761 protein-coding genes, 2 rRNA genes, 15 pseudogenes and 4 riboswitches (1 of these 782 running past the window's edge) are annotated in these 895,135 nt (G+C 67.6%); of the genes and pseudogenes, 435 read left to right on the plus strand and 343 right to left on the minus strand.

From position 1 onward, the window contains the following. The 4 genes from IG194_RS28430 to IG194_RS28445 all read left to right on the plus strand — a co-directional run. A 23S ribosomal RNA gene (locus IG194_RS28430) occupies positions 1-558 on the plus strand; it begins 2,325 nt to the left of the window's first position. A 131-nt stretch (positions 559-689) separates the two neighbouring features. After that, positions 690-805 (plus strand): 5S ribosomal RNA (gene rrf, locus IG194_RS28435). Positions 806-1,314: 509 nt separating this feature from the next. After that, positions 1,315-2,601: a dicarboxylate/amino acid:cation symporter gene (locus IG194_RS28440; RefSeq protein WP_058489481.1), complete on the plus strand. Its 1,287-nt coding sequence runs from the start codon at positions 1,315-1,317 to the stop codon at positions 2,599-2,601. A gap of 85 nt (positions 2,602-2,686) precedes the next feature. Further along, positions 2,687-4,381, plus strand: a complete 1,695-nt coding sequence (locus IG194_RS28445; protein WP_058489780.1) for an NAD-dependent malic enzyme — start codon at positions 2,687-2,689, stop codon at positions 4,379-4,381. A gap of 22 nt (positions 4,382-4,403) precedes the next feature. Here the strand turns inward: IG194_RS28445 and IG194_RS28450 are convergent, their stop codons facing one another. Both IG194_RS28450 and IG194_RS28455 read right to left on the minus strand, forming a co-directional pair. Further along, a complete protein-coding gene (locus IG194_RS28450) occupies positions 4,404-4,754 on the minus strand; it encodes a hypothetical protein (RefSeq protein WP_058489781.1) in 351 nt (116 codons plus the stop codon). A 5-nt stretch (positions 4,755-4,759) separates the two neighbouring features. After that, positions 4,760-5,359: an NAD(P)H-binding protein gene (locus IG194_RS28455; RefSeq protein ID WP_058489482.1), complete on the minus strand. Its 600-nt coding sequence runs from the start codon at positions 5,357-5,359 to the stop codon at positions 4,760-4,762. A gap of 200 nt (positions 5,360-5,559) precedes the next feature. Between IG194_RS28455 and IG194_RS28460 the strand changes: the two genes are divergently transcribed. The 6 genes from IG194_RS28460 to IG194_RS28485 all read left to right on the plus strand — a co-directional run bounded on the left by IG194_RS28460 (position 5,560) and on the right by IG194_RS28485 (position 11,200). Beyond that, positions 5,560-6,687 carry an AGE family epimerase/isomerase gene (locus IG194_RS28460; protein WP_009620167.1) on the plus strand — a complete coding sequence of 376 codons (1,128 nt, stop codon included), beginning with the start codon at positions 5,560-5,562 and terminating at the stop codon, positions 6,685-6,687. A gap of 155 nt (positions 6,688-6,842) precedes the next feature. Then, positions 6,843-7,100 carry a hypothetical protein gene (locus tag IG194_RS28465; protein WP_043317991.1) on the plus strand — a complete coding sequence of 86 codons (258 nt, stop codon included), beginning with the start codon at positions 6,843-6,845 and terminating at the stop codon, positions 7,098-7,100. A 423-nt stretch (positions 7,101-7,523) separates the two neighbouring features. Further along, positions 7,524-7,733 carry a cold-shock protein gene (locus tag IG194_RS28470; RefSeq protein ID WP_009620169.1) on the plus strand — a complete coding sequence of 70 codons (210 nt, stop codon included), beginning with the start codon at positions 7,524-7,526 and terminating at the stop codon, positions 7,731-7,733. Positions 7,734-8,173: 440 nt separating this feature from the next. Beyond that, positions 8,174-9,589, plus strand: coding sequence for a GABA permease (gene gabP / locus IG194_RS28475; RefSeq protein ID WP_058489483.1), 1,416 nt, complete (start codon positions 8,174-8,176; stop codon positions 9,587-9,589). 45 nt (positions 9,590-9,634) lie between these two features. Next, positions 9,635-10,633, plus strand: coding sequence for a GlxA family transcriptional regulator (locus tag IG194_RS28480; RefSeq protein WP_141679763.1), 999 nt, complete (start codon positions 9,635-9,637; stop codon positions 10,631-10,633). Between the two features lie 327 nt (positions 10,634-10,960). Next, complete coding sequence (locus IG194_RS28485) at positions 10,961-11,200, plus strand: hypothetical protein (protein ID WP_009620201.1); 240 nt, start codon at positions 10,961-10,963, stop codon at positions 11,198-11,200. Positions 11,201-11,222: 22 nt separating this feature from the next. Here the strand turns inward: IG194_RS28485 and IG194_RS28490 are convergent, their stop codons facing one another. After that, complete coding sequence (locus tag IG194_RS28490; RefSeq protein ID WP_058489485.1) at positions 11,223-12,794, minus strand: sensor domain-containing diguanylate cyclase; 1,572 nt, start codon at positions 12,792-12,794, stop codon at positions 11,223-11,225. Positions 12,795-13,182: 388 nt separating this feature from the next. Here IG194_RS28490 and epsC point away from each other — a divergent pair, with 388 nt between their 5' ends. Beyond that, on the plus strand, positions 13,183-14,133 hold the full coding sequence (epsC, locus tag IG194_RS28495; RefSeq protein WP_009620203.1) for a serine O-acetyltransferase EpsC: 951 nt from the start codon (positions 13,183-13,185) through the stop codon (positions 14,131-14,133). A gap of 227 nt (positions 14,134-14,360) precedes the next feature. Here epsC and IG194_RS28500 read toward each other — a convergent pair whose 3' ends face one another. Continuing rightward, positions 14,361-15,707, minus strand: coding sequence for a chloride channel protein (locus IG194_RS28500; RefSeq protein ID WP_058489486.1), 1,347 nt, complete (start codon positions 15,705-15,707; stop codon positions 14,361-14,363). A 673-nt stretch (positions 15,708-16,380) separates the two neighbouring features. On the opposite strand from IG194_RS28500, the pseudogene IG194_RS28505 reads away from it, so the two are divergent. Further along, a pseudogene (locus tag IG194_RS28505) lies at positions 16,381-16,722 on the plus strand (choline transporter); the annotation flags it as partial. A gap of 40 nt (positions 16,723-16,762) precedes the next feature. Here the strand turns inward: IG194_RS28505 and norR are convergent. Beyond that, positions 16,763-18,328: a nitric oxide reductase transcriptional regulator NorR gene (gene norR / locus IG194_RS28510; RefSeq protein WP_058489487.1), complete on the minus strand. Its 1,566-nt coding sequence runs from the start codon at positions 18,326-18,328 to the stop codon at positions 16,763-16,765. Positions 18,329-18,518: 190 nt separating this feature from the next. Here norR and IG194_RS28515 point away from each other — a divergent pair, with 190 nt between their 5' ends. Beyond that, entirely contained in the window at positions 18,519-20,798 is a 2,280-nt protein-coding gene (locus IG194_RS28515) for a nitric-oxide reductase large subunit (RefSeq protein WP_058489488.1), read from the plus strand. Between the two features lie 228 nt (positions 20,799-21,026). Here IG194_RS28515 and IG194_RS28520 read toward each other — a convergent pair whose 3' ends face one another. From IG194_RS28520 to ccoN (IG194_RS28570), 11 genes are all read right to left on the minus strand, one after another. After that, complete coding sequence (locus IG194_RS28520) at positions 21,027-21,674, minus strand: response regulator (protein ID WP_009620218.1); 648 nt, start codon at positions 21,672-21,674, stop codon at positions 21,027-21,029. A gap of 170 nt (positions 21,675-21,844) precedes the next feature. After that, complete coding sequence (locus tag IG194_RS28525; RefSeq protein WP_058489489.1) at positions 21,845-22,885, minus strand: protein-glutamate methylesterase/protein-glutamine glutaminase; 1,041 nt, start codon at positions 22,883-22,885, stop codon at positions 21,845-21,847. Positions 22,886-22,898: 13 nt separating this feature from the next. Beyond that, entirely contained in the window at positions 22,899-23,708 is an 810-nt protein-coding gene (locus IG194_RS28530) for a CheR family methyltransferase (RefSeq protein WP_043272606.1), read from the minus strand. Next, a complete protein-coding gene (locus IG194_RS28535) occupies positions 23,708-24,205 on the minus strand; it encodes a chemotaxis protein CheW (RefSeq protein WP_058489490.1) in 498 nt (165 codons plus the stop codon). The genes IG194_RS28530 and IG194_RS28535 overlap by 1 nt, the downstream gene beginning before the upstream one ends. Before the next feature lie 11 nt (positions 24,206-24,216). Then, positions 24,217-25,854 carry a methyl-accepting chemotaxis protein gene (locus IG194_RS28540; RefSeq protein ID WP_058489491.1) on the minus strand — a complete coding sequence of 546 codons (1,638 nt, stop codon included), beginning with the start codon at positions 25,852-25,854 and terminating at the stop codon, positions 24,217-24,219. Next, positions 25,838-28,078, minus strand: a complete 2,241-nt coding sequence (locus IG194_RS28545; protein WP_082996282.1) for a chemotaxis protein CheA — start codon at positions 28,076-28,078, stop codon at positions 25,838-25,840. The genes IG194_RS28540 and IG194_RS28545 overlap by 17 nt, the downstream gene beginning before the upstream one ends. A 4-nt stretch (positions 28,079-28,082) precedes the next feature. Next, on the minus strand, positions 28,083-28,415 hold the full coding sequence (locus IG194_RS28550) for a lipid asymmetry maintenance protein MlaB (protein WP_058489492.1): 333 nt from the start codon (positions 28,413-28,415) through the stop codon (positions 28,083-28,085). A gap of 1 nt (position 28,416) precedes the next feature. Then, the gene (locus IG194_RS28555; RefSeq protein ID WP_009620233.1) at positions 28,417-28,782 is read right to left on the minus strand and encodes a response regulator; all 366 of its coding nucleotides are present in this window, start codon (positions 28,780-28,782) and stop codon (positions 28,417-28,419) included. Between the two features lie 17 nt (positions 28,783-28,799). Continuing rightward, entirely contained in the window at positions 28,800-29,786 is a 987-nt protein-coding gene (locus tag IG194_RS28560) for a methyl-accepting chemotaxis protein (protein WP_412536106.1), read from the minus strand. Positions 29,787-30,369: 583 nt separating this feature from the next. Beyond that, the gene (locus tag IG194_RS28565) at positions 30,370-30,579 is read right to left on the minus strand and encodes a hypothetical protein (RefSeq protein ID WP_058489494.1); all 210 of its coding nucleotides are present in this window, start codon (positions 30,577-30,579) and stop codon (positions 30,370-30,372) included. A gap of 11 nt (positions 30,580-30,590) precedes the next feature. After that, positions 30,591-32,027, minus strand: coding sequence for a cytochrome-c oxidase, cbb3-type subunit I (gene ccoN, locus IG194_RS28570; protein ID WP_009620238.1), 1,437 nt, complete (start codon positions 32,025-32,027; stop codon positions 30,591-30,593). 402 nt (positions 32,028-32,429) lie between these two features. Here ccoN (IG194_RS28570) and IG194_RS28575 point away from each other — a divergent pair, with 402 nt between their 5' ends. The 3 genes from IG194_RS28575 to IG194_RS28585 all read left to right on the plus strand — a co-directional run bounded on the left by IG194_RS28575 (position 32,430) and on the right by IG194_RS28585 (position 36,203). Next, positions 32,430-33,809 carry a nitronate monooxygenase gene (locus tag IG194_RS28575; protein ID WP_058489495.1) on the plus strand — a complete coding sequence of 460 codons (1,380 nt, stop codon included), beginning with the start codon at positions 32,430-32,432 and terminating at the stop codon, positions 33,807-33,809. A 37-nt stretch (positions 33,810-33,846) separates the two neighbouring features. After that, positions 33,847-35,004 (plus strand): cyclopropane fatty acyl phospholipid synthase, encoded by a 1,158-nt coding sequence (gene cfa / locus IG194_RS28580; RefSeq protein ID WP_058489496.1) that lies wholly within the window; start codon positions 33,847-33,849, stop codon positions 35,002-35,004. Between the two features lie 338 nt (positions 35,005-35,342). Then, the gene (locus tag IG194_RS28585; protein WP_043272614.1) at positions 35,343-36,203 is read left to right on the plus strand and encodes a LysR family transcriptional regulator; all 861 of its coding nucleotides are present in this window, start codon (positions 35,343-35,345) and stop codon (positions 36,201-36,203) included. Between the two features lie 228 nt (positions 36,204-36,431). Here the strand turns inward: IG194_RS28585 and IG194_RS28590 are convergent. Next, positions 36,432-36,581, minus strand: a pseudogene (locus tag IG194_RS28590) (general stress protein); the annotation flags it as partial. 232 nt (positions 36,582-36,813) lie between these two features. On the opposite strand from IG194_RS28590, the gene IG194_RS28595 reads away from it, so the two are divergent. From IG194_RS28595 to thiM, 5 genes are all read left to right on the plus strand, one after another. Beyond that, positions 36,814-37,044 (plus strand): hypothetical protein, encoded by a 231-nt coding sequence (locus tag IG194_RS28595; RefSeq protein ID WP_009620247.1) that lies wholly within the window; start codon positions 36,814-36,816, stop codon positions 37,042-37,044. 103 nt (positions 37,045-37,147) lie between these two features. Next, positions 37,148-37,765 (plus strand): FMN-binding negative transcriptional regulator, encoded by a 618-nt coding sequence (locus tag IG194_RS28600; RefSeq protein WP_058489498.1) that lies wholly within the window; start codon positions 37,148-37,150, stop codon positions 37,763-37,765. A 71-nt stretch (positions 37,766-37,836) separates the two neighbouring features. Next, positions 37,837-38,373 carry a cysteine hydrolase family protein gene (locus IG194_RS28605; RefSeq protein ID WP_058489499.1) on the plus strand — a complete coding sequence of 179 codons (537 nt, stop codon included), beginning with the start codon at positions 37,837-37,839 and terminating at the stop codon, positions 38,371-38,373. A gap of 110 nt (positions 38,374-38,483) precedes the next feature. Continuing rightward, positions 38,484-39,503 carry a hypothetical protein gene (locus IG194_RS28610; RefSeq protein WP_058489500.1) on the plus strand — a complete coding sequence of 340 codons (1,020 nt, stop codon included), beginning with the start codon at positions 38,484-38,486 and terminating at the stop codon, positions 39,501-39,503. Between the two features lie 61 nt (positions 39,504-39,564). Next, entirely contained in the window at positions 39,565-40,428 is an 864-nt protein-coding gene (gene thiM / locus IG194_RS28615) for a hydroxyethylthiazole kinase (protein ID WP_141679761.1), read from the plus strand. 12 nt (positions 40,429-40,440) lie between these two features. On the opposite strand, the gene IG194_RS28620 is transcribed toward thiM, so the two are convergent. From IG194_RS28620 to IG194_RS28650, 7 genes are all read right to left on the minus strand, one after another. Next, positions 40,441-40,782, minus strand: coding sequence for an FKBP-type peptidyl-prolyl cis-trans isomerase (locus tag IG194_RS28620; protein ID WP_043272616.1), 342 nt, complete (start codon positions 40,780-40,782; stop codon positions 40,441-40,443). An 89-nt stretch (positions 40,783-40,871) separates the two neighbouring features. Further along, entirely contained in the window at positions 40,872-41,234 is a 363-nt protein-coding gene (locus tag IG194_RS28625; protein WP_043317887.1) for a YajD family HNH nuclease, read from the minus strand. 377 nt (positions 41,235-41,611) lie between these two features. Further along, on the minus strand, positions 41,612-42,022 hold the full coding sequence (locus tag IG194_RS28630) for a YbaN family protein (protein WP_058489501.1): 411 nt from the start codon (positions 42,020-42,022) through the stop codon (positions 41,612-41,614). A 67-nt stretch (positions 42,023-42,089) separates the two neighbouring features. Further along, the gene (locus IG194_RS28635; protein WP_058489502.1) at positions 42,090-42,689 is read right to left on the minus strand and encodes a biliverdin-producing heme oxygenase; all 600 of its coding nucleotides are present in this window, start codon (positions 42,687-42,689) and stop codon (positions 42,090-42,092) included. A 330-nt stretch (positions 42,690-43,019) separates the two neighbouring features. Beyond that, positions 43,020-45,623 carry a TonB-dependent receptor gene (locus IG194_RS28640; RefSeq protein ID WP_058489503.1) on the minus strand — a complete coding sequence of 868 codons (2,604 nt, stop codon included), beginning with the start codon at positions 45,621-45,623 and terminating at the stop codon, positions 43,020-43,022. 358 nt (positions 45,624-45,981) lie between these two features. After that, positions 45,982-46,731, minus strand: a complete 750-nt coding sequence (locus IG194_RS28645) for an anti-sigma factor family protein (RefSeq protein ID WP_061561646.1) — start codon at positions 46,729-46,731, stop codon at positions 45,982-45,984. Continuing rightward, the gene (locus tag IG194_RS28650; protein WP_058489505.1) at positions 46,728-47,237 is read right to left on the minus strand and encodes a sigma-70 family RNA polymerase sigma factor; all 510 of its coding nucleotides are present in this window, start codon (positions 47,235-47,237) and stop codon (positions 46,728-46,730) included. Before IG194_RS28650 ends, IG194_RS28645 begins: the two co-directional genes overlap by 4 nt. Before the next feature lie 170 nt (positions 47,238-47,407). On the opposite strand from IG194_RS28650, the gene IG194_RS28655 reads away from it, so the two are divergent. Together IG194_RS28655 and IG194_RS28660 are read left to right on the plus strand one after the other, a co-directional pair. Further along, entirely contained in the window at positions 47,408-48,475 is a 1,068-nt protein-coding gene (locus IG194_RS28655) for a catalase family peroxidase (RefSeq protein ID WP_058489506.1), read from the plus strand. Beyond that, positions 48,472-49,032 carry a cytochrome b gene (locus tag IG194_RS28660; protein WP_058489507.1) on the plus strand — a complete coding sequence of 187 codons (561 nt, stop codon included), beginning with the start codon at positions 48,472-48,474 and terminating at the stop codon, positions 49,030-49,032. Before IG194_RS28655 ends, IG194_RS28660 begins: the two co-directional genes overlap by 4 nt. 27 nt (positions 49,033-49,059) lie before the next feature. Here the strand turns inward: IG194_RS28660 and IG194_RS28665 are convergent, their stop codons facing one another. Further along, a complete protein-coding gene (locus IG194_RS28665; RefSeq protein WP_058489508.1) occupies positions 49,060-49,455 on the minus strand; it encodes an OsmC family protein in 396 nt (131 codons plus the stop codon). 76 nt (positions 49,456-49,531) lie between these two features. Then, positions 49,532-50,932 carry an MATE family efflux transporter gene (locus IG194_RS28670; RefSeq protein ID WP_058489509.1) on the minus strand — a complete coding sequence of 467 codons (1,401 nt, stop codon included), beginning with the start codon at positions 50,930-50,932 and terminating at the stop codon, positions 49,532-49,534. A 159-nt stretch (positions 50,933-51,091) separates the two neighbouring features. Between IG194_RS28670 and pdxB the strand changes: the two genes are divergently transcribed. Continuing rightward, complete coding sequence (gene pdxB / locus IG194_RS28675; RefSeq protein WP_058489510.1) at positions 51,092-52,240, plus strand: 4-phosphoerythronate dehydrogenase PdxB; 1,149 nt, start codon at positions 51,092-51,094, stop codon at positions 52,238-52,240. A 39-nt stretch (positions 52,241-52,279) separates the two neighbouring features. Here pdxB and IG194_RS28680 read toward each other — a convergent pair whose 3' ends face one another. Next, a complete protein-coding gene (locus IG194_RS28680; RefSeq protein WP_009620307.1) occupies positions 52,280-52,462 on the minus strand; it encodes a PA1571 family protein in 183 nt (60 codons plus the stop codon). A gap of 187 nt (positions 52,463-52,649) precedes the next feature. Here IG194_RS28680 and IG194_RS28685 point away from each other — a divergent pair, with 187 nt between their 5' ends. Further along, entirely contained in the window at positions 52,650-53,771 is a 1,122-nt protein-coding gene (locus IG194_RS28685) for an ATP-NAD kinase family protein (RefSeq protein ID WP_058489511.1), read from the plus strand. On the opposite strand, the gene IG194_RS28690 is transcribed toward IG194_RS28685, so the two are convergent. From IG194_RS28690 to IG194_RS28705, 4 genes are all read right to left on the minus strand, one after another. Beyond that, positions 53,747-55,132, minus strand: a complete 1,386-nt coding sequence (locus IG194_RS28690; protein ID WP_058489512.1) for a PepSY-associated TM helix domain-containing protein — start codon at positions 55,130-55,132, stop codon at positions 53,747-53,749. The genes IG194_RS28685 and IG194_RS28690 overlap by 25 nt on opposite strands. A gap of 8 nt (positions 55,133-55,140) precedes the next feature. Then, a complete protein-coding gene (locus IG194_RS28695; protein ID WP_058489513.1) occupies positions 55,141-57,453 on the minus strand; it encodes a TonB-dependent receptor in 2,313 nt (770 codons plus the stop codon). Between the two features lie 97 nt (positions 57,454-57,550). Continuing rightward, complete coding sequence (locus tag IG194_RS28700) at positions 57,551-57,955, minus strand: DUF2946 domain-containing protein (protein WP_141679762.1); 405 nt, start codon at positions 57,953-57,955, stop codon at positions 57,551-57,553. 476 nt (positions 57,956-58,431) lie between these two features. Continuing rightward, the gene (locus IG194_RS28705) at positions 58,432-58,899 is read right to left on the minus strand and encodes a MarR family winged helix-turn-helix transcriptional regulator (protein ID WP_058072162.1); all 468 of its coding nucleotides are present in this window, start codon (positions 58,897-58,899) and stop codon (positions 58,432-58,434) included. A 186-nt stretch (positions 58,900-59,085) separates the two neighbouring features. Here IG194_RS28705 and IG194_RS28710 point away from each other — a divergent pair, with 186 nt between their 5' ends. Next, the gene (locus tag IG194_RS28710; RefSeq protein ID WP_058489514.1) at positions 59,086-60,612 is read left to right on the plus strand and encodes a DHA2 family efflux MFS transporter permease subunit; all 1,527 of its coding nucleotides are present in this window, start codon (positions 59,086-59,088) and stop codon (positions 60,610-60,612) included. On the opposite strand, the gene IG194_RS28715 is transcribed toward IG194_RS28710, so the two are convergent. Next, on the minus strand, positions 60,609-60,773 hold the full coding sequence (locus IG194_RS28715; protein ID WP_160329412.1) for a hypothetical protein: 165 nt from the start codon (positions 60,771-60,773) through the stop codon (positions 60,609-60,611). The two genes, IG194_RS28710 and IG194_RS28715, sit on opposite strands and share 4 nt — an antisense overlap. A gap of 331 nt (positions 60,774-61,104) precedes the next feature. Here IG194_RS28715 and otsB point away from each other — a divergent pair, with 331 nt between their 5' ends. From otsB to IG194_RS28730, 3 genes are read left to right on the plus strand one after another with little or no spacing between them, the layout of a single operon-like run. Next, complete coding sequence (otsB, locus tag IG194_RS28720; RefSeq protein WP_058489515.1) at positions 61,105-61,926, plus strand: trehalose-phosphatase; 822 nt, start codon at positions 61,105-61,107, stop codon at positions 61,924-61,926. Then, on the plus strand, positions 61,923-63,716 hold the full coding sequence (locus IG194_RS28725; RefSeq protein WP_043272632.1) for a glycoside hydrolase family 15 protein: 1,794 nt from the start codon (positions 61,923-61,925) through the stop codon (positions 63,714-63,716). The genes otsB and IG194_RS28725 overlap by 4 nt, the downstream gene beginning before the upstream one ends. Continuing rightward, on the plus strand, positions 63,701-65,113 hold the full coding sequence (locus tag IG194_RS28730; protein WP_058489516.1) for an alpha,alpha-trehalose-phosphate synthase (UDP-forming): 1,413 nt from the start codon (positions 63,701-63,703) through the stop codon (positions 65,111-65,113). Before IG194_RS28725 ends, IG194_RS28730 begins: the two co-directional genes overlap by 16 nt. A 395-nt stretch (positions 65,114-65,508) precedes the next feature. On the opposite strand, the gene iadA is transcribed toward IG194_RS28730, so the two are convergent. The 6 genes from iadA to IG194_RS28760 all read right to left on the minus strand — a co-directional run bounded on the left by iadA (position 65,509) and on the right by IG194_RS28760 (position 71,135). Continuing rightward, positions 65,509-66,714: a beta-aspartyl-peptidase gene (iadA, locus tag IG194_RS28735; protein WP_058489517.1), complete on the minus strand. Its 1,206-nt coding sequence runs from the start codon at positions 66,712-66,714 to the stop codon at positions 65,509-65,511. Then, the gene (locus tag IG194_RS28740) at positions 66,711-67,415 is read right to left on the minus strand and encodes a creatininase family protein (protein WP_058489518.1); all 705 of its coding nucleotides are present in this window, start codon (positions 67,413-67,415) and stop codon (positions 66,711-66,713) included. Before IG194_RS28740 ends, iadA begins: the two co-directional genes overlap by 4 nt. Beyond that, the gene (locus IG194_RS28745; RefSeq protein ID WP_058489519.1) at positions 67,397-68,923 is read right to left on the minus strand and encodes a sodium:solute symporter family protein; all 1,527 of its coding nucleotides are present in this window, start codon (positions 68,921-68,923) and stop codon (positions 67,397-67,399) included. Before IG194_RS28745 ends, IG194_RS28740 begins: the two co-directional genes overlap by 19 nt. After that, positions 68,916-69,179 carry a hypothetical protein gene (locus IG194_RS28750; RefSeq protein ID WP_058072169.1) on the minus strand — a complete coding sequence of 88 codons (264 nt, stop codon included), beginning with the start codon at positions 69,177-69,179 and terminating at the stop codon, positions 68,916-68,918. Before IG194_RS28750 ends, IG194_RS28745 begins: the two co-directional genes overlap by 8 nt. Before the next feature lie 76 nt (positions 69,180-69,255). Beyond that, positions 69,256-70,131, minus strand: coding sequence for a MurR/RpiR family transcriptional regulator (locus IG194_RS28755; protein WP_082996283.1), 876 nt, complete (start codon positions 70,129-70,131; stop codon positions 69,256-69,258). Between the two features lie 188 nt (positions 70,132-70,319). Next, on the minus strand, positions 70,320-71,135 hold the full coding sequence (locus IG194_RS28760; protein ID WP_058489521.1) for a helix-turn-helix domain-containing protein: 816 nt from the start codon (positions 71,133-71,135) through the stop codon (positions 70,320-70,322). Positions 71,136-71,316: 181 nt separating this feature from the next. On the opposite strand from IG194_RS28760, the gene IG194_RS28765 reads away from it, so the two are divergent. Together IG194_RS28765 and IG194_RS28770 are read left to right on the plus strand one after the other, a co-directional pair. After that, entirely contained in the window at positions 71,317-72,759 is a 1,443-nt protein-coding gene (locus tag IG194_RS28765) for an alanine/glycine:cation symporter family protein (RefSeq protein WP_058489522.1), read from the plus strand. A 60-nt stretch (positions 72,760-72,819) separates the two neighbouring features. Next, entirely contained in the window at positions 72,820-73,812 is a 993-nt protein-coding gene (locus tag IG194_RS28770; RefSeq protein ID WP_058489523.1) for an asparaginase, read from the plus strand. 540 nt (positions 73,813-74,352) lie between these two features. On the opposite strand, the gene IG194_RS28775 is transcribed toward IG194_RS28770, so the two are convergent. The 3 genes and pseudogenes from IG194_RS28775 to IG194_RS28785 all read right to left on the minus strand — a co-directional run. Continuing rightward, on the minus strand, positions 74,353-74,643 hold the full coding sequence (locus IG194_RS28775) for a LasR-specific antiactivator QslA (protein ID WP_009620344.1): 291 nt from the start codon (positions 74,641-74,643) through the stop codon (positions 74,353-74,355). A 377-nt stretch (positions 74,644-75,020) separates the two neighbouring features. Further along, on the minus strand, positions 75,021-75,488 hold the full coding sequence (locus IG194_RS28780; RefSeq protein WP_058489524.1) for a GNAT family N-acetyltransferase: 468 nt from the start codon (positions 75,486-75,488) through the stop codon (positions 75,021-75,023). A 98-nt stretch (positions 75,489-75,586) separates the two neighbouring features. Beyond that, positions 75,587-75,901 (minus strand): annotated as a pseudogene (locus tag IG194_RS28785) (O-methyltransferase); the annotation flags it as partial. Positions 75,902-76,162: 261 nt separating this feature from the next. Between IG194_RS28785 and IG194_RS28790 the strand changes: the two are divergent. Continuing rightward, positions 76,163-77,443 (plus strand): colicin E3/pyocin S6 family cytotoxin, encoded by a 1,281-nt coding sequence (locus tag IG194_RS28790; RefSeq protein WP_082996285.1) that lies wholly within the window; start codon positions 76,163-76,165, stop codon positions 77,441-77,443. After that, on the plus strand, positions 77,440-77,670 hold the full coding sequence (locus IG194_RS28795; RefSeq protein ID WP_009620352.1) for a hypothetical protein: 231 nt from the start codon (positions 77,440-77,442) through the stop codon (positions 77,668-77,670). The genes IG194_RS28790 and IG194_RS28795 overlap by 4 nt, the downstream gene beginning before the upstream one ends. 163 nt (positions 77,671-77,833) lie before the next feature. Here the strand turns inward: IG194_RS28795 and IG194_RS28800 are convergent, their stop codons facing one another. Then, positions 77,834-79,327, minus strand: a complete 1,494-nt coding sequence (locus IG194_RS28800) for an aldehyde dehydrogenase family protein (protein WP_058489525.1) — start codon at positions 79,325-79,327, stop codon at positions 77,834-77,836. 209 nt (positions 79,328-79,536) lie between these two features. Then, the gene (locus IG194_RS28805) at positions 79,537-81,213 is read right to left on the minus strand and encodes an MFS transporter (RefSeq protein WP_009620356.1); all 1,677 of its coding nucleotides are present in this window, start codon (positions 81,211-81,213) and stop codon (positions 79,537-79,539) included. Positions 81,214-81,617: 404 nt separating this feature from the next. On the opposite strand from IG194_RS28805, the gene ccsA reads away from it, so the two are divergent. From ccsA to peaD, 5 genes are all read left to right on the plus strand, one after another. Continuing rightward, positions 81,618-83,771, plus strand: a complete 2,154-nt coding sequence (gene ccsA, locus IG194_RS28810) for a cytochrome c biogenesis protein CcsA (protein WP_225617243.1) — start codon at positions 81,618-81,620, stop codon at positions 83,769-83,771. Positions 83,772-84,021: 250 nt separating this feature from the next. Further along, positions 84,022-85,539 (plus strand): quinohemoprotein amine dehydrogenase subunit alpha, encoded by a 1,518-nt coding sequence (peaA, locus tag IG194_RS28815; RefSeq protein WP_412536108.1) that lies wholly within the window; start codon positions 84,022-84,024, stop codon positions 85,537-85,539. A gap of 76 nt (positions 85,540-85,615) precedes the next feature. Next, positions 85,616-87,046 (plus strand): quinohemoprotein amine dehydrogenase maturation protein, encoded by a 1,431-nt coding sequence (gene peaB, locus IG194_RS28820; protein WP_043314846.1) that lies wholly within the window; start codon positions 85,616-85,618, stop codon positions 87,044-87,046. Between the two features lies 1 nt (position 87,047). After that, positions 87,048-87,371, plus strand: a complete 324-nt coding sequence (qhpC, locus tag IG194_RS28825) for a quinohemoprotein amine dehydrogenase subunit gamma (protein ID WP_009620363.1) — start codon at positions 87,048-87,050, stop codon at positions 87,369-87,371. Positions 87,372-87,400: 29 nt separating this feature from the next. Continuing rightward, positions 87,401-88,522 (plus strand): quinohemoprotein amine dehydrogenase subunit beta, encoded by a 1,122-nt coding sequence (gene peaD, locus IG194_RS28830; RefSeq protein WP_043272641.1) that lies wholly within the window; start codon positions 87,401-87,403, stop codon positions 88,520-88,522. Between the two features lie 45 nt (positions 88,523-88,567). Here peaD and IG194_RS28835 read toward each other — a convergent pair whose 3' ends face one another. Further along, a complete protein-coding gene (locus tag IG194_RS28835; protein WP_009620367.1) occupies positions 88,568-88,729 on the minus strand; it encodes a PSPA7_2676 family Cys-rich small protein in 162 nt (53 codons plus the stop codon). 304 nt (positions 88,730-89,033) lie between these two features. Here IG194_RS28835 and IG194_RS28840 point away from each other — a divergent pair, with 304 nt between their 5' ends. After that, positions 89,034-89,828, plus strand: coding sequence for an SDR family NAD(P)-dependent oxidoreductase (locus IG194_RS28840; protein WP_058489527.1), 795 nt, complete (start codon positions 89,034-89,036; stop codon positions 89,826-89,828). A gap of 433 nt (positions 89,829-90,261) precedes the next feature. On the opposite strand, the gene IG194_RS28845 is transcribed toward IG194_RS28840, so the two are convergent. Beyond that, the gene (locus tag IG194_RS28845) at positions 90,262-90,828 is read right to left on the minus strand and encodes a TetR/AcrR family transcriptional regulator (protein ID WP_058489528.1); all 567 of its coding nucleotides are present in this window, start codon (positions 90,826-90,828) and stop codon (positions 90,262-90,264) included. A gap of 73 nt (positions 90,829-90,901) precedes the next feature. Continuing rightward, entirely contained in the window at positions 90,902-91,819 is a 918-nt protein-coding gene (locus IG194_RS28850) for a LysR family transcriptional regulator (RefSeq protein WP_009620382.1), read from the minus strand. A 293-nt stretch (positions 91,820-92,112) separates the two neighbouring features. Here IG194_RS28850 and IG194_RS28855 point away from each other — a divergent pair, with 293 nt between their 5' ends. The 4 genes from IG194_RS28855 to IG194_RS28870 all read left to right on the plus strand — a co-directional run bounded on the left by IG194_RS28855 (position 92,113) and on the right by IG194_RS28870 (position 96,923). Then, complete coding sequence (locus IG194_RS28855) at positions 92,113-93,132, plus strand: zinc-dependent alcohol dehydrogenase family protein (RefSeq protein WP_058489529.1); 1,020 nt, start codon at positions 92,113-92,115, stop codon at positions 93,130-93,132. A 561-nt stretch (positions 93,133-93,693) separates the two neighbouring features. Next, entirely contained in the window at positions 93,694-94,152 is a 459-nt protein-coding gene (locus IG194_RS28860) for a (2Fe-2S)-binding protein (protein WP_043272645.1), read from the plus strand. A gap of 11 nt (positions 94,153-94,163) precedes the next feature. Continuing rightward, positions 94,164-96,437 (plus strand): xanthine dehydrogenase family protein molybdopterin-binding subunit, encoded by a 2,274-nt coding sequence (locus tag IG194_RS28865; RefSeq protein ID WP_058489530.1) that lies wholly within the window; start codon positions 94,164-94,166, stop codon positions 96,435-96,437. A gap of 150 nt (positions 96,438-96,587) precedes the next feature. After that, positions 96,588-96,923 (plus strand): ribonuclease E inhibitor RraB, encoded by a 336-nt coding sequence (locus IG194_RS28870; protein WP_009620390.1) that lies wholly within the window; start codon positions 96,588-96,590, stop codon positions 96,921-96,923. Positions 96,924-97,268: 345 nt separating this feature from the next. Here the strand turns inward: IG194_RS28870 and IG194_RS28875 are convergent, their stop codons facing one another. The 7 genes and pseudogenes from IG194_RS28875 to pbpG all read right to left on the minus strand — a co-directional run. Continuing rightward, positions 97,269-99,221 (minus strand): acetoacetate--CoA ligase, encoded by a 1,953-nt coding sequence (locus IG194_RS28875; RefSeq protein WP_058489531.1) that lies wholly within the window; start codon positions 99,219-99,221, stop codon positions 97,269-97,271. Positions 99,222-99,335: 114 nt separating this feature from the next. Beyond that, positions 99,336-100,106, minus strand: coding sequence for a 3-hydroxybutyrate dehydrogenase (locus tag IG194_RS28880; protein WP_058489532.1), 771 nt, complete (start codon positions 100,104-100,106; stop codon positions 99,336-99,338). Between the two features lie 55 nt (positions 100,107-100,161). Beyond that, positions 100,162-101,553, minus strand: coding sequence for a GntP family permease (locus IG194_RS28885; RefSeq protein WP_058489533.1), 1,392 nt, complete (start codon positions 101,551-101,553; stop codon positions 100,162-100,164). A gap of 73 nt (positions 101,554-101,626) precedes the next feature. After that, positions 101,627-102,892 (minus strand): OprD family porin, encoded by a 1,266-nt coding sequence (locus tag IG194_RS28890; RefSeq protein ID WP_058489534.1) that lies wholly within the window; start codon positions 102,890-102,892, stop codon positions 101,627-101,629. Positions 102,893-103,189: 297 nt separating this feature from the next. Further along, positions 103,190-104,614, minus strand: coding sequence for a sigma-54 interaction domain-containing protein (locus IG194_RS28895; protein WP_058489535.1), 1,425 nt, complete (start codon positions 104,612-104,614; stop codon positions 103,190-103,192). 497 nt (positions 104,615-105,111) lie between these two features. Then, a pseudogene (locus tag IG194_RS28900) lies at positions 105,112-106,291 on the minus strand (IS3 family transposase). Between the two features lie 64 nt (positions 106,292-106,355). Next, a pseudogene (pbpG, locus tag IG194_RS28905) lies at positions 106,356-107,267 on the minus strand (D-alanyl-D-alanine endopeptidase); the annotation flags it as partial. Between the two features lie 441 nt (positions 107,268-107,708). Between pbpG and IG194_RS28910 the strand changes: the two are divergent. From IG194_RS28910 to IG194_RS33400, 4 genes and pseudogenes are all read left to right on the plus strand, one after another. Continuing rightward, positions 107,709-109,379, plus strand: coding sequence for an AMP-binding protein (locus IG194_RS28910; RefSeq protein WP_058489536.1), 1,671 nt, complete (start codon positions 107,709-107,711; stop codon positions 109,377-109,379). Positions 109,380-109,394: 15 nt separating this feature from the next. Then, entirely contained in the window at positions 109,395-110,450 is a 1,056-nt protein-coding gene (locus IG194_RS28915) for an AraC family transcriptional regulator (protein WP_058489537.1), read from the plus strand. Positions 110,451-110,656: 206 nt separating this feature from the next. Then, positions 110,657-111,766: pseudogene (locus IG194_RS33395) on the plus strand (HAMP domain-containing protein); the annotation flags it as partial. A 102-nt stretch (positions 111,767-111,868) separates the two neighbouring features. Next, on the plus strand, positions 111,869-112,624 hold the full coding sequence (locus IG194_RS33400; protein WP_370311555.1) for a methyl-accepting chemotaxis protein: 756 nt from the start codon (positions 111,869-111,871) through the stop codon (positions 112,622-112,624). 595 nt (positions 112,625-113,219) lie between these two features. On the opposite strand, the gene IG194_RS28925 is transcribed toward IG194_RS33400, so the two are convergent. Further along, the gene (locus tag IG194_RS28925; protein WP_058489538.1) at positions 113,220-113,924 is read right to left on the minus strand and encodes a glutathione binding-like protein; all 705 of its coding nucleotides are present in this window, start codon (positions 113,922-113,924) and stop codon (positions 113,220-113,222) included. A 96-nt stretch (positions 113,925-114,020) separates the two neighbouring features. Further along, a complete protein-coding gene (locus IG194_RS28930) occupies positions 114,021-115,406 on the minus strand; it encodes an NAD-dependent succinate-semialdehyde dehydrogenase (RefSeq protein ID WP_058489539.1) in 1,386 nt (461 codons plus the stop codon). Positions 115,407-115,564: 158 nt separating this feature from the next. Here IG194_RS28930 and ptrR point away from each other — a divergent pair, with 158 nt between their 5' ends. Further along, entirely contained in the window at positions 115,565-116,437 is an 873-nt protein-coding gene (gene ptrR, locus IG194_RS28935; protein ID WP_009622223.1) for a putrescine utilization regulator PtrR, read from the plus strand. A gap of 133 nt (positions 116,438-116,570) precedes the next feature. On the opposite strand, the gene IG194_RS28940 is transcribed toward ptrR, so the two are convergent. The 8 genes and pseudogenes from IG194_RS28940 to IG194_RS28975 form a co-directional block, all read right to left on the minus strand. Next, on the minus strand, positions 116,571-118,100 hold the full coding sequence (locus IG194_RS28940) for a nucleobase:cation symporter-2 family protein (protein ID WP_058489540.1): 1,530 nt from the start codon (positions 118,098-118,100) through the stop codon (positions 116,571-116,573). Between the two features lie 430 nt (positions 118,101-118,530). After that, positions 118,531-119,478 (minus strand): phospholipase D family protein, encoded by a 948-nt coding sequence (locus tag IG194_RS28945; protein ID WP_043272659.1) that lies wholly within the window; start codon positions 119,476-119,478, stop codon positions 118,531-118,533. Between the two features lie 445 nt (positions 119,479-119,923). Beyond that, entirely contained in the window at positions 119,924-120,448 is a 525-nt protein-coding gene (locus IG194_RS28950; protein ID WP_058489541.1) for a hypothetical protein, read from the minus strand. Between the two features lie 5 nt (positions 120,449-120,453). Next, positions 120,454-120,975: a methylamine dehydrogenase light chain gene (locus tag IG194_RS28955; RefSeq protein ID WP_009622218.1), complete on the minus strand. Its 522-nt coding sequence runs from the start codon at positions 120,973-120,975 to the stop codon at positions 120,454-120,456. A 98-nt stretch (positions 120,976-121,073) separates the two neighbouring features. Continuing rightward, positions 121,074-121,634: pseudogene (mauD, locus tag IG194_RS28960) on the minus strand (methylamine dehydrogenase accessory protein MauD); the annotation flags it as partial. A 3-nt stretch (positions 121,635-121,637) separates the two neighbouring features. After that, entirely contained in the window at positions 121,638-122,177 is a 540-nt protein-coding gene (locus IG194_RS28965) for a MauE/DoxX family redox-associated membrane protein (RefSeq protein WP_009622216.1), read from the minus strand. Between the two features lie 13 nt (positions 122,178-122,190). After that, complete coding sequence (locus tag IG194_RS28970; protein ID WP_058489543.1) at positions 122,191-123,339, minus strand: amine dehydrogenase large subunit; 1,149 nt, start codon at positions 123,337-123,339, stop codon at positions 122,191-122,193. A gap of 188 nt (positions 123,340-123,527) precedes the next feature. Then, positions 123,528-125,018, minus strand: a complete 1,491-nt coding sequence (locus IG194_RS28975) for a sensor histidine kinase (protein WP_058489544.1) — start codon at positions 125,016-125,018, stop codon at positions 123,528-123,530. A gap of 231 nt (positions 125,019-125,249) precedes the next feature. Between IG194_RS28975 and IG194_RS28980 the strand changes: the two genes are divergently transcribed. From IG194_RS28980 to IG194_RS29015, 8 genes are all read left to right on the plus strand, one after another. Next, entirely contained in the window at positions 125,250-126,404 is a 1,155-nt protein-coding gene (locus IG194_RS28980) for an acyl-CoA dehydrogenase family protein (protein WP_058489545.1), read from the plus strand. A 22-nt stretch (positions 126,405-126,426) separates the two neighbouring features. Continuing rightward, positions 126,427-126,798 (plus strand): hypothetical protein, encoded by a 372-nt coding sequence (locus tag IG194_RS28985; RefSeq protein WP_009622212.1) that lies wholly within the window; start codon positions 126,427-126,429, stop codon positions 126,796-126,798. Between the two features lie 3 nt (positions 126,799-126,801). After that, positions 126,802-127,308, plus strand: a complete 507-nt coding sequence (locus IG194_RS28990; protein ID WP_058489546.1) for a nuclear transport factor 2 family protein — start codon at positions 126,802-126,804, stop codon at positions 127,306-127,308. Beyond that, entirely contained in the window at positions 127,305-128,462 is a 1,158-nt protein-coding gene (locus tag IG194_RS28995) for an amidase (RefSeq protein WP_058489547.1), read from the plus strand. Before IG194_RS28990 ends, IG194_RS28995 begins: the two co-directional genes overlap by 4 nt. 10 nt (positions 128,463-128,472) lie before the next feature. Further along, positions 128,473-129,756: an aromatic ring-hydroxylating oxygenase subunit alpha gene (locus IG194_RS29000; RefSeq protein WP_058489548.1), complete on the plus strand. Its 1,284-nt coding sequence runs from the start codon at positions 128,473-128,475 to the stop codon at positions 129,754-129,756. Continuing rightward, positions 129,753-130,250: an aromatic-ring-hydroxylating dioxygenase subunit beta gene (locus IG194_RS29005; RefSeq protein ID WP_043272669.1), complete on the plus strand. Its 498-nt coding sequence runs from the start codon at positions 129,753-129,755 to the stop codon at positions 130,248-130,250. The genes IG194_RS29000 and IG194_RS29005 overlap by 4 nt, the downstream gene beginning before the upstream one ends. A gap of 10 nt (positions 130,251-130,260) precedes the next feature. Beyond that, positions 130,261-131,001: an SDR family NAD(P)-dependent oxidoreductase gene (locus tag IG194_RS29010; RefSeq protein WP_058489549.1), complete on the plus strand. Its 741-nt coding sequence runs from the start codon at positions 130,261-130,263 to the stop codon at positions 130,999-131,001. 124 nt (positions 131,002-131,125) lie between these two features. Beyond that, positions 131,126-132,079 (plus strand): PDR/VanB family oxidoreductase, encoded by a 954-nt coding sequence (locus tag IG194_RS29015; protein ID WP_058489550.1) that lies wholly within the window; start codon positions 131,126-131,128, stop codon positions 132,077-132,079. Between the two features lie 326 nt (positions 132,080-132,405). Here the strand turns inward: IG194_RS29015 and IG194_RS29020 are convergent, their stop codons facing one another. Further along, a complete protein-coding gene (locus IG194_RS29020) occupies positions 132,406-133,020 on the minus strand; it encodes a response regulator transcription factor (RefSeq protein WP_058489551.1) in 615 nt (204 codons plus the stop codon). Between the two features lie 238 nt (positions 133,021-133,258). On the opposite strand from IG194_RS29020, the gene hpaC reads away from it, so the two are divergent. The 6 genes from hpaC to IG194_RS29050 all read left to right on the plus strand — a co-directional run bounded on the left by hpaC (position 133,259) and on the right by IG194_RS29050 (position 140,051). Continuing rightward, positions 133,259-133,771: a 4-hydroxyphenylacetate 3-monooxygenase, reductase component gene (gene hpaC / locus IG194_RS29025; RefSeq protein WP_058489552.1), complete on the plus strand. Its 513-nt coding sequence runs from the start codon at positions 133,259-133,261 to the stop codon at positions 133,769-133,771. A gap of 140 nt (positions 133,772-133,911) precedes the next feature. Beyond that, the gene (locus IG194_RS29030) at positions 133,912-134,910 is read left to right on the plus strand and encodes an LLM class flavin-dependent oxidoreductase (RefSeq protein WP_043272673.1); all 999 of its coding nucleotides are present in this window, start codon (positions 133,912-133,914) and stop codon (positions 134,908-134,910) included. A 360-nt stretch (positions 134,911-135,270) separates the two neighbouring features. Further along, positions 135,271-136,932, plus strand: a complete 1,662-nt coding sequence (locus IG194_RS29035; RefSeq protein WP_058489553.1) for an acyl-CoA synthetase — start codon at positions 135,271-135,273, stop codon at positions 136,930-136,932. Positions 136,933-136,946: 14 nt separating this feature from the next. Beyond that, positions 136,947-137,717 carry a 3-hydroxyacyl-CoA dehydrogenase gene (locus IG194_RS29040; RefSeq protein ID WP_058489554.1) on the plus strand — a complete coding sequence of 257 codons (771 nt, stop codon included), beginning with the start codon at positions 136,947-136,949 and terminating at the stop codon, positions 137,715-137,717. Between the two features lie 14 nt (positions 137,718-137,731). Next, positions 137,732-138,913 (plus strand): acetyl-CoA C-acyltransferase, encoded by a 1,182-nt coding sequence (locus tag IG194_RS29045; protein WP_058489555.1) that lies wholly within the window; start codon positions 137,732-137,734, stop codon positions 138,911-138,913. A gap of 10 nt (positions 138,914-138,923) precedes the next feature. Then, complete coding sequence (locus tag IG194_RS29050) at positions 138,924-140,051, plus strand: acyl-CoA dehydrogenase family protein (protein ID WP_058489556.1); 1,128 nt, start codon at positions 138,924-138,926, stop codon at positions 140,049-140,051. 235 nt (positions 140,052-140,286) lie between these two features. Here the strand turns inward: IG194_RS29050 and IG194_RS29055 are convergent, their stop codons facing one another. Further along, on the minus strand, positions 140,287-141,249 hold the full coding sequence (locus IG194_RS29055; protein WP_058489557.1) for a GlxA family transcriptional regulator: 963 nt from the start codon (positions 141,247-141,249) through the stop codon (positions 140,287-140,289). 274 nt (positions 141,250-141,523) lie between these two features. Between IG194_RS29055 and IG194_RS29060 the strand changes: the two genes are divergently transcribed. Beyond that, positions 141,524-141,772, plus strand: coding sequence for a DUF2790 domain-containing protein (locus tag IG194_RS29060; RefSeq protein WP_009622183.1), 249 nt, complete (start codon positions 141,524-141,526; stop codon positions 141,770-141,772). Between the two features lie 55 nt (positions 141,773-141,827). Here the strand turns inward: IG194_RS29060 and IG194_RS29065 are convergent, their stop codons facing one another. Then, positions 141,828-142,754 (minus strand): LysR family transcriptional regulator, encoded by a 927-nt coding sequence (locus IG194_RS29065; RefSeq protein WP_009622181.1) that lies wholly within the window; start codon positions 142,752-142,754, stop codon positions 141,828-141,830. A 124-nt stretch (positions 142,755-142,878) separates the two neighbouring features. Between IG194_RS29065 and IG194_RS29070 the strand changes: the two genes are divergently transcribed. The 4 genes from IG194_RS29070 (at position 142,879) to IG194_RS29085 (ending at position 147,227) form a co-directional block, all read left to right on the plus strand. Continuing rightward, complete coding sequence (locus IG194_RS29070) at positions 142,879-143,577, plus strand: CoA transferase subunit A (RefSeq protein ID WP_009622180.1); 699 nt, start codon at positions 142,879-142,881, stop codon at positions 143,575-143,577. A gap of 26 nt (positions 143,578-143,603) precedes the next feature. Beyond that, the gene (locus IG194_RS29075; RefSeq protein ID WP_058489558.1) at positions 143,604-144,260 is read left to right on the plus strand and encodes a CoA transferase subunit B; all 657 of its coding nucleotides are present in this window, start codon (positions 143,604-143,606) and stop codon (positions 144,258-144,260) included. A 262-nt stretch (positions 144,261-144,522) separates the two neighbouring features. After that, on the plus strand, positions 144,523-145,704 hold the full coding sequence (locus IG194_RS29080; RefSeq protein ID WP_058489559.1) for an acetyl-CoA C-acetyltransferase: 1,182 nt from the start codon (positions 144,523-144,525) through the stop codon (positions 145,702-145,704). A 98-nt stretch (positions 145,705-145,802) separates the two neighbouring features. Then, a complete protein-coding gene (locus IG194_RS29085) occupies positions 145,803-147,227 on the plus strand; it encodes a short-chain fatty acid transporter (protein WP_043272688.1) in 1,425 nt (474 codons plus the stop codon). 371 nt (positions 147,228-147,598) lie between these two features. On the opposite strand, the gene IG194_RS29090 is transcribed toward IG194_RS29085, so the two are convergent. Beyond that, on the minus strand, positions 147,599-148,804 hold the full coding sequence (locus IG194_RS29090; protein WP_058489560.1) for an NAD(P)/FAD-dependent oxidoreductase: 1,206 nt from the start codon (positions 148,802-148,804) through the stop codon (positions 147,599-147,601). Between the two features lie 275 nt (positions 148,805-149,079). Here IG194_RS29090 and IG194_RS29095 point away from each other — a divergent pair, with 275 nt between their 5' ends. Next, positions 149,080-149,868: an SDR family NAD(P)-dependent oxidoreductase gene (locus IG194_RS29095; protein WP_058489561.1), complete on the plus strand. Its 789-nt coding sequence runs from the start codon at positions 149,080-149,082 to the stop codon at positions 149,866-149,868. Between the two features lie 11 nt (positions 149,869-149,879). On the opposite strand, the gene IG194_RS29100 is transcribed toward IG194_RS29095, so the two are convergent. Further along, positions 149,880-151,313, minus strand: coding sequence for a PLP-dependent aminotransferase family protein (locus IG194_RS29100; RefSeq protein WP_058489562.1), 1,434 nt, complete (start codon positions 151,311-151,313; stop codon positions 149,880-149,882). 154 nt (positions 151,314-151,467) lie between these two features. On the opposite strand from IG194_RS29100, the gene IG194_RS29105 reads away from it, so the two are divergent. Then, on the plus strand, positions 151,468-151,908 hold the full coding sequence (locus IG194_RS29105; RefSeq protein ID WP_043272695.1) for a carboxymuconolactone decarboxylase family protein: 441 nt from the start codon (positions 151,468-151,470) through the stop codon (positions 151,906-151,908). Here the strand turns inward: IG194_RS29105 and IG194_RS29110 are convergent. Together IG194_RS29110 and IG194_RS29115 are read right to left on the minus strand one after the other, a co-directional pair. Next, the gene (locus IG194_RS29110; protein ID WP_160329413.1) at positions 151,905-152,072 is read right to left on the minus strand and encodes a hypothetical protein; all 168 of its coding nucleotides are present in this window, start codon (positions 152,070-152,072) and stop codon (positions 151,905-151,907) included. The genes IG194_RS29105 and IG194_RS29110 overlap by 4 nt on opposite strands. Before the next feature lie 200 nt (positions 152,073-152,272). Then, positions 152,273-152,701 carry an organic hydroperoxide resistance protein gene (locus IG194_RS29115; protein ID WP_009622165.1) on the minus strand — a complete coding sequence of 143 codons (429 nt, stop codon included), beginning with the start codon at positions 152,699-152,701 and terminating at the stop codon, positions 152,273-152,275. A gap of 138 nt (positions 152,702-152,839) precedes the next feature. Here IG194_RS29115 and IG194_RS29120 point away from each other — a divergent pair, with 138 nt between their 5' ends. Continuing rightward, positions 152,840-153,427 carry a CGNR zinc finger domain-containing protein gene (locus tag IG194_RS29120; protein ID WP_058489563.1) on the plus strand — a complete coding sequence of 196 codons (588 nt, stop codon included), beginning with the start codon at positions 152,840-152,842 and terminating at the stop codon, positions 153,425-153,427. 3 nt (positions 153,428-153,430) lie between these two features. Here IG194_RS29120 and IG194_RS29125 read toward each other — a convergent pair whose 3' ends face one another. Together IG194_RS29125 and IG194_RS29130 are read right to left on the minus strand one after the other, a co-directional pair. After that, complete coding sequence (locus IG194_RS29125) at positions 153,431-154,576, minus strand: YbfB/YjiJ family MFS transporter (protein WP_058489564.1); 1,146 nt, start codon at positions 154,574-154,576, stop codon at positions 153,431-153,433. Next, positions 154,573-155,451, minus strand: coding sequence for a LysR family transcriptional regulator (locus IG194_RS29130; protein WP_058489565.1), 879 nt, complete (start codon positions 155,449-155,451; stop codon positions 154,573-154,575). The genes IG194_RS29125 and IG194_RS29130 overlap by 4 nt, the downstream gene beginning before the upstream one ends. 89 nt (positions 155,452-155,540) lie before the next feature. Between IG194_RS29130 and IG194_RS29135 the strand changes: the two genes are divergently transcribed. Further along, complete coding sequence (locus IG194_RS29135) at positions 155,541-156,581, plus strand: NAD(P)H-dependent flavin oxidoreductase (protein WP_058489566.1); 1,041 nt, start codon at positions 155,541-155,543, stop codon at positions 156,579-156,581. A gap of 201 nt (positions 156,582-156,782) precedes the next feature. Here the strand turns inward: IG194_RS29135 and IG194_RS29140 are convergent, their stop codons facing one another. Next, a complete protein-coding gene (locus IG194_RS29140) occupies positions 156,783-157,670 on the minus strand; it encodes a DMT family transporter (protein ID WP_058489567.1) in 888 nt (295 codons plus the stop codon). Between the two features lie 94 nt (positions 157,671-157,764). Here IG194_RS29140 and IG194_RS29145 point away from each other — a divergent pair, with 94 nt between their 5' ends. Next, the gene (locus tag IG194_RS29145) at positions 157,765-158,556 is read left to right on the plus strand and encodes an AraC family transcriptional regulator (RefSeq protein ID WP_009622157.1); all 792 of its coding nucleotides are present in this window, start codon (positions 157,765-157,767) and stop codon (positions 158,554-158,556) included. Between the two features lie 91 nt (positions 158,557-158,647). On the opposite strand, the gene IG194_RS29150 is transcribed toward IG194_RS29145, so the two are convergent. Together IG194_RS29150 and IG194_RS29155 are read right to left on the minus strand one after the other, a co-directional pair. Then, entirely contained in the window at positions 158,648-159,994 is a 1,347-nt protein-coding gene (locus tag IG194_RS29150) for an aryl-sulfate sulfotransferase (RefSeq protein ID WP_058489568.1), read from the minus strand. 16 nt (positions 159,995-160,010) lie between these two features. Further along, positions 160,011-162,359: a TonB-dependent receptor gene (locus IG194_RS29155; protein ID WP_058489569.1), complete on the minus strand. Its 2,349-nt coding sequence runs from the start codon at positions 162,357-162,359 to the stop codon at positions 160,011-160,013. Positions 162,360-162,536: 177 nt separating this feature from the next. On the opposite strand from IG194_RS29155, the gene IG194_RS29160 reads away from it, so the two are divergent. Together IG194_RS29160 and IG194_RS29165 are read left to right on the plus strand one after the other, a co-directional pair. Continuing rightward, complete coding sequence (locus IG194_RS29160) at positions 162,537-163,442, plus strand: LysR family transcriptional regulator (protein ID WP_058489570.1); 906 nt, start codon at positions 162,537-162,539, stop codon at positions 163,440-163,442. A gap of 424 nt (positions 163,443-163,866) precedes the next feature. Continuing rightward, on the plus strand, positions 163,867-165,483 hold the full coding sequence (locus IG194_RS29165; RefSeq protein WP_058489571.1) for an alkaline phosphatase family protein: 1,617 nt from the start codon (positions 163,867-163,869) through the stop codon (positions 165,481-165,483). A 4-nt stretch (positions 165,484-165,487) separates the two neighbouring features. Here IG194_RS29165 and IG194_RS29170 read toward each other — a convergent pair whose 3' ends face one another. The 8 genes from IG194_RS29170 to IG194_RS29205 all read right to left on the minus strand — a co-directional run bounded on the left by IG194_RS29170 (position 165,488) and on the right by IG194_RS29205 (position 172,987). Next, positions 165,488-165,766 (minus strand): gamma-butyrobetaine hydroxylase-like domain-containing protein, encoded by a 279-nt coding sequence (locus tag IG194_RS29170; RefSeq protein ID WP_009622151.1) that lies wholly within the window; start codon positions 165,764-165,766, stop codon positions 165,488-165,490. After that, positions 165,763-166,728, minus strand: a complete 966-nt coding sequence (locus IG194_RS29175; protein ID WP_058489572.1) for a HEAT repeat domain-containing protein — start codon at positions 166,726-166,728, stop codon at positions 165,763-165,765. Before IG194_RS29175 ends, IG194_RS29170 begins: the two co-directional genes overlap by 4 nt. Beyond that, positions 166,725-167,579 (minus strand): ABC transporter ATP-binding protein, encoded by an 855-nt coding sequence (locus IG194_RS29180; RefSeq protein ID WP_058489573.1) that lies wholly within the window; start codon positions 167,577-167,579, stop codon positions 166,725-166,727. Before IG194_RS29180 ends, IG194_RS29175 begins: the two co-directional genes overlap by 4 nt. Continuing rightward, positions 167,576-168,364, minus strand: coding sequence for an ABC transporter permease (locus IG194_RS29185; protein WP_058489574.1), 789 nt, complete (start codon positions 168,362-168,364; stop codon positions 167,576-167,578). The genes IG194_RS29180 and IG194_RS29185 overlap by 4 nt, the downstream gene beginning before the upstream one ends. A 48-nt stretch (positions 168,365-168,412) precedes the next feature. Next, positions 168,413-169,819: an ABC transporter substrate-binding protein gene (locus IG194_RS29190; protein ID WP_058489575.1), complete on the minus strand. Its 1,407-nt coding sequence runs from the start codon at positions 169,817-169,819 to the stop codon at positions 168,413-168,415. A gap of 193 nt (positions 169,820-170,012) precedes the next feature. Beyond that, positions 170,013-170,258, minus strand: coding sequence for a ferredoxin family protein (locus IG194_RS29195; RefSeq protein ID WP_009622146.1), 246 nt, complete (start codon positions 170,256-170,258; stop codon positions 170,013-170,015). 240 nt (positions 170,259-170,498) lie between these two features. Beyond that, a complete protein-coding gene (locus IG194_RS29200; RefSeq protein WP_058489576.1) occupies positions 170,499-172,241 on the minus strand; it encodes a fumarate reductase/succinate dehydrogenase flavoprotein subunit in 1,743 nt (580 codons plus the stop codon). After that, the gene (locus IG194_RS29205; protein ID WP_058071272.1) at positions 172,238-172,987 is read right to left on the minus strand and encodes a GntR family transcriptional regulator; all 750 of its coding nucleotides are present in this window, start codon (positions 172,985-172,987) and stop codon (positions 172,238-172,240) included. The genes IG194_RS29200 and IG194_RS29205 overlap by 4 nt, the downstream gene beginning before the upstream one ends. Positions 172,988-173,293: 306 nt before the next feature. Between IG194_RS29205 and IG194_RS29210 the strand changes: the two genes are divergently transcribed. Beyond that, positions 173,294-174,253 (plus strand): alpha/beta fold hydrolase, encoded by a 960-nt coding sequence (locus IG194_RS29210; protein WP_058489577.1) that lies wholly within the window; start codon positions 173,294-173,296, stop codon positions 174,251-174,253. On the opposite strand, the gene IG194_RS29215 is transcribed toward IG194_RS29210, so the two are convergent. The 7 genes from IG194_RS29215 to IG194_RS29245 all read right to left on the minus strand — a co-directional run bounded on the left by IG194_RS29215 (position 174,241) and on the right by IG194_RS29245 (position 182,633). After that, a complete protein-coding gene (locus IG194_RS29215; RefSeq protein ID WP_058489578.1) occupies positions 174,241-175,455 on the minus strand; it encodes an MFS transporter in 1,215 nt (404 codons plus the stop codon). The two genes, IG194_RS29210 and IG194_RS29215, sit on opposite strands and share 13 nt — an antisense overlap. 32 nt (positions 175,456-175,487) lie before the next feature. Then, entirely contained in the window at positions 175,488-176,297 is an 810-nt protein-coding gene (locus IG194_RS29220; RefSeq protein WP_225617139.1) for an ABC transporter ATP-binding protein, read from the minus strand. Continuing rightward, positions 176,294-177,352 carry a FecCD family ABC transporter permease gene (locus IG194_RS29225; RefSeq protein WP_058489579.1) on the minus strand — a complete coding sequence of 353 codons (1,059 nt, stop codon included), beginning with the start codon at positions 177,350-177,352 and terminating at the stop codon, positions 176,294-176,296. The genes IG194_RS29220 and IG194_RS29225 overlap by 4 nt, the downstream gene beginning before the upstream one ends. Continuing rightward, entirely contained in the window at positions 177,349-178,467 is a 1,119-nt protein-coding gene (locus IG194_RS29230) for an ABC transporter substrate-binding protein (protein ID WP_058489580.1), read from the minus strand. Before IG194_RS29230 ends, IG194_RS29225 begins: the two co-directional genes overlap by 4 nt. Next, complete coding sequence (locus tag IG194_RS29235; RefSeq protein WP_058489581.1) at positions 178,460-179,353, minus strand: PepSY-associated TM helix domain-containing protein; 894 nt, start codon at positions 179,351-179,353, stop codon at positions 178,460-178,462. Before IG194_RS29235 ends, IG194_RS29230 begins: the two co-directional genes overlap by 8 nt. 7 nt (positions 179,354-179,360) lie before the next feature. Next, complete coding sequence (locus tag IG194_RS29240; protein ID WP_225617140.1) at positions 179,361-181,583, minus strand: TonB-dependent siderophore receptor; 2,223 nt, start codon at positions 181,581-181,583, stop codon at positions 179,361-179,363. 144 nt (positions 181,584-181,727) lie between these two features. After that, complete coding sequence (locus IG194_RS29245; protein WP_082936770.1) at positions 181,728-182,633, minus strand: helix-turn-helix domain-containing protein; 906 nt, start codon at positions 182,631-182,633, stop codon at positions 181,728-181,730. Between the two features lie 385 nt (positions 182,634-183,018). Here IG194_RS29245 and IG194_RS29250 point away from each other — a divergent pair, with 385 nt between their 5' ends. Genes IG194_RS29250 through IG194_RS29290 form a run of 9 tightly spaced genes read left to right on the plus strand, consistent with a single transcriptional unit; the run spans position 183,019 to position 200,675 of the window. Beyond that, positions 183,019-184,662, plus strand: coding sequence for a (2,3-dihydroxybenzoyl)adenylate synthase (locus IG194_RS29250; protein WP_058489582.1), 1,644 nt, complete (start codon positions 183,019-183,021; stop codon positions 184,660-184,662). Continuing rightward, positions 184,655-186,385 carry an ABC transporter ATP-binding protein gene (locus IG194_RS29255; RefSeq protein WP_058489583.1) on the plus strand — a complete coding sequence of 577 codons (1,731 nt, stop codon included), beginning with the start codon at positions 184,655-184,657 and terminating at the stop codon, positions 186,383-186,385. Before IG194_RS29250 ends, IG194_RS29255 begins: the two co-directional genes overlap by 8 nt. Further along, positions 186,382-188,142, plus strand: coding sequence for an ATP-binding cassette domain-containing protein (locus IG194_RS29260; RefSeq protein ID WP_058489584.1), 1,761 nt, complete (start codon positions 186,382-186,384; stop codon positions 188,140-188,142). The genes IG194_RS29255 and IG194_RS29260 overlap by 4 nt, the downstream gene beginning before the upstream one ends. Beyond that, a complete protein-coding gene (locus tag IG194_RS29265; RefSeq protein WP_058489585.1) occupies positions 188,132-191,623 on the plus strand; it encodes a non-ribosomal peptide synthetase in 3,492 nt (1,163 codons plus the stop codon). The genes IG194_RS29260 and IG194_RS29265 overlap by 11 nt, the downstream gene beginning before the upstream one ends. Further along, a complete protein-coding gene (locus IG194_RS29270; protein WP_058489586.1) occupies positions 191,620-197,037 on the plus strand; it encodes a non-ribosomal peptide synthetase in 5,418 nt (1,805 codons plus the stop codon). Before IG194_RS29265 ends, IG194_RS29270 begins: the two co-directional genes overlap by 4 nt. Then, on the plus strand, positions 197,034-198,149 hold the full coding sequence (locus tag IG194_RS29275; protein ID WP_225617141.1) for a saccharopine dehydrogenase NADP-binding domain-containing protein: 1,116 nt from the start codon (positions 197,034-197,036) through the stop codon (positions 198,147-198,149). Before IG194_RS29270 ends, IG194_RS29275 begins: the two co-directional genes overlap by 4 nt. Before the next feature lie 5 nt (positions 198,150-198,154). Then, the gene (locus IG194_RS29280) at positions 198,155-198,919 is read left to right on the plus strand and encodes a thioesterase II family protein (RefSeq protein ID WP_099049054.1); all 765 of its coding nucleotides are present in this window, start codon (positions 198,155-198,157) and stop codon (positions 198,917-198,919) included. 23 nt (positions 198,920-198,942) lie between these two features. Then, a complete protein-coding gene (locus tag IG194_RS29285) occupies positions 198,943-199,263 on the plus strand; it encodes an isochorismate lyase (RefSeq protein WP_058489588.1) in 321 nt (106 codons plus the stop codon). After that, positions 199,260-200,675, plus strand: coding sequence for an isochorismate synthase (locus IG194_RS29290; RefSeq protein ID WP_064583254.1), 1,416 nt, complete (start codon positions 199,260-199,262; stop codon positions 200,673-200,675). The genes IG194_RS29285 and IG194_RS29290 overlap by 4 nt, the downstream gene beginning before the upstream one ends. Here IG194_RS29290 and IG194_RS29295 read toward each other — a convergent pair. Next, complete coding sequence (locus IG194_RS29295; RefSeq protein WP_058489590.1) at positions 200,657-201,574, minus strand: AraC family transcriptional regulator; 918 nt, start codon at positions 201,572-201,574, stop codon at positions 200,657-200,659. The two genes, IG194_RS29290 and IG194_RS29295, sit on opposite strands and share 19 nt — an antisense overlap. Positions 201,575-201,679: 105 nt before the next feature. Here IG194_RS29295 and IG194_RS29300 point away from each other — a divergent pair, with 105 nt between their 5' ends. From IG194_RS29300 to IG194_RS29335, 8 genes are all read left to right on the plus strand, one after another. After that, entirely contained in the window at positions 201,680-202,234 is a 555-nt protein-coding gene (locus IG194_RS29300) for a carboxymuconolactone decarboxylase family protein (protein ID WP_058489591.1), read from the plus strand. Positions 202,235-202,288: 54 nt separating this feature from the next. Next, a complete protein-coding gene (locus IG194_RS29305; RefSeq protein WP_058489592.1) occupies positions 202,289-203,350 on the plus strand; it encodes an acyl-CoA dehydrogenase family protein in 1,062 nt (353 codons plus the stop codon). After that, positions 203,347-204,183, plus strand: a complete 837-nt coding sequence (locus tag IG194_RS29310; protein ID WP_058489593.1) for an ABC transporter ATP-binding protein — start codon at positions 203,347-203,349, stop codon at positions 204,181-204,183. The genes IG194_RS29305 and IG194_RS29310 overlap by 4 nt, the downstream gene beginning before the upstream one ends. Then, a complete protein-coding gene (locus IG194_RS29315) occupies positions 204,149-205,348 on the plus strand; it encodes an ABC transporter substrate-binding protein (RefSeq protein WP_058489594.1) in 1,200 nt (399 codons plus the stop codon). Before IG194_RS29310 ends, IG194_RS29315 begins: the two co-directional genes overlap by 35 nt. Next, positions 205,345-206,106 (plus strand): ABC transporter permease, encoded by a 762-nt coding sequence (locus tag IG194_RS29320; protein WP_058489595.1) that lies wholly within the window; start codon positions 205,345-205,347, stop codon positions 206,104-206,106. The genes IG194_RS29315 and IG194_RS29320 overlap by 4 nt, the downstream gene beginning before the upstream one ends. Positions 206,107-206,187: 81 nt before the next feature. After that, positions 206,188-207,105, plus strand: a complete 918-nt coding sequence (locus tag IG194_RS29325) for a ketopantoate reductase family protein (protein WP_058489596.1) — start codon at positions 206,188-206,190, stop codon at positions 207,103-207,105. Positions 207,106-207,515: 410 nt separating this feature from the next. Beyond that, positions 207,516-207,806 (plus strand): hypothetical protein, encoded by a 291-nt coding sequence (locus IG194_RS29330; protein WP_134163432.1) that lies wholly within the window; start codon positions 207,516-207,518, stop codon positions 207,804-207,806. 53 nt (positions 207,807-207,859) lie between these two features. Next, the gene (locus tag IG194_RS29335) at positions 207,860-208,783 is read left to right on the plus strand and encodes a hypothetical protein (RefSeq protein ID WP_009622125.1); all 924 of its coding nucleotides are present in this window, start codon (positions 207,860-207,862) and stop codon (positions 208,781-208,783) included. Between the two features lie 116 nt (positions 208,784-208,899). Here the strand turns inward: IG194_RS29335 and pheT are convergent, their stop codons facing one another. From pheT to IG194_RS32920, 3 genes are read right to left on the minus strand one after another with little or no spacing between them, the layout of a single operon-like run. Then, on the minus strand, positions 208,900-211,212 hold the full coding sequence (gene pheT, locus IG194_RS29340; protein ID WP_082996405.1) for a phenylalanine--tRNA ligase subunit beta: 2,313 nt from the start codon (positions 211,210-211,212) through the stop codon (positions 208,900-208,902). Continuing rightward, positions 211,209-212,198, minus strand: a complete 990-nt coding sequence (locus IG194_RS29345) for a phenylalanine--tRNA ligase subunit alpha (protein ID WP_058489599.1) — start codon at positions 212,196-212,198, stop codon at positions 211,209-211,211. The genes pheT and IG194_RS29345 overlap by 4 nt, the downstream gene beginning before the upstream one ends. A 38-nt stretch (positions 212,199-212,236) precedes the next feature. Next, positions 212,237-212,980 (minus strand): response regulator transcription factor, encoded by a 744-nt coding sequence (locus IG194_RS32920; protein ID WP_225617142.1) that lies wholly within the window; start codon positions 212,978-212,980, stop codon positions 212,237-212,239. A gap of 424 nt (positions 212,981-213,404) precedes the next feature. Between IG194_RS32920 and IG194_RS29355 the strand changes: the two genes are divergently transcribed. Beyond that, positions 213,405-214,535, plus strand: a complete 1,131-nt coding sequence (locus IG194_RS29355) for an MFS transporter (protein WP_058489600.1) — start codon at positions 213,405-213,407, stop codon at positions 214,533-214,535. Positions 214,536-214,786: 251 nt separating this feature from the next. On the opposite strand, the gene IG194_RS29360 is transcribed toward IG194_RS29355, so the two are convergent. From IG194_RS29360 to IG194_RS29395, 8 genes and pseudogenes are all read right to left on the minus strand, one after another. Further along, a complete protein-coding gene (locus IG194_RS29360; protein ID WP_058489601.1) occupies positions 214,787-215,647 on the minus strand; it encodes an HlyD family secretion protein in 861 nt (286 codons plus the stop codon). 13 nt (positions 215,648-215,660) lie between these two features. After that, a complete protein-coding gene (locus tag IG194_RS29365; protein WP_058489602.1) occupies positions 215,661-215,873 on the minus strand; it encodes a DUF1656 domain-containing protein in 213 nt (70 codons plus the stop codon). Further along, positions 215,860-217,857, minus strand: coding sequence for an FUSC family protein (locus IG194_RS29370; protein WP_082996404.1), 1,998 nt, complete (start codon positions 217,855-217,857; stop codon positions 215,860-215,862). The genes IG194_RS29365 and IG194_RS29370 overlap by 14 nt, the downstream gene beginning before the upstream one ends. 611 nt (positions 217,858-218,468) lie before the next feature. Then, positions 218,469-219,728, minus strand: a pseudogene (aceF, locus tag IG194_RS29375) (dihydrolipoyllysine-residue acetyltransferase); the annotation flags it as partial. Between the two features lie 23 nt (positions 219,729-219,751). Further along, the gene (gene aceE / locus IG194_RS29380; RefSeq protein WP_058489604.1) at positions 219,752-222,400 is read right to left on the minus strand and encodes a pyruvate dehydrogenase (acetyl-transferring), homodimeric type; all 2,649 of its coding nucleotides are present in this window, start codon (positions 222,398-222,400) and stop codon (positions 219,752-219,754) included. Positions 222,401-222,618: 218 nt separating this feature from the next. Further along, positions 222,619-223,593: a DNA-binding protein gene (locus IG194_RS29385; RefSeq protein ID WP_058489605.1), complete on the minus strand. Its 975-nt coding sequence runs from the start codon at positions 223,591-223,593 to the stop codon at positions 222,619-222,621. A gap of 152 nt (positions 223,594-223,745) precedes the next feature. Beyond that, the gene (locus tag IG194_RS29390; protein WP_043317688.1) at positions 223,746-224,060 is read right to left on the minus strand and encodes a hypothetical protein; all 315 of its coding nucleotides are present in this window, start codon (positions 224,058-224,060) and stop codon (positions 223,746-223,748) included. A gap of 148 nt (positions 224,061-224,208) precedes the next feature. Continuing rightward, positions 224,209-224,718 (minus strand): DUF4142 domain-containing protein, encoded by a 510-nt coding sequence (locus tag IG194_RS29395; protein WP_058489606.1) that lies wholly within the window; start codon positions 224,716-224,718, stop codon positions 224,209-224,211. 169 nt (positions 224,719-224,887) lie between these two features. Between IG194_RS29395 and IG194_RS29400 the strand changes: the two genes are divergently transcribed. The 3 genes from IG194_RS29400 (at position 224,888) to IG194_RS29410 (ending at position 229,012) form a co-directional block, all read left to right on the plus strand. After that, the gene (locus IG194_RS29400) at positions 224,888-225,385 is read left to right on the plus strand and encodes a sigma-70 family RNA polymerase sigma factor (protein ID WP_058489607.1); all 498 of its coding nucleotides are present in this window, start codon (positions 224,888-224,890) and stop codon (positions 225,383-225,385) included. Between the two features lie 52 nt (positions 225,386-225,437). Next, entirely contained in the window at positions 225,438-226,400 is a 963-nt protein-coding gene (locus tag IG194_RS29405) for a FecR family protein (RefSeq protein WP_058489608.1), read from the plus strand. Positions 226,401-226,621: 221 nt separating this feature from the next. Further along, positions 226,622-229,012, plus strand: coding sequence for a TonB-dependent siderophore receptor (locus IG194_RS29410; RefSeq protein ID WP_412536111.1), 2,391 nt, complete (start codon positions 226,622-226,624; stop codon positions 229,010-229,012). 394 nt (positions 229,013-229,406) lie between these two features. Here the strand turns inward: IG194_RS29410 and IG194_RS29415 are convergent, their stop codons facing one another. After that, positions 229,407-229,784, minus strand: coding sequence for a hypothetical protein (locus IG194_RS29415; protein ID WP_058489610.1), 378 nt, complete (start codon positions 229,782-229,784; stop codon positions 229,407-229,409). A gap of 185 nt (positions 229,785-229,969) precedes the next feature. On the opposite strand from IG194_RS29415, the gene IG194_RS29420 reads away from it, so the two are divergent. Beyond that, positions 229,970-230,515: a GNAT family N-acetyltransferase gene (locus IG194_RS29420; protein ID WP_058489611.1), complete on the plus strand. Its 546-nt coding sequence runs from the start codon at positions 229,970-229,972 to the stop codon at positions 230,513-230,515. Here the strand turns inward: IG194_RS29420 and IG194_RS29425 are convergent. Further along, positions 230,491-231,879 (minus strand): PLP-dependent aminotransferase family protein, encoded by a 1,389-nt coding sequence (locus tag IG194_RS29425; protein WP_058489612.1) that lies wholly within the window; start codon positions 231,877-231,879, stop codon positions 230,491-230,493. The two genes, IG194_RS29420 and IG194_RS29425, sit on opposite strands and share 25 nt — an antisense overlap. A 150-nt stretch (positions 231,880-232,029) precedes the next feature. Here IG194_RS29425 and IG194_RS29430 point away from each other — a divergent pair, with 150 nt between their 5' ends. The 5 genes from IG194_RS29430 (at position 232,030) to IG194_RS29450 (ending at position 236,736) form a co-directional block, all read left to right on the plus strand. Further along, a complete protein-coding gene (locus tag IG194_RS29430; protein WP_058489790.1) occupies positions 232,030-233,310 on the plus strand; it encodes a hydroxymethylglutaryl-CoA reductase, degradative in 1,281 nt (426 codons plus the stop codon). Further along, on the plus strand, positions 233,307-234,227 hold the full coding sequence (locus IG194_RS29435) for a hydroxymethylglutaryl-CoA lyase (RefSeq protein ID WP_058489613.1): 921 nt from the start codon (positions 233,307-233,309) through the stop codon (positions 234,225-234,227). The genes IG194_RS29430 and IG194_RS29435 overlap by 4 nt, the downstream gene beginning before the upstream one ends. 33 nt (positions 234,228-234,260) lie before the next feature. Next, positions 234,261-234,752 (plus strand): hypothetical protein, encoded by a 492-nt coding sequence (locus tag IG194_RS29440; protein ID WP_058489614.1) that lies wholly within the window; start codon positions 234,261-234,263, stop codon positions 234,750-234,752. After that, complete coding sequence (locus IG194_RS29445; protein WP_043272745.1) at positions 234,752-236,134, plus strand: tripartite tricarboxylate transporter permease; 1,383 nt, start codon at positions 234,752-234,754, stop codon at positions 236,132-236,134. The genes IG194_RS29440 and IG194_RS29445 overlap by 1 nt, the downstream gene beginning before the upstream one ends. A 134-nt stretch (positions 236,135-236,268) precedes the next feature. Next, positions 236,269-236,736: an aminoacyl-tRNA deacylase gene (locus tag IG194_RS29450; protein ID WP_009622089.1), complete on the plus strand. Its 468-nt coding sequence runs from the start codon at positions 236,269-236,271 to the stop codon at positions 236,734-236,736. 15 nt (positions 236,737-236,751) lie between these two features. Here IG194_RS29450 and IG194_RS29455 read toward each other — a convergent pair whose 3' ends face one another. Next, positions 236,752-237,657 (minus strand): LysR family transcriptional regulator, encoded by a 906-nt coding sequence (locus IG194_RS29455; protein ID WP_058489615.1) that lies wholly within the window; start codon positions 237,655-237,657, stop codon positions 236,752-236,754. A 99-nt stretch (positions 237,658-237,756) separates the two neighbouring features. On the opposite strand from IG194_RS29455, the gene IG194_RS29460 reads away from it, so the two are divergent. From IG194_RS29460 to ycaC, 3 genes are all read left to right on the plus strand, one after another. Beyond that, the gene (locus IG194_RS29460; RefSeq protein WP_058489616.1) at positions 237,757-238,623 is read left to right on the plus strand and encodes a pirin family protein; all 867 of its coding nucleotides are present in this window, start codon (positions 237,757-237,759) and stop codon (positions 238,621-238,623) included. 100 nt (positions 238,624-238,723) lie between these two features. After that, the gene (locus IG194_RS29465) at positions 238,724-239,410 is read left to right on the plus strand and encodes a hydrolase (RefSeq protein ID WP_058489617.1); all 687 of its coding nucleotides are present in this window, start codon (positions 238,724-238,726) and stop codon (positions 239,408-239,410) included. 55 nt (positions 239,411-239,465) lie between these two features. Then, positions 239,466-240,092, plus strand: coding sequence for an isochorismate family cysteine hydrolase YcaC (gene ycaC / locus IG194_RS29470; protein WP_058489618.1), 627 nt, complete (start codon positions 239,466-239,468; stop codon positions 240,090-240,092). Positions 240,093-240,635: 543 nt separating this feature from the next. Here ycaC and IG194_RS29475 read toward each other — a convergent pair. Further along, entirely contained in the window at positions 240,636-241,559 is a 924-nt protein-coding gene (locus IG194_RS29475; protein WP_064987678.1) for a LysR substrate-binding domain-containing protein, read from the minus strand. A 115-nt stretch (positions 241,560-241,674) separates the two neighbouring features. Here IG194_RS29475 and IG194_RS29480 point away from each other — a divergent pair, with 115 nt between their 5' ends. The 5 genes from IG194_RS29480 (at position 241,675) to IG194_RS29500 (ending at position 247,227) form a co-directional block, all read left to right on the plus strand. After that, positions 241,675-242,502: a MaoC family dehydratase N-terminal domain-containing protein gene (locus tag IG194_RS29480; protein WP_058489620.1), complete on the plus strand. Its 828-nt coding sequence runs from the start codon at positions 241,675-241,677 to the stop codon at positions 242,500-242,502. A gap of 20 nt (positions 242,503-242,522) precedes the next feature. Beyond that, on the plus strand, positions 242,523-243,683 hold the full coding sequence (locus IG194_RS29485) for an acyl-CoA dehydrogenase family protein (RefSeq protein WP_009622074.1): 1,161 nt from the start codon (positions 242,523-242,525) through the stop codon (positions 243,681-243,683). Positions 243,684-243,708: 25 nt separating this feature from the next. Then, entirely contained in the window at positions 243,709-245,058 is a 1,350-nt protein-coding gene (locus IG194_RS29490) for an MmgE/PrpD family protein (RefSeq protein WP_058489621.1), read from the plus strand. A gap of 138 nt (positions 245,059-245,196) precedes the next feature. Continuing rightward, positions 245,197-246,387, plus strand: coding sequence for a CaiB/BaiF CoA transferase family protein (locus IG194_RS29495; RefSeq protein WP_058489622.1), 1,191 nt, complete (start codon positions 245,197-245,199; stop codon positions 246,385-246,387). A gap of 24 nt (positions 246,388-246,411) precedes the next feature. After that, positions 246,412-247,227, plus strand: a complete 816-nt coding sequence (locus IG194_RS29500) for an HpcH/HpaI aldolase/citrate lyase family protein (protein ID WP_058489623.1) — start codon at positions 246,412-246,414, stop codon at positions 247,225-247,227. 139 nt (positions 247,228-247,366) lie between these two features. On the opposite strand, the gene IG194_RS29505 is transcribed toward IG194_RS29500, so the two are convergent. Further along, positions 247,367-247,711 (minus strand): cupin domain-containing protein, encoded by a 345-nt coding sequence (locus tag IG194_RS29505; protein ID WP_058489624.1) that lies wholly within the window; start codon positions 247,709-247,711, stop codon positions 247,367-247,369. A 284-nt stretch (positions 247,712-247,995) separates the two neighbouring features. Here IG194_RS29505 and IG194_RS29510 point away from each other — a divergent pair, with 284 nt between their 5' ends. Further along, entirely contained in the window at positions 247,996-248,502 is a 507-nt protein-coding gene (locus IG194_RS29510) for a DUF3015 domain-containing protein (RefSeq protein ID WP_009622065.1), read from the plus strand. Positions 248,503-249,553: 1,051 nt separating this feature from the next. On the opposite strand, the gene IG194_RS29515 is transcribed toward IG194_RS29510, so the two are convergent. Next, the gene (locus IG194_RS29515; protein ID WP_058489626.1) at positions 249,554-251,137 is read right to left on the minus strand and encodes a sensor domain-containing diguanylate cyclase; all 1,584 of its coding nucleotides are present in this window, start codon (positions 251,135-251,137) and stop codon (positions 249,554-249,556) included. 287 nt (positions 251,138-251,424) lie between these two features. Next, positions 251,425-251,976, minus strand: a complete 552-nt coding sequence (locus IG194_RS29520) for an RNA polymerase factor sigma-70 (RefSeq protein WP_058489628.1) — start codon at positions 251,974-251,976, stop codon at positions 251,425-251,427. A 299-nt stretch (positions 251,977-252,275) separates the two neighbouring features. Between IG194_RS29520 and IG194_RS29525 the strand changes: the two genes are divergently transcribed. The 7 genes from IG194_RS29525 to IG194_RS29555 all read left to right on the plus strand — a co-directional run bounded on the left by IG194_RS29525 (position 252,276) and on the right by IG194_RS29555 (position 296,595). Continuing rightward, entirely contained in the window at positions 252,276-265,247 is a 12,972-nt protein-coding gene (locus tag IG194_RS29525; RefSeq protein ID WP_058489629.1) for a non-ribosomal peptide synthase/polyketide synthase, read from the plus strand. Between the two features lie 231 nt (positions 265,248-265,478). Next, positions 265,479-266,894: an aspartate aminotransferase family protein gene (locus tag IG194_RS29530; RefSeq protein WP_058489630.1), complete on the plus strand. Its 1,416-nt coding sequence runs from the start codon at positions 265,479-265,481 to the stop codon at positions 266,892-266,894. Between the two features lie 294 nt (positions 266,895-267,188). After that, positions 267,189-267,407: an MbtH family protein gene (locus IG194_RS29535; protein WP_009622053.1), complete on the plus strand. Its 219-nt coding sequence runs from the start codon at positions 267,189-267,191 to the stop codon at positions 267,405-267,407. Further along, a complete protein-coding gene (locus tag IG194_RS29540) occupies positions 267,408-268,160 on the plus strand; it encodes a thioesterase II family protein (RefSeq protein ID WP_082996403.1) in 753 nt (250 codons plus the stop codon). 209 nt (positions 268,161-268,369) lie between these two features. Then, positions 268,370-286,960 (plus strand): non-ribosomal peptide synthetase, encoded by an 18,591-nt coding sequence (locus IG194_RS29545; RefSeq protein WP_058489631.1) that lies wholly within the window; start codon positions 268,370-268,372, stop codon positions 286,958-286,960. Continuing rightward, a complete protein-coding gene (locus tag IG194_RS33110) occupies positions 286,960-295,566 on the plus strand; it encodes a non-ribosomal peptide synthetase (RefSeq protein WP_058489632.1) in 8,607 nt (2,868 codons plus the stop codon). The genes IG194_RS29545 and IG194_RS33110 overlap by 1 nt, the downstream gene beginning before the upstream one ends. A 66-nt stretch (positions 295,567-295,632) precedes the next feature. Then, on the plus strand, positions 295,633-296,595 hold the full coding sequence (locus tag IG194_RS29555; RefSeq protein WP_043272771.1) for an alpha/beta hydrolase: 963 nt from the start codon (positions 295,633-295,635) through the stop codon (positions 296,593-296,595). A 403-nt stretch (positions 296,596-296,998) separates the two neighbouring features. Here the strand turns inward: IG194_RS29555 and IG194_RS29560 are convergent, their stop codons facing one another. From IG194_RS29560 to pvdM, 5 genes are all read right to left on the minus strand, one after another. Then, a complete protein-coding gene (locus IG194_RS29560; protein ID WP_082936765.1) occupies positions 296,999-299,455 on the minus strand; it encodes a TonB-dependent siderophore receptor in 2,457 nt (818 codons plus the stop codon). A 209-nt stretch (positions 299,456-299,664) separates the two neighbouring features. Then, positions 299,665-301,320 carry a cyclic peptide export ABC transporter gene (locus tag IG194_RS29565; protein ID WP_058489633.1) on the minus strand — a complete coding sequence of 552 codons (1,656 nt, stop codon included), beginning with the start codon at positions 301,318-301,320 and terminating at the stop codon, positions 299,665-299,667. 116 nt (positions 301,321-301,436) lie between these two features. After that, on the minus strand, positions 301,437-302,291 hold the full coding sequence (locus IG194_RS29570; protein WP_058489634.1) for a formylglycine-generating enzyme family protein: 855 nt from the start codon (positions 302,289-302,291) through the stop codon (positions 301,437-301,439). 27 nt (positions 302,292-302,318) lie between these two features. Next, a complete protein-coding gene (gene pvdN / locus IG194_RS29575) occupies positions 302,319-303,599 on the minus strand; it encodes a pyoverdine-tailoring periplasmic protein PvdN (RefSeq protein ID WP_058489635.1) in 1,281 nt (426 codons plus the stop codon). 19 nt (positions 303,600-303,618) lie between these two features. Then, complete coding sequence (pvdM, locus tag IG194_RS29580) at positions 303,619-304,965, minus strand: pyoverdine-tailoring dipeptidase-like protein PvdM (protein ID WP_058489636.1); 1,347 nt, start codon at positions 304,963-304,965, stop codon at positions 303,619-303,621. Between the two features lie 172 nt (positions 304,966-305,137). Between pvdM and IG194_RS29585 the strand changes: the two genes are divergently transcribed. Further along, positions 305,138-306,766 carry a twin-arginine translocation signal domain-containing protein gene (locus IG194_RS29585; RefSeq protein WP_058489637.1) on the plus strand — a complete coding sequence of 543 codons (1,629 nt, stop codon included), beginning with the start codon at positions 305,138-305,140 and terminating at the stop codon, positions 306,764-306,766. Positions 306,767-306,820: 54 nt separating this feature from the next. Here IG194_RS29585 and IG194_RS32935 read toward each other — a convergent pair whose 3' ends face one another. The 9 genes from IG194_RS32935 to IG194_RS29630 all read right to left on the minus strand — a co-directional run bounded on the left by IG194_RS32935 (position 306,821) and on the right by IG194_RS29630 (position 319,995). Beyond that, on the minus strand, positions 306,821-307,774 hold the full coding sequence (locus IG194_RS32935) for a hypothetical protein (protein ID WP_225617143.1): 954 nt from the start codon (positions 307,772-307,774) through the stop codon (positions 306,821-306,823). A 34-nt stretch (positions 307,775-307,808) separates the two neighbouring features. Continuing rightward, positions 307,809-308,759, minus strand: coding sequence for a hypothetical protein (locus IG194_RS29595; RefSeq protein ID WP_064987677.1), 951 nt, complete (start codon positions 308,757-308,759; stop codon positions 307,809-307,811). 3 nt (positions 308,760-308,762) lie between these two features. Next, positions 308,763-311,528, minus strand: coding sequence for a toxin VasX (locus IG194_RS29600; RefSeq protein ID WP_058489638.1), 2,766 nt, complete (start codon positions 311,526-311,528; stop codon positions 308,763-308,765). Further along, positions 311,525-312,088 (minus strand): DUF4123 domain-containing protein, encoded by a 564-nt coding sequence (locus tag IG194_RS29605; protein ID WP_058489639.1) that lies wholly within the window; start codon positions 312,086-312,088, stop codon positions 311,525-311,527. The genes IG194_RS29600 and IG194_RS29605 overlap by 4 nt, the downstream gene beginning before the upstream one ends. After that, entirely contained in the window at positions 312,085-314,136 is a 2,052-nt protein-coding gene (gene tssI / locus IG194_RS29610) for a type VI secretion system tip protein TssI/VgrG (protein WP_192353603.1), read from the minus strand. The genes IG194_RS29605 and tssI overlap by 4 nt, the downstream gene beginning before the upstream one ends. A gap of 137 nt (positions 314,137-314,273) precedes the next feature. Beyond that, entirely contained in the window at positions 314,274-315,686 is a 1,413-nt protein-coding gene (locus IG194_RS29615) for an efflux transporter outer membrane subunit (protein ID WP_058489640.1), read from the minus strand. A gap of 11 nt (positions 315,687-315,697) precedes the next feature. Continuing rightward, positions 315,698-317,677 (minus strand): MacB family efflux pump subunit, encoded by a 1,980-nt coding sequence (locus IG194_RS29620; protein ID WP_058489641.1) that lies wholly within the window; start codon positions 317,675-317,677, stop codon positions 315,698-315,700. Continuing rightward, complete coding sequence (locus IG194_RS29625) at positions 317,678-318,850, minus strand: efflux RND transporter periplasmic adaptor subunit (RefSeq protein WP_058489642.1); 1,173 nt, start codon at positions 318,848-318,850, stop codon at positions 317,678-317,680. It lies immediately after the preceding gene. Between the two features lie 131 nt (positions 318,851-318,981). Continuing rightward, positions 318,982-319,995, minus strand: coding sequence for a FecR family protein (locus IG194_RS29630; RefSeq protein WP_043272786.1), 1,014 nt, complete (start codon positions 319,993-319,995; stop codon positions 318,982-318,984). Positions 319,996-320,279: 284 nt separating this feature from the next. On the opposite strand from IG194_RS29630, the gene IG194_RS29635 reads away from it, so the two are divergent. From IG194_RS29635 to IG194_RS29650, 4 genes are all read left to right on the plus strand, one after another. Beyond that, positions 320,280-322,568 carry an acylase gene (locus IG194_RS29635; RefSeq protein WP_082996314.1) on the plus strand — a complete coding sequence of 763 codons (2,289 nt, stop codon included), beginning with the start codon at positions 320,280-320,282 and terminating at the stop codon, positions 322,566-322,568. 127 nt (positions 322,569-322,695) lie between these two features. After that, complete coding sequence (locus tag IG194_RS29640) at positions 322,696-322,998, plus strand: transcriptional repressor (protein WP_043315116.1); 303 nt, start codon at positions 322,696-322,698, stop codon at positions 322,996-322,998. A 159-nt stretch (positions 322,999-323,157) separates the two neighbouring features. Next, positions 323,158-324,480 carry a lysine N(6)-hydroxylase/L-ornithine N(5)-oxygenase family protein gene (locus IG194_RS29645; protein WP_058489643.1) on the plus strand — a complete coding sequence of 441 codons (1,323 nt, stop codon included), beginning with the start codon at positions 323,158-323,160 and terminating at the stop codon, positions 324,478-324,480. Positions 324,481-324,535: 55 nt separating this feature from the next. After that, positions 324,536-325,528, plus strand: a complete 993-nt coding sequence (locus tag IG194_RS29650) for a GNAT family N-acetyltransferase (RefSeq protein ID WP_058489644.1) — start codon at positions 324,536-324,538, stop codon at positions 325,526-325,528. Positions 325,529-326,075: 547 nt separating this feature from the next. Here IG194_RS29650 and fhuE read toward each other — a convergent pair. The 3 genes from fhuE to IG194_RS29665 all read right to left on the minus strand — a co-directional run bounded on the left by fhuE (position 326,076) and on the right by IG194_RS29665 (position 330,091). After that, complete coding sequence (fhuE, locus tag IG194_RS29655; RefSeq protein WP_058489645.1) at positions 326,076-328,502, minus strand: ferric-rhodotorulic acid/ferric-coprogen receptor FhuE; 2,427 nt, start codon at positions 328,500-328,502, stop codon at positions 326,076-326,078. Positions 328,503-328,601: 99 nt separating this feature from the next. After that, positions 328,602-329,600: a FecR domain-containing protein gene (locus IG194_RS29660; RefSeq protein WP_318652543.1), complete on the minus strand. Its 999-nt coding sequence runs from the start codon at positions 329,598-329,600 to the stop codon at positions 328,602-328,604. After that, positions 329,567-330,091, minus strand: coding sequence for a sigma-70 family RNA polymerase sigma factor (locus tag IG194_RS29665; RefSeq protein ID WP_058489647.1), 525 nt, complete (start codon positions 330,089-330,091; stop codon positions 329,567-329,569). The genes IG194_RS29660 and IG194_RS29665 overlap by 34 nt, the downstream gene beginning before the upstream one ends. Before the next feature lie 694 nt (positions 330,092-330,785). Here IG194_RS29665 and IG194_RS29670 point away from each other — a divergent pair. After that, on the plus strand, positions 330,786-331,010 hold the full coding sequence (locus IG194_RS29670) for a hypothetical protein (RefSeq protein WP_225617144.1): 225 nt from the start codon (positions 330,786-330,788) through the stop codon (positions 331,008-331,010). A 609-nt stretch (positions 331,011-331,619) separates the two neighbouring features. On the opposite strand, the gene IG194_RS29675 is transcribed toward IG194_RS29670, so the two are convergent. Continuing rightward, positions 331,620-331,814 (minus strand): hypothetical protein, encoded by a 195-nt coding sequence (locus tag IG194_RS29675; protein WP_058491119.1) that lies wholly within the window; start codon positions 331,812-331,814, stop codon positions 331,620-331,622. Positions 331,815-331,930: 116 nt separating this feature from the next. On the opposite strand from IG194_RS29675, the gene IG194_RS29680 reads away from it, so the two are divergent. From IG194_RS29680 to IG194_RS29725, 10 genes are all read left to right on the plus strand, one after another. Next, positions 331,931-333,316 carry a phage/plasmid replication protein, II/X family gene (locus IG194_RS29680; protein WP_225617245.1) on the plus strand — a complete coding sequence of 462 codons (1,386 nt, stop codon included), beginning with the start codon at positions 331,931-331,933 and terminating at the stop codon, positions 333,314-333,316. 217 nt (positions 333,317-333,533) lie between these two features. Next, on the plus strand, positions 333,534-333,776 hold the full coding sequence (locus tag IG194_RS29685) for a hypothetical protein (protein ID WP_058491113.1): 243 nt from the start codon (positions 333,534-333,536) through the stop codon (positions 333,774-333,776). Next, positions 333,767-334,102, plus strand: coding sequence for a DNA-binding protein (locus IG194_RS29690; RefSeq protein WP_058491111.1), 336 nt, complete (start codon positions 333,767-333,769; stop codon positions 334,100-334,102). Before IG194_RS29685 ends, IG194_RS29690 begins: the two co-directional genes overlap by 10 nt. Positions 334,103-334,167: 65 nt before the next feature. Further along, entirely contained in the window at positions 334,168-334,323 is a 156-nt protein-coding gene (locus IG194_RS29695) for a hypothetical protein (protein ID WP_192353604.1), read from the plus strand. A 17-nt stretch (positions 334,324-334,340) separates the two neighbouring features. Beyond that, the gene (locus IG194_RS29700; protein ID WP_064987534.1) at positions 334,341-334,568 is read left to right on the plus strand and encodes a major capsid protein; all 228 of its coding nucleotides are present in this window, start codon (positions 334,341-334,343) and stop codon (positions 334,566-334,568) included. 400 nt (positions 334,569-334,968) lie between these two features. After that, positions 334,969-336,006, plus strand: coding sequence for a virulence factor TspB C-terminal domain-related protein (locus tag IG194_RS29705; protein ID WP_192353605.1), 1,038 nt, complete (start codon positions 334,969-334,971; stop codon positions 336,004-336,006). A gap of 2 nt (positions 336,007-336,008) precedes the next feature. Beyond that, on the plus strand, positions 336,009-336,314 hold the full coding sequence (locus tag IG194_RS29710; protein ID WP_064987540.1) for a DUF2523 domain-containing protein: 306 nt from the start codon (positions 336,009-336,011) through the stop codon (positions 336,312-336,314). A gap of 3 nt (positions 336,315-336,317) precedes the next feature. Then, complete coding sequence (locus tag IG194_RS29715; protein WP_192353606.1) at positions 336,318-336,794, plus strand: zonular occludens toxin domain-containing protein; 477 nt, start codon at positions 336,318-336,320, stop codon at positions 336,792-336,794. Continuing rightward, the gene (locus IG194_RS29720; protein ID WP_192353607.1) at positions 336,752-337,567 is read left to right on the plus strand and encodes a hypothetical protein; all 816 of its coding nucleotides are present in this window, start codon (positions 336,752-336,754) and stop codon (positions 337,565-337,567) included. Before IG194_RS29715 ends, IG194_RS29720 begins: the two co-directional genes overlap by 43 nt. Positions 337,568-337,773: 206 nt before the next feature. Beyond that, positions 337,774-337,998 (plus strand): hypothetical protein, encoded by a 225-nt coding sequence (locus IG194_RS29725; RefSeq protein WP_225617144.1) that lies wholly within the window; start codon positions 337,774-337,776, stop codon positions 337,996-337,998. Positions 337,999-338,604: 606 nt separating this feature from the next. Here the strand turns inward: IG194_RS29725 and IG194_RS29730 are convergent. Further along, positions 338,605-338,799: a hypothetical protein gene (locus IG194_RS29730; protein ID WP_058491119.1), complete on the minus strand. Its 195-nt coding sequence runs from the start codon at positions 338,797-338,799 to the stop codon at positions 338,605-338,607. Positions 338,800-338,915: 116 nt separating this feature from the next. On the opposite strand from IG194_RS29730, the gene IG194_RS29735 reads away from it, so the two are divergent. The 9 genes from IG194_RS29735 to IG194_RS29775 all read left to right on the plus strand — a co-directional run bounded on the left by IG194_RS29735 (position 338,916) and on the right by IG194_RS29775 (position 344,985). Further along, positions 338,916-340,304, plus strand: coding sequence for a phage/plasmid replication protein, II/X family (locus tag IG194_RS29735; protein WP_058491117.1), 1,389 nt, complete (start codon positions 338,916-338,918; stop codon positions 340,302-340,304). A gap of 216 nt (positions 340,305-340,520) precedes the next feature. Continuing rightward, the gene (locus tag IG194_RS29740; protein WP_058491113.1) at positions 340,521-340,763 is read left to right on the plus strand and encodes a hypothetical protein; all 243 of its coding nucleotides are present in this window, start codon (positions 340,521-340,523) and stop codon (positions 340,761-340,763) included. Beyond that, complete coding sequence (locus tag IG194_RS29745) at positions 340,754-341,089, plus strand: DNA-binding protein (RefSeq protein ID WP_058491111.1); 336 nt, start codon at positions 340,754-340,756, stop codon at positions 341,087-341,089. The genes IG194_RS29740 and IG194_RS29745 overlap by 10 nt, the downstream gene beginning before the upstream one ends. Positions 341,090-341,098: 9 nt before the next feature. Then, positions 341,099-341,311: a hypothetical protein gene (locus IG194_RS29750; RefSeq protein ID WP_192353608.1), complete on the plus strand. Its 213-nt coding sequence runs from the start codon at positions 341,099-341,101 to the stop codon at positions 341,309-341,311. A 17-nt stretch (positions 341,312-341,328) separates the two neighbouring features. After that, entirely contained in the window at positions 341,329-341,556 is a 228-nt protein-coding gene (locus IG194_RS29755) for a major capsid protein (protein WP_064987534.1), read from the plus strand. Positions 341,557-342,311: 755 nt separating this feature from the next. After that, positions 342,312-342,992 (plus strand): virulence factor TspB C-terminal domain-related protein, encoded by a 681-nt coding sequence (locus tag IG194_RS29760; protein WP_192353609.1) that lies wholly within the window; start codon positions 342,312-342,314, stop codon positions 342,990-342,992. 2 nt (positions 342,993-342,994) lie between these two features. Beyond that, positions 342,995-343,300 (plus strand): DUF2523 domain-containing protein, encoded by a 306-nt coding sequence (locus tag IG194_RS29765; protein WP_064987540.1) that lies wholly within the window; start codon positions 342,995-342,997, stop codon positions 343,298-343,300. Positions 343,301-343,303: 3 nt separating this feature from the next. Then, positions 343,304-344,554, plus strand: coding sequence for a zonular occludens toxin domain-containing protein (locus tag IG194_RS29770; protein ID WP_192353610.1), 1,251 nt, complete (start codon positions 343,304-343,306; stop codon positions 344,552-344,554). Between the two features lie 206 nt (positions 344,555-344,760). After that, on the plus strand, positions 344,761-344,985 hold the full coding sequence (locus tag IG194_RS29775; RefSeq protein WP_225617144.1) for a hypothetical protein: 225 nt from the start codon (positions 344,761-344,763) through the stop codon (positions 344,983-344,985). A gap of 606 nt (positions 344,986-345,591) precedes the next feature. Here the strand turns inward: IG194_RS29775 and IG194_RS29780 are convergent. Continuing rightward, complete coding sequence (locus IG194_RS29780) at positions 345,592-345,786, minus strand: hypothetical protein (RefSeq protein WP_058491119.1); 195 nt, start codon at positions 345,784-345,786, stop codon at positions 345,592-345,594. 116 nt (positions 345,787-345,902) lie between these two features. Between IG194_RS29780 and IG194_RS29785 the strand changes: the two genes are divergently transcribed. From IG194_RS29785 to IG194_RS29825, 9 genes are all read left to right on the plus strand, one after another. Next, positions 345,903-347,288, plus strand: coding sequence for a phage/plasmid replication protein, II/X family (locus IG194_RS29785; protein WP_192353655.1), 1,386 nt, complete (start codon positions 345,903-345,905; stop codon positions 347,286-347,288). 216 nt (positions 347,289-347,504) lie between these two features. Continuing rightward, a complete protein-coding gene (locus IG194_RS29790) occupies positions 347,505-347,747 on the plus strand; it encodes a hypothetical protein (protein WP_058491113.1) in 243 nt (80 codons plus the stop codon). Beyond that, positions 347,738-348,073: a DNA-binding protein gene (locus IG194_RS29795; RefSeq protein ID WP_058491111.1), complete on the plus strand. Its 336-nt coding sequence runs from the start codon at positions 347,738-347,740 to the stop codon at positions 348,071-348,073. The genes IG194_RS29790 and IG194_RS29795 overlap by 10 nt, the downstream gene beginning before the upstream one ends. Before the next feature lie 65 nt (positions 348,074-348,138). Then, entirely contained in the window at positions 348,139-348,294 is a 156-nt protein-coding gene (locus IG194_RS29800) for a hypothetical protein (protein WP_192353604.1), read from the plus strand. A 17-nt stretch (positions 348,295-348,311) separates the two neighbouring features. Further along, on the plus strand, positions 348,312-348,539 hold the full coding sequence (locus tag IG194_RS29805; RefSeq protein ID WP_064987534.1) for a major capsid protein: 228 nt from the start codon (positions 348,312-348,314) through the stop codon (positions 348,537-348,539). 400 nt (positions 348,540-348,939) lie between these two features. Next, complete coding sequence (locus IG194_RS29810; protein WP_192353611.1) at positions 348,940-349,974, plus strand: virulence factor TspB C-terminal domain-related protein; 1,035 nt, start codon at positions 348,940-348,942, stop codon at positions 349,972-349,974. Between the two features lie 2 nt (positions 349,975-349,976). Beyond that, entirely contained in the window at positions 349,977-350,282 is a 306-nt protein-coding gene (locus IG194_RS29815; RefSeq protein ID WP_064987540.1) for a DUF2523 domain-containing protein, read from the plus strand. A 3-nt stretch (positions 350,283-350,285) separates the two neighbouring features. Further along, a complete protein-coding gene (locus tag IG194_RS29820) occupies positions 350,286-350,762 on the plus strand; it encodes a zonular occludens toxin domain-containing protein (RefSeq protein WP_192353606.1) in 477 nt (158 codons plus the stop codon). After that, positions 350,720-351,535, plus strand: a complete 816-nt coding sequence (locus IG194_RS29825; protein WP_192353607.1) for a hypothetical protein — start codon at positions 350,720-350,722, stop codon at positions 351,533-351,535. Before IG194_RS29820 ends, IG194_RS29825 begins: the two co-directional genes overlap by 43 nt. Before the next feature lie 435 nt (positions 351,536-351,970). Here the strand turns inward: IG194_RS29825 and IG194_RS29830 are convergent, their stop codons facing one another. The 3 genes from IG194_RS29830 to IG194_RS29840 form a co-directional block, all read right to left on the minus strand. Continuing rightward, positions 351,971-352,480 (minus strand): hypothetical protein, encoded by a 510-nt coding sequence (locus IG194_RS29830; RefSeq protein ID WP_192353612.1) that lies wholly within the window; start codon positions 352,478-352,480, stop codon positions 351,971-351,973. Between the two features lie 437 nt (positions 352,481-352,917). Then, the gene (locus IG194_RS29835; RefSeq protein WP_058487229.1) at positions 352,918-353,142 is read right to left on the minus strand and encodes a hypothetical protein; all 225 of its coding nucleotides are present in this window, start codon (positions 353,140-353,142) and stop codon (positions 352,918-352,920) included. 115 nt (positions 353,143-353,257) lie between these two features. Beyond that, positions 353,258-353,614: a helix-turn-helix domain-containing protein gene (locus IG194_RS29840; protein WP_058487230.1), complete on the minus strand. Its 357-nt coding sequence runs from the start codon at positions 353,612-353,614 to the stop codon at positions 353,258-353,260. Between the two features lie 134 nt (positions 353,615-353,748). Here IG194_RS29840 and IG194_RS29845 point away from each other — a divergent pair. The 8 genes and pseudogenes from IG194_RS29845 to IG194_RS29880 all read left to right on the plus strand — a co-directional run bounded on the left by IG194_RS29845 (position 353,749) and on the right by IG194_RS29880 (position 359,231). Next, positions 353,749-354,980: pseudogene (locus IG194_RS29845) on the plus strand (phage/plasmid replication protein, II/X family). A gap of 217 nt (positions 354,981-355,197) precedes the next feature. Next, complete coding sequence (locus IG194_RS29850) at positions 355,198-355,440, plus strand: hypothetical protein (RefSeq protein WP_058487233.1); 243 nt, start codon at positions 355,198-355,200, stop codon at positions 355,438-355,440. After that, positions 355,431-355,766: a DNA-binding protein gene (locus IG194_RS29855; RefSeq protein WP_058487234.1), complete on the plus strand. Its 336-nt coding sequence runs from the start codon at positions 355,431-355,433 to the stop codon at positions 355,764-355,766. Before IG194_RS29850 ends, IG194_RS29855 begins: the two co-directional genes overlap by 10 nt. Before the next feature lie 9 nt (positions 355,767-355,775). After that, entirely contained in the window at positions 355,776-355,988 is a 213-nt protein-coding gene (locus tag IG194_RS29860) for a hypothetical protein (RefSeq protein ID WP_192353613.1), read from the plus strand. Positions 355,989-356,005: 17 nt separating this feature from the next. Further along, positions 356,006-356,233: a major capsid protein gene (locus IG194_RS29865; protein ID WP_064987534.1), complete on the plus strand. Its 228-nt coding sequence runs from the start codon at positions 356,006-356,008 to the stop codon at positions 356,231-356,233. 398 nt (positions 356,234-356,631) lie between these two features. Continuing rightward, positions 356,632-357,669, plus strand: a complete 1,038-nt coding sequence (locus tag IG194_RS29870) for a virulence factor TspB C-terminal domain-related protein (protein WP_192353614.1) — start codon at positions 356,632-356,634, stop codon at positions 357,667-357,669. 2 nt (positions 357,670-357,671) lie between these two features. Beyond that, positions 357,672-357,977, plus strand: a complete 306-nt coding sequence (locus IG194_RS29875; protein ID WP_064987540.1) for a DUF2523 domain-containing protein — start codon at positions 357,672-357,674, stop codon at positions 357,975-357,977. 3 nt (positions 357,978-357,980) lie between these two features. Further along, positions 357,981-359,231 carry a zonular occludens toxin domain-containing protein gene (locus IG194_RS29880; RefSeq protein WP_192353610.1) on the plus strand — a complete coding sequence of 417 codons (1,251 nt, stop codon included), beginning with the start codon at positions 357,981-357,983 and terminating at the stop codon, positions 359,229-359,231. 435 nt (positions 359,232-359,666) lie between these two features. Here IG194_RS29880 and IG194_RS29885 read toward each other — a convergent pair whose 3' ends face one another. The 3 genes from IG194_RS29885 to IG194_RS29895 form a co-directional block, all read right to left on the minus strand. Then, positions 359,667-360,176, minus strand: a complete 510-nt coding sequence (locus tag IG194_RS29885; RefSeq protein WP_192353612.1) for a hypothetical protein — start codon at positions 360,174-360,176, stop codon at positions 359,667-359,669. 437 nt (positions 360,177-360,613) lie between these two features. Further along, entirely contained in the window at positions 360,614-360,838 is a 225-nt protein-coding gene (locus IG194_RS29890; RefSeq protein ID WP_058487229.1) for a hypothetical protein, read from the minus strand. 115 nt (positions 360,839-360,953) lie between these two features. Beyond that, positions 360,954-361,310 carry a helix-turn-helix domain-containing protein gene (locus IG194_RS29895; protein WP_058487230.1) on the minus strand — a complete coding sequence of 119 codons (357 nt, stop codon included), beginning with the start codon at positions 361,308-361,310 and terminating at the stop codon, positions 360,954-360,956. 134 nt (positions 361,311-361,444) lie between these two features. Here IG194_RS29895 and IG194_RS29900 point away from each other — a divergent pair. The 8 genes and pseudogenes from IG194_RS29900 (at position 361,445) to IG194_RS29935 (ending at position 366,930) form a co-directional block, all read left to right on the plus strand. Then, a pseudogene (locus IG194_RS29900) lies at positions 361,445-362,674 on the plus strand (phage/plasmid replication protein, II/X family). A 217-nt stretch (positions 362,675-362,891) separates the two neighbouring features. Continuing rightward, positions 362,892-363,134: a hypothetical protein gene (locus IG194_RS29905; protein WP_058487233.1), complete on the plus strand. Its 243-nt coding sequence runs from the start codon at positions 362,892-362,894 to the stop codon at positions 363,132-363,134. Then, on the plus strand, positions 363,125-363,460 hold the full coding sequence (locus tag IG194_RS29910; protein ID WP_058487234.1) for a DNA-binding protein: 336 nt from the start codon (positions 363,125-363,127) through the stop codon (positions 363,458-363,460). The genes IG194_RS29905 and IG194_RS29910 overlap by 10 nt, the downstream gene beginning before the upstream one ends. A gap of 9 nt (positions 363,461-363,469) precedes the next feature. After that, the gene (locus IG194_RS29915; RefSeq protein WP_192353613.1) at positions 363,470-363,682 is read left to right on the plus strand and encodes a hypothetical protein; all 213 of its coding nucleotides are present in this window, start codon (positions 363,470-363,472) and stop codon (positions 363,680-363,682) included. Positions 363,683-363,699: 17 nt separating this feature from the next. Further along, positions 363,700-363,927: a major capsid protein gene (locus IG194_RS29920; RefSeq protein ID WP_064987534.1), complete on the plus strand. Its 228-nt coding sequence runs from the start codon at positions 363,700-363,702 to the stop codon at positions 363,925-363,927. Between the two features lie 403 nt (positions 363,928-364,330). Beyond that, complete coding sequence (locus tag IG194_RS29925) at positions 364,331-365,368, plus strand: virulence factor TspB C-terminal domain-related protein (RefSeq protein ID WP_192353614.1); 1,038 nt, start codon at positions 364,331-364,333, stop codon at positions 365,366-365,368. Positions 365,369-365,370: 2 nt separating this feature from the next. Further along, positions 365,371-365,676 (plus strand): DUF2523 domain-containing protein, encoded by a 306-nt coding sequence (locus tag IG194_RS29930; RefSeq protein ID WP_064987540.1) that lies wholly within the window; start codon positions 365,371-365,373, stop codon positions 365,674-365,676. Between the two features lie 3 nt (positions 365,677-365,679). Then, a complete protein-coding gene (locus tag IG194_RS29935) occupies positions 365,680-366,930 on the plus strand; it encodes a zonular occludens toxin domain-containing protein (protein ID WP_192353610.1) in 1,251 nt (416 codons plus the stop codon). A gap of 536 nt (positions 366,931-367,466) precedes the next feature. On the opposite strand, the gene IG194_RS29940 is transcribed toward IG194_RS29935, so the two are convergent. The 3 genes from IG194_RS29940 to IG194_RS32940 all read right to left on the minus strand — a co-directional run bounded on the left by IG194_RS29940 (position 367,467) and on the right by IG194_RS32940 (position 369,108). Next, complete coding sequence (locus IG194_RS29940; protein ID WP_192353612.1) at positions 367,467-367,976, minus strand: hypothetical protein; 510 nt, start codon at positions 367,974-367,976, stop codon at positions 367,467-367,469. A gap of 437 nt (positions 367,977-368,413) precedes the next feature. After that, positions 368,414-368,638 (minus strand): hypothetical protein, encoded by a 225-nt coding sequence (locus tag IG194_RS29945; RefSeq protein WP_058487229.1) that lies wholly within the window; start codon positions 368,636-368,638, stop codon positions 368,414-368,416. Between the two features lie 275 nt (positions 368,639-368,913). Then, positions 368,914-369,108, minus strand: a complete 195-nt coding sequence (locus IG194_RS32940; protein WP_225617145.1) for a helix-turn-helix domain-containing protein — start codon at positions 369,106-369,108, stop codon at positions 368,914-368,916. Between the two features lie 134 nt (positions 369,109-369,242). Here IG194_RS32940 and IG194_RS29955 point away from each other — a divergent pair. The 3 genes and pseudogenes from IG194_RS29955 to IG194_RS29965 all read left to right on the plus strand — a co-directional run bounded on the left by IG194_RS29955 (position 369,243) and on the right by IG194_RS29965 (position 371,514). Then, positions 369,243-370,461: pseudogene (locus IG194_RS29955) on the plus strand (phage/plasmid replication protein, II/X family). A 69-nt stretch (positions 370,462-370,530) separates the two neighbouring features. Beyond that, complete coding sequence (locus IG194_RS29960; RefSeq protein WP_192353615.1) at positions 370,531-371,079, plus strand: hypothetical protein; 549 nt, start codon at positions 370,531-370,533, stop codon at positions 371,077-371,079. A gap of 282 nt (positions 371,080-371,361) precedes the next feature. Next, a complete protein-coding gene (locus tag IG194_RS29965; protein WP_192353616.1) occupies positions 371,362-371,514 on the plus strand; it encodes a hypothetical protein in 153 nt (50 codons plus the stop codon). A gap of 687 nt (positions 371,515-372,201) precedes the next feature. Here IG194_RS29965 and IG194_RS29970 read toward each other — a convergent pair. Beyond that, on the minus strand, positions 372,202-372,441 hold the full coding sequence (locus IG194_RS29970) for a hypothetical protein (RefSeq protein ID WP_192353617.1): 240 nt from the start codon (positions 372,439-372,441) through the stop codon (positions 372,202-372,204). A 924-nt stretch (positions 372,442-373,365) separates the two neighbouring features. After that, positions 373,366-373,560, minus strand: coding sequence for a helix-turn-helix domain-containing protein (locus tag IG194_RS32945; protein WP_225617145.1), 195 nt, complete (start codon positions 373,558-373,560; stop codon positions 373,366-373,368). A 134-nt stretch (positions 373,561-373,694) separates the two neighbouring features. On the opposite strand from IG194_RS32945, the gene IG194_RS29980 reads away from it, so the two are divergent. The 10 genes from IG194_RS29980 to IG194_RS30025 all read left to right on the plus strand — a co-directional run bounded on the left by IG194_RS29980 (position 373,695) and on the right by IG194_RS30025 (position 379,174). Next, on the plus strand, positions 373,695-374,927 hold the full coding sequence (locus IG194_RS29980) for a phage/plasmid replication protein, II/X family (RefSeq protein ID WP_058487231.1): 1,233 nt from the start codon (positions 373,695-373,697) through the stop codon (positions 374,925-374,927). A 216-nt stretch (positions 374,928-375,143) separates the two neighbouring features. After that, complete coding sequence (locus IG194_RS29985) at positions 375,144-375,386, plus strand: hypothetical protein (RefSeq protein ID WP_058487233.1); 243 nt, start codon at positions 375,144-375,146, stop codon at positions 375,384-375,386. After that, a complete protein-coding gene (locus IG194_RS29990) occupies positions 375,377-375,712 on the plus strand; it encodes a DNA-binding protein (protein ID WP_058487234.1) in 336 nt (111 codons plus the stop codon). The genes IG194_RS29985 and IG194_RS29990 overlap by 10 nt, the downstream gene beginning before the upstream one ends. Positions 375,713-375,721: 9 nt before the next feature. Further along, entirely contained in the window at positions 375,722-375,934 is a 213-nt protein-coding gene (locus IG194_RS29995) for a hypothetical protein (RefSeq protein WP_192353613.1), read from the plus strand. A gap of 17 nt (positions 375,935-375,951) precedes the next feature. Beyond that, positions 375,952-376,179 carry a major capsid protein gene (locus IG194_RS30000; RefSeq protein WP_064987534.1) on the plus strand — a complete coding sequence of 76 codons (228 nt, stop codon included), beginning with the start codon at positions 375,952-375,954 and terminating at the stop codon, positions 376,177-376,179. A 638-nt stretch (positions 376,180-376,817) separates the two neighbouring features. Then, positions 376,818-377,372 (plus strand): hypothetical protein, encoded by a 555-nt coding sequence (locus tag IG194_RS30005; protein WP_192353618.1) that lies wholly within the window; start codon positions 376,818-376,820, stop codon positions 377,370-377,372. Between the two features lie 17 nt (positions 377,373-377,389). Then, a complete protein-coding gene (locus IG194_RS30010; protein ID WP_192353619.1) occupies positions 377,390-377,614 on the plus strand; it encodes a virulence factor TspB C-terminal domain-related protein in 225 nt (74 codons plus the stop codon). A 2-nt stretch (positions 377,615-377,616) separates the two neighbouring features. Beyond that, positions 377,617-377,922 (plus strand): DUF2523 domain-containing protein, encoded by a 306-nt coding sequence (locus tag IG194_RS30015; protein WP_064987540.1) that lies wholly within the window; start codon positions 377,617-377,619, stop codon positions 377,920-377,922. A 3-nt stretch (positions 377,923-377,925) separates the two neighbouring features. Then, positions 377,926-378,423, plus strand: a complete 498-nt coding sequence (locus tag IG194_RS30020) for a zonular occludens toxin domain-containing protein (RefSeq protein WP_192353620.1) — start codon at positions 377,926-377,928, stop codon at positions 378,421-378,423. Further along, the gene (locus IG194_RS30025) at positions 378,359-379,174 is read left to right on the plus strand and encodes a hypothetical protein (protein WP_192353607.1); all 816 of its coding nucleotides are present in this window, start codon (positions 378,359-378,361) and stop codon (positions 379,172-379,174) included. Before IG194_RS30020 ends, IG194_RS30025 begins: the two co-directional genes overlap by 65 nt. Positions 379,175-379,709: 535 nt before the next feature. Here IG194_RS30025 and IG194_RS30030 read toward each other — a convergent pair. Further along, positions 379,710-380,219, minus strand: a complete 510-nt coding sequence (locus IG194_RS30030) for a hypothetical protein (protein WP_192353612.1) — start codon at positions 380,217-380,219, stop codon at positions 379,710-379,712. Positions 380,220-381,013: 794 nt separating this feature from the next. Then, the gene (locus IG194_RS30035; protein ID WP_058491147.1) at positions 381,014-381,202 is read right to left on the minus strand and encodes a hypothetical protein; all 189 of its coding nucleotides are present in this window, start codon (positions 381,200-381,202) and stop codon (positions 381,014-381,016) included. A gap of 177 nt (positions 381,203-381,379) precedes the next feature. Between IG194_RS30035 and IG194_RS30040 the strand changes: the two genes are divergently transcribed. The 9 genes from IG194_RS30040 to IG194_RS30080 all read left to right on the plus strand — a co-directional run bounded on the left by IG194_RS30040 (position 381,380) and on the right by IG194_RS30080 (position 387,208). Continuing rightward, positions 381,380-382,525: a phage/plasmid replication protein gene (locus IG194_RS30040; RefSeq protein ID WP_064987555.1), complete on the plus strand. Its 1,146-nt coding sequence runs from the start codon at positions 381,380-381,382 to the stop codon at positions 382,523-382,525. A gap of 1 nt (position 382,526) precedes the next feature. Beyond that, on the plus strand, positions 382,527-382,700 hold the full coding sequence (locus IG194_RS30045; RefSeq protein WP_160329425.1) for a hypothetical protein: 174 nt from the start codon (positions 382,527-382,529) through the stop codon (positions 382,698-382,700). A 159-nt stretch (positions 382,701-382,859) separates the two neighbouring features. Continuing rightward, positions 382,860-383,120, plus strand: a complete 261-nt coding sequence (locus IG194_RS30050) for a hypothetical protein (RefSeq protein WP_058491146.1) — start codon at positions 382,860-382,862, stop codon at positions 383,118-383,120. A 35-nt stretch (positions 383,121-383,155) separates the two neighbouring features. Next, a complete protein-coding gene (locus IG194_RS30055) occupies positions 383,156-383,440 on the plus strand; it encodes a single-stranded DNA-binding protein (RefSeq protein ID WP_043314724.1) in 285 nt (94 codons plus the stop codon). Positions 383,441-383,766: 326 nt separating this feature from the next. After that, positions 383,767-383,988 (plus strand): hypothetical protein, encoded by a 222-nt coding sequence (locus tag IG194_RS30060; RefSeq protein ID WP_051879229.1) that lies wholly within the window; start codon positions 383,767-383,769, stop codon positions 383,986-383,988. A 135-nt stretch (positions 383,989-384,123) separates the two neighbouring features. Further along, positions 384,124-385,278, plus strand: coding sequence for a hypothetical protein (locus IG194_RS30065; RefSeq protein WP_192353621.1), 1,155 nt, complete (start codon positions 384,124-384,126; stop codon positions 385,276-385,278). A gap of 53 nt (positions 385,279-385,331) precedes the next feature. Continuing rightward, the gene (locus IG194_RS30070) at positions 385,332-385,592 is read left to right on the plus strand and encodes a hypothetical protein (RefSeq protein ID WP_192353622.1); all 261 of its coding nucleotides are present in this window, start codon (positions 385,332-385,334) and stop codon (positions 385,590-385,592) included. 10 nt (positions 385,593-385,602) lie between these two features. Further along, positions 385,603-385,890, plus strand: coding sequence for a hypothetical protein (locus tag IG194_RS30075; protein ID WP_058491135.1), 288 nt, complete (start codon positions 385,603-385,605; stop codon positions 385,888-385,890). A gap of 4 nt (positions 385,891-385,894) precedes the next feature. Beyond that, the gene (locus tag IG194_RS30080) at positions 385,895-387,208 is read left to right on the plus strand and encodes a zonular occludens toxin domain-containing protein (RefSeq protein WP_082996239.1); all 1,314 of its coding nucleotides are present in this window, start codon (positions 385,895-385,897) and stop codon (positions 387,206-387,208) included. A gap of 415 nt (positions 387,209-387,623) precedes the next feature. Here the strand turns inward: IG194_RS30080 and IG194_RS30085 are convergent, their stop codons facing one another. The 3 genes from IG194_RS30085 to IG194_RS30095 form a co-directional block, all read right to left on the minus strand. Then, entirely contained in the window at positions 387,624-387,800 is a 177-nt protein-coding gene (locus IG194_RS30085) for a hypothetical protein (protein WP_161796245.1), read from the minus strand. 18 nt (positions 387,801-387,818) lie between these two features. Then, complete coding sequence (locus IG194_RS30090) at positions 387,819-388,328, minus strand: hypothetical protein (RefSeq protein ID WP_192353623.1); 510 nt, start codon at positions 388,326-388,328, stop codon at positions 387,819-387,821. Positions 388,329-389,084: 756 nt separating this feature from the next. Then, positions 389,085-389,273, minus strand: a complete 189-nt coding sequence (locus tag IG194_RS30095) for a hypothetical protein (protein ID WP_058491147.1) — start codon at positions 389,271-389,273, stop codon at positions 389,085-389,087. A gap of 177 nt (positions 389,274-389,450) precedes the next feature. On the opposite strand from IG194_RS30095, the gene IG194_RS32950 reads away from it, so the two are divergent. From IG194_RS32950 to IG194_RS30135, 9 genes are all read left to right on the plus strand, one after another. Further along, positions 389,451-390,155 (plus strand): hypothetical protein, encoded by a 705-nt coding sequence (locus IG194_RS32950; RefSeq protein WP_225617146.1) that lies wholly within the window; start codon positions 389,451-389,453, stop codon positions 390,153-390,155. Beyond that, the gene (locus IG194_RS32955; RefSeq protein ID WP_225617147.1) at positions 390,140-390,595 is read left to right on the plus strand and encodes a phage/plasmid replication protein; all 456 of its coding nucleotides are present in this window, start codon (positions 390,140-390,142) and stop codon (positions 390,593-390,595) included. Before IG194_RS32950 ends, IG194_RS32955 begins: the two co-directional genes overlap by 16 nt. Before the next feature lies 1 nt (position 390,596). Further along, entirely contained in the window at positions 390,597-390,770 is a 174-nt protein-coding gene (locus tag IG194_RS30105; RefSeq protein WP_160329425.1) for a hypothetical protein, read from the plus strand. Positions 390,771-390,929: 159 nt separating this feature from the next. Next, the gene (locus IG194_RS30110; protein ID WP_058491146.1) at positions 390,930-391,190 is read left to right on the plus strand and encodes a hypothetical protein; all 261 of its coding nucleotides are present in this window, start codon (positions 390,930-390,932) and stop codon (positions 391,188-391,190) included. A 35-nt stretch (positions 391,191-391,225) separates the two neighbouring features. Then, entirely contained in the window at positions 391,226-391,510 is a 285-nt protein-coding gene (locus IG194_RS30115) for a single-stranded DNA-binding protein (RefSeq protein ID WP_043314724.1), read from the plus strand. Positions 391,511-391,836: 326 nt separating this feature from the next. After that, positions 391,837-392,058, plus strand: coding sequence for a hypothetical protein (locus IG194_RS30120; protein ID WP_051879229.1), 222 nt, complete (start codon positions 391,837-391,839; stop codon positions 392,056-392,058). Between the two features lie 135 nt (positions 392,059-392,193). Then, positions 392,194-393,663, plus strand: a complete 1,470-nt coding sequence (locus IG194_RS30125) for a hypothetical protein (protein ID WP_141679727.1) — start codon at positions 392,194-392,196, stop codon at positions 393,661-393,663. Between the two features lie 10 nt (positions 393,664-393,673). Beyond that, complete coding sequence (locus tag IG194_RS30130) at positions 393,674-393,961, plus strand: hypothetical protein (protein WP_058491135.1); 288 nt, start codon at positions 393,674-393,676, stop codon at positions 393,959-393,961. Between the two features lie 4 nt (positions 393,962-393,965). Beyond that, entirely contained in the window at positions 393,966-394,922 is a 957-nt protein-coding gene (locus IG194_RS30135) for a zonular occludens toxin domain-containing protein (RefSeq protein WP_192353624.1), read from the plus strand. An 852-nt stretch (positions 394,923-395,774) separates the two neighbouring features. Here IG194_RS30135 and IG194_RS30140 read toward each other — a convergent pair. Further along, positions 395,775-396,206: a hypothetical protein gene (locus IG194_RS30140; protein ID WP_192353625.1), complete on the minus strand. Its 432-nt coding sequence runs from the start codon at positions 396,204-396,206 to the stop codon at positions 395,775-395,777. 771 nt (positions 396,207-396,977) lie between these two features. Next, positions 396,978-397,334: a helix-turn-helix domain-containing protein gene (locus IG194_RS30145; protein WP_058487230.1), complete on the minus strand. Its 357-nt coding sequence runs from the start codon at positions 397,332-397,334 to the stop codon at positions 396,978-396,980. A gap of 134 nt (positions 397,335-397,468) precedes the next feature. Between IG194_RS30145 and IG194_RS30150 the strand changes: the two genes are divergently transcribed. The 8 genes from IG194_RS30150 to IG194_RS30185 all read left to right on the plus strand — a co-directional run bounded on the left by IG194_RS30150 (position 397,469) and on the right by IG194_RS30185 (position 402,956). Beyond that, entirely contained in the window at positions 397,469-398,701 is a 1,233-nt protein-coding gene (locus tag IG194_RS30150; RefSeq protein ID WP_192353626.1) for a phage/plasmid replication protein, II/X family, read from the plus strand. A 217-nt stretch (positions 398,702-398,918) separates the two neighbouring features. Further along, positions 398,919-399,161, plus strand: coding sequence for a hypothetical protein (locus tag IG194_RS30155; protein ID WP_058487233.1), 243 nt, complete (start codon positions 398,919-398,921; stop codon positions 399,159-399,161). Continuing rightward, the gene (locus tag IG194_RS30160; protein WP_058487234.1) at positions 399,152-399,487 is read left to right on the plus strand and encodes a DNA-binding protein; all 336 of its coding nucleotides are present in this window, start codon (positions 399,152-399,154) and stop codon (positions 399,485-399,487) included. The genes IG194_RS30155 and IG194_RS30160 overlap by 10 nt, the downstream gene beginning before the upstream one ends. A gap of 9 nt (positions 399,488-399,496) precedes the next feature. Continuing rightward, the gene (locus IG194_RS30165; protein WP_192353613.1) at positions 399,497-399,709 is read left to right on the plus strand and encodes a hypothetical protein; all 213 of its coding nucleotides are present in this window, start codon (positions 399,497-399,499) and stop codon (positions 399,707-399,709) included. Between the two features lie 17 nt (positions 399,710-399,726). After that, positions 399,727-399,954: a major capsid protein gene (locus tag IG194_RS30170; protein ID WP_064987534.1), complete on the plus strand. Its 228-nt coding sequence runs from the start codon at positions 399,727-399,729 to the stop codon at positions 399,952-399,954. A 402-nt stretch (positions 399,955-400,356) separates the two neighbouring features. Then, positions 400,357-401,394, plus strand: coding sequence for a virulence factor TspB C-terminal domain-related protein (locus IG194_RS30175; protein WP_192353614.1), 1,038 nt, complete (start codon positions 400,357-400,359; stop codon positions 401,392-401,394). 2 nt (positions 401,395-401,396) lie between these two features. Then, positions 401,397-401,702 carry a DUF2523 domain-containing protein gene (locus tag IG194_RS30180; protein ID WP_064987540.1) on the plus strand — a complete coding sequence of 102 codons (306 nt, stop codon included), beginning with the start codon at positions 401,397-401,399 and terminating at the stop codon, positions 401,700-401,702. A 3-nt stretch (positions 401,703-401,705) separates the two neighbouring features. Beyond that, a complete protein-coding gene (locus IG194_RS30185; protein ID WP_192353610.1) occupies positions 401,706-402,956 on the plus strand; it encodes a zonular occludens toxin domain-containing protein in 1,251 nt (416 codons plus the stop codon). Positions 402,957-403,206: 250 nt separating this feature from the next. On the opposite strand, the gene IG194_RS30190 is transcribed toward IG194_RS30185, so the two are convergent. Beyond that, positions 403,207-403,611 carry a hypothetical protein gene (locus IG194_RS30190; RefSeq protein WP_141679770.1) on the minus strand — a complete coding sequence of 135 codons (405 nt, stop codon included), beginning with the start codon at positions 403,609-403,611 and terminating at the stop codon, positions 403,207-403,209. Between the two features lie 122 nt (positions 403,612-403,733). After that, positions 403,734-404,966, minus strand: coding sequence for an NADH:flavin oxidoreductase/NADH oxidase family protein (locus IG194_RS30195; RefSeq protein ID WP_058489797.1), 1,233 nt, complete (start codon positions 404,964-404,966; stop codon positions 403,734-403,736). 204 nt (positions 404,967-405,170) lie between these two features. On the opposite strand from IG194_RS30195, the gene IG194_RS30200 reads away from it, so the two are divergent. Next, a complete protein-coding gene (locus IG194_RS30200) occupies positions 405,171-406,166 on the plus strand; it encodes an acetoacetate decarboxylase family protein (RefSeq protein ID WP_043300494.1) in 996 nt (331 codons plus the stop codon). 318 nt (positions 406,167-406,484) lie between these two features. Here the strand turns inward: IG194_RS30200 and IG194_RS30205 are convergent, their stop codons facing one another. Then, complete coding sequence (locus tag IG194_RS30205) at positions 406,485-406,946, minus strand: MerR family transcriptional regulator (protein WP_009621970.1); 462 nt, start codon at positions 406,944-406,946, stop codon at positions 406,485-406,487. A gap of 133 nt (positions 406,947-407,079) precedes the next feature. Between IG194_RS30205 and IG194_RS30210 the strand changes: the two genes are divergently transcribed. Beyond that, entirely contained in the window at positions 407,080-407,910 is an 831-nt protein-coding gene (locus tag IG194_RS30210; protein ID WP_009621968.1) for an alpha/beta fold hydrolase, read from the plus strand. Between the two features lie 130 nt (positions 407,911-408,040). After that, positions 408,041-409,027, plus strand: coding sequence for an NAD(P)H-quinone oxidoreductase (locus IG194_RS30215; protein ID WP_058490976.1), 987 nt, complete (start codon positions 408,041-408,043; stop codon positions 409,025-409,027). A gap of 183 nt (positions 409,028-409,210) precedes the next feature. On the opposite strand, the gene IG194_RS30220 is transcribed toward IG194_RS30215, so the two are convergent. The 5 genes from IG194_RS30220 to IG194_RS30240 form a co-directional block, all read right to left on the minus strand. Beyond that, positions 409,211-409,984 (minus strand): alpha/beta fold hydrolase, encoded by a 774-nt coding sequence (locus tag IG194_RS30220; protein ID WP_058489798.1) that lies wholly within the window; start codon positions 409,982-409,984, stop codon positions 409,211-409,213. 66 nt (positions 409,985-410,050) lie between these two features. Then, entirely contained in the window at positions 410,051-410,554 is a 504-nt protein-coding gene (locus IG194_RS30225) for a cytochrome P460 family protein (protein WP_058489799.1), read from the minus strand. Positions 410,555-410,567: 13 nt separating this feature from the next. Continuing rightward, positions 410,568-411,557 carry an alpha/beta fold hydrolase gene (locus IG194_RS30230; protein WP_082996307.1) on the minus strand — a complete coding sequence of 330 codons (990 nt, stop codon included), beginning with the start codon at positions 411,555-411,557 and terminating at the stop codon, positions 410,568-410,570. A gap of 45 nt (positions 411,558-411,602) precedes the next feature. Next, entirely contained in the window at positions 411,603-412,952 is a 1,350-nt protein-coding gene (locus IG194_RS30235; protein WP_058489801.1) for an epoxide hydrolase family protein, read from the minus strand. A gap of 250 nt (positions 412,953-413,202) precedes the next feature. Further along, positions 413,203-413,619, minus strand: a complete 417-nt coding sequence (locus IG194_RS30240; protein ID WP_058489802.1) for an organic hydroperoxide resistance protein — start codon at positions 413,617-413,619, stop codon at positions 413,203-413,205. A gap of 225 nt (positions 413,620-413,844) precedes the next feature. On the opposite strand from IG194_RS30240, the gene IG194_RS30245 reads away from it, so the two are divergent. The 3 genes from IG194_RS30245 to IG194_RS30255 are packed head-to-tail and all read left to right on the plus strand — an operon-like array spanning position 413,845 to position 417,305. Continuing rightward, positions 413,845-416,238 carry a PAS domain-containing protein gene (locus IG194_RS30245; RefSeq protein WP_058489803.1) on the plus strand — a complete coding sequence of 798 codons (2,394 nt, stop codon included), beginning with the start codon at positions 413,845-413,847 and terminating at the stop codon, positions 416,236-416,238. Next, the gene (locus tag IG194_RS30250; RefSeq protein ID WP_058489804.1) at positions 416,235-416,606 is read left to right on the plus strand and encodes a response regulator; all 372 of its coding nucleotides are present in this window, start codon (positions 416,235-416,237) and stop codon (positions 416,604-416,606) included. The genes IG194_RS30245 and IG194_RS30250 overlap by 4 nt, the downstream gene beginning before the upstream one ends. Positions 416,607-416,633: 27 nt before the next feature. Continuing rightward, positions 416,634-417,305, plus strand: coding sequence for a response regulator transcription factor (locus tag IG194_RS30255; RefSeq protein ID WP_058489805.1), 672 nt, complete (start codon positions 416,634-416,636; stop codon positions 417,303-417,305). 20 nt (positions 417,306-417,325) lie between these two features. Here the strand turns inward: IG194_RS30255 and IG194_RS30260 are convergent, their stop codons facing one another. Beyond that, positions 417,326-417,805, minus strand: a complete 480-nt coding sequence (locus IG194_RS30260) for an MFS transporter (RefSeq protein WP_318652535.1) — start codon at positions 417,803-417,805, stop codon at positions 417,326-417,328. Positions 417,806-417,946: 141 nt separating this feature from the next. Then, complete coding sequence (locus IG194_RS30265) at positions 417,947-418,927, minus strand: DNA-binding protein (protein WP_054906881.1); 981 nt, start codon at positions 418,925-418,927, stop codon at positions 417,947-417,949. 180 nt (positions 418,928-419,107) lie between these two features. Here IG194_RS30265 and IG194_RS30270 point away from each other — a divergent pair, with 180 nt between their 5' ends. Then, positions 419,108-420,079, plus strand: a complete 972-nt coding sequence (locus IG194_RS30270; protein WP_054906880.1) for a site-specific integrase — start codon at positions 419,108-419,110, stop codon at positions 420,077-420,079. Between the two features lie 129 nt (positions 420,080-420,208). Here IG194_RS30270 and IG194_RS30275 read toward each other — a convergent pair whose 3' ends face one another. The 3 genes from IG194_RS30275 to IG194_RS30285 are packed head-to-tail and all read right to left on the minus strand — an operon-like array spanning position 420,209 to position 422,183. Next, positions 420,209-420,715 (minus strand): TPM domain-containing protein, encoded by a 507-nt coding sequence (locus tag IG194_RS30275; RefSeq protein ID WP_054906879.1) that lies wholly within the window; start codon positions 420,713-420,715, stop codon positions 420,209-420,211. Beyond that, positions 420,709-421,548, minus strand: a complete 840-nt coding sequence (locus IG194_RS33115; protein WP_054906878.1) for a TPM domain-containing protein — start codon at positions 421,546-421,548, stop codon at positions 420,709-420,711. Before IG194_RS33115 ends, IG194_RS30275 begins: the two co-directional genes overlap by 7 nt. Then, a complete protein-coding gene (locus tag IG194_RS30285; protein WP_058489806.1) occupies positions 421,548-422,183 on the minus strand; it encodes a LemA family protein in 636 nt (211 codons plus the stop codon). Before IG194_RS30285 ends, IG194_RS33115 begins: the two co-directional genes overlap by 1 nt. A gap of 369 nt (positions 422,184-422,552) precedes the next feature. On the opposite strand from IG194_RS30285, the gene IG194_RS30290 reads away from it, so the two are divergent. From IG194_RS30290 to IG194_RS30320, 7 genes are all read left to right on the plus strand, one after another. Beyond that, on the plus strand, positions 422,553-423,209 hold the full coding sequence (locus IG194_RS30290; protein WP_054906876.1) for a methyltransferase family protein: 657 nt from the start codon (positions 422,553-422,555) through the stop codon (positions 423,207-423,209). 272 nt (positions 423,210-423,481) lie between these two features. After that, a complete protein-coding gene (locus tag IG194_RS33200) occupies positions 423,482-423,811 on the plus strand; it encodes a DUF2933 domain-containing protein (protein WP_082450462.1) in 330 nt (109 codons plus the stop codon). Between the two features lie 433 nt (positions 423,812-424,244). Continuing rightward, complete coding sequence (locus tag IG194_RS30300) at positions 424,245-424,700, plus strand: hypothetical protein (RefSeq protein ID WP_054906875.1); 456 nt, start codon at positions 424,245-424,247, stop codon at positions 424,698-424,700. Positions 424,701-424,776: 76 nt separating this feature from the next. Next, positions 424,777-425,016, plus strand: a complete 240-nt coding sequence (locus IG194_RS30305; protein WP_054906874.1) for a DUF2933 domain-containing protein — start codon at positions 424,777-424,779, stop codon at positions 425,014-425,016. Between the two features lie 3 nt (positions 425,017-425,019). Next, the gene (locus IG194_RS30310) at positions 425,020-427,365 is read left to right on the plus strand and encodes a heavy metal translocating P-type ATPase (protein ID WP_225617148.1); all 2,346 of its coding nucleotides are present in this window, start codon (positions 425,020-425,022) and stop codon (positions 427,363-427,365) included. 107 nt (positions 427,366-427,472) lie between these two features. Next, entirely contained in the window at positions 427,473-427,742 is a 270-nt protein-coding gene (locus tag IG194_RS30315) for a heavy-metal-associated domain-containing protein (RefSeq protein WP_054906872.1), read from the plus strand. Between the two features lie 12 nt (positions 427,743-427,754). Further along, the gene (locus IG194_RS30320) at positions 427,755-428,201 is read left to right on the plus strand and encodes a DUF411 domain-containing protein (protein WP_225617246.1); all 447 of its coding nucleotides are present in this window, start codon (positions 427,755-427,757) and stop codon (positions 428,199-428,201) included. A gap of 69 nt (positions 428,202-428,270) precedes the next feature. On the opposite strand, the gene IG194_RS30325 is transcribed toward IG194_RS30320, so the two are convergent. Together IG194_RS30325 and IG194_RS30330 are read right to left on the minus strand one after the other, a co-directional pair. After that, positions 428,271-429,644 carry a heavy metal sensor histidine kinase gene (locus tag IG194_RS30325; protein WP_058489808.1) on the minus strand — a complete coding sequence of 458 codons (1,374 nt, stop codon included), beginning with the start codon at positions 429,642-429,644 and terminating at the stop codon, positions 428,271-428,273. Beyond that, positions 429,641-430,324: a heavy metal response regulator transcription factor gene (locus tag IG194_RS30330; protein WP_058489809.1), complete on the minus strand. Its 684-nt coding sequence runs from the start codon at positions 430,322-430,324 to the stop codon at positions 429,641-429,643. Before IG194_RS30330 ends, IG194_RS30325 begins: the two co-directional genes overlap by 4 nt. A 336-nt stretch (positions 430,325-430,660) precedes the next feature. Here IG194_RS30330 and IG194_RS30335 point away from each other — a divergent pair, with 336 nt between their 5' ends. From IG194_RS30335 to IG194_RS30360, 6 genes are all read left to right on the plus strand, one after another. Continuing rightward, complete coding sequence (locus tag IG194_RS30335) at positions 430,661-431,206, plus strand: plastocyanin/azurin family copper-binding protein (protein ID WP_054906868.1); 546 nt, start codon at positions 430,661-430,663, stop codon at positions 431,204-431,206. Positions 431,207-431,498: 292 nt separating this feature from the next. Beyond that, positions 431,499-433,283, plus strand: coding sequence for a copper resistance system multicopper oxidase (locus tag IG194_RS30340; protein WP_054906867.1), 1,785 nt, complete (start codon positions 431,499-431,501; stop codon positions 433,281-433,283). Positions 433,284-433,292: 9 nt separating this feature from the next. Further along, positions 433,293-434,252, plus strand: a complete 960-nt coding sequence (locus IG194_RS30345; RefSeq protein ID WP_082996306.1) for a copper resistance protein B — start codon at positions 433,293-433,295, stop codon at positions 434,250-434,252. 73 nt (positions 434,253-434,325) lie between these two features. Next, positions 434,326-434,712, plus strand: coding sequence for a copper homeostasis periplasmic binding protein CopC (gene copC / locus IG194_RS30350; RefSeq protein ID WP_054906865.1), 387 nt, complete (start codon positions 434,326-434,328; stop codon positions 434,710-434,712). A 3-nt stretch (positions 434,713-434,715) separates the two neighbouring features. Further along, positions 434,716-435,654: a copper homeostasis membrane protein CopD gene (gene copD / locus IG194_RS30355; protein WP_054906864.1), complete on the plus strand. Its 939-nt coding sequence runs from the start codon at positions 434,716-434,718 to the stop codon at positions 435,652-435,654. 354 nt (positions 435,655-436,008) lie between these two features. Next, positions 436,009-436,215, plus strand: coding sequence for a co-regulatory protein PtrA N-terminal domain-containing protein (locus IG194_RS30360; RefSeq protein ID WP_079744283.1), 207 nt, complete (start codon positions 436,009-436,011; stop codon positions 436,213-436,215). Positions 436,216-436,453: 238 nt separating this feature from the next. Here IG194_RS30360 and ppk2 read toward each other — a convergent pair whose 3' ends face one another. From ppk2 to IG194_RS30380, 4 genes are all read right to left on the minus strand, one after another. Further along, on the minus strand, positions 436,454-437,260 hold the full coding sequence (gene ppk2 / locus IG194_RS30365; RefSeq protein ID WP_019486719.1) for a polyphosphate kinase 2: 807 nt from the start codon (positions 437,258-437,260) through the stop codon (positions 436,454-436,456). A gap of 177 nt (positions 437,261-437,437) precedes the next feature. After that, positions 437,438-437,800, minus strand: coding sequence for a Tn3 family transposase post-transcriptional regulator TnpC (gene tnpC / locus IG194_RS30370; protein ID WP_019486718.1), 363 nt, complete (start codon positions 437,798-437,800; stop codon positions 437,438-437,440). Continuing rightward, complete coding sequence (locus IG194_RS30375; protein ID WP_019486717.1) at positions 437,797-440,814, minus strand: Tn3 family transposase; 3,018 nt, start codon at positions 440,812-440,814, stop codon at positions 437,797-437,799. The genes tnpC and IG194_RS30375 overlap by 4 nt, the downstream gene beginning before the upstream one ends. A gap of 103 nt (positions 440,815-440,917) precedes the next feature. Then, positions 440,918-441,769 carry an MFS transporter gene (locus IG194_RS30380; protein WP_058489810.1) on the minus strand — a complete coding sequence of 284 codons (852 nt, stop codon included), beginning with the start codon at positions 441,767-441,769 and terminating at the stop codon, positions 440,918-440,920. Positions 441,770-441,972: 203 nt separating this feature from the next. On the opposite strand from IG194_RS30380, the gene IG194_RS30385 reads away from it, so the two are divergent. Then, complete coding sequence (locus IG194_RS30385) at positions 441,973-442,722, plus strand: creatininase family protein (RefSeq protein WP_058489811.1); 750 nt, start codon at positions 441,973-441,975, stop codon at positions 442,720-442,722. A gap of 91 nt (positions 442,723-442,813) precedes the next feature. Here IG194_RS30385 and IG194_RS30390 read toward each other — a convergent pair whose 3' ends face one another. From IG194_RS30390 to IG194_RS30405, 4 genes are all read right to left on the minus strand, one after another. Beyond that, positions 442,814-444,253 (minus strand): catalase, encoded by a 1,440-nt coding sequence (locus IG194_RS30390; RefSeq protein ID WP_176707168.1) that lies wholly within the window; start codon positions 444,251-444,253, stop codon positions 442,814-442,816. Between the two features lie 255 nt (positions 444,254-444,508). Next, on the minus strand, positions 444,509-447,376 hold the full coding sequence (locus IG194_RS30395) for an ATP-binding protein (RefSeq protein WP_058489812.1): 2,868 nt from the start codon (positions 447,374-447,376) through the stop codon (positions 444,509-444,511). A gap of 108 nt (positions 447,377-447,484) precedes the next feature. Continuing rightward, positions 447,485-447,901 carry an organic hydroperoxide resistance protein gene (locus IG194_RS30400; RefSeq protein ID WP_043272823.1) on the minus strand — a complete coding sequence of 139 codons (417 nt, stop codon included), beginning with the start codon at positions 447,899-447,901 and terminating at the stop codon, positions 447,485-447,487. 40 nt (positions 447,902-447,941) lie between these two features. Then, positions 447,942-448,340, minus strand: coding sequence for a hypothetical protein (locus IG194_RS30405; RefSeq protein ID WP_058489813.1), 399 nt, complete (start codon positions 448,338-448,340; stop codon positions 447,942-447,944). A 387-nt stretch (positions 448,341-448,727) separates the two neighbouring features. Here IG194_RS30405 and IG194_RS30410 point away from each other — a divergent pair, with 387 nt between their 5' ends. Both IG194_RS30410 and IG194_RS30415 read left to right on the plus strand, forming a co-directional pair. Next, complete coding sequence (locus IG194_RS30410; RefSeq protein ID WP_176707167.1) at positions 448,728-449,792, plus strand: Dyp-type peroxidase; 1,065 nt, start codon at positions 448,728-448,730, stop codon at positions 449,790-449,792. Continuing rightward, positions 449,785-450,591, plus strand: coding sequence for a family 1 encapsulin nanocompartment shell protein (locus IG194_RS30415; protein WP_043316778.1), 807 nt, complete (start codon positions 449,785-449,787; stop codon positions 450,589-450,591). Before IG194_RS30410 ends, IG194_RS30415 begins: the two co-directional genes overlap by 8 nt. A 414-nt stretch (positions 450,592-451,005) precedes the next feature. On the opposite strand, the gene IG194_RS30420 is transcribed toward IG194_RS30415, so the two are convergent. Beyond that, positions 451,006-453,330: an FdhF/YdeP family oxidoreductase gene (locus IG194_RS30420; RefSeq protein ID WP_058489814.1), complete on the minus strand. Its 2,325-nt coding sequence runs from the start codon at positions 453,328-453,330 to the stop codon at positions 451,006-451,008. A gap of 489 nt (positions 453,331-453,819) precedes the next feature. On the opposite strand from IG194_RS30420, the gene moaA reads away from it, so the two are divergent. After that, a complete protein-coding gene (gene moaA, locus IG194_RS30425; protein ID WP_058489815.1) occupies positions 453,820-454,824 on the plus strand; it encodes a GTP 3',8-cyclase MoaA in 1,005 nt (334 codons plus the stop codon). A 20-nt stretch (positions 454,825-454,844) separates the two neighbouring features. Continuing rightward, positions 454,845-455,744 (plus strand): bestrophin family protein, encoded by a 900-nt coding sequence (locus tag IG194_RS30430; RefSeq protein WP_058489816.1) that lies wholly within the window; start codon positions 454,845-454,847, stop codon positions 455,742-455,744. Here IG194_RS30430 and IG194_RS33125 read toward each other — a convergent pair. Both IG194_RS33125 and moaB read right to left on the minus strand, forming a co-directional pair. Continuing rightward, on the minus strand, positions 455,729-455,908 hold the full coding sequence (locus IG194_RS33125) for a helix-turn-helix domain-containing protein (RefSeq protein WP_052267791.1): 180 nt from the start codon (positions 455,906-455,908) through the stop codon (positions 455,729-455,731). The genes IG194_RS30430 and IG194_RS33125 overlap by 16 nt on opposite strands. A gap of 14 nt (positions 455,909-455,922) precedes the next feature. Continuing rightward, positions 455,923-456,462, minus strand: coding sequence for a molybdenum cofactor biosynthesis protein B (moaB, locus tag IG194_RS30440; protein WP_058070373.1), 540 nt, complete (start codon positions 456,460-456,462; stop codon positions 455,923-455,925). A 512-nt stretch (positions 456,463-456,974) separates the two neighbouring features. Between moaB and fdhD the strand changes: the two genes are divergently transcribed. Next, entirely contained in the window at positions 456,975-457,805 is an 831-nt protein-coding gene (gene fdhD / locus IG194_RS30445; RefSeq protein WP_058489817.1) for a formate dehydrogenase accessory sulfurtransferase FdhD, read from the plus strand. A 167-nt stretch (positions 457,806-457,972) separates the two neighbouring features. Here fdhD and IG194_RS30450 read toward each other — a convergent pair whose 3' ends face one another. After that, positions 457,973-460,717, minus strand: coding sequence for an AAA family ATPase (locus tag IG194_RS30450; RefSeq protein WP_412536115.1), 2,745 nt, complete (start codon positions 460,715-460,717; stop codon positions 457,973-457,975). Positions 460,718-460,783: 66 nt separating this feature from the next. Here IG194_RS30450 and IG194_RS30455 point away from each other — a divergent pair, with 66 nt between their 5' ends. After that, entirely contained in the window at positions 460,784-460,987 is a 204-nt protein-coding gene (locus IG194_RS30455) for a hypothetical protein (protein ID WP_153010640.1), read from the plus strand. 123 nt (positions 460,988-461,110) lie between these two features. On the opposite strand, the gene IG194_RS30460 is transcribed toward IG194_RS30455, so the two are convergent. Next, a complete protein-coding gene (locus IG194_RS30460; protein ID WP_058489819.1) occupies positions 461,111-462,049 on the minus strand; it encodes a Dyp-type peroxidase in 939 nt (312 codons plus the stop codon). A gap of 949 nt (positions 462,050-462,998) precedes the next feature. On the opposite strand from IG194_RS30460, the gene IG194_RS30465 reads away from it, so the two are divergent. The 5 genes from IG194_RS30465 (at position 462,999) to IG194_RS30485 (ending at position 466,758) form a co-directional block, all read left to right on the plus strand. Continuing rightward, positions 462,999-463,271 (plus strand): DUF1652 domain-containing protein, encoded by a 273-nt coding sequence (locus IG194_RS30465; RefSeq protein ID WP_009621889.1) that lies wholly within the window; start codon positions 462,999-463,001, stop codon positions 463,269-463,271. A 222-nt stretch (positions 463,272-463,493) separates the two neighbouring features. Further along, complete coding sequence (ftsH, locus tag IG194_RS30470; RefSeq protein WP_058490983.1) at positions 463,494-465,308, plus strand: ATP-dependent zinc metalloprotease FtsH; 1,815 nt, start codon at positions 463,494-463,496, stop codon at positions 465,306-465,308. A 178-nt stretch (positions 465,309-465,486) separates the two neighbouring features. Next, positions 465,487-465,909 (plus strand): hypothetical protein, encoded by a 423-nt coding sequence (locus IG194_RS30475; protein WP_058489820.1) that lies wholly within the window; start codon positions 465,487-465,489, stop codon positions 465,907-465,909. A gap of 156 nt (positions 465,910-466,065) precedes the next feature. Beyond that, positions 466,066-466,221 carry a hypothetical protein gene (locus IG194_RS30480; protein ID WP_009621884.1) on the plus strand — a complete coding sequence of 52 codons (156 nt, stop codon included), beginning with the start codon at positions 466,066-466,068 and terminating at the stop codon, positions 466,219-466,221. 168 nt (positions 466,222-466,389) lie between these two features. After that, positions 466,390-466,758: a DUF3509 domain-containing protein gene (locus tag IG194_RS30485; protein WP_058489821.1), complete on the plus strand. Its 369-nt coding sequence runs from the start codon at positions 466,390-466,392 to the stop codon at positions 466,756-466,758. A gap of 1 nt (position 466,759) precedes the next feature. On the opposite strand, the gene IG194_RS30490 is transcribed toward IG194_RS30485, so the two are convergent. Beyond that, complete coding sequence (locus IG194_RS30490) at positions 466,760-467,725, minus strand: AraC family transcriptional regulator (RefSeq protein WP_058489822.1); 966 nt, start codon at positions 467,723-467,725, stop codon at positions 466,760-466,762. 144 nt (positions 467,726-467,869) lie between these two features. Here IG194_RS30490 and IG194_RS30495 point away from each other — a divergent pair, with 144 nt between their 5' ends. From IG194_RS30495 to IG194_RS30505, 3 genes are read left to right on the plus strand one after another with little or no spacing between them, the layout of a single operon-like run. Next, entirely contained in the window at positions 467,870-468,793 is a 924-nt protein-coding gene (locus IG194_RS30495; protein WP_058489823.1) for a bile acid:sodium symporter family protein, read from the plus strand. Then, complete coding sequence (locus IG194_RS30500; RefSeq protein WP_058489824.1) at positions 468,790-469,530, plus strand: sulfite exporter TauE/SafE family protein; 741 nt, start codon at positions 468,790-468,792, stop codon at positions 469,528-469,530. Before IG194_RS30495 ends, IG194_RS30500 begins: the two co-directional genes overlap by 4 nt. Beyond that, positions 469,527-471,281, plus strand: coding sequence for an N-acyl-D-amino-acid deacylase family protein (locus IG194_RS30505; protein ID WP_058489825.1), 1,755 nt, complete (start codon positions 469,527-469,529; stop codon positions 471,279-471,281). The genes IG194_RS30500 and IG194_RS30505 overlap by 4 nt, the downstream gene beginning before the upstream one ends. A 242-nt stretch (positions 471,282-471,523) precedes the next feature. Here IG194_RS30505 and IG194_RS30510 read toward each other — a convergent pair whose 3' ends face one another. Next, entirely contained in the window at positions 471,524-472,918 is a 1,395-nt protein-coding gene (locus IG194_RS30510; protein ID WP_058489826.1) for a spinster family MFS transporter, read from the minus strand. A 266-nt stretch (positions 472,919-473,184) separates the two neighbouring features. Between IG194_RS30510 and IG194_RS30515 the strand changes: the two genes are divergently transcribed. Continuing rightward, positions 473,185-473,568, plus strand: a complete 384-nt coding sequence (locus IG194_RS30515; RefSeq protein ID WP_058489827.1) for a cupin domain-containing protein — start codon at positions 473,185-473,187, stop codon at positions 473,566-473,568. 7 nt (positions 473,569-473,575) lie between these two features. On the opposite strand, the gene IG194_RS30520 is transcribed toward IG194_RS30515, so the two are convergent. Then, positions 473,576-474,622: an MBL fold metallo-hydrolase gene (locus tag IG194_RS30520; protein ID WP_082996311.1), complete on the minus strand. Its 1,047-nt coding sequence runs from the start codon at positions 474,620-474,622 to the stop codon at positions 473,576-473,578. 497 nt (positions 474,623-475,119) lie between these two features. Here IG194_RS30520 and IG194_RS30525 point away from each other — a divergent pair, with 497 nt between their 5' ends. Together IG194_RS30525 and IG194_RS30530 are read left to right on the plus strand one after the other, a co-directional pair. Beyond that, complete coding sequence (locus IG194_RS30525) at positions 475,120-475,989, plus strand: 3-hydroxybutyryl-CoA dehydrogenase (protein ID WP_058489829.1); 870 nt, start codon at positions 475,120-475,122, stop codon at positions 475,987-475,989. 196 nt (positions 475,990-476,185) lie between these two features. Further along, positions 476,186-477,442, plus strand: a complete 1,257-nt coding sequence (locus tag IG194_RS30530) for an OprD family porin (protein WP_141679768.1) — start codon at positions 476,186-476,188, stop codon at positions 477,440-477,442. Between the two features lie 410 nt (positions 477,443-477,852). Here the strand turns inward: IG194_RS30530 and IG194_RS30535 are convergent, their stop codons facing one another. The 5 genes from IG194_RS30535 to IG194_RS30555 form a co-directional block, all read right to left on the minus strand. After that, the gene (locus IG194_RS30535) at positions 477,853-478,353 is read right to left on the minus strand and encodes a VOC family protein (protein WP_058489830.1); all 501 of its coding nucleotides are present in this window, start codon (positions 478,351-478,353) and stop codon (positions 477,853-477,855) included. A 117-nt stretch (positions 478,354-478,470) separates the two neighbouring features. After that, positions 478,471-479,577, minus strand: coding sequence for a cell division protein ZapE (zapE, locus tag IG194_RS30540; RefSeq protein ID WP_058489831.1), 1,107 nt, complete (start codon positions 479,575-479,577; stop codon positions 478,471-478,473). A 9-nt stretch (positions 479,578-479,586) separates the two neighbouring features. Next, positions 479,587-480,090: an OmpA family protein gene (locus IG194_RS30545; RefSeq protein ID WP_058489832.1), complete on the minus strand. Its 504-nt coding sequence runs from the start codon at positions 480,088-480,090 to the stop codon at positions 479,587-479,589. Further along, entirely contained in the window at positions 480,065-481,372 is a 1,308-nt protein-coding gene (locus IG194_RS30550; protein WP_058489833.1) for a diguanylate cyclase domain-containing protein, read from the minus strand. Before IG194_RS30550 ends, IG194_RS30545 begins: the two co-directional genes overlap by 26 nt. Next, positions 481,369-481,932 (minus strand): YfiR family protein, encoded by a 564-nt coding sequence (locus IG194_RS30555; protein WP_058489834.1) that lies wholly within the window; start codon positions 481,930-481,932, stop codon positions 481,369-481,371. Before IG194_RS30555 ends, IG194_RS30550 begins: the two co-directional genes overlap by 4 nt. 275 nt (positions 481,933-482,207) lie before the next feature. Between IG194_RS30555 and IG194_RS30560 the strand changes: the two genes are divergently transcribed. Beyond that, positions 482,208-482,849 (plus strand): HD domain-containing protein, encoded by a 642-nt coding sequence (locus tag IG194_RS30560; protein ID WP_058489835.1) that lies wholly within the window; start codon positions 482,208-482,210, stop codon positions 482,847-482,849. 17 nt (positions 482,850-482,866) lie between these two features. Here IG194_RS30560 and IG194_RS30565 read toward each other — a convergent pair whose 3' ends face one another. After that, positions 482,867-483,766, minus strand: a complete 900-nt coding sequence (locus tag IG194_RS30565) for a LysR family transcriptional regulator (protein ID WP_058489836.1) — start codon at positions 483,764-483,766, stop codon at positions 482,867-482,869. Between the two features lie 121 nt (positions 483,767-483,887). Between IG194_RS30565 and IG194_RS30570 the strand changes: the two genes are divergently transcribed. After that, the gene (locus IG194_RS30570) at positions 483,888-484,646 is read left to right on the plus strand and encodes an SDR family NAD(P)-dependent oxidoreductase (RefSeq protein ID WP_058489837.1); all 759 of its coding nucleotides are present in this window, start codon (positions 483,888-483,890) and stop codon (positions 484,644-484,646) included. Positions 484,647-484,920: 274 nt separating this feature from the next. On the opposite strand, the gene IG194_RS30575 is transcribed toward IG194_RS30570, so the two are convergent. From IG194_RS30575 to IG194_RS30600, 6 genes are all read right to left on the minus strand, one after another. After that, complete coding sequence (locus IG194_RS30575; RefSeq protein ID WP_009621849.1) at positions 484,921-485,241, minus strand: DUF2025 family protein; 321 nt, start codon at positions 485,239-485,241, stop codon at positions 484,921-484,923. Between the two features lie 63 nt (positions 485,242-485,304). After that, positions 485,305-486,477, minus strand: coding sequence for a 5-demethoxyubiquinol-8 5-hydroxylase UbiM (ubiM, locus tag IG194_RS30580; RefSeq protein ID WP_058489838.1), 1,173 nt, complete (start codon positions 486,475-486,477; stop codon positions 485,305-485,307). Positions 486,478-486,605: 128 nt separating this feature from the next. Beyond that, on the minus strand, positions 486,606-487,742 hold the full coding sequence (locus IG194_RS30585; protein WP_058489839.1) for a saccharopine dehydrogenase family protein: 1,137 nt from the start codon (positions 487,740-487,742) through the stop codon (positions 486,606-486,608). An 86-nt stretch (positions 487,743-487,828) separates the two neighbouring features. Next, a complete protein-coding gene (locus IG194_RS30590; protein ID WP_058489840.1) occupies positions 487,829-488,230 on the minus strand; it encodes a GFA family protein in 402 nt (133 codons plus the stop codon). Positions 488,231-488,311: 81 nt separating this feature from the next. Then, the gene (locus IG194_RS30595; protein WP_225617149.1) at positions 488,312-488,575 is read right to left on the minus strand and encodes a DUF6021 family protein; all 264 of its coding nucleotides are present in this window, start codon (positions 488,573-488,575) and stop codon (positions 488,312-488,314) included. A 79-nt stretch (positions 488,576-488,654) separates the two neighbouring features. Further along, the gene (locus IG194_RS30600; RefSeq protein ID WP_058489841.1) at positions 488,655-489,539 is read right to left on the minus strand and encodes a LysR family transcriptional regulator; all 885 of its coding nucleotides are present in this window, start codon (positions 489,537-489,539) and stop codon (positions 488,655-488,657) included. A 105-nt stretch (positions 489,540-489,644) separates the two neighbouring features. On the opposite strand from IG194_RS30600, the gene IG194_RS30605 reads away from it, so the two are divergent. After that, positions 489,645-490,367, plus strand: a complete 723-nt coding sequence (locus IG194_RS30605) for a glutamine amidotransferase-related protein (protein ID WP_058489842.1) — start codon at positions 489,645-489,647, stop codon at positions 490,365-490,367. Then, positions 490,364-490,693, plus strand: a complete 330-nt coding sequence (locus IG194_RS30610) for an antibiotic biosynthesis monooxygenase family protein (RefSeq protein ID WP_058489843.1) — start codon at positions 490,364-490,366, stop codon at positions 490,691-490,693. The genes IG194_RS30605 and IG194_RS30610 overlap by 4 nt, the downstream gene beginning before the upstream one ends. 194 nt (positions 490,694-490,887) lie before the next feature. On the opposite strand, the gene IG194_RS30615 is transcribed toward IG194_RS30610, so the two are convergent. After that, positions 490,888-491,202 (minus strand): AzlD domain-containing protein, encoded by a 315-nt coding sequence (locus tag IG194_RS30615; RefSeq protein WP_058489844.1) that lies wholly within the window; start codon positions 491,200-491,202, stop codon positions 490,888-490,890. Next, the gene (locus IG194_RS30620; RefSeq protein WP_058489845.1) at positions 491,199-491,897 is read right to left on the minus strand and encodes an AzlC family ABC transporter permease; all 699 of its coding nucleotides are present in this window, start codon (positions 491,895-491,897) and stop codon (positions 491,199-491,201) included. Before IG194_RS30620 ends, IG194_RS30615 begins: the two co-directional genes overlap by 4 nt. Before the next feature lie 202 nt (positions 491,898-492,099). Between IG194_RS30620 and IG194_RS30625 the strand changes: the two genes are divergently transcribed. Next, entirely contained in the window at positions 492,100-492,645 is a 546-nt protein-coding gene (locus IG194_RS30625; RefSeq protein ID WP_009621828.1) for a C40 family peptidase, read from the plus strand. A 423-nt stretch (positions 492,646-493,068) separates the two neighbouring features. On the opposite strand, the gene IG194_RS30630 is transcribed toward IG194_RS30625, so the two are convergent. The 5 genes from IG194_RS30630 to tpx form a co-directional block, all read right to left on the minus strand. Then, entirely contained in the window at positions 493,069-494,556 is a 1,488-nt protein-coding gene (locus IG194_RS30630; protein WP_058489846.1) for an efflux transporter outer membrane subunit, read from the minus strand. After that, the gene (locus tag IG194_RS30635) at positions 494,553-497,663 is read right to left on the minus strand and encodes a multidrug efflux RND transporter permease subunit (RefSeq protein ID WP_058489847.1); all 3,111 of its coding nucleotides are present in this window, start codon (positions 497,661-497,663) and stop codon (positions 494,553-494,555) included. The genes IG194_RS30630 and IG194_RS30635 overlap by 4 nt, the downstream gene beginning before the upstream one ends. Beyond that, positions 497,663-500,788: an MdtB/MuxB family multidrug efflux RND transporter permease subunit gene (locus tag IG194_RS30640; protein ID WP_058489848.1), complete on the minus strand. Its 3,126-nt coding sequence runs from the start codon at positions 500,786-500,788 to the stop codon at positions 497,663-497,665. Before IG194_RS30640 ends, IG194_RS30635 begins: the two co-directional genes overlap by 1 nt. Next, positions 500,785-502,083: an MdtA/MuxA family multidrug efflux RND transporter periplasmic adaptor subunit gene (locus tag IG194_RS30645; RefSeq protein WP_058489849.1), complete on the minus strand. Its 1,299-nt coding sequence runs from the start codon at positions 502,081-502,083 to the stop codon at positions 500,785-500,787. The genes IG194_RS30640 and IG194_RS30645 overlap by 4 nt, the downstream gene beginning before the upstream one ends. A gap of 320 nt (positions 502,084-502,403) precedes the next feature. Then, entirely contained in the window at positions 502,404-502,904 is a 501-nt protein-coding gene (gene tpx / locus IG194_RS30650) for a thiol peroxidase (protein ID WP_009621821.1), read from the minus strand. Between the two features lie 600 nt (positions 502,905-503,504). Between tpx and IG194_RS30655 the strand changes: the two genes are divergently transcribed. Further along, positions 503,505-503,978 (plus strand): thermonuclease family protein, encoded by a 474-nt coding sequence (locus IG194_RS30655; RefSeq protein WP_009621820.1) that lies wholly within the window; start codon positions 503,505-503,507, stop codon positions 503,976-503,978. Between the two features lie 51 nt (positions 503,979-504,029). On the opposite strand, the gene IG194_RS30660 is transcribed toward IG194_RS30655, so the two are convergent. Beyond that, the gene (locus tag IG194_RS30660; protein WP_043316694.1) at positions 504,030-504,638 is read right to left on the minus strand and encodes an FMN-dependent NADH-azoreductase; all 609 of its coding nucleotides are present in this window, start codon (positions 504,636-504,638) and stop codon (positions 504,030-504,032) included. A 114-nt stretch (positions 504,639-504,752) separates the two neighbouring features. On the opposite strand from IG194_RS30660, the gene IG194_RS30665 reads away from it, so the two are divergent. Continuing rightward, positions 504,753-505,658, plus strand: a complete 906-nt coding sequence (locus tag IG194_RS30665) for a LysR substrate-binding domain-containing protein (RefSeq protein WP_058489850.1) — start codon at positions 504,753-504,755, stop codon at positions 505,656-505,658. Positions 505,659-505,664: 6 nt separating this feature from the next. On the opposite strand, the gene IG194_RS30670 is transcribed toward IG194_RS30665, so the two are convergent. Continuing rightward, a complete protein-coding gene (locus tag IG194_RS30670) occupies positions 505,665-506,351 on the minus strand; it encodes a DUF1294 domain-containing protein (RefSeq protein WP_058490989.1) in 687 nt (228 codons plus the stop codon). A gap of 16 nt (positions 506,352-506,367) precedes the next feature. After that, the gene (locus tag IG194_RS30675) at positions 506,368-507,198 is read right to left on the minus strand and encodes an undecaprenyl-diphosphate phosphatase (protein WP_009621814.1); all 831 of its coding nucleotides are present in this window, start codon (positions 507,196-507,198) and stop codon (positions 506,368-506,370) included. A gap of 604 nt (positions 507,199-507,802) precedes the next feature. Between IG194_RS30675 and IG194_RS30680 the strand changes: the two genes are divergently transcribed. The 6 genes from IG194_RS30680 (at position 507,803) to IG194_RS30705 (ending at position 512,747) form a co-directional block, all read left to right on the plus strand. Beyond that, positions 507,803-508,249, plus strand: a complete 447-nt coding sequence (locus IG194_RS30680) for a hypothetical protein (RefSeq protein ID WP_058489851.1) — start codon at positions 507,803-507,805, stop codon at positions 508,247-508,249. Between the two features lies 1 nt (position 508,250). Next, complete coding sequence (locus IG194_RS30685) at positions 508,251-508,826, plus strand: hypothetical protein (protein ID WP_043316687.1); 576 nt, start codon at positions 508,251-508,253, stop codon at positions 508,824-508,826. A 52-nt stretch (positions 508,827-508,878) separates the two neighbouring features. After that, positions 508,879-509,898, plus strand: a complete 1,020-nt coding sequence (locus IG194_RS30690; RefSeq protein WP_009621808.1) for a hypothetical protein — start codon at positions 508,879-508,881, stop codon at positions 509,896-509,898. 75 nt (positions 509,899-509,973) lie between these two features. Then, complete coding sequence (locus IG194_RS30695; protein ID WP_009621806.1) at positions 509,974-510,654, plus strand: C39 family peptidase; 681 nt, start codon at positions 509,974-509,976, stop codon at positions 510,652-510,654. Between the two features lie 43 nt (positions 510,655-510,697). Further along, a complete protein-coding gene (locus IG194_RS30700; RefSeq protein WP_009621804.1) occupies positions 510,698-511,432 on the plus strand; it encodes a hypothetical protein in 735 nt (244 codons plus the stop codon). Positions 511,433-511,487: 55 nt separating this feature from the next. Further along, positions 511,488-512,747 (plus strand): hypothetical protein, encoded by a 1,260-nt coding sequence (locus IG194_RS30705; protein ID WP_043272906.1) that lies wholly within the window; start codon positions 511,488-511,490, stop codon positions 512,745-512,747. 54 nt (positions 512,748-512,801) lie between these two features. On the opposite strand, the gene IG194_RS30710 is transcribed toward IG194_RS30705, so the two are convergent. From IG194_RS30710 to IG194_RS30720, 3 genes are all read right to left on the minus strand, one after another. Continuing rightward, positions 512,802-514,139, minus strand: coding sequence for a sigma-54 dependent transcriptional regulator (locus IG194_RS30710; protein WP_009621799.1), 1,338 nt, complete (start codon positions 514,137-514,139; stop codon positions 512,802-512,804). Positions 514,140-514,397: 258 nt separating this feature from the next. Further along, positions 514,398-514,832 carry a carboxymuconolactone decarboxylase family protein gene (locus IG194_RS30715; protein WP_043272907.1) on the minus strand — a complete coding sequence of 145 codons (435 nt, stop codon included), beginning with the start codon at positions 514,830-514,832 and terminating at the stop codon, positions 514,398-514,400. Positions 514,833-514,940: 108 nt separating this feature from the next. After that, positions 514,941-515,369: an Lrp/AsnC family transcriptional regulator gene (locus IG194_RS30720; RefSeq protein ID WP_043316681.1), complete on the minus strand. Its 429-nt coding sequence runs from the start codon at positions 515,367-515,369 to the stop codon at positions 514,941-514,943. Between the two features lie 265 nt (positions 515,370-515,634). On the opposite strand from IG194_RS30720, the gene IG194_RS30725 reads away from it, so the two are divergent. Next, a complete protein-coding gene (locus tag IG194_RS30725) occupies positions 515,635-517,317 on the plus strand; it encodes a flavin monoamine oxidase family protein (RefSeq protein WP_058489852.1) in 1,683 nt (560 codons plus the stop codon). A gap of 16 nt (positions 517,318-517,333) precedes the next feature. Then, positions 517,334-518,122, plus strand: coding sequence for a carbon-nitrogen hydrolase family protein (locus IG194_RS30730; protein ID WP_043316677.1), 789 nt, complete (start codon positions 517,334-517,336; stop codon positions 518,120-518,122). A 405-nt stretch (positions 518,123-518,527) separates the two neighbouring features. Here IG194_RS30730 and fusA read toward each other — a convergent pair whose 3' ends face one another. Further along, positions 518,528-520,636 carry an elongation factor G gene (gene fusA / locus IG194_RS30735; protein WP_009620411.1) on the minus strand — a complete coding sequence of 703 codons (2,109 nt, stop codon included), beginning with the start codon at positions 520,634-520,636 and terminating at the stop codon, positions 518,528-518,530. Positions 520,637-520,887: 251 nt separating this feature from the next. Here fusA and IG194_RS30740 point away from each other — a divergent pair, with 251 nt between their 5' ends. The 3 genes from IG194_RS30740 (at position 520,888) to IG194_RS30750 (ending at position 524,933) form a co-directional block, all read left to right on the plus strand. Continuing rightward, entirely contained in the window at positions 520,888-521,391 is a 504-nt protein-coding gene (locus tag IG194_RS30740; protein ID WP_058070898.1) for a sigma-70 family RNA polymerase sigma factor, read from the plus strand. Beyond that, on the plus strand, positions 521,391-522,365 hold the full coding sequence (locus IG194_RS30745) for a FecR domain-containing protein (RefSeq protein WP_058489853.1): 975 nt from the start codon (positions 521,391-521,393) through the stop codon (positions 522,363-522,365). The genes IG194_RS30740 and IG194_RS30745 overlap by 1 nt, the downstream gene beginning before the upstream one ends. Positions 522,366-522,524: 159 nt before the next feature. Beyond that, a complete protein-coding gene (locus IG194_RS30750) occupies positions 522,525-524,933 on the plus strand; it encodes a TonB-dependent receptor (RefSeq protein ID WP_058489854.1) in 2,409 nt (802 codons plus the stop codon). 36 nt (positions 524,934-524,969) lie between these two features. Here the strand turns inward: IG194_RS30750 and IG194_RS30755 are convergent, their stop codons facing one another. Both IG194_RS30755 and IG194_RS30760 read right to left on the minus strand, forming a co-directional pair. Next, the gene (locus IG194_RS30755) at positions 524,970-526,460 is read right to left on the minus strand and encodes an AbgT family transporter (protein WP_058489855.1); all 1,491 of its coding nucleotides are present in this window, start codon (positions 526,458-526,460) and stop codon (positions 524,970-524,972) included. A gap of 130 nt (positions 526,461-526,590) precedes the next feature. Beyond that, positions 526,591-527,751, minus strand: a complete 1,161-nt coding sequence (locus tag IG194_RS30760) for a M20 metallopeptidase family protein (protein WP_058489856.1) — start codon at positions 527,749-527,751, stop codon at positions 526,591-526,593. Positions 527,752-527,886: 135 nt separating this feature from the next. Here IG194_RS30760 and IG194_RS30765 point away from each other — a divergent pair, with 135 nt between their 5' ends. Both IG194_RS30765 and IG194_RS30770 read left to right on the plus strand, forming a co-directional pair. Next, positions 527,887-528,774, plus strand: coding sequence for a LysR family transcriptional regulator (locus IG194_RS30765; protein ID WP_058489857.1), 888 nt, complete (start codon positions 527,887-527,889; stop codon positions 528,772-528,774). A gap of 445 nt (positions 528,775-529,219) precedes the next feature. Continuing rightward, positions 529,220-529,879: a DsbA family oxidoreductase gene (locus tag IG194_RS30770; RefSeq protein ID WP_043272918.1), complete on the plus strand. Its 660-nt coding sequence runs from the start codon at positions 529,220-529,222 to the stop codon at positions 529,877-529,879. 224 nt (positions 529,880-530,103) lie between these two features. Here IG194_RS30770 and pcaD read toward each other — a convergent pair whose 3' ends face one another. The 6 genes from pcaD to IG194_RS30800 form a co-directional block, all read right to left on the minus strand. Continuing rightward, entirely contained in the window at positions 530,104-530,892 is a 789-nt protein-coding gene (gene pcaD / locus IG194_RS30775) for a 3-oxoadipate enol-lactonase (RefSeq protein ID WP_058489858.1), read from the minus strand. A 111-nt stretch (positions 530,893-531,003) separates the two neighbouring features. Further along, a complete protein-coding gene (gene pcaF, locus IG194_RS30780; RefSeq protein ID WP_058489859.1) occupies positions 531,004-532,209 on the minus strand; it encodes a 3-oxoadipyl-CoA thiolase in 1,206 nt (401 codons plus the stop codon). After that, a complete protein-coding gene (locus IG194_RS30785) occupies positions 532,206-532,988 on the minus strand; it encodes a CoA-transferase subunit beta (protein ID WP_058489860.1) in 783 nt (260 codons plus the stop codon). The genes pcaF (IG194_RS30780) and IG194_RS30785 overlap by 4 nt, the downstream gene beginning before the upstream one ends. Next, positions 532,988-533,836, minus strand: a complete 849-nt coding sequence (locus IG194_RS30790; protein ID WP_058489861.1) for a CoA transferase subunit A — start codon at positions 533,834-533,836, stop codon at positions 532,988-532,990. The genes IG194_RS30785 and IG194_RS30790 overlap by 1 nt, the downstream gene beginning before the upstream one ends. Before the next feature lie 362 nt (positions 533,837-534,198). Further along, the gene (locus IG194_RS30795) at positions 534,199-534,612 is read right to left on the minus strand and encodes a VOC family protein (protein WP_043272922.1); all 414 of its coding nucleotides are present in this window, start codon (positions 534,610-534,612) and stop codon (positions 534,199-534,201) included. Positions 534,613-534,630: 18 nt separating this feature from the next. Continuing rightward, complete coding sequence (locus IG194_RS30800; protein WP_009622245.1) at positions 534,631-535,056, minus strand: YciI family protein; 426 nt, start codon at positions 535,054-535,056, stop codon at positions 534,631-534,633. 263 nt (positions 535,057-535,319) lie between these two features. Between IG194_RS30800 and IG194_RS30805 the strand changes: the two genes are divergently transcribed. After that, positions 535,320-535,787: a YbaK/EbsC family protein gene (locus IG194_RS30805; protein WP_009622248.1), complete on the plus strand. Its 468-nt coding sequence runs from the start codon at positions 535,320-535,322 to the stop codon at positions 535,785-535,787. Positions 535,788-536,189: 402 nt separating this feature from the next. On the opposite strand, the gene IG194_RS30810 is transcribed toward IG194_RS30805, so the two are convergent. Genes IG194_RS30810 through IG194_RS30820 form a run of 3 tightly spaced genes read right to left on the minus strand, consistent with a single transcriptional unit; the run spans position 536,190 to position 541,091 of the window. Continuing rightward, on the minus strand, positions 536,190-537,560 hold the full coding sequence (locus IG194_RS30810; protein ID WP_009622249.1) for an HlyD family type I secretion periplasmic adaptor subunit: 1,371 nt from the start codon (positions 537,558-537,560) through the stop codon (positions 536,190-536,192). Beyond that, positions 537,550-539,706, minus strand: a complete 2,157-nt coding sequence (locus IG194_RS30815) for a type I secretion system permease/ATPase (RefSeq protein ID WP_058489862.1) — start codon at positions 539,704-539,706, stop codon at positions 537,550-537,552. The genes IG194_RS30810 and IG194_RS30815 overlap by 11 nt, the downstream gene beginning before the upstream one ends. Positions 539,707-539,741: 35 nt before the next feature. Beyond that, a complete protein-coding gene (locus tag IG194_RS30820; RefSeq protein WP_058489863.1) occupies positions 539,742-541,091 on the minus strand; it encodes a TolC family outer membrane protein in 1,350 nt (449 codons plus the stop codon). Positions 541,092-541,440: 349 nt separating this feature from the next. Between IG194_RS30820 and IG194_RS30825 the strand changes: the two genes are divergently transcribed. Both IG194_RS30825 and IG194_RS30830 read left to right on the plus strand, forming a co-directional pair. Beyond that, positions 541,441-555,699: a retention module-containing protein gene (locus IG194_RS30825; protein ID WP_192353627.1), complete on the plus strand. Its 14,259-nt coding sequence runs from the start codon at positions 541,441-541,443 to the stop codon at positions 555,697-555,699. A 64-nt stretch (positions 555,700-555,763) separates the two neighbouring features. Continuing rightward, positions 555,764-556,096 (plus strand): hypothetical protein, encoded by a 333-nt coding sequence (locus tag IG194_RS30830; protein ID WP_009622277.1) that lies wholly within the window; start codon positions 555,764-555,766, stop codon positions 556,094-556,096. A gap of 346 nt (positions 556,097-556,442) precedes the next feature. On the opposite strand, the gene lapD is transcribed toward IG194_RS30830, so the two are convergent. Both lapD and lapG read right to left on the minus strand, forming a co-directional pair. Next, complete coding sequence (gene lapD, locus IG194_RS30835) at positions 556,443-558,395, minus strand: cyclic di-GMP receptor LapD (protein WP_058489865.1); 1,953 nt, start codon at positions 558,393-558,395, stop codon at positions 556,443-556,445. Positions 558,396-558,405: 10 nt separating this feature from the next. Continuing rightward, entirely contained in the window at positions 558,406-559,107 is a 702-nt protein-coding gene (gene lapG, locus IG194_RS30840) for a cysteine protease LapG (protein WP_009622279.1), read from the minus strand. Between the two features lie 422 nt (positions 559,108-559,529). Here lapG and IG194_RS30845 point away from each other — a divergent pair, with 422 nt between their 5' ends. The 9 genes from IG194_RS30845 to IG194_RS30885 all read left to right on the plus strand — a co-directional run bounded on the left by IG194_RS30845 (position 559,530) and on the right by IG194_RS30885 (position 581,402). Next, entirely contained in the window at positions 559,530-570,062 is a 10,533-nt protein-coding gene (locus IG194_RS30845; protein ID WP_192353628.1) for a VCBS domain-containing protein, read from the plus strand. A gap of 44 nt (positions 570,063-570,106) precedes the next feature. Then, positions 570,107-571,696, plus strand: coding sequence for a TolC family protein (locus tag IG194_RS30850; protein ID WP_058489867.1), 1,590 nt, complete (start codon positions 570,107-570,109; stop codon positions 571,694-571,696). Then, positions 571,680-572,465, plus strand: a complete 786-nt coding sequence (locus IG194_RS30855) for an efflux RND transporter periplasmic adaptor subunit (protein WP_058489868.1) — start codon at positions 571,680-571,682, stop codon at positions 572,463-572,465. Before IG194_RS30850 ends, IG194_RS30855 begins: the two co-directional genes overlap by 17 nt. A gap of 6 nt (positions 572,466-572,471) precedes the next feature. Further along, entirely contained in the window at positions 572,472-573,812 is a 1,341-nt protein-coding gene (locus IG194_RS30860) for an efflux RND transporter periplasmic adaptor subunit (RefSeq protein WP_058489869.1), read from the plus strand. Further along, positions 573,812-575,911 carry an HlyD family efflux transporter periplasmic adaptor subunit gene (locus IG194_RS30865; RefSeq protein WP_176707166.1) on the plus strand — a complete coding sequence of 700 codons (2,100 nt, stop codon included), beginning with the start codon at positions 573,812-573,814 and terminating at the stop codon, positions 575,909-575,911. Before IG194_RS30860 ends, IG194_RS30865 begins: the two co-directional genes overlap by 1 nt. A gap of 518 nt (positions 575,912-576,429) precedes the next feature. Beyond that, entirely contained in the window at positions 576,430-576,963 is a 534-nt protein-coding gene (locus IG194_RS30870) for a cytochrome b (protein WP_043317159.1), read from the plus strand. Positions 576,964-577,156: 193 nt separating this feature from the next. Next, positions 577,157-577,924 carry an SDR family oxidoreductase gene (locus tag IG194_RS30875; RefSeq protein WP_058489871.1) on the plus strand — a complete coding sequence of 256 codons (768 nt, stop codon included), beginning with the start codon at positions 577,157-577,159 and terminating at the stop codon, positions 577,922-577,924. Between the two features lie 278 nt (positions 577,925-578,202). Then, positions 578,203-580,020 carry a DUF1302 domain-containing protein gene (locus IG194_RS30880; RefSeq protein WP_009622292.1) on the plus strand — a complete coding sequence of 606 codons (1,818 nt, stop codon included), beginning with the start codon at positions 578,203-578,205 and terminating at the stop codon, positions 580,018-580,020. 17 nt (positions 580,021-580,037) lie between these two features. Beyond that, positions 580,038-581,402, plus strand: coding sequence for a DUF1329 domain-containing protein (locus IG194_RS30885; RefSeq protein ID WP_009622294.1), 1,365 nt, complete (start codon positions 580,038-580,040; stop codon positions 581,400-581,402). Positions 581,403-581,835: 433 nt separating this feature from the next. Here the strand turns inward: IG194_RS30885 and IG194_RS30890 are convergent, their stop codons facing one another. The 7 genes from IG194_RS30890 to IG194_RS30920 form a co-directional block, all read right to left on the minus strand. Then, positions 581,836-583,263: a DUF1254 domain-containing protein gene (locus IG194_RS30890; protein ID WP_058489872.1), complete on the minus strand. Its 1,428-nt coding sequence runs from the start codon at positions 583,261-583,263 to the stop codon at positions 581,836-581,838. Between the two features lie 49 nt (positions 583,264-583,312). Continuing rightward, entirely contained in the window at positions 583,313-584,260 is a 948-nt protein-coding gene (locus IG194_RS30895; RefSeq protein WP_058489873.1) for a transporter, read from the minus strand. A 15-nt stretch (positions 584,261-584,275) separates the two neighbouring features. Next, positions 584,276-584,461: a hypothetical protein gene (locus IG194_RS30900; protein ID WP_058489874.1), complete on the minus strand. Its 186-nt coding sequence runs from the start codon at positions 584,459-584,461 to the stop codon at positions 584,276-584,278. A 61-nt stretch (positions 584,462-584,522) separates the two neighbouring features. Further along, the gene (locus IG194_RS30905; protein ID WP_058489875.1) at positions 584,523-585,344 is read right to left on the minus strand and encodes an SDR family NAD(P)-dependent oxidoreductase; all 822 of its coding nucleotides are present in this window, start codon (positions 585,342-585,344) and stop codon (positions 584,523-584,525) included. Beyond that, complete coding sequence (locus IG194_RS30910) at positions 585,341-586,381, minus strand: NAD-dependent epimerase/dehydratase family protein (RefSeq protein WP_058489876.1); 1,041 nt, start codon at positions 586,379-586,381, stop codon at positions 585,341-585,343. The genes IG194_RS30905 and IG194_RS30910 overlap by 4 nt, the downstream gene beginning before the upstream one ends. A 1-nt stretch (position 586,382) precedes the next feature. Continuing rightward, positions 586,383-586,916, minus strand: coding sequence for a 2,4'-dihydroxyacetophenone dioxygenase family protein (locus IG194_RS30915; RefSeq protein WP_009622303.1), 534 nt, complete (start codon positions 586,914-586,916; stop codon positions 586,383-586,385). An 84-nt stretch (positions 586,917-587,000) separates the two neighbouring features. After that, positions 587,001-588,605, minus strand: a complete 1,605-nt coding sequence (locus tag IG194_RS30920) for an arylsulfatase (RefSeq protein WP_082656907.1) — start codon at positions 588,603-588,605, stop codon at positions 587,001-587,003. Positions 588,606-588,716: 111 nt separating this feature from the next. On the opposite strand from IG194_RS30920, the gene IG194_RS30925 reads away from it, so the two are divergent. Beyond that, positions 588,717-589,676 (plus strand): AraC family transcriptional regulator ligand-binding domain-containing protein, encoded by a 960-nt coding sequence (locus IG194_RS30925; protein WP_058489877.1) that lies wholly within the window; start codon positions 588,717-588,719, stop codon positions 589,674-589,676. Between the two features lie 4 nt (positions 589,677-589,680). Here the strand turns inward: IG194_RS30925 and IG194_RS30930 are convergent, their stop codons facing one another. Next, positions 589,681-590,391 carry a Crp/Fnr family transcriptional regulator gene (locus IG194_RS30930; RefSeq protein ID WP_052267809.1) on the minus strand — a complete coding sequence of 237 codons (711 nt, stop codon included), beginning with the start codon at positions 590,389-590,391 and terminating at the stop codon, positions 589,681-589,683. 178 nt (positions 590,392-590,569) lie between these two features. Here IG194_RS30930 and IG194_RS30935 point away from each other — a divergent pair, with 178 nt between their 5' ends. From IG194_RS30935 to IG194_RS30955, 5 genes are all read left to right on the plus strand, one after another. Then, positions 590,570-594,079 (plus strand): indolepyruvate ferredoxin oxidoreductase family protein, encoded by a 3,510-nt coding sequence (locus IG194_RS30935; protein WP_058489878.1) that lies wholly within the window; start codon positions 590,570-590,572, stop codon positions 594,077-594,079. A gap of 13 nt (positions 594,080-594,092) precedes the next feature. Further along, positions 594,093-595,487 (plus strand): FAD-binding oxidoreductase, encoded by a 1,395-nt coding sequence (locus tag IG194_RS30940; RefSeq protein ID WP_058489879.1) that lies wholly within the window; start codon positions 594,093-594,095, stop codon positions 595,485-595,487. Next, entirely contained in the window at positions 595,484-596,707 is a 1,224-nt protein-coding gene (locus tag IG194_RS30945; RefSeq protein WP_058489880.1) for an alpha-hydroxy acid oxidase, read from the plus strand. The genes IG194_RS30940 and IG194_RS30945 overlap by 4 nt, the downstream gene beginning before the upstream one ends. Next, positions 596,704-598,152 carry an aldehyde dehydrogenase family protein gene (locus IG194_RS30950; protein ID WP_058489881.1) on the plus strand — a complete coding sequence of 483 codons (1,449 nt, stop codon included), beginning with the start codon at positions 596,704-596,706 and terminating at the stop codon, positions 598,150-598,152. Before IG194_RS30945 ends, IG194_RS30950 begins: the two co-directional genes overlap by 4 nt. A gap of 122 nt (positions 598,153-598,274) precedes the next feature. After that, positions 598,275-600,395: a PQQ-dependent dehydrogenase, methanol/ethanol family gene (locus IG194_RS30955; protein WP_082996300.1), complete on the plus strand. Its 2,121-nt coding sequence runs from the start codon at positions 598,275-598,277 to the stop codon at positions 600,393-600,395. Positions 600,396-600,405: 10 nt separating this feature from the next. Here IG194_RS30955 and IG194_RS30960 read toward each other — a convergent pair whose 3' ends face one another. Beyond that, the gene (locus IG194_RS30960) at positions 600,406-601,125 is read right to left on the minus strand and encodes a Crp/Fnr family transcriptional regulator (RefSeq protein WP_009622312.1); all 720 of its coding nucleotides are present in this window, start codon (positions 601,123-601,125) and stop codon (positions 600,406-600,408) included. A gap of 221 nt (positions 601,126-601,346) precedes the next feature. Between IG194_RS30960 and IG194_RS30965 the strand changes: the two genes are divergently transcribed. The 12 genes from IG194_RS30965 (at position 601,347) to IG194_RS31020 (ending at position 618,548) form a co-directional block, all read left to right on the plus strand. Further along, entirely contained in the window at positions 601,347-602,114 is a 768-nt protein-coding gene (locus IG194_RS30965; RefSeq protein ID WP_009622313.1) for a class II aldolase/adducin family protein, read from the plus strand. 10 nt (positions 602,115-602,124) lie between these two features. Continuing rightward, positions 602,125-603,105, plus strand: coding sequence for a 2-hydroxyacid dehydrogenase (locus IG194_RS30970; RefSeq protein WP_043271648.1), 981 nt, complete (start codon positions 602,125-602,127; stop codon positions 603,103-603,105). Then, complete coding sequence (locus IG194_RS30975; RefSeq protein ID WP_009622317.1) at positions 603,102-603,404, plus strand: Dabb family protein; 303 nt, start codon at positions 603,102-603,104, stop codon at positions 603,402-603,404. Before IG194_RS30970 ends, IG194_RS30975 begins: the two co-directional genes overlap by 4 nt. 1,180 nt (positions 603,405-604,584) lie before the next feature. Beyond that, positions 604,585-606,285 (plus strand): long-chain-fatty-acid--CoA ligase, encoded by a 1,701-nt coding sequence (locus IG194_RS30980; RefSeq protein WP_082657067.1) that lies wholly within the window; start codon positions 604,585-604,587, stop codon positions 606,283-606,285. Positions 606,286-606,319: 34 nt separating this feature from the next. Continuing rightward, positions 606,320-607,123, plus strand: coding sequence for a lipase family alpha/beta hydrolase (locus IG194_RS30985; protein ID WP_058073126.1), 804 nt, complete (start codon positions 606,320-606,322; stop codon positions 607,121-607,123). A 130-nt stretch (positions 607,124-607,253) separates the two neighbouring features. Next, on the plus strand, positions 607,254-608,864 hold the full coding sequence (locus IG194_RS30990) for a WS/DGAT/MGAT family O-acyltransferase (protein ID WP_237143042.1): 1,611 nt from the start codon (positions 607,254-607,256) through the stop codon (positions 608,862-608,864). Between the two features lie 89 nt (positions 608,865-608,953). Then, positions 608,954-610,309: an MFS transporter gene (locus IG194_RS30995; protein ID WP_064987603.1), complete on the plus strand. Its 1,356-nt coding sequence runs from the start codon at positions 608,954-608,956 to the stop codon at positions 610,307-610,309. A 115-nt stretch (positions 610,310-610,424) separates the two neighbouring features. Then, positions 610,425-611,861 carry an amidase gene (locus tag IG194_RS31000; RefSeq protein WP_064987602.1) on the plus strand — a complete coding sequence of 479 codons (1,437 nt, stop codon included), beginning with the start codon at positions 610,425-610,427 and terminating at the stop codon, positions 611,859-611,861. Between the two features lie 55 nt (positions 611,862-611,916). Further along, positions 611,917-614,493, plus strand: coding sequence for a LuxR C-terminal-related transcriptional regulator (locus tag IG194_RS33205; RefSeq protein ID WP_058489883.1), 2,577 nt, complete (start codon positions 611,917-611,919; stop codon positions 614,491-614,493). A gap of 599 nt (positions 614,494-615,092) precedes the next feature. Further along, positions 615,093-616,040, plus strand: a complete 948-nt coding sequence (locus IG194_RS31010) for an alpha/beta fold hydrolase (RefSeq protein ID WP_058489884.1) — start codon at positions 615,093-615,095, stop codon at positions 616,038-616,040. A 151-nt stretch (positions 616,041-616,191) separates the two neighbouring features. Next, positions 616,192-617,859 carry a methyl-accepting chemotaxis protein gene (locus tag IG194_RS31015; RefSeq protein ID WP_082996299.1) on the plus strand — a complete coding sequence of 556 codons (1,668 nt, stop codon included), beginning with the start codon at positions 616,192-616,194 and terminating at the stop codon, positions 617,857-617,859. A gap of 518 nt (positions 617,860-618,377) precedes the next feature. Continuing rightward, a complete protein-coding gene (locus IG194_RS31020) occupies positions 618,378-618,548 on the plus strand; it encodes a hypothetical protein (RefSeq protein WP_009622326.1) in 171 nt (56 codons plus the stop codon). On the opposite strand, the gene IG194_RS31025 is transcribed toward IG194_RS31020, so the two are convergent. Together IG194_RS31025 and IG194_RS31030 are read right to left on the minus strand one after the other, a co-directional pair. Next, on the minus strand, positions 618,524-619,756 hold the full coding sequence (locus tag IG194_RS31025; RefSeq protein ID WP_058490993.1) for a CynX/NimT family MFS transporter: 1,233 nt from the start codon (positions 619,754-619,756) through the stop codon (positions 618,524-618,526). The genes IG194_RS31020 and IG194_RS31025 overlap by 25 nt on opposite strands. Next, positions 619,735-620,190: a nucleoside deaminase gene (locus IG194_RS31030; RefSeq protein WP_058489885.1), complete on the minus strand. Its 456-nt coding sequence runs from the start codon at positions 620,188-620,190 to the stop codon at positions 619,735-619,737. Before IG194_RS31030 ends, IG194_RS31025 begins: the two co-directional genes overlap by 22 nt. A gap of 112 nt (positions 620,191-620,302) precedes the next feature. Between IG194_RS31030 and IG194_RS31035 the strand changes: the two genes are divergently transcribed. Continuing rightward, positions 620,303-621,301, plus strand: a complete 999-nt coding sequence (locus tag IG194_RS31035) for a LysR family transcriptional regulator (RefSeq protein ID WP_318652536.1) — start codon at positions 620,303-620,305, stop codon at positions 621,299-621,301. On the opposite strand, the pseudogene IG194_RS33405 reads toward IG194_RS31035, so the two are convergent. Beyond that, positions 621,291-621,470: pseudogene (locus IG194_RS33405) on the minus strand (hypothetical protein); the annotation flags it as partial. The gene IG194_RS31035 and the pseudogene IG194_RS33405 overlap by 11 nt on opposite strands. On the opposite strand from IG194_RS33405, the gene IG194_RS31045 reads away from it, so the two are divergent. Both IG194_RS31045 and IG194_RS31050 read left to right on the plus strand, forming a co-directional pair. Next, positions 621,460-622,557: an FUSC family protein gene (locus IG194_RS31045; RefSeq protein ID WP_009622331.1), complete on the plus strand. Its 1,098-nt coding sequence runs from the start codon at positions 621,460-621,462 to the stop codon at positions 622,555-622,557. The pseudogene IG194_RS33405 and the gene IG194_RS31045 sit on opposite strands and share 11 nt — an antisense overlap. 252 nt (positions 622,558-622,809) lie before the next feature. Then, positions 622,810-623,073, plus strand: a complete 264-nt coding sequence (locus tag IG194_RS31050; protein WP_009622333.1) for a hypothetical protein — start codon at positions 622,810-622,812, stop codon at positions 623,071-623,073. Positions 623,074-623,156: 83 nt separating this feature from the next. Here IG194_RS31050 and IG194_RS31055 read toward each other — a convergent pair whose 3' ends face one another. Beyond that, positions 623,157-623,471: an I78 family peptidase inhibitor gene (locus tag IG194_RS31055; protein WP_009622335.1), complete on the minus strand. Its 315-nt coding sequence runs from the start codon at positions 623,469-623,471 to the stop codon at positions 623,157-623,159. 212 nt (positions 623,472-623,683) lie between these two features. Here IG194_RS31055 and IG194_RS31060 point away from each other — a divergent pair, with 212 nt between their 5' ends. The 4 genes from IG194_RS31060 (at position 623,684) to IG194_RS31075 (ending at position 627,348) form a co-directional block, all read left to right on the plus strand. Further along, positions 623,684-624,049, plus strand: a complete 366-nt coding sequence (locus IG194_RS31060; protein ID WP_009622337.1) for a hypothetical protein — start codon at positions 623,684-623,686, stop codon at positions 624,047-624,049. Between the two features lie 801 nt (positions 624,050-624,850). Beyond that, a complete protein-coding gene (gene potE, locus IG194_RS31065; RefSeq protein ID WP_009622339.1) occupies positions 624,851-626,188 on the plus strand; it encodes a putrescine-ornithine antiporter in 1,338 nt (445 codons plus the stop codon). Continuing rightward, positions 626,185-627,072, plus strand: a complete 888-nt coding sequence (locus IG194_RS31070) for an amino acid ABC transporter substrate-binding protein (RefSeq protein ID WP_064987601.1) — start codon at positions 626,185-626,187, stop codon at positions 627,070-627,072. Before potE ends, IG194_RS31070 begins: the two co-directional genes overlap by 4 nt. Before the next feature lie 36 nt (positions 627,073-627,108). Next, positions 627,109-627,348, plus strand: a complete 240-nt coding sequence (locus IG194_RS31075) for a TetR family transcriptional regulator C-terminal domain-containing protein (protein ID WP_225617251.1) — start codon at positions 627,109-627,111, stop codon at positions 627,346-627,348. Positions 627,349-627,794: 446 nt separating this feature from the next. On the opposite strand, the gene IG194_RS31080 is transcribed toward IG194_RS31075, so the two are convergent. Next, positions 627,795-629,480 carry a 2-isopropylmalate synthase gene (locus tag IG194_RS31080; RefSeq protein ID WP_058489887.1) on the minus strand — a complete coding sequence of 562 codons (1,686 nt, stop codon included), beginning with the start codon at positions 629,478-629,480 and terminating at the stop codon, positions 627,795-627,797. A 135-nt stretch (positions 629,481-629,615) separates the two neighbouring features. On the opposite strand from IG194_RS31080, the gene IG194_RS31085 reads away from it, so the two are divergent. From IG194_RS31085 to IG194_RS31095, 3 genes are all read left to right on the plus strand, one after another. Further along, on the plus strand, positions 629,616-630,380 hold the full coding sequence (locus IG194_RS31085) for an AraC family transcriptional regulator (RefSeq protein ID WP_009622343.1): 765 nt from the start codon (positions 629,616-629,618) through the stop codon (positions 630,378-630,380). Between the two features lie 240 nt (positions 630,381-630,620). Next, positions 630,621-631,001 (plus strand): RidA family protein, encoded by a 381-nt coding sequence (locus IG194_RS31090; protein ID WP_058489888.1) that lies wholly within the window; start codon positions 630,621-630,623, stop codon positions 630,999-631,001. A gap of 126 nt (positions 631,002-631,127) precedes the next feature. Next, positions 631,128-633,128 (plus strand): peptidase U32 family protein, encoded by a 2,001-nt coding sequence (locus tag IG194_RS31095; protein WP_058489889.1) that lies wholly within the window; start codon positions 631,128-631,130, stop codon positions 633,126-633,128. Between the two features lie 49 nt (positions 633,129-633,177). On the opposite strand, the gene IG194_RS31100 is transcribed toward IG194_RS31095, so the two are convergent. Both IG194_RS31100 and IG194_RS31105 read right to left on the minus strand, forming a co-directional pair. Then, positions 633,178-634,392 carry a cytochrome c biogenesis protein DipZ gene (locus IG194_RS31100; RefSeq protein ID WP_058489890.1) on the minus strand — a complete coding sequence of 405 codons (1,215 nt, stop codon included), beginning with the start codon at positions 634,390-634,392 and terminating at the stop codon, positions 633,178-633,180. Between the two features lie 61 nt (positions 634,393-634,453). Next, positions 634,454-634,708 carry a DUF2790 domain-containing protein gene (locus IG194_RS31105; RefSeq protein WP_009622349.1) on the minus strand — a complete coding sequence of 85 codons (255 nt, stop codon included), beginning with the start codon at positions 634,706-634,708 and terminating at the stop codon, positions 634,454-634,456. Between the two features lie 222 nt (positions 634,709-634,930). On the opposite strand from IG194_RS31105, the gene IG194_RS31110 reads away from it, so the two are divergent. From IG194_RS31110 to IG194_RS31120, 3 genes are all read left to right on the plus strand, one after another. Continuing rightward, complete coding sequence (locus IG194_RS31110) at positions 634,931-635,671, plus strand: response regulator (RefSeq protein WP_009622351.1); 741 nt, start codon at positions 634,931-634,933, stop codon at positions 635,669-635,671. A 5-nt stretch (positions 635,672-635,676) separates the two neighbouring features. Continuing rightward, positions 635,677-636,969, plus strand: coding sequence for a sensor histidine kinase (locus IG194_RS31115; RefSeq protein ID WP_058490997.1), 1,293 nt, complete (start codon positions 635,677-635,679; stop codon positions 636,967-636,969). Positions 636,970-637,078: 109 nt separating this feature from the next. Further along, positions 637,079-637,567, plus strand: a complete 489-nt coding sequence (locus tag IG194_RS31120) for a DoxX family protein (protein ID WP_058489891.1) — start codon at positions 637,079-637,081, stop codon at positions 637,565-637,567. A gap of 472 nt (positions 637,568-638,039) precedes the next feature. Here IG194_RS31120 and IG194_RS31125 read toward each other — a convergent pair whose 3' ends face one another. From IG194_RS31125 to IG194_RS31160, 8 genes are all read right to left on the minus strand, one after another. Continuing rightward, positions 638,040-638,465 (minus strand): organic hydroperoxide resistance protein, encoded by a 426-nt coding sequence (locus tag IG194_RS31125; RefSeq protein ID WP_058489892.1) that lies wholly within the window; start codon positions 638,463-638,465, stop codon positions 638,040-638,042. Next, complete coding sequence (locus tag IG194_RS31130; RefSeq protein ID WP_058489893.1) at positions 638,462-639,253, minus strand: DUF2063 domain-containing protein; 792 nt, start codon at positions 639,251-639,253, stop codon at positions 638,462-638,464. The genes IG194_RS31125 and IG194_RS31130 overlap by 4 nt, the downstream gene beginning before the upstream one ends. Then, the gene (locus tag IG194_RS31135) at positions 639,246-640,091 is read right to left on the minus strand and encodes a DUF692 domain-containing protein (RefSeq protein ID WP_058489894.1); all 846 of its coding nucleotides are present in this window, start codon (positions 640,089-640,091) and stop codon (positions 639,246-639,248) included. The genes IG194_RS31130 and IG194_RS31135 overlap by 8 nt, the downstream gene beginning before the upstream one ends. Positions 640,092-640,152: 61 nt before the next feature. After that, positions 640,153-640,611 (minus strand): hypothetical protein, encoded by a 459-nt coding sequence (locus IG194_RS31140; RefSeq protein ID WP_058489895.1) that lies wholly within the window; start codon positions 640,609-640,611, stop codon positions 640,153-640,155. Between the two features lie 640 nt (positions 640,612-641,251). Continuing rightward, entirely contained in the window at positions 641,252-643,696 is a 2,445-nt protein-coding gene (locus IG194_RS31145; RefSeq protein ID WP_058489896.1) for a TonB-dependent siderophore receptor, read from the minus strand. A 122-nt stretch (positions 643,697-643,818) separates the two neighbouring features. After that, entirely contained in the window at positions 643,819-644,793 is a 975-nt protein-coding gene (locus IG194_RS31150; protein ID WP_058489897.1) for a FecR domain-containing protein, read from the minus strand. Beyond that, positions 644,790-645,305: a sigma-70 family RNA polymerase sigma factor gene (locus IG194_RS31155; RefSeq protein WP_009622368.1), complete on the minus strand. Its 516-nt coding sequence runs from the start codon at positions 645,303-645,305 to the stop codon at positions 644,790-644,792. Before IG194_RS31155 ends, IG194_RS31150 begins: the two co-directional genes overlap by 4 nt. Before the next feature lie 121 nt (positions 645,306-645,426). Then, positions 645,427-645,744, minus strand: a complete 318-nt coding sequence (locus IG194_RS31160) for a DUF2388 domain-containing protein (RefSeq protein ID WP_058489898.1) — start codon at positions 645,742-645,744, stop codon at positions 645,427-645,429. Positions 645,745-645,922: 178 nt separating this feature from the next. On the opposite strand from IG194_RS31160, the gene IG194_RS31165 reads away from it, so the two are divergent. Then, positions 645,923-646,609 (plus strand): type 1 glutamine amidotransferase domain-containing protein, encoded by a 687-nt coding sequence (locus IG194_RS31165; protein ID WP_058489899.1) that lies wholly within the window; start codon positions 645,923-645,925, stop codon positions 646,607-646,609. On the opposite strand, the gene IG194_RS31170 is transcribed toward IG194_RS31165, so the two are convergent. Next, entirely contained in the window at positions 646,606-647,514 is a 909-nt protein-coding gene (locus tag IG194_RS31170) for a universal stress protein (protein ID WP_058489900.1), read from the minus strand. The two genes, IG194_RS31165 and IG194_RS31170, sit on opposite strands and share 4 nt — an antisense overlap. Before the next feature lie 190 nt (positions 647,515-647,704). Here IG194_RS31170 and IG194_RS31175 point away from each other — a divergent pair, with 190 nt between their 5' ends. Beyond that, positions 647,705-648,271 carry a phosphoribosyltransferase family protein gene (locus IG194_RS31175; protein WP_058489901.1) on the plus strand — a complete coding sequence of 189 codons (567 nt, stop codon included), beginning with the start codon at positions 647,705-647,707 and terminating at the stop codon, positions 648,269-648,271. Positions 648,272-648,273: 2 nt separating this feature from the next. On the opposite strand, the gene IG194_RS31180 is transcribed toward IG194_RS31175, so the two are convergent. The 4 genes from IG194_RS31180 to IG194_RS31195 all read right to left on the minus strand — a co-directional run bounded on the left by IG194_RS31180 (position 648,274) and on the right by IG194_RS31195 (position 650,963). After that, positions 648,274-648,945, minus strand: a complete 672-nt coding sequence (locus IG194_RS31180) for a phosphoribosyltransferase (RefSeq protein WP_058489902.1) — start codon at positions 648,943-648,945, stop codon at positions 648,274-648,276. Between the two features lie 14 nt (positions 648,946-648,959). Beyond that, positions 648,960-649,424, minus strand: coding sequence for a CBS domain-containing protein (locus IG194_RS31185; protein WP_058489903.1), 465 nt, complete (start codon positions 649,422-649,424; stop codon positions 648,960-648,962). 144 nt (positions 649,425-649,568) lie between these two features. Beyond that, positions 649,569-650,309, minus strand: a complete 741-nt coding sequence (fnr, locus tag IG194_RS31190) for a fumarate/nitrate reduction transcriptional regulator Fnr (RefSeq protein WP_058489904.1) — start codon at positions 650,307-650,309, stop codon at positions 649,569-649,571. Positions 650,310-650,420: 111 nt separating this feature from the next. After that, positions 650,421-650,963 (minus strand): Hsp20/alpha crystallin family protein, encoded by a 543-nt coding sequence (locus tag IG194_RS31195; RefSeq protein ID WP_043271710.1) that lies wholly within the window; start codon positions 650,961-650,963, stop codon positions 650,421-650,423. A gap of 205 nt (positions 650,964-651,168) precedes the next feature. Here IG194_RS31195 and IG194_RS31200 point away from each other — a divergent pair, with 205 nt between their 5' ends. Together IG194_RS31200 and IG194_RS31205 are read left to right on the plus strand one after the other, a co-directional pair. Continuing rightward, the gene (locus IG194_RS31200) at positions 651,169-651,870 is read left to right on the plus strand and encodes a hypothetical protein (protein ID WP_064987600.1); all 702 of its coding nucleotides are present in this window, start codon (positions 651,169-651,171) and stop codon (positions 651,868-651,870) included. Between the two features lie 92 nt (positions 651,871-651,962). Next, on the plus strand, positions 651,963-652,859 hold the full coding sequence (locus IG194_RS31205; protein WP_043314536.1) for a universal stress protein: 897 nt from the start codon (positions 651,963-651,965) through the stop codon (positions 652,857-652,859). Positions 652,860-652,938: 79 nt separating this feature from the next. On the opposite strand, the gene IG194_RS31210 is transcribed toward IG194_RS31205, so the two are convergent. The 3 genes from IG194_RS31210 to IG194_RS31220 form a co-directional block, all read right to left on the minus strand. Further along, entirely contained in the window at positions 652,939-653,136 is a 198-nt protein-coding gene (locus IG194_RS31210) for a hypothetical protein (RefSeq protein WP_009622391.1), read from the minus strand. Between the two features lie 15 nt (positions 653,137-653,151). Continuing rightward, on the minus strand, positions 653,152-653,715 hold the full coding sequence (locus tag IG194_RS31215) for a GNAT family N-acetyltransferase (protein ID WP_009622394.1): 564 nt from the start codon (positions 653,713-653,715) through the stop codon (positions 653,152-653,154). 176 nt (positions 653,716-653,891) lie between these two features. Further along, positions 653,892-654,161 carry a hypothetical protein gene (locus IG194_RS31220; protein ID WP_051879039.1) on the minus strand — a complete coding sequence of 90 codons (270 nt, stop codon included), beginning with the start codon at positions 654,159-654,161 and terminating at the stop codon, positions 653,892-653,894. Between the two features lie 525 nt (positions 654,162-654,686). Between IG194_RS31220 and IG194_RS31225 the strand changes: the two genes are divergently transcribed. From IG194_RS31225 to IG194_RS31235, 3 genes are read left to right on the plus strand one after another with little or no spacing between them, the layout of a single operon-like run. After that, positions 654,687-656,045: a glutamine synthetase family protein gene (locus IG194_RS31225; protein ID WP_058489906.1), complete on the plus strand. Its 1,359-nt coding sequence runs from the start codon at positions 654,687-654,689 to the stop codon at positions 656,043-656,045. Positions 656,046-656,089: 44 nt separating this feature from the next. Continuing rightward, a complete protein-coding gene (locus tag IG194_RS31230) occupies positions 656,090-657,175 on the plus strand; it encodes a polyamine ABC transporter substrate-binding protein (RefSeq protein WP_058489907.1) in 1,086 nt (361 codons plus the stop codon). A gap of 14 nt (positions 657,176-657,189) precedes the next feature. Further along, positions 657,190-658,485 carry an NAD(P)/FAD-dependent oxidoreductase gene (locus IG194_RS31235; RefSeq protein WP_058489908.1) on the plus strand — a complete coding sequence of 432 codons (1,296 nt, stop codon included), beginning with the start codon at positions 657,190-657,192 and terminating at the stop codon, positions 658,483-658,485. A 310-nt stretch (positions 658,486-658,795) separates the two neighbouring features. Here the strand turns inward: IG194_RS31235 and IG194_RS31240 are convergent, their stop codons facing one another. The 8 genes from IG194_RS31240 to IG194_RS31275 form a co-directional block, all read right to left on the minus strand. Continuing rightward, entirely contained in the window at positions 658,796-659,677 is an 882-nt protein-coding gene (locus tag IG194_RS31240; protein WP_058489909.1) for a helix-turn-helix domain-containing protein, read from the minus strand. 193 nt (positions 659,678-659,870) lie between these two features. After that, entirely contained in the window at positions 659,871-660,521 is a 651-nt protein-coding gene (locus tag IG194_RS31245; RefSeq protein ID WP_082996309.1) for a DUF2931 family protein, read from the minus strand. 309 nt (positions 660,522-660,830) lie between these two features. Beyond that, on the minus strand, positions 660,831-661,508 hold the full coding sequence (locus IG194_RS31250) for a DUF2931 family protein (RefSeq protein ID WP_058489910.1): 678 nt from the start codon (positions 661,506-661,508) through the stop codon (positions 660,831-660,833). Beyond that, on the minus strand, positions 661,495-662,148 hold the full coding sequence (locus IG194_RS31255) for a DUF2931 family protein (protein WP_058489911.1): 654 nt from the start codon (positions 662,146-662,148) through the stop codon (positions 661,495-661,497). Before IG194_RS31255 ends, IG194_RS31250 begins: the two co-directional genes overlap by 14 nt. After that, complete coding sequence (locus tag IG194_RS31260; protein WP_058489912.1) at positions 662,141-664,009, minus strand: PAAR domain-containing protein; 1,869 nt, start codon at positions 664,007-664,009, stop codon at positions 662,141-662,143. The genes IG194_RS31255 and IG194_RS31260 overlap by 8 nt, the downstream gene beginning before the upstream one ends. Before the next feature lie 306 nt (positions 664,010-664,315). Further along, positions 664,316-665,512, minus strand: a complete 1,197-nt coding sequence (locus IG194_RS31265) for an MFS transporter (RefSeq protein WP_058489913.1) — start codon at positions 665,510-665,512, stop codon at positions 664,316-664,318. 103 nt (positions 665,513-665,615) lie between these two features. Next, positions 665,616-666,044, minus strand: coding sequence for a nuclear transport factor 2 family protein (locus tag IG194_RS31270; protein WP_058489914.1), 429 nt, complete (start codon positions 666,042-666,044; stop codon positions 665,616-665,618). Between the two features lie 142 nt (positions 666,045-666,186). After that, positions 666,187-666,747 carry a GNAT family N-acetyltransferase gene (locus IG194_RS31275; RefSeq protein ID WP_064987599.1) on the minus strand — a complete coding sequence of 187 codons (561 nt, stop codon included), beginning with the start codon at positions 666,745-666,747 and terminating at the stop codon, positions 666,187-666,189. Positions 666,748-666,843: 96 nt separating this feature from the next. Here IG194_RS31275 and IG194_RS31280 point away from each other — a divergent pair, with 96 nt between their 5' ends. After that, positions 666,844-667,293: a GNAT family N-acetyltransferase gene (locus tag IG194_RS31280; RefSeq protein ID WP_058489916.1), complete on the plus strand. Its 450-nt coding sequence runs from the start codon at positions 666,844-666,846 to the stop codon at positions 667,291-667,293. A gap of 494 nt (positions 667,294-667,787) precedes the next feature. On the opposite strand, the gene IG194_RS31285 is transcribed toward IG194_RS31280, so the two are convergent. The 5 genes from IG194_RS31285 to IG194_RS31305 form a co-directional block, all read right to left on the minus strand. Beyond that, the gene (locus IG194_RS31285) at positions 667,788-668,312 is read right to left on the minus strand and encodes a thioredoxin family protein (RefSeq protein WP_058489917.1); all 525 of its coding nucleotides are present in this window, start codon (positions 668,310-668,312) and stop codon (positions 667,788-667,790) included. A gap of 62 nt (positions 668,313-668,374) precedes the next feature. After that, positions 668,375-668,773 (minus strand): cupin domain-containing protein, encoded by a 399-nt coding sequence (locus IG194_RS31290; RefSeq protein WP_058489918.1) that lies wholly within the window; start codon positions 668,771-668,773, stop codon positions 668,375-668,377. Between the two features lie 118 nt (positions 668,774-668,891). Continuing rightward, entirely contained in the window at positions 668,892-670,406 is a 1,515-nt protein-coding gene (gene ilvA, locus IG194_RS31295; RefSeq protein ID WP_058491001.1) for a threonine ammonia-lyase, biosynthetic, read from the minus strand. Positions 670,407-670,417: 11 nt separating this feature from the next. Continuing rightward, positions 670,418-670,579: a hypothetical protein gene (locus IG194_RS31300; RefSeq protein WP_160329416.1), complete on the minus strand. Its 162-nt coding sequence runs from the start codon at positions 670,577-670,579 to the stop codon at positions 670,418-670,420. 186 nt (positions 670,580-670,765) lie between these two features. Next, on the minus strand, positions 670,766-671,128 hold the full coding sequence (locus IG194_RS31305; RefSeq protein WP_058489919.1) for a VOC family protein: 363 nt from the start codon (positions 671,126-671,128) through the stop codon (positions 670,766-670,768). Positions 671,129-671,318: 190 nt separating this feature from the next. On the opposite strand from IG194_RS31305, the gene IG194_RS31310 reads away from it, so the two are divergent. Further along, on the plus strand, positions 671,319-671,483 hold the full coding sequence (locus IG194_RS31310) for a hypothetical protein (protein WP_162839903.1): 165 nt from the start codon (positions 671,319-671,321) through the stop codon (positions 671,481-671,483). A gap of 16 nt (positions 671,484-671,499) precedes the next feature. On the opposite strand, the gene IG194_RS31315 is transcribed toward IG194_RS31310, so the two are convergent. Then, positions 671,500-672,384 carry a Dyp-type peroxidase gene (locus IG194_RS31315; RefSeq protein ID WP_058489920.1) on the minus strand — a complete coding sequence of 295 codons (885 nt, stop codon included), beginning with the start codon at positions 672,382-672,384 and terminating at the stop codon, positions 671,500-671,502. 460 nt (positions 672,385-672,844) lie between these two features. On the opposite strand from IG194_RS31315, the gene IG194_RS31320 reads away from it, so the two are divergent. The 3 genes from IG194_RS31320 to IG194_RS31330 all read left to right on the plus strand — a co-directional run bounded on the left by IG194_RS31320 (position 672,845) and on the right by IG194_RS31330 (position 676,862). Further along, positions 672,845-674,311 carry a sodium:solute symporter family protein gene (locus IG194_RS31320; RefSeq protein ID WP_043314364.1) on the plus strand — a complete coding sequence of 489 codons (1,467 nt, stop codon included), beginning with the start codon at positions 672,845-672,847 and terminating at the stop codon, positions 674,309-674,311. A gap of 319 nt (positions 674,312-674,630) precedes the next feature. Beyond that, positions 674,631-675,434: a 2,5-didehydrogluconate reductase DkgB gene (gene dkgB / locus IG194_RS31325; protein WP_058489921.1), complete on the plus strand. Its 804-nt coding sequence runs from the start codon at positions 674,631-674,633 to the stop codon at positions 675,432-675,434. Positions 675,435-675,962: 528 nt separating this feature from the next. Next, positions 675,963-676,862: a LysR family transcriptional regulator gene (locus IG194_RS31330; RefSeq protein ID WP_058489922.1), complete on the plus strand. Its 900-nt coding sequence runs from the start codon at positions 675,963-675,965 to the stop codon at positions 676,860-676,862. On the opposite strand, the gene rhtA is transcribed toward IG194_RS31330, so the two are convergent. Next, positions 676,863-677,750 carry a threonine/homoserine exporter RhtA gene (rhtA, locus tag IG194_RS31335; protein ID WP_058489923.1) on the minus strand — a complete coding sequence of 296 codons (888 nt, stop codon included), beginning with the start codon at positions 677,748-677,750 and terminating at the stop codon, positions 676,863-676,865. Between the two features lie 50 nt (positions 677,751-677,800). Between rhtA and IG194_RS31340 the strand changes: the two genes are divergently transcribed. Beyond that, the gene (locus IG194_RS31340) at positions 677,801-678,403 is read left to right on the plus strand and encodes a helix-turn-helix domain-containing protein (RefSeq protein ID WP_058489924.1); all 603 of its coding nucleotides are present in this window, start codon (positions 677,801-677,803) and stop codon (positions 678,401-678,403) included. 361 nt (positions 678,404-678,764) lie between these two features. Here the strand turns inward: IG194_RS31340 and phnX are convergent, their stop codons facing one another. Beyond that, positions 678,765-679,592 (minus strand): phosphonoacetaldehyde hydrolase, encoded by an 828-nt coding sequence (gene phnX / locus IG194_RS31345; protein ID WP_058489925.1) that lies wholly within the window; start codon positions 679,590-679,592, stop codon positions 678,765-678,767. Positions 679,593-679,643: 51 nt separating this feature from the next. Further along, positions 679,644-680,759, minus strand: coding sequence for a 2-aminoethylphosphonate--pyruvate transaminase (locus tag IG194_RS31350; protein ID WP_009622433.1), 1,116 nt, complete (start codon positions 680,757-680,759; stop codon positions 679,644-679,646). Positions 680,760-680,905: 146 nt separating this feature from the next. On the opposite strand from IG194_RS31350, the gene IG194_RS31355 reads away from it, so the two are divergent. After that, the gene (locus IG194_RS31355) at positions 680,906-681,775 is read left to right on the plus strand and encodes a LysR substrate-binding domain-containing protein (RefSeq protein WP_058489926.1); all 870 of its coding nucleotides are present in this window, start codon (positions 680,906-680,908) and stop codon (positions 681,773-681,775) included. Positions 681,776-681,970: 195 nt separating this feature from the next. Here IG194_RS31355 and IG194_RS31360 read toward each other — a convergent pair whose 3' ends face one another. Further along, the gene (locus IG194_RS31360; RefSeq protein WP_009622435.1) at positions 681,971-682,855 is read right to left on the minus strand and encodes a LysR substrate-binding domain-containing protein; all 885 of its coding nucleotides are present in this window, start codon (positions 682,853-682,855) and stop codon (positions 681,971-681,973) included. A gap of 268 nt (positions 682,856-683,123) precedes the next feature. Here IG194_RS31360 and IG194_RS31365 point away from each other — a divergent pair, with 268 nt between their 5' ends. The 4 genes from IG194_RS31365 to IG194_RS31380 all read left to right on the plus strand — a co-directional run bounded on the left by IG194_RS31365 (position 683,124) and on the right by IG194_RS31380 (position 687,629). Further along, entirely contained in the window at positions 683,124-684,482 is a 1,359-nt protein-coding gene (locus tag IG194_RS31365) for an MFS transporter (RefSeq protein ID WP_058489927.1), read from the plus strand. Between the two features lie 87 nt (positions 684,483-684,569). Further along, entirely contained in the window at positions 684,570-685,958 is a 1,389-nt protein-coding gene (locus tag IG194_RS31370) for an FAD-dependent oxidoreductase (protein ID WP_058489928.1), read from the plus strand. Between the two features lie 152 nt (positions 685,959-686,110). Beyond that, a complete protein-coding gene (locus IG194_RS31375) occupies positions 686,111-686,632 on the plus strand; it encodes an RNA polymerase sigma factor (RefSeq protein WP_009622438.1) in 522 nt (173 codons plus the stop codon). Positions 686,633-686,693: 61 nt separating this feature from the next. Further along, complete coding sequence (locus IG194_RS31380; RefSeq protein ID WP_082996295.1) at positions 686,694-687,629, plus strand: FecR family protein; 936 nt, start codon at positions 686,694-686,696, stop codon at positions 687,627-687,629. On the opposite strand, the gene IG194_RS31385 is transcribed toward IG194_RS31380, so the two are convergent. From IG194_RS31385 to paaY, 7 genes are all read right to left on the minus strand, one after another. Further along, entirely contained in the window at positions 687,626-688,003 is a 378-nt protein-coding gene (locus IG194_RS31385; protein ID WP_058489929.1) for a cytochrome c3 family protein, read from the minus strand. The two genes, IG194_RS31380 and IG194_RS31385, sit on opposite strands and share 4 nt — an antisense overlap. Next, complete coding sequence (locus tag IG194_RS31390; RefSeq protein ID WP_058489930.1) at positions 688,000-688,713, minus strand: ferric reductase-like transmembrane domain-containing protein; 714 nt, start codon at positions 688,711-688,713, stop codon at positions 688,000-688,002. The genes IG194_RS31385 and IG194_RS31390 overlap by 4 nt, the downstream gene beginning before the upstream one ends. A gap of 75 nt (positions 688,714-688,788) precedes the next feature. Further along, a complete protein-coding gene (locus tag IG194_RS31395; RefSeq protein WP_058489931.1) occupies positions 688,789-690,279 on the minus strand; it encodes an aldehyde dehydrogenase family protein in 1,491 nt (496 codons plus the stop codon). Between the two features lie 67 nt (positions 690,280-690,346). Next, entirely contained in the window at positions 690,347-690,748 is a 402-nt protein-coding gene (locus IG194_RS31400) for a c-type cytochrome (protein WP_082816350.1), read from the minus strand. 851 nt (positions 690,749-691,599) lie between these two features. Further along, positions 691,600-692,517 (minus strand): transcriptional regulator FeaR, encoded by a 918-nt coding sequence (gene feaR / locus IG194_RS31405; protein WP_058489932.1) that lies wholly within the window; start codon positions 692,515-692,517, stop codon positions 691,600-691,602. 139 nt (positions 692,518-692,656) lie between these two features. Further along, entirely contained in the window at positions 692,657-693,580 is a 924-nt protein-coding gene (gene paaX, locus IG194_RS31410; RefSeq protein ID WP_024128733.1) for a phenylacetic acid degradation operon negative regulatory protein PaaX, read from the minus strand. Positions 693,581-693,660: 80 nt separating this feature from the next. Further along, entirely contained in the window at positions 693,661-694,257 is a 597-nt protein-coding gene (gene paaY, locus IG194_RS31415; protein ID WP_058489933.1) for a phenylacetic acid degradation protein PaaY, read from the minus strand. Between the two features lie 510 nt (positions 694,258-694,767). Here paaY and paaF point away from each other — a divergent pair. From paaF to paaZ, 15 genes are all read left to right on the plus strand, one after another. Beyond that, positions 694,768-695,541 (plus strand): 2,3-dehydroadipyl-CoA hydratase PaaF, encoded by a 774-nt coding sequence (gene paaF / locus IG194_RS31420; RefSeq protein WP_058489934.1) that lies wholly within the window; start codon positions 694,768-694,770, stop codon positions 695,539-695,541. 44 nt (positions 695,542-695,585) lie between these two features. After that, positions 695,586-696,377 (plus strand): 2-(1,2-epoxy-1,2-dihydrophenyl)acetyl-CoA isomerase PaaG, encoded by a 792-nt coding sequence (gene paaG / locus IG194_RS31425; RefSeq protein ID WP_009622460.1) that lies wholly within the window; start codon positions 695,586-695,588, stop codon positions 696,375-696,377. Position 696,378: 1 nt separating this feature from the next. After that, on the plus strand, positions 696,379-697,896 hold the full coding sequence (paaH, locus tag IG194_RS31430; protein WP_058489935.1) for a 3-hydroxyacyl-CoA dehydrogenase PaaH: 1,518 nt from the start codon (positions 696,379-696,381) through the stop codon (positions 697,894-697,896). After that, on the plus strand, positions 697,889-698,335 hold the full coding sequence (gene paaI / locus IG194_RS31435) for a hydroxyphenylacetyl-CoA thioesterase PaaI (protein ID WP_058489936.1): 447 nt from the start codon (positions 697,889-697,891) through the stop codon (positions 698,333-698,335). The genes paaH and paaI overlap by 8 nt, the downstream gene beginning before the upstream one ends. Further along, positions 698,332-699,558, plus strand: coding sequence for a 3-oxoadipyl-CoA thiolase (gene pcaF / locus IG194_RS31440; RefSeq protein WP_058489937.1), 1,227 nt, complete (start codon positions 698,332-698,334; stop codon positions 699,556-699,558). The genes paaI and pcaF (IG194_RS31440) overlap by 4 nt, the downstream gene beginning before the upstream one ends. A gap of 128 nt (positions 699,559-699,686) precedes the next feature. After that, on the plus strand, positions 699,687-701,006 hold the full coding sequence (gene paaK, locus IG194_RS31445) for a phenylacetate--CoA ligase PaaK (protein ID WP_058489938.1): 1,320 nt from the start codon (positions 699,687-699,689) through the stop codon (positions 701,004-701,006). 422 nt (positions 701,007-701,428) lie between these two features. Further along, the gene (locus IG194_RS31450; RefSeq protein WP_043271749.1) at positions 701,429-701,734 is read left to right on the plus strand and encodes a DUF485 domain-containing protein; all 306 of its coding nucleotides are present in this window, start codon (positions 701,429-701,431) and stop codon (positions 701,732-701,734) included. After that, on the plus strand, positions 701,731-703,365 hold the full coding sequence (locus IG194_RS31455) for a cation acetate symporter (RefSeq protein ID WP_058489939.1): 1,635 nt from the start codon (positions 701,731-701,733) through the stop codon (positions 703,363-703,365). Before IG194_RS31450 ends, IG194_RS31455 begins: the two co-directional genes overlap by 4 nt. A 364-nt stretch (positions 703,366-703,729) precedes the next feature. After that, positions 703,730-704,083, plus strand: a complete 354-nt coding sequence (locus IG194_RS31460; protein WP_058489940.1) for a DUF1428 domain-containing protein — start codon at positions 703,730-703,732, stop codon at positions 704,081-704,083. A 367-nt stretch (positions 704,084-704,450) separates the two neighbouring features. Next, a complete protein-coding gene (gene paaA / locus IG194_RS31465; RefSeq protein WP_058489941.1) occupies positions 704,451-705,446 on the plus strand; it encodes a 1,2-phenylacetyl-CoA epoxidase subunit PaaA in 996 nt (331 codons plus the stop codon). A gap of 17 nt (positions 705,447-705,463) precedes the next feature. Then, complete coding sequence (paaB, locus tag IG194_RS31470; protein WP_024764426.1) at positions 705,464-705,745, plus strand: 1,2-phenylacetyl-CoA epoxidase subunit PaaB; 282 nt, start codon at positions 705,464-705,466, stop codon at positions 705,743-705,745. An 11-nt stretch (positions 705,746-705,756) separates the two neighbouring features. Continuing rightward, entirely contained in the window at positions 705,757-706,518 is a 762-nt protein-coding gene (gene paaC / locus IG194_RS31475) for a 1,2-phenylacetyl-CoA epoxidase subunit PaaC (protein WP_058489942.1), read from the plus strand. After that, positions 706,505-707,038, plus strand: a complete 534-nt coding sequence (gene paaD / locus IG194_RS31480) for a 1,2-phenylacetyl-CoA epoxidase subunit PaaD (RefSeq protein WP_058489943.1) — start codon at positions 706,505-706,507, stop codon at positions 707,036-707,038. The genes paaC and paaD overlap by 14 nt, the downstream gene beginning before the upstream one ends. Before the next feature lie 25 nt (positions 707,039-707,063). After that, positions 707,064-708,140 (plus strand): 1,2-phenylacetyl-CoA epoxidase subunit PaaE, encoded by a 1,077-nt coding sequence (gene paaE / locus IG194_RS31485; RefSeq protein ID WP_058489944.1) that lies wholly within the window; start codon positions 707,064-707,066, stop codon positions 708,138-708,140. A gap of 270 nt (positions 708,141-708,410) precedes the next feature. Further along, positions 708,411-710,462 carry a phenylacetic acid degradation bifunctional protein PaaZ gene (gene paaZ / locus IG194_RS31490; protein ID WP_058489945.1) on the plus strand — a complete coding sequence of 684 codons (2,052 nt, stop codon included), beginning with the start codon at positions 708,411-708,413 and terminating at the stop codon, positions 710,460-710,462. 370 nt (positions 710,463-710,832) lie between these two features. Here paaZ and IG194_RS31495 read toward each other — a convergent pair whose 3' ends face one another. The 3 genes from IG194_RS31495 to IG194_RS31505 all read right to left on the minus strand — a co-directional run bounded on the left by IG194_RS31495 (position 710,833) and on the right by IG194_RS31505 (position 713,394). Beyond that, positions 710,833-711,120 carry a hypothetical protein gene (locus tag IG194_RS31495; RefSeq protein WP_009622496.1) on the minus strand — a complete coding sequence of 96 codons (288 nt, stop codon included), beginning with the start codon at positions 711,118-711,120 and terminating at the stop codon, positions 710,833-710,835. Positions 711,121-711,189: 69 nt separating this feature from the next. Beyond that, positions 711,190-711,642, minus strand: coding sequence for a GNAT family N-acetyltransferase (locus tag IG194_RS31500; RefSeq protein ID WP_009622497.1), 453 nt, complete (start codon positions 711,640-711,642; stop codon positions 711,190-711,192). A gap of 60 nt (positions 711,643-711,702) precedes the next feature. Further along, positions 711,703-713,394, minus strand: coding sequence for a sensor domain-containing diguanylate cyclase (locus IG194_RS31505; RefSeq protein WP_058489946.1), 1,692 nt, complete (start codon positions 713,392-713,394; stop codon positions 711,703-711,705). 263 nt (positions 713,395-713,657) lie between these two features. Between IG194_RS31505 and IG194_RS31510 the strand changes: the two genes are divergently transcribed. The 15 genes from IG194_RS31510 (at position 713,658) to IG194_RS31580 (ending at position 733,559) form a co-directional block, all read left to right on the plus strand. After that, positions 713,658-715,349: a putative bifunctional diguanylate cyclase/phosphodiesterase gene (locus tag IG194_RS31510; RefSeq protein ID WP_058489947.1), complete on the plus strand. Its 1,692-nt coding sequence runs from the start codon at positions 713,658-713,660 to the stop codon at positions 715,347-715,349. Between the two features lie 40 nt (positions 715,350-715,389). Next, positions 715,390-719,871: a hybrid sensor histidine kinase/response regulator gene (locus IG194_RS31515; protein WP_058489948.1), complete on the plus strand. Its 4,482-nt coding sequence runs from the start codon at positions 715,390-715,392 to the stop codon at positions 719,869-719,871. A 116-nt stretch (positions 719,872-719,987) separates the two neighbouring features. Beyond that, positions 719,988-721,157 carry a sensor domain-containing diguanylate cyclase gene (locus IG194_RS31520; RefSeq protein ID WP_058489949.1) on the plus strand — a complete coding sequence of 390 codons (1,170 nt, stop codon included), beginning with the start codon at positions 719,988-719,990 and terminating at the stop codon, positions 721,155-721,157. Positions 721,158-721,461: 304 nt separating this feature from the next. Then, positions 721,462-722,361: a LysR family transcriptional regulator gene (locus IG194_RS31525; protein ID WP_043313413.1), complete on the plus strand. Its 900-nt coding sequence runs from the start codon at positions 721,462-721,464 to the stop codon at positions 722,359-722,361. Between the two features lie 750 nt (positions 722,362-723,111). After that, the gene (locus IG194_RS31530; protein ID WP_058489950.1) at positions 723,112-723,951 is read left to right on the plus strand and encodes a substrate-binding periplasmic protein; all 840 of its coding nucleotides are present in this window, start codon (positions 723,112-723,114) and stop codon (positions 723,949-723,951) included. Between the two features lie 54 nt (positions 723,952-724,005). Then, positions 724,006-724,827: an amino acid ABC transporter ATP-binding protein gene (locus IG194_RS31535; protein ID WP_009622576.1), complete on the plus strand. Its 822-nt coding sequence runs from the start codon at positions 724,006-724,008 to the stop codon at positions 724,825-724,827. 10 nt (positions 724,828-724,837) lie between these two features. Further along, positions 724,838-725,509 carry an amino acid ABC transporter permease gene (locus IG194_RS31540; protein ID WP_009622578.1) on the plus strand — a complete coding sequence of 224 codons (672 nt, stop codon included), beginning with the start codon at positions 724,838-724,840 and terminating at the stop codon, positions 725,507-725,509. A gap of 10 nt (positions 725,510-725,519) precedes the next feature. Next, entirely contained in the window at positions 725,520-726,185 is a 666-nt protein-coding gene (locus IG194_RS31545) for an amino acid ABC transporter permease (RefSeq protein WP_058489951.1), read from the plus strand. 28 nt (positions 726,186-726,213) lie between these two features. After that, positions 726,214-727,092: a 4-hydroxy-tetrahydrodipicolinate synthase gene (gene dapA, locus IG194_RS31550; RefSeq protein WP_058489952.1), complete on the plus strand. Its 879-nt coding sequence runs from the start codon at positions 726,214-726,216 to the stop codon at positions 727,090-727,092. 55 nt (positions 727,093-727,147) lie between these two features. Beyond that, positions 727,148-728,191, plus strand: coding sequence for a 4-hydroxyproline epimerase (locus IG194_RS31555; protein ID WP_058489953.1), 1,044 nt, complete (start codon positions 727,148-727,150; stop codon positions 728,189-728,191). Then, on the plus strand, positions 728,188-729,468 hold the full coding sequence (locus IG194_RS31560) for an NAD(P)/FAD-dependent oxidoreductase (protein WP_058489954.1): 1,281 nt from the start codon (positions 728,188-728,190) through the stop codon (positions 729,466-729,468). Before IG194_RS31555 ends, IG194_RS31560 begins: the two co-directional genes overlap by 4 nt. Next, positions 729,465-730,943, plus strand: a complete 1,479-nt coding sequence (locus tag IG194_RS31565; RefSeq protein WP_058489955.1) for an aldehyde dehydrogenase family protein — start codon at positions 729,465-729,467, stop codon at positions 730,941-730,943. The genes IG194_RS31560 and IG194_RS31565 overlap by 4 nt, the downstream gene beginning before the upstream one ends. A gap of 10 nt (positions 730,944-730,953) precedes the next feature. Then, positions 730,954-731,982 carry a proline racemase family protein gene (locus tag IG194_RS31570; RefSeq protein WP_058489956.1) on the plus strand — a complete coding sequence of 343 codons (1,029 nt, stop codon included), beginning with the start codon at positions 730,954-730,956 and terminating at the stop codon, positions 731,980-731,982. A gap of 62 nt (positions 731,983-732,044) precedes the next feature. After that, positions 732,045-732,752: a GntR family transcriptional regulator gene (locus tag IG194_RS31575; RefSeq protein ID WP_009622591.1), complete on the plus strand. Its 708-nt coding sequence runs from the start codon at positions 732,045-732,047 to the stop codon at positions 732,750-732,752. A 42-nt stretch (positions 732,753-732,794) separates the two neighbouring features. Next, positions 732,795-733,559 carry an SDR family NAD(P)-dependent oxidoreductase gene (locus IG194_RS31580; protein ID WP_058489957.1) on the plus strand — a complete coding sequence of 255 codons (765 nt, stop codon included), beginning with the start codon at positions 732,795-732,797 and terminating at the stop codon, positions 733,557-733,559. Positions 733,560-733,627: 68 nt separating this feature from the next. Here the strand turns inward: IG194_RS31580 and IG194_RS31585 are convergent, their stop codons facing one another. Together IG194_RS31585 and IG194_RS31590 are read right to left on the minus strand one after the other, a co-directional pair. Beyond that, positions 733,628-734,662 carry a proline racemase family protein gene (locus IG194_RS31585; RefSeq protein ID WP_058489958.1) on the minus strand — a complete coding sequence of 345 codons (1,035 nt, stop codon included), beginning with the start codon at positions 734,660-734,662 and terminating at the stop codon, positions 733,628-733,630. A gap of 68 nt (positions 734,663-734,730) precedes the next feature. Then, complete coding sequence (locus IG194_RS31590; protein WP_058489959.1) at positions 734,731-736,215, minus strand: aldehyde dehydrogenase family protein; 1,485 nt, start codon at positions 736,213-736,215, stop codon at positions 734,731-734,733. A 479-nt stretch (positions 736,216-736,694) separates the two neighbouring features. Here IG194_RS31590 and IG194_RS31595 point away from each other — a divergent pair, with 479 nt between their 5' ends. Beyond that, a complete protein-coding gene (locus tag IG194_RS31595; RefSeq protein WP_058489960.1) occupies positions 736,695-737,678 on the plus strand; it encodes a LacI family DNA-binding transcriptional regulator in 984 nt (327 codons plus the stop codon). 328 nt (positions 737,679-738,006) lie between these two features. On the opposite strand, the gene IG194_RS31600 is transcribed toward IG194_RS31595, so the two are convergent. From IG194_RS31600 to IG194_RS31645, 10 genes are all read right to left on the minus strand, one after another. After that, positions 738,007-739,377: a purine-cytosine permease family protein gene (locus IG194_RS31600; protein ID WP_058489961.1), complete on the minus strand. Its 1,371-nt coding sequence runs from the start codon at positions 739,375-739,377 to the stop codon at positions 738,007-738,009. Between the two features lie 488 nt (positions 739,378-739,865). Further along, the gene (locus IG194_RS31605; RefSeq protein WP_058489962.1) at positions 739,866-740,420 is read right to left on the minus strand and encodes an NIPSNAP family protein; all 555 of its coding nucleotides are present in this window, start codon (positions 740,418-740,420) and stop codon (positions 739,866-739,868) included. Between the two features lie 7 nt (positions 740,421-740,427). Beyond that, positions 740,428-741,180 carry an SDR family oxidoreductase gene (locus IG194_RS31610; RefSeq protein ID WP_058489963.1) on the minus strand — a complete coding sequence of 251 codons (753 nt, stop codon included), beginning with the start codon at positions 741,178-741,180 and terminating at the stop codon, positions 740,428-740,430. Between the two features lie 11 nt (positions 741,181-741,191). Next, the gene (locus IG194_RS31615; RefSeq protein ID WP_058489964.1) at positions 741,192-742,004 is read right to left on the minus strand and encodes an aspartate dehydrogenase; all 813 of its coding nucleotides are present in this window, start codon (positions 742,002-742,004) and stop codon (positions 741,192-741,194) included. Continuing rightward, entirely contained in the window at positions 742,001-742,768 is a 768-nt protein-coding gene (locus tag IG194_RS31620) for an alpha/beta fold hydrolase (protein WP_058489965.1), read from the minus strand. The genes IG194_RS31615 and IG194_RS31620 overlap by 4 nt, the downstream gene beginning before the upstream one ends. Before the next feature lie 10 nt (positions 742,769-742,778). Beyond that, positions 742,779-743,303: a cupin domain-containing protein gene (locus IG194_RS31625; protein ID WP_058489966.1), complete on the minus strand. Its 525-nt coding sequence runs from the start codon at positions 743,301-743,303 to the stop codon at positions 742,779-742,781. An 81-nt stretch (positions 743,304-743,384) separates the two neighbouring features. Continuing rightward, complete coding sequence (locus IG194_RS31630; RefSeq protein WP_058489967.1) at positions 743,385-744,584, minus strand: MFS transporter; 1,200 nt, start codon at positions 744,582-744,584, stop codon at positions 743,385-743,387. Positions 744,585-744,651: 67 nt separating this feature from the next. Further along, the gene (locus IG194_RS31635; RefSeq protein ID WP_082996293.1) at positions 744,652-746,307 is read right to left on the minus strand and encodes a choline dehydrogenase; all 1,656 of its coding nucleotides are present in this window, start codon (positions 746,305-746,307) and stop codon (positions 744,652-744,654) included. 135 nt (positions 746,308-746,442) lie between these two features. Then, a complete protein-coding gene (locus tag IG194_RS31640) occupies positions 746,443-747,135 on the minus strand; it encodes a dienelactone hydrolase family protein (protein WP_058489969.1) in 693 nt (230 codons plus the stop codon). Between the two features lie 134 nt (positions 747,136-747,269). Continuing rightward, positions 747,270-748,127: a LysR family transcriptional regulator gene (locus IG194_RS31645; RefSeq protein WP_058489970.1), complete on the minus strand. Its 858-nt coding sequence runs from the start codon at positions 748,125-748,127 to the stop codon at positions 747,270-747,272. Positions 748,128-748,383: 256 nt separating this feature from the next. On the opposite strand from IG194_RS31645, the gene IG194_RS31650 reads away from it, so the two are divergent. The 3 genes from IG194_RS31650 (at position 748,384) to IG194_RS31660 (ending at position 751,307) form a co-directional block, all read left to right on the plus strand. Beyond that, the gene (locus IG194_RS31650) at positions 748,384-750,048 is read left to right on the plus strand and encodes a choline dehydrogenase (RefSeq protein ID WP_058489971.1); all 1,665 of its coding nucleotides are present in this window, start codon (positions 748,384-748,386) and stop codon (positions 750,046-750,048) included. 20 nt (positions 750,049-750,068) lie between these two features. Next, the gene (locus tag IG194_RS31655) at positions 750,069-750,338 is read left to right on the plus strand and encodes a DUF861 domain-containing protein (RefSeq protein ID WP_058489972.1); all 270 of its coding nucleotides are present in this window, start codon (positions 750,069-750,071) and stop codon (positions 750,336-750,338) included. A 63-nt stretch (positions 750,339-750,401) separates the two neighbouring features. Next, positions 750,402-751,307, plus strand: a complete 906-nt coding sequence (locus IG194_RS31660; RefSeq protein WP_058489973.1) for a glycine betaine ABC transporter substrate-binding protein — start codon at positions 750,402-750,404, stop codon at positions 751,305-751,307. 24 nt (positions 751,308-751,331) lie between these two features. Here IG194_RS31660 and IG194_RS31665 read toward each other — a convergent pair whose 3' ends face one another. Next, complete coding sequence (locus IG194_RS31665; protein WP_058489974.1) at positions 751,332-751,958, minus strand: DUF502 domain-containing protein; 627 nt, start codon at positions 751,956-751,958, stop codon at positions 751,332-751,334. A gap of 1,137 nt (positions 751,959-753,095) precedes the next feature. Continuing rightward, a complete protein-coding gene (locus tag IG194_RS31670) occupies positions 753,096-753,761 on the minus strand; it encodes a TIGR04211 family SH3 domain-containing protein (RefSeq protein WP_009622597.1) in 666 nt (221 codons plus the stop codon). A gap of 345 nt (positions 753,762-754,106) precedes the next feature. Between IG194_RS31670 and IG194_RS31675 the strand changes: the two genes are divergently transcribed. Then, positions 754,107-754,286 (plus strand): hypothetical protein, encoded by a 180-nt coding sequence (locus IG194_RS31675; RefSeq protein ID WP_043313367.1) that lies wholly within the window; start codon positions 754,107-754,109, stop codon positions 754,284-754,286. A gap of 284 nt (positions 754,287-754,570) precedes the next feature. Here the strand turns inward: IG194_RS31675 and IG194_RS31680 are convergent, their stop codons facing one another. From IG194_RS31680 to IG194_RS31720, 9 genes are all read right to left on the minus strand, one after another. After that, complete coding sequence (locus tag IG194_RS31680) at positions 754,571-755,884, minus strand: cytochrome c (protein WP_058489975.1); 1,314 nt, start codon at positions 755,882-755,884, stop codon at positions 754,571-754,573. Positions 755,885-755,895: 11 nt separating this feature from the next. Next, positions 755,896-757,683 carry a GMC family oxidoreductase gene (locus IG194_RS31685; protein ID WP_058489976.1) on the minus strand — a complete coding sequence of 596 codons (1,788 nt, stop codon included), beginning with the start codon at positions 757,681-757,683 and terminating at the stop codon, positions 755,896-755,898. 4 nt (positions 757,684-757,687) lie between these two features. Continuing rightward, positions 757,688-758,446: a gluconate 2-dehydrogenase subunit 3 family protein gene (locus IG194_RS31690; protein WP_058489977.1), complete on the minus strand. Its 759-nt coding sequence runs from the start codon at positions 758,444-758,446 to the stop codon at positions 757,688-757,690. A 322-nt stretch (positions 758,447-758,768) separates the two neighbouring features. Next, entirely contained in the window at positions 758,769-759,935 is a 1,167-nt protein-coding gene (locus IG194_RS31695; protein WP_058489978.1) for a lactonase family protein, read from the minus strand. Positions 759,936-759,998: 63 nt separating this feature from the next. Beyond that, a complete protein-coding gene (locus IG194_RS31700; RefSeq protein WP_058489979.1) occupies positions 759,999-760,985 on the minus strand; it encodes a 2-hydroxyacid dehydrogenase in 987 nt (328 codons plus the stop codon). A gap of 12 nt (positions 760,986-760,997) precedes the next feature. Then, complete coding sequence (locus tag IG194_RS31705) at positions 760,998-762,275, minus strand: MFS transporter (protein WP_058489980.1); 1,278 nt, start codon at positions 762,273-762,275, stop codon at positions 760,998-761,000. A 70-nt stretch (positions 762,276-762,345) separates the two neighbouring features. After that, on the minus strand, positions 762,346-763,299 hold the full coding sequence (locus tag IG194_RS31710) for a sugar kinase (protein WP_058489981.1): 954 nt from the start codon (positions 763,297-763,299) through the stop codon (positions 762,346-762,348). Beyond that, positions 763,292-764,068: a hypothetical protein gene (locus IG194_RS31715; protein WP_058489982.1), complete on the minus strand. Its 777-nt coding sequence runs from the start codon at positions 764,066-764,068 to the stop codon at positions 763,292-763,294. The genes IG194_RS31710 and IG194_RS31715 overlap by 8 nt, the downstream gene beginning before the upstream one ends. A gap of 82 nt (positions 764,069-764,150) precedes the next feature. Continuing rightward, positions 764,151-765,164: a LacI family DNA-binding transcriptional regulator gene (locus IG194_RS31720; RefSeq protein WP_009622620.1), complete on the minus strand. Its 1,014-nt coding sequence runs from the start codon at positions 765,162-765,164 to the stop codon at positions 764,151-764,153. A 124-nt stretch (positions 765,165-765,288) separates the two neighbouring features. Beyond that, a riboswitch (Fluoride riboswitch) is annotated at positions 765,289-765,350 on the plus strand. A 32-nt stretch (positions 765,351-765,382) separates the two neighbouring features. Between IG194_RS31720 and IG194_RS31725 the strand changes: the two genes are divergently transcribed. The 3 genes from IG194_RS31725 (at position 765,383) to IG194_RS31735 (ending at position 769,726) form a co-directional block, all read left to right on the plus strand. Beyond that, complete coding sequence (locus tag IG194_RS31725; protein WP_082996292.1) at positions 765,383-766,987, plus strand: MutS-related protein; 1,605 nt, start codon at positions 765,383-765,385, stop codon at positions 766,985-766,987. Then, on the plus strand, positions 766,984-768,486 hold the full coding sequence (locus tag IG194_RS31730; protein ID WP_058489983.1) for a MutS-related protein: 1,503 nt from the start codon (positions 766,984-766,986) through the stop codon (positions 768,484-768,486). The genes IG194_RS31725 and IG194_RS31730 overlap by 4 nt, the downstream gene beginning before the upstream one ends. Before the next feature lie 70 nt (positions 768,487-768,556). Further along, positions 768,557-769,726, plus strand: a complete 1,170-nt coding sequence (locus IG194_RS31735) for an MFS transporter (RefSeq protein ID WP_058489984.1) — start codon at positions 768,557-768,559, stop codon at positions 769,724-769,726. A gap of 9 nt (positions 769,727-769,735) precedes the next feature. On the opposite strand, the gene IG194_RS31740 is transcribed toward IG194_RS31735, so the two are convergent. The 3 genes from IG194_RS31740 to IG194_RS31750 all read right to left on the minus strand — a co-directional run bounded on the left by IG194_RS31740 (position 769,736) and on the right by IG194_RS31750 (position 772,442). Beyond that, complete coding sequence (locus tag IG194_RS31740) at positions 769,736-771,019, minus strand: MFS transporter (RefSeq protein ID WP_225617151.1); 1,284 nt, start codon at positions 771,017-771,019, stop codon at positions 769,736-769,738. A 62-nt stretch (positions 771,020-771,081) separates the two neighbouring features. After that, positions 771,082-771,882, minus strand: a complete 801-nt coding sequence (locus IG194_RS31745) for an endonuclease/exonuclease/phosphatase family protein (protein ID WP_058489985.1) — start codon at positions 771,880-771,882, stop codon at positions 771,082-771,084. Between the two features lie 17 nt (positions 771,883-771,899). After that, on the minus strand, positions 771,900-772,442 hold the full coding sequence (locus IG194_RS31750) for a Chromate resistance protein ChrB (RefSeq protein ID WP_058489986.1): 543 nt from the start codon (positions 772,440-772,442) through the stop codon (positions 771,900-771,902). A gap of 179 nt (positions 772,443-772,621) precedes the next feature. Then, positions 772,622-772,684: riboswitch (Fluoride riboswitch) on the plus strand. A 124-nt stretch (positions 772,685-772,808) separates the two neighbouring features. On the opposite strand from IG194_RS31750, the gene crcB reads away from it, so the two are divergent. The 9 genes from crcB to zapE (IG194_RS31795) all read left to right on the plus strand — a co-directional run bounded on the left by crcB (position 772,809) and on the right by zapE (IG194_RS31795) (position 780,661). Then, positions 772,809-773,192 carry a fluoride efflux transporter CrcB gene (gene crcB / locus IG194_RS31755; RefSeq protein ID WP_009622628.1) on the plus strand — a complete coding sequence of 128 codons (384 nt, stop codon included), beginning with the start codon at positions 772,809-772,811 and terminating at the stop codon, positions 773,190-773,192. Positions 773,193-773,205: 13 nt separating this feature from the next. Then, complete coding sequence (locus tag IG194_RS31760; RefSeq protein WP_058489987.1) at positions 773,206-773,550, plus strand: DUF190 domain-containing protein; 345 nt, start codon at positions 773,206-773,208, stop codon at positions 773,548-773,550. 20 nt (positions 773,551-773,570) lie between these two features. Next, a complete protein-coding gene (gene ppa, locus IG194_RS31765) occupies positions 773,571-774,104 on the plus strand; it encodes an inorganic diphosphatase (protein ID WP_058489988.1) in 534 nt (177 codons plus the stop codon). Beyond that, entirely contained in the window at positions 774,101-774,493 is a 393-nt protein-coding gene (locus IG194_RS31770) for a hypothetical protein (RefSeq protein WP_058489989.1), read from the plus strand. The genes ppa and IG194_RS31770 overlap by 4 nt, the downstream gene beginning before the upstream one ends. Positions 774,494-774,538: 45 nt before the next feature. After that, entirely contained in the window at positions 774,539-776,377 is a 1,839-nt protein-coding gene (gene ilvD / locus IG194_RS31775; RefSeq protein ID WP_058489990.1) for a dihydroxy-acid dehydratase, read from the plus strand. Between the two features lie 48 nt (positions 776,378-776,425). Then, a riboswitch (Fluoride riboswitch) is annotated at positions 776,426-776,491 on the plus strand. A gap of 118 nt (positions 776,492-776,609) precedes the next feature. Beyond that, a complete protein-coding gene (locus tag IG194_RS31780; protein WP_058489991.1) occupies positions 776,610-777,050 on the plus strand; it encodes a hypothetical protein in 441 nt (146 codons plus the stop codon). Next, a complete protein-coding gene (cfa, locus tag IG194_RS31785; protein WP_082996290.1) occupies positions 777,047-778,207 on the plus strand; it encodes a cyclopropane fatty acyl phospholipid synthase in 1,161 nt (386 codons plus the stop codon). Before IG194_RS31780 ends, cfa (IG194_RS31785) begins: the two co-directional genes overlap by 4 nt. Before the next feature lie 40 nt (positions 778,208-778,247). Beyond that, a complete protein-coding gene (gene eno / locus IG194_RS31790) occupies positions 778,248-779,531 on the plus strand; it encodes a phosphopyruvate hydratase (RefSeq protein WP_058489992.1) in 1,284 nt (427 codons plus the stop codon). A gap of 47 nt (positions 779,532-779,578) precedes the next feature. Then, the gene (gene zapE, locus IG194_RS31795; RefSeq protein ID WP_058489993.1) at positions 779,579-780,661 is read left to right on the plus strand and encodes a cell division protein ZapE; all 1,083 of its coding nucleotides are present in this window, start codon (positions 779,579-779,581) and stop codon (positions 780,659-780,661) included. 605 nt (positions 780,662-781,266) lie between these two features. Here zapE (IG194_RS31795) and IG194_RS31800 read toward each other — a convergent pair. The 5 genes from IG194_RS31800 to IG194_RS31820 form a co-directional block, all read right to left on the minus strand. Then, positions 781,267-781,893, minus strand: coding sequence for a histidine phosphatase family protein (locus tag IG194_RS31800; protein WP_058489994.1), 627 nt, complete (start codon positions 781,891-781,893; stop codon positions 781,267-781,269). A gap of 20 nt (positions 781,894-781,913) precedes the next feature. Beyond that, on the minus strand, positions 781,914-782,384 hold the full coding sequence (locus IG194_RS31805; protein WP_058489995.1) for an HAD family hydrolase: 471 nt from the start codon (positions 782,382-782,384) through the stop codon (positions 781,914-781,916). Between the two features lie 21 nt (positions 782,385-782,405). Next, positions 782,406-782,825, minus strand: coding sequence for a universal stress protein (locus tag IG194_RS31810; protein ID WP_009622637.1), 420 nt, complete (start codon positions 782,823-782,825; stop codon positions 782,406-782,408). Continuing rightward, on the minus strand, positions 782,822-784,063 hold the full coding sequence (locus IG194_RS31815) for a cation:proton antiporter (protein WP_058489996.1): 1,242 nt from the start codon (positions 784,061-784,063) through the stop codon (positions 782,822-782,824). Before IG194_RS31815 ends, IG194_RS31810 begins: the two co-directional genes overlap by 4 nt. A 136-nt stretch (positions 784,064-784,199) precedes the next feature. Beyond that, a riboswitch (Fluoride riboswitch) is annotated at positions 784,200-784,261 on the minus strand. 32 nt (positions 784,262-784,293) lie between these two features. After that, a complete protein-coding gene (locus IG194_RS31820) occupies positions 784,294-784,710 on the minus strand; it encodes a hypothetical protein (RefSeq protein ID WP_009622640.1) in 417 nt (138 codons plus the stop codon). Between the two features lie 363 nt (positions 784,711-785,073). Here IG194_RS31820 and IG194_RS31825 point away from each other — a divergent pair, with 363 nt between their 5' ends. Continuing rightward, positions 785,074-785,331: a hypothetical protein gene (locus IG194_RS31825; RefSeq protein ID WP_052267646.1), complete on the plus strand. Its 258-nt coding sequence runs from the start codon at positions 785,074-785,076 to the stop codon at positions 785,329-785,331. Between the two features lie 51 nt (positions 785,332-785,382). Here the strand turns inward: IG194_RS31825 and IG194_RS33215 are convergent, their stop codons facing one another. Next, the gene (locus tag IG194_RS33215) at positions 785,383-786,135 is read right to left on the minus strand and encodes a CatB-related O-acetyltransferase (protein ID WP_058489997.1); all 753 of its coding nucleotides are present in this window, start codon (positions 786,133-786,135) and stop codon (positions 785,383-785,385) included. A 561-nt stretch (positions 786,136-786,696) separates the two neighbouring features. On the opposite strand from IG194_RS33215, the gene IG194_RS31835 reads away from it, so the two are divergent. After that, a complete protein-coding gene (locus IG194_RS31835) occupies positions 786,697-786,960 on the plus strand; it encodes a hypothetical protein (protein ID WP_058489998.1) in 264 nt (87 codons plus the stop codon). Here IG194_RS31835 and IG194_RS31840 read toward each other — a convergent pair. Continuing rightward, positions 786,957-788,060, minus strand: a complete 1,104-nt coding sequence (locus tag IG194_RS31840; protein ID WP_058489999.1) for a WD40/YVTN/BNR-like repeat-containing protein — start codon at positions 788,058-788,060, stop codon at positions 786,957-786,959. The two genes, IG194_RS31835 and IG194_RS31840, sit on opposite strands and share 4 nt — an antisense overlap. A gap of 17 nt (positions 788,061-788,077) precedes the next feature. After that, positions 788,078-788,347 (minus strand): MoaD/ThiS family protein, encoded by a 270-nt coding sequence (locus IG194_RS31845; RefSeq protein WP_058072220.1) that lies wholly within the window; start codon positions 788,345-788,347, stop codon positions 788,078-788,080. Between the two features lie 176 nt (positions 788,348-788,523). Between IG194_RS31845 and IG194_RS31850 the strand changes: the two genes are divergently transcribed. The 3 genes from IG194_RS31850 (at position 788,524) to IG194_RS31860 (ending at position 791,782) form a co-directional block, all read left to right on the plus strand. Next, entirely contained in the window at positions 788,524-788,709 is a 186-nt protein-coding gene (locus tag IG194_RS31850; protein WP_043271801.1) for a hypothetical protein, read from the plus strand. A gap of 151 nt (positions 788,710-788,860) precedes the next feature. Then, on the plus strand, positions 788,861-790,225 hold the full coding sequence (locus IG194_RS31855; protein ID WP_058490000.1) for a glutamine synthetase family protein: 1,365 nt from the start codon (positions 788,861-788,863) through the stop codon (positions 790,223-790,225). Positions 790,226-790,468: 243 nt separating this feature from the next. Beyond that, positions 790,469-791,782: an NAD(P)/FAD-dependent oxidoreductase gene (locus IG194_RS31860; protein WP_058490001.1), complete on the plus strand. Its 1,314-nt coding sequence runs from the start codon at positions 790,469-790,471 to the stop codon at positions 791,780-791,782. 670 nt (positions 791,783-792,452) lie between these two features. Here IG194_RS31860 and IG194_RS31865 read toward each other — a convergent pair. Together IG194_RS31865 and IG194_RS31870 are read right to left on the minus strand one after the other, a co-directional pair. Next, positions 792,453-793,358 (minus strand): CobW family GTP-binding protein, encoded by a 906-nt coding sequence (locus tag IG194_RS31865; protein ID WP_058490002.1) that lies wholly within the window; start codon positions 793,356-793,358, stop codon positions 792,453-792,455. Next, a complete protein-coding gene (locus tag IG194_RS31870) occupies positions 793,355-795,100 on the minus strand; it encodes an amidohydrolase (RefSeq protein ID WP_058490003.1) in 1,746 nt (581 codons plus the stop codon). Before IG194_RS31870 ends, IG194_RS31865 begins: the two co-directional genes overlap by 4 nt. 103 nt (positions 795,101-795,203) lie before the next feature. Between IG194_RS31870 and IG194_RS31875 the strand changes: the two genes are divergently transcribed. From IG194_RS31875 to IG194_RS33415, 9 genes and pseudogenes are all read left to right on the plus strand, one after another. Continuing rightward, positions 795,204-796,247 carry a helix-turn-helix transcriptional regulator gene (locus IG194_RS31875; RefSeq protein WP_043271806.1) on the plus strand — a complete coding sequence of 348 codons (1,044 nt, stop codon included), beginning with the start codon at positions 795,204-795,206 and terminating at the stop codon, positions 796,245-796,247. A gap of 4 nt (positions 796,248-796,251) precedes the next feature. Beyond that, positions 796,252-797,181, plus strand: a complete 930-nt coding sequence (locus IG194_RS31880; RefSeq protein ID WP_009622667.1) for a LysR substrate-binding domain-containing protein — start codon at positions 796,252-796,254, stop codon at positions 797,179-797,181. A 117-nt stretch (positions 797,182-797,298) separates the two neighbouring features. After that, on the plus strand, positions 797,299-798,402 hold the full coding sequence (locus tag IG194_RS31885; RefSeq protein WP_058490004.1) for an ABC transporter ATP-binding protein: 1,104 nt from the start codon (positions 797,299-797,301) through the stop codon (positions 798,400-798,402). Positions 798,403-798,464: 62 nt separating this feature from the next. Beyond that, positions 798,465-799,580 (plus strand): ABC transporter substrate-binding protein, encoded by a 1,116-nt coding sequence (locus IG194_RS31890; protein WP_058490005.1) that lies wholly within the window; start codon positions 798,465-798,467, stop codon positions 799,578-799,580. 9 nt (positions 799,581-799,589) lie between these two features. Next, positions 799,590-800,423: an ABC transporter permease gene (locus IG194_RS31895; RefSeq protein WP_043313331.1), complete on the plus strand. Its 834-nt coding sequence runs from the start codon at positions 799,590-799,592 to the stop codon at positions 800,421-800,423. A 10-nt stretch (positions 800,424-800,433) separates the two neighbouring features. Then, entirely contained in the window at positions 800,434-801,249 is an 816-nt protein-coding gene (locus IG194_RS31900; protein WP_058072229.1) for an ABC transporter permease, read from the plus strand. A 458-nt stretch (positions 801,250-801,707) separates the two neighbouring features. Then, the gene (locus IG194_RS31905; protein ID WP_058491008.1) at positions 801,708-803,033 is read left to right on the plus strand and encodes a hypothetical protein; all 1,326 of its coding nucleotides are present in this window, start codon (positions 801,708-801,710) and stop codon (positions 803,031-803,033) included. A 980-nt stretch (positions 803,034-804,013) separates the two neighbouring features. Beyond that, positions 804,014-804,400, plus strand: a pseudogene (locus IG194_RS33410) (HAMP domain-containing protein); the annotation flags it as partial. Positions 804,401-804,529: 129 nt separating this feature from the next. Beyond that, positions 804,530-805,258, plus strand: coding sequence for a methyl-accepting chemotaxis protein (locus IG194_RS33415; protein WP_412536117.1), 729 nt, complete (start codon positions 804,530-804,532; stop codon positions 805,256-805,258). On the opposite strand, the gene IG194_RS31915 is transcribed toward IG194_RS33415, so the two are convergent. The 4 genes from IG194_RS31915 to IG194_RS31930 form a co-directional block, all read right to left on the minus strand. Continuing rightward, positions 805,259-806,566 carry an NAD(P)/FAD-dependent oxidoreductase gene (locus IG194_RS31915; protein ID WP_058490007.1) on the minus strand — a complete coding sequence of 436 codons (1,308 nt, stop codon included), beginning with the start codon at positions 806,564-806,566 and terminating at the stop codon, positions 805,259-805,261. Between the two features lie 223 nt (positions 806,567-806,789). Beyond that, positions 806,790-807,458, minus strand: coding sequence for a S8 family serine peptidase (locus tag IG194_RS31920; protein WP_058490008.1), 669 nt, complete (start codon positions 807,456-807,458; stop codon positions 806,790-806,792). Further along, complete coding sequence (locus IG194_RS31925) at positions 807,451-809,184, minus strand: ABC transporter ATP-binding protein (protein ID WP_058490009.1); 1,734 nt, start codon at positions 809,182-809,184, stop codon at positions 807,451-807,453. The genes IG194_RS31920 and IG194_RS31925 overlap by 8 nt, the downstream gene beginning before the upstream one ends. Beyond that, entirely contained in the window at positions 809,184-811,091 is a 1,908-nt protein-coding gene (locus IG194_RS31930; protein WP_058490010.1) for a sigma-54-dependent Fis family transcriptional regulator, read from the minus strand. Before IG194_RS31930 ends, IG194_RS31925 begins: the two co-directional genes overlap by 1 nt. Positions 811,092-811,301: 210 nt before the next feature. Between IG194_RS31930 and IG194_RS31935 the strand changes: the two genes are divergently transcribed. The 10 genes from IG194_RS31935 to IG194_RS31980 all read left to right on the plus strand — a co-directional run bounded on the left by IG194_RS31935 (position 811,302) and on the right by IG194_RS31980 (position 826,035). Further along, complete coding sequence (locus tag IG194_RS31935; protein ID WP_043271816.1) at positions 811,302-811,694, plus strand: MerR family transcriptional regulator; 393 nt, start codon at positions 811,302-811,304, stop codon at positions 811,692-811,694. Positions 811,695-811,737: 43 nt separating this feature from the next. Beyond that, a complete protein-coding gene (locus IG194_RS31940; RefSeq protein WP_058490011.1) occupies positions 811,738-812,901 on the plus strand; it encodes an isovaleryl-CoA dehydrogenase in 1,164 nt (387 codons plus the stop codon). A gap of 92 nt (positions 812,902-812,993) precedes the next feature. Further along, a complete protein-coding gene (locus IG194_RS31945) occupies positions 812,994-814,601 on the plus strand; it encodes a carboxyl transferase domain-containing protein (RefSeq protein ID WP_058490012.1) in 1,608 nt (535 codons plus the stop codon). 88 nt (positions 814,602-814,689) lie between these two features. Beyond that, the gene (locus IG194_RS31950) at positions 814,690-815,487 is read left to right on the plus strand and encodes a gamma-carboxygeranoyl-CoA hydratase (protein ID WP_058072984.1); all 798 of its coding nucleotides are present in this window, start codon (positions 814,690-814,692) and stop codon (positions 815,485-815,487) included. Between the two features lie 88 nt (positions 815,488-815,575). Then, a complete protein-coding gene (locus IG194_RS31955) occupies positions 815,576-817,531 on the plus strand; it encodes an acetyl/propionyl/methylcrotonyl-CoA carboxylase subunit alpha (protein WP_058490013.1) in 1,956 nt (651 codons plus the stop codon). A 141-nt stretch (positions 817,532-817,672) separates the two neighbouring features. Next, complete coding sequence (locus tag IG194_RS31960) at positions 817,673-818,575, plus strand: hydroxymethylglutaryl-CoA lyase (RefSeq protein ID WP_058072982.1); 903 nt, start codon at positions 817,673-817,675, stop codon at positions 818,573-818,575. Between the two features lie 477 nt (positions 818,576-819,052). Beyond that, positions 819,053-820,285 carry a multidrug efflux RND transporter periplasmic adaptor subunit MexE gene (gene mexE / locus IG194_RS31965; RefSeq protein ID WP_058490014.1) on the plus strand — a complete coding sequence of 411 codons (1,233 nt, stop codon included), beginning with the start codon at positions 819,053-819,055 and terminating at the stop codon, positions 820,283-820,285. A 117-nt stretch (positions 820,286-820,402) separates the two neighbouring features. After that, on the plus strand, positions 820,403-823,588 hold the full coding sequence (locus tag IG194_RS31970; protein ID WP_058490015.1) for an efflux RND transporter permease subunit: 3,186 nt from the start codon (positions 820,403-820,405) through the stop codon (positions 823,586-823,588). After that, the gene (locus IG194_RS31975; RefSeq protein ID WP_058490016.1) at positions 823,585-824,976 is read left to right on the plus strand and encodes an efflux transporter outer membrane subunit; all 1,392 of its coding nucleotides are present in this window, start codon (positions 823,585-823,587) and stop codon (positions 824,974-824,976) included. The genes IG194_RS31970 and IG194_RS31975 overlap by 4 nt, the downstream gene beginning before the upstream one ends. Before the next feature lie 315 nt (positions 824,977-825,291). Further along, positions 825,292-826,035 carry a class I SAM-dependent methyltransferase gene (locus tag IG194_RS31980; protein ID WP_058490017.1) on the plus strand — a complete coding sequence of 248 codons (744 nt, stop codon included), beginning with the start codon at positions 825,292-825,294 and terminating at the stop codon, positions 826,033-826,035. A gap of 80 nt (positions 826,036-826,115) precedes the next feature. Here the strand turns inward: IG194_RS31980 and IG194_RS31985 are convergent. Further along, positions 826,116-826,244 (minus strand): annotated as a pseudogene (locus tag IG194_RS31985) (helix-turn-helix domain-containing protein); the annotation flags it as partial. Positions 826,245-826,251: 7 nt separating this feature from the next. On the opposite strand from IG194_RS31985, the pseudogene IG194_RS31990 reads away from it, so the two are divergent. Then, positions 826,252-826,608 (plus strand): annotated as a pseudogene (locus IG194_RS31990) (acetoin dehydrogenase dihydrolipoyllysine-residue acetyltransferase subunit); the annotation flags it as partial. A gap of 280 nt (positions 826,609-826,888) precedes the next feature. On the opposite strand, the gene IG194_RS31995 reads toward IG194_RS31990, so the two are convergent. From IG194_RS31995 to IG194_RS32005, 3 genes are all read right to left on the minus strand, one after another. Continuing rightward, positions 826,889-827,233 (minus strand): SH3 domain-containing protein, encoded by a 345-nt coding sequence (locus IG194_RS31995; protein WP_058490019.1) that lies wholly within the window; start codon positions 827,231-827,233, stop codon positions 826,889-826,891. Positions 827,234-827,284: 51 nt separating this feature from the next. Further along, positions 827,285-827,995 carry a 2OG-Fe(II) oxygenase gene (locus tag IG194_RS32000; protein WP_058490020.1) on the minus strand — a complete coding sequence of 237 codons (711 nt, stop codon included), beginning with the start codon at positions 827,993-827,995 and terminating at the stop codon, positions 827,285-827,287. Positions 827,996-828,065: 70 nt separating this feature from the next. Beyond that, positions 828,066-828,218, minus strand: coding sequence for a PilZ domain-containing protein (locus tag IG194_RS32005; RefSeq protein ID WP_082996289.1), 153 nt, complete (start codon positions 828,216-828,218; stop codon positions 828,066-828,068). 484 nt (positions 828,219-828,702) lie between these two features. Between IG194_RS32005 and IG194_RS32010 the strand changes: the two genes are divergently transcribed. The 3 genes from IG194_RS32010 (at position 828,703) to IG194_RS32020 (ending at position 833,218) form a co-directional block, all read left to right on the plus strand. After that, positions 828,703-830,352 (plus strand): VRR-NUC domain-containing protein, encoded by a 1,650-nt coding sequence (locus tag IG194_RS32010; RefSeq protein ID WP_058490021.1) that lies wholly within the window; start codon positions 828,703-828,705, stop codon positions 830,350-830,352. Further along, complete coding sequence (locus IG194_RS32015) at positions 830,349-832,745, plus strand: ATP-dependent DNA helicase (RefSeq protein WP_058490022.1); 2,397 nt, start codon at positions 830,349-830,351, stop codon at positions 832,743-832,745. The genes IG194_RS32010 and IG194_RS32015 overlap by 4 nt, the downstream gene beginning before the upstream one ends. 89 nt (positions 832,746-832,834) lie before the next feature. Then, positions 832,835-833,218 (plus strand): DUF4865 family protein, encoded by a 384-nt coding sequence (locus IG194_RS32020; RefSeq protein ID WP_058490023.1) that lies wholly within the window; start codon positions 832,835-832,837, stop codon positions 833,216-833,218. A gap of 454 nt (positions 833,219-833,672) precedes the next feature. Here the strand turns inward: IG194_RS32020 and IG194_RS32025 are convergent, their stop codons facing one another. Together IG194_RS32025 and tusA are read right to left on the minus strand one after the other, a co-directional pair. Then, complete coding sequence (locus IG194_RS32025) at positions 833,673-834,536, minus strand: LysR substrate-binding domain-containing protein (protein WP_225617152.1); 864 nt, start codon at positions 834,534-834,536, stop codon at positions 833,673-833,675. Positions 834,537-834,809: 273 nt separating this feature from the next. After that, positions 834,810-835,049, minus strand: coding sequence for a sulfurtransferase TusA (tusA, locus tag IG194_RS32030; protein ID WP_009622807.1), 240 nt, complete (start codon positions 835,047-835,049; stop codon positions 834,810-834,812). Between the two features lie 157 nt (positions 835,050-835,206). Between tusA and IG194_RS32035 the strand changes: the two genes are divergently transcribed. After that, positions 835,207-836,766, plus strand: a complete 1,560-nt coding sequence (locus IG194_RS32035; RefSeq protein ID WP_058490024.1) for an alpha/beta fold hydrolase — start codon at positions 835,207-835,209, stop codon at positions 836,764-836,766. Between the two features lies 1 nt (position 836,767). Here the strand turns inward: IG194_RS32035 and IG194_RS32040 are convergent, their stop codons facing one another. The 3 genes from IG194_RS32040 to IG194_RS32050 form a co-directional block, all read right to left on the minus strand. After that, positions 836,768-837,646, minus strand: a complete 879-nt coding sequence (locus IG194_RS32040) for a MaoC family dehydratase (protein ID WP_043313255.1) — start codon at positions 837,644-837,646, stop codon at positions 836,768-836,770. An 86-nt stretch (positions 837,647-837,732) separates the two neighbouring features. Further along, the gene (gene rlmM / locus IG194_RS32045; protein WP_043271865.1) at positions 837,733-838,785 is read right to left on the minus strand and encodes a 23S rRNA (cytidine(2498)-2'-O)-methyltransferase RlmM; all 1,053 of its coding nucleotides are present in this window, start codon (positions 838,783-838,785) and stop codon (positions 837,733-837,735) included. A 129-nt stretch (positions 838,786-838,914) separates the two neighbouring features. Then, positions 838,915-839,094, minus strand: coding sequence for a hypothetical protein (locus IG194_RS32050; RefSeq protein WP_141679764.1), 180 nt, complete (start codon positions 839,092-839,094; stop codon positions 838,915-838,917). A gap of 28 nt (positions 839,095-839,122) precedes the next feature. Here IG194_RS32050 and acnA point away from each other — a divergent pair, with 28 nt between their 5' ends. Next, entirely contained in the window at positions 839,123-841,855 is a 2,733-nt protein-coding gene (gene acnA, locus IG194_RS32055) for an aconitate hydratase AcnA (RefSeq protein WP_058490025.1), read from the plus strand. 365 nt (positions 841,856-842,220) lie between these two features. Continuing rightward, positions 842,221-843,786, plus strand: a complete 1,566-nt coding sequence (locus IG194_RS32060) for a PAS domain-containing methyl-accepting chemotaxis protein (protein WP_058490026.1) — start codon at positions 842,221-842,223, stop codon at positions 843,784-843,786. A gap of 365 nt (positions 843,787-844,151) precedes the next feature. Here the strand turns inward: IG194_RS32060 and IG194_RS32065 are convergent, their stop codons facing one another. Further along, entirely contained in the window at positions 844,152-844,856 is a 705-nt protein-coding gene (locus IG194_RS32065) for an alpha/beta family hydrolase (protein WP_318652537.1), read from the minus strand. A 115-nt stretch (positions 844,857-844,971) separates the two neighbouring features. On the opposite strand from IG194_RS32065, the gene ccoN (IG194_RS32070) reads away from it, so the two are divergent. The 16 genes from ccoN (IG194_RS32070) (at position 844,972) to IG194_RS32145 (ending at position 860,712) form a co-directional block, all read left to right on the plus strand. Continuing rightward, positions 844,972-846,414 (plus strand): cytochrome-c oxidase, cbb3-type subunit I, encoded by a 1,443-nt coding sequence (gene ccoN / locus IG194_RS32070; protein ID WP_058490028.1) that lies wholly within the window; start codon positions 844,972-844,974, stop codon positions 846,412-846,414. Further along, entirely contained in the window at positions 846,414-847,022 is a 609-nt protein-coding gene (gene ccoO / locus IG194_RS32075) for a cytochrome-c oxidase, cbb3-type subunit II (RefSeq protein WP_009622815.1), read from the plus strand. Before ccoN (IG194_RS32070) ends, ccoO (IG194_RS32075) begins: the two co-directional genes overlap by 1 nt. Before the next feature lie 5 nt (positions 847,023-847,027). Continuing rightward, on the plus strand, positions 847,028-847,219 hold the full coding sequence (locus IG194_RS32080; RefSeq protein WP_024128706.1) for a CcoQ/FixQ family Cbb3-type cytochrome c oxidase assembly chaperone: 192 nt from the start codon (positions 847,028-847,030) through the stop codon (positions 847,217-847,219). Further along, positions 847,216-848,145 carry a cytochrome-c oxidase, cbb3-type subunit III gene (ccoP, locus tag IG194_RS32085; RefSeq protein ID WP_009622818.1) on the plus strand — a complete coding sequence of 310 codons (930 nt, stop codon included), beginning with the start codon at positions 847,216-847,218 and terminating at the stop codon, positions 848,143-848,145. The genes IG194_RS32080 and ccoP (IG194_RS32085) overlap by 4 nt, the downstream gene beginning before the upstream one ends. 332 nt (positions 848,146-848,477) lie before the next feature. After that, entirely contained in the window at positions 848,478-849,920 is a 1,443-nt protein-coding gene (gene ccoN, locus IG194_RS32090; protein ID WP_009622820.1) for a cytochrome-c oxidase, cbb3-type subunit I, read from the plus strand. Next, on the plus strand, positions 849,920-850,528 hold the full coding sequence (gene ccoO, locus IG194_RS32095) for a cytochrome-c oxidase, cbb3-type subunit II (protein ID WP_009622821.1): 609 nt from the start codon (positions 849,920-849,922) through the stop codon (positions 850,526-850,528). The genes ccoN (IG194_RS32090) and ccoO (IG194_RS32095) overlap by 1 nt, the downstream gene beginning before the upstream one ends. 6 nt (positions 850,529-850,534) lie before the next feature. Continuing rightward, positions 850,535-850,726 (plus strand): CcoQ/FixQ family Cbb3-type cytochrome c oxidase assembly chaperone, encoded by a 192-nt coding sequence (locus tag IG194_RS32100; protein ID WP_009622822.1) that lies wholly within the window; start codon positions 850,535-850,537, stop codon positions 850,724-850,726. Then, entirely contained in the window at positions 850,723-851,694 is a 972-nt protein-coding gene (gene ccoP / locus IG194_RS32105; RefSeq protein ID WP_009622823.1) for a cytochrome-c oxidase, cbb3-type subunit III, read from the plus strand. Before IG194_RS32100 ends, ccoP (IG194_RS32105) begins: the two co-directional genes overlap by 4 nt. 216 nt (positions 851,695-851,910) lie before the next feature. Continuing rightward, positions 851,911-853,326, plus strand: coding sequence for a cytochrome c oxidase accessory protein CcoG (gene ccoG / locus IG194_RS32110; RefSeq protein ID WP_058490029.1), 1,416 nt, complete (start codon positions 851,911-851,913; stop codon positions 853,324-853,326). A 143-nt stretch (positions 853,327-853,469) separates the two neighbouring features. Then, positions 853,470-854,006, plus strand: a complete 537-nt coding sequence (locus IG194_RS32115; protein WP_058490030.1) for a FixH family protein — start codon at positions 853,470-853,472, stop codon at positions 854,004-854,006. Next, on the plus strand, positions 854,003-856,459 hold the full coding sequence (locus IG194_RS32120) for a heavy metal translocating P-type ATPase (protein ID WP_058490031.1): 2,457 nt from the start codon (positions 854,003-854,005) through the stop codon (positions 856,457-856,459). The genes IG194_RS32115 and IG194_RS32120 overlap by 4 nt, the downstream gene beginning before the upstream one ends. Positions 856,460-856,489: 30 nt before the next feature. Beyond that, complete coding sequence (gene ccoS, locus IG194_RS32125) at positions 856,490-856,717, plus strand: cbb3-type cytochrome oxidase assembly protein CcoS (RefSeq protein ID WP_009622827.1); 228 nt, start codon at positions 856,490-856,492, stop codon at positions 856,715-856,717. Next, positions 856,710-857,402 (plus strand): sulfite exporter TauE/SafE family protein, encoded by a 693-nt coding sequence (locus IG194_RS32130; RefSeq protein WP_009622828.1) that lies wholly within the window; start codon positions 856,710-856,712, stop codon positions 857,400-857,402. The genes ccoS and IG194_RS32130 overlap by 8 nt, the downstream gene beginning before the upstream one ends. Before the next feature lie 386 nt (positions 857,403-857,788). Continuing rightward, positions 857,789-859,171 (plus strand): oxygen-independent coproporphyrinogen III oxidase, encoded by a 1,383-nt coding sequence (gene hemN / locus IG194_RS32135; RefSeq protein WP_009622829.1) that lies wholly within the window; start codon positions 857,789-857,791, stop codon positions 859,169-859,171. A 158-nt stretch (positions 859,172-859,329) separates the two neighbouring features. Then, the gene (gene anr / locus IG194_RS32140) at positions 859,330-860,064 is read left to right on the plus strand and encodes a transcriptional regulator Anr (RefSeq protein WP_009622830.1); all 735 of its coding nucleotides are present in this window, start codon (positions 859,330-859,332) and stop codon (positions 860,062-860,064) included. A gap of 99 nt (positions 860,065-860,163) precedes the next feature. Beyond that, a complete protein-coding gene (locus IG194_RS32145; RefSeq protein WP_009622831.1) occupies positions 860,164-860,712 on the plus strand; it encodes an adenine phosphoribosyltransferase in 549 nt (182 codons plus the stop codon). 157 nt (positions 860,713-860,869) lie between these two features. On the opposite strand, the gene IG194_RS32150 is transcribed toward IG194_RS32145, so the two are convergent. Then, the gene (locus tag IG194_RS32150; RefSeq protein ID WP_009622833.1) at positions 860,870-861,331 is read right to left on the minus strand and encodes an Lrp/AsnC family transcriptional regulator; all 462 of its coding nucleotides are present in this window, start codon (positions 861,329-861,331) and stop codon (positions 860,870-860,872) included. Positions 861,332-861,603: 272 nt separating this feature from the next. On the opposite strand from IG194_RS32150, the gene IG194_RS32155 reads away from it, so the two are divergent. Genes IG194_RS32155 through lpdA form a run of 4 tightly spaced genes read left to right on the plus strand, consistent with a single transcriptional unit; the run spans position 861,604 to position 866,569 of the window. Continuing rightward, a complete protein-coding gene (locus IG194_RS32155) occupies positions 861,604-862,836 on the plus strand; it encodes a 3-methyl-2-oxobutanoate dehydrogenase (2-methylpropanoyl-transferring) subunit alpha (RefSeq protein ID WP_058490032.1) in 1,233 nt (410 codons plus the stop codon). Beyond that, entirely contained in the window at positions 862,833-863,885 is a 1,053-nt protein-coding gene (locus tag IG194_RS32160; RefSeq protein ID WP_009622837.1) for an alpha-ketoacid dehydrogenase subunit beta, read from the plus strand. Before IG194_RS32155 ends, IG194_RS32160 begins: the two co-directional genes overlap by 4 nt. Further along, a complete protein-coding gene (locus tag IG194_RS32165; protein ID WP_064987598.1) occupies positions 863,886-865,157 on the plus strand; it encodes a dihydrolipoamide acetyltransferase family protein in 1,272 nt (423 codons plus the stop codon). It begins immediately after the preceding gene. Between the two features lie 5 nt (positions 865,158-865,162). Then, entirely contained in the window at positions 865,163-866,569 is a 1,407-nt protein-coding gene (gene lpdA, locus IG194_RS32170) for a dihydrolipoyl dehydrogenase (RefSeq protein ID WP_058490033.1), read from the plus strand. A 113-nt stretch (positions 866,570-866,682) separates the two neighbouring features. Here the strand turns inward: lpdA and IG194_RS32175 are convergent, their stop codons facing one another. From IG194_RS32175 to IG194_RS32185, 3 genes are all read right to left on the minus strand, one after another. After that, positions 866,683-867,003 (minus strand): LasR-specific antiactivator QslA, encoded by a 321-nt coding sequence (locus IG194_RS32175; RefSeq protein WP_176707165.1) that lies wholly within the window; start codon positions 867,001-867,003, stop codon positions 866,683-866,685. Positions 867,004-867,522: 519 nt separating this feature from the next. After that, the gene (locus IG194_RS32180; protein WP_058490034.1) at positions 867,523-867,825 is read right to left on the minus strand and encodes a helix-turn-helix domain-containing protein; all 303 of its coding nucleotides are present in this window, start codon (positions 867,823-867,825) and stop codon (positions 867,523-867,525) included. Between the two features lie 24 nt (positions 867,826-867,849). Beyond that, positions 867,850-868,152, minus strand: a complete 303-nt coding sequence (locus IG194_RS32185; protein ID WP_058490035.1) for a LasR-specific antiactivator QslA — start codon at positions 868,150-868,152, stop codon at positions 867,850-867,852. Positions 868,153-868,892: 740 nt separating this feature from the next. Between IG194_RS32185 and IG194_RS32190 the strand changes: the two genes are divergently transcribed. From IG194_RS32190 to IG194_RS32205, 4 genes are all read left to right on the plus strand, one after another. Next, positions 868,893-870,662 (plus strand): FAD-dependent oxidoreductase, encoded by a 1,770-nt coding sequence (locus tag IG194_RS32190; RefSeq protein ID WP_058490036.1) that lies wholly within the window; start codon positions 868,893-868,895, stop codon positions 870,660-870,662. Beyond that, complete coding sequence (locus IG194_RS32195; protein WP_058490037.1) at positions 870,629-871,468, plus strand: aldo/keto reductase; 840 nt, start codon at positions 870,629-870,631, stop codon at positions 871,466-871,468. Before IG194_RS32190 ends, IG194_RS32195 begins: the two co-directional genes overlap by 34 nt. Before the next feature lie 193 nt (positions 871,469-871,661). Then, positions 871,662-872,102: a type II 3-dehydroquinate dehydratase gene (gene aroQ / locus IG194_RS32200; RefSeq protein ID WP_058490038.1), complete on the plus strand. Its 441-nt coding sequence runs from the start codon at positions 871,662-871,664 to the stop codon at positions 872,100-872,102. A 4-nt stretch (positions 872,103-872,106) separates the two neighbouring features. Beyond that, positions 872,107-872,958, plus strand: a complete 852-nt coding sequence (locus IG194_RS32205; protein ID WP_058490039.1) for a shikimate dehydrogenase — start codon at positions 872,107-872,109, stop codon at positions 872,956-872,958. Between the two features lie 442 nt (positions 872,959-873,400). On the opposite strand, the gene IG194_RS32210 is transcribed toward IG194_RS32205, so the two are convergent. After that, positions 873,401-874,141: a sulfite exporter TauE/SafE family protein gene (locus IG194_RS32210; RefSeq protein WP_009622847.1), complete on the minus strand. Its 741-nt coding sequence runs from the start codon at positions 874,139-874,141 to the stop codon at positions 873,401-873,403. 83 nt (positions 874,142-874,224) lie between these two features. Continuing rightward, complete coding sequence (locus IG194_RS32215) at positions 874,225-874,995, minus strand: IclR family transcriptional regulator C-terminal domain-containing protein (protein ID WP_058490040.1); 771 nt, start codon at positions 874,993-874,995, stop codon at positions 874,225-874,227. A 151-nt stretch (positions 874,996-875,146) separates the two neighbouring features. Here IG194_RS32215 and IG194_RS32220 point away from each other — a divergent pair, with 151 nt between their 5' ends. The 4 genes from IG194_RS32220 (at position 875,147) to IG194_RS32235 (ending at position 879,804) form a co-directional block, all read left to right on the plus strand. Beyond that, on the plus strand, positions 875,147-875,962 hold the full coding sequence (locus IG194_RS32220) for a shikimate dehydrogenase family protein (protein WP_009622850.1): 816 nt from the start codon (positions 875,147-875,149) through the stop codon (positions 875,960-875,962). Beyond that, positions 875,959-877,689 carry an FAD-dependent oxidoreductase gene (locus IG194_RS32225; RefSeq protein ID WP_058490041.1) on the plus strand — a complete coding sequence of 577 codons (1,731 nt, stop codon included), beginning with the start codon at positions 875,959-875,961 and terminating at the stop codon, positions 877,687-877,689. Before IG194_RS32220 ends, IG194_RS32225 begins: the two co-directional genes overlap by 4 nt. A 2-nt stretch (positions 877,690-877,691) precedes the next feature. After that, positions 877,692-878,012, plus strand: a complete 321-nt coding sequence (locus tag IG194_RS32230) for an NIPSNAP family protein (RefSeq protein ID WP_009622855.1) — start codon at positions 877,692-877,694, stop codon at positions 878,010-878,012. A 64-nt stretch (positions 878,013-878,076) separates the two neighbouring features. Continuing rightward, on the plus strand, positions 878,077-879,804 hold the full coding sequence (locus IG194_RS32235; RefSeq protein WP_141679771.1) for an FAD-dependent oxidoreductase: 1,728 nt from the start codon (positions 878,077-878,079) through the stop codon (positions 879,802-879,804). Here the strand turns inward: IG194_RS32235 and IG194_RS32240 are convergent. Further along, positions 879,746-880,411: a TetR family transcriptional regulator gene (locus IG194_RS32240; RefSeq protein ID WP_058490043.1), complete on the minus strand. Its 666-nt coding sequence runs from the start codon at positions 880,409-880,411 to the stop codon at positions 879,746-879,748. The genes IG194_RS32235 and IG194_RS32240 overlap by 59 nt on opposite strands. Before the next feature lie 93 nt (positions 880,412-880,504). Further along, on the minus strand, positions 880,505-882,415 hold the full coding sequence (gene quiC, locus IG194_RS32245) for a 3-dehydroshikimate dehydratase QuiC (protein ID WP_058490044.1): 1,911 nt from the start codon (positions 882,413-882,415) through the stop codon (positions 880,505-880,507). Positions 882,416-882,944: 529 nt separating this feature from the next. Here quiC and IG194_RS32250 point away from each other — a divergent pair. After that, entirely contained in the window at positions 882,945-884,321 is a 1,377-nt protein-coding gene (locus tag IG194_RS32250; RefSeq protein WP_058490045.1) for an MFS transporter, read from the plus strand. 60 nt (positions 884,322-884,381) lie between these two features. Here the strand turns inward: IG194_RS32250 and IG194_RS32255 are convergent, their stop codons facing one another. The 6 genes from IG194_RS32255 to IG194_RS32280 all read right to left on the minus strand — a co-directional run bounded on the left by IG194_RS32255 (position 884,382) and on the right by IG194_RS32280 (position 889,667). Further along, positions 884,382-884,705 (minus strand): DNA-binding protein, encoded by a 324-nt coding sequence (locus IG194_RS32255; RefSeq protein WP_009622874.1) that lies wholly within the window; start codon positions 884,703-884,705, stop codon positions 884,382-884,384. 5 nt (positions 884,706-884,710) lie between these two features. Beyond that, positions 884,711-885,061, minus strand: a complete 351-nt coding sequence (locus IG194_RS32260) for a type II toxin-antitoxin system RelE/ParE family toxin (RefSeq protein ID WP_058490046.1) — start codon at positions 885,059-885,061, stop codon at positions 884,711-884,713. A 464-nt stretch (positions 885,062-885,525) separates the two neighbouring features. After that, positions 885,526-886,404 carry a DMT family transporter gene (locus IG194_RS32265; RefSeq protein ID WP_058490047.1) on the minus strand — a complete coding sequence of 293 codons (879 nt, stop codon included), beginning with the start codon at positions 886,402-886,404 and terminating at the stop codon, positions 885,526-885,528. Positions 886,405-886,486: 82 nt separating this feature from the next. Beyond that, on the minus strand, positions 886,487-887,302 hold the full coding sequence (locus IG194_RS32270; RefSeq protein ID WP_058490048.1) for a sugar phosphate isomerase/epimerase family protein: 816 nt from the start codon (positions 887,300-887,302) through the stop codon (positions 886,487-886,489). A 336-nt stretch (positions 887,303-887,638) separates the two neighbouring features. Continuing rightward, positions 887,639-888,691, minus strand: a complete 1,053-nt coding sequence (locus IG194_RS32275) for a Gfo/Idh/MocA family protein (RefSeq protein WP_058490049.1) — start codon at positions 888,689-888,691, stop codon at positions 887,639-887,641. Positions 888,692-888,890: 199 nt separating this feature from the next. Next, positions 888,891-889,667, minus strand: coding sequence for an IclR family transcriptional regulator (locus IG194_RS32280; protein ID WP_043313216.1), 777 nt, complete (start codon positions 889,665-889,667; stop codon positions 888,891-888,893). Between the two features lie 382 nt (positions 889,668-890,049). On the opposite strand from IG194_RS32280, the gene IG194_RS32285 reads away from it, so the two are divergent. Beyond that, positions 890,050-891,306, plus strand: a complete 1,257-nt coding sequence (locus IG194_RS32285; RefSeq protein WP_058490050.1) for an OprD family porin — start codon at positions 890,050-890,052, stop codon at positions 891,304-891,306. 433 nt (positions 891,307-891,739) lie between these two features. On the opposite strand, the gene IG194_RS32290 is transcribed toward IG194_RS32285, so the two are convergent. Beyond that, complete coding sequence (locus IG194_RS32290) at positions 891,740-892,408, minus strand: response regulator (protein WP_192353629.1); 669 nt, start codon at positions 892,406-892,408, stop codon at positions 891,740-891,742. Next, positions 892,405-893,799: an ATP-binding protein gene (locus IG194_RS32295; protein WP_058490051.1), complete on the minus strand. Its 1,395-nt coding sequence runs from the start codon at positions 893,797-893,799 to the stop codon at positions 892,405-892,407. Before IG194_RS32295 ends, IG194_RS32290 begins: the two co-directional genes overlap by 4 nt. A 151-nt stretch (positions 893,800-893,950) precedes the next feature. Here IG194_RS32295 and IG194_RS32300 point away from each other — a divergent pair, with 151 nt between their 5' ends. Beyond that, positions 893,951-895,126, plus strand: coding sequence for an efflux RND transporter periplasmic adaptor subunit (locus IG194_RS32300; RefSeq protein WP_058490052.1), 1,176 nt, complete (start codon positions 893,951-893,953; stop codon positions 895,124-895,126). Positions 895,127-895,135 lie beyond the last annotated feature (9 nt).

An 895,135-nucleotide genomic window follows, 5' to 3' on the forward strand; every position in this document is an offset into this window, starting at 1 on the left:
CTGCGAGACAGACACGTCAAGCAGGTACGAAAGTAGGTCTTAGTGATCCGGTGGTTCTGTATGGAAGGGCCATCGCTCAACGGATAAAAGGTACTCCGGGGATAACAGGCTGATACCGCCCAAGAGTTCATATCGACGGCGGTGTTTGGCACCTCGATGTCGGCTCATCACATCCTGGGGCTGAAGCCGGTCCCAAGGGTATGGCTGTTCGCCATTTAAAGTGGTACGCGAGCTGGGTTTAGAACGTCGTGAGACAGTTCGGTCCCTATCTGCCGTGGACGTTTGAGATTTGAGAGGGGCTGCTCCTAGTACGAGAGGACCGGAGTGGACGAACCTCTGGTGTTCCGGTTGTCACGCCAGTGGCACTGCCGGGTAGCTATGTTCGGAATAGATAACCGCTGAAAGCATCTAAGCGGGAAACTAGCCTCAAGATGAGATCTCACTGGGAACTTGATTCCCCTGAAGGGCCGTCGAAGACTACGACGTTGATAGGTCGGGTGTGTAAGCGCTGTGAGGCGTTGAGCTAACCGATACTAATTGCCCGTGAGGCTTGACCATATAACACCCAAACAATTTGTGTGTTAGACGGTGAAGTCGACGAACCGAAAGTTCGTGTGAACCGCAAATACCTGTCACATACCCGAATCAGGGTGAGCGTGTGCGTAAGTCACGAGCATCCGAAAGAATTGCTTGACGACCATAGAGCGTTGGAACCACCTGATCCCATCCCGAACTCAGCAGTGAAACGACGCATCGCCGATGGTAGTGTGGGGTTTCCCCATGTGAGAGTAGGTCATCGTCAAGCACCTATCCCAAAACCCCTGATCAGCCTGGCTGGTCGGGGGTTTTGCTTTTGGGGCGCGGAAAAGCAGGAGCATCTCCCTGTAGGAGCGGACCTTGTCCGCGATTGCCGGCGGTTCCGGCGCACTTCGCGGATAAGATCCGCTCCTACGCCGCCCCACCCGCGCCATGTCCGCGAGGCCATGGCGATGGGTATCGCTTCGCTCAACGCCATCCTACGCGTCCCGCCGAGCCACCATCCTACGCCGCCCCACCTGCGCCATTCCCCCTGTAGGAGCGCGCCCTGCGCGCGAATCGCGGGCAGGGCCCGCTCAGCAGGCAGACATTCGGAACTTCGCCTCGCTGTGTAGCGCCTATAGTCAGAAACAATAGGTAACAAGTTCCCGGCCACCGCCACTGCTCGCCGGGAGTCCACCGTCTGCAGGACGCGCTCTCGAGGATGGGGAGGCCCGGTCGTGGAGTTGGGTGCCGTGGCCAGGAGGGCCGGCGCCGATCTGGAGAAAGGTAGCCGCCATGAGCAAGAAACCCTTCTACAAGAGCCTGTACGTGCAGGTGCTGATCGCCATTGCCATCGGCATCGCCCTGGGCCACTTCTATCCGCAGACCGCGGTGCTGATGAAGCCCCTGGGCGACGGCTTCGTCAAACTGATCAAGATGGCCATCGCGCCCATCATCTTCTGCACAGTGGTCACCGGCATCGCCGGCATGCAGAGCATGAAGGCTGTGGGCAAGACCGGTGGCATGGCGCTGCTGTACTTCGAGGTGGTTTCCACCATCGCCCTGATCATCGGCCTGGCGGTGGTCAACATCGTCCAGCCGGGTGTGGGCATGCACGTCGACCCGGCCAGCCTGGATACCAGCAAGGTCGCCGCCTACGCCTCGGCCGGCGAGAAACAGAGCACCATCGAGTTCCTGCTCAACATCATCCCCAACACCGTGGTCGGCGCCTTCGCCAACGGTGACATCCTCCAGGTGCTGTTCTTCTCCGTGCTGTTCGGCTACGCGCTGCATCGCATGGGCAGCCTGGGCCAGCCGATCTTCCTGTTCATCGAGCGTTTCACCCAGGTGATGTTCAACATCATCAACGTGATCATGCGCGTCGCCCCCATCGGCGCCTTCGGTGCCATGGCTTTCACCATCGGAGCCTATGGCGTGGGTTCGCTGGTGCAACTGGGCGAGCTGATGGCCTGCTTCTACCTCACCTGCATCCTCTTCGTGCTCCTCGTGCTGGGCAGCATCGCGCGCTGCCATGGCTTCAACATCCTGCGTTTCATCAACTACATCCGCGAGGAGCTGCTGATCGTTCTCGGCACTTCCTCGTCGGAGTCCGCGCTGCCGCGGATGATCGCCAAGATGGAGAAGCTGGGTTGCGACAAGACCGTGGTCGGCCTGGTGATTCCCACCGGCTATTCCTTCAACCTCGACGGTACTTCGATCTACCTGACCATGGCCGCGGTGTTCATTGCCCAGGCCACCGATACGCAGATGGACATCATCCACCAGGTGACCCTGCTGGCGGTGCTGCTGATCGCCTCCAAGGGCGCGGCCGGCGTCACCGGTTCGGGCTTCATCGTCCTGGCCGCCACCCTGTCCGCCGTGGGCCACCTGCCGGTCGCCGGCCTGGCGCTGATCCTCGGCATCGACCGCTTCATGTCCGAGGCCCGCGCCCTGACCAACCTGGTGGGCAACGGCGTGGCCACCGTTGTGGTAGCCAAGTGGTGCAAGGAGCTGGACGAGGAAACCCTGCATCGCGAACTGGCCGCCGGACCCTCGGCGCTCGAAGCATCGATGGATCATTGAAAGCTTCACGCGCTACCCTCTACGGCGCCCCTGCACGGGGCGCTGTCGTTTCCTGAAGCCCGTCATGCAGGCAGTGGAGAAAGCCATGACCGAACGCAAGTCGAACTACCCGCTGTACACCCACTATTCGGGCCCGGCCCTGCTGGAGATGCCGCTGTTGAACAAGGGCAGCGCCTTCAGCCCGCAGGAGCGCATCGACTTCAACCTCATCGGCCTGCTGCCGCAGACCGTGGAGACCATCGAGGAACAGGCCGAGCGCGTCTACCAGCAGTACCTGCAATGCGCCTCCGACCTCGACCGGCACGTCTACCTGCGCTCCATCCAGGACAACAACGAGACGCTGTTCTTCCGCCTGCTCGAAGGCCACCTGGAGGAGATGCTGCCGATCATCTACACCCCCACGGTAGGCCAGGCCTGCCAGGATTTCTCGAAGATCTACCGCACCCACCGCGGCCTGTTCGTCTCCTGGCCGGACCGCGAGCGCATCGACGACGTGCTGCGCAGCGCCACCAAGGACAAGGTGAAGATCATCGTGGTCACCGACAGCGAGCGCATCCTCGGCCTGGGCGACCAGGGCATCGGCGGCATGGGCATCCCCATCGGCAAGCTGTCGCTGTACACCGCCTGCGGCGGCATCAGCCCGGCCTACACGCTTCCCATCGTGCTCGACGTGGGCACCAACAACCAGGCGCTGCTGGACGACCCGCTGTACATGGGCTGGCGCCACCCGCGCATCAGCGGCAAGGACTACGACGACTTCGTCGAGCTGTTCATCCGCGCCGTACAGCGCCGCTGGCCGGGCGTGCTGCTGCAGTTCGAGGACTTCGCCCAGACCAACGCCATGCCTTTGCTTGCGCGCTACCGCGACCAGCTGTGCTGCTTCAACGACGACATCCAGGGCACCGCCTCGGTGGCGGTCGGCACCCTGCTGGCGGCGTGCAAGGTCAAGCAGCAGAAGCTCAGCGAGCAGGTGATCACCTTCGTCGGCGCTGGTTCCGCCGGCTGCGGCATCGCCGAGCACATCATCGCCGCCATGCAACTGGAAGGGCTGTCCGAGGCGCAGGCGCGCCAGCGCATCTTCATGGTCGACCGCCACGGCCTGCTGGTGGAGGGCATGGACGGCCTGCTGGACTTCCAGCGCAAGCTGGCGCAGAAGGCTGCCGACGTGGCCGACTGGCAGCGCGGCGAGGACGGCATCGGCCTGCTCGAAGTGGTCAGCCGGGCCAAGCCGACGGTGATGATCGGCGTTTCCGGGCAGCGCGGGCTGTTCAGCGAGGCGGTGATCCGCGAGATGTACAAGCACTGCCCGCTGCCGCTGGTGATGCCGCTGTCCAACCCGACCTCGCGGGTCGAGGCGACGCCGGCGGAAATCCTCCAGTGGACCGAGAGCCGCGCGCTGGTCGCCACCGGCAGCCCGTTCCAGCCGGTGGAGCACGGCGGGCGCAGCATCCACATCGCCCAGTGCAACAACTCCTACATCTTCCCCGGCATCGGCCTGGGGGTGATCGCCGCCGGCGCCCGACGCGTGACCGAGGCGATGCTGATGGCCGCCTCCAACGCCCTGGCCGAGTGCTCGCCGGTGGTGACCGGGGAGGGCGATGCGGTGCTGCCGCCGCTGCGCGACATCCAGCAGGTCAGCCGGCGCATCGCCTTCGCCGTGGCCAAGCAGGCCCAGGCCGAGGGCGTGGCGCTGGAAACCCCGGACGACATGCTCCAGGCCGCCATCGAGCGCAACTTCTGGGTGCCGCGCTACCGCGAGTACCGCCGTCGCTCGTTGTGAGGTTGCCGCTACAGGCGTTGCGCTAGCGCTTCCAGCGCCCGTGGCGCTCTTCGCCTGCCGGGCGCCCTGCGCGGCGCTCCTGCAGGGCGAACTGCAGGGCCTTGGCTGCGCCGGCGCCGAGCAGTCCGCCCAGCAGGGTGGCGACGACCTGCAGCAGCAGGCCCCGCGCGCTGGCGGCGTTCATCTCGTGCAGGAAGGTCGCCGCTTCCGGCCAGAGCGCCAGCCACAGGCCGACGAAGCCCAGCACCAGGTCGTACCAGAAGGCGCCAACCCCGGCGGGGCGGTAACCGCGAACGAAGAGGATGAAGGCGCTGAAGGCCAGCGCCAGGAGCAGAGTGCCCAGCGTCTGGCTGAGCGCATCAGGACCGGACATGGCCATCACCTCCCTGCCTCGCGCAGACGCAGGCACTGGCGGCTGTGCAGCCCCAGGCGCACCTCGTCGAGCAGCGCCTCGGCACAGGACAGGGCCTGCTGGCTCGCCTTGTCCATGGGCGCGGCGGCGCTGCTGAAGTCATCGATGCGCAGGCCTTCGATCAAGTCCGGCGCCTCCACCAGCGTCCAGTTCAGGCCGCTCACCTCCAGGCTGCGCGCAAGGCCGGCGCCGAGTCGCTCGTCGGCGGCATCTTGCGGCGCCACCAGCCACTGCCAGTGGCCCACCAGGAACAGCCGCGGCATGCCGGCGCGCAACGCACCGTCGATGAGCGCGCCGCACTGCGGCGGCAGCTGTTGCGGCGGTTGGTCGCCGAACATGGCGAAGACCACGTCGAGCCCCGTCACCGCCTCGCTGACCTCGATGGACGACGCCAGGCCGCCCAGCTTGCAGCGCAGGCCGGGGCGCGCACGCAGGTCGTTGAGATCCTCCACCAGGGCGCTGACCTCGTGCTGCCGGTGCAGCGCGGCGGCGACCAGGGCCTGGCCGAGGCTGTCGAAGGGGCGGAACACGCCCAGCTTCAGCGTGGGGGTCTCGAGGTTGTGCATGGCGCTTCCTCCGATTGAAGGGCAGGGCGGGCCTATGCATATCGAAGCCTTGGCGAGGGCGGAGGTTCCGCCGGCCTGGCAGTTGGCCGGGGCAGGGTGCGGAACACGCAGTCCGGTGTCGAGTGCGGGCGGGTTCTTTCCGAGGGGCTTTTCCTCTATCTTCTGCGCTTGCGCCTTCCTTCCTCACGCAGACTCGTCGAATGCCCGTCCCGTCGTTCCTTTCGCCATCCCTCACCGCCGGTATCGAGGCGTTGACCCGTCACTACGCCGACACCGTCCTGCCGCTGTGGCGCGCCGCCGGCTGGAACGAGGCGCTGCAGCTGCCCTACGAGTCGCTCGACGACCGCAGCGGGCAGCCCCTGCCCGCGGTGCGCTACCGCGCCATGGCCTGCGCCCGCCAGCTGTTCGTCTTCAGCCACGCGGGGCCTGCCGGCGCTGCTCGGGCCGAGGCATTGTTCGACTCGCTGCAACGCCATTTCGGCGATGGCCACGGGGCCTGGCTCTATAGCATCGACGCGGCCGGCAAGCCGCTGGACAGCCGCCGCGACCTCTACACCTTCGCCTTCGTGGTGTTCGCCTGCGCGCAATATCACAAGCTCAGTGGCAACGCGGCTGCGCTGGAGCTGATGACGCGCACCACCGAGCTGATCGAGCAGCGCTTCGCCGATGGCCAGGGGTTGTACCTGTCCGCGCTGGCCGAGGATTTCGCAGACGACGGCGCGCCCGTGCTGCAGAACCCCATCATGCACCTCACCGAGGCCTATCTGGCGGCCTATGCCATCGCTGGCGAGCCCTGGTACGGGGAGCGCCTGCAGGCGATCGGCGCCGCGGTATTGGCGCGCTTCGTCGATCCGGCCAGCGGCTGCATCGCCGAGCTGCCGCAAGGCGAGGCGGGCAACCGCATCGAGCCGGGGCATCAGTTCGAATGGTTCTCGCTGGTCATGGGCGCGCCGGCGTTGTTCGCCGGTTCGGCCCTGGAGGCCGCGCTGCGTCGCGCCTTCGTCTTCGCCCGGCAGCATGGCGTGGCCGCCGATACCCTCGGCGTCAGTGCCGCACTGGCGGCGGACGGCACGCTGCAGGACGCCACCCAGCGCATCTGGGCGCAGACCGAGTTCGCCCGCGCCCTGGCCGTGGAGGGTAGCGCCCGGTCCCTCGATACCCTGGCGCTCTGGACCGAGCGCTTCCGTTCGCGCTTCCTCCACGACGGCGGCTGGCACGAGGTGCTGGGGCCGGACGGCGAGGTGCTGCGCGCGGACATGCCTTCCACCACGCCCTACCACCTGCTGGGCGCCTACCAGGCGCTGCAGGCCCTGGTTGGGCGCGTCTGACTCCTTGTACCGCCCGGCGGCCATGCCTTTGGCAGGGGCGATCCGGCGGAACCGCTGGCAAGCTGGAGAGTCCGTGAAAGGGTGGGCGACCGTCCGCCATCTCGCGCAACTCCAGCCATGTGAACGGCCTGCCAGCGGGCCAGGGGGAACGATGCATGCAACAGCGAACCAGTGAGCCGAACTTCATGCCACCCAGCGAGTACACCACCTCCAGCGGGGTGGCGGTGCTCATTTCGCCGCGTTACGCCGGCCCCGGCAAGGTCGCCGAGATGCTGCTTTCGCTGGCGAAGGTGCCCACCAGCGTATCGCCGCTGGATGTGGTGATCGGGCCCTGGGAATCCCATGAGGCCGCCTTCGAGGCCTCCTTCGCCGCCGCCGAGCGCTGGGTGGACCAGCTCGACGGGAGGGCTTGAGCCGGGCTTTTCGCGTTATCCATTAGCGCATTCCCGGGGCATATGGGGCGCCGAGGTGCTTTCGTTTCTTGCAGGCCGCGCTGGGATGCTCTTCGTATGAGCGAGCCATGCCCACCTCCGGCTCTACCTGTAGGAGCGCGCCCTGCGCGCGAATCGCGGGCAGGGCCCGCTCCTACAGGTGTTGGGAGACGCTTCCTGCGCGTCGTGGAAAGGCGACCGGCCGTCCAGAATCGCGATGCGGAAAAGAAAATGCTGTTCAAATCCGTCGAACCCTGTATTCTGCTGCCACTGCCTGCCAGTTTAGCGCCTCCGTCTTGATGTTCAGTCCGTTCTGATTTCCATCTCCTCGGTTTCTCTTCACTCTGCATTCAGTTTCAGCCAGGCATGTCGCCTGTGCTCGTTCCTACCTTGGAGATCTACATCATGGCAAACCGCCAAACTGGTACCGTCAAGTGGTTCAACGCTGAGAAGGGCTTCGGCTTCATCACCCCGGAAAGCGGCCCGGACGTCTTCGTTCACTTCCGCCAGATCGAATCCACCGGCTACAAGAGCCTCGACGAGGGCCAGCGCGTCAGCTTCCTCGTGACTGCCGGCGCCAAAGGCCCGCAGGCCGAGCAGGTTCAAGCCCTGTAAGCGCACCTTCTGGTGCCCGAAGCCCCGCATCGCATTGCGGGGCTTTTCGTTTGTGCTCGAAAAATTCCCTCTCGCAATCGAAACTCCGCTACCTCGGCCGGGCAATCTGGTACTCGATGACCGACGCCGTCGCCTGTCTCGCCCCTGACCGGGCGCTCCGTATCTCCGCGCAGACGCTGTCCGTGGACGGTCGCTGCATCTAGCAGCGTCGTTGTCCTTCCTCTTCTTCCTCTTTCCGCCGATGTCGTTTTCATGCTGTCGCCAGCGCCGGGCCTGGGCGCTCGCGGGCGAGGCCATGTCGTTTTTGCTCATGCCCATGGCGATCCTGGGCAAATGCCCGGATAACGCCCTGGAATAGGGTTGTGCCCGCGTCCCGCAGTCCGGGACGCCCGCCAGGTGGCGCCTTGCCACCGCATAACAAATTCAACAAAGGCCGACCGATGAGTATTCCAAGTGCGAAAGGCGCCAGTGGCGAACTGGTCCAGGGCTTCAAGCCGCGCCATGTGACCATGCTGTCCATTGCCGGGATCATAGGCGCGGGGTTGTTCGTCGGTTCCGGCCATGCCATCGCCGCCGCGGGGCCTGCCGCCATCCTGGCCTACGCGCTGTCCGGGCTGCTGGTGGTGCTGGTGATGCGCATGCTCGGCGAGATGGCCGTGGCCCGCCCCGACACCGGCTCCTTCTCCGCCTACGCCGACCAGGCCATCGGCCGCTGGGCCGGCTTCACCATCGGCTGGCTGTACTGGTGGTTCTGGGTGCTGGTGATCCCCATCGAGGCGATCGCCGCCGGGGTGATCTTCAACAGCTGGTTCCCGCAGGTGCAGACCTGGGTGTTTGCCCTGGTGATGACGCTGCTGCTGACCGTCACCAACCTGTTCAGCGTGGCCAAGTACGGCGAGTTCGAGTTCTGGTTCGCCATGCTCAAGGTGGGCGCCATCGTGCTGTTCATCAGCCTGGGCGCGGCGGCGCTGCTCGGCGTGCTGCCGGCGGGGCACGAGGTCAGCGGCCTGGGCAGCCTGATGCGCGAGCACGGCGGCTTCCTGCCCAACGGCTGGGGCGCCATCTTCACTGCGCTGATCACCACGCTGTTCAGCTTCATCGGCACCGAGGCGGTGACCATCGCCGCCGCCGAATCCAGCGACCCGCGGCGCAACATCGCCAAGGCCACGCGGGCGGTGATCTGGCGCATCAGCGTGTTCTACCTGCTGTCGATCCTGGTGATCATCTCCGTGGTGCCCTGGAACGACCCCATGCTCACGGCGCAGGGCTCCTACCAGCGCGCCCTGGAACTGATGAACGTGCCCCACGCCAAGCTGATGATGGACGTGGTGGTGCTGGTGGCCGTGGCCAGCTGCCTGAACTCTTCGATCTACATCGCCTCGCGGATGATCTACTCGCTGAGCCGCCGCAACGACGCGCCGGCCTTCATCCAGCGCACCTCGGCGGCCGGCGTGCCGCGGGCCGCGGTCATCGCCAGCACCCTGATCGGTATGCTCACCACCGTGCTGAACTTCATCGCCCCGGCGCGGGTGTTCGACTTCCTTCTCGCCAGCTCCGGCTCCATCGCCCTGCTGGTGTACCTGGCCATCGCCGTCTCGCAGCTGCGCATGCGCGCCAATCTGCAGCGCAGCAACCAGGAGATCGCCTGCCGCATGTGGCTGTTCCCCTGGCTGACCTGGGCGGTAATCGCCTTCATCACCTCCGTGCTGGTGGTGATGTTCATCCTGCCCGAGCACCGCGTCGAAGTGAGTTCCACCCTCGGTCTGACCGTGGCCACGGTGCTGCTGAGCTTCACCACCCGGCGCCAGGGCGCCCATGCCGGCAGCCGCTTCGAGCCGTTGCGTTCGGCCGGCTGAAGACAGGAGTCGCGATTGGTAGAACGGCGGCAATTCAGCGGCGCCATGCAGGGCCGCAACCTCAGGTTCCTTTCCGCGCCCCGGGCGGGCGCGCAACGCCAGGGGCGGGTGGGCTTCCTGCTGCTGGAGCATTTCTCCCTGCCGGCCTTCACCCAGGCGCTGGACACCCTGGTCACCGCCAACCTGATCCGCGCCGGGGCCTTCGCCACCAGCACCTTCAGTCTGGACGGCGAATCGGTCACCAGCGACCTGGGGCTGGTCATCTGCCCCGGCTCGGCCCTGGCGCCCGCGCACCTGGCGGGGCTGGACCTGCTGGTGGTCTGCGGCGGCCTGCGCACCCCGCTGCGCGCCGCGCCCGAACTGACGCGCCTGCTGCAACTGGCGGCGGAGAAGGGCGTGGCCCTGGCCGGGCTGTGGAACGGTGCCTGGTTCCTCGGCCAGGCCGGCCTGCTGAACGGCTACCGCTGCGCAGTACACCCGGAGAACCGCGCCGCGCTGGCGGAGATCGCCCGGCACAGCGAGGTCACCAGCGAAAGCCACATGGTCGACCGCGACCGCCTCACCGCGGCGAGCCCGACCGGGGCCTTCAACATGGTGCTGGAGTGGATGGACGCGCTGCACGGCCGCGAACTGGTGGAAGCCGTGGCGGACATCCTCGCCTTCGAGGAATCGCGCTTCCGCCGCGCCCGGCCGGCGCTGCACGAGAAGCTCAGCGAGCCGCTGCGCGAGGCCATCAACCTGATGAGCGCCAACATCGAGGAGCCGCTCAGCCAGGAACAGCTGGCGCGCTACGTCGGCCGCTCCAAGCGGCAGATCGAGCGGCTGTTCCAGCAGCAGCTGGGCACCACGCCGGTGCTCTACTACCTGGAACTGCGCATCACCGAGAGCCGCCGTCTGCTGCAGCACTCGGACCTGCCGATGTTCGAGGTGGGCCTGGCCTGCGGCTTCGTTTCGCCCAGTCATTTCAGCAAGTGCTACACGTCCTTCTACGGGTATCCGCCGTCGAAGGAAGTGCGCCATGGGTGTGTGAAGTCGGTGCGGTAGGTTGGCCTTGCGGAGACGGCGGATAACGCCTGGGGCGTTATGTGCCCTACGATTCGGGAGGGGGGGGCCGGGGGCCTCATCATGCCCGTCGAATCGCGGACGGAGTCCGCTCCTATGCTTACAGGAGAGCCCGGGCGTAGGGAGCGGACTCAACGCCCCCGCCCTACGTTCCCGCGTTCGCGGGCATAACGGGGCTGGGACCAGAGCCTGAAACCAAATTCCAACCAAACAAAAACCTACCCACACACTGCCGACTATCGGCTCGTCCGCTGGCCAGGCCAAATCGGAGCTATTCCTGCACTGCTCCAGCCGACAATGGAGGAGGAAATGGAACGACTAAGGAAGGTGTTGCTGGCTTCTGCCATCAACGAGACGTCTGCCGTCCAGGTCTTGCGCCAGGCCGCGGCGGAGGCCGTCTCGCCCGTTACCGCCGCGGCCCTGCTCACCGCTGCGAAACGCCTCGAGGAGAATGCCGATGCGCTGCTTCATGCCGCGCATCGGATCGAACTCACATTGCACCCCGACACCCGGGAGGAGGGCGTGGCCGGGCTCGCGCCACTGGACTGAGCCTGCCTTGCCGGCGCGCTCGTCAGGCTGCGGTCGTCGAGGTCCCCTTGCCGTGGACCATCACCCGGTTCCTGCCGGCCTGCTTGGCCTGGTAGAGCAGCTCATCCGCCTCCTTGAGCGTGGCGGCGACGTCGGACCGGTCCGCCGTCCAGCAGACCACCCCCAGCGACAGGGTGACCTGCCCGGCCGGGGGCATGACGGCCTCGGCCAGCGAGCGCCGGATCCGTTCCGCCACTTCCGCGGCGTCGGCGAGGCCGGTCAGCGGCAGCAGCAGGATGAACTCCTCGCCACCCACCCGGCAGGGCACGTCGCCGTCGCGGCAGTTCTGCCGCAGCAGGTCGGCGAAGGCCTGCAGCACCTTGTCGCCGACGTCGTGGCCGAAGGCATCGTTGACCCGCTTGAAATGGTCGATGTCCATGCTGATCACCGCGAAAGGCTTCTCCAGCAGCGCCCAGTCGCGCAGGCAGTCCTCCAGCATCCGCCGGTTCGCCAGGCCGGTCAGCGGGTCGCTGAGCACCTGGTGGTTGAGCTTGCCGATGCGCTCCTGGGTCAGCAGCGCGCCCTGGATCAGCGCGCGGCGGATGCGCCAGGCCTCGTAGTACCAGGCGCTCACCTGGCCAATGCCGCGGGAGTCGTCCAGTTGCTCGGCGTAGTCGGCGAGCCTGCTCAGGGGCTGGCTGATCCGCGAGGCGGCCCACCAGAGCAGGACCAGCCCCAGCAGGATCATTGGCACTATGCCCTGCACCACCTGGAGCATCAGCGCCCGCAGGGCGGCGAGGGGCGCGCTCATCGGTTGCTGGACGACCACCCCCCAGCCGCTGTTGGGCACCGGGGCATAGCCCGCCAGCATCTGCACCCCGTCGGCATCGGTGACCTGCATCGCGCCGCTCTCGCCGCGCAGCACGGCGTCCACCGCCGCGTTGCGGCCCACGGCCTTGCCGATGTGGTCGGCATCGGGATGGAACAGCAGGTGGCGGTTGCCGTCCACCAGGTACAGGTGCGAGGCGTCGGTCTGGAAGTGCTTGCTGACGATCTCGTTGAGCGCGTTGTTCTTGCGCAGGTAGATGGTCCCGCCGACCAGCCCCAGGTACTCGCCTTGCGGGCTGCGGATGGGGTGGGAGACGAAGACGATCAGGTTGCCCACCAGCGAATTGAAGGCCGGGCTGATCATCGCCTGGCGCCGCTCCAGCGGCTCCCGCGAGCGCAGGTTCTGGCCGGCCACGCTGAGCGCCGGCGGGTGCGAGGCGAGAATCCGGCCCTGGGCATCGGCGATCACCAGGGTGTTGAAGCTCTGGTCCTGCTCCGCCAGGCGCCGGGCCTCGGCCTGCATCGTCGCCCGGGAGGCGAAGTCCTTGCCCATCACCTGGGCGCTGTAGCGCAGCCGGCCGAGGTCGGCGTCGAGGCTCTGGCCGAGGGTCAGGGCGACTTTCGCCGCATAGGCGCGGTTGGTCTCCAGCGAATTGCGCACCAGCGTCTCGCGCTGGATCCGGTAGGTGGCATAGAGGTCGTTCAACAGCGTGGCGAGGATGGCCAGCGAGGTGAACAGCAGGATCAGCGTGCGCAGGTTGAGCTTGGGGATGGCCCCGGATGGCATGGACGTATTCCAGTGGCGCGTGGTGGATGGCGGCCGGAAACGGCGGGGCCGCCGGGTTCTGGCAAGGCAGCGGCCCGTCAGCGGCCGGTCCTCCGGTGCTGCGTCCGTCTATCCTGCCAAGGTTCATGTTAGGTGAGAAATTGGTGGCATATAGCCATTATTTGACCAATGGCGTGCGACGGCTTGTCCGTTCGCGGTTTGCTCTGGCCCGCCGGTTGGCGAACCGGGCCTTCGTCGGGCCGGGACACTCGGTCGCCAGGCATGAGCTTAGAACCGCCAGCGATTTGTCGACGGGCCCGGGAAACCCCAGGATAGGCCGGTAATGGTGACGAAGGCTGCCCAGCCGGCCTACGCTTGAAAAGAACCACGGCATTGGAAGTATCGATACATGCACGAGATCGGCAAACAGAACGAGAACGGCCCGGCGGGCTGGCAACTGGAGCGCATCGTCGAGGAACTGCGCGCGGCGCGCAGCGAATGGCGCAGCCGCAGCGGTCGGCCGCGGGAGCAGGGCGGGCGCGAGCTGCCTTCGCGGCGTTCCATCGAGGAGATCGTCGAACGCCTGGCCAGTGCGCTCTTCCCCATGCGCCTGGGGCCCAACGACCTGCGCGACGAGAGCGAGGACTTCTTCGTCGGGCGCACCCTGGACAGCGCCCTCAACGCGCTGCTGATCCAGGCGCGCCTGGAGCTGCGCTACAGCGCGCGCCAGCGCGGCGAAGCGGAGGACGGCATCGAGGAGCGGGCGCTGGGGATCGTCCGTGACTTCGCCCTGGCCCTGCCGCTGCTGCGCCAACTGCTGGACTCCGACGTGCTGGCCGCCTACCAGGGCGACCCGGCGGCGCGCAGCGTCGACGAGGTGCTGCTGTGCTATCCGGGGGTGCTGGCCATCATCCACCACCGCATGGCGCACCACCTGTACCGCGCCGGCCTGCCGCTGGTGGCGCGGATCATCTCCGAACTGGCGCACTCGGCCACCGGCATCGACATCCACCCCGGCGCGCAGATCGGCGGCAGCTTCTTCATCGACCACGGCACCGGCGTGGTGATCGGCGAAACGGCGATCATCGGCGAGCAGGTACGCATCTACCAGGCGGTCACCCTGGGCGCCAAGCGCTTCACCGCCGACGAGACCGGCCAACTGCACAAGGGCCAGCCGCGCCACCCGATTGTCGAGGACGAAGTGGTGATCTACGCCGGCGCCACCATCCTGGGGCGCGTCACCATCGGCAAGGGCTCCACCATCGGCGGCAACGTCTGGCTGACGCGCAGCGTGCCGCCGGGCAGCCAGATCAGCCAGGCCAGCCTGCAGCAGCAGGCCAACGACGCGGGGCTGGACTAGGCGTAGGGTGGATAATCGCGGACGGAGTCCGCTCCTACGACCCTGCTTCCTGGAACCGTAGCGGATTCCGTCCGCGATCGGTCCGATCCGTTGCACCGAACTATGCAACTGCACGGCCCTCGTAGGATGGCGTTGAGCTTGCGAAACCCATGCGGTTGCGCTGATGGGTATCGCTTCGCTCAACGCCATCCTACGAAAAGCGTCTTGGCGCGAGCGGGCCTGTTCCGTCAGCGAGTTCCCTGCGCCGGCGCCAGCTTGTCCAGCACCTGCCGGGCCAGGGCGTGGTACAGCGAGACCGGGGCGATCCAGCCGGAAATGCTGGCGGCCATGACCGTGGCGGCCAGCATGGGGATGAGCAGGTCGGGGCTGTGGGAGAGTTCCAGGACGATCACCGAGGCGGTCAGCGGCGAGCGGGTCACGCCGGCGAGGTAGGCGCCCATGCCCAGCAGCGCGCAGGTCTGCGGGTTGACGTCGGGCAACTGCGACAGCAGCGGGGCGAAGGCCGCGCCTATGCTCAGCGAGGGCGAGAACAGGCCGCCGGGGATGCCGGAGAGGTAGGACACCACGTTGGCCAGGAACTTCCACAGCACGAAGCCTTGGTCGGTCATCGGGTGGCCTTCGAGCAGGGCGCGGGTTTCCTCGTAGCCGGTGCCGAACACGTGGTTGCCCGAGGCCAGCCCCAGCAGCGCCAGCAGCAGGCCGCAGGCGGCGGCGAAGCGTACCGGCCAGCGCTCGCGCAGGCGAAACATGCGGCCCAGCCAGCCGGCCTGGGTGGGCAGCACCAGCTTGACGTAGAGCCCGCCCAGCAGGCCGCCGAGCAGGGCGCAGGCCGGCACCTCGCTCCAGCCCCAGCCGGCCGGCAGGCTGCCGCCGATTTCGCCGAAATAGGAGTAATGGCCCATCAGGCCGAGGGTGACGGCGCCGCCGATCAGCACCGCGGTCAGCACCAGGCCGCTGAAGCGCTGCTCGAAGGTGCGGCTGAGTTCCTCGATGGCGAACACGATGCCCGCCAGCGGGGTGTTGAAGGCCGCGGCGATGCCGGCCGCGCCGCCGGCGAGGATCAGCCCGGCGATGGTGCGCCGGCCATGCAGCCCCAGGCGCCGGCCGAAGGCGTAGATGACCGCGGCGCCGACGTGCACCGTGGGCCCTTCGCGGCCCACCGAGCCGCCCACCAGCAGCGCGCCCAGGGTGAAGAGCATGCGCACGGCGGCCACCGGCAGCGCCAGCACCCGGGCGCGGAAGCGCCGCGAGGGCGACTCCAGCGCGGCGATCACCTGGGGAATGCCGCTGCCCTTGGCCTCGCCGAACCAGCGCTGGGTGATCCAGGCCAGCAGGGCGAAACCCGCCGGGGTGAGCAGCAGCGGCAGCCAGGGCGCGATGCCGAGCATGCGCTTGAACAGCGCGAAGGACTGGTCCGCCAGCCAGGCGAAGGCCAGCGCCACCAGGCCCACCAGCAGCGCGCCGACCCAGAACGCCAGGCGCTGTCGCCATTCCAGCCAGCGTGGCCGTCGGAAGCGCCGGAGGCGGGCGGTGGGGGCGGGTTCTGCGTTGGCAGGGCAGGGCTGTTCGGACATCGACGGGGCCTGGATCGCGGGGCAAGGGTGGATTATGGCCGTCTTGCCATCGCCTTGCACTTCGCGTTCAGGTGTCTCCACGTTCTTCCGTGCAGGCGCTCGCCCTGCATGCGAATCATGGACGGAGACGCGATGTTATCCCGTAGGGACAACTGTCTTGCCCACTGCGCCGGGGTGCTCGCTCCTACGAAAAGCCGTACTCGCCTGCCGCGCAGGAGCGGACTTTGTCCGCGATTGTGCCGGCAGGGTAGGCGATGGGTTTTGCAAATGTTCTGCCGGGACACATAGGTAACGCCTGGGGCGTTATGCGCCCTACAGTTGGGCTGGCGAGCGGGCATAAGAATGCCCTCGTCCTTCCTGAACGACAGGCCCCCGCCAGGGCCTGGCCCAGGAGCCTGGCCGGGCCCGGCGGGGAGCGCTCGCCCGCAACGTGGCGGGCCAGTAGGTCATTGCATCGGAACACGAGAGCCGCCCGCCCGGAACCGGGTGGGCGACACCCCAGGTATAGCCGATGGCTGTGGCCGCTTCGCTGGCGAAGTGTGGCGCAGTCGAGGGTTTCGAGAGTTCGCTGCGCCGGGCCGACGACACGCGGCCAGTCGGCGGCGGCCATCGACACGATGTTGGCGTCGCCGTGCAGGCGCCGGTGCTCCGGGGGCGTCATGTCGAACCAGCGCTGGTGCGCCCGGCCTGCGAGCAGGTGGCCGACGAACTGCGCAAGCAGGGCTACGAGGTGGCGGTGGAGGAGCGCGACGACGGCCGCGTGAGCCTGGCGCTGGACCATGCCGGCGAAGGCCGCTTCCTCTACGAGGTGCGCCCGCGGGCCTTCGCCTCGCCCAGCTTCGTGGTGCAGGACAGCGACGAGGGCAACGACGCCCGCAAGTACTTCCGCGCCGAGGTACACCTGCGCGAAGGCGGCCAGGACTACGACATCATGGGTTGGAGCCGCGAGGACGTGATCGGCGACATCCTCGACCAGTACCAGCGCCACCTGCACTACCTGCACATGGTGCGCTGAAGCCTCCGGCGCGAGCAGCCCGCGGGGCGCTTCGCCGCGCTCAGCGCAGGTCCAGGCGGCGCGCCAGCTTGCGCAGGTTGCTCGGGTCCATCTTCAGCGCGCGGGCCGCCGCCGCCCACTTGCCGCCATGGCGCTGCAGCGCGCGTTGCAGCAGGCGGCGCTGGTAGTCGTCGACCACCTCCTGCAGGGAACGGGCGTCCTCGGTCGAGGGGGCGGGTATTTCGACGGCATCCTCGGCCGCCGGCAGCTCCAGGCCGAGCCCTGCCGCGTCGATGCTCAGCAGTTCGCGCCGCGAGGCCGCCTGGCTCAGGGTCTTGAGCGCCGCGCGGCTGATGAGATGTTCCAGCTCGCGCACGTTCCCCGGCCAGGCGTAGTCCAGCAGGGCCTGCTCGGCATCCGGCGTCAGGCGCAGGCAGCGCAGGCCCAGGCGGGTGCGGTTGAGTTCGAGGAAGTGCCCGGCCAGCACCAGCACGTCCTGGCCGCGCTCGCGCAACGGCGGGATGTGCACCGGGTACACCGACAGCCGGTGATAGAGGTCGGCGCGGAAGCGCCCGCCGCGCACCTCGTCGGCCAGATGGCGGTTGGTGGCGGCGATGATGCGCACGTCGACGTGCTTGGGCCGGTCGGCCCCCAGGCGCTGGATCTCGCCGCCCTGCAGGGCGCGCAGCAGCTTGGCCTGGATCGACAGCGGCAGCTCGCCGATCTCGTCGAGGAACAGGGTGCCGCCGTTGGCCGCCTCGAAGCGGCCCTGGCGGTCCTGGGCGGCGCCGGAGAAGGCGCCGCGCACGTGGCCGAACAGCTCGCTTTCGGCGAGGGTTTCCGGCAGCGCCGCGCAGTTCACGTAGACCAGCGGCTTGCGCGAACGCGGCGAGCTGGCGTGCAGGGCGCGGGCGAACAGCTCCTTGCCGACGCCGGTCTCGCCCTGCAGCAGCACCGGCAACTCGGAGTCGGCGACTATCTTCAGTTCGTCCAGCAACTGGTGCAACACCGGGCTCTCGCCGAGGATGCCGGCGCCGGGTTCCAGGGCCGGCTCGGCCAGAACACTGCGGGTCAGGCGCAGGCGGCGCACCTCGCTTTCCAGGCGGCCGACGCGCACGGCGGCCTCGATCAGCGGCGCGTAGTGCTCCAGGCGCCGGACCAGCGCCGGCGAGAAGCTGCCGGGGCGCAGGGCGTCCAGGGTCAGCGCGCCCCAGGCGCGGCCTTCCAGGTAGAGGCTCATGCCCATGCAGTCGTGTACCGGCAGGGGCTTGTCGGGGCTGTCCTGGAGCAGGCCGTCGTAGGGATCGGGCAGCTCGCTGTCGGCGCTGAACTGCAGCGGCTCGCGCTGCGCGAGGATGTGCGCCAGGCGCGGGTGGCTGGCCACGGCGAAACGCCGGCCGAGCACTTCGCGGTCCAGGCCCACGGCGGCCTGGGGCTGGAGGCTGTCGCCATCGAGCTGCAGCAGCACCACGGCGCTGCAGGCGAACTCGTCGCGCAAAGCCAGCACCAGCCGCTGCAGGCGCTCGGCGGTGGGCAGGTCGTCGGCCAGGTCCGCCAGGAGCCGGTCCAGCAAGGAGGTGTTTTTTACCTCTTTGAGGTCATTAGAACCCGTTCCGGGTGAGGTCATTTTGACTTGTGAATTTCGCAAGTTATTGATCCTGAGAGGTTTATGGGATGGCACACGACTTGCGATAGCGCAAGCAGTGCCTGACCAAGGAGCCATCCCATGCACGTCCCGCTCAGCAACATCCCAGGCCGCCGCGCCTACGTCAAATCCGCCAGCCCCCTTCGCCCGCTCGCCGGGGAGGAACGCCATCATGGGTGAATACCGCAAGTTGTGGTGGGCGCTGATCGCCGTGCTCGGCGTCACCTTCTGCATACTCGGCTGGTTCGGCCGCGAGGTCTACCGCCAGGCGCCGCCGATCCCCGCGCAGGTGCGCAGCGAGACCGGCGAAACCCTGTTCACCGGCACCGACATCCTCGACGGCCAGACCGCCTGGCAGAGCGTGGGCGGGATGCAGCTCGGCTCCATCTGGGGCCACGGCGCCTACCAGGCCCCGGACTGGACCGCGGACTGGCTGCACCGCGAGCTGAGCGCCTGGCTCGACATCGGCGCCCACGAGCAGTACGGCAAGGCCTTCGGCGAACTGGACGGCGACCAGCAGGCCGTGCTGCTCGCCCGCCTGAAGCGCGAATACCGCGGCAACCGCGCCGAGGATGGCGTGCTGACCTTGAGCGCACGCCGCGTCGAGGCCATCCGCCACACCGCCGACTACTACATCGCGCTGTTCGGCGACGACCCGGCGCTGCAGCACAGCCGCAAGAGCTTCGCCATGAAGGAGGGCACCCTGCCGGACCTGGCGCGGCGCCAGGAGCTGACGCACTTCTTCTTCTGGACCGCCTGGGCCGCGGCCACCGAGCGCCCGGGCTCGGCCGCCACCTACACCAACAACTGGCCCCACGAGCCGCTGATCGGCAACCAGCCGACCGCCGAGAACGTCATGTGGTCCATCGTCAGCGTGGTGCTGCTGATCGCCGGGGTGGGCTTCCTGGTCTGGGCCTGGGCCTTCCTGCGCGGGCATGAGGAGGCGGAGCCGGAGCCGCCGCTGCAGGACCCGCTCAGCCTGGTGGCGCTCACCCCGTCGCAGCGGGCGCTGGGCAAGTACCTGCTGCTGGTGGTCGGGCTGTTCGGCTTCCAGGTGCTGCTGGGCGGCGCCACCGCGCACTACACGGTGGAAGGCCAGGACTTCTACGGCATCCCGCTGTCGCAGTGGTTCCCCTATTCGCTGCTGCGCACCTGGCACATCCAGAGCGCGCTGTTCTGGATCGCCACGGGCTTTCTCGCCGCGGGGCTGTTCCTGGCGCCGATCATCAACGGCGGCAAGGACCCGAAACACCAGAAGCTCGGCGTCGACGTGCTGTTCTGGGCGCTGGTCGTGGTGGTGGTCGGCTCGTTCATCGGCAACTACCTGGCCATCGCCCAGCTGATGCCGCCGGAGTGGAACTTCTGGCTGGGCCACCAGGGCTACGAATACGTCGACCTGGGGCGCCTGTGGCAGATCGGCAAGTTCCTCGGCATCGCCTTCTGGCTGCTGCTGATGCTGCGCGGCATCCTGCCGGCCTTCGGCAAGCCGGGCGACAAGAACCTGCTGGCGCTGCTGTCGGCCTCGGTGATCGCCATCGGCCTGTTCTACGGCGCCGGCCTGGCCTACGGCGAGCGCACCAACCTGTCGGTGATGGAGTACTGGCGCTGGTGGGTGGTGCACCTGTGGGTGGAGGGCTTCTTCGAGGTCTTCGCCACCACCGCGCTGGCCTTCATCTTCTCCAGCATGGGCCTGGTCTCCGGCCGCGCCGCCACCACCGCCAGCCTGGCCTCGGCCTCGCTGTTCATGCTCGGCGGCGTGCCCGGCACCTTCCACCACCTGTACTTCGCCGGCACTACCACGCCGGTGATGGCGGTGGGGGCCACCTTCAGCGCTCTGGAAGTGGTGCCGCTGGTGGTGCTGGGCTACGAGGCCTGGGAGAACTGGCGCCTGAAGAACCGTGCGGCCTGGATGCAGCGGGTGAAATGGCCGCTGGCCTGCTTCGTCGCCGTGGCCTTCTGGAACATGCTCGGCGCCGGGGTGTTCGGCTTCATGATCAACCCGCCGGTCGCGCTCTACTACATCCAGGGCCTGAACACCACGCCGACCCACGCCCATGCCGCGCTGTTCGGCGTCTACGGCTTCCTCGCCCTGGGCTTCACCCTGCTGGTGCTGCGCTACATCCGCCCGCAGCTGCACTTCAACGAACGGCTGATGAAGACCGCCTTCTGGTGCCTCAACGGCGGCCTGGTGCTGATGCTCGCCACCAGCCTGCTGCCCATCGGCATCATCCAGTTCCACGCCAGCGCCAGCGTCGGCCTCTGGTACGCCCGCAGCGAGGAGTTCATGCAGCAACCGCTGCTGCAGACCCTGCGCTGGGTGCGCACCTTCGGCGACCTGGTGTTCATCGTCGGGGCCCTGTCGATGGCCTGGCAGGTGGTGACCGGGGTGCTTTCCCCGAGCGGCAAGTCCGTGAAAGTCTTCGCGGAAGGAGGTGTGCAGGAACAGGTCTGACGATTCGATAGGAACAAGCGTTGGTAACGCACGCGGCCCGCCAGGGAGGTGGGCCGCGTGCGTTTTTGCATGTGCGGCGGAGTCCGCCTACGTGGCAGGCGAGCATTCCGGTGCGGCCGGCAATGCACCGTACCCCCTTGTAGGAGCGGGCCCTGCGCGCGATTCGCGGGCAGGGCCCGCTACAGGTTGATGTCGAACAGTTTTTGCAGGCTGGGCTGGCGGCCCCGGTCAGTCATTGGGGTCGATCAGCCCCTGGCGCACCGCGTAGAGCACCAGGTTGGGCACGTCGTGGATGCGCAGGCGGCGCATGATCTGGGCGCGGTGGGCTTCGACCGTTTTCACGCTCAGGCCCAGGCCGGTGGCGATGGCGCGGGTGGAGGCGCCGCGGCTGATCAGGCGGAGGATCTCGATCTGCCGCTGGGTCAGCTCGGGGTCGTTGGCCGCCGGCTTCTGCCGGGCCAGGGCCTGGGCGATGACCGGGGCGGCGATGGCCGAACTCAGGTAGCGCTGGCCGCGGCCCACGGCGCGCAGGGCCATGTGCAGTTCGTTGAGGGCGGCGTCCTTGAGCAGGTAGCCCTGGGCGCCGCGCTCCAGGGCCGCGAGCACCACCTCGGCGTCGGTGTGCATCGACAGCATCAGCACCCGCGAGGCCGGCGCCACGCTGCCCAGTTCGCACAGGGCGTCCAGGCCGCTGGAGCCTTCCATGGTGACGTCCAGCAGGATGATGTCCGGGCGCAGGGCACGGGCCAGTTCCACCGTCTGGCGGCCGTTCTCCGCTTCGCCGATGATCTCGTAGCCCTCCAGGCTGGCCACCATGGCGCGCACGCCGAAGCGGATCAGCGCATGGTCGTCGGCCAGCAGCAGGCGGCAGCTCATGGCCGTGCGACCTGCCCCCGGGCGTTCGCCGGGCCCCGGGCAGTCGACCGTTGTGGGTTCATTGCGACAAGCTCCTGTATCCATGTTCCATGGCCGCGCGCGACGGCCTTCGCTTCAGGACAGAGCCTTTTTCCCGGCCAAGGTTCGGCTCTTGCGCGCGGGCGGCGCGCTCATTCGTCACCACCCGCGAACTGAAGGATAGCCCGTGGCAGGTTGGCCAGCCGCTCGCTGGCCTGGGCGGCGCCCAGCCGCAGCGCTTCGCGCGGCATGCCGAACACCACGCAGCTGGCCTCGTCCTGGGCCAGGGTGCGCGCGCCGGCCTCGCGCATGCTCAGCAGGCCGCGGGCGCCGTCGTCGCCCATGCCGGTCATGATCACCCCCAGGGCGTCGGGCCCGGCGTGCCGCGCCACCGAACGGAACAGCACGTCCACCGAGGGCTTGTGGCGGTTGACCGGCGGGCCGTCGAGCACTTCGACCAGGTAGTGCGCGCCGCTGCGCCTGAGCTGCATGTGCAAGCCACCCGGCGCCACCAGGGCCAGGCCCGGACGCAGGCGGTCCAGGTGGCGCGCCTCGCGTACTTCGATGCGGCACAGGCCGTCCAGGCGCTGGGCGAAGGCGGCGGTGAATTTCTCCGGCATGTGCTGGACGATGACGATGCCCGGGCAGTCCTCCGGCAACTGGCGCAGCACCTGCTCCAGCGCCTGGGTGCCGCCGGTGGAGGTGCCCAGGGCGACGATACGCTCGCCGGCGAGCCGGCCGCTGCGGGCGGCTGGCGGTACGGCCGTGGCCGGCGTGCGCGGCGGCGTGGCCCGTGGGTGGCTGCGGGCGGCCGCCTCGATCTGCCGGATGAGTTCGCCGGCCAGTTGCTGCAGGCTTTCGCGCAGGCCCACGCTGGCCTTGGCGAAGACGCCCACGGCGCCGGCCGCCAGGGCCTCTAGGGTGACGGCCGCGCCGGCCTGGGTGAGGGTGGAGCAGATGATCGCCGGCGTCGGCCGCTCGGCCATGATCCGGCGCAGGAAGGTGATGCCGTCCATGCGCGGCATCTCCACGTCCAGCACCAGCACGTCCGGCCATTGCTGGCGCATCTTCTCCAGGGCGAACAGCGGATCGGCCGCCTGGCCGATGACCTGGATGCCCGGGTGCCCGCCCAGGCAGGCGGTGAGCACCTGGCGCACCAACGCCGAGTCGTCGACGATGAAGACCTTGATCACGCCCGTGCTCCTCTCATCGCGTGCGTTCGAAGACCGACGGGCACAGCGTGCGCACCGGCAGGCCCAGGCCGTGCAGGCTCTCGGCGTGGCCGATGAACAGCAGCCCGCCCGTCACCAGGCGCTGCAGCAGCCGGGCGAGCATGCCGCGCTTTTCCTCGGCGCCGAAGTAGATCAGCACGTTGCGCAGGAAGATGACCTCGAAGGGGCCGACGTCCGCCGGCAGTTCGCGGGCCAGGTTCAGTTCGGCGAAGGCCACCCGCTCGCGCAGGTGCGCGCCGATGCGGAAGTTGCCGGCGCTTTCGCCGATGCCGCGCTGGCAGTGGCGTTCCAGCCAGCCCCGCGGCAGGTGGGCCGCCTGTTCCATCGGGTAGATGGCGCGCCGCGCCTTCTCCAGCACCCGCAGGCTGAGGTCGGTGGCCAGGATGGACCAGTCCGCCGCGCCGCGCTCGGCCAGGGTCATGGCCATGCTGAAGGCTTCCTGCCCCGAGGAGGCGGCGGCGCTCCACAGCCGCAGCGGCCGGCGCCGGCGCGCGGCCCAGTCGCCGAGTACCTCGAAGTGCTGCGGCTCGCGGAAGAAGAAGGTCTCGTTGGTGGTGAGCAGGTCCACCACCAGGCGCCGCTCGGCGGCCTCGGCCGGCTGCGCCAGCAGGCGCAGGTAGGCGCCGTAGTCGGGCTGCCCGCGCGCCCGCAGGCGGCACATCAGGCGGCCGGCCATCAGGGTGCGTTTCTGTTCGCCCATGCGGATGCCCGAGGCCTGCTGCATCAGGCGCTGCAGGCGGCGGAAGTCCTCGTCGCCCAGGCGCGGCAGGTTGCGCGTGGGCATCAGCCGGCCTGCGCGGCCAGGCCGAGCTGGCGGATGTCGTCCAGCGACAGCGCGCGGCGCACGTCGAGGACGATGGTGAAGCCCGCCTCGTCGCGCGCCATGCCGGCGATGAACTCGGTGCGGATGCCGGCGCCGAACGGCGGCGCCGGCTCAATGCTGGCGGCCTCGATGTCCAGCACGGCGTCCACGGCGTCCACCACCAGCCCGGTGCGCTGCTGGCTGTCGCCCAGGTCGAGTTCGATGATGACGATGCAGGTGCGCTTGTCCGGCACGCTCAGCGACATGCCGAAGCGGGCGGCCAGGTCCAGCACCGGCACCACGTTGCCGCGCAGGTTGATCACGCCGTGGATGAAGCCGGGCATCATCGGCACCGCGGTGACCTGGCCGTATTCGATGATCTCGCGCACCAGTTCGATGGGCAGCGCGTAGCGCGCCTGGCGCACGCGGAACGACAGGTGCTGTACCGCGCCGGGCGCCGTGCTCTGCAGGTTGTCCATGCTCGCTTTCCTCAGTCGAAGCTGACGAACTGGCCCTCGTCCACCCGCGCGGCGGCCGCCTTGCGCATCGGTCGATGGGGTTCGCGCGGGGTGCCGGCGACGCTGCTGCGGTAGGGCGCGTGGGCGCGGGCCTGCTCGTCGAAGCGGAAGTAGCCGATCAGCTCCAGCAACTGGCTGGCCTGGGCGTTCATTTCCTCGGCGGTGGCGGCCAGCTCCTCGGAGGCCGAGGCGTTCTGCTGGGTGATCTGGTTCATCTGGCCCATGGCGATGTTGATCTGCCCGGCGGCGGCGCTCTGTTCCTGGGACGCGGCGGTGATCTCCTGGACCAGGTCGGAGGTCTTCTGGATGTTGGGCACTATCTCGTCGAGCAGGTGGCCGGCCTGTTCGGCCAGCTGCACGCTGCTGCCGGCCACGCCGCCGATCTCCTGCGCGGCCACCTGGCTGCGCTCGGCCAGCTTGCGCACCTCGGCTGCCACCACCGCGAAGCCCTTGCCGTGGTCGCCGGCGCGGGCCGCTTCGATGGCGGCGTTGAGGGCCAGCAGGTTGGTCTGGTAGGCGATGTCGTCGATGATGCCGATCTTGTCGGCGATCTGCTTCATGGCCTGGACCATCTCGCGCACCGCGCGGCCGCCGTCCACCGCGTCGCTGGCGGCCTTGCCGGCGATGCCGTCGGTGACCTGGGCGCTCTCGGTGTTCTGCGCGATGGAGGCGGACATCTGTTCCACCGAGGCGGTGGTTTCCTCGACGCTGGCGGCCTGCTCGGTGGCCGCCTGGCTGAGGGACTGGGAGGTGGCGCTGACTTCCTCGGAGGCCGAGGAGAGGGCGTCGGCGGCGCCGCGCACGTCGCCCATGACGTTGCGCAGGCGCTCGGCCAGGTGGCCCATGGAGCCCAGCAGGCGGCCGGTCTCGTCCGCGCTGTCGACCTCCACGCGCACGCCCAGGTCGCCCTCGGCGAGGCTGTTGGCCACGCCCATGGCGCGGTTGAGCGGGCGCACGATGCTGCGCGTGACCAGGATGCCGATGGCGAAGCCCAGGCCGGCGGCGACCAGCACCAGCACGATCATCTGCAGGCGCGAGGCGAGGTAGATGTCGGTGATGCTGTCGTTGGCCTGGCGGGCGCGGAGTTTCTTCTGCTCCACCAGCGCGCTCATGTTGTCGTCGGCGGCGTTGCTCAGCTGGCGCAGCTTCGGCAGCAGGGCGCTGGCCTCGCTGCCTTCGTCGAGGCGGCCGCTGGCCTTGTTCAGGTCGAGGATGTGCAGGGCGGTCTTCTCGTACTCCGCCAGTTGCTGGTCCAGCTGCGCCAGGCGCGCCTTGGCTTCGTCGCTGACGAAGCTGGCGCGGGCCGCCTCCAGGTTGTCGTGCAGGGTCTTGATGGCCTGGGGCACCTGGGCCATGGTCGCGTCGCGTTCCTCGACGCTGGCGGCCAGCAGCGAGCTGCGCAGGTGGCGGCCGATGTACACCAGGTTGAGGTTGGCCACCTGCATGGCGTCGAGGGCGAGCATCTCGCGGTTGTACATCTGGTCGGAGAGGTCGTTGACCTTGCTCAGGTTGAAAATGCCCAGCGCGCCCACCGCGGTGGTCAGGGCCACCACCAGGGAGAAGCCGGCGATCAGGCGGATGCCGATCCGGAGGTTACGGATGAATTTCATGGGGTGTCTCCTGCGCACCGGCGGCTTGCGGGTGCCTGTGGCTCTGCTGTGGATCGCTGTCCACGGGGTGGTGCGTCGGCTGTTCGTCGAGGCTGGCGAAAAGCGTGGCGATATCGAGGATCAGGGCGACCTGGCCGGAGCCGAGGATGGTCGAGCCGGCGATGCCCTGCAGGTGCTGGAACAGCGGGCCAAGCGGCTTGATCACCGTCTGCAGCTCGCCGTGCAGGTGGTCGACCACGAGCCCGGCCTGCTGCCGGCCGTGGCTGACCACCACTATGTTGCGGCGCCCGCCGCGGCTGCCCGGCAGGCCGAAGTGCGCGGCCAGGTCGATGCACGGCAGCGGCCGGCCGCGCAGGTCGATGTAGCCGCAGGCGCCGTCGCTGGCGTGGGGCGGCAGCTCCATGCATTCGGTCACCAGGCCCAGCGGCACCACGAACTGTTCGTCGCCCAGGCTCACCTGGAAGCCGTCGATGATCGCCAGGGTCAGCGGCAGGCGGATGCGGAAGGTGCTGCCCTGGCCTGCGCGCGAGTCGATCTCGATGCTGCCGCGCAGCGCTTCGATGGCGCTGCGCACCACGTCCATGCCCACGCCGCGGCCGGACAGGTCCGAGACGCTGTCGGCGGTGGAGAAGCCGGCGGCGAAGATCAGCCGCTGCAGCTCCTGCTCGCCGAGGGTGGCGCCGGCCTCGATCAGGCCCCGCTCGATGGCCTTGGCGCGGATGCGCCGGGTGTCCAGGCCGCGCCCGTCGTCGCTGACTTCGATAACCACCGTGCCCGACTCGTGGAAGGCGTTCAGGCGCAGCAGGCCCTCGGGCGCCTTGCCCGCCTCGATGCGCTGCCCGGCCGGCTCGATGCCGTGGTCCATGGCGTTGCGCACCAGGTGGGTGAGCGGGTCGGCCAGCTTGTCGATCACCGACTTGTCCAGCTCGGTGTCGGCGCCGTGGATCTCCAGGCGGATGCGCTTGTCCAGTTGCTGGCTGACGTCGCGCACCACGCGGTGGAAGCGCGAGAAGGTCTCGCCGATCTCGACCATGCGCAGCTTCAGCGCCGCCTCGCGGATCAGCTCCACGTGGCGGTTGACCGTCTGCGCGCTTTCGCTGCTGGCGCTGTCGCCGCTGGCGCGGGCGTGCAGTTGGGCGGCGGCCGCGCTGATCACCAGTTCGCCCACCAGGTTGATCAGCTCGTCGAGCTTGTGCGCGGCGACGCGGATCAGGCTGCTTTCCGGGGCGCGCTCGCGGGCCTTCTGCTGTTGCGCCAGGGCGGCGTTCACCGCCTGCGCCGGCACCAGCCCCTGGTCCACCAGCACGCTGCCCAGGGCGGGCTTGAGCGCGTCGCTGTGCTGCGCCTGCAACGCCAGGCCGCGGGCCAGGTCCTGCTCGTCGAGCAGGCCGCTGGCGACCAGGATGGCGCCGATGCGCTCGTCGCTTTCCGGCAGCTCGCGCATCAGCGCCAGGTAGTCGTCCACCTGGCTGCCCGGCGGCAGGAGGCGCAGGCTGCAGAAATCGCGGATGAATTCGAAGGCTTCCTCGATGGCGGCGCGTTCCGCCGAGGTGCACAGGGCAATCTCCAGGCCCAGGTAGCAGCGCTCGGCGTCGAGTTCTTCCAGCGCCGGCACGGCGTCGTCGATCAGGTGCAGGCAGAGCACTTCGCCCAAGCGGCCGAGGTAGCGCACGAAGGTGGCGGGGTCGAAGCCGTTGCGCAGCAGCTCGCCGTCGAAGCGCAGCGAGATGTGCCAGGCGCCTTGCGCCTCGCAGCTGGCGCAGGCGTCCAGGCGGCCGCGGGCCGGGCAGTCGATGGCTTGCGTGGGGATCAGTTCCGGCTCGTTGCCGGTCAGTGCGGCCAGGGCGTCTAGCAGTTCGCGCTGGTGCGCCGCGTCCACCGGCAGCTCGCCGCTGGCCGGGTCGATCAGCGCGACCATCGAGGTGATCTCGTCCAGGCAGCGCAGCATCAGCGAGACCAGCTCGGCGGTCAGCGCGCGCTCACCGTCGCGCACGGCCATCAGCAGGTTTTCCAGGTGGTGGGTGAAGTTCACCAGCGGCAGCAGCGAGAACAGTCCGGCCGAGCCCTTGAGGGTGTGCATGGCGCGGAACAGGCGGGTGATGGCTTCGCCGTCGGCCGGGTTGCGCTCCAGTTCCAGCAGGCATTCCTCGGCCTGCCGGGCCAGGTCGCGGGCTTCTTCGATGAAGCCGCGCAGCAGTTCGCTCCATTGTTCGCCGTCGAGCATGGCATCAGGCCTCGGGCTGGGCCGCTGCGGCGGCATAGGGCAGGGCGGCGTGCAGCCGCAACAGGTCGACCAGTTCGCGCACCGCCTCGCTGGGCGCGTGCAGCGCCAGTACGGCGCCGTGGCGCTGCAGTTGCGTGCGCAGCGCCAGCAGCAGTTGCACGCCGGCGGTATCGATCTCGTCGAGGCAGGACAGGTCCAGCGGCCATTGCCCGGCCACTTCCAGGCGGGTGCCGGCGACCGCCTCGCGCAGGGCGGCGCAGGCCTGGCCCACCTCGTAGATGGTCAGGCTGCCGGCCAGCGCCAGGGGGCGGCCGGGCTCGTCGCAAAGGTGCAGCATCTCAGCCCACCAGCCGGTCCACGGCGGCCAGCAGCTGGGCCGGCTGGAACGGCTTGACGATCCAGGCGCGGGCGCCGGCGGCCTGGCCTTCGGCCTTCTTGCCCTGTTCGCTTTCGGTGGTGAGCATGACGATGGGCGTGAAGCGGTACTCGGGGCGCGCCTTCAGCGCCTTGACCAGGCCGATGCCGTCGAGGTTGGGCATGTTCAGGTCGCTGATGACCAGGTGCACCTTCTGGCCGCCGAGCTTGGCCAGGGCGTCGCGGCCGTCGACGGCCTCGATGACCTGGTGGCCGGCGCCGGCGAGGGTCATCTTGACCAGTTGGCGCATGGACGTGGAGTCGTCGACGATGAGAATGGTCTTGGCCATGTTGGGCTCCGGGGCGATCAGAAGAAGGTGACGTCCGAGGCGGCGCCGCGGCTCGCCGGGCGGGCGCTGCGTTCCTCGTCGGTGGTGAACTGGCGGCGCATCTCGCCGAGCCAGCGTTGCGGCTGGGCGAGGGCGGCATCGCTGCTGGCGACGGCCTGGTGCAGGCGGCCGATGTCGCCCTGCAGGTGGTCGAGGATCTGGTCGCTGCGGTCCTGGAACTGCAGGCCGACGATGATTTCCTGGATGTCCGCCTGGGTGACGCGGGTGTCGTGCTGCAACTCGCCGGCGCTGGCGCTGAGCGCTTCGAGGTTGCGCGAGAGGTTCCGCAGGATGTCGGCGGCGACGCCGTCCAGGTAGTCGAGGTTGTCTTCCTCGCGGCTGGACAGCTCCTGCGCCGCGGTGACGGTGGCGTGGATGGCCTGGTTGATCTCGCCGACCTTCTCGACCATGCGCTGGCCGGTCTCGGCCGAGAGCCTGGACAGCTTGCGCACCTCGTCGGCCACCACCGAGAAGCCGCGGCCATATTCCCCGGCGCGGGCGGCCTCGATGGCGGCGTTGAGGGCCAGCAGGTTGGTCTGGCTGGCAATGTCCTGCACGTGCTTGGACATGCCCTGCAGCTCGCTGGCGTAGCCGCTGAGGTTGCCGATGGTGGCCAGCAGCTCGTTCTTGCGCACGCTGGCGGCGTGGAAGGCCTCGGTGACTTCGTGCAGGCGCTGCTGGGCCTGGCGCAGGTCGTGGCTCAGGCCTTCGCCGCCGGTGACGCTCTCGGAGCGGGCCAGTGTCTGCTGCAGGCGCTCGGCCAGGGCGGCGAAGCGCGCGAACAGCTCGCCGACGTTGCCGGCCAGCAGCTTGCGCACCTGCTCCAGGTTCTGCTGCCAGGCCGGCAGCACGGCGTGCAGCAGGGGCTGGCAATCGACGGCGGCAGGGGCCTCGGCGGCCGGCGCGGGAAGCTCGGCCGGCAGTTGTGCGCGGGGGCGCAGGACGATGCCTGCGGCGCCGGCCATGGCCAGCCCGGCCGCGGCCAGCCATGGCTGGGCGAAACCCAGGCCGGCGAGGCCCAGGGCGATTCCTGTCCAGAAGATCGAATAGGCGAACACGGCGGCGCTCACGCAGTGGGAGATATGGCTGCGAACGATAGGGCCGGCGCGGTGGCGCGAAAATCGGGGAAACCCCTACGGGCCCCTAGGGGGAGGTGAGGGCGGGGCGTAGGGGGCCATTTCAAGAGCCCCTCACCCTAACCCTCTCCCGCAAGCGGGAGAGGGGACCGTTGGGCAGGAACGGGCATTACGGCGTCAGCCGGCGGCTCCAGCGTTGCCGACTGGCATCGAATCCTCTCCCGGCACGGACTGGCCCCCTTCAGGACGGGAGTCTCAGCCACGTAGGGCGAATAACCGTTCGCGGTTATCCGCCGTTTGACCATGGCCGAATCCCCCTCGGAGGTGAGCTGGAAACGCCACCCCGCATCGCCGGAAAACGCCAACGCATCATGCGCCACGAAAAAAAGGGCCCACCTCACGGAACAACGAGGTGGGCCCCGAAAAGTGCCAGACAGGCACGCGGGAGGGATCCGTCCCTGGATCGGGTAAATCAGGCCCGCAGGCGGCACTCGCGGCGCGGGTCGAACAGGCGCTCGCAGCGCTGGCCGGTGGCGGCGCTCATCCGCGCGGCGGCCTCGGGGTCGTCGGCGAAGGGCAGCAGCGCCGCCTGCTGCAGGTCGTGGCGGCTGGCGCGGCGCAGGTGCAGGCAGGGGGCGACGGCCACGACCAGCAGCGTGGCCAGGGCGAGCAGCAGTTGCATGGCGGGGTTCCTCAGGCGGCGCTGGCGATGGGCATGCGGTCGATGCGCTGGCCGGCGCGCACGGTCAGCCAGGTGTTGCCGGCCATCAGGAACATGCCGCTGGCGAACAGGGCGCCGCCGAACAGCCGCACCATGTAGCCGGGGTGGCTGGCCTGCAGGGCTTCGACGAAGGAGTAGGTGAGGGTGCCGTCGGCGTTGACCGCACGCCACATCAGGCCCTGGGTGATGCCGTTGACCCACATCGAGGCGATGTAGAGCACGGTGCCGATGGTGGCCAGCCAGAAGTGCGCGTTGATCAGCCCGACGCTGTACATCCGCTCGCGGCCGTAGAGCTTGGGGATCATGTGGTACAGCGCGCCGATGGAGATCATCGCCACCCAGCCGAGGGCGCCCGCGTGTACGTGGCCGATGGTCCAGTCGGTGTAGTGGGACAGCGAGTTCACCGTCTTGATGGCCATCATCGGGCCTTCGAAGGTGGACATACCGTAGAACGCCAGGGACACCACCAGGAAGCGCAGGATGGGGTCGGTGCGCAGCTTATGCCAGGCGCCGGAGAGGGTCATCATGCCGTTGATCATGCCGCCCCAGCTCGGGGCCAGGAGGATCAGCGACATCACCATGCCCAGGGACTGCGCCCAGTCGGGCAGGGCGGTGTAGTGCAGGTGGTGCGGGCCGGCCCAGATGTACAGGGTGATGATCGCCCAGAAATGCACGATGGACAGGCGGTAGGAGTACACCGGCCGCTCGGCCTGGCGCGGCACGTAGTAGTACATCATGCCGAGGAAGCCCACCGAGAGGATGAAACCGACCACGCTGTGGCCGTACCACCACTGGATCATGGCGTCGGTGGCGCCGGAGTAGATCGGGTAGGACTTCAGCAGGCTGACCGGGCGCGCCAGGTGGTTGACCACGTGGACCATGCCGGTGACCACGATGAAGGCGCCGTAGAACCAGTTGCCCACATAGATGTGCTGCACCTTGCGGCGGGCGATGGTGCCGAAGAACAGGTAGGCGTAGGCGATCCACACCACGGTGACCCAGAGCGCGATGGGCCACTCCATCTCGGCGTATTCCTTGGAGGTGGTGATGCCCAGCGGGTAGCTCGCCAGCATCGCCAGGATGCTCGCCTGCCAGCCCCAGAACACGAAGTTGGCCAGGCTGTCGGAGACCAGGCGCACCCGGCAGGTGCGCTGCACTACGTAGAAGGAGGTGGCGAACAGCGCGCTGCCGCCGAAGGCGAAGATCACCAGGTTGGTGTGGATCGGGCGGATGCGCCCGAAGCTGGTCCAGGGCAGGCCGAGGTTGAGTTCCGGCCACACCAGCTGGGCGGCGATCACCACGCCCATGCTCATGCCCAGCACGCCCCAGAACAGGGTGGTGAGGGTGAAACGGCGGACGATCTCGTAGTTATAGGTGTCGTTCTTGTCGAGGGCTTGTACGCTGGCCATCTTGGAGTTCCGTCGAAATGCGCGGTGACTGGCTGCTCCCCCCACTGCACGGGGAACGTGGCAGCGGGTGCAAGACCCTGGTCGGAGTGGGGGGCCAGAACCTTTGCAGGGAGCCGATACAGTCTGCGGAACGTCAAGGCATGCAACAAATTAATAATAATGAAGGCTGAATAAACTTATTTTGATATGAACGCTGCGACCGTCGCCCGCGCGACCCTTTGCCGCAGGCGGGCATGGGCAAGGAAAGCGTGGCTTGCAGGGGGTAGATCCGGTTTTTCGAATACGGCTTACATATTCATTTTAATGAACTAATCGGCCATTAAATTTCATTTAAATTCAGTTAAGCCCAAGGCCTACCATTGTCCTGTCGCCGCTCTGCCTTGCGGCTTCAGGAGTACCGCCATGCCTCATCCCGCGCTGAACACCCCCCTGGTCGAACTCTTGGGTTGCCGGGTGCCTATCATCTGCGCCGGAATGGGCGGCGTGGCACGCCATGAACTGGTCGCGGCGGTGAGCAACGCCGGCGGCTTCGGCTGCCTGGGCATGGTGCGCGAGCCGGTGGCGCTGATCCGCCGCGAGGTGGCGGCCTACCGCGAGCTCAGCCACGAACCCTTCGCCGTCAACCTGATCCCCGCGGCCACTCCCGCCGACTTGCTGGAGGCGCAGGTGGCCGTCTGTCTGGAACTGCGGGTGCCGGCGGTGGCGCTGTTCTGGGACGTGCGGGCCGACGTGGTCCGCCGCTTCAAGGACGCCGGCATGCTGGTGCTGCACCAGGTGGGTAACCGCGCCGATGCCGAGGCCGCGCTGCGCGCCGGGGTGGACGTGCTGATCGCCCAGGGCGTGGAAGCCGGCGGGCACGTGCGCGGCCAGGTTTCCACCTTCGCGCTGGTGCCGGAGCTGGTGGCCCTGGGCGAGGTGCCGGTGGTGGCCTGCGGCGGCATCGCCAGCGGCGCCGCCATCGCCGCGGCGCTGGCCCTGGGCGCCCAGGGCGTGGCCTGCGGCTCGGCCTTCCTCGCCACCGACGAGTCCTACGCCCACGACTACCACAAGCGCTGCCTGGTCGAGGCCGAGGCGGAGCAGACGCTGCTGACCGAGGCCTTCTTCCGCAACTGGCCGATGCCGGCGCCGGTGCGCGTGCTGCCCAACGCGGTGACCCGCGGCGACTACGCGAACCTGCACGAGCGCCGCGAGACGCCGGTGATCGGTGAGCAGGACGGTGGCCCCATCTACCTGTTCTCCACCGACTCGCCGTTGCGCGGCGCCTATGGCCGCCTGGAGGACATGCCGATCTACGCCGGCCAGTCCTGCGCCCAGCTGCACGACATCCGCCCGGCCGCCGAGCGCCTGGCGCAGCTGGTGGCGGAAGCCGATGCCAGCCTGGCGCGCCTGCAGGGCGGCGACGAAGACGCCGACCTCGTCGACTGGCTGCAGGAACTGCTGAGCGCCGAGCGCGCCGGCGCCCGGGTGATGCTCGACAGCGCCCGGCAGACCGAGGACCCACAACTTCTGGAGCGCCTGCACGCGCTGCACCAGGGCGAGGCGGAAAGCTGCCGCCGCCTGCGCCGCAGCCTGCAGCGCCTGGGCGCCGAGCCCGGACGCGAGTTGGGCGCCTTCCATGCCAAGGCCATGGCCATCGAGGAGATGGCCGAGCGCCTGCGCTTCGTCGCCCGCGGCCAGCGCTGGGTGGCGCGGCGCCTCGCCCAGCGCCTGCCGCGCATTCGCCAGGCCTGGCTGCGCGAGGAACTGCGCGCGGTCCTGCGCCTGCACCGCGACGATGCCTGAGCACCAACGGATATCTAGAAAACACAAGGGAAACACCATGCCTTCCGAGCTCTCCACCTCCCGCCCGACCCCGGCGGCTGCCGACAGCCGCGCTCAGCGTTTCGCCCGCTCGCTACTCGAGCAGGCCGGCCTGGGCCTGGACGGCCACCAGCCCTGGGACATGCGCCTGAACCACCCCGGCGTGCCGCAACGCGCCCTGGCCCAGGGCAACCTCGGCCTCGGCGAGGCCTACATGGACGGCGACTGGGACTGCGACCAACTCGACGAGTTCTTCGCCCGCCTGCTGCGCAGCGGGGTGGTCGACCAGGTCAGCCCGGCCTCGCTGATCTTCCACGCCCTGCAGGCGCGCCTGTGCAATCTGCAGACGGCGAACCGCGCCTGGGCGGTGGGGGAGCGCCACTACGACCTGGGCAACGACTTCTACGCCGCCATGCTCGACCCGCGCATGACCTACACCTGCGGCTACTGGAAGGACGCCGAGGACCTGGCCCAGGCCCAGGAGGCCAAGCTCGACCTGGTGTGCCGCAAGCTCGACCTGCGCCCGGGCATGCGCGTGCTGGACATCGGCTGCGGCTGGGGCAGCTTCATGGCCTTCGCCGCCGAGCGCTACGGCGTGGAATGCGTGGGCGTGACCATCTCCCGCGAGCAGTGCGAATGGGCGCGCAAGCGCTACGCCGGGCTGCCGCTGGAGTTCCGCCTGCTGGACTACCGCGACCTCGACGAGCGCTTCGAACGCATCGTCAGCATCGGCATGTTCGAGCACGTCGGGCGCAAGAACCACCGCACCTTCATGGAAGTCGCGGCGCGCTGCCTGGACGACGACGGCCTGTTCCTGCTGCACACCATCGGCAAGAACCAGCGCCGCAGCGTGCCGGACCGCTGGATCGACAAATACATCTTCCCCAACGGCGACCTGCCCTCCATCGGCCAGATCGGCGACGCCGCCGACGGCCTGCTGGTGGTGGAAGACCTGCACAACTTCGGCGCCGACTACGACCGCACGCTGATGGCCTGGGCGCGCAACTTCGAGGCCAGCTGGCCGCGCTTCGCCGAGGAACTGGGCGAGCGCTTCTACCGCATGTGGCGCTACTACCTGCTGTCCTGCGCGGGGGCCTTCCGGGCGAGGGATATCCAGCTGTGGCAGTGGGTGCTGTCGCGGCGCGGGGTGTTGGGTGGGTATCGGCGGGTGAGCTGAGCTTCCGTCCTGTAGGAGCGAGCTTGCTCGCGAACGGGGTTTCCAGGGACTTCGGCGCCAAGACCGAGAGCGCCCTCTCCCTAACCCTCTCCCTGAAGGGAGAGGGGACCGTTCGGTGTGCGCTGGTGTTTCCGTGTCAGCCGATATGCGCCGGCGTAAACCAATTCTTCCAGCAGGCAGACAAGCCCCCTCTCCCTTCAGGGAGAGGGCGGGGGGAGAGGGTTGCGGACCTTCACCCAACACCACTCCCCACCGGAAAAAACCACCGTCATTCCCCCAGCAGTCCCCCCACCCTGGTTTAGAATGCCGCCACCCGCCCCCCAGCCCCGCCCCACAGCATGGACATCGACCTCACCCGCACCTTCCTGGAAATCGCCCGCCACGGCAGCTTCGTCGCCGCCGCCGAGCGCATGCACGTCACCCAGACGGCCATCACCGCGCGCATCCAGAAGCTGGAAAGCCACCTCAACTGCAAGCTGTTCGTGCGCAACCGCGCTGGCGCGCGCCTGACCGCCGACGGCGAGGCTTTCATCATCTACGCCAACCAGATGCTGCAGACCTGGGAAGCCGCGCAGCGCGACCTGCCGCTGCCCGAGGGCGTGGACAACGTGCTGCACATCGGCGGCGAGGTGAGCCTGTGCAATCCGCTGATGCTGCGCTGGGTCAGCCGCATCCGGCAGACCATCGACAGCTACGCGGTGCGCGCCGAGATCGGCAGCGGCGAGGCCCTGCTGCGCCAGCTGGAGCTGGGCGTGCTGGACGCCGCCCTGGTGTACCAGCCGCACTACTGGCCGGGCATGCAGGTGGAGCAGTTGCTGGAAGAGAAGCTCATCCTGGTGCGCGCCAAGAACCCCGAGCCCTACGTGTACATCGACTGGGGCGAGGGCTTCCGCCAGCAGCACGACAGCGCTTTGCCGGACAAGGCCCGCGCGCCGGTGGCCTTCAACCTCGGGCCGCTGGCGCTGCAGTACATCCTGGAGAACGGCGGCTCGGGCTACTTCCGCACGCGGGTGGTGCAGAGCTACCTCGACAAGGGCGTACTGCGCCGCGTGCCGCGGGCCCCGGAGTTCAGCTACCCGACCTACCTGGTGTATTCCCGCGAGCGTGATTCGGCGCAGTTGCAGCAGGCCTTCGCGCTGCTGCGCGAGCTGGTGCGCGAGGACCCGGACTGGTCGCAGCGCTGGGACCCGACGCTCTGACGGGGCACGGGGCTACACTGCCCAACGGCTAGTCTGTTTCCGCCGGGCGCGCCAACCTTCAGCGCCTCGGGAGGCCAGGCAAGGGCGGCCTGGGCGGCGGCCTCGGTGGCGGCGGGGGAGCGGGCGTGGCGCTGCCGCTGGACGGCGAGCGGGACCACCACGGCTAGGCGCTTCATGAAGAAGCCCGGCGGAACCTGGAGCTCCGCCGGGCCAGCTCAGGGCTACAGCCTAGCTCCTGCCGCCGCCGTGGCTGTGCTGGCCACCCTTGCGGCCGGCCTCCGCGGCTCTTTCACGGTCATTGGCGAAGTTGCCGCCACTGCGGGAGCCGCCTTTCTTGCCGGCTTCCGAGGCTTTCTCGCGGTCGTTGGCGAAGTTGCCGGGGTTGCTGCTCTTCGAAGTCATGATGAACTCCTCAGGGTTGGTTTCCACTGAATGGGCGAACCGTCATCGGCCCGCACATGTAGTGGGAAGGCCACGTGGTCGAATGGTTCGAAGAAGTTTCGCCAGCGGTTGCTCGGGGCCTGCCGGGCGGCAGGCGATCGATCGATTTGAACCCTGGCGGCGCATGGGCTTCTTACCCTGATACCCATGCTTCGAGAGGGAGAGGCCCATGGCACGCTGGAAGATCAGTTACCACAAGGACAACAACACGAGCGTCCTGTCCATGCCGTCCGCGCACAAGCCGAGCATGCAGGAGGCGGAGCGCTACCTGCTGGAGTGGGCGCGCCGCAACCTGGAGAAGGGCGAGTACGGCGCCGCCCACGAAACCCCCGAGGGCGACGCGACCGATGCGTTGCTGCGCCTGTATGGCATCACCATCACGGGCATCACCCGCGAATGACGGACCGCTGGGGAATGGCTCCCTGTGGCGAAGGGGAAATGGCTCTTTGTAGTGGACCAATCCCCGCGCATCATGGGGGCCTTCCCAGTACCCGGAGAACGGCATGTACCTGCCCGAGCATTTCCGCGAAACCCGCGTCGACGCGCTGTACCGCCTGATCCAGGCCCACCCGCTGGGCATGCTGGTGCACGGCAGCGGCGGGGGGCTGGACGCCGACCACATCCCCTTCGAACTGCTCCCCGAAGAGGGTTGCCTGCGCGCCCACGTGGCCCGGGCCAACCCCTTGTGGCAGCACGCCGATGGCAGCGAGGTGCTGGTGGTGTTCCGCGGCGCGGAGCACTACATCTCGCCCAACTGGTACCCCAGCAAGCACCTGAGCCACGAGCAGGTGCCCACCTGGAACTACCAGGTGGTGCACGTGCGCGGCACCCTGCGGGTGGTCGACGACGAGCGCTTCGTCCGCGGCCTGGTGGGCCACCTAACGCGGCAACACGAGGCCGGCGAGGCGCGGCCCTGGCGCATGGCCGATTCCACCCCCGCATTCATCGCCGGGATGCTGGCCAAGGTGGTCGGCATCGAGGTGCAGATCCACGAGCTGGTCGGCAAGTCCAAGCTCAGCCAGAACAAGGTGGCCGACGACATCCGCGGCGCGGCCGGGCGCCTGGACGAGGAGGGCGCCGCCGAGCTGGCCGGGGCCATGCGCGAGCAACTGCCGTCCTGACGCGGCGCTGGCCGGCCCCGCCGCCGCCGGCTATCGTTGGTCCTTTTCCATCGCTACCGGGGAGTTTCAGCATGTCCACCGCCCTGCTCGTCATCGACGTCCAGCACGCCCTGTGCGGCGGCGCCGACGCCTGCTTCGACCACCAAGGCGTGGTCGAGCGCATCAACGGCCTGGGCCGCCGTGCCCGCGACCTCGGCCTGCCGGTCATCTTCGTCCAGCACGAGGAGCCCGAGGGCGACTTCCGCCCTGGCAGCGAGGGCTGGCAACTGGCTCCGGCGCTGCAGGTGGCCGATGGCGAGCCGCGGGTGCGCAAGACCACGCCCGACTCCTTCCACGGCACCGAACTGGATGCCCTGCTGCGCAAGCTGGGCGTGACCGGCCTGGTGATCTGCGGCATGCAGACCGACTTCTGCGTCGACACCACGGTGCGCCGCGCCCTGGCCGAGGGCTACGACGTGGTGCTGGCCGGCGACGCCCACAGCACCCTGGACAACCGCGTGCTGCGCGCCGAGCAGATCATCGCCCACCACAACGAAGTGTTCAGCCGCATGAGCAGCTTCGCCCCGCGCCTGGACGTGCTGCCCAGCGCCGCGGTGGCCTTCGACTGATGCCTGCCGTGCGTCCGGCCGCCAGCCCCTGTGGCGGCGCTGCGGATAAGGTGGAGTAGGGCGCCGGCGACTTTCCCGCACCGGCAGCGCCCGTGGCGGAGGGATAGTCGATGGCCAGCCGAGCGACAGCCTGGCGACCGCTGCGCTGCCTGTTGCTGGCGGCGTTGCTGGCGCTTGCGGCCTGCGCCGGGCACAAGGCCGCCGAGCCGCTGGCGCCGGTGACGGCGGCCACCTGGGCACAGGTGGACCGCGACATCGCCTCCGCTTCCATGGCCGCCGCCGACAAGGCCGAGGACTACGCCCGCGGCGCCATGGAAAACTGGATGGACCTGGTCTACCAGCGCACCGACAGCGACTTCATCCCCTGGTTCTCCGGCTACTGGACGCAGCAGTGGCTGGGCTTGCGGGTGGCCTGGTACAAGCTCGGCGACAGCCAGAAGAGCCCGGCGGTCAGCCGCCTGTCCGTCTACCTGCAGGGCCAGTACCAGCGCCGCGTGCTCGAACCGGTGGCGCGGCAGGTCGACCCCGCCGCGGTGATGGAGGCCGCCACCCGTTTCTACGTGCAGGCCCTCGCCGGGCAGCTGGACGCCATCCCCGAACGCCTGGGCGTGCCCCGCGCGCAGCTGGACCAGCGTTTGCAGGCCATCCCCGCCATCGCCCTGGGCCCACCCGCCACACGGGATGCCTCGCTGTACCAGCTGTTGCAGGCGAAGCGCCTGGAGCAGTTGCCGGCCTACCAGGCGTTGATCGCCCGGGTGCACGATGCCTCGACGCGCACCGGCGTGGACGTGGACGAGCCGGACCAGGGCGTGTCCGCCGTGGCCCGGCGCACCAGCGAGAAACTGTTGGGCGAGGTGACCGTCAGCGGCGCCGTCGGCGCCATCGCCGCGGCGGTGGGCAAGGCGGCGGGTACGATGCTGTCGCTGGGCAGCGCCGGGCTCACCGCGCTGTCCCGCGACCGCGAGCGCCCGCAACTGGAGGCGCAGCTGCGCAAGGACCTCAACGACGCCTTCGACCAGCAGTGGCTGGCGCTGATGGGTAACAGCCAGAGCGGCGTGCTGGCCGGCGTGCACTACCTGTCGCTGCAGGTGGAGGCGGGCGTGGCCACGCCCTGGACCGCGCAGCCATAGAGGGCGCGGCGCGGAACGGGTAGATTAGGCGCACTTTCCGCCGCCCTCCCGGAGCCGCCCCATGTCCACCGCCGCGCCCGCCAGGTTCATGCCCAGCCTGGATTCGATCATCGCCGCCCATGCCGAACTGCGCGCCGCGCGGCCGCTGGTGCAGTGCCTGACCAACGTGGTGTCGGCCAACTTCATGGCCAACGTGCTGCTGGCCGCCGGGGCCTCGCCGGCGATGGTCGACAACCCTGAGGAGGCGGCCGGCTTCGCCCGCGTGGCTGGCGCCGTGCTGGTCAACCTGGGCACCCCTACCAGCGCCCAGGTGGAGGGCATGCGCCAGGCGGTGCGTTCGGCGGTGGTCCACGGCACGCCCTGGGTGCTGGACCCCATCGGCGCCGGCGGCCTGCCCTGGCGCGGCGGAGTGGCCGCCGAGCTGCTGCAGCAGCGCCCGGCGGTGGTGCGCGGCAATGCGTCGGAAATCATCGGCCTGGCCGGGCTGGGGCAGGGCGCGCCGGGCTTCGACAGCTCCGACGACCCGGCCCGCGCGGTGCCGGCGGCGGTGGAATTGCTGCGCAACTGCCAGGCGGTATCGGCCTCGGGCGCGGTGGACCATCTGCTGGGCTGGGTCGGCGATAGCCGCGAAAGCGCCGTGCCACGCCTGCTGCGCATCGGCGGCGGCAGCGCGTTGCTGCCGCGGGTGACCGCCTCCGGCTGCGCCCTGGGCGCGCTGGTGGCGGCCTACACGGCGGTGGCGGTGGACGCCTTCACCGCCCTGGCGGCGGCCCACGTGCATTTCGCCGTGGCCGCGGAAATCGCCGAGGCGGCCAGCCGCAGGCCGGGCTCCTTCGCCGTGGCCTTCATCGATGCCCTGGACGCGGTGGACGCCAACCTGCTGCGCCAGCGCGCCAGGCTCATGTCGGTGCAGTCCACGGCCTGAGGCGAGGCGCGTTCAGTCGTCGCGGGTCAGCACTTCCAGCAGCTCGATTTCGAAGATGAGGTTGGAGTTCGGCTTGATGTGCGCGCCGATCTGCCGCTCGCCGTAGGCCAGGTGCGCCGGCACGAAGAGCTTGCGCTTGCCGCCGACGCGCATGTTCATGAGGCCGATATCCCAGCCTTTGATGACGCGTCCGGTGCCGATCACGCACTGGAAGGGGCGGCCCTTGTCGTAGGAGGAATCGAAGACGGTGCCGTCTTCCAGGGTGCCCCGGTAGTGGGTGGTGATCAGCGCGCCCTTGACCACTGCCTTGCCGTCGCCCGGGCGGATGTCCTCGATACGCAGTTCGTCGCTCATGTCTGTGCCTCTGTCGCAGGTGGCGGCCCGGCCGGGCCGTTTCGGGGCGCCGTTTTCGCAGGAAACGCCGCGCAAGGCAACAGGCGCGCTCAGGAGTCCTTGTTGAGCAACGCGGCCAGCCCGGCCAGGGCCTTGTGCGTGACCTTCGGCCCGCTGGCGCCGGCGTCGTTGCCCTGGTAGTGGGCGTCGACCTGGCGCTGGTGCTCGTTGTCGTGGCAGTAGAGGCACAGCAGTTCCCAGTTGGAGCCGTCCTCGGGGTTGTTGTCGTGGTTGTGGTCGCGGTGGTGCACGGTGAGTTCGCTCAGGCGCTTGCCGGAGAACTCGCGGCCGCAGCGCCCGCAGATCCAGGGGTACATCTTCAGGGCCTTTTCCCGGTAGCTGCTTTCGCGGCGCTGCTGGGCTTCGGCGAGGAGCTGGTCGACCTTGCTGGTGGGTTTGGCGGGGGTTGGCATGGTGGTGGCTCGGGTGGTTGGGGAGAGGTTTTCAGCATACCTCCGTTGGGGGGGATTTGCTTTTTGTGGGGGGCGAGGGGACTTGCTTGCGGATGGAGTTTCCCGGTTGCGCTGGTGTTGGGTATGAGAGCGCCCTCTCCCCAGCCCTCTCCCTGAAGGGAGAGGGGGCTTGTCCGTGCCGAGATAAGGAATGGTTTCAGCCGGTAATCACTGTGCTAGCCGGCTAACGCCGAACTATCAGCATCTGCCCAACGGTCCCCTCTCCCTTCAGGGAGAGGGTTAGGGAGAGGGAACGGAGCAACCGGCAACACCATGGCCCCCGGCGAGCACGGTTCGCGAGCAAGCTCGCTCCTACAAGAGCCTGGAGCCTGCCTGCCCTACGGATTCCGCTCCGGCCCCGTCGCCGGCCGATCGTCCGGCCGCGACCAGATCCACAGGTTACCGATCGCCATGCCCAGCACCACCGCATACAGCCAGTAACCATGGGGCAGGGTGAGCAGCATGATCGCCAGCGCCGCGAGCATCGCCAGGCTGGCGGCGACCTTGGCCCGGCGGGCGATGGCGCGGCCGTTGCGCCAGTTGGCGAGGATGGGGCCGAACAACCGGTGGTTCTCCAGCCAGGCGCTGAGCCTGGGCGAGCTCTTGGCCGCGGCCCAGGCCGCCAGCAGCACGAACTCGGTGGTCGGCAGGCCGGGCACCACCAGGCCGACCATGCCCACGCCCAGGCTGGTGTAGGCGAGCAGGGCATAGAGCAGGCGGACGGTGCGCGAACGGGCGGGCTGGGACATCGGGACGGCAGCGACGGGGGTGAAAGGCGCATCCTGGCGGCTGCCGGGATGCGCGTCAATCATCGCGTCAGGCGTGGGCGGCGGCATGCTCGTAGGCGTGCTGCAGCAGGGCGCCGAAACGCTCGAAGGCGGCCAGGGCGCCGGCTTCGGCCGCGCGTTCTTCCTCGGCGCTCAGCGCCAGGCCGTCGAGGGTGCGGGTGAAGCGCTTCCAGCCTTCGGCGCGGCCGCCGGCCGGCTCGCCCAGGTGGCGGGCGCCGAAGTTCTCGTCCAGGCCCAGGGCGGCCACGCGCTTGATCAGGAAGGCGGCGCCGAGCTTGGAGCCCTCGGAGACGAACAGCCAGCCCAGGGCCTCGGCGCGGGACGGATTGGCCGGGGCGCCGGCCACCGGCACCGGGACCTGGGCGCCGAGGTCGGCGAGGTCGGCCTTCGCCTGCCGGGCGCGGCAGCGTTCGGGCAGGTCGGGGAAGATCGCGCCCAGCTCGGCATCCTGGTACAGCGCCTGCAGCTCCGACTGGAACAGGTACTGGGCGACGACGAAGGGGGTGAAGTTCTCGCGGCTGACGAAGGGATCGTGGGCCTTCACCGCGGCGTCCAGGCGCTGGTGCGGGGCGTGGGTCGCCAGGTTCAGGCGCTGGGAACGCAGGGCGGGGGCTTCCAGGGTGGTCATGCAGCAGGTTCCTTGAGCGATGGATTCACAGAAGACGAGACGAACGAGGGCGGGAAAAACGTAAAGAACGGATGAGAGGTTCCCCTGTAGGAGCGGGCCCTGCCCGCGATTTCGCGCGCAGGGCGCGCTCCTACAGGTGAATCCGGAGGTGCGCATGGCGTAGCGGATCTTATCCGCGAATCGCGCCGGTGGTTCCGGCTATCGCGGACAAGGTCCGCTACACCGTCGGCACCCGCAACACTCCGTAGGATGGTGTTGAGCGAAGCGATACCCATCGCCATGACCGCATGGGTATCGCAGGCTCGGCCCATCCTACGAAGAGCGCTTACCTCAGATATCCCACACCAGGTTGACCGAGAAGTTGCGCCCCGGCTGGGTCAGGCGGTCGAGGTTGGCCGGGGCCAGCACCGAGGCTTCGCCGACGCTGTCGTAGCCGCGCACGTCGTCCCACAGCCAGTACTTCTTGTCGGTGAGGTTGTACACGCCGGCGTTCAGCGTCAGGTCGTCGGTCAGCTTGTAGTAGGCGGTCAGGTCGAGGATGCCGAAGCCGGGGGTCTTGAACTGGCTGCTGGTGCCGTCCGGGGCGTTGAAGGTGGTGTCGTCGACACGGTCCTTGCGCTTGACCAGGGTCCAGTTCAGCAGGCCGCCGTAGACCTGGCTGGGCGCGTCGTAGCCCAGGCCGAACACGCCGGTCAGCGGGTTGACGCTGTTGAGCGGCTCGCCGGTGTCCTTGTTGCGGCCGTAGGCGTAGGCCACCGAGCCCTTGGTGTAGAGGCCCTGCGGCGCGCCGAACGGGGCCAGTTCCAGGCGGCCCTTGAGCTCCACGCCCTTGATGATGGCGTGCTTGATGTTGTTGCTCTGGAAGGTGACTTCGTTGTAGCCGGCGGTGATGGCGTCTTCGTTAATGAAGTCGCGGTACTTGTTGTAGAACACCGAGACGTCGAACGAGCCGATGTCGAAGGTGCCGCGCAGGCCGGTCTCGTAGCTCTGGCTGCGCTCCGGGTCCAGGTCCGGGTTGGGCTCCACGCGGTAGCCGCTGGTGGGGTTGTCGAAGCGGCCGTACAGCGCCTTGGCGGTCGGGGTGCGGAAGCCCTGGGCGTACTGGCCGTACCACAGGTAGTTGTCGTCGAAGGAGTAGGTCACGCCGAGCTTGGGCGAGAGCTGGTGCCAGGTCTTGTCCTCGCTGCTGACTTCGCCGTCGCCGCTCTGGTCGGCGGTGTTGAGGAATTCCTCGGTGATGTGCGGCTTCAGGCGGGTGTAGTCGTAGCGCAGGCCGGGCAGGAAGGTCCAGGCGTTCCAGCGGATCTCGTCCTGGGCGAACAGGCCGTAGGTGTCGATGGTCGGGTCCGGGAAGTCGCTGCTGCGCGCCAGGGTGTCGCTGGCGCTGCTGGCGCCCACGGCGGTGCAGCCGCGACCCACGGCCAGGCAGGTGCCGCTGCCTTCGCGGTAGCCGGTGACCTTCTGCCGCTTGAGGTTGGTGCCGTAGGTCAGCAGGTGGTCGGTCTCGCCCAGTTCGAAGCTCTTGTCCAGCTGCAGGTCGAACACCCACTGGCGTTCCTTGTAGAGGGTGTCGCGGGTGCGCAGGACCTGGCGGGTCATGGGGTAGTAGAACTCCTCGGTGCCCTGGTCGGTCTTCGCCACCTGATAGTTGAAGGTCCACTTGGCGTGGTCGGCCAGGGCGCTGTCGACGAGGAACTGATGGTCCAGGCCGAAGCGCTCGCGGGTGATGGTGTCGCTGGCCTTGCGCCACTGGTACATGCCGCCGGGCAGGATGCTCGGCGGCAGGGCCGGCGCGCCGTTGGAGTAGGGGCCGCCGTAGGCGCTCTTCTGGTCGGAATCGACGTCGTCCTTGTAGTGCTCGTAGGTCAGGCCGAAGCGCGAGCCTTCGGCGTAGTTCCAGCCCAGCTTGGCCAGCACGTTGGTGGTGCGCACGTCCTCGGGGTTGGCTTCGGTGCGGGAGAGGCCGGTGCCGCCGTGGCTGCCATAGGACTCGGTCTCGTGGCCATTGCGCTGGCTGACGTGGAGCAGGGCGTCGAAGTCGTCGTGGCGGCCGGCGACGGTGGCGGAGGTCAGCCAGCTGTCGTCGGCCGAGCTGTAGCCGGCCTTCAGGCGGGCGCCGACGTCCTTGCCGTCCTTGATGATGTCGCTGGGGTCGAGGGTGAAGTAGCTCACCGCGCCGCCGATGGCGTTGCTGCCGTACAGCGCCGAGGCCGGGCCGCGAAGGATTTCCACGCGCTTGACGATTTCCGGGTCGACGTAGTTGCGCTCGGTCTGGGCGTAGGGGCCGTTGAAGAAGGAGCCGGGGATCTCGACGCCGTCGATCTGCGTCAGCACGCGGTCGCCGTCGATGCCGCGGATGTTGTAGCCGGTGATGCCCGAGCGCTGGCCGGTGCCGCCGACGCTGACGCCGGGTTCGTCGCGCACCAGCTCCTTGATGCTGTTGACGTTGTTGCGGTCCAAGTCGGTGCGGCTGCGCACGCTGACGGTGTTCGGCACCTCGTTGACGTTCTGCGCCTGGCGGGTGGCGGTGACGGTCTGCGGCTGCAATTCGATGGCACGGGCGCCCGGGGCGCGGAACAGCACGACGTTGCGCTCGGACACCTGGCGGTAGTCCAGGCCGCTGCCGGCCAGCAGGCGCTTGAGCGCCTGCTCGGCGCCCAGGCGGCCGCTGACGCCGGGGGAGGTGACGCCGCTGGCCAGCTCCGCCGGCAGGGCCACCTGCCAGCCGGTGACCGAACTGAAGGCATTCAGCGCGCCGGCCAGGGGCTGGCGCTCGATGGCGAAGCGGTAGCCGGCCTGGGCCTGGCTGCTGGGCTCGGCGGCCTGGACGCCGGCGGCGGGCACGGCGGCCAGGGCGACGGACAGCGCCAGCAGCGACAGGTTGGCGGGTGCACACAGGCGTTGCAGGGGGGAGCGTCGGGCGTGGGTGGTCATCGAAGGCTCTCTTCTGAAGTTTCGCCGCATTTAAAATGCGAATCAGTTGCATTGGCATTTGACGAAACGAACGAGACTTCGGGATCGCGTAAAAATAGTTTTCGGGGGGCGGCCGGGGGGCAATCGCGGACGGAGTCCTACGGTTCCAGGAGGCACTGCTTTTCGTAGGATGGCGTTGAGCGAAGCGATACCCATCAGCGCAACCGCATGGGTATCGCAAGCTCAACCCATCCTACGAAAAGCACATCAGCACGACCGGCGAGACAGTTGCCCTACCGCTCTTGCTTCCAGCTTCGTAGGGCGAATAACCGTTTGCCGGCGGGAGTAGGAGGACGCTGTCCGCGATTCGGCGCCTGGCTCAGAACCCCAGCAACTGCCCCACCTGGTCCCCCTGCGGATTATCGCTGCGGCTCACCAGCGCATAGTTGTAGTCGCCCTGGCTCCAGTAGCGCGTCAGCAGCTCGCCGTCCTGCCGCTGGCCGTGGGGCAGCAGCAGGTGGCCGGGGCCCGGCGGGCGGATGAAGAAGCTCAGGCGATGGCCCTGGGCATCCTCGTAGATCACCAGCGCCGCCGCGCCCTGCTCGGTGGCCAGCAGGCGCGCGCCGACGCTGCGCAGGCCCAGGCGGTCGAGGTCGGCGGGCAGGTTGGCGTTCTCCAGGTAGCGGCCGAGCCAGTTGCGCACGTTCTCCCCGGCGCGGGTGTCCAGCGGCGCGCTGCTGCCGTTGGCGGCGAACAGGCGGTAGGCCTGCACCGCGTCCTCCATCGGCTTGCCGTGCCTGACCAGGCTCATTTCGCGGGCCTGCCAGCCACCCAGGCTGCCCACGCCCAGGGCCAGCAGCAGGGCGGCGGCGGTGGCAAGGCGGGCGCGGCGGCGTTCGCGCAACTGGCGGCGGATGCGCGCCGGGTCCAGCGCCGGGCCGGCCGGCGGCAGGGCGCGGCTGGCCAGGGCGGCGCGCAGGTGCTGGGCGTCCTGCCGCCATTGCTCGACGCGGCGGGCCTCCTGCGGGTGGCTGGCCAGCCAGGCTTCGATCCATTGCCGGCGCTCGGCGTCCAGTTGGCCGTCGAGGTAGGCGTGCAGGTCGCTTTCGGTAGGCGTCAGTTCGCTCATTTGAGTACCCGTAGGGAAGGGGCGCCGCTGCTGCCTTCGCTGAGCGCGCGCAGGGCCTGGCGTGCGCGCGACAGGCGCGACATCACGGTGCCGATGGGGATCTGCAGGGCCTCGCCGACCTCGCGGTAGCTCAGCCCCTCGACGCTGACCAGGGTGAGCAGGGCGCGCTGTTCGGCCGGCAGGCGTTCGAAGGCCTCCAGGGTGGAGCGCGCGCTGACGATGTCCTCGGCGGAGGGGCTGCGTTCTTCCGCGCCGCCGAACAGCGCGAGGATGCGCGCGTAGCGGCGGGCGCGGCGCTGGCCGTCGACGAACAGGCGGTAGAGGATGGCGAACAGCCAGGCGCGCAGGTCGCCGTCGCCGCGTTTGCCGCCCCAGGCCGACAGGGCCTTTTCCAGGGTGGCCTGGACCAGGTCGTCGGCGCTGGCCGCCTCGCGCGTCAGGGACAGCGCGAAGCGCCGCAGGCGCGGCAGCAGTTCGCGCAGTTGCTGGTCATCCAGTTCGTTCATCGCGCCGTGGCCGTCGGCCGTCTCCGTGGTTCGTCGAGCCGGTGGGACGAATCCCCGCGCAGTTTATTCCACCGCCGGTCGGCTTTCGGGCGAATTTCCGCTGCCGGGAATAACCCGGCGCCTGGTGCGTCGTACGGGCTCATCGAACCTGGCCCAATGAGGACCTACCCATGACCCAACCCGACTCGGCGCCGCCGAACCTGCCCCTGCCCCTGCGCCTGGCGACCATCGCCCTGGCGGTGGGCGGCCTGGCCGCCGCCTTCGCCTATGCCGCCGGCTGGATCGGCCCGCAACGCCTGACCCCGGCGCGCCTGGTGGACAGCCTGGAGCAGAACGGCGGCGTCTACCCGGCCTACCGCCGCAACCATGCCAAGGGCCTTTGCGTGGTCGGCCATTTCGACAGTAACGGCGCCGGCGGCGAAGTCTCCCGCGCCGTGGTGTTCGCCAGGGGCAGCGTGCCGGTGGTGGGGCGCCTGGCCATTCCCGGCGGCAACCCGGCCGCCAGCGACGGCGCCGCGCCCATCCGCAGCCTGGCCCTGCGCTTCCTGCCCGGGCACGGCGGGGAATGGCGCACCGGGATGAACGCCATGCCGGTGTTCGTGGTGAACAGCGTGCAGGGTTTCTACGCGCTGCAGCAGGCCTCGCGGCCGCAGCCGGGCAGCGGCAAGCCCGACCCGGCGAAGCTGGCCGCGTTCTTCCAGGCGCACCCGGAAACCGCCGCCTTCCGCGCCTGGGTGAAGAGTTCCACGCCTTCGTCCAGCTACGCCAACAGCGCCTACTACGGCCTCAACGCCTTCTTCCTGGTGGACGGGCAGGGCCGCGAGCACCCGGTGCGCTGGTCGGTGCAGCCGGAAGCGCCTTACCAGCCGATGAGCGCCGAGCAGCGCGGCGAGGCCGACTTCCTCGCCGCCGAGCTGCAGCAGCGCCTGGCCCAGGGGCCGCTGAAATGGCGGTTGATGCTGACTCTCGGCGAACCCGGCGACTCCACCGCCGACGCCACCCAGGCCTGGCCGGCGCAGCGCCGCAGCATCGATGCCGGCGAACTGGTCATCGAGCGCGCGCTGCCCGAGCAGGGCGGGCCCTGCCAGGACGTCAACTACGACCCGCTGATCCTGCCCGACGGCATCCGCGCCTCGGACGACCCGCTGCTGAGCGCGCGCTCGGCGGCCTATTCGGAATCCTTCAACCGCCGTACCCGCGAGCAGGCCGCCATGCCGGCCAAGGAGCCGCAGCCGTGAAAGCCGAACCCCGCTACTTCCCCTTGCCGCTGCGCGTATTGCACTGGCTGATGGCGCCGCTGGTGATCGCCATGCTGCTGATCGGCCTGGCCATGGTCGCCAGCGCTTCGCCCGCCCATGCCACCCTGGTGGCGATCCACAAGCCCCTGGGCGCGGCGCTGCTGGTATTGGTGCTGCTGCGCCTGGCCATCCGCCTGAGCCGGCGGGTGCCGGCGCTGCCGCGGGAAATGCCGGCGTGGCAGCAGCGCCTGGCCCATGCCTCGCACTACCTGCTGTACGCGCTGCTGATCCTGCAGCCGCTGGTGGGCTGGACCATGCAGTCGGCCGGCGGCTACCCGGTGGTGCTGTTCGAGGGCCACGAGCTGCCGGCCCTGGTCGACCCCTCGGTGTGGCTGCACAGCCTGCTGCGCAGCGCCCACAGCGTGATGGCCTACCTGCTGATGGCGACCATCCTGCTGCACCTGGCGGCCGCGCTGTTCCACGGTCTGATTCGCCAAGACGATGTGCTGCCCAGCATGACCGGCGGCCGCCTGCCGAGCGGCGCGGACGAGCCCTGAGGGAAGCCGGCCGGCTTCAGCGCGGCGTCACAGCAACTGGCTGTCGATATGGATTTCGCCGCTGAGCAGCTTGTGCACCGGGCAGGCGTTGGCGATCTCCAGCAGACGCTGGCGCTGGGCGTCGTCCAGCGCGCCGTTCAGGCTGATGTCGCGGGCGATGCGGCTGTTGCCGGGTTTCTCCTGGCTGAGCCTGAGCTGCACCTGGATGCCGTCCAGCGGCCATTGCTTGCGCCGCGCGTACATGGCCAGGGTGATGGCGGTGCAGGCGCCCAGGGACGACAGCAGCAACTGGAAGGGCCCCGGGCCCTGGTTGCCGCCGCCCAGCTCGGCGGGCTCGTCGGCCAGCCACTGGTGCAGGCCGTCGGACAGGCTGACCTGGTAGGGAATGCCGGCGTGGCTGGCGGTGACGGTGGCGTCGCTCATGGCAAGGCTCCTTGGCCTGGAAGGGGAGGCCTGGGAGTCTAACCGCTCTGCCACGGGCTTACACGGCGGCTCGGATTCAAGCCCCGCGCATCTGCTGCAACCTGATATGCCGCCGCGCGCTGCGCGCCAGGCGGATGCCGAGCAGGATCGCCGCGCAGGTCAGGCCGACGATCAGTCCCTCCCACAGCCCGCGCGGGCCGGTGGGCTGTTGCAGCCAGTCGGCGAGGCCGAGGCTGTAGCCCACCGGCAGGCCGATGCCCCAGTAGGCGAACAGGGTGATGAGCATGACCGCGCGGGTGTCCTGGTAGCCGCGCAGGGCGCCGGCGGCGGTGACCTGCAGGCCGTCGGAGAACTGGAACAGCGCCGAGTACACCAGCAGCGCGGCGGCCAGCGTCAGCACCTCGGGGTCGCGGGTGTAGAGCGCGGCGATGTGTTCGCGGAACACCAGCATGGCGCTGGCCGAGATGGCTGCCCAGGCCAGCGCCGTGGCCATCCCGGTGCCGGCGGAGAAGCGCGCGTCGCGCGGGCGGCTGGCGCCCAGGGCCTGGCCGACGCGGACGGTCACCGCCATGGCCAGGGCGTAGGGGATCATGAAGGCCAGGGCGCTGATGTTCAGGGCGATCTGGTGCCCGGCCACGACCTTCTCGCCCAGCTCGCCGATCAGCAGGGCGATCACCGAGAAGATGCTCGACTCGGCGAAGATGGCGATGCCGATGGGCAGCCCGACGCTGACCAGGCCGCCGATCACCTTGCGGTCCGGCCGCTCCCAGTGGGCGAACAGGGCGCTGGGCCGGTAAACTCGGGCGCTGTTCACCCATACCAGCATGCCCAGCAGCATGAACCACATCACCGTGCCGGTGGCCCAGCCGCAGCCGGCGCCGCCCAGGGCCGGGACGCCCAGGTGGCCGTAGATCAGCACGTAGTTGAGGGGGATGTTCAGCAGCAGCCCGCAGACGCCCAGCACCATGCTCGGCCGGGTGCGCCCCAGGCCGTCGCTGAAGCAGCGCAGCACGTGGTACAGGGCCACCGCCGGCAGGCCGCAGGCGATGCCGCGCAGGTAGAAGCGGCTGGGTTCGATCAGCGCTTCCTCGACCTTCATCGCCCGCAGGATGGGCTCGGAAAGGAACCACAGCGCGGCCGCCGCCAGCGGCCCCACCAGCAGCGCCAGCCACAGCGCCTGGCGCACCAGCGGGCCGGTGCCGGGCTGGTCGCCGGCGCCGAAGCGCTGGGCGACCTTGGCGGTGGTGGCCAGCAGCGTGCCGGTCATCAGCAGGAACACCGGGATCCAGATGGAGTTGCCCAGGGCCACCGCGGCCAGGTCGCGGGGGCCGACGCGGCCGGCCATGACGGCGTCGACGAAGCCCATGGCGGTGGTGGCCAGCTGGGCGATCATGATGGGCGCGGCGAGGGTGAGCAGCTCCCTGAGTTCGGTGGCGATGCGCCGTCCGCGCGAGACGGGCTGGGCAATGGCAGTCACGGCTGTCCTTGGCTGAGCTTACGTGGGGAAGCCGGCCAGTCTATCGCCTGACGGTAGGGTCAGGAAAGCGCCGCGCACGCGGGCCGCGACCCCCGGCCGTGGCGCTGGTAAAGTGGCAGGAATCATCCGTAGGAGCTTTCCCCAATAGGAGCTTTCCCCATGCGCATCCTTGCCGACGAGAACATTCCCCTGGCCGAGGCCTTCTTCGGCGCCCAGGGCGAGATCCGCCGCGTCCCCGGGCGCGCCATCGACCGCGCCACCCTGGGCGACGCCGAGGTGCTGCTGGTGCGCTCGGTGACCCAGGTCGACCGCGAGCTGCTGGAAGGCAGCGCGGTGCGCTTCGTCGGCACTTGCACCATCGGCACCGACCACCTGGACCTGGGCTACTTCGCCGAGGCCGGCATCGCCTGGTCCAGCGCGCCGGGCTGCAACGCCCGCGGCGTGGTGGACTGGGTGCTGGGCAGCCTGCTGGCGCTGGCCGAGGCCCACGGCGCGGACCTGGGCAAGCGCCGCTACGGCGTGGTCGGCGCCGGCCAGGTCGGCGGGCGCCTGGTGGACGTGCTGCGCGGCCTGGGCTGGGACGTGCGGGTGTGCGACCCGCCGCGGCAGGCCGCCGAGGGCGGCGACTTCGTCAGCCTGGAAGAGATCGTCCACGAATGCGACGTGATCAGCCTGCACACGCCGCTGACCAGCATGGGCGCGCACATGACGCGCCACCTGATCGACGCCGAGCGCCTGGCCCACCTGCGCCCCGGCGCCTGGCTGCTCAACGCCAGCCGCGGCGCGGTGGTGGACAACCTGGCGCTGCGCCAGCGCCTGGAGAGCGGCGCCGACCTGGACGTGGCGCTGGACGTATGGGAAGGCGAGCCCCAGGCCGACCCCGAACTGGCCCAGCTGTGCCGTATCGCCACCCCGCACATCGCCGGCTACAGCCTGGACGGCAAGCTGCGCGGCACGGCGCAGATCTACGAGGCCTTCTGCGCCTGGCGCGGCATCGAGCCCAGCGTGCAGCTGGACGACCTGCTGCCGGCGCAATGGCTGATGGAACTGAGCCTGGGCGAGGACTGCGCGCCGGACTGGGCCCTGGGCCTGCTGTGCCGCGCGGTGTACGACCCGCGCGGCGACGACGCGGCCTTCCGGCGTAGCCTGGTGGGCAGCGCCGAGGCGCGCCGCGAGGCCTTCGACGCGCTGCGCAAGCACTACCCGCCGCGCCGCGAGATCACCGGCCTGTGGGTGGACATCCAGGGTGAGGCGCCGGCGCTGGAACGCCTGGTCCAGGCGCTGGGCGCCAACCGCGTCGGCGAGTAGGCAGGGGAAAGGGCCCGCCAGGGCGGCGGGCCGGAGGGGTCAGCGCGCGCGCTTCTGCACGCAGCTGCCTTCCAGTTCGCGGCAGGCGCGCTGGATCATGTCTTCGGTGATGGGTATCTCACGGCCCTGGGCGTCGATGATCGAGCCGCCCACCGGCTGGTCCGGGGCGGGACGCGGGGGTTCGCGACGCGGGGCGTTGTCATGGGTGGGGTGCGAGCTCATGGCCAAACTCCTCATCGAAAGCTGCTGCAGTCTAGGCAGAATCACATGAAGTCCCGGTGACAGCGCGCGCCGGGCGAAACGACCGCCATGGCCGCGGGCGCGAGCCGGGCGGCGGGGCGGTGAATGCTTGTTATGAGCCGGTCCCTCCCGGACCTGGTATCCGTGGGAAAGTCCTTTGAGGTTGAGTATGGACGGATTTCACCTGGGCCTGATCGTCAATCCGCTGGCCGGTATCGGCGGCGCCGCCGCGCTCAAGGGCAGCGACGGCGTCGCTGAGCAGGCCCTGGCGCTGGGGGCCGCGCCGCGCGCGGCCGAGCGCACCCGGCAGGCGCTGGAGGTGCTGCTGCCGTTGCGCGAGCGCCTGCGCTTCCTCACCTTTCCGGGGCCGATGGGCGGCGACTTGCTGGCCGAGATGGGCTTCCACTTCGAGGTGATCGGCGAACTGGCAGGCGAGCGCACCAGCGCCGAGGACACCCGCCGCGCCGTGACCCTGCTGCAGGACGCCGGGGTGGCGCTGATCCTCTTCGCCGGCGGCGACGGCACCGCCCGCGACGTCGCCGCGGTGGCGCGCGAGGGCCAGCCGGTGTTGGGCATCCCGGCCGGGGTGAAGATCCATTCCGGGGTCTATGCGGTCAGCCCGCGGGCGGCCGGCGAGCTGGCCCGGCGCCTGGTGGAAGGAGGCCTGGTGCGCCTGGCCCAGGGCGAGGTGCGCGACCTCGACGAGGCGGCGCTGCGCGAGGGCCGGGTGGCGGCGCGCTGGTACGCCGAGCTGACGGTGCCGGAGGAAGGCCGCTTCATGCAGCACGTCAAGCAGGCCGGGGTGGAGACCGAGGAGCTGGTGCTGGCCGACATCGCCGACTGGCTGCGTGACACCTGGGAAGACGGCGTGCGCTACGTCTTCGGCCCCGGCTCGACGCTGCACGGCCTGGCCCGCGAACTGGGCCTGGAGACCACGCTGCTGGGCGTGGACGTGATCGAGAACGGCGAGGTGATCGCCCGCGACGTCACCGAGCAGCAGCTGTTCGAACTGGTGGACGACTACCCCAGCTGGCTGCTGGTGACGGTGATCGGCGGCCAGGGCCACGTGATCGGCCGCGGCAACCAGCAGATCAGCCCGCGGGTGCTGCGCGCCATCGGCCTGGAGCGCCTGCGGGTGGTGGCCACCAAGCGCAAGCTCGGCACCCTGGAAGGCCGGCCGCTGCTGGTGGACAGCGGCGACCCGCAGCTGGACGCAAGCTTCCCCGACGCGCTGCGGGTCTGGGCCGGCTACAAGGAAGAACTGCTCTACCCGCTGGCCGAGGCGCTGTAGCCGTCCAGGCCGAGGAAGCGGGCGAGCGGGGCGATGCGCGAGAACAGGCAGCGCTCCAGCAGCCAGACCAGCAACAGCGAGGCGCCCAGCAGCGGCAGGTACAGCCCCAGCAGCACCAGCACGACGAAGGCCAGCGCCGGGTAGCGCGCACCTGTCATGGCCGCCGGCGCGCCCAGCACTCCCTGCGGCCGGCGCCGCCACCACAGCACCAGGGCGCTGAGCGCCAGGCAGATCAGCCCCAGGGTGGTGAACAGCCCGAGCGCCTGGTTGGCCACGCCGAACAGCTGGCCCTCGTGGGCCGCCACGCCATAGCCGATGACGCGGTCGAGCAGCGGCCGCTGGGCGAAGTCCACGCGCTTGAGCACTGCGCCGGTCTGCCGGTCCAGCACTAGGTTGACGCGCTGCGGGCGGTTGGCCGCGTCCGAACGCGCGGTCCACTGCGGGGCCATGGCCGAGGGCGGCGCCAGCAGCACGGGGTAGGGCAGGTCCAGCGCCTGCACGGTTGGCAGCATTCGGTCCAGCGCGGTGTAGTCCGGCGTCGGTGGCGGCATGTCGGGCATGGCGTGGTGCATGCCCGGCATGTTGGCGTGCTCGTCCGCCGGGGCGGCGTTCTGCGCGCGGCGCTGGGCCATCTCCTCGGCGCGGCCGGTGGTCCAGTCCTGCTGCACCGTCTGCTTCGCCGCCCACTGGCGGACCTCCTTGAGCGCGCCGCCCCAAAAGGTCGCCCAGGGCAGGCCGCTCAGGATCAGCAGCAGGGCGAACAGCGACACCCAGAACCCGGTCACCCCATGCAGGTCGCGCCAGAACAGCCGGCCGCGCTGGCCCAGGCGCGGGTAGAGCACCCCGCCCAGGCGCGTGCCGCGCGGCCACCAGAGGTACAGGCCGGTCACCAGCAACAGCACCGTCCAGCAGGCCGCCAGTTCCACCAGATAGGAGCCGGTGCTACCCATCAACAGTTCACCGTGCAGGTGGAACAGCTGGCGAGTGAATCGCTGGTCCTCGACGACCTGGTGCAGCACCTGGGCGTCGGTCGGATCGACATAGACGCGGCGCAGGTCCTCGCCGTTGCCGACCAGGACCTGCGCGGCGTCGCGCGGACCATCCGGCAACTGGTAGGCATTCAGCCGCGCGCCGGGCACCGCGGCCAGGGCCGCGCGCACCTGTTCGCTGACCGGCAGCCGCGCGGCGGCCGCGTCCACCTGGTTGTAGGGGCTGTCGAGCAGGGCGTCGATCTGCGGGCGGAACAGGTAGATGGAGCCGGTGAGCGACAGGGCGAGGATGAACGGGATGCAGAACAGCCCGGCGTAGAAGTGCCAGCGCCAGATCAGGCGGTACAGCGCGGCGCGGTTGGCTGGTGTCATGGCGGGCCTCAGTAGTCGTAGCTCAGGCCGAGGAAGGCCGTGCGCTGCGGGTAGGGGTGGCTGACGTAGTACTTCTCGTTGCCCAGGTTGTCGATCCCGGCCGAGGCGGTGAGGTGCTCGTCGATGCGGTAGCTGGCCTTGACGTCGAACACGCTGTAGCGGCTGATGCCGCCGTAGGTGTCGTGGTTGTCGTCGGTGTTCAGCAGGGTGCCGTAGGAGGCGCTGGCGTAGCGGTAGCCCAGGGCGTAGGTCAGCCGCGCATCCTGGTGGTAGACCGCGGACAGGCGCGCCCGCCAGCGCGGGATGCGCGGGTAGTCGTTGCCTTCGGCGGCCGGGGTCAGGGCGTCTTCGAGGATTCGCGCCTGGGTCCAGGTCAGGCTGGCGGACAGGTCCAGGCCGGGCAGGCCGACGTCCTTCGCATCCAGCGCGCTCTCGATGCCGCGCAGGCGGGCGCGGTCGATATTGTCGATGCGGGTGACGTTGGGGCTGACGCTGGTGTCGGTCTGCGAGAACAGCGCGTCGTGGCGTTCTTCCTGGAACAGCGAGACGCGCAGCAGGTAGCGGTCCCAGCCGTACTGGGTGGTCCAGTCGAAGGAACGCACGTCCTCGGGCTTGAGGTTCGGGTTGTTCTGCACCAGCTGGGTGCCGCTGCTGATCTGCTGGAACAGCTCGCCCACGGTCGGGTAGCGCACCGCGCGGCCGTAGGAGAAGCGCGTCTGCAGGGCGTCGGTGATGTCGAAGGTCAGCGCCGCCTTGGGCGAGATGTCGTTGCGCTGCTGGTCGTCGTAGTGGACCTGCTGCGGGGTGGTGGTGACGTCGCGGTTGAAGCCGTCGAAGGCTTCCCAGTGTTCGGCGCGGGCGCCCAGGGTCAGGGTCCAGCGCGGGGCGAACCGCCAGGCGTCCTGCAGGTACAGCGCCTGGGTGCGCGTCTCGCCGCCGGAGGCCGCGACCTTGGCGCCGTTGCCGGCGGACTTCCAGTCGTCCAGCTGGTAGGTGCGCTGCTTCAGCAGGTAGTCGTCGATGTGGTAGCCGAAGCTGACCTCATGGCTGTCGGGGCGCCAGATGCCGCGCAGCTCGCCGGTCTGCCAGCCGGTGCCGTCCTGCACCTGGCGGGTGCCGGCCTGGCTCTGGCCGTAGTTGGAGGCGGTGCGGGTGGAGGAGTCGAGGTAGCGGTAGTCGCTGGCCGAGGCCTGCCAGTCGAAGAGGCCGCCGCTGTGGCTGGCGAACGACAGGCCGTTGAGCAGGTGCAGCTCGTCGGTGCGGCTGGGGTTGAGGCCGGAGACCTTGTACGAATGCCCGTCGATGTTGACCGTGCCGTTGTACAGGGTGCGCCCGCTGGCGTCCTTCAGGTAGCTGTCGACGCCGGTGTGGGAGTCGTTGGACCACAGGCCCAGGGTGTAGACCGCGGTGATGTCGTCGTTCAGGTCCCAGCCCAGCTTGAGCTTGCCCTGGTCCTGCAGGCTGTGGTCGATGGAGTAGCCGCCGAACACCAGGCGCTGCTTGCCGTTCTGGTCGCTGTCCGCGTGGGCGCCGCCGGCCGTGGGCGCGCCGGCCACCGGCGCCTTGCTCGACAGGCCGGCGGTGGCGTAGCTCATCGGCTGTCCCTGGCTGTCCAGGTGGTCGTAGGACACCCACACCGACAGCGGCCCGCGGCGGTCGCCGGCGGCCAGGCTGATATTGCCGGTGGCGTAGTCGTCGTGGCTGCCGTAGAGGTCGAAGTCCTGCCGCGAGCCGGTGACCGAGGCGTGGAACTCCGGGCGCGTGGGCATGCGCGTTTCCAGGGTCACCACGCCGCCCAGGGAGTTGCCCGGGTAGAGCGCGCTGAACGGGCCGTAGAGCACGTCGACGCGGGCGATTTCGGCGGGCGTCACCAGGCCCCAGCGCGGCGGGAAGGCGTAGCTGTTGCCGAGCAGGTTGGAGAGCAGCAGGTCGTCGGCGTAGACCAGCGACTGCGCGCTGGAAATGGTGCCCGTGGTGCGGGTGGCGAGGATGCCGTTGCGGTCGCCGATGAAGCGCTCGCGCACCTCGATGCTGGGCAGGTACTTCAGGGCCTGGGCGGAAGTGACCAGGTTGGTGCTCTCGCGCAGCTGTTCGGCCGTGCGGCTCTCGACCACGGCGGGGGCGCTGGCCAGGGCCGCGGGCAGCGGTTGCTGGCCTTCGGCGCTGACTACCACGTCGGCCAGGCGGGTGGGGGCGTCGCCGTCGGCGGCGGTTTCGGCGTGGGCCGGCAGCAACAGGCTGCCGGCCAGGCCGCAGAGCAGGGTGCGGGCGGCCGGGGGCTTCAGTGCGTAGGCAACGCACCGGCGCAGGGATGTGGACATCCGGATGATCCTTGTTCAGGACGACGGGAGCGCGGCCGGGCATGCGCGCAGGGGCACGCACGCCGGGGGCGCGGGTTCGGGGTGTCGTGGAACGGGATCAGGCCAGGGGCGGGCCGCGCGGACGGACGTCCAGCAGGTGCAGGAAGGGCGGGAGGGGCAGCGCCGGCGGTGGCGCCTGGGCATTGACCGGCCCCAGCGCCGGGGCCATGGCGATGGCCCAGAGCAGCGCCGGGCTGTCGTGCAGCAGGGTGCAGTAGCCGCAGGCGGGGTCGAGGCTGTTGTGGACCATGCCGCCGTGGTCGCCGGCCGGGGCATGCTGCATGGCCCCGTGGTCCATGGGCATCTGCCCCATGTCATGGGCGGAACACCAGGCGCCCTGGGGCGGCGGGGAATGCTCGACGGCTTCGAGGGTGCGCGAGAAGGTCGGGGCGAACAGCAGCAGCCCGAGGGCCATGACGGCCAGCCAGGAGGCGAGGCGGTACTGTGCTGAATGACGGCGCAAGATGGAACGTCCCGATCGGTGGGGCCGGGGTCTGGGGGCGCTATGCTGCCATGCCGGGGGTGGGGGCTTCAATGTGGGGGGCTGAGAATGAGGGGCCGTTCGGAGCGGGCGGCGAATCTGGCGTCGTCGTCATGCCCGCGAACGCAGGAACGCAGGGCGGACGGAGTCCGCTCGGTTCCTGGGAAGCACGGGCGTAGGAGCAACTGTCTTACCCACTGCGCGGGGGTGCTTTTCGTAGGATGGGTTGAGCCTGCGAAACCCATGCGGTCATGGTGATGGGTATCGCTTCGCTCAACCCATCCTACGGACGTTGTGTTTACCGGAGGATGTAGGAGCGGACTCCGTCTGCGATTGGACTCACTGGCCCCGCCGAACTATCCGGTGGCACGGCCAACGGCGGATAACCGCGAACGGTTATGCGCCCTACGTTCCTGTGTTCGTAGGAATGGCGAGGTGAAGTTACCAGGACCCGCAGCCTAGGCATCCCCCGGCTTCTGCTGGGCGTAGGCGCGGGCCTTTTCCTCCATCAGCCGCAGCACCCGGGTGGCGGTCTCGACGTCTTCCCGGGGAATGCTGCCGAGCACTTCGGCGCGCAAGGCGTTGAGGGCCTTCTCCAGGCGCTCGGCCAATTCCCGTCCCGCATCCTGCAAATGGATGGCGCGCAACCGCCGGTTGCCCGGCACCATGCGCCGTTCCAGCAGGCCGGCGGCTTCTGCCTGGTCGAGGGTGCGCACCAGCGCCGCCGGGTGCACGCCGATGCAGTCGGCCAGCACGTTCTGCAGCACCCCGTCGCCCATGCGCGAGACCAGCAGCACCGGCGTGGCCACCGCCAGCGACAGGCCGCTCTCGGCCAGCACCAGGCTGGCGGCCTGCTGCCAGGCGCGGCGCGCCGGTTGCAGCGAGCCGGTGAGGGCGAACAGGTGATCCTGGGGCGGGCTGGGCATGGGGCGGTCCGTTGCGGGTGGATTTCGCGCCGATGATACGGGCCCGGGCGGCGAGTACCAAACCCGCTTCGGCTTATCTGTGCAAAGTCAATAATTGCATTGACAGCAATTCGTCGCCGGTTCCAGAATTCGCCCAGGCCGGCGGCAGCGCCGGCGCCTCACGACCCATCCCCAGGTTCGCCTTCCATGAGCACCGAATTCCGCCCGCCGAGCCTCGCCCTCACCACCCTCGGCCTGGCCCTGGCCATCTTCATGCAGGTGCTCGACACCACCATCGCCAACGTGGCGCTGCCGACCATCGCCGGCAACCTGGGCGTGAGCGCCAACCAGGGCACCTGGGTGATCACCTCGTTCGCCGTCAGCCAGGCCATCTCCCTGCCGCTGACCGGCTTCCTCTCCCGGCGCTTCGGCGAGGTGCCGCTGTTCATCGGCTGCTCGCTGCTGTTCGTGGTCGCCTCCTTCCTCTGCGGCGTGTCCCAGGACATGGGCATGCTCATCCTGTTCCGCGCGCTGCAGGGCGCCGTGGCCGGGCCCATGTACCCGATCACCCAGAGCCTGATGATCAGCATCTACCCGCCGCACAAGCGCGGCACCGCCCTGGCGCTGCTGTCCATGGTGGCGGTGGTGGCGCCCATCACCGGGCCGATCCTCGGCGGCTGGATCACCGACAACTATTCCTGGCCGTGGATCTTCTTCATCAACCTGCCCATCGGTGCCTTCGCCGTGTTCGTGGTCAGCCGGCAGATGCGCGGCCGCCCGGAACGCCTGCAGCGCACCCGCATCGACTACGTCGGCCTGGCGACCCTGGTGGTCGGCGTCGGCGCGTTGCAGATCCTGCTGGACAAGGGCAACGACGAGGACTGGTTTTCCTCGCCCTTCATCATCGCCTGCGCGGTGGTGGCGGCCATCAGCCTGGCGGCCTTTCTCATCTGGGAGCTGACCGAGGACGAGCCGGTGGTGGACCTGCGGCTGTTCCGCCACCACAACTTCCGCTACGGCACCCTGGCGCTGGTGCTGTCGTTCTCGGCCTACTTCGCCATCAACCTGCTGCTGCCCCAGTGGCTGCAGCGCAACCTCGGCTACACCGCCACCTGGGCGGGCCTTGCGGCGGCGCCGCTGGGCATCGCGCCCTTGCTGCTGAGCCTGCTGGTGGGGCGCTACGCGGCCAACTTCGACCTGCGCCTGGTGGCCTCGGTGGCCTTCGTCGCCATGGGCGCCACCTGCTTCCTGCGCTCGGACTTCACCCTGGACATCGACTTCCGCCACGTCGCCCTGATGCAGGCGCTGATGGGCGTGGGCGTGGCGCTGTTCTTCATGCCCACCACGGTGATCCTGCTGTCGGACCTGGAGGCTCACGAGATCGCCGCCGGCTCCGGGCTGTCGACCTTCCTGCGGACCCTCGCCGGCAGCTTCTCGGCCTCGCTCACCACCTTCCTCTGGGACCGCCGTGCGGTGCTGCACCACGCCCAGCTCAGCGAGAGCATCACCACGTTCGACAGCGGCACGCGCAACAGCCTGGAGCTGCTTGGCCAGGGCGACCCGCAGCTGGGCGCCAGCCTGCTGAACCAGATGATCACCCAGCAGGCCTACCAGATCAGCTTCAACGAGCTGTTCCACGCCCTGGGCTGGATCTTCCTGATACTGATGAGCGTGATCTGGCTGACGCGCCCGCCGTTCAGCGGCAAGGCGCGGGTGGCGGTGGCGGACCACTAGGGCCGCCGTGCCCGCGCGGGGCACGGCGGGCCGTTCAGTCTCCGGACTTGGGCGGCGTTCAACCGGTCGCCGTGGGCCTCCAGGGTGGCCAGCGCCGCTTCCAGGCGCGCCACCGGCCAGCCCAGTTCGGCGCGAGCGGCGGCGTTGATCAGGGCATCCATCGGTCGGCTCCCGCAGTCTAGCCAGCGCACCGCTTGTGGGCATTCACACTGCGGCCGGGAAGCGGCGGCGTGCCCATGAGCGGTACGCGACGAACGGCGCCAGCCCCGGCAGAGCGGGCGTCGTGGCGGCGCGGGCGGCAGCCGGGCAGGGCGCCAAGGCATGGACCTTGCTGAACTTGCCGGGCCCCTGGAAGGTCCGTCCCAAGGCGGGAGGATGCAGCCGGCGCGCTGGCCGCCCGATGGATTTTCCCGTGTTAGTCTTTTGGATTCTCATTCGCTTCGCCGTCCGCAGCGACTTTTCGCGGGCGGCCCGAAACGTGGAGATCGGCCCATGTCCCGCCCGATCGATTCAGGTCTGGCCGACGCGGCCATTGCTGCTTGCGGTGATGCCTCGGCCAGGGCCCTGCTCGATGACTGGTTGAGCGAGCGCGACGCACCCTGCGCGCTCTTTCTCGATGTCGACGGTACCCTCCTGGATATCGTCGAATCCCCCGATGCGGTGCGCGTTCCCGACGACCTGCGCGCCGCCCTGCAAAGCCTGCACCGCCAACTGGACGGTGCCCTGGCGCTGGTCAGCGGACGCCCGCTGGCGCAGCTCGACGACCTGTTCGCTCCCCTGCGCCTGCCGGCCAGCGGTGGCCACGGCGCGCAGTGGCGCCTGGCCGGCGGGCAACCCCTGCAACAGTTGCCGGCGGCCCATCTTGGCGCGCCGCAGCGCGACCAACTGCTGGCCCTGGCCCGGCGCCACCCCGGTGTGCTGGCCGAGGACAAGGGCAGCAGCCTGGCCCTGCATTACCGTGCCGTGCCCGAGGCCGGCCCGGCCCTGGCGGCGGCCCTGGAGCGCCTGCTGCGCGGCCCCGAGGGCGCCGGGCTGCGGCTGCTGCCGGGGAAGATGGTGTTCGAGGTGCTGGCCCATGCCAGCGACAAGGCCCAGGCCATCCGCCGCTTCCTCGGCGAGCCGCCCTTCGCCGGGCGCCGGCCGCTGTTCATCGGCGACGACCACACCGACGAGCCGGCCCTGGCGCTGATGCCGCAGTTGCACGGCCTGGGCCTTTCGGTCGGGCGCCTGGCGCCCGGCGCGCGGGCCGCCTTCGACCACCCGCGCGCGGTGCGCGAGACACTCATTCAGGCCACGAGGAGAACACAGGCATGAGCAAGCACAACGGCGCGCTGGACCTGGGGCTGATCGGCAACTGCCGCGTCGCCGCCCTGGTGAACCGGCAGGCGCGCCTGGTGTGGTGGTGCTACCCGAACTTCGACGGCGATCCGGCCTTCTCCCGGCTGCTGGCCGGCGACGAGGAGAAGGGCTTCTGCGACGTGCTGCTCGACGGCATGGTCAGCAGCCACTCGGAGTACCAGCCCAACACCGCGATCATCCGCACCACCCTCACCGACGCCGCGGGCAACGCCGTGCGCATCACCGACTTCGCCCCGCGCTTCCTGCAGTACGGCCGCTACTTCCGTCCGGCGCAGCTGTGCCGGCTGGTGGAGCCGGTGCAGGGGCTGCCGCGGGTGACCCTGCGCATGCGCCCGACGCACCACTACGGCAAGCCGTGCGAGGCGGTGGCCGGCTCCAGCCACATCCGCTACCTGGGCGGCGACCAGGCGCTGCGCCTGACCACCGATGCGCCGCTGTCCTACGTCATGCAGGAAACGCCCTTCGCCCTCAAGCACCCGGTGAGCCTGGTGATGGGCGTCGACGAGCCGCTGGACGAGTCCCCCGAGCAGGTGGTGCGCAGCTTCCTCGAACGCACACGCGCCGGCTGGTACGAGTGGGTGCGCTCGCTGGCCATCCCCTTCGAATGGCAGGACGTGGTGATCCGCGCGGCCATCACCCTGAAGCTGTGCAGCTTCGAAGAGACCGGGGCGATCATCGCCGCGGTGACCACCTCGGTGCCCGAGGCGCCGGGCACCCAGCGCAACTGGGACTACCGCTACTGCTGGCTGCGCGACGCCTACTTCGTGGTGCTGGCGCTGAACCGCCTGGGCGCCACCAAGACCATGGAGCGCTACGTTGACTTCATCACCACGGTGGCGGTGGAGGGCGCCGAGCTGCGCCCGCTGTACGGCGTGGTCCCGGCCATGGACCTGACCGAGCGCATCGAGCCGGACCTGGCCGGCTTCCTCGGCCACGCCCCGGTGCGCGTCGGCAACCAGGCGGTGGAGCAGGTGCAGCACGACGTGTTCGGCTCGGTGGTGCTGGCGGTGCTGCAGAGCTTCGTCGACCAGCGCCTGCCGCACCCCGGCGACGAAGGCATGCTGCGCCTGCTGGAAAGCCTGGCCGAGCGCGCTGCGCGCAACGCCTTCGTGCCCGACGCGGGCATCTGGGAATACCGCGGCCGGCAGCGCGTGCACACCCATTCGGCGATGCTCTGCTGGGCCGCCTGCGACCGCGTGGCGCGCATCGCCGCGCGCCTGGGCCACGGCGAGTCGGCGGCGCGCTGGCGCAAGGAGGCCACGCGCATCCGCGAGGGCATCCTGCGCGAGGCCTGGAGCGAGCGGCGGCAGTCCTTCACCGGCAGCTTCGGCGTCGACGACCTCGACGCCAGCGTGCTGCTGATGCACGAGCTGGGGCTGATCGAGGCCGACGACCCGCGCTTCGTCGCCACCGTCGACTGCATCGGCCGCGAGCTGAACGTCAACGGCCACCTGCTGCGCTATGCCGCCGCCGACGACTTCGGGGTGCCGGAGACCGCCTTCCTGGTGGTCAAGTTCTGGTACCTGGACGCCCTGGCCGCCATCGGCCGCCGCGACCAGGCCCGCGAGCTGTACGCCGAGCTGCTGGCCGCGCGCAACAGCTTCGGCCTGCTGTCCGAGGACCTGCATCCGCACACTGGCGAGATGTGGGGCAACATTCCGCAGACCTACTCCATGGCCGGCTTGATCAACACCGCCATGCGTCTGTCCATGAGCTGGGAGGAGGGCCTATGTCGCGGCTTGTAGTGATTTCCAACCGGGTGGGCATGCCCGATGCCGAGGGCCGGCCCGCGCCGGGCGGCCTGGCGGTGGCGGTGGCGGCCACCCTGCGCGAGCGCGAGGGGCTGTGGTTCGGCTGGAGCGGCCAGGTGGCGGAAGTGCCGGCCGAGCCGACCACCCTGCAGAACGACAACATCACCTACATGGTCACCGACCTGCCGCCGCAGGACTTCCAGGAGTACTACAACGGCTTCGCCAACCGCGTGCTCTGGCCGATCCTGCACTACCGGGTGGACCTGGCCGAGTTCACCGAGGCCGACTTCGGCGGCTACCTGCGCGTCAACGAGTTCTTCGCCGAGCGCCTGAGCCCGCTGCTGCAGCCGGACGACGTGCTGTGGGTCCACGACTATCACCTGATCCCCCTGGCCGTGGCGCTGCGCGAGCGCGGCCACCGCAACCGCATCGGCTTCTTCCTGCACATCCCCATGCCGCCGCCGGACCTGCTCACCGCGCTGCCGCACCACGAGGAGCTGGTGCGCGCGCTCACCGAATACAACCTGATCGGCTTCCAGACCGAGAACGACGCCGACAACTTCGCCCGCTACCTGACCCGCGTGGTGGGCGCGGCCACCCCCGATTCGCGGCGCTTCAGCCTGGGCCACCAGCACTTCCGCGTCGGCGTGTTCCCGGTGGGGGTGGACGTCGAGGGCTTCCGCCGCCTGGCCGAGGAGGCCGAACACGGCCCGCTGGCCGCCAAGCTGGAGGAAAGCCTGGTGGGCCGGGCGCTGATGGTCGGGGTGGACCGCCTGGACTACTCCAAGGGCATCACCAACCGCCTGGACGCCTACGAGCGCTTCCTGGAGAAATACCCCGAGCGGCAAGGCAAGGTGACCTGCCTGCAGATCGCCCCCGGCAGCCGCCAGGAGATCCCCGAGTACGCCGAGATCGACGCCGCGGTGAGCGCCCGCGTGGGGCACATCAACGGCCGTTTCGCCGCGGTGTCCTGGGTGCCGCTGCGCTTCGTCAGCCGCAACCTGGGCCGCGAGGACATCGCCCTGGTCATGCGCCGCGCGCGCATCGGCCTGGTCACGCCGCTGCGCGACGGCATGAACCTGGTGGCCAAGGAATTCGTCGCAGCGCAGGACCCGGCCGACCCCGGCGTGCTGATCCTCTCGCAGTTCGCCGGCGCCGCCGCCGAGCTGGGTGCCGCGCTCATCGTCAACCCCCACGACCGCGACGCCCTGGCCGACACCATCGAGCGCGCCCTGGAGATGCCGCTGGAAGAACGCCAGGCGCGCCACCAGGAGATGTACTCGGTGCTGGAGGCCAACCACATCCGCTACTGGGGCCACGGCTTCATCGAGGCCCTGACGCGCCCGGGCGTGCCGCTGAACTGGCTGTCCAGCCGCGGGGCCAACCGCTGAGGGGGATGGTGCAGGTTGCACCGAGATGCTCTTCGTAGGAGCAACTGTCTTGCGCCGAGGTGCTCTTCGTAGGATGGGTTGAGCTTGCGAAACCCATGCGGTTGCGCTGATGGGTATCGCTTCGCTCAACACCATCCTACGAAAAGCCGTGCTGTGGTGGCATAGGGTTCAAGAGCGCCCTCTCCCCAGCCCTCTCCCTGAAGGGAGAGGGGGCTAGTCCGTGCCGAGAAAGGATTTGGTGTCAGCCGGCCACAAGGTGCAAGCCGGCTAACGCGGAAACATCAGCGCACGCCGAACGGTCCCCTCTCCCTTCAGGGCGGGGCGCGCAGCCGAGGGTTAGGGAGAGGGGACGGGACCAAGCCCAAACACCGTCATTCCCGGCCGACACCAAAAACTCACTCCCCCTCAAACGTCCCCCACAGACAAGCCCTGCCACCAAGCACCACCTGCCGCCCCCGCGCAAAGGCCTGCACCAACTCCAACCGCTCATCCAGCAACAGGATGTCCGCCTCCAACCCCACAGCCAGGCGCCCCTTGCGCCCCTGGAGGCGCAGCAGGTCGGCCACGTTGCTGGTGAACGGCCGCAGCGCCTGCTCCAGCGGCAGTTGCTCGCGCAAAACCAGATCACGCAGCTCATTCATCAGGCTCTTGCACCCCGCCAGGGCCAGCCCCGTCAGCCGGCCGTCGCTATCGAACACCGGCTGGCTGCCGTTGGCGTCCGAGCTGATGGTCAGCCGCTGCAGCGCGACGCCCGCGCTCAGCGCCTGGATCACCGCGCGGCTGGACTTCAGCGCCTGCTTGGCGCCCAGTTCGGGGTTGATGCCGCTGGTGAGGTCGATGTTGCCGCCGTCCAGGGCGAAGCGGATCGCCGCCTCGTAGAGCGCAGCCGTGCGGTTGACGTGGGTCGGCAGCAGTTGGCCGATGGGGATGTCGCTGTGTTCGAGGATGCCGTACAGCGGCTCCAGCGCCCGGCGGCCGTTGCCCAGGTGGAACACGCTGATGCCCGCCTTGCCGCCCAGCAGGCCGCCGAGCCGGGCTTCGGCGGCGATGCGCGCCAGTTCGCCGATGCCCGGCGCGGACGAGCGATGGTCGGAGATGGCCGTCTTCACCCCGATAATGGGATCGATGAAGGCGATGTCGCGCTGGATGCTGCCGGTGATGGTGGGCGTCGGGACGCCATAGGCGCCCGTCAGCATGAAGGCAGTGATGCCCTCGCTGTTCAGCGCGCGGGCCTTGGCCAGCAGCGATTCGGGGTGGCGGGTGATGGCGTCGGTGCCGAGCAGGCCGACCACGGTGGTGATGCCGCCCTCCAGCAGGCTGGACAGGCGCACCTCCGGCGTGCGGCTGTGGGGCCCGGCTTCGCCGCCGCCGCCGATCAGGTGCAGGTGCTGGTCGATGAGGCCGGGGCAGAGCGTCAGGCCCCGCGCATCGATTTCCTGGCAGCCCGGCAGGTTGGGCGCTTCCAGGTGCTCGGCGATCGCCAGGATGCGTTCGCCGCCGATCAGCAGGTCGCGCCGGCCGAGCTTCTCGGGGGCGTAGAGTTCGCCGCCGCGCAGCAGCAGGAACGCCGGCGGCGCAGGGGCCGCGTTGGTCATCGTCATTCGGCCCAGCCGCCTTCCAGTTGTTCGCGGGTTTCCTCGACGCCGACCTGCCACAGCTCTTGCATCAGCGCGTCATCCTTGTGGTAGGCGCCGCCGTAGTTGCCGTCGCCGATGTAGGCGCGCACGGCCTGGGCGCCCAGTTGGCGCAGGCGGGCCAGGTCGACCATCGGCTTGCGTTCCTCGGGCGGGGTCTGGCCGGGGATGCGCGTCCAGGGGAAGTTCTCCATCCACGAGGCATGGGAGGCCAGCGCGTCTATCTCGCGGACCTTCGCCAGGGTGCGCGGCGTGCTCCACCAGTTGTGCAGCTTGACCCGCGCCTGCGGGTGCCGGCACAGCCACTGCTGGATTTCCGCCTGCACCGGGCAGTTGCCGCCGTGGCCGTTGACCAGCAGGATGCGGCGGAAACCCTGCTGGTAGAGGCTGTCCAGCACGTCGACCAGCAGCGCGAAGTAGGTCGCCGGGCGCAGCGAGACGGTGCCGGGGAAGTCGCCGAAGTAGGGCGTCATGCCGTAGGGCAGGGCCGGGAACACCGGCAGCCCCAGGGGCTCGGCGGCCTCGATGGCCACCCGCTGGGCGAGGATCACGTCGGTCATCAGGCTGAGGTAGGCGTGCTGCTCGGTGCTGCCCAGGGGCAGCAGGACGCGGTCGTCCCGCTGCACTTGGCGCTCCACCTGCATCCAGTTCATGTCGCCGATGAACATGGCTTGCTCCTGTCGTTGCGGGCGGTGGTGAAGTGCCGTTCCAGCACCTCGCGTTCGACGGCCGGGGTGGCCAGGCTGACGACCACGGCGACGGCCATGCCGAGCAGCCAGGCCGGCAGCAGCGGGTCGGTCCGCAAGCTCAGCCAGCCGTCCAGCCAGCCGGCCTTCAGCACGACGAAGCACAGCTCGCCCAGTAGCACGCCGGCCAGCGCGCCGGCGGCGGTGGCGCGCTTCCAGTACATGCCGAGGATCACGGCGATGACCCAGATGCCCAGGCCGCCGAAGGCGAAGCGCACGATCTCGAAGATGCTGGCGGGCTTGAGCACGCCGATGGCGATGCCGGCCAGGCCGATCAGCAGCGTGACCCAGTGCGACAGCCGGAGCACCCTGGCGTCGCTGGCCGCGGGGTTGATCAGCTTCTGGTAGAGATCGCGGCTGATGCCGCCGGTGGCCACCACCATCAGCGCCGACACCGTCGACATGCCCGCCGAGACGATGCCGGCGATCATGACCGAGGCCAGGATCGGGTCCAGCGAGCGCTGCAGCAGCATCGGCACCACGAAGTCGGCGTCGCGGCCGACGAGGCCCGGCAGCGAGACGAAGGCGTTGACCCCGGCCCATTCGATCAGGGTGGCCGAGACCAGCATGCCCAGGGTGCCCAGCAGCACGCTCTTGAACAGCACGGCGTGGCTCTTCATGGCGTAGAACTTGGTGAACAGCGTCGGCTGGCCGATGGTGAAGAAGCTCCACATCAGGATCATGGTGACGTAGACGCTCCAGCCGTATTCGCCCTTGCTGCCGGGGTGGGCGAGGTGGCCGGGGCTGTCCGTCGCGAGCTGCGCGGTGATGGCTTCCAGGCCGCCGCCGGCGCGGACGGAAATGACGAAGGTGACCACCGCGGTGAGCACCATCAGGCTGCCCTGCAGCACGTCGGTGAGCATGGCGCCGCGCATGCCGCCGTACATGCAGTAGAGGATCACGATGCCGCCGGTCACCACCACGCCGACCCACTCCGGGTAGCCGGTGAAGGTCTTGACGATGATGCCGGCGCCCACCAGTTGCGCGCCGGTCATGGCGACCAGGAACACCACCATGGCGATGGCGTGGATGGCGCGCATCGGCGAGGACTGGTAGCGGTCGGCCAGGTAGTCGCTCATGGTCAGGTAGTGGTTGCGCCGGCCCAGCTCCATCAACCGGCGGCCGACCAGCAGCGCGGGGATCAGCATGGAGAAGGCCACCCCGGGGATGGTGATGCTCATCCCGGCGAAACCGTTGCCGTAGGCGATGGCCGGCACGCCCATGAAGGTGCTCATGCTGTACTGGGTGGCGAAATAGGCGATGCCCGAGACGATGGCGCCGGCCTTGCCGCCCATCACCAGGAATTCCTTCATGTTGCGCGTCTGGCGCGCGGCGACGTAGCCGATGGCGGCGATGACCAGGAAGTAGACGCCCATGGTCAGCAGGAAGGGGCCGGGCGTGGGCGTCAGCAGATGATCGATGTCAGACATGCGCGTCGGCTCCTTCCTGTTCCGCCTGGAAGCCGCGGTATTCCGGGCGCTTCAGGCATTGCACGGCGAACAGCGCGGTGAGTGCGATGACCACGCCGCCGTGGACGATCCAGCCGAAGAGAAACAGCGGCACGCCCCAGGGGCCGGCCACGTAGGTTTCGCTGTAGTACCAGGGCAGCGGCAGCATGATCAGCCCGTACATAAACATGAAGACGAGGAACCAGCCCCGCTCGAATCGGTTTTCCCAGACGCCCATCGTTACTGCTCCTGAATGCGAAGTGTGGTGAGGGGCCCCGGCGAACGCGGGGCCCGCATGTGCGTGTTAGGGCGGGCTACGGAGGCTCGTCCAGGTAGAGGTAGGGCAGCAGCCGTTCGGTCTGGGCGCTGATGGCTTCGAGCGAATCCCCGGTGTGCTGCGCCAATGCCGCGCCCAGGGCCTCGATGAGCGCGACCATGCCGGCGTTGGAGGCGTACAGCAGCGGGTGCTCCGCAACCGCGTAGAGCGCGGTGTCGGCCAGCGCTGCGATGGGCGAGGCCGGGCCGTCGGTGAGGGCCAGCACCTTGCAGCCGCGCTGGCGGGCCAGGCCGAGCAGTTCGACGATACCGCGCGAATAGCGGGGCAGGGCGATGCCGATCACCAGGTCGCCTGCGCGCAGCACGTTGATCCGCCGCAGGGCCGACTCGACGCCGCCCATGGCGGCGAGGTCCTTGACCCCGGCGCGGAACGGCTCCAGGCAGTTGGCGGCGAAGGCCGCGTGGATGGCGCTGACGCCGAGGCCGGCGACGTACACCTGGCTGGCGTTGGCGAGCAGTTCGACGGCGCGGCGCACCTGCTCGTCCCGCAGCAGCTCGTGGCTGCGGCGGATGTTGCCGGCGGCGCTGTCGAGGGATTCGCGCACGACGCCGGCGGCGCCGATGTCCCGCGCAAGGCCCAGGCGCAGCTTCTCCACCGGGGCGTAGGCGCTTTCGTAGAGCTTGCGCAGCGTGGCGCGGAAGGGCGGGTAGCCGTTGCAGCCGCAACGGTGGGCGAAGCGGTTGATGGTGGCGACCGAGACGCCGGCGGCCCTGGCCAGCTCGTCGATGTTCATGGTGGAGACCGCCAGCGCGTTGTTCAGCACGAAGTCGGCCAGCTTGCGGAAGGCCGGGGAATAACCCGGGCGGGCGCGGGCGATGGCGCCGAGCAGCAAATGGGAAGGTTCATCGGGCATGGCGGCGGGCCCCGCTGCGCTTGTGCCTGGAAAGCGCTGCTGTCTGGAAATCGGTTTTTACTTTTCGTGTTGCCTGAAAATTAATTTACAGGCAGGCACTTATCGGCCTCGCTGAATAGTTGGGAGGGAATATTCCGAAGAACTTGTGCGACTGGATCAGGCCCGCGCCCGGAGCCTGATCGCGGCGGTCATTCGATCTCGAACAGGCCGTTGCGGATCGGCCCCACGCTCAGGCGCTCGCGCACGTCGTCGTCGATGCGCGGGTCGTCCGGGCGGTACAGCTTCACCTGGCGGTAGGCGTTGATCCGGTTGATCTCCGCGCCCAGGTATTCCCAGACCACCCGGGTGCACGCCGGGGTGCGCCGGTCGCCGCTGGAGACGCCGGTCTTCAGGCCGTTGAGGCGGGTGATGCGGCTCTTGAAGCTGGGGATGAGGATGGTCTGGCTCATCTCGTTGACGGTGAGCGACTCGTAGTCGATCAGGAACAGCCGGTCCTGCAACTGGAAGGCCGCGCCCAGGTAGCGGCAGCGCACCCAGTCCTCGGCCTGCACGTCGGTGCTGCTGGAGCGTTCCTGACGCTCCTGGCGCTCGAACAGGAAGTTGCCGTCCTCCTCCCACAGGTGCACCAGCGACAGCAGGATGGAGCCGGGCACCGACATGCAGTTGGAGTATTCGAAGTAGTAGCCGCAGTAGCGCGACAGGTTGCCGGCCTGCTCGCGCAGCGGTTCTAGCAGGCGCAGCAGCGGGTCGTTCGCCTGCGTGCCGGCCTGGCTTGCGCGGGCGCCGATCAGGCGGGCGAACTGCTCCGGCGGCAGGCCCAGTTCGTAGTCCTCGACGCCGAAGAAATCGCCGATGCGCTTGAGGTTGAACGGGGCGGGGCGGCTCTGCCCGCTGAGGTACTTGTTGAACTGCGCGCGGTTGATCTGCAGCTGGCGGCAGACCTCGGAGATGGAGCGGTAATGGCTGCAGGCGAGCTTGAGGTTTTCGCCCAGGTGATCGGACATCGACGGTATTCCGGTGTGATGCGAGTGGCGCAAGCCTAGCATCAACTCGCGCCAGAGCGTAACAGGATGCGAAATTGTCACGTCCCCTCGTCTTGGCCAACCTTGCCCGCCAGCGCCAGGCCCAACCCGCGCGCCTGGCGCCTCTCTTCCAACCGAAGAACAAGAATCGAGGTCACACTCCATGCTCGAAGCGCTCAACGACTTCCTTTCCGGGAAGGTTCTCATCGTGCTCATCGTCGGACTCGGCAGCTACTTCACCCTGCGCTCCCGGTTCGTCCAGTTCCGCCATTTCGGCCACATGTTCGGCGTGTTCAAGGAGTCCATCCGCGGCCAGGCCGGCCAGTTGAGTTCGTTCCAGGCGCTGATGCTGAGCCTTGCCGGGCGCGTGGGCGCGGGCAACATCGCCGGCGTCGGCATCGCCGTGACCCTCGGCGGCCCGGGCGCGGTGTTCTGGATGTGGGTGACCGCGCTGGTGGGCATGTCCAGCAGCTTCTTCGAGTGCACCCTGGCCCAGGTCTACAAGCGCGCCGACGGCGACGGCCTGTACCGCGGCGGCCCGGCGTACTACATCCAGCACGGCCTGAAGCTCAAGGGCATGGCCGTGGTGTTCTCGGTGCTGCTGCTGGTGACCTACGGCTTCGCCTTCAACGGCCTGCAGTCCTACACCGTGACCCATTCGCTGCAGAACGCCTTCGGCTTCGCCCCGCAGCACACCGGCATCGCCCTGGCCGTGCTGCTGGCCATCGTCTTCATCGGCGGCATCAAGCGCATCGCCGCGGTGTCCGACCTGCTGGTGCCGGTCAAGACCCTGGCCTACATAGGCGTGACCCTGTACGTGATCGGCAGCCAGGTCGAGCACGTGCCGGCCATGCTGGAAACCATCTTCAAGAGCGCCTTCGGCCTCGACCCGGCCTTCGGCGGCCTGCTCGGCAGCGCCATCGTCATGGGCGTGAAGCGCGGCGTGTTCGCCAACGAAGCCGGCCTGGGCAGCGCGCCCAACGTCGCCGCCGTGGCCGCCGTGCGCCACCCGGCGTCCCAGGGCGTGGTGCAGGCCTTCAGCGTGTTCCTCGACACCTTCGTCATCTGCACCTGCACCGCGCTGCTGATCCTGCTCTCCGGCTTCTACACCCCGGGCTTCGAAGGCGACGGCATCGTCCTCACGCAGAACTCCCTGGCCGCGGTGGTCGGCGACTGGGGCCGGCTGTTCGTCAGCGTCGCGCTGTCGCTGTTCGTCTTCACCTGCATCCTCTACAACTACTACCTGGGCGAGAACAGCCTGCAGTTCCTCAGCCGCAACCGCCTGGTGCTGATCGGCTACCGCGCCCTGGTGCTGGCGCTGATCGTCTGGGGCTCGGTGCAGAACCTGTCCACCGTGTTCGCCTTCGCCGACATCACCATGACCTGCCTGGCCTTCGTCAACCTGCTGGCCCTGGCGCTGCTGTTCAAGGTTGGCCTGCGGGTGATGGGCGATTACGATGCACAGCGTCGCGCCGGCGTTCAGCAGCCGGTGTTCGACTCCGCCCAGTTCGTCGACCTCGACCTGGACCGCGAAGCCTGGCCGGCCAGCCAGCGCGCCGAGGCCGCCCGCGAAATCCCCGCCGGCCTGCCGCAGGCGCAGGGCTGACGGCCGCGCGGGCCGTCCCGGCGGTCGGCCCGCGCCACTACAAGAACGCAGGATCAGCCCATGCGCGCAGTCAAGAACCTCTTCGTCCTCTACACCGGCGGCACCATCGGTATGCTGCAGACCTCCGAAGGCCTGGCCCCGGCCAGCGGCTTCGAGGCGCGCATGCGCGAGTGGCTGGCCGGTAGTGGCCGGCAGCCGACCTTCGCCTGGGCCTTCCGGGAAATGCAGCCGCTGCTGGACAGCGCCAACATGCAGCAGGCGAACTGGCTGGCCATGCGCGACGCCATAGTCGACGCGGTGGAGCAGGGCGGCCATGACGGCGTGCTGGTGCTGCATGGCACCGATACCCTGGCCTATACCGCGGCGGCGCTGTCGTTTGTGCTGCTGGGGCTGGATGTGCCGGTGTTGCTGACCGGCTCCATGTTGCCCGCCGGTGCGCCCGGCAGTGATGCCTGGGCCAACCTTGGCGGCGCCCTGGATGTGCTGGAAGGTGGCCAGGCCAGTGGTGTGCAACTCTACTTCGGCGGCGCGCTGCTGCACGGCGCGCGTGCCACCAAGCTGCATAGCGAAGCCTTCGACGCCTTTACCACGCTGCCGCGTCATCGCGATGGCCAGCGTGCAGGACAGGTGCCGCCAGTCCTGGATTATCGCCAGCCGCGTCAGTCGGTGAGGCTGGCTGTGCAGCCGTTGTTCCCCGGTCTGCAGGCCGAACAGTTGGAGGCTGTGCTGAATAGCGGCGTGCGGGGGCTGCTGCTGGAGTGCTATGGCAGTGGTACCGGTCCTTCTGACAATGAAGCTTTGCTTGCTGCGCTGGGCGCGGCCCGTAAGCGTGGGGTGCTGCTGGCTGCCATCAGTCAGTGTCCGGTGGGTAGTGTGGTGTTCGATACCTACGCGGCCGGCAGTCGCTTGCGCGACACTGGACTGGTGTCTGGTGGTGGTATGACCCGTGAGGCGGCTCTGGCTAAGTTGTTTACTTTATTGGGCGCGGGGTTGGATGTGGAAGAGGCAGAGCGTTGGTTTGGCCTGGACCTGTGTGGGGAGTTGGCCAGTTAGTATGGGCCTGATGCCGTTTTTCTCCATGGGAGAAACGGCATTTTTCATAACGAACTCCCCAGCCACGAGGTCCGAACTAGGCGTCCCCCCCACGAGCGTACATCTCTGCAGCCCGCGGGGCTCTCGCGACATCCATGTCGCATGACCTCCTGAGTGCGGGTTTTGCTCGGCCTTCTGAAGGGGCGTTTCGGTGCGCTCGGGTATTTCTCTGGAAGTCCCAAAGCCAGAGCAAGAGCGAGCTTGCTCGCGAACTGGCCGGTGATATCTGCGCACCGGTTCAACGCCGCCCCTCTCCCTAACCCTCGGCTGCGCGCCCCGCCCTGAAGGGAGAGGGAATCGTTGGGCAGACGTTGGTGCTCTGGAGTCAGCCGGCTAGCACAGAGATTGTCGGCTAAAGCCAGGCCTCTTCTCTGCACGGACGGCCCCCTCTCCCGCTTGCGGGAGAGGGTTGGGGAGAGGGCGCTCTTGAGGCCAGCACCAAAAGTTCCCGGCAACTCCTGTTCGCGAGCAAGCTCGCTCCTACGAAAAGCGAAAAGCGCGTCACTCCGGCATTCGCCCCAGCCGCTGTTGCAGGCGCGTCAGGAAGCCGATCTCGAAGGCCATTCGCCGCCAGTTGTCCATGTGCTCTATGCGCCCATGGACGAGGCGCGTCCACAGGTAGCCGTCGGCTTCGCCGGCCAGCCAGCTTTCGGCCAGGAGAATGCCTTGGTCGGCGGCTGGCTGCGTGGGAATGGGCCAGGTGAGCGTCAGGCCGGGCTGGCCGTCGGCGGCGGGGATTTCGACGGGATGGGTGTTGCTGGGGAGGACGATCAGATTGTTGGAATTGGTCATGCTTGGCACTCCGGTGTGATGAGGAGAGCTGCCTCCAATGCTGTCAACCAATGGAGGCAGACCGCGCGGGGTTGACAGACCGGACACCGGAGCCGGCAGACCCGAGGGTCTCCCCGCGCGATCTGCCATGACGCTTGCGGAATTCTCCGCAGACACAGAGGGACCTGCAAAAGCGTTCGCTGCTTTCGCATGCACCTCAAGGCGCAATCGCGCCGGTGTTCAGGCTGTCAAACCCGGTCGCGGATGAGCCGCGACCGGCGCAGCTTAGGAACCGGCCGGTAGCGCAACAAGGGCAGAAACACGCTGCAGGAGAGTATCGGATATTTCCCGCAACGGGCACCGATGCGGAAGAAGGGAAGCAGTGTAGGAAGAAAGAACTACAGCGCCGGGCCCGCAACGACCTTGCGCATGAACACCCGCGCAAACCCGTTCTCCGTGGCCCGGTGCGTTTCGCGGTAGCCCAGCTTCGTGTAGAGGGCGATGTTCTCGGTCATCAGCTGGTTGGTGTACAGCTCGATGGCCTGGAAGCCCTGGGCCCGCGCACGTTCCTCGCAGAACGCCAGCAACGCCTTGCCGATGCCCTGGCCCTTGAACGCCGGCGCCACCGCGATGTTCTCCAGCAGCAATGCCGGCCCCTGGGGGCGCAGCACCAGCACGCCGGCGACTTCGCCATCGCAGGTGCACACGAACGCATCGGCTTCGGCGAGCACCTGCCGGTAGTCGTCGAGCATGGGCGCGGGCTTGCGGCCCATGCGCGGGATATAGGGGCTGTAGGCCTCGTCCACCAGCCGGGCGATGGCGGGTGCGTCGTCGGGAGCGGCCTGGCGGATTTCTGCTGCGTCCATTGTCTGTGCCTGGTCATGGCTGGCGGATAGGGCACTCTAGCGGATTCGCCGTTCCCCGGCTTCCCGCCGGCCATGGGCCGGCGGGGCGCAGCGGTCGCTCAGCCAAGCCGCAGACTCAGCTCGACGTCTTCGGCGAAGGGCACCGACAGGTAGCCGTTGCCGATATCGCGTACCCGCGCCAGGTATTCCGGGCTGTGGTCGGCGTTGTCGGCGACAATCAGCGCGCCGGGCCGCAGGCGGCTTTCCACCAGGGCGAGGATTTCCGGGTAGAGCGCCTTGGCGCCGTCGAGCAGCAGCAGGTCGATGCGCTGCGGCAGGTCGCGCGCCAGGGTCTGCAGGGCATCGCCCTCGCGGATCTCCACCAGGTCGGCCAGACCGGCGGCATTCAGGTTGGCCTGGGCGCGCAGCGCTTCACCTCTGAAGGCTATTGGCTGAGGGTGCTCAGACCCGCTGGTCGTTGTGCTTGGCCCGCAGCAGGAGCGGGAGCAGCCCGACTAGCTGGACATCGAACCGGCAGGCGCCTAGGACGTGGATTCATGCCTGTTCTGACAGATAACAGCTCAAAAAACATGTATAGAGTGTCGGTAGTTTCCGAAGCAGTTCCTGCCCTCTAAAACGGCGCTCTCGCCGCTCTCATACTCCGGCCGCACTGATGCTTCCGGTCTGGAGAGCCCATGCGCCTCATCCCCAATACCGCCCCCGACGCGCAGTGTGCGGAGGATCCGTATTTTGCCCAGGGGTTGGTCAGCAATGCGTTGACCCAGGGGCGGCATATGTTGAAGGGGCTGGAAGCGCTCCAACGTACGTCCCATATCGTGCGCGACGCTGACATCGTCGAAGCGGTACGCCGTGGCGAATGGCTGCTGGTGGCGGATGAGGTGGCTTCGTCCAGCGCCAGCGGCCTGTTGCCGGGGAGTGAGTCCTCGCCGCCGCGAGCCTATATCTTCGAAGACCGCTGGCCGCTACCCAAGGTGCGCGAGGACCTGGTATTCGCCAAGTCCTGCCGCCCGGACAATTGGGGCCGGACCCGGCCCGGCGTCGAAGTGGAACCCGCTTCGCGCTTCGGCAACGTCATGCTTTCCGGGGCGATGGCGTTGCCGGTTTCAGCGACCACTGCGCTCAATGCTGGCGCGGAGGCGGCTTTGGTACGCATCGCTGGCGGCGGCATCATGCAGCACGGCTTCACCTGGGCGCTACGTGGGCCGGGTGTGGCCAGCAATCCGGCCAGCCTGTTCCTCCTTGGCCTGCTGCCTACGCGCCTGGGTGACGGCGCCCTGTACACCGACAGCCGGTTGCGTGACCTGGAGCAGGTGCCGACCCGTGTACGTTTCCAGATTCGCCGCGATGCCCATGGTGGCTTGCAGGTCTATGGTATCCATGCCCATCCCGATGGCGATGACGCCGTACGTACAGTCAAGGCTATCTGGCGTGACGACCAGCGCACGATGGAGGCGCACGTCAACGGCCTGACCATTCTCTGGATTCCCAACAAGGGCTCACAGCCCATTCCACCTCTGATTCATCCGGAACATACGGGCGAGCGGATCGACAATATCCTGGTGCACCCGATTGCGACCGATACCGACTCGCAGATCGAGATATACCCGGGCAGCGAGGACATCACTACCGACGATTTCATCCTGACGTTTCCTGCCGACAGCGGGATGAAGTCGCTGTATATCGCCTACGCCATACCGCATTCGCACTACCAGCCGCCACCAGACCACCTGCTGGCCTTTCCAGCGGCGAAGGAGGCCAAGCGGAAAACGCCTATTTCAGGTGGCGGCGGCAAGAGAAAGCGCTGGAAGGATGACGAGGGCTATATCTATGAGTGGGATTCCGCTCATGGCGCGGTTGAAAAATATGACAGGAGGGGAAGGCATCTGGGAGAGTTCAACCCTGTTACCGGCGAAAAGAACAAAGATGCTGATCCAGTGCGGAGAGTAGAGCCATGAGGTACTTCCTGGAGGCTTTCGATAATGAAACCGAGTTTCTGCTGTTCAAGATTGAAGTCTCGGAGTCTTATGCAGGCGACCTGGCGAAGATAATGGGTTGGACAGAGGTTCAACACGGAATCGAAGGGTACGATCTCACTGAGCAGCAGTTGCTCGCCATTGAAGGGATTGTAGGAAGAACCCTGCGCGATCCTGGGTATACCTTTCAGTTGACTTGCAATGGGTGAGACTGCTCGGAGTTCATGAGGACGCGGTGTATCGGCGTATAACCGCGAACGGTTATACGCCCTACGCGCCGCGGGCAAAAAAATCCCCCGGCCACTCGCGCAGCTGGGGGATGAAAACGCCGGCGCAGGGGGTAACGCGCCGGACGCGGTAGGACCTTTTGCCTTACAGCCTGATCAGCACCGATTTCACCTCGGTGTAGTGCTCGATGGCGGCGGCGCCCATTTCGCGGCCCAGGCCGGACATCTTGTAGCCGCCGAAGGGCAGGGCCGGGTCCAGGGCGCTGTGGCAGTTGACCCAGACCGAGCCGGACTTGATCTTCGGGATCATCCGGTGCACCGCGCCCAGGTCGTTGGACCAGATGCTGGCGCCCAGGCCGTAGGGGCTGTCGTTGGCCAGGCGCAGGGCTTCGTCGAGGTCGTCGAAGGGCATGGCCACCAGCACCGGGCCGAAGATTTCTTCCTGCACCAGCGGGTTCTTCTGGTCGACGTCGACGATCACCGTCGGCTTGACGAAGTAGCCGGGGCCGAACTGTTCGCCGCCGCAGGCGATGGTGGCGCCTTTCTCGCGGCCCAGTTCGATGTAGTTGTGCACGCGCTGCTGCTGGCGGGCGGAGATCAGCGGGCCCATGTCCACGCTCGGGTCCAGGCCGTTGCCCAGCTTCATGCCGTTGGCGATGCCGGCGATGTCGGCCACCACGTTGTCGAAGTGCTTGCGCTGCACGTACAGCCGCGAGCCGGCGCAGCACACCTGGCCCTGGTTGAAGAAGATGGCCTGGGCGGCGCCGGCGGCGGCGCTGTTCAGGTCGGCGTCGGCGAGGACGATGGTCGGCGACTTGCCGCCCAGTTCCAGGGTCACGCGGGTCATGTTGTCCATGGCCGCCTTGCCGATTTCCTTGCCCACGGCGGTGGAGCCGGTGAAGGTCAGCTTGTCCACCAGCGGGTGATGGGTGAGGGCGGCGCCGGCGTTGACGCCGGTGCCGGTGACCACGTTGAACACGCCCGCCGGGTAGCCGGCCTCCAGGGCCAGTTCGGCCAGCTTCAGGGCGCTGAGCGGGGTTTCGTCGGCCGGCTTGAGCACCACGCTGCAGCCGGTGGCCAGCGCCGGGCCGAGTTTCCAGCAGGCCAGCAGCAGGGGGAAGTTCCAGGCGACGATGGCGCCGACCACGCCCACGGCCTCGCGGCGGATGAAGCCGTGGAAGTCGTCGTTGGGCATCAGCGGCATGGACACCTCGACGCTGGAGCCTTCGATCTTGGTGGCCCAGCCGGCCATGTAGCGCAGGAAGTCGATGCCCAGCTGCACGTCCATCACGCGCGCCACGGCGGCGCTCTTGCCGTTGTTCAGGCATTCCAGCTCGGCCAGCAGGTCGGCGTCGCGCTCCATCAGGTCGGCGAGCTTCCACAGCAGGTTCTGCCGCTCGCGCGGACGCATGCGGCTCCAGGGCGAATCGTCGAAGGCCTGGCGGGCGGCGCGCACGGCGCGGTCGACGTCGGCGGCGCTGGCGGAGGGCACCTGGCAGAGCACTTCGCCGGTGGCCGGATTGCGCAGGTCCATGAGGGCGCCATCGGCGGCACCGGTCCAATCGGCACCGATGAGCATCTTCGGCGCGCGCTGCAGGAAGGCGCGGGATTCGGGCTTGATGGGCAGGGAAGCGAGCATTGCGGTTGCCTCTTGTTGAGTTGTCCAAGCAGCTATCGCAACCGCTATGCCAAGCCGGTCAATGTCATTCAACTTATTGAATCAAAACGATTTAATCGAAAAAGAGCCGAGCAATTCCGCGCCCCGCTGTCGCAGCTTGCGACAGCCCTGAGACAGCCTCCAACGAAACAGCCCGCACGGGGCGGGCTGTTTCGCGAGGCGGGCGCGGCTCAGGCGTGGTGGATTTCGCGATCCTTGGTTTCCGGGAGGAAGAAGGTGCCGAGGATGGCCGTCATCACCGCGATGACGATGGGGTACCAGAGGCCGTAGTAGATGTCGCCAGTGGCCGCCACCATGGCGAAGGCCACGGTGGGCAGGAAGCCGCCGAACCAGCCGTTGCCGATGTGGTAGGGCAGCGACATGGAGGTGTAGCGGATGCGCGCCGGGAACAGCTCCACCAGCCAGGCGGCGATGGGGCCGTAGACCATGGTCACGTAGATCACCAGCACGGTCAGCAGCAACAGCACCGCCAGGTGGTTGGTCTTGGCCGGGTCGGCCTTCTCGGGGTAGCCGGCGTCCTTGAGCGCGGCGCTCATCTGCGCGGTGAAGGCTTCGGACTGCGCCTTGAAGTCCGCCGCGGGCAGGCTGCCGCCCTCGAAGCTGGCGATGACCTTGTCGCCGATGTGCACCTGGGCCACGGCGCCGGTTTCGGCCTTGACGTTCTCGTAGGGGATGGCCTTCTTCGCCAGCAGGCTCTTGGCCTGGTCGCAGGAGCTGGTGAATCTGGCCTTGCCCACCGGGTCGAACTGGAAGGCGCAGGCGGACGGGTCGGCGACCACGGTGACCGGGTTCTTCTCCTGGGCGGCGAACACCTCGGGGTTGCCGAACTCGGTCAGGCCCTTGAAGATCGGGAAGTAGGTCAGGGCCGCGAGGATGCAGCCGGCCATGACGATCTTCTTGCGCCCGATGCGGTCGGACAGGCTGCCGAAGAACACGAAGAAGGGCGTGCCCAGCAGCAGGGAGCCGGCGATCAGCAGGTTGGCGGTCTGCGCGTCTATCTTCAGCGTCTGCAGCAGGAAGAACAGCGCGTAGAACTGCCCGGTGTACCAGACCACGGCCTGGCCGGCGGTGCCGCCTAGCAGCGCCATGATCACCACCTTGAGGTTGTCCCAGCGGGCGAAGGACTCGGTCAGCGGCGCCTTGGACGCCTTGCCTTCTTCCTTCATGCGCTTGAACACCGGCGACTCGGAGAGTTGCAGGCGGATGTACACCGAGATGGCCAGCAGCAGAATGGAGAGCAGGAAGGGGATCCGCCAGCCCCAGTCCTCGAAGGCCTCGTTACCCAGGCCGGTGCGGCAGGCCATGATCACCAGCAGCGAGAGGAACAGGCCGAGGGTGGCGGTGGTCTGGATCCACGAGGTGAAGAAGCCACGCTTGCCCTTGGGCGCGTGCTCGGCCACGTAGGTCGCCGCGCCGCCGTACTCGCCGCCCAGCGCCAGGCCCTGCAGCAGGCGCAGGCTGATGAGGATGATCGGCGCCGCCACGCCTATGCTGGCGTAGCTGGGCAGCATGCCCACCACGGCGGTGGAGATGCCCATGATGACGATGGTGATGAGAAAGGTGTACTTGCGCCCGACCAAGTCGCCCAGGCGGCCGAACACGATGGCGCCGAAGGGGCGCACCGCGAAGCCGGCGGCGAAGGCGAGCAGGGCGAAGATGAAGGCGGTCGTCTCGTTGACCCCGGCGAAGAAGTGCTTGGCGATGATCGCCGCTAGCGAGCCGTAGAGGTAGAAGTCGTACCATTCGAAGACGGTGCCCAGGGAGGAGGCGAAGATGACCTTGCGCTCCTCCCGGGTGATGCCGTTGTGGGGTGTGTTGCCCGCGGTCGGGCTGTAGGTCTGCGCCATGTTCTTCTCCGTCTTGTTCTTGTGATGGGCCGGAGTCCTTAACCACCGTTGCCGCACTCGGGCCATGGGGTTGATGCAGCGGAACACGGATAGTCGAAGCGAGACTGCAGACAGGCTTCAGGCTGGCCCGGCAAGGCGTGCGGGCCATCTAGAAGCATAAACGCCATCTTCCAGATATCCAGCCGCGGCGGATCGGCTAGAACTAAGGGAGCTGTCTCAGGCTGCAATGGCTGTCGCGAATTGCAACGCCGCGCCGCCCCCGGCTTTGCGCCAAGCAACTGTCGCGCAAGGTGTTTTCGGCGCTGGCACACAATATGTAGAGGCCCGGATGCGCAATCCCGCGGACACAAGCGGGAGACATTCCAAGGAGGCCCGATTTGAAGAGGACGTTCACTCCGTTGCCCGTGTTGCCCGTGTTTGGCGCCCTGGTCGCTACCTGCCTGCTGCTCTGGTTCCTGCCGTTGCTGGGCAATGCCTGGCTTTGGATCGCCGCCGTGCTCATCGTCCTCGGCGCCGCGCGGCCCCGGTGGCGCTCCCTGGTCTGGCCGCTGGCCCTGGGGGCGCTGTGCGGCGCCTGCCTGGCGCTGGCCCTGCACCTGCTGGCCGACCATTTCCAGCTGCGCTACGCCTGGCTCTACAGCAGCGCCGGGCTGCCCGGCTACCTGAAGATGGCCAACCTCTGGGGCGGCGACGAGGGCACCGTGCTGCTGCTGGCGACCTTCTGCACGGGCATCGCTGCCGGCCAGGCGCGCCAGGCCGGCTGGGCCGGGCGCGGCATGGCGCTGGTGGCCGCCTGGTACGTGGCCACCGCGGCCTGGCTCGGGCCCTTTTCCGCGACGCCGGCGGACTGGCTGGCGGCGCAGCCCAGCCAGGGCATGAACGCCCACCTGCAGACCTTCTGGATGGCCTTCCACGCGCCCCTGGTGCTGGCCGCCTATGCCTGGGCCCTGGCGCCGGCCGGGGCGGCGCTGGATGCCCTGGGCGGTGGTGGCGAGGCCTACGCCGCCGTGGCCCTGCGCTATGGCCGGCGCGCCTGGCTGGTGCTCAGCTCCGGCATCGGCGCGGGCATGGCCTGGGCCATGGAGGACTTCACCTTCGGCCAGCTGTGGCACTGGGACCCGGTGCAGACCTCGGCCTTCGTGGTCTGGGCGCTGCTCGGCGCGGTGCTGCACGGCGCGCGGCGCTGGCGCCCGGACGGGGCCAACCGGCGCCTGCTGCCGCTGCTCAGCCTGCTGGCGGCGGCCATGGCCTGCGGCGCCCTGGCCGTTACCCGCAGCACGGTGCTGGCCAGCTCGCACCGTTACATAGGCACCACGTCCTGGCTGGCCCACCTGGGCCTGGCGGCGGTGCTGCTGGCCCTGGCCGGCTGGGCGACGATGCGGGCGCGGCGCACGGCGGGGCGCAAGACGCGCTCGGACTGGACCATGGACCTGGCCATCTACCTGTTCGCCGGCAGCGCATTGCTGGCCCTGGGCGCGCTACTGCAAGCGCACCTCTATGAATGGCTGGGGCTGGAGCGGCCGAGCGACCTCAAGCCGTTCTTCGAGACGCTTACCGCCTGGGCCACCACCGACGAGATGAACGGCCTGCGCCGCGCCTTCGACCAGTGGGACGTGGACGGCTACGGCCTGGTGCGCTGGCTGCTGCCGCTGCTGGGCCTGCTCGGCCTGGTCGGCGGCTACAGCTTCCTGCGCCGCAGCGGCTGGCCGAAGCTGGCGTTGCTGGCGAGCCTGGCGATGGCCGTGGCCATGCTGCTGGTGGGTTGGCACGGCGGCTGGCTGAGCGCCGGCTACAGCGGCCAGGGCATGCTTTCGCAGAACATCGTGGTGGTGCTGCCCTGGCTGGATGCGGCGCTGCTGGGCGGGGCCTTCCTGCTGGCGTCCTGCGCCTTCTGGTGCGTGCTAGCCCTGTGGCGCAGCCGGCGCCTGGGCAACCTACGCTACAGCGGCGGTGTGGCGCTGATCCATGGCGGCGCGGTGGTCGCTCTGGTCGGCGGGCTGGCGGCCACGGCGCTGAACACCTACCTGCAGGTGACCATCCCGCCCGGCGCCTCTTTCGAGCAGTGGCAGGCGCTGGCCAACGGCATGCAGTTGCGGGTGCTGCCCGACAGCACCCGGCCGGACCGCGCCGGCTACCACTCGGTGGCGCGGGTGGAGCTGCGCGAGGGCGGCCGCCAACTGGAAGGCCATGCGTTGTTCCAGGACAGCCGCGGCAACCCGCCGGCCTACCAGGGCCCGGTGCGCCAGCTGTGCGAAATCCTCGACTACCACTACGCGCGCTTCGCCTCGGACCGCGGCTACGTGCTGCACCCGTTCATCATCCGCGGCTGGCTGGGCGACCTGCAGGTGTGGGTGCCGGCCTCGCCGCGGCTTATGGGGCAGAAGGGCGAGGCCATCGAGAGCCTGGTGGTGATCCGCAGCTACCCGCTGCTGTCGTTCGTCTGGCTGGGGCTGGCCTGCATGCTGCTCGGCGCCTTGCTGCTGCCCGGCGCGGGCGTATCGCGCAAGCGCGTCCATACTGCATCCCAGGCGCGCCTCGATGGCCTGTCTCAGAGTTAGACAGCAATCGCGAAATTAGACGCGCCAACTTGTCGCAGGGTGGCCCGGAAAGCCGTCGAAAGCCTGATTCGACGGGGCTTCCAGGGTAGTGGCACACAACCTGCTAAACAGCTGGAGAGCTAGACGGAACCAGCTGTTCGCCCAGCGGTGGGCACAGAACAATTTCAACAAGAAACACCGAGGAGGCCTGATCTTGAAGATGACACGACTTCGGCACTACCTGGGCGCCGGAGCCCTGGCCACGCTGGCCATGGCGCTACAGCAACCGGCCCATGCCGCCGATGGCCAGACCATCATCAACGCCAAGTGCATGGCGTGCCACACCCCTGAGGGCAACAATTCCCTGAGCCGCATCAGCCACCAGCGCAAGACGCCGGAGGGCTGGCTGATGAGCATCGCGCGGATGCAGGTGATGTACGGCCTGAAGATCAGCGATGAGGATCGCCGCGCGGTGGTCAAGTTCCTCGCCGACAAGCAGGGCCTGGCGCCCAGCGAGACCGACGGCGTGCGCTACGCCCTGGAGCGCCGGTTGAACACCGTCGAGCACTTCGATAGCAACTTCGAGCAGATGTGCGCCCGCTGCCACTCGGCCGCGCGCATCGCCCTGCAGGGCCGCCCGGCGGCGGAATGGGAGAAGCTGGTGAACTTCCACCTGGGCCGCTGGCCGTCGCTGGAATACCAGGCGCTGTCCCGCGACCGCGACTGGTTCGACCTGGCGAAGAAGGAGATGGTCCCCGAGCTGGCCAAGCGCTACCCGCTGGACAGCAAGGCCTGGAGCGACTGGCAGAAGAACCGGCCCAAGGCCGAGTCCCTGGCCGGGGAGTGGAGCTTCGCCGGGCACATGCCGGGCAAGGGCGACGTGGCCGGCACCATGAGCGTTTCCGGCGGCGCGGACGACCAGTTCAAGGTCAGCGTCAAGGGCCGGTACGCCGACGGCACGCCGTTCGACGGTGAGGGCAGCGCGGTGCTGTACAACGGCTACGAGTGGCGCGGCAACGTGAAGGTCGGCGACGTGACCCTGCGCCAGGTGTTCGCGGCGCTCAAGGGCCAGATGCAGGGCCGCATGTTCGACAAGGCCCATGACGAGCGCGGCCTGGACTTCGTCGCCGCGCAGAAGGGCACCAGCCACGTGCTGGGCGTGCAGCCGGCGTTCCTCAAGGCCGGCAGCGAGGCCGAGGTGAGCGTCATCGGCAGCGGTCTGAAGGGCAAGCCGTCGTTCGGCAAGGGCGTGGAGGTGGTCTCCGTGGTGTCGGAAACCCCCGAGCGCGTGACCGTGAAGGTCAAGGCCGACGCCTCGGCCGCCGCCGGCGAGCGTGAAGTCAGCGTCGGCAGTGCCAAGGGCGGCAGCCTGGCGGTCTACCAGGACATAGCCGAGGTCAAGGTGGTGCCGGAGTTCTCCGTCTCGCGCATCGGCGGCAACGGCGGTTCCACGCCCAAGGTGCAGGGTAGCTTCGACGCCGAGGCCTGGGGCAAGGGCGCCGACGGCAAGCCGTTCCGCATCGGCGTGTTCCCGGCCAAGTGGTCGGTGGAGCCCTTCGACGACCGCGCCAAGGAAGACCAGGACGTCAAGTTCGCCGGTGTGATGGACGCCGATACCGGCATCTTCACCCCGGGCGACGCCGGCCCCAACCCCGAGCGCAAGATGATGACCAACAACGCCGGCAACCTGAAGGTGATCGCCGCCGTGGACGACGCCGGCAAGACGCACCAGGGCGAAGGCCACATGATCGTCACCGTGCAGCGCTGGAACAACCCGCCCATTCCGTGATCCGGGGTGGGATGAACTGAACGCATGAACCCCCGCCCGCGGGCGGGGCGTACCAAGCAAGTTCCGGGAGGTCGCCATGGGCGCCATCTTGAATCTGGTCGAACGCAACCTGCACGAAGTGCGGGTGGACGCCGACCGCCTGTTGTTCCACATCCCCAGCTCCTCGCTGTTCGCCAGCGACGAGCTGACCGGCGGGATCATCGATGCCCTGCGCGGGCACGCCTGCTCGCCGGACGAGCTGACGCAGCGCCTGGCCGGGCGCTTCGAGGCCAACGAGATCGACGAGACCCTGCGCGAGCTGATCGCGCTGGAGCTGGTCAGCGACGGCTCGCCGCTGACGCCTGAAATTGGCATCAAGAAAGTTGACCGCACGGCGCTCAACACCGTGGTGCTGAACGTCAACACCGGCTGCAACCTCAGCTGCACCTACTGCTACAAGGAAGACCTGGACAAGCCCTCGGCCGGCAAGAAGATGGGCGCGGAAACCGCCGAAGCCTCGGTGGAGATGCTGCTCAAGGAATCGCCCGATGAGAAGCGCTACACCGTGGTGTTCTTCGGCGGCGAGCCGCTGTCCAACCGGCCGCTGATCGAGCACATGGTGGCCTACTGCGAGCGCCGCTTCGGCGAGCTGGGCAAGCAGGTGGAGTTCGTCATGACCACCAACGCCACGCTGCTCACCGAGGAGATCGTCGACTGGCTGAACGCCCACCGCTTCGGTCTTTCCGTCAGCATCGACGGGCCCAAGACGGTGCACGACCGCAACCGCATCACCGTGGGCGGGCAGGGCACCTACGACGTGGTGCGGCGCAAGGCCGACATGCTGCTGTCGCGCTACACCAGCCGCCCGGTGGGCGCGCGGGTGACCCTGACCACCGGCGTCACCGACGTCGAGACCATCTGGAACCACCTGTTCAACGAGATGGGCTTCGCCGAGGTCGGCTTCGCCCCGGTGACCTCGGGCGACATCAGCAGCTACAACCTCACCACCGACGAGCTGCAGCAGGTGTTCGCCAACATGAAGGCCCTGGGCCGCCGCTACCTGGCGGAGGCGCTGGAGGGGCGCAACATCGGCTTCTCCAACCTGCACCAGCTGATCACCGACATCCACGAGGGGCAGAAGAAGGCCCTGCCGTGCGGCGCCGGGCTGAAGATGCTGGCGGTGGACCACAAGGGCGAGCTGAACCTGTGCCACCGCTTCACCGGCTCGTCGCTGCCGACCTTCGGCAACGTGCATAACGGGGTGAAGCAGGCCGAGCTGAACGAGTTCCTCTCCCAGCGCCTGGACCGCACCGACACCGGCTGCGCCAGCTGCCGCATCCGCAACCTGTGTTCCGGCGGCTGCTACCACGAGAGCTACGCGCGCTACGGCGACCCGGCGCACCCCACCTACCACTACTGCGAACTGATGAGGGACTGGGTGGACTTCGGCATCGAGGTCTACAGCCGGATCATGGCTTCGAACCCCAGCTTCATCGACCGCCACATCACTCCGCGGAAGGCGCACTGACATGAAACATCTCAAAGCGATCAACAACAAGGCGCAGCAGCTGGAGCAGGCCGCCGCCGAGGACCGCATCGAGGACGTGGTGGCGATGAACTCGGTCGCCGGCTGCGCCTCCACCACCGACCCGGGCTGGGAGATCGACGTGTTCGGCGGGGTTTCCTCACTGTGCCAGCCGATGGAGGCCGACCTCTACGGCTGCTCCGACCCCTGCTGGTGGCCGGCCCAGGTGCCGGACATGATGAGCACCTACCCCGACTGGAACAAGGACGCGCAGGCCTCCGCGGAGAACTGGCGCAACCTCGGCACCGTATTCCCGGACGACAAATGAGCGGACAGAAGAACAAGAGGAAGCACTGCATGTCCAGAAAAGCATTCGCCGCCGTCCTCGGTGGCCTCTCGCTGGCCTGCGCGCTGCACGCCGCAGCCGCCGCCAACGAGGACAAGGCCCTGGAAAGTGGCCACGAGTACCTGGTGTCCACCAACTACCCGAACAACCTGCACGTCATCGACATGCAGACCGACAAGCTCTACAAGACCTGCACCATTCCCGGCGCCTATGGCCCGGGCATGATCCAGCTGTCGCCCGACCGCAAGATCGCCTACGTGCTGAGCAATCACTACGCGGACATCTACGGCCTGCAGCTGGACGACTGCAAGCCGGTGTTCCACGCCACCATCGCGCAGAAGCCGGGCGAGAACGCGCGCTCGATGTTCTCCATGACCGTCAGCCACGACGGCAAGGAGGTCTACGCCATCGCCAACCCGACGCTGATCCTCGCCGAGCACTACGAGGTGCAGCAGCCGCGCCTGCAGGTCTACGCCGCCGACGGCGGCATGGACGCCAAGCCGATCCGCACCTTCCCGGCGCCGCGCCAGTTGACCATCATGCAGACCGGCGACGACGGCACCCTGTACGTGGCCGGCCCGGACATCTACAAGGTGGACGTGAAGACCGGCAAGTTCGACGTGCTGATCCCCAGCCGCAACTGGAAGCGCCCGAACTACTCGCCGCCGGACGTGCTCTACGTGTGGAACCAGCAGACCTACCCGCGCGATTTCTCGCTGCTGTACACCACCGCTAAGTTCAAGGACGCCAAGCAGGACCCGGCCACCGCCGACTACCTGTACGGCTTCTTCAACATCGACCTGGCCACCGGCAAGACCGAGACCGTGGACTTCGGCCCGGTCACCGAGGTGTACTTCAGCGGCATCCGCTCGCCGAAGGACCGCAACGTGATCTACGGCGTGCTCAACCGCCTGGTCAAGTACGACATCAAGGCGCAGAAGGTGGAGAAGGCGGCCAACCTCGACCACTCCTACTACTGCCTGAGCGCCAACAAGGCCGGCACCAAGCTGTACCTGACCGGCACCCTGAACGACGTGGCGATCTTCGACGCCGACAGCCTGGAGCGCATCGGCGACCTGAAGCTGCCCGGCGGCGACATGGCGATCACCACCAGCCAGGCTTTCATCCGCTGAAAACGCCGGGCGCCGCCTGCTGGCGGCGCCCGGTCGGGCTTTTTTTCAGGCGCCGGGGTCGACGACTTCCGGCTCCGCTTCCTCCGCGCTCAGGTAGCGTTGTGCGCCGCAATGGCTGCAGCGCTGATGAAGCATCAGCACCTCGCCCACGCGGGTGGGCACGCCCTCGCTCCAGCGGCAGCCCAGGAAAAAGCAACGTAATCGCATGAGACCTCCCGTCGGGAATGGCTCCCGAGCGCAGAACAGGCAGCGTGGGTTCGGATCGTCCCGGCTTGTTCTTGTCTGACGACGGTCGCGGCCAGCATCCGCCCGGCGCTCTAGAATGGGCAATCTAATCGCCGCAGGGCCCGCGGGACGGGGCTGCGCGGCCTTGTCGCTCCAACTGGCGTCACCTTTTCGGTCGATTGACCCGCCGGGGCATATCCCTAGCATCCGGGGTGGCGGCGGTTCCGCACCCGGTGCGGACGCCAGGTTTCGAACGATGGGGGCCACGAGGGCCCGGGGTGAAGCAATGAGCAAGAACAAGAACGGCCGCGCGCTGGTGACCGGCGCCTCCGCCGGCATAGGAGCGGCCTACGCCCAGCGCCTGGCGTCGCGGGGCCACGACCTGCTGCTGGTGGCCCGCGACCGCGAGCGCCTGATGGCCCTGGCCGCCTGCCTGCAGGCCGAGTACGGGGTGGACGTCGACATCCTGCCGGCGGACCTGACCGAGCCGAAGGAGCGCGCCCGGGTGGAAGCCCGCCTGGCCACGGACGCTGACATCGACATGCTGGTGAACAATGCCGGGATGGCGGTCAAGGGCAGCATGGTGGAGGCGGGGCTGGACCAACTGGAACAGATGATCACCCTCAACGTGCTGGCCTCGGCGCGCCTGGCCGGCTGCGCGGCCAAGGCCTTCGCCGCGAAGGGGCGGGGCACCATCGTCAACCTCACCTCGATCCTGGCCCTGGCGCCGGAGCAGTTCAACGGCGTGTACAGCGGCACCAAGGCCTTCCTGCTCAACCTGAGCATCTCCATGCAGCAGGAACTGGCGCCCCTGGGCGTGCGCGTACAGGCGGTGCTGCCGGGCGCCACCCGCACGGAAATCTGGGACCGCTCGGGCACCGACGTGCCGGAAGACATCCTCATGGAAGTCGGCCACATGGTCGACGCCGCCCTGGCCGGCCTGGCCCAGGGCGAGGTCATCACCATCCCGGCATTGCCCGACATGCAGGACTTCGAAGCCTACACCCGCGCCCGGCAGAACCTGGCGCCGCTGCTCTCCGGGCGCTTCCCGGCGGAGCGGTATGGGGTGCGGGTGGATTGAGCCGGGGCATTCCGGAGCGCGCGGCTTTTCGTAGGAGCGAGCTTGCTCGCGAACGGTGTTTTGCCTGGAGTTGCGGGTGCGGGGCTTGAGAACGCCCTCTCCCTAACCCTCTCCCTGAAGGGAGAGGGGACCGTTCGGAGTGCGCTGATATTTCTGCGTTAGCCGGCTTGTACCGAGTTGCCGGCTGGCACCAAATCCTTTCTCGGCACGGACAAGCCCCCTCTCCCTTCAGGGAGAGGGTTGGGGAGAGGGAGCGGAGTCAACCCGAGGCGCCAACGCTGCCGGCGAATCCCCCTGTAGGAGCGCGCCCTGCGCGCGAAATCGCGGGCAGGGCCCGCTCCTACACCGGCCGAGAACACCGCGTTTCCCGTAGGAGCGGACCTTGTCCGCGATAGCCGGACATATCGGCGCGGTTCGCGGATGAGATCCGCTCCTACAGTTCGCCTGCAACATCGCGCTTGAGATAACGCCGGGTGCTTTCCAGAATGCGCCCGGACAACGCCGGATCGGCCACGCTGCGCGACAGCAGCAGTGCACCGACCAGCGTCGCCAGGGTCGCCACCGCCTGGTCCGGATCATGGCCCTCGGGCAGAACCTTCTCCAGACGCTCCAGACGCTCGGCGAGGGCCTGGTCGGTAGTCGGGCTGGGCTTGCCGCGGGCGCCCAGCTCGGCGCTCAGGGTGGGGAAGGGGCAGCCGCGCTCGGGGTGGTCGCGGTGCTGCTCGGAGAGGTAGTCGTCGATGAAGTTCGCCAGCGCGTCCGGCCCGCCGAAGGTCCTGCCGGCCACTTCGGCGAGCTGCTCGAAGGCCGCCTGCAGGGCGATTTCCACCAGCTCTTCCTTGGACTTGAAGTGCGCATAGAAGCCGCCGTGGGTCAGCCCCAGGGCCTTCATCAGCGTCTGCAGGCCGGTGGCTTCCACACCCTCGCTGCGGAAGCGCCGCGAGGCTTCGTCGATGATGCGCTGGCGCGTCTGGGCCTTGTGGTCTTCGGGGTAGCGCATGGACGTGTTCCCGGGCTGAATGACATGTCGGTCGTCATTCTAACCCCCAGGACCGATCCTGCGTCGTAGGACTTCAGACCAGGCTATCGGGATCGCCGACGAACATGCTGATGCGCGAGCGCAGCCAGCGTTCGGCCGGGTCGTTGTCCTGGGCGCCGCGCCAGACCAGCGACAGCTCCGCCGGGCGCGGGGTGAAGGGCGGGTCCTCGGCGCGCAGGCCGCCGGCGGCGGTCAGCGCCAGGGCCGCGTAGTCCGGGACGGTGGCGATCAGGTCGGTGCCGGCGAGTAGCGCCCCCAGTCCGTTGAACTGCGGCACCGCCAGCACCACCTGGCGCTTGCGCTCGAGGGTCGCCAGCTGTTCGTCGACGAAGCCTTCCAGGTCGCCGGCGTAGGACACCATGGCGTGGGGCCGGGTGCAGTAGTCGTCCAGGCTCAGCGGGCCGGGCACCGAGTCGGCGCGCAGCACCTTCCATTTGCTGCGGCGCAGGGTCTTGCGCTTGGCATTGGCTGGCAGCTCGTCGGTGTAGCTGACGCCCGCGGAAATCTCGCCGGAGGCCAGCAGCTGCGGCATCAGCAGGTAGTTGGCGCGGCGCACCACCAGGACGATGCCCGGCGCCTCGGAGCGCAACCGGCGCAGCAGCGCCGGCAGCAGGCCGAACTCGACATCGTCGGACAGGCCGATGCGGAACACCGACTTGCTGGTGGCCGGGTCGAAGTCGGCGGCGCGGCTCAGCGCGGTGGAAATGGAGTCCAGCGCTGGCGACAGGTGGCCGAAGATCTCCTGGGCCCGCGCGGTAGGCTCCATGCTGCGGCCGGTGCGGACGAACAGCGGGTCGTCGAACAGGTTGCGCAGGCGCGCCAGGGCCGCGCTGATCGCCGGCTGGCCGAGGAACAGCTTCTCGGCGGCGCGGGTCACGCTGCGCTCGTGCATCAGCGTTTCGAAGACGATCAACAGGTTGAGGTCAACCTTGCGGAGGTCGTTGCGGTTCATGGGGGCTCCCTGACGATGGGGGAAAAGTGAAGCGCGGCGCGTCTGGCGTCAAGGTCTGACGGATAAGTCCTTGATCATTTTCCGCATTCTTCCTTAGCAAGACGCTTCATTGCCGTTATCCTTCCCTACTGCGCAGCCGTATTTTTCGGGCGTTGCCTGGCGCTCCGGCCTGCGCGATCGATATGCCTGCGGAATCATCGGCATTTATGTCGACTATCGATAGCGGTGGGTAGCAAGCACAAGAAAGCCCGGATAGAGTCCGTGGCTATAAAGCATCAAAGGCGAGGTATGTGATGTCCCGCATGATCCGATTCCACCAGTTCGGTGATGCCTCGGTACTCAAACTCGAGGAAGTCCCGACCCCACGGCCGGGGCCGGATGAAGTCCTGATCCGCACCCAGGCGCTGGGCGTGAGCTGGCGCGACGTGCTCTGGCGGCAGAACCTGGCGCCCGACCAGGCCCAACTGCCCGCCGGGATCGGCTACGAACTGGCCGGCGTGGTCGAGGCGGTGGGCGCGAACGTCACCGATCTTGCGCCCGGCATGGCCGTGGCCAGCTTCCCGGCCGACTCGCCGAACCAGTACCCGGCCTGGGGCGATTACGTGGTGATGCCGCGCACCTCGCTGACGCGCTACCCGGACAACCTGAGCCCCGTCGAGGCCGCGGTGCACTACACCGGCCTGCTGTACGCCTACTTCGCCCTGGTCGAGCTGGCCAGTCTGCAGCCGGGCCAGCACGTGCTGATCACCGAGGCCGGGCACTGCCTGGCGCCGCAGTCGATCCAGCTGGCCAAGGCCCTGGGCGCCAAGGTGATCGCCACCACCAGCCACGAGAACACCCGCGAGTTCATCCGCAGCCTGGGCGCCGACAAGGTGATCTACACCGAGGAGCAGGACCTGGTGCTGGAAGTCGAGCGCTTCACCGACGGCAAGGGCGTGGAAGTGGTCCTGGACCAGTGCGCCGGCCCGCAGATGAAGCTGCTGGGCGACGTCGCCGCGCCGCGCGGCAAGCTGATCCTCTACGGCATCAACGGCGGCAACGACGCCACCTTCCCGGCCTGCGCGGCCTTCAAGAAGCACCTGCAGTTCTACCGCCACTGCGTGCTGGACTTTACCGGCCAGCCGGAAATCGGCCTGACGCGCAACGACGAGGCGGTGCAGCGGGCGTTGCAGGCGATCAACCAGATGACCGCCGACCAGTTGCTCAAGCCGAGCATCGACAAGGTCTTCGACTTCGCCAAGTTCCGCGAGGCCAGCAACTACATGGAAAGCTGCCCCGGCGGCGGCCGGGTGGTGATGAAGGTCGCCGACTGACCTGCCTGCCCGCGCGATGCCAGAAGCCACTCCCCGGAGTGGCTTCGGTGTTTCTGCGTCCCCGTTTTTCGTAGGAAGGAATACCGTGCCTTCCGGAAACCTGTAGGAGCAACTGTCTTGTGCCGAGGTGCTCTTCGTAGGATGGGTTGAGCTTGCGAAACCCATGCGGTTGCGGTGATGGGTATCGCTTCGCTCAACGCCATCCTACGAAAAACCGTGCTTCCTGGAACCGTAGCGGGCCCTGCCCGCGATTTCGCGCGCAGGGCGCGCTCCTACAAGGGGCATGGCGCGAGGCAGCCCGTAGGAGCGGATCTCATCCGCGAATCGCGCCGGGATGTCCGGCTATCGTAGACAAGGGCCGCTCCTGCAAGGAATGGCGTGGGTGGGCCGCATCCACCGCAGGATCGGGCAAGCCTGCGCAGGACCGGGCAAGCCACTGGGCGGGGTTTTCCCGTATCGTCGCGGCATTCGGCCAGGGAAGCGCCTAGGCTGAATCCATTCCCCACGGAGCGGCCTTGGCTCCGGACTTCCACATCACCCGAACAAAGAGGTGAGCGCCTGATGATCAAGCTGAAACTCAACGGCAAGGACCACGAATTCGACGCGCCCGGGGAAATGCCCCTGCTCTGGGCGCTGCGCGACGTCGCCTTGCTCACCGGCACCAAGTATGGCTGCGGCATGGCCCTGTGCGGGGCCTGCACCGTGCACGTCGACGGCCAGCCCACGCGCTCCTGCGTGACGCCCCTGGCGGCGGTGGCCGGCAAGCAGGTCACCACCATCGAGGCGGTGGCCGAGCAGGCCGCCGGCAAGGCGGTGCAGGAGGCCTGGCGCAAGCTGGACGTGGTGCAGTGCGGCTACTGCCAGTCCGGCCAGATCATGTCGGCCACGGCGCTGCTGGCCGGCAACAAGAGCCCCAGCGACGCCGACATAGACGCGGCCATGAGCGGCAACATCTGCCGCTGCGCCACCTACGTACGCATCCGCGCGGCCATCCACGAAGCCGCGCAGAACCTGGCCTGAGGAGGCGCGACATGGCAGACCTGCAGCAACGGGCCGGCGTCGAGCCGGAAGACGCCGGCAACGGCATCCTCAACGTCAGCCGCCGGCATTTCCTGCGCGGCGCCGGCGGCCTGGCCCTGGGCATCTACTTCGCGCCGCTGCTGGGCCGCTTCGGCGATCCGCAGGCCGCCGCGGCCAAGGCCTTCGAGCCCAACGCCTTCGAGCCCAACGCCTTCGTACGCATCGCCCCCGACGGCACGGTGACGGTGATCGCCAAGCACGTGGAAATGGGGCAGGGCAGCTACACCGGCCTGGCCACCCTGCTGGCCGAGGAACTGGACGCCGACTGGAGCAAGGTCCGCGTCGAAGGCGCCCCGGCCGATGCCAAGCGCTACGCCAACCTGGCCTTCGGCACCCTGCAGGGCACCGGCGGCAGCAGCGCCATGGCCAACTCCTTCGAGCAGATGCGCAAGGCCGGGGCCACGGCCCGGGCCATGCTGGTGGCCGCGGCGGCGCAGCAGTGGAAGGTGCCGGCCGAGCAGATCGAGGTGCACGACGGCGTGGTCGAGCACAAGGCTTCCGGGCACAAGGCCGGGTTCGGCCAACTGGCCGAGGCGGCGGCCAAACAGCCGGTGCCGGCGGAGGTGAAGCTCAAGGAACCGAAAGACTTCAAGCTGATCGGCCAGGTGAAGCTGCCGCGCAAGGACAGCCAGGACAAGACCGACGGCCAGGCGTGCTTCACCCAGGACGTGCACCTGCCGGACATGCTGGTGGCCGTGGTGGCGCACCCGCCGCGCTTCGGCGGGGTGCCGGCGAAGGTGGACGACAGCAAGGCCAAGGCCGTGCCCGGCGTGGTGGCGGTGGTGCAGTTCCCGGGCAGCGACTCGCGCTTCGCCGGCGTCGCCGTGCTGGCGAAGAACACCTGGGCCGCGCGCCAGGGGCGCGACGCCCTGCAGGTGGAGTGGGACGAGAGCAACGCCTTCCGCATGGGCAGCGCCGAAATCTTCGCCAAGTACCAGGAACTGGCGGCCAAGCCCGGCGTGGTGGCGCGCAACGAGGGCGACATCGCCAAGGCGCTGGACAAGCCGGCCAAGCTGATCGAGGCGCAGTACCAATTCCCGTTCCTGGCCCATGCCTCCATGGAGCCGCTGAACTGCGTGGTCAAGCTCTCCGACGGCGCCTGCGAGATCTGGAACGGCGAGCAGTGGCAGACCGGCGACCAGATGGCGGTCGGGCAGTTACTGGGCATCGCCCCGGAGAAGGTCTCGATCACCCAGCTGTACGCCGGCGGCAGCTTCGGCCGCCGCGCCAACCCGCATTCGGACTATGTGCTGGAGGCCGTCTCGATCGCCAAGGCGGCCCGCGAGCACGGCCACAAGGGCCCGGTGAAAATGGTCTGGACGCGCGAGGACGACACCCGCGGCGGCTATTACCGCCCGGCCTTCCTGCACAGCGCGCGCCTGGCGCTGGATGGTCAGGGCAACCTGGTGGGCTGGCAGCAGCATCTGGTGGGCCAGTCGTTCATCGTCGGCACGCCCTTCGAGAAGGTGATGGTCAAGGACGGTATCGACAAGGTGGCGGTGGAGGGCGCGGCGGACCTGCCCTATGCGGTGCCCAACCTGCGCGTGGAGCAGACCCTGGTGCCGGAGATCAAGGTGCCGACGCAGTGGTGGCGCTCGGTGGGCCACACCCACACGGCCTATTCCACCGAAACGCTGATCGACGAAGCCGCGGTGGCCGCCGGCAAGGACCCCTACGAATTCCGCCGCGCCCTGCTGGAGAAACACCCGCGGCACCTGGGCGTGCTCGACCTGGTGGCCGACAAGGCCGGCTGGAAGCAGCCGCTGAAGGCCGGCGGGGAAGGCGAGAAGCGCGGCCGCGGGATCGCCGTGCACGAGTCCTTCGGCAGCTTCGTGGCGCAGGTGGTGGAAGTCACGGTGAAGGCCGACAAGAGCTTCCGCATCGACCGCGTGGTCTGCGCCGTGGACTGCGGCCTGGCGATCAACCCGGACGTGATCCGCGCACAGATGGAGGGCGGTATCGGCTACGGCCTGGCCATGGCCCTGCACAGCGCCATCACCCTCAAGGAGGGCGTGGTCGAGCAGTCCAACTTCCACGACTTCCAGGTGCTGCGGATCAACGAGATGCCTGCGGTGGAGGTGCACATAGTGCCGTCCAGCGAGGCGCCCACCGGCGTCGGCGAGCCCGGCGTGCCGCCGGCGGCGCCGGCCCTGGCCAACGCCCTGGCGGCGGCCACCGGCAAGCGCATCCGCAACCTGCCGATCGGCAACCAGCTGCAGGCCTGAGGCCGGTGGTGAGGGCGGCCCGTTGCCTCGTGCAGCGGGCCGTTGCCTTTTCCGCGGCCGGCGCCCGATATTTCCGGCGCGGCCGCGCCAAGGCAGGTATCCTTGTCGGCAGGCGTCCGCCCGGATGCCCCTTTCTACTGGAGCTGTGACATGACCCGCGACAAGCAACTCTTCCCCGACGACGAGATCGGTGACGCCCTGTGGGCCCTGCAGGAAGATGGCGAGGACCTTTCGTTCGAGCGTGAGGTGGAATTCGCCGTGATCTTCCCGGAAGAGCAGGCGGCGCTGGATTTCGCCATCCTCCTGCTGCAGAACGGCCAGAAGGTGGCCTATTCCGAATACGACGGCGACCCGGCCAACCCCTGGCAGGTCCTGGCCTACCCGGTGATGGAGCCGACCCACGAGAGCATCAGCGGCTACGAGGAACTGCTGGCCGAGCATTCCGAACCGCTGGGCGGCAAGACCGACGGCTGGTCGGCGCTCTGAGGCGGGATGTGGTGGAAAAAGCCGGGGCAGGTCCCCGGCTTTTTTGTGGGGGCGGGTTCATATCCGCGATTGGGCATTACCTGTAGGAGCGGGCCCTGCCCGCGATTCGCGCGCAGGGCGCGCTCCTACAATGGGAATGGCGCGGGTGGGGCGGCGTAGGCGGATCACATCCGCGAATCGCGCCGGGATGTCCGGTCATCGCGGACAAGGTCCGCTCCTACAGGTTGACGCTGAGCTTCCCGTGCGCGCCGAACGGTTCCCTCTCCCTCTGGGAGAGGGCTGGGGTGAGGGAACGGAATCACCCCGAGCCCCAGCGGCCCCGGCCAACACCGTCGATTGCCCGCCTCAGGATTTCAACGCCTCCAGCTCCCGATACAACTCCAGCGCCTGCGGGTTGGCCAGGGCGTCGGTGTTCTTCACCGGCCTGCCGTGCACCACGTTGCGTACCGCCAGCTCGACTATCTTGCCGCTGAGGGTGCGGGGGATGTCGGCCACCGCGATGATCTTCGCCGGCACGTGGCGCGGGGTGGTGTTGGCGCGGATGGTCTGGCGGATTTTCTCCTCTAGCGACTCGTCCAGCTGCACGCCTTCGCGCAGGCGCACGAACAGCACCACGCGCACGTCGCCCTGCCAGTCCTGGCCGATGGCGATGGATTCCAGCACCTCGTCGACCTTTTCCACCTGGCGGTAGATCTCCGCCGTGCCGATGCGCACGCCGCCGGGGTTGAGCACTGCGTCGGAGCGGCCGTGGATCACCAGGCCGCCGTGGGCGGTTTCCTCGGCGTAGTCGCCGTGGGCCCAGATGCCGGGGAAGGTGGCGAAGTAGGCGTCGTGGAATTTCTCGCCCTGCGGGTCGTTCCAGAAACCCACCGGGATCGACGGGAAATGCCGGGTGCAGACCAGCTCGCCCTTGCCGCTGCGCAGGCGCCTGCCGTCGTCGTCCCAGACTTCCACCGCCATGCCCAGGCCCTTGCATTGCAGCTCGCCGCGCCACACCGGCGCCGTGGGGTTGCCCAGGGCGAAGCAGGAGACGATGTCGGTGCCGCCGGAGATGGACGACAGGCACAGGTCGGCCTTGATGTTGCGGTAGACGTAGTCGAAGCTCTCGTGGGCCAGCGGCGAGCCGGTGGAGAGGAGCGTCTGCAGGCTGTCCAGGCTATGCGTCTGCGCCGGGCGCACGCCGGCCTTCTCCAGCGCGGCGATGTACTTGGCGCTGGTGCCGAAGACCTTGATGGCCTCGGCGTCGACCAGGTCCATCAGCCGTTCCGGGCCGGGGTGGAAGGGCGAGCCGTCGTAGAGCACCAGGCTGGCGCCCACCGCCAGGCCCGAGACCAGCCAGTTCCACATCATCCAGCCGCAGGTGGTGTAGTAGAACAGCACGTCGCCGGAGTGCAGGTCGGTGTGCAGCGCGTGCTCCTTGAGGTGCTGCAGCAGCACGCCGCCGGTGGAGTGGACGATGCACTTGGGCACGCCGGTGGTGCCGCTGGAATAGAGGATGTACAGCGGATGGGCGAAGGGCACCGGGGTGAATTCGGGTTCGCCGCCGCTCTGGTAGAAGTCGTTCCACAGGGTAGTTAGAGCAACTGACTTGTAATCAGTTGGGCGAGCCTCTGGCCGCGCGTAGGGCACCACCACCAGTTGCTGCAGCGATGGCAGCTTTTCCAGTATCTCGTTGAGCTTGCCGGTCAGGTCCAGCACCTTGCCGGCGTAGCGGTAGCCGGCGCAGGCGATCAGCACCTTGGGCTCGATCTGGCCGAAGCGGTCGATCACCCCCTGGGTGCCGAAGTCCGGCGAGCAGCTCGACCAGGTGGCGCCCAGGCTGGTGGCGGCGAGCATGCCCACCAGAGTCTGCCAGGTATTGGGCATGAAGGCCGCCACGCGGTCGCCCACGCCCACCCCGGCAGCGCGCAGGCTGCGTTGCAGGCCGGCGATCTGGGCGGCCAGCTCGGCATGGCTGAGGCTTTCGCGGCTGCCGTCTTCGCCTATGGCCACCACTGCCGTGGCTTCGTCGCGGCGGCGCAGCAGGTGTTCGGCGAAGTTCAGGGTGGCGCCGGGGAACCAGCGCGCGTCGGGCATCCGCGGGCCTTCCTCCAGCACCGTGCGCGGCGGGCTGTGGAAGCGCACATCGAAGCTGTCGACGATGGCCTGCCAGAAGGCCTCGCGGTGCTCGATGCTCCAGGCGTGCAGGGCGGGGTAGTCGGCTAGCGCCAGGCCATGGCGCTGGTTGACCTGCCGGCGGAAGGCGTCCATCCGGCTGGCGGCGATGCGTTCGGCGGAAGGGGTCCACAAGGGCTTCATAGGGGCGTCCGTCCATCCACTGCTTGTCCAGCAAGTGTGGCACGGGATTGCGACGTCTTCCGCCCGGCGAAGATCCGGCGCTGGCCCCCGCCGGCTGGCGGCGGGGGCGGACGCTCACTGGGCGACCCAGCCGCCGTCCATGTTCCAGGCGGCGCCGCGCACCTGGGCGGCGGCCTCGCTGCAGAGGAACAGCGTCAGCTCGCCCAGTTGTTCGGGGGTGACGAACTCCAGCGACGGCTGCTTTTCCGCCAGCAGGTCGTGGCGCGCCTGCTCGGGGCTGGCGCCTTCGGCTATGCGCGCGTCTATCTGCTTCTGCACCAGCGGCGTCAGCACCCAGCCGGGGCAGATGGCGTTGCAGGTGATGGGCGTGGTGGCGGTTTCCAGGGCGACACTCTTGGTCAGGCCGATCACCCCGTGCTTGGCGGCCACGTAGGCGCTCTTGCCGGCGGAGGCCACCAGGCCGTGGGTGGAGGCGACGTTGACGATGCGCCCCCAGTTGCGCCGGCGCATGCCCGGCAGCGCCAGGCGCGTGCTGTGGAACACCGCGGAGAGGTTGATGGCGATGATCGCGTTCCAGCGCTCCACCGGGAAGTCTTCCACGGCGTCCACGTGCTGGATGCCGGCGTTGTTGACCAGGATGTCCAGCGCGCCGAACTCGCGCTCGACGTAGGCGATCATCTCGGCGATCTGCGCCGGCTCGGCCATGTCCGCCGGGTGGTGGCCGATCCGCGTGCCGTGGCGGCCCAGCTCGGTCAGGGCGCCCTCGACATCGCCGAAGCCGTTGATCACCACCTGGGCGCCGGCCGCGGCCAGGCTGTGGGCGATGCCCAGGCCGATGCCGCTGGTGGCGCCGGTGACCAGCGCGATCTTGCCTTTGAGGTTCATGGTCGTTTCTCCTGCCTGTGGCGGCCCTCAGCGGGCCGCCGGGTGGTACTCGGCATCAAACGATGCCGGTTGCGTAGAAGGTAGCGATCACCACGAAGACCGCCAGGGTCTTGATCAGGGTGATGGCGAAGATGTCCTTGTAGGCCTCGCGGTGGGTCAGCCCGGTGACCGCCAGCAGGGTGATGACCGCGCCGTTGTGCGGCAGCGTGTCCATCCCGCCGCTGGCCATGGCGGCGACGCGGTGCAGCACCTCCAGGGGGATGTTGGCGGCATGGGCGGCGGCGATGAACTGCTCGGACATGGCCGCCAGGGCGATGCTCATGCCGCCGGAGGCCGAGCCGGTGATGCCGGCCAGGGTGGTGACGGTGATGGCCTCGTTGACCAGCGGGTTGGGGATGCTCTTGAGCGCATCGGCCAGCACCAGGAAGCCCGGCAGCGAGGCGATGACCGCGCCGAAACCGTATTCCGAGGCGGTGTTCATGGCCGCCAGCAGGGCGCCGGACACCGCGGTCTTGCTGCCCTCGGCGAGGCGGCTGCGGATCGCCCGGTAGCTGCTGGCCAGCACCAGCAGGATGCCCAGCAGCAGCGCCGCCTGCACTGCCCAGATGCCAGTGAGCTTGCTCACGTCGCTGGCCACCGGCGCGGCCATGCCGGCCAGCTGCAGGCTATGGGTCTTGCCGTAGAGCTGCGGGATCCAGTGGGTGAACAGCAGGTTGGCCACGCCCACCAGCACCAGCGGCGAGAGCGCCAGCAGCGGGTTCGGCAGGGCGATGTCGCTGGCGGTTTCCGGCTCGTTGCGCAGCTCGCGGCCGTAGCCCTCGCCGGCGGCGCGGGCGCGCCCGGCCTGGCGGCGCAGGAACAGCATGCCGGCGAAGAACACGAACAGGCTGCCGATCAGCCCCAGCCAGGGCGCGGCCCAGCCGTTGGTGCCGAAGAAGGCGGTGGGGATGATGTTCTGGATCTGCGGGGTGCCGGGCAGGGCGTCCATGGTGAAGCTGAAGGCGCCCAGGGCGATGGTCGCCGGGATCAGCCGCTTGGGGATGTCGCTCTGGCGGAACATCTCGGCGGCGAAGGGGTACACCGCGAACACCACCACGAACAGCGACACGCCGCCGTAGGTGAGCAGGGCGCACACCAGCACTATCACCAGCATGGCCTGGCGGGTGCCGAGCAGGCGGATGGCCGCCGCGACTATGGAACGCGAGAAGCCCGACAGCTCGATGAGCTTGCCGAACACGGCGCCGAGCAGGAACACCGGGAAGTACAGTTTGACGAAGCCGACCATCTTCTCCATGAACACGCCGGTGAAGGCCGGCGCCACCGCCGACGGGTCGGTGACGAGCACGGCGAGCAGCGCCGCGATGGGGGCGAAGAGGATGACGCTGTAGCCGCGGTAGGCGGCCAGCATCAGCAGGGCGAGGGCGGCGAGGGCGATGACCACGCTCATGGGCAGTTCTCCTGGAACTGCGCGGCACGGCGGCCGCGCATGATTATTGTGATGGTGGCGCGAATGCCGGCGGTTACCAGAGCGGCAGCACGTAGCTGAGGATCAGCCGGTTCTCGTCCAGGTCGTTGCCGAAATGGCTGGAGCGCACGGTAGCGTTGCGCCATTTGACGCCGAAGTTCTTCAGCGGCCCGCTCTGCACCACGTAGCCGATGTCCGTGTTGCGCTCCCACTCCTTGCCCTCCGGCTTGCCGGCGCCCAGCTCGATGTCGTCGCCGGACAGGTAGCGCGTCATGAAGGTCAGACCGGGCACGCCCAGGGCGGCGAAGTCGTAGTCGTAGCGTAGCTGCCAGGACTTCTCGTCGCGGTTGGCGAAGTCGCCGATCTGCACGAAGTTGACCAGGAAGGCGTCGGTGCCGCCGATGTAGGCGAAGCCGGTGTCGCCGTTCATGACCTGGTAGCCGGCGCCGAAGGCGTGGCCGCCGAGGCTGTAGGTGAGCATGGCGCCGAAGGCGCGGTTGTCGACGTTGCTGTGGCCGTCGTCCTTGGAGCGGGCGAAGCGCAGGTCGGTCTTCAGCGATTGGCCGTCGGCGATGGGCAGCACGTGCAGCAGGTTGACGATGTGCTGGTCGTACAGGCCGTCGAGCTTGGCGTAGTTGTAGCCGGTGGTCAGCTGCGGCGTCCATTTGTAGCTCAGGCCGGCGAAGTCGAAGCGGTCGCTGTCGGCGCTGGCGACGATGCCGCGGGCGTTGCCGGTGGTGAGCGTCATATCCTCGCTGTCGGAGGAATCGCGCTGGCTGACCTGGCGCAGGCGGCCGGCGTCGAAGGTCAGGCCGGCGAATTCGGCGGAATTCAGGTGCGCGCCCTGGAAGGTCTGCGGCAGCAGGCGCGAGTCGTTGGCCAGCACGCTGGGCAGCTTGGGCAGCAGGGTGCCGACCTTGAGCACGCTGTGGGAGGCGCGCAGCTTGGCGGTCAGGCCCAGCTCGCTGTAGTCGTCCTGGGCGCCGTGGACCTTCTCGCGGTCGCGCGGCAGCAGGCCGGAGCCGGCGCGGTCGGGGCTGGAGTCGAGCTTCACGCCCAGCAGGCCGATGGCGTCGACGCCTACGCCTATGGTGCCCTCGGTGAAGCCGGATTCGTAGCGCAGCAGGAAGCCCTGCGCCCATTCCTCCTGTTTCGACTGGGGGGCGGCGTCCTGGCGGAAGTCACGGTTGAAGTAGAAGTTGCGCAGTTCGAGGCTGGCCTTGCTGTCGGCGAGGAAATCGGCCTGGACGGGGAGCGCGATGCCGAGGGTGGAGCCCAGGGTGGCGAGGGCGACGGCATGGTTGAGCGGGGTTCTGCTCATGTTTGCTAGTACTCCTGGCGCGGCGCGGCGGCGAACCGGGGCGGGCCGTGGGCCCCGTGGGTAACGTTCGTGCGCGGACGGCGTTGGTTGTTGTTATGTCGGCGTGCGGCGGATGGCCGCCCGGGCCGGATAGCGAGAACCGTGCCAGATGTTTAACTAGCTGATTTTAAAGGGATTTATTTGGATTTGCGGAAAGCATGCGCCGGGCTTTGTCTCCATTCGTGGACAAAGGCGGTTGCCATGTGCCTGAAGGCACCTGGAATTCGGGCTGTCTCTGAATGTAGAAAAGTCTCTGTTTCAGGACGAAAGGCCCAGGGCGGCCATCTTCTTGTACAGCGTCGAGCGGCCCAGCCCCAGGCGCCGCGCGGCCGCCTCGACGTTGCCGGCCTGTTCGGCCAGCACGTTGCCGATCAGCTTGCGTTCGAAGGCCTCCCGCGCGGCGTAGAAGTCCTGGCCCTCGGCCAGGCTGGCGCGGTTGCCGTCCGCCTGCGCCGGCGGCGCCTGCAGCGGGCCGAGGGCGGCGCGCAGGGCCTGGGCGTCCAGTTGCGCCCGGTCGTTGAGCAGCACGGTGCGTTCCAGCAGGTTGCGCAGCTCGCGCACGTTGCCGGGCCAGGCGTGGCGGCGCAGCAGGGCGAGGGCGTCGGCGTCCAGCTCGTAGAGGGCGTGGTTGTCCTCGCGCAGGTCGTCGAGGATCGCCTCGCACAGCGCCGGCAGGTCCTCCAGGCGCTCGCGCAGCGGCGGGATACCGATGGGCACCACGTTGATGCGGTAGTACAGGTCGGCGCGGAAGCGGCCCTCGCGCACGGCCTTGTCCAGGTCGATGGAGGTGGCTGCGATCAGCCGCACGTCGCTGCGCAGCACTTCGTTGGAGCCTACCGGCTCGAATTCCTTTTCCTGCAGCACGCGCAGCAGCTTGCTCTGCAGCGGCAGGGGCATGTCGCCGATCTCGTCGAGGAACAGGGTGCCGCCCTGGGCGATCTGCAGCTTGCCCGGGCGGCCCTTGCGGTCGGCGCCGGTGAAGGCGCCAGGCGCGGTGCCGAAGAACTCCGCTTCCAGCAGGGTTTCCGGGATGGCCGCGGCGTTGATGCTGACGAAGGCCTTGCCGGCCCGCGCCGAGGCGCTGTGGATGGCGTGGGCGAGCAGCTCCTTGCCGGTGCCGGTCTCGCCCAGCAGCAGCACCGGCGCCTCGCTGGTGGCGGCGCGGCGGGCGCGGCGCTTGACCTCCAGGCTGGCGCTGCCGTTGCCGATGAAGTGCGCCAGGCTGTACTTGGCCTGGCGCGCCTGCAGCAGCGAGCGGGTGGAGGCCAGCTCCTGGCGCATGCGCTGGTAGCGGCTGAGCAGCGGCGACAGCGAGCGCAGCTCGTCGAACAGGGCGAAGCCGATGGCGCCGATCACCTGCCCGGCGTCGTCGCGGATCGGCATGCGCATCACCACCAGCGGGTCGCGCGGCATGTCGAGGATGTCCAGCAGCATCGGCCGGCCGCTGCGCACCACTTCGCGCATCAGGCTGCCGGGGATCACGCTCTCCACCGGCCGGCCGACGGCCTGCTCGGCCTCGTCCAGGCCGAAGCGCTGGGCGTAGCGCTGGTTGATCCAGACGATATTGGCGTCGCGGTCGACGATCACGGTGCCCTCGCTGAACTGCTCGAAGATCTCGAACAGCGAGCGGATCGCCAACTGGCGGACGCTCTGGTAGTCCGTGAGGGGGGAGTTGTCGTGCATGGGCGGCCTGGTGCTTGGGGGGCTTTGAGCGGGCACTGTACCGGGATGTGGGAGGTGGGTCAGTAGGGAAGGGCGGAGTATGGGTTGGGCGCTGGTGTGGCGGGGGAGTCCGCAACCCTCTCCCCAGCCCTCTCCCTGAAGGGAGAGGGGGCTAGTCCGTGCCGAGAGAAGAAAGGGTTTCAGCCGGAAACCTCCAGCGTTGCCGGCGAACTCCGAAATACCCGAGCGCACCGAACGGTCCCCTCTCCCTTCAGGGAGAGGGTTAGGGAGAGGGCGCTCTCAGTCTTGACACCGAAGTGCCGGGAAACCCCGTTCGCGAGCAAGCTCGCTCCTACGCCAAGCCAGTCCGTGCCTGCACTCTTCAGTGATTGCCGACTGACTCATGAGCATCCAAGCACACCGAACGGTCCCCTCTCCCTTCAGGGAGAGGGTTAGGGAGAGGGCGCTCTCAACCCCGAACACCCAAGCCCCCGGTAAACACCATCACTCTGTAGTGGTCAACTAATTCCGGACACCTCGATAGGTGGTTTCGACGCCATCGCCCGCTCGTAAACGGTCGGTGGCAGATATCCCAGTTTCGAGTGCAGCCGCTCGTTGTTGTAAAACCCAACGATGTATTCCACGATGTCACGTATCGCTTCTGCGTGATTGGCGTAGTCGCGGCGCCATACCCGCTCCATTTTCAAACTCAGAAAAAAGCGTTCCATCACTGAGTTGTCCCAGCAGTTACCTTTACGGCTCATGCTTTGCTGCATGTCATTTCGCGCCAGCAACGCTCTGTAGCTTGCGCTGGCGTACTGGCTACCGCGATCCGAGTGGGCGATCAGGCCAGGTGGCGGTTGACGCTGAGCAATTGCCAGCTGCATTGCACTACACACCAGCTCGGCAGGCATGTTCGGGGCCATGGACCAACCCACGATCTTGCGTGAGAACAAATCCAATACCACAGCCAGGTACAGCCAGCCGCTGCGGGTCCGGATGTAGGTAATGTCCGCTACCCAGGCCTTGTTTACCGCCTCAGGCTCGAATTGACGATTCAGTACATTGTCGGCAACTGGCAGGTCGTGCTTGCTATCGGTCGTGTGCACAAACTTACGCTTCCAAGCCGAACGCAGGCCGTTGGCACGCATCAAGCGACGAATTTTATAAACGCCGATTTCCATACCCTTGGCGCGCAACGCTTTACGTAACGGACGGCTCCCATAGCAGCCGCCACTCGCATCAAACGACGCTTTGAGCTGCACGGTCACGGGCAAACCGATGCTGGCGTGTCGGCACGCCTGTTTGCCTCGTAGAACCCCGATCGGCTGACCCCCAGCAGCCGACAGACATACGCCACCGAATAAGCCTTCTGTTGCAGCTGCCGAACCAGGCGATACGTTACTTCAGCTCGCGGGCAAAGAAGGCGGTGGCTTTTTTTAATACATCGTTATCCATCTTGAGCTGGCGGTTTTCCTGCTCCAGCTGCCGGATTCGCTGCTGTTCGGATGTTAGTGGTTTACCGATCCCGGGCTGACCCAATTGCTCAGCCTCGTACTGCTGAACCCAGCGCCGGACGGCTGTCTCACCAATATTCAGATCGCGACAGACCTGCGGAGCGGTCAGCCCCTGGTCCTTGATCATCTTCACGACTTGCAGCTTGAAGCTGTCGTCGAATGTCCTGCGTTTGGTGGTCATGAAAAACTCCTCGATAGATGCATTTTCCACCTATCGAGGTGTCCGGGGAAATTAGACCACTACACTCCGCCGCCTGCATCCCCTGCGTCTGCTTCGCCTGCTTGTAACGCAGCGCCACCGCCGGCACCGGCGAGGCCTTGCCGGTTTCCACCCAGCGGCGGATGCGCGCGGCGTCGGCCACGTGGGTGCGCTTGCCGAAGGCGTCGAGCAGGGCCAGGGCCACCGGGCGGCCGTTCATCACCGTGACCATCACCAGGCAATGCCCGGCCTGGTTGGTGAAGCCGGTCTTGGTAAGGCGGATGTCCCACTTGCCGGCGCGCACCAGCGGGTTGGTGTTGAAGAAGCTCAGCGCGTAGCTCGGGTGGCTGAAGCGCGCATCCTTGGTCGCGGTGGTGCTCAGTTCGCGGATCAGCGGGTACTGGTAGGCGGCCTTGACCAGGCGGATCAGGTCATGGGCGGTGGAAGTGTTGTCGATCGACAGGCCGGTGGGCTCCACATAGTGGGTGTGCAGCATGCCCAGGGACTTCGCCTTGGCGTTCATCGCCTTGACGAAGGCCACGCTGCCGCCCGGGTAGTGGTGGGCCAGGCTGGCGGCGGCGCGGTTTTCCGAGGACATCAGCGCCAGCAGCAGCATCTGCCGGCGGTCGATGCGGCTGCCCAGGTGCACGCGGGAGAACACGCCCTTCATCTCGGCGGTCTCGGAGATGTCCACGTCGATCTGCTCGTCCAGCGGCAGCTTGGCGTCGAGCACCACCATGGCGGTCATCAGCTTGGTCACCGAGGCGATCGGGCGGACCACGTCGGGGTTGCTGGAATACACGACCTTGTCGGAGTTCAGGTCCACCACCAGGGCGCTGCCGGAGGCCAGGACCAGCTGGCTGGGAGTGACTTCCGCCTTGCTGGCGGCGAGGGAGGGCAGGGCGAGGGCAAAGGTACAGGTGAAGAAAAGGCCCAGGATCGAACGACGAGTGTTCATGGATGTGATTCGCACAAGTGGGAGGGGCTACATCCATGTAGGCAATTTCCCAGAATTCTAATCCATGACCGGTGAGCGTGCATCAGCCTGGCAGCGGGCCAGGGGAAAGAATTTCAAGGGCTTGCAGGCACAAGTGCGTGTATCACTTTGAAAGCGCAGCGGCGGGAATGAGAAAGTGTCTCGCCAAGTGTTGCGAAATGCGAATCCCGCGCCCGGGTGTCGGCTATCGGATTATTCCAAGTGTCTGATTCTCAAGGTGTTGTACTTCTGTGGCATGAAGCTTGACTGGCTAAGCTGTAGAGAACGAGGCGGATTGCGGGCTTGCGTTTACCTTTACGTTAACGTAAAGATGCTCCGCGAGCCGTCGACCGGCCGGTCATGCCCATGCCTGTGGGCCCGGTCGTGAGCCCAGTCCCAGAACAAGCACAACAAGGGAACGCCATGAACCACCCGAGCTATACCCGTGGCCGCCAGGACAAGCCGCTGCTGGCCATGACCATAGGCGCTGCCTTCGACGACACCGCCAGCCGCTTCGCAGACCGCGAGGCGCTGGTGGTGCGGCACCAGAACCTACGCTACACCTGGGCCCAGCTGGCCGAGGTGGTGAACGCCACGGCCCGCGCCTTCCTCGCCCTGGGCCTGCGCCAGGGAGACCGCCTGGGCATCTGGGCGCCGAACTGCGCGCAGTGGTGCATCACCCAGTTCGCCAGCGCCAAGATCGGCGCCGTGCTGGTCAACATCAACCCGGCCTACCGCGCCAACGAGCTGGAGTACGCGCTGAAGCAGTCCGGCTGCCGCTGGCTGGTGTGCGCCGACGCCTTCAAGACCTCCGACTACCACGGCATGCTCGCCGAACTGCTGCCGGAGCTGCGCGACTGCCGCCCGGGCGAGCTGAACAGCGCGCGCCTGCCGGAGCTGAGCGGGGTGGTCAGCCTGGCCGCCCAGGCCCCGGCCGGGTTCCTCCGCTGGGACCAGCTGGAAGGCATAGGCGCCTCGGTATCTGCCGAGGAGCTGGCGCAGCGCCAGGCGCTGCTGCAGTTCGACGAGCCGATCAACATCCAGTACACCTCCGGCACCACCGGCTTCCCCAAGGGCGCCACCCTCAGCCACTACAACATCCTCAACAACGGCTACATGGTCGGCGAGAGCATCGGCCTCACCGAGCACGACCGCCTGGTGATCCCGGTGCCGCTGTACCACTGCTTCGGCATGGTGATGGGCAACCTCGGCTGCATGACCCACGGCGCCACCATGATCTACCCGGCGCCCAGCTTCGAGCCGGAAGCGACCCTCGCTGCCGTGGCCGAGGAACGCGCCACCGCGCTCTACGGCGTGCCCACCATGTTCATCGCCGAGCTGGACCACCCGCGCCGCGCCGAATTCGACCTGTCCAGCCTGCGCACCGGGATCATGGCCGGCGCCACCTGCCCGATCGAGGTGATGCGGCGGGTCATCAATGAAATGCACATGGCCGAGGTGCAGATCGCCTATGGCATGACCGAGACCAGCCCGGTGTCGCTGCAGACCGGCCCGGACGACGAGCTGGAAATCCGCGTGACCACCGTCGGCCGCACCCAGCCGCACCTGGAGAGCAAGATCATCGACGGCGACGGCCGCATCGTCCCGCGCGGCACCATCGGCGAGCTGTGCACCCGCGGCTACAGCGTGATGCTGGGCTACTGGAACAACCCCCAGGCCACGGCCGAGGCCATCAGCCCGGCGCGCTGGATGCTCACCGGCGACCTGGCGGTGATGGACGAGGCGGGCAACGTGCGCATCGTCGGGCGCAGCAAGGACATGATCATCCGCGGCGGCGAGAACATCTACCCGCGCGAGATCGAGGAATTCCTCTACACCCACCACGCCGTGGCCGACGCCCAGGTGATCGGCATTCCCGACGACAAGTACGGCGAGGAGCTGGTGGCCTGGGTCAAGTTCCACCCCGGCCACGGCGTCGACGAGGAGGAGCTGCGGGCCTTCTGCAAGGCGCGCATCGCCCACTTCAAGGTGCCGCGCTACTTCCGCTTCTGCGACGAGTTCCCGATGACGGTGACCGGCAAGATCCAGAAGTTCCGCATGCGCGAGATCAGCATCGAGGAACTGCGTGGCTGACGGACGCGAGGCGCCATGCCGGTAGAGAAGGGCACCATCTCCATCCGCCTGGTCAACGAGGCCCTGGCCGAACCCGTTCGCCAGGGCCTCGACGCGTCCGCGCTGCTGGCCGCGGCGGGCATCGCCGGCGAACTCGTCGGCAAGCCCTACGCGCGGGTGCCGATCCAGGCCTATTCGCGGCTCTGGCTGCGCCTGGCGAAGGCGCTGGACGACGAATTCTTCGCCATGAACCCGCGGCGGATGAAGTCCGGCAGCTTCAACTTCATGGCCCGCACGGCGATCCACGAAGCGACCCTGGAGGCTGCGCTGGAGCGTGCCCTGGCCTTCCTAGGCCTGGTCTTCGACGGCCTGCAGCCACGCCTGGTGAGCCAGGACGGGGTGGCCGCCATCCAGCTCGACGAGGGCGCGGCGCCGCCGCAGCGGGCCTTCTGCTACTTCACCCTGTACCTGATGGTCCACGGCCTGGCCTGCTGGCTGGTGGGCCGGCGCATCCACATCCTCGCCATCGACCTGCGCAGCCCGCAACCGGACTACATCGAGGACTACCGGGTGATGTTCAGCGACAACCTGCGCTTCGCCCGCCGGCAGACGCGCCTGCTGTTCAACGCCGAGGCCCTGGCCCTGCCGGTGCGCCGCGACGAACGCGAGCTGCGGCGCTTCCTGGTCGGCGCCCCGGCCAACATCCTGGTGCGCTACCGCGACCCGCAGAGCCTGGCGGCGCGCATCAAGGCCTACCTGCGCAGCCAGCGCTGCGAGCGCTGGCCGGACCTGGAGGCGCTGGGCAGCCACTTCTACATGGCGTCCTCGACGCTGCGCCGCAAGCTCGCCGCCGAAGGCCAGTCGTACCAGGCGCTGAAGGACCAGCTGCGCCGCGACCTGGCCATCGCCCGCCTGGACGCCGGCGAAGGCAACTTCGCCGAACTGGCCGAAGAACTCGGCTTCGCCGACACCAGCGCCTTCTACAAGGCCTTCCGCAAGTGGACCGGCTCCACCCCCGGCCAGTACCGCGCGCTGATGCAGCAGGAAAACGACTGGCCCGACGCCTCCAGAAATCCCCCGCCAGGCCGATAGCCTGGGGCACTCCCACGTTCCTAGGACCTCCGCCCATGTTCCTGACGCGCCTTTCGATCCAGTGGAAGATCACCCTGCTGGCCGGCCTCTGCCTGTTGTGCACCGTGGCCTTGCTGGTGGGCAGCTCGCTGCTGCGCATGAACCACAACCTGCAACTGGTGAAGACGGCCAATGCACAGATGCTCGAGGATGCGGCCCAGGCGCGCATGCAGGCGCGGGCCGAGCAGCAGGCGGAGACCATCCAGCGCTTCTTCACCGACGTCTACCACTTCGGCGACCAGTTCAGCCGCCAGGTCGCCCAGTTGCGCGCCCAGAGCGCGCGGCACGGCGTCGATGCGCAGGTGCTGCGCGAAGACCTGGTGAAGCTGGTGCACGACGGCCTGAAGTCCAACCCGACGCTGCTCAGCCTGTACGTGGTGTTCGAGCCCGAGGCCCTCGACGGCCAGGACGCCCGCTTCGCCGGCCAGGAAGCCCTGGGCAGCAACGAGAAGGGCCGCTTCGGCGCCTACTGGGCGCAGAAGGCCAGTGGCGACAGCAGCCTGGCGGTGACCGAGGCGATGATCGCCGACACCACCGCGATGCTCGACGGCACCCCGTTCAACACCTGGTACCAGTGCCCGAAGCAGAACCTGCGGCCCTGCGTGCTCAACCCGTACTTCGACGACGCTTCCGGCCAGCGCGTGCTGATGACCACCGTGGTGTTCCCGCTGATGGAGAACGGCAAGCTGCTGGCCGTGGTCGGCGCCGACATCAGCCTGAGCCGCCTGCAGCAACTGGCCCTGGACGGCGACCGCGCGCTCTACGACGGCCAGGGCGCCATCCGCATCCTCAGCCCGGCCGGGTTGCTGGCCGGCGACAGCCAGGACGCCAACCAGCTCGGCCAGCCGCTGGGCAAGTCGGTGGCCAACGCCGCCGAACTGCTCGCCGTGCAGGCCGCCGGCACGCCCAGGGCGCTGATGGGCGAGGACAAGCTGCAGGTGGTCGAGCCGCTGCAGGCCATCCCCGATTCGAAGAACTGGGGCGTGCTGCTGGAAGTGCCGCGCGCGGTGCTGCTGGAGCCGTCGCTGAAGCTGCAGGGCGAGCTGGATGCGCGCAACCTCGGCGGCGCGCTCTGGGAAACCGCCTTCGGCGTCGGCCTGGCGCTGGTGGTGCTGGTCCTGCTGTGGCTGACCGCTCGCGGCGTGACGCGCCCGATCCTCGGCGTGGCCGGCATGCTGCGCGACATCGCCAGCGGCGAGGGCGACCTGACCCAGCGCCTGAAATACCAGGGCCAGGACGAACTGGGCGAACTGGCCGGCTGGTTCAACCGCTTCCTCGACAAACTGCAGCCGATCATCCGCGACGTGAAGGCCTCGGTGCAGGACGCCCGCGCCACCGCCGACCAGTCCGCCGCGCTGTCGACCCAGACCAGCGCCGGCATGCAGCAGCAGTTCCGCGAGATCGAGCAGGTGGCCACCGCCTCCCAGGAAATGAGCGCCACCGCCCACGACGTGGCCAACAGCGCAGCCCAAGCCGCCGACGCCGCCCGCGGGGCCGACGGCGCCACCCGCGACGGCCTGGCGGTGATCGACCAGACCACCCGCGCCATCGACGAACTGGCCCGCGACATGAGCCAGGCCATGACCCAGGTCGAGGGCCTGGCCGCCAGCAGCGAGCAGATCGGCTCGGTGCTGGAGGTGATCCGCGCCATCGCCGAACAGACCAACCTGCTGGCCCTCAACGCCGCCATCGAAGCGGCCCGCGCCGGCGAGGCTGGCCGTGGCTTCGCGGTGGTGGCCGACGAAGTGCGCAACCTGGCCAAGCGCACCCAGGACTCGGTGGAGGAAATCCGCCAGGTGATCGAAGGCCTGCAGAACGGCACCCGCGAAGTGGTCACCGCCATGCACAGCAGCCACCAGCAGGCCCAGGGCAGCGTCAGCCAGGTGGAGCAGGCGGTCGCCGCGCTGCAGCGCATCGGCGAGGCGGTGGGGGTGATCAACGACATGAACCTGCAGATCGCCAGCGCCGCCGAGGAACAGAGCGCGGTGGCCGAGGAGATCAACCGCAACGTGGCGGGTATCCGCGACGTGACCGAATCGCTGTCCGGCCAGGCGCAGGAGTCGGCGCAGATCAGCCAGTCGCTGAACGACCTGGCGAATCACCAGCAGGGGTTGATGGGGCAATTCCGGGTGTGATCGGCGGGCTCCCATACACCCGTAGGATGGCGTTGAGCGAAGCGATACCCATCACTACGGCCGCATGGGTTTCGCAGGCTCAACCCATCCTACGAAGAGCGCCTCGGCGCAGGGACGAAGGGCGCATAACCGTTCGCGGCTATCCGCCGCTGGCCGGAAACACCAATGCCCCGGTCCACACCCGTAGGATGGCGTTGAGCGAAGCGATACCCATCACCGCGGCCGCATGGGTTTCGCAAGCTCAACCCATCCTACGAAGAGCGCCTCGGCGCAGGGACGAAGGGCGCATAACCGTTCGCGGTTATCCGCCGCTGGCCGGTACACCGATGCCCCGGTCCACACACCCGTAGGATGGCGTTGAGCGAAGCGATACCCATCACCGCGGCCGCATGGGTTTCGCAAGCTCAACCCATCCTACGAAGAGCGCCTAGGCGTAGGGACGTAGGGCGCATAACCGTTCGCGGTTATCCGCCGTTGGCCGGAAACACCAATGCCCCGGTCCACACCCGTAGGATGGCGTTGAGCGAAGCGATACCCATCACCGCGGCCGCATGGGTTTCGCAGGCTCAACCCATCCTACGAAAGCACCTCTGCGTCAGCCCTTGCTCACGCTGGCGGCGGTCTGGCCGAAGAGGATCTTCTTGCCTTCCTCGGTCACCGACGGCCGCGACGAATACGCCTGGCCCTTCTCGTAGGCGCGCACGGTTGCCGGCCGCGCCGCTATGCCTTCGAACCAGCGCTTGAGGTGGAGGAAATCGTCCAGGTCCTGCTGCTGGCGCTGCCACGGCACCACCCAGGGATAGCTGGCCATGTCGGCGATGCTGTAGTGCTCGCCGGCGAGATAGGGCACTTTCGCCAGGCGCTTGTCCATCACGCCGTACAGGCGGTTGGTCTCGTTGATGTAGCGCTGCATGGCGTAGGGCAGCTTTTCCGGCGCGTACTGCACGAAGTGGTGGTTCTGCCCGGCCATCGGGCCCAGGCCGCCGACCTGCCAGAACAGCCATTCCAGCACCGTCTTGCGCCCGCGCACGTCGGCCGGCATGAACTGGCCGGTCTTTTCCGCGAGGTAGACGAGGATGGCGCCGGACTCGAACACGCTGATCGGCTCGCCGCCGTCCGCCGGGGCGGTGTCGATGATGGCGGGCATGCGGTTGTTCGGCGAGAAGGCGAGGAACTCCGGCTTGAACTGGTCGCCGGCGCTGATATCGACGGGGTGGATGCGGTAGTCGAGCCCCGCCTCTTCGAGGAACAGGGTGATCTTGTGGCCGTTGGGGGTGGGCCAGTAGTACAGCTCGATCATGGGACCTCCTGAAATGGCGACGCCCCAGCACCATGCCGGGGCGTGCAACGCCCGCGCCCAGGAGAGCGGCGCGGGCTAAAAGCCAAGGCTATAGCTTTACTTGCGGTCGATCCAGACGGTCTGCGGGTTGAGGAACTCGCGCAGGCCGAAGTGCGACAGCTCGCGGCCGAAACCGCTCTTCTTCACGCCGCCGATCGGCACGCGCGGGTCGGAGGCGGAGAAGCCGTTGATGAACACGCCGCCGCTGACCAGGCGCCGCGCCATGTGCTGGGCCTTGGCCTTGTCGGCGCTCCAGATGGCGCCGGACAGGCCGAACTCGCTGTCGTTGGCCAGTTCCAGGGCGTGCTCGGCGTCGCGCGCGACTATCACCGAAGCCACCGGGCCGAAGATTTCCTTGGCGAAGGCGGTGTTGCCCGGCTTCACGTCGGCCAGCACGGTCGGCGCGTAGTAGTTGCCTTCGCCTTCCAGCTTGTGGCCGCCCAGCAGCAGGCGGGCGCCGTCGGCGATGGCCTGTTGCACCTGGCCGTGCAGCTCGTCGCGCAGGTCGAAGCGGGCCATGGGGCCGACGAAGGTGTCGTCCGCCAGCGGGTCGCCGATCTTCAGCGCCTTGACCGCGGCCAGCAGCTTCTCGGTGAAGGCCGGGGCGATGGATTCTTCGACGATCATGCGCTTGGCGGCGATGCACACCTGGCCGCAGTTGCCGAAGCGGCTGGCCACGGCGGCCTTCACGGCGGCGTCCAGGTCGGCGTCGGCCAGCACGATGAAGGCGTCGGAACCGCCCAGCTCCAGTACGCACTTCTTCAGCGCGGCGCCGGCCTGGGAGGCGATGGCCGCGCCGGCGCCCACGCTGCCGGTCACGGCGATGGAGGCGATGCGCTCATCGGCGATGGCCTTGGAAACCAGCGGCGGCTCCACGTTCAGCACCTCGAACACGCCCTCGGGCAGGCCGGCCTGCAGCCAGGCATCGCGCAACTGGTAGGCGCAGCCCATGACGTTCGGCGCGTGCTTGAGCACGTAGGTGTTGCCGCCGAGGATGATGCTCACCGCGCCACGCATGACCTGCCAGGTGGGGAAGTTCCACGGCATCACGGCCAGCACCGGGCCCAGCGGCAGGTAGGAGATGTACGCGCCTTCGATGCTGGTCTTCTCGTCTTCCAGCATGGCCGGGCCGTGTTCGGCGTACCAGTCGCAGAGGTTGGCGCACTTGTTGATCTCGCCGCGCGCCTGGGTGACCGGCATGCCCATTTCCCGGGCTTCCATGCGGGCCATGGGCTCGACGTTGGCGCGCAGCACCTCGGCCATCCTGCGCAGCACGGCGACGCGCTCGGCCACCGGGGTTTCGCGCCACTGGCGGAAGGCGACGTCGCTGCGGGCCAGGGTGCTTTCCAGCTGGGCGGCGTCCTCGAAGGGGTAGCGGGCCAGTTCCTGGCCGGTGGCGGGGCTGCGCGAGATGGCAGCGGGGATGGCGGCGATCTGGTTCATGGAAGGTCCTTGCACGGCAGGTGGGGCTGGCCGCCGTCGGTCGGCGGCGTCGGTTGTCCGGCCGGCGTCACTGGCGCCGGCATGGGGAAGAAAGTAAGGTGGCGCTTCATTCATGACAAATGAATAATTCAGAAAGGATCATTCTCTCGGAGAGAAACGTGGACCTGACCCAACTGGAGTTCTTCCGCGCCGTCGCCCAGGACGGCAGCATCACCGCCGCCGCGGGCCGCCTGCACCGCGTGCCGTCGAACCTGACCACGCGCATCAAGCAGCTGGAAAGCGAGCTGGGCGCCGAGCTGTTCATCCGCGAGAAGTCGCGCCTGCGCCTGTCGCCCACCGGGCGCAGCTTCCTCGACTACGCCGAGCGCATCCTTGACCTGGTGGAAGAGGCCCGCCAGGTGGCCAGCGGCGCCGAACCCCACGGCAGCTTCTCCCTGGGCTCGATGGAAAGCACCGCGGCGGTGCGCATCCCCGAGCTGCTGGCGCGCTACCACCAGCGCTTCCCCAAGGTGCAGCTGGACCTCTCCACCGGCCCGTCGGGCGAGATGATCGACGGCGTGCTCTCCGGGCGTTTCATCGCCGCCTTCGCCGACGGCCCGGCCAACCACCCGCAGCTGGACGGCCGTCCGGTGTTCCAGGAGGAACTGGTGCTGATGAGCGCCCAGGGCCACCCGCCGGTGCGCGACGCCCGCGACGTGGCGGGGGAGACGGTATTCGCCTTCCGCGACACCTGCTCCTACCGCAAGCGCCTGGAAGGCTGGTTCGCCGAGCAGCGCGTGGTGCCGGGCAAGATCATGGAGATGGAGTCCTACCACGGCATGCTGGCCTGCATCGCCGCCGGCGGCGGGGTGGCGATCATCCCCAAGGCGATGTTCGACAGCCTGGCCGGCGGGCGCAACGTGACCATCCACCACCTGGCCCCCAGCCACGCTGAAGCCACTACCTGGCTGTTCTGGCGCCGCGGCACCGACACCCCGGCATTGCGCGCCTTCATCGGCCTGCTGGAGCCGGAGCAGCGGGAGGCGGCGTAAGGCGTATAACCGCGAACGGTTATACGCCCTACGGTGCTGTTAGGGATCAGGATGACTCTGAACTCCCCGGCCCCTCAGGACAGCCCCCTCTCCCGCTTGCGGGAGAGGGTTGGGGAGAGGGCGCTCTTCGTCATCAATGCGCCGCAGCCTTCACCGTCCTTGGCGGCGCATGCTCGGCCTGTTCGTGCTCCTCGTCGATCACCGGCACCTCGTTGCCGTCCTTGTCGTGCAGCCTGCCGTTGAGGAAGTAGTCGCCCTCGTTCAGCGCGGCGATGTCGCGGTAGCGCAGGGTGCGTTCCTCGGCGGCGACGAACACCGACTGCTGGTCCGAGTTGCCGGTCTTGAAGTGGTTGAACAGCAGGTTCAGGGCGATGGCCATGATGGCCGAGGAGCTGATGCCGGAGTGGAAGATGGTTTCCACCCAGCCGGGGAAGTTGTGGTAGAAGTTCGGCGCCGCGATCGGCAGCATGCCGAAGCCCAGGGCGGTGGCGACTATCACCAGGTTCATGTTGTTGTGGTAGTCCACCTTCGACAGGGTGCGGATGCCGCTGGCCGCCACGGTGCCGAACAGCACCAGGCCGGCGCCGCCGAGCACCGCCGGGGGCACCGCGGCCACCACCCGGCCGACCACCGGCAGCAGGCCGAGGGTCACCAGGATCAGCCCGCCGGTGGCCACCACGTAGCGGCTCTTCACGCCGGTCACCGCCACCAGGCCGACGTTCTGGGCGAAGGCGCTCTGGGTGAAGGAGCCGAAGATCGGCGCCAGGATGCTCGACAGCATGTCGGCGCGCAGGCCGTTGCCCAGGCGCTTGGAGTCCACCTTGGTGCCGATGATCTCGCCCACGGCGAGGATGTCCGCCGAGGTTTCCACCAGGGTCACCAGGATCACGATGCTCATGGAGATGATCGCCGCCAGGTGGAAGGTCGGCATGCCGAAGTGGAAGATCTCCGGCATGGCCAGCATCGGGCCTTCGGCGACCTTGGAGAAGTCGGTCATGCCCAGGGCGTAGGCGATGCCGGTGCCGATCACCATGGCCAGCAGGATCGACAGGCGCGAGATGGCGGCGCTGCCCAGCTTGCTCAGCAACAGCACGATGACCAGTGTCACCGCGGCCAGGCCGATGTTCGCCGTGCTGCCGAATTCCGCCGCCTTGGGGTTGCCGCCCATGGCCCAGCGCGCGGCCACCGGCATCAGCGTCAGGCCGATGGTGGTGATGACCACGCCGGTGACCAGCGGCGGGAAGAACTTGGTGATGCGCGAGAACACCGGGGTGATCAGCAGGCCGATGGCCGAGGCCGCCATTACCGCCCCCAGCACCGCGGGGATGCCGCCGCCCTCGTAGCCGGTGGTGAGGATGGCGAGCATGGTCGCCACCCCGGCGAAGGACACGCCCTGCACCAGCGGCAGCTGGCTGCCGAAGAAGGGCAGGCCGAGGGTCTGCAGCAGCGTGGCCAGGCCGCCGGCGAATAGCGACGCGGCGATCAGGGTGCCGATCTCGGCGGGCGACAGGCCGGCGGCCTGGCCGAGGATCAGCGGCACGGCGACGATGCCGCCATACATGGTCAGAACGTGTTGCAGGCCGTACGCCAGGTTGGCGCCGACACCGAGGTTCTCGTCTTCCGGGCGGGTGCTGGAGGACGCTACAGCTGAACGGTCATTCATGGCTGGAGGACTCGCTTGTTTTTGTTGTGCCGAGCACTGTAAACACGGTTGTTCCTGTTTGGCTACTACCTTGTATACAAAATCTTGTTCGACAATCTGAACTATCTGATTCGAAAGAGAAAATAATCTTTCGAGAAATGCGCAAGCGACCGCCTGCACGCCGTCCGGAGCGAAGCAAGAACCTGGCCAGGTCGTCAGGAATTTTGGATACAGGGGCGCCGTAGGTCGGCACGGCCCGGGTGGCGCGAGGGCATGGCCATTGCGTCGGCCATGGAGCCAGGTGGCGAGAGGGAAGAAGTGCACGGAAGTCGGGCGCCGCGGCCTCAAGATGGTGCCGCCTACGCCCGGCTTCACGGAATGCGGGCGCGCAAATGAAAAACGCCGCGACGGGGAACCGTTCGCGGCGTTTTCGCAGGGGCGAGGAGGGGCTTCAGATCATGAAGCGCAGGATGTCCGCCCGGTTCATCTCGGTGCGGCCTTCCTCGTACCAGCGCGGGATGACGTCCTTCAGGCCTTCCTTGGTGTCGTCCAGGTTGAACGGCGCCGGGTAGCGCTTCTTGCGGTAGGAATAGATGTAGTAGGTGCCGTCGCGGTAGAGGATGCGGTCGAAGGTGTAGAAGCCGATGTGCGAGCCGTTGCAGCGCGCGGTCAGCACCACGTCGCCTTCCTCGTAGGGCAGGGCGCCCTCGGCGCATTCGTAGGTGAAGAACTCGCGCACGTCGTCCCAGTCCACGCCGCTGCTGGCGCGCAGGAAGCCCTCGGCGGTGGTCTCGGAGTCCTCGGAGTGGTCGCTGTACCAGATGAACAGCGGGATGCTCTGGTTGGACTCCTCGCCCAGCCAGCTCTCGCCGTCCAGGTACTGCGCGGTGCGCGCCAGGCCCGCCTGCATGCGGCGGTGGTTCCAGCGGTAGGTTTCCAGCGCCTCGTCGAAGGCCTCGGTCTGGGTGCTGGGCAGCACGCCCTCGGTGGCCTTGAGTTGTTCGACGCGGGCCAGGTGCTGCTGGTAGAGCGCGGCGTCCTGGATGACCACGGCGTTGTCGCGGGACAGGCCGACGCCCAGTTCGGTGAAGTTGGCGCTGCCGAGGATGACCACGTCCGGCTCGATCAGGTAGAGCTTCCAGTGGATGCTCTTCTGGTAGCGGAAGTCGACGGACAGGGCCAGGTCGTCGCCGCCTTCGCCGATGCAGTACTCGATGAAGTCCGGCGAGGTGAAGGAGTTGATGGTCCCGACCACTATGTCCAGACGGTTGCCGTTGGCGCGCAGGCTTTCCACCAGGGGTTCGGTGCCGGCGGCGAAGGCGGTGACGACCGTGATCTTCTTGTCGCGCTGTTGGCCGAGGTAGCCCGCGAGGTCGTTCCGATTATCGAGGATCTGCATAGGTTCTCCAGCAGCATGGGTTCCGCAAAATGTAGGCATTGTCGCACGCCGGTGGGGGAGGTTTCACGCTTGGTACGCAAAGGTCGGTGCTAGAGCCGGGGGCCTTGGTTTTCTTGCTTGCGAACCGTGCTCGCCGGCGATCATGGTATTTCCGGTTGACTCCGCACCCTCTCCCCAGCCCTCTCCCTGAAGGGAGAGGGGGCTAGTCCGTGCCGAGAGAAGGAATGGCTTCAACCTGAAACCACCGGCGTGCCCAGCTAACTCAGGAGCATTCGCACACACCGAACGGTCCCCTCTCCCTTCAGGGAGAGGGTTAGGGAGAGGGTTAGGGAGAGGGAAAGGAGCTGAAGTCGGCGCCGAAGCAACCAGCAAGCACCGTTCGCGAAAAGCCGACCCAAAAAAAAGCCCGCCATACGGCGGGCCGAAGCGGAACCAAAGAAGTCTTTCAGTCGCCCATGCCATCCTCGATGGCGATGCCCTGCTTGCGCATCTCGGCGATCAGCTGGGCGCGGGTTCCCGGCAGGTTGAGCATGGTTTCGTGGCGAATCCCCGCCACTTCCTCCGCGCTGTACGGCTGGTAGCTGGCCGGCATGCTGTTGCCGGCCATGCCGTCCCTGCGCAGCAGCCAGTTGAGCATGTCCGCCAGTTGCGCATCGTTGAGCGCCGACATCGACATGCCCGGCACCCGCACCAGGAACTGGCGGCCGCCCTCGACCTTGAGGAAGTTGCCGACGAAGCCGAGCATCCTCGGCACGTCGTTGGCCTTGGAGCCGGCGCCGTCGGACAGGTGGCAGCCCGCGCACTGCAACTGGTAGTTGGTGGCGTTGCTGTAGCCGGCCTCGGCGATCGGCGTCTGCGGCGCCTCGTTGCCCGGCGCGTGTTTCTGGTGCGGGTCGGGGATGCTGCGGGCCTGGGCCGCCGAGGCGGCCAGCAGGCACAGCAGCGCGAGGGTCGGCAGCGAGCGCTTCATCTGCCTTATACCGCGACGCCGCGGATGACCGAGACGGTGCAGTGGTAGATGTGCGACTTGGCCGCCAGGCACCAGTTCACGTCGTTGTTGTTGAACGGACGGTAGGCCGGCTCCTCGCTGTCGTTGCGGGTGCAGGCGCACTGGTTGCAGCTGTGCTTACCGCAGCAGTCGTTATAGGAAATGATGTAGTTCTTGCCGTCGGCCGGGTTGTGGCAGGTGCCCACCCAGGCCACCTGCGACACCTCGGTGCCCGGCGGGCAGCTGGACACGCTGCCGCCGCAGCAGGAGCAGAGGAAGCCGTCGATGGAGCAGTAGCGCCAGTAGTCGCAGCTGTTGGGGTCGCCCGGGTCGCCGGCCATCGGCTTGTCGGCGGCCAGGGCCTTGCCGGTGCGGTCGATGGGCAGCAGCACCGGCAGGGCGGCGCCGGCCACCAGCAGCGAACCCATGCGCGAGAGCAGCTTGCGCCGCGAAGTGGTGTCGGCGATGCGACGGGAGGAGCGCTCGAAGAGCTGGTCGAGGAATTTCATCGGTTATCCCTTTTTATTGTTCAGTGGGCGCTGTGCGAGTGCGCGTGGCCAGGCTCGTGGCTGTGAACCTGAGGCTGCTGGGCCTGCAGGTACTGCTACAGGGTGGCGCTGCCCAGGTGCTCGGCCTCGAACAGGCTGTCCAGGTGCTCGCGGGAGTTGACCAGGCCCTTGGCGCGGAGGATGCCGTTCTGGTCGATCAGCGCCGCGTAGGGCAGCTTGCCGATCTGGTAGGTCATGCCCACTTCCGGGCCGACCACGTAGGTGGCGCCTTCGAGCTTGTGCTCGGCGATCAGCGCCTGCTGCGCGGCCGGCTCGCCGTCGCTGACGAAGACCACGTCCAGGCGCTGCGCCTGTTCCTTGGCGATGGACTTGATCGCCGGCAGCAGCGACTTGCAGATCGGGCAGGTGGGCGAGAGGAAGAACAGCAGCTGGGCCTTCTCGCCGGCGTAGCCGAAGTTCACCGGGCGGCCATGGCGGTCGGCGGCGGTGACCTGCGGGGCCGGTTCATTCACGGCGACGCCCTTGTCGACCATCAGCGCGCCGGCCGGGGCGATGCGCCCGTGCAGCACGCCGATCTGGCGCACCAGGCCCATGACGACGAATGCCAGTGCCAGCAGCAGGCACCAGAGCAGGATGTTGGAAACGATCATGGCTTCCATGGTTCACCTTCCAATGAGTTTGAGCAGACGGGGGCCGTTGGCCAGCAGGCCGTCGGCGGAGACGTAGAGGAGCAGGGCGACGGCGCTGGCGGCCAGCGTCACGAAGCCGTCGAACAGGCCCAGCTCGCGGGCCTGCGGCTGCAGGCTGGCGAGCAGGGCCAGGGCGATGAGCACGGCGTTGCGCGCCAGCAGCACCGGGCGCAGCGGCTGGGCCTGGTCGGGCCCGGCGCAGCCGCAGTCGATGTCGCGGCGGCCGCGCCACAGGTTGACGCCGATGGCCGCGGCATACAGCGCCAGCAGCGCGGCTGCGGCCAGGGCCGCCAGCGAGCGGCTGGCCGGCACCAGCAGGGCGAAGGCGACGGCGCCTTCCAGCAGCGGCAACACGCGGGCGGCGGGCTTGAGCAGGGCCTGCGGCAGCAGCTGGTAGTCCTCCAGCTGCCGCGCGAAGCGCCCCGGCGCGCGCCACTTGTGGCTGGCGGCGCTGGCCAGGATCACCGCCACCGAGACGGCGCCGGCGATCACGTAGATGGGATCGGCTTGCATGGTCGTGCCTCTGTCAGTGGGTCAGGACCTGGGTGGCGGTCTTGGCGATCTTTTCCACGGTGCCGGTGTGCTTGCCGGCCTTCAGGTCGAAGATCTCCAGGCCGCCCTCGACGTTGGCGCCGTACAGCAGCGGGGCGTCGTCGCTGGTGGCGGTCATGCTCCAGACCGGGGCCGGGGCGCTGAGGGTGCCGATCTTCTTCTGCGTCTTCAGATCGTAGACCCAGATGTCGGTGCTCGGGTCTTCCCACTTCATCGGCTCGTGCTGGTCGTGCATCAGCACGTACAGGCGGTTCAGCTTCGGCGCCAGGGCCAGTTCCTGCCAGCCGCCGGGGGCCCAGCCGGCCTTGCGCTCGGCGTCGGTGACCAGCGACCAGGTCGGCAGCACCTTGGGCTGCTTGCCGGAAAAGTCGATGGCGTGGATGACGCCTTCGGTGGTGGTGAAGTAGTAGGTCTCGCCATTGTTGATGGCGCGCTCCACCAGCTTCTCCTTATTCGGGTCGAAGAACGGCGTGCGGCTGCGGGCGGTTTCCTTGCCGTCCTCGCCGAGGGTCACCAGCTGCACGCTGCCGTCACCGCACAGCGAGGCGAAGGCGCGCTTGCCCACCGGGTAGTTGAGCACGCAGCCGGGGATGGCGATCTCGGCGGTCACCGCCTTGGCCTGGGTGTCGACCACGGTCACCGAGGTGGACGGGGTGAAGTTGTAGACGTAGGCGAAGCGGTCGTCGCCGCTGACCGCCAGGCCGTAGCGCTGGGTCAGGGATTCGGAACGCTTGCTGGGGATCACCACTTCCCAGGAGGGGGACAGGGTGGAGGTGTCCCAGGCGGTCAGCACGTCGGTGCGGGTGCCGCGGGTGCCGCGCGAGTAGTACAGGTCGGCGGTGTACAGGGTGCGCTGGTCGTGGCTGAGGGTCGAGGGCGCGGCGAAGCCGGTGCTGACCATGCCGAGCATCTTCTTCTGCGCCGGGTCCACCACGGTCACGCGGCCGGTCACGAAGCTGTCGAACTCCACGTCGACGACGTAGGCGCGGTGCGGGTCCGGCGGGAACGGCAGGGTCGTCTGGCCGACGGTCTCCGGCGGCAGGTCGGCGAATGCGCCGCCGACGGCGGCCAGCGAGACGCCTAGCGCCAGCGTGGTACGAGCAAGGATCCTGGTTATTCGCATGGGGGGGTGGCTCCCTCGATTTTATTGGATGGTCGGACCGCGGACCGGTGTGGGCAGAAGACTGCAGCCCTAGTCTGCCCGGCGTTGCCCGCTGCTGCCTTGTTCTGCGTGCCAAGCCCTTGTCTGTCCCTGACAGGGCTTGTGCCGGCGTGCCAGGGCAAGCATCGGCGGGGTTTGCGCGGCGCGCCCTACCGTTGGTCGGCGGGCTTCACGCAGGGCAGGGCGATGCAGAACATGGCGCCATGGGGCTCGACGTTCTGCGCCCAGATGTCGCCGCGGTGGCGCGAGACGATGTTGCGGCACAGCGCAAGGCCAATACCGTTGCCGCTGACCTTGGAACTGAAGAAGCCGTCGAACAGCCGCTCCCGCGCGCCGGCGTCGATGCCGCGGCCGCGGTCCTCGACGCAGAGCAGGGCGCTGTCGCCCTCGCGGCGGGTGTGGATGCGCAGCCGGCGGCGCTCTGCGGGCAGCTCGGCCATCTCCTCGATGGCGTTGAAGGCCAGGTTGAGGATCACCTGGCCGATCAGCACCTTCTCGCAGCTCACCGGCAGCGCCTCGGCGCAGGGCGCCAGCTCCAGGCGCACACCGGCCGGCTGGCCCTTGAGGTCGATGAAATAGCGGGCGTCGGCCAGCAGCTCGTTGAGGTCGACGCACTGCTCGGCCTGCTCCAGGCGCACCACGTACTCGCGCACGCTCTTGATGATCTCCGAGGCGTGCTCGATCTGGCGCACCGCGCTGTCCAGGCCCCAGGCCACGTTCGGTTCGACCTCGCCCTGCTGGCCGAGGCGGATCACCGAGCCCTCGATGAAGTTGCGCGTGGCCGCCAGCGGCTGGCTCAGCTCGTGGGCGATGGCCACGGCCATCTCGCCCATGGCGTTGTAGCGCGCCAGGTATTCCAGCTTCTGCTCGCTCTGCCGGCGGGCCTCCTCGGCGCGCACCTGCTCGCTGACGTCGCGGAACAGCAGCAGGTGGCCCTTGAGGTCATCCTCGATCTCGATGTAGCGGCAGGTGGCGTGGTGCCAGCGCCAGTCGCCGTCGCAACGGCGCAGGTGGTAGCCGACGCTGTAGGGCTCGCGGCTGGGCGGCGTGCGCGAAAGGTGCTGGAGCAGGCGCTGGCGGGACTTCTCGTCGCAGGCGTCGAGGAAGTTGCGCCCCAGGTGGCGGCGGTCCGCGGCGCCCAGCAGGGCCAGGGCGGAATCGCTGATGAAGCGGATGTCGCCGTCGGGGCCGAGCACCGCCACGCCCTCGGCCAGGTCCTGCATGAAGGCCTTGAGGCGGCTCTCGGTGCGCTTCAGCTCGCGCTTGACCTTGTCTTCCTTGGAGATGTCGCGGAACTGCACCATCAGCACGTCGCGCTCGACCAGGTGGACCAGGGTGGCGGTCGCCTCGGAAAGGATGTCCACGCCCTGCTTGGAGCGGTAGCACCACTCGATGGCGCGCTGCCCGGTGCGCGCCGCGCCCTCCAGCCAGCGCAGGCCGATGGAACGGCGGTACTTGGGCGCCGGGTTGGTCATGTCCGGGGCCTTCAGCGGCACCAGTTCCTCCAGGCTGAAGCCCAGGGCCTGCAGCGCGGCGCTGTTGGCCCAGAGAATCTCCTTGGTCTGCGCGTCGTGCAGCAGGATGCACAGCGGCATGGCCTCGATGAGCGCGTGGAAGTCGGTTTCGGCAGGCTGGAACATGGCGGGCAACTCTTGGCGATGCGCGTTCCCGGACGCGGGGCACGGCTTTTATAGCGCGCAGCCTAGCGCGTCGGCGCTAGGAAACAACCCGGCGGGCACTAGGGGATTCCTTTAGCGCGCGGGCGGCACGCCCCAATAGAGGCGCGCTCGGCACGCTCCCTACACTGGGCCCCATCGACGGCCGCCGGCTCCCACCGGACGGCCGGCCCACAAGAACACAGGGAGACGCCCATGCCGCGTTCAGCCGCCGCCGCCACAGATTCGCCCCTCGCCAGCCGTGCCAGCCTGTTCGAGCAGGTGCTCAACGAGGTCCGCCAGCGCCGCGACGAGTTCGATGCCCGCTCCCACGTGCCGCGCGACATGATCGAGCGCTTCATCGAGGCCGGCATCTACCGCTCCGCCACCCCGCGCTGCTTCGGCGGCGACGCGCTGCCGCCGGCCGAGTTCCTGCGCCTGGTCGAGCGCATCGCCGAGGCCGACGGCTCCGCCGGCTGGGTGGCCAGCTTCGGCAGCGCCAGCACCTACCTCACCGCGCTGCCGCGCGAGACCCTGGCCGAGCTGTACGCCGAGGGCCCGGACCTGGTGTTCGCCGGCGGCCTGTTCCCGATCCAGCCGGCCGAGCAGGTGGAAGGCGGCTGGCGTGTCAGCGGCACCTGGAAGTTCGCCAGCGGCTGCAAGGGCGCCGACGTGCTCGGCGTCGGCATCGGCCTCGGCGGCCCCGGCGGCAAGCCGCGCACCGCGCTGCTGCGGGCCCGTGACGTGGAGATCGTCGAGAACTGGGAAGTGGTCGGCCTGAAGGGCACCGGCAGCCACGACCTGCGCCTGGACAAGGTCTTCGTGCCCGACGCCTGGACCTTCATCCGCGGCGGCCAGAGCAGCATCGACGAGCCGCTGTACCGCTACCCGACCATCGCCTACGCCGCCCAGGTGCTGGCGGTGGTCAACCTCGGCCTGGCCCGCGCCGCCCTCGACGAGATCGCCCGCATGGCCTCCGGCAGCGGCGTGACCGGCGCGCCCAGACTGGCCGACCGCGCCTACGTGCGCATCGAGCTGGGCAAGGCCGAGGCGCAACTGCACGCCGCGCGCGGCTTCTTCTACGACGCCACCGGGCAGGTCTGGGAATCGATCCTCGCCGGCAATGCCGTGACGCCCGAGCAGGTCAGCCTGTTGCGCCTGTCCGCCGTGCACGTGTCCCGCGCCGGCGCCGAGGTGGTACAGCGCGCCTACGCCCTGGCCGGCACCACCGCCATCTACCTGCGCCACCCGCTGCAGCGCTACCTGCGCGACGCCATGGTGGTGACCCAGCACGCCTTCCTCAGCGACGGCATGTACGACGGCGCAGGCTCCGTGCTGCTCGATGTGCCGCCGTTCCCCGGCTACCTCTGATCGACCACAAGGACAAGAAACCATGACCCGACCCACCGCCGAACCCATGCGCGTGCTGTTCTGCATCGGCATCACGCAGAACTTCTTCGACCTGCCCACCGGCGAAGGCATCAGCGTCTGGAAGGGCTTCAGCCAGATGCTGGGCGAACTGGGCGCGCTGCCCGGCATGAACGTGCTCGGCGTGCTCGACGACGACCGCCTGATGGTCGGCGCCTCCAACACCGCGCCCTGGACCGTCTACATCATGGCCGACGTTGACTGCCACCAGACCGTGGTCGACGCCTGCAACCTATTCCGCACCGTGCAGGTCGGCCAGTACAGCCTGTGGAAGTACGCCCGGATCGAGGCCCGCGTCGGCCGCCCGCTGAGCATCCCCGAAGCGGCGCGGAGCTGAGCCATGGGCCAGGCCCTGGAGCAGTTGCAAGCGCGCCTGGCGCGGCTCGAAGGCGAGGCCGCCGTGCGCCGCCTGATGGCCCGCTACATGGACCTCTGCGACGTCCCGCGCGACAGCCTGGCGCTGCAGGCCGAGCTGGCCGAACTGTTCGCCGAGGACGCCGTCTGGGAAGGCCTGGGCGCCCGCGCCGGGCAGAGCTTCGGCCGCCATGAAGGGCGCGCGGCGGTGGCGGCGTTCGTCGCCGGCTACCTGCCGCCGGCCGAGCACTTCGCGCTCAACCTGCACTTCCTCGGCAGCGAGTCGATCGAGGTCGGGGAGGGCGGCGACACCGCGCGCGGCCAGTGGCTGATGCAGCAGCTGTCGACCTATGTCGACGGCCGCAGCGAGCTGTTCGGCACCCGCCTGAACCTGGACTTCCGCCGCGTCGGCGAGGCCTGGCAGATCACCCATTTCCGTACCCGGCGGCTGCTGGCCATGCCGCTGGGCGCACTCGCGGAGGGCGAGGCATGAGCATCTTCGTCAGCGAATTCGTCATTGAATTAGAACCTGGCGGCGCCGGCAAGCGCGTCGCCGTCAAGGACACCATCGACATCGCCGGCCATCCGACGCGCTGCGGCAGCCGCGCATTGGCCGACAGCGCGCCCGCGCAACACCACGCCGAAGTGGTGCAGCGGGTGCTCGACGCCGGCTGGCGCATCGTCGGCAAGACCAACCTGCACGAGCTGGCCTTCGGCGTCACCGGCATCAACGACTGGAGCGGCACGCCGCGCAATCCGCAGGCGCCGGAGCGCGTGCCCGGCGGCTCGTCCAGCGGCTCCGCCGCGGCGGTCGGCGCGGGCCTGGCGGACATCGCCCTGGGCACCGACACCGGCGGTTCGGTGCGGGTGCCGGCGGCTTGCTGCGGCGTGGCCGGGCTCAAGCCGAGCTTCGGCCGCGTCAGCCGCGCGGGCGTACACCCGGAACACAGCAGCCTGGATTGCGTCGGCCCGTTCGCCGCGAACATGGCCGACCTCGTCGCCGCCATGCAGGTGCTCTGCCCCGGCTTCGGCGCCGTGAACCCGCCGGGCGCCAATGCCCGCGTGGCCTTCCTCGAAGTGCCCGCCGACCCGCACATCCAGGCCTGCCTGGGCGCCGCCGCCGACCGCGCCGGCTGGCGCCGGGCGAGCCTCTACCTGGGCGAGTTCGAGGCGGCCTTCGAGGCCGGCCTGGTGGTCATCAACCACGAGAACTGGGCGGCGCTGGGCCAATTCACCGGCAAGGGCCTGCTGGGCGCCGACGTCGAGCAGCGCCTGCTCGCCGCCGGGCGCACCAGCGCCGCGCAACTGGCCGAGGCCGAAGGCGTGCGCGCGAGTTTCACCCGCGCCATCGACTCCGCCCTGGACGATTACGAAATCCTGCTGCTGCCGACCCTGGCCAGCCTGCCGCCGCTGCTCAGCGATGCGCGCAGCGGCAAGAGCGTGGCCGCGCTGACCTCCCTGGTCCGCCCCTTCAACCTCAGCGGCCACCCGGCGCTGAGCGTGCCGGTGGAGCTGGAGCACGGCGGCCTCAAGGTCGGCCTGCAGATCGTCGGCCGCAAGGGCGACGACGAACGCGTCTGTGCCTTCGGCGCGCAGCTGGAACAGGCACTGGCCGCCGAGCGGCCGACGAACAAGAAAATGGCATGAGGAGACACCCATGAGCGCCCCCGAGTACCGGCTGATCGCCAAGACGGGCAGCCCCGAGCAACTGGTCCAGCCCGACCGCGTCGACGTTTCGCTGTACCACGACCCGGCGCTGTTCGAGGCCGAGCTGGAGAAAATCTTCTACCGCACCTGGGTGTGGGTCGCCCACGACAGCGAAGTGCGCAACCCCGGTGACTTCAAGACCACGATGATCGGCCGCCGCCCGGTGATCGTGGTGCGCGACAAGAAGGGCCAGGTCAACGTCCTGGAGAACCGCTGCCGCCACCGTGGCGCCACCGTCTGCGAGAAGCACAAGGGCAACGCCACCGGCTTCACCTGCCCGTACCACAGCTGGTCCTACGGCCTGGACGGCAAGCTGCGCGCGCTGCCGTACCCGGACGGCTACGAGGACATCCTCGACAAGGCCGAGCTGCCGCTGACCAGCCTGCGGGTGGAAAGCTACGCCGGCATGATCTTCGCCAGTTACGACGCCGACATCGAACCGCTGGAAGACTTCCTCGGCGGGGCGAAGCACTGGATGGACCTGTTCATGAAGCAGGGCGCCGGCTTCCCGATCAAGGTCCAGGGCGAACACAAGTTCACCTTCAAGGGCAACTGGAAGATCCAGCTGGAGAACACCACCGACGGCTACCACTTCCCCATCGTGCACAAGTCGTGGATGTCCTCGGTGGACGACGAGACCAGCGAGATGCTCTCGTTCATGACCGACCCGCAGGCGGTGACCCACGCCCTGGGCAACGGCCACAGCGTGATGGTGATGGTGCCCGAGCACGTCGACCTCGACCACGACGACGGCACCGAGCAACTGCAGGAACGCTTCGCCCACGTCACCGAGGAACTGTCCAGGACCATGCCGCCGGAACAGGTGCGCCGCATCGTCCGCTCGCTGCACGGCGCCGGCTTCAACCTCAACCTGTTCCCCAACGTGGCCATGTCCATGTCGTTCTTCCGCGTGTTGCGCCCGGTGTCGGTCACCGAGACGGAAATCCGCCACGTGGCCCTGGGCATGGACGGCGGCCCGGAGATCGCCAACCGCGAGCGCCTGCGCATCCACGAGCACTTCCAGGGCCCGTTCGGCTTCGGCAGCCCGGACGACGCCGAGGCCTGGGACCGCGTGCAGCGCGGCTCCTACGCCGGCCCCGAGGCGCCGATCCTGGTCAACCGCGGGCTTAACCGCGAAGTCGTTGCCGAGAACGGCGACAAGGTTTCCCACGCCACCGACGAAGGCGGCATGCGCGAGGCCTACCAAATGTGGAAAAGGATGATGAGCCAATGAGCAACGACACCCTGAACGGCTTCTCCGGCCCGCTGGCCAAGGCCATTGAATTCATCTGGCGCGAGGCCGAGCTGCTCGACCGCAAGGACTACGCGCAGTGGAGCGGACTGTGGAGCGAGGAGGGCATCTACGTGGTGCCCATCGACGCCGAGGGCGACGACTTCGCCGCCAGCCTCAACTACGCCTTCGACGACGCGCGCATGCGCGCCCTGCGCATCGAGCGCCTGAGCGCCGGCTTCTCGCCCTCGGCGGTGGACTCGGCCAAGACCGTGCGCACGGTGTCGCGCTTCCGCCTGGTGGAGGCTGCCGGCGATCTGGTCGAAGTGCATTCGGCGCAGATCCTCTACGCCTACAAGCGCGGCGTGCACACGCCCTTCGTCGCCGACCTGGAGCACCGCATCCGCTTCGCCGCCGAAGGCCCGCGCCTGGAGCGCAAGGTGGTGCGCCTGATCAACGCCCAGGATGCCCTGGGCGCCATCGGCTTCCTGCTCTGAGGATGCAGCCATGACCCGTACCGCACTCGTCACCGGGGCCTCGCGCGGCCTCGGCGAATGCATCGCCCGGCGCCTGCGCGGCGCCGGCTACCGCGTGGCCCTGGCCGACGTGCGCCTGGGCGACGCCCAGCGCCTGGCCGATGAACTCGACCCCAGCGGTGCCAGCGTGCTGGCGGTGGAGCTGGACGTGCGCGAGAAGGCCGACTTCGAACGCGCCCGCGACCTGCTGCAGGCCAGGTGGGGCGGCTGCGACATCCTGGTGAACAACGCCGGGGTATCCAGGGTCGCCGCGCTGATGGACATCACCCCGGAGGAATTCGACGCCTCGCTGGCGGTGAACCTGCGCGGCACCTTCGTCGCCTGCCAGGTGTTCGGCGCGCACTTCGCCAGCCGTGGCTTCGGCCGCATCGTCAACATCGCCTCGCTGGCCGGGCAGAACGGCGGCACCGCCACCGGCGGCCACTACGCCGCGGCCAAGGGCGGCGTGGCGACGCTGACCAAGGTCTTCGCCCGCGAGCTGGCGCCGGCCGGCGTCACCGTCAACAGCATTTCCCCGGGCCCGCTGGACCTGCCGGTGGTGCGCGAGACGGTGGCCCCGGAGCGCCTGGAACAGATCCTCAAGACCATCCCGGTGGGCCGCCTGGGCGACCCGGACTACGTGGCCGACAGCGTGCTGCTGCTGGTCGCCGACAACGCCAGTTCGGTGACCGGCGCCTGCTGGGACATCAACGGCGGCCTGTTCATGCGCTGAGGTTTACTCAGGACTCCCAGCACACACCGTACAACCCCCTCTCCCTTCAGGGCGGGCCGCGTAGGCGAGGGCCGGGGAGAGGGTGCCGAGCCCATCAATACACCACGCCTTGCAGGTAACAACAATGATGAAGGTAAGAATCCAAAGGATCGTCGACGAAGCCCTGGACATCCGTTCCTTCCGCCTCGTGCGCAGCGACGGCCAGCCATTCGATGCCTACGAGCCGGGCGCCCATGTCGACGTCACCGGCCCCACCGGGGTGACCCGCCAGTACTCCCTGTGCAGCCCGCCGGAAGACCGCGCCGCCTACCTGGTGGCGGTGAAGAAGGAAGCCGCCTCCCGCGGCGGCTCCGCGGCCCTGCACGAGCAGGTGGAAGAGGGCATGGAGCTGGAAATGGGCGCCCCGCGCAACCTGTTCCGCCTGGCCGCGGAAGCCCGCGAGCACGTGATGTTCGCCGCCGGCATCGGCGTGACGCCGCTGCTGAGCATGGCCTACCAGCTCAACGCCCGGGGCGAGCCCTACGTGCTGCACTATTTCGCCCGCTCGCCGGAGCACGCGGCCTTCGTCGAACTGCTGTCCGGCCCGGTGTTCGCCGGCAAGGTGGAGTTCCACTACGGCGTGGAGCCGGCCGACCTCGAAGCCGAGCTGGCCGCCAGCCTGGCACGCGCCCCGGCAGCGGCCCACGTCTACACCTGCGGCCCGGCGCCGTTCATGAACAAGGTGGTGGACGTCGCCAAGCGCAGCCGCAGCGAAGACGCCATCCACCTGGAACACTTCCAGGCCGACCCGGCCGCCAACGCCGTCCCGGCCGGCAGCTTCGAAGTGGAACTGGCCAGCAGCGGCGTGGTACTGCAAGTGCCGGCCGACGCCAGCCTGGTGGACGTGCTCCAGGCCCACGGCTGCGACATAGACACCGAATGCCGCGAAGGCATCTGCGGCACCTGCATAGTGGAAGTGCTGGAAGGCGAGCCGGAGCATCGGGACAACTGCCTGTCGAGCAAGGAGAAGGCTTCGAACAGGCAGATTTGCGCCTGCGTCTCGCGGGCCAGGTCGGCGCGGTTGGTGCTGGACCTCTGACACCTGCTCTTCTCTTCGTAGGAGCAAGCTTGCTCGCGAACGGGAGTCTCCCGGCAGCACTGGTGCCTTGGGTTGACTCCCCCCCTCTCCCCAGCCCTCTCCCTGAAGGGAGAGGGGGCTTGTCCGTGCCGAGAAAGCTGATGGTTTCCGCCGGAAACCGCCGAGGTCGCCGGCTAACGCCAAAACATCAAACCCTGCCCAACGGTCCCCTCTCCCTTCAGGGAGAGGGTTAGGGAGAGGGAGCGAGGCAGGCCGAAAGCACCGTTGTTCCAGGGAGATACGGTTCGCGAGCAAGCTCGCTCCTACAGGAAAGCCCCGAAGCTCCCCTACGGCACCCCCAGGTCCAAAACCTCCCGCACCAGCAGCGCAATGCTGGAAACCCCCATCTTCTCCTTGATCTTGGTGCGGTGCACATCCACCGTCTTCACGCTGATGTTCAGCTCGCGGGCGATCACCTTGCTGGCCTTGCCGTCGATCACCATGCCCAGCACCTCGCGCTCGCGTCCGGTGAGCAGGTCCAGGCGCTGCTGCAGCTGGCGCTTCTGCTCGGCGCCGGCGTGCACCTGCACCGCGGCTTTCAGCGCGGCCTGGATGCGCTCCAGCATCTGCTGCGGGTTGTAGGGCTTCTCGACGAAATCCAGCGCGCCGTTCTTCATCGCCTGCACCGACATGGGAATGTCGCCGTGGGCCGAGACGAAGATGATCGGCAGCGCCGCGCCGCGCTCGTTGAGCATGGCCTGCAGCTGGAAACCGCTGGTTTCCGGCATGCGCACGTCGAGCACGAGGCAGGCGGGGCTGCCGGGGTCGTAGTGGGCGAGGAATTCCTCGGCGCCGGCGAAGCACTGCGCCTGGATGCTGACCGACTCCAGGAGCCAGGCCAGCGAGGTGCGCAGGTCCTTGTCGTCGTCGACGATGTAAACAACGGGTTTGCGGGTATCCATCAGGGCACTGCCACGGTTCTTCTTATTAGGTCTGGCTCGCAGTCTTCGCTGCGGCACGCACGGGCGGGCGCGCTTGCGCCCAGGGGCCAGCATACCCAGGCGGCGCCGGGCTGGCGATAAAGAAACCCCCTAGTCGACTAAAGGCCAGCCACCGCCGCCATGGGATTCGCCTGGATACCGCGCCTGGCCGCGGGGCCGTAGATTGGCAAGCATCGACAACCGGCCACAAGGGCGCGCCATGAACAACCTGAGCCAGACCCAGATCGACTTCCGCAACGCCATGGCGCGGCTGCCCGCCGCGGTGAACATCATCACCAGCGACGGCCCCGGCGGGCGCTGCGGCATCACCGCCAGCGCGGTCTGCTCGGTCACCGACTCGCCGCCCACGGTGCTGGTGTGCATCAACCGCGGCAGCGCCAGCCACGAACCCTTTCGCGCCAACGGCCACCTGTGCATCAACGTGCTGCGCGGCGAGCAAGAGGAACTGGCCCGGCATTTCGCCGGCATGACACAGGTGCCCATGGAGGAACGCTTCGCCTCGGCCCTGTGGGAAGAGGGCTGCGCCGGCGTGCCGGTGCTGCGCGACGCCCTGGTCACCCTGGAAGGGCGCATCAGCGAGTGCAAGGAAGTCGGCTCGCACTCGGTGCTGTTCGTCGAGCTGGAGCGCGCCGCGGTGCGCGAGCAGGGCGACAGCCTGGTGTACTTCAACCGCCTGTTCCACCGCCTGGACGGCGTGTCGGCGGCGGCCTGAGGCCGGGGCAGGGGGCTTTCATCACTGCGCGGCATGATGACTATCGACGCCGACGCGTGGTCATGCGCCAGGCATGTGGTTAGAGTCCGGCTCAAAGCCACGCCCGCGCGCCTGCCGCGCGGGCCCTGACCGGAGCCTCCATGAAGTCCCTGTCCGAAACCGCCTTTTCCATGCTCGATCTGGTGCCCATCCGCGACCAGGGCACCGTCAGCGAGGCGCTGAACAACGCCGTCGAGGTGGCCCGCCACGTCGAACGCCTCGGCTTCACCCGCTACTGGCTGGCCGAGCACCACAACATGGACGGCATCGCCAGCTCGGCGACCGCCGTGCTGATCGGCCACATCGCCGGCAAGACCGCGCGCATCCGCGTCGGCTCCGGCGGGGTGATGCTGCCCAACCACCCGCCGCTGGTGATCGCCGAGCAGTTCGGCACCCTCGCCAGCCTCTACCCGGGGCGCATCGACCTGGGCCTGGGCCGCGCCCCCGGCGCCGACCAGGCGACCATGCGCGCCCTGCGCCGCGACCGCATGCTCGGCGACGGCGAAGACTTCCCCGAGCAGGTCGCCGAGCTGGAAATGCTCCTCGGCCCGCGCCGCCCGCAGCAGAGCCTGCTGGCCATCCCCGGCGAGGGCACGCGGGTGCCGATCTGGCTGCTCGGCTCCAGCCTGTTCAGCGCCCGCCTGGCCGCTGAGAAGGGGCTGCCCTACGCCTTCGCCTCGCACTTCGCGCCGCGCTACTTGCACGACGCGCTGCGCATCTACCGGCAGAACTTCAAGCCCTCGGCCATCCTCGAACAGCCCTACGCGATGATCGGCGTGCCGCTGATCGCCGCGCCCACTGATGAAGAGGCCGAGTACCTGGCGACCACCGCGTTCCAGCGCGTGCTGGCGCTGATCCGCGGCGAAAGCCTCAAGCAGAAGCCGCCGGTGGAGCGCATGGCCGGCCTGTGGTTGCCCCACGAGCAGGAGGCGGTAGGCAACTTCTTCGGCCTGGCGGTGATCGGCGGCCCGGAGAAGGTGCGCAGCCGCCTGGAAATCCTCGTCGAGCAGACCGGGGCGGATGAGATCATCTTCACCAGTGATATCTACGACCATGCCTTGCGCTTGCGTTCGTTGGAGATCGTTGCCGGGTTGCGTTGATTCCAGCGGCGCTTTGGTGTTTGTCGGTTACGTCGGCGCCGGGGGGAATTCCTTTCCCTCACCCCAGCCCTCTCCCAGAGGGAGCCAGTTCGGCGCAAGCTGTGAGTTCCGTGTCCGCCGGCCACTCCAGCGCTGCCGGCGAACCACCATTCTCACCACAGGCACGGACGGCCCCCTCTCCCTCCGGGAGAGGGCTGGGGTGAGGGGGCGGAGCCAACCCCAGGCACCGCTACCCCCGGCTACTCCCCACCCCCGCTGTCCAATCCGCTCATCCACATAAGTCCCTTTCGACATTGCCGCGGCAACCGCCCGGCGCGAACATCCCGCTACTCCCTACAAGAACAAGCCAGGAGTTCCGCGATGCGCCCCTATGCCGCCGCCGCTGCCGAATTCGATTACGCGGCCACCGCCCGAGACACCCTCGCCGGCAGCCTCGACGCCCTCAACGCCTGCGTCGAATGCTGCGACCGCCATGCCTCGTCCGGGCGCGTCGCCCTGTACTGGGAGGGCCGCAACGGCGAGCGCGCCGAATACAGCTTCGCCCAGCTGCAGGCCCTGTCCGCGCAGTTCGCCAACCTGCTGCATGACCTGGGCGTGCGCCCCGGCGACCGCGTCTCCGGCATGCTGCCGCGCACCCCGGAACTGCTGGTCACCATCCTCGGCACCTGGCGCCTGGGCGCGGTCTACCAGCCGCTGTTCACCGCCTTCGGGCCCAAGGCCATCGAGCACCGCCTGGGCATCGCCGGCAGCCGCGTGCTGGTCACCGACGCCGGCAACCGCGCCAAGCTCGACGAAGTGCCCAACGCCCCGCAGATCATCACCGTCAGCGGCGGCCAGGCGATCCCGGCCGGCGACCTGGACTTCAAGCAGGCCCTGGAAAGCCGCTCCGAGCAGTTCGAACCGGTCCTGCGCAACGGCGAAGACCCCTTCCTGCTGATGTTCACCTCCGGCACCACCGGCCTGGCCAAGCCGCTGGCGGTGCCGCTCAAGGCCATCCTGGCGTTCACCGGCTACCTGCGCGACGCCGTCGACCTGCGCCCCGAGGACCGCTTCTGGAACCTGGCCGACCCGGGCTGGGCCTACGGCCTCTACTACGCCGTCACCGGCCCGCTGGCCCTGGGCCACGCCACCACCTTCTACGAAGGCGCCTTCACGGTGGAGAGCACCTGCCGGATCATCCGCCAGTACGGCATCACCAACCTGGCCGGCTCGCCCACCGCCTACCGCATGCTCAAGGCCTCGGCCGCCGAGGTGGAACGCGAACTCAAGGGCCGCCTGCGCGCGGTGAGCAGCGCCGGCGAGGCGCTGACCCCGGAGGTGATCCGCTGGTTCGCCGAGGGCCTGGGGGCGACCATCCACGACCACTACGGGCAGACCGAACTGGGCATGGTCCTGGCCAACCACCATGGGCTGCAGCACCCGGTGCACCTGGGCGCGGCCGGCTACTCCATCCCCGGCCACCGCGTGGTGGTGCTGGGCGAGAACGGCGAGGAACTGCCCGCCGGCCAGCCGGGCATCCTGGCCATGGACCGCAAGCGCTCGCCGCTGATGTGGTTCGCCGGCTACCAGGGCATGGAAACCAAGGCCTTCGTCGGCGACTACTATCTCAGTGGCGATACCGTGGAGCTGAACGCCGACGGCAGCATCAGCTTCGTCGGCCGCTCCGACGACCTCATCACCACCTCCGGCTACCGCGTCGGCCCCTTCGACGTGGAAAGCGCGCTGATCGAGCACCCGGCGGTGATGGAAGCGGCGGTGATCGGCAAGCCCGACCCGGAGCGCACCGAACTGGTCAAGGCCTACGTGGTGCTCTGCCCGCAGCACCAGCCCAGCCCGGAGCTGGCCGAGGAGCTGCAGCAGTACGTGCGCAAGCGCCTGTCGGCCCACAGCTACCCGCGGGAAGTGGAGTTCATCGCCGAACTGCCGAAGACCCCCAGCGGCAAGATCCAGCGCTTCCTCCTGCGCAACCAGGAGATAGCCCGGCAACAAGAGGCGGCCGAACGCGCGGCCGCGCAGCACTGATTCGGAGAGATTCCATGCAGATCAAGGACAAGGTATTCCTCATCACAGGCGGCGGTTCCGGGCTCGGCGCGGCCACCGCGAAAACCCTGGTGGAGGCGGGCGCCCGCGTGCTGCTGGCCGACGTCAACGCCGAGGCCGGCGGCGCCCGCGTGGCCGAGCTGGGCGAAGCCAGTGCGCGCTTCGTGCGCACCGACGTGACCAGCGAGGCCGACGGCCGCGCCGCCGTGGAAGCCGCGCTGGAAAGCTTCGGCGCGCTGCACGGGCTGGCCAACTGCGCCGGCGTGGCGCCGGCCGAAAAAGTCCTCGGGCGCAACGGCCCGCATGGCCTGGAGAGCTTCTCCCGGACCATCAACATCAACCTGGTGGGCAGCTTCAACATGCTGCGCCTGGCCGCCGAGGCCATGGCCCGCAACGAGCCGGATGCCGGCGGCGAGCGCGGCGTCATCGTCAACACCGCCTCGGTGGCGGCCTTCGACGGGCAGATCGGCCAGGCCGCCTACGCGGCGTCCAAGGCCGGGGTGGTCGGCATGACCTTGCCCATCGCCCGCGAACTGGCGCGCCACGGCATCCGCGTGATGACCATCGCCCCCGGCATCTTCGAAACGCCGATGATGGCCGGCATGCCCCAGGAAGTCCGCGACGCCCTCGGCGCCAGCGTGCCTTTCCCGCCGCGCCTGGGCCGCCCCGACGAATTCGCCGCGCTGGTCCGCCACATCGTCGAGAACAGCATGCTCAACGGCGAGGTGATCCGCCTCGACGGCGCCATCCGCATGGCCGCCAAGTGACAGGAGTAACGAAAATGAACGATCCCGTAGTCATCGTCAGCGCCGTCCGCACGCCCATGGGCGGCTTCCTCGGCGACTTCAAGGACACCAGCGCCGCCACCCTCGGCGCCGCCGCCGTGCGCGCCGCCATCGAGCGCGCGCAGCTGGGCGCCGACCAGATCGACGAAGCCATCCTCGGCTGCGTGCTTTCCGCCGGCCAGGGCCAGGCCCCGGCGCGCCAGGCGGTGCTCGGCGCCGGGCTGGACCGCGGCACGCCCTGTACCACCATCAACAAGATGTGCGGCTCGGGCATGAAGGCCGTGATGCAGGGCCACGACGCGCTGCTGGCCGGCAGCGCCGGCGTGGTGCTGGCCGGCGGCATGGAGAGCATGTCCAACGCGCCCTACCTGCTGGAGCGCGCCCGCACGGGCTACCGCATGGGCCACGGCAAGGTGCTCGACCACATGTTCCTCGACGGCCTCGAGGACGCCTACGACAGGGGCCGGCTGATGGGCACCTTCGCCGAGGACTGCGCGCAGGGCTACGGCTTCACCCGCCAGCAGCAGGACGACTACGCCATCGCCTCGCTGACCCGCGCCCAGCAGGCCATGCGCGACGGCCGCTTCGCCGCCGAGATCGTCCCGGTGACGGTCAAGGCCGGCAAGGAAACCCGCGAGATCGCTCAGGACGAGCAGCCGCCGAAGGCCAGGCTGGACAAGATCCCGACGCTGAAACCGGCATTCCGCGAGGGCGGCACCGTCACCGCGGCCAACTCCAGCTCCATCTCCGACGGCGCCGCCGCGCTGGTGCTGATGCGCCTGTCCGAGGCCGAGAAACGCGGCCTGGCGCCGCTGGCGGCGATCCGCGCGCATTCCTCCTATGCCGCTGCGCCGAACCTGTTCCCCACCGCGCCGGTGGGCGCCATCCAGCGCCTGCTGCAGCGCAGCGGCTGGGGCCTGGGCGAGGTGGACCTGTTCGAGGTCAACGAAGCCTTCGCCGTGGTGGCCATGGCCGCCATGCGCGAGCTGGACATCCCCCACGCCAAGCTCAACGTCCACGGCGGCGCCTGCGCCCTGGGCCACCCGATCGGCGCCTCGGCGGCGCGCATCCTGGTGACCCTGCTCTCGGCGCTGCAGCAGTACGACCTGAAACGCGGCATCGCCTCGGTGTGCATCGGCGGCGGCGAAGCCACGGCCATCGCCGTCGAGCGCCTGTAAGGAGCGAAGCATGATTCCCAGCGAAGAAGAACTGCAGATCCGCGACGTCGCCCGCCAGTTCGCCCAGGAGCGGCTGAAACCCTTCGCCGCCGAGTGGGACCGCGAGCACCGCTTCCCGGCCGAGGCGCTGAAGGAAATGGCCGATCTCGGCTTCCTCGGCATGCTGGTGGCCGAGGAATGGGGCGGCGCGCAGACCGGGCACCTGGCTTATGCCATGGCCCTGGAAGAGATCGCCGCCGGCGACGGCGCCTGCTCCACCATCATGAGCGTGCACAACTCGGTGGGCTGCATGCCCATCGCCAAGTTCGGCAGCGAAGAACAGAAGCGCCAGTTCCTGGTACCCCTGGCCCGCGGCGAGATGATCGGCGCCTTCGCCCTCACCGAGCCCCAGGCCGGCTCCGACGCCAGCTTCCTGAAGACCCGCGCGCGCCGCGACGGCGACCATTACGTGCTGAACGGCAGCAAGCAGTTCATCACCTCCGGCAGCCACGCCGGACTGGTGATCGTCTTCGCTGTGACTGACGCGGCGGCCGGCAAGAAGGGCATCAGCGCCTTCATCGTGCCCACCGACACCCCCGGCTACCGTGTGGTGCGGGTGGAAGACAAGCTCGGCCAGCACGCCTCGGACACCTGCCAGATCGCCTTCGATGACCTGCGCATCCCGGCCAGCTACCGGCTGGGCGAGGAGGGCCAGGGCTACGCCATCGCCCTGGCCAACCTGGAGGGCGGGCGTATCGGCATCGCCTCCCAGGCGGTGGGCATGGCCCGCGCCGCCTTCGAATACGCCCGCGACTACGCCCACGAGCGCGAGACCTTCGGCAAGCCGATCATCCAGCACCAGGCGGTGGCCTTCCGCCTCAGCGACATGGCCACCGAGATAGCCGTGGCCCGGCAGATGGTCCACCACGCGGCGAGCCTGCGTGAGGCGGGCCTGCCGTGTCTGACGGAAGCCTCCATGGCCAAGCTGTTCGCCTCGGAGATGGCCGAGCGGGTGTGCTCGGCGGCGATTCAGACGCTGGGGGGGTATGGTTACCTGCAGGATTACCCGGTGGAGCGTATCTATCGGGATGTGCGGGTGTGCCAGATCTATGAGGGCACCAGTGATGTGCAGCGGTTGGTGATTGCGCGGAGTTTGTGAGGAGCGCTTGCCGGTTCCCTCGGCGCGGAGGTGGGTTCCTTTCCCTCTCCCCAGCCCTCTCCCTGAAGGGAGAGGGGGCTAGTCCGTGCCGAGAGGAGGAATGGTTCAGTCGGAAGCCTCCGGTGTTGCCGGCTGACTCCAGAACATCCAAGCACACCGAACGGTCCCCTCTCCCTTCAGGGAGAGGGTTAGGGAGAGGGCGCTCTTCGGGGTTATCACCATTCTCTCAAGCCCGTTACCCATCCCCCCGAAACCGCCCCCGATACTCCGTCGGTGTCACCCCCAGCCTCTGCACGAACACCAGCCGCATCCGCGCCGCGCTGCCGAAGCCGCAGCGCCAGGCCACCACCTTCAGCGGCAGCCCGCTGCCTTCCAGCAACCCCCGCGCCGCGTCCAGCCGGGCGCGCTGGACGAACTCCGCCGGGGTGATGCCCGCCTCGCGGACGAACACCCGGGCGAAGGTGCGCTCGCTCATGGTCGCCACCGCCGCCAGTTCCGCCACCGACAGCGCGTCGGTGAGATGGGCCTGCACGTGGCGCTGTACCCGGGCGATGGGCGAGTCGCCGTCCGCTGGCGCCTGCAGATAGGGGCTGAACTGCGACTGGCCGCCCTGGCGCTGGGCCACCACCAGCAGGCGCTTGGCCACGCTCAATGCCACCGCCGGGCCGTGGTCCTCGGCGACCAGCGCCAGGGCCAGGTCGATGCCGGCGGTCACCCCTGCGGAGGTCACCAGCGCGCCGTCGCGCACGTGGATGCTGTCGGGCTCCACCCTTGCCCGCGGGAACAGCTGCGCCAGGCGCGCGGCGTCGCCCCAGTGGGTGGTGACGCGCTTGCCGTCCAGCAGCCCGGCATGGCCGAGGAGGAAGACGCCGGTGCAGATCGAGCCGTAGCGCGGCGTCTCGGCGCAGGCCCGGCGCAGCCAGGCGAGGAGGGCGGTGGAAGGTGTCTCGGCGGGCAGTTGCGGGCCGCCGGGCACCAGCAGGATGTCGAAGCCGCCGACGGCGCCGTCCAGCTCGTGCTGCGCGCCCAGCAACTGGCCGTTGGAGGCGGGGATGGGGAAGCCGCGTTCGGCCAGCGTCAGCACCTGGTAGCCGCTGCCCGGCGCGACGAAGGCATTGGCTTCGGCGAAGACGTCCAGCGGGCCGGCGACGTCCAGCGCCTGCACGCCGGGGAACAGCAGCATGGCCACGCGTTTCATGGCGGAGTCCTGGCGACGAATGGGCTTGCCATTGTGACGCCCCTGGCAATTGGCAGCAAAGGGGAAAATGAATCGAATCCTGCCAGTCCAGGGGCTTTTTACCGCAGGTGAAAGGGCGGTCAATCCATTCAGCCAGGTTGGCAAGCCCTTATTGTTACGTTTTGCGCAGTAATCCCTTGTCGTATTGCCTCTGTGTCCGGAACGGCCGTTCAACTAAATTGAATATACGGCAAGGCCAAATGGCCAGCACGCCGGAAACCCGGAGAATCCCACCATGAAACGCACACTGTTCAGCCTGTTCGCCATCCCCCTGATGGGCGCCGCCCTGGCCGCCAATGCCGCCGATGCCGCGCCCGTGGTCTACCACTACGGCATGCAGCTCGATGTGGCCAAGGTGATCAGCATCGAGCAAGCCAACGACCGTTGCGAAGTTGCCCCGGCGAAAATGACCTACGCCGACTCCAAGGGCCAGGTCCACGTGCTCGAGTACCTGCGCCAGACCGAGATGTGCAGCGACATCTGACCCTCCCGGCGCAACGGGCGGCGTTCTTCCGCCGCCCGCGCCGCGCGACTCTGCCTCATTCTGCTCGACCTTCCTCGCAACCTTCCTTCTGCAACCGCGGCCAGTCGGCTATCTGCAAGAGCACGTCGCTCAGCGCCTGGGCGGCGCTGGAGAGCTTGTGCTCGGCCAGGCTGAACAGGCCCACGCGGCGCTCCACCGTGGGTTCGTAGAGGTCCACGCAGCGCGCGCCCAGCTCCTCCATCTGCTTCACGCACAGGCGCGGCACCGCGCTCACCCCCAGGCCCTGGGCGACCATGCGCCCGACGGTGACCAACTGGTGGCTCTCGAAGGCCACCGCCAGCTTGCCGTGGCTGGCCGCCACGCTGTCTTCCAGCAGCAGGCGCACCGCCGAAGGGCGCTGCAGGGTGATGAAGGGCTGCTCCAGCAACTGTGCCCAGGTCAGCCGGCGCTGCCCGGCCAGGGGCGAGCCGGCCGGCAGCACGGCGACGAAGCGGTCGCTGTAGAAGGCCTGGAAGCTCAGGCCGTCGAGGCTGTCCGGCTCGAAGGCGATGCCCAGCTCGACGCGGCGGTTGCGCACCATCTCCAGCACCTGTTCGTTGATCACGTCGTGCACCGCCACGTTCACCTTCGGGTAGCGCTGGCGGAAGGCCATGAGCGCGCCCGGCAGCAGGTTGCCGGCGAAGGAGGGCATGGCGGCGATGGAGACCTTGCCCAGCTGGAGGGTGAAGTGCTGGCGCAGCAGCTCCTCGGCGTTGTCCCAGTCGGCCAGCAGGCGCCGGGCGATGGGCAGCAGGGTCTCGCCTTCGGGGGTGAGGGCGACGCTGCGGGTGGTGCGCACCAGCAACTGCCCGCCGAGGGATTCCTCCAGGTTCTTGATCGCCAGGCTCAGGGCCGGCTGCGACAGGTGCAGGCGCTCGCCGGCCTGGGCGAAGCTCAGGCTCTGCGCCACGGCGAGGAAGGCGCGCAGTTGCTTGACAGTCATTGATAAGCAAAGCCGAATAATCGATTGGAAAAACAAACTTAACAAATCAGTCCCCAGCGGTGAAGCTGCAGACGCTCTCCGACCGGCCGGTCGGAAACCCAAACTACAAGAGAGGCAGCAGCAGATGGCAGGACTCGACAAGCGGGTTGGCAGTTACGCGGAGGCCCTGGCCGGGCTCACCGACGGCATGACGGTACTGGCGGGCGGCTTCGGCCTGTGCGGCATCCCCGAGAACCTCATCGCCGAGATCCGCCGCCTGGGCGTGAAGGGCCTGACGGTGGTGTCGAACAACTGCGGCGTCGACGGCTTCGGCCTGGGCGTGCTGCTGGAAGACCGGCAGATCCGCAAAATGATCGCCTCCTACGTCGGCGAGAACGAACTGTTCGAACGCCAGCTGCTGTCCGGCGAACTGGAAGTGGAACTCACCCCGCAAGGCACCCTGGCCGAGAAACTGCGCGCCGGCGGCGCCGGCATCCCGGCCTTCTTCACCGCCACCGGCTACGGCACCCCGGTTGCCGAAGGCAAGGAAGTGCGCGAGTTCAACGGCCGCCCGCACATCATGGAACAGGCCATCACCGGCGACTTCGCCATCGTCAAGGGCTGGAAGGCCGACCACTACGGCAACGTCATCTACCGCCACACCGCGCAGAACTTCAACCCGGTGGTGGCCACCGCGGGGCGCATCACCGTGGTCGAGGTGGAGGAGATCGTCGAGCCGGGCGAGCTGGACCCCACCCAGATCCACACCCCCGGCATCTACGTCGACCGCATCATCCAGGGGACCTTCGAGAAGCGCATCGAAAAGCGCACCGTGCGTTCCTGAGCCCACCGGACAAGAGAGACAAGAAGATGGCACTGACCCGCGAACAGATGGCCCAGCGCGTGGCGCGCGAACTGCAGGACGGCTACTACGTGAACCTCGGCATCGGCATCCCGACCCTGGTGGCCAACTACGTGCCCGAGGGCATGGAAGTGATGCTGCAATCGGAGAACGGCCTGCTCGGCATGGGCGCCTTCCCCACCGAGGAAACCCTCGACGCCGACATGATCAACGCCGGCAAGCAGACCGTGACCGCCGTGAAGGGCGCGTCTATCTTCTCTTCCGCCGAGTCCTTCGCGATGATCCGCGGCGGCCACGTCGACCTCACCGTGCTCGGCGCCTTCGAGGTGGACGTGCAGGGCAACATCGCCTCCTGGATGATCCCCGGCAAGCTGGTGAAAGGCATGGGCGGCGCCATGGACCTGGTGGCCGGCGCCGACAACATCATCGTCACCATGACCCACGCCTCCAAGGACGGCGAGTCCAAGCTGCTCGACCGCTGCAGCCTGCCGCTGACCGGCGCCGGCTGCATCCGCAAGGTGCTCACCGACCTGGCCTACCTGGAGATCGTCGACGGCGCCTTCGTCCTGCGCGAGACCGCGCCGGGGGTGAGCGTCGAGGAAATCGCCGAGAAGACCGCCGGACGGCTGATCGTGCCGGATGACGTCAAAGAGATGACCTTCTGACACCCCCTGTAGCGGGCCCTGCCCGCGATCGCGCGCAGGAGTAGCACCCGTAGGATGGCGTTGAGCGAAGCGATACCCATCACCACCACTGAGTTAGTCGCGCTGTAAGAGCACCCTCTCCCTAACCCTCTCCCGCAAGCGGGGGAGGGGACTGGTCCGGCGCCGGGATGAGCACATGAGTCATCCTGGCACGGACAGCTCCCTCTCCCTTCAGGGAGAGGGCGGGGGAGAGGGCAGCCCAAGCCACCGGAGTGAGCCAATCATGCAAGACGTAGTGATAGTCGCCGCCACCCGCACCGCCATCGGCGCCTTCCAGGGCAGCCTGGCGAACATCCCCGCCCACGAACTGGGCGCCATCGTCATCCGCGAGCTGCTGCAGCGCAGCGGCGTGAAGCCCGAGCAGGTGGACGAGGTGATCCTCGGCCAGGTGCTCACCGCCGGCTCCGGGCAGAACCCCGCGCGCCAGGCCGCCATCGCCGCCGGGCTGCCCCATGCGGTGCCGGCGCTGACGCTGAACAAGGTCTGCGGCTCGGGCCTCAAGGCCCTGCACCTGGCCGCCCAGGCCATCCGCTGCGGCGATGCCGAGGTGGTGATCGCCGGCGGCCAGGAGAACATGAGCCTGTCGCCCTACGTGCTGCCCAAGGCCCGCACCGGCCTGCGCATGGGCCATGCGCAACTGGTCGACAGCATGATCGTCGACGGCCTGTGGGACGCCTTCAACGACTACCACATGGGCATCACCGCCGAGAACCTGGTGGACAAGTACGGCATCAGCCGCGAGGAACAGGACGCCTTCGCCGCCGCCTCGCAGCAGAAGGCCGTGGCCGCCATCGAGGCCGGGCGCTTCCGTGACGAGATCGTCCCGGTGAGCATCCCGCAGCGCAAGGGCGAGGCGCTGAGCTTCGACACCGACGAGCAGCCGCGTGCCGGCACCACCGCCGAGGCCCTGGCCAAGCTCAAGCCGGCCTTCAAGAAGGACGGCAGCGTCACCGCCGGCAACGCCTCCAGCCTCAACGACGGCGCCGCCGCGGTGCTGCTGATGAGCGCCGCCAAGGCCGCCGAACTGGGCCTGCCGGTGCTGGCGCGCATCGCCTCCTACGCCAGCGCCGGCGTCGACCCGGCAATCATGGGCATCGGCCCGGTCTCTGCCACCCGCCGCTGCCTGGACAAGGCCGGCTGGCAGCTGGCCGAGCTGGACCTGATCGAGGCCAACGAAGCCTTCGCCGCGCAGTCCCTGGCGGTGGGCAAGGAACTGGGCTGGGACGCCGCCAAGGTCAACGTCAACGGCGGCGCCATCGCCCTCGGCCATCCCATCGGCGCTTCCGGCTGCCGCGTGCTGGTCAGCCTGCTGCACGAAATGCTCCGCCGCGATGCGAAGAAGGGTCTTGCCACCCTGTGCATCGGCGGTGGCCAGGGCGTGGCCCTGGCCCTGGTCCGCGACTGATCGAGCCCCGCGTGCCCGTGTGACGGACGCCCCGGACGAACTCCGGGGCGTTCGGCGTTACAAAGAAAAATAACTCCAAGAAAATCGAGGTAGGAAAAATGAACGCGAAACTGCAACTGCAGGAAAGCCGTTCCGCACGCTTCGCCATGGCCTGCTCGGCCTGGGCCGAGCGCTGGTTCCCGGACTCCTGGGTGTTCGCCACCCTGGCGGTGCTGATCGTAGCCGTGGCCACCCTGGCCATGGGCGCGTCCCCCGGCGACACCGCCAAGGCCTTCGGCGACGGCTTCTGGAGCCTGATCCCCTTCACCATGCAGATGGCCTTCGTGGTCATCGGCGGCTACGTGGTCGCCAGTTCCGGCCCGGCCTCGCGGCTGATCGCGCTGCTGGCGCGGGTGCCGAAGAACGGCCGCTCGGCAGTGGCCTGGGTGGCCGTGGTGTCGATGCTCGCCTCGCTGCTCAACTGGGGCCTGAGCCTGGTCTTCGGCGGCCTGCTGGTGCGCGCCCTGGCCCGCCGCACGGACCTGAAGATGGACTACCGCGCCGCCGGCGCCGCGGCCTACCTGGGCCTGGGCGCCGTCTGGGCGCTGGGCCTGTCCTCCTCCGCCGCACAGCTGCAGGCCAACCCCGGCAGCCTGCCGCCGTCGATCCTCGCCATCACCGGGGTGATCCCCTTCACCGAGACCATCTTCCTCTGGCAGTCCGGCCTGATGCTGCTGGCCCTGGTGGTGGTGTCGGTGGTGATCGCCTACATGACCGCGCCGGGCGAATCCAGCGCCCGCGACGCCGATGCCTGCGGCGTGGACGTCAGCTTCACCCCGCCGAAGATGAGCAAGCCCAGCCGCCCCGGCGAGTGGCTGGAGCACAGCCCGCTGCTGATCCTGCTGCTGGTGGCCCTGGCCGCCGGCTGGCTGTTCCACGAGTTCGCCACCAAGCCGGCGATCCTCGCCATCTCCGGGCTGAACACCTACAACCTGCTGTTCCTGATGGTCGGCGCGCTGCTGCACTGGCGCCCGCGCAACTTCCTCGACGCCGTGGCCCGCGCGGTGCCGACCACCACCGGGGTGCTGATCCAGTTCCCGCTGTACGGCTCCATCGCCGCCATCATGACCACCGTCAAAGGCACCGACGGCGCCACCGTGGCACACCACATCTCCACCTTCTTCGTGCAGATCGCCTCCCACGACACCTACGCGCTGCTGATGGGCGTGTACTCCGCGGTGCTGGGCTTCTTCATCCCCTCCGGCGGCGGCAAGTGGATCATCGAGGCGCCCTACGTGATGCAGGTGGCGACCGAGCTGAAGTACCACCTGGGCTGGGCAGTGCAGATCTACAACGCCGCCGAGGCGCTGCCGAACCTGATCAACCCCTTCTACATGCTGCCGCTGCTCGGCGTGCTGGGCCTGAAGGCCCGCGACCTGATCGGCTTCTCCTTCGTCCAACTGCTGGTCCACGTGCCCCTGGTGCTGTTCCTGCTCTGGGCCCTGGGCACCACCCTGCAGTACCTGCCGCCGGTCATGCCGTAACCACGCAGACGGCCGCCAACGGCAGAAGCCCGGGCACCGCGAGGTGCCCGGGCTTTTTCATGGGCGGCCCGCCGGAGGTTCCGGCAATCGCGGACATGGCTTCTCGTAGGAGCGGGCCCTGCCCGCGATTCGCGCGCAGGGCGCGCTCCTACAGGGAATGGCGCGGGTGGGGCGGCGTAGGCGGATCTCATCCGCGAATTGCGCCGGAACCTCCGGCTATCGCGGACAAGGTCCGCTCCTACGCTGTTTTCCGGGTTCCCGTAGGATGGGTGGAGCGAAGCGATACCCATCGCCATGGCCGGAGGCAAAGCCCGGGTTCGACCATGGCGTTGGGGAATGACACAGATGTAGCGGCGAAGAACCGCGAACGGTTACGCCACCACCACCCGCTGCGGGTCGGCGGCTTCGCGGGCGGCCTTGCGGCTGGGCAGGGGCGGGTAGATCCACTGGGTGTTGATCTGCCGCTTGAGGGCCTTGGCCTCGGCGCCCTGCAGCTTGACCTGGCGCTCCCAGCCCTCGGTGTAGACCGCGCCCCAGGGGCCCAGGTCGAGGCAGGTGACGTAGACCGGCTGGGCGTAGGCCTGGGTGGGCAGGCCGAGGAGGTCGGCGGCGACGTTGTAGCCAGCGCTGCGGCCCATGTTCATCGCGTGCTGGCAGGACATCAGCGCGTGGTTGCCCGCATCGTCCACCTGCGCCAGGGCCACGTCGCCGGCGGCGAATACCGCGTCCACGCCTTTCACCCGCAGGTCGCGCGTCACGTGCAGGCGGCCGAGGGCGTCGCGTTCGCCGGGCACCTGGGCGGTCAGCGGGCTGGCCTGCATGCCGGCGGTCCAGATCACTGTCTTGGCTTCTATGCACTCGCCGGTGGTGGTGCTCAGGCCGTCGGCGTCGATGGCGTTGACCGCCGCGCCGAGGAAGCGCACCACGCCCAGTTCGTCCAGGGCCTGCTCGATCTGCGGGCGCGGGCCGGGGCCCAGGTCGGGGCCGATGACGTGGCTGCGCTCGACTATCACCACCCGCACCTCGGCATCCTCGCCCAGCACGCGGCGTACCCGCGCGGGCAGCTCGCAGGCGATCTCGATGCCGGTGAAGCCGCCGCCGGCCACCACCACCGTGTTGCGCGCGTCGCTCGGTGGCAGGTCGGCCAGGCGCGCCAGGTGCACGTCCAGGGCGCTGGCTTCGTCGGTCTGGTCGATGCTGAAGGCGTGCTCGGCCAGGCCGGGGATGGCTGGGCGGAACAGGCGGCTGCCGGCGGTCAGCACCAGGCGGTCGTAGGCGAGGGTGAAGCGCTCGCCGCGCTCGTTCACGGCTTCGACGCTGCGCTCGCCGGTGTGGATGCGCTCGACGCTGCCCTGCACGTAGCGCACCCCGGCGGCCTCGAACAGCGGCAGCAGCGGCGTGGTCATGGCGTGCGGGGTGGCCTCGTGCAGGCGCGGGCGCAGGTGCAGCAGCGGCTCGGGGGCGACCAGCGCGACTTCGACGTCGCTGCGGCCGTGCTGGTCGAGGACGCGGGCGGCGCCCAGCGCGGCCCACATGCCGGCGAAGCCGGAACCGATGACGAGGATGCGTTGTTGCATGGCGGGACTCCTGGGAAGGGAAATTTCGTGAAGGGGATACTAGGCGTTCGGCGGGCGGGGAATAACGGACAATCCGGGCGAAAACCGGCAGTCCAATCCAACCGGCGCTTGGACGTGGCCGCCGGCAGCGCCTAGGCTGCTTTGGGCCTACTCAGCACAGCGTCGCCCAGCCCTTGTTCGCGTAACCCCGCAGCGGAATCCGTTCGCGAGCAAGCTCGCTCCTACGAAAATCGAAAACCGAAAACCGAAAACCGAAATCAACCGAGAGCAGCGCCATGAACTTCAATCTGCAAGACAAGCTCGCCCTGGTCAGCGGTTCCACCAAGGGCATCGGTTTCGCCATCGTCCAGGGCCTGGCGCGCGAGGGCGCGCGGGTGGTCCTCAACGGCCGCAGCCAGGCTTCGGTGGACGCCGCCCTGGCCAAGCTGCGCGAGCAGCAGCCCGACGCCCGCGTCGAAGGCTTCGCCGGCGACCTGTCGCAACCTTCCGTCATCGCCGAACTGGTGCGTCTGCACCCGCAGGTGGACGTGCTGGTGAACAACCTGGGCATCTTCGATCCCAAACCCTTCGCGGAGATTCCCGACGAGGACTGGGAGCGCTTCCTGCAGGTCAACCTGCTGTCCGGCGTGCGCCTGAGCCGCGCCTACCTGCCGGGCATGAAGCAGCGCAACTGGGGCCGGGTGGTGTTCATCAGCAGCGAGAGCGGCGTGCAGATTCCGGTGGAGATGATCCACTACGGCGTCACCAAGACCGCCCAGCTCGGCCTGTCCCGCGGGCTGGCGGAGGACTGCGCGGGCACCGGGGTGACGGTCAACGCGGTGCTGCCGGGGCCGACGCATTCCGAGGGCGTCGACGAGTTCGTCGGCAAGCTCTCCGGCGGCCAGCCGTTCGCCGAGTTCGAGGCGGAGTTCTTCCGCAGCGCGCGGCCCAGCTCGCTGCTCAAGCGCTTCACCACGCCGGAGGAGGTGGCCAACCTGGTGGTGTACGTCTGCTCCGAGGCGTCCTCGGCCACCAATGGCGCGGCCCTGCGCGCCGACGGCGGGGTGGTGCGTTCGGCCTTCTGAGGCGCGTGGCTTCAGGCGATCTGCCGGAGCAGGTCGCGCAGCTTGTCCAGGGCCGGGTCGATGTCCAGCTTCTCGATGGCGCCGAAGCCCATCAGCAGGCCCTGGCGCACCGGCTCGCGGTCGTAGAAGCCGTCCAGCGGATAGATGCCGACTTCCAGCTTGCGCGCCAGCTCCACCAGCAGCGGCAGCTTCACCGGCACCCTGAACAGCAGCGCCAGGTGGAAGCCGGCGTTGGATGGCACCGCCTGCAGCCAGGGCGAGAGGTCGCCTTCGACGCGCGCCAGGATGCGTTCGCGGCGCGTGGCGTAGATGCCGTGGCAGCGGCGGATGTGCTTGAGCAGGCAGCCGTCGGCGATGAACTTGGCCAGCGCCCACTGCGCCAGGGTCGAGCTGTGCCAGTCGTTCAGCTGCCGCGCACGCAGCAGGGCCGGGCGCAGGCCCGGCGGCACCACCAGGTAGCCCAGGCGCAGCTCCGGCAGCAGCGTCTTGGAGAAGGTCCCGACGTAGGCCACCAGGCCCAGGCGGTCGAGGCTGTGCAGCGTCTCGTGGGGGCGGCCCTCGTAGCGGAATTCGCTGTCGTAGTCGTCTTCGATTATCACCGCGCCCAGCTCCGCGGCCCGCGCCAGCAGGGCCTGGCGCCGCGCCTCGCTCATCGGCATGCCGAGGGGGAACTGGTGCGCCGGGGTGCAGTAGATCAGCTGGGTGCCGTCGGGGATGCGTTCCACGCACAGGCCCTCGGCGTCCACCGGCACGCTGGCGATTTCCGCGCCCTGCATGGCGAACTGCAGGCGCGCCGGCGGGTAGCCGGGGTCTTCCATGGCCACCCGGGTGCCGGGGCGCACCAGCACCCGGGCCAGCAGGTCGAGGGCCTGTTGCGCGCCGTTGCAGACGATGACGTCCTCGTCGCGGCACTGCACGCCACGGCTGTAGGCGATGTGCCGGGCGATGGCGTCGCGCAGGCTGGGCAGGCCCTCGGGCTGCGCGTAGACCGCCCGCGGGCCCTGCATCTGGCGCAGGGCGAAGTGCACGCAGCGGCGCCAGTCTTCGTGGGGGAAGGTATTGAGGCTGCTGGCGCCGCCGAGGAAGTCGGCGCGCAGGGTGACGCCGGCGTGGGGGTGGACGATGCGCGTCTGCAGCGCCTCCCAGGTGTCGATGGCCTCCTGGGCGGCGTAGCGGATGGCCAGCGGGCGCTGCTCGTGGCGCGGCACCCGGGCGTTGACGAAGGTGCCGCTGCCGACGCGGCCGACCAGCACGCCCTCGTAGGTGAGCTGGGCGTAGATGTCCGACACTGTCTTGCGCGACAGGCCCAGCTGCTCGGCCAGCAGGCGGCTGGGCGGCAGCCGCGCGCCGGCGGCCAGGCGCCCGCTGTCGATGGCCTCGCGCAGCTGCGCGTAGAGTTGCCCGCCAAGGTCCTTCTGGCCCTGGATGACGATGTGCAACTCCATGAATGCCTCTCCGCGCTCGCTGTGTATTGGCGGAAGATTAGCCAGCGGCCGGGCCGGGCGCGAAGTTACGTAGCAGTTTTTCGTCGGATTGGCCACCCTGGCGCGGTGGCACGCCCGGCAGAATGGTCTTCATCTACCTTCGAGGAATTTCGCCATGGAACCACGCCTGGACTACTACACGGCCTCGCCGGAAGCGCTCAAGGCGATCCTGGCGCTGGAGGCGGCGACCTTCGACCTGTCCATCGAGAAGCCGCTGCTGGAGTTGGTCAAGGTGCGCGTCTCGCAGGTCAACAACTGCGCGTTCTGCGCCGACATGCATGCGCTGGAGGCGCGGCGCAGCGGCGAGTCCGAGCGGCGCCTGTACGCCGTGGCGGTATGGCGCGACTCGCCCTTCTTCAGCGACCGCGAGCGGGCCGCGCTGGCCTGGTGCGAGGCGGTCACGCTGCTGTCGCAGTCCAACGTGCCCGACGAGGTCTACCAGCAGTTGCGCAGCCAGTTCGACGAGCGCGAGGCGGTGGACCTGACCGTGGCCATTTCCGCCATCAACTGCTGGAACCGCCTGGCGGTGAGCTTCCGCCAACTGCCGGCGCTCTAGCGCCGCCGGGGTTGCCGCGGCAGGCTGCCGGGCAGGGCGTAGTAGCGGGCCCGCGCGGCCGGGCTGGCGCGCCAGAGGCGTTCGGCGGCGAGGTCGTCGGCCCAGCGGTCCAGGTCTTTTTCGGCGGGGTGCGGGAAGAGTCGGCGCAGCAGTCGGGCGAACATGGCGGTCACCTCTGTAACTCTTTAAGTGTATTTATATGGTTACTCAAGGCTGTATTCTGCGCTCGCCTTGTAACCTGTAAATTGTTTTTTAAAGAGTTACTGCGCCATTCGTCCGGGCAGACGCAGCCCGGCATCCGGGATAGGCCTTGGCGGGGAAGGGGAAAAGGCGGCTGCGGCGGGCGCCGCAGCCGGGGTGGGGCTCAGTCGAGGATGGTCAGGGTGACGTCGATGTTGCCGCGGGTGGCATTGGAGTACGGGCAGACGATGTGCGCGCGGTCCACCAGGGTCTGCGCCTGGTCGCGCGGCAGGCCGGGCAGGGAGATGCGCAGCTCCACCTCGATGGCGAAGCCGGTGGGCACCGGGCCGATGCCGACCACGCCTTCGATGGACGGGTCCTTGGGAATCGCCAGCTTGTCGCGGGCGGCGACGAACTTCATGGCGCCGAGGAAGCACGCCGAGTAGCCGGCGGCGAACAGTTGCTCCGGGTTGGTGCCGCGGGCGCCGTTGCCGCCCAGTTCCTTGGGCGTGGTCAGCTCCACGTCGAGCACGCCGTCGGAGGAAATGGCGCGGCCCTCGCGGCCACCGGTGGCTTCGGCGTAGGCGCGGTACAGCACGTTGTCGATGGACATGGCAGGGCTCCTGATCAGGGGAAGGGGACTGAACAGTCTTGGCCAGGCCGGCGCGGCTCGCCAGTCGCCCGGCGCTGTAACTTGAAAACGCCTGGACGAGGGTTACCATGGGCTCGACACCCCGATTCCGGAGCGAGCATGCGCGAAACCACCCCCCAGCCGCCTTACATCCTCGCCGACCACCCGGTGCTGGACTTGCTCAACAGCCTGAGCCGCGCCGATGCCGCGGCCCTGTCGGCTTCCGATGCCTGGCACAGCGATGCCGACGTGCTGCACTGGCTGGGCCTGCTGGGCCTGCCGGCGGAGGGCGCGGACTTCGCCGAGGGCGAGCTGCTGGCCGCCGCCATCGAATTGCGCGAGACCCTGCGCGAGCTGGTGGGCAAGCGCAAGCGTGGCGAGCCGGCCGACCCGGCGCGCTTCAACGCCTTCCTGCGCAAGGTCGCGAGCTACCCGCAGCTGGACTGGGAGGGGCAGGGCGCGCACCTGCGCCACCAGGCCGTGAAGCCCGGCGCCGAATGGCTGCTGGCGCCGCTGGCGGAGCAGGGCGCGCAGTTGCTCGCCGAAGGGGACTTCGACCTAGTCCGCGTATGCGAGCACCCGGACTGCACCCTGTGGTTCTACGACCGCACCAAGTCGCACCGCCGACGCTGGTGCAGCATGGCCCTGTGCGGCAACCGCCACAAGGTCGCCGAGCACCGCAAGCGCCAGCGCCAGGGCGACGCCTGAGGCTCAGCGCGGGCAGCTTGCGGCGGCCCGCGCCGGCTGCCAGGTGCAGGCTGCCCCCAACAGCAGGGCGGCGCCGGCCGCCAGCAGCGCCGGGCTGAAGCTGCCGTCCAGGTGGTAGAGCGCGCTGGAGGCCAGCGGCCCGACGATCTGCCCCACACCGTACACCGCGGTCATGGCCGCCAGCATGTTGAAGCGCACCTTCGCCGCCGCCAGGCGCGCGGCGGGCAGGGCGATGGTCGGCGTGCCCATGAAGGTGCCGCCCACCAGCAGGGCGCTGGCCAGGTAGGCCGGGGCGCTGTGCTGCAGCACCGGCAGGATCACCCCCAGCGCCTGCACCAGCAGGTTCGCCGCCAGCGCCCGGCGCGTGCCCAGGCGCCCGTGCAGCCAGTGCCAGAAGAAGCACGACGGCGCCGCCGCCAGGCCGAATACCGCCCAGGCCTGCAGCGGCGACAGCGCGCCGCCGCGCATCAGCAGCGGCAGGTAGGTGGCGGTGATGATGTAGCCGAAGCCGGCCAGGCCGTAGATCAGCAGCAGGCTCGCCGGCGCCATGGGTACGGCGGGCGCCGCATGCGGCGCCGTCTTGGCGGGCGCGGGTGCGGGGCGACCCAGCGCCGCCCAGGCCAGCAGGGCGAGAACGCTCCCGGCGCCGGCCAGCAGCAGCCAGATCGCCGGGCTGCCCAGGCCCGCGCCATGGCCGCCGGCGATCAGCTCGGCGGAAATCAGGATGCCCAGGCCCACCCCGGAGAACATCAGCGGCGCGCCGCCGTGGCGTTGCATCACGTGCAGCAGCCACACCGAGGCGCCTACCAGCGCCACCGCGCTGAGCACCCCGGCCAGCAGGCGCACGCCGATAGCGAACCAGGCCGGCGCCGGCACCGCCATGGCCGCCAGCCCCAGCAGGGTGCCTACCAGGGCCACGCGGCACAGGCTCGCCGCCAGGCGTTCCGGGCAGCGCGCCAGGGCCAGCGCACCCAGCAGATAGCCGGCGTAGTTGGCCGAGGCGGCCAGCGAGCCGCCGTTCACGCTGAGCACGCCTTCGCCGACCATCAGCGGGTAGAGCCCGGTGAAGGCGAAGCGGCCGAAGCCCATGCCGATGGCCAGGATGAGCGTGGCGCTCAGCGCCAGCGCGAGTTCGCTGCGTTGCTTCACGAGGCGGCCCCCAGGGTTTCGCGGAAACGTTCGAAGGCGCCGGTGGCGTAGCCTTCGCGCCAGACCAGGAGGGTGTCCACGCTCATGATCGGCAGCAGTCGCAGCGCCGGCGGCTCGCGCTGCAGGTCGAGCAGCGAGCGCGGCAGGATGCCCACGCAGGCGCCGGCGGCGACGCAGGCCAGGATGCCGTGGTAGGAGCCCACTTCCTGCACCTGCACGCGCGGGCCCTCGGCGTTCAGCCAGTCCTCGGCGATCTGCCGGTAGGTGCAGCCGCGGGAGAAGCCGGCCAGGGTGCGCACCTGCACGTCGCCCGGCCCGCGCACCGGCGGGTGGTCGCCGGGCAGGGCCAGCAGCAGTTCCTCGCGGAACACCGCCTGGCCCAGCAGGCCGCGCTCCAGGGCCGCCTCGAAGCCGGGTTCGGCGCGCAGCGCATCCGGGTGGGCCACCAGCGCGCAATCCAGGCGCCGCGACAGCACGCCGTCCACCAGCGCCTGGCTGGTGCCGGTGCTGACTTCCAGTTGCACCTGCGGGCAGGCGCGGTGGTAGGCCGCCAGCGGGCCGGGCAGGCGGCTGGCGGCGGTGCTCTCCATGCTGCCCAGGCGCAGGCTGCCGCTGGCCTCGCGGGGGTGCAGCGACTGCCGCGCCTCGGCGGCCAGGGCCAGGAGCTTCTCGGCATAGGCGAGGAACTCGCGGCCCTGGTCGGTCAGCGCCATGCGCTTGCCGTCGCGCAGGAACAGCGCCACGCCCAGGTCTTCCTCCAGCTGGCGGATGCGCGTGGTGACGTTCGACTGTACCCGCTGCAGGCGCGCGGCGGCGCGGGTCACGCTCTGCTCCTCGGCGACGCAGCGGAAGATTTCCAGGCTGGACAGGTCCATCGATGATCTCTGTTGGAGAATGTATTGCGCAGAATATTCTCCGTATGAGATTTTAAGTCAACCATCGATCAGCCCAGGAGATCACCGCCATGCCCCTTCGCCAACTGCTCGGCATCGAACACCCCATCATCCAGGCGCCCATGGTCGGGGTCTCCACCCCGGCGCTGGCCGCCGCAGTGTCCGAGGCCGGCGCCCTGGGCTCCATCGGCCTGGGCGCGAGCAGCCCGGCGCAGGCCCGCGAGCTGATCGCCCAGGTGCGCGCGCTGACGGCGAGGCCGGTGAACTTCAACCTGTTCTGCCACCGCCCGGGGCAGGCCGACGCCGCCCGCGAGACCGCCTGGGTGGAACACCTGCGGCCGCTGTTCGAGGAACTGGGCGGCGAGCCGCCGGCGGCGCTGCGGGAGATCTACCGCAGCTTCGTCGATGATCCGCAGATGCTGGAGGTGCTGCTGGAAGAGCGCCCGGCGGTGGTCAGCTTTCACTTCGGCCTGCCCGCGCAGGGCTGGATCGACCGGCTGAAGGCCGCCGGCATCGTCCTGCTCGGCTGCGCCACCAACCTGGCGGAGGCCCGCGCCGTCGAGGCCGCCGGGCTGCACGCGGTGGTCGCCCAGGGCTACGAGGCGGGCGGGCACCGCGGCATCTTCGAGCGCGACCACGATGAGCGCATCGGCACCCTGGCCCTGGTCGGCAGCCTGGCGCCGGTGCTGAAGCTGCCGGTGATCGCCGCCGGCGGCATCATGGACGGCCGCGGCATCCGCGCTGCCTTCGCCCTGGGCGCGCAGGCGGTGCAGATGGGCACGGCCTTCGTCGCCTGCCCGGAGTCCTCGGCCAACGCCGCCTACCGCGCGGCGCTGCAAAGCGAGCGGGCCTGGCACACCGAAGTGACCGCGGCCATCTCCGGGCGCCCGGCGCGCGGCCTGCCCAACCGCCTGTTCAGCGACCTGCAGCGCGCCGACGCCCCGGCGCTGCCGGACTACCCCATGGTCTACGATGCCACCAAGGCCCTGGTCGCCGCGGCCAAGGGCAATCCCGACTTCGCCGTGCAATGGGCTGGCCAGGGCGCGCCCCTGGCTCGCGAGCTGCCTGCGGCGCAGCTGGTGGCCACGTTGGTGACGGAGGCCGACCTGTAGGAGCGAGCTTGCTCGCGAACCAGCCCCGCTGCGGAATCTGTTCGCGAGCAAGCTCGCTCCTACGAAGAGCACCCCGCGCAAGATAGTTGCCCCTACTCCGAACCCTCGTGTAGGAGCGCGCCCTGCGCGCGAAATCGCGGGCAGGGCCCGCTACAGGTTTCCGGGAGGCACCTGTAGGAGCGGATTCATCCGCGATAGGCCTCAGTCGGCAGCCAGACCCGCCGCCGGCCGCGGCCGCCAACGTTCTGCAAGAAGCACCCCGGCAAGAGTCAACGCGCCGCCGTACAGGTGGTGCACGCCCAGGCGCTCGTCCAGCAGCACGGCGGCGATGGCCGCGGTGACCAGCGGCAGCAGGTTGAAGAACAGCGCCATGCGGTTCGGGCCCATCTCCTGCACCCCGCGCATCCACGCCAGCGGCGCGGCGATGGAGGCCAGCAGGCCGGCGTAGGCCACCAGCGGCAGGTTGCCGGCGTCCAGGCCGTGGTGCGGCGAGAGCAGGTACATCGGCAGCATCGCCAGCACCGCCACCAGCACCTGCAGGTACAGCAGCTGCAGCCCCGGCAGGCGGATCTGCCATTTCTTCAGCAGCACGCCGTAGAGGCCGTAGGCGAGGGTGGCCACCAGCATCATGCCGTCGCCCAGGCCGATGCCCTGGTGCAGCAGGCTGGCCAGGTCGCCGTGGGCGATCACCAGCAGCACGCCCAGCAGCGACAGCAGCGAGCCGAGCACGCCGCCGGCGTTGAGCCGCTGGCCGAGCAGGGCGCTGGCAAGGCCCAGGGACATCAGCGGCATCAGCGCGAGGATGATGCCCATGTTGGTGGCGCTGGTCAGGGACGCGGCGTAGTAGGCCAGGCTCTGGTACACGGCCATGCCCAGCAGGCCGAGCACCACGATCTTCGGCAGCAGCGGGGCGATCTGCGCGCGCCGCGCCAGCAGCGGGCGCAGCACGAAGGGGCTGAGCAGCACGGCCACCGCCAGCCAGCGGAAGAAACCGATCTCGGCCGGGGCGATGCGGCCCACGGCGAGCTTGTTGACCACGGTGTTGCCGCCCCAGACGAGCACGGCGAAGAGCGGGAAGAAATAGGTCATTGCAGCGGACATCTGTGAAGGACGGGCGCCATTGTCCCGCCGTCCGGAATGGCGCTTATACTTCATTCCGGACAACTCGCCACGTCATCCGGACATGCCCACGAAGAAATACATCCCCCTGCCGCTGCCGGACCATGCGGCCCTGCCGGCGCCGCTGTACTTCCGCTACGACGAGTTCGGCGCCGACACCCGCTCGGCGCCCCACAGCCACCCCTGGGGCCAGCTCAACTACGCCTCCCACGGGGTGATGCAGCTGGACGTCGGCGGCCAGCGCTTCCTCTCGCCGCCGCAGTACGCGGTGTGGGTGCCGCCGGGCGTGGAGCACGGCTGCTACAATCGCGAGGCCATCGTCTACCGCTCGCTGTACGTCAGCGCCGAGCTGTCCCGCCAGTTGCCGACAGGGCCCTGCACGCTGCAGATCGGCGACATCCTCAAGGCCATCCTTTCGGACTTCGCCGCGCGCGGGGTGAACATCCCCGAGAGCGCGGCCGACAAGCGCCTGGCCCAGGTGGTGCTGGACCAGTTGCAAGCCTCGCCGCGCCACGAGGACTACCTGCCGTTCGCCCAGAGCGCGCTGCTGGGCGAACTGCTCGCCGCGTTGCAGGCCGAGCCCGGCGACAACCGTTCGCTGGCCGACTGGGCCAGGCAGGTGCACAGCACCGAGCGCACCCTGGCGCGCATGTGCCAGCGCGAGCTGGGCATGAGCTTCGGCGAATGGCGCCAGCGCCTGCGTTTCCTCGCCGCCATCGAGGCGCTGGAAGCCGGGCGCGGGGTGCAGGAAATCGCCTTCGACCTGGGCTACAGCAGCGCCTCGGCCTTCATCGCCATGTTCCGCCGCCAGGCCGGCACCACGCCGGAGCAGTACCGCGTGGCGAGCCGGGGGTGAAAGGGAAAACGGCGTAAGCGAGCCGCGCCGAGGTGCTTTTGTAGGATGGGTTGAGCTTGCGAAACCCGTGCGGTAGGTGGCGATGGACGGTTCAGCGCGCCGCGGTCACCGGCTGCGCGCCCGGCACCGCGGCCTGCACGGCCTTTTCCTCGCGCGGGGTGCCTTCCGGTACCCAGCTGTAGTCCACCGGCAGGGCGCGGTATACCCAGTTGCTCACGGCGTCGCCCAGCGGCGCCTTGCCGAAGTAGGGGCTGACGTATTCCCAGACGATCTCGCCGCCCGGGGTGACCTGGAAGAAGCGGCCGTTCTGCCCCTCGTCGATCAGGGTGTTGCCGTTGGGCAGGCGCCGGGCGCTGCTGATGAACGAGCTGAAGAAGGCCCAGCCCGGCTGCTTCGAGCTTTCCGCGGTGTACTGCCAGACAATCTGCTTCTTCAGCGGGTCGATCTCCAGCACCCGCGAACCGGAGATCACCCCGCGCTGCACCGAGGGGTAGCCGGCGTCGCCCTGGTTGTCGAACACCAGCAGGTTGCCGGCGCCGGGAAGGCCCTCGGGGATGATGTGCGCGTCGTGCTGGCCGCTGATCTGGTCCACCGGGCGCGGCAGCTTCTGCGCGTTGCGCGGGTCGATCGGCGGCAGGTTCGGGCCCAGGCGCCAGACCACCTTGCCGCTGGCCTTGTCGATGATGGCGATGAAGTTGGCGTTGCGCGAATCGAACAGCAGGTTGTCCGGGGCGAAGCGCTGGTCGCCGGCGGCGTGCCAGCGGTTCGGGCCCAGCGGCGCCAGGTTGTTGATGTGCAGGTAGTCCGGGTTCTTGGTCGCGTGCACCAGCTTGAGCTGCTCGGCGCCGAAGCCGAACTCGTGCAGGTGCTCGGAGGCGGTCCAGCGCCAGGCCACCTGGCCCTGCGGGGTGACCTCGTAGATGACGTCGTCGATCACCTCCGGCACCTGGAAGCCCTTCACCGCATGCACGCGGTTGGCCAGCACCAGGGTGTTGCCGTTGGCCAGCCGGCGCAGGTCGTGGTGCTGGCGGGCGGCGCCGCCGGGGGCCTGGTCGCCCCATTGCCAGACGGTCTTGCCGGCCCAGTCCAGCTCGCCCACGGCCTGGTTGCGCAGGCCATTGCCGGCGGAGGCGAGCTTGCCCGGCTCGGCCAGGTCGGCGGTCTGCAGCAGCACGTGGCCGCGCTCGCCATTGGCGAGTTTCGGGTCGAGGATGGCCGAGGGGAAGCCGGGGCGGTCCCAGCGTTTCACCTCGTTGCCGTTCATGTCGATCAGGTGCGTCCTGTTGTCGGCGCCGCTGAAGATCACGTACTGGTTGAAGGCCTTCTGCGGGTCGTAGCGCGTCACCCCGGTGGGGTAGACGCTGGGCGCGGCGCTGACGGCGGCGGCCAGCAGCGGGGCGGAGAGAGCGAGCAGGGCGGTGGCGCGGGCATGCTTCATGGCAGTGGTCCTCGGGTCAGAAGTCGTAGCGGGCGGTCACGCCCAGGGTGCGCGGGGTGCCCAGCACGCCGGCGTAGCCGCCGTTGGCCGAGTTCCACAGGCTGGTGTAGTAGGTCTTGTCGAAGGCGTTCTTCAGCCACAGCGACAGGTCCCAGCGGCCGTCGCCGTAGTCGCCGCGCAGGCCCAGGGCGGTGTTGACGATGGCGTAGCTGGGGATCTGCCCGTAGTCGGAGTCGTCGATGGTGCCCACCGCCTTGGAGCGGAAGGCGTAGCTGGCGGTGACGTAGGGCTCCAGGTTGTCTTCCAGGCGCCACTTGTATTCGCCGTTGGCGTTGAAGATGTACTTGGAGGCGCCCACCACCTGGTGTCCACTGAGGTCGCAGGACGCCGGTGCGCCGCTCTGGAAGGAGACTTCCGGCGGGCAGGGCGCGTTCTTGTACGACAGGTAGCGCACATCGTTGTACGAGCCGTTGAGGTTCAGCGTCAGCCCGCGGACGGGCAGGGCGGTGGCCTCGAACTCCACCCCGCGCGAGCGCACGTCGCCGGCGTTGGTCAGGTAGGAGGTGCGGGTGGCCTCGTCGTAGGCGTTGGCCTGGTAGCCGTGGACCACGGTGGCGAACAGGTTGGCGTTGAGGATCAGGCGGTGGTCGAACAGCGTGCTCTTGATCCCCAGCTCGGCGTCGTTGGCCCGCTCGCTGCCCACCAGCAGGGAGTCGGCGCCGGCGGTGGGGGCGCTGGCCACGGTCAGGTTCACCCCGCCGGACTTCTCGCCGTGGGACAGCGAGGCGTAGCCCATCAGGTTGTCGTTGAAGTGGTAGTTCAGGCTGAGCAGGCCCGAGGGCGAGAAGCTGTACACCGAGAGATCGCCGGAATCGTAGGCGCCGGCCCGGCCGTTGCGCGCGGCCAGGGCCGCGCCGCTGACGGCGGCCCCGCCGAGGGGCGCATCGCGGCTGACCGAGGCGGATTTCTCCTCGTAGGTGCCGCGGATGCCGGCGGTGAAGTCGAGCCTGTCGGTCAGGTGCCAGGTGCCCTGGGCGAACAGCGCGTAGCTGTCGGTGTCGATGTGGCCGTCGCCCAGGCTGGTGACGTTGGCCAGCGCGCCGCTGGCGGTGCCGTTCCAGATGTCCGCCTGGGGGCCGTAGAGGTTGAAGGAGTGGTTGTCCAGGTCCTGGCCGAAGTAGTAGGCGCCCAGCACGTAGTCGAAGAAGCTGCCGGTGGGCGAGGCCAGGCGCAGCTCCTGCGACCACTGCTTGTCGCGCACCGAGACGCCGGCGTTGTAGGCCGCCGCCACGTTCAGGCCGTCGTCGTTGCGCGGGGTGAAGTCCCACCAGCGGTAGGAACTGATGGAGGTCAGCGAGAAGTCGTTGGCCAGCTTCCAGTTGGCCTCCAGCGAAGTGCCGCCCTGGAACACGGTGACGCGCTGGGCGGCATCGAAGTTGACCTTGCGGTCGTCGCCGTACACCAGCGTGGCGCCGGCGGCGCGGGCGCGCTGCTCGTAGCGGTTGACGCCGTTGAGGGTCGGCCCGGTGCTGAACAGGGTGAGGATGCCGTTGCTGGAGTTCTCCTCGTTGTAGTCGCCGATCCAGCGCAGGCTGAAGTCCTCGTCGGGCTTGTACAGCAGTTGGCCGCGGAAGCCCTGGCGGGCGCCGCCGTTGAGGGTGTTGCCGTCGAAGACGTTCTTCACGTAGCCGTCGTCGCGGGTGCGGTAGGCCGAGAAGCGCCCGGCCAACTCGTCGGTGAGCGGCCCGGAAACCGTGGCCTTGCCCTGGAAGTAGCCGTCCTCGCCGCCGGACACCTCGACGCTGCGCTCGGGGGTGAAGCTGGGCAGGCGGGTGGAGATGTTGATCACCCCGGCGGTGGTGTTCTTGCCGAACAGCGTGCCCTGGGGCCCGCGCAGCACTTCCAGCTGCTCGATGTCCAGCAGGTCGAAGGAGGCCATGCCGGGGCGGCCCAGGTAGACGTTGTCCAGGTACAGCCCGACGCTGCCTTCCAGGCCGTCGCTGGCCGGGTTGTTGCCCAGGCCGCGGATGGACACGCTGGACTGCCGCGCGTGGACGTAGGCGACGTTGGTGCTGGGCACCAGCTGCTGCAGGTCCTGCACGCGGTAGATGCGCTGGCTTTCCAGCGTCTCGCCGCCGAGCACGCTCATGGCGGTGGGCACGTCCTGGGAGTTCTCCTCGCGGCGCCGCGAGGTCACGGTGACGGTGCCCAGGGTGCTGGCCTCGCCCTGGGCCTGGGCGGCGGCCTCCTGCGGGGTGGCTTCCTCGGCGTGCAGGGCGCCCATGGCCAGGCCGCCGGTGGCCAGCAGGATGGACAGCGGCAACAGCCGGCGGCGGAAACGGGGCGCGGAATCTCGGTGGTGCATGGAAAGGTCCTGGAGAAGAGGTCGTGTCGCGCAGGACCGGTTTGGCCTGCAATCTTTTTATTCCGTATCGATCTTTATTTATGTATTTCGATTTATTTACGGAATAAGAGATTGCCTTTATAAGAAGGCCGTCCACCTTCGGACAATTGCATTTGCCCAATATTTTTTATGTAGAAAATGCATATAGACCTTCGCCAGCTCCGCCATTTCATCGCCCTTGCCGAGCACCGCAGCTTCGTCGCCGCGGCCGACGCCGTGTGCCTGTCGCAATCGGCCTTCAGCCGCAGCATCCAGGCCCTGGAACACAGCGCCGGCTGCCGCCTGGTGGACCGCGCGAGCAAGGAACTCAACCCCACCAAGCAGGGCCTGATCGTCCTGGAGCACGCGCGCCGGCTGGTCAGCGGCGCGCACAAGCTGGCCAACGAGATCGCCCTGTTCAATGGCCTGGAGGCGGGCGAACTGCGCTTCGGCGCGGGCCCCGCGCCGGCGGCCTGGCTGGTGCCGCGGGCCATCGCCGCGTTCAACGGGCGCTACCCCAAGGCGCGTGTGGCCTTCCAGGTGGAGCACTGGCAGGTGCTGGGCAAGCGCCTGCAGGCCGAGGACTTCGAATTCTTCGTCGCCGACACCCGCCATTTCGAGGCCAACCCCGAGTACCGCACCCTGCGCCTGAAGCCGCGCAAGTGGCACTTCTGCTGCCGCCCCGGCCACCCGCTGGCCGGCCAGGGGCAGGTGAGCGCGGCGCAGCTGCTGAGCTACCCCATCGCCACCAACCTCAGCCCGCCGAACCTCCGCAAGGTGCTGGTGGACCTCAGCGGCCGCCCCGACTTCCGCCCGGACATCGAATGCGAGAACGGCCACGGCCTGAACGCCGTGGTGCTGGCCTCCAACGCCATCGGCATCGCCAGCGGCCCGGGGCAGGGCGCCGGCGAGGCGCTGGTGGCGCTGACGGTGGCGGAGCTGCCGGAGGACCTGGAGGAGCTGCATACCCGCTACGGCATCGTGCACCGCGCGGGGTACAGCCTGTCGCCGCTGGCGGAGGCGATGATCGGGGAGTTGAGGCGAATCGATGAGGAGACGGTTTAGGGCTTTTCGTCTTTTCGTAGGAGCGAGCTTGCTCGCGAAGGGCTCCTCCCTTTGGCTACGGTGTTTCGGGGTTACTCCGCTCCCTCTCCCCAGCCCTCGGCTGCGCGCCCCGCCCTGAAGGGAGAGGGGGCTAGTCCGTGCTGAGAACAGGAAGGTTTCAAATGGAGACCTTCGGTGTTGCCGGCTGACTCCAGAACATCCAGGCACACCGAACGGTCCCCTCTCCCTTCAGGGAGAGGGTTAGGGAGAGGGCGCTCTCAACCCCAGCCCCCACAACTCCCGGTGAACTCTGTTCGCGACCAAGCCCGCCCCCACACCACCCACCCCATGCATTCCACGCATGCAAATCTTGCTGCAAATGCGTTTGCCAGAACGCCCCCGCGCCCCGCGAAATGACCGCTCCATCCGTCATCCCGAACGCCCCATGAGCCAGCCCCAGCCCATCCGCAACGTCCTCTACATCATGTGCGACCAGCTGCGTCGCGATTACCTGTCCTGCTACGGCCACCCGCACCTGCACACGCCGAACATCGACCGCCTGGCCGCCGAGGGCGTGCGTTTCGCCCGGGCCTATACCCAGGGCACCATCTGCGGGCCTTCGCGCATGTCCTCGTACACCGGGCGCTACGTCAGCAGCCACCAGGTGAGCTGGAACGCCGTGCCGCTGCCGCTGGAGGAGCTGACCCTCGGCGACTACCTGCGCCCGGCCGGCATCCGCACCGCCCTGGTGGGCAAGACCCACGCCACCGCCAACCTCGAAGGCATGCAGGCGCTCGGGGTGGACCCGCAGAGCGAGCGCGGTCAGCAACTGGCCGAGGCAGGCTTCGAGCCCTATGACCGCAACGACGGCATCTACCCCGACGGCGAGATGTTCGCCGACAAGCGCGAAAGCGCGCCCTACACCCATTACCTGCGCGGCCTCGGCTATGCCGGCGACAACCCCTGGCACGACTGGGCCAACGCCGCCGAAGGCGCCAACGGCGAGGTGCTCAGCGGCTGGCAGATGCGCAACGCCGGGCTGCCCACGCGCCTGCCGGAGCCGCACAGCGAAACGGTCTACGCCACCAGCCGCGCCATCGACTTCATGCACGAGCAGGGCGACAGGCCCTGGTGCCTGCACCTGTCGTACATCAAGCCGCACTGGCCCTATATCGCGCCCGCGCCGTACCACGCGCTGTACGGCCCCGGGCAGGTGCTGCCGGCCCTGCGCGCGGCGCCGGGGGAGGAGAGCGAACACCCGGTGTACAAGGCCTTCCAGCAGCACCAGGAGAGCCTGAACTTCTCCCGCGAGGAGGTGCGCAACACCGTGATCCCCACCTACATGGGGCTCATCAGGCAGATCGACGATCAGCTCGGCCGGCTGTTCGAGCACATGCAGTCCAGCGGCCGCTGGGACGACACCCTGATCGTCTTCACCAGCGACCATGGCGACTACCTGGGCGACCACGGCCTGGGCGAGAAGGAGTTCCTGCTGGAACCGGCGGTGGGTGTTCCGCTGCTGATCCGCGACCCGCGCGCGGCAGCCGACGCCAGCCGCGGCACGGTGGAGCAGGCCCTGGTGCAATCCATCGACGTGCTGCCGACCCTGCTCGACGCCTTCGCGGTGCCGCTGGCGGCGCACCGCGTTGAGGGCCGCTCGCTGCAGCCGCTGCTGCATGGGCAACGGCCGGCGGACTGGCGCGACTACGCCATCGCCGAATACGACTACGCTTTCCAGGCCCCGGCCCGCGAGCGCCTGGGCCGGCCCATCGACGCCTGCCGCATGTACATGGTGCGCAGCGAGCGCTGGAAGTACCTGGCCTACGACGGCTTCCGTCCGCAGCTGTTCGACCTGCAGGCGGACCCGGGCGAGCTGCGCGACCTGGGCGCCGAGCCGGCCTACGCGGACGTGTGCGAGCAGCACCAGCGCTACCTGTTCGACTGGCTGCGCGGCCTGAAGCGGCGCACCACCATCAGCAACGAGGAGATCGACCTGCGCGGCCAGGCCTTCCGCTATGGCGAGCCGGAAGGCGGCAAGCTGGTGCGCATCGGCGAGTGGTAGCGGCTCAACCCAGTTCGCGCAGGTAGCTCCAGGGATAGATGCCGCGCTCGTGGCCGTCGTCGAACACCAACTGTACGCCGTAGCCCTGGGGGTTCACGGCGCGCAGTCCGACTTCGGCGCCGACCAGCGTGATGCGCCCCTGCAGGCGCGCCGCGCGGCACTGCGAGCAGGGGCAGGCGCCGCGCAGGCGGGCGAAGGCGATGCGCTGCACTTCGCCGTCGCCCCAGTCGATGCGCAGCTCGCGCTCGTTGCTGGAACGGTGCAGGGCGCGGGGCGCGTTCATGCCGGCGCGCCCAGTTGGGTGAGGGCGATGCGCACGGCCTTGCGCACTTCCGGGTCGCCGTCGGCCTGGGCTGCCTGGAGCGCGGGCAGGGCGCGGATGTCGCCCAGCTCGCCCAGGGCCAGGGCGGCTTCCTTGCGCAGGTTGCTGATGGCGTGGCCGAGCAGGCCCTGCAAGGCTTCGCGGGCGGCCTGGTAGCGCAGGTTGCCGAGGGCCCGCGCGGCGCGCAGGCGCACCTGCCAGAAGTCGTCTTCCAGCGCTTGCAGCAGCGCCTCGCCGGCCTCCTGCAGGCCCAGCTTGCCAAGGGTGCCGGCGGCTTCCTCGCGGACCTTCCAGGCCTTGTCGCGCAATGCCGCGCCCAGCGCCGGCAGCACGCTGGCGTCGCTGGCCAGGCCGAGGGCGCCGGCGGCGGCGCGGCGCACCTCGCTGTCGGCATCGTCGCTGGCCAGGGCGGCCAGGCGCGGCAGGGCTTCGATGCGCTTGAGCCAGCCGAGGATGCCCACCGCCTCGCGGCGCACACCGGCGTCGGTGTCGTCCAGGGCGGCCAGGGCCGGGTTCACGCTTTCTTCCAGGCGCAGTTCGCGCAGGGCGCGCAATGCGCTGCGGCGCACGAAGGTGTCGGCGTGGGCCGCCCAGGGCAGCAGCAGGCGCCCGGCCTCGGCGGTCTTCAGTTCGCTGAGGCTTTGCGCGGCGGCTTCGCGCACCGTCTCGTCGCTGTCGGCCAGGGCCTGGCATAGGGCCTGGACCACTTCGGGTTCCTCCCAGGCTTCCAGCAGGCGCGCGGCCTCGGCGCGCACGGCGGCGGCCGGATCAATGGTCAGCGCCCGGGCCAGCCAGGGCAGGGCCTCGGGTTCCTCCAGGTCGGCCAGTTCGATCAGGGCGATGCGGCGCACGCCGGGGTCGGCGTGCTGCAGGCGCGGTTGCAGATCGAGGATGTCGGGGTTGTCGGTCGTGAACGGGGTCATATGGCGAATCGCGCTCTTGTCGGATCATTGTTCGGCAGGCCCAGGGGCGTCAGGCGCGGCAGTTGGCGGCCGTCTTCGTGGCGCAGCAGTTCCAGGCAGTGGCGTTTGAGGCGGGCGAAGCCGGCGCTGGTCAGCAGCTCGGCGTGGCGCGGGCGCGGGAAGTCCAGGCGGATTTCCTCGAGGATGCGCCCGGGGCGCGGGCTCATCACCAGGATGCGGTCGGCGAGGAACAGCGCTTCGTCTATGTCGTGGGTGATGAACAGTACGCTGGTGCGCAGACGCGTCCAGATGTCCAGCAGCAGCTCCTGCATCATCATCCGCGTCTGCGCGTCGAGGGCGCCGAAGGGTTCGTCCATCAGCAGCAGGCGCGGCTGGTTGATCAGCACCCGGGCGATCTCCACGCGCTGCTGCATGCCGCCGGAAAGCTGCGACGGCCAGCGATTGGCGAAGCCTTGCAGGCCCACCAGCTGGAGCATTTCCTCGGCCCGGGCGTGGCGTTCGGCGCGCGGCACGCCGCGCATCTTCAGGCCGAAGGCGACGTTGTCGCGCACCCGCCGCCAGGGCAGCAGGGTGTGCTGCTGGAACACCATGCCGCGCTGCGGCGAGGGGCCGCCCACCGGCTGGCCATCCACTTCCAGGCGCCCGCCGCTGGGGCGCAGGTGGCCGGCCAGGGCGCCGAGCAGGGTGGACTTGCCGCAGCCGGAGGGGCCGAGCACGCAGACGAATTCGCCCGGCTCGATGGCGAAGCTCAGCGAGTGCACCGCTTCGAAGACGTCGCGGCCGCTGCCCAGGTGGATCGACAGGTCCTCGACGCGCACGTGCCCGGCGGGCAATTGCTCGGGCAGGCTCATGGCTTGCCTCCGGCCTGGCGCTGCCAGGGCGTGGCCAGGGCGCCGAGCTGGCGCACCAGCAGGCTGCTGGCCATGCCGAGCACGCCGATGAGCAGCATGCCGACGACGATGTCGGGGTAGTTCTGCAAGGTGTAGGACTCCCAGGTGTAGTAGCCGATGCCCCATTGCCCGGAGATCATCTCGGCGGTCACCAGGCAGAACCACGAGGTGCCCATGCCGATGGCAAGGCCGGTGACGATGCTCGGCAGGGCGCCGGGCAGCACCACTTCGCGTAGCAGCGCCAGGCGGCTCGCGCCGAGGCTGCGGGCCGAGGCGAGCAGGCGCGGGTCCACCGCCTCGACGCCGTGGATGGTGTTGAGCAGGATGGGGAACAGCGCGCCGGTGAAGGTGATGAAGATCATCGACAGCTCGGCGCTGGGGAACATCAGGATCGCCAGCGGGATCCAGGCCACCGCCGGGATCGGCCGCAGCACTTCCAGCGGCGGCAGTAGGCCGTCGCGGGCCCAGCGGCCGCGGCCGATGGCCAGGCCCAGGAGCACGCCGGCGACGGCCGCCAGCAGGTAGCCGGCGAGCACCCGCGCCAGGCTCGCGCCCAGGTGCCGGCCGAGCTTGCTGGACTGCGCCAGTTGCACGGCGGCGTCCAGCACCTCGCCGGGGCCGGGGACGTTGGCGAAGGTGACCAGGCCGAGGTTCAGGTGCCGGGCGCTGGCCAGTTGCCAGAGCGCCAGGCAGGCCAGCAGCGAGGCCAGGCGCAGGCTCCAGCGGGACAGGGTTGTGAGGTTCATTTTCATGGCTCCGCAAGGGCCCGGCGCGCAGGGCGCCGGGCGTGGACGTCAGCGGCTGGCGACGGCCTGCTGGCTGGCACCGGCGAAGTCGCGCACTTCACCGCCGTTGCTCTGCGCGTAGCGCTCGGCCTGCTCCTTGAGCAGGAAGGCGTCCAGCGCGCCGTCCTTGCCCTGGACGAACCAGGCCTGGCTGGCCAGCAGCTTGATGCCGCTGTCGCTGGCCTGGGCATAGATGGCGCGGATGTCCTTGCCTTGCTGCTTGAGCTTGGCCAGCTCGCCCAGGGCTTCCCGGGCCGAGGCGTAGCTGCGCACCCTGGGTTCGCCGCGCACCCACACCTGCGCGACGTGGCGCGGGTCGGCGATGGCCTTGCCGGTCAGCGCGTCCGTGGCCGTTAGCGGCTGCTGGGCATAGTTCTTCAACGCGGCGTCGTAGTCGGCGCCGGCGGCCTTGAAGGCGGCGCGGATGTAGCGGTCGTCGACGAACTGCTCGACGTTCAGCCCGCGGTCGGCCTTCTTCAGCAGCTTCAGGGTGTCGATGGCGGTGGTCACGGCCTGGCGGTACTCCGGCTTCCAGGTCAGGTCGCGGGTCTGCAGGCCGAGTGGGCCGTGGAACAGGTAGTTCACCTCGGCGGGAATGCCGGCGACCTTCTCGATCAGTTCGCTGTACTTCTCCGGTTCCGCGGCCAGCAGCTGGTTGGCCTCGTAGGTGGCGCGCAGGTAGGCCTCGACGATCTCCGGGTACTTCTGCGCGTAGTCCGCTTCCACCAGCGCGCCGTGGAAGGTCGGCGCCTTGGCTTGCGAGCCGTCGTAGATCTTGCGGGCGATGCCGCGGCTCTCGAACAGCTCGGCGAAGGGCACGAAGTCGGCGTGGGCGGCGATCTTGTTGGCCTGCAGCGCGGAGCCGGCGACTTCCGGCGGCTGCGCGATGATGGTCACGTCCTTGTCCGGGTCCCAGCCCTGGGCGGCGATGGCGCGCAGCAGCAGGCCGTGGGCGGTGGAGGCGAAGGGCACGGAGATGGTCTGGCCCTTCAGCTCGGCCAGCGACTGCACCTGGGACGAGGCCGGCACCACGATGCCGTTGCCGCTGCCCTCGATGCTGCCGGAGAGCACGCTGATGAACAGGCTGCGCTTGCCAGCCGCCTCGTGGGCCACGCCGTTGAGCGAGCCGGGGAAATCGGCCATGGCGCCGAAGTCCAGCTTGCCGGCGACCATCTCGTTGGTCAGCGGCGCGCCGCTGGTGAAGTTCTTCCACTGGATGTCGTACTGCACGCCCTGGTACTTGCCGTCGTGGGGCAGGTACTTGGGCAGCAGGTTCAGCTCGCGGACCAGCAGGCCGCCGGCGGCGCAGTTGATGGTGGTGTCCTGGGTGCCGATGGCCACGCGGAGGGTCTCGGCATGGGCAGAAAGGCTGGCGATGGCCAGCGCGAGGCCGGCCAGGGTGGTGCGCAAGGTCATGGGTGTTCCCCTCGAATCATGAGTGTTGGAATCGTCTCCGCCGCCGGTGTGCGGTGGGAAACGAGGGGGCGTTGCATCAGGCGTCCGGTGGCGTGTCCGGTAGCTTTTCGTAGGAGCGAGCTTGCTCGCGAACGCTCCTCTGCCAAAGCGGGTTCGCGAGCAAGCTCGCTCCTACAAGGGCAAAGGGTTGGCATCAACGCAGCAGGTAGGGAATCTCCACCTTCACCGCGCCGGTCGGGCAGTCCTTCTCGCAGGGCATGCAGTACCAGCATTCGTCGAAGGCCATGTAGGCCTTCTGGGTGGCCGGGTTGATCGCCAGCAGATCCATCGGGCAGACCTCGACGCAGACGGTGCAGCCCTTGTCGGCGATGCACTTGTCCTCGTCCACGGTGACCGGGGCGCTGGAGCGGAAGAAGATTTCCTGGGGTTGGTGGGGCATGGCACGGCTACCTCGTGGTTCGATTGCACCCGCTCTCGTGGCGGCGGGCTGGGTGTTTCTGTCGGGATATGGCGCTCGGCTCACCACCCTCTCCCCAGCCCTCTCCCTGAAGGGAGAGGGGACTGTCCTGAGCGATGGATATTTCCGTACTCGCCGGCTAGCTCCGTTGTCGCGACTCGCGCCGAACAGCTCCCTCTCCCGCTTGCGGGAGAGGGCGGGGGGAGAGGGGCTCTAGGGCTCCTAGGCCGCCTCGTTCTTCACCCGCAACCGCTCATAGGCCTTCTGTTCCTCGTCGTCGAGGGCGATCAGGTAGGGCTCCACCGGCTTCTTGAAGCTGGTCATGGCGCCGCTGTCGTCCTTCTTCAGGTGCGCGTGGCAGAACCACTCGGCATCGTTGCGCTGCGGATAGTCCACGCGGTGGTGGTACAGGCCCCAGCGGCTCTCGGTGCGGAACAGCGAGGCGCGGGCGGCCATCTCGGCGCAGTCGCGGATCACGCTGACTTCCATGGCGCGCATCAGCTCGTGGGGGTTGTTCGCCTTGAGCTGCTCCAGGTCGCGGCCGATCTCGGCGAAGCGCTGCAGGCCGATCTCCATCTTCTTCGTCACCTTCGGCGGCTGCAGGTAGTCGTTGACCATGCGCCGCAGCTTGTACTCCACCTGGGCCGGCGGCAGGCCGTGCTCGCGCCTGAGCGGGGCGAAGACGCGTTCACGCTCGCGCTCCACCTGGGCCTGGTCGACTTCGCTGAAGTCCCGCTCGGCCACGTACTGCGCGGCGTTCTGCCCGGCGAACCAGCCGTAGGTGAAAGCGCCGAGCATGTAGTTGTGCGGCACCGCGGCCATGTCGCCGGCGGCGTACAGCCCCTTGACGCTGGTCTCGGCCTTCTCGTTGACCCACACGCCCGAGGCCGAGTGGCCGGAGCAGAAGCCGATCTCGGAGATGTGCATCTCCACCATCTGGCTGCGGTAGTCGGTGCCGCGGTTGGCGTGGAACTGGCCGCGGCTGGGGCGCTCGTTGCCGTGGAGGATTTCCTCGATGGTCTGGATGGTCTCCTCGGCCAGGTGGTCCAGCTTGAGGAACACCGGGCCGTTGCCGCCCTCCAGCTCCTGGTGGAATTCCCACATCATCTGCCCGCTCCAGTAGTCGCACTCGATGAAGCGCTCGCCCTTGGCGTTGGCCGTGTAGCCGCCCAGTGGCCCGGTGACGTAGGCGCAGGCAGGGCCGTTGTAGTCCTTGATCAGCGGGTTGATCTGGAAGCATTCCAGGTTCGAAAGCTCCGCGCCGGCGTGGTAGGCCATGGCGTAGCCGTCGCCGGCGTTGGTCGGGTTCTCGTAGGTGCCCATCAGGTAGCCGGAGGCGGGCAGGCCCAGGCGCCCGGCGGCGCCGCAGGCGAGGATCACCGCCTTGGCGCGGATCACCTGGAACTGCGCGGTGCGGCAGTCGAAGCCGAGCACGCCGTTGACCGCGCCCTCGGCGTCGGTGAGCAGCCGGGTGGCCACCAGGCGGTTGGTGATCTCCACCCGCGCGCGCTTGAGCTGGCGGTAGAGCACCTTCTTGATGTCGTGGCCCTCGGGCATCGGCAGCACGTAGGCGCCCATGTGGTGGACCTTCTTCACCGCGTAGTCGCCCACCTCGTCCTTCTCGAACTTCACGCCCCAGCGGTCGAGCTGCTCGATGGTCTCGAAACTGTGGGTGGCGTAGGCGTAGACGGCGGCCTGGTTGACGATGCCGTCGTTGGCCACGGTGATTTCCTTGGTGTACTGCTCGGGCGTGGCGTGGCCGGGGATGACGGCGTTGTTCAGGCCGTCCATGCCCATGCTGATGGCGCCGCTGCGCTTGACGTTGGCCTTGTCCACCAGCAGCACGCGCAGCTCGCGGTTGGCTTCCTTGGCCTTGATCGCCGCCATGGGGCCGGCGGTGCCGCCGCCGATGACGACGATGTCGTAGGCGCTTTGCCTGTCTTCGGGGAGGTCGCTGTGGCTCATGCTCGGGGGCCCTTGTGACGGTCGATGCGCAGGCGGTACTGGAAGGCGTCGCCGCGGTAATAGAGGTGTTCGTAGTCCAGCGGCTGGCCGTCGGCGCCGTGGGTGAGGCGCTCGATGCGCATCACCGGCGAGCCTTCCTCCACCTCCAGGGCGGCGGCCAGCTCGGCGTCGGCGAGGATGGCGTCGATGGCCAGGTCGGCATGCCCCAGGGGCAGGCCGCAGTCGTTCTCGAGGATCAGGAAGATGTCGCGGCTCACCAGGTCGGCCTTCTCCAGCCGGCGGCCGACGGCCTCGGGCAGGTAGGTGACCTCCAGCGACACCAGCTCGCGGTTGACCAGGCGCGCGCGCTTGATCTGCGCCACGCTGTCGCCCTCGGCCACCTGCAGGCGCGCGGCCACCTGGGCGTCGGCCGGCACGAAGCGGAAGCTGCGCAGGCGGTTGATCACCTCGTAGCCGCGCTCGCCCATGGACTCGGCCAGGCCCTGCAGGGTGCTGACGTTCTGGAACGCCTTGGGCCGGGCGACGAAGGTGCCCTTGCCGTGGATCTTGAAGATCAGGCCTTCCTTCTGCAGGTCGCCCAGGGCCTGGCGCACGGTGATGCGGCTGACGCCATGGGCCTTGCCCAGCTCGGCCTCGGAGGGCATGCGGCTGAGCGGCGGGTAGCTGCCGTCGAGGATGCGCGTGCGCAGCAGCTCCTTGAGCTGGCTGTACAGCGGGACGGGGGAGAGGGGGAGTAGTTCGGTCATGGCTATGACTTGTTATGACGAGTTGTGGGGCGACTATAGAGGAATAAGAATCCGGGTGTGAAAGACCGGATTTGCATATGGATATATGCATGTAGGGCGTATAACCGTTCGCGGTTATACGCCGATACGCCGGGGTCATAGCCAACGCCCAGGTCAACCCCGGCGCCGCCGGGAGTCAAGGCCAAACGGCGGATAACGCCGTAGGCGTTATGCGCCCTACAAAAGCCCCGCTATTCGTCCAGCGAATGGAAATGACGTCGTCACACCCCTGCTGCTAGCGTCCCGACAAAATCCCGGAGATTCCCCATGCCCTCCATCGAGCGACGCCTGCTGCCGGTCAACGGCATCCACCTGTGCGTGCACATCGCCGGCCCCGCCGATGGTCGCCCGGTCTGGCTGCTGCACGGTTTCCCCGAATGCTGGCACTCCTGGCGCGCGCAGATTCCGGCGCTGGTGCAGGCCGGCTACCGCGTGCACGTGCCGGAGATGCGCGGCTACGGCCGCAGCGACGCGCCCGAGCCCATCGAGGCCTACGACCTGCAGAGCCTGTGCGGCGACGTCCTCGGCGCCATGGACGCCCTCGGCCAGGGCCGCGCGGCGGTGCTCGGGCATGACTGGGGCGCCCTGGTGGCCTGGCACCTGGCGCTGCTGGCCCCGGAGCGGGTGGCGGCCCTGGCCGCGCTGTCGGTGCCCTATGCCGGGCGGCCCAAGCGGCCGGCCACGGAGATCCTCCGCGAGGTCTTCGCCGGGCGCTTCAACTACATCCTCTACTTCCAGCAGCCGGGCGTGGCCGAGGCCGAACTGGACGCCGACATCGAGCGCAGCCTGCGCCTGTTCTTCCGCGATGCCGGCGACGACGACCCCTTCCTCCAGGACAAGCCCGCCGACGCCCGCCTGTTCGAAGGCCAGCCCACGCCCCGGCAACTGCCGGCCTGGTGCGGCGAGGCGGACCTGGCGCATTACATCGAGACCTTCGCCGGCCGCGGCTTCCGCGGGGCGCTCAACTGGTACCGCAACTTCGAGCGCAACTGGCGCTTCAGCGAGCCCCTGGCCGGCCGCCAGGTCGGCCAGCCGACGCTGTTCCTGGTGGGCGACCGCGACCCGGTGGCGAGCCTGGAGGCCTATACCCTCAAGCGCATGCCCGAGGTGGTGGCGGACCTCGAACAGCACCGCCTGGAAGGCTGCGGCCACTGGGTCCAGAACGAGCGCCCGGCCGAGGTCAACGCCTTGCTGCTGGACTTCCTGGCGCGCCGCTACCCGGCCTGAACGGTGTCGGCGGCCGGTTCCGGCCACAGCGCCACCAGCACCAGCAGGGCGCCGACCAGCAGGTACGGCAGGCGCGGCTCGACGCCATAGAGCAGGCTGCCGGCCAGCGGCCCGAGCACCACGCCCAGGCCCTGGGCGGCGCCCATGGAGCCGGCGGTGGAGCCTTGCTCGTCGGCGTTCACCGCGTTGGCCGCCAGCGCCGAGAAGGCCGGGAACACCCAGCCCATGCCCGCCGCGGCGACGAAGAAGGCCAGCCACAACTGCCAGGCCTGCAGCGCCAGGCTGGTGCAGGCGAAGCCGATGCCGGCCACCAGCGCGCCGAAGCGGATCAGCCGCTGCGGCGCCCAGTCCAGGCGGCGCACCAGCAACTGGGCGAGGATCAACGCCACGCCCACGGTAGTCAGCGCCACCCCGGCGGCCTGGGCCGCCGCGCCCGGCGCCAGGCCCAGGCGGTCGAGGGCGAAGAAGCCGACGGTGATCTGCGCCACCGCCACGCAGAACATGGCGACGAAGGCCACCAGCATGGGCCGGCGCAGGCGCGCATCGCCCAGGCGGATGCTCTGCGCGACGCGCTGCAGGTGGTGCTCCTGGCGCTGCAGGCGGGTGAGCAGCGCCAGGAACCCCAGCAGCGGCAGCACACTCATGGCGTACAGCGGCAGGCTCAGGCTGTGCCGGGCGAGCAGGGCGGCGATGGCCGGGCCCAGCACCATGCCCACGGCATTGGCCGCGCCCAGGCTGGCCAGGGCGGCGGCACGCTGGCGCGGCGGGTAGTTGTCGGCGATCAGCGCCTGCCCGGCGGCCGGCAGCGCGGCGTAGAAGGCGCCCACCGCGCCACGCCCGAGCAGCAGGCCGAGGAACGACAGCGCGGCGATAGGCTGCAAGCGCAGCGCGGTATCGACGAAGACCGCCAGCAGCACGTAGGACAAGGTCACCCCGGCGCTGCCCAGCAGCAGGATGCGCCGCCGCCCCACGCGGTCGCTGGCATTGCCCCAGGGCCGCGCCAGCAGCAGCCAGAGCACGCCGGACACGGTGACCGCCGCGCCGGCCTGCCAGGCCTGCAGGCCGAGCAGCCGGGCGATGGGCCCGACCAGCGAGACGAAGGCCATCATCGCCATGGTCCCGGCCATGGTGGAGAACAGCAGCGGGCGCAGGTCGAAGGGCGTGCCGGCGGAGGCCTGGGCGGCTTCGGGGGTTTCGGACATGGGGGGACTCCTGGGGTTGGTGGGAAGTGGGATCAGGGCCGCAGGCGGCCCTCGACCAGCAACAGGTTGCGGCCGCGTACCCGTTCGACGCTGCCATGCACGCCGTACACCTCGCGCAGCAGGTGTGCGTCTATCACCTCGGCGGGCGGCCCGGCGGCGGCCAGGCCGCCCTGGTGCAGGACCAGCACCTGGTCGGCGCAGGCCAGCGCCAGGTTGATGTCGTGCACCACCATCAGGCTGATCAGCCCGCGCGCCCGGGTGACTTCGACTATGGCCTCGGCCACCTGGCACTGATGGTACAGGTCCAGGGCGCTGGTCGGCTCGTCGAGCAGCAGCACCCGCGGCTGGCGCACCAGCGCCTGGGCCAGGCCGACCAGTTGGCGCTGGCCGCCGGACAGGGCATCGATGGGACGGTCCGCCAGCGCCGACAGGTCCAGCGCTTCCAGCACCTGCTCGATGCCGCGCAGGGTCTGCGCGTCGGGGTGGCCTCCGCCCAGCAGCGACAGGCTGCGCCCGGCCATGGCCGCGGCGAGTACCGCTTCGAAGGCGCACAGGCGGGTGCGCTGCGGCAGGCTCTGCGGCAAGTACACCACCTGGCGCGCGCGCTCGGCCAGGGGCAGGCGGCCGAGGTCGACGCCATCCAGCAGCACCCGCCCGGCGATCGGCTGCAGGCCGGCGATGCCCCGCAGCAGGGTGGACTTGCCGGCGCCGTTCGGGCCGATCAGGGCGGTCAGGCTGCCCGGCGGCAATGCCGGCAGGTCCAGCTCGCGCAGGATGCGCCGGGCGCCGTAGCCCATGCTCAGCCGTTCGATGCCCAGTCCGTCGATGCGCGGGGCGTTCATCGCAGGCCTCCGCGCTGGCGCAGGACGATGGCCATGAAGAAGGGAATGCCGACCAGCGCCGTGACTATGCCCACCGGCACCAGCACGCCCGGCACCAGGGTCTTGCTGGCCACCGAGGACAACGACAGGATCAGCGCGCCGGCCAGGGCGCTGGCGGGGATGAACAGGCGATGGTCCTCGCCCACCAGCAGGCGCGCGATATGCGGCGCCACCAGGCCGATGAAGCCGATGGTGCCGACGAAGGACACCGCCAGCGCCGCCAGCAGGCTGATGCGCAGCAGGCTGAACAGGCGCAGGCGGCCGACGTCCACGCCGAAGCTGCGGGCGCGCTCCTCGCCCAGGCTCAGGGCGGTCAGCGCCCAGCTCTGGCGCAGGGCGAAGGGCAGGCACAGCAGCAGCGCCAGGGCCATGGCGGCGAGCTTCTCCCAACTGGCCCGGGCCAGGCTGCCGAGGGTCCAGAACACCAGCTGCTGCAGGCTGTCCTGGCTGGCGACGAACTGCAGCAGCGCCACCAGGGCGTTGAAGGCGAACACCAGCGCAATGCCGAACAGCACCAGGCTCTCCACGCCGAAGCCGCGCCAGCGCGCCAGGGCATAGAGCAGGGCCACCGAGGCGAGGGCGAAGACGAAGGCGTTGGCGGAGATCAGGTACTGCGCCGGCACGCCCGGAATGCCCATTTGCAGAACGATGGCCAGGGCCGCGCCGAACGAGGCCGCCGCCGACACGCCCAGGGTGAAGGGGCTGGCCAGCGGGTTGTCGAGCACCGTCTGCATCTCCGCGCCGGCCAGCGCCAGGCCGGCGCCGACCAGCACCGCCATGAGCGCGTAGGGCAGGCGCACCGACCAGACGATCACCGTTTCCACCCTGGGCACCGACTCCGGCGCCCAGAGAATCTGCAGCAGGCGCGACAGCGGCAGCGCCGAGGGGCCGCTGGCGATGTCCAGGGCCAGGCTGGCGAGCAGCGCCAGGCCCAGGAGCAGCAGCGCCAGGCGGCGCCGGGCGAAGCGGCGCCGGTAGCCGGCCGCGGCGCCTTCGTGGGCAAGCGGCAGGCTCATGGCTGCAGGCTGACGGTGAACACGCCGCTGGCGGGGATCGGCATGAAGCGCCGGTACAGCTCGGCGCGGGTGCGTTCGGGGTCGAGGTCGGCGAACAGTTCCGGGTGCAGCCACTTGGCCAGGGCCTGGACGGCGACCAGGTGTTCCGGCGAGTCGTAGAAGATGTGCCACATGGCGTGCACGTGGCCTTCGCGCACCGCGCGCAGTTCGTTCAGCGGCGCCCGTCGGGCGATCTGCGCCAGGCTGTCGCGGGCCTGCTGCGGGGTGGCCGTGTAGCCCAGGGTGACGCCGCCGCGGCCGGCGCCGAAGACGCCGGTGGCCACGTATTGCTGCGGGTCGCTGGCGAGGATGTATTCGGGGTTGAGGGTGCCGATGGCGCCGGGGATGCGCCCGGCGCCGATGTTCTGCCCGCCGGCCAGCTCGATCAGCTCGCCGAAGTTGCCGCGCCCGGGCGAGCCGCAGCAGTCCTGCAGGCCGGCGAGCATGTCGACGAACAGCCTCGGGCGCTCCAGTTCGCCGCGCGCCTCGGCGCTGGCCAATGGCTCGCGCACCGCCTCGATGGCCTGCTGGTAGAAGTCGATGAACTCGGCGGCGCGCTGCTGGCGCCTCAGGGCCTCGCCGAGCAGGCGCATGCTGGGCACGGTGTTGAGCAGCGGGTGCTCGCTGAAGTCGACGAACAGCACCGCCACCCCGGCCGCTTCCAGCTGGCGCAGCGCCTCGCTGCCCGGCCCCGGGCCGTGGCCGCCGCTGAGCGCCAGCAGCACCAGGTCCGGGTGAACGGCCAGGGCCTTCTCGACGCTGAAGGTGTCGGCCGAGGTGCCGCCCACCAGGGGCACCTGGTCGGCCTGCGGGAAGCGCGCCCGGTAGGCCGCGTAGCCCTGCACGTCGAGGCCGCGGAAGTCCCCCTGCCAGCCGGCGACCCGGGCGAAGGGATCGGCGCCTTCGAGCAGCGACAGCGAGTAGATCATGCGGCCTTCGCCAAGCAGCACGCGCTTGACCTGGGCCGGCACCTCGACCTTGCGCCCGGCGAGGTCGGTGAGCGGCGCGGCCAGCGCCGGTGCGCACAGGAGGAACAGCAGCAGGCCGCGGCAGGCCTGTTTCAGGAGGCTAGTCATGGGACGGGTTTCCTTGCGTGGAGGGGAGGGCCTGGCGGGCCGGGCGGCGGCGCCACCACAGCAGCAGGCCGGTGATGTAGAGCGCGGGCAGGGCCAGCCCGGCGAGAAAGGCGGCGGCCATGCCCGCGGCGCCGAGGCCCAGCCGTCCGTGCAGGGCCGAAAGCAGCGCCTTGGCTGGCGCGGCGCCGGCGAGCCCGGGCGGCAGCGCCAGCCAGGTGCCGGTCAGGGCGATCAGCAGCAGCGGCAGGTACAGCCAACTGGCGCACAGGTTGTGCCATTCCCGCAGTCGTCGCGTGCCCTGGCTGCCGCGCCGCAGGCTGGCCGCGGCCCACCAGTTGCGGCGGCCCGGCCACCACAGGTACAGGCCGCTGAGCAGCGACAGGCAGAGCGCCGCGCCACACGCCGCCAGCAACGGCAAGCCGAGTGGCGGCGGCAGCAACAGGCTGCGGTGCAGCGCGACCACCTTGGCCAGCCACAGGTCGTCGAAGACGAAGAAGGCCCGTGGCTCGCCGTCGTAAGGGTCGAGCATGGCCACCGCGGTGCCCGCGCGGTCGCCCAGGGTGCCGAAGACCAGGGCGTTGTCGCTGGTCAGGAAGCCCTGGCGTGGCGCCGCGCTGCCGAGGATGCGGGCGAAGCGCGGGTAGGCTTGCCGGGCGCGTTCGCGCAGTGCCGCGTCGTCCAGGGCGACGGCGTCGGCGGCATGGGGCTTGGCGCTGAGCGCGGCGGCGCCCAGCTCCCAGTGCAGGATGGGCCCGCGCAGCTCCAGCAGCGCGCCGCTGGCGCCCAGCAGCGCCAGCGGCAGGCCGACCAGCAGCGCCAGCCAGCGGTGCAGGGCCAGCCAGGCGCGACGCCGGCCGGCCCTGGTCGATGCAACCCGACAGGTCATCGGCGGCCTACCAGCGGTAGCTCAGGCTGGCGATCAGGCTGCGGTCCTCGCCGATGGTGCAACTGCTCGCGCTGCAGCCGTTGTAGTAGTGCTTGTCGGTCAGGTTGCTGGCGTTGAGCGACAGGCGCAGCCCCTTGGCTTCGCGGAACAGCTGGCCCAGCTCGTAGTGCACGGCGGCGTCCAGCAGGGTGTAGGAGGGCACCGTGATGGTATTGGCCGCGTCCGCCTCGGTGCGCCCGAGGTAGCGCACCCCGGCGCCGAAACCCAGGCCGGCGAGGGGGCCGTCGGGCTGGGTGTAGTCCAGCCACAGCGAGGCCATCTTGCGCGGCGTGTTGGTCGGCCGGTGGCCCTTCTCCACGGGGTTGTTGCTCCTGGTCACCTCGGCGTCGTTGTAGGTGGCGCTGCCGATCAGGTCCAGGCCCCGGGCCAGGCTGGCCTTGCCCTCCAGTTCCAGGCCGCGCACCCGTACCTCGCCGGTCTGCACCTGGTTGAGGTTGTTGTTGGGGTCGGTGGTCAGCACGTTCTCCTGGGTCAGTTCGTAGGCGGCCAGGGTGACGAAGCCGTCGTAGCCCTTGGGCTGGTACTTCACGCCGACCTCCGACTGCTTGGCAGTCAGCGGCTTGTAGGCGTTGCCGTAGAAATCGGTGCCCAGAGAGGGGTTGAACGAGGTGGAGTAGCTGATATAGGGCGCCAGGCCGTTGTCCGCCAGGTAGACCAGGCCGGCGCGGTAGGTGAACTTCTCGTCGCGCTGCTTGCTGCCGCTGTCCGCCAGGCGATTGTCGGTGCGCGCGCTGGAGCTGTCCTGGCGGCCGCCGAGGCTGAGCACCCAGTGCTTGTCGAAGGTGAACTGTTGCTGGGCGTAGACGCCGACCTGGTCGGCGCGTTGCTGGGTCTGCGCCATGGGCCGGTCGATGGGGCCGAAGCCCTGGCCGTACACCGGGTTGAAGATGTCGATGGAGGCGGCCTTGCCGGCGCGCAGGTAGTAGTCCTCGCGGGTGCGCCGGTAGTCCAGGCCCAGCAGCGAGGTCATCTCGGTGTCGCCGATGTTCCAGCGCGCCTGGGCGTTGTTGTCCAGGGCATAGACGTCGCCGATGATGCGGAAGCGGTAGGCGCTGCGCATCAGGGTGCGCTGGTCCGCGGCCAGGCCCATGCCGCTGGCGGTATTGGTGAGCAGGTTGACGTGGCTGTAGCGCGCGCTGGAGTGCAGGCTCCAGACGTCGTTCAGGCGGTGGTCCAGCAGGTAGCCGAGGGCGTACTGGGTGCGGTGGTTGTCCAGCCCCGGCTCGTCGAGGAACTGGTTGTGCTTGATCTTGCCGTTGGGGTTGGACAGCAGGCTGCCGCGTAGCGGCACGAACACCCTTGGCGCGCCGAACTCGTCCTCGGCGTACTCGGCCAGCACGGTCAGGTCGGTGTCCTCGTTGGGGCGCCAGGTGAAGGCCGGGGCGACGAAGGTCTTGCGGTCGACGATATGGTCGGTCTGGGTGTCGCTGTCGCGGCCCAGGCCGGTGAGCCGGTAGAGGAACTTGCCTTCGTCGTCCAGCGGGCCGCTGAAGTCGAACTGGCCCTGGCGTCGGTCGTGGTTGCCGCCGACCACTTCCACCTCGTGGAAGGGCTGGTCCAGCGGGCGCTTGCTGACCTGGTTGACCACCCCGCCGGGGGCGTTCTGCCCGTAGAGCACCGAGGCCGGGCCCTTGAGCACCTCGACCCGCTCCAGGCCGTAGGGCTCGACCTTCGGCCAGGCCTGGGTGGTGGTGCCGCGCAAGCCGTCGCGCAGCATGCCGGTGCTGGAGACATCGAAGCCGCGGATCCTGATCGAGTCGAAGCGCTGCGAGGCGGCGCCGGTGGTGTCCTGCACGCCGGCGGTGTAGCGCAGCGCCTCGGCCACCGATTGCGCCTTCTGTTCGTCCATCTCCTTGCGCGTGACCACCGACAGGGCCTGCGGCACCTCGCGGATCGGCGTGTCGGTCTTGGTGCCGCTGAGGCTGCGCTGGGCCACCACGCCGGGCACCGAGCCCACCGGGCTCTCGCCGGCGCCGAGCACGGTGCTGCTGTCCAGCGACAGCACGTCCTGCTCCTGGCGCTCGTCGTCCGCGGCCTGGGCCTGGCCCGGCAGGCTCGCCAGGCCGATGCCCAGGGCCAGGGCGTGTATCGCCCCGGCCAGGCGCAGGCCGCGCGGCAGCAGGTGGGAAGGGAAGTGTAGGGGGCTGGTCTGCCCGGGGCCGGTTGCCATGTTTCGCTCCATGCTGAGAGGGGTTCAAAAATGCGAATGCGAACTTATCTCAACAAGCATTCATGGCGCCGGGGGAAAACATTGGATTGCGCGACCATTTCTTTCGATCGGGAAAAACCGCGGAACCTGCGCTCCGCCACGGGCTCAGCGCAGCTCCCGGGGCGACACCCCGAAGCGCTTGCGGAAAGCGATGGAGAAGTGCGCCGGGCTGTAGCCGACGCGGTAGGCGGCGCTGGAGACGTTGCTCTCGCCGCTGGCCAGCAGGCGGTAGGCCTCGCTTAGGCGGACCTCCTGCAGGTAGGCATAGACGCTGCTGCCGAACAGCTGGCGGAAGCCTTCGGTGAGCTTGCGCGCGTTCAGCCCCACCTGGCGCGCCAGCGTGGCCAGCGGCGGCGAATGCTGCAGGTCGCGGCACAGCAGCTCGCGGGCAGCCTGCACCCGCTCCAGGTCGGCGGAGTTCAGGCGCGCCTCGGCGGCGCTGCCCGGGGGCTGGTCGGCGAGCAGGTCCTCCAGGCCCAGGGCGGTCATCTCCAGCGCCTTGCCGCCGAGGTAGAAGGCGCGGGAAGGGCCGTGCAGCGGGCAGGTGGCGATCTGCCGGGCCAGGGCCAGCAGCGAGCGCGAGGCCGGGCGGCAGAACAGCACCGGCCCGCCGTCGTGGCGCTGGCGGAACAGCCGCTCGGGCTCCAGGCCGACACTGCGGATCGCCGGGAAATCCAGCTGCACCGTGGTGTAGCGCACCGGCACGCCGCTGGCGAACAGGTGGTCGCCGCAGAACTCGCCCTGGTTGGCCACCGCGCACAGGGTGGGGCCGCGGATCTCCACCGGGGGCAGGCCCTCGACGCGGCAGTCGAGGCGGCCGCTGAGCACCAGGATCAGCTTCAGGCCCTTCCATAGCGGCTCCTGCATCCAGCCCTGGGTCTGGACCACCACGGTGCCGGCGGACAGGGTGATGTCCGCCGCGGCCTCGCCCGCCGGGGTGGCGCCGCAGCCGGGCACGCTCAGGGTGAAGTCGCTGGGCACGCTGCGCTGCATGGCCTTGCTGCTGGACATCCTTCTCTCCTTGCCTGGCGGATGGAGGCCTCAGGCTAGCACGGCGAAGTCGATCCATGAATGAGAATTATTATTGTTTGTGCCGGTCCAGGCCGTCATGTCCCGCCCCGCGGGCCCTGCGCGCGCCCTGGCGGTGGGCGCGGGTTCCACGATCCAAAGAAAAAGGCGCGGGATCGAAGGCGGCGGTCCTTGCCGCTGGCGGATCGCCGGGATATTGATAATCACTCGCAACAATCGGAGAGGGACCTCCCCGCAGCATTGCCCGGGTGCGCCCGGCGCACCGAAGCGGCACGCCTTGCCGCCACCCATACCCCGCAGACGCCCTGTACGGCCTTCCCCGCAAGGCCGCAGGCCCGCTCATGCCCGCAACCAGCGAGGAAGCAAGATGACCACCCGCGACGACCGCATCGACTGCCCCGATTGGCCCGAGGCCTATGTCCAGCGCTACCGGGATGCCGGCTACTGGCGCGAGGAGACCTTCTCCGGCCTGCTGCGCGAGGCCGCCCGGCGTTTCGCCGAACGCGAAGCACTGGTGGAAGGGGAGCGGCGCCTGAGCTACCGCGAGCTGGACGCGCGGGTCGACCGCCTGGCCGCCGGCCTGCACGGCCTGGGCCTGCGCGCCGGGGACAACGTGCTGCTGCAATTGCCCAACGGCATCGCCTTCGTCGAGGCCTGCTTCGCCCTGTACCGCCTTGGCGCGCGGCCGATCTTCGCCCTGCCGGCGCACCGCGAGCTGGAGCTTTCCAGCTTCTGCCGCTTCGCCGGGGCCCGCGCCTACATCTGCGCCGACCGCGCCGCTGACTTCGACTTCCGCGCGCTGGCCCGGCGGCTGCAGGCGGAGCAGCCGCAGCTGCGCCACGTGCTGGTGGCCGGCGAGGCGCAGGAGTTCGTCGCCCTGGCCGACCTCTACCGCGCCGAGCCCCTGGCGTTGCCCGAGCCGGCGCCGGAGGCGGTGGCCTGCTTCCAGCTGTCCGGCGGCTCCACCGGCGTGCCCAAGCTGATTCCGCGGCGGCACCGGGAATACCTCTACAACCTGCGCGCCAGCGCCGAGCTGTGCGGCCTGGGGCCGGACAGCACCTACTTGGCGGCGCTGCCCATGGCGCACAACTTCCCCATGTGCTGCCCGGGGTTCATGGGCACCCTGTACAGCGGCGGGCGGGTGGTGACCGCCGCGCAGCCGACGCCGGAATGCTGCTTCCCGCTGGTCGAGGCCGAGGGCGTGAGCCATACCGCCCTGGTGCCGCCGCTGGCCCTGGTGTGGATGGAGGCCGCCGAGCTTCGCGGGCGCGGCCTGCCCGGCCTGCTGCTGCAGGTGGGCGGCGCGCGGCTGAGCGAGGCGGCGGCGCGGCGCGTCGGGCCGACCCTGGGCTGCCGCCTGCAGCAGGTGTTCGGCATGGCCGAAGGGCTGATCTGCTACACCCGCCCGGACGACGACGCCGAGCACCTGCTGCGCACCCAGGGCCGGCCGTTGTCGCCGGCGGACGAGGTGCGGGTGGTGGACGAGCAGGGCAACGACCTGCCGCCCGGGCAGGTGGGCCTGCTGCTGACCCGCGGGCCCTACACCATCCGCGGCTACTACCGGAACCCCGGGCAGGACGCCGAGTGCTTCACGGCCGACGGCTTCTACCGCTCCGGCGATCGCGTGGCGCTGACCGCCGATGGCTACCTGGTGGTGGAAGGGCGCGACAAGGACCTGATCAACCGCGGCGGCGAGAAGATCGCCGCGGAGGAGGTGGAGAACCTGCTGCTGGCGCACCCCGCGGTGCTGGACGCGGCGCTGGTGGCGATGCCCGACGGTTTCCTCGGCGAACGCAGCTGCGCCTTCGTGATCCGCCGCTCGGCGGCCGCCGCCGCTGAACTCAAGGCCTACCTGCGCGGCTGCGGGCTGGCGGCGTTCAAGCTGCCGGACCGCTTCGAGTTCCTCGAGGCCTTCCCGCAGACCGGCGTCGGCAAGGTCAGCCGCCGGCACCTGCGCGAGACCCTCCAGCGGCAGTACTTCACCCAGCGGGAGGCGAGCGCGCGTGGCTGAGGCGGGCTTCTCCCTGGCGGCGCTGCTGCGCCCCGTGCGCGGCCGCCTGCTGCTGGCGGTGGCGTTGCAGGCCGTGTCGGCGCTGGCCGGCATCCTGCCCTTCGTGGCCCTGGCCGAACTGGCGCCGGCGCTGCTCGCCGGGCACCTCGATGACGGCCGGGCGCCGCTCCTGGCCCTGGTCGGCGCCGCCGCGCTGCTGCTGCGCCTGCTGGGCCTGAGCTGCGCGCTGCACATGACCCACCTGGCCGACAGCGACCTGCAACTGCACCTGCGCCGCCGCCTGGCCGCCCATCTCGGGCGCCTGCCCCTGGGTTGGTACGCCGGGCGCAATCTGGCGCGGCTGAACCGGGTGCTGGTGGACGACGTCGGCGCCCTGCATCACTTGGTGGCGCACCTGCCCAACAACCTGGCCGCGGCGCTGGTGGCGCCGGCTGCCTGCCTGGCCTACCTGGCGCTGAAGGACTGGCGCATGACCCTGGTGGTGTTGCTGCCGCCGCTGCTGGCGCTGTGGCGCCTCGCCGCGCTGCGCTCGGCCGCCTACCGTGCCGACCGCCAGGCCCTGGGGGCCGCCATCGGCGGCCTGTCCCAGGCGACCCTGGGCTTCGTCCAGGGCATCGCCATGGTCAAGTCCTTCGGCCGTTCCGGGCAGGTGCAGGGCGCCTTCTTCGCCGCCGTGGAAGACTTCGCCCGCTTCTTCTCCGCCTGGGTCGGACGCTGGGCCGGGCTGGGCGCCAGCGTCGAGGTACTGCTCTCGCCGCTGCTGATGATCGCCCTGGTGCTGCTGGCCGGCAGCGGCCTGGTGCTGGCCGGCGAACTGCAACCGGTACAGCTGCTGCCCTTCGCCTTGCTCGGCCCGGCGCTGGCCGCGCCCGTGGCGGCGCTGGGGCACGGCGGCGACGCCATCGTCCAGGGCCGCGAGGCCGCGCGGCGCATTGGCGAATTGCTGGCCACCACGCCCTTGCCGCAACCGGCGCGGCCGCGCCAGCCCCAGGGCAGCGAAGTGCGCTTTGATGCGGTGAGCCTGAGGCGCGCCGACGGCAGCCTGGCCCTGGACGGCATCGACCTGGTGCTGGCGCCGGGCACGCTGACCGCCCTGGTGGGCGAGTCCGGCGCCGGCAAGTCGACGCTGGCCAGCCTGCTGCCGCGCTTCGCCGACGTCAGCGGCGGCGCCATCCGCATCGGCGGTGTGGACCTGCGCGAGATGGACGCCGCCACCCTGTACCGGCAGGTCGCCTTCGTTTTCCAGGAAGTCCGCCTGCTGCGCGCCAGCGTGCTGGACAACCTGCGCCTGGCGCGGCCCGAGGCCACCCTCGACGAGGTCAGGGCCGCGGCGCGGGCCGCGCAGATCGACGCGCGCATCGAACAATTGCCCCAGGGCTACGCCACCGTGCTGGACGGCAGCCAGGCGTTGTCCGGCGGCGAGCGGCAGCGCCTGGCCATCGCCCGCGCGCTGCTGGCCGATGCCCCCATCCTGGTGCTGGACGAAGCCACCGCCGCGGCCGACCCGGAGTCCGAGGCGGCCATCCAGCAGGCCCTGTCGGTGCTGGCGGCCGGGCGCACGCTGCTGGTGATCGCGCATCGCCTGGCCAGCCTGTGCGACGCCGAGCAGATCGTCGTGCTCGGTGGCGGCCGGGTGCTTGAGCGGGGGCGCCACGAGGCGCTGCTGCAGCAGGGCGGGACCTACGCCCGGCTGTGGGCGGCGGAGCAGGGGGGCGGCGCATGATCGTCGAACTGCTGCGCTGCCTGCAGCCGGCCCAGGCCCGGCGCCTGCGCCTGGCGGTGCTGGCCATGACCGCCGCGGCTGGCGCCCAGGGGCTGGCCCTGGGCTTGCTGCCGCTGGCCTTCGGCGAGCTGTTCGGCGACGCGCCGGCGTGGCACTGGCCGCCGGCCTTCGCCGGGCTGGCCATGCTCTGCCTGTGGCTGCGCCGGCATGCCCAGTTGCTCGGCTACCGCGCCGGCGCCGAAGCCGCCCGCGGGCTGAACCGGCGCCTCGGGCAGCACCTGGCGCGGCTGCCCCTGGAGTGGTTCGCCGAGCGCCGCGCCGCCGAGCTCAACCGCCTGGTCACCTACAACGTCCTGCAGGTGATGAGCGTCCCGGCGCACCTGTTGCAGCCGCTGCTCAACGCGGTGCTGACGCCGCTCGCGCTGCTCGGCGTGCTGGCCTTGCAGATGCCGCGCCTGGCCCTGACAGGATTGGCCGCGGCGCTGCCGCTGTGGCTGTTCTACCGCTGGGGCGTGCGCTGGGGCGGCGAGGCCGAGGAGGGTGGCGAGCGGGCGGGCACCGAGGCGGCGGCGCGGGTCCTGGAGTTCGTTCGCCAGCAGGCGTTGCTGCGCGTCAGCGGGCGCACCGAGGCCGGCTTCGCCCTGCTCGAACAGGCCCTGGAGGAACAGCGCCGCGCCCAGCGTCGCGTCCATTGGCGCACCTTCCCGGCCGCGCTGGGCCTGGCCGGCGCGTTGCAGGCGCTGTACACGCTTTTGTTGCTGGGCGGGCTGCACGCGGTGCTCGGCGGGCAGCTGGCGGCCACCGAGTTCCTCGCCCTGGGGCTGCTGGCGACCTGCCTGGTGGAGCCCATGGGCACGCTGGTGAACCTGGGCGCCACCTTGCGCCAGACGCGCCACGGCCTGCGCCAGTTGCGCCAGGTGCTGCAGGTGCCGCCGTTGCCCGAGCCCACCCGGCCGCGGCTGCCCGCCGACCCGCGTCTGCAGGCCCACGGCCTGGGCCTGGTGCGCCAGGAACGGCGGGTGCTGGACGGCATCGAACTCGACCTGGCGCCCTGCTCGCTCAACCTGTTGGTGGGCGCCTCCGGGGCTGGCAAGTCGAGCCTGCTGCGCCTGCTGGCGCGTTGCGCCGACCCGGATGCGGGCAGGGTGCTGCTGGGCGGCGTCGACCTGCGCGAGGTGGCCGCCGCCGAGCGCGATCGCTACCTGGCGTTGCTGCCCCAGGACTGCGGGGTCCTGCCCGGCAGCCTGCTGGACAACCTGCGCCTGGGCGACCCCGCGGCCAGCGATGCGACCCTGCTGGCGATGGCCCGCGCCTGCGGCCTGGACAGCCTCGCGGCACGCCTGGCCGAGGGCTGGCATGGCCCCCTGGGCGAGGCCGGGGCCGGCCTGTCCGGCGGCGAGCGGCAGCGCCTGGCCCTGGCCCGCCTGCTGCTCAAGGGCGCCCCCGTGCTGCTGCTGGACGAACCCACCGCGGCCCTGGACCCGGCCAGCGAGGCGCGCATCAACCGCCTGCTGCTCGGCCTCGCCGGCCGCCACACGCTGCTGCTGGCCACCCATCGGCCGAGCCTCGCCGAACACGCCGCGCAGATCCTCGTGCTCGACCAGGGCCGCCTGGTGCAGCGCGGCACCCACCGTCAGCTTCTGGCCCAGCCGGGCCGTTACCGAGAGCTGTTCCACGAGCGCGAAGCGGTCAACCGCTGGCGCCTGCGTGGCCCCATCCACCCAGCTTCCGCAAGGATTGCCCACCATGAACGATGACCCAGCACTGGCATGCGCTCATTCACCCCGGGCGCGCCCCGGCGATTGCCTCGCCGGCACCGATCCACACAGCCTGCGCGACTGGCTCGCGCCGGCCCTGGGCTGCGACGCCGCCGACATCGACGCCGAACTGTCGCTGATCGAACAGGGCCTGGACTCCATCAACCTCATGCGCCTGCCCACGCTGCTGGCCCGCCACGGCGTGCGCGTCGGCGTTGCCGAACTGATGGAGCGGCCGACCCTGCAAGCCTGGCTGCGCCTGTTCGCCGAGCGCGCCGGCGAGGTGGCCGGGCCGTCGCCGGTTGTGCCCGAGACGGGCGAGGGGTTCGAACTGACAGCCCTGCAGCAGGCCTACTGGCTGGGCCGCGACGAGCAGCGCAGCCTTGGCGGGGTGGCCTGCCAGCTGTACCAGGAACTGGACGCCGGCGAGCTCGACCCGCCGCGCCTGGAAGCCGCGGTACGCGCGCTGTGCCAGCGGCACGCCATGCTGCGTGCGCAGTTCCTCGCCGACGGGCGCCAGCGCATCCGCGGCGAACCGGCCTGGGCCGGCCTGCGCGTGCATGACCTGCGCCGCCTCGAGCGGGCCGAGCGCGAAGCGCGCCTGGCGCAACTGCGCGAAGCGCTGGCGCACCGCTGCCTTGACGTCGCCAGCGGGCAGGTCTTCGACCTGCAACTGAGCCTGCTGCCCGATGGCCGCAGCCGGCTGCACCTGAACCTGGACCTGCTGGTCGCCGACGTGCTCAGCTTCGCCATCCTGCTGCGCGACCTGGCAGCCTTCTACCGGGGCGAGGGCGAGACGCTGCCGACGCTGGGCATGGACTTCCCAGCCTACCTGGCGGCCCAGCGCGAGCTGCGCCGGCCGCAGCTGGCCAGTGCGCGCGAATACTGGCGTGCGCGCCTGGACACGCTGCCCGGCCCGCCGCAACTGCCCCTGGCCCAGGCCCCCGAGTCACTGGGCCGGCCGCGCTTCCGCCGCCTCCAGTTCCTGCTGCGGAAGCCGCGCCTGGCGCGCCTGGAAGCCCGTGCCCGGGCGCACGGCCTGACACTGGCCAGCGTGCTGGCCTGCGCCTACGCCCAGGTCCTGGCGCGCTGGAGCGCCAGCCAGCGTTTTCTCCTCAACCTGCCGTTGTTCGACCGCCAGCCGCTGGACAGCGGCGTGGCGCACATGGTCGCGGACTTCTCCAACCTGGTGCTGCTGGAGGTGGACCTTTCCCGCGCGGGCAGCTTCGCCGGGCAGGCCGCCGCCCTGCAGGCGCAACTGCACCGGGACCTGGGCCACGCGGCCTGGTCGGGCATGGAGGTGCTGCGCGAGCTGGCCCAGCGCCAGGACGGCGAAGGCCTGGGCGCCCCCGTGGTGTTCGCCTGCAACCTCGGCGAGCCGCTGGTGGACGCGCGTTGCCGCGAAACCCTTGGCCGTCCCGGCTGGGCGCTGTCGCAGACGCCCCAGGTCTGGCTCGACCACCAGACCTACCCATTGGAAGAGGGCCTGTTGCTGAACTGGGATGCGGTCGAGGGGCTGTTTCCCGACGGCCTGCTGGAAGCCATGTTCGCCGCCTATGAGCGCCTGCTCGAAGGTTTGGCCGAGCAGGACTGGGGCCAACCCGTGTCGCTGGAACTGCCGGCGGCGCAAGCGCAGGTGCGCTACCAGGTCAACGACACCCGGGCGGACCTAGAGCCCGGCGTGCTGCACCAGGGCTTCTTCGCCCAGGCGCGGAACAACCCCCATAACCTGGCCCTGGTGGCCCACGACGAGCAGGAACGCCAGTACAGCTACGCCGAACTGGCCGAGGCCGCCCTGCGCCTGGCCGCGGCGCTGCGCGAATGGGGCGTGGCGGCCGGCGACGGCGTGGCCATCACGCTGCCCAAGGGGGCGGGCCAGGTGATCGCCGTGCTGGGCGCGCTTGCCGCCGGCGCGTGCTACGTCCCGGTGGGGATCGAACAGCCGCCGGCGCGGCGCGCGGCCATCCTGCGCCAGGCCGGCGTGTGCCTGGTGCTGACCGACGCCGAGCGGGCCGGGGAGGACGCCTGGCCAGCCGGCACGGTGGTGCGCGAGCTGGCTGCCAGCCAGGCCTACGAGCCCCTGGCCAAGCCCTTGCCGGTGGAACCCTCGGCTGTCGCCTATGTGATCTTCACCTCCGGCAGCAGCGGCGAGCCCAAGGGCGTCGAAGTGGCCCACGGCGCCGCGCAGAACACCCTGGATGCGCTGCGCCGGCGCTACCGGTTGGCGGCCAGCGACCGCCTGCTCGGAGTTTCGGCGCTGGATTTCGACCTCTCGGTATTCGACCTTTTCGCCGTGCTCGGCGTCGGCGGCACCCTGGTCCTGCCGGCCGAGGCCCTGCGCAAGGAACCGACGCACTGGCTGCAACTGTTGCGCCGGCACGGCGTCACCCTGTGGAACTCGGTGCCGGCATTGCTCGACATGCTGCTGCTGCGCAACCGCGGCGGCCTCGGCCTGGGCGGCCTGCGCCTGGCCCTGGTCTCCGGCGACTGGATCGGCCTGGACCTGCCGCCGCGTCTGCGCCAGGTCGCCCCCGGCTGCCGCTTCGTGGCCCTGGGCGGGGCCACCGAGGCGGCGATCTGGTCGAATGCCCAGGAAGTCGCGGAGGTGCCGCCGCAGTGGCGTTCGATCCCCTACGGGCGGCCGCTGGAAAACCAGCGCTACCGGGTGGTCGACGGCCTCGGCCGGGACTGCCCGGACTGGGTCCCCGGCGAGCTGTGGATCGGCGGCGCCGGCGTCGCCCTGGGCTATCGCGGGCAAGCGGCGCTGACCCGCCAGCGCTTCGTCGAGCAGGGCGGCGAACGTTGGTACCGCACCGGCGACCTGGGCCGCTACTGGCCCGACGGCACCCTGGAATTCCTCGGCCGCCTGGACCAGCAGGTGAAGCTGCGCGGCCACCGGGTGGAACTCGCCGAAGTCGAGGCGGTGCTCGAACGCCACCCGGCGCTGGCGCGCGCCGTTGCGTTGGTGCTGCCCGGCGCCCGGGCCAGCCTGGTCGCCGCGGTGGTGCCGGCCGGCGGCCGCGAGACACCCGCGGAAGAGCAGCTGCGCGGCTGGGCCGCTGACTGGCTGCCGCCCCACATGCTGCCCGAACGCATGCTCGCCTTGCCCCGGCTGCCCCTGAGCGGCAACGGCAAGGTGGACCGCAAGGCCCTGGCCTGGCTGCTGCAGGAGCAGCTCCAGGGCAGCGCCCTGGCGCCGGACGAGGAACCGCTGGGCGAACTGGAAAGCGCGGTCGCCCGGCACTGGCAGGCGCTGCTGGAGGTACCGCGGGTGGGCCGCCACCAGGGCTTCTTCGCCCTGGGCGGCAATAGCCTGCTGGCCACCCGCCTGATCGAGCGCCTGGCCAGTGGCTTCGGCGTGGAACTGACACTCAAGGACTTTTTCGGCGCCGCCAGCGTCGCCGCCCAGGCCGCCCTGGTGGCGGCCCGGCAGGCGCAGCGGCGGGCGGGCGCCAACCCACTGGAGGAAGGGGCACTATGAATATCCACGCATTGCGCAACGAGCTCGACATGCTGGGCGTCGAGCTATGGGAAGAGAATGGCCTGCTGCGTTACCGGGCCCCGGCCGGGGCCCTGGACGAGGCGCTGCTGCAGCGCCTGCGCCAGGCCCGCGACGAATTGCTGCGCGCCCTGGCGGCGGAACGCGAGCAGGCCTTGCAGGGCGATCCGGCGGAGCAGGGCGAGCCCTTCCCGCTGACCGACGTGCAGGCCGCCTACCTGCTCGGCCGCAGCACGGCCTTCGCCCACGGCGGCGTCGCCTGCCACGGCTACCTGGAGTTCGCCTTCCCCGGCCTCGAGGTCGCGCGCCTGGAACGGGCCTGGAACCAACTGATCGAACGCCATCCCATGCTCCGCGCCGTGGTCAGCGCCGAGGGCCACCAGCGCATCCTGGCCGAGGTGCCTTACTACCGGCTGGCGGAGCACAGGCTGGATGCCGAAGGGCGCCGCCTGGCCGAACTGCGCGAACGCATGGAGCTGCGCCGCGCCGGCCCGGACTGCTGGCCGCTGGTGGAGCTGTGCGTCAGCCACGGCGCCGCCGGCGACTTCCTGCACCTGTCGGTGGACCTGCTGGTGTGCGACTACCAGAGCGTGCGCATGCTGCTCGGCGAACTGCACCAGCTGTACCACGGCGGCACCCTGGCGGAGCCGGCGCGGATCAGCTTCCGCGACTACGTCCTGGCCGAGCGCCGCCTGCGCGAAGGGCCGCGCTACGGCCGCGACCGCGACTACTGGCTGGCCCGCATCGACGGCCTGCCCGGCGCGCCCGAGCTGCCCCTGGCCGACGCGCAGCCGGGGGCGCGCTTCCGCCGCCTGGCCCTGCAGGTGGACGAGCGCGACTACCGCGCCCTCGGCCTCAACGCCGCCGGCGCCGGCATCGGCGTCTCCGCCGCGGTGCTCGCCGCCTATGCGGAAACCCTGGGGCGCTGGAGCCGGCGCGGCGACTTCTGCCTGAGCCTGACGTTGCTCAATCGCCTGGCGCTGCATCCCCAGGTGGAGCGCCTGGTGGGCGACTTCAGCTCGGTGGAGGTGCTGCAGTTGGACACCCGCCAGGCCGGCAGCTTCGCCGAGCGCGCCGCGCAACTGCAGGCGCGCCTGTGGGAGGACATGGACCACCGCTTGTTCTCCGGCATCGAGGTGCTGCGCGAGTTGGCGCGCCGCCGGGGGCGCGACGCCGCGCTGCTACCCTACGCCTTCACCAGCACGCTGGGCGCCGGCGGCGAGGCCGGCCGCGGCCCGTTCATGCCCGGCGCCGAGCTGGTCCATGGCATCAGCCAGACGCCCCAGGTGCTGATCGACTGCCAGGTCTCCGAGCGCGACGGCGGCCTGTGGCTGAACTGGGACTACCGCGAAGGCGCCTTTGCCGAGCCCGTGCTGCGCGCCATGTTCGATGCCTTCTGCGCGCTGCTGCTGCGCCTGGCGCGCGAACCCTCGGCCTGGGCGCTGGACGACTGCCTGGAGCTGCCCGCCACCCAGCGCCTGGCGCGCGAACTGGCCAACCAGACCGATGCGCCACTGCCCGAGGGCCTGCTGCACGAGCCGGTGTTCGCCCGGGCGCGCCTGGCGCCCCGGCATACGGCCCTGGTGCAGGGCGGGCGGAGCCTGGACTTCGCCGAACTGGCCGCGCGCGCCGAGGCCGTCGCCGCCGCCTTGCTCGACGCCGGCTGCCAGCGCGGCGAGCGCGTCGCGGTGTGCATGGACAAGGGCATCGAGCAGATCATCGCCGTGCTCGGCATCCTGCGGGCCGGCGCCGCCTACCTGCCGCTGGACACCAGCCAGCCCGAGGCGCGCCGCGAGCTGATCCTGGAGAATGCCGGGGTGTGGCGGGTGGCCACCCATTCGGCGCTGGAGGGCCGCCTGGCCTGGCCGGCGCGGATCGTCCAGGCGCTCGCCGTGGACCGCCTGCAGCCTTATGCCGGCGCGCCGCTGCCGGCCTCGCCCGCGCAGCCGGGGGAGCTGGCGTACGTCATCTACACCTCCGGCTCCACTGGCGTCCCCAAGGGCGTGATGATCAGCCACCAGGCGGCATTGAACACCCTGGCGGACATCAACGAGCGCTTCCAGGTCGACGCCGACGACCGCATCCTGGGCCTGGCCAGCCTGGGCTTCGACCTGTCGGTCTACGACATCTTCGGCGCGCTGGCCGCCGGCGCCACCCTGGTGCTGCCCGACGCGCAACGGCGCGGCGATCCCTCCCACTGGGCGGCCTGCGCCCGCGAGCAGGGCGTGACCCTGTGGAACTCGGTGCCGGCGCAACTGCAGATGCTCCTGCACTACCTGCGCTCGGAGCCCGGTGCGGCGCCGCAGCGCCTGCGCCTGGCGCTGCTCTCCGGCGACTGGATTCCGCTCAACCTGGCGGCGGAGAGCGCCGCGTCGCTGCCGCGCCTGCGCCTGGTGGGCCTGGGCGGCGCCACCGAGGCGGCGATCTGGTCGATCATCCAGCCACTGGACGAGGTGCCGCCGCACTGGCGCAGCGTTCCCTACGGCCGGCCGCTGGCCAACCAGCGCTTCCATGTGCTCGACGAGCGCCTGCGCGACCGCCCGGACGGCGTGGCCGGCGAACTCTACATCGCCGGCGAGGGCCTGGCCCTGGGCTACCTGGGCGATGCGCAGAAGACCGCGGAGCGTTTCATCCGCCACCTCGTCAGCGGCGAGCGCCTGTACCGCACCGGCGACCTGGGGCGCTACCTGGCGGATGGCAGCATCGAGTTCCTCGGCCGCGAGGACTTCCAGGTGAAGGTGCGCGGCCACCGCATAGAACTGGCCGAGGTCGAGAGCGCCTTGCTCGACTACCCGGGCGTGCAGTCCGCGGTGGTGGTGGCCCAGGGCGAGGAGGCCCTGGAGCGGCGCCTGGTGGCCTTCCTCTGCGCCGCGCCCGCAACGACACCGGCGGCCTGGCCCGGGGACCTGGCCGGGCAGGCGCGGGCGGCCGGGCAGGGCGTCGGCGCCGGGCTGGACCCAGGGCATATCCGCGAGATGTCGGAGCAGGTCGAGCGCGCCGCGCTGCTGGCCATGGCCGCCGCGTTGAAGCGGCCGGGGCTGTTCGACGACGACGGCCGTGGGCACTCCCTGGACGACATCTGCCAAGCCTGCGAGGTCGCCCCGCGCAACCGCCGGCTGATCCGCCGCTGGCTGCGCGCCCTGGTGGAGGAGGGCCTGCTGGCCTTCGACGAGGCCCGTGGCGGCTACTGCCGCCTGCAGGTCCGCGAGGACGCGTTGCGCCAGGCCTGGGCCCGCATCGACGAGCTGGAGCCGAAGGTGGGCTGGGGGGCCGAGGTGCTGCGCTACCTGCGCGAGAGCCAGGAGCGCCTGCCCGAGCTGATGAGCGACCGGCTGGACCCGCTGCACCTGCTGTTCCCCGAAGGGCGCACCGAGGTGGCCGACGGCGCCTACCGGCGCAACCTCATCAGCCAGTACCTGAACCGCGCGGTGTGCGCCGCGCTGCGCCGCATCGCCGCCGACTTCGACGCCGAACGGCCGCTGCGCCTGCTGGAGATAGGCGCCGGCGTCGGCGGCACCAGCTGCGACCTGATCCCGGCGCTGGCGGGGCTGCCGGTGGACTACCAGTTCACCGACCTCTCGCAGTATTTCCTCAACGAGGCCCGCGAACGCTTCGCCGACTATCCCTGGGTGCGCTACGGCCTGTTCGACCTCAACCAGGAGCCCTGGCGCCAGGGCATCGCCGACAACTCGCTGGACGTGATCCTCTGCGCCAACGTGCTGCACAACGCCCGCGATGCCGGCCGGGTGCTGGCGCGCCTGCGGCGCATGCTGGCGCCGGGCGGCTGGCTGGTGTTCATCGAGGCCACCCGCGACACCTACCAGATCATGGCGTCGATGGAGTTCAAGGAAGGTCTCACCGAGTTCGAGGACCTGCGCCGCGAGCTGGACACCACCTTTCTGCGCCGCGAGCAATGGCAGGCCCTGCTGGCCGAGGCCGGGGCCGAAGCGCCGCTCTGCCTGCCGGAGGCCGGGGAGGCCATGTCCTGCATCGGCCAGCACCTGTTCATCGCCCGCTTCAAGGCCGACCGCCAGCGCCTAGAGCCGGCGGCGCTGCGCGAGCACCTGGCCCTGCGCCTGCCGCAGTACATGCTGCCGGCGGAGCTGCTGGTGCTCGACGAACTGCCGCTGACCGCCAACGGCAAGGTCGACCGCCAGGCCCTGGCCTCGCTGCGCACCCGCGGCGCCGAGCAGTCCGCCGCCAGCGGTGAACCGCCGCGGGACGAGCTGGAGCGCGCCATCGCCGAGGTCTGGCAGGAAACCCTGCGGGTGCCGGCGGTAGGCCGCGAGCAGGGCTTCTTCGAGCTGGGCGGCGATTCGCTGCTGGTGGCCCAGGTGGTCGGCCGCCTGCGCGAACGGCTGCCGGCATTGCGCAGCGTGCAGTGGGACCAGTTGCTGCGCCAGTTGATCAACCAGCCGACGGTGGCCGCGCTGGCCGATTTCGTCCGCGCCCGCGACGAGCTGCGGCCGGGTTCGCCGCTGGTCTCGATCCGCGAACAGGCGGCAGGCCACAAGCGCATCTTCGTCCACGACGGCAGCGGCACCCTGGCGCCCTACCGCGCGCTGTTCGGCGCCCTGGAAGGCGGCGCCGACGGGCTGGTGCTGGCCGACGTGGCCGGCTACCTGGCGCTGGAGCCCGAGCAGGCCATCCGCCGACTGGCCGAAAGCTATGCCGACACCCTGCAAGCCGCCGGGCTGCGTAGCCTGAGCATCGTCGGCTACTGCCTGGGCGGCCTGCTGGCCAGCGAGCTGGCGAGCTGCCTGAAGGCGCGGGGCGTGGCGGTCGAGGCGCTGACGGTGATCAGCAGCTACCGCGTGCCGTTCCTGATCGAGGACGACCTGCTGGCTGAATACGTGTTCGCCCGGGTGATGCAGGCCGACCCACGCGCCTTGGGCTACCCGCTGGACGAAGCCGGCCTGGAGCAGGCCATCGCCGAGGCCCTGCAGCGCACCCCGGGGCGGGTGACGCGGGGCGTATGGCAGGAACTGGAGGAGCGCCCGCAGACCCGCGACGCCCTGGCGGCCATGCGCCGGCTGGCCGCGCGCTCGCCCGGGCAGCGCCTGCAGGCCATCGCCCTGGCCATGCGCCATGCCGGCTCGCAACTCAGCGACCTGGACTGGCTCGGCGAGCAGCTGCGCGTGTTGCGCCATAGCCTGGCGGCGGTGGCGTTGCACCAGGCCACGCCCTACGACGGCGACATGCTGTTCGTCCGCCAGACCGGCGAGGTCCAGGTGTTGCCGGGCATGCATCGCGACATGAGCGCCTACTGGCGCGAGCTGTGCCTGGGCCGCCTGCAGGTGGTCGACGTGCCCGGCGACCACTTCAGCTGCATGCAGGCGCCCCACGTCCAGGCGGTGGCGCGGGCCTGCGGCCAACGGCAGGAGACACCGGCATGAATGACGCACCCATAGGCCTGCTGGGCGCCAGCGGCAGCGTTGGCCGCGAGGTCGTCCGGCTGTTGCGGCCGGGCCACCGGCTGCGCATCGGCGGGCGCGACCCGCAGGCATTGCAGCGCCTGGCCGGGGAACCGGGGGCCGTGCAGGCGCAGCCCCTGGACCTGAACGACGAAGGCGCGCTGCGCGGTTTCGTCGCCGGCTGCCGCCTGGTGGTCAACTGCGCCGGCCCCAGCTACCGGGTGCTCGACCGCGTGGCGCGGGCGGCCCTGGCGGCAGGCGCCGACTACCTGGACGTCGGCGGCGACGACCTGCTCTGGCAGCGCCTCGAAGGCCAGGTACCCGAGGGCCGTCGTGTGCTGCTCTCGGCCGGCATGTTGCCGGGGCTGTCCGGGCTGCTGCCGCGCTACCTGGCCGCCGGCCTGCAACGCATCGACGAGATGCGCTGCTACGCCGGCGGCCTGGGGGCGCTTTCCGCCAGCGCCGCCGAGGACTTCCTGCTCAGCCTCGACCCGGCCTACGGTTTCGGGCGGGCCCGCCAGGCCTGGTGCGACGGGCGCGCAGTGGCCTGGAGCGGTGCGCCCGTCGAGGCGTTGCGGCGCCCATGGAGCGGCAACCGCGACTTGCTGGCCACGGCCTACCTGGGCGCGGAGGGGCAGCGGCTGTTCGCCTCGCTGGGCGTGGCCCGCGGCAGTGCCTTCAATCTGTTCGAGGACGGCCAGTTGCTGGCCTGCCTGCGGCGCATCCAGGGGCGCGGAGCGGCGGAAAGCGACAGGGCCGGGAGGGTTGCCGAACTGGTCGCCGCCAGCCGCCTGGACGCCGCCGGGCGCACGCCCTACCAGTTGCTGGCCGTGGAGCTGAGCGGCTGCAGCGGCGGGCGCGAGGTGCAGCGCAGCGCCTGGTTGCGCGCTGGTGACGGCTCGCGCCTGACGGCGGCCATGGCGGCCTTCGCCGTGGAGTGCCTGGAGCGATTGCCTCCCGGGCTGCATTTCGCCGCCGAGGTATTGCCGCCAAGTAGCTGCCTGGAGCGCTTGCAGGCCTGGCTGCCCGAGCTGCGCCTGGGCCTGGGCGAGGCCGCCGCGGAGCGCGGCCAGGCAGTGGAGGGCGCATTGTGAGAGGGATGCCGGAAAGTCCCTGGCTGCGCCGCTTTTCTGGATTGCTGAGCCCCGGCTTCCGCCTGCTGTGCCTGCCCCATGCCGGCGGCAGCGCGAGCTTCTTCCGCGACTGGCGCAAGCACCTGGAGCCGGACGTGGAACTGCTGGCCGTCCAGTACCCGGGGCGGGAAGAGCGCTACGGCGAGGCGCCGGCGGCCAGCCTGGAGGCTATGGCCGCCTGCATCGCCGAGGCCTGCGCCGGCCTCGACGAGCGTCCGCTGGCGTTGTTCGGCCACAGCATGGGGGCAGCCGTGGCCTACGAGGTCGCCCTGGCCCTGCAGGGGCGCGGGCGGGCGCCCCTGCACCTGTTCGTCTCCGCGCACCCGCCGCCCCATCGCCAGCGTGGCGGCAGCCTGCACCGGCAGGCGGACGCGGCGCTGCTGGCGGACGTGCGCCGGCAGTCCGACGGCCTGCCCTGGGCACTGGACGAGCCGGCCGTGCGCGAGCTGTTCCTGCCGGCATTGCGGGCGGACTACCGGCTGATCGAGCGCTACCGGCGCGAGCGCGTCGAGCCGCTGGATTGCCCTGTCTCGCTGCTGCTGGGGGAGGACGACGACGAAGTGAACGATGACGAGGCCCTGGCCTGGGCCGCCGCCAGCCGCTGTGGGCTGGATGTGCGGCATTTCGCCGGCGGCCATTTCTACCTGCGCGCCCAGCGCCGCGTCGTGCTCGACCACCTCGGCGGCTGGCTCGCCAGTTACCGCGAGCCGGCCTGGCAACTGTGGCCCTGAGACCCTCGCAAGGAGCGAATGCAATGAAAACCCCGGAACAATGCGGCAGCCTCGACGACGTGCGCCTGGGCATCGACAGCCTCGACCGCGAGATCATCGCCGCCCTCGGGCGGCGCCTGGCCTACGTCAAGGCGGCGGCCCGCTTCAAGCCGGACGAGGCGAGCATCGCCGCGCCGCAGCGGGTCGCCGCGATGCTGCCCGAGCGCCGCGCCTGGGCCAGCGCCGCCGGGCTGGACCCGGCCTTCATCGGCCCGCTGTATGCGCAGATCATCCAGTGGAACATCGACCAGCAGGTGCGCCACTGGCGCCATCGGCACGGGCAGCAGGAGGACGGGCAGGCATGAGCACGGAGCCGTTCGACGAACTGCGGGCGAGCTTCAGCGCGGCCGCGAGCCAGGCCCGCGAGCAGGGCCGCCCGGTGCTGGCGGTGAGCAGCACGGCCTGCGCGGAACTCGACCCCGTCCGGCTGTTCGCCGCCAACCGCCAGGTGTTCGGCCAGAGCCTGCTGTGGCGGGCCGGGGAGGGCGCCGAAGCGATGGCCGGCTTCGGTTGCACCCAGGAGATCAGCCCGCCGCCGGCCGGGCGCTTCGCCGCCAGCGCCGAGGCCTGGCGCGAGCTGCTGGCGCGCACGAGCTGGCGCGGCGCCTGCCCGCCGCGCCTGTGCGGCGGCTTCGCCTTCGACGCCCGGGCGCCGGCTGCGCCGCACTGGCGCGCCTTCGCCAGCACCTCGCTGGTGCTGCCGCGCATCCTCTACCTGCGCCGGGCCGGGCGCTCTTTCCTGGCGTTCAGCCGCTGGCTGGAGCCGGGCGCCGACGTCGACGCCGCCGTCCGTGAGCTGCGCGCCGACTGGAGCACCTTGCTGGCGCGCTACCTCCACCGCCCGCGCTGCCCGGCAGCGCTGGAGGAGGCTGAGTCGAGCGAGGCGCTGGACGCCGGGGACTGGCAGGCGCGGGTGGCGGCGGCGGTGGCGCGCATCGTCCAGGGCGAGCTGCGCAAGGTGGTGCTGGCCCGCGAAGTGCGTCTGCACGCGGCGGGCGGCTTCCCCTGCGGGCAGGTCCTGGAGCGCCTGGCCCAGGCCGGCCCTTCGGCCTGCCTGTTCGCCTTCGACCGCGGCGGCAGCTGTTTCCTCGGGGCGACCCCGGAGCGCCTGCTGCGAGTCGCCGCGGGCGAGCTGGACACCGTGGCCCTGGCCGGCACCCTGGCGCGTGGCGCCACGCCCCAGGAGGACGCCCGCCTGGGCGCCGCGTTGCTCAACAGCGCCAAGGACCGCCACGAACATGCGCTGGTGGTCGAATGCCTGCGCGAGGCGCTGTCGCCCTATTGCGAGCGCCTGCACATCGAGGCGCAGCCGCGCCTGCACCGCCTGGCGCGGGTGCAGCACCTGCTGACGCCGGTGCGTGGGCAGCTGCGCCCGGGCGTGGACGTCCTCGACCTGGTCGCGGCCCTGCATCCCACGCCGGCGGTGGGTGGCCTGCCGCGGGAGGCGGCGCTGGAACACATCCGCCGCCACGAGGGCATGGAGCGCGGCTGGTACGCCGCGCCGGTGGGCTGGTTGGACGCCGCGGGTGACGCCGAATTCTGCGTGGCGCTGCGCTCGGCCCTGGTGCGCGGCGACACGGCGCACCTGTTCGCCGGCTGCGGAATAGTCGCGGCCTCCGAGCCGCAGGCCGAGTACCGGGAAACCTGCCTGAAGTTGCGCACCATGCAGGACGCGCTGGCGCCGCTGGCGCAGGCGCCTCAGCGCCGGCTGTCCTGATCGCGGCCGCGCCGGTACGCCCCCGGCTGCTGCCCGGTGCTCTTGTGGAAGGCGCGGGTGAAGGCCGCCACCGACTGGTAGCCGACCGCCGCGGCCACCTCGGCCACGCTCTGGTCGGCCTTGAGCAGGCGGCAGGCCTGGCCCATGCGCAAGGCCAGCAGCACCTGGCCGGGGGATTGCCCGCAGGTTTCGTTGAAGCGCTTGAAGAAGGCCGAGCGCGACAGCCCGGCGCAGGCCGCCATGTCCTCCAGCGTCCAGGGCAGCTGCGGCTGCTCGATCATGCGTTCCAGCAGGCCGGCGAACTGCGGCTGCCGGGCCAGGGCCACCAGGCCGCCGAGGCCGGGGTTGTCCAGCACCTGCTGGCGCAGCACATAGAGGAACAGCAGGTGGCTCAGGCGTTCCAGCAACTGCTGCGAGGGCGCCGGCTGGCGCGCGCATTCCTCCAGGATGAGTTCGAACAGGCTGCGCGCGGCGCGTTGCGAGGGCTCCTCGGCGCGCAGCACCAGATAGGCGGGCAGCGCCTCGATGATCAGCGCCGAGAGCCCGGAGTGGAAGTGGAAGAAACCGCAGACCAGGCCGACGCCGTCCTCGGCCTGCAGCTCCAGCGCGCTCATGGCCTGGCGCGGCTGGCAGGCGGCGGCCTCGGCGCTGGCGGCGTCGGACAGCCGGTAGGGCAGGTCGCGCAGCAGGAACACGGCGTCGCCGCCCTCCAGGCGCACCGGCGCCTCGCCCTCCAGGTGCAGCCAGCAATGGCCTTGCACCACCAGGTGGAAGCTGGCCCGGGCCAGGCCCTGGGTGGAGGCGTGCCAGCCGCCGCAGTAGCGGCCCACGTGGAACAGGCTGGCGTCCAGCTCCAGGCTGTCTAATAACCAATCGACAAGGGGGCTCGACGAAATCATCTAATGAAAAGACTCAGGAGCAAGTGATAGCGACTTTAGAATATTGAACGGTTTTCTTATTACCAACAGACTTTTTCGACACCTACCGCACACGGAGTCGAACCCATGTCCCGCCTGCCCATCCAGACCCTCGACAGCGCCCCGGAAGCGGCAAAGCCGTTCCTGCAGAACGCGCTGAAGAACTCCGGCTTCATTCCCAACCTGCTCGGCGTGCTGGCCAACGCCCCGGCCGCGCTGGAGACCTACGTCACCGTCTCCGGCCTCAACGGCAAGGCCGAGCTGGGCCTGGCCGAGCGCGAGGTGGTCCAGCTGATCGCCGCCACCACTCACGGCTGCGACTTCTGCGTGGCCGGGCACACCGCGGTGGCGGCCAACAAGGCCAGGCTACCTGAGGAAGTGATAGCCGCCCTGCGCGAACAACGCGAACTGCCGGAGCCGCGCCTGGAAGCCCTGGCCGCCTTCGCTCGCGAGGCCATCGCCAGCCGCGGCGCGGTCAGCGACGCGGGGCTCGCGGCCTTCCGCGCCGCCGGCTTCAGCGACGGCAATGCCCTGGAAGTGCTGCTGGGCATCAGCCTGGCGACCCTCTGCAACTTCGCCAACGTACTGGCGCAAACGCCGCTGAACCCCGAACTGGCCAAGTACCGCTGGGAAAAGGCCTGAGTTGCGCATGACCGGGCGGCTGCCCCGCGGCTGCCCGCCAAAAGGAGAGCGACCATGCTCGATCCGACCCTGAACCACTGGCTCGACGCCCAGGCCGAGGCCCTCGACCTCGGCCATGCCGACCCGCAGTCGGTGCTGCCGCAACTGGCCAGCGCCGGGCTGTTCGGCATCGGCGTGCCCGAGGCGCGCGGCGGCGCCGGCGGCAGCCTGCTCGACGCGGTGGAGGCCATCGCCGCGGTGGCCGGCCATTCGCTGACCGCCGCCTTCGTCTTCTGGGGCCAGCGCGCCTTCATCGAATACCTGCTGCAGAGCCCCAACCAGGCGCTGGGCGAACGCCTGCTCGGCGAACTGCTGGACGGCCGCCTGGCCGGCGCCACCGGGCTGTCCAACGCCATGAAGTTCCTCTCCGGCATCGAGAGCCTGCAGGTGCGGGCCACCCCGGCCGACGACGGGTGGACGCTGGACGGCCGCCTGCCCTGGGTGACCAACCTGCGCAAGGGCCACTTCGTGGTGGCCGCGGCCATCGAGCGCGAGGGCGCGGCGCCGCTGGTGGCGGCCATCCCTTCGGCCAGCGCCGGCCTTGCGCGTTCCGACGATCTGCAACTGCTCGGCCTGCAGTCGAGCAACACTGCCGCTCTGGATTTCGACGGCGTGGCGCTGCCCCGCGAGTGGCTGCTGCACGACGACGCCCGGCGCTACCTGCCGCAGGTGCGCCCGGCCTTCCTCGGCCTGCAGTGCGCCATGACCATCGGCCTCGCGCGCCGGGCCCTGGAAGCGGTGCGCGAGCACCTGGGCGGCAGCCGCTCGGTGCTGCGCGAGGAAGAGGAACGTCTGCGCGGCGAACTGGACGGCCTGGTCGAGCGCCTGCGCGCGGGGCTTTCCAGCGGCGAGTTCAGCGCCGAACCGGCGCGGCTGTTCCGCATCCGCATCGGCCTGGCCGAAGGCGCCGCCGCGGCGGTGCAGCTGGAGCTGCAGGCCAGCGGCGGCAAGGCCTACCTCAGCCGGCACGGCGCGGCCTTCGCCCGGCGCTGGCGCGAGTCGGCCTTCGTGCCCATTGTCACGCCCAGCCTGGTGCAACTGCGCGCCGAGCTGCAGCGCCAGGAGGCGCGGGCATGAGCGAGGTGCTGCTGCAGGCCGCCGGCGTCGCCCTGGGCTACCCCGAGGGCAAGGGCTGGCGCAGCGTGCTGGAAGGCTTCGAGCTGAGCCTGGCGCCGGGGGAGGTGGTGTCCATCCTCGGCCCCAGCGGTGTCGGCAAGTCCAGCCTGCTGCGCGTGCTGGCCGGGCTGCAGAAGCCGGCGGCGGGCGGCGTGCGCCTGCTCGGCGAGGCCATCGACGGCCCGCACCCGCGCGTCGCCGTGGCCTTCCAGGACCCGAGCCTGCTGCCCTGGCTGAGCCTGGAGAAGAACGTCGCCTTCGGCCTGGACTTCGCCCGCCAGCCGAAGCAGGACAAGGCTACGCTGCACCAGCGCGTCGACCAGGCGATCGCCGCTGTCGGCCTGCAACACGCGCGCGGCTACCTGCCGGCGCAGCTTTCCGGCGGCATGGCCCAGCGCGCCGCGCTGGCCCGCTGCCTGGCGCGCCAGCCGCAGGTGCTGCTGCTGGACGAACCCTTCGGCGCGCTGGACGAAGTGACCCGCGCCGACATGCAGCAACTGCTGCTGCAGGTGATCCACGAACGGCACACCGCCGCTGTGCTCATCACCCACGACATCGACGAGGCCCTGCTGCTCTCCGAACGCATCCTGCTACTGGGCGACACCCCGGCGCGGACGTTGGGCGAATGGCGCATCGACCTGCCGCAACCCCGTGCGGAGCTGGTCGAGGAACTGGGCGCGCTGCGGGTCGAGATCCTCAAAACCCTACGGCGGGCGAGCCGATCCCACGCGAATTCCCACCCTGCGCCGGAGGCTGCCCATGTGCCTGGACGATCCCACTCATTCTCGACGTGACATTCTCAAACTCGCTGCGCTGCTCTCCGCAGCCGGCGCGCTGCCGCTGCTGACCAGCCTGCGCGCCCGCGCCGCCAGCGAGCCGGACGCCCCGGTGCGCATCGGCTACCTGCCGATCACCGACGCCACTCCGTTGCTGGTGGCCCACGCCAACGGCCTGTTCGAGGTCGAGGGCATCAAGGCCGAGCGCCCGGTGCTGCTGCGCAGCTGGGCGCAGGTCATCGAGGCGTTCATCTCCGGGCAGGTCAACGTCATCCACCTGCTATCGCCGATGACTGTCTGGGCCCGCTACGGCAGCAAGGTGCCGGCCAAGGTAGTGGCCTGGAACCATGTTGGTGGCTCCGGCCTGACCGTGGCGCCGGACATCACCGAGCTGAAGCAGCTGGGCGGGCGCACCCTGGCCATCCCGTTCTGGTACTCGATCCACAACGTGGTGCTGCAGCAACTGCTGCGCGACAACGGCCTGGCGGCGGTGAGCAAGCCGGCCGACGCGGCGCTGGCGGCCAACGAGGTCAACCTGGTGGTGCTGCCGCCCTCGGACATGCCGCCGGCCCTGGCCAGCGGGCGCATCGCCGGCTACATCGTCGCCGAGCCGTTCAACGCCCTGGCGGAGAACCTCAAGGTCGGGCGCATCCAGCGCTTCACCGGCGACGTCTGGCGCAACCACGCCTGCTGCGTGGTGTTCATGCACGAGCACGACCTGAACGGCCGCCCGGAATGGTCGCAGAAGGTGGTCAACGCCATCGTCAAGGCCCAGCTGTGGACCCGCGACAACCGCGCCGAGGCGGCGAAGCTGCTGTCCAAGGACGGCGCCAACCGCTACACCCCGCACGCGCCGGAAGTGCTCGGCCGGGTGCTGGCCCCGGCGCCCGGCGAGCGCGAGAAGTACCTGGCCGACGGCGCCATCCGCCACGCCGACTGGCACGAGGAGCGCATCGACTTCCAGCCGTACCCGTTCCCCAGCTACACCGAGGAACTGGTCAGGCGCCTGAAGGACACCCTGATCCAGGGCGACAAGGGCTTCCTCGCCGCGCTGGACCCGGCGCACACCGCGCAGGACCTGGTGGACGACCGCTTCGTGCGCAACGCCCTGGCCCAGGTCGGCGGCCTCGGCGCCTTCGGCCTGCCCGAGGGCTTCGCGCGCAGCGAGGAGATCGCCACGTGACGGCGCCGGCACTCTCCGGCCGCCGCCACTGGCTGCTGGGCCTGGCCGGGCTGCTGGCGTTGCTCGGCCTGTGGTGGAGCGGCGTGCACCTGTTCGGCGGCGACGGCCTGGGCCAGCTGTTCTCGCCCCAGGCCACCCTGGCCAGCCTGGGCGAGCTGCTGGGCCGCGCGGAGCTGTACCAGCACGTGCTGGTGAGCCTCAGGCGCGTGCTGCTCGGCCTGCTCCTGGCGCTGGCGGTGGGCGTGCCCCTGGGCTTGCTGGTGGGCGCCTCGCGCAATCTGGAGGCGGCCACCACGCCGGCCTTCCAGTTCCTGCGGATGATCTCGCCGCTGTCGTGGATGCCCATCGCGGTGATGCTGATGGGCGTGGGCGACCAGCCGATCTACTTCCTGCTGGCCTTCGCCGCGGTCTGGCCGATCCTGCTCAACACCGCCGCCGGCGTGCGCCAGCTCGACCCGCGCTGGCTGCAGCTCTCCCGCAGCCTCAGCGCCACGCCCTGGGAGACGCTGCGCAAGGTGATCCTGCCCGGCGTGCTCGGCCACGTGCTGACCGGCGTGCGCCTGGCCATCGGCATCCTCTGGATCGTCCTGGTGCCCTGCGAGATGCTCGGCGTCAGCGCCGGGCTGGGCTACTACATCCTCGACACCCGTGACCGCCTGGCCTACTCGGAACTGATGGCCATGGTCCTGCTGATCGGCGCCCTGGGCTTCGCCCTCGACGCCCTCGCGCGCAGCCTGTACCGCCGGCGGGCGGGCTAGGCCATGCATTTTCCCGGCACTGCGTCTATATACAGGCAATGAGCCGGCGCCATCGCGCCGGGCAGCCGAGGAGGGTGGGCCATGCGCATTCTTGTGGTCGGGGCGGGTTCCACGGGTGGTTTCTTCGGCGCGTGCCTGGCCCGGGCCGGGCGCGACGTGACCTTCCTGGTGCGCGCCGGGCGGGCGCACCAGTTGCAGCAGGAAGGGCTGCAGGTGCTCAGCCCCCATGGCGATTTCGTGCTGACGCCGCAACTGGTCGGCGCCGAGCACCTGGACGGGCCCTACGACCTCATCCTGCTGACGGTGAAGGCCTACGCCCTGGAGGCGGCGCTGCGCGACATCGCCCCGGCGGTGGGGCCGGGCACGATGATCCTGCCGGTGCTCAACGGCATGCACCAGGTCGACGCCATCGTCGATCACTTCGGCCGCGGGCCGCTGCTGGGCGGCGTGTGCAAGATCGCCAGCACCCTGGACGAGCGCGGCCGCATCGTCCAGTACGGCACCCTCAACGAACTCTCCTACGGCGAGATGGACGGCGCCCGCAGCGAGCGCATCCTGCGCCTGGACGCACTGCTGCAGGACGCCGGCTTCGACGCCCGCCTGAGCCCCGACATCCACCGCGAGATGTGGGAGAAGTGGGTGCTGTTGGCCGCCCTGGGCGGCATCACTTGCCTGATGCGCGGCAACGTCGGCTCGGTGGTCGCCGCGCCCCAGGGCGAGGCCTTCGTCAACCGCCTGCTGGACGAGGTGGTGGCGGTGGTCCGCGCAGTGGGCCTGGAACCGCGCGAAGCCTTCCTCGCCGAGGCGCGCCGGCAGCTGACCCTGCACGGCTCGCCGCAGACCTCGTCGATGTACCGCGACCTGATCGGCGGCCGCCCGGTGGAAGCCGAGCAGATCATCGGCGACCTGCTCGGCCGCGGCCAGGCGGCCGGGCTGGACCTACCGCTGCTGCAGGCGGCCTTCGTGCACCTGGCGGTGTACGAGCAGGGGATGGGCTGAGCGGGGTTGGAAGGACCAGTCGCTTCCTGAGTGCCTGCAGGAATAGGCCAGGCGTTGCAGGCAGCACTATAGCGGGGTGGCAATCGGATGGCCATTTCGATATCCGCCTGCTGACCTCATCCGACGATCCTGAGTACTCCCCCCCGAGCGGACGGAGCGGTGCGCTTTGGGCCTGGCTATCCATCCATGGCGGCCATTGCCAGGCGCGGAGCCGGCAGATACTGGCAGCCGGATAACGCTGCTATTCATGCTCTCCACACGCCCTGGCACGAAGCGAGTCCGAGTCACTCATGGAATAACGGGCCATCGGACATCAGCACGAATGAGCGTTATCACACCAGAGTGAAATCCCCTCAGGACTCTCCAATAATCCGGGGCTTATGGAGGAAACCTCCTGTCAGTACTTTCAAGTGTCTTCCAATATCATGGGTTTATTGTTCCTTGTTGATATCTATAGCTGGTGGGCTGTTGAGATTTTTTGTTTCGCCTCCTTCCTGTTCGATCGGATAGTTGGAAAGTTCTCTATAGAGAATTACGTTGGTTTCCGTCGGGCGCTGATCTGGTTCTGTGCCTGGCTTAATCAAGAAAATCAACTGGAGACTGAAAACATGAAAAATCAAAACAGTGATGCTCTGGACGCCTCGGGGTTTAGTTGGCCGCCGCTTTCCTGGTCGCCTGCGCATGACGAGACGTCCATCTGAGTGCTGAATGTGAGGGAGGCGAAAGCCTCTCTCACTAGTGGAGGAGATGTGAGATGCATAGACAAAATGGAATTCTTGATCTATTCGACTCGAGTGAAGTCATCATCCTTAGCGACAACGAGACGTTTAATTCGCTGGTTTCCGAGCAGGGTTGGCCAACGGCAAATTTGGCTGAGTTATCGCGTGCTCCGCAATGCTCCGTGGTTTTTTCATTCAGTGATGCCGCAGCAATCCGTTCGCATGATTTGGCTGCACAGTATCCGGAGTCGCGGATGGTCTTTTGTGCTCTTCACGTCTTCGATGCTTCGCTGGAAACCGCCCTCTATTCCTTCGATCTCATGTGCGCCAGCGATTTCAAAAACGCATTGGAAAAACAATGCATTGCAGCGGAAATGATGGAAACCTCTTCTCGTTTGCGACTTTGTGGGCAGGGTGCCGATGGCTGGGTCGATCTGGACAGCTCGGTCAAGCCTTACGCGCTGCTCAAGAGTGTCGAGGGGCCCTTCGTTCATTCGGTAGCGGAGTTCTTCGAAGTGCACCACGCGCATTTGCATAGGAAGCAGGCCGCGCCCTTTTGGGTGAGTGGTGAGTTTTTGGTATCAGGCGTGCTTTCAGTCATGCGTCCGACGGGGCGACTCCCTTATGAAAACTCCACTCGTGACGTGGATGCATTCGTGCAGAAAGTGGCCGCCGCCAACTCGGTAAAAATGATCGTCACTGACAATAAGGTGACGTCATTTTGCATTGATGCCGAGGAACAAGTAGATTTCCTGCGAATTTTGGGTGGTGATCGTCAAGAGTTGGTAACAGAGTTTGCGATAGGTGTGAATGAAGCGATCGAGGAGAAAATCGACTATGCCAGAAACTCCCAGTTGAATGAGGGTATAGAGGGTATTCACCTGGCAATTGGTGACGGTGTTTCCGGATATCACATCGATTTTCTGTGCCCCTCGGTTGGTGTTGAAGTAGAAGGGTAAGTATTGGGGACGGAATATGCACCTCGTTATGAGGTGCATATTCCGCCCGTTGAGCAGCTGGACTTGCAGGAAACTTGGCGACGTCCGCCGTAAAAGAGCAGGAAATGGTGACTTCGCTATTCTCGAAGTGAGATTCCTTCTCCCAGAATGGCCTCCCTTGTTTTCCTCATTAACTCAACTATGTCTGCTTCGGTCAGTGAACGTTCCGGGTGCCTGAACGAGAGGCGTACCCCCAGACTCATCGTTCCTGCTGGCAGGTTTTCCCCTTCATAGCGATCAAATAGGCGGATTTCTTCCAGCAGGGGCGCGCTAGACATCTTGATCAGTTGTTCCAGTATCCGATATTCGTAGCCTCTTGGCAGTAATACCGAAATGTCCCGTTCCGCGGCGGGGTGGCGCTGGAGACTTGAGAATGTCGATGGATTGCTTGGCAGGGGCAGATCGAGTTCCGCCAGATAGATTTCTTTTCGCCCAAGCCTGTCTTCCAGGCTCGGGTGGATTCGCCCCGCATGGCCAATGACCTTGCCACCGTAGCCTATGCTGGCCGTGATGCACGGGTGTAGACCAGGTACCGTCGCCGGGCGCCAGTCGAGGCTGATATTGGCGCTAGCGGCCAAGGATTGCAGGATTCCTTTCAACAAGAAGAAATCCACTTTCCTTCCAGGGAGCCAGGAAGGTGCCTCGAAATGGCCGCATACCAGCAGCCCGATCTTTTCTTTTTCCTGCTTGCCGAAGACATGGCCGATTTCGAATAGCATGAGGTCGGTTTGCTGGTGATTGTTCCTGGCCAACTCCAGCAACCCCGGCCATAAGCTGTTTCTCAGTACGGATTTTTCATTGCTGAGGGGTTTGGTGAGTGCTACGCGCATCCCCTCGGCATCGAACACCTGATGCTCCTGGGGGCTGATAAACGCGTAATTTATCACCTCCTGGAAACCCGAGGCGGCCATCCAGCCGCGAATCGCGCGATGAGTGCAGTCGTTGATTCCTGGCGTGAAGTCCAGCTTCGGCAGTGTTTCCGGGATGTGCTCATAACCAACGAGTCTGGCAATCTCTTCCACCAGATCTTCTTCGTGCTGTAGATCGAACCGCCAAGTGGGTGGGATAACCTCCCAGGTCCACTTTGCGGGCGAAATGACACACCCTAGGCGGCCCAACAGCCGCTGCTGAATCTCCTCTGGAACATCCAGGGCCGCTATCTGTAGAAGTCGGGAGGGACGGTAGTGGATTGGCGCGCGAATGACGTCCGTTCCTGTGTCCACTATGCATTCACTCCTGTTGCCGCCCGCCAGTTCCACGATCAGCGCTGCCGCGCGGGCCAATGCGATGGGAGCCAGATTCGGGTCGACCCCTCGCTCGAAGCGGTACTGGGCATCGCTACCCAACTTGTGTCTCCTGGCACATCTGCGGACGGCCTGCGCATCGTAGTTCGCCGCCTCCAGAAGCAGGGAGGTGGTGCTATCGTTGATTTTTCTCGACATGCCCACCACCACTCCCGCCAGGCCAATGACTTCATGGCGCCGAGAGGAGAGTTGGGCGCTTACCACCATATCGGATGAAGTGAGTTGAACGGTTGTGCCGTTTCCCAACTCCAGGCTCTCTTTGGGGGACGCCCGTCGAACGGCAATCGAGATCATGTCCTGCTTTCGGTCGTAGGCCTGGAGCGGCTGGCCCAACTCGAAGGTGACGTAGCGGGTGATGTCGCTGACGTTGTTCTCCGGTGCCAGGCCCAGGGCGACCAGGCGGCGTTGAAGCCAGATCGGGCTGGGGGCGGGCCTGACTTCGTCAATGCTTGAGGCGACGAGACGCTTGCAAAGCGCGTCGGTGTAGAGGCGTAACGGTTTTTGCGGCGCACTGGCTGGTGCGGGGGCTGGGTTCTTGTACGGGATTTGCAGTTTGGCGGCAAGATCGCGAGCGACGCCCAGGATACTCAGGGCGTCAGCGCGGTTGGGCGTGACTTCCAACTCGAATACGACCTCGGGAGGCCAGTCCAATTTCATGCCAGGCGACATATCGGCGCCGAACTTCAAGGTTTGTTTTCCAGTCTCCGGCAGCGCTACGTCCGCTGTCGTGCAGATCGACGCCAAGGTCGCGGGTGTTCTGCTTCCCGGCAAGTCCAGGGGCGGTGTCGTTACGGATTCGGGAGGAAGGAAGACGACGCCAACTCGGTCGCCCTCGGTGAGATCGGGCAAGTCGCTGAGAACTGTATGGGTTGTGTTTCCGTCCCGGAGTTTTACTGGCCTGGGTGTCAGATTTGGCGCCAGTGGCGCGAGCGTTTCCACTTCGACGACAACGGCTGTTCGGGGGAGGCCGGCGAGTTGGATGCTCCTCTCGACATTCAAGCCAATGCCACAAAGCAGTTCGGCAGTCTCGGCGGGAGAGGGCAGGCCTGGCACCCATTCGGCCAGCCAGGAATAGGGCACTTTCATACGGCTGTCCCCCGAACCTGGCGGAGGAAACGAGTGTCATTCTGATGGAAGTAGCGAATGTCTGGAATTCCATAGGCAATCATTGCAAGGCGTTCGATACCCAGGCCGAAGGCGAACCCGCTGACGTTTCGATAGCCGACGCCCTCCAGAACATTGGGATGCACCATCCCGCAACCGCCGAGCTCCAGCCATTCCTGCTGGCCGCTGCGAGGGTTGTGCCACCAGACTGAAAATTCGGCCCCGGGTTCGACGAAGGGAAAGTAGGAGGGTTGAAGGCGGGTTTTCGCGCTGTCACCAAACAGGGCTGTCGCTACGGCGCTGATGGCGCCCCGCAAGTCACTCATGCTGAGGCCCTCGCCCACTACCAGAGCTTCCAATTGATGAAACTGGGCTTCATGGGTCTGGTCTACCGCCTCGTTGCGAAACACCTTGCCGGGGGAGACGACCCTGAAGGGTGGGGCGTGGGTCTCCATGTAGCGCACCTGGACCGAACTGGTGTGTGTTCTGAGCAGACGGCCGTCGTGAGTCCAGAACGTATCCTGGGTGTCTCTGGCGGGGTGGTCGTCGGGGAAGTTGAGCGATTTGAAGTTGTAGTGGTCGCTTTCCAGTTCCGGGCCCGCGATAACTTCGTATCCCAGCGACTGGAAGATATCCAGCAACCGGCCGATGGTGCGGGTTAGAGGGTGCAGGCCTCCACAGGAGAGCGCGGCACCAGGGAGGGTGACATCCACGGACTGGTCGTTCAGGGCTTGCAACCTGGCTGCCGTCGCTAGATTGTCCTTCTGGATTTCTATCGCACCTAGGCAGTTTCTCTTCAACTCATTGAGACCTGCGGCCACCGATGCTCGCTCTGCTTCGGGCAGCTCTTTGAGGCGACTGAGTTCTCTGGTAATTAACCCTGACTTTCCTAGGTATTTTACTCTGAGTGTGTTCAGTTCCTCGATTGTGCTGGCCTTGTGTATTTCCGCGAGAATGTTTTCTATCAAGGTTTTTTCTCCTTGTTTTCCTGATCGGTGCTGGCTGGCTATATCCAGCCGTGGCTGATCGTGTGGCTCAAGGCTTGTGCGCGAGAGGTGACTTGGAGTTTCTTGTAGATATTCGAGAAGTGAAACTTCACGGTGGGCTCCGAGATAGAAATCAGCTGTCCTATTTCCCATGCTGTTTTCCCCATGGCGGACCACTTCAGTACCTCGAGTTCGCGGTCGGATAAAGGACTGCCACGGGCGTGCAGGCATTCGACCAACGCTGTCCGAATGGCCGGAGCTAAGGCACTGATAACGTATTTGTCGGTATCATCCAGTTGGTGGCTTTCCGTCAGGACCGAACAGATGACTGCCGAGTTTGTCTTCGCTGACTTCTGACAGGGTGGGGGAAGGTAGATGAACTCATGGAGGGACTTTCCTTCGGCGCTGCCATGGCCGATCGACTCCGGGCCCGGCGGCTTTGCCGCTTTCCACCAACGCGAGGAAGGGCTTTTCATTAAAGGGATCAATGAGCGTGGAGTGATATTGGACGCATAGGGCGGATGGCTCTCTGCAATGCCGTCCGAGTGGCGGGCCGACTCTATCGACAAAATAAGTGCTGGCGTTTCGCCTCCGCTTATCTGGAGAATGCTTACCTGGACCACCTCAAGGGCCTGGCGCATCCAGATAATGGCCTTTTCGACTGCGTCTTTGTTCTTCTCGGTAACACAGGTGATGACATGATCGGTCAGTGCTTCTTGGTCTTCTGGGCTCAACCATATTTTTGTCGTCTGTTTTTCTTTCATGGCAATGTCCCTTGCTGTTGTGTCCGATAGCTTTCCTTTTTCCGGGTTACAGACTGCCTTGCGGCGCCCTCAATGAAGAATTGCGTCGTTTCAGATTGTGGCAGGTCGGCGGATTTTTCAATTGACGACTTGCCAGGTGATTATCCACTTCTTTGTACGAAAAGTATTAGGTGTGTGAATTTTCTGTTTGGTTCTAATGGATAGGGATTACTGGGTGTAACTTTTTGAGGAGTTTTTAGGGTTGACCGTGAAAGTTCCTGCCTTGGATTGCAGCGTTTACCTTTCGCGTCGAAGAATTTTCTTGCAAGGTTGTCTGAGCCAACAAAATCTTCAACCTGTAGCTGCGGCATCTAAAGCCTTCTGGCTCGGCAGACGGGCGCGCATCGGGTAAGGTGCGCGCTTGCCTTGTCGTCCGGGAGGGACCATGTCGTCAGACCCCGCGCAGCTACGCCTGCGCCGCGCCGATAACGATTCCCGCCGCGCCGCCCAGGTCCTGGGCCTGTGCCTGCCCGGCGATGTGGTGCTCTACCTGCTGCTGCCCATGTACGCCGCCGACTTCGGCGTCAGCCTGGCCCAGGCGGGCATCCTGCTGGCGGCCAACCGCCTGGTGCGCATCGTCGGCTACGGCTGGGTGGTGCGCTTCTACGCCCGCCACGGCGACCGCGCCACCTGCAGCCTGGCGGCCTGCGCCTCGGCGTTGTGCGCGCTGGGGTATGCGACGCTCTCCGGCGTCGCCGCGCTGCTGGTGCTGCGCCTGATGTGGGGCCTGAGCTACGCCAGCTTCAACCTCAGCACCCAGACCCTGGCCACCGCCGAGGCCCAGGGCGCCGCGCGCCGCGCCGGGCGTTCGCGGGCGACCATCTCCATCGGGCCGATGCTGGCGTTGCCGCTGGCGGCGGTGATGGCCCAGGCCTGGGGGCCGCGCAGCGTGTTCTTCGTGCTCTGCGCCAGCGCATTGCTGGGCCTGTGGCGGGCGCGCTCGCTACCGGCCCAGGGGCACGACCTGCATACCCCCAGCGGGCGCCGCCTGCGCCTGCCGGACAGCATCGCCACCTGGTCCTTCATCGAGGGCGTGACCCTCGACGGCCTGTTCATCTTCGGCCTGTCGCTGTACGCGGAAAGCCACCTGGGCGGCACCGGCGTGCTGGTGGCGGGCATCCTGATGGCGGTGCGCTACCTCAGCGAGATGCTCTTCAGCCCCTTCGGCGGCCGCCTGGCCGACCACTTCGGCGCGCTGCGCATGCTGGTGACGCTGTCCCTGGCGACCTCGGCGGCGTTGCTGATCTTCGGCAGCCACTGGCTGTTCGTCGGCGCCTTCCTGGTCCTACTGCTGCGCGCCCTGCAGCTGCCGCTGGTGATGACCCTGGTGGCCCAGCGCAACCCGCAGAACCGCATCCAGGCCCTGGCCGGCAACGCCATCTGGCGCGACATAGGCGCAGGCCTGGGGCCGATGCTGGCCGGCGTGCTGCTGCCGGTGGTGCCGGCGTTCTGGGCCTACGCCGGCGCCGCGGCGGTGCTGGCGCTCAGCGCGCTGGGGTGTGCCTGGCGGCGTTGATCGTGTGGGTTCGATCGCGGACGGAGTCCGCTCCTACCCCTCCGGCAAACACAATGCCCGTAGGATGGTGTTGAGCGAAGCGATACCCATCGCCATGACCGCATGGGTTTCGCAAGCTCAACCCATCCTACGAAGAGCACCCCGGCGCGGCCTGTAGGAGCGCGCCCTGCGCGCGATTCGCGGGCAGGGCCCGCTCCTACAGGGAATGGTGCGGGCGGGGCGGCGTAGGAGCGGATCTCGTCCGCGATGCTCTAAGGGCTGGCCTCGATATTGACCGTGGCGGTCATGCCGGCGCTGAGGTGGATGTCCTTCGGCACCTCCAGCAGCTCGATGCGCACCGGGATGCGCTGGGCCAGGCGCACCCAGTTGAAGGTCGGCTCGACGTTGGCCAGCAACTGGGTGTCGGGCAGGGCGTTGCGGTCGGTGATGCCGCTGCTGATGCTCTGCACCCGGCCCTTGAGCACGCGTTCGCCGCTCATCAGCGTCACCCGCGCGCGCTGGCCGACGTGGATGCCGGGCAGCTTGGTTTCCTCGAAGTAGGCGGTGACGTAGAACGAGCCCTGGTCCACCAGGGCCATGGCGGCCTGGCCGGTCTGCGCGTAGTTGCCCTGGGCCAGGCGCAGGTTGGTCACCTGGCCGTCGCGCGGGGCGCGCACCTCGCTGCGCTGCAGGTTGATCTCGGCCAGGTGCGCCGCGGCCAGGGCTTCCTGGTACTGGCTGTTGGCGATATTGGCGTTGAGCTGCGCGGTCTCGCGGTCCTCGGCGCTGATCGCCGCGCTGGTCAGGCGCTTGCGGCGGTTGGCTTCGCTCTGCCGCAGCAGGTATTCCTGCTTGCGCGTCTCGGCCAGGGCGCGGGCCTGGTCGAGGTTGGCCTGGTAGCGGTCGCGGTCGATGCGCATCAACAGGTCGCCGGCCTTGACCTTCTGGTTGTCGACGATGGGCAGCTCGGTGACCCAGCCGGACACGTCCGGGGCGATCACCACCACGTCGGCGCGCACCCGGGCGTCCCGCGTCCAGGGCGAGAGCATGTAGTAGCGCCACAGCCAGAGCCCCGCCAGCACGGCGGCGGCGACCACCAGCAAGGTGGTCAGCACTCGCAGGAAACCTCGCACGCAACGCTCCTCGTTATCCGTTGACGGCGCCGGCGCACCAGGTGACGGCGGCCAGCAGCAGGGTGAACAGGGCGCAGTCGAACAGCGCCTCGTGCCAGATCCAGCGCCCCGCCGGTGTGGCCTGCAGCAGCTTGCGCAGCGCGATGGTCAGGGCCAGGGCGAGCAGCGCGTAGAGGAACATCGGGCTGACGTAGACGCCGCCCAGGGGCTGTTCAACCAGGGCCATGCTCGTCCTCCAGGCGGCACCAGGCGCGCCAGGTGTTGCTCAGCTGGCGCAGCGCGGCGCGGGCCAGGCGGTTGTTCTCGGCCAGGTGGCCGGGGTCGCTGCGCAGGGCGGCGTCCAGTTCGTCGCAGAGTTCGTCCAGGCGCGCCTCGCGCCCCGGGGCCGGGCCGGTCTGGAACAGGTCGCCCAGGTTGTCGAGGAAGGCCTGCCGGCGCTTGCGCAGCACGCCGCGGGCGCCGGCCAGGCAGTGGCGCAGGTGCAGCAGTTCGCTGCCCATGTCCAGCGCCAGCAGGCCGTCGAGCCAGCGCCGCTGCATGGCCTGGGGCAGCAGCGCGTAGTGCCGCGCCAGGCGGATCAGGCGGTCGGCCATGCGCCCGCCGAACCAGCTTTCCGCCTGCTCCAGCGGGTAGCGGGTGAGGCGCCCCAGGTCCAGCGCCATGGCCTGGCCCAGGCGGCGGATCACCCAGTCCGGCGGCAGCGCCAGCAGGCGGAACACCATGGCGGCGAAGCCCACGCCGATGACCGTGGCCTGGGCCGAGTTGAGCAGGCTGGCGAAGTCGTAGTGCATGTCGTTGCGCGGCGCGATGAAGGTGATGAACTGGATGGCGAAGGTGGTGGCGGTGCCGATCAGCGCCGGCGGCCCGGCCATGCCCAGGGCGGCGAAGAACAGCGGCACGCCCAGGGCCATGCACAGCAGGGGGAAGCCGTTCCACTGCGGCAGCAGCCACTGGTCCACCACTATGGAGGCCAGCAGCGCGTAGAGGATGCCGCGCAGGAAGCTCATGCTCAGCTCCACGGCGTTGTCGCGGTTGGCGAACAGGCTGCAGAGGATGCCGGCCATGAGCATGCCACCCACCGCCGCCGGCCAGGCGCTGGCCAGCCAGAAGGCGGCGATGCCCAGCAGCGCCAGGGCGCTGCGCAGGCCATAGAACAGCGCCATCAACCAGTCGCGGTGCCAGGACAGGCCGCTGCTGGTGGCGCCGCTGAACTCGCCGCTGGCCACCCCGGCGGCGGCCGTTTCGGCGGCTTCGACCTTGATCAGCAGCACCGCGCAGCGCGCCAGGCAGTAGCGCAGGTCGTTGTCCAGGGCCTCGTCGGCGCTGGCCTGCAGCAGGCGGTCGCGCAGCGCCTGCAACTGTTCGGGGGTGTGGCGCGGCAGCAGTGTCAGCAGCTCGTCGAGCCAGGGTTGCAACTGCGCTTGCGCTTCGGGCGAGAGCACCTGCCGCTGGCGCGACGCCCCGCGGGCGGTGCGCAGCAGGCTCAGCACGTCGCGCGACAGGGTGCGCAAGGCCAGCGCGCGGCGCTGGCCCTGGTGGCCTTCGAACCAGGCGTGGTCGCGCTGGGCGTCGGCGGCGACGATCCGGCCGAGCAACTGGAGGATGCCCTCCGGTTCGCGGGCCTGGCCGCGCAGCGCATTGGCCGCCGCCTGCAGAGCGGCGTCCAGGGTTTCGCGGGCGACCCGCGCGAGGTTTTCCTCGACCCGCTGCGGCCACAGGGTGGCGCTGACCACCGAGGCGCAGACGATGCCCAGGCAGATTTCCGTGCAGCGCGCCACGGCCTGGTCGAACACCTGCAGCGGCACGTTGATCGCCGGCAGGGCGATGATCGCCACCGTGTAGCCGGACAGCACGAAGGCGTAGGAAACGTGGTTGCGCAGCAGGGTCGAGGCCGCGGTGCACAGGCCCATCCACAACGCCACCACCAGCAGGAACAGCCAGGGCGTCTGGGCGAACAGGGCCATGATGAGCACCGCCATGCTGGTCCCGACCAGGGTGCCGAGCAGGCGGAACAGGCCCTTGGCGACGACCATCCCGGACAGCGGCTGGGACACGATGAACACCGTCATCAGCGCCCATTGCGGCTGTTCCAGGTCCAGGCGGAAGGACAGCCAGAGGGCGATGCCGCCGGCCAGCAGGGTCTTGCCGGCGAAGCGCAGGGCAGGGCCGCTGGGGGCGATGAAGGCGATCAGGGCAGGGCTGGCTAACACGGCGTCGACAGGCTCCGGCTGAGGCTTGCGGCCCGCTCAGGTGGCGCGCATCAAGGGCGGCGCGGCCCCGTTATCGGGAAGCATAGTCGATGGGGCGGTTCGCTCGGTGCATGGGGGTTCAGAGGGCGGGTTCGGCAGTGGTGTGTAGGTGGAGCCCGTTGCCCTCACCCCAGCCCTCTCCCAGAGGGAGAGGGGGCCGTTTGGAGCGGGGGGTGAGTTCGGAGTTGTCCTGTACTCCTCACTACCCCCGCCATTCCCGCGAACGCGGGACGCGGCTCCATCACCAACAGCGCTTGCGCTGGCCCGAAGGGAAATAACCCAGTGCTTTGCACGTGGGTTCAGGGAGTTTGGCGATTGCGCTTCACGCTGAACGGTTCCCTCTCCCGCTTGCGGGGGAGGGTTAGGGTGGGGGAGCGGAGTAGAGGTTTGGCAGTGGAGTGTCGGCGGAGCCCGTTGCCCTCACCCCAGCCCTCTCCCGGAGGGAGAGGGGGCCGTTCGGAGTGGTTGGCGAAGACGGAGTTGTCCTGGGACCCCTGTGCGCCCTGCGCGCGATTCGCAGGCCGCACCGGGGGCTCGCTCCTACGAAAAGCGTTGATAGCCGGCGGCGCGGGTCACAGCAGCAGCGTTCGGATGTCCCCCAGCAGTTCGCCCAGGCGTTTGGTGAAGCGCGCCGCGGCGGCGCCGTTGATCACCCGGTGGTCGTAGGACAGCGACAGCGGCAGCATCAGCCGCGGCTGGAAGGCCTTGCCGTCCCACACCGGCTGCATAGTCGCCTTGCTCACGCCCAGGATCGCCACTTCCGGCGCATTGACGATCGGCGTGAAGCCGGTGCCGCCGATGTGGCCGAGGCTGGAGATGGTGAAGCAGGCGCCCTGCATGGCGTCGGCCGAGAGCTTCTTGGTGCGCGCCTTTTCCGCCAGCTCCGCCGCCTCGGCGGCCAGCTGCAGCAGACTCTTCTGGTCGACGTCGCGGATCACCGGCACCAGCAGGCCGTCCGGGGTGTCCACGGCGAAGCCGAGGTGCACATACTTCTTGCGGATCAGCGCCTTGCCGCTGGGGGCCAGGGAGCTGTTGAAGTCCGGCAGTTCCTTCAGCAGGTGCGCGCAGGCCTTGAGCAGGATCGGCAGGATGGTCAGCTTGGTGCCGGCCTTTTCCGCCACCGCCTTCTGCGCCACGCGGAAGGCTTCCACCTCGGTGATGTCGGCCGATTCGAACTGGGTCACGTGGGGCACGTTCAGCCAGCTGCGGTGCAGGTTGGCGGCGCCGACCTGCATCAGGCGGGTCATGGCCACTTCTTCCACTTCGCCGAACTTGCTGAAGTCCACTTCCGGGATCGGCGGGATGCCCGCGCCACCGGCACCCGGCGCCGCGCCTTTCGGCCGTTGCAGCTGCTGCTTGACGAACAGTTGCACGTCCTCCTTGAGGATGCGGCCTTTCGGGCCGGTGGCCTGCACTTCGGCCAGCTCGACGCCGAACTCGCGGGCCAGCATGCGCACGGCGGGGCCGGCATGGACCTTGGTGCCGTCGCGGCTGGGCGCGCCTACCGGTGGCGGCGCCTCGGCCTTCGCCGGCGCGACGGCGGGCTTGGCTTCCGGCGCAGGTGCTTCCGACGCTGCCGGTGCCGAGGGTGCTGGAGCCGGGGCCGCCTCGCCCTCGGCCTCCAGTTCGAGGATTTCGTCGCCTTCCTTCAGGGTGTCGCCCACCTTGACCTTGATGCTCTTCACCACCCCGGCCTTGGGCGCGGGGATTTCCATGCTGGCCTTATCGGATTCGAGGGTCAGCAGGCTCTGCTCGGCCTCGATCTTGTCGCCGACCTTGACCAGCAACTCGATGACTTCACCCTGGCCGTTGCCGATGTCGGGTACGCGGATCAGCTCACTCACAATGCTTCTCCTCAGCAGTCCAGGGGGTTGCGCTTGTTCGGGTCGAGGCCGAGCTTGACGATGGTCTCGGCGACCACCTTGGGCTCGATGTCGCCGCGGTCGGCCAGGGACTCCAGCGCGGCCAGGACGATCCAGCGGCGGTCCACCTCGAAGAAGTCGCGCAGCTTGCGGCGGCTGTCGCTGCGACCGAAGCCATCGGTGCCCAGCACCTTGTATTCCTTGCCCGGCACCCACTGGCGGATCTGCTCGGCGTACAGCTTCATGTAGTCGGTGGAGGCGATGACCGGGCCCTTGCGGCCTTCCAGGCATTGCTCGACGTAGCTCAACCTGGGCTTCTGCTCCGGGTGCAGGCGGTTCCAGCGTTCGGTGGCCAGGCCGTCGCGGCGCAGCTCGTTGAAGCTGGGCACCGACCAGACGTCGGCGCCGATGCCGAAGTCCTCGCGCAAAATCTTCGCCGCGGCTTCCACCTCGCGCAGGATGGTGCCCGAGCCCAGCAGCTGCACGTGGTGGGCGGCGTCCTTCCTGTCCTCCTCCAGCAGGTACATGCCGCGGATGATGCCTTCCTCCGCGCCGGCGGGCATCGCCGGGTGCGGGTAGTTCTCGTTCATCACGGTGATGTAGTAGAAGATGTTTTCCTGCTCCTGCAGCATGCGCCGCGCGCCGTCGTGGATGATCACCGCCAGCTCGTAGGCGTAGGTCGGGTCGTAGGTGCGGATGTTCGGGATCACCGAGGCGAGCACGTGGCTCTGCCCGTCCTCGTGCTGCAGGCCTTCGCCGTTCAGGGTGGTGCGCCCGGCGGTGCCGCCGAGCAGGAAGCCGCGGACCATGGCGTCGCCGGCGGCCCAGGCCAGGTCGCCGATGCGCTGGAAGCCGAACATCGAATAGAAGATGTAGAACGGCAGCATCGGCTGGCGGTAGTTGCTGTAGGCATTGCCGGCGGCGATGAACGAGGACATGGCGCCGGCCTCGGTGATGCCTTCCTCGAGTATCTGGCCCTTCTTGTCCTCGCGGTAGAACATCAGCTGTTCCCTGTCGACCGGCTCGTACAGCTGGCCCACCGAGGAGTAGATGCCGAGCTGGCGGAACATGCCCTCCATGCCGAAGGTGCGCGCCTCGTCGGGGATGATGGGGACGATGCGCGGGCCCATTTCCTTGTCCTTGAGCAACTGCGAGATGATCCGCACGAAGGCCATGGTGGTGGAGATTTCGCGGTCGCCGGTGCTGTCAAGCAGGGCCTTGAGGGTGTCCAGCGGCGGCACCGGCACGCTGAAGGCGTTGCCCGGGCGGTGCGGGACCGAGCCGCCCAGCTCGGCGCGGCGCTCGGCCAGGTACCTGGCCTCGGCGCTGCCGGGCTCGGGTTTGTAGAAGGGCACTTTCTCCAGGTCCGCGTCGCGGATCGGGATGTTGAAGCGGTCGCGGAAGGCGCGCAGGCTGGCCACGTCGATCTCGTGGATGTTGTGGGCGATGTTCTTCGCCTCGCCGGTGCCGGTGCCGTAGCCCTTGATGGTCTTGGCCAGGATCACGGTCGGCTGGCCCTTGTGGTTGACCGCCTGGTGGTAGGCCGCATAGACCTTGTAGGGGTCGTGGCCGCCGCGGTTGAGGTTCCAGATTTCCTCGTCGGAGAGGTCCTTGACCATCTCCAGCAGCTCCGGGCGGGTGCCGAAGAAGTGCTCGCGCACGTAGGCGCCGTCCTTGGCCTTGTAGTTCTGGTAGTCGCCATCCACCGCCTCGTCCATCCGCGCCTGCAGCAGGCCGGCGGTGTCCTTGGCGAACAGCGGGTCCCAGAGACGGCCCCAGATGACCTTGATGACGTTCCAGCTGGCGCCGCGGAACACGCCTTCCAGTTCCTGGATGATCTTGCCGTTGCCGCGCACCGGGCCGTCCAGGCGCTGCAGGTTGCAGTTGACCACGAAGATCAGGTTGTCCAGCTTCTCGCGCCCGGCCAGGGAGATGGCGCCGAGGGATTCGGGCTCGTCGGTCTCGCCGTCGCCGAGGAAGCACCACACGCGCTGCTGGCCCGGGGGGATGAAGCCGCGGCTTTCCAGGTACTTCATGAAGCGCGCCTGGTAGATCGCCTGGATCGGCCCCAGGCCCATGGACACGGTGGGGAACTGCCAGAAGTCCGGCATCAGCCAGGGGTGCGGGTAGGACGACAGGCCGTGGCCGTCCACCTCCTGGCGGAAGTTCTCCAGCTGTTCCTCGCTCAGGCGCCCCTCGATGAAGGCGCGGGCGTAGATGCCGGGGGAGGCGTGGCCCTGGAAGTAGATGAGGTCGCCGCCGTGTTCCTCGGTGGGGGCGCGGAAGAAGTAGTTGAAGCCGATGTCGTAGAGCGTCGCCGAGGAGGCGAAGGTGGAGATGTGCCCACCCAGGGACGGGTCCTTGTGGTTGGCGCGCATCACCATGGCCAGGGCGTTCCAGCGCACCAGCGAGCGGATGCGCCGCTCCATGAACAGGTCGCCGGGCATGCGCGCCTCGTGGGTCACCGGGATGGTGTTGCGGTACGGGGTGGTGATGGCGTAGGGCAACTGGGTGCCGGTGCGGCTGGCCAGCTCGCCCATGCGCGTCATCAGGTAGTGGGCGCGCTCTTCGCCTTCGCGGTCGAGCACCGACTCCAGGGCGTCCAGCCACTCCTGGGTTTCAACGGGATCGATATCGTGCATTGCGGAATACCTTGCCGGTTGCGATAGGTCCACGCTTGTTCAGCGCCCCGGGCAATCCCCCGGCCGAAGGGGCCGGAAAGCCGCTGGACCAATCGCCGGCAGGGCCGACGTCCCGGCATGCGGGAGGCTGCTGGTCGCTGCGAAAGAAACCCGGGTGGTCGCTATAGCCTAGCTGGCAAGACGCGGGGCGCCACCGGCAATAAGTCGCAGAAGGCCTTTCAGGGCGCGCCCGGCGCTTCGTCGCGCAGCGCCAGGCTCAGCTCCTGCAGGCGCTGTTGCAGGGCCTGCAATTGCCGGGACTGCTCGCGGCCGTGCTGTTCCAGGCGCGCCAGTTCCTCGCCCTGGGCCAGGTTGCGCTGCTCCAGCACCGAGCGGGCGCCTTCGGCCTGGGCCCGCTCCTGGCGCAGGGCTTCCATCGCCAGGGCGTGGCGGGCCAGTTGTTGCTGCTGTTCCTGCTGCTGGTCGCGCAGCAGGCGGGCCTCGGTGAGCAGGCGCGCGTTGTCGCGGTTCAGCCGCGTCAGCTCGTCCTGGCGCGCGGCCAGGTGCTGCTGCGACTGGCGCAGTTCTTCCGTCAGCTGCTGCAGCTGGGCCTGGTGCTGGCGTTGCTCCTGTTCCTGCTGTTCCTTCGTGGCCTGGCGCTGCTGCTCCAGGGCGAAGCGGGCGTGGTTGTGCTTTTCCTCCAGCGAGGCGATCTGCGCGTCACGCTCGCACAGGCGGGTTTCCAGGTCGCCGGCGGCCTGGCGCAGGCGCGCGCTGGTCAGCTCGCCCTGGTGCTTCTGCTGGCGCGTCTGTTCCAGCTGCTCGCGGGTTTCCCGCAGTTGCGCCTCCAATGCCTGGTTCTGCGCCTGTAGCTGCTCGATGCGCGCCTGGGCGCCGCGGACCTGCTGCTGGTAGTCCAGGCGCTCGCGGGACAGCCGGGCGCGGTCCTCGGCCACCGAGTCGCGGGCTTCCTGCTGCAGGCGCTCGGCCAACTGAGTGACCAGATTGCCCAGTTCCTCGCTGAGGGAGAGGGGATGCCCGGCCGTGCCGCCGGCCTCGGCTTCCAGTTCCTTCAGGTAGCGATGGATGGTGGTCTTGGAACCGGTGTTGCCCAGCTCGACGCGCAGGGCATCGATGCTCGGGTTTTCCCCGCGGGCCAGTATGGCCATGCGTGCTTTCTGTACCAGCGCCTTGTTGATCCCGCCCCGTGCCATGGCCGCTCCGCTCGTTTCGTACCGTACTACGTAGCATGTAATTACATACTAAAAATGTGCGATGCGAAAGCGCCCAATGCGCCGCCCCTGAGGGCGGCGCGTAGGGGGGATTCGAAGGTCGATGAGCAGAGTGGGGCGGACGTGGCGCCGGTTCAGCGCCGACGGCTCACCAGGCAGACGGCGGCCAGTGCCCCGCAGGTGGCGGCGAGGATGAGCGCGACCTGCCAGGGATGCTCGCTGGCATAGTCGCCGCCGCGGCGCAGCGCGCGCCGGCCCTGGTAGGCCAGGCGGTCGCCGATGGCCTGGCAGTCGTCGCTCAGGTGGCGCAGGCGCGCCTTGAACGCGGGGATGTCCTTGGCAGCCAGCTCGCGGCCGCCATCGAGCAGCGCCGTGAGTTCGTCGACCAGGTTCTGCAGTTCGGCCACGCTGTCGTGGCGGCGGGAGGGAAACCATCGATGCGGGGTCATGGGGTTCTCCTGTGGTGTCTTCGGGCGGCCTGGCCCGGGGCGTTGCCCGGCGCCGTCCGCGGTTGATCGTCCCCAGTAGGTTTAGCCGGTTTCCTTCGGCAGAGGCCGGCGCCCGATGAGGGTTCGGGGATTCGGATGGCCGCGGCGCTCAGCCGGAACCGTGGGTCTGGGCCAGCTGGCGGGCCATCTGCAGGTGCAGGCGCAGCACCGCCAGGTTGTTCTGGGCGAATTGCCGCAGGTCCTCGTCCTCGGTCTGTTGCGCCGCTTCGCTGAACAACTGCAGCGCCTCTTCCTGGGCGCGGACCTGGCTGCTGGCGAAGGCCGCGTCGAAGTCGTCCTGGCGCGCCTCCAGGTCCTTCAGCCTGGCGCGGCTGGCCTCGTCGGGCCCATCCGCCAATTGCAGCTGGCGGCTTTCGGCCAGGGTCTTGAGCTGGACCTGGGCCTTGGTGTTGTCGTCGATGAGGTGGACGGCGAAGGTCTTCACGTCCGCCGAGCGGCTCTTGCTCAGCGCCAGCTTGGCCGCGCCCACATTGGCCAGGCTGGTGGCCGAGGCGCGGCTGACGAAATCCTGCACCCCGGTATCGGCCGCCAGCAGCGGTGCGGATACCAGCAGGGCGCCCCAGAGCAGGGCGCCGCGGAGGATGCCAGTGCCTTTCATGTTCGATGCTCCTTCCTCGTTGCGTGGCGTCTACATGGGTTGACGGGCGCAGGCGCCCCGGGGTTCCGAAGGCTTGCCGGGGAAATGCCGCGGGAAGTTGCCGGGCGGAGATTGCACGTGGAAAACAGGAAGCATTACCATTTGCTCATTCTTCGCGTTTATTCCTCCCATGCCCGCCAAACCCCCGCGCAAGCCTGGCCTCTTCGAACACTACGAGGAGCTCATCGGAGCCTGGACCCGCCGCCTGCGCAATCGGCACGAGGCGGAGGACCTGGCCCACGACACCTACCTGCGCCTGCTGGAAGCCCCGCAGGCCACGGTGGCGCAGCCGCGCGCCTACCTGCACCGCACGGCGCGCAACCTGGCCATCGACGCCTTCCGCCGCGAGCAGGCGCACCCGCCGGTGAGCATGGAGCACCTGGACGAGCACGAAGCGCCCGACGGCGACCCGGAGACCACCATGCATGCGGTACAGCTGGCCAGTTCCATCGAACGCGCCCTGGCCGAGCTGCCGGCCAATTGCCGCAAGGTATTCGTCTGGCAGAAGCTGGAGGGGCTGTCCCAGGCGGAAATCGCCGAGCGCCTGGGGTTGAGCAGGAACATGGTGGAAAAATATATGATCCGTACCCTGCGCCACCTCAGGGACCGCCTGGGCGACACACCGTGATGAAGGACCAGCCAGTGAAACCGAGCCCAAGCACCTTGCCGGGGAGCGCCCCATGGCGTTGACCGAACAACCGCGCGACGCCGCCGCCCGCTGGTTCGCGCGGGTGCAGGACGGCGCCCTGGACGCCGCCGAGCAGGCCGCCTTCGACGCCTGGCTGGCGACGCCGGAACACCGCCATGAATTCGAGCAGCTGCAGCGCCTGTGGGGCGCCGCCGACCTGATCCCGGCGCAGCGCCTGCGCGAACTGGCCGCCGACGAGCCGGTCGCCTTGCCTCCGCAAAAGACCCGGCGGCGCTGGCCGGCGTTCGCCGCGGCGGCCTGCGTGGCCGGGCTGGCCGCTGGCGTCGCGCTGTTCAGCGGCTGGGGCCGCGACTACAGCGCCGAGTTCCACACCGCCCTGGGCGAGCGCCGCCAGGTGGAGCTGCCCGACGGCAGCCAACTGGAGCTCAACGGCAATACCCGCCTGCAGGTACGCTTCCGAGACCTGCGCCGCGACGTGACCCTGGAACGCGGCGAGGCCATGTTCAGCGTCGCCCATGCCGCCGACAGGCCCTTCGTGGTCGACGCCGGCCTGGGCGCGGTGACCGTCACCGGCACGCGCTTCGACGTGCGCCGCGACGCCGACGAGGTGCGGGTGGCGGTGGAGGAGGGCAAGGTACGGGTTGCCGGGCGTGAAGCGGCCAGCGCCGAGCAATTGCTGACCGCGGGCCTGGGCACGCATATCGACGCCCAGGGGCGGGTGGCACCGGCCACGGCCACCGACGTCGCCGCGCAGACCGCCTGGCGCGACGGGCGCCTGGTGTTCAACGGCGCGAGCCTGGCCGAAGTGGCCCGCGAGGTTTCCCGCTACCGAGCCCAGCCGCTGCGCGTCGGTAGCCCGGAAGTGGCGAAGATGCGCCTGACCAGCGTGTTCCGCGTGGACGACACCAACGCCTTGCTGATGGCGCTGCCGCACCTGCTGCCGGTCAAGGTGCGGACCTTGGCCGACGGCTCAAGCGAAATAATTCTCCGTTAGATTCAGGTTTTCATCGCCCTGTTTCGTCTTCCCCGGCAAAGGCTCGCAAGGCCCGTTTCCTGCGCGCCGCCATTGAGATCTCAAGGAACAGGAACATCGTGACCAACCCTTCGCTCCGCCGCTCCAACCGCACCGCCCGCCACCTGCTGCCGCTGGCCCTGAGCCTGGCCATCGCCGCCGCCATCGGCCAGGCCCAGGCCGCCCAGGTGGACATCCGCCCGATGCCGCTGAACGACGCACTCAAGCAACTGGGCCAGCAGACCTCGCTGCAACTGTTCTTCACCCCCGACCTGGTGGAAGGCAAGCAGGCCCCGGCGGTCAGCGGCGAGCTGACTCCGGAACAGGCCCTGGAACGCCTGCTGCAGGGCAGCGGTCTGGACTACGAAGTGGTCGGCAACGGCATCGTCCTGCGCAAGCGCGCGGCCGGCGCCGACGAACCGCTGCAGATGGAATCTTCCGAGGTGAAGGTGGTCGGCGACTGGCTGGCCGACGCCCAGGAGCGCGACGTGCAGAACCACCCCGGCGCGCGCACCGTGGTGCGTCGCGAGGCCATGCAGGAGAAGGGCGTGGTCAGCGTGCGTGAAGCCTTGCGCGGCATTCCCGGCGTGCAGGTGCAGGACAACAATGGCACCGGCGGCAGCGACGTTTCCCTCAACGTCGGCGTGCGCGGCCTGACCTCGCGCCTGTCGCCGCGTTCGACCATCCTCATCGACGGCGTGCCGGCCGCGGTGGCGCCCTACGGCCAGCCGCAGCTGTCGATGTTCCCCGGCGTGGCCGGCAGCTACGACAGCATCGACGTGGTGCGTGGCGCCGGCTCCGTGCGCTACGGCCCGCAGAACGTCGGCGGGGTGATCAACTTCGTCACCCGCGCCATCCCCGAGAAGTTCTCCGGTGAAGTGGGCACCACCGTCGAACACGCCGGCCACGGCGGCTGGAAGCAGATGCACAACGCCTTCATCGGCGGCACCGCGGACAATGGCATCGGCATGGCCCTGCTGTATTCCGGGGTGAAGGGCGACGGCTACCGCGACAGCAACAACCACAACGACATCGACGACGTCACCCTGAAGACCCACTGGGCGCCCACCGACACCGACGATTTCGCCCTGAACCTGCACTACTACGATGGCACCGCCGACATGCCCGGCGGCCTGACCCAGGCCCAGTACGACCACGACCCGTACCAGTCGGTGCGCGACTACGACAACTTCCGCGGCCGCCGCAGCGACGGCTCGTTCAAGTGGACGCGCAAGATCGACGACCTGACCCAGCTGGAAGTGCTGACCTACTACAGCGACAGCTTCCGCGGCAGCGACATCGCCAACCGCGACCTCAAGACCCTCGCGTCCTACCCGCGCAACTACCACACCTTCGGCTTCGAGCCGCGCGTCTCGCGAATCTTCTTCATCGGCCCGACCACCCAGGAGGCGAGCATCGGCTACCGCTACCTGAAGGAAGACATGGAAGAGCGCGCCTCCCAGGTGGCCCTGGTGAACAACGTGCCGACGCCGCAACCCGGCGCCGACGGCCACGTCTACCAGGACCGCACCGGCGGCACCGAGGCCAACTCGCTGTACATCGACGACAAGATCGACGTCGGCAACTGGACGGTTACTCCCGGCATCCGCTTCGAGCGCATCTCCACCGACTGGCAGGACCGCCCGGTGCTGGACAACAAGGGCAAGCCGGTGCAGGCCAAGAGCCGCAGCAAGGACTACAACGAGCCGCTGCCGGCGCTGAGCGTGATGTACCACGTCTCCGACGCCTGGAAGCTGTTCGCCAACTACGAGACCTCCTTCGGCAGCCTGCAGTACTTCCAGCTCGGCCAGGGCGGCCGCGGCGACCAGACCGCCGACGGCCTGGAGCCGGAGAAGGCGCGCACCTACGAGATCGGCACGCGCTACGACGACGGTGCCTTCGGCGGCGAGGTGACGCTGTTCTACATCGACTTCGACGACGAACTGCAGTACATCAGCAACGACGTGGGCTGGACCAACCTGGGCGCTACCAGGCACCAGGGCATCGAGACCTCCGCGCACTACGACCTGGCCGCGCTGGACCCCCGCCTGGAAGGCCTGACCGCCTACGGCACCCTGACCTACACCCGCGCCACCTACGAAGGCGAGATCCCCGGCTTCAAGGGCCGCGACCTGCCGTTCTACTCGCGCCAGGTGGCCACCCTGGGCTTGCGCTACGTGCGCGACCGCTGGACCTACAACGTCGACGCCTTCGCCCAGTCCGCCCAACGCGCCCCCGGTCCGAGCACCAACGCCGACGGCAGCTTCACCCACGACTACATCACCGAGCCGACCGCCTTCGCCCAGTCCGCCCAACGCGCCCCCGGTCCGAGCACCAACGCCGACGGCAGCTTCACCCACGACTACATCACCGAGCCGACCGCCGACGGCCAGTACGGCGACATCCCAGGCTACGCCTTGTGGAACGCCCGGGTGGGCTACGACTTCGGCCCGCAACTGTCCAACCTCAAGCTTGGCGCGGGGGTGAAGAACATTTTCGACAAGGAGAGCTTCACCCGCTCCAGCGACAACAATGCCGGCATCTACGTCGGCCAGCCGCGGACGTTCTTCGTGCAGGCCAGTGTGGGGTTCTGAGGGGAGCTTGATCTGGGATGGGCGTCGGGGTGTCAGGATGACGCCCAACCTCCCGGCCACTCCGGACAGCCCCCTCTCCCTTCAGGGAGAGGGCTGGGGAGAGGGAACGGAGTTTGATCCGAGGCATGGTGTTTCTCCTGACGCCGTGTTTCCCCCTCCCTAACCCTCCCCCGCAAGCGGGAGAGGGGACCGTCCGGTGTGAACGGGAAGTCCTGAGTCAGCCGGAAAGGTCTGCACCGCGCTTGCGCTCCGTAGGATGGGTTGAGTTTGCGAAACCCATGCTGTCATGGCGATAGGTATCGCTCCGCTCAATCCATCCTACGCCGGGGTTTCGGCTGGCACGGCTTCTCGTAGGAGCGCGCCCTGCGCGCGATTTCGCGGGCAGGGCCCGCTCCTACGCGCTGAACCGGCGAATCGCCTCCAGCACCGTATCGCGATCACCACGCAAGGGCTGCCTGCCCAGGTATTCGACGAACCGCGGATCGTCCAGCAGCGCCAGGAAGCGCTCACCATCCTCGGTCAGGCGTTCGCCGTCGCTGGGAGTGCCGACCTCGTTGCCGTGGTAGATGCCCTCCAGCAACCCCAGGCGGCGCAACAGGTCGGTGAGGATCAGGGCGTTGGCGATGACCACGTCGGCATCTGGCGTTTCCGCGCCCAGGCGGCGGTGCAGTTCGGCGTGGTAGTGGCGGGCGATGGCCTCCACCGGGAAGGGCCCGCCGTCGGCGCGAAGGGCGCCGTCGAGCAGGCGCCGGGTCAGTTCCAGGTCGATCATGGCTTGGCTTCCGTCACTGCGCGCGGTCTCCTCGCATGGATATTTCAATGGTTCCGCAGCCCCCTTGAGCGGCGGGCCGGCCCTGCTCGTAGTAAAGCAGGCGCCAGGGCTGCCGTCAGCGCAGGTGCCGACAGCGCCAGGCTGCGCTAGGCTGGCGAACCGTCATCGCCCGAAGAACCCCCGCCATGCCGACGCCACCCGTGGAGTACCGCCTGACGACCCGCGACGCCGTGCTGGTGCGCCCCAGCCTGGCGCTCTGCGAGCCCTTGCGCCGGGCGCTGCAGGACAGCTACGTGGAGCACGCGCCCTTCCTCGACTGGGTGACCCCGCAGGTGAACGCCGAGCAGGTGCTGCGCTCGCTCAAGGGCGCCATCGCCAACTACGCCGTGCCCTTGGCGGAGAAGCGCCTGTTCCTGCTGTCCGCCGACCGCGCCGAGGTGATCGGCTGCATCGGCCTGCAGCCGCGGGGCAGGGGAGAGAGCTACGTGATCGGCTACTGGGCCAGTTCGCGCTTCGCCGGCCAGGGCTACCTGAGCGCGGCGCTGCGCGAAGTCTGCGGGCAGTTGCCGCGGGTCCGGCTGTACCTCACCACGTCCTCGGCCAACCCGCGCAGCCAGCGCCTGGCCGAGGCCGCCGGCTTCCGCCTGGTGCGCACCCTGCGCGGGGTGCGCAACGATGCCTGGCACGGCACCCAGGACACCCTCATCTACCGCCGCGAACCGCCGGCCTGACGCACGCAGGCGGCGAACAGCGGGTCCTGCAGGTAGGCCACGTTCAGGCGCATCCAGGGGTTGGCCTGGCCGCGGTCGGTGCTGAAGATCGCGCCCGGCGCCAGGGCCAGGCCCTGGGGCAGCACGTCGCGGGTGAAGGCCTCGGCGTCGTCGATGTGCGGGAAGCGCGCCCACAGGTACAGGCTCTGCTGCGGGCGGCACAGCACTTCGGCGCCCAGCGCGTCCAGCACCGCGAGCCCGGCGTGGGTGGCGGCGGCGACCTGGGCCTGCAGGCGGGTGAGGTGGCGCAGGAAGTAGCCTTCGCCCAGCGCCACGTCTACCGTGCGCTCGCACAGCTCCGAGCAACTGGTGTGCAGCAGCATCTTCAGGTCCGCCAGCTCCTCGATGCGCTCGCGGCTGCCGGCGATGAAGCCGACCCGCAGCGAGGCCGAGATCGACTTGGAGAAGCTGCCGACGTAGAGCGTGCGGCGTAGCTGGTCGAGGGTGGCGACCTTGATCGCCGAGCTGGGCTTGAAGTCGGCCATGGCGTCGTCCTCCACCAGCAGCAGGTCGTGCTCGTCGGCCAGTTTCAGCAACTGGTGCGCCTTCACCGGCGAGATGTCCGAGCCGGTGGGGTTGTGCCCCACCGACTGCAGGAAGAACAGCTTCGGCCGCTCGCGGCGCAGCAGTTGCTCCAGCGCCTGCAGGTCCGGCCCGTCGGCCAGGCGCGGCACGCTGAGCATGCGCGCGCCCTGCAGTTGCAGCTTGCCGAACAGCGGGTAGTAGCCGGGGTTTTCCACCAGCACCGCGTCGCCGGGGGCGACGAAGCGCCGGACGATCAGGTCCAGCGCATGGTTGGCGCCGTGGGTGGTGAGGATCTGCCGCGGGTTGCCGTCGATGGCGTAGCCGGCCAGGCGGCGCACCAGGCTCTGGCGCAGGGCCGGGTTGCCCAGGCGGTTGCCGTAGCGGAACAGCGAATTGGCGTCGGTGCGCAGCACCTGGCGGGTGAAGCGGTCCAGGCGCATGTCCTGCAGCCAGGCCACCGGCGGGAAGCCTTCGCCCAGCGGCGCCCGGGCCGGCTCGTGGACGAACTGCTGGCGCATCATCCAGATGGTGTCCAGGGCGCGGGTGTAGGGCAGGGGTTCCTCGGCCTCGCTGCTGCGCGGGGCGCTGGCGCGGACGAAGAAGCCCTTGCCGTGGCGCGCTTCCACCAGGCCCTGGGCGGCCAGCAGTTCGTAGGCGGTGATCACGGTGTTCTTCGAATGGCCGTGCAGGCGCATGTATTCGCGCAGCGAGGGCAGGCGGTCGCCGCGCTGCAGCGCGCCTTCGCGGATCTGCCGGGCGAGGGACTGGGCGACCTGTTCGGCGAGGGTCTGGCGGGGCACGGCGGTCTCCGGGGTGTCATGGGTACAGTGTGGGTACTGTTGGGGCCAACTGTACCTTCATCGGCGGGACCAGTCATAGCACCTTGGGGCCTCGGGCGGCCCGGCGCCACCCGCATCCCACTCCACACAAGAATGACAATGGACGCCCCGATGCTCATCGATTCCCGCCTTCCCGCATTCCGCAACCTGTCGCCACGCCAGCGCCTCGACCACCTCGCAGCCCTGTTGCAGCTGCCCGAGCTGCAGCACCTGGCCACGCCCGGCGCACTGCCGCTGGAGGTGGCCAACGGCATGATCGAGAACGTGCTCGGCACCTTCGAGCTGCCCTACGCGGTGGCCAGCAACTTCGTGGTCAACGGCCGCGAGCTGCTGGTACCGATGGTGGTGGAGGAGCCGTCGATCGTCGCCGCCGCCTCCTACATGGCCAAGCTGGCCCGCGCCGGCGGCGGCTTCCAGACTTCCAGCAGCGCGCCGCTGATGCGCGCCCAGGTCCAGCTGGTGGGCCTGGGCGACCCGTTCAACGCGCGCCTGGCGCTGCTGCGGCACAAGGACGAGATCGTCGAGCTGGCCAACCGCAAGGACCAGTTGCTCAACAGCCTGGGCGGCGGCTGCCGCGACCTGGAAGTGCACTGCTTCGCCGACAGCCCGCGCGGGCCGATGCTGGTGGCGCACCTTATCGTCGACGTGCGCGACGCCATGGGCGCCAACACCGTGAACACCATGGCCGAGGCCGTGGCTCCGCTGATGGAGCGCATCAGCGGCGGCCAGGCGCGCCTGCGCATCCTCTCCAACCTCGCCGACCTGCGCCTGGCCCGGGCCCAGGTCCGTATCGCCCCACAGCAGTTGCAGTCGCCGGACTACAGCGGCGAAGCGGTGATCGAGGGCATCCTCGACGCCTACTGCTTCGCCGCCGTCGACCCCTACCGCGCGGCCACACACAACAAGGGCATCATGAACGGTATCGACCCCCTGATCGTCGCCACCGGCAACGACTGGCGCGCCGTGGAGGCGGGCGCCCACGCCTACGCCTGCCGCGGCGGCCACTACGGCTCGCTGAGCACCTGGGAGAAGGACGCCGAGGGACACCTGGTGGGCAGCATCGAGATGCCCATGCCGGTGGGCCTGGTCGGCGGCGCCACCCGCACCCATCCGCTGGCCCAGCTGTCGCTGCGCATCCTCGCTGTGCGCAGCGCCCAGGAACTGGCCGAAATCGCCGTGGCCGTGGGCCTGGCGCAGAACCTCGGGGCCTTGCGCGCCCTGGCCTGCGAAGGCATCCAGCGCGGCCACATGGCCCTGCACGCACGCAACATCGCCCTGGTGGCCGGCGCTCGCGGCGAGGAAGTGGACTGGCTGGCGCGGCGCCTGGTGGAAGCCGGCGACGTGCGCGCCGACCGCGCCGTGGAGCTGCTGCGCGAAAGGCGCGGCGCATGAGCGGCTTCGTCAGGATCGTCGAGGTCGGCCCGCGCGACGGTCTGCAGAACGAGCCACAGGTGCTGCCGGTGGAGGCGCGCATCGATCTGGTCCGGCAACTGGCGGACGCCGGGCTGCGGCACATCGAGGCCGGCGCCTTCGTCTCGCCGCGCTGGGTGCCGCAGATGGCCGGCAGCGACGAGGTGCTGCGGCGCCTCGGGCACCGGCCCGGGGTGCGCTTCAGCGCCCTGGTGCCCAACCTGGTGGGCCTGGAGGCGGCGCTGGCGGCCGGCTGCGAGGAGGTGGCGGTGTTCGCCGCCGCCTCCGAGGCCTTCTCCCAGCGCAACATCAACTGCTCCATCGACGACAGCCTGCTCCGCTTCGAGCCGGTGCTGGCGCTGGCCCGCGAGTGGGGCGTGCGGGTGCGCGGCTACGTGTCCTGCGTGCTCGACTGCCCCTACAGCGGCCCGGTGGCGCCGCAGCAGGCCGGCGAGGTGGCCGAGCGCCTGCATGCCCTGGGCTGCTACGAGATCAGCCTGGGCGACACCCTCGGCAAGGGCACCCCGGACGCCACCGCCCGGCTGCTGGAGCACTGTGCCCAGCGCCTGCCGCTGACGGCGCTCGCCGGGCACTTCCACGACACCTTCGGCATGGCCCTGGCCAACCTGCTCGCGGCGCTGCAGGCCGGGGTGCGCACCTTCGACAGCTCGCTTGCCGGCCTCGGCGGCTGCCCCTATTCGCCGGGCGCCGGCGGCAACGTCGCCACCGAGGACGTGCTGCACCTGCTGCACGGCATGGGTTACGCCACCGGTATCGACCTGCCGGCCGTGGCCCGCCTGGGCACCCTCATCAGCCGCCGCCTGGGCCGGCCCAACGCCTCGCGCGCCGGCCGCGCCCTGGTGGCCGCCGAGCGCCGCAGCACCGCGCCCGCACTCTGACAACAAGAAGCCCGGCAGGGCAGGAGACTCACCATGGACACCCGCGACAGGGCGCCGCTGCCAGCGCCGAACCCGCATCCCGATTCCCGCCTCTACGAAGTCTGGGGCGACACCGTCGACAGCCGCCACCTGGCCGGCGCCATCGCCATAGGCGCGCTGGTCAGCCTGGGCGCCTTCCTGCTCGCCGAGCGGCTGTTCCTCGGCCTGGTCGAATCCGTGCAGATGGCCCGCGCCTACGCCATGCTGGTGGGCATCCTCGGCTGCCTGGCCGGCGGGGCGATCAGCGCCGTGCTGTTCAAGCCCAAGCGCCGGGTGGTCGAGCACGTGGCCGACGCCGCCTGGCGCGAGCGCGCCCTGCGCGAGCTGGAGGCCGAATACGGCGGCCTCGGCGAACTGCACGACCTGCCGCCGGAGGTGCTGGCGGAGCTGAAGGCGGTGCAGCTGTACGAACTCTTCGCCCAGGCGCGCACGCCCCGGGAGAAGCCCGCGCCCGCCGGGCTGCCGGCAACGGGAGGGGCGGCCTGATGGAGCTTTTCATCGAGCAGTTGCCCATCGCCCTGCTGATGGCCGTGACCGGTGCGCTGCTGTTCGCCGCCATCGGCCTGGTCTCCGGCAGCGACGAAACCACCACCCTGGCGCCGCTGACGCTGCTGGTGGTGCTGCTGGGCGTGGCGCCGGCCGGGGTGTTCGCCTTCTTCCTCGCCGGCGCGGTGGCCAAGCACATGACCCACGCGGTGCCCACGGCGCTGCTGGGCATCCCCGGCGACACCATGGCCACGCCGCTGATGCGCGAGGCGAACTTCCTGCGCAACCTCGGCGTGCCGCACATCGCCCTGCGCAAGATGATCTCCGGCGCGGTGCTGGCGGCGTTCCTCGCGGTGCCCCTGGCGGTGCTCTTCGCGGTGCTGCTGGCGCCCTTCGGCGCGGCCATCAAGCAGGCGGCGCCCTGGGTGTTCCTCTGCGCGGCCCTGGCCATCGCCTGGTTCTCCGCCGGGCGCTGGGCCGCGCTGCTGGCCCTGGGGCCCTTCGTGCTGCTGATCGTGGCGCTGCAGGCGCTGACCGCCCAGCACGGGGTGAAGCTTACGGTCAGCTACTTCCTCGGCATCGCCGTGGGGCCGCTGATCGTCTCGCTGTTCGCCCTGCTGGCGCCCGCCGAGCGCCAGCGCATGCGCCGCAGCGAGCCGCGCACCTTCGCCCTGGCGCCGGACGTGAAGGGCTGGGACGGCTACTTCCCCAACCCGCTGAAGGTGCTCGACCGCCGCCAGACCGGCTGGACCCTCGGCGCCGCCGCGCTGTCCAGCGCCACCTTCGTGTTCAGCCCGGTGGCCATGACGGTGATCCTCGGCGAGGTCGTCGGTTCGCGCATCCGCCACGCCTACCACCGCCTGACCTCGGTGCTGGCCGTGCGCAACGGGGTGACCGAATCCACCTACATCGCCGAGGCGATGATCCCGCTGATCGCCTTCGGCCTGCCGCTCAGCCCGGTGGCCGCGGGCCCGGCGGCACCGCTGTTCAACGCGCCGCCGCGCTTCCACGTGGACGCCGCCAGCGGCCAGGTGCACAACCTGCACAGCCTGATGGGCCCCTGGGAATTCCTCGTGGTCGGCCTGCTGGCGGTGCTGGTGGCGGCGCTCGTCGCCTATCCCTTCGCGATGAACTTCGCCCACCGCGCCGCCGCTTTCGTCGCGCGGCGCGTGAGCCACGAGGCGGTGATCGCCACCTTCGTCGGTCTGGTCCTGGTGGTCGGCCTGTGGGAGGGCGGGCTGCTGGGCCTGCTGGTGATCCTCAGCGTGGGCCTGGTCGGCGGCCTGCTCGGGCGCTTCCTCGGCTTCAACATCGGCGTGCAGTTCATGGGCTTCTACAGCGCCGTGCTCAGCGTGCCGGCGCTGCTCGCGCTGGCCGGCTGACGCCCCTGGTCGGCCCGCCGCCCGCGCCGGGGCGGCGGCGCTAGACTGGAGCAAACGGGGGCGGGAAGCCCCCGCCAGCCGGCCGCGCCGGCGCCACGGGGCAGTGGGGCGGCGCCGCTTCCCGGAGGTGAGCCATGAGCATGTCCAGTCGCTTGCAGAATTGCCTGTCGCAGCATCGCAGCCGCTACGATCTGCTGCCCCACGCCACGTCCATGACCACCCGCGAGGCCGCCCGCCGCGCCGGCGTGCCGCCGCAGCAGATGGCCAAGCCGGTGATCCTCGACGACTTCCAGGGCCACTGGCTGATGGCCGTGGTGCCGGCCAGCCGCCAGGTCGACCTGCACAAGGTGCACAAGCTCACCCGGCGCAACTGGCGCCTGGCCCGCGAGGGCGATTTCTCCGCGCGCTTCGAGGACTGCGCGCCCGGCGCCATCCCCGCGGTGGGCAGCCTGTTCGGCCTGGAAACCCTGATCGACGAATCCCTGGGCGAGCAGGCGGACATCTACTTCGAGGCCGGCGACCACAACGCCGTGGTGCACATGAGCGGCCGCCAGTACCTGGAACTGATGCCCGAAGCGCGGCAAGGGCGCTTCTGCGAATAGCCGGGTCGGTGGGCGTCAGGCCATGTCGCTGTGGGCGAAGCCCTGGCCGAGGAAGTCCAGCAGGCCGCGCACCGACGGCAGCAGGCCGCGCCGCGACGGGTAGACGGCATGCACGATGCCGGTGCGCGGCGCCCAGTCCGGCAGCAGGTTGAGCAGGCTGCCGCCGGCCAGTTGCTCGCGCACCACCACCGAGGGCAGGTGCACGGCGCCCACGCCGGCCACCGCCGCCTGGCGCAGCGCCATCAGGTCGTCGGTGATCAGCCGCGGCTGGTAGCGGGCCTGGGCGCGCACGCCGTCGGGGCCGTCCAGCTGCCACTGGTAGTCGCGCTGCGGCGAGCCCCAGTGCAGCGTCGGCAGCGCCGCCACCTCGGTGGGCGAGGGGCGCTGGCCCAGGCGCTGGCGCAGGGCCGGCGCGCCCACCACCATCTGCCGGCTCTCGCCCAGCACCTTCATCACCAGCTCGCTGCCTTCCAGTGGCGGGAAGCGCACGCGCAGGGCGATGTCGAAGCCTTCCTGGATCAGGTCCACCTGGCGGTTGGTGGCCTCCACCTGCAGCTCCACCAGCGGATAGCGCAGCATGAACTCGGCCAGCATCGGGCCGACCCAGAAATTCAGCAGCGCCGTGGGGCAGCTCAGCCGCACCCGGCCCTGGGGTTCGGCGCGGTGGCGGTCGATGACCTCGGCGGCGCCCTCGGCCTCCACCAGCATGGCCAGGCAGTGGCGGTGGTATTCCTGGCCGATCTCGGTCACCGAGAAGTGCCGGGTGGAGCGCTGGATCAGGCGCACGCCCAGGCGCTCCTCCAGGGCGGCGATGCGCCGGCTGAGCTTCGACTTGGGCTCGCCCAGGGCGCGCCCGGCCGGGGCGAAGCCACCGTGCTCGACCACCTGGGCGAAGTAGTAGAGGTCGTTGAGATCTTCCACGGCGCTGTTCTCCAAATGGAACGCTGAAGGTGATTTTCGCAGTCTACCGGCTATAGCGTTGCAGTCCTAAGGTGTCTCCATGCACTCAGGAGGCACCCCATGAAAGACATCCTCGGCATCTACAGCGCCCCGCGCCCGCACTGGGTCGGCGACGGCTTCCCGGTCCGCACCCTGTTCTCCTACGACCGCCTGGGCAACCAGCTCAGCCCCTTCCTGCTGCTCGATCACGCCGGGCCGCAGGACTTCCCCGGCGACGGCGCCCGCCGCGGCGTCGGCCAGCACCCGCACCGCGGCTTCGAGACCGTCACCCTGGTCTACCAGGGCGAGCTGGAGCACCGCGACTCCAGCGGCGCCGGCGGACGCATCGGCCCCGGCGACGTGCAATGGATGACCGCCGGCGCCGGCATCCTCCACGAGGAGTACCACGCCCCGGCCTTCAGCCGCAGCGGCGGCACCCTGCACATGGTGCAGCTGTGGGTGAACCTGCCGGCGCGGCACAAGCTCACCGCGCCGGCCTACCAGACCCTGCTGGACGCCAGCATCCCCCGCGCCGAGCTGCCCGGCGGCGCCGGCCAACTGCGGGTGATCGCCGGCGACTACCGCGGCCACCGCGGCCCGGCCCACAGCTTCAGCCCGCTGGACCTGTGGGACCTGCGCCTGAACGCCGGCAAGGCCTTCGAACTGCGCGTCGAGCCGGGCCGCAACACGGCGCTGGTGGTGCTGCGCGGCAGCCTGCGGCTGAACGGCGGGCAACGGGCGGAGGAGGGCCAACTGGTGCTGTTCGAGCGGCAAGGCGATGCCATCCACATCGAGACCGAAAGCGACGCCCTGGCGCTGCTGCTGTCCGGCGAGCCGCTGGACGAACCCATCGTCGGCTACGGCCCCTTTGTCATGAACAGCCGCGAGCAGATCGAGCAGGCCCTCGACGACTTCCGCCAGGGGCGTTTCGGACAGATGGCCGGCTGAGCGTCACGTGCCGGACTCGGCCAGCGCCTAGTCTGGTTGGATGCCCGCGCCGGAGCGCGCGGGCCGTTCGGGCAGGACGCCCACTTGCGAGGAAACGAAAATGAGCCGATTCGACAACGTCGCCAACTTCGCCGGCCAGCGCCCGGTGATCGACCCCGACGACACCGCCATGCTGCTGATCGACCACCAGAGCGGGCTGTTCCAGACGGTCAAGGACATGCCCATGACCGAACTGCGCGCCAACGCCATCACCCTGGCGAAGATCGCCAGCCTGGCGAAGATCCCGCTGATCACCACAGCCTCGGTGCCCCAGGGCCCCAATGGCCCGCTGATCCCCGAGATCCACGAGGCCGCGCCGCATGCGCAGTACGTGGCGCGCAAGGGCGAGATCAACGCCTGGGACAACCCCGACTTCGTCGCCGCAGTGGAGAAGACCGGCAAGAAGACCCTGGTCATCGCCGGCACCATCACCAGCGTGTGCATGGCCTTCCCGGCGATCGCCGCGGTCAACGCCGGCTACCGGGTGTTCGCGGTGATCGACGCCTCCGGCACCTACTCCAAGGCCGCCCAGGAAATCACCCTGGCCCGTGTGGTGCAGGCCGGCGTGGTGCCCATGGACACTGCCGCGGTGTGCTCGGAAATCCAGCGCACCTGGAACCGCCCCGATGCCACCGACTGGGCCGAGGCCTACAGCCACATCTTCCCGCACTACCGCCTGCTGATCGAAAGCTATGCCAAGGCCCAGGCGGTGGTGAGCAACCACGAAACGCTGGATTCGCAGCGCTGACGACACCCCTTGCCCGGCGTGGGCCGGGCGTTTCCCCCAGCAAGAGGAAAGCGCAATGAGCAAGCCCTATGTTCGCCTCGACAAGACCCAGGCCGCCGTGCTGCTGGTCGACCACCAGGCCGGACTGCTGTCCCTGGTACGCGACATCGAACCGGACAAGTTCAAGAACAACGTGCTGGCCCTGGCGGACCTGGCCAAGTACTTCAAGCTGCCGACCATCCTCACCACCAGCTTCGAGAGCGGCCCCAACGGCCCGCTGGTGCCGGAGCTGAAGGAACTCTTCCCCGACGCCCCGTACATCGCCCGCCCGGGCAACATCAACGCCTGGGACAACGAAGACTTCGTCAAGGCGGTGAAGGCCACCGGCAAGAAGCAACTGATCATCGCCGGCGTGGTCACCGAAGTCTGCGTGGCCTTCCCGGCGCTGTCGGCCCTGGAGGAAGGCTTCGACGTCTTCGTGGTTGCCGACGCTTCCGGCACCTTCAACGAAGTCACCCGCGACGCCGCCTGGCGCCGCATGGAAGCCGCCGGCGCGCAACTGATGACCTGGTTCGGCGTGGCCTGCGAACTGCACCGCGACTGGCGCAACGACATCGAGGGCCTGGCGGCGTTGTTCTCCAACCACATCCCGGACTACCGCAACCTGATCAGCAGCTACAGCACGTTGACTGCTGGGAAGTGAGTCTGGGGCGCGCCGGTGCAGCGGTGCGCGTGGACCCACAGACCGCCGACCGGGGACGCCCGGTCGGCGGTTTTTTGGCTGAGCTTCGAGGGCGAAGTCTGTACCCGCTCCCTGAGGGGCCGTTCGTGCCACCGGGACGTCCGGCGTGGCCGGTGAGTCCAATCGCGGACAAAGTCCGCTCCTACCCAAATCGGCGGGCACGGCTTTTGCTCTTCGTAGGAGCGCGCCCTGCGCGCGAATCGCGGGCAGGGCCCGCTACGGTTCCAGGAAGCACGGCTTTTCGTAGGATGGCGTTGAGCGAAGCGATACCCATCAGCGCAACCGCATGGGTTGAGCCTTGGCGAAACCCATGCGGCCAGGCGATGGGTGCCATATTCGCTGGGGTGTAGGAGCAACTGTCTTGCCGACTGTGCCGAGATGCGCCTCAACGGATGGGTTGAGCTTGCGAAACCCATGCGGCCGAGGTGATGGGTATCGCTTCGCTCAACACCATCCTACGGGGTGGTTTGCCGGCGCCCTACGAACGCGCAGCCGAGGGCGCTCTTAAACCCCATCCGCAACCGCCCCCACGCTACCCCCATCCCCCACCCGCCGCAGCAACTCCACCAACGTCCGCGCACACCCCGGCAACGCCTCGCGCTCACGCATCAATACACTGCGCTCACGCACCACCCAGGGCTCGTCCAGCTGCAGGATGCTCAACCCCATGCTGCGCTGGTGGCGGCGCGCCGCGGTTTCCGGGAGCACGCCGATACCCACCCCGGCCTCGATCATCCGGCAGGCCGCCTCGAAGCTGGCCACCTGGATGCGCAGGTTGAGGGTGCCGCCCAGGCGTTCCACCTGCTCGCGCAGGAAGCTCTGCAGGGTGCTGCCCTCGTGCAGGCCGACGTGGAAATAGCCGAGGGTGTCGGCCAGGGTAGGGCGGCCCAGGCGTTCCAGGGCATGGCCGGGCGGCACCACCAGCACCAGGTGGTCGGTGCTGAAGTGGAGGATCTCCAGGCCCTCGGCGCGCACCGGGCCGGCGACTATGCCCAGGTCCGCCGAGCCGTCGAGGATGGCGCGGACGATGTCGCGGTTCAGGCGCTCCTGCAGGTCCACGGTGACGGCGGGGCGCTCGGCGAGGAAGCCGGCCAGCACTTCCGGAAGGAACTCGGTGACCGCCGTGGTGTTGGCGAAGATGCGGATGTGCCCGGCCTGGTCGCCGCCCTGTTCGCCGAAGTCGTCCTTGAGCCGTTCCACCTGGCGCAGGATCAGGCGCGCGTGCTGCAACAGGCGCTGGCCGCTGGGAGTCAGCTCCACGCCGCGGTTGTCGCGGTACAGCAGACGGCTGTCGAGCTGGCCTTCCAGGGCCTTGATGCGGGCGCTGGCGGCCGCCGCCGAGAGGTGCGCGCGGCGGGCGCCCTGGGTCAGGCTGGGGGATTCGGCGATGTGCACGAAGAGGCGCAGGTCGGCCAGGTCGAAATGCATGGCGAAGGTATCCGGGTGGCGTTCGGTTTCGGTTAACGCCGGATTATGGAAATGCGGATTCTCGGAACGCAAGCCCCTCGGCATCCTGTTCGGAAACTTCCACGGAAGAGAAACCATGAGTGAAATGTCCTACGCAGCCTGGATAGGCCGCACCCAGGAAAGCCAGGAAGAACTGAGCACGCTGCTGGTCAGCCGCCTGGCCGCCACCCTCGGCGAGCCGGCCCCCGCCGCCGGCGAAGCGCTGCCGCCGCTGTGGCACTGGGCATTCTTCCAGGACGCCGTGCCCGAGGCCGGCCTGGGCGCCGACGGCCACCCGGCGCGCGGCGGCTTCCTGCCGCCGGCGGACGGGCGCAACCGCATGTGGGCCGGCGGCCGCCTGGAGTTCCACGAGCCGCTGCTGGTCGGCCACGAAGCCAGCCGGGTGACCACCATCCTCAAGGTCGAGGAAAAGCACGGGCGCACCGGCGCGCTGCTGTTCGTCACCCTGCGCCACGACTACCTGCAGGAGGGCCGCCTGGCGCTGCGCGAGGAGCAGGACATCGTCTACCGCGAACCCAGCCCGCCCAAGCTCGGCGGCACCGAGGCGCTGCCCGAAGGCGCCTGGCGCGAGGCGGTCGAGCCCAGCCCGGTGCTGTTGTTCCGCTACTCGGCTGTAACCTTCAACGGCCACCGCATCCACTACGACTGGCCCTACGTCACCGGCGCCGAAGGCTACCCCGGCCTGGTGGTGCACGGCCCGCTGATCGCCACCCTGAACCTGCGCGCCTTCTGCCGCGCCAACCCCCAGGCGCGCCTGCGCCGTTTCGCCTACCGCGGCCTGCGCCCGCTGATCTGCCCCGAGCCGTTCGAGCTGGGCGGCCGCCCCAGCGGCCCCGGCAAGGCCGAGGTCTGGGCCGGCAACGCAGCCGGCATCGCCCAGCGCGGCGAAGTGGAATTCGACTGAACCCCCATCGAGGAACCCCCATGAGCAGCACCCCGGAAGAACTGCAGGCCATCCGCGAAGGCGTGCGCGCCCTGTGCGCGGAATTCCCCAGCGCCTACTGGCGCGAGATCGACGAGCGCAAGGGCTTCCCCGAAGCCTTCGTCAAAGCCATGACCGAGGCCGGCTGGCTGTCGGCGATGATCCCCGAGGAATACGGCGGCTCCGGCCTGGGCCTGGCCGAGGCCTCGGTGATCCTCGAAGAGGTGAACCACTGCGGCGGCAACTCCGGGACCATCCACGGGCAGATGTACAACATGTTCACCCTGCTGCGGAACGGCAGCGAGGAGCAGAAGCGTTATTACCTGCCGAAGCTGGCCAGCGGCGAGCTGCGCCTGCAGTCCATGGGCGTCACCGAGCCGACCACCGGCACCGACACCACCAAGATCAAGACCACCGCCGTGCGCCAGGGCGACAAGTACGTCATCAACGGCCAGAAGGTGTGGATCTCCCGCGTACAGCACTCCGACCTGATGATCCTGCTGGCGCGCACCACGCCGCTGGCCGAGGTGAAGAAGAAGGCCGACGGCATGTCGATCTTCCTGGTCGACCTGCGCGAGGCCATCGGCAACGGCCTGACCGTGCAGCCGATCGCCAACATGGTCAACCACGAGACCAACGAGCTGTTCTTCGACAACCTGGAAATCCCCGCCAGCAGCCTGATCGGCGAGGAAGGCAAGGGTTTCCGCTACATCCTCGACGGGCTCAACGCCGAGCGCACGCTGATCGCCGCCGAGTGCATCGGCGACGGCCGCTGGTTCATCGAGAAGGCCAGCCAGTACGCCCGCGACCGCGTGGTGTTCGGCCGCCCGATCGGGCAGAACCAGGGCGTGCAGTTCCCCATCGCCGAGGCGCACATCGAGGTGGAAGCCGCCGACCTGATGCGCTGGAAGGCCTGCGCGGAATACGACGCCGGGCGCAACGCCGGGGCCGCGGCGAACATGGCCAAGTACCTGGCGGCCAAGGCCAGCTGGGAGGCGGCCAACGCCTGCCTGCAGACCCACGGCGGCTTCGGCTTCGCCAACGAGTACGACGTCGAGCGCAAGTTCCGCGAGACGCGCCTGTACCAGGTGGCGCCGATCTCCACCAACCTGATCCTGTCCTACGTGGCCGAGCACCTGCTCGAACTGCCGCGCTCCTTCTGACCTGCGAGCCCAAGGACGACAAGCGATGAACAATACCCACGCCCTGGCCGAATTTCTTGCCGGCCTGCGCTACGAAGACCTGCCGGCCGCGGTGGTCGCACGCACCGAAGACCTGTTCCTCGACTGGCTCGGCTCGGCCCTGGCCAGCCAGGGCCGTCACCCGATTCCGCTGTTCCAGCGCTATGCACAACGCATGGGCCCCGTGGACGGACGCAGCCGCGTGCTGGTCGACGGTTCATCGACTTCGGCGTACTTCGCCGCGCTGGTCAATGGCGCCAGCTCGCACCTGGTGGAACAGGACGACCTGCACAACAGCTCGGTGCTGCACCCGGCCACGGTGGTATTCCCGGCAGCCCTGGCCGCCGCCCAGGACCTGGGCAAGTCCGGCCGCGAGCTGATCCTCGCCAGCGTCGCCGGCTACGAGGCGGGCATCCGCATCGGCGAGTTCCTCGGCCGCTCGCACTACCGCATCTTCCACACCACCGCCACGGTCGGCACCCTGGCCGCCGCCGTAGCCGTTGGCAAGCTGCTGGGCTTCGACAGCCGCCAGTTGGTGAACTGCCTGGGCAGCGCCGGGACCCAGGCCGCCGGGCTCTGGGAATTCCTCCGCGACGCCGCCGACTCCAAGCAACTGCACACCGCCAAGGCTGCCGCCGATGGCCTGCTCGCCGCCTACCTGACCGCCGATGGCCTGAGCGGCGCACAGAACATCCTCGAAGGCGAGCAGGGCATGGCCGCCGGCATGTCCAGCGATGCCGACCCGCGCAGACTGGTGGACGGCCTGGGCAGCCGCTGGGCGCTGGTCGAGACCTCGTTCAAGTTCCACGCCTCCTGCCGCCACACCCATCCCGCGGCCGACGCCCTGCTGGCGCTGATGCAGCGCGAAGGGCTGCAGGCCGAGGACATCGCCCGCGTCACTACCCGCGTGCACCAGGGCGCCATCGACGTGCTCGGCCGTGTGGTGGTGCCGCAGACGGTGCACCAGGCGAAGTTCTCCATGGGCACGGTGCTGGGCCTGATCGCCGTGCATGGCAAGGCCGGGCTGGTGGAGTTCGAGCAGTTCGCCCTGCAGGACCCGCGCGTGGCCGCCTTCCGCGACAAGGTGGGCATGCAGCTGGATGCCGAAGTGGACGGCGCCTACCCGCAGCGCTGGCTGGGCCGCGTCGAGGTGCTCACTACCGATGGCCGCCAGTTGCACGGCGGCATCGACGAGCCCAAGGGCGACCCGGGCAACAGCCTCAGCCGCGCCGAGCTGGAAGACAAGTTCCGCCGCCTGCTGGCCTTCGCCGGCGCCCGCGGCGAAGCCGAGGCCAGCCGGCTGATCGACGCCAGCTGGCGCCTGCACGACCTGCCGAGCCTGGAAGCCTTTGCCTGAGTAGCCCACGGCCCTGGCGGGCGGCCTCCGGAACCCGGGGGTTCACAGAGCGCGGGGCGCCGCCCGCCCGGGCCGTGGATACACACCGATAGCGCCGCGCCGTCCATGGCGGCGGCGCACGAGACACCTGGAGCACCCATGAACCCGCGTCCCCTCGACGGCATCACCGTCATCAGCCTGGAACACGCCATCGCCGCGCCGTTCTGCACCCGCCAACTGGCCGACCTCGGCGCCCGCGTCATCAAGGTCGAGCGCCCCGGCGTCGGCGACTTCGCCCGCGGCTATGACGAGCGCGTGCGCGGCATGGCCTCGCACTTCGTCTGGACCAACCGTTCCAAGCAAAGCCTGGCCCTGGACCTCAAGCAGGGCGAGGCCCACGCCGTGCTGGAGCAACTGCTGGAACAGGCCGACGTGCTGGTGCAGAACCTCGCGCCCGGCGCCGCCGCGCGCCTGGGGCTGTCGTTCGAGGCGCTGCACGAACGCTTCCCGCGCCTGATCGTCTGCGACATCTCCGGCTATGGCGAAGGCGGCCCCTACGAGCAGAAGAAGGCCTACGACCTGCTGATCCAGAGCGAGAGCGGCTTCCTCTCGGTCACCGGCGGCCCCGGCCCGGACGAGATGGCCAAGGCTGGCTGCTCCATCGCCGACATCTCCGCCGGCATGTACGCCTACAGCGGCATCCTCTCGGCGCTGCTGCTGCGCGGGCGCACGGGGGAGGGCAGCCGGGTGGAGGTCTCGATGCTCGAGGGCATGGCCGAGTGGATGGGCTTCCCCATGTACTACGCCTTCGAGGGCCAGGCGCAGCCGCCGCGCGCCGGCGCCGCCCACGCCACCATCTACCCCTATGGACCATTCCCCGCCGGCGACGGCAAGAACGTGATGCTCGGCGTGCAGAACGAACGCGAGTGGAAGGTCTTCTGCGAAATGGTGCTGCGGCGCCCGGAACTGGCGGAAGACCCGCGCTTCACCGCCACCAGCCTGCGGGTGGCCAACCGCGACGCCCTGCGCGCTCTGATCATCGAGGCCTTCGCCGGGCTGAGCGCGGCGCAAGTTGTGGAGCGCCTGGAACAGGCGCAGATCGCCAACGCCCACGTCAACGACATGCAGGGCCTGTGGAGCCACCCGCAACTGCAGGCCCGCGACGCCTGGCGCGAGATCGACAGCCCGGTGGGCCGCCTGCCGGCGCTGCTGCCGCCGGCCCGCAGCAATGCCTATGCGCCGCGCATGGACGCCGTGCCGGGCCTGGGCGAGCATACCGACAGCCTGCTCGCCGAGCTGGGCTACAGCGCCGCCGACATCCAGCGCCTGCACGAGCAGGGCGCAGTGTGAGCCGAACCTGACCAAGGACCCCGCATGAGCCCCATCGTCCGTTCCGCCCTGTTCGTCCCCGGCAGCCGCCCGGAGCGCTTCGCCAAGGCCCTGGCCAGCGGCGCCGACGCCGTGATCGTCGACCTGGAAGACGCCGTCGAGCCCGCGCTCAAGGCCCGCGCCCGCAACGACCTGGCGGCCTTCCTCGAAGCCAATCCGCAGGCCCGCGTGCGAGTGCGGGTGAACGCCACCGGGCACCCCGAGCACGTTGCGGACCTGGAACTGTGCCGCCTGCCGGGAGTGGCGGGCATTCTTTTGCCGAAGGTCGAATGCGCCGACGACCTGCGTGCCGCGTCAGCCTGCGGCAAGCCGATCTGGCCATTGATCGAAAGCGCCCGCGGCTTGCTGGCCGTGGGGGAAATAGCCGCCTGCGCCGGCGTCGAGCGCCTGACCTTCGGCGGCCTCGACCTGGCCCTGGACATCGGCATGAGCAGCGGCACCGCGGCGGCCGCCATGGTCTACGACCAGGTGCGCCTGAGCCTGCTGCTGCATTCGCGGGTCAACGGCCTGCAGGCGCCGCTGGACACCGTCTACCCGGCCTTCGACGACGCCGAAGGCTTCGCCGCGACGCTCCGCCATGGCCGTGACCTGGGCCTGGTGGGCGCGCTGTGCATCCACCCGAAGCAGGTCGCCGTGCTCCACGCCGCCCTGGCCCCCAGCGCCGAGGAACTGGCCTGGGCACGCCGGGTGCTGGCCGCGGCCGAAAGCGGCGCGGCGGCCTTCCAGGTGGACGGCCAGATGGTCGACGCCCCGGTCCTGGCCCGCGCCCGCCGCCTGCTCGCCAATGCAGGCGAGTCGTAGGGCGTACAAAGTCCTACACCTTCCGGTAATGCCCCGTAGGATGGTGTTGAGCGAAGCGATACCCATCGCCACGGCCGCATGGGTTTCGCAAGCTCAACCCATCCTACGAAGAGCACTTCGGTGCCGTAACGTAAACTAATCAGGCGAACACGAAATACTTGCGCACCGTCTCCACCACTTCCCAGGTGCCTTTCAGCCCCGGCTCGATGACGAACACGTCGCCGGCCTTCAGGTGCACCGGCTGCTCGCCCTCGGGGGTGATGATGCAGTAGCCGTCGAGGAAGTGGCAGTACTCCCACTTCTCGTAGTTCACCTCGAACTTGCCGGGGGTGCAGATCCAGGTGCCCATGATCTTGCTGCCGTCCGCCGAGGTGTAGGCATTGAGGTTGACGGTGTGCGGGTCGCCGCCGATGCGCTTCCACTTGGTGGCATCCAGCATGGGGGTGGGGCAGGTTTCGCGCAGTACGGTGATGAAGTCGGACATGACAGCTCCAGGTCGGTGGGATGTGGCCCGCCACCATAGGGGCAACGGCCACGCCGGAGTTGCCTGGATTCGACGCCGATGTGCCTGGAAACGCTGCGGCCTTGACCCGTGGCAATCCATGCGAGGGGTGTTCCTGTATTCATTGTGCGAATCCTGCCGCCGGTAGGTTTGAAACCTGGCGATTCCTTGCCTACACCTAAAGGCGAGCCAGACTGTTGCAGCGATGCTGCACAGCCGGGGAGTAGGGCACGCCAAATACGTCAAACGACCAAGGAACGACATCCATGACAAGCAAACTGCTCGGCAAGAGTGCGATCTTCGCGGTTCTCGGCGCCGCCAGCCTGTTCGCCCAGGCGGACCAGGCCGGGGGCAACGGCTGCGGTTGGGGCAACATGCTGTTCGAAGGGCAGCGCGGGTTGTTCCCGCACCTGCTGGCCACTACCACCAACGGAACTTCGGGCAACGCCACCTTCGGCCTGACTTCCGGCACCAACGGCTGCAACTCCGATGCGCGGCTGGGGTATGGCGGTCGTTCGATCTTTGCCATGAACGGCATGCTCGACAACATTGCCGAGGATATGGCCAAGGGGCATGGAGATGCGCTGGATGCCTATGCCACCCTGCTGGGGGTGCAGGCTCAGGATCGTGCGCATTTCGCGCAGGTTACTCAGCGGCACTTTGGGGAGATTTTTGCCAGTAAGGATGCGACTGGGGAGCAGGTCTATGCCAACACCTTGGCGGTGATGCAGCGTGATCCGACGCTGGCGCGCTATGCCAAGCAGCCTGCCTGAGGTTCGCGTAACGAGGCTGTTCACTTAAGAGAGAATGCCGTTTCTCTTCATGGGGGAAACGGCATTTTCATGTGGGGTGGGGCTAGGGCTTCGATTTTTAACTCGTCATTCCCGCGAACGCGGGACGCGGCTCCATCGCGAACAGCGCTTGCGCTGGCCCGAAGGGGAATAACCCAGTTGCCTTCTTGCTCGGTATAACGCGCCGCTCCGAGTCTGCGGACATTTCTCGTTTCGCCCCCTCGGGCGAGTCCCTTTTGTCAATCGCCACAAAAGGAACCAAAAAGGCTTGCCCCGACATACGGGCCCGATGGAGCCGGGCTACCCTCGCGAATTCCCCCGCCACGGAGGCCCGCCCCGAGGGTACGTCCCTGTAGCCCATCGGGGCTCTCGCGACATCCATGTCGCATGACCTCCTGAGCGCGGGTTTCGTTCGGCCTTCTGAAGGGGCACTCCGGTGCGCTCGGATATTCCTCTGGAAATCCTGCTCTTCGTAGGAGCGAGCTTGCTCGCGAACCCCGCAGTCACTGGGCTCCCGCGTTCGCGGGAATGACGGGGATAGATAGGTGCTTCAGGGTAACTCTGGATTCTCCCTTCGCTGAGGACAGCCCCCTCTCCCTTCAGGGAGAGGGTTGGGGAGAGGGCGCTCTTGAAGCCAGCGCCTACGCCACCGGCAAACCCCGTTCGCGAGCAAGCTCGCTCCTACAGTCATGATGGCATCGGTGTATCGGCCAACGGCGTATAACCGCGAACGGTTATACGCCCTACGAACCTGCCGGCTGACACTGCGTTATCCACCCACGCCGAACAGCCCCCTCTCCCTCCGGGAGAGGGCTGGGGTGAGGGCAACGAACTCCACCAACACTCCGCTACCAAAACCTGTAACTCCGCTCCCCCTCCCTAACCCTCCCCCGCAAGCGGGAGAGGGGACTGTTCGGTGTGATGCTCAACCACGAACCCGTCTGAAATAGCCAATGGGCAACGGCGCATAACCGCGAACGGTTATGCGCCCTACGTTCTGGCGCGCTACCGCCGGATGCTCCGGGCCGGGCCCTCAGGACGGATGAGGCTGCGCCACGCCAACCGGCCGCTCGTCCGCCACCATGACGCGGTTGCGGCCGGCCTGCTTGGCCTGGTAGAGCAGGGCGTCGGCGGTCGCGAGCACCGCGCCGACGTCCGTCCGTCCCTCGCTGCTGAAGGCCACGCCCAGCGACAGGGTCACCCGCCCCACCTGCGGGAAGTCCGTGCGTTCCGTCGTCAGGCGGATGCGTTCGGCGACTTCCGCCGCCACGCCGAGCGAGGTGGCCGGCAGCAGCAGGATGAACTCCTCGCCGCCGGCACGGCACGGCAGGTCGCCGCTGCGCGAGTTGCACCGCAGCACCTCGGCGAAGGCTTGCAGCACCTGGTCGCCGGCGGCATGGCCGAAGGTGTCGTTGACCTGCTTGAAGTGGTCGATGTCCATGCTGATGACCGCGAAGGGCTCGCCGCGCGCCACCCAGCTCGCCAGGGTCGCCTCCAGCGCGCGGCGGTTCGCCAGGCCGGTCAGCGGGTCGCTCTGGGCCTGGCGGTTGAGCTGGCCGATGCGCTCCTGGGTCATCTGTCCGCCGATGATCAGCGCCCGGCGGATGCGCCAGGCCTCGAAGTACCAGGCGCGCACCCCCTCGATGCGCTCGGTGTTGTCCAGCTGCGCCGCGTAGTCGGCCAGCCGGCGCAGGGGATGGCTGATCCGCGCGGCTATCCACCACAGCAGCGGGAAGCCGAGCAGGATCATCGGCACTATCCCCGCCAGCACCTGCAGCATCAGCGCGCGCACGGCGCCGAGGGTGACGCTCAGCGGCTGCTGCGAGACCACGCCCCAGCCGCTGTCCGGCACCGCCGCGTAGCCGGCGAGCATCTCCAGGCCCTCGTGATTGGTGACCTGCATGGCGCCGCTTTCGCCGCGCAGCGCGGCGTCCACCGCGGCGTTGACGCCGATCGTCTGGCCGATGCGCTCGCGCTCGGGGTGGTAGAGCAACTGGCGCTGCTCGTCCACCAGGTAGACGAAGGAGGTGTCCTTCTGGAAGTGCCGGCTGACGATGTGGTTCAGCGAATTGGCGCGGTTCAGGTAGATGGTCCCGCCGACCAGGCCGAGGTAGTCGCCGCGGGCGTTCCACACCGGATGGGAGACGAACACCACCCGCTCGCCGGACTGTGAATGGAAGGCCGGGCTGATCATCGCCTGGCGCATTTCCAGGGGGCGCTTGGAGAGGATCTTGCGCCCATTGGCGCTGAGCCACTGGGGCAGGGCGCTGAGGATCCGCCCGGTCGCGTCGACGATGACCACGGTGTTGAAGCTGCCGTCCTGGCGGGCCAGGCGTTCCACCTCGGCGCCGCGGACCGCCGCATCGGCGAAATCACGCCCGAGGACAGTCGCGCTATAGGCCAGGCGGTCCAGGGACGAGGCGAGGCTCTGGCTGATGCTCAGCGCAACCTTGGCCGCATAGGCCCGGTTGTGTTCCAGCGCACTGAGGACCAGCGTCTCCCGCTGAATCCGGTAGGTGGCGAACAGGTCGTTGGCCAGGGTCGCGATGGCCGCCAGGGAGGCGAACAGAAGGATCAAGGTGCGCAGGTTGAGCCTGGGCATGGGCCCCAAGGACATGGTGGATTCCGTCGATACTGTGGAGATCGCCGCGCCATCCACCCGGGCCGGACATGCCTGGCGCGAGCGCGCTTTCGAGGGGCTCGACGCCGTGGCTGAAGGCAGGTGGATGGCAGACGCCAGGGCGCCATTATGGACAAGGCCGGGCGCCGCGCCGGGGGTATTGGCGGAGATTCAGGGGCGGGGGCTGTAAAGCAGGAAGATTCCGTCGGGAATATGGGACAGGTCGGGGCGGCTGCCCCTTGCCCCGGCAATGCACGGCATCCGGCACCGGGGCGCAAGGGGCTTCAGGCGCGGCGGGCGGGCTGTTCGTCCTTGGCCACTCTGGCGCAGCAATGCAGCAGGGCATCGCGGATCATGAAGTTGACCAGGGTCGGGGAAACCCCCAGCTCGCGGGCGATCTCCTTCTGCTGCACGCCGTGCAGACGGTACATCTCGAAGGCGTAGCGGGTACGCTCGGGCAGCTGGCTCAGGGCCTCGTCGATCTGTTCGAGGGTGTCGAAGTTGATGTGCAGGGTTTCCGGCGTGGCGCCGTAGGCCGCCTCGGCCTCCATCAGCTCCTGCGGCGCGCCGGTGTGGCGCTGCTCCAGCGCCTGCTTGCGGTAGTGGTCGATGGCCAGGTTGCGCACCACCTGGAACAGGTAGCTCATCTGCGCCTTCAGCGGAATGGAGGCGCCGGAGGCGCTCTGCAGGCGGAAGAAGGTGTCCTGCACCACGTCCTCGGCATGGGAACGGCAGCCGAGGAAGCGCGAGGCGAACTTGACCAGGATGGAACGATTCTCGATGAAGGTCGCGACCAACGGGGAGGCATAACGGGAGGTGGGCAGTTCATCCAGCATGAGAATCACCTAGCGGCAGTGTGGGTGGGCAAATCGCTAGTCAGGTACGCATCCAGCGAGCCGAGCCGGAAAGTATTTGAAATGAGAATCATTGTCAACAATTGTAAATGAATGTTCTTGCTGGCCGGAAAGCCCCGTGCAGACTGGCTTTGTGCCATCCGGGCGGGCTCGCCGGCCTAGCTGAGAACACTAATTATTTCGAATGATCGTCCGTACACCTCTGAGAGAACCGGCTGAAGGCCCAAGTGGGACTTTTCCGGTCGATGACCAGTCGCGGTTGCACTCAGCAGGAAATCCAAATGGACGCGTTCGAACATCCCTCCTCAATGGCCCAGGCCCTGCGCCAGCGTGCCGGCACCCAACCCGACCGGCTGGCCTTGCGCTTCCTGGCCGAAGACGGCGCCGGCGACCTGGTGCTCAGCTATGCCGAGCTGGACCGCCGCGCCCGCTGCATCGCCGCCGCCCTGCAGGCCCGGGCGGGGCAGGGCGAGCGCGCGGTGCTGCTGTTCCCCAGCGGCCCGGACTACGTCGCCGCCTTCTTCGGCTGCCTGTACGCCGGCATGGTCGCGGTGCCCGCCTACCCGCCGGAGTCGGCGCGCCGCCACCACCAGGAACGCCTGCTGTCGATCATCGACGACTGCGCGCCGCGCCTGGTGCTGACCCAGGCCGAACTGCGCGGGGCGTTGCTGGAAGGCTGCCCGGCGCTGTCCGGCGCCGCCGCGCCGCAGCTGCTGTGCGTCGACGAACTGGACCTGGCCGGCGCCGAGGCCTGGGTGGAAACCGAGGTCCGCCCCGAACACATCGCCTTCCTGCAGTACACCTCCGGCTCCACCGCGCTGCCCAAGGGCGTGCAGGTCAGCCACGGCAACCTGGTGGCCAACGAGCGGCTGATCCGCGGCGGCTTCGGCATCGGCGCCGACGATGTGATCGTCAGCTGGCTGCCGCTGTACCACGACATGGGCCTGATCGGCGGCCTGCTGCAGCCAGTCTACAGCGGCGTGCCCTGCGTGCTGATGTCGCCGCGCTATTTCCTCGAACGGCCAGTGCGCTGGCTGGAAGCCATCAGCCGGCACGGCGGCACCGTCAGCGGCGGGCCGGACTTCGCCTACCGCCTGTGCACCGAGCGCGTCAGCGAATCGGCCCTGGCCGGGCTGGACCTGAGCCGCTGGCGCGTGGCCTTCTCCGGCTCCGAACCGATCCGCCAGGACAGCCTGGATAATTTCGCCGCCAAGTTCGCCGCCAGCCGCTTCGAGGCCTCCAGCTTCTTCGCCTGCTACGGCCTGGCCGAGGCCACCCTGTTCGTCAGCGGCGGCCAGCGCGGCCAGGGCATCGCCGCCCTGGGCGTGGACGAGGCGGCCCTGGCGCAGAACCGCATCGAAGCGGGCAGCGACAGCGTGCTCATGTGCTGTGGCCGCAGCCAGCCGGAACATGCGGTGATGATCGTCGACCCGCAAAGCGGCGCCACCCTGGGCGAGAACCAGGTAGGCGAGGTCTGGGCCGCCGGGCCGAGCATCGCCCACGGCTACTGGCGCAACCCCGAGGCCACGGCCAAGGCCTTCGTCGAGCGCGACGGCCGCACCTGGCTGCGCACCGGCGACCTGGGCTGCCTGCGCGACGGCGAGTTGTACGTCACCGGGCGCCTGAAGGACATGCTCATCATCCGCGGCCACAACCTCTACCCGCAGGACATCGAACGCGCCGTGGAAACCGAGGTGGATGCGGTGCGCAAGGGCCGAGTGGCCGCCTTCGCCGTGCAGGTCGATGGCGAGGAGGGCATCGGCATCGCCGCCGAGGTCGGCCGCGCGCTGCAGAAGCGCATCCCGGCCGACGCCCTGATCGACGCCATCCGCCAGGCGGTGGCCGAGGCCTGCCAGGAGGCGCCCAAGGTGGTGGCGCTGCTCAACCCCGGCGCGCTGCCGCGCACCTCCAGCGGCAAGCTGCAGCGCTCGGCCTGCCGCACGCGCCTGGCCGACGGCAGCCTGGACGCCTACGCCGTCTACCCCGGCCTGGCACCCCGGGCCGAAGCCGCGCCGGAGCAAGGCGCCGATGCCTTGCAGGCACGCATCGCCGAACTCTGGCGCGAGCACCTGGGCGTCGAGCGCGTAGGCGCGGACGACAACTTCTTCCTGCTGGGCGGCAACTCCATCGCCGCCGCCCAGGTCATGGCCGCGCTGCGCGAGGCCCTGGGCGTCAACCTGAACCTGCGCCTGCTGTTCGAAGCGCCGAGCCTGGCCGCCTTCAGCGCCGCCGTGGCCGCTCGCCTGGCCAATGGCGCCGCGGTGGAAGCGCCCATGGCCCAGCTGCCGCGCGGCGGCGACCTGCCGCAATCCGCGGCCCAGCGCCGCCTGTGGCTGAACTGGCAGATCGAACCCCAGGGCTGCGCCTACAACATCCCCGGCGGCTTGCTGCTGCGCGGCGAACTGGACGAAGACGCGGTCTACGACAGCTTCGCCCGCCTGGTGCAGCGCCATGAGTCGCTGCGCACACGCTTCCTCGAACGCGACGGCCAGGCGCTGCAACGCATCGAACCGCGCGGCGAGTTCCACTGGCAGGTGCTGCAACTGGACACCGGCGAAGCCGAACGGCGCCGCGAGGCCGAGGCCCGCGAGCCGTTCGACCTGGAAAAGGGCCCGCTGCTGCGGGTGAGCCTGGTGCGCCTGGACGACGACCTGCACCAGCTGTGGGTGACCCTGCACCACATCGTGGCCGACGGCTGGTCGCTGAACCTGCTGCTGGACGAATTCGCCCGCCTGTACGCCGAGGCCCTGGGCGGCCAGGCCGCCGAGCTGGCGCCGCTACCGGTCGGCTATGCCGAGTTCGCCAGCTGGCAGCGCCAGTGGCTGGAGGCGGGCGAGGGCGCCCGCCAGCTGGGCTACTGGCGCGAACAGCTGGGCGAGGAAGCCCCGGTGCTGGAACTGCCCACCGACCACCCGCGTGGCAGCGCCGCCTCGCCGGCGGCGCGCCTGAGCCTGCGCCTGGACGACAAGCTTGGCCAGGCCCTGCGCGAAGCGGCCCAGGCCAACCAGGCCAGCGTCTTCATGTGGCTGCTGGCGGCCTTCCAGGCCCTGCTGCACCGCCACAGCGGGCAGGCCGACATCCGCGTCGGCGTGCCCAGCGCCAACCGCCAGCGCCAGGAAGTCCAGGGGCTGGTCGGCTTCTTCATCAACACCCTGGTGCTGCGCGCCACGCCCGCTCCGCGGCAGGCCTTCGGCCAGTTGCTGGCCCAGGTGCGCGAAGCCACCCTGGGCGCCCAGGAACACCAGGACCTGCCCTTCGACAGCCTGCTGGAAGCCCTGCCGGGCCACGGCGGCCAGCCGTTCCAGGTGCTGTTCAACCACCAGCAGCGCGACCTTTCCGCCCTGCGCCGGCTGCCTGGCCTGCTGGCCGAGGAACTGCCCTGGCACAGCCGCGAGGCCAAGTTCGACCTGCAATTGCAGACCGAGGAAGACGCCCGCGGCCGTCTGCGCCTGAACTTCGACTACGCCGCCGAGCTGTTCGACGCCGCCAGCATCCAGCGCCTGGCCGACCAGTACGTGGCGCTGCTGCGCCAGGTGGTGGCACAACCGCAGCTGTGCCTGGGCGACATCGCCCTGGCGACGGACGCGGAACTGGCACGCCTGGAGCAGTGGAGCAGCGCGCCCTGCGAGCCGGCGCGCAGCTGGCTGCCGGAGCAGCTGGAACGCGCATTGCCGGCCCACGCCGAACGCGTGGCGCTGCAATGGGACGGCGGCGAACTCAGCCACGCCGAACTGCACGCCCAGGCCAACCGCCTGGCCCACTACCTGCGCGACAAGGGCGTGGGCCCCGACGTGCCGGTGGCCATCTGTGCCGAACGCTCGCCGCAGCTGCTGGTGGGCCTGCTGGCCATCCTCAAGGCCGGCGGCGCCTACGTGCCGCTGGACGCGGACTACCCCGCAGAACGCCTGGCCTACATGCTCGACGACTGCGGCGCCAGCCTGCTGCTGACCCAGTCCCACCTGCTGGAATGCCTGCCAAGCCTGGAAGGCGTCGCCACCCTGTGCTTCGACGGCCTCAAGCTGGACGGCTGGCCGAGCAGCGCGCCGGGCCTGCACCTGCACGGCGACAACCTGGCCTACGTCATCTACACCTCCGGCTCCACCGGCCAGCCCAAGGGCGTGGGCAACACCCACGCCGCCCTGGCCGAGCGCCTGCAATGGATGCAGGCCACCTATGCGCTGCGGGCCGACGACGTGCTGATGCAGAAGGCCCCGGTGAGCTTCGACGTCTCGGTGTGGGAATGCTTCTGGCCGCTGCTGGCGGGCTGCCGCCTGGTGCTGGCCGGCCCCGGCGAGCACCGCGACCCGGCGCGCATCGCCCAACTGGTGCGGCAGTTCGGCGTGACCACGCTGCACTTCGTGCCGCCGCTGCTGCAACTGTTCATCGACGAGCCGGGCGTGGAGGAATGCACCAGCCTGCGCCGCCTGTTCTCCGGCGGCGAGGCGCTGCCGGCGCAGCTGCGCGACCGGGTGCTGCAACGCCTGCCCGGCGTGGCCTTGCACAACCGCTACGGCCCGACGGAAACCGCGATCAACGTCACCCACTGGCACTGCTCGCTGGAGGATGGCGCGCGCTCGCCCATCGGCCGGCCGCTGGGCAACGTGGTCTGCCGCGTCCTCGACAGCGAGCTCAATCCGCTGCTGTCGGGCGCCGCCGGCGAGCTGTGCATCGGCGGCATCGGCCTGGCCCGCGGCTACCTGGGCCGCCCGGGGCTGAGCGCCGAACGCTTCGTCGCCGACCCGCTGGGCGCGCCCGGCGCACGGCTGTATCGCACCGGCGACCGCGCGCGCTGGAGCGAGCAGGGCGTGCTGGAATACCTCGGCCGCCAGGACGGCCAGGTGAAACTGCGCGGCTTCCGCATCGAGCTGGACGAAATCCGCGCGCGCCTGCTGGCCCAGCCCGGCGTGGCCCAGGCCGTGGTGCTGATCCGCCAGGCCGGCAACCTCGGCAGCCAACTGCTGGGCTACTACACCGCGACCGCCGATGCCCCGGCCAAGGCCGAACACGGCCAGGCCCTGCGCACCGCGTTGCAGGCAGCATTGCCGGAATACATGGTGCCGGCGCAGCTCATGCGCCTGGACAGCATGCCCCTGGGCCCCAGCGGCAAGCTGGACCTCAAGGCCCTGCCCGAGCCGAGCGGGCAGCAGCGCGAGCACGTCGCCCCGCGCGACGAGGTGGAACAGCGCCTGGCCAGCATCTGGAGCGAAGTGCTGGGCCTGCCGCAAGTGGGCCTGGACGACGACTTCTTCGAACTGGGCGGCCACTCGCTGCTGGCCACCCGGATCGTCTCCCGCGCGCGCCAGGCCTTCGCCATCGAGCTGCCGCTGCGTGAGCTGTTCGACGCCAGCCGCCTGGGCGCCTTCGCCGAGCGGGTACGCCAGCTGCGCGCCGCCGGCAGCCGCGACAGCCAGGGCGCGATCCGCCCGGTGGACCGCAGCCAGCGCGTGCCGCTGTCCTACTCGCAGCAGCGCATGTGGTTCCTCTGGCAACTGGAGCCGGACAGCCCGGCCTACAACGTCGGCGGCATGGCGCGGCTGCGCGGCGTGCTGGACCTGGACTGCTTCGAGCGCGCCCTGCAAGCCCTGGTGCAGCGCCACGAGACCCTGCGCACCCGCTTCCCCAGCGTCGACGGCGTGCCGCATCAGCAGGTGCAGGAGGACAGCGGCCTGCGCATGCAGCGCCTGGACTTCTCCCACCTCGACACCGACGCCCGCCAGCAGGCCCTGCAGCAACTGGCCGACGACGAGGCGCACAAGCCCTTCGACCTCGAACAGGGCCCACTGCTGCGGGTGTACATGGTCCGCCTGGCCGAGGACGAGCACTACCTGGTGCTGACCCTCCACCACATCGTCACCGAAGGCTGGGCCATGGACATCTTCGCCCGCGAGCTGAGCGCGCTCTACGAGGCCTTCCTGGCCGGCCGCGAATCGCCCCTGGCGCCGCTGCCGGTGCAATACCTGGACTACAGCCTGTGGCAGCGCGACTGGCTGGAAGCCGGCGAACGCCAGCGTCAGCTGGACTACTGGACCGCCCAGCTGGGCGACGAGCATCCGGTGCTGGAACTGCCCGGCGACCGCCCGCGGCCGCCGGTGCAGAGCCACCGCGGCGACCTCTACCGCTTCGACTTGGCGCCACAGCTGGCCGAGCGGGTGCGCCGCTTCAACGCCGGCAACGGCCTGACCCAGTTCATGACCATGACCGCCGCCCTGGCCGTGCTGCTGTACCGCTACAGCGGCCAGCAGGACCTGCGCATCGGCGCGCCGGTGGCCAACCGCATCCGCCCGGAGAGCGAAGGGCTGATCGGCGCCTTCCTCAACACCCAGGTGCTGCGCTGCCGCCTCGACGGGCAGATGAGCGTGGCCGGGCTGCTGGAGCAGGTGCGGCAGACGGTGATCGACGGCCAGTCGCACCAGGACCTGCCCTTCGACCACCTGGTGGAGGCCCTGCAGCCGCCGCGCAGCGCCGCCTACAACCCGCTGTTCCAGGTGATGTGCAACGTCCAGCGCTGGGAGTTCCAGCAGACCCGCCAGTTGGCCGGGATGACAGTGGAGTACTGCGTCAACGACGCCCGCGCCACCAAGTTCGACCTCAACCTGGAAGTCACCGACCTCGACCAGCGCCTGGGCTGCTGCCTGACCTACAGCCGCGACCTCTTCGACGAGCCGCGAATTGCCCGCATGGCGCGCCACTGGCAGAACCTGCTGGCGGCGATGATCGCCGACCCGCAACAGCGCCTGGGCGAGCTGCCGATGCTGGATGCCGGCGAGCAGGATGCGCTGCTGACCTGCAGCGGGCCGCAACTGAGCGATACCCTGCACGGCCTGTTCGCCGCCCAGGCCGCGGCCACGCCGCAGGCCCCGGCGCTGACCTTCGCCGGCCAGAGCCTTAGCTACGCCGAACTGGACACCCGCGCCAACCGCCTGGCGCGCCTGCTGCGCGAACGCGGCGTGGGCCCGGAAGTGCGCGTCGGCCTGGCCCTGGAACGCTCGCTGGAAATGGTCGTCGGCCTGCTGGCCATCCTCAAGGCCGGCGGCGCCTACGTGCCGCTGGACCCGGAATACCCGCTGGAACGCCTGCACTACATGATCGAGGACAGCGGCGTGCGCCTGCTGCTCGGCCAGCCGGCGCTGTTCGAGGCCCTGGGCGCGCTGCCCGAAGGCGTCGGCCGCTGCTGCCCTGCGCAGGAGGGCGCGGCCCTGGCGGCGCTGGACGACGGCCCGCTGCCGGCCTTCGCCCAGCCGCAGCACCTGGCCTACCTGATCTACACCTCCGGCTCCACCGGCAAGCCCAAGGGCGTGGCGGTGTGCCACGGCGAGATCGCCATGCACTGCCGCGCGGTGATCGAACGCTTCGGCATGCGCGCCGACGACTGCGAGCTGCACTTCTATTCCATCAACTTCGACGCCGCCAGCGAGCGCCTGCTGACGCCGCTGCTGTGCGGCGCCCACGTGGTGCTGCGGGCCCAGGGCCAGTGGGGCGCCGAGGACATCTGCCAACTGATCGCCGAGCACCGCGTGAGCATCCTCGGCTTCACCCCCAGCTACGGCAGCCAACTGGCCCAGTGGCTGCAGACCCAGGGCCGGCAGCTGCCGGTGCGCCTGTGCATCACCGGCGGCGAGGCGCTGACCGCCGAGCACCTGCAACGCATCCGCCAGGCCTTCGCGCCGCGCTACTTCTTCAACGCCTACGGCCCCACCGAGACGGTGGTCATGCCCCTGGCGGCCCTGGCCCCGGAGCAGGTGGAAGCCGGCGCCGGCGTGCCCATCGGCAGCCTGGTGGGCGAGCGCAGCGCCTGCCTCCTCGACGCCGACCTGGCCCTGGTGCCCCAGGGCGCCGGCGGCGAGCTGTACGTCGGCGGTGCCGGCCTGGCCCGCGGCTACCACGAACGCCCGGCGCTGACCGCCGAACGCTTCGTGCCCGACCCCTTCGGCGCGCCCGGCGGGCGCCTGTACCGCACCGGCGACCGCGTGCGCCAGCGCGCCGACGGCCAGGTGGAATACCTCGGACGCATCGACCAGCAGGTGAAGATCCGCGGCTTCCGCATCGAGCTGGGCGAGATAGAGGCGCGCCTGCAGGAACACCCGCAGGTGCGCGAGGCGGCCGTGCTGGCCATCGACGGGCCGAGCGGCAAGCAACTGGTGGGCTACGTGGGCTGCGCAGAGGCGGGCGCCGACGAGGCGGCCCAGGCCGAACTGCGCGAGGCGCTCAAGGCGCACCTCAAGCAGCAACTGCCGGACTACATGGTGCCGGCGCACTTGGTGCTGCTGGAGGGCCTGCCGCTGACCGCCAACGGCAAGCTCGACCGCCGCGCGCTGCCGGCGCCGGACGCCAGCCTCGGCCAGCGCGCCTACGAGGCCCCGCGCAGCGAGCTGGAACGCCAGCTGGCGGCGGTCTGGGGCGAGGTGCTGAACGTCGCCCAGATCGGCCTGGACGACAACTTCTTCGAACTGGGCGGCGACTCCATCCTCTCCATCCAGGTGGTCAGCCGCGCCCGCCAGCAGGGCATCCAGTTCAGCCCGCGCGACCTGTTCCAGCACCAGAGCGTGCGCAGCCTGGCCGGCGTCGCCCGCAGCGCCGGCACAAGCCTCGCCGAGCAGGGCGAAGTGCAGGGCGAGAGCGCGTTGACGCCGATCCAGCAGTGGTTCTTCGAACTGCCCCTGGAGAACCGCGCGCACTGGAACCAGTCGCTGCTGCTGGAGCCGCGCCAGGCGCTGGACGCCGAGCTGCTGCGCCAGGCCCTGCTGCAACTGGTCAAGCACCACGACGCCCTGCGCCTGACGTTCCGCCAGGAAGGTGGCCGCTGGCACGCCGAACACCGGGCTGCGGACGATGGCGCCTGGCTGCTATGGCAGGCGCAGGTGGCGAGCTTCGACGACTGCGCCGAAGTGTTCGAGCGCGCCCAGCGCAGCCTGGCCCTGGACGGCCCGCTGCTGCGCGCGGTGCTGGTGGACGGCCCCGGCGCCCAGCGCCTGCTGCTGGCGATCCACCACCTGGTGGTGGACGGCGTGTCCTGGCGCGTGCTGCTGGAAGACCTGCAGCAGGTTTATCGCCAACTCGCCGCCGGCGAAGCGCCGCAACTGCCGGCCAAGACCAGCGCCTTCCGCGACTGGACCGCGCGCCTGCAGGCCTACGCCGGCAGCGAGCCGCTGCGCGAGGAACTGCACTGGTGGCGCGGCCAGCTGGACGGCGCCCCCGGCGCCTGGTTCTGCGACAACCCGCAAGGCCGCAACGACGAGGCCCTGGCCCGCAGCCTGAGCCTGCGCCTGGACCGCGAGCGCACCCGCCAGTTGCTGCAACAGGCGCCGGCGGCCTACCGGACCCAGGTCAACGACCTGCTGCTGACCGCCCTGGCCCGGGTGCTCTGCCGTGTCAGCGGCGAGGCCTCGGTGCTGGTGCAGCTGGAAGGCCACGGCCGCGAGGCGCTGTTCGACGACATCGACCTCAGCCGCACGGTCGGCTGGTTCACCAGCGCCTTCCCGCTGCGCCTGGCGCCTGCTGGCGAGGCGGGCGAAGCGGGACTGGCGGCGTCGATCAAGGCGATCAAGGAACAGCTGCGCGCCGTGCCGCACAAGGGCCTGGGCCACGGCGTGCTGCGCCACCTGGGCGACGAGGCCGGGCGCCGCGCCCTGGCCGAGCTGCCGCAGCCGCGCATCACCTTCAACTACCTGGGCCAGTTCGACCAGAGCTTCACCGACGACGCCCTGTTCCGCCCGCTGGACGAACCCACCGGGGCCATCCACGACGCCGCCGCGCCGCTGCCCAACGAGCTGAGCGTGGACGGCCAGGTCTACGGCGGGGAACTGGTGCTGCGCTGGACCTACAGCGCCGAGCGCTACGAAGAGCAGACCATCGCCGACCTGGCCAACGCCTACCTCGGCGAACTGCAGGCGCTGATCGCCCACTGCCTGGCCGACGATGCCGGCGGCCTGACGCCTTCCGACTTCCCCCTGGCGCGCCTGAGCCAGGCGCAGCTTGACGCCCTGGCGGTGCCGGCGGCGCAGATCGACGACGTCTACCCGCTGACGCCCATGCAGGAGGGCCTGCTGCTGCACACCCTGCTGGAGCCGGGCACCGGCATCTACTACATGCAGGACCGCTACCGCATCGACAGCGAGCTGGACCGGGAGCGCTTCGCCGCCGCCTGGCAGGCCGTGGTGGCGCGCCACGAGGCGCTGCGCGCGTCCTTCTCGTGGAACGCCGGCGAGGCCATGCTGCAGGTGATCCACAAACCCGGCCGGCTGCGCATCGAGTTCCTCGACTGGAGCGAACTGCCCGCCGACGGCCACGAGGAACGCCTGCAGGCCCTGCACAAGCAGGAACGCGAGGCCGGCTTCGATTTGCTCGAGGAGCCGCCCTTCCACCTGCGCCTGATCCGCCTGGGCGCGGCGCGCCACTGGTTCATGATGAGCAACCACCACATCCTCATCGACGCCTGGTGCCGCGGCCTGCTGATGAGCGACTTCTTCGAGATCTACGCCGCCCTGGGCGAGGGCCGCGCGCCGCAGCTGCCGGCCGCGCCGCGCTACCGCGACTACATCGCCTGGCTGCAGCGCCAGGACCTGGAGCACTCGCGCCGCTGGTGGCAGCAGAACCTGAACGGCTTCGAGCGCGCGACCTACATCCCCAGCGACCGGCCGATCCTCCACGAGCGCGCCGGGGAAAGCGGCGGGATGATCGTCGGCGACCGCTACACCCGCCTGGACGCCGCTGACGGCGCGCGCCTGCGCGAACTGGCGCAGCGCTACCAGCTCACCGTCAACACCTTCGCCCAGGCGGCCTGGGCCCTGGTGCTGCGGCGCTACAGCGGCGAGCGCGACCTGCTGTTCGGCGTCACCGTGGCCGGGCGCCCGGTGGGCCTGCCGCAGATGCAGCGCACCGTGGGGCTGTTCATCAACAGCATCCCACTGCGCGTGCAGCTGCCGGCGCCCGGCGCGCGGCAGACGGTGCGCGACTGGCTGACCGGGCTGTTCGAACGCAACCTGGAACTGCGCGAGCACGAGCACCTGCCGCTGGTGAGCATCCAGGAAGCCAGCGAACTGCCCAAGGGCCAGCCGCTGTTCGACAGCCTCTTCGTGTTCGAGAACGCCCCGGTGGAAGTGGCGGTGCTGGACCGCGCGCAGAGCCTGAAGGCCAGCTCCGATTCCGGGCGCACCCACACCAACTTCCCGCTCACCGTGGTCTGCTACCCCGGCGACGACCTGGGCCTGCACCTGTCCTACGACCAGCGCTATTTCGAGGCGCCGACCATCGAGCGCCTGCTCGGCGAGTTCAAGCGCCTGCTGCTGGCCCTGGCCGACGGTTTCCATGGCGACGTGGCCGAACTGCCGCTGCTGGGCACTGGGGAACGGCGCTTCCTGCTGGAGGACTGCAACCGCAGCGAGCACGCCTACCCGCTGGAGCAGGGCTACGTGCGCCTGTTCGAAGCGCGGGTGGCCGCGCACCCGCAGCGCATCGCCGCCAGTTGCCTGGACCAGCAGTGGAGCTACGCCGAGCTGAACCGCCGCGCCAACCGCCTGGGCCACGCGCTGCTGGCCGCCGGCGTCGGCTTCGACCAGCCGGTGGCCCTGCTCGGCGAGCGCGGCCTGGACCTGCTGGGCATGATCGTCGGCAGCTTCAAGGCCGGCGCCGGCTATCTGCCGCTGGACCCGGCGCACCCGACGCAGCGCCTGACGCGCATCCTCGAACTCAGCCGCACGCCGGTACTGGTGTGCAGCGCCGCCTGCCGCGAACAGGCCCTGGCGCTGCTCGCCGAGCTGGGCTGCGGCGGTCGCCCGCGCCTGCTGGTGTGGGACGAGGTGCAGCACGGCGCGGCCGCCGAGCACGACCCGCAGCGCTACAGCGGGCCGCGCAACCTGGCCTACGTGATCTACACCTCCGGCTCCACCGGCCTGCCCAAGGGCGTGATGGTGGAGCAGGCCGGCATGCTCAACAACCAGTTGAGCAAGGTGCCGTATCTGGCGCTCGGCGAGGGCGACGTGATCGCCCAGACCGCCTCGCAGAGCTTCGACATCTCGGTCTGGCAGTTCCTCGCCGCGCCGCTGTTCGGCGGCCGCGTGGCCATAGTGCCGAACGCCATCGCCCAGGACCCGCAGGCCCTGCTGGAACACGTGGTGGAGCAGGGCGTGAGCGTGCTGGAAAGCGTGCCCTCGCTGATCCAGGGCATGCTCGCCGAGGAGCACAAGGCGCTGCCCGGCCTGCGCTGGATGCTGCCCACCGGCGAGGCCATGCCGCCGGAACTGGCGCGGCACTGGCTGCAACGCTACCCGCAGGTGGGCCTGGTCAACGCCTACGGCCCGGCGGAATGCTCGGACGACGTGGCCTTCTTCCGCGTCGACGCGGCCTCCACCGAGGCCACCTACCTGCCCATCGGCAGCCCCACCGACAACAACCAGCTGTACCTGCTGGATGCCGAAGGCGACTTCGAGCTGGTGCCCCTGGGCGCGGTGGGCGAGCTGTGCGTGGCCGGCACCGGCGTCGGCCGCGGCTATGTCGGCGACCCGCTGCGCACCGCCCAGGCCTTCGTCCCGCACCCCTTCGGGGCGCCGGGCGAGCGCCTGTACCGCACCGGCGACCTGGCGCGGCGCCGCGCCGACGGCGTGCTGGAGTACGTCGGGCGCGTCGACCACCAGGTGAAGATCCGCGGCTTCCGCATCGAACTGGGCGAGATCGAGGCGCGCCTGCACGAGCTGCCGGAGGTGCGCGAGGCCGCCGTGGCGGTGCAGGAAAGCGCCACCGGCAAGTACCTGGTCGGCTACCTGGTGCCCGCTGCGACGGTAGTAGAGGAGGGCGCCTGGCTCGAACAGGTGCGCCAGCACCTGCGCGCCGACCTGCCGGACTACATGGTGCCGCTGCACTGGCAGGTGCTGGCGCGCATGCCGCTCAACACCAACGGCAAGCTCGACCGCAAGGCCCTGCCGGCGCTGGACATCGGCCAGGCCCTGGCGCACGCCTACCAGGCGCCGCGCACGGAGCTGGAGGCCACCCTGGCGCAGATCTGGGCCGAGGTGCTCAAGGTCGAGCGCGTCGGCGTGCTGGACAACTTCTTCGAACTGGGCGGGCACTCGCTGCTGGCCACGCAGATCGCCTCGCGGGTGCAGAAGGCCCTGCAACGCAACGTGCCGCTGCGGGCCATGTTCGAGTGCAGCACGGTGGAGGAACTGGCCAGCTACATCGAGGCCCAGGCCGCCAGCGCCATCGACGAGCGCAAGGCGGCGCGCCTGGACGACCTGATGTCGCAGCTGGAAATGCTCTAGCCCGGCACCTCCCGCGGGGCCGCCGAGGCCCCGCGGGGGGATCGCGAAACACCTGCAGCCCACGCGCGGTTCGCCGCGCGCAGGCCGCCCTGCGCCCGCGAAAAGGGCGCCGGGGCAGGGCACGGCCGGCGGTAAATCCCGAGCGCCGCGCTGCGTTATTCACTACAGCCGCTCCGCCATCGCGGGGCACCCGTCAACCGTGGCACACCACCACGTCTCGAGGTTGAAGACATGCAAGTCGCTACCAGCGTCATCGATGACCAGCCTGCCCATGCCGAACCGGCCGCGGGCGAAACCCTCTACGAATTCACCGAATCGCCGCTGCTGGCGCGCCAGCGCCACCAGGAGTCCAACGCGCGCAGCTACCCGCGGCGCATCCCCCTGGCGCTGAAGAAGGCCCGCGGGCTGTACGTCGAGGACGTCGAGGGCCGCCGCTTCATCGACTGCCTGGCCGGCGCCGGCACCCTGGCCCTGGGCCACAACCACCCGGTGGTGATCGAGGCGATCCAGCAGGTGCTGGCCGACGAACTGCCGCTGCACACCCTGGACCTGACCACCCCGGTGAAGGATGCCTTCGTCCAGGACCTGTTCGGCCTGCTGCCGCCACAGCTGGCGCGCGAGGCGAAGATCCAGTTCTGCGGGCCCACCGGCGCCGACGCCGCGGAAGCCGCGCTCAAGCTGGTGCGCACCGCCACCGGGCGCAGCACCGTGCTGTCGTTCCAGGGCGGCTACCACGGCATGACCCAGGGCGCCCTGGGGCTGATGGGCAACCTGGGGCCGAAGAAGGCCCTGGGCGCGGTGCTGGGCAACGGCGTGCAGTTCCTGCCGTACCCCTACGACTACCGCTGCCCCTTCGGCCTCGGCGGCGAGGCCGGGGTGCGCGCCAACCTGCACTACCTGGAGAGCGTGCTGAACGACCCGGAAAGCGGCGTGCCGCTGCCGGCGGCGGTGGTGGTGGAAGTGGTGCAGGGCGAGGGCGGCGTGGTGCCCGCCGACCTGCAGTGGCTGCGCGGCCTGCGGCGCATCACCGAGAAGGCCGGGGTGGCGCTGGTGATCGACGAGATCCAGACCGGCTTCGGCCGCACCGGGCGTATGTTCGCCTTCGAGCACGCCGGCATCGTCCCCGACGTGGTGCTGCTGTCCAAGGCCATAGGCGGCAGCCTGCCGCTGGCGGTGGTGGTCTACCGCGACTGGCTGGACACCTGGCAGCCCGGCGCCCATGCCGGCACCTTCCGCGGCAACCAGATGGCCATGGCCGCCGGCTCCGCGGTGATGCGCTACCTCAAGGAACACGACGTGCCCGGCCACGCCGCGGCCATGGGCGAGCGCCTGGCCGAGCACCTGCGCATCCTCCAGCGCAGCTACCCGCAGCTGGGCGACATCCGCGGCCGCGGGCTGATGCTCGGGGTGGAAGTGGTCGACGCCGAAGGCGCCGCCGACAGCCTCGGCCACCCGCCGGCCAACCCCGCGCTGGCCTCGCGCATCCAGCGCGAATGCCTGCGCCGCGGGCTGATCCTCGAACTGGGCGGCCGCCACGGCGCGGTGGTGCGCTTCCTGCCGCCGCTGGTGATCAGCGCCGAGCAGATCGACGAAGTGGCCCGCCGCTTCGCCCACGCCCTGGCCGCGGCGGTGCCATGCCTGGCGTAGGGCGTATAACCGTTCGCGGTTATACGCCGTTACCCACCCCCCGGATCAACCTCGTGGCCGCCTGGAGTCGAGGCCAATCGGCGGATAACGTGGAACGTTATCCGCCCTACGCGCTGTGTTTGCCGGAGGGCGTAGGAGCGGATCTCATCCGCGAACCGCGCCGGAACCTCCGGCTATCGCGGACAAGGTCCGCTCCTACGAAGGGCCTCGGCACCTAATTTTCCCCCCACCCACTTCGTTAACCCTTAGCGGCCACCCCCGGGGCGGCCGGCCCATCCAGTTGAGGAAAGCGCAATGACTTCTGTATTCGACCGCGAAGACATCCCATTCGAAGTGGTGGTGAACCACGAGGAGCAGTACTCCATCTGGCCGCAGTACAAGGAAATCCCCGCCGGCTGGCGCGCCGTGGGCAAGAGCGGGCTGAAGAAGGACTGCCTGGCCTATATCGAGCAGGTCTGGACCGACATGCGCCCGCTGAGCCTGCGCCAGCACATGGACAAGGCGGCCGGCTGAGTGGCGCTGCGACTCTTCTGCCTGCCGTACTCCGGCGCCAGCGCCATGGTCTACAGCCGCTGGCGGCGCAAGCTGCCGGCCTGGCTGCAGCTGCGCCCGGTGGAGCTGCCGGGGCGCGGCGCGCGCATGGCCGAGCCGCTGCACACCGAGCTGGCCGGCCTGGCCCGGCAGCTGGCCCGCGAGCTGCACGACGAAGTGCGCCAGGGCCCCTACGCGGTACTCGGCCACAGCCTGGGCGCGCTGCTCGCCTGCGAGCTGCTCTACGCCCTGCGCGAGCTGGGCAGCCCGACGCCCCTGGGGCTGTTCGCCTCGGGCACGGCGGCGCCGTCGCGGCGCGCGGAATACGACCGCGGCTTCGCCGAGCCGAAGAGTGACGCCGAGCTGATCGCCGACCTGCGCGACCTGCAGGGCACCCCCGAGGAAGTGCTGGCCAACGCCGAGCTGATGAGCCTGACGCTGCCCATCCTGCGCGCCGACTTCCTGCTCTGCGGCAGCTACCGCCACCAGCGCCGCGCGCCGCTGGCCTGCCCCATCCAGGTGCTCGGCGGGCGTGCCGACAAGGCCAGCGAGGAACAGCTGCTGGCCTGGGGCGAGGAAACCTGTGCCGACTTCGAACTGCAACTGTTCGACGGCGGGCACTTCTTCATCCACGAGCAGGAGGCCACCGTGCTGCCCTGCATCGAGCGGCGCCTGCAACGCTGGCGCGCGGGCGAGGGTTCGCTCGCTCCCCTGGCGCAGGCCGCGACCTTCTGAGCCCATCGGCAACGCGTGGGCCGGGTGCTGGCGACGGCACCCGGCTTTCGCCGCTTCCTGTTTATAACTATTTGATATTTAGGTAGAAATTATTTCCTGCCGGCCGTCCCGATCAGCGCCGCGAAGCTAATTTTCCGCCGTTCCTGTCCGTTCCCCATGAGCCCACTCGAGCCCTGGCGCTCGTTGCCCACGTGCACGGAAGAAGACAGATGAACGCAGAACAGTCCCTGAAACTCGCCCGCCGCTTCATAGAGCTGCCCCTGGAAAAACGCCGGATGTTCCTGGACAGCCTGGCCGCGGAAGGCGTCGACTTCTCGCTGTTCCCGATTCCGGCCGGGGTGGAGAGCGCCGAGCGCAACCGGCCTTCCTACGCCCAGCAGCGCATGTGGCTGCTCTGGCAGCTGGACCCGCACAGCGGCGCCTACAACCTGCCCGGCGCCGTGCGCCTGCAAGGGGCGCTGGACCGCCAGGCCCTGGAGCGCGCCTTCGCCAGCCTGGTGGAGCGCCACGAAACCCTGCGCACTGTCTTCGTCGCGGATGCGGACGGCACCCCGTTGCTGGCGCCCATGCCTGGCGAACTGCGCGTGGCCTACGAGGACTTCAGCGCCCTGACCGCGGGCCAGCGGGAAGCGCGCGTGCGCGAGGAAGCCCAGCGCGAGTCGCTGCAGAGCTTCGACCTGGGCCGCGGCCCGCTGCTGCGGGTGCGCCTGATCCGCCTGGGCGAGCAGGAACACGTGCTGCTGCTGACGCTGCACCACATCGTCTCCGACGGCTGGTCGATGAACCTGCTGATCGAGGAATTCGGCCGCTTCTACAGCGCCTACGCCCAGGGCCGCGAGGCCCAGCTGTCGGCGCTGCCGGTGCAGTACGCCGACTACGCCCTGTGGCAGCGTAGCTGGCTGGAGGCCGGCGAGCAGGAGCGCCAACTGGACTACTGGCGCAAACAGCTCGGCGAGCATCACCCAGTGCTGGAACTACCGGCCGACCACCCGCGCCCGGCCCAGGCCAGCTACCGCGGCGCCCGCTACGAATTCGCCGTGGAACCGGCCCTGGCCGAAGCGCTGCGCGCCGCCGCGCGGCAGCAGGGGCTGACGCTGTTCATGCTGCTGCTGGGCGGCTTCGACGTGCTGCTGCAACGCTACAGCGGCGAGGGCGACCTGCGCGTCGGCGTGCCCATCGCCAACCGCAATCGCGCCGAGGCGGAGGGGCTGATCGGCCTGTTCGTCAACACCCAGGTGCTGCGCGCGGTATTCGATGCGCAGACGCTGGTACAGGACCTGCTGGCCCAGGTGCGCGACAGCGTGCTGGGCGCCCAGGCCCACCAGGACCTGCCGTTCGAACGCCTGCTGGACGCCTTCCAGGTGGAGCGCAGCCTCAGCCACAGCCCGCTGTTCCAGGTGATGTACAACCACCAGCCGCAGGTGGCCGACATCGAGGCCCTGGACGACGTGGCCGGCCTGCGCCTGAGCCGCCTGGACTGGCAGAGCCGCACCACCCAGTTCGACCTTTCCCTGGATACCTACGAGAAGGGCGGCCGCCTGTACGCCGCGCTGACCTACGCCACCGACCTGTTCGAGGCGGCGACCATCGAGCGCATGGCGCGGCACTGGCAGAACCTGCTGCGGGCGATGATCGACGACCCACAGTGCACGGTGGGCGAGCTGCCGATGCTGGATGCCGGCGAGCGCGAACTGATCCTGCAGCAGTGGAACGCCACGGCTACCGAATACCCGCTGCAACGCGGCGTGCACCAGCTGTTCGAGGAACAGGCCGAGCGCTACCCGGATGCGCCGGCGCTGGCCTTCGGCGAGCAACGCCTGAGCTATGCGGAACTGAATCGCCGGGCCAACCAGCTTGCCCACTTGTTGAAAGCGCATGGCGTCGGCCCGGACTGCCTGGTCGGCATCGCGGTGGAGCGCTCCATCGAGATGGTCGTCGGCTTGATGGCGATCCTCAAGGCCGGCGGCGCCTACGTGCCGCTGGACCCGGAATACCCCGCCGAGCGCCTGGCCTACATGCTGGAAGACAGCGGCGTGAAGCTGCTGCTGAGCCAGTCGCACCTCGACCTGCCGTTGGCCGAGGGCGTGCAGCGTATCGATCTGGATCAGGACGGCGATTGGCTGGAAGGCTACCGCGAGGCCAATCCCGCTGTGGTTCTGGACGGCGAAAACCTCGCCTACGTGATCTACACCTCCGGTTCCACCGGCAAGCCGAAAGGCGCGGGCAACCGCCATCGCGCACTCACCAACCGCCTGTGCTGGATGCAGGAAGCCTACGGCCTGGATGCCAGCGATACCGTGTTGCAGAAGACGCCGTTCAGCTTCGACGTCTCGGTCTGGGAGTTCTTCTGGCCGCTGATGACCGGCGCACGCCTGGTCGTCGCAGCACCAGGCGATCACCGCGATCCGGCGAAGCTGGTGGAGCTGATCAACCGCGAAGGCGTCACCACGCTGCACTTCGTGCCCTCGATGCTGCAGGCCTTCCTGCAGGACGCCGCAGTTACCAGTTGCTCCAGCCTGAAACGCATCATCTGCAGCGGTGAAGCGCTGCCGGTGGATGCACAGCAGCAGGTCTTCGCCAAGCTGCCGCAGGCCGGCCTGTACAACCTCTACGGCCCAACCGAAGCGGCCATCGACGTCACCCACTGGACCTGCGTGGAGGAGGGCAAGGACGCCGTCCCGATCGGCCAGCCCATCGCCAACCTGGGTTGCTACATCCTCGACGACAGCCTGGAACCTGTTCCGGTAGGCGTACTGGGCGAACTGTATCTGGCCGGCGAAGGCCTGGCCCGCGGCTACCACCAGCGCCCGGCGCTGACCGCCGAACGCTTCGTCGCCAGCCCCTTCGTGGCCGGCGAGCGCATGTACCGCACCGGCGACCTGGCGCGCTACCGCGCCGACGGCGTGATCGAATATGCCGGCCGCATCGACCACCAGGTGAAGCTGCGTGGCCTGCGCATCGAACTGGGCGAGATCGAGGCGCGGCTGCTGGAGCACGAATCGGTGCGCGAAGCGGCGGTGCTGGCCGTGGATGGCAAGCAACTGGTCGGCTACGTCGTGCTCGATGCCGAGCAGGACGACTGGCGCGAAATCCTGGCCGCGCATCTGGCCGCCAGCCTGCCGGAATACATGGTCCCGGCGCAGTGGCTGGCCCTGGAGCAGATGCCCCTGAGCCCCAACGGCAAGCTCGACCGCAAGGCACTGCCCAAGCCCGATGCGACCGTGGCCCAGGCCGACTACATCGCGCCGCGCAACGAGGTGGAACAGCGTCTGGCGGCCATCTGGCAGGACCTGCTGGGCATCCCCCAGGTCGGCCTGGACGACAACTTCTTCGCCCTGGGCGGCGATTCCATCATCGCCATCCAGGTGGTCAGCCGGGCGCGCCAGGCCGGGCTGCAGCTGAGCCCGCGCGACCTGTTCCAGCACCAGAGCGTGCGCGGCCTGGCCCAGGTGGCCCAGCCCCTGGCGGCTACTCCGGTGGAACAGGCACCAGCCCATGGCGAGGCGGCGTTGGCGCCGGTGCAGCATTGGTTCTTCGAGCAAGCCATCCCCGAGCGCCAGCACTGGAACCAGTCGCTGCTGCTGCAGGCCCGCCAGCCGCTGGACGGCGAGCGCCTGGAGCGCGCGCTGCTGCGCCTGCTGGCGCACCACGACGCCCTGCGCCTGCGCTTCCGCCAGGAAGACGGTGCCTGGCATCAGGCCTATGCCGAACAGGCCGAAAGCCCGCTGTGGCGCCGCCAGGCCGCTTCGCCCGAGGCGCTTACCGCACTCTGCGAAGAAGCCCAGCGCAGCCTGGACCTGCAACAGGGCCCGCTGCTGCGCGCGCTGCTGGTGGACCTGGCCGACGGCGGCCAGCGCCTGCTGCTGGCGATCCACCACCTGGTGGTGGACGGTGTGTCCTGGCGCATCCTGCTGGAAGACCTGCAGCGCCTGTACGCACAGCCGGACGCCGAGCTGCCGCCGCGCAGCAGCGCCTACCAGGCCTGGACCCGCCAGTTGCAGGAACAGGCCCGACAATGCCAAGGCGAGCTGGCCTACTGGCAGGCGCAACTGGCCGACGCCCCGCGCAGCCTGCCATGCGACAACCCGCAAGGCGCGCTGGAGAACCGCTACGAACGCAAGCTCGCCCTGACCCTCGACGCCGAGCGCACCCGCCAGCTGCTGCAGGAAGCCCCGGCGGCCTACCGCACCCAGGTCAACGACCTGCTGCTGACCGCCCTGGCCCGGGTGATCTGCCGCTGGAGCGGCGAGGCCAGCGTGTTGGTGCAACTGGAAGGCCACGGCCGCGAGGATCTGGGCGGCGGGCTGGACCTGAGCCGCAGCGTCGGCTGGTTCACCAGCCTGTTCCCGCTGCGCCTGGCCCCGGCCGCCGACCTCGGCGCCTCGATCAAGGCAATCAAGGAACAACTGCGCGGCGTACCGGACAAGGGCGTCGGCTACGGCCTGCTGCGCTACCTGGCCGGCGCCGAAAGCGCCCAGGCCCTGGCGGCGCTGCCGCAGCCGCGCATCACCTTCAACTACCTGGGCCAGTTCGACCGCCAGTTCGACGAAAACGCCCTGCTGGTACCGGCCACGGAAAGCGCCGGCCAGGCCCAGGACCCGCGCGCGCCCCTGGCCAACTGGCTGAGCATCGAAGGCCAGGTCTACGGCGGCGAGCTGAACCTGAGCTGGGCGTTCAGCCAGGAGATGTTCGCAGCGGCCAGCGTGCAGCGCCTGGTGGACGACTACGCGCGCGAGCTGCAAGCGCTCATCGACCACTGCCGCGACCCGCGCCACGCCGGGGCGACGCCCTCGGACTTCCCCCTGGCCGGCCTGGACCAGGCGCAACTGGACGCGCTGCCGCTGGACCTGGCCTCGGTGCAGGACCTCTACCCGTTGTCGCCGATGCAGCAGGGTATGCTGTTCCACAGCCTGCACGGCCAGGCCGGCGACTACGTGAACCAGCTGCGCATGGATATCGGCGGGCTGGACCTGGCGCGTTTCCGCGCCGCCTGGCAGGCCGCGCTGGATGCCCACGACAGCCTGCGCAGCGCCTTCCTCTGGGCCGACGGCTGGGCGCAGCCGCTGCAGGCCGTGCTCGGCCACCTGGAACTGGACCTGCGCCTGGCGCCGGCCGGCAGCGACCCGCAGGCCCTGGCCGAGGCCGAGCGCGCCGCCGGCTTCGACCTGGCCCGCGCGCCCCTGCAGCGCCTGCTGCTGGTGCCCCTGGCCGACGGCGGCCTGCACCTGGTCTACACCTACCACCACATCCTCATGGACGGCTGGAGCAACGCCCGGCTCCTCGCCGAAGTGCTGCAGCGCTATGCCGGCCAGGCGCCCGAGGTGGCGCCGGGGCGCTACCGCGACTACATCGCCTGGCTGCAGCAGCGCGACCTCGGCGCCGCCGAGGCCTTCTGGCGCGAACAGCTGGCCGCGCTGCCGGCGCCCACCCGCCTGGGCGGTCGGGAGCATGCCCAAGCCACTGGCCAGGGCGAGCACCTGCACGAACTGGATGCCGCCACGACACAGCGCCTGACGGCCTTCGCCCAGGCCCAGCGCGTCACCCTCAACACCCTGGTGCAGGCTGCCTGGTCGGTGCTGCTGCAACGCCACGCCGGCCAGTCGACGGTGGCCTTCGGCGCCACCGTCGCCGGCCGTCCCGCCGAGCTGCGGGGCGTCGAAGGGCAGGTCGGCCTGTTCATCAACACCCTGCCGGTGATCGCCACGCCGCAGCCACACCAGAGCGTGGCGGACTACCTGCAGGAGCTGCAGGCGGCGAACCTGGCCTTGCGCGAGTTCGAGCACACACCGCTGTACGACGTCCAGCGCTGGGCCGGGCAGGGCGGCGAGGCGCTGTTCGACAGCATCCTGGTGTTCGAGAACTTCCCGGTGGAGCAGGCCCTGGACCGCGCGCCCGCTGGCCTGAGCCTGCGCATGGCGGCCAACCACGAGCAGACCAACTACCCGCTGACCCTCGGCGTCACCCTGGGCGAGCGCCTGGCGCTGCAGTTCGTCTACGCCCGCAGCGCCTTCGACGCCGTTGCGATCGCCAGCCTGGAGCAACAGCTGCGCCGGGTGCTGCTGCAGATGGCCGAGGCGCCGCAGCAGCGCCTGGGCGAACTGGCCTTGCTGGACGCCGGCCAGCGTCGCGAGGCGCTGGCCGACTGGCAGCAGCCGCTGCAAGGGCTGCCGGGGGAGGGCGTGGCCGCGCTGTTCGACCGCCAGGCTGCCGCGACGCCCGATGCCGTGGCATTGGTCCAGGGCGATGCGCAACTGACCTACGCCGAGCTTGCGGCCCGCGCCGAGGCCATCGCCCGGGGCCTGCGCGCCCGCGGCGTGGGTGCCGAGAGCCTGGTGGCGATCGCTGCCGAGCGCTCCTTCGCGCTGGTGGCGGGCCTGCTGGGCATCCTCAAGGCTGGCGCCGGCTACCTGCCGCTGGACCCGGACTACCCGGCCGAACGCCTGGCCTACATGCTGCGCGACAGCCGCGCGGCCTGGCTGCTGCACGACGTCGCCGCGGCGGCCCGCCTGGCGCAGCTGGAAGGCGTCGAGCGCCTGGCCCTGGACGATGCCGGCTGGCAGGCCCAGGCCCCGGCCGGGGCGCTGCCGCCGGTGAACGGCGGGCAACTGGCCTATGTGATCTACACCTCCGGCTCCACCGGCCGGCCCAAGGGCGTGGCGGTGAGCCAGGCGGCGCTGGCCGGACACTGCCTGGCGGCGGCCCGGGCCTACAAGATGGAGCCGGCAGACTGCGTGCTGCAGTTCGCCTCCATCAGCTTCGATGCCGCCGCCGAGCAGCTCTTCATGCCGCTGCTGGCGGGCGCCAGGGTGCTACTCGGCGCCGCCGGGCAGTGGAGCGCCCAGCGCCTGGCCGACGAGGTGCAGCGCCACGGGGTGAGCGTGCTCGACCTGCCCCCTGCCTACCTGCAACAGCAGGCCCAGGAGCTGCTGCGCAGCGGTCGCGGCATCGCCGTGCGCGCCTGCATCCTCGGCGGCGAGGCCTGGGACGCGAGCCTGCCGGAGCAGGGCGCGCTGCGGGCGCGGCAGTGGTTCAATGCCTACGGCCCCACCGAGGCGGTGGTCACACCCCTGGCCTGGCGCTGCCAACTGCCGCTGGCGGCGAGCCCGGCCATCGGCCGGGCCCTGGGCGCGCGCCGCGTGTGCATCCTCGACGCCGCCCTGCAACCCTGCGCGGCAGGCATGGTCGGCGAGCTGTACATCGGCGGCGAGTGCCTGGCGCGCGGCTACCTCGGGCGGGCCGGGCAAACGGCCGAACGCTTCGTTGCCGACCCCTTCGCCGGCGACGGCGCGCGCCTGTACCGCACCGGCGACCTGGCGCGCTACCGCGCCGACGGGCAGATCGAATACCTCGGGCGCATCGACCAGCAGGTGAAGATCCGCGGCTTCCGCATCGAGGTCGGTGAAATCGAGAGCTGCCTGCTGGCCCACCCGCGGGTGGCCGAGGCGGCCGTGCTGGCGCTGGACGCCGCCAGCGGGCCGCAACTGGCGGCCTACCTGGTGGCCGCCGGCGAGGCGGGCGACGCCTGGCTGGCCGAGATTCGCCAGTGGGCGGAGCAGCGCCTGCCGGCGCACATGCTGCCGACAGCCTGGCAGGTGCTCGCCGGCCTGCCGCTGAACGCCAACGGCAAGCTCGACCGCCAGGCCCTGCCCAGGCCGGACCTGGCGGCCGGCCGCACTGCCGGCGAAGCGCCGCAGGGCGCCCTGGAGCAGCGCGTGGCGGACATCTGGGCGGAACTGCTGGGCGTCGAGGGCATCACCCGCGACGAGCACTTCTTCGAGCTGGGCGGCCATTCCCTCAGCGCCACCCGGGTGATCTCGCGCCTGCGCCAGGAACTGGGGCGGGAGGTGCCGCTGCGCAACCTGTTCGAGCAGCCGACACTGGCCGCCTTCTGCGCCGCCCTGCAGCGCCTGGAGGCGCAGGCCGCGCCGAGCCTGCGGCCGCTGCCCAGGGACGGCGAGCTGCCGCTGTCCCACGCCCAGCAGCGCATGTGGTTCCTCTGGCAACTGGAGCCGGACAGTGCCGCCTACCACCTGCCCAGCGTGCTGCACATTCGCGGCGCGCTGGACCGGGAGGCGCTGCAAGGGGCCTTCGACTGGCTGGTGCAGCGCCACGAGAGCCTGCGCACCCGCTTCGAGGCCGTGGAAGGCCGCGCCGTGCAGCGGGTCTCGCCGGCACTGCCGCTGCCCATTGCGAGCCGCGACTGCGCCGGCCTGGACGACGACGCCCTGCGCCAGCGGGTGGCGGAAGCCATCCGCCAGCCCTTCGACCTGGCCAACGGCCCGCTGCTGCGGGTGTGCCTGCTGGATCGCGGCGGGGACGACGCCGTGCTGGTGGTCGTTCTGCACCATATCGTTTCCGATGGCTGGTCGATGCAGGTCATGGTCGACGAGCTGCTGCAGGCCTACGCCGCCCTGCGCCGCGGCGAGCAGCCGGGCCTGGCGCCGCTGGCGCTGCACTACGCCGACTACGCGGCCTGGCAGCGCGCCTGGCTGGACGGCGGCGAAGGCGAGCGGCAGCTGGCCTACTGGCGCCAGCGCCTGGGCGCCGAACAGCCGCTGCTGGAATTGCCGGCCGACCACCCGCGCCCGGCCCAGGCCAGCGGCCGCGGCCGGCGCCTGGAACTGGCGCTGCCCGGCGAATTGGGCAAGGCGCTGCAGGCTTGCGCGCGCCGCGAAGGCGTCACGCCGTTCATGCTGCTGTTGGCGTCCTTCCAGGTGCTGCTGCAGCGCTACAGCGGCCAGTCCGACATCCGCGTCGGGGTGCCCATCGCCAACCGCAACCATGCTGGGACCGAGCGGCTGATCGGCTTCTTCGTCAACACCCAGGTGCTGCGCAGCGAGATCGACGGCCGCCGGGACGTCCGTAGCCTGCTCGGCCAGGTGCGCGAGGCTGCCCTGGGCGCCCAGGCGCACCAGGACCTGCCGTTCGAGCAACTGGTGGACGCCCTGCAGCCCGAACGCAGCCTCAGCCACAGCCCGCTGTTCCAGGTGCTGTACAACCACCAGAGCGACGAGCGCCAGGGCACGGAAGTCGAAGGCCTGCGCATCGGCAGCTTCCCCTGGGAAGGCGCCACGGCGCAGTTCGACCTGGCCCTCGACACCTGGGAAAGCCCGGCCGGCCTCGGGGCGGCGCTGACCTACGCCACCGACCTGTTCGAGCCAGCCAGCATCGAGCGCATGGCGCGGCACTGGCAGAACCTGCTGCGGGCGATGATCGACGACCCGCAGCGCGCGGTCGGCGAACTGCCGATGCTGGATGCCGGCGAGCGCGAGCTGATCGTCGAGCGCTGGAATGCCACGGCTGCTGAATACCCGCTGCAGCGGGGCGTGCACCAGCTGTTCGAGGAGCAGGCCGAGCGTCATCCGGATGCACCGGCGTTGGCCTTCCGTGAGCAGCGCTTGAGCTATGCCGAGCTGAATGCGCGTGCTAACCGCCTGGCCCATGCGCTGATCGAGCGGGGTGTGGGGCCGGATAGCCTGGTCGGCATCGCGGTGGAGCGCTCCATCGAGATGGTCGTCGGGCTGATGGCGATTCTGAAAGCTGGCGGCGCCTATGTGCCGCTGGACCCGGAGTATCCCGCCGAGCGCCTGGCCTACATGCTGGAAGACAGCGGCGTGAAGCTGCTGCTGAGCCAGTCGCACCTCGATCTGCCGGGCGTACAGCGCATCGATCTGGATCAGGACGGCGACTGGCTGGATGGTTACAGCGCTGCCAATCCTGGCATCTTCCTAGACGGCGAAAACCTGGCCTACGTGATCTACACCTCCGGCTCCACCGGCAAGCCGAAAGGCGCGGGCAACCGCCACCGCGCGCTGACCAACCGGCTGTGCTGGATGCAAGAGGCTTACGGACTGGATGCTAGCGATACCGTCCTGCAGAAGACCCCGTTCAGCTTCGACGTTTCGGTATGGGAGTTCTTCTGGCCGCTGATGACCGGTGCCCGCCTGGTCGTTGCAGCGCCGGGCGACCACCGCGATCCTGCGAAGCTGGTGGAAGTGATCAACCGTGAAGGCGTCACCACGCTGCACTTCGTGCCCTCGATGCTGCAGGCGTTCTTGCAGGATGAAAGCGTTTCGTCCTGCAGCAGCCTGAAATGCATCGTCTGCAGCGGTGAAGCGCTGCCGGTGGATGCCCTGCAGCAAGTCTTCGCCAAGCTGCCGCAAGCCAATCTCTACAACCTCTATGGCCCCACCGAAGCCGCCATCGACGTCACCCACTGGACTTGCGTGGAGGAGGGCAAGGACGCCGTTCCAATCGGCCAGCCTATCGCCAACCTGGGTTGCTACATCCTCGACGACAGCCTGGAACCTGTTCCGGTAGGCGTACTAGGCGAACTGTACCTGGCCGGGGAAGGCCTGGCTCGCGGCTACCACCAGCGCCCGGCGCTGACCGCCGAACGCTTCGTCGCCAGCCCCTTCGTGCCCGGTGCGCGCATGTACCGCACCGGCGACCTGGCCCGCTACCGCGCCGACGGCGTGATCGAGTACGCCGGGCGCATCGACCACCAGGTGAAACTGCGCGGCCTGCGTATCGAACTGGGCGAGATCGAGGCGCGCCTGCTGGAACACGAATCGGTGCGCGAAGCGGCGGTGCTGGCCGTGGACGGCAAGCAGCTGGTCGGCTACGTGGTGCTCGATGGCGCAAGCGACAACTGGCGTGAAACCTTGAGCGCGCACCTGGCCGCCAGCCTGCCGGACTACATGGTGCCGGCGCAGTGGCTGGCCCTGGAACAGATGCCCCTGAGCCCCAACGGCAAGCTCGACCGCAAGGCGCTACCCAAGCCGCAACAGGACCCGCAGCAGGAACGCGTCGCGCCACAGAACGAGATGGAACGGCGCATCGCCGCCATCTGGGCCGAGCTGCTGAAGCTCGACGAAGTGGGCGCCACCGACAACTTCTTCGCCCTGGGCGGCGATTCCATCGTCTCCATCCAGGCGGTCAGCCGTGCCCGCGCGGCGGGCATCCACTTCACTCCGAAGGAACTGTTCCAGCACCAGACGGTGCAGGCCCTGGCCCGAGTCGCCCGCAGTGGCGCCGCGGCCCAGGCGGACCAGGGGCCGGTGACCGGCGAGACGCCGCTGCTGCCGTTCCAGCGGCTGTTCTTCGAACAGGCCATTCCCAACCGCCAGCACTGGAACCAGTCTCTGCTGCTGCAGCCGCGCCAGGCGCTGGATGCCCAGGCGCTGGAAGCGGCCCTGCAGGCCCTGGTCGAGCACCACGACGCCCTGCGCCTGCGCTTCACCGAGGTCGATGGCCAGTGGCGTGCCGAACACGCCGGAGTTACCGGCGAACCTCTGCTGTGGCTAGCCGAGGCCGAGAACAGCGAGGTCGTAGAGACCCTGTGCGACGAAGCCCAGCGCAGCCTGGACCTGGCTCGCGGGCCGCTGATCCGCGCGCTCTTGGTGAGACTGGCCGACGGCAGCCAGCGCCTGCTGCTGGCTATCCACCACCTGGTGGTGGACGGGGTGTCCTGGCGCATCCTGCTGGAGGACCTGCAGCGCGCCTACGAACAGCGCCTCGCCGGCCAGGCACCGCAACTGCCGGCCAAGACCAGCGCCTTCAAGGCCTGGGCCGGGCGCCTGGCGGAATACGCCCGCGGCCCGGCGCTGCAGGTCGAGCGGCAGTACTGGCAGGACAGCCTCGGCGGCGTCGAGGCCGACCTGCCTTGCGACAACCCCGCCGGCAGCCTCAGCCAGCGCCACGCCGCCCACGTGCAGAGCCGCCTGTCGCGGCCGCTGACCGAGGCGCTGCTGAAGCAGGCCCCGGCCACCTACCGCACCCAGGTCAACGACCTGCTGCTGACCGCCCTGGCGCGCGTGCTGTGGCGCTGGACCGGCCGGCGCGCCAGCCTGGTGCAGTTGGAAGGCCACGGCCGCGAGGCGTTGTTCGACGACCTCGACCTGAGCCGCAGCGTGGGCTGGTTCACCAGCCTGTTCCCGGTGCGCCTGGAACCCGCCGAGGACCTCGGCGAGTCGCTGAAGGCGATCAAGGAGCAACTGCGCGGCGTGCCGAACAAGGGACTGGGCCATGGCCTGCTGCGCTACCTGGCCGACCCGCAGAGCGCCGCGGCCCTGGCCGCGCTGCCCCAGGCGCGGGTGACCTTCAACTACCTGGGCCAGTTCGACGAGGCGGCGCTGCTGCGGCCCGCCGCCGAGCGCGCCGGCGCCGAGGTGGACGCCGACGCGCCGCTGGACAACTGGCTGAGCCTCAACGGCCGGGTCTACGACGGCGAGTTCAGCCTGGACTGGAGCTTCAGCCGCGAGCAGTTCGCGCAAGCGACCCTCCAGCGCCTGGCCGAGGACTACGAACGCGAACTGGCCGCGTTGGTGGAGCATTGCCTGCAACCCCGGCAACGCACCCTCACGCCCTCGGACGTCCCCCTGGCCGGGCTGGCCCAGGCGCAGCTGGATGCGCTGCCGGCGGCGCTGGCGACAGTCGAAGACCTCTACCCGCTGTCGCCGATGCAGCAGGGCATGCTGTTCCACAGCCTGTACGAGACGGACCAGACGGCCTACGTAAACCAGCTGCGCATGGACCTGCACGGCGTCGACCCGCAACGCCTGGCAAGCGCCTGGCAGCGCGCGCTGGACCTGCACCCGAACCTGCGCGCGGCCTTCGTCTTCGTCGACGACCAGCCGCTGCAGGCCATACCCGCGGCCGTGGAACTGCCCTTGGAAATGCTCGACTGGCGCGAGCGCGCCGATGCCCCGGCGGCGCTGCAAGCCCTGGCGCAGGCGCAGCTGCAACGCGGCTTCGCCCTAGACGAGGCACCGCTGCTGCGCCTGCACCTGGTGCGCCTGGGCGCGGAGCACTACCACTGCCTGTTCACCCATCACCACATCCTGCTCGACGGCTGGAGCACCGCGCGCCTGCTCGGCGAGGTGCTGCAGGCTTATGCCGGCGAGACGCCGCAGCCCGCCGCAGGCGCCTACCGCGACTACATCCGCTGGCTGGGCGAGCGCGACGCGGCGGCGGCCGAGGCCTTCTGGCGGCAGCGCCTGGCGCCGCTGCAGGTGCCCACGCGCCTGGCCAGCGTGCTGGGCGCCGAGGCGCCGGCAGGCGAGGAGGGGCACGGCGACCACGTACTGCGCCTGCCCCAGGCGCTGGTCCAGGCCCTGGACGGCTTCGCCCGGCAGCAGCGGGTGACGCTCAACAGCGTGCTGCAGGCGGCCTGGCTGCTGTTGCTGCAACGCTACACCGGGCAGGACTGCGTGGCCTTCGGCGCCACCGTGTCCGGCCGGCCCGGCGAGCTTGCCGGCATCGAACAGCAACTGGGGCTGTTCATCAACACCGTGCCCCTGATCGCCAGCCCGGCGCCGCAGTGCAGCGTCGCCGACTGGGTGGCCCAGGTGCAGGACGCGGCCAGCGCCGCCCGCGAGTGGGAACACACCCCGCTGTACGACATCCAGCGCTGGAGCGGGCACGGCGGCGAGGCGCTGTTCGACACCCTGCTGGTGTTCGAGAACTACCCGGTGGCCGAGACCCTGCAGCGCGGCCTGCCCGGCGGCCTGCGGGCCGAGAACGTGCAGGCCTTCGACCAGACCCACTACCCGCTGAGCATCGCGGCCCTGCTCGAAGGCGAGCTGCGCCTGGAGTTCCGCTACCAGCGCCGGCTGTTCGGCGCGGCTCGGGTGGCGGCCATCGCGGGGCACCTGGCGCAACTGCTGGAAGCCTTCGTCGCGGCGCCCGAGGCCAGGCTGGCCAGCCTCGACATGCTCGGCGCCGACGAGCGCCGGCTGCTGCTGGATACCTGGAACCCCTGCCTGCCGGTGGCCGACAAGCGCTGCGTGCACCAGCTGATCGAGGAACAGGCGCGCCTGCGCCCGCAGGCGACGGCGCTGATCTTTGGCGACCTGCAGCTCAGCTACGCGCAGCTCAACGCCCGCGCCAACCGCCTGGCGCACCACCTGCGCCGTCTTGGTGCCGGCCCCGAGACGCTGGTGGGCATCTCGCTGCAGCGTTCGGTGGAAATGGTCGTCGGCCTGCTGGCCACCCTCAAGGCGGGCGCCGCCTACGTGCCGCTGGACCCCGACTACCCGGCCGAGCGCCTGGCCTTCATGGTCGAGGAAAGCCGCATCGCGCTGTTGCTGACGCAGTCGCACCTGCAGGGGCGCCTGGCGCTGCCCGCGGGCGTGCCCAGCCTGAGCCTGGACACCCTGGCGCTGGACGCCGAGCCGGACGGCGACCTGCCGAACCTCAGCCGGCCGCAGCACCTGGCCTACGTGATCTACACCTCCGGCTCCACCGGCCGGCCCAAGGGCGTGGCGGTGGAGCACGGCCCGCTGGCCATGCACTGCCTGGCCATAGGCGCGCTCTACGGCATGACCCCGCAGGACCGCGAGCTGCAGTTCGCCTCGATCAACTTCGACGGCGCCCACGAGCGCTGGCTGGTGCCGCTGATCCACGGTTCGGCGCTGATGCCCCGCGACAACGAGCCGTGGAGCGTGGAGCGCAGCGTCGAGGAAATCCGCCGGCACGGCATCACCATCGCCTGCTTCACGCCGAGCTACCTGCAGCAGATGGTCGACCACGTCGAGCAGGACGGCATAGGCCAACTGCCGATCCGCTCCTTCACCGTCGGCGGCGAAGGCACCTCGCGGCACACCTTCGAGCGTATCCAGCAAGTGCTGGCGCCCGAGCGCATCATCAACGGCTACGGGCCCACCGAAACCGTGGTCACCCCGCTGATCTGGCGCGCCTACCGCGGCGACGGCTTCAGCGCCCAGTACATGCCCATCGGCCAGCCGGTGGGCGAGCGCAGCGCATACATCCTAGACGAGCAGCTGCGGCCGCTGCCGCTGGGCCTGGTCGGCGAGCTGTACGTCGGCGGCAGCGGCCTGGCCCGCGGCTACCAGGGCCGCTCGGAACTGACCGCCGAACGCTTCGTGCCCGACCCATTCGGCCAGCCGGGCGGCCGGCTGTACCGCACCGGCGACCTGGCGCGCTATCGCGAGGACGGGGTGGTGGAGTACCTCGGCCGGGTGGACCACCAGGTGAAGATCCGTGGCTTCCGCATCGAACTGGGCGAGATCGAGGCGCGCCTGCTCGAACGCGAAGAGGTCGGCGAAGCCCTGGTGATGGCCGTGGAAGGCCCCACCGGCGCGCAACTGGTCGGCTACCTGGTGGCCGCGCCGGGACGCTCGGAGGCCCTGGATGAAGAGGCGCTGAAGGCGGCGCTGCGCGAAACGCTGCCCGACTACATGGTGCCGGCCCACCTGATGCAACTGGCCGCCATGCCGCTGTCGCCCAATGGCAAGGTGGACCGCAAGGCCCTGCCGCGCCCGGCCCTGGAACGCGCCGGCGGCGCCGGCGCGCGCCCGGTGACGCCGCTGCAGCGGGCCCTGGCGGCGATCTGGGCGCAGCTGCTGCAACTGCCGGAGGTGGGCCTGGACGACCACTTCTTCGAACTCGGCGGGCATTCGCTGCTGGCGACCCAGGTGGTCTCGCGGGTACGCCGCGAACTGGGCCTGGAGCTGCCGCTGCGCAGCCTGTTCGAACAGCCGGTCCTGGCCGCCTTCGCCGCCCTGGCGGCCCGCGCCGGGGCCGACCAGGCACCGCCGCTGCAGGCCCTGCCGCGCAGCGGCGACCTGCCGCTGTCCTACGCGCAGCAGCGCCAGTGGTTCCTCTGGGAACTCGACCCGCAAGGCTGCGCCTACAACATGCCGCTGGCCCTGGAACTGCGCGGCGAGCTGGACGTGGCACGCCTGGGCCGGGCCTTTTCCGCCCTGGTGCAGCGCCATGAGAGCTTGCGCACGCGCTTCGTCCGGCAGGACGGCGAGGTGCGCCAGCGCATCCTCGACAGCCAGGCGCCGGAGTTGGCCTTCCACGACCTCGGCGAGCTGCCCGAGGGCGAGCGCGAGGGCCGCGCCATGGCCATCTTCGCGGCGGCCCGGGCACAGCCCTTCGACCTGGAGCAGGGCCCGCTGCTGCGCATCGACCTGGTGCGCCTGGGCGCCCGCCGGCACCGCCTGGGGCTGGTGCTGCACCACATCGTCTCCGACGCCTGGTCGATGCGCGTCATGGTCGCCGAGCTGAGCGCTCTCTACGCCGCTGGCGGCGACGCGCGGGCGGCGGGGCTGCAGCCGTTGCCGCTGCAGTACGCCGACTACGCACAGTGGCAGCGGCAGTGGATGGACGGCGGCGAGGGCGAGCGGCAACTGGCCTACTGGCGCGCCTGCCTGGGTAGCCAGCACCCGGTGCTGGAACTGCCCGCCGACCGGCCGCGGCCGGCCCAGCGCAGCCAGCGCGGGGCCAGCCTGGCGCTGCAGCTGCCGGCGGCGCTGGTCAGCCGCCTGCGGGCCCTGGCCAGCGCTCATGACAGCACGCTGTTCATGCTCCTGCTGGCGGCCTTCCAGGCCTTGTTGCATCGCCTCAGCGGCCAGGAGGAAATCCGCGTCGGGGTGCCGGTGGCCAACCGCACCCGCCAGGAAACCGAGGGCCTGCTGGGCTTCTTCATCAACACCCTGGTGCTGCGCGCCGACTTCGCCGACGACCAGGCCTTCCCGGCGCTGCTGGGCCAGGTCCGCCAGCGCATGCTGGAGGCACAGGCCCACCAGGAACTGCCCTTCGAGCAACTGGTGGAGGCGCTGCAGCCGGAGCGCAGCCTGAGCCACAGCCCGCTGTTCCAGGTGCTGTTCAACCACCAGGGCGAGGCGGGCCCGCAGGCCGGGGCGGCGCTGGACGGCCTGCAGCTGGAGATGCTCGAGGGCGGCGCGCCCGGCGCCCAGTTCGACCTGCTGCTCGACACCGCCGAGCACCAGGGCGCGATCGCCGCCACCCTGGTGTACTCCACCGACCTCTTCGATGCGTCGAGCATCGAGCGCCTGGCCCGCCAGTGGACCTGCCTGCTGCAGGCGCTGGCCGAGGACCCGCAGCGACGCGTCGCCGAACTGCCGCTGCTGGACGAGGCACAGCGCGCCGCGCGCGCGGCCGAGGGCCAGGGGCCGCGGCGCGACTACCCGTTGCAGCTGTGCGTGCACCAGTTGATCGAGGAACAGGTGCGCCGCACGCCCGAGGCGGAAGCGCTGTACTTCGCTGGCGAACGCCTGAGCTATGCCCAGGCGAACCGCCGGGCCAACCAGCTGGCGCGCCTGTTGCGCCAGCGCGGGGTCGGGCCGGAAGTGCTGGTCGGCGTGTGCATGCAGCGCTCGCTGGAGATGCCCATCAGCCTGCTGGCGATTCTCAAGGCAGGCGGCGCCTACGTGCCGCTGGACCCCGACTACCCGGCAGAGCGCCTGGCCTACATGCTGGAGGACAGCGGCATCGGCCTGCTGCTGACCCAGGCCGGGCTGCTGCCGTCGCTGCCGCCGGTCGCCGGCGTCGAGGCCCTGGCGCTGGAGCACCTGGCGCACGAGCTGGCGGCGCAGGAGGATTCGGACCTGGAGAACCTCTGCCAGGGCGAGAACCTTGCCTACGTCATCTACACCTCCGGCTCCACCGGCCGGCCCAAGGGCGCCGGCAACCGCCACCTGGCCCTGCACAACCGCCTGGCCTGGATGCAGGAGGCCTACGGCCTGGGCGCGGGCGACAGCGTGCTGCAGAAGACGCCGTTCAGCTTCGACGTCTCGGTGTGGGAATTCTTCTGGCCGATGATGACCGGCGCGCGCCTGGTGGTGGCGCGGCCCGGCGAGCATCGCGATGCGCAGCAGCTGATCGAGACCATCCGCGAGCAGGGCATCAGCACGCTGCATTTCGTGCCCTCCATGCTGCAGGCCTTCCTCCAGCATCCGCATGCCGGGCAGTGCGAGAGCCTGCGGCGCATTATCTGCAGCGGCGAGGCGCTGCCGCTGGAAGCCCAGCAGCAGGTGTTCGCCAGGCTGCCGGCGGCGGCCCTGTACAACCTCTACGGCCCCACCGAGGCGGCCATCGACGTCAGCCACTGGACCTGCCGCGAGCGCGCCGGCCACTCGGTGCCGATCGGCCAGCCCATCGCCAACCTCGGCTGCCACGTGCTCGACGCCGAACTGGAACTGGCGCCCGGCGGGGTGACCGGCGAGCTCTACCTGGGCGGCACCGGCCTGGCGCGCGGCTACCACCGCCGCCCGGCGCTGACCGCCGAGCGCTTCGTGCCCGACCCGCGCGGCAACGGTGAGCGCCTGTACCGCAGCGGCGACCTGGTGCGCTGCGGCGCCGACGGCGTGCTCGACTACCAGGGGCGCATCGACCACCAGGTGAAGATCCGCGGGCTGCGCATCGAACTGGGCGAGATCGAGGCGCGCCTGCAGCAACTGCCGGGCATCGCCGAGGCCGTGGTGCTGGCCCTGGACGGGCGCACCGGCAAGCAACTGGTGGCCTACCTGGTGCCGGACGAGCGGCGCTGGCTGGACGACCCGCAGCAGGCCGAGGCCGCGCGCCAGGCAGTGCGCCAGGCCCTGCGCGAGACGCTGCCGGAGTACATGGTGCCGGCGCACTTCTGCCTGCTGGAGCGCATGCCGCTGTCGCCCAACGGCAAGCTGGAGCGTAAATCGCTGCCGGCGCCGAACGTTCAACAGACACACCGGAACCACAGGGCGCCCGAGAGCGCGCTGGAGCAGGAACTGGCGGAGGTCTGGCGGGAAGTCCTGCAGGTCGATGAAGTGGGGCTGGACGACAACTTCTTCGACCTCGGCGGACACTCCCTGCTGGCCTCCCAGGTGATCGCCCGGCTGCAGCAGCAAGGCCGCAAGGTTCCCCTGAAATGGCTGTTCGAGGCCGCCGATCTCGACGCGTTCGCGCGCCAGGTGGCCACGTTGCAGTCCCCCGCGGCCGATGCCGACCTGGGGGAACTGGAAGCCTTCCTCGACGAGTTGGAGAACGTGTGATGGACAAGACCACCGCCTTGCGGATCGCCCAGCGCTTTGCCGGACTGGGCCCGCAGCAGCGCCGGCAGTTCCTGGACAAGATGCAGGCGCAGGGGGTGAGCTTCGAGCAACTGCCGATACCGCCGGGGGAGCCGGCGGCGGAGGGCGAGCCGCTGTCCTATGCGCAGCAGCGGCTGTGGTTCCTCTGGCAGCTGGAACCGCAGGGCAGCGCCTACAACATGCCCCTGGCGCTGCGCCTGCACGGGCCGCTGCAACTGCCCGCGCTGCGCTCGGCGTTCGCCGCGTTGCTGCAGCGCCATGCGGTGCTGCGCAGCGTGTTCCGCATGGGCGAGGCGGGGCCCCGGCAGGTGCTGCGCGAGGACGTCGCGGTGGACCTGGCCGTGCAGGCGGTGGCCGACGAGGCGCAGCTGCGCGCCGCCGTCGAACACGAGACCGCGCGGCCCTTCGACCTGCAGGAGGGGCCGCTGCTGCGCACCCGCCTGTTGCGCCTTGGGGAGCAGGAGCACGTCCTGGTCATCACCCAGCACCACATCGTCTCCGACGGCTGGTCGATGCGCCTGCTGGTGGACGAACTGCTGGAGAGCTACGCCGCCTTCGCCGCCGGCAGGCTGCCGGAGCTGGCCGAGCCGCCGATCCGCTACGCCGACTACGCGGCCTGGCAACGCCGCTGGATGGAGGCGGGGGAAGGGCAGCGGCAACTGGACTACTGGCGCGAACGCCTGGGCGAGGCCGGCCAGGCACTGGAGCTGCCGCTGGACCGCCCGCGGCCCCGCGAGTTGCAAGGCGAGGGGCGGCGCCTGGGCTTCCAACTGCCGGCGGAGCTGGTCCAGGCTCTGGAGCGCCTGGCGCGCGCCGAGGGCGCCACGCTGTTCGCCCTGTTGCTGGCCAGCTTCCAGGCGCTGCTCTACCGCTACAGCGGCCAGGAGGACATCCGCGTCGGCGTGCCGGTGGCCAACCGCAGCCGGGTGGAAGTCGAGGGCGTGCTCGGCTTCTTCGTCAACACCCTGGTGCTGCGCGCCCAGGTGCAGGGCTCGCTGGGCTTCCGCCAGTTGCTGGCCCAGGTGCGCGACAGCGTGGTGGGCGCCCAGGCCCACCAGGACCTGCCGTTCGAACAGGTGGTGGAGGCGCTGCAGGCCGAGCGCAGCCTGGAGCGCAACCCGCTGTTCCAGGTGATGTTCAACCACCAGCAGGCCGCGACCTCGCTCGCAGCGCCCGGCGCGGCCCCCGGCGGGCTGCGCCTGGAGATGCTCGAATGGGAGAACGTCAGCGCCCAGTTCGACCTCACCCTGAATACCGAGAGCACCACCGACGGCGGCCTGGCGGCCTCGCTGATCTACCCCCGCGAGCTGTTCGACGAGGCGACCATCGAACGCCTGGCCGGCGACTGGCAGCGCCTGCTGGAAGCGGCGGCCGCGGACCCGCAGGTGCGCATCGGCGAGTTGCCGCTGCTGGCCGCCGAGGAACGCCAGGCCACCTTGCAGCGCTGGAACGGCGGCCTTCGCGAATACCCGGTCGCCGATGGCCTGGCGACGATCGTCGCCGGCTGGGCGGCGCGCACCCCGGACGCGGTGGCGGCCAGCCTGGGCGAGGCGCGGCTGACCTACGCCGAGCTGAACGCCCGCGCCAACCGGCTGGCGCGCCACCTGGCGACGCTGGGGGTGACCGCGGAAGTGCGGGTGGGCATCGCCCTGCCGCGCACCCTGGACATGCTGGTGGCGCTGGTGGCCACGCTCAAGGCCGGCGGCGCCTACGTGCCGCTGGACCCGGACTACCCGGCAGAGCGCCTGGCCTACCTCGCCCAGGACAGCGGCATCGGCCTGGTGCTCGGCGACGCGGCGGCCGCGGCGCTGCCCTGGCCGGCCGGTATTCGCCTGCTGCGCCTGGACGAGCTGGAAGCGAGCCTGGCGCAATACTCCACGGACAACCTGCCGCCACGTTCCACGCCCGACAACCTGGCCTACGTCATCTACACCTCCGGCTCCACCGGCAAGCCGAAGGGCGCGCTGCTCAGCCAGCGCAACGTATTGCGCCTGTTCAGCGCCACTCGGGACTGGTTCGGCTTCGACGCCGGCGACGTCTGGACGATGTTCCACTCCTACGCCTTCGACTTTTCCGTCTGGGAAATCTTCGGCGCGCTGCTGCATGGCGGGCGTCTGGTGCTGGTGCCCTTCGAGACCAGCCGCTCGCCCGAGGAGTTCCTGGCCCTGCTGCGGCGCGAGCGCGTCAGCGTGCTCAACCAGACGCCGTCGGCGTTCCGCCAGTTGCTGCCGCTGGCCTGCGCCGGCGGCGACGACCTGGCGCTGCGCTACGTGGTGTTCGGCGGCGAGGCGCTGGAGATCGCCAGCCTGCGGCCCTGGTTCGAACGTTTCGGCGAGCGCCGCCCGCAACTGGTGAACATGTACGGCATCACCGAGACCACGGTGCACGTCACCTATCGCCCGCTCGGCCTGGCCGACCAGGAAGGCGGCGCCAGCAGCCCGATCGGCGAGATGATCCCGGACCTGGGCGGCTACGTGCTGGACGCCGACCTCAACCCGGTGCCGCGCGGCTGCATGGGCGAGCTGCACGTCGGCCATGCGGGCCTGGCGCGAGGCTACCACCAGCGCGCGGCGCTGACCGCCGAGCGCTTCGTGCCCAATCCCTTTGCCGGCGACGGCAGCCGCCTGTACCGCACCGGCGACCTGGCGCGCTACCGCGCCGATGGCGTGCTCGACTACATCGGGCGGATCGACCACCAGGTGAAGATCCGCGGCTTCCGCATCGAACTGGGCGAGATCGAGGCGCGCCTGCTCTGCCACCCGGCGCTGCGCGAAGCGGTGGTGCTGGCGCAGGACGCGACCCATGGCAAGCAACTGGCCGCCTACCTGGCCCCCCGGGATGCGAGCCTGGCGCAGGAGGGCGCCGAAGAAGCCCGCCAGGCCCTGCGCCAGGCATTGAAGGCCCACCTGCTGGAAACCCTGCCGGAATACATGGTACCGGCGCAGATGCACCTGTTGCCGGTATTGCCGTTGACCACCAACGGCAAGCTCGACCGCAAGGCCCTGCCCAGCATGGGCGGCGGCGAGCTGCGCCAGGCCTGGGCGGCCCCGCAGAACGAGGCGCAGGCGCGCCTGGCGCAGATCTGGGCCAGCGTGCTGGGCCTGGAGCAGGTGGGCCTGGACGACAACTTCTTCGAACTGGGCGGCGACTCGATCATTTCCATCCAGGTGGTCAGCCGCGCCCGCCAGGCCGGGCTGCACTTCACGCCCCGCGATCTGTTCAGGCACCAGAGCGTGCGCGCCCTGGCCGAGGTCGCCCAGGTTGGAACCGAAGCAGGACCGCGGGCGGCGGCCGAGGGCGAGCTGCCGCTGCTGCCGATCCAGCGCTGGTTCTTCGAGCTGCCGCTGCCCGTGGCCGCGCACTGGAACCAGTCGCTGCTGCTGCGCGCCGAATCCGCGCTGGACGGCCAGGCGCTGGAGCGCGCCCTGGCGGCCCTGGTGGAACAGCACGACGCCCTGCGCCTGGGCTTCGTGGCGCATCCCCAGTGGCATGGCGTCTACCGCGACGCGGCAAGCCAACGGCAGTTGCAGCGACAGGACCCGCTGCTGTGGCGCCGGCAGGCACGCGACGCCGCCGAGCTGGAAGCACTGTGCACGGCGGCCCAGGCCAGCCTGCGCCTGGACGGCCAGCTGCTGCGCGCGCTGCTGGTGGACATGGCCGACGGCAGCCAGCGCCTGCTGCTGGCCATCCACCACCTGCTGGTGGATGGCGTGTCCTGGCGCATCCTGCTGGAAGACCTGCAGGGGCTCTACCAGCAGCAACTGGAGGGCCAGCCGGCGCAGCTGCCGCCGCGCACCAGCTCCCTGCAGGACTGGCACGCCGCCCTGCAAGGCTATGCCAGCGGCGCCGCCCGCGAGCAACTGGACTACTGGCGCGCCCAGCTCGATGGCGCCCCTGCAGGGCTGCCCGGCGTGCCCGCCGAACTTCCGCCCGGCGCCCTCGACGGCCGCCTGGCCGCCAGTGCCTGTACGCGGCTGGACGCCGAGGCGACCCGCCAATTGCTGCAGGACGCCCCCGGCGCCTATCGCACCCAGGTCAACGACCTGCTGCTGTGCGCCCTGGCGCGGGTGGTCACGCGCTGGAGCGGCGAGCCGTGCATGCTGGTGCAACTTGAAGGGCATGGCCGCGAGGACCTGTTCGACGGCATCGACCTGACCCGCAGCCTTGGCTGGTTCACCAGCCTGTTCCCGCTGTGTCTGAGCGTGCCCGCCGAGCCCGGCGCGGCCATCCGCGCGGTGCGCGACCAATTGCGCGCGGTGCCGGACAAGGGCCTGGGCTTCGGCGCGCTGCGCTACCTGGGCGATGCCCGCGCGCAGGCCGAGCTGGCCGCGCTGCCGGCGCCGCGCATCACCTTCAACTACCTCGGCCAACTCGACCGCAGCCTCGCCGCCCAGGGTCCGCTGCAGCCGGCCGGCGAATCGCCCGGCGCCGAGCGCGCCGAAGGTTCGCCGCTGGACAACTGGCTGGCGATCAACGGCCAGGTGTACGGCGGCGAGCTGCACCTGTACTGGACCTACAGCAGCGCGCTGTTCGACGCCGGCGTGGTGGAGGGCCTGGCCGCGGCCCTGGAGGACGAACTGCGCGCCCTGCTAGAGCATTGCCTGGGCGCCCGCGGCCAGGCGCGCCCGGAGGACTTCCCCCTGGCCGGCCTCGACCAGGCCGCGCTGGACGCCCTGCCGCTGGAGCTGGCACGGGTGGAGGACATCTACCCGCTGTCGCCGATGCAGAAGGGCATGCTCTTCCACAGCCTCGAAGACAGCGAGCCGGGGCTGTACGTCAACCAGTTGAGCCTCCGCGTCGACGGCCTCGACCCGGCGCGCTTCGCCGCCTGCTGGCAGCAGGCCTGCGCGCGCCACGCGATACTGCGCAGCGGTTTCCTCTGGCAGGCGGGGCTCCGGGAGCCCCTGCAGTTCGTGCTGCGCCAGGCGCCGGTGCCGATCCGCGAGGTGGACTGCCGCGCCGCGGCGGACGCTGCGGCACAGGTGGCCGAGCTGGCGGCGCAGGACTGCGCCCAGGGCTTCGATTTCGCCGCGCCGCCGCTGCAGCGCATCACCCTGGCGCGGTTGGAGGACGATGCCTGGCAGCTGATCTGGACCAGCCACCACATCCTGCTGGACGGCTGGAGCAGCTCGCAGCTGGTCGGCGAGGTGCTCGGGCTGTATGCCGGCGAGACGCTGCCGGCGCCGCGGGGGCGCTATGCCGACTACATCGGCTGGCTGCAGCGGCTCGACGCCGGGCAGCTGCAGCGCTTCTGGCGCGAACGCCTGGCGCAGCTGGACGAACCCTGCTACCTGGCGCCCGGCATGGCGCCGCGGCCCGAAGGCGGGCGCAGCGGCCATGCGGCCATCTACTCCACCTTCGATGTGCCGACCACGCGCCGCCTGCAGGCCTTCGCCCAGGCCCAGCGGGTGACGGCCAACACCCTGGTGCAGGCGGCCTGGCTGTTGCTGCTGCAGCGCCACACCGGCCAGGCCAGCGTGGCCTTCGGCGCCACCGTGGCCGGGCGCCCGGCGGCGCTGCCCGGCGCGGAGAACCTGCTGGGGCTGTTCATCAATACGGTGCCGGTGATCCAGCGCATCGAGCCGACGCAGCGGGTGGGCGACTGGCTGCGGCAACTGCAGCACTACAACGTCGAGGCCCGCGAGCACGAGCAGGCGCCCTTGCACGACATCCAGCGCTGGGCCGGGCAGGGCGGGCAACCGCTGTTCGACAGCCTGGTGGTGTTCGAGAACTACCCGCTGGACCGCCGCCTGCAGGAGGCCGCCGGCGGCGGGCTGCGCTTCGGCGAGTCGAACATGCGCGACGTCACGCACTTCCCCATGGACCTGGCGGTGCACCTGGGCGAGACCCTCAGCATCGAATTCCTCTACCTGCGCCAGTCGTTCGCCGACGCAGGCGTTCTGGCCATCCGCCGGCATTTCGAGCACCTGCTGCTGGCCCTGCTGGAGGATGCCGGGCGCGCCCTGGGTTGCCTCGGCCTGGAGCCGCCGACCGGCATCCGCGCCTTGCCGCAGGAGACGCCGGCCGCGCTGCTGCCACAGCGCATCGGCGACTGGGCGGCGCGCCAGCCGCAGGCCACCGCGCTGGTCTGCGCCGGCCAGCGCATGAGCTACGCCGAACTGGACCGCCGCTCCAGCCAGCTGGCGCACTGGTTGCGCGCCCAGGGCATCGGCCCCGAGGCGCGGGTGGGGGTGGCGCTGGAGCGCTCCTGCGAACTGCTGGTGAGCCTGCTGGCGGTGCTCAAGGCCGGCGCGGCCTACGTGCCGCTGGACCTCGGCTACCCGGCCGAGCGCCTGGCCTTCCTGGTACGCGACTCGGCCATGGCGCTGCTGCTGACGCGCCAGGCCCTGGGCGAACGGCTCGGCCTGCCCGAGGGGCTGGCCCGCGCCGACCTGGACGCGTTGCAGGCGGAGCTCGACGCGCTGCCGGCGCGGGCGCCGGCCGTCCAGCTGCACGAGGACAACCTGGCCTACCTGATCTACACCTCCGGCTCCACCGGCACGCCCAAGGGCGTGGCCGTGGCCCACGGCCCCATCGCCCGGCACTGCCGCGCCATCGGCGCGCTGTACGAGCTGGACGAGCGGACCTGCGAGCTGCATTTCCTCTCCTTCGCCTTCGACGGCGCCCACGAACGCTGGCTCAGCGTGCTCGGCCACGGCGGCAGCCTGCTGCTGCGCGACGAGGAGCTGTGGACTCCCGCGCAGACCCTGGAGGCCATGCGCGAACACCGGGTGGACGTGGCCTGCTTCCCGCCGGCCTACCTGCTGCAACTGGCCGAGGAGGCCGAGCGCCAGGGCTGGGCGCCGCCGGTGGGCACCTACTGCTTCGGCGGCGACGCCGTCGCCGAGGCCAGCTTCGAACGGGCCAAGCGCGCCCTGCGGCCGCGGCGCCTGGTGAACGGCTATGGCCCGACCGAGACGGTGGTCACGCCGCTGTTATGGCGCGCCGACGGCGACGCCCATTGCGACGCCGCCTACGCCCCCATCGGCAGGGGCGTGGGCCCGCGCCGCCTGCGCCTGCTGGATGGCGACCTGAACGCGCTGCCCGCCGGCGTGGCCGGCGAGCTGTATCTCGGCGGCGCTTACCTGGCGCGCGGCTACCTCGGCCGTCCCGCCCTCACCGCCGAGCGCTTCGTCCCCGACCCCTTCGGCAACGGCGAGCGCCTGTACCGCAGCGGCGACCTGGTGCGCGAGCGCGACGACGGCCTGCACGACTACCTCGGCCGCCTCGACCACCAGGTGAAGATCCGCGGCTTCCGCATCGAGCTGGGCGAGATCGAAGCCGCCCTGCGCGCCCTGGAGACGGTGCGCGACGCCGCGGTGATCGCCCGCGACGGCGAGCAGGGCCGGCAACTGCTGGGCTACGCGGTGGCCCCCGCGGGCAGCGAGGCCGGGTTGCTGGCGGCGCTGCGCCAGCGCCTGCCGGAGTACATGCTGCCGGCGCGCCTGCTGTGCCTGGAGCGCCTGCCGCTGCTGCCCAACGGCAAGCTCGATCGCCAGGCCCTGCCGGCGCCGGAGGCGGCCAGCGAGCGCGCCTACCTGGCCCCGCGCAACGACCGGGAGCGCCGCCTGGCGGCCATCTGGGCGGAAATCCTGGGCGTCGAGCGGGTAGGCTTGGACGACAACTTCTTCGAGCTGGGCGGTGATTCGCTGCAGGCGCTCAAGGTCATCGCCAGGGTCCGCCAGGCGCCGGAGCTGGGCCTGGAGCTGCGCCTGCGCGACCTGATGCAGAAACCCAGCATCGGCGCCCTCTGCGGCCAGGCCCGGGAACAGGACCTGAACCCGCTGCTGGCGCTCAACGGCGCCGGCGCCGAGGCGACTCTGTTCTGCCTGCATGCGGGCTTCGGCACCGTGTTCGACTACGAGCCCCTGGCCCGCGCACTGGAGGGCAGCCACCCGGTGCAGGCGGTGCAGTGCCGCATGCTGCTGAGCGGCGAGTGGACGGACGATTCGCTGGAGGGCATGGCCATCGACTACGCCCAGTACATTCGCCAGCAGCAGCCCCGGGCCCCGTATCACCTGTTCGGCTGGTCGCTGGGCGGCACCCTGGCGACGCTGGTGGCCGCGGAGCTGGAGCGCCAGGGCCAGGAAGTGGCCTTCCTCGGCCTGCTCGACAGCTACGTGCCGGGCGAGGAGGGCGTGGCCGACGGCAGCTGGGAGGACGACCTCGAGGCCTTCCTCGGCGTGGTCCTGGGCCTGCCGCCGGGGGCGGCGGAGGACGAAGCGCCGAGCGCCGCGCCGCAAGCCGCCGAGGTGGCGCGGCGGACGGCCGCGGCCCTGGCTCGCGCCAATGGCGACAGCGCCTACGCGGCCCTGGGGGCGGACGAGCTGGCGCGAGTCTTCCTCGTCGCCTGGCGGCTGAAGCAGTTGTCCCTGGCGCTGCCGTCGCTGCCGGCCACCCGCGTCGCCGCGCACTGCTGGTGGGCCGCGCAGCGCCAAATACCGCTGCTGCCGGGGCGCCAGGCGCTGCACGAGGCGATCGACGCCGGCCACTTCGAGCTGCCGCGCCACCCGCGCTTCATCGCCGCCCTGCGCCAGGCGCTGGCGAGCCGCACGGCGCTGGCCTGAAACCTTCCCCAACGCGCCGGCCAGGGTACCTCCTGGCTGGCGCCGGTCTTCCTGCGGAGTGATTGCATGTCCCTACATCCGGATCTCGAGGCCTTTCTCGAGCTGGTCGAACTGGGCCGCCTGAGCGGCAAGAGCCAGGCCTTCCAGGACCTCGGCGCAGAACGCGCTCGGCGCGATTTCGAGGCGGCCTCGCTGTCGCTCGACAGCCCCGTCGCCGCCGGCCTGGAGGTCGAGCGGCTGAACTACCCCAGCCGCGACGGCCAGGAACTCGCGGCCCGTCTCTACCGGCGCAGCGGTGCGCCACGCCCGGCGCCGGTGCTGCTGTACCTGCACGGCGGCGGCTACGTGGTCGGCAGCCTGGACTCCCACGACGCCCTCTGCCGGCGTCTGGCACTGGCGAGCCGCTGCGCGGTGCTGGCGGTGGATTACCGCCTGGCGCCGGCCTGGCGCTTCCCCACGGCGCTGGAGGACGTGGCGGACGCCCTGGTCTGGCTGCGCGAGCAGGGCGCGACCCTGGGCCTGGACCCCGCGCGGGTGGCCTTCGGCGGCGACAGCGTGGGTGCCAGCCTGGCCCTGGTGCTGGCTTTGCAGGCCGCCGCCGCGCCCGAAACCGCGGCGCTGCGACCGCGCGCGCTGCTGCTGGCCTACCCGGTGGCCGACGCCAGCCGCCAGCGCCCCTCGCACCAGCGCTACGCCAGCGGCTATCTGCTGGAGAGCGCGACCCTGGAATGGTTCTACGACAGCTACGCGCGCAACCCGCAGGACCGCCTCGACTGGCGCTTCTCGCCACTGCTGGCGCCGAGCCTGGACGGCCTGCCGCCGGTCCACCTGGCGCTGGCCGGCCACGACCCGCTGTACGACGAAGGCCTGGCGCTGGCCGAGCGCCTGCGCGAAGCAGGCAACGACCTCACCCTGGACCTGCGCCCGGACCTGACCCACGACTTCATGCGCATGCACGGGCTGGTGGGAGAGGTGGCCGCCATCCATGCCAGCCAGGCTGCCTGGCTGGATCGTTGGCTGGTGGGGTGAGCGTTTTGCCGGTTGCTTCCCTCACCCCAGCCCTCTCCCGGAGGGAGAGGGCCGTTCGGAGCGGGTGGTGAGTCCAATCGCGGACAGAGTCCGCTCCTACGCCCCCGGCAAACACAACCCGTAGGATGGCGTTGAGCGAAGCGAAACCCATCACCGTGGCCGCATGGGTTTCGCCAAGGCTCAACCCATCCTACGGAAAGCGCCTCGGCGCAGCCGGCAAGACAGTCCGCAACCCTCAGCCCAGCCCTCTCCCTGAAGGGACAGGCGGTGAGTCCGGAGTCATCCTGCGTAGGATGGGTTGAGCGAAGCGATACCCATCATCACCTGTCGCGCAGACACGAAAACGCCGTTTCCCCGCGAAGGGAAACGGCGTTGTCGTTCAGGCCGACGGCCTGCGGTTCGCTCAGAAGTCCCAGCGGGTGGTGAGCATCAGGTTGCGCGGCTCGCCGTAGTAGCCGGTGTTGTAGAACCCGATGTTGCTGAAGTACTTCTTGTCGAACACATTGTTCAGGTTGAGCGTGGCCGACAGGTTGTCGGTGACCTGGTAGCGCGTCATCAGGTCCACCAGCCAGTAGCTGCCCTGGGTGTATTTCACCGTTTCGTAGTTCTGGTCGCTGACGTTCGTCCAGATCTTGCTCTGGTAGCTGGCGCCGCCGCCGACGGTGAATTGGTTCAGCTCGCCCGGCAGCTGGTAGGTGGTGTACAGGCGGAACAGCTGGTCCGGGTTGAGGGTGCGGATGCGGTGGCCATCCTTGTCGCGGCTGACCGCGTGGGTGTAGCCGGCCTGCAGCTGCCAGCCCGGCAGGAGCTCGCCGGAAACCTCCGCCTCGAAGCCGCGGGTCTTGGTGCCGTCGACGCTTTCGTAGGCGATGCCGCCGGAAGGGGTGACGTCGCTGGTCTCGACTGCGAGGTTGTCCTGCTGCGACTCGAACACCGCGAAGCTGGCGTTGAGCAGGCCGTCGTAGAACTCGCCCTTCACGCCCAGCTCGTAGCTCTTGCCTTCTTCGGGCTCCAGCGGCTTGTCGTTGATGTCGCGCAGTTGCTGCGGCTGGAAGATGCCCGTGTAGCTGGCGTACACCGAGTAGTTGTCGTTCAGGTCGTACACAGCGCCGAGATAGGGCACCACCACGCCGCTCTTGCGGGTGCTCTGCGGGGTGACGTAGTAGCCGTACTGGCTGTCGGAGATCTGCTCGGCGCTGTCGTGGTAGTCGGCCACGCGGGCGCCGGCGATCAGCGCCAGGTCGTCGGTCGGCTTCAGGCGCACGGTGCCGTAGTAGCCGGACTGGTGCAGCTGCGAGTAGTTCTTCAGGTTGGCCTTGGAGCCCCAGTCCGGCTCGGGGAACTTGCCGTTCCAGGTGAAGATGTTGGGGATGCTGGGGTCGTAGGGGGTGGGGTAGTCCCAGTAGCCGTTGCCCTTGGTCACCGAGCGCGAGGCGTTGTAGCCGAACACCGCCTCGTGCTCGCGGCCGAACAGTTCGAAGGGGCCGGAGGCGTACATGTCCACCGAGTCGCGGCGGGTGTCGCCGGTGTACTTGCCGTGGAAGAGGATGCCGCCTTCGCCGGTGACCGGGTCCGGGTAGCCGCCGCCGGCGGAGCCCAGTGGGGCGTGGTAGCCGCTTTCCTGGTGGTTCAGGTGCAGCTTGAGCGTCCAGTTGTTCTCCAGCGTGTGCTCGAGGGTGGCGAAGACCGTGCGGTTGTACTGCTCCCAGGAACTCCAGTTGGCGCCGGGGTTGAAGGATCGCGGGAAGTCGGTCTTGGAACCGTCGGAGTAGAACAGCGGCACCCCGGCCCAGTTGGAGGCGGTGGGGGTGGTGTCCTGGTAGTCCATGCCGATGCTGAACAGGGTACTCGGCGTCAGGTCGGCTTCGAGGATGCCGTAGTAGGTGGAGTTCTTCTGCTCGTAACGGTCCATGTAGGAGTTCTTGTCCTGGTAGGCCGTGACGAAGCGTCCGCGGATGTTGCCTTCGTCGGTCAGCGGGCCGCCGACGTCCAGCTCGCCGCGGTAGTTGTCCCAGGAGCCGGCGCCCAGCGACACGTGGCCGGCGAAGCTGCGGGTCGGGCGCTTGCGGATCAGGTTCAGGGCCGCGCCGGGCTGGCCGCTGCCGGTGAGCAGGCCGGTGGCGCCCTTGATCACCTCGATGCGGTCGTAGATGGCCATGTCGCTGAGGGTCTTGCCGTCGGCATAGGCGGTATCCAGGTAGGAGGGGATGCCGTCGTACTGGAAGTTGGTGATCTGCGAGCCGCGCGCCCAGTAGGCGCTGCGCTCGCTGTCGAGCTTCTGCACGGTGACGCCCGGGGTGTGCTTCATGACGTCGTCGATGCTGTTGAGGCCGAAGTCGTCCATCTGCTGGCGGCTCATCACGGTGACCGTCTGCGGGGTTTCCCGCGGCGTCAGCGGCAGCTTGGTGATGCTCGACACCAGGCCGGTGGTGTAGGAGCCGGTGCCGTCGGTGGTGGCGCCCAGCCCGCGGCCCTCGATGGTCACCGCGCCCATCTGCAGGAGGTCGGAGGTGACCGCGCTGAGGGTGATGGTATTGCCTTCGCGGTGATAGGAGATGCCGCTGCCCTGCAGCAGCGTGTCCAGCGCTTCCTCGGGCTCCAGCGAGCCGCTGACTCCCCTGGACTTCACGCCCTTGACCACGTCCGGGCTGTAGAGGACTTCCAGGCCGGCCTGCTTGCCGAACTCGCGCAGGGCGCTGGCCAGCGACTGGGCGGGAATGTCCAGCTTCACCGGCTCGGCGTGGGCCACGCCGGCGCTCAGCAGGGCGGCGAGCAGGGCGCCGGGCAACAGCCGGCGCTGAGGGGCAACGGGGTGGATGGCCTTGGCCAGCCGGCTTCGGCTGATGCGGGGGCGGGACATGGGGGGATGGACTCCTTATGGTGGATGCAGAATCTATATGCTGATGAGAAGCATTATTTTTATGAAGATGCAGTTGCTCTGATGGCATTCGCCCTGATAACGAACCAGGCGCAGCGGAATTTAGAAAAAAGTGGCGCTCTGCTATCGTCTGCCTCGGGCGCCGCCTTGGCGCCCGAGGCATCCGGCCGGGGAGGGCTGTGGCCCGGCCCTCAGGCCAGGGCCCGCTCGCTGACCAGTTGCCCCTGCTCCATGCGCACCAACTGGTCGGCAACGTCGAAATAGCGGTCGTCGTGGGAGATGACGATGAGTGTCCGGCCCTGGCGCTTCAGGTCGGGCAGCAGCTCGGTGTAGAAGATGCGGCGGAAGGTCGGGTCCTGGTCGGCGGCCCATTCGTCGAACACCAGGATCGGACGCTGGTCCAGCCAGGCGTGTACCAGGGCCAGGCGCTTGCGCTGGCCGGTGGAGAGGTCGGTGGTGGTGAAGGCGCCGTCGGCCACCCCGACCTTGTGTGCGATCTCCAGGCGCTCCAGGTAGCGCGCGGCTTCGGCGGGTATGTCGCGCTGCCCGTCCATCAGCTCCTCGAAAAGGAAGAAGTCGGCGAAAATGGTGGTGAACAGTTGCCGGTAATCGTCGCGGCTGCTGGCCTCGACGACCTTGCCGTTGACCAGCACCTCGCCGCTGTGGGGCGTGTACAGGCCCAGCAGCAGCTTGATCAGGGTGGTCTTGCCGCCGCCGTTCTCGCCGACCACGAAGAGCAGCTCGCCGGCCTCGATCTTCAGGTTCAGCGGGCCCATGACGAAGGGCGGGGCGTCGCCCACCGCCGGGTAGGCGTAGCGCACGTCGCGCAGCTCCAGGGTGCGCAGGGGCTCCATGGCCGGCTCCCGCGCGTCGCCCTCCAGCAGCAGGTAGGGCTCGGGGTTGGAGAAGCGCTCGTTGAGCTCGGCGATGCGGCGCAGGGCGATGCGGTTGCGGCCGAGCAGCGGCAGCAGGCCGAGCACGCTTTCCAGCGGGCCCTTCATGAACAGCAGGGTCATGATGAAGCCGCTGAGCACGCTGCGATCGCTGGTCGGCCACCAGGTCTGCACGGCGAGGGTGGCGCCTATCACCACGAAGAACAGCAGCGAGCCGAAGGTGCTGGCGGCGAGGAAGATGTTCACCGAGCGTACCTGCAGGCGGCAGATGTTGTCGGCGGTCTCGCCCAGCTGGTGGCGGTGCAGGCGTTGCCGGCGCGGGCGGTGGATGCGCAGTTCCTTGGCGCCCTCGGCCATGCCCCGGTAGTGCTTCTGCAGCAGGTCTTCCTGTTCTCGCGCCTGTTCGAAGCCGGCCAGGCCGCGGCCGCGGGCGATGTACTGGGCGATGGTGCCGAGGACCACGGCGCCGGCGGCGACGAGGAACATCGGCAGGGACAGGGTCGCCAGGTAGCCAAGGCACCCTAGGGTGACGGTCAGCGAGATGATCAGCTGCGGCAGGCCGAAGGCCAGGTCGCTGACGGTGTCGATGTCGTGGGTCAGCACCGGGATCAGGCGGTGGCTGCGGTAGCGTTCGAGTTGCTCGATGGGCGCCGAGAGCACCCGCCCGCCGAGGTCCTTGCGCAGCCGCGCGATCACCTTCTGGCCGACGTAGTTGGTGCCGACGTTCGACAGGATCGAGCTGAGCAGGGCCAGGGCGCAGATGGCGGCGAAGGCGAACATCATGCCCTGGGTCATGCCGCCCTCGGCGTTCAGCACGCGATTGATGGCGGTGAGCAGGGCGGTGATGCTGATGCCGCCGACCACGCCCAGGGCGATGGACAGGGCGAGGGTCGCCCAGAAGGGCTTGAGGATACCCAGGAGTTCCCGGGTGGCGCTGCGCTGCGTTGCGGACATGGGGTTACCTCGGCGCGTCGGGGCGCGACGCACGGGATGCGAAGGTTGAAGTGGCGCCCACCCCGGTAACGAGCGCGGGCGCGGGAAAATTAGCCGGTCGGCCGCCGAGGCCGCGCTCAGAGTTCGCGGGCGACGCGGAAACCTATCCAGTCGCCGCGGTCGCTCTTGTACGCATTGTTGCGGTTGCCCGAGCGGGAGAAGATCGGCGCCTCGCCCCAGTCGTTGCCGCGGATCTGCACCAGCTTGCAGTCGCTGTCGATCCAGGCGCTGCCGTCGCTGGGGGCGCCGTCGTAGTTGTCGTGCCAGCAGTCGGCGACCCATTCGTAGACGTTGCCGTGCATGTCGTACACGCCGAAGGCGTTGGGCGGGAAGCTGCCCGCCGGCGAGGTGAAGTTGTAGCCGTCGGCGGCGCCGTAGGTGTTGGCGTGCTTGGCGATGCTGTAGTCCTTGCCTTCGTCGAAGGGGAACGGGAAGGGCCCGGCGCTGCCGGCGCGGGCGGCATATTCGCGTTCGGCTTCGCTGATCATCCGGTAATGCTGGCCGGTCTTCTTCGACAGCCAGGCCGCGTAGCGCTTCACGTCCTCGTAATCGACGCACACCGCCGGCTGGCGCGGGCCCTGCTTGTAGCGCGGCTTGCCGGCGATGCATTCGCGGCCGGGGCGGGTGTCGCCGTTGGCCAGGCGCACGCCTGTGGCCTTCAGGTAGGCGTCCAGCTCGGCGGCGGTGACCTGGTAGCGGCTGATGGCGAAGGGGTGGGCGAAGGTGACGCTGTGCAATGGGCCTTCGTCCGGCTGGCGGCCCGTCTCGTCGTCCGGGGTGCCCATGGTGAAGCTGCCGGCGGGCAGCACCACCATCTCGGGGCAGTCCTTGCAGTCCTTGAACACGGCGCCCGGCTTGTGCGCCTCGGCGGCGAAAGCGGTGGGGGCGGCCAGGAGCAGGGTGGCCAGGGCCAGGGGCGGTAATGCGTGCATGGCGGTTCTCGTGAAGTGGGAAGCAGGTCAGGCGAGCTGCGGGGCGAGGATGTCCAGCACCCGGTCGATCTGCGCCTCGTCGTTGAGCAGGCTGGGTGCCAGGCGCACCACCGGGCCGACGTCGCGGTCCACGGCGTCGCTGATCACCTTGTGCGCCATCAGGTGCCGGGCCACGGCGTCGCAGTCGCGGCCGTCGACGCGGAAGAAGGTGAAGCCGGAGGAGAGTTCCGGACTGGTCGGCGTGACCAGGCGCACTTTCGTGTGCTCGGCCAGGCGCTGCTTGAGGTAGCCGTTGAGCTGGTGGATGCGCGCCTGGACGTCGGCCTTGCCCAGCTGCAGGTGCAGCTCGAAGGCCTTGCCCAGCGCCAGGCGGTGCTCGAAGGCGTGGTAGCCGCCGGGGGTCATCAGGGTGCCGAAGCTGTCGGCGCGGGTGAAGGTGGGGATGCTCGGCACCAGATGGTCCTGCAACTGCTCCTCGCGGGCGATGATGACGCCGGTGCCGCGCGGGCCGAACAGCCACTTGTGGGTGCCGGCGATGAAGTAGTCGCAGCCGAAGTCGGCGAAGTTCGCGTCTTCCACGCCGAAGCCGTGCACGCCGTCGACCACGTAGATGATCCAGTCGGCGGCGTCGCGGTTGCGGTTGGCCTCGGCCACCAGTTGGCCGATCTCGCGCACCGGCAGCTTCACGCCACTGCCCGACTGCACCCAGGTCATGCCCAGCACCCGGGTTTCGGGGCGGATGTTGCGGTGGATATTGGCGAGGATTTCGTCGGCCGAGGTCCGGTGCGGGTCCTTGAACAGGGGAAATTCGCGTACCTGTGTGCCCATGCGCTTGTGGCGGTATTCCAGGGTGGTGTAGGTGGAATAGTGTTCGTGGCTGGAGGTGAGGATTTCCTTGCCCGGCGCCACCAGCAGGCCGCCGTAGATGGCCGCGAGGCCGTCGGTGGTGCTGCCGGTGAGGGCCACCTGCGCCGGCTTGACGCCGAAGTAGCGGCCGGCCCAGGCGCGCGCCTCGTCCTCGTATTTCCAGACCTCCTCGCGGTCCCAGTCCACCGCCTCGCCGGGGTTGGCGTTGAAGCGTGCGCGCAGCGCGTCTATGGCCTGCTGCACCGGGCGCGGGTGCGAGGTCAGCAGGAAGTTGGCGAAGTGCAGGTAGTCCGGATCGAGGTCGAATTGCCGGCGCAAGGCCTGCCACTTGTCCGCGCCGGCCGGCGCGGTGGCGGCCAGGGCCAGGTCGGATGTCTGCAGCAGGGGCAGGCTGGCGGCGAGCAGCCCGGCCTGCTTGAGGAAGGTACGGCGGTCGTTCATGGAATGTCCTTGGCGCGGTTCAGCGGGTGGCGACGGGCGGCTTGGCGCGCTTCTGCACCTCGCCCCATACGCGCAGGAAGTTGCCGCCCCAGAGCTTGGCGATGTCGGCGTCGGAGTAGCCGCGGGTGATCAGCTCGGCGGTGACGTTGCGGATTTCGCTCTCGTCCTTCCAGCCGTCCAGGCCGCCGCCGTCGTTGAAGTCGGAGCTGATGCCGACGTGGTCGATGCCGACCTTCTTCACCGTGTAGTCGATGGCGTTGACGAAGTCCGCCAGGCCGGCCTTGGGCTCCTCGTCGAGGATGCCGTAGAGGCTGCTGGCGTATTCGCCGAACTTCTTCTCCGGCCAGATGGCGATCACCGGGTCGCCGGGCATCAGCGCGTAGTCCAGGCCGGCCAGCGGCGGCAGGTCGAAGCGCGCGCGCAGGGCGTCGAGCTTCTCCAGGGTGGGCTTGCTCAGCGGGCGCAGATAGGCCGGGAAGCCGACCACCTGGATGACCCCGCCGCTGTCCTTGATCAGCTGCATCTCGTGGTCGCTGAGGTTGCGGCGGATGTCCACCAGCGCGCGCGGCGCCGAATGCGAGGCGACGATGGGCGCGCGGCTCAAGACGGCGACCTGCTCCAGGGCCTTGGTCGACATCTGCGAGACGTCGATGATCACCCCCAGGTCATTGAGCCGTTGCACCGCCTGCTTGCCCAGGGGCGAGAGGCCGCCCAGGGCGTCGGCCGAATCGTTGAAGAAGGGCAGGGGGCGGGAGGAATCGGACCAGCTGTTGTTGCCCACGTAGTTGAAGCCGAACATGCGCACGCCACGGGCGGCCCACAGGTCCAGCTGGGACAGGTCGTCGCCCAGCGGGTAGGCGTTGAGCATGCTCATGACGATGGCGAACTTGCCTTCCATGGCCAGGCGGCGGAAGTCCTCCGGCGTGTAGGCGATGCCCACCCGCTCGGGAAAGTCGCGGACCATGCCGGTGAGAATCCTGTAGCGGATTTCCTGCTGGTGCCGCGCCTCGTCGACGAAGCCCGGCGTGGGCTTGTGCGGGGCGTCGGGGCCGCTCCACATCTCCGGCCAGCCGAAGATCGCCAGGGCCGCGCCGGACAGGCGGCCACGCCCGGCCTTGACCAGGTCCAGCTGCGAGGGGCCGTCGCGGTCGGCCTCGTGGCCCTCGGTGCCGAAGTCCAGGGGCACGGTCACCCGGCTGTCGAAGGACAGGATGCGCTCGTGCAGCGCCTCGGCGTGGGCCATCACCTCGCGCGGGTAGGGCTGGGCGCGGGCCAGCAGCAGCCAGGCCGCGGCGCCCGCCACGAGGGCCAGTACGAGCAGGGGCAGGGTGAGCCAGAGGATCTTTTTCGTGCGGGTGCTAGTCATTGCCGTCCCAGTCAGCGTTGGAGTCGGATGGCAGCCCGGGGCAGGGCATCGCCTGTGGGGGAGGACGAGGCGTGCGGGCGGAAATTTAGCGCCGGCGCACCGCTAAATTTGCCGCCGGGCCGACCGTTCTAGCCTCGGTACAGCCTGCTTGGCGACGGACACAGGACGGACGATGACGGTTTCTCGACGCGGTTTCATGGCGGCCCTGGCGGTGACGGGGGCGGCGGCGTTGCCGACGGCGGCTTACTTCGGCTACCGCGAACTGCAGCGCCGCGAGCTGGACGCGCGGGAGCCGGAGACGCCCGGCGAAGCCAGCCTGGAAACCAGCGCCGGCGCCGAGCTGCGCCTGGCCGACCGCCTGCGCGGCATCTGGGATCTGCGCCTGCTTGACCCTGGGCTCGGCCTGCCGGGCCTGCCCGCCGAAGGCCTGCAACTGGTCCTCGACTGCGGCCCCCGCGGGCGCGGGCTGATCGGCTGGCTGGACACCCCCGAGCGCCTGCGCGGCACGGAACAGCCGCGCTACCGGGTGCTCGGCGACCTGGTCGGCGCCAGCTCGGCGAACATCCGCTGGCGCCTGCTGGGCGAAGGCAACACGCCCAGCCACGAATGCAGCGCCGTGTTCGACGAGGTGTGGGACAACTTCGCCAACGCCGGCGACGGCACCCTCAGCGGCCGCCTCCAGCGCCTGGACCGCGACCTGTCCCTGCCGCAGCAGGACTGCCGCTTCGTCGCCAAAAAACGCCCCTTTCCCCTGGCCCGCGAGCGCCTGCCTCTCAACGAGGCGCTGCTGGCCTGGCTGGTGTCGCCGCAGCACCGCCTGTTCCACCAGCTCTGGCATGCCTCGCGGGACAAGTGGCACCACCTCGACGAGGCCCAGCGCAACGCGCTGCGCGGCGTGGGCTGGCAGCCCGGGCCGCTGGACGCCGAACGCGACGCGCGCGGCCGGCACAAGGACCGCAACGCCTCGGGCATCGACTTCCTCTTCATGCACCGCCGCATGCTGGCCAAGGCCCGCTCGCTGCAGGACCTGCCGTCCTGGCAGCGCCTGCCGCCGCCGGCGGTGCCGCTGGAATACGACCGCGCCGGCTTCATCCGCTACTTCGAGAACGCCGACGGCTGCTCGGTGCCGCCGGCCTGGGTGGCGGTGGACGATGACGAATACAGCCAGTGGCTGCACGGCCTGAAGAGCGCCGACGCCTACCACGGCAACTTCCAGGTCTGGGAGTCGCAGTACCAGGACCCGGCCTACCTGGCGAAGCTCACCCTGGGCCAGTTCGGCTCGGAGCTGGAACTGGGCCCGCACGACTGGCTGCACATGCGCTGGGCCAGCGTGACGCGCGACCCGTCCAACGGCGCGCCGCTGATGACCGACCGCAACTACGCCGACTTCGCGCCGCGCTGGTTCCTGCGCGAGAACGACTTCCTCGGCGACCCCTTCTCGTCCCACGTGAACCCGGTGTTCTGGTGCTTCCACGGCTGGATCGACGACCGCATCGAGGACTGGTTCCGCGCCCACGAGCGCTTCCACCCGGGCGAGGTGCGCCGCGCCGAGGTGCTGGGCATGCCCTGGTTCGCCCGCGGCCGCTGGGTGGAGATCGACGACCCCTGGCTGGGCCCATCCACCCACGGCTGCGGCCTCTCCGACCTGCAGGCGAGCAGCAGCGACCTGGCCCTGGACGTGGAGACCATGAAGCTGGCGCTGCGCGTCGTCTTCACCGAGGAGGAGGAGCGCAAGGGCTGGCTCGCCCGCGCGCCGCGGCGGCCGTGGTATGCGCGGAATCTGAAGCTGGCGGAGCGCTGAGCCGGGCGGTGAATCGCTGGCACGCAAGGGGAGTGTCGTTGCCAGGTGGGTGGCTCAGACGTCCAGCCCCTGTTCCCGCTCCAGATCGATCAGCCGGGTGGTGGGGCCGTCGGGGCGCAGGCGTTCGCGGATCAGTTCTGGCCATTGGCGGCGGGAGCGGCGCTTGGCGACGTCGTAGGTAAACTTCTGGATGGCGAACATGGGCGCAAAAAAAGCGCCGCCCACTATGCCTACAACATCGCTGTATTCGAGATAGTTACGCCCCTTGTTGGCCTTGTATTTTTCGACGAGCACTGCCCAAAAGGCGCCTATGAGCTGACCGGATGAGTTCGTGTCAGTCAGGCTTCGTATCAACGCATCCGACTCGCTGTGTCGTCCCTGTTCATCGAACCAGGGACCGTTGTCCATGAAGGCCCGCAGGTATTCCCAGAAGCCTTGCTGCATCGACAGGCGCTTGCCGATGGGTAGGCCCACGGGAACGATGACTCGCTCCTGTGGGTGGCCGTAGCGGTGCATCAGCACTTCCAGCGCAGCATGGCGCATCCGGCCATAGTTAGGGCCCACGGTGGCGAACTCGTAGGCTGCCGCCGTAATGCCATCCCAGGGGGAGTGATACAGCTTGCCGTCCTGCTCGTAATACAGCTCACGGGTTCGGCGGTTGATAACCAGGGGGAGGGGGAGGGGGCGTAAAACTTCCCAGAGAAAGGGGACAACTAGCGAAATCAAAACGAACAGTAGGCAATAGGTAAGCCATTCCCAATCCCTTTCCATGTAGGAATGCAGCGCTCCTACTAATCCAAGGATGCCGTTTATCTCCCCTATCATTCCGGTTGGAATACCTTTGAACGAACTATCCCCATGCTTGATGGCGATATGGCTCTGCGTATGTTCCTCCACATCCGGCAGGCTCATCAGGGATGCACCGGATGGCTGGTCGGCATACAGCAGGCAACTGTCGGATGCCCCGCGCAAGCGAGGTTCGAAGGGGTGTGGACGGGGTTCGGTCATGGACTGGCCCGAGTTGGGTTTGTCGGGGAATCCCTCAGACATTTGGCCCTTGCTCCCGCTCCAGATCGATCAGGCGGGTGGTGGGGCCATCGGGGCGCAGGCGTTCGCGGACCAGTTCTGGCCATTGGCGGTGGGAGCGGCGCTTGGCGACGTCGTAAGTGAAATACTGGATCACTTCTATGGGAAACATCAGCGGGCCGGAGAGCAGCAGTAGGAAGCGGGTCGCACTTAGGAAGTTCTTTCCATTGTTGGCCTTGTATTCTTCTTTCAGCAGCATCCAGTCCAGGCTGAGGGAAGTTCTTCTCTTGTTGATGACCAGGCTGAGGTTGAACTCAGGCGACTCGCTATGTCGGCCCCGCTCGTCGAACCAGGGACCGTTGTCCATGAAGGCCCGCAGGTATTCCCAGAAGCCTTGCTGCATCGACAGGCGCTTGCCGATGGGCAGACCCAGGGGAACGATGACCCGTTCCTGCGGGTGGTCATAGCGATGCATCAGGACTTCAAGCGCAGCATGGCGCATCCGGCCATAGTAGAGACCCACTGTGGCGAACTCGTAGGCCGCCGCCGTAATGCCATCCCAGGGGGTGTGGTACAGCTTGCCGTCCTGCTCGTAATACAGCTCACGGGTTCGGCGGTTGATAACCAGAGGAAGGGGGAGGGGGCGTAAAACTTCCCAGAGGAAAGGGCCGATAAAGGATATCAAACCTACCAGTAGACAGTAGGTGACCCACTCCCAGTCTCGATCCAAATAGGCAGCCCAAGCTGTTACCAGCCCGAAGATACTACCTAGACCTCCCAGTGCTCCGGTTGGAATGCCTTTGAACGAGCTATCCCCATGTTTGATGGCGATATAGCTTTCTGTATGTTCCTCCACATCCGGCAGGCTCATCAGAGACGCACCGGTTGGCTGGTCGGCATGTAGCAGGCAACTGTCGGATGCTCCGCGCAAGCGGGGTTTGAGTGGATGCGAGTAGAGTTCGGTCATGAATCAATCCAGGTCGATATCGATGGGCGGCAGGCTCAGGCCGTCGATGGGCTGATACACCAGGGTCCCGCGGATGCGCTTGAGCGCCCGGGTGTCGTCCTCCTCGTGGTAGACCCGGCGCAGGCGCAGGCTGCCGTCCGCTTCCGGCGGCAGGGCGCGGGAACCCTGGTCCAGTTGGAAGGGGATGGGGTCGTTCTCGCCCCAGGCCAGGGGGCGGCAGCCGGCCGGCTCGCTGCCGAAGCCGAACAGGCCGCCCTGCTGCCATTCCTCCTGGCCGTCGAAGCTGAGCATGCCCTGGCGGTACTGGCGCTGGCCGGGCAGGCGGATGAACAGGTAGAGGCTGCTCAGGGCGCCGGTGTAGGGGTTGATTTCGTCGAGCCGTTCCAGGCTCATGCGCACCGGCAGCACCACCTGGTAGAAAGCCTGCAGGGTGGTGAGGTAGCTGCCGGCCCAGTCGGCCGGGCGGATGCCGAAGCGGGTGCCCTTGATCCAGCGCTCCAGCGGCGTGTCCTGGGTGAAAAGCAGCGATACCAGGCCGGCCAGCATGGTCACCGTCAGCCCCAGCAGGCTCAGGCGCAGGGGTAGCGAGAGCACGCGAACGCCGGTGGCCAGGGCTTCGGCCTCGCCGGCCAGCACCGCAGCGCGCGCCGCACGGTACGTCTGCATGGCCTGCCACGAAACAAGGGAATAGGCTGCACTGGTTCCCGACAGGCCAGCGTAGGTGGCGCTACTGTCCAGGTCGCCGGCTCGGTAGGTGTCCAAAGCTTTCCAGCCGAAGAGTAAGGTATCGAGGCCAGCAGTCACTGAGTGAAGGAACATGGCGAGAGCACCAATTCCCAGTGCTTTTTCTAGGAGTTCCTGAGTTGCTAAATAGGTTTGACTAGGCTGTGACGTGTAGCGCTCCCAATTCAGTTCCCTAAGTTGTTGAATAACTGTGGTGTAAGCAGTTCCTACTGCCAACGTAGCGCTTCCTGCTGCGATAAAGTTCTGAGCCCTTCTCTTGTAAAACCACTCTTCCCCTGACTGCCAAAGATTCCATGCTGCCACCAGGAAAATCAGCGACTTCAGCGGCGCCTCTTCGATTATCTCGCCAATGCTTCTGGGTAATTCCAGCGACACTCCTTGACCCCTGAGCAGCGCGGCCGTCTCGGCCGGAGGCAGCGGAGCAGCATGGCCGGGCCGGGGGCTGGGCAGGAGTTTCAGGTGTGGCACGGCGCGCCCTTCCTGGCGCGCCAGTTCCTCCATTTGGTTCTGCAGGTTGCGGCGACGGCCTTCGCCGTGCTCCTGGCCCATCGGCAGGCTGAGCCATTGCAGGGCCTGGCGCGGGGTCAGGGGGGCCGCTTCCAGGCGTTGCTGGCTGCGAGCGAGCATGGCTGCCATCAGGACGTAGGCGGTCTCGTCGGTCTGCTCGGCGAGGTTGCGCAGGTGGCCGCCCAGGACCGGCGCCAGCGCTGCCGGCAGGGGTTCGCTGGCTGCCGCCACGGCCAGGCGTTCGAGTTGTCCGGCGCTGTGGTTGAGGGCGGTGCTCAGGGCAAGGGCCCGGGCCATGTTGGCGCCGGCCTCCGCCAGGTCGCCGGTGAGCGTTTCCAGGGTTTCGGGAATGTGCAGCAGTTGCTTGAGTTCGGCGCCACCGATGCGTTGGGCAACGCCCAGCACCGCCCATAGCAGCCAGGGTTCGTCCTGGGCGCCGGGGCGCAGGGCCCGCTCGATGGCCTTGATGCCCGACGCGGTGGCCGAGGGGCCGAGGATGGCGGCGGCGAAGCTGGCTTCGAGGCCGTCGCGGGCGGCGGGGTTGCCGATGTCGAAATGGCCGCAGGCGCTTGCCAGGCTGTGGCAGGTGTTCGCCTCAAGGGTGTCGAACCAGTGGCTCCAGCACTCGGCGATGCGCCGCCGGTCCTGTTCCAGGGCTTCGAACTCCCTTTCCTGCTCGTACAGGGTCGCTTGCAGGCGCGGGTAGTCGACCATGTCGGGCAGGCGAATGCCCTTGTCACTGTCGCCGACCGCTCTTATCACGGAGGCCACGGCCCAGTCGTCATTGCGGTGCCGGGTGAGCTTGTCGAACGCCTGGTTGCGGGCGCGCAGCAGGCCGGCCAGGTCGATCAGCACCGCCCAGGGGTCGTCGACCACGGCGTAATGCTGTTGTTCGCATTCGCGGAGCCGCCGCAATTCCCGCTCGCTGAGCGCCCAGTAGGCCGGCTCGCGGGCGCAGCTCCAGCGGAAGTTCTCGGGCGCGTTGTCGGCGATCTGCGGGTGGAATGCGAGTAGCGGAGCGCTGGCCGGCGCCAGTCCGGGGGTGATTTTGCGCATGCAGCGCTGGCGCAGGTCGGCCTGTTCCCTGGCGGCCTGGAACCGGGCATCGCTCCAGCGGATGGGCGACCAGGCCAGGCTAGCCGGGCTGCCGGCGACGAGCATCAGGTAGTGCAGGGCATCGTGTTGCAAGGTCGCCGGGTTGCGCCGAGTCGCCTTGAGCAGCGCTCCCTCGACCTGATATTCGTTGAGCGTCTGCCGGGCCTCCTCCCACACGTACAGCCAGCCGTCCCGCAGCAGCCGCGGTACGTAGCCCAGGGCGCGGTCCTGCAACTGCGGGTGATCCGGCCCCAGGTCCGGGATGGCCCCGGCCAGCGCCGGCAGGCCCAGTGCCTCGGCTTCCAGGCTGGATGGATGGCGGGGATCGAGGGGGCCGATGGCATAGCGCACGGGCAGTACGGCGGCCAGCAGCGGGCAGGCCGCGGGCTTGAGTTGCTCGGCGGCGCTTGGGGTGTGAGTCATGCCTGGCTTTCCTGTTCGTCGTGGGGTTCCTGGGCCAGGCTTGCCAGCAATGGCCAGCCCAGTACGATTCGCGCTTCCAGGGCCGCCGTAGCGGGGGCGCAGTCGAGTTCCGGCGCGGGATTGCTCCAGGCCCGGATCGGCCCGTCGGCGCCCGGCAGCCAGACCGCCGCCACGCCGTGCCAGAAGCCGTCCGGCCAGGCCTCGGCATTCGCCCAGGCGTTGCGCAGGGGGTTGGCGTCCGCGAGCCTCAGCCAGAGCTCGCGGCCATCCGGGGCGCGGATGCGCAGGCGGCGTTGCAGGCTGACGCACAGCACCTTGAGTGGCACCGTTCTCTCCAGCCAGACCGCTCGCTCCAGACCCGGCGCCGCTTGCGCCCAGGCCTGCTGGAGCACGCCCCCTGCCGGGGCATCGAGGAGAAATGGCCCGGCGCTCTCGATCGGCGCATAGGGCGTGCCGCGCAACAGGGGAAGCGGGGCCTGGCCCGGATAGTGACGGCGCAGCCAGCCGCCGGGATCGTCGAAGGCTGCCCCGTCGAGCAGCAATGCGCCTTGCTCGTTCATCGGGCCTCCTGCTCCTGCCTGGCTGCTTCGCAGACTTCGCAGAGGCCGCCTTTGGCTTCCTTGAACAGCACGTGTTGCTTGACCAGGGCGCTGAGCGGCAGTCCTGGCTGGGACTGGTCCACCTGTTGCTGCGGCCCGGGCAGCAGGGGTGCAGCCGGTGTGCCGGTGCCGGGGCTGCCTCCACTGTTGAGCTTGACGTCGGCGCCGCTGAGGGTGACGCCAGCACCGTCCAGCTTGACGAAGCTGCCGCCGGCCTTGAGGGTCAGTTCGCTGCCGGCTTCCAGCACCACCTTGAGCCCGGCGGAGAGGTGGATTTCCTGACCGGCCTCGATGAACTGGCCACTGCCGAGCTTCAGGTGCTGGTCGTTGCCCACCGTCAGGTGGTCGTCGGCGCGCACCTCGACCTTGCGGTCGCCATGGGTGGTGCGGTGTTCCTCGGCCTTGAACTCGCTGTAGGCGTTGGCCTCCACCGTGTCGTGGCGTTCGTGGCCGACACGGATCTTCTGGTCGTGCTCGATGTTCTCGTCCCAGTCGCGCTGGGCATGCAGGTAGATCTGTTCCTGGCCCTTGCGGTCCTCGATGCGCAGTTCGTTGTAGCCACCGCCGCCGGGGCTGGAGAGTGTCTTGAACAGACTGCGGGTCTTGTTCGCCGGCAGCTCGTAGGCCGGCAGGTGCTCGGCGTGGTACAGGCAGCCGCTGATCAGCGGCTGGTCCGGGTCGCCCTCGAGGAAGGTCACCAGCACTTCCATGCCGATGCGCGGGATGGCGATGGCGCCGTACTGCTTGCCAGCCCAGCTGGAGGCCACGCGCAGCCAGCAGCTGGTCTTGTCGTCGGCCTGGCCTTCGCGGTCCCAGTGGAACTGCACCTTGACCCTGCCGTAGCGGTCGCAGTGGATTTCCTCGCCCTTGGGCCCCGTCACCACAGCGGTCTGGCTGCCCAGCACGCGCGGCTTGGGATGCGCCAGCGGCGGGCGGTAGGGCACGTCCCAGGGCGTGGCGAGGAAGCGGTTGCGGTAGCCCTGCTGGAAGTCGTCCTTGCCGTCGCGGGCGTCGCTGGTGACCGACTCTTCCAGCACCTGCGGCTGCTTGCCTTCGTGCCGCACTTCGGTGAGCAGCCAGAGGTCGTTCCACTCGCCGCGCGGGTGCTCGCGCAGGGGCAGGAAATGGCCGCTGCGCAGGCTCGGCTGGTCGCTGCGGCCTTCGGCCTGGCGGTAGTCGGCGCGGTGCCTTTCCAGGCTGCGCTGGCTTAGCAGCTTGCCGCGCTCGCGGTCGGTGAAGCGACCGGGGTAATCGTAGTCCTCGAGGTCCGGGCGACTGTCGCTGCGCGCCGTGATTTCCAGTTGCAGCCTGGGCTTCTCGAAGTCGTAGTCGCGGCGGCTGACGCGGGCGGTACGGGTATCCAGACGCTGACCGAAGCGCTTGATCACCGGCAGGTCGGCGACCAGGCCGGAGTCCTGCTGGTAGGCCACCGGCGCCAGCTTGGGAAAGGCCGTCTGGTCGTCGCCGAACACCAGCAGGTGCCCGTCGGGGCTGTGCTCGAAGTGGTAGTGGAGGCCTTCCTCTTCGCACAGGCGCTGGACGAAGTGCAGGTCGCTCTCGTCGTACTGGGTGCAGTAGTCGCGCGGCGGGTAGACGGTGGGGCCGAGCTGGAAGCGGTAGGCGTCGGCGAGGATGCCGTGTTCCTCCAGCACCCGGGTGATGATCTGCGGCACCGTCAGCTGCTGGAAAATGCGCTGGTTATGCCGATGCGCGAGGTAGGCCAGGCGCGGCACCAGGCTCACCTGGTAGCGGGTCAGGCGCTTGCCGGATTCGCCCTGGGCCACCCGGTGCAATTGGCCATGGATGCCGTGGCCCTGCCCCAGGTCCAGGTAGGCGCCCTTGTGCAGCAGGCTTTCCAGGTCCAGGTCGGGACGTTCGCTGACCAGTTCGATGTCGAAGCGGTAGGGCTGGTTCAGGGCTTCGCGGCCATGGAATTCGAGCACCTGCAGGTCGCTGTCGAGGCCGTCGATATTCAGGCTGAAATGGGGCTGGTTGGCGGGGGAGAACATGGCTGGCTTCCTTTCCAAGGAAAGCCGCTATCACAGCAGGTCCGCACTAGGCAGGCCTGTAGGGGGTATCCGTCAACGGAGGATGAATCGGCTGAAGAAGGCAGGAGTGCCAGTGCCTGGGTGTGAAGAGCGCGGCGTCAGGGCCGCCGGGCGAGGCTGCCGCTCTCTTCCCAGCCGCCCCCCAGAGCCTTGAACAACCCCACCGCCGCCTGCAGGCGCGCCAGGCGCAGCTGCACCGCGGCGTCCTGCGCCTGGTAGAGGGTGCGCTGGGTGTCCAGCACCGTGAGCAGGGTTTCCGCGCCGGCCTGGTAGCGGCTGTCGGAGAGTTCGAAGGCGCGCTGCGCCTGTTCCAGTTCCTGCTGCTGCCAGTGCAGCTGGCGGTCGATGCCGTCGATGCCGTTCAGCGAGCGCTCGGTGTCGGCGAAGGCGCCGAGGATGGACTTGCGGTAGTTCTCCAGCAACTCGCGCTGCAGCGCCAGGCGGCGGTCGCGCTCGGCGCCCAGGCGGCCGTGGTTGAAGATGGGCGCCAGCAGGTTGGCGCCCAGGTCGTAGTAGGAGGTGCGCAGCAGGTCGGAGGCGTGATTGGCGCCTGAGGACAGGTCGGCCGTCAGCGTCAGGCTGGGCAGCATCGCGGCGCGGGCCACCTGCACGTCGGCCTGGGCCGCCGCCAGTTGCGCTTCGGCGCGGGCGATGTCCGGGCGGCGGGCGAGCAGTTCGCTGGGCAGGCCGGCGCCGATCTGCGGCCAGCGCACGCTGTCGAACGGCTGGCCGCCGAGTTTCAGGGCCGGCAGCGGTTCGCCGATCAGGGTGGCCAGGGTGACCTGGGCATCGCGCTCCTGTTGCAGCAGCAGCGGCAACTGGCGCTGCTGGGCGGCCACCAGGCCGCTCTGCTGGGCCACTTCCAGCTCGGTGGCGGAGCCGGCCTCGCGGCGGCTGCGCACCAGGCCCAGGACCTGCTCGGCGTTCTCCAGGTTGAGCCGGGCGATGCGCTGCTGTTCGCGCAGGGCGAGCACCTGCAGGTAGGCGTCGGCGACCCCTGCCACCAATGTCAGCTCCACGGTGGCGCGGTCGTATTCGCTGGCCTTGAGGCTCTGCAATGCGCTGCGGTAGGCGGCGCGGCGGCCGCCCCAGAAGTCCACTTCGTAGCTGGCGCTGAGGCCGGCGCTGAAGGTGTCCACCGCTTCGTCGTCCTCGCTGGCGTCGATGCCGCTGTAGCCGGTGCCGTGCAGCAGCTTCTCGCGGGTGACGCCCAGTTGCGCGTTGACCTCCGGCAGCAGCGGCGCGCCGGCGATCACCGCGCTGGCGCGGGCCTGGTCGACACGGGCGATGGCCGCGGCCAGGTCCTGGCTGTTGTCCAGGGCACGCTGGACCAGGCCGTCCAGCTCGCCGGCGCCGAAGCGCGTCCACCAACGCTGCAGCTCGCCGCGGCGGGTGTCGCCGGCGCCGTACTGCCAGGCGGGCGGGGTGGCGATGCCGCTGTCGAGGGGTTGCGGGGCGCCGGCGCAGGCGCCCAGCAGCAGGCAGGCGGGCAGTAGGCTCAGGGCTTTCATTCGGGGGTCCGTCATTGGCTGGCCAGGGCGGCCACCGGGTCGAGGCGGGCGGCCTTGCGCGCCGGCATGAAGCCGAACACCAGGCCGGTGGCCAGGGCGCAGGCGAAGGCGCCGAGGATGGCCGCCGGGGAGAAGGCCACCGCCACCTTGCCCAGCAGCAGCGCGCCGCCGATGCCCAGGGCGATGCCGACGCCGGCCAGGCCGCCGACCACCGAGAGCAGCGTGGCCTCGGTGAGGAACTGGCGCAGGATGTCGCTCTGCCGCGCGCCGGTGGCCATGCGGATGCCGATCTCGCGGGTGCGTTCGCGCACGGTCATGAGCATCACGTTCATCACCCCGATGCCGCCCACCAGCAGGGAGATGGCGGCGATGGAGCCGAGCATCAGCGACAGGGTGTTCTGGGTGTGCGCCTCGGCCTGGATCAGCGCGGCGTTGTTGGTCAGCTCGTAGTCGCGCTGGCCGCGGTGCAGGCGCTGCATCAGGCGGTCGATGGCCTTTTCCGTCTCGTGCACGCGGCGGGCGTCGGCGGCGGCGATGATCACGTATTCCGGGTTGCGCGTGCCGAACAGGCGGATGCTGGCGGCGGAGTAGGGCACGGCGATGCGGTTGTCGGCGTCCTGGTCGCCGGAGCTGGAGCCCTTGGCCTGCAACACGCCGACCACCTGGAAGGGCACGTTCTCGATGAGGATGTAGCGGCCGATAGGGCTGGCGCTGCCGAACAGCTTCTCGCGCACCTTGGCGCCGATCACCGCGACCGTGGCGGCATTGGCCTCGTCGCGCTCGGTGAAGTAGCTGCCTTCGCTCACCGGCCAGTTGAGGATGTCCGGGAAGTCGGTGTTGTTGCCGCCGACGTAGGCGTGGTAGTCCAGGCTGCCGTGGCGCACCACCAGTTCGCCGCCGTTCACCGGCATGGCCATCTTCACCTGGGGCAGGGTGGCGATGGCCGCGACGTCGTCCAGGCTGACGACGCCCATGGGCGTGCGCGGGTTGGGCGAGTAGCCGCTGAGGTAGATGATGTTGGAGCCGAAGGCGCCCATCTGCGCCATCACCTGGCGCTTGCTGCCTTCGCCCACGGCGAGCATCACCACCACCGAAGCCACGCCGATGACGATGCCCAGCAGGGTGAGGGCGGTGCGGAAGCGGTTCAGCCACATTACCCGCCAGGCCGCGCGGATGGCTTCCAGCAGTTCGGCGCGCCAGGCCCCGGCGGGCTCGGTGCTGCCCTGCTGCAGGCGCTCGCGCAGCTCCTCGGCGCGCAGGCCGGGGGTGGCCGGTTGCGACGGCGCGCCATTGGCGCTGTCGCTGACGATCTCGCCGTCGAGCACCTCGATGACGCGCTTGGCGCGGGCGGCGACGTCGCGGTCGTGGGTGATCAGGATCACCACGTGGCCCAGGGCGGCCAGCTCGTCGAGCAGCGCCATGACCTCGGCGCCGCTGTGGCTGTCGAGAGCGCCGGTGGGTTCGTCGGCGAGGATGATGTGGCCGCCGTTCATCAGGGCGCGGGCGATGGACACGCGCTGCTGCTGGCCGCCGGAAAGCTGCTGCGGGCGGTTGCCGGTGCGCTCGCCCAGGCCCAGGCGCTCGAGCAACTGGCGGGCTCGGCCGTGGCGCTGCAGGGCCGGGGTGCCGGCATAGATGGCCGGCATCTCGACGTTTTCCTGGGCCGAGGCCGAGGGGATCAGATGGTAGCCCTGGAACACGAAGCCGAAGGCCTCGCGGCGCAGCCAGGCCTGCTCGTCGCTGTCCAGCTCGGCGACGTCACGCCCGGCGAACAGGTAGCGGCCGCTGCTGGGGCGGTCGAGGCAGCCGAGGATGTTCATCAGCGTCGACTTGCCGGAGCCGGAGGCGCCGACGATGGCGACGAACTCGCCGGGGTGGATGCTCAGGGAGATGCCGCGCAGCACCTCGACCTCGGGGCTGCCGTTGCCGCCGTAGCGCTTGCGTACGTCGCGCAGTTCGATCAGAGGGATGTCCTGGAGGGTTTCGCTCATTCAGCCCTCGCCATTGTCCGGGGCGGCCATCAGCAGGCGTTCGCCTTCCTGCAGGCCGGACAGCACCTGGACGTGCAGGCGGTCGCTGATGCCGGTCTCGACCTTGCGGCTCTCTGGCTTGCCGTTGCGCCCCACCACCCAGACGTGGCGGCCACCCTGGCCGTCTTCATGCAGCGCGGCCACGGGGGCGGTGAGGGTGCCCTGGGCGGTGGCGGCGACGAAGAACACCTGGGCGGTCATTTCCGCCATTAGCTGGTGGTCGCTGTTGTCCACGTCCACCAGCACCGTGTACAGCACCACCCGGCCGCTGCCGCTGGAACCGCTGGCGGAGCCGCTGCCGGTGCTTTCCTGGTTGTTCGGGTCCAGCGGCTTGGGCGGCACCGGGAGGATCTGCCGCACCGTGCCGCTCCAGCGCCGCCGCTCGCCGGCAAGGGTGGTGAAGTAGGCCGGCATGCCCGGCTTGACGCGGCCGATGTCGGCCTCGGAGACCTGGGCCCAGACGGTCATCGGCGAGAGCTTGGCGATGCGCAGGATCAGCGGCGTCTGTTGCTGGGCGTTGAGCGTCTGGCCCTCGCGGGCGTCCACCGCCACCACGGTGCCGGACATGGGCGCGTAGATGCGCGTGTAGCCCAGCTCGGCCTCGTCGCTGCGCAGGGTGGCCTTGGCCTGGTGGATCTGCGCCTGGTACATGTCTATCCGCGCCTGGGTCGCCTGCACCTGCGCGTAGGCGGTCTGCACGTCTTCCTCGCGGGTGGCGCTGGCGGCGGCCAGGCGCTGCTGGCGCTGGTACTGCTGGCGCGCCAGCAGGTGCTGGGCGCGCTGCTCGGCCAGCTGCGCCTTGAGCACTTCGATGGAGTAGCGGCCGGCGTCGACCCGCGCCTGCTGGGTGGAGGGGTCTATCTCCACCAGCAACTGGCCTTCCTTGACCTCGTCGCCGGGCTCCACGTGCAGTTTGAGTATCTGCCCCGATGCCTGGGCGCCGACGTCCACGTAGCGCCGTGGCTGCAGGGTGCCGAGGGCGGTGACGCTGCTTTCGATGTCGCCACGGGCGACCGGGGCGGTGATCAGGTCATCGCCGCCGAAAGGGTGGGTCTGCCAGGCGGCGACGGCGAGCAGGGAGGCGAGGAGGGCTGCGATCAGCAGCGTGCGACCAGTACGACGGGGGCGTTTCATTCGGGGTTCCGGCCAGGGCTTGGAAGGCATGCCGCCGCGGGGGCGCGGCCAGGCATGCGCTTTCGGGAAGACGGATGATGCCCGGGGAAATTTAGCGCCGGTAGGGCTGGCGGAGCTTTATTCGCGCGCTGTTACAACTGCGCGTAGCGGCTGCTGATGCGGATGCTGCCGTTGTCCAGGCGCTGTAGCTCAACCGGCAGCACCCGGGGCAGGGCATTGACCAGTTCCTGCAGGTTGCGCGTGCGGTAGGTGCCGCCGATGCGCAGGTTGGCCACCGTCTGGTCGGCCAGCACCAGCGGGGCGTCCAGGTAGCGGTTGATCAGCGGCAGGGCGGCGCCCAGCGACAGGTCGTCGAGCACCAGGCGGCCGTCGCGCCAGGCCAGGACCTGGACGGGGTCGGCGCTGGCCACCAGGGGCTGGAGCATGCCGGCGCGGTAGCTGGCCTGCATGCCGGGGGTCAGGCTGCTGTCGTTGCCGTCCTTCTCGCTGCGCACCCGCACCGAGCCTTCGGTGACGGTCACGGTGACCTGGTCCTGGTACTTCCACACGTCGAAGCGCGTGCCGGTGACGGTGATGCTGCCCTTGGCGGCGCGCACCACGAAGGGGTGGCTGGCGTCGTGGCTGACGTGGAAGTAGGCCTCGCCCTGGTCCAGCACCACCCGGCGCACGTCGCGGAAATTGGCATAGGACAGGCGGGTATTGAGGTTCAGCTCGACCTCGCTGCCGTCGGGCAGCACCACTTTGCGCAGGGTGGCGTCGGCCTGGTAGCGGTGGTAGCTGTCCGGCACCCAGCCCTGCAGCCAGCCCAGGTAGCCGGCGGCCGGCAGTACCAGCAGGGCGAGGGCGGCGGCGCGCAGTTGCTTGCGCCAGGAACGCCGGCGGCGGCCCGCCTGAGCCGGTGGGCGTGGCAACGGTGGGCGGCGGCCGGTAGTGCGCGGGGTGGGGCGGACTTCCAGCAGGTGCGCGCTGAGCTTCCAGATCTTCTCCACTTCGGCGTACTTGGCCGCATGTCGCGAGTCGCTTTCCAGCCATTGCTGGAACTGCGCACGCTCGGCATCGCTGCAGTCCGGCTCGTGCAGGCGCATGCACCAGTGCGCGGCGGCCTGCGCCACGGGATCGCTCGAAGGGGAAGGGGGGGTAGTCATGAGGGGGCCGGTTGAACCTTGCCGCGCCTGGATCCGGCGCCGCCATGGCGGAGGGATGATGGGCGCAATTATAGGAGAGCTCGCATCCTACGGAAAGCCGCGGCCGGGCGCCAGCCACCCCGATCCAGCCTTGCCGGGGCGCCTACGGCGGGCGTCGGTAAAGTTTCCCGGGTGCGCTTCGTTCCCTGAATGCCGGCGTTCGGGGCGGAGCATTCATGCCACCGAAGGCCGCGACTTCCCGTCGTCCTGCGCCATCCGCGGCGCGCTCGTACAGAGATGAATCGATGCAAAAGCGCACCCTCGTGGCCGGCCTCGCCGGCGCCTTGCTCGGCCTGCTGCCCCAGGCCCAGGCCGACATCGCCCGCCCGGCCGCCCTGGCCGCCGACATCCGCTGGACCGCCTACGGCGTACCGCACATCCGCGCCACCGACGAAGGCGGCCTGGGCTTCGGCGTCGGCTACGCCTACGCTCGCGACAACGCCTGCCTGCTGGCCGACGAGATCGTCACCGCTCGCGGCGAGCGTTCGCGCTATTTCGGCGCCGAGGGCGAGTCCTCGGCGCAGGTCGGCAACCTCGCCTCGGACGTCTTCTTCACCTGGCTCAACCGCCCGGAATCGGTGGAGGCCTTCCGCAAGGCCCAGTCCGCGGAGGTGACGCAGCTGCTGGAGGGCTATGCCGCGGGCTTCAATCGCTTCCTGCGCGAGGCCAGCGCCGACACCACCAGTTGCCTGGGCCAGCCCTGGCTGAAGCCGATCGACAGCGGCGACCTGGTGCGCCTGACCCGTCGCCTGCTGGTGGAGGGCGGTGTCGGCCAGTTCGCCCAGGCCGTGGTGGCCGCGGCGCCGCCGGGTGCTGCCAATGCGGCTTTGACCGGCGCGGAGGGCTTCCGCCTGGCCGATCAGCGCCGCGAGCGCTTCCGCCTGGAACGCGGCAGCAACGCCATCGCCGTCGGCGCGGAGCGCTCGGCCAGCGGCCGCGCCCTGTTGCTGGCCAACCCGCACTTCCCCTGGCAGGGCGCCATGCGCTTCTACCAGCTGCACCTGAGCATCCCCGGCAAGCTCGACGTCATGGGCGCGGCGCTGCCCGGGCTGCCGGTGGTGAACATCGGCTTCAACCGGCACCTGGCCTGGACGCACACGGTGGACACCTCCAGCCACTTCACCCTCTACCGCCTGGAACTGGACCCGCAGAACCCGCTGCACTACCGCCTGGACGGACGCTGGCAGCCGCTGGAGAAGCGCGTGGTGAAGGTCCAGGTACGCGGCGCCGACGGCCAGTTGCAGACAGTCGAGCACAACGTCTATGAGTCGGTCTACGGCCCGCTGCTGGTCTGGCCCGGTAAGCTCGACTGGAGCGCCGGCGAAGCCTACGCCCTGCGTGACGCCAACCTGGGCAACACGCGGGTGCTGCAGCAGTGGTACTCGATCAACCAGGCGCGCGACGTGGCGGACCTGCGCCACCGCGTGGAATCCCTGCAGGGCATTCCCTGGGTCAACACCCTGGCCGCCGACGAGCACGGCGACGTGCTCTACCTGAACCAGTCCGTGGTGCCCAACCTGACCCCGGGGCAGTTGCAGGCCTGCGCCATTCCCGCGCTGGTGGCCGAGGGCCTGCCGGCGTTGCAGGGCAACCTCGGCCGCTGCGGCTGGAGCCGCGACCCCGGCGCGGCGCAGCCCGGCATCCAGCCGGCCACGCAACTGCCGGCGCTGGTGCGCCGCGACTTCGTACAGAACTCCAACGACAGCGCCTGGATGACCAACCCGGCGGCGCCGCTGGAAGGCTTCTCGCCGCTGGCCAGCCGCCAGGACCAGCCCCTGGGCCTGCGCGCCCGCTTCGCGCTGCAGACCCTGCAGGGCAAAGGCTCTATCGACGAGCCGCTGCTGCAGCGCTTGGTTACCGGCAACCACGTCTACGCCGCCGACCTGGTGCTGCCCGACCTGCTGCAACTGTGCCGCCAGGCGCAGGAAGCAGCGCTGTCGTCCGCTTGTGGCAGCCTCGCCAAGTGGGACCGCAGCGCCAACCTCGACGCCGGCCCGGGCTTCGTCTATTTCCAGCGCTTCATGACCCACTTCGACGGCCTGGAGGGCGCCTGGAAGGTGCCGTTCGACCCCGCGCGCCCGTTGCAGACGCCCAGCGGCATCGCCCTGGACAAGCCCGAAGTGGCGAAACAGGTGCGCGAAGCGCTGCTGGCCGCGACGAAAGAGGTGCATGAGCTGGGGCTCGACCAGTGCCAACGCTGGGGCGAAGTGCAGGTCAGCAGCACGGCCAAGCCGCCGATTCCGATCCCCGGCGGCGACGGCCACCTGGGCATCTACAACGCCATGCAGAGCGTGCCCCAGGGCGACCACCTGGAGGTGGTGAGCGGCAGCAGCTACATCCAACTGGTCAGCTTCACCGCCGAGGGCCCGCAGGCCAAGGGGCTGCTGGCCTTCTCCCAGGCCAGCGAGCCGCGTTCGCCGCACCATGCCGACCAGACCCGGCTGTTCTCGCGCCAGGCCTGGTCGCCGCTGCCCTTCACCGAGGCGCAGATCGAAGCGGACCCCAGCCTGCAGGTGCTGCGCCTGGCGCAATGAAAGGAGGCGTACTCCCATGATTTCCAATGAGCTTCAGGCACCTGCGCAACGGATTCGAGCATGCAAGAGGAGGGCGGCGCACCCGCAGCACTGGCTGCGCCCGGCCCAGGGGGACAAGGAGAAGCCAATGACCCAATCCAGAGCCAGCGAGCCCGCCCGGCGGATTCTGGCCCATGCCGGCCTGCGCACCAGTCTGCCGCGGCTGGTGGTGTTGAGCGCCTTCCACGAGCAGGACGCCTACACGGTGGAGGAGCTCTACCAGCGCCTGCGCGAGCCGACCAACTCCATCACCCAGGCCTGCGTACAGAGCACCCTGCGCAGCCTGGGGCGCAGCGGCGTGCTGGTGCGCGATGCGCAGCGCCGCTACCGCCTGGCGCCCTCGTTCGCCATGGCGCTGGGCGAAGAGGGCGAGGCTCGCCGTCTGCAGTGATGCGTCGCTAGAGATTCCTACAGAAAACGCTAATAAGACGCATTCTAAATTTCCGCAAAGCGGTCTCGTCTTTCAGAAACAAGGCGCCGATGCGGCGTCCCCATGGGCCGGCGGACCGCCGTCGCGCCTCCTGGCAAACGGGCTAAGGATATTGGCAGCATGAACCAGATGATCACCCCCACCTACGACGTTCTCGGCATCGGTTTCGGGCCTTCCAACCTGGCGCTGGCGATCGCGCTGCAGGAGCAGGCGCAACGCGAGGGCCTCGACTACCATGCGCTGTTCCTCGACAAGCAGGGCGACTACCGCTGGCACGGCAACACCCTGGTGGCGCAAAGCGAACTGCAGATCTCCTTCCTCAAGGACCTGGTGAGCCTGCGCAACCCCACCAGCCCCTACAGCTTCGTCAACTACCTGCACAGCCAGGGGCGCCTGGCGGACTTCATCAACCTCGGCACCTTCTACCCGTGCCGCATGGAGTTCAACGACTACCTGCGCTGGGTCGCCCGGCACTTCGCCGAGCAGGCCCGCTACGGCGAGGAGGTGCAGCGCGTGGAGCCGGTCGCCGGCGCCCACGGCATCGACCTGCTCAAGGTGGTCTCGCGTGATGCAGAAGGCCACGAGAACTTCCGCCTGGCGCGCTCCATCGTCCTCAGCACCGGCGGCACGCCGCGCATCCCCCAGGCCTTCGCCAGCCTGCGCGGCGATGCGCGGGTGTTCCACCATGCGCGCTACCTGGAGCGCATGGCCGAGCAGCCCTGCGTGCGCCACGAGCCGATGCGCATCGCCGTGGTCGGCGGCGGGCAGAGCGCCGCCGAGGCCTTCATCGACCTCAACGACAGCTATCCCTCTGTGCAGGTCGACATGATCCTGCGCGCCGCCGTGCTCAAGCCGGCCGACGACAGCCCCTTCGTCAACGAAATCTTCGCGCCCGACTACACCGACCTGGTGTTCCAGGAGCCGGAAAGCGAGCGCGAGAAGCTGATCGCCGAGTACCACAACACCAACTACTCGGTGGTGGACCTCGACCTGATCGAGCGCATCTACGCCATCTTCTACCGCCAGAAGGTCTCCGGGCAGGCCCGCCACGGCTTCCTCTGCCGCCGCCACGTCGAAGGCGTGCGCGCCGACGCCGCCGGCGTGCACCTGAGCCTGCGCGACAGCGCCACCGGCGAGGTGGAGCAGAAGCAGTACGACGCGGTGATCCTGGCCACCGGCTACGAGCGCAACTCGCACCGCGAACTTCTGGCGCCACTGCAGGCGCACCTGGGCGACTTCCGCGTCGACCGCGACTACCGCCTGCAGACCGACGCGCAACTGCGCGCGCCCATCTACCTGCAGGGCTTCAGCCAGGCCAGCCACGGCCTCAGCGACACCCTGCTGTCGGTCCTGCCGGCCCGCGCCGAGGAGATTTCCGCGTCGCTGTTCCAGCACCTGCAGGTGCAGCCGGCAGCTCGCACAGTCGCCGCCGAGACCGCCTGAGCCCATGGCCTGTCGCCGTCCCTGCCGGGGCGGCGCCTCCAGCGAGAGTATCCGCATGTCCAGTCCGCTTCCCGAATCCCTCCTGCCACTGCCCGACGGCCGCCAATTGAGTGCCGAGACGCATGGGCGACGCCTGACGCTATCCCTCGATGGCGCGGCGCTGCTCGCCCTGGAAAGCGATGGCCATACCTGGCAGCTGCTGTCCGAGGTGTCATCCTTCGCGCTCTGGGCCTTCGCCTACTGGTGCTTCGCCCATGACGAACAGCGCCAGGTAATCCTCCTGCAAGGCGCCGGCTGCCCGGCGCAGGCCTACGCCGAAGGGCTGCTCAGCCGCAATGGCGACGGCTTGGCGCAAGTGGAGCGCAGCGCCTTCTGGCAACTGCCGCAGCCTTGGCTGCGCCAGCCCCGCGAGGTGGCGTTCCCCCAGGTGTTCCGCATCGACGCCGGCAAGCGCCACCCGCTGCGCCCGCCCAAGCCCGAAGGCGAGGTCTACCGGCGCTTCGACGCCCGCCTGGGAAGCTGGATATCCCTGCGCACCCTGGATATAGACGCCGACCTGGACCGCTTCAACCGCTGGCAGAACCACCCGCGCGTGCTGGAGTTCTGGCAGGAGGGCGGCAGCCTCGCGCAGCACCGGGCCTACCTGGAAAAGCTCGTGCTCGACCCTCACGCGCTGACGCTGATCGGCTGTTTCGACGACCAGCCCTTCGCCTATTTCGAAGCCTACTGGGCCAAGGAAGACCGCATCGCGCCGTTCTACGCAGCGGACGACTACGACCGCGGCATCCACATGCTGGTGGGCGAAGACAGCCAGCGCGGCCCGCACAAGGTACAGAGCTGGCTGGATGCCCTGGTCCACTACCTGCTGCTGGACGAACCGCGCACCCAGCGCATCGTTGCCGAGCCCCGCGCGGACAACGCGCGCATGATCGGCCACATGCAGCGCCTGGGCTTCTGGCGGGAAAAGGAATTCGACTTCCCGCACAAGCGCGCGGCGCTGATGGTGCAGAGCCGGGAGAATTTCTTCGAGCGCTGCGCGCTGCGCTGACCGCCTCAGCTCCAGGCGGGGGCCTGCTTTTCTACGGGGCTACGGGTTTACGACGGTGTTGAGGCAGAGGTTAAAGCGCACCCTCACCCCAGCCCTCTCCCGCAAGCGGGAGAGGGGGCCATTCGTGCCACCGGGGGGGCCGGCGGGGGCGTTGAATCCAATCGCGGACAAAGTCCGCTCCTACGCCCTCCGGCAAACATCAGCCCCGTAGGATGGCGTTGAGCGAAGCGATACCCATCACCATGACCGCATGGGTTTCGCCAAGGCTCAACCCATCCGTTGAAGCGCGCCTTGGCGCAGCCGGCAAGACAGTTGCTCCTACGCCCGTGCTTCCTGGAACCGTAGGAGCGGACTCTGTCCGCGATTCGGCGGATAACGCCGTAGGCGTTATGCGCCCTACGGATTTCCAGAGAAACATCCGAGCGCTCGGAGCGGCGCGCTACACCAAGCCCCCAACCCCACCCCACATGAAAATGCCGTTCCCCTCATAAAGAGAAACGGCATTCTTCCTTGACTGAACAGCGCCCAGGGCTTTGTCGTTCGCCGCTCAGAACTTGTAGTTCAAGGTGGCCAGGACGTTGCGGGGGGTACCCCAGACGCCCTGGCCGTACCAGTTCACCGCGGTCTGGTACTTCTCGTCGAACAGGTTGTTGACGTTCAGCTGCGCCGAAACCTGGGGCGTGATGTCGTAGCGGGCCATCAGGCTGGCGACCAGGTAGTCGGACTGCTCCTGGCGCTGGCCCTGGGGACCCACGCCGTCGTAGTAGATGCGGCTCTGCCAGTTGGCGCCGCCGCCCACCGTCAGCTGCTTCCACTGCCCGGGCAGGCGGTAGGTGGTGAACAGGCGCGCCATGGTGCGCGGCAGCTGGGTGTTCACGTCGTTGTCGTCGGAGTCCTTGGCGCTGTAGTGGGTGGCGAAGAAGAAGGCGTTCCAGTTCTCGCTGAGCGCGCCGGACAGTTCGAACTCCACGCCCTTGGAGGTGGCGCCGTCGGTGGCGTAGTAGGCCGGGCTGTCGGGGTTGCCGGGCACGGAGTAGCCGACGTCCTGCTGGCCGAGGTTGTCCTGGACGATGCGGAAGGCGGCCAGCGAGGCGTTCAGCCTGCCGTCGAGGAATTCGCCCTTGATGCCGGCCTCGTAGGCGTCGCCGGTGACCGGGTCGAGCCAGGCGCCGTTGCGGTCGCGGTAGTCCTGGAAGTTGAAGATGCTGGTGTAGCTGGCGTACAGCGAGTAGTTCTGGTTCAGGTCGTAGACCAGGCCGGCGTAGGGGATGAACTTGTGGTCGCTGTAGTCGTACTCGCCCGAGGAGGCCCAGCCGGCGCCTTCGCGGTCGTACTGGGTGAAGCGGCCGCCGAGGATCAGCTTCAGCGGGTCGGCAAGGGACAGGCGCAGGGCGGCGTAGCCGGCCTTCTGCTTGGTGTGGTTGCGCTCGGAGAGTTCGCGGTTCTCGTAGTCCCACTCCGGTTCCGCCACGTGGCCGAAGTCGTACACGCTGACCGGGGATTGCCAGGGCGTCTTGTTGCCGATCCAGTCGAACGAGTACTTGTGGTCGAAGTAGGTGGCGCCGACCACGGCCTCGTGGGTGCGGCCGAACAGTTCGAATGGGCCGGACAGGCGCAGGTCGGTGCTCTGCTGCTTGCGCTCGCCGGGGAAGCGCGACTGCGAGGGTTCGGCGTCGATCAGGCCGGTCTCCGGGTCGGGAAAGCCCCAGTTGAAGATACGCGCGTTGTCCACTTCGTTGCGGTTGTGCATGACGCGGAACTGCGCCTGCCAGTCGTTATCGAAGCGGTGCTCGAGGTTGGCGAAGAAGTTCTTGACCTCGACTTCCTCGGTGTTCCACTTCGGCGCGATGCTGAACGAGCGGCTGTAGTGGGTCTTCGAGCCGTCGCTGTTCCACAGCGGCACGCCGCCGTAGGTCAGGCCGTCGGCGTCGGACTTCTGGTAGCTGGCGCCCAGGCTCAGGGTGGTGGCGTCGGTCAGGTCCACGTCGACCACGCCGTAGATCACGTGGCCCTCGCGGGAATAGCGGTCGAAGAAGTTCTTCTTGTCCTGGTAGGCGCCCACCAGGCGGCCGCGCACGTTGCCGGTGGGCGTCAGCGGGCCGGACAGGTCCAGGGTGCTGCGGTAGTTGTCCCAGGAGCCGGCGCTGACCTGCGCCTCGCCGCGGAACTCCTTGCTGTCGGCGCGCTTGCGCACCAGGTTGACCGAAGCCGAGGGCTCACCGGCGCCGGTGAGCAGGCCGGTGGCGCCGCGGACGATCTCGATGCGGTCGTAAATGATGGCGTCCAGCTCGGACTCGCCCGCGGCGTAGTTGCTCTTGTAGTAGCTGGAGATGCCGTCGTACTGCAGGTCGTTGATGAAGAAGCCGCGCGAGGCGAAGACGGTGCGCTCGCTATCCAGCTGCGGCGCGGAGATGCCCGGCGCGTTGGCCAGCACGTCGCCGAGGGTGGTCATGTTCTGGTCGTCCATCCGCTGGCGGGTGATGACGCTCACCGACTGCGGCGTCTCGCGCGTCGACAGCGGCAGCCCGGTGGCGGCGGCGGTGGCGCCGGTGGTGTAGGAACCGGTGCCTTCGGTGGTGGTGCCCAGGGGGCTGGAGATGACCTGGGTAACGCCCAGGTTCACCGGCTCTTCCGAGACCGGCTTCATGGTGTAGCGGCCGTCGCTGTCCTGCACGGCCTGCAGGCCGGAGCCATCGAGGAGCCGTTGCAGGGCTTGCTGCACGCTGTAGCGGCCGTCCAGGCCGTGGCTCACGCGGCCGTCGGTCAGCGCCGGGTCGAAGGAGATCAGGACCTTGGCTTCGGTGGCGAAGCGCGTCAGCACTGCGCCCAGGTCGCCTTTGCCGATGTGGTATTCGCGCACGTCGGCGCCATCGGGCTCGGCCTGGGCGGGGACGCCCAGGCCCAGTACGGCGGAAAACAGCAGAGCCTGGGCCAGCGCCAGGGGGAGGGGACGTGGGGCGAAGGGTGCTCTCATGGTGGTGTCGTGCTCTTCCAGGTTGGCAGTGGGGCGTTTGCCCTCTGCTTGATGAGTCGAAGGAGCACGGGGAAACCTATCAGCGGCCCGCAGAAATTTTCAGCGAGGCACGACCTTGACCCAATAGCGGGTGCGCTGGACGACCCGCACCGGCAGGCTGGAGGCCACCGCCCGCAGGGCCTTGTCGGTGTCGTCCAGGGAGAAGGTGCCGCTGATCCTGAGCCCCGCGATGGCGGGGTCGCAGTGCAGCCAGCCGCTGCGATAGCGAGCCAGCTCGGCCAGGAACTCACCCAGCCGCTGCCGGTTGGCGACCAGCAGCCCGCTGCTCCAGGCATCCTGGCCCGGAGAAACGGGGAAAGGCCTGCCGGCAGCATCGGCACTGAGCGAGCACTGCTGGCCGGCCTCGAGCAACAGCGGCTGGCCGTGGGCCGGCGTGAGGCGGACACGGTGCTCGAAGACCGCGACCTGGGCGCTGTCGTCCTGCAGGCGCACGGCGAAGCGGGTGCCCAGCGCCTGCACCGTTCCTTGCGGCACCTGGACGAGGAAGGGGCGGTTCAGGCTATCGGGGGCCGTGGTCACCAGCAGCTCGCCGCGACGCAGGATCAACTGGCGCTGGTGGGCGTCATAGGCGACATCCACCGCGCTGTCACTGTTGAGCTGTACGCGGGTGCCGTCAGGTAAGGTAGTGCCGAACCGCTCGCCCAGCGGGCTGCGCAGGTCCGCATCCCATCCCGCCGTCCTGGTGTAGCGAAGGCCGCCATAGCCCAGCGCCGTGCCGCCTGCGACGAGCACGAAGCCCTTGAGCAGCGTGCGTCGGTTCAGGCGTCCGTTCCGCTCGGCCTGGAGCAGGGCCCGGGGTGCGAGCGAAGCGGGCAGGCGGCCGAACTGGCCAAGCGTCAGCTCCACCTGGCGCCAGGCCCAGGCGTTCTCGCCGCGCTCTTCCAGCCAGCGCTGCCAGGCGCTGCGGTCGTGCTCGGTGGCGTGTTCGCTCTGCAGCAGGCTGTGCCAGGTGGCGGCCTGCTCCAGCGCTTCGCGCTGCTGTCGGTCGAGGCGGTCCAGGAGGCTCAGGGCAGGGCTCCCAGGCGGAAGAGCATGCAGTGATGGGTGGCCTTGGCGATGTAGCGGGTGATGGTGACCTCGCTGAGGTCCTCGGCTTCGGCGATCTTCCGGTAGGTCATGCCCTCGAGTTGGGAGAGCAGGAAAGCGCGCCGCACTTTCGGGCCCAGCCCGGCCAGCATACGGTCCAGCTCGCAGAGCGTTTCGAGCAGGATGGCCCGGTCCTCTTCGCTGATTTCCAGCGCCTCGGGCTGGCCGGCCAGCTCCGCGAGCCAGGCGCGCTCCAGGCGGTCGCGCCGATAGTGGTCGATCATCAGCCTACGCGCGATGGTGGCCAGGTAGCCCCGGGGCTCGCGTACTGCCTGCAGACGATCCGGGGCGTCCTGCGCGGTCAGGATGCGGATGAACACATCCTGCACCAGGTCCCGGGCAAGCTCGGTGCAGTTGACCCGCGGCCGCAACCAGCCGAGCAGCCAGCGGTGATTGTCTTGATAGAGGTGACTCACCAATTCCCTGGTACGCAATGCCGACATGGATAGTCCGGATCATGAAATTGAGACTTATTACCATCTTATGATTTTCGCCAGGCGTCCGGCAAGGCTGGCACGGAAGAGGGGATGCCTGCCTGGCAGGCTTGTTTTGCGGGCGTCAGCCAGGCTGTAAATGATAAGGCTGGCTCAAGGGCTGGCTGCACAAGCGCCTTGGCAATGCCGCCGATGCGGCGGACATGGCCCCTGACGTGTTTTGCGCCTGCTGCTCAAGCCTGCCTCGCGCGGCTTCTCCAGCCCGGTGGATGCGCGTGCCTACCTGCGCACGATGGCCCGCGGGATGTACATCGACCTGTGACGCCGGCGCGAGGTGGAACAGGCCTGGCTGGACACTCTGGCGGCCTAGCCGGAGCCTTTCGAGCCGTCGCCTGAGTTCCGCAGAGATCGAGCTTCAGATTGGCGGACTGGGAATACGAAGTCGGTTCGTAACCGGGAGCGAGGCCAGGTGCGGACATGAATGCCGATCGAGCGGAGCTGCCAAGGCAGATCGACGGATCGACTCAGGAAAGATGCCGAGACGGGCAAACGAGCGGTTTTCCCTGGTGAATTCTGCAGGGGCCATCTGCAGCTGCGCTTATCCATGACTTCGCATAATGTCCAGGTGTTACGTTGAGCGGCGTGCGGAATATGGCCACGCCTCCGCGCGTCGCGTAACGTAATGCCCATTATGCGAACGCCCGTGTCCCTCGAAATCCCGCACCACCTGGTCGAATTGGCCACCCTCTACGCCCCATCGCGTGACCCGCTGCAAGCGGTTTCCTACGTGCTCCAGGACTACCCCAACGTCGTGGCCGATCTGCGCAGGCTGCGCCGCCGGGTTGCTGGCCTGGACGAGGAAGGGGCTCTTCTCGACAAGCGCCTCCAGGTCCTCCAGGACGCGTGTCGCGCGATCCTCGAACTCTGAGCCCACTTCTCTTACTGATTACCCCAATTGCGCGTACAGCGGCCTTCCAGGGGCCTTTGTGCTTGCGCGCATGTTGTGCTCGCAGACTTCCGAGGAATGTTCAGCCGTCTAGCCCAGCGAGGGGAGAGCGCGAAGCATTGGCCCTCCGGGCCAACGGGTAGCCGGAAGGCGCAGGGCGGAGCCCTGGCGGAAGGAACGAATGTTCCTGGAGGGTAAGGCCGGCTTGCAGCGGGGCGGGGTAGGCCAGAGGCCGCAGGGGTTTACCCCTGGTTTTTAGATGCCTCCGGCGCTGCCTTGGGTATGACTCCACGGCAGTAGATCAGGTAGTTCCTGTCCGTCTTTCTGGTCGCTTTGTCTGCATCTGCCATGGCTTTGCCTGCGGTGGTGCACGCCTCTTTCGTGGGGTAGGGGGCATGCACCGTAATTGCGGGGGTAGGCGTCGGGTTGCTCTGGAGCAGGATTGTCAGGATGTATTCGAGGGTCACTGCCGCTCCATGGCTTTTTGGGGGTTGCGCGGAGTGTCCGGTAGTGCACTCCCGGCGCAGCCGGGTCCACCATCTCTAATGGTGGACTCTTGTCTCATGGTGAGAATTTCCGATCATTTTTTGATCAGTCAATCCGTAGGCTTATCGCCCCTGACGCGCTCACTTCAAGCGACGTGATGACGCGCTCCAAGAAGGCGTGTACCAGCTCTGAGTCTTTCATCGGCTGCATGCCCCTCTTGACCAGCTCCTTGTTGATTTCAACGGCTTTTTTCCGCAGCGCTTCTTGCTCTGCCTGGGTCAGTCGGATGTTGGTTGGCATGTCTCGTCTCATGGTTCGCACCTTCCAAATATGCATGTGTGCAGGTTATTAGTGTTGACGTGTGTGCATGTGCACGTCTACATTCGCGCCAAATGTTATGTGTGTGCATGCATCCGATGCTCGACCGAATCCACATGTTCATCCGCTTCCGCAAGGAACACGTCCAACTGATCGGCAAGGTTGACTCGCCGACGCTGGTCGTTGACCTGGAGTCGCTGGGCGTTCGGGTTCGATCCTCTGGCGGTGTGACCAAGCGGGAGGAGGGCGGTTACGACGTCGAGGACTTGTCCCACGCCTGGGAGTCGCTGCCGTCGAGCTACACGCCCATGGCCTTCAAGGTGTTCCACCAGAGTCTAGGCAAGCGCCTCGATCCTGGCGTTGAGCTGAAAGCCAGCCCGGCGAAGCTGCTCCAGGGGCACAACGTGTTCGGCCCAACCTCGATCCGGAAGGGCGCCGAGGTGATGCTGAAGTGGCTGGCCGGCTCCTACCCGGACCTTTGGGCCAAGCTCGATGTTCTGTCGATCGAGGTGTACGCCTTGGACTGCACGTTCTCGGCACGCATGCCGAACGAACAGACCGCGCTCCAGGTGATCCAGTTCATGCGTGGCGTCAGCAACGGCCAGACACGCAACCGCGGTGACGACTACGAAACCACCGCCTACTGGGGCGCCAAGGATGGTCGTCTCCGCAAGATCAAGGCGTACCTGAAGGCCGGAGTTCCAGCGTCAGCTGGAAGAGGTCAAGAAAGCCGCTCGCGGCGCTTCGTCGAACCCGGAGCCCGGGATGACCTGGACAACGCCCACGTCCGTGCCTGGAAGGTGCTCAAGCGTGAGGCCCGTTGCGCCATGTCCCATCTGTCAGCCGCTCGGACTCTACGGGTCATGCAGGACCCACGGCTTCAGGAGTTCGCCCGGCTTCTTCTTCGCCTTGAGGCGACCGTCATGCACCGCTGGCTGGAGCGTCGGAATCTGCCGACGAACCTGTGGGAGTTGTGTGACTACCAGGAGGCGCTCCGCGACCAGGAGCGCTGTTTCATCCAGGAATGTTGGAGCGCAGTGACTGGCGAATTGTTCGCGGCCTTTGAGGGTATGACCATGAAGCGAATTGACGATGAAAAAGTGCTGGCCGCACTGATCGAGAAGTACACGAAGGTAGGGAAGGGGAAGTGGACCAAGGCCCGGGCAGACAAGGCAACTGGGACCATCATTCCGCCGATGTTCGTGCCGGGTAAGGCGAGTGATGCCCAGGCCCGCAACCTGTTCCGCACGTACCGCAGCCTGAAGGACTACGGCTGGGAAGAGACCATGGCGTCGATGTCCCGTGCGTCGTTCTACCGACATGTTGCCGACTTGGAGGCCGTGGGCATCTCCAAGGCCATGCTGCAGAACCTGAAGGACTACGACAACACGCGCAACGTGGTGCCGATCCTGCGGCTCTTGGAGGTCGACTTCAGCGCCCAGGTGCCTGACTGGTACGTGGAACCCAGCGTGGAGGCCGCGTAATGCTTAGCGCCCATCTGCACAGGCTCCACGGGAGCCTCACCAAGCTACGTTACTGCCCTGTTTCCGAGCGTGCTTTTCAGTTGGGCTTTGTGTCCGGTTTGCTCTCGGGCTACCTGGAAGCCGCCCTGATCGAGTTCGACGTTTACGAGCGCCTTACTGCTCTCAAGCTGAACGCCTGGGAGCACTGCCTTCGTGACTCCCAAGGGGAGGGTGCCTGATGAAAGCGCCCCTCCGTTTTGCATTCGGCTGGGTGGTGTACCTGGCCATTACGGCCGCTCTGACGCCGATTCTCAAGGCCCTGGTGGATGTCTTCCAGCTCATGCCGATCTGGCTTGTGGTGGTGATCCTGGTTGCCTCCCTGGTTGCCTTCCTGGCCACGTTCTTCCTGTTCCTGCGCCGGTTCTGGTCCTGGTGCGATCAACCCCGAAAAGCTACCCGTGAGGTTCCCCCATGTTCGTGAAAATCGGCCTGTGCAAAGGCACGTCTGTCAAAGAGTCCCGCAACGGCTTCCAAGAGCACTACGTCCTGGTCAGCGGCGAGAGTCAGGACCAGTTCGGCCAGGTGGTCGAGGTGACTACTGGCATTCGCCTTTCCAAGCAGCAGCTCGACGCCGGCCTGCGCGATTACTACGACACGCTGAAGGGCAAGCAGGTGTGTGTGCCCTGCTACAACCGGCCGTGGAAGTCCGCTGGCGGCACTGTCGGCATGGACACGTGGCTGTCGAACGAGAACGGCGGCAAGCCGGTTCCTCTGGTCACCCAGCAGCAGCTGAAGGCTACGGGCTGAGTGTGACCGATGAAGTACCTGGTCTGTGATGGTGATTGGCTGGTGGACGAGAGCGGGCTTGCCCGGTGCTCTGGCCAGCTGACTGCCATGACAGTGCAGGACGCGGGAGCCTGGGCTCCCTGACGCCTGAGGAGCGCAAGGAGCTGCAGGATTACACCATCGGTGTGTTCTTCGCGGTGTTCTGCGTCCTCGCCCTGAAGAAGCATCTGAGTACCAACTGACCTGGAGGGTCGCCAACATGAAATACATGAACGCTGTGAAGAAGTACGGCCGCAAGGCTCTGGTCTCCGGCGGCGCCATCGCCGCTGGTGTGGGCGGTCTGGCCATGCAGGCTTACGCCGAGCTGCCGGCCTCGATGGCCACCGACGCTGCGTCGGCCAAGGCGGACAGCAACGAGCTGGGCTACCTGGTCCTGGGCGTGCTGTTCGCCATCGCGGCTTTGCGCTGGCTGCGCCGCGCGATGTAACAGGGGAGGAGGGGGCTTAGGCCCCCTCTTACTTCATGACCTACGAAATGTACTGGCTCGCGGTAAATGTGTTAGCGGCGTTGCTGATCTTATTCGGTCGGTTATAGCGTCAGGTTGAATTAAAGGCCCTGACGGGGCTTTTTATTTTGAGAGGCTAGTTATGCGGGCTATATTGATTTTGCTTTTATTTTTAATGCCCCCATTGTCCGCTTACTCGTCTGAGTACATTTGGACTACTACCAGCTGGTCTGGGAATACTTACTCCGGCCCTAGTCCCTTTTCTGCTTGCGCTCAGATTCCTTATGATAATCAGTTTGTCTTTGATCACTTGGATAGGATTTCTGACACACAGTTCCGATGTGTCGCTCTGCGGGTGTCTGATGGCGCAATTCACTCCGGCATGTCTGCGATTAGATCTGGTGATTCATGCCCTTCCGGTACTGTATTTAATGGCCTTACTGGTGTTTGTGATCCTCCAACTGATGGAGAGTGCCTGGCTAAAAGTTTATATACGAAAACCATTCAGTATTCATTTGCTGATGGTTCTGCTGTTCTTGGTCTCGATGCAGATATTAAGGATGGTTGCATTTATGAGCCCGGAGAGCCGAAGAACTGTACGGACACACAATGCGAAGTTGAAATGAAGCCGGTTGGTAATAACGTCATGTCGGATAACTCCGGCAACCCTGACCAAGATCTTCAGGATTATCTGGACGAACTGGCAAAGCAGTTCAAGTGCGAGCACGTGGCCAATGGCACTGTCGGCTGTTCTGCGGCCGAGACGACACCGCCGGATATCGATCCTGACGACAAGTGCCCGGACGGGTATTCCTGGTCCGGTACTGCCTGTTTCCCTACCAATGGTGGTGGGAACGAGAACCCCGACAACCCGACGCCTGGTGGCGATGGCGGCTCTTCTGGCGGCGGCAGTACCGGCGGCAGTGGCGGGGATGGCGGCAGTACCGGCGGCGATGGTAGCGGCGACGGCTCCAGCGGTGGCGGCGGAGGTGGTAACGACGGTGACGATGGTGACAACAAGGAACCTGGTGTTGAGGGTACGGCTTGTGACAAGGCGTTTAAGTGCACTGGCGATGCCGTTAACTGCGCGATTGCTGAGCGCCAGAAGAATGCCTATTGCGAGAACAAGGAACTCCAGGATGCACAAAAAGGTTTCGACAAGATTGGCGAGGAAATAGGCCAGGAGAAGTACACGATGCTCGATGGTGGCGATGTAGATATTGGTTCGCTGTTTGGTGAAGGCACTCGGTTCTTGCCTTCGGCATGCCCGGCGATTTCAACAACAACACTGCATGTAGGGCCTCTCCAGTTTAACTGGCAGCCGGTCTGTCAGTACGCCGAGCTGGTTGGAAAGTTCCTTGTCGCCTGGGCATCCCTGTTCTTTGCAACGTATGTTGGTCGCGCCTTTGGAGGTGATTGATTATGTGGTTCTACTATGCGTTTTCGTTTTTGAGCTTCGTGCTTATTCCGCTGGTGAACATGGTGCTTCGCGCCTTGGGCATTGGCGTAATGAGCTATATCGGAATCAATCTGGCAATTAATGCCGCCAAGGATCACTTGATTGCAGCCCTTGGCGGAATGCCCATCCAAGTTCAGCAAATTCTTGGCCTGGCCAATGTTGATGTTGCGGTGAACATTGTTCTTTCCGCAGTGACCACCCGGTTCATCTTGAACGGCGTTAACAAGCTCAGTGGTCGCAAGAAAAAGTATGGCGTCTTGGAGGCTTAACGTATGGGCTCGCCACTGAACTTGGTTACTGGTCTTCCTGGCAATGGCAAGACGCTTAACACGATCAAGGAAGTAGATGCGCAGGCGGTTAAAGAAGGCCGGCTTGTGTACTTCCACAATATTCGCGGCCTTAAGCCCGAGCTGCTTAAGGCGGAATGGTACGAGTTCGAGGACCCGCATAAGTGGTTCGAACTGCCCGAGAACAGTCTGATCGTGGTGGATGAGGCCCAGGGCTTTTTCCCGCCCAGGGACATTCGCAAGCCGGTTCCCGAGTACTGCTCCAAGATGGAAACCGTGCGCCATGAGGGACGCGAGCTGTGGCTAATCACCCAGCACCCCAGCTTCATTGACGTGCACGCTCGCCGGTTGACCAACCGGCACATCCATTTCAAGCGCATCTTCAAGTCGTCGCGGATTTTGCGGCACGAGTGGGAAGGGTGTCCGATGTCGACAAGGCCAGCTCGTTCAAGGCGGCCATGACGACGCCTATCAAGCTCGATAAGAAGTTCTTCGACGTCTACCAGTCCACGGCCCAGGGGGCTTCGCATTTCTTCAAATTCAAGGCGCCTCTGGCCCTCTATGCGCTGCTTCTCTGCCTGGGTGTGGTGGCCGTCTTCGGGTATCGGTTCTATCAGCGTTATCAGGAGAAGGTGGGCGCCCACGATGCGCCTACTGAGCAGCAGGCGCTGCCCTCGGGCGCTGCTGTGCTGGGATCGGTGGTGGATGCCGTGGCGCCGGAATCGGTGAAGGGCAAGGGCAAGCAGACGCTGCAGGAGTACCTGGCCGACCGGACGCCACGGATTGCGTCCGTGCCGTCGTCGGCGCCGATCTACGATGAGCTGACCAAGCCCGTCAGCTTCCCGCGCACATACTGTGTCTCGACGACCAATGAAACGCTTCTGGAGCGCAACAGCGTGCGTAGCCGCATGAAGGTCGGTTGGCACCATGGGAAGAAGACTGGGTGCGGGTGTTACACCCAGCAAGGCAGCCAGGTGCAGACGACTTTCGAGTACTGCATGAACGCGGTGGAGAATCGGTTCTTCGATCCAACGCTGCCGGATCATGGCAGCCAGCAGGTGGCCTCGTTGCCACAGCCGCCAACCGCTGGCCTCGTCGCAAGCGGAAGCGACGTAGGAGCACCGCGCGACGTGTCCAGCGGCGCGCCGCTGGCTTCAGCGACCGATGGCGGTTTCGGTGGCACGCGTCTTACGATCGTGCCTGACAGCGAATACCCGTCGAGGCCGTGGCGATGATGGAGATTGACCTGTTTACGTTGGGCGTGTTGCTTATGCCGATCTGGCTTCCGGTGTACCTGGTGCTGTGGTCCGGTGATCGGGAGTAGCGGCAGGAAGAGAAACCCTAGGCTTCGCATAATATCGTGACGTTACGTTGAGCGGCGTGCGGAATATGGCCACGCCTCCGCGCGTCGCGTAACGTAATGCCCATTATGCGAACGCCCGTGTCCCTCGAAATCCCGCACCACCTGGTCGAATTGGCCACCCTCTACGCCCCATCGCGTGACCCGCTGCAAGCGGTTTCCTACGTGCTCCAGGACTACCCCAACGTCGTGGCCGATCTGCGCAGGCTGCGCCGCCGGGTTGCTGGCCTGGACGAGGAAGGGGCTCTTCTCGACAAGCGCCTCCAGGTCCTCCAGGACGCGTGTCGCGCGATCCTCGAACTCTGAGCCCACTTCTCTTACTGATTACCCCAATTGCGCGTACAGCGGCCTTCCAGGGGCCTTTGTGCTTGCGCGCATGTTGTGCTCGCAGACTTCCGAGGAATGTTCAGCCGTCTAGCCCAGCGAGGGGAGAGCGCGAAGCATTGGCCCTCCGGGCCAACGGGTAGCCGGAAGGCGCAGGGCGGAGCCCTGGCGGAAGGAACGAATGTTCCTGGAGGGTAAGGCCGGCTTGCAGCGGGGCGGGGTAGGCCAGAGGCCGCAGGGGTTTACCCCTGGTTTTTAGATGCCTCCGGCGCTGCCTTGGGTATGACTCCACGGCAGTAGATCAGGTAGTTCCTGTCCGTCTTTCTGGTCGCTTTGTCTGCATCTGCCATGGCTTTGCCTGCGGTGGTGCACGCCTCTTTCGTGGGGTAGGGGGCATGCACCGTAATTGCGGGGGTAGGCGTCGGGTTGCTCTGGAGCAGGATTGTCAGGATGTATTCGAGGGTCACTGCCGCTCCATGGCTTTTGGGGTTGCGCGGGTGTCCGGTAGTGCACTCCCGGCGCAGCCGGGTCCACCATCTCTAATGGTGGACTCTTGTCTCATGGTGAGAATTTCCGATCATTTTTTGATCAGTCAATCCGTAGGCTTATCGCCCCTGACGCGCTCACTTCAAGCGACGTGATGACGCGCTCCAAGAAGGCGTGTACCAGCTCTGAGTCTTTCATCGGCTGCATGCCCCTCTTGACCAGCTCCTTGTTGATTTCAACGGCTTTTTTCCGCAGCGCTTCTTGCTCTGCCTGGGTCAGTCGGATGTTGGTTGGCATGTCTCGTCTCATGGTTCGCACCTTCCAAATATGCATGTGTGCAGGTTATTAGTGTTGACGTGTGTGCATGTGCACGTCTACATTCGCGCCAAATGTTATGTGTGTGCATGCATCCGATGCTCGACCGAATCCACATGTTCATCCGCTTCCGCAAGGAACACGTCCAACTGATCGGCAAGGTTGACTCGCCGACGCTGGTCGTTGACCTGGAGTCGCTGGGCGTTCGGGTTCGATCCTCTGGCGGTGTGACCAAGCGGGAGGAGGGCGGTTACGACGTCGAGGACTTGTCCCACGCCTGGGAGTCGCTGCCGTCGAGCTACACGCCCATGGCCTTCAAGGTGTTCCACCAGAGTCTAGGCAAGCGCCTCGATCCTGGCGTTGAGCTGAAAGCCAGCCCGGCGAAGCTGCTCCAGGGGCACAACGTGTTCGGCCCAACCTCGATCCGGAAGGGCGCCGAGGTGATGCTGAAGTGGCTGGCCGGCTCCTACCCGGACCTTTGGGCCAAGCTCGATGTTCTGTCGATCGAGGTGTACGCCTTGGACTGCACGTTCTCGGCACGCATGCCGAACGAACAGACCGCGCTCCAGGTGATCCAGTTCATGCGTGGCGTCAGCAACGGCCAGACACGCAACCGCGGTGACGACTACGAAACCACCGCCTACTGGGGCGCCAAGGATGGTCGTCTCCGCAAGATCAAGGCGTACCTGAAGGGGCCGGAGTTCCAGCGTCAGCTGGAAGAGGTCAAGAAAGCCGCTCGCGGCGCTTCGTCGAACCCGGAGCCCCGGGATGACCTGGACAACGCCCACGTCCGTGCCTGGAAGGTGCTCAAGCGTGAGGCCCGTTGCGCCATGTCCCATCTGTCAGCCGCTCGGACTCTACGGGTCATGCAGGACCCACGGCTTCAGGAGTTCGCCCGGCTTCTTCTTCGCCTTGAGGCGACCGTCATGCACCGCTGGCTGGAGCGTCGGAATCTGCCGACGAACCTGTGGGAGTTGTGTGACTACCAGGAGGCGCTCCGCGACCAGGAGCGCTGTTTCATCCAGGAATGTTGGAGCGCAGTGACTGGCGAATTGTTCGCGGCCTTTGAGGGTATGACCATGAAGCGAATTGACGATGAAAAAGTGCTGGCCGCACTGATCGAGAAGTACACGAAGGTAGGGAAGGGGAAGTGGACCAAGGCCCGGGCAGACAAGGCAACTGGGACCATCATTCCGCCGATGTTCGTGCCGGGTAAGGCGAGTGATGCCCAGGCCCGCAACCTGTTCCGCACGTACCGCAGCCTGAAGGACTACGGCTGGGAAGAGACCATGGCGTCGATGTCCCGTGCGTCGTTCTACCGACATGTTGCCGACTTGGAGGCCGTGGGCATCTCCAAGGCCATGCTGCAGAACCTGAAGGACTACGACAACACGCGCAACGTGGTGCCGATCCTGCGGCTCTTGGAGGTCGACTTCAGCGCCCAGGTGCCTGACTGGTACGTGGAACCCAGCGTGGAGGCCGCGTAATGCTTAGCGCCCATCTGCACAGGCTCCACGGGAGCCTCACCAAGCTACGTTACTGCCCTGTTTCCGAGCGTGCTTTTCAGTTGGGCTTTGTGTCCGGTTTGCTCTCGGGCTACCTGGAAGCCGCCCTGATCGAGTTCGACGTTTACGAGCGCCTTACTGCTCTCAAGCTGAACGCCTGGGAGCACTGCCTTCGTGACTCCCAAGGGAGGGTGCCTGATGAAAGCGCCCCTCCGTTTTGCATTCGGCTGGGTGGTGTACCTGGCCATTACGGCCGCTCTGACGCCGATTCTCAAGGCCCTGGTGGATGTCTTCCAGCTCATGCCGATCTGGCTTGTGGTGGTGATCCTGGTTGCCTCCCTGGTTGCCTTCCTGGCCACGTTCTTCCTGTTCCTGCGCCGGTTCTGGTCCTGGTGCGATCAACCCCGAAAAGCTACCCGTGAGGTTCCCCCATGTTCGTGAAAATCGGCCTGTGCAAAGGCACGTCTGTCAAAGAGTCCCGCAACGGCTTCCAAGAGCACTACGTCCTGGTCAGCGGCGAGAGTCAGGACCAGTTCGGCCAGGTGGTCGAGGTGACTACTGGCATTCGCCTTTCCAAGCAGCAGCTCGACGCCGGCCTGCGCGATTACTACGACACGCTGAAGGGCAAGCAGGTGTGTGTGCCCTGCTACAACCGGCCGTGGAAGTCCGCTGGCGGCACTGTCGGCATGGACACGTGGCTGTCGAACGAGAACGGCGGCAAGCCGGTTCCTCTGGTCACCCAGCAGCAGCTGAAGGCTACGGGCTGAGTGTGACCGATGAAGTACCTGGTCTGTGATGGTGATTGGCTGGTGGACGAGAGCGGGCTTGCCCGGTGCTCTGGCCAGCTGACTGCCATGACAGTGCAGGACGCGGGGAGCCTGGGCTCCCTGACGCCTGAGGAGCGCAAGGAGCTGCAGGATTACACCATCGGTGTGTTCTTCGCGGTGTTCTGCGTCCTCGCCCTGAAGAAGCATCTGAGTACCAACTGACCTGGAGGGTCGCCAACATGAAATACATGAACGCTGTGAAGAAGTACGGCCGCAAGGCTCTGGTCTCCGGCGGCGCCATCGCCGCTGGTGTGGGCGGTCTGGCCATGCAGGCTTACGCCGAGCTGCCGGCCTCGATGGCCACCGACGCTGCGTCGGCCAAGGCGGACAGCAACGAGCTGGGCTACCTGGTCCTGGGCGTGCTGTTCGCCATCGCGGCTTTGCGCTGGCTGCGCCGCGCGATGTAACAGGGGAGGAGGGGGCTTAGGCCCCCTCTTACTTCATGACCTACGAAATGTACTGGCTCGCGGTAAATGTGTTAGCGGCGTTGCTGATCTTATTCGGTCGGTTATAGCGTCAGGTTGAATTAAAGGCCCCTGACGGGGCTTTTTTTATTTTGAGAGGCTAGTTATGCGGGCTATATTGATTTTGCTTTTATTTTTAATGCCCCCATTGTCCGCTTACTCGTCTGAGTACATTTGGACTACTACCAGCTGGTCTGGGAATACTTACTCCGGCCCTAGTCCCTTTTCTGCTTGCGCTCAGATTCCTTATGATAATCAGTTTGTCTTTGATCACTTGGATAGGATTTCTGACACACAGTTCCGATGTGTCGCTCTGCGGGTGTCTGATGGCGCAATTCACTCCGGCATGTCTGCGATTAGATCTGGTGATTCATGCCCTTCCGGTACTGTATTTAATGGCCTTACTGGTGTTTGTGATCCTCCAACTGATGGAGAGTGCCTGGCTAAAAGTTTATATACGAAAACCATTCAGTATTCATTTGCTGATGGTTCTGCTGTTCTTGGTCTCGATGCAGATATTAAGGATGGTTGCATTTATGAGCCCGGAGAGCCGAAGAACTGTACGGACACACAATGCGAAGTTGAAATGAAGCCGGTTGGTAATAACGTCATGTCGGATAACTCCGGCAACCCTGACCAAGATCTTCAGGATTATCTGGACGAACTGGCAAAGCAGTTCAAGTGCGAGCACGTGGCCAATGGCACTGTCGGCTGTTCTGCGGCCGAGACGACACCGCCGGATATCGATCCTGACGACAAGTGCCCGGACGGGTATTCCTGGTCCGGTACTGCCTGTTTACCAATGGTGGTGGGAACGAGAACCCCGACAACCCGACGCCTGGTGGCGATGGCGGCTCTTCTGGCGGCGGCAGTACCGGCGGCAGTGGCGGGATGGCGGCAGTACCGGCGGCGATGGTAGCGGCGACGGCTCCAGCGGTGGCGGCGGAGGTGGTAACGACGGTGACGATGGTGACAACAAGGAACCTGGTGTTGAGGGTACGGCTTGTGACAAGGCGTTTAAGTGCACTGGCGATGCCGTTAACTGCGCGATTGCTGAGCGCCAGAAGAATGCCTATTGCGAGAACAAGGAACTCCAGGATGCACAAAAAGGTTTCGACAAGATTGGCGAGGAAATAGGCCAGGAGAAGTACACGATGCTCGATGGTGGCGATGTAGATATTGGTTCGCTGTTTGGTGAAGGCACTCGGTTCTTGCCTTCGGCATGCCCGGCGATTTCAACAACAACACTGCATGTAGGGCCTCTCCAGTTTAACTGGCAGCCGGTCTGTCAGTACGCCGAGCTGGTTGGAAAGTTCCTTGTCGCCTGGGCATCCCTGTTCTTTGCAACGTATGTTGGTCGCGCCTTTGGAGGTGATTGATTATGTGGTTCTACTATGCGTTTTCGTTTTTGAGCTTCGTGCTTATTCCGCTGGTGAACATGGTGCTTCGCGCCTTGGGCATTGGCGTAATGAGCTATATCGGAATCAATCTGGCAATTAATGCCGCCAAGGATCACTTGATTGCAGCCCTTGGCGGAATGCCCATCCAAGTTCAGCAAATTCTTGGCCTGGCCAATGTTGATGTTGCGGTGAACATTGTTCTTTCCGCAGTGACCACCCGGTTCATCTTGAACGGCGTTAACAAGCTCAGTGGTCGCAAGAAAAAGTATGGCGTCTTGGAGGCTTAACGTATGGGCTCGCCACTGAACTTGGTTACTGGTCTTCCTGGCAATGGCAAGACGCTTAACACGATCAAGGAAGTAGATGCGCAGGCGGTTAAAGAAGGCCGGCTTGTGTACTTCCACAATATTCGCGGCCTTAAGCCCGAGCTGCTTAAGGCGGAATGGTACGAGTTCGAGGACCCGCATAAGTGGTTCGAACTGCCCGAGAACAGTCTGATCGTGGTGGATGAGGCCCAGGGCTTTTTCCCGCCCAGGGACATTCGCAAGCCGGTTCCCGAGTACTGCTCCAAGATGGAAACCGTGCGCCATGAGGGACGCGAGCTGTGGCTAATCACCCAGCACCCCAGCTTCATTGACGTGCACGCTCGCCGGTTGACCAACCGGCACATCCATTTCAAGCGCATCTTCAAGTCGTCGCGGATTTTGCGGCACGAGTGGGAAGGGGTGTCCGATGTCGACAAGGCCAGCTCGTTCAAGGCGGCCATGACGACGCCTATCAAGCTCGATAAGAAGTTCTTCGACGTCTACCAGTCCACGGCCCAGGGGGCTTCGCATTTCTTCAAATTCAAGGCGCCTCTGGCCCTCTATGCGCTGCTTCTCTGCCTGGGTGTGGTGGCCGTCTTCGGGTATCGGTTCTATCAGCGTTATCAGGAGAAGGTGGGCGCCCACGATGCGCCTACTGAGCAGCAGGCGCTGCCCTCGGGCGCTGCTGTGCTGGGATCGGTGGTGGATGCCGTGGCGCCGGAATCGGTGAAGGGCAAGGGCAAGCAGACGCTGCAGGAGTACCTGGCCGACCGGACGCCACGGATTGCGTCCGTGCCGTCGTCGGCGCCGATCTACGATGAGCTGACCAAGCCCGTCAGCTTCCCGCGCACATACTGTGTCTCGACGACCAATGAAACGCTTCTGGAGCGCAACAGCGTGCGTAGCCGCATGAAGGTCGGTTGGCACCATGGGAAGAAGACTGGGTGCGGGTGTTACACCCAGCAAGGCAGCCAGGTGCAGACGACTTTCGAGTACTGCATGAACGCGGTGGAGAATCGGTTCTTCGATCCAACGCTGCCGGATCATGGCAGCCAGCAGGTGGCCTCGTTGCCACAGCCGCCAACCGCTGGCCTCGTCGCAAGCGGAAGCGACGTAGGAGCACCGCGCGACGTGTCCAGCGGCGCGCCGCTGGCTTCAGCGACCGATGGCGGTTTCGGTGGCACGCGTCTTACGATCGTGCCTGACAGCGAATACCCGTCGAGGCCGTGGCGATGATGGAGATTGACCTGTTTACGTTGGGCGTGTTGCTTATGCCGATCTGGCTTCCGGTGTACCTGGTGCTGTGGTCCGGTGATCGGGAGTAGCGGCAGGAAGAGAAACCCTAGGCTTCGCATAATATCGTGACGTTACGTTGAGCGGCGTGCGGAATATGGCCACGCCTCCGCGCGTCGCGTAACGTAATGCCCATTATGCGAACGCCCGTGTCCCTCGAAATCCCGCACCACCTGGTCGAATTGGCCACCCTCTACGCCCCATCGCGTGACCCGCTGCAAGCGGTTTCCTACGTGCTCCAGGACTACCCCAACGTCGTGGCCGATCTGCGCAGGCTGCGCCGCCGGGTTGCTGGCCTGGACGAGGAAGGGGCTCTTCTCGACAAGCGCCTCCAGGTCCTCCAGGACGCGTGTCGCGCGATCCTCGAACTCTGAGCCCACTTCTCTTACTGATTACCCCAATTGCGCGTACAGCGGCCTTCCAGGGGCCTTTGTGCTTGCGCGCATGTTGTGCTCGCAGACTTCCGAGGAATGTTCAGCCGTCTAGCCCAGCGGGGAGAGCGCGAAGCATTGGCCCTCCGGGCCAACGGGTAGCCGGAAGGCGCAGGGCGGAGCCCTGGCGGAAGGAACGAATGTTCCTGGAGGGTAAGGCCGGCTTGCAGCGGGGCGGGTAGGCCAGAGGCCGCAGGGGTTTACCCCTGGTTTTTAGATGCCTCCGGCGCTGCCTTGGGTATGACTCCACGGCAGTAGATCAGGTAGTTCCTGTCCGTCTTTCTGGTCGCTTTGTCTGCATCTGCCATGGCTTTGCCTGCGGTGGTGCACGCCTCTTTCGTGGGGTAGGGGGCATGCACCGTAATTGCGGGGGTAGGCGTCGGGTTGCTCTGGAGCAGGATTGTCAGGATGTATTCGAGGGTCACTGCCGCTCCATGGCTTTTTGGGGGTTGCGCGGAGTGTCCGGTAGTGCACTCCCGGCGCAGCCGGGTCCACCATCTCTAATGGTGGACTCTTGTCTCATGGTGAGAATTTCCGATCATTTTTTGATCAGTCAATCCGTAGGCTTATCGCCCCTGACGCGCTCACTTCAAGCGACGTGATGACGCGCTCCAAGAAGGCGTGTACCAGCTCTGAGTCTTTCATCGGCTGCATGCCCCTCTTGACCAGCTCCTTGTTGATTTCAACGGCTTTTTTCCGCAGCGCTTCTTGCTCTGCCTGGGTCAGTCGGATGTTGGTTGGCATGTCTCGTCTCATGGTTCGCACCTTCCAAATATGCATGTGTGCAGGTTATTAGTGTTGACGTGTGTGCATGTGCACGTCTACATTCGCGCCAAATGTTATGTGTGTGCATGCATCCGATGCTCGACCGAATCCACATGTTCATCCGCTTCCGCAAGGAACACGTCCAACTGATCGGCAAGGTTGACTCGCCGACGCTGGTCGTTGACCTGGAGTCGCTGGGCGTTCGGGTTCGATCCTCTGGCGGTGTGACCAAGCGGGAGGAGGGCGGTTACGACGTCGAGGACTTGTCCCACGCCTGGGAGTCGCTGCCGTCGAGCTACACGCCCATGGCCTTCAAGGTGTTCCACCAGAGTCTAGGCAAGCGCCTCGATCCTGGCGTTGAGCTGAAAGCCAGCCCGGCGAAGCTGCTCCAGGGGCACAACGTGTTCGGCCCAACCTCGATCCGGAAGGGCGCCGAGGTGATGCTGAAGTGGCTGGCCGGCTCCTACCCGGACCTTTGGGCCAAGCTCGATGTTCTGTCGATCGAGGTGTACGCCTTGGACTGCACGTTCTCGGCACGCATGCCGAACGAACAGACCGCGCTCCAGGTGATCCAGTTCATGCGTGGCGTCAGCAACGGCCAGACACGCAACCGCGGTGACGACTACGAAACCACCGCCTACTGGGGCGCCAAGGATGGTCGTCTCCGCAAGATCAAGGCGTACCTGAAGGCCGGAGTTCCAGCGTCAGCTGGAAGAGGTCAAGAAAGCCGCTCGCGGCGCTTCGTCGAACCGGAGCCCCGGGATGACCTGGACAACGCCCACGTCCGTGCCTGGAAGGTGCTCAAGCGTGAGGCCCGTTGCGCCATGTCCCATCTGTCAGCCGCTCGGACTCTACGGGTCATGCAGGACCCACGGCTTCAGGAGTTCGCCCGGCTTCTTCTTCGCCTTGAGGCGACCGTCATGCACCGCTGGCTGGAGCGTCGGAATCTGCCGACGAACCTGTGGGAGTTGTGTGACTACCAGGAGGCGCTCCGCGACCAGGAGCGCTGTTTCATCCAGGAATGTTGGAGCGCAGTGACTGGCGAATTGTTCGCGGCCTTTGAGGGTATGACCATGAAGCGAATTGACGATGAAAAAGTGCTGGCCGCACTGATCGAGAAGTACACGAAGGTAGGGAAGGGGAAGTGGACCAAGGCCCGGGCAGACAAGGCAACTGGGACCATCATTCCGCCGATGTTCGTGCCGGGTAAGGCGAGTGATGCCCAGGCCCGCAACCTGTTCCGCACGTACCGCAGCCTGAAGGACTACGGCTGGGAAGAGACCATGGCGTCGATGTCCCGTGCGTCGTTCTACCGACATGTTGCCGACTTGGAGGCCGTGGGCATCTCCAAGGCCATGCTGCAGAACCTGAAGGACTACGACAACACGCGCAACGTGGTGCCGATCCTGCGGCTCTTGGAGGTCGACTTCAGCGCCCAGGTGCCTGACTGGTACGTGGAACCCAGCGTGGAGGCCGCGTAATGCTTAGCGCCCATCTGCACAGGCTCCACGGGAGCCTCACCAAGCTACGTTACTGCCCTGTTTCCGAGCGTGCTTTTCAGTTGGGCTTTGTGTCCGGTTTGCTCTCGGGCTACCTGGAAGCCGCCCTGATCGAGTTCGACGTTTACGAGCGCCTTACTGCTCTCAAGCTGAACGCCTGGGAGCACTGCCTTCGTGACTCCCAAGGGAGGGTGCCTGATGAAAGCGCCCCTCCGTTTTGCATTCGGCTGGGTGGTGTACCTGGCCATTACGGCCGCTCTGACGCCGATTCTCAAGGCCCTGGTGGATGTCTTCCAGCTCATGCCGATCTGGCTTGTGGTGGTGATCCTGGTTGCCTCCCTGGTTGCCTTCCTGGCCACGTTCTTCCTGTTCCTGCGCCGGTTCTGGTCCTGGTGCGATCAACCCCGAAAAGCTACCCGTGAGGTTCCCCCATGTTCGTGAAAATCGGCCTGTGCAAAGGCACGTCTGTCAAAGAGTCCCGCAACGGCTTCCAAGAGCACTACGTCCTGGTCAGCGGCGAGAGTCAGGACCAGTTCGGCCAGGTGGTCGAGGTGACTACTGGCATTCGCCTTTCCAAGCAGCAGCTCGACGCCGGCCTGCGCGATTACTACGACACGCTGAAGGGCAAGCAGGTGTGTGTGCCCTGCTACAACCGGCCGTGGAAGTCCGCTGGCGGCACTGTCGGCATGGACACGTGGCTGTCGAACGAGAACGGCGGCAAGCCGGTTCCTCTGGTCACCCAGCAGCAGCTGAAGGCTACGGGCTGAGTGTGACCGATGAAGTACCTGGTCTGTGATGGTGATTGGCTGGTGGACGAGAGCGGGCTTGCCCGGTGCTCTGGCCAGCTGACTGCCATGACAGTGCAGGACGCGGGAGCCTGGGCTCCCTGACGCCTGAGGAGCGCAAGGAGCTGCAGGATTACACCATCGGTGTGTTCTTCGCGGTGTTCTGCGTCCTCGCCCTGAAGAAGCATCTGAGTACCAACTGACCTGGAGGGTCGCCAACATGAAATACATGAACGCTGTGAAGAAGTACGGCCGCAAGGCTCTGGTCTCCGGCGGCGCCATCGCCGCTGGTGTGGGCGGTCTGGCCATGCAGGCTTACGCCGAGCTGCCGGCCTCGATGGCCACCGACGCTGCGTCGGCCAAGGCGGACAGCAACGAGCTGGGCTACCTGGTCCTGGGCGTGCTGTTCGCCATCGCGGCTTTGCGCTGGCTGCGCCGCGCGATGTAACAGGGGAGGAGGGGGCTTAGGCCCCCTCTTACTTCATGACCTACGAAATGTACTGGCTCGCGGTAAATGTGTTAGCGGCGTTGCTGATCTTATTCGGTCGGTTATAGCGTCAGGTTGAATTAAAGGCCCTGACGGGGCTTTTTATTTTGAGAGGCTAGTTATGCGGGCTATATTGATTTTGCTTTTATTTTTAATGCCCCCATTGTCCGCTTACTCGTCTGAGTACATTTGGACTACTACCAGCTGGTCTGGGAATACTTACTCCGGCCCTAGTCCCTTTTCTGCTTGCGCTCAGATTCCTTATGATAATCAGTTTGTCTTTGATCACTTGGATAGGATTTCTGACACACAGTTCCGATGTGTCGCTCTGCGGGTGTCTGATGGCGCAATTCACTCCGGCATGTCTGCGATTAGATCTGGTGATTCATGCCCTTCCGGTACTGTATTTAATGGCCTTACTGGTGTTTGTGATCCTCCAACTGATGGAGAGTGCCTGGCTAAAAGTTTATATACGAAAACCATTCAGTATTCATTTGCTGATGGTTCTGCTGTTCTTGGTCTCGATGCAGATATTAAGGATGGTTGCATTTATGAGCCCGGAGAGCCGAAGAACTGTACGGACACACAATGCGAAGTTGAAATGAAGCCGGTTGGTAATAACGTCATGTCGGATAACTCCGGCAACCCTGACCAAGATCTTCAGGATTATCTGGACGAACTGGCAAAGCAGTTCAAGTGCGAGCACGTGGCCAATGGCACTGTCGGCTGTTCTGCGGCCGAGACGACACCGCCGGATATCGATCCTGACGACAAGTGCCCGGACGGGTATTCCTGGTCCGGTACTGCCTGTTTCCACCAATGGTGGTGGGAACGAGAACCCCGACAACCCGACGCCTGGTGGCGATGGCGGCTCTTCTGGCGGCGGCAGTACCGGCGGCAGTGGCGGGATGGCGGCAGTACCGGCGGCGATGGTAGCGGCGACGGCTCCAGCGGTGGCGGCGGAGGTGGTAACGACGGTGACGATGGTGACAACAAGGAACCTGGTGTTGAGGGTACGGCTTGTGACAAGGCGTTTAAGTGCACTGGCGATGCCGTTAACTGCGCGATTGCTGAGCGCCAGAAGAATGCCTATTGCGAGAACAAGGAACTCCAGGATGCACAAAAAGGTTTCGACAAGATTGGCGAGGAAATAGGCCAGGAGAAGTACACGATGCTCGATGGTGGCGATGTAGATATTGGTTCGCTGTTTGGTGAAGGCACTCGGTTCTTGCCTTCGGCATGCCCGGCGATTTCAACAACAACACTGCATGTAGGGCCTCTCCAGTTTAACTGGCAGCCGGTCTGTCAGTACGCCGAGCTGGTTGGAAAGTTCCTTGTCGCCTGGGCATCCCTGTTCTTTGCAACGTATGTTGGTCGCGCCTTTGGAGGTGATTGATTATGTGGTTCTACTATGCGTTTTCGTTTTTGAGCTTCGTGCTTATTCCGCTGGTGAACATGGTGCTTCGCGCCTTGGGCATTGGCGTAATGAGCTATATCGGAATCAATCTGGCAATTAATGCCGCCAAGGATCACTTGATTGCAGCCCTTGGCGGAATGCCCATCCAAGTTCAGCAAATTCTTGGCCTGGCCAATGTTGATGTTGCGGTGAACATTGTTCTTTCCGCAGTGACCACCCGGTTCATCTTGAACGGCGTTAACAAGCTCAGTGGTCGCAAGAAAAAGTATGGCGTCTTGGAGGCTTAACGTATGGGCTCGCCACTGAACTTGGTTACTGGTCTTCCTGGCAATGGCAAGACGCTTAACACGATCAAGGAAGTAGATGCGCAGGCGGTTAAAGAAGGCCGGCTTGTGTACTTCCACAATATTCGCGGCCTTAAGCCCGAGCTGCTTAAGGCGGAATGGTACGAGTTCGAGGACCCGCATAAGTGGTTCGAACTGCCCGAGAACAGTCTGATCGTGGTGGATGAGGCCCAGGGCTTTTTCCCGCCCAGGGACATTCGCAAGCCGGTTCCCGAGTACTGCTCCAAGATGGAAACCGTGCGCCATGAGGGACGCGAGCTGTGGCTAATCACCCAGCACCCCAGCTTCATTGACGTGCACGCTCGCCGGTTGACCAACCGGCACATCCATTTCAAGCGCATCTTCAAGTCGTCGCGGATTTTGCGGCACGAGTGGGAAGGGTGTCCGATGTCGACAAGGCCAGCTCGTTCAAGGCGGCCATGACGACGCCTATCAAGCTCGATAAGAAGTTCTTCGACGTCTACCAGTCCACGGCCCAGGGGGCTTCGCATTTCTTCAAATTCAAGGCGCCTCTGGCCCTCTATGCGCTGCTTCTCTGCCTGGGTGTGGTGGCCGTCTTCGGGTATCGGTTCTATCAGCGTTATCAGGAGAAGGTGGGCGCCCACGATGCGCCTACTGAGCAGCAGGCGCTGCCCTCGGGCGCTGCTGTGCTGGGATCGGTGGTGGATGCCGTGGCGCCGGAATCGGTGAAGGGCAAGGGCAAGCAGACGCTGCAGGAGTACCTGGCCGACCGGACGCCACGGATTGCGTCCGTGCCGTCGTCGGCGCCGATCTACGATGAGCTGACCAAGCCCGTCAGCTTCCCGCGCACATACTGTGTCTCGACGACCAATGAAACGCTTCTGGAGCGCAACAGCGTGCGTAGCCGCATGAAGGTCGGTTGGCACCATGGGAAGAAGACTGGGTGCGGGTGTTACACCCAGCAAGGCAGCCAGGTGCAGACGACTTTCGAGTACTGCATGAACGCGGTGGAGAATCGGTTCTTCGATCCAACGCTGCCGGATCATGGCAGCCAGCAGGTGGCCTCGTTGCCACAGCCGCCAACCGCTGGCCTCGTCGCAAGCGGAAGCGACGTAGGAGCACCGCGCGACGTGTCCAGCGGCGCGCCGCTGGCTTCAGCGACCGATGGCGGTTTCGGTGGCACGCGTCTTACGATCGTGCCTGACAGCGAATACCCGTCGAGGCCGTGGCGATGATGGAGATTGACCTGTTTACGTTGGGCGTGTTGCTTATGCCGATCTGGCTTCCGGTGTACCTGGTGCTGTGGTCCGGTGATCGGGAGTAGCGGCAGGAAGAGAAACCCTAGGCTTCGCATAATATCGTGACGTTACGTTAAGTCGGCTCCGGACAATGCTGATAAGCTCCGGGGCCGATTTAGCGTAATGTCCATTATGCGATGCCCGCCCTAGACATCCCCGAATATCTGTTACGTGACGCAAAACTCTGGTTCCCGGGGCGCGATGCCCTGGACGCGGTTTGCTGCATGCTTGAGGACTACCCGCGGCTTGCGGGTGAGATTCGACAACTGAGGCGCCGGGTTGCCCAGCTCGATGATGAAGGGGCTTTGCTGGATGACCGCCTGGAAGCGCTCCAGGCGGCCTGCCGTGCGATTCTGGATCTTTAGCGTTACGTTACTTATATTCGGTGACTGGCAGGTTTGCCGGTACGATCCTGTAACGCAGTGCTGATCCAGCTTTCAGCAGGTCTTTTACGAACTTTTCGGCGTCCCGCCAGTTGTCGAACGGTTCGTTATCCGGGTTTGTTTCGCCGATCGTTTTCCATTTCCTCGACCGCGTGTCCCAGCTCTGCGCGTGGTATTGGATTAGCTCTGCTGCCGCGTTCAGCGGATTGGCCTTTTCGTTACGTGACGTCAGCTCGGCTTTCAGCCTTTGGACTTCGGCTATGCGGTCGTCCAGCTGGTCGCTGCGGAGCTGGTACATGGCCTTGATCTCTGCCAGCTCCTTTTCCAGCGCGCGTACGCGCTTTGCATCGTCATTTTCGTTACGTTGCGCTTTTTGGCGTTCGCGGTAGAGGCGTTGACGCTCAGCATTGCTCAACGCCTGGCCTGTCGCCGGGCGACCACGGCCGCGCTTGGGTTCCAGGTCCATCGGTTGGGTTTGCTTGTCCAGGTGGTCGATCATGGCGGTTGGCTCCGTTGCCGTTGCTCATGGTCTAATTATAGTAACGTAACGATAAATAGGCTAGCGTAACGTAACGATAAATCGACCGTTCGTCGGCAATATCCGTTACGTAACGATAACTTGGTTCGCCTCGCTCGGCGGCTGGCTCGCGAGGCGCCGGACTCGTCTCGGCACAAGCCCACCCCGCGCCATGATCACCCCAATTGCGCGTACAGCGGCCTTCCAGGGGCCTCTGTGCGTGTGCGCACGTTGTGCTCGCAGACTTCCGAGGAATGTTCAGCCGTCTAGCCCAGCCGGTGGAGAGCGCGAAGCATTGGCCCTGCGGGCCAACGGGTAGCCGGAAGGCGCAGGGCGGAGCCCTGGCGGAAGGAACGAATGTTCCTGGAGGGTAAGGCCGGCTTGCAGCGGGCCGGGGGTAGGCCGGAGGCCGCAGGGGTTCACCCCTGGTTTTTAGATGCCTCCGGCGCTGCCTTGGGTATGACTCCACGGCAGTAGACCAGGTAGTTCTTGTCCGTCTTCCTAGTCGCTTTTTCTGCGGCCGCCATGGCTTTTCCTGCGGTGGTGCACGCCTCTTTCGTGGGGTAGGGGGTGTGCACCGTAATTACAGTGGTAGGCGTCGGGTTGCTCTGGAGCAGGATTGTCAGGATGTATTCGAGGGTCACTGCCGCTCCATGGCTTTTTGGGGCTGCGCGGAGTGTCCGATAGCGCACTCCCGGCGGCAGCCGGGTCCACCATCTCTAATGGTGGACTTTTGTGCGACGGTCGCACTCGGGTGGGCTATCGCAGTGCTTCCTGCTCGTATCCGAACAGCACGCCTTTCAGGGCAATTCGTGCTTGGTTCCTGATATCTGCCGGCAGAGCGTCGAAGCGGCGCAGGATGGGGGCTAGGTCTTCGGATACCGTTCTTTCCTGGTCGTTAAGCAGCAACTCGTCTGTGGTTACGCCCAGGGCTTTTGCGAGCTTCACGATGATGTCGCCGGTGGGATCGGAACGACCGGCCTCGTATGCGGTGTAGCTCGACTTGCTGATGCCTGCCGCTTCCCACACCTCGCGCTGGGTGAGCTTCTTCGCTTCCCTGAATCGCTTCAGGTTAGTGGCAATGGTCATGGCGCGTTCCTGGCTGTTTTCGCTCATGACCGCATCCTAGGTACTGTGGTTCCATACAGTTCCGGTATACCGGAACAAAAGTTGTTGATCGCCGGTAGTTTCAAGTCTTATGATCCCGTCCAGATTGTATCGGCATGCCGATATTGACAGGGATTTTGCCAATGCTCGACAAGCTGCACCTCTTCATCCCGTTCGCCATCGAGCATATCCAGTTGCTCGGTGTCGATGGTGCTGCTGATCCGGTGCACATGGTCGATCTGGAGGCCCTAGGTGTTCCGCTTCAGGGCCAGATTAGCAGGGGAGAGGACGGCCAATTACAGGCCGACTACCTGCGACACACCTGGGAGTCGTTGAGCACCGGATTCACGCCGCTTGCGTTCAAGGTGTTCCACCAGTCGCTTGGGAAGCGGCTCATGCCAGGGATCGAGGTGAAAGCCAGCCCGGCGAAGCTGCTCCAGGGCCACAACGTGTACGGCCCTACATCGATCAACCTTGGTGCCCAGGTGATGCTGAAGTGGATCGCTGGCACGTATCCCGACCTGTTTTCGAAGCTCGATGTGTCGGCCGCTCAGGTCTACACGATCGACTGCACTTACTCCTCGCGGTTGCCTGATGAGCGCACGGCGCTTCAGGTGATCAAGGCGCTGATGAACGTCACCAACGGACACACCAAGAGCCGGGGCGACAACTACGAAACCACGGCCTACTGGGGCGCCAAAGACTCGCGGCTTAAGCGGTTGAAGGCGTACCTGAAGTACCCGGAATTCCTCCGCCAGTTGGAGGACGCGAAGCGGGCAGGGCGGAGTGATCTTTCGGCGGCTCGGACCGTGAAGGTGCTGAGCAATCCGGACCTCCAGGAGTGGGCAAAAAACCTGCTTAGGATGGAAGCCACGGTGATGCATCGGTGGCTTGAGCGGCGCGGCATCCCTTCGCGCCTGGTTGATCTGATCGCCTACCAGCAGGGCTGGAGGCAGATGGCCGTTGCCTGATTCAGGAGTGCTGGCAAGCGGTGACTGCGGACCTGTTCGCAGCTTTCGAGGGTGCAGAGATGAGAGTGATTGACGACGAGAAAGTGCTTGATGCGCTGGTGGCTGCGCATCCGAAATACGACCGAAAGGGCAAGCCGAACGACTCCTACGCGCGGAACCTGTTTCGCACCTACCGCAGCCTGAAGGACTACGGCTGGGAGGAAACCCAGGCGTCCATGGCTCGACGTACGTTCTACGACCATGTGCGTGATATCCAAGCTGCCGGCCTGAGCAAGGCTCAGCTGCAGAAGCTCCAGGAACACGACCGGGCGACCAATGTGGTTCCGCTGCTCCGGTTCGTCCAGGTCGACTTTGGCGCCCAGCGCCCGGCCGGGTACGTCGAACCCAGCGTGGAGGCCGCGTGATGCTTAGCGCCCATCTGCACAGGCTCCACAGGAGCCTCACCAAGCTACGTTACTGCCCTGTTTCCGAGCGTGCTTTTCAGTTGGGCTTTGTGTCCGGTTTGCTCTCGGGCTACCTGGGAGCCGACCTGATCGAGTTCGACGTTTACGAGCGCCTTACTGCTCTCAAGCTGAACGCCTGGGAGCACTGCCTTCGTGACTCCCAAGGGGATGGTGCCTGATGAAAGCGCCCCTCCGTTTTGCATTCGGCTGGGTGGTGTACCTGGCCATTACGGCCGCTCTGACGCCGATTCTCAAGGCCCTGGTGGATGCCTTCCAACTCATGCCGATCTGGCTTGTGGTGGTGATCCTGGTTGCCTCCCTGGCCGCCTTCTTGGCCACGTTCTTCTTGCTCCTGCGCCGGTTCTGGTCCTGGTGCGATCAACCCCGAAAAGCTACCCGTGAGGTTCCCCCATGTTCGTGAAAATCGGCCTGTGCAAAGGCACGTCTGTCAAAAAATCCCGCAACGGCTTCGAGGAACACTACGTCCTGGTCAGCGGCGAGAGTCAGGACCAGTTCGGCCAGATGGTCGAGGTGACTACTGGCATTCGCCTGTCCAAGCAGCAGCTCGACGCCGGCCTTCGCGACTTCTACGACACCCTCAAGGGCAAGCAGGTGTGTGTGCCCTGCTACAACCGGCCGTGGAAGTCCGCTGGCGGCACTGTCGGCATGGACACGTGGCTGTCGAACGAGAACGGCGGCAAGCCGGTTCCCCTGGTCACCCAGCAGCAGCTGAAGGCTACGGGCTGAGTGTGACCGATGAAGTACCTGGTCTGTGATGGTGATTGGCTGGTGGACGAGAGCGGGCTTGCCCGGTGCTCTGGCCAGCTGACTGCCATGACAGTGCAGGACGCGGGGAGCCTGGGCTCCCTGTCGCCTGAGGAGCGCAAGGAGCTGCAGGATTACACCATTGGTGTGTTCTTCGCGGTGTTCTGCGTCCTCGCCCTGAAGAAGCATCTGAGTACCAACTGACCTGGAGGGTCGCCAACATGAAATACATGAACGCTGTGAAGAAGTACGGCCGCAAGGCTCTGGTCTCCGGCGGCGCCATCGCCGCTGGTGTGGGCGGTCTGGCCATGCAGGCTTACGCCGAGCTGCCGGCCTCGATGGCCACCGACGCTGCGTCGGCCAAGGCGGACAGCAACGAGCTGGGCTACCTGGTCCTGGGCGTGCTGTTCGCCATCGCGGCTTTGCGCTGGCTGCGCCGCGCGATGTAACAGGGGAGGAGGGGGCTTAGGCCCCCTCTTACTTCATGACCTACGAAATGTACTGGCTCGCGGTAAACGTGTTAGCGGCGTTGCTGATCTTGTTCGGTCGGTTATAGCGTCAGGTTGAATTAAAGGCCCTGACGGGGCTTTTTATTTTGAGAGGCTAGTTATGCGGGCTATATTGATTTTGCTTTTATTTTTAATGCCCCATTGTCCGCTTACTCGTCTGAGTACATTTGGACTACTACCAGCTGGTATGGGAATACTTACTCCGGCCCTAGTCCCTTTCTGCTTGCGCTCAGATTCCTTATGATAATCAGTTTGTCTTTGATCACTTGGATAGGATTTCTGACACACAGTTCCGATGTGTCGCTCTGCGGGTGTCTGATGGCGCAATTCACTCCGGCATGTCTGCGACTAGATCTGGTGATTCATGCCCTTCCGGTACTGTATTTAATGGCCTTACTGGTGTTTGTGATCCTCCAACTGATGGAGAGTGCCTGGCTAAAAGTTCATATACGAAAACCATTCAGTATTCATTTGCTGATGGTTCTGCTGTTTTTGGTCTCGATGGAGATATTAAGGATGGTTGCATTTATGAGCCCGGAGAGCCGAAGAACTGTACGGACACACAATGCGAAGTTGAAATGAAGCCGGTTGGTAATAACGTCATGTCGGATAACTCCGGCAACCCTGACCAAGATCTTCAGGATTATCTGGACGAACTGGCAAAGCAGTTCAAGTGCGAGCACGTGGCCAATGGCACTGTCGGCTGTTCTGCGGCCGAGACGACACCGCCGGATATCGATCCTGACGACAAGTGCCCGGATGGCTATTCCTGGTCAGGCACTGCTTGCTTCCCCACGAATGGTGGTGGGAACGAGAACCCCGACAACCCGACGCCTGGTGGTGATGGCGGCTCTTCTGGCGGCGGCAGTACCGGCGGCAGTGGCGGGGATGGCGGCAGTACCGGCGGCGATGGTAGCGGCGACGGCTCCAGCGGTGGCGGCGGAGGTGGTAACGACGGTGACGATGGTGACGACAAGGAACCTGGTGTCGAGGGCACGGCTTGCGACAAGGCGTTTAAGTGCACTGGTGATGCCGTTAATTGTGCGATTGCTGAGCGCCAGAAGAATGCCTATTGCGAGAACAAGGAACTCCAGGATGCGCAAAAAGGTTTCGACAAGATTGGCGAGGAAATAGGCCAGGAGAAGTACACGATGCTCGATGGCGGCGATGTAGATATTGGCTCGCTGTTTGGCGAAGGCACTCGGTTCTTGCCTTCGGCATGCCCGGCGGTTTCAACAACAACACTGCATGTAGGACCTCTCCAGTTTAACTGGCAGCCGGTCTGTCAGTACGCCGAGCTGGTTGGAAAGTTCCTTGTCGCCTGGGCATCCCTGTTCTTTGCAACGTATGTTGGTCGCGCCTTTGGAGGTGATTGATTATGTGGTTCTACTATGCGTTTTCGTTTTTGAGCTTCGTGCTTATTCCGCTGGTGAACATGGTGCTTCGCGCCTTGGGCATTGGCGTAATGAGCTATATCGGAATCAATCTGGCAATTAATGCCGCCAAGGATCACTTGATTGCAGCCCTTGGCGGAATGCCCATCCAAGTTCAGCAAATTCTTGGCCTGGCCAATGTTGATGTTGCGGTGAACATTGTTCTTTCCGCAGTGACCACCCGGTTCATCTTGAACGGCGTTAACAAGCTCAGTGGCCGCAAGAAAAAGTATGGCGTCCTGGAGGCTTAACGTATGGGCTCGCCACTGAACTTGGTTACTGGTCTTCCTGGCAATGGCAAGACGCTTAACACGATCAAGGAAGTAGATGCGCAGGCGGTTAAAGAAGGCCGGCTTGTGTACTTCCACAATATTCGCGGCCTTAAGCCCGAGCTGCTTAAGGCGGAATGGTACGAGTTCGAGGACCCGCATAAGTGGTTCGAACTGCCCGAGAACAGTCTGATCGTGGTGGATGAGGCCCAGGGCTTTTTCCCGCCCAGGGACATTCGCAAGCCGGTTCCCGAGTACTGCTCCAAGATGGAAACCGTGCGCCATGAGGGACGCGAGCTGTGGCTAATCACCCAGCACCCCAGCTTCATTGACGTGCACGCTCGCCGGTTGACCAACCGGCACATCCATTTCAAGCGCATCTTCAAGTCGTCGCGGATTTTGCGGCACGAGTGGGAAGGGGTGTCCGATGTCGACAAGGCCAGCTCGTTCAAGGCGGCCATGACGACGCCTATCAAGCTCGATAAGAAGTTCTTCGACGTCTACCAGTCCACGGCCCAGGGGGCTTCGCATTTCTTCAAATTCAAGGCGCCTCTGGCCCTCTATGCGCTGCTTCTCTGCCTGGGTGTGGTGGCCGTCTTCGGGTATCGGTTCTATCAGCGTTATCAGGAGAAGGTGGGCGCCCACGATGCGCCTACTGAGCAGCAGGCGCTGCCCTCGGGCGCTGCTGTGCTGGGATCGGTGGTGGATGCCGTGGCGCCGGAATCGGTGAAGGGCAAGGGCAAGCAGACGCTGCAGGAGTACCTGGCCGACCGGACGCCACGGATTGCGTCCGTGCCGTCGTCGGCGCCGATCTACGATGAGCTGACCAAGCCCGTCAGCTTCCCGCGCACATACTGTGTCTCGACGACCAATGAAACGCTTCTGGAGCGCAACAGCGTGCGTAGCCGCATGAAGGTCGGTTGGCACCATGGGAAGAAGACTGGGTGCGGGTGTTACACCCAGCAAGGCAGCCAGGTGCAGACGACTTTCGAGTACTGCATGAACGCGGTGGAGAATCGGTTCTTCGATCCAACGCTGCCGGATCATGGCAGCCAGCAGGTGGCCTCGTTGCCACAGCCGCCAACCGCTGGCCTCGTCGCAAGCGGAAGCGACGTAGGAGCACCGCGCGACGTGTCCAGCGGCGCGCCGCTGGCTTCAGCGACCGATGGCGGTTTCGGTGGCACGCGTCTTACGATCGTGCCTGACAGCGAATACCCGTCGAGGCCGTGGCGATGATGGAGATTGACCTGTTTACGTTGGGCGTGTTGCTTATGCCGATCTGGCTTCCGGTGTACCTGGTGCTGTGGTCCGGTGATCGGGAGTAGCGGCAGGAAGAGAAACCCTAGGCTTCGCATAATATCGTGACGTTACGTTAAGTCGGCTCCGGACAATGCTGATAAGCTCCGGGGCCGATTTAGCGTAATGTCCATTATGCGATGCCCGCCCTAGACATCCCCGAATATCTGTTACGTGACGCAAAACTCTGGTTCCCGGGGCGCGATGCCCTGGACGCGGTTTGCTGCATGCTTGAGGACTACCCGCGGCTTGCGGGTGAGATTCGACAACTGAGGCGCCGGGTTGCCCAGCTCGATGATGAAGGGGCTTTGCTGGATGACCGCCTGGAAGCGCTCCAGGCGGCCTGCCGTGCGATTCTGGATCTTTAGCGTTACGTTACTTATATTCGGTGACTGGCAGGTTTGCCGGTACGATCCTGTAACGCAGTGCTGATCCAGCTTTCAGCAGGTCTTTTACGAACTTTTCGGCGTCCCGCCAGTTGTCGAACGGTTCGTTATCCGGGTTTGTTTCGCCGATCGTTTTCCATTTCCTCGACCGCGTGTCCCAGCTCTGCGCGTGGTATTGGATTAGCTCTGCTGCCGCGTTCAGCGGATTGGCCTTTTCGTTACGTGACGTCAGCTCGGCTTTCAGCCTTTGGACTTCGGCTATGCGGTCGTCCAGCTGGTCGCTGCGGAGCTGGTACATGGCCTTGATCTCTGCCAGCTCCTTTTCCAGCGCGCGTACGCGCTTTGCATCGTCATTTTCGTTACGTTGCGCTTTTTGGCGTTCGCGGTAGAGGCGTTGACGCTCAGCATTGCTCAACGCCTGGCCTGTCGCCGGGCGACCACGGCCGCGCTTGGGTTCCAGGTCCATCGGTTGGGTTTGCTTGTCCAGGTGGTCGATCATGGCGGTTGGCTCCGTTGCCGTTGCTCATGGTCTAATTATAGTAACGTAACGATAAATAGGCTAGCGTAACGTAACGATAAATCGACCGTTCGTCGGCAATATCCGTTACGTAACGATAACTTGGTTCGCCTCGCTCGGCGGCTGGCTCGCGAGGCGCCGGACTCGTCTCGGCACAAGCCCACCCCGCGCCATGATCACCCCAATTGCGCGTACAGCGGCCTTCCAGGGGCCTCTGTGCGTGTGCGCACGTTGTGCTCGCAGACTTCCGAGGAATGTTCAGCCGTCTAGCCCAGCCGGTGGAGAGCGCGAAGCATTGGCCCTGCGGGCCAACGGGTAGCCGGAAGGCGCAGGGCGGAGCCCTGGCGGAAGGAACGAATGTTCCTGGAGGGTAAGGCCGGCTTGCAGCGGGGCGGGGGTAGGCCGGAGGCCGCAGGGGTTCACCCCTGGTTTTTAGATGCCTCCGGCGCTGCCTTGGGTATGACTCCACGGCAGTAGACCAGGTAGTTCTTGTCCGTCTTCCTAGTCGCTTTTTCTGCGGCCGCCATGGCTTTTCCTGCGGTGGTGCACGCCTCTTTCGTGGGGTAGGGGGTGTGCACCGTAATTACAGTGGTAGGCGTCGGGTTGCTCTGGAGCAGGATTGTCAGGATGTATTCGAGGGTCACTGCCGCTCCATGGCTTTTTGGGGCTGCGCGGAGTGTCCGATAGCGCACTCCCGGCGGCAGCCGGGTCCACCATCTCTAATGGTGGACTTTTGTGCGACGGTCGCACTCGGGTGGGCTATCGCAGTGCTTCCTGCTCGTATCCGAACAGCACGCCTTTCAGGGCAATTCGTGCTTGGTTCCTGATATCTGCCGGCAGAGCGTCGAAGCGGCGCAGGATGGGGGCTAGGTCTTCGGATACCGTTCTTTCCTGGTCGTTAAGCAGCAACTCGTCTGTGGTTACGCCCAGGGCTTTTGCGAGCTTCACGATGATGTCGCCGGTGGGATCGGAACGACCGGCCTCGTATGCGGTGTAGCTCGACTTGCTGATGCCTGCCGCTTCCCACACCTCGCGCTGGGTGAGCTTCTTCGCTTCCCTGAATCGCTTCAGGTTAGTGGCAATGGTCATGGCGCGTTCCTGGCTGTTTTCGCTCATGACCGCATCCTAGGTACTGTGGTTCCATACAGTTCCGGTATACCGGAACAAAAGTTGTTGATCGCCGGTAGTTTCAAGTCTTATGATCCCGTCCAGATTGTATCGGCATGCCGATATTGACAGGGATTTTGCCAATGCTCGACAAGCTGCACCTCTTCATCCCGTTCGCCATCGAGCATATCCAGTTGCTCGGTGTCGATGGTGCTGCTGATCCGGTGCACATGGTCGATCTGGAGGCCCTAGGTGTTCCGCTTCAGGGCCAGATTAGCAGGGGAGAGGACGGCCAATTACAGGCCGACTACCTGCGACACACCTGGGAGTCGTTGAGCACCGGATTCACGCCGCTTGCGTTCAAGGTGTTCCACCAGTCGCTTGGGAAGCGGCTCATGCCAGGGATCGAGGTGAAAGCCAGCCCGGCGAAGCTGCTCCAGGGCCACAACGTGTACGGCCCTACATCGATCAACCTTGGTGCCCAGGTGATGCTGAAGTGGATCGCTGGCACGTATCCCGACCTGTTTTCGAAGCTCGATGTGTCGGCCGCTCAGGTCTACACGATCGACTGCACTTACCTCGCGGTTGCCTGATGAGCGCACGGCGCTTCAGGTGATCAAGGCGCTGATGAACGTCACCAACGGACACACCAAGAGCCGGGGCGACAACTACGAAACCACGGCCTACTGGGGCGCCAAAGACTCGCGGCTTAAGCGGTTGAAGGCGTACCTGAAGTACCCGGAATTCCTCCGCCAGTTGGAGGACGCGAAGCGGGCAGGGCGGAGTGATCTTTCGGCGGCTCGGACCGTGAAGGTGCTGAGCAATCCGGACCTCCAGGAGTGGGCAAAAAACCTGCTTAGGATGGAAGCCACGGTGATGCATCGGTGGCTTGAGCGGCGCGGCATCCCTTCGCGCCTGGTTGATCTGATCGCCTACCAGCAGGGCTGGAGGCAGATGGCCGTTGCCTGATTCAGGAGTGCTGGCAAGCGGTGACTGCGGACCTGTTCGCAGCTTTCGAGGGTGCAGAGATGAGAGTGATTGACGACGAGAAAGTGCTTGATGCGCTGGTGGCTGCGCATCCGAAATACGACCGAAAGGGCAAGCCGAACGACTCCTACGCGCGGAACCTGTTTCGCACCTACCGCAGCCTGAAGGACTACGGCTGGGAGGAAACCCAGGCGTCCATGGCTCGACGTACGTTCTACGACCATGTGCGTGATATCCAAGCTGCCGGCCTGAGCAAGGCTCAGCTGCAGAAGCTCCAGGAACACGACCGGGCGACCAATGTGGTTCCGCTGCTCCGGTTCGTCCAGGTCGACTTTGGCGCCCAGCGCCCGGCCGGGTACGTCGAACCCAGCGTGGAGGCCGCGTGATGCTTAGCGCCCATCTGCACAGGCTCCACAGGAGCCTCACCAAGCTACGTTACTGCCCTGTTTCCGAGCGTGCTTTTCAGTTGGGCTTTGTGTCCGGTTTGCTCTCGGGCTACCTGGGAGCCGACCTGATCGAGTTCGACGTTTACGAGCGCCTTACTGCTCTCAAGCTGAACGCCTGGGAGCACTGCCTTCGTGACTCCCAAGGGGATGGTGCCTGATGAAAGCGCCCCTCCGTTTTGCATTCGGCTGGGTGGTGTACCTGGCCATTACGGCCGCTCTGACGCCGATTCTCAAGGCCCTGGTGGATGCCTTCCAACTCATGCCGATCTGGCTTGTGGTGGTGATCCTGGTTGCCTCCCTGGCCGCCTTCTTGGCCACGTTCTTCTTGCTCCTGCGCCGGTTCTGGTCCTGGTGCGATCAACCCCGAAAAGCTACCCGTGAGGTTCCCCCATGTTCGTGAAAATCGGCCTGTGCAAAGGCACGTCTGTCAAAAAATCCCGCAACGGCTTCGAGGAACACTACGTCCTGGTCAGCGGCGAGAGTCAGGACCAGTTCGGCCAGATGGTCGAGGTGACTACTGGCATTCGCCTGTCCAAGCAGCAGCTCGACGCCGGCCTTCGCGACTTCTACGACACCCTCAAGGGCAAGCAGGTGTGTGTGCCCTGCTACAACCGGCCGTGGAAGTCCGCTGGCGGCACTGTCGGCATGGACACGTGGCTGTCGAACGAGAACGGCGGCAAGCCGGTTCCCCTGGTCACCCAGCAGCAGCTGAAGGCTACGGGCTGAGTGTGACCGATGAAGTACCTGGTCTGTGATGGTGATTGGCTGGTGGACGAGAGCGGGCTTGCCCGGTGCTCTGGCCAGCTGACTGCCATGACAGTGCAGGACGCGGGGAGCCTGGGCTCCCTGTCGCCTGAGGAGCGCAAGGAGCTGCAGGATTACACCATTGGTGTGTTCTTCGCGGTGTTCTGCGTCCTCGCCCTGAAGAAGCATCTGAGTACCAACTGACCTGGAGGGTCGCCAACATGAAATACATGAACGCTGTGAAGAAGTACGGCCGCAAGGCTCTGGTCTCCGGCGGCGCCATCGCCGCTGGTGTGGGCGGTCTGGCCATGCAGGCTTACGCCGAGCTGCCGGCCTCGATGGCCACCGACGCTGCGTCGGCCAAGGCGGACAGCAACGAGCTGGGCTACCTGGTCCTGGGCGTGCTGTTCGCCATCGCGGCTTTGCGCTGGCTGCGCCGCGCGATGTAACAGGGGAGGAGGGGGCTTAGGCCCCCTCTTACTTCATGACCTACGAAATGTACTGGCTCGCGGTAAACGTGTTAGCGGCGTTGCTGATCTTGTTCGGTCGGTTATAGCGTCAGGTTGAATTAAAGGCCCCTGACGGGGCTTTTTTTATTTTGAGAGGCTAGTTATGCGGGCTATATTGATTTTGCTTTTATTTTTAATGCCCCCATTGTCCGCTTACTCGTCTGAGTACATTTGGACTACTACCAGCTGGTATGGGAATACTTACTCCGGCCCTAGTCCCTTTTCTGCTTGCGCTCAGATTCCTTATGATAATCAGTTTGTCTTTGATCACTTGGATAGGATTTCTGACACACAGTTCCGATGTGTCGCTCTGCGGGTGTCTGATGGCGCAATTCACTCCGGCATGTCTGCGACTAGATCTGGTGATTCATGCCCTTCCGGTACTGTATTTAATGGCCTTACTGGTGTTTGTGATCCTCCAACTGATGGAGAGTGCCTGGCTAAAAGTTCATATACGAAAACCATTCAGTATTCATTTGCTGATGGTTCTGCTGTTTTTGGTCTCGATGGAGATATTAAGGATGGTTGCATTTATGAGCCCGGAGAGCCGAAGAACTGTACGGACACACAATGCGAAGTTGAAATGAAGCCGGTTGGTAATAACGTCATGTCGGATAACTCCGGCAACCCTGACCAAGATCTTCAGGATTATCTGGACGAACTGGCAAAGCAGTTCAAGTGCGAGCACGTGGCCAATGGCACTGTCGGCTGTTCTGCGGCCGAGACGACACCGCCGGATATCGATCCTGACGACAAGTGCCCGGATGGCTATTCCTGGTCAGGCACTGCTTGCTTCCCCACGAATGGTGGTGGGAACGAGAACCCCGACAACCCGACGCCTGGTGGTGATGGCGGCTCTTCTGGCGGCGGCAGTACCGGCGGCAGTGGCGGGGATGGCGGCAGTACCGGCGGCGATGGTAGCGGCGACGGCTCCAGCGGTGGCGGCGGAGGTGGTAACGACGGTGACGATGGTGACGACAAGGAACCTGGTGTCGAGGGCACGGCTTGCGACAAGGCGTTTAAGTGCACTGGTGATGCCGTTAATTGTGCGATTGCTGAGCGCCAGAAGAATGCCTATTGCGAGAACAAGGAACTCCAGGATGCGCAAAAAGGTTTCGACAAGATTGGCGAGGAAATAGGCCAGGAGAAGTACACGATGCTCGATGGCGGCGATGTAGATATTGGCTCGCTGTTTGGCGAAGGCACTCGGTTCTTGCCTTCGGCATGCCCGGCGGTTTCAACAACAACACTGCATGTAGGACCTCTCCAGTTTAACTGGCAGCCGGTCTGTCAGTACGCCGAGCTGGTTGGAAAGTTCCTTGTCGCCTGGGCATCCCTGTTCTTTGCAACGTATGTTGGTCGCGCCTTTGGAGGTGATTGATTATGTGGTTCTACTATGCGTTTTCGTTTTTGAGCTTCGTGCTTATTCCGCTGGTGAACATGGTGCTTCGCGCCTTGGGCATTGGCGTAATGAGCTATATCGGAATCAATCTGGCAATTAATGCCGCCAAGGATCACTTGATTGCAGCCCTTGGCGGAATGCCCATCCAAGTTCAGCAAATTCTTGGCCTGGCCAATGTTGATGTTGCGGTGAACATTGTTCTTTCCGCAGTGACCACCCGGTTCATCTTGAACGGCGTTAACAAGCTCAGTGGCCGCAAGAAAAAGTATGGCGTCCTGGAGGCTTAACGTATGGGCTCGCCACTGAACTTGGTTACTGGTCTTCCTGGCAATGGCAAGACGCTTAACACGATCAAGGAAGTAGATGCGCAGGCGGTTAAAGAAGGCCGGCTTGTGTACTTCCACAATATTCGCGGCCTTAAGCCCGAGCTGCTTAAGGCGGAATGGTACGAGTTCGAGGACCCGCATAAGTGGTTCGAACTGCCCGAGAACAGTCTGATCGTGGTGGATGAGGCCCAGGGCTTTTTCCCGCCCAGGGACATTCGCAAGCCGGTTCCCGAGTACTGCTCCAAGATGGAAACCGTGCGCCATGAGGGACGCGAGCTGTGGCTAATCACCCAGCACCCCAGCTTCATTGACGTGCACGCTCGCCGGTTGACCAACCGGCACATCCATTTCAAGCGCATCTTCAAGTCGTCGCGGATTTTGCGGCACGAGTGGGAAGGGGTGTCCGATGTCGACAAGGCCAGCTCGTTCAAGGCGGCCATGACGACGCCTATCAAGCTCGATAAGAAGTTCTTCGACGTCTACCAGTCCACGGCCCAGGGGGCTTCGCATTTCTTCAAATTCAAGGCGCCTCTGGCCCTCTATGCGCTGCTTCTCTGCCTGGGTGTGGTGGCCGTCTTCGGGTATCGGTTCTATCAGCGTTATCAGGAGAAGGTGGGCGCCCACGATGCGCCTACTGAGCAGCAGGCGCTGCCCTCGGGCGCTGCTGTGCTGGGATCGGTGGTGGATGCCGTGGCGCCGGAATCGGTGAAGGGCAAGGGCAAGCAGACGCTGCAGGAGTACCTGGCCGACCGGACGCCACGGATTGCGTCCGTGCCGTCGTCGGCGCCGATCTACGATGAGCTGACCAAGCCCGTCAGCTTCCCGCGCACATACTGTGTCTCGACGACCAATGAAACGCTTCTGGAGCGCAACAGCGTGCGTAGCCGCATGAAGGTCGGTTGGCACCATGGGAAGAAGACTGGGTGCGGGTGTTACACCCAGCAAGGCAGCCAGGTGCAGACGACTTTCGAGTACTGCATGAACGCGGTGGAGAATCGGTTCTTCGATCCAACGCTGCCGGATCATGGCAGCCAGCAGGTGGCCTCGTTGCCACAGCCGCCAACCGCTGGCCTCGTCGCAAGCGGAAGCGACGTAGGAGCACCGCGCGACGTGTCCAGCGGCGCGCCGCTGGCTTCAGCGACCGATGGCGGTTTCGGCGGCACGCGCCTTACGATCGTGCCTGACAGCGAATACCCGTCGAGGCCGTGGAGGTGATGATGGATGTGTGGATGGTGTTGACCGTGCTTCTGGTCGTTGTGGTGGGCACGGTGTTCGCCGGCTTGGCCGGCTTCGGCATGATGCAGGCGTGGGCGAGTCGTGGCGATGACTGACCTTACGTGGTGGCAGGCGGCTTTGGTTGTTGTTCCTGGAGTAATCCTGTTTGTGGTCGGCTTGGCTCGGGAGATCCGTCACTGGTGAACCCTAGGCTTCGCATAATATCGTGACGTTACGTTAAGTCGGCTCCGGACAATGCTGATAAGCTCCGGGGCCGATTTAGCGTAATGTCCATTATGCGATGCCCGCCCTAGACATCCCCGAATATCTGTTACGTGACGCAAAACTCTGGTTCCCGGGGCGCGATGCCCTGGACGCGGTTTGCTGCATGCTTGAGGACTACCCGCGGCTTGCGGGTGAGATTCGACAACTGAGGCGCCGGGTTGCCCAGCTCGATGATGAAGGGGCTTTGCTGGATGACCGCCTGGAAGCGCTCCAGGCGGCCTGCCGTGCGATTCTGGATCTTTAGCGTTACGTTACTTATATTCGGTGACTGGCAGGTTTGCCGGTACGATCCTGTAACGCAGTGCTGATCCAGCTTTCAGCAGGTCTTTTACGAACTTTTCGGCGTCCCGCCAGTTGTCGAACGGTTCGTTATCCGGGTTTGTTTCGCCGATCGTTTTCCATTTCCTCGACCGCGTGTCCCAGCTCTGCGCGTGGTATTGGATTAGCTCTGCTGCCGCGTTCAGCGGATTGGCCTTTTCGTTACGTGACGTCAGCTCGGCTTTCAGCCTTTGGACTTCGGCTATGCGGTCGTCCAGCTGGTCGCTGCGGAGCTGGTACATGGCCTTGATCTCTGCCAGCTCCTTTTCCAGCGCGCGTACGCGCTTTGCATCGTCATTTTCGTTACGTTGCGCTTTTTGGCGTTCGCGGTAGAGGCGTTGACGCTCAGCATTGCTCAACGCCTGGCCTGTCGCCGGGCGACCACGGCCGCGCTTGGGTTCCAGGTCCATCGGTTGGGTTTGCTTGTCCAGGTGGTCGATCATGGCGGTTGGCTCCGTTGCCGTTGCTCATGGTCTAATTATAGTAACGTAACGATAAATAGGCTAGCGTAACGTAACGATAAATCGACCGTTCGTCGGCAATATCCGTTACGTAACGATAACTTGGTTCGCCTCGCTCGGCGGCTGGCTCGCGAGGCGCCGGACTCGTCTCGGCACAAGCCCACCCCGCGCCATGATCACCCCAATTGCGCGTACAGCGGCCTTCCAGGGGCCTCTGTGCGTGTGCGCACGTTGTGCTCGCAGACTTCCGAGGAATGTTCAGCCGTCTAGCCCAGCCGGTGGAGAGCGCGAAGCATTGGCCCTGCGGGCCAACGGGTAGCCGGAAGGCGCAGGGCGGAGCCCTGGCGGAAGGAACGAATGTTCCTGGAGGGTAAGGCCGGCTTGCAGCGGGGCGGGGGTAGGCCGGAGGCCGCAGGGGTTCACCCCTGGTTTTTAGATGCCTCCGGCGCTGCCTTGGGTATGACTCCACGGCAGTAGACCAGGTAGTTCTTGTCCGTCTTCCTAGTCGCTTTTTCTGCGGCCGCCATGGCTTTTCCTGCGGTGGTGCACGCCTCTTTCGTGGGGTAGGGGGTGTGCACCGTAATTACAGTGGTAGGCGTCGGGTTGCTCTGGAGCAGGATTGTCAGGATGTATTCGAGGGTCACTGCCGCTCCATGGCTTTTTGGGGCTGCGCGGGTGTCCGATAGCGCACTCCCGGCGGCAGCCGGGTCCACCATCTCTAATGGTGGACTTTTGTGCGACGGTCGCACTCGGGTGGGCTATCGCAGTGCTTCCTGCTCGTATCCGAACAGCACGCCTTTCAGGGCAATTCGTGCTTGGTTCCTGATATCTGCCGGCAGAGCGTCGAAGCGGCGCAGGATGGGGGCTAGGTCTTCGGATACCGTTCTTTCCTGGTCGTTAAGCAGCAACTCGTCTGTGGTTACGCCCAGGGCTTTGCGAGCTTCACGATGATGTCGCCGGTGGGATCGGAACGACCGGCCTCGTATGCGGTGTAGCTCGACTTGCTGATGCCTGCCGCTTCCCACACCTCGCGCTGGGTGAGCTTCTTCGCTTCCCTGAATCGCTTCAGGTTAGTGGCAATGGTCATGGCGCGTTCCTGGCTGTTTTCGCTCATGACCGCATCCTAGGTACTGTGGTTCCATACAGTTCCGGTATACCGGAACAAAAGTTGTTGATCGCCGGTAGTTTCAAGTCTTATGATCCCGTCCAGATTGTATCGGCATGCCGATATTGACAGGGATTTTGCCAATGCTCGACAAGCTGCACCTCTTCATCCCGTTCGCCATCGAGCATATCCAGTTGCTCGGTGTCGATGGTGCTGCTGATCCGGTGCACATGGTCGATCTGGAGGCCCTAGGTGTTCCGCTTCAGGGCCAGATTAGCAGGGGAGAGGACGGCCAATTACAGGCCGACTACCTGCGACACACCTGGGAGTCGTTGAGCACCGGATTCACGCCGCTTGCGTTCAAGGTGTTCCACCAGTCGCTTGGGAAGCGGCTCATGCCAGGGATCGAGGTGAAAGCCAGCCCGGCGAAGCTGCTCCAGGGCCACAACGTGTACGGCCCTACATCGATCAACCTTGGTGCCCAGGTGATGCTGAAGTGGATCGCTGGCACGTATCCCGACCTGTTTTCGAAGCTCGATGTGTCGGCCGCTCAGGTCTACACGATCGACTGCACTTACTCGCGGTTGCCTGATGAGCGCACGGCGCTTCAGGTGATCAAGGCGCTGATGAACGTCACCAACGGACACACCAAGAGCCGGGGCGACAACTACGAAACCACGGCCTACTGGGGCGCCAAAGACTCGCGGCTTAAGCGGTTGAAGGCGTACCTGAAGTACCGGAATTCCTCCGCCAGTTGGAGGACGCGAAGCGGGCAGGGCGGAGTGATCTTTCGGCGGCTCGGACCGTGAAGGTGCTGAGCAATCCGGACCTCCAGGAGTGGGCAAAACCTGCTTAGGATGGAAGCCACGGTGATGCATCGGTGAGCGGCGCGGCATCCCTTCGCGCCTGGTTGATCTGATCGCCTACCAGCAGGGGCTGGAGGCAGATGGCCGTTGCCTGATTCAGGAGTGCTGGCAAGCGGTGACTGCGGACCTGTTCGCAGCTTTCGAGGGTGCAGAGATGAGAGTGATTGACGACGAGAAAGTGCTTGATGCGCTGGTGGCTGCGCATCCGAAATACGACCGAAAGGGCAAGCCGAACGACTCCTACGCGCGGAACCTGTTTCGCACCTACCGCAGCCTGAAGGACTACGGCTGGGAGGCCCAGGCGTCCATGGCTCGACGTACGTTCTACGACCATGTGCGTGATATCCAAGCTGCCGGCCTGAGCAAGGCTCAGCTGCAGAAGCTCCAGGAACACGACCGGGCGACCAATGTGGTTCCGCTGCTCCGGTTCGTCCAGGTCGACTTTGGCGCCCAGCGCCCGGCCGGGTACGTCGAACCCAGCGTGGAGGCCGCGTGATGCTTAGCGCCCATCTGCACAGGCTAATCACCCAGCACCCCAGCTTCATTGACGTGGCACGCTCGCCGGTTGACCAACCGGCACATCCATTTCAAGCGCATCTTCAAGTCGTCGCGGATTTTGCTCACGAGTGGGATGGTGTCCGATGTCGACAAGGCCAGCTCGTTCAAGGCGGCCATGACGACGCCTATCAAGCTCGATAAGAAGTTCTTCGACGTCACCAGTCCACGGCCCAGGGGCTTCGCATTTCTTCAAATTCAAGGCGCCTCTGGCCCTCTGCTGCCTGCCTGCCTGGTGTGGTGGCCTGCCCGGTATCGGTTCTATCAGCGTTATCAGGAGAAGGTGGGCGCCCACGATGCGCCTACTGAGCAGCAGGCGCTGCCCTCGGGCGCTGCTGTGCTGGGATCGGTGGTGGATGCCGTGGCGCCGGAATCGGTGAAGGGCGGCAAGCAGACGCTGCAGGAGTACCTGGCCGACCGGACGCCACGGATTGCGTCCGTGCCGTCGTCGGCGCCGATCTACGATGAGCTGACCAAGCCCGTCAGCTTCCCGCGCACATACTGTGTCTCGACGACCAATGAAACGCTTCTGAGCGCAACAGCGTGCGTAGCCGCATGAAGGTCGGTTGGCACCATGGGAAGAAGACTGGGTGCGGGTGTTACACCCAGCAAGGCAGCAGGTGCAGACGACTTTCGAGTACTGCATGAACGCGGTGGAGAATCGGTTCTTCGATCCAACGCTGCCGGATCATGGCAGCCAGCAGGTGGCCTCGTTGCCACAGCCGCCAACCGCTGGCCTCGTCGCAAGCGGAAGCGACGTAGGAGCACCGCGCGACGTGTCCAGCGGCGCGCCGCTGGCTTCAGCGACCGATGGCGGTTTCGGCGGCACGCGCTTACGATCGTGCCTGACAGCGAATACCCGTCGAGGCCGGAGGTGATGATGGATGTGTGGATGGTGTTGACCGTGCTTCTGGTCGTTGTGGTGGGCACGGTGTTCGCCGGCTTGGCCGGCTTCGGCATGATGCAGGCGTGGGCGAGTCGTGGCGATGACTGACCTTACGTGGTGGCAGGCGGCTTTGGTTGTTGTTCCTGGAGTAATCCTGTTTGTGGTCGGCTTGGCTCGGGAGATCCGTCACTGGTGAACCCTAGGCTTCGCATAATATCGTGACGTTACGTTAAGTCGGCTCCGGACAATGCTGATAAGCTCCGGGGCCGATTTAGCGTAATGTCCATTATGCGATGCCCGCCCTAGACATCCCCGAATATCTGTTACGTGACGCAAAACTCTGGTTCCCGGGGCGCGATGCCCTGGACGCGGTTTGCTGCATGCTTGAGGACTACCCGCGGCTTGCGGGTGAGATTCGACAACTGAGGCGCCGGGTTGCCCAGCTCGATGATGAAGGGGCTTTGCTGGATGACCGCCTGGAAGCGCTCCAGGCGGCCTGCCGTGCGATTCTGGATCTTTAGCGTTACGTTACTTATATTCGGTGACTGGCAGGTTTGCCGGTACGATCCTGTAACGCAGTGCTGATCCAGCTTTCAGCAGGTCTTTTACGAACTTTTCGGCGTCCCGCCAGTTGTCGAACGGTTCGTTATCCGGGTTTGTTTCGCCGATCGTTTTCCATTTCCTCGACCGCGTGTCCCAGCTCTGCGCGTGGTATTGATTAGCTCTGCTGCCGCGTTCAGCGGATTGGCCTTTCGTTACGTGACGTCAGCTCGGCTTTCAGCCTTTGGACTTCGGCTATGCGGTCGTCCAGCTGGTCGCTGCGGAGCTGGTACATGGCCTTGATCTCTGCCAGCTCTTTTCCAGCGCGCGTACGCGCTTTGCATCGTCATTTTCGTTACGTTGCGCTTTTTGGCGTTCGCGGTAGAGGCGTTGACGCTCAGCATTGCTCAACGCCTGGCCTGTCGCCGGGCGACCACGGCCGCGCTTGGGTTCCAGGTCCATCGGTTGGGTTTGCTTGTCCAGGTGGTCGATCATGGCGGTTGGCTCCGTTGCCGTTGCTCATGGTCTAATTATAGTAACGTAACGATAAATAGGCTAGCGTAACGTAACGATAAATCGACCGTTCGTCGGCAATATCCGTTACGTAACGATAACTTGGTTCGCCTCGCTCGGCGGCTGGCTCGCGAGGCGCCGGACTCGTCTCGGCACAAGCCCACCCCGCGCCATGATCACCCCAATTGCGCGTACAGCGGCCTTCCAGGGCCTCTGCGTGTGCGCACGTTGTGCTCGCAGACTTCCGAGGAATGTTCAGCCGTCTAGCCCAGCCGGTGGAGAGCGCGAAGCATTGGCCCTGCGGGCCAACGGGTAGCCGGAAGGCGCAGGGCGGAGCCCTGGCGGAAGGAACGAATGTTCCTGGAGGGTAAGGCCGGCTTGCAGCGGGCGGGGTAGGCCGGAGGCCGCAGGGGTTCACCCTGGTTTTAGATGCCTCCGGCGCTGCCTTGGGTATGACTCCACGGCAGTAGACCAGGTAGTTCTTGTCCGTCTTCCTAGTCGCTTTTCTGCGGCCGCCATGGCTTTTCCTGCGGTGGTGCACGCCTCTTTCGTGGGTAGGGTGTGCACCGTAATTACAGTGGTAGGCGTCGGGTTGCTCTGGAGCAGGATTGTCAGGATGTATTCGAGGTCACTGCCGCTCCATGGCTTTTGGGGCTGCGCGGAGTGTCCGATAGCGCACTCCCGGCGGCAGCCGGGTCCACCATCTCTAATGGTGGACTTTGTGCGACGGTCGCACTCGGGTGGGCTATCGCAGTGCTTCCTGCTCGTATCCGAACAGCACGCCTTTCAGGGCAATTCGTGCTTGGTTCCTGATATCTGCCGGCAGAGCGTCGAAGCGGCGCAGGATGGGGGCTAGGTCTTCGGATACCGTTCTTTCCTGGTCGTTAAGCAGCAACTCGTCTGTGGTTACGCCCAGGGCTTTGCGAGCTTCACGATGATGTCGCCGGTGGGATCGGAACGACCGGCCTCGTATGCGGTGTAGCTCGACTTGCTGATGCCTGCCGCTTCCCACACCTCGCGCTGGGTGAGCTTCTTCGCTTCCCTGAATCGCTTCAGGTTAGTGGCAATGGTCATGGCGCGTTCCTGGCTGTTTTCGCTCATGACCGCATCCTAGGTACTGTGGTTCCATACAGTTCCGGTATACCGGAACAAAAGTTGTTGATCGCCGGTAGTTTCAAGTCTTATGATCCCGTCCAGATTGTATCGGCATGCCGATATTGACAGGGATTTTGCCAATGCTCGACAAGCTGCACCTCTTCATCCCGTTCGCCATCGAGCATATCCAGTTGCTCGGTGTCGATGGTGCTGCTGATCCGGTGCACATGGTCGATCTGGAGGCCCTAGGTGTTCCGCTTCAGGGCCAGATTAGCAGGGGAGAGGACGGCCAATTACAGGCCGACTACCTGCGACACACCTGGGAGTCGTTGAGCACCGGATTCACGCCGCTTGCGTTCAAGGTGTTCCACCAGTCGCTTGGGAAGCGGCTCATGCCAGGGATCGAGGTGAAAGCCAGCCCGGCGAAGCTGCTCCAGGGCCACAACGTGTACGGCCCTACATCGATCAACCTTGGTGCCCAGGTGATGCTGAAGTGGATCGCTGGCACGTATCCCGACCTGTTTTCGAAGCTCGATGTGTCGGCCGCTCAGGTCTACACGATCGACTGCACTTACTCCTCGCGGTTGCCTGATGAGCGCACGGCGCTTCAGGTGATCAAGGCGCTGATGAACGTCACCAACGGACACACCAAGAGCCGGGGCGACAACTACGAAACCACGGCCTACTGGGGCGCCAAAGACTCGCGGCTTAAGCGGTTGAAGGCGTACCTGAAGTACCCGGAATTCCTCCGCCAGTTGGAGGACGCGAAGCGGGCAGGGCGGAGTGATCTTTCGGCGGCTCGGACCGTGAAGGTGCTGAGCAATCCGGACCTCCAGGAGTGGGCAAAAAACCTGCTTAGGATGGAAGCCACGGTGATGCATCGGTGGCTTGAGCGGCGCGGCATCCCTTCGCGCCTGGTTGATCTGATCGCCTACCAGCAGGGGCTGGAGGCAGATGGCCGTTGCCTGATTCAGGAGTGCTGGCAAGCGGTGACTGCGGACCTGTTCGCAGCTTTCGAGGGTGCAGAGATGAGAGTGATTGACGACGAGAAAGTGCTTGATGCGCTGGTGGCTGCGCATCCGAAATACGACCGAAAGGGCAAGCCGAACGACTCCTACGCGCGGAACCTGTTTCGCACCTACCGCAGCCTGAAGGACTACGGCTGGGAGGAAACCCAGGCGTCCATGGCTCGACGTACGTTCTACGACCATGTGCGTGATATCCAAGCTGCCGGCCTGAGCAAGGCTCAGCTGCAGAAGCTCCAGGAACACGACCGGGCGACCAATGTGGTTCCGCTGCTCCGGTTCGTCCAGGTCGACTTTGGCGCCCAGCGCCCGGCCGGGTACGTCGAACCCAGCGTGGAGGCCGCGTGATGCTTAGCGCCCATCTGCACAGGCTCCACAGGAGCCTCACCAAGCTACGTTACTGCCCTGTTTCCGAGCGTGCTTTTCAGTTGGGCTTTGTGTCCGGTTTGCTCTCGGCTACCTGGGAGCCGACCTGATCGAGTTCGACGTTTACGAGCGCCTTACTGCTCTCAAGCTGAACGCCTGGGAGCACTGCCTTCGTGACTCCCAAGGGGATGGTGCCTGATGAAAGCGCCCCTCCGTTTTGCATTCGGCTGGGTGGTGTACCTGGCCATTACGGCCGCTCTGACGCCGATTCTCAAGGCCCTGGTGGATGCCTTCCAACTCATGCCGATCTGGCTTGTGGTGGTGATCCTGGTTGCCTCCCTGGCCGCCTTCTTGGCCACGTTCTTCTTGCTCCTGCGCCGGTTCTGGTCCTGGTGCGATCAACCCCGAAAAGCTACCCGTGAGGTTCCCCCATGTTCGTGAAAATCGGCCTGTGCAAAGGCACGTCTGTCAAAAAATCCCGCAACGGCTTCGAGGAACACTACGTCCTGGTCAGCGGCGAGAGTCAGGACCAGTTCGGCCAGATGGTCGAGGTGACTACTGGCATTCGCCTGTCCAAGCAGCAGCTCGACGCCGGCCTTCGCGACTTCTACGACACCCTCAAGGGCAAGCAGGTGTGTGTGCCCTGCTACAACCGGCCGTGGAAGTCCGCTGGCGGCACTGTCGGCATGGACACGTGGCTGTCGAACGAGAACGGCGGCAAGCCGGTTCCCCTGGTCACCCAGCAGCAGCTGAAGGCTACGGGCTGAGTGTGACCGATGAAGTACCTGGTCTGTGATGGTGATTGGCTGGTGGACGAGAGCGGGCTTGCCCGGTGCTCTGGCCAGCTGACTGCCATGACAGTGCAGGACGCGGGGAGCCTGGGCTCCCTGTCGCCTGAGGAGCGCAAGGAGCTGCAGGATTACACCATTGGTGTGTTCTTCGCGGTGTTCTGCGTCCTCGCCCTGAAGAAGCATCTGAGTACCAACTGACCTGGAGGGTCGCCAACATGAAATACATGAACGCTGTGAAGAAGTACGGCCGCAAGGCTCTGGTCTCCGGCGGCGCCATCGCCGCTGGTGTGGGCGGTCTGGCCATGCAGGCTTACGCCGAGCTGCCGGCCTCGATGGCCACCGACGCTGCGTCGGCCAAGGCGGACAGCAACGAGCTGGGCTACCTGGTCCTGGGCGTGCTGTTCGCCATCGCGGCTTTGCGCTGGCTGCGCCGCGCGATGTAACAGGGGAGGAGGGGGCTTAGGCCCCCTCTTACTTCATGACCTACGAAATGTACTGGCTCGCGGTAAACGTGTTAGCGGCGTTGCTGATCTTGTTCGGTCGGTTATAGCGTCAGGTTGAATTAAAGGCCCTGACGGGGCTTTTTATTTTGAGAGGCTAGTTATGCGGGCTATATTGATTTTGCTTTTATTTTTAATGCCCCATTGTCCGCTTACTCGTCTGAGTACATTTGGACTACTACCAGCTGGTATGGGAATACTTACTCCGGCCCTAGTCCCTTTTCTGCTTGCGCTCAGATTCCTTATGATAATCAGTTTGTCTTTGATCACTTGGATAGGATTTCTGACACACAGTTCCGATGTGTCGCTCTGCGGGTGTCTGATGGCGCAATTCACTCCGGCATGTCTGCGACTAGATCTGGTGATTCATGCCCTTCCGGTACTGTATTTAATGGCCTTACTGGTGTTTGTGATCCTCCAACTGATGGAGAGTGCCTGGCTAAAGTTCATATACGAAAACCATTCAGTATTCATTTGCTGATGGTTCTGCTGTTTTTGGTCTCGATGGAGATATTAAGGATGGTTGCATTTATGAGCCCGGAGAGCCGAAGAACTGTACGGACACACAATGCGAAGTTGAAATGAAGCCGGTTGGTAATAACGTCATGTCGGATAACTCCGGCAACCCTGACCAAGATCTTCAGGATTATCTGGACGAACTGGCAAAGCAGTTCAAGTGCGAGCACGTGGCCAATGGCACTGTCGGCTGTTCTGCGGCCGAGACGACACCGCCGGATATCGATCCTGACGACAAGTGCCCGGATGGCTATTCCTGGTCAGGCACTGCTTGCTTCCCCACGAATGGTGGTGGGAACGAGAACCCCGACAACCCGACGCCTGGTGGTGATGGCGGCTCTTCTGGCGGCGGCAGTACCGGCGGCAGTGGCGGGGATGGCGGCAGTACCGGCGGCGATGGTAGCGGCGACGGCTCCAGCGGTGGCGGCGGAGGTGGTAACGACGGTGACGATGGTGACGACAAGGAACCTGGTGTCGAGGGCACGGCTTGCGACAAGGCGTTTAAGTGCACTGGTGATGCCGTTAATTGTGCGATTGCTGAGCGCCAGAAGAATGCCTATTGCGAGAACAAGGAACCCAGGATGCGCAAAAAGGTTTCGACAAGATTGGCGAGGAAATAGGCCAGGAGAAGTACACGATGCTCGATGGCGGCGATGTAGATATTGGCTCGCTGTTTGGCGAAGGCACTCGGTTCTTGCCTTCGGCATGCCCGGCGGTTTCAACAACAACACTGCATGTAGGACCTCTCCAGTTTAACTGGCAGCCGGTCTGTCAGTACGCCGAGCTGGTTGGAAAGTTCCTTGTCGCCTGGGCATCCCTGTTCTTTGCAACGTATGTTGGTCGCGCCTTTGGAGGTGATTGATTATGTGGTTCTACTATGCGTTTTCGTTTTTGAGCTTCGTGCTTATTCCGCTGGTGAACATGGTGCTTCGCGCCTTGGGCATTGGCGTAATGAGCTATATCGGAATCAATCTGGCAATTAATGCCGCCAAGGATCACTTGATTGCAGCCCTTGGCGGAATGCCCATCCAAGTTCAGCAAATTCTTGGCCTGGCCAATGTTGATGTTGCGGTGAACATTGTTCTTTCCGCAGTGACCACCCGGTTCATCTTGAACGGCGTTAACAAGCTCAGTGGCCGCAAGAAAAAGTATGGCGTCCTGGAGGCTTAACGTATGGGCTCGCCACTGAACTTGGTTACTGGTCTTCCTGGCAATGGCAAGACGCTTAACACGATCAAGGAAGTAGATGCGCAGGCGGTTAAAGAAGGCCGGCTTGTGTACTTCCACAATATTCGCGGCCTTAAGCCCGAGCTGCTTAAGGCGGAATGGTACGAGTTCGAGGACCCGCATAAGTGGTTCGAACTGCCCGAGAACAGTCTGATCGTGGTGGATGAGGCCCAGGGCTTTTTCCCGCCCAGGGACATTCGCAAGCCGGTTCCCGAGTACTGCTCCAAGATGGAAACCGTGCGCCATGAGGGACGCGAGCTGTGGCTAATCACCCAGCACCCCAGCTTCATTGACGTGCACGCTCGCCGGTTGACCAACCGGCACATCCATTTCAAGCGCATCTTCAAGTCGTCGCGGATTTTGCGGCACGAGTGGGAAGGTGTCCGATGTCGACAAGGCCAGCTCGTTCAAGGCGGCCATGACGACGCCTATCAAGCTCGATAAGAAGTTCTTCGACGTCTACCAGTCCACGGCCCAGGGGGCTTCGCATTTCTTCAAATTCAAGGCGCCTCTGGCCCTCTATGCGCTGCTTCTCTGCCTGGGTGTGGTGGCCGTCTTCGGGTATCGGTTCTATCAGCGTTATCAGGAGAAGGTGGGCGCCCACGATGCGCCTACTGAGCAGCAGGCGCTGCCCTCGGGCGCTGCTGTGCTGGGATCGGTGGTGGATGCCGTGGCGCCGGAATCGGTGAAGGGCAAGGGCAAGCAGACGCTGCAGGAGTACCTGGCCGACCGGACGCCACGGATTGCGTCCGTGCCGTCGTCGGCGCCGATCTACGATGAGCTGACCAAGCCCGTCAGCTTCCCGCGCACATACTGTGTCTCGACGACCAATGAAACGCTTCTGGAGCGCAACAGCGTGCGTAGCCGCATGAAGGTCGGTTGGCACCATGGGAAGAAGACTGGGTGCGGGTGTTACACCCAGCAAGGCAGCCAGGTGCAGACGACTTTCGAGTACTGCATGAACGCGGTGGAGAATCGGTTCTTCGATCCAACGCTGCCGGATCATGGCAGCCAGCAGGTGGCCTCGTTGCCACAGCCGCCAACCGCTGGCCTCGTCGCAAGCGGAAGCGACGTAGGAGCACCGCGCGACGTGTCCAGCGGCGCGCCGCTGGCTTCAGCGACCGATGGCGGTTTCGGCGGCACGCGCCTTACGATCGTGCCTGACAGCGAATACCCGTCGAGGCCGTGGAGGTGATGATGGATGTGTGGATGGTGTTGACCGTGCTTCTGGTCGTTGTGGTGGGCACGGTGTTCGCCGGCTTGGCCGGCTTCGGCATGATGCAGGCGTGGGCGAGTCGTGGCGATGACTGACCTTACGTGGTGGCAGGCGGCTTTGGTTGTTGTTCCTGGAGTAATCCTGTTTGTGGTCGGCTTGGCTCGGGAGATCCGTCACTGGTGAACCCTAGGCTTCGCATAATATCGTGACGTTACGTTAAGTCGGCTCCGGACAATGCTGATAAGCTCCGGGGCCGATTTAGCGTAATGTCCATTATGCGATGCCCGCCCAGACATCCCCGAATATCTGTTACGTGACGCAAAACTCTGGTTCCCGGGGCGCGATGCCCTGGACGCGGTTTGCTGCATGCTTGAGGACTACCCGCGGCTTGCGGGTGAGATTCGACAACTGAGGCGCCGGGTTGCCCAGCTCGATGATGAAGGGGCTTTGCTGGATGACCGCCTGGAAGCGCTCCAGGCGGCCTGCCGTGCGATTCTGGATCTTTAGCGTTACGTTACTTATATTCGGTGACTGGCAGGTTTGCCGGTACGATCCTGTAACGCAGTGCTGATCCAGCTTTCAGCAGGTCTTTTACGAACTTTTCGGCGTCCCGCCAGTTGTCGAACGGTTCGTTATCCGGGTTTGTTTCGCCGATCGTTTTCCATTTCCTCGACCGCGTGTCCCAGCTCTGCGCGTGGTATTGGATTAGCTCTGCTGCCGCGTTCAGCGGATTGGCCTTTTCGTTACGTGACGTCAGCTCGGCTTTCAGCCTTTGGACTTCGGCTATGCGGTCGTCCAGCTGGTCGCTGCGGAGCTGGTACATGGCCTTGATCTCTGCCAGCTCCTTTTCCAGCGCGCGTACGCGCTTTGCATCGTCATTTTCGTTACGTTGCGCTTTTTGGCGTTCGCGGTAGAGGCGTTGACGCTCAGCATTGCTCAACGCCTGGCCTGTCGCCGGGCGACCACGGCCGCGCTTGGGTTCCAGGTCCATCGGTTGGGTTTGCTTGTCCAGGTGGTCGATCATGGCGGTTGGCTCCGTTGCCGTTGCTCATGGTCTAATTATAGTAACGTAACGATAAATAGGCTAGCGTAACGTAACGATAAATCAACCGTTCGTCGGTATTTATCGTTACTCTTTTCCGTTACGATAACTCGCGCCTGGCCATCCTCGTCAGGTGCCGCCACCCCGGCTCGTCGTGCAGCTCCATCGCGCGGCGAACGGAGTGCCGGGCGAAGCGAACACTTGACGTTGCACCTTCGAAAACAGCCTCTGCGAGGGAGTGCGGGAGAGCTTTCCCTCCCGCGCTCCTGACGCCTCGCGGGCGAGAGCGGGTTGTAGGGCAGCGCCCTACGGTCTTGCGGGTTTCGATTTGCGTAACGCGTTACGGAAAACGCGCCGGAGGGGTGGGGGTGCTGTAACACCCCCAATTCATAGTGGACTTCTGCTATTGGGCAGGTATTACCAGTCTTTCTCTCGCAACCCCTGCGTGCATTCCTGAACGTCTTTGTCTATGACATTTCCGGGCTTCATGCAGTCTTTGGTGCTGCGGACAATGCTTGTGTTCCCTAGGCCTTTTGGTGCGCTGTTCTGTTGCTGTAGCGCCCTTCGTGCTCCGTCCGCCATCACTCCGCTCCCTGTTCCCGCCATGAATTCCAGGGCTGTTTGTGATGCTTTTCGCTGATATGCCTTTGCGGCCGGCTGCATGGCTTCTGCTGCTTGCGTTGCTATGGGTTTCCCTTCTGCCGCCACTGTTCCTGCGCTGATGAGCAGAGCTATTGCGAGCGTTAGTTGCCGCATTTTCCTTGCCTCTCCTGTGCCTATTCGGGGTCTATGACGACTTCGCCCGACGGGCTTAGCTTTGCGTAACTCATTGACTTTAAAAGTATTTCATGCAGCAGCTTTGAGTCGCTCAATGGCGGCTTGCCATGTTTCATCAGAGCCTGATTTATCTCTATGGACTTCTTTCTCAGAAGCTCCTGTTCTTCCTGGGTGATTCTCAATTGCATCTGCTTTTTCACCTATTCATGCCCCGCGTCGGCGCCGCATCTCTCGAAGGTTAATGTCGTTTTGTCGACAAGCATTGACATTGACTTGTCGACAAATTTACATTTGCCGCCAGGTCGATTTGTAAATATGTCAACAAAAGGCTGGCGATGTCTCCTTCGTCTAACCCGCAATCTCGGATGTTCTACGACTACCTTGCGGTCGAGCAGGTCTTTCCGTTCGAACTGCCGCAGGTGTCGGACACCCGCATTTGCTACTACGACAAGCGTACCGGCGAGCGCCTCAAGGTGACGGAACCGGGTTGGAAGCATGAGGGCAGCTACTCCACGTCGATCTCCATCCGTGCCGACGGCAACAAGCTGGTGGTGAAGGGCAATCCGAGCGCGGTCAACCGGCTGGATAACCTCGATGGGTTCCGCACCCTGGACGAGTGCATGGCGGTCTTCAACGAGATCGTCACGTCGTACACCGATGAGTATGGCTTCCGCCGGCTACCGCGCTTCACCAAGTGCACCGAGTGGGGCCTGCGCCAAGGTGAGGACGGTACGAAGTCCAGCATGGTCGGCAATGGCGCCCGCATCCGCCGTATCGACCTGACCACGAACCGGACAGTAGGGAAGGGCAATGACCTGGCCTACATCCGGGCGCTTTCTACCCAGCTGTGGAAGCGCAAGGTGGGGCACCTCTATGAGGACGGGCGAACCGTCGATTGGAAGGCTCGCGACCACTACGAGAAGGCGTACCAGAAGGCGCACGCCATTCGTAAGTTCCTGTTCCCAAAGTGCAAACGGAATTTCGGCGAGGACTCGCCCGAATTTCGCTACCTGCAGTCGCTGGCCAATTACTGCGATGAGCATGGCGTGGTGCGCATGGAGCAGGAATTGAAAGCGGAGTACCTGCAGCGGGAGCGCCTGGAGTGGTGGGGGCTCTTCGATGAGTCCCGTTTCCGCGACATCCACGCGGAATTTTTGGCGGTAGATCAGAAGCTTGAGGTGATGGGTATGGACTACAGCACGATTGCGCAGACGCTGAAAGAGAAGGGCATTGTTGCCTCCACCCAGGCCGCCAACGCGACCGCCAACATTGCCATGCAGTGGATGCACTGCCCGGGCATTCAGTTCGATTTCAGCAAACGGCAGGTTAATGAGTACGCGGCGCGCCTAAACAAGATCGGCATCAACATCCGCATGCCCTACGACGTCACCCGGCATACCGCTGTGCTGGTCCGTCGTGCCACCGAAATCGTCACTAATGACAACCTGGTGCTGCCGAGCTTCTACCGGCACGCCCAGGCGCCGCGCACTCAACTGCGCTTGGTGGCCTGACATGTCTCTCTTCGATCTTGACGAGATGGACCGCTTGCCCAAGTGGGACGTTGTTTATCAGGGCATTTACTGCCTGACCGTCTCCGCCGCCAGTCTTGAAGAGGCGTTTCAGATGGCGATGCATGCCCTTGGCGTTGACTCCGATGACGACGTTGAAGTCTGGGAGGTTGAGTGATGCGCCTTCGCCCTCGCTACTTCGTCGCGCTCCTTTGGCATTGGTCGCTGCCTTTCGTGCTGGGCTCGATGTTCGGTCTTTCGGTCTGCGCCTGGCAGCTTCGGCAGATGGGGCCGCAGATTGAGGCGTCTTTCCGGGCTACTGCTGAGCAGGTGTGCCATGCGGACCGTTAGCTTCCAGGGTGTTCAGCTTTCGGCCTCTGAGCGCGCCCGTGCGGCCCTCCAGGCTTCGCTGCGTAGCTCCATCGTGGCTAATCCTGCATTGCTCGAAATGCCCTCCGTTCAGCCCGCGCCGTATGAGTCCCGCGAGGACCGCGAGCGTCGGCGTTATTGGGAAATTGTTGCTGAGTTCAAGCGCTTCGCCCGCACCGAAATTTGGTCTGACGGCACACCCTGGGTGGGTGATGCCTTCGGCTTCTAACGCCCATTCGGGCACACGTTGAGAGAGGAAAGACGATGGATATTCAGGTTGAGATAGAGAGCGCCGAGGTGGTGGTCAAGTCGGGCAATTCGGCGAAGACCGGCAAGCCCTACCAGATCCGCGAGCAGAAAGCGTACGTCACCCTGCCGGGGCAGAAGTACCCGCAGCACATCAAGGTCACGCTCGATGACAACGCGGCTCCGTATGCGCCCGGCCTCTATACCGTCGGCCCGGATAGCTTCTACGTGGGGCGCTTCGAAGACCTGCAGATGCGCCTGCGTCTGGTGCCGCTGGTGAAGCCTGTTCGCCAGGCCAGCTGATTGGGGAGGGCGCCTAGATGCTGATCGCTGAGTTTCTCGCCTTGTACGTCGCTGCGGGCGTGGTTGTTCACGGCCTCGGCCGCTGGGCTCGTTCGTGACTACGTATACGGTCGCCTGCGATGGCGAAATTCAGGTGCTCAGTACCGGCGCGCCCAGTTGCTCCACCCCTTGGGTGCTTGTTGAGTCGCACCAAGATTTCGACCCCACCACGCTCGACCCTGCGGCACTCGCGCAGGCGTTCGGGGTCGGCTTCGTCTTCGTCGGTGTACCGCTAGCCGTCGTGTTCGGAGCCCGAGCAATCCTCAAGATGATTCGGAGTTAAGTCTATGAAACTGAACAAAAATGGTGTCGTCGCCCTGGGCTCGCTCATGGCTGCTGCTGGTTCCGGCCTGGCTGCTGCTGCCGGCCCGGATTTCTCGGCCATCACGTCCGGCGTGGACTGGTCCACTGTTGTGACCGGCATCCTGGCTGTGGCTGCCCTGGCTGCTGCGGTCTACGTCGCTGTCCGTGGCGCCAAGATGCTGCTCGGCATGATCAAAAGCGCCTGACCGGGCCGCTTGTACAGGGGGCGGCTTCGGCCGCCCTTTTCTTTGGGGAGTGCGAAAGCATGGCTGATCTTTATTACTTCGTATCGTTCTTTTTCGGCGGCATGTCGGCCCTATGTTTCTTCTGGAGTCTTTGATATGCGTGCCTTATTCCTGCTTTTTCTGTTGTTCGTCTCTCAATCCTGGGCTGCTGATTATTCGTGGTTTACGCCCTCGGCCTGGAATGGGGTTGTTTATTCTGGCCCATCTCCAGCTAGTGTTTGCTCGCAGATTCCTTATGGTAATGATTTTGTCTTTGATCATCTTGTTAAATATAGTGATACGCTTTATCACTGTTATGCCATTCGCCAGTCCGATGGTTCGGTTCATACTGGTGTTGCCGTTCAGCGTACGGGTGATGGCTGTACTGCGCCGGCTGTTTATAACTCGACTACAGGGGCTTGCGAGACACCTGCCGGCGAGGATTATACGTTTTGCAATAACAAGAATGCTGATTCTGACAATCCTGAGATTTGGCTTTCAGGTGTTTGCACTGATCTTTGGACGACTTACGACAAAGCGGTTTATTGCAAATATTTTTCAAAGGTTAATGGCGGCTCAACTGGGCAGTCTCAGATTTCGGTTGACTTTGATACAGCTGATCCGGGGCCGGTTAACGGAACCTCTGTTGCTGCGAATGAATCTGGCTGTGAGGTTTTGGTTGCCACCTCTCAATGTGCTGTAAATTCGGACGGAAAGGGTTCGCATTGCCTGGTCACGGGGACTTATACCGGAAACTTGGGTGGCGGCACTGGCAATCCCAAGGATGAGGATTGCCATACTAATGGCGGTTGCGCTGCGCCGGATTTAACCCCTAAGACTGATACTAATAATCAGCCGTGCAACTATTCGTCGGGCGCTGACGGTTCCCAATCCTGCACGTCGAAACAAGAGACTAAAACGTCGGGCTCGCAGAACTGCGGTACAGCCAATGGCGTGTTTAGTTGTGATTGGAAGTCGCCTACGTCAAAGGGCATCGATATCGCCACGAATATCAGCACGACGACGAATGCTGATGGCTCTACCACGTCCGTGAAGACGGATGTTTCGACTAAGACCGTGTGCACCGACATGAACGTGTGCAGCAGCTCGACGACGACCACCAAGACCACGACGACGAAGGATGGCACGGGCGTGGTGACCTCTACGCAATCGACCTGTAGCGGTGCTGCCTGCGGCACTGGCTCGGCCTCCAACGGTTCCGGACGGGCTCTGGTGGCACAGGGGAGGGCGATGGTGGCGGCGACTGTGTGACGGCCGAGGAGTGCAGTGACGGCTCTAGTCCGGACACGCCGAAACTCGATGACGTGGACGATTACCAGACCACGACTCAGAAGTTCTACGACACGGTTAAGTCAAGTCCGATTGCAACGGCGGTCGGCAATATATCGGCGCCTGATACTGGAACGGCACCGACATTAACTACGCCCGCACTGCAGGCTTTGGGTGGCACTTCATTGGACTACGGCATTATTCGTGACCTGAAGTCCACGATTGACGATGTTCTGCAACCGACTATGAGGGCCTTCTGGTGTTTCGTGGCGGTTATGATTTTCCTCCTGGCGTGAGGTGACTGACATGTTGGATTGGCTGAAAAGTTGGCTTAACGACATTCTGAAGTGGTTTGTTGACTGGGCAGAATGGATACCGAAAAAGATTTACTCGGTCGCCATGGAAGGTATCGGCAAGTTCCTGAATGCTATTCCGGTGCCCGACTTCATGTCGCAGGCCGGCGGTGCGTTCGCGGGCATTCCTTCCTCTGTAATGTGGTTTGCCTCGACGTTTGAGCTTAGTTTCGGCATTAAGGTGTGCCTGGCCGCATTGTTGGCTCGGTTTATTCTGCGTCGTATTCCGTTCATAGGGTGACGCCATGCCTATTGATGCGTATGTGGGCAAGCCTGGACACGGAAAAAGTTATGGTGTTGTCCAGCATGTGATTATTCCGTCGCTCAAACAGGGGCGGCATGTGGTGACGAATATCCCGCTGCAGGTGGATATGCTGCTGGAAGACTTCCCGCAGGGCTCTATCGATCAATTGCCGGCTGACTGGGATAAGCGTGACGACCTGGCCGACTTGGCGCCGCCGGGTTCCGTTCTTGTGCTCGATGAACTTTGGCGGCGTTGGCCGTCCGGGTTAAAGGCAACTGCTGTGCGCGAGCAAGATAAGGCACTGCTGGCTGAACATCGGCACCGTGTCGATAAGAACAATAAGTCGATGCGTATTGTGTTGGTCACCCAGGACCTGAGTCAGATTGCGTCGTTTGCCAGGGCGCTGATTGAGCAAACTTACCGGGTGGTAAAGAAGACTAAGAAGGCGTACCGCGTTGATATCTACAGTGGTGCGGCGACGGGTGATCGCCCACCTAAGAGTCAGATGCAGCGGCAGTCGTTCGGCACGTATAAGCCCGAGGTTTACCGCTACTACAAGTCCGCCACGCAAAGCGAAACGGGCGACGTGGGCGACGAATCCAAGGCCGATAACCGGGGCAACATCTGGCGTTCGCCGGCCCTGTGGGGCCTGGTGGTGGCCATCCCGGTGCTGGTCCTGCCCGGCGCCTGGGGCGTGCATCGGTTCTTCGATCCGGAGGCGCGTGGTCTGCACGTGCAGAGTGAGCTGGTGAACCCGCCGCCAGTTGCTGCAGCGCCGGCACAGCAGGTGAGGGCGTCTGCCGACCGTGTTGTGCAGGCTGTGACGGGCGTTTCGGTCAGCGGCGCGGTGCCTATGAGCGCGACCTGGCGCGTCGCCGGCTGGCTCGGCTGTTCGGTGCCGGTCGAGGGCGATCCGTCCAGGGTGAAGCCCTGCGGGGCTTCTGTGACCGGTGCTGGCTCGGTTAGCCGCACGTCGAGCGTGGTGCTGACGGATGGCTCGTCCAGGCGCATCGTGCCGATGGCTGAATGCCGCTGGATTGAGCGTGACCTGTACGTGCTTTGCGACGTGGACGGCGATCGAGTGACGCCCTGGACCGGTCGCGGCGCGGTGACGAAGGTCGTGGATCCGGAGGCCTCTGTGCAGGCCCGGCAATCGGCTGTGAGCAGCGAGCGGAGCGACCTGCGATCAGCCGATGCCAGGCCGGTTCCTGCATCCGTTCAGCGGCCCTCGACGCCGCACGCTACAGCGACAGTCGTAACCGTTGTGCCGGACAGCGAGTATGCTTCGCGTCCCTGGAGAGGCCAGGATGATTGAGCCTGCAGACGTGTTCGTTACGGCGTGCCTGGCGGCGCCGTTGCTGGTCCTGAACATCTTGGCTGTTTCCGAGGCACTGGGCTTCATCGCTCGGTGCTTAGGCTTCGCATAATATCGTGACGTTACGTTAAGTCGGCTCCGGACAATGCTGATAAGCTCCGGGGCCGATTTAGCGTAATGTCCATTATGCGATGCCCGCCCTAGACATCCCCGAATATCTGTTACGTGACGCAAAACTCTGGTTCCCGGGGCGCGATGCCCTGGACGCGGTTTGCTGCATGCTCGAGGACTACCCGCGGCTTGCGGGTGAGATTCGACAACTGAGGCGCCGGGTTGCCCAGCTCGATGATGAAGGGGCTTTGCTGGATGACCGCCTGGAAGCGCTCCAGGCGGCCTGCCGTGCGATCTTGGACCTTTAGGGCTGCTTGGCCTTGGCTTCGCGTTCCTTGCGCTCCTGGGTGGCTTCCCAGGTCTCGCCAGTGCGCAGCCAGTGGCGTATGAAGCCATATCCGACGATGGCCATGACTGAGCCGGCCAGGATGATGACGGCGAGGATTAGGGCGACTAGGCCTATCGTGATCTGAGTTTCCATGGCTTATTTTCCGTTACGTTACTTATATTCGGTGACTGGCAGGTTTGCCGGTACGATCCTGTAACGCAGTGCTGATCCAGCTTTCAGCAGGTCTTTTACGAACTTTTCGGCGTCCCGCCAGTTGTCGAACGGTTCGTTATCCGGGTTTGTTTCGCCGATCGTTTTCCATTTCCTCGACCGCGTGTCCCAGCTCTGCGCGTGGTATTGGATTAGCTCTGCTGCCGCGTTCAGCGGATTGGCCTTTTCGTTACGTGACGTCAGCTCGGCTTTCAGCCTTTGGACTTCGGCTATGCGGTCGTCCAGCTGGTCGCTGCGGAGCTGGTACATGGCCTTGATCTCTGCCAGCTCCTTTTCCAGCGCGCGTACGCGCTTTGCATCGTCATTTTCGTTACGTTGCGCTTTTTGGCGTTCGCGGTAGAGGCGTTGACGCTCGGCATTGCTCAACGCCTGGCCTGTCGCCGGGCGACCACGGCTGCGCTTGGGTTCCAGGTCCATCGGTTGGGTTTGCTTGTCCAGGTGGTCGATCATGGCGGTTGGCTCCGTTGCCGTTGCTCATGGTCTAATTATAGTAACGTAACGATAAATAGGCTAGCGTAACGTAACGATAAATCAACCGTTCGTCGGTATTTATCGTTACTCTTTTCCGTTACGATAACTCGCGCCTGGCCATCCTCGTCAGGTGCCGCCACCCCGGCTCGTCGTGCAGCTCCATCGCGCGGCGAACGGAGTGCCGGGCGAAGCGAACACTTGACGTTGCACCTTCGAAAACAGCCTCTGCGAGTGCGGGAGAGCGGACGCCTGTTGGGGCAGCGCCCTACGGTCTTGCGGGTTTCGATTTGCGTAACGCGTTACGGAAAACGCGCCGGAGGGGTGGGGGTGCTGTAACACCCCCAATTCATAGTGGACTTCTGCTATTGGGCAGGTATTACCAGTCTTTCTCTCGCAACCCCTGCGTGCATTCCTGAACGTCTTTGTCTATGACATTTCCGGGCTTCATGCAGTCTTTGGTGCTGCGGACAATGCTTGTGTTCCCTAGGCCTTTTGGTGCGCTGTTCTGTTGCTGTAGCGCCCTTCGTGCTCCGTCCGCCATCACTCCGCTCCCTGTTCCCGCCATGAATTCCAGGGCTGTTTGTGATGCTTTTCGCTGATATGCCTTTGCGGCCGGCTGCATGGCTTCTGCTGCTTGCGTTGCTATGGGTTTCCCTTCTGCCGCCACTGTTCCTGCGCTGATGAGCAGAGCTATTGCGAGCGTTAGTTGCCGCATTTTCCTTGCCTCTCCTGTGCCTATTCGGGGTCTATGACGACTTCGCCCGACGGGCTTAGCTTTGCGTAACTCATTGACTTTAAAAGTATTTCATGCAGCAGCTTTGAGTCGCTCAATGGCGGCTTGCCATGTTTCATCAGAGCCTGATTTATCTCTATGGACTTCTTTCTCAGAAGCTCCTGTTCTTCCTGGGTGATTCTCAATTGCATCTGCTTTTTCACCTATTCATGCCCCGCGTCGGCGCCGCATCTCTCGAAGGTTAATGTCGTTTTGTCGACAAGCATTGACATTGACTTGTCGACAAATTTACATTTGCCGCCAGGTCGATTTGTAAATATGTCAACAAAAGGCTGGCGATGTCTCCTTCGTCTAACCCGCAATCTCGGATGTTCTACGACTACCTTGCGGTCGAGCAGGTCTTTCCGTTCGAACTGCCGCAGGTGTCGGACACCCGCATTTGCTACTACGACAAGCGTACCGGCGAGCGCCTCAAGGTGACGGAACCGGGTTGGAAGCATGAGGGCAGCTACTCCACGTCGATCTCCATCCGTGCCGACGGCAACAAGCTGGTGGTGAAGGGCAATCCGAGCGCGGTCAACCGGCTGGATAACCTCGATGGGTTCCGCACCCTGGACGAGTGCATGGCGGTCTTCAACGAGATCGTCACGTCGTACACCGATGAGTATGGCTTCCGCCGGCTACCGCGCTTCACCAAGTGCACCGAGTGGGGCCTGCGCCAAGGTGAGGACGGTACGAAGTCCAGCATGGTCGGCAATGGCGCCCGCATCCGCCGTATCGACCTGACCACGAACCGGACAGTAGGGAAGGGCAATGACCTGGCCTACATCCGGGCGCTTTCTACCCAGCTGTGGAAGCGCAAGGTGGGGCACCTCTATGAGGACGGGCGAACCGTCGATTGGAAGGCTCGCGACCACTACGAGAAGGCGTACCAGAAGGCGCACGCCATTCGTAAGTTCCTGTTCCCAAAGTGCAACGGAATTTCGGCGAGGACTCGCCCGAATTTCGCTACCTGCAGTCGCTGGCCAATTACTGCGATGAGCATGGCGTGGTGCGCATGGAGCAGGAATTGAAAGCGGAGTACCTGCAGCGGGAGCGCCTGGAGTGGTGGGGGCTCTTCGATGAGTCCCGTTTCCGCGACATCCACGCGGAATTTTTGGCGGTAGATCAGAAGCTTGAGGTGATGGGTATGGACTACAGCACGATTGCGCAGACGCTGAAAGAGAAGGGCATTGTTGCCTCCACCCAGGCCGCCAACGCGACCGCCAACATTGCCATGCAGTGGATGCACTGCCCGGGCATTCAGTTCGATTTCAGCAAACGGCAGGTTAATGAGTACGCGGCGCGCCTAAACAAGATCGGCATCAACATCCGCATGCCCTACGACGTCACCCGGCATACCGCTGTGCTGGTCCGTCGTGCCACCGAAATCGTCACTAATGACAACCTGGTGCTGCCGAGCTTCTACCGGCACGCCCAGGCGCCGCGCACTCAACTGCGCTTGGTGGCCTGACATGTCTCTCTTCGATCTTGACGAGATGGACCGCTTGCCCAAGTGGGACGTTGTTTATCAGGGCATTTACTGCCTGACCGTCTCCGCCGCCAGTCTTGAAGAGGCGTTTCAGATGGCGATGCATGCCCTTGGCGTTGACTCCGATGACGACGTTGAAGTCTGGGAGGTTGAGTGATGCGCCTTCGCCCTCGCTACTTCGTCGCGCTCCTTTGGCATTGGTCGCTGCCTTTCGTGCTGGGCTCGATGTTCGGTCTTTCGGTCTGCGCCTGGCAGCTTCGGCAGATGGGGCCGCAGATTGAGGCGTCTTTCCGGGCTACTGCTGAGCAGGTGTGCCATGCGGACCGTTAGCTTCCAGGGTGTTCAGCTTTCGGCCTCTGAGCGCGCCCGTGCGGCCCTCCAGGCTTCGCTGCGTAGCTCCATCGTGGCTAATCCTGCATTGCTCGAAATGCCCTCCGTTCAGCCCGCGCCGTATGAGTCCCGCGAGGACCGCGAGCGTCGGCGTTATTGGGAAATTGTTGCTGAGTTCAAGCGCTTCGCCCGCACCGAAATTTGGTCTGACGGCACACCCTGGGTGGGTGATGCCTTCGGCTTCTAACGCCCATTCGGGCACACGTTGAGAGAGGAAAGACGATGGATATTCAGGTTGAGATAGAGAGCGCCGAGGTGGTGGTCAAGTCGGGCAATTCGGCGAAGACCGGCAAGCCCTACCAGATCCGCGAGCAGAAAGCGTACGTCACCCTGCCGGGGCAGAAGTACCCGCAGCACATCAAGGTCACGCTCGATGACAACGCGGCTCCGTATGCGCCCGGCCTCTATACCGTCGGCCCGGATAGCTTCTACGTGGGGCGCTTCGAAGACCTGCAGATGCGCCTGCGTCTGGTGCCGCTGGTGAAGCCTGTTCGCCAGGCCAGCTGATTGGGGAGGGCGCCTAGATGCTGATCGCTGAGTTTCTCGCCTTGTACGTCGCTGCGGGCGTGGTTGTTCACGGCCTCGGCCGCTGGGCTCGTTCGTGACTACGTATACGGTCGCCTGCGATGGCGAAATTCAGGTGCTCAGTACCGGCGCGCCCAGTTGCTCCACCCCTTGGGTGCTTGTTGAGTCGCACCAAGATTTCGACCCCACCACGCTCGACCCTGCGGCACTCGCGCAGGCGTTCGGGGTCGGCTTCGTCTTCGTCGGTGTACCGCTAGCCGTCGTGTTCGGAGCCCGAGCAATCCTCAAGATGATTCGGAGTTAAGTCTATGAAACTGAACAAAAATGGTGTCGTCGCCCTGGGCTCGCTCATGGCTGCTGCTGGTTCCGGCCTGGCTGCTGCTGCCGGCCCGGATTTCTCGGCCATCACGTCCGGCGTGGACTGGTCCACTGTTGTGACCGGCATCCTGGCTGTGGCTGCCCTGGCTGCTGCGGTCTACGTCGCTGTCCGTGGCGCCAAGATGCTGCTCGGCATGATCAAAAGCGCCTGACCGGGCCGCTTGTACAGGGGGCGGCTTCGGCCGCCCTTTTCTTTGGGGAGTGCGAAAGCATGGCTGATCTTTATTACTTCGTATCGTTCTTTTTCGGCGGCATGTCGGCCCTATGTTTCTTCTGGAGTCTTTGATATGCGTGCCTTATTCCTGCTTTTTCTGTTGTTCGTCTCTCAATCCTGGGCTGCTGATTATTCGTGGTTTACGCCCTCGGCCTGGAATGGGGTTGTTTATTCTGGCCCATCTCCAGCTAGTGTTTGCTCGCAGATTCCTTATGGTAATGATTTTGTCTTTGATCATCTTGTTAAATATAGTGATACGCTTTATCACTGTTATGCCATTCGCCAGTCCGATGGTTCGGTTCATACTGGTGTTGCCGTTCAGCGTACGGGTGATGGCTGTACTGCGCCGGCTGTTTATAACTCGACTACAGGGGCTTGCGAGACACCTGCCGGCGAGGATTATACGTTTTGCAATAACAAGAATGCTGATTCTGACAATCCTGAGATTTGGCTTTCAGGTGTTTGCACTGATCTTTGGACGACTTACGACAAAGCGGTTTATTGCAAATATTTTTCAAAGGTTAATGGCGGCTCAACTGGGCAGTCTCAGATTTCGGTTGACTTTGATACAGCTGATCCGGGGCCGGTTAACGGAACCTCTGTTGCTGCGAATGAATCTGGCTGTGAGGTTTTGGTTGCCACCTCTCAATGTGCTGTAAATTCGGACGGAAAGGGTTCGCATTGCCTGGTCACGGGGACTTATACCGGAAACTTGGGTGGCGGCACTGGCAATCCCAAGGATGAGGATTGCCATACTAATGGCGGTTGCGCTGCGCCGGATTTAACCCCTAAGACTGATACTAATAATCAGCCGTGCAACTATTCGTCGGGCGCTGACGGTTCCCAATCCTGCACGTCGAAACAAGAGACTAAAACGTCGGGCTCGCAGAACTGCGGTACAGCCAATGGCGTGTTTAGTTGTGATTGGAAGTCGCCTACGTCAAAGGGCATCGATATCGCCACGAATATCAGCACGACGACGAATGCTGATGGCTCTACCACGTCCGTGAAGACGGATGTTTCGACTAAGACCGTGTGCACCGACATGAACGTGTGCAGCAGCTCGACGACGACCACCAAGACCACGACGACGAAGGATGGCACGGGCGTGGTGACCTCTACGCAATCGACCTGTAGCGGTGCTGCCTGCGGCACTGGCTCGGCCTCCAACGGTTCCGGGACGGGCTCTGGTGGCACAGGGGAGGGCGATGGTGGCGGCGACTGTGTGACGGCCGAGGAGTGCAGTGACGGCTCTAGTCCGGACACGCCGAAACTCGATGACGTGGACGATTACCAGACCACGACTCAGAAGTTCTACGACACGGTTAAGTCAAGTCCGATTGCAACGGCGGTCGGCAATATATCGGCGCCTGATACTGGAACGGCACCGACATTAACTACGCCCGCACTGCAGGCTTTGGGTGGCACTTCATTGGACTACGGCATTATTCGTGACCTGAAGTCCACGATTGACGATGTTCTGCAACCGACTATGAGGGCCTTCTGGTGTTTCGTGGCGGTTATGATTTTCCTCCTGGCGTGAGGTGACTGACATGTTGGATTGGCTGAAAAGTTGGCTTAACGACATTCTGAAGTGGTTTGTTGACTGGGCAGAATGGATACCGAAAAAGATTTACTCGGTCGCCATGGAAGGTATCGGCAAGTTCCTGAATGCTATTCCGGTGCCCGACTTCATGTCGCAGGCCGGCGGTGCGTTCGCGGGCATTCCTTCCTCTGTAATGTGGTTTGCCTCGACGTTTGAGCTTAGTTTCGGCATTAAGGTGTGCCTGGCCGCATTGTTGGCTCGGTTTATTCTGCGTCGTATTCCGTTCATAGGGTGACGCCATGCCTATTGATGCGTATGTGGGCAAGCCTGGACACGGAAAAAGTTATGGTGTTGTCCAGCATGTGATTATTCCGTCGCTCAAACAGGGGCGGCATGTGGTGACGAATATCCCGCTGCAGGTGGATATGCTGCTGGAAGACTTCCCGCAGGGCTCTATCGATCAATTGCCGGCTGACTGGGATAAGCGTGACGACCTGGCCGACTTGGCGCCGCCGGGTTCCGTTCTTGTGCTCGATGAACTTTGGCGGCGTTGGCCGTCCGGGTTAAAGGCAACTGCTGTGCGCGAGCAAGATAAGGCACTGCTGGCTGAACATCGGCACCGTGTCGATAAGAACAATAAGTCGATGCGTATTGTGTTGGTCACCCAGGACCTGAGTCAGATTGCGTCGTTTGCCAGGGCGCTGATTGAGCAAACTTACCGGGTGGTAAAGAAGACTAAGAAGGCGTACCGCGTTGATATCTACAGTGGTGCGGCGACGGGTGATCGCCCACCTAAGAGTCAGATGCAGCGGCAGTCGTTCGGCACGTATAAGCCCGAGGTTTACCGCTACTACAAGTCCGCCACGCAAAGCGAAACGGGCGACGTGGGCGACGAATCCAAGGCCGATAACCGGGGCAACATCTGGCGTTCGCCGGCCCTGTGGGGCCTGGTGGTGGCCATCCCGGTGCTGGTCCTGCCCGGCGCCTGGGGCGTGCATCGGTTCTTCGATCCGGAGGCGCGTGGTCTGCACGTGCAGAGTGAGCTGGTGAACCCGCCGCCAGTTGCTGCAGCGCCGGCACAGCAGGTGAGGGCGTCTGCCGACCGTGTTGTGCAGGCTGTGACGGGCGTTTCGGTCAGCGGCGCGGTGCCTATGAGCGCGACCTGGCGCGTCGCCGGCTGGCTCGGCTGTTCGGTGCCGGTCGAGGGCGATCCGTCCAGCCTGCGGGGCTTCTGTGACCGGTGCTGGCTCGGTTAGCCGCACGTCGAGCGTGGTGCTGACGGATGGCTCGTCCAGGCGCATCGTGCCGATGGCTGAATGCCGCTGGATTGAGCGTGACCTGTACGTGCTTTGCGACGTGGACGGCGATCGAGTGACGCCCTGGACCGGTCGCGGCGCGGTGACGAAGGTCGTGGATCCGGAGGCCTCTGTGCAGGCCCGGCAATCGGCTGTGAGCAGCGAGCGGAGCGACCTGCGATCAGCCGATGCCAGGCCGGTTCCTGCATCCGTTCAGCGGCCCTCGACGCCGCACGCTACAGCGACAGTCGTAACCGTTGTGCCGGACAGCGAGTATGCTTCGCGTCCCTGGAGAGGCCAGGATGATTGAGCCTGCAGACGTGTTCGTTACGGCGTGCCTGGCGGCGCCGTTGCTGGTCCTGAACATCTTGGCTGTTTCCGAGGCACTGGGCTTCATCGCTCGGTGCTTAGGCTTCGCATAATATCGTGACGTTACGTTAAGTCGGCTCCGGACAATGCTGATAAGCTCCGGGGCCGATTTAGCGTAATGTCCATTATGCGATGCCCGCCCTAGACATCCCCGAATATCTGTTACGTGACGCAAAACTCTGGTTCCCGGGGCGCGATGCCCTGGACGCGGTTTGCTGCATGCTTGAGGACTACCCGCGGCTTGCGGGTGAGATTCGACAACTGAGGCGCCGGGTTGCCCAGCTCGATGATGAAGGGGCTTTGCTGGATGACCGCCTGGAAGCGCTCCAGGCGGCCTGCCGTGCGATTCTGGATCTTTAGCGTTACGTTACTTATATTCGGTGACTGGCAGGTTTGCCGGTACGATCCTGTAACGCAGTGCTGATCCAGCTTTCAGCAGGTCTTTTACGAACTTTTCGGCGTCCCGCCAGTTGTCGAACGGTTCGTTATCCGGGTTTGTTTCGCCGATCGTTTTCCATTTCCTCGACCGCGTGTCCCAGCTCTGCGCGTGGTATTGATTAGCTCTGCTGCCGCGTTCAGCGGATTGGCCTTTTCGTTACGTGACGTCAGCTCGGCTTTCAGCCTTTGGACTTCGGCTATGCGGTCGTCCAGCTGGTCGCTGCGGAGCTGGTACATGGCCTTGATCTCTGCCAGCTCCTTTTCCAGCGCGCGTACGCGCTTTGCATCGTCATTTTCGTTACGTTGCGCTTTTTGGCGTTCGCGGTAGAGGCGTTGACGCTCAGCATTGCTCAACGCCTGGCCTGTCGCCGGGCGACCACGGCCGCGCTTGGGTTCCAGGTCCATCGGTTGGGTTTGCTTGTCCAGGTGGTCGATCATGGCGGTTGGCTCCGTTGCCGTTGCTCATGGTCTAATTATAGTAACGTAACGATAAATAGGCTAGCGTAACGTAACGATAAATCGACCGTTCGTCGGCAATATCCGTTACGTAACGATAACTTGGTTCGCCTCGCTCGGCGGCTGGCTCGCGAGGCGCCGGACTCGTCTCGGCACAAGCCCACCCCGCGCCATGATCACCCCAATTGCGCGTACAGCGGCCTTCCAGGGGCCTCTGTGCGTGTGCGCACGTTGTGCTCGCAGACTTCCGAGGAATGTTCAGCCGTCTAGCCCAGCCGGTGGAGAGCGCGAAGCATTGGCCCTGCGGGCCAACGGGTAGCCGGAAGGCGCAGGGCGGAGCCCTGGCGGAAGGAACGAATGTTCCTGGAGGGTAAGGCCGGCTTGCAGCGGGCGGGGTAGGCCGGAGGCCGCAGGGTTCACCCTGGTTTTAGATGCCTCCGGCGCTGCCTTGGGTATGACTCCACGGCAGTAGACCAGGTAGTTCTTGTCCGTCTTCCTAGTCGCTTTTTCTGCGGCCGCCATGGCTTTTCCTGCGGTGGTGCACGCCTCTTTCGTGGGGTAGGGGGTGTGCACCGTAATTACAGTGGTAGGCGTCGGGTTGCTCTGGAGCAGGATTGTCAGGATGTATTCGAGGGTCACTGCCGCTCCATGGCTTTTTGGGGCTGCGCGGAGTGTCCGATAGCGCACTCCCGGCGGCAGCCGGGTCCACCATCTCTAATGGTGGACTTTGTGCGACGGTCGCACTCGGGTGGGCTATCGCAGTGCTTCCTGCTCGTATCCGAACAGCACGCCTTTCAGGGCAATTCGTGCTTGGTTCCTGATATCTGCCGGCAGAGCGTCGAAGCGGCGCAGGATGGGGGCTAGGTCTTCGGATACCGTTCTTTCCTGGTCGTTAAGCAGCAACTCGTCTGTGGTTACGCCCAGGGCTTTTGCGAGCTTCACGATGATGTCGCCGGTGGGATCGGAACGACCGGCCTCGTATGCGGTGTAGCTCGACTTGCTGATGCCTGCCGCTTCCCACACCTCGCGCTGGGTGAGCTTCTTCGCTTCCCTGAATCGCTTCAGGTTAGTGGCAATGGTCATGGCGCGTTCCTGGCTGTTTTCGCTCATGACCGCATCCTAGGTACTGTGGTTCCATACAGTTCCGGTATACCGGAACAAAAGTTGTTGATCGCCGGTAGTTTCAAGTCTTATGATCCCGTCCAGATTGTATCGGCATGCCGATATTGACAGGGATTTTGCCAATGCTCGACAAGCTGCACCTCTTCATCCCGTTCGCCATCGAGCATATCCAGTTGCTCGGTGTCGATGGTGCTGCTGATCCGGTGCACATGGTCGATCTGGAGGCCCTAGGTGTTCCGCTTCAGGGCCAGATTAGCAGGGGAGAGGACGGCCAATTACAGGCCGACTACCTGCGACACACCTGGGAGTCGTTGAGCACCGGATTCACGCCGCTTGCGTTCAAGGTGTTCCACCAGTCGCTTGGGAAGCGGCTCATGCCAGGGATCGAGGTGAAAGCCAGCCCGGCGAAGCTGCTCCAGGGCCACAACGTGTACGGCCCTACATCGATCAACCTTGGTGCCCAGGTGATGCTGAAGTGGATCGCTGGCACGTATCCCGACCTGTTTTCGAAGCTCGATGTGTCGGCCGCTCAGGTCTACACGATCGACTGCACTTACTCCTCGCGGTTGCCTGATGAGCGCACGGCGCTTCAGGTGATCAAGGCGCTGATGAACGTCACCAACGGACACACCAAGAGCCGGGGCGACAACTACGAAACCACGGCCTACTGGGGCGCCAAAGACTCGCGGCTTAAGCGGTTGAAGGCGTACCTGAAGTACCCGGAATTCCTCCGCCAGTTGGAGGACGCGAAGCGGGCAGGGCGGAGTGATCTTTCGGCGGCTCGGACCGTGAAGGTGCTGAGCAATCCGGACCTCCAGGAGTGGGCAAAAAACCTGCTTAGGATGGAAGCCACGGTGATGCATCGGTGGTTTGAGCGGCGCGGCATCCCTTCGCGCCTGGTTGATCTGATCGCCTACCAGCAGGGGCTGGAGGCAGATGGCCGTTGCCTGATTCAGGAGTGCTGGCAAGCGGTGACTGCGGACCTGTTCGCAGCTTTCGAGGGTGCAGAGATGAGAGTGATTGACGACGAGAAAGTGCTTGATGCGCTGGTGGCTGCGCATCCGAAATACGACCGAAAGGGCAAGCCGAACGACTCCTACGCGCGGAACCTGTTTCGCACCTACCGCAGCCTGAAGGACTACGGCTGGGAGGAAACCCAGGCGTCCATGGCTCGACGTACGTTCTACGACCATGTGCGTGATATCCAAGCTGCCGGCCTGAGCAAGGCTCAGCTGCAGAAGCTCCAGGAACACGACCGGGCGACCAATGTGGTTCCGCTGCTCCGGTTCGTCCAGGTCGACTTTGGCGCCCAGCGCCCGGCCGGGTACGTCGAACCCAGCGTGGAGGCCGCGTGATGCTTAGCGCCCATCTGCACAGGCTCCACAGGAGCCTCACCAAGCTACGTTACTGCCCTGTTTCCGAGCGTGCTTTTCAGTTGGGCTTTGTGTCCGGTTTGCTCTCGGGCTACCTGGGAGCCGACCTGATCGAGTTCGACGTTTACGAGCGCCTTACTGCTCTCAAGCTGAACGCCTGGGAGCACTGCCTTCGTGACTCCCAAGGGGATGGTGCCTGATGAAAGCGCCCCTCCGTTTTGCATTCGGCTGGGTGGTGTACCTGGCCATTACGGCCGCTCTGACGCCGATTCTCAAGGCCCTGGTGGATGCCTTCCAACTCATGCCGATCTGGCTTGTGGTGGTGATCCTGGTTGCCTCCCTGGCCGCCTTCTTGGCCACGTTCTTCTTGCTCCTGCGCCGGTTCTGGTCCTGGTGCGATCAACCCCGAAAAGCTACCCGTGAGGTTCCCCCATGTTCGTGAAAATCGGCCTGTGCAAAGGCACGTCTGTCAAAAAATCCCGCAACGGCTTCGAGGAACACTACGTCCTGGTCAGCGGCGAGAGTCAGGACCAGTTCGGCCAGATGGTCGAGGTGACTACTGGCATTCGCCTGTCCAAGCAGCAGCTCGACGCCGGCCTTCGCGACTTCTACGACACCCTCAAGGGCAAGCAGGTGTGTGTGCCCTGCTACAACCGGCCGTGGAAGTCCGCTGGCGGCACTGTCGGCATGGACACGTGGCTGTCGAACGAGAACGGCGGCAAGCCGGTTCCCCTGGTCACCCAGCAGCAGCTGAAGGCTACGGGCTGAGTGTGACCGATGAAGTACCTGGTCTGTGATGGTGATTGGCTGGTGGACGAGAGCGGGCTTGCCCGGTGCTCTGGCCAGCTGACTGCCATGACAGTGCAGGACGCGGGGAGCCTGGGCTCCCTGTCGCCTGAGGAGCGCAAGGAGCTGCAGGATTACACCATTGGTGTGTTCTTCGCGGTGTTCTGCGTCCTCGCCCTGAAGAAGCATCTGAGTACCAACTGACCTGGAGGGTCGCCAACATGAAATACATGAACGCTGTGAAGAAGTACGGCCGCAAGGCTCTGGTCTCCGGCGGCGCCATCGCCGCTGGTGTGGGCGGTCTGGCCATGCAGGCTTACGCCGAGCTGCCGGCCTCGATGGCCACCGACGCTGCGTCGGCCAAGGCGGACAGCAACGAGCTGGGCTACCTGGTCCTGGGCGTGCTGTTCGCCATCGCGGCTTTGCGCTGGCTGCGCCGCGCGATGTAACAGGGGAGGAGGGGGCTTAGGCCCCCTCTTACTTCATGACCTACGAAATGTACTGGCTCGCGGTAAACGTGTTAGCGGCGTTGCTGATCTTGTTCGGTCGGTTATAGCGTCAGGTTGAATTAAAGGCCCTGACGGGGCTTTTTTTATTTTGAGAGGCTAGTTATGCGGGCTATATTGATTTTGCTTTTATTTTTAATGCCCCCATTGTCCGCTTACTCGTCTGAGTACATTTGGACTACTACCAGCTGGTATGGGAATACTTACTCCGGCCCTAGTCCCTTTTCTGCTTGCGCTCAGATTCCTTATGATAATCAGTTTGTCTTTGATCACTTGGATAGGATTTCTGACACACAGTTCCGATGTGTCGCTCTGCGGGTGTCTGATGGCGCAATTCACTCCGGCATGTCTGCGACTAGATCTGGTGATTCATGCCCTTCCGGTACTGTATTTAATGGCCTTACTGGTGTTTGTGATCCTCCAACTGATGGAGAGTGCCTGGCTAAAAGTTCATATACGAAAACCATTCAGTATTCATTTGCTGATGGTTCTGCTGTTTTTGGTCTCGATGGAGATATTAAGGATGGTTGCATTTATGAGCCCGGAGAGCCGAAGAACTGTACGGACACACAATGCGAAGTTGAAATGAAGCCGGTTGGTAATAACGTCATGTCGGATAACTCCGGCAACCCTGACCAAGATCTTCAGGATTATCTGGACGAACTGGCAAAGCAGTTCAAGTGCGAGCACGTGGCCAATGGCACTGTCGGCTGTTCTGCGGCCGAGACGACACCGCCGGATATCGATCCTGACGACAAGTGCCCGGATGGCTATTCCTGGTCAGGCACTGCTTGCTTCCCCACGAATGGTGGTGGGAACGAGAACCCCGACAACCCGACGCCTGGTGGTGATGGCGGCTCTTCTGGCGGCGGCAGTACCGGCGGCAGTGGCGGGGATGGCGGCAGTACCGGCGGCGATGGTAGCGGCGACGGCTCCAGCGGTGGCGGCGGAGGTGGTAACGACGGTGACGATGGTGACGACAAGGAACCTGGTGTCGAGGGCACGGCTTGCGACAAGGCGTTTAAGTGCACTGGTGATGCCGTTAATTGTGCGATTGCTGAGCGCCAGAAGAATGCCTATTGCGAGAACAAGGAACTCCAGGATGCGCAAAAAGGTTTCGACAAGATTGGCGAGGAAATAGGCCAGGAGAAGTACACGATGCTCGATGGCGGCGATGTAGATATTGGCTCGCTGTTTGGCGAAGGCACTCGGTTCTTGCCTTCGGCATGCCCGGCGGTTTCAACAACAACACTGCATGTAGGACCTCTCCAGTTTAACTGGCAGCCGGTCTGTCAGTACGCCGAGCTGGTTGGAAAGTTCCTTGTCGCCTGGGCATCCCTGTTCTTTGCAACGTATGTTGGTCGCGCCTTTGGAGGTGATTGATTATGTGGTTCTACTATGCGTTTTCGTTTTTGAGCTTCGTGCTTATTCCGCTGGTGAACATGGTGCTTCGCGCCTTGGGCATTGGCGTAATGAGCTATATCGGAATCAATCTGGCAATTAATGCCGCCAAGGATCACTTGATTGCAGCCCTTGGCGGAATGCCCATCCAAGTTCAGCAAATTCTTGGCCTGGCCAATGTTGATGTTGCGGTGAACATTGTTCTTTCCGCAGTGACCACCCGGTTCATCTTGAACGGCGTTAACAAGCTCAGTGGCCGCAAGAAAAAGTATGGCGTCCTGGAGGCTTAACGTATGGGCTCGCCACTGAACTTGGTTACTGGTCTTCCTGGCAATGGCAAGACGCTTAACACGATCAAGGAAGTAGATGCGCAGGCGGTTAAAGAAGGCCGGCTTGTGTACTTCCACAATATTCGCGGCCTTAAGCCCGAGCTGCTTAAGGCGGAATGGTACGAGTTCGAGGACCCGCATAAGTGGTTCGAACTGCCCGAGAACAGTCTGATCGTGGTGGATGAGGCCCAGGGCTTTTTCCCGCCCAGGGACATTCGCAAGCCGGTTCCCGAGTACTGCTCCAAGATGGAAACCGTGCGCCATGAGGGACGCGAGCTGTGGCTAATCACCCAGCACCCCAGCTTCATTGACGTGCACGCTCGCCGGTTGACCAACCGGCACATCCATTTCAAGCGCATCTTCAAGTCGTCGCGGATTTTGCGGCACGAGTGGGAAGGGGTGTCCGATGTCGACAAGGCCAGCTCGTTCAAGGCGGCCATGACGACGCCTATCAAGCTCGATAAGAAGTTCTTCGACGTCTACCAGTCCACGGCCCAGGGGGCTTCGCATTTCTTCAAATTCAAGGCGCCTCTGGCCCTCTATGCGCTGCTTCTCTGCCTGGGTGTGGTGGCCGTCTTCGGGTATCGGTTCTATCAGCGTTATCAGGAGAAGGTGGGCGCCCACGATGCGCCTACTGAGCAGCAGGCGCTGCCCTCGGGCGCTGCTGTGCTGGGATCGGTGGTGGATGCCGTGGCGCCGGAATCGGTGAAGGGCAAGGGCAAGCAGACGCTGCAGGAGTACCTGGCCGACCGGACGCCACGGATTGCGTCCGTGCCGTCGTCGGCGCCGATCTACGATGAGCTGACCAAGCCCGTCAGCTTCCCGCGCACATACTGTGTCTCGACGACCAATGAAACGCTTCTGGAGCGCAACAGCGTGCGTAGCCGCATGAAGGTCGGTTGGCACCATGGGAAGAAGACTGGGTGCGGGTGTTACACCCAGCAAGGCAGCCAGGTGCAGACGACTTTCGAGTACTGCATGAACGCGGTGGAGAATCGGTTCTTCGATCCAACGCTGCCGGATCATGGCAGCCAGCAGGTGGCCTCGTTGCCACAGCCGCCAACCGCTGGCCTCGTCGCAAGCGGAAGCGACGTAGGAGCACCGCGCGACGTGTCCAGCGGCGCGCCGCTGGCTTCAGCGACCGATGGCGGTTTCGGCGGCACGCGCCTTACGATCGTGCCTGACAGCGAATACCCGTCGAGGCCGTGGAGGTGATGATGGATGTGTGGATGGTGTTGACCGTGCTTCTGGTCGTTGTGGTGGGCACGGTGTTCGCCGGCTTGGCCGGCTTCGGCATGATGCAGGCGTGGGCGAGTCGTGGCGATGACTGACCTTACGTGGTGGCAGGCGGCTTTGGTTGTTGTTCCTGGAGTAATCCTGTTTGTGGTCGGCTTGGCTCGGGAGATCCGTCACTGGTGAACCCTAGGCTTCGCATAATGTATATTATGTTAAATTTAATATCTGTTCATGGAGTCCTGAGCCAATCCTGGCAAGGTCTCCTCCTCGCAAGCTCTTTCGCTTCTTGTTGCCACAAAGGCAATGCCTGACTATCGACTTCTACCAGCAACAACGATTCCGGGCTGAATGATCGTTGAGCCGCTCTTGCGTCTTTCATGCCGCTCTCGTCGGCGTCCAAGCGTTCCACGACGAATTTAATAAAGCGCCCTTCGTCCTCGATTTCCCGCAGCCGTGGAACTAGCCGGGCGCCAGGAGCAATTCCAGTTGCTGCAGGTCGCTGCGGGAAAATTCCAGCAGCTCGTCGATCATCGATCAGTCGCTCCTTCAACGGCATCCACTGCGGGACATAGAACAGGTAGCCGTTGACCACGCAGCACACCAGGCCGCAGGCCATGATCGCCAGGGCGTTCATGATCAGCAGTTACGAGCGGCGGAGCATGGTAGTTCTCCCCATTCTGGCTGTCCCTTCCCTACCCTGGCCTATTCATGGGAGCGCCTGATCCAGCCGTATCTCCGAGGAGCCCCGGCAAATGATCAGCCGGCAAGCCCCCTCACCCAACGCCGATACCGCCAGGTGCGAACCTGCGTATCCAGCTGCTGCTCCAGCAGCGCCAGCGCCGGCGCGACATTCGGGTTGGCCAGCTTGCCGAGGCTCAGGCGGCGCAGTTGGTGCTTCACCATCGCCATGTAGCCGATCGACGCCAGCACCTTGTTCTTCCAGGTGATGGGCCTGAGCATGGGCGCGCTTGCCTGCCCCGCCCGCCAGTCCCTGGGCAGGTTGGGGTCGATGGCAAGCGCGGTGCCCATGCCGACCATGTCGATGCCGCTGTCCAGGACCTGCTCGGCCACCGGCAGCCGGCGCACGCCGCCGGTGACCATGACCGGCATCTTTGCAACGGACGAGATGTCCTTGGCGAACTCCAGGAAGTAGGCCTCCCGGGCCAGGGTGCGGCCGTCGCGGGCCTGGCCGTGCATCGCCGGCGCTTCGTAGCTGCCGCCGGACAGCTCGATCAGGTCCACGCCCAGCGGGTTGAGCAGCGCGACCACCTGCTTCGCATCGTCCGTGCTGAACCCGCCGCGCTGGAAGTCGGCCGAGTTGAGCTTTACCGACACGGCGAACCCGGGGCCCACGGCTGAGCGGACTTCCCTGACCACGTCGAGCAGCAGCCGGGCGCGGTTCTCCAGCGCCCCGCCCCACTGGTCCGTGCGCTTGTTGGTGATCGGCGAGAGGAACTGGCTGATCAGGTAGCCGTGCGCGGCATGGATCTGCACGCCGGTGAAGCCGAAGCGTTCGGCGAGCACGGCCGTCCTGACGAAGCGCGCCTTGACGTCAGCGATGTCCGCCTCGGTCATCGCCCGCGGCGGGATGAACTGCTTGGAGAAGTTGCCCAGGTCCATGGGCACTTCCGAGGGCGCGATGGTGTCCTGCTTCAGGGCCGCGGGCATCTGCCGGCCTGGATGGTTGATCTGCATCCACACCTGCCCGCCGTGGGAGCGGGCGGCTTGCGCCCAGGCCCGGAAGCGCTCGCCAAACCGCTCGGACTCCAGCACCACCCCGCCCGGCCCGGTCATGGCGCGGCGGTCGATCATGACGTTGCCGGTGATCATCAGCCCGACCTCCCCTTCGGCCCAGGTGCGGTAGAGGCGGATCAGGGCGTCCGAGGGCGCATGGTCCTTGTCCGCCATGTTTTCTTCCATGGCGGCTTTGGCGAGACGGTTGGAAAGGACGGCCCCATTGGGCAGGGTCAACGCAGTGAACACTGTCATCACAGGCTCCAGGATTGGCGACTGCTGCACCGTAACCTTTAAGTCAACTTTAATGTCAAGGGTGTTTTCGCGTGTCGTGCCAACCACTCGGAATCCGGGATTTCAGGGGCTTGACCTTAAAGTTCAGTTAAAGGTTAGGGTTCGCCGGCAAGCTGCTGGCCAGCGTGCCGCAAGCCCCACGCCTAACCCTGGAGAGAGTGAACAGTGAAACTCGGAAGTGTTGCCGCGATAGCCGGACTTTTCGTCAATGCCCTTGCAGCCTCCGCATGGGCCGAGGTTCCAGCGACCGAAAGCACGATGATCGACATCGCCGGCCATGAAGTGCCTGTGGTGAAAGGCGGGTTGTACGACCGCTACCGTTCGAACCCGCCCCTCTCGGTGATCGCCGCCGAGGCGCCGGACGTCGACCTGAGCTGGTTCAAGGGGCTCGCCAAGACGAAGGTGGACATAGGCTTCGAATCCTACTCGCCGAACTTCTACTACAAGAACAGCCGGGTCACCGCCGTCTACACGGCGGACATCGACAAACTGAGGGAGCTGATACCCGCCAAGGTCCTGGAAAAGGTGCAGCCCCTGCAGGTCTGGCCGGGGCGCGGCCTGGTGGCATTCACCGCCTACTCCTATCACTACTGCGACAACGACAGCTACAACGAAGTCGCCCTTTCCATCATCACCAACAAGCCTGGCCGCTCGAACCTCGGCCCCCTCACGCTGGTTGGCCAGTCGCTGTCCAAGGATTATTGGGGGTACGTGCTCAAGCTCCCGGTGAACACCGAACTCGCAAGGGTTCGTGGCGTGGTTGGCTACAACCTGCCGAAGTGGCTGACCGGCATCGACGTCACGGAGGATGCGCACAAGGTGACCTACGACATCGTCGATAGCCGGACAGGCAAGGTGGATGTGGTGTTCCAGGCGGCCAAGCTTGCCGAGCTTTCGCAGAAGGACGAGTTGGTGACCAACAGCTTCACCAATACCGATCGGAACGGCGAGCTGACCTATGGCTACGCGGTGTCGCGCCAGCTCAGCCATGCCTCCAGCAGCGACGGGGATTCGGCGCGGCTGATCCTCGGCGACGGCGAGCTTTCCAGCTACATCAAGTCGCTGAAGCTCGGAAAGATGCTGAAGTACGAGTACGTCCCGCAGTTCCAGAGCGCGCTTTATGCGCCCAAGCCGCTGGGCGCGCTTGTCGGCAAGGACTGACCATGCGTAGGGCGGATAACGGTTCGCGGTTATCCGCCGTTGACCGTGCCTCAGGGGCGTCCGGCAGGGGCGTTGAATCCAATCGCGGACAAGGTCCGCTCCTACGCCCGTGATTCCCTGTAACCGTAGGAGCAACTGTCTTAGTGCTCTTCGTAGGATGGGTTGAGCTTGCGAAACCCATGCGGTTGCGCTGATGGGTATCGCTTCGCTCAACGCCATCCTACGAAAAGCCGTGCTTTCTGGAACGTAGGAGCGGACTCCGTCCGCGATTCGGCGAATAACGCCGTAGGCGGAGAAACAACCGGGAGCTCCGATGGCTCACTCGGCAGAAACGCTACCGACCTTGGCCTGCCTACGGACCGGCATTGCCACACTGCCCTCCTCCCGCAGCCGCTCCAGCACCCGCTGGGTGTTGTCTGCGCACTGCATCCCTTCCGGCTTGCTCTCGATGCTCTCGATGGCCACCAGCAGCTGCGCCTTGTTCTGCTCCAGGCGCTTCTGCAGCACCTCGATCTCGCCCACCTTGCGCCTGAGGCCCTCCAGCAATTCGCCATGCTGCCAGCCACTGGCGTTCAACGGCAGCAAGGGGCGGATCTCCTCCAGCGAGAAGCCCGCGCTCTGGGCGCCGGTGATGATCTCCAGGATCACCAGCGTCTCCGGCGCGTAGTCGCGGTAGCCATTGGCCTTGCGCTCGACCGAGTTGATCAGGCCGCTGGCCTCGTAGAAACGAATGCGCGAAGGCGCCAGCCCACTGAGCTTCGCCAGCTCTCCAATTCTCATGCTGCACCCTCGAAAAAGCGTTGACCTTAAAGCTTACTTTAAACCTACAGTGATTGGACGGCCAAGCGATGGGGCGTTCACGCGGTGTCGCATCGCTGGTCACCGAACTCCACCTCACACAGGAGATGCGAACATGGGATATGTCACCACGAAGGACGGCGTCGAGATCTTCTACAAAGACTGGGGCCCCCGCGATGCCCAGGTGATCCACTTCCACCATGGCTGGCCGCTCAGCGCCGACGATTGGGATGCCCAGATGCTCTTCTTCCTGGCCAACGGCTTCCGTGTCGTCGCCCATGATCGCCGTGGGCACGGGCGTTCGAGCCAGGTGTGGGACGGCCACGACATGGACCACTACGCCGACGACGTGGCCGCGGTGGTCGATCATCTCGGCACCCGGGGCGCGGTTCACGTCGGCCACTCCACCGGCGGCGGCGAGGTCGTCCACTACATCGCCCGCCATGGCGAGGACCGTGTTTCCAAGGCCGCCATCATCAGCGCCGTCCCACCGCTGATGGTGAAGACCGACAGCAACCCCGGCGGCCTGCCCAAGGCGGTTTTCGACGACCTGCAGGCCCAACTCGCGGCCAACCGCGCACAGTTCTACTACGACGTGCCCGCAGGCCCCTTCTACGGCTACAACCGTCCAGGCGCGAAGCCCTCGCAAGGCATCATCTGGAACTGGTGGCGCCAGGGCATGATGGGCTGCGCCAAGGCCCACTACGACGGCATAGTCGCGTTCTCGCAAACGGACTTCACCGAGGACCTGAAGAAAATCACCATCCCGGTCCTGGTGATGCATGGCGACGACGACCAGATCGTCCCCTATGAGGATTCGGGCCTGCTCTCGGCGAAGCTGCTTCGCAACGGCACGCTGAAGACCTACTCAGGCTTCCCCCACGGGATGCCGACCACCGAAGCCGATACGATCAACGCCGACCTGCTCGCCTTCATCCGCGGCTGACGAGCCCGGGAGCCAGGTGCGCCTATCCTGGCTCCCCTTCTTTCCTGGCCGATCAGATCGGCCATTTCCACGCTGCGTCAATGCTTATACCGAGGTTCGCAATATGAACGCGCCCAACATTCCTTCCCAGATGACAGCCATTGAGATCAGCCGCCCGGGCGGACCGGATGTTCTGGTCCCGGTCCAGCGGCCCACTCCCCGTCCGAGTGAAAGGGAAGTGCTGATCAAGGTGCATGCCGCCGGCGTGAATGGGCCCGACGTCCTCCAGCGCAAAGGCCTCTATGCTCCGCCGCCTGGCGCCTCGGATATTCCCGGGCTGGAAATATCCGGCGAAATCGTGGCGCTGGGCGCCGAGGTAGGCAATTTTGCCATCGGTGACAAGGTGATGGCCCTGGTTCCCGGTGGCGGCTACGCCCAGTACGCCGTTGCAGACGAGCGCACCACCCTCCATCTGCCCGAAGGCTTGAGCCTGGAAGAAGCGGCGGCCTTGCCGGAAACCTTCATGACCGTCTGGACCAACCTGTTCCAGCGAGGGCAGTTCAAGGCCGGGGAAACGGTGCTGATCCATGGCGGCGCTTCCGGCATCGGCACAACGGCCACCATGCTGGCCAGGGCTTTCGGCGCCTCGCAGATTTTCACCACGGTGAAGAACGACGAACAGCAGGCTGCCAGCCGGTCCCTGGGCTCGGATCACCCCATCGACTACACCCGGCAGGATTTCGTGGCAGAGGTCATGCGCGAGACCGGGGGGCGCGGCGTCGACGTGGTGGTCGACATCATCGGCGGGGACTACGTCGATCGAAACTTCCAGGCAGCGGCCATGAACGGCCGTATCGTTCAGATCGGGCTGGTCAAAGGGCCCGCGGCCACCGTCAATTACTTCCAGATGCTGGTGAAGCGCCTGACGCATATCGGCTCGACCCTGCGTTCTCGAAGCCACGACGAGAAAAAGGCGATCATCGATGAGCTCGAGAGCCAGGTCTGGCCCCATGTCCGCAAGGGCGAGGTCAAGCCCCTGGTTTTCAAGGTCTTCGGCCTGACGCAGGCAAGTGCAGCCCATGAGTTGATGGACTCGGGCCTGCATATCGGCAAGATCGTTCTCGCAAGCCAGCCTTGACGATTCGACCGGCTCGCCATGAAACCACGGCGAGGCCGGTCTCCCCGCTATCTCCTTTTCCCTGCATCTCATAGCGACGCCGTTTCTCGGAGCCTGCGCGGGAAAGACCAGGGGCCAGCGAATCTGAGAGCCGCTGGCCGCTCCGCAAGGAGTGGCCAGCGCCGTCACCGGCCGAGCGAACCTTTACAGCGAAGCCGCAGCCTTCTCGATCGAGCGCGCCACCGCATCGGGATGCGAGACCATCACCACGTGGGAGGCGCCGCGGACCACTTCGACGTCTTTCGCGTGGGCCCGCTGGGCCATGAAGGCCAGGGCCTGCGGGGGGATGTTGCGGTCCTGGTCGCCGTAGACGAACCACGAGGGAATGCGCTGCCAGGCGGCGGCGCCGGCCTTCTCGTTCAGCGCGGCCTCGGTTACCGGGCGTTGGGCGGCGGCCATCAGCTTGGCCTGCGCAGCGGGCACGTCGGCGGCGAACTGGTCGTGGAACTTGTCCTGCTGGATGTACAGGTCCTTGCCGCCGCCGGCGAGCGTCACCGGCGGCGCCAGGGTCGGGCCGAGGGTGCTGCCGGGGAACTTGCCGGCCAGGTCCGCGGCGCTCTCCCCCGCCTCCGGGGCGAAGGCGGCGACGTAGACCAGCGCCTTGACGTTGCCGGCGTCGCTGGCCGCGGCGCTGATGACGTTGCCGCCGTAGGAGTGCCCGACCAGCACCACCGGCGTCTTCAGGCTGGCGAGGATGTTGGCGACGTAGGCACCGTCGCTGGCGACGCCGCGCAGCGGGTTGGCGGCGGCCACCACGGTGTAGCCGTCGTGTTCGAGGATGCGCGTCACGCCGTTCCAGCTGGAGGCGTCGGCGAAGGCGCCGTGGACCAGCACCACGATGGGTTTCGCGGCGGCGGACGCGCCAGCGGCCATGAGCAGGCCGGCGGCGCAGGCCAGGGCACCGAGGGTTGTTTTCATCGGGGTTCTCCTTGCAGGGGAATGAGGCCGGGGCGCGCGGCCCCGGCCGGTGGTGGGGAATCGGCGCTAGGGCGCGTAGCGGGTGAACACCAGGTCATGGTTCTTCACCCGCGCCTGGTGGCAGGCGTAGCAGGTCTGGTGCTGCGCCTCGTCGGCCGGCTTGCCGTCGATGAAGCGGGCAAAGCCCCAGCCGCCGGTGGCCGCGTACTTCTTCGAGTCCTTGACCATGAACTGCACGGTGGTGGCCGCGCCGGGGATCGAGGCCGGCTCGAACTCCGGCGACTGCACGTGCTTCCAGGCCAGCTTGGCGAGCACGCTGCCATCGGGGAACGGCAGCTTGCCCGCGCGGTAGGCCCGCATGGCGATGTCGTTGCCGAGCACCGCGCGCAACTCGTTCAGCGGCGCCGCTTCCTGCGCCGGGGCGACCAGTTGCCAGTTGCGGTAGCCCTCGGGCATGCGCACGCCGTAGATCGGCGAGGCGTCCGCGGCGGGCGCCGGGTCGGCATTGGCGCCGCTGGCCAGGGCAAGCGCCAGGGTCGCCGCGGCGAGTGCGGTGAATCTGGATGTCATGGCTGCGCTCCGCTCACAGGTGGTCGGCGTCGACCACCGCCTGGACGAAGGCCTGGGGCGCTTCCTGCGGCAGGTTGTGGCCGATGCCGCCCTTGATCAGGCGGTACTCGTATTTGCCGCTGAAGCGCTTGGCGTAGGCCTCGGCCGGCGGGTGCGGCGCGCCGTTGGCGTCGCCTTCGAGGGTGATGGTCGGCACGCCGATCGTGGGGAAGGCCGCCAGGCGTTTCTCCAGTTCCGCGTAGCGCGCCTCGCCCTCGGCCAGGCCCAGGCGCCAGCGGTAGTTGTGGATGGCGATGGGGCCCTGGTCAGGGTTGTCCAGCGCCGCCGCGCTGCGCGCGAAGGTGGCGTCGTCGAAGTTCCACTTGGGCGAGGCCAACTGCCAGATCAGTTTGGCGAACTCGTGGCGGTACTTGTCGTAGCCTTCGCGGCCGCGCTCGGTGGCGAAGTAGAACTGGTACCACCACTGCAGTTCGGCGCTGGGCGGCAGCGGCGCCTTGCCCGCCGCCTGGCTGCCGATCAGGTAGCCGCTGACCGAGACCAGCGCCTTCACCCGCTCCGGCCACAGCGCCGCGACTATGTCGGCCGAGCGCGCGCCCCAGTCGTAGCCGGCGAGCACCGCGCGCTTGATCTTCAGCGCGTCCATGAAGTCGACGACGTCCACCGCAAGGGCCGCCGGCTCGCCGTTGCGCAGCGTCTTGGCGGAAAGGAAGCGGGTGTCGCCATAGCCGCGGGCATAGGGGATGAGCACGTGGTAGCCCTTGGCCGCCAGCTGCGGCGCCACTTCGCTGTAGCTGTGGATGTCGTAGGGCCAGCCATGCAGCAGGATGACCGCCGGGCCGTCGGCGGGGCCGGCTTCGGCATAGGCCACCTTCAGCAGCCCCGCATCCACGTGGCGCAGCGCGCCGAACGCGTCGTCGGCGGCCTGCGCCAGCGGGGCGGCAAGGTTCGCCAGGGCGAATGCGAGCGCCGGGGCGCCCAGGGCTTTGTAGTTGAACGGGTTCATCAGGGTTCTCCCTTGCGGTGTGCCGGGAATCGGCGGGACTTCGGTCTAGCGCTCGACCATCGAGGCGCGCTGCGGGCGGAAGGCCTCGCGCAGCTCCTCGCTGAACAGCTGCGGTTGCTCCCAGGCGGCGAAGTGGCCGCCCTTGTCCACCGCGTGGAAGTAGTCCAGCGAGGGATAGGCGCGCTGCGCCCAGCTCTTCGGCGCGCGGTAGATTTCGCCGGGGAACACGCTGATGGCCACCGGCACCTTGATCTGCGCGGTCTTCTGCGCGGCGGCGCTGAAATTGTTGTTGTTGTTTTCCCAGTAGAAGCGCGAGGACGAGGCGCCGGTGTTGGTCAGCCAGTAGAGGGAGATGTCGTCGAGCATCTCGTCGCGGCTGAGCACGCGCTCCGGCTCGCCGCCGCTGTCGGTCCAGGCGGCGAACTTCTCGTACATCCAGGCGGCCATGCCGGCCGGCGAGTCGGCCAGGGAGTAGCCGATGGTCTGCGGGCGCGTCACCATCATCGCGCCGTAGGCGGCGTTGCGCCCGAAGAAGGTGCTCAGCGCCTGGTAGGCGGCGCGCTCGTCGGCGGACAGGCCGCTGGGCGCCGGGTCGCCGCTGTTGATTGGCTTGACCAGCTCCGCCGGGATGGTCGCCGGCATGTTCAGGTGGATGGCCAGCAACCCGGGCGGCGCCAGGCGGCCCAGGGCGTCGGAGATCACCGAGCCGTGGTCGCCGCCCTGGGATACGTACTGCCGGTAGCCCAGGCGCTTCATCAGCACGTCCCAGGCCCGGGCCACCCGGTCGGGGTTCCAGCCCAGCTCGGTCGGCTTGCCGGAGAAGCCGTGCCCGGGGATCGCCGGGATCACCACGTCGAAGGCGTCCTCGGCCTTGCCGCCGTAGGCGGTGGGGTCGGTCAGCGGGCCGATGGTCTTGAGGAACTCCAGCGGCGAGCCGGGCCAGCCATGGGTGAGGATCAGCGGCATGGCGTGGGGCTGGCGGGAGCGCACGTGGATGAACTGGATGTCCACGCCGTCGATGCGGGTGACGAACTGCGGCAGGGCGTTGAGCTTCGCCTCGGCCTTGCGCCAGTCGTAGCCGTTGCCCCAGTAGTCGACCAGCGCCTTCAGCCTGGCCAGCTGCACGCCCTGGGAGGCATCGGCGACGGTTTCCTTGTCCGGCCAGCGGGTGGCGGCGATGCGCCGGCGCAGGTCGTCCAGCTGCGCCTGGGGCACCTCGATGCGGTACGGCCGCACGCTGTCGTCCTCGCTCGCCGTGGCGTTGGCGGACGCGACCAGGGCCAGCGGCGCCAGGTGCGCGTGGCTGCCGCCGAGCAGGAACAGGCCGACGGCGCCGGCCAGGAGCGAACGGGTGAACAGGTGCTGAGTCTTCCGTGGGTGCGATGTTGCGAGCATGGTCGATCTCCTTGAGTGGGGGCCGGGGCGTGGACGGAATCGTTCGCCCTCGGCGAAGCGCGAACCTGGCCACTGTCGGTCGCGCCCGCCCCGCTGGCGGAGGCGCTGCGCAACCCGTGGCATCGATCAGAGCAAAGGACGGCGGGCCTGGGGATTGCACGAAGGTGTCGGTCGATACCTTCGTATCGTTGGCCCGCCGGCGCCGGGACGCTGCGGCCACGCCGGCCTGGCGTGGCCGCAGCGGGCTCGCTCAGGCGAGCGAGAGCGCGACGTCGATGTTGCCGCGGGTGGCCTTCGAATAAGGGCAGGTCTGGTGGGCCGTCTCGATCAGGTCCAGGGCCGCGTCCCGCTCCAGCCCCGGCAGGCTGACCTGCAGGCGCGCCCGCAGGAAGTAGCCGTCGCCGCTCTGGCACAGCTCCACTTCGGCGTCGATGGCCAGGTTGGCCGGCAGGGCGATCTTCTTCCGTCGCGCGGCGAGGCCCAGCGCGCCTTCGAAGCAGGCCGACCAGCCGGCGGCGAACAGCTGCTCCGGGTTGGTGCCGGTGCCCGGGGTGCCGGGCAGCGAATGGCGGATGTCCAGGCGCCCGTCGTCGCTGCGCGAGGTGCCGCCGTCGCGGGCCCCCGTGGTGTGGACCCTGGCGGTGTAGAGAACGGTTTCGGTGGTCATGGCTGCCTCCTGGCATGTGCTCGTGCATACCGGATTCGGTATGTGCCGCCGATCAGAGCAGAGGCTGGCCGCCGGGGACGATTGCACGAAGGTATCGAGCGCCCCCACGCAACCCCCTGCCCCGTCAACGACGGCGCTTTCGCCCAGCCGACACCAAGGTATGATGGGCAGCTCCGCCAAGGTGGCGCATGCTCGCGAAACGGCTACCGCCGAGAGAGGATCGGTATGCACAACGAACCCGGCCCTGTCGTCGACAGGCTGCCCGGCCTGGCCTGGACCGTCGCTGCCGACGGCCGGGTCGACTCCGTCAACCGCCCCTGGTGCGCGTACACCGGCCACTGCGCCGAGGCGGCGCTGGGCGATGGCTGGCAGTCGGCGGTACATCCCGACGACCTGCCGGCCCTGCTCCAGCGCTGGGCCGCCATCCTGCGCTCCGGCCAGGCGCAGGACATGCAGGCGCGCCTGCGGCGTTGCGACGGCGCCTACCGGCGCTTCCTGCTGCGCGTCGAGCGCCTCGACGCCGCCGCCGGCACCTGGTGCGGCCTGGGCGTCGACATCGAGGACCTCGGCCCGGGCCCGGCGACCACCAGCACCCCGGCCCTGGACGCGCTCATCGACAGCATCCCCGGCTTCGTCTGGCGCACCGCGCCCGACGGCAGCGTCGAGTTTCTCAACCAGCGCTGGTTCGACTACACCGGCATGACCCCCGACGAGGCCCGCGGCACCGGCTGGATGAACGCCGTGCACCCGAGCGACGCGCCGGCGCTGGGCGCCTACTGGCAGGGCCTGCTGGCTGCGGGGCTTGCGGGCGAGTTCGAGGCCCGCCTGCGGCGCTTCGACGGCAGCTACCGCTGGTTCCTGATCCACGCCGTGCCGCAGCGCGACGAAGCCGGCCGCGTGCTCAAGTGGTACGGCGGCAACACCGACATCGACGCACGCAAGCGCGCCGAGCTGCTGCTGGCCGGCGAGAAACGCCTGCACAGCCTGATGGCCGGCGCCGCCGCCCTGCCCCTGGTGCTCGAAGCGCTGTGCCAGCTGGTGGAAGCCAGCCTCGACGACTGCCTGTGCGGCATCACCCTGGTCGCGCCCCGCCGCAGCCGCCGCGCCGTGCAGGCACCGGGCGAACTGCGCCTGCAACCCGGCGCCGGCCCCGGCCTGCCGCCGGGCCTCATGGCCAGCGACGGCCAGGCGGTGGACGCCGGCAGCAGCCCTGAATCCCTGGTCGTGCTCGGCGGCGAAACCCTGGTGGTGGCCGACCTCTCCGCCGAAACGCGCTGGCCCGCCTGGTGCGCCACGGCCCTGGCCCACGGCCTGCGGGCGAGCTGGGCGACGCCGGTGATCGCCACCGGCGGCGAAGTGAGCGGCGTCCTCTCGCTGTTCTTCCGCCACGCCTGGCAGCCCGACGAGGCGCAGCGCAACCGCATCGCGCAGTTCAGCCAGTTGGCCAGCATCGCCATCGAGCGTGCCCGCGGCGAGGCCGCGCTCAAGCAGAGCGAGGCCTTCCTCGCCAAGGCCCAGCGCATCAGCCTGACCGGCACCTTCTCCTGGCACGTGGACAACGACGAGATCGCCTGGTCCGACGAGATCTACCGCCTGCTCGACCTGGACCCGGGCCTGACGCCGAGCTTCGAGCTGGTCTACTCGCGCGTCCACCCCGACGACCTCTCGCGCCTCGACGAGGTGTTCCAGCGCCAGCGCCACGCCGCCCGCGACTTCGAACACGAACACCGGTTGCTGCTGCCCGGCGGCGTGATCCGCCACGTGCACATAGTGGCCCAGGCGATGCGCGACGCCGACGGCGCCCTGGAATACATCGCCGCCGTGCAGGACGTCACCCAGCGCCGCCTTGCCGACGAAGCCCTGGGCCGGGTCCGCGCCGAGCTGGCGCACGTGGCCCGGGTCGCCAGCCTGGGGGCGCTCACCGCGTCCATCGCCCATGAAGTCAACCAGCCGCTGGCCGGCATCATCACCAACGCCAACACCTGCCTGCGCATGCTCGGCGCCACTCCGCCCAACGTCGATGGCGCCCGCGAGACCGCGCGGCGCACCATCCGCGACGGCAACCGCGCGGCCGACGTGATCAAGCGCCTGCGCGCGCTGTTCGCCAAGGACGGGGTGGCCAGCGAGCCGGTGGACCTCAACGCGGCGGCCCGGGAAGTGCTCGCCATGCTGCAGAACGAACTGCAGCGCAACGGCGTGGCCGTGGTGCCGCAGTTCAACGAGCAGCTGCCGCCCGTGCCCGGCGACCGCGTGCAGCTGCAGCAGGTGATCCTCAACCTGATCATCAACGCCATGGACGCCCTGGCCGAGGTGCGCGGCCGCCCGCGGCAGTTGCGCATCAGCAGCGGCTACGACCTGGATTCCAGCGTATTCCTGGCGGTGCGCGACAACGGCAACGGCTTCCCCCCGCAGGACGCCCACCGGCTGTTCGACGCCTTCTACACCACCAAGCGCGCCGGCATGGGCATCGGCCTGCTGGTCAGCCGCTCCATCATCGAACACCATGCCGGGCGGATCTGGGCCACGGCCCACGACGGCCCCGGCGCGACCTTCATCTTTTCCATCCCGCTGCCGGCCGCCGACGCCGACGACGACCACGCCAGGGGGAACGCCCGATGACCACGCCTTTGCTCGTGTCGCTGGTGGATGACGACGAGTCCGTGCGCGAATCGCTGCCGGACCTGCTGCGCGAGTTCGGCTTCGCCGTGCAGGCCTTCGCCTCGGCGCCGGCCTTCCTCGACTCGGACTGCCTCGCGCAGACGCGCTGCCTGATCCTCGACGTGGCCATGCCGGAAATGTCCGGGCCGGAGCTGCAGAAGGAACTGGCCCGGCGCGGCTGGCGCATCCCCATCATCTTCATCACCGCCCATGGCGACGCGGCCACCCGCCCGCGCCTGATCGCCCAGGGCGCCGTGGATTGCCTGCTGAAGCCCTTCAGCGAGGCGGAACTGCTCAAGGCGCTCAGCGCCGCGCTACCGATCGGCTGACGCCGCAGGCCACCAGGAGAACCAGGCATGTTGAACGCTGTCCCTGCCCCCCAGGGGGGAACCCGGCCACAGGCCGACGCCACGCCGCTGGTCTACGTGGTCGACGACGACGTCTCGGTGCGCGAGTCGCTGGAACTGCTGATCCGCTTCGCCGGCTGGCAACCGGTGCTGTTCGACTCCGCCCGGGCCTTCCTCGACCAGCCCGCGACCCTGGTGCCCAGCTGCCTGGTGCTGGACGTCAACCTACCCGACCTCAACGGGCTGGACCTGCAGCGCAGCGTGGCCGGCGAGCGCCCGGCCATGCCGATCATCTTCATCACCGGCTACGGCGACGTGCCGCTCACGGTGCGCGCGATGAAGGCCGGCGCGGTGGAATTCCTCACCAAGCCCTTCGACGACGACACCCTGCTGCGCGCCATCGCCGAGGCCCTGGCGCACAGCCGCGTGGCCCTGCAGCAGCAGGAAAGGCTGCGCACCCTGCGCGCCGCCTACGCCAGCCTCACGCCGCGCGAACGGGACGTGCTGCGCATGGTGGTCGCCGGGCGCCTGAACAAGCAGGTGGCCGCCGACCTGGGCATCAGCGAGATCACCGTGAAGGCCCACCGCGGCCGGGCCATGCGCAAGATGAAGGCGCGCTCGCTGCCGGACCTGGTGAAGATGGCGGCGCTGCTGGAGATCGCCCCCGACGGCGAGCGCTGAGGCGCCCTCGCCGCCCGGGCTCAGGCCGGGACCGACAGCGGCCTCCGGCAGCCCAGCCAGACCAGCAGGGCCGCCAGCAGCTGGCTGCCGGCGAAGAAGTCGAACAGGTCCTGTGTGCTCCACTGGGCATCGAGCAGCACCCCCGCGATGGCCGGCGACAGGATCGCCCCCAGGCGCCCGGTCGCCAGCACCAGGCCCACGCCGCTGGTGCGAGCCGCAGTGAGGAAGGCCTGGGGCGCGAGGATGAAGAGCGCCGCGATGGCGCCATTGAGCGACAGCCCCGCGCCGAAGCCCACGGCGATGGCCAGCGGCGGGACGCGGGTGGCCGGCACCAGCAGCGTCATCAGCACGGCATTGAGCAGCAGCAGGCCCAGCAACAGCTGGCGGCCCCCTGCGCGATTCGCCGCCAGGCCCACCAGCAAGGCGCCGAGCATGCCGCCGAGGCCCAGCAACAGCCCGCCGGTGGAGCCCTGCTTTTCGGAAAAGCCGTTGTGCAGCATCAGGGGGTTATGCCGAGATAAGGGGAAAATTAGGACATTTGGCTTCTAAGCTTTTGATTTTAAAAATGTCTGCCGGCGAAATTTTGATCCACATCACCGGCCCATGGACTTACGACCCCTGCCCCAAGCTGGCATAGCAGGTTATGTGCCGTCAGCAACGCCACTGCTCGTTGCCGCAGGCTGATCAAGCAACTTCAATTGCGTGGTGACCTCGATCAAGCGCTCCCTGAGACTCTGCGCTTGTAGGGCCTGTTCCGTGGAAGTATTGCGAAGGCTGTTTGCTTCATCTTGCAGGGACTGAAGCCGATGTTCCTGAGCCGCGTTCGTGCGTTCGGCATTGGCCAGTGTCTGGTTAGTTTGAGCCAAGAGCTGCTGCTGGGCGCGCTGTTCCTTCTGCTGCTGACGAATCTCGGCGAGCAGGCGCGCATTGTCACGATTCAACTGTGTCAGTTCGTCCTGCTTGATCATCAGGGTTTGCTGCAACTGCCGCAGCTCCATTTGCAGTTGTTGTACCTGGGCCTCATGCCGACGCTGCTCCTGCTCACGCTGCTCCTTGCTAGCCACGCGATAATGTTCAAGGGCATCGCGGGCGTGCTGATGTTTCTCTTCAAGTGAGCGAATCTGCCCGTCGCGATCTTGCAGACGTGTTTCCAGATCGCCATTGGCTTGCCGTAGGCGAGCTATCTCAATGTCGGCCTGCTGGCGTTGCTGCTGCTCTTGCTGGAGGTTCTGCTCTAAGGCCTGAAGCTTCTCCGCGTGGGCAGTGCATTGCGCCTCGAATTGCTGGCTGCGGTACTCCGCCTGATGAATGCGCTCATGGTAGTCGCGCCGCTCGCGGGCTAGCTGCTCCCGCTCCTCGGCTACCGCCGCTTGCGCCTCCTCCGTTAACTGTCCCGCCATCTGCGCAACCAGATTGGCCAACTGCTCGCTCAGCGGAATTGCTGCTGAGCTACGCCCTCGCTCAGCCTCTTCCAGCTCCTTCAAGTAGCGATGAATTGTGGTCCTCGAACCGGTGTTGCCAAGTTCGACCCGCACGGCATCGATGCTGGGGTGTTCGCCACGCGCCAGGATGGCCTGCCGTGCCTTATGAACGACTGCCTTGTTGATGCCGCCGCGAGCCATGAGCTTCTCCTACAATTTCATACTGAAATACATACCATGTATATACATACTAACTATAGGGTAAATGGAACCAAAGCGAGGGCAGATTTTCTGATAAAATAATGGAAGATTATTCGATGACATCGAGCTGTTCGGTCACCTAACGGCCGTTTTCCGGTACGAAACAGGCATAAGTCAGCGATGAAAGATGTCGAGCGTTACCTGCAGGCCGGTACGCGGGAAAACACCCGTCGCAGTTATCAGTCTGCTGTCGAGCACTTCGAGGTGGCGTGGGGTGGTTTCCTGCCGGCCACCAGCGACAGCATCGTCCGCTACCTGGTGGACTACGCCGACAGCTTGAGTCTCAACACGCTCAAGCAACGCCTCGCCGCCCTGGCCCAATGGCACGTCAGCCAGGGCTTTCCGGATCCGACCAAGACGCCCATGGTGCGTCAGATCCTCAAAGGCATCCGTACGCTGCACCCAGTTCAGGTCAAGCAGGCGGCGCCGCTGCAGTTGCTGCACCTGGAGCAGACCATCCACTGGCTCGAGCAGGAAGCGGTTCGCGCGCACCGAGCCGATGATTCGGCAGGCTATTTGCGCTGCCGGCGTGATGTCGCGTTACTCCTGATCGGGTTCTGGCGTGGCTTTCGTAGCGATGAGCTATGCCGATTGCAGGTCGAACACATCCAAGCCGAAGCCGGTGCCGGCATGACATTGTTCCTGCCCTGGAGCAAGGGGGACCGGAACAACCAAGGCACCACCCACTACGCACCGGCGTTGCAGCGCCTCTGCCCAGTGCAGGCCTACCTGGACTGGATCAGTGCGGCAGGGATTGCCCGAGGTGCTGTGTTCCGTCGACTAGATCGCTGGGGCCACATGAATGAACAAGCCTTGAACCCGGGCAGCCTAATCAACCTGCTGCGCCAGATTCTGCAGCAGGCCGGCGTTCCGGCCGAGGCGTACACCAGTCACTCGCTGCGGCGGGGTTTTGCCACTTGGGCGGTGGCCAACGGCTGGGATATCAAGGCGCTGATGACTTACGTGGGCTGGAAGGACATCAAGTCAGCGATGCGCTACATCGACCCGGCGATCTCGTTTGGCGGCCTGGCAGCAAAGCGTACTCTTGAGTCCACCGTCGACACGCTGGCTATTTGCCAACCTTCCCACTGATAGCCGCTCCTTCTCAGGAAGCACCTTGCCTTAATCTATCGCTGAGCAACGGCAAGAGTTGAGTCGCTTTCGCGAGGCTGAGGTTCGTCAAGGCATGATCGCGGCACGTAGCGGGCATTAGCTTTCCTGTCACCAAACGACTGGACGATCCGGCAGTTCATTCCTGCGCCCGCTCGTTGGGGGGAAGTGCCCTGCAAGAAGTTGAGTAGTGGAGCGAATGCCTTCGACGGCTCCCGCCTCGAAGTTGCCTATCTGGAATCTTGCCTCCATGGCCTCGCAGATGCTTATCCACTCGCGCTCATTGACCCTGGAATGGATCCCTCTATCCGCAATGATCTCGACCACACGGTCAGCCAATAGCACGTAGATGAGCACTCCATTGTTATGTTCGGTGTCCCACACCCGCAGCAAGGAGAAAACCTCCAGCGCACGCCCTCTAGTCGACTGCTGATTCAGCAATTTGGCAATTGGCAGTGCCCCTTCCACAGCAAAGCGAATCTGCCCGGCATGCAGCCTCTCGCTCGCCGCGATTTCCTCCTTGATCGTATCCAATGTACCTCGTGAGAACGCGCGCCGTACCTGCCACGGCGTCATCAACAGATGACGGACCAAGCGCTGGATTGTGCTTATCACCATTTTCCTGACGCCCCTCCACCGCCAAAGCTGCCGCCGCCACCACCAAATCCTCCGAATCCACCACCTGATCTGCCGCCGCTATGCCAGCCCCCACCGTGGCCTATACCCCCACCGAACAGGATGAATAAGAACGCGATCAAGGCAGCCATCAGTGGGGCCCCAATACCCCCGAAAAGCACCCAAGACAGCGCACCGACGCCGGTGCCGGTCAATAGCGCTGCAGGCATACGCCCCAGCGCCGAGCGAAGTGCTCCACCTACGACAAACGTGAGCATCAAGACAACCGGAATCAGCCTTGAGAAATCATCTGGCCTACCGTTGGCCCGCGGCTTCACCGGGGGGAGTGATTCCCCACTGGCCACGCCTATCATGCTGTCTACGCCTGCATCGATGCCGCCATAGAAATCGCCCCGTTTGAAACGTGGCACGATGATTTCACTGATGATGCGTTTGGCTGTGGCATCCGTCAGGACGCCTTCCAAACCGTACCCAACCTCAATGCGAAGTGCGCGATCATTCTTCGCCACGATCAAGAGGGCTCCGTCGTCCACACGACTGCGCCCGAGCTTCCACTTCTCGACTACGCGAATGGAGTACTGGTCGATGGTTTCCTCACCTGTACTTGGAACGATCAGAACGGCGAGCTGACTTCCCTTCTGTGCTTCGAAGCTCTGCAGTTTGTTTTCAAGCATCGCAGCCTGTTGAGCCGTGAGTGTCGCCGTTAAGTCGGTGACCCGCTTGCTTAACGGAGGGACCTCTAACGGTTGTGCTCCAGCCAGCAACGTCCAGCCAAGCATGAACGCCGCAAACAAGCCCCGTACGAAAACGCTCATCAGTAGTTCGCCCCAGGTGCGCTCTCCTTGGGCTTGTTCGATGCGGGCGCTCCGAAATCAACCTGCGGCGGAGTTGAGATGGCCCGTTCATTCTCAACACTGAAATTGGGCTTGACCTTGTAGCCAAATGCCATCGCTGTCAGGTTGGATGGGAAGCGGCGGACCGTGACGTTGTATTCCTGCACCGCCTTGATGTATCGGTTGCGAGCGACAGTAATGCGGTTCTCGGTCCCTTCTAGCTGCGCCTGTAGATCACGAAAGGCAGCATCCGCCTTCAGCTGGGGATAGTTCTCTGAAACCACCAAGAGCCGCGAAAGCGCCCCGGAAAGCTGGGCTTGCGCCTCCTGGAAACGAGCGAAAGCTTGAGGGTCGTTGGCCAGTTCAGGCGTCACTTGGATGCCACCAACCCGGGCTCGAGCTGCTGTTACCTGCTCTAGCACCTCCTTCTCATGGGCGGCATAACCTTTGACCGTATTGACCAGGTTTGGCACCAGATCAGCACGCCGTTGGTACTGATTGAGCACCTCGGCCCAACTTGATTTGATCTGTTCATCATTTGACTGGAGGTCGTTGTAGCCGCATCCCGACAATCCAAGTATTAGAAAAGTAAGCATTAGAGCCCATGCTTTATTCATTTTTGCTCTCTGCGATGTTAGTAGGGAACTATCGAAATGATAGTGCTGAATTTCGATCCCTGCGCAGCCTTAACGCAGCATTACAAGAATGTAATTTCCGCATAAGCTTTTTGACAGGTAACTAAGCTAGCGTATTAGAAAAGAAATTCCCTTAGGTTATTGGGTTCGTCATTATTGCTTTTCATTAATGTTAAGCCGCTGATGAGCGACCGCCGGAGGAGTAGCATGGTACATACAGCTATGCCTCCAGGCTGCGCTAGCGACCAATTTCATAAAATCGAGAGGCGATGGTTATGAACAACATGGGATCCGTGCACGGTTGGTAATGGTAATTAAACGCCCTGCTAATTGTTTCAAAGGAGAACTCTCATGACGCATGACATGTCAGCTTATGGCCTGTGGGGATTGGTGATCATCAACTCATTGGTGTTCATAATCTTTGCATTTAGCTTTTTCAAACCCAAATCAGCTCGTGACTGGCGAAGCTTTGGCGCATTCAGCGCCTTCTTGATAGCGTTGTTTTCTGAAATGTATGGCTTTCCGTTGACGATTTACCTGCTGTCGGGCTGGCTCGGCAGTCGCTATCCCGGCGTCGACTTCTTTTCACATGACGCGGGTCATCTACTTGAGTTCTTATTTGGCTGGAAAGCCAATCCCCATTGGGGACCTTTTCATATAGCCAGTAGCGCCATTCTTATTGGAGGTTTTTGGTTGCTAGCCTCTGCCTGGCGGGTTCTTTACGAGGCACAAAAGGCCGGTGAAATAGCAGCCACGGGGCCTTATGGAAGGATTCGTCATCCGCAATATGTGGGTTTTGTAATGATCATGTTCAGTTTTCTTCTGCAATGGCCGACCTTGATAACGATTATCATGTTCCCTGTGCTGGTGTTCATGTATGCGCGCCTAGCAAAATCTGAAGAGCGTGATTCACTCACTCAATTTGGTGACGCCTACCGCCGATATATGAGTGAAGTTCCAGCCTTCATCCCGCGCCTAAGAGGAGGAAAAGTACAAGCAAAACTATAACTTTCACTTGGCGTAATAAGTGTGGCCCTATGGGAGGGTGTCGCGGCTACATACACAAGGGCTAGGAAAGTCTGGAGATTCTATGAGGGCGGTGAGTGACCTCGTCGGTCGTGTGGCGCTCAGGCCTGAGCCAGCTAGACCTAGACAGGAAGGCTCAACGTTCCGCTTGAGGTTCTGTTCGAGTCGCCGCCAGGATCACTCCTAACCCAATTGATGCGGAAGTAGCCCCACCCTACAACCGCCTACGAGTTAATCATAAGGGAGCGCATATCATGCCCCGATTCGATAGTCGATTTCGCAACGCAGGCCGTGCCAATTGGTTCTTTCTCGGATTTCTTGCCATCGCCGGCTATTTCCTGATCACCGAGCATCAGGCCCACGTCGTACCCTACCTCCCATTTTTGTTGTTGTTGGCCTGCCCCTTAATGCACCTGCTGATGCATGGCGGACATGGTCATGGAGAGCATGCAGGACATGTAAGTGGAAGCCGTGATGAGCATGGCGCCCACGGTGGTTGTGGTGGTCATAGGCACAGCAACGCACGTGAAGAGCAACAGCAGGCGCCCCGACAGCAAGATCAATCGCAAGAGCGAAGACCGTGAAACTACCGTTCCTTGGCGCCAATTGTGTAGTGATGCCACCGGTTTTTGCGAGTCGAGCCCCACGCGAACGGCACAACCTTGCATAAGAATTACATTATTGTAATTTCTGCTTAAGCTTTCTAACAGGAAGAGGCGCTAGCGTATTGGGATAGCTATGCGCTTAAGTTATTTTCCGGCTGCCAGGCTGTCGAGGGCTAGGTGACTTGCAATTAACAGTGAATGCAGAGTTTGAAGATCCATCTCCTAGTCGTTTGATTCAAATCAATTTTTAACTACGTGCACAATTGGTAGCTTTACTAAGAATCTCATCAACTACGACGCCGCTCACTAATCAGGAACTTTGTCTCGTATGGCTATCATGCTGTGGTAGCGAGAGGTCACGGTGACTATCAGTCTAAGGCTCACTATGAACCAGATTAATCTGGAGGATTTTATGCATATGCACGTTAAATCACTGATTGCCGCTATGCTGATCAGCAGCCCACTGATCGCCTCGGCTACCGACGAACACCATCCGGACCAAAATGCTGCAGCCTCTGCAACGACTAAGAGCGAGACAGCTACTGCCCAAGACAAAGCTATGGCTGAGCAGGTCAAGAAGATGCAGGCCATTCACGACAAGATCGCCGCAGCCAAGACCCCGGAGGAGCGGCAATCAGCCATGCAAGAGGGTATGAAAGCTATGCGGGAGGGTCTTGGCATGATGCAGAAGGGCTGCGGCGGAGCGGGCATGGGACAGCACATGCAGATGATGGACTCGAAGATGATGGGCACGATGATGCAGATGATGGACCAACAGGCGGGCATGATGGGCCAAGGATCGGGCATGCAAGGTATGCCGATGCAGGGAATGCCCATGCAGCCGCCGACCCAGAAGCCCGCGCAGTAATCGTTCGGCGCGGCCTGGCGGGCTACACCGTGTCCAAGCTGCGCCGTGGCATCCCACTCGGCCCTGGTAAATACTCATGAACCTCAGTCTGCCACCGGCATCCTTCTGGCGAAGCAGACCCGGCATCGCCCTGGGTATGCTGCTGGTCATCGCGCTCTTCTACTTCGCTCGTGAACACTTCGCCCACATCTCCCTGCTATTGCCGTACGCGATTTTGTTGCTGTGCCCGCTGATGCACCTATTCGGTCACCACCACGGCGGGCAAGGCCATCATCACGGCGCAGAAAACATCCCCAAGGACGACGACAAAGGCTGACTCATGCACAGTCATCAACACTTGCACCAGGCGCCACCGACTGGTGCGGCGTCATCCGAAGCGAAGGACCCGGTTTGTGGCATGGCGATCAGTCCGGCCAGCCCTCATCGCATGGAGTTCGCGGGAAAGACCTGGCTGTTCTGCAGCGACAAGTGTCGGGCGAAGTTCCAGGCCGCGCCTGAGCGCTATAGCGCGACTGCACAAGTCCCGTCGACGAATGCTCCTGAAGCGGCAGCCGAGGTTTGGTACACCTGTCCGATGCATCCCGAGATTCGTCAGCTCGGCCCAGGGACCTGCCCTAAGTGCGGCATGACACTGGAGCCGGTGCTACCGGAGCTGGAGCAGGAGGAGAACCCCGAACTTAGGGACTTCTCCCGGCGCTTCTGGTGGACCCTGCCGCTGACCGTCGTCGTCACCTTGCTGGCCATGGGCGGACATGCCTTGAACCTGTTCCATGGCGCTGCGCAGAACTGGGTCGAGCTGGCGATTGCCAGCCCGGTCGTGCTCTGGGCGGGGTGGCCGTTTTACGTTCGAGGGGTACGCTCGGTCATCCAGCGCAGCCCCAACATGTGGACGCTGATCGGCCTCGGCACAGCCGCCGCCTATCTCTACAGTGTCGTGGCCACTCTCGTGCCTTCAGTGTTCCCGACAACCTTCATGATGGAAGGGCGAGTTGGTGTCTATTTCGAGGCAGCCGCGGTCATCATCTCGCTGACCCTGCTGGGCCAGATGCTCGAACTCAAGGCGCGCTCACAAACTTCGGCTGCCATCAAATCGCTGCTCGGTTTAGCACCGAAGACAGCCCGCCGCATTAACGCCGATGGCAGCGAAGAAGACATTCCACTGAGCAATGTGCATCCGGGCGACCGACTGCGCGTGCGCCCCGGCGAGAAGATCCCGGTTGATGGCGTGGTCGTGCAGGGCGAAAGCGCCGTCGATGAGTCCATGCTGACTGGCGAACCCTTGCCGGTGCTGAAACAGGTAAACGACACGCTCATCGGCGCCACCTTGAACACCCACGGCAGCTTGGTGATGCAGGCGGAGAAGGTCGGCTCAGCAACCATGCTTGCGCAGATCGTGCAGATGGTCGTGCAGGCGCAGCGCTCGAAGGCGCCGATGCAGCGCCTGGCCGATGTGATTGCCGGCTACTTTGTGATGGTCGTGATTGCTATCGCTGTCCTCACCCTGGTTGGCTGGGGAATATGGGGGCCGCAGCCCAGTTGGGTATTTGGCCTGATCAACGCGGTGGCAGTGCTGATTATTGCCTGCCCTTGCGCCCTTGGTCTGGCGACGCCCATGTCGGTGATGGTCGCCACGGGCAAAGCTGCTGGTAGTGGGGTGTTGTTCCGTGACGCGGCGGCCATCGAGAATTTACGCAAGATCGATACGCTGATCGTCGACAAGACCGGCACCCTCACCGAAGGCCGTCCCGCCTTCCAGAGCGTCGAGGCAGCAGCCGGCTTCAGCGCTGACGAGGTACTGCGCCTGGCCGCCAGCCTGGACCAAGGCAGCGAGCATCCCCTGGCTCAGGCCATCGTCGAGCAGGCTCGGACGCGGAGCCTGGCGTTGAGCGACGCGGAAGAGTTCGAGAGCGCGTCGGGGATTGGCGTGCGCGGCCGGGTTGACGGGCGGCATCTGTTGCTGGGTAACACCGCGCTGCTGGCCGACGCCGGCGTGTCCTGTGAGGCCCTGCAGGCGCGGGCTGAGCAGTTGCGCAGCGAAGGTGCGAGCATCATGTATCTGGCGCTGGACGGCACCCTGGCCGGATTACTGGCGGTCGCAGACCCGATCAAGCCGACCTCCAAAGAAGCAGTGCAATACCTGCAAGACGTCGGAGTCAGGGTCATCATGGCCACCGGCGACGGTCCGACCACCGCTCGCTCGGTGGCTCGCCAATTGGGGATCGAGGAAGTGCACGGCGAGGTCAAACCACAGGATAAGGAGCGTTTGGCTGCCAATCTGCAAGCGGCCGGACATCGTGTGGCCATGGCCGGCGACGGCATCAACGATGCACCCGCCCTGGCGAGGGCCGATGTGGGCATCGCCATGGGTACCGGGACCGACGTAGCGATGAACAGCGCCCAAGTCACCCTGGTCAAAGGCGACCTACTGGGCATCCTCCGCGCGCGCAACTTGTCCATGGCAACGGTGCGCAACATGCACCAAAACCTGGCCTTCGCCTTCGCCTACAACGCCATGGGCATACCGCTGGCCGCCGGGTTGTTCTATCCGCTGACCGGACACCTGCTGTCCCCGATTATTGCGGCTTTGGCCATGAGCGTGAGTTCGGCATCGGTCGTCTTTAACGCCTTGCGCCTGCGTAGCGTCTCGATTGATGGCCGTGTGTAGCGGGCTTGACCTTGCCACGATGTCAAGGTCGAGCATGGTTTCAGGCCCCGAAGAGGCTCAGATGAAGTCCCGGGGAAGGTTGGTTTTCTAGTTGAGGAGTCACCACGATGAAATTCGTCGATCTGAGCGTTGAAGGTATGAGCTGCGCTTCTTGTGTTCGCCATGTGAATGCCGCACTGGCGCCGGTCGCGGGGGTTACCGAGGTGTCGGTCGACCTCGCGACGGGCCGGGTGCGCGTCAGCGGCAACGCCGACGCCCAGGCGCTGACGGCCGCACTGCAGGAGGCCGGTTATCCGGCCAAGGTCGAGGCCTCGGTCCAGGCTCCGCAAGGCACCAAGGCCCGTGGCTGCGGCGGCAGTTCCTGTGGCTGCCACTGAGAGGGAGAAAGCATCATGCGCAAGGCACTTCATCTGACGGCTCTGGCCGGCCTGCTCGTGGCGTCCTTCGCCCAGGCCTCCACATCTATCGACGTCTACCGCGATCCCAACTGCGGTTGCTGCAAGAACTGGATCAAGTACCTGGAGGCTAATGGCTTCAGCGTTAACGACCACGTCGAACCGAACATGAGCGCGCTCAAGCAGCGCCTTGGCGTGGCGCCGCGGCTGTCCTCCTGCCACACCGCGGTGATCGGCGGGAAGTTCGTCGAGGGACATGTTCCGGTAGCGCAGATCCGCGAGCTGGAGAAGCATCCGGAACTGGTCGGCATTGCCGCTCCGGGCATGCCCGCCGGCTCACCCGGTATGGAGATGGGCCAGGCCCGGCAGGCCTACCAAGTGATCGGCCTGACTCGTGATGGAACCGATGAGGTTATCGCTGACTATCCGGCGACCCAATAACCGCGAGGGACTCCGACAGGCGCGCCTTGAGCTCAATAAGACGCGCCGTTTAAAAGGGACCGCGCACCATTAAGTACGATACGGAAACTCCAAGTGGAACGCTGTCAAACCCTCTGTCGAGGTGCACCAGATGCGCCCGTGGTGGGCCTCGACGATGGAGCGTGAAATCGCTAGGCCAAGGCCTGCGTTATGCGAATCTCCCTCGCGGCGCGCGGGGTCTGCGCGGTAAAAGCGATCGAATAGCTTCTTCAGGTGCTCGGCGGGAATTGTATCGCCGGGGTTAATCACGGAAAGCGTCACGGCATCAGCACGACTCTCTATAGTCACGTCGATTGCTGCACCCGCTGGCGTGTAACGAACCGCATTCGATAACAGATTGGATATTGCTCGATGCAGCATCAGACTATCGCCTTGAATACACGCTCTGCCGTTAAGGCGAAGCTCGATGCCACGTTCCTCTGTAAGCAGGCTGTAGTATTCGAAGAGCTTTAGAATAACTTCATCGAGATGAATTTTTGCAGTATTAGGCCTGATAAGGCCATTGTCAGACTTAGCTAGGAAGAGCATGTCATCAATCATTCGTGACATGTGATTCAGGCTGTCAAGATTGGAATAGAGATTTTCCTCATAGTCCTCAATATGGCGTTTCTTGCTGAGAATCACCTCAGTATGCGTGAGCAGCGTTGTGATCGGGGTGCGGAGCTCATGGGCAATGTCAGCCGAGAAATTGGAGAGACGCACAAACGAATCGTCTAGCCTAGACAGCATGTCATTGAAAGAACTTACCAATTCTTGAAGCTCAGCGGGGACTGGAGCCAGTGGAATGCGCTCTTTCAGGGACTTTGCGGACATCGATGCTGCTACCGAAGTTACCTGGCGAATTGGTCGCAATCCACTCCTGACAACCACGACTCCTAAGGCACCACTGGCAATTGCGCTGATGGCTAGGCCTATCCAGAACCAACGCTCTAGCGTCATGAAAAAGTGTGCATGACTGGTGACGTCCAATACCAGGATTGCTTTTGCCGACTGAGGTCCAGACGGCGGCCCAACCCGCGCAGTCATGCCCCTGTACAGTCGACCATCATGCTCCCACTCCCACATGTTGGCGTTTACCTGCGAAAACTCAGCTGGTAAATCCGTAATGTTTGAATCTGAAAAGAGGACTTTACCGTCAGTGGTGGTAATCACCGCTTCCAGTTCATGGTGCGCGCCAAGTAGAGCGTTCAACTCCAACGCAATGTGGCTGTTCGCCTGGCTCGCATTCGATGCCACGAGAATTTGCTGAACAGAATCGAGCTTCTCGCTGATCGTCTGCTGATCCTGCGTCCAGAAATGCCGGCGACTGAGCTCACTGAAGCCAACTCCGGTAATGATTAAAACGGACACCACCGCAAGCATGAACATCAAGCTCATGCGCGCAGTTAGAGATAGTCGTTTCATTGCTCCTCGGGCTCTTCGAGCATGTACCCCATGCCTCTAACCGTATGGATCAGCTTGGGCTCAAAATCATCATCGATCTTGGCCCGAAGCCGCCGCACCGCCACCTCGATAACGTTCGTATCGCTATCGAAGTTCATGTCCCATACCTGAGAGGCAATCAGCGATTTCGGCAGAACCTCTCCGCGCCTCCGCATCAGCAGTTCAAGCAGCGAGAACTCCTTGGCGGTCAGGTCTATCCGCACGCCAGCGCGCATCGCCCGGCGCTTGAGGAGGTCCACCTCGAGATTGGCAATTTTCAAGGTCATTTGGGCCGGCGTCCCGGTTGCGCGCCGCAACAACGTGCGTACACGCGCCAAGAGTTCGGCAAAGGCAAACGGCTTGACCAGGTAATCATCGGCGCCCAGCTCAAGCCCCTTGACGCGATCATCCACGCCATCGCGAGCAGTCAGGAATAACACCGGAACCTCCTTTCCAGCGGCCCGCACCATGCGCAGCACCTCCCATCCGGTTAGGCCAGGCATCATGACGTCCAGGATGAGCAGGTCGTACGACTCGCCGAGGGCATGCTGGAGCGCATCAGTGCCTGAGCTGACCAAGTCAACATTGAAGCTGGCCTCACTCAGTCCTTGCTGCAGGTACAAGCCAATCTTGGGTTCGTCTTCCGCGACAAGAAGTCTCATTTTTCTGACTCATGGCTGAACAATGCTGGGAGTGTGCCGCTACTGGCCGCCACCAACCAGATACTGACAAAAATGTAATCTGAGCATAAGCCGAGGGTAAGGAAGGTAGCGCTAAGGTTTAGATGACTGCTAGAGCGAGTCATCGTCTGGGGCCATCTAAGCAGGTGAGCTGCGACGATTGGCGAGATCCCCTTAAGGCTCCTTTGGCCAAGCGGCGCCAATCCGGCGCCGTTTTTTTAGCAACCAGTGCCGTCGCTCAAGCGCTGATGCAACCTTCATGATTTTAGATTTAACTGTATTTGTATTTTAATTAACGATTCGTTTGAGAGGTGTTCTATGAAAGCCAAATTTTCGAATCTAATAGTTTGTATTTCTTTATTGGCCCTGTCGGCAGTTTCGATGGCTAGTGAGAAAGCCGCTAATTTCGACTTCGGACATCGTGGCGCGCCGGAAAAGGCAGATCGAACGATCGAAGTCAAGATTGGTGACCTTTACTTCGAGCCGTCTCGTATTGACGTGAAAGATGGCGAGACTGTCCGATTTGTTTTGAAAAATGAGGGGCTGGTGCTTCATGAATTCAACCTGGGCACCTCAGCGGCGCACTTAGCGCATCAGAAGGAAATGGTTGAGATGTTTAAGAGTGGTTATCTCACCGCAATGAAAGTTAACGATGCCGACCATGACATGGCTGGCATGGAAGGTGACATGCATGACATGAAAATGCCAAGCATGAACCACAGTGATGCCAACAGCGTCCTGATTGAGCCAGGTCAGACCAAAGAACTGGTTTGGACCTTTAGCAAGGCCTCTGGCCTGCAATTTGCCTGCAACATCCCTGGGCATTACCAGAAAGGGATGGTAGGACAGGTTGCCATTAACTAGATGAAATCAGAGCCTCTCGCGACACTAGAGCCGCTGGCGTAAAGGCGCAGTCTCAAACGGCTAGCAACAGCTGCTGGTAGCAAGCGGCCATCGATTCCACAGGCCAGACCGGCAGCGACAGGGGCAAACCCTTACAGAAATGTAATCATTGCAACTGCCTAAATATGGCAAATTTATCAATGACATCTGAGCTGCAGGTCGTCATGGGTGACATGAGACACACTTGAAGATCAGCTCAAAAATCGCTCTATAAATTGGATTGTTTGATTTCTCCTGGCAGGGTCGTAGCGGAATGCAGAATAAAACGTCAAGACGGACTTTCGTTAAGGGCCTTGCTGCGACAGGTATTCTCGGCGGGCTTGGTTTGTGGCGTACGCCAGTTTGGGCTCTTTCTAGCCCGACGCAACCGACGGTACTTGCTGGTACGGAATTTGACCTGTTCATTGGTGAGACTCCAGTAAACCTGACTGGAGCAGTTCGTACAGCAATGACTATCAACGGATCGCTTCCGGGGCCAACATTGCGTTGGCGCGAAGGGGATACCATTACGATACGCGTTCGCAACCGCCTGAAAGAAGAGACTTCCATTCATTGGCACGGAATTATTCTTCCAACCAACATGGATGGCGTTCCGGGCCTAAGCTTCCAGGGGATTGCTCCTGATGGCATGTACGAATATAAGTTTAAGGTCAAGCAGCACGGCACCTACTGGTACCATAGCCACTCTGGCTTCCAAGAACAGGTTGGTGTTTACGGTCCTTTAATCATCGACCCCAAAGAGCCGGAGAAGTTTTCTTGTGATCGTGATTATGTCGTTATGCTAAGCGACTGGTCGGATGAGAATCCCGCTCGCGTCCTTGCCAAACTGAAAAAGGATTCCGGTTACTATAACTTCCATAAGCGCACTGTCGGGGATTTCATTGATGATGTAAGCGAGAAGGGTTGGTCGAAGACTATCGCCGACCGCAAGATGTGGGCTGAAATGAAGATGAGCCCTACCGATCTCGCTGATGTCAGTGGTTATACCTATACCTATCTCGTGAACGGCCATGCGCCCGATACCAATTGGACGGGTATCTTTAAGCCCGGAGAGAAGATCCGACTGCGCTTCATCAATGCCTCTGCAATGACCTACTTCGATGTTCGAATCCCAGGACTGAAGATGACGGTCGTGGCGGCTGACGGCCAGCCGATCCAACCAGTCAGTGTCGATGAGCTGCGCATGGCTGTTGCTGAAACCTATGACGTCATCGTCGAGCCGACAGACCAGGCCGCATACACCATCTTTGCCCAATCCATGGATCGTACTGGCTACGCCCGAGGCACCCTGGCTATCAAGGAAGGGATCAGCGCCCCAGTGCCGACACTGGACCCACGCCCACAAATCACCATGGACGATATGGGGATGGGCGGCATGGAAGGCATGGATATGTCCGGCATGGATCACGGCAGCATGGCAGGCATGGACATGTCCGGCATGAGCCATGGCGACATGGCTGGCATGGATATGTCTAACCCGGGCCACAGCGAGATGCTGGGAATGGGCGCAGCAATGCAGTCCCATCCAGCGTCGGAAGCCAACAACCCCTTGGTCGATATGCAGACCATGAGCCCAACAGCGAAGCTCAGCGATCCCGGTATCGGCTTGCGCAACAATGGTCGTCGGGTGCTGACCTATGCCGATCTCAAGAGCACCTTTGACGATCCTGATGGGCGGGTCCCATCTCGCACCATTGAGTTACACCTGACCGGCCACATGGAGAAGTTCTCCTGGTCGTTTGATGGTATTGAATTCGCCGATGCCAAGCCGCTCCTCCTCAAGTACGGAGAGCGAGTTCGGATCACCCTGGTTAATGACACCATGATGACGCACCCCATCCATTTGCATGGCATGTGGAGTGATTTGGAGGATGAGCAGGGCAACTTCATGGTGAGAAAGCACACCATCGACATGCCCCCGGGGTCAAAGCGCAGTTATCGCGTAACGGCCGATGCGCTCGGTCGGTGGGCTTATCACTGCCACCTGATGTATCACATGGAGCTGGGTATGTTTCGTGAAGTGCGAGTGCAGGAATAGGAGAAGAGCATGGACTTTGAACAGACTCGCTACCCCGTTTTGGCCGGCCTTGCGATCCTTGGAATGAGTTTGCTTCCTTTGGCTGGCGTCCGTGCTGAAGAGCCGATGCAGGGCATGGATGGCTCCCAGATGGAGGGGATGGACCACTCCCAGATGCAGGGGATGGACCACTCTCAAATGCAGGGAATGGATCATTCGCAGATGCAGGATGGGGACTACTCCGATATGCAGGGGATGCAGCCCGCTGCACCGACGGAAAGCCGCACGCCAATCCCTGTGCTAACCGATGCTGACCGTGCTGCTGTGTACAAGGGCGGCATGGACCATCACATGGGTGGGCAAGCACTGAACTCACTGTTCGTCATCGATCAGTTGGAGTGGCAGGACGCAAATCAAGGCAGCGCCCTCAGTTGGGAGGCGAACGGATGGGTCGGCGGCAATGTCGATCGCCTCTGGTTGCGCTCTGAAGGAGAGCGGCTCAATGGTGTTACTGAGAAGGCCGAGTTGCAGGCCCTATGGGGACACTCAGTCGGTCCTTGGTGGGATGTGGTCGGCGGCGTGCGGCAGGACTTCAAACCTGGCTCTCCGCAAACCTGGGCCGCCGTCGGCATCCAAGGCTTGGCTCTGTATGACTTCGAAACCCAGGCCACCGCATTCTTGGGAGAAGGCGGTCAAAGCGCACTGAGACTCAAGGGAGACTACGACATCCTCTTGACCAATCGCTTGATCCTGCAGCCGACAGCTGAAGTGAACCTCTACGGCCAGAATGACCCGCGGCGCGGCACGGGGTCAGGCATCTCAGATTCAGAAGTCGGGATGCGGCTTCGTTATGAGGTCTACCGAGAGTTCGCGCCATACATAGGCGTCACCTGGAATCACCTCTACGGAAAAACAGCGGACTACGCCAGCGAAGAGGGCGCGGACTCTAACGATACGCGTCTGGTCGTCGGCGTACGTATGTGGTTCTAACCGACCATCCGCTGCACTCGTCGTACCTCAATAGATAAATAAACGTAGCGGTCTATGCCGCGAGGAGTCTTGCATGCAAAAATTTAAAGCTCTCATTGCTGTAGCTGCGCTCGGCGCCGGAATGTTGCTGAGTGCGGCTGTCCAGGCACACCCGAAACTGCTTTCCTCCTCTCCTGCTGAGGGGAGCACTGTCGCGGCGCCGGCCAAGATCGAACTGCACTTCTCGGAGAAGCTGTTGACGCAGCTCTCAGGTGCCAAGATCGTCATGACAGAAATGCCCGGTATGGCCATGTCGTCCCCCATGGGCGTAAAAGCTGCTGTCTCGGGTAGTGCTGATCCGACCGTCATGCTGATCACGCCTGCAGCTCCTCTTACCACCGGAACTTATAAAGTCCAATGGCGAGCCGTGTCCTCTGATACGCATCCGATTACTGGCGCTGTAACCTTCAAGGTGAAGTAAGCCATGGGCGACCCCGTCACTATCGCTCTACGTTTCGCCCTGTATATCGACTTGATTATGCTTTTCGGTCTGGCGTTGTTCGGGCTTTACAGCCTCAAGGGACAAGAGCGGATTAGCGGGGCAGTCTTCAACTTTGAGTCGATATTGCTGTGGGCCGCCTTGATCGGCATCTTGCTATCTGTGGCAGCAATGCTGCAGATGGCAAAGGTAATGAGTGGTGTTTCCAGTTTTTCCGAACTACACCACCATATTCTGCAGATGATCTTGACCGGCACCGATGTGGGTTTGACCTGGATGGTTAGAGTCGCGGCCCTGCTGCTGGCTGCGGTGGCCGCGATTTTCAGCAAGCGCGCACCCACTTTGAGTCTGGTCCTGACTTCCGCATTGGGCGCCATAGCGCTCGCTACCTTGGCCTGGACTGGGCATGGCGCCATGGATGAAGGTCTCTTGCGCTATGTACATTTTACCAGCGACATCACCCATCTTCTCGGTGCTGGCGGCTGGCTTGGCGCATTGGTGGCGTTCGTGTTGTTGCTCCGCTCCAAGAAACTTGATGGGGAGCAGCATCTGCGCTTACTGTCTCGGACGTTGACTGGTTTCGAGTCAGCAGGGGCGTTGATCGTCGCCAGCTTGGCCATCACCGGTATTGCCAACTACGTACTCATTGTTGGTCCAGAGATCAGCGGTGTGATGAAGAGCACTTACGGCTCATTGCTAGCGCTAAAGATCGCGCTCTTTGGAGGCATGTTAGTCCTCGCCGCGGCGAACCGCTTTCGCCTCAGCCCGCTGCTTGATCGCTCCTTAGAGACGGGGCGTTATGCCCCGGCTATTAGCGCACTGCGACGTAGCATCGTTCTGGAGTTTGCTGTGGCGATTGCCATTGTCAGTCTCGTTGCTTGGCTCGGGACACTGAGTCCTGAAATGGATATGGCAGTCGAGTGACATAGATACTGCCAGTAGCAGACTATTCTTCTTATTCTGTTTACTGGCAGTGGTCTATCTAACGTCAGCTTTCTCTTCGTATAAACTTTTTTGCCCGGCAATCGGTCAATACCATCCTGTCGCCTATTTCAGGCAGGATGCCATCTCAAGAAAATTGCGACCCCAGCCAATTCTCACCAAACTTTGTGAGCCGGAAAGGCACGCGCCACTGTGTAACCCGCTCACAGCAAAGTAGTTAAAAATTACTGGAATGTAATTTTCGGCTCATCCTTATATCAGGATCGTCTAGGTAGTATTCACTTGAGCATGCTGCTCAAGTGCTATAGACCCACTGTTCCCATAAGGATGCAATACATGAAACCTCTGAAAGTTATTTTCGCAATCGCTACTCTGGCCGCTTCTTCCCTGGCAATGGCTGAAAGTGGCGGCGATCGAACCTTTGCCAAAATGGAACTGGCTCGACAGACTTCTTCTGGAGCGACTCTTGTGGCTCAAAAATCGGATGGCAGTGCGCCTGCAGCGGAGTTACAGAGAAGCGCAATCAAGCACGAAAAGTGCTAAGCAATTCTGTCGCGGGATGATCAAGTAACCCGACTGCTACCAAGAGAAATGTAGGGCCCGCCCTGTCTGATGGGGCTCAATCTCAACCGAGAGACTGGTCGCTTGTCATTAGGCGCGATTTTTGACCTTAGCATCCTCGACGAACGTTCGGACTCTTTCCGCGTGCGCGCCGCTCGTAGAGTGGCGCGGACACCTATTGAGCATGAGTTTTCGCCTGGCCTTCTGCATAGCCCCAACTTCACTTTGCTATCGCTCCACTAACAAGGTGCGCTTCTGCATAGGGGAACACAATCTGCGGATTGGGCTGGACAAGACTTTTATCCTTTTCGGCGTAATGTAAACGGCTTAGCAAGTCTTTAATGACATTCAGTCTTGCAACGCGCTTTTCATTTGCCCGTACGACACTCCAAGGCACCACATCGTTACTGCGAGCGAACATTTCGTTTCGAGCCTTGCTGTACTTCTTCCACAGACTCACAGCCCTTTCATCGATAGGGCTGACCTTCCACTGCTTCAAGGGATCGCTGCGGCGCGACTCAAGACGGCGCTTCTGCTCATCCTTGGAAATGTCGAGGTAATACTTGACCAAGTGAATCCCCGAGCGCACAAGCATGCCTTCAAATTCCGAAACACTCGACAAGAACTCCTCGTACTCCTCATCGGTACAGAAGCCCATAACGTGTTCCACACCCGCTCGGTTGTACCAACTACGGTTGAACAGGGTGAGCTCGCTTGTAGTGGGAAGCTCCGCAACATAGCGCTGAAAGTACCAGGCACCGCGGTCTCGATCTGACGGCTTCCCAAGTGCGACTACACGCGTATCCCGTGGACTGAGATGCTCAACGATGCGCTTGATGGTCCCATCCTTTCCTGAAGCATCACGCCCCTCAAAAATGACCAAAATCTTTTCGCTGCAACAGCAGAGGAAATGCCGCTGCAGCTTTACCAACTCAATCTGAAGAAGACGCAGCTCCTGCTCATACTCGTCTACCGAGAGGACGCTGGCCGCTTTTTTTTCCCGTTGATTGCGCGCTTTCGCTTTCATGATTTTGCTCTGATTGGGGGCTGTCAGACACGGTCCCGCTGATAGCGCTTCGCTGCTTTAACGCAGCCCGGAGCCATTGCAGACATCCGGCGACACGCGCTGCCATTCTTCAACTGACTAGCCGTTGCGCCAAGGCCGAACTTTTACCTCTTCAATTCACCTATGACACGAACCACGCTAATGCTCGTGGTCTGGCCTGAGTTCGACTAAGCGAGTGAGGCAATCCTGAGTATCACGAACCCATGATGCCAGAGCATCGAGGTCCAGCTGCACGGAGTCTGCTTCAGCCCAGATGCATGCGTTCTCGGTCGATACGGCCAGGGCAGCACCTTCGACAATGGTCAGCGCCATTGCGTGAAGTCTCAGTAGCCCGTCCCGCAGTGCGATGACACCCCCCATTTCAGCGAGGCACGCATCCAGACCTTCTACTAGGCGTCGGAGTTGGGACGTGTCAAAGCTGTCGCGTAGCTGATCCAGTGCAGCGGCATCCACCTCACCATAGGGCGTGACGCGAAACGAAGCGGGAGGGATGTTGATCATGGGGTTTCCTCCATGGAAGCCTGGTTGGGCGTTCCGCCCCGGAGCGAGCCGGCAGCTTGCTGGAACACTGAGTCCTTGATCCAGGCTTCCGGAGGGCGGTTGAGCTTGAGGTTGAACTCGCCGAACCGCTTCACATTGTTGGTGAGGTAAGGGCTGAGGAAAGACACATCCTCATCGGTAAACCGCCACCCGTCACGCGCCAGTTTTTTCAGGATACACATCATGTCCACGGTGTTCTGCAGGATCACCGACGAGGCCACCATGTCGTTGTAGCGCAGCCTTTTCTGCTGTTCGTCCGGGTCATTCTCGGCGATCACATCGCCACCGAATGACAGCCACTTGGAGAAACCGTTGTAGGACTCGATCTTGTTGGTGTTGGCGGTAACTTCCTGGCGCAGCTCGCGGCTGCCAATCCAGTTGAGCAAGAAGATCGTCCGGATCACGCTGCCCAGCGCCTGAGCCGCATGGTAAAGCTTGTTGCGCCGGCTGTAGGAGCCCAGCTTGCGTAGCAACATGGGCGAGGAAATCTTGCCGGCCTGGATCGACAGCGCCACCTGCATCAAGTCCTGCCAATGGGTTGCAATCAGGTGCCAGTCGGCCGTATCGGTAAATAGGCGGTTGATGTGCTTGTAGGAAGCACCTCGCTCCGGCCGACACATCACCAGGTCGCGCCAGTTGCGGATTCGAGGCATTAGGTTGATGCCCAGCAGGTGAGTGAAGGCAAACACCGTGGCGGACTGACCCTGAGTATCAGAGTACACGGTGTCGGCTTCCACGCTGAGATCGGCCTTTAGTAGGCCCTCGATCACGTAAATCGCTTCCCAGATACCGGGCGGGATGAAGTGCTGGAACACCGCGATGTAATTGTTGGCCACATGCCGGTAGGCTACCGCGCCCAGCTTCCGATAGCGGAAGTGGAAACCCGCTAGCAGGTTGTCGTCATAGAAGTCGAACTGAGTGCCATCGGCTGCCACCGCCTTGCCGTCCCCCCAGAGCTTGGGCAGATCGAGCTGCAGGTAAAGTTCCACCAGCTCGCGGTTGGCTTTGTCCAACTTCTCCAACGAGAGATGCCGGCGATTGGTGTAGGAAAGCATGTGTGGTGTGACATTGCCGGCCAGATGTCGGGCCGCCTGGTTGGGACCTAGATTGCACCCCATAGCGAAGATGGTCATCAAATAGCGCTCAGCCGGCGCCTTGAGTTTGGGGTCGTTGCCGGACATCGGGCCGAAATGCCGGCTGAACTGTATCCAGTGCTCGATGTTGGCCATGATGTCGAGTACATGCCGCGCCGGCATGCGTTGAACAATTGCGGTTTGCAAGGAGATGGCCGAGGGTGGGATATCCCGGGCTATCACGCGGCGCAGTACCGGTTCGCCAGCGTCGTTGATCGACACATCGCCGCGGCAGGAGGGGAACTTGTCGTCCAACTGCTGTGCACTTTCCTCCAACTGGGACTTGAGGGCCGCGACAAACGCCTTGGCCGTACCTGGCAGGCCGACCTTCTCGCAATAAGCTGGTAGGCGCTCCAAGCATACGCTCCACGGCAGGAGCTGCTCGCGGTAATCCGCGAACGATTCGGAGCCCTTGACGCACAGATCGCCGGAACGCAGCTCGCTGGCCAGATACGAAAAGACGCACACCTCCAGGTAACGGCGATTGGTTGGCGGCCCTTCACTGGCCGGCCGGCGTACGACCTTAGCCCAGCGCTCTGAAGCAAAGGACAGGTCCACGTGCTCATCGATCCATTCGCGGTGCAAGTTCTCATTGTCTTGAATCAAGTGCAGGGCCTGGATCAAGGAGCGATCCTGGGTGGTAGGCTCCAACTGGAGCAAATGGCTCAGGCGGAACAAAAGCGAACGATGGGATTTGAAGTGTCGCCAAATCAGCGGCAGGTAGTTATTTCCACCCGTGGCCTGAACTTCCGCGCAGGCTTCGCGAAACTGGTCCAGTTTGCCCTCCGGGCAAAGGTATTCACGGATCAGGCTGCCAGCTTCCTGGTCATCCGGCTCCTGAGCCAGGATTTGCAACACACCGGCCAAGGTGGCTACCAGACGCTCGAGCTTCTGCCGTTGCCGCACCTGGATTTGCTCAAGCTCCTCCTTGGCGCGCTTGTGAATGGTGGAAATTCGCCGGATGAACATCTCCGCCAGGTGATCCCGCGTACGTACCCGCATCCGGTAGATCAGCGCCAGCATCAGGGTGTAGCGTTTAGGCAGTGAGCAGTCCTTCAGTTCCGAAACGTCGGCAGCGGCGGCCTGAGCAGAGAAATGCCGAATCTTCGTCTCAACGATTCCCTCGAAAATGGTGTCCAGGTCGCCAAAGCTATCCAGCCAGGCAAGGTGGTCAATCAACACCTCAAGATGCTTGCGAGACGGCTTCTTGGGTGCCTGCTTGAGGGCGTTGAAGTCGCTTTGCCGGCGCCCGAAATCAGTGTCGAGCAGCTCCTTGAGCCGGTAGATCACCTCGATAGGTGTTCTGGCTACTACCAGATTGAATGTGGCTTCCTGTGCATTCGCCAGAGCCGTCTCAGCGGCATTGTTCAGGGTTGAATAGGCGGGCAGCTCATAGCCGCGCTGAATCAATTCCTCGATCATCGCATTGATAAGGTCAACCCGCTGCTCGAGCACTTGGGCACATTCTTCCGCAATCTGCGCAGTGAGCGCTAAGCCATCACTATTGTAGAAGGGGGTCACCTGAAGAAACTGGCGAATGGCGACCTGATGGCGATAAAGCGTGCGGGCATTGCTGTAACGGGGAACGGTGCGGGTGCCGAAGCGCATGCATTGGCGAACGTGATCGATAATTCCTTGGGGAATCTCGTCTAAGGGGACAAAGTAGTGCAGCTGTTGGAAAACCTTGAGTTGAACAGCCAGCCCAACCGATAGAGCAGGACTCTTGGCGGAACGGCTGATCCATTCGGCTTCCGCCTCGGAGAGGGTGTAGCTTCGATGAAGTTCCTTGGCCGCGACTTGGTTCGGCAGAACAGGATACGCAGTGCGCTCGACTGAAGCCATTAGCATGTCCCCCCAGACAAACTAACGACCTAGCATAGCCCTGGATCATGGGCTAGCGGGTTGGCGAAAAAGTTTTCCGAAAGACCACTTTAAAATCAAAAGCTTAGAAGCCAAATGTCCTAATTTTGCCTTTATCTCGGCATGACCCCATCAGCGTCGGCGTCCAGCTCATCACGAAGTAATAGCCGAACATGAGCAGCAACAGCCCCAGGGCCAGCGAAAGGGTCAGCTGCCACTGGCCGGGCGCGAACAGCTGCCGGTATTCCGCGCCTCGCGATGGCCGTGCCCCTTCATTCGGTTGCCGGTCGAGGGCCAGGAATTCCGGCGACTCGCGCAGCCAGCGCGCACCCGCGGCCACCGCCGCGAGCGTGGCCGCGCCGCCGGCGAGAAACACGTAGCGCCAGCCGAGCCACTCGTTGAACAGGTGGGCCAGCAGGCCGCCCAGGCTCACGCCCAGCGCGAAGGCGAGGGATTGCAGGGCGATGGCCAGGCTACGCCGATGCGCCCCGGTGTACTCATGGGCCAGCACATTGGCGCCCACCAGCACCGCGCCGGTGCCGACGCCGGTCAGCATGCGCAGAAGCATCAGCACCTGGTGGTTCGGGCTGCAGAACGACAGCAACATGCTGACGCCGCTGAGCGAAAGGCCCGCCAGCAGCAAGGGCCGGCGCCCGTAGCGGTCCGCCCGGGGGCTGATGAAGGAGCCGCAGGCCATGCCCACCAGGCTCGCGCTGAGCAGCATGCCGAGCTGGGTCGCATTCAGCCCCCACTCCGCCGACACGCTGCCGCCGGTGAAGGCCATGGCCATCGCGTCCAGCCCGTCGATCACGTTGAAGAGCATGCACAGGCCGACGACGCCCCACGGGGACGGGGCCATTGCAGCATTGTTGTTCATAGCCTTGGGCACGCAGCCTGTTTCCTTTTTGACGCGCGGTTCGAAGCGCTGCTCGGCCATACCCTTGCGTGCATACCTAAGTATCGACCGACACCATCGTGCAATCGCCGAAGCGACATCCGGGTGCTTTGATCGACCTGCGCAAGCGGCGCCGAATGCAGGGCCGGAAGCATATTACGTCCCGGCCGCTACAGACAGGGCCCCGCGCCTCGAACCCCACCCCACCGGGTTCCGCCAGGAACCTTTCCAAGGAGAGACCCCAGATGTTCCTGCATCTATCGACCTGGGCCGAGATCGGCCAGTTTCTCGAACGCAGCCGCACCATCGTCATCCCCATCGGCTCCAACGAACAGCACGGCCCCACCGGCCTGCTGGGCACCGACTGGATGTGCCCCGAGATCATCGCCGGCGAAGCGCAGAAGCTGGCGGACATCCTCATCGCCCCGACCTTCAACATCGGCATGGCCCAGCACCACCTGGGCTTCCCCGGCACCATCTCGCTGCGGCCCTCGACCTTCATGGCCGCCATCGGCGACTGGGTGCGCTCGCTGGCCGGCCACGGCTTCGAGAAAATCTTCTTTCTCAACGGCCACGGCGGCAACATCGCCTCGATCGAGGCGGCCTTCTCGGAACTCTATGCCGAGGCGAGTTTCGCCCGGCGCCGCGCCGGCTTCGCCCTGAAGCTGTGCAACTGGTGGGACCTGGAAGGCGTCGATGCCCTGGCGCGGGAGCAGTTCCCCACGGGCCACGGCATCCATGCCACGCCCACCGAGGTCGCCGTGACCCAGTGGGCCTATCCGGACTTCATCAAGTCCGCCGAGTATTCGCCACGGATCGCCAACTGGGGCCCCATCCGCGAAGCGCTCGACTTCCGCGCGCGCCACCCGGACGGCCGCATGGGCTCGGACCCGGCGCAAGCCTCCATCGAAAAGGGCCAGCAACTGGTGGCCCTGGCCGCCCAGGGCCTGGTGCAAGAAGTCCAGGCCTTCGGCGACGAGTCGATTCCGGGCTAGATCCGCTGCGAACCGGCCGCGCGCCCATGGATGGGCGCGCGGCCGTTTCTATGGGAAGCAGAAGCGGCCGCTGCCGCTTCTGCCCCGGGCACTAGGCCCGGCCCAGCCGTTCGATGGCGCTTGCCACGCCCGCTCCGTACGCCGGGTCCGCCTTGCTGCAGTTATCGATATGCCGCTGTTTGGTCTGCGCCGAGGCGCCCTGGATCGAACGCGCGGTATTGTCGAACAGCGCCTGTTGCTGCTCGAAGGTCATCAGGCGGAACAGCGCGCCGGGCTGGGAGAAATAGTCCTGGTCCTCACGATGGTCCCAGTGGCCCGCGCTGCCTTGCAGCGCCAGCGGCGGTTCGCTGAAGTCCGGCTGCTCCTGCCACTGCCCGTAGCTGTTGGGCTCGTAGCCCAGGGTGCTGCCGGCATTGCCGTCGGTGCGCATCTGCCCATCCCGGTGATAGCTGTGGAACGGGCATTTCGGCGCGTTGACCGGAATCTGGTGATGGTTGACGCCCAGGCGGTAGCGCTGCGCATCGCCATAGGAGAACAGCCGCGCCTGCAGCATCTTGTCCGGCGAGAAGCCGATGCCGGGCACCACGTTGGCCGGGCTGAAGGCCGCCTGCTCCACCTCGGCGAAGTAGTTCGCGGGGTTGCGGTTGAGTTCGAGAACGCCGACCTCGATCAGCGGGTAATCGCCGTGCGGCCAGACCTTGGTCAGGTCGAAGGGATTGATCGGGCAGGTCGCCGCGTCCGCCTCCGGCATGATCTGCACATAGAGCGTCCAGCGCGGGAAGCGGCCTTCCTCGATGCTGCCATACAGGTCGCGCTGGGCGCTTTCGCGATCGCGGCCGACCAGGGCTTCGGCCTGCTGGTCGGTGAGGTTCTCGATGCCCTGCTGGGTCTTCCAGGTGAACTTCACCCAGGAGCGCTCGTTCCGCGGGCTTATGAAGCTGAAGGTGTGGCTGCCGAAGCCGTGCATGTGCCGGTACGAGCGGGGCAGCCCGCGGTCGCTCATGACGATGGTGACCTGGTGCAGGGCTTCGGGCAGCAGGGTCCAGAAGTCCCAGTTGTTTTCGGCGCTGCGCAGATGGGTGCGCGGGTCGCGCTTGACCGCATGATTGAGGTCGGGGAACTTCAACGGATCGCGCAGGAAGAATACCGGCGTGTTATTGCCCACCAGGTCCCAGTTGCCCTGTTCGGTATAGAACTTTATGGCGAACCCGCGAATGTCACGCTCGGCATCGGCGGCGCCGCGTTCCCCGGCCACGGTGGAAAAGCGCACGAAAACCTCGGTGCTCTTGCCGATCTCGGAAAACAGCCGGGCCTTGGTATAACGGCTTATGTCGTGGGTGACGGTGAAGGTTCCATAGGCGCCCGAGCCCTTGGCGTGCATGCGCCGCTCGGGAATCACCTCGCGGTCGAAGTGCGCGAGCTTTTCCAGCAGCCAGACGTCCTGCAGCAGCACCGGGCCCCTGGGGCCTGCGGTCTGCGAATTGTTGTTGTCGACCACCGGCGCACCAGCGGCTGTCGTGAGCTTTTTCATGGTTTTGTCCTGGATGATTGGCGCAATGAACAAACAAGGGAAAACGCCAACCCATCAAACCAAGTTATGCAACCGCCAACCATGATACGAAGGTGTCGCCCGGTAATAGGAAAGTTGTTCGAAGCCTTCCGGTGCCGGATAAAAAAGAATAAACAGGCGGGATATGAATACAGTGGCCAGTTAAGGTAAACAGTTCTGTTTCGTTATATAGGGCGCACTCTTCTGCAACGTGCAGAAGTGTGCGCCCTACCCGCCTCAGCCCAGCCGCTGGCGCAACTGCGCCAATTGGCGCATGTCCAGGCTGTCGAAGCCTTCGCTGAGCGCGCAGGCATCGAGCAACTGCGCCGCCTCCGCGTTGCGCCCCTGCTCCAGGTGCAGCTTCGCGCGATCCATGCCCGCGCGCAGCTCCCAGGCCCGCGCGCCCTGCTGGCGAGCGAGGGCCAGCGACTCGTCGAGCACGGCATCGACCGCCGCGGCGCCCTCGCCCAGCGCCTTGAGCACCTGAGCCTGCAAGCGCAGCAGTTCCGGCAGGGCGAAGGCGTCGCCGCTGCGCCGGCAGTGCTGGACGCTGCGCTGGATCACCGCCAGGGCCCGCGCGTATTGCCCATCGAGGATCAGGCCTTCGGCCAGGGAAATCTCGAAGGAGGTGGTCAGCAGCTCGTAGCGCATGCCCTGCAGCCGCGACAGGCTCTCCTCCAGCAGCGGCACCGCGTCGCCGGGCTGCTCGCGGCGGATGGCGATGGCCCCGCGCAGGCCCAGAGAGGCCGCCACGTACGGGGCGAAGGCATTGGCGTGGGCGATCTGGCTGAAGGCCTGCAGGCTCGCCTCGGCCTGCGCCAGGTCGCCGTTCCAGATGTGGATGCACAGCGTCCACACCAGGGCGATGCAGTAGGTGGCCGGGTGCTTCAGCTCCGCGGCTTCGGCCTCCACTTGCGTGGCGAGGCGCCGCGCCTGGTCCGGGAAGCCCAGCAGCCACAGCGTGCGCGCCAGCGCCAGGCCGGTGCGGTTGTGGTGGTCGAAGCCGTAGTGCAGGGTCCGGCTGCGCTCGGAGGGCAGGCTGTTGCGCAGCGAGCGCTCCAGTTCCTGGCGCGCCAGGCGCTGGTCGCCCAGCAGGTGGTGGGAAATCCCCGCCAGCGAGGCGGCGACGGCGATGGCCTCCGGCTCGCCCAGGCTGTCGCCGATCGCCAGCGCCCGTTCGGCCCAGGACAGCGACGAGGCGAAGTCGCCGATGCGCTCGTAGAAGATCTGCAGGCGGCCCAGCAGGCGCAGCTGCGCCCAGCGGTCGTCCAGCGCCACGGCGATGTCCAGGGCCCGCAGCAAGGCGGTTTCCGCCGCGCCGCTGTTGCCGCGGGTGAACATCAGCACCAGGCCCAGCGCGGCCTGCAGTTCCATTTCCGTGGGCGTGCCGTGGTAGCCCAGCTCCAGCAGCTCGGTGGCCCGCGCGCACCAGGTGCGGCATTCCACCTGCAGCGAGAAGTGCAGGAACAGGGGCGCGCTGGCCGCCGCCAGGGGCAGCGCCAGGCCGGGGTCGCCCTGGGGGCCGAAGCTCCATTCCAGGGCGCTGCGAATGTTGCCGAGCTGGCTGGCCAGGCGCGCGCAACCGTCGAAGATGTCTTCCGGCGAGCTGCCCAGGCCCTCCAGCAGCTTCAGGTAGAAAAGCGCATGGCGGAAGCCGAGGCTGTGCATCTCGGCCGCGCCGTGGGCCGGCAGCTTGTCGCGCACGTAGGCGCGGGTCATTTCCAGCAGGCGGTAGGTGACCGTCGTTTCGCTGCGGTCGACCGTCACCAGCCCCTTGGCGGCGAGTTCGTCCAGGGTGGCGGCGGCTTCCAGCTCGTCGATCCGGGCATCGGCGACGATCTGCGAGGCCGCCTGCAGCGAGAACGGCCCGACGAACACCGCCAGGCGGTCGAACACCAGGCGCTGCGGGGCGCTGAGCAGGTCGTAGCTCCAGTCGAGCATCGCCCGCAATGTCTGGTGGCGCGGCTGCGCGGTGCGCCAGCCGGCCCAGCCGAGCGAGAAGCGTTCGCCCAGCAGGGCGTGGGTGGCCTTGACCCCGTGGCTGGCGGCGCGCATCGCCGCCAGTTCGATCGGCAGCGCCATGCCGTCCAGGCGCCGGCACATGTCGGCGACCAGTTGGGCGTCGCCCTCCTCCAGCGCCAGCGAGGCGTTGCCGGCCTTCGCCCGTTCGACGAACAGCCGCAGCGCCGGGAATGCCAGCAGTTGCTCCAGGCTCAGCCCCTCGCTGTCGGCCGGAAAGCCCAGCGGCCCCAGCCAGTGCACCTGCTCGCCGCGCACCCGCAGCGGCTCGCGGCTGGTGGCCAGCAGCGCGACGCCGGGCGCGGCCTCGCCGATGCGCTCGGCGACGGCGGACACCGCGTCCACCAGGTGCTCGCAGTTGTCGATGATCAGCAGCAGCCGCTGCCCGCGCAGGTGGGCGAGCAGCACGAACAGCGGGTCCTCGACCTGCACGGGAATGCCCAGCGAGGCGGCCAGGGCGGAAGGCACCAGCGCCGCGTCCTCGACCTGCGCCAGGTCGACGAAGCGCACCGGCTCCAGGCGCTCGCCGGCGGCGCGGTGGCCCACCTCGACGGCCAGGCTGGTCTTGCCGACGCCGCCGGTGCCGACGATGGTGAACAGCCGCGGCTGCGCCAGGCGCTCCAACACCAGGGCCACGTCCGCTTCGCGGCCGAACAGCCTGGCCCGCGGCGGCAGGCCGCCCACGCTTTCGCCGAGCGGCGCCACGGGGGCGGCCGAAGGCGCTACGTCCAGGGCCGGGCGCCGGCTCACCGGGGCGACGAAGGCGTAGCCGACGCCGACCTGGGTGGCGATGTAGCGCGCCCCCTGCTCGCCGTCGCCGAGAGCGCGGCGCAGGCTGTTCATGTGAAAGCGCAGGCTGCCCTCTTCGACCACTACATCGGGCCAGACGCGCTTGATCAGCTCGCGCTTGGACAGCACCTGGCCCGGCTTCTCCAGCAGGGCGATGAGCAGGTCGAGGGCGCGGCCGCCGATCTCCACCGGCTCGCCATCGCGGCTGAGCAGGCGCTTGCCGGGCATGACGCGGAAGGGACCGAACTCGAGGGACGGGTCAAAGGAATCGTGCAATGCGTCCGTTACGGACTCCACGGGAAATTCTCTCGGGCTCGGAAATCCTACGAGGATAGGCGTTTTGCTCGGGCAATCAAGCACATCCTGTAGCGGCCGTGTGGACGCCGCCACAGGATGCGCACCTGTCTACTGCAGGCTCAGCAGCAGCGGAATGTTGCCGCGGGTGGCCTTGGTGAACGGGCAGCTCTGCCGGGCGGCGTCCAGCAGGCAGCGGGCCAGCTCCGCCTCGACGCCGGGCAGCGAGATGGCCAGGTGCGCCCGCAGGAAGAAGCCGTGCTCGCCGTGCACCAGGTCCACGTCCGCCTCCACCGTGGCATCGGGGGGAAACGGGACTTTCCGGGCGTTGGCGGCATGCCGCAGCGCACCGATGAAGCTGGCCGACCAGCCGACGGCCAGGAGCTGCTCCGGGTTGGTGCCCTGCCCCGGCGCGCCCGGCGGCGAAAAGCGCAGGTCCAGGCGGCCATCGTCGCTGCGCGCGATGCCGTCGCGGCCGCCGAGGGTGCGGGTGTGCGCGGTGTAGAGAACCTTCTCGATCGACTGCATCGGTACTTCCTGGCGAACGATGACCGGCGGGCCCGGCGATTCAGAGCACCCGCGCACACTTGCGGCTGGTGCGGGAAAGGCGTTGCCTGGCGTCGGCCTGGGACAACACCACCTGCGCCGCCGAGCGCCGCTGGTATTCGCCCAGCTCCTGCCGGGCGATATCCAGCAGCCAGGCACGGAAAGGGCCCGCGGGATCATAGCTGGCACGCTGTGAATCCACGGCCTTCAACGTAGCCCGCAGGACCTCGCCGAGGTCTTCCCCGCGCATCCGCCCGGCCTGTACCTGCCCTTCGAAGAACGCCACGAGCAGCGGAACCAACGCCTTGAGCAGGCGCGGCGACGCCTCGCCACCGCCCTGTTGCGCCTGGACCAGCAATGCACCGAATTCCGCATTGCTGCAGCGCCCTGCCAGGCTCATGCAGCCGATACCTTCAGTCATCCGCCCAACCTCCCTTTCCCAAGCAGCCCTGCATTGACTGTCCCGCGCGTCGGCGCGAGGACAGGGACTGCTCATGAGAATGGGGCAGGAGTGCCAAAGTCGCCCGTTATATGCTGTTAGCGCCTGTTAGGCGTGCGCTCCGACCGAAGAGCCCATAGCCACTCGTCGGCGGCAAACGTTGGCAGCAGCGCCAGATTCAGTGTTCCGGTTCCCTCTCTCGACGTATCGGATGCATCTACCTTGCAGGCACGATTTCCTTGGCCTGCAAAAGCAACATGAACTTTACTGAAGCATCTTCCTCGGTGTCGCAAGCCGATAGTCGTCGACCGGCTTCACGCCCGGCGAGCAGGTGGGCGGCGTTTCCGGCGCCCGGTCCTACCCGTTGAAATGAGCCTGCAAGAGGAGCACCGCGTGTCCACAGCCGTTCCCCAGTCGGTCACCGCCCCGCTGAGCCGGGCCGCCATCTTCCTGGTGCTGACGATCAACCCCGGCCAGGCCGGCGAAACCGCCGTGCGCGCGTTGTGCGCCGACATGCCCGGCCTGTTGCGGGCCATCGGGTTCCGCGCCCCGCAGGGGCTGCTGTCCTGCGTCATGGGCTTCGGCTCGGCGGCCTGGGACCGCCTCTTCGGCCAGCCCAGGCCGCGGGAGCTGCACCCCTTCCGCGAAATCCAGGGCGCGCACCACGCCGTGTCCACCCCGGGCGACCTGCTGTTCCACATCCGCGCCGAGCGCATGGACCTGTGCTTCGAGCTGGAAACGCAGATCATGGCCCGCCTCGGCGACGCCGTGGCCACCGCCGACGAGGTGCAGGGCTTCAGCTACTTCGATGCCCGCGACCTGCTGGGCTTCGTCGACGGCACGGAGAACCCGGCGGGCCAGGCCGCGCTGGACGCCACCCTGATCGCCGGCGAGGACGAGAACTTCGTCGCCGGCAGCTACGTCGTCGTGCAGAAGTACCTGCACGACCTGGGCCGGTGGAACGCGCTGCCGGTGGCCGAGCAGGAGCGGATCATCGGCCGGCACAAGCTCTCCGACATAGAGCTGGACGACGCCGTCAAGCCGAGCAACGCGCACAACGCCCTGACCACGATCGTCGAAGACGGCGAACAACTGGAGATCCTGCGCGACAACATGCCCTTCGGCGATATCGCCAAGGGCGAGTTCGGCACCTATTTCATCGGCTACGCCCGTTCGCCGCGGCGCATCGAACGGATGCTCGAGAACATGTTCATCGGCCTGCCCCCGGGCAACTACGACCGCCTGCTGGACTTCAGCCGCGCGGTGACCGGCAGCCTGTTCTTCGTGCCTTCGGCCAGTTTTATCGAACAGGTAACCCCGGACGCCAGCGTAGCTGCCGCCCCTGCCCTCCCCGCGCAGGACGGCGTGCCCCCGCTGGCGCCCCGCGACGGCTCCCTCGGCATTGGCTCACTAAAGGAATCAGGCAATGAATAACCTGCACCGTGAACTCGCCCCCATCTCCGACAAGGCCTGGGCCCAGATCGACGAAGAGGCCACGCGCACCCTCAAGCGCCACCTCGCGGCCCGCCGCGTGGTCGACGTGCCGCCGCCGGGCGGCCTCGGCCTGTCCGCGGTGGGCACCGGCCACCTGCATGCGCTGCAGGCCCCGGCGGAGGGCATCCAGGCCGCCCAGCGCGATGCCCGGGCGATCGTCGAGCTGCGCGTGCCCTTCGAGCTGAGCCGCCAGGCGATCGACGACGTGGAGCGCGGTTCGGACGATTCGGACTGGGACCCGCTGAAGGACGCCGCCCGCAAGCTGGCCTTCGCCGAGGACCGCGCGGTGTTCGACGGCTACGCCGCGGCCGGCATCCAGGGCATCCGCCAGGCCAGCAGCAATGCCGGCGTGGTGCTGCCGGCCAACGTGCGCGGCTACTCCGGCGCCGTGGCGCAGGCGCTGAGCCAGCTGCGCCTGGCCGGCGTCAACGGGCCCTATGCCCTGGTGCTGGGCGCGGACGCCTATACCGCAGCGAGCGGCGGCAGCGACGAGGGCTACCCGGTCTTCCACCACATGGAGCAGCAGGTGGACGGCGGCATCATCTGGGCCCCGGCGCTGGAAGGCGGCTTCGTGCTCAGCACGCGCGGCGGGGACTTCGAGCTGGACATCGGCCAGGACATTTCCATCGGCTATGCCAGCCACAGCGCGACGAGCGTGGAGCTGTACTTCCTGGAGACCTTCACCTTCCGGGTGCTCACCAGCGAGGCCAGCGTGGTGTTGACGCCGGGCAAGAAATAGCGCCGTACGGATAATCGCGGACGGAGTCCTACAACTCCAGGGAAGCCCCGTAGGATGGGTTGAGCGAAGCGATACCCATCACCGTGGCCGCATGGGTTTCGCAAGCTCAACCCATCCTACGAAGAGCACCTCGGCGCAGCCGGCAAGAACAGTTGCTCCTACGTTCCAGGACTCACCAGCCACGCCGCCCGGCGTGATTCGCGGATGAGCAGGCGCCGGCGAAATGCCGACGCAGGATGGTGTTGAGCGACGCGATACCCATCACCCCCGGCCTTCTGGTATTTCGCCGTCGTGCTCGCCCATCAGCTCGCGGGGCGATTCCACGAACGCCTGGTTGTCGAGGATCGTTCTTCATGGCAAGGCTCCGGCCACCGCCAGCTGTCGTGTGGCTCGCGGGGAGTTTGGGAGTCCGCCTCAGGCGACAGTCGAATGGATCCGATTGTCTTCCCGGGCCTTCTCCAGCCTGATCGCGATGAACTTGGAAGTTGGCGTGAAGGTGCGCTCGCCATAGCTTTCCAGCGGCACCAGCGGGTTGGTCTCCGGGTAGTAGGCCGCGGCCTGCCCGGCCGGCAGGTCGTAGGCCACCAGTTGGAAGCCGTGGACGCGGCGCTCGATGCCGTCTTCCCAGAGCGACACCAGGTCGACCTTCTCGCCCGGCTCGAAGCCCAGGCGGCGGATGTCCCGCTCGTTGGCGAAGACCACCTCGCGCAGGCCGAACACCCCGCGGTAGCGGTCGTCCAGGCCGTACAGGGTGGTGTTGTACTGGTCGTGGGAACGCAGCGTCTGGAGGATCAGGTCGGGCCGCTCGCCGCGGGCCAGCACCGCCTGGTTGACCAGTTCCAGCGGCAGTTCGCTGGCGGTGAAGCGGGCCTTGCCGCTGGCGGTCTTCCAGACCCGCTCGGCCGCGTCGTTGCCCAGGTGGAAGCCGCCGGGGTGCTGCAGCCGGGCGTTGAAGTCGGCGAAGCCGGGGATGACGTCGGCGATCAGGTCGCGGATGCGCCCGTAGTCGGCGATGGCCCAGTCCCAGTCGATCGGGCGGTTGCCCAGGGTGGCCTTGGCGATGCCGGCGATGATCGCCGGTTCCGAGCGCAGGTGCGGCGAGCGCGGCTTCAGCTGGCCGTGGGAGATGTGCACCATGCTGAAGGTGTCTTCCACGGTGACGCCCTGGGGCCCGTCGGCCTGCATGTCGACCTCGGTGCGGCCCAGGCACGGCAGGATCAGCGCGTCGCGGCCGGTGACCAGGTGCGAGCGGTTGAGCTTGGTGGCGATGTGCACGGTCAGCTCGCAGTTGCGCAGCGCGGCGTGGGTGCGCGGGGTGTCCGGGGTGGCCTGGGCGAAGTTGCCGCCCAGGGCCAGGAACACCTTGGCGCGCCTGGCTTCCATGGCCTGGATGGCCAGTACGGCGTTGTCGCCGTGGCCACGCGGCGCCTTGAACCTGAAGCGTTTCTCCAGGGCGTCCAGCAGCCAGGTCGGCGGCTTCTCGTCGATGCCCATGGTGCGGTCGCCCTGCACGTTGCTGTGGCCGCGCACCGGCGACAGGCCGGCGCCGGGCTTGCCGACGTTGCCGCGCAGCAGTTGCAGGTTGACCACCTCCTGGATGGTCGGCACCGAGTGGCGGTGCTGCGTCAGGCCCATGGCCCAGCACATGATCACCCGCTCGGCGCGGCGGTACATGCGCGCCGCCAGCTCGATCTCGGCCAGGCTCAGGCCGGACTGGCCGACGATGTGCGCCCAGCTGGTGGCGTCCACCGCCGCCAGGTAGTCGTCCAGGCCGCTGGTGTGCTCGCGGATGAAGGCATGGTCGAACACCGGCGGCTCGCCGTTGGCCTGGGCCTCGCGCTCCCACTGCAGGAGGAACTTGGCCATGCCGCGGAACATCGCCATGTCGCCGCCCAGGGCCGGGCGGAAGTAGGCGGTGTTGGTCGGCTCCGAGCCGTTGCTGAGCATCTCGAAGGGGTGCTGCGGGTGCTGGAAACGCTCCAGGCCGCGTTCCTTCAGCGGGTTGATGCAGATCACCTGGGCGCCGCGGTGCACGGCCTCGCGCAGCGGTTCGAGCATGCGCGGGTGGTTGGTGCCGGGGTTCTGGCCGATGACGAAGATGGCGTCGGCCTTCTCCAGGTCGTCGAAGACCACGGTGCCCTTGCCCACCCCGAGGGTTTCCGCCATGCCCAGGCCGCTGGCCTCGTGGCACATGTTCGAGCAGTCGGGGAAGTTGTTGGTGCCGAAGGCGCGGACGAACAGCTGGTAGAGGAAGGCCGCCTCGTTGCTGGCCCGGCCGGAGGTGTAGAACTCCGCCTCGTCCGGCGACTTCAGCGCCTTCAGGTGCCGGGCGATCAGGGCGAAGGCCTCGTCCCAGGTGGTTTCCACGTAGTGGTCGGTCGCCGCGTCATAGCGCATGGGGTGGCTCAGGCGGCCCTGGTATTCGAGCCAGTAGTCGCTCTGCCCGGCCAGCGCGCTGACGCTGTGCTTGGCGAAGAAGTCGGGGTCGACGGAGCGTCCGGTGGATTCCCAGTTGACCGCCTTGGCGCCGTTCTCGCAGAACTTCACCAGGCCGTTCTCGGGCGACTCGCCCCAGGCGCAGCCAGGGCAGTCGAAGCCGTTGTTCTGGTTGGTCTTGAGCATCGCCCGCAGGTTCTTGACCGCGTTCTCGCTGCCCAGCCAGCTCTTGGTCACGCTCTTGAGCGCGCCCCAGCCGGCGGCCGGTCCGGTGTAGCGCCTTATATGTTCGTCTTGGCTCATTCAGGCATTCCTCGATTACACGCAGAGAATGAAAGTTCTCAGGCAGAAAAAGGCGACGCTAAAAGCACGCCAATATCGGAACGCTGAGCGAGCAACTTCCTTGCGCGAAACTTACTGTTCGCAACACCGGGTGAGTTGTGTTCAGGTCCAAGTTCCAGGGCTTTTTCCGAACAATCGGCCTGAAAGCTGGAAAGACATTGGTTCGCCTTGTGACATCAGGCTATTGAGAAGCGGAGATTGCGTCCAATCGAAATAAATTAAACCCTGATCAGAACCGTCTATCAGCCCTGGAATGCCCGCAGCAGAAAGGCGGAATGGACAATCAAGGCGCTTGATAGATCACTCTTATCAACCGGTAATCAAAAGCAATTTGACGCCCCTGGACGAACTGACTAGCCTCACCTCGAAGATCGCCAGAGCATTAATAAAAAGATGCCAACGCTTGCGTGCAAAGAGCAATGAACGATCACTTCGAGAGGCAACTCGGAATTGAATGAAAATACTGGCGAACTCATCGACGGTTTCAATCGGAAGATCGATTACCTGCGCATGTCGGTGACCGACCGCTGCGACTTCCGCTGCGTGTACTGCATGGCCGAGAACATGCAGTTCCTGCCGCGCCAGCGCATCCTCACCCTCGACGAGCTGTACCGCGTGGCGGAGCGCTTCGTCGCCCTGGGCACGCGCAAGATCCGCCTCACCGGCGGCGAGCCCCTGGTGCGCCAGGGCATCGTCGAGCTGTGCGCGCGCATCGCCGCCCTCCCCGGCCTGCGCGAGCTGTGCATGACCAGCAACGGCTCGCAGCTCCAGCGCCTGGCGCAGCCGCTGCACGACGCCGGCCTGGCGCGCCTGAACATCAGCCTCGACAGCCTGGATGCGCAGCGCTTCAAGGCGCTCACCCGCACCGGCGACCTGCAGCAGGTGATCGCCGGCATTGACGCCGCGCGCCGCGCCGGCTTCCGCCACACCAAGCTCAACTGCGTGGTGCTCAAGGGCCGCAACGACCACGAGGTGGTCGACCTGGTGCGCTTCGCCATCGACCGCCAGCTGGACATCGCCTTCATCGAGGAAATGCCCCTGGGCGTGATCGACGAGCACCAGCGCGACGAGTCCTACTGTTCCAGCGACGAGGTGCGCCAGCGCATCGGCGAGCGGTTCACCCTCATCGAATCCGCCGAATCCACTCAGGGCCCGTCGCGTTACTGCCGCCTGGCCGAGGCGCCGGAAATCCGCATCGGTTTCATCTCGCCGCACAGCCACAACTTCTGCGGCAGCTGCAACCGCGTGCGCCTGACCGTCGAGGGCCGCCTGCTGCTGTGCCTGGGCAACGAGCATTCGGCCGACCTCAAGCAGGTGCTGCGCGCCCACCCCGGCGACGCCGAACGGCTGGACAAGGCGATCCGCCAGGCCATGCGGCTCAAGCCCCAGCGCCACCACTTCGAGGTCGGCGGCGAAGTGCAGATCCTGCGCTTCATGAACATGACCGGCGGCTAGCCGCCCCTTCCGGAATCGCCATGATCGTCCAATCGCAACCCGACATGCTGCGCGTGCTGTTCACGCTCAAGGGCTCCATCGCCAAGCGCATCGCCTTCCGCAGCCTGCTGGTCACCCTGCTGGCTTCGCTGATCGTGCTCGTCGAAAGCCGCCATCCGGCGTTCTTCGCGCGGGTCAACGCCACGCCCTTCACCCTGCTGGGGCTGTCGCTGTCGATCTTCATGAGCTTCCGCAACAACGCCTGCTACGACCGCTGGTGGGAAGGCCGCAAGACCTGGGGCAAGGTGATCATCGACATGCGCTCGTTCATCCGCGAGAGCGTCGCCATCAGCGACGCCGCCCTGCGCGAACGCCTGCTGCGCGCGCTCTGCGGCTACGCCCACGCGCTCAACGCGCGGCTGCGCAACGAGGACGAGCTGAAGGCCGCCCGCCCCTGGCTCGCCAGCGACACGCCGATCGCCGCGCACAACGTCACCGACGGCATCCTCCAGCACATCGGCAGCGTCTGCTCGCAGCTGGCCGAAGAAAAACGCATCAGCGAATGGCGCTACGTGACGCTGGAGCAGCGCCTGGCCGCCTTCACCGATGCCCAGGGCGTGTGCGAGCGGATCAAGGCGACGCCCATCCCCTTCCCCTACACCCTGCTGCTGCACCGCACCATCTACATCTTCTGCATACTGCTGCCCTTCGCCATGGCCGAGCCGCTGGGCTGGATGGCGCCCATCTTCACCACCATCGTCAGCTACACCTTCTTCGGCCTGGACGCCATCAGCAACGAGCTGGAAGACCCCTTCGGCCGCGAAGAGAACGACCTGCCCACCGACGCCATGGTCCGCGTCATCGAGCGCGACATCCTCGGCGCCCTGGGCTACAGGGACCTGCCGCCGCCCCTGCAACCGGTGGACTACGTCCTCAGCTGAGCGGCACGGTACGCCGAGGGCGGCATGCCCTCCCAGCGCTTGAAGGCGCGGCGGAAGTTGGCCAGGTCGGTGTAGCCCAGGGTGTAGGCGATTTCCTCGATATCGGCGATGGGCGAGCCTTGCGCCAGGTCGAGCAAGCGGCCCAGGGCCTCGTCGACCGGCATCGGCGCCGCGCCCTTCATTGGCGCGGCCCGCAGGCGTTGCCGGGCTTGAGGTGCGCGACGAAGTTGCAGGGGCGGTGCCGCGAATCGAGCTGCTCGACCAGGATGCCCTCCCAGGCCGTCCGGCAGGCCCCGGTGGAGCCCGGCAGACAGCACACCAGGGTGCCGTTGGCCAGGCCGGCCAGGGCGCGGGATTGCACGGTGGAGCTGCCGATGTCGAGGATCGACAGCGCGCGGAACAGCTCGCCGAAGCCTTCGACCTGCTTGTCCAGCAGGCAGGCGACGGCCTCCGGGGTGCTGTCGCGGCCGGTGAAGCCGGTGCCGCCGGTGATCAGCACCACCTGCACCTCCTCCTCGGCGATCCAGGCGGCGACCTGCGCGCGTATCCGGTAGAGGTCGTCCTTGAGCAGCACGCGCGCCACCAGGCGATGGCCGATCTCGACGCAGCGGCTCGCCAGCAACTCGCCCGACGTATCGTTTTCGAAAGTTCGCGTATCGCTGACGGTCAATACCGCGATGTTCAGCGGAATGAATTCCGTATTCGGTTTGACACTCACGGGGCATCGCTCCAGTTGGAAGTTTCCGTGGAAACTAGAGACAAAGACCGGCGTCGTCCAATCGATATGGCAAACTCTCCGATCGGAGTCTTCTATCGACAAGAAGAGTGTTTCCATAAGGCGCATCTATCTTCCGGTAAGCATTTGCAATTGGACGCATCCGCTGCAAGTTCTGCAGTTTTCCGCCTTCGATTCCGAGCCTTCGGATACAACGAGCATGAGCACTATCGAAATACCCTGCTCCAGACTTCTGCTCTCCGGTGGAAAAGGCCGGAGAATGGGAGGAAAGGCCAAGGGCCTGCCCTGCGCCTGCAGAACCTGAACAGCCCCGAAGCGCTGCTGGCGGCGCAGAGCGGCGCCATCGTACCCGGCCGTGAAAGCAACTTCCGGCCTGCATCGAATGCGTCGTTTCCGTCATAGATGAGTCTTATTGACGGATCGGAACAAGCGATTGGACGTTATTTGATCGCCTGCGTAACCTGAAAACAGGCAACAAGACACAAGGTGCCGTGATGGAGCTGATCGACGAAGCTCGAACCGATATATCCGATATCAATGCGCCGCCCGCGCCCGCGCAAACCTATAGTTATGTCGAGTTGGGCGAGAGCTGGATAATCGGCGAGACCGTACTTGCCCGGGAAACGGCATTGGCCATCAGTTATAACGGCATCAACCAAGCGGTGATGATGATATCGCCAGGTAATATGAAAGACTTCGTCAGGGGGTTCAGCCTGACCAATGAAATCGTCACTTCCCCGGATGAAGTCCGCGATATAAAAATCACCGGTTCCGGCGAGTCGTACCTGGCCCAGGTCGAAATAACCAACCGCGCCTTCTGGGCGCTGAAGGACCACCGCCGGCAACTGGCCGGCACCAGCGGCTGCGGCATCTGCGGGGTCGAAGCGCTGGACCAGGCGCTGCCGGCGCTGACCCCGCTGCGCCTGGCGCCGCTGCCGGAAGCGCGCCTGCTGGAGGGCCTGCGCGAGCGCATCAACGCCGCCCAAACGGTCGCCCGCGACAGCGGCGCCCTACACGCCGCCCTGTACCTCGACGCCCAGGGCGAGGTGCGCCTGTGCCGCGAGGACATCGGCCGGCACAACGCCCTGGACAAGCTGATCGGCGCCATGGCCCAGGCGCGCTTCGAGCCCGCCGAGGGCTTCGTCGTCGTCACCAGCCGCTGCGGCCTGGAACTCATTCACAAGGCGGTGCGGGCACGCATCGGCACCCTGGTCAGCCTCTCGGCGCCCACCGCCCTGACCGTGGAATGGGCGCGCCGCAACCAGCTCAACCTCATCCACCTTCCCCACCACAGCCTGCCCAGGCTCTACAGCCCGGCGCCCTGACCCGCGCGCCCCGGAGTCCCGATGAAGCAAGCCCATGAGTCCGCGGCGACGAGGTGGCGTTCTTCCCCACGGTGACCGGAGGCCGAATGAGCCAGGGCTTCGATGCCGGCGAGCGCTGGTGACGGCACGGGTAGCGCCCGCCGGGAGCGCTACCCGTCCGCCCGTCTTCAGGTTCCGGTCTGCTCCGCGTCGGCCGGCGGCGCGGGCGGCTCGGCCGCCGGGGGCTGGGCGCCGCCCTTCTCCAGGGTCACCTTGCCGGCCTCCTTGTCGTAGCCCAGGGCGATGCTGTCCCCGGAAACCACCTTGTCCCCGAGGATTTCCCGCGCCAGGCGCGTCTCCACTTCCTGGCGTATCTGCCGCTTCAGCTCGCGGGCGCCGAACTCGGGCTGGTAGCCCACGTCGACCAGGTGATCGACCAGGGACTCATCGACCGTCAGGCTGATGTCCTGCGCGGCGGCCGTGCGCACTACCCGCTGCAGCTGGATGCGGACGATGGCGCGGATGTCGTCGCGGGACAGCGCGTGGAACACGATGATGTCGTCGACGCGGTTGAGGAACTCCGGACGGAAGTGCCCCTTGAGCACGCCCATCAGCTCGTCGCGCAGCGCCTTGTCGTCCATGCGCTCGGCCTCGGGGCGTTCGAGGTTGTCCATGATGATCGAGGCGCCGAGGTTGCTGGTGGCGATGATGATGGTGTTGCTGAAGTCCACCACCCGGCCCTTGCCGTCGGTGAGCCGGCCGTCGTCGAAGACCTGCAGCAGCACGTTGTTGACGTCGGGGTGGGCCTTCTCGATCTCGTCCAGCAGTATCACGCTGTACGGCCGCCGGCGCACGCGCTCGGTCAGCTGGCCGCCCTCGTCGTAGCCGACGTAGCCGGGCGGCGCGCCGATCAGCCGGGCCACGGCATGGCGCTCCATGTACTCGGACATGTCGATGCGGATGATCGCCTGCTCGTCACCGAACACGCTCTCCGCCAGCGCCTTGGCCAGCTCGGTCTTGCCCACCCCGGTCGGGCCGAGGAACAGGAAGGTAGCGATGGGCCGGTGGGCCTGGCCGAGGCCCGCGCGGGACAGGCGCACCGCATCGCTGACCGCCACCACCGCGTGCTCCTGGCCGATCAGCCGCTCGCGCAGCGTCTCTTCCATCTTCAGCAGCTTCTGGCGTTCTTCCTGGGTCAGCTCCGCCACCGGGATGCCGGTCAGCCGCGAGACCACCTCGGCGATGGACGAGGTGGTGACCTCCAGTGTCTCGGAACCGGTCTTGCGCTCCCAGGCCTCGGAGCGTTCCTCCAGCTGCGTCTGTTTCTCGCCGATCAGCTCCTCGAAGCTCTTCGCCTCGTCGAAGCGCTTGCGCGAGGTCGCGTAGTCCTGCTCGCGCTTGAGCTGGGCGATCTCCGCCTCCAGCTCCTGGATGTCCGCCGGCCGCGAGGTGGCGCCGATGCGCACGCGGGCGGCGGCCTGGTCGATCAGGTCGATGGCCTTGTCCGGCAGGAAGCGGTTGGTGATGTAGCGGTCGGCGAGCTCCGCGGCGGCGACGAAGGCGTCGTCGGCGAAGGTCACCTGGTGGTGGGCCTCGAGCTTGTCGCGCAGGCCCCGGAGGATGACGATGGTCTGCTCCACCGTCGGCTCGGGGACGAACACCGGCTGGAAGCGGCGTTCCAGCGCGGCGTCCTTCTCGATGTACTTCTGGTACTCGTTGAGCGTGGTGGCGCCGATCAGGCTCAGCTCGCCGCGGGCCAGGGCCGGCTTGAGCACGTTGGCGATGTCCAGCCCGCCCTCCTCGCCGCCCTGCCCGGCGCCGACGATGGTGTGCAGCTCGTCGATGAACAGCACCAGCTCGTCGTGCTTGGCGGTGACTTCGTCGATCAGCTGCTTGGCCCGCTCCTCGAACTCGCCGCGGTACTTGGCGCCGGCGACCATCGAGTTCAGGTTCACCTCCACCAGGCGCTTGCCGCGCAGCACCTCCGGCACGTCGCCGTTGACGATGCGCTGGGCCAGCCCTTCGACGATCGCCGTCTTGCCGACGCCGGGTTCGCCGATCAGCACCGGGTTGTTCTTCTTGCGCCGGGCCAGCACCTCGATGGCGTTCTCGATCTCCTGGGCCCGCCCCAGCACCGGGTCGAGCTTGCCCTGGCGCGCCAGCTGGGTGAGGTCACGGCCGAACTTGTCCAGCGTCGGCGTGCCGCTGGGGGTATCCACGCGGCCGTCTTCGGCGCCCTTGCCGACGATCTTGACCACCTTCTGGCGCAGCGTCTCGGGGGTCACGCCGTACTTCTTCAGCAGCGTGCCGGCCAGGCTCTCGGGCACCGAGGCCAGGCCGATCAGCAGGTGCTCCGGGCCGACGTAGGAATGCCCCAGGTCCCGCGAGGCCTGGAAGGCCAGCTGGAAGGCCTTCTTCAGGCGCGGCGAGATGGTCATGCGGTCCACCGGCGCGTCGGCGGAGGCGTTGCCGGTCTGCGCGTGCTGGTCGATGTAGCCCTTGATGTCCTGCGGGGACAGCTTTATCTCCTTGAGCAGGGCGACCACCACGTCGGTATCGGCCAGCACGTACAGCAGGTGCTCGGTGTCCAGCTCGTTGCGCCTGAGTTCGTGGGCCTTTTCCGCGGCTCGCTGGAGTATCTCCAGGGTCTGGGCGCTGAAGGCGTCGGTGGCGTCGACCGACTCGCGGGGCACTTCGGCGGCCATGCCGAAGCCATCGCCCTCCTCGCCCGCGCCGCCGAACCTGTCGAAGAAGCGCGAAAGCCCGCCGCCCCCCAGCAGCGAGTCGAACGGATTGAGCATGCTCTGGTGCCGCATCAACTGACGGTAGTCGTGGTCGCAGATCGACATCGACTTGCGCTCGCCATTCTGTACGACGGTCACGCGGGCAACGGCGGGTCGCGCATTACAGATTTCACAGAGAGTCGCCATGATGAACTTTCTCCACGCAACAAGTGGGTGCTTGTAATCGAGCGGCCGCATCTCCAGCAGCGCATACCCGTGGATGAGTTCAATAACGAACCCGAAGCCTGGACATGCACTGTTTTTTTCGAAACGAAAGAGACAGGAGAACTCGAAAAGCAGGAACGGCTATTACACCGTCCGTTCACCATAGTCCGGGAAGTGGAAGAGCGCCAGACGAAATCGACGACAGCCAAGCAACGAAAGATGATAAACAGCAACGCTATAGTTACAAAACAATGAAGCGGCGGAAACTCAGCGGAACATGCCGGAGCAACTTCAGAGTTCCTGCGAAACTATTGCGGCGAAGTGAGTCGCCGCAATAGTCCGGGGTAGTTTCCGGGAAAATCGTCCGGATAGGGAAAGTTATTCGCCGAGCTGTTCCAGCAGGTCGGCGGAAGGCACGAAGAACAGGCTGCCGGTCACCGCGCGGCTGTAATCCAGCAGGCGGTCGTAGTTGCCCGCCGGGCGCCCGACGAACATGTTCTGCAGCATTTCCTCGATGGGCTCGGGCGAGCGGGCATAACCGATGAAATAGGTGCCGAACTCCCCCGCCCCCGGCCGGCCGAAAGGCATGTTGTCGCGCAGGATCTTCACTTCCTTGCTGTCCTTGACCAGGGTGGTGAGGGAGCTGTGCGAGCAGCTCGGCTTGACCGATTCGTCCAGCTCGATGTCGGACAGCTTGGTGCGCCCGATGATGCGCTCCTGGGCCTCGATGGACAGCTGGTTCCAGCCGGCCATGTCGTGCAGGTACTTCTGCACGATGACGTAGCTGCCGCCGGCGAAGCCGGGGTCCTCGTCGCCGATCAGGGTGAAGTGGGCCGCCTCGCGGCCCGCAGGGTTCTCGGTGCCGTCGACGAAGCCGACCATGCTGCGCATGTCGAAGTAGCGGAAGCCCTGGACTTCGTCGACCACTTCCACCGCCTTGCCCAGCCGGATGACCACCTGGGTCGCCAGTTCGAAGCACAGGTCCATCTGGTCCGCGCGGATGTGCAGCAGGATGTCGCCCGGCGTGGAAACGGCCACGCGCTCGCCGGAACCCACTTCGCGGAAGGTGTGCAACGCCGCCGGGCGAGGCGCGCCGAACAGCCTGTCCCAGGCCTCGGAGCCGAAGCCGACGACGCAGGAAAGATTGCCCGCCGGCGCCCGCTTGCCGACCGAACGCACTAGGGCGGCGATATCCCCGCACAATGCGCGCACGGCATCGCGGTTTTCCTCGCCGGAAACCAGCGTCATCACGAGAAAGATCGCGCTACTGGTGATCGGACTGTCGACTGCCTGGGGATTGGGGAGTTCTTCTGTCATTTTGCTTGGCAACTACCATCACGGTTGGGCGTTCGAGACTACCAGATAATAGCGGGCGCATGACAATCGTCATCGCGCGTGCCGAATGGTTTATTCCGAACTGCAAGTAAGGCTGAAAAAAAGGGGTGTCATTGGCACCCCGGTTATATGTTGGAAACTTGGTTCAGTTGACTTCCGAGCGCATCACCCGAACCGGCACGGATTTATAGGAGGGCGTTCCGCTGTCGACGTCTATGTAGTCCAAACGATCATTCCAGGCCCGGTAATTCTATACGGCGATATCGTATATCCGCCCGTGGATAGCCGCTCTTTATCTGGAATCCTGGAACATACCTGCCGCTGCGATATCCGGATGCGCTTATAAGCAACTGTCTATTTGGGTTATTCCCCTGCGGGCCAGCGCAAGCGCTGTTCGCGATGGAGCCGACTGCACCGAGGCGCTTTTCGTAGGATGGGTTGAGCTTGCGAAACCCATGCGGTTGCGCTGATGGGTATCGCTTCGCTCAACGCCATCCTACGAAAAGCCGTGCTTCCGGAGCGAACTCCGTCCGCGATTATCCATCGTTGAAACCTCCACAGAAACAACCGGGTGAATCGCACACAGGCACCTGGCGCGCCTCCCCCAACTGCCGCCACATCCGCTGTGTCAGGCGCTGGAGGGTGTCGCGCCAGGTGGCCCAGGGATCGTCCCTGCCGCGCAAGGTCAGGCGCTCACCGCGTTCCCCCGGGTCCGTCGCCGGGCCCGCCCTGCCCCTGCCACCATGGCGCTGCCGGGCGGCGAAAGGAGCGTTCGCTGGTTGCAGATGAGAAATCGTTATAACGGCAACTCGCTAGCAAGCTACTGTTCATTTCCTGACGTCGGCTTTTCGGCGTGATCGGACGACCGATCCCAGCTTCGCCGTACCCTGCGGACCCGCTTCAATCAAGTCGATAACTCGGGAGCCACCCGATGCAAACCTATTTGCAGGCCAAACGCATTCTCGAAGACAGCTTCACGCCCTACCGCTGCCAGTGCACCCTCGAAGCGGACGGTTCGATGACCGTGCAACTGCTCGCGCCCAACAGCTGCGACGTGGAACTGACCATCCCGCAGATCCCCCGCCACGACTGGGACAGCCTGCGCGCCGTGGCGAAACTGGCGCTGGAGCTGCGCCAGGCGCTGGACATGGCGCTGTCGGAACAGCAGCGGCCGGCCAAGCCCCTGAGCCTGGCGCCCGGCTAGCCACGCTTCGGGCCACCCTGGAGCCTGCTGCGCGGCGGCCAGGTCTGCCGCTTCCAGCTGCAACGCGGCGGCCACTGAGCCCGGCGGCTATCCTTCGCACACGCCGCTCCGCCTTTGTTTGATCCCGGCCAAGTTCCCGCGCCGCGGTTCGTGCCTCAATGGCGCCAACGCCGGAGCCCGGCGTGCATCCATCCCCCTGCCGGCACGGGAGCGAGCATGGCCATGGAAAAGCACCATCAATGGAACCTCGGCTATTTCGTCGTGGCCTTCGTGGCCATGCTGCTGGTGCAGAACTGGCTGGGCGAGTACTCGGCCGAGGCGCCGATTCCATACAGCGAGTTCCAGCGCCTGCTGGACGCCGGCAAGGTCAGCGACCTGCGCGTCGACCAGGAACGCATCAGCGGCACCCTCAAGGAGCCGATCCAGGGCCGCACGCGCTTCACCACCAACCGCGTCGAGCCGCAGTTGGCGGCGGAGCTGGAGAAAGCCCAGGTCGACTTCTCCGGCGTCACCCAGAGCGGCCTGGCCAAGCTGCTGGGCTGGCTGCTGCCGGTGCTGCTGTTCTTCGGCCTGTGGGTGTTCTTCTTCCGCGGTCTGGCCGAGAAACAGGGCTTCGGCGGCATGGTCAGCGTCGGCAAGTCGAAGGCGCGGGTGTTCGTCGAGCGCGACACCGGGGTGACCTTCGACGACGTCGCCGGTATCGACGAAGCCAAGGCCGAGCTGCAGGAGGTAGTGTCCTTCCTCAAGGATCGCCCCACCTACAGCCGCCTGGGCGCGCGGATTCCCAAGGGCATCCTGCTGGTGGGCCCGCCCGGCACCGGCAAGACGCTGGTGGCCAAGGCCGTGGCCGGCCAGGCCGGGGTGCCGTTCTTCTCCATCTCCGGCTCGGAGTTCGTCGAGCTGTTCGTCGGCGTGGGTGCTGCGCGGGTGCGCGACCTCTTCGAGCAGGCGCGCAAGGCCGCGCCCTGCATCATCTTCATCGACGAGCTGGACGCCCTGGGCAAGATGCGCGGGCTGGGCGCCTTCGGCGGCAACGACGAGAAGGAGCAGACGCTCAACCAACTGCTCGCCGAGCTGGACGGCTTCGACCCGCGCGAAGGCGTGGTGCTGCTGGCCGCCACCAACCGCCCGGAAGTGCTCGACCCGGCCCTGCTGCGCGCCGGCCGCTTCGACCGCCAGATTCTTATCGACCGCCCGGACCGCCGGGGCCGCGAGGCCATCCTGCGGGTGCACCTGAAACGCGTCAGCGCCGCCGCCGACCTCGATTGCGGGCAGATCGCCGCCATCACCACCGGCTTCACCGGCGCGGACCTGGCCAACCTGGTCAACGAAGCCGCCATCGGCGCCACCCGGCGCGGCGCCGAGGCGGTGGACATGGCCGACTTCACCGCCGCGGTGGAGCGCATCGTCGCCGGCGCCGAGCGGCGCAGCCGGCTGCTGCTGCCGCAGGAGCGCAAGGTGGTGGCCTACCACGAGATGGGCCACGCCCTGGCCGCGGCCTCGCTGCCGCGCATGGACCCGGTGCACAAGGTCTCCATCGTTCCCCACTCCATCGGCGCCCTCGGCTTCACCCTGCAACGGCCCACCGAGGACCGCTTCCTGATCGGCCGCCAGGAGCTCAAGGACCGCATGGTGGTGCTGCTGGCCGGGCGCGCCGCCGAGGCCCTGGTGTTCGACGAGATTTCCACCGGCGCCGCCGACGACCTGGCCAAGGCCACCGACATCGCCCGCCAACTGGTGACGCGCTTCGGCATGAGCGAGCAGCTCGGCCAGGCCGTGCTGGAGCGGCAGAACGCGCCCTATCTGGCAGGCGACAACGGTCACCTGGCGGGGCTGCGCGAAAAGGACTACTCGGAGCAGACCGCCCGCGAGGTGGACCTGTGCGTGCGCGAGCTGATCGACGAGGCCTTCCGCCGCGCCCGGGCCCTGCTGGAGCAACGCCGCAGCGACCTGGAGGCCGGCGCGCAACTGCTGCTGGAGCGCGAAACCCTCACCCCGGAGGATTTCCCCGCCCTGGCCGGCGCGCCGGCGCCTTGAGCCCGGCCGCTTCGAACCCCTGGCTATTTGCAGCGCCGCGCATATGCCGGGGAACTCATTGACAGATTGGCGCCAGGCAAGTGTCATGGGCGTTGTCGTCCGGCGCGGTCGAGGTGTGGCGCCGGGATTGCGTGGTCCGTTTGCGTGTTTCCTTATCCCCCGCACAGGAGCCGCCGGCATGTACGACTCTGCACCCAGGGCCTCGGGGCCCGCGGAGGAAGATTTCCTCTTCACCTTCGAGACCCACGTCCTGCAGAAGGCCCTGCCCGCCTTCGAGGAAGCCAGCCGCTTCGCCCGCGACCGCGGCCTGGATTGCCAGGTCGAACTGCTCGTGGACGAGGACGATCACCTGCAACTGTGCCTGTTCGCCCGCCTGGGCGGCAGCCAGCAACCGAGCTTCTACCGCATCGTCGCCGATACCGAACTCCAGGGCCTGGTCCACGAGCAGTACGCCGCCCATGGCCAGCGCACCCGCCGCCTGGGCGCGCAGCTGGACTCGCTGGACGGCGAGGTGCTCGACGAACAGCTCGCCGAGTTCTTCCAGCTGGCCTTCGGCATGCACCTGGACGAGCCGGGGCACCGACGAGTCAGCGGCTTCTAGCAGCCGCCCCCTTTTGCCTTGCCTGCCGTTCCTCGCCTCGCCTTGCGCGGGCGGGTTTTCGCGCGACACTGTGCGCATGAAATGGATCGCACGCGCCCGCCCGCGTGCGGTCCGAGCAAAGGTAAGAGCTGCGATGCCCCTTGCAGGAGTGCCCCTATGAAAAGCCCCGTGGATACCCCGCACCCCGATCCGGTGGTGACCAGGGAAGCCGACGAACTGGAAGAACTGGTGGAGCTGGACCCGGTCGACAGCGGCCAGGAACCGCACCTCTCCGCCGCCCACCAGGAAGGCGTGATCGACGAGCAGCACTGAGCTTGCATTCTGCCGTGCAGGCTTCGTGCAATCGTGCGAAATGCACGGGCGCGTCTCTATCGCTATCGAATAACTGACTGATTCAAAAAGAGAAAATTTTCAAGCGAAGCTGGAACGCATGCTGCAACGGCTCTCCCATCGGCTTCACGGATACCAAGGGAGAGCGTCATGCACAACGACCGTAGCCAAGCCCCGCAACTCCTCGGCGAACAGTTCAGCGACTACCGCGTCGACCTCCAGCAGCGCCCGGACGGCGGCCTGCTGCTGAGGCTGCGCGACAACCAGAGCCGGCGCCTGCTGACCACCTGGGCGATTCCGGCCAGCGAATGGCGCGACCCGACGCGCCTGAACAACTTCATCGAACGCATCCGCCGCGACCTGCTGACCGCCGAGGGCCGCCCCCTGCAGGAAGACGAGGTGGACTGCTTCCGCAAGCGCATCGAACTGCAGACCTTCAACCCCGGCCAGGGCCGCCACCGCCAGCGCAAGATCGTGGTGGCCGGCGAGCGCCTGCGCGCCCTGGCGGCCCACGCCTGAGTCAGTCCGCGCCCTGGCGGAACTGCCCGGGGGTCATGCCGCTCCAGCGGCGGAAGGCCTTGGCGAAGGCGCTCTCGTCGGAGAAGCCCAGGCGCTCGGCCACTTCCGCCAGCCGCGCGGGGCCATGCAGCAGTTGCTCGGCCATGGCGTGCAGCACCCGCTCGCGCAACAGCTTGAAGCTGCTGCCCTCCTCGGCCAGGCGCCGGTTCAGGTGCCTGCCGCTGAGGCCCAGGCGTTCGGCGATGCGCTCCTTGCCCCACTGCGGGTGCTCGCGCAGCAGGGCCTGCACCTGCGCCGCCAGGCTCTGCGCGCCCAGGCGCTGCAACTGGGCGTCGGCGAGCTGGCGCAGGTGCTCGCGCATGGGCGCGTTGGCCTGGATCAGCGGCACCTGTAGGTCGTCCTCGGCGAACAGCAGGCCATCCTCGCCGGCGCTGAAGTCGGGCAGCAGGCCCAGCAGTTCGCGGTAACTGCCCGCTTCGCCGCGGGCGGCGTGGCCGATGCGCACGGCCCGCGGGCGCACGCGCTCGCCGGTGATCCAGGCGCTCAGCCGCACCAGGCTGGCCAGCACCGCCTCCACCCGCGCCTCGCGGCGCACGCGGTAGCTGGGGCGATAGACCAGGGCCACGCCACCGGCCTCGCGGCGCAGGGCGAACTCGCTGCCCTCGGCGATGATCGGGTAGTACTCCAGCAGCGCTTCCAGGGCTTCGCCGAAGCTCTCGCAGCTCATCAGCAGGGCGCCGACCATGTCCAGGTGGCCGACCTGCAGGGCGCTGCCCAGGCGCAGGCCCAGCAGCGGGTCGGCGCTGGCGGCGCACAGGCCCTCCCACAGCTCGTCCTGGCGCGCCAGCGGGATGCGCGCCTCGCGGCCCAGTTCGCGCAGGTCGGCGGGCAGTTGCAGGCCCAGGCGCGTAGCGGCCTGGAGGATGCCCTGGGCGTAATGCACGGTGATCGAGGGGCTGTTGGGCATGGTCCCGAAATAACCGGAAAAAGTCCTGATTGAGCCAGCAAAGCGCGGCACGGGGCGGGTATCCTTGCCCATTACAACGAGAAACACAAACGAGCCGTGCATGCCTTGCAAACCGTGCCCCGCGCCCCTTAGGGAGGCGCGCTGATGCCCACCGTCCACCTGGAATTCGCCGGCGCCTCGATGCTGGCCCTGAACGCGATCATCGCGCTGATGATGTTCGGCGTCTCCCTGGAACTGCGCCGCGAGGACTTCGCCCGCATCGTCCGCGCGCCCAAGGCGCCGCTGATCGGCATGCTCATCCAGTTCCTGCTGCTGCCGGCCAGCGCCTGCCTGCTGGCCAACCTGCTGCCGATCGACCCGCAGCTGGCCCTGGGCATGCTGCTGGTGGCCACCTGCCCCAGCGGCAGCTTCTCCAACGTCATGACCTGGCTGGCGCGCGGCAACGTCGCGGTGTCGGCCAGCGTCACCGCGGTGTCCGGGCTGTCCGCCGGGTTCTTCACGCCGTTCAACTTCGCCCTCTACGCCAGCCTGGCGCCGGAGACCCGCGCGCTGCTCACGCAGATCCGCATCGACCCGCTGGAGCTGCTGGCCACGGTGCTGCTGGTGCTGGTGACGCCGATGCTCGCCGGCATGGCCCTGGGCCGCCGTCGCCCGCAGCTGGCGCGGCGCCTGGAGAAGCCCATGCGGGTATTCTCGCTGCTGGTGCTGGCGGCCTTCGTGGTGATGGCCTTCATCAAGAACTACGCGCAGTTCGTCGCCTACTTCCACCTGTTCTTCTGGCTGGTGGCGCTGCTCAACGGCGCCGCCCTGGGCCTGGGCTACCTGTGCGCGCGGGCCTGCCGGCTGGGCGAGGCCGACGTGCGCGCGGTGACGCTGGAAAGCGGCATCCACAACTCGGCGCTGGGCATGGCGCTGATCCTCACCTTCTTCCCCGAGGCCGGCGGCATGCTGCTGATCGCCGCCTTCTGGGGCTGCTGGCAACTGCTCACCGGGCTGGGCCTGGCGCTGTTCTGGTCGCGCCGCGCGCCGCTGCCCAAGCTCGCCGCCGCCGGGGGGAGAACGCCATGAGCTACGTGGCCCCTGCCCTGGGCAGCTTCATCCTGCTGGCCTACACCCTGGAAGCGGTCACCGGCTTCGGCAGCGTGGTGCTGGCGCTGTCCCTCGGCGCCCTGCTGCTGCCCATCGAGCAACTGCTGCCGGTGCTGGTGCCGCTGAACGTCGGCCTGACCAGCTACCTGGCCTGGCGTCACCGGCGCCTGGTGCAGTGGCGGCTGCTGCTGGCCACCCTGCTGCCGGGCATGCTGCTGGGCATGGTGGCCGGCTACCTGCTGCTGCCCTGGCTGGACCCGCAACTGCTCAAGCGCGGTCTCGGCCTGCTCATCCTGTGGTTCGCCGCCCGCGAATTGCACCGCAGCGCCAAGGGCACGCCCAGGGGCCAGGTGCCGGCCTGGGCGATGCGCCTGGCCACCGGCGCCGCCGGCGTCTGCCAGGGCCTGTTCGCTTCCGGCGGGCCACTGCTGGTCTACGCCCTGGCCGGCCAGCAGCTGGACAAGTCGCGCCTGCGCGCCACCCTGGTGTGCGTCTGGTTCAGCCTCAACGGCCTGCTCACCCTGGCCTTCCTGGTCGACGGCCGGCTGCGCCCGGCCCTGCCCCAGGTGCTGGCCTACGCGCCGCTGCTGCCGCTGGGCCTGTGGCTGGGCGAATACCTGCACCGGCGCTGCCCGGAACGCCACTTCCGCCTGGCCATCCACCTCCTGCTGCTGGTCAGCGGGGTCCTGCTGCTGTCTCCCTGGAGCCTCCTGTGAGCTACGACATCATCGTCAAGAACGGCCTCTACTTCGACGGCAGCGGCGCCCCCGGCGCGCTGCGCCACCTGGGCATCCGCTCCGGGCGCCTCGACACCCTCAGCGCCTCGCCGCTGGACGAGGCCGGCTGCCCGCAGGTGCTGGACGCCGCCGGCAAGTGGGTGACCCCGGGCTTCCTGGAAATCCACTCGCACTACGACGCCGAGGTGATAGCCGCGCCGGCGCTGAAGGAATCGGTGCGCCACGGCGTGACCACGGTGGCCCTGGGCTCCTGCTCCATCAGCATGGTGCTGGGCGAGGCGGAGGACTGCTCCGACCTGTTCACCCGCGTCGAGGCGGTGCCGCGCGAGGTGGTGCTGCCGATCCTGCGGGAGAAACGCACCTGGCGCGACGCCGCCGGCTACCGCGCCTTCTACGAGCAGCTGCCGCTGGGGCCGAACCTGTGCTCGTTCCTCGGCCACTCCGAGCTGCGCGTGGCGGTGATGGGCCTGCAGCGCGCCACCAGCGGCGCCAAGCCCACCGAGGCCGAGCTGCAGCGCATGGAACAGCTGCTCAACGAGGCGCTGGACGCCGGCTGCTTCGGCCTCTCGGTGATGACCACGCGGCTGGACAAGATGGACGGCGAGCGCGCCTGGTCCAGCCCGCTGCCCTCCACCTTCGCCAGTTGGAAGGAGTTCTCCCGCCTGTTCGCCGTGCTGCGCCGGCGCGGCGCGCTGATGCAGGGCGCGCCCAACGCGGTGACCAAGATCAACGTGTTCGCCTTCCTCTGGCAGGCCCACGGCTGGTTCCGCCGGCCGCTCAAGTGCAGCATGCTCACCGCCCTGGACCTCAAGTCGCAGCCCTTCATGCACCGCATCACCCGCACCTCCGGCTGGCTGGCCAACCGCGTGCTGCGCGGGCGCTTCCGCTGGCAGACGCTGCCGGCGCCGTTCAACGTGCGCATCGAGGGGCTGAACATGAACGGCTTCGAGGAGTTCGGCGCCGGCGAAATCCTCCGCGACATCAAGGACCCGGAGGAGTTGTACGCGCGCATCCAGGACCCGGCCTTCCGCGAGCGCTTCCGCAAGGACATCAAGGCCACCCTCAGCCTGGGCCTATGGCACCGCCGCCTGTCCGACTGCTGGGTGCGCGAATGCCCGGACGCCAGCCTGATCGGCCGCAACTTCGAGGACATCGGCCAGCAGCAGGGCAAGGATGCGGTGGACGCCTTCTTCGACCTGGCCAGCCAGTACCGCAACGCACTGAAGTGGACCACCTGCTACGGCAACCACCGCCCGCAGGTGATGGCCAGGCTGCTGGCCAGCCCCTGGACGCAGCCGGGCTTCGCCGACTCCGGCGCGCACCTGGCGTCCCACGCGCAGTACAACTTCCCGCTGCGTTTCCTCAAGTACGTGCGTGACGCCGAGCTGGCCGGCCAGCCGTTCATGGACACGGGCCGCGCGGTGCAGCGCCTGACCGGCGAACTGGCCGACTTCGCCGGGCTGGACGCCGGCTACCTGCGCGTGGGCGACCGCGCCGACCTGGTGATCGTCAACCCCGAGGGGCTGACCGACGAGCTGGACGAAGTGAGCGAAGCGCCCATGGAAAACCTCGGGCTGGTGCGCCTGGTGAAACGCAACGATGCGGCGGTGGACGCCACCGTGATCAACGGGCGCGTGGCGTACCGGCGGGAAAGCGGCTTCGCCGAGGAGCTGGGCAAGGAACGCGGCTTCGGACGCTTCCTGCCGGGCCGCGAAGTGGTGCCGGCGTAGCGCGGATGAATCCCACCCACGCCATTCATTCCCCTGTAGGAGCGCGCCCTGCGCGCGATTTCGCGGGCAGGGCCCGCTCCTACAGGTTTCCGGGAGGCACGGCATGTCCCCGTAGGAGCGGACCTTGTCCGCGATAGCCGGAACCACCGGCGCGGTTCGCGGATAAGATCCGCTCCTACGCTGCCCCACCCACGCCATTCCCTGTGGGAGCGCTTCCTGCACGAAGCGCGGACGGAGTCCGCTCAGGCACGCTCCGCCTGCTCCCGCACCAGGCTCGCGCGGTAGCTGCCGCAGCCCTTCCACAACAGCCCTATGGTCAGCAACGCAGCCACCGCGGAAACGATGGCGATCGACGCCCCCACCGCCGCCGGGTCGCCGAACACCCGGTCGGTGATCAGCGCCACCAGGGTGGTGCCCAGGCCCACCGCCAGCAGGTTGCTGACCAGCAGGAAGATCGCCGAGACCTGCGCGCGCACCTGGTTCGGCGCCAGGTTCTGCATGGCCGTGGTGGAGGTCGGCAGGGGGAAGGAGGCGAAGAACATCGCCGGCACCAGCAGCGCCAGGGACAGCCACAGCGGTTCGACCACGGCGAACAGGGCCACCGGCACGAGCATGCCGATGGCGCCGATCACGCCCGTGCGCATGGCCGCGTCGCCGTGGCCGCGGCGGGCCAGCAGGTCGGTCAGCCAGCCGCCGCAGTACACGCCGGCGGTGTTGGCCAGCAGCAGCACCACGCCCAGGGTGTAGCCGGTGCTCACCGGGTCCAGGCCGTGCTTGCGCATGTACAGCGCCGGGGTCCAGCTGAGCATGGCGTACAGGGCCATGGCGTAGCAGGAGAAGCCCAGGTACAGGCAGGTGAAGGTCAGCCGGTGGCGGCCGAGGAAGCGCACGCCGTCGCCCGGCGCCACGGCCTTGGCCTGGCCGCTGGCGTCGCGGCTCAGGCCCTGGCGCTGCGGGTCGCGCACGGTCAGCCAGATCAGCAGGCCCACCAGCACCCCGGGCAGGCCGACGATGAAGAAGGTCAGTTGCCAGGCCTTGACCTCGCCCAGCACCGGCAGCACCAGCGCCTGGGTGTCCTTGAGCAGGTCGATGACGTAGCCGCCGACCAGGAAGGCCAGGCCGCCGCCGAGGAAGGAGCCGATGGAGTAGATGCCCACCGCGCGGCCGAGCTTCTCCCGCGGGAACAGGTCGCTGAACATCGAGTAGGCCGCCGGCGACAGCGCCGCCTCGCCCACGCCGACGCCGATGCGCGCCAGGAACATCTGCAGGAAGTTCTTCGACAGCCCGCAGGCGGCGGTGGCCAGGCTCCAGAAGACCACGCCGACGGCGATGATCCGCGGCCGCGAGAAACGGTCGGCCAGGTAGGCGATGGGCCAGCCCATCACCGCGTAGAACAGCGAGAAGGCCAGCCCGTGCAGCAGGCTGAACTGGGTGTCGCTGAGCTGCAGGTCGGCCTTGATGGGCTCGATCATCAGCGCCAGGATCTGCCGGTCCACGAAGGAGAAGATGTACGCCACCATGCACAGGCTGACGACGTACCACTCGTAGGCGTAGCGCTTGCGCGCCGGGCGCGCCGCGCAGGCGTCGATGGCGGCTGGAGCCGTGCGCGGGGCGCGGCACGAGGAGGAAGGGTTCATGGCGAGGTCTCTTGTCGTTATGGGCAGGCGTGTCGCTGCAAGGCGCCCTCGCCTTCGAAGGGCGGGGCCAGGGGCACCTTAGGGGATGGGCCCCGGGGCGGACCATACGGGGAAACGGCCTCGGCATGGGGGTAGGCTCCCGTAGGCATTGGGGATTTCCTTAGGCGGAAAATCCGCCCCGCCACCGCACCCATGCGCAGGAATATGCAAGACGCCCGCGCCCTGGACGCCCTACCCTGGCCGCTCGATGATCCAGGAGCTGAAACATGCCGCAAACATCCCCACGCCCCTACCAGCCGGTCAACCTCGCCGCCAAGCTGGCGGCCATCCACGAGCAGTGGCAGCCGCGGGTGGTGGCCGAGATGAACGACTACCAGTTCAAGCTGGTGAAGCTGGAAGGCGAGTTCGTCTGGCACAGCCACGCCGACACCGACGAGACCTTCATCGTGCTAGACGGCGAGCTGCGCATCGACTTCCACGACGGCGCCGTGCAACTGCGCGCCGGGGAGATGTACGTGGTGCCCCGCGGCGTGGAGCACAAGCCCTTCGCCGCGCAGGAGGTGCAGGTGCTGCTGATCGAGCCGCGCGGCGTGCTCAACACCGGCGACCAGGGCGGCGAGCGCACCGCGCCCAACGACGTGTGGATCTGAGCCCGTCTCAGGCCAGGCGGTACCAGGCCACGCCCTGCGCGTCCTCGCTGGCCGTCACCCGTCCGCGCTGCACCAGGTAGTTGAGGTTGGCCAGGCACTCGCCGGTGGCAAGCGCCAGCAGGTCCTGGTCGATGCGCCGGGCGAAGAGCGCGCCGAACAGGTCGATGGCGCGCTTCGGGCCTTCGCCCAGCAGTGCCTGCAGGCGTTCCAGGCCGCGCTGGTGGCCGCGCTCCAGGTGTTCCAGGCGCGCGTGCAGGGGCTGGAAGGGTTCGTTGTGGGCCGGCAGCACCAGCACGTCGTCGGGCACCTCGCGGCGCACCTTGGCCAGGGACTCCAACCACTGGCCCAGCGGGTCGGCCGCCGGCTCCGTGGGGAACACCGAGACGTTCGGCGAGATGCGCGGCAGCACCTGGTCGCCGGCGACCAGCAGGCGCAGGCCGGGGCAATGGAAGCTGGCGTGCTCGGGGGAATGCCCGGAACCCACCACCACCCGCCAGTCGTGCGCGCCGATGCGGATGCGCTCGCCGTCGCGCAGGCGCCGGTAGCTTTCCGGCAGCGGCCAGATGAACTTGCCGAAGCCGCCGAAGCGCGCCCGGTAGTGGGCGATGGCCGCCTCGTCCCAGCCGGCGCGGCGGTAGAAGCGCACGCCTTCCGGCGGCGCCTCGCGGCCGCTGTCGGCGGCCAGCACGCGGCAGTTCATGTACTCGCCGAAGGTCATCCAGAGTTCGCAGCCGTACTCGCGGGTGAGCCAGCCGGCTAGGCCGACATGGTCCGGATGCATGTGGGTGACGAACAGCCGCGTCGGCCGCCGTCCGCCCAGCGCGCCGCCGGGGGCCAGCAGCGCGCGCCAGGCGTCGAGGGTGGCCTGGGTGTGCATGCCGGTGTCGAACAGCGCCCAGCCGTCGCCGTCTTCCACGGCCCACAGGTTGATGTGGTCGAGGCTCAGCGGCAGGGGCATGCGCAGCCAGTGAACGCCCGGAGCGATCTCGCGGCTGGCGCCGGGGTCCGGAGCGGGGCCGCAGGGGTAGTTCAGGGGGATGCGTTCGGATTTCATGGGGTTGCCTGGGTTGTTCATGCCGAAGGGGCGTTCCGGTGCGCGCGGAGATTTCTCTGGAAGTCCGAATCGCGGACGGAGTCCGCTCCTACGGCATGAGCGAGCATGGCTTTTCGTAGGATGGTGTTGAGCGAAGCGATACCCATCACCGCGGCCGCATGGGTTTCGCAAGCTCAACCCGATCCTACGAAAAGCAGCTCGGCGCAGTCGGCGAGACAGTTGCTCCTACAGCACCAGGGAAGCACAGGCGTAGGAGCGAACTTCGTCCGCGATTGGACTCACCGGCCACGCCGGACGCCCACGACAATACTGTGCCAAAGACTCGTCCCCAACCCCACCCACATAGACTAACCCGCCATGAAATGGCGCATATGCCCTCGGCAAAGTCACAGCTGCCAGCCCCCCGTCCCGCCGGAGGCTCGCCCTGGGCCGGCGCCTGCGCTATCGTCGCCGCCGGCGCCGCGGGGCGCTTCATTCATCGCAGAGGAACGACAGGCATGAGTACAGCAGACACCACTCCCGGCATCCGCAAGATCGGCGTGATCGGCGCCGGCACCATGGGCAACGGCATCGCCCAGGTGTGCGCCGCCGCCGGGCTCCAGGTGGCGATGATCGACGTGTCCGACGCCGCCGTCGAACGCGGCCTGAAGACCATCGACGGCAACCTCGAACGGCTGATCAAGAAGGACAGGCTGGCCGCCGCCGACAAGCCGGGCATCCTCGCGCGCATCCAGGGCGGCACCGACTACGCCGCGCTGAAGGACGCCGACCTGGTGATCGAGGCCGCCACCGAGAATCTCGAACTCAAGCTGCGCATCCTGCGCCAGGTGGACGAGCTAGTCGGCCCCGACTGCGTGATCGCCAGCAACACCTCGTCCATCTCCATCACCCAGCTGGCGGTGGTGGTGCGCAACCCGCAGCGCTTCATCGGCCTGCACTTCTTCAACCCGGTGCCGGTGATGGGCCTGCTGGAAGTGATCCGCGGCCTGCAGACCGCCGACGAGACCCACGCCCGCGCCCTGGCCTTCGCCGGCCTGGTCGGCAAGACCGCGGTGAGCGTGAAGAACGCCCCGGGCTTCGCGGTCAACCGCATCCTGGTGCCGATGATCAACGAGGCCATCTTCGTGCTCCAGGAAGGCCTGGCCAGCGCCGCCGACATCGACGCCGGCATGCAGCTGGGCTGCAACCACCCGATCGGCCCGCTGGCCCTGGCCGACCTGATCGGCCTCGACACCCTGCTGGCGATCATGCAGGTGCTCTACGACGGCTTCGACGACTCCAAGTACCGCCCCGCCCCGCTGCTCAAGGAAATGGTCGCGGCCGGCCGCCTGGGCCGCAAGAGTGGCCAGGGTTTCTTCAGCTACTGACCGCCCTCGAAGAAGGGGCCTTGCGCCCCTTCCGCCAGCCAAGCGCCATTAGATAGCTATCACACGATTCTCAGCGGCAGGCTCTAGCACGCGGCTTCCAGTCGTAGGAAATTTCCGACGAATGACAACCCGGTCACTGGTGATAGCACGAAAAACTGCTAAAACCTGAAAGTTGGAAACCAAAGGAGCTATATCCATGAGGATCATGAAACCCCACGCGCTGGCCTTCGCCGTGATGGCCGCGGGCGCCCAACTGGCCCAGGCCAGCGCCCAGGACGAGGCGAAGGGATTCATCGAGGACGCCAAGCTCGACCTGCTGCTGCGCAACGTCTACTGGAACCGCGACTACAAGGACCACACCAACGACGCCAAGGTCTGGGGCCAGGGCTTCATCGGCACCTTCGAGTCCGGCTTCACCCAGGGCACCGTGGGCTTCGGCGTCGACGCCTACGGCCTGCTCGGCGTCAAGCTCGACAGCGGCCGCGGGCGCAACTACACCGGCATCTTCAACGAACACGACGACGGCAAGCCGGTGGACAGCCTGTCCGAGGCCGGCGGCGCGGTGAAGCTGCGCTTCTCCAACACCGTGCTCAAGTACGGCAACCAGTTCCCCGACCTGCCGGTGCTCTCCCGCGACGACTCGCGCATGCTGCCGCAATCCTTCACCGGCACCCTGCTGACCAGCGAGGAGATCAAGGGCCTGCAGCTGAACGTCGGCAAGTTCACCGCCGACAGCCCCATGGGCAGCCCGGCGCGCGACCCCAACCACCTGGACGAGATCTACCTCTACGGCGGCAGCTACGCGGTCACCGACGACCTCAGCGTGGCGCTCTACCACAGCGACGTGCGCGACGTCTTCGCCAAGACCTACGCCAACGTCAACTACAGCCTGCCGCTGGCCGCCGAGCAGGCGCTGAACTTCGACTTCAACATCTACCGCACCAAGTACGACGACGGCTCCCAGGCCGCGCTGGACTTCGGCGGCGACGGCGACAACGACCGCAACACCATCTGGAGCCTGGCGGCCAAGTACAGCGTCGGCCCGCACGCCTTCATCCTCGCCCACCAGCGCAGCAGCGGCGATGCCGGCTACGCCTACGACTACGGCGACGGCGGCGGCACCATCTACCTGGCCAACTCCTACTACGCCGACTTCAACCTCAAGGACGAACGCTCCTGGCAGGCCAGCTACGAGCTGGACTTCGGCGGCTACGGCGTGCCCGGGCTGACCTACAAGATCGCCTACGTGCGCGGCGACAACATCGACACCGGCGGCGATTCCGACGGCACCGAGCGCGAGCTGTTCAACCAGGTCAAGTACGTGATCCAGAGCGGCCCGGCCAAGGACCTGTCGTTCAAGCTGCGCAACTCCATCTACCGCGCGGACAACGACGTCGGCCCGGACCTCAACGAGGTGCGCGCCTTCATCGAGTACCCGCTGAGCATCCTCTGATGCCCCGGGCCCGCGGCGAACCATCGTCCCGGCCCATATGCACTATCAAGCGCATTCATCATTAGCCTGCGAACAATTTGCTAGCTTATTACCCCATCAGGTGTTGCTCGCCTGGTTTTGAAGCATCAAGGCCGTTACCACCCCCGCTTCCCCCGCGACTCGGTAACGGCTTTTTTTTCGTCTGCGATTCAGGGTTGGGATTGCGCGGCGGGCTCCAGAGCACCCTCACCCCAGCCCTCTCCCGGAGGGAGAGGGGGTCTGCGGCGGAGGCGTTGAGTCCGCTCCTACGCCTGCCGGCAAACCACCCCGTAGGATGGTGTTGAGCGAAGCGATACCCATCACCGCAGCCGCATGGGTTTCGCAAGCTCAACCCATCCTACGAAAAGCACCTCGGCGCACAGGTACGTAGCTCACGCCCCGTCGTAGGCCCTGCGCAACGCCGCGATATCCAACTTCTTCATCCCCAGCAGCGCCTGCATCAGGCGTTGCGACGCCGCCGTCGCCGGGCCGGCTATCAAGTCCGTGAGCATGGCCGGCACTATCTGCCACGACAGGCCATACCTGTCCTTCAGCCAGCCACACTGCTGCGCTTCCACCGGGCCGCCGGCGGATAGGCGTTCCCAGTAGTGGTCGATTTCCTCCTGGCTGTCGCAGTTCACCTGCAGCGACAGCGCCTCGCTGAACTTGAACAGCGGCCCGCCGTTGAGCGCGGTGAAGGCGATGCCGTCCAGCTCGAAGGCCACTGTCATCACCGAGCCCGGCGAGCGGCCGTGGATTTCCTGGCCGGCCTCGCCGTAATGGCTGACGGCGCCGATGCGCGAGTTGGGGAAGATGGCCGTGTAGAAGGCCGCGGCCTGCTCCGCCTGGTCGTCGAACCACAGGCAGGGGGTGATGCGCTGGATGCGGGACATGGGCTGCCTCCTCGTCTGGGCGCGCGGCCACCGTGGCCGCGCCCTGTTCCTGGTCGTCCGGCGGGACGCGGAATCGACAAGTCTGGAACAGCTCCGACGAACCTGCCCGCGCGCCGCTCAGCGGCCGAAGCGGCTGGTCTGCATCTCGCGCAGGCGGCTCAGGGTGCGGCGGAACGGGAACTCCAGGCCGCCCTGGGTGTACAGCGCCTCCAGCGCCACCTCGGCCTCCAGGTACAGCGGCACGCCACGGTCGTAGCATTCGTCGACCAGGGCGATGAAGCGGCGCACGCCGTCGTCCCGGGCCGACAGCGCCGGCAACTGGCGGTCGCCGGCGGCCACGCGCCGGGCGCCGTCCTCGGTGCCGCGGGCGATGCGCGCCTCGCGGCGCTCGCCGCCCAGCTCGGGGATATCGCCGAGCAGGATGGCGTGGAAGCGGTCGCACAGGCCGATGAAATCCTGGGCCGACCAGGGCCGCTCGCAGAGGTCGGCATAGCGGCACCAGAGCACCCCGCGGCCGTGGCGCACCACGGCCAGTTCGCGGTGGCCCAGCGCCAGCGGCGCCTCGCTGCCGCTGCCGGCCAGCGCAGCGAACACATAGCCCAGGGCGCTGGGCACCCCGGCGCGGCACAGCCAGTAGCGCTGCACCGGCGCGCCCGGGTGCAGGCGGTGGTCCTGGCCGCCGTCGGTGGCCAGCACCTGCATGTGGCGCTCCAGGGCAGCGATGGCCGGGAGGAAGCGCTCGCGGTTGAAGCCGTCAGCGTACAGCCCCCGGGGCGGCTGGTTGGAGGTGGCGACCACCACCACGCCCTGCTCGAACATGGCCTGCAGCAGGCCGCCCAGCAGCATGGCGTCGCCGATATCGCTGACGAAGAGTTCGTCGAAGCACAGCACCCGCACCTCGCCGGCCAGTTCGGCGGCCAGCGCCTGCAAGGGCGAGGCGGTGCCGGACAGCTGGAACAGGCGCCGATGCACCCACTGCATGAAATGATGGAAATGCTGGCGCCGCGCGGGCACCCGCAGGCTGGCGTGGAAGCGGTCCAGCAGCCAGGTCTTGCCGCGCCCCACCGGGCCCCACAGGTACACGCCCAACGGCCGCTCGCCACGGTGCAGGGCCGCCTGGCATTCCTCCAGGCGCTGTGCCGCGTGCCATTGCGCGGCATCCTCGACGAACCCCCGCTCGCTCACAGCGAGGCGGTAGGCAGCCAATGGCGAAGACCGCTCCACGGCGACTCCTTACTCGGCCGGGACGATGATGGAGACCCGGCGGTTCTCCATGCGCCCGGCGGCGCTACTGTTGTCCGCCACCGGGCGCTGCATGCCGCGGCCGATGACTTCGAGGTTGCCCCGGGGCATGCCGATGCCGGCCAGCACCTGGGCCACAGACTGTGCCCGGCGCACCGAGAGCTGCTGATTGTAACCCGCATCGCCGTAGGAATCGGTATGGCCTTCCAGGCGCAGCTTGTCGATGCCCACCGCCAGCAACGCGTGGCCGATGCGCTCGACCTCGCCGCGGCTGGACGGGTCGATGCTGTCGACGTTGTTGCCGAACAGCACCTTGCTCGACAACCCCAGTTCCCAGCCCTCGTCGCCCAGCTGGAAGCCCTGCTGCTGGAGGGCTGCGACCTGTTCGGCGCTCAGCCCCTTCTGCGGCGCCGGCGGCGTCTGGCAGCCGGCCAGCAGCAGCGTAAGCAGCAGGCCGATGAACAGACGGCTAGGTTTCAGGGGCTTGGCTATCACGGGCTATCTCCTTGTAGTCCTCGGTGTTGGAATCCGTGCCCTCGCCGGCCAGGCTGCGCATGCCCCGGCCGCGGCGCTTGGCCTGGTACATGGCGCCGTCGGCGCGGTGCAGCAGCTCGGCCAGGGTACGTCCGTGGCGCGGGTAGAGCGCCACGCCGACGCTCAGCGAGGTGCTGATGCTGCTGCCGTCCGGCAGGGCGATGGGCGCCGCCATGCTGGCCAGGATGTCGTCGGCGACGCGCAGCGCCGCGCGGCTGTCCGGCAGCGGCGCCAGCAGCACGGCGAATTCGTCGCCACCCAGGCGCGCCACCAGGTCGCTGTCGCGCAGCTGGCCGCGGATGCGCTCGGCGATGGCCACCAGCACCCGGTCGCCGGCCGCGTGGCCGAGTTCGTCGTTGATCGCCTTGAAGCGGTCGGAGTCGATGTACAGCACCGCCGCCTGCTCGCCGCGCTGGGCCAGTTCGCGCAGGGTGCGACTCAGGCGGCCCTCGAAGAAGGCGCGGTTGGGCAGGTGGGTGAGGCTGTCGTGGTTGGCCTGGTGCGCCAGGGAGGCGTTCTCGCGCTCCAGGTGCTGCTGCCAGGCTTCCAACTCGTCGAGCAGCGCGTTGAAGTCGCCGCCCAGCTCGTCCAGCTCGGCGATGCGCGCCGAGGGCACGCGCCGCGAGAACTGGCGGTCGCGGCGCACCGCGTGGGCCACCCGGGCCAGGCGGTCGAGCGGCGTGACGATGCGGCTGACCATGCGCCGCGACAGGTAGAAGGCGCCCAGGGCGGTCAGCAGCAGGCAGCCGAGCATGCCGCCCAGGCCGGTGATCAGGAAGGTCAGCAGGCGCCCGCCGGTGCCGGTCAGGCGGATTTCGCCGATCTGCCGGCCGTCGTGGACGATGGGCTGCACTTCCTCGTGGTTGAGCCACCAGCGCCCGACGAAATGCCGCAGCGCGCTCACTCCGTGGCCGCGCTCCCAGGTCGCCAGCAGGCGGCCCTGGGCGTCGTACACGGCGCAGCGGCGCACTTCCTCGGTGCTGGCCACCAGGCGCAGGGCTTCCTCGGCGGCGGCGCTGTCGTTGAACACCACCGCGGCCTCGACGGTGTAGGCCATCGAACGGCCGATCAGGTGCAGGTTGTGCTCGGCATAGGCGCGCAGGGTGAGCAGGCCGACCACCGCCACCGCCAGCCCGGCCATGCACACCGAGGCCAGGGCCACCCCCAGGTGCGCGCGGTACAGCAGGCGGCCCAGCGACTTGCGCCGGGTGCTGCGGCGCTCGGTCAGGCGCGGCAGGTTCATGGCTGGCCCCTCCGCCGGCCGAGGTTGAGCACGTTGGGGTGCACCCGCACGCCGCTGTGCGCCACCGAATCCAGGTTCACCGCGAAGGACGGCGGCGTGGCGCTGAAGTCCAGGCAGAACACGCTGCCGACGCTGCAGTCGGGGTCGTGCTCGCTGAGCGACAGCACCGGGTGCCCGGCGACCCCGGCGAACGCGCGCCGGCGCTGCGCCTCATCCAGCAGGCCGAGATAGAGGACGTTGCAGCGCTCGCCCAGGGCGGGGTCGTCCACCTGGGCGCGACGCACCTCGACGCGGCGGCCGTTGGCCTGCAGCAGGCTGCCCCGGCGCAGCAGGTCCTCGGCGTTTTCGCTTTCGCCCAGCACGCACAGCTCCAGGGTCTGCGGCTCCCGCGGCCAGCGCACGTAGCTGAGGATGCCCAGCAGCATGCCGCGCAGGGCTGCACCATCGCCGTCCGCGGCGCCGGAAGCCGCCAGGCACAGGGGCGCCGCCAGCACCCACAGGGTGAGTACCAGGGCACGCTGCAGCAGTGCGGGACGAAGGGAGGGAAAAACGAAGGACACGATGACGGCTCGGCGAGTACCAATACGGCGACAGCACGCGCGGCATCTTAATGGATTGCGGCAGGAATGTGACGTAGAACTGACTTTTAGCTTGATCTGGAACAAGTTTCGTCAGTTTTATGACGTCATTTTCAGCGGAGTCTTACCAGCAGTTGGCAGCGCATCGGCTTCACTTGGCAGGATTTGGCTCTCTGAATCGATTGCTGCCAACGCGGCGCGGGCTTCCAATGAGGGCACGGCAGCACAGCGCCGCAACCACTCACCAGGAGGCCGCCATGACCCTCGACATCCAAGGGGTGAAAGTCCCCGACAGCCAGCTCGCCCGCGAGATCACCGAACTGGTGCGCGACACCGCCACCCCGCTGCTGTTCCACCACTCCTCGCGGGTGTACTACTGGGGCGCGCTGGCCGGCGCGCGCCGGGGCCTGCAGTACGACGCCGAGCTGCTCTACGCCGGCGCCATGTTCCACGACATGGGCCTGCTGCCGCGCTACTGCAGCAAGTGCGAGCGCTTCGAGGTGGACGGCGCCGACTGCGCCGCCGAGTTCCTGCGCAGCCACGGCATCGCCGAGCGCGACGTGGAGACCGTCTGGACCGCCATCGCCCTGCACACCACCCCGGGCATCCCGCAGCACATGCGCGCGGAGATCGCCCTGGTCACCGCCGGGGTGGAGATGGACGTGCTGGGCATCGACTACGCCGAGTTCCCCGAAGCCGTGCGCGACGCCGTGGTGGCCGCCCACCCGCGCGGCGGCGACTTCAAGAACGACATCATCGAAGCCTTCTACCAGGGCATCAAGGACAAGCCGCAGACCACCTTCGGCAACGTCAAGGCCGACGTCCTGGCCCTGAAGGACGCGCAGTTCGAACGCGCCGACTTCTGCCGGATCATCCTCGACTCGGCCTGGCCGAGCTGAGGTTGTCCGCGGCCGGCTCAGAGGCCGGCCGCCTCCTCCACCAGGCCCTGCAGCCACTGCATGAACAGCCGCACCCGCGGCGGCTGGCGGCGGTGCGCGTAGAGCAGCGTCACCTCCAGCGGCGCCGGGCGCAGGTCCGGCAGCACCTCCAGCAGGCGGCCGTCGGCCAGGTAGTCGCGCAGGCCGTGGCGCGGCGCCTGGATGATGCCCAGCCCGCCGAGGCAGGCGCCCTCGTAGGCCTCGGCGTTGTTCACCGTCACGCTGCCGGCCATCGGCAGGAAATGCGTCCTGCCCTCGCGGCGGTATTCGAAGCCCGCCGGGCGCGTGCCCAGCACCGGCACGTAGTGCACCAGGCGGTGCCCGGCCAGGTCGTCCAGGCTGCGTGGGGTGCCGAAGGCCTGCAGGTAGGCGGGGCTGGCGCAATTCACCTGCTCGAAGCCGCCCAGCGGGCGCGCCACCAGCGAGGCGTCCGCGGCGCCGCCCACGCGCAGCACGCAATCGAAGCCTTCGCGCACCAGGTCGACGCGGCGGTCGGTGCTGCTCACTTCCAGTTCCAGCTGCGGATGGCGGGCGGTGAATTCGCCCAGGCGCGGCATCACCACCTTGCGCGCCACTATGGTCGGCATGTCCACCCGCAGGCGCCCGGCGAGCACCTCGCCGTCGCGGCGGAACAGCCCCTGCAGCTCGTCCATCTGCGCCAGCAGCTCCTTGCTACGCTCGTAGAACACCAGGCCGTCCTGGGTCGCCCGGACCTTGCGCGTGGTGCGCTGCAACAGGCGGGTGCCGAGCAGTTCCTCCAGCGCCTGGACCTGCTCGGAAACGCTGGAGCGCGGCAGCCCCAGCTGCTCGCCGGCCTGGGTGAAGCTGGAGAGTTCGGTGACGCGCACGAAGGTGCGCAACAGTTCGGGCTTGATCATGGGCGGCGGGGCCTGCGGATTGTTCGGTTATGGCGATCAGTATTTCCGATTCCTCCAGGTTTATCAGCAACCAGCAGGACAATAACCTTGTTCCCGAAGCCAACCCCACAGGAGCCACGCCATGTCCCGCAAGATCGCCCTCATCACCGGCGCCAGCCGCGGCCTGGGCCGCAACGCCGCGCTGCACCTGGCCGAAGCCGGCGTCGACATCATCGGTACCTACCGCAGCCAGGCCGACGAGGCCCGCATCGTCGCCGACGAGATCGAGCAGCACGGCGCCCGGGTGCGGATGCTGCCCCTGGACGTCGCCGACAGCGCCAGCTTCTCCGACTTCGCCCAGCGCGTGGAAAGCGTGCTGAAGGAGCACTTCGGCCGCCCGCAGTTCGACTACCTGGTGAACAACGCCGGCATCGGCATCCACGCGGCCTTCGCCGAGACCACCGAGGCGCAGTTCGACCACTTGCTGAACATCCACCTCAAGGGCCCCTTCTTCCTCACCCAGAAGCTGCTGCCGCTGCTCGCCGATGGCGGGCGCATCCTCAACGTCTCCACCGGCCTCACCCGCTTCACCCTGCCCGGCCATGCCGCCTACGCGGCCATGAAGGGTGCCATGGAGGTGCTGACCCGCTACCAGGCCAAGGAACTGGGCGGGCGCGGCATCGCGGTGAATATCCTCGCCCCTGGCGCCATCGAGACCGACTTCAGCGGTGGCCTGGTGCGCGACAATGCCGAGGTCAACCGGCAGATCGCCGGCAACACCGCGCTGGGCCGCGCCGGTCTGCCGGACGACATCGGCGGCGCCGTGGTGGCGCTGCTGGCCGATAACAGCCGCTGGATCAATGGCCAGCGGGTGGAGGCCTCCGGCGGGATGTTCCTCTGAGCCTGCCGGCCATCCTGGCGCCCTTGGGCAACGGCGTTATCCGCCGAATCGCGGACGGATTCCGCTCCTACCCCACCGGCAAACACGACGCCGCGTAGGATGGCGTTGAGCGAAGCGATACCCATCGCCACGACCGCATGGGTTTCGCCAAGGCTCGACCCATCCTACGAAGAGCGCCTCGGCGCAGCCGGCAGGGAAGCTCGGGCGTAGGAGCGGACTCACCGGCCACACCTGGCGCCCCAATGCATTGGCCGACGCTTCCAGGCGGCGCCGGCTACTTCAGCTGGCGCTGGGCGCAGATTTCCGGCAGGTCGGTGCGCCGCAGGTAGGTCTGCAGCGCCTCGCCGAATTCCAGGCGCTCGGCGATGTTCTGCGCCTGGAGGATCTGCAGGCATTCGCGGCTGAGGGTCATCAGCTCGCCGGTCTTCTGCGCCCAGACGAACTCGCAGGCCGGGACGATGCTGTCCTCGTCCACGTCGAGGCCGAAGGAGTCCTCGCTGAAACGCACCAGGTACTTGCCGGTCTTGCGGTTGAAGCCGACGAAGCCCTTCAGGCGATCGGCGGCGGCGCAGATGTCGGCGGATGTCAGGGCCATGGTCTTTCCTCCCGTTCTTTCTCGAATCGCGGCCCGCGCCCTCCCCCGGGCCAGGCCGGTGTGTCAGGCGTTCTGCGTCAGGTGCCGGGCGATGGCCTGGCGCAACGGCGGCAGGCCCTGGGCCAGGCGCAGGCCGGCGTTGCGCAGCAGGCGCGCCGGCGGGCGCGGGTCGTTGTACAGCCCGGCGATCAGGCTGGTGGCCTGGTACAGCGGCCAGGTCGCCAGGCGGTGCGCCAGGGCGTAGCGGCGCAGCGGACCGGCGGCGCCCGGGTCGCCGCCCTTGCGTTTGGCCGCCAGCACTTCGGCGGCCAGGCGCCGGGCGCTCTGCAGGCCGAAGTTGAAGCCGTGGGCGGTGACCGGGTGCATGCCCACCGCGGCATCGCCCAGCAGCGCACAGCGCGGGCCGGCGAAGCGGTCGGCGTAGACGCCCACCAGCGGGTAGCAATGGCGCTGCCCGAGCAGGGCCATGCTGCCCAGGCGGTGTTCGAAGCGGCGCTCGATGTCGCGGGCGAAGGCTGCTTCGTCCAGCGCCATTACCTGGGCCATCTCGTGCTGCGGCAGGGTCAGCACCACCGACGAGACGTCGCCGTTGAGCGGCAGCAGGGCCAGGGTCTGGCCGTAGCCGAACCATTCCCAGGCCACCTGCTGGTGGGGCTTGGCGTGGGCCATGCGGCAGACCAGCATGGTCTTGCCGAAGTCTTCCATGCGCGCGCCTATGCCGAGCATGCGGCGGGTTTCCGAGAAGCGGCTGTCGGCGGCCACCAGCAGGTCGGCGGTCAGCTGCTCGCCGTTGTCGAGGGTGAGCCGGGCGCGGTCGCCGGCGACCCTGGCCGATTGCAGTGCGCGGCCGTCGAGCAGGGTCACGTCGGCGCAGTCCTGCACCTCCTCGAAGGCGGCGCGGCGGATCGCCCGGTTCGGCACCAGGTGGCCGAGCTGGCCGGCGCCGGCCAGGCCGGCATCGATGCGCAGGGCGAATAGAGAGGGGCCGTTGAGCACCTGGGCATCGCGCAGCGGCGCGATGTCCTGGGCGGCCAGCCGCGGCCAGATGCCGAGCCGTTGCAGTTGGTTGCGCGAGGCGTGCGTCAGGGCGATCTCACGGCCGTCTTCCGCCGGCTCGGCCAGGGCGGCGCGGGCCTGGCGCTCGATCAGCAGGATCGACAGGCCATGGCCGGACAGGGCGCGGGCCAGGCAGAGCCCGGCGGGGCCGGCGCCGACGATGGCGATATCCACGTTCATGGGTGACTCCTCTCGCGGGATGGGCGGTCACGGAGTCTAGGGCGGGCGCCCGGCGCGTTTCTTGTCGTGGATCAGTAGCCGGCGGCGGACGGGCCTGCGGCGCCGGCGCGCATACCGCTTCCGGGGTATCAGCCGCGGGCGCTCTCCGACCCCAGCTCGCGCAGGCCATGGCGCACGCTCAGGCCTTCCAGCTCGGCGAGGTAGTCGTCCAGGCCCAGCAGGCCGACGCAGGGCGTGGCGCCGCGCTTGTCCAGGCGCCCGGCCGCCAGCTTGCGGGCCAGGGCCACTGCCGCCATGCAGGGGATGTTCGGCCCGTGGTCGTCGGCCGCCTGCAGCTCCCAGCACAGGCGCAGGGGCCGGCCGTCGGCGCCCTCGCCTTCCAGGCGCACGAACATGCCGCTGCGCCCGTCGCCCAGCGGCTCCAGGCCCTGGGCCAGGCGTTGCAGCCAGGGGCTCAGGCGGCTGGCGTCGCGCAGCACGCCCAGGCGCACCAGCCAGGACAGCGCCCAGGTGCCGAAATGCGTGCTGCGCAGGCCCAGGCCGGCGCCGAAGCGCACTTCGCGCACCGTCGGGTAGCGCTGCGGGAAGAGTTCCAGGTCGGGCACGTCGCAGTTGGCCAGCCAGCGCCGCCCCAGGGGCGCCGGGAAGCGGTGGGCGACCAGGTCCTGCCAGCCGTACACCGCCTGCCAGCGGCCGTCGCGCAACTGGCGCAGCGGCTTGCCGCAGTAGCCGAGCACGGCCGCCAGGGTAGCCTGGCCGGGAATCTTCGCCGACGAGCTGATGCCGTGGTGGATGGCGTCCAGGCGGGCGAAGCGCGGCAGCAGTTCGTCGACCACCGCGGCGCTGAGCGCCGGCACCGAGCTGGCGCCGGCGCATACCAGCACCCCGGCGCTGCGCGCCGCCCGGTCCAGCTCGCCGATGGCGCAGACGAATTCGCGGGCGTCGGCCAGGTCGACGTAGTGCGCCCCCGCCGCTACCGCGGCGCGCGCCGCCCGGTAGTCCTGGGCCTGGAACGGGCCGGCGGTGGAAATCAGCAGGTCCACCCCCAATTCGCGCAGGCGCCCGGCGAGGGTCGGCTGGTTCATGTCCAGGCACACCGCCTCGCCGCCCACCTCCGCGGCCAGCAGGCCGGCGCGCTTGCGGTCGCGCCCGGCGACCAGCACGCGCATGCCGTCGATGCCGGCCAGGCGGCGGACGATCAGGCTGCCGAAATTGCCATAGCCGCCGAGCACCATGACGCGAAAATGGCCGGGTGATGCCGACATCGTTTCTCCTTGACGATCAGCCACTCAAACGGCCCACAGGGTAACGCGCGGTGAACGCAACGAACATGACAACCTCGCCGCCGCGCTCAACCGGGCTTGCCGGCGGGATGGCGCGGCAGGTCGTCGTCCAGCGGCCACCAGTTGGCCGCCGAGGCCACGTGGTAGTGAGCTTCCGGGCGGCTCGGCAACTCTCCGTCGAGGGCGCCGGCGCGCAGCCGCAGGATGCCGGGCAAGGCGTCGCGTTCGCTGTAGATCGGCGAGCCGCAGCGCGCGCAGAACCAGCGGCGCTTGCCCGGCGAGGACTCGAAGGCGCGCAGCTGCTCCTGGCCCGCCAGCAGGCGCAGGGCCTCGCGGCGCACCGGGAGGTTGGTGGCGAAAGGCCCGCCCTGGGCCTTGCGGCACTGCCCGCAGTGGCAGACCTGGATGGGCGCCAGCTCGCCTTCGAGCACGAAGGCGATGGCGCCGCACAGACAGCTTCCCCGGTACATGCCTTGCTCCCCTATCCATGAAAGACGCCAGTCTAGGGGATGTGCGCAGGCGCTGCAGCCCTGCCGTTGGCTGGTCCGGCCTCAGTCGCCATAAGGCGGGTACTGCTCGCCCGGCGCGCGTTTGTGGCGCTGCGGGCTGGGGCCTTCGCGGGGTGGGTGGGGTGGCTGCGGCGGGTCGATCTGCGGGTCGGCCAGGTCCGGCGAGTCGGGGTCGAAGCCCAGGGTCCTGACGATTTCCGCGTCCTGCTCGGCCTCCCGTGGGTAGCCCGGCAGGCCGCGGGCGGCGTTTTCGCCGTCGCGTTGCGGCCAGGGGCTGCCCAGCCATTTGTGCAGAGTCGGGTTCATGGCGACCTCCGGTCGATGCGGCGATGGCCATTGGAGGACGATGGCGGGCGCAGGTTCGCTCTTTTCGTCGGACAGCCGTTCAATATCCGGCCTGCGGCGGCAGGCGGATGTGCCGCGCCAGTTCCTCGAACAGCGTGACCACGGTGCGCAGGGCCCGGCAATCCGGCCGCGTCAGCAGCCACAGCGCGGTGGCGCAACCCGGCAGGTCGTATTGCAGCACGCGCAGGCCGTCGCCTTCGCGCAGCAGGTAGTCCGGCAGCGCCGCCAGGCCCAGGCCGGCGCGGCACAGTTCGAGCACCGAGAGGATGCTGCCGCAGCGGTAGGCCGGGGTGAGCGCCGGGTACAGCTGGCGGCGCCAGGCGACGCTGGGGTGGTCGGGCATGAATTCGTCCGGGGCGATCCAGCTCAGTTCGCTCCAGTCGCGTCCTGCCTGGGCGGCCAGGTAGCTTTCGTGGGCGCACAGGGCGTAGCGCACCTCGCCCAGGCAGCGGCCCACCAGGTAGTCCGGCGGCGCGGTGGTCAGGCGCAGAGCGACGTCGGCGTCGCGCCGGCTGAGGTTGGCGAAGGCGTTGGAAGTGGAGAGTTCCAGGTGCAGGCCGGGGTAGCCGCCCATGAAACGGCCCAGCGCCGGCAGCAGCAGGCCGTGCAGCACGGCGTCGGTGCAGGTCAGGCGCACCGTGCCGCTGAGCACTTCGCGACCCTGCTCCAGGCCCACCCGCGCCGCCTCCAGGGCCTGCTCGGCCAGTTCCGCCTGGCGCGCCAGCTGTTGCGCGGTGGCGCTGGGCAGGTAGCCGGCGCGGCCCTTCTCGAACAGCGCCATGCCCAGGGCCTTCTCCAGCCGGCGCACCGCGCGGAACACCGTGGACACGTCCACCGCCAGCAGTTCCGCGGCCCGCGCCAGGCTGCCGCCGCGCACCAGAGCCAGTACCAGGGAAAGGTCGGCGTATTCCAGTCGATATTGCATTGACGCACTCTTGAATTGCGCAACCGCCCATTTCGATTGCATCGGCGCAACTATAAATTGCCCGGAGAAGCCCGCCAACGGGCGCCAGCGCAGGGGGAACGAGCGATGCGGAAGGTGCGGAAACTACTGCGGATCGGCCTGATCGGCGACCGCGACAGCCGGGTCACCGCGCACTGGGCCATTCCCCTGGCGCTGCAGCAGTCGCTGCTGCCCCACGCCGGCGCCCTGCGCCTGGAGTGGCTGGATACCGAGCGGCTGGCCAACGGCCTGGCGCTGGACGCCTACTCCGGCTTCTGGTGCACCCCCGGCAGCCCCTACCGCAGCACCGAGGGCGCGCTGCGCGCCATCACCTACGCGCGCACCCGCGGCGTGCCCTACCTGGGCACCTGCGCCGGCTTCCAGCACGCCCTGCTGGAGCGCGCCCGCAACGTCCTGGGCTGGGACGACGCCGCCCACGGCGAGGTCGAACCGCGCGCGGCGCGGCGGGTGATCCACGCCCTGCCCTGTTCGCTGATCGAGGTGCGCGAGGACATCCGCCTGCAGCCCGGCTCGCGCCTGGCCAAGGTCTACGGCAAGCCGAGCATCCGCGAAGGTTATCGCTGCAGCTATGGCGTCAACCCGGATTACCAGGCGGCGCTGTTCGACAGCGGCCTGCACGCCAGCGCCCACGGCGAGGACGGCAGCATCCGCGCCCTGGAGGCCAGCGACCATCCGTTCTTCGTCGCCACCCTGTTCCAACCCGAGCGCAAGGCCCTGGCCGGGGTCAGCGTGCCCCTGGCCGAAGCCTTCCTGCGCGCCGCCAACCAGTACGCCAGGAGCGCAGCATGACCGCCACGACGCCCGAGCCACCCTACTACGCGGTGATCTTCACCTCGCTGCGCACGCCGCTGGAGGCCGGTTACGGCGAGGCGGCCGAGCGCATGCTCGAACTGGCCGCGGGGCAGCCGGGTTTCGTTGGGGTGGAGTCGGCGCGTGGAGAGGATGGGCTGGGGATCACGGTGTCGTACTGGCGGGACGAAGACAGCATTCGCCGGTGGCGCGAGAATGCCGAGCACAAGCTGGCGCGTGAAGGTGGACGGCGGGATTGGTACGAGCGCTTCCGCGTGCGGGTGGCGAGGGTCGAGCGGGCTTACGGATTTGATCGTCACGGCTGAAGGCTTTTCGTAGGAGCGAGCTTGCTCGCGAATGAGCCCCGCAGCGGAGTCTGTTCGCGAGCAAGCTCGCTCCTACATTATTACGCCCACCACCGAAATTACGCCCACCACCGAACCTACCTGTAGGAGCGCGCCCTGCGCGCGATTCGCAGGCAGGGCCTGCTCCTACAGGCACGGTGTTTCCCCGTCTACGGCTACAACCACCAGCGCAACAGGAAGAACACCCCCATGCTCAGCAGCACGCTGAGCAGTGTGTTGCGCGTCCACAGCACCAGCCCCACCGCCACCAGCGAGCCCAGCAGGTAGGGGTTGTCCGGGCGCAGGTTCAGCTGGTGCTCGGGCAGGAACACGATGGGCCCGCAGATGGCCGTGAGCATGCCCGGCACGGCGAAGCCGAGGAACTGCCGGACGTTGCTGCCCAGGCGGATGGGCAGGCGCGGTTCGAGGAACACGTAGCGGTTGAAGAAGACGATCAGCCCCATGCCGATGATCACGGCCCACACCATCATGCCGACCTCCCGCCGAACTTGTTGCAGACAAAGCCCGCGGTCATGCCCGCCAGGCCCGCGAGCACCAGGGCCGAGCCCAGTTGCCAGTAGCTGAACAGCACCGAGCAGAACAGCGACACCGCCACGCAGACCACCGTCGGCACGCTGCGCACCACCGGCGCGATCAGCGCCACGAAGGTGGCGGCTACCGAGAAGTCCAGGCCCAGGTGCTCCAGGCCCGGGATGCTGCTGCCCAGCAGCACGCCGGCCAGGGTGAAGAGGTTCCAGGCCACGTAGAAGGTCAGGCCCACGCCCAGGGCGTACCAGCGGTTGAAGGTCTCGCGGTCGTGCTGGCTGGTCAGGGCGAAGAACTCGTCGGTGAGCAGGAAGCCCAGGCCCAGGCGCCAGCGCCCGGGCAGGCCGGCGATCACCGGGCGCATGCTCATGCCGTAGAGCAGGTGCTGCGAGGTCAGCAGCAGCGTGGTGATCATGATCGAGAAGAACCCGGCGCCGCCCTTGAGCATGCCGATGGCCACCAGTTGCGCGGCGCCGGCGAAGACGATGGCCGACAGGCCCTGGCCGTGCAGCGGCGAGAGGCCGGCCTCGATGGCCAGCGAGCCGGCCAGCAGGCCCCAGGGCAGCACCGCGATGGACAGCGGCATGATGGCGATGGCGCCCTTGAGGAAGGCGCGGGAGGGAAGCAGTTGTTCTGACATGGATGACGCTTTCGAGGCAGTAAGGCGCCCAGCTTGGCAGAAACCTTCGTCGCCCGCCTTGAACGTTCTTGCGCACTTGCCAGTGGCGCATTGGAAAGTGTTAGGCACTTTCCGCCTGGAGTAGATGAATTTTCCGACTGACCGTTCGTAGGTCGATACCTAGGATGGCTACAGCTCCCACTACCTCCTTGCGGTCCCTGTCGTGCGTATCTTCCTGCTGTCGTTGTTCTGCCTGTTTCCCCTGGCCACATCGGCCGACCTGCTGGACGCGCCAACCTGGCGCAGCTACCAGGCGCAGGAAGGCGCCCTGACGCAGTTCTTCCGCCCCGGCGCGCAGCCCGGCCTGAAGCCCGGCGCCCCGGACGGCGACATGCACCGCCTGCTGCAGAGCGCGCAGGAACTGGTGGGCACGCCGTACCGCTGGGGAGGTACCTCGGCGAAAACCGGCTTCGATTGCAGCGGCCTGCTGGTCTACCTGTTCCGCAAGGAGATCGGCCTGGAACTGCCGCGCACCACCCGTTCGATGATCCGCCAGAAGCACCGCCAGGTGCCGCGCCACGCGCTCAAGCCGGGGGATGCGGTGTTCTTCAGCCACAATGGCGGCGCGCGGGTCAGCCATGTCGGGCTGTACCTGGGCGACGACCGCTTCATCCACGCGCCGCGCAGCGGCAAGTCGGTGCGCATCGATTCGTTGAGCAACAATTATTGGGATCGTAATTTCACCACGGCGCGGCGGTTCAGGCACTGAAGTTCGCGGTTATCCGCCGATACACCGGGGCCACAGCCAACGCCCAGGCCAGCCCCGGAGCCGCCGGGAACCAAGGTCAAACGGCGGATAACGCCGTAGGCGTTATGCGCCCTACGCCAGACCCGACCTTGACGTAGGGCGTATAACCGTTCGCGGTTATCCGCCGATACACCGGGGCCACAGCCAACGCCCAGGTCAGCCCCGGAGCCGCCGGGAACCGAGGTCAAACGGCGGATAACGCCGTAGGCGTTATGCGCCCTACGCCAGACCCGACCTTGACGTAGGGCGTATAACCGTTCGCGGTTATACGCCGATACACCGAGGCCACAGCCAACGCCCAGGTCAACCTCGGAGCCGCCGGGGACCGAGGCCAAACGGCGGATAACGCCGTAGGCGTTATGCGCCCTACGGAGAGGGGCGGGGTCAATCGGCCTTGGCCGCCTTCCCGCCTTCGGCGGCGATCTGGCCGGCGTCCCAGCCGCCGCCCATGGCGGCTATCAGTTGCACGCTGGCCACCAGGCGGTTGCCGTAGAGGCTCAGGACGTTGCGCTCGTTGGACAGCGCGGCGGTCTGGGTGGTGACCACGCTGTTGTAGTCCACGGTGCCGGCCTTGTACTGGTTGCTGGTCAGGCGCAGGGCTTCGCGGGCGGCGTCCAGGGCTTCGTTCTGCGCCCCGCTCTCCTCTTCCAGCACCTTGAGCTGGACCATGTAGTCCTCCACCTCGCGCATGCCGTCGAGCACGGTCTGGCGGTAGCTGGCCACGGTCTGGTCGTAGCTGGCCTCGGCCTGTTCCACCTGGGAGGAAACCAGGCCGCCGTCGAACAGCGTCATGGCGAACTGCGGGCCGATGGACCAGTAGCGGTTGGGCGTCTCGATCCAGTCGTGGAAACTGCCGCTGCGGTAGCCGCCGGCGGCGCTGAGGGTCAGGTCCGGGTACCAGGCGGCCTTGGCCACGCCGATCTTGGCGTTGGCCGAGATCACCTGGCGCTCGGCGGCGGCGATGTCCGGGCGCCGCTCCAGCAGCTGCGAGGGTACCAGCGCCGGGATCGCCGGCAGCTTCGGCACCTGGCCGGTGGCGGCCAGGCCGAAGTTGGCCGGGGCCTGGCCCACCAGCACGGCGATGGCGTGCTCCAGCTGCGCGCGCTGGTACTTGAGGTCGATGGCCTGGGCCTCGGTGCTCTTGAGCTGGGTGCGCGCCTGGGCCACGTCGGCCTTGGTGACGATGCCGGCGTTGTACTGGTTGGTGGTCAGCTTGAGCGCGCGCTCGTAGGCCTCGACCGTGTCGTTGAGCAGCTTGATCTGCTGGTCCATGACGCGCAGCTGCAGGTAGTTCTGCGCCAGTTGCGACTGCAGCGACAGGCGCGAGGCGGCCAGGTCCGCGGCGCTGGCGTCGCGGCTGGCGGTGTCGGCTTCCAACTGGCGGCGCAGCTTGCCCCACAGGTCCAGTTCCCAGCTCACGCCCAGGCTCGCGCTGTAGCTGTTGCTGATGCCACCGCTGCCGCCACTGCTGACCGTGGAGCCATCGGGCAGGCGGACGCTGCCGCTGCCACTGCCGCCCTGGCCGGAGCGGGTCTTGCCGACGTCGGCGCTGATGGTCGGGAAGAAGGAAGCGCGCGAGCCCTTCACCAGGGCCGCGGCCTGGCGGTAGGAGGCCTCGGACTGCGCCAGGGTCTGGTTGGCCTTGAGCAGGCGCTGCTGCAGGTCGTCCAGCACCGGGTCGGCGTACAGCGTCCACCACTGGCCGTGCCCCGCCAGGTCGGCCGGCTGCGCCTGGCGCCAGCCCTCGCCTTCCTTGAAGGCGGCCGGCACGCTCAGCTCGGGGCGCTTGTAGTCGGGGCCGACCGCGCAGCCGGCGAGCGCCGCGCACAGCGCCAGGGCGAGCAGGCTGCGGGATGGGTTCGGGCGGTTCATAGCGGAGTCTCCAGGGCGCCGTCGGTGCGCACGCCGCGCTTCTGGTTGACCCAGTGACGCAGGCGGTCGAGGTAGAGGTAGACCACGGGGGTGGTGTAGAGGGTGAGCAGCTGGCTGCCGATCAGGCCGCCGACGATGGTCATGCCCAGCGGGCGGCGCAGCGCGGCGTCGCCGCCGATGCCGAAGATCAGCGGCAGCGCGCCGAGGATGGCGGCCAGGGTGGTCATCATGATCGGCCGGAAGCGCTTCATGCAGGCTTCGAGGATGGCCTCGCGCGGCGACAGGCCGAGGGTGCGTTCGGCGTCCAGGGCGAAGTCGATCATCATGATGGCGTTCTTCTTGACGATGCCGATCAGCAGGATCACCCCGATCAGCGCGATCAGCGACAGCTCGGTGCGGAACAGCATCAGCGTCAGCAGCGCGCCCACGCCCGCCGAGGGCAGCGTGGAGAGGATGGTCAGCGGGTGCACGTAGCTTTCGTAGAGGATGCCCAGGACGATGTAGACCGCCACCAGCGCCAGCAGGATCAGCCAGGGCATGTCGTTCTGGGTGTCCTGCACGGCGCCGGCGTTGCCTTCGAAGCTGGCCTGGATCTCCAACGGCAGGTGCAGCGGCTCCAGCGCCGCCATCACCGCGTCGCGGGCCGGGCCGATGAGCGCGCCGGGGGCCAGGTTGAAGGAGAAGGTGGTGGCGGCGAACTGCCCCTGGTGGTTGACCGCCAGCGGCGCGCGGCTGGGCTCCACGTGGGTGAAGGCCGACAGCGGCACCTGCTGGCCGTCGGCGCCGATCACGTAGACCTGGCGCAGCTCTTCGGGGGTCTGCTGGAACGGCTGGTCCACCTCCATCACCACGTGGTACTGGTTCAGCGGGTTGAAGATGGTCGACACCTGGCGCTGGCCGTAGGCGTTGTTCAGCACCGCGTCCACCGCCGCCACGTCGATGCCGAGGCTGGCCGCGCGGTCGCGGTCGATCACCAGGCGGCTCTGCACGCCCTTGTCCTGGGCGTCGCTGTTGACGTCCACCAGTTGCGGGACCTTGTTCAGCACCGCCTCGACCTTCGGCGCCCAGTCGCGCAGCAGGGTGAGGTCGTCGCTGCGCAGGGTGAACTCGTACTGCGCGTTGCTCTGCCGGCCGCCGATGCGCACGTCCTGGCCGGCGGTGAGGTAGAGGTTGGCGCCGGGGATTTCCGCCAGCTTCTTGCGCAGCCGCGCGACTATGACCTCGGCGGAGTCGCGCTCGGTGATGGGCTTGAGGGTGACGAAGAAGGAGCCGGTGTTGCTCGACTGCCACCTGCCGCCGCCGACGAAGCCGACCACGTTCTCCACCCCCGGGTCCCGGGAGAGGATGTTGCGGAACTCCGCCATCTTCTTGTCCAGGGCCTGGAAGGAAATGCTCTGGTCGGCCACCGCGAAGCCGCGCAGGCGCCCGGAGTCCTGCTGCGGCAGGAAACCCTTGGGCACGATGGCGAACAGGTAGAGGTTCAGCGCGATGCAGCCGAACATGATCACCACCATCAGCCGCGAATGCTCCAGCGCCCAGGCGAGGCTGGCGCGGTAGCGCAGCATGAAGGCGACGAAGTAGCGGTTGCTCTGCCGCGCCACCGAGGCCTTCTGCGGCCGCTCGGCGCGGCGCAGCAGGCGCGCGCAGAGCATGGGCGTGAGCGTCAGGGAAACCACCAGCGAGACCAGGATGGCCGCCGCCAGGGTCACCGAGAATTCGCGGAACAGCCGCCCGGTGATGCCGCCCATGAGCAGCAGCGGGATGAACACCGCCACCAGCGAGAGGGTCATCGACAGCACCGTGAAGCTCACCTCGCGGGCGCCGCGGATGGCCGCCCGGATCGGGTGGTCGCCCTCCTCGATGCGCCGGGCGATGTTCTCCACCACCACGATGGCGTCGTCCACCACGAAGCCGGTGGCGATGATCAGCGCCATCAGCGACAGGTTGTTCAGCGAGAAGCCGCACAGGTACATGACGGCGAAGGTGCCCACCAGCGACACCGGCACCGCCAGGCTGGGGATCAGCGTGGCGCGGCCGTTGCGCAGGAACAGGTAGACCACCAGGATCACCAGCAGCACCGAGATCACCAGGGTCAGCTCGGCCTCCTCCAGGGAGGAGCGGATCGACGGGCTGCGGTCGTCCATGACGCTGAGCTTGACCTGCGGGCCGAGCACGTCCTGGATGATCGGCAGCTGCGCGTGGATGGCGTCGGTGGCCTCGATGATGTTGGCGCCGGGCTGGCGGGTGACGATCAGCAGCACCGCCGGCAGGTTGTCGGAGAAGCCGGCGTTGCGCACGTCCTCCACCGAGTCGCTGACCTTGGCCACGTCGCGCAGGCGCACCGCGGCGTTGGTCTCGGCGTTGTAGTGGATGATCAGCGGCGCGTACTCGCTGGCCTTGCGCAGCTGGTCATTGGCGTCCACCTGCCAGTGCCGCTCGCCGAACTCCAGGGCGCCCTTGGGCCCGGTGGCGTTGGTGTTGTCGATGGCGGTGCGCACCGTGTCCAGGGAAATGCCGTAGTGGCTGAGCTGGTCCGGGTTGACGTCCACCCGCACCGCCGGCAGCGAGGAGCCGCCGATGCTCACCTGGCCCACGCCCTTCACCTGGGACAGCTTGGGCGAGACGATGGTCGAGGCCAGGTCGTACATCTGCCCGCGGGTGTAGGTGTCCGAGGTCAGGGTGAGAATCATGATCGGCTGGTCCGACGGGTTCGCCTTGCGGTACGTCGGGTTGTTCGGCATGCCGGTGGGCAGCAAGCTCATGGCCGCGTTGATCGCCGACTGCACCTCGCGGGCGGCGCCGTCGATGTCCTTGGACAGGTCGAACTGGACGATGACGGTGGTGTTGCCCAGGGAACTGGTGGAGGTCATGTCGGTGACCCCGGCGATGCGCCCCAGCGAGCGCTCCAGCGGCGTGGCCACGGTGCTGGCCATGGTCTCCGGGCTGGCGCCGGGCAACGCCGCCTGCACCACGATGGTCGGGAAATCGACGTTGGGCAGCGGCGCCACCGGCAGCAGGCCGAAGGACAGCGCCCCGGCCAGCAGCAGCGCCAGGGTCAGCAGCAAGGTCGCCACCGGCCGCAGGATGAACGGGCGGGAGATGTTCATCAGCCCTGCTCCAGGCCTTCGTCGGGGCTGTTCACGTCCAGCCCGTGGCGCTTGCGCCAGTTGGCCCAGCGCAGCGCCAGGCGGTCGAAGTAGAGGTAGATCACCGGGGTGGTGAACAGCGTCAGCAGCTGGCTCAGCAGCAGGCCGCCGACCATGGTCACGCCCAGCGGCTGGCGCAGCTCGGCGCCGGCGCCGCCGGCGAGCATCAGCGGCAGCGCGCCCAGCAGCGCGGCCATGGTGGTCATCAGGATCGGCCGGAAGCGCAGCAGGCAGGCCTGGTAGATGGCCTCATGGGGCGGCTTGCCCTCGTTGCGTTCGGCGTCCAGGGCGAAGTCGATCATCATGATCGCGTTCTTCTTGACGATGCCGATCAGCAGGATGATGCCGATGATCGCCACGATGCCGATGTCCTGCCCGGCCAGCATCAGCGCCAGCAGCGCGCCCACGCCGGCCGAGGGCAGCGTGGAGAGGATGGTGATCGGGTGGATGAAGCTCTCGTAGAGGATGCCCAGCACGATGTACATGGTGACGATGGACGCCAGCACCAGCAGCAGGGTGTTGGACAGCGACGCCTCGAAGGCCTCGGCGGCGCCGCGGAAGCTGCCTTCCAGGCTGGCCGGCATCTGCATCTGCGCCTCGACGTCGCGGATGGCCTGCACCGCCTCGCCCAGGGCCACGCCCTTGGCCAGGTTGAAGGACAGCGTCGCCGAGGGGAACTGGGCGATGTGGTTGACCGCCAGCAGGGTGTGGCGCTCCTCCACCTTCGCCAGGCTCGACAGGCGCACCTGGGTGCCGTCGCTGGCCGGCACGTAGAGGTTCTCCAGCGACTGCGGGCCGAGCTGGAAGTCCGGCGCCACCTCCAGCACCACGCGGTACTGGGTGGCCTGGGTGAAGATGGTGGAGATCAGCCGCTGGCCGAAGGCGCTGTAGAGCACGCTGTCGATGCTCGACAGGCTCACGCCCAGGCGCGAGGCGGTGTCGCGGTCGATGTCGATGTAGGCCTGCAGGCCCTTGTCCTGCCAGTCGCTGGCCACGTCGGCCAGCTGCGGCAGCTGCTGCAGGCGCTCAACCAGCTTGGGCACCCACTCGGCGAGCACCTCGGGGTCGGCGTCCTGCAGGGTGAACTGGTACTGGGTGCGGGCGATGCGGTCCTCGATGGTGAGGTCCTGCACCGGCTGCAGGTACAGCTTGATGCCGGCGACCTTGTCCAGCTCCGGCTGCAGGCGGCGGATCACCTCGCTGGCGGTGAGGTCGCGCTCGCTGTGGGGCTTGAGGTTGATCAGCATGCGCCCGGTGTTGAGGGTGGCGTTGCTGCCGTCGACGCCGATGAACGACGACAGGCTCTCCACGTCCGGGTCGGCCAGGACTACCATGGCCAGTTCCTGCTGGCGGCTGGCCATGGCCTGGAAGGAGATCGACTGCGGCGCCTCGGCGATGCCCTGGATCACCCCGGTGTCCTGCACCGGGAAGAAGCCCTTGGGCATGAACAGGTAGAGCGCGGCGGTCAGCAGCAGGGTGCCGATGGCCACCAGCAGGGTCAGCCCCTGGTGGCGCAGCACCACGCGCAGGGCGGCGGCGTAGCGCTCGATCATGCGCTCGATGAAGCGCCCGGCGGCGCGGGCGAAGCGGCCTTCCTGCTCCGGCTCGATGTGTTTGAGCAGCTTGGCGGCGAGCATCGGCGTGAGGGTCAGGGAGACGAAGCCGGAAATCAGGATGGCCACCGCCAGGGTCACGGCGAACTCGCGGAACAGCCGCCCGGCCACGTCGCCCATGAACAGCAGCGGGATGAGCACGGCGATCAGCGAGAAGGTCAGCGAGATGATGGTGAAGCCGATCTGCCTGGAGCCCTTGAGCGCCGCGTCCAGGGGGCTGTCGCCCTGCTCCAGGTAGCGGGCGATGTTCTCCACCATGACGATGGCGTCGTCCACCACGAAACCGGTGGCGATGGTCAGCGCCATCAGCGTCAGGTTGTTGATGGAGAAGCCGGCCAGGTACATGACGCCGAAGGTGCCGATCAGCGACAGCGGCACGGCGAAGCTGGGGATCAGCGTGGCCGAGAGGTTGCGCAGGAACAGGAAGGTGACCATCACCACCAGGCACACGGCGAGGAACAGCTCGAACTGCACGTCGGCCACCGAGGCGCGGATGGTGGTGGTGCGGTCGGTGAGCACCGTGACTTCCAGGTTGCCCGGCAGGGTCGCCTGCAGCTGCGGCAGCATCTTCTTGACGCTGTCCACCACCTCGATGACGTTGGCCCCCGGCTGGCGCTGGATGTTCAGCACCACCGCCGGGGTGTCGTTGGCCCAGGCGGCCAGGCGCACGTTCTCGGCATCGTCCTCGACGCTGGCGACGTCGCGCACGCGCAGCGGCGAGCCGTTCTTGTAGGCGATGATCAGGTCGCGGTAGGCGTCGGCGGACTTGAGCTGGTCGTTGGCGTCGAGGGTCGAGGAGCGCGTCGGGCCGTCGAAGCTGCCCTTGGGCCCGTTGAGGTTGTTGCTGGTGATTGTGCTCTGCAGGTCTTCCAGGCTCAGCCCGGCGGCGGCCAGGGCCGCGGGGTTGGCGCGGATGCGCACGGCCGGGCGCTGGCCGCCGCTGATGCTGACCAGGCCGACGCCGGAGATCTGCGAGATTTTCTGCGCGAGGCGCGTATCGACCAGGTCCTGGATCTTCGGCAGCGGCATGTCCGGGGACATCACCGCCAGGGTCAGGATGGGCGCGTCGGCCGGGTTGACCTTGCTGTACACCGGCTGGTTGGGCAGGTCCTTGGGCAGCAGGCTCTGCGCGGTGTTGATCGCCGCCTGCACTTCCTGCTCGGCCACGTCCAGGTCGACCTGCAGGCTGAACTGCAGGGTGATCACCGAGGCGCCGCCGGAGCTGGTGGAGGACATCTCGTTGAGCCCGGGGATCTGCCCCAGCTGGTTCTCCAGCGGCGCGGTGACCGACGAAGTCATGATGTCCGGGCTGGCGCCGGGATACAGGGTGACCACCTGGATGGTCGGGTAATCCACCTCCGGCAGCGCCGAGATCGGCAGGAAGCGGTAGGCGATGATGCCCGACAGCAGGATCGCCACCATCAACAGCGTGGTGGCGACCGGCCGCAGGATGAACAGGCGCGACGGGTTCATTCGCTCTTACCGCTGTCCTGGGCCGGGGAGCCCGAGCCGAAGGGTTTCGGCGAGGCCGCCTCGCCCTCCTCGGTGGCGGCGGCGCGAGCCTGTTCGTCGCTGGCGACTATGTGCAGGAGGGTGCCGTCGCGCAGGCGGTCGGTGCCCTCCACCACCACGCGCTGGCCTTCCTTCAGGCCCTCGGTGATGACCACCCGCTCGTTCTCGCTGGTGCCCAGGCTGACCAGCTGGCGCTTGGCCTTGTTCCCGGCGTCGGCGATGTACACGTAGGTGCCGTCGTTGCCGCGCTGCACGGCGTTGGCCGGGATGGTCAGCACGCCATGCAGGGTCTCGGCGAGCAGGCGCACGTTGACGAACTGGTTGGGGAACAGCTTCTGGTCGGCGTTCTCGAAGACGGCCTTGAGCTTGACCGTGCCGGTGGTGGTGTCGATCTGGTTGTCGAGGGTCTTGAGCACGCCGCTGGCGAGGGTCAGGTTCTGGTTGCGGTCCAGCGCCTCCACCGGCACCGGCTGGCTGCCGGACAGCTGGCGGGCGACGGTGCCCAGCTGCTGCTGCGGCAGGCTGAATACCACGGAGATCGGCTTGACCTGGGTGATCACCACCAGCGGCGTGGTGTCGCCGGAGGTGACCAGGTTGCCGACGTCCACCTGGCGCAGGCCGACACGGCCGGAGATGGGCGCGCGCACCTGGGTGAACTCGAGGTTGAGCTTGGCGTCGTCGACCTGGCCCTGGTTGGTGCGCAGGGTGCCTTCGTACTGGCGCACCAGCGCTTCCTGGGTGTCGAGGGTCTGCTTGGCGATGGAGTCCTCGGCGTACAGGCCCTTGTAGCGCGCCAGGTCGATCTGCGCGTTCTTCAACTGCGCCTGGTTCTGCTGCAGGGTGCCCACCGCCTGGTCCAGCGCCGCCTGGAAGGGCCGCGGGTCGATCACCGCGAGGACGTCGCCGGCCTTGACCTGCTGGCCTTCCTGGAACGGCACCTTGACCAGTTGGCCGCTGACCCGCGCCCGCACGTTCACCGTGTTGTAGGCGGTGACGGTGCCCAGCGCGTGGTAGTGCACCGGCAGGTCGCCCTTGGCCACCGGCGCCACGCTGACGGTGATGGCCGTGCCGCCCGGCCCGCGCCCGGCCATGGCCGCCCCGCGAGCGCCGCGCCCGCCGCCGGCCTGGGGCTCCGGCGCCGAACTGGTCTTGTGCAGCCACATGCTCAGCCCCACCACGGCGGCGAAGACGGCGGCGGTGATCAGCCAGGGGCGCAGCTTGCGGAGTTTCGAGGGCGTTCCATTGCTTGGAGTCATAGCGGTCATCAGGCGGCCAAAGGTTGGGATGATAACGAGGCGCAAGGCAAAGCGCCGCATCCACGACGCGGCGCCCACACTTCTATACCTTCAGGGTCGAACGATAAGCACAGCAAGGCGCCGGGCAAAGTCTCTTTACCCGCTATTTACCTTTGTTTTACCGAGAGTTACGGCGCCTGGGCGAGGTTGCGCCGCAACTGTTGCCACAGCAGCAGGGCCAGGGCTGCTGCTCCCCGCACAACGCCAAAAACGAAGATGCCGCCCGGCCATTGGGCGGGGCGGCATCCGGGGCCTGCGGCAGCCGGGGCTGCGGCGGGCGATCAGCTCAGCGCGGCGACGGCGGCGGCGTAGTCGGGCTCGTCGGCGATCTCACCGACCAGTTGGCTGTGCAGCACCTGGTCGTTCTCGTCCAGCACCACTACGGCACGGGCGGCCAGGCCGGCCAGCGGGCCGCTGGCGATGGCCACGCCGTAGTTGGCCAGGAAGTCGGCGCCACGCATGGTCGACAGGTTGACCACGTTCTCCAGGCCTTCGGCGCCGCAGAAGCGCTTCTGGGCGAACGGCAGGTCGGCGGAGATGCACAGCACCACGGTGTTGGCCAGTTTGCTGGCCTCGACGTTGAACTTGCGCACGGAGGTAGCGCAGGTAGGGGTGTCGACGCTGGGGAAGATGTTCAGCACCTTGCGCTTGCCGGCGAAGTTCTCCAGGGTCACGTCGGCCAGGTCGCCGCCGACCAGCTTGAAGGCCGGGGCCTTTTCGCCTTTCTGCGGCAGTTTGCCGTCGACGTTGATCGGGGAGCCCTTGAGGGTGACTTGAGCCATTGCGGTATTCCTTCTATCGAGGGGATGGCCCCGCCGGAGAGGTCGGCGGGGCCGGGGATTTCGGGGCCGGGCGTCATCCTAGCATGAACTTGTCCGAGTGAATCTGTCGGGAATGACGGGGTAAGGTGAGGCGTATCAGGATGACTCAGGATTCTCCCCCCACTCCGAACAGCCCCCTCTCCCTCCGGGAGAGGGCAACGGACTTCGCCCACACACTCTGCCAAACCTCTACTCCGCTCCCCCTCCCTAACCCTCCCCCGCAAGCGGGAGAGGGAACCGTTCGGCATGAAGCGCAATCACCAGGCTCCCTGAACCACAATGCGCAAACCGCAGGCGAACGGCTCCAGGAAAGCACGGTCGTAGGAGCAACTGTCTTGCGGGCCGCACCGGGGCGCTCTTCGTAGGATGGGTTGAGCTTGCGAAACCCATGCGGTTGCGCTGATGGGTATCGCTTCGCTCAACACCATCCTACGAAAAGCCATGCTCACTCATGCGGCAGGAGCGGACTCTGTCCGCGATCACCCCACCAGCCGCACCGGACCATCCGACGACACAGCCCCATTGCGACGCTATCCTGCAACCACACCCTCAGGAGGCTCCATGCGACCGCTTTATCCCGCCCTGCTCCTCGCCCTCTCCCTCCCCGCTCTCGCCCAGTCCGACGGCCCCTGCCAGGTCACCGCCGTCGCCAGCGGCGATCGCCTGACCTGCCGCCTGGCCGAGCGCAGCGTCGATGTGCGTCTGCGCGGCATCGAGGCGCCCAGGGCCGGCGAACCCTATGCCCAGGCTTCCCTGGACAACCTGCGGCGCCTGGCCGAGGGCCGCAGCGCCACCCTGGTGCTGCCGCGCGAGGAAGCTGCCGGTGCGCTCAGCGCCGCCGTATGGGTGGAGCCCGCGGACTGTCCGGGCTGCGGCCATACCCTGGACGTCGGCCGGGCGCAGCTTGCCGTGGGCATGGCGCGCTGGCGGGTGGACGATCCCCAGGGCGAGGAAGAGCGCGCCCAGTACAACTTCGAGGAACAGGAAGCGAAGGCGCGCAAGGTCGGCCTGTGGCGGCCGGCGCGCACGCCCTGAAAGCACGAAGCCCCGGCACTGCCGGGGCTTCGTCGTTCCACTCGCAGCGGATCAGGCGCTGGCGAAGGTCGAGGCGATCTCGGCGCGGGCGCCCTTGATGGCGTTGGCGCGCGGTTCCTCGCCGTAGGCCAGGCCCTCGGCGCGGATCACTTCGATGTCGGTGATGCCGAGGAAGCCCAGCACCAGCTTCAGGTAGTCCTCGTGGGCGGCGCCGCTCGGCTGGCCGGCGTGCAGGCCGCCGGCGGTGGAGACGATGATCACCTTCTTGCCGCCAGCCAGGCCCTGCGGGCCGTTCTCGGTGTAGCGGAAGGTCTTGCCGGCCACGGCGATGCGGTCGATCCAGGCCTTCAGCTGGCTGGGCACGGTGAAGTTGTACATGGGCGCGCCTATGACGATAGCGTCGGCGGCGAGGAACTCCTCGATGCTGTTCTCGCCCAGGGCGGCTTCGTGCTTCTGCGCGGCGTCGCGCAGTTCCGCCGGGGTGCCGGCGGCGACCAGGCTGGCGGCGGACAGGTGGCTGATGGCGTCGGCGGCCAGGTCACGGTAGGTCACCTGTACGCCCGGCTCGGCGGCGGCCCAGGCCTGGACCACTTCCTGGCTGAGCTGGCGGGAGGCGGAGGCGTCGCCGAGGATGCTGGAATCGATGTGCAGAAGTTTCATGGGGTGGCTCCTGTGAATGGGGGTAGGAAGCGATGGGATGGATGCTACGCATGTAGCCAATGAGCGATAAGTCGGCAAAAATGCGATGAATCGTCCCACCAGCAGGACAATCCCATGCAGGACCTCAACGATCTCTTCTATTTCGCCAAGGTGGTGGAGGCCGGTGGCTTCGCCGCCGCGGGCCGCGAACTGGGGCTGCCGAAGTCGCGGTTGTCGCGGCGCGTCGCCGAGCTGGAGGCGCGCCTGAACGCGCGCCTGCTGCAGCGCACCACGCGCAAGCTGGCGCTCACCGACATCGGCGAGCGCTACTACCGGCACTGCCAGGCGATGCTGGTGGAGGCGGAGATGGCCGACGAGGTGGTCGCCCAGCTCAGCGCCGAGCCCCGCGGGCGGGTGCGCCTGTCCTGCCCAGTGGCGATGGCCGAGACGTCGCTCAACGCCATGCTGCCGGGCTTTCTCGCCAGCTATCCGCAGGTCAACCTGGAGCTGCTGCTGACCAACAGGCGCGTCGACCTGGTCAACGAAGGCGTGGACGTGGCGCTGCGCGTGCGCGCCCCCGGCGACGAGGACCCGTCGCTGGTCACCCGCCGCCTGCGCCCGGCCGCTGCGGTGCTGGTGGCCGCGCCGGAGCTGCTGCGCGGCCGCCGGTTGCAGGGCCCGGACGACCTGGCCGGGCTGCCGGTGCTGGGCGCCATCGGCAACGACCGCAAGGTGCACCTGCAGTTGCACGGCCCCGGCGGCGCAGTCCGCGAACTGGCCCTGGAAGCGCGCCTGGCGGCGGAAGACTTCAACCTGCGCAAGAACGTGGCACTGGCCGGCCTGGGCATCACCACCCTGCCCCTCTATTACTGCCTGGAAGAACTGGCCAGCGGCCAACTGGTGCGGGTGCTGCCCGACTGGCAGGAACCGGCGGCCTTTATCCAGGCGGTGTACCCACACCGGCGCGGCCTGCTGCCGGCGGTGCGGGCGCTGATCGATTACCTGGCCGAGGGCTTCGGCCGCAGCGACGAACCGCTGTAAGGCGGCTCAGAACGCCGGCAGTACCCGCGCCAGCAGCACGCCACCGAGCAGGCGGTCCAGCCAGAACACCTGGTGCAGCAGCACTATCGCCCAGAACACCAACTGGTAGCTGGGCTTGCGCGTCTTGTGGCGCAGCAGGCGCTGGGCCAGGAAGGCGCCCGGCCAGCCGCCCAGCAGTTCCAGCAGGTGCAGGGTCTGTTCCGGCGTGCGCCAGGCGCCCTGCTCGGCGCTGCGCTTGTCGCGCCAGTAGGCGAAGAAGACGACCAGGCTGAACAGCGGGTAGGCCAGCAGCCACCAGGGCGCGGCGCCGGCGAGCAGCAGGCGGCCGGCGCCGACCGCAGGCAACAGCAGCAAGGCGGCGAGCCAGCCCAGCGCCCTGCCCCAGCCGTTCGGCCGGGACGGCTCGGCGATCTGCCGGCCGCTGCGGACCTTGGCGCGGGTCGCAGGCGCCGCCGGCTTGCGGCGGATCTCGGGCAGGTCCACGGCCAGCCCGGCCAGGCGCGCATGTTCGGCGCGCGGGCGGCCCTGGCGATCGGAACCCGCGACGAAGCGCACCGCATCGCCGGCCTGGGGCCGGCGGTCGCCGCGGAATGCCGAGATGTGCAGGAAGAGTTCCTCGCCGCCGGCGCGCGGGCGGATGAAGCCGAAGCCCTTGTCGTCGTCCCAGCGGCTGATGACGCCGTCCTTTTCCATGTTCATCCGCGCGGCCTCAGGGAGCGGCGCTGCTCCAGTCGATCAGGCTGAACTGCCAGGTCGCCAGGATCAGCAGGCCGAAGCCGATGCGGTACCAGGCGAACATCGCGTAGCTGTGGTTGGCGATGAACTTCAGCAGCCCGCGCACGGCGATCATGGCGAAGATGAAGGAGGTGACGAAGCCCACGGCGAACACCGGCAGGTCGCTGGGCTGGAACAGGTCGCGGTACTTGTAGCCGGAATAGACGGCGGCGCCGACCATGGTCGGCATGGCCAGGAAGAAGGAGAACTCCGTGGCCGCCTTGCGCGACAGGCCGAACAGCAGGCCGCCGATGATGGTGGCGCCGGAGCGCGAGGTGCCGGGGACCAGCGCCAGGCACTGGGCGCAGCCGACCTTCAGGGCGTCCTTCCAGGTCATGTCGTCGACGCTCTCGGCGCGGATGCGGTGCTCGCGCTTCTCGGCCCAGAGCATGACTACCCCGCCGACCACCAGCGCAGCCGCCACCGTGATGGGGTTGAACAGGTAGTGGTGGATCAGGTCGGCGAAGGCCACGCCCAGCACCACGGCGGGGAAGAAGGCGACCAGCAGGTTGACGGTGAAACGCTGTGCGCGAGGCTGGCTGGGCAGGCCGCAGATGACCTCGAGGATTTTGCCGCGGAACTCCCAGACCACCGCCAGGATGGCGGCCAGCTGGATGATGATGTTGAAGGCCTGGGCCCGCTCACCGACGAAGCCCAGCAGGTCGGCGACTATGATCTGGTGCCCGGTGCTGGACACCGGCAGGAACTCGGTCAGCCCCTCGACCACTCCCAGGACGAACGCCTGAAAGGCATTCCAAAACTCCATACTGCTTCCCCCGAAGGCGCATTTTTCGTGTTTCTTCTGTTTTGTGTGCAGCCATCCGGCCCCGCTGGTGGGCCCGACGAAAGGCTGGGCATGCTACTGCATTGCAGTGCCGCGGGTCAGCGTGTAACGAAAATTTCTCGCATCTGCGCAACCCACCCTCCGGCCCTGGCCGCGAACAGGCGGTGGAATGAGACAGGCAGCGCTCGCGATCATTCCCTTAACACTCGCATTCCCTTCGCTAAGCCCTTGAAATGAAAAGTGCACATTCGTACCAAAAGCCCCTCTGAGTGGCCATCATGTATCAGCCCTGAAACAGCCCGAGAGTGCTCAGCCTCAGGAATGACGCAAACAACGATGGCATCACGAAAAACTGTTTCAACGCTGATACGCCTGCACGCAAAGCCCCATTCCAGAGGGCTTGCCCCACTTTTGGCGGGGATGGCCACCCGCCCTTCTGTCTCAACGGCGAAACAGGTTTCTCTCAGAGGTTTCTGTCAGTAATTCGTAAGCCCATGAATTTCAAGCGATAAGCAAAAGCGGCACGGCTTCTGCTCCATCCCGGTACTGCTGTTTAGGGCACAGCGCACCAGAAGGGATCGCCATCATGGGGAACATCGACTCAAGGATCGTCGGACTGCTCGCCTCCCTCGCCTGCATGACCGCTGCTGCGTTGCCGCCGACGGTCCAAGCGGGTGACGGCACCATCGTCATCCAGCGCACCGTACAGCCACGGGTCGCCACCCGCCCGACCATGGTGCCCGATCCGAATCCGATCACCGTCAATCCGAACATCTCCGCCCAGATCAACCGCCAGGTCGGCAACGCCGAACTGGATGACGCCGAGTTCGCCCGCGTCACCAGCGGTTCGAGCCTGTCCCAGCGGATTCTCCCGGGCGGCAACCTGGTGGGCATGGACAACGGCGCCAACCAGACGCTGCAGTCCGGCAGCCTGGGTGGCGGCGGCGGCAGTGGCGCCGGTATCTCCAACTCGGTCAATCGCACCGTGCAGCAGGGCCTGTCGCCGCTGCGCATGCTGACGGGAGATCGCTGACATGAAAGCACGCCTGCCCCTTCTCGCCCTGCTCTGCTGCTCCAGCGCCTTCGCCGCCGACCCGCAGCTGGTGAACAACGCCAGCATCGACAACGCCGGGCGCGGCTACAACGGTGTGGCCAGCGTCAACCAGGCCGCCGGCGACGAACAGCAACAGGCCAACGGCCGCGCCATCGCCATCGGCACCAGCGGCGGCGCCAGCACCCGGTTCCAGCAGAGCGTCATCACCACTGCCGACCCGAGCCAGGCCGCCAAGGCCTCGATCACCGGCAACTCATTCTCCAACGGCAGCGGCGCCCTGGGCGTGAACCAGGCCGCCGGTACCGCCAACCAACAGGTCAACGCCATGAGCATCAGCGTCACCGCGGTGCCTCAGAGCGTCGACGACAACGTGCTGTCGCAGCAGAACATCACGTTGTCCCAGAACTCCGGCCCAGCCGGTTCCACCATGGGCAGTCGGCAGGTCGTCACCAGCGACCAGGCATTCGCCGGCAGCCGGGGGGTGGTCCAGGTGAGCCAGAGTGCCGGTATCGGCAATCGCATTGCCAATACCTTGAGCATCCGGGTCGCAGATTGACCCACGCCAACAACCAGAAACACTAAGCACACTAAATGCAAGGAGATACACCATGAAACCTACAATGGCCCTCAAGCCTCTGGTTTTCGCTGTTACGGCAGTCATGGCTGTAAGTGTTTACGCAGGCAATGACCATGATCGTGACCGTCGCCACGGCCATGACCACGACAACCATCACGGCCAACAGCAGTACGATCCGTACAAGGATCCGCGGATTCAGGCCGGCGCCAGCGCTACCGTTACCGATAGCCAGAACAGCTACGACAACAACGTCATCAACCAGGGGACCAAGAACACCGCAGGTGTCAGCAACTCCCTGGGTGGCGCTTCGGGCAACGTCGGGGCCAACGTCGCCGCTGGCGACATGAACCAGCAGGCCAATGCCGCCGCGCTGGCCACCGCGGATGAACACTTCATCTTCGGCTCCGCCTACGCGTCCACTTCGGTGACCCAGACCAACACCAACAACACTGCCTGGAACTTCTCCACCGCCAACAACGCCGCTCTGAACAACTCGGCCAACGGCGCCTCGGGCAACGTCGGCATCAACATCGCCGCCGGCAACTACAACCAACAGAAAAACGACATGGCCGCCGCCGTTTCCGGTGGGCGCCTGGCCGGTGCCAACAGCGGCGCCAGCCAGACCTCCAGCGGCAACAACGTAGCCAACCTGGGCATCGCCACCTTCGACACCAAGACCCTCAAGTCCAGCTTCTACGCTCATGGCACCTATCAGGGCCATGGCTCGGGCGTAGTGCTGGATGACCCGGAAAAAGGTGGTCATCACGACTACAAAGACAACGACCGCAACAAAGTGGACAAGGATCCGCTGTACTTCAGCGAGTCGGGCTCCATCGATCTGCGTGGCCAGGCTACCTATCAGGTCCTGGTTCCCAGCGGCTGGAAGGACCCGGTCGTGAACAACGCTTCCATCAACAGCTCGCTCAACGGCGTGTCGGGTAACGTAGGCGTGAACGTTGCTGCCGGCGTCGGCAACCAACAGAGCAACTCGCTGTCCATCGCCGCCGGTTGCCAGGCTTGCGTAAGCACTGGCGCAGTCACTGGCTTCTAAGCGACATCGTGCTGTACCTGGAGGCTCCGGCAACGGAGCCTCCCCTTTCTCAGCGCTGGCATAGGCGTCACGATCATGCGCACGCTCGCTTTCCTGCTCCTCGCACTCTGCTCCGGCCTGCTCCAGGCCGCGCAGCTGCCCTTCGCCATACTGCCCGGGGGCACGCTGGCCTATAAGCACGTGGAGAGCATCCGCGAACGTCGCTTCAGCAACCTGGTGGAGCAGAAGACCGACTTCAGCTGCGGCGCCGCCGCACTGGCCACCATCCTGCGCACCGGCTACAACCTCGACGTCGACGAGGAGTTCGTCATCCGCGGCATGCTGGTCAAGGCCGACCCCCAACTGGTGCGTACCCAGGGATTCTCCATGCTGGACATGAAGACCTACCTGGAAAGCATCGGCATGCGGGCCCGCGGCTACCGCATCCCGGTCTCCTCCCTGGAGAAGCTGACCATTCCGGTGATCGTGCTGCTGGACGTGCGTGGCTACAAGCATTTCGTCGTGCTGCAGCGCACGCACAACGGCCACGTCTACGTGGGCGACCCCGTGCTCGGCCACAAGCGCTACACGGAAGAAGATTTTCTCAAGGGCTGGAACGGCATCATCTTCGCCATCATCGGCCCCGGCTACGACAGGGCCAACGCCCTGATGAGCCCGCCGGAACCGCTGACCGCGAAGAACCGCCTCGATACCTTCCGCCCCGTCAAGGACGCGGAGCTCATGGATTTCGGATTCATCCAGAGCGACTTCCTGTGAGCCAAACGATAACGAGAGGTGGGATCCTCTCGGGGAGCGAACGATGAGAACCATTCCGCTGCTCGCCACCGCCTGCCTGGTGGCCAGCCTGCCGATCCAGGCCTCCGAGATATTCCGGCCGATCGAGCTGCACGACCAGGAGCTGGCCCAATTGCGCGGCCGCTACGTCATGCCCGGGCGCATCATCAGCTTCGGCATCGTCATGAGCAGTACCTGGAAAAACGCCGTCGGCGACAACATCGGCGCCAAGGTGAGCATGCAGATCCAGGAATCCACCATCAAACCGCAGTTCTACGTCACCACCACCAAGGAAACCGGCAACGGCGGCACACCCTCGGCCGCGACCGGCAGCATCGTCGGTGGCGCGGGGCTCAACCAGACCCAGGGCGTCACCCAGAGCGCACGCTCGGCGGGTGACTACAACACCGCCTACAACAATGTCGGCATCAACGTGAGCGAAGCCGACCAGGCGCCCGCCGCAAGCAACCAGGGCACGCCCCTGAACGGCCCGGTCAGCGCCAGCAACGGCGCCGGCACCGTCACCGTGTCCCCCGGCAACGGGAACATCCAGTTGGCGATCAACGCCAACGGCCAAGGCTCGAGCCTCCAGCAACTGGGGGCCGGCGGCCTGGTGCAGGCCACCAACCTGCTGGGTAGCAGCAACCTGGTCAACAACCTCACCCAGCTGAACGTGGTCCTGCGTAACAACGCACCTTCCGTCGGAGCGCTGGATTGCAATCTCGACCAGCTCAAGGGCCTGCGATCCATGGGAATGTGATCTACGCTCAGTGGCGGAAGTAGTGCCCAAACGATAAAGATAGGGATAGCGCGCCATGCACCGATCGCTCACGCTTCGCACTGCAATCTGTGTATCCGCTTTGCTCCCCTCGGCCTTCGTCCATGCTGCGACGGAGGCCGAGGTGGAGGCTCTGAAACAGGAACTCATCGAGCTCAAGCAACGCTACGAGTCGCAACAGAAAGCGCTCATGGTGCTCGAGCAGCGGGTTCGCCAGGTAGAGGAACAGCCGGCGGCGACCCCGGCGCAGCCCAAACGCCTGGTCACGGCCACCAACAAGCCGACGCCGCCGGGCACCGGAAGCTCCTACGGCGAATCGCTCAAGGACGACAGCAACAACCCGCCCAAGAGCGTGGAGAACCTCTACGACGAGGCCAGCGGCTTCTTCGGCAACGGCGCCTTCAGCTTCGAGACGGGCCTGACCTACACCCACTACGACACCAAGCAGCTGATCCTCAACGGCTTCCTGGCGCTGGACACCATCTTCCTGGGCAACATCGGCGTGGACAACATCAAGGCCGACAACTGGACCCTGGACCTGACCGGCCGCTACAACTGGAACAACCGTTGGCAGTTCGACATCAACGTGCCCGTGGTCTACCGCGAGAGCACCTACTCCTCGGCCGGCGCCGGCAACTCCACCGCGCAGTCCACCGACGAGAAGGTCGACCGCGACCCGACCCTGGGCGACGTCAACTTCGGCATCGCCTACAAGTTCATGGACGAGACCGAATCGCGCCCGGACGCGGTGTTCAGCCTGCGGGTGAAAGCCCCCACCGGCAAGGACCCCTACGGCATCAAGCTGGTCCGCGCGCCGGACAACGACAGCCTCAACGTGCCCGACGACCTGCCCACCGGCAACGGCGTCTGGTCCGTCACCCCGGGCATCTCGCTGGTCAAGACCGTCGACCCGGCGGTGCTCTTCGCCAGCCTGAGCTACACCCACAACTTCGAGCGCGACTTCAGCGACATCAGCCCGCAGCAGGGCACCAAGCTCGGCGGCAAGGTGGACCTGGGCGACTGGTTCCAGGTCGGCGCCGGCGTGGCCTTCGCGCTGAACGAAAGGACCAGCATGTCGTTCTCCTTCTCCGACCTGATCTCGCAGAAGAGCAAGCTCAAGCCCGACGGCGGCGACTGGCAGTCGATCACCGACAGCGACGCCAACGCGGCCTACTTCAACTGGGGCCTGACCTACGCCTGGAGCAACAACCTGACCATAGTGCCGAACCTGTCCATCGGCATCAGCCCCGATGCCCCGGACTTCAGCTTCAGCGTCAAATTCCCCTACTACTTCTGAACCCCGCACACGACAACGGCCCCTTTCGGGGCCGTTGTCGTTGCTGCACCCTGCTCAGCGCAGCTGGTGCTTGTGCAGCAGGCGGTAGAAGGTCGGCCGCGAGATGCCCAGCATGCGCGCCGCCAGGCTCAGGTTGTCGCCGTGGCGGGCCAGGGCGTCGCACATGGCCTGGCGCTCGGCGCCCAGCTTGTACTCCTCCAGGGTCACCAGCGGCACCTTGCCGGAGCCGCCGCGCTGGCGCTCCAGGCCCAGGTCGCGGGCCTCGATCTGCCTGCCTTCGGCCAGCACCAGGCCACGGCGCACGCGGTTGGCCAGCTCGCGCACGTTGCCCGGCCAGGCGTGCTCGGCCATCGCCGCCAGGGCGTCGTCGCTGAAGCGCCGCGGGCGGCGGCCGGTCTCGACGCTATAAAGGTGGGCGAAGTGGTTGGCCAGCAGCGCCAGGTCGCCATTGCGCTCGCGCAGCGGCAGGGTGGAAACCTGCAGCACGTTCAGACGGTAGTACAAGTCCTCGCGGAAGCTGCCGGTGCGGATGGCGTTCTCCAGGTCCAGGTGGGTGGCCGCCAGCACGCGCACGTCCACGGCGATGGGCTGGCTGCCGCCGACGCGCTCGATCTGCTTCTCCTGCAGCACCCGCAGCAGGTTGGCCTGCAGCTCCAGCGGCAGGTCGCCGATCTCGTCGAGGAACAGGGTGCCGCCGTTGGCCTGCTCGAAGCGGCCGATCTTGCGCTGGTGCGCGCCGGTGAAGGCGCCCTTCTCGTGGCCGAACAGCTCGGACTGGATCAGGTGCTCGGGAATCGCCCCGCAGTTGATCGCGATGAACGGCCGGTTGGCCCGCCGCGACTGGCGGTGCAGGGTGCGCGCCACCAGCTCCTTGCCGGTGCCGCTCTCGCCGCGGATCAGCACCGGCGACTCGGTGGGCGCGAACTTCGCCAGCAGGCGGCGCAGCTCCTGCATCGAGCGGCTCTCGCCGAGCAGCTCGTGCTGGTGCTCCAGGCTGTGGTAGGTGCCGCCGCGCCCGCGCAGGCGCGCCATGCCGAAGGCGCGGCCGAGGGTGACCTGCACCCGCGCCACGTCGAACGGCAGGGTATGGAAATCGAAGAACCATTCGCAGACGAAATCGCCCACCTCCTGGATGGGCAACGCGTCCGGGCTGAGCACCGCGATCCACTCGGTGCCGCTGCGGGTGATGAGGTCCTTCACCGACTCCGGGCGCTCCAGGTGTTGCGGATGCAGACGCAGCAGGCCGACGTCGCAGTTGCGTTCGCTCGCCACGTCGAGCCCGCAACTGTCTACCTCCCACCCTGCTGCCCGGAGCCCGGGCAATAATCGCTGGCAGTCATCGCAGGGATCGACCACCAGCAGGCGACGCCGTTTCGACGCTACTTCGAGCATGCTCCCTTCCTTGGCGCCATTTTTTTGAAAAACTTTATAAAACAGAAACTTGGCGCTCCAAGTTGTAAAGCTAGCAATATCTTGACGCGCCCATTGACCGTTTTCCTATAAGGCCGATGCCGAAACGATCTCAGCAGCCCGTTCCGGCCTATTGACTTATGCCGAAAGCCTCTGGGAAAGCCCTCCTTCATGCCCTTTCCACTCACCTCGCGTCGGAAAATCGTCTTTTCCGGATGACGAGGGCCCGCAGCCGGCCGCTCAGGGCACCATGGCCATGCCGACGCCGAAGCGGTTCCAGGCGTTGATGGTGGCGATGGCCAGGGTCAGGTCGACGATCTCGGTGTCGTTGAAGTGTTCGCGCAGGGCGTCGAACTGCGCCTGCGGGGCGTGCTTCTCGGCCAGCAGGGTGAGGCTTTCCACCCAGGCCAGCACGGCGCGCTCGCGAGCGCTGAAGAAGTTGGTCTCGCGCCAGACGCTGAGGGTCTGCAGGCGCGCCTCGCTCTCGCCGGCCTTGCGCGCGTCGTCGGCGTGCATGTTCACGCAGTAGGCGCAGCCGTTGATCTGCGAGGCGCGCAGGCGGATCAGCTCCAGCAGGCCATTGTCCAGGCCGGACTTCTCCAGCGCCTGCTCCAGCCCGAGCATGGCCTTGTAAGCGCTGGGGGACTGCCCGGCCCATTCGATACGTGCACTCATGTCTCTCTCCAGTGGGGCCCGCCGGTTGCGGGAATGCAGATACCTTAGACGCCGTTGCGGGGCCGCCGAATAGCCAATGCCGGGCAATAGCGGGAGTCCATTGCGGCCCTAGCGGTCGATGCGGGTGGAGAGAATGATCGACGACATGGTGCGCTCCACCCCGTCCAGCGCGCCGATGCGGTCGAGCAAGGCATCCAGGTCGCGGATCGACAGGGCCTCGACGATGGCGATCATGTCGAACTGGCCGCTCACCGAGTGCAGCGTCTTCACCTCGGGGATCTTCTCCAGCGCCTGCACCACCTGATGCGACAGCTTGGGCAGCGCCGTCACCAGCACGTGGGCGCGCACCAGCGACTGCGCGTAGCTGTCGGCGACCTTGATCGAATAGCCGCTGATGATGCCCTGCTGCTCCAGGCGCTCGATCCGGCTTTGCACCGTGGAGCGCGACACCCCGAGCTTGCGTGCCAGCTCGGAAACCGACTCGCGGGCATTGGCGCGCAGGAGGCTGAGCAGGGCCGCATCGGCGTTTCTCGTCATTTTGTCGAATCCATTGGTTGAATTGCCTGGAATAGCTCCGTCATTTTGCAGATTGGCGGATTCATTTCAACGACCGGCTTTGCCACCATGTGCACCAGCGCCGGCCCGCCAGGGCCGGCCGACAAGCCTGGCCAGGCTTGCCCTCTCCGCGTTCGCGCCATCCATCGGAAGGCCCGCCGCGGAGCGCGTGCGGCGGTGCAAGAGACACCTGCCTGGGCAATGCTGGAACAAGGGCCAGGCACGCCAGAATCCTTGGGAGAGATAAATGCACAACAACCGCCACCCCCATACCCCCGGCAAGCAACCGGTGACCATCTTCGGCCCGGACTTCCCCTTCGCCTTCGACGGCTGGCTGGAGCACCCGGCGGGCCTGGGCAGCATCCCGGCGCATAACCATGGCCAGGAAGTGGCCATCGTCGGTGCGGGCATCGCCGGGCTGGTGGCGGCCTACGAACTGATGAAGCTGGGCCTGAAGCCGGTGGTCTACGAGGCCTCGAAGCTGGGCGGCCGGCTGCGCTCGGAGCCCTTCGAGGGCGCCGAGGGCGTCATCGCAGAACTCGGCGGCATGCGCTTCCCGGTTTCCAGCACGGCCTTCTACCACTACGTGGACAAGCTGGGTCTTGAGACCAAACCCTTCCCCAACCCGCTGACGCCGGCCTCCGGCAGCACCGTGGTGGACCTGGAAGGCACCAGCCACTACGCGGAGAAGATCGACGACCTGCCGCAGATCTTCCGCGAGGTCGCCCAGGCCTGGGCCGACGCCCTGGAGGACGGCGCGCGCTTCTCCGAGATTCAGGACGCCATCCGCGAACGCGACACCATCAAGCTCAAGGCGCTGTGGGACGAACTGGTGCCGCTGTGGGACGACCGCACCTTCTATGACTTCGTCGCCACCTCCAAGGCCTTCTCGCGGCTGTCCTTCCATCACCGCGAAATCTTCGGCCAGGTCGGCTTCGGCACCGGCGGCTGGGACTCGGACTTCCCCAACTCCATGCTGGAGATCTTCCGCGTGGTGATGACCAACTGCGACGACCACCAGCACCTGGTGGTCGGTGGCGTCGAGCAGGTGCCGCGCGGCATCTGGAACCACGTGCCGGAGCGCTGCGCGCATTGGCCGGCCGGCACCTCCCTGGCCAAACTGCACAATGGCGCGCCGCGCCCGGGGGTGAAGAAGATCGCCCGCGCCGCCAGCGGCAACCTGGCGGTCACCGACTACTGGGGCGACACCCGCGAATACGCCGCGGTGCTGACCACCTGCCAGAGCTGGCTGCTGACCACCCAGATCGAATGCGAGGAAGCGCTGTTCTCGCAGAAAATGTGGATGGCCCTGGACCGCACCCGCTACATGCAGTCGTCGAAGACTTTCGTCATGGTCGACCGGCCGTTCTGGAAGGACAAGGACCCGCAGACCGGCCGCGACGTCATGAGCATGACCCTCACCGACCGCCTGACCCGCGGCACCTACCTGTTCGACAATGGCGACGACAAGCCCGGGGTGATCTGCCTGTCCTACTCCTGGATGAGCGACGCCATGAAGATGCTGCCGCACCCAGTGGAGAAGCGCGTGCAGCTTGCGCTGGATGCCTTGAAGAAGGTCTACCCGAAGGTGGACATCGCCAGCCACGTGATCGGCAACCCCATCACCGTGTCCTGGGAGGCCGACCCGCACTTCCTCGGCGCCTTCAAGGGCGCCCTGCCCGGCCACTACCGCTACAACCACCGTATGTACTCGCACTTCATGCAGGACGACCTGCCCGCCGAGCAGCGCGGCATCTTCATCGCCGGCGACGATGTATCCTGGACCCCGGCCTGGGTCGAAGGCGCGGTACAGACCTCGCTGAACGCTGTGTGGGGCATCCTGCACCACTTCGGCGGCGCCACCCACCCGGACAACCCCGGCCCCGGCGACCGCTATGCCGAACTGGGCCCCGTGGCCCTGCCCGACTGACCAAGGAGGAAGCGCCATGCGCCTCGCCCTCTACCAGTGCCCCCCGGGGCCCGACGACCTCGCCGGCAACCTGCGCCGGCTGCGCGAGGCCGCGCAACGCGCGGCCGCCCAGAGCGCGGACCTGCTGGTCTGCCCGGAAATGTACGCCAGCGGCTACAACATCGGCGCCGAACGCGTCGCCGCCCTGGCCGAAGCCGCCGACGGCGCCATCGCCGAGACGGTGGCCGGGATCGCCCGGGAATTCGACGTCGGCATCCTCTACGGCTACCCGGAAAGCAACCCGGCCGGCGCGCCGTTCAACAGCGTGCAGCTGATCGACCGCCGCGGCGAGCGCCGCGCCAACTACCGCAAGACGCACCTGTACGGCGACCTCGACCGCGACCAGTTCAGCCCCTCGGACGAGCCGCCGGCGATCGTCGAGCTGGACGGCTGGAAGCTCGGCCTGCTGATCTGCTTCGACGTCGAGTTCCCCGAGGCCGTGCGCACCCTGGCCCTGGCCGGCGCCGACCTGGTGCTGGTGCCGACGGCCAACATGCACCCCTACGAGTTCGTCTGCCAGGTGCTGGTGCCGACCCGCGCCTACGAGAACCAGGTGTTCCTCGCCTACGCCAACTTCCAGGGCAGCGAAGGCGAACTGGAATACTGCGGCCTGAGCTGCGTGGTGGCCCCGGACGGCCAGGTGATGGCCCGGGCGAAACAGGCCGGGGAACTGCTGATCGCCGACCTTGAGCCGGAACGCATCGCCATGGTCCGCGAGGGCTACAGCTACCTGCGGCTGCGCAGGCCGATGCTGTATCGGTCCTGATGGCGCGGCTGCAAGGTACAGGAGCAACTGTGCTTGCGCCGAGGTGCTCTTCGTAGGATGGGTTGAGCTTGCGAAACCCATGCGGTTGCGCTGATGGGTATCGCTTCGCTCAACACCATCCTACGAAAAGCCGTGCTTCCTGGAACCTAGGACCTTGTCCGCGATAGCCGGACGTTCCGGCGCGGATCGCGGATAAGATCCGCTCCTACGCCGCCCCACCCACACCACGCCCTGTAGGAACGCGCCCTGCGCGCGATTCGCAGGCAGGGCCTGCTCCTACAGTCCCCGGGAGGCACGGCTTCTCGTAGGAGCAAGCTTGCTCGCGAACCGCAGTCACCATGAGGCATCGCATCCCGCCCCAATGAAAAACGGCGCCCTCGGGCGCCGTTCTTCACCCCGCAAACCTCACCCGTTGTTCTTCTTCACGATGGCATCGGCGATGTTCGCCGGTGCCTCGGCGTACTTGGTGAACTCCATGGAGTAGCTGGCGCGCCCCTGGGACATGGAGCGCACGTCGGTGGCGTAGCCGAACATCTCGCCCAGCGGCACCTCGGCGCGGATCACCTTGCCCGCCGGGGTGTCTTCCATACCCTGGATCAGGCCGCGGCGGCGGTTCAGGTCGCCCATCACGTCGCCCATGTAGTCCTCGGGGGTCACCACCTCGACCTTCATCACCGGCTCCAGCAGCACCGCGCCGCCCTTCTGCGACAACTGCTTGGTGGCCATGGAGGCGGCGATCTTGAAGGCCATCTCGCTGGAGTCGACGTCGTGGTACGAGCCGTCGTACACCGTGGCCTTCAGGCCGATCAGCGGGTAGCCGGCGAGCACGCCGTTCTGCATCTGCTCCTCGATGCCCTTCTGGATCGCCGGGATGAACTCCCGCGGGATCACCCCGCCGACCACCTCGTTGTGGAACTCCAGGCCGTCCTTGCCCTCGTCGCCCGGCTCGAAGCGGATCCAGCAATGGCCGAACTGGCCGCGCCCGCCGGACTGGCGGACGAACTTGCCCTCGATCTCGCACTTCTTGCGGATCGCCTCGCGGTAGGCCACCTGCGGCTTGCCGATGTTGGCCTCGACGTTGAACTCGCGGCGCATGCGGTCGACGATGATGTCCAGGTGCAGCTCGCCCATGCCGGAGATGATGGTCTGCCCGGTCTCCTCGTCGGTCTTCACGCGGAACGACGGGTCTTCCTGGGCCAGCTTGGACAGGGCGATGCCCATCTTCTCCTGGTCGGCCTTGGTCCTGGGCTCCACCGCTACCGAGATCACCGGGTCGGGGAAGTCCATGCGTTCGAGGATGATCGGCTTGTCGATGGCGCACAGGGTGTCGCCGGTGGTGACGTCCTTCATGCCGATCAGCGCGGCGATGTCGCCGGCGCGCACTTCCTTGATCTCCTCGCGCTGGTTGGCGTGCATCTGCACCATCCGCCCGACGCGCTCCTTCTTGCCCTTCACCGAGTTGAGCACCGCGTCGCCGCTGCTCAGCACGCCGGAGTACACGCGGGTGAAGGTCAGGGTGCCGACGAAGGGGTCGGTGGCGATCTTGAAGGCCAGCGAGGAGAACGGCTCGCTGTCGTCGGCGTGGCGCTCGTCGTGCTTCTCCTCGTCGTCCGGGTGGGTGCCCTTGATCGCCGGGATTTCCGAGGGCGCCGGCAGGTAGTCGATCACCGCGTCCAGCACCAGCGGCACGCCCTTGTTCTTGAACGAGGAACCCAGCACCGCCGGGACGATCTCGTTGGCCAGGGTGCGCTGGCGCAGGCCGGCCTTGATTTCCTCCAGGCTCAGCTCCTGGCCCTCGAGGTACTTGTTCATCAGCTCATCGTTGGCCTCGGCGGCGGCCTCGATCATGTGCGCGCGCCACTCCTCGGCCAGCGCCTGCAGTTCGGCGGGGATCGGTTCCTCGCGGTAGCTGGTGCCCTGGTCGTCGTCGTTCCAGTAGATGGCCTTCATCTTCACCAGGTCGATCTGCCCGTTGAAGTTCTCCTCCGCGCCTATGGCCAGCTGGATCGGCACCGGGTTGTGGCCCAGGCGCCGCTTGATCTGCTCGACCACGCGCAGGAAGTCGGCGCCCTGGCGGTCCATCTTGTTCACGTAGGCCAGGCGCGGCACGTGGTACTTGTTGGCCTGGCGCCACACCGTCTCGGACTGCGGCTCGACGCCGTCGGCGCCGCTGAACACCACCACGGCGCCGTCGAGCACGCGCAGCGAGCGCTCCACCTCGATGGTGAAGTCGACGTGGCCGGGGGTGTCGATGATGTTGAAGCGGTACTTGTGCGGGTACTGCTTGGTCGAGCCCTGCCAGAAGGCGGTGGTGGCCGCCGAGGTGATGGTGATGCCGCGCTCCTGCTCCTGCACCATCCAGTCCATGGTCGCCGCCCCGTCGTGCACCTCGCCCATCTTGTGGTTGACCCCGGTGTAGAACAGGATGCGCTCGGTGGTGGTGGTCTTGCCGGCGTCCACGTGCGCGACTATGCCGATGTTGCGATAAAGCTCGATGGGCGTGGTGCGAGCCATGATGTGCTCCGTTTCTGCTGGATGACTTGAGGTTTCGACCGCGAACGGCGAAGCCGTCCGCCGAAGAAGGCAAACCCTCGAATTATGCATTCGGGACAGGCTCAAGGTAGCGCGTCTGCGCGGCAATTCCAGTGCCGATGACGGCGCCCGGCACATGCGCCGACCGGCTGCGGCATCGCGGCATTGCGCCGCGCGGCGGAACCGACATAAAATGAGAGTCATTCGCAAATGATCATCTGGCGCACGACACCGTGGCATTCGCCGAACCCTCCGCCGACCAGCACCTGCACACCCTCTACGAACGCCACCACGGCTGGCTGCAGCAATGGCTGCGCGGCCGCCTGGGCAACGCCTGGGATGCCGCCGACCTGGCCCAGGACACCTTCCTGCGCCTGCTGCGCCGGCCGCTGAGCGACGTCGGCGATCGCCCGCGCGCCCTGCTCACCCACATCGCCAAGGGCCTGCTGGTGGACCGCTGGCGCCGCCAGGAGCTGGAGCGCGCTTACCTCGAAGCCCTGGCCGCGCTGCCCGAGGAACTGGCCCCCGGCCCGGAAGCCCGCGAACTGATCCTGGAAACCCTGGAACGCATCGACGCAGCGCTGGGCGAACTGCCCGCCCTCACCCGCGAAGCCTTCCTGCTCGCGCAGCTGGACGGCCTCACCTACCCGGCCATCGCCGAGCGCCTGGGCCTGTCCCTGGCGACCGTCAAGCGCTACATGCGCGCGGCCTTCATCGCCTGCCTGAGCCTGGCCTGATGCACGAGCAGACGCTGGACCCGCGCATTCTCGGCGAAGCCGCCGACTGGCTGGTGCGCCTGGGCGAACGCCCGGCCAGCGCCGCCGACCTGCGGGCCATCGAGCAATCCATCGAGCAATGGCGCGGACGCAGCGCGCAGCACGCCGAAGCCTGGCGCCGCGCCGAAAGCCTGCTCGGCGGCCTGCAGCAGCTGCCGCCGGGCACGGGCCGGCAGAGCCTGCAACGCCTGGGCGAGCGCGGCCTGAGCCGGCGGCAGATGCTCAACCGCCTGGGCCTGCTGCTGGCGGTGGCGCCCGCGGCCTGGCTGGGCGCGCGCCATCTGCCCTGGGCCGAATGGAGCGCCGACCAGCGCACCGCCACCGGCGAGCGCAAGCGCGTGCAACTGCCCGACGGCAGCCTGCTGACGCTCAACACCGGCAGCGCCGTGGACATCCGCTTCAGCCCTCGGGAACGCCGCCTGCGCCTGCTCGACGGCGAAATCCTCGTCGCCACCCACGCCGACCCGGCGCCCGCGCCGCGGCCGTTCCTGGTGGAAAGCCGCCAGGGCCTGCTGCGCACCGCCGGCGCGCGCTTCGCCGTGCGCGACCTGGGCGAGGCGTGCCGGGTGGCCGTGCTGGAAGGCAGCGTCGCCGTGGAACCCTTCGCCACTGCCGCGCGGCGCCAGGTCGAGGCCGGCCAGCAGCTGCTGTTCAGCGCCGGCGCCCTGCAGGCCGTGCAGACGGCGGACGCCAATGCCAGCAGCTGGGAAAACGGCATGCTGCTGGCCCAGGACATGCGCCTGGACGCCCTGCTGGCCGAACTGGGCCGCTACCGTAGCGGTGTGCTGCGCTGCGCGCCCCAGTTGGCCGGGCTGCGCGTCAGCGGCGCCATCCCCCTGGGCAACGACGACGCCGGCCTGCGCCTGCTGGCCGACATGCTGCCGCTGAAGGTCAGCAGCCTGACGCGCTACTGGGTGACCCTGGAGCCCGCCTGAACCCCTCCGCCCGTAGGATGCGGTTGAGCGCAGCGATACCCATCGCTACGCCGCCCCAACGACCCCCGAAAATTTTTCATCCGCCATGACACCTTTTTCCTGCTCGTCCGGTGAAGGAGGAAACACCCCATTCACTCCTCGCGCCGACAGGACCACCGCATGACCACCCGCCTCCGCCTGAAGCCCCACACCCTCGCCCTGGCCATCGGCCTCGCCCTGCAGGGCGCCACCCTGCCCGGCCTGGCCGCGGAAACCACCAGCGTGCAACGCCAGTACGACATCGCCCCAGGCCCGCTGGGCGAGGTGCTGGCCCGCTTCGCCGCCCAGGCCGGCGTGCCCCTGGCCTTCGAGGCCGCCACGCTGAACGCCCGCCACAGCGACGGCCTGAAAGGCAGCTACGACGCCGAGGGCGGCCTGATGCGCCTGCTGGAAGGCAGCGGCTACCGCCTGGTGCGCAAGCCCAGCGGCTACGGCGTCGAAGCCATCGCCCAGGACGGCGAGGCCCTGGAGATGGGCGCCACCACCGTCAGCGCCGTGGCCCAGGCCCCCGGCGAACTGCCACCGGCCTATGCCGGCGGTCAGGTGGCCCGCGGCGCCCGGCTGGGCATGCTGGGCAACCAGGACATGCAGGACGTGCCCTTCGCCTTCTCCAGCTACACCGCGCAGGCCATCAAGGACCAGCAGGCGCAGACCGTCGGCGACGTGCTGCTCAACGACGCCGCGGTGCGCCAGGGCAACGGCTACGGCAACTTCTCGCAGATATTCGTCATCCGCGGCCTGCCGCTGAGCACCGACGACGTCTCGCTCAACGGCCTGTACGGCGTGACGCCGCGGCAGATCATCGGCACCGAGTCGCTGGAGCGCGTCGAGCTGTTCAAGGGGCCCAACGCCTTCATCAACGGCGTGACGCCCAGCGGCAGCGGCATCGGCGGCGCGGTGAACCTGCAGACCAAGCACGCCGAGGACGTCCCCACCCGCAGCTTCGCCCTGGACTACGGCAGCGACAGCCAGGTCGGCGAACACCTCGACCTGGGCCAGCGCTTCGGCGAGGACAACCGCTTCGGCGCGCGGCTCAACCTGGCCCAGCGCGAGGGCGAGACCGCCATCGACGACAACGCCCAGCGCTACAAGCTGGCCAGCGTCAACCTCGACTACCGCGGCGAACGCCTGCGCCTGAGCAGCGACTTCGGCTACCAGAAGCAGCGCATCAACCAGGGCCGCCCGGTGGTCTACGTCGGCAGCGGCGTCACCAGCATCCCCGACGCGCCCGACGCCGACAGCAACTACGGCCAGGCCTGGAGCTACTCGCAGCTGGAAGACACTTACGGCATGTTCCGCGGCGAGTACGACCTGAACGACAGCTGGACCGCCTACCTCTCCGGCGGCGCCAAGCACACCCGCGAGAACGGCAGCTACTCCTCGCTGACCCTGAGCGACAACAACGGCGGCGCCGGCGGCGGCACCATGGACGCCACCCACGACGAAGACAACAAGAGCGCCATGGCCGGCCTCAACGGCCGCTTCCACACCGGAGCGGTGAGCCACCAGTTGAACCTCGGCCTGGCCGGCATCTGGGCCGAGCAGCGCAGCGCCTACCGCATGGCCCTGAGCAAGTACCCGGCCAACCTGTACCACCCCGTGCAGGTCGCCAAGCCGGCCACCACCTACTCCGGCGGCGACTACAACGACCCCGGCATCGTCGGCAAGACGCGCAACCGCAGCGCCGCCGCCTCCGACACCCTGGGCTTTCTCGACGACCGCGTGCTGCTGACCCTCGGCGTGCGCCGCCAGAGCATCGGCACCGACGGCTGGAGCTACGCCGGCGTGCGCAACGCCGACTACCGCGAGTCCATCACCACGCCGGTGTACGGCATCGTGGTCAAGCCCACCGACTACCTGTCGCTGTACGCCAACCGCATCGAAGGCCTGGCCGCCGGCCCCACCGCGCCCTCCACCGCGGTCAACGTCGGCGAGGTGTTCGCCCCGCAGCGCTCCAAGCAGATCGAAGTGGGCGCCAAGCTGGACTTCGGCAGCTACGGCGGCAACCTGGCGTTCTACCGCATCGAACAGCCCACCAGCGTTACCGACCCGGACACCAAGGTCTTCAGCGTCGATGGCGAACAACGCAACCGCGGCGTCGAGCTGAACCTGTTCGGCGAACCGCTGCAAGGCCTGCGCCTGCTGGCCGGCGCCACCTGGATCGACACCGAGCTACGCAACACCGCCGGCGGCGCCAACGACGGCAACCGCGCCATCGGCGTGCCGCGCTTCCAGTACAACCTCGGCGCCGACTGGGACGTGCCCGGCCTCGACGGCCTGGCGCTCAACGGCCGCCTGCTGCGCACCGGCGGCCAGTACCTGGACCAGGCCAACGAGCTGAGCATCCCGGCCTGGACCCGCGTCGACCTGGGCGCCCGCTACCGCTTCAAGGTCGAGCAGCGCGAGGTGACCCTGCGCGCCAACCTGGAGAACGTCGCCAACGAGGACTACTGGGCCTCCACCATCGGCGGCTACCTGACCCAGGGCGAGCCGCGCACCCTGCGGGTGTCCGCCACCGTCGACTTCTGAGGCCGCGGGCCGGGCGCGCGCTCGCCCGGCCCTCGCTCAGTCGAGGTACAGGCCCACACCGGGGGCTATCGGCAGCCCCAGCTCCATCCAGAGGATGAGGAACAGCGTCCAGCACAGCAGGAAGCCCAGGGCCACCGGAATGGTCATCGACGCCAGGGTGCCAATCCCGGCGTCCTTCTGGTAGCGCTGCAGGAAGGCCAGGCACAGGCTGAAGTAGGGGCTCATGGGCGTGACTATGTTGGTCGAGGAATCGGCGATGCGGTACGCCGCCTGCACGAAGGCCGGCTCGAAACCCACCAGCATCAGCATCGGCACGAAGATCGGCGCCATCAGCGACCACTGCGCCGAACCCGAGGTGATGAACAGGTTCATCAGCGTCACCAGGCCCAGGAACGCCAGCACCAGCGGGATGCCGCCGAAGCCGCTGCTGTCGAGCAGGTGCGAGCCGCCGACGGCGATCCATTCGCCCAGGTGCGTCCACTTGAACCAGGCGAGGAACTGCGAGATGGCGAAGAACAGCACCAGGGTCGGCGCCAGCTCCTTGATCGCCTCGGCCATGAAGCCGATGGCATCGCGGGCGTCGCCGATCTTCCCCACGCTGCGGCCGTAGACCCAGCCCAGGACCAGGAAGAAGATGGCGAAGACGGCCACCGCACTGGTGAGGAACGGCGAAGGCACCAGCCCGCCCTCGGGGTTGCGCAGCGGCGAGCCGGCCGGCAGCACCGCGGCGAGGACCAGGGCGGCCAGCACCAGCGCCGCCCAGCCGGCGCGCTTCAGCCCCTTGAGCTCCCGCGCGCTGATCGGCTGGATGTCGACCACCACGCTGCCGCGGTACGGGCCGGCCAGGGGCTCGACGATGCGCTCGATGATGAAGGCGCCGATCACCGACAGCAGCACCGCGGAACAGGCGACGAAATAGTAGTTGTCGATGGGCGAGACGTAGGCCGCGGGGTCGATGGTCTGCGCGGCGCTGGTGGTGATCCCGGAGAGGATCACGTCGGTCGGGGTGATCAGCAGGCTGGCATCGTAGCCCGCCCCCACCGCGACGAAGCCGGTCACCGCGCCGACCAGGGGGTTGCGCCCGGTGGCCTGGAAGATCATCGCCGACAGCGGGATGAGGATGACGAAGGCCGCGTCGGCGGCCACGTGGCTGCACATGCCGACGAGGAAGATGACGAAGGTGGTAAGGTAGCGCGGGGCCTTCATCACGCTCACCTGCATCAGCGCCCCGACCAGCCCGGTCTTGTCGGCCACGCCGATGGCCAGCAGGATGACCAGCACCGCGCCCAGCGGCGGGAAGCTGACGAAGTTCCTGACCACCGAGGTCAGTGCGAAGACCAGGCCCTCGCCGGAAACCAGGCTCCTGACCGTGACCAGGTCGCCGGTCTTGGGATGGACGCCGGACACCCCGGACGCCGCCAGCGCCCAGGACAGGAGCGCGACGCCCAGGCACAGCCAGGCGAACAGGACGACCGGGTGCGGGAGCTTGTTGCCCGCCCGCTCGATGGCGTTGAAGAAACGCTGCATGGTGAATTTTCCTTTGCCAGCCGCCGGCCGCTCGGGGGCGCGGCGAAGCTGGCCTGCACGGGTTGCCGGATGGCCCGCCTCGGCGCCGCCGCAGGATGGCGGCGCGGCGCGGGCCCGTGAGTGCCTTCGCTCAGGGATTGGTCCCGAGGCGCCGCTCGGCGATGGCGACGAACATGCCCGCCGCGACGGGCAGGATTTCGTCGCGATAGTCGTAGTGCGGATGGTGAAGGTAGGCGCCGTCCTCGCCGTTGCCGACGAAGAAATAGCAACCCGGCACTTTCTCCAGGTAGAAAGCGAAATCTTCCGCCCCCATGGTGGGAAGCTGGTGCATGTAGCCCGCCTTGTCCGCGCCGAGGGCGTCGATGGCGGTTTCCACCACGAGGGCGGTTTCGGCGGCGTCGTTGACCAGCGCCGGGATGCGCATCGTCCGCACCAGCTCGGCGCTGGCGCCATGGGCCTGGCAGACCTGGGCGACGACGCGGCGCAGCGTCTCGTCGATCACCGCGGCGGCGGCCGGCGAGCCGTCGCGGGTGTTGATCATCAGCGTCGCCTGGCCGGGGATGACGTTCTGGCTGTTGCCGCCATGGAACTGCGTGACCGTCACCACGCCGGACTCCAGCGGCGACAGGCGGCGGCCGACCACGCCCTGCAGCGCCTGGACCACCGCCGCGCCGACGAAGATCGGGTCGATGGCCAGGTCCGGGCGCGAGGCGTGGCCGCCCTTGCCGCTGATGGTGACCTCGTACAGCGAGCTGCCGCCCATGCTCGGCCCGGCCTTGGCGAACACCCGGCCCAGCGGATAGCCCGGGCGGTTGTGGTAGCCGAAGATGGCCTCGACGCCCTCCAGCGCGCCCTCCTCGATCATCCGTTCGGCGCCCAGGCCGCCTTCCTCCGCGGGCTGGAACAGCAGCTTGATGCGGCCGCAAAGGTGGTCGTGATGCCGGGCGAGCCGGCCGGCGGCCAGCAGCAGCGAGGCGGTGTGCCCGTCGTGGCCGCAGGCGTGCATCTTGCCCGGCGTGCGCGAGGCATAGGGCAGCTCGGTGTCCTCCAGGATCGGCAAGGCATCCATGTCGGCGCGCAGGCCGATGGTGGGGCCGGGGCGGCCGGTGTCGAGCAGCGCGACGACGCCGGTCCCGGCCACGCCGGTGCGCACCTCGTAGCCATGGCGGCGCAGGAAGGCGGCGACGAGGTCGGCGGTGGCGTGCTCTTCGTACTTGAGTTCGGGGTGGCTGTGCAGTTGCTGGCGGATGGCGGTGGCCTCGGCAATCGCCTCGCCGGTGAATACGGACATCGATGACCTCCCAGAGGGGTTTCGTTGTTGTTGTTCTGCCCAGTCTGTCGGCGAGGATTGTTAGCAGTCCGCGCGCAATGCCACAATTTCATTAATTCGCAGCCACCCTTGCCTTTTATGCAAAGCACAACCGCCATGCAGCATCTAGCCCTGCGTTACTTCCTGGAAGTGGCCCGCAGCGGCTCCATCACCGAAGCCTCGGCCCGGTTGCACGTCTCCGGCTCGGCGATCAGCCGGCAAATCGCCCGCCTGGAGCAGGAGCTGGGCGTCGAGCTGTTCGAACGGCGGCCGCGCGGCATGCTGCTCAGCCCGGCCGGCGAACTGCTGGCGCAGCGCGCCAGGCGCATCGCCCTGGACACCGAAAGGGCCCTGGCGGACGTGCGCGAACTGCAGGGCCCGCACCGCGGCCTGGTGCGCCTGGCGGCCTACGAGGGCTTCGCCATCGACTGGCTGCCGCGGATACTCGCGGACTACCGCCGCACCTACCCGGGCGTGCGCTTCCACGTCTGGGTGGGCAACTCGGCGGACATCTGCGCGCGCGTCGGCGACGGCAGCGCCGACATCGGCATCACCTACAGCTATTCCGCGCCGGCCGGGGTGAAGGTGGAACGCATCGTGCGCCGGCCGATGCACGTGCTGGTGCCGCGCGACCATCCACTGGCCACGCGGGAACAGGTCACCCTGGCCGACCTGGCGTCCGAGCCCATGGCCCTGCCGGACCAGCAGCGCACGCAACGCCAGCTGGTCGACACCGCGCTGGCCACCCAGGGGCTGTCCATGGAGCCGATATTCACCACCAACTCCATGGCAAGCCTGAAGGCCTTCGCCCTGGCGGCCGGGACGCTGATGTTCATCAGTTCCCTGGGCAGCCGGGGCGGCAACCTGCCCGAAGGCGTAGTCGCGGTGCCGGTGGCGGACGACACCATGCAGGCCAGCGTGCTGCAGATCGTCACCCTGCAGGGGCGCCATCTGCCTGCCGCCATCGTCGAATTCCTGGGTTTCCTCGATCGGGCGATCGAGTGAGGGCGGGTTGCCGGGGCGTGGGCGGGACAGCTAGCAAACCTCGAAAATAATTCATTTATTTTCAGTAGGTTGCATGTCACTTCTAATGTCGAACATATAATTTCCGGCAGGAATAGCCTGCGCATTCGCATGATAAATTATTGAATATCAATAGCTTATGATTGATATAGAGAAACAACCTCACGCCCAGTCACTTCCTCCGCATCCCGCCATCGCGCCGGAGTCCAGGCAGGGCAAGGCCTGTAGCCTGTACCCGGGCAGTTGGAAGCGCGCCTGAGTTAAAGTCATTTCTAGAATAGAAATATTCCTTATATATCAAATAGATAAAAATAAAACCTAAAGTCATCAGGAAGAAGCAGCTACGCCACGCCCCACCGGCACTGGATCACCCGGGGCAAAAAGGTCCATGCTTGAACATCGAAACCCCAAGGCGGAGATCGCCCGTATGCGCGAAGCCATCACCCTCGATTTCGTCTCAGACGTGGTCTGCCCCTGGTGCGCCATCGGCCTTTGCGGATTGCTCGAAGCCATCCAGCGCGTCGACGGCGAGATCGACGTCGAGCTGCGGATCAAGCCCTTCGAACTCAATGCCGACATGCCCGCCGAAGGCGAGGACCTGGTCGAGCACCTGCAGCGCAAGTACGGCAGCAGTGCCGAAGACATCGCCAGCAACCACAAGCGCATCCGCGACTTCGGCGAGGAAGTCGGCTTCCACTTCGACCTGCACAAGCGCCAGCGCATCTACAACACCTTCGACGCCCACCGCCTGCTGCACTGGGCCGCCGAACAGGGCCGCGACCTGGCGCTGAAGCAGGCGCTGCTGCACGCCTACTTCGGCGAAGGGCGCAACGTCAGCGACAGCGAGGAACTGCTGGACCTGGCCACCGGCATCGGCCTGGACCCGGTGCGCACCCGCGAGATCCTCGACAGCGACGCCTATGCCAGCGAAGTGATCGAGGAAGAGGAATTCTTCACCAGCCACGGCATCCGCGCCGTGCCGGCGGTGATCATCAACGGCCGCCAGCTGATCTCCGGCGCGCAATCGGCCGACTACTACGAAAAAGCCCTGCGCCAGGTGGCCGAGAAATCCGAGCCGATGCCGTAAGCCGGCTACGCCAAGACGCTCCTACGAGAATCCATGCTCGCCTGCTACGTAAGCGGGCCCTGCCCGCGAATCGCGCGCAGGGTGCGCTCCTACATGGACACACCGCGGCTGGCACCCCGTAGGATGGGTTGAGCGAAGCGATACCCATCACCAGGGTCCGATGGGTATCGCAAGCTCAACCCATTCCACGAAAGCACCTCGGTGCAGTCGGCAAGACAGGCGCATCAAGCGCGGAGGAAGGCCAGCACCTTGTCGCTGAAGGCATCGCCAGCCTGGACGTTGGACAGGTGCGCGGCGTGGAATTCCACCAGTTCGGCGCCCTGGATGCGTTCCTGCATGAAGCGGCCGTGCTCGGTGGTGGTCACCGGATCGCCGCTGCCGCAGACGACCAGGGTCGGCGCGCGGATGGCGCCCAGCTGTTCGCGGAAGTCGGCATCGCGCACCGCGGCGCAGTTGGCCGCGTAGCCCTCGGGGGAGGTCTGCGCCAGCATGGCCACGATGGGCTCGACCTTGCCCGGCTGGGCCTCGGCGAAGTCGGCGGTGAACCAGCGCGAGATGGAGGCGTCGCGCAGGTCGCGCATGGCCTGGACGCCGCCGGAAAGCACGGTGTCGATGCGCGGGTTCCAGACTTCCGGGGTGCCGATCTTCGCGGCAGTGTTGCACAGCACCAGGCGCTCGATGCGCTCAGGAGCGTTGATCGCCAGCCACTGGCCGATCAGGCCGCCCATGGACAGGCCGCAGAAGCTGGCCTTGGCGATGTTCAGCGCGTCCAGCAGGGCCAGCACGTCGCGGCCGAGCTGCTCGATGCTGTAGGGGCCCTCGCTGACCAGCGAGGCCCCGTGGCCGCGGGTGTCGTAGCGCAGCACCTGGAAGTGCCGGGTGAAGGCCGGGATTTGCGCGTCCCACATGTGCAGGTCGGTGCCCAGGGAGTTGGACAGCACCAGCACCGGCGCGCCGGCCGGGCCTTCGAGGAGGTAGTTCAGTTCGCCGTCGGCGAGCTTGACGGTAGGCATCGGGGACTCCGTTGAATCAGGAACGACGCCCGCTCGGGGCGGGCGTCGGGGATTTTGCCAGGAAGATGGGTATCGCTGCGCTCCACCCATCCTACCGGGAGTGACGACCGTTCAGACGCGCTCGACAGCCAGCGCAACGCCCTGCCCCACGCCCACGCACATGGTGCACAGGCCGCGCTTGCCGCCGCTCTTCTCCAATTGGTGCACCGCAGTCAGGACCAGGCGGGCGCCGCTGGCGCCCAGCGGGTGGCCGAGGGCGATGGCGCCGCCGTTGGGGTTGACCCGCGCGTCGTCGTCGGCGATGCCCAGTTCGCGGGTGACCGCCAGGCCCTGGGCGGCGAAGGCCTCGTTCAGTTCGATGACGTCGAAGTCGCCCACCGCCAGGTTCAGGCGCTCCAGCAGCTTGCGCACCGCCGGCACCGGGCCGATGCCCATCACCCGCGGGGCGACGCCGGCGCTGGCCATGCCCAGCACCTTGGCGCGGGGTTTCAGGCCATGTTTCTTCACCGCCTCGGCGGAAGCCAGGATCAGCGCCACCGAGCCGTCGTTGACGCCCGAGGCGTTGCCGGCGGTGACGGTCTTGTCCGGGCCGTTGACCGGCTTGAGCTTGGCCAGGGCTTCGAGAGTGGTGTCCGGGCGCGGGTGCTCGTCGGTGTCGACGACGGTCTCGCCCTTCTTGCCCTTGATCACCACCGGGACGATTTCCTCGGCGAAGTAGCCGGCGGCCTGGGCGCGCCCGGCCAGTTGCTGGCTGCGCAGGGCGAAGGCGTCCTGGTCGGCGCGGCTGACCTGGTAGTCGTCGGCGACGTTGTCGGCAGTCTGCGGCATCGCATCGACGCCATACTGGGCCTTCATCAGCGGGTTGATGAAGCGCCAGCCGATGGTGGTGTCCTCAATCTTCTGGCCGCGGCCGAAGGCGCTGTCCGCCTTGCCCATCACGTAGGGCGCGCGGGACATGGATTCCACGCCGCCGGCAATGGCCAGCTCGATCTCGCCGCTGGCGATGGCGCGGAAGGCGGTGCCCACCGCGTCCATGCCCGAGGCGCAGAGGCGGTTGAGGGTCACGCCGGGGATGCTCTCCGGCAGGCCGGCCAGCAGCAGCGCCATGCGCGCGACGTTGCGGTTGTCCTCGCCGGCCTGGTTGGCGCAGCCGAGGTAGACCTCGTCCAGCTGCGCCCAGTCGACCTGCGGGTTGCGCTCGACCAGGGCCTTGATCGGGGTGGCCGCCAGGTCGTCGGCGCGCACCGCCGAGAGCGAGCCGCCGAAGCGGCCGATGGGCGTGCGCACGGCGTCGCAGATGTAGACCTCGCGGCTCATTCCTCACCCCCTTGCTGGCCGTGGGCGGCCGCGGTGCGGGCTTCCAGGGCGCGCAGGGCTTGCAGCTCGACCTCGGTGGGCGCCACGGTCTCGGCGACCTGCTCGGCGAAGCGGATGGCCCAGCCGGTGTTCTCGATCACCTGCTCGCGGCTCACGCCCGGGTGCAGCGAGGTGACGATGAATTCGTTGCTGCCGGCTTCCGGCTCCATGATGCACAGGTCGGTGATGATCGCCACCGGGCCCTTGCCGGGCAGGCCGAGCTGCTGGCGGTGGTCGCCGCCCTCGCCATGGCCGACCGAGGTGATGAAGGCCAGCTTGTCGACGAAGGTGCGGTGCGACTGCTTGAGGATGATCAGCACTTCCTTGGCCGAACCGGCGATCTCCGGGGCGCCGCCGGCGCCGGGCAGGCGCACCTTCGGCTTGTCGTAGTCGCCGATGACGGTGGTGTTGATGTTGCCGAAGCGGTCGACCTGGGCGGCGCCGAGGAAGCCGACGTCGATGCGCCCGCCCTGCAGCCAGTAGCGGAAGATTTCGCCGGTGGGCACCACGGTGTCGGCGGTTTCGGCCAGCTCGCCGTCGCCGATGGACAGCGGCAGCACGCTGGGCTTGGCGCCGATGGGGCCGGATTCGTAGATCAGGACCACGTCCGGCGAGGAGGTCAGGCGCGCCAGGTTGGCGGCCTTGGACGGCAAGCCGATGCCGACGAAGCAGACCGCGCCGTTCTTCAGGCGGCGGGCGGCGGCCACGGTCATCATTTCATTGGTGCTGTAGGCGCTCATCATTTACCCTCCGCGATTTTCTTCTGGAACTCGGCGAAATCCTTAGTGCCGCGGATGTAGGTGTCGATCCAGGCGGTGAAGGTCTCGCGGTCGCGGGCGATCGGGTCCCAGGCCTGGTAGAAGCGGTTGTCGCGCTCGTAGTAGCCGTGGGCGTAGGACGGGTGCGCGCCGCCGGGCACGTGGCAGACGGCGGACAGCGCCCAGGTCGGCAGCACGCAGGCGTTCATCGGCGCGTTGAGGTCGTCAACGATCTCTTCCACGGTGACGATGCAGCGCTTGGCGGCCAGGGCGGCTTCCTTCTGCACGCCGAGGATGCCCCACAGCAGCACGTTGCCCTTGCGGTCGGCCTTCTGCGCGTGGATCACGGTGACGTCCGGGCGCACCGAGGGCACGGCGGCCAGCTGTTCGCCGGTGAACGGGCAGTTGATGAACCTGATGTTCGGGTTGACCTTCGGCAGGTCGGAGCCGGCGTAGGCGCGCAGCACGGCGAACGGCAGGCCGGAGGCACCGGCGACGTAGGAGTTGGCCAGGTCGGCGTGGCTGTGCTCGTCGATCTCCAGCGCTTGCGGCCAGCCCTTCTCCACCGCGTCGCGCAGGCGGTGCAGCGAGCCCACGCCGGGGTTGCCGCCCCAGGAGAAGGTCAGCTTGCGGGCGCAGCCGGCGCCGATCAGCAGGTCGTAGACCAGGTCGGGAGTCATGCGCACCAGGTGCAGGTCTTTCTTGCCCTGGCGGATGAGTTCGTGGGAAGCGGCGGTGGGGATCAGGTGGGTGAAGCCTTCGAGGGCGACGGTATCGCCGTCGTTCACGAAACGCTCGACCGCTTCGCGCAGGGTCAGGAGTTCAGCCATTGTCGGTCTCGTCTTGGGGTCCAGGGCATCCGCGGATGCCGATGGGCAAGACAGTAGCGCCGGGGCCGGGGGCCAAACAATGCGATTATCGACTATCGGTGCGGTTATCGAACAATTCCAATCTACAGGCCCCTACCCGCCCAAACCACGAAAATGACCAGGGACCCGCAGGAGAAACTGTCTTGCAGGCCGCGCCGAGGCGCTCTTCGTAGGATGGGTTGAGCTTGCGAAACCCATGCGGTTGCGCTGATGGGTATCGCTTCGCTCAACACCATCCTACGAAAAGCCATGATCGTTCGTGCGCTAGCGGGCCAGGCCCGCGATCGCGCATGGCGCGCTCCTACGGTGGAGGCATATGCCTATCAGCGGTCCTGCTCGCAGTTGATCATCCAGGGCACCCCGAAGCGGTCGGTGAACATGGCGAAGGCGGCGGCCCAGAAGGTCTGCTGCAGTTCCATGGTGACCTGGCCGCCTTCGCTCAGGGCCTCGTAGATGCGCCGGGCTTCGGCCTTGCTGTCCACCTGCAGGGAGACGGACACGCCCTTGGTGCCCTCGTAGGGCATCGGTGGGCAGTTGTCCGAGCCCATCAGCACCTGGTCGCCCACCTCCAGGCGCACGTGCATCACGCGGTCGGCGGCGTCGGCTGGAATCTGCCCCATATCCGGGGCGTCCTTGAAGCGCATGAGCATCGGCAGCTTGCCGCCGAGCACCTCGGCATAGCGGGTGAAGGCTTGCTCGCAGTTGCCGTCGAAGATCAGGTAGGCCTGGATTTTCATCTGGAGTCTCCTGCCGGCTCAGTCCTTGCCGGCGATGCGGGCGCGCAGGCGTTCTTCCTGCTCGCGCAGTTCCTCGGTGAATTCGGCGCCGAAGTCCTCGGCCTCGAAGACCTGGCGGATCTCGATCTCCGACGGGCCGTCGAAGGGGCTGGGGCAGCGCTTGATCCAGTCGATGCATTCCTGCAGCGAATCGCACTGCAGCAGCCAGAAGCCGGCGATCAGCTCGCGGGTCTCGGCGAAGGGGCCGTCGACGACCGTGCGCGAGGCGCCGTCGAAGCGCACCCGGGCGCCCTTCGAGCTGGGCTGCAGGCCTTCGCCGGCGAGCATCACCCCGGCGGCGACCAGTTCCTCGTTGAACTTGCCCATGGCCGTCAGCAGCTCTTCCGAGGGCATGACGCCGGCCTCCGAATCCGCGGTGGCCTTGACTATCGCCATGAAGCGCATGGTGGTTCTCCTCTTCCCGTGAAGTCGAGTGGGCCCACTGCCCCGCTCTGCCTGGTAGTCGATGCGCGCGGGGCGCAATCGACAATAGCGCCGACCGTTCGTCGGCAGCGCCTGGGCGGTGGTGGTGGCAAACAGGAAGAACGATAGACAGGCCCGGCGACCGGGCAAGCCGGCGCGACGAACGCACCCGCCAGGCTGGACGCCCGCCGCCCGAGGCCCTAGATTGGCCGGTTCCCGAGAAACCCCGAGCAAGGAGCCCCAGCATGAGCCTGGAATCGGTCCGCGCCTTCTTCGCCGAGAAGGCCCCCGACATCGCCATCATCGAACTGGACACCAGCACCGCCACCGTCGCCCTGGCCGCCGAGGCCCACGGCGTGGAGCCGGGGCGCATCGCCAAGACGCTGTCGCTACGGGTGGGCGAGCGCACCGTGCTGGTGGTCGCCCGCGGCGACGCCCGCCTGGACAACCGCAAGCTCAAGGAAGCCCTGGGCGGCAAGGCGAAGATGCTCGGCGCCGAGGAAGTGGTGGAACTCACTGGCCACCCGGTGGGCGGCGTCTGCCCCTTCGGCCTGGCCAGCCCGCTGCCGGTGTACTGCGACGTGTCGCTGCGTGCCTTCGACGAAGTGCTGCCGGCAGCCGGCGCCCTGCACAGCGCCGTGCGCATCGCCCCGGAGCGCCTGGCAAGCCTGGTCGAGGCTGATTGGGTGGATGTTTGCCAGGAGCCGGTCTGAGCTCATGTGGGGGTTGAGGGGCGGGAGCATTCGAAGAGCACGAAGAGCGCCCTCTCCCTAGCCCTCTCCCTGAAGGGAGAGGGGACCGTTAGGCAGATGCTGAAGTTCTAGAGTCAGCCGGTTAGCACTGTGGCTGCCGGCTGAAACCAGGCCTCCTCTCGGCACGGACCAGCCCCTCTCCCTGAAGCGAGAGAGGACCGTTGGGCAGAGCTGATGCTCTAGAGTCAGCCGGCTAGCACCCTGACTGCCGGCTAAAACCAGGCCATCTCTCGGCACGGACTAGCCCCCTCTCCCTTCAGGGAGAGGGTACGGAGTCCACCGAAAGCACCGCAGCCGCCGGGAAACACAGTTCGCGAGCAAGCTCGCTCCTACGAAAATGCCGGCGTCGCCAGCGGTTACGCCTCAACGCTCCCGCAAAGCCTCCGCCCGCGCCCGCAGGATGGGCTTGAGCAGGTAGCTGAGGATGCTCTTCTTACCGGTCATGATGTCCACGCTGGCGACCATCCCGGGGATGATCAGCAGCGGTTTCTCGTCGCTGCCCAGGTGGCTTTTGCGGGTGCGCAGCTTGATCAGGTAGAAGCTGTTGCCGTCCTCGTCGGTGACGGTGTCGGCGCCTATCTGTTCCAGTTCCGCCGGCAGGCCGCCGTAGATGGTGTAGTCGTAGGCGGTGAACTTGACCATGGCCTTCTGCCCGGGGTGCAGGAAGGCGATGTCCTGCGGGCGGATGCGCGCTTCCACCAGCAGGGTGTCGTCCAGCGGGACGATTTCCACCAGGTCGCTGCCCGGCTGGATCACCCCGCCGATGGTGTTCACCAGCAACTGCTTGACGATGCCGCGCACCGGCGAGGTGACCAGGGTGCGATTGACGCGATCCTCCAGGGCCTTGCCGGTAGCCTCGGCCTTGCTCAGGTCGGTGCGCGCCTCGTTGAGTTCCTTGAGCGCGTCGCTGCGGAAGCGCGCGCGGGTCTCGGCGACCTTGCGCTCGACTTCCTTGATCGCCGCCTCGGCGCGGGGGATGGCCAGGCTGGTTGCGTCCAACTGGCCGCGGTTCTCCACCTCGGCGCGCTTGAGGCGCAGCAGCTCCACCTGGGACATGGCGCCCTGCCCCACCAGCGGCGCGGACATGGCAATCTCCTGGCGCAGCAGCTCCAGGCTGTTGCGGTACTGCGCCTGCTTGGAGGCGAACTCGCGCAGCTCCTGCTGCTTCTGCACCAGTTGCTGCTCCAGGCCGGCGACCTCGTCCTTGAGCTGCTGCTGGCGGCTCTGGAACAGCGCCTCCTCGCTGCCGGCCTGGCCCGGGACCTTGGCGCGGACGTCGTCGGGGATGCGCAGCTCGCGGTCCTCCACCTCGGCGGAAAGGCGCTCCACGCGCAGGAACATGGCCAGGCGGTCGGCCTCGGTCTCGCCGACGTTGGACTGGAAGCGCGTCGGGTCCAGGCGCATCAGCGATTCGCCGGCCTGCACCACCTGGCCTTCGTGGACGAAGATCTGCGAAACGATGCCGCCCTCCAGGTTCTGGATCTTCTGCACCTTGGACGAGGGAATCGCCTTGCCTTCGCCGCGGGTCACCTCGTCGATCTCGGCGAAGTGCGCCCACAGGCCGAGGAACAGGGCGAAGCCGACCAGCGCCCAGATGGTCAGGCGCACCACCCGCGGGGCGTCCTCCACCAGGGCCTTGCTGACTTCCGGCAGCGGCTGCCCGGAAAGGTCTTCGCTGCCGCGGAAATAGCCGCGGATGGACTGGCCGAAGAGGCCGAACGGATTAAGCGACACTGATCTGCCCCTTCTTCAATGCGTCCAGCACCACGTCCTTCGGCCCGTCGGCGATGATCCGCCCGCGGTCGACGATCACCAGGCGCTCCACCAGGCTGAGCATGGAGGCGCGGTGGGTGACCAGCAGCAGCGTCTTGTCGGCGATGAGCGGCTGCAGGCGCTGCTTCAGGAGTTCTTCGCCGGCGTTGTCCATGGAGCTGGTCGGCTCGTCGAGCAGCAGGATCGGCGGGTCCAGCAGCAGCGCGCGGGCCAGGGCGACGTTCTGCCGCTGGCCGCCGGAGAGGTTCAGGCCGCGCTCGCCCACCTGCAGTTCGTAGCCCTGCGGGTGCAGCCGGGCGAACTCGTGCACCCCGGCCAGCTCGGCGGCGCGCAGCGCCGTCTCGTCGTCGACGTAGCGCGCGCCGGCCACCAGGTTGTCGCGCAGGCTGCCGCTGAACAGGTTGATGTCCTGGGGCAGGTAGCCGATGTTGTGGCGCAGGTCGCTGACGTCCAGTTGGCGCGTGTCGACGCCATCCACCAGCAGGCTGCCGCTGTCGGCGCGGTGCAGGCCGACGATCAGCTTGGCCAGGGAGCTCTTGCCCGAGCCGCTGCGGCCGATGATGCCGACCTTCTCGCCGGGGCGGATCACCAGGTTGATGTCGTGCAGCGCCTCGACCTGCTGGTTGGGGTAGGCGAAGTTCAGCTGGCGCAGCTCGATGCCGCCGCGCAGTTGCTGGCGGCTCAGCGGGCGCTCGCTGCTGTTGCGCTCCTGTTCCAGGGCCATCATCTGGTCGGTGCTGTGCATGGTCAGGCGCGCCTGCTGGTAGCGCTGGATCAGTCCGGAAAGCTGGGTCAGCGGGCCGAGGGCGCGGCCGTTGAGCATGTAGCAGGCGATCAGGCCGCCCATGCTGAGGTCGCCGGCGATGATCAGGTAGACGCCGCCGATGATCATCACCACCCCGGCCAGGGCCTGGATCAGCAGCGTCAGGTTCATCGCCAGGCTGGACAGCAGCTTGACGCGCAGCTCCAGGCGGCCGAGGGTGCCGATGGTCTGCTCCCACAGGTACTGGCGCTCGCTCTCGGCGTTGTTGACCTTGACCGCGTCGAGCCCGGCGAGGGTCTCGATCAGGCTCGACTGGCGCTCGGCGGCCAGGGCCATGGTGCGGTTCATGGTTTCCACCAGCGGCTTCTGCAGCAGCCAGCCGATGCCGGCGGCCAGCGGGAAGGCCAGCAGCGGAACGAACACCAGCGGCCCGCCGATGATGCCGATCACCAGCAGGATCAGCAGGGTGAACGGCAGGTCGATCAGGCTGGTCAGCGTCAGCGAGGCGAGGAAGTCGCGCAGCGTCTGGAACTCGTGGATGTTCTGGGCGAAGCTGCCGACCCGCGCCGGGCGCTGCTTCAGGTCCATGCCGACGATGCGCTCGAAGAGCGTCGCGCTGATGATCAGGTCGGTCTTCTTGCCGGCCAGGTCCAGGCACAGGCCGCGCAGGGTCTTGAGCAGCAGGTCGAACAGGTAGGCGCCGCTGATGCCGACGGCCAGCACCCACAGGGTGGCGGCGGCCTGGTTGGGCACCACGCGGTCGTAGACGTTCATCACGAACAGCGGCGCGGCCAGGGCGATGAGGTTGATCAGCAGGCTCGCCGCCACCGCGTCGACGTACAGCCAGCGCGAGCGCAGCAGCGTGTCGCGGAACCAGCGCCGCGCGCGCGGGATCATCTCGCCGTGCTGCAGGTCGTACTGGTGCTGCGGCTGGGCGAAGAAGGCCTGGCCGGCGTAGTCCTCGGCCAGCAGCTCGCGGGCTACCCGCACCTCGCCGCCGTCGCTCTCGCTGAGCAGCAGACGCGCCTCGCCGCCGGCCTCCCAGCCCAGCAGCACGGCGCAGCGGCCGTCGCGCAGCAGCAGCATGGCCGGCAGCGCGATGGCCGGGATCCGCTCCAGCGGCCGCTGCAGCAGGCGCCCCTGCAAGCCGGCGCGGGCCGCCGCGCGCGGCAGCAGCTCAGCGGACAGGCGCTGCCCGGGCAGCGGCAGGCCGCTGGTGAGCATGGCCCGGCTGGCCGGCTTGCGGTGCAGCGCGCAGAGGCTCAGCAGGCTGTCCAGCAGGGGGTCGTCCAGCAGGACGCGCGGATCACGACTCAAGGGGACTTGGCTGGTTTCCTGATCCACGCGGGGCTACTCCGGGGGTTGGGCGCACGGCCGGCTCAGTTGAGGCCGGGCAGCTGCACCTGGGGTTTGACGTCTTCGCTGGCGACGCTGGCCAGGGGCGCGACCACGCCCTGGCTCTTGAGCAGTTCGCCCAGGGTGGCCTTCACCCGGTACTGGGTGAACAGCTCGGTGTAGCGCAGGTCGACCAGGCGGCGCGAGGCGTTGAACAGTTCGTTCTCGCTGTCCAGCAGGTCCAGCAGGGTGCGTTCGCCGATGCTGAACTGCTTCTGGTAGGCCTCGCGCACGCGGCTGCTGTAGTCCACGTACTGGCGGGCGATGGGCAGCTGATCGCGGGCGTTGGCCAGGGCGTTCCAGGCCAGGCCGAGTTCCTCGTTGAGCTGGCGCAGGGCGTTGTTGCGGACGTCCAGGGCCTGGTTGGCCAGGTACGACTTGGACTGCAGCTCGGCCTTGTTGCTGCCGCCGGCGAACAGGTTGTAGCGCATGCGCAGCATGGCCTGCCAATCGTTGTTGTGGCCCGGGTCGCCGGAAAGGTTGTTGTCGGCATTGCGCGACAGCTCGGCGTCGAAGCGCGGGTAGAACGGCGCCTTGGCCGCTTCGTACTGCTTCTCGGCGGCGGCCACGTCGGACTCGGCCGAACGCAGGATCGGGCTGTTCTCCAGCAGCTGCCGGCGCGCGTCCTGCAGGTCTTGCGGCAGCAGGCCCGGCAGGCCGGCCGGCTCGCTCAGCTCCAGCGGCTCGGCGCCGACCACGCTCAGGTAGTTGGTGCGCGCATCGGCCAGGTTGGTCTGCTCGGTGAGCAGGTTGTTGCGCGCCTGGGCCAGGCGCGCCTCGGCCTGGTCCTGGTCGGCCAGGCGGCCGACGCCGCGGGCGCTGCGCAGGCTGATCTGGTCGTAGATGCGCTGGTGGCTCTTCAGGTTCTCCTCGGCCAGGCGGACCATCTCCTGGCGACGCAGCACGTCGGTATAGACCTGCGCCACTTCCAGCCCGGTGCGCTCGGCGGTGCCCAGCAGCGCATAGGCGCGGGAGTTCACCGTGGCCTTCTGGCGGCCCACCTCGCTGGAGGTGGCGAAGCCGTCGAACACCATCTGCCGCAGGCTCAGCGCCGACTCGCCGCGGTTCATGGTCCGCCAGTGGTCGCCCTCGCCGCGGGTGGTGGGGTTGTCGGCGCCCTCGCGGCCATAGCCGGCAGTGAGGTCGACCGAAGGCAGGTAGCCGCCCTGGGCGGCGCGCAGCTGCTGGTCGGCGGCCAGGCGGCTGTTCACCCCGGCCTGGATCTCCGGGTGCACGTCCATGGCGCGCTGCATGGCTTCGTTCAGGGTGGTGGCATGGGCCGGGACCGCGCAATAGAGCGCGAGAGGCAACAGAGGCACGAAACGCAAACGCATGGTTTGAACATCCTTATCGCAGGGATATGGACAGCGATTCGTGTACCCAGGGGTGGCATCGGAGGACCGGCGAATGCGCTGCACGTGAGGAGGTCACTGGCGCCCGGAACCCCGTTGGAAATTTTTTCGCGGGGCTCTTTGACATCACAGTGACATCGTTTTGCCAATTGTTTAGGATGCCTCGGAAATGGTCAATAGATTGGCATAAACCTAATCGCGAAAACTCATTAAGCCAATTAATTGACGCCATTTTTACAGCTCCAATCGACAAGGGAATGCCACCTGGCGCGCCGCAATCACGGCCGCGACCCGGCCGGCACGCCAGCATCCGCCTCAGGGGAGAAGTGCAATGAGCAGCGTCGTCGCAGTGGTGAAAAGCGTCATCGGGCAAGTGCTGGCGGTATCCGCCGAGGGGCAGCGGCGGGTGCTGGTCGAGGGCGACCGCCTGTTCCTGGGCGACCTGGTGCAGACCGGCGACGCCGGCGCGGTGGCCCTGCAATTGCCCGACGGCCGCGTGCTCGACCTGGGCCGCGACAGCCAGCTGAGCGCCAGCGAACTGGCACCCCATGCGCCGGCCCAGCCCGCCGTCACGGCCAGCACCGAGGAGCTGCAGAAAGCCATCGCCGCCGGCGCCGACCCGACCCAGACCCTCGCCCCCACCGCGGCCGGCCCGGGCGCCAGCGCCGCTGGCAGCGGCCCGGCCGGCGGCGGCCACAGCTTCGTGCTGCTGGAGGAAACCGGCGGCCACGTCGACCCGAGCATCGGCTACACCACCAGCGGCCCGGGCGCTGCCGGCCAGGGCGACGGCGAGCGCCAGCAGGAGCAGGCGCCGAACCTCGCGCCCAGCTTCGTCGACGACCAGGGCAACGCCCTCGCCGGCCTGCAGCTGAGCACCGCCGAGGACACCCTGCTGCAAGGCGCCTTCCAGGCCCGCGACCCGAACGGCGACAGCCTCACCTACTCCCTCGCCCGGGGCCCGGCCAACGGCAGCCTGATCGTCAATGCCGACGGCACCTGGCAGTACCTGCCCAACCCCGACTACAACGGCGCCGACAGCTTCGTGGTGACGGTCACCGACAACCGCGGCGCGTCCAGCAGCCTGACCGTCGACATCGGCGTGAGCGCAGTCAACGACGCCCCGGTGGCCAGCGGCAGCTACGGCGCCACCCTGGTCGACACAGCGGCCAACGACAGCTTCGCCGACATCAAGGGCCAGCTGCAGGCCAGCGACGTCGACGGCGACCAGTTGACCTGGAGCGGCAGCGCCAAGGGCGCCTTCGGCCAGCTCACGGTCAGTCCTGACGGCAGCTACGTCTACGTGGTCGACGCCGCCGCGGTGAACGCCCTGCCGGCCGGCCAGCACCCGCAGGACAGCTTCACCGTCACCGTCCGCGACCCGTCCGGGGCCAGCGACACCCGGGTGATCGACATCGACATCCAGGGCGCCAACGACACGCCGCAAGCCACCAGCGCCCAGGCCCAGGTCACCGAGGACGGGCAACTCACCGGCCAGATCGCCGCCAGCGACCCCGACACCGGCAGCAGCCTGACCTTCAGCGTCGACGGCAAGGCCCCCGCCGGCTTCACCCTGCAGCCCGACGGCAACTGGAGCTTCGACGGCAAGGACCCGGCCTATCAGCACCTGGGCGAAGGCCAGACCCAGGTGATCGTCGTCCCGGTGGTGGTGACCGACGACCAGGGCGCCAGCAGCTCCAGCACCCTGACCATTACCGTCACCGGCACCAATGACGCGCCGGTCGCCCAGGCGGGCAGCGCGACTACCGCCGAGAACGATGTGCTGAATGGCCAGGTTCCGGCTGCTAGCGATGTCGACGGCAGCATTGCCGGTTACCAGTTGGCCAGTGGGGTTGGCACAGGTAACGGCACGCTGACCTTCAACAGCGACGGTAGCTATAGCTTCGATCCGGGCCAGGATTTCGACAGTCTGCCGGCTGGCGTCAGCCGCGATGTCACCTTCACCTATCAGGCCAAGGATGACAGTGGCGCACTGAGCGCTCCGCAGACCATCACCATCACCGTCACCGGCAGCAACGATGCGCCGGTCGCCCAAGCTGCCAGTGCCGCCGTCAACGAAGACAGTCAGATCAACGGCCAACTGCAGGCCAGCGACGCCGACCAGGGCGCCCAGCTGCAATTCGGCTCCGACAGCCCCCTCCCCGCCGGCTTCACCCTGGGTCAGGATGGCAAGTGGAGCTTCGATGCCAGCGATGCCGCCTACCAGCACCTGGCTGCCGGTCAGACGCAGGTTATCAGCATTCCCTACCTGGTCACCGACGACCAGGGTGCAGTCGCCGGCAACACCCTGACCATCACGGTTACCGGCACCAATGACGTACCGGTGGCCCAAGCCGCCAGCGCAGCAGCCGACGAAGACCAGGTGAGCACCGGCCAACTGACGGCAACAGATGCCGATGACGGTGCGGTCCTGACCTTCGGCGTCGACGGCAACGCACCGGCCGGCTTCACCCTGAAAGCCGACGGCAGCTGGACGTTCGATGGCAAGGACCCGGCGTACCAGCATCTGGCCAATGGCGAAACCCAGGTCATCAGCATTCCGGTAATCGTCACTGACGACCAGGGAGCCAATACCACCAGCACTCTGACTCTGACCATCACTGGTACCAACGACGCACCGGTGGCCCAGGCGGACAGCGCAACTACTGGCGAGAACGGCGTCCTGAATGGCCAGGTGCCGGCGGCCAGCGATGTCGACGGAAGCATCGTCGGCTACCAGCTGACCAACGATGTCGGCGCTGGTAACGGCACACTCACCTTCAACCCCGATGGCAGCTATCGCTTCGATCCGGGCCAGGACTTCGACAGTCTGCCGGCTGGTGTCAGTCGCGATGTCACCTTCACCTACCAGGCCAAGGATGACAGCGGCGCCCTGAGCGATCCGCAGACCATCACCATTACCGTCACGGGTAGCAATGACGTTCCGGTAGCCCAGGCCGCCAGTGCCGCGATCAATGAAGACAGCCAGATCAGTGGCCAGCTGCAGGCCAGCGATGCCGACCAAGGAGCGCAGCTGCAGTTCGGTTCCGACAATCCTCTGCCCGCAGGCTTCACCCTGGACCAGGATGGCAAGTGGAGCTTCGACGCCAGCGATGCTGCCTATCAGCACTTGGCTGCCGGTCAGACGCAGGTCATCAGCATTCCTTACCTGGTTACCGACGACCAGGGCGCAGTCGCCGGCAACACCCTGACCATCACCGTCACCGGCACCAATGATGCGCCGATAGCGCAGGCATCCAGCGCAGCGGCCGACGAAGATCAGGTGAGCACCGGCCAACTGACGGCCACCGACGCCGACGACGGTGCTGTCCTGACCTTCAGCATTGACGGCAACGCACCGGCCGGCTTCACCCTGAAAACCGACGGCAGCTGGACCTTCGATGGCAAGGACTCGGCGTACCAATACTTAGCCGATGGTGAGACGCAGGTCATCAGCATTCCGGTGATCGTTACCGACGAGCATGGCGCCACCAGCTCCAGCACCCTGAGCATCACGGTGACCGGCACCAATGATGCGCCGGTAGCCCAGGCGGGCAGCGCGACTACCGCCGAGAACGATGTGCTGAATGGCCAGGTCCCGGCCGCCACCGATGTCGACGGCACCATCGCCGGTTACCAGTTGGCCAGCGATGTCGGCACTGGCAATGGCACGCTGACCTTCAACCCCGATGGCAGCTATACCTTCGATCCGGGCCAGGATTTCGACAGCCTGCCGGCTGGTGTCAGCCGTGACGTCACCTTCACCTACCAGGCCAAGGATGACAGCGGTGCGTTGAGTGATCCGCAGACCATCACCATCACCGTGACCGGCACCAACGACGCACCGGTAGCTCAGGCGGGCAGCGCTACGACCGAAGAGAACACCATCCTCAACGGCCAGGTCCCGGCGGCCAGCGATGTCGACGGCACCATTGCCGGTTACCAGTTGGCCAATGGTGTCGGCACCGGCAACGGCACGCTGACCTTCAATCCCAATGGCAGCTATAGCTTCGATCCGGGTCAGGACTTCGACAGTCTGCCGGCTGGTGTCAGCCGCGACATCACCTTCACCTACCAGGCCCAGGATGACAGCGGCGCACTGAGCGCCCCGCAGACCATCACCATTACGGTCACGGGCACCAACGACGCGCCGGTGGCCCAAGCCGCCACTGCCGCAGTCAACGAGGACAGCCAGATCAACGGCCAGTTGCAGGCCACCGATGCCGACCAGGGCGCCCAGTTGCAATTCGGCTCGGACAGCCCCCTCCCCGCCGGCTTCACCCTGGATCAGGACGGCAAGTGGACCTTCGACGCCAGCGATGCCGCCTACCAGCACTTGGCTGCGGGACAAACCCAGGTCATCAGCATTCCGGTGGTTGTTACCGATGACCAGGGGGCTACCAGTGGCAGCACTCTGACCATTACCGTCACTGGCACCAACGATGCCCCTGTCGCCCAAGCAGCCAGCGCAGAGGTCGACGAAGACCAGGTGAGCACCGGGCAACTGGTAGCTACCGACGCCGACGATGGAGCCGTCCTGACCTTCAGCATCAACGGTAATACGCCCGCCGGCCTTACCCTGAAAACCGATGGCAGCTGGACTTTCGACGGCAAGGACCCGGCCTACCAGCACCTGGCCGATGGTGAAACCCAGGTCATCAGCGTTCCGGTAGTCGTCACCGATGACCAAGGTGCTACCAGTAGCAGCACCCTGACCATCACCGTGACTGGTACCAACGACACTCCTGTTGCTCAGGCTGCCAACGCTGCGGTCGACGAAGACCAAGTAAGCACCGGGCAACTGGTAGCTACTGACGCCGACGACGGGGCCGTTCTGACCTTCAGCATCGACGGCAATGCACCCGCCGGATTCACTCTGAAAACCGACGGCAGCTGGACCTTCGATGGCAAGGACTCGGCGTACCAACACTTAGCCGAAGGCCAGACGCAGGTCATCAGCATTCCGGTGATCGTCACCGACGAGCATGGCGCCACCAACTCCAGCTCCCTGACGCTGACCATTACCGGCACCAACGACGCACCGGTCGCCCAGGCTGGCAGCGCTACGACCGAAGAGAACACCATCCTCAATGGCCAAGTCCCGGCCGCCAGCGATGTCGACGGCACCATTACCGGCTACCAGCTGGCCACCGATGTCGGCACCGGCAACGGCACGCTGACCTTCAACTCCAATGGCGGCTATACCTTCGATCCAGGCCACGACTTCGACAGCCTGCCGGCCGGTGTCAGCCGCGACGTCACCTTCACCTACCAGGCCAAGGACGACAGCGGCGCGCTGAGCGCCCCGCAGGCCATCACCATTACCGTCACCGGCACCAATGACGCGCCGGTAGCTCAGGCGGCCACTGCGGCGGTCAACGAGGACAGCCAGATCGATGGCCAGTTGCAGGCCACCGATGCCGACCAGGGCGCCCAACTGCAGTTCGGCTCGGACAGCCCGCTTCCCGCCGGCTTCACCCTGGATCAGGACGGCAAATGGACCTTCGACGCCAGCAATCCCGCCTACCAGCACCTGGCTGAGGGACAAACCCAGGTCATCAGCATTCCGGTGGTCGTCACCGATGACCAGGGCGCTACCAGTGGCAGCACCCTGACCATCACCGTCACCGGCACCAACGATGCCCCTGTCGCCCAAGCTGCCAGCGCCGCAGCCGACGAAGACCAGGTGAGCACCGGCCAACTGACGGCCACCGACGCCGATGACGGCGCGGTCCTGACCTTCAGCATCGACGGCAATGCGCCCGCAGGTTTCACCCTGCAATCCGATGGCCGCTGGACCTTCGATGGCAAGGACCTGGCCTACCAGCACCTGGCCAATGACGAAACCCAGGTCATCAGCATCCCGGTGATCGTCACCGACGATCAGGGCGCCACCAGCTCCAGCACCCTGACGCTGACCATTACCGGCACCAACGACGCACCGGTAGCTCAAGCCGGTAGCGCGACTACCGGAGAAAACACCGTACTCAACGGCCAGGTCCCGGCCGCGAGCGATGTCGACGGCACCATCGCCGGCTACCAACTGACAACCGATGTCGGCACCGGCAACGGCACGCTGACCTTCAACCCCAATGGCAGCTACACCTTCGATCCGGGCCAGGATTTCGACGGCCTGCCGGCCGGTGTCAGCCGCGACGTCACCTTCACCTACCAGGCCAAGGATGACAGCGGCGCGCTGAGCGCCCCGCAAACCATCACCATTACCGTTACCGGCACCAACGACGCACCGGTCGCTCAGGCCGGCAGTGCGACGACCGAAGAGAACACCATCCTCGACGGCCAGGTCCCGGCAGCCAGCGATGTCGATGGCACCATTGCCAGCTACCAGCTGACTACCGATGTCGGTACCGGCAATGGCACGCTCACCTTCCACGGAGATGGCAGCTATACCTTCGATCCGGGCCACGACTTCGACAGCCTGCCGGCCGGTGTCAGCCGCGACGTCACCTTCACCTACCAGGCCAAGGATGACAGCGGCGCGCTGAGCGATCCGCAAACCATCACCATCACGGTTACCGGCACCAACGACGCCGCCGTCATCACCGGCGCCCAGGTCAGCATCAACGAGACCAACGCCCCGATCACCACCGGCGGCCAACTGACCATCACCGACGTCGACAGCCCAGCCACCTTCGTCGAGCAGACCAACGTCGCCGGCCAATACGGCCACTTCAGCCTGGCTGCCGACGGCACCTGGAGCTACACCGCCGATTCGGCCTACAACCAGCTGAGCGTCGGCCAATCGCTGACCGACACCTTCACCGTCACCAGCGCCGACGGCACCACCTCCAGCGTCAGCGTGACTATCGACGGCACCAACGACGCCGCCGTCATCACCGGCGCCCAGGTCAGCATCAACGAGACCAACGCCCCTATCAGCACCGGCGGCCAACTGACCGTCACCGACGTCGACAGCCCGGCCACCTTCGTCGAGCAGACCAACGTCGCCGGCCAGTACGGCCACTTCAGCCTGGCTGCCGACGGCACCTGGAGCTACACCGCCGACTCGGCCTACAACGAGCTCAAGCTGAACGAAACCCTGACCGACACCTTCACCGTCACCAGCGCCGACGGCACCACCTCCAGCGTCAGCGTGACTATCGACGGCACCAACGACGCCGCCGTCATCACCGGCGCCCAGGTCAGCATCAACGAGACCAACGCCCCTATCAGCACCGGCGGCCAACTGACCGTCACCGACGTCGACAGCCCGGCCACCTTCGTCGAGCAGACCAACGTCGCCGGCCAGTACGGCCACTTCAGCCTGGCTGCCGACGGCACCTGGAGCTACACCGCCGACTCGGCCTACAACGAGCTCAAGCTGAACGAAACCCTGACCGACACCTTCAATGTCCAGAGCGCGGACGGCACCCAGTCCAGCGTCACCGTCAACATCGTCGGCAGCAACGATGCACCGGTGGCCCAGGCCGCCAGCGCCAGCGCCGTGGAGGGCGGCAGCCTGCAGCCGGGCGTCGTCGCCGGCGCCACCGATGGTTCGGCGCTGACGCTGACCATCACCACCACCCAGCCGGGCGAAGCCATCAGCTTCAACTGGACCTTCACCACCCAGGACTACGCACCCTACAACGACTTCGCCTTCGTGCAGGTCAACGGCCAGGTCGTCACCCTGCTGAGCAGCGTCGCCGCGGTGGGCAACTACGGCACCTCGGGCCCGCAGACCTTCAGCCACACCTTCGACCAGCCGGGCACCTACACCCTGGTGATCGGCGTGGCGGACAGCGGCGACAGCTCCGTCGACTCCACCCTGGTGCTGAGCAACCTGCCGCCGCAAGCCAGCGTCGTCGGCTCGGTCGGCCAGGCGGTACAAGACGGCACGGGTTGGACCCTCACCAGCAACGGCGCGAACAACCAGGCCCTGGTCGACCAGCTCAAGCCGGTCAGCGAGATCACCGGCCAGCTGCAGGCCAGCGACGTCGACCATGGCGCCCAGCTGAGCTACTCCGTCGACGGCGCCGCGCCGGCCGGCTTCACCCTGCACAGCGACGGCAGCTGGGTCTTCGATGCCAAGGACGCGGCTTACGACAGCCTGGCCGCGAACCAGGTGAAAGTGCTGCAGATCGGCTTCACGGTGACCGATGAACACGGCGCCACCGGCAGCAGCACCCTGACCCTGACCATCACCGGCACCAACGATGCGCCGGTGGCCAACGCCGACCAGGCGCTGACGCCGATCAACGTGGCGCTGCCGAGCATCGACGTGCTCGGCAACGACAGCGACGTCGACGGCGATGCGCTCAGCGTCACCAAGGCCGTGCTCGCCGACCCCAGCCAGGGCAGCGTCAGCATCAACCCCGACGGCACCCTGAACTTCGTGCCCGCCGAGAACGTCAGCGGCAGCGTGGTGATCCACTACGAGATCAGCGACAGCCACGGCGCCAGCGACAGCAGCAGCCTGACCGTGCAGGTGGGCGGCAACACCCCGCCGCAGGGCGCCGATGGCAGCGCCAGCCTGGACGAGGACAGCAGCCACAGCTTCAGCGCCGCCGACTTCGCCTTCAACGACACCGATGCCGGCCAGCACCTGCAGGCCGTGCGCATCGACAGCCTGCCGGGCGCCGGCAGCCTGACCTTCGACGGCGTCGCCGTCACCCCGGGCCAGGTGATCGCCGCCGCCGACCTCGGCAAGCTGACATTCACCCCCGACGCCAACGACAATGGCGCTCCCTACGCCAGCTTCGGCTTCAGCGTGCAGGACAGCGCCGGCGCCTTCGACAGCGCTTCGCACACCTTCACCCTGGACGTCACCCCGGTGGACGATCCCTCGGTGCTGCTCCCGAACGTCGCGAGCATGGACGAGGACGACGGCAGCGCGACCGGCAACGTGCTGGACAACGACAGCGACGTGGACAACACGCTGAGCGTAAGCAGCTACAGCGTCGCCGGCTTCAGCGGCAACATCGCCGCCGGCACCGGCACCACCATCGTCGGCGTCGGCAGCATAGTGATCGATGCGAACGGCCACTACAGCTTCACCCCGGACGCCAACTACCACGGCGCCGTGCCGCAGATCACCTACACCACCAACACCGGCGCCAGCTCGACCCTGGACATCACCGTGAACTCGGCGAACGACCTGCCGGTGGCCGAGAACGCCAACAAGTCCACCCTGGAAGACACGCCGGTTTCCGGCCAGGTCGTCGCCAGCGACGTCGATGGCGATGCCCTCACCTACACCCTGAAGCCGGGTAGCGGACCGGTGAACGGCACCCTGGTACTCGACTCCAGCAACGGCAAATACACCTACACCCCGGACCACGACTACAACGGCAACGACAGCTTCACCGTGGTGGTCAGCGATGGCCAGGGCGGCACCGTCGAGTCCGTCGTCAGCATCACGGTCACGGCGGTGAACGATGAGCCGGTGACCGCCGACAACAGCAACACCACTGCCGAGGACACCGCCGTCTCCGGCCAGGTCGTCGCCAGCGACGTCGACAAGGACACCCTCACCTACACCCTGAAACCGGGTAGCGAGCCACAGCACGGCACCCTGGTACTCGACTCCAGCAACGGCAAATACACCTACACCCCGGACCACGACTACAACGGCAACGACAGCTTCACCGTGGTGGTCGGCGATGGCCAGGGCGGCACCGTCGAATCCGTCGTCAGCATCACGGTCACGGCAGTGAACGATGCCCCCATCGCACACGATGACAGCGCCACGATCGATGAAGACCACAGCGTCACCATCGACGTGCTGGCCAACGACACCGACATCGACAGCAGCAGCCTGAGCGTCACCGGCGCCAGTGCCAGCCATGGCAGCGTGACCATCAACCAGGACGGCACCCTGACCTACACCCCGGACGCCAACTACGGCGGCAGCGACACCATCGTCTATACGATCAGCGACGGCGATGGCGGCACCAGCAGCGCCAGCGTGACCGTCGGCATCACCCCGGTGGCCGACGCACCGCTGCTCAGCCTCGACGCCTCCAGCGGTCATCCGGCGTCCACCGGCCTCACCGTGCAGAGCTGGACCGGCCTGGCCCTGGGCAGCAACGGCAACGGCATCAACCCGGACACCCTGCAGAGCGTCATCGACGCCGCCGGCGCGCCGGCCAGCACGTCCTCCACCAACAGCGTGAGCAACGGCAGCGTCAGTGCAGGCACCGCCACCAAGGTCAGCGGCCTGATCTTCCTCGAGGCCGGCCACACCTATACCTTCGCCGGCGTCGGCGACGACAGCATCCGCCTGGTGGTCGGCGGCACCAAGGTCGCCGAAGCCACCTGGAGCGGCTCCAGCGGCAAGTTCAGCGGCACCTTCACCCCCAGCGAGAGCGGCTACTACACCCTGGCGCTCTACCAACACAACCAGAGCGGCCCGGGCAACTACAGCCTGACGCTTTCCGACAACGGCAGCCCGGCGCAGACCCTCGGCACTGGCAGCGCCCTGCTCTACCACGACGGCAGCGAACTCACCGCCGCCGGCGAGCGCCTGGCGGACCTGGCCGGCAGCAACGGCCAGGGCTACTACCAGGTCTACGGGCTGAACGAAGGCCGCGAGGACAGCAGCATTCCGCTGTCGAAGGTCAACGCCGCGCTGGTCGATACCGACGGCTCGGAAACCCTCAAGGTCAGCATCGGTTCGATCCCGCTCGGCGCGGTCCTCAGCGACGGCACCCTCAGCTTCACCGCCGGGGCCGGCAAGACCAGCGTCGACGTCACCGGCTGGGACCTGGGCAAACTCACCATCACCCCGCCGCAGGACTTCAACGGCAGCTTCCAGTTGCAGGTCAGTGCCACCGCCAGCGAAACGGCCAACGGCGACCAGGCCACCAGCAGCCAGACGCTGACGGTGCAGATCCATCCGCTCAACGACGCCCCGGTATTCACCAGCGCCGCCAGCCAGAGCACCGTGGAAGACAGCGTGCTGCACGGCCAGCTCGGCGCCAGCGACATCGACGGCGACAACCTGACCTACGCCCTGAAGAACGGCGGCAACCCAGCCCATGGCAGCGTGGTGGTCAACGGCGACGGCAGCTACAGCTACACCCCGGCGGCCGACTACAACGGCCCGGACAGCTTCGTCGTCACCGTCAGCGACGGTCATGGCGGCGAGGCCGAGCAACTGGTGTCGATCACCGTCACCCCGGACAACGACGTGCCGGTATTCACCAGCCCGGCCAGCCAGAGCATCGCGGAAGACGACGTGCTCCACGGCCAGCTCGCGGCCAGCGACGTCGACGGCGACGCCCTGACCTACGCTCTGAAGAACGGCAGCGCTCCGGCCCATGGCAGCGTGGTGGTCAACGGCGACGGCAGCTACAGCTACACCCCGCTGGCCAACTATAACGGCACCGACAGCTTCACCGTCACAGTCAGCGACGGCCAGGGTGGCCTGGCCGAGCAACTGGTGACGGTCACCGTCACCCCGGTCAACGATGCCCCCGTGGCCGCCAGCGACAGCAAGACCACTGGCGAGAACAGCGTGCTCAGCGAGCAGGTGCCGGCTGCCAGCGACATCGACAGCCCGGTCAACCCCAATGGCTACGCCCTGGTCAGCGGCCCGGGCACCGGCAACGGTAACCTGACCTTCAACGCCAACGGCAGCTACGTATTCAACCCGGGCAGCGACTTCGACAGCCTGGCCCCGGGCGAAAGCCGCCAGGTCAGCTTCACCTACACCGCCAAGGACAGCGCCGGCGCCACCAGTGCCCCGGCCACCGTGACCATCACCGTGACCGGCGCCAACGACGCGCCCACCGGCAGCGACGGCGCCATCACGCTGAATGAAGACAGCAGCCGCAGCTTCAGCGCCCTCGACTTCGGCTTCAACGACGTCGACCACAACGACGCCCTCGGCGCGGTGCGCATCGACAGCCTGCCGGGCGCCGGCAGCCTGACCTTCAACGGCGTCGCCGTCACCCAGGGCCAGGTGATCGCCGCGGCCGACCTGGGCAAGCTGGCCTTCACCCCGGCGGCCAACGCCAATGGCAACAACTACGCCAGCTTCACCTTCTCGGTGAAGGACAGCAACGGCGCCTTCGACAGCACGCCGAACAAGCTCACCGTCAACGTCACCCCGGTCAACGACGACCCCGTGGCGGTCAACGACCACTACCTGGTCGGCGGCCTGCAGGGCAACTACTGGGGCTATCGGGAAAACACTGATGGCAACAACCTGACCAGCCTGAGCATGGTCAGCGCGTTCATCGCCAAGAACACCCCCAGCGCGACTTTCACCGCTACCGCACTGGACTACGGTAATGGCGTAAGCAATAACCTGGGCGGCGACAAGCAGTTGCAGAAGTTCCTCGGCAGCGACGCCGCCTCGCTGAGCACCGACCCGGCCAACACCAGCGACGCCATCGTCCAGCTCACCGGGCTGGTCAACCTCGCCGCTGGCAACTACACGTTCAAGGTGACGGCGGACGACGGCTACAGCATCCGCATCGACGGTGTGGAAGTAGCCAAGGTCGATGCCAACCAGAGCGCCAATACATTGGTGTCGCCGGTCTTCACCGTCGCCCAGGGCGGCAACCACCAGATCGAGATCCTCTACTGGGACCAGGGCGGCAACGCCCAGCTGAAGGTCGAGCTGGCCCCCGCCGGCGGCAGCCACAGCGTGCTCGGCGGCAGCAGCCTCAGCCACCCCCTGGCCGAACTGGTGACCAACGAAGACACCGCCCTGACCATCGCCGCCAATACCCTGCTGGGCAACGACAGCGACGTCGACGGCGACAGCCTGTCCATCCTCAGCGTGCAGGGCGCGGTCAACGGCACGGTGAAACTGGAGAACGGCAACGTCGTCTTCACCCCGGCCAAGGACGTCAACGGCACCGGCAGCTTCACCTACACCGTCAGCGACGGCCACGGCGGCACCTCCACCGCCAGCGTGACCGTCGGCATCAATGCGGTGAACGATGCGCCGGTGGCCAAGCCCGACAGCGCCTCGACCCAGGAAGACAAGCCCGTCACCCTCAACGTGCTGGCCAACGACAGCGACGTCGATGGCGACAGCCTGAGCATCACCAGCGCCTCCGCCAGCAACGGCAGCGTGACGATCAACACCGACGGCACCCTGACCTACACGCCCAAGGCCAACTTCAGCGGCAGCGACAGCATCACCTACACCATCAGCGATGGCCACGGCGGCACCGCCAGCTCCACGGTGGCGCTCAGCGTCACGCCGGTGGCCGACGTGCCGCTGCTCAATAGCGGCAGCATCTTCGCGCTCAACCCCGGCGCCACCAGCATCACCACCAACCAGGCCATCACCCAGGCCAACCTGGAAACCGAGACCGGCCTGAAGTCGGGTGCCCTGGACGGAATCAACCCGCCGAGCGGCGCCCTCACCCATAACGCTAACGTCGACGTCATCGACGGCTCGCTGACCAGCTCGGATTACACGCTCAAGGCCGGCACCACAGTCAACTTCTCTTGGAAATTCATCAACGGCGAAAACGACACCGATGAAATCAGCAGAGGTTTCAATGATGTGGTCGCTCTGGTGGTCACCGACCCCACCGGTGCCCGTCAACTGATCCAGGTGAGTTCATCGGAGCAGTTAGGCGCCAACGTCAACAATAGTGGCAATCCCAGTGCCAAGGGCAACGGTAGTGGCGTACAGAGCTACACCGCCACCAGCAGTGGCAACTATCACTTCGACTGGCTGGTGCTCAACGGCGGCGACGCCAACAAGGACTCCAGCCTGAACCTCGACGCCCCCACCTTCACCCTGGGCGGCAAGACCTACGGTGCGCCGATCAACGTCGGCATCAACGCGGCCCTGAGCGATACCGACGGCTCGGAAAGCCTCTCGGTGAAGATCACCGGCATGCCCAACGACGCCACCTTCACCAGCGGCACCCACAACGCCGACGGCAGCTGGAGCTTCACCCAGGCGCAGCTGCACGACCTGCAACTGCTGCCGGCCAGCGGCTACAACGGCACCCTGACCCTGGGCGTCACCGCCATCGCCACCGAGTCCGACGGCAGCACGGCCAGCGCTACGCAAACGCTGAGCGTCACGGTGGCCTCGACCAACAGCAGCGGCAACGACCTGCTGCACGGCTACGGCACCAACAGCAGCAATAGCACCACCGACACCCTCAATGGCGGCGACGGCCACGACATCCTCTACGGTGGCGCGGGCAACAGCATCCTCAATGGCGGTACCGGCAACGACACCCTGTATGGCGGCCTGGGCAACGACACCCTCGACGGAGGCAAAGGCAACGACCTGCTGGTCGGCGGCAAGGGCGACGACACCCTGACCGGCGGCGACGGCGCCGACACCTTCATCTGGCGCGCAGGCGACACCGGCAAGGACACCATCACCGACTTCAAGCCCACCGACGGCGACCGCATCGACCTGGTGGACCTGCTGCCGGATGCCGCGCACAACGACATCCTCAGCTACCTGAAGGTGGACACCGCGACCTCGACCCTGCAGATCAGCACCACCGGCCAGGTGAACAGCTCGCCCGACGTGACCATCAAGCTCACCGGCGTCGACCTCAAGACCTACGGCGCGACCTCGGCGGACATCGTCAAGTCGCTGGTGGCCGGCGCCGACCCGCTGGTGAAGACCGAGCACCACTGAGCCCGCCTGGCGGCGCCCCACGGGGCGCCGCCAGGTATCCCGAACACCTGATGGAGACGAGGCGATGCCTTACATCCAGCGTGACGCCGAAGGCCGGCTGATACGCGTCGAAAGCGCCGCCTTCGCCGGCATGAGCGGCAGCCTCGCCGACGACGACGAGGAAGTGCACGCCTGGCGCGAGGCCGAATACAGCCTGCGCCAGTTGCAACGCAGCGACCTGGAGATGATCCGGGTGCTGGAGGACCTGATCTCGGTGCTGATGGCCAAGGGCGTGATCCGTATTACCGACCTGCCCGAGGCGGCGCGCTCCAAGCTGCTCAGCCGCACCCAGGCGCGTGAGGCGCTGGGAGGCCTGCATCGGTTGATCGACGAGGAGGAGGATGGGGGGTTGATCTGACATCGCGAACAGCGCTTGCGCCGGCCCGAAGGGGAATGACCCAGTGACCTTCATGTCGCCTGGTCTCCTGAGCGGGTTTCGCTCGGTCTTCTGAAGAAACGTTCCGATGCGTGCGGATATTTCTGCGTAGGTTCCAGGAAGCACGGCTTTTCGTAGGATGGCGCTGAGCGAAGCGATACCCATCAGCGCAACCGCATGGGTTTCGCAAGCTCAACCCATCCTACGAAGAGCGCCTCGGCACAAGACAGTTGCTCCTACGGCTCCAGGAAGCGCGGGTGTAGGAGCGCGCCCTGCGCGCGAATCGCGGACAGAGTCCGCTCCAACGGGGGGGACGGAACAGCCGTCGCTAACCCCGCCCCCACGGCCGCGGCGCGCCGAACAATTGCCCCTGCGCCCCCTCGATGCCCATCCCGCGCAGCACGCGGAATTCCGCTTCGGTCTCGACGCGTTCGGCGATCAGCGGCAGGTCGATGCTGTGCGCCGCGTGCTGCATGGCCTCGATGAACAGGCGCTTGTCGTTCTCCACGTCGATGGCGCGGATGTGGCTGCCGTCGATCTTCAGGTAGGCCAGGCCCAGGCGCGCCAGGTTGCCGATCATGCTGAAGCGCCCGCCGAAGTGCTGCAGCGCCAGGCCGTAGCCCAGCTCGCGCAGGCGGCGGGTGAGTGCCTCCAGCGCCGCCTGGTCGGGCAACTGGTCTTCTTCCAGCTCCAGCACCAGGCGGCCGCCGTACTGCGGGTGCTGGCGCAGGCGTTCTAAGGCGCGGGCCAGGGCGCGTTCGTCGCGCAGCAGCGCGCCCGAGAGGTTCAGCGCCAGCACCTGGTCGTGGCCGGCCAGGTGCGCCAGGGTCAGGTCGAGCATCAGCAGGTCCAGCTGCGCCGACCAGCCGAAGCGCTCCAGCCAGGGCAGGAAGCGGCCCGCCGCGAGGCTGCCGCCCTGCCCGTCCGGCAGGCGCGAGAGCACCTTGTGGTGCAGCACCAGCTCGGTGTCCTCGCAGGCCACCACCGGCTGGAAGTACAGCTCGAAGCGCTTCTCGCGCAGCGCCCGCTCCAGCAGTTGGTGCCAGCTGTGGCGCGCGTCGGCCACCGGCGCCGCTTCGCTGTCCAGCCGTGCCCAGGCACTGTGCTGCTGGCGTTCGGCCTGGGCCAGGGCCTGGTCGGCGCGCAGCATCAGGCTGGCCGGCGCCTCGCCGGGGTGGAACGGCACCAGGCCGAAGGCCGCCACCCGCGGCTGGTCGCTGGCGCCGGTGCTGGCCAGGCTGGCGAGCATGCCCTCCAGGCGCGTGGCCAGTTGCTCGGCTTCTTCCTCCAGCAGCCCGGGGGCCAGCAGGGCGAACTCGCCGCCGCGGGTGCGCGCCAGGGTGCGCCCGGCGCCCAGGCCCTGGCTGGCGCGCTGCAGCTGCTCGGCGACGGCCTTGAGCAATGCGTCGGTGTGCTGGGCGCCCAGGCGCAGGTTGAGGCCGGCGAGGTCGAGCACCCGCAGCAACAGCAGGTAGCCGCTGCTGACCTGGTCCTCGGCGCTCAGCCGCGCCTGCAGCTGCAGGTCGAAGAAGCGCCGGTTGCCCAGGCCGGTCAGGCTGTCCTGGTAGGCCTCGTCGCGCAGCCGCTCGCTGCGTTCGGCCTGTTCCTGGAACAGCGCCTTGAGCTTCTCCACCATCTGGTTCATCGCCTGCACCACGCGGCGCAGTTCCGGGGTGCGCGGCAGCTCCGGCAGGCTGAGGAATTCGCGGCGGGCGATGGCGTGGGACTGCGCCACCATGTAGTCCAGCGGGCGCAGCTGGCGGCGCAGCAGCCAGGCGCCGAGCAGCGCGCTGACCACCCCGCACAGCAGCAGCCAGCCGAGGCTGCCCAGGGCGCTCTGCCAGAGCCTGGCGATGGCGAACATCGGGTGGCTCACCACCTCCACCCGCGCCGCCTGGGTCCAGCCGCGGCTGACCACGGCGTCGCCGCCGGCGGACGGCAGGCCGATCAGCGAGACGAACCACTGCGGCGCGCCCGAGGCCACCGCGTCCGGCACGCCCTGGCGCTCCACCAGCACCTTGCCGGTGGCCAGGTCGACCACGCGGATGCGCTCGAAGTAGCCGCTGTCGAAGATCGAGCTGACCATCAGCTCGACCATCGCCGGGTCGTCGATGTTCGGAGTGAGCGACAGCCCCAGCGCCGTCGCGGCGTCCTGGGCGTGGGAGCGCAACTGGTTGACGTACTGCTCGCGGGAGCTTTCCAGGCCGACCATGAAGCTGCCGCCGAAGGCCACCACCAGGAACAGGCAGATGGCGATCAGGAGTTGTTTGAACAGGGACATCTCGACTCCGCTACTCGCGCGAGGGGAACCCCTCGGCCTCCATTTTCCGCAACAGGTCCTGCCAGCGCGACAGCCGCTTGCTGTCGCCCACCTGCTTGCCTCCACCGCCATCGGCCAGCCACAGCCCTTCGCCGTTGAAGGCGTACACCGGCTGCAGGTCGTCGCGCTGCGAGGCCGGCAGGATGCTGCCGATCAGGTTGTCCAGCACCAGCGGCACCGCTTCGGGCCGCGGGTAGTAGGTCAGCACCATGTGCGCCTGGTTCAGGCGCAGCGCCTTGACGTAGGTGATGCGCAGCTTCTGCGCCGGCACCCCGAGGTGGCGCAGGCTGACGTACTTGGCGATGGCGAAGTCCTCGCAATCGCCGGCCCCCTTGAGCAGGGCCTCCACCGGCGTGGCCCAGTAGTCCACCTGGTGCCACAGGCCGAGGTCGTCGGTGAAACGCAGCTGGCGATTGAAGAAGTCGTTGACCGCCCGCAGCTGCTCCTGCTCGTCGGCGCCCGCCTCATCGGCCAGCACCCGCTGCCAGGCCTCGATGCGTGCGCGCCCTGCCCCCAGCGGGCCATACAGCGCCTCGGCGCGGCGGGCGATCAGGGTGAAATCCCAGTCCGCCTCCAGCCACCCGGGGAACCATGCAAAGGTAGCGGTCACGACCACGGTGGCCAGCCACGGCAACCTCCGCCGCGGGCCCCCCATTCGCCCGTTCGACAACATCGTCACTTCCTGCCAGCGGACCATCCGGCGCCCCACGGGGGCCGGCGCCGCATGGTGCGGGCTGGCGCGGGAAAAGGCAATGGCAATATGGAATCATCGAAACAGTGCTGCAGGCTCCCCCGCCTGCCCGCAGCCGCTTGTCACAAAAGGAATACATCCGGGCCACGGCGGTTTCCCGAGGCGCAGTTGTGCAGTGGAAGAAGCGATCCAGAGCGCTTGGCGAATCATGACCATCAGGTCATGAAATACTTACCTGCGGCTTCATTCATCAAGTGCATATACCTCAGAAACTTCCTTAAGAAATTGATGTAACAAAACTGAGCAAATCCACGATTCCTGACTAGGCTAATGGCCAGGGAAAAGCTCGCGTTAGAAGTCCGGGCGTTGTTTTTCGATCGCTGATTTCTGATGTGGGAATTCGTATGGACATGTCGAAACCAAGCCGTCCGATCGCTGCGTTCCGGCCCCGTAGCCAGGCCCTGGCCCTGGAACCCAGGATTCTCTTCGACGGCGCCGCCGCTTCCGCGGCCGACCAGCAGCACCACACCAGCGACCACGCCGACCAGACCGACGCCAGCCACACCCCCAGCACCCCGGACGCCGCCGCGGCCAAGGCCCCGGGCCAGCCGCGCACCCTGGTAGTGCTGGACAGCCGCGTGGAGAACCGCGAGCAAATGACCGCCAACCTCGCGGCCAACGTCACCACCCTGGTGGTGGATGCCGGCCAGGACGCCCTGGCGGCGATCAGCGCGGCGCTGGCGCAGCTGGGCAAGGTCGACTCGATCCAGATCTTCTCCCACGGCGCCTCCGGCCAGTTCACCCTGGGCAACCAGACCTTCACCGCGGCCAACCTCGACCAGTTCGGCAGCACCCTGAACAGCTGGCGCGGCGAACTCGATGCCGGCGCCGACATCCAGCTCTACGGTTGCGCCGTGGGCGCCGGCAGCGCCGGCCAGGCCCTGGTCGACCGCCTGGCGCAATGGACCGGCGCCGACGTCGGCGCCTCCAGCAACGCCACGGGTGCCAGCGCCGCCGGCGGCGACTGGAACCTGGAGGTGCGCCACGGCGACCTGGACAAGAGCATCGCCCTGTCCGCCAGCACCCTCGACCATTTCCAGGGCCTGCTGGCCGACGCCGCCCCCACCACCAGCATCGGCGGCGGGGCCGCGGTGCGCCTGGGCGACGACGTCACCTTCACCGTCAGCTTCAGCAACCCCTCGACCCAGGTCGGCTTCGCCCCCTACATCGACCTGTTCCTGCCGGCCACCGGGCGCGACGGCGACGACGGCCTGAGCTTCGTCAGCGCCACCTACCTGGGCCAGACGGTGAAGTCCTTCGTCGTCACCTTCGACGCCAACGGCAATGCCACCCACCCGCTGGCCAAGGACGCCAACGGCAACGCCCTGGTGATCAACGCCGCCAGCGTCGGCATGAAGCCGGGCGATCAGATGGTGGTACTGCAGCTGCCCTACGCCAGCGTCACCAACGGCCAGCCGAGCATCGACGTGCAGGTCACCGCGCACCTGAGCGACCTGGCCGACACCAGCCTCTCCGACGGCGCCCCCAACCTGACCATCAACGCCCGCGGCGGTTTCGAGTACGGCAACGATTCGCTGAACAACCCCACCCTCGACCCCAGCCGGGTGGAAGGCTCGCTGCATGCCTTCGTGGTCACCCCGACTCTGCTCAGCGTGACGCAGACGCTGGACATGCCCGAGGGCGAGACCGTCACCGGCCCGAACTACACCCGTACCGAGAGCGTCACCGTGACCCCGGCCGACGGCCAGACGCTGACCGACGTCACCATCACCCAGACGGTGCCCGCCCAGGTCCACGTCAGCGCCATCACCCCCGGCGCCGGCGGTACCCTGACCTCGGTGACCCTGCACGACGGCACCGTGCTGACCAACCCGGCGCTGATCGCCGTGGCCCTGGCCAACCCGAGCGTCTTCATCAGCAGCTACAGCATCCACTACGACACCCTGAGCGGCCCCAGCACCACCCAGGTCAGCTTCTACGTACCGGAAATCGACGCCAACGGCAGCCCGGTGATCGACCCGAGCACCGGCAACCCGGTGACCATCACCTTCGGCACCGCCACCGCGAGCGGCAACTGGAACCCGCTCGACCCGCGCGACCGGCCCACCGACCCGGATGGCTACCCCTTCACCATCACCGGCGATGGCCAGGGCATCACCTTCGTCGCCAAGTCCATCACCCTGCTCAAGCAGGTGAACCTGCAGAGCGACGTCGGCACCCCCGGACTGACCCCCGGCGACACCCTGCGCTACACCATGGACATCGCCATCTCCGACTTCTTCGGCTTCGGCGAGAACATCCTCCAGCAGGGCCGCTTCACCATCACCGACCAGCTCGGCGACGGCCAGACCTTCGATACGGCCAACCCACCGACCCTGGTCATCCGCCAGGGCGCCAACAGCCAGACCATCGCCCTGGTCTACACCGCCACGCAGAACGCCGACGGCAGCACCACCCTGGTCTTCGACATCGCCCAGTCGATTCTCAACGCGGTGGGCGGCGCCGGCCTGGGCGCCCTGTTCGGCGACCTGGCCCGGGACGACGTGCAGGACGGCGCCGTTCACGCCTTCATCACCTACGACGCCACGGTGGACACCACCTACACCACCGACCACCCGCCCCACGACCAGCTCAACGAGGGCGACAGCATCGGCAACAGCGCCACGGTCAATGCCACCGTGATACGCGACGCCGTCAACCTCGGCAGCGAACAGACCGATGGTTCCAGCACCACCAGCACCATCCAGAGTTCCAGCGTCGACATCGAACTGACCACGGTGAATGGCGGCACGCCGCCGGCCGACGGCGAGCTGCGCCCCGGCGACGTGGTCACCTTCACCATCAGCTACGACCTGCTGGTGGCCGACTACGAGAACTTCAAGCTCGTCGCCTACCTGCCGCTGCCGCTTCTGGACGCCACCGGCATCGCCTGGAGCGTCGGCAGCGGCGTGGGCCAGTGGTCCTTCGGGCCGGACAACACCATTCTCGACGTGCCGGACAGCGTCACCACCGGCCCGGGCAACTCGATCGTCTTCGACTTCGGCGACTTCATCTCCGGCGGCCTCGACGGCGGCACGGTGCAGGTTCACTTCACCATGGTCGTCGGCGACCAGCCCTTCGCCGACCAGCGCTCGCTGGACGTGCTGGCGCAATCCAGCCAGACCACCACCATCGACAAGGACGTGCTGGTCTCCTCCGATGTCGCGGTGATCGCCTCGATCGCCGAGCCGGTGCTGGACATCAAGCACGGCGTGGTTTCCAGCAGCAACGGCAGTGTCACCGGTACCAGCGGCAACTGGACGGCGCCGGGTACCGGCGGCAAGCCCTTCAGCGGCAACGTCACCGACCTTGCGGCGATCAACGGCGACGTCAGCGGCATCGACGGCGGCGACACCCTGCGCCTGGCCACCGCCATCGAGAACAGCGGTGGCGGCGCCGCCTATGACGTCAGCACCAGCATCACCCTGCCGCCGGGGCTGGCCTTCGTCGGCGGCAGCCTGGGCGCGGCCAACCTGCAGGTCTACCGTGGCGACGGCACGCTGCTGGCGCTCGGCACCGACTACAGCATCAGCGGCAACACCATCACCTTCCTCGACGCCAATGGCCAGGCGACCCTGCTGGCCGGGCGCAGCGGCACGGCCAACGACCTCTCCGGCGCCAACCTGGTGGTGATCACCTACGACGTCACCGTCGACAACGCCATCCTCGCCTCGCGCACCCTGCAGAGCAGCGCCGCGCTGACCAACTATGCCAGCGTGGAAGGCGGCCAGGACTTCACCCCCACCGACCTGACGGAAATCGCCAACCAGCAGGTGGCCGCGCCGACCCTCGTCAAGAACTACAAGGACGGCAGCCTGAGCGACGACGACTCCAGCGCCGGCCACACCAGCGGCAGCAACCTGGTGATCGGCGAGAGCATGACCTACGACATCGTCGTCACCCTGCCAGAAGGCGGCACCGCCAACCTGCGCATCGACGACCTGATCCCCCCGGGCCTGCGCCTGGACCCGCGCTTCAACGGCAACCTCGGCTACCAGATCATCACCACCGCGGCCGGCAGCGGCGCCCTGGGCCAGGACTTCAACGGCACGCTGAGCGTCTCCAGCTTCAGCGCCGACGGCAGCGACGGCGGCGACATGCGCCTGGTGTTCAGCACTGCCGGCGCCACGGCCGACAACAACACCGGCAACAATGCCTTCATCATCCGCCTGGTGCTGGTGGCCAGCAACGTGCCGGGCAACCAGGCCAAGGTCAGCCTGAACAACGGCGCGCAACTGGTCTACAGCGACCCGGACGGCGACGCCCCCAACGGCGCCACCGCCCTCGACCGCACCGTGGTCAGCGCCCAGCAGCCCGGCGTGGCCATCGTCGAGCCGACGCTCACGGTGACCCAGCAGATCACCTCCAGCGGCGGCCTTGGCGGCTACGACCAGGGCGACACCATCAGCTTCGACATCACCATCGCCAACAACTCCGACACCGATGCCTTCGACCTCAGCCTGCTCGACCTGTTGCCGACGGAAATCGACGGCCTGACCATCACCAACGTGACCTACAACGGTGGCGCGACCAACAATGGCGGGCCCGGCTTCGTCATCCTCAACGGCCAGTTGGTCAGCGCCGGCGGCGCCAATATCGACATCGCCAACGGCGGCAGCATCGTCATCAGCCTGAGCGGCGTGGTCAACGCCAGCGCCGCCGGCGAGGCGGCCATTCCGAACAACGCCGAAGTGCGCTGGACCAGCCTCGACGGCAGCAGTAGCGCCACCGACACCGCCAACGGCGAGCGCAGCGGCGGCGACGGCCTGCTCGGGGGCGGCACCCTGAACGACTACCGGGTCATCTCGCCGCTGCTGATCCCGGTGGCCAACGGCATCCAGATTTCCCGCGTCGGCGGCATGCAGGACACCCCGCCGCCCAGCGATGCCGGCGGCACCAACACCGCGGCCCTCGACGAACAGGTGGCGGTGGGCGAAGTGATCCGCTACCGCGTGGCGGTGCTGGTGCCCACCGGCGACAACCCCAACTATCAGGTCCGCATCGAACTGGCCGCCGGCCTGGAATTCATCCCCGCCGACCTCAACAACATCCTCATCGCCCTGGTCTCGAGCAACCTCAACGGTCTGTCCAGCGACATCACCCTGACCAGCAACGGCCAGCTATGGATGAACGGCAACGAGGCCAGCGACGTGGCCCAGCCGATCAGCGCCAGCCTCGGCGGCACCGTGCCCGTCGGCCGGTTCGACGCCAGCGGCGGCCGCCTGGTCATCGTCACCAACGCCGACGGCAGCCAGACGGTGACCTTCAACCTGGGCAACCTGACCAACACCGAGGCCAACGACAGCGACCTCGAAGGGGTGGTCCTCGAGTTCAACGTGCGCGTCACCAATGTCAGCGGCAACCAGGCCGGCAAGCAGCTCGGCGTGAGCGCCCACGAACACGTCGGCCTGGACGGCGGGGTCGACCGCGGCAAGAGCGACACCCTCTTCGAAACCGTGGTGGAGCCCAGCCTGGCCGGACTGGACAAGCACGTCATCGACATCCAGCCCGGCGCCGGAAACACCACAGATACCACCGTCTCGGTCAGCTTCACCCAGAACGGCAGCGTGCCGGCCTACAACATCCACCTGCAGGACCAGTTCCCCAACGGCAGCAGCTACCAGGTGCAGGGCATCCTGCTCAACGGCGTGGCGCTGAACCTGGCCAACCTGCCGGAAGGCGTCGCCTTCAGCGACGGCAGCGCCATTTCGGTGGACTTCGCCCAGCTCGCCCCCAACGACCAGGTGCAGGTGATCTACAGCGTCACCCTGCCCAACGGCGTGATCGCCGACGACGCCAGCAGCGCCGCGGTGCTCACCTGGACCAGCCTGCCGACGGACTTCGAAAACACCGGCTGGGGCGGCTCCCTGCCCGGCAGCGGCGGCAGCACCGATGGCGAACGCAACGGCCAGGATGGCGCCAGCGGGCTGAACAACTACGTCCTCAGCGAGGGCGCGGGCATGGGCGTGGTCCAGGGCACCCTGTGGAACGACAGCCGGTCCGCCACCAGTAGCGCCACCCCGGACGGCCCGGGCCTGGACGGCGTGGCCGTACAGCTGACCTGGGCCGGCGCCGACGGCCAGTTCGGCACCGCCGACGACCGCGTGTTCAATACCGTCACCGCCAACGGCGGCATCTACCAGTTCGCCATCCTGCCCGCCGGCAACTACCTGATCGCCGTGCCGCAGGACTATCAATTGGCGGCCAACAACCGCTTCCACATCCGCATCGACACCGACACCGGCACCAGCGCCGCCGGGCTGGGCGCGGTGAGCCTCGCCCTGGGCGAAGGCGCCACCGGCACCGCCGATTCGGGCTACGTGCACCTCAACGAGGCGCCGATCAACACCGTCGCCGACCAGCACGGCACGGAAGACACGGTGCTGCACATCGTCGGCCTGGTCACCAGCGACGTGGACGTCAACGCCGGCAACGCCGACGGCATCATGACCATCACCCTGAGCGTGCAGCACGGCGTGCTCTGGCAGTCGGCCACGCCGCCCGCCGCCGATGCCACGCCGCCCACCGGCGCCGGGCGCACCCTGGTGCTGAGCGGCACCCTGCAACAGCTCAACATCCTGCTCGGCCAGCTCTATTACAAGGGCGACCAGGACTTCAACACCTTCCGCGACAGCGAAACCCTGATCATGGTCACCAACGACCAGGGCAACTTCGGCGACAAGGACGGCGACGGCATCCCCGGCGAGAACCCGGACGATGCCCTGAGCGACACCGACGCGCTGAACATCGTCATCGACCCGGTGAACGACGCGCCTCAAGCCAACAACGACATCGCCATCGCCGTGGAGGCCGGCGGCTCCAACAACGCCAGCCCCGGCACCAACCCCACCGGCAACGTGCTGGCCAACGACACCGACGTCGACATCCAGACCAACAACGACTTCCTCAGCGTCACCCACATCGCCAGCAACGCCAACCCCGCCGGGCTGGACCTGCCGTCCAGCGGCGTCATCAGCATCCAGGGGCGCTACGGCACCCTGCTGATCAACGCCAACGGCGGCTACCAGTACATCGTCGACAACAGCAACCCGACGGTGCAGGCGCTACGCACCGCCAACGACCGCCTCAGCGACTTCTTCGACTACGACCTGGTCGACAGCGGCGGCCTGACCAGCAGCGCCGTGCTGCAGATCAACATCCACGGCGCCAACGACACGCCGGTGGCCGCGCCCGACACCGGTATCGCCATCGAGGCCGGCGGAACCCTGAACGGTACCGCCGGCCAGGATGCCACCGGCAACGTGCTGAGCAACGACACCGACGTCGACTCGGTGGCCCTGGGCGAGACCAAGACGGTCAGCCTGGCCCGCTACGACGGCCCGGGTGGTGGGCGCGTGATTCCGGTCGCCAGCGGCCAGCCGGCGGTGATACAGACCGCTTTCGGCAGCCTGACGCTCAACGCCGACGGCAGCTACCGCTATGTGATCGACAACGACAGCCCGGCGGTGCAGGCGCTGTCCCCCGGCCAGACACTCACCGAAGTCTTCACCTACCAGGTCACCGACGCCGGCGGCCTGAGCGCCATCACCACCCTGACCATCACCATCCAGGGCGCCAACGACGCCCCGCTGGCGGTCGACGACCAGGGCAGCGCCAGCGCCGGCGCCAGCGACGGCAGCCCGGCGCCGGTGAACGCCAGCGGCAACGTGATCACCGGCGCTGCCGGCGTCGGCACCGATACCGACGTCGACAACCTCGACCAGCCCAACGCCGACGTGCTCAAGGTCGACGGCGTGCGCAGCGGCCTGGAAAGCGCCGGCGGCAGCTTCACCGCGGTGCCGGCCAGCGGCTCGGTGAGCCTGACCACCGAAGTGGCACGCCTGGCCAACGGCAGCCTGATCAACGGCAACTTCGGCCAGCTCAGCCTGAGCGCCGACGGCAGCTACAGCTTCTTCGTCAACAGCGCCAACCCGGACATCCGCGCCCTGGGCGCCGGCGAAAGCCTGGAGGTGATCGTCACCTACCAGATCCATGACAGCGGCGGGCTGACCGACCAGGCGCAACTGGTGATCACCGTCATCGGGGTCAACGACCCGCCACAGATCAACCCGGTGACTGTCGATGCCATCGAGGCCGGCGGCCTGAACAACGCCACCGCGGGCCTGGACCCCAGCGGCAACATCGCCGCGTCCTACAGCGACCCGGACGGCGATACCCTGAGCATCACCGCCATCGTCAGCCCCACCGGCGCCAACGGCACCGTCGGCCAGAGCCTGGCGGGCAACTACGGCAGCCTGGTGCTCGACGCCCAGGGCAACTACAGCTACGTGATCGACAACAACAATGCCGCCGTTCAGGCCCTGCGCACCGACGCCGAGCGCCTGACCGAGGTATTCCAGTACAGCGTCAGCGACGGTAACGGCAAGACCGTCACCGCCACCTTCAGCGTGGTGATCCACGGCCGCAACGACACCCCCATCGCCAGCGAAGACGCCCCCATCGCCGTCGAGGCCGGCGGCACCGACAACGGCACCCCGGGCACCGACCCCAGCGGCAACGCCCTGCTCAACGACACCGACGTCGATGGCGGCGACGGCAAGACCGTCGATGGCCTGCGGACCGGCGCCCTGGCCGCCGGCGGGAGCTTCGTCCAGGTCGGCGCCGGCAACGCCTCGGTGGCCGGCAGCTACGGCAGCCTGAGCATCGACGCCAACGGCAACTACGTCTACACGGTCAACAACGGCCTGGCCGCGGTGCAGGCACTGAAGGCCGGCGAGAGCCTCAGCGAAGTCTTCACCTACCAGATGCACGACACCGCCGGGGCCACCTCCCAGGCGCAGATCCGCATCACCATCCAGGGCGCCTGGGACGCGCCGGTGGCCCACGACGACCTGGACTTCGCCGTGGCCACCGACGACGACGGCAATGGCGGCAGCAATCCGATCGGCAACGTGCTGCCCAACGACACCGACGTCGACGCCGGCGACCACAAGACGCTGACGGGCATCGGCCTGGGCGCCGAAGGCGACAACCCGGCGCTGACCGGCGTGCCCGGCGGCACCACCCAGGCCAACGGCCAGGTGCTGGTCGGCCAGTACGGCACCCTGACCATCGGCGCCGACGGCAGCTACCAGTACGTGGTCGACTCCAGCAACGACGTCATCATCGCCCTCGGCCCGCTGGGTTTCGTCATCGAGCAGTTCACCTACCAGGTGACCGACGACGGCGGGCTGAGCGACACCGCCACCCTGAACATCGTCATCCGCGGCCAGGACCAGCCGCCGATCACCGCGCCCGACCAGGGCACCGCGGTGGAGGCCGGCGGCCTGAACAACGCCACGCCGGGCAGCGACCCCGGCGGCAACGTGCTGGACAACGACCACGACCCGGACACCATCGACCTGTTCCCGGAACAGATGACCATCCTCGCGTTCTGGAGCGGCGACCGCCCCCTGCCAGGCGACGCCGCCGCGGCCGGGCAGACCCTGCGCGGCCAGTACGGCGACCTGCGGATCAACGCCGACGGCAGCTGGAGCTACATCCTGGACAACAGCCTGGCAGCGGTGCAGGCCCTGCGCGTCAGCGGCCAGACCCTGGTGGAACGCTTCACCTACCAGGTCACCGACATCTGGGACGCCACCAGCAACGGCGTGCTGACCATCACCATCGACGGCCGCAACGACACCCCCATCGCCCAGGACGACGCCGCCATCGCCGTGGAGGCCGGCGGAGTGAACAACGCCACCCCGGGGGCGGACCCGACCGGCAACGTGCTGGACAACGACAGCGACGTCGACGGCGTGCAATACGGCGAGACCAGGCAAGTGATCTTCTTCAGCGGCGAGAACGGCCAGCAGGCCCAGGCCGGGCAACGTCTTGCCGGGCGCTACGGTGTGCTGCTGCTCAACGCCGACGGCAGCTACCGCTACGAGGTGAACAACGCGGACCCGGTGGTGCAGGCCCTGCGCACCGCCGGCGAGACCCTGCGCGAAGTCTTCACCTACCGCATGCGCGACACCGCCGGCGCCACCTCCGATGCGCGCCTGACCGTGACCATCCAGGGCGCCGACGACAACCCGGTGGCGCGCAACGACAGCAACACCGCCAGCGACCAGGTGGTCGCGCCCCAGGCCAGCGGCAACGTGCTGCCCAACGACAGCGACGTCGACGGCGGCGACCGCCTGAGCGTGGTCGGCGTGCGCGTCGGCGCGGAAAACGCCAGCGGCGCGGCCGGCAGCGTCGGCCAGGTGCTGGCCGGGCGCTACGGCTTCCTCACCCTCAATGCCGACGGCAGCTACACCTACAGCATCGACCAGACCAACCCCGAGGTGCTCGCCGCCGCCGGCCTGGGCCGGGTGCTGCAGGACGTCTTCACCTACACCGTCGCCGACCTCGCCGGCGCCACCGACCAGGCCGAGCTGACCATCACCCTGGAGATCGCCTCGCCCTACATCCAGCCGCCGGCCGGCCCCTACTTCGGCCAGCGCCCCGGCGACGGCCAGCGCAATGCCCCCGGGCTGGGCCTGGAGCCGGCGATCTTCGTGCTGCCGGAAGTCGAGAGCATCGAGCAGCGCCTCATGCAATCCATGTGGCACGTGGACGGCAACCGCGCCGACCTGTTCCTCACCCCTGAGGTCGAGGCGGACTCGATCGGCGCGGGCCTGGGCCTGGTGCCCGGCCAGTACGTGGCCCAGGCGGTGGCCGAGAGCCGCGAAGCCAGCGAACGGGAAAGGGCCTGGATCGACGGCCGCCACGGCCGCGCCAACCTCAGCGCCGACGGCCTGCTCAGCGAGCCCTCGCTCTGGGCGCCGCGCGCCAGCGACCTGGTGCCGGCCGCCGAGAAGCCCGCGCAGACCGCCCGCGGCTTCCGCCAACAGCTGCGCGAAGCCGCGCAACGCAGGGGGAGCGCGAATTGAATCGGGATCGACAGAAAAAAACACGCATTGAACAAGGAATGCTTATGCCGGGACAACGCCTCAAGGCCTTGAGTGCCATCATCGCCGTCAGCACCGTGCTTGGCGCCTGCTCCTCGCTGATGGAGTCCAAACCCTACGACGAACAGCAGATGCGCCAGCGCGTCATCGACGACCAGGCGCGCATGTACCGCGAGCAGGAGCCGGTGAACGCGCCCATCACCTTCTACGAGGCCGCGGCGCGAGCCCTGAAATACAACCTCGACTACCGCCTGAAGCTGCTGGAAAGCGCCTTGGCCGCCGACCTGCGCGACGTCACCGCCCACGAGATGCTGCCGCGCCTGGTGGCCTCGGCCGGCTACGCCGGGCGCAACAACGACTCCGGCGGCACCTCCATCGGCATCCAGGACCGCCAGGTGTCCCTGCGCCCGTCCACCTCCGAGGAACGCTACCGCGACATCGACAGCCTGGGCCTGTCCTGGAGCCTGCTGGACTTCGGCGTGGCCTACTACCGCACCCAGCAGAAGGCCGACCAGATCCACATGGCCGAGGAACGCCGCGAGCGCGTGGCGCAGAACGTCATGCAGGACGTGCGCAACGCCTACTGGCGGGCCCTGGGCGCCCAGCGCCTGCTGCCGGAGGTGGATAACCTGCTGATGCGCACCCACCGCGCCCTCACCGCCGCCCGCGAGGCGGAGAACCAGGGCCTGCTGCCGCGCCAGGACATCCTCGCCTACCAGCGCGCCCTGCTCGACTCGGTGTACATGCTCACCGTGCGCCGCCAGGACCTGGAGTTCGCCCGCGCCGAACTGGCCGCGCTGATGTCGCTGCCGCCGAACTCGAAGATGCTCCTGGCCGACACCAGCGAGCCGCCGCTGCCGCTGGTCACCAGCAACGTCGAGAGACTGGAGCAGCTGTCGCTGCAGCACCGCCCGGAAATCATGGAGGAGTGGTACCGCAAGCGCGTCGACGAGAACGACCTGAAGATCGCCAAGGCCCAGCTGTGGCCCAACGTCAGCGTCAACTACGGCTACCAGTACGACTCCAACAAGTACCTGTACAACAACCACTGGAACGAGACCGGCGTGCAGGTCTCCATCAACCTCCTGCGCCTGCTGCAGTACCCGGCGCTGAACACCGCCCAGCAGACCCAGGCCAAGACCGACGACATGCGCCGCACCGCGCTGTCCATGGCCATCCTCACCCAGGTCCGCGTCGGCCTGCTGCGCTACCAGCTGGCACGCCAGGAAGTGGAGTTCGCCGACGACAGCCTGCGCGTCGACAAGAGCCTGCTGGACTACGCGCAGAAGGCCCGCAGCGCCGCCCTGGGCACCGAGCTGGAACTGATCCGCGCCGAAGGCCGCTACCTGCTCTCGCGCTACCAGCGCGAGGCCGCCTACTCCGACGCCCAGGCCGCCTGGGGCCGGCTGTACAACTCGGTGGGCTTCGCCGTGCTGCCGGACAAGGTGGAAAATCACGACGTGAAGACCCTGGCCCGGGAAATCCAGCGCACCCTGGAACAGGAGAGCGGCAGCAACCTGCTCACCGCCAGCGGCGCGGGCGCCCCCAGCAGCAATCTTTCCGGCAACAACCTCTCCAGCAGCAACGAAGGAAGCGCCAATGCCGCACAGCCGTAAGTCCTGCCTGTCGTGCCTGCCGTTCCTGTTCCTCGCCCTGCTGCCGTCGGCCTTCGCCGCCGACGGCGACCCCACCCTCCCGCCGCCGGCCGCCGGCGACGAACCCAACGCCATCCGCGTGCTGCTGGTATCGGACCTGGAGACCACCCTGTCCAGCCAGATGAACGGCACCCTCGGCGAACTCAAGGCCAGCCTCGGCCAGAAGGTCGGCAAGGACGCCCTGCTGGCCCAGCTCCAGTGCGTCGAGGTGCAGGCCCGCGCCAAGGTCGCCGCCGCCGAGCTGGGCATGGCCCGGCAGAACCTGGCGGCCAAGCGCAACTTGCAGAAGCTCGACGCCGCCGGCGAACTGGAAGTGGCCATGGCCACCACCGAGGTGAGCAAGGCCGAGGGCGCCCTCACCCTGGCCCGCACCCAGGCCGGCTACTGCCAGGTGCAGGCGCCCTTCGCCGGGCGCGTGGCCAAGGTCTACGTCAAGCCGTACCAGACCGTGCAGGCCGGCGCGCCGCTGTTCGACCTGGTCAGCGACGGAGCCCTCAAGGTGCGCCTGAACGTGCCCTCCACCCTGCTGCCGCAGCTCAAGCCCGGCATGCCGGTGGAAGTGGAGATCCACGAGACCGGCAAGCGCTATCCGGCCAAGGTCAGCGCCATCAACGCGCGGGTCGACGCCGTAGCCCAGACCGTCGAGCTGGAGGCCCGCCTGGATGCGGCCTATCCTGAACTGATCGCGGGCATGAGCGGTACCGCGCGCTTCCCCGACGCGCAAGAGTAGGCAGCCATGAGCGAGATGTTTCCGCCACCCCAGCTGCTGCTGAGCCTGGCCAACCTGCGCGACCGCGCCCTGGCCGCGGAGTCGCTGAACGCCCTGGCCTTCTCCATGGCCAACGACCTCTACGCGCTGCTGCGCTTCCACCAGGCGCTGGTGCTGGCCCAGCACGGCCAGCAGCTGGAGCTGTTGTGCATCTCCGGCCTTGCACGGCCCACCGAGGACTCGCCCTACCTGGTCTGGCTGCGCCGCGCCGGGCGCTGGCTGAGCGGCCAGGCGGCGGACGCCGCGCCGCGCTGGCTGCCCCGCGAAACCCTGGAAGTGCCCGAGGACATCGCCGAAGGCTGGGCCGAGTGGTGGCCCAGCGGGCTCTGGGTCATCCCCCTGCATGACCGCCACGGCCAGCGCCTGGGGCTGCTGGTGTTCCTCCTCGACGAAGCCCCGGCGCCCTCGGTGGAGCACCTGCTGCAGGGCGTGTTCCAGACCTGGGCGCACTGCTGGGCGGCCTTCGGCAAGCCGCGCTCGCTGCGCTTCTGGCGCCCCAGCCGGCGCCAGCTGTTGCTGGGCGTGGCGGTGCTGGCGGTGATGCTGCTGGTGCCGGTGCGGCAGACCGCGCTGGCCCCGGCCGAAGTGGTGTCGCGCAACGCCCAGGTGATCAGCTCGCCGATCGACGGGGTGATCGCCCGCATGCTGGTGCGGCCGAACCAGAGCGTCGAGGTCGGCACGCCACTGTTCGCCCTCGACGAAACCACCCTGCGCAGCCGCGCCGAAGTGCTGGCCAAGGAAGTCGCGGTGGCCGACGCCGAGCTGCTGGCCGCCAGCCAGCGCGCCTTCGACAACCCGCAGAGCAAGGGCGAGCTGGCGGTGCTAAACGGCACCGCGCGGCAACGCCGCGCCGAACTGGCCGCGGTGCAGGCGCAGCTGGCGCGCACCACGGTGCTCTCGCCGCGCGCCGGGGTGGCGGTGTACAGCGACCCCAACGACTGGCTGGGCAAGCCGGTGGTCACCGGCGAGCGCATCCTCCAGGTCGCCGACCCCAGCCAGCCGGGCATGCGCATCCAGCTGCCGGTGGCCGACGCCATCGCCCTGGACAGCGGCGCGCCGGTCACCCTGTTCCTCACCGCCTACCCGCTCTCGCCGCTGCACGGGGAAATCCTCGAGACCAGCTACGAAGCGCGCCCGGGCGACGACGGCGTGGCCTCCTACCGCCTGCTGGCCAGCGTCGAGGGCGCCCCGGCCCACGCCCGCCTGGGCCTGCACGGCACCGCCAAACTCTACGGCGAGCGCGTGCCGCTGGGCTACTACCTGCTGCGCCGGCCGCTGGCCGCCGCCCGCGCCTGGACCGGCTGGTGATGGACGCCGCCGCCGAAGACCTGCCCACGCCGCCGCTGCGCGACGACCTCGACATCGCCGAGGCCGGCAGCAATGCCGACGGCGAGCCGGCCTGGGTGATCCACGACAACGTCACCAACCGCTTCTTCCGCATCGGCTGGCTGGAGTTCGAATGCCTGCTGCGCTGGGAGCAGACGCCGCGGCGCATCGCCGAAGACATCGCCGAGCAGACCGCGCTCAAGCCCGACGTCGAGCAGGTGCTGGGCTTTCGCGCCTTCCTCGAACGCCACCAGTTGGTGCGCCCCGGCGCCCAGGCCCTGGAACGCCTGCGCGAGGCCAGCGAGGGCAACCAGTTCCTGACCTGGAAATGGTGGCTGCACCACTACCTGTTCTTCCGCATCCCGCTGCTGCACCCGCAACGCCACCTGCGGCGCCTGGCCGGCGCCCTGGGCTGGCTGTTCCACCCCTTCATGGGCGTGCTGGTGGTGGGCCTGGGCCTGCTCGGCATCGTCCTGGTGGCGCACCAGTGGGACACCTTCCGCCACGACGTGGTGGAATCCTTCTCCACCGAGGGCCTGCTCAGCTTCGCCCTGGCCCTGGTGGTGGCCAAGACCCTCCACGAACTGGGCCACGCCCTGGTGGCCACGCGCCTGGGGCTGAAGGTGGCGCACATGGGCATCGCCTTCGTGGTGATGTGGCCGATGCTCTACACCGACACCGGCGAAAGCTGGAAGCTGCGCAGCTCGAAACAACGCCTGGCCATCGCCAGCGCCGGCATCCTCACCGAGCTGGGCCTGGCCGGGCTGGCCACCCTGGGCTGGGCGCTGAGCGACCCAGGCCCGCTGCGCAACGCCCTGCTCTACCTGGCCACCACCAGTTGGGCGCTGTCCCTGGCGCTGAACGCCAGCCCCTTCATGCGCTTCGACGGCTACTTCATCCTCTCCGACCTGCTCGACTTCCCCAACCTGCACGAACGCGCCACGGCCCTGGCCAAGGTCACCCTGCGGCGCAACCTGCTGGGGCTCGACGAAGCCTGGCCGGAACCCTTCCCGGCGCGCCAGCGGCGCCTGCTGGTGGCCTTCGCCATGATCACCTGGGTGTACCGCCTGGTGCTGTTCCTGGGCATCGCGGTGACCGTCTACCTGTTCTTCTTCAAACTGCTCGGGATCTTTCTCTTCGCCGTGGAAATCTCCTGGTTCATCGTGCAGCCGATCTGGCGCGAACTGAAACACTGGTGGCAGCACCGCGGCGAAGTGCGCCGCGGCCGCCGCCATCTCTTCCTCCTCCTGCTGGCGGCCGTCCTGCTGCTGGTCGCGGTGCCCTGGCGCAGCCAGATCCACGCCGTGGGCCTGGCCCGCGCCGAGCACCAGGTGCGCCTCTACGCGCCCTTCCCGGCGCTGCTGCAGCAAGTGCGCAAGGCCGGCCCGGTGCAGGCCGGGCAAACGCTGGTGGTGCTCGACCAGCCGGACATCACCATCCGCCTGGCCGGCAACGAAGCCAGCATGCAAGGCTACCGCGCCCGCCTGGCCGGCCTGCTGGCCGACCCCGCCGGCCTGGCCGAGGAAGCCGCCACCCGCCAGCGCTACGGCGTGCAATTCCAGGAAGCCCGCGCCGCCCGCTCGGAAATCGCCCGGCTGAACCTGCAGGCGCCCTTCGCCGGCCAGTGGCTGGACCTGAACCCGGACTGGCGCGGCGGCCAATGGATAGGCACCCGCGAGCCCCTGGGCGTACTCATCGACCCACGCAGCTGGCAGGTGGACGCCTACGTCGGCCCCGACGAAATCCAGCGTCTGGGCGAAGGCAGCGCGGTGCGCTTCTACCCCGAAGGCGTGCCCCGGGCGATCACCGGCAAGGTCCTGCAGATAGGCACCACGCGCATCGGCCAGCTGGGCCAACCGGCCCTGGCCTCCCGCCACGGCGGCCCCCTGGCGGTGCAACCCCACGGCGACCAACTGGTGCCCAGCAGCCCGCTGTTCCACGTGCTGGTGCAACTGGACGAAGCCCCACCGAACCTCCACGAAACCCGCGGCCACCTGCAGATCGAAGGCCAGCGCCGCAGCCTGCTGGCCGATGGGTTGATGCACCTGGCGGCGGTGTTCATGCGCGAGAGTGGGTTCTAGCGCTCCCGCGATTTCGCGCGCAGGGCGCGCTCCTGCATGGGAGCTGCGCCGAGGCGCTCTTCGTAGGATGGGTTGAGCCTTGGCGAAACCCATGCGGTCGTGATGATGGGTATCGCTTCGCTCAACACCATCCTACGAAAAGCCGTGCTTCCTGGAAGGTAAGCGGGCCCTGCCCGCGACTTCGCGCGCAGGGCGCGCTCCTGCATTGGAATGGCGTGGGTTGGGCGGCGTAGGCGCAACTGTCCTGCCCCGCGCCGAGATGCGGAGGATAACCGCGAACGGTTATGCGCCCTACGCACTTGCCGGTTGACGCTGAACTATCCGACCGCTCCGAACGGCTCCCTCTCCCGCTTGCGGGAGAGGGCTGGGGAGAGGGCGCTCTCACCCCCCCACAACAAATTGCAACGCCTTCCTCCCCATAACAGCCAGCCCCTTCGGTTACCCTCCCCGGCTCCCACGAAAAAACGACCCGCCCCAAGCCCCGTCGGCAAGGCCGGCGTCCGCAAAGAGGAACCCCCGTGACCCAAGCCCGCTACACCCCCGCCCAGATCACCCTGCACTGGCTCAGCGCCCTCCTGGTGCTGGCCATCATCGCCCTGCCCTACGGCAAGGACCTGTTCGCCGGCCTGCTCGGCGGCGTCGGCGGGGTGTTCACCCTGCACAAGTCCCTGGGCCTGACCGTCCTGGCCCTGACCGTCACCCGCCTGCTGGTCCGCGCCCGCCATGGCGCGCCGCAGCTGCTGCCGGCCGACGAGCGCCTCAAGCTGCTGGCCGCCAAGGCCGGCCATGCCCTGCTCTATGCGCTGCTGATCCTCATGCCGCTCACCGGCCTGCTGTTCGGCAAGCGCCCGGTGAACCTGTTCTGGCTCGTGGAAATCCCGCCGCTGCCGCTGTCCGATGCCGCGCGCGAGGCGGCCAAGGCCTTCCACGTCACCGCCCAGTACCTGCTCTTCGCCCTCATCCTCGGCCACGCCGCCGCGGCCATCTGGCACCACCACGTGCGCCGCGACGGCGTGCTGCGCGCCATGCTGCCGGCCCGCGAACAGGCCTGAGGCGTCACCCGGGGCCGGCTCGCCACGCGCCGGCCCCATCATCCCCATTCATCATCCTGATCGCACTTCCGGGCGATATCGCCCCACCGCCCCGCTGCCTATCCTCGCCTGGCCGGCCCCGCCCCTAGACGCGCCTCCTGATCCGACCGGGGGCGGTGGCCGGCCCCTTTCGCAACCGTTCCCGGAGCAGCCCATGTCCACACCCGCCCCCTTCGACCTCAGCGGCAAGGTCGCCTTCGTTTCCGGCGCCAGCCGCGGCATCGGCGAAGCCATCGCCCACCTGCTGGCCCGCCAGGGCGCCCAGGTCATCGTATCCAGCCGCCGGCTGGAGGGCTGCCAGGCGGTGGCCGAGGCCATCCAGGCCGCCGGCGGCAAGGCCAGCGCCGTGGCCTGCCACATCGGCGAGCCGGAGCAGATCCAGGCCACCTTCGCCTGGATCCGCGAACGCTTCGGGCGCCTCGACATCCTGGTCAACAACGCCGCCACCAACCCACAGTACGGCAACGTGCTGGACACCGACGTCGCCGCCTTCCAGAAGACCGTGGACGTGAACATCCGCGGCTACTTCTACATGTCGGTGGAAGCCGGCAAGCTGATGCAGGCGCAAGGCGGCGGCAGCATCGTCAACGTCGCCTCGGTGAACGGCATCAGCCCCGGCGAGCTGCAGGGCATCTACTCGGTGACCAAGGCCGCGGTGATCAGCATGACCAAGGTCTTCGCCAAGGAATGCGCGCCCTTCGGCATCCGCTGCAACGCGCTGCTGCCGGGGCCCACCGACACCAAGTTCGCCGCCGCCCTGGTGCAGAACCAGGCGGTGCTCGACGGCATCCTGCAGCGGGTGCCGCTCAAGCGCGTGGCCAACCCCGAGGAAATGGCCGGCGCCGTGCTCTACCTGACCAGCGACGCCTCCAGCTACACCACCGGCATCAGCCTGGCGGTGGACGGCGGCTACCTCATCTGATCCGCGCGCCCGCGGGCGCCCTTCCGACCTCCTGACGCACCGGGCCCTGGCCCGGTGCGCGCGTTGCCCCGCGAAATTCCTTCAGACAACTCCCACATCTCACCGAGCCAGTGAATGAAGGACCATTCAGCGTATTGCTGGACCCCGCTGGAACCCGCGCCACAGCACGACTCATACCTTCTTCCGATGCGCCACTCGTACTTTCGCGCGCTTATCCGCCCCCGGCGCTCCACATAGCTTGTGCCTGCAGTCTTCCACCCCCTGCACTGGAGCGTTTCATGAGAACAATAACAAGACCTGGATTCTTCCAACCGCAGCTGCTCGCGCTGGCCGTCGCCCTGGGCGTGGCCGCCCCTGCCAAGGCGGTCAACTTCAACATCGGCGAGATCGAGGGGCAGTTCGATTCCTCCCTGTCCCTGGGCGCCAGCTGGAGCACCCAGAGCCCCCACCAGGACTTCATCGGCTACAACAACGGCGGCAACATCGCCACCCACACCACCGACGACGGCCGCGTGAACTTCGAGAAGGGCGAGACCTTCTCCAAGCTGTTCAAGGGCATCCACGACCTGGAGCTGAAATACGGCGACACCGGCCTGTTCGTGCGCGGCAAGTACTGGTACGACTTCGAGCTCAAGGACGAGAGCCGGCCGTTCAAGGACATCAGCGACGACGGCCGCGACAAGGGCGCCCGCTCCTCCGGCGCGCAGCTGCTCGATGCCTTCGTCTACCACAACTACGACATCAAGAACCTGCCGGGCAGCGTGCGCCTGGGCAAGCAGGTGGTGAGCTGGGGCGAGAGCACCTTCATCCCCAACAGCATCAACAGCATCAACCCCATCGACGTTTCCGCCATCCGCCGCCCCGGCGCCGAGATCAAGGAAGCGCTGCTGCCGGTGAACATGTTCTACCTGTCGCAGAGCGTGACCGACAGCCTGTCCGTCGAGGGCTTCTACCAGCTCAAGTGGGAGAAGACGGTACTGGACAACTGCGGCACCTTCTTCGGCACCGACGTGGTCCCCCACGGCTGCAACCTGAACAACGCCAACAACGCCGCGCCCGGCTTCGGCTCGCTGATGGCGCAGTTCGAGCCCATCGCCGCGGCCGCAGGCCAGGGCTTCATCGCCAACGACGAAGGGGTGATCCTGCCGCGCAGCGGCGACCGCGAGCCGGGCGACAGCGGCCAGTGGGGCCTGGCCCTGCGCTGGATGACCGACGACGTCGAGTACGGCGCCTACGCCATGAACTACCACAGCCGCAACCCCTACTACAGCAGCCAGACCGCCAACGGCGCCACCCTGGCCTCGCTGGGGCGCATCCTGGCCGCCACCGGCGCCGCCTGCGGTGGCCGCCCGGGTTGCTCCTCGGTGGTCCAGGGCATGGCCCTGAGCACCGTGCTGGGCAACAGCAACTACTTCATCGAGTACCCCGAGGACATCCGCCTCTACGGCCTGAGCTTCGCCACCAGCCTGCCCACCGGCACCGCCTGGAACGGCGAGATCAGCTACCGGCCGAACATGCCGCTGCAGATCAACACCCCGGACGTCTCCCTGGCGGTGCTCAACCCGATCGCGGCGACCAGCTCGCCGACCATGCCCAACGTGCCCGGCGGCATCAACCGCGGCTACGAACGCAAGCCGATGACCCAGGTGCAGACCACCTTCACCCACTTCTTCGAACAGGTGATGGGCGCCGACCGCCTGACCCTGGTGGGCGAACTGGGCCTGACCCAGCTGAGCGACCTGGAACCCACCAGTTCCATGCGCTACGGCCGCTCCCCCGAGTACGGCCAGTGGGCGCCGGGCAACACCCACGGCTTCTACACCAACACCTCCTGGGGCTACCGCGCCCGCGGCATCCTCGACTACGGCAACGCCATCGCCGGCATCAACCTGAAGCCGAACATCGCCTGGTCCCACGACGTGGAAGGCTACGGCCCGACCTTCAACGAAGGCGCCAAGGCCATCAGCCTCGGCCTGGATGCCGACTACCGCAACACCTACACCGCCAGCCTGTCGTACACCAACTTCTTCGGCGGCGACTACAACACCCTGATCGACCGCGATTTCCTCGCGTTCAGTGTCGGCGTGAACTTCTGATCCGCGAGGACTCAACGATGAACAAAGCACTACGAGTGATCGGCGCATTCACCCTGTCCCTGCTGGCCGGCAGCGTGCTGGCCGCGGTGTCGCCGGACGAAGCCGCCAAGCTGGGCACCAGCCTCACCCCGCTGGGCGCGGAGAAGGCCGGCAACGCCGACGGCAGCATCCCGGCCTGGACCGGCGGCCTGGCGCAGAACGCCGCCGCGGTGGATGCCAAGGGCTTCCCCGGCAACCCCTTCGCCGGCGAGAAGCCGCTGTTCACCATCACCGCGCAGAACGTCGAGCAGTACAAGGCCAAGCTGTCCGAAGGCCAGCTGGCGATGTTCAAGCGCTACCCCGACTACAAGATGAACGTCTACCCGAGCCACCGCAGCACCGTGGTCCCGGACTTCATCTACCAGGCGGCCAAGACCAGCGCGCTGAAGACCAGCCTGGTGCAGGGCGGCAACGGCCTGCAGGGTTTCGCCGACAGCCGCTGGGTGGCCTTCCCGATTCCCAAGGACGGCCTGGAAGTGGTGTGGAACCACATCACCCGCTTCCGCGGCGTGAACATCCTGCGCGCCTCGGTCACCGCCGCGCCGCAGACCAACGGCAGCTTCACCGCCATCCGCTACGAGGAAGACCTGGCGGTGCCCAAGGGCATGGCCGACCTGGATCCCAAGGACGCGGAAAACCTCCTGTACTACTACAAGTCGCGGGTCACCGAGCCGGCACGCCTGGCCGGCAACGTGCTGCTGGTGCACGACTCCCTGGACCAGGTGAAGGAACCGCGCATGGCCTGGCAGTACAACGCCGGCCAGCGCCGCGTGCGCCGCGCCCCGCAGGTGGCCTACGACAGCCCGACCACCGAGGTGGACGGCCTGCGCACCTCCGACGGCCTGGACATGTACAACGGCGCGCCCAACCGCTACGACTGGAAGCTGGTGGGCAAGAAGGAAATCTACATCCCCTACAACAACTACGAGCTGGCCTCGCCGAAGCACAAGTACGACGAGATCCTCAAGGCCGGCCACATCAACCAGGACCTGGCGCGCTACGAGCTGCACCGCGTCTGGGTGGTGGAAGCCAACCTGAAGCAGGGCGAGCGGCACATCTACGCCAAGCGCCGCTTCTACGTCGACGAAGACTCCTGGAGCATCGCCCTGTCCGACCAGTACGACGGCCGCGGCCAGCTGTGGCGCGTAGGCGAGGCCATGCTGACCCAGGACTACAAGCAGCAGGTGCCCTGGTACGCCCTGGAATCCCTGTATGACCTGATCTCCGGCCGTTACGCGGTCAGCGGCATGATGAACCAGGAGAAGAGCTGGATCCGCTTCGGCGAGCCCTCCTCCGCCGCCAAATTCACCCCGGCTGCCCTGCGCAGCGACGGGGTTCGCTGAGCAGCAGCACCTGTGGTTTTGGGCGACCTTCGGGTCGCCATTTTTTTTGTAGCCCGGGCCACCCGAACCATGGCGCCTCCAGTGCTCTTCGTAGGAGCAACTGTCTTGCCGGCCGCGCCGAGACGCTTTTCGTAGAATGGGTTGAGCCTTGGCGAAACCCATGCGGTTGCGGTGATGGGTATCGCTTCGCTCAACACCATCCTACGAAAGCCATGCTCGCTCATGCGGTAGGAGCGGACCTTGTCCGCGATAGCCGGACGATCCGGCGCGGTTCGCGGATGAGATCCGCTCCTACGCAACCCCACCCACGCCATTCCGTTGTAGGAGCGCGCCCTGCGCGCGAAATCGCGGGCAGGGCCCGCGCCTACAGGCCGCCGTGAAGCACGGCATTCCTCTTTGTAGGAGCGGACTCCGTCCGCGATCCGCCGCGCCGCTAGCGGGCGCGGGTCACCTGCGGCAGCGCGTAGCTGCCATCGAGGATGCTGGCGTCCGGCTGGTACAGACGCAGCAGCAGGTAGAAGTCGCCCTTGGGCGCCGGTAGCCAGTTGGCCTTGCCTGCGCCGGCCGGCTGGGCGTGCTGGATGGGGATGCTGATCGAGCCGTCCGCCGCGACCTGCAGGCCCGGGGTGTCCGAGCCGACCTTGTAGCGGCCGATGGGGTTGTCCACCAGCATCTTGTCGCCGGCGTTGTAGATCGTCAGCGACCAGAACGCCCCCACCGGCGGCGCCTTGGCGAAGGTCAGGCGGTACGGGTTCTCGCCGTTGAGCGGCTTGCCCTGCTCGTCGGTGAAGCGGATCGGGTAGACCGCCTCCTCCGCCAGGTTGCCGCCCAGGTAGGCGCCGGCCATGACCGAGCGGCCCGGGTAGTCGTAGCCGAACGCCTTGACCAGGGCCACGTTCCAGCCATTGCGCAGCACGGTGGAAGTCATGGTGGCCTTGCCCGCCACCAACTGGCCGTCGGCCAGGGCGCGCTTGAGCCCGCGCAACTGGTCGGCGGTCAGCTTGCTGCGGTCGAAGCCGTGCTCGGGGGTGAGGCCGATGCGCGCCAGTTGCCCCACCAGCGCCTGGTCCACGGTCTTCATGCGGTTGTGCTGCATGGCGTAGCCCAGGTGGGTGAAGAAGCCCAGCTCGTCGCCATCGATCGACGGCAGCGCCGGCAGGCTTTGCTTCGCCGGCACGTAGCCGGCCTTGCCCAGCTGGCTCAGCGGGCGCAGGTCGAACTGCTTCTGCAGCGCCAGCACCGGCGCCAGGTCCTCGCCCTGGCGGATGTGCACGCGGCCCCACAGCCAGACCTTGTCGGTGCTCACCGGCAGCGCCTTGACGCCTGCCGGCAGGCTGCCCTCCCAGCCCGGCGGCACCAGGGCGAAGCGCCCGGCCTGGGTGCCGGTGGCGCGACGGCCGATGTAGTGCTCCAGGTCGTGGTACATGTCGAAGACGTTGATCACGTAGTAGCGGTCGGCGGTGTCCGGCACGCTCAGCACGTAGGGCTCGTCCAGCTTGACCACCGCGCTCATGTACAGGGTGTCGTTGTTGGCGGTGGGCATGTCCTTGTCCGCCGGGGTGGACAGCGCCGTGGCCCAGCCGATCTGGTTCAGCGGCCCGCGGTAGCTGGTCGGCGGCTTGTTCGCCGGCACGTCGATGTACTCGCGCAGGATCCGCTCCAGGCGCACCAGCGGGTAGCCCCAGGTGTAGGCCATCACCCCCAGGTTGTAGGCGTCGATCTCCTGGGCCTGGGCGACCTTCTGCGGCGTCATCACCAGGCTGACCTGCGGGTCGGCATAGCTCGGCGCGGCCAGGCAGTGGCCGGCGGCCAGGGCGACGGCCACGCTCAGCGCGGACAGCATCGTGCGTGTGGCTTTCATCATGAATTCCTTGCTCTGGGTTGGAACTGGTGCGGCCCCCGCCCGTGCGTCAGAACGAAGCCAGGGGCACGGAAAGCGTCAGGTAGGCGGCGTGGCCTTCCAGGCGGTTGTAGGTGCCCTGCTCCTTGTAGGCCTTCAGGCGCAGCGACCAGGGCCGCGCGCCGGGGAAGTTCCAGGCCAGGGTCGCGCCCAGGGCCCGGGCGCGGCCCCGGAAAGGCCCGAGACTGGCGCCGCGGCCGCTGTCGCCAGTCAGCTGGCGGTAGTGGTAGCCGACCAGGCCGGCGGAGAAGCGTGGGCCGAAGTGCTGCTCGGCGGCCCACTCCAGGTGCGCCTCGTTGCCGCTGCGGTAGTCGGTGGCGGGGTTGGCGGCGTTGAAGGTCACGCCGGCGGCGACGGACAGGTCCAGGCCGATGGCCGGGTCGAACCAGGTCAGCGCGGCGAAGGGGTCGGCGCCCCAGTGGTGGAAGGCGAGGTTGGCCAGGGCCTGGTCGTCGTAGTCGCCGGCCGGCACGTTCAGCGACACCCCGCCCTGCCAGTGGAAGTTGCCGCGGTGCCAGCCGAGGAAGGCCGCCAGCACCGGGTCGCCGTAGGTGTAGTTGGAGGCGTGCACGTCGCTGGCGAAGCGCCCGCCCTGGGGCCCGGTCAGCTCGGCGTCGACGTCGAGGCCGGGCCCGCCCAGGGGCTGGCTCCAGGACAGCCCCAGGTTGCCGCCGAGCAACTGCGCGGAAGTGGACCAGAGCAGCGTCGGCATTGCCAGCCAGGTTTCCACATCGATGCCGGCCACCACCTTGCCGTTGAGGGGGAAGTCCCGGCTCGCCCCGGCGCTGCCGCTGTAGCGGTAGAAGTCGTTCTGCAGGTACAGCCCCGGCGGCGGCAGTACCCCGGCCATGGGGCCGCGGGAACCGAGCAGGTAGAAACCGGCGCCGTTCTCCACCGCCCAGCCCTGGCCGGCGCCGAACAGCAGGCAGCCGGCCAGCAACAAGGACTCACGGCGCATGCAGTACGGCATCCGTCATGGCAGCAGGTGGCTGCCCATCGCCAGTACCGGGGCTCCACCAGCTCCGGGGGTCGCCGGCACGGCCCCAAGGAACAGCAGATCGCCCTCCGGAGAAGTGATGAAAACCTGTGCAGCCAGACCGAGGACGACGGCCAGGATCAGGCTTGCGGTGATCAGAAGTTCTTTTCGATGGACGCGCATGCTCCGAACTCCTCCTGAAGGAAAATCCGAGTTGCCACCCGCCGGACGGACGGCAACCCCGTTACCGCTCGGCCTGCAGGGCCTTGGCGAGGGTCTGGTCGGTGATCCAGCGCAGCAGCGCGCTGGTCTTGCGCGCCATGCCGCGCAGCAGCCGGGCGCGGAACCCCGGGGTGATCATGAATTCGCGCTTGCGCAGCCCGGCGAGGATGCCGGCCACGGCCTCCTCCACCGTCAGCACACCGGCGGTGGCGTTGAGCGCCTCGGTGACCTTGCTGCCGTGCTGGCGCTCGTAGCTCAGCAGGGGCGTGGCGATCTCGCCGGGGCACACCACGGAGACGTCGATGCCGCGCGGCTTCTGCTCCAGGCGCAGGACCTCGGCCAGGCCCACCACGCCGAACTTGGAGGCGCAGTAGGCGGCCTGGGTGTAGCCGCCGATGACTCCCGACAGCGAGGCCACCAGCACCAGGTGGCTGCCCCGCTGCATGTAGCGCAGCACGCCGGCGGCGAAGTTGCGGCTGCCGATCAGGTTGATACGCACCACCAGCTCGAAGGTTTCCGCCGGCAGCTCGGTGAACAGCGCGGTGCGCAGGATGCCGGCGGAATTGAAGGCGAAGTCCGGCGCGCCCAACTTGGTCGCGGCGGCATCCACCGCCGCGTCCACCTCGGCGGCGCGGGTGATGTCGACGATGAAGGCCTCGACCTTCTGCTGCGGCTGCCGGCACAGGCCGCGCAGCTCGGCGAGCACGTTCTCGTCCACCCGCAGGTCGAACAGCGCCACGCTGGTGCCCTCGCCCACCAGGGCCTTGGCGATCTGCAGGCCGATGCCGCTGCCGGCGCCGGAAATGAAGGCGACGCGCGGCGTGCCGTGGGTCCACTGACTCATGCCTGGCTCTCCAGTCCTGCTGTTGCACCGGCGGCGCCTGCCGACGCCTGGCGCTGTGTGCGGAAATGCTCGGTCAGCTCCGCCATGGCCGCCTCGAAGCTCACCGGCGGCCGGTAGCCGAGCAGGCGCCGGGCCTTGTCGATGGCGAACTCGTTGGGCCCGCCCATCAGGCGGAAGGTCTGCCGCGTCAGGTGCGGACGCTGCGTCTGCTTGCGCAGATGCCCCCACCACTCCAGGGCGCTGGCCATGAAGCGCGCCAGCCAGTTCGGCAGGCTTTTCGGCGGCGGCGTCTGCGCGGCCTTGGCCAGGGCCTCCAGGTAGGTCTTCCAGGTCACGCCGAAGCCGTCGGCGGCGATGAACACATCGCCATGCACGTACTCCGAGCGCGCGGCGGCGATCAGCAGCGCCACCAGGTTGTTCACGTGCACCAGCCCGGCGTCCCAGTCGCCGGAGCCCAGCAGGCAGGGCGCGCCTTCGCGCATCACCTGCACCAAAGAGTTCACCCAGGGCATGCTGCCGACGCCGAAGACGTTGGCCGGCCGCACGATGGTGCCCTTGAGCCCGCGCGCCACGCCCTCGCGGGTGACGCGCTCCTGTTCCTGCTTGCAGAACTCATAGGCCGACGACGGCACGCCGACCGGGCTGCCCTCGCTCAGCCGGCCCTTGGCCAGGGCGCTGGCGAAGGCGCAGACGCTGGTGGTCACCACGAAGTGCGCGTCCCAGCCCAGGGCCAGTTCGATGGCGTGCTCGGTGCCCTTGACGGTCACTTCCACGTGGGACTGGGTGCTGCCCCAGTCGCTGACCACCGCGGCCAGGTGGAAGATGGCGTCCACCGGGCCGATCTGCTCGCGCAGTTCGAGCAGCCGGCGCACGTCGCCGACCACGATGCGGACCCTGTCGCCCCACTCTGCCGGCACAGGTTCGCCGGGCATCATCAGGGCGACCACGGCCACCTGCTCGGCCAGCAGCTGGCGCACCAGGTGGCGGCCGATGAAGCCGCCGGCGCCGGTGACGAATGCGCTCTGCAACCGGCTCATCTCACTCACCGAGCACGATCAGCTTGTCGCAGCTCTTGCCTTCGGCCGCGCACAGCGCGCGGTAGACGGCCAGGGCGGTCTTGGCGTCGAGGATGCGGATGACGTCGCCCTTCTCGTCGATGTCGACGTTGCTGCCGAAGATGGCGAACCAGACGTCGGCGATCTCGCTGGCGTCTTCGGCCACGCACAGGGTGTGCAGCGAATGCGCCGGCTCGTAGAGGTAGGAACCGGCCTTGTTCACCTTGTCCGGGTATTCGCGGTAGAACCACTCGCCCTGCAGGGTGACGGCGAACACCGGGCCGGTGTGGTAGTGGGTGTCGACGCCGAAGCCCGGCTTCATGCGGGTGCGGTTGATCCACAGGTTCTGGTTCAGGTCCACGTGCAGCAGCTGGATGGTGGAACCGTCGGGCAGGGCGACCCAGGGCAGGTCGTCTTCCAGCAGCAGGATCGCTTCGCGGGCGTGGTCACGGGACACCACCGGAGCGTTCTGCATGGCAGCGAAGACTTGCATGGCGGCGGGGCTGAGCTGACTCATCGGGGTAGAACTCCAATCTTGTTGTTATGCGCGCGCGCTGGCGCACGGGTATGTCGGGCGACCGCTCGCGGCCGCCCGGCAAGATCATTTCTCGGCGGACTTGGTGATCTGTTCCTTGAGCTGGTCGAAGCTCAGCGACACGCCCTTCTGCGCCGGCGGGAAGTCCTTGAAGGTCTTCAGGTGCGCGACTATGGCGTCGGTCATGCGGTTGAACACGTAGGTCTTCTTCTGCAGCAGGTTGGCGCGCGGGCCGGGCGCCTGGTCGTAGCTCTCGAAGGGGTCCTGGCGGATGTTGAACAGCCAGGGCATCTCCAGGGTCTTGGTGCTGCCGTAGTAGCCGTCGCGGGTGTAGAAGTGCGCCTTCCACTGGTCCAGGCGCACGGCCTGCAGGCGGCTCTCGGCGTAGTAGAAGATCTCGTGGCGCGCCGACTGGTCGGTCTTGCCTTCCCAGTAGGCCAGGTTGTCGAGGCCGTCGATGTAGTTCTTCTTCACCACGCCGGTGCCCAGGTCGTCGCCCTTGGCCAGGCGCTCGCGCACGTCGGGCATGCCGGCGGCCGACGCCAGGGTGGTGAACAGGTCCTCGTGGGACTGGATGCCATTGAGCTCCTCGCCCGCCGGGATGTGCCCCGGCCAGCGCACCATCATCGGCACGCGCACGCCGCCTTCCCAGGTGGTCATCTTGGTGCTGCGGTAGGGGCTGGTGCCGCCGAACGGGTAGGTCTCGTGCTCCGGGCCGTTGTCGGTGGAGTAGATGACGATGGTGTTGTCGGCGATGCCCAGGTCGTCGAGCTTCTTCAGCACCGTGCCGACGTCCTCGTCGTGCTGCAGCATGCCGGCGCAGTGTTCGTCCTCGCCGCTGGTGAACTGCTTGCAGCGCTCCAGGTACTGGTTCGGCGTGTGGGTGAAGACGTGCATGCGCGTGGTGTTGATCCAGGCGAAGAACGGCTTCTTCTGCGCCACGGCCTTGTCCATGAACTTGAAGGAGGCCTGGATCAGCTCCTGGTCCACGGTTTCCATGCGCTTGCGCGTCAGCGCGCCGGTATCCTCGCAGCGCTGCCTGCCCCACTTGCCGAAGCGCGGGTCCTCGCCGGGCGTCTCGCTGTCGGTGGCATAGCAGTGCAGCACGCCGCGCGGGCCGTAACGCTTCTTGAAGTTGGGGTCGGTCGGGTAGTCGATGTCCTCCGGCTCCTCCTCGGTGTTGAGGTGGTAGAGGTTGCCGAAGAACTCGTCGAAGCCGTGCACCGTCGGCAGGTACTCGTTGCGGTCGCCCAGGTGGTTCTTGCCGAACTGGCCACTGGTGTAGCCCTGGGTCTTGAGCACCTCGGCCAGGGTCACGGTCTGCGGCTTGAGGCCCAGCAGCCCGCCCGGCTGGCTGACGGTGGTCATGCCCGAGCGGATCGGCAGCTGGCCGGTGATGAAGGCGGCGCGCCCGGCGGTGCAGCTGGGCTGGGCGTAGTGGTCGCTGAAGATGGCGCCGGCCTTGGCGATGCTGTCGATGTTCGGCGTGCGATAGCCCATGGCGCCACGGCTGTAGGCGCTGAGGTTCCACATGCCGATGTCGTCACCGAAGATCACCACGATGTTGGGTTTTTCCGCCGCCTGGGCGGCGCCGCCCAATATCGACAGACCAAGGAGCAGCAGCGGCGCGGCTAATGTCGCGGCGAAGCGAGGCAGACAGGTAAGGATCATGTTTCTCGTTCTCGGTTTATCATCAACGGCAGGCGTGGCTGGTCATCGATCGGCAGGGCGAGACAGCACGCTCGAACGGTCACATGAAACGGCAAGAGGACGCTGGCGAACATGCCCGAAGAGGACAAAAACCGAACCAAAGTGGCCACGCCGGTCCAGCCGCGGCACCGCGGCGCCATGGGCCGGGTGCTGGCGCGCTTCCTCAGCGAGCACAGCGAAGCCGAGGAATTCGACCGGACGCAACTGGAGCAGCTATGGCAACGCGCGGCGCACATCGATCCGGCCGTCGGCCTGCACCTGTTCAGCCATTTCCTGCCCAGGGAGCGTTTCGTGCTGGTGCCCCTGACGCTGTGCTGCGCCAACGTCGGCGAGGCCCTGCGCTACTGGCAGCGCTTCGCCCACCTGGGCTCGGACCTCGATCGCCTGCGCATCGTCGAAGCCGCAGGCGAGGTGGCGCTGGAGGTGCAGATAGAGGCCTCGGAGCGCCTGCGCCGGCACTACAGCGAACATGCCCTGGCCATGACCATGACGCAGATGCGCGAAGGCTGCATCGAACCCGTGCTGCCGCTACGCGCCGAGTTCGCCTACCCGCGGCCGCCCTACCATGCGCAGTACCGGGAGTGGTTCGGGCCGAACCTGCAGTTCGGTTGCGAACGCACCCGCCTGGTCTTCGACAGTCGCGTGCTGGAGGTGCCGATGCGCGGCCACCACCCGGTGCTGGTGGAGCTGATCGTCAGCGGCCTGGAACAGCGCCTGGCGCGCCTGCAGCAGTTCAGCGGGGCCGCCGCGCGGGTGGCGCGGCACATCCGCGGCGAGCTGGAAAGCGGCGCCGCGCCCAGCCTGGAGAGCGCCGCCGCGGCGCTGCACATGACCCCGCGCACCCTGCGCCGGCGCCTGCTGGAGCAGGACCTGGGCTACCGCCAGGTGCTGGCCGCGGTGCGCACGGAGCTTGAGCAGTACCTGGAGCTGCAGGGCCTGGACCGCGAACGCATCGCCGCCCGCCTCGGCTACGCCGACACCGCCGCCTACCTGCGCGCGCGCAAGCGCTGGCAGGAGTGCCAGGAAGGCTGAAGCCTCATTCCCGGGCCAGCGCCTCCAGCCGGCCCCGGTCGAGCACCACGATGCAGCCGTACTTCTGCTCGATAATGCCGTCCTGGCCCCACTTCTTCAGCAACTGGCTGACCCGCTGGCGGGTGCTGCCCAGCAGCAGCGCCAGGGTCTCCTGGGACAGGCGCAGCTCGATGGCCAGCCCGCCATCGGCGTTGGCCGAGCCGAAGGCCGCGGCCAGCGCCAGCAGGCGGCTGGCCAGGCGCTGTTCCAGCGACTGGGTGGAAAAGGCCTCGAAGCCGACCAGCAACGCGCGCAGCATCGAACTCTGCAGGTGCAGCAAAAAGCGCGCGAAGGCGGGATGCCGGCCGATCAGGCTTTCGACGTCCGCCGGGGTGAGCTGCAGCACCAGGGACGGCATGGCCGCCTGGGCATCATGGATGCGCGGCTGGCCATCGAGCAGCGACACCAGGCCGACCCAGCAGCCCGGCTCGTAGAAGTTCAGCACCGCCTCCAGCCCATCCCGGGAAGTGCCGCTCAGGCGCAGCGAGCCCTCCAGCACTATGTACAGCCCATCGGCCCTGTCGCCGCGGCGGAACAGCCGCTGCCCGGCCGCCAGCCGGCGTTGCCGGCCGTGGGCCAGGACCTCGTCGCGCACCTCCGCCGGCAGCAGGGCGAACGAGGGGTTGCCCAGCAGCGTCCGCAGGTGGCTTGCCGATACCTCGGAAGGGGTAGTCATGAGTACTCCTACAGCGTCCTCGCATTGCAAATACCTAACAGTCTCCCGCGGTATCGCGCCGCACTATTTTCCAACGATCGTCGTGGCGCCATGAGCCGCCCGGCGGGCATGCCCTGCCCGCCCCGCCGCTTGTACTCCGCGAGAGACGCCAGAACAAGAATAAGCAGGAGACACCGTGATGAACGCCCCTCTGTCCCACCCGAGCGTCAGCCTCGACGACAAGTTCGAAACCCGCGAGGGCTGGATCTACCTCACCGGCACCCAGGCCCTGTCGCGCCTGCCGTTGCAGCAGCGCTGGCGCGACCAGGCCGCGGGCCTGGACACCGGCGGCTTCATCTCCGGCTACCGCGGCTCGCCGCTGGGCCGCTACGACATGGAGCTGTGGGCCCAGCAGGCGCGCCTGGAGGCCAACAATATCCACTTCATGCCGGGGGTCAACGAGGACCTGGCGATCACCGCGGTGTGGGGCTCGCAGTACGTCGGCCTGCTGCCCGGCTCGAGCGTGGACGGCGTGTTCGGCATCTGGTACGGCAAGGGCCCGGGCACCGACCGCAGCGCCGACGCCATGCGCCACCTGGGCAGCGCCGGCACCCACAAGCACGGTGGCGTGTTGGCCATCGCCGGCGACGACCACGGCGTCAAGTCCTCCTCGGTCATCAATTTCTCCGACCCGATCTTCATCGCCGCCGGCCTGCCGATCCTCTACCCGTCGAACACCCAGGAACTGCTCGACCTGGGCCTGCACGGCTTCGCCATGAGCCGCTTCTGCGGCTGCGCCGTGGGCTTCAAGGTGCACAACGACGTGGTCGAGGGCGGCGGCTCGGTGCGCGTCGGCCCGGACTCGCCGCGCATCGTCCTGCCCGAGCTGCAGGTTGCCCCGCACCTGGGGCCCCAGGGCCTGAACATCCGCACCTTCGACATCCCGCTGATGGGCGAGGAGCGCCTGGTCAATCACCGGCTGCCGGCGGCCGTGGCCTATGCCCGCGCCAACCGCCTCAACCACCTGTTGCAGGAGGTGCCCGGCGCCCGGCTCGGCGTGCTGTCGGCCGGCAAGTCGTACCAGGACGTGCTGCAGGCCCTGGCCGGGATGGGCCTGGACGAGACGCGCCAGCGCGAGCTGGGCCTGCGCATCGGCAAGGCCGGGCTGATCTGGCCGCTGGACCCGCAGTTCGTCCGCGAATTCGCCGACGGGCTGGACGCCATCCTGGTGGTCGAGGAAAAGCGCGGCATCCTCGAAGACCAGGTCAAGGGCATCCTCTATGACCTGGCGCTGCCCAACCACCCGCGCGTGGCCGGTAAATACGAAGCGGCCCAGGCCTTCGCCCCCGAGCATGGCGAGGCGGTGCTGCAAGGCTGGGGCGAGCTGTCGCCGACGCAGGTCATGCACGCCATCCACGGGCAACTGCGCAAGCTGCACCCCGGGTTGCCCGACATGGCGCTGCCGCCGGCCACCAACAAACTGCCCGGCCTGCCCGACCCGGCCTCGCCCAACCGCAACCCCGGCTTCTGCTCGGGCTGCCCGCACAACCGCTCGACCCAGGTGCCCGACGGCTCGCGGGCCATGGTCGGCATCGGCTGCCACGCCATGGCCGTGCTGCACGACCCGATCAAGACGCCGCCGATGTTCGCCCAGATGGGCGGCGAAGGCATGCACTGGCTCGGCCAGCACCGCTTCACCCGGGAAAAGCACGTATTCGTCAATATCGGCGACGGCACCTACTTCCATTCCGGCTTCCTGGCCATCCGCCAGGCCATCGCGGCCAAGGCCAACATGACCTACAAGGTGCTGTTCAACGGCTTCGTCTCCATGACCGGCGGCCAGCCCATCGACGGCGAGCTGACGGTGCCGCAGGTGGTCACCGAGCTGATGGCCGAGGGCGTCCGGCACATCTTCGTGCTGACCGACGACCTGGCCAAGCACCCCGCCGGCAGCCTGCCGGCCGGCGTGCCGCTGCTGCACCGCACCGAACTCGACGCGGTGATGCTGCGCTGCCGCGAGATCGAAGGGGTGTCGGTGATCGTCTACGACCAGCCCTGCGCCACCGAGCGCCGGCGCCTGCGCAAGCGCGGCAAGTGGGCCGACCCGGCCAAGCGCAGCTTCATCAACGCGGCTGTCTGCGAGGGCTGCGGCGACTGCTCCAGGGCCTCCAACTGCCTGTCCATCGAACCGCTGGAAACTCCGTTCGGGCGCAAGCGCAAGATCAACCAGAGTTCGTGCAACAAGGATTACTCCTGCGTCGAGGGCTTCTGTCCGAGCTTCGTCACCGTGCACGGCGGCAAGCTGCGCAAGACGCGCACCGCGGGCGTGGGCGCGGCGGACTTCCCGGCCATCGCGGAACCGGCGCTGCCGGCGCTCGCCGGCGAGTTCTCGCTGCTAATCACCGGCGTCGGCGGCACCGGCGTGGTCACCATCGGCCAGGTGCTCGGCATGGCCGCGCACATCGAGGGGCTGGCGGTCTCGGTGCTGGACGTCACCGGCCTTGCGCAGAAGTACGGCGCGGTGATGTCCCACGTGCGCATCGCCGCCGATGCGCAGCGCCTGCATGCCACACGCATCGCCACGGCCGAAGCCGACACCATAGTGGGCTGCGACCTGGTGGTGACCGCCGGCGACGAGGCCTTGCTGCGCGTGCGCCCCGGCCGCACGCGGGTGATAGTGGCGAGCGACCTGGTGCCCACCAGCGACTTCGCGCGCAACCCCGACTGGAAGATGGATGCCGGCGCGCTGGTCGAGCGCATCCGCCAGCGCTGCGGCGACGGCCAGCTGCTGGCCATGGAGGGCCTGCGCATCGCCGCGCAGCTGATGGGCGACAGCATCGCCGCCAACATGTTCATGCTCGGCGCGGCCTGGCAGCTGGGCAGCGTGCCGCTGTCCCACGCGGCCATCATGCGCGCGCTGGAACTCAACGCCGTGCAGGTCGACTTCAACAAGGCCAGCTTCCTCTGGGGCCGCCGCGCGGCAGTCGACCTGCAGGCGGTGGAACGGGCCGCCTGCGCCGGCGAGCCGGTCGCCCCCGCGCCGCGCATCGACATGTCCCTCGGGGCCATCGTCCAGCGCTCCATGGCCTACCTGGCCGAGTACCAGAACAAGGCCTATGCCCGGCGCTACAAGGCCCTGGTGGACCGCGCCATGGCGGCCGAGCGCGGGCAGGGCCTGGGCGAGCGCTTCAGCACGGCGGTGGCGCGCTACTACTTCAAGCTGCTGGCGATCAAGGACGAGTTCGAGGTAGCCCGCCTCTATGCTTCCGCCACCTTCAGGCAAGAACTCGATGCCGTGTTCGAGGGCGACTACAAGGTCCACTTCAACGTCGGCGCCTGGCCCTTCGGCGGCCTGGACCAGCACGGCAAGCCGTACAAGAAGGAAGTCGGGCCCTGGCTGCTGAAGGCCTTCGGCCTGCTCAAGCACTGCAAGGGCCTGCGCGGCACCCTCCTCGACCCCTTCCGCAACAGCGCCGAACGCCGGCTCGCATTGCGCCTGCTGGCCGAGTACGAGCGGGAGATCGACGGCCTGATCGCCAGCCTCGACGCCGGCAACCTCGACACCGCCGTCGCCCTGGCCTCGCTGCCGGAGAAGATCCGCGGCTATGGCCACGTGCGCCAGCGCCACGTCGAGCAGGTGGAAAAGGAACGCGCGCAGCTCAAGGCCTCGCGGCACGACATCGCCCGCGCGCCAGCCACTCCCCGCTAGGAGACGATCGCATATGGACCCCATAGTCGAGGCGCTGCGCGCCATCGTCGGCGACAACGGCGTGCTCTGCGCGGCCGATCTCGCCAGCCGTTCGGCCGGCGCCTTGCGCGCCGACCACCTGCGGGCGCGGGCCCTGGTGCGCCCGGCCAGCACCGGGGAAGTCGCCGCCGTGTTGCGCTGGTGCCACCAGCGCCAGTTGCCGGTAGTACCCCAGGGCGGCCTGACCGGCCTGGTACGCGGCGCCGACGCCGGGCCCGGCGAGATCATCCTGTCGCTGGAGCGCATGCGCGCCATCGAGGCCATCGACCCGCAACAACGCACCGCCACCGTACAGGCCGGCGTCACCCTGCAGGCCCTGCAGGAAGCCGTGGAGGCCCAGGGCCTGCTCTACCCGCTGGACCTGGGCGCGCGCGGCAGCGCCACCCTGGGCGGCACCGCCGCCACCAACGCCGGCGGCACCCGCGTGCTGCGCTACGGCATGACCCGCGACATGGTGCTGGGGCTGGAGGCCGTGCTGGCCGACGGCACCGTGGTGTCGTCCCTGCGCCCGCTGATCAAGAACAACACCGGCTACGACCTCAAGCAGCTGTTCATCGGCAGCGAAGGCACCCTGGGGGTGATCACCCGCCTGGTGCTGCGCCTGCGCGAGAAGCCGCTGGCCAACCACACCGCGCTGCTGGCGGCGCCGGGCTTCGACGCCGTGGCCGGCCTGCTGCGCCACATGGACCGCGCGCTGGGCGGCTCGCTGTCGTCCTTCGAGGTGATGTGGCAGTCCTTCTACCGCCTGGTGACCACGCCGCCGGCCAGGAGCCTGCCGCCGCTGGGCCAGGAGCACCCCTTCTACGTGCTGGTCGAGGCCCAGGGCAGCCAGCGCGAAGCCGACGGCCAGCGCTTCGAGGCCGCGCTCGAAGCGGCCCTGGAGCAAGGGTTGCTGAGCGACGCGGTGCTCGCCCGCTCCGACGCCGATGCGCAGGCCTTCTGGGCGCTGCGCGACGACGTGGAACAGGTGATGCGGCACGGCATGCCGCTGGGCTTCGACATCTCCCTGCCGATCGCCGAGATGGACGGCTACGTGCGCCAGGTGCAGCAGCTGCTGCTCGCGGAAGCCAAGGCGCACTGGCTCTACGTGTTCGGCCACCTGGGCGACGGCAACCTGCACCTGGTCGTCACCCTGCCCCACGCCGACCTCGAACGGTTCAAGCCGCGCATCGAGGCGCTGGTCTACGCGGAACTGCGGGCGCGCGGCGGCTCGGTATCGGCCGAGCACGGCATCGGGCTGGAGAAGAAGCCCTGGCTGTCGATCACCCGCAGCCCGCAGGAACGCGCGCTGATGGGCGCGATCAAGCGCGCGCTGGACCCCGCCGGCATCCTCAACCCGGGCAAGCTGCTCGACGGCGGCGCGCCATGACCTGCATCACCTGCATCGAGGACCTGCGTGCCCTGGCCCAGCGCCGCGTGCCGCGAATGTTCTACGACTACGCCGACTCGGGCTCCTGGACCGAGAGCACCTACCGCGCCAACCAGGCCGACCTGCAGCAGTTGCTGCTGCGCCAGCGCGTGGCCATCGACATCGACCGGCGCAGCACCGCCACCACGCTGCTCGGCCAGCGCCTGTCCATGCCGCTGGCGCTCGCCCCGGTGGGCGCGCTGGGCATGCAGCACGCCGACGGCGAAATCCTCGCGGCACGGGCGGCGCGGGCCTTCGGCGTGCCCTTCACGCTGTCCACCATGAGCATCTGCTCCATCGAGGACGTGGCCGAACACGCCGGCCCCGGCTTCTGGTTCCAGCTCTACGTGATGCGCGACCGCGCCTTCGCCCGGCGCCTGGTCGAGCGCGCCAGGGCCGCCGGCTGCACGGCGCTGGTGCTGACCCTCGACCTGTCGCTGGTGGGCCAGCGCCACAAGGACCTGAAGAACGGCCTGACCGATCCCTCGCGCATGAACCTGCGCCAGTTGCTCGACGTGGCCAGGCACCCGCGCTGGGCGCTGGGCATGGCCGGCACGCCGCGGCGCGCGTTCGGCAACGTGGTCGGCCACGCGCCCGGCATCGACAGCATGGCCGACATGGCGCGCTGGCGCGGCGGCGAGCTGGACCCGTCGCTGAACTGGGCCGACGTCGCCGAAATCCGCCGCTGGTGGGACGGCCCGCTGCTGCTCAAGGGCATCCAGGACGTCGACGACGCGCGCAACGCCGTGGCCCACGGCGCCGACGCCATCGTGGTCAGCAACCACGGCGGCCGCCAGCTCGACGGCACCCAGTCGAGCATCCGCGCGCTGCCGCCGATAGTCGAGGCGGTCGGCGCGCAGACCGAAGTCTGGATGGACGGCGGCATCCGCAGCGGCCAGGACGTGCTCCGCGCCCGCGCCCTTGGCGCGCGCGGCTGCCTGCTGGGGCGCGCCTTCGTCTACGGCCTGGGCGCCCTCGGCGAGGCCGGCGTGAGCCGCGCGCTGGAGATCATCCACAACGAACTGAGCCTGAGCATGGCCTTCTGCGGCCACACCGACATCGAGGCCGTCGGCCCGAGCATCCTGCTGCCCCCGTGCCCCTGGCCGGGGGCCAGCGCCCTCCCGCACGGCCCGCTCCATCCCGGACGGGACGCGCGGCTACCCACCGGAGACCTGTCATGACCACGCAAACCCCCATCCAGCGCCTGGAGCGCCTGTTCGCGCTGCAGAAAGCGGCCTTCGCCCAGGACATGTTCCCCAGCGCCGAGACGCGCATCGAGCGCATGTCGCGCATCGTGCCGATGATGTACAGCTACCGCGCCAGGATCCACGAAGCGCTGGTGGCGGACTTCGGCAGCCATTCGGGCGCGGCGGCGGACCTCACCGAAATCCTGTCGATGGTCGAGCGCGTGCGCTTCGACTGCGCCAACGTCCATGAGTGGATGAAGCCCATCGCCAAGCCGGTCGACCCCGCCACCCAGGGCGAGTCGCTGGCCTACGTGCAGTACAGCCCCAAGGGCGTGGTGTGCAACATGGCGGCGTGGAACTTCCCGTTCGACGTCGGCATCGGCCCGCTCATCGACATGCTCGGCGCCGGCAACCGGGTGATCCTCAAGCCCTCGGACCTCACGCCCAACAGCGGCGCCCTGCTGCAGGAAATGTTCGCGGCCTACTTCGCCGAGGACGAGGTCGCGGTGGTCAACGGCGACCTGGAACTGGCCCGGCACTGCGCCACGCTGCCCTGGGACCACCTGCTGTTCACCGGCGGCACCGCGGTGGGCCGCGAGATCATGAAGCGCTGCGCCGAGAACCTGGTGCCGGTCACTCTCGAACTGGGCGGGCGCAACCCCACCATCGTCGGCCGCGACAAACTCGGCGACGCGCAGACGCTGGCGGCCATCGCCGGCATCAAGGCCATCAAGCGCGGCCAGCTGTGCATCACCGTCGACCACCTGCTGGTGCCCGAGGAGGGCCTGCAGGACTTCGTGAAGGCCTTGAGCGAAGTGATGCAGCACAGCTTCGGCCACGACAACGGCGCCAGCAGCGCCAGCGGCATCATCAACCAGCGCCACGTCGAGCGCCTGCAACGCCTGCTGGAGGACGCCCAGGACAAGAGCGACCAGGTGATCCGCATCGGCCACGAGATGGATGCCGGCGCCCGCGACATGCCCTTCCACATCGTGGTCAACCCGCGCGACGACGCCCAGGTGGTGCGCGAGGAAATCTTCGGCCCGATCCTGCCGGTGCAGACCTACAAGAGCACCGACGACCTCATCGCGCGCATCAACCAGGGCGACACGCCGCTGGGCATCTACCTCTTCAGCGACGACCCGGCGCTGCGCCAGGCGATCGCCACGCGCACCCGTTCGGGCGGCGTGTGCTTCAACATCGCCGTGATGCAGGGCGCGCTGGCGTCCATGGGCTTCGGCGGGGTGGGCGCCAGCGGCATGGGCCGGCACCACGGCGAGGAAGGCTTCCGCGAGTTCTCCAACCCGCGCGGCTTCTACGAGCGCCGCGCCGGCGGCAGCTTCGAGCTGATCACGCCGCCCTACGGCGCCGCCACGCGCCAGCTGATCGACACGGTGGCCTATCCGCAGGTGGCAGCTGCGCTGGGGCTGGAGCCGTGACCTGCACAGCGCGTCACACCTGACGGCCGGCCCCGGCGGCGGCCTGCCGCCGGGGCACCGTCCTGCGCACTGAGCCTCGCCCGAAACGCGCCGCCGCTGGCGGCACCATGGGGGAACCCAGCATGAAAGCACCTTGGAATACCGGGGCGGCGCTGCTGCTCGCGGCTCCGCTGGCCTGGGCCGGCGGCCCGGCGGCGGTCGACGCCCAGCGCCTGACTGCCGCCGACAGCGAGCCCGGCAACTGGATGAGCACCGGCCGCACCTACGGCGAGCAGCGCTATTCGCCGCTGGAGCAGGTCAACGAGCAGAACGTGGGGCAGCTGGGCCTGGCCTGGGACTACGGGTTCGGGCTGGACCGCGTGGTCGAGGCCACGCCCCTGGTGGTGGACGGCGTGATGTACACCACCAGCGCCTACAGCATCGTCCACGCCCTGGACGCGCGCACCGGCAAGCTGCTGTGGCAGTACGATCCGGGGGTCTACCGCGGCATCCAGGGCTCGGGCTGCTGCGACGCGGCCAACCGCGGTGTGGCGGTGTGGAACGGCAAGGTCTACGTGGGTGTCTACGACGGCCGGCTGGAGGCGCTGGACGCGCGCAGCGGGCAACGCGTCTGGTCGGTGGACACCGTGCTCGACCACGCGCGCAACTACACCATCACCGGCGCCCCGCGCATCATCAAGGGCAAGGTGGTGATCGGCAACGGCGGCAGCGAGTTCGGCGTGCGCGGCTACGTCACCGCCTACGACGCCGAGACCGGCGCACAGGCCTGGCGCTTCTTCACCGTGCCGGGCGACCCGGCGCAGGGCGACGAAACCGACACCATCGGCATGATCCGCAAGACCTGGTTCGGCGACCAGTACTGGAAGCAGGGCGGCGGCGGCACCGTGTGGGACTCGATGGCCTACGACGCCGAGCTCGACCTGCTCTACCTCGGCGTCGGCAACGGCTCCTTCTGGAACTACGGCCAGCGCTCGCAGGGCAAGGGCGACAACCTGTTCCTCTCCTCCATAGTCGCGGTCCGCCCCGACACCGGGCAGTACGTCTGGCACTACCAGACCACGCCGGGCGATGCCTGGGACTACACCGCCACCCAGCACATCATGGTCGCCACCCTGGCCATCCACGGCAAGCCGCGCAAGGTGGTGATGCAGGCGCCGAAGAACGGCTTCTTCTACGTGCTGGACGCGGCCACGGGCAAGCTGCTCTCGGCCGCCCAGTACGCGCCCAAGGTCAACTGGGCCAAGGGCGTGGACCTGCACAGCGGCCGGCCGATCGTCGACCTGGAGGCGGCCGACTACTGGAGCAAGGGCGAGACCAAGCTGGTGTTCCCCGGCTCCCAGGGCGCTCACAACTGGCACCCGATGAGCTACAGCCCGAAGACCGGCCTGGTCTACATCCCCACGCAATCGACGGCCGACATCCTCCATCCGAAGGCGAAGATCGACATACCTGCCAAGGGCCAGTGGAACTCCGGGGTAGAGCTGCCGCCGATGCCCAGGGACAAGAAGAGCATCGACGAATTCGCGCGGATCTACACCGGCAAGCTGCAGGCCTGGGACCCGCTGCGGCAGAAGGAAGCCTGGTCGGTGCCCTACGCGCAGATCGCCAACGGCGGCACCCTGGCCACCGCCGGCAACCTGGTGTTCCAGGGCACCCACGATGGCCGCCTGCTGGCCTACGCGGCCGACAGCGGCAAGCTGCTCTGGCAGCGCGAAGTCAGCAGCGGCGTGGTGGCCGCGCCCATCACCTACAGCGTGGACGGCGAGCAGTACGTGACCTTCAGCAGCGGCTGGGGCGGCGCCTACCCGATCACCCTCGGCGCCCTGTCCGAACGCACGCGCACCGTGCCCGACGCCCGGGTGTTCACCTTCAGGCTCGGCGGCAACGCGCCCATGCCCGAGGTCAGGCGGCGCGCCCTCGTACTGCCCGAACCGCCGCCGCTGAGCGCCGACGCGGCCACGGTGGCGGCCGGCGACCAACTGTTCCGCGAGCACTGCGGGGTGTGCCACGGCCTGGGCGCCTTCAGTGCCAACGTGATTCCCGACCTGCGCTACATGACGGCGCAGACGCACAAGGACTTCCAGAGCATCGTCGCCGGCGCGCGGGCCGGCCGCGGCATGCCGCCGTTCGCCGGGCGGCTGGCGCCGGAGCAGGTGGAGCAGATCCGCGCCTACCTGATCGAGCGCGCCCACGACCGGCGCGCCGAACTGCAGGCCGCGGGCCAGCCACCATCGGGCACCTAGGGTCGCTGGGCTAGCGGTCCGGCCGCTCCTGGGCCAGCGTCTGCAGGGCGTCCGGGCGTAGCAGCAGGAGCTGGCCGTAGCGCTGGCGGATCAGGCCCTGCTGCTCCCACTGCTTGAGCACCTGGTTGACGCGCTGGCGGGTGGCGCCGATGAGCTGCGCCATGGACTCCTGGGACAACCGCAGGTCCAGGGCCACCCCCTGCGCCTCCTTCGTCCCGAAGGACTCGCTCAGCCCCAGCAGGCGCCCGGCCAGGCGCTGCTCCAGCGACTGCGTGGAAAAGGCGGAGAAGGCCACCAGCATGGCGCGTAGGCGCGACACCTCCAGGTCCAGCAGCATGCGCACCAGCGCCGGGTGCCGCTCGCACAGCTCGCCCAGGGCCAGCGGGCTGATGTGCAGCACCTGGGAGGGCTCGTGGGCATGGGCGTCGTGCAGGCGGTTGCTGTGGTCGAGCATCGACACCTCGCCCAGCCAGCTGCCCGGCTCGTAGAAGTTCAGCACCGCCTCCTGGCCGTCGCGGGTGGTGTTGCTCAGGCGGATGATGCCCTGCAGCACGATGTACAGGCCATCCGGCGGCTCGCCGCAGCGGAACAGCTGCTGGCCGGTGTTCAGGGCGCGCACGCCGGCGCGGGCCAGCATGTCGTCGCGAACCTGTTCCGGCAGGCCGCCGAACCAGGGGCTGGCCAGCAGCACGGCAAGATGGGACTCCGACAACATCGAGGGGAAGGTCACGCCTGAAGGCTCCATGGAATCCGGGACGTTGCTCCCATTATTCGGCCGACGGGCGAGCCAGCACAAGGCGCATCGACGGCCTCCCCCAATCGGCCGCAAGGGGCGACCGGGCGCCAGCAGGACGGACGTCAAATTCAGGACAGTCGCCGCACCTCGCCACGCCTTAGCCTCGGGCGCTCCACCACAACATCTACAAGAACACCTACAAGAAGGAATGCCCCATGGCCCACGAACTCGCCCTCCCCCATGTCCGCGACCAGGTGAGCGACGAAGAATGGCAACTGCGCGTCAACCTCGCCGCGTGCTACCGGCTGGTCGCCCTGTTCGGCTGGACCGACCTGGTCTTCACCCACATCAGCGCCCGCGTCCCCGGCCCCGAGCATCACTTCCTGATCAACCCCTACGGCCTGCTGTTCGACGAGATCACCGCCTCCAACCTGGTGAAGATCGACCAGGACGGCAACAAGGTGATCGACAGCCCCTACGACGCCAACCGCGCCGGCTTCGTCATCCATAGCGCCATCCATGCCGCGCGCCACGACATCCAGTGCGTGCTGCACACCCACACCCGCGCCGGCGTCGCGGTCAGCGCCCAGGAATGCGGCGTGCTGCCGATCAGCCAACAGTCCACCTTCGTGCTCTCCTCGCTGGCCTACCACGACTACGAGGGCGTGGCCCTGCGCGACGACGAGAAGCCGCGCCTGCAGGCGGACCTGGGCAACAAGCTGTTCTTCATGCTGCGCAACCACGGCCTGCTCACCGTCGGCCGCAGCGTCGCCGACGCCTTCCTCAACATGTACACCTTCGAGACCACCTGCCAGATCCAGCTGGCGGCCCAGGCCGGCGGCCAGCTGGTGCAGGTCGATCCGCAGATCATCGACGGCGTGGCCGAGGTGGTCGACAAGCAGACCGGCGGCCAGGGCGGCGACTTCGTCTGGCCGGCGCTGCTGCGCAGGCTCAACCGCATCGACACCAGCTATCGCGACTGAGGAGCCAGCGATGAACACCACTCCCTGCATCGCCCTGTCGCGCCAGGTACCCGATGCGCTGTTGGGAAGCCTGCGCGAAAGGGCCGAGCTCCGCATGCCCGAACGCGGCCTTCCGGATGACCTGGGCGAGCTGCTGAGCGGGGCCGACTACGCCCTGGTGCTGCCCGCCGACCGCATCGACGCCGCCCTGCTGGAGCGCTGCCCGCGCCTGAAGGTGCTGAGCACCGTCAGCGCCGGCTTCGACCACATCGACGTGGCCGCCTGCACGGCCCGCGGCATCCGCGTCTGCAACACCCCCAAGGCGGTCGCCGCGGCCACCGCCGACCTCGCCTTCGGCCTGCTGCTGGCCGCGGCCCGGCGCATCGTCGAGGCCGACGCCTTCGTCCGCGGCGGCGGCTGGCGCGCCGACTCCTCGCCGCTGTTCGGCCAGGACGTGCACCACAAGCAACTGGGCATCCTCGGCCTGGGCAGCATCGGCATGGAAGTGGCCAAGCGCGCCCGCGGCTTCGACATGGACGTCACCTATTGCAACCGGCGGCGCCTGCCGGTGGAGGAAGAAGTCCGGCTCGGCGTGCGCTACCTGGACTTCGACAGCCTGCTGGAGCAGAGCGACGCGCTCATCCTGCAGCTGCCCTACAGCGCCGCCACCCACCACATCATCGGCGCGCCGCAGCTGGCGCAGATGAAGCCCGAGGCCATCCTGATCAACACCGCCCGCGGCGGCCTGGTGGATGAAACCGCCCTGGCCACGGCCCTGCGCGAAGGCCGGCTGGCGGCGGCCGGGCTGGACGTCACCGAAGGCGAGCCGGCGGTGAACCCGGCGCTGCTCGGCCTGCCCAACCTGGTGCTGTCGCCGCACAACGGCGCCTCCACCCGCGAGACGCACAAGCGTATGACCCTCGAGGCCTTCGACAACCTGCTCGACGCCCTGCAGGGCGCGCCGCTGCGCAACTGCATCAACCCGCAACCAACAGAGGAATGCTGCCCATGAGCGTGCATTGCGTAGTCGTGTCCTGGCTGAAAGAGCCGGGCAACCTGGAACACATCGCCCAACTGACCGCCGCCTGCGAAAGCCTGCGGCAGATCCCCGGCGTCAGCGAAGTCCGCTTCGGCCCCCGGGCCAACCTGGGCGGCGTCGGCTCGGACGACAGCTTCGACTTCGCCATGATCATCAGTTTCGAGTCGTTCAAGGCGGCCCAGGACTATGGGCCCCATCCCAACCATGTGCAGGCGGCGCAACTCACCGTGCAACTGGCGGAGCGGTTCCAGAGCTTCTATTTCGAGACCTGAGTTAATCGCGGACGGAGTCCGTTCCTACGGCGCCTGGCACAGGGGTCGACCGTAGCGGACTCCGTCCGCGATTTGCGCGCAGGGCGCGCTCCTGCAGTCCAGGGAGGCATGGTGTGTTTCCTGGGAGCGAGCTTGCTCGCGAACAGTTTCCCGGTGGCGTGGATGTTGGGTGCAAGAGCGCCCTCTCCCCAACCCTCTCCCGCAAGCGGGAGAGGGGGCTGTCCTGAGCGATGCGTCGGTCAGGCGCAATCCTCCCACCCTCGTCATTCCCGCGAACAGCGCTTGCGCTGCCTTGGCTTGGGTGTTTCTGCGCCGCACCGAGTCTGCCCAACCGTCTTGTTTCGCCCCCTCGGGCGAGTCCCTTTTGTCAAACGCCACAAAAGAAACCAAAAAGGCTTGCCCCGCCATACGGGCCCGATGGAGCCGGGCTACCCTCGCGAATTCCCCCGCCACGGAGGCCCGCCCCGAGGGTACGTCCCTGTAGCCCATCGGGGCTCTCGCGACATCCATGTCGCATGACCTCCTGAGCGCGGGTTTCGCTCGGCCTTCTGAAGGGGCGTTTCGGTGCGCTCGGCTATTTCTCTGGAAATCCAAGAGCAGACGCGCTTTTGCTTTTCGTAGGAGCGAGCTTGCTCGCGAACCCAGCAGTCACTGGGTTATTCCCCTTCGGGCCAGCGCAAGCGCTGTTCGCGATGGAGCCGCGTCCCGCGTTCGCGGGAATGACAGGGGTCGTGAGGAGTATCAGGATGACTCTTGACTCCCCGTCCACTCCGAACGGCCCCCTCTCCCGCTTGCGGGAGAGGGTTGGGGAGAGGGCGCTCTTAACCCCAGCGCCTACGCCCCCGGCAAACCCCATTCGCGAGTTCAAGCTCGCTCCTACAGGAAACACCCCCCCGCCAACCTGCAGGAGCACAACGCGAACGGCGGACACAACAGCCTCAAACCACAACTGCTTATCCCCCCACGCCAACCACCCCATAACCCCCATGAATCCCCCACCCTCCACGCCGCTGATCACTCCAGAACCCCCGCCCCAGAGCCTCTCCAGCCCCCGCTTATCAGCCTTTGGCACGAACGCCAGCCCCCACCATCGGCACTTTCTCCAAGCCGCAAATTCCGGACAGTTCATACAAGCGCCGCAGCCTCACCATGCTTGCAAACAATAAGGAGACACCAGCAAGTGCAAACCCCCTGGACTCGCTCATACCCTGCCGGCGTGCGCTGGAACACCGACCTCTCCGGCCTCAGCGTGCTGGACATGCTCGATGACTCGGTGCGCCGCTGGGCCGACCGCCCGGCCATCGACTTCATGGGCCGCAACATCGACTACCGCGAACTCGCCTCGCTGATCGACCGCGCCGCCAAGGGCCTGCAGGACCTGGGCGTCGGCCCCGGCGTTCACGTCGGCCTCTACCTGCCCAACGTGCCGCAATACGTCATCACCTTCTTCGCCATCCTGCGCGCCGGCGGCACCGTGGTGAACTACTCGCCGCTGGATGCCGGCGAGGTGCTCGCGCACAAGATCGAGGACAGCCGCACCGACATCCTCGTCACCCTCGACCTCAACAGCCTCTACCCGCTGATGGCCCGCCTGCTCGACAGCACCCGCCTGCACACCCTGGTGGTCGGCTCGCTGGGCGAGTTCGGCGCGCAGCCGCGGGAGATCCGCGCCCGCCTGCAGCAGGAGGGCCAGCTCGCCCAGGTGCACTACAGCGAGCAATGCCTGCCCTTCGAACAGTTGCTGGACAACGAAGGCGACTGGCAGCCCCACACCCTGCCGCCGCTGGACGAGGCCCTGGCCGTGCTGCAGTACACCGGCGGCACCACCGGCCTGCCCAAGGGCGCCATGCTGACCCACGCCAACCTCGGCGCCGCCGCGGCCCAGGTGATGATGATCAACGTCGACAACGACCAGCGCCTGCACGAAGGCCGCGAGAGCATCCTGGTGGTGCTGCCGCTGTTCCACGTCTACGCCATGGTCGGCTGCCTGCTGTTCCCGGTGGCCGCGGGCGCCGAAATGCGCCTGCACACGCGCTTCGACGCCGGCGCCGTATTGCGCGACATCCACGACAACCGGGTGAGCTGCTTCCCCGGCGTGCCGACCATGTTCACCGCCCTGCTCAGCCACCCGCAGGTGAGCGAGTACGACCTGCGCTGCCTGAAGATCTGCGCCTCCGGCGGCGCCCCGCTGCCGGTGGAGCTGATGCAGCAGTTCAAGGCCCTGACCGGTTGCCAGATCACCGAGGGCTGGGGCATGACCGAGACCTGCACCGGCGGCACCTTCACCCCCGCCGAGCGGCCCCAGGCCGGCTCCTGCGGCGTGCCGCACATCGGCGTGGACATCTGCTTCCTCGACCTGGAGGACCCCGGGCGCAAGGTGCCGCCGGGGCAGAACGGCGAACTGGCCATCCGCGGGCCGAACATCATGCGCGGCTACTGGAACAACCCCCAGGCCAGCGCCGAGTCCTTCACCCATGACGGCTACTTCCGCACCGGCGACGTCGGCTACATGGACGCGGACGGCTACATCTACATCGTCGACCGCACCAAGGACATGCTCCTGTGCGGCGGCTTCAACGTCTACCCGCGGGTGATCGAGGAAGCCATCTACGCCCACCCGGCGGTGGAGGAAGTCATGGTCCTGGGCATCCCCGACGCCTACCGCGGCCAGTCGCCCAAGGCCTACGTCAAGCTGCGCCCCGGCCACCCGGCCTTCGACCTCGACGCGCTCAAGGACTTCCTCAAGGACCGCCTGGGCAAGCACGAGATGGTGCAGGCCCTGGAAATCCGCGCCGACCTGCCCAAGACCGCCGTGGGCAAACTGTCCAAGAAGCTGCTCAAGGACGAAATCGCCGCCGCTCAAGCGAGCGCCGGTAACTGAACCCGTAGTACCCCCGTACAAGGAAACCGCCATCATGCCCGCCGCTTTCTACGAGTCCCTCACCGCCCCCTTCCGCCGGCACCCGGTGGAGCGCCGTCCCTCGCCCATGCTCTGGGCGCTGGAGTCGCGCGCCCTGCTGGAATGGGCCTCGATCCCGGCGGCCATGCCCTGGCTGCTGCTCAACGTGCCGCGCGGCGATGGCCACAGCGTGCTGGTGCTGCCCGGGCTGATGGCCAACGACTGCACCACCCTGCCCCTGCGGCGCTTCCTCGACAACCGCGGCTACGACACCCACGGTTGGGGCCAGGGCCTCAACCGCGGCCCCAGCCGTGGCGTGGTCGAGCGCCTGCTGGCGCAGCTGCAGGAGCTGCACGAGACGTCCGGGCGCAAGGTCAGCCTGATCGGCTGGAGCCTGGGCGGCATCTTCGCCCGCGAACTGGCCCGCGCCATGCCCGCCAGCGTGCGCCAGGTGATCACCCTCGGCAGCCCGCTGTACGGCCCGCCGCAGACCAGCACCAACGCCTGGGAGCTGTACCGCCTGGTGCGCAGCTTCAATCGCGAGAGCGAGGAGCGTGGCGAAGAGGCGCCGCCGGTGCCCACCACCTCCATCTACAGCCGCGCCGACGGCATCGTCGGCTGGGGCGGCAGCGTCGAGCGCCGGGGGCGCCTGACCGACAACATCGAAGTCAACTGCGCCAGCCATATCGGCCTGGGCGTACACCCACTGGTCTGGTACGCCATCGGCGACCGCCTGGCGCAAGCGCAGGACCAGTGGCGGAAGTTCCGGCCGCGTGGCCTGAAGCGCGCGCTCTATCCCTTCCACGCCCCCCGGCGCTGAGGGGAACACCGGCCCGGCGGCAATGGGCCTTGCGAGTACTTTCCCTGCAACGACAAGAACGAAGGTTGGTGATGCAATGAAACATTTGAGCGGGATGGACGCCTTGTTCCTACACATGGAATCGGCCGAGATGCCCACACACGTCGGTTCGCTGCATGTGCTGCAACTCCCCGAGGGCTATGACGGCGACTTCTTCGAGGAGGTCAAGCAGTACCTGACCGGGCGCCTGCACCTGGCCACGGTCTTCACCCGCAAGCTGGCGTTCATGCCCTTCGACCTGTCCGACCCGGTGTGGGTGGAAGACGAACAGCTGGACCTGGAGCACCACATACGCCACATCACCCTGTCCAAGCCGGGCAGCAACCGCCAGCTGCAGCAGGCCGTGGCGCGCAGCCACGCCAGCCTGCTCGACCGCAGCCGGCCGCTGTGGGAAGTCACCATCATCGACGGCCTGCGCAGCGGCGAAGTGGCGCTGTACGCCAAGGTGCACCACGCCAACGTCGACGGCCAGGCCGGCATCGAGCTGGTCCGCTCGCTGTTCGACGACGTGCCCAGCGGCCGCGTCATCCCGCCGGCGCAGCCCAGGCTGCGGCGCAACCAGTACCAGCTCGGCGTCGCCGAACTGGCCGGGGCGGCCATCGGCAATGCCGGCCGCCAGTACGTCAAGCTGGCGAAGATGCTGCCGGACATGCTGCGCGCCGGGCGCAGCATGCTGCCGGTGATCGGTGACGGCAACCTGCGCAACTGGCGCAGCCTCGACCCGCGCAAGCTGCTGGCCCCGCGCACCCCGCTGAACGTGGCTATCACCAACCAGCGCAGCTTCGCCGGGCGCACCGTGCCCCTGGCCGAGATCAAGGACATGGCGCGCCAACTGGACGTGAGCTTCAACGACGTGGTCATGGCCACCGTCTCCGGCGCCCTGCGCCGCTACCTCAAGGCCAGCGGCGAGCTGCCGGAGAAGCCCCTGACCGCCGCCGCGCCGGTGAGCCTGCGCGCTCCCGGCGACGACACCGCCAACAACCAGGTGAGCATGCTGGTGGTCGACCTGGCCACCGACGAGGCCGACCCGCTGCAGCGCCTGCAGCGCATCAACGCCTCCTCGACGCAGCGCAAGGCGGCGATGAACAAGTTCCGCTCGGCCATCCCCATGGACTTCCCGATCTTCGCCGCGCCCTGGCTGCTCTCCGGCATGGCCGCCATGTACGGCCGCTCGCGCCTGGCCAACTGGATGCCGCCGCCGGCCAACCTGGTGATCTCCAACGTCACCGGCATCCCCGCCCAGCTGTACTTCGCCGGCGCCAAGGTGCTGTGCTACTACCCGGTGTCCATCCCCTCCCACGGCATGGCGCTGAACGTCACCGTGACCAGCTACCACGACCGCCTGGACTACGGCCTGATCGCCTGCCGCCGCGCCCTGCCGGACCTCAACGACCTGGGCGACCACCTGCTGGCCGAACACCGCCGCCTGCTCGAACTGGCGCGCAAAAAGGCCGCCGCGGCAGCGCAGGACAAGGGCGGCGACAAGCCGGCCAGCCAGAAGCACAGCGCCGCCGCCAAGGCCGTCGCCAGCAAGCAGGGCGAAGCCGCGGACAAACCGGCAGCCAAGGCCGGGAACCCCGCCAAGGCGCTGCCCAAGGCCCGGCCGGCGGCCCCGCCGCGGCGCAAGGCGAACGGCGCCGCGGCGCAACAGCCCAGCCCCGCGCCGCAGCCGGCAGCGGCCGAAGCCACACAGGTCCAGTGATCCCGGCGCCGGCCCGCCGCGCGGCGGCCCCACGAGGGCCCCGTGGCGGCGGCCGGTAACCCGCGGTAGACCCCACCCCGGAGCCTCGCATGTCCACAGTCATCAGCGCCCCCGCCGCGGCACAGGCCGCCCTGGCGCCCCAGGGCGACGCCGAAGCCGTCTACGGCAAGATCACCCGCCGCCTCATTCCCTTCCTGTTCATCTGCTACCTGCTGAACTTCATCGACCGCGCCAACATCGGCTTCGCCCAGTTGCAGATGAAGACCTCGCTGGGCTTCAGCGACGCCGTCTACGGCCTCGGCGCGGCCATGTTCTTCGTCGGCTACGTGCTCTTCGAAGTGCCCAGCAACATGCTTCTGCAGCGCATCGGCGCGCGCCTGACCATCATGCGCATCATGCTGCTCTGGGGCCTGGCCTCCAGCGCCACCCTGCTGGTCACCACGCCCACCCAGTTCTACGTGGTGCGCTTCCTGCTCGGGGTGTTCGAGGCCGGTTTCTTCCCCGGCATCGTCCTCTACCTCACCTTCTGGTACCCGCCGCAGCGCCGCGCCCGGGTACTGGCGTTCTTCTGCATGGCCCAGGTGGCCGCGGCCTTCATCACCAGCCCGGTGTCGGGCTGGATCCTGAAGAACCTGCACGGCGCCCACGGCTGGGAAGGCTGGCAGTGGATGTTCTTCATCGAGGGCATGCCCACGGTGCTGCTCGGCCTGCTGGTGCTGTGGCTGCTGCCCAACGGCCCGCAGGACGCCAAGTGGCTGACCCCGGACGAGCGCGAACTGGTGCGCCAGGGCGTGCAGGGCACCACCGGCGCCGACGTCGACGGCGGCGGCCACGGCAAGGGCGCGCTGGCCGCGGCGCTGCGCGACCCACGGGTCTACCTGCTGGCCTTCGGCGCCTTCGTCTCCGGCTGCGCCGGCTACTTCCTGGCCTTCTGGACGCCGACCATCATCCGCGAACTGGGCGTGGCCGACCTGCAGCTGGTCGGCCTCTACGCGGTCATTCCCAACGTCTTCGCCCTGTTCGCCATGTTCTGGTACGGCCGCCGTTCCGACCGCCGCGACGAACAGCGCCTGCACTGGGCCTGGGCCTTCGTCGTCGCCGCCGCCGGCTTCCTGCTGCTGGCCTGGGCCATCGGCAACGGCAGCCTGGCCTGGACGCTGGTCGCCATCAGCACCGGCGGCTCGGCCCTGGTGGCGGCCACTCCGGTGTTCTGGGCCATGGTCACCCGCTACCTGGCGCGCGAACGCGCCGCCGTCGGCATCGCCCTGGTCAACACCCTGGCCAGCGTCGCCGGCATCAGCCCGGCCGTGGTCGGCGCCATCAAGACCCGCACCGGCAGCCTGGACGACGCCATCTACCTGCTCTGCGCGCTGTTCGTGATCGCCGCCGTGGCCATGGCCCTGGGCATGCGCAAGGCCCTGGCGACACCGCAGCAGCCGGCCTGAACCGGCCCCGAGGAACAGACATGTCATCGCCGATCCACGCACCCGCCTGCTTCGCCCTACGCTACAGGCATGCCCGTGACCCATTCCTCGCCGCCGCCCGCACAGGAGCCCCCGCATGAACGATTCGCTGCACCTGCTCGACGCCACCGCCCAGGCCCAACTGGTCTACCGCGGCGAAGTCACCCCGCTGGAACTGGTGGACGCCGCCATCGCCCGCATCGAAGCGCACGACCCGGCGCTCAACTCGGTGATCTGGCGCCAGTTCGAACTGGCCCGCGAGCGCGCCCGCGGCCCGCTGCCCGGCGGCCCCTTCCGCGGCGTGCCCTTCCTGCTCAAGGACCTGGCCGGCGGCGCCGAGAGCGGCCAGCCGCTGTCCTACGGCAGCCGCCTGGGCCTGGGCAACCGCGCCGACCACGACACCGAGCTGGTGCGCCGCTACCGCGCCGCCGGGCTGATCACCGTCGGGCGCAGCAACACCCCGGAATTCGGCATCACCCCCACCACCGAGCCGGCGGCCTTCGGCCCCTGCCTCAACCCCTGGAACCTCGGCCTCTCCGCCGGCGGCTCCAGCGGCGGGGCCGCCGCCGCGGTGGCCGCGCGCCTGGTGCCCATGGCCCACGCCAGCGACATCGGCGGCTCCATCCGCATTCCCGCCTCGGCCTGCGGGGTGTTCGGCCTGAAGCCCAGCCGCGGGCGCAACCCGGCCGGCCCCAAGGTCGGCGAAGGCACCGGCGGCCTGCCCGCCGAGCACTGCTGCTCGATCTCGGTGCGCGACAGCGCCGCCCTGCTCGACGCCACCTCGGCGCCGGACTACGGCGGGCCCTACGTGGCCCCGTTCAAGGCCCGCCCCTACCTGCAGGAAGTCGACGCGCCGCACCGCCGCCTGCGCATCGGCCTGCTGCGCACGCCGCTCACCGGCATCGACGTGCATCCCGACTGCCTCGCCGCCCTGGAATCGGCCGCCCTGCTCTGCCGCGGCCTGGGCCACGAGGTCACCGACGAGGCGCCGACGGTGAGCGACATGCCCGCCGTCGGCCAGGCCTTCGCCCGGCTCTTCGTGGTGTCCGCGGCGCTGCACCTGCGCAGCCTGGAACAACAGGTGGGCCGCCAGGCCGGCGAGCACGACATCGAGCCGCTGACCCGCGCGGTGGTCGGCCTGGCCGGCCAGGTCAGCGCCACCGACTACGTGCTGGCCCAGCGCACCCTGCAACGCATGGCGCGGGAGATCGCCGCCTTCCACGAGCACTACGACCTGATCCTCAGCCCGACCATGGCCTGCCCGCCGAGCGCCATCGGCGAACTGGCCTTCCGCGAGGGCGAGTCCATCGAGGCCTTCTTCGCCCGCTCGGGCCCCTTCGCCGCCTTCACCTCCGTGTACAACGCCACCGGCCAGCCGGCCATGAGCGTGCCGCTGCACTGGACCGCCGGCGGCACGCCCATCGGCGTGCAGTTCGCCGCGCGCCTGGGCGACGAGGGCACCCTGTTCCGTCTCGCCGCCGAGCTCGAACGCGCCCGTCCCTGGGCCTCGCGCCTGCCGCCGCTGCGCGGCTGAGCCGGCAGCACATCCGCATCAGCGCCCCGGCAGCCCGGGGCCAGGAGTTCCGCAGATGAATTCGCACCCCAACCTCCACGCCATCGCCAGCCGTCCCGCCCCACGCCCCCTCAGTGGCGCGCTGCCGCTGCTGCCGGCCCGCCACGTGGCGCGGCCGCGCCTGCTGCAACGCCTGCTCGGCGGACGCCAGCGGGTGAGCCTGCTGCACGCCCCCGCCGGCTTCGGCAAGAGCGTGCTGCTCAACGAATGCGCGCGCCAGGCCGGCCCGCGCGGCCGCGTCGCCTGGCTGGACCTGCGCGGCCGGCCGCTGCAGGAGGGCGACTTCCTCAGCCGCCTGGCCATAGTGCTGGACCTGGACCCCAGCGCGCGGAACTGGCAGGAAGACCTGCAGCGCCTGCTGGAGGGCAGCGCGCAACCGCTGTGGATCGTGCTCGACGACTACCCGCGGCAGGGCGATGCGCAGCTGGACGCCTGCGTGGCCCGCCTGCTGGAGACCAGCGCCAGCGACATCCGCTGGTGGATCGGCTCGCGCCGCCGCCCGGACTGGAACCTGCCGCGCCTGCTGCTGCAGGGCGAGCTGCTGGAGCTGGATGCCAGCGACCTGGCCCTGGACCACGACGAACTGGAGCACCTGCTGCGCAAGCAGCAGGCCGAGGCGAGCGACGGCGACAGCGTCGACCTGCTGAGCCACAGCGCCGGCTGGCCGGCACTGCTCGGCCTGCTCGCCTTGCAGGGCCGCATGCGCTGGCCCGAGGCCGGCGGCGGCCTGCTGCACGACTATCTGCGCCGCGAGGTGCTCGCCCCGCTGCCGGCGCAGCTGCGCGGCGCCTTGCGCGTGCTCAGCCACCTGCCCCGCTTCAAGGCCGGCCTGTGCCGGCATCTGGGCTCGGTCGGCGAGGCGGCCTTCGCCCAACTGGGCCAGTTGCAGCTGCTCCGGCGCCTGGACGAGAACTCGGGCTGGTTCGCCGTCTGGCCGCCGCTCGCCGAGCTGCTGCGCCAGGAACAGGACGACGCGCCGCCCACCGTCGCCCTGCTGGAAGCCAGCCAGTGGTTCGCCGAGCACGGCGACCTGCGCCAGGCCACCCAGCTGGCCCTGGCCGCCGGCTCCATCGAACGCGCCGTGGCCTTGCTGCAGGACGCCAACAGCGACCAGATGATGGTCGAGCACAGCGCCGTGCAACTGCTGCGCTGGCGCGACGAACTGCCCGCCGGCCTGCTGCAGTCCAGCCCCAAGCTGATCCTCCTGGAAACCTGGGCGCTGATCATCTGCGCCCGCCTGGACGAGGCCATGGACTGCCTGCAGGCGCTGGCGCGCTTCCTGCCGCGGCCGGACGCCCACCGCCAGCGGCTCAGCCTGGCGCACTACCAGTCCATCCTCGGCGTGCTGCAACGCCAGTTCGCCCTGCCCGATGCGCGGCGCAACTGCAGCGACGCCCTGGAACACCTGGAGGAGCACTACTGGGGCCAGCACATCCTCTGCCACCAGGCCCTGGCCCAGCAGGCCATGGTCGAGGGCGACCTGATCGTCGCGCGGCAGCACTGCCAGGCCGGCCTGCGCCTGTCGCGGCGGCACGCCAGCCTGTGCTTCGAGGCCCTGCTGAGCGTCGAGCATATCCACCTGCTGGCCCTTTCCGGCGAGCACCACCACGCCCTGGACTACGCCGAGCAGATGCTCGCCGAACTGCGCAAGGGCACCCACGGCGGCCCCATGAGCGCCCGCCTGCACGTGCTGCGCGGCGAACTGCTGACCCTGCGCGGCGAGGACGTCGCCGCCGAAGCCGCTCTCCAGCAGGGCCTGCGCGAGGCCGAGGAATGCCAGGACGCCTACCTGCTCTATGCCTACCACGCGCTGATCAGCCTGACCTGCGAGCGCGGCGAGGTGGAACGCGCCCACCAGTTGCTGCTGGCCGCCGAGCGGCGCATGCAGCGCCTGTGCATCCCCGAGATCCGCTACCGCGAAGTACTGCGCCTGGCCCGCGCCCGCCTGTGGCTGGCCAGCGGCGAACCGGCCAAGGCCCGCGACGAGCTGTTCGGCGTGCTCGCCGAGCTGCGCCTCAACCCGCTGCTGGCGCCCACCGGCTTCTACGACCTGCAGTACCGCGTGCGCCTGCTGCTGGCCCAGGCCCATGGCGAGCTGGGCGAAACCACCCGCGCCAGCCAGGAGCTGCTGGCCCTGCAGCGCGACTGCCAGCGCCTGGGCCTGCGCAGCCTGGCCTGCGAAAGCCAGCTGCGCCTGGCCGAAGCCCTGCACGGCCTGGACCCGGCCGCCGCCGAGGAACACCTACGCGAAGCCCTGCAGGACTGCCGCCGGCTGTCCCTGCTGCGCCCCCTGGCAAGGCTGCAACGCAAGGACGCCAGCTGGTCGCGGCAACTGCTGGCGCAACTGCCCACGGCGCCCCAGGCCCAGCCCACCGCGGCCCCCGCCCCGGCGCCGACGGAAATGCTCAGCCAGCGCGAACTGGAAGTGCTGGAACTGATCGCCCAGGGCTGCTCCAACCAGGAAATCGCCGAGCAGCTGGAAATCTCGCTGCACACCGTGAAGACCCACGCCCGGCGCATCAACATCAAGCTGGAAGTGGAAAGACGCACCCAGGCGGTGGCAAGGGCCAAGGCGAGCGGGTTGTTGGCTTGACGGGGGGTCTTGGTGGGTGTTTTTTCCTGGGGGATCGGCGCACTGGGGTTAGTCCGCTCCCTCTCCCCAACCCTCTCCCTGAAGGGAGAGGGAGCTAGACCGTGCCGAGAGAAGGAATGGTTTCAGCCAGTAATCTCTGTGCCAGCCGGCTAACGCCGAAACACCAACGCACACCGAACGGTCCCCTCTCCCTTCAGGGAGAGGGTTAGGGAGAGGGCGCTCTTAAACCCAACACCGCAGCCACCGACAAACTCCATCGCGGACAAAGTCCGCTCCGTTGTTTCTGGGTTCCCGCATTCGCGGGAACCCAATAAACAGTTACCCCTACGGCACAGCCAGGCACGGCCTCTCGTAGGAGCGAGCCACCCTCTGCACCGCTTTTTCCCACCCCACCTGAACCTACCCCCCAACCCCGCCCCGGCACACACTATCAACCGGATCAGCGAGGCCAATCGCCCCGCTGCCGATCTGCAGCCTCCGCCGCCCCAACCCCGGTCGCACCCGGGATGGGTGCGGCGGCTTTTTTCCCGCAACTGTACTGGTAGCGCCCCATCGCCCGGCGCTAGAGTGCCTGCTGCGCAACGGGAAAAGAGAACGCCATGGGCCAGCCACTGACCTTCGACGCCACCGACGGCTACCCGCTCCGGGGCCGCCTCTGGCGCCATGCCGAAGCGGCGGCGCAGCCGCGCCCGCTGGTGATCGTCAACCCGGCCACCTCGGTGCGCAGCGACTACTACGCACGCTTCGCCGACTACCTGCACGGCCAGGGCTTCGACGTGCTCTGCTACGACTACCGCGGCATCGGCGGCTCGCGCCCGGCCTCGCTGCGCGGCTTCTCCGCCAGTTGGCTGGACTGGGGCCGCCTGGACTTCGAAGGCGCCCTGCAATGGGCCCTTGCCAACGCCCCGCAGCAACCCATCCAGGTGGTGGCGCACAGCGTCGGCGGCTTCCTGGTCGGCCTGGCCCCTTCCAACCACCTCATCCAGCGCGTGTTCAGCATGGGCGCGCAGTTCGCCCACTGGCGCGACTACCACCCGCAGCGGCGCCTGCGCATGCTGCTCAAGTGGCACCTGGCGATGCCGGTGCTCAGCGGCCTGTTCGGCTACTTCCCGGCCAAGCGCCTGGGCTGGATGGAAGACACGCCCCACGGCGTGGTGCGCGACTGGACGCACCGCGCCCCGCGCTTCGAGGACGCCTACCGGCGCGGCCCGCGGGCCATGTCGGCGGAAGAACGCAGGCGCCTGGTCGAAGGCTTCGCCGGGCTGCGCGGCGACACCCTGGCCCTGAGCGTGACCGACGACGAATTCGGCACCGGCCCGGCCATCCAGCGCCTGCTCGACTACTACCGCAACAGCCGCTGCCTGCACCTGCGCCTGCCGCCCCGGGCCATGGGCTTCGCCGGCATCGGCCACTTCGCCTTCTTCCACAGCCGCTTCCAGGACAGCCTCTGGCCCATCGCCCTGCGCTGGCTGCGCGACGGCGAGCTGGACGACAGCCTCGCCGCCTACCTGGTGCACCCGGCCCGGCGCCATCCGACGCCGGCCTGACAGCGAAATTCCCCAGGCAAATCAAGGCACTGCCCGACCGAAGGCAGTGATATCCCTTGGCCATTACACAAGACTGTCACATGGCTTTCATATGCTCTGCGCGTCCGAAACCCGCTCGCCAGAGCATCACAGCAGTCCGTGGTAGCCCGTGATGAAGACACTCCAAGCCCTCCTCGGCCGATTCGCCCGCTGGGAGCCCCTGCGGCGCCTGCGCATCGGCCAGCGTACCCTGCTCTGCTTCCTCTTCAGCGCGGTGCTGCTGGGAAGCGTCGGCGCCTATTGCCTGTACCAGATGGCGGCCATCCGCGCCCAGGGCGAGGCCATCGACAGCGACCAGCTGCCGAGCATCGCCCTGGCCGACAGCATCGCCCTCAACCTCGCCCAGCTGCGCGTGCGCTCCATGCAGCAGGTGGCCAACCCCGAGCCCATGGTGCGCAGCGGCAACAAGGTGATCATCGAGCAGTTGGCCCTGGATATCGAACAGGAATTCCGCGCCTACCAGACGCTGATCAGCGACGACACCGAGCGCGGCGCCATCGAGGCGCTGCACCAGGCCTTCGGCCAGTTCATCCAGACCATCCGCGAGGAACAGCAACTGCTGGAGCAGCAGAAGCTGGACGAGGCGCGCACCCTGCTGATCGCCAACATCGACCAGCAGGGCGAAGCCATCGACACCCAGGTGCAGCTGCTGCGCGAGCTCAACCGCCAGGCCGCGGACAGCGCCACCAGCGCGGCCGCCAGCGCCTACGCCCAGGCCCTGCGCATCGTCTGGGCGGCCCTGGGCGGCGCCCTGCTGGTCACCCTGCTGCTGGCCTGGCGCCTGACGCGCAGCCTGGTGCGGCCGCTGGCCGAGGCGCTGCAGGTGGCCGAGCGCATCGCCGGCGGCGACCTCAGCCAGGGCGTGCACAGCCGCGGCCGCGACGAGGCGGCGCAGCTGCTGGAGCGCCTGGGGCGCATGCGCGACAACCTGCAGGGCACCATCCGCCAGATCGGCGAGGCCGCCGAACAGCTGGCCACCTCCAGCGAGCAGATGAGCATGGTGATGGACGAAGGCAGCCGCGGCCTGCACCAGCAGCACGGCGAGATCGACAACGTCAGCCGCGCCATGAGCCAGATGAGCGCGGCGGTGGGCGACGTCGCCGAGCACGCGCAAAGCACCGCCGCGGTGGCCCGGCGCTCCAACGACGAGGCCCTGGACGGCCAGCGGCAGCTGGCCACCACCCTGGGTTCGCTGCGCGAGCTGGGCGCAGGCGTGCGCCACGCGGCGCAGCAGGCCCAGGGCCTGGCCGAGCAGACGCTGAACATCAGCAAGGTGCTGGACGTGATCCGCAGCGTCGCCGAGCAGACCAACCTGCTGGCGCTCAACGCCGCCATCGAGGCGGCCCGCGCCGGCGAGGCCGGGCGCGGCTTCTCGGTGGTAGCCGACGAGGTGCGCGCGCTGGCCAAGCGCACCGGCGACTCCACCCGCGAGATCGAACAACTGATCGGCGCCATCCAGCAAGGCACCGGGCGCACGGTCGAGGCCTTGCAGCAAAGCGCCGAGCAGGCCGAGCACACCCAGGGCCAGGCCAGCGCCGCCGACCGCGCCCTGGCGCAGATCATCGAGGCCGCGCGCAGCATCGACGAGCGCAACCGGCGCATCGCCGAATCGGTGGAACACCAGGCCGCCATGGCCCGCGACATCGAGACCAACCTGGGCAACATCCGCGACCTGTCCAACCAGAGCGCCGCCGGCTCGCAGCAGACCAGCAGCGCCAGCCACGAACTGTCGCGCCTGGCCGTGGACCTCAGCGGCCTGGTGCAGCGCTTCCGCCTGTAGAAACGACCGTGCGCCGACCTGCTCTTCGTAGGAGCGAGCTTGCTCGCGAACGGAAGGTACCGGTGACTTCGGCGTGTTCGGCTGACTCCGCTCCCTCTCCCTAACCCTCTCCCTGAAGGGAGAGGGGACCGTTCGGAGTGCGTTGGTGTTTCGGCGTTAGCCGGCTAGCACGAAGTTGCCGACTGACGCCAAATCCATTCTCGGCACGGACAAGCCCCCTCTCCCTTCAGGGAGAGGGCTGGGGAGAGGGCGCTCTTGCACCCAACACCGTAGCCACCGGTAAACTCCATTCGCGAGCAAGCTCGCTCCTACGAAAAGCGCATCGGCGCGGTCGGCAAGACTCTTGCGCCTGGGGTATGCCCATCTGTAGGAGCGCGCCCTGCGCGCGAATCGCGGGCAAGGCCCGCGCCTACACGAAAAGACCAGGTGCCATGACGCCGGATTTGCCCCGGATCAACCCCTTTCGAGCCGCAGCTGGCCTAGACTTGTCCTATCGACACAATGGATAAGGCCCACCCATGGACTCCTTCGGCGTCACCCTCGCAGTCATCATCTTCGGCATGTTCATGCTCGGCATCGGCTTCACCATCCGCGAGCGGGGCGCGGGCGTGCTGCTGATGTGGGTCGGCGTGCTGAGCATGCTGTCGATCATCACCTACCGCATCTACCTCGCCACCTCGGCGGTCTGAGCGCCGCGCCAGCCGTGCATCGCCCGGGCATAGCCGGCCGGGGCGAAGCGCAGGGTCACCCCCAGCATCAGCAGCACCGACAGTGCCAGCAGCGTCCAGGAAGCCTGGAAGCTGCCGGTGGCGTCGCGCAGCCAGCCGGTGACGTAGGGAATGATGCCGGTGATGATGAAGCCGATGCCCTGCACGAAGGCCGCCAGGCTGCCCGCCGGGCCGGGCTCGGCCAGGTGGTCGAGGGTCAGCGTCAGGCTCAGCGCGAAGCAGGCGCCCAGGCCATAGCCGATCAGCGCCACCCAGGCCGCCGGCAGCCCCAGGGGCGACAGCAGCAGCCCGGCGAAGCCGCCCAACTGGATCAGCAGGCACAGGCACAGCCAGGGCCGGCGGTCCGCCGAGCCACGGCTCAGGGCCGGCATGCTCAGCGCGCCAAGCACCTGGAAAATGGTCATCAGGCCGATCAGTTGGCCGCTGCCCTGGGCGCTCCAGCCCAGTTGCCGGTAGAACATCGGCAGCCAGGCCACCATGCTGGTGTAGCCGCCGTTGATCAGCCCGAAGTACAGCGCCAGCAGCCAGGCCCGGCGGCTGCCGAAGAAGTGTTCGCCACGCCGCGCCACGCTGGGCACCGCCGCCTCGCGCGGGCGCACCAGGGCCCACAGCAGCAGCCCCAATACGGCCAGCACCACCCAGGCGCCCAGGCCCAGCTGCCAGTGCCCGGAGCCACCGGCCAGCACCGGCGCCAGCACCGCGGCGGTGCCGCCGCCGGCCATCAGCGAGGCCGAGTACAGGCCCATGGCCGCCGGCACCCGCTGCGGGAACCAGCGCTTGACCACCCCCGGCACCAGGGCCTGGATGATCGCCACGCCGGTGCCGGCCAGCACCGCGCTGGCGATCAGCGCCAGGCCGCTGTCCAGCAGCAGGCGCCAGGCGCAGGCCACGGCGATGGCCAGCAGCCCGGCGAGCATGCCGCGGCTCTCGCCCAGGCGCGGGCCCACCCAGGGCAGCGCCAGGGCGAACAGGCCCATGCACAGCACCGGCAGCACGGTCAGCAGCGACGCACCCTGGAAGCCCAGGCCGGTGGCCTGGCGGATTTCCGCGAGCAAGGGGCCGATGGAAGTGAGGATCGGCCGCAGGTTGATGCCCAGCGCGACTATGACCAGCAGGCCGACCCAGCCGACCCGCGCCTTGTCGCCGCTCACCCCTGGTGCTCCCGCCAGAAGCCGTAGAGCCCCTCCTCGTCTTCCGGGCGCAGCGGCTTGAGCGGCAGCGCCTGCCACTCCACCGGCTGCGCCATCTGCGCGTACACCGCCGCGGTGGACAGCCCGTAGGGCTCGCCGTCGGCGTTGGAATAGGCGTAATACGCGGCGCTGACGCCGCTCAGGTGCATGGCCGCCAGGCACATCGGGCACGGGTGGCCGCTGGCGTAGATCACGCAGCCGTCCAGGCGCGGGCTGCCCAGGACGCGGCCGGCCTCGCGCATGGCCAGCAGCTCGGCGTGGGCGGTGGGGTCGTGGTCCAGGTGGATGCCGTTGGCGGCGCGGGCGAGCACCTCGCCGTCGCGCACCAGCACGGCGCCGAACGGACGGCCGCCGGCCTCGACGTTGGCCCGCGCCAGGGCCAGGGCTTCGCGCATGAATGCCAGGTGTTGCATGGGGAATCCTCCTCAGCGGGGCCCGTGTGGCGTCCCTTCGTCGAAAGGATTATCCCGGCCTGGCTTTGCATGGTGAAATTAAATGGAAAAATGACTTCCAGTGGATTTCCAAATGCTAGACCCGACCCTGCTGCGCAGCTTCGTCATGGTGGTGGACGCCGGCAACTTCACCCGCGCCGGCGAGTGGCTGCACCTCACCCAGTCCACCGTCAGCCAGCAGATCCTGCGCCTGGAGGAACAGCTCGGCTGCCGCCTGCTGGAACGCGGGCGCCGCCAGGTGCTGCCCACCGAGGCCGGCGAGCGCCTGCTGGGCTATGCCCGGCGCATCCTCCAGCTCGGCGAGGAGGCCCGCGCCGCCCTCGGCGAGGAACACAGCGAGGGCGTGCTGCGCCTGGGTATGCCCGAGGACTTCGCCGGCGAGCGCATGATGCCGCTGCTGGCGGCCTTCGCCACGCAGCGCCCGCGCCTGCGCCTGGAGGTTTCCAGCGGCCTCAGCCACGAGTTGCTGCGCCAGTACCGCAACGGCGAGCTGGACCTGGCCCTGGTCAAGCAATGGGGCGCCGACAGCGACTGCCTGGCGCGCTGGCCCGAGCCGCTGTGCTGGCTGGACAGCGCCGCCAACCCGGCGGCCGCCCGCGAGCCGCTGCCGCTGGTGGCCTTCCCGCTCGGCGCGCTGTACCGCCAGGAGATGATCCACGCCCTGGAGGCCCAGGGCCGGCGCTGGCGCATCGCCTACGGCAGCGCCGCCCTGGCCAGCCTGTCGGCGGCGGTGGCCGCGGGCCTGGGCGTCAGCCTGCTGCCGCAGCGCTGCCGGTCGCCGGGGCACCGGGTGCTCGGCGCCGCCGAGGGCTTCGCGGAAATCACCGGCCTGGAACTGGCGCTCTACGCCCGCGCCGACCTGCCCAGCGCCGGCCGCAGCCTGTGCGAACAACTGCGCGAGCTGTGCGCGCCTCCAGGCAGGCGTCGAGCACGGAGGAGAGCAGCGCGATGGCGAGGATGGCCAGGGCCACGGGATCACCAGCAGCGCCAGCCAGCCGATGTCCAGCCCGGCCGGCGACCACCAGGGGCAGGCCGAACGACAGCGGGCCGTAGTCGATGCCCGGCTGCATGAGCATGGCGTACATGCCCAGGTAGCGCATGCCGGCGATGCCGCAGCCCCAAGCGCCGGTGCCTTCAACCAGATGCATTTCCCTGCCGGGGCGCCGCCGGGTTTGCCGCTCGTCGGCCACAACACCTAAGCTGAGCAGGTCCACTCCGCGAGGAACCCCCTTGGCGAACATCCTGCAATCCCTGGCCCTGCCCTGGCGCCGCCTGGCCAACCCCTACACGCGCTACCGCTACGCCGCCTGGATCCACTGCGTGCGCGTCGGCCTGGCGTTGCTGGCCTCCATCCTGCTGACCACCGGCATCGACATCCCCCACGGCCTCTGGGCCTCGGTCACGGTGCTGGTGGTGATGGGCGGGCTGGTGCACCAGGGCACCATCCGCGGCAAATCCCGCGACCGCATCCTGGGCACCCTGCTGGGCGCCGCCGTGGGCCTGGCGATCATCCTGGTGCACAACCTCAGCGGCTCCAGCGTGCTGGTCTACCTGCTGATGTCGCTGGCCGGCGCCGTGGCCGCCTTCTACGCCATCCGCCGCCCCGGCTACGTGGCGCTGCTGGCGGGCATCACCATGTGCACCGTGGCCGGGCATGGCGACAACAGCATGACCGAGGGCCTCTGGCGCATGCTCAACGTGCTGATCGGCGTGGCCCTGGCGCTGGTCTTCGCGCAGATCTACCCGCTGCGCGCGGTCTACGTCTGGCGCTACCTGCTGTCGGACAACCTGCGCGCCTGCGCCCGCCTGTTCGGCCAGTTGAGCAGCAGCGCCGACCTGCGCGCCGAGCACTTCGCCAGCCAGTTGGAGGAACTGGACCAGCGCCTGGTGGCCTCCCGCGCACACCTGGCACCGGTGGCGCGGGAAACCGGCATGCCGCTGCGCGAGCTGGAACTGATCCAGCGCGCCCACCGGGCCATCATGGGCACCCTGGAATCGCTGCTGGCCTCGCGCCAGTTCGCCGCCCAGGCCGGCGACATCGCCCCGCCGCCCGCCGACCTGGAACCCATGCGCCAGGCCATCGGCCGCCTGCTGCTGCAATCGGCCCACGCCCTGAAATTCAGCCGCACCTCGCGCCTGGTGCAGGAGTGCCAGGGCAGCGGCCACCTGCCGCCGCGCCCGCAGAGCCTGGCCGGCTCCTTCGAGGTGCAGGGCTTCTACTGGCTGACCCTGCGCCTGTACGAGCAGGTGGAACAGCTCTCCGCACAACTGGCCGGCAGCGCCGCGCACTGGAACATCCAGAGCCGCGACCGGGTGCCGGCGCGGTGAGCCTTCGGGCGCCCACTGCGGTGTCGGGAAACTACAGCTCCAATTGCCCGGCGCTATGCCGAGCGCACTGGCGATGCGCTGTAGCGCGAAAAAAATGACACGTCCGGCAAAAGGCAAGGTCGAAACAGGCGTCAGGTATTCCTGACCGCCCCGATCGGCATCGGGTGAAGCGCCATCCACGGACCCGCAGGCTCGCCCTGCCAAGGCCCTGCGCCCTCAGGTTCATGGTGAACCCATCCAGGAGACAGCCCCATGAAGAAGATCGCCCTCGTCCTCGCCGCCACCCTTGCCCTGCCGCTGGCGGCCATGGCCGACAGCAAGCTCTGCGACGCCAACCTGACGCAGTTGAAGGACTTCATCGCCACGGCCAGCAAGAACGCCACGGGCGTGAAGGTCAACGTGGTCCAGGAGCATATCGACCAGGCCGAGAAGGCCCGCGCCGCCGGCGACTACGAGTCCTGCGTGAACCACACCACCCAGGCGCTGCGCATCATCCGCAAACCGGCCAACCGCTGACCGGGCTCTACCAGTGCGGGAGCCCACACCGGGCTCCCGTCACCCCGCGCCCGGGCATTGCACGCCGGGCGCCGTTTTTCGCCTCAACCGCAGTTGAGCCCGCGCACTATTTCGCTGTCGTCGACATTGATGTTCAGGCGCTGCGAGTTGTATTCCAGGGTCACCGCGTCATGAGGGTGCAGCGCGCGTGCGCTCTGCGCGCCGGAGTCGCGCCGGGCCTGCTCCACCAGCGCCTGGGACAGCGGCTTGCCGACCAGCGACTGCACCGCCCCGGCATTGCAGCGACCGGTTTCGGGCGCGGCGGCGGCCGGGGATTCGGCGGGCTTGTCGGCACTGCTGCAACCGGCCAGCAGGATGGCGCCGAACAGCATGGCCGGCAGGGCTCGATTCAAGGGCATAAAGCCTCCTTGGCTTGAGGGAAAACCGCAACCATAACAAGCCGCGCCGCAGCCGGCCCGGTTTTTGTGTTGCCGGCTGCATCGAATCAGCCCCGGAACGACCGTACGGCGCCCTTTACACAGGATTTACACAGCGCCGGTTACACTTTGCGGGAACAGAATGTCTTAGAAGTATCCGGCCCCCAGGCCGGGAATTTCAGGAGGTAAGACAGATGATTCGCCGGATCCCGCAACTCGCCCTGGTGTTGTGCGCGTCCTTCGCCCTGGCCGGGCAGGCATCGGCCAACAGCAATACCGATGCGGCGGCCATCGGCGCGGTGGTCGGCGCCGTCGTGGGTGGCGCTGTCGTCGCCGGCGCCTCCGCGCCGCCTGCCCCGGTCTACGTGCAACCTGCCCCGCCGCCGGCGGCCTACTATCCGCCGGCCCCGGTGTACTACGCTCCGCCGCCGCCTCCGGTGGCCGTGGTGGTGGCGCCGCCGGTGCGCTATTACCGGCCGGTCTATTATGGGCCGGCGTACTATGGGCCGCGTTATTACGGGCCGCCCCATGGTTACTATCGTGGCTATCGGCACTGGTGATGGATGGATAGTGCCTGGGTCTGGAAGAGCGCCGTTTCCTGTTGAAGGGAACGGCGTTTTTTCTGGGGCATGTTTTGTTTGATTGCGAACCTTTATCCCACGCGCCGATCCTCTCCCCCATCATTCCCGCGAACGCGGGACGCGGCTCCATCGCGAACAGCGCTTGCGCTGGCCCGAAGGGGGAATAAGCCAGTGGCTGCCGGGTTCGCGAGCAAGCTCGCTCCTACGAAAAGCAAAAGCACCTCTGCTCTTGGATTTCCAGAGAAATAGCCGAGCGCACCGGAACGCCCCTTCAGAAGGCCGAGCGAAACCCGCGCTCAGGAGGTCATGCGACATGGATGTCGCGAGAGCCCCGATGGGCTACAGGGACGTACCCTCGGGGCGGGCCTCCGTGGCGGGGGAATTCGCGAGGGTAGCCCGGCTCCATCGGGCCCGTATGCGGGGCAAGCCTTTTTGGTTCCTTTTGTGGCGTTTGACAAAAGGGACTCGCCCGAGGGGGCGAAACAAGAAGGTCGGGCAGACTCGGTGCGGCGCAGAAACACCCAAGCCGAGGCAACTGGGTTATTCCCCTTCGGGCCAGCGCAAGCTTCGCGATGAAGCCGCGTCCCGCGTTCGCGGGAATGACAAGGGTTGAAGGATGGTGCCTGACTTCCAGGCCACTCCGAACGGCCCCCTCCCCACCCGCAAATGCCACCCCAATCCCATTCCTGAAAAACACCCCGCCACTCGATGGCCGCCCCGCCAGGCCGTGCCTATTCTTTGAGCATTCCGCCGCTTCGCTTACCGCCCCAGGAGGCCTGCATGGCCACGACCAGGAAGATGGGCCTCACCGGGCTGACCACCCTGGTGATGGTCAACATGATGGGCTCGGGGATCATCATGCTGCCCTCCAGCATGGCCCAGCTGGGCGCGGTCTCGCTGCTGTCGTGGGTGTTCACCGCCGTGGGCTCCATGGCCATCGCCTACTGCTTCGCCCAGTGCGGCATCTACTGCCCGCGCTCCGGCGGCATGTCCGCCTACAGCGAGGAGGCCCATGGCAAGTCGGCGTTCTTCCTCTGCTCGTACCTGTATTTCCTGTCCCTGGTGATCAGCAACGTCGCCATCAGCCTTTCCGCGGTGGGCTACCTGACGCCCTTCTTCCCCTGGCTGGGCAGCGGCTCGGTGCCCCTGCTCCTCGGGACCCTGGGGCTGATCTGGCTGACCACCCTGGCCAACTTCGGCGGCCCGCGGATCACCGGGCGGCTGGGCTCGGTCACCGTCTGGGGGGTGATCATCCCGGTGGCCGGGCTGGGCTTCTTCGGCTGGTTCTGGTTCCGCCCCGAGGTCTTCGCCGCCGCCTGGAACCCCAACGACCTGCCGGTCAGCCAGGCGATCACCGACAGCATCCCGCTCACGCTCTGGGCCTTCCTCGGCATGGAGTCGGCGGCGCAGAACTCCGACGCGGTGGACAACCCCAAGCGCAACGTGCCGCTGGCCTGCCTGCTGGGCACCCTGGGCGCGGCGGTGGTGTACGTGCTGTCCACCACCGTGATCCAGGGCCTGGTGCCCAACCCGGAATTGGCCAACTCCAGCGCGCCCTTCGCCCTGGCCTATGCGCGGCTGTTCAACGACGGGGTGGGCAACCTGGTGATGGCCCTGGCGGTGATGGCCTGCGTCGGTTCGCTGCTGGGCTGGCAGTTCACCCTGGCCGAGACGGCCAAGGTCACCGCCGCCCAGGGCCTGTTCCCGCAGCTGTTCACCCGCGTCACCAACGCCGGCGCGCCCCTGGCCGGGCTGGTCACCTGCGCGGTGCTGCAGAGCCTGATCGCCCTGTCGACCATCTCGCCCAACGCCACCGCCCAGTTCAACAAGCTGGTGAACCTGGCGGCGGTCACCAACATCATCCCCTACATCACCTCGCTGACCGGGCTGGTGGTGATCCTCTACAAGGCCGGCGTCGGCCTGGAGCTGGTGCGCCGCAACACCGCCGTGATGCTGGTCGCCGCCTGCTACTGCTTCTACGCGCTCTATGCCTCGGGGCTGGAAGCGGTGTTCGGCGCGGCCCTGGTGATGGTGGTCGGCTACCTGCTGTTCGGCTTCATCGCCAAGCGCTTCGTCAAGGCCTACGAGCGCCTCGCCGCGCCGCCGGAGTCGCCATGAACCGCCTGCTCGTTCCCCTGCTCGCGCTGCTGTTGCTGGTGCCCGCCGCCCAGGCCGGCACCCTGGCGCGCATCCAGGCCAGCCATACCCTGACGCTGGGCTTTCTGGCCGACAACGCGCCTTTCTCCGAGGGCGACGAGCGCACGGCCAGCGGCTACGCCATCGACCTCTGCCAGGCGCTGGTCGCCCGCCTGCGCAGCGAGCCGGGCCTGGGCGAGTTGCAGGTGCGCTACCGTCCGCTGCCCCTGGAACAGGCCCTGGAAGCCGTGCACGGCGGCCAGGTCGACCTGTTCTGCAGCCCGCTGGTGGAAACCCTGCAGCGCCGCGAGCTGGTCAGCTTCTCGCTGCCGGTATTCACCGCCGGCCTCGGGGTGATCCTCCGCCGCGACGCCGACCCCACCCTGCTGGCCGCGCTCAGCGGCGCCCCGCGCGAACGCACGCCGACCTGGCGGGCAACCATCAACCAGGGGCTGAACCGGCGCAGCTTCGCCGTGCTGCGCGGCAGCACCAACCTGCAATGGGCGCAGCAGCAGGCCCGCGCCCTGGGCCTGCAGTCGCGCCTGGAGGAAGTCGGCAGCTACCAGGAAGGCGTCGAGCGCGTGCTGCGCCGCCAGGTGGACGCCTTCTTCGGCGAGCGCCTGTCGCTGCTCAACTACCAGGCCCGTTCGGCCGAAGGCGACCGCCTGCAGGTCTCCGAGCACCTGTTCGAAGTGGCCCGCGTCGCCCTGGCCCTGCCCCGCGACGACGACGCCTTCCGCCTGCTGGTGGACCGCGCCATCAGCGAGACCCTGCGCGGCCCCGGCGGCGAGGCGCTGTACAGCCGCTACTTCGGCCGGCCCTCGGAACAGCAACGCATGCTGCTGCGCCTGTACACCCTGCCCTGAGGCGGCGGAAGGTCCAGGGGACAAGGCCTCGCCTGCCTGCGCAGCTGGATGGAACGCGGCCTGATCGCCACGGCCGACCCGCAGCACCTGCTGCTGTTCCTCCGGTCGGCCACCCAGGCGCATACCCACTTCGGCTGGCAGGCCTCGCTGATCACCGGCAAGGCCCGGCCGGCGGAGGCGGACTACCGGGCGGTGGCTGAAAGCGTGAGCCGGCTGGTGCTGGGTGCCCTTGCGGTGGATGGTGCGCGGGGGCGGTTGCGGCCTTTTCCGCTTTAGGGGGCAGCGGACTTTTGTAGGCCGCTCCGGGGCGCTCTTCGTAGGAGCGAGCTTGCTCGCGAATGGGGTTTGCCGGTGGCTACGGTGTTGGGTGCAAGAGCGCCCTCTCCCCAACCCTCTCCCTGAAGGGAGAGGGGGCTTGTCCGTGCCGAGATAAGGAATGGTTTCAGCCGGTAATCACTGTGCTAGCCGGCTAACACCGAACTATCAGCATCTGCCCAACGCCCCCTCCCTGAAGGGAGAGGAGGCTTATCTGTGCCGAGAAGAAGCCTGGCTTTAGCCGGCAATCTCTGTGCTAGCCGGCTGACTCCAGAGCATCAACCTCTGCCCAACGGTCCCCTCTCCCTTCAGGGAGAGGGTTAGGGAGAGGGAGCGGAGTCAGCCGAACACGCCGAAGTCACCAGTAAACCCCGTTCGCGAGCAAGAACTAGGCGTCCCCCTCGCTCCTACAAAAAGCCACCAGGCACTACACGCCCCCCAGCAAAGCGCGACACCGCACAAAGCACAGCCTGAATCGACGCGCTGACGATGTTGGCATGGCAACCGGCGCCGAAGCGCGTGCCCGCCTCCCCCGGCCAGGCCACTTCCACCAGCGCCAGGGCCTGGGCGTCGGCGCCGCCGCCGAGGCTGCGTTCCTCGTAGCCGTCGATGCGGATCGGCAGGCCCAGGGCCGCCACGGCGGCGTCGATCGGGCCGTTGCCCACGCCCTGCAACTGGCGGCGGCGGCCGTCGGCCAGTTCCACCTCCAGCACTATGCCCTGCCCGCCCTCGGCCTCGAACAGCCGGTGGCCGACGTAGGCCAGGGAGCCGCCGGGCCGCGCCGGGGCCAGGTAGGTCTGGGCGAACAGTTGCCACAGCGCCTCGCTGCTCAGCTCGGTCTCGCTGCTGTCGGCCTGGCGCTGCACGATGGCGCTGAACTCCACCTGCATCCGCCTCGGCATCACCACGCCGTGGTCGCGCTGCAGCAGGTAGGCGATGCCGCCCTTGCCCGACTGGCTGTTGACCCGCACGATGCTGTCGTAGGTGCGCCCCAGGTCCCGGGGGTCGATCGGCAGGTAGGGCACTTCCCAGAAGCCATCCGCGGCCTGGGCGGCGAAGCCCTTGGCGATGGCGTCCTGGTGCGAGCCGGAGAAGGCGGTGAACACCAGGTCGCCGACGTAGGGATGGCGCGGGTGGATCGGCAGCCCCGTGCAGGCCTCGGCCACCCGTGCCACGCCGGCGATGTCGGAAAAGTCCAGGCCCGGGTGGATGCCCTGGGTGTAGAGGTTCAGCGCCAGTGTCACCAGGTCGAGGTTGCCGCTGCGCTCGCCGTTGCCGAACAGGCAGCCCTCCACCCGCTGCGCGCCGGCCAGCAGCGCCTGCTCGGCGCAGGCCACGCCGGTGCCGCGGTCGTTGTGCGGATGCACCGACAGCACCACGTGCTCGCGGCGTTCCAGGCGCTGGTGCATCCACTCGATCTGGTCGGCGAAGACGTTGGGCGTGGCCACTTCCACGGTGGTCGGCAGGTTGATGATGATCGGCCTTCCGGGGCCGGCGTCCCAGGTGCGGATGGCGGCATTGCACATGCGCAGCGACACCTCCAGCTCGGCCATGCAGAAGGTCTCCGGCGAGTACTGCAGCACCCATTCGGTCTGCGGGTGCGCCGCCACCTTCTCCTTCAGCAGTTGCACGTGGCGCGCCACCAGTCGCTCCACCTCGTCCACCGACAGGCCGAACACCACGCGCCGCCACACCGGGGCGATGGCGTTGTACAGGTGCACGATCACCCGCCGCGCGCCAGCCACGGCGCGCACGGTCTCGTCGATCAGGTCCTCGCGCAGCTGGGTCATCACCATGGGCGTGACGTCGTCGGGGATGCCGCCCTCGTCGATCAACTGGCGGATGATCTCGAAGTCGGTGCGCGAGGCGGCCGGGAAGCCCACCTCGATCTCCTTGAAGCCCAGCCGCACCAGTTCGGCGAACAGGCGCAGCTTGCGCTCGCGGTTCATGGGCTCGAACAGCGCCTGGTTGCCGTCGCGCAGGTCGGTGGACAGCCACACCGGGGCCTGGGCGATGGTCTGCGACGGCCAGCGGCGGTTGGGCAGGTCGATGGCGGGGAACGGGCGGTACTTGGTTTGCGGGTTCGCTTGCATGGTCTGGCCTCGAACGGGTGTCCGGGCCCAGCATAGGCGGGGCGCAGCCGTCCAACTCGCGCCAAAGGGTCCATCGTTGTCGCGAAAGGGTCATCCTGCGCTAAGCTCGCCCTTCCCCCGCAACGGACGCGCCCCATGGTCGACCACGCCAGCCTGCCCTACGAATCCCTGGAGATGCCGGTCACCGGCGTCGCCATCGACTACCCCAGCGGCCACGTGGTGCCGCCCCACAGCCACCCGCGGGCGCAGCTGATCTACGCCATCGAAGGCGTGCTGGTGGTGGAGACCCCGGCCGGGCGCTGGGTGACGCCGCCGACCCGCGGCGTCTGGCTGCAGGCGGGCGTCGAACACTCGCTGCGCATGCGCGGCGTGACGCGGGTGCGCAGCCTGTTCGTCAACCCCGACGCCATCGACGGCCTGCCGGTCGGCGACTGCGTGATCGATGTGTCGCCGCTGCTACGCGAACTCATCCAGGCCGCCACCCAGGTGCCCGGGCGCTACGAAGGCGACAGCCGCGACGGCCGCCTGATGCGCTTCCTGCTCGACGAACTGCGCAGCCTGCCGGTGCTGCCCTTTCACCTGCCCTGGCCGGACGACGAACGCATCGCCCGGGTCTGCCGCGCCCTGGCGGAAAACCCGGCGCAGGGCAGCAGCGCCGAGCACTGGGCCGAACAGCTGGCGATGAGCCCGAAGACCTTCCACCGCCGCTTCCAGCGCAGCACCGGCATCACCTTCGGCCGCTGGCGCCAGCAGGCGCGCCTGCTGCTCTCCCTGGAAGCCCTGGCCCAGGGCCTGCCGGTGCTGGAAGTAGCGCTGCAGCACGGCTACGACAGCCAGAGCGCCTTCGCCGCGGCCTTCCGCCGACAGTTCGGTGTGGCGCCCTCGGCCTTCTACCGCTGACCTGGACGTAGGGCGAATAACCGTTCGCGGTTATCCGTCGATACACCGAGGCCACGATCGACGCCAAGGTCGGCCCCGGAGCCGCCGGGAATCGAGGCCAAACGGCGGATAACGCCGTAGGCGTTATGCGCCCTACGTCCTGGCCCCGGCGTTGTCCGATGTGCGGTCCCGCACGGATGACGCCACCGGCCCCGGCGGGTAAGCTGCCGCCCCTCGTCCCACCCGCAGAAAGAGGCCCCCATGGCTAACAACGACCTCAGCTTCCTCCCCGACGCCGACCCGCAGTCGATCTCCTCCGACGTCGCCGGCTTCGGCGGCCTGCTGGTCTCCACCCAGATCCCCACCCGCGAGGACGGCAGCCTGGAGCTGGGCGGCATCGTCGAGCAGAGCGAGTGCACCCTGCGCGCGCTGAAAAGCGCCCTGGAACGCGCCGGCAGCTCCATGGAGCGCGTGCTGCACCTGACCATCTACCTCACCGACATGGCCGACCGCGCCGCCTTCAACGAGGTCTACCAGCGCTTCTTCGCCAACCCCTGGCCGGTGCGCGCCGCCGTCGGCGTGGCCGCCCTGGCGGTGGAAGGCATGCGCGTGGAAGTCACCGCGCTGGCCGCCAAGGCCTGATGCCGCTGCGACGCCGCCCGGCACCCCGCCGGACGGCGCCGCCATCGGGCAGCGCACGGGTGCCGCGCCGGCGTTTCGCCGCTACAATGCGCGCCTTGCCGTGTCACGCCTGATGAAGAAGAAACCATGTCCCTGCCCAAGAACCATCTGGAACTGCTCAGCCCTGCCCGCGATGTGAGCATCGCCCGCGAGGCCATCCTGCATGGAGCCGATGCCGTGTACATCGGCGGCCCGAGCTTCGGCGCCCGGCACAACGCCTGCAACGAGGTGAGCGACATCGCCCGGCTGGTGGAATTCGCCCACCGCTACCACGCGCGCATCTTCGTCACCCTCAACACCATCCTCCACGACGACGAGCTGGAACCGGCCCGCGCGCTGATCCACCAGCTCTACGACGCCGGCGTCGACGCGCTGATCGTGCAGGACCTGGGCGTGCTCGACCTGGACATCCCGCCGATCGAACTGCACGCCAGCACCCAGACCGACATCCGCACCCTGGGCCGGGCGAAGTTCCTCGACCAGGCCGGCTTCTCCCAACTGGTGCTGGCCCGCGAGCTGAATCTGAAGGAAATCCGCGCCATCGCCGACGAAACCGACGCGGCCATCGAGTTCTTCATCCACGGCGCGCTCTGCGTGGCCTTCTCCGGCCAGTGCAACATCTCCCACGCGCAGACCGGGCGCAGCGCCAACCGCGGCGACTGCTCCCAGGCCTGCCGCCTGCCCTACACCCTGAAGGACGACCAGGGCCGCGTGGTGGCCTTCGAGAAACACCTGCTGTCGATGAAGGACAACAACCAGAGCGCCAACCTCAGCGCCCTGGTCGACGCCGGCGTGCGCTCCTTTAAGATCGAAGGGCGCTACAAGGACATGGGCTACGTGAAGAACATCACCGCCTACTACCGCCAGCGCCTGGACGGCATCCTCGCCGAACGCCCGGACCTGGCCCGCGCCTCCAGCGGCCGCACCGAGCACTTCTTCCTGCCCGACCCGGACAAGACCTTCCACCGCGGCAGCACCGACTACTTCGTCAACGAGCGCAAGGTGGACATCGGCGCCTTCGACTCGCCGACCTTCACCGGCCTGCCGGTGGGTGTGGTGGAAAAGGTCGGCAAGCGCGACCTGATCGTCGCCACCGAGCAGCCGCTGTCCAACGGCGACGGCCTCAACGTGCTGGTCAAGCGCGAGGTGGTGGGCTTCCGCGCCAACATCGCCGAGCCGAAAGGCGAATTCGAGGAAGACGGCGAGAAACGCTACCGCTACCGCGTCGAGCCCAACGAAATGCCCGAGGGCCTGTACCGTCTGCGCCCCAACCACCCGCTGTCGCGCAACCTCGACCACAACTGGCAGCAGGCCCTGCTGAAGACCTCCGCCGAGCGCCGCGTCGGCCTGTCCTGGCTGGCCCGCCTGCGCGAGGAACGCCTGGAACTGACCGCCACCAGCGAGGAAGGCGTGAGCGTCAGCGTCGCCCTGGACGGCCCCTTCGGCGTGGCCAACAAGCCGGAGCAGGCCCTGGAGCAACTGCACGACCTGCTTGGCCAGTTGGGCACCACCCAGTACCACGCCGAGCGCATCGAGCTGGACGCGCCGCAGGCGTACTTCATCCCCAACTCGCAACTCAAGGCCCTGCGCCGCGAGGCCATCGAGGCGCTCACCGCCGCCCGTGTCGCCGCCCACCCGCGCGGCAGCCGCAAGGCCGAGACGAACCCGCCGCCGGTGTACCCCGAGGCGCACCTGTCGTTCCTGGCCAACGTGTACAACCACAAGGCCCGCGAGTTCTACCACCGCCACGGCGTGCAACTGATCGACGCGGCCTACGAGGCCCACGAGGAAGCCGGCGAGGTGCCGGTGATGATCACCAAGCACTGCCTGCGCTTCTCCTTCAACCTGTGCCCGAAGCAGGCCAAGGGCGTCACCGGCGTGCGCACCAAGGTCGCGCCCATGCAACTGGTGCACGGCGACGAGGTGCTGACGCTGAAGTTCGACTGCAAGCCCTGCGAGATGCACGTGATCGGCAAGATGAAGGGCCACATCCTCGACCTGCCGCAGCCGGGCAGCGCGGTCAGCCAGGTGGTCGGCCAGATCAGCCCGGAAGACCTGCTCAAGACCATCCGCCGCGCGCCGCACTGAGGCGCCAACACGACAGCGCGGGGCGGCCCCATGACCGCCCCGCCGCTGTTCAGCCCGCCGGCTGCCCGCGCTCCTTGAGGAGTTGGCGGATGATCGCCTCCTGCCCCTGGTAGTCGCCTTCGCCCACGTGCTGGTAGCGCACGTGGCCCTTGGCATCGATGAAGTAGTGCGCCGGCCAGTACTGGTTGGCGAAGGCGTTCCAGATGCGGTACTGGTTGTCCAGCGCCACCGGGTAGTGGATGTCGTTGCGCGCCACGGCCTTCGCCACGTTCGCCGGAATGCGTTCGTAGGGATACTCCGGGGTGTGCACGCCGATCACCACCAGGCCCTGGTCGGCATACTTCTTCGCCCACTGGTTGACGTACGGCAGGGTGTGCTGGCAGTTGATGCAGTCGTAGGTCCAGAAGTCCACCAGCACCACCTTGCCGCGCAGCGCTTCGCTGGTCAGCGGCGCGCTGTTGAGCCACTGCACGGCGCCGTCCAGGCTGGGCATGGCGCCCAGGTCGGCCAGGTCGGCCAGGTCGGCGGCATTGGCACTGGGCATCAGTTTGTCGAGCAGCTTGGGCACACCATCCAGAACTTTGTGCTCCAGCACGGCCAGGGTGCGCGAGGCGCCGGAGCCCACCAGTTGCGCGCTGGCGCCGCTGCCGATGACCACCACCGCCAGCAGGGCCAGGGCCCCTGCCCCGCGACGCAGCCACTCCAGCGCACCCAGCGACGGCCGCAGGCGCTGGTACAAGCCACGCCCGAGGAACAGCGCGGCGCCCAGGGCGACGGCGCTGCCCAGCCCATAGGCGAACAGCAGCAGGCTGGTGGACGCATTGGGCCCCTGGAGCATGGCCCCGGAGAGGATCAGCCCGAGAATGGGCCCTGCGCAGGGCGCCCACAGCAGGCCGGCGGCGAAGCCCAGCAGCCAGGCGGAAAGCGCCGGCGGCAGGCCACGGGCCTGGCCGTGCAGGCGGTCGCCCAACCAGGCCCAGGGCCGCGAAATCCAGGTGCCGAAGCGTGGCGACAGCAAGGCCAGGGCGGAAAGCCCGAGCAGCCCCAGGGCCAGGTAGCGGCCGACCTCGCTGGCCTCCACCACCCAGGCGCTGGACACCGCCGCCAGGCTGGCCAGCACGGCGAAGCCGCTGGCCAGGCCCGCCAGGGTCAGCAGCGGCGACCAGGCCGGCCCGCCGGCGCGCTGCAGCAGCAGCGGCAATACAGGAAGGATGCAGGGGCTGAGCAGGGTCAGCACCCCGCCGAGAAAGGCGACGATCAGCATGGGAATCTCCTTTTGAAGGGGGCTGGAGCGGCAGGGCCATCCCTGGCCGGGGCGGCGTGCATCAACCGCCTTCGTTGCAGTCGCTGGAGAACTTCTGGTAGGCCAGGCTATGGGGCTGGCCGTTGGAGTCCAGGTAGTCCATGCGCGCCTGCACCACCTGGCAGCTGCCGGGGTCTTCGTGCAGGGCCAGGACCTTCTTCACGTCCAGCTGCTGGCCGTAGTGGTACTGCTCCACCGGCGCGGGGGCGCTGGCGGCGAAGCTGGCCAGGGGCGCGGCGAAGGCGAACAGGGCGGCGGCAAGAGTCAGGGTTTTCATGGCGGTGTCCTCAGTGTGGGTTCGTGGCGCGGAGGCCTTGTGCCTTCCGCTTGGTGCCCATTTCACCCGCCGCGGGTATCCCGCCTGTGTCCGCCACGGCCTGCGAATGCCGCCCCAGGTATCGGCGCGGCGAATAGATACACTGGTATACAAACCCTGGCGGGAATGCGCCGCCTTGCTCTATACACTTGCCCCAACGAACGCACCGATTGGGGAACCACCATGGAACATGTCGATCACGTCCTGATCGTCGACGACGACCGCGAGATCCGCGAGCTGGTCGGCAACTACCTGAAGAAGAGCGGCCTGCGCGTCAGCCTGGCCGCGGACGGCCGGCAGATGCGCGCCTTCCTCGAAGCCAACGCGGTGGACCTGATAGTGCTGGACATCATGATGCCCGGCGACGACGGCCTGAAGCTGTGCCGCGAGCTGCGCGTGGGCAAGCACAAGGCCACCCCGGTGCTGATGCTCACCGCGCGCAACGACGAGACCGACCGCATCATCGGCCTGGAAATGGGCGCCGACGACTACCTGACCAAGCCCTTCTCCGCCCGCGAGCTGCTGGCGCGGATCAACGCCGTGCTGCGGCGCACGCGCATGCTGCCGCCGAACCTGTCGATCACCGAGAGCAGCCGGCTGATCGGCTTCGGCCCCTGGCGCCTGGACACCAGCGCGCGCCACCTGCTGGACGCCGAGGGCACCCTGGTCGCCCTGAGCGGCGCCGAGTACCGCCTGCTGCGGGTGTTCCTCGACCACCCGCAGCGGGTGCTCAGCCGCGAGCAACTGCTGAACCTGACCCAGGGCCGCGAGGCGGACGTCTTCGACCGCTCCATCGACCTGCTGGTCAGCCGCCTGCGCCAGCGCCTGCGCGACGACGCCCGCGAGCCGGACTGCATCAAGACGGTGCGCAACGAAGGCTACGTCTTCTCGCTGCCGGTGCAGCTCATCGAACCCGCCGAGTGACCGCCATGCCCCGCACCCTGGCAGCGCGCCTGGCGCTGATCTTCCTCACCGGGCTGGTGCTGGCCTACGGCCTGTCCTTCAGCTCGCAGTTCTACGAACGCTACGTCAGCGCGCGGAGCATGATGCTCGGCAACCTGGAAAGCGACGTGAGCACCGCCGTGGCCCTGCTCGACCGCCTGCCGGCGAACGAGCGCGAGCAGTGGCTGCCCATGGTCGACCGCCCCAACTACCGCTACCGCCTGGACGAAGGCGAACCCGGCCAGGCCATGGACATGGCCCGGGCGCCCATGGCCGCGACCAGCATCGAGAGCGCCATCGGCTCGCGCTACGCCCTGCGCTTCGAAACCCTCCCCGGCCCGGCCGCGCACTTCCAGGCGCACCTGCGCCTGGCCGACGGCAGCCCGCTGACCATAGACGTAACCCCCCGCGGGGTGGCGGCGGTGGCGCGCTGGCTGCCGGTGGTGCTGGTGCTGCAACTGGCCGTGCTGCTGATCTGCACCTGGCTGGCGGTGCGCACCGCGATCCGCCCGCTGACGCGCCTGGCCCAGGCCGTCGACCATCTCGACCCGGACACCCCGGCCGCGCCGCTGGACGAGAACGGCCCCAACGAAGTGGCCTACGCCGCCCGCGCCTTCAACGCCCTGCAAGGCCGCATCGGCGACTACCTGAAGGAACGCATGCAACTGCTGGCAGCCATCTCCCACGACCTGCAGACGCCCATCACGCGCATGAAACTGCGCGTCGAGCAGATGGAGCCGTCGCCGGAAAGCGAGCGCCTGTGGAGCGACCTGGAAGAAATGCAGCACCTGGTCCGCGAAGGCGTGGCCTACGCCCGCAGCATGGACGGCGCCAGCGAGGCGCAGCGCCGCGTCGACCTCGACGCCTTCCTCGACAGCCTGGTGCTCGACTACCAGGACGCCGGCCAGCAGGTCAGCCTGCAAGGCCGCGCCGAGGTGCCCCTGGAAACCCGCCCCCACGCCCTGCGCCGGGTGCTGGGCAACCTGCTGGACAACGCCGTGAAGTTCTCCGGCGCCGCGCAGCTGGAAGTGGGCCGCGAGGACGGCAAGCTGTGTATCCGCGTGCTCGACCGCGGCCCGGGCATCGCCGAGGAAGAACTGGAGGAAGTCCTCAAACCCTTCTACCGCGTGGAAAGCTCGCGCAACCGCAGCACCGGCGGCACCGGCCTGGGCCTGGCCATCGCCCACCAGCTGAGCCAGGCCCTGGGCGGCCGCCTTACCCTGGCCAACCGCGACGGCGGCGGCCTGTGCGCGCAACTGGAACTGCCGCTCCCGGCCTGAGCGAGCGTACAAGCCGATACAAGGCGGCCCCCGGCGGGACACATCCGGGACAAGCCGCCTTGCCAGTATGGCTCCACCCGCCGACTCCCCGGCCCAAGGAGACATCGCCATGCAAAGCACCCTCGCCACCACCCTGCGCCCCCTCGACCGCCTCGGCGCCTGGAGCGCCGACATCCCCCTGCGGCTGTTCCTGGCCTGGGAATTCCTCGAATCCGGCCTGGAGAAGTGGAACGGCGAAAACTGGTTCGCGCAGATCCACGACGCCTTCCCCTTCCCCTTCGACCGCCTGCCGGCGAGCCTGGACTGGCAAATCTCCCTGTGGGCCGAACTGATAGCCCCGGCGCTCCTGCTGCTGGGCCTGGGCACCCGCTTCGCCTCGGCGGTGCTGATGGTGCTGACGCTGGTAGCCATCGCCGCCGTGCACTGGCCGGCGCACTGGTCCAGCCTGGGCGAACTGGCCATGGGCTACTCGATCAGCGATAACGGCTATGGCAACTACAAGCTGCCGTTGATCTACCTGGTGGCGCTGGTGCCGCTGCTGCTCAAGGGGGCCGGGCGGTTGAGCCTGGATGCGTGGTTGGGGCGGCGGTTTGCGTAGGCTGCCGCATAGCCCTGACGAACCCGCCGCATGGCGGGTTTTCTTTTGTGTAGGAGCGAGGGGGGACGCCCAGTTCCTGCTCGCGAACAGCTGTCACCTGTTGCGCAGGTGTCTTGGCTTGACCCTGCTCCCTCACCCCAACCCTCTCCCAAAGGTAGAGGGGGCTGTCCCGTGCGCTTTGGAAGCTCGGCGCTGTCCTTTTACCGCTGCCCTGCGGGCTTCCAGAAGGCGTAGGAGCGAGCTTGCTCGCGAACCGCGACGTATCAGGATGACTCCGAATCCTCCGGCCACTCTGGACGGCCCCCTCTCCCCCTGGGAGAGGGCTGGGGTGAGGGAACGGAGGCGATCCGAAAAGCCCTCGCCAACGGTAAACACCCTTCACCAGCAATCTCCAAGCCCTCGCCTCCCCCAAACGAAAAAAGCCCGCGCACCTGACCAGTCACGCGGGCTTTCCAATCATCACCTCACCCCATCACGGAACCTCGAAAGTCACCTCGATATTCCCCCGGGTAGCCCGGGAATACGGGCAGATCCGGTGCGCCGTCTCCACCAGCTTCGCCTTGTCCCCGGCAGGCAGTCCCGGCAGTTCCACCGTCAGCCTGGCCGCCAGGGCGAAGCCGCTGCCGTTGTCGGTGGTGCCCAGGGTCACGTCGGCGGCCACCGCCACGTCGGCCGGCAGGCGGATATCCAGTTTCTGCCCGGCGCGGCGCAGGGCGCCTATGAAGCAGGCGGACCAGCCCACGCCGAACAGCTGCTCGGGGTTGCTGCCGGGGCGGCCGGAGCCGGGTGGGCTCAGGCGCACGTCCAGTTCGCCGTCGCTGGAACTGCCGCGGCCATCGCGGCCACCGGTGGTGCGGGTGTGGGCTGTGTAGAGGATGCTGTCCAGGATGTCGGTCATCGCGGTGTCTCCTTGGGGGCTGGGGAAGGCTGTCGGCGGTGGGTGGCGCACAGGTTGCGCGTGCCGAGCACCACGCCTTGTGCGTGAAGGCTGCGCAGCAGGGCCAGGCCCTGCCGCAGGATGGGTTCGGGGTCGGCGCCGATGGCCTCGGCCAGCGCCAGCAGGTGCTCGCGGCCGCTCAGTTGGCGGTCGCGCACGGACTCCAGCAGCGCGTGGGCCAGCGGCGCCAGACGGGCGAAATGCACCTGCTCGTCGTCGCCGCGGCGGGCCAGCAGCAGGGTCGGCTGCTCCGGCGGCTGCTCGGGCAGGTGGCCGGGGCCCAGTTCGCTCACCGGCCAGGCGTAGGTCAGCGGCCAGGCCAGGGACGACAGCAGCGGCACGCCGTGCAGCAGGTTGCCCTGCGGATCGTGGGCCGGCTCCTGGCTATCGCTGAGCAACAGGGCGGTCTCCACCCATTCGTAGTGCGCCAGCTCGGCGGCCCAGGCCGGCGCGTCTATCCCGCCCTGTTCGAGGAAGGCGACGAACTCGCCGGCCAACTCGGTGAACAGCGGCGTCTGGCAGCGGTAATCGGCATAGAAGGCTTCCGTCAGCGCCTGCCAGTGGGCCTCGGCCAGGCTGGCGCGCAGCACCGGGAAGCTGCCGGCCAGCAGCGACTGCACGTTGCCCAGGAACAGCTGGCGGTACACGGCCAGGCGCCGTGCCTCGATGCCCGGCGGCGGCGCGTTGCGCTGCGGGTCGCGGATGTGCCGGGCCAGTTGCAGCTGCTGCTCGCGCAGGGTGTCAGCCATGGCGCACCTCCCGCGGTGCGGCGGCGCCTTGCAGGGTGCGGATGTGCTCCACTTCCGCCAGCAGCTCGGCCAGCGGCGGGAGGTTGAAGTCGCGCTCCAGCAGCGTCGGCACCAGGCCGCAGTGGGCATAGGCCTGCGCCAGCAGGCTCCACACCGGCTGTTGCACGCTGGCGCCGTGGGTGTCGATCTTCAGGTCCGGCGCCTCGTCGTAGTGCCCCGCCACGTGGATGCAGGTCACCCGCTCGGCGGGCACCCGGGCGAGGAAATCTGCGGCGTCGTAGCCGTGGTTGCAGGCGTTGACCACCAGGTTGTTGACGTCCAGCAGCAGGTCGCAGTCGGCTTCCGCCAGCACGGCCCGCAGGAACTCGATCTCGCTCAGCGCCTGGTAGGGCGCGGCGTAGTAGGAAATGTTCTCCACCGCGATGCGCCGCCCCAGCACCTCCTGGGCCTGGCGGATGCGCGCGGACACATGGCGCACCGCCTCGTCGGTGAAGGGCAGCGGCAGCAGGTCGTAGAGCTGGCCGTCGTCGGAGCAGTAGCTCAGGTGCTCGCTGAACAGGCCAACGCGGTGGCGGTCGAGGAATTGCCGGGTGCGCCGCAGCAGTTCCAGGTCCAGCGGCCCGGGGCCGCCGAGGGACAGCGACAGGCCGTGGCAGGCCAGCGGGAAGCGTTCGGCGAGCTGCGCCAGGCCGTCGCCGTAGGCACCGCCGACGCCGATCCAGTTGTCCGGCGCGCATTCGAGGAAGTCCACGGCTGCGGCGGGCATCGCCAGCAGCTCGGGCAGCAGTGCACGACGCAGGCCGAGGCCGGCCCCGCGCGGTAGGGAATGGGCATTCATGGCAAGGCTCCGCGGAGGAGGAACGCCCTCCCGGCAGGGAGGGCTGGGTGGCGCGTCCGGCTTAGTGGCGGTCGCCCTGGAACCTGGCGAACAGCCCGGCCGGCATTGGCTTGCCGTTGGATTCGAAGACGTTCTTCAGGTGCTGGTAGGCCTCGGCTTCGGAGATGAAGCCGTCGTGGTCGGCGTCGATCCTGTCGAAGTCGCCGGCGCGGTCCCTGGCCACGGCCAGGAACTCGTCGCGCGAGACCTTGCCGTCGTGGTCGCTGTCGGTGCGCGTGAAGGAAGCGTCGCCGCACTTGCCCTCCCCGCACTTGCCTTCGGCCTGGGTCGCCTTGGCCTTGCTGGCGCCGCACTTGCCTTCGCCACACTTGCCCTCCCCGGCCTTCTCGGCGGCGGCGAGCTGGTAGCCCTGGGGCAGCGCCTCGACGGCGAAGGCCGAGGTGGCCAGGTTGGCGCCGCCCACCAGGGCGATGGCGAGCAGGCCGATGCGGGTCTTGGTCTGGATCGGGTTACGGGACATGGGTGGTTCTCCGATGCTGGGCGCTTGGGGCGCGGGTCTGGGGCTTGGTCGGACCGGGATGCGCGAGGGGCTGGCTTTCGAAGCCCGCCGGGTGTCGCGTCCGGGTGTGGCCATTTGGCCCGCGCCATGTATCGGTGGCGTATCGGAGGGGGGTTGGGTTTGTATGCGTGCCGTGTGGAGGGGCGGGTTGGATACATTGGGATACAGCGGCTTGGGGGTGGCTGGCGATGTGGGGGTCAAGAGCCCCTCACCCCAGCCCTCTCCCGGAGGGAGAGGGGGCCGTTCGGCGTGGGTGGATAACACGGCGTCAGCCGGGAGGTTCGTAGGGCGGATAACCGTTCGCGGTTATCCGCCGTTGGCCGTGCCACCGGGATGTCCGGCGTGGCCGGCGAATCCAATCGCGGACGGAGTCCGCTCCTACGCCTTCCGGCAAATATGACGCCACGTAGGATGGTGTTGAGCGAAGCGATACCCATCGCCGCGGCAGCATGGGTTTCGCCAAGGCTCAACCCATCCTACGAAAAGCGCCTCGGTGCAGTCGGCAAGACAGTTGCTCCTATGGTTCCAGGGAAACACGGGCCGTAGGCCACGCCGGACGCCCCGGTGGCACGGGCAGCCCCTCCCCCACAAAACCCCAAACTCAGAAGTTGTAACTCACCGAAGCCGTAACATTGCGCGACGGCCCATAGAAACCAGACCCACCGCTATACAAGCTCATCAGGTACTTGCGATTGGTCAGGTTGTTCAGGTTCAACGACGCACTCCAGTGCTTGTCGATGTCATAGCTCCCCATCAAATCCACCAGCGCATAAGCGTTCTGCCGCACACGGCTGTCGTCGTCGAGCTGGATCGCGCTCTGCCAGCTCACCCGGGTGCCGACCTTGGCCTGGGGCAGGCCAGGCAACTGGTAGGTCAGACTGCTGCGCAGGCTGTGCCGGGGCACGTACTGGCGTGCCTTGTGGCCGTCCGGGTCCTCGATGTGCACGTAGGTGTAGCCGCCCTGCAACTGCAGGCCGGGGGCCAGTTGGCCGCTGGCTTCCAGCTCCGCGCCGCGGCTCTTGAAGTCCTCGCCGTTGTAGATGGTCTCGCCGCCGGGCAGGCTCTGGTCGGTGGCTTCGGCGACGTTGCGCTGGTCGGTCTTGAACAGCGCGGCCGACACGCTCAACTGGTCGTCGAGCAGGCTGCCCTTGATGCCGGCCTCGTAGCTCTTGCCCTCCAGCGGGTCGAGCACCTTGCCCTGGGCGTCCATCACGTACTGCGGGGTGAAGATCTTGGTGTAGCTGGCGTACAGCGAATACTGCTCGTCGAGGTCGTAGACCACGCCGGTGTAGGGCGTCACCTCGCCGTGGATGCGCACGTCGCGGGCGCTGCCGTAGTCGGTGCCGTCGCTGTCGACGCTGAGCATGCGCGCGCCGAGGATCCAGTGCAGCTGGTCGGTGAGGTTCAGCCGCGTGCCGGCGTAGACGCTCTTCTGCCGGTCGGTGAAGCGCGCCATCTCGATGGTGTCGTTGGTGTAGGTCAGGCTCGGCCTGGGCACCGCGCCGCTGAGGGTCTGGCCCAGGTCGGCGTCCATGAACTCGTCTTCGTTGTTGTAGTAGCCGCGGTCGCTGTGCCGCGAGCGGCCGTAGTCCACGCCCAGGGTCAGCTCGTGCTGGCGCCCGCCGAGGCTGAACGGGCCGCTCAGCTGGGCCTCGCCCAGCAGCTGCTTCTCGCCGGAGTGGCTGTGGCTGGGGTCGGCCAGCCAGGGCGTGTCGGCGTCGTTGGCCATCAGGTAGTACATGTCGGCCTGCTGGCTCTGGTCCACGCCGGTGACGTTGAGCTTGCCCTTCCAGCCGCCGCCGAAGTCGTGGGCCAGCTCGACGAAGGCGCGCTGGGTGTGCACGTCCCAGTAGGTCCAGTCCTGGCCGATGTTGGCGCCGCGGCGGCTGTAGTGGATCAGGTTGCCGGCCTGGTCGGTCAGCGGCAGCGCGCCCCAGCTGCTGCCGTTGGAGTTGCTCTTGTTGTCGGAGAAGCCGACCGTCAGGGTGTCCGCCTCGGAGAGGTCGAAGGCCAGCATGCCGCTGAGCACGTTCTTCTCGTGGGAGTAGCGGTCCAGGTAGGAATTGCCGGTCTCGTTGGCATAGATGAAGCGGCCGCGCACGTTGCCCGAGTCGGTCAGCGGGCCGGAGGCGTCGAGGTCGATGCGGCGGGTGCCCCAGGAGCCCACCGACAGCTTCACCTGCGCCTGCGGCGTGTAGGTCGGGCGCTTGCGGATGAAGTTGACGGTGGCCGAGGGGTTGCCGGTGCCGCTCATCAGGCCGTTGGCGCCGTGCAGGATGTCCACCTGCTCATACTCGGCCAGGTCCAGGTCGCCGCTGAGCAGGCCGGCGCTGAACGGCGAGCCGATGCCGTCGTACTCGAAGTTGTTGATGTCGAAGCCGCGCGAGGTGAAGTTGGTGCGGTCGGTCTCGTACTGCTCGACCGTCACCGAGGGCGCGCTGCGCAGCGCGTCCTTCACACTGTTCATGTTGAAGTCGTCCAGCTGCTGGCGCGACAGCGTGGTGACGCCCTGGGGCGTTTCCCGCGGCGTCAGGCCCAGGCGCGTGGTGCTGCTGTCGCTCAGTTGCTGGTAGCCGGTGGGGGTGCCGGCGCCGTTGGCGTTCGCCTGGATCACGGTCGCGGACATGGCCAGGGTGTCGCCGCCCTTGCCGACCACGGTTTCGGCCGGCATCTGCAGGGCTGTGCCGGCGTCCTGCAGGGCGTAGATGCCCGCGCCACGCTGCACCAGTTGCAGGCCGCTGCCGCGCAGCAGCTGCTGGAAGCCCTGCTCGACCGTATAGCGGCCCTTCAGGCCCGGGCTGTTGCGCCCGGCCAGCCTGGCCGGGTCGAACACAAGCTGCACGCCGGCACTGGCGGCGAAGCGGGCCAGCATGTCGCTCAGGGCGCCGGCGCCGATGGCATAGTCGCGCGCGGCCTCGGCGGCCATGGCCACGAACGGGGCCAGGGCCAGCCCGGCGCAGCCCAGGGCCACGCCATGGATCGTCGCCGCCAGGGCCAGGTGGGTGAATCGACGAGTGCCGGAATGCCGTCGGTGCTTCGAAGCCATGTGCTTTGCCATCCTTCAAGCCGCGCCTCGCGCGGGCTGCCCACCCCTCCCCATGAGGCGTGTTCACCCTCTATCCCGGACGAGATGGAAAAAGTGCTCAGGGGGGCGCGAAATTTTTTTCGCTAGCGGGCCGAAACCGTCACCCAGTAGCGGCTCAGGCGCGACACCCGCACCGGCAGCGTCAGCTCCAGGGCGCTCAGCGCCTGGTCCGTGTCCGCCACCGACAGCGCGCCGGAAACGCGCAGCCCGGCCACCTCGGGGTCGCAGCGCAGCAGGCCGTGGCGATAGCGCGCCAGCTCCGCCAGCACCTCCGCCAGCGGCTGGTCGCGGGCCACCAGCATGCCCTGCTCCCAGAGCGCGGCGCTGTCGTCCACCGGCGCGCTGCGCAGCACGCCGCGGGCATCGAACCAGGCCTGCTGGCCGGCAGGAATGCGCACCGCGGCGCCGGCGTGCGGGCGGATCTCCACCTGGTGCGCGAACACCGCCACCTGGCACTGCTCGCCCAGCTGGCGCACGCTGAAGCGCGTGCCCAGCGCCTCGACCACGCCCTGCTGGGCGTCGACCAGGAACGGCCGGCGCGGCGCCAGCGGGTCGGCATGGGTGGTCACCAGCACCTCGCCGGTGCGCAGGCGCAGGCGGCGGGCCGTGGCGTCGAAATGAACGTCCAGCGCCGACACGGTGTTGAGCACCACCTGGCTGCCGTCGGCCAGCGTCAGCGACTTGCGCTCGCCGGTGGCGGTGCTGGCGTCGGCCATCCAGCTGTCCCAGGGGGCGCTGCGCGCCACCAGCCAGCCGGCCGGCGCGGCCACCAGCAGCGCGCTCAACAGGCGCAGCGCACGGCGGCGGCTCAGGCCCTTGAACCCTTCCAGGCCATGCAGCGCCTGGCGGCCCAGCTCCGTGGGCACCGCCTCGAAAGTGCCGAACACCCGCTCGGCGCGCGCCCAGGCCTCGCGGTGCGCATCGCTCTGCCCGCGCCAGCGCTCGAAGGCCTGCCATTGCGCTTCGCCGGGGGCGTCGAAACGCAGCGTCATGATCCACTCGGCGGCCTCCTCCAGCAGCCCGGCCGCCGGTGCGGCGCGGGCCTCCCCGCGGCTCATGGCTCGCAGGCCGTCATGCAGGCCACCAGGGCCTTGTGGATGTGCCGGCGCACGGTGATCAGCGCCATGCCGGTGCGCTCGGCAATCTGCTGCAGGGTGAGTTCGTGGAACTGCGCCAGCAGGAACACCTCGCGCGTCTGGCTCGGCAGGCCGTCGAGCATCGCGTCGATGCGCAGCAGCGACTCGACGATCAGCCAGTGGGTTTCCGGCGCCGGCACCTGCGCCTCGGGCAGGTGCGCGATGGCCTCGCGGTAGGCCCGCTCCACGTCCTGGCGGCGCCACAGGTCGATGACCAGGCCCTTGGCCACCTGCACCAGGTAGCGCCGCGAGTCCGCCAGCGGCGGCGTGCGCCCGGTGCTGAGGATGCGCAGGTAGGTGTCATGGGCGAGGTCCGCCGCGTCCGGGGCATTGCCCAGGCGCTGGCGCAGCCAGCCGAACAGCCAGCCGTGGTGGTCGCCATACAGGCGCTCCAGCGCAACGGCCGGCGAAGCGTGGGACGAAGCGGAAAACATGCGCGGGCATCCTTGGCGGGAACGCCAAAAGAGTGAAAATGAGAAAGCGTCTCATTTTATTTCAATGCCGTGCCTTTCCACAATGCGGACCTCGCCGGCCCCGCGCCCCGGCGAACAAGGCTCAGCCCAGGCTGGCGATGGCCCGGGCCAGCTGCATGTCGCTCAGGCCGGAGCGCGGATGCGCCTGCCGGTAGAAGCGCAGCGCCTGTTCCAGCTGCGCGCCGTGGATGTGCCCATCGGAGGCGATGTACGCCAGGGCATCGTCGCGGGCGGCCCGATAGGTCCGCAGCGGCTGGCTGGTGGACTCGCTGAGCGCCGCGCTGCCCAGGCTGGTGGCGACGGTGAAGTGATCGGACGAGTTGCCTTTCCCGTCCATGGCCCCCGCCTGGCCGGCGGCGGCCAGGAGCGTGGCGATCAGCAATGGGCTTGCGCGTTTCAAGGCATGGCATCCTGCGGCAATGAACCCGCTCTTTTACCCTGCCCTGGCGCTGGTGGCCAGATCAGCCCCTTCATCTCCCATCCCCAGGCCCCTTGACCTTAAAGTTATATTCAAGCTTAGAGTTCCCCCACGCCGCCGATACAGGCCGGCAAGGTCAACCACCGGGAAGGAAGGGCAAATGAGCAAGCGCATTCTCCACGTCGTCAGCAACGTCGCGCACTACGCCGACCCGGCCGACCCCACCGGCCTGTGGCTGTCGGAGCTGACCCACGCCTACGACGTGTTCGCCGACAGGGGCTATGTGCAGCGGATCGTCAGCCCCAAGGGCGGCGTCACGCCGCTGGAGCCGCGCTCGCTCAAATGGCCGAACCGGGATGCCTCGGCCAAGGCCTGGCTGGCCGACGACGCCCACCGGGCGCTGCTCGCCAACACCGCCAAGCCCGGGGACATCGACCCGGCGGACTTCGATGCCATCTACTTCACCGGCGGGCACGCGGTGATGTGGGACTTCCCGGACGACGCCGGCCTGCAGCGCCTCACCCGCGACATCTACGAACGCGGGGGCATAGTCGCGTCGGTCTGCCACGGCTACTGCGGCCTGCTGAACACGACGCTGTCGGACGGCAGCCTGCTGGTGGCGGGGCGCAGGCTCACCGGCTTCTCCTGGCGCGAGGAAATCCTCGCCGGCGTGGCGAAGAAGATGCCCTACAACGCCGAAGAGCAAATGAAGCGGCGCGGCGCGCACTACGAGAAGGCCCTGCTGCCGTTCGTGCCCAAGGTGGTGGTGGATGGCCGCCTGGTGACCGGCCAGAACCCGCAGTCGGCGAAAGCCACGGCGCTGCGGGTGGCCGAACTGCTGCGCTAGGCGCCCTGCTCGCCCGGCTGCAGCGCCAGCACGCTGCCCTGCACATGCTCGATCAGGTGCTCGGTGGTGCTGCCGATCAGCCTGTCCACGGCCCTGCGGTGGATGCGGCCCATCACGGTCACGTCGATGGCGTTCTGCTGGACGAAGTTGGCGATGCCGCGCACCGCCGTACCCATCAGGAAGTGGCGGCGCTCCTCGGGCACGCCGTACTTGTCCGCCAGGGCGACGAAGGGCTTGTGCAGCGCGCCGCGCATCTCCTCGACTAGGTCGACCCAGGCCACGCCGCCCTCGCCGCCGTTGGCCATGTAGGCCGGCATGCAGTCGTAGACGAACAGCAGGTGCAGCTCCGCGTCGCATTGCAGGGCCAGGCCGTTGGCGGCCGCGATGATCCTGTCGTTGATGTCGCTGAGCTGGGTCTGCGGGTCGGACGGGTCCACCGCGGCGACTATCTTGCGCGGCATCGGCTGGCGGATGTCGTTGACCAGCAGCAGGGGCGCCGGGCACTCCCGCAGCAGGTGCCAGTCCAGCGGGGTGACGAAGGAACGCTTGAGCGCCGATTCGTGCCGCACGTCCTTGATCACCATGTCAGGCTGCAACTCGCGGATGTCCTGGAGCATCTCCTCGCGCAGGTTGTCCGCCGCCACTACCGAGGCCGTGACCTCCAGCCCCCGCCCGCGCAGGGCCGCGCATTCGCCTTCCCAGGCCTTGCGCTGCGCCTGCACCAGGCTTTCCCGGGCCTGCTCCATGACCTTGCGGTCCAGCAGGAAGGTCGCGAAGGGCCCCACGTAGACGAGCACGTGCAAGGCCGCATTGCAGGCCGATGCCAGGGCCAGCGCGCGCTGCAGGCCGGGGGAATCGTGCTGCTCGGGGTGGGTCAGGAACAGGAGCTTGCGTGGCTGGCTCATAGCGCACCTCGTGGGTATCCGGCCACGCCGCCAGCGCGCCGGAAGGCAGGGGCCCGCATCGGGCTCGATGGGGGAACTACGGACGAGTTTCAGCCCCCTGGCCTGCGCCGGATTTGCGTTGGATCAAATTCGCCCCTCGCCCGACGCGCGATGGTGAAAGCCATGCCCGGCAACGGCCTGGAGGCCCACCATGGCGACCCCGAACGCTCCGCAACGCCTGACCCTGTACGACGCCCGGGAGTTGGATGCCGTGCTCCAGGCCATGGCGCAGAAGGCCGCCCCGCTGCTGCCCCCGAGCGAAAGCGCGCTGGTCGGCATCGTGCGGCGTGGCGAGCCCCTGGCGCACCGGTTGCAGGAACACCTGGTGCAATGCGGCCACCCGCCCCTGCCCGTCCACGCCCTGAAGGTGAAGCGCTACGCCGACGACCTGAGCCTGCTGCACCCCGAGACGGAACTGACGGAGAACCCGCAACTGGCCGGCATGGACCTCAGCCGCACCACGCTGCTGGTGGTGGACGACGTGCTCTACGAAGGCCATTCGCTGCTGCGCGCCTGCGCCTACCTGGCCCAGCTCGGGGCGCGGCACGTGCTGGCCGGCGTGCTGGTGGACCGCTGCGTGAGCCGCCAACCGGTGCACGCCGACGTGGTGGGGTTGCGCCTGCAGGTGGCCCCGGACGACATCGTCGAATGCAACGTGCCGCCCTACGAGCCGGAGCTGCGCATCGACGTGTTGCGCCACGGCCGGCGCTGCACCTGAGGCTAGGCTTCGCCCGCCTCCCGCCGCCAGGCCCGTTGCAGCAATTCCACCACCTCGGCGTCGCTGGTCTGGGAGAAGTCCAGGTACCAGCGGCCGATGGCGCTGAACGGCTCCGGGGTGAACGGGCAGACCACCTCGTCGACCTCGTGGCGCAGCTCTTCCAGCACTTCCGCCGGCGCCACCGGCACGGCGACGACGATGGCCGCCGGCGCCTGCTGGCGTACCGCGCGCACGGCGGCCAGCATGGTGGCGCCGGTGGCCAGGCCGTCGTCGACCAGTAGCACCTGGCGGCCAGCCAGCTGCGGCATGGGCCGCTGCCCGCGGTAGGCGCGCTCGCGCCGGTGCAGCTCGGCGCTTTCCCTGCGCTCCACCGCCTCCAGGGCGCGCGCATCGACGCCCTGCATCCGCAGCACGTCGTCATTCAGCACCCGCACACCGCCGCTGGCGATGGCGCCCATGGCCAGCTCCGGGTACGAAGGCACGCCGAGCTTGCGCACGATCATCAGGTCCAGTTCCACGTCCAGTTCGCTGGCCACCTCATAGCCGACCGGCACGCCGCCGCGCGGCAGGGCCAGCACTATCGCCCCGGGGCGGCCCCGGTAGGCCGGCAGCAAGCGCGCCAGGGCCTTGCCGGCAGCGGCGCGGTCGACGAAGGGAAGCGTCAGGTCATGCATGGCAGCCACCTCGCCTAGTAGTCGGCTTCACGCTCGCCCTCTTCGCGCAGGTTCTGGAAGCCCACCAGCCGCGAGAGGTCGCGCAGGTTGTCGGCCAGCACGCCGAGCAGGTCGTCCGCCGAGACGATGCCCACCAGCAGCCTCTGCTCGTCGACCACCGGCATCCGCCGGATGCCGGCCTGGCGCATGCGGGTGATGACGTCGAACACATCGTCGCGTTCCTGGGCGGTGACCAGGTTGCGCAGCTGGATGTCGCCGGCCTGGATGCTGCCCGGCTCCGGCTCGTTGTTGGCGACCACCTCCAGCACGATGTCGCGGTCGGTGATGATGCCCACGGGCCGGTAGCGCTCGCGCTCCACCTGCTCGGCGAGCACCAGGTCGCCGACGTGGTATTCGCTCATCAACCGGGCGGCGGTCAGGATGGATACGGTAGGCGCCGCGATGACGACGTCGCGGTTGCAGTATTCGCCGATGGCCATGGCTCGTCTCCTGTGCGGGCAAGCGGACATTCGCTCGCCTTGCACGATGGGCGCGACGCCACGGCCCGACTTTGATCTCGATCAGATTGGCGGCGCGCCCGGCGCCCGCGCCGCGGCCAGCGGATGGACGGCCCGCTCAGCGGCTCACGGGCGCTCCGGCTGCGCCTCCACGCCGCTCAGCCGACACAGGTTCTGACGGTCGAGCAGGCGCACCTCGCGGCCGTGGCATTCGATCAGGCCGGTCTGCACGAAGCGGGTGAACAGCCGGCTGACCGTCTCCATGGTGAGGTCCAGGTAGTTGCCGATGTCGCCGCGGCTCATCGGCAGGGTGAAGCGGTCCTGCGACAGGCCGCGCTGCTGGTAGCGGGCCGACAGGCCGAGGAGGAAGCCGGCCAGGCGCTGTTCGGCGCGCTCGCGGCTGCAACGGATGTGCGCGTACTCGCCCTGGATGCCCTGGCTGAGGATGTGCAGCAGTTGGTGGCGCAGGCCGGGGATGCGCCCGGACAGGTCCTCCAGCTGTTCCAGGCCGATGCTGCACACCATGGAAACCTCCAGCGCCACCGCATAGCCCGGGAAGCGCGGCGAGCCGATGGCGTCCAGCCCCAGCATCTCGCCCGGCAGCACGAAACCGGTCACCTGTTCGCCGCCGTTGGCGTCGAGCAGGTAGCTCTTCAGCGCCCCGGAGCGCACGGCGAACACGTGCTGCATCGGCTCGTCGGCGCGGAACAGGTACTCACCCTTCTGCAGGGGGCGGCTGCGCCGGACGATGCGGTCCAGCTCTTCGACCTCGCCGTCGCTGAGGCTCGCCGGCAGGCACAGGCGGCTCAACGAGCATGCCTGGCAGTTGACCTGCGGGCGCGGCGGGGAGCGGTAAGCGTCGGACATGACGGCGCCTCCGGCAATAAGGGGATTTTCCCACTATAGCCGTTGCGCTTGGCCGCGCTACGCCACTCGACGAAGGGGCGCGCCTGCCGCCAGCAGGCGCGCCCGAGTGCATCAATCGCCGTTCTTCACCGGGATGACCTTCTCCGGGTGCACCGCCTCGGCGCGCTTGGGCAGGTGCACTTGCAGCACGCCCTTGGAGAACTGCGCGTGGACCTTCTCCGCGTCCACTTCCTTGGGCAGCCGGAACACCCGCTCGAAGCTGCCGTAGTGGCGTTCCGACAGGTGGTACTCCTTGCGCTTCTCGTCCTTCTCTTCCTTCTTCTCGCCCTTGATGACCAGGTTGCCGTTGGCCAGCTTCACCTCGATGTCCTTCTCATCCATGCCGGGCAGCTCGGCGCTGATGCGGTACTCCTCGGCCTGCTCGCTGACGTCCACCGCGGGCAGGCCGCGGCTGAACGGCTCGCGCCGCCAGAACGGCTCCACGTCGAAGGCGCTGTGGCCGAAGGGCAGGCGCAGCGGCGTGCGGCCGAAGTCGTCGAACAGGCTGTCGATCTGCCGTCGCAGCGTATCGAAGGGGCTGGCGCCGGGGGTTGGCGCCTTGGCCGGTTGGCTGGGGGACGGCGTGACGGGGACTTGCTTTGCGGGGTCGGACATGGGGAATTCCTCCGCTGGATGAACCGCCTCGGAAATGGGGCGAATCGATTCTGCGACGGCCATGGCGGCTGTCCTTGATCCCGGTCAAAACGCCGGCATCGGCCCCCGCGGCGCAGAACTTGATGACGGTCAAGGCGGCCCGGCCCGCGGCGCCTAGCCTGGACCGAAGCGACGCGTCTGGTCGACCTCGCCAAGGGGGCGCGCAATGGAACGGGTACGGCTACTGGAAGTGCTTTGCCTGCCGGGCACCGGGCAATGCCTGCGCCTGCTGCTGGAGGACGACGCGGGCAGCGCCGTCATACCCGGCCAGTATTGCCTGCTGGGCGCGCATGGCGGGGCCCTGCAGCCGTGCAGCTACATCAGCCTGCCGGAGCACCACGGGCCGTTCATCGTCAGCGCCAGCCACCCCGGCCGGTTCGCGGCCACGGACGGCTGGCTGGACTACCGCGGCCCCCTGGGCGTCGGCTGGCCCCTGCCGCTGCGCGCCGGCCGGCTGCTGGTGGTGGCCAGCGGCAACGGCCTGCTGTCGGTGGCGGCGGCGATCGACGAACTGGCCTGCTGGATGCCCGCGCTGCGCCTGGACCTGATCGCCGACGCCGCCAGCCTGGCGGGCCTGCCCGAGGAATGCCGGCGCTGGCTGCACTCGCTGGGCCTGCTCGACGAAAGGGTCCACGGCGCCTGCCTGCTGGAACGCCTGCACCGGCAACTGCTGGAGCGGCCGCCCGACGTGGTGTTCTGCGCCACCCCGGATTTTCTCGGCCGTAGCGCGGCCCAGGCGTGCCTGCGCAGCGGGGTGCCGGCGGCGAGCATCTGGCTGCGCAACGAGCGCCTGCTGTCGCCGCCTCCGGCCGAAGGACCGGTGGTCCGCTTCGACCGCCTGCCGCCCCCTCTCCACCAGCGTTCTTGATGCGCATCAAAGTGCCCGCACGCGCCCCGGCCCAGGCTCACAGCCACCCAGCCCGCGCCGCCCGTGGCGCGGGCGCCGCTGCGGAGACCGCCATGAACGCCTACTCGCGCCTGCTCCTGATCTGCGACACCCACCAGCACTATTCCGCCGCCATGGCCCGCGCCCAGGCCCTGGCCGGCTCCGCCGGCGCCAGCCTGCACATGCTGATGATCGACAGCCTGGCGCCAGCCCTGAACACCCTCGACTACGACCTGCAGCAACGCGCCCGCAACACCATCCAGGAGCGGCACCAGGCCTGGCTCGACGACCAGGTGGAGCTGCTGCGCGGGCGCGGCATCGAGGCCAGCGCCGAGGCGGTGTGGAGCGACGACCCGCTGCAGGAAGTCCTGCGCCGGGTGCGCGAACGCGGCTTCGACCTGCTGGTCAAGGACGTCCACTACGAAACGGCCGTGAGCCGGGCGCTGATGACGCCGCTGGACTGGCAACTGCTGCGCCAGTGCGCGGTGCCGCTGCACCTGGTCAGCCACGCAGAGCATCCCCTGCCGCGCAAGGTGGTGGCGGCGCTGGACCTGTCCCAGGACGACACCCGCGTCGACGAACTGAACGAGCGCATCGTCGAATCGGCCCAGCAGCTCGCGCTGCAATGCGACGCCGAGCTGCACCTGCTGCAGGCCTACGACCTGAGCAGCAGCTTCCTCGCCTATGCCGTGGGGCCGGTGGCCTGGACCAGCGAAATACAGGAACAGATGAGCGGCCGCGCCACCGAGCGCATGCAGCGCCTGGGCGAACGCTTCGGCATCGAGCAGAAGTGCCTGCACCTTATCAAGGGCGCGGCCAACCGCGTCATCGCCGAATTCGTCGACGACTACCGCATGGATGTGGTGGTCATGGGCACCCTCTACCACGCCGGGCTGGCGAAGATCGTCGGCAGCACCACCGAGCAGGCGCTGTACCGGGTGCACTCCAGCATCCTGGCGATACGCCCCTGAACGGCCGGTGAGCGGCCGCCCCTTGTAGGCGGCCAGGAGGCCCACGGCGCGCCGGCCGTGACCGCGGCCCGTGGAAGGCTCAGCCCGCGCGGCGCTGGGCCTGGCGCTTGTCGGCGTCGCGACGCTGCGCCTCGGCCAGCACGTGGGGCGCGGCGATGCGCTGCTGCAGGCGCTCAAGGTAGGCGTTGGCCTGCTCCGCGTTGCGGAAAGGCACGCGGAACTGGTCGAGCTGGACGTAGCAACGCCCGTCGCCGGTGCACAGCAGTTGGATGTGCATGGCAGCCTCCCCGCTTCAGGTCGCCGGTTGCAGCTGCAGGGTATGGATGGTCTGCGTGGGGTCTTCGGGGTCCTGGTGGCTGCTGAAGCCGAGGAAGCGCACCAGCTCGTGCATCGGCGCGTTGGCTGCCGAATCGATCGAATACATCTGCGTCATGCCGTTGCGCCGGGCGGTTTCGATCAGGTGGCGCATGAGGGCCACCCCCAGGCCGCGGTGCCGCCAGTCATCGGCCACCGTGACCGCGCACTCGCAATGGCCGGCGTCGGCGCCGCGGGCGTAGCGGCTGACGCCCACTTCCACCAGCTCGCCGTCCTGGTGCACCAGGGCGATGTAGGCGGCGCTGTCGTGGAAGTCCACCGTCATCAACTGGTCGAGCAGTGCCGGGCTGACCTCGCGCATGCTGCACAGGAAGCGGAAATGCCGCGCCTCCGGCGACAGCCGGGCGATGAAGTCCGCCTCGCGCTGGCGGTCTTCCGCGCGCAACGGCCGGATCAGAACATGACTGCCGTCGGGCAGGGCCTCGACCCAATGCTCGTCGGGGGCTTCGGTGGTGGGCTGTGAAGGCTGGGTGGTGGGCATGGAAACCTCCTGGCGTGGCGCCGGCGTGGGAAGGAACCGCCGGGTCACTTGTACGCCGCGGGGCGAACGGAAGTTTGACCACGATCAAATCACGGGGAGGACGACGCTGCCGGCGGTCGAACGGTACGCCGCCAGCGCCGCCCCGTCATGGCCCCGGCGCGCCCGGGGCCGGGGCATTACCCTCGCTTGACCTGCGCCAGCTCGTACAGCTGCCGCGCTTCCGCCGCCAGCGGCGCAAGCGCGGCAGCCATGCGGGCCTGGAGGTGGGTCAGGGGCATTTCGTCGGCGCTGTCCTCCAGCATGTGCAGCAGGTCTTCCAGCGCGCTCAGGCGGCGGACGGCGGCTTCGTGGAGGTGGTCGGCGGGGGCGTTGGGGTTGACGTACAGCACGTCGTCGTGGGGCTCGGTGGCCGGGCTGAGGGGGATGAGGGGAACGAGGTCAGCCATGACGGACCTCCTGGCGGGTGCTGCGGGGGTGTTGCTTGGACTGAACGACAAGGCGATGCATGTTCCGTCTTGCTCCTCTATGGGATATGGGAGCCGCCTCCTGGAAGGGAGAGGCGGACCGTGCCAGGGTAGGAATACCGTCACAAGACAACCGGCAGGCCGAAGCCTCCTCGCACGGTCCGCCATGGAACCGCAGGGCCTTGGATACACGCCTGCCCTGCGGCAATGGCGCTACCGCACGTCTTGCGATATTCCGGGGTTCCTACGCCCCACCACGGGCGAACCGTGGCAGACGGAATCTACGGATGCGCCTTGTAAGGGCTCAAGGCAGTTGCCGCGACGGAAACTTCCCCTGATTCCGCCCGAAGAATCGCCACAAGTCCCCCGCCCTGCGCCCCCCGCGGCCTCAAGCGTGCGGAAAGTGGATAGAACGCCCCCGCCCGGTGGACGAAACTAGCCCCGCGGCCAGGCAGCGCCACGCTGCCGGCGCCCCCACCCAGAACCCATGAACCATCCGAGGCTTGTATGAGCACCCCCGCCGAGCAACTGGAGCAACGGCTGAAGCAGCAGAAAATCACCGAAGTCGAATGCGTGGTCAGCGACCTGACCGGCATCGCCCGCGGCAAGATTTCCCCCACCAACAAGTTCCTCGGCGAAGGGGGCATGCGGCTCCCGGAAAGTGTGCTGCTGCAGACCGTCACCGGCGATTTCGTCGATGACGACGTCTATTACGAGCTGCTGGACGAAGCCGACATCGACATGGTCTGCAAGCCCGACCCGGACGCCATCTTCGTGGTGCCCTGGGCGCTGGAGCCGACCGCGATGGTCATCCACGACACCTTCGACAAATACGGCAACCCCATCGAGCTGTCGCCGCGCAACGTGCTCAAGCGCGTGCTGAAGCTGTACGCCGACAAGGGCTGGAGCCCGGTGGTGGCGCCGGAGATGGAGTTCTACCTGACCAAGCGCAGCAGCGACCCGGACTTCCCCCTGGAAGCCCCGGTGGGCCGCTCGGGCCGCGCCGAGAGCGGCCGGCAGAGCTTCTCCATCGACGCCGCCAACGAGTTCGACCCGCTGTTCGAAGACGTCTACGACTGGTGCGAACTGCAGGGCCTGGACCTGGACACGCTGATCCACGAGGACGGCCCGGCGCAGATGGAGATCAACTTCCGCCACGGCGACGCGCTGCACCTGGCCGACCAGATCACCGTGTTCAAGCGCACCATGCGCGAGGCCGCGCTCAAGCACGACGTGAGCGCCACCTTCATGGCCAAGCCGATCACCGACGAGCCGGGCAGCGCCATGCACATCCACCAGAGCGTGCTGGACATCGCCAGCGGCAAAAACGTCTTCGCCAACGAGGACGGCTCCATGAGCGAGCTGTTCCTGCACTTCATCGGCGGCCTGCAGAAGTACATCCCGAAAGTGCTGCCGATGTTCGCGCCGAACGTGAACTCCTTCCGCCGCTTCCTGCCGGACACCTCCGCGCCGGTGAACGTCGAGTGGGGCGAAGAGAACCGCACCGTGGGCCTGCGCGTGCCGGCCGCCCCGCCCGCGGCCATGCGCGTGGAGAACCGCCTGCCCGGCGCCGACGCCAACCCCTACCTGGCGCTGGCCGCCAGCCTGCTGTGCGGCTACCTGGGCATGGTCGAGCAGCTGAACCCCAGCGCGCCGGTGCAGGGCCGCGCCTACGAGCGCCGCAACCTGCGCCTGCCGATCACCATCGAGGACGCCCTGGCGCAGATGGAAGACTGTGAGGTGCTCGGCGAATATCTGGGCCGCAAGTTCGTGCAGGGCTACGTCGCGGTGAAGCGCACCGAGCACGAGAACTACAAGCGGGTGATCAGTTCCTGGGAGCGCGAGTTCCTGCTGCTGAGCGTCTGATCCGCCCTTTTCGCCTCAACCACAACAACAATTCAGGAGTCGTCATGAGACTGCTGCGCTACCTTGCGCCCTTCGCCCTGGCCACGCTGGCCGCGGGCGCCCACGCCGAACCGACCGTGAGCGTGTACAACTGGACCGACTACATCGCCCCGGACACCCTCGGCGGCTTCCAGAAGGCCACCGGCATCAAGCCGGTCTACGACGTCTTCGATTCCAACGAAACCCTGGAAGGCAAGCTGCTGGCCGGCCGCTCCGGCTACGACGTGGTGGTGCCCTCCAACCACTTCCTCACCCGCCAGGTGCAGGCCGGGGTGTTCCTGGAGCTGGACCGCAGCAAGCTGCCGAACTGGAAGCACCTGGACCCGCAGCTGCTCAAGCTGCTGGAGCAGAACGACCCGGGCAACAAGCACTCGGTGCCCTACCTGTGGGGCACCAACGGCATCGGCTACAACGTGGCGAAGGTCAAGCAGGTGCTGGGCGTCGACCGCATCGATTCCTGGGCGGTGCTGTTCGAGCCGGAGAACATCAAGAAGCTCAGCGCCTGCGGGGTGGCCTTCATGGACTCGCCCGACGAGATGATCCCCTCGGTGCTCAACTACCTGGGCCTGGACCCCAACAGCACCAACCCGGCGGACTACCCGAAGGCCGAGGCCAAGCTGGCGGCGGTGCGCCCCTACGTCACCTACTTCCACTCCTCGAAGTACATCTCGGACCTGGCCAACGGCAACATCTGCGTGGCCTTCGGCTACTCCGGCGACGTGTTCCAGGCCGCCGCGCGGGCCCGGGAAGCGAAGAACGGCATCGAGATCGCCTACGCCATTCCCAAGGAAGGCGCGAACCTGTGGTTCGACCTGATGGCCATTCCCTCGGACGCGACGCACCCCGAGCAGGCGTTGGCCTTCATCAACTACGTTCTCGATCCGCAGGTGATCGCCGGCATCAGCGAGTACGTCGGCTACCCCAGCGCCAACGCCGACGCCAAGGCGCTGCTGCCCGCCCAGATGCAGAACGACCCCGAGGTCTACCCGAGCCAGCAGGTGCTGGACAAGCTGTACATCGCCAAGGCGCCGCCGCCCAAGATCATGCGCCTGATGACCCGCAGCTGGAGCAAGATCAAGTTCAACCAATGAAGCGAGAGCGAGCCATGAGCCACACCGACGAGCAGGTCGCGTCCTACTACGCCGCCAGCGCCCGGGACAAACAGCCCTACCCTGCGCTGGAGGGCGAGGTTCGCGCGGACGTCTGTGTCGTCGGCGGCGGGCTCACCGGCGTCAACACCGCGCTGGAGCTGGCCCAGCGCGGCCTCAGCGTGGTGCTGCTGGAGGCCCGCTGCATCGGCTGGGGCGCCAGCGGGCGCAACGGCGGCCAGCTGATCCGCGGCATCGGCCACGACGTCAGCGGCTTCGCCAAGTACGTCGGCGAGGAAGGCGTGCGCTACCTGGAGCGGGCCGGCACCGAGTCGGTAGAGCTGGTGGCGCAGCGCATCCGCGACCTGGCCATCGAATGCGACCTGCGCTGGGGCTTCTGCGAGCTGGCCAACACCCCGGCGCAATATGCCGGCCTGGTGGAGGAGCACGCCCAGCTGAGCGCCCAGGGCTACCCGCACGAGACGCATCTGGTGGCGCCGGAGCGCATCCGCGAGGTGGTGGCCAGCGACCAGTACGCCGGCGGCCTGGTGGACATGGGCTCCGGGCACCTGCACCCGCTCGACCTGGTGCGCGCCGAGGCCCGCGCGGCGGCCGCCCTGGGCGCCAGGGTGTTCGAACGCAGCCCCGCCCTGCGCATCGAGCATGGCCGCCAGGCGGTGGTGCACTGCGCGCGGGGCCGGGTGCTGGCCGACAACCTGGTGCTCGGCTGCAACGCGCACCTGGAGGAACTGGAACCGCGCCTGACCGGCAAGGTGCTACCCGCCGGCAGCTACGTGGTGGCCAGCGAGCCGCTGCCCGAGACGCTGGCGGCGCAGCTGATCCCGCAGAACATGGCGCTGTGCGACCAGAAGGTGGGCCTGGACTACTACCGCCTGACGGCCGACCGCCGCCTGCTGTTCGGCGGCGCCTGCCACTATTCCGGACGCGACCCGAAGGACATCGGCGCCTACATGCGGCCGAAGGTGCTCAAGGTGTTCCCGCAACTGGCGGACGTAAGGCTGGACTACCAGTGGGGCGGCATGATCGGCATCACCGCCAACCGCTTCCCCCAGGTGGGGCGGCTCAAGGCGCAGCCGAACGTGTTCTTCGCCCAGGGCTACTCCGGCCACGGGCTGAACGTCACGCACTGGTCGGCAAAGCTGCTGGCGGAGGCCATCCACAGCGGCCACAGCCAGGGCCTGGACCTGTTCAGCGCGGTGCCGCACCTGACCTTCCCCGGCGGCAAGCTGCTGCGCTCGCCGCTGCTGGCGCTGGGCATGGCCTGGTACCGGATACGCGAGAAGCTGGGCTGAGGCCGCGCCGAAATGCTCTTCGGCAAACACAACACCCGTAGGATGGGTTGAGCGAAGCGATACCCATCATTTCTTTGCGTGGCGCGAAGAGCTTTTCGTAGGAGCGAGCTTGCTCGCGAACGGTGTTTCCCGGTGGCGTAGGTGCTGGGCACAAGAGCGCCCTCTCCCCAACCCTCTCCCGCAAGCGGGAGAGGGGGCTGTCCTGAGTGCGCTGGTAGTCCAGCGCCATCCTCGCACCCCGTATTTCCGGCGAACACCGTAGGGCGCATAACCGTTCGCGGTTATCCGCCGCTGGCCGAAGGTAACGGCGCTAAGGCCGGGCACCCTGCCTGACAGTAGCCTTGGGATACTCACCGAACAGCGCATGGTAGGACTGGGAGAAGCGCCCCAGGTGCCAGAACGACCACTTCATCGCCACCTCGGCGACGGTCATGCCCGACTCGGCGGCGCCCAGCAGGTCGCGGCGGGCGGCGTTCAGGCGGCGGTTGCGCAGCCAGACGATGGGCGGCATGCCGGCGTAACGCAGGAAGGATTGCTGCAGGGTGCGCGGCGAAACGCCCGCCTTCGCGGCCAGCTCGGCCATGGCGAAGTTCTCCTCGGGGCAATCGTTCACCACGTCCTTGACCCGCTGCACCACGCGCTTGGCCTGGACGATGGAGCGCGAACGCTGCTCGTCGCCGGCCGGCGCCTCGCAGAGCAGGGAGAAGCAATTGGCGACTATGGCCTGCGCCACGCCGGGGGCCTCCACCGGATGGCGCCCGGCGCCTGCGCCGGCGAGCAGGTCGCTCAGCGACGCGGCCAGCGAACGGCAACCGTCGGAGCGCAAGGGCGTCAGCACCAGGTCGGTGAAGTCGTCCAGCGCCTGGCCCCACTGCCCCGCCTGCTTGATCACCACCGCCACCTCGCGATAGTTCTCCGGCGTGACCCAGGCGTTGCGCGTCTCGCCATCGAGCAGGTAGAGGGTGTTCTCCGACATGTCGAAGCTGAACACCAGCGCGCCGGGCGGCGCGTGGAACTCCTGCTCCACGCGCAGGTTCATCTGCTCCTCGTAGAGCTCGATGCCCTCGACCTCGGCATGCAGGATGCGCCCGGCGAAACGCCCGGCGGACATCTGCGTGTACTGCTGCTCCCAACCCGGAATGGCTATCCGCTGCTGATCGACTTCCTGCGCTTCGACAACCCTGATCACCATACCCGGGGCCTGTGTTCTTCTTAGGCCGCGAAGGCTATCAATGGCGGCGAAGGTGGTGCAAGCGGCAACCCGTGCCGGCGGCCCGGGACGGCCTCCCTGCGGGTCCGGGGGGTGGTGTCACGCCGGGCCCGGGGATGCCCTGCCCGCCCCGGCCGCCACCAAAGGCGTTGAGAAAATCGACAGGGTTGCGTGCTCACCAGGAGCCGTAGGGAATGCCGTGTTTTTCGATATAGGCCTTCGATGTCTCGGACAGAGGTCTGTGCTTCCCGTCCGATGTCCCGCCATAGGGGCCCTTCTTCACAATTTCACCTTGTACCCGTGTCACCTCGATGGGGGCTAGGCACGGGCCCGCCAGCCAGACCTTTGCGATCCCCCCAGGGGCCAGCCCAACGGTCAGTGTTTCCCGGTAGTCCGTTATCCATTTGCCTGTGGCTGGGCAATGGGCCCGCTCGCCCTTGAGCATGGCCTGCCGGGCCGCTTCGGGAATGACGATGTAGGCCGCGTAGGTCTGCGGTTCGACCAGCGATTGCCAGCGTACATAGATCAATCGCGGTAGATCGGCACCGCGTACATACTTGCCAGCTCCGCCTCCGGGCCGCTTGGGCCAGCCGGATGGATCACTCTGAAGATCCTTTGGCCTTTGAGTCGAGGCAATGCCACTCATGGCTCGACGAAATACCCGTTCTCGCACATCCACCACATCAGCGGTCTCGACCCACACCTCCATGTAATTGGGTGTGCCAAAGCCGAGGAACCAGGCATCGTAGGGCAGTTCTACATTGCGCAGATAGCAGCCGTTGCTTCCATTCAGTTCAACGCGCAGGCAGAAGCCATCGGCCCGCATTTCCATATCCTTGAATATCTCCCCCAGCCCTAGGGTCTTGCTGGGAGAAAGCACCACCTGCCCGTTGGCCTGCTTCCACGTACCTTTGGCGTAGCCGTCAGCGGCGCCATAAAACAGGTTGGCCTCGAATGTTCCATTGGCCTCCAACCTGAGCTGTGACCCCATTTCCATGACACCTTGCAGCGAATAATTTGCCGCCAGCTCCGTTGTGGGATTGCTGTAAGCAAGGTTGGCGCAGCCCGATAGGGCCAGCAGCGCAATCCAGATGATCAGTCCTTTCATGATTGGGTGTTTTCCTTGAGTCGGTTCTTACCAGGAGCCGTAGGGGATGCCGTACTTCTCGATATAGGCTTTGGACTCCGGCTCCAGGGGCAAGGCGTATTGACCGCCACTCAGCCCACCGTCGGGTCCTTTCTTCACGACGGTACCCTGCACCCGCGCCACGTCGATGGCCGACAGGCATGCCCCCATAAGCCAGACCTTGGCGATACCGCCCGGCGCCAGGCCTACCGTCAGCATGTCCCGATAGTCTTCGCGCCAGATCCCCCTGGCCGGGCAATAGCCTGTCTCCGGCTTCACCATCGCACTCCGGGTGGCCTCAGGGATTACGATATAGGCCTCGTAGGTCTGCGGCTCGACCAAGGACTGCCAACGCACGTAGATCAGGCGCGGCAGATCGGCGCCCAGCACCTGCTTACCCTTTCCCGCTCCCGGTCGATCTGGCCACCCTCGCGGATCGCCTTTGAGGCTTTTCGGGCTCTGGGTCGAAGCAATCCCACTCATGGCGCGATAGAAGACACGATCCCGCACATCCACTGCGTCGGCGGTCTCGATCCATACCTCCATATAGTTTGGGGTACCGAAACCCAGGCGCCATAAGTCATAGGGCAACCGATGGGCGCCACCGGCACAGCCGGCCAGGCCAAGCACCAAGCCCAGCAGCGCCAGGATTCCAAGCCTGCGGGCAATGGGATCACCAGGAGCCATAGGGAATCCCGTACTTCTCGATATAGGCCTTGGAGGTCGCGGATAACGGTCGGTGCTGCCCCCCCGACTTACCTCCATAAGGTCCTTTCTTCACAACGGTACCCTGCACCCGCGCCACGTCGATGGCTGACAGGCATGCCCCCATAAGCCAGACCTTGGCGATACCGCCCGGCGCCAGGCCTACCGTCAGCATGTCGCGATAGTCTTCGCGCCAAATCCCCCTGGCCGGGCAATAACCTGTCTCCGGCTTCACCATCGCTCTCCGGCTGGCCTCAGGGATTACGATATAGGCCTCGTAGGTCTGTGGTTCGGCCAGGGACTGCCAGCGCACGTAGATCAGGCGCGGCAGGTCGGCGCCCAGCACCTGTTTGCCTTTACCGGCGCCAGGCTGAATCGGCCAGCCCCGTGGATCACCCTTGAGGTTCTTCGGGGTGTTGATCGCAGCAATCCCGTTCATTGCACGGCGAAAAACGCGATCCTGCACATCCACCGCATCGGCGGTTTCGATCCACACTTCCATGTAGTTGGGCGCGAACAGGCCCAGACGCCACGAGTCATAGGGCAGCCGGTGGGCGCCGCCGGCACAGCCGGCCAGTCCGAGCACCAAACCCAGCAGTACCATGATTCCGAACTTACTCATTGGGGTGCTCCTTGCGCTGCATCCTCTCGGCCGGGCGATTGATGAACACCACGTCCAGGGCACTGCTGTTCCAGCCCCTGGCGGCATTCCAGTTGGCCGAGAGGTGGATATAGCGGCGATGCAGCAAGGCGGTTTCCTCGGCGGTGAGAGGCGTGAACGCTTCCCCTAGGGCGAAAGCCTGCAACTTGGTGGCGATGGGCTGCAGTTCTTGCGGCAATGCCATGCGGTCGTCGTTCGGGTCTATCGGATTGAACGCCACCCCGGTACGCACTGCCCATTCCCGCATGATGCGCAAGTACACCAGTGACAGTTCGCCGCGCACCTCTCGCTCGCTGGCGATGGCGGCGTACACCCGCTTTTCCGCCGGTGTGTCCCGTGCACGACGGCGAACCTGTACCGACCAACTGGCGATGCTCAGCCCCTCGGGCGGTACATAGGCTGACCAGTGGTGCAGTTCTCGATTGAAGCGCTGCCTGGTCCGCGAGTAAGCCCCGCTGCGCTCCTTGGCGAGCAAGTCGATTTCGAGGCTGCTGTCAGGCTTGCTCAACAGCAGCTTCTCCCTGGCCAGGGGCAGGTAACCGCCACCGATGTCCGAATGGCAGCCAGGGACCACGATGTCTACTTCGGCCTGGGTCAGGGAAAAGTTGTGGCGGTACTCATGATCGGCCACCAGGTGGATCACCTGGCGGGCCATGCCCGGTGCGAGCCGCAGGTGCAGCCCGGAATTCCTGGCATTGTGCGGGCTGAAGTCGAAGGTATGCGGCGAGACGATGGCGGCCACGGTATCGAACAACCCGATGAAGTTGAGGGCGAAGTCGCTGCGGTGGCGCCAGGCGAACCCGGCCGCCAACAAGGTCGAGCCGGCAGGCAGCGACCGGGCCAGCAGGCTGTTCGCGCCCTTGAGCAGGTCGTTGGCGCAATGTCGCGCCGCCGCCGCACCCCGACTGAAACCGAACAGGTCGATTTCGATCCGACGAATCTTGGCCTGAGGGTTCACCCCTCGAAACCTATCCAATTGCTTCACGACCAGCGCCGGCATCTGCTCGACCCGTGCAACCACGCCGGTGTCCCCCTGGCCCGTGCCCTGGCTATAAAGGGAGTCTCCCAGACCGCTACGAGTGCCGATACCTTCGATGTACACCGGTACGTAAGCCTCTTCGGTTCCTGGCGGTAGTATGTCTTCCGCCTGGTCCGGATAGAGGGCATAAAGTCGCGCCACATTGCTGAGGTCATTGCCGTAACTGTTGTCCGGCGCCCCGCCCTGGCCGTCATAACCCAGGGTCGCGCAGTACTGGCGAATGTCCTCGGCGGCATCCGCCGCCAGCCCCACGTCGGCGGCGAAGCAGCCGGCGGCCGCCGCGCTGTTGGCCTCGTTGTTGCCGGTGCCGTCGAAGAACAGGCCCAGGCGCAGCACGATGCCGGCTTCGTCCTGTTCTTCCTCTTCTTCCTCCTCTTCCGGTAGCGGCTCTTCCGGGCGGCTATGGGCGGCCGACTTGGAGGCTTCCCCCGGCAAGCCGGCGGCGAACGGTGTCACAGAGGCTGATGCACTGTTCGCTGCCTGAGTCCGGGTAGGGCCGCCCCCATCATCCGAGTGATACGAGGCGTCGAACGCCATGGGAACCAGTTGGGACCGGCACGGGCAACCACTGAAACTGTCCAGTGTACCCGCTGCACAGGTGCCGGAGATGAAGTGCAGGACGCCCCCTATGATCGGGTAGGCTTTGCCGTCCTTTCCGCACCTCACGCGATCGCCCTCGCGCGCCATGGGTATCCCGTCAAGCAGGAAGGTTGAATCACCTTCCAGCACCACGCCGCCGCAGGTGGTCCTGTCCCCGCGGCGAATGAAGTATCCGATAGCCATTGAAGCCCCTCTCTACGAGGCGCCCCACCAGCAGAGCGCCCATCCCATTGACGATGGATGACGCGGGCTCGCCAGCCGAAGGCTGTCGGGCAACGCCGGATCCAAGGTTCAGGGGGTGGGGCGTCACTAATAAATGGGAAAGGTCTGAGTTGCCCTGGGAAAGGGCCATACCCGTCGGAAAGTGCCATACCCCATGCTCACCAATATCGGGGAATCACTCTTTGAACGGGTGACCTATGGGACGACTGTCGGGCTGCTGGAGCGGATGCTCCTCCACGGCGCCGCGGCACCGGCCCGCCTGACGCCTTACGGCTGCCGGGGCAGCGCCGGCAGCGCCGCGCCCAGGCGGTAGAACACCCCGCCGGCGACGACGAAGGCGCCCAGCATCACGAACATCCAGTGCGCCGGCAGGCTCGCCAGTACCCAGCCGCAGAGCACCGGGCCCAGGGCGCCGCCAAGGTTCGATAGGTTCTGCGCGCCGTAGTACATGCCGCGCAGCTGCGGCGGGGCGATGCGGTCGATGAACATGTATTCGGCGGGGAACACGATGATCTCGCCCAGGGTGAACACCGTCATCGCCAGCACCCAGTGCAGCACGCTGGTGGACAGCGCGAAGCCGATCACCCCGGCCAGGAACAGCGCCAGCCCGATCAGCAGCCAGGTTTCCAGGCGGTTTTCGTCGATGCGCCGGCCCAGCGGGTACTGCAGGGCGATCACCACCAGGGCGTTGACCGCCACCACGGTGCTGATGACCTGGTAGGCCACCTCGGCGCTGCGGGTGGTGACCAGGTATTGCGAGAGGTAGGCGGTGAACTGGCCGAACACCACCGCGCTGAGCACCCCGCCGAGGGTGAAGCAGACCAGGCGCCGGTCATCCAGCAGCACGCGGCCCAGGGCCAGGAAGGACACCGGCGCCTGCCCCGCCGGGGCCGGGCGCTGGCTGCGCTCGCCGTAGCCCAGGTACAGCAGCAGGAAACCGGCGCCGAGCAGTGCGGAGACCACGAACGGCAGCTTCGGCGCCCAGTGGGCCAGCCCGGCGCCGAGGAAGGGGCCGACGGCATAGCCGATGTTGATGAAGGTGTAGCGGATGGAGAAGGCGCGGCCCTGCTCCTGCGCCGGCAGCAGGCGGCCGAAGCTCGCCTTCACCACCACGTCCACCGCCGAATAGGCGAAGTTGAAGGCCACCAGGAAGCCGAAGAACAGCCAGAGGTTGGCGGTGAGGCACATGCCGACGAAGCCGGCGATGAAGCACGCCGTGTAGCCCAGGATCAGTCCGCGGCTGGACAGGCGGTCGGTCAGGTAGCCGCCGTACAGGCTCAGCACGGAGCCGGCGATCAGCGCGCCGCCGACGATGGCGCCGATGCGGGCGATCGGCAGGGCGAAGGCCGAGGACAGGTAGACGACCAGGAACGGCAGGCTGATGGCTCGCCCCAGGGTCAGGACGAAGGTGGCGCAGAACAGCAGGTTCACCGACCGCGGGTAACGCTTGAGTGCAGCGAGCATCCGTGTTCACTCGGCTGGAAGGACAACCGCCTCAGCCTAGCACAGGGCGCCGCCGCACCCGGGGTTCGGCCCGGCGCGTATGCCGGGCCGATGGGGTTTCCGGTCAGGCCTTGGCCGTCGCCAGGTAGGAGCCCACGCGCCGGCCCATTTCCTCGCCCAGGGCCTGCAGGCCGCTCATGGGGCGCACCATGACTTCGAACTCGACGATGCGGCCCTGCTCGTCGAAGCGGATCATGTCGATGCCCTTGAGCTCGCGGCCGTTGACCTTGGCGCTGAACTCCAGCACCACGCTCAGGCCGTCGGCGCTGGCCAGCTCGCGGTGGTAGGTGAAGTCGGCGAAGACCTGCAGCACGGTGTTGAGGATGGTCGCCGCCACCTTCGCGCCCGGGTAGGGCGTGTGCGCCATGGGCGAGCGGAACACCACGTCCTCGGCCAGCAGCTCGGGCAGCGCGCCGAAGTCGCTCTGCGCGATCATGCGGTGCCAGTGCTGGAGGGAGGCGGCAGCCCGGGGTTGCAGTTGCAATTCGCTCATCATCGGTTCCTCTGTCTCGTCGTTCTTGTAATGCGGGGCCATCCGGCAGCGCCGGACGCTGTGGCCAGAGGAACCATAAGACCGGCCCCGGCGCGGCTCAATGATCGCAAATGACAGACCTATGACCCGCGCGCGCAGCGGCTCAGTGGATGGCCGGCGTCACCAGGTAGCTCAGCAGTTGCTCGTCGTCGCCCGGCTCGACGGACAGCGCCGGCCGCGGCAGCACCTCCAGCACCGCCTGCCAGAAGGCCCGCGCCGCCTCGTCCTGGCGGTAGAAGCGCACCAGCCAGGCGCCCTCCCCGCGCGTCAGCACCTGGGTAGCCACGGCGCGGCCGATGCCCTGGCGGCGGTACTTCTTCAGGATGAACAGGTCGGCCAGCTCCAGGGCATCGATGCCCGGCAGCTCGCTGCGTTCGATGAGCACGAAGCCGGCGATGAAGCCGTCGACCAGCACCAGCTCGGCGCTCCACTGCGTCGCCTGCCAGTAGCGCGCCAGGTGTTCCTCGTGGATGTAGAAGCGGCCGTCGGCCTCGACGTCTTCCTGCTCCCAGTCCGAGGACTCGTAGGCATAGAACTGGTAGAGGTTGCGGATCAGCTCGCTGTGCTCGGGGCCGGTCCGCATCAGCTCGACGGTGGTGGTGCTCATGGGCGGTGCTCGCGGGTGGCGGTCATGGGTCGCTCGGTGTCTGGCGCGGGCGCGCATTCTTCACCAAAGCGCGCGCCGGTGCCAGCGCGAGGCACCGGACACGGGCCCCGCTTAACCTCTAGACTAGGCGCTTTCCCACGCCCAGGAGGCGCCATGCCGCAAGCCCGCTACCAGTTCACCCCCGGCGCCGATCCCCAGGCCCGGGCCGTCGTGGAGGAAGGCCTGCGGGCCTATAACGTCGAGCAGATGGGCACGGCGTATGGCTATGAGGGTTTCGAGCTGTATGCCCGTGATGCCGAGGGGCAGTTGGTGGGCGGGTTGTTCGGCCATTCGGGGATGGGGTGGTTGTACGTGGACTATCTGTGGCTGGATGCGAGGCAGCGCGGTGCGGGGTTGGGGGCGCAGTTGCTGGCGCTGGCCGAGGAGGAAGCGCGGCGTCGTGGGTGTGTGGGGGTGTTCCTTTATACCTACAGCTTCCAGGCGCCGGGGTTCTATCGGAAGCAGGGGTTCGAGCTGATGGGCGTGCTGGAGGATTGCCCGCCGGGGCATCAGCGGTTTTATCTGAAGAAGCGGTTGGTGGGGGCAGATGGTTGTGGTGTGTGACCTGGAGAGCGCCCTCTCCCTAACCCTCGGCTGCGCGCCCCGCCCTGAAGGGAGAGGGGACCGTTGGGCAGGGCTGGGTGTTCTGGAGTTAGCCGGCAACGCCGAAGGTTTCCGGCTGAAACCAGGCCCTCTCTCGGCACGGACAAGCCCCCTCTCCCTTCAGGGCGGGGCGCGCAGCCGAGGGCTGGGGAGAGGGAGCGGCGTCAACCCAAAACGCCTCGGCCACCGGCAAACGCCCCCACCAGTTCAAGCAGAACCACCGCAGTTGCCGGCCAGGTTCGGTATGTGGCCTGAAGAGCGCCCTCTCCCTAACCCTCTCCCTGAAGGGAGAGGGGACCGTTGGGCAGATGCGGGCGTTTTGGAGTTAGCCGGCTAGCCCGGCGGGTACCGGCTGAAACCATTCCTTCTCTCGGCACGGACTGGCCCCCTCTCCCTTCAGGGCGGGGCGCGCAGCCGAGGGCTGGGGAGAGGGAGCGGCGTCAACCCAAAACACCTCAACCACCAGCAAACACCCTCCCCTCCACCCCCTCAAACACCGCCACCAGATCGAGCACCGTACTCTCCAGATAATCCCCCGCCCGATACGCCGGCTTCACCCCATCCCACCCCGCCACCACCACCTGCGGCCGTTCGATGAAGCGCCCAACCACCTCGAACCCGGCATCCAGCACCGCCACCACCGGAATGGCCACGCGCTCCAACCCCAGGCGCTCCTGCAGTTCATCCTCGGCGCGGCCCTTGGAGATCACCACCAGGTCAATGCGCGGCTGCTGGCGGCACAGCCAGTCCAGGGCGGTGATGTTGAGCTGGCAGTCCGGGCACCACATCTCGCCGGCCACCAGCAGGTGGTAGCGGCCCTGCACCGCGGCCAGGCGTTCGCGGGTGGCGGCGCTGATCAGGCCCGGCTCTTCGAGCCTTTGCTGCACCGCGCGCACCGCGGCGATTTCCGCCGGCAGGCCGTGGGCGACGAAGGCGTCGAAGCCTTCGCCGATGGCGAAGAGTTCCTGGTAGCTGGCCATTGCGGATTCCTCGTTGTCGGTCGATCGGGGCATCCCAGCAGAAATGGTCGGCGGCGGCAATCTCACTGCTTCAGCGGCGTCAGCACCGGGGCCTTTTCGTCCAGCAGCATCCACACCAGCAGCCTGGCCGGCCGCGTCGCGCTGGCGTTGCGCGAGACCAGGTGCGGCGTGTTGGCCGCCTCGTACCAGGACTGGCCGGCCTTGTAGGTCACCGGCGGCTGGCCCTGCAGTTGCGACACCACCGCGCCTTCCAACACGTAGGCGAACACCGCGCCGGCGTGGACGTGGGGCGCCGAGGCCTCGCCAGGCTTGTAGCTGACCTCGATCAGCAGGCCCTTCTTGCCGGGGGCGTCGGGCAGCGCGTGTTCCTGCAGGGTGGCGATCTTCTCGTGCTCGGCCCCGTGGGCCAGTGCGGGCAGCGCCAGCACCAGGCCGGCGAACAGCAGATTGCGAAGGGACATCGGACGGCTCCTCGGGCCAGGGGCCCAGCGGGTTGAAGGGCGTCTGCCCAAGCTACCCCGGCCCCGGGGCCGGCCCAAGGGCCAATCGCGGCGAAGTTCGCCAGTCCACTGCCCTGCCCTAGCCGATGAACAGCCGGTACGCCGGGTTCTCGCTCTCGTCCCAGTAGCGGTAGCCGATGGCGTCGAGCACCGCGCCCAGCTCGCCGCGCTCGTGCTCGGGCACCTGCAGGCCGGCCAGCACACGGCCGTCGGCGGCGCCGTGGTTGCGGTAGTGGAACAGGCTGATGTTCCAGCGCCCGCCGAGACGTTCGAGGAAGTTGAACAGCGCCCCCGGCCGCTCGGGGAATTCGAAGCGGAACAGCCGCTCCTGCTCCACCTGCGGCGCGCGGCCGCCGACCATGTGGCGGATGTGCAGCTTGGCGGCCTCGTTGTCGGTCAGGTCCAGCACCGGGAAGCCCCGCTCGCGCAGTTGCTCCACCAGCGCCGGGCGCGGGTCGTTCTGCGGGTGGGTCTGGATGCCGACGAAGATCTGCGCTTCCTCGCTGCGGTCGTAGCGGTAGTTGAACTCGGTGATCTGGCGCTTGCCCACCGCCTCGCAGAAGGCCTTGAAGCTGCCCGGGCGCTCGGGGATGGTCACCGCCAGGATGGCCTCGCGCTTCTCGCCCAGTTCGGCGCGCTCGGCGACGTGGCGCAGGCGGTCGAAGTTGATGTTGGCGCCCGAATCGATGGCCACCAGTGTCTGCCCCGCCGCGTCGTCGCGCTCGACGTACTTCTTGATGCCGGCCACAGCCAGGGCGCCGGCGGGCTCGGTGATGGAGCGGGTGTCGTCGTAGATGTCCTTGATCGCCGCGCAGATTTCGTCGCTGCTGACGGTGATCACCTCGTCCACGTGATGGCGGCACACTTCGAAGTTGTGCGCGCCTATCTGCGCCACCGCCACGCCGTCGGCGAACAGCCCGACCTGACTCAGTACCACGCGCTCACCGGCGGCCAGGGCGGCCTGCAGGCAGTTGGAGTCGTCCGGCTCGACGCCGATGACCTTCACTTCCGGGCGCAGGTATTTCACATAGGCGGCGATGCCGGCGACCAGGCTGCCGCCGCCCACCGGCACGAAGATGGCGTCCAGGCGCCCGGGGTGCTGGCGGAGGATTTCCATGGCCACGGTGCCTTGCCCTGCGATCACGTCCGGGTCGTCGTAGGGCGGCACGAAGGTGTAGCCGTGGGCCTCGGCCAGTTGCAGGGCGTGGGCCAGGGCCTCGGGGAAGGCGTCGCCGTGCAGCAGCACCTTGCCGCCGCGGGAGAGCACGCCCTGCACCTTCAGCTCCGGCGTGGTGCGCGGCATGACGATGGTCGCGCTCACGCCCAGTTCCTTCGCCGCCAGCGCCAGGCCCTGGGCGTGGTTGCCGGCGGAGGCGGCGATCACCCCGCGCGAGCGCTCCGCGGTGCTCAGTTGCGCCAGCTTGTTGTAGGCGCCGCGGATCTTGAAGGAGAACACCGGCTGCAGGTCCTCGCGCTTGAGCAGCACCTGGCAGCCCAGGCGCTCGGAGAGCTGGCGGGCCGCTTGCAGCGGGGTTTCGATGGCCACGTCGTAGACCGGCGCGGCGAGGATCTTGCGCACGTATTCCTTGAGCAGCGCGTCCTGGCTCATGCGCGCGCCTCCCGGGTTCGGCCGCCGGCCGGCAGGCTGTCGAGCAGGTCGGCGCCGTAGGCGTCATCGGTATGGGAATCCATGAGGGGCTCGAACTGCCGGGCGTTGATCAACCGATCCGCCTGTTCGATGGCCTGGGTGACGCGGTGGGGGCTCATTGGGCCTGTCTCCTGCTGGGCTTTTTCACGGTGCCCGGGAGACAGTCAGAAAAAACCCGCCTCCAGGGCGGGTTCGGTGGACGTCGGCTAACCCGCCAATTGCGTAATGGCGGTAATAATGATTCGGCCGAAGTTCAGGGTTGTGCGGGTCATGCCGGCCAACTTAGGCGAAGCCGGGGGCGGCCGTCAAGCGTCGGCGTCGAGGTGGACCAGGACGTTGACGATGTGCCCGGCCGGGTCGCGCAGGAAGAAGCGGCGAACGCCCCAGGGCTCGTCCCGCGGCCCGAAGAGGATTGCCGCGCCGGCCTCGCGGGCCCGCTGCAACACGGCCTCCAGGTCGTCCACCTCCACCGACAGCGCCGGCACCGGGGCGCCCCCGCCGCCCTCGCTGGCCAGGGAGAACTGCGCGCGGGCGCGGCCCTCGCCGCCCAGGGTGAGAATCCAGCCGTGGTCCATCAGCAGGTCCAGCTCGAATACCTGCCGGTAGAAGGCCGCCAACGCCGCCGGATCGTCCACGGCCAGGTTGGCGACCAGGCGTCTGACAGCCATGGCCTACTCCATTTTTCAATTCGCCGGGGAACAGTAGCGATCTTCGACGGTCTTTCCAGGATAGGCCAGGAAATCGCCGGCAACAGCCCCATCGCCATGCAGGCAAACCGGCAGAAATCCCAGGCCTGGCCATACTGTCGATACCGCTCGATGCAGGGATCGCCCAACCGCGAACAGGGAGAAGTCCTTCGTGCAGAACTTCCTTCACCACTACCAAGCCGCCTACCGCAAGCTGCGCAACCTGCATTGCAGCGGCCTCACCGCCATGCACCGGGCCTTCCGCTATGCGGCCTTCGGCAGCACCGGGCGCTTCGTCAACGGCTATACGCAGATGCGCATCCACCTCAGCCGCTGAGAGCGCCCGCCCCGCGTCAGCCAAGCAGCGCGCCCAGGTCGAGCAGGTCGTCGCGGCGCGGCGGGCACCAGTAGTAGCCACCGGTCAGCGGGCGGCTGAAACGGTACAGGGCGTCGACGATGCCGTCGTCCAGGCCGCTCATGCGCCGCAGCTGCGCCTCGAAGGCGTCCAGGCTGCGGCCGAAGGCCAGGAACATCAGCCCGGCCTCGGCGCCCGCGGTCCAGGGCATCGAGCGGCGCACCACGAAGGCCTCGGGCTCGAAGCTCTCCTGAGCGGTGCGCTTGACGTGGGCGGACTCGGGCGCCTCGTCCAGTTCCTCGTTGTCGCTCTTGCGCCGGCCGATGATGTCGTCCTGCTCGGCCTGGGGCAGCGCGGCGAAGGCCTGCAGCTGGTGGCGCCACTGCTGGATGGCGGCGAAGCTGCCGCCGTCCAGGCCGGCGCCGGCGCCGGCGACGACCGCCGCATCCACGGCGTCTTCATCCTGAGGGTTCTCGGTGCCGTCTTCGTAGCCGGTCAGGTCCAGGCCGGCGCCGTGGCGGAAGGCCTCGACCTGCTCTACCAGCGTCAACGCCGGCGCCAGTTCGCGCTCCAGCGCATGGGTGCGCAGCAGCAGGTCGCCGCGGTCCTCGCCGCGCAGCCACACCCACAGGGCGTGCTGGGTGGACGGGTTGTCGACGCCGGCGCCGGACAGCGCCGGGAACTCGCGCAGCCCCTCGACCTGGCGGCCCAGCACGCGCACCAGCGATGCGCCGAAGCCGACCACCGCGCTCTCGCCGTCGGCCAGCTGCAGCAGGCGGTCGAGGGCGGCCGGCAGGTGTTCCGCGGCCTGCAGGTCGAAGAACAGGTGGCGGGCCTGGGCGGGAACCGGGGTGGCGAGAATGCCGGGCTGGTAGAGGCTCATGGGGCGTCCTTGGGCGAAAAGGCGCGATTCTACTGGCTGGCGGCGGCTCCGCGTCAATGCGCGGCGTCCGCTGCGGCGCTTCTGCCCATGCCGGGCAGGCCGGACGCAGCGGTCACGAAACGCCTTGCAGGTCAGCCTGGCGCCGGCACCTGCGTTGTTCTTATCGAACACCTACTGTCAAATATTTCTGACTATCGGCGCAGCTCAGCCGCATTAAATCAAACAGTTGAACGAATCAAGCCTGTTCGCCTGTCATTTTTTTCATTCAATCGCTCTGTAATTGTTTGACATATTTTACGTCTTTGGCAGACTGCTCGCCCGTTGCGTTCCGGCCGGCAGTCCCTCCTGCCGACCGGGCCCGGCGCCCGCCGGGGCCGCCAAGTCCAAAAACAAAAACCGCCAGTCTGCGCCTCCCCTACCCGCCAAGCGCACCTGGCCAGCCAATGGAAAGAACGAACAAATGCTGATCTGGTTTGTCGGGATCTACCTGCTGATTACGGTCATCGTCGGCTTCTACGCCGCGACCCGCGTGCACAACTCCTCGGACTACGCAGCGGCCGGCCGCAGCATGTCCTTCCCCCTGGTCGTGACCATGGTGTTCGCCACCTGGTTCGGCTCCGAGGCCGTTCTGGGCATTCCCGCCACCTTCCTCCAGGAAGGCTTCGCCGGGATCATCGAAGACCCCTTCGGTTCCTTCGGCTGCCTGATGCTGGTGGGCCTGGTCTTCGCCCGCCCGCTGTACCGCCTGAACCTGATGACCATCGGTGACTTCTTCCGCAAGCGCTTCGGCCAGCACGTGGAAATCTTCACCAGCCTGGTGATCATCGTCTCCTACATGGGTTGGGTGGCCGCCCAGCTGACCGCGCTCGGCGTGTGCTTCAGCGTGCTTTCCGACGGCGCCATCACCACCACCCAGGGCATGCTCATCGGCACCGTGATCGTGCTGCTGCACACCCTGTTCGGCGGCATGTGGTCGGTGGCCCTGACCGACTTCCTGCAGATGATCATCATCGTCTGCGGCCTGTGCTACCTGGTCTGGCTGATCGGCGACATGGCCGGCGGCCCGCAGGTGGTGATCAGCCACGCCGCGGCCGAAGGCAAGTTCCACTTCCTGCAGGGCACCTCGGCCAAGGACATAGTCGCCTTCCTCGGCGCGGCGGTGACCATGATGTTCGGCTCCATCCCGCAGCAGGACGTGTACGCCCGGGTGATGTCGGCCAAGACCGAGAAGATCGCCTCGCGCGCCACCATGACCGGCGCCGCCTGCTACCTGGTGTTCTGCATGCTGCCGATCTTCCTGACCTACGCCGCGTCGATGATCGACCCGCAGATGGTCAAGCACTGGCTGAACGAGGACGCCCAGCAGATCCTCCCGCACCTGATCATGGAGCGCACCCCGATGTTCGCCCAGATCATGTTCTTCGGCGCCCTGCTCTCGGCGATCATGTCCTCGGCCTCCGGCGCCCTGCTGGCCCCGTCGGTGACCCTCACCGAGAACATCCTCAAGCCCATGCTGCCGCACCTGAACGACCACCAGGCGCTGAAGCTGATGCGCGCCAGCGTGCTGGCCATGACCATCGCCACCTGCCTGTTCGCCTTCTACTCCAACGCCAGCATCTACGAGATGGTCGGCAACGCGTACAAGGTGACCCTGGTCGCCGCCGTGGTGCCGCTGTTCTTCGGCCTGTTCTGGAAGCGCGCCACCACCCAGGGCGCCCTGACCGCCATCGCCTGCGGGCTGATCGGCTGGATCTCGCTGGAGATGGGCCACCAGGAAGGCGACTTCTGGCCGCCGCAGCTGGTGGGCCTGATCTGCAGCGCCTTCGGCATGATCATCGGCTCCCTGGCCCCGCAGTTCAGCAAGAACCACGGCGACCACACCGAGACGCTGACCGAGCAGGCCGCAGCAGCTGCCGCTGGCAACTGAGCCTCGCGCTACATGGAAGAGCCCCGCCTTGGCGGGGCTTTTCTTTTGCGCGCTCTTCGTAGGAGCAACTGTCTTGCGCCGAGATGCTCTTCGTAGGATGGGTTGAGCTTGCGATACCCATGCTGCCGTGGTGATGGGTATCGCTTCGCTCAACGCCATCCTACGACGGTGCGCCTTCCGCCATGTGAGTGGAGCAATTGCCCGCTCCAAGCATTCGTGATTCCACGACAAATATCCTTTGCCGCTGCCCGCGTTTTTCTCAGCAGTGCATCCCCGGATACTAAGCTCCAGTGCAACCCATCCCCCACAGGAGCTTCCCATGAGCATTCCCGCCCTCGGCCTCGGCACCTTCCGCCTCAAGGACCAGGTGGTCATCGACTCGGTATCCACCGCCCTGGAGCTGGGCTACCGCGCCATCGACACCGCGCAGATCTACGGCAACGAGGCCGAGGTCGGCCAGGCGGTGGCGGCCAGCGGCGTGCCGCGCGGCGAGCTGTACCTGACCACCAAGATCTGGACCGAGAACCTCTCCCGCGAGCGGCTGATCCCCAGCCTGGAAGAAAGCCTGGACAAGCTGAAGACCGACTACGTCGACCTCTGTCTGATCCACTGGCCCTCGCCGGGCGGCGTGGTGCCGGTCGCCGAATACATGGCAGCCCTGGCCGAGGCCAAGGCGCGTGGCCTGGCCCGCGAGATCGGCGTGTCCAACTTCACCCTGGCGCTGATGCAGCAGGCTATCGACGTGGTCGGCGCCGGCGAGATCGCCATCAACCAGGTGGAGCTGCACCCCTACCTGCAGAACCGCAAGGTCGCCGGGTTCGCCGAGCGCCACGGCATCCGCATCACCTCCTACATGACGCTGGGCTACGGCAAGGTGCTGGGCGACGCGGTGATCGGCGAGATCGCCCAGCGCCACGGCGCCACTCCGGCGCAGGTGGTGCTGGCCTGGGCCATGCAGCTGGGCTACGCGGTGATCCCCTCCTCCACCCAGCGCGCCAACCTGGCGAGCAACCTGGCCGCCCGCGAGTTGCGCCTGAGCGACGCGGACATGGCCGCCATCGCCGCCCTGGAGCGCAACGAGCGCATCACCAGCCCGGCCAGCCTGGCCCCGGCCTGGGACTGAAGCCGGCGGCTTGCGCTGCGGCCACGGCGCGGGTAAATGTCGTGGCCGCCACTTTCGCGGCGCCGAGGCGCTGGAAGCCACCGCCGCGGAACTGCGCCAGCACGCGCCGGGCATCGAGGTGCGCTGCGTGCCTTTGTCTGCAGTGCCCATGCCCGGGCAGAATCTGTTGCTGGATGGCGGGGCTTATCCGGGGACGTTTTGAGGGGCGGCTTTACTTGTAGGAGCGAGCTTGCTCGCGAACGGAGTTCACCGGGAATGCAGGTGCTGGATTTGAGAGCGCCCTCTCCCTAACCCTCTCCCTGAAGGGAGAGGGGACCGTTGGGCAGAGCTGGGTGTTCTGGCGTTAGCCGGCAACACCGAAGGTTTCCAGCTGAAACCATCCCTTCTCTCGGCACGATCTAGCCCCCTCTCCCTTCAGGGCGGGGCGCGCAGCCGAGGGCTGGGGAGAGGGAACGGAGTCAACCCCATGCACCACCCCCACCGGCAAACACCATTCGCGAGCTAGAAGCAGCCACCGACAGGCCCCCGATGAAAGTCCAATCCGACGAACTCCGCACCTTCACCACCGTCATCGACAGCGGCTCCATCACCGCCGCCGCCGAGCAGCTGGGCCTCACCGCCTCGGCCGTCAGCCGCACCCTGGCGCGCCTGGAGGACAAGCTCGGCACCACCCTGCTCAACCGCACCACGCGGCGCATGAAGCTCACCGAGGAAGGCCAGTTCTTCCTCGACAGCGCGCGGCACATCCTGGCGCAGATGGACGAGCTGGAAGAACGCCTGGCGCTGCGCCAACAACGGCCGGCCGGGCGCCTGCGGATCAATGCCGCCTCGCCCTTCATGCTGCACGCCGTGGTGCCGCACATCGACGCCTTCCGCGCGCAGTACCCGGACATCGAGCTGCAGCTGAACACCAACGACCTGAACATCGACCTGCTGGAACAGAGCACCGACGTCGCCATCCGCATCGGCACCCTCAGCGATTCGACGCTGCATGCCCGGCCCCTGGGCAGCAGCCGGCTGAACCTGCTGGCCAGCCCGGCCTACCTGGACAAGCACGGTGCACCGCAAAGCGTGGAAGACCTGGCCCGGCACAGCCTGCTCGGCTTCACCCAGCCGGAAAGCCTGAACGTCTGGCCGCTGCCCCATGCCGGCGGGGAAAGCCTGGTGATCACCCCCAACCTTTCCGCCTCCAGCGGCGAGACGCTGCGCCAGCTGGCCCTGGCCGGCCAGGGCATCGTCTGCCTGGCGGGTTTCATGACCTGCCACGACATCGCCGCCGGGCGCCTGGTCAAGGTGCTGACGGAACTGGTGCGCGAGCAGCGCCAGCCGATCAACGCGGTGTACTACCGCAACTCGCAGCTGGCCCTGCGCATCCAGTGCTTCCTGGACTTCATCCAGGAACGGCTGGCGACCACCCTCGGCGGCTGATCAGTCCGCCACCACCACGCTCGCGGCCGGCTGCTTCGGCTGGCTGGTCAGGGTGGTGCCCACCGAGGCGAGCATGATCGCGGCGATGGCCAGCCACTGCAGCACGGTCAGCTGCTCACCGAGGAACACCAGGCCGGACAGCGCGGCGAAAGCCGGCTCGATGCTCATCAGGGTGCCGAAGGTGCGCGCCGGCAGGCGTGTCAGGGCGATCATCTCCAGGGTGTAGGGCAAGGCGCTGGAGAGCACCGCCACGCCCAGCAGCGCCGGGATCAGCTGCAGGTCGAACAGCGCGGCGCCGGAATGCACCAGGCCCACGGGGAAGATGCATATTGCCGCGATGGTCACGCCCATGGCGGCCGTCTGGGTGCCGTGGTCGTTGCCGGCGCGCTGGCCGAACAGGATGTACATCGCCCAGCAGGCGCCCGCGCCCAGGGCCAGCGCAGCGCCCAGCGGGTCGACGCCATGGCCGAGCTCGCCGATGGGCAGCAGCAGCCAGAGGCCGCACACGGCGATGGCGATCCACAGGAAGTCGATGGGCTTGCGCGAGAAGTACAGCGCCACCGCCAGCGGCCCGGTGAACTCCAGGGCCACGCCGACGCCCAGCGGAATCGTGCGCAGGGCCATGTAGAACATCAGGTTCATGCCGCCCAGGGTAATGCCGTAGGCCAGTAGCGGCCCCCAGGAGCTGCGCGCGACGGGCTTGCGCCAGGGGCGCAGCACGGCGAGCAGGATGATCGCCGCGAACAGCAGGCGCATGGCCGTCACGCCCTGGGCACCGAGCACCGGGAACAGGCTCTTGGCCAGGGCCGCCCCGCCCTGGATCGAGGCCATGGAGACGAGCAGCACGGCGACCGGGAAGAACAGCGTGGCGAAACGGGAACGCGGCATGGAGGCAGACCGAAAAGGTTGAAATGCAGCCAGGGACCTGGCGTATGCTTATGCGCAACATAATGCGCAAAATCGGTCGAATGAGCAATATATTGCCCAACACCAACGAACGCCCCAGCGTGCTCGTCCACGTCGCCGACAACGTCAAGACCCTGCGCCGCGCCGCGGGCCTGAGCCAGGACGCCCTGGCCAAGGCCAGCGGCGTCAGCCGGCGCATGCTGGTCGGCATCGAAGGCGGCGACACCAACGTCAGCCTGGCCACCCTCGACCGCATCGCCGCGGCCCTCTCGGTGACCTTCGCCGACCTGGTGCGCGCCCCGCAGGCCGGCGACCTCTCCCGCGTCGACGTGGTGGCCTGGGCCGGCCGCCAGGCGGAAAGCCGCGGCACCCTGCTGGCCAGCACCCCGGCCCGCGGCCAGGCCGAGCTGTGGCACTGGGCCCTGGCGCCGGGGGACAGCTATGACGCAGAGCCCGATGCCGAGGGGTGGTATGACATGGTTTACGTCATCGAGGGGCACCTGACGCTGGAGATCGGCGACCAGCGTTGGGAGGTGGCCAGCGGGGGGTTCCATGTGTTCAAGAGCAACCAGCGGTTTTCCTATCGGAACCTGGGGGATGGGTTGCTGCGTTTTGTGCGGAATGTGGTGAATTGAGGGGGCTTTCGTAGGAGCGAGCTTGCTCGCGAACGGCGCTCACGGCGGTTATGGCGTATTGGGTTGGCTCCGCAACCCTCTCCCCAGCCCTCTCCCTGAAGGGAGAGGGGGCTAGTCCGTGCCAGTGTCGACAATTGTTTTAGCCGGAAGCCCTGGAGCTGCCGGCTGACTCCGTAATAGCCGTTTCTGCCCAACGGTCCCCTCTCCCTTCAGGGAGAGGGTTAGGGAGAGGGCGCTCTCAACCCCAGCACCTGCAATCCCCAGCAAGCTCTGTTCGCGAGCAAGCTCGCTCCTACGAAAAGCACCACCCAGCAACGAAAAAGACCCGCCGAAGCGGGCCTTTCTCTCGTACCGGAAAACCTCAGTAGCTCTGCGGCATCTCCCCCCGCGCCAGGCGGGCGTTGATGTCGGCCACCACCGCCGGCAGCTCCGCAATGGTGTCGATCAGGTAATGCGGGCGCGAACCCTCGAACATCTGCCCGATGCGCCGGCGCTCCTGTTCCAGCTTGTCCTGCGGCAGCGCCTTATACTGCTCGTAGGTCAGGCCCAGGGCGTTGCCCGAGCAGGTCAGCGCCACGGTCCACATGCCGGCGCGGCGGCCTTCGAGAATGCCCGGCCAGGTGTCGTCGACCTTCACGCAGGCGGCCACGTCGTCGATGCCCAGGGCGATCACGTTGGCCAGGGCCTGGGCCGGGTGCGGGCGGCCGTTGGGCACTTCGTCGGTGGCCACCACGTGGTCGGCGACGTAGCCGTTGCTGGCGGCCAGCTTGACCACCTTCTCCATCACCACCGCCGGGTAGCCGGAGCAGGAGCCGATCTTCAGGCCCTGTTCGCGCAGTTGGGCGATGGCGTCGAGGGCGCCGGGGATCAGCGCCGAGTGCTCGGCGATCTTCTCGATCTGCAGCGGCATGAAGCGTTCGTAGATGGCAGTGACATCGTCGTCGGTGGGCGTGCGGCCGAACTTCGCCTGGTAGCGCTCGGCGATGGCCGGGATGTCGCACAGGGTGCGGATGTGGTCCCACTTGCCCATGCCCATGGGGCCGCGGGCTTCTTCCAGGCTGACCTGCACGCCGAACTCGGCGAAGGCCTCGACGAAGATCTGCGTCGGCGCGAAGGAGCCGAAGTCGACCACGGTGCCGGCCCAGTCCAGTACCACGGCTTGCAGTTGCTTGGGTTGTTCGTAGTTCATCGTTTGCATCCTGTTGTCGGGCGCAGGCCGGGCCTGCGCCGGGAAAGGGGTTCAGATCTCGAAGACTTCCATCTCGCGCAGCGTCTGGGCGATGGCCGCCACCGCCTCGCGCATGCCCTGGGCGTCGACCTGGCCGATGCAGCCGACGCGGAAGGTTTCCACCTGGGTCAGCTTGCCCGGGTAGAGGATGTAGCCCTTCTCGCGCACCCGGTTGTAGAACTCGGTGAAGCTGTAGCGGGCATCGCGCGGGGCGTGGAAGGTGACGATGATCGGCGCCTGGATCGCGGCTGGGAGGAAGCTGCGGAATCCCAGCTTGGCCATCTCGCCCAGCAGAGTCTGGCAGTTGTCTGCGTAACGATTGTGACGGGCCGCCAGGCCGCCCTCCTCCTCGTACTGGCTCAGCGCCTCGTGCAGCGCGGCGACCACGTGGGTGGGCGGGGTGAAGCGCCATTGGCCGGTCTTGGCCATGTAGGCCTGCTGGTCCTGCAGGTCCATGGCCAGGGAATGGCAGTTGCCGGCGCTGGCCGCCAGCGACTCGTTGCGGGCGAAGACGAAGCCCATGCCGGGCACGCCTTCCAGGCACTTGCCGGAAGCGGCGATCAGCGCGTCGAAGGGCACCTTGCGGGCGTCGATGTCGAGGGCGCCGAAGGAACTCATGGCGTCGATGATCAGGCGCTTGCCGTGGGCCTCGACGACCTTGGCGATGGCTTCCAGCGGGTTGAGGATGCCGGTGCTGGTCTCGCAGTGGATCAGCGCCACGTGGGTCACGGCCGGGTCGGCGGCGAGCAGGCGGTCGACGTCCTCGGCGGTGGTGGGCACGTCCTCTTCGGTCTCGAAGGTGCTGAACTGCCGGCCAATCACCTGGCAGATCTTCGCCAGGCGCTTGCCGTAGGCGCCGTTGATCAGCACCAGCACCTTGCCGTCGCGCGGCACCAGGGTGCCCACCGCGGCCTCGACGGAGAAGGTGCCGCTGCCCTGCAGCGGCACGCAGGTGTGGCTGCCTTCGCCATGGATGATGGCCAGCAGGCGGGAACAGACATCGGCGGTCAGGGCGTTGAAATCGTTGTCCCAGGAGCCCCAGTCGACCAGCATGGCGCGGCGGGTCCGCGGGGAGGTGGTCAGGGGGCCGGGGGTCAACAGGATGGGCGCGCGCTCGGCAGTGCTCATGCTCGGTTCCTCTATCAGGGGAAAACCTGTGCGGGGTGAGGTTCTTGTCGCGGCCCGTCGAGCGGGCCTGGACATACGTTGCCAAGCGACGAGTTATCGCTCAAATTGTTTGTCATGATCCCAGGCATAAGTCGGACCTATACCCTATGAACCTGTTCCAGCTCCGCGCCTTCGACGCCGTGGCCCGCGAAGGCAGCTTCACCCGCGCCGCCGAGCGCCTGTTCATCAGCCAGCCGGCGGTGACCGGGCACGTCAAGGCGCTGGAAGAGCACTACCAGGTCAACCTGTTCCGCCGCACCGCCCGCGCCGTGGAGCTGACCGAGGAAGGCCGCCGCCTGGCGGCCATCAGCCGCACGCTGTTCGCCCTGGAGGAAGAGGCCGAGACGCTGCTGGACGCCAACCGCAAGCTGCTCAGCGGGCGCATCGAGGTGGCGGCCGACGGCCCGCACCTGGTCATGCCCCTGCTCGCCCGCCTGCGCGCGCGCTACCCCGGCATCACCGTCAACCTGCGCCTGGGCAATGCCCAGGAGACGCTGAACGCGCTGCTCAGCGAGCACGTGGACGTGGCCGTGGTGACCGAGGTGGACGAGCGGCCGGGGCTGTACCTGCGCGAGCTGGTGCAGTCGCACCTGTGCGCCCTGCTGCCGGCGGAACACGCCTGGTGCGGGCGCGGCGAGGGCATCCCGCTGGCGGAGCTGGACCAGCAGATCATGGTGCTGCGCGAGCCGGACTCCATTACCCGCCGCACCTTCGACCGTGCCTGCGGCGCCCTTCCGATACAGCCACGGGTGCTGATGGAGCTGAGCAGCCGCGAGGCGGTCACCGAAGCGGTGGCGGCGGAGCTGGGCATCGGCATCGTCTCCTCGCTGGAGGTCAGCCGCGACCCGCGGGTGCGCGCCTTGCCGCTGGTCGGCGAGGCGCTGGTGAACCGGCACTCCCTCGGCTGCCTGGAGCGCCGCCGTGGCTTGCGGGTGGTGAGTGCGTTCCTGGAACTGGCGGAGGATGGCGGGGCCTGACCTGCCGTTGACGACGGATAATCGCGGACGGAGTCCTACGCATCCCGCATAGGCACGGCACCGTAGGATGGGTTGAGCTTGCGAAACCCATGCGGTTGCGGTGATGGGTATCGCTCCGCTCAACCCATCCTACGGGGTGTTGCCGGAAGGTGTAGGAGCGGACTCCGTCCGAGATTGCCCCCAGGCGACGCCGAACTAGCCAGCCCCCTCCCACAAATCCTCGCGCACCACATCGAGGAAGGTCGACACTATCCGCCGTGAACTCTGCTCGCGCAGGCACACCAGGGTCTCGCTCATCCGCCTTTCACAATCGACTATCGGCAAAGCATGCACCCGGCTGTCGGCGCCGAACTCGGCGGCCGACACCACGCCCAGGCCGATGCCCGCCACCACCGCCTCGCGCGCGGCCTCGCGGCCTTCCACCTCGATGGCCGGGCGGATGCGCAGGCCGGCGCGGTGCATTTCCTCTTCCAGCGTCTGGCGCGTCACCGAGCCCTGCTCGCGCAGCACCAGTGGCGCGTCGTCCAGGTCCGCCAGGCGGATCGACTCGCGCCCGGCCCAGGGATGGCCGCTGGCGACGAAGGCGACTATGGGGTCGCTGCGCAGGGTCACCGACAGCAGCCGCTCGTCCTCCACCGTGCGGCCCAGCAGCGCCAGGTCGGCCCGGTAGTTGAACAGCGACTGCAGCGATTCGTCGGTGTTGCCGCTCTCGATGCGCACGTGGATGCCCGGGTAGCGCTGGCAGAAACGCGCCACCTGCGGCAGCAGGTGCACCGCGGCGTCCACCGCCAGGGTCAGGTTGCCGGTCTGCAGGGCGCTGGAGGCCGCCAGCAGTTCGTGGGCCTCGGCCTCGATGACGAACAGCCGCTGGGTCACCGCCAGCAGGCGCTCGCCCAGGTCGGTCAGGCGCACCGAGCGCTTGTTGCGGTGGAACAGCAGCACGCCGTAGCGCTCCTCCAGCTTGCGCACCTGGTCGGAAACCGCCGGCTGGGTGAGGAACAGGCGCTCGGCGGCGCGGGTGAAGCTGCCGGTCAGCGCCACGGCGTGGAAGGCCTTCAGTTGCGCGTGGGAAACCTGCATGGGCCTGGCTCCGTAGGGTTCGGGAAGGTCGCCACTGTAGTCGGCCGGCGCCGTGACTTACAAGTCAGACTTATTTTTAAAATTTGATAAATCGATTTTATTTATTTATCCGAACTTGTTTCCATGCGTTTCACCAAGGGCCCCGGCCCACGGCAACCTCACCGCATCCGCCCTGACCCGTCACCTCCGGAAAGGTACGGCCCGCTCATATAACAACAACAAGTTTTCCCTGACTGCCGGCACTCCAACAACAACGAGGTCAGATCAGATGAGCAACCCCACCGGCACCGCAGCCCACGCGGGCAAAGGTTCCATGCAGCGCTGGCGCGTGCAGATCTTCGCGATCACCTGGCTCGCGTACGCCGCCTTCTACTTCACCCGCAAGGCCTTCTCCGTGGCCAAGCTCGGCATCGCCGAGGACACGACCTTCGAACTGGACAAGGCCATGATGGCCGACATGGACGCCATCTACCTGGCCGCCTACGCCGTGGGCCAGTTCACCTGGGGCGTCTTCGCCGACCGCTTCGGCCCGCGCATCGTGGTGTTCGGCGGCCTGGCGATCTCCACCCTCGCCGCCCTGGTCATGGGCACCTTCGCCACCGTGCCGATCTTCGCCAGCTGCATGGTCATCCAGGGCCTGGCGCAGTCCACCGGCTGGTCCGGGCTGTGCAAGAACATGGGCAGCTTCTTCGCCGCTCACGAGCGCGGGCGCATCCTCGGCCTGTGGAGCACCTGCTACGCCTTCGGCGGCCTGGTTGCCTCGCCCTTCGCCGGCTGGTGGGCCTACAGCGTGTTCGGCACCTGGCACGCGGCCTTCTACTCCTCCGCCGCGGTGGTCGGCGGCGTCGCCCTGCTGTTCCTGCTGCTGCAGCGCAACCGCCCGCAGGACGTCGGCCTGCCGCCGGTCGAGGCGGACGAGCCGCAGGCCGTGCACTACGCCGGCTTCCATGAGCAGGGCAAGAACCCCGGCTTCTGGGAAACCCTCGGCGCCGTGCTGCGCAACCGCACCGTGATGCCCCTCGGCCTGGCCTACTTCCTGCTCAAGCCGGCGCGCTACGCCATCCTGCTGTGGGGCCCGGTGATCGTCTACGAACGCATGCCGGCCCTGGGCAAGGTGGGCGCCGCGGTGCTGCCGACCTCCTTCGAGATCGCCGGGCTGCTGGGCCCGATCCTCATCGGCCTGGCCTCGGACAAGCTGTTCGGCGCCCGGCGCATGCCCGCCTGCGTCATCAGCCTGATCGGCCTGACCGCGTGCCTGGCGCTGTTCGTCCCGGCCATGCAGACCGGCAGCGCGATGCTGGTGTTCGCCCTGCTGTTCATGATGGGCCTGACCCTCTACGGCCCGGACTCGATGATCAGCGGCGCCGCCGCCATCGACTTCGGCACCGGCAAGGCCGCGGGCACCGCCGCCGGCTTCGTCAACGGCTGCGGCTCGGTGGGCGCCATCCTCGGCGGCCTGCTGCCCGGCTACTTCGACACCTACAGCGTGTTCATCGGCTTCACCGTCACCGCGCTGATCGCCGCCGCCATCCTGGTGCCGCACTGGAACAGCCTGCCCGAAGGCGCGCGAAAGAGCGCCCCGGCCACGCCGAACCGCCCCCTGAAGGTGCGCCCGGCGCGCTCCTGATTCCCGGGGCACAGGGACGTGCCCACCCCGCCCGATAAACCGCACACCGAACGCCCCTACCCTGCGCCCCGATCACGGAGACTCCCCATGCGCCCCTTCTGGCTCGCCCAGGCCCTGCAGCACGACAGCGACAGGGCCTCCCCGCTGCAACAGGACACCCGCACCGACGTATGCATCGTCGGCGGCGGCTACACCGGCCTGTGGACCGCCATCCAGCTCAAGGAACAGAACCCGGAGCTGGACGTGGTGATCGTCGAAGCCGACATCTGCGGCGCCGGCGCCAGCGGGCGCAACGGCGGCTGCGCGCTGTCCTGGTCGGCGAAGTTCTTCACCCTGGAGCGGCTGTTCGGCCTGGCCGAGGCGATCCGCCTGGTGAAGGCCTCCGAGCGCAGCATCCAGGCCATCGGCGAGTTCTGCGAAAAATACGGGGTGGATGCCGACTACCGCCTGGACGGCACCCTGTACACGGCGACCAATGCCGCCCAGGTCGGCGCCACCGACGGGGTGATCGCCGCGCTGGAGAAGCACGGCATCAACTCCTTCACCCGGCGCCCGCTGCAAGACGTGCGGCGCATGGCCGGCTCGGACAAGCACCTGGAAGGCTGGTTCTCCCCCGCCGCCGCCAGCGTGCAGCCGGGCAAGCTGGTGCGCGGCCTGCGCCGGGTGGCGCTGCAGCTGGGCGTGCGCCTGTACGAAGGCACGCCCATGACCGGCCTGGAGGAAGGCCACCCGGCCCGCGTGCACACGCCCCATGGCCAGGTGGCGGCGGACCGCGTGGTGCTGGCGATCAACGCCTGGATGGCGCGGGCCTTCCCGCAGTTCGAGCGCACGGTGGCCATCGTCTCCAGCGACATGATCATCACCGAGCCGCGCCCGGACCTGCTGCGGCAGATCGGCCTGACCTCGGGGGTGACCGTGCTCGACTCGCGCATCTTCGTGCACTACTACCACAACACCCCGGACGGCCGGCTCATGCTTGGCAAGGGCGGCAACACCTTCGCCTACGGCGGGCGCATGCTGCCGGTGTTCGACCAGCCTTCGCCCTACCTCGACCTGCTGCGGCGCAGCCTCGGCGAGTTCTTCCCGACCTTCGCCGAAGTGCCCATCGCCGCCAGCTGGAACGGCCCCTCCGACCGCTCGGTGACCGGCCTGCCGTTCTTCGGCCGGCTCGGCGCCGGCGGCAACATCTTCTACGGCTTCGGCTATTCCGGCAGCGGCGTCGGCCCCTGCCACATGGGCGGGCAGCTCCTCGCCTCGCTGGTGCAGGGCCTGGACAACGAGTGGACGCGCTCGCCGCTGGCCCAGGGGCCGCTCGGCCACTTCCCGCCGGAGCCGGTGCGCTACCTGGGCTCGCTGATGGTGCGCAACGCCATCCGCCGCAAGGAGCAGGCCGAGGACCACGGCCGCCGCCCGCGGCGCCTGGACGTGCGCCTGGCGAAGTTCGCCGCGGCCGCCGGCAAGGCCGACAAGGCCTGAGCCCCTCCCCCTTTTCCCTCACAAGCCGGCTGAGGGACGAGCGAGGCGCGCTTGCGGGCCTCGCTCTTTTTTTCTCGGCGCCCCGGCTTGTGCCGACCATGCCCGTCGAACGATAATTATTCTCATCAGAAAATGACTTGCATGGACGTCGCGTGAGCCTTTCCCACCTCGACACCGTGTTCCTCGCCCAACGCACCCCGCTGCTGCGCACCCTGGCGAGAATGGTGAAGAACCCCAGCATCGCCGAAGAACTGGTCCAGGAAACCTACCTGCGCGTGGCCCGCACCCTGCGCGAGCGCCCGGTGGAGCACCTGGAGCCGTTCCTCTTCCAGACCGGCCGCAACCTCGCCCTGGACCACCTGCGCCACCTGCGCATGCAATCGCGCACCCTGCTCGACGACGTGCCCCAGGAGGTGCTCCAAGCGGTGCCCTCCAGCCAGCCTTCGGCCGAGGACGGCCTGCACGCCGAGCAGTTGCTGGAGCGCCTGGGCTCGGCCCTGGAACGCCTCACCCCGCGCCAGCAGCGGATCTTCATCCTCAGCCGATTGCACGGCTGCGGCTATGCGGAAATCGCCGAGCAACTGGGGGTATCGCCCAGCACGGTGCAGAAGGAGCTGAAGCTCATCATGGCCATCTGCATCGGCGTGCTCGGGCGCCTGGAACCGCCGGCATGACGGGCTACCCATCGGCCCGCGGCTGGCCCACAATGTGCGCCCCCGATTCGAGGAACGCCGCGTGACCGCCCCGGACCCGCACCTGGCCGAAGCGCTGGACTGGCTGCTCCAGCTGGAAGACGCCGACGCCGCCACCCGCGCGCGCTTCGACGCCTGGCTGGCCGCGCACCCGGCCAACGCCAGCGCCTTCCGGCACGCCAGCAGCCTGTGGGACTCGCCGCTGCTCGGCCTGGCCGCCACCGGCCTGGAGGCCCAGGCGCGGCACCAGGCGCGGCAACGCAAGCGCCGGCGCTGGCGTTCCTTCGCCGCCGCTGCCGGGCTGTTGCTGGCCCTCGGCGTGGCCCTGCAGGGCGACCTGCTGACGCACATCCGCGCCGACCACTACACCGCCGTGGGCCAGCGCCAGAGCCTGCAACTGGCCGACGGCTCGCGCATCCTGCTGAACACCGACACCGCCCTCTCCAGCCACCTCGACGAGCAGCGCCGCAGCGCCCGGCTGTACCGCGGCGAGGCCTACTTCGACGTGGCCCACGACCGCAGCCGCCCCTTCGAGGTGGAGGCCGGCCCGGTGCAGGTGAGCGTGCGCGGCACCGCCTTCGCCGTGCGCTACCTGGGCAACGAGGCGGAAGTCAGCGTGCAGCACGGCGAGGTGGACCTGCGCAGCGCCGGCGACGACACCCGCGTCAGCCTCGGCGCCGGCGACAGCATCCGCGTCGGCCCCGGCGGCTTCGGCGAGCGCCGCCACAACGGCGAGAGCCAGCGCCTGCTGGCCTGGGTGCAGGGCCGCCTGGTGTTCGAGAACTGCCCGCTGAGCCAGGTGCTGGCCGAACTGCGGCGCTACTACCCGGGCTGGATCGTCAACGCCGACGAGCGCCTGGAAGACGTCAGCATCACCGCCAACTACCGCCTGGACGACCCGCTGGGGGCCATGCGCTCCCTCGCCCAGATCACCTCCTCGCACCTGCGCGAATACCCGCGCCTGCTGATCCTCAACTAAGGCGCGCCCGCCATCGCGGGCGGCGTGTGGCAGCCCTTGCAGGAACGCACCGGGCCGGCCTGCCGGAAGGATTGCAGGCGCTTGAGGTGGCAGCTTTCGCAGAACTGGTGGAAGTCGTGCTCGATGGTCACGGCCAGCTGCGGCGACTCCTTGTGGCAGAGCACGCAGGTGCGGCTGCCGCTGGGCGAGGCCGAGGTGGAGCGGTCGACGAAGTCGTGGTGGCAGGTGACGCAGTTGATGCTGCCGTGGTTGGTGTGGTCGAAGTTCATCGGCAGCAGCGGGTGCTGGCGCACCAGTTGGTCGTGGCCATGCCGCGCGCCGAGGACGAAGGCCGCCAGCAGCGGGATGGCCAACAGCAGGTACCAGCGCTTCATAGCAGCGGCAGGTCGACGCTGCCGAGCAGCGCATAGAGCCCGGCCAACGCCAGGCCGGCGCAGAGCACGCCCAGGCTCAGGCGGCTGGCCAGGTAGGCGCTGTGCCGCCGGCGCCCACCCTCGGCATAGTGCGGCGTGGGCCGCGGCAGCCGCGGCCAGGCCAGCGCGGCGACGCTGAGCACGCCCCAGAGCACGGCCTTCCAGGTGGCGCCGCTGTAGTAGCCGGCACCGATCATGTGCACGCCGGCCAGCGCGACTATGGCCGCGCTCCACCCATAATGCCAGCGGCGGAAGTCCGCATGTTTGGGCCAGATGCGCCGGCGCACGGCGGTCAGGCTCAGCGGCAGGATCAGCAGCAGGAGCAGCGTCGCGCCGTCGCCGGCGAGCATGTGCCAGGGCGCGCCGGGCAGCAGTTCGTCGAGCACCAGCGGCTCGTCCACCAGCAGCACCGCCACGTGGACGACCAGCAGCACAGCGGCGACGAACGACAGGTCGCGGTGCAACACCATGAAGAACTTGCCGTCGTGCCGCGGCCGCGCCATGGGCTTGCCGGTGTAGGCGAACAGCAGCAGGAACAGCGCCCCGGCGACGAAGCCGGCGACGTTGGCGAAGTCCCAGGCCGGGTGCACGCCGGGCATGGCGTCGAGCAGGAAGATGGCGGCGAACGGCAGCAGGCAGGCCAGCGCCACGCGCAGGGTCAGGGCGAACATGCGATCAGCCTCCTCTGCCGCCATCCGGGAAAGCGGCGTAGCGTGCCGCCGCGCGGCACGCTACGCAAGGCGCCCTCAGTGGGCGATGCACACCGACTTGATCTCGGTGTAGGCCTCGACCACCGCGCGGCCGAACTCGCGGCCCATGCCGGACTGCTTGACGCCGCCGAAGGGCATGCTCGGGTCCAGCAGCACGTGGGCATTGACCCAGACGGTGCCGGACTCGATGCGCGGCACCAGGTTCATGGCGCGGGTCAGGTCGTTGGTCCACAGGCTGGCGCCCAGGCCGTACTCGCTGTCGTTGGCCATCTCGATGGCCTGGTCCTCTTCCTTGAAGGAAAGCACCGCCAGCACCGGGCCGAAGACTTCATCGTGGGCCACGGCCATGTCCTGGGTGACGTCGGCCAGCACGGTCGGGCGCACGAAGAAGCCGTCGCAGTCCATCGGCTCGCCGCCGCAGACCACCCGGGCGCCTTCGCGGCGGGCGGTCTCGATGTGCTTGAGCACCGAGGCCTGCTGCTTGCGCGACACCAGCGGGGTGATCTGCGCAGTGTCGTCCATGCCCTGGCCGATGCTCATGCCGGCGACCACCGCGCCGAGCTTCTCGACGAACTCGGCGTAGCGCGACTCGTGCACGTAGAAGCGCGAGGCCGCGGCGCAGACCTGGCCGCTGTTGAGCAGGCCGCCCAGCAGCGCGCCCTGCACGGCCTTGTCGATGTCGGCGTCGGCCAGGATGATCATCGGGTTCTTGCCGCCCAGTTCTAGGGCGAAGCGCGTCATGTTCTGCATGGCGGCGATGCCGACGCTGCGGCCCACCGCGGTGGAACCGGTGAAAGACACCTTGCTGACCAGCTTGTGCGAAGCCAGGCCGCCGCCGATGCGCGCGCCGTCGCCGGTGACCAGGTTGAACACCCCGGCCGGCACGCCCGCCTCGAAGGCCAGCTCGGCCAGGCGCAGGGCGGTCAGCGGGGTTTCCGAAGCGGGCTTGATGACCACGGTGTTGCCGGTGGCCAGGGCCGGCATCAGCTTCCACACGGCGATCATCAGCGGGAAGTTCCAGGGCACGATGCCGGCGACCACGCCCACCGGCTCGCGGCGGGTGAAGGCGGTGAATTTGGTGCCCGGCGGCAGCGGGATGGACACGTCCAGGGACTGGCCCTCGATCTTGGTCGCCCAGCCGGCCATGTAGCGCATGAACTCGACGGTGGCGCCGACGTCGAGCATGCGCGTCAGGTTGATCGACTTGCCCTGGCTGAGGGTTTCCAACTGGGCCAGTTCCTCGGCGTGCTGCTCCACCAGGTCGGCGAAGCGCAGCAGGATGCGCTCGCGGTCGGCCGGGCGCAGGTCGGACCAGACGCGCGACTTGAAGGCGGCGTGGGCGGATTTCACGGCGCGGTCGAGCATCTCGGTATCGATGTCGGCGATCTGCGCGATGGTTTCGCCGGTGGCCGGGTTGAGCACGTCGCTGGTGGGGCCGTCGTAGGCCACCCAGGCGCCGTCGATGAAGCAGCCGTGGCGGCGCTGGAGGAACTCGGCGACCTGCGGCAGGGTTGCGGTGATGCTCATGGTGACTCCTGTTCTTGCGGCCCGCGGGCCAGGCAGGGAACCGCTCGCCGGGAGCGGCCGGGAAAGGTCAGTGCTGCTGGCTGAGCCACAGGCTCAGGGCCTTGCGCTCGTCGGCGTCGGCCAGGCCCTGGTAGGGCATGTAGGTGCCCGGCACGGCGGCCTGGGGCTGGGTGACGAAGGCTTCGAGGCTCTCGCGACTCCAGGCCGCGCCCTTGTCCTTCATCGCCTGGGAATAGCTGAAGCCGGCCAGGGAGCCGGCATTGCGGCCGATCACCCCATGCAGGTTCGGCCCCATGATGTTGGCGCCGCCGGCATTGGCGGTATGGCAAACGGAGCAGTCGCGCTCGAAAACGGCCTGGCCCTTGGCGGCCAGGTCATCGGCCAGGGCCAGCCCGGACTGGGCACCGGCCACGGCCAGCAGCAGGCCGCAGAGGCCGGTCTTGATTCGGGTTTTCACGGTGAAAAGCATGCGGGGGCACTCTCGATCGATTCTTATCGGCCGGACACAAGGCAGGTGCCGGTCGAGGACGATTGTCGCCAGGGGCGCGAGGGCGGGTGTTTTTCTGTGTGCCAGTCGTGTTGGTGGGGGTGCCAGAAGAGCCGCTGGAGGCTGGAAGCTGGAAGCTGGAAGCTGGAAGCTGGAAGCTGGAAGCAAGAGCGGTGGGGTCAACCGTCTCGCCGGCTGCGCCGAGGGGCTTTCGTGGCTTTTCGTTTGCGAAACCCATGCGGTGGGGGCGATGGGTATCGCTTCGCTCAACCCATCCTACGGGGCTGGGAGGCTATGGTTGTGGTGGTGCCGGCCCCAAGAGCACCCTCTCCCTAACCCTCTCCCTGAAGGGAGAGGGGACCGTTGGGCAGGGTTGGATGTTCTGGAGTTAGCCGGCTAGCACAGGGATTGCCGTCTGGAACCAGGCCCCCTCTCGGCACGGACAAGCCCCCTCTCCCTTCAGGGAGAGGGCTGGGGAGAGGGAGCGGAGTCGACCTGATATGCCAGTGCCACAGGGAGCCCCCGTTCGCGAGCAAGCTCGCTCCTACGAAAAGCAGGTGCGCGCAGCCGGCCTGGCTAGCACCGCGGACTCCAGCTGAAACCATTTCTCCTCTCGGCACGGACAGCCCCCTCTCCCGCTTGCGGGAGAGGGTTGGGGAGAGGGGCTCTTCACGCTCTTGCTTGCAGCTTGCAGCCGGGGTGGCGTTCTGGCCGACGGCGGATAACCGCGAACGGTTATTCGCCCTACGAAGCTGCCTCCCTCCCTTCAGAGAGAAGGGCTCTGGGCGCTCTTGCTTCCAGCTTCCAGCCTCCAGCCTCCAGCGGCTCTTACATCAATGCACATACCGCTTCCGATACTCCCCCGGCGAAACCCCGAAGCGCGACTTGAACGCCGTGGAGAAGTAGCTGGAATCCGAGAACCCCCAGGCATACCCCAGCGCCGACAGTTTCTGCTCGCCCGCCGCGTTGCGCAGGGACTCGGCGCAGAAGTCCAGGCGGCGGTTCTTGATGTACTGCGCCACCACCAGGCCCTTCTTGGCGAACATGCGGTACAGGCCGCGCACCGATACCCCCACTTCGCGGGCGATCAGTTCCGGGCAGAGTTCCTCGGCGCCGATGTGCTCGTCGATGAAGGCCAGCGCCTTGCGGAACAGCCTTTCATGGCTGTCGCCCTCGGCTTCCGCGCCGGCCAGGGCCGGGCGCAGCAGGCTGACCAGGGCGTCGAGGGTGGCCTCGCTTTCCTGCATGCCCAGGCCGTTCTGGCGGGTGGTTTCGAGGATCAGGGTATTGGCCAGCACCGCCACCGGCGAGCTGGCCGGGATGCGCCGCGCGCAGTCGATGCCGGAGAAGCGCAGGCCGCGCTCCAGCACCTGGCGCGGGAGGATCAGCGACAGCTGCCGCGAGTCCTCCTCGTAGGTCATGTCGCAGGGGCGGTTGGCGTCCACCAGGGTGATGTCGCCGCGGGCCAGTTGCACGCGGCTGCCGTCCTGCTCCAGGCGCGAGCGCCCTTCGAGCTGGAACACCGCGTAGAAGTGGCCGTTGCCGCTGGCGCTGACCTCCTTGCTGGTGCGGTACAGGTGCACCTGGGACATGTCGACCACGCTGAGCTTGATGGCACCGCCCTGGTACTCCCGCAGCTTCCCGTGGAAGGACGGCCCCAGGGTGCGCGCGTCGAAACGCCCGCACGCCTGGTTGACCTGGCCCAACCACGCTTCGAAAGCCTCATCCCTGGAAATCGATGAAGGGTTCATGACCTAAAGCCTCATGCACGCATTGTTTTTATCAGCGGACGCTCAGGCAGGCGCCCGTCATGGTCCGGCCGTCCGGCCGGTGGTCCCGCAGCGCCGCCTCGGTCCGGCGCTTGTGAAGCATGTTTCGAGCCAGCCTGGCTCAGTTCAGCCCTCCGAAGCGCCGGTAGAAGCTCTCGCCGGCATCCGGCAGGGGGCCGTCGGCGGTCTCCAGGGCGCTGTTCAGCCACACCTCGGCCCTGGCATACACCAGGCGGTAGAGGTTGCGGCACAGCTGCCGCGCCGCGCGTCCTTCCCAGTCGCCGGGGAGCAGCTCGTCCGGCAGTTGCGGGTCGCGCAGTAGCAATTTGCGATATTCGTGGATCAGCAGGGTGCGCGCCAGGAAACAGTCCTGGGCATCCGGCTCGCCCTGCTCGCGCAGCGCCTGCCACAACGGGCGGAACAGGCGGATGAATTCGCTGTAGTGCTGGCCCAGCTCGTCGATCTTCCAGCTCTCGCGCACCTGCAGGCGCATGGCCTTGGAGGCGAGCACCTCCTGGGCGTGGGTCTCGAAGACGATGCTGTCGTCCAGCGCGTCCAGGTCCAGCAGGGTCGCGGTGAGGTCGGCGCGGTCGCAGCGCGGGCAGGCCAGCACGCTCGGGGCGATGGCGCCGAAGCCCTGCCATTCCAGTTCCTCGCGCACCTGCTTGCGCTTGTCCGCCGCCAGCTGCGACAGCAGCACCAGCGTCCAGGCGCCGTCCCAGGCCGGCAGGCCGGGGCTGTACACGCGCTTGAAGGCCTTCTCGAAACGCCGCCGGCCGGTGCCGGTGAGGCTGTAGTAGCTGCGCCGGCCGACCTTCTCGGCGGTCAGCCAGCCTTCCTTGGTCAGGCGGAAGATCGAGGTGCGGATCAGCCGCTCGTTGATCCCCATGGGCTCCAGCAGGCCGATCAGGCTGCCCAGCCAGACGGTGCCGCCATGGGGTTCGATGGCGTCGCCATAGAGGGTGATGATCAGCGAACTGGCGCGGATCGGCGTCTGTTCCTGGAAGCGGGCGATCAGTTGGTTCAGCGGGGCGAGACTGCTCATGGCTCGGTCGGGCGCGGATAAAGCGCCGACTATACCTGCCCGCCGGGCCGCCTGGCCATTGGAGCGAACCCCAATGAGGCTCATGCGCCCTGCCCCTTCGGGCGGAACCCGGAATCGCCCAGGCGCGGGCGGGCGGCCTCCACCGCGGCCAGCGGCTGGCATTCCACCAGGCTGGCCAGGCAGCGCTTGCTCAATTGCTGGTATTCGGCGGTGCCGCGCTGCTTCCAGGCGATTTCCTGCTCGCTCAGTTCGCGCTTGACCGTGGCCGGCGAGCCCATCACCAGGCTCTGCGGCGGGCATTCGAAGCCGGCCTTGACGAAGGCGGTGGCGGCGACGATGCAGCGCTCGCCGATGTGCGCCTTGTCCATCACCACCGCGTTCATCCCCACCAGGGCGTCGGCGCCGATGCGGCAGCCGTGCAGCACCGCGCCATGGCCGATGTGGCCGTTGCGCTCGACCACCGTGTCGCTGTCCGGGAAGCCGTGCATGACGCAGGTGTCCTGCAGGTTGGCGCCCTCCTCCAGGATGATCCGCCCGAAGTCGCCGCGCAGCGCCGCCAGCGGCCCGACGTAGCAGCCGGGGCCGACGATGACGTCGCCGATCAGCACCGCCGTGGGGTGGACATAGGCGGTCGGGTCGACCACCGGGGTCAGACCTTCAAGGCTATAGCAGGGCATCTCAGGCCTCCTCTTCGGGCAGTTCGAGGTGGCGCTGCACCCTGAACGGGCATCCAGCTTCGGCGAAGGGTTCCAGCGCGCAGGCGACGGACGGCATCGGGGTGGCTCCTTGTGCACGGCGGCGCCAGGGGCGCCGGCAAGGCGGGACGGGAAAGCGACCCGTCGTGATTCGTTGTTTGGAAAATCTTGTATCACAACAAATCCGATCGTCAATGCGCCCGATGCTGTATCGCTTTCCCGAGCGACCACCGGCACACCTGCCAAGCCGCAAATCCTATAGCTCTCAGCCCTTGCCCAACGGGCTTCGCAGCCCCTTGCGGAAGCCCGAACCTGGCAGCTCGCTCGAAAAACGAGACACATAAATAAATTTTGCTATTGCTGTTTTGTATCACTTAAGGCATATACTGGATGCCAGCCAGGGCCCGTCCGCACCCACAGAGGCGCGACGGGCCCACATAACAATTCCAATGAGCCGGCCTCAGGCCGTGCGTGCAGCCTGAGGAGCTTTACATGCCTCGTACCCTCGCCGTGCAGGCGCCCGAGGACGGCGTCCGCCTGATCACCCTGCAGCGCCCCGAGGCGCTCAACGCCCTGAACACCGAACTGCTGGGCGAACTGGCGGTGGAACTGGACGCCGCCGAGCGCGACGCCGAGACCCGCGTGGTGGTCATCACCGGCAGCCGCAAGGCCTTCGCCGCCGGCGCCGACATCAAGGAGATGGCCGAGCGCGACCTGGTCGGCATCCTCGACGACCCGCGCGTAGCCCACTGGCAGCGCATCACCGCCTTCGCCAAGCCGCTGATCGCCGCGGTCAACGGCTTCGCCCTGGGCGGCGGCTGCGAACTGGCGATGCACGCCGACATCCTCATCGCCGGCGAGGACGCCCGCTTCGGCCAGCCGGAAATCAACCTCGGCATCATCCCCGGCGCCGGCGGCACCCAGCGCCTGCTGCGCGCGGTGGGCAAGTCCCTGGCCATGCAGATGGTCCTCACCGGCGAAGCCATAGACGCCCGCCACGCCCTGCGCGCCGGCCTGGTCAGCGAAGTCACCCAACCCGAATTCACCGTCGAGCGCGCCCTGCAGGTCGCCCGCGTCATCGCGCGCAAGGCGCCGCTGGCCGTGCGCATGGCCAAGGAAGCGCTGCTCAAGGCCCAGGACACCGACCTGGCCAGCGGCCTGCGCTTCGAGCGCCACGCCTTCACCCTGCTGGCCGGCACCGCCGACCGCGAGGAAGGCATCCGCGCCTTCCAGGAAAAGCGCCCGGCGCGCTTCCTCGGCCGCTGAAGCCTCTTCCTTTCCATATACCGATTGATGGAGCGAGCCCGCCCATGACCTTCGAGCACATCCTGTTTTCCATCGAGGACGGCGTCGCCCTCCTCAGCCTGAACCGCCCGGAGCAGCTGAACAGCTTCAACGCCAGGATGCACGGCGAGGTGCGCGAAGCGCTCAAGCAGGTGCGCCAGAGCGAAGAGGCCCGCGTGCTGCTGCTGACCGGCGAAGGCCGCGGCTTCTGCGCAGGCCAGGACCTGTCCGACCGCAACGTCGCCCCGGGCGCCGAGATGCCCGACCTGGGCGAGTCCATCGAGAAGTTCTACAACCCGCTGATCCGCACCCTGCGCGACCTGCCGCTGCCGGTCATCTGCGCGGTCAACGGCGTGGCCGCCGGCGCCGGGGCGAACATCCCGCTGGCCTGCGACCTGGTCCTGGCGGCGCGTTCGGCCAGCTTCATCCAGGCCTTCTGCAAGATCGGCCTGATCCCCGATTCCGGCGGCACCTGGACGCTGCCGCGGCTGGTCGGCCTGGCCCGCGCCAAGGCCCTGGCCCTGCTGGGCAACCGCCTGTCCGCCGAACAGGCCGAGCAATGGGGCCTGATCTACCAGGTGGTGGACGACGCCAACCTGCGCGAGGAAGCCCTCAAGCTGGCCCGTCACCTGGCCACCCAGCCGACCTACGGCCTGGCGCTGATCAAGCGCAGCCTCAACGCCAGCCTGAACAACAGCTTCGACGAGCAGCTGGAGCTGGAGCGCGACCTGCAGCGCCTGGCCGGGCGCAGCGAGGACTACCGCGAAGGCGTCGGCGCCTTCATGGAAAAACGCACCCCCAGCTTCAAGGGCCGCTGACATGCAAGCACTGGCTATCAATGCCCAGGTCGCGGTGGTCGGCGCCGGCGCCATGGGCGCCGGCATCGCCCAGGTGGCGGCCCAGGCCGGCCACCCGGTGAAGCTCTACGACAACCGCCCGGGCGCCGCCGCCCAGGCCATCGACGGCATCGACCGCCAGCTCGGCCGCCTGGTGGAAAAAGGCAAGCTCGACGCCGAGCAGCGCAGCGCCATAGTCGCGCGCCTGCAACCGGTGGAAGCCATCGAGGCCCTGGCCGATGCGCGCCTGGTGATCGAGGCCATCGTCGAGAACCTGGAGGTCAAGCGCGGCCTGCTGAACCAGCTGGAAGCGCTATGCGCAGCCGACTGCATCCTCGCCAGCAACACCTCCTCGCTGTCCATCACCAGCCTCGCCGCAGGCCTGCAGCACCCCGAGCGGGTGATCGGCATGCACTTCTTCAACCCGGCGCCGCTGATGGCCCTGGTGGAGATCGTCTCGGGCCTGGCGACCTGTCCGGAGCTGGCCCAGGCCCTGCACGCCACCGCGAAGCACTGGGGCAAGCAGCCGGTGCACACCCGCTCCACCCCCGGCTTCATCGTCAACCGCGTGGCCCGCCCGTTCTACGCCGAAAGCCTGCGCCTGCTGCAGGAAGGCGCCGCCGACTGCGCCAGCCTCGACGCGCTGCTGCGCGACGCGGGCGGCTTCCGCATGGGCGCCTTCGAGCTGACCGACCTGATCGGCCACGACGTCAACTACGCGGTGACCTGTTCGGTGTTCGCCGCCTACTACGGCGACTTCCGCTTCCAGCCCTCGCTGATCCAGAAGGAGCTGGTGGACGCCGGCCGCCTGGGCCGCAAGAGCGGCCGCGGCTTCTACGACTATGCCGAAGGCGCCGAGCGCCCGCAGGCGGCCGAGCTGGACAGCATCGCCGAAGTGGCCAGCTGCGTGGTCGAAGGCGACCTGGGCGTCGCCCAGCCGCTGGTGCAGCGCCTGAAGGATGCCGGCGTGCAGGTGATCGAGCGCGCCGGCAGCGGCCTGCTGCGCGTCGGCGATGCTGTGCTGGCGCTCTCCGACGGCCGCCTGGCCAGCCAGCGCGCCAAGGACGACGGCCTGCGCAACCTGGTGCTGTTCGACCTGGCGCTGGACTACGCCAAGGCCTCGCGCATCGCCATCGGCTGGTCCGCCGACACCAGCGCCGAAGCCCGCGACCAGGCCGTGGCCCTGCTGCGCCGTGCCGGCCTGAAGGTCACCGCCCTGGCCGACCTGCCCGGCCTGGCCGTACTGCGCACCGTGGCCATGCTCGCCAACGAAGCGGCAGACGCCGTGCTGCAAGGCGTAGGCTCGGCCGCCGACATCGACCTGGCCATGCGCGCCGGCGTCAACTACCCGCGCGGCCCCCTGGCCTGGACCGAAGCCATCGGCGTCGGCTACGTGCTGCGCACTCTGGACAACCTGCAACGCAGCTACGGCGAGGAACGCTACCGCCCGTCCCTGCTGCTGCGCCGCAAGCACGCCGAAGGGAGCCGCCTGCATGACTGAACGCACCCCCGAACGACTGGCCCGCGCCTGCGCCGACGCCATGTTCAGCCGCGACCAGGCCACCCAGCGCCTGGGCATCGCCCTGCTCGACGCCGGCCCCGGCAGCGCGCAACTGCACATGCCGGTGCGCGAGGACATGATCCAGGGCCACGGCACCTGCCACGGCGGCTTCCTCTTCGCTCTGGCCGACTCGGCCTTCGCCTTCGCCTGCAACAGCTATGACGAGGCCACCGTGGCCATCGGCTGCAGCATCGACTACGTGGCCCCGGCGCGCCTGGGCGACGAACTGACCGCCACGGCCAGCGAGCAGAGCCGCAGCGGCCGCACCGGCAACTACGACGTGCGCATCGAAAACCAGCACGGACAGCTGATCGCCCTGTTCCACGGCAAATCCTACAAAGTGCGCGGCACCGTGCTGACGCAGGAGACCCCCGAATGACCAACGCCACCCTCAGCGATGCCCTGATCATCGACGCCGTGCGCACGCCCATCGGCCGCTACGCCGGCGCCCTTTCCAGCGTGCGCGCCGACGACCTCGCCGCCATCCCGCTCAAGGCCCTGATGCAGCGCCACCCGCAGCTGGACTGGAGCGCCATCGACGACGTCATCCTCGGCTGCGCCAACCAGGCCGGCGAGGACAACCGCAACGTCGCCCACATGGCCTCGCTGCTGGCCGGCCTGCCCCAGGAAGTGCCGGGCACCACCATCAACCGCCTGTGCGGCTCGGGCCTGGACGCCATCGGCAACGCCGCCCGCGCCCTGCGTTGCGGCGAGGCCGGGCTGATGCTCGCCGGCGGCGTCGAATCCATGTCCCGTGCGCCCTTCGTGATGGGCAAGTCCGAGCAGGCCTTCGGCCGCGCGGCGGAGATCTTCGACACCACCATCGGCTGGCGCTTCGTCAACAAGCTGATGAAGGCGCAGTTCGGCATCGACTCCATGCCGGAAACCGCGGAGAACGTCGCCGAACAGTTCGGCATCTCCCGGGCCGACCAGGACGCCTTCGCCCTGCGCAGCCAGCACAAGGCCGCCGCCGCCCAGGCCCGTGGCCGCCTGGCGAAGGAAATCGTCCCGGTGGAAATTCCCCAGCGCAAAGGCCCGGCCAAGGTCGTCGAGCATGACGAGCACCCGCGCGGCGACACCACCCTGGAACAGCTGGCCAGGCTCGGTACGCCGTTCCGCGAGGGCGGCAGCGTCACCGCCGGCAACGCCTCGGGGGTCAACGACGGCGCCTGCGCGCTGCTGCTGGCCAGCCCGCAAGCGGCCCAACGCCACGGCCTGAAGGCCCGCGGCCGGGTGGTCGGCATGGCGGTGGCCGGCGTCGAGCCGCGGATCATGGGCATCGGCCCGGTGCCGGCGACGCGCAAGGTGCTGGAGCTGACCGGACTGAGCCTCAACGACATGGACGTGATCGAACTCAACGAAGCCTTCGCCGCCCAGGGCCTGGCCGTGCTGCGCGAACTGGGCCTGGCCGACGACGACGAACGGGTCAACCCCAACGGCGGCGCCATCGCCCTGGGCCACCCGCTGGGCATGAGCGGCGCGCGCCTGGTCACCACCGCGCTGCACGAACTGGAAGAGCGCGGCGGCCGCTACGCCCTGTGCACCATGTGCATCGGCGTCGGCCAGGGCATCGCCATGGTCATCGAGCGCCTGCCGCGGTAACTCTGGCAGGGACGCCAAAGACCCTGGCCAGAAGCGCAAAGACCGGATTCCGCGGGGGGCGTATCCTCCCCCCATGACACTCGCAGCCCGCACGCGGGCTGGCGTACAAGAACAAATCGAGTGAACCCATGAATATGTACCATGATGCCGAACGTGCCCTGCTCGACCCGCTGGAGACCGCCAGCCTCGATGAACTGCGCCAGCACCAGCTGGACCGTCTGCGCTGGAGCCTCAAGCACGCCTACGACAACGTCCCGCTGTACCGCCAGCGCTTCGCCGAAGCCGGCGTGCACCCGGACGACCTGAAATCCCTCGACGACCTGGCGAAGTTCCCCTTCACCGGCAAGAACGACCTGCGCGACAACTACCCCTACGGCATGTTCGCCGTGCCGCAGAGCGAGATCGTGCGCCTGCACGCCTCCAGCGGCACCACCGGCAAGCCCACCGTGGTCGGCTACACGCAGAACGACATCGACACCTGGGCCAACGTGGTGGCGCGCTCGATCCGCGCCGCCGGCGGGCGCAAGGGCGACAAGGTCCACGTGTCCTACGGCTACGGCCTGTTCACCGGCGGCCTGGGCGCGCACTACGGCGCCGAGCGCCTGGGTTGCACGGTGATCCCGATGTCCGGCGGCCAGACCGAGAAGCAGGTCCAGCTGATCCGCGACTTCCAGCCGGACATCATCATGGTCACGCCGTCCTACATGCTCAACCTGGCCGACGAGATCGAGCGCCAGGGCGTCGACCCGCACAGCCTCAGGCTGCGCCTGGGCATCTTCGGCGCCGAGCCGTGGACCGCCGAGCTGCGCCGCGCCGTGGAAGAGCGCCTGGGCATCACCGCCCTGGACATCTACGGGCTGTCCGAGATCATGGGCCCGGGCGTGGCCATGGAATGCGCCGAGACCAAGGACGGCCCGACCGTCTGGGAAGACCACTTCTACCCGGAGATCATCGACCCGGCCACCGGCGCGGTGCTGCCCGACGGCGAATACGGCGAGCTGGTGTTCACCTCGCTGTCCAAGGAAGCGCTGCCGATGATCCGCTACCGCACCCGCGACCTGACCCGCCTGCTGCCGGGCACCGCGCGGCCGATGCGGCGCATCGACAAGATCACCGGGCGCAGCGACGACATGCTGATCATCCGCGGGGTGAACGTGTTCCCCACGCAGATCGAGGAGCAGGTGCTGAAAGTGAAACAGCTGGCCGAAGTCTACGAAATCCACCTGTATCGCAACGGCAACATGGACAGCATGGACGTGCACGTCGAACTCAAGCACGAACTGCAGCACCTGGACGCCGAGCAGCAGAAGCAGGTGGCCAACGAGCTGAGCAAGCAGGTCAAGACGCACATCGGCATCAGCGCGCGCATCCTGATCCAGCCCTTCCACAGCCTCAAGCGCTCGGAAGGCAAGGCCTGCCACGTGTTCGACAAGCGCAACCAGGGCTGATCGCCCCGCGCCAGGAAAACCCCGCCGAGGCGGGGTTTTTCGTTTGCACGCGGTGCCCTGCCGGCGATTGCGCCGTGATGCTTTTCGTAGGATGGGTTGAGCGAAGCGATACCCATCACCATGGCCCGATGGGTATCGCAAGCTCAACCCATCCTACGGGGCTGCGGCGAGGAGTTTCTCGTTGGCACGCGACCCCACACCCTGTAGGAGCGAGCTTGCTCGCGAACGCTCTTGCGCTGGGCGGTTCGCTCCTACGAAAAGCCCTCTCCCGGCAACATCCCGACACGAACTTCGCCCGCACCACCCTCCCCGCCCCACGTCCGCTGAGCGACAATCAATTCCGATACGTAATTACATATAAACAATACATTTGCGTATCAAACAGATCGCCTCGACAACCTCACAACAACAGAGAGCGCGCCATGACCCTGCCCCTGGAACGCCTCCGGGAACACCCGGACTTCCTTCTTCTCGTCCGCCGCAAGCAACGCCTCACCTGGTCCCTCACTGCCACCCTGCTGCTGGCCTACTACGGCTTCGTGCTGCTGGTGGCCTTCGCCCCCGGCCTGCTGGGCCGCCCGCTCGCCGGCGGGGTGACCAGCGTCGGCATGCTCGCCGGCGTCGGCCTGATCCTGCTCTCGGTGCTGCTCACCGGCCTCTACGTGCACCAGACCAACAAGGTGCTGGACCCGCTGAACGACCGGCTCAAGCAGGAGGCCCAGGCATGAAGGCCCTGTTCCTGCTCGCCGGTCTGGCGCTGTCCGAGCCGGCCCTGGCCGCCGGCGCCGAACGCCCGCTGAACTGGCACGCCATCGGCCTGTTCCTGGCCTTCGTCCTGTCCACCCTGGCCATCACCCGCTGGGCCGCGCTGCGCACCCGCTCGGCAGCGGACTTCTACACCGCCGGCGGCGGCCTCACCGGCATGCAGAACGGCCTGGCGATCGCCGGCGACATGATCTCCGCGGCGTCCTTCCTGGGCATCTCGGCGATGATGTTCGCCAGCGGCTACGACGGCCTGCTCTACGCCCTGGGCGTGCTCGCCGGCTGGCCGATCATCCTGTTCCTGATCGCCGAGCGCCTGCGCAACCTGGGCAAGTACACCTTCGCCGACGTGGTCGCCTACCGCCTGGAGCAGGCGCCGATCCGCATCACCGCGGCCCTCGGCACACTGATCGTGGCGCTGCTGTACCTGGTGGCGCAGATGGTCGGCGCCGGCAAGCTGATCGAACTGCTGTTCGGCCTGAGCTACCTGCAGGCGGTGCTGGTGGTGGGCGCGCTGATGGTCTGCTACGTGACCTTCGGCGGCATGCTGGCCACCACCTGGGTACAGATCATCAAGGCCGTGCTGCTGCTCTCGGGCACCAGCTTCATGGCCTTCATGGTGCTGCGCCACTTCGGCTTCAGCAGCGAGGCGATGTTCGCCGCGGCCAGCGAAGTGCACGCCAAGGGCGTGGCGATCATGGCCCCCGGCGGCCTGCTGGCAAACCCGGTGGACGCCATCTCCCTGGCCCTGGGCATGATGTTCGGCACCGCCGGCCTGCCGCACATCCTGATGCGCTTCTTCACCGTCAGCGACGCCCGCGAGGCGCGCAAGAGCGTGTTCTACGCCACCGGCTTCATCGGCTACTTCTACCTGCTGCTGATCGCCGTGGGCTTCGGCGCCATCGTCATGGTCGGCGACGACCCGGCCTTCCGCACCGCCGAGGGCGCGCTGATCGGCGGCGGCAACATGGTCGCCGTGCACCTGGCCCAGGCGGTGGGAGGCAACCTGTTCCTCGGCTTCATCTGCGCGGTGACCTTCGCCACCATCCTCGCGGTGGTGGCGGGCCTGGCGCTGTCGGCGGCCTCGGCGGTGTCCCACGACCTCTACGCCTGCGTGCTGCGCAAGGGCCAGGCCAGCGAGGCCGAGGAAATGCGCGTGTCGCGCCTGGCCACCCTGGGCATCGGCGTGCTGGCGGTGATCCTCGGCGTGCTCTTCGAGTCGCAGAACATCGCCTTCCTCTCCGGCCTGGTGCTGGCCATCGCCGCCTCGGTGAACTTCCCGGTGCTGTTCCTCTCGATGTTCTGGCGCGGCCTGACCACCCGCGGCGCGGTGGCCGGCAGCCTGGCCGGCCTGCTCACCGCCATCGCCCTGCTGGTGCTCGGCCCGCCGGTGTGGGTGGCGGTGCTGGGCAACGCCGAAGCGGTGTTCCCCTACAGCAACCCGGCGCTGTTCTCCATGAGCGCGGCCTTCCTGGCGGCCTGGGGGTTCTCGGTGAGCGACCGCTCGGCGAGGGCGGAGGCGGAGCGTGGGCGGTACCTGGGGCAGTTCATCCGGTCGATGACGGGGATTGGGGCGGCTGTGGCCAGTCGGCATTGAGAGGTAGGGCTTGGCTTCATCGTCAAGCGGACCTCCGCTCCCTCTCCCTAACCCTCTCCCTGAAGGGAGAGGGGACCGTTGGGCAGGGTTTGGTGTTATGGCGTTAGCCGGCGCAGTGGCTGCCGGCGGAAACCATCACCTTTCTCGGCACGGACAAGCCCCCTCTCCCTTCAGGGCGGGGCGCGCAGCCGAGGGCTGGGGAGAGGGAACCCAACTCACCCCCACACCAAAAACATCCAGCCCATTCCCCGACCGCCCATCACCTTCCGCCACACCCCTGTCGATACTCCCCCACCCTGAACGACTATCAATCGACCCCCACGGGAGACCCACCTCCCCCTCCAACAGCAAAGGGAGCCCCACCATGAACTACATAGACGGCTTCATCGTCCCCGTCCCCACCGCCAACCGCGAGGCCTACACCGAGCTGGCCCGCAAGGCGGCGGTAGTCTTCAAGGAGCACGGCGCGCTCAGCGTGGTCGAGTGCTGGGGCGACGACGTCCCCGAAGGCAAGATGACCTCCTTCCCCATGGCCGTGAAACGCAAGGAGGACGAGGCCGTGGTGTTCTCCTGGATCACCTGGCCGTCCCGCGAGGTACGCGACGCCGGGATGAAGAAGGTCATGGAGGACCCACGCCTGAAGGACAACTTCCAGTCCATGCCCTTCGACGGCCAGCGCATGATCTTCGGCGGCTTCCAGGTGATCGTCGACGCCTGAACCGATACCGGCGCCCGCCCCGGCGGGCGCCACATCAGAAACACGCACACCAGCCACAATCTAATTTTACGTATCGCTTTAACCCCTCCATTCGTCACTCCGGTATCACGCCGGAGCCGCGACCACCCGCCTGATCCACACCCTCCTCTATCATCACGCTCACCGCCAGATAGCCGCAAACTTCCGAAAACAGACGCCACAAGCCTTCCACTGGCGCCCAACGCTCCACCCCCGCCTACCCCCAAAGCGATACAAAAAACACATACGACACACTATTTAGTGTTAGACATTGCTTTCTGTATCATTTAAAAATAACGCCATGGCCAAGGCCCCCCCCCCACAACAGAACAAAGGCTGGAGACACAGCATGTACGCACAACTGGTCGAGACTGGCGTCAAACGCGTCAAGTCGCTCGAGGACATGTCCCCCGAGGAGCGTGCCTTCCAGGAGAAGATCGACGCCGAGATCAAGATCGAGGCGAAGAACTGGATGCCCGACGCCTACCGCCAGACCCTGATCCGCCAGATCTCCCAGCACGCCCACTCGGAAATCGTCGGCATGCTGCCGGAGGGCAACTGGGTGACCCGCGCGCCGACGCTCAAGCGCAAGCTGCAGCTGATGGCGAAGATCCAGGACGAAGCCGGCCACGGCCTGTACCTGTACAGCGCCATGGAAACCCTCGGCGCCGACCGTGACGAGGAAGTCGCCAAGCTGCACTCCGGCCGCGCCAAGTACTCCAGCATCTTCAACTACCCGACGCTGAACTGGGCCGACATGGGCGCGGTGGGCTGGCTGGTGGACGGCGCCGCCATCGTCAACCAGGTGGTACTGCAGCGCACCTCCTACGGCCCCTACTCCCGCGCGATGATCCGCATCTGCAAGGAAGAGAGCTTCCACCAGCGCCAGGGCTACGAAATCCTCCTGACCATGATGCGCCACGGCACCCAGGCGCAGAAGGACATGGTCCAGGACGCCATCGACCGCCTCTGGTGGCCGGCGCTGATGATGTTCGGCCCCAGCGACGAGCACTCGCCCAACAGCGCCCAGTCCATGGCCTGGAAGATCAAGCGGCAGAGCAACGACGAGCTGCGCCAGCGCTTCATCGACCAGACCGTGCCGCAGCTGGAACTGCTCGGCTGCACCGCCCCGGACCCGCACCTGAAGTGGAACGAGGAACGCGGCCACTACGACTTCGGCGAAATCCAGTGGGAAGAGTTCTACGAAGTGCTCAAGGGCAACGGCCCGTGCAACGCCGAGCGCATCGCCACCCGCCGCAACGCCATCGAGAGCGGCGCCTGGGTCCGCGAAGCCGCGGTCGCCCATGCCCGTAAAAAACAACAACGCAAACGCGACGCCGCCTGAGCCGCGAGGAGAACACCATGAGCGAATGGACCCTTTTTGAAGTCTTCGTGCGCAGCAAGCACGGCCTCAACCACAAGCACGTCGGCAGCGTGCATGCCGCCGATGCCGCGATGGCCATCGAGAACGCCCGCGAGCTCTACACCCGCCGCAACGAAGGCGTGAGCCTCTGGGTGGTGCCCTCGGCGCTGATCACCGCCTCCTCGCCCGACGAGAAGGACCCGCTGTTCGACCCGGCGCAGGACAAGGTCTACCGCCACGCCAGCTTCTACGAGCTGCCGCCCGAAGTCGGCCACATGTGAGATCGCGTGCGATGAACCCGAACAACGACAAGATCGAATACCTGCTGCGCCTCGCCGACAGCGCCCTGGTCCAGGGCCAGCGCCTGTGCGAATGGTGCGGCCGCGCCCCGGCCCTGGAAGAAGAGCTGGCGCTGATGAACGTCGGCCTCGACCTGGTCGGCCAGGCGCGCAACTGGTACGAGTACGCAGCCGAGCTGCTGGACGACGGCCGCGACGCCGACCACCTGGCCTTCCGCCGCGACGAGCGCGCCTTCCGCAACCTGCTGCTGGTCGAGCAGCCCAACGGCGACTTCGCCGTGACCATGGCCAAGCAGTTCCTCTACGACGCCTGGCACTTCCACGTGCTGCGCCAACTCAGCGGCTCCAGTGACGCGCGCATCGCCGCCATCGCCGCCAAGGCGCTGAAGGAAGTCACCTATCACCTGCGCCGCTCCGGCGAATGGGTCGAGCGCCTGGGCGACGGCACCGAGGAAAGCCATGCGCGCATGCTGGCGGCGATTCCGCAGGTCTGGCGCTTCACCGTCGAACTGTGCAACGCCGATGACATCGAGCAGCGCCTGTTCGCCGAAGGCGTGGCGCCCAACCCGGAAGAGCTGGCCGCCGCCTGGCGCGCCAAGGTCGCCGACATCTTCGCCAGCGCCACCCTGCCGCTGCCCGAGCCCGCGGTGAACTTCTACCTCAGCGGCCGCCGCGGCCTGCACACCGAGCACCTGGGCATCCTCCTGGCCGAGATGCAGTTCCTCCAGCGGGCCTACCCCGATGCGACCTGGTGAGCTGATCGCCAGCGACCGCGGCGCGCGCGCAGGCTCCACCGACGACCTCAGCCACGCCTGGCACGTGCTGGGCCAGGTGATGGACCCGGAAGTGCCGGTGGTCAGCGTGGTCGACCTCGGCATCGTCCGTGGCCTGGACTGGCACCGCGGGCACCTGCACGTAGTGGTCACCCCCACCTACTCCGGCTGCCCGGCCACCGAGGTCATCGAGCAGGACATCCAGCAGGCCCTGGAACACGCCGGCTTCGCCGCGCCGCAACTGGAACGGCGCCTGGACCCGGCCTGGACCACCGACTGGATCAGCGACGCCGGCCGCCAGGCGCTGCGCGAGTACGGCATCGCCCCGCCGGCCGGCAGCACCAGCAAGCGCAGCCTGCTCGGCGAGACGCCGGAGGTGCGCTGCCCGCAGTGCGGCAGCCTGCACACCGAGCAGCTCAGCCAGTTTGGCTCCACGGCCTGCAAGGCGTTGTACCGCTGCGTCGATTGCCGCGAACCCTTCGATTATTTCAAGTGCATCTGAGCGGCGGCGCCGCCGGAGAAGAACAATGAGCAAATTCCACAGCCTGAAGATCCGCGAAGTGCGCCCGGAGACCCGCGACGCCGTGTCCATCGCCTTCGACGTCCCCCAGGACCTGCAGGACAGCTTCCGCTTCGAGCAGGGCCAGCACCTGGTGGTGCGCGCCCAGCTGAACGGCGAGGAAGTGCGCCGCTCCTACTCCATCTGCAGCGGCGTCAACGACGGCGAGCTGCGCGTGGCCATCAAGCGCGTGCCCGGCGGGCGCTTCTCGGCCTACGCCAACGAGGCGCTGAAGGCCGGCGCCAGCCTGGAAGTGATGCCGCCGGCCGGCCACTTCAACGTGCAACTGGATGCGGCGCGCCACGGCAACTACCTGGCGGTGGCCGCCGGCAGCGGCATCACGCCGATCCTGTCGATCGTCAAGACCACCCTGGAAAGCGAGCCGCACAGCCGCGTCACCGTGCTCTACGGCAACCGCTCCAGCAACGCCGCGATGTTCCGCGAGCAGCTGGAAGACCTGAAGAACCGCTACCTGCAGCGCCTCAACCTGATCTTCGTGTTCAGCCGCGAGCAGCAGGACGTGGACCTGTACAACGGCCGCATCGACGCCGACAAGTGCGGCCAGCTGTTCAGCCGCTGGCTGGACGTGAAGAACCTCGACGCCGCCTTCATCTGCGGCCCGCAGGCGATGACCGAGACCGTGCGCGACCAGCTCAAGGCCAACGGCATGCCGGCCGAGCGCATCCACTTCGAACTGTTCGCCGCCGCCGGCAGCGAAAGCAGGCGCGAAGCCCGACAGGCCGCCGCCGCGACCGACAGCGGCAAGAGCCAGGTCACGGTGATCAGCGACGGCCGCGAACTCTCCTTCGAACTGGCGCGCAACAGCGTCAGCGTGCTCGACGCCGGCAACGCCCAGGGCGCCGAGCTGCCCTACTCCTGCAAGGCCGGCGTGTGCTCGACCTGCAAGTGCAAGGTGATCGAAGGCGAAGTGGAGATGGACAGCAACTTCGCCCTGGAAGACTACGAAGTGGCGGCCGGCTACGTGCTCAGCTGCCAGGCCTTCCCGCTGAGCGACAAGGTGGTCCTCGACTTCGACCAGCTCTGACTGCTCTTCGTAGGCCACGATGATGGGTATCGCTTCGCTCAACCCATCCTACGCGGTCTCCATGTAGGAGCGCGCCCTGCGCGCGAATCGCGGGCAGGGCCCGCTCCTACAAAGAGCCAGGTTTCACCGCCCCGGGCCCAAAAGGCCCCTGGCGTCCCTGACCCGGCGGCCTTTCCCCGCCACCGTTGCAACGCGCCGCCGCAGCCCACCCGGCTACGGTGGTCACCGGCCGCGGCCGGAACCCTTGCGTACCTTTTGGAGGATAGAGTGATGGCCCAAGAGCCCACCCTGCAGAGTTTCATCGGCGGCCGCTGGATCGGCCAGCATGGCGCCCAGGCGCTGCGTAGCGCACTGAACGGCCAGCTCGTGGCACGCACCCACGAAGAGACCCCGGACTTCGCCGAAGCCGTGGCCCACGCCCGCCAGAGCGGCCTGGCCGCACTCATGGCCATGGACTTCCAGCAGCGCGCCCAGCGCCTCAAGGCCCTGGCCCTGTACCTGACCGAGCGCAAGGAACAGCTCTACGAGATTTCCCGCCACACCGGCGCCACCCGCGCCGACAGCTGGATCGACATCGAAGGCGGCGCCGGCACCCTGTTCGCCTACGCCGGCGTCGGCGGCCGCGAGCTGCCCTCGGGCAACGTGGTCCACGAAGGCCCGGCCATGCCCCTGGGCAAGACCGGCAAGTTCGCCGGCAGCCACATCCTGGTGCCGCGCGGCGGCATCGCCGTACACATCAACGCCTTCAACTTCCCGATCTGGGGCATGCTGGAAAAGTTCGCGCCCAGTTTCCTGGCGGGCATGCCGTGCATCGTCAAGCCGGCCACCGCCACCAGCTACGTGACCGAAGCCGCCGTGCGCCTGATGCACGAATCCGGCCTGCTGCCGGCCGGCAGCCTGCAGCTGATCATCGGCGGCACGGGCGACCTGCTCGACCGCCTGCAGGGCCAGGACATCGTCACCTTCACCGGCTCGGCCGACACCGCCGCCAAGCTGCGGGTGAACCCCAACCTGATCCGCAACTCGGTGCCCTTCAACGCCGAGGCCGACTCGCTGAACTGCGCCATCCTGGCCCCGGACGTCACCCCGGACGACGAGGAATTCGACCTCTTCGTCAAGGAAGTGGCCCGCGAGATGACCGCCAAGGCCGGGCAGAAATGCACCGCCATCCGCCGCGCCATCGTCCCGGCCAGGCACATCGACGCCGTGGCCGAACGCCTGCGTGAACGCCTGGCCAAAGTCGTGGTCGGCGACCCGTCGGTGGAAGGCGTGAAGATGGGCGCCCTCGCCTCCCACGCCCAGCAGGCCGACGTGGCCGAGCGCGTGGAAGCGCTGCTGAAATCCAGCGAGTTGGTCTTCGGCGCGAAGGACGGCTTCGCCCCGCGCGGCGAAGGCGTGAGCGAAGGCGCGTTCTTCGCCCCCACCCTGCTGCGCAGCCGCGACCCGCATGCCGAAGGTGGAGCCCATGACATCGAGGCCTTCGGCCCGGTCAGCACCCTGATGGCCTACGACGACCTCAACGAAGCCATCGCCCTGGCCGCGCGCGGCAAGGGCAGCCTGGTGGCCAGCCTGATCACCCGCGATCCGCAGGTCGCGGCCAAGGTGGTCCCGGTGATGGGCGCCCTGCACGGCCGCCTGCACATCCTCGACCGCGAGTCGGCGGCCGAATCCACCGGCCACGGCTCGCCGCTGCCGGTGCTCAAGCACGGCGGCCCGGGCCGCGCCGGCGGCGGCGAGGAACTGGGCGGCGTGCGCGCGGTCAAGCACTACCTGCAGCGCACCGCGGTACAGGGCTCGCCGACCATGCTGATGGCGGTCACCGGCGAATACGTGCGCGGCGCCCAGGTCTACGAGACCGACGTGCACCCGTTCCGCCGCTACTTCGACGAGCTGAAGATCGGCGAATCGCTGCTGACCCACCGGCGCACCGTCACCGAGGCCGACCTGGTCAACTTCGGCTGCCTGTCGGGCGACCACTTCTACATGCACTTCGACGAGCTGGCGGCCAAGGACTCGCAGTTCGGCAAGCGCATCGCCCACGGCTACTTCGTGCTCTCGGCGGCCGCCGGCCTGTTCGTCTCCCCCGGCGTCGGCCCGGTGCTGGCCAACTACGGCCTGGACACCCTGCGTTTCATCAACCCGGTGGGCATCGGCGACACCATCCAGGCCCGCCTGACCTGCAAGCGCAAGATCGACCAGGGCAAGAAGAGTCCCAAGGGCGAGCCGCAAGGCGTGGTGGCCTGGGACGTGGAAGTCACCAACCAGAACGGCGAACTGGTGGCCAGCTACGACATCCTGACGCTGGTGCTCAAGCGCGGCTGATTTTCGCCAACTCCGGTGTCACCCTCGACCGGCCCCAGGGCCGGTCTTTCGTTCGTGCAGAGCCCCCTCACCCCAGCCCTCTCCCGGAGGGAGAGGGAGCCGTCCGGAGTGAATGGGGAGTTCGGAGTCATCCCGATCGGATGTTTCATCGTAGGGCGGATAGAGTCCTACGGTTCCAGGAAGCACGGCTTTTCGTAGGATGGCGTTGAGCGAAGCGATACCCATCACCACGGCAGCATGGGTATCGCAAGCTCAACCCATCCTACGACGAGCACATCGGCGCAAGACAGTTGCTCCTACGACCGTGCTTCATGGAACCGTAGGCAGATAAAGGTTCGCGAGCAAACTCGCGCCTACAGGGATGGCGCGATCAGACCAGCAGTTCCGGCTCGACCATGTCGCATTCGAAGCTGATCCGCCCACCGGCCTCATCGGCGCTGCCGCCGGTGATCGGCCCGTAGTAGTTGAGGCCGTTATCCAGGCTCACGCAGACGTGGGTCGGCTCCTCCGGCGCATCCAGCTGCCCCTGGAACACCAGCTCCATCACCCCCGGCTCCAGGGTACGCAGCTCGACGGCAATGGCCGGGTTGTCCACGGCCTCGGTTTCGCGCCCCCGGTGCTCGGCGCTGACGGTGACGGTGGCGGTGAAGTGCGGCATGAAGTGCTCCAGGGCTGGGGAAATGAATGCGGGCGCCAATCTGCCCGGCGCGGCGGCGCCTGGCAAGGGTCAGCCGACGTGAAAGCGAAAGCGCAGGTGCGGCCAGGCCTCGGGATCGTCCACCGGCAGCGGCACGGTGCCGCACGGCACCACCCGCAGCCAGAACGCCAGGGCGTTGCGATTGCCGGTCAGCACGTTGAGCTGCCAGTCGCCGGGCTGCCCTTCGAACAGCGTCCAGGCCGCGGCGCGGCCCACGCCCTGGCGGCGGAACGCCTGGCCGACATAGAACTCGGCCAGCTCGTGCAGCCCCGGCCGCTCCAGGGCGCGCACCAGGGCGAAGCCGGCCACCTGGCCGTCGACGCGGATCAGGTAGGGCCGGCGCCCGGGCTCCAGCCAGTACAGCGCCAGGTACGGGTACAGGTCCGACTCGACGCCGAGCTCGCGCAGGTAGCCCGGCAGCATGGCCGCCAGCAGCGGCTCCTCGTCCGGGCCGGCGACCTGCACTTCGACTTGCGGGTTCACGGTGGCCTCCCTTGGGCGGTGCTCCCTGCACCATAGCCCAAGGCAGGCCATCCGGCCCGTTCAGAGGTACTCGATGCGGTTGCGCCCGGCCTGCTTGGCGCGGTACAGCGCCAGGTCGCTGCGCGACAGCACCGCCTCGGCCGTGGCGTCGCCGGCGAGCATGTCGGCGACGCCGATGCTCAGCGTCAGCGGGATGCGCTCGCCGGCGTGCACCAGCGGGGTCTGCGCCAGGTGCTCCTGCAGGCGCTGGGCGAAGGCCACGGCGTTGTCGCGGCTGGCGTCGCTGAGCAGCACGGCGAACTCCTCGCCGCCCATGCGCCCGACGCTGTCGCTGCGCCGCACCAGGCCGGCGAGGACGTCGGCGAAGTGGCGCAGCGCCAGGTCGCCCACCGCGTGGCCCCAGCGGTCGTTGATCGCCTTGAAGTGGTCCAGGTCGCACATCAGCACCGCGGCGCTGCGCTCGCCGCCGCGCTGCACGCGGCCCAGCTCGGCCTGCAGCTGGTGCATGAAGCAGCGCCGGTTGGGCAGTTGGGTGAGGAAGTCGGTGGTGGCCAGCACCTGCAGCTCGGCCTCGATGCGCTTGCGCTCGGTGATGTCGGTGATGAAGCCGTGCCAGAGCACGCTGCCGTCGGCCTGGCGGCGCGGGTGGGCATGGCCCTGGCGCCAGCGCACGCCCTGCTCCGGCAGTTGCACGCGGTATTCCAGCTGCCAGGGCACCAGGGTCCGCGCCGAGGCCTCCAGCGCAGCCAGGTAGCGCGGCATGTCCTCGTCGTGGATGATCGCGCGGATACGCTCGGTGGGGCCGTCGGCCAGTTCCTCCGGAGCCATGCCGTAGATTTCCCGGCTGCCGGCGCTGACGTAGGGAAAGCGCGCCGAGCCGTCGGGCAGGCGGCGGTACTGGAAGACCATGCCGGGAATCTCGTTGGTCAGGTCGGTGAGCAGTTCGAGGTTCTGCCGCAGCTTCTCGGCCAGCACGCGCTGGGCGGTGATGTCGGTGGTGGTGCCGAGCATGCGCAGCGCCCGCCCCTGCTCGTCGCGTTCGACCACCTTGCCGCGGCTGCACACCCACATGTAGCTGCCGTCCTTGCGGCGGATGCGGTGCTCCACCTCGTAGGCCGCGGTCTGCCCGGCGAAGTGCGCCTCCATGGTCGCCCTGACGTAGGCCAGGTCGTCCGGGTGCACGCGGGCGTAGCTTTCCTCGATGCGCTCGCCGATCTCGTCCTCGGCGTAGCCCAGCAGGGCCTTCCAGCCGGAGGAATAATGGATGACGCCGCTGGGCACGTGGCGGTCCCAGATGCCGGTGCCGCTGCCCTCCACCGCCAGCGCCAGGCGCCGCTCGGTGATGCGGGTGCGCTCGGCGCCGCGCTCCAGTTCCAGCAGCGCGGCGGCCAGGCCGGCGTATTCGGCCAGGGCCTCGGCCTGGGGAGCGTCCAGCTCGCGCGGGCGCTCGCCCAGCAGCCAGAGCTGCCCCAGCGGCAGGCCGTCGGCCGAGCGCAGCGGGCACAGGTGCCGGAACGCCCAGCGCGCGGCCAGCGCCGCCGCGCCGTCGTCGGGGAGCCCGCCCGGGCGTTCCAGCCAGGCCCTGTCCTCGGCGCCCAGGCCAAGGCAGGCGCACAGCCGCCAGGCGCCGCCGTCATCGCGCATCAGCACCGCCGCATCCAGGGCCAGGTGGCCCAACGCCAGGCGCAACAGCCCGGCATGGTGGCGCTCGCCCATACTCTCCATCGCGTATCCCGTACTCACGGACTGCATCTGCACACTGCTCGCTCAGGCACCCAGGGAACCGCCGGGAAAGTCGGCCGTCGTTTCGAGTCTATCCATAATGGCGTTCTGGCGTCATGACAGCCCATCAGTTGACAGACACAGCTCATCGGCCACTGTCCGCGCGGCATTCCCGAGAAAACATGCCAATTCGCCATCATGCAGAGGTAGGCTTTCGTAATCTAGGCTAGCCTCATGCCAGAATTTTCCTACACCAGAATTCTCCTACAAAAGTGTTCCGCTGGAGCAATGGAATGCCGGAAGATCCGCGTAACTTCGACTCGGTCATCCTGATCGTCGACGACCAGGTCAGCGACATACAGCTGCTGGGCGAGGCGGCCAGGGGGCTGGGCGTGACGCACTTCGCCTCGGACGGCCGCCAGGCCCTCGAACTGGCCCGGCGCATCCGCCCGGACGTGGTCCTGCTGGACATCGAGATGCCCGGCATGGACGGCTTCGAGGTGTGCCAGGCGCTGATGGCCGACGCCAAGCTCAACGACGCCGCGGTGATCTTCGTCACCGCCTACGACCAGGTGTCCCACGAGCTGCGCGCCCTGCAGATGGGCGGCGTGGACTTCATCACCAAGCCGATGAACCTGCCGGTGGCCCGCGCGCGCATCCGCACCCACGCGCGCCTGCGGCACATGGCGAAGATCCTCGCCAACCAGGACCCGCTAACCAACCTGCCCAACCGCGCCCTGCTCGCCGACCGCATGGCCCAGGCCATCGAAGGCGCGCGGCGCAACCAGCAGCGCGTCGGCCTGTTGCTGCTGGACCTGGACAACTTCAAGGCGGTCAACGACGCCGAGGGCCACTCCCTGGGCGACGCCATCCTGCAGGAGACCGCCCTGCGCCTCAGCCGGCAGTGCCGGGCGATGGACACCGTGTGCCGGCCGGGCGGCGACGAGTTCGCCGTGCTGCTGCCGGAGGTGCACAGCCTGGAGGCCATCGGCGACTTCGCCGCGCGGGTGCAGGCGGCCCTGGGCGAGCCCTACGTCATCCGCGGCACCAGCTACCACCTCACCGCCAGCATCGGCATCAGCCTCTACCCCGACGACAGCGACGGCGCCGAGGACCTCTACCGCCACGCCGACGCCGCCATGTACCAGGCCAAGGCCGCCGGGCGCAACGGCTACAGCTTCTTCTCGGCGGACATCGAGGCGCGCATGCGCGAGCGCCACCTGCTCGAACGGCACATGCGCCTGGCCCTGGAGCTGGGCGTGTTCGAGGTGTTCTACCAGGCCAAGGTGCACGCCGCCACGCGCGCCATCGTCGGCGTCGAGGCGCTGATCCGCTGGCGCGACGGCGAGGGCCGCCTGGTGCCGCCGGCGGAGTTCATCCCGCTGGCCGAGGAAACCGGGCTGATCGTGCCCATCGGCCAGCAGATCCTCCTGCGCGCCTGCCAGGACGCCCGCGCCTGGAACGATGCCGGGCACGCGCTGACGGTCAGCGTGAACATCTCGGCGGTGCAGTTCCGCAGCGAGAGCTTCGTCGACCAGGTGGCCGAGATCCTCGCCCAGACCGGCATGCAGCCGGGCAACCTGGAACTGGAGATCACCGAGGGCGTGCTGGCCAGCGACCGCTACGCCTCGCGCCAGACCCTGGCGGCGCTGCGCGAGCTGGGGGTGCGCATCGCCATCGACGACTTCGGCACCGGCTACTCCAGCCTGGCCTACCTCAAGCGCTTCCCGGTGGACGTGTTGAAGATCGACCAGAGCTTCGTCCGCGACATGCTCCAGGACCGCAGCGACGCGGCGATCATCGAGGCCATCATCAAGCTCGCCCAGGCCCTGGGCCTGGAGCTGGTGGCCGAAGGGGTGGAATGCCCGAACCAGGAGCGCGCGCTGGCGGCGCTGGGCTGCCCGGTGATGCAGGGCTACCTCTACTGCCGCCCGGTGCCGCGCGACGACATGAGCCGCCTGCTGGCCGACGGCCTGCAAGCATGAACCTCCGTGCCACGGGCACCACCGCAACGGGAAGGATCGGGTGAAGACGACACCGGGCAACCTCAGGTTCAACCGCTGGTCCTGGGCCGTCCTGGCCCTGGGCGTGCTCTGCTCGGCCCTCGGCGCCGCCCTGGTACAGCGCGGCAACGAACAGCAGGCGCGCGCCGCCGTGGCCCAGGAGGCCAACCGCCTGGCCGACACCGTGCTGGCGCGCATCGAGCTGTACCAGTACGGCCTGCGCGGCGCCCGCGGCGCGGTGCTGACCGCCGGCGAGGCGCACATCAGCCGCGAGGTCTTCCACCGCTACGCCCAGACCCGCGACGTCGCCCGGGAGTTTCCCGGCGCCCGCGGCTTCGGCTTCGTCCGCCGGGTGCCGGCCGGGGCGCTCGACGACTTCCTGCGCAACGCCCGCGCCGAAGGCCGGCCGGACTTCGCCGTGCACGAGGTGACGCCCAACCCCGGCGAGCGCTACGTCATCCAGTACATCGAGCCGGAACAGCCCAACCTGGCCGCCATCGGCCTGGACGTGGCCTCCGAGCCGCGCCGCCAGCAGGCCGCCCAGGCGGCGCTGCGCACCGGGCTGCCGCGGCTCTCCGCGCCCATCACCCTGGTGCAGGCTTCCGGCGCGACCCAGCAGTCCTTCCTGATGCTGCTGCCCATCTACCGCGGCGGCGTCACTCCGGCCAGCATCGAACAGCGCGAGGCCCAGGCCATCGGCCTGGGCTACGCGCCGCTGCTGATGCGCGAGGTGCTCGACGACCTGCGCCTGGACGACGCCGCCGTGCACTTCCAGCTCGCCGACGTGACCGATGGGGAGCCCGGCGACACCTTCTACAGCAGCGCCGACGACGCCAAGGCGCCGCGGCTGTACCCGCAGAGCCTGCAGCGCGACGTGTTCGGCCGCCGCTGGCAGATCGACTTCAGCGCCCACCCGGTGTTCGTCCAGCGCCTGCACCCGCTCTCCCCACCGCTGGTGTTCGGCGCCGGCTGCCTGGGCAGCCTGCTGCTGGCCGCCCTGCTCGGGGCCACCGCGGTCAGCCGCCAGCGCCGCGCCCAGGTGCTGGAGCAGCAGGCGCGGCTGGCGGCGATCGTCGAGTCCTCCGCCGACGCCATCGCCGGCAAGAACCTGCAGGGCGAGATCACCAGCTGGAACGCCGGCGCGCAGAAGCTGCTCGGCTATACCGCCGAGGAAGTCCTCGGGCGCCAGGCCAACGGCCTGCTGGTGCCCGCCGAGCGGGTGGCCGAAGAGGAACCGCTGCTGCGCCGCGTGGCCCAGGGCGAGCGCCTGCCGCCCTTCGACACCCAGCGCCGGCACAAGGACGGCCGGCTGATCGACGTATCGCTGAGCGCCTCGCCCATCCGCGGCCCCCATGGCGAGGTGGTGGGCACCTCGACCACGGTGCGCGACATCTCCGCGCAGAAGGCCGCCGAGGCGCGCATCCACGAACTCAACAGCGGCCTGGAGCGCCAGGTGGCCGAGCGCACCGCCGAACTCGCCGCGGCCAACCGCCTGCTAAGCGGCGTGCTGCACTCGGCCTCGGAGGTGTCGATCATCGCCACCGACGCCAACGGCATCATCCGCATCTTCAACCGCGGCGCCGAGCGCCTGCTGGGTTACCGCGCCGAGGAACTGGTCGGCCAGGCCACGCCGCAGCGCCTGCACCCGGAGGACGAGGTGGCCACGCGCGCCGCCCAGCTGGGCGAGGAATACGGCCGCCCGGTGCCGGGCTTCCGCGCCCTGGTGCAGAAGGCCGAGGACGAAGGCGCCGAGACCCGCGAATGGACCTACCTGCGCAAGGACGGCAGCCGCGTGCCGATGAGCCTGGTGGTCACCGCCATGCGCGACGAGGCCGGCCAGGTCAGCGGCTACCTCGGCATCGCCGTCGACATCACCGAGCGCAAGGCCGCCGAGGACCGCCTGCGCCTGGCCCACGACCAACTGGCCCTGGCCGCCGAAGCGGCCGGCCTGGGCATCTGGTGGTGGCGCCCGGCAGACGACACCCTGCACTGGAACGAGCGCATGTTCGAGCTCTACCAGCAGCCGCCGGCGCTCAACGGCAATGGCCTGTGCCTGGAGCACTGGCGCGAGCGCCTGCACCCGGACGACATCGATGCCACCCTCGCCAGCCTGAACGCCGCGGTGCAGGGCCACGGCAACTACGAGCCGACCTTCCGCATCGTCCGCCCCGACGGCCAGGTGCGCTACATCCAGGCCGCCGCCCGCGTCGAGCGCGACGCCGACGGCACGCCGCTGCGCGTCACCGGCATCAACCTGGACATCACCCGCGAGCGCGAGATGCAGGCCTCGCTGCGCCAGGCCAAGGAGCAGGCCGACGCCGCCAACGCGGCCAAGTCCAGCTTCCTGGCCAACATGAGCCACGAGATCCGCACGCCGATGAACGCCGTGCTGGGCATGCTCTTCCTGGCCCGCCAGACCGAGCTGAACCCGCGCCAGCGCGACTACGTCGACAAGGCCCATTCCGCCGCCACCGCCCTGCTCGGCCTGCTCAACGACATCCTCGACTACTCCAAGATCGAGGCCGGCAAGCTGCTGCTGGAGGAACACCCCTTCGAGCTGGAGACGCTGATGCGCGACCTCGCCGTGGTGCTCTCCGGCAACCTCGGCAGCAAGGACGTCGAGATGCTCTTCGACATCGACCCCAACCTGCCCGGCAGCCTGCTGGGCGATGCCCTGCGCCTGCAGCAGATACTCATCAACCTGGCCGGCAACGCCATCAAGTTCACCGACCACGGCCAGGTGGTGGTCAGCGTCAAACAGCTGGGCCGCGAGGGCGACCGCCTGCGCCTGCGCATCGGCGTGCGCGACAGCGGCATCGGCATCGGCCCGGCGCAGCTGCAGAGCATCTTCGACAGCTTCACCCAGGCCGAGGCCTCCACCACCCGGCGCTTCGGCGGCACCGGCCTGGGCCTGTTCATCTGCAAGCGCCTGGTGGAACTGATGGGCGGCCGCCTGCAGGTGGAAAGCCAGCTGGGCTTCGGCAGCCGCTTCTGGTTCGACCTGGACCTGGCGGTGGTCGGCGAGCGCCCGCTGAAGGCCGGCTGCGCCGTCATCGACCGGCCGCTGCGGCTGCTGGTGGTGGACGACAACCCCAGCGCCGCCGAACTGCTGCTGCGCACCTGCGAATCCCTGGGCTGGCAGGCCGACCAGGTCAGCGGCGGCATGCAGGCGGTGGCGCGCTACCGCGAGGCCACAGGCCTTGGCCTGAACTACGACGTGGTGCTGATGGACTGGCGCATGCCCGACCTCGACGGCCTGCGCGCCGCGCGGCTGATCCAGCGCGAGGCCGGGGCGCACACGCCGCCGACCATCATCATGATCACCGCCTACGGCCGCGAGGTGCTGGCCGACGTGCGCGACGGCGACACCCCGCCCTTCATCGACTTCCTGACCAAGCCGGTCACCCCGCGGCAACTGGCCGACAGCGTGCAGCAGGCCCTGGGCGGCCAGGCCGCCGAGCCGGCCACGGCGCCCACCGCCGACAGCAGGCGCCTGGCCGGGCGACGCCTGCTGGTGGTGGAGGACAACGCGCTGAACCGCCAGGTGGCCGCCGAACTGCTGGCCAGCGAGGGCGCCGAGGTGCTGCTGGCCGAGGGCGGCCTGGAAGGCGTCGAACAGGTCTGCCACGGCGGCGTGCCCCTGGACGCCGTGCTGATGGACGTGCAGATGCCCGACATCGACGGCCTGGAGGCCACCCGGCGGATCCGCGCCGACGGCCGCTTCGCCGCCCTGCCGATCCTCGCCATGACCGCCAACGCCGCCCAGGCCGACCGCGAGGCCTGCCTGCTGGCGGGGATGAACGACCACATCGCCAAGCCGATCGACAAGGAACACATGGTCAACCGCCTGCTGGCCCACCTGGAGGCGCCGCAGCGCACGCGGGAAGCGCCGCCGCAGCTGCCGGAGGAAGACGCCATCGTCGAGGGCCGCGACAGCGTGCTGGGCCGCTTCGGCGGCGACGAGAAGCTGATCCACCGCGTGCTGCGCAGCTTCGAGCCGGAGATGGACAAGCTGCTGGGGCGCCTGGACATGCTGCGCGGCAGCGGCGACGTGAGCGCCAGCGCCGGCCTGCTGCACACCCTCAAGGGCAGCGCCGGCACCATGGGCGCCAGCGCCCTCGCCGCGCGCTGCGCGGCCCTGGAGAGCGACCTGCTGCGCACCCCGGCCGAGGCGCAGGCCGCTGCCCTGGCCGCGCTGCCGGTGGACGAGCTGCGGCAATTGCTGGCGGTGACACTGGCCGAGCTGCAGGCGCTGTTCGCCGAACCGCCCGGCCTGGCCCCGGGGACCGCCGCGCAGCTCAGCCGCCCGCAGGTGCGCGAGCGGGTGGGGGAAATCCTCGGCCTGCTGGAGTCGGGCAACCTCGACGCCCTCGAACGCCTGGAGGCGCTGGCCCGCCACCAGCACGCCTGGCCGCGGCAGTTCCTGCGCTTCAACGAGCTGGTCCAGGCCCTGGACTTCAAGGGCGCGCTGCAACTGGGCCGGGAGATGCTCGATGAGCTGTGAGCCGCGCGGCGGGCATGGCCGGCGTCCGTTCAAGCCGGCGGACATGTTGCCGACACACTCCTGCAGTAGCGTGCCTGGCGTGGGCCTGCGCGCGGCATCCCGATGAGGCGGGCGTCATGAGCTTACCCGAGCAACCCCTGGCCAGCAGCGAGCGGCACATCCCCGCGCACCTGCAGCCAGCCCTGCGCACCTACGTGCTGCAGCACTACCGCGGCTTCCTGCTGGCGATCAACTTCATCGCCATGGCGGCCTACGACGCCTACGTCCTCGCCGACGCCGCGCTGATCCCGGACATGGCCCTGCAGTCGCTGCTGCTGCGCGGTGCGCTCAGCCTGGTCGGCCTGCTGAACATCTACCTGGTGTTCCGCCACAGCCGCAGCGTGCTGCTGATGGACCTGCTGATGCCGCTGCACGACATCGTCTCGGCCATCGCCTGGTTCGAACTGCTCAAGCGCAGCGCCTCGCCGGAGGTGCCCACCTTCCTCTACGCCTCGGTGGTGTTCATCGTCCTGGGCAACCTCGGCGTGCGCTATTCCTTCGCCGGCATCCTGGCCTGCTCCCTGACCATCTCGGCGGTGATCCTCGGCAACGTGGCGCTGATCCACGCCGGCGAACCCAAGGCGCTGCTGGTGTTCACCCTGGTCTACCTGCCGGTGCTGGCCTTCAGCCTGTTCATCAGCTGGACCAACATCAACGGCGTGCGCCGGGCCTTTCTCGCCGACCTGGAAGGCCAGCGCCAGCGCGCCGAACTGGCCGAGCTGAACCAGCGCCTGCAGGCCCTGGCCGCCACCGACGCGCTGACCGGCGTGGGCAACCGCCGCGCCTTCGACCTGCACCTGGAGCAAAGCTGGCGGCAGATGCGCAGCCACGGCCGGCCCTTCGCCCTGTTGCTGGCCGATATCGACTACTTCAAGCCGTTCAACGACCACTACGGCCACCCCGCCGGCGACCGCTGCCTGTGCGAGGTGGCGAACTGCATGGCCGACACCCTGCGCAGCGGCCAGGCCCGGGTGTTCCGCTACGGCGGCGAGGAATTCGTCATCCTCCTGCAGGTGGCCAGCCCGCTGGAGCTGCGCCAGGTCGCCGAGCGCCTGCGCGAGCGCGTGGCGGAACTGGACATCGAGCACCTGAAGCGCCCCGACCGCCTCTGCCACCTGACCATCAGCCTGGGCGGCGGGCTGTCCGACGGCGCCGCCGAAGCGGGCGAGCTGCTCGACCGCTGCGACCGCCTGCTCTACCAGGCCAAGCAACAGGGCCGCGACCGCGTGTGCCTGGCCGGCGACTAGCCGCCGCTGCCAGTTCCCGGGCCGGGAAAGTCCCGCCGGGGTCCGGACGCCATCAGCAACGAACTGGAAGCCCCCTTCGGCCGCGCGGAGAACGACCTGCCGCGATTCGCAGGGCCTGCCCGGCTTGAGGCCGGCCTATCGGGCGGTCGGCAGCAACGATTGGACGCCGCCCGCCGCGCCCGGTAACGTGCCGCTCATCCGCATTCCCACGACAAGACCGACGGCGCAGCGCCGCACGTTCGGCTACATACTGATAAATGACGCCGGCCAGGCCTTGGCTCCCACTACCCGACAGGCAGTTCCCATGGACATCAAGCAGCTCAAGTTCCTCATCGCCCTGGACCAGACCCGCCACTTCGGGCAGGCTGCCGCGCTCTGCCACATCACCCAGCCCACGCTGTCCATGCGCCTGCGCAACCTCGAGGACGAGCTGGACCTGGTGCTGGTGACCCGTGGCCAGCGCTTCGAGGGCTTCACCGAGGCCGGCGAGCGCATCCTGGCCTGGGCCCGCACCCTGCTGGCCGCCTACGACGGCCTGCAGGCAGAGGCCGCCAGCTGCCGCGGGCAACTGGTGGGCAGCCTGCGCCTGGGCCTGGTGCCGCTGTCCAGCTTCAACCCGATGCAGGTGCTCAAGCCGCTGTCGCAGCGCTACCCGGAACTGCAGTTCCAGCTGTCGTCGCTGAGCTCGGAGCAGATCATCGACGGCCTCAGCCGCAACCAGCTGGACCTGGGCATCTGCTACCTCGACCAGGTCAACACCACCTACTTCGAAGTGCTGGAACTGGCCACCACCACCATGGGCCTGCTGCACGACGTGCGGCACTTCCAGTTCGAGGACGGCGAGCTCAAGTGGGACAAGCTCAACGACCTGCCCCTGGGGCTGCTGAGCAAGGGCATGCACTACCGCCAGTCCGTCGACCTGAGCTTCCGCAGCCGCGGCCTGGACCCGCTGCCGGTGCTGGAAAGCGACTCCACCTTCCAGCTGATCCAGGCCATCGGCGAAGGCATGTGCTGCGCCATCATGCCGCTGAACTGCGGCCTGGAAACCCTCAGCGAGCACCTGCGCATCACCCCCATCGCCGGCGCCAGCATCCACAGCCCCATCGGCCTGCTGCAGCGGCGCACCGAGCCGCGCTCGGCCCTGGCGGAGAAATGCTTCGCCGAGGCGCGCACCATCCTCGCCGGCGAAAGCCCGGCCGAATGAGCCACTGAAACCCAGTCACGGAGCCCCCATGAGCCCTACCCCGAACCCCGCGCCGCAGCAGCCGGGCCAGCCCCTGCGCAAGCAGCTGCTATAGCTGCTCGCCCTGTGGCTGGGCGGCGTCGGCAGCGTGCTGCTGGCCGCCGAGGCGATCCGCCTGGCCATGGCCGCCGCCGGCCTGAAGAGCCACTGACGCGCCGCTAGCCGCCGCGCTTCGCCAGGTTCGCCGCCACGGCAGCGACTACCAGGGCTACGAGGGCGACAGCATCGCCAGCGCCCTGCTGCAGCTATCCGACGAGCCCAACGTGCTGGCCGACACGCACCCCGCCCGCGGCGGCCATTTCCGCCGAGCTGGTGCTCTAGGCCAGCCGGGGCGGCGGCCCAGCCGCCCCGTGCCGCTCACCTCGCCCCGATAGATTGATTGAGTACGCTTTTTCTCACCTTCAGGTTTCACAAACCTCACGCAAGCCCTCCCCCTTCAATCCCTTTCCCCAGCGCCCCAGCCCGCCTCCGGCGCGCGTCGGCGGCCGCTTGGCGGCCTGACGCGACCGACCATTGCGCCCTGTGCCCGGCCGACGCAGCCGACCGCCCGGTCATTCGCTGAAGAAAAAGCCCGCGACCTCTGTTGACAGGTTTTGCCCATCGCCCATACGCTGAATACATCGCTGCACACATCAAAGAGCACAACACACCACACAGCGATGAAAGTTGTTTGCCTTCTGCCTACAAAAACAAATTTACGGAGAGGTCAAAATGGCTCGTATGTTCCCCCGCTCCATCCGCAAGGCCCTCGCCTGCGCGGCCGCCGTCGGCGCGCTGCTCACCCAGACCCCGTCCCAGGCCGCCGATACGTCCATGTGGCAGGGCGTGCAGAAGGCCGGCGTATTGCGCTGCGGCGCGGCGGTCGCCGCGCCCTATGTGATGCGTGACGCCGGCAGCGGCCAGTACAGCGGCTACTTCGTCGACCTGTGCCGCGACTTCGGCGAGAAGGTGCTGAAGGTCAAGGTGGAGTTCGTCGACACCAACTGGGACAACCTCGTCGCCGGCCTGCAGAGCGGCAAGTGGGACCTGGCCATGGCCCTCAACCAGACGCCCGAGCGCGCCCTGGCGGTGGCCTTCTCGGCGCCGGCCACCGACTACCAGGTGTCGCTGGTGGTGAACAAGGAGAACCCCAAGTTCAGCGGCGCCGGCAACGCCATCGCCGACTACGACAAACCCGGCGTGACCTTCGCGGTGATGTCCGGCACCGCCCAGGACAAGGCGATTTCCTCTGTGCTCAAGCAGGGCACCGTCATGCGCCTGCCGGGCATGGACGAAACGCGCCTGGCGCTGATGTCGCGGCGTGCCGACGTGCTGGTCGACGCCAGCGACACCAACCACCTGTTCGCCATGGCCAACGACTGGGCCAGGGAAGTCCTGCCCAAGCCGGCCCTGGCCAAGCAGGGCGTGGCCTTCGGCATGCGCCGCGACATCTCCGCGGCGGACCTGCAGGTGCTGAACATCTACGTGACCCAGCGCCGCGAGACCGGCGAGATCGACCGCCTGGTCGACAAGGCCTCTGCCGAAGTCAACGCCAAGACCGCCGCCAAGTAACTCCTGCCGACACCGGGGGCCGCGCAACGGCGGCCCCCGCGGAGAACACCGCTCATGAATACCCCGCGTTTGGTGGCTGCCCAGCCACAGGCTCCGTTCGCCCCGGATTCCACCGCCGGCGGCGACTTCATCCAGCTCCGAGGCGTGTGCAAGGCCTACGGCGAACAGCTGGTGGTGATGGACAACATGGACCTGGACATGCGCGCCGACGACCGCCTGGTCATCATCGGCCCGTCCGGCAGCGGCAAGAGCTCGCTGCTGCGCGTGCTGATGGGCCTGGAGGGCATCCAGGGCGGCAGCATCGCCTTCCAGGGCCAGCCCTACATCAGCGGCGGCCAGCGCCGCGGCAAGCCGCTGAACGAGGCGCTGCGCACGCAGATCGGCATGGTCTTCCAGCACTACACGCTGTTCCCGCACCTGTCGGTGCTGGGCAACCTGATCCTCGCCCCGTGCAAGGTCCATGGCCTGTCCCGGGCCGCGGCGACGGAGAAGGCCCGCGCCTACCTCGCCCGCCTGGGCCTGGAGAGCAAGCTGCACGCCTACCCCAGCCAGCTCTCCGGCGGCCAGAAGCAGCGCGTGGCCATCGCCCGCGCGCTGATGCTCGAACCCAAGCTGATGCTGTTCGACGAAGTCACCTCGGCGCTGGACCCGGAGATGGTCATCGAGGTGCAGAACGTGATGCTGCAGCTGGCCGAGCAGAAGATGGCGATGATCATCGTCACCCACGACATGCACTTCGCCCGCCACATCGCCACCCGCGTGGTGTTCTGCGCCAACGGCAAGGTGGTCGAGCAGGGCCCGCCAGAGCAGATCTTCAGCCAACCCAGGGAAGCCCGCACCCGCGAGTTCCTGGAAAAGGTCGTGCACCTGGATTGAGGGCGGCGCCATGAACTACCAATTCGACTTCCATTTCTTGAGCGGCAGCCTGCCGGCGCTGCTCGGCGGCCTGAAGGTCACCCTGGAGCTGGCCCTGGTGTCGAACCTGATCGGCCTGGTCTGCGGCTTCGGCCTGTGCCTGATGACCCTCAGCCGCTGGTTCTTCGTCCGCTGGCCGGCGCAGCTGTTCATCGAGTTCTTCCGCTGCACCCCGGCGCTGCTGCAGATCGTCTGGTTCTTCTACTGCGTGCCGATGCTCTTCAACGTGTTCATCGACCCCATCGCCATGGGCTTCCTGGCCCTGGGCCTGAACCTCACCGCGTTCAACGCCGAGGCCTACCGCGCCGGCGTGCAGGCGGTGCCGCGCGAGCACCTGGACGCCTGCGTCGCCCTGGGCCTGAAGCCCTGGCAGCGCACGCTCTACGTGGTGCTGCCGCAGGCCCTGCGCAGCGCGGTGCCGGTGCTGATGACCAACGGCATCGGCAGCCTGCAGCAAAGCGCCCTGGTGGCGATAGTCGCGGTGTCCGACCTGATGTACGTCGGCAAGAGCCTGGCCACCGAGGCCTACCGCCCCCTGGAAACCTACACCCTGATCGCCCTCGTCTACTTCGCCCTGTCGCTGCCCATCGGCCAGTTGGTGCAGTACCTCGAACGGCGCCAGGACCTGGCGACGCAGCGCTGAGGAAACCGCCATGAGCCTCGATTTTTCCGTCGTCTTCTCCTACTGGCAGGTGCTGCTCAAGGGCCTGGCCCTGACCCTCGCCTTCACCCTCGGCTGCGCCCTCATCGGCAGCCTGGCCGGCTTTGTCCTGGCCTTGCTGCGCAACGTGCGCAGCCGCCTGCTGAAGCTGCCGGTGACGCTGTTCGTCGAGTTCTTCCGCGGCACGCCGCTGCTGATCCAGCTGTTCTGGGTGTTCTTCTGCTTCCCGGTGGTGTTCGGCCTGGACATCCCGCCCTACGTCTCGGTGGTGATCTCGCTGACGCTGTACATGGCGGCCATCACCAGCGAGACCTTCCGCGGCGCGCTCAAGTCCATCGCCGGCGAGCAGCACGACGCCTGCACCGCGCTGGGCCTGACGCCGCGGGTGAAGGTGCTCTACGTGGTCTTCCCGCAGGCCCTGCTGCGCGCGGTGCCGCCGCTGCTGTCGAACGTCGTCAGCCTGTTCAAGGAGAGCGCGCTGATCTCCTCCGTCGGCGTCGCCGACCTGATGTTCGTCGGCCAGAACATCTCCAACAGCACCGCGCGGCCGGTCGAGTTCCTCTCCGCCGTCGCGGTCATCTACTTCCTCGTGGCTTTCCCGCTGACCCGCCTGGTCGGCGTGATCGAAGCCCGGATGTTCAGGCGCTACGCCTACTAACCCCCCACCACCGATGCGGAGATCCACCATGCAACTCACTGGCATCCTGCCCGCCCTCGTCACGCCCTTCGACAAGTCCGGCGCGGTCGACCACGACACCCTGGCCTCGATCCTCGAATACCAGCTCAAGGCCGGCGTCAGCGGCTTCGTCCCGCTGGGCTCGACCGGCGAGTACTACGCGCTCACCAACGAGGAGCGCCGCCAGGTCCTGGCCACGGTCAAGGAAGTGGTCGGCGAGCGCGGCACCCTGATCGCCGGCGCCAACGGCTCCTGCACCCGCGAGGTGCTGGAGCAGGTCAAGCAGACCGTGGAAGCCGGCTACACCAACCTGCTGATCGCCCCGCCCTACTACGCGCTGCCGTCCCAGGAAGAACTGCTGGCGCACTACCGGACCATCCTGGAGACCTTCCCGGAAATCAACCTGGTGCTCTACAACTACCCGGTGCGCACCAACGTCGAGGTCGGCATGGGCGTGATCCAGGCGCTGGCCGAGCACCCGCGCGTCATCGCCATCAAGGAAAGCAGCGGCAACCTGCTGCGGGCCATCGAGATCGGCACCACCTACAAGGACAAGGTGCAGCTGTCCTGCGGCTCCGACGACCAGGCCCTGGACTTCTTCCTCTGGGGCGCCAGCAGCTGGATCTGCGGCCCGGCCAACTGCTTCCCCGACCAGGTGACCGACTTCTACCGCAAGTTCGCCTCCGGCGACCTGGCCGGCGCCCAGGACGTGATGCGCAGCCTGTTCCCGGTGATGGCCAGCCTGGAAAGCGGCAAGTTCGTGCAGAAGGTGAAGTACGGCTGCGAGCTGGCCGGCTTCAGCGCCGGCAACGCGCGCGCCCCGCTGCTGCCGCTGACCGACGAAGAAAAGGCCGAATTCCGCAAGGTATTCGAGGCTTCCCAGCGCTGAGCGCATGGACGCCGCTGCCCGCCCCGGCAGCGGCGTCCCCTGGAGGACGCACCCCATGAGCCGACAGAGTTTCACCTGCATCGAAGGCCATACCGAAGGCATGCCCGTGCGCATGGTCGTCGACGGCGCCCCCGAGCTGCACGGCGCCAGCATGAGCGAAAGGCGCCAGCACTTCCTGGCCGAGCACGACTGGATCCGCCGGGCGCTGATGCTCGAACCGCGCGGCCACGCGCACATGTCGGGCACCCTGCTCTACCCGCCCGTGAGCGAGGACGCCGACCTCGCGCTGCTGTTCATCGAGACCTCCGGCTGCCTGCCCATGTGCGGCCACGCCACCCTCGGCTCGATCACCTTCGCCCTGGAGGCCGGCCTGGTCCGGCCGAAGACGCCGGGCACGGTGATCGTCGACGTCCCCGCCGGGCGCGTCAGCGCGCAATACCGCATGCAGGACGGCAAGGTCGGCGGCGTGCGCTTCACCAACGTGCCGAGCTTCCTCCTGCACCGCGACCTGAGCATCCGGCTACCGGCCCTCGGCGAGCTGCGCCTGGACATCGCCTACGGCGGCAACTTCTACCCGATCATCGAGCCGCAGCCGAACTACCCCGGCTGCGAGCACTTCACCCCGCAGCAATTGCTGGCCTGGGGGCGCGAGGTGCAGGCGCTGGTGAACCGCGAGTTCGCCGTGGCGCACCCCGAGGACGCCAGCATCCGCGGCGTGAAGCACTGCATGTGGGCCGGCCGCCCCTTGGCAGCCGACGCCGATGGGCGCAGCGTAGTGATTGCCGGCGACAGCCTGATCGACCGCTCGCCCTGCGGCACCGGCACCTCGGCCCGGGTGGCCCAGCGCCATGCCCGCGGCCTGCTGGCGCGCGAAGCCGTGTTCCGCCATGAAAGCCTGATCGGCAGCCGCTTCGACGGCCGCGTCGAGGAAGTCCTGGCCCTGGCCGACGGCACGCCGGCGGTGCGCCCGAGCATCGAGGGCCGGGCCTGCATCACCGGCCGCGCCGAACATTACGTCGACAGGGCCCAACCCTACTGGCAGGGTTTCAACCTGGAAGACTTCACCGACCACCGCAGCCCGGAAGAGACCCTGAAATGAACGACCCGCAAGCCGCTTCGCAAAACGCCATCGTCGTCGGTGGCGGCATCGTCGGTGTCTGCTGCGCCCTGTACCTGCAGCGCGAAGGCTACCGCGTGACCCTGGTGGACCCGGCCGCGCCGGGCGACAGCACGGCGAAATGGAGCTGCGGGCAGATGGCGGTGAGCGAGGTCATCCCGCTGTCCAAGCCGGGCATCCTGATGAAGGTGCCCGGCTGGCTGCTCGACCAGCGGGGCCCGCTGGCCCTGCGCCCCAGCGCGCTGCCGGGCATCCTGCCGTGGTTCCTGCGCTTCGTCGCCTGCGCGCGGCATTCGAAGATCGCCGAGATCGCCCGCGACATGGCGCGCCTCACCCATCACGTCTACGAGGACTATGCGCCGCTGCTCGACGCCTGCGCCGACAAGAGCCTGCTCGGCCAGCGGCCGATCATCGAGGTGTTCGACTCGCCCGCCGCCCTGGTCCACGAGCGCCCGCACCTGGAGCTGCGCAAGTCGCTGGGCTTCCAGTCCGAGGAGCTCGACGGCGCCGCCATCGGCGACCTCGAACCGGCCCTGGCCGGCAAGTTCCAGCACGGCCTGCTGTTCCCCGACTGGCGCGCGGTGAACGACACCGAAGGCTTCATCGCCGCGCTGACCGAAAGCTTCGTCGCCCAGGGCGGCATCCGCGTGCGCGAGCGGGTGAAGCACATCGACGAAAGCGCCGACCGCGCCGCCGGCGTCACCCTGGCCGACGGCAGCCGCTACCCCGCCCAACTGGTGGTGGTGGCCGCCGGCACCGGCTCGCGGCAGTTCTTCGAGCAGCTCGGGGTGAGCATCCCGCTGGCCGGCATCGCCGGCTACCAGGCGGTGCTGCCCACCCCGGGCGTGGACATCCGCCATTCGGTGATCTACGCCGACGGCGGCTTCTGCTTCGCCCCCATGACCCGCGGCCTGCAGATCGGCGGCACCATCGAGTTCGCCGGCCCCAACGCCGAACCCAACTTCCGGCGCGCCGAGATCATCCTGGAAAAGGCCCGCCGCGTGCTGCCGCAGCTCGACACCGCCAAGGTCGAGTTCGGCGTCGGCTACCGCCCCTTCCTGCCCGACACCAAGCCGGTGATCGACCGCTCGCCGCGCCTGGGCAACGTGCTCATGGCCTTCGGCCACGGCCAGCTCGGCCTCACCCTGGGCGCCACCACCGGCCGCCTGGTCGCCGACCTCGCCGCCGGCCGCCGCCCGGCCCAGGACCTCAGCCCCTTCAGCGCTCGCCGCTTCGCCTTCATCGGAGGAACCGCATGAACTACCAGCAGCTCTACATCGACGGCCAATGGCTCGCCCCCGCCAAGGGCAGCAGCTTCGAAACCTTCGACCCCAGCGACGAAACCCTCCTCGCCCGGGTGGCCGCCGCCACCGCCGAGGACGTGGACGCCGCGGTGCGCGCCGCCCGCCGCGCCTTCGACGAAGGCCCCTGGCCGCGCATGAGCGGGGCCGGGCGCGCCGCCGTGCTGCGGCGCATCGCCGAAGGCATCCGCGGCCGCCAGCAGGAACTGGCCGAACTGGAAGTGCGCGACAACGGCAAGCCGCTGCCCGAGGCGCTGTGGGACATCGGCGACACCGCCGGCTGCTTCGACTTCTACGCCGGGCTGGCGGAAAAGCTCGACGCCAGCCAGGAGCAGGAAATCGCCCTGGCCGACGAGCGCTTCAGCTCGGTGGCGCGCAAAGAGCCGGTGGGCGTGGCCGGCGCCATCATCCCCTGGAACTTCCCCATGCTGATGGCCGCCTGGAAGGTCGCCCCGGCCCTGGCCGCCGGCTGCGCCATGGTGCTCAAGCCCTCGGAACTGACGCCGCTGACCGCGCTGCACCTGGCCCAGATCGCCCATGAAGCCGGCCTGCCGGCGGGCGTGCTCAACGTGGTGACCGGCCTGGGCGCCGACGCCGGCGCGCCGCTGGCCGAGCACCCGGGCGTGGACAAGCTGGCCTTCACCGGCAGCGTGCCCACCGGCAGCCGGATCATGCAGGCCGCCGCCCGCGACATCAAAAACATCAGCCTGGAGCTGGGCGGCAAGTCGCCCTTCGTGATCTTCGCTGACAGCGACATCGAGGCCGCCGTGGAGTGGATCCTCTTCGGCATCTTCTGGAACCAGGGCGAAGTCTGCTCGGCCACCTCCCGCGTGCTGGTGCAGCGGGCGCTGTACGAGCCGCTGCTGGCGCGCCTGGCCGAAGAGGCGCGGAAGATCACCATCGGCAACGGCCTGCGCGAAGGCGTGCTGCTCGGCCCGCTGGTCAACAAGGCGCAGTACGACAAGGTGCTGCAGGCCATCGCCCGCGGCCAGGAAGAAGGCGCGCGGCTGGTCTGCGGCGGCGAACGCCCGGCCGGGCTGGACAAGGGTTATTACGTGCAGCCGACGGTGTTCGCCGACGTGCCCGAAGACGCCTGGATCTGGAACGAGGAAATCTTCGGCCCGGTGGTCTGCGTGCGCCCGTTCGACAGCGAGGACGAAGCCGTGCGCTCGGCCAACGCCTCGCGCTTCGGCCTGGGCGCCGCGGTGATGTCCCGCGACCTGCCGCGCTGCGAGCGCGTCGCCCGGCGGTTCCGTGCCGGCATCGTGTGGATCAACTGCTCGCAACCGACCTTCAGCGAGGCGCCCTGGGGCGGCTACAAGCACAGCGGCATCGGCCGCGAGCTGGGCGAATGGGGCCTGAACAACTACCTGGAGACCAAGCAGATCACCCGCTACGACAGCGAGCAGCCCTGGGGCTGGTACATCAAGTGAGGTGCGACTGATGCGCTGGAAGAAGACGCTGCAACTGGCCGACGTGCACTGCGAAGGCGAGATCGGCAAGGTCATCACCGGCGGGGTGCTGGGCATCCCCGGCGAAACCATGCTGGACAAGATGAACTACATCAACGAGGTCGACGACAGCCTGCGCCGCCTGGTGGTCATGGAACCGCGCGGCTGCCTGCAGATGTCGGTGAACCTGCTGTTGCCGCCGACCAACCCTGCGGCCGACGCCGGCTTCATCGTGCTGCAGGCGGACAAGGCCCACCCGATGTCCGGCAGCAACTGCATCTGCGTGGTCACCGCGCTGCTGGAGCTGGGCATGTTGCCGATGCAGGAGCCGGAGACGACCGTGGTGCTGGACACCCCCGCCGGGCTGGTGACGGCCCGCGCGCGCTGCGCCGACGGGCGCTGCCTGGGGGTGTCGCTGGACATGGTGCCGGCCTTCGTCGAGCAACTGGACGTGCCGATCGACGGCGGCGAGTTCGGCCCGCTGAAGGCCGACATCGCCTTCGGCGGCGTGTACTACGCGCTGATCGACGTCGAGCAGGTCGGCCTGGCCATCGCCCCGGAGAACGCCCGCGAACTGGCCGATGCCGGCGTGAAGCTGCGCGGCCTGATCAACCAGCAGGTGCGCGTGCGCCACCCGCTGTACCCGCAGATCGACGAGGTGGCCTACGTGATGTTCCGCAACCGCCTGGACGCGCGCACCTACCAGACCTGCACCACCCTGCCGCCGGGGCGCGTCGACCGCTCGCCCTGCGGCACCGGCAGCTCGGCCAACCTCGCCACGCTGAGCGCGCGCGGCCTGGTGCGGCCCGGCGAGCGCCTGGTGTCGCGCTCCACCATCGGCGGCGAGTTCCAAGTGGAACTGCTCGGCACCACGGAAGTGGCCGGCAAGCCGGCGGTGCTGCCGCGGGTGGAAGGCCGCGCCTGGCTGTACGGCATCCAGCAGATCGGCGTCGACCCGGACGACCCGCTGGCCGCGGGCTTCATGCTCAGCGACACCTGGGGCCCGGCGTTTCCGCGCTGAACGCGGCCACGCTAAGATGGCGGGCTGGTCTGTATGACACAGCCCGCGCACACCGAGACCTGATGATGGCCAAAGAAGAAGAAGTGGAAAGCCCCGGGCGCCGCCATGGCGGGCGCTATATCTACGAGGAGCTGCGCAAGCAGATCCTCACGCTAAAGCTCAAGCCCGGCGTGCAGCTGGACGAGGTCTCCCTGGCGGCGCAGTTCGGCCTGTCGCGCTCGCCGGTGCGCGATGCCCTGGCCCGGCTGACCAGCGAAGGCCTGGTCACCATCCTGCCCAACCGCACCACCCTGGTCACCCCCTTCGAGATCGAGGAGTTCCCCAACTACGTGGCCGCGCTGGACCTCATCCAGCGGGCGGTCACCCGCCTGGCCGCGCTCCAGCGCAGCGACGAGGACCTGCAGGCGATCCGCAAGGCCGACGCGGCCTACATGGCGGCCGTGGAGTCCGGCGACTTCCAGGCGATGTCCGAGCTGAACAAGGCCTTCCACATGGCCATCGCCGAGGCCGGGCGCAACCCCTACTTCGTCAGCTACTACGAACGCCTGCTGGGCGAAGGCCAGCGCCTGCTGCACCTGCACTTCGACTACATCGTCAGCTCGGCCGGCACCGCCCGCCTGGGCCGCGACCACGAGGAAATCATCGAAGCCATCGCCGCCCGCGACGCGGAAGCCGCCGAAAAAGCCGCCCACGAGCACACCATGCTGTTCCAGCGCCGCTTCCTGGAATACATGCAACAGAACCTGACGGCGAAAATGAGCCTGGCCTGAACTTCGACCACCCCTGAACTTCAACCATCATAGGAGCAAGGGATGTCTTCCGCGAAACCGCTGTGCGGGCAAAACATTCTGGTCACCGGCGGCTCCGGCCAGATCGGCGCGGCCATCGTCCGCCGCCTGGCGCAGGAAGGCGCCCAGCCGATCATCCATTTCGGCCGCGACCGGGCCGGCGCCGAGGCGCTGCTCGCCCAGGTCGGCGGCGAGGGCTGGCTGGTCCAGGCCGACCTGTCGGACGCGCAGGGGCCCTTCCAGCTGTGGCGCGAGGCCCAGGCCCTGGCCGGGCGGGTGCACGGCCTGGTCAACAACGCCGGCATCCGCACGGAAATCTCCATCGATGCCGACGAGGCGGCCTGGACGGCGGCCTGGCAACGGGAGTTCCAGGTCAACTTCTTCTCCGCCGCCACGCTGTGCAAGGAAGCCCTGCGCCATTTCCGCGCCCTCGGCGGCGGGCGCATCGTCAACCTCGCCAGCCGCGCCGGGCAACGCGGCTATGCCGCCGACGCCATGCCCTACGGCGCGACCAAGGCGGCGCTGCTCAACCTCACCAAATCCATCGCCCGCAGCTTCGGCCAGGACGGCGTGGCGGCGGTGGCCATCGCCCCCGGCTGGGTGCGCACCGACATGGCCGAAGACTTCATCGCCAGGCACGGCAAGGCCGCGGCGGTCGCCGAAATCCCCATCGGCGAAATGGCCGAGCCGGACGAAGTGGCCGAACTGGTGGCCTTCGCCCTGCGGCCCTCGCTGCCGTCCCTGAGCGGCGCGACGCTGGACCTGAACGGCGGCAGCTACATGCGCTAGCGGCCGTTCCGACGAGAAGAAAAACCCCCCGCCCAAGGCAGCAGAGCCGGGCGGGGGAAAATGCGAGCCTAGTGGCTTTTGCGCCAGGTATCGCTCAGTGTGAAACCGCTGGGGAACGGGTCGCTGGGGTCCAGCACGTACTGGTGGAAGCCGGTGATCCAGGCGTTGCCGGAGATGGTCGGGCGGATGCCCGGCTGGCCGCCGACGCTCAGCGTCTCGACGATCTCGCCGACGAACTCGGTGCCGATGATCGACTCGTGCACGAAGCGCTGGCCGGGCTTGATCTGGCCGCGGGCGTGCATCACCGCCAGGCGCGCGCTGGTGCCGGTGCCGCAGGGCGAGCGGTCGAGGCGGCCGGGCGAGACGATCACGCCGTTGCGCGAGCGCAGGCCTTCGGGGGTGTCGCGCAGCGGGCCGGCGAACAGCGTCTGGTTGATGGTGTGGATTTCCGGCTGCTCCGGGTGCACCGCCGGAATCTGCTCCGCCGCGGCCGCCTTGATCGTCTCGCCGACGCTCACCAGGGTGGCGGCTTCGTCCGGGGTGATGTCGAAGCCCAGCGCCTGGGCATCGGCCAGCACGTAGATCATGCCGCCATAGGCCACGTCGACCTTCAGCGTGCCCAGCCCCGGCACCTCGATGTGCCGGTCCAGGGCGAAGACGAAGCAGGGCACGTTGCTGAACTTCACGCTGACGCACTTGCCGCCCCGGCACTGCGCCTCGACGCGCACCAGGCCGCCCGGCGCCTCCAGGGCCAGGTGGGTGACCGGCTCCTGCATCGGGATCATGCCGGTCTCCAGCAGCGCGGTCACCGTGCAGATGGTGTTGGTGCCGGACATGGGCACGTAGTACTCGGACTCCATGATGACGAAGCCAGCATCCGCTTCCGGGTGGGACGAGGGCAGCACCAGGTTCACGCACTGGGTGACGCTGCCGCGGGGCTCCTGGAGAAGGAACTTGCGGATGTGGTCCGCCTCGCTCTCCAGGTACTTCATCTTGTCGAACATGCTCTTGCCGGGCACGTCGAGCACGCCGCCGGTGATGACGTCGTTGCGTTCGCCGGCGGCATGCACGCCGACCACATTGATCATTCGCTTGAAATTCATGGCACTTCTCGCAGGTTCGCCCCGCAGGGCGCTGGAAATGACGCCGCCGCAGCGGCGTCGTGCGGAACTCAGTCCAGGGTGTTGGGCAGCACCGGCGTGCGCTCGCCCATGCGGATGAAGGTCGACTTCACCTCCATGAACTCCAGCAGGCCGTCCACGCCGTTCTCGCGGCCGTAGCCGCTCTGCTTGTAGCCGCCGAAGGGCATCTGCACCGAGGTCTCCAGGTAGGTGTTGACGAACACCGTGCCGCTCTGCAGGCGCCTGGCCACACCGAGGGCCTTGTCCAGGTCCTTGCTCCAGACGCCGTTGCCCAGGCCGTAGTCGGTATCGTTGGCCAGGGCCACCGCTTCGTCCACCGTCTTGAAGGTAGTGACGGCGAGCACCGGGGCGAAGATTTCCTCGCGGAAGATGCGCTGTTCCGGCTTCACGTTGCAGAAGATGGTCGGCCCGACGAAGTAGCCGTTGGCCAGTTCGCCCTCGCTCAGGCGCTTGCCGCCGTAGACCAGGGTGGCTCCCTCCTCCTGCCCGATGCGGATGTAGTTGAGCACGCTGGCCAGGTGCTCTTCGTGGATCAGCGCGCCGATCTGCGCCTTGGCGTCCAGCGGCAGCCCCACGACGACCTTCTTCGCGCGCTCCACCAGACGCGCCACGAATTCGTCGGCGACCGACTCCTCGATGAGCAGGCGGGTGCCGGCAACGCATTCCTCGCCCTGGTTGAGGATGACGCCGAACAGCACGCCATCCAGCGCCGCATCCAGGTCGGCATCGGCGAACACCAGGTTGGCGGCCTTGCCGCCGAGCTCCAGCGCGACACGGGTCAGGTCCTGCGCGGCGCTGGCCGCGATCTGCTTGCCGACGCGGGTGGAGCCGGTAAAGGAAACCATGCTGACCCGCGGATGGCGCGTCAGGCGCTCCCCCACCACCGAGCCGGTGCCGGTGACAACGTTGATCAGACCATCCGGCAGGCCGGCCTCGGCGGCCAGGCGCGCCACTTCCAGCGCGGTGCCGGAAGTCAGTTCGGACGGCTTGATGACCACCGGGCAACCCGCGGCGATGGCATAGGGCAGCTTCTGGAACAGGCACACCAGAGGGAAGTTCCAGGGCACGATCAGCCCCACCACGCCGCGGGCTTCGCGGGTCACCAGGCCCAGGCGGTTCTCGCCGACGTGGCTGTGCGCCTCGCCCGGAATCTGCCAGGCCAGGGACGCGGCGAAACGCGTCAGCTCGGCCGCCCACAGCACCTCGCCCCTGGCGTAGACGATCGGCTTGCCGACTTCCTCGGCCTCGATCCGCGCCAGGCGCTCGGCATCCCGCTCGATCAGCTCGGCCCACTTGTTCAGCAGCTTGGCCCGCTCCGAGGCGGGCAGGCCCGACCAGCTACCGGCCGTGTGCAGGCCGTGGGCGACCTGTACAGCGCGGTCCACATCCTGCTCGTTGCCAGCGGCGAACTCCGCCAGCAGGCCGCCGTGGGCCGGCGACCGGCGCGCGATGTATTGCCCATTGGCGGGGGCCTGTTCGGCGCCGTCGATCCAGTGTTGGTAGATTCGAGTCATGGGAAAGACCTGTTGTTGGACTTATGAATGTATACGTTTACAATTAAAGCTCACGGACGGGCGTGTCAAGCGCCGGCCGACCGCTGTCGATGCCGCCAGGGAAACCGAATCCGGACGCCTGCCGGGCAAGTCGTCGAGGTTGATTATGCATTATTCTGTAATCGTTTACAGTCTTTTTTCGATCTTCGTCGAGGCGTTATCGGAAAACCGCTCGCGGGCCCTGTCATTTCCCATAGCCGCCGCCCTGCCCCGCCTGCCGACCGGCTTGAGAATTTCGCCCATGGTCCTTAGGCTTGAACACCAGCAGTTACGCTCTTTGGCGGTTCATCGGGCGTGATTTCCAGTACCCTGGAGCGTCTGCTCCAGACGCTTCCCCATTTCTCCGCTTGGACGCCAGCGTTGTCCGAGCCAGGACGCTCACCGAGGTGGTAGTGGCCAGAACTGCTAAAAAAGCCCCCAAACGCGTAAACGTTATCGACGTGGCGAAGGCCGCCGGCGTCTCCGTCGCGACCGTCTCGCGCAGCTTCAACCTGCCGCACCACGTGCGTGACGACGTGCGGGCGAAGGTGCTGGAGATCGCCCAGAAGATGGGCTACACCCCCAACTCCGCGGCCAAGGCGCTGCGCTCGCGGCAGACCAACGTGATCGGCGCCATCATCCCGACGCTGGACTACGCGCTGTACGCGAAGATGGTCAACAGCTTCCAGGACCGGCTCGCGCAGTACGGCTACGTCGTCCACGTGCTGTCCTGCGGCTTCGACTCGCGCAACATCTTCGACAAGGTGCGCCTGCTGGTCGAGCGCGGCGCCGAGGGCCTGCTGGTGGTCGGCGACATCGTCGACGAGAAGCTCAAGGCCTACCTCAAGGAGTACCGGATGCCCGTCGTGTGCACCTACTCCTACCCCGCCCACCAGGAATTCCCCTTCATCGGCTTCGACAACTACAAGGCGACCCAGCAGCTCATCCAGTACCTGCTGGGCCTGGGCCACCGGCGCCTGGCGATGCTGACCGGCCCGATCCTCGGCAACGACCGGCAGCAGGCGCGGGTCCAGGCCCTGGAGGACACCCTGCGGCCCCTGAAGGGCGAGGCCAGCCACGTCATCTACGAGAGCGTCGGCGGCTACAGCATCGAGTTCGGCGACAAGACCATGCGCCGCATCGCCATGGAACACCCGGAAGTGACCGCGGTGATCTGCAACAGCGACATCATCGCCTTCGGCGTGCTGCACGCCTGCAAGAAGCTCGGCATCGACGTGCCGTCGCAGCTGTCGATCGTCGGCCATGACAACATGGAGTTCACCGACTACTACGAGCCGCCGCTGACGACCCTGGCCATTCCGGCGGAGGAGATGGGGCAGCTGAGTGCCGAGGCGTTGATCGCGCATCTTCGCAATGGCACTGAGATCAAGCCGTTGCTGCTCGATACAGAGCTGATCATTCGGCAGTCCAGTCATTCGGTTTGAGGGTGGGGTTGGGCGTGATCTGGTGTGTTGGTTCGGCCATGGTGTTCGGGCCTGGCTCCGCCCCTCTCCCCAACCCTCTCCCTTCAGGGAGAGGGTTGGGGAGAGGGGCAGCCGGGAAACCCGGGCGTAGGAGCAACTGTCTGCGCCGAGGTGCTTTTCGTAGGATGGGTTGAGCCTTGGCGAAACCCATGCGGTCGTGGTGATGGGTATCGCTTCGCTCAACGCCATCCTACGGGTCTTGTGTTTGCTGGAGAGCGTAGGAGCGGACTTTGTCACCGGCCACGCCGGATGCCTCCGTGGCACGAACGGCCCCCCTACCCCCCACGAATCAAACCACCGACTGCAACGCCACAGCCGGCACCGCAACCCGCTTGCGATTCCACCAGTAATACAGGCCAGCCGGCACGATCAGCGCCGGAATCCAGCTCTGGTCCGAGCCGAGGATCTGAGCGAAGTAGCTGTGGTAGAAGGACATGTCCATGAACGGCAGCGTCGAGAGCACGCCCAGCAGGTAGATGACCATGGTCGAGATGTTGTACTTCCCGTACTGGCCGTCGACGTTGTACATGTCGTCCACCGCGTATTTGCCCTTGCGGACCAGGTAGAAGTCGGCCAGGTTGATCGCGCTCCATGGCACCAGGAAATAGACCTGGGCGATCAGGATGTCGGAGAAGTAGGCGAAGAAGTTGTACTGCGTCTGCACCGCGATCCAGGTGGCCGCGATAGCGGTCAGCCCCATGGCGATGAACTTGGTGCCGCGGCTGATGCGGGTCATGCCGCGCATGCCGGTGAAGATGGTCATGCCCGACATGTAGGCGCTGTACAGGTTCAGCGAGTTGATCTCGATCACGCCCAGCACCACCACGACCATGGCGACTTTCGACCAGGGCCCGAAGAAGCTGCCGATGGCGCTGCCCGGGTCGTTGGTCACGTCCTTGATCAAGGTGGCCAGCAGGGCCCCCAGCAGCATCACCAGGCCGGCGCCGAGCAGGTTGCCGAGGTAGCTGTACCAGAAGGTCTGGCGGCTGGAGATGTTCACCGGCAGGTAGCGCGAGTAGTCCGCCACGTAGGGCCCGAAGCCGAGCGTCCAGGAGGCGGCCTGGGTCACCGTCAGGGCGAAGGCGGTGAACTTGAAGGTGTCGGTCAGCTCCAGGGCGCCGACCGGCAACGGCTTCTGCAGCGCCAGCACCGCCACCACCAGGAACAGCAGGCCCGACAGCGCCGACATGATCACCCCGAAGCGGTGGATCAGCTCGTAGCCGATGAAGCCCACCACGAAGGAGATCACGCCGAACAGCACGATGGCCGTGTTGTCCCCCACGTCCAGGAACGCCTTGATCGAGTCGCGCATCACCACGCCGTTGGCCGCGGTGAACAGCACGAACGCCAGGTAGTTGATCAATAGCGGGAAGCCAGCGCCGAGCACACCGAACTGCGCGCGGCTCTGGATCATCTGCGGGATGCCCAGGTGCGGCCCCTGCGAGGAATGCGCGGCCATGAACACGGTGCCGATGGCGCAGCCCAGCACCAGCGCCAGGCAGGTCCAGGCCAGGTTCAGGCCCGCCACTATTCCCAGGGTGCCGACCACCAGGGTGGTCACTTGCATGTTCGCGCTGAACCAGATCGTGAAGAGTCTCTTGGGGTGCCCGTAGCGTTCGGCATGGGGCACGAACTCGATGCTTCTCTTCTCAATATCCATCACTAACCTCGCTGCAGCGGTGCACGTAGGCGCGGGGACCGCTTTTTCTTGTTCTGCTCTAGCCCTATACCGGGCCGCCGTTGGTTCGTCCACGAATGTAATCCTTTACATTTCTTGGCGAAAAACTCACATCGAATCCCTCCCCCTGGGCCAGCCCTCCTCTCCAGCCCTGGGGTTGCTACCTTGCGGGTAATGCCTCCAATGTAAAGGTTTACATTCAGCTTTCATGCCACCTTCGCGCAGGCCCGGAGCCAGGCTTCGATACTGCGGCGAAGCCCTCTGCAACGGGCCTTTCAAGCGCAGCCCGGGTGGCCTGGAAGGCCGCCGACGGCATCACCGGCGGCGGTTGCGTTTAATTCGGTAACGTCCCTCCAGCGTGCGTTACCGAAATGCGTGCCCCCAAAGGGAGCGCCCCATGGAAAACAGGCTCCCGACCGACGGCCGACAAGAAGAGCCGGCCGGGAACCCCAAAGCGATACCCGCGGCGCTCAGATGGCCAGCGGCTTGAGACGCGTGATCTCCACCGACTGCAGGCTGCGGCGCGCCTCGGCGGAGAATTCGATCGCGGCGGAAGCGGACAACGTCAGTACCTGGTTGGGATCGGGAAACTCCATCGTCCAGATCGAGGTCGCCGCATCGCACAGGTCCTCCAGCTCCGCGCGCACCGCGTTCACGCGGCCCACGTCGCAGCCATAGCGCACCAGGTGCAGGTCGTGCCCGCCCGCCATCAGCTCCTCCGCCACCCGCTGGGGGTTGAGCACACGCAGGTGCTGGCGGTGGATCTGCGGCGCCGCCTGGGCGAGGAACTCCTCGCGCCAGGCCGGCTTTTCCGCCAGAGCCAGGCGCAGCCGGGCGCGCTCGTCCAGGGACTCGTACTCCCACAGGTGGAAGAAACGCACCTGGCGGCTGTCCTGCTCCAGCCAGGCGCCGCGCAAACGGCCGAACGCCTCGCCCCGCAGCGGCATGCAGACCTGCCTGAACAGGTCGAAGTACAGCGGCCACTTTTCCGGCAGCAGCCGGTATTCGCGCAGTTCATGGATCATGGCCGGGTCACCAGGCGGTATAGCCGCCGTCGACGGTGAACATGGCGCCGGTGGCGAACTTCGAATCGTCCGAGGCCAGGAACAGGATCATGTTGGCGATGTCGAGCGGGTCGCCCATCTTGTTCAGCGGTGAGCGCGCTTCCAAGGCCTTGCGGAAGGCCTCCGGGTCCGGCACCTGCTGGAACATCTTGTCGTAGTAGCTGGAGTTGATCACCCCGGGGGCCACGCTGTTCACGCGGATGCCTTCGGCCGAATGGTCCAGCGCCATGGCGCGGGTCAGCGCGGCCACGCCGCCCTTGGCGGCGACGTAGGCCGCGCGGTCCTTGATGCCGACCACGGAGATGGTCGAGGCCAGGTTCACCACGGCGCCGCCGCCGCGCTTGACCAGTTCCGGAATCGCGTACTTCGAGCACAGGTACACGCCCTTGAGGTTGACGTCGATGACGCTGTCCCAGGCGTCTTCGTCGAGGCTGACGACCGTGCCCAGGCAGCCGAAGCCGGCGTTGTTGACCAGGATGTCGATGCCGCCGAAATGCTCCACGGTCTTCTCCACCATGGCCTGGACCTGCTCGGCCTTGGCCACGTCCACTTCCAGGGCGAAGGCGTTGTTGCCGATGCGTTCGGCGACGGCCGCCGCCAGCGCGTAGTTGCGGTCGGCCAGGACCACCCGGGCGCCCTGCTCGGCGAAAAGGATAGCGGTGGCTTCGCCGATACCGGCGCCGGCGCCGGTGATGAGTGCGACCTTGTTCTGCAGTTTCATGTGTGGGTTCCTCAGAAAACCAGGGATTGCAATTGCTTGCTGACGGCCTCTTCGATGCTCAGGGCGGCCAGCCAGGAAGTACGGGGGTTGTCGGGCAAGGGGTTGTTGGCCAGGCGGATGCTCAGGTCGCCGAAGGAGCCGGCGGCCTGCACCTCGTGGACGTTGCGGTCCACGCCCGGGTCGGCGACCAGCTCGACCTGGGTGGCGTCGAAGCCCACGCCGGAAAGCGCCACCGCCGCGGTGACGTTGGCGTTCTTCGGAAAGCGCATGGACGCCTCGGCGGCGCTGCCGCGGAAGATGGTGGTCGGCTGGCTGATGGCGCCCAGGTCGAAGGCCTCTTCCGCCGGCGAACCGGCCCAGGCCCGCGGCGGCTTGCGGCCGACGTAGACGACCTTGTCGAGCCCCGCGGCGCGGGCCGAACGCAGCGCATCCAGGCCGCCGATGGCGCCGGAGACCAGGATCAGCCGGGCATTGCCGGCGTGGGCCGCGGCATCCAGCGCGTCGCTGATGGCCTTGTCGGCCAGCGCGCCGATGGAGGCGATCACCACGTCGATGCCGGCGCGCAGCAGGGTCGGCACGGTTTCCACCACGGCCGAGTGGCCGGCGCATTCGACGACGAGGTCGGGCTGCCAGGCGATCAGCTTGCGCACGTCGTCGAACACCTCCAGGCGGTGCTCGCGGACGAACGCCTCGGGGTGCGCGGCATGATCGATGGCCGCGTAGGCCGCCGCCGGCAGGTGGTCGCGCTGCAGGGCATCGAGCACCCGCTTGCCGATGGCGCCCAGGCCGATGATGCCGACGCGGGAAATGGGTCGAGAGCTCATGCGTGTGCCTCCCAGAAGTTGCGCAGCAGCGCGGCGAACCCGGCGGTTCGCGTGACGGGTGTGAAGTGACCACCACTGAGTTCCCGCAGGCTCGCCCCGGGAATCAGCCCGGCGAGTTCCCGGGCGTGGTGGAAGGGAATGACGTAGTCGTCGGCGGCGCCGACCACCAGGGCCGGGCAGCGGATGTTCGCCAGCTCCGCCTTGCGGCTGTAGCCGAGCAGCATGTCGATGCGCGCGCCGACCATAGCCGCGTCGACCGCCGACGGCGCCTCGAAGTCCAGGGCTTCGGCCACGGCGAACTGCTCGCCGTACCATTCGGAGGGGTAGGCCAACAGGCGCGTCAGCGCCGTGTAGGCCGTCCCGCCCAGGCGTTCGAGCAGCAGCTTGCGGTAGGCGAAGAAGTCTTCGAAACGCTTGTCCGGCTGCGCCCAGCCGCTGCTCAGTACCAGGCTCCGCACCCGTCGCGGGTGGTCCAGCGCCAGGCTCTGGGCCACCAGCGAGCCGGTGGAGTGCCCGACCACATGGACGCTCTCCAAATCCCGCAGGTCCAGCAGGCGCAGCGCGGCTTCGACGATACCCGGGATGCTCGGCGGGCCGTCCAGCGGGCTGCCGCCGACGCCTGGATGGTCGAAAGTGATGACGCGATGCTCGCCGCTCAGCTCGGCCACGGTGGGCTGCCAGAAGGCCGCCAGCCCGCCGAGCCCGGAGACCAGCAGCACCGCCCTGCCCTGCCCCTGGTCGAGCGCGAAGACTTCGTTTGCCATGGCCGCGCGCTCAGTTCTTGGTGTAGGAGAACACGCCGTTCTCCTTGCCTTCGATGCGCTCGATGTCGCTCGGGCGCTCGAAGGGTTCGGGGGCCGCGTCGCCGTTGCGGCGCGGGCGGCCGATGTCGCGGAAGAAGTTCTCCAGGCCGCTGGGGGTCATGAACCAGACCCAGTGCAGGTCGGCGTCGCCGTCGTTGATGAAGGTGTGGGCGTTGTGCTTGCCCAGGAAGACGGTCACGCCAGGCTCCAGCACGTACTCTTCACCGTCGATCACGGCCTTGCCCCGGCCGGAGATGAAATGCAGGATTTCCTCGTTGGCCGGGTGGGCATGCTCGCGCACGCGGCCGCCCGGCGGCAGGGTCTGGGTGCCCATGGACAGGTCGCGCTCCATCTTCGTCAGCCCTGGCGATACGCACACGGAGACGTAGCCGTTGGCAGGCTTGGGCTGCCAGTAGCTGACCTCGCTGTCGCGGTTGAAGTAGTAGACGACGCCCTTGTCGGCGCTGGCCTTCAGGGCATTGCTCGAATCGGTCATTGCGGTCACCTCGTGAAATGGGTTGGCTTTGCTCGTAAACGTTTTCATTCCGAGCCGAAAAACAGGGGAACGGCGTTCCCCTTACAGCTGCACAGGCACGAATTGGCGGTTTTCTACCCGTTCGCTCCCCGCGTTGCTGCGCAGGGTGCAGATCATCAGCACGACGAAGGCGATCAGCGGCAGCGCCATGGCCAGCCGCAGCCCGAGCTGGGCCGAGGCGAAGCCGATCACCGGCGGCGCGATGAGAAAGCCCACGTAGCCCAGCGTCCCGTTCATCGCCAGCCCGAGCCCCGGAGCCCCCGGGAAGGCGCGGCTGGCCCGGCTGTAGAGCGTGGGGATCATGTTGGCCAGGCCCAGGCCGACCAGCACGAAGCCGGCGATGGCCGCCGCCGGCTGCGGCGCCAGCATGCCCAGGGCCAGCCCGGCCGCGCCCAGCGCGCCCGAGCCGCAGAGCAGCGTGGATTGACCCAGGCGACGCACCAGGCGGTCGCCGGACAGGCGGCCGACCGCCATCGCCAGGCTGAAGGCGCCGAAGGCGAAGGCCGCCGTACTGGCCGATGCCCGGCTGACGTCGGTGAGGTACAGGGAACTCCAGTCGATGACCGTGCGCTCGATGAACAGCGCCAGGAAGGTCAGGCCGGCGATGCACAGCAGGGCGACGTTCGGCATGGCGAAGACCCGCCCGTCCGCCCCGTCGCCGGCCGACAGCGGTTCCAGCCGGCCCAGCCAGCGGCTCGCCAGCAGCGAGGTCAGCGCGATCGATGCCGAGGCGAAGGCCAGGCAATGCAGCGGCCCCAGGCGGTCGGCCAGCAGCGTGGCGACGGCCGAGGCGCCGGCCAGCCCGCCGATGCTGAACACCGCATGGAAGGACGACATCAGCGGCTTCGCCCGGCGCGCCTCGATGATCGCGCCGTGGGTATTCATGGCCACGTCGAACACGCTGTTCGCCACGCCCAGCAGGAACACCGCGATGCTGTACGCCAGCGACGAGGTCGCCAGCGCCGACAGCGGCAGCACGGCCGCCAGCAGCGCCCCGCCCAGCAGCAGGGTATTGCGGCTGCCCAGGCGGGTGACCAGGCTGCCCGCCAGGAACAGCGTGAGCATGGTGCCCGCGGCGAAGGCGCTGAGCGCCATGCCCAGCTGCTGGTCGGACAGCGCCAGCGCCGCCTTCATGCCGGGGATGTTGGTGGCCCAGACCGCCAGCACCATGCCGTTGACGAAGAACATGGCTGTGGTGGCGACACGCGCCTGGCCCAGGTGCTCCGAGTGTTTCCTGCTCATCACTGCCTACCCGATCTTGTTCTTGTAGCTGCCGCGGGCGCCGCAAGCGGCGCCTGCGCCTTGGGCCTCAGGCCACCTTGTAGTAGTCGGCGACCTCGCGGGCGAGCTGCGGGCGGCCGCGCACGTGGTCGGCGATCTTCTCGGCCATCATGATCACCGGCGCGTTCAGGTTGCCGCTGACGATCTCCGGCATGATCGAGGCGTCGACCACGCGCACGTTGTCCAGCTCGTGGACCTGGCCCCAGGCGTTCACCACGCTCTGGTCGTCGTTGCCCATGCGCAGCGAGCAGCACGGATGGTAGTTGGTGCCGGCCAGCTGGCGGAGCATGGCGAGGATCTCGGCGTCGCTCTGGGTCGCGGCGCCGGGCGTCACCTCTTCGCCGCGGTACGGGTCCCAGGCCGGCTGCGCGACGACGTGGCGGATCGCCTTCACCGCGGCGATGGCTTCGGCGCGGTCCTCCTCGGTGGAGAGGAAGTTGAAGCTGAACTTCGGCGCCTCCAGCGGGTTGGCGCTGCCCAGCCAGACCGAGCCGGTGCTGGTCGGGCGCATCAGGCTGAAGAAGTACTGGAAGCCGTTCTCCAGCTTGACGCTGCCGTGCTGGAACTCGCCCAGCATGGGGATGAACTCGAACTGCACGTTCGGCACCTTGATCGACTCGTCGGTGCGGATGAAGGCCCCGACCTCGAAGAAGTTGGTCGCCCCCATGCCCTTCTTGAACAGCTGCCAGAGCAGGCCGAGCTTGGCCTTGCCCAGCAGGGTCAGGTCCTTGGCGATCGACACGTTCTGCGTCGCGCGGTACTGCACGGGCGCGGCGATATGGTCCTTCATGCCCTTGCCCACGCCGGGCAGGTCGGCGATCACCTTGATGCCGAAGCGCTCCAGGTGGCTGGCCTCGCCCACGCCGGAGAGCATCAGCAGGTGCGGCGAATGGATGGCGCCGGCGCAGAGGATGACCTCGCGGCCGACCTCGACGACCCGCGGCTCGCCGGCGGCCAGCAGGTGCACGCGCACCGCGCGCCGGCCGGCGAACTCGATGCGGGTGACCTGCGCGCGGTCGCACACGTGCAGGCGCTCGCGGTCGGTGTTGGCGTGCAGGTAGGCCTGGGAAGTGCTCCAGCGGATGCCGTCGTGGATGTTGCGCTGGGTGATGTGCACGCCTTCCTGGCGATAGGCGTTGTGGTCGTCGACACGCTTGTGCCCGGCCTGCTCGCCCGCCTCCAGGAAGGCGTGGTAGAGCGGGTTCTCGGCCTTGCAGGTCTGGATCTTCATGGGGCCGTTGCCGCCGCGGTAGGCGCTCTCGCCCTTGTCGAAGGTCTCGGCCTTGCGGAAGTACGGCAGACATTGCGCGTAGCTCCAGCCTTCCAGGCCCATGGCGCCCCAGTTGTCGTAGTCCCAGGGGTTGCCGCGCACCCAGTTCATGCCGTTGATCGAGGACGAGCCGCCCAATACCCGGCCGCGGGCTTCATAGATCCTGCGCTCGCACAGGCCGGCCTCGGGCTCGGAATGCAGGTACCAGTTGAACCTGTCGTTCATCAGCGGGAAGCCCAGCGCCGCGGGCATGCGGATGTAGAGGCTCTGGTCGGAGGGGCCGGCTTCGAGCAGCAGCACCTTCACGCCCTTCTCTTCCGCCAGGCGGGCCGCCATGACGCTGCCTGCGGAGCCCGATCCCACCACCACGTAATCGTAGGCTTTCAGTGCAGCCCGACCGTAGATATCACGCACGTCTTTCTCCCGGGAAATTTTGTTGTTGGACTTGAGCCAGCTTGGGAGCCGATGGATTATTTGTAATCGATTACAGAACGCTTTGCAAGAAGTCCGTCATGCCGCTCGTCACTGCAGCAGCAAGGCCCTCGCGGCTTACAGGTGCCGCGCCAGGAACTGCAGCGTCCGCCCCTTTGCCAGCGCCGCATCGCGCTGCCCGTAGGCGGGCCGGTACGGGCAGTTGAAGCCATGGCCCCGCCCCGCATAGACGAAGTGCTCCACCGGCGTCGGCTGGGGGATCGACGAAAGCCATTGCCGGGCATCCGCCAGCGGGATGAGGTGGTCCTGCTCGGCGAAGTGGAACAGCATCGGGCATGCCAGCGCACGCAGTTGATCGACGTGCTGACCGAGGCCACTGCCATAGTAGGAAACCGCCGCCTGCACCTGCCCGCCGCTGGCGGCGAGAAACGCCAGGCGGCCGCCCAGGCAATAGCCCAGCGCGCCGATGCCGCCGTCGACGGACGGCAAGCCGGCAAGGAAGGCGGTGGCGGCGTCGAGGTCAGCCTGCGCCTCGGCGAAATCCAGCGTCCGCAGGTGTTCGTAGGCTCGGGCGGTGCCGGCCTCGTCGTAGGGCAGTTCCACCCTCGCCTTCTGCCGCCAGAACATGTCCGGCGCCAGCACCACGTAGCCGTCGGCCGCGTACTGCTCCGCGAGATCGCGGATATGCCCGTTCACGCCCCAGATTTCCTGGAGCAGCAACAACCCCGGGCCGAAGCCCCTGGGCGGCATGGCCAGGTACCCGGAGAAAACCTTTGGATCGTCCTTCGCGATACCTACCCAGAGTCCCATCGCCAACCTCCACATGCAGGGCAAACAATCTGTAAACGTTTACATAAATTACGGCGAATTCTCCGGGAAACCCAGGAGCTGTCAAGCCTTCCGCTCACCCCTGGCACCAGGCGCCGTTGAGTGCCAGCCGAAGCTCACTGCATCGGCACCTGCTTGCGCAGCTCGTCGGCGAAACTCTGCACGGCCGCCGAAGGCGCGCCCTTGCCCAGGCGCAGCTCGATCGTGACGTTGCCGAGCAACGGCAGCGCTTCGTCCGCGGCGTTCAGAATGCGCCAGCCGGGCTGGATCAGCGGCGCGGAGGTCGCGGCTATGGCCAAGCCGCTGTCCACGGCCAGTTGCACGCCGGTCACGCCGGTGCATTCGAAGGCGATCTCATAGTCCCGCTGGGTGCTGCTGAGCGCCGTGAGTATCTGCCGCCGATAACCACAACCGTGCGGATACAGCGCCAGGGGAATCGGTACATCCGGGTTCAGGCCGTAGTCGGAGGCGGCCACCCACTGCAGTTGGTCGCAGCGCAGGATTTCGCCGTTCCCGTCGTTGCTGCGCTGGGTGACCAAGGCGATGTCCAGCTCGCCCTCTTCCAGCGCGGTGAACAGGTTCTGGCTGATGTCGTTGCGGATCTTCAGGCGCACCCTGGGGAACAGCTGGGTGAACGAGCGCAGCACCGGCAACAGGAAGGCACTGGCGTAGTCGTCGGGGATGCCGAAGCGGACCGTGCCGGACACCTCTTCCTTGACGAACAGGTCCACGGCCTCGTTGCTCAGGGCGAGCATCCTGCGCGCGTACTGCAGCAGCAACTCGCCATGGGGGGTGAGTTCGGCCAACTGGTGGCCGCGGTCGATCAGGCGCTTGCCCAGCATGTCTTCGAGCTTCTTCAGCTGGATGCTGATGGCGGCCTGTGTCTTGTGCAGGCGCTGCGCGGCGAGCGCAAGGCTCCTGCACTCGGCAATCGTCTTGAAGGTGTGCAGCAAGGTGAGATCCAGGTGGCGCACGGCGCGGTCCTCATGGCCTGTTCATCGGCCCCAGGGTAAGGGGAAAAGGCTGGCGTCCGCATGCCCGTTCGCGTCACCCGTCCACCCCGGGCCCTTGCCGCCGCAAGGCCTGCGGGCGGCTTAAAAGTTATTTAAGCGTGGCTTGTTTTTTATTAAATATCCGCCCTCCGGCACCTTCATTACAGTGGCCCCCACGGTGCAGCCGAGCAGGTGCACCTCCCCACGGTGTGGCCCACAGGCCGCTGGAGAACAGTCGATGCAGTCCGAGTTTGATTACGTTATCGCCGGTGCGGGCTCTGCGGGTTGCGTGCTCGCCCGCCGGCTCTCCGATGCGGGGCACAAGGTCCTGCTGGTCGAGGTGGGAGGCTCCGATTCGTCCTGGATCATCCGCATGCCCGCCGGCTTGCGCTCCGCCTTCAAGCCGACCTCGAAGTACAACTGGTGGTATCACACCGAGGAACAGCGCCACCTGAATAATCGGCGCATCCAGCAACCCAGGGGGCGGGTGCTGGGCGGCTCCTCCTCCATCAACGGCATGACCTGGCTGCGCGGCCATCCCCTGGACTACGACCGCTGGGAAGCCGAGGGCGCGACGGGCTGGAGCTGGGCCGATTGCGCGCCCTATTTCAAGAAGATCGAGTCCAGCGCCGTCGCCAGCCCCTACCGCGGCCAGGACGGCCCGATCCGCGCGCAGCGCCAGGAAAGCCTGAGCCCGTTGAATGCGGCATTCCTCGAAGCGGGCCGGCAGGCCGGCTTCGCGCTGACCGACGACGTGAATGGCTATCGCCAGGAAGGCGTGTCCCGCTTCGAGATGAGCGTGCGCAACGGCATCCGCAACAGCTCGGCCTACGGCTACCTGCATTCGCTGGGCGAACATCCGAACCTGAGCATCTGGCTCGGCTGCGAGGTCCAGCGGGTAACCCTGGAAGGACGACGCGCCACGGGCCTGCAAATCCGCCGCAAGAACAAGGTTGTCGAGGTGCGTGCCCGGTGCGAGACGCTGCTTTGCAGCGGCGTCTTCGGCTCCGCGCAACTGCTGATGCTCTCTGGCATCGGGCCCGCGGAACATCTGCGGGAACACGATCTGGCCTGTGCCGTCGATCTCCCCGGCGTCGGGCAGAACCTGCAGGACCACCTGGAGTGCCACATACAGGTCGAGACCCTCGAGCCCATCTCGCTGAACCGGGAACTGCAGCCGCACCGCATGCTGTGGGCCGGCATCCAGTGGTTCGGCTTGCGCAAGGGCGTGGCGGCGGTCAACCAGTGCCACGTCGGCGCCTTCCTCAACAGTTCGCCCGGCACGCCCCATCCGGACATCCAGTTCCACTTCTTCCCGGTCTTCTTCGACAAGGACTGGATTCCCGTCTCGACGACCTACGGCTATCGCATCGGCGTCGGCCCGATGCGCCCGACCAGCCGGGGCAGCGTGAGGCTGCGCAGCAACAAGGTTGCCGACCCGCTGCGGATCGACCCCAACTACATGGCCACGGAAGAAGACTGGCGCGTCATGCGCGAGGCCATGCGCCTGGGCATCGAGTTCGCCAACCAGCCAGCCCTCAAGCGCTACAGCTACCGGGAAGATACGCCCGGCCCGCATATCCGCGGCGGCAAGGCGCTGGACGACTTCATCCGTGAAGACGCGGCGAGCGCCTACCACCCCTGCGGCACCTGCAGGATGGGCAGCGGCAAGGACCCGCTGGCGGTCGTCGACAGCCAGCTGCGCGTCATCGGCATCGACAGCCTGCGCGTGATCGATGCCTCGGTGTTCCCCTCGGTGCCCAGCGCCAACATCAACGCGGCCACCATCATGCTGGCGGAAAAGGCCAGCGACCTCCTACTGGGCAAGCCACCGCTGAAGCCGGAGGCCCTGCCCTTCCACCACCGCTTGCCGGCGCTGCCGATCCGGCCGGAAGTGGTCTGAACCCTACCCGGAGTCACGACATGACGGAAATCATCCAGCGCCAGGCCACCGCACCCGAGAAAGAGCAGTGCCAGACATGGGAACTGTGGGAAAGCGGCGAGACGGAACGCTTCGAGTATCACTACGAGCAGGACGTCCAGTTCGTCGTGCAACGCGGCGAAGCGGTCATCCATAGCCCTGCCAACCCACCGGTCAGCATCGCGCCGGGGAGCCACGTGACGGTTCGCCGAGGGGTCAGTGCCGTCTGGCACATCGCCTCGCCCGTGGTGAATCGCTACCGCTACCTCTGATCCGCTCCACCCCAGATGCCATGCATCGAGCTGCCAACCCAATAACTACAATCGAGGTGCCAGATGATCGCCAACAACCCCATTGCAAGAACACTCGGCCGCTGGATGGCGGCAACCGCCCTGGCGGCATGCGCGGGCCTGGCCCACGCCGACGAACCCAAGCCCGTGGTGATCGGCTGGGTGAACTGGGCCGACACGGAAATCACCGTCAAGCTCGCCACCACCGCCCTGCAGGATCAGCTCAAGCAGCCGGTGAAGCTGGTCATGGCCGACATCGGCATCCAGTTCCAGGCCATGGCGACCGGCAAGGTGGACCTGATCCCCATGGCCTGGCTCACCTACAGTCACAAGCCGTTCTGGGACAAGTACAAGGACCGGCTCGAAGACCTCGGCGTCATCTACGAAGGCCGCCTGGGTCTCGCCGTTCCCACCTCCATCCCGGTCAGCGAAGTCGCCAGCATCGAGGACCTGAACAAGCCCGAAGTGCGGGAGAAGTTCGAGGGCAAGATTCTCACCTCCGAGGTCGGCAACGGCCAATACAAGACCGCCACCCGCGCCATCGCCGCATACAAGCTGGACGGCTACAAGCTGCTGGCCTCCTCGGAGACCGGCATGCTCAACGAGCTGGACCGCAACCTGAAGCGCGACAAGTGGGCGCTGATCAACGCCTGGAGCCCACACTGGATGTTCTCCACCTGGTCGCTGCGCTACCTGGACGACCCCAAGGAGGTCTACGGCAAGACCGAGCAGATCCACGCCGTGGCGCGCAAGGGGTTCACCCGGGACTTTCCCCAGGTCGCCTACTTCTTCTCGAACTTCCATCTGCCGATGAAAGACCTCGAGACGCTGATGAAGCAGGCTCGAGAGAGCTCGGCGGACAAGGCGGTGGCCGAGTACTACGCAGCCCACAGGGACAGCTTCAAGGTCATGTTCCAGAACCCTTCCGCGGTGGCGGCCTCGCAACCCTGACAGCTCTGCCAGGGGCGCCGGAACTCACCGGTCTCCTGGCGTGGCTGCCGGGACGTCATCCCGGCCACGGGCTGCCTCCATGGCCTGCACCAGGCCGCGGGCGCCGGAGCCCCATTTGGTGATGACCTTCACCGCCTCGGTGAAGGGCACGTCGACCGGGTGCACGCGATGCGCATCTAGCACGTACACGGCGCCGGCGAAGGGTGTCGGCACCGAGGGCACGAACACGGTGTAGCGGCCGTCCTCGAAGGCCTCGATGATGAAGCCGGGCACCAGGGCCTCTTCGATTTCCACCAGGGCCGGCTTCCAGATGCCGTCGTTCTTCTCGCCGGCCACCTGCAGGGTCAGGCTGCGCAGCAGCTCGTAGCCGGGAATGCGCTCGAACACCGAGCGCTCCAGCCGGCCACGGGCCAGCTTTCCCAGGCGGGTGCGCACGGCGAGGCCGATGACGAAGCAGCTCACCAGCACGAGCAGCACGGACAATATCTGCTGGGCCGGCAGGCTCTCCGGCAGTAGCTGGGTGAAGGGCCGGACCAGTTGGCCGGCCGAGGCGATGCCCTTGAGCAGGAGCAGCAGGGCCAGGTAGATCGGCAGGATGACCAGCAGGCCTGCCAGCACGCACCTGCCGATGAAAGCGACGGCGTTTTTCACGGAAGCACCTCCTCGGGTTGCTGGCCGCGGCCCGTGGAAAAACACCTGCGCAGGGTCGGCCACGCGTGCCGGCGGGAGGCCGGCAGGGCTTGGAGATAGCCTAGACGACGGGGGGTCGTTTCACTTTACAGGGCCTGGTCCGAACTCTCTCTCCAACCCTATCCTTCGTGCCGACCTCAATCTCGTCATTCCCGCGAACGCGGGACGCGGCTCCATCGCGAACAGCGCTTGCGCTGGCCCGAAGGGGAATAACCCAGCTGCCTTGGCTTGGGTGTTTCTGCGCCGCACCGAGTCTGCCCGACCGTCTTGTTTCGCCCCCTCGGGCGAGTCCCTTTTGTCAATCGCCACAAAAGGAACCAAAAAGGCTTGCCCCGACATACGGGCCCGATGGAGCCGGGCTACCCTCGCGAATTCCCCCGCCACGGAGGCCCGCCCCGAGGGTACGTCCCTGTAGCCCGCGGGGCTCTCGCGACATCCATGTCGCATGACCTCCTGAGCGCCGGTTTCGCCCGGCCTTCTGAAGGGGCGTTTCGGTGCGCGCGGATGTTTCTCTGGAAGTCCAAAATCCAGAGCAAACGCGCTTTTGCTTTTGCTTTTCGTAGGAGCGAGCTTGCTCGCGAACCCCGCAGTCACTGGGTTGCCGCGTTCGCGGGAATGACGGGGGATGGTTAGGCGTTTCAGGATGACTCAGGGTTTTCCTCCCGCCCCGAACGGCCCCCTCTCCCTTCAGGGCGGGGCGCGCAGCCGAGGGCTGGGGAGAGGGTTACGGACTCCCCCACACACCTCTGCCAACCCTGACTCCGCTCCCCCTCCCTAACCCTCCCCCGCAAGCGGGAGAGGGAACCGTTCGGCATGAAACGCAATCACGAAGCTCCCTGCCCCCACATCCGTCTAGCCAAACCAATCGCGGACGGAGTCCGCTCCTACGGGTCCAGAATCGTCAGGCTTCGGTGTTTCGGCCAACGGCGTATAACCGCGAACGGTTATACGCCCTACGCGCTCAGGATGATTCCGAACTCGCCGCCCACGCCGAACGGCCCCCTCTCCCTCCGGGAGAGGGCTGGGGTGAGGGTGCGGAGCCTGGACTGGGCGCCTTCGCTGAACCAAGGCCCCCCTAATCCCACCGCAACCAGCGCCTCAGATCCACTGATCGTTGCGCTTGCGCCGCACCCGCAGCAGGGTCGGCAGGATCAGCCCGACCAGCAGCCCGGCGCCGGCGATGCTGCCGCCGTAGGCCATGTAGCGCATCAGCACCTGCTTGTTCTCGTCGCCCAGTTGCGCCTGCGCCGCGCGCAGTTCGGAGCGGGCCTTGGTGAGTTCGTCGTCGAGGCCGGCGCGGGCCGCCTGCAGTTCGTCGATGAGTTTCTTGCGCGAGTCCAGGGTTTCCTGCATGCCCTGCACGCGGGTCTTCCAGCTGTCGTTGATGCCCGCCAGTTCGGCGCTCAGCTCGCTCACCTTCTGCTCCAGCTGCGGCAGGCGCTCGGCCTGGCCGGGCTTGTCCTGCAGGTCGCGGCTGGGGATCCACACGCTGCTGCCGCTTTCGCCGCGCACCTGGCTGTAGTCGCCCTGGGTGTTCAGCAGCTCGACCTTCTGCCCCGAGGTCAGGGTGCCGACGATGCGGTAGCCGTCGGTGGGGCCGCTGCGCACGTAGGTCGTCAGGCTGTCGCTCACCCAGCGCGCATTGCCGGCGCCCTCCTCGGCCTGCGCCGCGGCGCCGGCCGCCAGCAGGCCACCCAGCAGGCAGGCGCCCAGGACGCGGGTGGGAAGGGATACGGAGGCGGGGAAATGACGGGATAGGGACATGGGCAATCTTCACATGGCGATAAACGAACCCCGGCGAGCGGGCGCGGTAAAAAGCCGGCCAGGCAGATGCTCCGGGGCGGCTACGATCTTGCTATCGACGCGGCGCAATCACCCGGCTGGCGCGGGCCCGGGCCCGCCGCCCGGTGGGCCGACAGCAGACAGACAGCGCAACGGCGCAATGAGTTCACCGGGCGCCGTGATGGGGGGATGGGTGGTCGGTGGCGCACTGATGACTGACGGCGAGCCTGTAGTTCGTCGCACCGCCCGCCTCCGCTCGTCGCCCGCCCGGGCGCCCGCGGGCATTCGCGTGTTTGCTTTAAGCACCACCTTCGCGGAGGGCCCGCCATGTGCCGGCAGATCCTGTTCTCGCTCGCCACGCTGATCGTCCTGACGCTGGGAACGGCCGCCTGCAGCAGCCGGGACTGCGCCTCCGGGCAGCAGACGGACTGCAAGGAACGCGACAGCCGCCAGCAGATTCCCAGGCAACAGATCGATCCGCGGATTCAGTCGTTGCCCAGGTATTGAGGTTTGGATTGGCGGCGGTGCCGGGTGGAAGTCCGTTTGCCCTCACCCCAGCCGTCACCCGGAGGGGGAGAAGGCAAGCCGAGGCATCGATGCCGCCGGGCAATCCCATCGCGGACGGAGTCCGCTCCTACGCTCCCTGGGACACACGGCGCAGGAGCGACTGTCTTGCCCACTGCGCCGGGGTGCTTTTCGTAGGATGGGTTGAGCTTGCGAAACCCATGCGGCCACGGTGATGGGTATCGCTTCGCTCAACCCATCCTACGGGGTGTGGTGTTTGCCGTCGGCTACGGCGCCTCCTTCCCCGTGGTATCGCCGATCAACGTCGCCGCCTTCAGCTCCGGCCTGGGTTGGCTGCGCAAGGCCTTCACCTGCCCGGCATCCACCGGCTCGGCCTGGTTGCCCCAGCTGCTGCGGATGAAGTTGACCACCTCGGCCACCTGCTGGTCCGACAGGCGCCAGGCGAAGCCGGGCATGCTGAAGGTGGACGGCGCCGTCGCCGTGGCCGGCAGGGTGCTGCCGTCGAGCACGATGTGGATCAGCGAGGTGGCGTCCGCGCTCTGCAGCACCGGGTTGCCGGCCAGCGCCGGGAACACCCGGGCGTAGCCCTTGCCGTCGGTGCGGTGGCAGGCGGCGCAGTTGTCGACGTAGAGCGCGGCGCCGGTCTTGCCGTCGTCGCCCTTCCACAGCGCCCCGGCGACCTGGCGGTCTTCCTGGAACGGCTTGTCGTCGGGGTTCACCGGTGGCAGGGACTTCAGGTAGCGGGCGATGGCGGTCAGGTCGGCGTCGGTCATGTACTGCATGCTGTGCTCGACCACGTCGCTCATGCCGCCGAATACCGCGCTGCGTTCACTGCGCCCGGTCTTGAGGAAGGCGACGATCTGCGCCTCGCTCCAGCTGCCCAGGCCGTCCTTGTGGTCGCCGCGCAGGTTCTTGGCGATCCAGCCTTCCAGCGGCGCGCTGCCGGACAGGTACTCGGGCCCGTCGGCGGCGTCCAGGGCCTTCTCCTGCATGGTCAGCGCCCGCGGCGTGTGGCAGGCGCCGCAGTGCCCCAGGCCTTCCGCCAGGTAGGCGCCGCGGGCCAGGGTCGGGTCCTGCCCGGCGGCAGCGAAGGGCTTCACCTCCGGGGCGAACAACCCGCGCCAGATCGCCAGCGGCCAGCGCATGCTCAGCGGCCAGGGGATGTCGCTGTCCTTGTTCTCCTGCACCACCGGCGCCACGCCGTGCATGAAGTAGGCGTAGAGCGCGCGCATGTCCTCGTCGCTGACGCGGGCATAGGACGGGTACGGCATGGCCGGGTACAGGGTGCTGCCGCCCTTGCCGATGCCCTGGCGCACGGCGCGCTCGAAGTCCTCGTAGCTGTAGTTGCCGATGCCGGTCTTGTCCGGGGTGATGTTGGTCGAGTAGATGGTGCCGATGGGCGTGGCCATCGGCAGGCCGCCGGCGAAGGGCTCGCCGCCCTTGGCGGTGTGGCAGGCCACGCAGTCGCCGGCGCGGGCCAGGTATTCGCCCTGCTTCACCTGCGCCGGGTCGGTCGCATCGGCGGCATATAGCGCAGTGCTGGCGGCCATGGCCAGGGCGGCGCTGAGGAATGTCTTCATGTTCCGGCCTCCTATGCCTGCACCAGCGGGCCCGGGTGCTTCAGGTACACCTCGCGGATGGCCCGCGCCGACCAGTAGGTCAGCGCCGCCACCAGCCCGGTGGGGTTGTAGCCCAGGCCCTGGGGGAAGGCCGAGGCGCCGGGGACGAACACGTTGTGCACGTCCCACACCTGCAGGTAGCGGTTCAGGGCGCTGGTCTTGGGGTCGGTGCCCATGATCGCCCCGCCGTTGAGGTGGGTGGTCTGGTAGACGGTGGCGTCGAAGTGCTGGCCGAACTCCTTCATCGGCGCGGTGACCACCTTGGCGCCCATGGCATCGGCGATCTTGCGCATCTGCGCGACCATGAAGCGGTTCATCTTCACGTCGTTGTCCTTCCAGTCGAAGGTCATGCGCAGCAGCGGCTGGCCGTAGGCGTCCTTGTACACCGGGTCGAGGTCCAGGTAGTTGTCGCGGTAGGACTGGTGCGCGCCGTGGGTGTCCATCGCCAGTATGTGCCGGTAGCTGTCGGCCAGCGCGGCCTTCCAGGCGCTGCCCCACTTGGGCGTGCCCGGCGGCACCTTGGCCCCGGCGATGGGCTTGGTGCCGGCCTGGTTGACCCAGAACGGCGAGCCGCCGACGAAGCCGTGGGGGCCGTGGTCGAAGTTGTCGGCATTGAAGTCGTCCACCGCCACGCCGTTGCCGCCGGCGCCGATGAAGGGGTTGGTGTGGTGGCTGGCTTTGTCGAAGAAGGCGCTCACCGTGGAGATGTTCTGGAAGGCGAAGTTGCGCCCCACCACGCCCTCGTTCCTCAGCGGGTCGTAGGGCTTGCCGATGCCCGAGAGCAGCATCAGGCGCACGTTGTTGAACTGGAAGGCGCCGAGGATCACCAGGTCCGCCGGTTGCTCCACTTCGCGGCCCTGGGCGTCGACGTAGGTGACGCCGGTGGCCAGGTCCTTCTCGGCGTTGAGGTTCACCCGCAGCACGTGGGCGTTGTTGCGCAGCTCGAAGTTAGGCACCTGGCGCAGCGCCGGCAGGATGTTCACGTTGGGCGAGGCCTTGGAGTACATGTAGCAGGCGTAGCCGCTGCAGAAGCCGCAGAAGTTGCACGGCCCCATCTGCGCGCCGTAGGGGTTGGTGTAGGGCCCGGAGGTGTTAGCCGAGGGCAGGTTGTAGGGGTGGTAGCCGACCTCGCGGGCGGCCTTCTCGAACAGTTGCGCGGACACGGTGTTCTTCTGCGCCGGCAGCGGGAAGTCGCTAGAACGGTCGGCGGCGAAGGGGTTGCCGCCCTTGTCGCGGCCCACCACCTGGCCCTTGATCGACCAGGCCGTGCCGGAGGTGCCGAAGACCTTCTCGGCGAAGTCGAAGTACGGCTCCAGCTCGTCGTAGCTGACGCCGAAGTCCTGGATGGTCATACCCTCGGGGATGAAGGCCTTGCCGTAGCGTTCCTCGTAGTGGCTGCGCAGGCGCAGTTCCACCGGGTCGACGCGGAAATGCACGCCCGACCAGTGCAGCCCCGCCCCGCCGGTGCCGGTGCCGGGCAGGAAGGCGCCGAACTGGCGGTAGGGCACGGCCAGGTCGCTCAGGCCGTGGCGCAGGGTCACGGTCTCGCGGGAGATGTCCATGAACAGCTTCTTGCGCGAGTTGTAGGTCAGCTCGTCCATGGTCTGCGGGTAGACGCCGTCGGGGTAGGTGTCGCGGGCCGGGCCGCGTTCCAGGGCCACCACCTGCAGGCCCGCCTCGGTCAGTTCCTTGGCCATGATGGCGCCGGTCCAGCCGAACCCGACGATGACCGCATCGACTTTCTTCAATACCTGGGCCATTGCCTCAACCTCGCTCGCCACTGATGGAAACCGGCGGGAAGGGATAGCGCTCGTCGCGCTCCACCCAGTCCATGAAGTCGGCGCGGGCGCCGGGGAAGCCGATCAGCTTCCAGCCGGCCAGGCCCTGGTTGCCGCCGTGCAGCGGGTCGCTGAAGAAGCCCTCGCGGGTGTTCAGACAGAGCATGGCGAAGAAGGTCGCCGCCGGCACCGCCTGGAACTCGGCCTTGCCGCCGTCCAGGGCCTCCAGCGCCTGCTGTTGCTGCGCCGCGTCCAGTTCGGCGAAGGGCTTGTTCCACTTGGCCTTGCACCAGGCGTCGGTCTCCTGGATGCCCAGGCGGTAGATTTCCTGCGGGCTGAGCTTGAGCTGGTAGCCCAGCTCCGGCGCGGCATCCGGGTGGAAGGGCCCCTGCATGTACCAGAGCCCGCCGCTGCCGTAGCGGGTGTTCAGCTGGCGGTCGATGAACTCCGGCACGCCGGCGTCCGCGGCCCCCGGGCCCAGCGCGTCGGTGGGGATGAGCACGGCCACGGCGGCCTGGACGAAGGCCCATTCCTGGGCGGTGAAGAAGGTCGGCTGGTAGGCGCGCGCGCCGCCCTGCCGCGGCTCGGCGGCGGGCTGCGGGTCGGCCGCGGGCGTGCTCGGGCCGCCGAGCACCACGCTGCCCACGCCAGTGCCGGCCAGGGTGGCCACGGGGATCAGCGCCAGGGACTTGCGCAGGAAGTCGCGCCGCGCCGGTTGCGCGGCGGCTGGGTCGTCGTTGGACATGGCTGGGTCTCTCCTTTTTCCAACAGGTCAATCAGGTCGTGTAGGTCTTCTCGCCCCTTTTGCGGCCGGTGGTGCCGGATGCGCGGGGCTGTTGTTCGTGTCGGTAAGCATAGGTGGCTATCGAAAGCTCGCCGGTTACAGGGAAGCACGGGCGCTTTTCGTAGGATGGGTTGAGCTTGCGAAACCCATGCTGTCGGGGTGATGGGTATCGCTTCGCTCAACCCATCCTACGGGGCTGGAAATCCGAATCGCGGACGGAGTCCGCTCCTACGGGTCCGGAGGCATGGGACTCTCCCGCTTGCGGGAGAGGGCTGGAGAGACCTCAGCGCAGGAACTTCAGATCGGAAGGCGAATCGATGGCGAACTTCTGCACCGTCTCGCCCAACTTGCCGCTGTCCGGATCGCGGCGCATGACCACGACCTGGTTGCTCTTCTGGTTCGCCACCAGCAGGAAGCGCCCACTGGGATCCAGGCTGAACTCGCGCGGCTCGACGCCTTCCACCGAGCGCCGCTGCAATTCCTTCAACTGGCCGCTGGCCGGGTCCAGCGTATACACCAGCAGCTCGCTGGCCTTGCCGCGGTTGCTGGCATAGAGGAAGCGCCCGTCCGGCGAAAGATGCACGGCAGCGGCAGCCTTGTGCGCGGCGTCCTGGCCGGCGGCCATGTCCACCAGTTGCGTGCGTTGCAACTGGCCGTCGCGCACCTCGAACACGGCGATCTGCCCGGCCATCTCCAGGGTCAGGTAGGCGTAGCGGCCGTCGCGGCTGAACAGCAGGTGGCGCGGGCCGCTGCCCGGCGGCAGGTCCACCGCCGCCGGCTGCGCCGGGCTCAGCGGGTGCTCGCGGTTGGCCGCCTCGTAGCGGTAGACGAAGACCTTGTCCGCGCCCAGGTCCTGCACGTAGACGTAGCGCCCGTCCACCCCGGAAACCACCGAGTGCACGTGGCTGCTGGCCTGGCGCTCGGGGTTGACGCGAGAGGCGCCATGGCGCTCCTGCTGCACCACGCCGGTCAGCTGACCCTGCTCGTCGATGCCGAGCACCGCCAGGTTGCCGCCGGGGTCCGGGTGCACCGCGTAGTTGGCCACGAACAGGTGCCCTCCCCCGGCCGCCAGGCTGGAGTAGGTGGGCTCGTCGCCGCGGCTTTGCACCTGGTTCAGCAGGCTCAGCTGGTGGCTGGCCGGGTCGATGGCGAAGGCGCTGACCTTGCCGAGCGGGTCGCTCGCACCGGGGCCGTTCTCGTTGACGGCGTAGAGGCGCGTCTGGTCGGCATTGAGCGTCAGCCAGGAGGGGTTTTCGCTGGGCACCACCTGCAGCGCCTCGGCCTGGATGTGGCCGCTGGCGCTGTCGAAACGGTAACGGTAGATGCCCTGGCTGCCGGCGCCGGTGTAGGTGCCGACCAGCAGGTCGTATTGCTGGGCGGCGCTGGCCGGCCCGGCGAACAGGCCGGTGCCGGCGCACAGCAGCAGGGTCAGGGCGGCGGGTTTGATCATGATGGGCGTGTCCTTGCAGGCAGAGGGTCGGTCACGGGTCGGACCGGGTGAAAAGGCGGCGGTTCAACCGGATCGACGCGCCCAGACACCGGGGTTGACCAGGTTCGCGGGGCGCTCGCCGGCCAGTGCCGCCAGCAGGTTGTCCACCGCGCAGCGGGCCATGGCCTCGCGGGTTTCCTCGGTGGCCGAGCCGATGTGCGGCGTCGCCACCAGGTTGTCCAGCTGCAGCAGCGGCGAATCCGCCGGCAGCGGCTCGCGCACGAACACGTCCAGGCCGGCGCCGCGGATGCGCCGCTCGCGCAGGGCCCGCAGCAGCGCATCTTCGTCCACTACGCGGCCGCGGGAGATGTTCACCAGGATGGCCGAAGGCTTCATCAGCGCCAGTTCGCGCTCGCCGATCAGCCCCTCCGTTTCAGCACTCAGCGGCACGCACAGGCAGACGAAGTCGGCCTCGCCCAGCAGCGCATCCAGCGGCAGGTGGCGCGCGCCGTAGCGGGCCTCCACCTCCGGCCGCGGCCGCCGCGCGCTGTACAGCACCTGCATGCCGAAGCCGGCCTGGGCGCGGCGCGCCAGGGCCTCGCCGATGCGGCCCATGCCGACGATGCCGAGGCTCTTGCCATGCACGTCGCAGCCGAACTGCGCCGGGCCGATGCCGGCCTGCCAGTGCCCGGCGCGGATCCAGCGGTCCAGCTCGGCCACCCGCCGGGCGCTGGCCAGCAGCAGGGCGAAGCCGGTGTCGGCGGTGGTCTCGGTGAGCACGTCGGGGGTGTTGGTGAGCAGCACGCCGCGGCGCTCCAGCTCGGCGATGTCGTAGTTGTCCACGCCCACCGAGACGCTGGAGACCACCTCCAGCTGCGGCGCCAGGTCCAGCAGCGCGGCGTCCAGGCGCAGGCTGGCGCCCAGCAGGCCCTGGGCGCCGGGCAGCGCCGCGCGCAGGCGGGCCAGGCCGTCGGCGGCCGGGTCCTCGATCAGGGTCACCTCGGCGTGGGCCTGCAGGCGCTGCATCAGCGCGTCGGACAGGCGCTTGTAGAGGACGATGCGTTTCTTCATGGTCGAAACTTCCTAGTGGCCCAGCGCCGGACGAAGGCGCTCGGCTTTCTGCGAGGGGTTGAGGATGGCGGTCAGGGCAACGGCCGCCAGCAGCGCGCCGCACATGAACAGGTAGGAGGCGCCGGGCCCGCCGGTGGCGCCGTTGAGGTAGCCCACCAGCCAGGAGCCGGAGAACGAGCCCAGCGCGCCCATGCTGTTGATCAGCGCCATGGCGCCGCCGGCGACGTTGCTCGGCAGCACTTCCGGGACGATGGCGAAGAACGGCCCGTAGGGCGCGTACATGCAGGCGCCGGCGATCACCAGCAGCGCGTAGGAGGCCCAGAAGTGCTGGCTGCCCAGGGCGTAGGAGCCGTAGAAGGCCAGGGCGGCGATCAGCAGCGGCGGCCAGACGAAGCGCTTGCGCTTCTGCAGGCGGTCCGAGGCCCAGGACACCCCGAGCATCGCCAGCACCGCCACTAGGTACGGCAGCGCCGACAGCCAGCCGGCGCTGACGATGTCCAGGCCCGAGGCCTGCTTGAGGATCGACGGCAGCCAGAGCACGAAGCCGTACACGCCGATGCTCCAGCAGAAGTACTGCAGGCAGAGGATGATCACCTTCGGCGAGCGGAACGCCTCGCGGTAGTTCTTCACCGGCTTGATGCCCTGCTGCTCGGCGGCCAGGGCGCGCTGCAGCGCGGCCTTCTCGGCCTCGTCCAGCCACTTGGCCTGGGCCGGGCGGTCATCCACCAGGCGCCACCAGATGAAGGCCCAGAGCACCGCCGGCAGGCCCTCGATGATGAACATCCAGCGCCAGTCGAACTGGCTCACCAGGTAGCCGGAAAGCACCGACATCCAGAGGATGGTCACCGGGTTGCCGAGGATCAGGAAGGTGTTGGCCCGCGAGCGCTCGGCGCGGGTGAACCAGTGGCAGAGGTAGATCAGCATGGCCGGCATCACCGCCGCCTCCACCACGCCCAGCAGGAAGCGGATGCCCACCAGCAGGTAGACGTCGCGGACCATGCCGGTGAGCGTGGCCAGGCCGCCCCAGAGGATCAGGCTGGCGAAGATCAGCTTCTTCACGCTGCGCTTCTCGGCGTAGATGGCGCCGGGCACCTGGAAGAAGAAATAGCCCAGGAAGAACAGCGCGCCCAGCAGCGAGGACAGCGCCGGGGTGATGTTCAGGTCCTCGGCCATGCCGGAGGCGGCGGCGAAGCCGTAGTTGGCGCGGTCCAGGTAGGCCAGGCTGTAGGTGACGAAGACGATGGGCATGATGTGCCACCAGCGGCGTGGGGCGAGTCGGTCGATCTGCATGGCATTTCTCCTGAGCTTGTTGTTCTTGTCGCAACAGGTGCCGGCCGGGCCGGCGGTCTTAGGGTCCGGGTCAGGCGCGCAGGCGGGCGTCGTGGGCTTCGAGTTCGTGGCGCAGGGGCAGGCCTTCCATGTCGCCGCGCGACTGCACCGCGCGGCTGCCGCACCAGTTGCCGCGGGCCACCGCGTGGCGCAGGTCGCAGCCTTCCAGCAAGGCGCTGATCACGCCCACGGCGAAGGCGTCGCCGGCGCCCACGGTGTCCACCACCCGCGCCACCGGCTGCGCCGGCACCACGCCTTCGCGGCCGTCGGCATCGCGGAAGTAGGCGCCCTCGGCGCCGAGCTTGATGGCCACGCACTCCACGCCCTGCTCAAGGTAGAAGCCGGCGATGGCCTCGGGCGACTGGCGGCCGGTCAGCAGGCGGCCCTCCTCCAAGCCCGGCAGCACCCAGTGGGCCTTGGACGCCAGGGCGTTGATCTCGCGCACCATGGTGGCGCGGTCCGGCCACAGCGAGGGACGCAGGTTGGGGTCGAAGGACACGCTGCGGCCGGCGGCGCGCATGGCGTCCAGTAGTTGGTGGGACAGCTCGCGGCAGCTCGCCGAAAGCGCCGGCACTATGCCCGTGGCGTGCAGGTGGCGGGCGCGCAGCAGGCCCGGACGCAGCAGCGTCGGCGACATGCGGCTGGCCGCCGAATTGCGGCGGAAGTATTCCACCCGCGGGTCGCTGCCGTCGTCGCAGCGGGCCTTGAGCTGGAAGCCGGTGGGGTGCTCCACGTCCACTTCCACACCGTCGCAGTCCAGGCCCTCGCGGCGCAGGCTGGCCAGCACGAAGCGGCCCAGGCAGTCGTCGCCCACCCGGCTCAGCCAGTTTACCCGCAGGCCCAGGCGCGCCAGACCGATGGCCACGTTGCTGTCGGCACCGGCGATGCGCTTGCCGAAGCCTTCCACCTCGGCCAGGTCGCCGCACTGCTCGGCGACGAACATGGCCATGGTCTCGCCGAAGCAGAGCACGTCGTGTTCAGCCATGGCGCACCTCCGCGGCGCGGCCCAGCTGCGCCAGTTGCGCCACCTGCTCGCGGGTCAGGCTGGCCAGGTCGTCGCCGGCCAGCGGGTATTCGATGGCGCGCGGCACGCCGGGGGCGAAGCGCGCCAGCAGCGCCTCCCACTCGTCGAGGTCGGCGGGCTGCGGTGGTATGGCCACCAGGCGCCCATCCTCGCGGCGGCGCACCGCCTTGCAATGCACGTAGCGCACCCAGGGCCCGAGCAGGCGCGCGGCCTGCTGCGGCGACTCGCCCTGCCAGTGCCAGTTGCCGATGTCGAAGGTCATGGCCAGCGGCAGGCCCAGCTCGGCGGCGCGGCGGAAGCAGCGCAGCAGCGGCTCGACGCGACCGCCCCGGGCGGTCTGGTCGTTCTCCACCAGCAGCGCCGGCCCCTGCGCCAGCAAGGGGCGCAGGGCCTCCAGGTCGCACTCGTCGCGGTAGTGGCCGAGGGAAACCTTCAGCGCCACGGCGCCAGCCTCCCCTGCCAGGCGCAGGCGATCGGCCACCGCCGGCTCCAGGCTGGCGTCCGCGCGCCACAGCTCCAGCGGCGCCGAGTACAGGCTTTCCAGGCCCTGGGCGGCGCTGGCCGCGGCCAGGGTGGCGGCGTCGGGCAGCGCGTCGAAGAGTTCTTCGCGCCATTCGACGCGGCTCGCGCCGGCCTCGGCCAGCAGCGCCAGGTAGGCGGCCTGGCCCCGCTGGCGCACGGCATCGGCGCCGAAACTGGACAGGCTGATGGATACGGGGTTCGCGTGCATTGTTCTTGTCCTTCTCGTTCAGCCGGATGAAACCGGTTTCATTTCTGGCCGAAAACCACAGCGGTGCCGGGCCGCCCCGGTTTCAGCCGCGTGCTGGGGTGGAGCCTCTGACGATGAGTTCGGCGCGCAGGTCCAGGCGCCGCGCCGGCAGCGTGGCCCCCTGCAGGCGTTCCAGCAGGCACTGGAAGGCCGCCTGGCCGATGCGCTCGGTGGGTTGGGCCAGGGCGGTGATGCCGCCGCCGACCAGGGGGTACCAGTCCAGTTCGTCGAGGGCCAGCAGGCCGACCTCGTCGAACAGGCGCACGCCCATCTCGTGCAGGGTGCGGGTGGCGCACAGGGTGGCCACGCCGTTGCAGGTGAACAGCGCCTGCGGGCCGTGCCCGGCGCCGGCGAGGAAGGCGGCCAGCTGCCCGCGCAGGTCGCCGCCGGTTTCCAGCACCTGGCCGCGCAGGCCGGGCCGGCGGGCTATGGAGGCCTGGAAGGCGGCCACCCGCTCCTGCCGCGAGCTGGTGCCGTCCAGCGGCTCGCTGACCGCCAGGATGTCGCGGTAGCCGCGGGCCTGCAGGTGGTCCAGGGCCTGCTCCACGGCATCGGCGTTGTCCAGCCCCACCAGGTCGGAGCGCAGCTCTTCCAGCTGGCGGTCCACCAGCACCATGGGCAGCTCGCGGGCCAGGCTGGCCAGCTCGCCGGCGTGGTGGCCGAGGGTGTTCACGATCAGGCCTTCGACGTTGTACGACTGCAACGCTTCCAGGTGCAGGCGCTCCTGCTCGTCGTCGCGGTCGGTGTTGCACACCACCAGGCTGTAGCCGTGCTGGCGGCAGGCGGTCTCCACGCCGTGCATCACGGCGATGGAGTAAGGGTTGCGGATGTCCGCCAGGAGCATGCCGACCAGCCGCGTGCGGCCGCGCTTGAGGCCGCTGGCCATGCGGTTGGGGCGGTAGCCGAGCTGCTCGATCACCGCCTCGATGCGCTGGGCGGTGGCGTCGGCGAGCAGTTGCCGGTCGCCGCCGATGTAGCGCGAGACCGTGGCCTTGGAGACGCCGGCAGCACGGGCCACCTCGCTGATGGTGACCCGCCCGCGGGCAGGCGGCAGCATGTCGTTCACCCTTTCGATCCTTTTGTATGCGCTTCTGCTGGAAGGGTTATGAAACCGGTTTCAATAAATCAGGGATGAAGTCTGTCGTCAAGCACCGGCGGACGCAACGGGATTCTGCTAGGGTTGAAACCCAGGAGATGGCATTCCTCCTTCAACCGCCCCCGTGCTGATGATGCCTGCATGACCCCGGACGACATCCGCCCCCGGAGGAATGGATCATGTCATCAGCCATGCAGCCGCTTTCCGGCACCGCCGCGCTCGATCCGCAGGTCGCGGACACCCAAGCCGGCGACTTCCACAGCATCCTCTTCCCCGGCGCCCGGCGCCCTCCCCTGGCCAGCGCGGCGCCGCCCTGCTTCAAGGACCTGAACCTCGACCAGGTGGTCGACGCCATCACCGCCGACCGCCACGAGTACGACCTGGAGCCGTTCTTCTACACCCACCTGGACGACCTCGACGCCATCGTCTACCGCCAGGAGGTGATGCACGACCTGCTCGACCCCGGCCTGCTCGCCGACCTCCAGGCCTTCGCCGCCGGCATGCGCGCCGTGCGCCGCCACCTGGTGCCGGAAGAGAAGCTCTACTACCCGCGCCAGCAGCAGCGCAGCTTCGTCGAGGCGGTGCGCGTCTATTGCGCCACGCTCAACCAGCTGGCCCAGGCCCTGGCCGCCCGCCCCTTCGAGTCGCGCGGCCTGCGCGGGTTGCTGGCGTACCTGGGGCGCTACCTGGCCTCGGAACGCTTCACCGGCCTGGCCGGCGACACCCGGCACCTGCTCGACGGGCTCGGCGCCGTCACCTACTCGATGCTGATCAGCGGCAACCAGGTCCGCGTCCAGCGCTACGAGCCGACCGAGGACATCGGCACGGCCATCGGCAGGACCTTCGCCAAGTTCCGCCAGGGCGACGTGCGCGACTACCACGCCAAGTTCAACGAATGGCCGGGCATGAACCACGTCGAGGCGGCGGTGCTGGACATGGTGGCGCAGCTCTACCCGGAGATCTTCGCCGAGCAGGCGGAATTCTGCGACAGGCATGCCGGTTTCCTCGACGACACCGTGCAGGCCTTCGACCGCGAGGTGCAGTTCTACCTGGCGTACCTGGCCTACATCCAGCCGCTGGTGGACGCCGGCATGAGCTTCTGCTTCCCCGGCGTGCGCACCGACAGCAAGGCCGTGTTCGCCCGCAACGCCTTCGACCTCGCCCTGGCCAGCCGCCTGGTGCGCAACAGCAACAAGCTGGAGGTGGTGTGCAACGACTTCGAGCTTGCCGGACGGGAACGCATCCTGGTGGTCTCCGGCCCCAACCAGGGCGGCAAGACCACCTTCGCCCGCCTGTTCGGCCAGTTGCACTACCTGGCCTGCATCGGTTGCCGGGTGCCGGCCGAGGCCGCCGAGCTGTTCCTCTTCGACCGCCTGTTCACCCTGTTCGAAAAACAGGAGCGCCCCGGCGACCTGCGCGGCAAGCTGCAAGACGACCTGCTCCGCGCCCGCGGCATACTCGAAGGCGCCAGCGAGCGCAGCCTGGTGCTGATCAACGAAATCTTCTCCTCGACCACCGCCGCCGACGCCGCCTTCCTCGGCCAGAAGATCCTCGGGCGGATCATCGAACTGGACGCCCTCTGCGTGTGCGTCACCTTCATCTACGAGCTGACGCAGATGGGCGAGACCATCGTCAGCATGATGAGCTGCGTCGACCCGGACGACCCGTCCCGGCGCACCTTCAAGGTCCTGCGCAAGTCGCCGGACCGGCTGTCCTACGCCCTCTCCATCGCCCGCAAGCACCGCCTCACCTACGCTAGCGTGAAGGAGCGCATCCGGCCATGAAAGCCCACCTCATGTACCCGCAGGCCGACTTCGACCTGGACAAGCAGCCGCCGCTGCACGCCGACGACCTGGTCCAGGACCTGGCCCTGGACAGCCTGTTCGACGCCATGGCCGGCGACGACAAGTTCCTCCGCCAGGTCGCCCGCTGCGCCCTGCTGACCGCCTTCGACAGCACCCCGGAAGTGGTCGGCCATCGCCAGGCGGTGCTGCGCGACTGCCTGGCCAACCAGGCGCTGGTGCGCGACCTGTACCAGCTCGCGCTGGATGTGCTGGGGCTGGAGAAAAACGTCTACCTGAGCTTCATGACCAAGTACCCCAGCAGCATCATGCACCGCTCGCTGAAGCTGCTGCACCTGCAGATCGACCTGCTCCGGCGCCTGCGGCGGATGGCCGACGAGCAGGCCGGGCGCTTCGCCTCGGACGGCTTCGGCAAGCTGTTCGGGCTGATCCGCGAGGAAATCAGCGACCAGTATTTCGCCGAGCTCAATGCGCATTTCGAGCAGCTCAAGCTGCGCAAGGGCTTCCTCGTCAGCGCCCGCCTGGGCCCGCTGAACCGCGGCCTGGACTACTGCCTGCGGCGCTACCCCAAGCCTCGGGGCAACTGGCTGCAGCGCCTGGTACAGAAGAAGCCGGAGAGCTACGTCTACGAGATCGCCGAGCGCGACGAAACCGGCGCCACGGCGCTGGCGGAGCTGCAGGACCGGGGCACCAACGAGGTCGCCAATGCCCTCGCCCAGGCCGCCGAGCACATCACCAGCTTCTTCGAGATGCTGCGCACGGAGCTGGCGTTCTACATCGGCTGCCTGAACCTGCGCGAGCGCCTGAGCGAGCTGCGCTGCGAAATCGGCTTCCCCGAGGTCGCCCCCGCCGGGCAGTACCAGCAGGCCTTCGAAGGCCTCTACGACATCTGCCTGGCTCTGAACATGCGGCGCCAGGTGGTGGGCAACGACCTGGCCGGCGACGGCCGCCGGCTGTTCGTCATCACCGGCGCCAACCAGGGCGGCAAGTCCACCTTCCTGCGCAGCATCGGCCTGGCCCAGCTGATGCTGCAGTGCGGCCTGTTCGTCCCGGCCCGACGCCTGCGCGCCAACCTCTGCGACGGCCTGTACACCCACTACAAGCGCGAGGAAGACGCCAGCATGAGGCGCGGCAAGCTGGACGAGGAACTGGCGCGCATGAGCGAAATCGTCGACCACCTCAGCCCGCGCTCCATCCTGCTGTGCAACGAATCCTTCGCCGCCACCAACGAGCGCGAGGGCTCGGAAATCGCCCGCCAGGTCGTGCGCGCCCTGGCCGAGGCCGGGGTGAAGACCTTCTTCGTCACCCACCTCCACGACTTCGCCGAAAGCCTCTACCGCGAGCCGCCCGCGGGCAGCCTGTTCCTGCGCGCCGAACGCCGGGACGACGGCGGGCGGACCTTCCGCATCGTCGAGGGCGAGCCACTGGCCACCGCCTTCGGCACCGACCTGTATGCGCAGGTCTTCGGCGAACCGGCCTGAGGGCGGAGCCGGTACGGTCGCACGACCGTCCGGCGGAGCGCAGCGCGCCGCCCTGCGCTTCATACTGCTGATGGGCGTGCTGAGCTTCTTCGCCGACTTCACCTACGAAGGCGCGCGTAGCAGCATCGGGCCGTACCTGGCGACACTGGGAGCGACGGCCACCGTGGTCGGCGTGGTCACCGGTCTCGGCGAGTTGCTCGGCTATGGGCTGAGGCTGGTGTCGGGCCGGCTCGCTGACAGCACCGGGCAGTTCTGGCCCATCAGCATCGCCGGCTACCTGCTGCAGATGAGTGCCGTCCCAGCACTGGCCCTGACTCACGACTGGCCCAGCGCCGCCGCACTGATCGTGCTGGAACGGGTCGGCAAGGCAGTGCGCAACCCACCACGCGACGTGATGCTGGCCCAGGCCGCCAGACAGGTCGGAGGCTACGGCTGGACGTTCGGTATCCACGAAGCTCTCGACCAGTTCGGCGCCATGCTCGGCCCCCTGCTGGTGGCGGCGGTACTCGCCCGCCAGGGGGACTACCGCAGCGCCTTCGCCTTGCTGCTGGTGCCGGCCGCGCTCAACATCGGCCTGGTGCTGCTGACGCGCTGGCTCTACCCGCGCCCCCAGGACATGGAGAACGAACCAGGCAACCCGGAGCAACACAACGGCCTGCCACACACCTACTGGTTGTACTTCTGCGCCGCCCTGCTGGTGGCGGCCGGTTTCGCCGACTACCCGCTGATGGCCTACCATTTCAGCCGCACCCACAGCGTGCCCACGCAGTGGATAGCAATCTTCTACGCGGTGGCGATGGGCGTGAGCGGCTGTGGTTCCCTGCTGTTCGGCCGCCTGTTCGACCGTTACGGCTTCAAGGTGCTGGTCGGCCTGACACTGGCGAGCAGCGCCTTCGCCCCGCTGACGCTGCTCGGCGGCTTCTGGTGCGCGCTCTGGGGAGCGGCGATCTGGGGTATGGGCATGGGCGTGCACGAATCCATCATCCCCGCCGCCGTCGCCCCCATGGTGCCCAGCACCCGCCGTGCCTCGGCCTTCGGCCTGTTCACCGCCGGCTACGGCATCGCGTGGTTCGCCGGCAGCAGTCTCATCGGCATCCTCTACGATCACTCGCTGGCGGCGACCGTGGCGTTCTGCGTACTCAGCCAGTTGGCGGCTGTTCCAATCCTCTGGTACGTCGGCCAGCGGATCGGGAATCTGGCCCCGGGCGACGACCGCTACTCGTCACCAGCACCACCGTAGCAAGCCCCCTCAACGTCCGGCAGTACCGGACATCCGTGCCAACGCTCCGGTACCGGCGACCATCAGTACCGCCGCCAGCAGAAAAGCGAGTACGGGCGAAACGGAGGTCCAGAGCAAACCGACAGTAGCGCTCGAAACGAACTTCGCCGTACCGTTCACCGTGCCGAGCGCACCGTAGCTCAGGGCCAGAGTCTCCGGCTCCACCATATCGGCGGTCACGGTGGACTCCAGGGCCTCCTGCACCGACACGTACAGGCCCGCGACGGTGAAGAGCAGCGCCAGCAATGGCACGCTGTCCAGCCGCAGCCAGAAGGCCAGTGCTGCCAGCAACGCCGTCAAGCTACCCAGGGCATACCCTGCGACAAGTACCGGCAGCGATCCCAAACGATCCGCCAACACACCGATGGGATAGGACGTCAGAACCTGGACCAGGTTGCGCCAGACATACAGCAGGCCGGCGACCTGTGCCGCCTGGACCACGCCCAGGGTATCGCTGAGCAATTGCGTGGCAGCGAGTATCAACAGGCTGTGACTGAAATCACCGACGCCGAACAGCCCGACCGCCCCCAGGTAGCGCTTGAAGCGCAGGGGCAGGCCCTTCAGCGTCTGCAGCAGTTTCAGTTGCGGGTTCGGCGAATGCTGCGGGTCGCGCACCAGGGTCAGGAACGCCAGCACGGCGAGCACACCGGGAATCACGCTCAGCCACAGCACCAGGCGGAACGGCCCGCTGTCATCGTCCCAGTGCAACTGCTGGGCCCAGCCGAGCAGCGCGACGCCCAGCAGGGGCCCGGCCACGGCGCCCACAGTATCCATCGCACGATGGAAGCCGAAGGCCCGGCCGCGGGTCTCGGCAGTCACCGCCTGGATCACGATGACATCGCGCAATGGCCCGCGCAGCCCCTTGCCGAACCAGGACACCAGCCGCCCGAGGAGGATCAGTGGCCAGCCCAGCGCCAGGGCCAGCAGCACCTGGCCGACCGGCGTCAACCCGTAGCCGATCACCACCAGTAGCTTGCGATGCCCCAGCTTGTCGGCGATGTAGCCGGAGAACATCTTGGTGTAGGCGGCCAGGGCATCGGCGATGCCCTCGATGGTGCCCAGCGCGGCGGCGGGCACCCCGAGCACCGCCAGGAACCCCGGCAGGATCACGGTGGTGGTCTCGTAGCAGAAATCGCCCAGGGCGCTGGTCAACCCCGCCCCCGCGACAGTTCTATTGAGCCAGGTCGATCGGCTTGTGCTGCTTTGAGAGGTGTCGTTTTTTTCCAAGGGGCGTTCTTGATACTGGCTCATCATGCGATCTCGATGGTAAGGAGCACGTAATCCCAGCCGCTGCGCTAACGTCGGCGGAATCATGGTCAAATCTCGAATGTCGCCAGGACCGGATAGTGATCGGAGGCACTGTCGGTGGCAGGCGTACGAATCACTTGGTAGCCAACGGCCTTACTGGCGAGGGCTGGTGTAGCCAGAACGTAGTCACACCGCATCTGCGCGAACTCGGCGTTGGTATATGCCGCCGTTGGCACCGTGGGTGTCGGCGCTGGCTGGAGAAGGTGCCCTACATCGACCCAACCAGCCGTTTCGAGCGTTGCAAGTACCGTCCTATCAGCGTGACGCCCATCACCGGCGTAGCGAATACGGTGATGGGCAGCCAGCAGATCGAATCCCCGCGGCTCCGGATCATGCGGAGATGCCGAGTTGAAGTCTCCTGCAAGGAGCCGGTACTCACCGGGGGTGGCCTGCACGGCCAGATAGGCAGCCTCGCGACGCCTGACATCCACGCCATTCGGGCACAAATGGACACTCGTCAGGTGCAGGCTCTGCTTGATCCCGGGCAATGCCACCCTCAAAGATGCAACGCTGTGATGAAAGTTGGACGGATCGCTCTCGAACGAGAGCGGCCTCAGAGGCTGCCGAATAAAGATCGCAAGATGCTGCCCCGTCCTTGGCGCCAGGGCCAGAAAGCCTCGCATTTGAAGCTGGTGCTCCATGTCATACAACCAGCTCCCCCCATTCGCATCGAATCCACGGGCCTCCTGCATCAGGAAGACATCGGGTTCCAGCTCCCGCACCAAGCCAATCTGTGCCGCGGCCCGACGGGTATCGGCACCGTCACGGCCGGCGAACAGGGTGTTGTACGTCAGCACTTTCAACTGCATGGAGCACCTCTTTCAGGTCATCGGTTTTCGTCCTGCGCCTCGAACACGCGCTGGGCGTAGGTATCCAGTAAGGTTTCGCAGTGCTGCAGGCGCTGCTCCGCTTCCACCAGCAGTGGCGCGCCGTAGAAATCCAGCTTGCGGATCTTCTCCAACCAGTTCTGCAGCTTCTTCAGGTCGACATCGTTCTCTTCCAGCTCGGCATAGGTGAAGTGGCAGGCCGCGGTCTCCTTGGCGATCTCCGCCTCGAAGTCATCGCACTTGTCGAGCAACTCGCGGTATTCCTCATCACGGTCAGCCTTGAAGCGGCCGACGACCTTGTCCTCCTGCAGCCGATCCAGAGCGACGGTCTCCAGGATCACAGAGTCGCCGGACATCGCATCGATCTCGTGCTCCAGCATCTTCAGCTGGCGCACGTGTTCGTCGTTCTTGGGCAGCAGGCATACACCGTTCTGCAGGTACACAGCGCCCATGCCCTTGAGCTTGCGCCACAGCGCGATGCGCTTCTTGGCGGGCTCAGAAGGAACCTTGTAGGTGAGGAGGAGCCAGTTCTGGTTCGTCATGATGTGCAATCCTAATGTTACGATTGTTACATCTTAAAGGAATGAAAAAATATAAGCTTATGGTTACAGTTGGGGAGAAAGATAGAAACGGATTTTGTCCAGCTTGACGGCGTGAGTGGGTTGTACAGCTGCGATCGGCTATCCAGGGGGTTTTCCCCGAAGAGGTAAAAATGCTAGTTTTTACGGTAGGAGATGGCATTCCTCCTCATAACCGCCTTCGTGCTGATGATGCCTACGTGAACCCTGGACAGGGTGCGTAGGTGTGCGTCCTGTCCTTTTGCAAAAGGACCGGACCGTGACCGCAACACCCCACCCATTCCCCTCCCCCGCATCGCCCGTACCCTCTTTCCATGGGGGCTCGCCGGCATGTTGAAATCCATCCTGGTGATCGTCCTCGGCGGCTCCATCGGCTGCCTGCTGCGCTGGTTCCTCGGCCTGCAGCTCAACGCCCTGTTCCCCACCATTCCGCCGGGCACCTGGGCCGCCAACATGATCGGCGGCTACGTCGTCGGCCTGGCCGTGGCCTTCTTTGCCGCCAACCCTAGCCTCAGCCCGGAATGGCGCCTGCTGCTGATCACCGGCTTCTGCGGCGGCCTGACCACCTTCTCGACCTTTTCCGCGGAAACCTTCTCGCTGCTGCAGACCGGCCGCGTGGCCTGGGCGCTGGGGGAAATCGCGGTGCACGTCGTAGGTTCGCTGCTGGCAACGGCCGCGGGCGTTCTAACCTACACATTGCTGGGCGCACGCTGACGGAGGCGCAATCATGAAAGGCTACCTGGTGACATTCTTCACCCAACAGAGCCGCCGCCACGGCGGCAAGCTGATCACCGACTGGATGGTCGACCTGGCCCGGGGCATGAAGCTCAAGGGCGCCACCCTGGTCGTCGGCGCCGAAGGCTTCGGCCACGCCGGGCGGGTGCACTCCTACCACTTCTTCGAACTGGCCGACCAGCCGGTGGAAATCTGCCTGGCCGTCACCGAGGACGAGTGCGAGCGCCTGTTCGAACGCCTGGAGGCCGAGGACCTCGCCCTGTTCTACGTGAAGACCCCGGTGGAAATGGGCGCCGTGGGCAAGCGCAAGGCCGACCGCGACACCCCCGCCACCTGACGTTTACGGAGACCCGCGACATGAGCTTCACCGACCTCCCCGCCGGCCTGGGCATCCCGGACGATCTCTACGCCGTGATCGAAATCCCGGCCAACCATGCGCCGATCAAGTACGAGCTGGACAAGGCCAGCGGCCAGCTGTTCGTCGACCGCTTCCTCAGCACGCCGATGTTCTACCCGGCCAACTACGGCTTCATTCCATCCACCCTGAGCGAGGACGGCGACCCGCTGGACATCCTGGTCGTCGCCCCCTGCCCGGTCGCGCCCGGTACGGTATTGCGCTGCCGCCCGCTCGGCGTGATGTACATGACCGACGAAGCCGGGCCGGACGCCAAGATCATCGCCGTGCCCCACGACAAGCTCAGCACCCTGTACGCCAACCTGCGCCAGTGCGGCGACCTGAGCGACCTGCTGCTCAAGCAGATCCAGCACTTCTTCGAGAACTACAAGACCCTCGAACCCGGCAAATGGGTGCGCATGGAGCGCTGGGGCAGCCTGGACGACGCCCGCGAGGAAATCCGCAAGGCGGTGGCCGCCTATGGAGCGAGCCATTGAACGACAGCATTACCCAGCCCAGGGCGACTTGGTTACCTGCGCTCCCACTGCGCCTGGAAGCAAGCTATTTGTCACTCGGTCTGCTTGGTGGCTGGCTTTTCGCCCAGTCGGCCGCCGGCCTGGTCGGGCTGGTACCACTGAGCATTGGCCTGGCATGGGCGCTTGTCCGACTCGCCATAAGTGCCTATCGGCAATGCTCGGCGGCGCTCTGCTTCTGCGGCGGCATCGCAGCTTGCTCTTCCAAGCTTGCAGAGATCGTCAGCTTCTACACCCAGGGGCAGCGCTCCCTGGCTTTCAGCGAGATACCTGAGCTTTTCATCTGCGTAGTGCTTCCACCGCTCATCGCCATGATCTTGGTACTGCTAGTGAATCTCGTGCTCAACGATTGAACAACACAAGACAAGAAATCATCTGATTAGCCAACAGGACCCACCATGCCCGATTACCGCTCGAAAACCTCCACCCACGGCCGCAACATGGCCGGCGCCCGCGCCCTCTGGCGCGCCACCGGGATGAAGGACGAAGACTTCAAGAAGCCGATCATCGCCATCGCCAACTCCTTCACCCAGTTCGTGCCCGGCCACGTGCACCTGAAGGACCTGGGCCAACTGGTCGCCCGCGAGATCGAGAAGGCCGGGGGCGTGGCCAAGGAATTCAACACCATAGCCGTCGACGACGGCATCGCCATGGGCCATGACGGCATGCTCTATTCCCTGCCGAGCCGCGAGATCATCGCCGACTCCGTGGAATACATGGTCAACGCCCACTGCGCCGACGCCATCGTCTGCATCTCCAACTGCGACAAGATCACCCCCGGCATGCTGATGGCCGCCCTGCGCCTGAACATCCCGGTGGTGTTCGTCTCCGGCGGCCCGATGGAAGCCGGCAAGACCAAGCTGGCCAGCCACGGGCTGGACCTGATCGATGCCATGGTCGCGGCCGCCGATGGCAGTTGCTCCGACGAGCAGGTCGCCGAGTACGAGCGCAGAGCCTGCCCCACCTGTGGCTCCTGCTCCGGCATGTTCACCGCCAATTCGATGAACTGCCTGGTGGAAGCCCTGGGCCTGGCCCTGCCGGGCAACGGCACCACCCTGGCCACCCACGCCGACCGCGAGCAGTTGTTCCTGCGTGCCGGGCGCCTGGCCGTGGAGCTGTGCCAGCGCTACTACGGCGAAGGCGACGCCTCGGTCTTGCCGCGCAGCATCGCCAACGTGCTCGCCTTCGAGAACGCCATGAGCCTGGACATCGCCATGGGCGGTTCGACCAACACCATCCTGCACCTGCTGGCCGCCGCCCAGGAGGGCGAGGTGCCGTTCGACCTGCGCGACATCGACCGCCTGTCGCGCAAGGTGCCGCAACTGTGCAAGGTGGCGCCGAACATCCAGAAGTACCACCTGGAAGACGTGCACCGCGCCGGCGGCATCTTCTCCATCCTCGGCGAGCTGGCCCGCGGCGGCCTGCTGCACACCGACGTGCCGACCGTGCACAGTCCGAGCATGGCGGACGCCATCGCCCAGTGGGACATCACCCAGACCCGCGACGAAGCCGTCCACACCTTCTTCAAGGCAGGCCCCGCCGGCATCCCGACGCAGACCGCATTCAGCCAGAACACCCGCTGGCCGAGCCTGGACGACGACCGCGCCGAAGGCTGCATCCGCAGCGTCGAGCACGCTTATTCGCAGGAAGGCGGCCTGGCCATGCTGTACGGCAACATCGCGCTGGATGGCTGCGTGGTGAAGACCGCCGGTGTCGACGAATCCCTCTACGTCTTCGAGGGCACGGCGAAAATCTTCGAAAGCCAGGACGCCGCGGTGAAAGGCATCCTCGCCGACCAAGTGAAGCCGGGCGACATCGTGATCATCCGCTACGAAGGCCCGAAAGGCGGCCCGGGCATGCAGGAAATGCTTTACCCCACCAGCTACCTGAAGTCCAAGGGCCTGGGCAAGCAATGCGCCCTGCTCACCGACGGCCGCTTCTCCGGCGGCACCTCGGGCCTGTCCATCGGCCACGCCTCGCCGGAAGCCGCCGCGGGCGGCGCCATCGGCCTGGTCAACGATGGCGACAAGGTGCTGATCGACATCCCCAACCGCAGCATCAACCTGCTGGTCAGCGACGAAGAACTCGCCGCCCGCCGCATCGAGCAGGACAAGAAGGGCTGGAAGCCGGCGCAACCGCGTGCACGCCGCGTCAGCACCGCGTTGAAAGCCTACGCCCTGATGGCCACCAGCGCCGACAAGGGCGCAGTGCGCAACAAAGCGCTGCTGGAGGACTGATGCCCCGAAGGCCCCAGATTTCTTGCAAGCCCGGGAGCCGGTGATAGAGTTTTCACAGGAGATGGCATTCTCCGTTAACCGCTGACGCCGTCAGCTGATGATGCCTACCGAACTCGCGAAGGCGGGAGCGGTAGGCATTTTTCGTATCTGCCGCCCCACTTCGTTCAGGTAGTCCCCTCGCCAGTCGCGATTCGCCATAGGGCACGCGCTGGTCCAATACCTGGAGGTAAATGTGGGAACCCCTCTGCATCATGAGTCTGGTCTTGCTTGGTCCTCGTCAGTCACCAGTGTCGTCTCCGATGACCTGGAAGCCTTCCTTCAGCAGCTTCCCGCTCAATACATCCTTCTAAAAATCACCTATCCCACGGCGCTCAATATCGCCCGTGAACAACAAGAACATCTTGCCCGATTGTTGTTCACCCAAGGGCTGAAGCGTTCCGCCCTGCTAATCGAAAGCGCCGCCCGCTACCTGGTGTTCTCGGAGCCTCACGAGGCCTGGGATACATACTGCTGCCTGCGATACGCCAGCCTGGCCATCGGGGTGAGCATCTATCGCGTTGGCTTCTACCGAGAGACGCTAACCGCACAACGCACCCAAGCCCTTGCAACGACATACGCAACCGTAAGTAGCACACCAGCGTTGCCTGTCGACGACACGAGGAGTCTGGTATGAGCGAGATTCTGGGAACCCCGTCAGTGGAGCCACAGCCCGGGGAAAATCCGGAACTGCGAGAGCTCGCCGCCGGCCTGCTGCACAAGGCCGGCATCCAGATCAACGGCCAGCGCCCCTGGGACATGCAGGTGCTGCGCCCGCGCGTGTTCGAGCGCGCGCTGGGCCAGGGCAGCCTGGGCCTGGGTGAAAGCTACATGGACGGCGACTGGGACGCGCAGCACCTGGACGAATTCTTCCACCGCCTGCTGCGCGCCCGGCTCGACCGCGAAGTGCAGCCCTGGCGCCTGCTCGCCCACGCCCTGCGCTACCGCCTGCTCAACCTGCAGAACGCCAGGCGCGCCTGGCAGGTGGGCCGGCGCCACTACGACCTGAGCAACGCGCTCTACCAGGCCATGCTCGACCCGCGCATGACCTACAGCTGCGGCTACTGGGAAGCGGCCACCACCCTGGAACAGGCCCAGGAAGCCAAGCTGGAACTGATCTGCCGCAAGCTGCGGCTGGAACCGGGAATGCGCCTGCTCGACATCGGCTGCGGCTGGGGCAGCCTGATGGCCTATGCCGCCCAGCACCATGGCGTGGAATGCGTGGGCGTGACCGTCTCCCAGGAGCAGGCGAACTGGGCCAGCGACCGCTACCGCGACCTGCCCGTGGAGTTCCGCCTGCAGGACTACCGCACCCTGACCGGCAAGTTCGACCGCATCGCCAGCGTCGGCATGTTCGAGCACGTCGGGCACAAGAACCACCGCGCGTTCATGCAGGTGGCCCAGCGCTGCCTGGCCGACGACGGCCTGTTCCTGCTGCACAGCATCGGCAAGAACGAACGCCGCGCCCGGCCCGATCCATGGATCGACCGCTACATCTTCCCCAACGGCGACCTGCCCTCCATCGGCCAGGTCGGCGACGCCGCGGACGGCCTCTTCGTGGTCGAGGACCTGCACAACTTCGGCGCCTACTACGACCGCACGCTGATGGCCTGGCACGCCAACTTCGAAGCCGCCTGGCCGCGCTTCTCGGCGCTGGGCGAGCGCTTCCGGCGCATGTGGCGCTACTACCTGCTGTCCTGCGCCGGCGCCTTCCGCGCCCGCGACATCCAGCTCTGGCAGTGGGTGCTGTCCAGGCGCGGCGTGGCCGGCGGCTACCTGCGCCCGCAGCTGTGAACACCCCGCGTAAGCATTCGAACGACCGAAGGAGAGCGGCATGGCCGTATTCATCAAGCAGATAGACGCCCGGGAAATCCTCGACTCAAGGGGCAACCCGACGGTGGAAGTGGACGTGACCCTGGAAGACGGCGCCCAGGGACGCGCCTCGGTGCCTTCGGGCGCCTCCACCGGCAAGCACGAGGCGGTGGAACTGCGCGACTGCGACCCCGCGCGCTACGCGGGCAAGGGTGTGCTGCGCGCGGTGCACAACATCCGTAGCGAGATCGCCCCGCTGCTGCGCGGCCACGACGCCAGCGAGCAGACGGCCATCGACCTGGCGATGCTGCAGTGCGACGGCACGCCGAACAAATCACGCCTGGGCAGCAACGCCATCCTCGGCGTCAGCCTGGCAGTGGCCCGCGCGGCGGCGGCCGCCAGCGGCATGCCGTTGTTCCGCTACCTCGGCGGCGAGCAGGCCACGCGCATGCCGGTGCCCATGTTCAACGTGCTCAACGGCGGCGTGCACGCCCACTGGCAAGGCACGGACTTCCAGGAGTTCATGATCGTCCCTTCCGGCGCCGGCAGCTTTCGCGAGGCGCTGCGCTGGGGCGCGGAAATCTACCGGCACCTGCGCACCCTGCTGGAGGCCAGGGGTTTCTCCACCTCGGTGGGCGACGAAGGCGGCTTCGCCCCGCCGCTGAAGTACAACGCCGAGGCCCTGGACCTGCTGATGAAAGCCATCGAGGCCGCCGGCTACCACCCCGGCGAGCAGGTCCAGCTGGCCATCGACCCGGCGCCCAGCGCCCTCTACGAGAACGGCTTCTACCGCCTGCATTCCGAAGGCCGCCTGCTGGACGCCGACGAGATGATCGGGCTGTACGCCGACTGGGTGCAGCGCTACCCCATAGTGGTGCTGGAGGACGGCCTGGCGGAAGACGACTGGGAGGGCTGGAAGCGCCTGACCGCGGCGCTCGGCCAGCGCATCGAACTGGTCGGCGACGACCTCTTCGTGACCAGCGCCGAACGCATCCGCCGCGGCATCCTCGAACACACCGCCAACGCCGTGCTGATCAAGCCCAACCAGATCGGCACCCTCAGCGAAACCCGCACCACCGTGCTGCTGGCCCACAACAACGGCTGGGGCGCGATGGTCTCGCACCGCAGCGGCGAGACCGTCGACAGCTTCATCGCCGACCTCACCGTGGCCTTCGGCACCGGCCACCTGAAGGCCGGCGCGCCCTGCCGCGGCGAGCGGGTGGAGAAGTACAACCAGTTGCTGCGCATCGAGGAAATGCTCGGCGGCACCGCCCACTACGCCGGTCGCCAGGCCTTCGTCCACTGAACGGCCGGGGCGCCTCGCGCCCCGCGCCACTCGCGCAGAGGTGAAGCATGAGCGCCGCCGACCGTCTGGCCGCCCCGGAATCGATCGCCGAACGCATCCTCCGGCATTTCCGGGTGGCCCTGGAGGAGCGCGGCTACCGCGCCGACCCTCAGCAGCAATACGCCATCGAGCACCTGGCCAACTGGCTGGAAGGCTTCCTCCAGGGCCGCCATGGCTGGTTCCGCAAGCCGACCGCCGGCGTCTACCTGTGGGGCGACGTGGGCCGCGGCAAGAGCTTCGTGATGGACGCCTTCTTCGCCGCGGCCCCGCTGCAAGCCAAGCGCCGCGTGCACTTCCATGCCTTCCTGGATGAAGTGCAGGCACGCCTGCAGGCCTTCGCCGGCCAGCCCGACCCGCTGGCGAAGACCGCCCGGCGCATCGCCGCGGAAACCCGCCTGCTGTGCTTCGACGAATTCCACGTGCACGACATCGGCGACGCCATGCTGCTGGGGCCGACGCTGCAACAGCTGGTGGACCAGGGCGTCGGCCTGGTGTGCACCTCCAACTACCCGCCGTCCGGGCTGTGCGCGGACCCGCTGTACGGCGAGCGCTTCCGCCCGGTGGTCGAGCTGATCGAACAGCGCTTCGAGGTCCTGGCGCTGGACAAGGGCGAGGACTACCGGCGCCGGCTGACGCCACTGGACGCCTGGGGCAGCTACCTGTGGCCCGCCACGGCCGACGCCCCCGCGCCGCTGCGCGAGCGCTTCGGGCTGGGCCCGCAGGCCTGCTTCGACGAAGTGCTGCAGGTCAACCACCACCCGCTGCGCGTGCGCGCCCATGACGACGACCACGCCTGGCTCGACTTCGACGAACTGTTCGAACGCCCGCACTCGGCGGCCGACTACCTATGGCTGATCGAACGCTTCCCGTACCTGGCGGTGAGCGGCCTGGAACCACTGCAGAACTACCCCGACGACGTCGCCAGGCGCTTCCTGAACTTCATCGACATCGCCTACGACAAGCGCCTGAAACTGCAACTCTATGCCACGGTGCCGCTGGAGCGCCTGGCCAGCGGCGACATCACCCTGGACTTCGAGCGCACCCTCAGTCGCTTGCGGCAGATGACGCGGGTACGGCTGGCGGCGGTTTGAGTGAGGCCAGGCCTTCGCTGCGGGAAATGGTGCATTGGGTTGGCTCCGCCCCCTCACCCCAGCCCTCTCCCGGAGGGAGAGGGGGCCGTTTGGAGCGAGCGGAGACTTCGGAGTCATCCTGATACTGTGCCGTTGGCCGTGCCACCGGGATGTCCGGCGTGGCCGACGAATCCAATCGCGGACGGAGTCCGCTCCTACGCCCGAGGTTCCCTGGAACCGCCGAGGTGCTCTTCGTAGGAGCGAGCTTGCTCGCGAACGGTGCTCACCTGCGGCTACGGTGTTTTGGCTGGACGCCTTTCCCTCTCCCTAACCCTCTCCCTGAAGGGAGAGGGGACCGTTGGGCAGGGTCTGATGTTCTGGAGTCAGCCGGCTGGCACCGTGCTTTCTGGTTGAAACCATACCTTCTCTCGGCACGGACTAGCCCCCTCTCCCTTCAGGGAGAGGGTTGGGGAGAGGGGCTCTTAAACCCGGCACCTACGCCACCGGCGAGCACCGTTCGCGAGCAAGCTCGCTCCTACGAAAAGCCATGTTTCCTGGAACCGTAGGAGCGGACTCCGTCGCGATCATCCGTCGTTGAAAACGGCCTCCCCTTCAGCCTTCAGCCTTCAGCCTTCAGCCTTCAGCCCAACCAGATGATAGGTCTCATTGATCCGATACAACGTAAACACGTCATCCTCAACGCCAATCTCATTGACGCAACAAGGCTCCTGCTTCAACCGCCAATACCGCGCCAACGGCAACCCCAACGCCTGCAGTAGCAGAACCCGATTGATACTGTCATGCCCCACCAACACCAATGTCTGCCCACCGTGACGCCGCAACACCTCGCGCAACACACGGGTACCCCGGGCCAGCACGTCGGCCAGGCTCTCGCCATCGGGGATGGCCGCCAGGTCCGGCGCCTCCAGCCAGGTGCGGTGTTCTTCCGGCCAGCGGGCGCGGACTTCGTCGTGGGTCAGGCCCTGCCACTGGCCGTAGTCGGTGTCGGCCAGTCCTTCCAGCGCCTGGGCCGGGGCGCCGGTGGCCTGGGCGATGGCAGCGCCGGTGTCGATGCAGCGCGACAGCGGGCTGGTGTAGATCGCCACCGGCTGCCAGCTTTCGGCTATACGCCGGGCCACCGCCTCGGCCTGGCGCCGGCCCAGGGCCGACAACGGCAGTTCGGCGCGGCCGCGGAAGCGTTCCGGGGCGATCCAGTCCACGTGGCCGTGGCGGGTCAGAATGATCCTTGTCATCTTCCTGCTCCTTCGAAGGTTCAGCAGCGCAGGCTGGCGATGATGCGCTGCGGGTGGGTCAGCATATCCAGGGCCGAGAGTATGTCCAGCGCCACCAGGTCCGCCGAGCCGATGGCCACCGAGGACGCGCCCTCCGGGCCGATCACCGCGATGCCCAGGGCCGACTGCTGCAGCATGTAGCGGTCGTTGCTGCCATTGCCGATGGCCACCACGCCGTGCAGGCCCAGGGTGCGCAGGTAGTCCTCCTTGGAGATGGCCTGGTCCTTCTCCGACAGCACCAGCAGGTTGACGTCCAGCGCCGCCAGTTCCGCCTCGGCGCTGCCGAAGGTGTCGCCGGTGACCACGTGCAGCGCCAGCTTGCGGCCCAGAACCTCCAGGCGCTCGGCCACCCCGTCGATCAGCCGGCCATCCACCGCCAGGGTGCCGTTGTAGTCACAGATCATGTGTTTCAACTGCAAGCTCCCCAGCCCGGGAATGTCGATCTGCAGCATGTCGCTTCCTCCCCTGCCCGCTCAGCCGCGGATGACCGTGACCGCGCAGGGCGCGTGGTCGATCACCTGGCGCGCCACCGAGCCCAGCAGCCAACGCTCGAAGCCCGAGTGGCCGCGGTGGCCGATGACGATGTGGTCGATGTGGTGCTCCTCGGCGTAGCGCACGATCTGCTCGGCCGGGCGGCCCACCGAGACGTGGGTGGTCGGCCGTTCCTCGACCGGCAGGCGGCTGTAGCCCAGCAGCTTGAAGGCGTGGTGGAAATGCGCGCGGGAGCGCTCGATCACCGCCTCGGTCTCCACCTCGTCGCCGAACTCCGGCGGCTGCGCCACCGAGAGGATGTGCAGGCCGGCGCCGAAACGTTCGGCCAGCTCGTTGGCGAAGTTCAGGGCCAGCTCCGCCGCGGTGGAGGCGTCGTAGGCCACCAGGATGCGCTTGATCATGCTTCACCTCCTCTGCGCCGCGTCTGCGGGCGCAAGTCGTCGTGGCGCGCGGGCTCCGCCGGCGGCTTGGCGCCCTCCTCCGCTTCCCCCTTGGGCAGCAGGTGCCGGGGCAGGAAGAAGGCGTTGGCGATCAGCGTCGGCACCACGGCGCTGCCGATCACCGCGGCCACCAGCGCCGAATACTGGCCCTGGTCGATCAGCCCGTGGGCCAGGCCGAACAGCGCCGAGATGGTGCCGAAGGTCAGCCCGGTGGACATCAGCAGCGTGGTGTAGGCCCCCTCCCGGCGCGGCGAGCCGTAGACCAGGCAGGTGGGGTACACGCCCACCAGCTTGCTGAGCATCTTCACCAGCAACAGCAGCACGAAGGCCGCGGGCGCGGCGGCCAGGGCCGGCAGCGACACCAGCGAACCGGCGCGGATGAAGTAGAACGGCGTCAGCAGGCCGAAGGTCAGGGTGCGCAGGCGGCGGATCAGCGCGTGGTCCTTGCCCACGGTGCCGGCCAGCACCATGCCGATCAGGTAGGCCGGCAGCACCGCCTCGCTGCCGGCCCAGGTCGCCGCCGCGCCCAGGCCGAACAGGCAGAGCATGAGGAACTTGGCCTCCAGTTCCGACGGCCGGCCGCCGAAGCGGCGGAAGAAGCGCGGGGTGAGCCACGGCAGCAGCAGCGCGGCCAGGACCAGGGCCCCGGCGAAACCGGCGGTCTTCAGGGTGAAGGGGGCGAAGATCAGCCCCAGGGCGATCACCGTGGCCAGGTCGTTGACGAAGCAGGCGGCCAGCACGATCTTGCCGTACTCGCTGGTGTTCAGCCCCAGCTCCAGCATCACCGCGTAGACCACCGCCACCGAGGTGGTGGACATGGCGATGCCGGCCAGCCAACTGGCCTGCGTGTTCCAGCCCAGGCCCCAGTACGCCAGCGCCGCGCAGCCGAGGAAGGGCACCACGAAGCCGACCAGGCCGATGACCGTGGCCTGCTTCCAGTGCGCGCGGAACACCTTCGGGTCCAGCTCGGCGCCGGCCAGGAAGGTCAGCAGGATGGCCCCGGCGCCGGAGAGGAACTTGATCCAGCTGGCGTCGCCCTGCAGCACCGCCATGCCCAGCAGCGCGCCGATGATCAGCTGGGCGATGGTCCCCACGACGATTTCCGACAATGCCGTGGCGATGCGCAGGAAGATCGACACCAGCGTCGCCAGCAGCGCCAGCCCCAGCCACAGGGCGGCCTGGGCCCAGATCTCAGTCATGGCGGCGGCTCCGCTGAAGCCGGGGGACGGCGCGGTGCGCAAGAGAAAAAGCGGCGGAACGGGATGGGTTGGGCATGTTCGCTGTCCACGGGCAAACCATGGACAGCAGAACAATGCCTACGCCGCCCATGAAGGGTTATGCGTAGGCATCATCAGCCGGGGGGCGGTTAGAGGAGGAATGCCATCTCCTGCCTAACGACATTAGCAAAGCCTTGGGAAAATGCACGCCCCTAGTGGCTGCCGCCGAGCAGGTCGAAGGAGTCGAGCAGGCGCCAGGCGATTTCCGGGGTGCGTTCCAGGCCCCGGCGGATGGCCGCGGGGATGGCCTGGCGGGTCTTGCGGCACAGGCCGGGCTGCGCGGCGATGCGGATGTCCAGGCCGCGCATGCTGCGCACCTCGTTGAAGCCGGGAGCGATGCTCAGGCGCAGGCCGAGCTGTTCGTACATGCGCTGCTGCATGTGCTGCAGGTCGGCCAGGTCCTTGAGCTGTTCCAGGCGCTGCACCAGGCGCTGCTCTTCCTGGCGGGTGAGCAGGAGGATGCGGATGTCGCCGTGGGGCTCGGCCAGCAGCGCCTCGCGCCCGCAATCGCAGGCGCCCGGCGGGCAGGGTTGGCGGAGGGGGAGCTGGCCGTTCATGGCGTCGAGCATAGCGATTCGGCCGGCTCCGCGCCGCTACCCTTCGTGAAAATTCCCACGCTGAAATCGCCTTGAGGTCCTACGAGGGCGCTGGATAGATTCCGCCCTGCCGCAGCGTTGCTGTGGTCGGGGGTAGGATCCCGTTGGTATGAGGAGTGGTGCGTCATGTCGCGAGTACAAGTGATCCATCGCCGTCTGTATTCGCGTTCCGTGGCGGACCGTGCGGGGAGGCTTCGGCCTGCCGTTTTCCTCATACCGGTGATCCTACCCCCGTACGGTCCGCCTCCCTTTTCCGGGAGGCGGCTCTTGATCCCGCTCAGGAGCAATGGAACATGCACTATCCGTACTTCGCCCTCCACACCCTGGAGGCGCACCATGACTGACCTGCAACCCGTCACCACCCTCTCGCAACCCCACGACGACGTGCTGTTCGTCGACGCCAGCGCCCCCGCCGAGCATCTGTACGAGGCCGCCGAGCGTCGCCTGATAGCCCTGGAAGACCTGCTCTGCCTGCTGGCGGACTGCCCCGACGAAATGCCGCTGGTACAAGGCCAGGCCCGCCTGGTCTCGGCCCTGCTGCCGATGGCGGCGGAAGCGCGGCAACTCTACCGACTGGCCCAGAGCCGGAGCTGAGCGCCCCTGGGCGCTTGCGTGCGGGGCGGCGCAGCAGTGCCGCCCCGCGCTTCACGGGCTGACCGGCCCCTCGGACAGCAGGCGGCAGCCCTGGCGGCGGATTTCGATGTTCGGATAGATCGGCGGCCGCGCCTCGCCGCTGGCCCGCAAGGCCTCCACACGCTCCAACGCCTCTTCGATGCGCTGCAACGGCAACGCGGCGATCTGCGCCGGCGCCAGATCCCACCAGCGGCTGGCCTGCAGGCGCTCGCAGATGTCCGGCGGGAAGCGGTAGCGCACCACCTTAGCCGGCGAGCCGGCGACGATGGCGTAGGGCGGCACGTCGCGGGTCACCACGGACATGGCGGCCACCACGGCGCCGTCGTGGATCTTCACCCCGCTCATCACCACTGCGCCCTCGCCGATGAAGGCGTCGTTGCCGATCCAGGTGTCGGCGTCGGTGTCTTCGTAGCGCTGGCGCGGCGTGTCGTAGCGGTCGAACACGCCCGGCTCGTACTGCACCGAGCTGGTGCTCAGCCAGTCCATCGGGTGCGCCCGGGCGGCTAGGCCGATGCGGCAGAGCTGGCCGGTGGAGCTGAAGCGGCCGATGTGCGAAATACGGTGGAAGCTGGTGGCGCGGATGGTGGAAAAGGCGCCGATGTGCATCTCGTCCCGGTAGATCTTGAACTCCGCCTCGCCGATGCTGCCCGGCGCCTCGACCAGCAGGCGCTTGCCGCGCCCCAGGCGGCTGACGCCGCTGCGGAATTCGATGTCGTAGCCTTCCAGCCAGTGCTTCCAGTGACTGTTGCGCCAACGCTTCAACATGGGGTCCGTGATCCTTTGTATGTTTTCCGATACGGACCTCTGACAGGTGGGATGCGGGCAAGGTTCGGTTGAAGTGAATTGCGTAGGTGTGAGGTGTTTTTTCGTAGGGGCGAGCTTGCTCGCGAACAGTGCTCACCTGTGGCTGCAGTGTTTTGGCTGGACGACGTTCCCTCTCCCTAACCCTCGGCTGCGCGCCCCGCCCTGAAGGGAGAGGGGACCGTTCGGAGCGGTCCGGTTTTCCCGAGTCAGCCGGCAAGCACGGTAGTTTCCGGCTGAAACCATTCCTTATCTCGGCACGGACTGCCCCCTCTCCCTTCAGGGCGGGGCGCGCAGCCGAGGGCTGGGGAGAGGGGGCCGTGGTCAAGCCCATGCAGCGAAGTGGCCGGTTCACGCCGTTCGCGAGCAAGCTCGCTCCTACGAAAAGCGGCACCGCGACCCGGCGCACCAGTGGCTGCGGGAGTTCATCGCCGCTGCTGTGTGACGGCCTACCGCTCGGCCGGCCGCCGCCGCCGACGCCGCCAGCGGCGTAGGCTGGTGCGAGAACAAGAGGAGGATACGAGCATGCGGCACCACAGCCACCCGGATTTCCACCTGCACGAGGCGCGCCGCGCCATGCTGTTGCGCTGGGCGCAGATGGCGCAATGGTTCGGCCTGGTGATGATCCTGCTGACCATCGGCCTGGCGGCCCTGGGCGACAGCCTGGAAGACCCCACCGGCACCAGCATCATCACCCTGTGCGGCGCCTTGGGCCTGGCGGCGCTGATCCCGGCGCGGATGATCCTGGCGCATTACCAGAAGCAGGACGAGCGCGACGGGCAGACCTAGCCGAAGCGCACGCAGTAGATCGGCGGCAGGTGCGCGGACAGGCATTCCCAGCGCTCGCCGCCGTCCTCCGACAGCCACAGGCCGCCGGTGGTCGAGCCCATGGCCAGGCGCTCGCCGTCGTCGTCCACGGCCAGGCCGTGGCGGTACACCAGGTCGTAGCACGGGCCCTGGGGCAGGCCGTGGTCCAGGGCCTGGAAGCTCTGGCCGCCATCCTCCGTGCGGTTGACCAAGAATCGCCCGGCCACCGGGATGCGGCAGATATCCTTCGTCGCCGGGACGAACCAGGCGGTGTCCGGCCGCGTGGGGTGCACGGCCACGGCGAAGCCGAAGCTGGACGGTTGCGCCGGCACGTCGCGCCAGTTGGCGCCGCCATCGCTGGAAACGAAGATGCCGTTGTGGTGCTGCACCCACAGCCGGTCCGGCCGCGCCGGGCAGTGCACCAGGCGGTGCGGGTCCTGGATGGCGCCCTCCTCGCGCAGTTCCGGCGGCATGTAGTCGGCGTACATGCCGGCAGTGGTGTTGCGCCAGCTGGCGCCTTCGTCGTGGCTCTGCCAGACGCCGCCGCAGGACACCCCGACGGTGAGGTGGCGGCTGTCGCGCGGGTCGACGCTGATGGAATGGATGCCCGGCCAGTCGTAGCCGCCGCCGAACCAGCGGGCGCGCTCGGGGCGGTCCCACAGCGGGCGGTTGAGCGTCCAGCTGTCGCCATGGTCGTCGCTGCGGAACAGGCCGCCGGGGATGGTCCCGGCCCAGAGGGTGCCGGCCTGGTCGGTGCCGCCGGTCTCCAGGCACCAGATCAGCTGCAGGCTCCAGGGCGCCTGCGGGGCCTCGCCTTCGGCCGGCGTGGGCAGCGGGTCCGGCTGCGGCGGGTAGACCGGCACCGCGCATTCCTGCCAGTCGCCGCCGCTGGGCTTGCGCCACAGCTTGCAGCCGAAGTGGCCGAGGTCCAGGGCGGCGTAGAGGGTGTCGTCGCGGGGGTCGGCCAGCACCATGTTCACCGGCTCGCCGAGGAAGTCCTGGCCCGCCTCGTGCCAGGTGCCGCGATCCTGCAGGAAACTGAACAGGCCCTTGCGCGTGGCCACCAGCAATCGGTCTTCCATCTGCCCTCCTCCGGGTTTCAGCCGCCGGACAGCGCCTGCACCACGTATACCTCGCTGTCGTCCGCCACCACGTCGCCCAGCCCCCGGCGGTCGCGCAGGCGCAGGCCGTCGATGAACACGGTGACGTGCCGGCGCAGGCCGCCCTGGTCGTCCAGCAGGTAGCCGCGCAGGCGCGGATGCCGGGCGAACACGCCCTCCAGCAGGCCGCCGAGGGTGGCGCCGGGCAGGTCCTGCTCGGGCACTTCGACGTGGCGCTGGATGGACGGGGCGAAGACGATATGGGCCATGGGCTGCGCGGCGTGACGGGTTTCGCTCAGTTTAGGCGGCAGGGCCGGCGCCGGTGGCGCGGATCGACCGGGCGGCAATCAGTTTCGATTTCGCTCAAGTGAGTTCAACTAGATTCACATTTAAAGCACCCATCGCCTGTGCGAGTCTGCCGGCATCGTCCCCCACGCAGCCACCCATGCATCTTCTGCAACAGCACTTCGCCGCCGCCAGCGCCTCCGCCTCCCAGGCAGAGCCCCTGCGCCTGCCGCGCGAACGCTGCCGCTGGCTGCGCCTGCAACCCCTCTCGCTGCCGCTGGAGCTGGCCTTCTGGGCGCTCTGGCACTGCCGCCACGCGCGTCCACCGGATAGCGCCGCACGCTGACGGGCGCCCCGCGCCCATCCCTTTGCTGGAACTACGCTGAACGCAGGCGCCCGACGCTGCGCGAGCTGGCGTAGCCATTGCATCGCCTGCCCCGCCGCAGCCCGGCCGCGCAGGCCATCAGCGCGCCCATTGGCGCTATGCGAGAACACCAATGAAATTCGCCCCCGTGCAAGAGGCCCAGGCCTTCCTGGCCGCCAACCCCGACATCGAGATGGTCGAGCTGTTCATCCTCGACGCCAACGGCGTGCCCCGCGGCAAGCTGCTGCACCGCGAGGAACTGCTGGCGGTCTACGAGTCCGGCCGGCCCTTGCCGAGCACCATTCTCGGCCTGACCCTGCACGGCGACGACGTGGAGGATTCCGGGCTGGTGTGGGACGTCGGCGACATCGACTGCCGCGCCTACCCGCTGGCCGGCAGCCTGGTGCGCCTACCCTGGCGGCAGATTCCCAGCGCCGCCGTGCAGGTCAGCATGCACCCGGTCGAAGGCAAGCCGGCGGACATCGCCGACCCGCGCCACGTGCTGGTCAAGGTGATCGACGAACTGAAGGCCGCCGGCTACCACCCGGTGATGGCCTGCGAGCTGGAGTTCTACCTGCTGGACGCCAAGCGCGACGCCAACGGCCGCCCGCAGCCTGCGCTGGACGCCGACGGCGGCCGCCCGCGCTCCACCCAGGTCTACGGCCTGCGCGAACTGGAGCAGATCGAACCCTTCCTCGCCGACCTCTATGCCGCCTGCAAGGCCCAGGGCATCCCGGCGCGCACGGCCATTTCCGAATACGCGCCGGGCCAGGTGGAGATCACCCTGGAGCACGGCGACGCCCTCACCGCCATGGACCAGGCCGTGCGCTACAAGCGCCTGGTCAAGGGCGTGGCGCACAAGCATGGGATGCAGGCGTGCTTCATGGCCAAGCCGTTCGACGACCTGGCCGGCACCGGCATGCACATGCATGTGTCGCTGGCCGATGCCGCCGGGGCGAACCTGTTCGCCAGCGCAGAGCCGGCCGGCACGCCGCTGCTGCGCCAGGCGGTGGGCGGCATGCTCGCCAGCCTGCTCGACTCGCTGCTGCTGTTCTGCCCCAACGCCAACTCCTATCGACGCTTCCAGGCCAACAGCTACGCGCCCCTGGCGCCGACCTGGGGCTGCGACAACCGCACCGTCAGCCTGCGCGTGCCGGGCGGGCCGGCGCATACCCGGCACATCGAGCACCGCATCTGCGGGGCCGATGCCAATCCTTACCTGGCGGCGGCTGCGATTCTTGCCGGCATCCACCGCGGCATCCGCGAAGACATCGACCCGGGCGCGCCCGTCGAGGGCAACGGCTACGCCCAGGCCAAGGAACTGCTGCCCACCGACTGGCTGACCTCGCTGCGCGCGCTGGAACAGTCGAGCTGGGCGCGGGATGCGCTGGGGCGGGAGTTCCTGGGCGTGTACCTGAAGGTGAAGCAGGCGGAGTACCGGCAGTTCATGGGTGAGGTCGGGGAGCAGGATTGGCGGTGGTATCTGCATCAGGCTTGAGGCTTAAGGCTTGAGGCTTAAGGCTTGAGGCTTAAGGCTTGAGGCTTAAGGCTTGAGAGCCCCTCTCCCCAGCCCTCTCCCTGAAGGGAGAGGGAGCATCCGTGCCGAGATGGGAATCGTGCCCTCCGGAAACACCAGCGCAACCGGCTGAAACCGAATCAAAAGCCCGCTCCGATCCAGTCCCCTCTCCCTTCAGGGAGAGGGCTAGGGAGAGGGAAACCAGACAACAGGAAAAACACAAGAATGAACGCCGCACTGAAACCCGCCAAAGCCGCCCCCGAGCGCGCCCCTTCCTACTATTCCGCCAGTCTCGCCGTGGAAACCGACTACCCCACCCTGCAAGGCGAGGTGAACGTCGACATCGCCATCATCGGCGGCGGCTTCACCGGCGTGACCACCGCCGTGGAGCTGGCCGAGCGCGGCTACAAGGTGGCCATCGTCGAGACCAACAAGGTCGGCTGGGGCGCCAGCGGGCGCAATGGCGGCCAGGTCACCGGCAGCCTGTCCGGCGATTCGGCCATGCGCAAGCAGATGCAGCAGTGGCTGGGCAACGACGTCGATGACTTCATCTGGCGACTGCGCTGGCGCGGCCACGAGATCATCAAGAACCGCGTGGCGAAATACGGCATCGCCTGCGACCTCAAGTTCGGCCACCTGCACGCGGCCATGAAGCCGTCGCACATGGCCGAGCTGGAAGCCTCCTACGAAGAGGCCGTGCGCCGCGGCATGGGCGCCGAGGTCAGCCTGCTCGACGCCGCCGGCGTGCGCCAGCATCTGGAGAGCGACCTCTACTGCGGCGCCATCAAGAATATGCGCAACATGCACCTGCACCCGCTCAACCTGTGCATCGGCGAGGCCAAGGCCCTGGAGAGCCTGGGCGGGCTGATCTTCGAGCACTCCGAGGTGCTGGACATCGTCCACGGCCCGCGGCCGGCGGTGGTCACCACCGGCGGGCGGATCAACGCCGCCCAGGTGCTGCTGGCCGGCGACGTCTACCACAAGCTGGAACGCAAGCAGCTCAAGGGCATGATCTTCCCGGCCATGGGCGGCATCGTCACCACCAAGCCGCTGGGCGCGCTGGCCAAGCGCATCAACCCGCAGGACCTGGCCGTCTACGACTGCCGCTTCGTCCTCGACTACTACCGCCTGACCGCCGATGGCCGCCTGCTGTTCGGCGGCGGCGCCAACTACTCCGGGCGCGACTCGCGGGACATCGCCGGCGAACTGCGCCCGTGCATCGAACGCACCTTCCCGGCGCTCAAGGGCGTGGAGATCGAATTCCAGTGGAGCTGCGCCATGGGCATCGTGATGAACCGCATCCCGCAGCTGGGCAAGCTCTCGGACAACGTCTGGTACTGCCAGGGCTACTCCGGCCACGGCGTGGCCACCACCCACATCATGGGCGAGATCATGGCCACGGCCATGAGCGGCGACCTGGAGCAATTCGACACCTTCGCCCAGTGCAAGCACGTGAAAGTGCCCCTGGGCGACGTGTTCGGCAACCCGATGCTGGCGGCAGGGATGTGGTACTACCAGTTGCTGGAGAAATTCCGCTGAGCTTCGCGGCTCGAGCACGCACCCTGTAGCGGACCTTGTCCGCGATATCCGGACGTCCCGGCGCGATTCGCGGATGAGATCCGCTCCTACGCTGCCCCACCCACGCCATTCCATGTAGGAGCGCGCCCTGCGCGCGAAATCGCAGGCAGGGCCCGCTCCTACAGGTTGCCGGGAGGCACGGTATTCCTCCCCCCGTAGGAGCAGACCTTGTCCGCGATGGCCGGGCGTATCGGCGCGATTCGCGGATGAGATCCGCCTACGCTGCCCCACCCGCGCCATTCCCCTGTAGGAGCGCGCCCTGCGCGCGAAATCGCGGGCAGGGCCCGCTGGAGGCACGGTATCCCCCCCGTAGGAGCGGACCTTGTCCGCGATAGCCGGACGCCCCGGCGCGATTCGCGGATGAGATCCGCTCCTACGCTGCCCCACCCACGCCATTCCCATGTAGGAGCGCGCCCTGAGCGCGATTTCGCGGGCAGGGCCCGCTCCTACAGGTTGCCGGGAGGCACGGTATTCTTCCCCCGTAGGAGCGGACCTTGTCCGCGATGGCCGGGTATATCGGCGCGCTTCGCGGATGAGATCCACTCCTACGCTGCCCCACCCACGCCATTCCATGTAGGAGCGCGCCCTGCGCGCGATTTCGCGGGCAGGGCCCGCTACGAAGAGCCTCGCGTCAGGCGGCCAGGCACTGTTCCAGGCTGGCCTCCAGACGCTCGCGCAGTCCGGCAGCGGCGCTGGCGATGAAGACCAGGCAGTTGTCGCCCTCCTGCGCCTGTGCCGCCAGGAACTGGCTGCGGCCGCCGACGTATTGCAGCCACAGCGGCTGCTCGCGGCCGCTGACCTGCACCCGGCCCTTGAGGCGGAACAGGCCTTCCGGCAACTGATCGAGCCAGGCGCGCAGGCGCCGGGGGTCGAGCTGGCCGGCGTGGCGCCAGGTCCAGCTGTCGAACAGCCGGCTGTGATCGACACCCAGCGGCGCCAGGCGTTGCGCGCGCTCCGGGCGGTCGCCGTAGAGCAGCTCGTCGGGTATTTCCGCCTGCACCGTCTGCAGCATCCGCCGCGGCTCGCCGAAGCGCTGGCGCAGGGCCTGCAGTTGTTCCGGCGTCGCTATGTCGGCCTTGTTCAGCAGCAGCAGGTCGGCCGCGGCCGCCTGGCGGCGTTCCAGTTGCGCGTATTCGCCTTCCAGCGGCTGGCTGCGGGCCGCGTCCACCAGGGTGATGAGCGCGTCCAAGTGCATGTGCCTGCGCAGTTGCGGGTAGCCCAGGGCCTGGATGATCGGCTGCGGGTCGGCCACGCCGCTGCATTCGATGACGATGCGCTCCACCGGCGGCTGCATGGCGGCCAGGCGGCCGAGCTGGGCCAGCAGGTCGTCCTGCATGGTGCAGCACAGGCAGCCGTTCTGCAGGGCGTACACCGCGTCGCTCTGCTCGGCGATCATCTCGGCGTCCACGTTCAGCTCGCCGAAGTCGTTGACGATCAGCGCCAGGCGCTGCCCGGCGCACTGCCGCACCAGGCGGCGCAGAAGGGTGGTCTTGCCGGCGCCGAGGAAGCCGGCGACCACGGTCACCGGGATGCTCATCGGTCGTCCCTCATGATCTGCGGCACTTCGCCCTGCCACATCGCCTGCAGCGGACCGTCGAACACGCCCTGGCGGTCGTAGACCGGGCGGCCCTCGACGAAGGTCTGCTCGACCTGGGTGCGGTGGATGTAGCCGCGCGGCGGCTGGGCGAAGAGGTCGCGGTCCAGCACGATGAAGTCCGCCGACTTGCCGGCCTCGATGCTGCCGGTCAGGTGCTCCAGGCCCATGGCGTGGGCGCCGTTCAGCGTCACCACCTGCAGCGCCTGCTCCAGGCCGATGGGCTCGCCGAAGCAGGCCGGGTCGTCGTTCCAGGGGTTCTGCCGGGTGATCATGGTTTCCAGGGCCAGCCAGGGGTCGATGGAGGCCACCGGCCAGTCGGTGCCCATCACCGCAATGCCGCCGGCGGCGAGCACGCCCTTGTAGTCGTAGATGCGCCTCAGGCGCTCGGCGCCGTAGCCGGAGCGCGCGCCGCTGGCGAAGGGCGTGGGGTACCAGGCCGCCGGGGAAAATTCGGCGATCACTTCCAGCTCGCGGAAGCGCTTGAGGTTACCCGGGTGCAGGATGGTGCTATGCGCGCACTGGTGGCGGATGCCACTGAAACCGTTGCGCCGGCGCGCCTCGGCCACCGCGTCGAGGAACACGTCGGAGGCGCCGTCGCCGGTGCAGTGGGCGATCACGCGGATGCCGCGGCGGTCCATGTCCACCACCATGTCGGTGATGTGCTCGGGGGTCAGGTTGAGCTTGCCGCGCCAGCTGTCCTCGCCCGGCCAGGGGCTGATGAGGAACGACGAGCGCGGCTCCACGGTGCCGTCGAAGTGGAACTTCACGGCGTTGGCCGACAGCCGCGCGCTGCGGTAGTAGTGGCGCTCGCCGCTGAGCAGCTCCCAGCGCCGGCGCACCGGGAAGATGTCGTCCTGCCAGCTGATGGCCGCTTCCACGCGCAGGGTCAGCTGGCCGGCGTCGTCCAGTTCCTTGAGCGCCTGCAGGCGGCGTTCGCAGACGTGCACGTACTTGCTGGCGGTGACGCCGCGGGCGCTCTGGAAGTGCACGCCGTCGCGGTAGGCGCGGCGCAGCACCTCGATGGGGGTGGGCGGCATGGCGGCGTGGATCAGCGCGTAGGCGCCGTCGATCAGCAGGCCGTTGGGCTCGCCGGTCAGTTCGTCGCGCTCCAGGTAGCCGTTGCGCGGGTCGGGCGTGGCGGCATTGATGCCGGCCAGTTCGAGGGCGCGGGAGTTGACCATCATGGTCCCCCACATGCGGTCGAGCAGCGCCACCGGGCGGTCCGGCATGACGCTGTCGAGCCACTCGCGGCCCGGTTTCAGCCCGGCCTCGCGGAAGGTGTAGCGCACCCAGTACTGGCCATAGACCCAGCCATCGCCGGGGTGGCTGTCGGCGTAGGCGCGGATGGCCGCGGCCAGCTGCTCGGGGCTCGGGTCCTCGATGCCCACGTCCAGGTCGTCGGCGTAGCGCGGGGCCAGGGCCAGATCCGGGTGGGTGTGCATGTCGTGCAGGCCGGGCATGCAGAAGGCGCCGCCGAGGTCGTGCTGGCGGGTCTGCGGGCCGACCAGGTGCGCCAGGTCCTCGGCGCGGCCGACGGCGAGGAAGCGGCCGTCGCGGATGGCCACGGCCTCGGCCCAGGGCTGCGCCGGGTCGAGGGTGTAGAAGCGGCCGTTGCGCAGCAGCAGGTCGGCGTGGCGGTTGGCAGGCGAATGGGACGAACGGAATGTATCGGGCGCCGTCATGTCGGTGCTCCCCTTGTTGTTTTGCGCCGAGTATAGGGAGCTGCCAGAAGCCTTTGACTAGCATAAGATGACAACTCGCTAGCCTCAGATAACAAGCACGAGCATGCCCGACCAGCAGTCCGACATCGACTACGCCGCGCGCCAGCTGTACCAGCGCTTCCTCGAGGAATGGCAGGCCCGGCCCCGGCTGCCGCCGCTCGCGCCGCTGCTCGCGGGGCTTGGCGTGCCCGCTGCCGAGGCCGCCGCCAACATGACCTTCGCCCGCTACTACCGCCTGCTGCGCCAGGCCGCCGGGCTGCTCGGCGCCAGCGACTTCTTCCTGCGCCTGGGCCAGCGCTACAACCTGTTCGACCTGGGGGTGATCGGCTACGCGCTGATCAGCGCGGCCAACCTGCGGCGCTCCTGGGACATCTCCCTGGGCCAGCCCTCCAGCCTGCTGCCGCACCCCATCCACGTCACCCGCGAGGAACACGGCGAGCACCTGGTGCTGGCCCTGCAGGCGCCGCCCTACAGCCCCATGGAAACCCAGGCGCTGCTGGAGGAATGGTTCAGCAGCACCTGGCGCTGGCTGTGCCAGCGCCTGCCGGAGCTGGCCGAGTGCGCCGGCATGCAGGTGCGCCTGCCGTTCGCCGCGCCGCCCCACGCCGCGCTCTACGCCGAGCTGTTCCCCGGCCGCAGCGAGTTCGCCGCCAGCCGCGCCGAGCTGCGCATCCCGCGGGAATTCCACGAGCGCCCCTTCTCCACTTCCAACCCCTCGGTGCTGCGCCTGTGCCAGGCCCAGGGCGCGGCCACCCTGGCCAGCTTCGAGAGCGGCGAGGCGCTGCCCGACGACCTGCGCTTCTACCTGCTGCAGAACGCCCGGGTGCCGCTGCCGGACCTGGAGCAGGCCGCCGCGCACTTCCGCCTGCCGCCACACACCCTGCAGCGGCGCCTGCGCGCCCACGGGCTGACCTTCAAGGGCGTGGTCTACGAGGTGCGCATGGCCCTGGCCGAGCGCTACCTGCTGGCCAGCCGCATGAGCCTGCAGGAGATCGCCTTCCTGCTCGGCTACGAACACGTCACCAGCTTCCACCGCGCCTTCCTGCGCCACGCCGGGACCACCCCGGAAGGCTTCCGCCAGCGGCGCGCCCGCCCCCACCAGGAGTGAGCCCATGCGCTTCCCTTCGATGACCGCCCTGCGCGTGCTCGACGCCGTCGCCCGCCTGGGCAGCCTGTCCGCCGCCGCCAGCGAGCTGAGCCTGACCCGCAGCGCCGTGAGCCACCAGCTGCGCAGCCTGGAAGAATGCCTGGGCACCGCGCTGATCGAGAAATCCGGGCGCGGCATCGTGCTGACCTACCGCGGCGAGTACTTCGCCCGCGAGACGCAGCGCGCCCTGGGCATCCTCAACGAGGCGCGGCGCTTCACCGACGCCCAGGAGATCGCCGGGCGCCTGTGCGTGAGCTGCACCCCGGGCTTCGCCACCTACTGGCTGTGCCACCAGATCGGCAAGTTCCAGCGCGCCCACCCGCAGGTGGAGCTGAACCTGGTGTCGCCGCGGATTCCCGACGACGTCAGCAACCGCGACGTCGACCTGTTCATCGCCTACGGCGTGGGCGACTGGCCGGACCTGCGCGTGGAACTGATCGCCACCCTCGACACCTTCCCGGTGTGCAGCCCCTCGCTGCTCAACGCCGCCGGCGGGCTGGACTCGCCGGAGGACCTGGCCAATCTGCCGCTGCTGCACATGGTCGACCACTCCGACTGGCTGCTGTGGGCGGCGGCAGCCGGGGTGCGCGACCTCAACGTGCGCAACGGCATCGTCTTCTCCGACGCGCACCTGGTGCAGTCGGCGGCCATCGCCGGGCAAGGCGTAGCCATGGGCGACGCCCTGGTCAGCGGCGACGCCATGGCCAAGGGACAGCTGGTGCGGCTGTTCAACGTCTCCATCGAGCCGCCGAACCGCTACTACTTCGTCACCGACGCGGCCAAGAGCGAACGCCCCGACGTGCAGGCCTTCAAGGCCTGGATGAAGGCCGAGCTGCGGCTTTCCGAGCAGTTCCGCAAGGGCAGCCGCGGCGGCGTGATTGGTGAAGGAATTTGAACAATGACGGCGAAAAAACGCGATTGAAGCGCAGGAGGATTTGACAATACTGCGCAAAAGGACGGCTGACCGCTGGGTCGCCGCGCCACAGAACAAGAATAAGACGAGGTGAATGCAGTGGAGCGACAGCCCCAACTTCGTGCCATCGACATCGGCAAGCGCTACGGCGATTTCCGCGCCCTGAGCGATGTGTCCATCGATATCCAGCAGGGCGAGTTCCTCACCCTCCTCGGCCCCTCCGGCTCCGGCAAGACCACCTTCCTGATGATCCTCGCCGGCTTCCAGGACCCGTCCAGCGGGCGCCTCGAAGCCCTCGGCCAGGACATCACCCGGCGCCCGGCGGAGAAGCGCAACTTCGGCATGGTGTTCCAGGGCTACGCGCTGTTCCCGCACATGAGCATCGACGACAACGTCGCCTTCCCGCTGAAAATCCGTGGCGTCAAAGCCGAGGAACGCAACCGCCGGGTGCGCCACATGCTCGAAGTGGTGGGCCTGGGCGAGCACCGCGGCAAGCGCCCCGGCGAGCTCTCCGGCGGCCAGCAGCAGCGCGTGGCCATCGCCCGCGCGCTGGTGTTCGAGCCGGACCTGCTGCTGCTCGACGAACCCCTCTCGGCGCTGGACAAGAACCTGCGCGAACAGCTGCAGGCCGAACTGCAGCGCATCCACCGCCAGGTCGGCACCACCTTCGTGTTCGTCACCCACGACCAGAACGAGGCCCTGGCGCTGTCCACCCGCATCGCCATCTTCAACCGCGGCCAGGTGGCGCAGATCGACACCCCGCAGGCCATCTACAACCAGCCCGCCAACCGCTTCGTCGCCGAGTTCCTCGGCAAGATGAACCTGTTCCCGCTGAGCCAGGTGGGCCGCGCCGGCGCCCTGGCCTGCGGGCGTTTCGGCGACGCCCAGCTGCACGCCGAACCCTCCGCCGCCCTGGACGCCGCCGCGCCGCTGCTGGCGGTGCGCCCCGAGCACATGCAACTGCACAGCGCGCCGCCGCAGGTGGAAGGCCACAACGTGGTGCAGGCTGTGCTGACCGCCAAGACCTACCAGGGCGCCAGCACCGAACTGGGCCTGGCCACCGCCGCCGAGGGCGCGCTGCCCATGAGCCTGGCGCTGCCCATGAGCCTGGCGGTGCACGCCGAGCACCAGGCCGCGCGCCTGGACCAGGGCGCCCGCGTGTGGCTGAGCTGGCCGATCGAGAAGAGCCTGCTGCTCGCCTGATTCCCGGGGCGCCCGCGCGCGCCCTTCCCCCTTTCGCCTTCCCCTGCCTGGGAGCTGCATTCATGTTCAATCCGCATCAGCAAGACTGCATCGAAGTCCTCATGGAAAAGGCCCGCCGCGGGCAGATCGACCGCCGCACCTTCCTCAAGGGCATGGGCCTGCTGGCCGCCCTGCCCCTGGCCCTGCGCAGCGGCGTCAGCTTCGCCGCCGGCGACAAGCCGCTGGTGGTGGTGAACTGGGGCGGCGACGCCATCAAGGCGTTCGGCAAGGCCTGGACCGAGGGCTTTTCCAAGAGCACCGGCATCCCGGTGAAGATCGACGGCAGCGGCCCCACCGAGGGCGCCATCCGCACCCAGATGAGCAGCGGCCGGGTGAGCTGGGACGTGGTCGACGCGGAAAGCTCCATCCTGCAGAACCTGGGCAAGGAAAACCTGGTGGAGCCGATCGACTACGGCATCGTCTCCAAGGACAAGGTGCTGCCGGGCTTCGCCTACGAATACGGCATCGCCGACTACATGCTCAGCTACGTGATCGCCTACGACAGCGAGCGCTTCGGCGACAAGGCGCCGAAGACCTGGAAGGACTTCTGGGACGTCGAGGCCTTCCCCGGCAAGCGCACCCTGTACAAGTGGATGAACGGCATGCTGGAGGCCGCGCTGCTGGCCGACGGCGTCGAGCCGGACAAGCTCTACCCGCTGGACGTGCCGCGCGCGCTGAAGAAGCTCGACGAGCTCAAGCCGCACATCCTGGCCTTCTGGGGCTCGGGCGCCGAGACCCAGCAGCTGCTGATCGAGGGCGAGGTGAGCATGGGCGCCATCTGGAACACCCGCGCCCAGGTCATCACCGAGGACAGCGAGGGCCGCATCAAGTGGACCTTCGACAACGCCCTGCTGGGCTGCAGCAACTGGGGCGTGCTCAAGGGCAACCCGGCGGGCAAGGACGCGGCCATGCGCTTCATCGCCTACGCCCAGGACCCGCAATCCCAGGTGGAGCTGTTCAAGCTGTTCGGCAACGGCCCGGCCAACCCGGCCGCCGCCTCGCTCATCCCGGCCGACCGCAGGCACCTGAACTGCACCGACCCGGACAACCTGCCCAAACAGATCATGCTCAGCCACGAGTGGTACACCGACCACTACGCGGTGGCCCTGGAGCAGTACCTGACCCACGTTTCCAAGTGAGGTGAGCCCATGGCGGAGAACCCCTCGCGGCTGAAGCTGGCCCTGCTGCTGGCGCCGCTGCCGCTGGTGCTGCTGCTGTTCTACGTGCTGCCCTTCGCCGGGGTGGTGGGCTGGAGCTTCAGCCTGCCCACCCCGGGCATCGAGCAGTACCAGCGCATCGCCAGCGACCCGGCGATCCACGACGTGCTCTGGCGCACCTTCCGCCTGTGCACCACGGTGAGCGTGGTGTCGCTGCTGATCGCCTACCTGATGGCCTACTGCTGGGTGTACAGCCCGCCGTTCTGGCAGCGCATGGTGGAAATCTGCGTATTCATCCCCTTCTGGCTGTCGGTGCTGGTGCGCGCCTTCGGCTGGCTGATCGCCCTGCGCAGCAACGGCCTGCTCAACGGCTGGCTGCAGGCGCTGGGCATCATCAGCGAGCCGCTGCAGCTGACGCGCAACGAGCTGGGGGTGGTGATCGGCATGGTCCACTTCATGGTGCCCTTCGCGCTGTTCCCGCTGGTGTCGACCATGCGCCGCCTCGACCCGCGCGTGCTGCTGGCCGCCCGCGGCCTGGGCGCCGGGCAGCTGCGCACCTTCTGGAGCATCTTCGTGCCGCAGACCATTCCTGGCATCCTCGGCGCCTTCATCATCGTCTTCGTGTTCTGCCTGGGTTTCTTCATCACCCCGGCAATCCTCGGCGGCGGGCAGACGGTGATGGTCGCCGAGTACGTCTACCTGCAGATGTTCCAGACCAGCAACTGGGGCCTGGGCGCGGCGCTCTCGGTGGTGCTGCTGGCGCTGGTGGCGGGGCTGATCTGGGCGCTGCTGCGCATGACCCGCGTCGACAAGCTGGTGGGATGAGGAAAGCCGAATGAACGCACACGAAAGCCGCGCGCCGAGCCGCCTGCTCGCCGCCATGGCGATGATCTTCATGCTCTTCCCGCTGCTGGCGGTGATCCCGGTGTCCTTCACCGGCAAGCGCTTCCTCTCCATGCCCGACGGCAACTGGTCGCTGCGCCACTACAAGGCCCTGCTGGACAGCCCCGAGTGGCTCTCGGCGGTGGGCCAGAGCCTGGTGGTGGCCAGCGCCGCCTGCGTGGTCGCCACCGCCCTGGCGGTGAGCTTCGCCCTGGGCATCTGGTACCTGCGCTCGCGCTGGGCGGCGCTGCTGATCGGCCTGGTGCTGCTGCCCATGGCCATCCCGCCGATGATCTCGGCGATGGTGCTGTACTTCATGGAAACCACGGTCAGCAAGTTCGCCCCCGGCCTGGGCTACGACACCCTGTTCGGCCTGACCATCGCCCACATCGTGATGGTGGTGCCCTACGGCGTGGTGACCATGCTGGTGGCCCTGAGCCAACTGGACCGGCGCATCGAACTGGCCGCGCGCAACCTCGGCGCCAGCCTGGCGCAGACCACCTTCCTGGTGGTGCTGCCGAACCTCAAGCTGGGCGTGGCCAGCACCGCGCTGCTGTGCTTCGCACTCTCCTGGGAAGAGATCGCGGTGACGCTGTTCGTCACCAGCACCGAGGTCAACACCCTGCCGCGGCAGATCTGGTCCGGCCTGCGCGACAACATCGACCCGGCGGTGGCGGCCATCTCGGTGCTGCTGATCGCCCTCACCCTCCTCGCCCTGCTCGGCCGCATGCTCGCCGGGCGCGCCGCCGCCAAGCCGGCCGGGCACTGAGCAGCCACGCCGGCGGCGTTGTCCGGGGGATTGTCGGCGCCCCGGACAGCGCCGCCGGTTGGGCTTCCCCACGAGCGCATGGCCCGGAGCCGCCGGGAAGCCATCGCGGACGGAGTCCGCTCCTACGCCCGAGTTTCCCTGCCACGTAGGAGCGGACCTTGTCCGCGATAGCCGGGAATTCCGGCGCGGTTCGCGGATGAGATCCGCCTACGCTGCGCCACTCACGCCATTCCCATGTAGGAGCGCGCCCTGCGCGCGAATCGCAGGCAGGGCCTGCTCCTACAGGTTTCCGTGAGGCACCTGTCCCACCGTAGAAACGGACTCTCTCCGCGATCCCGCAGACATCTGGCAAGCACATCCAAGCACTTGGCAGACAGGCACAAGGCCAGCTGCGCCCATGGCCTTAGCATCCCAGGGAGTTTCGTCCCCTGCCAACAATAACGATACGGATGCACGCCATGACCCGATCCACCGTCCTGCGCCCGACGCTGCTCGCCCTGCTGATCGCGGGCAGCGGCCAGGCCAGCGCCTACTCGCTGTATTCCACCGACGACACCCACCTCAACGCCGACCTCACCGCGGTCTATGCGCTGCTGCACAGCCAGGAGAACTACGCGCAGAGCGGCACCAAGGACAAGGGTTCGTCCTACTGGCAGGAAGGTTTCATCAAGTACGGCCTGAGCGGCGACCAGCGCCTGGGCGGCGCCGGCAGCGTGTATGGCGCCTTCGCCCTGCTCAGCTCGGCGACCTGGGGCGACGGCGACGCCGCCGGCTTCACCGACGGCTCCGAGCGCACCACCAAGATCGAGGACGCCTACCTGGGCTGGCGCTCGGGCACGCTGTTCCCGGTGCTGGGCGAGGACGGCATCGACTTCTCCTTCGGCCGCCAGAACATCGTGGTCGGCGACGGCTTCCTGATCAACGGCGACGCCCTCAACTTCGGCAATGGCCTGGCCGACGGCATGTTCGACCGCGGCGGCGCCTACTACCTGGCCGGCCGCCGCAGCTTCGACGAGACCGCGGTGCTGCGCATCGGCGGCAAGCAGGGCTGGCGCGGCGACATCATGCGCCTGAAGTCCGACAACCCGGCCCAGGCCAAGCCCGAGCTGTACGTCGGCACCCTGGAGCACGTCAGTGACGCCGGCACCCTGGGCCTGACCTACATCGACGTCACCGACATCGACGAGCAGTACGCCTCCCCCGCCCAGCTCGACCGCAAGGACATGAAGACCTACAGCCTGCGCGGCCAGGGCAACGCCGGCGTGGAGAACCTGTTCCTCTCCGGCGAGTACGCCTGGCAGGACAAGCGCCACGCCGACGACGAGAACGCCTGGTACCTGGAGGCCGGCTGGACCTTCGCCGACGCCGCCTGGAAGCCCTACGTCAGCTACCGCTTCAGCCGCTTCTCCGAAGGCTTCGACCCGCTGTTCTACGGCTTCAGCCGCGGCTTCGGCACCTGGTTCCAGGGCGAGGTGGCGGGCAACTACTCCGGCCCCTTCAACAGCAACACCCGCGTCCACAACGTCGGCGCCAGGATCCAGCCGACGGAGACCTTCGACGTCGGCCTGCAGTGGTTCCGCTTCGACACCATCGACAAGGACCTGGGCAACCTCGGCGGCCACGAGATCGACCTGTACGCCGACTGGACCGTCAGCCCGCACCTGACCATCACCCCGCTGGTCGGCGTGTACAAGCCGAAGAAGAGCGCCGAGCAAGGTGGCACCCAGATCGGCGGCAATGACGACAACCTCTACACCCAACTGATCTTCACCAGCACCTTCTAAGCCACAAGCCACGAACCCGCCTCCGCGCCACCGCCGGCCCCATCCCGGCGGTGGCGCGCCGGCGGGTTTCGCGGTTTCCAGGGAGGCCTCCCATGCGCAGCATCCACTCCACCCTCCAGGGCCGCATCACCTGGCTCGCCGGCCTGTGCCTGCTGGGCATCGCCGCCACCCTGATCGGCCTGTCGCTGTACCAGGCGCGCCAGGACAGCCAGGTGATCGCCGACGACAGCGGCAAGCTGTTCGCCGGGGCCGCCCACGCCAGCCTGCAGACCCAGGGGCAGGTGCAGGCCCTGCAGCTGCAACGCCAGCTGCAGGACAAGCTGCTGCTCGGCGAGGGCCTGTCGCGCACCCTGCAGGCGCTGCGCGAGCAGCAGCGCCTGGGCAACCTCGACGCCGAGGCGCTGCGGCGCAAGGTGGTCGCCGAGATGGGCGGCACCCTGGGCGCGCACCCGGAGCTGCTGGGGCTGTTCGTGGTCTTCGGCGTCGACGCCCTGGACGGCGCCGACGCCCGCTTCAAGGGCCGCGACGAGCTGGGCAGCAACGAGAACGGCCGCTTCACCCTGTACCTGCTGCGCAGCGGCGGCCAGCAGCAGAACGTGGTCGGCACCGAGCAGGTGCTGGCCGACACCACCCCCGGCCCCAGCGGCCAGCCGTACAACGCCTTCTTCACCTGCTCGCGGGCCAGCCTCGCGCCCTGCGTACTCGACCCCTACTTCGACGACGCCTCCGGGCAGCGCCGGCTGGTCACCAGCATCACCCTGCCGCTGCTGGAGAACGGCAAGTTCCTCGCCGCCATCGGCTTTGACATCGACCTCGCGGCGCTGCAGCAGAGCAGCGTCGAGGGCAGCCGCCAGCTGTTCGACGGCCAGGGGCGCATCCGCATCCTCAGCCCCAACGGCCTGCTGGCCAGCGACAGCGCCAACGCCGCCGGCCTCGGCCAGCCGTTCAAGGACGCGGCGCTGCCCCAGGTGCTGGGCGACATGGCCCAGGGCCGCTCGCCGACCTACGACCAGGGCGAGGACGTCAGCGTGCTCGCCAGCCTGGCGCCGCTGGCCGGCGCCAAGCCCTGGGGCATCCTGCTCAGCGTGCCCCGGCAGGTGCTGCTGGCCCCGGCGCAGTCGCTGAAGCACACCCTGGAGGGCCTGCGCGCGCGCAGCACCTGGCTGGAAATCGGCCTGGGCGCACTGGTGGCGCTGTTCGGCCTGGGCATCATCACCCTCACCGCCCGCGGCATCAGCCGGCCGATCCTCGGCCTTGCGCGCATGCTGGAGGACATCGCCGACGGCGAAGGCGACCTCACCCGCCGCCTGAACTACCCGCGCCACGACGAGCTGGGCCGCCTGGCCCTGGCCTTCAACCGCTTCCTCGACAAGCTGCAGCCGAGCATCGCCGCGGTGCAGACCGCCAGCGGCGAAGCCCGCGCCGGCGCCGACCAGACCGCCGCCATCGCCCGCCAGACCAGCGACGGCATCCAGCAGCAGTTCCGCGAGATCGACATGGTCGCCACCGCGTTGCAGGAGATGTCCGCCACCGCCAACGCCTCGGCGCAGAGCGCGGCCAGCGCCGCCCAGGCCGCCAGCGAGGCCGAGCGCGCCAGCCAGCAGGGCTACGCCACCATCGAGGCCACCAGCGCCGGCATCGATGCCCTGGCCGGCGACATGAACCAGGCCATGGGCGAGCTGCAGAACCTGGCCAGCAGCAACGAGCAGATCGGCGCCATCCTGGAGGTGATCCAGAGCATCGCCGCACAGACCAACCTGCTGGCGCTCAACGCCGCCATCGAAGCGGCGCGGGCCGGGGAATCCGGGCGCGGCTTCGCGGTGGTCGCCGACGAAGTGCGCGGCCTGGCCAGGCGCACCCAGGACTCGGTGGAGGAGATTCGCGGGGTGATCGAGAACCTGCAGGCGCGCAGCCTGTCGGTGGCCGACGCCATGCACAGCAGCTACCGCCAGGCCCAGGACAACGTGCAGCAGGCGCGCCAGGCGATAGACGCGCTGCAGCGCATCACCGGCGCGGTGAACCTGATCAGCGACATGAACCTGCAGATCGCCAGCGCCGCCGAGGAGCAGAGCAGCGTGGCCGAGGAGATCGGCCGCAACATCGGCGCCATCCGCGACGTGACCCAGGCCCTGTCGGACCAGGCCGAACGCTCGGCGCACCTGAGCCAGCAGCTGAACCACAGCGCCGAGCAGCAGCACCGCCTGGCGCAGCAGTTCAAGGCCTGATCAGCGCGGGCGGTAGCCCTGGCTCAGCAGCCAGCCCTGGAAGATGCGCCGCTGCTGCTCCGGCAGCGCGGCCAGCACCTGCGCCTGCGGTTCGCTGCGCAGGCGCCGCAGCCAGGGCGCCAGCTCCAGGCCCTGCAGGTGCCAGATGCCCAGGGGCTGGTCGGGGCTGACCACCACCTCGGCCTCGTCCACCAGGCCGTCGCGCAGCACCGGGGCGTGTTCGATGCGCAGGGCGTCGAAGTCCGCCGGGGCGTGGCTGGGCACCGCGTCCGGCCAGGAGCGACGGGCCTGCCAGAAGGGTTGGTCGGCCCATTGTCTTTCTTCGGCATAGAAGTCGCGGCCAACGCGGGCGAAGCGCAGGAACAGCTGCTCCACCCGGCGCTGGTGGAAGCGCTTGGCCAACTCGGCGCGCTGCGGGGCGCGCAACAGCGTGTTGATGACAGCGGGTGCCTGCAACGCCGAGGACAGCGACTGGAAGATGCCGTTGCCGGACAGCGGGTCCACCGCCATGGCCGCATCGCCCACGCGAATCCAGTTCTCGCCGCAGGCCTCCAGGCAGAGGATCGGCGTGCTGCTGCGGGCGTACAGTTCCAGGTCCTGTTCGGGCTGCCCGCCGAAGAATGCCTGGCTGAGTTCAGAGCGCTGGCGGCGTTCGCGGCAGTAGTCGAGTAGCTGCTCCTTGGGCGGCAGCGCACTGCTGGCCACGTCCAGGGTCAGCTGCCAGTAGCAGCGCCCGTCGGCCAGCCGCGCCATCCACGCCCAGCCATCGGCCAGGCTCTGCACCGCGCTGGCCACCGGCCCCGGCGCGCCCTGCCAGCGGCTGAGCAGGCTGAGGGTTTCCGGGCCGCGGCGGGCCTTGCCGGCCTTCTGGTTCAGCGGCGCCTGGCGGCCGCGGGCTTCGACGAGGAAAGGGGTGTGCAGGTGCTGGCCGCTTTCCAGGCGGATGTGATGGCCCGTGGCGTCGGACTCCACGCCGAGCACGCGGTCTTCCAGCACCTGGATGCCGGCGTCGTGCAGGTCCTGGCGCAGGCCCTGGTCGAACAGCGGGCGGTCGAGGATGAATTCGACGTTCTGCGCGCTTTCGCTGCCGTTCCAGTTCACCCGGCGTTGCGAAGGCGGCGCGGCGCAGGCCAGGGCGTGGTTGAGGCCAGCGTGGCGCAGGCCGTCGAGGACGCGTTGGGAGACGCCTTCGACGGCGGCGAAGCGACGCCATTCGCTGATGACGGCGACGGGATGGCCGAGGCGGTGGAGGCCGATGGCGGTGGCTGCTCCGGCGGGGCCGGCGCCCAGGATCAGGATTGGGGGCATGGGGGTTTGAATCCTATCGCTGGCCTGGGCCTGTGGTGCAGATGATCAGCCCGCACCCTCACCCTAGCCCTCTCCCAGAGGGAGAGGGGACTGTTCGGCGTCGCCGGGTAGTACGGCTTCTTCCTGATGTCACAGGAAGAGCACCATACCTTGTCACCGCTGAGGACGGCCCCCTCTCCCTCCGGGAGAGGGCTGGGGTGAGGGAAAGGAACCCAACCCCCACTCATAAGCTCACCTTCCGCTCGATGCCCTTGTACATAGCCCCCTCCCGCATCAACGCCAACAATTCCGAACTCGACAACGCCGGCCGCTCCCCCAGCAAAGCCGCCACGTGCCCACAAAAAGCCGCGCAACCAAGACTCGCCCCAGCCTGCCCCCCAACCCGCACAGCCGCCCCGAAATCCGCCTGCGCACTCCCCAGCCACGACCACTCCCCCTCGCCACAACGCGCATCCCCGGTCACCCGCACCACCCCCGGATAGGCCGCCGGAAACACCGGCTCGCCCCGCGCCGGGCTGGACGCACAGACCAGAACGCCCGCCTCCACCAGTTCGGCGACGGCCTCGCGGAGGATCGGCCGATCCTGGCGCACCCCCAGACTCAGGTTGACCACGCGCGCACCCTGCCCGCCCAGCCATTGCAACGCGGCCGCGATCTGCAACGGGCTGGTCACACCGCGACCGTCGAACACCTGGGCCACGCTGAAGCGTGCTTGCGGCGCACGGGAAAGCACTGCCTGGATCACCGCCGAGCCATGACCCAAAACATCAGCCGCCAATGGCAGTCGCTCCACTCCATTATCGGCCAGACAGAAACGCTGCCCGGCCACCACGCAACCCGCCTGCTCCACGGCATGGCCGCTGTCGACCACTCCTACCCGCACCTCAACCACCCTGCCCTCCCACGGCCACCAGTGGCACCTCGCGCACGCTCAGCCGGCCGTCCTGCAGGTCCAGGCGCAGGTCGGCCTCGGCCAATGTCGAGGGGCGGTGGCTGACGAGGATGCGCGTGCGCCCGGCGAACAGCCGGTCGATGGCCGCTATCACCTCGCGCTCGGTGCTTTCGTCCACCTGCGAGGTGGCTTCGTCGAGGATCAGCACCAGCGGGTCCTGCAGCAGCGCGCGGGCGATGGCGATGCGCTGCTTCTGCCCGCCGGACAATTGCTGGCCGCGCTCCCCCAGGGGGCTGTCGAGGCCTTCGGGCAGGCTGGCGATCAGGCCGTCCAACTGGGCCAGGGTCGCCACCCTTTCGATTTCTTCACGGCTGACGTGGGGCGCGCTGTACGACAGGTTGTCCGCCAGGCTGCCGCGGAACAGCACCAGCTCCTGGCTGACCACGGCGATGCGCCGGCGCAGCTCGAACAGGTCCAGCTCGCGCAGGTCCACGCCGTCCAGCAGGATGCGGCCCTGGTCCGGGTCGTAGAAGCGTTGCAGCAGGTCGGTCAGGGTCGACTTGCCGACGCCCGAGGGCCCGCTCAGGGCCACCTTGCGCCCGGCCGGGATGCAGGCGTCCACCTGGTCCAGCAGGGGCTGGCTGCGGCCGGCGTGGTTGAAGCTCACGCCTTGCAGGCGCAGCTCGCCGACGCTCGGCATCGGCCTGGGCTGCGCCGGCGACGCCACGCCCGGCGCCTCGCCGCGCAGTTCCATCACCCGGCCCAGGCTGACGGTCATGCGTTGCAGCGCCACGTACAGGCCGAGCAGGCTCTGCACCGGGCCGATAGCCATGCCCAGGTAGGTGGAGAAGGCGATCAGCGAGCCCAGCTGCCAGGTGCCCTGCACCACCCAGTAGCCGCCGACCAGGAAGGCGCAGGCGCGCGACAGCGACATCAGCGTCCCCGGCAGCGCCTGGGTGAAGAATTCGGTCAACTGCAAGCGCAGCAGCTGGCCCAGGTAGCCCTGGCCCAGCCCCTCCAGGCGTTGCGCCTCACGGCCCTGCTGGCCGGCGGACTGGATGAATTTCATCGCCGGCAGGGTCTCGACGAAGAACGACGACAGGTCGGCCGAACGTTCGCGCAGCTGGCGCGCCTCGCGCTCGACCTTCTTGCGCATCCAGCGCAGCCAGAGCACGTCCAGCGGGATCAGCACGGCGACCAGCAGCGACAGCTGCCAACTGAGCGTCAGCAGCAATGCCAGCGAGCCGACCAGGCCGATCACCGCGGACACCGCGGAGAACAGCGAGTCCACCGCGAAGCGCTGGATTTCGGCGACATCGCCGTCCAGCCGCGACATCAGGTCGCCGATGCGGCGGCGGGCGAAGAAGGTCGGCGAGAGGCTTTGCAGGTGGCGGTACAGCGCGTCGCGCAGGGCGAACAGGATGCGCCCGGACAGCCGCGTGTGCAGGTAGCGGTTGAGCCCCGACAGCACGGTGCCGACCAGCCCGACCACGATCATCACCCCGGCCAGCAGCGCCAGCAGGGGGAAGTCGCGGGCCAGCAGGCCGTCGTCGATCAGCAGCTTGGTCAGCCAGGGTTGCGCCAGGGCCAGCAGCGAGGCGCACAAGGCCAGGCCGAGCAGGCCGAGGATGGCCAGGCGCTGCGGGCGGACGAAGCCGTACAGCCAGTGCAGCGCCTCCTTGAGGGCCTTGGGGTCGTCGCTGTCGATCAGGCGGGTGAAGAACATCAGCCGCCCTTCAGTTGCTTGAGCTTGCGGTACAGGGTGGCGCGGCTGATGCCCAGGGCGTCGGCGGCCGCCGAGACGTTGCCCTGGTGGCGGTCCAGGGCCTGGCGGATCAGCTCCATCTCGGTCTCGCGGATGCGCCCGCAGGGCTGCCGTTCGCCGGCGGCGAGTTCTTCCAGGGTGCTGTCCGGCAGGTGCTCCAGGCCCAGGGTGTTTTCGCCCGGCTCGCGCATGGCCAGGGCGGTGCGCAGCACCATTTCCAGCTGGCGGATGTTGCCCGGCCAGTGGTAGTCGGCCAGCAGCGCGAAGAGTTCGTCGTCCAGCCGCGCCTCGGGCGCGCCCAGCTTGGCCAGCAGGCCCTGGGCCAGTTGGCCGAGGTCGTCGCGCTCGCGCAGGGCCGGCAGGCGCACGCTGATGCCGTTGACGCGGTAGTAGAGGTCTTCGCGGAACTGCTTCTCTTCCACCTGGCGCTTGAGGTCGCGGTGGGTGGCGCAGATCAGCGCTACGTCGATGTCCTGCTCCTCGCCCGCGCCCAGCGGCGCCACCTTGCGCTCCTGCAGCACGCGCAGCAGGCGGGCCTGCAGGGCCAGGGGCATGTCGCCGATCTCGTCGAGGAACAGGGTGCCGCCGTGGGCCTGCTGCAGGCGGCCGACCATGCCGCCGCGGCGCGAGCCGGTGAAGGCGCCCTCGCGGTAGCCGAACAGTTCGGACTCGATCAGCCCTTCGGGGATGGCCGCGCAGTTCACCGCGATGAACGGCTTGCCGGAGCGCGCACTGCTCTGGTGCAGGGCGCGCGCCACCACTTCCTTGCCGCTGCCGGTCTCGCCCAGCAGCAGCACCGGCAGTTCGTTCAGCAGGCCCTGGCGGGCCATGCGCAAAGCGCGGGCGTAGCGCGGGTTGCCGCCGGCCAGGGCTTCCAGGTCCGGCGCGGCCGGGGCCGGGCGTTGCGGCTGGCGCGCCGGCACCGACACTGCGCTGGCGCGCAGCGGCGCCTGCAGCACCTTGTAGAAGAACTCGCCCTTGGCCGTCTGCAGGCTGCCCAGGGCGCCGGATTGCAGGCGCGCGAGCAGTTGCTCGCCCCTGGCGCCCAGCAGGTCTTCGCAGCGGCGCCCGATCAGCGTCTCGCGCGGCGCGCCGAGCAACTGGCAGGCCGGCGTGCTGAGGGCCAGGATGCGGCCCTCCAGGCTCAGCGCCAGCAGTCCCTGCCAGGGCGAATCCAGATACTGGCGGCGGCTGTGGAAGGACAGCACCACCTGCCCCGGGAAGCTGGCGGCGAACAGCCGTTCCTCGATCTGCACCGCGGCGCGGTTGAGCAGGCTGAGGCTTTCCACCGGGCCGGCCAGGGGGCCTTCGCGGGTCAGGTCGAGCACGCCGAGCAGATTGCCCTGGGGGCAACTGATGGGCACGGAGGTGCAGGAGAAGCGGCTGAGCCGCTCCAGGTAGTGCTCGCCGCAGTCGATCTGGGTGGCGCGGCCTTCCACCAGGGCGGTGCCCAGGGCGTTGGTGCCGCGCGCGGCCTCGCTCCAGCAGGCGCCCGGGGTGATGTCTTCCAGGCCGATGCGGCGCAGGCGCTCGTGGGCGCCGGCCACCGAGACGATGGTGGCGTCGGCGTTGGCCAGGATCACCAGGGCATCGTGGCCCTGGCGCTGGCGCAGGAAGTCCAGTTCGGGAGTGGCGGCGTCGAGCAGCAGGCGGTTGTTCTCCAGCAGCAGTTCGATGCCGGCGCGGTTGTCCAGCTCCTGGTCGTTGCCGCTGCCGCAGTCCAGGCCGTGGCCCAGGCTGCGCCGCCAGGAGGCGTCGATTTCCTCGCGCAGCACGCCGGCGGGTAGCTCGCCCTCGCGCTGCAGGCGTTCGCGGGCCCGGTGGGCCTCGCGCAGCAGGTCGCTGCCTATTGTTCTTGTCATGTCGATCTCGGCTCCGCTTGCCCGCGCGGTGCGTTGCCGCGCGGGACGTCAGGCTGGTCAGGGACTGTCTACACCCGTCCTCCCCTTCAGTAAAGAGGACTCCCGGTTGCCCGGCAACGCACGCAATTAGCGGGCCAGCCGGTCGGCGGCGAAGTGATTGACAGCCCCTCGACGCAGGTTTACGTTAACGTAAAGGTAAACGAACGAGCAAGCCCGATGCCGACCACCTACAGCATTTCCGACCTGGCCCGCGAACTGGACGTCACCACCCGCGCCATCCGCTTCTACGAGGAGCAAGGCATGCTCAGCCCCGAGCGCCGCGGCCAGGAGCGCATCTACAGCCCCAAGGACCTGGTGGCGCTGAAGCTGATCCTGCGCGGCAAGCGCATCGGCTTCTCGCTGGCCGAGTGCAAGGAACTGATCGACCTCTACGACCCCAGCAGCGGCAACCGCAAGCAGCTCGATACCTTCATGGGCAAGATCGCCGCGCGCCGCGCGCAGCTGGAGCAGCAACTGCTCGACATCGAGCAGATGAAGCTGGAACTGGACACGGCCGAGGAGCGCTGCCTGGCGGCCCTGGCCGAGACCGAGAAGAAACAGCGCGCCTGAGCGCGCCCTACCCTTATCCAAGTACAAGAAAGCAGGTGCAACCATGAGCTACCCGTCCCTCAACTTCGGCCTCGGCGAAACCATCGACATGCTCCGCGAGCAGGTGCAGGGCTTCGTCGCCAGCGAACTGGCCCCGCGCGCCGCGCAGATCGACGCCGACAACCTGTTCCCCATGGACATGTGGAAGAAGTTCGGCGACATGGGCCTGCTCGGCATCACCGTCAGCGAGGAATACGGCGGCGCCAACATGGGCTACCTGGCCCACGTCATCGCCATCGAGGAAATCAGCCGCGGCTCGGCCTCGGTCGGCCTGTCCTACGGCGCGCACTCCAACCTGTGCGTCAACCAGATCAAGCGCAACGGCAACGCCGAGCAGAAGGCCAGGTACCTGCCCAAGCTGATCAGCGGCGAGCACGTCGGCGCGCTGGCCATGAGCGAGCCCAATGCCGGTTCCGACGTGGTCTCCATGAAGCTGCGCGCCGACAAGCGCGGCGACCGCTTCGTGCTCAACGGCAGCAAGACCTGGATCACCAACGGCCCGGACGCCAACACCTACGTGATCTACGCCAAGACCGAGCCGGAAAAGGGCGCCCACGGTATCACCGCGTTCATCGTCGAGCGCGACTGGAAGGGCTTCAGCCGCGGCAACAAGTTCGACAAGCTGGGCATGCGCGGCTCGAACACCTGCGAGCTGTTCTTCGATGACGTGGAAGTGCCGGAAGAGAACGTGCTGGGCGCGGTCAACGGCGGCGTGAAGGTGCTGATGAGCGGCCTGGACTACGAGCGCGTGGTGCTGGCTGGCGGCCCGATCGGCATCATGCAGGCGTGCATGGACGTGATCGTCCCCTACATCCACGACCGCAAGCAGTTCGGCCAGAGCATAGGCGAGTTCCAGCTGATCCAGGGCAAGGTCGCCGACATGTACACCCAGCTCAACGCCAGCCGCGCCTACCTGTACGCGGTGGCCCAGGCCTGCGACCGTGGCGAGACCACCCGCAAGGACGCCGCCGGGGTGATCCTCTACACCGCCGAGCGCGCGACGCAAATGGCCCTGGACGCCATCCAGATCCTCGGCGGCAACGGCTACATCAACGAGTTCCCCACCGGCCGCCTGCTGCGCGACGCCAAGCTCTACGAGATCGGCGCCGGCACCAGCGAGATCCGTCGGATGTTGATTGGGCGCGAGCTCTTTAACGAAACCAAATAACGATAAAAGCCGCTGGAGGCTGAAGGCTGGACGAAAAAGCCGCTCCAGTCCTCGTCCAGCCTCCAGCCTACAGCGCTCTTCTCGAGGTTTTCATGGCCCTACTGCATACCCAGATCAACCCGCGCTCCCCCGAATACGCCGCCAACGCCGCGACCATGCTGGAGAGCGTCCAGGACCTGCGCGCCCTGCTCGGCCGCGTGCATGAAGGCGGCGGCGCCGCTGCCCAGGCCAAGCACAGCGCGCGCGGCAAGCTGCTGGTGCGCGAGCGCATCAACCGCCTGCTCGACGCCGGCTCGCCGTTCCTCGAAGTTTCCGCCCTGGCCGCCCACGAGGTGTACGGCGAGGACGTGGCCGCCGCCGGCGTGGTCGCCGGCATCGGCCGCGTGGAAGGCGTGGAATGCATGATCGTCGGCAACGACGCCACGGTGAAAGGCGGCAGCTACTACCCGCTGACCGTGAAGAAGCATCTGCGCGCCCAGGCCATCGCCCAGCAGAACCGCCTGCCGTGCATCTACCTGGTGGACTCCGGCGGCGCCAACCTGCCGCGCCAGGACGAGGTGTTCCCCGACCGCGAGCACTTCGGGCGGATCTTCTTCAACCAGGCCAACATGAGCGCCCAGGGCATCCCGCAGATCGCCGTGGTGATGGGCTCGTGCACCGCCGGCGGCGCCTACGTGCCGGCGATGAGCGACGAGACCATCATGGTCCGCGAGCAGGCCACCATCTTCCTCGCCGGCCCGCCGCTGGTGAAGGCCGCCACCGGCGAGGTGGTCAGCGCCGAGGACCTGGGCGGCGCCGACGTGCACTGCAAGACCAGCGGCGTGGCCGACCACTACGCCGAGGACGACGAGCACGCCCTGGCCATCGCCCGCCGCTGCATCGCCAACCTCAACTGGACCAAGCAGGGCAAGCTCAACACCCTGCCCCCGCGCGCGCCGCTGTACCCGGCCGAGGAGCTGTACGGCGTCATTCCGGTGGACAGCAAGCAGCCCTTCGACGTGCGCGAGATCATCGCCCGCCTGGTCGACGGCAGCGAGTTCGACGAGTTCAAGGCGCTGTTCGGCACCACCCTGGTGTGCGGCTTCGCCCACCTGCACGGCTACCCCATCGCCATCCTGGCGAACAACGGCATCCTCTTCGCCGAGGCCGCGCAGAAAGGCGCGCACTTCATCGAACTGGCCTGCCAGCGCGGCATCCCGCTGCTGTTCCTGCAGAACATCACCGGCTTCATGGTCGGCCAGAAGTACGAGGCCGGCGGCATCGCCAAGCACGGCGCCAAGCTGGTCACCGCGGTGGCCTGCGCCCAGGTGCCGAAGTTCACCGTGATCATCGGCGGCAGCTTCGGCGCCGGCAACTACGGCATGTGCGGCCGCGCCTACGACCCGCGCTTCCTGTGGATGTGGCCCAACGCGCGGATCGGCGTGATGGGCGGCGAGCAGGCCGCGGGCGTCTTGGCCCAGGTCAAGCGCGAGCAGGCCGAGCGCGCCGGCAATACGCTGAGCGCCGAGGAAGAAGCGAAGATCAAGGCGCCGATCCTCGCCCAGTACGAGCGCCAGGGGCACCCCTACTACTCCAGCGCGCGGCTGTGGGACGACGGCGTGATCGACCCGGCGCAGACCCGCGAAGTGCTTGCCCTGGCCCTGTCCGCCTCGCTCAACGCGCCCATCGAGCCGACCCGCTTCGGCGTATTCAGGATGTAAGAAAGCTGGAAGCTTGAAGCCGGAAGCTGGAAGTCGCGCGGCTTTCGCTTCCAGCTTCCAGCTTTCGGCTTCCAGCCAGGAAACGACCATGCCTACTTACGAAAACATCCAGCTAGAGAAAGACGACCGCGGCGTCGCCACCCTGTGGCTGAACCGCCCGGACAAGAACAACGCCTTCAACGCCGCCACCATCGCCGAGCTGATCCGGGCGCTGGACCAGGTGGCCGACGACGCCGAAGTGCGCCTGCTGGTGCTGCGCGGCCGCGGCAGGCACTTCTGCGGCGGCGCCGACCTGGCCTGGATGCAGGAGGCGGTGAAGCTCGACTACCAGGGCAACCTCGCCGACGCCCAGCAACTGGCCGAACTGCTGAACAACCTGCACCTGCTGAAGAAGCCGACCCTGGCCGTGGTCCAGGGCGCGGCCTTCGGCGGCGGCGTGGGCCTGGTGGCCTGCTGCGACATGGCCCTGGGCAGCGAGCAGGCGCAGTTCTGCCTGTCCGAGGTGCGCATCGGGCTGATCCCGGCGACCATCGGGCCCTTCGTGACCAAGGCCATCGGCCAGCGCGCGGCCACCCGCTACGCCCTCACCGCCGAGCGCTTCGACGGCGCCCGCGCCCGCGAGCTGGGCCTGCTGGACGAGTGCTACGCCGCCGAGGAACTGGAGGAGAAGGTCGAGGCCTGGGTCGCCAACCTGCTGAACAACAGTCCGGCCGCGCTGGTGGCCTGCAAGGCGCTGTTCCAGGAAATCGGCAGCGGTGAATTGAGCCCCAACCTGCGCCGCTACACCGAGGCCGCCATCGCCCGCATCCGCATCAGCCCCGAGGGCCAGGAAGGGCTGCACGCCTTCCTCGAGAAACGCAAACCGAAATGGCAGAAGAGCAGCTAGAAGCTTGAAGCCGGAAGCTTGAAGCGGGAGTGCTCTTCAGCTTCCAGCTTATAGCTTCCGGCTTCCAGCTCTTCAACGGAGCAAAACAATGATTACAACGCTACTGGTGGCCAACCGCGGCGAGATCGCCTGCCGGGTGATGCGCACCGCCAAGGCCCTGGGCCTGACCACCGTCGCCGTGCACAGCGCCACCGACCGCCACGCCCGGCATGTCGAAGAGGCGGATATCGCCATCGACCTGGGCGGCGCCAAGCCCGCCGAATCCTACCTGCGCGCCGACGCCGTGCTGGCCGCGGCCAAGGCCGCCGGCGCCCAGGCCATCCACCCCGGCTACGGCTTCCTCTCGGAGAACGCCGGCTTCGCCCGCGCCTGCGAAGAGGCCGGGCTGGTGTTCCTCGGTCCGCCGGCCAGCGCCATCGATGCCATGGGCAGCAAGTCCGCGGCCAAGGCGCTGATGGAAGACGCCGGCGTGCCCCTGGTGCCCGGCTACCACGGCGAGGCCCAGGACTACCCGACCTTCCAGCGCGAAGCCGCGCGCATCGGCTATCCGGTGCTGCTCAAGGCCGCCGCCGGCGGTGGCGGCAAGGGCATGAAGGTGGTGGAACGCGAAAGCGAGCTGGCCGAGGCCCTGGAGTCCGCCCAGCGCGAAGCCCAGTCCGGCTTCGGCGACTCGCGCATGCTGGTGGAGAAATACCTGACCAAGCCGCGCCACGTGGAAATCCAGGTGTTCGCCGACCAGCACGGCAACTGCCTGTACCTCAACGAGCGCGACTGCTCGATCCAGCGCCGCCACCAGAAGGTGGTGGAGGAAGCCCCCGCCCCCGGCCTCTCGGTGGAGCTGCGCCGCGGCATGGGCGAGGCCGCCGTGCGCGCCGCCCAGGCCATCGGCTACGTCGGCGCCGGCACCGTGGAGTTCCTCTACGACGAAGGCAGCGGCCAGTTCTTCTTCATGGAAATGAACACCCGCCTGCAGGTGGAGCACCCGGTCACCGAGGCCATCACCGGCCTCGACCTGGTGGCCTGGCAGATCCGCGTGGCCCGTGGCGAGCCGCTGCCGATCAGCCAGGAGCAGGTGCCGCTGAACGGCCACGCCATCGAAGTGCGGCTCTATGCCGAGGACCCGGAGGGCGGCTTCCTGCCCGCCAGCGGCCACCTGGCGCTGTACCGCGAACCGCCGGCCGGCCCCGGCCGCCGGGTGGACAGCGGCATCCGCGAGGGCGACGACATCTCGCCGTTCTACGACCCCATGCTGGCCAAGCTGATCGCCTGGGGCGAGAACCGTGAGGAAGCCCGCCAGCGCCTGCTGGCGATGCTGAGCGAAACCGCCGTGGGCGGCTTCAAGACCAACCTGGCGTTCCTCCGACGCGTGCTGGCCCATCCGGCCTTCGCCGCCGCCGAACTGGACACCGGCTTCATCGCCCGCCACCAGGAACAACTGCTGCCGGCGCCCGGCGAACTGCCGCCGCAATTCTGGCAACTGGCCGGCGAGGCCTGGGCGCAAAGCGAAGCCGAGCGCGTGCGCAACGACGACGCCCACTCCCCGTGGAGCGCCCGCGATGGCTGGCGCAGCGGCCTGCCGGGGGAAACCGACCTGCACCTGCTGGCCAAGGGCGAAACCCAGGTAGTGCACCTGCGCCATGCCGATGGCGTGCGCGGCGCGACGCTCAAGGGCGAATGGCTGGAAGTGGACCTCGACGGCCTGCGCCGCCGCCACCTGGCCCTGCGCCAGGGCGACAGCCTGTACCTGGAATGGCAGGGCGAACTGGTGCAGGTGCGCCGCTACGACGCCATCGCCGAAGCCGAAGCCGCCCACGCCCACCACGGCGGCCTGGGCGCGCCGATGAACGGCAGCATCGTGCGCATCCTGGTCCAGCCCGGGCAAACGGTGGAAGCCGGCGCCGCCCTGGTGGTGCTGGAAGCCATGAAGATGGAACACAGCATTCGCGCGCCGCACGCCGGCGTGGTGAAATCGCTGTATTGCAGCGAAGGCGAACTGGTGGCCGAGGGTACGGCGCTGGTGGAGTTGGAAGAAACCCCGGCATAAAGCCCCCGCCCGGCTCTTCGTAGGAGCGAGCTTGCTCGCGAACGCATTGCACCATGAACGTCCGGTGCGAAGCGGGTTCGCGAGCAAGCTCGCTCCTACAAGAGCAACTGCCCTTCGCCTGAACCTCAAGAGGACAACCCCATGCCCCTGCCCCAACACGTCCGCCTGGTCGAAGTCGGTCCGCGCGACGGCCTGCAGAACGAGAAACAGCCCATCAGCGTCGCCGACAAGGTGCGCCTGGTGGACGATCTGAGCGCCGCCGGCCTGGCCTACGTCGAAGTCGGCAGCTTCGTTTCGCCCAAGTGGGTGCCGCAGATGGCCGGCTCGGCCGAAGTCTTCGCCGGCATCCAGCAGAAGCCCGGCGTCACCTACGCCGCCCTGGCGCCCAACCTCAAGGGCTTCGAGGCCGCGCTGGAGGCCGGGGTGAAGGAAGTCGCGGTATTCGCCGCCGCCTCCGAGGCCTTCTCGCAGAAGAACATCAACTGCTCCATCAAGGAGAGCCTGGAGCGCTTCGTGCCGGTGATGGACGCCGCCCGCGAGCACGGCATCCGCGTGCGCGGCTACGTGTCCTGCGTGCTCGGCTGCCCCTACCAGGGCGAAGTGGACGTGCAGCAGGTGGCCGCCGTGGCCGCCGAGCTGGACGCCATGGGCTGCTACGAAGTGTCCCTGGGCGACACCATCGGCGTCGGCACCGCCGGCGCCACCCGCGCCATGTTCGAAACGGTCGGCGCCCGCGTGCCGCGCGAACGCCTGGCCGGGCACTTCCACGACACCTACGGCCAGGCCCTGGCCAACATCTACGCAAGCCTCTTGGAAGGCATCGCCGTGTTCGACAGCTCGGTCGCCGGCCTCGGCGGCTGCCCCTACGCCAAGGGCGCCACCGGCAACGTGGCCACCGAGGATGTGCTCTACCTGCTCGACGGCCTGGGCATCCACACCGGCATCGACCTCGACGCCCTGATCGCCGCCGGCCAGCGCATCTGCCAGGTGCTCGGCAAGGAAAACGGCTCCCGCGTGGCCCGCGCCCGCCTGGCCAAGGCCTGATCCCGCGCCGCTATTGCTCGGTCATGGCGATGGGTATCGCTTCGCTCAACCCATCCTACGATGGCGTCTCTCCTGTAGCCTGGGGCGCATAACGCCTCCGGCATATCAGGATGACTCCGGCTTCGCCGCCCGCGCCGGACGGCCCCCTCTCCCTCTGGGAGAGGGCTGGGGTGAGGGTTGCGGACTTCGCCGACACTCCGCTGCCGAATCTGCACTCCGCGCCCCCTCCCTAACCCTCCCCCGCAAGCGGGAGAGGGGACCGTTCGGCGTGAAGCGAAACCTGGAAGCTCCCTGAATCCATGTACGCAAACGGTCCACCGCACAGCGAGTAGCAGAAAATCCCCCATCGATTGATACGGATAATGCAACAGGGTTTATCACTGGCCGTGATAATAAGAATGCTCCCGTTCGATTAGCGACTTAGACGCCTGGAACGCAGACTCCGCCCATTACAGAAAAAATGCCGGAGTCTTCCCCATGGAGCGTTCACCCAATTCCTTGCGTATCCCCCTCGCACTGGCCGCCGTCCTGGTGCTCAGCGCCTGCGGCAAGACCCAGGAAGCCGCGCAGAACATGCCCGCGCCCAAGGTCAGCGTCGCCGAGGTCATCGAGCAGCCGGTCAACGAGTGGGACGAGTTCACCGGCCGCCTGGAGGCGCCGGAGTCCGTCGAGCTGCGCCCGCGCGTCTCCGGCTACATCGACAAGGTGACCTTCCGCGAAGGCGCCCTGGTGAAGAAGGGCGACCTGCTGTTCCAGATCGACCCGCGCCCGTTCCAGGCCGAGGTCCATCGCCTTGAGGCTCAACTGGCACAGGCCCGCGCCAACCAGACGCGCACTGCCAACGAAGCCGCCCGCGGCGACCGCCTGCGCGCCACCAACGCCATCTCCGCCGAGCTGGCCGACGCCCGCAGCGCCGCCGCCACCGAGGCCCGCGCCCAGGTCGCGGCGACCCAGGCCGAACTGGACAACGCCCGGCTGAACCTGTCGTTCACCCAGATCACCGCGCCCATCGACGGCCGCGTCTCGCGCGCCGAAGTCACCGCCGGCAACCTGGTCAACTCCGGGCAGAGCCTGCTCACCACCCTGGTCTCCACCGACAAAGTCTACGCCTACTTCGACGCCGACGAGCGCGTCTACCTGAAGTACGTGGCCATGGCCCGCGCCGGCGGCCCGGACGCCCGCGGCAGCACCCCGGTGTACCTCGGCCTGACCGGCGAGGACGGCTTCCCGCACCTGGGCCGCCTGGACTTCCTCGATAACCAGGTCAACCCCAAGACCGGCACCATCCGCGGCCGCGCGGTGTTCGACAACAAGGACGGCCTCTACACCCCCGGCCTCTATGCGCGCATCAAGCTGGTCGGCTCCGGCACCTACGACGCCGCGCTGATCAAGGACGAAGCGGTCGGCACCGACCTTGGCAAGAAGTTCGTGCTGGTGGTCGGCGCCGACAGGAAGGTGGCCTACCGCGCCATCGAGCTGGGGCCGAAGCTGGAAGGCCTGCGCATCGTCCGCAGCGGCCTGGCCAAAGGCGACCGCATCGTGGTCAACGGCCTGCAGCGCGTGCGCCCCGGCGCCGAGGTGGATGCCCAGGGCGTGCCCATGGCCAGCCCGGACACCCTCGCCGCCCTCGCCCGCTCGCGCCAGGCGGTGGAAGACAGCGAGCCGCCGAAGGTCGCCGAGCAGTCGCCGGGCAAGCCCAGCCGCATCTGACGACGACCCGCCCCTAAGCGGGGCACATCGACAACGCAGTACCCGGCCCTGGCCCCACCCAGGGCCGCGGGTGACCTTTTGCCCAGGGTTTAGCGCCCCGCGCGCCAGGAACGAACCATGAACTTCTCGCAATTCTTCGTGCAGCGGCCGATCTTCGCCGCCGTGCTCTCGCTGATCATCCTGATCGGCGGGGCCATCTCGCTGTTCCAGTTGCCGATCAGCGAATACCCCGAAGTGGTGCCGCCCACCGTGGTGGTGCGCGCCACCTTCCCCGGCGCCAACCCCAAGGTGATCGGCGAGACCGTCGCAGCTCCCCTGGAGCAGGCCATCACCGGCGTCGAGAACATGCTCTACATGTCCTCGCAGTCCACCGCCGACGGCAAGATGACGCTGACCATCACCTTCGCCCTGGGCACCGACCTGGACAACGCCCAGGTGCAGGTGCAGAACCGCGTGACGCGCACCGAGCCGAAGCTGCCCGAAGAGGTCACCCACATCGGCATCACCGTCGACAAGGCCTCGCCCGACCTGACCATGGTCGTGCACCTGACCTCGCCGGACAACCGCTACGACATGCTCTACCTGTCCAACTACGCCATCCTCAACATCAAGGACGAGCTGGCGCGCCTGGACGGCGTGGGCGACGTGCAGTTGTTCGGCATGGGCGACTACTCGCTGCGCGTGTGGCTGGACCCGAACAAGGTGGCCTCGCGCAACCTCACCGCCACCGACGTGGTCAACGCCATCCGCGAGCAGAACCGCCAGGTCGCCGCCGGCGCCCTCGGCGCGCCGCCCGCGCCCAGCGCCACCAGCTTCCAGCTGTCGATCAACACCCAGGGCCGCCTGGTCAGCGAGGAAGAGTTCGAGAACATCATCATCCGCAGCGGCCCGGACGGCGAGATCACCCGCCTGAAGGACATCGCCCGCATCGAGCTGGGCTCCAGCCAGTACGCCCTGCGCTCGCTGCTGGACAACCAGCCGGCGGTGGCCATCCCGATCTTCCAGCGCCCCGGCTCCAACGCCATCGCCATCTCCAACGAGGTGCGCGAGAAGATGGCCGAGCTGAAGAAGGCCTTCCCCCAGGGCGTGGACTACTCCATCGTCTATGACCCGACCATCTTCGTCCGCGGCTCCATCGAGGCGGTGGTGCACACCCTGTTCGAAGCCCTGGTGCTGGTGGTGCTGGTGGTGGTGCTGTTCCTGCAGACCTGGCGCGCCTCGATCATCCCGCTGGCCGCCGTGCCGGTGTCGCTGATCGGCACCTTCGCGGTGATGCACTTCTTCGGCTTCTCGCTCAACGCACTGTCGCTGTTCGGCCTGGTGCTGGCCATCGGCATCGTGGTGGACGACGCCATCGTGGTGGTCGAGAACGTCGAGCGGAACATCGGCCTCGGGTTGACACCGATCGAGGCCACCAAGCGCGCCATGAAGGAAGTGACCGGGCCGATCATCGCCACCGCCCTGGTGCTGTGCGCCGTGTTCGTGCCGACCGCGTTCATCTCCGGCCTCACCGGGCAGTTCTACCGGCAGTTCGCGCTGACCATCGCGATTTCCACGGTGATCTCCGCGTTCAACTCGCTGACCCTGTCGCCGGCGCTGGCCGCCGTGCTGCTCAAGGGCCACCACGAGCCCAAGGACCGCTTCTCGCTGATCCTCGACAAGCTGCTGGGCAGCTGGCTGTTCCGCCCGTTCAACCGCTTCTTCGACCGCGCCAGCCATGGCTACGTCGGCACTGTCACCCGCGTGCTGCGCGGCAGCTCCATCGCCCTGTTCATCTACGCCGGGTTGATCGCCCTCACCTACCTGGGCTTCTCCAGCACCCCGACCGGCTTCGTGCCGCAGCAGGACAAGCAGTACCTGGTGGCCTTCGCCCAGTTGCCCGACGCGGCCACCCTCGACCGCACCGAGGCGGTGATCAAGCGCATGTCGGAAATCGCCGGCAAGCACCCGGGCATCGAGCACACCGTGTCCTTCCCGGGCCTGTCGATCAACGGCTTCACCAACAGCCCCAACAGCGGCATCGTCTTCACCCCGCTGAAGGACTTCGACCAGCGCAAGGGCCCGGGCATGTCCGCCGGCGAGATCGCCGCCGAGCTGAACAAGCAGTTCGCCGACATCCAGGACGCCTACATCGCCATCTTCCCGCCGCCGCCGGTACAGGGGCTGGGGACCATCGGCGGCTTCCGCGTGCAGGTCGAGGACCGCGGCAGCCTGGGCTACGAGGAGCTCTACACGCAGACCCAGAACATCCTCGCCAAGGCCCGCGCGCTGCCCGAGCTGAACCCCATGTCGGTATTCACCAGCTACCAGGTGAACGTGCCGCAAGTGGACGCCGCCATCGACCGCGAGAAGGCCAAGACCCACGGCGTGGCCATCAGCGACATCTTCGACACCCTGCAGGTGTACCTGGGCTCGCTGTACGCCAACGACTTCAACCGCTTCGGCCGCACCTACCAGGTCAACGTCCAGGCCGACCAGAACTTCCGCCTGGACCCGGAACAGATCGGCCAGCTGAAGGTGCGCAACAACCTCGGTGAAATGGTCCCCCTGGCCACCTTCATCAAGATCAGCGACACCGCCGGCCCCGACCGGGTGATGCACTACAACGGCTTCATCACCGCCGAGATCAACGGCGCCGCGGCGCCCGGCTACAGCTCCGGCCAGGCCGAGGCGGCGATGGAGAAACTGCTCAAGCAGGAACTGCCCAACGGCATGACCTACGAGTGGACCGACCTGACCTACCAGCAGATCCTCGCCGGCAACACCGCGGCCTTCGTCTTCCCGCTCTGCGTGCTGCTGGCCTTCCTGGTGCTGGCCGCGCTGTACGAAAGCTGGGGCCTGCCGCTGGCGGTGATCCTGATCGTGCCGATGACCCTGCTGTCGGCCATCGGCGGGGTGATAGTCGCCGGCGGCGACAACAACATCTTCACCCAGATCGGCCTGATCGTGCTGGTGGGCCTGGCGTGCAAGAACGCCATCCTCATCGTCGAGTTCGCCAAGGACAAGCAGGAAGAAGGCATGGACCGCGTCGCCGCCGTGCTGGAAGCCTGCCGCCTGCGCCTGCGGCCGATCCTGATGACCTCCATCGCCTTCATCATGGGCGTGGTGCCGCTGGTGCTGTCCACCGGCGCCGGCGCCGAGATGCGCCATGCCATGGGCGTCGCGGTGTTCTCCGGGATGCTCGGGGTGACCTTCTTCGGCCTGCTGCTGACGCCGGTGTTCTACGTCCTCATCCGCCGCTTCATGGAAGCCCGCGAAGCGAAGAAACAAGCCCGCCTGACCCACGAGGCCAGCCACGCATGAACCTGAAACACTTCGCCCCGGCGCTGCTGGCCCTGAGCCTCAGCGCCTGTATGGTCGGCCCCGACTACAAGCAGCCGGACACCGCGCCGGCCAAGCTCGAAACCGGCGCGGCAGCCTTCGACCGCAGCCGCTTCGAGGACGCCTGGTGGAAACAGTTCGACGACCCGGTGCTGAGCCAGCTGGTCGACCAGGCCCTGAAGGAAAACCGCGAGCTGCGCGTGGCCTACGACCGCGTGCTGGCCTCGCGGGCGATCCGCGACGACGTCTCCAACGACCGCTTCCCCACCGTGACCAGCCGCGTCTCCTCGGAGATCGGCAAGGGCCAGGTGCCCGGGCAGACCGAGGACCGCGTCAACCAGGAGCGCTACGACCTGGGCCTGGACATGATCTGGGAAGTCGACCTGTTCGGCCGCGTGCGCCGCGAGCTGGAATCGGCCGACGCGCAGAGCCAGGCCGCCCAGGCCGACCTGCAGCAGCTGCAGGTCAGCCTGGTCGCCGAGCTGGCCGACGCCTACGGGCAACTGCGCGGTGCGCAGTTGAGGGAAGGCATCGCCCGCGACAACCTGAAGAACCAGCGCGAGTCCCGCGACCTGACCATCCAGCTGCGCGACAACGGCGTGGGCAACGAACTGGACGTACAGCGCGCCGAAGCGCGCCTGGCCGCCACCGAAGCCACCCTGCCGCAACTGCAGGCCGAGGAAGTGCGCCAGCGCAACCGCATCGCCACCCTCCTCGGCCAGCGCCCGGACCAGCTCAGCGTCGACCTCTCGCCCAAACAGCTGCCGGCCATCGCCAAGGCCCTGCCGATCGGCGACCCGGGCGACCTGCTGCGCCGCCGCGCCGACGTCGCCGCCGCCGAACGCCGGCTGGCCGCAGCCACGGCGGATGTCGGCGTGGCCACCGCCGACCTGTTCCCGCGGGTGAGCCTCGGCGGCTTCCTCGGCTACACCGCCGGGCGCGGCTCGCAGATAGGCTCAGGCGCCGCCCGCGCCTGGGGCGTGGCGCCGACCATCAGCTGGGCCGCCTTCGACCTGGGCAGCGTGCGCGCCCGCCTGCGCGCCTCCAGGGCCGACGCCGACGCCGCGCTGGCCAGCTACGAGCAGCAGGTGCTGCTGGCCCTGGAAGAGTCCTCCAACGCCTTCAGCGACTACGGCAAGCGCCAGCAGCGCATGCTGGTGCTGGTGCGCCAGTCCGAGGCCAGCCGCAAGGCCGCCGAACTGGCCGGCGTGCAATACCGCGAAGGCACCCTGGACTTCCTAAACCTGCTGGACGCCGAACGCGAACAACTGGCCGCCGAAGACGCCCAGGCCCTGGCCGAAGTCGACGTGTACCGCGGCATAGTCGCCATCTACAAGGCCCTGGGCGGCGGCTGGCAACCCCGGGCCTGACAGGTTCCTCCCTGGCCACTCTCCGGCCACTTGGCCCCGCGACTCACGCTGCTGATCGCGGGGCTTTTTTATGCCCGCTGCGCCGAAGCGCTTTTCGTAGGATGGGTTGAGCTTGCGAAACCCATGGCCGTGGCGATGGGTATCGCTTCGCTCAACCCATCCTACGAGAGCATGTCACCTGCACCTGTAGGAGCGAGCTTGCTCGCGAACGGTGTTTCCCGGTTGTGCCGGAGCATCGGGCTGACTCCGCCCCTTGAGCCCCGCCCACACCCACCGGCAAGATAGTCCCCCGCCCGCCGCCCCCGGAGCTCCCCCATGACCGACACCCGCCAGCTGTTCAGCCAGCAGGCCGACGCCTACCGCGCCGGTCGCCCGACCTACGATCCGGCGTTCTTCGCCTGGCTGGCGCAGGTGGCGCCCTCCACCGACCGGGCCTGGGATTGCGGCTGCGGCTCGGGCCAGGCCAGCCTCGACCTGGCCCGGCACTTCCAGCAGGTGGTGGCCACCGACATCAACGCCAAGCAACTGGAACAGGCCCCGCGCGAGGCCAATATCGACTACCGCTGCGAACCGGCGGAAAGCACCTCGCTGCAACCGGCCAGCGTCGACCTCACCCTGGTGGCCCAGGCCCTGCACTGGTTCGACGTCGAGCGCTTCTATGCCGAGGTGCGCCGCGTGTCGCGCCCCGGCGCGCTGCTGGCGGTGGTCTCCTACAACCTGCTGAACATCGACGAGCGCCTGGACGCGCTGATCCGCCACCTCTACCACGACCTGGTCGGCCCTTACTGGGCGCCGGAGCGCAAGCATGTGGAGACCGGCTACGAAACCATCCCCTTCCCCTTCGAGCGCGTGGAGACGCCACCCTTCGCCCTGGAGGCGCAGTGGAGTTTCCAGCGCCTGGTCGACTACCTGTACAGCTGGTCGGCGGTGGCCAGCTACCGCCAGGCCACCGGCCAGGACCCGGTCGAGGCGCTGCGCGAGGAGTTGCAGGCGGCCTGGGGCGAGGTGGAAACGCGCCAGGTGAGCTGGCCGCTGACCATCAGGCTGGGCAGGGTATAAGGCGCAGGCTTCCCGTAGGGGGAGCCTGCCGGGCCATGGTTTCCGCCGTGCGAAGAGCAGGCGGGTTCGCGTTTCGCCCGAGGCATCTCGATGCCGTGCTGCTTCACCCGGCGGTACAGCGTTGCCCGCGAGATGCCCAGGGCCTGGGCCGCGGGGCCCGGCTGCCAGCGGTGGCGCACCAGGGCGTCGAGCAGGGCCTGGCGCTCGGGGCTGGCCAATGCCCTCAAGCCGCAGTTGGTACAGCTGTTCTCCGACGCCGCGCTGGTGAACCGGCAGATGCTGGAAGACATGCTCAAGTACAAGCGCCTGGAAGGCGTGGACACGGCGCTGCGTCAGCTCGCTGGCAAGCTGTTCGCCGATGGCCGCCAGCAGGTGGACCTGCGCGGCGTGCTGGAAGCTGGCGAGCACCCGGCGCTGGTGATCCGGGGCGAGGCCGACGCCATCATCCCGGCCAGCCACGCCCAGGGCCTGAGCGCCGAAGTCCACGTGCTGCCGGAACAGGCGCACATGCTGCAGATGGAGGCGGCGGAAGCGGTGAATGCGTTGCTGATGGATTTCCTCGGGCGTCACTGAAAACAGGAGCCTCTGACCTTGGGCCGCGGATGGCTGCCCGCCCCTGGCGCCAGGCTGGGGCTTTTTTTTGGAGGGCCCAGGTGGGGGTTTGGGTGTTTGCTGCGGGTCCGCAACCCTCACCCCAGCCCTCTCCCAGAGGGAGAGGGGGCCGTATGGCCTGAAGCGATATTCCAAATCTCCCTGGTCGTTTTATCCGCGCCTGAAACCTCAATGAGGCACGGCTCCAGCATCGGCACGGACAGTCCCCTCTCCCTTCAGGGAGAGGGGCTCTTAAGCAGGCTCAATCCAACGCCCGCAGACACTCCAGAGGCACCCACCCCGAATCCCCTTCCCGGCAACACCAGACCCATCCCCCAAGAATCCTGCCACCAACCACTCTCTCCCCAACCCCCACCTCCATCTCCCGCGCCGTATAGTCCTCCAGCGCCCGCCCAACGCCCTCGCCCACCCGCTCGAAGACCTGAGCCGGCACCCAGCCTTCCCGCCCAGCCGCCGCGCAGAAGTACCAATCTTCCCAACCCTCAGGCCCCTCGTAGCGCTCACCCACCTTCAGCAACGCGCCCCTGGCAAAAGTGATCGGCTCCGGATACTCGCTACGATGGGCCACCACGACCTCGTAATGCATTGCACGCTCCTTCGTCTGCTGTACGGCAGGCGATGGTACGCAGGGCAACCCTCAAAGCGCATCGTGAAAGATGACACCCAAAGTAAACCGCTCCCCCCACAACAACCGGCTGACCCCATGGCGCATGCTCACCCGATAGTCCCCACGCGCGCCCCGCACCGGCCGCTGCGAGACAGCGAACACCACGGCATCCCCCTGGCACAACGGCACCACCTCCACCCGCGACTGCATGCGCGGGCGCTGTTCGGTGAGGACGAACTCGCCGCCGCCGAACTCCTCGCCCGGCTGCGACAGCAGGATGGCGACCTGCAGCGGGAAGGCCAGTTCGCCGTACAGGTCCTGGTGCAGGCAGTTGTAGTCGCCCTCGCCATAGCGCAACAGCAGCGGCGTGGGGCGCAGTTGGCCGGCGGCGTGGCAGCGTTCGAGGAATTCGGCGTGCCGCGGCGGGTATTCCGGCGCCAGGCCCAGGCGCCGTTGCCAGGCGTTGGCGATGTTCGCCAGGGGCGGATAGAAGGCCTCGCGCAGCGTCTGCAGCGGCGCCGGCAAGGGATAGGCGAAGTAGCGGTACTCGCCCAGGCCGAAGCCGTGGCGGGCCATGACCACCCGGCTGCGGAAGGACTCATCGCGGGCGTAGAGGGCGCGCAGCCACTGGCATTGACGCGGATCGAGCAGCCCGGGGACCAGGGCGTGGCCGCCGGCGTCCAGGCGCGTGGCCAGCGCTGGCCAGTCCAGGGCGGCGATGCGCTCGGCGAGTGGGATCATGGGCGGGCTCCGGGGGCGATGCCGCCAGTCTAGGCGAGCGGCCAGCCGCCCTGCGCCCCGATGCCGACTTTCAAACCCAGAAGCACCGCGCCAGCAGCACGTCGCAGCGGATCTTCAGGCCGCTTTCGGACAGGTCGGCGACATAGCCGAGCAGCTCGCCGCCGGCGTCGAGCACGCGGATGCGGAACATGGAGCGGAATACGATACGGTTGTGCTGGCGCATACCCGACCTCGTCGTGCGGGGGATTTGAAATGCAGGGCGACCGGGGGCGGGAAACCTTAAGGCCTACGTTGAAACCGGGAGCGAGCTTGCTCGCGAACAGCGGTGCCAAGCCTGGCTCCGGAGCAGGGCCGAAGTCCGTAACCCTCTCCCCAGCCCTCGGCTGCGCGCCCCGCCCTGAAGGGAGAGGGGGCTAGTCCGTGCCGAGAGAAGGAATGGTTTCAGCCGGAAACCTTCGGTGTTGCCGGCTGACTCCAGAACACCCAGCCCTGCCCAACGGTCCCCTCTCCCTTCAGGGAGAGGGTTAGGGAGAGGGAGCGGAGTCAACCCCAGGCGATGTAGCGACAGGGAGACGCCATTCGCGAGCAAGCTCGCTCCTACGAAAAGCCCAACCCCCCACCAACAAATCCCCCCGCCCATCCCCCACCGATTGCCAATCCCCATCCCACCTGATATCTGTATAAAGATACAGCCCCTGCCCTCGCCCATGCCCTTCCAGACCGATCCGCGCTTCTACTACCTGGCCAACTTCCACCGCGCCCTCGCCTGGCTGGAAGAACGCTACGACGACCTCTTCGACACCGCCGAACGCGCCTTCCTCCGCGACTTTCAGGCCATGCCGCTGGAGGCCCGCGCCCTGCTGGTGCGGCTGATCATGCGCAAGGGCCCGCACTTTCGCGCCAGCAAGCTGGACTACGCCGAGATCGGCTGCCCGCGCCGGGCCGCCGCGCCGCTGCTGGAGGCCGGCTGGCTGGATGGCGCCGCCGCGCTGGGCCTGGAGGAACTCTTTGGCCTGCTGCGCAAGGACGAAATCCTCGACTGCTTCGGCGCCCAGCTGTCCAGCCGCCAGCTGCGCAAGCCGGAGCTGCTGGCCGAACTGGCCGAGGCCGAACCCGCACCGCGGACCTTCGCTGACTGGTGCCCGCAGCTGGACGAGGCGGTCTACAGCCTGGCCATCGCGCCCCAGGTGGAGCGCCTGCGCCTGATGTTCTTCGGCAACCTGTACCAGGACTGGACCGAATTCGTCCTCACCGACCTGGGCATCCTGCGCTACGAAACCGTCCCGCTGACCCGCGAATCCCGCGGCTTCGCCAGCCGCGAGGAGATCGACGCGCACCTGTTCCTGCAACGCTGCCGCGAAGCCTTCGACCTGGGCGTCGCCGCTCAGGAACTGCTGCCGCTGATCGCCAGCGTCGACTGCGGCACCGCCCAGTTGCAGCGCCGTCGCGGGCGCGTGCTGTTCCACATCGGCCAGCAACTGGAGCGCGAGGCCGACTGGGAAGGCGCCTTGCAGGTCTATGCCGCCAGCGAACACGTCGCCGCCCGCCAACGCCAGGTGCGCGTGCTGGAGCGCCTGGAACGCCACGCCGAAGCCTATGACCTGGCCCTGCAAGCCGCGGCCCGGCCCCAGAACGCCGCCGAGGCGCAGCTGATCGAGCGCGCCCTGGTGCGCCTGCGCCGCCAGCTCGGCCACGCCCAACCGGCGAAGGCCAAGGCCGCGCCGCCGCCACGCATCGACCTGGAACTGCAGCCGCAGCCCGGCCTGAGCGTCGAGCAGTGCGTGCAGCTGCACCTGGCCCGCCCCGAAGCGCCGGTGCACTACGTGGAGAACACCCTGGTCCTCGGCCTGTTCGGCCTGCTCTGCTGGGAAGTGATCTTCACCCCGCTGCCCGGCGCCTTCTTCCACCCCTTCCACGCCGGCCCCGCGGACCTCTACGACAGCCAGTTCCGCACCCGCCGCGCCGGGCTGTTCGAAGCACGCCTGGCACTGCTCGACAGCGGCGCCTACGCCGACGAGATGCGCCGCATCCACCGCCAGAAGCAGGGCCTGCAATCGCCCTTCGTGTTCTGGGAGCTGCTGGACGAAAGCCTGCTGGAACAGGCCCTGGCCTGCCTGCCGGCAGCGCACCTGAAGGCCTGGTTCGGCCGCCTGCTGCAGGACCTGCAGGCCAACCGCGCCGGCATGCCCGACCTGATCCAGTTCTACCCCGCCGAGCGCGGCTACCGGATGATCGAGGTGAAGGGCCCCGGCGACCGCCTGCAGGACAACCAGAAGCGCTGGCTGGCCTTCTGCGCCGAGCACGGCATGCCGGTGGAGGTCTGCTACGTGACCTGGGCCGGGGAGCCGGCGGAATGAACTACCAGGTCGCGGTGCGCGCCCTCTGCGAGTTCACCGCCAAGGTCGGCGACCTCGACCTGCGCTTCACCCCCTCGCCCACCGCCCAGGAAGGCATGGCCGGCCACGCCACCGTGGTCGGCCGCCGCGGCCCCGGCTACCTCGCCGAGCTGCCGCTGGCCGGCGCCTACCGCAACCTGCTGGTGCGCGGCCGCGCCGACGGCTACGACCCGGCGCGCAACTGCCTGGAAGAGATCAAGACGCACCGCGGCGACATCTCGCGCATCCCCGACAACCACCGCCAGTTGCACTGGGCCCAGGCCAAGGTCTACGGCTGGCTGCTCTGCGCCCTGCAGGACCTGGAGCAGATCGACCTGGCGGTCGTCTACTTCAACGTCATGACGCAGAAGGAAACGGTGTTCCAGGAAAGCTTCAGCGCCGACGAGCTGCACGCCTTCTTCGAGGAGCACTGCCAGCGCTTCGTGGTCTGGGCCGAACGCGAGATGGCCCACCGCGCGGCCCGCGATACAGCCCTGGAAAGCCTGCGTTTCCCCTGGCCGCAGTTCCGCCACGGCCAGCGCCAGCTCGCCGTGGCGGTGTACCGCGCCGCCCGCGACGGCCGCCACCTGATGGCCCAGGCCACCACCGGCATCGGCAAGACCCTCGGCACCCTGTTCCCGCAGCTCAAGGCCATGCCCGGCCAGGGCCTGGACCGGTTGTTCTTCCTCAGCGCCAAGACCCCCGGCCGGCGCCTGGCCCTGGAAGCCCTGGCCAGCCTGCGCCAGGACGAGCCCGAGCTGCCGCTGCGGGTGCTGGAGCACGTGGCCCGCGACAAGGCCTGCGAACACCCGGACAAGGCCTGCCACGGCGACTCCTGCCCGCTGGCCAAGGGCTTCTACGACCGCCTGCCGGCCGCGCGCCTGGCCGCCCTCGACGGCGCCTGGCTGGACCAGGCGCGGGTCCGCGAGGTGGCCCGCGAGCATGGCATCTGCCCCTACTACCTGAGCCAGGAACTGAGCCGCTGGGCCGACGTGGTGGTGTGCGACTACAACTACTACTTCGACATGAGCGCCCTGCTCTACGCCCTCACCGCGCTCAACGAATGGAAGGTGGCGCTGCTGGTGGACGAGGCCCACAACCTGGTGGAGCGCGGGCGCAAGATGTACACCGGCGAGCTGGACCAGGCCGACTTCCAGGACCTGCGCCGCGTCGCCCCGGCCAAGCTCAAGGGCGCGCTGGAGCGCGTCGGCCGCCACTGGAACCAGCTGCACCGCGACCAGGAGCTGGAATACCAGGTCTACCCGCTGGCCCCGGAGCTGTTCATCCTCGCGCTGCAGAAGGCGGTGACCGCCATCACCGACCACCTCAGCGAGCAGCCCGACGGCAACAGCCTGGAGCTGCTGAGCTTCTACCTCGACGCCATGGCCTTCTGCCGCCTGGCCGAGGCCTTCGGCGAGCATTCGCTGTTCGACATCACCCGCCGCCAGAGCGAAAGCGGCCGGGTCTACTCCACGCTGTGCCTGCGCAACGTCATCCCCGCGCCCTTCCTCGCCCCGCGCTTCGAGGAGGCGCACAGCTGCACGCTGTTCTCCGCCACCCTGACGCCGGCGCACTACTACCGCGACCTGCTGGGCCTGCCCGAGGACACCGCCTGGATCGACGTGGAATCGCCGTTCCGCGCCGAGCAGCTGGAGGTGCAGGTGGTGCGCAACCTGTCTACCCGCTACCAGCACCGCGCCCAGTCGGTGCGGCCGATCTGCGAGCTGATGGCGCGCCAGTACCGCGAACGGCCGGGCAACTACCTGGCCTTCTTCAGCAGCTACGCCTACCTGGAGCAGGTGCGCGAACGCTTCGTCCGCGACGAGCCGGGCGTGCCGGTCTGGGTGCAGGCGCGCAACATGGACGAGACCGCGCGCGAGGGCTTTCTCGAACAATTCCGCAACGGCGGCCGCGGCATCGGCTTCGCGGTGCTCGGCGGCGCCTTCGGCGAGGGCATCGACCTGCCCGGCGACCGCCTGATCGGCGCCTTCGTCGCCACCCTGGGGCTGCCCCAGGTGAACACGGTGAACGAGGAAATCCGTCAGCGCATGCATAACCAGTTCGGCGACGGCTACGACTACACCTACCTCTACCCCGGCCTGCAGAAGGTGGTGCAGGCGGCCGGCCGGGTGATCCGCACCCAGCAGGACGAAGGCGTGGTCTGGCTGATCGACGACCGCTTCGGCCGCAGCGAAGTGCGCCAGCTGCTGCCGCGCTGGTGGACGGTGCGCAGCTGCCGCCTGGCCCTGCCGCCGCCGGAGCCGGAGGCGGAAAACAGCGCGCCACGCAAGGCGCCCGTGCCGCCGGCCCGCCAGCGCCCGGCACGGCCGAAGCCGGAACAGGCCCAGGGCGAGCTGGGTTTCAATGATTTCTAGATCGAATCACTGAAACAAGTATCCATACCTGTTTCACATGAAAGCGGCCGCGCAGACTCCTTCCAGCCCATGCTGAAAAGGAGCCCGCCATGTTCGCCATGCAATACAGCCACCGCCTGCCGGCGGAGCACGATCTCGACGCCATCCGCCAACGCGCCGCCGCCAAGGGCCCGCAGTGGGACGCCTGGCCGGGCCTGGCGTGCAAGGCCTTCGATCGCCCGCCCCGCGCGCTGTACCGCGAAGAACTACCCTTGCCGGATAGAGGCGCCGCCGCCCTGCGCGACGGCGCCCTGGCCGCCGGCGAGGCGCTGCTGGGCCGGGAGGATGTGCTGGCGGTCTGGCTGGTGGCCGACCTGCAACGCTGGAGGCTGCTGCGCTTCAGCATGAGCGCCGGGGCGCTGGAGCTGCGTGCGGACAGCGTCGGCTACGAAGTCCTGTACCTGGCACGGCCAGGGCTGGAGCGACTGCCATGAACGACAGGCAGAAACGGGAACTGGCAGCACAGCTGGCAGGGCTGGCCTTCGGCGCCTTCCTGGTGCTGGGCATGGCCTGGGGCGTGGCGCGGGTGGCGCGGGTGCTGGTGGGGTGAGGGTGGGCTTTTCGTAGGAGCGAGCTTGCTCGCGAATGGAGTTTCCCGGTAACTGCGATGTTTCGGATTGACTCCGCTCCCTCTCCCTAACCCTCTCCCTGAAGGGAGAGGGGACCGTTCGGCGTGCGCTGGTATTTCCGCGTTAGCCGGCTTGCGCCGAGTGGCCGGCTGGCACCAAATCCTTTCTCGGCACGGACTAGCCCCCTCTCCCTTCAGGGCGGGGCGCGCAGCCGAGGGCTGGGTAGAGGGTGCTCTTGGTCTGGCGCTGAAGTCCCAGGAAGCCTCGTTCGCGAGCAAGCTCGCTCCTACGAAAAGCCCCCAGGTCGGATAGCCATCCCCTACCCCACCGTACTCCGCACCGCCGCCACCAACGTCCGCAACATCCCCCGCGCCTGCGCATCCCGCGGGTGAGAAAACAACAACACATCCCGCCCCGGCAACGCCGGCAGCCCCAGCCGCGCCCCCACGTCCTCGCAGCCCGCCGGCGCCACCCGGCGGCCCAGGGCCGCCACGGCTATCCCGGCGCTGACTGCCGCGCCTATGGTCATCAACCCACCGCCGACGAACACCTCGCGCCAGGCCACCCCGGCCTGGTCCAGGGCGTCCACCGCCATGCGCCGCACGCTGCAAGGCTCGGCCTGGGTGGCCAGGGGCAGCGGTTGGCCGGGCAATGGCTGGAAGTCGGCAGCGCCCATCCAGGCGAAGGGTTCCTGCAGCACCACCTCGCCGTCCTGCCGCGGTGGGCCCTGTTGCAGCACCAGGGCCACGTCCAGTTCGCCACGGTCGAAGCGTTCCAGGGTTTCCCGCGAGCTGTCCACCCGCAGTTCCAGCAGCAGGCCCGGCTCGGCGCGGGTGAGCTGGCGCAGCAAGCCCGGCAGTTCGGCGCCGACGATATGGTGGCTGATGCCCACCACCAGCCGCCTGGGTTGGCCGCCGGCGAACGCGCCCAGCGCCTGGCGGTGCGCCGCCACCAGGCCGCGGGCCGCCTCCAGGAACACCCCGCCGTCGGCGGACAGGCGCACCAACCGCGGCGTGCGCTCCAGCAGGCGGCGGCCGAGGTGGTCTTCCAGGCGCTTGATCTTCAGGCTCACCGCCGACTGGGTGCTGGCCAGGGCCTCGGCGGCGCGGGTGAAGCTCTTCAGCTCGGCGACCAGCACGAAGGCCTGCACGGCCTCGATGTCCAGGGCCTTCATGGCGGGCATGTCCATTTCCAATGATGGAGAACGGGCAGCATTCGTTTTCGCCATGGAAAGGTCAAGCGCGAGGTGTTTCGTGGTGGCCGGCGTAGGGCGCATAACGCCTACGGCGTTATCCGCCGACTGGCCTATCTCATCGTCAACGCCATGGCCGGGCCTGGCGCTTCCCGCAAGCATGTCCAGGCTCGGCCCCGAGCGGGGTTCGGCCAAGGCCAAACGGCGGATAACCGCGAACGGTTATTCGCCCTACGCCCAGGAAACATCGTCGGCGATGACAGCTCAATCGAGCTTCTTGCGAATCCAGTACAGGTAGGTGCCCGCCTCTTCCTGCTGCTCCACCAGTTCGTGGCCGAGGAAGATGCAGAACTTGGGGATGTCGCGGCGGGTGGAAGGGTCGGTGGCGATGACCTTGAGCAGGCCGCCGGCCGGCAGGTCGCGCACCTTGTTGTGCAGCATCATGACCGGTTCGGGGCAGTTCAGGCCGGTGGCGTCGAGAATGGCGTCGACAGGTTGGGACATGGAAAGGCTCCGCAAAACGAATGGCGCATTGTCGCCCAAAGCGGGGGCAGGGTCACGCCTGGCGAGCGAACGGCGGCGGGCCAATCTTTCGTCGGGCCCGTGGCCTGGCCCGCTGGGCTAAGCTCGGCGCCTTCCCCGACAGCGGATGTCCCCGCCCATGCGCCTGCCCGCCCTGCTCTGCCTCGCCTTGCTGCTCGCCGGCTGCGCCGCCCGCGACAACCTCCCCGACTATTCCGCCAGCGCCGGCCAGGACCTGCCCGCCACCTGGTACGACGCGGTGATCAGCGCCCGCGACGGCACGCGGCTGTCCGCCACCGTGTTCCAGCCAGCGCTCAAGGCCGGCGAGACGGCGCCGCTGATCGTCCACACCCACGGCTGGGGCGGCTGGCGGGTGACCGGGCCGGAGGGTTTCTACGGCAAGAACATGATGTCCGGCCGCGCCGCGCTCAAGGCCTGGAAGGCCGGCTACTGGGTGCTCAGCTACGACCAGCGCGGCTGGGGCGGCAGCGACGGGCGCATCGAGATGATGGACCCGCGCTTCGAGGTGAGCGACGCCAGCGCGGTGATCGACTGGGCCGCCGCGCACCTGCCGCGCCTGCGCATGGACGGCCCGGGCGACCCGCGCGTGGGCATGCTCGGCGAGAGCTACGGCGGCGCCGTGCAACTGCTGGCGGCCAGCGAGGACCCGCGCATCGACGCCATCGTGCCCATCGCCACCTGGTACGACCTCGGCGACGCCCTGGCCCCGGGCGGCCAGTTGAAGATCGGCTGGGGCGGCGTGCTGCTCGGCCTGGGCATCGCCACCGGCTACGACCTGGGCAAGTTCGCCCAGGCCGACTACCTGCACAGCGCCAGCGGGCGCATGGCCGAACCGGTGCGCGCCGAACTGGCCGCCCACAGCCTGGCGCGCTACTGCGCCGAGGGCCGCCGGCCCCACGCCGACGCCCTGCTGATCCAGGGCCTGCGCGATACCCTGTTCCCCCTCGACCAGGGCCTGCAGATCCGCCAGTGCCTGCGCCAGGGCAGCGCCGAGGTGCGCCTGCTGGGCATGCAGGGCGGGCATATCCTGCCGCCGCCGCTGCAGGCCTGGAGCGGCCTGCCGCCGTTCAACAACGAGCCGGTGATCCACTGCGGCGGGCGCGCCATCGACCTCTACCAGGGCATCCTCGCCTGGTACGAGGAGAAGCTGCGCCAACGCCCCGGCGCCGCCGACAGCGTGCCGTCGCTGTGCGTCAGCCTGGACCTGGACCAGGGCCTGGCGCTGGACGAGCTGCCCGCACCCGGCCCCGTCGTGGCCTTGCCGCCAACGCCGGTGCGCCCGGTCAGCAGCGGCCTCTTGCAGCCCCGCACCTTCATCCCGCTGCAGCAGGTCGCCGAACCCAGCGCCCTGCTCGGCAGCGCGGAGATTCGCCTGGCCCGGCCGCTCGGCCCGGGCGACCAGGCGCTGCTGTTCGCCTCGCTGGCGATCCGTGGCGCAGACGGCCGCACGCGGGCGCTGGACGAGCAGGTCAAGCCGCTGCTCAACCAGGGCGCCACGCGGCTCAACGCGGTCAGCGCCAGCCTGGCGGCGGGGGACGAGATCGGCCTGCTGGTCAGCGGTTTCAGCGGCCAGTACCTGTTCAACAGTTCCTGGAAGTTCACCGCGGTGGACCTGCAGGGCGAAGTGCAGTTGCCCGCCCTGCTGCCGCTCCAGCCACGCCTGGCGGCCGGCCGCTGAATCAGCGCAACGGCCCGGCGGGCGCCTCGTCCAGCTGGGCCAGCAGCATCGGCTCGTCGCCGCCGTCCACCGGCAGCAGCGCCCACTGTTCCTTGTGGCCCAGGCGGCGGTGGCTCTGGCGCACCTGGCTGCCCAGCGGCAGCGGCGCCTTGAAGTGCACGTCCAGGCGCACCTGCTCGGCCAGGCGCCGGCCGGTGAGGCTGCGCGCCAGGCTCCACATGCCGTGGGCGAAGGGCTTGCCGAAGCCGTAGCGCGAGGCCATCAGGCGCGACAGGTGCAGCGGGTTGAAGTCGCCGCTCAGGCCGGCGTAGCGCCAGCCGGCGATCTTCGGCACGCGCCACTGCACGCCGGGGTGTGCGGGCACGTCGAGGGTGTGCCACTGGGCGCGCTCGGGCAGCGCGTCGGGCTCGGCGTGGTCGTCGAGGAAGTCGCCGCGGCGCAGGTAGGTGGTGATCGACTGCCAGTAGAGCATGTCGTGGTGCCAGACCTCGGTCGCCACATCCACCTCCAGCCCCAGCGGGCTGCGCCGGCTGGTGAGGATGCGGCAGTCCAGCTGCAACTGGGCGTCCTCGTCGAGCATGCGGTAGCGCTGGATGTGGCTGCGCAGGTGGATCAGCCCGAGGATCGACAGCGGCATGCGCGAGCGGCTGAGCAGGCGCAGGTGCAGCGGCAGGCTGATCACCTGCGGGTAGAGCAGCGGCACGCCCAGCGCCGGGTCCAGGCCGAAGTGCTGGCGGTAGGCGCGCAGGTGGCGGGCGTCGAAGCGCAGGCTGCGGCTGTCCATGGCCAGGTTCGGCAGGCGCTCGCCGCGGCCCAGGCCACGGCGCGGCAACAACATGCGGCTGTAACTGCCCAGCAGCGAGGGCAACTTTCGCTTCACGAGCGGCTCCGGGAGGGGGTGCGCCGCACAGCATGGTCGCTGCGCGGCGCAACGGCAAGTCGCCGAAGGTCGCGGGTCGCCGGCGCCTACAGGCGTCGCAGGTGCACCGTGACTTCCTCGCGGTCGTGGTACAGCTGCTTGCAGCCGATGGCCACGCGCAGGCCGCGCTCGCGGAAACTCTCGCGCAGGCGTTCGAGGATCTTGCGCACCTCGGCGTAGCGCTGCTTCATCGGCAACTTCAGGTTGACCACCGCCTCGCGGCACAGGCCCTCGCCGATCCAGGTGTCGATCAGCCAGCCGGTGCGCGCCGGCTTCTCGACGATGTCGCAGACCATCCAGTCCACCGTCTGCCGCGGGCGGAACACATAGCCGTCGGCGCGCTGGTGGTCCACCAGGCCGGAGTAGATCAGGTTCTCGGCCATGGGCCCGTTGTCCACGGCGATCACCCGCATCTCGCGGTTGACCAGCTGCCAGGTCCAGCCGCCGGGCGCCGCGCCCAGGTCGACGGCGAGCATACCCGGCGCCAGGCGCTTGTCCCATTCGCCGCGCGGGATGAAGTGATGCCAGGCCTCTTCCAGCTTGAGGGTGGAGCGGCTGGGCGCCTCGCGGGGGAACCTCAGGCGCGGGATGCCCATCGGCCACATGGCGCTGTTGCGCGGCTCGGCGAGGCCGACGAAGACCTCGCGGCCGGAACGGAAGGTCAGCAGCAGGCGCGGCAGGCTCGGGTCCTCGCGCAGCTTGCCGGCCTTGACCAGGGCCGCGCGCAGGGGCTTCTCGAACTTGCGGCAGAAGGTCGACAGTTCCTTGCCTTCGTTGCTGTCGAAGACTTCCAGCCACAGGCTGCCGCACAGCGGGTACGGGCCCAGCTCCTCCAGCAGCGCGCCGATGCGGTCCTGCTCGGGCAACTGGACGAAGCCGGTGCCGCGGGCCCATTGGCGCGGGAAGATCAGCTCGGCGAAGCGCAGCTGGCGCATCAGCCGGTCGGCGCCGTCGGCTTCCTGGCAGACGAACTCGGCATAGGCGGTGGCCGGCTTGGCGCGGGCGTAACCGGCCACGTCGAGGCCGGCGGCCAGGTCGGAAATCTCCGCGCAGACCTCGTTCTCGAAGCCCGGGCGGCAATGCAGTAGCAGGGTGTTCATCGGGGTGTCTCCTTGGCCGCGCACTATAGTCGCTGCGCGGCCGGCTTTCACCCGGATTCGCCGCATGCCAGGGGAACCCCCGGCTGCGGCAAAAGGTCCAGAACCCATGGCAGGACCGCGCGCAGCGGTCTAGTTTGAGAGTTCCGAAGTCGCGATCCAGGGCTTGCCGTGCCCCGGAGAGCGCATGCCGGAAGTCGCCAGGATGCCGCCCGATATGCAGAAGATGACTGCCAATCCGCATTCCTTTTGCGCCAAGCCAGGAAGTCCGCCTGGACTTTCCGCCAGTATCGCAGCGGTGCCGTCGATCACCGGCAGAATCCAGCCTGAGGAGAACGTCATGCCCGCAGTGGACAGCCTGAACAGCCTTCGCACCCTCGAGGTGGGCGGCAAGACCTACCACTATTACAGCCTTCCGGAAGCCGCCAAGCAGCTCGGCGACCTGGACAAGCTGCCGAAGTCGCTCAAGGTGCTCTTGGAAAACCTCCTGCGCTGGGAGGACAACCATACGGTCAACGCCGACGACCTGCGGGCCCTGGCCGGCTGGCTGAAGGAGCGCCGCTCCGACCGCGAGATCCAGTACCGCCCGGCGCGGGTGCTGATGCAGGACTTCACCGGAGTGCCGGCGGTGGTCGACCTGGCCGCCATGCGCGACGCCATGGCCAAGGCCGGGGGCGATCCGCAGAAGATCAACCCGCTGTCGCCGGTGGACCTGGTCATCGACCACTCGGTGATGGTCGACCGCTACGCCAGCCACGCCGCCTTCGCCGAGAACGTCGAGATCGAGATGCAGCGCAACGGCGAACGCTACGCCTTCCTGCGCTGGGGCCAGAACGCCTTCGACAACTTCCGCGTGGTGCCGCCGGGCACCGGCATCTGCCACCAGGTCAACCTGGAATACCTGGGCCGCACCGTGTGGACCAGGGACGAGGACGGGCGCACCTACGCCTTCCCCGACACCCTGGTCGGCACCGACTCGCACACCACCATGATCAACGGCCTGGGCGTGCTCGGCTGGGGCGTCGGCGGCATCGAGGCCGAGGCGGCGATGCTCGGCCAGCCGGTGTCGATGCTGATCCCCGAGGTGGTCGGCTTCAAGCTCACCGGCAAGCTCAGGGAAGGCATCACCGCCACCGACCTGGTGCTCACCGTCACCCAGATGCTGCGGCAGAAGGGCGTGGTGGGGAAATTCGTCGAGTTCTACGGCGACGGCCTGGCCGACCTGCCCCTGGCCGACCGCGCCACCATCGCCAACATGGCCCCGGAATACGGCGCCACCTGCGGCTTCTTCCCGGTGGACGAGATCACCCTGGGGTACCTGCGCCTGTCCGGCCGCCCGGAAGAGACGGTCAAGCTGGTGGAGGCCTACTGCAAGGCCCAGGGCCTGTGGCGCGAAAAGGGCCACGAGCCGGTGTTCACCGACGCCCTGCAGTTGGACATGGGCGAGGTCGAGGCCAGCCTGGCCGGGCCCAAGCGCCCGCAGGACCGCGTGCCGCTGGGCCAGGTGGGCAAGGCCTTCGCCGACTTCCTCGCGCTGCAGCCCAAGGCCGCGCGCAGCCCGGAGGTCTCGCGCCTGCTCAATGAAGGCGGCGGCGGCGCCGCGGTGGGCAGCGCCGAGAGCCAGGGCGTCGAGTACCAGCACGAAGGCAAGAGCTATCACCTGCAGGACGGCGCGGTGGTCATCGCCGCCATCACCTCCTGCACCAACACCTCCAACCCCAGCGTGATGATGGCCGCCGGGCTGCTGGCGAAGAAGGCGCTGGAGAAGGGCCTGCAGCGCAAGCCCTGGGTGAAGAGTTCGCTGGCGCCCGGCTCCAAGGTGGTCACCGACTACTTCAAGGCCGCCGGCCTGACCCAGTACCTGGACGAGCTGGGCTTTGACCTGGTGGGCTACGGCTGCACCACCTGCATCGGCAACTCCGGGCCACTGCTGGAGCCCATCGAGAAGGCCATCCAGCAGGCCGACCTGACGGTGGCCTCAGTGCTCTCCGGCAACCGCAACTTCGAAGGCCGCGTGCACCCGCTGGTGAAGACCAACTGGCTGGCCTCGCCGCCCCTGGTGGTGGCCTACGCCCTGGCCGGCAGCGTGCGCCTGGACCTGACGAAGGACGCCCTGGGCACCGGCGAGGACGGCCAGCCGGTGTACCTGAAGGACATCTGGCCGAGCCAGCGGGAAATCGCCGAGGCGATCCAGAAGGTCGACACCGCCATGTTCCACAAGGAATACGCCGAGGTGTTCCAGGGCGACGAGAAGTGGCGCGCCATCCAGGTACCGCAGGCGCAGACCTACACCTGGCAGGCCGACTCCACCTACATCCAGCACCCGCCGTTCTTCGAGCACATCGCCGACGCCCCGCCGAAGGTGGCCGACATCGAGAAGGCCCGGGTGCTGGCGGTGCTGGGCGACTCGGTGACCACCGACCACATCTCCCCCGCCGGCAACATCAAGAAGGACAGCCCGGCCGGGCGCTACCTCAGCGAGCATGGCGTGGCCTACGCCGACTTCAACTCCTACGGCTCGCGGCGCGGCAACCACGAGGTGATGATGCGCGGCACCTTCGCCAACATCCGCATCAAGAACGAAATGCTCGGCGGCGAGGAAGGCGGCAACACCCTGCACGTGCCCAGCGGCGAGAAGCTGGCGATCTACGACGCGGCCATGCGCTACCAGGCCGAGGGCACGCCGCTGCTGATCATCGCCGGCAAGGAGTACGGCACCGGCTCGTCCCGCGACTGGGCGGCCAAGGGCACCAACCTGCTGGGGGTGAAGGCGGTGATCGCCGAGAGCTTCGAGCGCATCCACCGCTCCAACCTGGTGGGCATGGGCGTGCTGCCGCTGCAGTTCACCGGCGGCCAGGACCGCAAGGCGCTGAACCTCACCGGCAAGGAAGTGCTGAACATCCGCGGCCTGGACGGCGAGCTGAAGCCGCACATGACGCTGACCGTGGAAGTCACCCGCGAGGACGGCAAGCAGGACAGCTTCGAGGTGCTGTGCCGCATCGATACCCTCAACGAGGTGGAGTACTTCAAGGCCGGGGGGATCCTGCACTATGTGCTGCGCAGCTTGATCTGAGGGCTGCGCGAGGACGCTTTCGTAGGATGGGTTGAGCTTGCGAAACCCATGCGGTTGCAGTGATGGGTATCGCTTCGCTCAACCCATCCTACGGAGCGCGGTGTTTGTAGGAGCGCGCCCTGCGCGCGATTCGCGGGCAGGGCCCGCTCCTACGAGAAGCCGTGTCCGCGCCTTTCATTCGACCAGGCCCGAAGGACAAAACCTATTAGCTCATAGGAAAATCTCTTACGACTATGTGACAAGTAGCATTTTGATATCGTCCACTGCCAATATTCCCACGCCAAATATCGAACAAGGCTTCAACTTCCGTTGATTCCGGCCGATAACAAAACCGTCACATGCCTTCTTCGTGGACCTTGCCCTGAATGCGCAACAACCAGCCCATCACCCAGCGTGAACGCACCTACCCGGCGGAACAACGCCTGATCTCCACCACCAACAGCCGTGGCGTGATCACCTATGCCAACGATGCCTTCGTCGACATCAGCGGCTTCGCGCGGGACGAGCTGGTGGGCTCGCCACACAACCTGGTGCGCCATCCCGACGTGCCGCCCGCGGTGTTCGCCCACATGTGGGCCACGCTGAAGAACGGCAAGCCGTGGATGGGCATCGTCAAGAACCGCTGCAAGAACGGCGACCACTACTGGGTCAGCGCCTACGTCACGCCCATCTTCGAGCGCAACGAGATCGTCGGCTACGAGTCGGTGCGCGTGCGCCCCACCGCCGAGCAGGTGGAGCGCGCCCAGGCCCTGTACCAGCGGATCAACACCGGCAAGCCGGCGATCCCGCGCCGCGACCTGTGGCTGCCGGTGCTGCTGGACTGGCTGCCGTTCATCCTGATCAGCCAGGTGGCCTTCCTCATCGGCGCCTGGCTCGACTCGCACTGGGGCTTCGCCCTCGCCGCCCTGCTCGCCGTCCCTCTCGGCCTGGCCGGCCTGGGCTGGCAACAGCGCGGCCTCAAGCGCCTGCTGCGCCTGGCCGAGCAGACCACCTCGGACCCGCTGATCGCGCAGATGTACACCGACAGCCGCGGCGCCCAGGCGCGCCTGGAAATGGCCATCCTCAGCCAGGAAGCGCGGCTGAAGACCTGCCTGACGCGCCTGCAGGACACCGCCGAGCAGCTCACCGAGCAGGCCCGCCAGGCCGATACCCTGGCCCACCACAGCTCCTCCGGCCTGGAACGCCAGCGCGTGGAGACCGAGCAGGTGGCCGCCGCGGTCAACCAGATGGCCGCCACCACCCAGGAAGTGGCGAACAACGTGCAGCGCACCGCCGACGCCACGCGCCAGGCCAACGAGCTGACGCGCCGCGGCCGCAGCGTCGCCAGCGAGACCCGCGAGGCCATCCAGCGCCTGTCCGCCTCGGTGGGCGAGACGGGCCTGGCGGTGAGCCAGCTGGCCCAGGACAGCAACGAGATCGGCGGCGTGGTCGACGTGATCAAGGGCATCGCCGACCAGACCAACCTGCTGGCGCTCAACGCCGCCATCGAAGCGGCCCGCGCCGGCGAGATGGGCCGCGGCTTCGCCGTGGTGGCCGACGAGGTGCGCTCGCTGGCCCAGCGCACCGCCGAATCCACCGAGCAGATCCACGGCCTGATCGCCAAGTTGCAGCAAACCGCCGAGGGCGCGGTAAGCGCCATGGAAGTCGGCCGCCGCCAGGCCGACGAAGGCGTGGAACGGGTGCTGCTGGCCGACCAGGCGCTGTCGGGCATCAGCGACTCGGTGGCCAACATCGCCGACATGGCCAACCAGATCGCCGCGGCGGCCGAGGAACAGAGCGCGGTGGCCGAGGAGATCAACCGCAACATCGCCACCATCGCCCAACTGGCCGACCAGACCTCCGACGAGGCCCAGCGCACCGCGCAGCTGAGCGAGGAGCTGACGGGGACGGCGCAGAGCCAGTATTCGCTGGTGGAGCGGTTCAATCGTTGAGTGTTGGTGTTCGTTCGTAACGGGGGCTTCGGGTTCGGGGTCCACAGCGCGCGGATACCGAGGTCAGGCGGCGGATAACCGCGAACGGTTATTCGCCCTACGCTCCCTGTGGTTTCGGTGCATGGCTTGACTCCGCGCCCTCTCCCTAACCCTCTCCCTGAAGGGAGAGGGGACTGGTCGGCGCGTTTGACGAGGTTGGAGTCAGCCGGGGGCTCCGGCTGAATCCATATCCCACCATCGGCACGGACGGCCCCCTCTCCCTTCAGGGCGGGGCGCGCAGCCGAGGGCTGGGGAGAGGGTTGCGGACTCCCACGCCACTCCGAAGCCGAACCTGGCGACGCCCTTGTTCGCAAGCAAGCTCGCCCCTACGAAAGCCCCTCCAAAAACCCCGCCACCACCTCCGCCGCGCTCTCCAGATGCTGCTCATGAGTCAAACCTGACGCCTTCAGCGGCTTCAGGTCATGGTCCGCCGCCGCCAGCCACTCGACGCGGATCGCCGGCGATAGCACGTACTGCGCCACATGCGCCCGGTCGCCCAGGGCATCGCGTTCGCCCTGGACGATCAGCGTCGGCGTGCGCAGCTCGGCCAGGTGCGCCACCCGCGGTTTCTCCGGCTTGCCCGCGGCGTAGAAGGGGTAGCCCAGGCACACCAGGGCGTCGGCGCCCAGTTCGTCGGCCAGCAGGCTGGCCATGCGCCCGCCCATGGACTTGCCGCCGATGGCCAGCGGGCCCTGCGCCTGCCCGCGCACCTGCTCGAACACCTGGCGCCAGCACTCCAGCAGTTGTTTCTGCGGGTTCGGCGGGCGCTTGCGGCCGTCCTCGCGGCGGGCGGACATGTAGGGGAACTCGAAGCGCGCCACCGCCACGCCGCGGGCGGCCAGGCGCCGGGCCATTTCGTCCATGAACGGGCTGTCCATGGGCGCGCCGGCGCCGTGGGCCAGGACGAGGGTCGCCGACAACGCACCGACCGGCCGGTTCCACAGCAGCGACAAAGCGCCACACTCCCCCGCCGGGCCGGGCGCCGAGGGCGATTGATCAAAATCAATATTCGGTTTCCGGGGTTTATCCATTCTTCGCTCCGCTAGTTGCGTAATTAGTACCTGTCCCTGGGGGAGGGGCGGCGTTCGCCGTAAGGAACCCGCCGGGATGGGCTAGCCCATAACCGTGGATGGAAGCCCATATACCATGAGCACAACCAATCAGACCGCTTATAACTACAAGGTGGTCCGCCAGTTCGCCGTGATGACGGTGATCTGGGGAATCGTCGGCATGCTGGTCGGCGTCGTCATCGCCGCCCAGCTGGTGTGGCCGGAACTCAACCTCGGCTTGCCGTGGACGAGCTTCGGGCGTCTGCGCCCACTGCACACCAACGCCGTGATCTTCGCCTTCGGTGGCAGCGCCCTGTTCGCCACCAGCTACTACGCGGTGCAGCGTACCTGCCAGGTACGCCTGTTCTCCGACACCCTGGCCTCCTTCACCTTCTGGGGCTGGCAGCTGGTGATACTGCTGGCCGCCATCAGCCTGCCGCTGGGCTACACCTCCTCCAAGGAGTACGCCGAGCTGGAATGGCCGATCGACATCCTCATCACCATCGTCTGGGTGTCTTACGCCATCGTGTTCTTCGGCACCCTGGTGAAGCGCAAGACCAAGCACATCTACGTGGGCAACTGGTTCTTCGGCGGCTTCATCCTGACCGTGGCGCTGCTGCACGTGGTCAACAACCTGGAGCTGCCGGTCGGCTTCATGAAGTCGTACTCCATCTACTCCGGCGCCACCGACGCCATGGTCCAGTGGTGGTACGGCCACAACGCCGTGGGCTTCTTCCTCACCGCCGGCTTCCTGGGGATGATGTACTACTTCGTGCCCAAGCAGGCCGAGCGTCCGGTGTACTCCTATCGCCTGTCGATCGTGCACTTCTGGGCACTGATCGCGGTGTACATCTGGGCCGGCCCGCACCACCTGCACTACACCGCCCTGCCCGACTGGGCGCAGTCCCTGGGCATGGTGATGTCGCTGATCCTCCTGGCACCCTCCTGGGGCGGCATGATCAACGGCATGATGACCCTCTCCGGGGCCTGGCATAAGCTGCGCAGCGACCCGATCCTGCGCTTCCTGGTGGTCTCCCTGGCCTTCTACGGCATGTCCACCTTCGAAGGCCCGATGATGGCCATCAAGACCGTCAACGCCCTCTCCCACTACACCGACTGGACCATCGGCCACGTGCACGCCGGCGCCCTCGGCTGGGTCGCCATGGTCTCCATCGGCTCGCTGTACCACATGATCCCGAAAGTCTTCGGCCGCGAGCAGATGCACAGCACCGGCCTGATCAACGCGCACTTCTGGCTGGCCACCATCGGCACCGTGCTCTACATCGCCTCGATGTGGGTCAACGGCATCACCCAGGGCCTGATGTGGCGTGCGGTCAACGCCGACGGCACCCTCACCTACTCCTTCGTCGAAGCGCTCGCCGCCGGCCACCCCGGCTTCGTCGTGCGCATGATCGGCGGCGCCGTGTTCCTCAGCGGCATGCTGATCATGGCCTACAACACCTGGCGCACCATCGCCTCCTCCAAAGCCGAGGAAGCTGAAGCGGCCGCCCGGATTCCCGCCGTCGTAGGAGCCCACTGATGAAACACGAAGTACTCGAGAAGAACGTCGGCCTGCTGGCCCTGTGCATGGCCGTGGCCGTGAGCATCGGCGGCCTGACGCAGATCGTCCCGCTGTTCTTCCAGGACGTGACCAACACCCCGGTGGAAGGCATGAAGCCCTACACCGCCCTGCAGCTGGAAGGCCGCGACATCTACATCCGCGAGGGCTGCGTCGGCTGCCACTCGCAGATGATCCGTCCGTTCCGCGCCGAGACCGAGCGCTACGGCCACTACTCCGTGGCCGGCGAGAGCGTCTGGGACCACCCCTTCCTGTGGGGCTCCAAGCGTACCGGCCCGGACCTGGCCCGCGTCGGCGGCCGCTACTCCGACGACTGGCACCGCGCGCACCTGTACAACCCGCGCAACGTGGTGCCGGAGTCGAAGATGCCGGCCTACCCCTGGCTGGTCGAGAACAAGCTCGACGGCAAGGACATCGAAGGCAAGCTCAAGGCCATGCGCACCCTCGGCGTGCCCTACACCGACGAAGACATCGCCGGCGCCCGCGAGAGCGTTCAGGGCAAGACCGAGATGGACGCCGTGGTGGCCTACCTGCAAGGCCTGGGCACAGCGATCAAGAACAAGCGGTGATGGCCATGGACATCGGAACCATCCGCGGCCTCGGCACCGTCGTGGTGATGCTCGCCTTCATCGGCGTCACCCTCTGGGCCTACAGCGGCAAGCGCAAGCAGCGCTTCGACGCCGACGCCCTGCTGCCCTTCGCCGACGATCCGCAGGCTCTGCGCCACGCCGAGCATGAACAAGCTTCTGGGAGCAACAAAGCATGACTACCTTCTGGAGTCTGTACATCACCGTACTGACCGTCGGATCGCTGATCGCCCTGCTATGGCTGGTCTTCGCCACCCGCAGCGGCGAGACCAAGGGCGCCACCGACCAGACCATGGGACACTCCTTCGACGGTATCGAGGAATACGACAACCCGCTGCCGCGCTGGTGGTTCCTGCTGTTCGTGGGCACCATCGTCTTCGCCGTCGGCTACCTGGCCCTGTACCCGGGCCTGGGCAACTGGAAAGGCGTGCTGCCGGGCTACACCGACGGCTGGACCCAGGTCAAGCAGTTGGAACGCGAGCAGGCCCTGGCCGACGAGAAATACGCGCCGATCTTCGCCAAGTACTCGGCCATGTCCGTCGAAGACGTGGCCAAGGACCCACAGGCCATGAAGACCGGCGAACGTCTGTTCGCCACCTACTGCTCGATCTGCCACGGCTCCGACGCCAAGGGCGCCATGGGCTTCCCCAACCTGACCGACCAGGACTGGCGCTGGGGCGGCGACGCGCAAACCATCCAGACCACCATCCTCGGCGGCCGCCACGCGGTGATGCCGGCCTGGGGCGAGGTGCTGGGCGACCAGGGCGTGCATGACGTGGCCGCGTTCGTCACCACCAAGCTGGACGGCCGCAAGCTGCCCGAAGGCGTGACCGACGCCCAGGTGGCCAATGGCGAGAAACTCTTCGCCACCACCTGCGTCGCCTGCCACGGCCCGGAAGGCAAGGGCACCGCCGCCCTGGGCGCGCCGGACCTGACCCATCCGGGGGCGTTCATCTACGGCTCGGGCTTCGCCCAGCTGCAGCAGACCATCCGCCATGGCCGCCAGGGCCAGATGCCGGCGCAGGAAGCCTACCTGGGCAAGGACAAGGTCCACGTCCTGGCCGCGTACATCTACAACATTTCCCGCCCGGAAAACGCCAACTGATCCACCCTCCGCTCGCGCCCGCCCGGGCGCGAGCAACTTCCGCGCAGTTACGCGACCAAGTGTCGCACCTTGCGCGCGCCATTCCTTCACACTGCTCTAGATCAAGACTAAGCTCATTCCATCCGTGAGTCGGCAGTAATTGGGGGAATCCCTACGCTTATCAGGGTTTCCACGCCGATAGAAAGCCAGAAAAACATTGGCAGAAATGCCTTCAAAGCAGCATGCGCAGCGGCTCCGGGGCTTATTCCGGCGCGTTGCATTGCCTAGTGGCTTTCTACATACTTGCCGCCGTTTTTTGTCCCTAAATAGCAAAAAAACCGTGGAACCTTAGAATGAGCACAGCAATCAGTCCGACTGCTTATAACTATAAGGTAATCCGCCAGTTCGCCATCATGACGGTGGTCTGGGGAATACTAGGAATGGGGATGGGTGTTTTCATCGCCTCACAGTTGGTATGGCCCGAGCTGAACCTCGGCTTGCCGTGGACCAGTTTCGGGCGACTTCGCCCGTTGCACACCAACCTGGTGATCTTCGCCTTCGGCGGCTGTGCTCTGTTCGCAACCTCCTACTACGTGGTGCAACGCACCTGTCAGACCCGTCTGATCTCCGATAGCCTGGCCGCCTTCACCTTCTGGGGCTGGCAGGCGGTGATCGTACTGGCCGCCATCACCCTGCCGCTGGGCTACACCTCCTCCAAGGAGTACGCCGAGCTGGAATGGCCGGTCGACATCCTGATCGCCATCGTCTGGGTCACCTACGCCGTGGTGTTCTTCGGCACCATCGTCAAGCGCCAGACCAAACACATCTATGTGGGCAACTGGTTCTACGGCGGCTTCATCCTGGTGACCGCGATGCTGCACATCGTCAACAACCTGGAGATCCCGGTCGGCTGGTTCAAGTCCTACTCCATCTACTCCGGCGCCACCGACGCCATGGTCCAGTGGTGGTACGGCCACAACGCCGTGGGCTTCTTCCTGACCACTGGCTTCCTCGGCATGATGTACTACTTCGTGCCCAAGCAGGCCGAGCGCCCGGTCTACTCCTACCGCCTGTCCATCGTCCACTTCTGGGCGCTGATCACCCTGTACATCTGGGCCGGCCCGCACCACCTGCACTACACCGCGCTGCCGGACTGGGCGCAGTCCCTGGGCATGGTGATGTCGCTGATCCTCCTGGCTCCGAGCTGGGGCGGCATGATCAACGGCATGATGACCCTCTCCGGCGCCTGGCATAAGCTGCGCACCGACCCCATCCTGCGCTTCCTGGTGGTGTCCCTGGCCTTCTACGGCATGTCCACCTTCGAAGGCCCGATGATGGCCATCAAGACGGTGAACTCGCTGTCCCACTACACCGACTGGACCATCGGCCACGTGCACGCCGGGGCGCTGGGCTGGGTGGCGATGATCTCCATCGGCTCGCTGTACCACATGATCCCGAAAGTCTTCGGCCGCGAGCAGATGCACAGCACCGGCCTGATCAACGCGCACTTCTGGCTGGCCACCATCGGCACCGTGCTCTACATCGCCTCGATGTGGGTCAACGGCATCACCCAGGGCCTGATGTGGCGCGCGGTCAACACCGACGGCACCCTCACCTACTCCTTCGTGGAAGCGCTGCAGGCCAGCCACCCGGGCTTCATGGTCCGCGCGCTGGGCGGCTTCTTCTTCGCCTTCGGCATGCTGCTGATGGCCTACAACACCTTCCGTACCGTGCGTGGCTACAACGCTGCTGAAGTCGATGCCGCTGCCCGCATTCCCGCTGTAGGAGCTCATTGATGAAGCACGAAGCAGTCGAGAAGAACATCGGCCTGCTGGCCTTCTTCATGGTCATCGCCGTCAGCATCGGCGGCCTGACGCAGATCGTCCCGCTGTTCTTCCAGGACGTGACCAACAAGCCGGTGGAAGGCATGAAGCCGCGCACCGCGCTGGAGCTCGAAGGCCGTGACATCTACATCCGCGAAGGCTGCGTCGGCTGCCACTCGCAGATGATCCGCCCGTTCCGCGCCGAGACCGAGCGCTACGGCCACTACTCCGTGGCCGGCGAAAGCGTCTGGGACCACCCCTTCCTGTGGGGCTCCAAGCGTACCGGTCCGGACCTGGCTCGCGTCGGCGGCCGCTACTCCGACGACTGGCACCGCGCGCACCTGTACAACCCGCGCAACGTGGTGCCGGAGTCGAAGATGCCGGCCTACCCCTGGCTGGTCGAGAACAAGCTCGACGGCAAGGACATCGAAGGCAAGCTCAAGGCCATGCGCACCCTCGGCGTGCCCTACACCGACGAAGACATCGCCGGTGCTCGCGACGCCGTGAAAGGCAAGACCGAGATGGACGCCCTGGTGGCCTACCTGCAGAGCCTGGGCACCATCATCAAGAGCAAACGGTGACAGCAGATGGATATCGGGACGATTCGCGGCCTCGGCACCGTCGTAGTGATGGTCGCCTTCATCGGCGTACTGCTCTGGGCCTACAGCGGCAAGCGCAAGCAGCGCTTCGACGACGACGCCCTGCTGCCCTTCGCGGACGACCCGGCAGCCATGAAGCACGTCGAGAAAGAACAAGCTTCTAGGAGCAACAAAGAATGACAACCTTCTGGAGTCTGTACGTCACCGTACTTACCCTGGGCACCATCTTCGCCCTGGCCTGGCTGCTGTTCGCCACCCGCCGCGGCCAGCGCAGCGAAGCCACCGACGAGACCGTCGGGCACGCCTTCGACGGCATCGAGGAGTACGACAACCCGCTGCCGAAGTGGTGGTTCATGCTGTTCGTCGCCACCTTCGTCTTCGCCTTGGGCTACCTGGTCCTGTACCCGGGCCTGGGCAACTGGAAGGGCCTGCTGCCGGGCTACCAGGAAGTCAGCGACGGCAAGCCCTTCGCCAATGGCCAGCCGGGCTGGACCGGCGTGCACCAGTGGGAGAAGGAAATGGCCAAGGCCGACGAGAAGTACGGCCCGATCTTCGCCAAATTCGCCGCCATGCCCATCGAAGATGTGGCCAAGGACCCGCTGGCGCTGAAGATGGGCGGCCGCCTGTTCGCCTCCAACTGCTCGGTGTGCCACGGCTCCGACGCCAAGGGCGCCTACGGCTTCCCCAACCTGACCGACCAGGACTGGCGCTGGGGCGGTGCCACCGCGGACATCGAGACCACCATCAAGGGTGGCCGCCACGCCGCCATGCCGGCCTGGGGCGAAGTACTGGGCGACCAGGGCGTGCACGACGTGGCCGCCTTCGTCACCAGCAAGCTGGACGGCCGCAAGCTGCCCGAAGGCGTGACCGACGAGCAGGTGGCCAATGGCGGCAAGATCTTCGCCACCACCTGCGTCGCCTGCCACGGCCCCGAGGGCAAGGGCACCGCCGCCATGGGCGCGCCCAACCTGACGCACCCGGCCGCCTTCATCTACGGCTCGAGCTTCTCCCAGCTGCAGCAGACCATCCGCTACGGCCGCCAGGGCCAGATGCCGGCCCAGCTGGAACGCCTCGGCGCCGACCAGGTGCACCTGCTGGCCGCCTACGTGTACAGCCTGTCCCAGGGTGATGCGCAGAAGAGCGAATAAGCGCTTCCGCCCTCCCCTCGCAACACCCAGCGGCGCCGGTTCCTACCGGCGCCGCTCTATTTCGGGGAACGAAAAATCTTCCGAATATTCTGACGCGACCAACGGTCGCACCGTTGCACACCGGGCCAAGTCGTATCATGTTTAGGCGTGCAGCCATATCCTGACCCTTTCGGCACGTATCGACAGGGCGCCCTCCCACTGCCGTGGTACGCACTGATGAGCAAACAGATTCCCGTGCAAGACGTCACACCGCCCGCGAAGAAGGGTGGGGAGAACGTCGACTTATATGCCTCCCGCGAGAAGATCTACACCCGGGCCTTCACCGGGTTCTTCCGCAACCTGCGCCGTGTCGGCGGCGCTTTCCTGTTCCTTCTCTACTTCGGCACCGTGTGGCTGACCTGGAACGGTCGGCAGGCGGTGTGGTGGGACCTGCCCGAGCGCAAGTTCTACATCTTCGGCGCCACCTTCTGGCCGCAGGACTTCATCCTCCTCTCCGGGTTGCTGATCATCAGCGCCTTCGGGCTGTTCTTCATCACGGTGTTCGCCGGCCGCGTCTGGTGCGGCTACACCTGCCCGCAGAGCGTGTGGACCTGGATCTACATGTGGTGCGAGAAGGTCACCGAAGGCGACCGCAACCAGCGCATGAAGCTGGACAAGGCGCCGATGAGCGGCAACAAACTGCTGCGCAAGGCCGCCAAGCACACGCTGTGGCTGCTGATCGGCCTGGTCACCGGCCTGACCTTCGTCGGCTACTTCGCCCCCATCCGCGAACTGCTGATGGAGCTGGTCACCGGCGAGGCCGACGGCTGGGCCTACTTCTGGGTCGGTTTCTTCACCCTGGCCACCTACGGCAACGCCGGCTGGCTGCGCGAGCAGGTGTGCATCTACATGTGCCCCTACGCGCGCTTCCAGAGCGTGATGTTCGACAAGGACACCCTGATCGTCTCCTACGACCCGCGCCGCGGCGAGAAGCGCGGCCCGCGCAAGAAGACCCTGGACTACAAGGCCCAGGGCCTGGGCGACTGCATCGACTGCACCATGTGCGTACAGGTCTGCCCCACCGGCATCGACATCCGCGACGGCCTGCAGATCGAATGCATCGGCTGCGCCGCGTGCATCGACGCCTGCGACAGCATCATGGACAAGATGGGCTACCCGCGCGGGCTGATCAGCTACACCACCGAGCACAACCTGTCCGGGCAGAAGACGCACTTGGTGCGCCCGCGCCTGATCGGCTACGCCATCGCCCTGTGCGTGATGATGAGCCTGCTGGCCACCGCCATCGTGATCCGCCCGCTGGTGGGCTTCGACGTCAGCAAGGACCGCGTGCTCTACCGCGAGAACGCCGAAGGCCGGATCGAGAACGTCTACAGCCTGAAGATCATGAACAAGGACCAGCGCGACCACACCTACGTGCTCGGCGCCAAGGGCCTGGAAGGCCTGACCCTGGAAGGCCGCAAGGAAGTGCAGGTGGCCGCCGGCGACATCCTCGCCATGCCGGTGGAACTGGCGGTGGACCCGGACAAGCTGCCGTCCAGCACCAACAAGATCACCTTCACCATCCAGTCGGTGGACGAGCCGTCCATCAGCAAGGAAGCCGACAGCCGCTTCATCGGCCCGGTGGTACGCTGAACCCCGGCTGAACCGCAACGCATCCCGCCCCCGCGGCGGGATGCCAGCGGCACGCGGAGCACGTAGAATCCGCCCCACCCAGGCGCGCCGCCCACCCCTCGGGCAGGCCGCTTCCGCCCCGCGGACCACGAGAGAGAAAACCCATGCAGTCGGCGCCCGCCCAACAACCCTGGTACAAGCACCTCTGGCCCTGGATCATCATCGGCATGCTCGCCACCTCGGTGTTCCTCAGCCTGACGATGGTGCGCATCGCCGTGGAGAACCAGGACACCCTGGTCAACGACAACTACTACGAGGCCGGCAAGGGCATCAACCGCTCGCTGGACCGCGAACACCTGGCCCAGCAACTGCACATGCAGGCCCAGGTGCGCCTGGACAAGCTCACCGGCGAGGTCGAGGTACGCCTGAAGGGCGACAGCCAGCCGGCGCAGCTGAACCTCAACCTGATCTCCCCCACCCTGGAATCCCAGGACCGCCACGTCGCCCTGCTGCCGGCCAACGAACCGGGCCGCTACACCGGCCGCCTGGACAGCGCCGTCGAAGGCCGCCGCTTCGTCGAACTGCTCGGCGAGCAGGACGGCCACGCCTGGCGCCTGTTCGAAGAAGAGAAGCTCATCGCCGATGGCGAGATCCTTCTCGGCGACGAACCCCTCAAGGGGGATGAAGTCCAGCGCCCATGAGCGCCCCCCTGCCCTGCTACCACTGCGCGCTGCCGGTTCCGCCCGGCAGCCGCTTCACCGCCCGGGTCCTCGGCGAGACCCGCGAATTCTGCTGCCCCGGCTGCCAGGCCGTGGCCGAGGCCATAGTCGCCGGCGGCCTGGAAGGCTACTACCGGCACCGCACCGAATCGGCCGCCAACCCCGAGGCGCTGCCCGCGCAACTGGGTGACGAACTGGCCCTGCTCGACCGCCCCGACGTGCAGCAGCCCTTCGTCCAGCACCAGGGCGAACTGGCCGAGACCACCCTGATCCTCGAAGGCATCAGTTGCGCCGCCTGCGGCTGGCTGATCGAAAAACACCTGCGGCAGATGCCGGCGGTGGCCGAGGCCGGGCTCAACCTGTCCAACCACCGCCTGCACGTGCGCTGGGCCGACGGCCAGTTGCCGCTCAGCGGCCTGCTCGCCGAGCTGCGCAGGATCGGCTACGCCGCCCACCCCTACCGGCCGGACAAGGCCGCCGAGCAGCTCGCCGAAGAGAACCGCCGTTCCCTGCGCCAGCTCGGCGTGGCCGGCATGCTGTGGTTCCAGGCGATGATGGCGACCATGGCCACCTGGCCGGAATTCAACATCGACCTCAGCGCCGAGATGCACGAAATCCTGCGCTGGGTGGCGATGTTCCTCACCACGCCGATCGTCTTCTACTCCTGCCAACCGTTCTTCCGCGGCGCCCTGCGCGATTTGCGCACGCGCCACCTGACCATGGACGTCTCGGTGTCCCTGGCCATCGGCGGCGCCTACCTGGCCGGCATCTGGACCGCCATCACCGGCAAGGGCGACCTGTACTTCGACGCGGTGGGCATGTTCGCCCTGTTCCTGCTCGCCGGCCGCTACCTGGAGCGCCGCGCCCGCGAGCGCACGGCGGCGGCCACCGCGCAGCTGGTCAACCTGCTGCCGGCCTCCTGCCTGCGCCTGGACGAAGCCGGCAACAGCCAGCGCATCCTGCTCAGCGAACTGCGCATCGGCGACCGCGTGCTGGTGCCGCCGGGCGCGGTGCTGCCGGCCGACGGCCTGATCCTCGCCGGCCAGTCCAGCGTCGACGAATCCCTGCTCACCGGCGAATACCTGCCGCAGCCGCGCCAGGCCGGCGACAGCGTCACCGGCGGCACCCTCAACGTCGAAGGCCCGCTGACCCTGCAGGTGCAGGCCCTGGGCGACGACAGCCGGCTGTCGGCCATCGTCCGCCTGCTGGAGCGCGCCCAGGCCGACAAGCCGCGCCTGGCGCAGCTCGCCGACAGCGCCGCGCAATGGTTCCTGCTGGTGCTGCTGGCGCTGGCCGCGGTGGTCGGCCTGTTCTGGTGGCAGCACGACGCCTCGCGGGCCTTCTGGGTGGTCCTGTCGATGCTGGTCGCCACCTGCCCCTGCGCCCTCTCCCTGGCCACGCCCACCGCCCTCACCGCGGCCACCGGCAGCCTGCACAAGCTCGGCCTGCTGCTCACCCGCGGCCACGTGCTGGAAGGCCTGAAACGCATCGACACGGTGATCTTCGACAAGACCGGTACCCTTACCGAAGGCCGCCTGACCCTGCGCGCCGTGCAGCCGCTGGGCGAACTCGACGGCGAACGCTGCCTGGCCCTGGCCGCGGCGCTGGAGAACCGTTCCGAACACCCCATCGCCCGCGCCTTCGGCCGCGCCCCGCAACCCGCCGAGGCCGTGGAAAGCCACCCCGGCCTGGGCCTGGAAGGCGTGGTCGACGGCCAGCGCCTGCGCATCGGCCAGGCCGCCTTCGTCTGCGCCCTGAGCGGCCAGCCCGAGCCGGCCATGCCCAATGAGCACGGCCAGTGGCTGCTGCTGGGCGATGCGCGCGGCCCGCTGGCCTGGCTGGTGCTCGACGACCGCCTGCGCGACGACGCCCCGGCCCTGCTGCAGGCCTGCCGCGAGCGCGGCTGGCGCACCCTGCTGCTGTCCGGCGACAGCTCGCCGATGGTGCAAAGCGTGGCCGCCGAACTGGGCATCGACGAAGTCCACGGCGGCCTGCGCCCGGACGACAAGCTGGCGATCCTCAGACAGCTGCACGGCGAAGGCCGCCACGTGCTGATGCTCGGCGACGGCGTCAACGACGTGCCGGTGCTGGCCGCCGCCGACATCAGCGTGGCCATGGGCAGCGCCACCGACCTGGCCAAGACCAGCGCCGACGCGGTGCTGTTGTCCAACCGCCTGGACAGCCTGGTGCAGGCCTTCGTCCTGGCCCGCCGCACCCGTCGGGTGATCGTCGAGAACCTGGTCTGGGCGGGGTTGTACAATGGCCTGATGCTGCCCTTCGCCGCCCTCGGCTGGATCACCCCCGCCTGGGCGGCCATCGGCATGTCGGTCAGCTCGCTGACCGTGGTGCTCAACGCCCTGCGCCTGACCCGCGTGCGCGCCCTGCCGGCGGCCCCCGAAGCCGCGCCGCTGGCCATCCCGCTCGCCGCCCACTGAAGGCGCGCAGGCCTTTTCAACGGAGTCGATATGCCCGCTCTCTACGTAATGATCCCGGTGGCGCTGATCATCGTCGCCATCGCCGTCTGGATCTTTTTCTGGGCGGTGAACAGCGGCCAGTACGACGACATGGACGGCCCGGCCCACAGCATCCTGTTCGACGACGAGGACCCCAAGCACCAGGCCGGCATCGACGAGGCCGAAGGCGCCAAGGATGCGCAGACCGAAGCCCGGGACAAGGACTCGCGCGATGCTTGAGCTGGCGCCCATGCTGGCGTCCGCGCTGATCCTCGGCCTGCTCGGCGGCGGCCACTGCCTGGGCATGTGCGGCGGCCTGATGGGCGCGCTGACCCTGGCCATTCCAGCGGAACAGCGCGGGCGCCGCCTGCAGCTGCTGCTGGCCTACAACCTCGGGCGCATCCTCAGCTACGCCGCCGCCGGCCTGCTGCTGGGCCTGGCCGGCTGGGCCATCGCCAGCACCCCCTTCGCCTCGGCGCTGCGCGTGGTCGCCGGCCTGCTGCTTATCGCCATGGGCTTGTATCTGGCTGGCTGGTGGAGCGGCCTGACGCGCATCGAAGCCCTCGGCCGCGGCCTGTGGAAATACATCCAGCCCTTCGCCAGCCGCCTGCTGCCGGTGGCCAGCGTGCCGCGCGCGCTGCTGCTCGGCGCGCTCTGGGGCTGGCTGCCCTGCGGCCTGGTCTACAGCACCCTGCTGTGGACCAGCAGCCAGGGCTCGGCGTTGGAAAGCGCGCTGCTGATGCTCGCCTTCGGCCTGGGCACCTGGCCGGTGCTGCTGGCCACGGGGCTTGCCGCCGAACGCATCACGGCGCTGCTGCGCAAACGCAGCGTGCGCATGGCCGGCGGCCTGCTGGTGATCCTCTTCGGCCTGTGGACCCTGCCCGGCCCGCACCAGGCGTGGCTGATGGGGCATGCGATGCACTGAAGCCCCGCGCTTGGCTTTTCGTAGGAGCGAGCTTGCTCGCGAACGGGCTTCTCACCCTGGTGCCTGGCCCGAAGAGCGCCCTCTCCCTAACCCTCTCCCTGAAGGGAGAGGGGACCGTTCGGAGTGGTCTGGTTTTCCCGAGTCAGCCGGCAGGCACGGTGGTTTTCGGCTGAAGCCTGCCTGTTCTCGGCACGGACAAGCCCCCTCTTCCTTCAGGGAGAGGGTCACGGACTCCACCCCAACTCCAGAACCAACCCCGACACCACCGCCCACCAGCCCCCCCTCCAACGAGGTACCCCCTGCGACCGCTTGATGCAGGTCAAGAGGCTTTTCCCACAGTCTCCCTAGACTGCGCCGAAAAGCTCGCCTGATTCGGGGACTGCGGCATGCTCGACGATATCCGCTGGGACACAGATCTGATCCGTCGCTACGATCTGTCCGGCCCGCGCTATACCTCCTATCCCACCGCCGTGCAGTTCCACGAAGGCGTGGGCCCCTTCGACATGCTGCATGCCCTGCGCAACAGCCAGAAGGCCGACCGGCCGCTGTCGCTCTACGTGCACATCCCGTTCTGCGCCAACATCTGCTACTACTGCGCCTGCAACAAGGTCATCACCAAGGACCGCGGGCGCAGCGCGCCCTACCTCGCCCGGCTGATCCACGAAATCGAGATCGTCAGCCGCCACCTGGGCAAGGACCAGTGCGTGGAACAGCTGCACTTCGGCGGCGGCACCCCCACCTTCCTCAGCCCCGGCCAGCTGCGCGAACTCATGGGCCAGTTGCGCGAGCACCTGAACCTGGTGGAAGACGACTCCGGCGACTACGGCATCGAGATCGACCCGCGCGAGGCCGACTGGTCGACCATGGGCCTGCTCCGCGAACTGGGCTTCAACCGCGTCAGCGTCGGCGTGCAGGACTTCGACCTGGAAGTGCAGCAGGCGGTGAACCGCATGCAGAGCTTCGACGAGACCCGCGCCATCATGGACGCGGCCCGCACCCTGCAATACCGCTCGATCAACATCGACCTGATCTACGGCCTGCCCAAGCAGAACCCCGACAGCTTCGCCCGCACCGTCGAGCAGGTCATCGGCCTGCAGCCCAACCGCCTCTCGGTGTTCAACTACGCGCACCTGCCCGAACGCTTCATGCCGCAGCGGCGCATCAACGCCCAGGACCTGCCCTCCCCCGCGCAGAAGCTGGAAATGCTCCAGCGCACCATCGAGCAGCTCAGCGCCGCCGGCTACCGCTACATCGGCATGGATCACTTCGCCCTGCCCGACGACGAACTGGCCAGCGCCCAGGAGGACGGCACCCTGCAACGCAACTTCCAGGGCTACACCACCCACGGCCATTGCGACCTGGTGGGCCTGGGCGTTTCGGCGATCAGCCAGATCGGCGACCTCTACTGCCAGAACAGCACCGACATCAACGACTACCAGAACAGCCTGGACAACGGCCAGCTGGCCACCCGCCGCGGCCTCTACTGCAACGCCGACGACCGCGTGCGCCGCGCGGTGATCCAGCAACTGATCTGCCACTTCCAGCTGGACTTCGAAAGCATCGAGGAACGCTTCAACATCGAATTCCACGGCTACTTCGCCGACATCTGGGACGAGCTGGAGCGCTTCGCCAAGGACGGCCTGATCGAGCTGAGCCCGCGCGGCATCGACGTCACCGCCGCCGGCCGGCTGCTGGTGCGCAGCCTGTGCATGCTCTTCGACCACTACCTGCCGCACCAGAACCTGCAACGGTTCTCGCGGGTGATCTGAAGGAATTTGCTTAGAGAATAAGTACGAATCTGACCTTTTTTACATAAGGTTTCGGAATAAACGCCGGAATGTTCCGAAATCCACCCGGCAAGCTGGCAGCCGAACCCTTGGGTGCGTTACCCTTGCGTTTCTTGTGCCTTTCCACCCAAGGATCAACCATGGCCGAAACCATCAAGGTGCGCGCCTTGCCGCAAGCGCATTGCAAGGATTGCAGCCTGGCGCCGCTGTGCCTGCCCCTGTCGCTGAACAACGACGACATGGACGCCCTCGACGAAATCGTCAAGCGCGGCCGGCCACTGAAGAAGGGCGAGTTCCTGTTCCGCCAGGGCGACGCCTTCGGTTCCGTGTTCGCGGTGCGTTCCGGCGCGCTGAAGACCTTCAGCATCACCGACGGCGGTGAAGAGCAGATCACCGGCTTCCACCTGCCCAGCGAACTGGTCGGCCTGTCCGGCATGGACACCGAAGCCTACCCGGTGTCGGCCCAGGCCCTGGAGACCACCTCGGTCTGCGAGATTCCCTTCGAGCGCCTGGACGAGCTGTCCGAGCAGCTGCCGCAGCTGCGCCGCCAGCTGATGCGGGTGATGAGCCGCGAGATTCGCGACGACCAGCAGATGATGATGCTGCTGTCGAAGAAGACCGCCGACGAGCGCATCGCCACCTTCCTGGTCAACCTCTCGGCGCGCTTCCGCGCCCGCGGCTTCTCCGCCCAGCAGTTCCGCCTGGCGATGTCGCGCAACGAGATCGGCAACTACCTGGGCCTGGCGGTGGAAACCGTGTCGCGGGTGTTCACCCGCTTCCAGCAGAACGGCCTGATCGCCGCCGAAGGCAAGGAAGTGCGCATCCTCGACTCCATCGAGCTGTGCGCCCTGGCCGGCGGCCAGATGGAAAGCTGAAGGCGCGACCTTCCGGTCATCGCGCAAAACGGGCTCGCCTTGTGGCGGGCCCGTTATACTTGGGGGCTTCGAAAAGCCGTCACCAGGTACCCTGCCAGCATGATCCTCAACCAGCTCGACCTGAAATCCATGATCCGCGCGGTCCCCGACTTCCCCAAGGCGGGCGTGGTGTTCCGTGACATCACCCCGCTGTTCCAGTCGCCGCGCGCGCTGCGCTTCGTCGCCGACAGCTTCATCCAGCGCTACGTCGAAGCGGATTTCAGCCACATCGGCGCCATGGACGCGCGCGGCTTCCTGATCGGCTCGATCATCGCCTACGAACTGAACAAGCCGCTGGTGCTGTTCCGCAAGCAGGGCAAGCTGCCCGCCGACGTGCTGGCCCAGGCCTACCAGACCGAGTACGGCGAAGCCCTGCTGGAAGTGCACGCCGACAGCCTGTGCGAAGGCGACAGCGTGCTGATCTTCGACGACCTGATCGCCACCGGCGGCACCCTGCTGGCCGCCGCGCAACTGGTCCGGCGCATGGGCGCCAGGGTCCTGGAAGCCGCCGCCATCATCGACCTGCCGGAACTCGGCGGCTCGGCCAAGCTGGCCGACGCCGGCATCCCCACCTACAGCCTCACCGCCTTCGCCCTCGACGAGCAGTGAGGAGGCCCGCTCCTACAGGTTGCCGGGAAGCACGGCGCTTTCCCGTAGGATGGGTTGAGCGAAGCGATACCCATCACCGCCACCGCATGGGTTTCGCAAGCTCAACCCATCCTACGAAAGCGCCTCGGCGCAGCCGGCAAGTCAGTTGCCCGCCCCCTCAAAGCGGCGGCGCCGAGCGCTTGAGCACCGACTTCAAGGCGAACGCCGACTTGATCCCGGCCACCCCGGGAATCTGCGTCAGGGTGGTGGTGAGGAAGGCCTGATAGGCCGCCAGGTCCTTGACCACCACGCGCAGCATGTAGTCCGCGTCGCCGGTCATCTGAAAGCAGCTCATCACCTGCGGCGCCTGGACGATGCTTTCCTCGAACCGCGCCAGGTAGTCACCGGTCTGTTTTTCCAGGGTGACCGAAACGAACACGCTCATGGCCCCGGACAGGCGCTCCTCGTCAAGCTGGGCGAAATAGCCCTGGATGTACCGCTCTTCCTCCAGGCGCCGCACCCGGCGCAGCGTCGGCGTCAGCGACAGGCCGATCTTCTGCGCCAGGTCGCGCCAGCTCAGGCGGCCGTCGTCGGCCAGGGCGCGGAGGATCTTGAGGTCGGTGCGGTCGATGTCGGCCATGGCACTCACTTCTACGGAAGAGGGTTTTTGTAGTTCAAAGACACTAAATCTTCTGTCCAAAGCTAGTCAAATTGGAGCAAAAAACCAGCCGGTCACACCTATACTGAAATCACAAGAACAACGAACGAGGACCTCACCATGAGTGATGTCAGCACCCGCCGCGCTACCGCGCGCGGCACCCGCACCGTCGCCCAACCAGGCCAGTCGCACCCGCCCGGTCCGGCGTCTTCCGTCTGCTGATCCCCACCCCCGATCACAACTGGAGACCCACCATGACCGACTACGCTCCCCTCCGCCTGCACGTCCCCGAACCCACCGGGCGCCCGGGCTGCAAGACCGACTTCTCCTACCTGCACCTGTCCCCCGCCGGGGAAGTGCGCAAGCCCGACGTCGACGTCGAGCCGGCGCAGACCGCAGACCTCGCCTACAGCCTCGTGCGCGTGCTCGACGACCAGGGCAACGCCCTCGGCCCCTGGGACCCACAGCTCAGCCACGAACAGCTGCTGCGCGGCCTGCGCCTGATGCTCAAGACGCGCATCTTCGACGCCCGCATGCTCACCGCGCAGCGCCAGAAGAAAATGTCCTTCTACATGCAGTGCCTGGGCGAGGAAGCCATCGCCACCGCCCACACCATGGCCCTGCAGGGCGGCGACATGTGCTTCCCCACCTATCGCCAGCAGGGCATCCTGATCACCCGCGACTACCCGCTCAAGGACATGATCTGCCAGCTGCTCTCCAACGAGCAGGACCCGCTCAAGGGCCGCCAGCTGCCGATCATGTACTCCAGCCGCGAGAAGGGCTTCTTCTCCATCTCCGGCAACCTCGCCACCCAGTTCATCCAGGCGGTGGGCTGGGGCATGGCCTCGGCGATCAAGGGCGATACCAGGATCGCCTCGGCCTGGATCGGCGACGGCGCCACCGCCGAGTCGGACTTCCACACCGCGCTGACCTTCGCCCACGTCTACCGCGCCCCGGTGATCCTCAACGTGGTCAACAACCAGTGGGCGATCTCCACCTTCCAGGCCATCGCCGGCGGTGAAGGCACCACCTTCGCCAACCGCGGCGTGGGCTGCGGCATCGCCTCGCTGCGAGTGGACGGCAACGACTTCCTCGCCGTGTACGCCGCCTCGCAGTGGGCCGCCGAACGCGCCCGCCGCGGCCATGGGCCGAGCCTGATCGAGTGGGTCACCTACCGCGCGGGCCCGCACTCCACCTCGGACGACCCGTCCAAGTACCGCCCGGCCGACGACTGGACCAGCTTCCCCCTCGGCGACCCCATTGCCCGCCTGAAGCAGCACCTGCTGGCCCTGGGCATCTGGAGCGAGGAACAGCACGAGGCGCTGCACAAGGAACTGGAAGCCGAAGTGATGGCCGCGCAGAAAGAGGCCGAACGCCACGGCTCGCTGGTGGACGGCCACGTCTTCAGCGCCGCCAGCCTGTTCGACGACGTCTACAAGGACCTGCCGGAACACCTGCGCCGGCAGCGCCAGGAGCTCGGGGTATGAACGCCATGAATCCGCAACACGAGAACGCCCAGGCGCTCACCAGCATGAGCATGATCCAGGCGCTGCGCTCGGCGATGGACGTGATGCTCGAACGCGACGACGACGTGGTGGTGTTCGGCCAGGACGTGGGCTACTTCGGCGGCGTGTTCCGCTGCACCGAAGGCCTGCAGAAGAAGTACGGCACCTCGCGGGTGTTCGACGCGCCGATCTCCGAGAGCGGCATCGTCGGCGCCGCGGTGGGCATGTGCGCCTATGGTCTGCGCCCGGTGGTGGAAATCCAGTTCGCCGACTACGTCTACCCGGCCACCGACCAGCTGGTGTCCGAGGCTGCGCGCATCCGCTACCGCTCGGTAGGCGACTTCGTGGTGCCGATGGTGGTGCGCATGCCCTGCGGCGGCGGCATCTACGGCGGGCAGACGCACAGCCAGAGCCCGGAGGCGATGTTCACCCAGGTCTGCGGCCTGCGCACGGTGATGCCGTCCAACCCCTACGACGCCAAGGGCCTGCTGATCGCCTGCATCGAGAACGACGACCCGGTGATCTTCCTCGAGCCCAAGCGCCTGTACAACGGCCCCTTCGACGGCCACCACGATCGCCCGGTGACACCCTGGTCCAAGCACCCGCAGAGCCAGGTGCCCGAAGGCTACTACCGGGTGCCGCTGGACAAGGCGGCCATCGCCCGCCCGGGCAGCGAGCTGACCGTGCTCACCTACGGCACCACCGTCTACGTGGCGCAGACCGCCGCCGAGGAAACCGGTATCGACGCCGAGATCATCGACCTGCGCAGCCTCTGGCCGCTGGACCTGGACACCATAGTCGAATCGGTGAAGAAGACCGGCCGCTGCGTCATCGTCCACGAGGCCACCCGCACCTGCGGCTACGGCGCCGAGCTGATGTCGCTGGTGCAGGAAAACTGCTTCCACCACCTGGAAGCCCCCATCGCCCGCGTGACCGGCTGGGACACCCCCTACCCGCACGCCCAGGAATGGGACTACTTCCCCGGCCCGGCCCGCGTCGGCGCCGCCTTCAAGCGTGCCATGGAGGTCTGAATGGGCATTCACGTGATCAAGATGCCGGACATCGGGGAAGGCATCGCCGAAGTGGAACTGGTGGAATGGCACATCAAGGTCGGCGACGAGGTCCGTGAGGACCAGGTGCTGGCCGAAGTGATGACCGACAAGGCCACCGTGGAAATCCCCTCGCCGGTTTCCGGCAGGATTCTCGCCCTGGGCGGCGAGCCCGGCCAGGTCATGGCCGTGGGCGGCGAACTGGTGCGCCTGGAAGTGGAAGGCGCCGGCAACCACCGCGAAGCCGCGGCCAAGACCCATGAAAGCGCGCCCGCCGCAGAAGCCGAAGCGAAGCCCCAGCCGGCCAAGGAAGCACCGCGCGCCGAAGCCAAACCGGCCCCCGCGCCGCGCCCGGCAGCCGCCGCGCCGGCCCCGCGCCGCGCCCCCGGCGAGAAGCCGCTGGCCTCCCCGGCGGTGCGCCAACGCGCCCGCGACCTGGGCGTGGAGCTGCAATTCGTGCAGGGCTCCGGCCCCGCCGGGCGCATCCTCCACGACGACCTCGACCAGTACCTGGCCCACGGCGGCGCGGTGGTCGCCTCCGGCTACGCCGCGCGCCACGACGAGCAGCAGATCCAGGTCATCGGCCTGCGCCGCAAGATCGCCCAGAAGATGGCCGAGGCCAAGCGGCGCATCCCGCATTTCAGCTACGTCGAGGAAATCGACGTCACCGACCTGGAGGACCTGCGCCAGCACCTCAACGCCAGGTACGGCGCCAGCCGCGGCAAGCTCACCCTGCTGCCCTTCATCGCCCGCGCGATGGTGGTGGCCCTGCGCGAGTTCCCGCAGCTCAACGCCCGCTATGACGACGAGGCCGAGGTCATCACCCGCTACGGCGCGGTGCACCTGGGCGTGGCCACCCAGAGCGACAGCGGCCTGATGGTGCCGGTGCTGCGCAACGCCGAATCCCGCGACCTGTGGGGCAACGCCGCGGAAGTGGCGCGCCTGGCCGAGGCCGCGCGCCACGGCAAGGCCAGCCGCGAGGAACTCTCCGGCTCGACCATCACCCTCAGCAGCCTCGGCGCGCTGGGCGGCATCGTCAGCACGCCGGTGATCAACCATCCGGAAGTGGCCATCGTCGGCGTCAACCGCATGGTCGAGCGGCCCATGGTGGTCAACGGCCAGATCGTGGTGCGCAAGATGATGAACCTGTCCTCGTCCTTCGACCACCGGGTGGTCGACGGCATGGACGCGGCGGCCTTCATCCAGGCCGTGCGCGCCCTGCTCGAACACCCCGCCACCCTGTTCCTGGAGTGACCGCCGTGAAGCAGAACCAGACACTGGAAACCACCCTGCTGATCATCGGCGGCGGCCCCGGCGGCTACGTCGCCGCCATCCGCGCCGGGCAGTTGGGCATCCGCACCCTGCTGGTGGAAGGCGCGGCCCTGGGCGGCACCTGCCTGAACATCGGCTGCATCCCCTCCAAGGCGCTGATCCACGCCGCCGAGGAATACCTCAAGGCCCGCGAGTTCGCCGGCAAGTCCGCGCTGGGCATCAGCGTGCAGGCGCCGAGCATCGACATCCAGCGCACCGTGGAATGGAAGGACGGCATCGTCGACCGCCTGACCACCGGCGTCGCCGCCCTGCTGAAAAAGCACGGCGTGAGCGTGGTGCACGGCTGGGCGCAGGTCGTCGACGGCAAGACCGTCGAAGTCGCCCTGGCCGACGGCGGCACCCAGCGCATCCACACCGAACACCTGCTGCTGGCGGCCGGTTCGCGCTCGGTGGAACTGCCCTTCCTGCCGCCCGGCGGCAAGGTCATCTCCTCCACCGAAGCCCTGGCGCCCAAGGCCCTGCCCAAGCGCCTGGCGGTGATCGGCGGCGGCTACATCGGCCTGGAACTGGGCACCGCCTACCGCAAGCTGGGCGTGGAAGTGACGGTGGTGGAAGCCCAGCCGCGCATCCTGCCGAGCTACGACGAAGAACTGACCAAACCGGTGGCGGCGGCCCTGCGCAAGCTCGGCGTGGAACTCTACCTGGGCCACAGCGTGGTGGGCCTGGAACCCGATGGCAAAGGCCTGCGCCTGCGCGACGGCCAGGGCCAGCAACGGGTGATCGAGACCGACCAGGTGCTGGTCGCCGTTGGCCGCCGGCCCAACACCGAAGGCTGGAACCTGGAGAGCCTGCACCTGGACATGGACGGCCGCGCGGTGAAGATCGACGAGCAGTGCCGCACCTCGATGCGCAACGTCTGGGCCATCGGCGACATCGCCGGCGAACCCATGCTGGCGCACCGCGCCATGGCCCAGGGCGAGATGGTCGCCGAACTCATCGCTGGCAAGCGCCGCGCCTTCACCCCCGCGGCCATCCCGGCGGTGTGCTTCACCGACCCGGAAGTGGTAGTGGTCGGCCTCTCCCCGGACCAGGCCCGCGCCAGCGGACACGAAGTGCTGACAGCGAACTTCCCCTTCGCCGCCAACGGCCGCGCCATGACCCTGGAAGCCCACGACGGCTTTGTCCGCGTGGTGGCCCGCACGGACAACCACCTCATCCTCGGCTGGCAGGCGGTGGGCAAGGCGGTGTCGGAACTGTCCACGGCCTTCGTCCAGTCCATCGAGATGGGCGCACGCCTGGAAGACATCGCCGGCACCCTCCACGCCCACCCGACCCTCGGCGAAGCGGTACAGGAAACCGCCCTGCGCGCCCTGGGGCACGCGCTGCATATCTGAGCCCCCTGCGATACCCGCCGATGGGTATCGCTGCGCTCAACCCATCCTACGTCGCACACACCTGGCACCCGTAGGATGGGTTGAGCCTGCGAAACCCATCGACGCCCACGCCGCTAGCTGCCCGCCTCCGGCGCCAACAAACGCTGCTGCAAGCGCGCCAGGAAAGCCACCTCGTACGCCGTGCGTTGCCCCTCCGGAACCTGCCCCTCGCGACCGACCAACAGAACCGCCCAGAGGCTGGCCGGCTCCTTTTCCATCAGCCAGCGCTCGGCGCGTCGCTGCCCGGCATCGATGGCGGCCTGGCAATCCTGCAGCCAGAACAGTTCCAGCGCCGGCTGGCCGTCGGCGGCGGGGATGTGGGTGGTGAAGAGTTTTCCAGTCGGGTGGTGCGCGCGGGTAAAAGCGGGTGAATGCATTTTCTTGTGCTCCTGCATCGGATGGGAGCCACCTTCCAGCCTTCTCACGGGCAAGGGAGGCGGACCGTGCGAGGGTGAGAATCCGGTAATGCAGGCTACCGGCCGGGCATGAACCCGCCTCGCACGGCCGCCATAGAAATGCGTACCGCAGGCACAAAAAAAGCGCCCGCTGTACAGCCATGGCGCCACCGCGCCTGCATGCGTTCCACCGGGTTCTCACGCCCGATCACGACAATCGCCGTGACGGACGAACCCTAGCGAGCCCCACTCAGGCGCAACAAGGCGAAGTATCGCAGGCTTGTGCGTGAGCTTTCCCAATTTTCAGGGAATACCGGAAATATCTGTAGGAGCGAGCTTGCTCGCGGATGGAGTTTGCCGGTGAGTCAGGTGCGGGGCTGAGCGCCGGCCCTCTCCCTAACCCTCTCCCTGAAGGGAGAGGGGACCGTTGGGCAGAATTGGGTGTTCTGGAGTTAGCCGGTACCCCTTCCGGGCGAAGCGCGGCAACACGGCTCGACCGGGGACGCCCGAATGCCTTTATCAGAGAATCGCCTGCAAGCCCTTGTCGGCGATGACGTTGAGCAGTTTGAGCGCAGGCCCCGTCGGATGGGTTTCGCCTTGCTCCCACTTGCGCACGGTCGAAGCGCTGGTGTGCAGATGGAGCGCGAACACCGGCTGGCTGAATTTCAGCTCTTCGCGAAGGCGTTTGATGTCGGCAGCACTGAACTCCCGTACCGGCGGCGGGCAGATCGTGTCGAACTCGCGCATCGTCACCTTGCTGATCGCTCCCGCTTCATGGAGTGCAGCCAGGTCGTCACGCAGGGATTCAATGAGTTTGCTCACAATGCACCTCCAATAGCACGCCAGCTAGGTACTCGCCTCCTGCGCCAACAAACGCTGCTGCAAGCGCGCCAGGAAAGCCACCTCGTACGCCATGCGTTGCCCCTCCGGAACCTGACCTTCGCGACCGACCAGCAGGACCGCCCAGAGGCTGGCCGGCTCCTTTTCCATCAGCCAGCGCTCGGCGCGTCGCTGCCCGGCATCGATGGCGGCCTGGCAATCCTGCAGCCAGAACAGCTCCAGCGCCGGCTGGCCGTCGGCGGCGGGGATGTGGGTGGTGAAGAGTTTTCCAGTCGGGTGGTGCGCGCGGGTAAAAGCTGGGCGGTGCATATCCATCACTCCTGCATAGTAGGTTCGGAAGCCACCACCCAAACTTTCCACAGTTGGGGTGGCAGGCCGTGCAAGGGTGGAAATACCGGCTATGCAGGACCCGGCCGGGCCGAAGCCCGCCTTGCACGGCCCGCCATAGAACGACGTTCAGCGGGCACAAAAAAGCGCCAGTTGAACAGCTATGGCGCTACCGCGCCTGCATAGTTGGTCCGGGTTTCCACACCCGATCACGACAACCGCCGTGACGGACGAACCCTAGCGAGCCCCACTCAGGCGCAACAAGGCGAAGTATCGCAGGCTCGCGCGTGAGCTTTCCCAATTTTCAGGGAAGGCCGGAAATATCTGTAGGAGCGAGCTTGCTCGCGAACAGGGGTGCCGAGCCTTGCTCCGGAGTGGGCTCGAAGTCCGTAACCCTCTCCCCAACCCTCTCCCTGAAGGGAGAGGGGGCTTGTCCGTGCCGGCTGGGAACATAGTTTCAGCCGGCACCTGCTCAGCGGAGATTACCGGCTAACTCCTAAATACCCGAGCACACCGAACGGTCCCCTCTCCCTTCAGGGAGAGGGTTAGGGAGAGGGGCGAGGCCCAGCCCACCACCATGCCTTGCATGGATATGCCCATCCTACGTCCACTCCCCCGGCCGATTATCGACCAGTAGTTGCGCCCGATAGCTTGCCTTCACTCCGCCCAAAACCAGATTATGGAACCAAGTTCCAAAAACAATCCCGCGGAGTCCCCTGCCCATGTCCCCTGCCCCGAACCTGCCGCCCACCGACTGCGACCTGCTGGTGGTCGGCTCCGGCGCCGCCGGCCTGGCCGCTGCCGTTACCGCCGCCTGGCACGGCCAGAAGGTCATCCTGGTGGAGAAGGACGCGGTGTTCGGCGGCGCCACCGCCTGGTCCGGCGGCTGGGCCTGGGTGCCGCGCAACCCGCTGGCGCGCCGCGCCGGCATCGAGGAAGACATCGAGCAGCCGCGCACCTACCTGCGCAACGAGCTGGGCGACTACTACGACGCCGCGCGGGTTGATGCCTTCCTCGAAGCCGCGCCGCACATGGTGGCCTTCTTCGAGCAGCACACCCGCCTGCAGTTCGCCGACGGCAACGGCATCCCCGACATGCATGGCGACACCCCCGGCGCCGCCAGCGGCGGCCACCAGGTGATAGCCGCGCCCTACGATGCCCGCGAGGTCGGCGACCTGCTGCCGCGCCTGCGCAGGACGATGCGCGAGACCTCCTTCCTCGGCATGCCGATCATGGCCGGCGCCGACCTGGCCGCCTTCCTCAACATGACCCGCTCGCCGCGCGCGTTCGTCCACGTGGCCAAGCGCGTGCTCGCCCACTTCTACCACCTGGCCCGCTACGGCCGCGCCATGCATCTGGTCAACGGCGTGGCGCTGGTGGCGCGGCTGGCCAAGTCGGCGCAAGACCTGGGCGTGCGCCTGATGGAGTCCTGCCCGGCGCAGCGCCTGCTGCTGGAGGATAGCGCCGTGCGCGGCGCCGTGGTGAAGACGCCGCGCGGCGAACTGGAAATCCGCGCCAAGGCCGTGGTCCTCGCCGCCGGCGGCTTCCCCAACGACCCCGAGCGCCGCCGCCAGCTGTTCCCCCGCGACGCCAGCGGCCACGACAACCTCGCCCTGCCGCCGACGTCCTGCTCCGGCGATGGCCTGCGCCTGGGCGAAGCCGCCGGCGGCAGCGTCGAGACGAACCTGCGCTCGCCGGTGGCCTGGGCCCCGGTATCGAAGGTCACGCACCGCGACGGCAGCGTCGGCCACTTCCCGCACATCATCGAGCGCGGCAAGCCCGGCATCATCGGCGTGCTGGCCAACGGCAAGCGCTTCGTCAACGAGGCCCACGGCTACTACGACTACGTCAGCGCGATGCTCGCCGCCCTGCCCGAGGACCAGGAACCCTGTTCCTGGCTGGTCTGCGACCAGCGCTTCCTGCGCCGCTACGGCCTGGGCTACGTGCGCCCGGCGCCGCTGCCCATCGGCGCGCACCTGCGCAGCGGCTACCTCAAGCGCGGCGCCAGCATCGAGCAACTGGCGCAGGTCTGCGGCATCGACCCGCAGGGCCTGGCGCGGACCGTCGCCGACTTCAACCGCCACGCCCGCAACGGCGAGGACCCGGCCTTCGGCCGCGGCAGCACCGCCTTCAACCGCAAGCAGGGCGATGCGGCCAACCCCGGCCCCAACCCGTGCGTCGCGCCCATCGAGCACGGCCCGTTCTATGCAGTCAAAGTACAGCCGGGCTGCTTCGGCACCTTCGCCGGGCTGAAGACCGACGGCCAGGCCCGCGTGCTCGGCGCCGGCGGCCAGCCGATCCCCGGCCTGTACGCCGCCGGCACCGACATGGCCAGCGTGTTCGGCGGCCACTACCCCTCCGGCGGCATCAACCTCGGCCCGGCGCTGACCTTCGGCTACGTCGCCGGTCGCCACGCCGCCGGCGCCCACGACTACGAACCCCAAGCAGGAGCCACCCCATGCAAGCACGCATCCGCAACCGCCACGGCCTGAACATGCCCAAGCTCGGCCTGGGCACCTGGCCGCTGACCGGCGCCGAGTGCAGCGCCGCCGTGCGCCAGGCCCTGGAGCTGGGCTACCGGCACATCGACACCGCCGCCGGCTACCACAACGAGGACGCCGTGGGCCAGGCGCTGGCCGACAGCCCGGTAGCCCGCGAGGACGTCCACGTCACCAGCAAGGTCTGGTGGGACCGCCTGGCCCCGGCCGACCTCGCCCAGTCCCTGGACGACAGCCTGCGCGCGCTGCGCAGCGACTACCTGGACCTGTTCATGATCCACTGGCCGGGCAAGAACGGCAGCCTCGTCGGCGATGACCTCAAGCGCAGCGTCGAGGCCCTGGTGGCCGCCCGCGACAGCGGCAAGGCGCGCGCCATCGGCGTGGCCAACTTCCCCCTGGCGCTATTGCGCGAGACCGTGGAAACCCTGGGCGCGCCGCTGGCGGCCATCCAGGTCGAATACCACCTGATGCTCGACCAGTCAGCGCTGCTGGACTACGCCCGCGCCCACGACATGGCCCTCACCGCCTACACCCCGCTGGGCCGCGGGCGCATGCTGGAGGAACCGGCAATCCAGGCCATCGCCCAGCGCCACGGCGTGCTGCCCAGCCAGGTGGCCCTGGCCTGGCTGCTGGAGCAGGACGCCGTGGCCGCCATCCCCAAGGCCGCCAGCCTGGCCAACCAGCGCTCCAACCTCGCCGCCCTCGACCTGCGCCTGGACGACGAGGACCGCGCGCAGATCGCCGCCCTGCCGAAGAACGTCCGCCTGGTCAGCCCGGAATTCGCCCCGAAGTGGGACTGACCGTCCGCTGATCGCACACTTCCGCGTTCCCCTCCTTCCGCCCGGCCCGGCCAGAAACCGCGCTGGGCCTTGCAGCGCCTGGCTTGCAGCGCTTTTGCCCAGAGCCCGATGAGCCAATTGACGAAAGTAACCATTTGGTACATTTTCTGATGACCGCACTCCAGCGGCGACAAGACCTACAAGAGACACCCGCATGCCCCTCCCGATCCTGATCCTCAACGGCCCCAACCTGAACCTGCTCGGCACCCGCGAACCGGCCACCTACGGCCACGAGACGCTGGCCGACGTCGAAGCGCTGTGCCAGGCGCGCGCCGACGAACTGGGCCTGCAGGTGGCGTTCAAGCAGACCAACCACGAGGGCCAGCTGATCGACTGGGTCCACGAAGCGCGCGGCCGTTGCGCCGGCATCGTGATCAACCCGGCGGCCTGGACGCACACCTCGGTAGCCATCCGCGACGCCCTGGCGGCGGTGGAGCTGCCGGTGATCGAGGTGCACCTGTCCAACGTGCACAAGCGCGAGGAATTCCGTCACCACTCCTTCGTCTCGGGCATCGCCGTGGGCGTGCTGGCCGGCTTCGGCAGCAACGGCTACCGCCTGGCCCTCGACCACTTCGCCCACCTGCTGCGGAGCTGATGCCATGAGCCAGAAGACCGCCATCCTCGCCGGCCTGATCGGCGCCGGCATCCAGGCCTCGCGCACCCCCGCCCTGCACGAGCACGAAGGCGACGCCCAGGGCCTGCGCTACCTGTACCGGCTGATCGACCTGGACCAGCTGAAGCTGAGCCTAGACGCCCTGCCCGAACTGCTCGACGGCGCCCAGCGCCTGGGCTTCACCGGGCTGAACATCACCTTCCCGTGCAAGCAGGCGATCATCCCGCTGCTCGATGAACTCTCCGAGGAAGCACGCGGCATAGGCGCGGTGAACACGGTAGTGCTGAAGGACGGCAAGCGCGTCGGCCACAACACCGACTGCCTGGGCTTCGCCGAAGGCTTCCGCCGCGGCCTGGCCGACGTGAAGCGCAACCGCGTGGTGCAGCTGGGCGCCGGCGGCGCGGGCGCTGCAGTGGCCCACGCACTACTGAGCGAAGGCGTGGAGCAACTGAGCGTCTACGAAGTGGACGCGGCCCGCGCCGAGGCCCTGGTGGACAACCTCAACCAGCATTTCGGCCATGGCCGGGCGCTGCTCTGCACCGACCTGCCGGCCGCCATGGCGGTAGCCGACGGCCTGGTCAACACCACCCCGGTGGGCATGGCCAAGCTGCCGGGCACGCCGCTGCCGGTGGACCTGCTGCGCGCCGAGCTGTGGGTGGCGGAGATCATCTACTTCCCGCTGGAAACCGAACTGCTGCGCCACGCCCGCAGCCTCGGCTGCCGCACGCTGGACGGCGGCACCATGGCGGTGTTCCAGGCGGTGAAGGCCTTCGAGCTGTTCAGCGGCCGAGCGGCCGATGCGCAGCGGATGCAGGCCCACTTCCGCAGCCTGGATTGAGCGTAGGGCGTATAACCGTTCGCGGTTATACGCCGATACACCGGTCCCCTGCCCGGCTGCGAGGTTCTGCTGGACGTCTCATCGGCCACCAAAGCGGAGCCCCGTTCTACAACCAGCGGGCGTTCGACCAGGGTCAGGCGGCGGATAACGCGGAGCGTTATTCGCCCTACGCTCCTTGGGCCTGTGGTGTTTGCGTTGAAGAGCGCCCTCTCCCTAACCCTCTCCCTGAAGGGAGAGGGGACCGTTGGGCAGAGTTGGGTGTTCTGGAGTTAGCCGGAAACGACGGCGTCACCAGCTGACACCGAACTGCGCCGTGGCACGGACAAGCCCCCTCTCCCTTCAGGGAGAGGGCTGGGGAGAGGGTTGCGGACTTCGACTCCACTCCGGAGCAAGCTGTTCGCGAGCAAGAACTAGGCGTCCCCCTCGCTCCTACGAAAAGCCCCTAGCGCCAATTCTCCCAAACCAACTGCACCCCGGTCGCCAGCAACCCCAGCCGCGCAATGCGGTAGAACCACACATGGTTGACCTTGTCCTGCAGCCAGATCCCCAGCCACACACCCAGCACCACGATGGGCGCCAGCAGCAGGCTGGTCCCCAGGTTGCTCCAGGTGAACTGGCCGAGCAGCGCGTAGGGCACCAGCTTGATGGCGTTGGTCAGCAGGAAGAAGCAGTTCACCGTGGCGATGTAGCGCACCTTCTCCAGTTGCTGCGGCAGCAGGTACATCATCACCGGCGGGCCGCCGGCGTGGGCGACGAAGCTGGTGAAGCCGGCGATGCCCGAGAGCACCACGCCCTTGCCCACGGCCGCCGGTTTCGGCTGGGCCGCGGCGCGGGCCACCAGGGTGTTGAGCAGCACGAAGGCGATGGCGATGCCGCCGATCAGCAGGGCGATGAAGCGCTCGCTGAGCAGGCCGAAGCTCAGCGCGCCCGCCGCCACGCCCAGCAGCGCGCCGGGCAGCATGATCTTCAGGTTGCGCAGGTCCCACTTGCCGTAGAAGCGCCGCAGGCCGGTGAAATCGGCCATGCAGAGGATCGGCAGCATCAGCGCCGCGGCCTGGGTCGGCGGCATGGCCAGGGCCATCAGCGGCACGGCGATGCCGCCCAGGGCGCCGCCGAAGCCGCCCTTGGAGACGCCGGTGAGCAGCACGGCGGGGATCGCCACCAGGAGGAATTCGAGGGTCATCACGCAACTCGTCGGCACACGGAGCCGCCGATTATGCCGCGTCGACGCGTCTGCGCCAGGCCCCGCGGGCGATCAGCGCCCGCTCAGTCCACCACCGGGCGTAGCAGCGCCTGGGCCTCGTACAGCGCCGGTAGGTAGCGCAGGCGCATCTCGTCCAGGCCCAGGCGCGAGGCGTGGGTGGTGATGGCCAGGCTCGCGCGCATGCGCCCGCTGCGGTCCAGCAGCGGCACGCCGATCACACGCATGCCGATCTCATATTCCTGGTCCACCACGCAGAAGCCCTGCCGGGCGACCTTGGCGATCTCGGCGCGCAAGGCGTCCATGTCCGTCAGCGTGTAGGGCGTCAGCGGCCTTGGCGGATTGCGTTCGAAATAGGCCGCCAGCTCCGCCTCGCCCAGCGCCGCCAGCCACAGGCGGCCGCTGGCGGTGCAGTACATGGGCACCCGCGAGCCGGGGCGGATCGACAGCGAGGCGATGTGGCTGTAGCGGCTGCGCACCACGTGGACGATCTCGTCGCCGTCGCGGGTGCCCACCGAGACGTGCTCCTGGGTCTGCCGCGCCACCTGCTCGACGATGGGCCGCAGCATGCGCGGCAGTTGCGCCGAATCCACGTAGGCCTGGCCGATGCGCAGCGCCTTGGGCGTCAGCCAGTAGTGGCGGCTGTCGGTCTCGGCGAAGCCTTCGTGCACCAGGGTCAGCAGGAAGCGCCGCGCGGCGCTGGGGGTGAGGCCGGACAGCCGCGCCGCCTCGGGCACGCTCAGGCGCGGGCGCTCGGCGCTGAACAGTTGCATCAGCGCCAGGCCCTTCTGCAGGCCGGCGATCAGGTCGCGGGGGTGGATGCTGGGGGTTTCCAAGGCACGGGCTCCGGGTAATTCGGCCGAATATTGCGATTATCGCATTTCTACTGCGAATACCGCACTAAAGCGCCGTCAACCGCATTGAGCTCAACAGCCCGCCGCCGCACCCTGGCCAGCAGAACAACGCCAAGAACCCCTGGAGGTCAGCATGATTCGCGGTTCCACCGAACTGGTCGCCATCGTCGGCACACCCATCGCGCAGGTGAAGTCGCCGGAGAACTTCAACACCTGGTTCGCCCACAACGGCCACGACCTGGCGATGATCGCCATCGACCTGGGCGCCGACGCCCTCGATGCCTTCGTCGCCACCCTGCGCGGCTGGCACAACCTGCGCGGCTGCGTGGTCACCGTGCCCTACAAGCAGGCCCTGGCGCCGCGCCTGGACGGCCTGAGCGCCCGCGCCGAGGCGCTGGGCTCGGTCAACGTGATCCGCCGCGAGGCCGACGGCCGCCTGCTGGGCGACAACGTCGATGGCGCCGGATTCCTCAACGCCGCCCGGCGCCATGGCCTGCAACCGGCCGGCAAGCGCGCGCTGGTGGTCGGCTCCGGCGGCGTCGGCAGCGCCATCGCCTATGCGCTGTGCGAAGCCGGCATCGGCGAGCTGCGCCTGCGCGACCTCGACCAGGTGCGCGCCGCCGCCCTGGTCGAGCGCCTGGGCGCCCTCTTCCCCCAGGTGCGCATCGGCGTGGGCTGCGACGACCTGGCCGGGCTCGACCTGCTGGTCAACGCCTCGCCGGTAGGCATGGGCGGCACCGGCGAGCTGCCGCTGCCGGGCATGCTGCTCGACGGCCTGCAGGCGCACACCCTGGTGGCCGACGTGGTCACCAAGCCGGAGATCACTCCGCTGCTGGAGCGCGCCCGCGAGGCGGGCTGCCGCATCCAGACCGGCGCCGAAATGGCCTTCGCGCAGCTGGGCAACCTGGGCGCCTTCATGGGCGTCACGCCGCTGGAGATCCAGCCATGACCAGCCTCAACGCCCCGGCCTGGAGCCGCGAGTGCGATGTGCTGGTGCTGGGCAGCGGCGCCGCCGGTTTCGCCGCCGCGGCCACTGCCGCCTGCCAGGGCCTGCGCGTGCTGATGCTGGAGAAGGCCGATAGCTTCGGCGGCACCTCGGCCATCTCCGGCGGCGCGGTGTGGATCTACGGCACCGACCAGGCCCGCGCCGCCGGCGCGCAGGACTCCGAAGAAGCCATGCGTACCTATCTGCGGCGCACCATCGGCCCGGGCTACAAGCCCGAGCTGGTGGACAGCTTCATCCGCAACGGCCACCGGGCGCTGCGCTGGCTGGAGGCCAACACCGAGCTGCGCTACGCCCTGCGCCCGCACTCGCCGGACTACTACCCCGACGAGGAAGGCGGCACCGAATTCGGCCGCGCCCTGGAGATGGTCGAGTACGACGGCCGCCACCTCGGCGAGCGCTTCCGCGACCTGCGCATGCCGCCGCCGGGCATGCTGCTGTTCGGCGGCATGATGGTGAACCGCGTGGACATCCAGCATTTCCTCAGCTTCCGCCGTTCGCCCAAGTCGTTGTGGCACTGCCTGAAGCTGCTGGCGCGCTACGGCGTCGACCGCCTCAGCCACCACCGCGGCACGCGCCTGACCACCGGCAACGCCCTGATCGCGCGCCTGGCCACCACGGCCTTCGCCAAGGGCGTGGAGCTGTGGCTGAACAGCGAGGCGCAGCAGTTGCTGGTCGAGAAAGGCGCGGTGGTCGGCGCCCAGGTACTGCACGAAGGCCGCATCGAGCGCATCCGCGTGCACGGCGGCGTGGTCTGCGCCATGGGCGGTTTCGCCGCCGGCAAGCTGGCCGAGCGCTTCCGCCCGGCGAGCGACGGCGAGCACCTGAGCATGTCGCCGGAATGCAACGACGGCGCCGCCCTGCGCCTGGGCGAGGCCATAGGCGCGGCAGCCGGCGAGGGCCTGGCGGCGAACTTCTTCTGGGCGCCGGTCTCCGAGCTGCGCCACGCCGACGGTAGCCGCGAGCGCTTCCCGCACCTGGTCACCGACCGCGCCAAGCCCGGGGTGATCGCGGTGAACCGCGCCGGCCGGCGTTTCGTCAACGAGTCCAACTCCTACCACCACTTCGTGCAGAGCATGTTCGCCAGCGGCAACACCGAGTGCTGGCTGATCTGCGACGCCAGCGCCATGAACCGCTACGGCCTGGGCCTGGCGCGGCCCAAGCCGGTCGACAACAGCGCGCTGGTGCAAGCCGGCTACCTGTACCAGGCCGACTCGCCGGAGGCCCTGGCCCGCGCCATCGGCATTGACGCCGAGGGCCTGCGGCAGACGCTGGCGCGCTTCAACGCCAACGCGCGCAACGGCGTCGACGCGGATTTCGCCAAGGGCGGCAACAGCTACAACCGCTACATGGGCGACCCGGACCACCGCCCCAACCCCTGCCTGGCGCCGCTGGAAAAGGCGCCCTACTACGCCGTCCGCCTGCACACCGGCGACCTCGGCTCGGCCCGCGGCCTGGTCACCGACGGCCAGGCCCGCGTGCTCGGCCGCGACGGCCAGCCGATCCCCGGCCTCTACGCCGCCGGCAACGACATGAACTCGCTGATGGACGGCACCTACCCCGGCCCCGGCATCACCCTCGGCCCCGGCCTGACCTTCGCCTGGCTGGCGGCCAACCACATAGCCGCGCGCCTCGCCGCGCCGGCCTCGCAACAAGCAACCCTGGAGCACTGACGATGTACTACGAACTGCGCACCTACAGCATCGACCCGCTGAAACTCGCCGACTGGCTGGCCCTGTACCGCAGCCACGCCTACGAGGTGCAGACCGAGCACCTGGGCAGGCTGGTGGGCTTCTTCACCACCGAGTTCGGCGAATGCAGCCAGGTGGTGCACCTGTGGGCCTACGAGAGCCTGGACGAGCGCATGCAGCGCCGCGCCAGCATGGCCGCCGACCCGCGCTGGGCCGAGTTCGGCAAGCTGAACCGGGAACTGGGCGCGGTGCTAAAGCTGGAATCGCGGCTGATGAAGCCCACCGGCTTCTCCCCGCTGCAGTGATGGCCCCGGCGCGCGGAGCCCTTCCGCGCGCCCCGATAACGACAAGAGAAAGCCCATGCCCACCTTGCAAACCCTCGACTGCGACGTCCTGGTGATCGGCTCCGGCGCCGCCGGCCTGGCCGCCGCCGTGACCGCCGCGCACCACGGCCTGCGCGTGGTCGTCGCGGAAAAGGCCGCGCAGCTCGGCGGCACCAGCGCCTGGTCCGGCGGCTGGCTGTGGATTCCGCGCAACCCGCTGGCCCTCGCCGAAGGCCGCGTCGAGCCGGACGACGCGCCAGAGCGCTACCTCAAGGCGCAGGTCCATGCCGAGCAACTGGACGAGCGCCAGGCCGCCTTCCTCCGCCATGGCCCGGAGATGGTCGAGTTCTTCCAGCGTCACAGCGCCGTGCAGTTCTTCAGCGGCACGCGCATGCCGGACATGCGCGATGGCGAGGGTTCCGCCGCCGGCGGCCGCTCGCTGTGCGCCCAACCCTACGACGGCCGCGAACTCGGCCCCTGGCTGCGCCACCTGCGCGAGCCGCTGGACCTCGTCAGCCTGGCCGGCATGGGCATCGCCGGCGGCGCCGACCTGGCCAACTTCCTCGACGCCACGCGCTCGCCGAAAGCCGCGCTCTACGCGCTCAAGCGCATCGCCCGGCACTGGTGCGGGCGCCTGCGTTACGGGCGCGGCACGCAACTGGTCAACGGCAACGCCCTGGTGGCGCGCCTGCTACGCAGCGCGCTGGACCTGAAGGTGCAGTTGCTGACGCAAACGCCGATCCACGAACTGCTCCGCGAAGGCGGCAAGGTGACCGGTGCGCGCAGCGACACCCTGGAATTCCGCGCCCGCCGCGGCGTGGTCCTGGCCTGCGGCGGTTTCCCCCACGACCGCGAGCGCATCGCCCGACTCATGCCCCACGCCTCGGACGGCTGGCAGCACCGCTCCGCCGCGCCGCCGCAGAACAGCGGCGACGGCCTGCGCCTGGGCGAAGCCGTGGGCGGCCGCGTGGCGGACGACCTGGCCCACGCCGGCGCCTGGGTGCCGGTGTCCCTGGTGCCGCGCCGCGACGGCAGCGTCGGCCACTTCCCGCACCTGATCGAACGGGCCAAGCCCGGCTTCCTCTGCGTGCGCCGCGATGGCCGGCGCTTCGCCAACGAGGCCGACTGCTACCACGACTTCATGAACGCCCTGTTCGCCGCCACGCCGCCGGGCGAACCCCACGAGGCCTGGCTGATCGCCGACGCCCAGGCGCGGCGGCGCTACGGCATCGGCTGGGTGAAGCCCTTCCCTTTCCCGGACCTGCCCTACGAGCGCTGCGGCTACCTGGTCAAGGCCCGCAGCCTGGCGCAACTGGCGGCGCGCTGCGGCATCGACGCCGAGCAGTTGCAGGCCACGGTGAAGCGCTTCAACGAATACGCGGCGCTGGGCGAGGACCCGGACTTCCAGCGCGGCCGCTCGGCCTACAACAAGGCCCAGGGCGAGGCGCGGCAGCGCCCCAACCCATCGCTGCGGCCCCTGGAAAAAGGTCCGTTCTACGCGGTGAAGCTGCTGCCCGGCAGCCTCGGCACCTTCGCCGGCCTGCGCACCGATGCCCGCGCGCGGGTGCTGGACGCCAGCGGCGCGGCCATCGAGGGGCTGTACGCGGTGGGCAACGACATGGCCGGCGTGATGGCCGGCCACTACCCCAGCGGCGGCATCACCCTGGGGCCGGGCATGACCTTCGGCTATCTCGCCGGCCTGGAGCTGGCCGGGCTCAGCGCTGGATGTAGCGCAGCACCGCCTCGCAGATCATCTGCTTGTGGCGTTGCTTGACCTGCTCGTCGGCCAGGTCGATCTGGAAGATTTCGCCGAAGGTGTTGCGGTTGGACACGCGGTAGAAGCAGAACGAGCTGATGAACAGGTGCAGGTCCAGCGGGTCGATGCCCTCGCGGAACAGGCTCTGCTCGGCGCCGCGGCGAAGAATCTCGGCCAGCGACAGCAGCATGTTGTTGCTCATCGAGCGGATCGCCGTGGACTTCTTCACGTACTCGCCGTGGTGGATGTTCTCGATGGAAACGATGCGCACGAAGTCGACGTTGCGGTCGTGGTGGTCGAAGGCGAACTCCACGGTGCGGCGGATCGCCTCCAGCGGCTCCAGTTCCGCCAGGTGCAGCTTGTCCTCGGTGTGGCGGATGTCGCCGTAGAGCTTCTCCAGCACTTCGACGTAGAGCTGCTCCTTGCTGCCGAAGTAGTAGTAGATCATCCGCTTGGAGGTGTGCGTGCGCTCGGCGATGGCGTCCACCCGGGCGCCGGACAGGCCCTGCTGGACGAACTCGGCGATGGCCGCCTGGAGGATGCCCTCGCGGGTTTTCTCGGGGTTGTTCTTGCGGCCCTTGCCACGCACTTCGGCATGGTCCAGGGGTTCGACGACATTCGGCATGGTTGGCTCGCAGCCTCACGGAGAGCGCCGATTATGGGCCTCGCCACCCCGCCAAGGGAAGCGGCGCGGGGCTTGCCGCGCCGCCCCCGGGCACTACAGCTTGGGCTTGCGCGCGGCGCCGCTGCGCGCCTGGGCCATGGCCGCCAGGCGCACGGCGACGTTGGCCGCGCCGTAGCCGGCATAGCCGTTCCTGCGCTGGAGGATTTCGAAGAAGAAGCGCCCCTCGAACGGCTCGGTGTAGACGTGGAACAGCTCGCCGCCCTGGGCGTCGCGGTCGTAGAGCACGTTGAAGTAGGCCAGTTCGCTGAGGAACTCGTCGTCGAAGTCGAAGCGCGCCGCCAGGTCGTCGTAGTAGTTCAGCGGGATGTCCAGCAGCGGCACCCCGGCCTGCTTGGCGCGGGTGACCTCGGCGAAGATGTCTTCGCAGGCGAAGGCGATGTGGTGCACGCCCGAGCCGCGGTAGCTGGACAGCGCGTGGGAAATGGCGGTGTTGCGGTTCTCCGAGATGTTCAGCGGCAGGCGCAGGCTGCCGCAGCGGCTGCGGATGGCGCGGCTTTTCACCAGGCCATAGGGGTCGGGCAGGACCACCTCGTCGTCGGCCTCGAAGTCGAACAGCGCCTTGTAGAACAGCACCCAGCTGTCCAGGCTGTCGGCCGGCAGGGCCATGGCCATGTGGTCGATGCGCTGCAGGTTGCCGCTGGCCTGGGCCTGGGCGTCGAGGCGGAAGTCGCTGTCGTAAATGGTCTGCCCCGGCGCGCCCTGCTCCACCAGGTAGATCAGGCTGCCGTCGGGGGCGCGCACCGCGGGCACCTCGCGCTCGTTGGGGCCGACCAGGCCGCGGAACGGCTGGCCACGGAAGGCCTGGGCGCGCTCCAGGGCCTGGGCGCCGTCGCGCACCCGCAGGGCGGTGGCGCACAGCGAGGGGCCGTGGGCCTCGAAGAAGTTGTGGGCGAAGGAGTACGGCTCGGCGTTGAGCACGATGTTGATGTCGCCCTGGCGCAGCAGGCTCACCGCCTTGGAGCGATGTTCGCCGGCGCGGGCGAAGCCGAGCTTCTCCAGCCAGTTGCCCAGGCGCGCGCCCAGGTCCTCGTCCACGGCGAATTCGAGGAACTCCACGCCGTCGTAGCGGCTGGCCGGCGGCGGCGCGAAGAGGATGCCGGGGTCGCCGGCGGGCGCGGCGTCCTGCTCCAGCAGGTGGCGCGTCTTCTCCTCCAGGTAGAGCAGCGAGCGCAGGCCGTCGGCAGCGTTGGAGCGGGTCGGCGCGGCGCGGAAGCCGTCGTTGAAGATTTCCAGCGACAGCGGGCCCTTGTAGCCGCTGCGCAGGATGGGCGCGAGGAAGCCCGCCAGGTCGAATTCGCCCTGGCCGGGGAAGCAGCGGAAATGCCGGCTCCACTCCAGCACGTCCATGGCCAGCACGGGCGCGTCGGCCATCTGCACGAAGAAGATCTTCTCGCCGGGAATATCGGCGATGCCGCTGGGGTCGCCCTTGATCGACAGGGTGTGGAAGCTGTCCAGCAGCACGCCCAGGGCCGGGTGGTCGGCGGCTTTCACCAGGTCCCAGACCTGCTGCCAGGTGTTGACGTGGCGGCCCCAGGCCAGGGCCTCGTAGCCGATGCGCAGGCCGCGCTTGCCGGCGCGCTCGGCCAGCTCGCGCAGGTCGTCGACGAGAATGTCGCGCTCGCCCAGGGAATCGGCGACGGTGTTGCTGCACACCAGCACCAGGTCGGTGCCCAGTTCCTGCATCAGGTCGAACTTGCGCTCGGCGCGCTCCAGGTTGCGCGCCAGGCGCTCGCGGCGGCAGCCCTCGAAATCGCGGAAGGGCTGGAACAGGGTGATCGCCAGATTCAGGTCGGCGCACATCTGGCGCACGTCGCGCGGGCTGCCGTCGTAGTGCAGGAGGTCGTTTTCGAAGATCTCCACGCCGTCGAAGCCTGCGGCGGCGATGGCTTCGAGTTTCTCGGGCAGGGTACCGCTCAGGGAGACGGTGGCGATCGAGCGCTGCATGCTGGGGCTCCTGTGCTGCTGGCTTCTGCGAGCCATGGCCTGGCCGCCGGCTGTCGGCGACCTTCGGAAATATCGCCAGCCGTAGGACGCACGGCTGGTCATTGGATTATTCGCAGGGTATTTTCCAGCGGCAAGGCAAATTGTACGAACCAGTTAGTTTTGTGTTCGATCAGCGAACAAAAGGCCGATCAGCGAATTGACGGTTTTTCGTCCAGTGGCCGACCATGGATTCACCGCGACACACCAGGGCCATGCCTCCCCTGGCCCGCGAGACGCCTTGCCCTATAACAATTTCAACAAGAGTCCCTGCCCATGTTGACTGCACGCCTCCCCACCGCCGCCGTCTCCAGCCCAGCGCGAACGCCGGCTCGCCCCCAGCCCTGAGCCGCGCCGCCCGGCGCATTTCCGACACGGGCCCCGGCCAGGGGCTTTAGCGACGACCTCGGTGCCCCTGTTCGATCAGCGCACACGCCCCCGAAGGGCGCGGCGCCCGGGCAGGCACCGACAACAACAAGAACCGGAGACAACGATGGCGACTTCCTCCAGCTCCCAAGCCAAGAAAGCCACCGCCAGTGGCTGGATCGGCTCGGCCCTCGAGTACTACGACTTCTTCATCTACGCCCAGGCCGCTGCGCTGATCTTCCCGCAGCTGTTCTTCCCCTCCTCCGACCCGAAGATGGCCATCGTCGCCTCGCTCGCGACCTACGGCGTGGGCTACCTGGCCCGCCCGATCGGCGCCTTCTTCCTCGGCCACTGGGGCGATACCCGCGGGCGCAAGAACGTGCTGCTGCTGTGCATGTTCATGATGGGCCTGTCGACCATGGCCGTGGGCCTGCTGCCGACCTACCACGACGTCGGCTTCCTCGCCCCGGCGCTGCTGGTGGTATTGCGCCTGGTGCAGGGCTTCGCCGTGGCCGGGGAAATCTCCGGGGCCAGTTCGATGATCCTCGAGCACGCGCCCTTCGGCCGCCGCGGCTACTTCGCCAGCTACACCCTGCAGGGCGTGCAGGCCGGCCAGGTGATGGCCGCCGCGGTGTTCCTGCCGCTGGCCTACTTCATGCCCAACGACGCCTTCAACGCCTGGGGCTGGCGGATTCCCTTCCTGCTCAGCGCCGTGGTGCTGATCGCCGGCCTGATCATCCGTCGCGAAGTCCACGAGACCCCGGCCTTCGTCAACGAGGAAGCCAAGCAGCAGGTGGCCAAGTCGCCGATCGCCGAAGCCTTCCGCAACAGCTGGAAGCAGATGCTGCTGGTGATGGTCATGTCGCTGATGAACGTGATCCCGGTGGTGGCCACCATCTTCGGCGCGGCCTACGCGGTGCAGCCGGCCTACGGCATCGGCTTCGACAAGAGCGTGTACCTGTGGATCCCGGTGGTGGGCAACATTGTCGCGGTGCTGGCCATTCCCTTCGTCGGCAACCTCTCCGACCGCATCGGCCGCCGCCCGACGCTGATATTTGGCGCCCTGGGCTCGGGCCTGCTCGCCTTCGGCTACCTGTACGCCATCAGCATCCAGAACGTGCCGCTGGCCTTCGTCATGTCGCTGCTGATGTGGGGCCTGGTGTACCAGGGCTACAACGCGGTGTTCCCGTCCTTCTACCCGGAGCTGTTCCAGACCCGCTACCGCGTCTCGGCCATGGCCATCGCACAGAACATCGGCACCATGCTCACCGCCATGCTGCCGGCGCTGTTCGCCGCCGTCGCCCCGCCCGGCTCGGACAACGTCCCGATGGTGATCGGCAGCCTGGCCTTCCTCATCACCTGCCTGTGCGCCTTCGCCGCCTACCTGGCCCCGGAAACCCACCGCCTGCCGATGGAAGACCTGGGAAAGCCTGACGCCAAGCCGCTGGAAAAAGCCGCCTACGACAGCGCGCGGCAGAACAGCCTGCGGGTGGCGAGCCACTGAGCAGGTAATGCCCGAGCATGAAAAAAGGCCCCAGCAGGGGCCTTTTTTCGCGGGGCGGCGTCAGGCGACATGCACTGCCCGCACCTGGATTTCCACCCCCAGGGTACGGCGCAGGGCATCGAAGATCGCCGCCAGGTTGTCCATGCCCGGATTACCCGAGGCCGACAGCATGCGGTGCAGGCTTTTGCTCGGCCGTTCCGTCTCCAGCGCCAGGCGCTCGAAGCCCAGGGTGGCATTGACCAGATCGCGGAGGATCAGGCGCGCGGCGTCCGGCTCGCCGTTGAGGAACAGCGAGGCCGCCTCGTCGAGCAGCGCAGTGGCGAATGCCGGTTCGCGCTGCACCCGCGCGACGACGGTCTGTTTGAAATCCCTGGTCAGTGCCATTGGAATCATCCTCTCATCTGCGGCCCGAACCGGGCCTTCTTGCGTTGCTTGTACTCGGCGTGCAGCGCCTTCGCCTTGCGGATATCCGCTGCCTGGCCGGCCTTGCTGCCACCACCGAACAGCACGATGAGCGCCTCGCCGTCCCTCGCCAGGTAGATCCGGTAGCCCGGGCCCCAGTCGATGCGGTATTCGCCGATGCCATCGAACCATTTGACGTTGGAGGTGTTGCCCACCGCCATGCGCACCTTGGCGGTGGCGACCTTGGCCGCCGCCTGGAAATGTAGGGAGTCGAACCACTCCTGATAGGGGCAGGACCTGTCTTCCCGGACATACTCGACCACTTCTATGGCCGCCATAGTAACCTCCTCGTTACCATTTACCAATAGGTCTCAGACGAGGCGAGTGCTGCTTCGGGAATGGAATCCCCTCGCCGGCGTCTGTGCGAGGGGGAGAAAGTACGGTTACCGGGCGCCTGCCCGGGGTGCGCTGCTGCACACCTGGCTATCGCCCTGGAGAAGAACCGGAAATTGCCTACATCGCGAGAGCCAAGGTCCGATGCCCCGCAGCGGAAAATCGCGGACAGAGTCCGCGATCGGATTCACCGGCCCGCCGGACGCATCGGTGGCACGGCCAACGGCGGATAACCGCGAACGGTTATCCGCCCTACGCTCCAGGAGTATCAGGATGACTCCAGACTTCCCGGCGGCTCAGGACAGCCCCCTCTCCCTCTGGGAGAGGGTTGGGGTGAGGGGCTCTTGAACCCAGCACCGACACCACCGCGAAACTCCCTTCGCGAGCAAGCTCGCGCCTACATGGCCTCTCATCCCCGCCGCTGCATCCAGGCCGCCGCCAGCCCGCTCAGGCAGATCACAGCAATGCCCACCAAAGCACTGGCGCTCGGCACGTGGCTGAAGACCAGCCAGCCGATCACCCCGGCGAAGACGATCTGGCAGTAACCGAAGGGCGCCAACAGCGCCGGCGCGGCGTGGCGGAAGGCCTGGGTGAGGAACAGGTGGGCGGACATGCCGCAGGTGCCCAGGGCAAGCATCAGCAGCGCATGGCCAAGGCTCGGGGTGTGCCAGACGAAGGGCACCATCGCCGTGGTCAGCGCGGTGTTCAGCAGGCCGGCGAAGAAGTTGCTAGTGGTCGGGCTGTCCACCGCCGCCAGCTTGCGCGTCAGCAGCTGGTAGAAGCAGAAGCACAGCGCCGAGCCCAGCGGCAGCAACACCGCCGGGGTGAACAGTTCGCCGCCGGGATGGACGATCGCCAGCACCCCGGCGAAGCCCAGGCTCACCGCCGCCCATTGCCCGGCGCTGACCTTCTCGTGCAGCAACGGCACCGACAGCGCGGTGACCATCAGCGGGGCGAGGAAATTGACCGCCGTGGCCTCGGCCAGGGGGATGTACTGCAGGCCGGTGGTGAACAGCAGGCTGGTGCCCAGCAGGCACAACGCGCGCAGGGTCTGCAGCCCCGGCCGGCGGGTGCGCAGCACGCGCAGGCCCGACTGCGGCAGGAAGATGCCGGCCATCAGCAGCGTGTGCACCACGTAGCGGGCCCAGACCACCAGCAGGATCGGGTAGAAGCCGGAGAGGTACTTGGACAGGGCGTCGTGGGTGGAGAACAGCGAGGTGGCCAGCACCACCAGAAGGATGCCCTTCAGGGGCTGGCTGCTGCCGGACAACGCGGAGGCGGCGGTCATCGGGTTTCCCGTGGTTTACAAAGCAAGGCGCCCGGCAGTGTGCCGGGCGAACGGGTGGATGGGAATGGCGCAGTTGCCGGCATCAGAGCCGGGCGAGCACCGTGCGTGCCTTGTCCAGCGCCAGGCTGGCCCGCTCCAGGGCGCTGACGCCCTGCTCCAGCAGCTGCCGGGTGGGGATCTCCAGGCTCAGCGGCACCGTCGCCGGCAAGGTCCGCAGCAGACCCGCCAGGTCGCAGTCGCCATCGCCGGGGAAGCGCCGCTCGTTGCGCGCCTGGCGAAGGATTTCCTGCATGTCGTCCGGGCGCGAGCCGGCCACGTCGCACAACTGGGCATAGCGCATGCGCGCGGCCGGCAGCTGCGCCAGGTCCTGCAGCGAGGAGCCGGAACGGTCGAAGTGGAAGGCGTCGACCAGCACGCAGCCGTTGTCGCGCCCGGCGTTGCGCACCACGCGCCAGGCCGTGGCCAGGTCGGGGGCGTCGGTCCAGGGCATGAACTCCAGGTGCGGGTGGATGCCGTAGCCCTCGGCCAATTCGCACAGCTCGGCGAAGCGTTCGGTCATGCGCGCCTCATCCGCGTCGTTGCCGGCCACCAGCAGCTCCGTGCCGCCGAACTCGGCGCCGACGGCGAGGATGGGCTCGAAGTCGGCCACGCGGGTCTCCGGCTTCAGGCGCAGGATTTCCAGGTCCAGCACGCGGACGCCGGTGTCGCGCAGGCGCGCCTGGGTCTGCCGGCGCAGTTCGGCATCGGCCACCAGCGGGAAGTGGTGCTCCTCGGCGGTGGCCGGCACCAGGCGCAGGCCGACGTGGCTGTAGCCGGCGCGGGCGGCGACCTCGACCATGTCCGGCGGCGACAGTTCGAGGACGGTTAGGGCGGCGAGGGAGAAGATTCGGTCGGTCATGGGATCGGTATCCAGGTCACAGGTGGATTAGTAGGAGCGAGGGGGACGCCTAGTTCTTGCTCGCGAACGGTGTTTACCGGCAGCCCAGGTGTCAGGTTCAAGAGCGCCCTCTCCCCAACCCTCTCCCGCAAGCGGGAGAGGGGGCTGTCCGGCATGGACGGGAAGCTCGGCGTCAACCTGTAGGAGCGGACTTTGTCCGCGATAACCGAAGGAGCCGATGCGGATCGCGGACGAAGTCGTAGGATGGGTTGAGCTTGGGATACCCATGCGGTCGTGGTGATGGGTATCGCTCCGCTCCACCCATCCTACGGTGGCCCCTCTCCCGTACGGGCTCACTCACCCAACCCGCGCCGGCGCGCACGCCCGGCCGCTGGCGGCAGCCTCGCGGATGGCCTCGATCAGCGCCAGGGTACGGCCGCCGTCCACGGCGTCGGTCAGCGGCTGCTCCTCGCCATGCACCACACGCACGAAATGCTCCAATTGCCGGCGCAGCGCCTCGCCCGGGGTGAAGGGCTCGCAGCTGCGCAGTAACGGCTGGTGCCAGCCGGCGCCCGACTGCGCGTAATGCCAGCGCTGCAACTGCGGGATGCTCAACGCGCCCTCGGTGCCGGCCAGCAGATAGCAGGGCTGGTCGACCTGGCGTGGGTAGATGGGGCTCTCGCCAGAATCCAGCTCCCAGCTCCAGGGCGCGGCCACGCCGTCGGAACCGGTCAGGCTGCCGAGGGCGCCGTTCTCGAATTGCAGGAGGATGGCCGCGCTGTCCTCGTTGACCAGGCCGCGCACCGCGTTGCCGGTGAAGGCCTGCACCTGCGCCACCTCGCCGCACAGGTAGCGCAGCAGGTCGAGGTCGTGGATCAGGTTGGTGAGCAGGAAGCCGGCGCCCGGCTCGCGGCGCCAGGGCACTTCGAAATAGCTGTCGGGCTTCTGCAGCTGCCACAGCGCGGTGACGTTGACCAAACGGCCCAGGGCGCCCGCGGCCAGGATTTCCCGCGCCTTGCCGATCAGCGGGTTGTGCCGGCGGTGATGGCCGACCAGCACCGGCACGCCGCTGCCCCGGCTCGCCTCCACCAGCTCGCGCACTTCGTCCAGGTGCACGCCCACCGGCTTCTCCAGCAGCACCGGCACGCCGGCGGCCAGGCAGTCCAGGGCGGTGGCCACGTGCAGGTTGTTGGGGTTGGCGATGATCGCCGCCTGCGGTTGCGCCTCTTCCAGCATGCGCCGGTGGTCGGCGTAGTACGGCACCCCGCACTCGGCGGCGAACCCGGCCGCGCCAGGGCCCGGGTCGGCCACCGCGCAGAGTTGCAGGGCGGGCACCTGGAGCAGGTGCTGGTGATGCTGGCGGCCCATGATGCCGGCGCCGATCAGGGCGATGCGCAAGGGAGCGGTCACGCGGGATTCCTCTTCTGCTTGTTGTGCTGGAGCCTCGCTGCACGGGGCTCCATGGAATGGCATGAGCAAATTTAGAACTTGGTTCCATTTTTACTCAAGCGCAATGCAACAAGCAGCGGGCGATTATCGACCGCCATTGAGCCCGGGCAGGCGCAAGCGGCCCTCCTCCGTGGGAGGAAGGCCAGCAAGCAAGGGGGAATCAGGCGAAGAGGTCGGAAGCCTGGCTGGCGGCGGACAGCTCGGCGCTGGCGGCCAGCAGCAGCGGCGCCAGTTCGTGTAGGCGCGCTTCCGGCAGGCGCGCGCTGGGCCCGGCAATGCTCAGCACGCCGATCGCCCGGCGGTCCACCGGGCTGTGCACCACGGCGGCCAGGGCCGAGGTGCCAAGCGCCGAGGTTTCTTCGACCCAGGCGTAGCCACGCTCGCGGGCACGGCGCAGGTAGCCGAGCAGTTCGTCCTCGCTGCGCGGCGCGCGCGGGCCGAAGTTGGCGGGGTCGCCCACGCCCTGCCGGCGCACCAGCTCCAGGGCCTGGGCATCGTCCAGGCTGGCCAGCCAGGCGTGCCCGGAGGCGGTGTAGAACAGCGGCGCGTCGCGGCCCATGTCCGGGTCGTAGCGCAGCCCCGAGCGGGCGCCCTGGGACTTGGCGATCCAGGTCTGGCGGCTGCCGTCGATCACTCCCAGGCGCACCAGTTCGCCGCTGTCCTGGGCCAGGCGGTCGAGGATCGGCTGGACGATGTCGGCGCCGCTGCAGGACAGGTAGCGGAAGCCCAGCGCCACCAGCTTGGTGGACAGCTGGTAACGGGCGTTCTCCGGGTTCTGCCGCACATAGCCCAGGCGGATCAGCTCGGCGAGCATGCGGTGGGTGGCGCTCTTGGGTATCTCCAGGCGCTCGGCCAGGGTCTGCATCGGCAGGCCGCGGGGTTCGCTGGTGAGGCTTTCGAGAAGGCTGAAGGCGCGTTCGATCTGGCTACCGGCCATGGGCGTCGTCCACTACGAGGATCGGCGGATTCTAATGAGATCGACCGGGCCGGGGAACCGCCGGGCTGGATCGGATGCTTTCCTTAAATGTTCGAACCGGTTAATTAATGTTCGCTATTCGCACAAGAAGCGTTTCCGCCGATTGTCCGCCGCCCGCCGCCCTTCCACTATCGAGCCGTACCGAAACACCCGGCAGCGCCTGCTGCCCTCGGACGCGAACACCCTCGAACAATTACAAGAAGGTCCAGAGCCATGCCGCACAGCACACGCCCCTCTCTCGATCCGCGAACGCCGGGCCACCCAGCCGCCTAGCGCCGCGTTTCCCAGCGCCCCGCCGCGCCGCACAAGCCTCTCCCACAACAATGATTCCAGAGAGATCGTCATGGGCTACCCCTGCATCCGCCGTTTTCCCCGTTACCTGCCCGCCGCCCTGGCCCTGGCCGGTACCACCCTGCCCGCCTTCGCCGACGGCTTCCTCGAAGACGCCAAGTCGAGCCTGACGCTGCGCAACTTCTACATGAACCGCAACTACCTGGGCGACACCGCTCAGGGCAAGGCCGAGGAGTGGACGCAGAACTTCATCCTCGACTTCAAGTCCGGCTTCACCCAGGGCACCGTCGGCCTGGGCCTGGACGTGCTCGGCCTGTACAGCGTCAAGCTCGATGGCGGCAAGGGCACCGCCGGCACCCAGTTGCTGCCGGTGCACGACGATGGCCGCCCGGCCGACGACTTCGGCCGCCTGGCGGTGGCCGGCAAGGCGCGCATTTCCAAGACCGAGCTGAAGGTCGGCGAATGGGCCCCGGCGCTGCCGATCCTGCGTTCCGACGACGGCCGTTCGCTGACGCAGACCTTCCAGGGCGCGCAGGTGACCTCGAAGGAACTCGCCGGGCTGACCCTCTACGGCGGCCAGTTCCGCCAGAACAGCCCGCGCAACGACGCCAGCATGGAGGACATGAGCCTGTTCAACCGCACGGCGTTCAAGTCCGACCGCTTCAACTTCGTCGGCGGCGAATACCGCTTCAACGGCGAACGCACCCTGGTCGGCCTGTGGAACGCCGAGCTGAAGGACATCTACCAGCAGCAATACCTGCAGGTGCAGCACTTCCAGCCGGTGGGCGACTGGGTGCTGGGCGCCAACCTCGGCTACTTCTGGGGCAAGGAAGACGGCAGCGCCCGCGCCGGCAACCTGGACAACCGCACCGCCTCCGGGCTGTTCTCCGCCAAGTACGGCGCCGGCACCTTCTACCTGGGCCTGCAGAAGGTCATGGGCGACGACGAGTGGTTCCGCGTCAACGGCGCCAGCGGCGGCACCCTGGCCAACGACAGCTACAACTCCAGCTACGAGAACGCCAAGGAGCGCTCCTGGCAGCTGCGCTACGACTACGACTTCGCCGGCCTCGGCCTCCCCGGCCTGACCCTGATGAACCGCTACATCCATGGCAGCAACGTGCACAACGCCAGCACCGACGACGGCACCGAATGGGGCCGCGAGAGCGAGCTGGCCTACACCGTGCAGTCCGGGTCGCTGAAGACGCTGAACCTGAAGTGGCGCAACTCGACGATGCGCCGCGATTGGGGAAGGACCAACAGCTTCGACGAGAACCGGTTGATCGTGAGTTATCCGCTGGACCTGTTGTAACGTCCGAACCGGGCGCTTTTCGTAGGATCGAGGGGGACGCCTGGTTCTTGCTCGCGAATGAGCCCCGCAGCGGAGTCTGTTCGCGAGCAAGCTCGCTCCTACAATGCGCCCACCTGTAGGAGCGGGCCCTGCCCGCGATTCGCGCGCAGGGCGCGCTCCTACAGGGGCATGGTTGTGCGCCGGAAACCGCGGTTATCGCGGATGGAATCCGCTCCTACGGGGGCGTCCCGGAGCCTTGCGTGACCGGGGTCTCGAACAGGCGCTCCATGGTCGAATCCGCGGCGCGCCGGGGATCAAGGTCAAACGGCGGATAACCGCGAACGGTTATCCGCCCTACGGTTGACGTAGGAGCGGACTCCGTCCGCGATTCGCGCGCAGGGCGCGCTCCTGCAGGGGCATGGTTGTGTGCCCGAGGCGCGGGAGAAATGCCGCCCTACCCTGCCTCCAGGCTATAGCCCACGCCGTATACCGAGCGGATGGGATCGTGCCCCGGGGCCACCGCCGCCAGTTTGCGTCGCAGGTTCTTCACGTGGCTGTCGACGGTGCGGCCGGCGACCACGCGGTGGTCCTGGTAGATGTGGTTCATCAGCTGGTCGCGGGACAGCACCTGGCCAGGGCGGGCGGCCAGGGCGGCGAGCATGCGGAATTCCACCGGGGTGAGGTCCAGCGCCACGCCCAGGTAGCGCGCCTGGAAGGCCCGCGGGTCCAGTTCCAGGCCCAGGCTCGGCGCCTGGGCGCCGCTGCGGCGCAGCACGGCCTTGACCCGCGCCACCAGTTCGCGGGGGGAGAAGGGTTTGCAGATGTAGTCGTCGGCGCCCAGTTCCAGGCCCAGCAGGCGGTCGATCTCCTCGACCCGCGCGGTCATCATGATCAGCGGCATGCGGCTGAAGCCGCGCAGCTCGCGGCAGATGTCCAGGCCGTCGCGGCCGGGCAGCATCAGGTCGAGCAGCAGCAGGTCGTAGGTCTTGCCGCGCAGCGCCGGGATCACCGCGTTGCCGTCGGCGAGGTGTTCCACCTGGTAGCCGGCGACGCGCAGGTAGTCGCCCACCAGCGCGGCCAGCTTGGGTTCGTCTTCCACCAGCAGGATGTCGCCCTGGCTCATGGCGCGTCTCCGGCCTGCGGCAGTTCCAGCGTCATCAGCAACCCTCCCATGCTCGATGCCCGGGCGCTCAGGCGGCCGCCGTGCACCTCGGCGATGCCGCGGCAGATCGCCAGGCCCAGGCCGGTGCCGCCGCTGGCGCGGTTGCGCGAGCGCTCGGCGCGGTAGAAGCGCTCGAACAGGCGCTCCAGCGCCGCCGGATCGACGCCCGGCGCGGAATCCTCGCACTGTACCAGCACCCGTTCGCCCTCGCGCAGCGCGCGCAGCACGGTGCGGCCGCCGGGGTCGGTGTAGCGCCGGCTGTTCTCCAGCAGGTTGTGCAGCAGTTGGCCCAGGCGCGATTCGTCGCCCAGCACCCACAGCGGCTCGTCGGGCAGCTCTACGTCCAGGGCCAGGCCGCGTTCGGCGAAGCCGGCGCGGAAGGCGTCGGCCACCACCGGCAGCAGCACCCGCAGGTCGATGCGCTCGCGGCGGTAGGTGGGCCCGCCGACCTCGGCCAGGGACAGGTCGAAGAGGTCGTCCACCAGCTTGGCCAGGGCCCCCACCTCGGCCTGCAGCGAGCGCAGGGCGGCGCCGTCCAGGGGGCGGATGCCGTCCTCCATGGCTTCCAGCTCGGCGCGCATCACCGCCAGCGGGGTGCGTAGCTCGTGGGAGATATCGGCCATGAAATCGCGACGCAGGCGCTCGTTGCTGGCCAGGGTGGCGGCCATGCGGTTGAAGTCGGCGGCCAGCTGGCCGGCCTCGTCGGCCGAGCGCACCGGCAGCTGGATGGCGTAGTCGCCGGCGGCCAGGCGATGGGTGGCCCCGGCCACCTGGCGGATCGGCCGCAGCAGGCTGCGGGTGAGCCACCAGGCGATCACCGCCGTGGCCAGCAGGCAGGCCAGGCCGATGAGCAGGCTGGAACGCAGCTGGTTGAGCTGGAAGCGCCGGTCGCCGACGCTGGTCACCGACTGCAGCGGCGCCAGGGCCATCCAGCCGACCACCTGGCCCTGGTGGCGGATCGGCCGCAGGACCATCTCCCGCGGCGGCGCCTTGTAGCCGATGATCAGGCGCTGCGCCTCGTCCAGCAGGGCAAAGCGGACGAAGGCGCCGGTGAGGTCGGAGACGGTCAGCAGGCTGGGGTCGAAGTCGCGGTCCTGGGTCGCCGCGTCGGGGCGTAGCATGTCGAACCACTGTTCGTGGTCGCGGCGGATGAAGTCCCAGCTGCCGTGGGCGGCGAAGGCCCGCTCGGCGCGCGGGACGATGAGTTCCATGCGCTCCTCGGCCTGCTGGTTGAGGTAGCCGAGGAAGCCGTACCTCAGGCTCAGGTAGGCGGCGAAGACCATGCCCAGCACGGCGAAGGCGCAGACCGCCAGCATGGCCAGGAAGAATTTGCTGGAGAGGCTGATTTTCATGGCACCGCCGGGCTCTGTCGGGATGCTGCCATTGAAGCGCGGCGCCCGCGGCCCTTCAAGGCGCGACGGGCAATCTCCCAGGTTTCTGCACAATGCCTGCACATTCGCCGAGCACCCTTGACGCTGAATCCAACCTGGATCGGAGTCCCGGATGTCCCCCCTCGCCCCCCCGCTTTCCTCGCTGGCCCGCGCCCTGTTGCTGGGCGCCGGCCTGCTCGCCCTGGGCGGCTGCCTCGACGACGAGGCGGCCGCGCCGCAAGCCGACCTGCAGGAGGTCGGCATCTACCAGGTGCGCAGCGCGCCCCAGGCGCTCAGCCTCACCCTCCCCGGCCGCGCCAGCGCGCACCTGGTGGCGGAGATCCGCCCGCAGGTCGGTGGCATCATCCAGCGGCGGCTGTTCGAGGAAGGCCAGACGGTGAAGGCCGGTCAGGCGCTGTACCAGATCGACGCGCAGCCCTACGAGGCCGCCCTGGCCCAGGCCGAGGCCAGCGTCACCTCCGCCCGTGCCACCCTGAAGGCGGCCGAGCTCAAGGCCCGGCGCGACGCCCAGCTGGTGAAGATCGACGCCATCAGCGCGGAGGACAACGAGAGCGCCCAGGCCGCGCTGCTGGAGGCCCGCGCCAGCCTGCAGTCGGCCCAGGCGGCGTTGAAGACGGCGCGCATCAACCTGGGCTACACGCGGATCGACGCGCCGATCTCCGGGCGCACGGCCACCTCCTCGGTCACCGCCGGCGCGCTGGTCACCGCCGAGCAGACCACCGCCCTGACCACGGTGCAGCAGCTGGACCCGATCTACGTCGACTTCACCCAGCCCAGCACCACCCTGCTGCGCCTCAAGCGCGAGCTGGCCGAGGGCAAGCTCGCCCCCGCCGAGGCGCAGGATGCCACGCGCATCAGCCTGCAGCTGGAGGACGGCAGCGCCTACGCCCACGACGGCACCCTGACCTTCAACGGCGTGAGCGTCGACGAGAGCACCGGCAGCGTGACCCTGCGCGCCCTGGTGCCCAACCCCGAGGGCCTGCTGCTGCCGGGCATGTACCTGAAGGCGACGCTGGCCGAGGGCGTGCAGCCGGACGCCATCCTGGTGCCGCAGCAGGGCGTGGCCCGCGACGAGCGCGGCCAGGCCACCGCCCTGGTGGTGGTCGACGGCAAGGTCGAGCAGCGCCAGTTGAGCCTGGCCCGCGCGGTGGGCAACCGCTGGTGGGTCGACAAGGGCCTGGCGGACGGCGACCAGTTGATCGTCCAGGGCGCGCAGAAGGTCCGCGTCGGCCAGCAGGTCAAGACCCTGGACGCGCAGCTGACCGCGCAGAACGACGCGCGCGACTGAGGACCCGCC

The sequence above is a fragment of the Pseudomonas sp. ADPe genome, assembly GCF_014843515.1.
Taxonomy (GTDB): Bacteria; Pseudomonadota; Gammaproteobacteria; order Pseudomonadales; family Pseudomonadaceae; genus Pseudomonas; species Pseudomonas citronellolis.

Bases quoted from the DNA above. Each gene is read 5' to 3' on its own strand.
- IG194_RS28440 (WP_058489481.1), top strand. From the start codon at position 1,315: ATGAGCAAGAAACCCTTCTACAAGAGCCTGTACGTGCAGGTGCTGATC.
- IG194_RS28445 (WP_058489780.1), top strand. From the start codon at position 2,687: ATGACCGAACGCAAGTCGAACTACCCGCTGTACACCCACTATTCGGGC.
- IG194_RS28450 (WP_058489781.1), bottom strand. From the start codon at position 4,754: ATGTCCGGTCCTGATGCGCTCAGCCAGACGCTGGGCACTCTGCTCCTG.
- IG194_RS28455 (WP_058489482.1), bottom strand. From the start codon at position 5,359: ATGCACAACCTCGAGACCCCCACGCTGAAGCTGGGCGTGTTCCGCCCC.
- IG194_RS28460 (WP_009620167.1), top strand. From the start codon at position 5,560: ATGCCCGTCCCGTCGTTCCTTTCGCCATCCCTCACCGCCGGTATCGAG.
- IG194_RS28465 (WP_043317991.1), top strand. From the start codon at position 6,843: ATGCAACAGCGAACCAGTGAGCCGAACTTCATGCCACCCAGCGAGTAC.
- IG194_RS28470 (WP_009620169.1), top strand. From the start codon at position 7,524: ATGGCAAACCGCCAAACTGGTACCGTCAAGTGGTTCAACGCTGAGAAG.
- gabP (WP_058489483.1), top strand. From the start codon at position 8,174: ATGAGTATTCCAAGTGCGAAAGGCGCCAGTGGCGAACTGGTCCAGGGC.
- IG194_RS28480 (WP_141679763.1), top strand. From the start codon at position 9,635: ATGCAGGGCCGCAACCTCAGGTTCCTTTCCGCGCCCCGGGCGGGCGCG.
- IG194_RS28485 (WP_009620201.1), top strand. From the start codon at position 10,961: ATGGAACGACTAAGGAAGGTGTTGCTGGCTTCTGCCATCAACGAGACG.
- IG194_RS28490 (WP_058489485.1), bottom strand. From the start codon at position 12,794: ATGCCATCCGGGGCCATCCCCAAGCTCAACCTGCGCACGCTGATCCTG.
- epsC (WP_009620203.1), top strand. From the start codon at position 13,183: ATGCACGAGATCGGCAAACAGAACGAGAACGGCCCGGCGGGCTGGCAA.
- IG194_RS28500 (WP_058489486.1), bottom strand. From the start codon at position 15,707: ATGTCCGAACAGCCCTGCCCTGCCAACGCAGAACCCGCCCCCACCGCC.
- norR (WP_058489487.1), bottom strand. From the start codon at position 18,328: ATGACCTCACCCGGAACGGGTTCTAATGACCTCAAAGAGGTAAAAAAC.
- IG194_RS28515 (WP_058489488.1), top strand. From the start codon at position 18,519: ATGGGTGAATACCGCAAGTTGTGGTGGGCGCTGATCGCCGTGCTCGGC.
- IG194_RS28520 (WP_009620218.1), bottom strand. From the start codon at position 21,674: ATGAGCTGCCGCCTGCTGCTGGCCGACGACCATGCGCTGATCCGCTTC.
- IG194_RS28530 (WP_043272606.1), bottom strand. From the start codon at position 23,708: ATGCCCACGCGCAACCTGCCGCGCCTGGGCGACGAGGACTTCCGCCGC.
- IG194_RS28535 (WP_058489490.1), bottom strand. From the start codon at position 24,205: ATGGACAACCTGCAGAGCACGGCGCCCGGCGCGGTACAGCACCTGTCG.
- IG194_RS28540 (WP_058489491.1), bottom strand. From the start codon at position 25,854: ATGAAATTCATCCGTAACCTCCGGATCGGCATCCGCCTGATCGCCGGC.
- IG194_RS28545 (WP_082996282.1), bottom strand. From the start codon at position 28,078: ATGCTCGACGGCGAACAATGGAGCGAACTGCTGCGCGGCTTCATCGAA.
- IG194_RS28550 (WP_058489492.1), bottom strand. From the start codon at position 28,415: ATGCTGCACCTTTGCGACGAGCCCGGCCGCCCCCTGGCGCTGGCCGGC.
- IG194_RS28555 (WP_009620233.1), bottom strand. From the start codon at position 28,782: ATGGCCAAGACCATTCTCATCGTCGACGACTCCACGTCCATGCGCCAA.
- IG194_RS28560 (WP_412536106.1), bottom strand. From the start codon at position 29,786: ATGGCCGGCGCCGCAGGCATCGTCCTGCGCCCCCGCGCACAACTGCCG.
- IG194_RS28565 (WP_058489494.1), bottom strand. From the start codon at position 30,579: ATGCAACTGCTGCTCGCCCTGGCCACGCTGCTGGTCGTGGCCGTCGCC.
- ccoN (WP_009620238.1), bottom strand. From the start codon at position 32,027: ATGGCCAGCGTACAAGCCCTCGACAAGAACGACACCTATAACTACGAG.
- IG194_RS28575 (WP_058489495.1), top strand. From the start codon at position 32,430: ATGCCTCATCCCGCGCTGAACACCCCCCTGGTCGAACTCTTGGGTTGC.
- cfa (WP_058489496.1), top strand. From the start codon at position 33,847: ATGCCTTCCGAGCTCTCCACCTCCCGCCCGACCCCGGCGGCTGCCGAC.
- IG194_RS28585 (WP_043272614.1), top strand. From the start codon at position 35,343: ATGGACATCGACCTCACCCGCACCTTCCTGGAAATCGCCCGCCACGGC.
- IG194_RS28595 (WP_009620247.1), top strand. From the start codon at position 36,814: ATGGCACGCTGGAAGATCAGTTACCACAAGGACAACAACACGAGCGTC.
- IG194_RS28600 (WP_058489498.1), top strand. From the start codon at position 37,148: ATGTACCTGCCCGAGCATTTCCGCGAAACCCGCGTCGACGCGCTGTAC.
- IG194_RS28605 (WP_058489499.1), top strand. From the start codon at position 37,837: ATGTCCACCGCCCTGCTCGTCATCGACGTCCAGCACGCCCTGTGCGGC.
- IG194_RS28610 (WP_058489500.1), top strand. From the start codon at position 38,484: ATGGCCAGCCGAGCGACAGCCTGGCGACCGCTGCGCTGCCTGTTGCTG.
- thiM (WP_141679761.1), top strand. From the start codon at position 39,565: ATGTCCACCGCCGCGCCCGCCAGGTTCATGCCCAGCCTGGATTCGATC.
- IG194_RS28620 (WP_043272616.1), bottom strand. From the start codon at position 40,782: ATGAGCGACGAACTGCGTATCGAGGACATCCGCCCGGGCGACGGCAAG.
- IG194_RS28625 (WP_043317887.1), bottom strand. From the start codon at position 41,234: ATGCCAACCCCCGCCAAACCCACCAGCAAGGTCGACCAGCTCCTCGCC.
- IG194_RS28630 (WP_058489501.1), bottom strand. From the start codon at position 42,022: ATGTCCCAGCCCGCCCGTTCGCGCACCGTCCGCCTGCTCTATGCCCTG.
- IG194_RS28635 (WP_058489502.1), bottom strand. From the start codon at position 42,689: ATGACCACCCTGGAAGCCCCCGCCCTGCGTTCCCAGCGCCTGAACCTG.
- IG194_RS28640 (WP_058489503.1), bottom strand. From the start codon at position 45,623: ATGACCACCCACGCCCGACGCTCCCCCCTGCAACGCCTGTGTGCACCC.
- IG194_RS28645 (WP_061561646.1), bottom strand. From the start codon at position 46,731: ATGAGCGAACTGACGCCTACCGAAAGCGACCTGCACGCCTACCTCGAC.
- IG194_RS28650 (WP_058489505.1), bottom strand. From the start codon at position 47,237: ATGAACGAACTGGATGACCAGCAACTGCGCGAACTGCTGCCGCGCCTG.
- IG194_RS28655 (WP_058489506.1), top strand. From the start codon at position 47,408: ATGACCCAACCCGACTCGGCGCCGCCGAACCTGCCCCTGCCCCTGCGC.
- IG194_RS28665 (WP_058489508.1), bottom strand. From the start codon at position 49,455: ATGAGCGACGCCACCGTCACCGCCAGCCACGCCGGCATTCCCTACCAG.
- pdxB (WP_058489510.1), top strand. From the start codon at position 51,092: ATGCGCATCCTTGCCGACGAGAACATTCCCCTGGCCGAGGCCTTCTTC.
- IG194_RS28680 (WP_009620307.1), bottom strand. From the start codon at position 52,462: ATGAGCTCGCACCCCACCCATGACAACGCCCCGCGTCGCGAACCCCCG.
- IG194_RS28685 (WP_058489511.1), top strand. From the start codon at position 52,650: ATGGACGGATTTCACCTGGGCCTGATCGTCAATCCGCTGGCCGGTATC.
- IG194_RS28690 (WP_058489512.1), bottom strand. From the start codon at position 55,132: ATGACACCAGCCAACCGCGCCGCGCTGTACCGCCTGATCTGGCGCTGG.
- IG194_RS28695 (WP_058489513.1), bottom strand. From the start codon at position 57,453: ATGTCCACATCCCTGCGCCGGTGCGTTGCCTACGCACTGAAGCCCCCG.
- IG194_RS28705 (WP_058072162.1), bottom strand. From the start codon at position 58,899: ATGCCCAGCCCGCCCCAGGATCACCTGTTCGCCCTCACCGGCTCGCTG.
- IG194_RS28710 (WP_058489514.1), top strand. From the start codon at position 59,086: ATGAGCACCGAATTCCGCCCGCCGAGCCTCGCCCTCACCACCCTCGGC.
- IG194_RS28715 (WP_160329412.1), bottom strand. From the start codon at position 60,773: ATGGATGCCCTGATCAACGCCGCCGCTCGCGCCGAACTGGGCTGGCCG.
- otsB (WP_058489515.1), top strand. From the start codon at position 61,105: ATGTCCCGCCCGATCGATTCAGGTCTGGCCGACGCGGCCATTGCTGCT.
- IG194_RS28725 (WP_043272632.1), top strand. From the start codon at position 61,923: ATGAGCAAGCACAACGGCGCGCTGGACCTGGGGCTGATCGGCAACTGC.
- IG194_RS28730 (WP_058489516.1), top strand. From the start codon at position 63,701: ATGTCGCGGCTTGTAGTGATTTCCAACCGGGTGGGCATGCCCGATGCC.
- iadA (WP_058489517.1), bottom strand. From the start codon at position 66,714: ATGACGATGACCAACGCGGCCCCTGCGCCGCCGGCGTTCCTGCTGCTG.
- IG194_RS28740 (WP_058489518.1), bottom strand. From the start codon at position 67,415: ATGTTCATCGGCGACATGAACTGGATGCAGGTGGAGCGCCAAGTGCAG.
- IG194_RS28745 (WP_058489519.1), bottom strand. From the start codon at position 68,923: ATGTCTGACATCGATCATCTGCTGACGCCCACGCCCGGCCCCTTCCTG.
- IG194_RS28750 (WP_058072169.1), bottom strand. From the start codon at position 69,179: ATGGGCGTCTGGGAAAACCGATTCGAGCGGGGCTGGTTCCTCGTCTTC.
- IG194_RS28755 (WP_082996283.1), bottom strand. From the start codon at position 70,131: ATGCCCGATGAACCTTCCCATTTGCTGCTCGGCGCCATCGCCCGCGCC.
- IG194_RS28760 (WP_058489521.1), bottom strand. From the start codon at position 71,135: ATGTCCGATCACCTGGGCGAAAACCTCAAGCTCGCCTGCAGCCATTAC.
- IG194_RS28765 (WP_058489522.1), top strand. From the start codon at position 71,317: ATGCTCGAAGCGCTCAACGACTTCCTTTCCGGGAAGGTTCTCATCGTG.
- IG194_RS28770 (WP_058489523.1), top strand. From the start codon at position 72,820: ATGCGCGCAGTCAAGAACCTCTTCGTCCTCTACACCGGCGGCACCATC.
- IG194_RS28775 (WP_009620344.1), bottom strand. From the start codon at position 74,643: ATGACCAATTCCAACAATCTGATCGTCCTCCCCAGCAACACCCATCCC.
- IG194_RS28780 (WP_058489524.1), bottom strand. From the start codon at position 75,488: ATGGACGCAGCAGAAATCCGCCAGGCCGCTCCCGACGACGCACCCGCC.
- IG194_RS28790 (WP_082996285.1), top strand. From the start codon at position 76,163: ATGCGCCTCATCCCCAATACCGCCCCCGACGCGCAGTGTGCGGAGGAT.
- IG194_RS28795 (WP_009620352.1), top strand. From the start codon at position 77,440: ATGAGGTACTTCCTGGAGGCTTTCGATAATGAAACCGAGTTTCTGCTG.
- IG194_RS28800 (WP_058489525.1), bottom strand. From the start codon at position 79,327: ATGCTCGCTTCCCTGCCCATCAAGCCCGAATCCCGCGCCTTCCTGCAG.
- IG194_RS28805 (WP_009620356.1), bottom strand. From the start codon at position 81,213: ATGGCGCAGACCTACAGCCCGACCGCGGGCAACACACCCCACAACGGC.
- peaA (WP_412536108.1), top strand. From the start codon at position 84,022: ATGGCGCTACAGCAACCGGCCCATGCCGCCGATGGCCAGACCATCATC.
- peaB (WP_043314846.1), top strand. From the start codon at position 85,616: ATGGGCGCCATCTTGAATCTGGTCGAACGCAACCTGCACGAAGTGCGG.
- qhpC (WP_009620363.1), top strand. From the start codon at position 87,048: ATGAAACATCTCAAAGCGATCAACAACAAGGCGCAGCAGCTGGAGCAG.
- peaD (WP_043272641.1), top strand. From the start codon at position 87,401: ATGTCCAGAAAAGCATTCGCCGCCGTCCTCGGTGGCCTCTCGCTGGCC.
- IG194_RS28835 (WP_009620367.1), bottom strand. From the start codon at position 88,729: ATGCGATTACGTTGCTTTTTCCTGGGCTGCCGCTGGAGCGAGGGCGTG.
- IG194_RS28840 (WP_058489527.1), top strand. From the start codon at position 89,034: ATGAGCAAGAACAAGAACGGCCGCGCGCTGGTGACCGGCGCCTCCGCC.
- IG194_RS28845 (WP_058489528.1), bottom strand. From the start codon at position 90,828: ATGCGCTACCCCGAAGACCACAAGGCCCAGACGCGCCAGCGCATCATC.
- IG194_RS28850 (WP_009620382.1), bottom strand. From the start codon at position 91,819: ATGAACCGCAACGACCTCCGCAAGGTTGACCTCAACCTGTTGATCGTC.
- IG194_RS28855 (WP_058489529.1), top strand. From the start codon at position 92,113: ATGTCCCGCATGATCCGATTCCACCAGTTCGGTGATGCCTCGGTACTC.
- IG194_RS28860 (WP_043272645.1), top strand. From the start codon at position 93,694: ATGATCAAGCTGAAACTCAACGGCAAGGACCACGAATTCGACGCGCCC.
- IG194_RS28865 (WP_058489530.1), top strand. From the start codon at position 94,164: ATGGCAGACCTGCAGCAACGGGCCGGCGTCGAGCCGGAAGACGCCGGC.
- IG194_RS28870 (WP_009620390.1), top strand. From the start codon at position 96,588: ATGACCCGCGACAAGCAACTCTTCCCCGACGACGAGATCGGTGACGCC.
- IG194_RS28875 (WP_058489531.1), bottom strand. From the start codon at position 99,221: ATGAAGCCCTTGTGGACCCCTTCCGCCGAACGCATCGCCGCCAGCCGG.
- IG194_RS28880 (WP_058489532.1), bottom strand. From the start codon at position 100,106: ATGAACCTCAAAGGCAAGATCGCGCTGGTCACCGGCGCCACCAGCGGC.
- IG194_RS28885 (WP_058489533.1), bottom strand. From the start codon at position 101,553: ATGAGCGTGGTCATCGCCCTCGCCGCCCTCGCCCTGCTGATGCTGGCC.
- IG194_RS28890 (WP_058489534.1), bottom strand. From the start codon at position 102,892: ATGAGCAGAACCCCGCTCAACCATGCCGTCGCCCTCGCCACCCTGGGC.
- IG194_RS28895 (WP_058489535.1), bottom strand. From the start codon at position 104,614: ATGCACGACAACTCCCCCCTCACGGACTACCAGAGCGTCCGCCAGTTG.
- IG194_RS28910 (WP_058489536.1), top strand. From the start codon at position 107,709: ATGAACCACCCGAGCTATACCCGTGGCCGCCAGGACAAGCCGCTGCTG.
- IG194_RS28915 (WP_058489537.1), top strand. From the start codon at position 109,395: ATGCCGGTAGAGAAGGGCACCATCTCCATCCGCCTGGTCAACGAGGCC.
- IG194_RS33400 (WP_370311555.1), top strand. From the start codon at position 111,869: ATGCAGCAGCAGTTCCGCGAGATCGAGCAGGTGGCCACCGCCTCCCAG.
- IG194_RS28925 (WP_058489538.1), bottom strand. From the start codon at position 113,924: ATGATCGAGCTGTACTACTGGCCCACCCCCAACGGCCACAAGATCACC.
- IG194_RS28930 (WP_058489539.1), bottom strand. From the start codon at position 115,406: ATGAACCAGATCGCCGCCATCCCCGCTGCCATCTCGCGCAGCCCCGCC.
- IG194_RS28940 (WP_058489540.1), bottom strand. From the start codon at position 118,100: ATGAATGACCGTTCAGCTGTAGCGTCCTCCAGCACCCGCCCGGAAGAC.
- IG194_RS28945 (WP_043272659.1), bottom strand. From the start codon at position 119,478: ATGCAGATCCTCGATAATCGGAACGACCTCGCGGGCTACCTCGGCCAA.
- IG194_RS28950 (WP_058489541.1), bottom strand. From the start codon at position 120,448: ATGAAGCGCTCGCTGCCGACCCTCGCGCTGCTGTGCCTGCTGGCCGCC.
- IG194_RS28955 (WP_009622218.1), bottom strand. From the start codon at position 120,975: ATGAAATTCCTCGACCAGCTCTTCGAGCGCTCCTCCCGTCGCATCGCC.
- IG194_RS28965 (WP_009622216.1), bottom strand. From the start codon at position 122,177: ATGCAAGCCGATCCCATCTACGTGATCGCCGGCGCCGTCTCGGTGGCG.
- IG194_RS28970 (WP_058489543.1), bottom strand. From the start codon at position 123,339: ATGCGAATAACCAGGATCCTTGCTCGTACCACGCTGGCGCTAGGCGTC.
- IG194_RS28975 (WP_058489544.1), bottom strand. From the start codon at position 125,018: ATGTTCCAGCCTGCCGAAACCGACTTCCACGCGCTCATCGAGGCCATG.
- IG194_RS28980 (WP_058489545.1), top strand. From the start codon at position 125,250: ATGCCGCGTTCAGCCGCCGCCGCCACAGATTCGCCCCTCGCCAGCCGT.
- IG194_RS28985 (WP_009622212.1), top strand. From the start codon at position 126,427: ATGACCCGACCCACCGCCGAACCCATGCGCGTGCTGTTCTGCATCGGC.
- IG194_RS28990 (WP_058489546.1), top strand. From the start codon at position 126,802: ATGGGCCAGGCCCTGGAGCAGTTGCAAGCGCGCCTGGCGCGGCTCGAA.
- IG194_RS28995 (WP_058489547.1), top strand. From the start codon at position 127,305: ATGAGCATCTTCGTCAGCGAATTCGTCATTGAATTAGAACCTGGCGGC.
- IG194_RS29000 (WP_058489548.1), top strand. From the start codon at position 128,473: ATGAGCGCCCCCGAGTACCGGCTGATCGCCAAGACGGGCAGCCCCGAG.
- IG194_RS29005 (WP_043272669.1), top strand. From the start codon at position 129,753: ATGAGCAACGACACCCTGAACGGCTTCTCCGGCCCGCTGGCCAAGGCC.
- IG194_RS29010 (WP_058489549.1), top strand. From the start codon at position 130,261: ATGACCCGTACCGCACTCGTCACCGGGGCCTCGCGCGGCCTCGGCGAA.
- IG194_RS29015 (WP_058489550.1), top strand. From the start codon at position 131,126: ATGATGAAGGTAAGAATCCAAAGGATCGTCGACGAAGCCCTGGACATC.
- IG194_RS29020 (WP_058489551.1), bottom strand. From the start codon at position 133,020: ATGGATACCCGCAAACCCGTTGTTTACATCGTCGACGACGACAAGGAC.
- hpaC (WP_058489552.1), top strand. From the start codon at position 133,259: ATGAACAACCTGAGCCAGACCCAGATCGACTTCCGCAACGCCATGGCG.
- IG194_RS29030 (WP_043272673.1), top strand. From the start codon at position 133,912: ATGAAGTCCCTGTCCGAAACCGCCTTTTCCATGCTCGATCTGGTGCCC.
- IG194_RS29035 (WP_058489553.1), top strand. From the start codon at position 135,271: ATGCGCCCCTATGCCGCCGCCGCTGCCGAATTCGATTACGCGGCCACC.
- IG194_RS29040 (WP_058489554.1), top strand. From the start codon at position 136,947: ATGCAGATCAAGGACAAGGTATTCCTCATCACAGGCGGCGGTTCCGGG.
- IG194_RS29045 (WP_058489555.1), top strand. From the start codon at position 137,732: ATGAACGATCCCGTAGTCATCGTCAGCGCCGTCCGCACGCCCATGGGC.
- IG194_RS29050 (WP_058489556.1), top strand. From the start codon at position 138,924: ATGATTCCCAGCGAAGAAGAACTGCAGATCCGCGACGTCGCCCGCCAG.
- IG194_RS29055 (WP_058489557.1), bottom strand. From the start codon at position 141,249: ATGAAACGCGTGGCCATGCTGCTGTTCCCCGGCGTGCAGGCGCTGGAC.
- IG194_RS29060 (WP_009622183.1), top strand. From the start codon at position 141,524: ATGAAACGCACACTGTTCAGCCTGTTCGCCATCCCCCTGATGGGCGCC.
- IG194_RS29065 (WP_009622181.1), bottom strand. From the start codon at position 142,754: ATGACTGTCAAGCAACTGCGCGCCTTCCTCGCCGTGGCGCAGAGCCTG.
- IG194_RS29070 (WP_009622180.1), top strand. From the start codon at position 142,879: ATGGCAGGACTCGACAAGCGGGTTGGCAGTTACGCGGAGGCCCTGGCC.
- IG194_RS29075 (WP_058489558.1), top strand. From the start codon at position 143,604: ATGGCACTGACCCGCGAACAGATGGCCCAGCGCGTGGCGCGCGAACTG.
- IG194_RS29080 (WP_058489559.1), top strand. From the start codon at position 144,523: ATGCAAGACGTAGTGATAGTCGCCGCCACCCGCACCGCCATCGGCGCC.
- IG194_RS29085 (WP_043272688.1), top strand. From the start codon at position 145,803: ATGAACGCGAAACTGCAACTGCAGGAAAGCCGTTCCGCACGCTTCGCC.
- IG194_RS29090 (WP_058489560.1), bottom strand. From the start codon at position 148,804: ATGCAACAACGCATCCTCGTCATCGGTTCCGGCTTCGCCGGCATGTGG.
- IG194_RS29095 (WP_058489561.1), top strand. From the start codon at position 149,080: ATGAACTTCAATCTGCAAGACAAGCTCGCCCTGGTCAGCGGTTCCACC.
- IG194_RS29100 (WP_058489562.1), bottom strand. From the start codon at position 151,313: ATGGAGTTGCACATCGTCATCCAGGGCCAGAAGGACCTTGGCGGGCAA.
- IG194_RS29105 (WP_043272695.1), top strand. From the start codon at position 151,468: ATGGAACCACGCCTGGACTACTACACGGCCTCGCCGGAAGCGCTCAAG.
- IG194_RS29110 (WP_160329413.1), bottom strand. From the start codon at position 152,072: ATGTTCGCCCGACTGCTGCGCCGACTCTTCCCGCACCCCGCCGAAAAA.
- IG194_RS29115 (WP_009622165.1), bottom strand. From the start codon at position 152,701: ATGTCCATCGACAACGTGCTGTACCGCGCCTACGCCGAAGCCACCGGT.
- IG194_RS29120 (WP_058489563.1), top strand. From the start codon at position 152,840: ATGCGCGAAACCACCCCCCAGCCGCCTTACATCCTCGCCGACCACCCG.
- IG194_RS29130 (WP_058489565.1), bottom strand. From the start codon at position 155,451: ATGGACCTGTCCAGCCTGGAAATCTTCCGCTGCGTCGCCGAGGAGCAG.
- IG194_RS29135 (WP_058489566.1), top strand. From the start codon at position 155,541: ATGCCCCTTCGCCAACTGCTCGGCATCGAACACCCCATCATCCAGGCG.
- IG194_RS29140 (WP_058489567.1), bottom strand. From the start codon at position 157,670: ATGACCTATTTCTTCCCGCTCTTCGCCGTGCTCGTCTGGGGCGGCAAC.
- IG194_RS29145 (WP_009622157.1), top strand. From the start codon at position 157,765: ATGCCCACGAAGAAATACATCCCCCTGCCGCTGCCGGACCATGCGGCC.
- IG194_RS29150 (WP_058489568.1), bottom strand. From the start codon at position 159,994: ATGAAGCATGCCCGCGCCACCGCCCTGCTCGCTCTCTCCGCCCCGCTG.
- IG194_RS29155 (WP_058489569.1), bottom strand. From the start codon at position 162,359: ATGCACCACCGAGATTCCGCGCCCCGTTTCCGCCGCCGGCTGTTGCCG.
- IG194_RS29160 (WP_058489570.1), top strand. From the start codon at position 162,537: ATGCATATAGACCTTCGCCAGCTCCGCCATTTCATCGCCCTTGCCGAG.
- IG194_RS29165 (WP_058489571.1), top strand. From the start codon at position 163,867: ATGAGCCAGCCCCAGCCCATCCGCAACGTCCTCTACATCATGTGCGAC.
- IG194_RS29170 (WP_009622151.1), bottom strand. From the start codon at position 165,766: ATGAACGCGCCCCGCGCCCTGCACCGTTCCAGCAACGAGCGCGAGCTG.
- IG194_RS29175 (WP_058489572.1), bottom strand. From the start codon at position 166,728: ATGACCCCGTTCACGACCGACAACCCCGACATCCTCGATCTGCAACCG.
- IG194_RS29180 (WP_058489573.1), bottom strand. From the start codon at position 167,579: ATGAGCCTGCCCGAGCAATTGCCCGCCGGGCACGTGCGCGTCGAGGAC.
- IG194_RS29185 (WP_058489574.1), bottom strand. From the start codon at position 168,364: ATGAACCTCACAACCCTGTCCCGCTGGAGCCTGCGCCTGGCCTCGCTG.
- IG194_RS29190 (WP_058489575.1), bottom strand. From the start codon at position 169,819: ATGACCTTGCGCACCACCCTGGCCGGCCTCGCGCTGGCCATCGCCAGC.
- IG194_RS29195 (WP_009622146.1), bottom strand. From the start codon at position 170,258: ATGCCCCACCAACCCCAGGAAATCTTCTTCCGCTCCAGCGCCCCGGTC.
- IG194_RS29200 (WP_058489576.1), bottom strand. From the start codon at position 172,241: ATGAGCCACAGCGACCTCCCCGAAGACAGGCAAAGCGCCTACGACATC.
- IG194_RS29205 (WP_058071272.1), bottom strand. From the start codon at position 172,987: ATGACCGAACTACTCCCCCTCTCCCCCGTCCCGCTGTACAGCCAGCTC.
- IG194_RS29210 (WP_058489577.1), top strand. From the start codon at position 173,294: ATGCCCTCCATCGAGCGACGCCTGCTGCCGGTCAACGGCATCCACCTG.
- IG194_RS29215 (WP_058489578.1), bottom strand. From the start codon at position 175,455: ATGTCCGAAACCCCCGAAGCCGCCCAGGCCTCCGCCGGCACGCCCTTC.
- IG194_RS29220 (WP_225617139.1), bottom strand. From the start codon at position 176,297: ATGAACGCCCCGCGCATCGACGGACTGGGCATCGAACGGCTGAGCATG.
- IG194_RS29225 (WP_058489579.1), bottom strand. From the start codon at position 177,352: ATGAGCCTGCCGCTTGCCCACGAAGGCGCCGCGGCCGGCTACCGGCGC.
- IG194_RS29230 (WP_058489580.1), bottom strand. From the start codon at position 178,467: ATGACTAGCCTCCTGAAACAGGCCTGCCGCGGCCTGCTGCTGTTCCTC.
- IG194_RS29235 (WP_058489581.1), bottom strand. From the start codon at position 179,353: ATGACCTGTCGGGTTGCATCGACCAGGGCCGGCCGGCGTCGCGCCTGG.
- IG194_RS29240 (WP_225617140.1), bottom strand. From the start codon at position 181,583: ATGGCAACCGGCCCCGGGCAGACCAGCCCCCTACACTTCCCTTCCCAC.
- IG194_RS29245 (WP_082936770.1), bottom strand. From the start codon at position 182,633: ATGTCCAGCAGCAAGGCCATGCAGCGCAGCGTGCCCAGCGACTTCACC.
- IG194_RS29250 (WP_058489582.1), top strand. From the start codon at position 183,019: ATGACCACCCGCGACGACCGCATCGACTGCCCCGATTGGCCCGAGGCC.
- IG194_RS29260 (WP_058489584.1), top strand. From the start codon at position 186,382: ATGATCGTCGAACTGCTGCGCTGCCTGCAGCCGGCCCAGGCCCGGCGC.
- IG194_RS29265 (WP_058489585.1), top strand. From the start codon at position 188,132: ATGAACGATGACCCAGCACTGGCATGCGCTCATTCACCCCGGGCGCGC.
- IG194_RS29270 (WP_058489586.1), top strand. From the start codon at position 191,620: ATGAATATCCACGCATTGCGCAACGAGCTCGACATGCTGGGCGTCGAG.
- IG194_RS29275 (WP_225617141.1), top strand. From the start codon at position 197,034: ATGAATGACGCACCCATAGGCCTGCTGGGCGCCAGCGGCAGCGTTGGC.
- IG194_RS29280 (WP_099049054.1), top strand. From the start codon at position 198,155: ATGCCGGAAAGTCCCTGGCTGCGCCGCTTTTCTGGATTGCTGAGCCCC.
- IG194_RS29285 (WP_058489588.1), top strand. From the start codon at position 198,943: ATGAAAACCCCGGAACAATGCGGCAGCCTCGACGACGTGCGCCTGGGC.
- IG194_RS29290 (WP_064583254.1), top strand. From the start codon at position 199,260: ATGAGCACGGAGCCGTTCGACGAACTGCGGGCGAGCTTCAGCGCGGCC.
- IG194_RS29295 (WP_058489590.1), bottom strand. From the start codon at position 201,574: ATGATTTCGTCGAGCCCCCTTGTCGATTGGTTATTAGACAGCCTGGAG.
- IG194_RS29300 (WP_058489591.1), top strand. From the start codon at position 201,680: ATGTCCCGCCTGCCCATCCAGACCCTCGACAGCGCCCCGGAAGCGGCA.
- IG194_RS29305 (WP_058489592.1), top strand. From the start codon at position 202,289: ATGCTCGATCCGACCCTGAACCACTGGCTCGACGCCCAGGCCGAGGCC.
- IG194_RS29310 (WP_058489593.1), top strand. From the start codon at position 203,347: ATGAGCGAGGTGCTGCTGCAGGCCGCCGGCGTCGCCCTGGGCTACCCC.
- IG194_RS29315 (WP_058489594.1), top strand. From the start codon at position 204,149: ATGTGCCTGGACGATCCCACTCATTCTCGACGTGACATTCTCAAACTC.
- IG194_RS29325 (WP_058489596.1), top strand. From the start codon at position 206,188: ATGCGCATTCTTGTGGTCGGGGCGGGTTCCACGGGTGGTTTCTTCGGC.
- IG194_RS29335 (WP_009622125.1), top strand. From the start codon at position 207,860: ATGCATAGACAAAATGGAATTCTTGATCTATTCGACTCGAGTGAAGTC.
- pheT (WP_082996405.1), bottom strand. From the start codon at position 211,212: ATGAAAGTGCCCTATTCCTGGCTGGCCGAATGGGTGCCAGGCCTGCCC.
- IG194_RS32920 (WP_225617142.1), bottom strand. From the start codon at position 212,980: ATGAAAGAAAAACAGACGACAAAAATATGGTTGAGCCCAGAAGACCAA.
- IG194_RS29355 (WP_058489600.1), top strand. From the start codon at position 213,405: ATGTCGTCAGACCCCGCGCAGCTACGCCTGCGCCGCGCCGATAACGAT.
- IG194_RS29365 (WP_058489602.1), bottom strand. From the start codon at position 215,873: ATGGCCCTGGTTGAACAGCCCCTGGGCGGCGTCTACGTCAGCCCGATG.
- aceE (WP_058489604.1), bottom strand. From the start codon at position 222,400: ATGCACGATATCGATCCCGTTGAAACCCAGGAGTGGCTGGACGCCCTG.
- IG194_RS29385 (WP_058489605.1), bottom strand. From the start codon at position 223,593: ATGGCACGGGGCGGGATCAACAAGGCGCTGGTACAGAAAGCACGCATG.
- IG194_RS29390 (WP_043317688.1), bottom strand. From the start codon at position 224,060: ATGACCCCGCATCGATGGTTTCCCTCCCGCCGCCACGACAGCGTGGCC.
- IG194_RS29395 (WP_058489606.1), bottom strand. From the start codon at position 224,718: ATGAAAGGCACTGGCATCCTCCGCGGCGCCCTGCTCTGGGGCGCCCTG.
- IG194_RS29400 (WP_058489607.1), top strand. From the start codon at position 224,888: ATGCCCGCCAAACCCCCGCGCAAGCCTGGCCTCTTCGAACACTACGAG.
- IG194_RS29405 (WP_058489608.1), top strand. From the start codon at position 225,438: ATGGCGTTGACCGAACAACCGCGCGACGCCGCCGCCCGCTGGTTCGCG.
- IG194_RS29410 (WP_412536111.1), top strand. From the start codon at position 226,622: ATGCCGCTGAACGACGCACTCAAGCAACTGGGCCAGCAGACCTCGCTG.
- IG194_RS29415 (WP_058489610.1), bottom strand. From the start codon at position 229,784: ATGATCGACCTGGAACTGACCCGGCGCCTGCTCGACGGCGCCCTTCGC.
- IG194_RS29420 (WP_058489611.1), top strand. From the start codon at position 229,970: ATGCCGACGCCACCCGTGGAGTACCGCCTGACGACCCGCGACGCCGTG.
- IG194_RS29430 (WP_058489790.1), top strand. From the start codon at position 232,030: ATGCTCATCGATTCCCGCCTTCCCGCATTCCGCAACCTGTCGCCACGC.
- IG194_RS29435 (WP_058489613.1), top strand. From the start codon at position 233,307: ATGAGCGGCTTCGTCAGGATCGTCGAGGTCGGCCCGCGCGACGGTCTG.
- IG194_RS29440 (WP_058489614.1), top strand. From the start codon at position 234,261: ATGGACACCCGCGACAGGGCGCCGCTGCCAGCGCCGAACCCGCATCCC.
- IG194_RS29445 (WP_043272745.1), top strand. From the start codon at position 234,752: ATGGAGCTTTTCATCGAGCAGTTGCCCATCGCCCTGCTGATGGCCGTG.
- IG194_RS29450 (WP_009622089.1), top strand. From the start codon at position 236,269: ATGAGCATGTCCAGTCGCTTGCAGAATTGCCTGTCGCAGCATCGCAGC.
- IG194_RS29460 (WP_058489616.1), top strand. From the start codon at position 237,757: ATGAAAGACATCCTCGGCATCTACAGCGCCCCGCGCCCGCACTGGGTC.
- IG194_RS29465 (WP_058489617.1), top strand. From the start codon at position 238,724: ATGAGCCGATTCGACAACGTCGCCAACTTCGCCGGCCAGCGCCCGGTG.
- ycaC (WP_058489618.1), top strand. From the start codon at position 239,466: ATGAGCAAGCCCTATGTTCGCCTCGACAAGACCCAGGCCGCCGTGCTG.
- IG194_RS29475 (WP_064987678.1), bottom strand. From the start codon at position 241,559: ATGCATTTCGACCTGGCCGACCTGCGCCTCTTCGTGCACATCGCCGAA.
- IG194_RS29480 (WP_058489620.1), top strand. From the start codon at position 241,675: ATGAGTGAAATGTCCTACGCAGCCTGGATAGGCCGCACCCAGGAAAGC.
- IG194_RS29485 (WP_009622074.1), top strand. From the start codon at position 242,523: ATGAGCAGCACCCCGGAAGAACTGCAGGCCATCCGCGAAGGCGTGCGC.
- IG194_RS29490 (WP_058489621.1), top strand. From the start codon at position 243,709: ATGAACAATACCCACGCCCTGGCCGAATTTCTTGCCGGCCTGCGCTAC.
- IG194_RS29495 (WP_058489622.1), top strand. From the start codon at position 245,197: ATGAACCCGCGTCCCCTCGACGGCATCACCGTCATCAGCCTGGAACAC.
- IG194_RS29500 (WP_058489623.1), top strand. From the start codon at position 246,412: ATGAGCCCCATCGTCCGTTCCGCCCTGTTCGTCCCCGGCAGCCGCCCG.
- IG194_RS29505 (WP_058489624.1), bottom strand. From the start codon at position 247,711: ATGTCCGACTTCATCACCGTACTGCGCGAAACCTGCCCCACCCCCATG.
- IG194_RS29510 (WP_009622065.1), top strand. From the start codon at position 247,996: ATGACAAGCAAACTGCTCGGCAAGAGTGCGATCTTCGCGGTTCTCGGC.
- IG194_RS29515 (WP_058489626.1), bottom strand. From the start codon at position 251,137: ATGTCCTTGGGGCCCATGCCCAGGCTCAACCTGCGCACCTTGATCCTT.
- IG194_RS29520 (WP_058489628.1), bottom strand. From the start codon at position 251,976: ATGCTGGATGAACTGCCCACCTCCCGTTATGCCTCCCCGTTGGTCGCG.
- IG194_RS29525 (WP_058489629.1), top strand. From the start codon at position 252,276: ATGGACGCGTTCGAACATCCCTCCTCAATGGCCCAGGCCCTGCGCCAG.
- IG194_RS29530 (WP_058489630.1), top strand. From the start codon at position 265,479: ATGCAAGTCGCTACCAGCGTCATCGATGACCAGCCTGCCCATGCCGAA.
- IG194_RS29535 (WP_009622053.1), top strand. From the start codon at position 267,189: ATGACTTCTGTATTCGACCGCGAAGACATCCCATTCGAAGTGGTGGTG.
- IG194_RS29545 (WP_058489631.1), top strand. From the start codon at position 268,370: ATGAACGCAGAACAGTCCCTGAAACTCGCCCGCCGCTTCATAGAGCTG.
- IG194_RS33110 (WP_058489632.1), top strand. From the start codon at position 286,960: ATGGACAAGACCACCGCCTTGCGGATCGCCCAGCGCTTTGCCGGACTG.
- IG194_RS29555 (WP_043272771.1), top strand. From the start codon at position 295,633: ATGTCCCTACATCCGGATCTCGAGGCCTTTCTCGAGCTGGTCGAACTG.
- IG194_RS29560 (WP_082936765.1), bottom strand. From the start codon at position 299,455: ATGTCCCGCCCCCGCATCAGCCGAAGCCGGCTGGCCAAGGCCATCCAC.
- IG194_RS29565 (WP_058489633.1), bottom strand. From the start codon at position 301,320: ATGTCCGCAACGCAGCGCAGCGCCACCCGGGAACTCCTGGGTATCCTC.
- IG194_RS29570 (WP_058489634.1), bottom strand. From the start codon at position 302,291: ATGCACGCATTACCGCCCCTGGCCCTGGCCACCCTGCTCCTGGCCGCC.
- pvdN (WP_058489635.1), bottom strand. From the start codon at position 303,599: ATGAACGACCGCCGTACCTTCCTCAAGCAGGCCGGGCTGCTCGCCGCC.
- pvdM (WP_058489636.1), bottom strand. From the start codon at position 304,965: ATGACTAGCACCCGCACGAAAAAGATCCTCTGGCTCACCCTGCCCCTG.
- IG194_RS29585 (WP_058489637.1), top strand. From the start codon at position 305,138: ATGACGGTTTCTCGACGCGGTTTCATGGCGGCCCTGGCGGTGACGGGG.
- IG194_RS32935 (WP_225617143.1), bottom strand. From the start codon at position 307,774: ATGACCGAACCCCGTCCACACCCCTTCGAACCTCGCTTGCGCGGGGCA.
- IG194_RS29595 (WP_064987677.1), bottom strand. From the start codon at position 308,759: ATGACCGAACTCTACTCGCATCCACTCAAACCCCGCTTGCGCGGAGCA.
- IG194_RS29600 (WP_058489638.1), bottom strand. From the start codon at position 311,528: ATGACTCACACCCCAAGCGCCGCCGAGCAACTCAAGCCCGCGGCCTGC.
- IG194_RS29605 (WP_058489639.1), bottom strand. From the start codon at position 312,088: ATGAACGAGCAAGGCGCATTGCTGCTCGACGGGGCAGCCTTCGACGAT.
- tssI (WP_192353603.1), bottom strand. From the start codon at position 314,136: ATGTTCTCCCCCGCCAACCAGCCCCATTTCAGCCTGAATATCGACGGC.
- IG194_RS29615 (WP_058489640.1), bottom strand. From the start codon at position 315,686: ATGAAAGCCCTGAGCCTACTGCCCGCCTGCCTGCTGCTGGGCGCCTGC.
- IG194_RS29620 (WP_058489641.1), bottom strand. From the start codon at position 317,677: ATGAGCGAAACCCTCCAGGACATCCCTCTGATCGAACTGCGCGACGTA.
- IG194_RS29625 (WP_058489642.1), bottom strand. From the start codon at position 318,850: ATGAAACGCCCCCGTCGTACTGGTCGCACGCTGCTGATCGCAGCCCTC.
- IG194_RS29630 (WP_043272786.1), bottom strand. From the start codon at position 319,995: ATGACTACCCCCCCTTCCCCTTCGAGCGATCCCGTGGCGCAGGCCGCC.
- IG194_RS29635 (WP_082996314.1), top strand. From the start codon at position 320,280: ATGCAAAAGCGCACCCTCGTGGCCGGCCTCGCCGGCGCCTTGCTCGGC.
- IG194_RS29640 (WP_043315116.1), top strand. From the start codon at position 322,696: ATGACCCAATCCAGAGCCAGCGAGCCCGCCCGGCGGATTCTGGCCCAT.
- IG194_RS29645 (WP_058489643.1), top strand. From the start codon at position 323,158: ATGAACCAGATGATCACCCCCACCTACGACGTTCTCGGCATCGGTTTC.
- IG194_RS29650 (WP_058489644.1), top strand. From the start codon at position 324,536: ATGTCCAGTCCGCTTCCCGAATCCCTCCTGCCACTGCCCGACGGCCGC.
- fhuE (WP_058489645.1), bottom strand. From the start codon at position 328,502: ATGAGAGCACCCTTCGCCCCACGTCCCCTCCCCCTGGCGCTGGCCCAG.
- IG194_RS29665 (WP_058489647.1), bottom strand. From the start codon at position 330,091: ATGTCGGCATTGCGTACCAGGGAATTGGTGAGTCACCTCTATCAAGAC.
- IG194_RS29675 (WP_058491119.1), bottom strand. From the start codon at position 331,814: ATGCCAACCAACATCCGACTGACCCAGGCAGAGCAAGAAGCGCTGCGG.
- IG194_RS29680 (WP_225617245.1), top strand. From the start codon at position 331,931: ATGCTCGACCGAATCCACATGTTCATCCGCTTCCGCAAGGAACACGTC.
- IG194_RS29685 (WP_058491113.1), top strand. From the start codon at position 333,534: ATGAAAGCGCCCCTCCGTTTTGCATTCGGCTGGGTGGTGTACCTGGCC.
- IG194_RS29690 (WP_058491111.1), top strand. From the start codon at position 333,767: ATGTTCGTGAAAATCGGCCTGTGCAAAGGCACGTCTGTCAAAGAGTCC.
- IG194_RS29700 (WP_064987534.1), top strand. From the start codon at position 334,341: ATGAAATACATGAACGCTGTGAAGAAGTACGGCCGCAAGGCTCTGGTC.
- IG194_RS29705 (WP_192353605.1), top strand. From the start codon at position 334,969: ATGTCTGCGATTAGATCTGGTGATTCATGCCCTTCCGGTACTGTATTT.
- IG194_RS29710 (WP_064987540.1), top strand. From the start codon at position 336,009: ATGTGGTTCTACTATGCGTTTTCGTTTTTGAGCTTCGTGCTTATTCCG.
- IG194_RS29715 (WP_192353606.1), top strand. From the start codon at position 336,318: ATGGGCTCGCCACTGAACTTGGTTACTGGTCTTCCTGGCAATGGCAAG.
- IG194_RS29730 (WP_058491119.1), bottom strand. From the start codon at position 338,799: ATGCCAACCAACATCCGACTGACCCAGGCAGAGCAAGAAGCGCTGCGG.
- IG194_RS29735 (WP_058491117.1), top strand. From the start codon at position 338,916: ATGCTCGACCGAATCCACATGTTCATCCGCTTCCGCAAGGAACACGTC.
- IG194_RS29740 (WP_058491113.1), top strand. From the start codon at position 340,521: ATGAAAGCGCCCCTCCGTTTTGCATTCGGCTGGGTGGTGTACCTGGCC.
- IG194_RS29745 (WP_058491111.1), top strand. From the start codon at position 340,754: ATGTTCGTGAAAATCGGCCTGTGCAAAGGCACGTCTGTCAAAGAGTCC.
- IG194_RS29750 (WP_192353608.1), top strand. From the start codon at position 341,099: ATGAAGTACCTGGTCTGTGATGGTGATTGGCTGGTGGACGAGAGCGGG.
- IG194_RS29755 (WP_064987534.1), top strand. From the start codon at position 341,329: ATGAAATACATGAACGCTGTGAAGAAGTACGGCCGCAAGGCTCTGGTC.
- IG194_RS29760 (WP_192353609.1), top strand. From the start codon at position 342,312: ATGGCACTGTCGGCTGTTCTGCGGCCGAGACGACACCGCCGGATATCG.
- IG194_RS29765 (WP_064987540.1), top strand. From the start codon at position 342,995: ATGTGGTTCTACTATGCGTTTTCGTTTTTGAGCTTCGTGCTTATTCCG.
- IG194_RS29770 (WP_192353610.1), top strand. From the start codon at position 343,304: ATGGGCTCGCCACTGAACTTGGTTACTGGTCTTCCTGGCAATGGCAAG.
- IG194_RS29780 (WP_058491119.1), bottom strand. From the start codon at position 345,786: ATGCCAACCAACATCCGACTGACCCAGGCAGAGCAAGAAGCGCTGCGG.
- IG194_RS29785 (WP_192353655.1), top strand. From the start codon at position 345,903: ATGCTCGACCGAATCCACATGTTCATCCGCTTCCGCAAGGAACACGTC.
- IG194_RS29790 (WP_058491113.1), top strand. From the start codon at position 347,505: ATGAAAGCGCCCCTCCGTTTTGCATTCGGCTGGGTGGTGTACCTGGCC.
- IG194_RS29795 (WP_058491111.1), top strand. From the start codon at position 347,738: ATGTTCGTGAAAATCGGCCTGTGCAAAGGCACGTCTGTCAAAGAGTCC.
- IG194_RS29805 (WP_064987534.1), top strand. From the start codon at position 348,312: ATGAAATACATGAACGCTGTGAAGAAGTACGGCCGCAAGGCTCTGGTC.
- IG194_RS29810 (WP_192353611.1), top strand. From the start codon at position 348,940: ATGTCTGCGATTAGATCTGGTGATTCATGCCCTTCCGGTACTGTATTT.
- IG194_RS29815 (WP_064987540.1), top strand. From the start codon at position 349,977: ATGTGGTTCTACTATGCGTTTTCGTTTTTGAGCTTCGTGCTTATTCCG.
- IG194_RS29820 (WP_192353606.1), top strand. From the start codon at position 350,286: ATGGGCTCGCCACTGAACTTGGTTACTGGTCTTCCTGGCAATGGCAAG.
- IG194_RS29830 (WP_192353612.1), bottom strand. From the start codon at position 352,480: ATGATCGACCACCTGGACAAGCAAACCCAACCGATGGACCTGGAACCC.
- IG194_RS29840 (WP_058487230.1), bottom strand. From the start codon at position 353,614: ATGAGCGAAAACAGCCAGGAACGCGCCATGACCATTGCCACTAACCTG.
- IG194_RS29850 (WP_058487233.1), top strand. From the start codon at position 355,198: ATGAAAGCGCCCCTCCGTTTTGCATTCGGCTGGGTGGTGTACCTGGCC.
- IG194_RS29855 (WP_058487234.1), top strand. From the start codon at position 355,431: ATGTTCGTGAAAATCGGCCTGTGCAAAGGCACGTCTGTCAAAAAATCC.
- IG194_RS29860 (WP_192353613.1), top strand. From the start codon at position 355,776: ATGAAGTACCTGGTCTGTGATGGTGATTGGCTGGTGGACGAGAGCGGG.
- IG194_RS29865 (WP_064987534.1), top strand. From the start codon at position 356,006: ATGAAATACATGAACGCTGTGAAGAAGTACGGCCGCAAGGCTCTGGTC.
- IG194_RS29870 (WP_192353614.1), top strand. From the start codon at position 356,632: ATGTCTGCGACTAGATCTGGTGATTCATGCCCTTCCGGTACTGTATTT.
- IG194_RS29875 (WP_064987540.1), top strand. From the start codon at position 357,672: ATGTGGTTCTACTATGCGTTTTCGTTTTTGAGCTTCGTGCTTATTCCG.
- IG194_RS29880 (WP_192353610.1), top strand. From the start codon at position 357,981: ATGGGCTCGCCACTGAACTTGGTTACTGGTCTTCCTGGCAATGGCAAG.
- IG194_RS29885 (WP_192353612.1), bottom strand. From the start codon at position 360,176: ATGATCGACCACCTGGACAAGCAAACCCAACCGATGGACCTGGAACCC.
- IG194_RS29895 (WP_058487230.1), bottom strand. From the start codon at position 361,310: ATGAGCGAAAACAGCCAGGAACGCGCCATGACCATTGCCACTAACCTG.
- IG194_RS29905 (WP_058487233.1), top strand. From the start codon at position 362,892: ATGAAAGCGCCCCTCCGTTTTGCATTCGGCTGGGTGGTGTACCTGGCC.
- IG194_RS29910 (WP_058487234.1), top strand. From the start codon at position 363,125: ATGTTCGTGAAAATCGGCCTGTGCAAAGGCACGTCTGTCAAAAAATCC.
- IG194_RS29915 (WP_192353613.1), top strand. From the start codon at position 363,470: ATGAAGTACCTGGTCTGTGATGGTGATTGGCTGGTGGACGAGAGCGGG.
- IG194_RS29920 (WP_064987534.1), top strand. From the start codon at position 363,700: ATGAAATACATGAACGCTGTGAAGAAGTACGGCCGCAAGGCTCTGGTC.
- IG194_RS29925 (WP_192353614.1), top strand. From the start codon at position 364,331: ATGTCTGCGACTAGATCTGGTGATTCATGCCCTTCCGGTACTGTATTT.
- IG194_RS29930 (WP_064987540.1), top strand. From the start codon at position 365,371: ATGTGGTTCTACTATGCGTTTTCGTTTTTGAGCTTCGTGCTTATTCCG.
- IG194_RS29935 (WP_192353610.1), top strand. From the start codon at position 365,680: ATGGGCTCGCCACTGAACTTGGTTACTGGTCTTCCTGGCAATGGCAAG.
- IG194_RS29940 (WP_192353612.1), bottom strand. From the start codon at position 367,976: ATGATCGACCACCTGGACAAGCAAACCCAACCGATGGACCTGGAACCC.
- IG194_RS32940 (WP_225617145.1), bottom strand. From the start codon at position 369,108: ATGAGCGAAAACAGCCAGGAACGCGCCATGACCATTGCCACTAACCTG.
- IG194_RS29970 (WP_192353617.1), bottom strand. From the start codon at position 372,441: ATGATCGACCACCTGGACAAGCAAACCCAACCGATGGACCTGGAACCC.
- IG194_RS32945 (WP_225617145.1), bottom strand. From the start codon at position 373,560: ATGAGCGAAAACAGCCAGGAACGCGCCATGACCATTGCCACTAACCTG.
- IG194_RS29980 (WP_058487231.1), top strand. From the start codon at position 373,695: ATGCTCGACAAGCTGCACCTCTTCATCCCGTTCGCCATCGAGCATATC.
- IG194_RS29985 (WP_058487233.1), top strand. From the start codon at position 375,144: ATGAAAGCGCCCCTCCGTTTTGCATTCGGCTGGGTGGTGTACCTGGCC.
- IG194_RS29990 (WP_058487234.1), top strand. From the start codon at position 375,377: ATGTTCGTGAAAATCGGCCTGTGCAAAGGCACGTCTGTCAAAAAATCC.
- IG194_RS29995 (WP_192353613.1), top strand. From the start codon at position 375,722: ATGAAGTACCTGGTCTGTGATGGTGATTGGCTGGTGGACGAGAGCGGG.
- IG194_RS30000 (WP_064987534.1), top strand. From the start codon at position 375,952: ATGAAATACATGAACGCTGTGAAGAAGTACGGCCGCAAGGCTCTGGTC.
- IG194_RS30005 (WP_192353618.1), top strand. From the start codon at position 376,818: ATGAAGCCGGTTGGTAATAACGTCATGTCGGATAACTCCGGCAACCCT.
- IG194_RS30010 (WP_192353619.1), top strand. From the start codon at position 377,390: ATGCTCGATGGCGGCGATGTAGATATTGGCTCGCTGTTTGGCGAAGGC.
- IG194_RS30015 (WP_064987540.1), top strand. From the start codon at position 377,617: ATGTGGTTCTACTATGCGTTTTCGTTTTTGAGCTTCGTGCTTATTCCG.
- IG194_RS30020 (WP_192353620.1), top strand. From the start codon at position 377,926: ATGGGCTCGCCACTGAACTTGGTTACTGGTCTTCCTGGCAATGGCAAG.
- IG194_RS30030 (WP_192353612.1), bottom strand. From the start codon at position 380,219: ATGATCGACCACCTGGACAAGCAAACCCAACCGATGGACCTGGAACCC.
- IG194_RS30035 (WP_058491147.1), bottom strand. From the start codon at position 381,202: ATGCAATTGAGAATCACCCAGGAAGAACAGGAGCTTCTGAGAAAGAAG.
- IG194_RS30040 (WP_064987555.1), top strand. From the start codon at position 381,380: ATGTTCTACGACTACCTTGCGGTCGAGCAGGTCTTTCCGTTCGAACTG.
- IG194_RS30045 (WP_160329425.1), top strand. From the start codon at position 382,527: ATGTCTCTCTTCGATCTTGACGAGATGGACCGCTTGCCCAAGTGGGAC.
- IG194_RS30050 (WP_058491146.1), top strand. From the start codon at position 382,860: ATGCGGACCGTTAGCTTCCAGGGTGTTCAGCTTTCGGCCTCTGAGCGC.
- IG194_RS30055 (WP_043314724.1), top strand. From the start codon at position 383,156: ATGGATATTCAGGTTGAGATAGAGAGCGCCGAGGTGGTGGTCAAGTCG.
- IG194_RS30060 (WP_051879229.1), top strand. From the start codon at position 383,767: ATGAAACTGAACAAAAATGGTGTCGTCGCCCTGGGCTCGCTCATGGCT.
- IG194_RS30065 (WP_192353621.1), top strand. From the start codon at position 384,124: ATGCGTGCCTTATTCCTGCTTTTTCTGTTGTTCGTCTCTCAATCCTGG.
- IG194_RS30075 (WP_058491135.1), top strand. From the start codon at position 385,603: ATGTTGGATTGGCTGAAAAGTTGGCTTAACGACATTCTGAAGTGGTTT.
- IG194_RS30080 (WP_082996239.1), top strand. From the start codon at position 385,895: ATGCCTATTGATGCGTATGTGGGCAAGCCTGGACACGGAAAAAGTTAT.
- IG194_RS30085 (WP_161796245.1), bottom strand. From the start codon at position 387,800: ATGGAAACTCAGATCACGATAGGCCTAGTCGCCCTAATCCTCGCCGTC.
- IG194_RS30090 (WP_192353623.1), bottom strand. From the start codon at position 388,328: ATGATCGACCACCTGGACAAGCAAACCCAACCGATGGACCTGGAACCC.
- IG194_RS30095 (WP_058491147.1), bottom strand. From the start codon at position 389,273: ATGCAATTGAGAATCACCCAGGAAGAACAGGAGCTTCTGAGAAAGAAG.
- IG194_RS32950 (WP_225617146.1), top strand. From the start codon at position 389,451: ATGTTCTACGACTACCTTGCGGTCGAGCAGGTCTTTCCGTTCGAACTG.
- IG194_RS32955 (WP_225617147.1), top strand. From the start codon at position 390,140: ATGGAGCAGGAATTGAAAGCGGAGTACCTGCAGCGGGAGCGCCTGGAG.
- IG194_RS30105 (WP_160329425.1), top strand. From the start codon at position 390,597: ATGTCTCTCTTCGATCTTGACGAGATGGACCGCTTGCCCAAGTGGGAC.
- IG194_RS30110 (WP_058491146.1), top strand. From the start codon at position 390,930: ATGCGGACCGTTAGCTTCCAGGGTGTTCAGCTTTCGGCCTCTGAGCGC.
- IG194_RS30115 (WP_043314724.1), top strand. From the start codon at position 391,226: ATGGATATTCAGGTTGAGATAGAGAGCGCCGAGGTGGTGGTCAAGTCG.
- IG194_RS30120 (WP_051879229.1), top strand. From the start codon at position 391,837: ATGAAACTGAACAAAAATGGTGTCGTCGCCCTGGGCTCGCTCATGGCT.
- IG194_RS30125 (WP_141679727.1), top strand. From the start codon at position 392,194: ATGCGTGCCTTATTCCTGCTTTTTCTGTTGTTCGTCTCTCAATCCTGG.
- IG194_RS30130 (WP_058491135.1), top strand. From the start codon at position 393,674: ATGTTGGATTGGCTGAAAAGTTGGCTTAACGACATTCTGAAGTGGTTT.
- IG194_RS30135 (WP_192353624.1), top strand. From the start codon at position 393,966: ATGCCTATTGATGCGTATGTGGGCAAGCCTGGACACGGAAAAAGTTAT.
- IG194_RS30140 (WP_192353625.1), bottom strand. From the start codon at position 396,206: ATGATCGACCACCTGGACAAGCAAACCCAACCGATGGACCTGGAACCC.
- IG194_RS30145 (WP_058487230.1), bottom strand. From the start codon at position 397,334: ATGAGCGAAAACAGCCAGGAACGCGCCATGACCATTGCCACTAACCTG.
- IG194_RS30150 (WP_192353626.1), top strand. From the start codon at position 397,469: ATGCTCGACAAGCTGCACCTCTTCATCCCGTTCGCCATCGAGCATATC.
- IG194_RS30155 (WP_058487233.1), top strand. From the start codon at position 398,919: ATGAAAGCGCCCCTCCGTTTTGCATTCGGCTGGGTGGTGTACCTGGCC.
- IG194_RS30160 (WP_058487234.1), top strand. From the start codon at position 399,152: ATGTTCGTGAAAATCGGCCTGTGCAAAGGCACGTCTGTCAAAAAATCC.
- IG194_RS30165 (WP_192353613.1), top strand. From the start codon at position 399,497: ATGAAGTACCTGGTCTGTGATGGTGATTGGCTGGTGGACGAGAGCGGG.
- IG194_RS30170 (WP_064987534.1), top strand. From the start codon at position 399,727: ATGAAATACATGAACGCTGTGAAGAAGTACGGCCGCAAGGCTCTGGTC.
- IG194_RS30175 (WP_192353614.1), top strand. From the start codon at position 400,357: ATGTCTGCGACTAGATCTGGTGATTCATGCCCTTCCGGTACTGTATTT.
- IG194_RS30180 (WP_064987540.1), top strand. From the start codon at position 401,397: ATGTGGTTCTACTATGCGTTTTCGTTTTTGAGCTTCGTGCTTATTCCG.
- IG194_RS30185 (WP_192353610.1), top strand. From the start codon at position 401,706: ATGGGCTCGCCACTGAACTTGGTTACTGGTCTTCCTGGCAATGGCAAG.
- IG194_RS30190 (WP_141679770.1), bottom strand. From the start codon at position 403,611: ATGAACGCCCTGGCGATCATGGCCTGCGGCCTGGTGTGCTGCGTGGTC.
- IG194_RS30195 (WP_058489797.1), bottom strand. From the start codon at position 404,966: ATGACAGTGTTCACTGCGTTGACCCTGCCCAATGGGGCCGTCCTTTCC.
- IG194_RS30205 (WP_009621970.1), bottom strand. From the start codon at position 406,946: ATGAGAATTGGAGAGCTGGCGAAGCTCAGTGGGCTGGCGCCTTCGCGC.
- IG194_RS30210 (WP_009621968.1), top strand. From the start codon at position 407,080: ATGGGATATGTCACCACGAAGGACGGCGTCGAGATCTTCTACAAAGAC.
- IG194_RS30215 (WP_058490976.1), top strand. From the start codon at position 408,041: ATGACAGCCATTGAGATCAGCCGCCCGGGCGGACCGGATGTTCTGGTC.
- IG194_RS30220 (WP_058489798.1), bottom strand. From the start codon at position 409,984: ATGAAAACAACCCTCGGTGCCCTGGCCTGCGCCGCCGGCCTGCTCATG.
- IG194_RS30225 (WP_058489799.1), bottom strand. From the start codon at position 410,554: ATGACATCCAGATTCACCGCACTCGCCGCGGCGACCCTGGCGCTTGCC.
- IG194_RS30230 (WP_082996307.1), bottom strand. From the start codon at position 411,557: ATGAACCCGTTCAACTACAAAGCCCTGGGCGCCCCGGCGCTCGCATTC.
- IG194_RS30235 (WP_058489801.1), bottom strand. From the start codon at position 412,952: ATGCTCGCAACATCGCACCCACGGAAGACTCAGCACCTGTTCACCCGT.
- IG194_RS30240 (WP_058489802.1), bottom strand. From the start codon at position 413,619: ATGACCACCGAAACCGTTCTCTACACCGCCAGGGTCCACACCACGGGG.
- IG194_RS30245 (WP_058489803.1), top strand. From the start codon at position 413,845: ATGCACAACGAACCCGGCCCTGTCGTCGACAGGCTGCCCGGCCTGGCC.
- IG194_RS30250 (WP_058489804.1), top strand. From the start codon at position 416,235: ATGACCACGCCTTTGCTCGTGTCGCTGGTGGATGACGACGAGTCCGTG.
- IG194_RS30255 (WP_058489805.1), top strand. From the start codon at position 416,634: ATGTTGAACGCTGTCCCTGCCCCCCAGGGGGGAACCCGGCCACAGGCC.
- IG194_RS30260 (WP_318652535.1), bottom strand. From the start codon at position 417,805: ATGCTGCACAACGGCTTTTCCGAAAAGCAGGGCTCCACCGGCGGGCTG.
- IG194_RS30265 (WP_054906881.1), bottom strand. From the start codon at position 418,927: ATGGCTCGCGGCGGCATCAACAAGGCAGTCGTTCATAAGGCACGGCAG.
- IG194_RS30270 (WP_054906880.1), top strand. From the start codon at position 419,108: ATGAAAGATGTCGAGCGTTACCTGCAGGCCGGTACGCGGGAAAACACC.
- IG194_RS30275 (WP_054906879.1), bottom strand. From the start codon at position 420,715: ATGGTGATAAGCACAATCCAGCGCTTGGTCCGTCATCTGTTGATGACG.
- IG194_RS33115 (WP_054906878.1), bottom strand. From the start codon at position 421,548: ATGAGCGTTTTCGTACGGGGCTTGTTTGCGGCGTTCATGCTTGGCTGG.
- IG194_RS30285 (WP_058489806.1), bottom strand. From the start codon at position 422,183: ATGAATAAAGCATGGGCTCTAATGCTTACTTTTCTAATACTTGGATTG.
- IG194_RS30290 (WP_054906876.1), top strand. From the start codon at position 422,553: ATGACGCATGACATGTCAGCTTATGGCCTGTGGGGATTGGTGATCATC.
- IG194_RS33200 (WP_082450462.1), top strand. From the start codon at position 423,482: ATGCCCCGATTCGATAGTCGATTTCGCAACGCAGGCCGTGCCAATTGG.
- IG194_RS30300 (WP_054906875.1), top strand. From the start codon at position 424,245: ATGCATATGCACGTTAAATCACTGATTGCCGCTATGCTGATCAGCAGC.
- IG194_RS30305 (WP_054906874.1), top strand. From the start codon at position 424,777: ATGAACCTCAGTCTGCCACCGGCATCCTTCTGGCGAAGCAGACCCGGC.
- IG194_RS30310 (WP_225617148.1), top strand. From the start codon at position 425,020: ATGCACAGTCATCAACACTTGCACCAGGCGCCACCGACTGGTGCGGCG.
- IG194_RS30315 (WP_054906872.1), top strand. From the start codon at position 427,473: ATGAAATTCGTCGATCTGAGCGTTGAAGGTATGAGCTGCGCTTCTTGT.
- IG194_RS30325 (WP_058489808.1), bottom strand. From the start codon at position 429,644: ATGAAACGACTATCTCTAACTGCGCGCATGAGCTTGATGTTCATGCTT.
- IG194_RS30330 (WP_058489809.1), bottom strand. From the start codon at position 430,324: ATGAGACTTCTTGTCGCGGAAGACGAACCCAAGATTGGCTTGTACCTG.
- IG194_RS30335 (WP_054906868.1), top strand. From the start codon at position 430,661: ATGAAAGCCAAATTTTCGAATCTAATAGTTTGTATTTCTTTATTGGCC.
- IG194_RS30340 (WP_054906867.1), top strand. From the start codon at position 431,499: ATGCAGAATAAAACGTCAAGACGGACTTTCGTTAAGGGCCTTGCTGCG.
- IG194_RS30345 (WP_082996306.1), top strand. From the start codon at position 433,293: ATGGACTTTGAACAGACTCGCTACCCCGTTTTGGCCGGCCTTGCGATC.
- copC (WP_054906865.1), top strand. From the start codon at position 434,326: ATGCAAAAATTTAAAGCTCTCATTGCTGTAGCTGCGCTCGGCGCCGGA.
- copD (WP_054906864.1), top strand. From the start codon at position 434,716: ATGGGCGACCCCGTCACTATCGCTCTACGTTTCGCCCTGTATATCGAC.
- IG194_RS30360 (WP_079744283.1), top strand. From the start codon at position 436,009: ATGAAACCTCTGAAAGTTATTTTCGCAATCGCTACTCTGGCCGCTTCT.
- ppk2 (WP_019486719.1), bottom strand. From the start codon at position 437,260: ATGAAAGCGAAAGCGCGCAATCAACGGGAAAAAAAAGCGGCCAGCGTC.
- tnpC (WP_019486718.1), bottom strand. From the start codon at position 437,800: ATGATCAACATCCCTCCCGCTTCGTTTCGCGTCACGCCCTATGGTGAG.
- IG194_RS30375 (WP_019486717.1), bottom strand. From the start codon at position 440,814: ATGGCTTCAGTCGAGCGCACTGCGTATCCTGTTCTGCCGAACCAAGTC.
- IG194_RS30380 (WP_058489810.1), bottom strand. From the start codon at position 441,769: ATGGCCGAGCAGCGCTTCGAACCGCGCGTCAAAAAGGAAACAGGCTGC.
- IG194_RS30385 (WP_058489811.1), top strand. From the start codon at position 441,973: ATGTTCCTGCATCTATCGACCTGGGCCGAGATCGGCCAGTTTCTCGAA.
- IG194_RS30390 (WP_176707168.1), bottom strand. From the start codon at position 444,253: ATGAAAAAGCTCACGACAGCCGCTGGTGCGCCGGTGGTCGACAACAAC.
- IG194_RS30400 (WP_043272823.1), bottom strand. From the start codon at position 447,901: ATGCAGTCGATCGAGAAGGTTCTCTACACCGCGCACACCCGCACCCTC.
- IG194_RS30405 (WP_058489813.1), bottom strand. From the start codon at position 448,340: ATGACTGAAGGTATCGGCTGCATGAGCCTGGCAGGGCGCTGCAGCAAT.
- IG194_RS30410 (WP_176707167.1), top strand. From the start codon at position 448,728: ATGAGCCTGCAAGAGGAGCACCGCGTGTCCACAGCCGTTCCCCAGTCG.
- IG194_RS30415 (WP_043316778.1), top strand. From the start codon at position 449,785: ATGAATAACCTGCACCGTGAACTCGCCCCCATCTCCGACAAGGCCTGG.
- IG194_RS30420 (WP_058489814.1), bottom strand. From the start codon at position 453,330: ATGAGCCAAGACGAACATATAAGGCGCTACACCGGACCGGCCGCCGGC.
- IG194_RS30430 (WP_058489816.1), top strand. From the start codon at position 454,845: ATGATCGTCCAATCGCAACCCGACATGCTGCGCGTGCTGTTCACGCTC.
- IG194_RS33125 (WP_052267791.1), bottom strand. From the start codon at position 455,908: ATGCCGGTCGACGAGGCCCTGGGCCGCTTGCTCGACCTGGCGCAAGGC.
- fdhD (WP_058489817.1), top strand. From the start codon at position 456,975: ATGGAGCTGATCGACGAAGCTCGAACCGATATATCCGATATCAATGCG.
- IG194_RS30460 (WP_058489819.1), bottom strand. From the start codon at position 462,049: ATGACAGAAGAACTCCCCAATCCCCAGGCAGTCGACAGTCCGATCACC.
- IG194_RS30465 (WP_009621889.1), top strand. From the start codon at position 462,999: ATGCAAACCTATTTGCAGGCCAAACGCATTCTCGAAGACAGCTTCACG.
- ftsH (WP_058490983.1), top strand. From the start codon at position 463,494: ATGGAAAAGCACCATCAATGGAACCTCGGCTATTTCGTCGTGGCCTTC.
- IG194_RS30475 (WP_058489820.1), top strand. From the start codon at position 465,487: ATGTACGACTCTGCACCCAGGGCCTCGGGGCCCGCGGAGGAAGATTTC.
- IG194_RS30480 (WP_009621884.1), top strand. From the start codon at position 466,066: ATGAAAAGCCCCGTGGATACCCCGCACCCCGATCCGGTGGTGACCAGG.
- IG194_RS30485 (WP_058489821.1), top strand. From the start codon at position 466,390: ATGCACAACGACCGTAGCCAAGCCCCGCAACTCCTCGGCGAACAGTTC.
- IG194_RS30490 (WP_058489822.1), bottom strand. From the start codon at position 467,725: ATGCCCAACAGCCCCTCGATCACCGTGCATTACGCCCAGGGCATCCTC.
- IG194_RS30495 (WP_058489823.1), top strand. From the start codon at position 467,870: ATGCCCACCGTCCACCTGGAATTCGCCGGCGCCTCGATGCTGGCCCTG.
- IG194_RS30500 (WP_058489824.1), top strand. From the start codon at position 468,790: ATGAGCTACGTGGCCCCTGCCCTGGGCAGCTTCATCCTGCTGGCCTAC.
- IG194_RS30510 (WP_058489826.1), bottom strand. From the start codon at position 472,918: ATGAACCCTTCCTCCTCGTGCCGCGCCCCGCGCACGGCTCCAGCCGCC.
- IG194_RS30515 (WP_058489827.1), top strand. From the start codon at position 473,185: ATGCCGCAAACATCCCCACGCCCCTACCAGCCGGTCAACCTCGCCGCC.
- IG194_RS30520 (WP_082996311.1), bottom strand. From the start codon at position 474,622: ATGAAATCCGAACGCATCCCCCTGAACTACCCCTGCGGCCCCGCTCCG.
- IG194_RS30525 (WP_058489829.1), top strand. From the start codon at position 475,120: ATGAGTACAGCAGACACCACTCCCGGCATCCGCAAGATCGGCGTGATC.
- IG194_RS30530 (WP_141679768.1), top strand. From the start codon at position 476,186: ATGAGGATCATGAAACCCCACGCGCTGGCCTTCGCCGTGATGGCCGCG.
- IG194_RS30535 (WP_058489830.1), bottom strand. From the start codon at position 478,353: ATGTCCCGCATCCAGCGCATCACCCCCTGCCTGTGGTTCGACGACCAG.
- IG194_RS30550 (WP_058489833.1), bottom strand. From the start codon at position 481,372: ATGAACCTGCCGCGCCTGACCGAGCGCCGCAGCACCCGGCGCAAGTCG.
- IG194_RS30560 (WP_058489835.1), top strand. From the start codon at position 482,208: ATGACCCTCGACATCCAAGGGGTGAAAGTCCCCGACAGCCAGCTCGCC.
- IG194_RS30565 (WP_058489836.1), bottom strand. From the start codon at position 483,766: ATGATCAAGCCCGAACTGTTGCGCACCTTCGTGCGCGTCACCGAACTC.
- IG194_RS30570 (WP_058489837.1), top strand. From the start codon at position 483,888: ATGTCCCGCAAGATCGCCCTCATCACCGGCGCCAGCCGCGGCCTGGGC.
- IG194_RS30575 (WP_009621849.1), bottom strand. From the start codon at position 485,241: ATGGCCCTGACATCCGCCGACATCTGCGCCGCCGCCGATCGCCTGAAG.
- ubiM (WP_058489838.1), bottom strand. From the start codon at position 486,477: ATGAACGTGGATATCGCCATCGTCGGCGCCGGCCCCGCCGGGCTCTGC.
- IG194_RS30585 (WP_058489839.1), bottom strand. From the start codon at position 487,742: ATGTCGGCATCACCCGGCCATTTTCGCGTCATGGTGCTCGGCGGCTAT.
- IG194_RS30590 (WP_058489840.1), bottom strand. From the start codon at position 488,230: ATGTACCGGGGAAGCTGTCTGTGCGGCGCCATCGCCTTCGTGCTCGAA.
- IG194_RS30595 (WP_225617149.1), bottom strand. From the start codon at position 488,575: ATGAACCCGACTCTGCACAAATGGCTGGGCAGCCCCTGGCCGCAACGC.
- IG194_RS30600 (WP_058489841.1), bottom strand. From the start codon at position 489,539: ATGCAATATCGACTGGAATACGCCGACCTTTCCCTGGTACTGGCTCTG.
- IG194_RS30605 (WP_058489842.1), top strand. From the start codon at position 489,645: ATGCGGAAGGTGCGGAAACTACTGCGGATCGGCCTGATCGGCGACCGC.
- IG194_RS30610 (WP_058489843.1), top strand. From the start codon at position 490,364: ATGACCGCCACGACGCCCGAGCCACCCTACTACGCGGTGATCTTCACC.
- IG194_RS30615 (WP_058489844.1), bottom strand. From the start codon at position 491,202: ATGATGGTGTGGGCCGTGATCATCGGCATGGGGCTGATCGTCTTCTTC.
- IG194_RS30620 (WP_058489845.1), bottom strand. From the start codon at position 491,897: ATGTCAGAACAACTGCTTCCCTCCCGCGCCTTCCTCAAGGGCGCCATC.
- IG194_RS30630 (WP_058489846.1), bottom strand. From the start codon at position 494,556: ATGAACCGCCCGAACCCATCCCGCAGCCTGCTCGCCCTGGCGCTGTGC.
- IG194_RS30635 (WP_058489847.1), bottom strand. From the start codon at position 497,663: ATGAACATCTCCCGCCCGTTCATCCTGCGGCCGGTGGCGACCTTGCTG.
- IG194_RS30640 (WP_058489848.1), bottom strand. From the start codon at position 500,788: ATGAACCCGTCGCGCCTGTTCATCCTGCGGCCGGTCGCCACCACGCTG.
- IG194_RS30645 (WP_058489849.1), bottom strand. From the start codon at position 502,083: ATGACTCCAAGCAATGGAACGCCCTCGAAACTCCGCAAGCTGCGCCCC.
- tpx (WP_009621821.1), bottom strand. From the start codon at position 502,904: ATGGCTCAAGTCACCCTCAAGGGCTCCCCGATCAACGTCGACGGCAAA.
- IG194_RS30655 (WP_009621820.1), top strand. From the start codon at position 503,505: ATGCGACCGCTTTATCCCGCCCTGCTCCTCGCCCTCTCCCTCCCCGCT.
- IG194_RS30660 (WP_043316694.1), bottom strand. From the start codon at position 504,638: ATGAAACTTCTGCACATCGATTCCAGCATCCTCGGCGACGCCTCCGCC.
- IG194_RS30665 (WP_058489850.1), top strand. From the start codon at position 504,753: ATGCAGGACCTCAACGATCTCTTCTATTTCGCCAAGGTGGTGGAGGCC.
- IG194_RS30670 (WP_058490989.1), bottom strand. From the start codon at position 506,351: ATGGAAAAGGACGGCGTCATCAGCCGCTGGGACGACGACAAGGGCTTC.
- IG194_RS30675 (WP_009621814.1), bottom strand. From the start codon at position 507,198: ATGGAGTTTTGGAATGCCTTTCAGGCGTTCGTCCTGGGAGTGGTCGAG.
- IG194_RS30680 (WP_058489851.1), top strand. From the start codon at position 507,803: ATGGGGAACATCGACTCAAGGATCGTCGGACTGCTCGCCTCCCTCGCC.
- IG194_RS30685 (WP_043316687.1), top strand. From the start codon at position 508,251: ATGAAAGCACGCCTGCCCCTTCTCGCCCTGCTCTGCTGCTCCAGCGCC.
- IG194_RS30690 (WP_009621808.1), top strand. From the start codon at position 508,879: ATGAAACCTACAATGGCCCTCAAGCCTCTGGTTTTCGCTGTTACGGCA.
- IG194_RS30695 (WP_009621806.1), top strand. From the start codon at position 509,974: ATGCGCACGCTCGCTTTCCTGCTCCTCGCACTCTGCTCCGGCCTGCTC.
- IG194_RS30700 (WP_009621804.1), top strand. From the start codon at position 510,698: ATGAGAACCATTCCGCTGCTCGCCACCGCCTGCCTGGTGGCCAGCCTG.
- IG194_RS30705 (WP_043272906.1), top strand. From the start codon at position 511,488: ATGCACCGATCGCTCACGCTTCGCACTGCAATCTGTGTATCCGCTTTG.
- IG194_RS30710 (WP_009621799.1), bottom strand. From the start codon at position 514,139: ATGCTCGAAGTAGCGTCGAAACGGCGTCGCCTGCTGGTGGTCGATCCC.
- IG194_RS30715 (WP_043272907.1), bottom strand. From the start codon at position 514,832: ATGAGTGCACGTATCGAATGGGCCGGGCAGTCCCCCAGCGCTTACAAG.
- IG194_RS30720 (WP_043316681.1), bottom strand. From the start codon at position 515,369: ATGACGAGAAACGCCGATGCGGCCCTGCTCAGCCTCCTGCGCGCCAAT.
- IG194_RS30725 (WP_058489852.1), top strand. From the start codon at position 515,635: ATGCACAACAACCGCCACCCCCATACCCCCGGCAAGCAACCGGTGACC.
- IG194_RS30730 (WP_043316677.1), top strand. From the start codon at position 517,334: ATGCGCCTCGCCCTCTACCAGTGCCCCCCGGGGCCCGACGACCTCGCC.
- fusA (WP_009620411.1), bottom strand. From the start codon at position 520,636: ATGGCTCGCACCACGCCCATCGAGCTTTATCGCAACATCGGCATAGTC.
- IG194_RS30745 (WP_058489853.1), top strand. From the start codon at position 521,391: ATGCACGAGCAGACGCTGGACCCGCGCATTCTCGGCGAAGCCGCCGAC.
- IG194_RS30750 (WP_058489854.1), top strand. From the start codon at position 522,525: ATGACCACCCGCCTCCGCCTGAAGCCCCACACCCTCGCCCTGGCCATC.
- IG194_RS30755 (WP_058489855.1), bottom strand. From the start codon at position 526,460: ATGCAGCGTTTCTTCAACGCCATCGAGCGGGCGGGCAACAAGCTCCCG.
- IG194_RS30760 (WP_058489856.1), bottom strand. From the start codon at position 527,751: ATGTCCGTATTCACCGGCGAGGCGATTGCCGAGGCCACCGCCATCCGC.
- IG194_RS30765 (WP_058489857.1), top strand. From the start codon at position 527,887: ATGCAGCATCTAGCCCTGCGTTACTTCCTGGAAGTGGCCCGCAGCGGC.
- IG194_RS30770 (WP_043272918.1), top strand. From the start codon at position 529,220: ATGCGCGAAGCCATCACCCTCGATTTCGTCTCAGACGTGGTCTGCCCC.
- pcaD (WP_058489858.1), bottom strand. From the start codon at position 530,892: ATGCCTACCGTCAAGCTCGCCGACGGCGAACTGAACTACCTCCTCGAA.
- pcaF (WP_058489859.1), bottom strand. From the start codon at position 532,209: ATGAGCCGCGAGGTCTACATCTGCGACGCCGTGCGCACGCCCATCGGC.
- IG194_RS30785 (WP_058489860.1), bottom strand. From the start codon at position 532,988: ATGAGCGCCTACAGCACCAATGAAATGATGACCGTGGCCGCCGCCCGC.
- IG194_RS30790 (WP_058489861.1), bottom strand. From the start codon at position 533,836: ATGGCTGAACTCCTGACCCTGCGCGAAGCGGTCGAGCGTTTCGTGAAC.
- IG194_RS30795 (WP_043272922.1), bottom strand. From the start codon at position 534,612: ATGAAAATCCAGGCCTACCTGATCTTCGACGGCAACTGCGAGCAAGCC.
- IG194_RS30800 (WP_009622245.1), bottom strand. From the start codon at position 535,056: ATGCGCTTCATGGCGATAGTCAAGGCCACCGCGGATTCGGAGGCCGGC.
- IG194_RS30805 (WP_009622248.1), top strand. From the start codon at position 535,320: ATGAGCCTGGAATCGGTCCGCGCCTTCTTCGCCGAGAAGGCCCCCGAC.
- IG194_RS30820 (WP_058489863.1), bottom strand. From the start codon at position 541,091: ATGCGTTTGCGTTTCGTGCCTCTGTTGCCTCTCGCGCTCTATTGCGCG.
- IG194_RS30825 (WP_192353627.1), top strand. From the start codon at position 541,441: ATGAGCAGCGTCGTCGCAGTGGTGAAAAGCGTCATCGGGCAAGTGCTG.
- IG194_RS30830 (WP_009622277.1), top strand. From the start codon at position 555,764: ATGCCTTACATCCAGCGTGACGCCGAAGGCCGGCTGATACGCGTCGAA.
- lapD (WP_058489865.1), bottom strand. From the start codon at position 558,395: ATGTCCCTGTTCAAACAACTCCTGATCGCCATCTGCCTGTTCCTGGTG.
- lapG (WP_009622279.1), bottom strand. From the start codon at position 559,107: ATGTTGTCGAACGGGCGAATGGGGGGCCCGCGGCGGAGGTTGCCGTGG.
- IG194_RS30845 (WP_192353628.1), top strand. From the start codon at position 559,530: ATGGACATGTCGAAACCAAGCCGTCCGATCGCTGCGTTCCGGCCCCGT.
- IG194_RS30850 (WP_058489867.1), top strand. From the start codon at position 570,107: ATGCCGGGACAACGCCTCAAGGCCTTGAGTGCCATCATCGCCGTCAGC.
- IG194_RS30855 (WP_058489868.1), top strand. From the start codon at position 571,680: ATGCCGCACAGCCGTAAGTCCTGCCTGTCGTGCCTGCCGTTCCTGTTC.
- IG194_RS30860 (WP_058489869.1), top strand. From the start codon at position 572,472: ATGAGCGAGATGTTTCCGCCACCCCAGCTGCTGCTGAGCCTGGCCAAC.
- IG194_RS30865 (WP_176707166.1), top strand. From the start codon at position 573,812: ATGGACGCCGCCGCCGAAGACCTGCCCACGCCGCCGCTGCGCGACGAC.
- IG194_RS30875 (WP_058489871.1), top strand. From the start codon at position 577,157: ATGTCCACACCCGCCCCCTTCGACCTCAGCGGCAAGGTCGCCTTCGTT.
- IG194_RS30880 (WP_009622292.1), top strand. From the start codon at position 578,203: ATGAGAACAATAACAAGACCTGGATTCTTCCAACCGCAGCTGCTCGCG.
- IG194_RS30885 (WP_009622294.1), top strand. From the start codon at position 580,038: ATGAACAAAGCACTACGAGTGATCGGCGCATTCACCCTGTCCCTGCTG.
- IG194_RS30890 (WP_058489872.1), bottom strand. From the start codon at position 583,263: ATGAAAGCCACACGCACGATGCTGTCCGCGCTGAGCGTGGCCGTCGCC.
- IG194_RS30895 (WP_058489873.1), bottom strand. From the start codon at position 584,260: ATGCGCCGTGAGTCCTTGTTGCTGGCCGGCTGCCTGCTGTTCGGCGCC.
- IG194_RS30900 (WP_058489874.1), bottom strand. From the start codon at position 584,461: ATGCGCGTCCATCGAAAAGAACTTCTGATCACCGCAAGCCTGATCCTG.
- IG194_RS30905 (WP_058489875.1), bottom strand. From the start codon at position 585,344: ATGAGTCAGTGGACCCACGGCACGCCGCGCGTCGCCTTCATTTCCGGC.
- IG194_RS30910 (WP_058489876.1), bottom strand. From the start codon at position 586,381: ATGAGCCGGTTGCAGAGCGCATTCGTCACCGGCGCCGGCGGCTTCATC.
- IG194_RS30915 (WP_009622303.1), bottom strand. From the start codon at position 586,916: ATGAGTCAGCTCAGCCCCGCCGCCATGCAAGTCTTCGCTGCCATGCAG.
- IG194_RS30920 (WP_082656907.1), bottom strand. From the start codon at position 588,605: ATGATCCTTACCTGTCTGCCTCGCTTCGCCGCGACATTAGCCGCGCCG.
- IG194_RS30925 (WP_058489877.1), top strand. From the start codon at position 588,717: ATGCCCGAAGAGGACAAAAACCGAACCAAAGTGGCCACGCCGGTCCAG.
- IG194_RS30930 (WP_052267809.1), bottom strand. From the start codon at position 590,391: ATGACTACCCCTTCCGAGGTATCGGCAAGCCACCTGCGGACGCTGCTG.
- IG194_RS30935 (WP_058489878.1), top strand. From the start codon at position 590,570: ATGAACGCCCCTCTGTCCCACCCGAGCGTCAGCCTCGACGACAAGTTC.
- IG194_RS30940 (WP_058489879.1), top strand. From the start codon at position 594,093: ATGGACCCCATAGTCGAGGCGCTGCGCGCCATCGTCGGCGACAACGGC.
- IG194_RS30945 (WP_058489880.1), top strand. From the start codon at position 595,484: ATGACCTGCATCACCTGCATCGAGGACCTGCGTGCCCTGGCCCAGCGC.
- IG194_RS30950 (WP_058489881.1), top strand. From the start codon at position 596,704: ATGACCACGCAAACCCCCATCCAGCGCCTGGAGCGCCTGTTCGCGCTG.
- IG194_RS30955 (WP_082996300.1), top strand. From the start codon at position 598,275: ATGAAAGCACCTTGGAATACCGGGGCGGCGCTGCTGCTCGCGGCTCCG.
- IG194_RS30965 (WP_009622313.1), top strand. From the start codon at position 601,347: ATGGCCCACGAACTCGCCCTCCCCCATGTCCGCGACCAGGTGAGCGAC.
- IG194_RS30970 (WP_043271648.1), top strand. From the start codon at position 602,125: ATGAACACCACTCCCTGCATCGCCCTGTCGCGCCAGGTACCCGATGCG.
- IG194_RS30975 (WP_009622317.1), top strand. From the start codon at position 603,102: ATGAGCGTGCATTGCGTAGTCGTGTCCTGGCTGAAAGAGCCGGGCAAC.
- IG194_RS30985 (WP_058073126.1), top strand. From the start codon at position 606,320: ATGCCCGCCGCTTTCTACGAGTCCCTCACCGCCCCCTTCCGCCGGCAC.
- IG194_RS30990 (WP_237143042.1), top strand. From the start codon at position 607,254: ATGCCCACACACGTCGGTTCGCTGCATGTGCTGCAACTCCCCGAGGGC.
- IG194_RS30995 (WP_064987603.1), top strand. From the start codon at position 608,954: ATGTCCACAGTCATCAGCGCCCCCGCCGCGGCACAGGCCGCCCTGGCG.
- IG194_RS31000 (WP_064987602.1), top strand. From the start codon at position 610,425: ATGAACGATTCGCTGCACCTGCTCGACGCCACCGCCCAGGCCCAACTG.
- IG194_RS33205 (WP_058489883.1), top strand. From the start codon at position 611,917: ATGAATTCGCACCCCAACCTCCACGCCATCGCCAGCCGTCCCGCCCCA.
- IG194_RS31010 (WP_058489884.1), top strand. From the start codon at position 615,093: ATGGGCCAGCCACTGACCTTCGACGCCACCGACGGCTACCCGCTCCGG.
- IG194_RS31015 (WP_082996299.1), top strand. From the start codon at position 616,192: ATGAAGACACTCCAAGCCCTCCTCGGCCGATTCGCCCGCTGGGAGCCC.
- IG194_RS31020 (WP_009622326.1), top strand. From the start codon at position 618,378: ATGGACTCCTTCGGCGTCACCCTCGCAGTCATCATCTTCGGCATGTTC.
- IG194_RS31030 (WP_058489885.1), bottom strand. From the start codon at position 620,190: ATGCAACACCTGGCATTCATGCGCGAAGCCCTGGCCCTGGCGCGGGCC.
- IG194_RS31035 (WP_318652536.1), top strand. From the start codon at position 620,303: ATGCTAGACCCGACCCTGCTGCGCAGCTTCGTCATGGTGGTGGACGCC.
- IG194_RS31050 (WP_009622333.1), top strand. From the start codon at position 622,810: ATGAAGAAGATCGCCCTCGTCCTCGCCGCCACCCTTGCCCTGCCGCTG.
- IG194_RS31055 (WP_009622335.1), bottom strand. From the start codon at position 623,471: ATGCCCTTGAATCGAGCCCTGCCGGCCATGCTGTTCGGCGCCATCCTG.
- IG194_RS31060 (WP_009622337.1), top strand. From the start codon at position 623,684: ATGATTCGCCGGATCCCGCAACTCGCCCTGGTGTTGTGCGCGTCCTTC.
- potE (WP_009622339.1), top strand. From the start codon at position 624,851: ATGGCCACGACCAGGAAGATGGGCCTCACCGGGCTGACCACCCTGGTG.
- IG194_RS31070 (WP_064987601.1), top strand. From the start codon at position 626,185: ATGAACCGCCTGCTCGTTCCCCTGCTCGCGCTGCTGTTGCTGGTGCCC.
- IG194_RS31080 (WP_058489887.1), bottom strand. From the start codon at position 629,480: ATGCAAGCGAACCCGCAAACCAAGTACCGCCCGTTCCCCGCCATCGAC.
- IG194_RS31085 (WP_009622343.1), top strand. From the start codon at position 629,616: ATGGTCGACCACGCCAGCCTGCCCTACGAATCCCTGGAGATGCCGGTC.
- IG194_RS31090 (WP_058489888.1), top strand. From the start codon at position 630,621: ATGGCTAACAACGACCTCAGCTTCCTCCCCGACGCCGACCCGCAGTCG.
- IG194_RS31095 (WP_058489889.1), top strand. From the start codon at position 631,128: ATGTCCCTGCCCAAGAACCATCTGGAACTGCTCAGCCCTGCCCGCGAT.
- IG194_RS31100 (WP_058489890.1), bottom strand. From the start codon at position 634,392: ATGCTGATCGTCGCCTTTCTCGGCGGGGTGCTGACCCTGCTCAGCCCC.
- IG194_RS31105 (WP_009622349.1), bottom strand. From the start codon at position 634,708: ATGAAAACCCTGACTCTTGCCGCCGCCCTGTTCGCCTTCGCCGCGCCC.
- IG194_RS31110 (WP_009622351.1), top strand. From the start codon at position 634,931: ATGGAACATGTCGATCACGTCCTGATCGTCGACGACGACCGCGAGATC.
- IG194_RS31115 (WP_058490997.1), top strand. From the start codon at position 635,677: ATGCCCCGCACCCTGGCAGCGCGCCTGGCGCTGATCTTCCTCACCGGG.
- IG194_RS31120 (WP_058489891.1), top strand. From the start codon at position 637,079: ATGCAAAGCACCCTCGCCACCACCCTGCGCCCCCTCGACCGCCTCGGC.
- IG194_RS31125 (WP_058489892.1), bottom strand. From the start codon at position 638,465: ATGACCGACATCCTGGACAGCATCCTCTACACAGCCCACACCCGCACC.
- IG194_RS31130 (WP_058489893.1), bottom strand. From the start codon at position 639,253: ATGGCTGACACCCTGCGCGAGCAGCAGCTGCAACTGGCCCGGCACATC.
- IG194_RS31135 (WP_058489894.1), bottom strand. From the start codon at position 640,091: ATGAATGCCCATTCCCTACCGCGCGGGGCCGGCCTCGGCCTGCGTCGT.
- IG194_RS31140 (WP_058489895.1), bottom strand. From the start codon at position 640,611: ATGTCCCGTAACCCGATCCAGACCAAGACCCGCATCGGCCTGCTCGCC.
- IG194_RS31145 (WP_058489896.1), bottom strand. From the start codon at position 643,696: ATGGCTTCGAAGCACCGACGGCATTCCGGCACTCGTCGATTCACCCAC.
- IG194_RS31150 (WP_058489897.1), bottom strand. From the start codon at position 644,793: ATGAGCCGCGGGGAGGCCCGCGCCGCACCGGCGGCCGGGCTGCTGGAG.
- IG194_RS31155 (WP_009622368.1), bottom strand. From the start codon at position 645,305: ATGTTTTCCGCTTCGTCCCACGCTTCGCCGGCCGTTGCGCTGGAGCGC.
- IG194_RS31165 (WP_058489899.1), top strand. From the start codon at position 645,923: ATGAGCAAGCGCATTCTCCACGTCGTCAGCAACGTCGCGCACTACGCC.
- IG194_RS31170 (WP_058489900.1), bottom strand. From the start codon at position 647,514: ATGAGCCAGCCACGCAAGCTCCTGTTCCTGACCCACCCCGAGCAGCAC.
- IG194_RS31175 (WP_058489901.1), top strand. From the start codon at position 647,705: ATGGCGACCCCGAACGCTCCGCAACGCCTGACCCTGTACGACGCCCGG.
- IG194_RS31180 (WP_058489902.1), bottom strand. From the start codon at position 648,945: ATGCATGACCTGACGCTTCCCTTCGTCGACCGCGCCGCTGCCGGCAAG.
- IG194_RS31185 (WP_058489903.1), bottom strand. From the start codon at position 649,424: ATGGCCATCGGCGAATACTGCAACCGCGACGTCGTCATCGCGGCGCCT.
- fnr (WP_058489904.1), bottom strand. From the start codon at position 650,309: ATGTCCGACGCTTACCGCTCCCCGCCGCGCCCGCAGGTCAACTGCCAG.
- IG194_RS31195 (WP_043271710.1), bottom strand. From the start codon at position 650,963: ATGTCCGACCCCGCAAAGCAAGTCCCCGTCACGCCGTCCCCCAGCCAA.
- IG194_RS31200 (WP_064987600.1), top strand. From the start codon at position 651,169: ATGGAACGGGTACGGCTACTGGAAGTGCTTTGCCTGCCGGGCACCGGG.
- IG194_RS31205 (WP_043314536.1), top strand. From the start codon at position 651,963: ATGAACGCCTACTCGCGCCTGCTCCTGATCTGCGACACCCACCAGCAC.
- IG194_RS31210 (WP_009622391.1), bottom strand. From the start codon at position 653,136: ATGCACATCCAACTGCTGTGCACCGGCGACGGGCGTTGCTACGTCCAG.
- IG194_RS31215 (WP_009622394.1), bottom strand. From the start codon at position 653,715: ATGCCCACCACCCAGCCTTCACAGCCCACCACCGAAGCCCCCGACGAG.
- IG194_RS31220 (WP_051879039.1), bottom strand. From the start codon at position 654,161: ATGGCTGACCTCGTTCCCCTCATCCCCCTCAGCCCGGCCACCGAGCCC.
- IG194_RS31225 (WP_058489906.1), top strand. From the start codon at position 654,687: ATGAGCACCCCCGCCGAGCAACTGGAGCAACGGCTGAAGCAGCAGAAA.
- IG194_RS31230 (WP_058489907.1), top strand. From the start codon at position 656,090: ATGAGACTGCTGCGCTACCTTGCGCCCTTCGCCCTGGCCACGCTGGCC.
- IG194_RS31235 (WP_058489908.1), top strand. From the start codon at position 657,190: ATGAGCCACACCGACGAGCAGGTCGCGTCCTACTACGCCGCCAGCGCC.
- IG194_RS31240 (WP_058489909.1), bottom strand. From the start codon at position 659,677: ATGGTGATCAGGGTTGTCGAAGCGCAGGAAGTCGATCAGCAGCGGATA.
- IG194_RS31245 (WP_082996309.1), bottom strand. From the start codon at position 660,521: ATGCGGGCCGATGGCTTCTGCCTGCGCGTTGAACTGAATGGAAGCAAC.
- IG194_RS31250 (WP_058489910.1), bottom strand. From the start codon at position 661,508: ATGGCTCCTGGTGATCCCATTGCCCGCAGGCTTGGAATCCTGGCGCTG.
- IG194_RS31255 (WP_058489911.1), bottom strand. From the start codon at position 662,148: ATGAGTAAGTTCGGAATCATGGTACTGCTGGGTTTGGTGCTCGGACTG.
- IG194_RS31260 (WP_058489912.1), bottom strand. From the start codon at position 664,009: ATGGCTATCGGATACTTCATTCGCCGCGGGGACAGGACCACCTGCGGC.
- IG194_RS31265 (WP_058489913.1), bottom strand. From the start codon at position 665,512: ATGCTCGCTGCACTCAAGCGTTACCCGCGGTCGGTGAACCTGCTGTTC.
- IG194_RS31270 (WP_058489914.1), bottom strand. From the start codon at position 666,044: ATGAGCGAATTGCAACTGCAACCCCGGGCTGCCGCCTCCCTCCAGCAC.
- IG194_RS31275 (WP_064987599.1), bottom strand. From the start codon at position 666,747: ATGCGCGCCCGCGCCAGACACCGAGCGACCCATGACCGCCACCCGCGA.
- IG194_RS31280 (WP_058489916.1), top strand. From the start codon at position 666,844: ATGCCGCAAGCCCGCTACCAGTTCACCCCCGGCGCCGATCCCCAGGCC.
- IG194_RS31285 (WP_058489917.1), bottom strand. From the start codon at position 668,312: ATGGCCAGCTACCAGGAACTCTTCGCCATCGGCGAAGGCTTCGACGCC.
- IG194_RS31290 (WP_058489918.1), bottom strand. From the start codon at position 668,773: ATGTCCCTTCGCAATCTGCTGTTCGCCGGCCTGGTGCTGGCGCTGCCC.
- IG194_RS31300 (WP_160329416.1), bottom strand. From the start codon at position 670,579: ATGAGCCCCCACCGCGTCACCCAGGCCATCGAACAGGCGGATCGGTTG.
- IG194_RS31305 (WP_058489919.1), bottom strand. From the start codon at position 671,128: ATGGCTGTCAGACGCCTGGTCGCCAACCTGGCCGTGGACGATCCGGCG.
- IG194_RS31315 (WP_058489920.1), bottom strand. From the start codon at position 672,384: ATGAGCCTCTACCAGCCCGGCATTCTCGCCACCCCGGTTCCCGCCCAG.
- IG194_RS31320 (WP_043314364.1), top strand. From the start codon at position 672,845: ATGCTGATCTGGTTTGTCGGGATCTACCTGCTGATTACGGTCATCGTC.
- dkgB (WP_058489921.1), top strand. From the start codon at position 674,631: ATGAGCATTCCCGCCCTCGGCCTCGGCACCTTCCGCCTCAAGGACCAG.
- IG194_RS31330 (WP_058489922.1), top strand. From the start codon at position 675,963: ATGAAAGTCCAATCCGACGAACTCCGCACCTTCACCACCGTCATCGAC.
- rhtA (WP_058489923.1), bottom strand. From the start codon at position 677,750: ATGCCGCGTTCCCGTTTCGCCACGCTGTTCTTCCCGGTCGCCGTGCTG.
- IG194_RS31340 (WP_058489924.1), top strand. From the start codon at position 677,801: ATGCGCAACATAATGCGCAAAATCGGTCGAATGAGCAATATATTGCCC.
- phnX (WP_058489925.1), bottom strand. From the start codon at position 679,592: ATGAACTACGAACAACCCAAGCAACTGCAAGCCGTGGTACTGGACTGG.
- IG194_RS31350 (WP_009622433.1), bottom strand. From the start codon at position 680,759: ATGAGCACTGCCGAGCGCGCGCCCATCCTGTTGACCCCCGGCCCCCTG.
- IG194_RS31355 (WP_058489926.1), top strand. From the start codon at position 680,906: ATGAACCTGTTCCAGCTCCGCGCCTTCGACGCCGTGGCCCGCGAAGGC.
- IG194_RS31360 (WP_009622435.1), bottom strand. From the start codon at position 682,855: ATGCAGGTTTCCCACGCGCAACTGAAGGCCTTCCACGCCGTGGCGCTG.
- IG194_RS31365 (WP_058489927.1), top strand. From the start codon at position 683,124: ATGAGCAACCCCACCGGCACCGCAGCCCACGCGGGCAAAGGTTCCATG.
- IG194_RS31370 (WP_058489928.1), top strand. From the start codon at position 684,570: ATGCGCCCCTTCTGGCTCGCCCAGGCCCTGCAGCACGACAGCGACAGG.
- IG194_RS31385 (WP_058489929.1), bottom strand. From the start codon at position 688,003: ATGAAGCGCTGGTACCTGCTGTTGGCCATCCCGCTGCTGGCGGCCTTC.
- IG194_RS31390 (WP_058489930.1), bottom strand. From the start codon at position 688,713: ATGTTCGCCCTGACCCTGCGCGTGGCGCTGGCCTGCCTGCTGCCGTTC.
- IG194_RS31395 (WP_058489931.1), bottom strand. From the start codon at position 690,279: ATGAGCATCACCGCAACCCTGCCGCAGGTCGCCGAGTTCCTCCAGCGC.
- IG194_RS31400 (WP_082816350.1), bottom strand. From the start codon at position 690,748: ATGCTTTTCACCGTGAAAACCCGAATCAAGACCGGCCTCTGCGGCCTG.
- feaR (WP_058489932.1), bottom strand. From the start codon at position 692,517: ATGAACCCTTCATCGATTTCCAGGGATGAGGCTTTCGAAGCGTGGTTG.
- paaX (WP_024128733.1), bottom strand. From the start codon at position 693,580: ATGAGCAGTCTCGCCCCGCTGAACCAACTGATCGCCCGCTTCCAGGAA.
- paaY (WP_058489933.1), bottom strand. From the start codon at position 694,257: ATGCCCTGCTATAGCCTTGAAGGTCTGACCCCGGTGGTCGACCCGACC.
- paaF (WP_058489934.1), top strand. From the start codon at position 694,768: ATGCCTCGTACCCTCGCCGTGCAGGCGCCCGAGGACGGCGTCCGCCTG.
- paaG (WP_009622460.1), top strand. From the start codon at position 695,586: ATGACCTTCGAGCACATCCTGTTTTCCATCGAGGACGGCGTCGCCCTC.
- paaH (WP_058489935.1), top strand. From the start codon at position 696,379: ATGCAAGCACTGGCTATCAATGCCCAGGTCGCGGTGGTCGGCGCCGGC.
- paaI (WP_058489936.1), top strand. From the start codon at position 697,889: ATGACTGAACGCACCCCCGAACGACTGGCCCGCGCCTGCGCCGACGCC.
- pcaF (WP_058489937.1), top strand. From the start codon at position 698,332: ATGACCAACGCCACCCTCAGCGATGCCCTGATCATCGACGCCGTGCGC.
- paaK (WP_058489938.1), top strand. From the start codon at position 699,687: ATGAATATGTACCATGATGCCGAACGTGCCCTGCTCGACCCGCTGGAG.
- IG194_RS31450 (WP_043271749.1), top strand. From the start codon at position 701,429: ATGACCCTGCCCCTGGAACGCCTCCGGGAACACCCGGACTTCCTTCTT.
- IG194_RS31455 (WP_058489939.1), top strand. From the start codon at position 701,731: ATGAAGGCCCTGTTCCTGCTCGCCGGTCTGGCGCTGTCCGAGCCGGCC.
- IG194_RS31460 (WP_058489940.1), top strand. From the start codon at position 703,730: ATGAACTACATAGACGGCTTCATCGTCCCCGTCCCCACCGCCAACCGC.
- paaA (WP_058489941.1), top strand. From the start codon at position 704,451: ATGTACGCACAACTGGTCGAGACTGGCGTCAAACGCGTCAAGTCGCTC.
- paaB (WP_024764426.1), top strand. From the start codon at position 705,464: ATGAGCGAATGGACCCTTTTTGAAGTCTTCGTGCGCAGCAAGCACGGC.
- paaC (WP_058489942.1), top strand. From the start codon at position 705,757: ATGAACCCGAACAACGACAAGATCGAATACCTGCTGCGCCTCGCCGAC.
- paaD (WP_058489943.1), top strand. From the start codon at position 706,505: ATGCGACCTGGTGAGCTGATCGCCAGCGACCGCGGCGCGCGCGCAGGC.
- paaE (WP_058489944.1), top strand. From the start codon at position 707,064: ATGAGCAAATTCCACAGCCTGAAGATCCGCGAAGTGCGCCCGGAGACC.
- paaZ (WP_058489945.1), top strand. From the start codon at position 708,411: ATGGCCCAAGAGCCCACCCTGCAGAGTTTCATCGGCGGCCGCTGGATC.
- IG194_RS31495 (WP_009622496.1), bottom strand. From the start codon at position 711,120: ATGCCGCACTTCACCGCCACCGTCACCGTCAGCGCCGAGCACCGGGGG.
- IG194_RS31505 (WP_058489946.1), bottom strand. From the start codon at position 713,394: ATGCAGTCCGTGAGTACGGGATACGCGATGGAGAGTATGGGCGAGCGC.
- IG194_RS31510 (WP_058489947.1), top strand. From the start codon at position 713,658: ATGCCGGAAGATCCGCGTAACTTCGACTCGGTCATCCTGATCGTCGAC.
- IG194_RS31520 (WP_058489949.1), top strand. From the start codon at position 719,988: ATGAGCTTACCCGAGCAACCCCTGGCCAGCAGCGAGCGGCACATCCCC.
- IG194_RS31525 (WP_043313413.1), top strand. From the start codon at position 721,462: ATGGACATCAAGCAGCTCAAGTTCCTCATCGCCCTGGACCAGACCCGC.
- IG194_RS31530 (WP_058489950.1), top strand. From the start codon at position 723,112: ATGGCTCGTATGTTCCCCCGCTCCATCCGCAAGGCCCTCGCCTGCGCG.
- IG194_RS31535 (WP_009622576.1), top strand. From the start codon at position 724,006: ATGAATACCCCGCGTTTGGTGGCTGCCCAGCCACAGGCTCCGTTCGCC.
- IG194_RS31540 (WP_009622578.1), top strand. From the start codon at position 724,838: ATGAACTACCAATTCGACTTCCATTTCTTGAGCGGCAGCCTGCCGGCG.
- IG194_RS31545 (WP_058489951.1), top strand. From the start codon at position 725,520: ATGAGCCTCGATTTTTCCGTCGTCTTCTCCTACTGGCAGGTGCTGCTC.
- dapA (WP_058489952.1), top strand. From the start codon at position 726,214: ATGCAACTCACTGGCATCCTGCCCGCCCTCGTCACGCCCTTCGACAAG.
- IG194_RS31555 (WP_058489953.1), top strand. From the start codon at position 727,148: ATGAGCCGACAGAGTTTCACCTGCATCGAAGGCCATACCGAAGGCATG.
- IG194_RS31560 (WP_058489954.1), top strand. From the start codon at position 728,188: ATGAACGACCCGCAAGCCGCTTCGCAAAACGCCATCGTCGTCGGTGGC.
- IG194_RS31565 (WP_058489955.1), top strand. From the start codon at position 729,465: ATGAACTACCAGCAGCTCTACATCGACGGCCAATGGCTCGCCCCCGCC.
- IG194_RS31570 (WP_058489956.1), top strand. From the start codon at position 730,954: ATGCGCTGGAAGAAGACGCTGCAACTGGCCGACGTGCACTGCGAAGGC.
- IG194_RS31575 (WP_009622591.1), top strand. From the start codon at position 732,045: ATGATGGCCAAAGAAGAAGAAGTGGAAAGCCCCGGGCGCCGCCATGGC.
- IG194_RS31580 (WP_058489957.1), top strand. From the start codon at position 732,795: ATGTCTTCCGCGAAACCGCTGTGCGGGCAAAACATTCTGGTCACCGGC.
- IG194_RS31585 (WP_058489958.1), bottom strand. From the start codon at position 734,662: ATGAATTTCAAGCGAATGATCAATGTGGTCGGCGTGCATGCCGCCGGC.
- IG194_RS31590 (WP_058489959.1), bottom strand. From the start codon at position 736,215: ATGACTCGAATCTACCAACACTGGATCGACGGCGCCGAACAGGCCCCC.
- IG194_RS31600 (WP_058489961.1), bottom strand. From the start codon at position 739,377: ATGGATATTGAGAAGAGAAGCATCGAGTTCGTGCCCCATGCCGAACGC.
- IG194_RS31605 (WP_058489962.1), bottom strand. From the start codon at position 740,420: ATGATCCATGAACTGCGCGAATACCGGCTGCTGCCGGAAAAGTGGCCG.
- IG194_RS31610 (WP_058489963.1), bottom strand. From the start codon at position 741,180: ATGAAACTGCAGAACAAGGTCGCACTCATCACCGGCGCCGGCGCCGGT.
- IG194_RS31615 (WP_058489964.1), bottom strand. From the start codon at position 742,004: ATGAGCTCTCGACCCATTTCCCGCGTCGGCATCATCGGCCTGGGCGCC.
- IG194_RS31620 (WP_058489965.1), bottom strand. From the start codon at position 742,768: ATGGCAAACGAAGTCTTCGCGCTCGACCAGGGGCAGGGCAGGGCGGTG.
- IG194_RS31625 (WP_058489966.1), bottom strand. From the start codon at position 743,303: ATGACCGATTCGAGCAATGCCCTGAAGGCCAGCGCCGACAAGGGCGTC.
- IG194_RS31630 (WP_058489967.1), bottom strand. From the start codon at position 744,584: ATGAGCAGGAAACACTCGGAGCACCTGGGCCAGGCGCGTGTCGCCACC.
- IG194_RS31640 (WP_058489969.1), bottom strand. From the start codon at position 747,135: ATGGGACTCTGGGTAGGTATCGCGAAGGACGATCCAAAGGTTTTCTCC.
- IG194_RS31650 (WP_058489971.1), top strand. From the start codon at position 748,384: ATGCAGTCCGAGTTTGATTACGTTATCGCCGGTGCGGGCTCTGCGGGT.
- IG194_RS31655 (WP_058489972.1), top strand. From the start codon at position 750,069: ATGACGGAAATCATCCAGCGCCAGGCCACCGCACCCGAGAAAGAGCAG.
- IG194_RS31660 (WP_058489973.1), top strand. From the start codon at position 750,402: ATGATCGCCAACAACCCCATTGCAAGAACACTCGGCCGCTGGATGGCG.
- IG194_RS31670 (WP_009622597.1), bottom strand. From the start codon at position 753,761: ATGTCCCTATCCCGTCATTTCCCCGCCTCCGTATCCCTTCCCACCCGC.
- IG194_RS31675 (WP_043313367.1), top strand. From the start codon at position 754,107: ATGTGCCGGCAGATCCTGTTCTCGCTCGCCACGCTGATCGTCCTGACG.
- IG194_RS31680 (WP_058489975.1), bottom strand. From the start codon at position 755,884: ATGAAGACATTCCTCAGCGCCGCCCTGGCCATGGCCGCCAGCACTGCG.
- IG194_RS31685 (WP_058489976.1), bottom strand. From the start codon at position 757,683: ATGGCCCAGGTATTGAAGAAAGTCGATGCGGTCATCGTCGGGTTCGGC.
- IG194_RS31690 (WP_058489977.1), bottom strand. From the start codon at position 758,446: ATGTCCAACGACGACCCAGCCGCCGCGCAACCGGCGCGGCGCGACTTC.
- IG194_RS31695 (WP_058489978.1), bottom strand. From the start codon at position 759,935: ATGATCAAACCCGCCGCCCTGACCCTGCTGCTGTGCGCCGGCACCGGC.
- IG194_RS31700 (WP_058489979.1), bottom strand. From the start codon at position 760,985: ATGAAGAAACGCATCGTCCTCTACAAGCGCCTGTCCGACGCGCTGATG.
- IG194_RS31705 (WP_058489980.1), bottom strand. From the start codon at position 762,275: ATGCAGATCGACCGACTCGCCCCACGCCGCTGGTGGCACATCATGCCC.
- IG194_RS31710 (WP_058489981.1), bottom strand. From the start codon at position 763,299: ATGGCTGAACACGACGTGCTCTGCTTCGGCGAGACCATGGCCATGTTC.
- IG194_RS31715 (WP_058489982.1), bottom strand. From the start codon at position 764,068: ATGCACGCGAACCCCGTATCCATCAGCCTGTCCAGTTTCGGCGCCGAT.
- IG194_RS31720 (WP_009622620.1), bottom strand. From the start codon at position 765,164: ATGCTGCCGCCTGCCCGCGGGCGGGTCACCATCAGCGAGGTGGCCCGT.
- IG194_RS31725 (WP_082996292.1), top strand. From the start codon at position 765,383: ATGTCATCAGCCATGCAGCCGCTTTCCGGCACCGCCGCGCTCGATCCG.
- IG194_RS31730 (WP_058489983.1), top strand. From the start codon at position 766,984: ATGAAAGCCCACCTCATGTACCCGCAGGCCGACTTCGACCTGGACAAG.
- IG194_RS31735 (WP_058489984.1), top strand. From the start codon at position 768,557: ATGGGCGTGCTGAGCTTCTTCGCCGACTTCACCTACGAAGGCGCGCGT.
- IG194_RS31740 (WP_225617151.1), bottom strand. From the start codon at position 771,019: ATGATGAGCCAGTATCAAGAACGCCCCTTGGAAAAAAACGACACCTCT.
- IG194_RS31745 (WP_058489985.1), bottom strand. From the start codon at position 771,882: ATGCAGTTGAAAGTGCTGACGTACAACACCCTGTTCGCCGGCCGTGAC.
- IG194_RS31750 (WP_058489986.1), bottom strand. From the start codon at position 772,442: ATGACGAACCAGAACTGGCTCCTCCTCACCTACAAGGTTCCTTCTGAG.
- crcB (WP_009622628.1), top strand. From the start codon at position 772,809: ATGTTGAAATCCATCCTGGTGATCGTCCTCGGCGGCTCCATCGGCTGC.
- IG194_RS31760 (WP_058489987.1), top strand. From the start codon at position 773,206: ATGAAAGGCTACCTGGTGACATTCTTCACCCAACAGAGCCGCCGCCAC.
- ppa (WP_058489988.1), top strand. From the start codon at position 773,571: ATGAGCTTCACCGACCTCCCCGCCGGCCTGGGCATCCCGGACGATCTC.
- ilvD (WP_058489990.1), top strand. From the start codon at position 774,539: ATGCCCGATTACCGCTCGAAAACCTCCACCCACGGCCGCAACATGGCC.
- cfa (WP_082996290.1), top strand. From the start codon at position 777,047: ATGAGCGAGATTCTGGGAACCCCGTCAGTGGAGCCACAGCCCGGGGAA.
- eno (WP_058489992.1), top strand. From the start codon at position 778,248: ATGGCCGTATTCATCAAGCAGATAGACGCCCGGGAAATCCTCGACTCA.
- zapE (WP_058489993.1), top strand. From the start codon at position 779,579: ATGAGCGCCGCCGACCGTCTGGCCGCCCCGGAATCGATCGCCGAACGC.
- IG194_RS31800 (WP_058489994.1), bottom strand. From the start codon at position 781,893: ATGACAAGGATCATTCTGACCCGCCACGGCCACGTGGACTGGATCGCC.
- IG194_RS31805 (WP_058489995.1), bottom strand. From the start codon at position 782,384: ATGCTGCAGATCGACATTCCCGGGCTGGGGAGCTTGCAGTTGAAACAC.
- IG194_RS31810 (WP_009622637.1), bottom strand. From the start codon at position 782,825: ATGATCAAGCGCATCCTGGTGGCCTACGACGCCTCCACCGCGGCGGAG.
- IG194_RS31815 (WP_058489996.1), bottom strand. From the start codon at position 784,063: ATGACTGAGATCTGGGCCCAGGCCGCCCTGTGGCTGGGGCTGGCGCTG.
- IG194_RS31820 (WP_009622640.1), bottom strand. From the start codon at position 784,710: ATGCTCGACGCCATGAACGGCCAGCTCCCCCTCCGCCAACCCTGCCCG.
- IG194_RS31825 (WP_052267646.1), top strand. From the start codon at position 785,074: ATGACTGACCTGCAACCCGTCACCACCCTCTCGCAACCCCACGACGAC.
- IG194_RS33215 (WP_058489997.1), bottom strand. From the start codon at position 786,135: ATGTTGAAGCGTTGGCGCAACAGTCACTGGAAGCACTGGCTGGAAGGC.
- IG194_RS31835 (WP_058489998.1), top strand. From the start codon at position 786,697: ATGCGGCACCACAGCCACCCGGATTTCCACCTGCACGAGGCGCGCCGC.
- IG194_RS31840 (WP_058489999.1), bottom strand. From the start codon at position 788,060: ATGGAAGACCGATTGCTGGTGGCCACGCGCAAGGGCCTGTTCAGTTTC.
- IG194_RS31845 (WP_058072220.1), bottom strand. From the start codon at position 788,347: ATGGCCCATATCGTCTTCGCCCCGTCCATCCAGCGCCACGTCGAAGTG.
- IG194_RS31850 (WP_043271801.1), top strand. From the start codon at position 788,524: ATGCATCTTCTGCAACAGCACTTCGCCGCCGCCAGCGCCTCCGCCTCC.
- IG194_RS31855 (WP_058490000.1), top strand. From the start codon at position 788,861: ATGAAATTCGCCCCCGTGCAAGAGGCCCAGGCCTTCCTGGCCGCCAAC.
- IG194_RS31860 (WP_058490001.1), top strand. From the start codon at position 790,469: ATGAACGCCGCACTGAAACCCGCCAAAGCCGCCCCCGAGCGCGCCCCT.
- IG194_RS31865 (WP_058490002.1), bottom strand. From the start codon at position 793,358: ATGAGCATCCCGGTGACCGTGGTCGCCGGCTTCCTCGGCGCCGGCAAG.
- IG194_RS31870 (WP_058490003.1), bottom strand. From the start codon at position 795,100: ATGACGGCGCCCGATACATTCCGTTCGTCCCATTCGCCTGCCAACCGC.
- IG194_RS31875 (WP_043271806.1), top strand. From the start codon at position 795,204: ATGCCCGACCAGCAGTCCGACATCGACTACGCCGCGCGCCAGCTGTAC.
- IG194_RS31880 (WP_009622667.1), top strand. From the start codon at position 796,252: ATGCGCTTCCCTTCGATGACCGCCCTGCGCGTGCTCGACGCCGTCGCC.
- IG194_RS31890 (WP_058490005.1), top strand. From the start codon at position 798,465: ATGTTCAATCCGCATCAGCAAGACTGCATCGAAGTCCTCATGGAAAAG.
- IG194_RS31895 (WP_043313331.1), top strand. From the start codon at position 799,590: ATGGCGGAGAACCCCTCGCGGCTGAAGCTGGCCCTGCTGCTGGCGCCG.
- IG194_RS31900 (WP_058072229.1), top strand. From the start codon at position 800,434: ATGAACGCACACGAAAGCCGCGCGCCGAGCCGCCTGCTCGCCGCCATG.
- IG194_RS31905 (WP_058491008.1), top strand. From the start codon at position 801,708: ATGACCCGATCCACCGTCCTGCGCCCGACGCTGCTCGCCCTGCTGATC.
- IG194_RS33415 (WP_412536117.1), top strand. From the start codon at position 804,530: ATGGTCGCCACCGCGTTGCAGGAGATGTCCGCCACCGCCAACGCCTCG.
- IG194_RS31915 (WP_058490007.1), bottom strand. From the start codon at position 806,566: ATGCCCCCAATCCTGATCCTGGGCGCCGGCCCCGCCGGAGCAGCCACC.
- IG194_RS31925 (WP_058490009.1), bottom strand. From the start codon at position 809,184: ATGTTCTTCACCCGCCTGATCGACAGCGACGACCCCAAGGCCCTCAAG.
- IG194_RS31935 (WP_043271816.1), top strand. From the start codon at position 811,302: ATGCCGACCACCTACAGCATTTCCGACCTGGCCCGCGAACTGGACGTC.
- IG194_RS31940 (WP_058490011.1), top strand. From the start codon at position 811,738: ATGAGCTACCCGTCCCTCAACTTCGGCCTCGGCGAAACCATCGACATG.
- IG194_RS31945 (WP_058490012.1), top strand. From the start codon at position 812,994: ATGGCCCTACTGCATACCCAGATCAACCCGCGCTCCCCCGAATACGCC.
- IG194_RS31950 (WP_058072984.1), top strand. From the start codon at position 814,690: ATGCCTACTTACGAAAACATCCAGCTAGAGAAAGACGACCGCGGCGTC.
- IG194_RS31955 (WP_058490013.1), top strand. From the start codon at position 815,576: ATGATTACAACGCTACTGGTGGCCAACCGCGGCGAGATCGCCTGCCGG.
- IG194_RS31960 (WP_058072982.1), top strand. From the start codon at position 817,673: ATGCCCCTGCCCCAACACGTCCGCCTGGTCGAAGTCGGTCCGCGCGAC.
- mexE (WP_058490014.1), top strand. From the start codon at position 819,053: ATGGAGCGTTCACCCAATTCCTTGCGTATCCCCCTCGCACTGGCCGCC.
- IG194_RS31970 (WP_058490015.1), top strand. From the start codon at position 820,403: ATGAACTTCTCGCAATTCTTCGTGCAGCGGCCGATCTTCGCCGCCGTG.
- IG194_RS31975 (WP_058490016.1), top strand. From the start codon at position 823,585: ATGAACCTGAAACACTTCGCCCCGGCGCTGCTGGCCCTGAGCCTCAGC.
- IG194_RS31980 (WP_058490017.1), top strand. From the start codon at position 825,292: ATGACCGACACCCGCCAGCTGTTCAGCCAGCAGGCCGACGCCTACCGC.
- IG194_RS31995 (WP_058490019.1), bottom strand. From the start codon at position 827,233: ATGCATTACGAGGTCGTGGTGGCCCATCGTAGCGAGTATCCGGAGCCG.
- IG194_RS32000 (WP_058490020.1), bottom strand. From the start codon at position 827,995: ATGATCCCACTCGCCGAGCGCATCGCCGCCCTGGACTGGCCAGCGCTG.
- IG194_RS32005 (WP_082996289.1), bottom strand. From the start codon at position 828,218: ATGCGCCAGCACAACCGTATCGTATTCCGCTCCATGTTCCGCATCCGC.
- IG194_RS32010 (WP_058490021.1), top strand. From the start codon at position 828,703: ATGCCCTTCCAGACCGATCCGCGCTTCTACTACCTGGCCAACTTCCAC.
- IG194_RS32015 (WP_058490022.1), top strand. From the start codon at position 830,349: ATGAACTACCAGGTCGCGGTGCGCGCCCTCTGCGAGTTCACCGCCAAG.
- IG194_RS32020 (WP_058490023.1), top strand. From the start codon at position 832,835: ATGTTCGCCATGCAATACAGCCACCGCCTGCCGGCGGAGCACGATCTC.
- IG194_RS32025 (WP_225617152.1), bottom strand. From the start codon at position 834,536: ATGCCCGCCATGAAGGCCCTGGACATCGAGGCCGTGCAGGCCTTCGTG.
- tusA (WP_009622807.1), bottom strand. From the start codon at position 835,049: ATGTCCCAACCTGTCGACGCCATTCTCGACGCCACCGGCCTGAACTGC.
- IG194_RS32035 (WP_058490024.1), top strand. From the start codon at position 835,207: ATGCGCCTGCCCGCCCTGCTCTGCCTCGCCTTGCTGCTCGCCGGCTGC.
- rlmM (WP_043271865.1), bottom strand. From the start codon at position 838,785: ATGAACACCCTGCTACTGCATTGCCGCCCGGGCTTCGAGAACGAGGTC.
- acnA (WP_058490025.1), top strand. From the start codon at position 839,123: ATGCCCGCAGTGGACAGCCTGAACAGCCTTCGCACCCTCGAGGTGGGC.
- IG194_RS32060 (WP_058490026.1), top strand. From the start codon at position 842,221: ATGCGCAACAACCAGCCCATCACCCAGCGTGAACGCACCTACCCGGCG.
- IG194_RS32065 (WP_318652537.1), bottom strand. From the start codon at position 844,856: ATGGATAAACCCCGGAAACCGAATATTGATTTTGATCAATCGCCCTCG.
- ccoN (WP_058490028.1), top strand. From the start codon at position 844,972: ATGAGCACAACCAATCAGACCGCTTATAACTACAAGGTGGTCCGCCAG.
- ccoO (WP_009622815.1), top strand. From the start codon at position 846,414: ATGAAACACGAAGTACTCGAGAAGAACGTCGGCCTGCTGGCCCTGTGC.
- IG194_RS32080 (WP_024128706.1), top strand. From the start codon at position 847,028: ATGGACATCGGAACCATCCGCGGCCTCGGCACCGTCGTGGTGATGCTC.
- ccoP (WP_009622818.1), top strand. From the start codon at position 847,216: ATGACTACCTTCTGGAGTCTGTACATCACCGTACTGACCGTCGGATCG.
- ccoN (WP_009622820.1), top strand. From the start codon at position 848,478: ATGAGCACAGCAATCAGTCCGACTGCTTATAACTATAAGGTAATCCGC.
- ccoO (WP_009622821.1), top strand. From the start codon at position 849,920: ATGAAGCACGAAGCAGTCGAGAAGAACATCGGCCTGCTGGCCTTCTTC.
- IG194_RS32100 (WP_009622822.1), top strand. From the start codon at position 850,535: ATGGATATCGGGACGATTCGCGGCCTCGGCACCGTCGTAGTGATGGTC.
- ccoP (WP_009622823.1), top strand. From the start codon at position 850,723: ATGACAACCTTCTGGAGTCTGTACGTCACCGTACTTACCCTGGGCACC.
- ccoG (WP_058490029.1), top strand. From the start codon at position 851,911: ATGAGCAAACAGATTCCCGTGCAAGACGTCACACCGCCCGCGAAGAAG.
- IG194_RS32115 (WP_058490030.1), top strand. From the start codon at position 853,470: ATGCAGTCGGCGCCCGCCCAACAACCCTGGTACAAGCACCTCTGGCCC.
- IG194_RS32120 (WP_058490031.1), top strand. From the start codon at position 854,003: ATGAGCGCCCCCCTGCCCTGCTACCACTGCGCGCTGCCGGTTCCGCCC.
- ccoS (WP_009622827.1), top strand. From the start codon at position 856,490: ATGCCCGCTCTCTACGTAATGATCCCGGTGGCGCTGATCATCGTCGCC.
- IG194_RS32130 (WP_009622828.1), top strand. From the start codon at position 856,710: ATGCTTGAGCTGGCGCCCATGCTGGCGTCCGCGCTGATCCTCGGCCTG.
- hemN (WP_009622829.1), top strand. From the start codon at position 857,789: ATGCTCGACGATATCCGCTGGGACACAGATCTGATCCGTCGCTACGAT.
- anr (WP_009622830.1), top strand. From the start codon at position 859,330: ATGGCCGAAACCATCAAGGTGCGCGCCTTGCCGCAAGCGCATTGCAAG.
- IG194_RS32145 (WP_009622831.1), top strand. From the start codon at position 860,164: ATGATCCTCAACCAGCTCGACCTGAAATCCATGATCCGCGCGGTCCCC.
- IG194_RS32150 (WP_009622833.1), bottom strand. From the start codon at position 861,331: ATGGCCGACATCGACCGCACCGACCTCAAGATCCTCCGCGCCCTGGCC.
- IG194_RS32155 (WP_058490032.1), top strand. From the start codon at position 861,604: ATGACCGACTACGCTCCCCTCCGCCTGCACGTCCCCGAACCCACCGGG.
- IG194_RS32160 (WP_009622837.1), top strand. From the start codon at position 862,833: ATGAACGCCATGAATCCGCAACACGAGAACGCCCAGGCGCTCACCAGC.
- IG194_RS32165 (WP_064987598.1), top strand. From the start codon at position 863,886: ATGGGCATTCACGTGATCAAGATGCCGGACATCGGGGAAGGCATCGCC.
- IG194_RS32175 (WP_176707165.1), bottom strand. From the start codon at position 867,003: ATGCAGGAGCACAAGAAAATGCATTCACCCGCTTTTACCCGCGCGCAC.
- IG194_RS32185 (WP_058490035.1), bottom strand. From the start codon at position 868,152: ATGCACCGCCCAGCTTTTACCCGCGCGCACCACCCGACTGGAAAACTC.
- IG194_RS32190 (WP_058490036.1), top strand. From the start codon at position 868,893: ATGTCCCCTGCCCCGAACCTGCCGCCCACCGACTGCGACCTGCTGGTG.
- IG194_RS32195 (WP_058490037.1), top strand. From the start codon at position 870,629: ATGCAAGCACGCATCCGCAACCGCCACGGCCTGAACATGCCCAAGCTC.
- aroQ (WP_058490038.1), top strand. From the start codon at position 871,662: ATGCCCCTCCCGATCCTGATCCTCAACGGCCCCAACCTGAACCTGCTC.
- IG194_RS32205 (WP_058490039.1), top strand. From the start codon at position 872,107: ATGAGCCAGAAGACCGCCATCCTCGCCGGCCTGATCGGCGCCGGCATC.
- IG194_RS32210 (WP_009622847.1), bottom strand. From the start codon at position 874,141: ATGACCCTCGAATTCCTCCTGGTGGCGATCCCCGCCGTGCTGCTCACC.
- IG194_RS32220 (WP_009622850.1), top strand. From the start codon at position 875,147: ATGATTCGCGGTTCCACCGAACTGGTCGCCATCGTCGGCACACCCATC.
- IG194_RS32225 (WP_058490041.1), top strand. From the start codon at position 875,959: ATGACCAGCCTCAACGCCCCGGCCTGGAGCCGCGAGTGCGATGTGCTG.
- IG194_RS32230 (WP_009622855.1), top strand. From the start codon at position 877,692: ATGTACTACGAACTGCGCACCTACAGCATCGACCCGCTGAAACTCGCC.
- IG194_RS32240 (WP_058490043.1), bottom strand. From the start codon at position 880,411: ATGCCGAATGTCGTCGAACCCCTGGACCATGCCGAAGTGCGTGGCAAG.
- quiC (WP_058490044.1), bottom strand. From the start codon at position 882,415: ATGCAGCGCTCGATCGCCACCGTCTCCCTGAGCGGTACCCTGCCCGAG.
- IG194_RS32250 (WP_058490045.1), top strand. From the start codon at position 882,945: ATGGCGACTTCCTCCAGCTCCCAAGCCAAGAAAGCCACCGCCAGTGGC.
- IG194_RS32255 (WP_009622874.1), bottom strand. From the start codon at position 884,705: ATGGCACTGACCAGGGATTTCAAACAGACCGTCGTCGCGCGGGTGCAG.
- IG194_RS32260 (WP_058490046.1), bottom strand. From the start codon at position 885,061: ATGGCGGCCATAGAAGTGGTCGAGTATGTCCGGGAAGACAGGTCCTGC.
- IG194_RS32265 (WP_058490047.1), bottom strand. From the start codon at position 886,404: ATGACCGCCGCCTCCGCGTTGTCCGGCAGCAGCCAGCCCCTGAAGGGC.
- IG194_RS32270 (WP_058490048.1), bottom strand. From the start codon at position 887,302: ATGACCGACCGAATCTTCTCCCTCGCCGCCCTAACCGTCCTCGAACTG.
- IG194_RS32280 (WP_043313216.1), bottom strand. From the start codon at position 889,667: ATGGCCGGTAGCCAGATCGAACGCGCCTTCAGCCTTCTCGAAAGCCTC.
- IG194_RS32285 (WP_058490050.1), top strand. From the start codon at position 890,050: ATGGGCTACCCCTGCATCCGCCGTTTTCCCCGTTACCTGCCCGCCGCC.
- IG194_RS32290 (WP_192353629.1), bottom strand. From the start codon at position 892,408: ATGAGCCAGGGCGACATCCTGCTGGTGGAAGACGAACCCAAGCTGGCC.
- IG194_RS32295 (WP_058490051.1), bottom strand. From the start codon at position 893,799: ATGAAAATCAGCCTCTCCAGCAAATTCTTCCTGGCCATGCTGGCGGTC.
- IG194_RS32300 (WP_058490052.1), top strand. From the start codon at position 893,951: ATGTCCCCCCTCGCCCCCCCGCTTTCCTCGCTGGCCCGCGCCCTGTTG.